At 60.7% G+C, this 882,886-nt stretch carries 935 protein-coding genes, 19 tRNA genes, 3 rRNA genes, 1 other RNA gene and 2 pseudogenes (2 of these 960 only partly in view); 489 read left to right on the forward strand and 471 right to left on the reverse strand.

What is annotated here, in order from left to right; translation table 11 throughout:
- Positions 1 to 188: the 3' end of a PQQ-binding-like beta-propeller repeat protein gene (locus tag V5N47_RS05750; RefSeq protein ID WP_338729912.1), read on the forward strand. Its footprint begins 1,537 nt before the window's first position; 188 of the gene's 1,725 nt are visible here — the last part of the coding sequence; its start codon lies beyond the left edge, outside the window; the stop codon is at positions 186 to 188.
- A gap of 29 nt (positions 189 to 217) precedes the next feature.
- Here the strand turns inward: V5N47_RS05750 and V5N47_RS05755 are convergent, their stop codons facing one another.
- Positions 218 to 703 (reverse strand): hypothetical protein, encoded by a 486-nt coding sequence (locus tag V5N47_RS05755; RefSeq protein ID WP_338729913.1) that lies wholly within the window; start codon positions 701 to 703, stop codon positions 218 to 220.
- A gap of 106 nt (positions 704 to 809) precedes the next feature.
- On the opposite strand from V5N47_RS05755, the gene V5N47_RS05760 reads away from it, so the two are divergent.
- The 5 genes from V5N47_RS05760 (at position 810) to V5N47_RS05780 (ending at position 4,193) form a co-directional block, all read left to right on the forward strand.
- The gene (locus tag V5N47_RS05760; protein ID WP_338729914.1) at positions 810 to 2,093 is read left to right on the forward strand and encodes a tRNA pseudouridine(54/55) synthase Pus10; all 1,284 of its coding nucleotides are present in this window, start codon (positions 810 to 812) and stop codon (positions 2,091 to 2,093) included.
- 41 nt (positions 2,094 to 2,134) lie between these two features.
- Positions 2,135 to 2,782 carry a ribonuclease HII gene (gene rnhB, locus V5N47_RS05765; RefSeq protein ID WP_338729915.1) on the forward strand — a complete coding sequence of 216 codons (648 nt, stop codon included), beginning with the start codon at positions 2,135 to 2,137 and terminating at the stop codon, positions 2,780 to 2,782.
- A gap of 70 nt (positions 2,783 to 2,852) precedes the next feature.
- On the forward strand, positions 2,853 to 3,335 hold the full coding sequence (locus V5N47_RS05770; protein ID WP_338729916.1) for a universal stress protein: 483 nt from the start codon (positions 2,853 to 2,855) through the stop codon (positions 3,333 to 3,335).
- 158 nt (positions 3,336 to 3,493) lie between these two features.
- A complete protein-coding gene (locus V5N47_RS05775; protein WP_338729917.1) occupies positions 3,494 to 3,817 on the forward strand; it encodes a multidrug efflux SMR transporter in 324 nt (107 codons plus the stop codon).
- Positions 3,818 to 3,851: 34 nt separating this feature from the next.
- Positions 3,852 to 4,193 (forward strand): hypothetical protein, encoded by a 342-nt coding sequence (locus tag V5N47_RS05780; RefSeq protein WP_338729918.1) that lies wholly within the window; start codon positions 3,852 to 3,854, stop codon positions 4,191 to 4,193.
- 184 nt (positions 4,194 to 4,377) lie between these two features.
- On the opposite strand, the gene V5N47_RS05785 is transcribed toward V5N47_RS05780, so the two are convergent.
- Both V5N47_RS05785 and secF read right to left on the reverse strand, forming a co-directional pair.
- Complete coding sequence (locus V5N47_RS05785; protein ID WP_338729919.1) at positions 4,378 to 5,928, reverse strand: preprotein translocase subunit SecD; 1,551 nt, start codon at positions 5,926 to 5,928, stop codon at positions 4,378 to 4,380.
- Positions 5,925 to 6,797, reverse strand: a complete 873-nt coding sequence (gene secF / locus V5N47_RS05790; protein WP_338729920.1) for a protein translocase subunit SecF — start codon at positions 6,795 to 6,797, stop codon at positions 5,925 to 5,927. Before secF ends, V5N47_RS05785 begins: the two co-directional genes overlap by 4 nt.
- A gap of 110 nt (positions 6,798 to 6,907) precedes the next feature.
- Between secF and V5N47_RS05795 the strand changes: the two genes are divergently transcribed.
- A complete protein-coding gene (locus tag V5N47_RS05795) occupies positions 6,908 to 7,222 on the forward strand; it encodes a hypothetical protein (protein ID WP_338729921.1) in 315 nt (104 codons plus the stop codon).
- On the opposite strand, the gene V5N47_RS05800 is transcribed toward V5N47_RS05795, so the two are convergent.
- From V5N47_RS05800 to V5N47_RS05810, 3 genes are read right to left on the reverse strand one after another with little or no spacing between them, the layout of a single operon-like run.
- A complete protein-coding gene (locus V5N47_RS05800; protein WP_338729922.1) occupies positions 7,210 to 7,671 on the reverse strand; it encodes a DUF5812 family protein in 462 nt (153 codons plus the stop codon). The genes V5N47_RS05795 and V5N47_RS05800 overlap by 13 nt on opposite strands.
- A 45-nt stretch (positions 7,672 to 7,716) precedes the next feature.
- On the reverse strand, positions 7,717 to 8,511 hold the full coding sequence (locus V5N47_RS05805) for a helix-turn-helix domain-containing protein (RefSeq protein WP_338729923.1): 795 nt from the start codon (positions 8,509 to 8,511) through the stop codon (positions 7,717 to 7,719).
- Between the two features lie 42 nt (positions 8,512 to 8,553).
- Positions 8,554 to 9,111 carry a hypothetical protein gene (locus V5N47_RS05810; protein ID WP_338729924.1) on the reverse strand — a complete coding sequence of 186 codons (558 nt, stop codon included), beginning with the start codon at positions 9,109 to 9,111 and terminating at the stop codon, positions 8,554 to 8,556.
- A 148-nt stretch (positions 9,112 to 9,259) separates the two neighbouring features.
- On the opposite strand from V5N47_RS05810, the gene V5N47_RS05815 reads away from it, so the two are divergent.
- Genes V5N47_RS05815 through V5N47_RS05825 form a run of 3 tightly spaced genes read left to right on the forward strand, consistent with a single transcriptional unit; the run spans position 9,260 to position 11,865 of the window.
- Positions 9,260 to 10,549 carry a glucose-6-phosphate isomerase gene (locus V5N47_RS05815; protein ID WP_338729925.1) on the forward strand — a complete coding sequence of 430 codons (1,290 nt, stop codon included), beginning with the start codon at positions 9,260 to 9,262 and terminating at the stop codon, positions 10,547 to 10,549.
- 39 nt (positions 10,550 to 10,588) lie between these two features.
- Positions 10,589 to 11,686: a type II CAAX endopeptidase family protein gene (locus V5N47_RS05820; RefSeq protein WP_338729926.1), complete on the forward strand. Its 1,098-nt coding sequence runs from the start codon at positions 10,589 to 10,591 to the stop codon at positions 11,684 to 11,686.
- 32 nt (positions 11,687 to 11,718) lie between these two features.
- Complete coding sequence (locus V5N47_RS05825) at positions 11,719 to 11,865, forward strand: CopG family transcriptional regulator (protein ID WP_338729927.1); 147 nt, start codon at positions 11,719 to 11,721, stop codon at positions 11,863 to 11,865.
- On the opposite strand, the gene V5N47_RS05830 is transcribed toward V5N47_RS05825, so the two are convergent.
- Both V5N47_RS05830 and V5N47_RS05835 read right to left on the reverse strand, forming a co-directional pair.
- Entirely contained in the window at positions 11,862 to 12,326 is a 465-nt protein-coding gene (locus V5N47_RS05830; protein ID WP_338729928.1) for an NOB1 family endonuclease, read from the reverse strand. The genes V5N47_RS05825 and V5N47_RS05830 overlap by 4 nt on opposite strands.
- The gene (locus tag V5N47_RS05835) at positions 12,327 to 12,572 is read right to left on the reverse strand and encodes a PRC-barrel domain-containing protein (RefSeq protein ID WP_332897201.1); all 246 of its coding nucleotides are present in this window, start codon (positions 12,570 to 12,572) and stop codon (positions 12,327 to 12,329) included. It lies immediately after the preceding gene.
- A gap of 106 nt (positions 12,573 to 12,678) precedes the next feature.
- Here V5N47_RS05835 and V5N47_RS05840 point away from each other — a divergent pair, with 106 nt between their 5' ends.
- The 4 genes from V5N47_RS05840 (at position 12,679) to V5N47_RS05855 (ending at position 16,188) form a co-directional block, all read left to right on the forward strand.
- Positions 12,679 to 13,200 carry a plastocyanin/azurin family copper-binding protein gene (locus V5N47_RS05840; RefSeq protein WP_338729929.1) on the forward strand — a complete coding sequence of 174 codons (522 nt, stop codon included), beginning with the start codon at positions 12,679 to 12,681 and terminating at the stop codon, positions 13,198 to 13,200.
- Positions 13,201 to 13,343: 143 nt separating this feature from the next.
- Positions 13,344 to 15,143 carry a translation initiation factor IF-2 gene (infB, locus tag V5N47_RS05845; protein ID WP_338729930.1) on the forward strand — a complete coding sequence of 600 codons (1,800 nt, stop codon included), beginning with the start codon at positions 13,344 to 13,346 and terminating at the stop codon, positions 15,141 to 15,143.
- A gap of 69 nt (positions 15,144 to 15,212) precedes the next feature.
- Positions 15,213 to 15,890, forward strand: coding sequence for a hypothetical protein (locus V5N47_RS05850; protein WP_338729931.1), 678 nt, complete (start codon positions 15,213 to 15,215; stop codon positions 15,888 to 15,890).
- Positions 15,891 to 15,930: 40 nt separating this feature from the next.
- Positions 15,931 to 16,188, forward strand: coding sequence for a hypothetical protein (locus V5N47_RS05855; RefSeq protein ID WP_338729932.1), 258 nt, complete (start codon positions 15,931 to 15,933; stop codon positions 16,186 to 16,188).
- Here the strand turns inward: V5N47_RS05855 and V5N47_RS05860 are convergent.
- The 10 genes from V5N47_RS05860 to V5N47_RS05905 form a co-directional block, all read right to left on the reverse strand.
- Positions 16,157 to 16,540, reverse strand: a complete 384-nt coding sequence (locus V5N47_RS05860; protein WP_338729933.1) for a DUF5811 family protein — start codon at positions 16,538 to 16,540, stop codon at positions 16,157 to 16,159. The genes V5N47_RS05855 and V5N47_RS05860 overlap by 32 nt on opposite strands.
- 78 nt (positions 16,541 to 16,618) lie before the next feature.
- Entirely contained in the window at positions 16,619 to 17,101 is a 483-nt protein-coding gene (locus V5N47_RS05865; protein ID WP_338729934.1) for a pyruvoyl-dependent arginine decarboxylase, read from the reverse strand.
- 45 nt (positions 17,102 to 17,146) lie between these two features.
- Positions 17,147 to 18,367 carry a proteasome-activating nucleotidase gene (locus tag V5N47_RS05870; RefSeq protein ID WP_338729935.1) on the reverse strand — a complete coding sequence of 407 codons (1,221 nt, stop codon included), beginning with the start codon at positions 18,365 to 18,367 and terminating at the stop codon, positions 17,147 to 17,149.
- Positions 18,368 to 18,483: 116 nt separating this feature from the next.
- Positions 18,484 to 20,271 carry an oligoendopeptidase F gene (pepF, locus tag V5N47_RS05875; RefSeq protein WP_338729936.1) on the reverse strand — a complete coding sequence of 596 codons (1,788 nt, stop codon included), beginning with the start codon at positions 20,269 to 20,271 and terminating at the stop codon, positions 18,484 to 18,486.
- 37 nt (positions 20,272 to 20,308) lie between these two features.
- Complete coding sequence (truA, locus tag V5N47_RS05880) at positions 20,309 to 21,121, reverse strand: tRNA pseudouridine(38-40) synthase TruA (RefSeq protein ID WP_338729937.1); 813 nt, start codon at positions 21,119 to 21,121, stop codon at positions 20,309 to 20,311.
- Between the two features lie 47 nt (positions 21,122 to 21,168).
- Positions 21,169 to 22,473, reverse strand: a complete 1,305-nt coding sequence (gene hisS, locus V5N47_RS05885; protein WP_338729938.1) for a histidine--tRNA ligase — start codon at positions 22,471 to 22,473, stop codon at positions 21,169 to 21,171.
- A gap of 40 nt (positions 22,474 to 22,513) precedes the next feature.
- Entirely contained in the window at positions 22,514 to 23,104 is a 591-nt protein-coding gene (locus tag V5N47_RS05890; protein ID WP_338729939.1) for an asparagine synthase-related protein, read from the reverse strand.
- Complete coding sequence (locus V5N47_RS05895; RefSeq protein ID WP_338729940.1) at positions 23,104 to 23,457, reverse strand: DNA-binding protein; 354 nt, start codon at positions 23,455 to 23,457, stop codon at positions 23,104 to 23,106. The genes V5N47_RS05890 and V5N47_RS05895 overlap by 1 nt, the downstream gene beginning before the upstream one ends.
- Positions 23,458 to 23,539: 82 nt before the next feature.
- Complete coding sequence (locus V5N47_RS05900; protein WP_338729941.1) at positions 23,540 to 23,995, reverse strand: 30S ribosomal protein S19e; 456 nt, start codon at positions 23,993 to 23,995, stop codon at positions 23,540 to 23,542.
- A gap of 39 nt (positions 23,996 to 24,034) precedes the next feature.
- Positions 24,035 to 25,054 carry a lysylphosphatidylglycerol synthase transmembrane domain-containing protein gene (locus tag V5N47_RS05905; protein WP_338729942.1) on the reverse strand — a complete coding sequence of 340 codons (1,020 nt, stop codon included), beginning with the start codon at positions 25,052 to 25,054 and terminating at the stop codon, positions 24,035 to 24,037.
- A gap of 97 nt (positions 25,055 to 25,151) precedes the next feature.
- Here V5N47_RS05905 and thiL point away from each other — a divergent pair, with 97 nt between their 5' ends.
- Positions 25,152 to 26,027 carry a thiamine-phosphate kinase gene (gene thiL, locus V5N47_RS05910; protein WP_338729943.1) on the forward strand — a complete coding sequence of 292 codons (876 nt, stop codon included), beginning with the start codon at positions 25,152 to 25,154 and terminating at the stop codon, positions 26,025 to 26,027.
- Here the strand turns inward: thiL and V5N47_RS05915 are convergent.
- The 3 genes from V5N47_RS05915 to V5N47_RS05925 all read right to left on the reverse strand — a co-directional run bounded on the left by V5N47_RS05915 (position 26,024) and on the right by V5N47_RS05925 (position 28,650).
- On the reverse strand, positions 26,024 to 27,142 hold the full coding sequence (locus V5N47_RS05915; RefSeq protein ID WP_338729944.1) for a site-2 protease family protein: 1,119 nt from the start codon (positions 27,140 to 27,142) through the stop codon (positions 26,024 to 26,026). The genes thiL and V5N47_RS05915 overlap by 4 nt on opposite strands.
- 198 nt (positions 27,143 to 27,340) lie before the next feature.
- A complete protein-coding gene (locus V5N47_RS05920; RefSeq protein ID WP_338729945.1) occupies positions 27,341 to 27,592 on the reverse strand; it encodes a hypothetical protein in 252 nt (83 codons plus the stop codon).
- Positions 27,593 to 27,861: 269 nt separating this feature from the next.
- On the reverse strand, positions 27,862 to 28,650 hold the full coding sequence (locus tag V5N47_RS05925) for a molybdopterin synthase (RefSeq protein WP_338729946.1): 789 nt from the start codon (positions 28,648 to 28,650) through the stop codon (positions 27,862 to 27,864).
- 87 nt (positions 28,651 to 28,737) lie between these two features.
- Between V5N47_RS05925 and pyrH the strand changes: the two genes are divergently transcribed.
- From pyrH to V5N47_RS05950, 5 genes are all read left to right on the forward strand, one after another.
- Positions 28,738 to 29,454, forward strand: a complete 717-nt coding sequence (gene pyrH, locus V5N47_RS05930) for a UMP kinase (RefSeq protein ID WP_338729947.1) — start codon at positions 28,738 to 28,740, stop codon at positions 29,452 to 29,454.
- Entirely contained in the window at positions 29,451 to 31,070 is a 1,620-nt protein-coding gene (lysS, locus tag V5N47_RS05935) for a lysine--tRNA ligase (protein ID WP_338729948.1), read from the forward strand. The genes pyrH and lysS overlap by 4 nt, the downstream gene beginning before the upstream one ends.
- Positions 31,071 to 31,124: 54 nt before the next feature.
- Complete coding sequence (locus tag V5N47_RS05940) at positions 31,125 to 32,897, forward strand: site-2 protease family protein (protein ID WP_338729949.1); 1,773 nt, start codon at positions 31,125 to 31,127, stop codon at positions 32,895 to 32,897.
- A 40-nt stretch (positions 32,898 to 32,937) separates the two neighbouring features.
- Complete coding sequence (locus tag V5N47_RS05945) at positions 32,938 to 34,755, forward strand: heme-binding protein (protein WP_338729950.1); 1,818 nt, start codon at positions 32,938 to 32,940, stop codon at positions 34,753 to 34,755.
- 215 nt (positions 34,756 to 34,970) lie between these two features.
- Positions 34,971 to 35,417: a CBS domain-containing protein gene (locus V5N47_RS05950; protein WP_338729951.1), complete on the forward strand. Its 447-nt coding sequence runs from the start codon at positions 34,971 to 34,973 to the stop codon at positions 35,415 to 35,417.
- 39 nt (positions 35,418 to 35,456) lie between these two features.
- Here the strand turns inward: V5N47_RS05950 and V5N47_RS05955 are convergent, their stop codons facing one another.
- From V5N47_RS05955 to V5N47_RS05965, 3 genes are all read right to left on the reverse strand, one after another.
- Entirely contained in the window at positions 35,457 to 36,224 is a 768-nt protein-coding gene (locus V5N47_RS05955) for a methyltransferase domain-containing protein (protein WP_338729952.1), read from the reverse strand.
- Positions 36,225 to 36,278: 54 nt separating this feature from the next.
- Positions 36,279 to 36,650, reverse strand: coding sequence for a DUF6176 family protein (locus V5N47_RS05960; RefSeq protein WP_338729953.1), 372 nt, complete (start codon positions 36,648 to 36,650; stop codon positions 36,279 to 36,281).
- A 126-nt stretch (positions 36,651 to 36,776) separates the two neighbouring features.
- A complete protein-coding gene (locus V5N47_RS05965; protein ID WP_338729954.1) occupies positions 36,777 to 37,127 on the reverse strand; it encodes a metalloregulator ArsR/SmtB family transcription factor in 351 nt (116 codons plus the stop codon).
- Between the two features lie 99 nt (positions 37,128 to 37,226).
- Here V5N47_RS05965 and merA point away from each other — a divergent pair, with 99 nt between their 5' ends.
- On the forward strand, positions 37,227 to 38,681 hold the full coding sequence (gene merA, locus V5N47_RS05970; protein WP_338729955.1) for a mercury(II) reductase: 1,455 nt from the start codon (positions 37,227 to 37,229) through the stop codon (positions 38,679 to 38,681).
- A 97-nt stretch (positions 38,682 to 38,778) separates the two neighbouring features.
- Here merA and V5N47_RS05975 read toward each other — a convergent pair whose 3' ends face one another.
- On the reverse strand, positions 38,779 to 39,837 hold the full coding sequence (locus V5N47_RS05975; protein WP_338729956.1) for an aldo/keto reductase: 1,059 nt from the start codon (positions 39,835 to 39,837) through the stop codon (positions 38,779 to 38,781).
- Positions 39,838 to 39,970: 133 nt separating this feature from the next.
- On the opposite strand from V5N47_RS05975, the gene V5N47_RS05980 reads away from it, so the two are divergent.
- The 5 genes from V5N47_RS05980 to V5N47_RS06000 are packed head-to-tail and all read left to right on the forward strand — an operon-like array spanning position 39,971 to position 43,600.
- Entirely contained in the window at positions 39,971 to 40,873 is a 903-nt protein-coding gene (locus tag V5N47_RS05980) for an acyltransferase (protein WP_338729957.1), read from the forward strand.
- A gap of 48 nt (positions 40,874 to 40,921) precedes the next feature.
- Positions 40,922 to 41,449: a gamma carbonic anhydrase family protein gene (locus V5N47_RS05985; RefSeq protein ID WP_338729958.1), complete on the forward strand. Its 528-nt coding sequence runs from the start codon at positions 40,922 to 40,924 to the stop codon at positions 41,447 to 41,449.
- 7 nt (positions 41,450 to 41,456) lie between these two features.
- Positions 41,457 to 42,539: a PQQ-dependent sugar dehydrogenase gene (locus tag V5N47_RS05990; protein WP_338729959.1), complete on the forward strand. Its 1,083-nt coding sequence runs from the start codon at positions 41,457 to 41,459 to the stop codon at positions 42,537 to 42,539.
- Positions 42,540 to 42,589: 50 nt separating this feature from the next.
- Positions 42,590 to 42,871, forward strand: coding sequence for a hypothetical protein (locus V5N47_RS05995; protein ID WP_338729960.1), 282 nt, complete (start codon positions 42,590 to 42,592; stop codon positions 42,869 to 42,871).
- Positions 42,872 to 42,901: 30 nt separating this feature from the next.
- The gene (locus V5N47_RS06000; protein WP_338729961.1) at positions 42,902 to 43,600 is read left to right on the forward strand and encodes a hypothetical protein; all 699 of its coding nucleotides are present in this window, start codon (positions 42,902 to 42,904) and stop codon (positions 43,598 to 43,600) included.
- A 9-nt stretch (positions 43,601 to 43,609) separates the two neighbouring features.
- Here V5N47_RS06000 and V5N47_RS06005 read toward each other — a convergent pair whose 3' ends face one another.
- Complete coding sequence (locus V5N47_RS06005; protein ID WP_338729962.1) at positions 43,610 to 44,233, reverse strand: transcriptional regulator; 624 nt, start codon at positions 44,231 to 44,233, stop codon at positions 43,610 to 43,612.
- Positions 44,234 to 44,600: 367 nt separating this feature from the next.
- Here V5N47_RS06005 and V5N47_RS06010 point away from each other — a divergent pair, with 367 nt between their 5' ends.
- From V5N47_RS06010 to V5N47_RS06020, 3 genes are all read left to right on the forward strand, one after another.
- Entirely contained in the window at positions 44,601 to 46,415 is a 1,815-nt protein-coding gene (locus V5N47_RS06010) for a hypothetical protein (RefSeq protein ID WP_338729963.1), read from the forward strand.
- A 62-nt stretch (positions 46,416 to 46,477) separates the two neighbouring features.
- Positions 46,478 to 47,713 (forward strand): MFS transporter, encoded by a 1,236-nt coding sequence (locus V5N47_RS06015; protein ID WP_338729965.1) that lies wholly within the window; start codon positions 46,478 to 46,480, stop codon positions 47,711 to 47,713.
- Between the two features lie 659 nt (positions 47,714 to 48,372).
- Entirely contained in the window at positions 48,373 to 49,206 is an 834-nt protein-coding gene (locus V5N47_RS06020; RefSeq protein ID WP_338729966.1) for an NAD+ synthase, read from the forward strand.
- A gap of 1 nt (position 49,207) precedes the next feature.
- Here V5N47_RS06020 and V5N47_RS06025 read toward each other — a convergent pair whose 3' ends face one another.
- On the reverse strand, positions 49,208 to 49,789 hold the full coding sequence (locus V5N47_RS06025; protein WP_338729967.1) for a MoaD/ThiS family protein: 582 nt from the start codon (positions 49,787 to 49,789) through the stop codon (positions 49,208 to 49,210).
- Positions 49,790 to 49,813: 24 nt separating this feature from the next.
- On the reverse strand, positions 49,814 to 50,512 hold the full coding sequence (locus V5N47_RS06030; RefSeq protein WP_338729968.1) for an enoyl-CoA hydratase/isomerase family protein: 699 nt from the start codon (positions 50,510 to 50,512) through the stop codon (positions 49,814 to 49,816).
- A 60-nt stretch (positions 50,513 to 50,572) separates the two neighbouring features.
- On the opposite strand from V5N47_RS06030, the gene V5N47_RS06035 reads away from it, so the two are divergent.
- The 3 genes from V5N47_RS06035 (at position 50,573) to V5N47_RS06045 (ending at position 52,519) form a co-directional block, all read left to right on the forward strand.
- On the forward strand, positions 50,573 to 51,247 hold the full coding sequence (locus tag V5N47_RS06035; RefSeq protein ID WP_338729969.1) for a hypothetical protein: 675 nt from the start codon (positions 50,573 to 50,575) through the stop codon (positions 51,245 to 51,247).
- 48 nt (positions 51,248 to 51,295) lie between these two features.
- Positions 51,296 to 51,367 (forward strand) — tRNA-Thr (locus V5N47_RS06040).
- Between the two features lie 474 nt (positions 51,368 to 51,841).
- Positions 51,842 to 52,519, forward strand: coding sequence for a TrkA family potassium uptake protein (locus tag V5N47_RS06045; protein WP_338729970.1), 678 nt, complete (start codon positions 51,842 to 51,844; stop codon positions 52,517 to 52,519).
- On the opposite strand, the gene V5N47_RS06050 is transcribed toward V5N47_RS06045, so the two are convergent.
- From V5N47_RS06050 to V5N47_RS06060, 3 genes are read right to left on the reverse strand one after another with little or no spacing between them, the layout of a single operon-like run.
- Complete coding sequence (locus V5N47_RS06050) at positions 52,516 to 53,268, reverse strand: phosphate ABC transporter ATP-binding protein (RefSeq protein WP_338729971.1); 753 nt, start codon at positions 53,266 to 53,268, stop codon at positions 52,516 to 52,518. The two genes, V5N47_RS06045 and V5N47_RS06050, sit on opposite strands and share 4 nt — an antisense overlap.
- The gene (locus V5N47_RS06055; RefSeq protein ID WP_338729972.1) at positions 53,265 to 53,954 is read right to left on the reverse strand and encodes an ABC transporter permease; all 690 of its coding nucleotides are present in this window, start codon (positions 53,952 to 53,954) and stop codon (positions 53,265 to 53,267) included. The genes V5N47_RS06050 and V5N47_RS06055 overlap by 4 nt, the downstream gene beginning before the upstream one ends.
- A 48-nt stretch (positions 53,955 to 54,002) precedes the next feature.
- Positions 54,003 to 54,941 carry a substrate-binding domain-containing protein gene (locus V5N47_RS06060; protein WP_338729973.1) on the reverse strand — a complete coding sequence of 313 codons (939 nt, stop codon included), beginning with the start codon at positions 54,939 to 54,941 and terminating at the stop codon, positions 54,003 to 54,005.
- 141 nt (positions 54,942 to 55,082) lie between these two features.
- Between V5N47_RS06060 and V5N47_RS06065 the strand changes: the two genes are divergently transcribed.
- Complete coding sequence (locus V5N47_RS06065) at positions 55,083 to 56,165, forward strand: putative sulfate/molybdate transporter (RefSeq protein WP_338729974.1); 1,083 nt, start codon at positions 55,083 to 55,085, stop codon at positions 56,163 to 56,165.
- 116 nt (positions 56,166 to 56,281) lie between these two features.
- A complete protein-coding gene (locus tag V5N47_RS06070) occupies positions 56,282 to 56,752 on the forward strand; it encodes a hypothetical protein (RefSeq protein WP_338729975.1) in 471 nt (156 codons plus the stop codon).
- On the opposite strand, the gene rdgB is transcribed toward V5N47_RS06070, so the two are convergent.
- From rdgB to V5N47_RS06120, 10 genes are all read right to left on the reverse strand, one after another.
- Positions 56,749 to 57,312 (reverse strand): RdgB/HAM1 family non-canonical purine NTP pyrophosphatase, encoded by a 564-nt coding sequence (rdgB, locus tag V5N47_RS06075; protein WP_338729976.1) that lies wholly within the window; start codon positions 57,310 to 57,312, stop codon positions 56,749 to 56,751. The two genes, V5N47_RS06070 and rdgB, sit on opposite strands and share 4 nt — an antisense overlap.
- 80 nt (positions 57,313 to 57,392) lie before the next feature.
- Positions 57,393 to 57,668: a DUF5808 domain-containing protein gene (locus tag V5N47_RS06080; protein ID WP_338729977.1), complete on the reverse strand. Its 276-nt coding sequence runs from the start codon at positions 57,666 to 57,668 to the stop codon at positions 57,393 to 57,395.
- Positions 57,669 to 57,698: 30 nt separating this feature from the next.
- Entirely contained in the window at positions 57,699 to 59,276 is a 1,578-nt protein-coding gene (locus V5N47_RS06085) for a bifunctional N(6)-L-threonylcarbamoyladenine synthase/serine/threonine protein kinase (RefSeq protein WP_338729978.1), read from the reverse strand.
- 3 nt (positions 59,277 to 59,279) lie between these two features.
- Positions 59,280 to 59,414, reverse strand: a complete 135-nt coding sequence (locus V5N47_RS06090; RefSeq protein ID WP_338729979.1) for a 30S ribosomal protein S27ae — start codon at positions 59,412 to 59,414, stop codon at positions 59,280 to 59,282.
- The gene (locus tag V5N47_RS06095) at positions 59,415 to 59,732 is read right to left on the reverse strand and encodes a 30S ribosomal protein S24e (RefSeq protein WP_338729980.1); all 318 of its coding nucleotides are present in this window, start codon (positions 59,730 to 59,732) and stop codon (positions 59,415 to 59,417) included. It lies immediately after the preceding gene.
- A gap of 63 nt (positions 59,733 to 59,795) precedes the next feature.
- Positions 59,796 to 60,347 (reverse strand): GTP-dependent dephospho-CoA kinase family protein, encoded by a 552-nt coding sequence (locus tag V5N47_RS06100; protein WP_338729981.1) that lies wholly within the window; start codon positions 60,345 to 60,347, stop codon positions 59,796 to 59,798.
- Positions 60,347 to 60,547: a transcription elongation factor subunit Spt4 gene (gene spt4 / locus V5N47_RS06105; RefSeq protein ID WP_338729982.1), complete on the reverse strand. Its 201-nt coding sequence runs from the start codon at positions 60,545 to 60,547 to the stop codon at positions 60,347 to 60,349. The genes V5N47_RS06100 and spt4 overlap by 1 nt, the downstream gene beginning before the upstream one ends.
- 2 nt (positions 60,548 to 60,549) lie before the next feature.
- Positions 60,550 to 61,119, reverse strand: a complete 570-nt coding sequence (locus V5N47_RS06110; protein ID WP_338729983.1) for a DNA-directed RNA polymerase — start codon at positions 61,117 to 61,119, stop codon at positions 60,550 to 60,552.
- Between the two features lie 2 nt (positions 61,120 to 61,121).
- On the reverse strand, positions 61,122 to 61,505 hold the full coding sequence (locus V5N47_RS06115; protein ID WP_338729984.1) for a twitching motility protein PilT: 384 nt from the start codon (positions 61,503 to 61,505) through the stop codon (positions 61,122 to 61,124).
- A 1-nt stretch (position 61,506) separates the two neighbouring features.
- Complete coding sequence (locus V5N47_RS06120) at positions 61,507 to 62,739, reverse strand: translation initiation factor IF-2 subunit gamma (protein ID WP_338729985.1); 1,233 nt, start codon at positions 62,737 to 62,739, stop codon at positions 61,507 to 61,509.
- A 175-nt stretch (positions 62,740 to 62,914) separates the two neighbouring features.
- On the opposite strand from V5N47_RS06120, the gene V5N47_RS06125 reads away from it, so the two are divergent.
- The 6 genes from V5N47_RS06125 (at position 62,915) to V5N47_RS06150 (ending at position 67,432) form a co-directional block, all read left to right on the forward strand.
- The gene (locus V5N47_RS06125) at positions 62,915 to 63,829 is read left to right on the forward strand and encodes a helix-turn-helix transcriptional regulator (protein WP_338729986.1); all 915 of its coding nucleotides are present in this window, start codon (positions 62,915 to 62,917) and stop codon (positions 63,827 to 63,829) included.
- 97 nt (positions 63,830 to 63,926) lie between these two features.
- The gene (locus V5N47_RS06130) at positions 63,927 to 64,193 is read left to right on the forward strand and encodes a hypothetical protein (RefSeq protein ID WP_338729987.1); all 267 of its coding nucleotides are present in this window, start codon (positions 63,927 to 63,929) and stop codon (positions 64,191 to 64,193) included.
- Between the two features lie 65 nt (positions 64,194 to 64,258).
- A complete protein-coding gene (locus tag V5N47_RS06135) occupies positions 64,259 to 65,170 on the forward strand; it encodes a helix-turn-helix domain-containing protein (protein ID WP_338729988.1) in 912 nt (303 codons plus the stop codon).
- A gap of 110 nt (positions 65,171 to 65,280) precedes the next feature.
- Positions 65,281 to 65,526: a hypothetical protein gene (locus V5N47_RS06140; protein ID WP_338729989.1), complete on the forward strand. Its 246-nt coding sequence runs from the start codon at positions 65,281 to 65,283 to the stop codon at positions 65,524 to 65,526.
- A 39-nt stretch (positions 65,527 to 65,565) separates the two neighbouring features.
- Entirely contained in the window at positions 65,566 to 66,249 is a 684-nt protein-coding gene (locus V5N47_RS06145) for a haloacid dehalogenase type II (RefSeq protein ID WP_338729990.1), read from the forward strand.
- A gap of 217 nt (positions 66,250 to 66,466) precedes the next feature.
- Complete coding sequence (locus V5N47_RS06150) at positions 66,467 to 67,432, forward strand: DUF5787 family protein (protein ID WP_338729991.1); 966 nt, start codon at positions 66,467 to 66,469, stop codon at positions 67,430 to 67,432.
- Here the strand turns inward: V5N47_RS06150 and V5N47_RS06155 are convergent.
- Both V5N47_RS06155 and V5N47_RS06160 read right to left on the reverse strand, forming a co-directional pair.
- A complete protein-coding gene (locus tag V5N47_RS06155) occupies positions 67,427 to 68,251 on the reverse strand; it encodes an MBL fold metallo-hydrolase (RefSeq protein WP_338729992.1) in 825 nt (274 codons plus the stop codon). The genes V5N47_RS06150 and V5N47_RS06155 overlap by 6 nt on opposite strands.
- On the reverse strand, positions 68,251 to 69,612 hold the full coding sequence (locus V5N47_RS06160; protein WP_338729993.1) for an ATP-binding protein: 1,362 nt from the start codon (positions 69,610 to 69,612) through the stop codon (positions 68,251 to 68,253). The genes V5N47_RS06155 and V5N47_RS06160 overlap by 1 nt, the downstream gene beginning before the upstream one ends.
- Positions 69,613 to 69,729: 117 nt before the next feature.
- Here V5N47_RS06160 and V5N47_RS06165 point away from each other — a divergent pair, with 117 nt between their 5' ends.
- Together V5N47_RS06165 and V5N47_RS06170 are read left to right on the forward strand one after the other, a co-directional pair.
- Positions 69,730 to 70,866 (forward strand): thiolase family protein, encoded by a 1,137-nt coding sequence (locus tag V5N47_RS06165; RefSeq protein ID WP_338729994.1) that lies wholly within the window; start codon positions 69,730 to 69,732, stop codon positions 70,864 to 70,866.
- 77 nt (positions 70,867 to 70,943) lie between these two features.
- The gene (locus V5N47_RS06170; protein WP_338729995.1) at positions 70,944 to 71,966 is read left to right on the forward strand and encodes a BtrH N-terminal domain-containing protein; all 1,023 of its coding nucleotides are present in this window, start codon (positions 70,944 to 70,946) and stop codon (positions 71,964 to 71,966) included.
- Between the two features lie 27 nt (positions 71,967 to 71,993).
- Here V5N47_RS06170 and V5N47_RS06175 read toward each other — a convergent pair whose 3' ends face one another.
- On the reverse strand, positions 71,994 to 73,856 hold the full coding sequence (locus tag V5N47_RS06175; protein WP_338729996.1) for a cation:proton antiporter: 1,863 nt from the start codon (positions 73,854 to 73,856) through the stop codon (positions 71,994 to 71,996).
- A gap of 192 nt (positions 73,857 to 74,048) precedes the next feature.
- The gene (locus tag V5N47_RS06180; protein WP_338729997.1) at positions 74,049 to 74,966 is read right to left on the reverse strand and encodes an MBL fold metallo-hydrolase; all 918 of its coding nucleotides are present in this window, start codon (positions 74,964 to 74,966) and stop codon (positions 74,049 to 74,051) included.
- Positions 74,967 to 75,052: 86 nt separating this feature from the next.
- On the opposite strand from V5N47_RS06180, the gene serS reads away from it, so the two are divergent.
- Positions 75,053 to 76,414: a serine--tRNA ligase gene (serS, locus tag V5N47_RS06185; protein WP_338729998.1), complete on the forward strand. Its 1,362-nt coding sequence runs from the start codon at positions 75,053 to 75,055 to the stop codon at positions 76,412 to 76,414.
- A gap of 42 nt (positions 76,415 to 76,456) precedes the next feature.
- Positions 76,457 to 76,636: a hypothetical protein gene (locus V5N47_RS06190; protein WP_338729999.1), complete on the forward strand. Its 180-nt coding sequence runs from the start codon at positions 76,457 to 76,459 to the stop codon at positions 76,634 to 76,636.
- 18 nt (positions 76,637 to 76,654) lie between these two features.
- Here the strand turns inward: V5N47_RS06190 and V5N47_RS06195 are convergent, their stop codons facing one another.
- The 6 genes from V5N47_RS06195 to twy1 form a co-directional block, all read right to left on the reverse strand.
- A complete protein-coding gene (locus V5N47_RS06195; RefSeq protein ID WP_338730000.1) occupies positions 76,655 to 78,406 on the reverse strand; it encodes an alkaline phosphatase PhoX in 1,752 nt (583 codons plus the stop codon).
- A gap of 94 nt (positions 78,407 to 78,500) precedes the next feature.
- Positions 78,501 to 78,851, reverse strand: a complete 351-nt coding sequence (locus tag V5N47_RS06200) for a nuclear transport factor 2 family protein (protein WP_338730001.1) — start codon at positions 78,849 to 78,851, stop codon at positions 78,501 to 78,503.
- Between the two features lie 120 nt (positions 78,852 to 78,971).
- Positions 78,972 to 79,913 (reverse strand): branched-chain amino acid transaminase, encoded by a 942-nt coding sequence (locus V5N47_RS06205; RefSeq protein WP_338730002.1) that lies wholly within the window; start codon positions 79,911 to 79,913, stop codon positions 78,972 to 78,974.
- A 96-nt stretch (positions 79,914 to 80,009) separates the two neighbouring features.
- On the reverse strand, positions 80,010 to 80,663 hold the full coding sequence (gene ribB / locus V5N47_RS06210) for a 3,4-dihydroxy-2-butanone-4-phosphate synthase (protein WP_338730003.1): 654 nt from the start codon (positions 80,661 to 80,663) through the stop codon (positions 80,010 to 80,012).
- Positions 80,663 to 81,370 (reverse strand): DUF120 domain-containing protein, encoded by a 708-nt coding sequence (locus tag V5N47_RS06215; RefSeq protein WP_338730004.1) that lies wholly within the window; start codon positions 81,368 to 81,370, stop codon positions 80,663 to 80,665. The genes ribB and V5N47_RS06215 overlap by 1 nt, the downstream gene beginning before the upstream one ends.
- 169 nt (positions 81,371 to 81,539) lie before the next feature.
- Positions 81,540 to 82,520, reverse strand: coding sequence for a 4-demethylwyosine synthase TYW1 (gene twy1, locus V5N47_RS06220; RefSeq protein WP_338730005.1), 981 nt, complete (start codon positions 82,518 to 82,520; stop codon positions 81,540 to 81,542).
- A gap of 663 nt (positions 82,521 to 83,183) precedes the next feature.
- Between twy1 and V5N47_RS06225 the strand changes: the two genes are divergently transcribed.
- The gene (locus V5N47_RS06225; RefSeq protein ID WP_338730006.1) at positions 83,184 to 83,627 is read left to right on the forward strand and encodes an HTH domain-containing protein; all 444 of its coding nucleotides are present in this window, start codon (positions 83,184 to 83,186) and stop codon (positions 83,625 to 83,627) included.
- 39 nt (positions 83,628 to 83,666) lie between these two features.
- Positions 83,667 to 85,415, forward strand: coding sequence for an arginine--tRNA ligase (gene argS / locus V5N47_RS06230; protein ID WP_338730007.1), 1,749 nt, complete (start codon positions 83,667 to 83,669; stop codon positions 85,413 to 85,415).
- Between the two features lie 155 nt (positions 85,416 to 85,570).
- On the opposite strand, the gene V5N47_RS06235 is transcribed toward argS, so the two are convergent.
- Entirely contained in the window at positions 85,571 to 86,602 is a 1,032-nt protein-coding gene (locus tag V5N47_RS06235; protein WP_338730008.1) for a P-loop NTPase, read from the reverse strand.
- Positions 86,603 to 86,745: 143 nt separating this feature from the next.
- Between V5N47_RS06235 and prf1 the strand changes: the two genes are divergently transcribed.
- Entirely contained in the window at positions 86,746 to 87,993 is a 1,248-nt protein-coding gene (prf1, locus tag V5N47_RS06240; RefSeq protein WP_338730351.1) for a peptide chain release factor aRF-1, read from the forward strand.
- Between the two features lie 125 nt (positions 87,994 to 88,118).
- Entirely contained in the window at positions 88,119 to 88,877 is a 759-nt protein-coding gene (locus V5N47_RS06245; protein ID WP_338730009.1) for a hypothetical protein, read from the forward strand.
- On the opposite strand, the gene V5N47_RS06250 is transcribed toward V5N47_RS06245, so the two are convergent.
- From V5N47_RS06250 to ahaH, 10 genes are read right to left on the reverse strand one after another with little or no spacing between them, the layout of a single operon-like run.
- Positions 88,874 to 89,266, reverse strand: coding sequence for a DUF6276 family protein (locus V5N47_RS06250; protein ID WP_338730010.1), 393 nt, complete (start codon positions 89,264 to 89,266; stop codon positions 88,874 to 88,876). The two genes, V5N47_RS06245 and V5N47_RS06250, sit on opposite strands and share 4 nt — an antisense overlap.
- 47 nt (positions 89,267 to 89,313) lie before the next feature.
- Positions 89,314 to 90,000 carry a V-type ATP synthase subunit D gene (locus V5N47_RS06255; protein ID WP_338730011.1) on the reverse strand — a complete coding sequence of 229 codons (687 nt, stop codon included), beginning with the start codon at positions 89,998 to 90,000 and terminating at the stop codon, positions 89,314 to 89,316.
- A 26-nt stretch (positions 90,001 to 90,026) separates the two neighbouring features.
- Positions 90,027 to 91,433: an ATP synthase subunit B gene (locus V5N47_RS06260; protein WP_338730012.1), complete on the reverse strand. Its 1,407-nt coding sequence runs from the start codon at positions 91,431 to 91,433 to the stop codon at positions 90,027 to 90,029.
- On the reverse strand, positions 91,433 to 93,193 hold the full coding sequence (locus V5N47_RS06265) for an ATP synthase subunit A (RefSeq protein ID WP_338730013.1): 1,761 nt from the start codon (positions 93,191 to 93,193) through the stop codon (positions 91,433 to 91,435). Before V5N47_RS06265 ends, V5N47_RS06260 begins: the two co-directional genes overlap by 1 nt.
- 3 nt (positions 93,194 to 93,196) lie before the next feature.
- Positions 93,197 to 93,520 (reverse strand): V-type ATP synthase subunit F, encoded by a 324-nt coding sequence (locus V5N47_RS06270; RefSeq protein ID WP_338730014.1) that lies wholly within the window; start codon positions 93,518 to 93,520, stop codon positions 93,197 to 93,199.
- On the reverse strand, positions 93,517 to 94,578 hold the full coding sequence (locus V5N47_RS06275) for a V-type ATP synthase subunit C (protein WP_338730015.1): 1,062 nt from the start codon (positions 94,576 to 94,578) through the stop codon (positions 93,517 to 93,519). Before V5N47_RS06275 ends, V5N47_RS06270 begins: the two co-directional genes overlap by 4 nt.
- Entirely contained in the window at positions 94,575 to 95,153 is a 579-nt protein-coding gene (locus V5N47_RS06280; protein ID WP_338730016.1) for a V-type ATP synthase subunit E, read from the reverse strand. Before V5N47_RS06280 ends, V5N47_RS06275 begins: the two co-directional genes overlap by 4 nt.
- Before the next feature lie 20 nt (positions 95,154 to 95,173).
- Positions 95,174 to 95,437 carry a F0F1 ATP synthase subunit C gene (locus tag V5N47_RS06285; protein ID WP_276246214.1) on the reverse strand — a complete coding sequence of 88 codons (264 nt, stop codon included), beginning with the start codon at positions 95,435 to 95,437 and terminating at the stop codon, positions 95,174 to 95,176.
- Between the two features lie 11 nt (positions 95,438 to 95,448).
- The gene (locus V5N47_RS06290) at positions 95,449 to 97,590 is read right to left on the reverse strand and encodes a V-type ATP synthase subunit I (protein WP_338730017.1); all 2,142 of its coding nucleotides are present in this window, start codon (positions 97,588 to 97,590) and stop codon (positions 95,449 to 95,451) included.
- The gene (gene ahaH / locus V5N47_RS06295; protein ID WP_338730018.1) at positions 97,577 to 97,909 is read right to left on the reverse strand and encodes an ATP synthase archaeal subunit H; all 333 of its coding nucleotides are present in this window, start codon (positions 97,907 to 97,909) and stop codon (positions 97,577 to 97,579) included. The genes V5N47_RS06290 and ahaH overlap by 14 nt, the downstream gene beginning before the upstream one ends.
- Before the next feature lie 151 nt (positions 97,910 to 98,060).
- Between ahaH and V5N47_RS06300 the strand changes: the two genes are divergently transcribed.
- A complete protein-coding gene (locus V5N47_RS06300) occupies positions 98,061 to 98,684 on the forward strand; it encodes a methyltransferase domain-containing protein (RefSeq protein ID WP_338730019.1) in 624 nt (207 codons plus the stop codon).
- Here the strand turns inward: V5N47_RS06300 and V5N47_RS06305 are convergent, their stop codons facing one another.
- Positions 98,685 to 99,140 (reverse strand): type IV pilin, encoded by a 456-nt coding sequence (locus tag V5N47_RS06305; RefSeq protein ID WP_338730020.1) that lies wholly within the window; start codon positions 99,138 to 99,140, stop codon positions 98,685 to 98,687.
- A gap of 31 nt (positions 99,141 to 99,171) precedes the next feature.
- Positions 99,172 to 100,365, reverse strand: coding sequence for a hypothetical protein (locus V5N47_RS06310; RefSeq protein ID WP_338730021.1), 1,194 nt, complete (start codon positions 100,363 to 100,365; stop codon positions 99,172 to 99,174).
- A gap of 155 nt (positions 100,366 to 100,520) precedes the next feature.
- Here V5N47_RS06310 and V5N47_RS06315 point away from each other — a divergent pair, with 155 nt between their 5' ends.
- The 3 genes from V5N47_RS06315 (at position 100,521) to V5N47_RS06325 (ending at position 103,417) form a co-directional block, all read left to right on the forward strand.
- Positions 100,521 to 101,606 (forward strand): hypothetical protein, encoded by a 1,086-nt coding sequence (locus V5N47_RS06315; RefSeq protein ID WP_338730022.1) that lies wholly within the window; start codon positions 100,521 to 100,523, stop codon positions 101,604 to 101,606.
- A 66-nt stretch (positions 101,607 to 101,672) separates the two neighbouring features.
- The gene (locus V5N47_RS06320; RefSeq protein WP_338730023.1) at positions 101,673 to 102,467 is read left to right on the forward strand and encodes an electron transfer flavoprotein subunit beta/FixA family protein; all 795 of its coding nucleotides are present in this window, start codon (positions 101,673 to 101,675) and stop codon (positions 102,465 to 102,467) included.
- Positions 102,464 to 103,417: an electron transfer flavoprotein subunit alpha/FixB family protein gene (locus tag V5N47_RS06325; protein ID WP_338730024.1), complete on the forward strand. Its 954-nt coding sequence runs from the start codon at positions 102,464 to 102,466 to the stop codon at positions 103,415 to 103,417. Before V5N47_RS06320 ends, V5N47_RS06325 begins: the two co-directional genes overlap by 4 nt.
- 213 nt (positions 103,418 to 103,630) lie before the next feature.
- Here the strand turns inward: V5N47_RS06325 and V5N47_RS06330 are convergent, their stop codons facing one another.
- The gene (locus V5N47_RS06330) at positions 103,631 to 105,136 is read right to left on the reverse strand and encodes an amidase (RefSeq protein WP_338730025.1); all 1,506 of its coding nucleotides are present in this window, start codon (positions 105,134 to 105,136) and stop codon (positions 103,631 to 103,633) included.
- 153 nt (positions 105,137 to 105,289) lie between these two features.
- Between V5N47_RS06330 and V5N47_RS06335 the strand changes: the two genes are divergently transcribed.
- Positions 105,290 to 106,132: a polyprenyl synthetase family protein gene (locus V5N47_RS06335; RefSeq protein ID WP_338730026.1), complete on the forward strand. Its 843-nt coding sequence runs from the start codon at positions 105,290 to 105,292 to the stop codon at positions 106,130 to 106,132.
- Positions 106,129 to 106,647, forward strand: coding sequence for a GrpB family protein (locus V5N47_RS06340; RefSeq protein WP_338730027.1), 519 nt, complete (start codon positions 106,129 to 106,131; stop codon positions 106,645 to 106,647). Before V5N47_RS06335 ends, V5N47_RS06340 begins: the two co-directional genes overlap by 4 nt.
- Positions 106,648 to 106,650: 3 nt before the next feature.
- Here the strand turns inward: V5N47_RS06340 and V5N47_RS06345 are convergent, their stop codons facing one another.
- The 4 genes from V5N47_RS06345 to V5N47_RS06360 are packed head-to-tail and all read right to left on the reverse strand — an operon-like array spanning position 106,651 to position 109,622.
- Positions 106,651 to 106,812, reverse strand: coding sequence for a hypothetical protein (locus V5N47_RS06345; RefSeq protein ID WP_338730028.1), 162 nt, complete (start codon positions 106,810 to 106,812; stop codon positions 106,651 to 106,653).
- 36 nt (positions 106,813 to 106,848) lie between these two features.
- Entirely contained in the window at positions 106,849 to 107,136 is a 288-nt protein-coding gene (locus V5N47_RS06350) for a hypothetical protein (RefSeq protein ID WP_338730029.1), read from the reverse strand.
- A gap of 46 nt (positions 107,137 to 107,182) precedes the next feature.
- Entirely contained in the window at positions 107,183 to 108,268 is a 1,086-nt protein-coding gene (locus V5N47_RS06355; RefSeq protein WP_338730030.1) for a DUF373 family protein, read from the reverse strand.
- A gap of 43 nt (positions 108,269 to 108,311) precedes the next feature.
- Positions 108,312 to 109,622: an MFS transporter gene (locus V5N47_RS06360; RefSeq protein ID WP_338730031.1), complete on the reverse strand. Its 1,311-nt coding sequence runs from the start codon at positions 109,620 to 109,622 to the stop codon at positions 108,312 to 108,314.
- Positions 109,623 to 109,709: 87 nt separating this feature from the next.
- Here V5N47_RS06360 and V5N47_RS06365 point away from each other — a divergent pair, with 87 nt between their 5' ends.
- The 4 genes from V5N47_RS06365 (at position 109,710) to V5N47_RS06380 (ending at position 112,639) form a co-directional block, all read left to right on the forward strand.
- Positions 109,710 to 110,702 (forward strand): radical SAM protein, encoded by a 993-nt coding sequence (locus V5N47_RS06365; protein WP_338730032.1) that lies wholly within the window; start codon positions 109,710 to 109,712, stop codon positions 110,700 to 110,702.
- 178 nt (positions 110,703 to 110,880) lie between these two features.
- Complete coding sequence (locus V5N47_RS06370) at positions 110,881 to 111,327, forward strand: TRAM domain-containing protein (RefSeq protein ID WP_338730033.1); 447 nt, start codon at positions 110,881 to 110,883, stop codon at positions 111,325 to 111,327.
- A gap of 10 nt (positions 111,328 to 111,337) precedes the next feature.
- A complete protein-coding gene (locus V5N47_RS06375; protein WP_338730034.1) occupies positions 111,338 to 111,814 on the forward strand; it encodes a Tfx family DNA-binding protein in 477 nt (158 codons plus the stop codon).
- 39 nt (positions 111,815 to 111,853) lie between these two features.
- On the forward strand, positions 111,854 to 112,639 hold the full coding sequence (locus tag V5N47_RS06380; protein WP_338730035.1) for an SDR family oxidoreductase: 786 nt from the start codon (positions 111,854 to 111,856) through the stop codon (positions 112,637 to 112,639).
- On the opposite strand, the gene V5N47_RS06385 is transcribed toward V5N47_RS06380, so the two are convergent.
- Positions 112,636 to 113,616: a mannose-1-phosphate guanylyltransferase gene (locus V5N47_RS06385; protein WP_338730036.1), complete on the reverse strand. Its 981-nt coding sequence runs from the start codon at positions 113,614 to 113,616 to the stop codon at positions 112,636 to 112,638. The genes V5N47_RS06380 and V5N47_RS06385 overlap by 4 nt on opposite strands.
- 197 nt (positions 113,617 to 113,813) lie before the next feature.
- Here V5N47_RS06385 and V5N47_RS06390 point away from each other — a divergent pair, with 197 nt between their 5' ends.
- Positions 113,814 to 115,361 carry an ATP-binding protein gene (locus tag V5N47_RS06390; protein WP_338730037.1) on the forward strand — a complete coding sequence of 516 codons (1,548 nt, stop codon included), beginning with the start codon at positions 113,814 to 113,816 and terminating at the stop codon, positions 115,359 to 115,361.
- A 34-nt stretch (positions 115,362 to 115,395) separates the two neighbouring features.
- Here V5N47_RS06390 and V5N47_RS06395 read toward each other — a convergent pair whose 3' ends face one another.
- Positions 115,396 to 115,689, reverse strand: a complete 294-nt coding sequence (locus V5N47_RS06395; protein WP_338730038.1) for a hypothetical protein — start codon at positions 115,687 to 115,689, stop codon at positions 115,396 to 115,398.
- A gap of 466 nt (positions 115,690 to 116,155) precedes the next feature.
- On the opposite strand from V5N47_RS06395, the gene V5N47_RS06400 reads away from it, so the two are divergent.
- The 3 genes from V5N47_RS06400 to V5N47_RS06410 all read left to right on the forward strand — a co-directional run bounded on the left by V5N47_RS06400 (position 116,156) and on the right by V5N47_RS06410 (position 118,343).
- Positions 116,156 to 116,695, forward strand: a complete 540-nt coding sequence (locus V5N47_RS06400) for a GNAT family protein (protein WP_338730040.1) — start codon at positions 116,156 to 116,158, stop codon at positions 116,693 to 116,695.
- Positions 116,696 to 116,814: 119 nt separating this feature from the next.
- Complete coding sequence (locus V5N47_RS06405) at positions 116,815 to 117,747, forward strand: replication factor A (RefSeq protein ID WP_338730041.1); 933 nt, start codon at positions 116,815 to 116,817, stop codon at positions 117,745 to 117,747.
- Positions 117,748 to 117,749: 2 nt separating this feature from the next.
- Positions 117,750 to 118,343: an RPA family protein gene (locus tag V5N47_RS06410; RefSeq protein WP_338730042.1), complete on the forward strand. Its 594-nt coding sequence runs from the start codon at positions 117,750 to 117,752 to the stop codon at positions 118,341 to 118,343.
- Positions 118,344 to 118,733: 390 nt separating this feature from the next.
- Here V5N47_RS06410 and V5N47_RS06415 read toward each other — a convergent pair whose 3' ends face one another.
- Complete coding sequence (locus V5N47_RS06415) at positions 118,734 to 118,949, reverse strand: helix-turn-helix domain-containing protein (RefSeq protein ID WP_338730353.1); 216 nt, start codon at positions 118,947 to 118,949, stop codon at positions 118,734 to 118,736.
- A complete protein-coding gene (locus V5N47_RS06420; protein ID WP_338730043.1) occupies positions 118,950 to 120,254 on the reverse strand; it encodes a transposase in 1,305 nt (434 codons plus the stop codon). It abuts the gene before it with no gap.
- A 450-nt stretch (positions 120,255 to 120,704) separates the two neighbouring features.
- Between V5N47_RS06420 and V5N47_RS06425 the strand changes: the two genes are divergently transcribed.
- Positions 120,705 to 120,848, forward strand: a complete 144-nt coding sequence (locus V5N47_RS06425) for a hypothetical protein (protein ID WP_338730044.1) — start codon at positions 120,705 to 120,707, stop codon at positions 120,846 to 120,848.
- A gap of 95 nt (positions 120,849 to 120,943) precedes the next feature.
- Here the strand turns inward: V5N47_RS06425 and V5N47_RS06430 are convergent, their stop codons facing one another.
- The 6 genes from V5N47_RS06430 to V5N47_RS06455 form a co-directional block, all read right to left on the reverse strand.
- Complete coding sequence (locus V5N47_RS06430; protein WP_338730045.1) at positions 120,944 to 121,360, reverse strand: DUF302 domain-containing protein; 417 nt, start codon at positions 121,358 to 121,360, stop codon at positions 120,944 to 120,946.
- An 83-nt stretch (positions 121,361 to 121,443) separates the two neighbouring features.
- Positions 121,444 to 121,794 (reverse strand): SHOCT domain-containing protein, encoded by a 351-nt coding sequence (locus V5N47_RS06435; protein WP_338730046.1) that lies wholly within the window; start codon positions 121,792 to 121,794, stop codon positions 121,444 to 121,446.
- A 57-nt stretch (positions 121,795 to 121,851) separates the two neighbouring features.
- Positions 121,852 to 122,148, reverse strand: coding sequence for a hypothetical protein (locus tag V5N47_RS06440; protein WP_338730047.1), 297 nt, complete (start codon positions 122,146 to 122,148; stop codon positions 121,852 to 121,854).
- 164 nt (positions 122,149 to 122,312) lie between these two features.
- Positions 122,313 to 122,474: a hypothetical protein gene (locus tag V5N47_RS06445; RefSeq protein WP_338730048.1), complete on the reverse strand. Its 162-nt coding sequence runs from the start codon at positions 122,472 to 122,474 to the stop codon at positions 122,313 to 122,315.
- Between the two features lie 53 nt (positions 122,475 to 122,527).
- Positions 122,528 to 123,100 carry a MarR family transcriptional regulator gene (locus V5N47_RS06450; RefSeq protein ID WP_338730049.1) on the reverse strand — a complete coding sequence of 191 codons (573 nt, stop codon included), beginning with the start codon at positions 123,098 to 123,100 and terminating at the stop codon, positions 122,528 to 122,530.
- A 132-nt stretch (positions 123,101 to 123,232) separates the two neighbouring features.
- Positions 123,233 to 124,636 carry a permease gene (locus V5N47_RS06455; protein ID WP_338730050.1) on the reverse strand — a complete coding sequence of 468 codons (1,404 nt, stop codon included), beginning with the start codon at positions 124,634 to 124,636 and terminating at the stop codon, positions 123,233 to 123,235.
- A 320-nt stretch (positions 124,637 to 124,956) separates the two neighbouring features.
- On the opposite strand from V5N47_RS06455, the gene V5N47_RS06460 reads away from it, so the two are divergent.
- From V5N47_RS06460 to V5N47_RS06480, 5 genes are all read left to right on the forward strand, one after another.
- Positions 124,957 to 125,256 (forward strand): hypothetical protein, encoded by a 300-nt coding sequence (locus tag V5N47_RS06460; RefSeq protein WP_338730051.1) that lies wholly within the window; start codon positions 124,957 to 124,959, stop codon positions 125,254 to 125,256.
- Between the two features lie 16 nt (positions 125,257 to 125,272).
- On the forward strand, positions 125,273 to 125,788 hold the full coding sequence (locus tag V5N47_RS06465; RefSeq protein ID WP_338730052.1) for a hypothetical protein: 516 nt from the start codon (positions 125,273 to 125,275) through the stop codon (positions 125,786 to 125,788).
- A 248-nt stretch (positions 125,789 to 126,036) separates the two neighbouring features.
- Entirely contained in the window at positions 126,037 to 126,234 is a 198-nt protein-coding gene (locus V5N47_RS06470; RefSeq protein ID WP_338730053.1) for a heavy metal-associated domain-containing protein, read from the forward strand.
- A 387-nt stretch (positions 126,235 to 126,621) separates the two neighbouring features.
- On the forward strand, positions 126,622 to 128,631 hold the full coding sequence (locus tag V5N47_RS06475) for a heavy metal translocating P-type ATPase (RefSeq protein ID WP_338730355.1): 2,010 nt from the start codon (positions 126,622 to 126,624) through the stop codon (positions 128,629 to 128,631).
- Between the two features lie 10 nt (positions 128,632 to 128,641).
- Positions 128,642 to 129,742, forward strand: a complete 1,101-nt coding sequence (locus V5N47_RS06480) for a succinylglutamate desuccinylase/aspartoacylase family protein (protein WP_338730054.1) — start codon at positions 128,642 to 128,644, stop codon at positions 129,740 to 129,742.
- Between the two features lie 109 nt (positions 129,743 to 129,851).
- Here V5N47_RS06480 and V5N47_RS06485 read toward each other — a convergent pair whose 3' ends face one another.
- Positions 129,852 to 130,157 carry a hypothetical protein gene (locus V5N47_RS06485; RefSeq protein ID WP_338730055.1) on the reverse strand — a complete coding sequence of 102 codons (306 nt, stop codon included), beginning with the start codon at positions 130,155 to 130,157 and terminating at the stop codon, positions 129,852 to 129,854.
- 123 nt (positions 130,158 to 130,280) lie between these two features.
- Between V5N47_RS06485 and V5N47_RS06490 the strand changes: the two genes are divergently transcribed.
- The gene (locus V5N47_RS06490; RefSeq protein ID WP_338730056.1) at positions 130,281 to 130,565 is read left to right on the forward strand and encodes a hypothetical protein; all 285 of its coding nucleotides are present in this window, start codon (positions 130,281 to 130,283) and stop codon (positions 130,563 to 130,565) included.
- 137 nt (positions 130,566 to 130,702) lie between these two features.
- On the forward strand, positions 130,703 to 131,119 hold the full coding sequence (locus V5N47_RS06495) for a ribbon-helix-helix protein, CopG family (protein WP_338730057.1): 417 nt from the start codon (positions 130,703 to 130,705) through the stop codon (positions 131,117 to 131,119).
- Here the strand turns inward: V5N47_RS06495 and V5N47_RS06500 are convergent.
- A complete protein-coding gene (locus V5N47_RS06500; protein ID WP_338730058.1) occupies positions 131,116 to 131,571 on the reverse strand; it encodes a DUF5814 domain-containing protein in 456 nt (151 codons plus the stop codon). The two genes, V5N47_RS06495 and V5N47_RS06500, sit on opposite strands and share 4 nt — an antisense overlap.
- 98 nt (positions 131,572 to 131,669) lie before the next feature.
- Between V5N47_RS06500 and V5N47_RS06505 the strand changes: the two genes are divergently transcribed.
- Together V5N47_RS06505 and V5N47_RS06510 are read left to right on the forward strand one after the other, a co-directional pair.
- Positions 131,670 to 131,742, forward strand: a tRNA-His gene (locus V5N47_RS06505).
- A 108-nt stretch (positions 131,743 to 131,850) separates the two neighbouring features.
- On the forward strand, positions 131,851 to 132,195 hold the full coding sequence (locus V5N47_RS06510; protein ID WP_338730059.1) for a hypothetical protein: 345 nt from the start codon (positions 131,851 to 131,853) through the stop codon (positions 132,193 to 132,195).
- Between the two features lie 9 nt (positions 132,196 to 132,204).
- On the opposite strand, the gene V5N47_RS06515 is transcribed toward V5N47_RS06510, so the two are convergent.
- On the reverse strand, positions 132,205 to 132,495 hold the full coding sequence (locus tag V5N47_RS06515; RefSeq protein ID WP_338730061.1) for a helix-turn-helix transcriptional regulator: 291 nt from the start codon (positions 132,493 to 132,495) through the stop codon (positions 132,205 to 132,207).
- Between the two features lie 284 nt (positions 132,496 to 132,779).
- Here V5N47_RS06515 and V5N47_RS06520 point away from each other — a divergent pair, with 284 nt between their 5' ends.
- The 3 genes from V5N47_RS06520 (at position 132,780) to V5N47_RS06530 (ending at position 134,515) form a co-directional block, all read left to right on the forward strand.
- Positions 132,780 to 133,220 (forward strand): nuclear transport factor 2 family protein, encoded by a 441-nt coding sequence (locus tag V5N47_RS06520; protein WP_338730062.1) that lies wholly within the window; start codon positions 132,780 to 132,782, stop codon positions 133,218 to 133,220.
- A gap of 114 nt (positions 133,221 to 133,334) precedes the next feature.
- Positions 133,335 to 134,183 (forward strand): ABC transporter permease subunit, encoded by an 849-nt coding sequence (locus tag V5N47_RS06525; RefSeq protein ID WP_338730063.1) that lies wholly within the window; start codon positions 133,335 to 133,337, stop codon positions 134,181 to 134,183.
- An 83-nt stretch (positions 134,184 to 134,266) separates the two neighbouring features.
- On the forward strand, positions 134,267 to 134,515 hold the full coding sequence (locus V5N47_RS06530) for a hypothetical protein (RefSeq protein WP_338730064.1): 249 nt from the start codon (positions 134,267 to 134,269) through the stop codon (positions 134,513 to 134,515).
- An 84-nt stretch (positions 134,516 to 134,599) separates the two neighbouring features.
- Here V5N47_RS06530 and V5N47_RS06535 read toward each other — a convergent pair whose 3' ends face one another.
- On the reverse strand, positions 134,600 to 135,511 hold the full coding sequence (locus V5N47_RS06535; RefSeq protein WP_338730065.1) for a HAMP domain-containing sensor histidine kinase: 912 nt from the start codon (positions 135,509 to 135,511) through the stop codon (positions 134,600 to 134,602).
- A gap of 451 nt (positions 135,512 to 135,962) precedes the next feature.
- On the opposite strand from V5N47_RS06535, the gene fer (V5N47_RS06540) reads away from it, so the two are divergent.
- Entirely contained in the window at positions 135,963 to 136,610 is a 648-nt protein-coding gene (fer, locus tag V5N47_RS06540) for a ferredoxin Fer (protein ID WP_338730066.1), read from the forward strand.
- A gap of 6 nt (positions 136,611 to 136,616) precedes the next feature.
- Here the strand turns inward: fer (V5N47_RS06540) and V5N47_RS06545 are convergent, their stop codons facing one another.
- Together V5N47_RS06545 and V5N47_RS06550 are read right to left on the reverse strand one after the other, a co-directional pair.
- Positions 136,617 to 137,606, reverse strand: a complete 990-nt coding sequence (locus V5N47_RS06545; protein ID WP_338730067.1) for a halocyanin domain-containing protein — start codon at positions 137,604 to 137,606, stop codon at positions 136,617 to 136,619.
- Between the two features lie 5 nt (positions 137,607 to 137,611).
- Positions 137,612 to 138,760, reverse strand: a complete 1,149-nt coding sequence (locus V5N47_RS06550; RefSeq protein WP_338730068.1) for a multicopper oxidase domain-containing protein — start codon at positions 138,758 to 138,760, stop codon at positions 137,612 to 137,614.
- A gap of 224 nt (positions 138,761 to 138,984) precedes the next feature.
- Here V5N47_RS06550 and acs (V5N47_RS06555) point away from each other — a divergent pair, with 224 nt between their 5' ends.
- The 8 genes from acs (V5N47_RS06555) (at position 138,985) to V5N47_RS06590 (ending at position 148,730) form a co-directional block, all read left to right on the forward strand.
- A complete protein-coding gene (gene acs, locus V5N47_RS06555) occupies positions 138,985 to 140,922 on the forward strand; it encodes an acetate--CoA ligase (protein ID WP_338730069.1) in 1,938 nt (645 codons plus the stop codon).
- A gap of 145 nt (positions 140,923 to 141,067) precedes the next feature.
- Entirely contained in the window at positions 141,068 to 142,822 is a 1,755-nt protein-coding gene (locus tag V5N47_RS06560; RefSeq protein ID WP_338730070.1) for a bacterio-opsin activator domain-containing protein, read from the forward strand.
- Positions 142,823 to 143,028: 206 nt separating this feature from the next.
- Positions 143,029 to 145,017 (forward strand): acetate--CoA ligase, encoded by a 1,989-nt coding sequence (gene acs, locus V5N47_RS06565; RefSeq protein ID WP_338730072.1) that lies wholly within the window; start codon positions 143,029 to 143,031, stop codon positions 145,015 to 145,017.
- A gap of 61 nt (positions 145,018 to 145,078) precedes the next feature.
- On the forward strand, positions 145,079 to 145,537 hold the full coding sequence (locus V5N47_RS06570; RefSeq protein WP_338730073.1) for a DUF4212 domain-containing protein: 459 nt from the start codon (positions 145,079 to 145,081) through the stop codon (positions 145,535 to 145,537).
- Entirely contained in the window at positions 145,534 to 147,213 is a 1,680-nt protein-coding gene (locus V5N47_RS06575; RefSeq protein WP_338730074.1) for a cation acetate symporter, read from the forward strand. Before V5N47_RS06570 ends, V5N47_RS06575 begins: the two co-directional genes overlap by 4 nt.
- Positions 147,214 to 147,215: 2 nt before the next feature.
- Positions 147,216 to 147,677: a universal stress protein gene (locus tag V5N47_RS06580; protein ID WP_338730075.1), complete on the forward strand. Its 462-nt coding sequence runs from the start codon at positions 147,216 to 147,218 to the stop codon at positions 147,675 to 147,677.
- Complete coding sequence (locus tag V5N47_RS06585) at positions 147,677 to 147,916, forward strand: hypothetical protein (RefSeq protein WP_338730076.1); 240 nt, start codon at positions 147,677 to 147,679, stop codon at positions 147,914 to 147,916. Before V5N47_RS06580 ends, V5N47_RS06585 begins: the two co-directional genes overlap by 1 nt.
- Positions 147,917 to 148,019: 103 nt before the next feature.
- The gene (locus tag V5N47_RS06590; RefSeq protein ID WP_338730077.1) at positions 148,020 to 148,730 is read left to right on the forward strand and encodes a competence/damage-inducible protein A; all 711 of its coding nucleotides are present in this window, start codon (positions 148,020 to 148,022) and stop codon (positions 148,728 to 148,730) included.
- Here the strand turns inward: V5N47_RS06590 and V5N47_RS06595 are convergent, their stop codons facing one another.
- The gene (locus tag V5N47_RS06595) at positions 148,731 to 149,930 is read right to left on the reverse strand and encodes a CBS domain-containing protein (RefSeq protein ID WP_338730078.1); all 1,200 of its coding nucleotides are present in this window, start codon (positions 149,928 to 149,930) and stop codon (positions 148,731 to 148,733) included.
- Between the two features lie 82 nt (positions 149,931 to 150,012).
- Here V5N47_RS06595 and V5N47_RS06600 point away from each other — a divergent pair, with 82 nt between their 5' ends.
- From V5N47_RS06600 to V5N47_RS06625, 6 genes are all read left to right on the forward strand, one after another.
- Positions 150,013 to 150,387 carry a cupin domain-containing protein gene (locus tag V5N47_RS06600; RefSeq protein ID WP_338730079.1) on the forward strand — a complete coding sequence of 125 codons (375 nt, stop codon included), beginning with the start codon at positions 150,013 to 150,015 and terminating at the stop codon, positions 150,385 to 150,387.
- A gap of 38 nt (positions 150,388 to 150,425) precedes the next feature.
- Complete coding sequence (locus V5N47_RS06605; RefSeq protein ID WP_338730080.1) at positions 150,426 to 152,480, forward strand: DEAD/DEAH box helicase; 2,055 nt, start codon at positions 150,426 to 150,428, stop codon at positions 152,478 to 152,480.
- Between the two features lie 70 nt (positions 152,481 to 152,550).
- On the forward strand, positions 152,551 to 154,332 hold the full coding sequence (locus tag V5N47_RS06610) for an SLC13 family permease (protein ID WP_338730357.1): 1,782 nt from the start codon (positions 152,551 to 152,553) through the stop codon (positions 154,330 to 154,332).
- A 66-nt stretch (positions 154,333 to 154,398) separates the two neighbouring features.
- Positions 154,399 to 154,471, forward strand: a tRNA-Pro gene (locus V5N47_RS06615).
- A 152-nt stretch (positions 154,472 to 154,623) separates the two neighbouring features.
- The gene (locus V5N47_RS06620; protein WP_338730081.1) at positions 154,624 to 155,703 is read left to right on the forward strand and encodes a phosphotransferase; all 1,080 of its coding nucleotides are present in this window, start codon (positions 154,624 to 154,626) and stop codon (positions 155,701 to 155,703) included.
- 68 nt (positions 155,704 to 155,771) lie between these two features.
- A complete protein-coding gene (locus tag V5N47_RS06625; RefSeq protein ID WP_338730082.1) occupies positions 155,772 to 155,978 on the forward strand; it encodes a hypothetical protein in 207 nt (68 codons plus the stop codon).
- Here V5N47_RS06625 and V5N47_RS06630 read toward each other — a convergent pair.
- The gene (locus V5N47_RS06630) at positions 155,969 to 156,505 is read right to left on the reverse strand and encodes a GNAT family protein (RefSeq protein WP_338730083.1); all 537 of its coding nucleotides are present in this window, start codon (positions 156,503 to 156,505) and stop codon (positions 155,969 to 155,971) included. The genes V5N47_RS06625 and V5N47_RS06630 overlap by 10 nt on opposite strands.
- 120 nt (positions 156,506 to 156,625) lie before the next feature.
- Here V5N47_RS06630 and V5N47_RS06635 point away from each other — a divergent pair, with 120 nt between their 5' ends.
- The 7 genes from V5N47_RS06635 to V5N47_RS06665 all read left to right on the forward strand — a co-directional run bounded on the left by V5N47_RS06635 (position 156,626) and on the right by V5N47_RS06665 (position 163,891).
- Complete coding sequence (locus V5N47_RS06635) at positions 156,626 to 160,306, forward strand: LAGLIDADG family homing endonuclease (protein WP_338730084.1); 3,681 nt, start codon at positions 156,626 to 156,628, stop codon at positions 160,304 to 160,306.
- Positions 160,307 to 160,588: a hypothetical protein gene (locus V5N47_RS06640; protein ID WP_338730085.1), complete on the forward strand. Its 282-nt coding sequence runs from the start codon at positions 160,307 to 160,309 to the stop codon at positions 160,586 to 160,588.
- A 181-nt stretch (positions 160,589 to 160,769) separates the two neighbouring features.
- Positions 160,770 to 161,288 (forward strand): hypothetical protein, encoded by a 519-nt coding sequence (locus tag V5N47_RS06645; protein WP_338730086.1) that lies wholly within the window; start codon positions 160,770 to 160,772, stop codon positions 161,286 to 161,288.
- Between the two features lie 43 nt (positions 161,289 to 161,331).
- A complete protein-coding gene (locus tag V5N47_RS06650) occupies positions 161,332 to 161,670 on the forward strand; it encodes a hypothetical protein (protein WP_338730087.1) in 339 nt (112 codons plus the stop codon).
- Complete coding sequence (locus tag V5N47_RS06655; RefSeq protein WP_338730088.1) at positions 161,667 to 162,464, forward strand: hypothetical protein; 798 nt, start codon at positions 161,667 to 161,669, stop codon at positions 162,462 to 162,464. Before V5N47_RS06650 ends, V5N47_RS06655 begins: the two co-directional genes overlap by 4 nt.
- 30 nt (positions 162,465 to 162,494) lie before the next feature.
- Entirely contained in the window at positions 162,495 to 163,232 is a 738-nt protein-coding gene (locus tag V5N47_RS06660) for a hypothetical protein (protein WP_338730089.1), read from the forward strand.
- Positions 163,229 to 163,891 (forward strand): chromosome partitioning protein ParA, encoded by a 663-nt coding sequence (locus tag V5N47_RS06665; RefSeq protein WP_338730090.1) that lies wholly within the window; start codon positions 163,229 to 163,231, stop codon positions 163,889 to 163,891. The genes V5N47_RS06660 and V5N47_RS06665 overlap by 4 nt, the downstream gene beginning before the upstream one ends.
- On the opposite strand, the gene V5N47_RS06670 is transcribed toward V5N47_RS06665, so the two are convergent.
- Positions 163,873 to 164,739 carry a transcription initiation factor IIB family protein gene (locus V5N47_RS06670; protein ID WP_338730091.1) on the reverse strand — a complete coding sequence of 289 codons (867 nt, stop codon included), beginning with the start codon at positions 164,737 to 164,739 and terminating at the stop codon, positions 163,873 to 163,875. The two genes, V5N47_RS06665 and V5N47_RS06670, sit on opposite strands and share 19 nt — an antisense overlap.
- Positions 164,740 to 164,911: 172 nt before the next feature.
- Here V5N47_RS06670 and V5N47_RS06675 point away from each other — a divergent pair, with 172 nt between their 5' ends.
- Positions 164,912 to 165,424, forward strand: coding sequence for a hypothetical protein (locus V5N47_RS06675; RefSeq protein ID WP_338730092.1), 513 nt, complete (start codon positions 164,912 to 164,914; stop codon positions 165,422 to 165,424).
- Here the strand turns inward: V5N47_RS06675 and V5N47_RS06680 are convergent.
- Together V5N47_RS06680 and V5N47_RS06685 are read right to left on the reverse strand one after the other, a co-directional pair.
- Positions 165,421 to 166,170 carry an AAA family ATPase gene (locus V5N47_RS06680; RefSeq protein WP_338730093.1) on the reverse strand — a complete coding sequence of 250 codons (750 nt, stop codon included), beginning with the start codon at positions 166,168 to 166,170 and terminating at the stop codon, positions 165,421 to 165,423. The genes V5N47_RS06675 and V5N47_RS06680 overlap by 4 nt on opposite strands.
- Positions 166,171 to 166,213: 43 nt before the next feature.
- Complete coding sequence (locus V5N47_RS06685; protein ID WP_338730094.1) at positions 166,214 to 166,642, reverse strand: HIT family protein; 429 nt, start codon at positions 166,640 to 166,642, stop codon at positions 166,214 to 166,216.
- Between the two features lie 214 nt (positions 166,643 to 166,856).
- On the opposite strand from V5N47_RS06685, the gene V5N47_RS06690 reads away from it, so the two are divergent.
- Genes V5N47_RS06690 through V5N47_RS06725 form a run of 8 tightly spaced genes read left to right on the forward strand, consistent with a single transcriptional unit; the run spans position 166,857 to position 175,096 of the window.
- On the forward strand, positions 166,857 to 168,119 hold the full coding sequence (locus V5N47_RS06690) for an ABC transporter substrate-binding protein (protein WP_338730095.1): 1,263 nt from the start codon (positions 166,857 to 166,859) through the stop codon (positions 168,117 to 168,119).
- Positions 168,120 to 168,121: 2 nt separating this feature from the next.
- Positions 168,122 to 168,967 carry an ABC transporter ATP-binding protein gene (locus tag V5N47_RS06695; protein ID WP_338730096.1) on the forward strand — a complete coding sequence of 282 codons (846 nt, stop codon included), beginning with the start codon at positions 168,122 to 168,124 and terminating at the stop codon, positions 168,965 to 168,967.
- Positions 168,968 to 168,980: 13 nt separating this feature from the next.
- Positions 168,981 to 169,796 (forward strand): ABC transporter ATP-binding protein, encoded by an 816-nt coding sequence (locus tag V5N47_RS06700; protein ID WP_338730097.1) that lies wholly within the window; start codon positions 168,981 to 168,983, stop codon positions 169,794 to 169,796.
- Complete coding sequence (locus tag V5N47_RS06705) at positions 169,796 to 171,823, forward strand: AMP-binding protein (RefSeq protein ID WP_338730098.1); 2,028 nt, start codon at positions 169,796 to 169,798, stop codon at positions 171,821 to 171,823. Before V5N47_RS06700 ends, V5N47_RS06705 begins: the two co-directional genes overlap by 1 nt.
- A complete protein-coding gene (locus V5N47_RS06710; RefSeq protein WP_338730099.1) occupies positions 171,823 to 172,758 on the forward strand; it encodes a branched-chain amino acid ABC transporter permease in 936 nt (311 codons plus the stop codon). The genes V5N47_RS06705 and V5N47_RS06710 overlap by 1 nt, the downstream gene beginning before the upstream one ends.
- A gap of 55 nt (positions 172,759 to 172,813) precedes the next feature.
- The gene (locus tag V5N47_RS06715) at positions 172,814 to 173,845 is read left to right on the forward strand and encodes a branched-chain amino acid ABC transporter permease (protein ID WP_338730100.1); all 1,032 of its coding nucleotides are present in this window, start codon (positions 172,814 to 172,816) and stop codon (positions 173,843 to 173,845) included.
- Positions 173,846 to 173,867: 22 nt separating this feature from the next.
- Positions 173,868 to 174,266 (forward strand): PaaI family thioesterase, encoded by a 399-nt coding sequence (locus tag V5N47_RS06720; RefSeq protein ID WP_338730101.1) that lies wholly within the window; start codon positions 173,868 to 173,870, stop codon positions 174,264 to 174,266.
- On the forward strand, positions 174,263 to 175,096 hold the full coding sequence (locus V5N47_RS06725) for an amidohydrolase family protein (protein WP_338730102.1): 834 nt from the start codon (positions 174,263 to 174,265) through the stop codon (positions 175,094 to 175,096). Before V5N47_RS06720 ends, V5N47_RS06725 begins: the two co-directional genes overlap by 4 nt.
- Here the strand turns inward: V5N47_RS06725 and V5N47_RS06730 are convergent.
- Positions 175,093 to 175,908 carry an enoyl-CoA hydratase/isomerase family protein gene (locus tag V5N47_RS06730; RefSeq protein WP_338730103.1) on the reverse strand — a complete coding sequence of 272 codons (816 nt, stop codon included), beginning with the start codon at positions 175,906 to 175,908 and terminating at the stop codon, positions 175,093 to 175,095. The two genes, V5N47_RS06725 and V5N47_RS06730, sit on opposite strands and share 4 nt — an antisense overlap.
- A gap of 55 nt (positions 175,909 to 175,963) precedes the next feature.
- Here V5N47_RS06730 and V5N47_RS06735 point away from each other — a divergent pair, with 55 nt between their 5' ends.
- Entirely contained in the window at positions 175,964 to 176,734 is a 771-nt protein-coding gene (locus tag V5N47_RS06735) for a 3-oxoacyl-ACP reductase family protein (protein WP_338730104.1), read from the forward strand.
- A gap of 6 nt (positions 176,735 to 176,740) precedes the next feature.
- Here V5N47_RS06735 and V5N47_RS06740 read toward each other — a convergent pair whose 3' ends face one another.
- The 5 genes from V5N47_RS06740 to V5N47_RS06760 form a co-directional block, all read right to left on the reverse strand.
- Positions 176,741 to 177,907: a hypothetical protein gene (locus V5N47_RS06740; protein ID WP_338730105.1), complete on the reverse strand. Its 1,167-nt coding sequence runs from the start codon at positions 177,905 to 177,907 to the stop codon at positions 176,741 to 176,743.
- Positions 177,908 to 177,938: 31 nt separating this feature from the next.
- Positions 177,939 to 178,388, reverse strand: a complete 450-nt coding sequence (locus V5N47_RS06745) for a hypothetical protein (protein WP_338730106.1) — start codon at positions 178,386 to 178,388, stop codon at positions 177,939 to 177,941.
- A 42-nt stretch (positions 178,389 to 178,430) separates the two neighbouring features.
- A complete protein-coding gene (locus tag V5N47_RS06750; RefSeq protein WP_338730107.1) occupies positions 178,431 to 179,051 on the reverse strand; it encodes a uracil-DNA glycosylase family protein in 621 nt (206 codons plus the stop codon).
- A gap of 32 nt (positions 179,052 to 179,083) precedes the next feature.
- Complete coding sequence (locus V5N47_RS06755; protein ID WP_338730108.1) at positions 179,084 to 179,503, reverse strand: hypothetical protein; 420 nt, start codon at positions 179,501 to 179,503, stop codon at positions 179,084 to 179,086.
- 77 nt (positions 179,504 to 179,580) lie between these two features.
- Positions 179,581 to 179,808 carry a hypothetical protein gene (locus V5N47_RS06760; protein ID WP_338730109.1) on the reverse strand — a complete coding sequence of 76 codons (228 nt, stop codon included), beginning with the start codon at positions 179,806 to 179,808 and terminating at the stop codon, positions 179,581 to 179,583.
- Between the two features lie 98 nt (positions 179,809 to 179,906).
- Here V5N47_RS06760 and V5N47_RS06765 point away from each other — a divergent pair, with 98 nt between their 5' ends.
- The 3 genes from V5N47_RS06765 to V5N47_RS06775 all read left to right on the forward strand — a co-directional run bounded on the left by V5N47_RS06765 (position 179,907) and on the right by V5N47_RS06775 (position 184,104).
- Positions 179,907 to 180,158, forward strand: coding sequence for a hypothetical protein (locus V5N47_RS06765; protein WP_338730110.1), 252 nt, complete (start codon positions 179,907 to 179,909; stop codon positions 180,156 to 180,158).
- A 97-nt stretch (positions 180,159 to 180,255) separates the two neighbouring features.
- Positions 180,256 to 183,438: an isoleucine--tRNA ligase gene (gene ileS / locus V5N47_RS06770; RefSeq protein ID WP_338730111.1), complete on the forward strand. Its 3,183-nt coding sequence runs from the start codon at positions 180,256 to 180,258 to the stop codon at positions 183,436 to 183,438.
- 165 nt (positions 183,439 to 183,603) lie between these two features.
- Positions 183,604 to 184,104 carry a hypothetical protein gene (locus V5N47_RS06775; protein ID WP_338730112.1) on the forward strand — a complete coding sequence of 167 codons (501 nt, stop codon included), beginning with the start codon at positions 183,604 to 183,606 and terminating at the stop codon, positions 184,102 to 184,104.
- Positions 184,105 to 184,177: 73 nt separating this feature from the next.
- Here the strand turns inward: V5N47_RS06775 and V5N47_RS06780 are convergent, their stop codons facing one another.
- The 5 genes from V5N47_RS06780 to V5N47_RS06800 form a co-directional block, all read right to left on the reverse strand.
- On the reverse strand, positions 184,178 to 184,552 hold the full coding sequence (locus V5N47_RS06780) for a PIN domain-containing protein (protein ID WP_338730113.1): 375 nt from the start codon (positions 184,550 to 184,552) through the stop codon (positions 184,178 to 184,180).
- Entirely contained in the window at positions 184,553 to 184,783 is a 231-nt protein-coding gene (locus V5N47_RS06785; protein WP_338730114.1) for an AbrB/MazE/SpoVT family DNA-binding domain-containing protein, read from the reverse strand.
- 150 nt (positions 184,784 to 184,933) lie between these two features.
- Positions 184,934 to 185,788, reverse strand: coding sequence for a ribose-phosphate diphosphokinase (locus tag V5N47_RS06790; protein WP_338730115.1), 855 nt, complete (start codon positions 185,786 to 185,788; stop codon positions 184,934 to 184,936).
- Positions 185,789 to 185,831: 43 nt separating this feature from the next.
- Positions 185,832 to 186,611, reverse strand: a complete 780-nt coding sequence (locus V5N47_RS06795; protein ID WP_338730116.1) for a hypothetical protein — start codon at positions 186,609 to 186,611, stop codon at positions 185,832 to 185,834.
- 45 nt (positions 186,612 to 186,656) lie between these two features.
- The gene (locus V5N47_RS06800; protein ID WP_338730117.1) at positions 186,657 to 186,806 is read right to left on the reverse strand and encodes a hypothetical protein; all 150 of its coding nucleotides are present in this window, start codon (positions 186,804 to 186,806) and stop codon (positions 186,657 to 186,659) included.
- Between the two features lie 35 nt (positions 186,807 to 186,841).
- Here V5N47_RS06800 and V5N47_RS06805 point away from each other — a divergent pair, with 35 nt between their 5' ends.
- Both V5N47_RS06805 and V5N47_RS06810 read left to right on the forward strand, forming a co-directional pair.
- Positions 186,842 to 187,030 (forward strand): HVO_2922 family protein, encoded by a 189-nt coding sequence (locus V5N47_RS06805; RefSeq protein WP_338730118.1) that lies wholly within the window; start codon positions 186,842 to 186,844, stop codon positions 187,028 to 187,030.
- 255 nt (positions 187,031 to 187,285) lie between these two features.
- Positions 187,286 to 188,614 (forward strand): sodium:calcium antiporter, encoded by a 1,329-nt coding sequence (locus V5N47_RS06810; RefSeq protein ID WP_338730119.1) that lies wholly within the window; start codon positions 187,286 to 187,288, stop codon positions 188,612 to 188,614.
- 39 nt (positions 188,615 to 188,653) lie between these two features.
- Here the strand turns inward: V5N47_RS06810 and V5N47_RS06815 are convergent, their stop codons facing one another.
- On the reverse strand, positions 188,654 to 188,989 hold the full coding sequence (locus V5N47_RS06815; RefSeq protein ID WP_338730120.1) for an EamA family transporter: 336 nt from the start codon (positions 188,987 to 188,989) through the stop codon (positions 188,654 to 188,656).
- Positions 188,990 to 189,184: 195 nt separating this feature from the next.
- Between V5N47_RS06815 and glmM (V5N47_RS06820) the strand changes: the two genes are divergently transcribed.
- Positions 189,185 to 190,579 (forward strand): phosphoglucosamine mutase, encoded by a 1,395-nt coding sequence (gene glmM, locus V5N47_RS06820; protein ID WP_338730121.1) that lies wholly within the window; start codon positions 189,185 to 189,187, stop codon positions 190,577 to 190,579.
- Here the strand turns inward: glmM (V5N47_RS06820) and hisI are convergent.
- The 4 genes from hisI to V5N47_RS06840 all read right to left on the reverse strand — a co-directional run bounded on the left by hisI (position 190,573) and on the right by V5N47_RS06840 (position 193,697).
- Positions 190,573 to 190,932, reverse strand: coding sequence for a phosphoribosyl-AMP cyclohydrolase (gene hisI / locus V5N47_RS06825; RefSeq protein ID WP_338730123.1), 360 nt, complete (start codon positions 190,930 to 190,932; stop codon positions 190,573 to 190,575). The genes glmM (V5N47_RS06820) and hisI overlap by 7 nt on opposite strands.
- 35 nt (positions 190,933 to 190,967) lie before the next feature.
- Complete coding sequence (locus tag V5N47_RS06830; RefSeq protein ID WP_338730124.1) at positions 190,968 to 191,951, reverse strand: prepilin peptidase; 984 nt, start codon at positions 191,949 to 191,951, stop codon at positions 190,968 to 190,970.
- Between the two features lie 97 nt (positions 191,952 to 192,048).
- Complete coding sequence (gene fer, locus V5N47_RS06835; protein ID WP_338730125.1) at positions 192,049 to 192,438, reverse strand: ferredoxin Fer; 390 nt, start codon at positions 192,436 to 192,438, stop codon at positions 192,049 to 192,051.
- 71 nt (positions 192,439 to 192,509) lie between these two features.
- On the reverse strand, positions 192,510 to 193,697 hold the full coding sequence (locus V5N47_RS06840; protein WP_338730126.1) for an inorganic phosphate transporter: 1,188 nt from the start codon (positions 193,695 to 193,697) through the stop codon (positions 192,510 to 192,512).
- Between the two features lie 87 nt (positions 193,698 to 193,784).
- Between V5N47_RS06840 and V5N47_RS06845 the strand changes: the two genes are divergently transcribed.
- The 6 genes from V5N47_RS06845 (at position 193,785) to V5N47_RS06870 (ending at position 197,512) form a co-directional block, all read left to right on the forward strand.
- Positions 193,785 to 194,201 (forward strand): VOC family protein, encoded by a 417-nt coding sequence (locus tag V5N47_RS06845; RefSeq protein ID WP_338730127.1) that lies wholly within the window; start codon positions 193,785 to 193,787, stop codon positions 194,199 to 194,201.
- A 53-nt stretch (positions 194,202 to 194,254) separates the two neighbouring features.
- Complete coding sequence (gene hisA, locus V5N47_RS06850; RefSeq protein ID WP_338730128.1) at positions 194,255 to 194,983, forward strand: 1-(5-phosphoribosyl)-5-[(5-phosphoribosylamino)methylideneamino]imidazole-4-carboxamide isomerase; 729 nt, start codon at positions 194,255 to 194,257, stop codon at positions 194,981 to 194,983.
- Between the two features lie 48 nt (positions 194,984 to 195,031).
- On the forward strand, positions 195,032 to 195,619 hold the full coding sequence (gene hisB / locus V5N47_RS06855) for an imidazoleglycerol-phosphate dehydratase HisB (protein ID WP_338730129.1): 588 nt from the start codon (positions 195,032 to 195,034) through the stop codon (positions 195,617 to 195,619).
- Positions 195,620 to 196,123 carry an ACT domain-containing protein gene (locus V5N47_RS06860; RefSeq protein WP_332897418.1) on the forward strand — a complete coding sequence of 168 codons (504 nt, stop codon included), beginning with the start codon at positions 195,620 to 195,622 and terminating at the stop codon, positions 196,121 to 196,123.
- Positions 196,124 to 196,159: 36 nt separating this feature from the next.
- The gene (pyrE, locus tag V5N47_RS06865) at positions 196,160 to 196,690 is read left to right on the forward strand and encodes an orotate phosphoribosyltransferase (RefSeq protein ID WP_338730130.1); all 531 of its coding nucleotides are present in this window, start codon (positions 196,160 to 196,162) and stop codon (positions 196,688 to 196,690) included.
- A gap of 222 nt (positions 196,691 to 196,912) precedes the next feature.
- Positions 196,913 to 197,512 (forward strand): YigZ family protein, encoded by a 600-nt coding sequence (locus tag V5N47_RS06870; protein ID WP_338730131.1) that lies wholly within the window; start codon positions 196,913 to 196,915, stop codon positions 197,510 to 197,512.
- A 6-nt stretch (positions 197,513 to 197,518) separates the two neighbouring features.
- Here the strand turns inward: V5N47_RS06870 and V5N47_RS06875 are convergent, their stop codons facing one another.
- The 6 genes from V5N47_RS06875 to V5N47_RS06900 form a co-directional block, all read right to left on the reverse strand.
- Positions 197,519 to 200,200, reverse strand: a complete 2,682-nt coding sequence (locus tag V5N47_RS06875; RefSeq protein WP_338730132.1) for a TRAP transporter fused permease subunit — start codon at positions 200,198 to 200,200, stop codon at positions 197,519 to 197,521.
- A 3-nt stretch (positions 200,201 to 200,203) separates the two neighbouring features.
- A complete protein-coding gene (locus V5N47_RS06880; RefSeq protein WP_338730133.1) occupies positions 200,204 to 200,695 on the reverse strand; it encodes a DUF1850 domain-containing protein in 492 nt (163 codons plus the stop codon).
- A 51-nt stretch (positions 200,696 to 200,746) separates the two neighbouring features.
- Positions 200,747 to 201,718, reverse strand: coding sequence for a TAXI family TRAP transporter solute-binding subunit (locus V5N47_RS06885; RefSeq protein WP_338730134.1), 972 nt, complete (start codon positions 201,716 to 201,718; stop codon positions 200,747 to 200,749).
- 597 nt (positions 201,719 to 202,315) lie between these two features.
- A complete protein-coding gene (locus tag V5N47_RS06890; RefSeq protein WP_338730135.1) occupies positions 202,316 to 202,525 on the reverse strand; it encodes a hypothetical protein in 210 nt (69 codons plus the stop codon).
- Between the two features lie 35 nt (positions 202,526 to 202,560).
- Positions 202,561 to 203,235 (reverse strand): uracil phosphoribosyltransferase, encoded by a 675-nt coding sequence (gene upp, locus V5N47_RS06895; RefSeq protein ID WP_338730136.1) that lies wholly within the window; start codon positions 203,233 to 203,235, stop codon positions 202,561 to 202,563.
- A 59-nt stretch (positions 203,236 to 203,294) separates the two neighbouring features.
- A complete protein-coding gene (locus V5N47_RS06900; RefSeq protein WP_338730137.1) occupies positions 203,295 to 203,480 on the reverse strand; it encodes a hypothetical protein in 186 nt (61 codons plus the stop codon).
- A gap of 139 nt (positions 203,481 to 203,619) precedes the next feature.
- Here V5N47_RS06900 and V5N47_RS06905 point away from each other — a divergent pair, with 139 nt between their 5' ends.
- Both V5N47_RS06905 and V5N47_RS06910 read left to right on the forward strand, forming a co-directional pair.
- On the forward strand, positions 203,620 to 203,934 hold the full coding sequence (locus V5N47_RS06905; protein ID WP_338730138.1) for a hypothetical protein: 315 nt from the start codon (positions 203,620 to 203,622) through the stop codon (positions 203,932 to 203,934).
- Positions 203,935 to 203,998: 64 nt separating this feature from the next.
- A complete protein-coding gene (locus V5N47_RS06910; RefSeq protein ID WP_338730139.1) occupies positions 203,999 to 204,220 on the forward strand; it encodes a hypothetical protein in 222 nt (73 codons plus the stop codon).
- Here V5N47_RS06910 and V5N47_RS06915 read toward each other — a convergent pair.
- Positions 204,217 to 205,440, reverse strand: coding sequence for a GTP-binding protein (locus V5N47_RS06915; RefSeq protein WP_338730140.1), 1,224 nt, complete (start codon positions 205,438 to 205,440; stop codon positions 204,217 to 204,219). The genes V5N47_RS06910 and V5N47_RS06915 overlap by 4 nt on opposite strands.
- Positions 205,441 to 205,543: 103 nt before the next feature.
- Here V5N47_RS06915 and V5N47_RS06920 point away from each other — a divergent pair, with 103 nt between their 5' ends.
- The 3 genes from V5N47_RS06920 to V5N47_RS06930 all read left to right on the forward strand — a co-directional run bounded on the left by V5N47_RS06920 (position 205,544) and on the right by V5N47_RS06930 (position 208,758).
- Positions 205,544 to 205,840: a hypothetical protein gene (locus tag V5N47_RS06920; RefSeq protein ID WP_338730141.1), complete on the forward strand. Its 297-nt coding sequence runs from the start codon at positions 205,544 to 205,546 to the stop codon at positions 205,838 to 205,840.
- 2 nt (positions 205,841 to 205,842) lie between these two features.
- On the forward strand, positions 205,843 to 206,799 hold the full coding sequence (locus V5N47_RS06925) for a TRC40/GET3/ArsA family transport-energizing ATPase (RefSeq protein WP_338730142.1): 957 nt from the start codon (positions 205,843 to 205,845) through the stop codon (positions 206,797 to 206,799).
- A 120-nt stretch (positions 206,800 to 206,919) separates the two neighbouring features.
- A complete protein-coding gene (locus V5N47_RS06930; RefSeq protein WP_338730359.1) occupies positions 206,920 to 208,758 on the forward strand; it encodes a carbon starvation CstA family protein in 1,839 nt (612 codons plus the stop codon).
- 30 nt (positions 208,759 to 208,788) lie between these two features.
- Here the strand turns inward: V5N47_RS06930 and V5N47_RS06935 are convergent, their stop codons facing one another.
- The gene (locus tag V5N47_RS06935; protein WP_338730143.1) at positions 208,789 to 209,388 is read right to left on the reverse strand and encodes a hypothetical protein; all 600 of its coding nucleotides are present in this window, start codon (positions 209,386 to 209,388) and stop codon (positions 208,789 to 208,791) included.
- A gap of 179 nt (positions 209,389 to 209,567) precedes the next feature.
- Here V5N47_RS06935 and V5N47_RS06940 point away from each other — a divergent pair, with 179 nt between their 5' ends.
- From V5N47_RS06940 to V5N47_RS06950, 3 genes are all read left to right on the forward strand, one after another.
- Entirely contained in the window at positions 209,568 to 209,756 is a 189-nt protein-coding gene (locus V5N47_RS06940; RefSeq protein ID WP_338730144.1) for a hypothetical protein, read from the forward strand.
- A 56-nt stretch (positions 209,757 to 209,812) separates the two neighbouring features.
- The gene (locus V5N47_RS06945) at positions 209,813 to 210,493 is read left to right on the forward strand and encodes a DUF5828 family protein (RefSeq protein ID WP_338730145.1); all 681 of its coding nucleotides are present in this window, start codon (positions 209,813 to 209,815) and stop codon (positions 210,491 to 210,493) included.
- Positions 210,494 to 210,627: 134 nt separating this feature from the next.
- Positions 210,628 to 211,818, forward strand: a complete 1,191-nt coding sequence (locus V5N47_RS06950; RefSeq protein ID WP_338730146.1) for an inorganic phosphate transporter — start codon at positions 210,628 to 210,630, stop codon at positions 211,816 to 211,818.
- Here the strand turns inward: V5N47_RS06950 and V5N47_RS06955 are convergent.
- On the reverse strand, positions 211,813 to 213,201 hold the full coding sequence (locus V5N47_RS06955) for a hemolysin family protein (RefSeq protein WP_338730147.1): 1,389 nt from the start codon (positions 213,199 to 213,201) through the stop codon (positions 211,813 to 211,815). The two genes, V5N47_RS06950 and V5N47_RS06955, sit on opposite strands and share 6 nt — an antisense overlap.
- Positions 213,202 to 213,292: 91 nt before the next feature.
- On the opposite strand from V5N47_RS06955, the gene V5N47_RS06960 reads away from it, so the two are divergent.
- The 3 genes from V5N47_RS06960 to V5N47_RS06970 are packed head-to-tail and all read left to right on the forward strand — an operon-like array spanning position 213,293 to position 214,656.
- Complete coding sequence (locus V5N47_RS06960) at positions 213,293 to 213,556, forward strand: glutaredoxin domain-containing protein (protein WP_338730148.1); 264 nt, start codon at positions 213,293 to 213,295, stop codon at positions 213,554 to 213,556.
- Positions 213,556 to 214,059 (forward strand): redoxin domain-containing protein, encoded by a 504-nt coding sequence (locus tag V5N47_RS06965; protein ID WP_338730149.1) that lies wholly within the window; start codon positions 213,556 to 213,558, stop codon positions 214,057 to 214,059. The genes V5N47_RS06960 and V5N47_RS06965 overlap by 1 nt, the downstream gene beginning before the upstream one ends.
- A 3-nt stretch (positions 214,060 to 214,062) precedes the next feature.
- On the forward strand, positions 214,063 to 214,656 hold the full coding sequence (locus V5N47_RS06970; protein WP_338730150.1) for an L-threonylcarbamoyladenylate synthase: 594 nt from the start codon (positions 214,063 to 214,065) through the stop codon (positions 214,654 to 214,656).
- On the opposite strand, the gene V5N47_RS06975 is transcribed toward V5N47_RS06970, so the two are convergent.
- Both V5N47_RS06975 and V5N47_RS06980 read right to left on the reverse strand, forming a co-directional pair.
- The gene (locus tag V5N47_RS06975) at positions 214,642 to 215,286 is read right to left on the reverse strand and encodes a hypothetical protein (RefSeq protein ID WP_338730151.1); all 645 of its coding nucleotides are present in this window, start codon (positions 215,284 to 215,286) and stop codon (positions 214,642 to 214,644) included. The two genes, V5N47_RS06970 and V5N47_RS06975, sit on opposite strands and share 15 nt — an antisense overlap.
- Positions 215,287 to 215,499: 213 nt before the next feature.
- On the reverse strand, positions 215,500 to 216,090 hold the full coding sequence (locus tag V5N47_RS06980; RefSeq protein WP_338730152.1) for a conditioned medium-induced protein 4: 591 nt from the start codon (positions 216,088 to 216,090) through the stop codon (positions 215,500 to 215,502).
- Between the two features lie 136 nt (positions 216,091 to 216,226).
- Here V5N47_RS06980 and V5N47_RS06985 point away from each other — a divergent pair, with 136 nt between their 5' ends.
- The 6 genes from V5N47_RS06985 to V5N47_RS07010 all read left to right on the forward strand — a co-directional run bounded on the left by V5N47_RS06985 (position 216,227) and on the right by V5N47_RS07010 (position 222,436).
- Positions 216,227 to 216,808, forward strand: coding sequence for a biotin transporter BioY (locus tag V5N47_RS06985; RefSeq protein ID WP_338730153.1), 582 nt, complete (start codon positions 216,227 to 216,229; stop codon positions 216,806 to 216,808).
- On the forward strand, positions 216,805 to 217,506 hold the full coding sequence (locus V5N47_RS06990) for an ABC transporter ATP-binding protein (protein WP_338730154.1): 702 nt from the start codon (positions 216,805 to 216,807) through the stop codon (positions 217,504 to 217,506). The genes V5N47_RS06985 and V5N47_RS06990 overlap by 4 nt, the downstream gene beginning before the upstream one ends.
- Positions 217,500 to 218,204, forward strand: coding sequence for an energy-coupling factor transporter transmembrane protein EcfT (locus V5N47_RS06995; protein WP_338730155.1), 705 nt, complete (start codon positions 217,500 to 217,502; stop codon positions 218,202 to 218,204). Before V5N47_RS06990 ends, V5N47_RS06995 begins: the two co-directional genes overlap by 7 nt.
- 95 nt (positions 218,205 to 218,299) lie before the next feature.
- On the forward strand, positions 218,300 to 220,390 hold the full coding sequence (locus tag V5N47_RS07000; protein ID WP_338730156.1) for a (Fe-S)-binding protein: 2,091 nt from the start codon (positions 218,300 to 218,302) through the stop codon (positions 220,388 to 220,390).
- A 178-nt stretch (positions 220,391 to 220,568) separates the two neighbouring features.
- Positions 220,569 to 221,660: an aminopeptidase gene (locus V5N47_RS07005; RefSeq protein ID WP_338730157.1), complete on the forward strand. Its 1,092-nt coding sequence runs from the start codon at positions 220,569 to 220,571 to the stop codon at positions 221,658 to 221,660.
- 59 nt (positions 221,661 to 221,719) lie between these two features.
- A complete protein-coding gene (locus tag V5N47_RS07010; RefSeq protein WP_338730360.1) occupies positions 221,720 to 222,436 on the forward strand; it encodes an NAD(P)-binding domain-containing protein in 717 nt (238 codons plus the stop codon).
- Positions 222,437 to 222,444: 8 nt separating this feature from the next.
- On the opposite strand, the gene V5N47_RS07015 is transcribed toward V5N47_RS07010, so the two are convergent.
- Together V5N47_RS07015 and V5N47_RS07020 are read right to left on the reverse strand one after the other, a co-directional pair.
- Positions 222,445 to 223,611, reverse strand: a complete 1,167-nt coding sequence (locus V5N47_RS07015) for a PQQ-binding-like beta-propeller repeat protein (protein ID WP_338730158.1) — start codon at positions 223,609 to 223,611, stop codon at positions 222,445 to 222,447.
- Positions 223,612 to 223,686: 75 nt separating this feature from the next.
- Positions 223,687 to 224,220, reverse strand: a complete 534-nt coding sequence (locus tag V5N47_RS07020; RefSeq protein ID WP_338730159.1) for a GNAT family protein — start codon at positions 224,218 to 224,220, stop codon at positions 223,687 to 223,689.
- 90 nt (positions 224,221 to 224,310) lie between these two features.
- Between V5N47_RS07020 and hemB the strand changes: the two genes are divergently transcribed.
- From hemB to V5N47_RS07045, 5 genes are all read left to right on the forward strand, one after another.
- Positions 224,311 to 225,291, forward strand: a complete 981-nt coding sequence (gene hemB, locus V5N47_RS07025; RefSeq protein WP_338730160.1) for a porphobilinogen synthase — start codon at positions 224,311 to 224,313, stop codon at positions 225,289 to 225,291.
- Between the two features lie 289 nt (positions 225,292 to 225,580).
- Entirely contained in the window at positions 225,581 to 226,948 is a 1,368-nt protein-coding gene (locus V5N47_RS07030) for an ammonium transporter (protein ID WP_338730161.1), read from the forward strand.
- On the forward strand, positions 226,941 to 227,303 hold the full coding sequence (locus tag V5N47_RS07035) for a P-II family nitrogen regulator (RefSeq protein WP_338730162.1): 363 nt from the start codon (positions 226,941 to 226,943) through the stop codon (positions 227,301 to 227,303). Before V5N47_RS07030 ends, V5N47_RS07035 begins: the two co-directional genes overlap by 8 nt.
- Before the next feature lie 391 nt (positions 227,304 to 227,694).
- Positions 227,695 to 229,023 (forward strand): ammonium transporter, encoded by a 1,329-nt coding sequence (locus tag V5N47_RS07040; RefSeq protein WP_338730163.1) that lies wholly within the window; start codon positions 227,695 to 227,697, stop codon positions 229,021 to 229,023.
- Positions 229,016 to 229,381, forward strand: coding sequence for a P-II family nitrogen regulator (locus V5N47_RS07045; RefSeq protein WP_338730164.1), 366 nt, complete (start codon positions 229,016 to 229,018; stop codon positions 229,379 to 229,381). Before V5N47_RS07040 ends, V5N47_RS07045 begins: the two co-directional genes overlap by 8 nt.
- A 14-nt stretch (positions 229,382 to 229,395) precedes the next feature.
- On the opposite strand, the gene V5N47_RS07050 is transcribed toward V5N47_RS07045, so the two are convergent.
- Both V5N47_RS07050 and V5N47_RS07055 read right to left on the reverse strand, forming a co-directional pair.
- Entirely contained in the window at positions 229,396 to 230,811 is a 1,416-nt protein-coding gene (locus V5N47_RS07050; RefSeq protein WP_338730165.1) for an oligosaccharide flippase family protein, read from the reverse strand.
- 385 nt (positions 230,812 to 231,196) lie between these two features.
- Entirely contained in the window at positions 231,197 to 231,709 is a 513-nt protein-coding gene (locus V5N47_RS07055; RefSeq protein ID WP_338730166.1) for a DoxX family membrane protein, read from the reverse strand.
- A 328-nt stretch (positions 231,710 to 232,037) separates the two neighbouring features.
- On the opposite strand from V5N47_RS07055, the gene V5N47_RS07060 reads away from it, so the two are divergent.
- From V5N47_RS07060 to V5N47_RS07095, 8 genes are all read left to right on the forward strand, one after another.
- On the forward strand, positions 232,038 to 232,376 hold the full coding sequence (locus V5N47_RS07060; RefSeq protein ID WP_338730167.1) for a hypothetical protein: 339 nt from the start codon (positions 232,038 to 232,040) through the stop codon (positions 232,374 to 232,376).
- Positions 232,373 to 232,885 carry a winged helix-turn-helix transcriptional regulator gene (locus tag V5N47_RS07065; RefSeq protein ID WP_338730168.1) on the forward strand — a complete coding sequence of 171 codons (513 nt, stop codon included), beginning with the start codon at positions 232,373 to 232,375 and terminating at the stop codon, positions 232,883 to 232,885. The genes V5N47_RS07060 and V5N47_RS07065 overlap by 4 nt, the downstream gene beginning before the upstream one ends.
- A gap of 40 nt (positions 232,886 to 232,925) precedes the next feature.
- Positions 232,926 to 234,263 (forward strand): glutamate-1-semialdehyde 2,1-aminomutase, encoded by a 1,338-nt coding sequence (locus V5N47_RS07070; protein WP_338730169.1) that lies wholly within the window; start codon positions 232,926 to 232,928, stop codon positions 234,261 to 234,263.
- Positions 234,264 to 234,371: 108 nt separating this feature from the next.
- Entirely contained in the window at positions 234,372 to 235,478 is a 1,107-nt protein-coding gene (gene hemC, locus V5N47_RS07075) for a hydroxymethylbilane synthase (RefSeq protein WP_338730170.1), read from the forward strand.
- 1 nt (position 235,479) lies between these two features.
- Positions 235,480 to 236,223: a uroporphyrinogen-III C-methyltransferase gene (gene cobA, locus V5N47_RS07080; protein ID WP_338730171.1), complete on the forward strand. Its 744-nt coding sequence runs from the start codon at positions 235,480 to 235,482 to the stop codon at positions 236,221 to 236,223.
- Positions 236,220 to 236,939: a uroporphyrinogen-III synthase gene (locus V5N47_RS07085; protein WP_338730172.1), complete on the forward strand. Its 720-nt coding sequence runs from the start codon at positions 236,220 to 236,222 to the stop codon at positions 236,937 to 236,939. The genes cobA and V5N47_RS07085 overlap by 4 nt, the downstream gene beginning before the upstream one ends.
- Positions 236,940 to 236,995: 56 nt before the next feature.
- Positions 236,996 to 238,408, forward strand: a complete 1,413-nt coding sequence (locus V5N47_RS07090; protein WP_338730173.1) for a DHH family phosphoesterase — start codon at positions 236,996 to 236,998, stop codon at positions 238,406 to 238,408.
- 48 nt (positions 238,409 to 238,456) lie between these two features.
- The gene (locus tag V5N47_RS07095) at positions 238,457 to 239,740 is read left to right on the forward strand and encodes a TIGR00341 family protein (protein WP_338730174.1); all 1,284 of its coding nucleotides are present in this window, start codon (positions 238,457 to 238,459) and stop codon (positions 239,738 to 239,740) included.
- 6 nt (positions 239,741 to 239,746) lie between these two features.
- On the opposite strand, the gene V5N47_RS07100 is transcribed toward V5N47_RS07095, so the two are convergent.
- Positions 239,747 to 240,076: a hypothetical protein gene (locus V5N47_RS07100; RefSeq protein ID WP_338730175.1), complete on the reverse strand. Its 330-nt coding sequence runs from the start codon at positions 240,074 to 240,076 to the stop codon at positions 239,747 to 239,749.
- A gap of 99 nt (positions 240,077 to 240,175) precedes the next feature.
- Complete coding sequence (locus V5N47_RS07105) at positions 240,176 to 240,541, reverse strand: hypothetical protein (protein WP_338730176.1); 366 nt, start codon at positions 240,539 to 240,541, stop codon at positions 240,176 to 240,178.
- Positions 240,542 to 240,786: 245 nt separating this feature from the next.
- Here V5N47_RS07105 and V5N47_RS07110 point away from each other — a divergent pair, with 245 nt between their 5' ends.
- The 4 genes from V5N47_RS07110 (at position 240,787) to V5N47_RS07125 (ending at position 243,818) form a co-directional block, all read left to right on the forward strand.
- Positions 240,787 to 241,206 (forward strand): DUF6789 family protein, encoded by a 420-nt coding sequence (locus tag V5N47_RS07110; RefSeq protein ID WP_338730177.1) that lies wholly within the window; start codon positions 240,787 to 240,789, stop codon positions 241,204 to 241,206.
- Positions 241,203 to 242,918 (forward strand): cbb3-type cytochrome c oxidase subunit I, encoded by a 1,716-nt coding sequence (locus V5N47_RS07115; protein WP_338730178.1) that lies wholly within the window; start codon positions 241,203 to 241,205, stop codon positions 242,916 to 242,918. The genes V5N47_RS07110 and V5N47_RS07115 overlap by 4 nt, the downstream gene beginning before the upstream one ends.
- 178 nt (positions 242,919 to 243,096) lie before the next feature.
- On the forward strand, positions 243,097 to 243,417 hold the full coding sequence (locus V5N47_RS07120) for a DUF5783 family protein (RefSeq protein ID WP_338730179.1): 321 nt from the start codon (positions 243,097 to 243,099) through the stop codon (positions 243,415 to 243,417).
- Between the two features lie 44 nt (positions 243,418 to 243,461).
- The gene (locus tag V5N47_RS07125) at positions 243,462 to 243,818 is read left to right on the forward strand and encodes a NifU family protein (RefSeq protein WP_338730180.1); all 357 of its coding nucleotides are present in this window, start codon (positions 243,462 to 243,464) and stop codon (positions 243,816 to 243,818) included.
- Between the two features lie 16 nt (positions 243,819 to 243,834).
- Here V5N47_RS07125 and V5N47_RS07130 read toward each other — a convergent pair whose 3' ends face one another.
- The 5 genes from V5N47_RS07130 to V5N47_RS07150 form a co-directional block, all read right to left on the reverse strand.
- Positions 243,835 to 244,728: a 2-dehydropantoate 2-reductase gene (locus V5N47_RS07130; protein ID WP_338730181.1), complete on the reverse strand. Its 894-nt coding sequence runs from the start codon at positions 244,726 to 244,728 to the stop codon at positions 243,835 to 243,837.
- Between the two features lie 25 nt (positions 244,729 to 244,753).
- Positions 244,754 to 245,062, reverse strand: coding sequence for a hypothetical protein (locus V5N47_RS07135; protein WP_338730182.1), 309 nt, complete (start codon positions 245,060 to 245,062; stop codon positions 244,754 to 244,756).
- A 292-nt stretch (positions 245,063 to 245,354) separates the two neighbouring features.
- Positions 245,355 to 250,418 carry a DNA polymerase II large subunit gene (polC, locus tag V5N47_RS07140; RefSeq protein WP_338730183.1) on the reverse strand — a complete coding sequence of 1,688 codons (5,064 nt, stop codon included), beginning with the start codon at positions 250,416 to 250,418 and terminating at the stop codon, positions 245,355 to 245,357.
- On the reverse strand, positions 250,415 to 250,837 hold the full coding sequence (locus tag V5N47_RS07145; RefSeq protein WP_338730185.1) for a PPC domain-containing DNA-binding protein: 423 nt from the start codon (positions 250,835 to 250,837) through the stop codon (positions 250,415 to 250,417). The genes polC and V5N47_RS07145 overlap by 4 nt, the downstream gene beginning before the upstream one ends.
- A 75-nt stretch (positions 250,838 to 250,912) precedes the next feature.
- On the reverse strand, positions 250,913 to 251,086 hold the full coding sequence (locus V5N47_RS07150) for a hypothetical protein (protein WP_338730186.1): 174 nt from the start codon (positions 251,084 to 251,086) through the stop codon (positions 250,913 to 250,915).
- 326 nt (positions 251,087 to 251,412) lie between these two features.
- Between V5N47_RS07150 and V5N47_RS07155 the strand changes: the two genes are divergently transcribed.
- From V5N47_RS07155 to V5N47_RS07200, 10 genes are all read left to right on the forward strand, one after another.
- On the forward strand, positions 251,413 to 253,233 hold the full coding sequence (locus V5N47_RS07155; protein WP_338730187.1) for an ABC transporter substrate-binding protein: 1,821 nt from the start codon (positions 251,413 to 251,415) through the stop codon (positions 253,231 to 253,233).
- A 149-nt stretch (positions 253,234 to 253,382) separates the two neighbouring features.
- Positions 253,383 to 254,414: an ABC transporter permease gene (locus V5N47_RS07160; protein WP_338730188.1), complete on the forward strand. Its 1,032-nt coding sequence runs from the start codon at positions 253,383 to 253,385 to the stop codon at positions 254,412 to 254,414.
- A gap of 2 nt (positions 254,415 to 254,416) precedes the next feature.
- Positions 254,417 to 255,895: an ABC transporter permease gene (locus V5N47_RS07165; RefSeq protein WP_338730189.1), complete on the forward strand. Its 1,479-nt coding sequence runs from the start codon at positions 254,417 to 254,419 to the stop codon at positions 255,893 to 255,895.
- Positions 255,892 to 256,974 (forward strand): ABC transporter ATP-binding protein, encoded by a 1,083-nt coding sequence (locus V5N47_RS07170; protein ID WP_338730191.1) that lies wholly within the window; start codon positions 255,892 to 255,894, stop codon positions 256,972 to 256,974. The genes V5N47_RS07165 and V5N47_RS07170 overlap by 4 nt, the downstream gene beginning before the upstream one ends.
- Positions 256,971 to 258,356 (forward strand): oligopeptide/dipeptide ABC transporter ATP-binding protein, encoded by a 1,386-nt coding sequence (locus V5N47_RS07175; protein WP_338730192.1) that lies wholly within the window; start codon positions 256,971 to 256,973, stop codon positions 258,354 to 258,356. Before V5N47_RS07170 ends, V5N47_RS07175 begins: the two co-directional genes overlap by 4 nt.
- Entirely contained in the window at positions 258,353 to 258,748 is a 396-nt protein-coding gene (locus V5N47_RS07180; protein ID WP_338730193.1) for a hypothetical protein, read from the forward strand. The genes V5N47_RS07175 and V5N47_RS07180 overlap by 4 nt, the downstream gene beginning before the upstream one ends.
- Positions 258,749 to 258,788: 40 nt before the next feature.
- Positions 258,789 to 259,412 (forward strand): hypothetical protein, encoded by a 624-nt coding sequence (locus V5N47_RS07185; protein WP_338730194.1) that lies wholly within the window; start codon positions 258,789 to 258,791, stop codon positions 259,410 to 259,412.
- A gap of 94 nt (positions 259,413 to 259,506) precedes the next feature.
- Positions 259,507 to 260,358 (forward strand): CBS domain-containing protein, encoded by an 852-nt coding sequence (locus V5N47_RS07190; protein WP_338730195.1) that lies wholly within the window; start codon positions 259,507 to 259,509, stop codon positions 260,356 to 260,358.
- Positions 260,355 to 262,094, forward strand: coding sequence for a glycine--tRNA ligase (gene glyS, locus V5N47_RS07195; RefSeq protein ID WP_338730196.1), 1,740 nt, complete (start codon positions 260,355 to 260,357; stop codon positions 262,092 to 262,094). Before V5N47_RS07190 ends, glyS begins: the two co-directional genes overlap by 4 nt.
- Complete coding sequence (locus V5N47_RS07200) at positions 262,094 to 262,690, forward strand: dolichol kinase (protein WP_338730197.1); 597 nt, start codon at positions 262,094 to 262,096, stop codon at positions 262,688 to 262,690. Before glyS ends, V5N47_RS07200 begins: the two co-directional genes overlap by 1 nt.
- Before the next feature lie 29 nt (positions 262,691 to 262,719).
- Here the strand turns inward: V5N47_RS07200 and V5N47_RS07205 are convergent, their stop codons facing one another.
- Both V5N47_RS07205 and V5N47_RS07210 read right to left on the reverse strand, forming a co-directional pair.
- Positions 262,720 to 263,922 carry a cation:proton antiporter gene (locus V5N47_RS07205; protein WP_338730198.1) on the reverse strand — a complete coding sequence of 401 codons (1,203 nt, stop codon included), beginning with the start codon at positions 263,920 to 263,922 and terminating at the stop codon, positions 262,720 to 262,722.
- 1 nt (position 263,923) lies between these two features.
- The gene (locus tag V5N47_RS07210) at positions 263,924 to 264,409 is read right to left on the reverse strand and encodes a TrkA C-terminal domain-containing protein (RefSeq protein ID WP_338730199.1); all 486 of its coding nucleotides are present in this window, start codon (positions 264,407 to 264,409) and stop codon (positions 263,924 to 263,926) included.
- Positions 264,410 to 264,502: 93 nt separating this feature from the next.
- Between V5N47_RS07210 and V5N47_RS07215 the strand changes: the two genes are divergently transcribed.
- On the forward strand, positions 264,503 to 266,929 hold the full coding sequence (locus V5N47_RS07215; protein ID WP_338730200.1) for a DEAD/DEAH box helicase: 2,427 nt from the start codon (positions 264,503 to 264,505) through the stop codon (positions 266,927 to 266,929).
- On the opposite strand, the gene V5N47_RS07220 is transcribed toward V5N47_RS07215, so the two are convergent.
- Positions 266,926 to 267,555 carry an Sjogren's syndrome/scleroderma autoantigen 1 family protein gene (locus tag V5N47_RS07220; protein ID WP_338730201.1) on the reverse strand — a complete coding sequence of 210 codons (630 nt, stop codon included), beginning with the start codon at positions 267,553 to 267,555 and terminating at the stop codon, positions 266,926 to 266,928. The two genes, V5N47_RS07215 and V5N47_RS07220, sit on opposite strands and share 4 nt — an antisense overlap.
- Before the next feature lie 120 nt (positions 267,556 to 267,675).
- On the opposite strand from V5N47_RS07220, the gene mdh reads away from it, so the two are divergent.
- On the forward strand, positions 267,676 to 268,590 hold the full coding sequence (gene mdh, locus V5N47_RS07225) for a malate dehydrogenase (protein ID WP_338730202.1): 915 nt from the start codon (positions 267,676 to 267,678) through the stop codon (positions 268,588 to 268,590).
- A 287-nt stretch (positions 268,591 to 268,877) separates the two neighbouring features.
- On the opposite strand, the gene V5N47_RS07230 is transcribed toward mdh, so the two are convergent.
- The gene (locus tag V5N47_RS07230; protein ID WP_338730203.1) at positions 268,878 to 269,126 is read right to left on the reverse strand and encodes a ferredoxin; all 249 of its coding nucleotides are present in this window, start codon (positions 269,124 to 269,126) and stop codon (positions 268,878 to 268,880) included.
- A gap of 81 nt (positions 269,127 to 269,207) precedes the next feature.
- Here V5N47_RS07230 and V5N47_RS07235 point away from each other — a divergent pair, with 81 nt between their 5' ends.
- Genes V5N47_RS07235 through V5N47_RS07250 form a run of 4 tightly spaced genes read left to right on the forward strand, consistent with a single transcriptional unit; the run spans position 269,208 to position 274,217 of the window.
- On the forward strand, positions 269,208 to 271,466 hold the full coding sequence (locus tag V5N47_RS07235; RefSeq protein ID WP_338730204.1) for an ATP-dependent DNA helicase: 2,259 nt from the start codon (positions 269,208 to 269,210) through the stop codon (positions 271,464 to 271,466).
- Positions 271,466 to 271,963, forward strand: a complete 498-nt coding sequence (gene cgi121, locus V5N47_RS07240) for a KEOPS complex subunit Cgi121 (RefSeq protein ID WP_338730205.1) — start codon at positions 271,466 to 271,468, stop codon at positions 271,961 to 271,963. The genes V5N47_RS07235 and cgi121 overlap by 1 nt, the downstream gene beginning before the upstream one ends.
- Before the next feature lie 42 nt (positions 271,964 to 272,005).
- Positions 272,006 to 273,301, forward strand: a complete 1,296-nt coding sequence (locus V5N47_RS07245) for an NADH:flavin oxidoreductase (protein ID WP_338730206.1) — start codon at positions 272,006 to 272,008, stop codon at positions 273,299 to 273,301.
- Positions 273,302 to 273,347: 46 nt separating this feature from the next.
- Positions 273,348 to 274,217: an alpha/beta hydrolase gene (locus V5N47_RS07250; RefSeq protein WP_338730207.1), complete on the forward strand. Its 870-nt coding sequence runs from the start codon at positions 273,348 to 273,350 to the stop codon at positions 274,215 to 274,217.
- On the opposite strand, the gene V5N47_RS07255 is transcribed toward V5N47_RS07250, so the two are convergent.
- The gene (locus V5N47_RS07255; protein WP_338730208.1) at positions 274,214 to 274,837 is read right to left on the reverse strand and encodes a MaoC family dehydratase; all 624 of its coding nucleotides are present in this window, start codon (positions 274,835 to 274,837) and stop codon (positions 274,214 to 274,216) included. The genes V5N47_RS07250 and V5N47_RS07255 overlap by 4 nt on opposite strands.
- Positions 274,838 to 274,977: 140 nt before the next feature.
- Between V5N47_RS07255 and V5N47_RS07260 the strand changes: the two genes are divergently transcribed.
- From V5N47_RS07260 to V5N47_RS07295, 8 genes are all read left to right on the forward strand, one after another.
- Positions 274,978 to 275,286 carry an AbrB/MazE/SpoVT family DNA-binding domain-containing protein gene (locus V5N47_RS07260; RefSeq protein WP_338730209.1) on the forward strand — a complete coding sequence of 103 codons (309 nt, stop codon included), beginning with the start codon at positions 274,978 to 274,980 and terminating at the stop codon, positions 275,284 to 275,286.
- A 2-nt stretch (positions 275,287 to 275,288) separates the two neighbouring features.
- Positions 275,289 to 275,798 (forward strand): hypothetical protein, encoded by a 510-nt coding sequence (locus tag V5N47_RS07265; RefSeq protein WP_338730210.1) that lies wholly within the window; start codon positions 275,289 to 275,291, stop codon positions 275,796 to 275,798.
- A 42-nt stretch (positions 275,799 to 275,840) separates the two neighbouring features.
- A complete protein-coding gene (locus V5N47_RS07270) occupies positions 275,841 to 276,386 on the forward strand; it encodes a poly(R)-hydroxyalkanoic acid synthase subunit PhaE (RefSeq protein WP_338730211.1) in 546 nt (181 codons plus the stop codon).
- A 1-nt stretch (position 276,387) separates the two neighbouring features.
- Entirely contained in the window at positions 276,388 to 277,839 is a 1,452-nt protein-coding gene (gene phaC / locus V5N47_RS07275; RefSeq protein ID WP_338730212.1) for a class III poly(R)-hydroxyalkanoic acid synthase subunit PhaC, read from the forward strand.
- Positions 277,840 to 277,875: 36 nt separating this feature from the next.
- On the forward strand, positions 277,876 to 278,616 hold the full coding sequence (locus V5N47_RS07280) for a beta-ketoacyl-ACP reductase (protein WP_338730213.1): 741 nt from the start codon (positions 277,876 to 277,878) through the stop codon (positions 278,614 to 278,616).
- Between the two features lie 60 nt (positions 278,617 to 278,676).
- Positions 278,677 to 279,120 carry a TIGR00725 family protein gene (locus V5N47_RS07285; RefSeq protein ID WP_338730214.1) on the forward strand — a complete coding sequence of 148 codons (444 nt, stop codon included), beginning with the start codon at positions 278,677 to 278,679 and terminating at the stop codon, positions 279,118 to 279,120.
- A 92-nt stretch (positions 279,121 to 279,212) separates the two neighbouring features.
- Positions 279,213 to 279,989: a helix-turn-helix domain-containing protein gene (locus V5N47_RS07290; protein ID WP_338730215.1), complete on the forward strand. Its 777-nt coding sequence runs from the start codon at positions 279,213 to 279,215 to the stop codon at positions 279,987 to 279,989.
- Between the two features lie 68 nt (positions 279,990 to 280,057).
- Positions 280,058 to 280,819 carry an enoyl-CoA hydratase/isomerase family protein gene (locus V5N47_RS07295; protein ID WP_338730216.1) on the forward strand — a complete coding sequence of 254 codons (762 nt, stop codon included), beginning with the start codon at positions 280,058 to 280,060 and terminating at the stop codon, positions 280,817 to 280,819.
- Here V5N47_RS07295 and V5N47_RS07300 read toward each other — a convergent pair.
- The 4 genes from V5N47_RS07300 to V5N47_RS07315 form a co-directional block, all read right to left on the reverse strand.
- Entirely contained in the window at positions 280,816 to 281,262 is a 447-nt protein-coding gene (locus V5N47_RS07300) for a MaoC family dehydratase (RefSeq protein WP_338730217.1), read from the reverse strand. The genes V5N47_RS07295 and V5N47_RS07300 overlap by 4 nt on opposite strands.
- 173 nt (positions 281,263 to 281,435) lie before the next feature.
- Positions 281,436 to 282,074 (reverse strand): PH domain-containing protein, encoded by a 639-nt coding sequence (locus V5N47_RS07305; RefSeq protein ID WP_338730218.1) that lies wholly within the window; start codon positions 282,072 to 282,074, stop codon positions 281,436 to 281,438.
- Positions 282,074 to 282,760, reverse strand: a complete 687-nt coding sequence (locus V5N47_RS07310) for a hypothetical protein (protein WP_338730219.1) — start codon at positions 282,758 to 282,760, stop codon at positions 282,074 to 282,076. The genes V5N47_RS07305 and V5N47_RS07310 overlap by 1 nt, the downstream gene beginning before the upstream one ends.
- 415 nt (positions 282,761 to 283,175) lie before the next feature.
- A tRNA-Gln gene (locus V5N47_RS07315) sits at positions 283,176 to 283,248 on the reverse strand.
- 134 nt (positions 283,249 to 283,382) lie between these two features.
- On the opposite strand from V5N47_RS07315, the gene V5N47_RS07320 reads away from it, so the two are divergent.
- Complete coding sequence (locus V5N47_RS07320; RefSeq protein ID WP_338730220.1) at positions 283,383 to 283,955, forward strand: IMP cyclohydrolase; 573 nt, start codon at positions 283,383 to 283,385, stop codon at positions 283,953 to 283,955.
- 24 nt (positions 283,956 to 283,979) lie between these two features.
- Entirely contained in the window at positions 283,980 to 284,639 is a 660-nt protein-coding gene (locus V5N47_RS07325) for a metallophosphoesterase family protein (RefSeq protein ID WP_338730221.1), read from the forward strand.
- Here the strand turns inward: V5N47_RS07325 and V5N47_RS07330 are convergent, their stop codons facing one another.
- The 3 genes from V5N47_RS07330 to V5N47_RS07340 form a co-directional block, all read right to left on the reverse strand.
- Positions 284,640 to 285,980: a tryptophanase gene (locus V5N47_RS07330; protein WP_338730222.1), complete on the reverse strand. Its 1,341-nt coding sequence runs from the start codon at positions 285,978 to 285,980 to the stop codon at positions 284,640 to 284,642.
- A 117-nt stretch (positions 285,981 to 286,097) separates the two neighbouring features.
- A complete protein-coding gene (locus tag V5N47_RS07335) occupies positions 286,098 to 287,273 on the reverse strand; it encodes an aspartate kinase (protein ID WP_338730223.1) in 1,176 nt (391 codons plus the stop codon).
- A gap of 93 nt (positions 287,274 to 287,366) precedes the next feature.
- Positions 287,367 to 288,446, reverse strand: a complete 1,080-nt coding sequence (locus V5N47_RS07340) for an ATPase domain-containing protein (RefSeq protein ID WP_338730224.1) — start codon at positions 288,444 to 288,446, stop codon at positions 287,367 to 287,369.
- Between the two features lie 75 nt (positions 288,447 to 288,521).
- Between V5N47_RS07340 and V5N47_RS07345 the strand changes: the two genes are divergently transcribed.
- Positions 288,522 to 288,908: a hypothetical protein gene (locus V5N47_RS07345; protein ID WP_338730225.1), complete on the forward strand. Its 387-nt coding sequence runs from the start codon at positions 288,522 to 288,524 to the stop codon at positions 288,906 to 288,908.
- Here the strand turns inward: V5N47_RS07345 and V5N47_RS07350 are convergent.
- Positions 288,901 to 290,406 (reverse strand): DNA-directed DNA polymerase II small subunit, encoded by a 1,506-nt coding sequence (locus V5N47_RS07350; protein ID WP_338730226.1) that lies wholly within the window; start codon positions 290,404 to 290,406, stop codon positions 288,901 to 288,903. The two genes, V5N47_RS07345 and V5N47_RS07350, sit on opposite strands and share 8 nt — an antisense overlap.
- A gap of 81 nt (positions 290,407 to 290,487) precedes the next feature.
- Between V5N47_RS07350 and V5N47_RS07355 the strand changes: the two genes are divergently transcribed.
- Positions 290,488 to 291,195 carry a S26 family signal peptidase gene (locus tag V5N47_RS07355; RefSeq protein ID WP_338730227.1) on the forward strand — a complete coding sequence of 236 codons (708 nt, stop codon included), beginning with the start codon at positions 290,488 to 290,490 and terminating at the stop codon, positions 291,193 to 291,195.
- Between the two features lie 27 nt (positions 291,196 to 291,222).
- Here V5N47_RS07355 and V5N47_RS07360 read toward each other — a convergent pair whose 3' ends face one another.
- Positions 291,223 to 292,728: an ORC1-type DNA replication protein gene (locus V5N47_RS07360; protein ID WP_338730228.1), complete on the reverse strand. Its 1,506-nt coding sequence runs from the start codon at positions 292,726 to 292,728 to the stop codon at positions 291,223 to 291,225.
- 1,501 nt (positions 292,729 to 294,229) lie between these two features.
- Between V5N47_RS07360 and V5N47_RS07365 the strand changes: the two genes are divergently transcribed.
- The 4 genes from V5N47_RS07365 to V5N47_RS07380 all read left to right on the forward strand — a co-directional run bounded on the left by V5N47_RS07365 (position 294,230) and on the right by V5N47_RS07380 (position 296,907).
- Positions 294,230 to 294,871, forward strand: a complete 642-nt coding sequence (locus tag V5N47_RS07365; protein WP_338730229.1) for a GTP-binding protein — start codon at positions 294,230 to 294,232, stop codon at positions 294,869 to 294,871.
- A 6-nt stretch (positions 294,872 to 294,877) separates the two neighbouring features.
- Positions 294,878 to 295,258 (forward strand): DUF2073 domain-containing protein, encoded by a 381-nt coding sequence (locus V5N47_RS07370; protein WP_332897526.1) that lies wholly within the window; start codon positions 294,878 to 294,880, stop codon positions 295,256 to 295,258.
- Positions 295,258 to 295,872 (forward strand): Zn-ribbon containing protein, encoded by a 615-nt coding sequence (locus V5N47_RS07375; protein WP_338730231.1) that lies wholly within the window; start codon positions 295,258 to 295,260, stop codon positions 295,870 to 295,872. Before V5N47_RS07370 ends, V5N47_RS07375 begins: the two co-directional genes overlap by 1 nt.
- A 249-nt stretch (positions 295,873 to 296,121) precedes the next feature.
- On the forward strand, positions 296,122 to 296,907 hold the full coding sequence (locus V5N47_RS07380) for a hypothetical protein (RefSeq protein ID WP_338730232.1): 786 nt from the start codon (positions 296,122 to 296,124) through the stop codon (positions 296,905 to 296,907).
- 1 nt (position 296,908) lies between these two features.
- Here V5N47_RS07380 and V5N47_RS07385 read toward each other — a convergent pair whose 3' ends face one another.
- Positions 296,909 to 297,490, reverse strand: coding sequence for an ATPase domain-containing protein (locus V5N47_RS07385; protein ID WP_338730233.1), 582 nt, complete (start codon positions 297,488 to 297,490; stop codon positions 296,909 to 296,911).
- A gap of 56 nt (positions 297,491 to 297,546) precedes the next feature.
- Positions 297,547 to 297,972, reverse strand: coding sequence for a DUF2391 family protein (locus tag V5N47_RS07390; protein WP_338730234.1), 426 nt, complete (start codon positions 297,970 to 297,972; stop codon positions 297,547 to 297,549).
- Between the two features lie 81 nt (positions 297,973 to 298,053).
- Between V5N47_RS07390 and V5N47_RS07395 the strand changes: the two genes are divergently transcribed.
- Together V5N47_RS07395 and V5N47_RS07400 are read left to right on the forward strand one after the other, a co-directional pair.
- On the forward strand, positions 298,054 to 298,734 hold the full coding sequence (locus tag V5N47_RS07395; RefSeq protein WP_338730235.1) for a class I SAM-dependent methyltransferase: 681 nt from the start codon (positions 298,054 to 298,056) through the stop codon (positions 298,732 to 298,734).
- Between the two features lie 134 nt (positions 298,735 to 298,868).
- Positions 298,869 to 299,873, forward strand: coding sequence for an AI-2E family transporter (locus V5N47_RS07400; RefSeq protein ID WP_338730236.1), 1,005 nt, complete (start codon positions 298,869 to 298,871; stop codon positions 299,871 to 299,873).
- On the opposite strand, the gene V5N47_RS07405 is transcribed toward V5N47_RS07400, so the two are convergent.
- Positions 299,870 to 300,652 carry a sulfurtransferase gene (locus tag V5N47_RS07405; RefSeq protein WP_338730238.1) on the reverse strand — a complete coding sequence of 261 codons (783 nt, stop codon included), beginning with the start codon at positions 300,650 to 300,652 and terminating at the stop codon, positions 299,870 to 299,872. The two genes, V5N47_RS07400 and V5N47_RS07405, sit on opposite strands and share 4 nt — an antisense overlap.
- Positions 300,653 to 301,145: 493 nt before the next feature.
- Between V5N47_RS07405 and V5N47_RS07410 the strand changes: the two genes are divergently transcribed.
- The 5 genes from V5N47_RS07410 (at position 301,146) to uvrB (ending at position 306,360) form a co-directional block, all read left to right on the forward strand.
- On the forward strand, positions 301,146 to 302,000 hold the full coding sequence (locus V5N47_RS07410) for a sulfurtransferase (protein WP_338730239.1): 855 nt from the start codon (positions 301,146 to 301,148) through the stop codon (positions 301,998 to 302,000).
- Positions 302,001 to 302,070: 70 nt separating this feature from the next.
- Positions 302,071 to 302,700, forward strand: coding sequence for a rubrerythrin family protein (locus V5N47_RS07415; RefSeq protein ID WP_338730240.1), 630 nt, complete (start codon positions 302,071 to 302,073; stop codon positions 302,698 to 302,700).
- A 55-nt stretch (positions 302,701 to 302,755) separates the two neighbouring features.
- Positions 302,756 to 302,911, forward strand: a complete 156-nt coding sequence (locus V5N47_RS07420) for a hypothetical protein (protein WP_338730241.1) — start codon at positions 302,756 to 302,758, stop codon at positions 302,909 to 302,911.
- A gap of 51 nt (positions 302,912 to 302,962) precedes the next feature.
- Positions 302,963 to 304,258 (forward strand): MFS transporter, encoded by a 1,296-nt coding sequence (locus tag V5N47_RS07425; protein WP_338730243.1) that lies wholly within the window; start codon positions 302,963 to 302,965, stop codon positions 304,256 to 304,258.
- Between the two features lie 56 nt (positions 304,259 to 304,314).
- Entirely contained in the window at positions 304,315 to 306,360 is a 2,046-nt protein-coding gene (gene uvrB / locus V5N47_RS07430) for an excinuclease ABC subunit UvrB (RefSeq protein WP_338730244.1), read from the forward strand.
- On the opposite strand, the gene V5N47_RS07435 is transcribed toward uvrB, so the two are convergent.
- Positions 306,357 to 306,575, reverse strand: a complete 219-nt coding sequence (locus tag V5N47_RS07435) for a hypothetical protein (protein WP_338730245.1) — start codon at positions 306,573 to 306,575, stop codon at positions 306,357 to 306,359. The two genes, uvrB and V5N47_RS07435, sit on opposite strands and share 4 nt — an antisense overlap.
- Before the next feature lie 240 nt (positions 306,576 to 306,815).
- Between V5N47_RS07435 and V5N47_RS07440 the strand changes: the two genes are divergently transcribed.
- Positions 306,816 to 307,421, forward strand: coding sequence for a ribonucleotide reductase N-terminal alpha domain-containing protein (locus tag V5N47_RS07440; RefSeq protein WP_338730246.1), 606 nt, complete (start codon positions 306,816 to 306,818; stop codon positions 307,419 to 307,421).
- Here the strand turns inward: V5N47_RS07440 and V5N47_RS07445 are convergent, their stop codons facing one another.
- The 3 genes from V5N47_RS07445 to V5N47_RS07455 all read right to left on the reverse strand — a co-directional run bounded on the left by V5N47_RS07445 (position 307,422) and on the right by V5N47_RS07455 (position 310,897).
- Positions 307,422 to 307,904, reverse strand: coding sequence for a GNAT family N-acetyltransferase (locus tag V5N47_RS07445; RefSeq protein ID WP_338730247.1), 483 nt, complete (start codon positions 307,902 to 307,904; stop codon positions 307,422 to 307,424). It lies immediately after the preceding gene.
- A gap of 94 nt (positions 307,905 to 307,998) precedes the next feature.
- Positions 307,999 to 309,120, reverse strand: coding sequence for an SPFH domain-containing protein (locus V5N47_RS07450; protein ID WP_338730248.1), 1,122 nt, complete (start codon positions 309,118 to 309,120; stop codon positions 307,999 to 308,001).
- A gap of 40 nt (positions 309,121 to 309,160) precedes the next feature.
- Positions 309,161 to 310,897, reverse strand: coding sequence for an excinuclease ABC subunit C (locus V5N47_RS07455; RefSeq protein ID WP_338730361.1), 1,737 nt, complete (start codon positions 310,895 to 310,897; stop codon positions 309,161 to 309,163).
- Between the two features lie 78 nt (positions 310,898 to 310,975).
- Here V5N47_RS07455 and V5N47_RS07460 point away from each other — a divergent pair, with 78 nt between their 5' ends.
- The 4 genes from V5N47_RS07460 to V5N47_RS07475 are packed head-to-tail and all read left to right on the forward strand — an operon-like array spanning position 310,976 to position 313,430.
- Entirely contained in the window at positions 310,976 to 311,239 is a 264-nt protein-coding gene (locus V5N47_RS07460) for a hypothetical protein (protein ID WP_338730249.1), read from the forward strand.
- A gap of 36 nt (positions 311,240 to 311,275) precedes the next feature.
- A complete protein-coding gene (locus tag V5N47_RS07465; protein ID WP_338730250.1) occupies positions 311,276 to 312,184 on the forward strand; it encodes an ABC transporter ATP-binding protein in 909 nt (302 codons plus the stop codon).
- Positions 312,181 to 313,011 (forward strand): ABC transporter permease, encoded by an 831-nt coding sequence (locus tag V5N47_RS07470; protein ID WP_338730251.1) that lies wholly within the window; start codon positions 312,181 to 312,183, stop codon positions 313,009 to 313,011. Before V5N47_RS07465 ends, V5N47_RS07470 begins: the two co-directional genes overlap by 4 nt.
- Before the next feature lie 38 nt (positions 313,012 to 313,049).
- Positions 313,050 to 313,430 (forward strand): dehydratase, encoded by a 381-nt coding sequence (locus V5N47_RS07475; protein WP_338730252.1) that lies wholly within the window; start codon positions 313,050 to 313,052, stop codon positions 313,428 to 313,430.
- Here the strand turns inward: V5N47_RS07475 and ligA are convergent.
- Together ligA and V5N47_RS07485 are read right to left on the reverse strand one after the other, a co-directional pair.
- Positions 313,414 to 315,477: an NAD-dependent DNA ligase LigA gene (ligA, locus tag V5N47_RS07480; RefSeq protein WP_338730253.1), complete on the reverse strand. Its 2,064-nt coding sequence runs from the start codon at positions 315,475 to 315,477 to the stop codon at positions 313,414 to 313,416. The two genes, V5N47_RS07475 and ligA, sit on opposite strands and share 17 nt — an antisense overlap.
- Positions 315,478 to 315,501: 24 nt before the next feature.
- Complete coding sequence (locus V5N47_RS07485) at positions 315,502 to 315,891, reverse strand: hypothetical protein (RefSeq protein ID WP_338730254.1); 390 nt, start codon at positions 315,889 to 315,891, stop codon at positions 315,502 to 315,504.
- 133 nt (positions 315,892 to 316,024) lie between these two features.
- Here V5N47_RS07485 and V5N47_RS07490 point away from each other — a divergent pair, with 133 nt between their 5' ends.
- Both V5N47_RS07490 and V5N47_RS07495 read left to right on the forward strand, forming a co-directional pair.
- Entirely contained in the window at positions 316,025 to 317,197 is a 1,173-nt protein-coding gene (locus tag V5N47_RS07490; RefSeq protein ID WP_338730255.1) for an alanine--glyoxylate aminotransferase family protein, read from the forward strand.
- A 95-nt stretch (positions 317,198 to 317,292) separates the two neighbouring features.
- Complete coding sequence (locus V5N47_RS07495) at positions 317,293 to 317,661, forward strand: hypothetical protein (protein ID WP_338730256.1); 369 nt, start codon at positions 317,293 to 317,295, stop codon at positions 317,659 to 317,661.
- Here the strand turns inward: V5N47_RS07495 and V5N47_RS07500 are convergent, their stop codons facing one another.
- Positions 317,662 to 318,858, reverse strand: coding sequence for an MFS transporter (locus V5N47_RS07500; protein ID WP_338730257.1), 1,197 nt, complete (start codon positions 318,856 to 318,858; stop codon positions 317,662 to 317,664).
- 189 nt (positions 318,859 to 319,047) lie between these two features.
- Between V5N47_RS07500 and V5N47_RS07505 the strand changes: the two genes are divergently transcribed.
- From V5N47_RS07505 to metX, 3 genes are all read left to right on the forward strand, one after another.
- Positions 319,048 to 320,130 carry a type IV pilin N-terminal domain-containing protein gene (locus tag V5N47_RS07505; RefSeq protein ID WP_338730258.1) on the forward strand — a complete coding sequence of 361 codons (1,083 nt, stop codon included), beginning with the start codon at positions 319,048 to 319,050 and terminating at the stop codon, positions 320,128 to 320,130.
- A 63-nt stretch (positions 320,131 to 320,193) separates the two neighbouring features.
- Entirely contained in the window at positions 320,194 to 321,465 is a 1,272-nt protein-coding gene (locus V5N47_RS07510) for an O-acetylhomoserine aminocarboxypropyltransferase/cysteine synthase family protein (protein WP_338730259.1), read from the forward strand.
- Positions 321,462 to 322,658: a homoserine O-acetyltransferase gene (metX, locus tag V5N47_RS07515; RefSeq protein WP_338730260.1), complete on the forward strand. Its 1,197-nt coding sequence runs from the start codon at positions 321,462 to 321,464 to the stop codon at positions 322,656 to 322,658. Before V5N47_RS07510 ends, metX begins: the two co-directional genes overlap by 4 nt.
- On the opposite strand, the gene V5N47_RS07520 is transcribed toward metX, so the two are convergent.
- On the reverse strand, positions 322,659 to 322,904 hold the full coding sequence (locus V5N47_RS07520; RefSeq protein ID WP_338730261.1) for a hypothetical protein: 246 nt from the start codon (positions 322,902 to 322,904) through the stop codon (positions 322,659 to 322,661).
- 128 nt (positions 322,905 to 323,032) lie between these two features.
- Between V5N47_RS07520 and V5N47_RS07525 the strand changes: the two genes are divergently transcribed.
- Entirely contained in the window at positions 323,033 to 324,322 is a 1,290-nt protein-coding gene (locus V5N47_RS07525; protein WP_338730262.1) for an O-acetylhomoserine aminocarboxypropyltransferase/cysteine synthase family protein, read from the forward strand.
- Here the strand turns inward: V5N47_RS07525 and serB are convergent.
- Positions 324,319 to 324,954, reverse strand: a complete 636-nt coding sequence (gene serB / locus V5N47_RS07530; protein ID WP_338730263.1) for a phosphoserine phosphatase SerB — start codon at positions 324,952 to 324,954, stop codon at positions 324,319 to 324,321. The genes V5N47_RS07525 and serB overlap by 4 nt on opposite strands.
- Positions 324,955 to 325,099: 145 nt before the next feature.
- Between serB and serA the strand changes: the two genes are divergently transcribed.
- Positions 325,100 to 326,683, forward strand: a complete 1,584-nt coding sequence (gene serA, locus V5N47_RS07535) for a phosphoglycerate dehydrogenase (RefSeq protein ID WP_338730264.1) — start codon at positions 325,100 to 325,102, stop codon at positions 326,681 to 326,683.
- Between the two features lie 56 nt (positions 326,684 to 326,739).
- Here serA and V5N47_RS07540 read toward each other — a convergent pair whose 3' ends face one another.
- Positions 326,740 to 327,015 (reverse strand): hypothetical protein, encoded by a 276-nt coding sequence (locus V5N47_RS07540; RefSeq protein WP_338730265.1) that lies wholly within the window; start codon positions 327,013 to 327,015, stop codon positions 326,740 to 326,742.
- Between the two features lie 105 nt (positions 327,016 to 327,120).
- Entirely contained in the window at positions 327,121 to 328,380 is a 1,260-nt protein-coding gene (gene thrC, locus V5N47_RS07545; protein ID WP_338730266.1) for a threonine synthase, read from the reverse strand.
- 110 nt (positions 328,381 to 328,490) lie between these two features.
- On the opposite strand from thrC, the gene V5N47_RS07550 reads away from it, so the two are divergent.
- Entirely contained in the window at positions 328,491 to 328,670 is a 180-nt protein-coding gene (locus tag V5N47_RS07550; protein ID WP_338730267.1) for a hypothetical protein, read from the forward strand.
- A 13-nt stretch (positions 328,671 to 328,683) separates the two neighbouring features.
- Here V5N47_RS07550 and V5N47_RS07555 read toward each other — a convergent pair whose 3' ends face one another.
- From V5N47_RS07555 to V5N47_RS07610, 12 genes are all read right to left on the reverse strand, one after another.
- Positions 328,684 to 329,076, reverse strand: coding sequence for a helix-turn-helix domain-containing protein (locus V5N47_RS07555; RefSeq protein WP_338730268.1), 393 nt, complete (start codon positions 329,074 to 329,076; stop codon positions 328,684 to 328,686).
- Between the two features lie 48 nt (positions 329,077 to 329,124).
- A complete protein-coding gene (locus V5N47_RS07560) occupies positions 329,125 to 329,379 on the reverse strand; it encodes a hypothetical protein (protein WP_338730269.1) in 255 nt (84 codons plus the stop codon).
- 30 nt (positions 329,380 to 329,409) lie between these two features.
- Entirely contained in the window at positions 329,410 to 330,315 is a 906-nt protein-coding gene (gene argF, locus V5N47_RS07565; protein WP_338730270.1) for an ornithine carbamoyltransferase, read from the reverse strand.
- The gene (locus V5N47_RS07570; protein ID WP_338730271.1) at positions 330,312 to 331,349 is read right to left on the reverse strand and encodes a [LysW]-lysine hydrolase; all 1,038 of its coding nucleotides are present in this window, start codon (positions 331,347 to 331,349) and stop codon (positions 330,312 to 330,314) included. The genes argF and V5N47_RS07570 overlap by 4 nt, the downstream gene beginning before the upstream one ends.
- Entirely contained in the window at positions 331,346 to 332,473 is a 1,128-nt protein-coding gene (locus tag V5N47_RS07575; protein WP_338730272.1) for an aspartate aminotransferase family protein, read from the reverse strand. The genes V5N47_RS07570 and V5N47_RS07575 overlap by 4 nt, the downstream gene beginning before the upstream one ends.
- Complete coding sequence (locus V5N47_RS07580; protein WP_338730273.1) at positions 332,470 to 333,294, reverse strand: acetylglutamate/acetylaminoadipate kinase; 825 nt, start codon at positions 333,292 to 333,294, stop codon at positions 332,470 to 332,472. Before V5N47_RS07580 ends, V5N47_RS07575 begins: the two co-directional genes overlap by 4 nt.
- Before the next feature lies 1 nt (position 333,295).
- Positions 333,296 to 334,339, reverse strand: coding sequence for an N-acetyl-gamma-glutamyl-phosphate reductase (argC, locus tag V5N47_RS07585; RefSeq protein ID WP_338730274.1), 1,044 nt, complete (start codon positions 334,337 to 334,339; stop codon positions 333,296 to 333,298).
- Positions 334,339 to 335,199, reverse strand: a complete 861-nt coding sequence (gene lysX / locus V5N47_RS07590) for a lysine biosynthesis protein LysX (protein ID WP_338730275.1) — start codon at positions 335,197 to 335,199, stop codon at positions 334,339 to 334,341. Before lysX ends, argC begins: the two co-directional genes overlap by 1 nt.
- A gap of 42 nt (positions 335,200 to 335,241) precedes the next feature.
- Positions 335,242 to 335,406, reverse strand: coding sequence for a lysine biosynthesis protein LysW (lysW, locus tag V5N47_RS07595; RefSeq protein WP_276245928.1), 165 nt, complete (start codon positions 335,404 to 335,406; stop codon positions 335,242 to 335,244).
- A gap of 168 nt (positions 335,407 to 335,574) precedes the next feature.
- Positions 335,575 to 337,029 (reverse strand): argininosuccinate lyase, encoded by a 1,455-nt coding sequence (gene argH, locus V5N47_RS07600; RefSeq protein WP_338730276.1) that lies wholly within the window; start codon positions 337,027 to 337,029, stop codon positions 335,575 to 335,577.
- 1 nt (position 337,030) lies between these two features.
- On the reverse strand, positions 337,031 to 338,269 hold the full coding sequence (locus V5N47_RS07605; RefSeq protein WP_338730277.1) for an argininosuccinate synthase: 1,239 nt from the start codon (positions 338,267 to 338,269) through the stop codon (positions 337,031 to 337,033).
- 278 nt (positions 338,270 to 338,547) lie between these two features.
- Positions 338,548 to 339,069: a DUF6789 family protein gene (locus V5N47_RS07610; RefSeq protein ID WP_338730278.1), complete on the reverse strand. Its 522-nt coding sequence runs from the start codon at positions 339,067 to 339,069 to the stop codon at positions 338,548 to 338,550.
- A gap of 180 nt (positions 339,070 to 339,249) precedes the next feature.
- Between V5N47_RS07610 and coxB the strand changes: the two genes are divergently transcribed.
- The 4 genes from coxB to V5N47_RS07630 are packed head-to-tail and all read left to right on the forward strand — an operon-like array spanning position 339,250 to position 343,423.
- Entirely contained in the window at positions 339,250 to 339,999 is a 750-nt protein-coding gene (gene coxB / locus V5N47_RS07615; RefSeq protein ID WP_338730279.1) for a cytochrome c oxidase subunit II, read from the forward strand.
- Complete coding sequence (locus V5N47_RS07620) at positions 339,996 to 342,491, forward strand: cbb3-type cytochrome c oxidase subunit I (RefSeq protein WP_338730280.1); 2,496 nt, start codon at positions 339,996 to 339,998, stop codon at positions 342,489 to 342,491. Before coxB ends, V5N47_RS07620 begins: the two co-directional genes overlap by 4 nt.
- Before the next feature lie 9 nt (positions 342,492 to 342,500).
- Positions 342,501 to 342,761: a cytochrome C oxidase subunit IV family protein gene (locus V5N47_RS07625; RefSeq protein ID WP_338730282.1), complete on the forward strand. Its 261-nt coding sequence runs from the start codon at positions 342,501 to 342,503 to the stop codon at positions 342,759 to 342,761.
- Positions 342,758 to 343,423 carry a hypothetical protein gene (locus tag V5N47_RS07630; protein WP_338726623.1) on the forward strand — a complete coding sequence of 222 codons (666 nt, stop codon included), beginning with the start codon at positions 342,758 to 342,760 and terminating at the stop codon, positions 343,421 to 343,423. Before V5N47_RS07625 ends, V5N47_RS07630 begins: the two co-directional genes overlap by 4 nt.
- Here V5N47_RS07630 and V5N47_RS07635 read toward each other — a convergent pair whose 3' ends face one another.
- Positions 343,424 to 343,858, reverse strand: coding sequence for a hypothetical protein (locus tag V5N47_RS07635; RefSeq protein WP_338726625.1), 435 nt, complete (start codon positions 343,856 to 343,858; stop codon positions 343,424 to 343,426). It lies immediately after the preceding gene.
- Between the two features lie 157 nt (positions 343,859 to 344,015).
- Here V5N47_RS07635 and V5N47_RS07640 point away from each other — a divergent pair, with 157 nt between their 5' ends.
- On the forward strand, positions 344,016 to 344,201 hold the full coding sequence (locus V5N47_RS07640; protein WP_338726627.1) for a hypothetical protein: 186 nt from the start codon (positions 344,016 to 344,018) through the stop codon (positions 344,199 to 344,201).
- On the forward strand, positions 344,202 to 344,678 hold the full coding sequence (locus V5N47_RS07645; protein WP_338726628.1) for a 2'-5' RNA ligase family protein: 477 nt from the start codon (positions 344,202 to 344,204) through the stop codon (positions 344,676 to 344,678).
- Here the strand turns inward: V5N47_RS07645 and V5N47_RS07650 are convergent.
- Both V5N47_RS07650 and V5N47_RS07655 read right to left on the reverse strand, forming a co-directional pair.
- Positions 344,675 to 346,849 carry an ATP-dependent DNA helicase gene (locus V5N47_RS07650; RefSeq protein ID WP_338726629.1) on the reverse strand — a complete coding sequence of 725 codons (2,175 nt, stop codon included), beginning with the start codon at positions 346,847 to 346,849 and terminating at the stop codon, positions 344,675 to 344,677. The genes V5N47_RS07645 and V5N47_RS07650 overlap by 4 nt on opposite strands.
- 69 nt (positions 346,850 to 346,918) lie before the next feature.
- Positions 346,919 to 347,866 (reverse strand): cation diffusion facilitator family transporter, encoded by a 948-nt coding sequence (locus tag V5N47_RS07655; protein ID WP_338726630.1) that lies wholly within the window; start codon positions 347,864 to 347,866, stop codon positions 346,919 to 346,921.
- 66 nt (positions 347,867 to 347,932) lie between these two features.
- Between V5N47_RS07655 and V5N47_RS07660 the strand changes: the two genes are divergently transcribed.
- Positions 347,933 to 348,454: a metallophosphoesterase gene (locus tag V5N47_RS07660; RefSeq protein WP_338726632.1), complete on the forward strand. Its 522-nt coding sequence runs from the start codon at positions 347,933 to 347,935 to the stop codon at positions 348,452 to 348,454.
- Positions 348,455 to 348,557: 103 nt separating this feature from the next.
- Here V5N47_RS07660 and V5N47_RS07665 read toward each other — a convergent pair whose 3' ends face one another.
- Positions 348,558 to 349,244, reverse strand: coding sequence for a helix-turn-helix domain-containing protein (locus V5N47_RS07665; RefSeq protein WP_338726633.1), 687 nt, complete (start codon positions 349,242 to 349,244; stop codon positions 348,558 to 348,560).
- Positions 349,245 to 349,334: 90 nt separating this feature from the next.
- On the opposite strand from V5N47_RS07665, the gene V5N47_RS07670 reads away from it, so the two are divergent.
- Complete coding sequence (locus tag V5N47_RS07670) at positions 349,335 to 349,475, forward strand: hypothetical protein (RefSeq protein WP_338726634.1); 141 nt, start codon at positions 349,335 to 349,337, stop codon at positions 349,473 to 349,475.
- Here the strand turns inward: V5N47_RS07670 and V5N47_RS07675 are convergent.
- Positions 349,472 to 350,479 carry a low specificity L-threonine aldolase gene (locus tag V5N47_RS07675; RefSeq protein ID WP_338726636.1) on the reverse strand — a complete coding sequence of 336 codons (1,008 nt, stop codon included), beginning with the start codon at positions 350,477 to 350,479 and terminating at the stop codon, positions 349,472 to 349,474. The genes V5N47_RS07670 and V5N47_RS07675 overlap by 4 nt on opposite strands.
- A gap of 177 nt (positions 350,480 to 350,656) precedes the next feature.
- On the opposite strand from V5N47_RS07675, the gene V5N47_RS07680 reads away from it, so the two are divergent.
- A complete protein-coding gene (locus V5N47_RS07680; protein WP_338726638.1) occupies positions 350,657 to 351,748 on the forward strand; it encodes an aminopeptidase in 1,092 nt (363 codons plus the stop codon).
- A gap of 26 nt (positions 351,749 to 351,774) precedes the next feature.
- Here V5N47_RS07680 and V5N47_RS07685 read toward each other — a convergent pair whose 3' ends face one another.
- From V5N47_RS07685 to V5N47_RS07695, 3 genes are read right to left on the reverse strand one after another with little or no spacing between them, the layout of a single operon-like run.
- Positions 351,775 to 352,212 (reverse strand): DUF6069 family protein, encoded by a 438-nt coding sequence (locus V5N47_RS07685; protein WP_338726640.1) that lies wholly within the window; start codon positions 352,210 to 352,212, stop codon positions 351,775 to 351,777.
- Positions 352,213 to 352,263: 51 nt separating this feature from the next.
- Positions 352,264 to 352,764, reverse strand: a complete 501-nt coding sequence (locus tag V5N47_RS07690; protein ID WP_338726641.1) for a hypothetical protein — start codon at positions 352,762 to 352,764, stop codon at positions 352,264 to 352,266.
- Positions 352,757 to 353,203, reverse strand: a complete 447-nt coding sequence (locus V5N47_RS07695) for a CopD family protein (protein WP_338726642.1) — start codon at positions 353,201 to 353,203, stop codon at positions 352,757 to 352,759. The genes V5N47_RS07690 and V5N47_RS07695 overlap by 8 nt, the downstream gene beginning before the upstream one ends.
- Positions 353,204 to 353,284: 81 nt before the next feature.
- Here V5N47_RS07695 and V5N47_RS07700 point away from each other — a divergent pair, with 81 nt between their 5' ends.
- A complete protein-coding gene (locus tag V5N47_RS07700; RefSeq protein ID WP_338726643.1) occupies positions 353,285 to 353,800 on the forward strand; it encodes a cupin domain-containing protein in 516 nt (171 codons plus the stop codon).
- Between the two features lie 286 nt (positions 353,801 to 354,086).
- Here V5N47_RS07700 and V5N47_RS07705 read toward each other — a convergent pair.
- Positions 354,087 to 354,161: transfer RNA gene (locus V5N47_RS07705), tRNA-Arg, on the reverse strand.
- Between the two features lie 46 nt (positions 354,162 to 354,207).
- Complete coding sequence (locus V5N47_RS07710) at positions 354,208 to 354,585, reverse strand: YccF domain-containing protein (protein ID WP_338726644.1); 378 nt, start codon at positions 354,583 to 354,585, stop codon at positions 354,208 to 354,210.
- 83 nt (positions 354,586 to 354,668) lie between these two features.
- Between V5N47_RS07710 and V5N47_RS07715 the strand changes: the two genes are divergently transcribed.
- Together V5N47_RS07715 and V5N47_RS07720 are read left to right on the forward strand one after the other, a co-directional pair.
- Positions 354,669 to 355,259: an AAA family ATPase gene (locus tag V5N47_RS07715; RefSeq protein WP_338726646.1), complete on the forward strand. Its 591-nt coding sequence runs from the start codon at positions 354,669 to 354,671 to the stop codon at positions 355,257 to 355,259.
- Positions 355,256 to 355,675, forward strand: coding sequence for an RNA-binding domain-containing protein (locus V5N47_RS07720; protein WP_338726647.1), 420 nt, complete (start codon positions 355,256 to 355,258; stop codon positions 355,673 to 355,675). Before V5N47_RS07715 ends, V5N47_RS07720 begins: the two co-directional genes overlap by 4 nt.
- Here V5N47_RS07720 and V5N47_RS07725 read toward each other — a convergent pair.
- Together V5N47_RS07725 and V5N47_RS07730 are read right to left on the reverse strand one after the other, a co-directional pair.
- Positions 355,653 to 356,729: a molybdopterin-dependent oxidoreductase gene (locus V5N47_RS07725; protein WP_338726648.1), complete on the reverse strand. Its 1,077-nt coding sequence runs from the start codon at positions 356,727 to 356,729 to the stop codon at positions 355,653 to 355,655. The genes V5N47_RS07720 and V5N47_RS07725 overlap by 23 nt on opposite strands.
- A 99-nt stretch (positions 356,730 to 356,828) precedes the next feature.
- Positions 356,829 to 357,026 carry a hypothetical protein gene (locus tag V5N47_RS07730; RefSeq protein WP_338726650.1) on the reverse strand — a complete coding sequence of 66 codons (198 nt, stop codon included), beginning with the start codon at positions 357,024 to 357,026 and terminating at the stop codon, positions 356,829 to 356,831.
- 266 nt (positions 357,027 to 357,292) lie between these two features.
- Between V5N47_RS07730 and V5N47_RS07735 the strand changes: the two genes are divergently transcribed.
- The 9 genes from V5N47_RS07735 to V5N47_RS07775 all read left to right on the forward strand — a co-directional run bounded on the left by V5N47_RS07735 (position 357,293) and on the right by V5N47_RS07775 (position 367,224).
- Positions 357,293 to 357,607: a non-histone chromosomal MC1 family protein gene (locus V5N47_RS07735; protein WP_338726651.1), complete on the forward strand. Its 315-nt coding sequence runs from the start codon at positions 357,293 to 357,295 to the stop codon at positions 357,605 to 357,607.
- A 936-nt stretch (positions 357,608 to 358,543) separates the two neighbouring features.
- A 16S ribosomal RNA gene (locus tag V5N47_RS07740) occupies positions 358,544 to 360,016 on the forward strand.
- 119 nt (positions 360,017 to 360,135) lie between these two features.
- A tRNA-Ala gene (locus tag V5N47_RS07745) sits at positions 360,136 to 360,207 on the forward strand.
- Positions 360,208 to 360,413: 206 nt separating this feature from the next.
- Positions 360,414 to 363,330, forward strand: a 23S ribosomal RNA gene (locus V5N47_RS07750).
- A 132-nt stretch (positions 363,331 to 363,462) separates the two neighbouring features.
- A 5S ribosomal RNA gene (gene rrf, locus V5N47_RS07755) occupies positions 363,463 to 363,581 on the forward strand.
- Together the 16S, 23S and 5S rRNA genes with 2 tRNA genes alongside form the textbook arrangement of a ribosomal RNA operon.
- Before the next feature lie 248 nt (positions 363,582 to 363,829).
- Positions 363,830 to 363,905 (forward strand) — tRNA-Cys (locus V5N47_RS07760).
- A gap of 390 nt (positions 363,906 to 364,295) precedes the next feature.
- Positions 364,296 to 364,586, forward strand: coding sequence for a hypothetical protein (locus V5N47_RS07765; RefSeq protein ID WP_338726652.1), 291 nt, complete (start codon positions 364,296 to 364,298; stop codon positions 364,584 to 364,586).
- Between the two features lie 66 nt (positions 364,587 to 364,652).
- Complete coding sequence (locus V5N47_RS07770) at positions 364,653 to 366,545, forward strand: ATP-binding protein (protein ID WP_338726653.1); 1,893 nt, start codon at positions 364,653 to 364,655, stop codon at positions 366,543 to 366,545.
- An 82-nt stretch (positions 366,546 to 366,627) separates the two neighbouring features.
- On the forward strand, positions 366,628 to 367,224 hold the full coding sequence (locus tag V5N47_RS07775) for a response regulator (RefSeq protein ID WP_338726654.1): 597 nt from the start codon (positions 366,628 to 366,630) through the stop codon (positions 367,222 to 367,224).
- 6 nt (positions 367,225 to 367,230) lie between these two features.
- Here V5N47_RS07775 and V5N47_RS07780 read toward each other — a convergent pair whose 3' ends face one another.
- The 12 genes from V5N47_RS07780 to thpR all read right to left on the reverse strand — a co-directional run bounded on the left by V5N47_RS07780 (position 367,231) and on the right by thpR (position 375,436).
- The gene (locus V5N47_RS07780; protein ID WP_338726656.1) at positions 367,231 to 368,199 is read right to left on the reverse strand and encodes a nucleoside recognition protein; all 969 of its coding nucleotides are present in this window, start codon (positions 368,197 to 368,199) and stop codon (positions 367,231 to 367,233) included.
- Positions 368,200 to 368,238: 39 nt separating this feature from the next.
- Entirely contained in the window at positions 368,239 to 368,796 is a 558-nt protein-coding gene (locus V5N47_RS07785; protein WP_338726657.1) for a magnesium transporter, read from the reverse strand.
- Positions 368,797 to 369,375 (reverse strand): magnesium transporter, encoded by a 579-nt coding sequence (locus tag V5N47_RS07790; protein WP_338726659.1) that lies wholly within the window; start codon positions 369,373 to 369,375, stop codon positions 368,797 to 368,799.
- 46 nt (positions 369,376 to 369,421) lie between these two features.
- Entirely contained in the window at positions 369,422 to 370,810 is a 1,389-nt protein-coding gene (locus tag V5N47_RS07795; RefSeq protein ID WP_338726661.1) for a signal recognition particle protein Srp54, read from the reverse strand.
- A gap of 60 nt (positions 370,811 to 370,870) precedes the next feature.
- Positions 370,871 to 372,091, reverse strand: coding sequence for a signal recognition particle-docking protein FtsY (ftsY, locus tag V5N47_RS07800; RefSeq protein ID WP_338726662.1), 1,221 nt, complete (start codon positions 372,089 to 372,091; stop codon positions 370,871 to 370,873).
- A 6-nt stretch (positions 372,092 to 372,097) separates the two neighbouring features.
- Positions 372,098 to 372,553: a prefoldin subunit alpha gene (pfdA, locus tag V5N47_RS07805; protein ID WP_338726664.1), complete on the reverse strand. Its 456-nt coding sequence runs from the start codon at positions 372,551 to 372,553 to the stop codon at positions 372,098 to 372,100.
- On the reverse strand, positions 372,550 to 372,741 hold the full coding sequence (gene rpl18a, locus V5N47_RS07810) for a 50S ribosomal protein L18Ae (RefSeq protein ID WP_338726666.1): 192 nt from the start codon (positions 372,739 to 372,741) through the stop codon (positions 372,550 to 372,552). Before rpl18a ends, pfdA begins: the two co-directional genes overlap by 4 nt.
- Before the next feature lie 114 nt (positions 372,742 to 372,855).
- Complete coding sequence (locus V5N47_RS07815; protein ID WP_338726667.1) at positions 372,856 to 373,521, reverse strand: translation initiation factor IF-6; 666 nt, start codon at positions 373,519 to 373,521, stop codon at positions 372,856 to 372,858.
- A gap of 4 nt (positions 373,522 to 373,525) precedes the next feature.
- Positions 373,526 to 373,804 (reverse strand): 50S ribosomal protein L31e, encoded by a 279-nt coding sequence (locus V5N47_RS07820; RefSeq protein ID WP_338726668.1) that lies wholly within the window; start codon positions 373,802 to 373,804, stop codon positions 373,526 to 373,528.
- A 2-nt stretch (positions 373,805 to 373,806) separates the two neighbouring features.
- The gene (locus tag V5N47_RS07825) at positions 373,807 to 373,959 is read right to left on the reverse strand and encodes a 50S ribosomal protein L39e (protein ID WP_276245889.1); all 153 of its coding nucleotides are present in this window, start codon (positions 373,957 to 373,959) and stop codon (positions 373,807 to 373,809) included.
- 66 nt (positions 373,960 to 374,025) lie between these two features.
- On the reverse strand, positions 374,026 to 374,823 hold the full coding sequence (locus tag V5N47_RS07830) for a ZIP family metal transporter (protein ID WP_338726669.1): 798 nt from the start codon (positions 374,821 to 374,823) through the stop codon (positions 374,026 to 374,028).
- A 61-nt stretch (positions 374,824 to 374,884) separates the two neighbouring features.
- A complete protein-coding gene (gene thpR / locus V5N47_RS07835; RefSeq protein ID WP_338726671.1) occupies positions 374,885 to 375,436 on the reverse strand; it encodes an RNA 2',3'-cyclic phosphodiesterase in 552 nt (183 codons plus the stop codon).
- An 84-nt stretch (positions 375,437 to 375,520) separates the two neighbouring features.
- Between thpR and V5N47_RS07840 the strand changes: the two genes are divergently transcribed.
- The 4 genes from V5N47_RS07840 (at position 375,521) to V5N47_RS07855 (ending at position 378,833) form a co-directional block, all read left to right on the forward strand.
- Complete coding sequence (locus V5N47_RS07840; protein WP_338726673.1) at positions 375,521 to 376,255, forward strand: tetratricopeptide repeat protein; 735 nt, start codon at positions 375,521 to 375,523, stop codon at positions 376,253 to 376,255.
- On the forward strand, positions 376,252 to 376,545 hold the full coding sequence (locus V5N47_RS07845; protein WP_338726675.1) for a DUF424 domain-containing protein: 294 nt from the start codon (positions 376,252 to 376,254) through the stop codon (positions 376,543 to 376,545). Before V5N47_RS07840 ends, V5N47_RS07845 begins: the two co-directional genes overlap by 4 nt.
- A gap of 136 nt (positions 376,546 to 376,681) precedes the next feature.
- Positions 376,682 to 377,935, forward strand: a complete 1,254-nt coding sequence (locus V5N47_RS07850; RefSeq protein WP_338726676.1) for a cysteine desulfurase — start codon at positions 376,682 to 376,684, stop codon at positions 377,933 to 377,935.
- Positions 377,936 to 378,413: 478 nt separating this feature from the next.
- Positions 378,414 to 378,833 carry an iron-sulfur cluster assembly scaffold protein gene (locus V5N47_RS07855; protein WP_338726677.1) on the forward strand — a complete coding sequence of 140 codons (420 nt, stop codon included), beginning with the start codon at positions 378,414 to 378,416 and terminating at the stop codon, positions 378,831 to 378,833.
- A gap of 73 nt (positions 378,834 to 378,906) precedes the next feature.
- On the opposite strand, the gene radA is transcribed toward V5N47_RS07855, so the two are convergent.
- The 3 genes from radA to htpX all read right to left on the reverse strand — a co-directional run bounded on the left by radA (position 378,907) and on the right by htpX (position 381,562).
- Positions 378,907 to 379,941, reverse strand: a complete 1,035-nt coding sequence (gene radA / locus V5N47_RS07860) for a DNA repair and recombination protein RadA (protein ID WP_338726678.1) — start codon at positions 379,939 to 379,941, stop codon at positions 378,907 to 378,909.
- A 124-nt stretch (positions 379,942 to 380,065) separates the two neighbouring features.
- Positions 380,066 to 380,671: a hypothetical protein gene (locus V5N47_RS07865; RefSeq protein WP_338726679.1), complete on the reverse strand. Its 606-nt coding sequence runs from the start codon at positions 380,669 to 380,671 to the stop codon at positions 380,066 to 380,068.
- Positions 380,672 to 381,562, reverse strand: coding sequence for a zinc metalloprotease HtpX (gene htpX / locus V5N47_RS07870; protein ID WP_338726680.1), 891 nt, complete (start codon positions 381,560 to 381,562; stop codon positions 380,672 to 380,674).
- A gap of 106 nt (positions 381,563 to 381,668) precedes the next feature.
- Between htpX and V5N47_RS07875 the strand changes: the two genes are divergently transcribed.
- Positions 381,669 to 382,778: an NMD3-related protein gene (locus tag V5N47_RS07875; RefSeq protein ID WP_338726681.1), complete on the forward strand. Its 1,110-nt coding sequence runs from the start codon at positions 381,669 to 381,671 to the stop codon at positions 382,776 to 382,778.
- A complete protein-coding gene (locus V5N47_RS07880) occupies positions 382,771 to 383,772 on the forward strand; it encodes a class I SAM-dependent methyltransferase family protein (RefSeq protein ID WP_338726683.1) in 1,002 nt (333 codons plus the stop codon). The genes V5N47_RS07875 and V5N47_RS07880 overlap by 8 nt, the downstream gene beginning before the upstream one ends.
- Before the next feature lies 1 nt (position 383,773).
- Here V5N47_RS07880 and V5N47_RS07885 read toward each other — a convergent pair whose 3' ends face one another.
- Both V5N47_RS07885 and V5N47_RS07890 read right to left on the reverse strand, forming a co-directional pair.
- Positions 383,774 to 385,618: an ATP-dependent DNA helicase gene (locus V5N47_RS07885; RefSeq protein WP_338726685.1), complete on the reverse strand. Its 1,845-nt coding sequence runs from the start codon at positions 385,616 to 385,618 to the stop codon at positions 383,774 to 383,776.
- Positions 385,619 to 385,661: 43 nt separating this feature from the next.
- Entirely contained in the window at positions 385,662 to 385,859 is a 198-nt protein-coding gene (locus tag V5N47_RS07890) for a hypothetical protein (protein WP_338726686.1), read from the reverse strand.
- Between the two features lie 204 nt (positions 385,860 to 386,063).
- Here V5N47_RS07890 and V5N47_RS07895 point away from each other — a divergent pair, with 204 nt between their 5' ends.
- The 4 genes from V5N47_RS07895 to V5N47_RS07910 are packed head-to-tail and all read left to right on the forward strand — an operon-like array spanning position 386,064 to position 390,574.
- Positions 386,064 to 388,016: a beta-propeller domain-containing protein gene (locus V5N47_RS07895; RefSeq protein ID WP_338726687.1), complete on the forward strand. Its 1,953-nt coding sequence runs from the start codon at positions 386,064 to 386,066 to the stop codon at positions 388,014 to 388,016.
- A 39-nt stretch (positions 388,017 to 388,055) separates the two neighbouring features.
- Positions 388,056 to 388,928, forward strand: coding sequence for a YkgJ family cysteine cluster protein (locus V5N47_RS07900; protein ID WP_338726688.1), 873 nt, complete (start codon positions 388,056 to 388,058; stop codon positions 388,926 to 388,928).
- A 25-nt stretch (positions 388,929 to 388,953) separates the two neighbouring features.
- Complete coding sequence (locus V5N47_RS07905; protein ID WP_338726689.1) at positions 388,954 to 389,859, forward strand: NAD(P)H-binding protein; 906 nt, start codon at positions 388,954 to 388,956, stop codon at positions 389,857 to 389,859.
- On the forward strand, positions 389,852 to 390,574 hold the full coding sequence (locus V5N47_RS07910; RefSeq protein WP_338726690.1) for a hypothetical protein: 723 nt from the start codon (positions 389,852 to 389,854) through the stop codon (positions 390,572 to 390,574). Before V5N47_RS07905 ends, V5N47_RS07910 begins: the two co-directional genes overlap by 8 nt.
- On the opposite strand, the gene V5N47_RS07915 is transcribed toward V5N47_RS07910, so the two are convergent.
- A complete protein-coding gene (locus tag V5N47_RS07915) occupies positions 390,552 to 390,728 on the reverse strand; it encodes a DUF5786 family protein (protein WP_338730283.1) in 177 nt (58 codons plus the stop codon). The genes V5N47_RS07910 and V5N47_RS07915 overlap by 23 nt on opposite strands.
- Positions 390,729 to 390,861: 133 nt before the next feature.
- Here V5N47_RS07915 and V5N47_RS07920 point away from each other — a divergent pair, with 133 nt between their 5' ends.
- A complete protein-coding gene (locus V5N47_RS07920; RefSeq protein WP_338726691.1) occupies positions 390,862 to 391,863 on the forward strand; it encodes a DUF5784 family protein in 1,002 nt (333 codons plus the stop codon).
- Here the strand turns inward: V5N47_RS07920 and V5N47_RS07925 are convergent.
- Positions 391,860 to 392,150 carry a DUF2795 domain-containing protein gene (locus V5N47_RS07925; RefSeq protein WP_338726693.1) on the reverse strand — a complete coding sequence of 97 codons (291 nt, stop codon included), beginning with the start codon at positions 392,148 to 392,150 and terminating at the stop codon, positions 391,860 to 391,862. The genes V5N47_RS07920 and V5N47_RS07925 overlap by 4 nt on opposite strands.
- A gap of 132 nt (positions 392,151 to 392,282) precedes the next feature.
- Between V5N47_RS07925 and V5N47_RS07930 the strand changes: the two genes are divergently transcribed.
- Both V5N47_RS07930 and V5N47_RS07935 read left to right on the forward strand, forming a co-directional pair.
- The gene (locus V5N47_RS07930) at positions 392,283 to 393,092 is read left to right on the forward strand and encodes a PHP domain-containing protein (RefSeq protein WP_338726695.1); all 810 of its coding nucleotides are present in this window, start codon (positions 392,283 to 392,285) and stop codon (positions 393,090 to 393,092) included.
- Positions 393,093 to 393,099: 7 nt separating this feature from the next.
- Positions 393,100 to 393,255 carry a DUF6757 family protein gene (locus tag V5N47_RS07935; RefSeq protein WP_338726697.1) on the forward strand — a complete coding sequence of 52 codons (156 nt, stop codon included), beginning with the start codon at positions 393,100 to 393,102 and terminating at the stop codon, positions 393,253 to 393,255.
- A 12-nt stretch (positions 393,256 to 393,267) separates the two neighbouring features.
- Here the strand turns inward: V5N47_RS07935 and V5N47_RS07940 are convergent, their stop codons facing one another.
- The 6 genes from V5N47_RS07940 to V5N47_RS07965 all read right to left on the reverse strand — a co-directional run bounded on the left by V5N47_RS07940 (position 393,268) and on the right by V5N47_RS07965 (position 398,909).
- A complete protein-coding gene (locus V5N47_RS07940; RefSeq protein ID WP_338726699.1) occupies positions 393,268 to 393,603 on the reverse strand; it encodes a ferredoxin family protein in 336 nt (111 codons plus the stop codon).
- 125 nt (positions 393,604 to 393,728) lie between these two features.
- Complete coding sequence (locus V5N47_RS07945; protein ID WP_338726700.1) at positions 393,729 to 394,460, reverse strand: GNAT family N-acetyltransferase; 732 nt, start codon at positions 394,458 to 394,460, stop codon at positions 393,729 to 393,731.
- A gap of 25 nt (positions 394,461 to 394,485) precedes the next feature.
- Entirely contained in the window at positions 394,486 to 394,878 is a 393-nt protein-coding gene (locus V5N47_RS07950; RefSeq protein WP_338726701.1) for a hypothetical protein, read from the reverse strand.
- Position 394,879: 1 nt separating this feature from the next.
- Entirely contained in the window at positions 394,880 to 396,544 is a 1,665-nt protein-coding gene (locus tag V5N47_RS07955) for an FAD-dependent monooxygenase (RefSeq protein ID WP_338726703.1), read from the reverse strand.
- Complete coding sequence (locus V5N47_RS07960) at positions 396,541 to 398,046, reverse strand: electron transfer flavoprotein subunit alpha/FixB family protein (RefSeq protein ID WP_338726705.1); 1,506 nt, start codon at positions 398,044 to 398,046, stop codon at positions 396,541 to 396,543. The genes V5N47_RS07955 and V5N47_RS07960 overlap by 4 nt, the downstream gene beginning before the upstream one ends.
- A gap of 2 nt (positions 398,047 to 398,048) precedes the next feature.
- Positions 398,049 to 398,909 (reverse strand): electron transfer flavoprotein subunit beta/FixA family protein, encoded by an 861-nt coding sequence (locus V5N47_RS07965; protein WP_338726706.1) that lies wholly within the window; start codon positions 398,907 to 398,909, stop codon positions 398,049 to 398,051.
- A gap of 278 nt (positions 398,910 to 399,187) precedes the next feature.
- Here V5N47_RS07965 and V5N47_RS07970 point away from each other — a divergent pair, with 278 nt between their 5' ends.
- Positions 399,188 to 399,655 carry a cupin domain-containing protein gene (locus V5N47_RS07970; protein WP_338726708.1) on the forward strand — a complete coding sequence of 156 codons (468 nt, stop codon included), beginning with the start codon at positions 399,188 to 399,190 and terminating at the stop codon, positions 399,653 to 399,655.
- 79 nt (positions 399,656 to 399,734) lie between these two features.
- On the opposite strand, the gene V5N47_RS07975 is transcribed toward V5N47_RS07970, so the two are convergent.
- The 3 genes from V5N47_RS07975 to alaS form a co-directional block, all read right to left on the reverse strand.
- Entirely contained in the window at positions 399,735 to 400,439 is a 705-nt protein-coding gene (locus V5N47_RS07975) for a type 1 glutamine amidotransferase (protein ID WP_338726710.1), read from the reverse strand.
- Positions 400,440 to 400,521: 82 nt separating this feature from the next.
- Positions 400,522 to 401,286, reverse strand: a complete 765-nt coding sequence (locus V5N47_RS07980; protein ID WP_338726711.1) for an alpha/beta hydrolase — start codon at positions 401,284 to 401,286, stop codon at positions 400,522 to 400,524.
- Between the two features lie 52 nt (positions 401,287 to 401,338).
- The gene (alaS, locus tag V5N47_RS07985; protein ID WP_338726712.1) at positions 401,339 to 404,125 is read right to left on the reverse strand and encodes an alanine--tRNA ligase; all 2,787 of its coding nucleotides are present in this window, start codon (positions 404,123 to 404,125) and stop codon (positions 401,339 to 401,341) included.
- Between the two features lie 354 nt (positions 404,126 to 404,479).
- Between alaS and V5N47_RS07990 the strand changes: the two genes are divergently transcribed.
- The 3 genes from V5N47_RS07990 to V5N47_RS08000 all read left to right on the forward strand — a co-directional run bounded on the left by V5N47_RS07990 (position 404,480) and on the right by V5N47_RS08000 (position 407,242).
- Positions 404,480 to 404,671: a TspO/MBR family protein gene (locus tag V5N47_RS07990; protein ID WP_338726713.1), complete on the forward strand. Its 192-nt coding sequence runs from the start codon at positions 404,480 to 404,482 to the stop codon at positions 404,669 to 404,671.
- Positions 404,672 to 405,046: 375 nt separating this feature from the next.
- A complete protein-coding gene (locus V5N47_RS07995) occupies positions 405,047 to 405,328 on the forward strand; it encodes a hypothetical protein (RefSeq protein ID WP_338726714.1) in 282 nt (93 codons plus the stop codon).
- 1,050 nt (positions 405,329 to 406,378) lie between these two features.
- Positions 406,379 to 407,242 (forward strand): hypothetical protein, encoded by an 864-nt coding sequence (locus V5N47_RS08000; RefSeq protein WP_338726716.1) that lies wholly within the window; start codon positions 406,379 to 406,381, stop codon positions 407,240 to 407,242.
- 12 nt (positions 407,243 to 407,254) lie between these two features.
- On the opposite strand, the gene V5N47_RS08005 is transcribed toward V5N47_RS08000, so the two are convergent.
- Entirely contained in the window at positions 407,255 to 408,238 is a 984-nt protein-coding gene (locus V5N47_RS08005) for a site-specific integrase (RefSeq protein WP_338726719.1), read from the reverse strand.
- On the reverse strand, positions 408,235 to 408,774 hold the full coding sequence (locus V5N47_RS08010; protein WP_338726721.1) for a hypothetical protein: 540 nt from the start codon (positions 408,772 to 408,774) through the stop codon (positions 408,235 to 408,237). The genes V5N47_RS08005 and V5N47_RS08010 overlap by 4 nt, the downstream gene beginning before the upstream one ends.
- Positions 408,775 to 408,836: 62 nt before the next feature.
- Here V5N47_RS08010 and V5N47_RS08015 point away from each other — a divergent pair.
- Positions 408,837 to 409,175 (forward strand): annotated as a pseudogene (locus V5N47_RS08015) (TspO/MBR family protein); the annotation flags it as partial.
- On the opposite strand, the gene V5N47_RS08020 reads toward V5N47_RS08015, so the two are convergent.
- Positions 409,172 to 410,149, reverse strand: a complete 978-nt coding sequence (locus tag V5N47_RS08020) for a replication factor C small subunit (RefSeq protein ID WP_338726723.1) — start codon at positions 410,147 to 410,149, stop codon at positions 409,172 to 409,174. The pseudogene V5N47_RS08015 and the gene V5N47_RS08020 overlap by 4 nt on opposite strands.
- A 136-nt stretch (positions 410,150 to 410,285) precedes the next feature.
- Between V5N47_RS08020 and V5N47_RS08025 the strand changes: the two genes are divergently transcribed.
- From V5N47_RS08025 to V5N47_RS08035, 3 genes are read left to right on the forward strand one after another with little or no spacing between them, the layout of a single operon-like run.
- Positions 410,286 to 411,395, forward strand: coding sequence for a polymer-forming cytoskeletal protein (locus tag V5N47_RS08025; protein WP_338726725.1), 1,110 nt, complete (start codon positions 410,286 to 410,288; stop codon positions 411,393 to 411,395).
- A gap of 39 nt (positions 411,396 to 411,434) precedes the next feature.
- Entirely contained in the window at positions 411,435 to 411,632 is a 198-nt protein-coding gene (locus V5N47_RS08030) for a ubiquitin-like small modifier protein 2 (RefSeq protein ID WP_338726726.1), read from the forward strand.
- The gene (locus V5N47_RS08035) at positions 411,632 to 411,994 is read left to right on the forward strand and encodes a GNAT family N-acetyltransferase (protein WP_338726727.1); all 363 of its coding nucleotides are present in this window, start codon (positions 411,632 to 411,634) and stop codon (positions 411,992 to 411,994) included. The genes V5N47_RS08030 and V5N47_RS08035 overlap by 1 nt, the downstream gene beginning before the upstream one ends.
- Here the strand turns inward: V5N47_RS08035 and V5N47_RS08040 are convergent, their stop codons facing one another.
- From V5N47_RS08040 to larB, 4 genes are all read right to left on the reverse strand, one after another.
- Positions 411,995 to 412,171: a hypothetical protein gene (locus tag V5N47_RS08040; RefSeq protein WP_338726728.1), complete on the reverse strand. Its 177-nt coding sequence runs from the start codon at positions 412,169 to 412,171 to the stop codon at positions 411,995 to 411,997. It lies immediately after the preceding gene.
- A 76-nt stretch (positions 412,172 to 412,247) separates the two neighbouring features.
- The gene (locus V5N47_RS08045; protein ID WP_338726729.1) at positions 412,248 to 413,621 is read right to left on the reverse strand and encodes a phosphoglucomutase/phosphomannomutase family protein; all 1,374 of its coding nucleotides are present in this window, start codon (positions 413,619 to 413,621) and stop codon (positions 412,248 to 412,250) included.
- 57 nt (positions 413,622 to 413,678) lie between these two features.
- A complete protein-coding gene (locus V5N47_RS08050) occupies positions 413,679 to 413,915 on the reverse strand; it encodes a GIY-YIG nuclease family protein (protein ID WP_338726731.1) in 237 nt (78 codons plus the stop codon).
- 384 nt (positions 413,916 to 414,299) lie between these two features.
- Positions 414,300 to 415,070 carry a nickel pincer cofactor biosynthesis protein LarB gene (larB, locus tag V5N47_RS08055; RefSeq protein WP_338726733.1) on the reverse strand — a complete coding sequence of 257 codons (771 nt, stop codon included), beginning with the start codon at positions 415,068 to 415,070 and terminating at the stop codon, positions 414,300 to 414,302.
- Between the two features lie 129 nt (positions 415,071 to 415,199).
- Here larB and V5N47_RS08060 point away from each other — a divergent pair, with 129 nt between their 5' ends.
- A complete protein-coding gene (locus tag V5N47_RS08060; RefSeq protein ID WP_332897651.1) occupies positions 415,200 to 415,367 on the forward strand; it encodes a DUF1931 family protein in 168 nt (55 codons plus the stop codon).
- A 78-nt stretch (positions 415,368 to 415,445) separates the two neighbouring features.
- On the opposite strand, the gene rpiA is transcribed toward V5N47_RS08060, so the two are convergent.
- Positions 415,446 to 416,135, reverse strand: coding sequence for a ribose-5-phosphate isomerase RpiA (gene rpiA / locus V5N47_RS08065; protein ID WP_338726737.1), 690 nt, complete (start codon positions 416,133 to 416,135; stop codon positions 415,446 to 415,448).
- An 81-nt stretch (positions 416,136 to 416,216) separates the two neighbouring features.
- On the opposite strand from rpiA, the gene glmM (V5N47_RS08070) reads away from it, so the two are divergent.
- Positions 416,217 to 417,521 (forward strand): phosphoglucosamine mutase, encoded by a 1,305-nt coding sequence (gene glmM, locus V5N47_RS08070; protein ID WP_338726738.1) that lies wholly within the window; start codon positions 416,217 to 416,219, stop codon positions 417,519 to 417,521.
- Positions 417,522 to 417,570: 49 nt separating this feature from the next.
- Positions 417,571 to 418,281 (forward strand): SDR family NAD(P)-dependent oxidoreductase, encoded by a 711-nt coding sequence (locus tag V5N47_RS08075; protein WP_338726740.1) that lies wholly within the window; start codon positions 417,571 to 417,573, stop codon positions 418,279 to 418,281.
- Here the strand turns inward: V5N47_RS08075 and V5N47_RS08080 are convergent.
- From V5N47_RS08080 to V5N47_RS08090, 3 genes are read right to left on the reverse strand one after another with little or no spacing between them, the layout of a single operon-like run.
- Complete coding sequence (locus V5N47_RS08080; RefSeq protein WP_338726741.1) at positions 418,278 to 419,402, reverse strand: ORC1-type DNA replication protein; 1,125 nt, start codon at positions 419,400 to 419,402, stop codon at positions 418,278 to 418,280. The two genes, V5N47_RS08075 and V5N47_RS08080, sit on opposite strands and share 4 nt — an antisense overlap.
- A 58-nt stretch (positions 419,403 to 419,460) precedes the next feature.
- Entirely contained in the window at positions 419,461 to 419,622 is a 162-nt protein-coding gene (locus V5N47_RS08085) for a hypothetical protein (RefSeq protein ID WP_338726742.1), read from the reverse strand.
- Positions 419,623 to 419,658: 36 nt separating this feature from the next.
- Entirely contained in the window at positions 419,659 to 421,641 is a 1,983-nt protein-coding gene (locus V5N47_RS08090; protein ID WP_338726743.1) for an endonuclease MutS2, read from the reverse strand.
- A gap of 190 nt (positions 421,642 to 421,831) precedes the next feature.
- On the opposite strand from V5N47_RS08090, the gene V5N47_RS08095 reads away from it, so the two are divergent.
- Genes V5N47_RS08095 through larE form a run of 3 tightly spaced genes read left to right on the forward strand, consistent with a single transcriptional unit; the run spans position 421,832 to position 424,460 of the window.
- The gene (locus tag V5N47_RS08095) at positions 421,832 to 423,058 is read left to right on the forward strand and encodes an MFS transporter (protein ID WP_338726745.1); all 1,227 of its coding nucleotides are present in this window, start codon (positions 421,832 to 421,834) and stop codon (positions 423,056 to 423,058) included.
- Complete coding sequence (locus V5N47_RS08100; protein WP_338726746.1) at positions 423,055 to 423,546, forward strand: hypothetical protein; 492 nt, start codon at positions 423,055 to 423,057, stop codon at positions 423,544 to 423,546. Before V5N47_RS08095 ends, V5N47_RS08100 begins: the two co-directional genes overlap by 4 nt.
- Positions 423,547 to 423,590: 44 nt before the next feature.
- On the forward strand, positions 423,591 to 424,460 hold the full coding sequence (gene larE / locus V5N47_RS08105; RefSeq protein WP_338726747.1) for an ATP-dependent sacrificial sulfur transferase LarE: 870 nt from the start codon (positions 423,591 to 423,593) through the stop codon (positions 424,458 to 424,460).
- Here larE and V5N47_RS08110 read toward each other — a convergent pair.
- Complete coding sequence (locus V5N47_RS08110) at positions 424,457 to 425,065, reverse strand: histidine phosphatase family protein (protein ID WP_338726748.1); 609 nt, start codon at positions 425,063 to 425,065, stop codon at positions 424,457 to 424,459. The genes larE and V5N47_RS08110 overlap by 4 nt on opposite strands.
- 34 nt (positions 425,066 to 425,099) lie before the next feature.
- A complete protein-coding gene (locus tag V5N47_RS08115) occupies positions 425,100 to 425,876 on the reverse strand; it encodes a twin-arginine translocase subunit TatC (protein ID WP_338726750.1) in 777 nt (258 codons plus the stop codon).
- A gap of 125 nt (positions 425,877 to 426,001) precedes the next feature.
- Between V5N47_RS08115 and V5N47_RS08120 the strand changes: the two genes are divergently transcribed.
- From V5N47_RS08120 to V5N47_RS08135, 4 genes are all read left to right on the forward strand, one after another.
- Complete coding sequence (locus V5N47_RS08120; RefSeq protein WP_338726751.1) at positions 426,002 to 427,984, forward strand: twin-arginine translocase subunit TatC; 1,983 nt, start codon at positions 426,002 to 426,004, stop codon at positions 427,982 to 427,984.
- Between the two features lie 35 nt (positions 427,985 to 428,019).
- Positions 428,020 to 428,193, forward strand: coding sequence for a ribbon-helix-helix domain-containing protein (locus tag V5N47_RS08125; protein ID WP_332897664.1), 174 nt, complete (start codon positions 428,020 to 428,022; stop codon positions 428,191 to 428,193).
- Positions 428,186 to 428,902, forward strand: a complete 717-nt coding sequence (locus V5N47_RS08130) for a queuosine precursor transporter (RefSeq protein ID WP_338726752.1) — start codon at positions 428,186 to 428,188, stop codon at positions 428,900 to 428,902. Before V5N47_RS08125 ends, V5N47_RS08130 begins: the two co-directional genes overlap by 8 nt.
- 87 nt (positions 428,903 to 428,989) lie before the next feature.
- Positions 428,990 to 429,487, forward strand: coding sequence for a quercetin 2,3-dioxygenase (locus V5N47_RS08135; protein ID WP_338726753.1), 498 nt, complete (start codon positions 428,990 to 428,992; stop codon positions 429,485 to 429,487).
- On the opposite strand, the gene V5N47_RS08140 is transcribed toward V5N47_RS08135, so the two are convergent.
- From V5N47_RS08140 to V5N47_RS08160, 5 genes are all read right to left on the reverse strand, one after another.
- Positions 429,484 to 430,245 (reverse strand): 23S rRNA (uridine(2552)-2'-O)-methyltransferase, encoded by a 762-nt coding sequence (locus V5N47_RS08140; RefSeq protein WP_338726755.1) that lies wholly within the window; start codon positions 430,243 to 430,245, stop codon positions 429,484 to 429,486. The two genes, V5N47_RS08135 and V5N47_RS08140, sit on opposite strands and share 4 nt — an antisense overlap.
- Positions 430,246 to 430,314: 69 nt before the next feature.
- Complete coding sequence (locus V5N47_RS08145) at positions 430,315 to 431,355, reverse strand: hypothetical protein (protein ID WP_338726757.1); 1,041 nt, start codon at positions 431,353 to 431,355, stop codon at positions 430,315 to 430,317.
- Complete coding sequence (locus tag V5N47_RS08150; RefSeq protein ID WP_338726758.1) at positions 431,352 to 432,197, reverse strand: arsenite methyltransferase; 846 nt, start codon at positions 432,195 to 432,197, stop codon at positions 431,352 to 431,354. The genes V5N47_RS08145 and V5N47_RS08150 overlap by 4 nt, the downstream gene beginning before the upstream one ends.
- On the reverse strand, positions 432,194 to 432,625 hold the full coding sequence (locus tag V5N47_RS08155; protein ID WP_338726759.1) for a low molecular weight phosphatase family protein: 432 nt from the start codon (positions 432,623 to 432,625) through the stop codon (positions 432,194 to 432,196). Before V5N47_RS08155 ends, V5N47_RS08150 begins: the two co-directional genes overlap by 4 nt.
- Positions 432,622 to 433,020 carry a metalloregulator ArsR/SmtB family transcription factor gene (locus tag V5N47_RS08160; protein ID WP_338726760.1) on the reverse strand — a complete coding sequence of 133 codons (399 nt, stop codon included), beginning with the start codon at positions 433,018 to 433,020 and terminating at the stop codon, positions 432,622 to 432,624. The genes V5N47_RS08155 and V5N47_RS08160 overlap by 4 nt, the downstream gene beginning before the upstream one ends.
- 325 nt (positions 433,021 to 433,345) lie before the next feature.
- Here V5N47_RS08160 and V5N47_RS08165 point away from each other — a divergent pair, with 325 nt between their 5' ends.
- Positions 433,346 to 434,089, forward strand: a complete 744-nt coding sequence (locus V5N47_RS08165) for a DNA polymerase sliding clamp (protein ID WP_338726761.1) — start codon at positions 433,346 to 433,348, stop codon at positions 434,087 to 434,089.
- A gap of 123 nt (positions 434,090 to 434,212) precedes the next feature.
- Positions 434,213 to 435,295 (forward strand): DNA primase regulatory subunit PriL, encoded by a 1,083-nt coding sequence (priL, locus tag V5N47_RS08170; protein WP_338726762.1) that lies wholly within the window; start codon positions 434,213 to 434,215, stop codon positions 435,293 to 435,295.
- Here priL and V5N47_RS08175 read toward each other — a convergent pair.
- Positions 435,292 to 435,495 carry a hypothetical protein gene (locus V5N47_RS08175; protein ID WP_338726763.1) on the reverse strand — a complete coding sequence of 68 codons (204 nt, stop codon included), beginning with the start codon at positions 435,493 to 435,495 and terminating at the stop codon, positions 435,292 to 435,294. The two genes, priL and V5N47_RS08175, sit on opposite strands and share 4 nt — an antisense overlap.
- A gap of 215 nt (positions 435,496 to 435,710) precedes the next feature.
- On the opposite strand from V5N47_RS08175, the gene V5N47_RS08180 reads away from it, so the two are divergent.
- Complete coding sequence (locus tag V5N47_RS08180; RefSeq protein WP_338726764.1) at positions 435,711 to 436,382, forward strand: SWIM zinc finger family protein; 672 nt, start codon at positions 435,711 to 435,713, stop codon at positions 436,380 to 436,382.
- Here the strand turns inward: V5N47_RS08180 and hjc are convergent.
- Positions 436,379 to 436,816, reverse strand: coding sequence for a Holliday junction resolvase Hjc (hjc, locus tag V5N47_RS08185; RefSeq protein ID WP_338726765.1), 438 nt, complete (start codon positions 436,814 to 436,816; stop codon positions 436,379 to 436,381). The two genes, V5N47_RS08180 and hjc, sit on opposite strands and share 4 nt — an antisense overlap.
- Positions 436,817 to 436,936: 120 nt before the next feature.
- Here hjc and V5N47_RS08190 point away from each other — a divergent pair, with 120 nt between their 5' ends.
- A complete protein-coding gene (locus tag V5N47_RS08190) occupies positions 436,937 to 437,752 on the forward strand; it encodes a formate/nitrite transporter family protein (RefSeq protein ID WP_338726766.1) in 816 nt (271 codons plus the stop codon).
- 9 nt (positions 437,753 to 437,761) lie between these two features.
- Here V5N47_RS08190 and V5N47_RS08195 read toward each other — a convergent pair whose 3' ends face one another.
- The 4 genes from V5N47_RS08195 to V5N47_RS08210 all read right to left on the reverse strand — a co-directional run bounded on the left by V5N47_RS08195 (position 437,762) and on the right by V5N47_RS08210 (position 442,572).
- Positions 437,762 to 439,048 (reverse strand): adenosylhomocysteinase, encoded by a 1,287-nt coding sequence (locus V5N47_RS08195; protein WP_338726767.1) that lies wholly within the window; start codon positions 439,046 to 439,048, stop codon positions 437,762 to 437,764.
- A gap of 129 nt (positions 439,049 to 439,177) precedes the next feature.
- Positions 439,178 to 439,945 (reverse strand): hypothetical protein, encoded by a 768-nt coding sequence (locus V5N47_RS08200; protein WP_338726768.1) that lies wholly within the window; start codon positions 439,943 to 439,945, stop codon positions 439,178 to 439,180.
- 215 nt (positions 439,946 to 440,160) lie between these two features.
- Positions 440,161 to 441,447 (reverse strand): amidohydrolase, encoded by a 1,287-nt coding sequence (locus V5N47_RS08205; RefSeq protein ID WP_338726770.1) that lies wholly within the window; start codon positions 441,445 to 441,447, stop codon positions 440,161 to 440,163.
- A 39-nt stretch (positions 441,448 to 441,486) separates the two neighbouring features.
- Positions 441,487 to 442,572, reverse strand: coding sequence for a hypothetical protein (locus V5N47_RS08210; protein ID WP_338726771.1), 1,086 nt, complete (start codon positions 442,570 to 442,572; stop codon positions 441,487 to 441,489).
- 79 nt (positions 442,573 to 442,651) lie between these two features.
- Between V5N47_RS08210 and hisG the strand changes: the two genes are divergently transcribed.
- Positions 442,652 to 443,500: an ATP phosphoribosyltransferase gene (hisG, locus tag V5N47_RS08215; protein WP_338726773.1), complete on the forward strand. Its 849-nt coding sequence runs from the start codon at positions 442,652 to 442,654 to the stop codon at positions 443,498 to 443,500.
- Here hisG and V5N47_RS08220 read toward each other — a convergent pair whose 3' ends face one another.
- Complete coding sequence (locus V5N47_RS08220; protein ID WP_338726775.1) at positions 443,501 to 443,875, reverse strand: hypothetical protein; 375 nt, start codon at positions 443,873 to 443,875, stop codon at positions 443,501 to 443,503.
- Between the two features lie 42 nt (positions 443,876 to 443,917).
- Positions 443,918 to 444,478, reverse strand: coding sequence for a TATA-box-binding protein (locus tag V5N47_RS08225; RefSeq protein ID WP_338730285.1), 561 nt, complete (start codon positions 444,476 to 444,478; stop codon positions 443,918 to 443,920).
- A gap of 130 nt (positions 444,479 to 444,608) precedes the next feature.
- Between V5N47_RS08225 and V5N47_RS08230 the strand changes: the two genes are divergently transcribed.
- The gene (locus V5N47_RS08230) at positions 444,609 to 445,613 is read left to right on the forward strand and encodes a THUMP domain-containing protein (protein WP_338726777.1); all 1,005 of its coding nucleotides are present in this window, start codon (positions 444,609 to 444,611) and stop codon (positions 445,611 to 445,613) included.
- On the opposite strand, the gene V5N47_RS08235 is transcribed toward V5N47_RS08230, so the two are convergent.
- Entirely contained in the window at positions 445,580 to 446,728 is a 1,149-nt protein-coding gene (locus V5N47_RS08235; protein WP_338726779.1) for a D-glucuronyl C5-epimerase family protein, read from the reverse strand. The two genes, V5N47_RS08230 and V5N47_RS08235, sit on opposite strands and share 34 nt — an antisense overlap.
- A gap of 378 nt (positions 446,729 to 447,106) precedes the next feature.
- Between V5N47_RS08235 and V5N47_RS08240 the strand changes: the two genes are divergently transcribed.
- Together V5N47_RS08240 and V5N47_RS08245 are read left to right on the forward strand one after the other, a co-directional pair.
- On the forward strand, positions 447,107 to 448,324 hold the full coding sequence (locus tag V5N47_RS08240) for an MFS transporter (protein WP_338726781.1): 1,218 nt from the start codon (positions 447,107 to 447,109) through the stop codon (positions 448,322 to 448,324).
- A 146-nt stretch (positions 448,325 to 448,470) separates the two neighbouring features.
- Positions 448,471 to 448,740 carry a hypothetical protein gene (locus V5N47_RS08245; RefSeq protein WP_338726782.1) on the forward strand — a complete coding sequence of 90 codons (270 nt, stop codon included), beginning with the start codon at positions 448,471 to 448,473 and terminating at the stop codon, positions 448,738 to 448,740.
- 3 nt (positions 448,741 to 448,743) lie between these two features.
- Here V5N47_RS08245 and V5N47_RS08250 read toward each other — a convergent pair whose 3' ends face one another.
- Both V5N47_RS08250 and V5N47_RS08255 read right to left on the reverse strand, forming a co-directional pair.
- Positions 448,744 to 449,742: an AAA family ATPase gene (locus tag V5N47_RS08250; protein ID WP_338726784.1), complete on the reverse strand. Its 999-nt coding sequence runs from the start codon at positions 449,740 to 449,742 to the stop codon at positions 448,744 to 448,746.
- 39 nt (positions 449,743 to 449,781) lie between these two features.
- Complete coding sequence (locus V5N47_RS08255) at positions 449,782 to 450,882, reverse strand: DUF4382 domain-containing protein (protein WP_338726785.1); 1,101 nt, start codon at positions 450,880 to 450,882, stop codon at positions 449,782 to 449,784.
- A 155-nt stretch (positions 450,883 to 451,037) separates the two neighbouring features.
- On the opposite strand from V5N47_RS08255, the gene rnz reads away from it, so the two are divergent.
- From rnz to V5N47_RS08270, 3 genes are read left to right on the forward strand one after another with little or no spacing between them, the layout of a single operon-like run.
- Entirely contained in the window at positions 451,038 to 451,958 is a 921-nt protein-coding gene (gene rnz, locus V5N47_RS08260; protein WP_338726786.1) for a ribonuclease Z, read from the forward strand.
- Positions 451,936 to 453,126, forward strand: a complete 1,191-nt coding sequence (locus tag V5N47_RS08265) for an MFS transporter (RefSeq protein WP_338726787.1) — start codon at positions 451,936 to 451,938, stop codon at positions 453,124 to 453,126. The genes rnz and V5N47_RS08265 overlap by 23 nt, the downstream gene beginning before the upstream one ends.
- Before the next feature lie 48 nt (positions 453,127 to 453,174).
- Entirely contained in the window at positions 453,175 to 455,148 is a 1,974-nt protein-coding gene (locus V5N47_RS08270; protein ID WP_338726788.1) for a DUF460 domain-containing protein, read from the forward strand.
- A 218-nt stretch (positions 455,149 to 455,366) separates the two neighbouring features.
- Here the strand turns inward: V5N47_RS08270 and V5N47_RS08275 are convergent, their stop codons facing one another.
- Positions 455,367 to 457,028 carry a bacterio-opsin activator domain-containing protein gene (locus V5N47_RS08275; RefSeq protein ID WP_338726789.1) on the reverse strand — a complete coding sequence of 554 codons (1,662 nt, stop codon included), beginning with the start codon at positions 457,026 to 457,028 and terminating at the stop codon, positions 455,367 to 455,369.
- Positions 457,029 to 457,156: 128 nt separating this feature from the next.
- On the opposite strand from V5N47_RS08275, the gene V5N47_RS08280 reads away from it, so the two are divergent.
- On the forward strand, positions 457,157 to 457,387 hold the full coding sequence (locus tag V5N47_RS08280; protein WP_338726790.1) for a hypothetical protein: 231 nt from the start codon (positions 457,157 to 457,159) through the stop codon (positions 457,385 to 457,387).
- On the opposite strand, the gene V5N47_RS08285 is transcribed toward V5N47_RS08280, so the two are convergent.
- Both V5N47_RS08285 and V5N47_RS08290 read right to left on the reverse strand, forming a co-directional pair.
- Positions 457,384 to 457,572 (reverse strand): hypothetical protein, encoded by a 189-nt coding sequence (locus V5N47_RS08285; protein WP_338726791.1) that lies wholly within the window; start codon positions 457,570 to 457,572, stop codon positions 457,384 to 457,386. The genes V5N47_RS08280 and V5N47_RS08285 overlap by 4 nt on opposite strands.
- Positions 457,573 to 457,617: 45 nt before the next feature.
- Complete coding sequence (locus tag V5N47_RS08290; RefSeq protein WP_338726793.1) at positions 457,618 to 458,679, reverse strand: zinc-dependent alcohol dehydrogenase family protein; 1,062 nt, start codon at positions 458,677 to 458,679, stop codon at positions 457,618 to 457,620.
- A 111-nt stretch (positions 458,680 to 458,790) separates the two neighbouring features.
- Between V5N47_RS08290 and eif1A the strand changes: the two genes are divergently transcribed.
- The 6 genes from eif1A (at position 458,791) to thsA (ending at position 464,607) form a co-directional block, all read left to right on the forward strand.
- Positions 458,791 to 459,087 carry a translation initiation factor eIF-1A gene (eif1A, locus tag V5N47_RS08295; protein WP_338726794.1) on the forward strand — a complete coding sequence of 99 codons (297 nt, stop codon included), beginning with the start codon at positions 458,791 to 458,793 and terminating at the stop codon, positions 459,085 to 459,087.
- A 42-nt stretch (positions 459,088 to 459,129) separates the two neighbouring features.
- Entirely contained in the window at positions 459,130 to 459,972 is an 843-nt protein-coding gene (gene rio1 / locus V5N47_RS08300) for a serine/threonine-protein kinase Rio1 (protein WP_338726795.1), read from the forward strand.
- A gap of 41 nt (positions 459,973 to 460,013) precedes the next feature.
- Positions 460,014 to 460,874 carry a winged helix-turn-helix domain-containing protein gene (locus V5N47_RS08305; protein WP_338726797.1) on the forward strand — a complete coding sequence of 287 codons (861 nt, stop codon included), beginning with the start codon at positions 460,014 to 460,016 and terminating at the stop codon, positions 460,872 to 460,874.
- Between the two features lie 94 nt (positions 460,875 to 460,968).
- Complete coding sequence (locus tag V5N47_RS08310) at positions 460,969 to 462,207, forward strand: MFS transporter (protein ID WP_338726798.1); 1,239 nt, start codon at positions 460,969 to 460,971, stop codon at positions 462,205 to 462,207.
- A gap of 53 nt (positions 462,208 to 462,260) precedes the next feature.
- On the forward strand, positions 462,261 to 462,809 hold the full coding sequence (locus V5N47_RS08315) for a KH domain-containing protein (protein ID WP_338726799.1): 549 nt from the start codon (positions 462,261 to 462,263) through the stop codon (positions 462,807 to 462,809).
- 133 nt (positions 462,810 to 462,942) lie between these two features.
- Complete coding sequence (gene thsA, locus V5N47_RS08320; RefSeq protein WP_338730287.1) at positions 462,943 to 464,607, forward strand: thermosome subunit alpha; 1,665 nt, start codon at positions 462,943 to 462,945, stop codon at positions 464,605 to 464,607.
- A 227-nt stretch (positions 464,608 to 464,834) separates the two neighbouring features.
- On the opposite strand, the gene lrp is transcribed toward thsA, so the two are convergent.
- Entirely contained in the window at positions 464,835 to 465,293 is a 459-nt protein-coding gene (gene lrp, locus V5N47_RS08325; protein ID WP_338726800.1) for an HTH-type transcriptional regulator Lrp, read from the reverse strand.
- Positions 465,294 to 465,417: 124 nt separating this feature from the next.
- Here lrp and glnA point away from each other — a divergent pair, with 124 nt between their 5' ends.
- Positions 465,418 to 466,791 (forward strand): type I glutamate--ammonia ligase, encoded by a 1,374-nt coding sequence (glnA, locus tag V5N47_RS08330; RefSeq protein WP_338726802.1) that lies wholly within the window; start codon positions 465,418 to 465,420, stop codon positions 466,789 to 466,791.
- A 19-nt stretch (positions 466,792 to 466,810) separates the two neighbouring features.
- On the opposite strand, the gene V5N47_RS08335 is transcribed toward glnA, so the two are convergent.
- From V5N47_RS08335 to V5N47_RS08350, 4 genes are all read right to left on the reverse strand, one after another.
- Positions 466,811 to 467,701: a phosphatase PAP2 family protein gene (locus V5N47_RS08335; RefSeq protein ID WP_338726803.1), complete on the reverse strand. Its 891-nt coding sequence runs from the start codon at positions 467,699 to 467,701 to the stop codon at positions 466,811 to 466,813.
- Complete coding sequence (locus tag V5N47_RS08340; protein ID WP_338726805.1) at positions 467,698 to 468,945, reverse strand: YhjD/YihY/BrkB family envelope integrity protein; 1,248 nt, start codon at positions 468,943 to 468,945, stop codon at positions 467,698 to 467,700. Before V5N47_RS08340 ends, V5N47_RS08335 begins: the two co-directional genes overlap by 4 nt.
- 20 nt (positions 468,946 to 468,965) lie before the next feature.
- Positions 468,966 to 469,763, reverse strand: coding sequence for a YihY/virulence factor BrkB family protein (locus V5N47_RS08345; protein ID WP_338726806.1), 798 nt, complete (start codon positions 469,761 to 469,763; stop codon positions 468,966 to 468,968).
- A 68-nt stretch (positions 469,764 to 469,831) separates the two neighbouring features.
- Positions 469,832 to 470,944: a tRNA (guanine(26)-N(2))-dimethyltransferase gene (locus V5N47_RS08350; RefSeq protein ID WP_338726807.1), complete on the reverse strand. Its 1,113-nt coding sequence runs from the start codon at positions 470,942 to 470,944 to the stop codon at positions 469,832 to 469,834.
- A gap of 86 nt (positions 470,945 to 471,030) precedes the next feature.
- On the opposite strand from V5N47_RS08350, the gene V5N47_RS08355 reads away from it, so the two are divergent.
- Together V5N47_RS08355 and V5N47_RS08360 are read left to right on the forward strand one after the other, a co-directional pair.
- Complete coding sequence (locus tag V5N47_RS08355) at positions 471,031 to 471,540, forward strand: HPP family protein (protein WP_338726808.1); 510 nt, start codon at positions 471,031 to 471,033, stop codon at positions 471,538 to 471,540.
- A gap of 46 nt (positions 471,541 to 471,586) precedes the next feature.
- A complete protein-coding gene (locus tag V5N47_RS08360; protein ID WP_338726809.1) occupies positions 471,587 to 471,934 on the forward strand; it encodes a hypothetical protein in 348 nt (115 codons plus the stop codon).
- Here the strand turns inward: V5N47_RS08360 and hisH are convergent, their stop codons facing one another.
- From hisH to V5N47_RS08380, 4 genes are read right to left on the reverse strand one after another with little or no spacing between them, the layout of a single operon-like run.
- Positions 471,935 to 472,594, reverse strand: a complete 660-nt coding sequence (gene hisH / locus V5N47_RS08365) for an imidazole glycerol phosphate synthase subunit HisH (RefSeq protein WP_338726810.1) — start codon at positions 472,592 to 472,594, stop codon at positions 471,935 to 471,937. It abuts the gene before it with no gap.
- A 58-nt stretch (positions 472,595 to 472,652) separates the two neighbouring features.
- On the reverse strand, positions 472,653 to 473,240 hold the full coding sequence (locus tag V5N47_RS08370; RefSeq protein ID WP_338726811.1) for a uracil-DNA glycosylase: 588 nt from the start codon (positions 473,238 to 473,240) through the stop codon (positions 472,653 to 472,655).
- Positions 473,241 to 473,266: 26 nt separating this feature from the next.
- Complete coding sequence (locus V5N47_RS08375) at positions 473,267 to 473,818, reverse strand: DUF99 family protein (protein ID WP_338726813.1); 552 nt, start codon at positions 473,816 to 473,818, stop codon at positions 473,267 to 473,269.
- Positions 473,815 to 473,991, reverse strand: a complete 177-nt coding sequence (locus V5N47_RS08380; protein ID WP_338726815.1) for a DUF5786 family protein — start codon at positions 473,989 to 473,991, stop codon at positions 473,815 to 473,817. The genes V5N47_RS08375 and V5N47_RS08380 overlap by 4 nt, the downstream gene beginning before the upstream one ends.
- Positions 473,992 to 474,153: 162 nt before the next feature.
- On the opposite strand from V5N47_RS08380, the gene V5N47_RS08385 reads away from it, so the two are divergent.
- Positions 474,154 to 474,762 (forward strand): MBL fold metallo-hydrolase, encoded by a 609-nt coding sequence (locus V5N47_RS08385; protein ID WP_338726817.1) that lies wholly within the window; start codon positions 474,154 to 474,156, stop codon positions 474,760 to 474,762.
- A 45-nt stretch (positions 474,763 to 474,807) separates the two neighbouring features.
- Positions 474,808 to 475,338, forward strand: a complete 531-nt coding sequence (locus tag V5N47_RS08390; protein ID WP_338726818.1) for a GNAT family protein — start codon at positions 474,808 to 474,810, stop codon at positions 475,336 to 475,338.
- On the opposite strand, the gene V5N47_RS08395 is transcribed toward V5N47_RS08390, so the two are convergent.
- The 4 genes from V5N47_RS08395 to V5N47_RS08410 are packed head-to-tail and all read right to left on the reverse strand — an operon-like array spanning position 475,335 to position 477,581.
- The gene (locus V5N47_RS08395; RefSeq protein WP_338726819.1) at positions 475,335 to 475,484 is read right to left on the reverse strand and encodes a 50S ribosomal protein L40e; all 150 of its coding nucleotides are present in this window, start codon (positions 475,482 to 475,484) and stop codon (positions 475,335 to 475,337) included. The two genes, V5N47_RS08390 and V5N47_RS08395, sit on opposite strands and share 4 nt — an antisense overlap.
- A 54-nt stretch (positions 475,485 to 475,538) precedes the next feature.
- Positions 475,539 to 476,036, reverse strand: coding sequence for a DUF367 family protein (locus tag V5N47_RS08400; protein ID WP_338726820.1), 498 nt, complete (start codon positions 476,034 to 476,036; stop codon positions 475,539 to 475,541).
- A 39-nt stretch (positions 476,037 to 476,075) separates the two neighbouring features.
- Entirely contained in the window at positions 476,076 to 476,690 is a 615-nt protein-coding gene (locus V5N47_RS08405; RefSeq protein WP_338726821.1) for a DUF502 domain-containing protein, read from the reverse strand.
- A gap of 54 nt (positions 476,691 to 476,744) precedes the next feature.
- Complete coding sequence (locus V5N47_RS08410) at positions 476,745 to 477,581, reverse strand: proline dehydrogenase family protein (RefSeq protein WP_338726822.1); 837 nt, start codon at positions 477,579 to 477,581, stop codon at positions 476,745 to 476,747.
- A gap of 101 nt (positions 477,582 to 477,682) precedes the next feature.
- On the opposite strand from V5N47_RS08410, the gene V5N47_RS08415 reads away from it, so the two are divergent.
- The 5 genes from V5N47_RS08415 to V5N47_RS08435 all read left to right on the forward strand — a co-directional run bounded on the left by V5N47_RS08415 (position 477,683) and on the right by V5N47_RS08435 (position 481,666).
- A complete protein-coding gene (locus tag V5N47_RS08415; RefSeq protein WP_338726823.1) occupies positions 477,683 to 478,228 on the forward strand; it encodes a CDP-2,3-bis-(O-geranylgeranyl)-sn-glycerol synthase in 546 nt (181 codons plus the stop codon).
- 361 nt (positions 478,229 to 478,589) lie between these two features.
- On the forward strand, positions 478,590 to 479,306 hold the full coding sequence (locus V5N47_RS08420) for a phosphoribosyltransferase family protein (RefSeq protein WP_338726825.1): 717 nt from the start codon (positions 478,590 to 478,592) through the stop codon (positions 479,304 to 479,306).
- An 82-nt stretch (positions 479,307 to 479,388) separates the two neighbouring features.
- Complete coding sequence (locus tag V5N47_RS08425; RefSeq protein WP_338726827.1) at positions 479,389 to 480,828, forward strand: NCS2 family permease; 1,440 nt, start codon at positions 479,389 to 479,391, stop codon at positions 480,826 to 480,828.
- 68 nt (positions 480,829 to 480,896) lie between these two features.
- Positions 480,897 to 481,142, forward strand: coding sequence for a glutathione S-transferase N-terminal domain-containing protein (locus V5N47_RS08430; RefSeq protein ID WP_338726828.1), 246 nt, complete (start codon positions 480,897 to 480,899; stop codon positions 481,140 to 481,142).
- Positions 481,143 to 481,261: 119 nt separating this feature from the next.
- The gene (locus V5N47_RS08435; protein WP_338726830.1) at positions 481,262 to 481,666 is read left to right on the forward strand and encodes an SHOCT domain-containing protein; all 405 of its coding nucleotides are present in this window, start codon (positions 481,262 to 481,264) and stop codon (positions 481,664 to 481,666) included.
- Here V5N47_RS08435 and V5N47_RS08440 read toward each other — a convergent pair whose 3' ends face one another.
- On the reverse strand, positions 481,667 to 482,626 hold the full coding sequence (locus V5N47_RS08440) for a transcriptional regulator (RefSeq protein WP_338726832.1): 960 nt from the start codon (positions 482,624 to 482,626) through the stop codon (positions 481,667 to 481,669).
- 148 nt (positions 482,627 to 482,774) lie between these two features.
- Here V5N47_RS08440 and V5N47_RS08445 point away from each other — a divergent pair, with 148 nt between their 5' ends.
- Together V5N47_RS08445 and V5N47_RS08450 are read left to right on the forward strand one after the other, a co-directional pair.
- A complete protein-coding gene (locus tag V5N47_RS08445; protein WP_338726834.1) occupies positions 482,775 to 484,037 on the forward strand; it encodes a tRNA(Ile)(2)-agmatinylcytidine synthase in 1,263 nt (420 codons plus the stop codon).
- Between the two features lie 166 nt (positions 484,038 to 484,203).
- Positions 484,204 to 484,437: a hypothetical protein gene (locus tag V5N47_RS08450; RefSeq protein WP_338726836.1), complete on the forward strand. Its 234-nt coding sequence runs from the start codon at positions 484,204 to 484,206 to the stop codon at positions 484,435 to 484,437.
- Between the two features lie 121 nt (positions 484,438 to 484,558).
- On the opposite strand, the gene V5N47_RS08455 is transcribed toward V5N47_RS08450, so the two are convergent.
- From V5N47_RS08455 to V5N47_RS08465, 3 genes are read right to left on the reverse strand one after another with little or no spacing between them, the layout of a single operon-like run.
- A complete protein-coding gene (locus V5N47_RS08455; protein ID WP_338726838.1) occupies positions 484,559 to 484,717 on the reverse strand; it encodes a hypothetical protein in 159 nt (52 codons plus the stop codon).
- A gap of 50 nt (positions 484,718 to 484,767) precedes the next feature.
- Positions 484,768 to 485,850 carry a threonine synthase gene (locus V5N47_RS08460; RefSeq protein ID WP_338726840.1) on the reverse strand — a complete coding sequence of 361 codons (1,083 nt, stop codon included), beginning with the start codon at positions 485,848 to 485,850 and terminating at the stop codon, positions 484,768 to 484,770.
- Entirely contained in the window at positions 485,850 to 486,806 is a 957-nt protein-coding gene (locus V5N47_RS08465; RefSeq protein ID WP_338726842.1) for a succinylglutamate desuccinylase/aspartoacylase family protein, read from the reverse strand. The genes V5N47_RS08460 and V5N47_RS08465 overlap by 1 nt, the downstream gene beginning before the upstream one ends.
- A gap of 88 nt (positions 486,807 to 486,894) precedes the next feature.
- Here V5N47_RS08465 and V5N47_RS08470 point away from each other — a divergent pair, with 88 nt between their 5' ends.
- Entirely contained in the window at positions 486,895 to 487,152 is a 258-nt protein-coding gene (locus V5N47_RS08470; RefSeq protein WP_338726843.1) for a hypothetical protein, read from the forward strand.
- Here V5N47_RS08470 and V5N47_RS08475 read toward each other — a convergent pair.
- Positions 487,128 to 488,357: a TrkA C-terminal domain-containing protein gene (locus V5N47_RS08475; protein ID WP_338726844.1), complete on the reverse strand. Its 1,230-nt coding sequence runs from the start codon at positions 488,355 to 488,357 to the stop codon at positions 487,128 to 487,130. The genes V5N47_RS08470 and V5N47_RS08475 overlap by 25 nt on opposite strands.
- Before the next feature lie 103 nt (positions 488,358 to 488,460).
- On the opposite strand from V5N47_RS08475, the gene citZ reads away from it, so the two are divergent.
- The 3 genes from citZ to ilvA all read left to right on the forward strand — a co-directional run bounded on the left by citZ (position 488,461) and on the right by ilvA (position 491,541).
- Positions 488,461 to 489,603 (forward strand): citrate synthase, encoded by a 1,143-nt coding sequence (gene citZ, locus V5N47_RS08480; RefSeq protein ID WP_338726846.1) that lies wholly within the window; start codon positions 488,461 to 488,463, stop codon positions 489,601 to 489,603.
- Between the two features lie 58 nt (positions 489,604 to 489,661).
- Positions 489,662 to 490,054: a gamma-glutamylcyclotransferase family protein gene (locus tag V5N47_RS08485; protein WP_338726847.1), complete on the forward strand. Its 393-nt coding sequence runs from the start codon at positions 489,662 to 489,664 to the stop codon at positions 490,052 to 490,054.
- Positions 490,055 to 490,329: 275 nt separating this feature from the next.
- On the forward strand, positions 490,330 to 491,541 hold the full coding sequence (gene ilvA, locus V5N47_RS08490) for a threonine ammonia-lyase (protein WP_338726848.1): 1,212 nt from the start codon (positions 490,330 to 490,332) through the stop codon (positions 491,539 to 491,541).
- Here the strand turns inward: ilvA and V5N47_RS08495 are convergent.
- Together V5N47_RS08495 and V5N47_RS08500 are read right to left on the reverse strand one after the other, a co-directional pair.
- Positions 491,517 to 492,479: a patatin-like phospholipase family protein gene (locus tag V5N47_RS08495; RefSeq protein WP_338726849.1), complete on the reverse strand. Its 963-nt coding sequence runs from the start codon at positions 492,477 to 492,479 to the stop codon at positions 491,517 to 491,519. The two genes, ilvA and V5N47_RS08495, sit on opposite strands and share 25 nt — an antisense overlap.
- Positions 492,472 to 493,332 (reverse strand): SDR family NAD(P)-dependent oxidoreductase, encoded by an 861-nt coding sequence (locus V5N47_RS08500; protein ID WP_338726850.1) that lies wholly within the window; start codon positions 493,330 to 493,332, stop codon positions 492,472 to 492,474. The genes V5N47_RS08495 and V5N47_RS08500 overlap by 8 nt, the downstream gene beginning before the upstream one ends.
- Positions 493,333 to 493,428: 96 nt before the next feature.
- Here V5N47_RS08500 and V5N47_RS08505 point away from each other — a divergent pair, with 96 nt between their 5' ends.
- The 6 genes from V5N47_RS08505 (at position 493,429) to thsB (ending at position 497,155) form a co-directional block, all read left to right on the forward strand.
- On the forward strand, positions 493,429 to 493,809 hold the full coding sequence (locus tag V5N47_RS08505; RefSeq protein ID WP_338726851.1) for a Rid family detoxifying hydrolase: 381 nt from the start codon (positions 493,429 to 493,431) through the stop codon (positions 493,807 to 493,809).
- A 10-nt stretch (positions 493,810 to 493,819) separates the two neighbouring features.
- Positions 493,820 to 494,026 carry a hypothetical protein gene (locus V5N47_RS08510; RefSeq protein ID WP_338726853.1) on the forward strand — a complete coding sequence of 69 codons (207 nt, stop codon included), beginning with the start codon at positions 493,820 to 493,822 and terminating at the stop codon, positions 494,024 to 494,026.
- Between the two features lie 29 nt (positions 494,027 to 494,055).
- Positions 494,056 to 494,137: transfer RNA gene (locus tag V5N47_RS08515), tRNA-Ser, on the forward strand.
- A gap of 302 nt (positions 494,138 to 494,439) precedes the next feature.
- Complete coding sequence (locus V5N47_RS08520; RefSeq protein WP_338726855.1) at positions 494,440 to 494,895, forward strand: hypothetical protein; 456 nt, start codon at positions 494,440 to 494,442, stop codon at positions 494,893 to 494,895.
- Positions 494,896 to 494,940: 45 nt separating this feature from the next.
- Positions 494,941 to 495,294 (forward strand): DUF5518 domain-containing protein, encoded by a 354-nt coding sequence (locus tag V5N47_RS08525; RefSeq protein ID WP_338726857.1) that lies wholly within the window; start codon positions 494,941 to 494,943, stop codon positions 495,292 to 495,294.
- Between the two features lie 202 nt (positions 495,295 to 495,496).
- Positions 495,497 to 497,155 carry a thermosome subunit beta gene (gene thsB, locus V5N47_RS08530; RefSeq protein ID WP_338726858.1) on the forward strand — a complete coding sequence of 553 codons (1,659 nt, stop codon included), beginning with the start codon at positions 495,497 to 495,499 and terminating at the stop codon, positions 497,153 to 497,155.
- A gap of 59 nt (positions 497,156 to 497,214) precedes the next feature.
- Here the strand turns inward: thsB and V5N47_RS08535 are convergent, their stop codons facing one another.
- Both V5N47_RS08535 and V5N47_RS08540 read right to left on the reverse strand, forming a co-directional pair.
- Complete coding sequence (locus V5N47_RS08535; RefSeq protein ID WP_338726860.1) at positions 497,215 to 498,111, reverse strand: hypothetical protein; 897 nt, start codon at positions 498,109 to 498,111, stop codon at positions 497,215 to 497,217.
- Complete coding sequence (locus tag V5N47_RS08540; protein WP_338726862.1) at positions 498,112 to 499,029, reverse strand: hypothetical protein; 918 nt, start codon at positions 499,027 to 499,029, stop codon at positions 498,112 to 498,114.
- Between the two features lie 131 nt (positions 499,030 to 499,160).
- Between V5N47_RS08540 and V5N47_RS08545 the strand changes: the two genes are divergently transcribed.
- Complete coding sequence (locus tag V5N47_RS08545) at positions 499,161 to 500,156, forward strand: ornithine cyclodeaminase family protein (protein ID WP_338726863.1); 996 nt, start codon at positions 499,161 to 499,163, stop codon at positions 500,154 to 500,156.
- 3 nt (positions 500,157 to 500,159) lie between these two features.
- Here the strand turns inward: V5N47_RS08545 and V5N47_RS08550 are convergent, their stop codons facing one another.
- The 9 genes from V5N47_RS08550 to lipA form a co-directional block, all read right to left on the reverse strand.
- Positions 500,160 to 500,456, reverse strand: coding sequence for a hypothetical protein (locus V5N47_RS08550; RefSeq protein WP_338726864.1), 297 nt, complete (start codon positions 500,454 to 500,456; stop codon positions 500,160 to 500,162).
- 57 nt (positions 500,457 to 500,513) lie between these two features.
- On the reverse strand, positions 500,514 to 503,342 hold the full coding sequence (leuS, locus tag V5N47_RS08555; RefSeq protein ID WP_338726866.1) for a leucine--tRNA ligase: 2,829 nt from the start codon (positions 503,340 to 503,342) through the stop codon (positions 500,514 to 500,516).
- 104 nt (positions 503,343 to 503,446) lie between these two features.
- Complete coding sequence (locus V5N47_RS08560; RefSeq protein ID WP_338726868.1) at positions 503,447 to 503,872, reverse strand: Hsp20/alpha crystallin family protein; 426 nt, start codon at positions 503,870 to 503,872, stop codon at positions 503,447 to 503,449.
- Positions 503,873 to 503,952: 80 nt separating this feature from the next.
- Positions 503,953 to 504,393, reverse strand: a complete 441-nt coding sequence (locus V5N47_RS08565) for a hypothetical protein (protein ID WP_338726869.1) — start codon at positions 504,391 to 504,393, stop codon at positions 503,953 to 503,955.
- A gap of 80 nt (positions 504,394 to 504,473) precedes the next feature.
- Entirely contained in the window at positions 504,474 to 505,898 is a 1,425-nt protein-coding gene (gene lpdA, locus V5N47_RS08570) for a dihydrolipoyl dehydrogenase (RefSeq protein ID WP_338726870.1), read from the reverse strand.
- Positions 505,898 to 507,373 carry a dihydrolipoamide acetyltransferase family protein gene (locus tag V5N47_RS08575; protein WP_338726871.1) on the reverse strand — a complete coding sequence of 492 codons (1,476 nt, stop codon included), beginning with the start codon at positions 507,371 to 507,373 and terminating at the stop codon, positions 505,898 to 505,900. Before V5N47_RS08575 ends, lpdA begins: the two co-directional genes overlap by 1 nt.
- A gap of 1 nt (position 507,374) precedes the next feature.
- Entirely contained in the window at positions 507,375 to 508,361 is a 987-nt protein-coding gene (locus V5N47_RS08580) for an alpha-ketoacid dehydrogenase subunit beta (RefSeq protein WP_338726873.1), read from the reverse strand.
- The gene (gene pdhA, locus V5N47_RS08585; RefSeq protein WP_338726874.1) at positions 508,362 to 509,468 is read right to left on the reverse strand and encodes a pyruvate dehydrogenase (acetyl-transferring) E1 component subunit alpha; all 1,107 of its coding nucleotides are present in this window, start codon (positions 509,466 to 509,468) and stop codon (positions 508,362 to 508,364) included.
- Positions 509,469 to 509,731: 263 nt separating this feature from the next.
- Complete coding sequence (gene lipA / locus V5N47_RS08590; RefSeq protein ID WP_338726875.1) at positions 509,732 to 510,670, reverse strand: lipoyl synthase; 939 nt, start codon at positions 510,668 to 510,670, stop codon at positions 509,732 to 509,734.
- 193 nt (positions 510,671 to 510,863) lie between these two features.
- Between lipA and V5N47_RS08595 the strand changes: the two genes are divergently transcribed.
- The 5 genes from V5N47_RS08595 to V5N47_RS08615 all read left to right on the forward strand — a co-directional run bounded on the left by V5N47_RS08595 (position 510,864) and on the right by V5N47_RS08615 (position 518,057).
- Positions 510,864 to 512,285: an MATE family efflux transporter gene (locus V5N47_RS08595; protein ID WP_338726876.1), complete on the forward strand. Its 1,422-nt coding sequence runs from the start codon at positions 510,864 to 510,866 to the stop codon at positions 512,283 to 512,285.
- 81 nt (positions 512,286 to 512,366) lie between these two features.
- The gene (locus V5N47_RS08600) at positions 512,367 to 514,709 is read left to right on the forward strand and encodes a DEAD/DEAH box helicase (protein ID WP_338726878.1); all 2,343 of its coding nucleotides are present in this window, start codon (positions 512,367 to 512,369) and stop codon (positions 514,707 to 514,709) included.
- Between the two features lie 33 nt (positions 514,710 to 514,742).
- Positions 514,743 to 515,462 carry a DUF91 domain-containing protein gene (locus V5N47_RS08605; RefSeq protein WP_338726879.1) on the forward strand — a complete coding sequence of 240 codons (720 nt, stop codon included), beginning with the start codon at positions 514,743 to 514,745 and terminating at the stop codon, positions 515,460 to 515,462.
- 37 nt (positions 515,463 to 515,499) lie between these two features.
- Positions 515,500 to 516,528 (forward strand): tRNA-intron lyase, encoded by a 1,029-nt coding sequence (gene endA / locus V5N47_RS08610; RefSeq protein ID WP_338726880.1) that lies wholly within the window; start codon positions 515,500 to 515,502, stop codon positions 516,526 to 516,528.
- Positions 516,525 to 518,057, forward strand: a complete 1,533-nt coding sequence (locus V5N47_RS08615) for a tryptophan--tRNA ligase (protein ID WP_338726882.1) — start codon at positions 516,525 to 516,527, stop codon at positions 518,055 to 518,057. Before endA ends, V5N47_RS08615 begins: the two co-directional genes overlap by 4 nt.
- Before the next feature lie 4 nt (positions 518,058 to 518,061).
- Here the strand turns inward: V5N47_RS08615 and V5N47_RS08620 are convergent, their stop codons facing one another.
- Complete coding sequence (locus V5N47_RS08620) at positions 518,062 to 518,775, reverse strand: methyltransferase domain-containing protein (protein WP_338726883.1); 714 nt, start codon at positions 518,773 to 518,775, stop codon at positions 518,062 to 518,064.
- Positions 518,776 to 519,128: 353 nt separating this feature from the next.
- Here V5N47_RS08620 and V5N47_RS08625 point away from each other — a divergent pair, with 353 nt between their 5' ends.
- Complete coding sequence (locus tag V5N47_RS08625) at positions 519,129 to 520,634, forward strand: phenylalanine--tRNA ligase subunit alpha (RefSeq protein WP_338726884.1); 1,506 nt, start codon at positions 519,129 to 519,131, stop codon at positions 520,632 to 520,634.
- Positions 520,634 to 522,352 (forward strand): phenylalanine--tRNA ligase subunit beta, encoded by a 1,719-nt coding sequence (gene pheT, locus V5N47_RS08630; protein WP_338726885.1) that lies wholly within the window; start codon positions 520,634 to 520,636, stop codon positions 522,350 to 522,352. The genes V5N47_RS08625 and pheT overlap by 1 nt, the downstream gene beginning before the upstream one ends.
- On the opposite strand, the gene V5N47_RS08635 is transcribed toward pheT, so the two are convergent.
- Entirely contained in the window at positions 522,353 to 523,408 is a 1,056-nt protein-coding gene (locus V5N47_RS08635) for a quinone-dependent dihydroorotate dehydrogenase (protein ID WP_338726886.1), read from the reverse strand. It lies immediately after the preceding gene.
- Between the two features lie 86 nt (positions 523,409 to 523,494).
- Between V5N47_RS08635 and V5N47_RS08640 the strand changes: the two genes are divergently transcribed.
- A complete protein-coding gene (locus V5N47_RS08640) occupies positions 523,495 to 523,911 on the forward strand; it encodes a Rieske (2Fe-2S) protein (protein WP_338726887.1) in 417 nt (138 codons plus the stop codon).
- Here the strand turns inward: V5N47_RS08640 and V5N47_RS08645 are convergent.
- On the reverse strand, positions 523,908 to 524,159 hold the full coding sequence (locus V5N47_RS08645) for a DUF2250 domain-containing protein (RefSeq protein WP_338726888.1): 252 nt from the start codon (positions 524,157 to 524,159) through the stop codon (positions 523,908 to 523,910). The two genes, V5N47_RS08640 and V5N47_RS08645, sit on opposite strands and share 4 nt — an antisense overlap.
- Before the next feature lie 213 nt (positions 524,160 to 524,372).
- On the opposite strand from V5N47_RS08645, the gene V5N47_RS08650 reads away from it, so the two are divergent.
- The gene (locus V5N47_RS08650) at positions 524,373 to 525,221 is read left to right on the forward strand and encodes a hypothetical protein (RefSeq protein ID WP_338726889.1); all 849 of its coding nucleotides are present in this window, start codon (positions 524,373 to 524,375) and stop codon (positions 525,219 to 525,221) included.
- A gap of 6 nt (positions 525,222 to 525,227) precedes the next feature.
- On the opposite strand, the gene V5N47_RS08655 is transcribed toward V5N47_RS08650, so the two are convergent.
- The 4 genes from V5N47_RS08655 to V5N47_RS08670 all read right to left on the reverse strand — a co-directional run bounded on the left by V5N47_RS08655 (position 525,228) and on the right by V5N47_RS08670 (position 526,790).
- Complete coding sequence (locus V5N47_RS08655; RefSeq protein ID WP_338726890.1) at positions 525,228 to 525,425, reverse strand: hypothetical protein; 198 nt, start codon at positions 525,423 to 525,425, stop codon at positions 525,228 to 525,230.
- Between the two features lie 333 nt (positions 525,426 to 525,758).
- Positions 525,759 to 525,832: transfer RNA gene (locus V5N47_RS08660), tRNA-Lys, on the reverse strand.
- Positions 525,833 to 525,890: 58 nt separating this feature from the next.
- Positions 525,891 to 526,565 (reverse strand): hypothetical protein, encoded by a 675-nt coding sequence (locus V5N47_RS08665; protein WP_338726892.1) that lies wholly within the window; start codon positions 526,563 to 526,565, stop codon positions 525,891 to 525,893.
- Between the two features lie 78 nt (positions 526,566 to 526,643).
- Positions 526,644 to 526,790: a hypothetical protein gene (locus tag V5N47_RS08670; RefSeq protein WP_338726894.1), complete on the reverse strand. Its 147-nt coding sequence runs from the start codon at positions 526,788 to 526,790 to the stop codon at positions 526,644 to 526,646.
- Between the two features lie 293 nt (positions 526,791 to 527,083).
- On the opposite strand from V5N47_RS08670, the gene V5N47_RS08675 reads away from it, so the two are divergent.
- The 3 genes from V5N47_RS08675 (at position 527,084) to V5N47_RS08685 (ending at position 529,573) form a co-directional block, all read left to right on the forward strand.
- Positions 527,084 to 527,410 (forward strand): hypothetical protein, encoded by a 327-nt coding sequence (locus V5N47_RS08675; protein ID WP_338726895.1) that lies wholly within the window; start codon positions 527,084 to 527,086, stop codon positions 527,408 to 527,410.
- An 88-nt stretch (positions 527,411 to 527,498) separates the two neighbouring features.
- A complete protein-coding gene (locus V5N47_RS08680) occupies positions 527,499 to 529,298 on the forward strand; it encodes a ferredoxin--nitrite reductase (protein WP_338726896.1) in 1,800 nt (599 codons plus the stop codon).
- Positions 529,298 to 529,573 carry a DUF6360 family protein gene (locus tag V5N47_RS08685; RefSeq protein ID WP_338726897.1) on the forward strand — a complete coding sequence of 92 codons (276 nt, stop codon included), beginning with the start codon at positions 529,298 to 529,300 and terminating at the stop codon, positions 529,571 to 529,573. Before V5N47_RS08680 ends, V5N47_RS08685 begins: the two co-directional genes overlap by 1 nt.
- Here the strand turns inward: V5N47_RS08685 and V5N47_RS08690 are convergent.
- Complete coding sequence (locus V5N47_RS08690) at positions 529,570 to 529,962, reverse strand: hypothetical protein (RefSeq protein ID WP_338726898.1); 393 nt, start codon at positions 529,960 to 529,962, stop codon at positions 529,570 to 529,572. The genes V5N47_RS08685 and V5N47_RS08690 overlap by 4 nt on opposite strands.
- A gap of 40 nt (positions 529,963 to 530,002) precedes the next feature.
- On the reverse strand, positions 530,003 to 530,848 hold the full coding sequence (locus tag V5N47_RS08695; protein WP_338726899.1) for an aldo/keto reductase: 846 nt from the start codon (positions 530,846 to 530,848) through the stop codon (positions 530,003 to 530,005).
- Between the two features lie 208 nt (positions 530,849 to 531,056).
- Between V5N47_RS08695 and V5N47_RS08700 the strand changes: the two genes are divergently transcribed.
- The 10 genes from V5N47_RS08700 to V5N47_RS08745 all read left to right on the forward strand — a co-directional run bounded on the left by V5N47_RS08700 (position 531,057) and on the right by V5N47_RS08745 (position 542,510).
- Positions 531,057 to 532,661: a Na+/H+ antiporter NhaC family protein gene (locus V5N47_RS08700; RefSeq protein ID WP_338726901.1), complete on the forward strand. Its 1,605-nt coding sequence runs from the start codon at positions 531,057 to 531,059 to the stop codon at positions 532,659 to 532,661.
- A gap of 131 nt (positions 532,662 to 532,792) precedes the next feature.
- On the forward strand, positions 532,793 to 533,287 hold the full coding sequence (locus V5N47_RS08705) for an Lrp/AsnC family transcriptional regulator (protein WP_338726902.1): 495 nt from the start codon (positions 532,793 to 532,795) through the stop codon (positions 533,285 to 533,287).
- A 131-nt stretch (positions 533,288 to 533,418) separates the two neighbouring features.
- A complete protein-coding gene (locus V5N47_RS08710; RefSeq protein ID WP_338726903.1) occupies positions 533,419 to 534,297 on the forward strand; it encodes a branched-chain amino acid ABC transporter permease in 879 nt (292 codons plus the stop codon).
- Positions 534,294 to 535,325, forward strand: coding sequence for a branched-chain amino acid ABC transporter permease (locus tag V5N47_RS08715; protein WP_338726904.1), 1,032 nt, complete (start codon positions 534,294 to 534,296; stop codon positions 535,323 to 535,325). The genes V5N47_RS08710 and V5N47_RS08715 overlap by 4 nt, the downstream gene beginning before the upstream one ends.
- Positions 535,322 to 536,032 (forward strand): ABC transporter ATP-binding protein, encoded by a 711-nt coding sequence (locus V5N47_RS08720; RefSeq protein ID WP_338726906.1) that lies wholly within the window; start codon positions 535,322 to 535,324, stop codon positions 536,030 to 536,032. The genes V5N47_RS08715 and V5N47_RS08720 overlap by 4 nt, the downstream gene beginning before the upstream one ends.
- Positions 536,033 to 536,034: 2 nt before the next feature.
- Entirely contained in the window at positions 536,035 to 536,763 is a 729-nt protein-coding gene (locus tag V5N47_RS08725) for an ABC transporter ATP-binding protein (protein ID WP_338726908.1), read from the forward strand.
- 2 nt (positions 536,764 to 536,765) lie between these two features.
- Complete coding sequence (locus tag V5N47_RS08730; RefSeq protein ID WP_338726910.1) at positions 536,766 to 537,917, forward strand: FAD-dependent oxidoreductase; 1,152 nt, start codon at positions 536,766 to 536,768, stop codon at positions 537,915 to 537,917.
- 2 nt (positions 537,918 to 537,919) lie between these two features.
- Positions 537,920 to 539,923 (forward strand): hydantoinase/oxoprolinase family protein, encoded by a 2,004-nt coding sequence (locus V5N47_RS08735; RefSeq protein ID WP_338726912.1) that lies wholly within the window; start codon positions 537,920 to 537,922, stop codon positions 539,921 to 539,923.
- Positions 539,916 to 541,664, forward strand: coding sequence for a hydantoinase B/oxoprolinase family protein (locus V5N47_RS08740; RefSeq protein WP_338726914.1), 1,749 nt, complete (start codon positions 539,916 to 539,918; stop codon positions 541,662 to 541,664). Before V5N47_RS08735 ends, V5N47_RS08740 begins: the two co-directional genes overlap by 8 nt.
- 60 nt (positions 541,665 to 541,724) lie before the next feature.
- Positions 541,725 to 542,510 carry an SDR family NAD(P)-dependent oxidoreductase gene (locus tag V5N47_RS08745; RefSeq protein WP_338726916.1) on the forward strand — a complete coding sequence of 262 codons (786 nt, stop codon included), beginning with the start codon at positions 541,725 to 541,727 and terminating at the stop codon, positions 542,508 to 542,510.
- A 1-nt stretch (position 542,511) separates the two neighbouring features.
- On the opposite strand, the gene V5N47_RS08750 is transcribed toward V5N47_RS08745, so the two are convergent.
- Entirely contained in the window at positions 542,512 to 543,864 is a 1,353-nt protein-coding gene (locus V5N47_RS08750; protein WP_338726918.1) for an ABC transporter substrate-binding protein, read from the reverse strand.
- Positions 543,865 to 543,954: 90 nt separating this feature from the next.
- Complete coding sequence (locus V5N47_RS08755) at positions 543,955 to 545,259, reverse strand: ArgE/DapE family deacylase (protein WP_338726920.1); 1,305 nt, start codon at positions 545,257 to 545,259, stop codon at positions 543,955 to 543,957.
- Positions 545,260 to 545,400: 141 nt separating this feature from the next.
- On the opposite strand from V5N47_RS08755, the gene V5N47_RS08760 reads away from it, so the two are divergent.
- Positions 545,401 to 546,243, forward strand: a complete 843-nt coding sequence (locus V5N47_RS08760) for a polysaccharide deacetylase (protein WP_338726921.1) — start codon at positions 545,401 to 545,403, stop codon at positions 546,241 to 546,243.
- Positions 546,244 to 546,274: 31 nt separating this feature from the next.
- Here the strand turns inward: V5N47_RS08760 and V5N47_RS08765 are convergent, their stop codons facing one another.
- The 5 genes from V5N47_RS08765 to V5N47_RS08785 all read right to left on the reverse strand — a co-directional run bounded on the left by V5N47_RS08765 (position 546,275) and on the right by V5N47_RS08785 (position 550,334).
- Positions 546,275 to 546,544 (reverse strand): hypothetical protein, encoded by a 270-nt coding sequence (locus V5N47_RS08765; RefSeq protein ID WP_338726924.1) that lies wholly within the window; start codon positions 546,542 to 546,544, stop codon positions 546,275 to 546,277.
- A gap of 191 nt (positions 546,545 to 546,735) precedes the next feature.
- Positions 546,736 to 548,097 (reverse strand): aspartate aminotransferase family protein, encoded by a 1,362-nt coding sequence (locus V5N47_RS08770; protein ID WP_338726926.1) that lies wholly within the window; start codon positions 548,095 to 548,097, stop codon positions 546,736 to 546,738.
- Positions 548,098 to 548,252: 155 nt separating this feature from the next.
- Entirely contained in the window at positions 548,253 to 548,717 is a 465-nt protein-coding gene (locus tag V5N47_RS08775; RefSeq protein ID WP_338726927.1) for a universal stress protein, read from the reverse strand.
- 55 nt (positions 548,718 to 548,772) lie between these two features.
- Entirely contained in the window at positions 548,773 to 550,008 is a 1,236-nt protein-coding gene (locus V5N47_RS08780; protein WP_338726928.1) for an MBL fold metallo-hydrolase, read from the reverse strand.
- 41 nt (positions 550,009 to 550,049) lie between these two features.
- A complete protein-coding gene (locus tag V5N47_RS08785; protein WP_338726930.1) occupies positions 550,050 to 550,334 on the reverse strand; it encodes a hypothetical protein in 285 nt (94 codons plus the stop codon).
- A 235-nt stretch (positions 550,335 to 550,569) separates the two neighbouring features.
- Here V5N47_RS08785 and V5N47_RS08790 point away from each other — a divergent pair, with 235 nt between their 5' ends.
- Together V5N47_RS08790 and V5N47_RS08795 are read left to right on the forward strand one after the other, a co-directional pair.
- Complete coding sequence (locus V5N47_RS08790; RefSeq protein WP_338726932.1) at positions 550,570 to 550,971, forward strand: 30S ribosomal protein S6e; 402 nt, start codon at positions 550,570 to 550,572, stop codon at positions 550,969 to 550,971.
- A gap of 103 nt (positions 550,972 to 551,074) precedes the next feature.
- Positions 551,075 to 551,518: a hypothetical protein gene (locus V5N47_RS08795; protein WP_338726934.1), complete on the forward strand. Its 444-nt coding sequence runs from the start codon at positions 551,075 to 551,077 to the stop codon at positions 551,516 to 551,518.
- Here the strand turns inward: V5N47_RS08795 and V5N47_RS08800 are convergent.
- The gene (locus V5N47_RS08800) at positions 551,515 to 551,685 is read right to left on the reverse strand and encodes a hypothetical protein (protein ID WP_338726935.1); all 171 of its coding nucleotides are present in this window, start codon (positions 551,683 to 551,685) and stop codon (positions 551,515 to 551,517) included. The genes V5N47_RS08795 and V5N47_RS08800 overlap by 4 nt on opposite strands.
- A 31-nt stretch (positions 551,686 to 551,716) precedes the next feature.
- On the opposite strand from V5N47_RS08800, the gene V5N47_RS08805 reads away from it, so the two are divergent.
- A complete protein-coding gene (locus V5N47_RS08805) occupies positions 551,717 to 552,166 on the forward strand; it encodes a DUF5807 family protein (RefSeq protein ID WP_338726937.1) in 450 nt (149 codons plus the stop codon).
- A gap of 138 nt (positions 552,167 to 552,304) precedes the next feature.
- Here the strand turns inward: V5N47_RS08805 and V5N47_RS08810 are convergent, their stop codons facing one another.
- Positions 552,305 to 553,402 (reverse strand): recombinase RecJ, encoded by a 1,098-nt coding sequence (locus tag V5N47_RS08810; protein ID WP_338726938.1) that lies wholly within the window; start codon positions 553,400 to 553,402, stop codon positions 552,305 to 552,307.
- Between the two features lie 59 nt (positions 553,403 to 553,461).
- Positions 553,462 to 553,899, reverse strand: coding sequence for a universal stress protein (locus V5N47_RS08815; protein WP_338726939.1), 438 nt, complete (start codon positions 553,897 to 553,899; stop codon positions 553,462 to 553,464).
- An 85-nt stretch (positions 553,900 to 553,984) separates the two neighbouring features.
- Between V5N47_RS08815 and V5N47_RS08820 the strand changes: the two genes are divergently transcribed.
- Positions 553,985 to 554,434 (forward strand): universal stress protein, encoded by a 450-nt coding sequence (locus V5N47_RS08820; RefSeq protein WP_332897804.1) that lies wholly within the window; start codon positions 553,985 to 553,987, stop codon positions 554,432 to 554,434.
- On the opposite strand, the gene V5N47_RS08825 is transcribed toward V5N47_RS08820, so the two are convergent.
- Together V5N47_RS08825 and V5N47_RS08830 are read right to left on the reverse strand one after the other, a co-directional pair.
- On the reverse strand, positions 554,426 to 554,947 hold the full coding sequence (locus V5N47_RS08825; protein WP_338726941.1) for a GNAT family N-acetyltransferase: 522 nt from the start codon (positions 554,945 to 554,947) through the stop codon (positions 554,426 to 554,428). The two genes, V5N47_RS08820 and V5N47_RS08825, sit on opposite strands and share 9 nt — an antisense overlap.
- Complete coding sequence (locus V5N47_RS08830) at positions 554,944 to 555,312, reverse strand: universal stress protein (RefSeq protein WP_338726943.1); 369 nt, start codon at positions 555,310 to 555,312, stop codon at positions 554,944 to 554,946. Before V5N47_RS08830 ends, V5N47_RS08825 begins: the two co-directional genes overlap by 4 nt.
- An 80-nt stretch (positions 555,313 to 555,392) precedes the next feature.
- On the opposite strand from V5N47_RS08830, the gene V5N47_RS08835 reads away from it, so the two are divergent.
- Both V5N47_RS08835 and V5N47_RS08840 read left to right on the forward strand, forming a co-directional pair.
- Positions 555,393 to 556,073, forward strand: coding sequence for a DUF5806 family protein (locus V5N47_RS08835; RefSeq protein WP_338726944.1), 681 nt, complete (start codon positions 555,393 to 555,395; stop codon positions 556,071 to 556,073).
- Positions 556,074 to 556,215: 142 nt separating this feature from the next.
- Positions 556,216 to 557,610, forward strand: coding sequence for an FAD-binding oxidoreductase (locus V5N47_RS08840; protein WP_338726946.1), 1,395 nt, complete (start codon positions 556,216 to 556,218; stop codon positions 557,608 to 557,610).
- A gap of 39 nt (positions 557,611 to 557,649) precedes the next feature.
- On the opposite strand, the gene V5N47_RS08845 is transcribed toward V5N47_RS08840, so the two are convergent.
- The gene (locus V5N47_RS08845; RefSeq protein ID WP_338726948.1) at positions 557,650 to 558,132 is read right to left on the reverse strand and encodes a hypothetical protein; all 483 of its coding nucleotides are present in this window, start codon (positions 558,130 to 558,132) and stop codon (positions 557,650 to 557,652) included.
- Positions 558,133 to 558,244: 112 nt separating this feature from the next.
- Here V5N47_RS08845 and V5N47_RS08850 point away from each other — a divergent pair, with 112 nt between their 5' ends.
- The 5 genes from V5N47_RS08850 (at position 558,245) to V5N47_RS08870 (ending at position 564,794) form a co-directional block, all read left to right on the forward strand.
- Positions 558,245 to 560,704, forward strand: coding sequence for an ABC transporter ATP-binding protein (locus V5N47_RS08850; protein ID WP_338726949.1), 2,460 nt, complete (start codon positions 558,245 to 558,247; stop codon positions 560,702 to 560,704).
- A gap of 95 nt (positions 560,705 to 560,799) precedes the next feature.
- Complete coding sequence (locus V5N47_RS08855; protein ID WP_338726950.1) at positions 560,800 to 562,482, forward strand: ABC transporter substrate-binding protein; 1,683 nt, start codon at positions 560,800 to 560,802, stop codon at positions 562,480 to 562,482.
- 40 nt (positions 562,483 to 562,522) lie between these two features.
- Positions 562,523 to 563,539 (forward strand): ABC transporter permease, encoded by a 1,017-nt coding sequence (locus V5N47_RS08860; protein ID WP_338726951.1) that lies wholly within the window; start codon positions 562,523 to 562,525, stop codon positions 563,537 to 563,539.
- Positions 563,536 to 564,450: an ABC transporter permease gene (locus tag V5N47_RS08865; protein ID WP_338726952.1), complete on the forward strand. Its 915-nt coding sequence runs from the start codon at positions 563,536 to 563,538 to the stop codon at positions 564,448 to 564,450. Before V5N47_RS08860 ends, V5N47_RS08865 begins: the two co-directional genes overlap by 4 nt.
- Entirely contained in the window at positions 564,450 to 564,794 is a 345-nt protein-coding gene (locus V5N47_RS08870; protein ID WP_338726953.1) for a hypothetical protein, read from the forward strand. The genes V5N47_RS08865 and V5N47_RS08870 overlap by 1 nt, the downstream gene beginning before the upstream one ends.
- On the opposite strand, the gene V5N47_RS08875 is transcribed toward V5N47_RS08870, so the two are convergent.
- From V5N47_RS08875 to V5N47_RS08885, 3 genes are read right to left on the reverse strand one after another with little or no spacing between them, the layout of a single operon-like run.
- A complete protein-coding gene (locus V5N47_RS08875; RefSeq protein WP_338726954.1) occupies positions 564,791 to 565,210 on the reverse strand; it encodes a PPOX class F420-dependent oxidoreductase in 420 nt (139 codons plus the stop codon). The two genes, V5N47_RS08870 and V5N47_RS08875, sit on opposite strands and share 4 nt — an antisense overlap.
- A gap of 37 nt (positions 565,211 to 565,247) precedes the next feature.
- Complete coding sequence (locus V5N47_RS08880; RefSeq protein ID WP_338726955.1) at positions 565,248 to 566,504, reverse strand: dihydroorotase; 1,257 nt, start codon at positions 566,502 to 566,504, stop codon at positions 565,248 to 565,250.
- A gap of 25 nt (positions 566,505 to 566,529) precedes the next feature.
- Positions 566,530 to 567,213, reverse strand: coding sequence for a lipoate--protein ligase family protein (locus tag V5N47_RS08885; RefSeq protein WP_338726957.1), 684 nt, complete (start codon positions 567,211 to 567,213; stop codon positions 566,530 to 566,532).
- Between the two features lie 54 nt (positions 567,214 to 567,267).
- Between V5N47_RS08885 and V5N47_RS08890 the strand changes: the two genes are divergently transcribed.
- Positions 567,268 to 568,086 (forward strand): hypothetical protein, encoded by an 819-nt coding sequence (locus V5N47_RS08890; RefSeq protein ID WP_338726959.1) that lies wholly within the window; start codon positions 567,268 to 567,270, stop codon positions 568,084 to 568,086.
- Here the strand turns inward: V5N47_RS08890 and V5N47_RS08895 are convergent.
- On the reverse strand, positions 568,067 to 568,462 hold the full coding sequence (locus tag V5N47_RS08895) for a hypothetical protein (protein WP_338726961.1): 396 nt from the start codon (positions 568,460 to 568,462) through the stop codon (positions 568,067 to 568,069). The two genes, V5N47_RS08890 and V5N47_RS08895, sit on opposite strands and share 20 nt — an antisense overlap.
- A 210-nt stretch (positions 568,463 to 568,672) precedes the next feature.
- Between V5N47_RS08895 and V5N47_RS08900 the strand changes: the two genes are divergently transcribed.
- Positions 568,673 to 569,122, forward strand: coding sequence for a PaaI family thioesterase (locus V5N47_RS08900; RefSeq protein ID WP_338726962.1), 450 nt, complete (start codon positions 568,673 to 568,675; stop codon positions 569,120 to 569,122).
- Here V5N47_RS08900 and V5N47_RS08905 read toward each other — a convergent pair.
- The gene (locus tag V5N47_RS08905) at positions 569,113 to 569,691 is read right to left on the reverse strand and encodes an isochorismatase family cysteine hydrolase (protein ID WP_338726964.1); all 579 of its coding nucleotides are present in this window, start codon (positions 569,689 to 569,691) and stop codon (positions 569,113 to 569,115) included. The two genes, V5N47_RS08900 and V5N47_RS08905, sit on opposite strands and share 10 nt — an antisense overlap.
- Positions 569,692 to 569,780: 89 nt before the next feature.
- Here V5N47_RS08905 and V5N47_RS08910 point away from each other — a divergent pair, with 89 nt between their 5' ends.
- From V5N47_RS08910 to V5N47_RS08920, 3 genes are read left to right on the forward strand one after another with little or no spacing between them, the layout of a single operon-like run.
- On the forward strand, positions 569,781 to 571,295 hold the full coding sequence (locus V5N47_RS08910) for an Hvo_1808 family surface protein (protein ID WP_338726966.1): 1,515 nt from the start codon (positions 569,781 to 569,783) through the stop codon (positions 571,293 to 571,295).
- Positions 571,295 to 572,608 carry an Hvo_1808 family surface protein gene (locus tag V5N47_RS08915; RefSeq protein ID WP_338726968.1) on the forward strand — a complete coding sequence of 438 codons (1,314 nt, stop codon included), beginning with the start codon at positions 571,295 to 571,297 and terminating at the stop codon, positions 572,606 to 572,608. Before V5N47_RS08910 ends, V5N47_RS08915 begins: the two co-directional genes overlap by 1 nt.
- 31 nt (positions 572,609 to 572,639) lie before the next feature.
- On the forward strand, positions 572,640 to 573,785 hold the full coding sequence (locus tag V5N47_RS08920; RefSeq protein ID WP_338726970.1) for a nicotinate phosphoribosyltransferase: 1,146 nt from the start codon (positions 572,640 to 572,642) through the stop codon (positions 573,783 to 573,785).
- On the opposite strand, the gene V5N47_RS08925 is transcribed toward V5N47_RS08920, so the two are convergent.
- Entirely contained in the window at positions 573,782 to 574,390 is a 609-nt protein-coding gene (locus tag V5N47_RS08925; protein WP_338726972.1) for a TIGR00296 family protein, read from the reverse strand. The two genes, V5N47_RS08920 and V5N47_RS08925, sit on opposite strands and share 4 nt — an antisense overlap.
- Positions 574,391 to 574,519: 129 nt before the next feature.
- Between V5N47_RS08925 and rnpB the strand changes: the two genes are divergently transcribed.
- The 5 genes from rnpB (at position 574,520) to V5N47_RS08950 (ending at position 577,461) form a co-directional block, all read left to right on the forward strand.
- Positions 574,520 to 574,836: RNase P RNA component (gene rnpB, locus V5N47_RS08930), an RNA gene on the forward strand.
- Positions 574,837 to 574,902: 66 nt separating this feature from the next.
- Entirely contained in the window at positions 574,903 to 575,976 is a 1,074-nt protein-coding gene (locus V5N47_RS08935) for a matrixin family metalloprotease (protein WP_338726974.1), read from the forward strand.
- Positions 575,977 to 576,236: 260 nt separating this feature from the next.
- Complete coding sequence (locus tag V5N47_RS08940; RefSeq protein WP_338726976.1) at positions 576,237 to 576,443, forward strand: hypothetical protein; 207 nt, start codon at positions 576,237 to 576,239, stop codon at positions 576,441 to 576,443.
- Between the two features lie 45 nt (positions 576,444 to 576,488).
- Positions 576,489 to 576,848: a hypothetical protein gene (locus V5N47_RS08945; protein ID WP_338726978.1), complete on the forward strand. Its 360-nt coding sequence runs from the start codon at positions 576,489 to 576,491 to the stop codon at positions 576,846 to 576,848.
- 73 nt (positions 576,849 to 576,921) lie between these two features.
- Positions 576,922 to 577,461 (forward strand): DoxX family protein, encoded by a 540-nt coding sequence (locus V5N47_RS08950; RefSeq protein WP_338726979.1) that lies wholly within the window; start codon positions 576,922 to 576,924, stop codon positions 577,459 to 577,461.
- A gap of 15 nt (positions 577,462 to 577,476) precedes the next feature.
- Here the strand turns inward: V5N47_RS08950 and V5N47_RS08955 are convergent, their stop codons facing one another.
- From V5N47_RS08955 to V5N47_RS08965, 3 genes are all read right to left on the reverse strand, one after another.
- On the reverse strand, positions 577,477 to 578,580 hold the full coding sequence (locus V5N47_RS08955; protein ID WP_338726981.1) for an aminopeptidase: 1,104 nt from the start codon (positions 578,578 to 578,580) through the stop codon (positions 577,477 to 577,479).
- A gap of 65 nt (positions 578,581 to 578,645) precedes the next feature.
- Positions 578,646 to 579,152, reverse strand: coding sequence for a hypothetical protein (locus V5N47_RS08960; RefSeq protein ID WP_338726983.1), 507 nt, complete (start codon positions 579,150 to 579,152; stop codon positions 578,646 to 578,648).
- Between the two features lie 193 nt (positions 579,153 to 579,345).
- Positions 579,346 to 581,964, reverse strand: a complete 2,619-nt coding sequence (locus V5N47_RS08965; RefSeq protein WP_338726984.1) for a valine--tRNA ligase — start codon at positions 581,962 to 581,964, stop codon at positions 579,346 to 579,348.
- Positions 581,965 to 582,267: 303 nt separating this feature from the next.
- On the opposite strand from V5N47_RS08965, the gene gnd reads away from it, so the two are divergent.
- From gnd to V5N47_RS09005, 8 genes are all read left to right on the forward strand, one after another.
- Entirely contained in the window at positions 582,268 to 583,167 is a 900-nt protein-coding gene (gene gnd, locus V5N47_RS08970; protein ID WP_338726986.1) for a phosphogluconate dehydrogenase (NAD(+)-dependent, decarboxylating), read from the forward strand.
- 226 nt (positions 583,168 to 583,393) lie between these two features.
- The gene (locus V5N47_RS08975) at positions 583,394 to 583,579 is read left to right on the forward strand and encodes a hypothetical protein (RefSeq protein WP_338726987.1); all 186 of its coding nucleotides are present in this window, start codon (positions 583,394 to 583,396) and stop codon (positions 583,577 to 583,579) included.
- A gap of 141 nt (positions 583,580 to 583,720) precedes the next feature.
- The gene (locus tag V5N47_RS08980) at positions 583,721 to 584,761 is read left to right on the forward strand and encodes a thiamine pyrophosphate-dependent dehydrogenase E1 component subunit alpha (RefSeq protein WP_338726988.1); all 1,041 of its coding nucleotides are present in this window, start codon (positions 583,721 to 583,723) and stop codon (positions 584,759 to 584,761) included.
- Positions 584,761 to 585,774 carry an alpha-ketoacid dehydrogenase subunit beta gene (locus V5N47_RS08985; protein WP_338726989.1) on the forward strand — a complete coding sequence of 338 codons (1,014 nt, stop codon included), beginning with the start codon at positions 584,761 to 584,763 and terminating at the stop codon, positions 585,772 to 585,774. The genes V5N47_RS08980 and V5N47_RS08985 overlap by 1 nt, the downstream gene beginning before the upstream one ends.
- On the forward strand, positions 585,771 to 586,028 hold the full coding sequence (locus V5N47_RS08990) for a lipoyl domain-containing protein (RefSeq protein ID WP_338726990.1): 258 nt from the start codon (positions 585,771 to 585,773) through the stop codon (positions 586,026 to 586,028). The genes V5N47_RS08985 and V5N47_RS08990 overlap by 4 nt, the downstream gene beginning before the upstream one ends.
- A gap of 82 nt (positions 586,029 to 586,110) precedes the next feature.
- Complete coding sequence (locus V5N47_RS08995; RefSeq protein ID WP_338726991.1) at positions 586,111 to 586,692, forward strand: 2Fe-2S iron-sulfur cluster-binding protein; 582 nt, start codon at positions 586,111 to 586,113, stop codon at positions 586,690 to 586,692.
- A gap of 49 nt (positions 586,693 to 586,741) precedes the next feature.
- Positions 586,742 to 588,163 carry an MATE family efflux transporter gene (locus tag V5N47_RS09000; RefSeq protein WP_338726992.1) on the forward strand — a complete coding sequence of 474 codons (1,422 nt, stop codon included), beginning with the start codon at positions 586,742 to 586,744 and terminating at the stop codon, positions 588,161 to 588,163.
- A 41-nt stretch (positions 588,164 to 588,204) separates the two neighbouring features.
- A tRNA-Arg gene (locus V5N47_RS09005) sits at positions 588,205 to 588,277 on the forward strand.
- A 367-nt stretch (positions 588,278 to 588,644) separates the two neighbouring features.
- Here V5N47_RS09005 and V5N47_RS09010 read toward each other — a convergent pair.
- From V5N47_RS09010 to V5N47_RS09050, 9 genes are all read right to left on the reverse strand, one after another.
- Positions 588,645 to 588,845, reverse strand: a complete 201-nt coding sequence (locus V5N47_RS09010) for a hypothetical protein (RefSeq protein ID WP_338726993.1) — start codon at positions 588,843 to 588,845, stop codon at positions 588,645 to 588,647.
- 171 nt (positions 588,846 to 589,016) lie between these two features.
- Positions 589,017 to 589,526 (reverse strand): hypothetical protein, encoded by a 510-nt coding sequence (locus V5N47_RS09015; RefSeq protein WP_338726994.1) that lies wholly within the window; start codon positions 589,524 to 589,526, stop codon positions 589,017 to 589,019.
- Positions 589,523 to 590,164 (reverse strand): hypothetical protein, encoded by a 642-nt coding sequence (locus V5N47_RS09020; RefSeq protein ID WP_338726996.1) that lies wholly within the window; start codon positions 590,162 to 590,164, stop codon positions 589,523 to 589,525. The genes V5N47_RS09015 and V5N47_RS09020 overlap by 4 nt, the downstream gene beginning before the upstream one ends.
- 2 nt (positions 590,165 to 590,166) lie before the next feature.
- A complete protein-coding gene (locus V5N47_RS09025; RefSeq protein WP_338726997.1) occupies positions 590,167 to 591,579 on the reverse strand; it encodes a hypothetical protein in 1,413 nt (470 codons plus the stop codon).
- A complete protein-coding gene (locus V5N47_RS09030) occupies positions 591,579 to 592,769 on the reverse strand; it encodes a hypothetical protein (protein WP_338726998.1) in 1,191 nt (396 codons plus the stop codon). Before V5N47_RS09030 ends, V5N47_RS09025 begins: the two co-directional genes overlap by 1 nt.
- Positions 592,770 to 593,189: 420 nt before the next feature.
- A complete protein-coding gene (locus V5N47_RS09035; RefSeq protein WP_338726999.1) occupies positions 593,190 to 594,428 on the reverse strand; it encodes an ATP-binding protein in 1,239 nt (412 codons plus the stop codon).
- On the reverse strand, positions 594,425 to 598,285 hold the full coding sequence (locus tag V5N47_RS09040) for a hypothetical protein (protein WP_338727000.1): 3,861 nt from the start codon (positions 598,283 to 598,285) through the stop codon (positions 594,425 to 594,427). The genes V5N47_RS09035 and V5N47_RS09040 overlap by 4 nt, the downstream gene beginning before the upstream one ends.
- Before the next feature lie 310 nt (positions 598,286 to 598,595).
- Positions 598,596 to 599,288, reverse strand: coding sequence for a hypothetical protein (locus V5N47_RS09045; RefSeq protein ID WP_338727001.1), 693 nt, complete (start codon positions 599,286 to 599,288; stop codon positions 598,596 to 598,598).
- Between the two features lie 58 nt (positions 599,289 to 599,346).
- The gene (locus V5N47_RS09050; RefSeq protein WP_338727002.1) at positions 599,347 to 602,100 is read right to left on the reverse strand and encodes an alkaline phosphatase family protein; all 2,754 of its coding nucleotides are present in this window, start codon (positions 602,098 to 602,100) and stop codon (positions 599,347 to 599,349) included.
- A gap of 448 nt (positions 602,101 to 602,548) precedes the next feature.
- Between V5N47_RS09050 and V5N47_RS09055 the strand changes: the two genes are divergently transcribed.
- From V5N47_RS09055 to V5N47_RS09070, 4 genes are all read left to right on the forward strand, one after another.
- A complete protein-coding gene (locus V5N47_RS09055) occupies positions 602,549 to 604,597 on the forward strand; it encodes a DUF5591 domain-containing protein (RefSeq protein ID WP_338727003.1) in 2,049 nt (682 codons plus the stop codon).
- Positions 604,598 to 604,671: 74 nt separating this feature from the next.
- Complete coding sequence (locus V5N47_RS09060; RefSeq protein WP_338727004.1) at positions 604,672 to 605,115, forward strand: DUF6884 domain-containing protein; 444 nt, start codon at positions 604,672 to 604,674, stop codon at positions 605,113 to 605,115.
- Between the two features lie 3 nt (positions 605,116 to 605,118).
- Complete coding sequence (locus tag V5N47_RS09065) at positions 605,119 to 606,366, forward strand: tRNA-guanine transglycosylase (protein ID WP_338727005.1); 1,248 nt, start codon at positions 605,119 to 605,121, stop codon at positions 606,364 to 606,366.
- A complete protein-coding gene (locus V5N47_RS09070) occupies positions 606,356 to 607,924 on the forward strand; it encodes an ATP-binding protein (protein ID WP_338727006.1) in 1,569 nt (522 codons plus the stop codon). Before V5N47_RS09065 ends, V5N47_RS09070 begins: the two co-directional genes overlap by 11 nt.
- 2 nt (positions 607,925 to 607,926) lie before the next feature.
- Here V5N47_RS09070 and V5N47_RS09075 read toward each other — a convergent pair whose 3' ends face one another.
- Both V5N47_RS09075 and V5N47_RS09080 read right to left on the reverse strand, forming a co-directional pair.
- Positions 607,927 to 609,081: a hypothetical protein gene (locus V5N47_RS09075; RefSeq protein ID WP_338727007.1), complete on the reverse strand. Its 1,155-nt coding sequence runs from the start codon at positions 609,079 to 609,081 to the stop codon at positions 607,927 to 607,929.
- 178 nt (positions 609,082 to 609,259) lie between these two features.
- Positions 609,260 to 610,267, reverse strand: coding sequence for a site-specific integrase (locus tag V5N47_RS09080; protein ID WP_338727008.1), 1,008 nt, complete (start codon positions 610,265 to 610,267; stop codon positions 609,260 to 609,262).
- Between the two features lie 365 nt (positions 610,268 to 610,632).
- On the opposite strand from V5N47_RS09080, the gene V5N47_RS09085 reads away from it, so the two are divergent.
- Positions 610,633 to 611,433 carry a helix-turn-helix domain-containing protein gene (locus tag V5N47_RS09085; RefSeq protein WP_338727009.1) on the forward strand — a complete coding sequence of 267 codons (801 nt, stop codon included), beginning with the start codon at positions 610,633 to 610,635 and terminating at the stop codon, positions 611,431 to 611,433.
- Positions 611,434 to 611,691: 258 nt separating this feature from the next.
- The gene (locus V5N47_RS09090; RefSeq protein WP_338727010.1) at positions 611,692 to 612,351 is read left to right on the forward strand and encodes a hypothetical protein; all 660 of its coding nucleotides are present in this window, start codon (positions 611,692 to 611,694) and stop codon (positions 612,349 to 612,351) included.
- Positions 612,352 to 612,375: 24 nt separating this feature from the next.
- On the opposite strand, the gene V5N47_RS09095 is transcribed toward V5N47_RS09090, so the two are convergent.
- From V5N47_RS09095 to V5N47_RS09140, 10 genes and pseudogenes are all read right to left on the reverse strand, one after another.
- On the reverse strand, positions 612,376 to 612,987 hold the full coding sequence (locus V5N47_RS09095; protein ID WP_338727011.1) for a VOC family protein: 612 nt from the start codon (positions 612,985 to 612,987) through the stop codon (positions 612,376 to 612,378).
- A 27-nt stretch (positions 612,988 to 613,014) separates the two neighbouring features.
- Entirely contained in the window at positions 613,015 to 613,758 is a 744-nt protein-coding gene (locus V5N47_RS09100; RefSeq protein WP_338727012.1) for a pirin family protein, read from the reverse strand.
- Between the two features lie 80 nt (positions 613,759 to 613,838).
- A complete protein-coding gene (locus tag V5N47_RS09105; RefSeq protein ID WP_338727013.1) occupies positions 613,839 to 614,174 on the reverse strand; it encodes a hypothetical protein in 336 nt (111 codons plus the stop codon).
- Between the two features lie 43 nt (positions 614,175 to 614,217).
- The gene (locus V5N47_RS09110) at positions 614,218 to 614,466 is read right to left on the reverse strand and encodes a gas vesicle protein (RefSeq protein ID WP_338727014.1); all 249 of its coding nucleotides are present in this window, start codon (positions 614,464 to 614,466) and stop codon (positions 614,218 to 614,220) included.
- Positions 614,463 to 615,242 carry a gas vesicle protein GvpL gene (gene gvpL / locus V5N47_RS09115; RefSeq protein ID WP_338727015.1) on the reverse strand — a complete coding sequence of 260 codons (780 nt, stop codon included), beginning with the start codon at positions 615,240 to 615,242 and terminating at the stop codon, positions 614,463 to 614,465. Before gvpL ends, V5N47_RS09110 begins: the two co-directional genes overlap by 4 nt.
- Positions 615,239 to 615,544 carry a gas vesicle protein K gene (locus V5N47_RS09120; RefSeq protein WP_338727016.1) on the reverse strand — a complete coding sequence of 102 codons (306 nt, stop codon included), beginning with the start codon at positions 615,542 to 615,544 and terminating at the stop codon, positions 615,239 to 615,241. Before V5N47_RS09120 ends, gvpL begins: the two co-directional genes overlap by 4 nt.
- Before the next feature lie 58 nt (positions 615,545 to 615,602).
- Positions 615,603 to 615,833: pseudogene (locus V5N47_RS09125) on the reverse strand (gas vesicle protein); the annotation flags it as partial.
- Positions 615,826 to 616,569, reverse strand: coding sequence for a hypothetical protein (locus tag V5N47_RS09130; protein ID WP_338727017.1), 744 nt, complete (start codon positions 616,567 to 616,569; stop codon positions 615,826 to 615,828). The pseudogene V5N47_RS09125 and the gene V5N47_RS09130, both read right to left, overlap by 8 nt.
- Positions 616,569 to 616,820 carry a gas vesicle protein GvpG gene (gene gvpG / locus V5N47_RS09135; RefSeq protein ID WP_338727018.1) on the reverse strand — a complete coding sequence of 84 codons (252 nt, stop codon included), beginning with the start codon at positions 616,818 to 616,820 and terminating at the stop codon, positions 616,569 to 616,571. The genes V5N47_RS09130 and gvpG overlap by 1 nt, the downstream gene beginning before the upstream one ends.
- A complete protein-coding gene (locus V5N47_RS09140) occupies positions 616,804 to 617,448 on the reverse strand; it encodes a GvpL/GvpF family gas vesicle protein (protein WP_338727020.1) in 645 nt (214 codons plus the stop codon). The genes gvpG and V5N47_RS09140 overlap by 17 nt, the downstream gene beginning before the upstream one ends.
- A gap of 150 nt (positions 617,449 to 617,598) precedes the next feature.
- Between V5N47_RS09140 and gvpJ the strand changes: the two genes are divergently transcribed.
- Positions 617,599 to 617,853 carry a gas vesicle protein GvpJ gene (gvpJ, locus tag V5N47_RS09145; protein ID WP_338727022.1) on the forward strand — a complete coding sequence of 85 codons (255 nt, stop codon included), beginning with the start codon at positions 617,599 to 617,601 and terminating at the stop codon, positions 617,851 to 617,853.
- Positions 617,854 to 618,276: a gas vesicle protein GvpO, halophile-type gene (gene gvpO / locus V5N47_RS09150; protein WP_338727023.1), complete on the forward strand. Its 423-nt coding sequence runs from the start codon at positions 617,854 to 617,856 to the stop codon at positions 618,274 to 618,276.
- Between the two features lie 21 nt (positions 618,277 to 618,297).
- Here gvpO and V5N47_RS09155 read toward each other — a convergent pair whose 3' ends face one another.
- A complete protein-coding gene (locus V5N47_RS09155) occupies positions 618,298 to 619,551 on the reverse strand; it encodes a hypothetical protein (protein ID WP_338727024.1) in 1,254 nt (417 codons plus the stop codon).
- A gap of 77 nt (positions 619,552 to 619,628) precedes the next feature.
- On the opposite strand from V5N47_RS09155, the gene V5N47_RS09160 reads away from it, so the two are divergent.
- Positions 619,629 to 619,946, forward strand: a complete 318-nt coding sequence (locus V5N47_RS09160) for a CHY zinc finger protein (RefSeq protein ID WP_338727026.1) — start codon at positions 619,629 to 619,631, stop codon at positions 619,944 to 619,946.
- 52 nt (positions 619,947 to 619,998) lie between these two features.
- A complete protein-coding gene (locus V5N47_RS09165; RefSeq protein ID WP_338727027.1) occupies positions 619,999 to 620,967 on the forward strand; it encodes an LLM class flavin-dependent oxidoreductase in 969 nt (322 codons plus the stop codon).
- Here V5N47_RS09165 and V5N47_RS09170 read toward each other — a convergent pair.
- Both V5N47_RS09170 and V5N47_RS09175 read right to left on the reverse strand, forming a co-directional pair.
- Complete coding sequence (locus tag V5N47_RS09170) at positions 620,938 to 622,578, reverse strand: helix-turn-helix domain-containing protein (RefSeq protein ID WP_338727028.1); 1,641 nt, start codon at positions 622,576 to 622,578, stop codon at positions 620,938 to 620,940. The genes V5N47_RS09165 and V5N47_RS09170 overlap by 30 nt on opposite strands.
- Before the next feature lie 106 nt (positions 622,579 to 622,684).
- Positions 622,685 to 624,904 carry a S8 family serine peptidase gene (locus V5N47_RS09175; RefSeq protein ID WP_338727030.1) on the reverse strand — a complete coding sequence of 740 codons (2,220 nt, stop codon included), beginning with the start codon at positions 624,902 to 624,904 and terminating at the stop codon, positions 622,685 to 622,687.
- 126 nt (positions 624,905 to 625,030) lie between these two features.
- On the opposite strand from V5N47_RS09175, the gene V5N47_RS09180 reads away from it, so the two are divergent.
- Complete coding sequence (locus tag V5N47_RS09180) at positions 625,031 to 625,189, forward strand: hypothetical protein (protein ID WP_338727032.1); 159 nt, start codon at positions 625,031 to 625,033, stop codon at positions 625,187 to 625,189.
- Here the strand turns inward: V5N47_RS09180 and V5N47_RS09185 are convergent, their stop codons facing one another.
- A complete protein-coding gene (locus V5N47_RS09185; protein ID WP_338727033.1) occupies positions 625,190 to 626,623 on the reverse strand; it encodes a S8 family serine peptidase in 1,434 nt (477 codons plus the stop codon).
- Positions 626,624 to 626,704: 81 nt separating this feature from the next.
- On the reverse strand, positions 626,705 to 627,211 hold the full coding sequence (locus tag V5N47_RS09190; protein ID WP_338730288.1) for a deoxyuridine 5'-triphosphate nucleotidohydrolase: 507 nt from the start codon (positions 627,209 to 627,211) through the stop codon (positions 626,705 to 626,707).
- A gap of 150 nt (positions 627,212 to 627,361) precedes the next feature.
- Here V5N47_RS09190 and V5N47_RS09195 point away from each other — a divergent pair, with 150 nt between their 5' ends.
- From V5N47_RS09195 to V5N47_RS09230, 8 genes are all read left to right on the forward strand, one after another.
- Complete coding sequence (locus tag V5N47_RS09195) at positions 627,362 to 628,300, forward strand: oxidoreductase (RefSeq protein WP_338727034.1); 939 nt, start codon at positions 627,362 to 627,364, stop codon at positions 628,298 to 628,300.
- A 53-nt stretch (positions 628,301 to 628,353) separates the two neighbouring features.
- The gene (locus tag V5N47_RS09200) at positions 628,354 to 628,962 is read left to right on the forward strand and encodes a TetR family transcriptional regulator (RefSeq protein WP_338727036.1); all 609 of its coding nucleotides are present in this window, start codon (positions 628,354 to 628,356) and stop codon (positions 628,960 to 628,962) included.
- A gap of 151 nt (positions 628,963 to 629,113) precedes the next feature.
- Positions 629,114 to 631,081, forward strand: coding sequence for an aconitate hydratase (locus V5N47_RS09205; RefSeq protein WP_338727038.1), 1,968 nt, complete (start codon positions 629,114 to 629,116; stop codon positions 631,079 to 631,081).
- Between the two features lie 140 nt (positions 631,082 to 631,221).
- A complete protein-coding gene (gene rimI / locus V5N47_RS09210; RefSeq protein ID WP_338727039.1) occupies positions 631,222 to 631,692 on the forward strand; it encodes a ribosomal protein S18-alanine N-acetyltransferase in 471 nt (156 codons plus the stop codon).
- A gap of 39 nt (positions 631,693 to 631,731) precedes the next feature.
- Positions 631,732 to 632,130 (forward strand): DUF5810 domain-containing protein, encoded by a 399-nt coding sequence (locus V5N47_RS09215; RefSeq protein ID WP_338727040.1) that lies wholly within the window; start codon positions 631,732 to 631,734, stop codon positions 632,128 to 632,130.
- A gap of 25 nt (positions 632,131 to 632,155) precedes the next feature.
- The gene (locus tag V5N47_RS09220) at positions 632,156 to 632,578 is read left to right on the forward strand and encodes a DUF5809 family protein (protein ID WP_338727042.1); all 423 of its coding nucleotides are present in this window, start codon (positions 632,156 to 632,158) and stop codon (positions 632,576 to 632,578) included.
- A gap of 82 nt (positions 632,579 to 632,660) precedes the next feature.
- Positions 632,661 to 633,203 (forward strand): NUDIX hydrolase, encoded by a 543-nt coding sequence (locus tag V5N47_RS09225; protein WP_338727044.1) that lies wholly within the window; start codon positions 632,661 to 632,663, stop codon positions 633,201 to 633,203.
- A 256-nt stretch (positions 633,204 to 633,459) separates the two neighbouring features.
- Positions 633,460 to 633,834, forward strand: coding sequence for a rhodanese-like domain-containing protein (locus V5N47_RS09230; protein ID WP_338727046.1), 375 nt, complete (start codon positions 633,460 to 633,462; stop codon positions 633,832 to 633,834).
- A 68-nt stretch (positions 633,835 to 633,902) separates the two neighbouring features.
- Here the strand turns inward: V5N47_RS09230 and yciH are convergent, their stop codons facing one another.
- The 5 genes from yciH to V5N47_RS09255 all read right to left on the reverse strand — a co-directional run bounded on the left by yciH (position 633,903) and on the right by V5N47_RS09255 (position 638,844).
- The gene (yciH, locus tag V5N47_RS09235; protein ID WP_276245642.1) at positions 633,903 to 634,196 is read right to left on the reverse strand and encodes a stress response translation initiation inhibitor YciH; all 294 of its coding nucleotides are present in this window, start codon (positions 634,194 to 634,196) and stop codon (positions 633,903 to 633,905) included.
- A 70-nt stretch (positions 634,197 to 634,266) separates the two neighbouring features.
- Positions 634,267 to 636,495 carry a transglutaminase domain-containing protein gene (locus V5N47_RS09240; RefSeq protein ID WP_338727047.1) on the reverse strand — a complete coding sequence of 743 codons (2,229 nt, stop codon included), beginning with the start codon at positions 636,493 to 636,495 and terminating at the stop codon, positions 634,267 to 634,269.
- Positions 636,492 to 637,499 (reverse strand): DUF58 domain-containing protein, encoded by a 1,008-nt coding sequence (locus V5N47_RS09245; RefSeq protein ID WP_338727049.1) that lies wholly within the window; start codon positions 637,497 to 637,499, stop codon positions 636,492 to 636,494. The genes V5N47_RS09240 and V5N47_RS09245 overlap by 4 nt, the downstream gene beginning before the upstream one ends.
- Complete coding sequence (locus V5N47_RS09250; RefSeq protein ID WP_338727050.1) at positions 637,496 to 638,473, reverse strand: MoxR family ATPase; 978 nt, start codon at positions 638,471 to 638,473, stop codon at positions 637,496 to 637,498. The genes V5N47_RS09245 and V5N47_RS09250 overlap by 4 nt, the downstream gene beginning before the upstream one ends.
- Positions 638,474 to 638,625: 152 nt before the next feature.
- Complete coding sequence (locus V5N47_RS09255) at positions 638,626 to 638,844, reverse strand: hypothetical protein (RefSeq protein ID WP_338727051.1); 219 nt, start codon at positions 638,842 to 638,844, stop codon at positions 638,626 to 638,628.
- An 84-nt stretch (positions 638,845 to 638,928) separates the two neighbouring features.
- Here V5N47_RS09255 and V5N47_RS09260 point away from each other — a divergent pair, with 84 nt between their 5' ends.
- Positions 638,929 to 639,147 (forward strand): hypothetical protein, encoded by a 219-nt coding sequence (locus V5N47_RS09260; RefSeq protein ID WP_338727052.1) that lies wholly within the window; start codon positions 638,929 to 638,931, stop codon positions 639,145 to 639,147.
- On the opposite strand, the gene V5N47_RS09265 is transcribed toward V5N47_RS09260, so the two are convergent.
- The 3 genes from V5N47_RS09265 to V5N47_RS09275 are packed head-to-tail and all read right to left on the reverse strand — an operon-like array spanning position 639,116 to position 641,369.
- Positions 639,116 to 640,081: a 5,10-methylenetetrahydromethanopterin reductase gene (locus tag V5N47_RS09265; protein WP_338727054.1), complete on the reverse strand. Its 966-nt coding sequence runs from the start codon at positions 640,079 to 640,081 to the stop codon at positions 639,116 to 639,118. The two genes, V5N47_RS09260 and V5N47_RS09265, sit on opposite strands and share 32 nt — an antisense overlap.
- On the reverse strand, positions 640,068 to 640,823 hold the full coding sequence (locus V5N47_RS09270) for a coenzyme F420-0:L-glutamate ligase (protein WP_338727055.1): 756 nt from the start codon (positions 640,821 to 640,823) through the stop codon (positions 640,068 to 640,070). Before V5N47_RS09270 ends, V5N47_RS09265 begins: the two co-directional genes overlap by 14 nt.
- Before the next feature lie 48 nt (positions 640,824 to 640,871).
- A complete protein-coding gene (locus tag V5N47_RS09275) occupies positions 640,872 to 641,369 on the reverse strand; it encodes a metallophosphoesterase family protein (RefSeq protein ID WP_338727057.1) in 498 nt (165 codons plus the stop codon).
- Between the two features lie 53 nt (positions 641,370 to 641,422).
- Between V5N47_RS09275 and V5N47_RS09280 the strand changes: the two genes are divergently transcribed.
- Positions 641,423 to 642,265 carry a hypothetical protein gene (locus tag V5N47_RS09280; RefSeq protein ID WP_338727058.1) on the forward strand — a complete coding sequence of 281 codons (843 nt, stop codon included), beginning with the start codon at positions 641,423 to 641,425 and terminating at the stop codon, positions 642,263 to 642,265.
- A 169-nt stretch (positions 642,266 to 642,434) separates the two neighbouring features.
- Positions 642,435 to 643,199, forward strand: a complete 765-nt coding sequence (locus V5N47_RS09285) for a DUF3179 domain-containing (seleno)protein (RefSeq protein ID WP_338727059.1) — start codon at positions 642,435 to 642,437, stop codon at positions 643,197 to 643,199.
- Between the two features lie 123 nt (positions 643,200 to 643,322).
- On the opposite strand, the gene engB is transcribed toward V5N47_RS09285, so the two are convergent.
- Positions 643,323 to 643,943: a GTP-binding protein EngB gene (engB, locus tag V5N47_RS09290; protein ID WP_338727061.1), complete on the reverse strand. Its 621-nt coding sequence runs from the start codon at positions 643,941 to 643,943 to the stop codon at positions 643,323 to 643,325.
- Positions 643,944 to 644,011: 68 nt separating this feature from the next.
- On the opposite strand from engB, the gene V5N47_RS09295 reads away from it, so the two are divergent.
- Together V5N47_RS09295 and V5N47_RS09300 are read left to right on the forward strand one after the other, a co-directional pair.
- Entirely contained in the window at positions 644,012 to 645,304 is a 1,293-nt protein-coding gene (locus V5N47_RS09295) for a TIGR00341 family protein (protein ID WP_338727062.1), read from the forward strand.
- 37 nt (positions 645,305 to 645,341) lie between these two features.
- Entirely contained in the window at positions 645,342 to 646,052 is a 711-nt protein-coding gene (locus tag V5N47_RS09300) for an SIMPL domain-containing protein (protein ID WP_338727064.1), read from the forward strand.
- On the opposite strand, the gene V5N47_RS09305 is transcribed toward V5N47_RS09300, so the two are convergent.
- From V5N47_RS09305 to V5N47_RS09325, 5 genes are all read right to left on the reverse strand, one after another.
- Positions 646,049 to 647,005: a GTPase gene (locus V5N47_RS09305; RefSeq protein WP_338727065.1), complete on the reverse strand. Its 957-nt coding sequence runs from the start codon at positions 647,003 to 647,005 to the stop codon at positions 646,049 to 646,051. The genes V5N47_RS09300 and V5N47_RS09305 overlap by 4 nt on opposite strands.
- A 189-nt stretch (positions 647,006 to 647,194) precedes the next feature.
- Positions 647,195 to 647,482 carry a phosphoribosyl-ATP diphosphatase gene (gene hisE, locus V5N47_RS09310; protein WP_338727067.1) on the reverse strand — a complete coding sequence of 96 codons (288 nt, stop codon included), beginning with the start codon at positions 647,480 to 647,482 and terminating at the stop codon, positions 647,195 to 647,197.
- On the reverse strand, positions 647,479 to 647,925 hold the full coding sequence (locus tag V5N47_RS09315; protein ID WP_338727069.1) for a bifunctional nuclease domain-containing protein: 447 nt from the start codon (positions 647,923 to 647,925) through the stop codon (positions 647,479 to 647,481). Before V5N47_RS09315 ends, hisE begins: the two co-directional genes overlap by 4 nt.
- A 34-nt stretch (positions 647,926 to 647,959) precedes the next feature.
- Positions 647,960 to 648,547: a pyridoxal 5'-phosphate synthase glutaminase subunit PdxT gene (gene pdxT, locus V5N47_RS09320; protein ID WP_338727070.1), complete on the reverse strand. Its 588-nt coding sequence runs from the start codon at positions 648,545 to 648,547 to the stop codon at positions 647,960 to 647,962.
- Positions 648,548 to 648,598: 51 nt separating this feature from the next.
- Positions 648,599 to 648,757: a preprotein translocase subunit Sec61beta gene (locus V5N47_RS09325; protein ID WP_332897887.1), complete on the reverse strand. Its 159-nt coding sequence runs from the start codon at positions 648,755 to 648,757 to the stop codon at positions 648,599 to 648,601.
- 115 nt (positions 648,758 to 648,872) lie between these two features.
- Between V5N47_RS09325 and trxA the strand changes: the two genes are divergently transcribed.
- A complete protein-coding gene (gene trxA, locus V5N47_RS09330) occupies positions 648,873 to 649,139 on the forward strand; it encodes a thioredoxin (RefSeq protein WP_338727071.1) in 267 nt (88 codons plus the stop codon).
- Between the two features lie 31 nt (positions 649,140 to 649,170).
- On the opposite strand, the gene npdG is transcribed toward trxA, so the two are convergent.
- The 4 genes from npdG to V5N47_RS09350 are packed head-to-tail and all read right to left on the reverse strand — an operon-like array spanning position 649,171 to position 651,406.
- A complete protein-coding gene (npdG, locus tag V5N47_RS09335) occupies positions 649,171 to 649,839 on the reverse strand; it encodes an NADPH-dependent F420 reductase (RefSeq protein ID WP_338727073.1) in 669 nt (222 codons plus the stop codon).
- Between the two features lie 51 nt (positions 649,840 to 649,890).
- On the reverse strand, positions 649,891 to 650,088 hold the full coding sequence (locus V5N47_RS09340) for a hypothetical protein (protein ID WP_338727074.1): 198 nt from the start codon (positions 650,086 to 650,088) through the stop codon (positions 649,891 to 649,893).
- Positions 650,089 to 650,113: 25 nt separating this feature from the next.
- Complete coding sequence (locus tag V5N47_RS09345) at positions 650,114 to 650,980, reverse strand: TIGR01548 family HAD-type hydrolase (RefSeq protein WP_338727076.1); 867 nt, start codon at positions 650,978 to 650,980, stop codon at positions 650,114 to 650,116.
- An 18-nt stretch (positions 650,981 to 650,998) separates the two neighbouring features.
- Positions 650,999 to 651,406, reverse strand: a complete 408-nt coding sequence (locus V5N47_RS09350; protein WP_338727078.1) for a UPF0146 family protein — start codon at positions 651,404 to 651,406, stop codon at positions 650,999 to 651,001.
- Positions 651,407 to 651,445: 39 nt separating this feature from the next.
- On the opposite strand from V5N47_RS09350, the gene V5N47_RS09355 reads away from it, so the two are divergent.
- Together V5N47_RS09355 and V5N47_RS09360 are read left to right on the forward strand one after the other, a co-directional pair.
- A complete protein-coding gene (locus V5N47_RS09355; RefSeq protein WP_338727079.1) occupies positions 651,446 to 651,967 on the forward strand; it encodes an archaemetzincin family Zn-dependent metalloprotease in 522 nt (173 codons plus the stop codon).
- Between the two features lie 55 nt (positions 651,968 to 652,022).
- Complete coding sequence (locus tag V5N47_RS09360) at positions 652,023 to 652,331, forward strand: hypothetical protein (RefSeq protein ID WP_338727081.1); 309 nt, start codon at positions 652,023 to 652,025, stop codon at positions 652,329 to 652,331.
- On the opposite strand, the gene V5N47_RS09365 is transcribed toward V5N47_RS09360, so the two are convergent.
- Together V5N47_RS09365 and V5N47_RS09370 are read right to left on the reverse strand one after the other, a co-directional pair.
- The gene (locus tag V5N47_RS09365) at positions 652,319 to 654,133 is read right to left on the reverse strand and encodes a ribosome biogenesis/translation initiation ATPase RLI (protein ID WP_338727082.1); all 1,815 of its coding nucleotides are present in this window, start codon (positions 654,131 to 654,133) and stop codon (positions 652,319 to 652,321) included. The genes V5N47_RS09360 and V5N47_RS09365 overlap by 13 nt on opposite strands.
- 2 nt (positions 654,134 to 654,135) lie before the next feature.
- On the reverse strand, positions 654,136 to 654,435 hold the full coding sequence (locus tag V5N47_RS09370; protein WP_338727083.1) for a hypothetical protein: 300 nt from the start codon (positions 654,433 to 654,435) through the stop codon (positions 654,136 to 654,138).
- Between the two features lie 88 nt (positions 654,436 to 654,523).
- On the opposite strand from V5N47_RS09370, the gene V5N47_RS09375 reads away from it, so the two are divergent.
- A complete protein-coding gene (locus V5N47_RS09375) occupies positions 654,524 to 654,802 on the forward strand; it encodes a helix-turn-helix domain-containing protein (RefSeq protein ID WP_338727084.1) in 279 nt (92 codons plus the stop codon).
- 104 nt (positions 654,803 to 654,906) lie between these two features.
- Here the strand turns inward: V5N47_RS09375 and V5N47_RS09380 are convergent, their stop codons facing one another.
- Positions 654,907 to 655,341: an ester cyclase gene (locus tag V5N47_RS09380; RefSeq protein ID WP_338727085.1), complete on the reverse strand. Its 435-nt coding sequence runs from the start codon at positions 655,339 to 655,341 to the stop codon at positions 654,907 to 654,909.
- A gap of 228 nt (positions 655,342 to 655,569) precedes the next feature.
- Positions 655,570 to 657,426 carry a PINc/VapC family ATPase gene (locus tag V5N47_RS09385; RefSeq protein ID WP_338727086.1) on the reverse strand — a complete coding sequence of 619 codons (1,857 nt, stop codon included), beginning with the start codon at positions 657,424 to 657,426 and terminating at the stop codon, positions 655,570 to 655,572.
- Positions 657,427 to 657,520: 94 nt separating this feature from the next.
- Between V5N47_RS09385 and V5N47_RS09390 the strand changes: the two genes are divergently transcribed.
- The 4 genes from V5N47_RS09390 (at position 657,521) to V5N47_RS09405 (ending at position 662,609) form a co-directional block, all read left to right on the forward strand.
- Positions 657,521 to 658,588, forward strand: a complete 1,068-nt coding sequence (locus V5N47_RS09390; RefSeq protein WP_338727087.1) for a M20/M25/M40 family metallo-hydrolase — start codon at positions 657,521 to 657,523, stop codon at positions 658,586 to 658,588.
- 48 nt (positions 658,589 to 658,636) lie between these two features.
- Complete coding sequence (locus V5N47_RS09395; RefSeq protein ID WP_338727088.1) at positions 658,637 to 660,136, forward strand: carboxypeptidase M32; 1,500 nt, start codon at positions 658,637 to 658,639, stop codon at positions 660,134 to 660,136.
- 126 nt (positions 660,137 to 660,262) lie between these two features.
- Complete coding sequence (locus tag V5N47_RS09400) at positions 660,263 to 660,442, forward strand: HVO_0416 family zinc finger protein (protein WP_338727089.1); 180 nt, start codon at positions 660,263 to 660,265, stop codon at positions 660,440 to 660,442.
- A gap of 331 nt (positions 660,443 to 660,773) precedes the next feature.
- The gene (locus V5N47_RS09405; protein WP_338727090.1) at positions 660,774 to 662,609 is read left to right on the forward strand and encodes an ATP-dependent helicase; all 1,836 of its coding nucleotides are present in this window, start codon (positions 660,774 to 660,776) and stop codon (positions 662,607 to 662,609) included.
- Here V5N47_RS09405 and V5N47_RS09410 read toward each other — a convergent pair whose 3' ends face one another.
- Complete coding sequence (locus V5N47_RS09410) at positions 662,610 to 662,849, reverse strand: hypothetical protein (protein WP_338727091.1); 240 nt, start codon at positions 662,847 to 662,849, stop codon at positions 662,610 to 662,612.
- An 83-nt stretch (positions 662,850 to 662,932) separates the two neighbouring features.
- Between V5N47_RS09410 and V5N47_RS09415 the strand changes: the two genes are divergently transcribed.
- Positions 662,933 to 663,508, forward strand: coding sequence for a riboflavin synthase (locus tag V5N47_RS09415; protein ID WP_338727092.1), 576 nt, complete (start codon positions 662,933 to 662,935; stop codon positions 663,506 to 663,508).
- Here V5N47_RS09415 and V5N47_RS09420 read toward each other — a convergent pair.
- Complete coding sequence (locus V5N47_RS09420) at positions 663,505 to 664,539, reverse strand: PrsW family glutamic-type intramembrane protease (RefSeq protein ID WP_338727094.1); 1,035 nt, start codon at positions 664,537 to 664,539, stop codon at positions 663,505 to 663,507. The genes V5N47_RS09415 and V5N47_RS09420 overlap by 4 nt on opposite strands.
- A 115-nt stretch (positions 664,540 to 664,654) precedes the next feature.
- Here V5N47_RS09420 and V5N47_RS09425 point away from each other — a divergent pair, with 115 nt between their 5' ends.
- Genes V5N47_RS09425 through V5N47_RS09435 form a run of 3 tightly spaced genes read left to right on the forward strand, consistent with a single transcriptional unit; the run spans position 664,655 to position 666,606 of the window.
- On the forward strand, positions 664,655 to 664,810 hold the full coding sequence (locus V5N47_RS09425; RefSeq protein ID WP_338727096.1) for a hypothetical protein: 156 nt from the start codon (positions 664,655 to 664,657) through the stop codon (positions 664,808 to 664,810).
- A 45-nt stretch (positions 664,811 to 664,855) separates the two neighbouring features.
- A complete protein-coding gene (locus V5N47_RS09430) occupies positions 664,856 to 665,230 on the forward strand; it encodes a hypothetical protein (RefSeq protein ID WP_338727098.1) in 375 nt (124 codons plus the stop codon).
- Entirely contained in the window at positions 665,227 to 666,606 is a 1,380-nt protein-coding gene (locus tag V5N47_RS09435; RefSeq protein ID WP_338727099.1) for a DUF402 domain-containing protein, read from the forward strand. Before V5N47_RS09430 ends, V5N47_RS09435 begins: the two co-directional genes overlap by 4 nt.
- Here V5N47_RS09435 and V5N47_RS09440 read toward each other — a convergent pair.
- Genes V5N47_RS09440 through V5N47_RS09450 form a run of 3 tightly spaced genes read right to left on the reverse strand, consistent with a single transcriptional unit; the run spans position 666,603 to position 669,320 of the window.
- Positions 666,603 to 668,084: a hypothetical protein gene (locus V5N47_RS09440; protein ID WP_338727100.1), complete on the reverse strand. Its 1,482-nt coding sequence runs from the start codon at positions 668,082 to 668,084 to the stop codon at positions 666,603 to 666,605. The two genes, V5N47_RS09435 and V5N47_RS09440, sit on opposite strands and share 4 nt — an antisense overlap.
- Positions 668,085 to 668,137: 53 nt before the next feature.
- Entirely contained in the window at positions 668,138 to 668,815 is a 678-nt protein-coding gene (locus tag V5N47_RS09445; RefSeq protein WP_338727101.1) for a TIGR00266 family protein, read from the reverse strand.
- Between the two features lie 55 nt (positions 668,816 to 668,870).
- Complete coding sequence (locus V5N47_RS09450; RefSeq protein ID WP_338727103.1) at positions 668,871 to 669,320, reverse strand: universal stress protein; 450 nt, start codon at positions 669,318 to 669,320, stop codon at positions 668,871 to 668,873.
- A gap of 135 nt (positions 669,321 to 669,455) precedes the next feature.
- On the opposite strand from V5N47_RS09450, the gene uvrA reads away from it, so the two are divergent.
- The 3 genes from uvrA to V5N47_RS09465 all read left to right on the forward strand — a co-directional run bounded on the left by uvrA (position 669,456) and on the right by V5N47_RS09465 (position 674,704).
- Positions 669,456 to 672,404 (forward strand): excinuclease ABC subunit UvrA, encoded by a 2,949-nt coding sequence (uvrA, locus tag V5N47_RS09455; protein WP_338727105.1) that lies wholly within the window; start codon positions 669,456 to 669,458, stop codon positions 672,402 to 672,404.
- A 42-nt stretch (positions 672,405 to 672,446) separates the two neighbouring features.
- Positions 672,447 to 673,442, forward strand: a complete 996-nt coding sequence (locus V5N47_RS09460; RefSeq protein ID WP_338727107.1) for a hypothetical protein — start codon at positions 672,447 to 672,449, stop codon at positions 673,440 to 673,442.
- 170 nt (positions 673,443 to 673,612) lie between these two features.
- On the forward strand, positions 673,613 to 674,704 hold the full coding sequence (locus V5N47_RS09465) for a geranylgeranyl reductase family protein (RefSeq protein ID WP_338727109.1): 1,092 nt from the start codon (positions 673,613 to 673,615) through the stop codon (positions 674,702 to 674,704).
- An 8-nt stretch (positions 674,705 to 674,712) separates the two neighbouring features.
- On the opposite strand, the gene V5N47_RS09470 is transcribed toward V5N47_RS09465, so the two are convergent.
- Together V5N47_RS09470 and V5N47_RS09475 are read right to left on the reverse strand one after the other, a co-directional pair.
- Positions 674,713 to 675,789 carry an aminomethyltransferase family protein gene (locus V5N47_RS09470; protein WP_338727110.1) on the reverse strand — a complete coding sequence of 359 codons (1,077 nt, stop codon included), beginning with the start codon at positions 675,787 to 675,789 and terminating at the stop codon, positions 674,713 to 674,715.
- Positions 675,790 to 675,828: 39 nt separating this feature from the next.
- Positions 675,829 to 676,125, reverse strand: a complete 297-nt coding sequence (locus V5N47_RS09475) for a DUF6432 family protein (RefSeq protein WP_338727112.1) — start codon at positions 676,123 to 676,125, stop codon at positions 675,829 to 675,831.
- 157 nt (positions 676,126 to 676,282) lie between these two features.
- Here V5N47_RS09475 and V5N47_RS09480 point away from each other — a divergent pair, with 157 nt between their 5' ends.
- Complete coding sequence (locus V5N47_RS09480; protein WP_338727114.1) at positions 676,283 to 677,020, forward strand: hypothetical protein; 738 nt, start codon at positions 676,283 to 676,285, stop codon at positions 677,018 to 677,020.
- A gap of 25 nt (positions 677,021 to 677,045) precedes the next feature.
- On the forward strand, positions 677,046 to 677,429 hold the full coding sequence (locus tag V5N47_RS09485; RefSeq protein ID WP_338727116.1) for a DUF5611 family protein: 384 nt from the start codon (positions 677,046 to 677,048) through the stop codon (positions 677,427 to 677,429).
- Positions 677,430 to 677,631: 202 nt separating this feature from the next.
- Here V5N47_RS09485 and sepF read toward each other — a convergent pair whose 3' ends face one another.
- Entirely contained in the window at positions 677,632 to 677,991 is a 360-nt protein-coding gene (gene sepF / locus V5N47_RS09490) for a cell division protein SepF (protein ID WP_338727118.1), read from the reverse strand.
- Positions 677,992 to 678,127: 136 nt separating this feature from the next.
- On the opposite strand from sepF, the gene V5N47_RS09495 reads away from it, so the two are divergent.
- Positions 678,128 to 679,303 (forward strand): S8 family peptidase, encoded by a 1,176-nt coding sequence (locus V5N47_RS09495; protein ID WP_338727119.1) that lies wholly within the window; start codon positions 678,128 to 678,130, stop codon positions 679,301 to 679,303.
- A 15-nt stretch (positions 679,304 to 679,318) separates the two neighbouring features.
- On the opposite strand, the gene V5N47_RS09500 is transcribed toward V5N47_RS09495, so the two are convergent.
- Positions 679,319 to 679,798 carry an RNA-binding protein gene (locus V5N47_RS09500; RefSeq protein ID WP_338727120.1) on the reverse strand — a complete coding sequence of 160 codons (480 nt, stop codon included), beginning with the start codon at positions 679,796 to 679,798 and terminating at the stop codon, positions 679,319 to 679,321.
- Between the two features lie 92 nt (positions 679,799 to 679,890).
- Here V5N47_RS09500 and V5N47_RS09505 point away from each other — a divergent pair, with 92 nt between their 5' ends.
- From V5N47_RS09505 to V5N47_RS09515, 3 genes are all read left to right on the forward strand, one after another.
- Positions 679,891 to 680,187, forward strand: coding sequence for a hypothetical protein (locus tag V5N47_RS09505; RefSeq protein WP_338727121.1), 297 nt, complete (start codon positions 679,891 to 679,893; stop codon positions 680,185 to 680,187).
- A 57-nt stretch (positions 680,188 to 680,244) separates the two neighbouring features.
- Entirely contained in the window at positions 680,245 to 681,549 is a 1,305-nt protein-coding gene (locus tag V5N47_RS09510) for a ribonuclease R family protein (RefSeq protein ID WP_338727122.1), read from the forward strand.
- A 68-nt stretch (positions 681,550 to 681,617) separates the two neighbouring features.
- Complete coding sequence (locus V5N47_RS09515) at positions 681,618 to 683,258, forward strand: AMP-binding protein (RefSeq protein WP_338727123.1); 1,641 nt, start codon at positions 681,618 to 681,620, stop codon at positions 683,256 to 683,258.
- Here the strand turns inward: V5N47_RS09515 and V5N47_RS09520 are convergent, their stop codons facing one another.
- The 20 genes from V5N47_RS09520 to V5N47_RS09615 form a co-directional block, all read right to left on the reverse strand.
- Positions 683,259 to 683,993, reverse strand: coding sequence for an ABC transporter ATP-binding protein (locus tag V5N47_RS09520; RefSeq protein ID WP_338727125.1), 735 nt, complete (start codon positions 683,991 to 683,993; stop codon positions 683,259 to 683,261).
- Positions 683,990 to 684,739, reverse strand: coding sequence for an ABC transporter ATP-binding protein (locus V5N47_RS09525; protein ID WP_338727127.1), 750 nt, complete (start codon positions 684,737 to 684,739; stop codon positions 683,990 to 683,992). Before V5N47_RS09525 ends, V5N47_RS09520 begins: the two co-directional genes overlap by 4 nt.
- 1 nt (position 684,740) lies before the next feature.
- Positions 684,741 to 685,904 carry a branched-chain amino acid ABC transporter permease gene (locus V5N47_RS09530; protein WP_338727128.1) on the reverse strand — a complete coding sequence of 388 codons (1,164 nt, stop codon included), beginning with the start codon at positions 685,902 to 685,904 and terminating at the stop codon, positions 684,741 to 684,743.
- Positions 685,897 to 686,838 carry a branched-chain amino acid ABC transporter permease gene (locus V5N47_RS09535; protein ID WP_338727129.1) on the reverse strand — a complete coding sequence of 314 codons (942 nt, stop codon included), beginning with the start codon at positions 686,836 to 686,838 and terminating at the stop codon, positions 685,897 to 685,899. The genes V5N47_RS09530 and V5N47_RS09535 overlap by 8 nt, the downstream gene beginning before the upstream one ends.
- A gap of 51 nt (positions 686,839 to 686,889) precedes the next feature.
- The gene (locus V5N47_RS09540) at positions 686,890 to 688,188 is read right to left on the reverse strand and encodes an ABC transporter substrate-binding protein (protein WP_338727130.1); all 1,299 of its coding nucleotides are present in this window, start codon (positions 688,186 to 688,188) and stop codon (positions 686,890 to 686,892) included.
- A 168-nt stretch (positions 688,189 to 688,356) separates the two neighbouring features.
- Positions 688,357 to 689,058 carry a helix-turn-helix domain-containing protein gene (locus V5N47_RS09545; protein WP_338727131.1) on the reverse strand — a complete coding sequence of 234 codons (702 nt, stop codon included), beginning with the start codon at positions 689,056 to 689,058 and terminating at the stop codon, positions 688,357 to 688,359.
- A 168-nt stretch (positions 689,059 to 689,226) separates the two neighbouring features.
- Positions 689,227 to 689,667 carry a PTS fructose transporter subunit IIB gene (locus tag V5N47_RS09550; RefSeq protein WP_338727133.1) on the reverse strand — a complete coding sequence of 147 codons (441 nt, stop codon included), beginning with the start codon at positions 689,665 to 689,667 and terminating at the stop codon, positions 689,227 to 689,229.
- Entirely contained in the window at positions 689,664 to 691,346 is a 1,683-nt protein-coding gene (gene ptsP / locus V5N47_RS09555) for a phosphoenolpyruvate--protein phosphotransferase (RefSeq protein WP_338727134.1), read from the reverse strand. Before ptsP ends, V5N47_RS09550 begins: the two co-directional genes overlap by 4 nt.
- Before the next feature lie 4 nt (positions 691,347 to 691,350).
- Positions 691,351 to 691,617: an HPr family phosphocarrier protein gene (locus V5N47_RS09560; protein WP_338727135.1), complete on the reverse strand. Its 267-nt coding sequence runs from the start codon at positions 691,615 to 691,617 to the stop codon at positions 691,351 to 691,353.
- Positions 691,617 to 692,081 carry a PTS sugar transporter subunit IIA gene (locus V5N47_RS09565; RefSeq protein ID WP_338727136.1) on the reverse strand — a complete coding sequence of 155 codons (465 nt, stop codon included), beginning with the start codon at positions 692,079 to 692,081 and terminating at the stop codon, positions 691,617 to 691,619. Before V5N47_RS09565 ends, V5N47_RS09560 begins: the two co-directional genes overlap by 1 nt.
- A gap of 36 nt (positions 692,082 to 692,117) precedes the next feature.
- Entirely contained in the window at positions 692,118 to 693,242 is a 1,125-nt protein-coding gene (locus tag V5N47_RS09570) for a PTS fructose transporter subunit IIC (protein WP_338727137.1), read from the reverse strand.
- Between the two features lie 137 nt (positions 693,243 to 693,379).
- Positions 693,380 to 694,291, reverse strand: coding sequence for a 1-phosphofructokinase (gene pfkB, locus V5N47_RS09575; RefSeq protein WP_338727138.1), 912 nt, complete (start codon positions 694,289 to 694,291; stop codon positions 693,380 to 693,382).
- A complete protein-coding gene (glpR, locus tag V5N47_RS09580; protein WP_338727139.1) occupies positions 694,288 to 695,049 on the reverse strand; it encodes an HTH-type transcriptional regulator GlpR in 762 nt (253 codons plus the stop codon). The genes pfkB and glpR overlap by 4 nt, the downstream gene beginning before the upstream one ends.
- Before the next feature lie 103 nt (positions 695,050 to 695,152).
- On the reverse strand, positions 695,153 to 695,998 hold the full coding sequence (locus V5N47_RS09585) for a hypothetical protein (protein ID WP_338727140.1): 846 nt from the start codon (positions 695,996 to 695,998) through the stop codon (positions 695,153 to 695,155).
- Positions 695,999 to 696,368: 370 nt separating this feature from the next.
- A tRNA-Ala gene (locus V5N47_RS09590) sits at positions 696,369 to 696,440 on the reverse strand.
- A 139-nt stretch (positions 696,441 to 696,579) separates the two neighbouring features.
- The gene (rpsJ, locus tag V5N47_RS09595) at positions 696,580 to 696,888 is read right to left on the reverse strand and encodes a 30S ribosomal protein S10 (protein WP_338727141.1); all 309 of its coding nucleotides are present in this window, start codon (positions 696,886 to 696,888) and stop codon (positions 696,580 to 696,582) included.
- Positions 696,889 to 696,894: 6 nt separating this feature from the next.
- Positions 696,895 to 698,163 (reverse strand): translation elongation factor EF-1 subunit alpha, encoded by a 1,269-nt coding sequence (gene tuf, locus V5N47_RS09600; RefSeq protein WP_338727142.1) that lies wholly within the window; start codon positions 698,161 to 698,163, stop codon positions 696,895 to 696,897.
- Between the two features lie 130 nt (positions 698,164 to 698,293).
- Positions 698,294 to 699,241 (reverse strand): homoserine dehydrogenase, encoded by a 948-nt coding sequence (locus V5N47_RS09605; protein ID WP_338727144.1) that lies wholly within the window; start codon positions 699,239 to 699,241, stop codon positions 698,294 to 698,296.
- Positions 699,238 to 699,786, reverse strand: coding sequence for an amino acid-binding protein (locus tag V5N47_RS09610; protein ID WP_338727145.1), 549 nt, complete (start codon positions 699,784 to 699,786; stop codon positions 699,238 to 699,240). Before V5N47_RS09610 ends, V5N47_RS09605 begins: the two co-directional genes overlap by 4 nt.
- A 231-nt stretch (positions 699,787 to 700,017) precedes the next feature.
- Entirely contained in the window at positions 700,018 to 702,204 is a 2,187-nt protein-coding gene (locus V5N47_RS09615; protein ID WP_338727146.1) for an elongation factor EF-2, read from the reverse strand.
- A 263-nt stretch (positions 702,205 to 702,467) separates the two neighbouring features.
- Here V5N47_RS09615 and V5N47_RS09620 point away from each other — a divergent pair, with 263 nt between their 5' ends.
- Positions 702,468 to 703,229 carry a DUF5781 family protein gene (locus V5N47_RS09620; RefSeq protein ID WP_338727147.1) on the forward strand — a complete coding sequence of 254 codons (762 nt, stop codon included), beginning with the start codon at positions 702,468 to 702,470 and terminating at the stop codon, positions 703,227 to 703,229.
- 212 nt (positions 703,230 to 703,441) lie between these two features.
- On the opposite strand, the gene V5N47_RS09625 is transcribed toward V5N47_RS09620, so the two are convergent.
- Positions 703,442 to 704,056: a 30S ribosomal protein S7 gene (locus tag V5N47_RS09625; RefSeq protein WP_338727149.1), complete on the reverse strand. Its 615-nt coding sequence runs from the start codon at positions 704,054 to 704,056 to the stop codon at positions 703,442 to 703,444.
- Positions 704,053 to 704,481 carry a 30S ribosomal protein S12 gene (locus V5N47_RS09630; protein ID WP_276245555.1) on the reverse strand — a complete coding sequence of 143 codons (429 nt, stop codon included), beginning with the start codon at positions 704,479 to 704,481 and terminating at the stop codon, positions 704,053 to 704,055. The genes V5N47_RS09625 and V5N47_RS09630 overlap by 4 nt, the downstream gene beginning before the upstream one ends.
- Before the next feature lie 143 nt (positions 704,482 to 704,624).
- Between V5N47_RS09630 and V5N47_RS09635 the strand changes: the two genes are divergently transcribed.
- Positions 704,625 to 704,879, forward strand: coding sequence for a hypothetical protein (locus V5N47_RS09635; RefSeq protein ID WP_338727150.1), 255 nt, complete (start codon positions 704,625 to 704,627; stop codon positions 704,877 to 704,879).
- A 94-nt stretch (positions 704,880 to 704,973) separates the two neighbouring features.
- Here the strand turns inward: V5N47_RS09635 and V5N47_RS09640 are convergent, their stop codons facing one another.
- From V5N47_RS09640 to V5N47_RS09665, 6 genes are read right to left on the reverse strand one after another with little or no spacing between them, the layout of a single operon-like run.
- Complete coding sequence (locus V5N47_RS09640) at positions 704,974 to 705,399, reverse strand: NusA-like transcription termination signal-binding factor (protein ID WP_338727151.1); 426 nt, start codon at positions 705,397 to 705,399, stop codon at positions 704,974 to 704,976.
- Positions 705,399 to 706,583, reverse strand: a complete 1,185-nt coding sequence (gene rpoA2, locus V5N47_RS09645) for a DNA-directed RNA polymerase subunit A'' (RefSeq protein WP_338727152.1) — start codon at positions 706,581 to 706,583, stop codon at positions 705,399 to 705,401. Before rpoA2 ends, V5N47_RS09640 begins: the two co-directional genes overlap by 1 nt.
- Positions 706,576 to 709,515 (reverse strand): DNA-directed RNA polymerase subunit A', encoded by a 2,940-nt coding sequence (locus V5N47_RS09650; RefSeq protein WP_338727154.1) that lies wholly within the window; start codon positions 709,513 to 709,515, stop codon positions 706,576 to 706,578. The genes rpoA2 and V5N47_RS09650 overlap by 8 nt, the downstream gene beginning before the upstream one ends.
- Positions 709,512 to 711,338, reverse strand: coding sequence for a DNA-directed RNA polymerase subunit B (gene rpoB / locus V5N47_RS09655; RefSeq protein ID WP_338727156.1), 1,827 nt, complete (start codon positions 711,336 to 711,338; stop codon positions 709,512 to 709,514). The genes V5N47_RS09650 and rpoB overlap by 4 nt, the downstream gene beginning before the upstream one ends.
- Position 711,339: 1 nt before the next feature.
- Complete coding sequence (locus V5N47_RS09660) at positions 711,340 to 712,899, reverse strand: DNA-directed RNA polymerase subunit B'' (protein WP_338727158.1); 1,560 nt, start codon at positions 712,897 to 712,899, stop codon at positions 711,340 to 711,342.
- On the reverse strand, positions 712,899 to 713,126 hold the full coding sequence (locus V5N47_RS09665; protein WP_332897960.1) for a DNA-directed RNA polymerase subunit H: 228 nt from the start codon (positions 713,124 to 713,126) through the stop codon (positions 712,899 to 712,901). The genes V5N47_RS09660 and V5N47_RS09665 overlap by 1 nt, the downstream gene beginning before the upstream one ends.
- A gap of 209 nt (positions 713,127 to 713,335) precedes the next feature.
- On the opposite strand from V5N47_RS09665, the gene V5N47_RS09670 reads away from it, so the two are divergent.
- Together V5N47_RS09670 and V5N47_RS09675 are read left to right on the forward strand one after the other, a co-directional pair.
- Positions 713,336 to 713,408: transfer RNA gene (locus V5N47_RS09670), tRNA-Asp, on the forward strand.
- Between the two features lie 477 nt (positions 713,409 to 713,885).
- Positions 713,886 to 713,958: transfer RNA gene (locus tag V5N47_RS09675), tRNA-Asp, on the forward strand.
- Between the two features lie 748 nt (positions 713,959 to 714,706).
- Here V5N47_RS09675 and V5N47_RS09680 read toward each other — a convergent pair.
- The gene (locus tag V5N47_RS09680; protein ID WP_338727161.1) at positions 714,707 to 715,735 is read right to left on the reverse strand and encodes a DUF87 domain-containing protein; all 1,029 of its coding nucleotides are present in this window, start codon (positions 715,733 to 715,735) and stop codon (positions 714,707 to 714,709) included.
- A 75-nt stretch (positions 715,736 to 715,810) separates the two neighbouring features.
- Between V5N47_RS09680 and V5N47_RS09685 the strand changes: the two genes are divergently transcribed.
- Positions 715,811 to 716,260 carry a carboxypeptidase regulatory-like domain-containing protein gene (locus V5N47_RS09685; RefSeq protein WP_338727164.1) on the forward strand — a complete coding sequence of 150 codons (450 nt, stop codon included), beginning with the start codon at positions 715,811 to 715,813 and terminating at the stop codon, positions 716,258 to 716,260.
- A gap of 2 nt (positions 716,261 to 716,262) precedes the next feature.
- Here the strand turns inward: V5N47_RS09685 and V5N47_RS09690 are convergent, their stop codons facing one another.
- Together V5N47_RS09690 and V5N47_RS09695 are read right to left on the reverse strand one after the other, a co-directional pair.
- Positions 716,263 to 716,994: a protein-L-isoaspartate O-methyltransferase gene (locus V5N47_RS09690; RefSeq protein WP_338727166.1), complete on the reverse strand. Its 732-nt coding sequence runs from the start codon at positions 716,992 to 716,994 to the stop codon at positions 716,263 to 716,265.
- A 22-nt stretch (positions 716,995 to 717,016) separates the two neighbouring features.
- The gene (locus tag V5N47_RS09695; RefSeq protein WP_338727167.1) at positions 717,017 to 717,955 is read right to left on the reverse strand and encodes a methyltransferase domain-containing protein; all 939 of its coding nucleotides are present in this window, start codon (positions 717,953 to 717,955) and stop codon (positions 717,017 to 717,019) included.
- 295 nt (positions 717,956 to 718,250) lie between these two features.
- Here V5N47_RS09695 and katG point away from each other — a divergent pair, with 295 nt between their 5' ends.
- Positions 718,251 to 720,392 (forward strand): catalase/peroxidase HPI, encoded by a 2,142-nt coding sequence (gene katG, locus V5N47_RS09700; RefSeq protein ID WP_338727168.1) that lies wholly within the window; start codon positions 718,251 to 718,253, stop codon positions 720,390 to 720,392.
- Positions 720,393 to 720,470: 78 nt separating this feature from the next.
- Here the strand turns inward: katG and V5N47_RS09705 are convergent, their stop codons facing one another.
- Positions 720,471 to 721,124, reverse strand: a complete 654-nt coding sequence (locus tag V5N47_RS09705; RefSeq protein ID WP_338727169.1) for an HVO_0476 family zinc finger protein — start codon at positions 721,122 to 721,124, stop codon at positions 720,471 to 720,473.
- Between the two features lie 54 nt (positions 721,125 to 721,178).
- Positions 721,179 to 722,153: an aminopeptidase gene (locus V5N47_RS09710; RefSeq protein WP_338727171.1), complete on the reverse strand. Its 975-nt coding sequence runs from the start codon at positions 722,151 to 722,153 to the stop codon at positions 721,179 to 721,181.
- A 114-nt stretch (positions 722,154 to 722,267) separates the two neighbouring features.
- Between V5N47_RS09710 and V5N47_RS09715 the strand changes: the two genes are divergently transcribed.
- Positions 722,268 to 723,281: a type II glyceraldehyde-3-phosphate dehydrogenase gene (locus V5N47_RS09715; RefSeq protein WP_338727172.1), complete on the forward strand. Its 1,014-nt coding sequence runs from the start codon at positions 722,268 to 722,270 to the stop codon at positions 723,279 to 723,281.
- A gap of 42 nt (positions 723,282 to 723,323) precedes the next feature.
- Complete coding sequence (locus V5N47_RS09720) at positions 723,324 to 723,704, forward strand: Hsp20/alpha crystallin family protein (RefSeq protein WP_338727173.1); 381 nt, start codon at positions 723,324 to 723,326, stop codon at positions 723,702 to 723,704.
- Here V5N47_RS09720 and V5N47_RS09725 read toward each other — a convergent pair.
- Positions 723,701 to 724,561 carry a RimK family alpha-L-glutamate ligase gene (locus tag V5N47_RS09725; RefSeq protein ID WP_338727174.1) on the reverse strand — a complete coding sequence of 287 codons (861 nt, stop codon included), beginning with the start codon at positions 724,559 to 724,561 and terminating at the stop codon, positions 723,701 to 723,703. The genes V5N47_RS09720 and V5N47_RS09725 overlap by 4 nt on opposite strands.
- A gap of 44 nt (positions 724,562 to 724,605) precedes the next feature.
- Positions 724,606 to 725,136, reverse strand: a complete 531-nt coding sequence (locus V5N47_RS09730) for a 50S ribosomal protein L16 (protein WP_338727175.1) — start codon at positions 725,134 to 725,136, stop codon at positions 724,606 to 724,608.
- Positions 725,137 to 725,277: 141 nt separating this feature from the next.
- Between V5N47_RS09730 and V5N47_RS09735 the strand changes: the two genes are divergently transcribed.
- Positions 725,278 to 726,264 carry a glutathione S-transferase family protein gene (locus V5N47_RS09735; protein ID WP_338727176.1) on the forward strand — a complete coding sequence of 329 codons (987 nt, stop codon included), beginning with the start codon at positions 725,278 to 725,280 and terminating at the stop codon, positions 726,262 to 726,264.
- An 88-nt stretch (positions 726,265 to 726,352) separates the two neighbouring features.
- Entirely contained in the window at positions 726,353 to 726,541 is a 189-nt protein-coding gene (locus tag V5N47_RS09740) for a hypothetical protein (protein WP_338727177.1), read from the forward strand.
- Positions 726,542 to 726,726: 185 nt separating this feature from the next.
- Here V5N47_RS09740 and V5N47_RS09745 read toward each other — a convergent pair whose 3' ends face one another.
- The gene (locus V5N47_RS09745; protein ID WP_338727178.1) at positions 726,727 to 727,152 is read right to left on the reverse strand and encodes an Hsp20/alpha crystallin family protein; all 426 of its coding nucleotides are present in this window, start codon (positions 727,150 to 727,152) and stop codon (positions 726,727 to 726,729) included.
- 163 nt (positions 727,153 to 727,315) lie between these two features.
- Here V5N47_RS09745 and V5N47_RS09750 point away from each other — a divergent pair, with 163 nt between their 5' ends.
- Entirely contained in the window at positions 727,316 to 727,750 is a 435-nt protein-coding gene (locus tag V5N47_RS09750; protein ID WP_338727179.1) for a universal stress protein, read from the forward strand.
- Positions 727,751 to 727,927: 177 nt separating this feature from the next.
- Entirely contained in the window at positions 727,928 to 728,332 is a 405-nt protein-coding gene (locus tag V5N47_RS09755) for a carboxymuconolactone decarboxylase family protein (protein ID WP_338727181.1), read from the forward strand.
- A 20-nt stretch (positions 728,333 to 728,352) separates the two neighbouring features.
- Here the strand turns inward: V5N47_RS09755 and V5N47_RS09760 are convergent, their stop codons facing one another.
- The 3 genes from V5N47_RS09760 to V5N47_RS09770 all read right to left on the reverse strand — a co-directional run bounded on the left by V5N47_RS09760 (position 728,353) and on the right by V5N47_RS09770 (position 729,305).
- The gene (locus tag V5N47_RS09760; RefSeq protein WP_338727182.1) at positions 728,353 to 728,760 is read right to left on the reverse strand and encodes a nuclear transport factor 2 family protein; all 408 of its coding nucleotides are present in this window, start codon (positions 728,758 to 728,760) and stop codon (positions 728,353 to 728,355) included.
- Between the two features lie 153 nt (positions 728,761 to 728,913).
- Positions 728,914 to 729,108, reverse strand: coding sequence for a cold shock domain-containing protein (locus V5N47_RS09765; RefSeq protein ID WP_332897977.1), 195 nt, complete (start codon positions 729,106 to 729,108; stop codon positions 728,914 to 728,916).
- A 2-nt stretch (positions 729,109 to 729,110) separates the two neighbouring features.
- The gene (locus V5N47_RS09770; protein ID WP_338727183.1) at positions 729,111 to 729,305 is read right to left on the reverse strand and encodes a cold-shock protein; all 195 of its coding nucleotides are present in this window, start codon (positions 729,303 to 729,305) and stop codon (positions 729,111 to 729,113) included.
- Between the two features lie 346 nt (positions 729,306 to 729,651).
- Between V5N47_RS09770 and V5N47_RS09775 the strand changes: the two genes are divergently transcribed.
- On the forward strand, positions 729,652 to 731,172 hold the full coding sequence (locus tag V5N47_RS09775; protein WP_338727184.1) for an aldehyde dehydrogenase family protein: 1,521 nt from the start codon (positions 729,652 to 729,654) through the stop codon (positions 731,170 to 731,172).
- A gap of 66 nt (positions 731,173 to 731,238) precedes the next feature.
- Here V5N47_RS09775 and V5N47_RS09780 read toward each other — a convergent pair whose 3' ends face one another.
- Positions 731,239 to 731,364, reverse strand: a complete 126-nt coding sequence (locus V5N47_RS09780; RefSeq protein WP_338727186.1) for a hypothetical protein — start codon at positions 731,362 to 731,364, stop codon at positions 731,239 to 731,241.
- A 490-nt stretch (positions 731,365 to 731,854) separates the two neighbouring features.
- On the opposite strand from V5N47_RS09780, the gene V5N47_RS09785 reads away from it, so the two are divergent.
- On the forward strand, positions 731,855 to 732,868 hold the full coding sequence (locus tag V5N47_RS09785) for a site-specific integrase (RefSeq protein WP_338727188.1): 1,014 nt from the start codon (positions 731,855 to 731,857) through the stop codon (positions 732,866 to 732,868).
- A 144-nt stretch (positions 732,869 to 733,012) separates the two neighbouring features.
- Here V5N47_RS09785 and V5N47_RS09790 read toward each other — a convergent pair whose 3' ends face one another.
- On the reverse strand, positions 733,013 to 734,590 hold the full coding sequence (locus V5N47_RS09790; protein WP_338727190.1) for a phage/plasmid primase, P4 family: 1,578 nt from the start codon (positions 734,588 to 734,590) through the stop codon (positions 733,013 to 733,015).
- A 339-nt stretch (positions 734,591 to 734,929) separates the two neighbouring features.
- On the opposite strand from V5N47_RS09790, the gene V5N47_RS09795 reads away from it, so the two are divergent.
- The 4 genes from V5N47_RS09795 (at position 734,930) to V5N47_RS09810 (ending at position 740,519) form a co-directional block, all read left to right on the forward strand.
- Positions 734,930 to 735,904, forward strand: coding sequence for a DUF1837 domain-containing protein (locus V5N47_RS09795; protein ID WP_338727191.1), 975 nt, complete (start codon positions 734,930 to 734,932; stop codon positions 735,902 to 735,904).
- Positions 735,901 to 738,417: a DEAD/DEAH box helicase gene (locus V5N47_RS09800; protein ID WP_338727192.1), complete on the forward strand. Its 2,517-nt coding sequence runs from the start codon at positions 735,901 to 735,903 to the stop codon at positions 738,415 to 738,417. The genes V5N47_RS09795 and V5N47_RS09800 overlap by 4 nt, the downstream gene beginning before the upstream one ends.
- Before the next feature lie 389 nt (positions 738,418 to 738,806).
- Complete coding sequence (locus tag V5N47_RS09805) at positions 738,807 to 739,793, forward strand: hypothetical protein (RefSeq protein ID WP_338727193.1); 987 nt, start codon at positions 738,807 to 738,809, stop codon at positions 739,791 to 739,793.
- An 87-nt stretch (positions 739,794 to 739,880) separates the two neighbouring features.
- Positions 739,881 to 740,519: a hypothetical protein gene (locus V5N47_RS09810; protein WP_338727194.1), complete on the forward strand. Its 639-nt coding sequence runs from the start codon at positions 739,881 to 739,883 to the stop codon at positions 740,517 to 740,519.
- Positions 740,520 to 740,716: 197 nt separating this feature from the next.
- On the opposite strand, the gene V5N47_RS09815 is transcribed toward V5N47_RS09810, so the two are convergent.
- The 4 genes from V5N47_RS09815 to V5N47_RS09830 all read right to left on the reverse strand — a co-directional run bounded on the left by V5N47_RS09815 (position 740,717) and on the right by V5N47_RS09830 (position 744,063).
- Complete coding sequence (locus V5N47_RS09815; RefSeq protein WP_338727195.1) at positions 740,717 to 741,001, reverse strand: hypothetical protein; 285 nt, start codon at positions 740,999 to 741,001, stop codon at positions 740,717 to 740,719.
- Between the two features lie 426 nt (positions 741,002 to 741,427).
- Positions 741,428 to 741,501: transfer RNA gene (locus V5N47_RS09820), tRNA-Phe, on the reverse strand.
- A gap of 374 nt (positions 741,502 to 741,875) precedes the next feature.
- Positions 741,876 to 743,237: a NosD domain-containing protein gene (locus V5N47_RS09825; protein ID WP_338727196.1), complete on the reverse strand. Its 1,362-nt coding sequence runs from the start codon at positions 743,235 to 743,237 to the stop codon at positions 741,876 to 741,878.
- Positions 743,238 to 743,989: 752 nt separating this feature from the next.
- Positions 743,990 to 744,063, reverse strand: a tRNA-Val gene (locus V5N47_RS09830).
- An 84-nt stretch (positions 744,064 to 744,147) separates the two neighbouring features.
- Between V5N47_RS09830 and V5N47_RS09835 the strand changes: the two genes are divergently transcribed.
- From V5N47_RS09835 to V5N47_RS09845, 3 genes are read left to right on the forward strand one after another with little or no spacing between them, the layout of a single operon-like run.
- Positions 744,148 to 744,660 (forward strand): DUF192 domain-containing protein, encoded by a 513-nt coding sequence (locus V5N47_RS09835; RefSeq protein WP_338727197.1) that lies wholly within the window; start codon positions 744,148 to 744,150, stop codon positions 744,658 to 744,660.
- Between the two features lie 42 nt (positions 744,661 to 744,702).
- Positions 744,703 to 746,616 carry an ABC transporter ATP-binding protein gene (locus V5N47_RS09840; protein ID WP_338727198.1) on the forward strand — a complete coding sequence of 638 codons (1,914 nt, stop codon included), beginning with the start codon at positions 744,703 to 744,705 and terminating at the stop codon, positions 746,614 to 746,616.
- 33 nt (positions 746,617 to 746,649) lie between these two features.
- Entirely contained in the window at positions 746,650 to 747,375 is a 726-nt protein-coding gene (locus tag V5N47_RS09845) for a creatininase family protein (protein ID WP_338727200.1), read from the forward strand.
- Here the strand turns inward: V5N47_RS09845 and V5N47_RS09850 are convergent, their stop codons facing one another.
- Entirely contained in the window at positions 747,376 to 747,804 is a 429-nt protein-coding gene (locus V5N47_RS09850; protein WP_338727201.1) for a DUF5790 family protein, read from the reverse strand. It abuts the gene before it with no gap.
- A gap of 183 nt (positions 747,805 to 747,987) precedes the next feature.
- Between V5N47_RS09850 and V5N47_RS09855 the strand changes: the two genes are divergently transcribed.
- Positions 747,988 to 749,097, forward strand: a complete 1,110-nt coding sequence (locus V5N47_RS09855; RefSeq protein WP_338727202.1) for an NAD(P)-dependent alcohol dehydrogenase — start codon at positions 747,988 to 747,990, stop codon at positions 749,095 to 749,097.
- Between the two features lie 6 nt (positions 749,098 to 749,103).
- On the opposite strand, the gene V5N47_RS09860 is transcribed toward V5N47_RS09855, so the two are convergent.
- A complete protein-coding gene (locus V5N47_RS09860; RefSeq protein WP_338727204.1) occupies positions 749,104 to 749,448 on the reverse strand; it encodes a dihydroneopterin aldolase family protein in 345 nt (114 codons plus the stop codon).
- Positions 749,449 to 749,545: 97 nt separating this feature from the next.
- On the opposite strand from V5N47_RS09860, the gene V5N47_RS09865 reads away from it, so the two are divergent.
- Both V5N47_RS09865 and azf read left to right on the forward strand, forming a co-directional pair.
- Positions 749,546 to 750,154 carry a translation initiation factor IF-2 subunit beta gene (locus V5N47_RS09865; protein WP_338727205.1) on the forward strand — a complete coding sequence of 203 codons (609 nt, stop codon included), beginning with the start codon at positions 749,546 to 749,548 and terminating at the stop codon, positions 750,152 to 750,154.
- Between the two features lie 61 nt (positions 750,155 to 750,215).
- Positions 750,216 to 750,962 carry an NAD-dependent glucose-6-phosphate dehydrogenase Azf gene (gene azf / locus V5N47_RS09870; protein ID WP_338727206.1) on the forward strand — a complete coding sequence of 249 codons (747 nt, stop codon included), beginning with the start codon at positions 750,216 to 750,218 and terminating at the stop codon, positions 750,960 to 750,962.
- Between the two features lies 1 nt (position 750,963).
- On the opposite strand, the gene V5N47_RS09875 is transcribed toward azf, so the two are convergent.
- Both V5N47_RS09875 and V5N47_RS09880 read right to left on the reverse strand, forming a co-directional pair.
- Complete coding sequence (locus V5N47_RS09875; RefSeq protein WP_338727207.1) at positions 750,964 to 751,578, reverse strand: DUF309 domain-containing protein; 615 nt, start codon at positions 751,576 to 751,578, stop codon at positions 750,964 to 750,966.
- Between the two features lie 34 nt (positions 751,579 to 751,612).
- Entirely contained in the window at positions 751,613 to 752,095 is a 483-nt protein-coding gene (locus V5N47_RS09880; protein WP_338727208.1) for an HTH domain-containing protein, read from the reverse strand.
- 232 nt (positions 752,096 to 752,327) lie between these two features.
- Between V5N47_RS09880 and V5N47_RS09885 the strand changes: the two genes are divergently transcribed.
- Entirely contained in the window at positions 752,328 to 752,711 is a 384-nt protein-coding gene (locus V5N47_RS09885) for a hypothetical protein (protein WP_338727210.1), read from the forward strand.
- Between the two features lie 366 nt (positions 752,712 to 753,077).
- On the opposite strand, the gene V5N47_RS09890 is transcribed toward V5N47_RS09885, so the two are convergent.
- A tRNA-Arg gene (locus V5N47_RS09890) sits at positions 753,078 to 753,150 on the reverse strand.
- A 166-nt stretch (positions 753,151 to 753,316) separates the two neighbouring features.
- Between V5N47_RS09890 and V5N47_RS09895 the strand changes: the two genes are divergently transcribed.
- From V5N47_RS09895 to V5N47_RS09910, 4 genes are all read left to right on the forward strand, one after another.
- Entirely contained in the window at positions 753,317 to 753,808 is a 492-nt protein-coding gene (locus V5N47_RS09895) for a twin-arginine translocation signal domain-containing protein (protein WP_338727211.1), read from the forward strand.
- A 133-nt stretch (positions 753,809 to 753,941) separates the two neighbouring features.
- Positions 753,942 to 755,333: a single-stranded DNA binding protein gene (locus V5N47_RS09900; protein WP_338727212.1), complete on the forward strand. Its 1,392-nt coding sequence runs from the start codon at positions 753,942 to 753,944 to the stop codon at positions 755,331 to 755,333.
- A gap of 66 nt (positions 755,334 to 755,399) precedes the next feature.
- Complete coding sequence (locus V5N47_RS09905) at positions 755,400 to 755,831, forward strand: histone (protein ID WP_338727213.1); 432 nt, start codon at positions 755,400 to 755,402, stop codon at positions 755,829 to 755,831.
- Positions 755,828 to 756,841, forward strand: coding sequence for a histone deacetylase (locus V5N47_RS09910; protein WP_338727215.1), 1,014 nt, complete (start codon positions 755,828 to 755,830; stop codon positions 756,839 to 756,841). Before V5N47_RS09905 ends, V5N47_RS09910 begins: the two co-directional genes overlap by 4 nt.
- Here V5N47_RS09910 and cca read toward each other — a convergent pair.
- Positions 756,820 to 758,181: a CCA tRNA nucleotidyltransferase gene (gene cca, locus V5N47_RS09915; protein ID WP_338727217.1), complete on the reverse strand. Its 1,362-nt coding sequence runs from the start codon at positions 758,179 to 758,181 to the stop codon at positions 756,820 to 756,822. The two genes, V5N47_RS09910 and cca, sit on opposite strands and share 22 nt — an antisense overlap.
- 99 nt (positions 758,182 to 758,280) lie before the next feature.
- On the opposite strand from cca, the gene V5N47_RS09920 reads away from it, so the two are divergent.
- Positions 758,281 to 758,383, forward strand: a tRNA-Asn gene (locus V5N47_RS09920).
- Positions 758,384 to 758,537: 154 nt separating this feature from the next.
- On the opposite strand, the gene V5N47_RS09925 is transcribed toward V5N47_RS09920, so the two are convergent.
- Positions 758,538 to 759,026 (reverse strand): hypothetical protein, encoded by a 489-nt coding sequence (locus V5N47_RS09925; RefSeq protein ID WP_338727218.1) that lies wholly within the window; start codon positions 759,024 to 759,026, stop codon positions 758,538 to 758,540.
- A gap of 485 nt (positions 759,027 to 759,511) precedes the next feature.
- On the opposite strand from V5N47_RS09925, the gene V5N47_RS09930 reads away from it, so the two are divergent.
- Positions 759,512 to 759,586 (forward strand) — tRNA-Ile (locus tag V5N47_RS09930).
- A 109-nt stretch (positions 759,587 to 759,695) separates the two neighbouring features.
- On the opposite strand, the gene V5N47_RS09935 is transcribed toward V5N47_RS09930, so the two are convergent.
- Together V5N47_RS09935 and V5N47_RS09940 are read right to left on the reverse strand one after the other, a co-directional pair.
- Positions 759,696 to 760,649, reverse strand: coding sequence for a 3-hydroxyacyl-CoA dehydrogenase family protein (locus V5N47_RS09935; protein ID WP_338727219.1), 954 nt, complete (start codon positions 760,647 to 760,649; stop codon positions 759,696 to 759,698).
- Between the two features lie 115 nt (positions 760,650 to 760,764).
- Positions 760,765 to 761,139: a VOC family protein gene (locus V5N47_RS09940; RefSeq protein WP_338727220.1), complete on the reverse strand. Its 375-nt coding sequence runs from the start codon at positions 761,137 to 761,139 to the stop codon at positions 760,765 to 760,767.
- 173 nt (positions 761,140 to 761,312) lie between these two features.
- Here V5N47_RS09940 and V5N47_RS09945 point away from each other — a divergent pair, with 173 nt between their 5' ends.
- Positions 761,313 to 761,789, forward strand: a complete 477-nt coding sequence (locus V5N47_RS09945; RefSeq protein ID WP_338727221.1) for a dihydrofolate reductase — start codon at positions 761,313 to 761,315, stop codon at positions 761,787 to 761,789.
- 50 nt (positions 761,790 to 761,839) lie between these two features.
- Here V5N47_RS09945 and V5N47_RS09950 read toward each other — a convergent pair whose 3' ends face one another.
- Positions 761,840 to 762,724: an ABC transporter substrate-binding protein gene (locus tag V5N47_RS09950; protein WP_338727222.1), complete on the reverse strand. Its 885-nt coding sequence runs from the start codon at positions 762,722 to 762,724 to the stop codon at positions 761,840 to 761,842.
- On the reverse strand, positions 762,721 to 763,836 hold the full coding sequence (locus V5N47_RS09955; protein ID WP_338727223.1) for a PGF-CTERM-anchored ABC transporter substrate-binding protein: 1,116 nt from the start codon (positions 763,834 to 763,836) through the stop codon (positions 762,721 to 762,723). Before V5N47_RS09955 ends, V5N47_RS09950 begins: the two co-directional genes overlap by 4 nt.
- 120 nt (positions 763,837 to 763,956) lie before the next feature.
- On the opposite strand from V5N47_RS09955, the gene V5N47_RS09960 reads away from it, so the two are divergent.
- The gene (locus V5N47_RS09960) at positions 763,957 to 765,294 is read left to right on the forward strand and encodes a cobyrinic acid a,c-diamide synthase (RefSeq protein ID WP_338727224.1); all 1,338 of its coding nucleotides are present in this window, start codon (positions 763,957 to 763,959) and stop codon (positions 765,292 to 765,294) included.
- On the opposite strand, the gene V5N47_RS09965 is transcribed toward V5N47_RS09960, so the two are convergent.
- The gene (locus V5N47_RS09965) at positions 765,279 to 765,935 is read right to left on the reverse strand and encodes a type 1 glutamine amidotransferase (RefSeq protein ID WP_338727225.1); all 657 of its coding nucleotides are present in this window, start codon (positions 765,933 to 765,935) and stop codon (positions 765,279 to 765,281) included. The two genes, V5N47_RS09960 and V5N47_RS09965, sit on opposite strands and share 16 nt — an antisense overlap.
- A 76-nt stretch (positions 765,936 to 766,011) precedes the next feature.
- On the opposite strand from V5N47_RS09965, the gene moeB reads away from it, so the two are divergent.
- Positions 766,012 to 766,833: a molybdopterin-synthase adenylyltransferase MoeB gene (gene moeB / locus V5N47_RS09970; protein ID WP_338727226.1), complete on the forward strand. Its 822-nt coding sequence runs from the start codon at positions 766,012 to 766,014 to the stop codon at positions 766,831 to 766,833.
- Here the strand turns inward: moeB and V5N47_RS09975 are convergent.
- Both V5N47_RS09975 and V5N47_RS09980 read right to left on the reverse strand, forming a co-directional pair.
- Positions 766,816 to 767,229, reverse strand: coding sequence for a desampylase (locus V5N47_RS09975; protein ID WP_338727227.1), 414 nt, complete (start codon positions 767,227 to 767,229; stop codon positions 766,816 to 766,818). The genes moeB and V5N47_RS09975 overlap by 18 nt on opposite strands.
- A complete protein-coding gene (locus V5N47_RS09980; protein WP_338727228.1) occupies positions 767,226 to 768,146 on the reverse strand; it encodes an ABC transporter substrate-binding protein in 921 nt (306 codons plus the stop codon). The genes V5N47_RS09975 and V5N47_RS09980 overlap by 4 nt, the downstream gene beginning before the upstream one ends.
- Positions 768,147 to 768,224: 78 nt before the next feature.
- On the opposite strand from V5N47_RS09980, the gene V5N47_RS09985 reads away from it, so the two are divergent.
- Both V5N47_RS09985 and V5N47_RS09990 read left to right on the forward strand, forming a co-directional pair.
- A complete protein-coding gene (locus V5N47_RS09985) occupies positions 768,225 to 768,803 on the forward strand; it encodes a DUF6663 family protein (RefSeq protein WP_338727229.1) in 579 nt (192 codons plus the stop codon).
- Positions 768,804 to 768,845: 42 nt separating this feature from the next.
- Positions 768,846 to 769,154: a hypothetical protein gene (locus tag V5N47_RS09990; protein WP_338727230.1), complete on the forward strand. Its 309-nt coding sequence runs from the start codon at positions 768,846 to 768,848 to the stop codon at positions 769,152 to 769,154.
- Between the two features lie 13 nt (positions 769,155 to 769,167).
- Here the strand turns inward: V5N47_RS09990 and V5N47_RS09995 are convergent, their stop codons facing one another.
- Positions 769,168 to 770,100, reverse strand: a complete 933-nt coding sequence (locus tag V5N47_RS09995) for an EamA family transporter (protein WP_338727232.1) — start codon at positions 770,098 to 770,100, stop codon at positions 769,168 to 769,170.
- A 187-nt stretch (positions 770,101 to 770,287) separates the two neighbouring features.
- On the opposite strand from V5N47_RS09995, the gene V5N47_RS10000 reads away from it, so the two are divergent.
- From V5N47_RS10000 to V5N47_RS10015, 4 genes are all read left to right on the forward strand, one after another.
- Positions 770,288 to 770,773 carry an Lrp/AsnC ligand binding domain-containing protein gene (locus tag V5N47_RS10000; protein WP_338727233.1) on the forward strand — a complete coding sequence of 162 codons (486 nt, stop codon included), beginning with the start codon at positions 770,288 to 770,290 and terminating at the stop codon, positions 770,771 to 770,773.
- Positions 770,774 to 770,807: 34 nt separating this feature from the next.
- On the forward strand, positions 770,808 to 771,140 hold the full coding sequence (locus V5N47_RS10005) for a hypothetical protein (protein WP_338727234.1): 333 nt from the start codon (positions 770,808 to 770,810) through the stop codon (positions 771,138 to 771,140).
- A gap of 2 nt (positions 771,141 to 771,142) precedes the next feature.
- Positions 771,143 to 771,556 carry a hypothetical protein gene (locus tag V5N47_RS10010; RefSeq protein ID WP_338727236.1) on the forward strand — a complete coding sequence of 138 codons (414 nt, stop codon included), beginning with the start codon at positions 771,143 to 771,145 and terminating at the stop codon, positions 771,554 to 771,556.
- Between the two features lie 294 nt (positions 771,557 to 771,850).
- Positions 771,851 to 772,627 (forward strand): helix-turn-helix domain-containing protein, encoded by a 777-nt coding sequence (locus tag V5N47_RS10015; protein ID WP_338727237.1) that lies wholly within the window; start codon positions 771,851 to 771,853, stop codon positions 772,625 to 772,627.
- Here V5N47_RS10015 and bcp read toward each other — a convergent pair.
- The 6 genes from bcp to mutL all read right to left on the reverse strand — a co-directional run bounded on the left by bcp (position 772,624) and on the right by mutL (position 779,401).
- Complete coding sequence (bcp, locus tag V5N47_RS10020; RefSeq protein WP_338727238.1) at positions 772,624 to 773,079, reverse strand: thioredoxin-dependent thiol peroxidase; 456 nt, start codon at positions 773,077 to 773,079, stop codon at positions 772,624 to 772,626. The two genes, V5N47_RS10015 and bcp, sit on opposite strands and share 4 nt — an antisense overlap.
- A 24-nt stretch (positions 773,080 to 773,103) precedes the next feature.
- Entirely contained in the window at positions 773,104 to 774,372 is a 1,269-nt protein-coding gene (locus tag V5N47_RS10025) for an MFS transporter (RefSeq protein ID WP_338727239.1), read from the reverse strand.
- A gap of 39 nt (positions 774,373 to 774,411) precedes the next feature.
- Complete coding sequence (locus V5N47_RS10030; RefSeq protein ID WP_338727240.1) at positions 774,412 to 774,546, reverse strand: hypothetical protein; 135 nt, start codon at positions 774,544 to 774,546, stop codon at positions 774,412 to 774,414.
- Positions 774,547 to 774,593: 47 nt separating this feature from the next.
- Entirely contained in the window at positions 774,594 to 775,805 is a 1,212-nt protein-coding gene (locus tag V5N47_RS10035) for a carboxypeptidase-like regulatory domain-containing protein (protein ID WP_338727241.1), read from the reverse strand.
- Positions 775,806 to 775,960: 155 nt separating this feature from the next.
- A complete protein-coding gene (locus V5N47_RS10040; RefSeq protein WP_338727242.1) occupies positions 775,961 to 777,343 on the reverse strand; it encodes an NAD(P)/FAD-dependent oxidoreductase in 1,383 nt (460 codons plus the stop codon).
- Between the two features lie 42 nt (positions 777,344 to 777,385).
- Entirely contained in the window at positions 777,386 to 779,401 is a 2,016-nt protein-coding gene (mutL, locus tag V5N47_RS10045; RefSeq protein ID WP_338727243.1) for a DNA mismatch repair endonuclease MutL, read from the reverse strand.
- A 159-nt stretch (positions 779,402 to 779,560) separates the two neighbouring features.
- Here mutL and V5N47_RS10050 point away from each other — a divergent pair, with 159 nt between their 5' ends.
- A complete protein-coding gene (locus V5N47_RS10050; protein ID WP_338727244.1) occupies positions 779,561 to 779,782 on the forward strand; it encodes a hypothetical protein in 222 nt (73 codons plus the stop codon).
- A 48-nt stretch (positions 779,783 to 779,830) separates the two neighbouring features.
- Complete coding sequence (locus V5N47_RS10055) at positions 779,831 to 780,436, forward strand: TetR family transcriptional regulator C-terminal domain-containing protein (protein ID WP_338727245.1); 606 nt, start codon at positions 779,831 to 779,833, stop codon at positions 780,434 to 780,436.
- 147 nt (positions 780,437 to 780,583) lie between these two features.
- Here the strand turns inward: V5N47_RS10055 and V5N47_RS10060 are convergent, their stop codons facing one another.
- On the reverse strand, positions 780,584 to 780,883 hold the full coding sequence (locus tag V5N47_RS10060; protein WP_338727246.1) for a PKD domain-containing protein: 300 nt from the start codon (positions 780,881 to 780,883) through the stop codon (positions 780,584 to 780,586).
- Positions 780,884 to 781,444: 561 nt separating this feature from the next.
- Between V5N47_RS10060 and V5N47_RS10065 the strand changes: the two genes are divergently transcribed.
- Entirely contained in the window at positions 781,445 to 782,752 is a 1,308-nt protein-coding gene (locus V5N47_RS10065) for a sodium-dependent transporter (protein ID WP_338727247.1), read from the forward strand.
- A gap of 13 nt (positions 782,753 to 782,765) precedes the next feature.
- Here V5N47_RS10065 and V5N47_RS10070 read toward each other — a convergent pair whose 3' ends face one another.
- Genes V5N47_RS10070 through glpA form a run of 3 tightly spaced genes read right to left on the reverse strand, consistent with a single transcriptional unit; the run spans position 782,766 to position 786,930 of the window.
- Positions 782,766 to 784,034, reverse strand: coding sequence for an anaerobic glycerol-3-phosphate dehydrogenase subunit C (locus V5N47_RS10070; protein WP_338727248.1), 1,269 nt, complete (start codon positions 784,032 to 784,034; stop codon positions 782,766 to 782,768).
- On the reverse strand, positions 784,031 to 785,272 hold the full coding sequence (glpB, locus tag V5N47_RS10075) for a glycerol-3-phosphate dehydrogenase subunit GlpB (protein WP_338727249.1): 1,242 nt from the start codon (positions 785,270 to 785,272) through the stop codon (positions 784,031 to 784,033). Before glpB ends, V5N47_RS10070 begins: the two co-directional genes overlap by 4 nt.
- The gene (gene glpA / locus V5N47_RS10080) at positions 785,269 to 786,930 is read right to left on the reverse strand and encodes an anaerobic glycerol-3-phosphate dehydrogenase subunit GlpA (protein WP_338727250.1); all 1,662 of its coding nucleotides are present in this window, start codon (positions 786,928 to 786,930) and stop codon (positions 785,269 to 785,271) included. The genes glpB and glpA overlap by 4 nt, the downstream gene beginning before the upstream one ends.
- A 206-nt stretch (positions 786,931 to 787,136) precedes the next feature.
- On the opposite strand from glpA, the gene glpK reads away from it, so the two are divergent.
- Complete coding sequence (glpK, locus tag V5N47_RS10085; protein ID WP_338727251.1) at positions 787,137 to 788,678, forward strand: glycerol kinase GlpK; 1,542 nt, start codon at positions 787,137 to 787,139, stop codon at positions 788,676 to 788,678.
- Positions 788,679 to 789,791 carry a hypothetical protein gene (locus V5N47_RS10090; protein WP_338727252.1) on the forward strand — a complete coding sequence of 371 codons (1,113 nt, stop codon included), beginning with the start codon at positions 788,679 to 788,681 and terminating at the stop codon, positions 789,789 to 789,791. It begins immediately after the preceding gene.
- A gap of 18 nt (positions 789,792 to 789,809) precedes the next feature.
- Here V5N47_RS10090 and V5N47_RS10095 read toward each other — a convergent pair whose 3' ends face one another.
- Both V5N47_RS10095 and V5N47_RS10100 read right to left on the reverse strand, forming a co-directional pair.
- Positions 789,810 to 791,306, reverse strand: coding sequence for a class I adenylate-forming enzyme family protein (locus V5N47_RS10095; protein WP_338727253.1), 1,497 nt, complete (start codon positions 791,304 to 791,306; stop codon positions 789,810 to 789,812).
- Positions 791,307 to 791,465: 159 nt separating this feature from the next.
- Positions 791,466 to 792,242, reverse strand: coding sequence for an IclR family transcriptional regulator C-terminal domain-containing protein (locus tag V5N47_RS10100; RefSeq protein WP_338727254.1), 777 nt, complete (start codon positions 792,240 to 792,242; stop codon positions 791,466 to 791,468).
- A 338-nt stretch (positions 792,243 to 792,580) separates the two neighbouring features.
- On the opposite strand from V5N47_RS10100, the gene V5N47_RS10105 reads away from it, so the two are divergent.
- Positions 792,581 to 793,705 (forward strand): hypothetical protein, encoded by a 1,125-nt coding sequence (locus V5N47_RS10105; protein WP_338727256.1) that lies wholly within the window; start codon positions 792,581 to 792,583, stop codon positions 793,703 to 793,705.
- A complete protein-coding gene (locus V5N47_RS10110) occupies positions 793,705 to 795,459 on the forward strand; it encodes a GMC family oxidoreductase N-terminal domain-containing protein (protein ID WP_338727257.1) in 1,755 nt (584 codons plus the stop codon). The genes V5N47_RS10105 and V5N47_RS10110 overlap by 1 nt, the downstream gene beginning before the upstream one ends.
- A gap of 47 nt (positions 795,460 to 795,506) precedes the next feature.
- On the opposite strand, the gene mutS (V5N47_RS10115) is transcribed toward V5N47_RS10110, so the two are convergent.
- On the reverse strand, positions 795,507 to 798,131 hold the full coding sequence (gene mutS / locus V5N47_RS10115; protein WP_338727259.1) for a DNA mismatch repair protein MutS: 2,625 nt from the start codon (positions 798,129 to 798,131) through the stop codon (positions 795,507 to 795,509).
- A 332-nt stretch (positions 798,132 to 798,463) separates the two neighbouring features.
- Between mutS (V5N47_RS10115) and V5N47_RS10120 the strand changes: the two genes are divergently transcribed.
- Both V5N47_RS10120 and V5N47_RS10125 read left to right on the forward strand, forming a co-directional pair.
- A complete protein-coding gene (locus V5N47_RS10120) occupies positions 798,464 to 798,886 on the forward strand; it encodes a low molecular weight phosphatase family protein (RefSeq protein ID WP_338727260.1) in 423 nt (140 codons plus the stop codon).
- A 112-nt stretch (positions 798,887 to 798,998) separates the two neighbouring features.
- On the forward strand, positions 798,999 to 799,313 hold the full coding sequence (locus V5N47_RS10125; protein WP_338727261.1) for a hypothetical protein: 315 nt from the start codon (positions 798,999 to 799,001) through the stop codon (positions 799,311 to 799,313).
- Positions 799,314 to 799,342: 29 nt separating this feature from the next.
- On the opposite strand, the gene thiD is transcribed toward V5N47_RS10125, so the two are convergent.
- From thiD to V5N47_RS10140, 3 genes are read right to left on the reverse strand one after another with little or no spacing between them, the layout of a single operon-like run.
- Complete coding sequence (gene thiD, locus V5N47_RS10130; RefSeq protein ID WP_338727262.1) at positions 799,343 to 800,704, reverse strand: bifunctional hydroxymethylpyrimidine kinase/phosphomethylpyrimidine kinase; 1,362 nt, start codon at positions 800,702 to 800,704, stop codon at positions 799,343 to 799,345.
- Positions 800,701 to 801,729 (reverse strand): AIR synthase family protein, encoded by a 1,029-nt coding sequence (locus V5N47_RS10135; protein ID WP_338727263.1) that lies wholly within the window; start codon positions 801,727 to 801,729, stop codon positions 800,701 to 800,703. The genes thiD and V5N47_RS10135 overlap by 4 nt, the downstream gene beginning before the upstream one ends.
- Positions 801,730 to 801,777: 48 nt before the next feature.
- Positions 801,778 to 802,788: an AIR synthase family protein gene (locus V5N47_RS10140; RefSeq protein ID WP_338727264.1), complete on the reverse strand. Its 1,011-nt coding sequence runs from the start codon at positions 802,786 to 802,788 to the stop codon at positions 801,778 to 801,780.
- A gap of 142 nt (positions 802,789 to 802,930) precedes the next feature.
- On the opposite strand from V5N47_RS10140, the gene V5N47_RS10145 reads away from it, so the two are divergent.
- From V5N47_RS10145 to mutS (V5N47_RS10175), 7 genes are all read left to right on the forward strand, one after another.
- A complete protein-coding gene (locus V5N47_RS10145) occupies positions 802,931 to 803,920 on the forward strand; it encodes a bile acid:sodium symporter family protein (protein WP_338727265.1) in 990 nt (329 codons plus the stop codon).
- Between the two features lie 154 nt (positions 803,921 to 804,074).
- The gene (locus tag V5N47_RS10150; protein WP_338727266.1) at positions 804,075 to 804,446 is read left to right on the forward strand and encodes an SHOCT domain-containing protein; all 372 of its coding nucleotides are present in this window, start codon (positions 804,075 to 804,077) and stop codon (positions 804,444 to 804,446) included.
- A gap of 106 nt (positions 804,447 to 804,552) precedes the next feature.
- The gene (locus V5N47_RS10155) at positions 804,553 to 805,878 is read left to right on the forward strand and encodes a permease (RefSeq protein WP_338727267.1); all 1,326 of its coding nucleotides are present in this window, start codon (positions 804,553 to 804,555) and stop codon (positions 805,876 to 805,878) included.
- 78 nt (positions 805,879 to 805,956) lie between these two features.
- Positions 805,957 to 806,586: a DsbA family oxidoreductase gene (locus tag V5N47_RS10160; protein WP_338727268.1), complete on the forward strand. Its 630-nt coding sequence runs from the start codon at positions 805,957 to 805,959 to the stop codon at positions 806,584 to 806,586.
- A 42-nt stretch (positions 806,587 to 806,628) separates the two neighbouring features.
- Positions 806,629 to 807,252, forward strand: a complete 624-nt coding sequence (locus V5N47_RS10165) for a heme-binding protein (protein WP_338727269.1) — start codon at positions 806,629 to 806,631, stop codon at positions 807,250 to 807,252.
- 96 nt (positions 807,253 to 807,348) lie between these two features.
- Positions 807,349 to 808,449: a Xaa-Pro peptidase family protein gene (locus V5N47_RS10170; RefSeq protein ID WP_338727271.1), complete on the forward strand. Its 1,101-nt coding sequence runs from the start codon at positions 807,349 to 807,351 to the stop codon at positions 808,447 to 808,449.
- A gap of 40 nt (positions 808,450 to 808,489) precedes the next feature.
- The gene (gene mutS, locus V5N47_RS10175) at positions 808,490 to 811,036 is read left to right on the forward strand and encodes a DNA mismatch repair protein MutS (RefSeq protein ID WP_338727273.1); all 2,547 of its coding nucleotides are present in this window, start codon (positions 808,490 to 808,492) and stop codon (positions 811,034 to 811,036) included.
- Position 811,037: 1 nt separating this feature from the next.
- Here mutS (V5N47_RS10175) and nucS read toward each other — a convergent pair whose 3' ends face one another.
- The 6 genes from nucS to V5N47_RS10205 form a co-directional block, all read right to left on the reverse strand.
- The gene (gene nucS, locus V5N47_RS10180; RefSeq protein ID WP_338727275.1) at positions 811,038 to 811,778 is read right to left on the reverse strand and encodes an endonuclease NucS; all 741 of its coding nucleotides are present in this window, start codon (positions 811,776 to 811,778) and stop codon (positions 811,038 to 811,040) included.
- A 44-nt stretch (positions 811,779 to 811,822) separates the two neighbouring features.
- The gene (locus tag V5N47_RS10185) at positions 811,823 to 812,326 is read right to left on the reverse strand and encodes a DUF6735 family protein (RefSeq protein WP_338727277.1); all 504 of its coding nucleotides are present in this window, start codon (positions 812,324 to 812,326) and stop codon (positions 811,823 to 811,825) included.
- Positions 812,327 to 812,428: 102 nt separating this feature from the next.
- Positions 812,429 to 812,773 carry a thioredoxin family protein gene (locus tag V5N47_RS10190; protein WP_338727279.1) on the reverse strand — a complete coding sequence of 115 codons (345 nt, stop codon included), beginning with the start codon at positions 812,771 to 812,773 and terminating at the stop codon, positions 812,429 to 812,431.
- Between the two features lie 55 nt (positions 812,774 to 812,828).
- A complete protein-coding gene (locus V5N47_RS10195; protein WP_338727281.1) occupies positions 812,829 to 813,221 on the reverse strand; it encodes a hypothetical protein in 393 nt (130 codons plus the stop codon).
- A gap of 135 nt (positions 813,222 to 813,356) precedes the next feature.
- Positions 813,357 to 813,716, reverse strand: a complete 360-nt coding sequence (locus V5N47_RS10200) for a helix-turn-helix domain-containing protein (RefSeq protein ID WP_338727282.1) — start codon at positions 813,714 to 813,716, stop codon at positions 813,357 to 813,359.
- 157 nt (positions 813,717 to 813,873) lie between these two features.
- On the reverse strand, positions 813,874 to 814,842 hold the full coding sequence (locus V5N47_RS10205; RefSeq protein WP_338727283.1) for a TFIIB-type zinc ribbon-containing protein: 969 nt from the start codon (positions 814,840 to 814,842) through the stop codon (positions 813,874 to 813,876).
- A gap of 243 nt (positions 814,843 to 815,085) precedes the next feature.
- On the opposite strand from V5N47_RS10205, the gene V5N47_RS10210 reads away from it, so the two are divergent.
- From V5N47_RS10210 to V5N47_RS10230, 5 genes are all read left to right on the forward strand, one after another.
- Positions 815,086 to 815,805 carry a helix-turn-helix domain-containing protein gene (locus V5N47_RS10210; RefSeq protein WP_338727284.1) on the forward strand — a complete coding sequence of 240 codons (720 nt, stop codon included), beginning with the start codon at positions 815,086 to 815,088 and terminating at the stop codon, positions 815,803 to 815,805.
- Between the two features lie 50 nt (positions 815,806 to 815,855).
- Positions 815,856 to 816,314, forward strand: coding sequence for a pyridoxamine 5'-phosphate oxidase family protein (locus V5N47_RS10215; RefSeq protein WP_338727285.1), 459 nt, complete (start codon positions 815,856 to 815,858; stop codon positions 816,312 to 816,314).
- Positions 816,315 to 816,349: 35 nt separating this feature from the next.
- Complete coding sequence (kynU, locus tag V5N47_RS10220) at positions 816,350 to 817,615, forward strand: kynureninase (protein WP_338727286.1); 1,266 nt, start codon at positions 816,350 to 816,352, stop codon at positions 817,613 to 817,615.
- 136 nt (positions 817,616 to 817,751) lie between these two features.
- Complete coding sequence (locus tag V5N47_RS10225) at positions 817,752 to 818,726, forward strand: ring-cleaving dioxygenase (protein WP_338727287.1); 975 nt, start codon at positions 817,752 to 817,754, stop codon at positions 818,724 to 818,726.
- Positions 818,723 to 819,373, forward strand: coding sequence for a phospholipase (locus tag V5N47_RS10230; RefSeq protein WP_338727288.1), 651 nt, complete (start codon positions 818,723 to 818,725; stop codon positions 819,371 to 819,373). Before V5N47_RS10225 ends, V5N47_RS10230 begins: the two co-directional genes overlap by 4 nt.
- A 9-nt stretch (positions 819,374 to 819,382) precedes the next feature.
- On the opposite strand, the gene V5N47_RS10235 is transcribed toward V5N47_RS10230, so the two are convergent.
- The 6 genes from V5N47_RS10235 to V5N47_RS10260 all read right to left on the reverse strand — a co-directional run bounded on the left by V5N47_RS10235 (position 819,383) and on the right by V5N47_RS10260 (position 825,208).
- Positions 819,383 to 820,246: an ABC transporter ATP-binding protein gene (locus V5N47_RS10235; protein WP_338727290.1), complete on the reverse strand. Its 864-nt coding sequence runs from the start codon at positions 820,244 to 820,246 to the stop codon at positions 819,383 to 819,385.
- The gene (locus V5N47_RS10240) at positions 820,246 to 821,406 is read right to left on the reverse strand and encodes an iron ABC transporter permease (RefSeq protein WP_338727293.1); all 1,161 of its coding nucleotides are present in this window, start codon (positions 821,404 to 821,406) and stop codon (positions 820,246 to 820,248) included. Before V5N47_RS10240 ends, V5N47_RS10235 begins: the two co-directional genes overlap by 1 nt.
- A 295-nt stretch (positions 821,407 to 821,701) precedes the next feature.
- Positions 821,702 to 822,163: a metal-dependent hydrolase gene (locus V5N47_RS10245; RefSeq protein WP_338727294.1), complete on the reverse strand. Its 462-nt coding sequence runs from the start codon at positions 822,161 to 822,163 to the stop codon at positions 821,702 to 821,704.
- Positions 822,164 to 822,208: 45 nt separating this feature from the next.
- The gene (locus tag V5N47_RS10250) at positions 822,209 to 823,363 is read right to left on the reverse strand and encodes a M20 family metallopeptidase (RefSeq protein WP_338727296.1); all 1,155 of its coding nucleotides are present in this window, start codon (positions 823,361 to 823,363) and stop codon (positions 822,209 to 822,211) included.
- Positions 823,356 to 823,874 (reverse strand): Lrp/AsnC family transcriptional regulator, encoded by a 519-nt coding sequence (locus V5N47_RS10255; RefSeq protein WP_338727298.1) that lies wholly within the window; start codon positions 823,872 to 823,874, stop codon positions 823,356 to 823,358. The genes V5N47_RS10250 and V5N47_RS10255 overlap by 8 nt, the downstream gene beginning before the upstream one ends.
- Positions 823,874 to 825,208 carry an aminotransferase class III-fold pyridoxal phosphate-dependent enzyme gene (locus tag V5N47_RS10260; protein WP_338727300.1) on the reverse strand — a complete coding sequence of 445 codons (1,335 nt, stop codon included), beginning with the start codon at positions 825,206 to 825,208 and terminating at the stop codon, positions 823,874 to 823,876. Before V5N47_RS10260 ends, V5N47_RS10255 begins: the two co-directional genes overlap by 1 nt.
- Positions 825,209 to 825,379: 171 nt before the next feature.
- Between V5N47_RS10260 and V5N47_RS10265 the strand changes: the two genes are divergently transcribed.
- Positions 825,380 to 826,858 carry a CoA-acylating methylmalonate-semialdehyde dehydrogenase gene (locus tag V5N47_RS10265; RefSeq protein ID WP_338727301.1) on the forward strand — a complete coding sequence of 493 codons (1,479 nt, stop codon included), beginning with the start codon at positions 825,380 to 825,382 and terminating at the stop codon, positions 826,856 to 826,858.
- Between the two features lie 419 nt (positions 826,859 to 827,277).
- Here the strand turns inward: V5N47_RS10265 and V5N47_RS10270 are convergent, their stop codons facing one another.
- Positions 827,278 to 827,925 (reverse strand): RNA ligase partner protein, encoded by a 648-nt coding sequence (locus V5N47_RS10270; RefSeq protein WP_338730289.1) that lies wholly within the window; start codon positions 827,923 to 827,925, stop codon positions 827,278 to 827,280.
- 89 nt (positions 827,926 to 828,014) lie between these two features.
- On the opposite strand from V5N47_RS10270, the gene V5N47_RS10275 reads away from it, so the two are divergent.
- Together V5N47_RS10275 and V5N47_RS10280 are read left to right on the forward strand one after the other, a co-directional pair.
- A complete protein-coding gene (locus V5N47_RS10275; protein WP_338727302.1) occupies positions 828,015 to 829,109 on the forward strand; it encodes an MBL fold metallo-hydrolase in 1,095 nt (364 codons plus the stop codon).
- Complete coding sequence (locus V5N47_RS10280) at positions 829,110 to 830,375, forward strand: MFS transporter (protein WP_338727304.1); 1,266 nt, start codon at positions 829,110 to 829,112, stop codon at positions 830,373 to 830,375.
- Between the two features lie 25 nt (positions 830,376 to 830,400).
- On the opposite strand, the gene V5N47_RS10285 is transcribed toward V5N47_RS10280, so the two are convergent.
- Positions 830,401 to 830,988: a 50S ribosomal protein L15e gene (locus tag V5N47_RS10285; protein WP_338727306.1), complete on the reverse strand. Its 588-nt coding sequence runs from the start codon at positions 830,986 to 830,988 to the stop codon at positions 830,401 to 830,403.
- A 363-nt stretch (positions 830,989 to 831,351) separates the two neighbouring features.
- On the opposite strand from V5N47_RS10285, the gene V5N47_RS10290 reads away from it, so the two are divergent.
- Positions 831,352 to 831,540 (forward strand): DUF1328 family protein, encoded by a 189-nt coding sequence (locus V5N47_RS10290; RefSeq protein ID WP_338727308.1) that lies wholly within the window; start codon positions 831,352 to 831,354, stop codon positions 831,538 to 831,540.
- A 386-nt stretch (positions 831,541 to 831,926) separates the two neighbouring features.
- Here V5N47_RS10290 and V5N47_RS10295 read toward each other — a convergent pair whose 3' ends face one another.
- On the reverse strand, positions 831,927 to 832,835 hold the full coding sequence (locus V5N47_RS10295) for a serine/threonine-protein kinase RIO2 (RefSeq protein WP_338727311.1): 909 nt from the start codon (positions 832,833 to 832,835) through the stop codon (positions 831,927 to 831,929).
- A 318-nt stretch (positions 832,836 to 833,153) separates the two neighbouring features.
- On the opposite strand from V5N47_RS10295, the gene V5N47_RS10300 reads away from it, so the two are divergent.
- Positions 833,154 to 833,969 (forward strand): biotin/lipoate A/B protein ligase family protein, encoded by an 816-nt coding sequence (locus V5N47_RS10300; RefSeq protein WP_338727313.1) that lies wholly within the window; start codon positions 833,154 to 833,156, stop codon positions 833,967 to 833,969.
- 24 nt (positions 833,970 to 833,993) lie between these two features.
- Here the strand turns inward: V5N47_RS10300 and V5N47_RS10305 are convergent, their stop codons facing one another.
- The gene (locus V5N47_RS10305) at positions 833,994 to 834,527 is read right to left on the reverse strand and encodes a peroxiredoxin (RefSeq protein ID WP_338727314.1); all 534 of its coding nucleotides are present in this window, start codon (positions 834,525 to 834,527) and stop codon (positions 833,994 to 833,996) included.
- A 110-nt stretch (positions 834,528 to 834,637) separates the two neighbouring features.
- Here V5N47_RS10305 and V5N47_RS10310 point away from each other — a divergent pair, with 110 nt between their 5' ends.
- Together V5N47_RS10310 and V5N47_RS10315 are read left to right on the forward strand one after the other, a co-directional pair.
- Complete coding sequence (locus tag V5N47_RS10310; protein ID WP_338730290.1) at positions 834,638 to 835,480, forward strand: deoxyribonuclease IV; 843 nt, start codon at positions 834,638 to 834,640, stop codon at positions 835,478 to 835,480.
- The gene (locus V5N47_RS10315; RefSeq protein WP_338727315.1) at positions 835,481 to 836,266 is read left to right on the forward strand and encodes a class I SAM-dependent methyltransferase; all 786 of its coding nucleotides are present in this window, start codon (positions 835,481 to 835,483) and stop codon (positions 836,264 to 836,266) included.
- Position 836,267: 1 nt separating this feature from the next.
- On the opposite strand, the gene V5N47_RS10320 is transcribed toward V5N47_RS10315, so the two are convergent.
- Together V5N47_RS10320 and V5N47_RS10325 are read right to left on the reverse strand one after the other, a co-directional pair.
- Positions 836,268 to 836,882, reverse strand: a complete 615-nt coding sequence (locus V5N47_RS10320; protein WP_338727317.1) for a plastocyanin/azurin family copper-binding protein — start codon at positions 836,880 to 836,882, stop codon at positions 836,268 to 836,270.
- Positions 836,883 to 836,925: 43 nt separating this feature from the next.
- Positions 836,926 to 837,576 (reverse strand): hypothetical protein, encoded by a 651-nt coding sequence (locus tag V5N47_RS10325; RefSeq protein ID WP_338727319.1) that lies wholly within the window; start codon positions 837,574 to 837,576, stop codon positions 836,926 to 836,928.
- Positions 837,577 to 837,660: 84 nt separating this feature from the next.
- Here V5N47_RS10325 and V5N47_RS10330 point away from each other — a divergent pair, with 84 nt between their 5' ends.
- From V5N47_RS10330 to V5N47_RS10340, 3 genes are all read left to right on the forward strand, one after another.
- Positions 837,661 to 840,777 carry a PAS domain S-box protein gene (locus V5N47_RS10330; protein WP_338727321.1) on the forward strand — a complete coding sequence of 1,039 codons (3,117 nt, stop codon included), beginning with the start codon at positions 837,661 to 837,663 and terminating at the stop codon, positions 840,775 to 840,777.
- A gap of 112 nt (positions 840,778 to 840,889) precedes the next feature.
- A complete protein-coding gene (locus V5N47_RS10335) occupies positions 840,890 to 842,803 on the forward strand; it encodes an ATP-binding protein (RefSeq protein ID WP_338727322.1) in 1,914 nt (637 codons plus the stop codon).
- A gap of 50 nt (positions 842,804 to 842,853) precedes the next feature.
- The gene (locus V5N47_RS10340; RefSeq protein ID WP_338727324.1) at positions 842,854 to 843,831 is read left to right on the forward strand and encodes a TIGR00269 family protein; all 978 of its coding nucleotides are present in this window, start codon (positions 842,854 to 842,856) and stop codon (positions 843,829 to 843,831) included.
- Here the strand turns inward: V5N47_RS10340 and V5N47_RS10345 are convergent, their stop codons facing one another.
- On the reverse strand, positions 843,832 to 844,749 hold the full coding sequence (locus V5N47_RS10345; RefSeq protein WP_338727326.1) for an NAD-dependent epimerase/dehydratase family protein: 918 nt from the start codon (positions 844,747 to 844,749) through the stop codon (positions 843,832 to 843,834).
- Between the two features lie 385 nt (positions 844,750 to 845,134).
- Between V5N47_RS10345 and V5N47_RS10350 the strand changes: the two genes are divergently transcribed.
- The 9 genes from V5N47_RS10350 (at position 845,135) to V5N47_RS10390 (ending at position 857,916) form a co-directional block, all read left to right on the forward strand.
- Positions 845,135 to 845,722 (forward strand): hypothetical protein, encoded by a 588-nt coding sequence (locus V5N47_RS10350; protein ID WP_338727327.1) that lies wholly within the window; start codon positions 845,135 to 845,137, stop codon positions 845,720 to 845,722.
- A 285-nt stretch (positions 845,723 to 846,007) separates the two neighbouring features.
- Positions 846,008 to 846,778, forward strand: a complete 771-nt coding sequence (locus V5N47_RS10355) for a hypothetical protein (RefSeq protein WP_338727328.1) — start codon at positions 846,008 to 846,010, stop codon at positions 846,776 to 846,778.
- Positions 846,779 to 846,781: 3 nt separating this feature from the next.
- A complete protein-coding gene (locus V5N47_RS10360; protein ID WP_338727329.1) occupies positions 846,782 to 848,062 on the forward strand; it encodes a hypothetical protein in 1,281 nt (426 codons plus the stop codon).
- Positions 848,059 to 849,975, forward strand: coding sequence for a glycosyltransferase (locus tag V5N47_RS10365; RefSeq protein ID WP_338727330.1), 1,917 nt, complete (start codon positions 848,059 to 848,061; stop codon positions 849,973 to 849,975). The genes V5N47_RS10360 and V5N47_RS10365 overlap by 4 nt, the downstream gene beginning before the upstream one ends.
- Positions 849,972 to 850,190, forward strand: a complete 219-nt coding sequence (locus tag V5N47_RS10370; RefSeq protein ID WP_338727332.1) for a hypothetical protein — start codon at positions 849,972 to 849,974, stop codon at positions 850,188 to 850,190. The genes V5N47_RS10365 and V5N47_RS10370 overlap by 4 nt, the downstream gene beginning before the upstream one ends.
- Positions 850,187 to 851,599: a sulfatase-like hydrolase/transferase gene (locus V5N47_RS10375; RefSeq protein ID WP_338727334.1), complete on the forward strand. Its 1,413-nt coding sequence runs from the start codon at positions 850,187 to 850,189 to the stop codon at positions 851,597 to 851,599. The genes V5N47_RS10370 and V5N47_RS10375 overlap by 4 nt, the downstream gene beginning before the upstream one ends.
- 180 nt (positions 851,600 to 851,779) lie before the next feature.
- On the forward strand, positions 851,780 to 853,276 hold the full coding sequence (locus V5N47_RS10380; protein ID WP_338727336.1) for an alkaline phosphatase family protein: 1,497 nt from the start codon (positions 851,780 to 851,782) through the stop codon (positions 853,274 to 853,276).
- Positions 853,277 to 856,066, forward strand: coding sequence for a hypothetical protein (locus V5N47_RS10385; RefSeq protein ID WP_338727338.1), 2,790 nt, complete (start codon positions 853,277 to 853,279; stop codon positions 856,064 to 856,066). It abuts the gene before it with no gap.
- Positions 856,063 to 857,916, forward strand: coding sequence for an alpha-(1->3)-arabinofuranosyltransferase family protein (locus tag V5N47_RS10390; protein ID WP_338727340.1), 1,854 nt, complete (start codon positions 856,063 to 856,065; stop codon positions 857,914 to 857,916). The genes V5N47_RS10385 and V5N47_RS10390 overlap by 4 nt, the downstream gene beginning before the upstream one ends.
- Before the next feature lie 79 nt (positions 857,917 to 857,995).
- Here the strand turns inward: V5N47_RS10390 and ftsZ are convergent, their stop codons facing one another.
- The 3 genes from ftsZ to V5N47_RS10405 all read right to left on the reverse strand — a co-directional run bounded on the left by ftsZ (position 857,996) and on the right by V5N47_RS10405 (position 860,074).
- Entirely contained in the window at positions 857,996 to 859,168 is a 1,173-nt protein-coding gene (ftsZ, locus tag V5N47_RS10395) for a cell division protein FtsZ (RefSeq protein ID WP_338727342.1), read from the reverse strand.
- 2 nt (positions 859,169 to 859,170) lie between these two features.
- Complete coding sequence (locus tag V5N47_RS10400) at positions 859,171 to 859,350, reverse strand: ribbon-helix-helix domain-containing protein (RefSeq protein ID WP_332898092.1); 180 nt, start codon at positions 859,348 to 859,350, stop codon at positions 859,171 to 859,173.
- Between the two features lie 202 nt (positions 859,351 to 859,552).
- A complete protein-coding gene (locus V5N47_RS10405) occupies positions 859,553 to 860,074 on the reverse strand; it encodes a zinc ribbon domain-containing protein (protein WP_338727346.1) in 522 nt (173 codons plus the stop codon).
- A gap of 139 nt (positions 860,075 to 860,213) precedes the next feature.
- Here V5N47_RS10405 and V5N47_RS10410 point away from each other — a divergent pair.
- Positions 860,214 to 860,287 (forward strand) — tRNA-Tyr (locus V5N47_RS10410).
- Positions 860,288 to 860,489: 202 nt separating this feature from the next.
- On the opposite strand, the gene V5N47_RS10415 is transcribed toward V5N47_RS10410, so the two are convergent.
- The 4 genes from V5N47_RS10415 to V5N47_RS10430 form a co-directional block, all read right to left on the reverse strand.
- Positions 860,490 to 861,809, reverse strand: coding sequence for a S8 family serine peptidase (locus tag V5N47_RS10415; RefSeq protein ID WP_338727348.1), 1,320 nt, complete (start codon positions 861,807 to 861,809; stop codon positions 860,490 to 860,492).
- Between the two features lie 133 nt (positions 861,810 to 861,942).
- Complete coding sequence (locus V5N47_RS10420) at positions 861,943 to 862,236, reverse strand: PadR family transcriptional regulator (RefSeq protein WP_338727349.1); 294 nt, start codon at positions 862,234 to 862,236, stop codon at positions 861,943 to 861,945.
- A 115-nt stretch (positions 862,237 to 862,351) separates the two neighbouring features.
- Entirely contained in the window at positions 862,352 to 863,770 is a 1,419-nt protein-coding gene (locus V5N47_RS10425; RefSeq protein WP_338727350.1) for an ATP-binding protein, read from the reverse strand.
- Complete coding sequence (locus V5N47_RS10430; protein ID WP_338727351.1) at positions 863,763 to 865,268, reverse strand: ATPase domain-containing protein; 1,506 nt, start codon at positions 865,266 to 865,268, stop codon at positions 863,763 to 863,765. Before V5N47_RS10430 ends, V5N47_RS10425 begins: the two co-directional genes overlap by 8 nt.
- Before the next feature lie 431 nt (positions 865,269 to 865,699).
- Between V5N47_RS10430 and V5N47_RS10435 the strand changes: the two genes are divergently transcribed.
- The 4 genes from V5N47_RS10435 to V5N47_RS10450 all read left to right on the forward strand — a co-directional run bounded on the left by V5N47_RS10435 (position 865,700) and on the right by V5N47_RS10450 (position 868,603).
- Positions 865,700 to 866,161, forward strand: a complete 462-nt coding sequence (locus tag V5N47_RS10435) for a hypothetical protein (RefSeq protein WP_338727353.1) — start codon at positions 865,700 to 865,702, stop codon at positions 866,159 to 866,161.
- A 105-nt stretch (positions 866,162 to 866,266) separates the two neighbouring features.
- Positions 866,267 to 867,040, forward strand: a complete 774-nt coding sequence (locus V5N47_RS10440; RefSeq protein WP_338727355.1) for a P-loop NTPase — start codon at positions 866,267 to 866,269, stop codon at positions 867,038 to 867,040.
- Positions 867,037 to 867,588, forward strand: coding sequence for a hypothetical protein (locus V5N47_RS10445; protein ID WP_338727356.1), 552 nt, complete (start codon positions 867,037 to 867,039; stop codon positions 867,586 to 867,588). Before V5N47_RS10440 ends, V5N47_RS10445 begins: the two co-directional genes overlap by 4 nt.
- A 94-nt stretch (positions 867,589 to 867,682) precedes the next feature.
- Positions 867,683 to 868,603, forward strand: a complete 921-nt coding sequence (locus tag V5N47_RS10450) for a hypothetical protein (RefSeq protein WP_338727358.1) — start codon at positions 867,683 to 867,685, stop codon at positions 868,601 to 868,603.
- A gap of 163 nt (positions 868,604 to 868,766) precedes the next feature.
- Here the strand turns inward: V5N47_RS10450 and V5N47_RS10455 are convergent, their stop codons facing one another.
- Positions 868,767 to 869,003 carry a hypothetical protein gene (locus tag V5N47_RS10455; protein WP_338727360.1) on the reverse strand — a complete coding sequence of 79 codons (237 nt, stop codon included), beginning with the start codon at positions 869,001 to 869,003 and terminating at the stop codon, positions 868,767 to 868,769.
- A 185-nt stretch (positions 869,004 to 869,188) separates the two neighbouring features.
- On the opposite strand from V5N47_RS10455, the gene V5N47_RS10460 reads away from it, so the two are divergent.
- Positions 869,189 to 870,517: a cytochrome P450 gene (locus V5N47_RS10460; protein ID WP_338727361.1), complete on the forward strand. Its 1,329-nt coding sequence runs from the start codon at positions 869,189 to 869,191 to the stop codon at positions 870,515 to 870,517.
- On the opposite strand, the gene V5N47_RS10465 is transcribed toward V5N47_RS10460, so the two are convergent.
- Positions 870,518 to 870,751 (reverse strand): TrmB family transcriptional regulator, encoded by a 234-nt coding sequence (locus tag V5N47_RS10465; protein WP_338727362.1) that lies wholly within the window; start codon positions 870,749 to 870,751, stop codon positions 870,518 to 870,520.
- A gap of 161 nt (positions 870,752 to 870,912) precedes the next feature.
- Here V5N47_RS10465 and V5N47_RS10470 point away from each other — a divergent pair, with 161 nt between their 5' ends.
- From V5N47_RS10470 to V5N47_RS10495, 6 genes are all read left to right on the forward strand, one after another.
- On the forward strand, positions 870,913 to 871,491 hold the full coding sequence (locus tag V5N47_RS10470; protein WP_338727363.1) for a hypothetical protein: 579 nt from the start codon (positions 870,913 to 870,915) through the stop codon (positions 871,489 to 871,491).
- Between the two features lie 55 nt (positions 871,492 to 871,546).
- A complete protein-coding gene (locus V5N47_RS10475) occupies positions 871,547 to 872,092 on the forward strand; it encodes a metal-dependent hydrolase (RefSeq protein WP_338727364.1) in 546 nt (181 codons plus the stop codon).
- Positions 872,093 to 872,115: 23 nt separating this feature from the next.
- A complete protein-coding gene (locus V5N47_RS10480; protein WP_338727366.1) occupies positions 872,116 to 872,742 on the forward strand; it encodes a protein sorting system archaetidylserine decarboxylase in 627 nt (208 codons plus the stop codon).
- Positions 872,743 to 872,761: 19 nt separating this feature from the next.
- Positions 872,762 to 873,049, forward strand: coding sequence for a winged helix-turn-helix domain-containing protein (locus V5N47_RS10485; RefSeq protein ID WP_338727368.1), 288 nt, complete (start codon positions 872,762 to 872,764; stop codon positions 873,047 to 873,049).
- 54 nt (positions 873,050 to 873,103) lie between these two features.
- On the forward strand, positions 873,104 to 873,406 hold the full coding sequence (locus tag V5N47_RS10490) for a hypothetical protein (RefSeq protein ID WP_338727370.1): 303 nt from the start codon (positions 873,104 to 873,106) through the stop codon (positions 873,404 to 873,406).
- Between the two features lie 65 nt (positions 873,407 to 873,471).
- Positions 873,472 to 874,035, forward strand: coding sequence for a hypothetical protein (locus tag V5N47_RS10495; protein ID WP_338727371.1), 564 nt, complete (start codon positions 873,472 to 873,474; stop codon positions 874,033 to 874,035).
- 23 nt (positions 874,036 to 874,058) lie between these two features.
- On the opposite strand, the gene V5N47_RS10500 is transcribed toward V5N47_RS10495, so the two are convergent.
- From V5N47_RS10500 to V5N47_RS10510, 3 genes are all read right to left on the reverse strand, one after another.
- Complete coding sequence (locus tag V5N47_RS10500) at positions 874,059 to 874,208, reverse strand: hypothetical protein (protein WP_338727373.1); 150 nt, start codon at positions 874,206 to 874,208, stop codon at positions 874,059 to 874,061.
- 34 nt (positions 874,209 to 874,242) lie between these two features.
- Complete coding sequence (locus tag V5N47_RS10505) at positions 874,243 to 874,575, reverse strand: HalOD1 output domain-containing protein (protein ID WP_338727375.1); 333 nt, start codon at positions 874,573 to 874,575, stop codon at positions 874,243 to 874,245.
- Positions 874,576 to 874,678: 103 nt separating this feature from the next.
- Positions 874,679 to 877,912, reverse strand: coding sequence for a PAS domain S-box protein (locus V5N47_RS10510; RefSeq protein WP_338727377.1), 3,234 nt, complete (start codon positions 877,910 to 877,912; stop codon positions 874,679 to 874,681).
- 294 nt (positions 877,913 to 878,206) lie between these two features.
- On the opposite strand from V5N47_RS10510, the gene V5N47_RS10515 reads away from it, so the two are divergent.
- Positions 878,207 to 878,749, forward strand: coding sequence for a GNAT family protein (locus V5N47_RS10515; RefSeq protein ID WP_338727379.1), 543 nt, complete (start codon positions 878,207 to 878,209; stop codon positions 878,747 to 878,749).
- 615 nt (positions 878,750 to 879,364) lie between these two features.
- The gene (locus tag V5N47_RS10520; protein ID WP_338727381.1) at positions 879,365 to 879,679 is read left to right on the forward strand and encodes a YbjQ family protein; all 315 of its coding nucleotides are present in this window, start codon (positions 879,365 to 879,367) and stop codon (positions 879,677 to 879,679) included.
- 21 nt (positions 879,680 to 879,700) lie between these two features.
- Here V5N47_RS10520 and V5N47_RS10525 read toward each other — a convergent pair whose 3' ends face one another.
- From V5N47_RS10525 to nirK, 5 genes are all read right to left on the reverse strand, one after another.
- On the reverse strand, positions 879,701 to 879,976 hold the full coding sequence (locus V5N47_RS10525) for a hypothetical protein (protein ID WP_338727383.1): 276 nt from the start codon (positions 879,974 to 879,976) through the stop codon (positions 879,701 to 879,703).
- Positions 879,973 to 881,355: a hypothetical protein gene (locus V5N47_RS10530; RefSeq protein WP_338727385.1), complete on the reverse strand. Its 1,383-nt coding sequence runs from the start codon at positions 881,353 to 881,355 to the stop codon at positions 879,973 to 879,975. The genes V5N47_RS10525 and V5N47_RS10530 overlap by 4 nt, the downstream gene beginning before the upstream one ends.
- A gap of 96 nt (positions 881,356 to 881,451) precedes the next feature.
- On the reverse strand, positions 881,452 to 881,787 hold the full coding sequence (locus tag V5N47_RS10535) for a hypothetical protein (RefSeq protein WP_338727387.1): 336 nt from the start codon (positions 881,785 to 881,787) through the stop codon (positions 881,452 to 881,454).
- Between the two features lie 119 nt (positions 881,788 to 881,906).
- Complete coding sequence (locus tag V5N47_RS10540; protein ID WP_338727389.1) at positions 881,907 to 882,224, reverse strand: CGCGG family rSAM-modified RiPP protein; 318 nt, start codon at positions 882,222 to 882,224, stop codon at positions 881,907 to 881,909.
- Positions 882,225 to 882,235: 11 nt separating this feature from the next.
- Positions 882,236 to 882,886: the 3' portion of a copper-containing nitrite reductase gene (nirK, locus tag V5N47_RS10545; RefSeq protein ID WP_338727391.1), read on the reverse strand. It continues 378 nt past the right edge of the window; the window shows 651 of its 1,029 coding nt (coding positions 379–1,029); its start codon lies off the right edge, out of view; the stop codon is at positions 882,236 to 882,238.

Raw genomic sequence — 882,886 nt, forward strand, 5'->3', positions numbered from 1 at the left:
AGTCGAGTTCACCGAACGGCGCAATTACGAGCTACGAATGGGACATAGACGAGGACGGCGAGTACGAGCAGACGGGTGAAACCACTGAGGTGGAACTTGACTACTGTGGCATCCTCACGATGACCCTCCGAGTGACCGACGAGACCGGTGCGACCCAGACGACCAGCATCGAACTCTCGACGGTTTAATCTACCCCCACAGTTTTCGATTCCAGAAGTCAGTCGCCATCCGAACTAGTCGGTTCGGACAGCCCCTGTCTGAACGCCTTCACTGTCCGAAGCACAACCCAACAGAGCGCGACCGCGACAATCCCGACGAACGCCAGATACACCGTGTTGGCGGTGTCGAGACCCCACTGCGTGAGTGCGACGAGCAGTGAGCCAACGACGAGGAACGTTGCGAGCGCCACGATTGCGAGGATGAGATGGCGTGCGAGTCGCACACCTCGACGGCCTCGGTGTAAGTACGCGAAGCCGTGAAGTCTGACTGCGGCGATGTCGGAGGCGACCTGTGCCCCGACGATGAGCGTGACAACGTGAAGGGCAGTTCTCACGCTATCGGTGAGCAGCGACGTTGCGCCTGCAACACCTGCGAGCAGTTCGACGCTGTGGAAGAGGACGGACGCAACGGGGACCGGAAACAAGAGGAATGCCCCAAACCACACAGCGGCGGTGGTGAGCAGCGAACGGTTGGAGGAGGCCATACACACCGGTTCGCGAGCGGTCATCAAATATCTTAATCAACCAACACGTTCGTGCGAGCTACGGCAAAACCAAGACTGTTAATCCGAGCAGGACGCAGTTCCGATAATGACGATTCTCGACGATGCGCGAGCGGTCGGAGAGAACGGCCCCGTCTGCGATTCGTGTCTGGGCCGGGTGTTCGCCGAGCGGAGTTTCGGCCTCACCAACGAACAGCGCGGGAACGCGCTGCGGACCGCCGTGGCATTGGCAGACGACGAGCCCTACGAACCGACCGACGTGGCAGAGTGTTGGGTGTGTGAAGGCCTCTGTGCGACGTTCGACGAGTGGGCGCAGCGCGCCGCAGAAGCAGTGGAGGGCATCGAGTTCGACACGTATCAAGTTGGCACACGCACGCCGCCGCTCATCGAAGAAAACGAACTCCTCTTGCGCGAGAGCGCCGGGCTCCCGGAGGACGCGGGCGAGCAGTTCAAGTCCGAGTTCAACCGCGAGGTGGGCAAACGCATTGGACGGCTCACCGAGACGGAAGTTGACTTTGGCCGCCCGCACGTCATGTTCACGCTCAATTTAGAGGGCGACACAGTCGAGATGCGCAACCACTCGACGTTTGTTTATGGGCGCTACCGCAAACTCGAACGCGACATTCCCCAGACGAAATGGCCGTGCTCTGAGTGCAACGAGACGGGTTACATCCGCGGCGACCCGTGTCACGTCTGTGCCGGGAGTGGCTATCGCTACCCCGAGAGCGTCGAACAGCTCGCCGCACCACCGCTGCTCGAAGCAATGGATGGCGAGGCAACGACCTTCCACGGCGCGGGCCGCGAGGACGTAGACGCGCTCATGCTCGGAACCGGCCGCCCGTTCGTGATGGAGATTACAAACCCGAAGGTTCGGCACGTCGATTTGGCCGCGCTTGAAGAGGCAGTCAACGAGCAGGCCGAGGGGAAAATCGAGGTCGAGGGCCTGCGCGCGTGCACCTACGAGATGGTCGAACGAGTCAAAGAACACGACGCCTCGAAGACTTACCGCATGGACGTGAAGTTCGCCCATCCGGTGACCACAGAAGACCTGCAGGCGGCGATAGCCGAGTTGCAGGGCGCGACCATCGAGCAGTACACGCCCCAGCGCGTCGACCACCGCCGAGCGAACCTGACCCGCGTACGCGAGGTGTACAACATCGAAGGCGAGGTGGTGGACGAATATCACGCAGACCTCACCATCCACGGCGCGGGCGGCCTCTACATTAAAGAACTCGTGAGCGGCGACGACGGCCGTACCAAACCGAGCCTGACCGGCCTGCTCGGCGTCAACGCCGTCGTGACCGCGCTCGACGTGGTTGCGGTCGAAGGCGAAGACGAACCGTTCGAAGCCGAGGAGTTCTTCCGTGACTAGCGGGCAGAAACGTTTTTTAGTTGCTCTGCAACGTTTGTGTGATGACTGGGCGCTTTGGTGCTGACGAGGCCGGGCGCGGTCCCGTCCTCGGGTCGATGTTCGCCGCCGCCGTGAGCGTGCCCGACGAGGACGTACTCCCGGACGGCATCACCGACTCGAAGTTTCTCACGCCCGCCCGTCGCGAAGAACTCGCGGACGCCCTCCGCGCGTCGCCGAACGTCGCAGTCGGCATCGCGGAGGTGACGGTTTCGCAGATTGACGACCCGGAGACGGACCTGAACACCCTCACCGTCCGCGCACAGGCAGACGCCCTCCGCCAAGTTCTCGAAGACGACATGGAAGGCATCGTGGACGCCTGTGACACCGACGAAGCGCGCTTTGCCCGCCGCGTGGCCGGAAAACTCGACAAGAATGTCACCCTCCGCGCGGAACACGGCGCAGACGAGAATCACCTGATTGTCGGCGCGGCGAGCATCATCGCTAAGGTCGCCCGCGACGCCCACGTCGCGGAGTTAGCCTCAGCGTACGGCGAGGTCGGCAGCGGCTATCCGAGCGACCCGACGACGAAGGCATTTCTCACCGAGTTCGTCGAACGAAACGGCAACCTGCCCGATTGCGCGCGCGCGTCGTGGCAGACGAGCAAGGATGCCCTCGCCGCACGCGAGCAGGCGGGCCTGAGCGAATTTTGAACCGGTGAGACACGCCGTTCGCCGCGTCCGACCCGCTCATTTTTAGCATGTTATTGAGTAACATACATTGATGTACGACGAGATTCTCCTTCCGACTGACGGAAGTGGCGGGATGAAACGGGTTACAGAGCACGCCCTCGGTCTCGCCGAATTGTGCGGGGCGACCATCCACGCGCTGTACGTCGTTGATGAAACCGCCTATGAAACCGTCCCCGAGGATGCACGCCATCAGGTTCGGGACACGCTCCAAGAAGACGGAAAGAGTGCGACGAAGTCGATCGCATCACGCGCCGAGGTGAGAGGTATCGAAAGCAAGGAGGAGGTTAGGTGGGGCGACCCAGCAGTCGCCATCATCGCCTACGCCGTCAGGAATGACATCGACCTCATCGTGATGGGGACACGTGGAAAAACTGGCTTCGAGCGATATCTGCTCGGAAGCGTAGCGGAGAAGGTGCTTCGGGTCTCTCCTGTTCCGGTCGTGACGGTTCACCTCAGCGACCCAGAGGAACTCGTCGCCGAAATCGAGGAGTTACTGGAGCGTAATTACGAATAGTGGCACTTCAATCCCGAATGAGTAGCTGGAATCGAGAGTTGTCGTCCGATTCCAGCTATCGGTCGACGATTGAAGAGGTACTAGCGGTGTGACAGCACCAAGCACGCGATCGAGAAAATCAGCAGCTTTAGCCGCCTGTATCGCGTGCGAATCGGTAAATGTCCTGGAATCTGCTCTTCGTCGCGGGGCTGTTCGAGATCGCGTGGGCCATCGGACTTGGCTACTCTGAGGGGCTCACGAAGCCCATTCCGACGGCTGGAACCGTCGTCGCGCTCGTCATCAGCATGGTGCTGCTCGCAAAAGCCGTCGAGAACCTTCCCGTCGGGACGGCCTACGCCGTGTGGACCGGCATCGGCGCAGTCGGAACCGCGATTCTTGGGATGTACCTATTCGACGAGCCCGCCACCGTCGCTCGCCTCGGCTTCATCGGCCTCATCGTCGTCGGCGTGGTTGGGTTGAATCTCGTCTCGGGCGGCCACTAAGCGGAATTAAGTGATAGTGGGCTGAAGCGTTCGTATGGAACGATCTGTTCGCTACGCCCTCTCGGTTCTCGTCGCCATCGGCGTCACGGGGTTCGTCTATCTGGTTGCGCCGCCGCCAGAAGCCTCGCTCGACATACTGGCGGGACTCGGGGTAGTGTACGCCGCGGGTGCGTTCGTCTGGCTTCGCTATTGGACACATCTGACAACCGTAGAAGCACCCAGTCCGGTGAGTGGGTTGTTCACCGGTGTGACGACGTTCGCCGGTATCTCGCTGCTGAACGGGCTTCCAGACGGCACACGACTCGGCGTGACCGCACTTGGCTTTGGACTGGCGTGGTTCGGGTTCGCCGCGGGCGTTGGGGTCGGCGTAGAGTGAGGCAGTTTCTCCAACTATTCAGTCGGTAGATTGCTACCCGCATTCAACAGCAATGCCGCAGCTGCGACCAGCAACAGCCCGGCGAGCAGCGAGAACCACAGTTCTTGACGGCGAGAGGGCATCGGTCGAAGCGACGCGAAACGGCGTGAAAATGGTTACTGAATTGACCGAACGACGAACTCGACTAGTCGATGTTCATCAGGTTGCGCAGCACGTCACCGTAGGCCGGGCGGGTGACGAGCACGCCGATGAGCACACCGACGATGGTGATGATGGCGAACCCTTGGAGGTCACCGAGGCTGAGCACCGCGAGCGGACTCATGGCAACGATGGTCGTCGCGGCGGCCGCACCGATGACCCAGAACGCCTTGCGGAAGCGGTCGCGGAACACGCGGCCGGTTTTCACGTCTCCAGCTTGGATGATTTCGTCGGCGATAATCACCAAGTCGTCCACCCCAGTCCCAATCACGGCGATGAGTCCGGCAATGTGCGAGAGGTCGAGCGCGAGGTCGATTGCCGCGGCGAAGCCGAGCAGGATGATGACCTCAGAGAGCGCGGTGACGACCATCGGCGCGGCGATTTCGAATCGGCCGTAGCGCAGGTAGGTCATCCCAGCAACGGCGAGGACGGCGATGATGCCCGTGATGAGGCTGAACAGCTTGAACTCAGAAGCGAGTGCGGGTTCGAGGAAGTACGTCGTCCCTTCACCCTCGATGTCGAGGGAGGTCGGGAGCGCACCGGCTTGCAGGTTGACCTGCAGGGCGCGCGCTTCTGACATGTTCGTCGTCGTCATGGTGAACGACGGGTCGTTTACGAACTCGCCGCTCTGGAGGATTCCTGCGAGCCCCGAGGACATCGACGCCGAGTAGACGACTTGCCCGTCAACCACGGTGTGCAGACAGTAGCCCGGGTCGTCGGGTGTGGACTCGTACCGACAGTTCTGGATGCCCTGTTGGCTCGTAAAGCCGAAGTTCTGCATCCCCTCTGAGAAGTTCTGGGCGGCCTCGTCGTTCAGCGCGACGGGCACGGACGGCGGCTGGTTGCCCTGACCTTGTTGGGGCGCACCGATTTCGGTGAAGTCGCCCTGCGTGAGCATCGAGACGCGGCGGTACTCAGTCGTGCCGTTGCCTTGGGCGGGGAACTCGGCGACGATTTCGACCTTCCCGCGGTCGCCGATGAGGTTGATGACGTCAGAACGGTTCTGGTTTGGCACCTCAATCAAGATGAACGTCTCTTGGGTGGTTTCGACCTGTTGGACCGACCCACCAGAGAGGCCGATACGATTGATTTTCTCCGTGAGCACCGCGACAGCCGTCTGACGGGTTTCTGCGGTGACGCCATCGCGGATGTTCTCCTCGGTCGCATCGACGCCCGCCGCTTGCAGGGCGCTTGCGAACTCGGCTTGCGTCACGTTGTTCGTGAACACCTCGACGGTGCTCGGCGTGACGCGAACGTCGGTGCGCGAGATGTCGAGTTGGGAGGCAACGGTGTTTGCGACCTCGCGGTCGTTGTCAGGCGAAATCGAGACCTCCTCTGCGGTGAGGCCGACGAGCGGCGCGCGGATGCGCGTCCCGCCGGAGAGTTCGAGGCCGTATTTGAGGTTCGTCGGCCCCGTGTCTACAGTTCCGGCTTGGCCGCCGTCTGCGCCACCGGTCGGCGCGAACAGGGCGACCCCGGAGAGGACGATGAGGACGACCAGCAAGACGATTCGCCAGTTTTCGCGAAACGAACTCATCGGGCCACCCCCTCGAATTTGTACCAGCGAAGCAGGCTCAGATTGAGCATGTATGTGTTCATCAGGTCAGCGGTGAGGCCAAAGACGAGGACAATCCCGATAGAAGGGAGCAGCGGAATCCCAAAGAGGAACGCCGTGAGCGTCATCACGGCCATCGCGGCGAGCGACGTGAGCGTCATCGTGACACCCGTGCGCATCGCGCGGTAGGTGGATTCATAGAAGTCCCCGCTCCGGCGCAGAATGTGGTTGTTGAGCAGGAGGTCTGAGTCCACGCTGTAACCAATCAACATCAACAGCGCGGCGACCGTCCCGAGCGAGAGTTTGATGCCGAAAATGTTCATCAACGCAATCGGAATCACGATGTCCGAGAACGCAGAGAGGACGACGGCAATCGACGGGACGAACGAGCGAAACAGGATGAAGACGATGAGACTCATCCCGACGAACGCGATGAGCACGCCAAGCAGGGCAAGGCGCTGGGTCTCAGCCCCGAAACTCGGGGAGCGACTCTGTGAGGACTCGACGGTGTAGCCTGCATCCCGCGCCTGTCGTTCGATCGCTGACGCAGACGCTTCATCGCCGTCCGCTTGGAACGTCACGATGTAGGTATCGGCTGACGAGCGAATCGGTTGAACCGACTCGACCGGCGTGTCGAACGTGGCCTCAATCTGTGCCGGTGAATCGGTTGTCTGTATCTGTAATTCGGTGCCGCCGGTGAACGCGATGCCCGGGGTGACCGGTGCACCCGTCATCGCGGTCCACCCAGCGATGATGAGAAGCGCAACGGCGAGCACTCCAAGAGGCACCGCCGCCAACTGGCGGTTAGTGTACCGGGAGAAATCGACCTCCGGTACCTCGAACTCGACCATACCTGTGGGTCCTTATTCCCGTCGAATAAGCCTTCTTATACGAAATTGAGAAGCGAACGAAATTCACCCGCCCCACAACGTGCTTGTGGTTGGCACGCATAGAAGATGCCATGAGCGATGCATCGCGCGTCGTCGTCTCCTACCCGGCAGACCTGAGCGGGTGGGGACGCGGCCAACTCGACACCCCGTGGTTTCGCGCCTATCTCACGAAAACGCTCGGAGCGCCCCGCGTTGGCGACGAGTTCGAGGAGTTCCTCGACGTGGGCTGTTGTGGTGATTCACTCGACGTGCCGCTCAAGGTAGCGGCCATCGAGGGCGGCGACCGCGTTGGCCCCACAACCGAAATCGAATACGTAGAACGCGAAGCCTGCGGGATTCGCGGCGGGTGGCTCGTCCAGAGTCAGGCCGCGCCTCAGGGCAAGTAGCGAATCGCAACGACGCCTGCGTTCGCACGGATTTCGACTCGATTGACGCCGAGACGCGCGGCGCGTTCGCGGGTCGCTTGGTCTGTCCGAACGTCTTCTACAGCCGCGTCGGTCTGGTCAGCTTCGACGGTCAGTACGTGAATCTCGCCGATGCCAGCGCGCTCGCGCGTGGTGAGTTCACCGATTTCCTGGGCAGCGGCGAGGTCTTTTTCGAGTTGGGTCGGCGTCTCGTCGCTTCGCTCGACCGGAATCTGCCAGCGGCGCTCGACGGAGACGAGTTCCCACGACACCTCCATCGGCGGTTCGGGTGCGACGGTTCCTTCGATGGCGTCGCCCTCCTCGATGCCGGGGTTCGACCCGAGCGTGTGTACCTGCCCGGTCGAAACGTCCGTGAGAATCGCCGCATCCACCTCGGCGTGCGTACAGAGAAACGTACCCGTCTGTTCCATGGGCGGGGCTAGGGACTCGTTGGGTTTCTGCGTTTCGTGTACGCCTCAGTCGGCAAACGACTCGACAGACAGCACCACCGACTGCTCGCGGTACCGGGAAATTGTCCGGGTTGCCCACGACCGCACTTCCTCGTCTACGACCTGAATGAGACCACGAGGGAGCCCGCCTTCGTCGGCAATCGCAATATCGACGAGGTCGTCGGCCACGGAGACGATGAACGGAATCTCGCCGGGGTAGCGGCGGATTTCTGCCTGTCCGGAGGCCAGAATATCGCGGAACATGGACGCCATCTGTTCGTCGTTCTGGATGGTGTCGATGACGTCGTGGGTGAGGATGGCTTCGATGGTCAGGTCACCGGCCGTGGTGCGCCGCCAGATGACTTCGATGTTCTGGGGGGCGGTCGCGTTCGTGAGCACCGAGAGCGACGATGCCTGTCGCTGGGTGTGGGCGGCGCGACGATACGGTGCAAGCGGGTCAGAGTGCGTGGGGACGGTCACCGAAGCGTCTTCGAGCCGGTCGATGTCGAAACTAAAATCTTCGACCGGGAGCCACGGCGCGAGTGGCTGCAGCTGGGCGACCGTCTCCATCGTTTCGAGAAACGTCCGGTACGCAGTAGCGACGAGGCGACCAAGTCCGGTCACCTCATACTGTCGCCCTCGACGACGTATCCACCCCCGGTCGGTGAGGTCTGCGAGAATGCGGCCAAGCGTCACGCGAGAGGCACCGGTCTCCGCTTCGAGTTCGTCGCGGGTGTGCGGTCGCTCGGTGACGGCGAGTAAAACGGCAGGCCGATTCTCAGACCCGGCGAGAAACGCCAAGTCGTCGAAGGCTGTGCCCATAGTGGATGCTAGGAGTCCGCACACTTAAACCGTTGACAATTTTTAACGCAGGCGGCGGTGGACTGCAAAGATGAGCAGTGCGGCGAAAAATGGCGGCAGTGGACTCGTCAGCGCTGGCAGTGCGTAGAGGAGGGAGATGAGCGGCGCAAAGAGACCGGTTGGCGGGTCGCGGCAGGTCATCTGGCCGTCTAAGACGAAACACTCGGGAATCGAGATGATGAGCCCGATGTAGAGCGAGCAGAGAAACAGGTAGCCTGCAATCGCGAGAACCGTGTCGTAGTTGTCGCTCACAGGCAGGTTGCGGCGGTGGCGGCGGGCGACGAAGAGGATGGGCGCGAGCAGCGGCCCGAGGACGAAGATGCCGATGACGACGTAGAACGCCCGCGAAAGGGTGAGCGAGCCGCCGGGAACGTTCGACGTGGCGGCGATGAGCACGACGAGCGCGAACGTGATGATGAGCGCGACGAGCACCGAGGCGAGCGAGCCGACGACGACGTACGACCGAAACAGCAGCGAGTCGCTCGCGCGAAGCGCGTAGGGAATTGCGCCGAACACGCCGCGATAGGCGTCGTCTGACTCGCTGGTCACACCGGCTGTCATGACCCGACGTTGGCGAGCGACCCGATTAAACCACGCGATATGCTGGCTCCGAGTTGGGCTGGCGAGCGCGTTTCTCACGCAACCGGTGGTATAACTCTCACGGCCGAAATTCACCAATCATTTTATCGTTCCACCCAAGGGGTTCTCTATGCACCTGGACGTCGGAAACGCACTCGCCTCGGTCGCAAAGCCCGGTGTGACCGAAGCGGCCTTAAAACGCTTAGATGCGCGCGTCGCGGCCGCCCACGAGCGCATCGAGCAGGGCCGCGAAGCCCACGAACACGGCTACGAAGCCCTCAACCTCCCACACAGCACAGATGCAGCCGAAATCCGTGACGCTGTCTCCTCGCTCACGGATGCAGAGGCCGTCCTCACCGTCGGTATCGGCGGGAGTGCCCTCGGCGCGGCCACCATCTCGACGGCTCTCGACATCGAGAACGCCTATGTCCTCGACAACGTTGACCCCGAACACACCTCCGCCGTCCTCGACAGCCTCCCGCTCGACAAAACCGCCGTTAACGTCGTCTCGCGCTCGGGCACGACCGTCGAAACGCTCGCCACCTTCCTCATCGTCCGCGACGCGATGGAAGCCGCGGGCGTCGACTGGGCCAACAGGACGCTCGTGACGACGGGCGACGACGGGCCGCTTCGCGAACTCGCAGACGCCCACGACCTCCCGACGCTCAAGGTTCCAGACGGCGTCCCGGGCCGCTTTTCTGCGCTCTCTGCGGTCGGACTCGTCCCGGCGGCCATCATGGGCGGCGACATCGAAGGCGTCCTCGACGGCGGCAAGCAGGCAATGGAGTCGCTCTCTGGGTCGTTGTTCGACTCGCCCGCCTACGCCTACGGTGCAATTGCCTACGCGCTCGACCTCCGGGGGGCGCGCATCCACGCGATGGTGCCCTACGCAGAGGCGTTAGAACCGTTCGCCGAATGGTTCGCCCAGCTCTGGGCCGAAAGCCTCGGCAAAGACGGCATGGGCCAGACGCCGGTGCGTGCCCTCGGCGCAACCGACCAGCACTCCCAACTCCAACTCTACCGCGCCGGGCCGAACGACAAACTCGTGACGCTCGTCCGCCCGCGCGACCGCGAAGACCGCGAGATTCCAGAAACCGACGCAGCAGAACTTGCCTACCTCAGCGGCAACTCACTTGGCGACCTCTTAGACGCCGAGTTTCGCGCGACCGAAGCCTCGCTCGCGGCGGCCAACCAGCCAAACGTCCGCATCGAACTCGAGCGCGTGGACGCAGCAGGCATCGGGAAGCTGCTCTATCAGATGGAAGCTGCCTGTGTGCTCGCGGGCGAACTCTACGGCGTCGAGACGTTCAACCAGCCCGCCGTCGAGTGGGGCAAACGCGCTGCCCGCGGCCTGCTCGGTGGCGGCGACTTCGAAGAAGCACAGGCCGTCGCGGACAAAGAGGCCTACTGGATTCAGTAAGACCGTAGCGATTTTAGCCGTCCCCGCCTACGTCCCGGTATGTCACAGAGCCCTGCGGCTAGTGTGGGGGTCGCGCTCGCGGGTGTTGCCCTCGCCGCCGCGTTCCTCCCGTGGATGGGCGCGGGCACGTCCGTCGCTGGCCTCACCATCGGGAGCGTTGCCGGTGCCGCCCTCGCGGGTGTCGCCTTGCTCACCTTCCTGCTTCGACGCCACGAGGTGTTGCCCCGGACGTGGGGTGCCCCACTCGCTGGACTCGCAAGCGGGGCTGTCGTCTGCGCCGCCATCTACACGCTCCTCGCCCCAACGCTTTCTGACGCAGCAAGCGGCGCGCTCGGCGGTGGCCTCCCCGTCGCCGCGTTTGCCGGGCTGTTCGCGCTCGGCGCGGCGGTTGCAGACGGTGCGGACATCTCCGCAAAACGCATCTCACGGATGGTCCGCGACGTAGCGATTGCGTCTGCGGTTGGCCTCGTGAGCTTCCTCGTCGGAATGGCCCTCTCTATCATCCCCACCTCAATTGTCGCGGACGTTGGCTTCGCCGTCCAGTTCGGCGTGTTCACGACATTCTTCGGACTCGGACTCGCCCTCTCTGCGATTGCGTATCTGAAACTCCGCGAGATTGGCCTCGACTACATCGACATCCGGATGCCGAGCAAACGTGACCTCGCCTACGCCGTTGGCGGCGTGGTCGTGCTCTACGGCGCGGCCATCGCCATCAGCATCGTGCTCCAGTCGCTCGGGCTCTCGGGCGCAGAGAGCAGTATCGAGCAACAGGCACGCGAGGGCAATCCGACGCTGTTGCTCGTGCTCATCCCGCTGTCGTGGCTCGTTATCGGCCCGGGCGAAGAGCTCGTGTTCCGTAACATCGTCCAGAAATCGCTGTACGACAGCTTCTCTGAGCGCGCTGCCGTGGTCGTCGCAAGCTGTATCTTCGCACTCATCCACATCCCACAGTACTATAGCGCGACGAACCCGGCTTCGACGTTCACGACGCTCGTCGTCATTTTCATCCTCTCGCTCCTGCTCGGTGAGACCTACCGCCGAACCGGAAACCTCGTCGTCCCTATCCTGATTCACGGAACATTCAACGCCGTCCAATTCTTCCAGCTCTACGTCCAACTCGCTGGCAGCCCGGTCTGACGGTTGTCTGACGGAAATTTATATGTCAAAGTGTGGTACAGACCCACATGCGCCACTACTCGCTCGTCTGTGAAGACCACCTTGCAGAGCAGGTGACTCAGCTGGCGCAAGAGTACGGACTCACGGAAGAAGAGGTGCTCAGGCAGTTGATTTCTGCCGGACTTTCCTCGCTCGATTAGGCGCTACTCGGGTTCTTGCGGGTGAGTCCCGTCCCACAGATCGGACAGCGGTCTTTGTTTTCGTCGAAGACGCGGCCACAGCCCTGACATTGGAACTTCCAGTTGCGCTGTTCTGCAATACCGTCTTGGGCGATGACCTCGACGGTGACTTCGAGGCGCTCTGCGACGTTCTGCATCGCGTAGTCGTCGGTGACGAGAATGCCTTCGAGTTCGTAGGCCGCCGCAATCAGCCGGATGTCGGTGGCAGAGAGCTCGGCTAAGTCGCCCGACTTGCGCGCGGCGCGTTGGACGGTTTCGACGGACTGCTCGTCGGGGATGTGGATGTACATCCCAGCGCCTTCCATCGCGTCGAAGCGAAAGGCGTGTTCGGCTTCGAGTTCCTCGCGGACGAGCGGGATAGAGGCCTTCTTCGCTTGCGTATGATACTCGTGGATAAAAGCGGACGTGTCGAGAACGTGCATTTAACGACGGATAACGATGTGGTCTTTCACTGCTTGGACGCGGTTTACGGGCACTTTGAACCGCCCGCTGTCGTTGACGCTGAAATCAACGTTGCGCGTATTGGTCTGTTCTGTTGGTTCGACGATGAGTTCGTGGAGCGACCCCGTCTTGAGGTCCATCGTGATGTTGTAGAGCATCCCGATTTCAGCCCCGTCTGAGCCCATCACGGCCTTCCCCGACAGATTCTCGGCGAGTATTTCGGGCATACCCACCAGTTCCACATCAATTCATATAAACGGCACGGGGATGTCTGACACCCGTCCGCCAGCGCTGTCGCAAACGTTGATACATCAACACAACGTAGCCCGGACTATGGACAGACGAACCCTCCTCAAACACGGCGTCACGGTTTCGACACTCGGTCTCCTCGCCGGGTGCACCGGTGGTGGCGGCGAAGAAACCACAACGACCGCGACACCCACCGAGTCAACAACCACCGAAACGACGACGACGGCGGAGCCAACCACGGAGCAGACCACGACGACCAGCGAAACGACGACGACCGCCACAACGACGACCGCAGAACAAACGCCCGTCCAGTCAGCCATCACCATCACGGTCGGCCAAGACGGCAACCTGCGCTTTTCGCCCACCCGCGCGTCGGTCAAAGTCGGTGGCGAGGTGACGTGGACGTGGGATTCATCAGGCCACAACGTGCGCCCGCGTTCGCAGCCAGACGGCGCAGATTGGGAGGGAACCCCCGGCGGCGACGGCACCACCTACAGTTCAGGCGACGAGTTCACCTTCACCTTTGCCGTGCCCGGCACGTACGAGTACTACTGTGCACCCCACCAGAGTTTCGGGATGGAAGGCATCCTCGAAGTCGTCGAATAGCCCGAACACCCGCCAACACCCCGCTCAACGCAGGCGATTGTTTCGACTCGTGTCGCAGCGCCAACCACCCGTACACCCTTTTGAAAGACTTTTAAGCCGAGAATTGCTGGTCTAGGTAAGAACCTTTGTTACGGGTGGATTTCATGTCGGACAATAACACACCAGATACACATTCACTGCGGACTCCTATCGTCGCCGTCCTCGGTCACGTAGACCACGGCAAGACGAGTCTGCTCGACAAGATTCGCGGCTCCGCCGTCATCGAGGGCGAAGCCGGTGCGATTACCCAGCACATCGGGGCGACGGCCGTCCCGTTAGAAGTCATTTCTGACATCGCCGGTGACCTCGTCAACCCCGATGACTTCGACCTGCCGGGCTTGCTGTTCATCGACACGCCGGGTCACCACTCCTTTTCGACCCTGCGCTCGCGCGGTGGGGCGCTCGCGGACATTGCCGTGCTCGTCGTGGACGTAAACGACGGCTTCCAGCCCCAGACGCTCGAAGCCATCGACATTCTCAAGCGAACTCAGACGCCCTTTATCGTCGCGGCGAACAAAATCGACACCACACCCGGGTGGAACGCCCAGCCCGATGCCCCGGTGCAGAAAACGTTCGACAAACAGTCAGACCGTGCCCGTCAGAAGCTCGAAGCCGAACTCTACGAAGTCATTGGCAACATGAGCGACGCGGGCTTCTCGGCGGACTTCTACTGGCGCGTCCAGAACTTCCAGAAGAACATCGGCGTCGTCCCCGTCTCCGCGCTCACCGGCGAAGGCGTCGCCGACCTGCTGACCGTCCTGATGGGGCTCTCCCAGCGCTACATGAAAGAGGCCATGGAAATCGACGTGAACGGCCCCGGCGCGGGGACGGTTCTTGAAGTCAAAGAAGAACGCGGCTTCGGCGCGACCCTCGACGTGGTGCTCTACAACGGGAGCGTCCGCGAGGGCGACACCATCGTCGTCGGCGGGAAAAACGACCCCATCGTGACCGACGTGCGTGCGCTGTTGAAACCGCGCCCACTCACCGAGATTCGTACCGAGAAACGCTTCGACCGCTTCGACGAGGTGACGGCCGCGGCGGGTATCAAAATCGCCGCGCCCGACCTCGATGATGCGATGGCCGGTGCGCCGGTACGCGTCGTCCGCGACCGCCCACTCGAAGACGTCATCGAGGAAGTCAAAGCCGAACTCTCGGAAATCGACGTGCACACTCAAGACGACGGCGTGGTCGTCAAAGCCGACACCCTCGGCAGCCTCGAAGCGATTGCGAGCGCGCTCAAGGAAGCAGAGGTGCCCATCATGCGCGCCGAAGTCGGCGACGTTGCCCCGCGCGACATCTCCGTCGCCTCCACCGCGGACGAGGACCTGAACCGCGTCATCCTCGCGTTCAACGTCGGCGTGCTAGACGACGCAGAACGCCGCGCCGAGGAGTCGGACGTCAAAATCTTCGAATCCGACGTCATCTACCAGCTCATCGACGACTACGAGGAACACGTCGATGAAATCAAGCGCGCCCAGCAGACGGCCGTCCTCGACAAGATTCGCCGCCCCGCGCGCTTCCAGATTCTCCAAGACCACGTGTTCCGCCAGTCGAACCCGGCCGTGGTCGGCGTCGAAGTGCTTTCGGGGACGCTCAAGCGCAACACCCCGGTCGTGGACTTCGAAGGCGCAGAACCGAAGCGCGTCGGCCTCGTGAAAGGGATTCAAGAACAGGGCGAAGACGTAGACGAAGCCCGCGCCGGAACCCGCGTGAGCGTCGCCATCGACGGCCCGACCGTTGGCCGCCAAATCGACGAAGGCGACACGCTCTGGGCCGAACTTCCCGAGAAACACGCGAAGATTCTCGAACAAGAATTGAAAGAAGACATCCCGGCAGACGAGCGCGAGGCGCTCAGTATGTACCTCCAGAAACACCGCAAGCGCGACCCGTTCTGGGGGAAGTAAAGTCGGATTTCGTTTTTACGAGCATGGGCCACGAAAAGAGATAAGTGACAACCGTTTGTATTTTTGCTAATGCCCTCCACGCGTCGAAAGCTCCTCCTCGGTGGTTTCGTTGCCCTGGCCGGTTGTCTCTCAGGGAGCGACGAAACTGAACAACCGACAGAACAGACCACGACGCAGACAACAAGCCAAACGCCTGCAACAACGACGACGAAATCGACACCAACTGCGACGAGCAAACCAGCCGTCGTTCGACCTGATGAATCACGAGCGTTTGGCGAAGCGTATGCGTTTTCTGGCCTCGAAATTACAGTTGAGACACCCACTATTTCGACAACCTTCGAGCATGATGGAGCGACGTACACGATGCCAGACGAGAGCGCGTTGCTGTTCGCTCCGTTGACTTTCAGTAACACTGCAGACGAGTTGCGCCCGATTGATGGACCGGTGTTCACGTTGCTCAACGATGAGACAACCAACCGCGAGACTCACAGCGTTAGACATCCCGAGTTCGACCCCTCAATTCGAATCCGCGAGATGGACGACGTGCCAACCACGGGTCGCTGGAACGCAGAAGGGAGCGCAGTCGAGCCAGATGAGCGACTGTCAGGAATCGCCGTCTTCGAGGTGTCAGAAACCACGAAATCTACGGAAGTCAGTATCGTATTCGACTCCCAATTCAAGGAGACAGTCGTCGAGTGGACAGCCGAAGGTGAAACCGATTTGCGCACGTCGAATACCGACCCCTAGCCACTACTTCTAAAAGGGTTCGGTCGGTCACTGAGATACAATGGTACTGAGACGACTGGGCCACCGCCTCCTCTCGCTCGTCGTGGCCGTCTGGCCCGGCGAGACGGCGTACGACGCCGTGTTCGTGGTGATCCCAGTCGGGCTCGTCGTTGGGCTGGTCGCAGGCTGGTGGTTCGCCGTGCCGATGTACGTCGCCATCTTGCTCGGCGCGTTGCCGGTGCTCGCGGCGATGGGCTACGTCTTGTTTTACAATCCGCCCGACCCGGCTACCGGGCCGTCGCGTCAACGTCAGAATTGACCGACTGTTTGACCTGCAGCGCTGCCTGTGCGGCGAGGCTGCGGGCGACTTCTTCGCGGTCTTCGGCGCTGATGATGCCGCCTTCGCGCTCGAAGTCGTCGTCGTCCGGCGAGATACCGGCGCTTACGGGCGAACCAATCGGCGGGTGGACTGCCACGAGGGCGTGGGGTGAGCCGTCGAGCCCGGCGGTGAGTTCCGTGCCGATGACGTACTCATCGGGCAGAAACGCCCGCGTTCGCGTCGCAACACCGACGACGCCCCGCCGGAGTTCTCGGCGCTGGTCGGGCGTCAGCACGGCGTGTGCTGCCCGGTCGGTGCTGTCGTCGCCCGCATACGGGGTGTTTCCATACATAAAATTGCTATCGTTCGTAGCAACTACTGAGGTAAAAACCCTCCGACAGCGTGCGAGTCGTTAACATGGTCAACTATCTTACCGAATGATAGGCTCACTCTGGCCGTAGGCCGCCACGACGAGGGCGGTGACGTACTCCTCCGAATCTGCGGGTGCGGAGGCGAGTTGCACGTTCGTCTCGCCAAAGTCCCACTCACGGAGGGCTTTGCCCGCCTCCAAACCTTCTTCGACGCGGGTGCGAACGTTCGCGGGGTCGTGTCCCGAGGCTTCGTAGAAGATGCCTTTCCCAGAGGGCGTCTGCGCCCACGCGAGCGCGGCGGCAGCGGTGTCACCAGAAGCGGGTGCGACGGTGGCCTTGCCTTCGACGACGGTCAGGCGATTGCCAACCGGGCCGAGGTCAGGGGCCGTGCCGACGGCTTCGACGGCCACGTCGTCTGGAATCACCGACGAGACGGCGACGAGGTTGTAGTTGTGGATGTTGGCCTCTCGCAGCGCGGCGTCGAACGAGGCCATGGGGGTGGGTGCGCTTGCCGCCCCCCAGACGACGCGGATGTGACTCATACCAGTGGAAAACAGCGAAACAACGTAAGCGGTTACGATTCCAGTTCAGTAGAACGCAACCGGCTGGCCGACAGACTCCTCGTCAGACGTGAGTTTGTCGAGGGCGGCATCGAAATCTGCCATCTCGACTTCCGTTCGCTCGTCACGTAGCGCGAACATCCCGGCTTCGGTGGTCAGACTTTCGAGTTCTGCGCCGCTGAATCCCTCCGTTTCAGCCGCGAGCGTCTCGAAGTCGAGTTCGTCAGTCAGATTCATGCCGCGAGTGTGAATCTGGAGGATTTGGTGGCGGCCCTCTTCGTTCGGTTCCGGCACTTCGATGAGGCGGTCGAATCGACCCGGGCGCAAGATGGCGGTGTCGAGCATATCGTAGCGGTTCGTGGCCGCAATGATGCGGATGTCGCCCCGGTCGTCGAAGCCGTCCATCTCAGAGAGCAACTGCATCATGGTCCGCTGAACCTCGGCATCACCGGACGTTTTCGAGTCCGTCCGCTTGCTCGCGACGGCGTCGATTTCGTCGATGAAGATGACTGCAGGCTCTTTCTCTGCGGCGAGTTTGAACAGGTCGCGGACGAGCCGTGAGCCTTCGCCGATGAACTTCTGGACGAGTTCCGAGCCAGCCATCTTGATGAAGGTGGCGTCGGTCTGGTTCGCGACAGCTTTGGCGAGCATCGTCTTGCCCGTCCCCGGTGGGCCGTAGAGCAACACGCCGCCCGGTGGCTGAATTCCGACCTCTTCGAACTGCTCTGGGTTCACGAGCGGCAGCTCGACCGTCTCGCGCACTTCGCGAATCTGGTCGTCGATGCCGCCGATGTCCTCGTAGGCGACCTGCGGGTTGGCGGTGACTTCCATCGCCTGTGCGCGGGCGTCGGTCTCCTGTTCGAGGCGCGTCTGGATTCCAAAGGAATCGTTGATGGCAACGCGGTCGCCTGCTTCGAGTCGCTCTTTCATCTGCTCTGAGACCTCGACGAACACTTCCTGATTGTTGCCGTGCTGTTTGATGACGACACCGTCCTCGGTGATGTCTTCGATGGTGGCGAGGTACAGCGACGCCGTTTTTAGCGTCTCGTTTTCGCGTTCGAGCCGCGAAATGTCATCGCGCAACGTCTGGCCGTGTGCTTTGGTTTTCTCGATCTGTTCTCCGAGTTCGCGATTCACTTGCAGTATTTCGGTGAAGTGATCTTCGAGAACCGCGAGGCGCTCGTCTTCAGACAGGTCGCTATCCAAATCAAGCCGCGGCCTGTCAGGGAGAGAGGGGCTACGTGACATCAGACAACGCCGACTAAGAACCCACCGTTAGAAGTGCTTTTGGGTCGCGGTTGATTTCGGCAACACTTGCTTGGAAGCGTGAAAATTGACCGCAGGCTAGTGAAAATTGATGAGCGTTACTGCAGGCTGGCGAACTCGTCGAGATAGTCACCGTACACCGAGAGCGCGGCTTCGACTGGCTCCGGCGACGCCATATCGACGCCCGCACCTCGCAGCAGTTCGAGTGGGTAGGCCGCAGAGCCGCCGCGCAGGAAGTCGATGTAGTCTGTCGCGGCGTCTTCGCCGCCTTCCAAAATCCCTTCTGCGAGCGCGACGGCGGCGCTGATACCCGTCGAATACTGGTAGACGTAGAACGCGCGGTAGAAGTGCGGAATGCGCATCCACTCGCGCGCGATATGGTCGTCTACGACCGCTGGCTCGTAGAACTCCTTTTTGAGGTCGCTGTAGATACCGTCTAAGCGGTCTGGCGTGAGCGGTTCGCCGTCTTCGACCAACTTGTGCGTCTGGTGTTCGAAGTCCGCGAACATCGTCTGGCGATACAGCGTCGAGCGGAAGCGCTCTAAGTACTCGTTTAAGATGTGACGACGCAGGTTCTCGTCTTCGACCGTGTCGAGTAGGTGGTGGGTGAGCAGCGTCTCGTTGACCGTACTCGCCACTTCCGCAACGAAGATTTCATAGCCGCTGTAGACGTACGGCTGGGTCTCGCTCGTGTACTCAGAGTGCAGTGAGTGGCCGAGTTCGTGGGCGAGCGTGAACATCGAGGAGATGTCGTCCTGATAGTTCATCAGGATGAACGGCTGGGAATCGTAGGTGCCACCGGAGTACGCACCCGACTGCTTGCCCTTGTTCTCGTAGACGTCGACCCAGCGCGAGTCGAGGCCCTTCGTGAGCCGCGTCTGGTAGTCTTCACCCAGTGGCGCAACCGCGTCGATGATGTACTCACAGGCTTGGTCGTACGGAATCTCCGGCGTCTCTGAGTCCACCATCGGCATATAGATGTCCCACATCTGGAGTTCGTCGACGCCGAGGCTCGCTTGCTTCAATTCTGCGTGCTGGTGGAGCAAGTCGAGGTTGTCGCGCACCACCGACAGCAGGTTGTCGTACACCGAGACGGGGATGTTAGAGGAGTCGAGGGCGGCTTCTCTCGCGGAATCGTAGTTGTGCGCACGGGCGAGTTTCACGTCGGCTTTCACGCTGTTTTTGTACGAGGAGCCAACCGCGTTGCGGATGGTCTCCCACTCGCCGTAGAACGTCTCGTACACCTTGCGGCGAAGCTCGCGGTCTTGTTCCTGCTGGAGCTTGGTGAAATTGCTCTGGGTAATCGCAACCTCGTCACCGTCGTGCTCGACGCTGGGGAACGTGAGGTCTGCGTTGGTGAGCATATTGTAAATCTCACCCGACGCACCGGTCACCTCACCGAGTTCTGCGAGCAGATTTTCAATCTCTGCAGACCGGGTGTGGGGCTTCATCCGCAGCACTTCGTCGAAGTAGTGGTCGTACTGCGCTAGGGCCGGTTCGTCTTCCATGAACGCGTCTAGCTCCTCGTTCGAGGACTGCTGAAGCTCTGGCTCGATGTAGCTCGCTGCACTCGAAGCTTGTGAGATGAGCGTCTGGGCCTTGCCAAGCAGGGCTTGGGCGTCTTGGTCGCGGGTGTCTTCGTCGCGGCGCATGCGGGCGAACGACGCCACGTTCGACACCGTCCGCATCATATCTTCGCGGAGTTGGAGAATCGCAAGGAGCGTCTCCGCATCGTCGGTGACGTGGCCTTCGTACTCCTCTAGGTCTGCAATCTGGGCGGCGACCGATTCGTAGCGCTCCTCCCACGTTTCGACGGAGGCAAAGAGGCTGTCGAGATCCCACTTGTGCTCAGCAGAGATTTCACTTCGTTCGGGAACCGAACTCATGGCTCACTCTTACACAGTGAGGGAAGTAAGCCTTCGGTCAGTTTTCGCCCGACACGCCTGCCTGAAGCTGGGCTGCGACGCGGGTTGCCGTTCGGTGATACTCGACGTCGTTGGTGAACACGCGACGAGCGCTTTCCGCCGCTTCCCCGTCCACCGCAAAGTCAAGCATCGGGTACTCGACGTGGCGCAACACAAGCGGTTCGGGGGCCGCTGGGCCGATGCCGTCGCCACCCGAGAGCTCCTCCGCTGAAAGCGCCCGTTCTACGAACGACTCGGGGCGCTCGCCCGCCGAAACTTCTGAGACCACGGTCACGAACCGACGGACGAACTGGCGTGGAAAGCCGTCGGACGAGATTTCGAGTCCCAGAAAGTCACCAGTGCGTTCGACGGATGCTTCGACGACCCGCGCTGTGTTGCGCGAATCGGGCGTCAAGTTGTGGTAGTCGTGTGCGCCCGCAAGCGAGGCGAGCACGTCCGCGACACGCCCGCGCGAGAGGTTGGGCGCGAACAGATGGTAGGTGTAGTGACGGCGCGTCGCGTCGTGGGTCGCGTGAAAGTCGGCGGGGGCGTCGGCCATCGCCCATGCGCGAATCGACCCGGGCAACTCGCCGTTGAACGCGCGTGGCGTGAGCCAGTCGGGACACTCGAAGGCAACGGTTTGCCCGAGTGCAGAGACACCGGCGTCGGTCCGACCGGAGCCGGCGTAGTACGGCGGCACGCGGGCGTCTTCGGGCATCGCACCGAGTTTTTTGAGATTTCTGAAGATGGTGTCTTCGACGGTCTGGCCGTGGGGCTGGCGCTGGAAGCCGCGGTACTGCTTCCCGTCGTAGGCGACCCGAAACGCACGCATGGCTCAGAGTTGCGAGAGGAGGACTAAAACGTGGTAGCTTTTGTCGGCTATTCGAAGTCAGCAACTCTCGGCTCGTCGTACGCCGCGGGGAAGTCTTTGACCGGAACCTGCACTTGGTCGCCGGATTCCATGTCCTTCAGCGTGACCTCGTCGTTTGCGAGGTCTTGCTCGCCGACGATGACGACGGTTTTTGCGTTGATGGAGTCGGCGTAACCCATCTGCGCGCCGAAGCTCCGACTCGACACGTCCGATTCCACGACGTGGCCCTGTTCGCGGAGTGCGCGGGCGATGCGCGCGGCCTCCTTGCGCGTGTCGCCGACTTTCAGGATGTAGTAGTCGGTCGAGAGTTCCTCGTCTGGCCAGACGCCCGCGCGCTGGAGCAGGAGTGAGAGCGTGGCGTCACCGACCGCAAACCCGACGGCGGGGGTTGGCTGGCCGCCGAAGCCCTCGATGAGGTCGTCGTAGCGCCCGCCGCCGAACACCGCGCGGCTGACTTCCCCCGTTGAGTCGAAGCACTCGAAGACGACACCCGTGTAGTAGTCGAGGCCGCGAGCGGTTTCGAGCGAGAGAGTGCAGTACTCGCGCGCGCCGAAGTCTTCTGCGGCGGCAAGGACGTTCTGGAGGTTGGTGACCGCCTTCTCGACGCGTTCGGTTCCGGCGAACTCGATGAGGTCGTCTAATTCGTCGGGGTCGCAGTCGAGCAGGTCGTCGAACTGCTCGGCTTGGTCGTACGTCAGGCCTGCGGCGACGAGCAAGTCCATGTACTCGGCGTGGCTGATTTTGTCGCTCTTGTCAACCGTGCGGATGGCTTCTTCAGTGTCTACGTCGGCGTCGAACGATGCTAAGAGGCCACCCAGAATGTCGCGGTGGGAAACCCGAAATTCGAAGTCGTCGTTTTCGAGGCCGAGATTCGTGAGCGCGTCGGCGGCAGTGGCGATAATCTCTGCGTCCGCTTCCGGTTCTGCGGAGCCGAAGATGTCGATGTTGGTCTGGTAGAACTCGCGGAAGCGACCCTGTTGAACCTGTTCGTAGCGCCAGAACGGCCGCGTCGAGAACCACTTGATGGGCTTCGACAGTTCTTGCTGTTTGGCGACGACCATCCGCGCGACGGTCGGCGTGAGTTCCGGGGTGAGCGCAATCTCGCGCCCGCCCTTGTCCTCGAAGCTGTACAGTTCCTCGACGATTTCCTCGCCGGATTTGTCCACGTACATCTGCGTGCGTTCGAGCGCTGGCGTCCCGATTTCACGGAAGCCGTAGCCTCTGGCCGTGTCTTCGAGCGTGTCGAAGGTGGCGCGGTAGGCCTGCATCTCGTCGGGGTAGAAATCCCGAAAGCCCTTGATGCGGTCGTACATGCCCGCCCGTTGGGGCAGGGGTCGCTTGAAGCCTTTTGTTCTAGCGCCGCGCGACCACACGCGTCTGGGTGTGGGCGGGGAACACCTGCGAGACGGTTTCATCGTCGTACAGGTCGGCCATCAGCGCGCGTAAATCAACCTCGTAGTCGCCTTTCGGGATCTCTTCGCTCGGCCCGCTCTCGATTTCGAGCGTTTGGGCGACCATCTTATCGACCGCATTCCGGCCGATGCCGGTGAGCGGGGCGAGGTAGTCGATGCCGTGGCGGTCTTCTAAGCTCTGGGCTTGCGCGCGCGAGACGCTCGGGACGCGGTCGTCCCGGCGCGTGCCGTCTGCGATGGCGTCGAACGCCATCGCGGCGACGGTCTCTAAGGTGTGGCGGTGGACTTGTTGGATGCCGTTTCGCGGAAACCCGTCTTCGACCATCTGTTCGACTGCGGTTTTTGCGATGTCCTGGTCGAGGATGACTTCCTCGAAGTCGTAGCCGAGGGCGGTGGCAGTCTTTCGGGCGTGTTTCCACGCGCCGGTCACTTCGAAGTGCGCGCTCACGAGCGTCACGTCGTAAAATTCGTCTAAAAGCAACGCGGTGAGCGAGGAGTCTTTCCCACCGCTGAACAGTAAGCCGACCTCCATCAGCGCCGACGGATGTTGAAACTCTTGTCGTCGGGTTTCAGTTCGCGCAGGAGGTTTTTCATCTGGTCTTCGTCGATGCGCCCGCCGAGTCGCCCGCTCTGGGCGAGGGCGAGAATTTGCTGTTCGACCTGGTCTGCAAAGTCCGGTTTCGACATGCGCACGGAGTTGAGCCGCTTGCGCGCGCCGTCGGTCAGGTACTGGCGAAGCAAGGCAGCTTTCTGGGCTTCTGCCTGCTGTTGTTGGGCCTGCTGTGCGGCCTCGTCGGCCCCGCCTTGGCCCTGTTGGTCTTGCAACTGCTGCATTTTCTTGCGTCGGAGCTCCTCGATATCGTCTTCGTTCGGTGCGCCACTCATAGCTGTCACTTATAGATTGGTCGTCAAAACAATTACGGAGCACTCAGAACGCAGAAGGCCTCAAGACCGCCGGCAGACGGGCTTAGGCGTAGCGTTCGAGGTCGGGACGGTCTAAGTCCGAAAGCACGTCGCCCGCGACGGAGTCGAGCAGACTGCGACCCTCTGCGGTCACGATGCGCCCGGCGCTGCCTTCGGTGCCGACGTAGCCCGCGTCCTCTAACTGCTGGAGGATGGTGCGGATGATTTTCTTGCTGCCCGAGCCCTTGTGGGCTGGAGCGACTTGGTAGCGGTTCGAGCCTTTCTTCGTCTTGCCGTAGGCCGTCGAGAGACGGTCAACGCCGACGGGACCGTCGGTGGCGACTTTACGGAGTAAGCTCGCGGCGCGAACCTGCCAGAAGTTGTCCTGTTCTGGCGGAAGTTCTCGGTCGGAGCCGGTCTTTGCGACAGCGGCCCACTCGGGCTCCTCGACTTCGTCTGCGAGACGTTCGGCGAGCGCCTCGATGAGCGCATCTGCCGGCACGTCATAGAGCGTTGGCATGGCTACGCCTTCCTTCGCACGAGGTTTAAATTCACTGTTTCACGTCCGGTTGGCGATGACTGCGGTTACCCCGCCGCCGAGCGCCGTTGGTAACCAGTAGGTGCCAAGCCGGTGGAGCACCACCGCCGCCCCCGCCGTCGCCGGGTCGATGCTCGTCACTGGGACGAGCAATCCCACCAAGACCGCCTCGACGCCGCCGAGGCCACCCGGCAGGGGCGTGATGCTCGCAACGCTCCCGAGGGGAATGACGAGCAACACCACCGGGAAGGGGACGGCGTGGCCAAGCGAGAATAGGGCAAACCAGAGTGAGGTCGAGAGCGCAACCCACCCGAGCGCCGAGAACCCAAGCGCGCGGGCGAGCGACCACCGACTCGACGCCACGCGCTCGATGGAACCAAAGAAGTTGTCGATACGCCGGATAACGCTTTCGCGCTCCGGCGGTTCGACGCGGGGGAGCACGCGCGCGATGACGCGCGCTGTTGGCGTGAGTGCATCTACAGTCCAGCCTTTGACCGTCTCACGATGGCGCCAGAGCAAGAATCCCGCCATCGGGACGGCCACCGCGAGGACGCCAACGGCCACGACGGCGATTTCGAGGCGGCCGCCAACGGTTGCCGTCGTCAGGAAATAGCCAACCGCGATGAGGCCAAGGCCAATCGAGGGGACGAAGTTGAGCGCGTCAACGCTGGCGATGGCGGCGAGACCAGTCTCGTACTTCGTTTTGGTCGTCCGCGAGATGAGGAGAGCGCTGAACGGTTCGCCACCCGCCTGCCCAAACGGCGTGATGTTGTTCGCGAAGATGGCTGCTGCGTAGAGCATGATGGCGCGAACCGCGCTCATCGGGCCGTTAAGGACGTTTACAACCGTCCAGAGCGCAAGTCCCCACGCGACAATCCAGACCGCCCCGGAGACGAGGACACCAAGAAAAATCATCGGGTTGGCCGTCGAGAGCGCAGCAACGATGGCGTCGATGCCGACGAGCCAGAACACCACGGCGAGAACGACGAGCGCGCTCAGAAATCCGAGGATAATGGTGCGAACGTCAGCGTCGAGGCCCATTTGGTCAGACGAACGAGTGTGGGGCGCTTCAACCCTCCGACTACGGGATTTCAGCCAAACCGGACGCATTTTTGTCTCGGCCATGAGATGCACCGGTATGGACGAGCGGGCCGCCCTCAAACGCATCGCAGCAACCCTGCCAGCCGCGGGTGACGACGCTGCCGTCGTGGACGGACAGGTCATCACTACCGACATGCTCCACGAGCGAACGGATTTTCCCGCGGGGACGACCCGCTACACCGCCGGGTGGCGCGCCGTCGGTGCATCGCTCTCTGACGTGGCTGGGATGGGTGCACGCGCGACGGTCGCGGTGTCTGCCTACGCCGCGCCGTCGTTCGACGAAGTGGAGTTAGAAGCTTATCTCGACGGCGCACGCGACGTGTGCGACGCCGTGGGCGCGGAATACGTCGGCGGCGACTTAGACACCCATTCTGAATTTACCGTGGCGACGACCGCGCTTGGCGAAACCGACACCCCGGTGCTCCGCTCAGGAGCGAAACCGGGAGACGTGGTTGCAGTGACTGGCGGCCTTGGCCGATCGGCGGCGGCGCTTCGGCTGTTCGAGCAGGGGGAACTCGACCGTGCGAACGACCTGTTTCAGTTCACGCCGCGCGTGGCCGCGGGCGTCGCACTCGCCCCGCACGCGAGCGCCATGATGGACATAAGCGACGGTGTCGCGCGCTCGCTCCACCAACTTGCAGAAGCCAGCGACTGTGGCTTTGCGGTTGAAGAAGCCGCGATTCCGGTTGTCGATGCGGTCGGAGAACTCGCAGCGGACGCGACCGACCGCCGCGAACTGAGCCTCTTTTTCGGTGAGGATTTCGAGTTGCTTGTGACGATTCCCGAGGCTGCGTGGGAGGGGGCCGTCTCAGCCTGTCCAGACCCACTCACGCGCATCGGTGCGGTCACTGACGGAGGAATTGAGATGGACGATAACTCACTGCCAGACCGTGGCTACACCCACGGCAATTAGCTGAGGAACTCGATTGGGACGGGGGTAAAACAGAGCAGCCCCAACACGAACGTCAACACACCAATAGCGATGCGTTTCGCGTCGAGCGGGTCGTCGTGGACGGGGTGGGCGGGGCCTGCGTACGCAATCCCCATCGAGAACAGCCCCCAGAAGAACCAGATGCCCGCGGCGTTCGAGGAGCTGTGGAAGTAGTAGAGGTACCCTGCAAGCCCGAACAGCACCGCGGGAACGAGCGCGGCGAGCGTCTCTTGGCGTTCACCAATCATCGAGCGGACGAGGTGGCCACCGTCTAGCTGCCCGACGGGGAGCAAATTGAGGAACGTGACGAAGAAGCCGACCCATCCGCCCATGACGACAGGGTTTACGGACATCGCGGGGTCTGCGTATTCGAGTGGTCTGCCAACCGCCGTCGCAATCAGTTCGAGGATGAGTGGGTTGTTGAAGCGAATCTGGACGGAGCCCGGGTCGCTCAGGACGTAGGCGGGTGCCGTGACCGGGTCCATGTACAGCCCGATAATCGTCACGACGACGGCGGCGACGAGCCCGGCAAGCGGGCCAGCAACGCCGATGTCGAACAGCGCCTTACGGTCTGGCATCCGCCCACGCATGCGGATGACCGCGCCCATCGTCCCGATGAGCGTCGGGAACGGGATGAAGTAGGGGAGGCTTGCGTCCACGCCATGATACCGGCTCATGGCGTAGTGGCCGAACTCGTGGACGCCGAGCACGCCGAGGATGGCGAGTGCAAACGGGAACGCCTGTACGATGTCGAGGGGGTTCTGCGTGATGTCGATGTAGTACCACGCCGTCCCGGCATAGAGCGTCGAAAGAATCGTGAGCAGCGCCATGAGGACGTTCGTCCACGGGAATCCCCGAGTCCCAGTCGTGTGTGGCTCTGCGACGAGGACGTGTTCGCCCGTCTGTTGGGTGAGCGTTACTTCGTAGCCGTTGTCTCTGAACAACGGCCAGATCTGTTGCTCAACTGAGTCTGCGGTGTCGAGTGGGACGCCGTAGTAGAAAAGGCGAGTGCCGTCGGTTCGCGTTTCATAGACATGAAACACGTTCGAAAACGCATCCACCGGAGGGCCATCAGCCGGTGGACTGGGGTTGTCCATTGGCACTCAGTAAGAGTGGAGCAGTGATAAATCCCGTGACGGGGACCACGGGAGGGTCTGGAACGACCTAGTGGTTTCCGTTGCGTGTGGTGGCACGCAGCGGGTGGTCACGGCAGTGGCACGCGGTGACCGAATTGGAACGTCAGCGTGTGGTGGCACGCGATGACTGTCTGGTTTTGAAGGTGCAGTTTTGACGCCTTACGCCGTGGTCTGTTGGACGCGCCAGGTGGTGGCGCTCGTGTACGACCACTTTTCGATGGTGAGATCAGTGGCGGAGTCACAGAGCTTGACCATCAGCGCGCCGATTTCTTTTGGCGAGAGGCCAACGTCGTCGGCGATGAACTTCCCTTTGAAGAAGAATTCGCCCTTCTCCATCGCACGTTGCTTCAGGTAGCTCTTGAGCCGGTCTTCTTTGCTGACAGTGGAGGGTTGCTCCGTTGTAGCGCTCATCTCTAACACCTCGAATCTCCCTTGCAACTTCCAGAGCATATAAGCGGCAGAACCTTAGGGTTGATTTGGGTCGTTTTAGCGAAATCGAGGGTGGCAGACAACCTTTTACGAAGCCGTTAAAACGCTTTTAATATTTTAAAACAGCAGGAGAATGCGTAACTCCCGGACAAGAACCTTTCACGAAATTCCGCAAAGTTCGCCCGTCAGACGCGGACATATCCGGCAACAATCCCCTCAAAATACGGCTTAGTCGGTTGCGCGCGCGCTGCTCACTGTCGTTCGTGGACCCAAAACTCCTCATCGACCGTCACTTCCTTTTTAAACAGCGGCACTTCGTCTTTGAGTCGGTTGATGCCGTCTTCGACCGTCTCGAACGCCTCCCCGCGGTGGGCGGCGAGCACGACGACGAACACGATGTCCTCGCCGTACTCGATGACGCCGGTTCGGTGATGCATCACGACGGAGAGGACGCCCTCGCGCGCTTCGAGTTCCCGCGAAATCGTGTCCATGCGCTCTTCTGCGACGCCTTCGTACTTCTCGAACTGAAGGTACTCGGTGGGTGCGTCGTCGTCAGATTCCTTCGCGCGGACGCGCCCGGTGAAGGTGGCAATCGCGCCCGACAGTTCTGCCTTTTCGGAGGCTTTGACCTGCGCGACCAGCGATTCGAGCGTCTCGTAGGGGTCGAGGTCTGCAACAGCGTCCACGATGGCGTCGAGGTTGGCGGATTCCACGTCCGCCACCCGATAGAGCACCTCACCCGCGTGGGACACGTCGCCGCAAACGACCTGTGGCAAACGAACACCGGTGTCACCGTGGACAATGGCGTAGTCGTGGGTTGCGGCGAGACGGTCTACGAGTTGGTCGAGCGAGTCGTCCCCCGCTCCCGTCCACCCCGCGTCTGCGTGGGTGTAAGTGGCTGTCACGCCGGTCGGTCGGTCGTCTACAGGAAGCGCATCGACGCGCGAAATCGTGGCCACGCGGGCGTCCGAACCGAGGCGGGCAGCCAGTTGCTCGGCCAGCGCCGCAGCGTCGTCGCCGCAGATTGAGAAGACGTACATATCCGCCGAAACGCACGCGAGTCGCTTGTACGCTTCGCCGTCCAGTTGGCAACTCTTAAGGCTAACTCTGGGCAACCACGAACAGATATGAAGGTCGTCGTTTCTATCGGTGGGAGTGTGCTCGCACCATCGCTTGGGTCAGAGCGAGTAAAGGCACACGCTACCGTCGTCGAATCGCTCGCATCGGAGGGTATAGACCTCGGCATCGTCGTCGGTGGCGGTGGCGTCGCACGAGAGTACATCAACGCCGCGCGCGACCACGGCGCAAACGAGATTCAACTCGACCAGCTCGGCATCGATGTGACGCGCCTCAACGCCCGGCTCTTACTCACGGCGCTCGGCGAAAAGGCCGCCCCGAGTCCGGCACTCACCTACGAAGCCGCCGGTGAAGCGCTCCGTCGCGGCGACATCGCCGTGATGGGCGGCGTCACCCCCGGCCAGACGACCGACGCCGTGAGCGCCGCGCTCGCAGAGTACGTGAACGCAGACTTACTCGTCTACGCGACGAGCGTCAACGGCGTCTACTCAGCAGACCCGCGCACGGACGAGGACGCGACGCGTTTTGACGAGATGAAGGCCGACGAACTCGTGGATGTCATCGCCAACATCGAGATGAACGCTGGTTCGAGCGCGCCGGTTGACCTGCTCGCGGCGAAACTCATCGAACGCTCCTCGATGCGCGCCATCGTCCTCGATGGAACCGACCCAGAGCGCATCGGGACGGCCGTGCGAACGGGCGAACACGACGGCACGGACATCATCCCGGAAGGCGCAAAGGACGAGCCGACGTTCTGGGTTCCATGAGCGACGACGCAGGCGACCACCGCGTGTTCTGGGCCGATGAGGTGGCAGACCAAATCGAAGCACGCGACCCCGAAGACCCCATCATCATCAAAGGTGGCGTCTCACCCTCCGGCATCCCGCACATCGGCCACTTAAACGAAATTCTCCGGGGCTACTTCGTCGCGGAGGTGCTCCGCGAGCGCGGTCACGAGGTGCGCCAAATCTTCACCTCCGACGACAAAGACCCGCTTCGCAAGATTCCCCGCCGCCTCGCTGCCCTCGATTTCACCATCAAAGACCTCGGCGACCTCGAAAACCCCGGCGCACTCGGGCGCAACCTCGGCAAGCCCCTGACGTCGGTTCCCGACCCATTCGGCTGCTGTGAGTCGTTCGGTGAACACCAGACGAAACTCCTCGAGAAGAACGCGAAAGCCGTTGGCGTGCCCATCGAAGTCGTCTCGAACACCGAACTGTACGCCGAAGGAAAATTCGACGACGTGGTCGCCTACCTGCTCGAAAACCAGCAGAAAGCGGCCGAAGTGCTCTCCGAGTACCAGGACAAGGTTGACGCAGAGTACATCCCGTTCAACCCGGTCTGTGAGAACTGCGGCAAACTCACCGAGACGGTGCTGTCGTTCGATGTAGCCGCGGGAACCGTCGAATACGAGTGTACCAACCTGAAGGCGGGCGGCAACGTCATCGACGGCTGTGGCCACACGGGCACGGCGACGTTCCGCGAAGGCAAACTGCCGTGGCGTTTCGAGTGGCCCGCCCAGTGGCAGGTGCTCAAGGTCGACCACGAACCGTTCGGCAAAGACCACGCCGCCGGGTCGTGGCCCTCCGGCAAGGACATCGCAGAGAACGTCCTCGGCAACGAAGCCCCCGTCCCGATGGTGTACGAGTGGTTCACCTACAACGGCGAGGCACTCTCGTCGTCTGCGGGGAACGTTGTCACCGCCCACGAGATTCTCGAACTGCTCGAACCGGAAGTGTTCAAGTACTTCTTCTCGCTCACGCCGAAGAAGGCACGTGACTTCGACGTGTCGCGGTTGAACCAACTGGTAGACGACTTCGATCGCTTCGAGCACATCTATTTCGACCGCGTTACAGACGAGGACCTGAAACCGCTCGCAGACCGCGTGTATCCGTTCCTCGTAGACGAAGTCAAGGAAGACCGCGTGCGCCTACCGTACACCTTCGCGGCCGTCCTCGGGATGACCGACGACGTGGAACTCCGCGAGGAGATGGCGCGAAACGAGGAGCACTTCACCGACGAAACGCCCGACTGGGCCGTCGAAGACGCCCTCCAGCGCGTCGAGAAGGCGCGCAACTGGGCCGAGCGACTGGACAACGAGTACAACTACCGCCTGCAAGTCGAGTTGCCGGAGACGGCGTTCGACGACGCGACGCAGGCCGCACTCTCAGACCTCGCAGCGTTCGTCGAAGCCGGACACGACGGCGAGGAGATTCAAGGCGAAATCTACGAGACGGCAAAGCGTCACGACGTTGGCGTTGGCGACTTCTTCACCGCTGGTTACCGGCTGTTTTTCGACGCCGAACAGGGGCCGCGCCTCGGCACGTTCCTCGGCGAACTCGACCGCGAATTCGTCGTCACGCGACTCCGTCGAGAAGGATAGGCTCACTCGGCTGCCCCAAAACCCTCTTTGCGGTAAGGCACCTGATTCAGCGTAATGGTAAACACCCTCGTGTGGGTGCTCGCCGGTCTCGCCCTCTATTCGCTGGTTGCGATGGGCTTGCGAGCACGGGGACTGCTGCCCGAGTCGGTTCGGGTGCAAGGTCCCATCACGACAATTCATACACAACGCGGCAAGGCATTTCTCGACTGGCTCGCGGGGCCAAAACGGTTCTGGCGCGCGTGGGGGAATCTCGGCATCGGCATCGCGCTCGTCATCATGGCCGGGTCGTTCCTCGCCGTGCTCTTTTCTGCGTACACCACGCTCACCCAGCCAACGGCGAGCGCCATCACCGAACCCCGAAACGTCCTCGTCATCCCCGGCGTGAACGACTTCCTCCCGCTCTCTGCGGCCCCTGAAATCGTTCTTGGCCTCCTGATTGGCCTCGTGGTCCACGAAGGCGGCCACGGCCTGCTCTGCCGGGTCGAAGACATCGACATCGACTCGATGGGCCTTGCGCTCATCACGCTCCTCCCCGTCGGCGCGTTCGTCGAACCCGACGAAGAGAGCAGACAAAAGGCAGACCGCGGCGGCCAGACGCGCATGTTCGCCGCTGGCGTGACCAACAACTTCGCCGTCGCGCTCATCGCCTTTGCCCTGTTGTTTGGCCCCGTAGTTGGCTCTATCGCCGTCGTTTCGGGCGCACCCGTTGGCAACGTCGCTGGCGGCTCTGCGGCCGCGAACGCCGGAATCGGAGCCGGTGACGTGATCACCCAAATAAACGGCGTCGACGTGACGAGCGCGGGCGACCTCCCGACGGTGCTCGCAAACGAGAGTCGCACCGTCGATGTCACCCTCAAAAACGGCGAGCAGAAAACCGTCGAGCGGTCGCTGATTATCACCGGAGCAGTCCCACGGGTCGTAGACGGCATCGACCTCTCCGGGGACGCACCGCCGACGATACAGGCGGTGAACGGGACGGATGTCCACACGCGGAGCGAACTGCGCGATGCACTCCAGAATCGGACGGTTGCGACCCTCCAGACCGACAAAGGGAGCGCCACGTTCGCCGCCGGCGCACTCGTGCAAGTGAGCGCGGACGGCCCGCTCGCCGCGGCGGGTGCGCCCGCAGAGGAGACGATGATAATCACCTCGGTCAACGGGACACGGACGGTTGACCAAGAGGCTCTCCAAGCCGCGCTTGCGAACACGGACGCCGACCAGCGCGTCACCATCGAGGGTGTGTTGGACAGCGAAACGGTCAGCTACGACGTGACGCTCGATGAAAACCCGCGGACCGGCGGCGGCTTACTCGGCGTATTCACCCAGCCCGGCATCTCGGGTGTGACCGTCGATGATTTCGGCGTTGACCCGTACCCCGCAGAGCAGTACCTCGCGGCGCTCGGCGGCGACGGTGAGGGCGGCTTCGGTGCCGTATCGTTCATCCAGCGCATCGGCGTCATCCTGTTCTTGCCGTTTGCAAGCGTTCTCTCGCCAGGGCTGAACTACAACTTCGCCGGGTTCGTGGACATGGTCACGAATTTCTACGAAATCCGCGGCCCGCTCGCGTTTATGGGCGGGAGCCTGTTCACCGTCGCAAACGTCCTGTTCTGGGGTGGCTGGGTGAACTTGCAGTTGGGCTTCTTCAACTGCATCCCCGCCTTCCCGCTCGACGGCGGCCACATTCTGCGAACCAGCACGGAGGCCATCGTCTCGCGGTTGCCGATTCGTGACGGCCGCGAGGTGACACGCGCGATTACCACCTCGATTACGCTCACGATGCTCGCGGGCCTCGTGCTCATGATTTTCGGGCCGCAACTGTTGGCCTGAAACTCACAACGCCCTTATTCGTGCCCACTAACACCCTGTCATGGAGCGACGCGAACCGCCACAGACCGACGAGGGTTGGTACGCACTGCACGACTTTCGGACGATAGACTGGGACGCTTGGCGCGAAGCGTCCAGCCGCGTCCGCGAGCGAGCCACTGAGGAGGGCATCGAGTACCTCACCGCACACGAGGCGCTCGAAGACACGACAGAAGGCGCGTCTGCGGTGTTCTCGATTCTCGGGCACAAAGCTGACCTACTTATCTTACACCTGCGCCCGACGATGGCCCAGCTCGACGTGGCAGAACGACAGTTCGAACAGACCGCCTTTGCCGAGTTCACCGACCAGTCCTCCTCGTACGTCTCCGTCACGGAGGTCTCTGGCTACATGTCTCAGGAGTACTTCGAGGACGACGGCGAGGTTGACACCGGCATCGCCCGGTACATCCAGTCGCGCATCAAACCGGACCTCCCCGACGCCGAGTTCGTCTCCTTCTACCCGATGAGCAAAAGCCGGGAGCCAGAGAACAACTGGTACGACCTCCCGTTCGACGAGCGTGCAGACCACCTCTCCAGCCACGGTGAAATCGGCAAACAGTACGCCGGGAAGGTCAAACAGGTCATCACCGGCTCGATTGGGATGGACGACTGGGAGTGGGGCGTCACGCTGTTCGCAGACGACATGACCGACATCAAGCAACTGCTGAACGAGATGCGCTTTGACCCCTCTACCTCCAAATTCGCAGAGTTCGGCCCCTTCTTTACGGGTCGGCGCTTCCCACCGGCGGACTTAGCAGCCTTCCTCGCGGGCGAACACGTCCCGACCGGGACGGCCCCCGACGTCGACCAAGAGACAGCAGACAGCACCCACCGCGGGCCACCCGTCGCGGACGACGACGAACCAACCCACGAGGAAGTGGATGCAGAACAGTTCGAACAGGCACTCAGAACCCACGGCATCTCGCTTTCCGACTACGAGGAAGCGGGCTACGGCCTCATCTTCCGGTCGACCGCGGACGCAGAAGACCTCGCCGCCGAGGTGAGTGGTCTGCGAAAGAACTTCGACCACTACGACACGCACGTGATGACCACGGTTCGCGCCGACGCTGGGCACGCAGGCGTCATCAGCCTCTGGAAGAACCAGCGCGCTGCGGAGACGGCCGCGGGCTTCCTCTCTGACTTAGATGGCGTCGAATCAGGAATGGGCGCGCTGCTCGGTGACGACGTGGACGAAGCCGACGAGACGGACGAATCCACCTCCCACGGCACGGACGAAGACGAAGACTTGCGCTCTGAGTTAGAGGACCTCAACATCTACTCCGGCCAGCCACACGGTGAAGACGTGTGGTCGATGGTGCTCTACTCGGAGGCCGACCCACAGGAGGTCTACGACGAGGTTGACAGCATGCGCGAGCGGTTCGACCACTACGACACGCACGTCAAAACCGCGGTATACACCGCAGAGATGGCTGAGAAGACGGCAATCGTCAGCATCTGGAAGACCCAGAGCGCGGCGAACACCGCAGGCGGCTTCCTCGCAGACCTGCCGGGCATCGTCGCCCGCGCTGGCGAGGAGTCCGGCTTCGGGACCATGGGGATGTTCTACACCGTGAAACCCGAGTACCGAGCGGATTTCGTCGAGAAGTTCGAGACGGTTGGCGGCCTGCTCGCGGACATGGACGGCCACTTAGAGACCGCACTGCTCGCCAATCTCGATGATGAAAACGACATGTTCATCGCCAGCCAGTGGCGCGACCGCGACGCCGCCATGGCCTTCTTCCGCAGCGAGGCGTTCCGCGACACCGTCCAGTGGGGCCGCGACATCCTCGCAGACCGCCCGCGTCACGTCTTCCTCGCGTAAGCAGAGCCCGGCACTTTCGCGCGTTTGTGTCGAAACTGGCAGTATATTTTGACGGGTTTAAGAGGTGAGCGGCGCGAACGCACAGCCCCACCAAGTTTCGAAGGACAAACGTCCGGGGAGAGAGTTGATTAGCTGTTATTCACCTAGGTATCTAAAGAATATTAATGTGTATGTCCAGAACGGTTAAACAGTGGTGACTGGTTGTCAAGAGTAAGATGATACAGATTTTCGTTGCCTCACTCGCGGCAACCGCGCTCCCGACTGTCCCACCAACCGCGACCGCCAAAGAGGCGGCGTACCTGCTCAGAGAACCAGATGTGCCCGCACTCGTCGTCGTCGACGCCACGGAAACGGTGGTGGGAATGGTGACAGAAGCAGACATCGTCGCGCTCGTCGCAACGGAGAGTACGCAGCTGCCCGTTTCGGGGTTCATGTCGAACCCAGTCGCGACCGTGACGCCGGAAACAAGCGTTCACACCGCCGCCGACACGATGCAAGAGGTCGGCGTCAAACACCTGCCAGTGGTCAAAAATGGCGTCTACCACGGCCTGCTCAGCGTCGATGACATTGCGCCGTACGTCTCGCGCCACCGCCTCGACATCGTGTGGAAAGGCGACTCTTTTCGCGCACCCGAAGGGACGACACCGCAACCGGCCGATTAAATTTCTTTCTTTGCTGGCCGACCCCTCCGACGGTTCTACTCACAGCTTGACGGCTCTAACTCGCAACCGCCGGTAGTCGGCCACCCACTCGCCGTTTTCGAACAGTTCGCGCCGCAGTCGCGCGGTTACGTCGTTGAGAACCGCCTGCTGGTCGGCTTCTGGAATCACGTCGAGCATCGCGCCCGCGAACATCTGCAGCCAGTTTTCGAGGCCTGCTTCGCCGTTATCGAGCGTCGTTGGGCGGTCGAAGAGCGTCGCATCTCGCACCTCGAACCCTGCGTCTTCGAGGACGGTTGCGTACTCGCCGACGCTCGGGAAGTACCACGGATTTTCGGGCGCAATGTCGTACCCAGCGTCTGCAGCGGCCTCGATGAGGCCCGTCTCGATGGTCTCGATGTTGCCCGTGCCGCCGAGTTCGACCACCATGCGCCCGCCGGGTTTGAGGGCAGCCGCGAGCGAGGCTGCGACTGCATCCGCCTCGGGAATCCAGTGGAGTGCCGCGTTCGAAAACACGGCATCGAACGGTCGGTCGAACTCGATGTCGCGGGCGTCGCCTTCGATGAAGGTGCGGTCAGGATATTGCTCTCTGGCTTGTGCGAGCATCTCGACTGACTGGTCGAGTCCGACAACCGTGGCCCCGCTATCTGCGATTTTTGCGGTGAGGTGACCCGTGCCACAGCCCACATCGAGGATGCGCTCGCCTCGCTCGGGAGCGAGCAAGTCGATAAGCGATGCACCGTACTCGTGGACGAACGAATGATGCGTGTCGTAGAGCGAGGAGTTCCACTGTGACGTCTCTTGAGTCATTAATTGGCACGGCTACACGGTGGGAGACAAAGAATGTATGGCTAATGGCAGGATTCAAGCCGGACGCTCGGGGTTCACGAGGTGATAGAGTACGTCCGAGTCTACGAGATACGGGTCGCCGTCCATCACGGCGTTGAACTCCGCGACGAACGCCCCCATCTCGTTGGGGAGCTCGTCGGGATGTTCGGTGACGTGTTTGAATACGTCGTACACCGTCGCGCCGTCTTCGGCTTCGATGTAGTAGGTGACGTAATCGCCGTCGTCTCCGCGACGGAGAAAGGCAGACTCGGTGTGGACGCCTTCTGCGTCGAGAATGGCGAGTGCCGCGTCGGCGTACTCGGGGTCGTCCATCTGTGAGAGTAACGCTTTCGCGCGCTCGGTTTTTCCGGGTGCAATGCGCTGGTTTACGAGCAAGACATCTCCCATATGAGAAGCGACCCAGAGGGCGGCGATAAGTCTTGGGCAGTCAACAACTTCTCGTGTCTGTGTCACGCTTCATTTCGAACGTCAGACACATCACCCTCAGTGAGTTTCGACTCGCAATGAAGGGGTTCACTCGTCGCGGACGATTTCACAGCCAAGCACACTCTCTATGTCCTGTCGGATACACTCATCCGCGAGTTCGAGTAGCCCAATAGCCTCTGGCCGTGCAACTCGGTAGAACTTCTTGCGCCCGTCGCGCTCGGCTGCGACTAGTGTACAGTTTGTGAGACACTGGAGGTGGTGGGAAACGAGATTCGCCGCGAGGCCGGTTCGGTCACAGATTGCCGTGCCGTTGAGCCGGTCGTCTGCCTCCACGATGGTCTGGAAGATGCGCAAGCGCGTCGGGTCGGAGAGAGCACTAAAGATATTGGCTCGTGCCCGATTCACGTCTTCGCTAGCGTTCAACAGTGAAACAGTCATTAGATTGAATTAGAAGGTATCGTAGATAATCCCTCTGTTTGGCTGCTGTTTGCGATAATCGCCATAGTTATACGGCCAAATAGTCTAACGAGTATTGAAATGTCTTCGAACAGTTCTTACGACCTCGTGGTTCTCGGTGGCGGAGCGGCCGCCTTCGCCGCGCTCACGGAAGCCAGTTCTCGCGGGCTCTCGACGGCACTCGTGAACACTGGACTACCACTCGGCGGCACCTGCGTCAACGTCGGTTGCGTCCCGAGTAAACACCTGCTCGAAGTCGGGAAGATGGCGTTCGAACCGCCACGGAACCCCTTCAAAGCCGTTCGCTACGAACAGGAACCGGAAGTTGACTGGGCCACAGCAATCGACGAGAAAAACGAACTCATTGCGTCGCTCCGCGAGCAGAACTACGTGGACGTGGCAGATCACTTCGACGTAGACGTGTACGAGGGGTTCGGCCAGTTCGCCACCGACACGAGTATCGAAATCGGAGAAGGAGACGACGTGGGGGTCACGCTTTCGGGCGAGAAAATCCTCGTCGCGACCGGGAGCTCCCCGAAAATCGCCCCGATTGATGGTATCGAATCGGTCGAGTATGAGACGAGCGAGAGTATCCTCGAACGACGTGAATTGCCAGAGAGCGTCATCATGCTCGGCGGCGGCTACATCGGCCTCGAATGGGGGCAGATTCTCCACCGCGCGGGCGTCGATGTGACGATTCTCCAGCGCTCTGCGCACGTTCTCTCGGGGATGGACTCGCACCTCGGCCGTGAAGTAGAGCGCACCTTCGAGGAGGAGGGCATTCGGGTCGTGACGGGGGCGAGCTTCGAACGCGTCGGGTCAGTCACGGCGGATGGCGGGCAGCGAAGCGGTTTGGAGGGCGTCTTCGTCGAAGCCACAGTGGACGGCGACACACAGCGATTCGAGGCCAGCGACCTGTTCGTCGCAACGGGTGTGAAGCCGAATTCAGAAGGAATCGGCCTCGACGAGATTGGCGTCGAGCGCGACGAAACGGGCGCAATCGTCGTGGACGACTTCTTCCAGACGACCAATCAGACCGTCTACGCCGCGGGTGACGTCATCGGCGAGCCGATGCTCGAAACCGTGGCCGCCAAAGAGGGAAACCACGCCGTCAAAAATGCGTTCGGCGATGAGGGGCAATCGATCACCTACAGACACGTCCCGGAAGTCGTCTTTACCAGCCCAGAGGTTGCTTCCGTGGGTATCACCGAAGCCGAGTACATGGAAGAACACGGCACCTGCTCGTGCCGAACGGTTCTCATGAAAGACGAGTCCAAATCCAAGGCGGTGAAAGACACTCGCGGGCTCGTCCAGGTCGTCAAACACCACGAGACGGACGAAATCGTCGGCGTCCACATGGTTGCCCCACGGGCGGCTGACATGATTGCGGAAGCCACGCTCGCCGTGCAATTCGGGCTGACGGTGGACGACATCATCGACACAATTCATCCATTTCCGACGTTCTCAGAGGCGTTCAAACACGCCTGTCAGTCATTTCGCCGTGACATGTCCAAGATGAGTTGCTGTGTTGAGTGACGATTCAGCGACAAATACAGCGCGGTGAAAGTGAACGAAAATCCGCGTCAGACGCCTTCCGCCCCACTGTTTTCGAGTTGCAGCGAAGGGGTTCAGATTATGCGCCAGCGTTCTTAAGCTTCAGGCCAGCGGCGTCGATATCTTCCCCGTCAACCGAGGAGCGAAGGCTGTCCATGCCGTCGTTTCTGTCGATTTTGAAGTTGGTTTCGTACAGCTCTGCGACGCGGGCTTGTTCCTCGTCTGTGAGCGGTGGAGTCTCTGAGGCGGCAGCCCATTCGGTGATGTCGTCGGTGGAGTGGAACGTCGGCGTGACGGAGGCGACCTCATCGTGGCTGAGGAGCCACTGGATGGCGGCCTGTGCCATCGTACGTTCTCCATTTTGCTCTAAGAAGCGGACGGTTTCGATTTTCTCCCAGCCCGTCTCGTACCATTCGTCGGGACGGAACCCACGGTGGTCACCGGCTTCGAGTTCGGTTTCCGGGCGCACCTGCTCGTTCAGCAGCCCAGAGGAGTGGGGAACCCGAGCGATGACGGAGGTGTCTGCGTTCTCCCGGCGGATGGTGTCGATGAAGTGCTGGCCGGGAACCTGCTCGAACATGTTGAACACGGTCTGGACGGCGTCGAAATCGAGTTCGACGGCGCGGTCGCCTTCTGCGAGCCAGCCAATCGACGGGCCAAGCGCCCAGCCAAGGGCGTCCACGCGGCCTTCGTCGCGTAGGTCGGAGAGCACGTCCATGACCTCGGGGGTGACTTCCGCGACGTTTGCGTTGTGCAGTTGGAGGAAGTCGATGTGTTCGATGTCGAGGCGCTCGATGCTCTGTTCGACGCAATGGCGCATCCACTCTGGGTCGAGGTTCTTCGGAATCTCGCCGTGGCCCGCCTGTGCGTGGTTGTAGAAGTCGTAGCCGATTTTCGTCCCGATGGTGACTTCGTCGCGGTGCTCTGCGAGGGCCTGCCCGATGAGTTCTTCAGAGCGCCCGTGGCCGTACACGTCGCCCGTGTCGAAGAAGGTAATCCCCTCAGAGAGGGCGTGTTGAACCATCTCGATGGATTCAGCTTCAGTCTTGTCGCCCCACCAGTCGGTGCCGACGACCCACGCGCCGAAGCCAACCTCGCTTACCTCGACGCCAGAATCGCCGAGCGTTCGGTAGTGCATGTGCGCGGCTAGGTGAGAGAGGCACTTATCCGTGTGGATTTTCCGCCGAACGGCCGGTACAGTTATTGTGGCGGTCGCTACCGGGAGTGCCGTAACGGAAACCCCTATCAGTCACCAGCGTGAACCGATGGACATGACGAAGCGACACGTTCACCTGCCCACTGGCGCCGAGGCAGGCATCCGCGCTTTCATCGACGAGGTCGACGACCGCCTCTCTTCTGACGATGAAAGCACCTGTGAGGTCGTCGAAGACGTCCTCATTGACCTCTATGGCGACCGGGAAGCGTATGAACGATGGCAAAACGGCGAGGACATCTCGACCGCAGAGCGCGTCCGCCTGCAGGGCTACGACCCGTGTAACTCCTCGCTCGAAAGCGAATACTACGCCGAGAAAGACGAGGAGAAGTTCAAACGCTCAAAGCACCTCCAATGGCTCTGGCGGCAGTTCGACGCCACGCCAATGGCCGACAACATCGAGTTCGCCCTCCGTTTCCGTCAGATGCTCGCAAACCATCTGTTCGAAGACGCCGGCGACAACCTCCGCATCTTCAAGGGCGTCACGATGACCTACGGCCACAACATCTCTGTTGGCGACAACACCGTCATCCACGACGATGTACACTTAGACGACCGCGGCAAACTCACCATTGGCAAGCGGTGTTCGATTTCTGACGGCGTCCACGTCTACAGCCACGACCACGATATCAACGACCAAACGGCGGTCGAGAACTTCCACACGATTGTCGAAGACGACGTCCGCCTGACCTTCGACGCGATGGTTCGTGCAGGCGTCAAAGTCGGCGAGAACTCCGTCGTCGGCGCGCGCTCGGTCGTCCAGCACGACGTGCCCGCCCACCACGTCGTCGTAGGTCAACCTGCAAAGAGCGTCCGCGTGAAACCCGGCTGGGAGTCCGTTGCCCACCCGGTAGACGAGAAATACGAGAGTCACCGAGACGAGCGCAAACTCCCGTACGACCTCCCCGAGAAATTGGACGTGTTCGACGAGTTCGGGCGCACTCGTACGCCGCCGAACTGAAATTCTGCGACAGCAACCTACTCGTGGCTTCACCCTCTCTGTCGAGCCATGCTTCGGTCATTTGACGGGACAGAGCCAGACATTGCTGCGAGCGCCTACGTAGACCCCGCCGCCGTCGTCATCGGCGATGTGCGAATCGGCCCCGACGCCAGCGTCTGGCCGAACGCGGTCCTCCGTGGCGACGTGGGAACCATCGTCGTCGGCGAGGGTGCGAACGTCCAAGACAACGCCACCCTCCACGAAGACGTCGTTTTGGAAGCCTCTACCACCGTCGGCCACGGAGCCATCGTCCACGACGCGACGGTGCGCGAAGGGAGTCTGGTTGGCATGAATGCCGTCGTACTCGATGATGCAGACATCGGCCGTGAGAGCATCGTCGCCGCCGGAAGCGTCGTCACCGAAGGCACCGAAGTTCCTCCGGGCGTACTCGTGACTGGCGCACCCGCGACGGTGAAACTCGACCTTGACAACGCGGACGTTTCTGCTGGCGCAGCTCACTACGTCGCACTCTCGAAACGCTATGCCGAAACCTCGGAAATTCTCTCAGAGGAGGGCTTTTCTGACCGTGACTGCTAACCAGCGCATGAACAGACGCACCTACCTCGCTGGCATCGGCGCAGCCGCGAGCGCAGGACTTGCTGGCTGTACGCTCCCCGGTGTTGGCGGCCCGGCCCCCGAAACCACGACGACGACCGTCGGCGAGCAAGAAATCGTCGTCGAGTCGGTCGTCACCGACCTCGAAGTGCCGTGGGACGGGGCGTTCCGCGACGGCGACCTCTACATCACCGAGCGCTCCGGGCGCATCGTCCGGGCGCGAGACGGCGACCACGAGGTGGTGCTCGACATGGGCGATTCGACCGCTGCCCGCGGGGAGGGTGGCTTGCTTGGCCTCGTGTTCCACCCCGATGAGGAGGTCGCATACACCTACCAGACGTACAGCGCGGGGTCGGGGCTCGCAAACCGCATCCTCCGCCACGACATCGCGAACGACTGGGCGTTCGAGCCGATTCTGGACGGGATTCCGGGTGCGACCACCCACGACGGCGGGCGACTTGCGATTGGGCCGGAGGGTGCGCTCTATGCGACCGCGGGCGACGCCCGGCAGGACGGCCCACAGGACACGAGCACGCTGAACGGCAAGGTGCTCCGCCTGACGCTGGACGGCGAACCCGACCCCGACAACCCCTTCGACAACGAGGTGTTCACCTACGGTCACCGCAATCCACAGGGGCTTGCGTTCCGCGACGGCGAGCTATTCTCGGTCGAACACGGTCCTGACCACTCAGACGAAATCAACGTCCTCGAAGCCGGGAACAACTACGGCTGGCCGGACGTCATGGGCGACTCAGACGGCGAGTTCACCGACCCGCTTGCCTCCTATACGCCCACTATCGCGCCGGGCGGAGCGATGTTCTACGACGGCCCCATCACCCAGTGGCAGGGTGATTTCTTCTTCGGGACGCTCAAAGCCACGCATCTGCGGCGGATTCGCTTCGACGGACGCGAGGTAGTCGAACAAGAACAGCTGTTAGTCGATGCCTTCGGCCGCCTTCGGACGCCATTTTCGGGACCAGACGGCGACCTGTACGTCACGACCAGCAACCGAGACGGGCGCGGGGCGGCGAAATCCGGAGACGACCGAATTATCAGACTCAGGCCCGCCTAACGGCCTGAAACGCCGAAGAGACAAAGTACCTTGACACCGTATCTCAAAGTATGCTCGACGCGTGGGGATGGGTCGTTGCCTACATCATCGGGTTCACCATCATCCACCTGCTGGTCTATCAGTACCTCAAAACGAGCGACGATTCGCGCTTCGAACAGTTCTCGCCGAGCGACGCCTCCGGCTTCGAGGCCGCGAGCGCGAGCGCTGACTTCAAGAGCCACAGCGGACCGGTCGCAGGCGAGTTTAGAAGCTGCCCACACTGTGGCACCCAAAACGAACCGGACCCCATTTTTATTTTCTGCAAACAGTGCATCCAACCGCTCTCCGTGTAGGGTAAATTCGTAGCCGCCTGAGTTTCGACTATGCCGAGAAGCGTCGCCATCAACGTCGGTGCGAACACCAACGCCCCCGGCTTTCGTGGCCCGATTTACGACGACGGAAGCTTCGAGTACGTACCAATCCCCGAAGAAAAAGCCACGACCGAGCCGGTACCGACGTACGCAGATCTCGGGTTATCGATGGAACTGCCGGACGAAATTCGAGAAACGCCCGTTCACCTAGACCCTGAGTTCGCGGGCTACGGCCCGTGTAAAGCCTACACCTACGGTGACCCGTTCGGCGTGAAGGCAACGCCCATCGCAGAACTGTCCGCAGGCGATTACCTGTTTTTCTACGCGACGCTTTCGACGGTCGGTGACCAGCCTGCGTCGTGGATTCCGCCGCGCTGGGGCTGTTATCTCATCGGCCAGTTCGAACTCGCTGCAGCTCCGGTGACGGGCGAAGAGTTCACAACCCTCACTGCCGAACAGCGAGCCGCCTTTTCGTCGAACGCCCACCTGAAGCGCGACCCGTTCGACGCCCGGGTGTTGGTGCGCGGCGACCCTGACGGTTCGCGACTGTACGAACGGGCAGTGCCACTGAGTTCGCCAGAAGCAGGCGCGACGGCGAATCATATTGTGACCGAATGGTCGAGTGACTCAGGAAACGGCCCGTGGTGGCGACGGCCGCTTCGCTTTGCAGAAGACGGAACAGAACGGCTCATGGACGTAGTGACAGGGTGAAAAGTGTCGTTAGGCGATGTCGCGGCTGGTGTCGATTGCGACCCGGTCTGCCAACTGGAGCTTGATGACGTCGCCGGTCACCACGCCGCCACGGAATTTCGGAATCGTGAGGCGCGTTTCGATACTGTCGCTTTTCACGTCCATTGCGAGCGTGAACACGAGATCGGCCATGTATTCGGTGGTGTCGCGCATCGGTGGAACGGCACGCCCACTGAGGCAGTGTAAGAAGGCAATGCCGCCGATGTTCATCATGTGCGTCTGCACGTCGTTCAGGAAGTTTCGATACCGGATCCCGCCATCTTCCTCCAACACGTCGATGGGGTCGATGATGAGATTTGCGCCCTCTGGCAACTGACGAATCAGTCGGAGGGCGTGGTCAATCGGTGCGTCTGCCTCGACTTCCTTGATGGTTGGCGACCCAACCCGGGTGTTCGTACGCGTAAGGGCATCGCGGACGGCCTCCGTAGACCGTGCAGTCGTGAGATACAGCGTCTCGCGCGTCGCGGTCAGCTCAAAGAGAATTAACTCTGATTGACTCGCGGGTGGCGCAACGAGCGCGACAAGACTCCCGGCCGGGATTCCGCCTCCGAGTTTTCGGTCCAGAATCTCGATACCCGTTTGAACGGTCTTCACAGCCAAGCCTCACAGCAGCGATAACCGAACACAGTTTCGTACACTTTTCTCCCCCACACCTTCTTGCGCGGGAGATGGGTATTGTTACACAGCTTCTAACCGCTAGTTATGCGGTCACTGCCCTCGATTTTTTCGAGTGGAAGTGTGTCGAAACAATTGGAATCGTGCTACAAGTGAACGCACAGATATGTCAATACGAGCGGCGTCGGCGGTTCGTGCCGCTAATCCGGTTGAAATCGTTCAAAACATCGAATTATAGCGTTTCAGTAGATGTAACTCCAGAATCATCATTTTGTTGCAACACGAATTAATCAGCCTATAATAACAGTCAGTCTCACACTACTGTCTTTTTAGAGTGAGAATCAAAATGAGTAACAAATCAAACGAAGCTGACGAGGCGGACGAGACAGTGAACACAACGAGACGGGGCCTGCTCGCGCTTGCCGGAGTTGCAGGTCTCGGGTTCACGTCGAACGGCAAGTTTTCCCCAGACCCCACGTTCAAAAGTCTGACGCCGGAAGGGAGCGCGCTCTCTGTCGATGGCAACCTGGACCTCGAAGGGAACAACATCCTCAACATCGACGACATCGAGGCCAAGGACGACTACTCCTCGTGGAGTACCTCGGGCACGGGTGAGGGGAGCATTCAGCTGCGCGACTCCGTGGCTCAGACGTGGTCTATGCGAGCGTACGAAGGCGACGAAAGCGGGCCCGGCCCGGTCAAGTTCCAGTCACCCATCACGGGCGCAAAAGAGGAAGACGCAGGCGTGGCGAACCCGGGAAGTCTCGAAATCTCGGGTGGGGCGGTCCTCGAATCGATGTCCGTAGAAAGCTGGAACGTCGTGGACGTGACCGAACGCGGCGTTGAACCTGGCACCGACGACGACCTCGGCGCGTTCATCAAAAACGACTTCGACGGCGGCGTCAACAGCACGACGCTCTACGTGCTCCCCGAAGGCGAATACACGTGGAACACGGCCGTCACTGTGGAGAGATTCGACGCCTTTGGCATCATCGGCAAGCCGCAGGCGAAGGTGAAGTGTACCAACCCACAGATGACGCACTTCCTGAAGCTCGGAAGCGGGGAACAGAATCGTGCGGACATGTTCCTCACCGAAAACATCACGTTCGACATTACCACCGAGAACGTGGCTGCGTCCTCGATTCAGGCCGCCGTTGACGAGTACCTCTACATCAACAACTGCAAAATCATCGGCGAGATGGACCGCGAGTACGGCCAAGTGTACTCCATCCATCCAACCTTGCTCAAAAACACCGGTCGCGGCTACGTGAGCGTCACGATGCCCGACGGCGGGTACTACGACCCCGCGCAGAATGAACAAGAGCACCCGATGGGGATTTCGCTCGAACGAGACCACCTTGGTCACCTCGTCATCGAGAACTCGTTCATCGAGGGGTTCATCAACAACGGCATCTACAGCGCAGGCCACAAGGGGCAGGTGAGCATCCGGAACACCCAAATCAAAAACTGTGGGGCCGGGATGCTCCGGCTCGGGGACGGCGACTTCGCCTACAAGTGCCACCTCATCAACGACGACGCAGAAGACCGCGGCTATTCCTACGCGGCCCTCTGGGTGGCCAAAGCCCGCCACGCCGTCGCAAACAGCATCTACATCGACGCAAAGCAGGGGACGCCCTCCGAACTCATTCGGGTCAACGGCGACACCAAACACTGCCAATTGACGAACATCCACGTCAACTCAGACCGCTCGCAGTACATCTGTGAGTTTACCGGGGATGGCGACGACGAAGGCTCGATTATCTGTTCGAACTGGACCATAAACGACACCGGCGGCGAAGGCAGCCGGGCACAGCTCGGCAGAATCAGCCGCGCGAACGTGAAGATTCGTAACTGGGAAGTCAGGCTGAATCCAGCGTCCGGCGAAAAGCGCCACGGCCTCGTCGTCGACGCGCCGTGGGTGGATATCTCCGGCTGTACGTTCTACCACAACAAGGGCGAAGACGGCATCTCGCTCATTCTCGACGACGACGCAGATTACGTCAGACTCCAGAACAACGAGTTCAAGTCGGGAACCCTCTACCAGTACAGCCGCGCCTCGGTCAAAGACGCAATCGTGAGCGGCAACCGGTTCATGGACGGCACGAGCCTGTCTGGAGTCCAAGACAACTGGAACACGCACACGAATCAGGGTGGCCTCTAAAAAATCGGCAGCACCTGACGACGCACATACGGTTTTCACCGAGCGCGGAAAAGAGTCGGTGAATGACCCCCGACGTTGCAGAACATGGCTCCCTCAGCGCGAGCATCCGAAACCTGTGGAGCAACGGCCGGGGCCCGATTCTCGTCTCCATCTCGTTCGGCTGGTTTCTCGTCTACGGCCTTCGGGCCGCGATTCCCGCGTTGCTCCCGCAGATTAAGACGACGTTCGCGCTCTCCAACGCGGCCGCTGGACTCGCCTACTCCGCGCTCTGGGTTGGCTACGCCGTGTCGCAATTTCCTGCCGGACTGCTCGTAGACCGCCTCGGCGAGCGAACGCTGCTCGGGGCGAGTATGGGCCTCACCGCACTCGCCATCGTCGGGCTTGCGGCCGCCCCGCTGTTTGGCATCCTCGTCGCAGCGAGTGCAATACTCGGCCTCGCCATGGGACTCTACGGCCCACCGCGCGGGACGCTGCTCTCTGCGGTGTACGACAAAAGCGACGGGACGGCGATTGGCGTGACGCTCTCTGCGGGCAGTATTGGCGGCGCAGTGCTCCCATTTCTCGCTGGCGTCCTCGTCGTGACTGTCGGCTGGCGCGCGACGCTTGGCCTCACCGTCCCGCTGTTTCTCCTCACCGGCCTCTACGTCTGGCGAGTCGTTCCCCACGCCCGGTCGGCGGCGGTTGGCGGCGACGGCCGGAGCGTTGCAGGCGACATGGACGGCATCATCAGCGGCGTGCTGACTCGCCCGGTCATCATCACGGTGATTGCCGTCACGCTGTTGATTCTGAGTTTTCAAGGGTTCGCCGCCTTCTTCCCAACCTACCTGACAGAGGCAAAAGGCTTAGACCAAGGGACCGCCGCCGGACTCTACGGACTGATATTCCTCGCCGCGGCGGTGGCTCAGCCGCTCGCCGGAGGGATTGCTGATGCCTACAACGACCGCATCGTCCTCGTCGCCTCAGCCGCCATCGCCGCGGTGCCGCTGTTCATCTTGCCGTTCGTCTCCGGCCTCATCCCGCTCGCCATCCTCGCGGTCGTGATGGGCGTCCGACTCGGTGGGTATCCCGTGACCAACGCCTACATCATTCGCCTCCTCCCCGACGAGGTACAGGGGGCGGCGTGGGGCCTCGTGCGCACGGTGTTCTTCCTCATGAGCGCCTCCGGCCCGGCGCTCGTTGGCATTCTCAGCGACACATCCGGCTTCGAGACGACGTTTCTCGTCCTCGGCGTGGTGACGGTCCTCGCCGCCGTTGCCTACGGCTTGTTGCCCGCTCCCGGAACCTATGGCACGCGATGAGCCAGTCACAAAACCGCCGTGAGAAGCGCTACGTTCAAGTGCAAAGACGGAGAAGTAAAAGACGCACACTGAACGCCAGTGACTCACGACGATGTGAGTGCGCCGGTGTCGTACCGAACGAAGTGAGGTACGGCTCGGCGCGAGTGTAACGAGCGCCGGTGGTCTAATGGCATGACAGTGCCTTCCCAAGGCTCTAATCCGGGTTCAACTCCCGGCCGACGCACTCCCTGCGGTCGTTTGTCGGCCGACGTTCACCTCGCTTTGCTCGGTGAACTCCCCGGCCGACGCATTATTGTCTCGAGCGGAGGTGAGAGACATCATCGTTCTGTAGGGAGTTCGAACCCTGCAAGTCGCAGCGCGCGAACGCAGTGAGCGCGACCGTCTTGCTCTGGTTCAACTCCCGGCCGACGCACTCCCTGCGGTCGTTTGTCGGCCGACGTTCACCTCGCTTTGCTCGGTGAATTCCCGGAGAGACCACGTCTCTCCGTTGTTCGCACCGCTTTCGCGGTGCTCACTCCCGGCCGACACATTTTCTAAACACTATCGGAGAGACTCGGCTTTGCGTCTTCGAAGCTACATACTACCAAAAGACGCAACAATCGTCCACAAAATCGCCGCAGTGACAAGACTATTTGACACTCCCACCCGTATTCTCGCCAATGACAGACACGCAGACGGTTGACGCCGGAAAGCGTATCGACCTCTCGTTCACCGAACAGGAACTAGAGGCACACCGCGAACACATCACCCAGTTCATCCGCGACCAAGTGCGCGCTGCGGGCGTCGACGGAGCCGTGCTTGGCCTTTCTGGCGGCATCGATTCGACGCTCACCGCCCACCTCGCCGTCGAGGCACTCGGCACAGAGAACGTCCACGGCCTCGTCCTCCCGAGTGAGGTGAACGCCGCGGACAACATGAGCGACGCAGAGCGCGTTGCCCAACTGCTCGAAATCGAGTACGACGTCATCGAAATCAATCCGATTGTGGACGCGTTCTTGGCTGCCGTTCCAGAAGCCAAAGACGACCAACTCGCCGCCGGGAACGTCCGCGTTCGCACGCGGGCGGTGCTCAACTACCTCGTGGCGAACCACGAATCGCGGCTCGTCCTCGGCACGGGCAACCGCTCTGAGGCGCTCGTTGGCTACTTCACGAAGTACGGCGACGGCGCGGTTGACTGCCACCCGATTGCGAATCTGTATAAGGGACAGGTGCGCCAACTCGCCCGCCATATCGGCGTGCCAGAAGACCTCGCCGCGAAAACCGCGACCGCAGGAATGTGGGTTGGCCAGACCGACGAGGAGGAGATGGGCGTCCCCTACGACACCTTAGACCAGGTGCTCGCACTCTACGTCGATGGCCCGCTCACCAAGGCGCAGACGGTAGCGGCGCTCGGCGTGGGTGACTCGGTCGTCGACCGCGTTGACGAACTGTATACGAACAGCGAGCACAAGCGCAACGTCCCGCCGGGACCAACGTCCCTTTCTTCGCTCTAACTCAGCCGCGTCTCGCAATAATCGTGATTCTGTCGCCCTCTTGCAGCAGGTACTCGGCTGGGTTCACTGACTCGCCGTTCACCTGCACGCGAACCGTGTCGCCGTTTGCCTGCGCGTAGGTGGTCCCGTCGTAGCTCACAGACGCTTCCGTCACCGAGATGTTGAGGGTGTCCATCGCGTACTTGAGCGTGATTTGATTCGCGTGGCCGTGCCACTGAGAGCCGTCGCCGCCTTCGAAGTGGAACGCCCTATCCTGATTCTGGAAGCGCGACTGGCTAAAATCGAGTCGGTCACCGCCGATTTCTGCGGTGATAGGGCCGTGGAAGTGTGCGCCGCCGAGGTTGGTCGGCTGGATGTTGTCGCTCCCCGCGAAGAAGGTGACGTAGCCGATGACGCCCGCGACGGCGAGAATGACGACGACGAGCGCGTAGGGAGCCACATCGGTGGCCGTAGGCTCGTCCTCGGTCAGCCCGACGCGACGGCGGTCGATTGGCCCGAGTTCTGCGGCGTGGTCACTCCGAAGGTGGTCGTGATAGGCATCCGCAGAAGAAAACGCCTCGTCGCAGTACGAACACTCGGGCATGGGTTAGCCACTCATGGCGCAAACTCAACCTTTTCGGTGCGCGTCAAAATCGACCGCCGTCTCAACGAGGTGGGCGAACGCTTCGGCTTCGGCCTGTTCTTGGACCGGAGCTTCGGCCTCGTCGCGGACACGTTGTTTCACGACGCGGAGCGCCTCCGGGTTGTTCGTGGCGATACGCTCTGCGACCGCCTGCGGGTTCTCCGTGATTTGGGAGATGAGACCCATCCGGAGGGCTTCTTCGGCATCGACGACGCGGCCAGTGAGCGCGATGTCGAGGGCCTCGCCCTGCCCGACGATTTTCGGCAGGCGAACCGTCCCGCCCCACGCGCCAAAGAGGCCGAACACGACGCCCGGTTCGGCGAACGTTGCTCGCGGGGTAGCAACCCGCAGGTCACACGCGAGGGCCATCTCGACGCCACCGCCACGTGCCGGGCCAGTGATGCCCGCGACGGTGACGGCTTCTGTGTCCTCGATGGCGGTCGCCACGCGCTGGCCGAGTTCGGCGAACTCCTTCGCGCTCGGACCGTCGAGTTGCTGCACTTCAGCCAAATCAGCGCCCGCAGAGAACGCGCTGCCCGCGCCGTGGATGTAGATGACGGCAGCGTCCGTCTCGGTGACCGCGCGTTCGAGCGCGCGGAGCCCGTCTTTAGAGAGCGCATTTCGCTGGTCTGGACGGTCGAGCGTGACCACCCGTAGCCCGTCGGTGTCCGTGGTCGAAATCATGGCAGGAAGTGACCGTCCGTTTCCAAAGGTCTTTGCCCTTCCCGACGCTAAATTGGGGCAATGGAGGAAGCCGCTGCGGTTCGCCACGCCGCACTGGACGCGATACGCGATATCGAGCCAGCGCGGTTGCGTGGCGATATTGAGGCCATACTCTCTGCCGGGTCGATGGCCCCGGGCGTTCTGACACTTCTCTGTGCGCAGGCTGTCGACAACGTCGAGCCGAACGCGATTCGCACCCGAGCCGCAGGTGTTCAACTGATCTACGAAGGCCTCCGACTCACCCGGACGCTCACCCAAAACCCCTCGTGGGAAACCGACGTCGAGCAAGCGAACTTGGACGTACTCGCCGCAGACGTGCTCGTCTCGCGGGGCTTTCATCTCCTCGCGCGAACCGAAGCCGCAGACAAGGCCGTCGCCACCGTCCAAGCGTTCGGCCGCGACCAAACCCGCCGCGCGGACGCCAATGCCGACACCGACACCTTAGACCGCAACTTAGAACGCGACGTGTTCGACCTCGCGCTCGTCGCCGGAACCACCGCCGTCGGCGCGACCACCTCACCCCCACTCCGCACGTTCGTCCGCGACCTGACCACCACCTACGACGACGTGGTGTTTCCCGACCCGGAACTCCTGTTCACAGACGCCGTCACAGAGTCGCTCGCGGGCCATCTCGCCGCCCACGATGCGGGACTAGGAGTGGACGACGGCGTCCGCACCTCGGCGACCGACCCCTGACGCGAATCGAAACGTCTAAAGACGGGACGGCGTAAGTTGGTATTGCCTGCCTGGGTAGCTTAGCGGTAAAGCGCGTCCTTGGTAAGGACGAGAGCCCGGGTTCAAATCCCGGCCTAGGCTTTTCTGACGAAATTATACGGCAAGCGCAGCGAGCCAGCTGATAAACGCAGAGCCGAACAAACACTCGTTCCGAGTTGCCACTGTCTGTGTCGCGTACGAAGCGGGGGCAGGAGACGGAGCGACAGGTCACCCACGAACCGATGTGATGACGGACGTGGACACGACGTGTCGCCGTGAACGGAAGAGCGGAGACCGCCGCCGGAACCCCAGTACCGACGGCAGTTCAAAGCGGAGTACAACGGGTCGCTGTAAGTCGACCCGCCGTGCAGTCACCGCGTCCCACCCCCTATCGGTCGTAGTCGATGTACGCCCTTATATCTAGTGTGGTATTGTGTGAAATTAACTATCTAGCTACCTGAATTCGCGTGGAAACCAGCCTCCGGCGCCGTCACAGCACGCGATGGCTCGACCGGCACCATTCGCCATGACAGACAGTAACTAACGTTTTTACGCCAGCCGACGTATGACACCTCGATGAGGTATGTGATTGTCGGATTTGGGCGTGTGGGACACCGAACGGCGCGCATCTTGAAAGAGGAGGGTCACGACGTGACCATCATCGAAATCGACGCGAAAAAGTGTGACCGAGCGCGCGAAGAGGGGTTTTCAGTCATCGAGGGCGACGCGATGGACGAAGCCACCCTCGACCACGCCGACCTCAACTCGGCAGACGCCTTTGGCGGCCTCTCTGGTGACTTGAATGTGAACTACGCAGCCTGCATCGTCGCCGCAAAACACGGCTGCAGGACAGTCATGCGCATCGACGAGGACTACCGTGAGGAGATCTACGAGAAGTACGCCGCAGACGTAGACGAAATCATCTACCCCGAACGCCTCGGCGCAATCGGGGCGAAAAACGCCTTGCTTGGCGGGGATTTCAACATCATTGCAGACCTCACCGCAGACCTCTCGCTCGCCAGCTTCTCGCTGCCGGAGGATTCGCCCATCATCGACCTGCACGTGAGCGAAATCGACCTGCCTGAGGGGGCCGTACTCTACGCCCACGGCCGGGCGCACCAGGCACAGACGATTCCGCTCCCACAGACCGTCATCCAGCCGGGTGACCGCGTTTCCATCATCGCAGAGGTTGGCGACATGGACGCCGTAAAACAGGTCTTACTCGGGCCGAATCGGACGGCGACGGCCAGCTAATACACTAATTCGCCGGTGATGAATTTTCGCGCCCGCTCGTCGTGTGGGCGTTCGAACACCCGTTCTGTCGCGCCGTACTCGATGCACTCACCAGCCAACAGCACCGCGGTTCGGTCTGAGACGCGCCGTGCTTGTTGCATGTCGTGGGTGGCGATGACGACGCCGATGCCGCGGTCTCGCGCCCGTGTGACCGCTTCTTCGAGCAGCGCGGTGTTCCGCGGGTCGAGGTTCGAAGTCGGTTCATCGAGCAACAGCACGTCGGGTTCGACCGCGAGCGCTCGGGCAAAGGCGACGCGCTGGGCTTCGCCCGCAGACAGCCCCCGGGCGTGCTGGCTCATTTTGTCGCGCATGCCAACGGTATCGAGCGCGTCGAGCACCGCAGATGGCGCACGCTCGCGGGTCAGCATGTGTTTGAGGCGTGTTGGCCACGGTTGGCGCACGTCGAGGCCGTACGCCGCGTTCTTGGCAACCGTCGTGCTGAACAGGCTCCGGTCTTGGAACACCATCCCGATGCGCCGCCTGCGAGCGAGGCGCTCCTCACGCGAGAGTGACCAGACGTCGTCGCCATCGACGAGTACGTCGCCCGCCTGTGGCGGGTCGAACAGCGCGAGTAGACGCAACAGGGTGGTTTTGCCCGTCCCCGACGGTCCGACGATGGCGAGCACTTCGCCCGCGGACACATCGAGGGAAACAGCCGAGAGCACGTCGGTGCCATTAAAGCCGTGTGAGAGTGCGCGAGCCTGAATCATGCGTCCCACCGCCCGCGGTCGCGCACCCACGCGCCGAGCGCGTTCACGCCGAGCACGAGCACGAGCAACACGATGCCGAGGGCGATTCCCGTCTCATACCGGCCGCGGCGGGCTTCGACGGTGATGGCCGTCGTCAGCGTACTGGTGAGCGACGTTCCGTCGGAAAGGACGATGTTCCCCCCGACGATGAGCACCGACCCGACTTCGCTGATGGCCCGGCCGTAACCTGCGAGGATGGCCGTGATGATGCCGTAGCGGGCTTCTTTGATGACGACGAGGGCGACGTCCACGCGAGTGCCGCCGCTCGCGTAGGCGGCGTCTTTGACCGACTGTTCGACGCCCGAGAGCGCAGAGAGCGTGACGCTCGTGATGACCGGGGTGGCGAGAATGACCTGTGAAATGACCATCGCCTCGACGGTGAACAGGAGGTCGAGACTGCCAAGCGGCCCGGAGTTAGAGAGCATGAGCAACACCAGCAATCCGACGACGACGCTCGGAAAACCCATGCCGGTGTTGATAACCGACGTGACGAGTCCCCTGCCGGGGAAGCGATTGAAACTCACACCAAAGGCAATTGGCAGGCTGAGCAGGGTGCTCACCAAGACGGCGGTCGTGCTCACCTGCAGCGAGACGACGATGATGCTGACCAGATAGCGCCAGTTCAAGTCAGCGAGACTCTCTAACACGTGCTGTCCTCGGGCGGGAGACGACTAAAAGGCCACGAGTGGCCCGATTTATCCCTCGTAGTCTTCGGGGACGTACTCACCGAAGGTCGGCTCTTCTGAGAGCGCGTTCGGATAGAACAGCTGTTCGCCGTTCGCGGTGTAGTTCTCGATGATGGACTGGCCCTCGGGACTGGTGATGAAACCGATATATGCCATCGCCATCGCATAGTTCACGTCGGGGTACTTCGCCGGGTTCACCGCGATGACGCCGTAGGGGTTCTTGAGGATTTCTGGGCCGCCTTTGAGCGGGCCTTCCACCATGATTTCGAGGCCGATGTCGGCTTCCATCGAGAGATAGGTTCCGCGGTCTGCGAGCGTGTACGCCCCGCTCTGGTCTGCCTGCACCAGCGTGTCACCCATCCCCTTGCCGATGGACTGATACCACGTCCCGCCAGGTTCGCCCGCAGATTGCTCCCAAAGGGCCTGTTCTTTCTTGTGCGTCCCCGAGTCATCGCCTCGCGAGACGAACGTCGCCTGTTCGTTCGTAATCGTAGCGAGCGCTTCGGTCGCACTTCCCACCCCCGAGATGCCAGCCGGGTCGTCGCTCGGTCCGACGATAACGAAGTCGTTGTACATCACGTCGCGGCGATTCACGCCGTAGCCCTGCTGGATGAACTCGTCTTCCGCGCCGCGGGCGTGGACGAGTACGAGGTCTGCGTCGCCGTCTTGGGCGGTACGAAGACTCGCACCCGTCCCCTTCGGGAGCGTCTTGATGGTGACGCCAAAGCGTTTTTCGAACGCAGGGTTGAGTTCGTCTAAGAGGCCGGAGTCGTAGGTCGAGGTCGTCGTCGCGAGCACCAACTCGGTGTCACCCGTCGCGCCGCCCATCGACCCCTCGCCCGACGCGCTCGGCTGTTGGTCGTCCGCGGTGTCGTCATTACCAAGACAACCGCTGAGCGCGAGCACCGCACCCACACCGGCGGCTTGGAGGAACCGTCGTCGTTGCATTTGTCTGGCTGTACCGAAGGCAACTCGCGCATTAAACCTTGGCGTGCCAACGTAACGTAAACTGGTTATTTCCTCAATTGAGTGTGTAGACTTTCGTTTACTGAGAAGAATGAAGACGGTTCGAGAAAATCGTCTAGGTAGATGGCGATTAGGTACGAAGCGCGCACTGAATCTGCCCTGAAATTCACGACCGGTGAACTGACCGGTGCGTTAGGAGATTCGATTACGGCCCTTCCGCTCATCGTCGCGCTCGGGACGCTCACAGACGCCTCACTCGCCCACATGTTGCTGTTTTTCGGCCTGTTTCAGGTGGTTTGGGGCGTCTACTACGGCATTCCGCTCTCAGTCGAGCCGATGAAGGCGCTCGCCGGACTCGCCATCGCCGGAGCCATCACCCACGGCGAACTCGTCGCTGCAGGCCTGCTCGCAGGCGGGATTCTACTCGTCGCGGGACAGGCTGGTCTGCTCTCACGGCTCTCGACGGTCGTTGGCCTGCCCGTCATCCGCGGCATCCAACTCGCCGTCGCCCTCCTGCTCGCAGAGGCCGGACTCGCCCTCGGTGGTGGCGACCTGCCCATGGCTCTCGCTGGCCTTGCTATCGTCGTGCTCGTCGCCCTCGGCGGCTACGCACGGGCGAGCGCGCTCGTCGTCCTCGCCGTCGGCGGCATCCTCGCCGTGTCACAAACCTCGATTGCTGTAGCGCTCCCCACCCTCTCCGTGTTCCCCGTTTCCCCGCCCACGTTCTCCCTCGCGGCCACCGAGGGGATGGTCGGCCAACTCGCGATGACGGTCGGCAACGCTGCCGTCGCCACCTCGCTCCTGCTCTCAGACCTGTTCGAGCGCGACGTGTCGGCCGACAACCTCGCCACGAGCATGGGCTCCATGAACCTGCTCGCCGTCCCGCTCGGCGGCCTTCCGATGTGCCACGGCTCCGGTGGCCTCGCCGGGAAGTACGCCTTCGGGGCGCGAACCGGCGGCGCGAACGTGATTCTCGGCGTGCTCTACGCGCTCGTCGCGCTCGTCGCGGGCGTCCTCGTCGGCTTCCCGATGGCGTTGCTGGGCGTGTTGCTCGTCGTCGTCGCCGTCCAGCTAGGCGCGGTGTCGCTCGACTCAGCCCACCTGCCCGTTACCGTCGCCATCGGCGTCGTCGGCCTCGTGTTCGGCGTCGGCGTCGCCTTCGTTGCGGGCGTCACGGGTTGGTGGCTGCTCGACAGAGTCGCGTAACGGTTTTCGCCCGCTGGGGGTAACGGAGCATATGAGCTGGGCGTCCCTCTTCGAGCGCGCAGAACGCGACGACATTTCAGAACAAGCCGTACGCGACGCGCTCGCGGAGGTGCGCAGTGAGTAATCCAAATCCCGCCCGCGTCGTTGCGGACGCAGACGTTCTCGCCGCAGATTTGCTCGTCGGTGGGCCTGCACGCGAGGCTCTTGACCACATCCGGCGTCACTCGTGGGTCGAGTTGGTTGCGACCGATGAGCTACTGGACGACGCAGAAGCCACCATCTCACGTCTCGCGGACACCGAGTTGGCCGCAGACTGGCGCGAACACATCGAAGCTCTTCGCGTGCGAGTCGAACAACCCGACCACGACCACCCCGCACTCGCCTCCGCCTACCACGGTGGGGCCGCCCACATTCTCTCGTTCGACGAAGGCCTCCGGAGCGCCAAGGCGGGGGCAGCCATGCAAAAGCGCGTGAAAACGAGCGTCAAACACCCCGACGCCTTCGCCAAACTGTTCGACCCGCAGTCGCTCTATGAAGTGGTCGTTGGCGGCGCGTATCCAGGCCCCGACCGCGACCCGCGCGCTTAGTCAGAGACGCCCGGATTCCACTCGCCGTCCGCGCTGAACCACTCGGCAAACTTCGCAAGTGCGCGCCCACGGTGGCTAATCGAGTTTTTCTGTTCGATGTCCATCTCGGCGAGCGTCACGCCGTTGTGTTCGAAGATTGGGTCGTAGCCGAAGCCGTCGTCGCCGCGGGGCGCGACGATGCGCCCGCGGACGCTCCCCTCGAAGGTCTCTGCGCGCTCGCCGTCGTAGTAGGCGACGATGGTGCGAAATCGGGCGCGGCGGTTGTCCTCTAACGCGGCGAGGTTCCAGACGCGTTCGACGCCAACCGTATCCTCGACGTAGGCCGAGTACGGGCCGGGAAAGCCGCCGAGGGCGTCGATGAAGAGCCCGGTATCGTCAACGATGAGCGGGTCATCGCCATCGAGGTGGTCGAACGCTTCTTTCGCGCCGTGGACGGCGATGTCCGCGAGACTGGTGCTCTGAATCTCGGTGTAGTCGTACTCGACCTGCTCGAGTGGGTCGGTGAGATAGTGTTCGGCCTCTCTGATTTTCCCCGCGTTCCCGGTGACGAATCGGAGCATGCAGAAACGCTAGCGGCGGGGTGAAAATAGCCTATCGACTGGTGACCGCGTGCTCGCAACAAATAGGTGTGGGAAGGTGCTTAATCGACGATGACTTCGACGGGGCCGTCATCTGCTTCTTTCGCTTCCTTCTCGCCACCTTTCCCGCGTTCCAGATAGAGCATCCCACCGACGACGGCGAGGACAATCCACGAGCGCCAGTTTGCGAGATTCAGCGTGTAGCCGATGCCGAATGGCTTCTCTACGAGCATCTCGTCGCCGGGTTGCCAGTACGACTGGAGCATGCGTTTGAGGCTTGGGCGTTCGAAGTTGTACGGAATCCCCAGTATCTCACCGGACGATGGTTTGTCAGCCATACGTCTACTACGCAGGGGAGGGTTAAGGAACTAGTGGCTCTGTTGATAGCGCCCCCGCCCTTCGATTTCGCGCAGTTGACTGAGGACGCGCTCGTCACCCGCTGCGCGATAGCCGGCCTCGAAGGCGTCCCGAAGCGGGTCGGGGTCGGCTGCGGTCCCCGTCAAACTCTGGTGGAAAACGTGGAGGTCCATCGCGTAGTCCTCAATGTGGTCGGTGTAGAAGCCGAGGCCGAAGTCGATGAGGTAGGTGTACGCACCGACGCGCACGTTTCGCGTCGTCGGGTCGCCGTGGACGAACCCCGCCCGGTGAAGCGCGGCAAGGTGTTCTCCGACGTCGCGGACGCGCGAGGCGGTCAGGTTGTCGCTCAAATCGCCCTCGCCAACGTGTTCGAGGGTGAGCGCACCTTCCTGTACGTCCACGTCGAAGACGACGGGCGTCGGGACGCCCTGTTTTCTCGCCTCGCTGAACAAGCGTGCCTCCTGTACCGTCCGCGTCTTGCGGAGGTGCGCATCGAGGTCAGGGTGGCGGTAGGATTTGGGCAGGCGGCGTTTCACGACGCGGTCGCCCTCTACGGTCACGGTCGCTTCTGCACCGACGAGTTCGCGCCCGGTGTCGCCAACGACAGCGACACTCTCGTTTGCCCGCCACGTCACAGCCACTTGGTCGGGGCGGAAGTCAGAATTCACCGCCGACTCCTCGATTTCGATGGTGTCACCCGCGGCGGCCATCGTCGCACCGAGCACCGCAATCATGCCCGCGTTGTCGCGGAGGAATCGTGGGTCGGGCGCAAAGAAGTCCGCTCCGCGCTCGTCGCACATCGTGCGGAGCATCTCTTGGAGGCGGGCGTTCTGGGCGACACCACCGCCGAGGACGAGTTCGTTGCTCCCCGTGAGCGACAGCGCGCGCTCTGCGACTTCGGTGAGCATCCCAAAGATGGTCTCTTGGAGCGAGAAACACACGTCTTCGATTGCCGCACCGTCGTCGGAGGCCTGTTTCGCGGCGCTCATGATGCCGGAAAACGAGAAGTCCATCCCTTTGACGACGTAGGGCAGGTCGATGAGCTCGCCACCTTCGGCGTGTTTTTCGACCTTTGGGCCGCCGGGGTGCGACCAGCCGACGTGCCGGGAGAACTTGTCGATGGCGTTGCCGACGCCGGTATCCATCGTCTCGCCGAGCACCTGATAGCGGCCGTTGTGAAAGCCAAGCAGGTGGGCATTCGCGCCGCTTGCGTTGAGACAGACCGGCGAGTCAAAACCCGACTGGTGGCGGCCGATTTCGAGATGGGCCACCATGTGGTTGACGCCGACAAGCGGGACGGCTAAGGCCTGTGAAAGCGAGCGAGCGGCCGTGCCGACGATTCTGAGACACGGCCCGAGACCGGGTCCCCGCGAGAAGGCGACGTAATCGACGGGGCCATCTGCGTCTGCGAGCACCTCGCGGACGACGCGAGGGATGGCACTCGCCATGTGTTCTGCGGCCTCGCGCGGGTGAATGCCACCCGACGCAGGTTGATACGCGTCTGAAACAATCGTCGTCGAATCCGTCTCGGTGTCGTGAATCGCCGCGCTCGCTGCCCACGCGGTGCCTTCGATACCGAGTACGCGCATCCCCTATTTCCACTCGGTGAAGCCACAGCGGCCACAGTGGGTGCGGTCACTGTGCTCTGCGAGGAATGCGTCGCCACAGCTTGGGCACAGCTCGTGGTCGGTCGTGCCGTCGTCGTTGTAAATCTCGTAGCGAGACATCTATGCTTCCTCCGCCTCGGCGTCTGCGTCGTCTTCGCCGGCGAGAATCTTGTTGCGTTCGAGCATGTGCTCGTGTTCGACATCGCGGGCGAACTCGGGGTTGTCGTACACCTTTGCGAGGCCGCGCGTCTTGCGCATGCCGAACTTCGTGTTCATCTTGCGGACGACGACTTCGGAGGCGTCTTTGTTCAGTTTGGCCGCGAGACTGTCGCGGACAGAGAGGCGCGACGGCGTGGCCTCATCGTGGAGAATTTCGAAGCGAACGTCTGTTCGGTGAAGCATCGGGTTTTCCGATTCTTCGAGGATTGTGATATCCATGGTAACTCAGTTACAGGGATTTGGCGGCGAACCGGCTAAAAGGATTTCGAAGGGACTGGCGGCTTATTCGGCGTCAACACCGAGCGCTGCCCACGCCGCGTCGTGGTCGCCAGTCATCTGTGAAAGCAGAGAAATCATGCGATGGCGAACCTCCGGCGTGACCGTGACGAGCACCATCCCCTCGTCTGGCTGGCCGTAGACGACGCTTGCACCCTCTGGGGCGGCGACGAGCGCCGGGAGCGTTGCCAAGTCTTCTTCGCCCTCGACCACGATGACCGTCGTCTCGGGAGCGTCGATGGCCTCTCGCAGCGTAGCGAGCAGGTCGAGCGAGAGCGTCGCGGCGGGGTTCGTGACTTCGTGGCTGCGTTCGTACCCACCGATGGCCTCGGTGATGGCCGCATCCACTGCCGTCCGCTTCGTCTTCCCGTCGATGACCGCCACGTCGGGGATGACCCCGGCTTGGGTGAGGTGGTAGGTGACGATGTCGCCAACGGCGATGAGCGGCGTTCCTGCCTCGTCGAGCAACATCTCTGCGTCAGTAAACAACGGGCCAAGCGGGTCTTTGAACGCCGACCGCAAGTCGTCAGGGAGCGTGAGGACGGCGTCTGCTGGCACTATCGAACCTTCAGCGCGTAGGCGCCGGGGGAGGTGACGCCCATTTCTTTTGCGATGTCGCTTTGCTCCGGGTGGGAGATGACGACGTAGCCTGCCCAGTCTTCGGTGAGGCTCGTAGAGCCACAGTCCGGACAGACGTCGCCGTCGGTGACTTCGAGGACGCGGTGGCAGTCACGGCACACTTTTCGCTTTTTGGCCATGGTTATTCACCTGCGGCGGCCTGCCGACGCTCGCGTTCCTCTTTCAGCCAGCCGTGTTTGCCAAGGCCGACCTGTTTGGCCGTGAGGCCAATCTTGCTGTCGCGTGGGTTGCGCTCGTCGATGCTCTTCGTGACGATGCGCGCGCGAACGGAGTCGCCAACGCCGAGAGAGCGGTTGGACTCACGCGAGGCGAGCTGTTGGTTCTCGTCGTCGAAGGCGAGGTATTCGTCCGAAATCTGAGAGACGTGGAGCAGGCCGTCCACGGGACCAATCCCGATGAACGCCCCGAAGTTGACGACTTCCACGACTTCGCCATCGACGACTTCCTGCATCTGTGGGTCGTACGTGACGGCGTCGAAATCCGCCTCGTAGTAGACGCCGGGCTTGTTGGGGATGACCGCCCCGTCGCCGATTTCGTGGACTTTCGTCACGCTGACGACGCTGCCCACGTCTTCGTCCATTCGTCCTTCGAGCTTGTCCTGCAGAAGCTGCTTTACCAGTTGTGGAGACACGTCTGCGAGATGCCGCGGTGGAACCTCAACCGTGTCCTTGAGTCTGACCCGTTTGTACATACTTATGGTCGAGTGATTGCCAGTTTGTTCCGGCCCCTTATACCAATTACTGGTACGCAGGCGGCCAGCAACCGCCGTTTCAGGGGTCCGTCGTTCGTGACGACGTAGTCGCACTCACCGCCGGTGGCGAGTTCGACAATGGCGTCGTCTGCATACGATTCGTCGTGTGAGAGGATACGACAGCGCTCACGCGCGAGGTCCGTCCCCACGCTTGCCGCAACCGCCTCGCGGCCCGCGCCCGTCGAGAGTTTCTCCAACTCATTGACGACTGCGGTGGGCGTCACGAGGCGCACGTCACCGAGCAACCGGTCGAGTTCGTCGAACACGCGCACGTCGAATTCGACCGGCATCATCAGCGCGTTTGCGTCCATGAGCACCGTCGTCATCCTATTCCGTGATTGTCCCGACGCCGATGAGCCGCCAGCGCGCGCCGACGCGGCGGTTGATGGCGACTTTCGCACCGGCGGCCGCACAGACCGGGCGCTTTAAGCGAACTTCACATTCGCCGCCGCGGGCGCTCGTCACGGCGCCGACCGTCGTGGCCGTGCCGACCGTCATCATGAGCGGTTCGCCCGTCGAGATTTCGTCAACTGTGTCCTCGTCGTCGCCGACGACGCGGTCTAAGAGGTCAACCTCCATCTCGAAGGCTTCCCGCGTTGGCGGGAGCGACCCCGGTGGGCCAGCGATCTGGCCAGCGAGGCCGTCACCTTTCGTGAGGCTTGGGTCGAGTCCCGTGCCGACGCCGAGCAGGCCACCGGGCGTGGCGGTGTCAACCGACTGGCCGCCCGCCTGAATCGAGCGGACGTTCGTTTCGATTGGCCGCCATTCGGTCTGCCCGCCCTCTTCGACCTCGCGGCCGGGGCGAATTTCGATGTCTTGGCCGTTCTCAAGCGCGCCCGCGACGAGCGAGCCGCCGATGACGCCGCCGGTGAGGCTGTCCCACGTCGTCCCCGGGCGGTTGATGTCGAAACTGCGCGCGATGTGCAGTCGGGCATCGTCGCTCGGGTCGCGTTCAGGCGTTGGAATCTCCTCTTCGATGGCCTGAATGAGCAGGTCTAAGTTGACCTCCTGTTGGGCGCTGATGGGGACGACCGGCGCGTCTTCTGCAACCGTGCCCTTCGTGAACTCTTTTATCTGCTCGTAGTTCTCGCGGGCCTGGTCTGCAGAGACGAGGTCGACCTTGTTCTGGGCGATGACAATGTTGTCGATGCCGATGATGTCGAGCGCCATCAGGTGTTCTTCGGTCTGGGCTTGGGGGACGGGCGAGGTGGCGCTCACGAGCAACACCGCGCCGTCCATGATGGCGGCACCGGAGAGCATCGTCGCCATGAGCGTCTCGTGGCCGGGAGCGTCCACGAACGACACCGTGCGGAGCGGGTCGCTTTCGGTGCCGTCTTCGCACTCCTCTTTGACGGTGTAACACTCCGGTTCCTCGACGCCGGGGCACTTTCGGAACGTCGCGTCCGCGTACCCAAGTCGGATAGAGATTCCGCGCTTCATCTCCTCTGAGTGCTGGTCTGTCCACTCCCCTGAGAGCGCTCTGACCAGCGTCGTCTTTCCGTGGTCGACGTGGCCGACGAGTCCGATGTTCACCTCCGGTTGTTGATGTTTCCCTGTCATTTCGAGAGTAATCTTACAGAGTAATCACCCCGAGCGACGCATAAACCTACTGTTCTCGGGCCACAACGCGCGCTCGCGAGTTTCTGGACACCCGGACGCCCTCTGGGGGTTTGCTCGAAATCTACTGAAAAAATTTTCAGGCAAGACCTTAGCCCCCTCGTCGCATAGCTTTGGTATGTCATCTCAGCCCACACCAGAGGATGCGCCAGCCGAGCAGGCGAATCCCTCGATAACCGAACCGGCAGAGGTGTTCGCCACCATCTCGAACGAGACGCGCCTCGCCATCTTGGAAGCCCTCTGGGAGGCGGAGACGCGACACGTGAGTTTTACTGACCTGAATCGGGCGGTTGGGATGAAAGACTCAGCCCAATTCAACTACCATCTGCGCCAACTCCTCGGCCGGTTCGTCCACAAGAGCGACGACGGCTACAAGCTCACCTACGCCGGAAAACACGTCCTCCGGACGCTCATCTCGGGACGATTCACCGACCAAATCACCATCGACCCCTTCCCGCTGCCGGGGACGTGCGTCGGCTGTGGTGAACAACTCGTCGCGAGCTACGCAGACGAGGTGCTGGCCGTCCGGTGCTCGGTCTGCGAACGCCTGCACAGCGGCTATCCGTTCCCGCCCGCGGCCGTCCAAGGGCGCACCCACGAGGAGATGCTGGACGGGTACAACCGCTGGGTGCGCCACCTCTACAGCCTCGCCGCGGACGGCGTCTGCCCCGAGTGTGGGAGCCAGATGAAGTCGAAGCTCGTAGACGGCCAACAGTGTCTCCCCGAACTCCAGATTGCCGTTGGCCACGAGTGCATGCAGTGTCAATCGCATGTGACCGCCGCCATCGGGATGAATCTACTCTACCAGCCTGACGTGGTGAGCTTCTACCGCGACCACGACATCGACCTCGGGAACGTCCCCTACTGGGAGTTGCCGTGGTGCGTCGGTGACGAGCACACGACGGTCATCGGGGACGACCCGTGGCGCGCTCGCGTCGCCATCACCCTCGGTGACGAGGAACTTCGGGTGACCGTCGATGACCAAATCGCCGTCGTCGCCGTCGAGCGGGCGAAGCAGTACACCCGCAAATAGCTCACTTTTTCGACAGAAACGGACTTCAGTATCATCGCTTACAGAAATGTAATTCAGATTACTCTTTTTGCCCTTCCTCTCCTGTGTTCACCTGTCCATGAAGACCAACACTCGCACCCTGTCTGCCACCCAGTACGCCTACCGCAGACCAGCCCAAACCAAAACAGAGCGGGTGGTCGCGTACCTCCGCGCTGGGGTCATCGTCCTTGCGCTTGCCGTCGTCCTTGCCGTGCTCGCACTCGGTGTGATTTCGCTCCTCCCCGCCCCGGCCGTGTTCGTGCTCGGAATGGTTGCCCTCGTCAGTGGCCTCATCCTCGTACCGTTCGCCGCAATCAAACTCGTCGTCGGCGCGATTGACGCATAGTCACAAACCTTACAAAAAATTCGTTCACTGAAGCTTTTTCGCGGTGGCGTACAATTGTTAACACAATGAAGGAAACCTCTATCCAAGAGTGCGAGGAGTGTCTCGCGCCCGCTGAGGCGTTTTCTACCATCGCAAACGAGACGCGACTGTCCATCTTAGAAGCCCTCTGGACGGCGCCAGAGCGGCCCGTCACGTTCTCTGAACTCAGGCGGTCGGTGGGCATGCGCGACTCCGCCCAGTTCAACTACCACCTCGGCAAGCTCACCGGCCACTTCATCACAAAGACCGAAGGCGGCTACGACTTCCGCCACGCGGGCAAGAAGGTCGTGAGAGCCGTCCTCGAAGGCTCGTTCAACGAAGACCCGGAACTCCCCTCCTTCGGGATTTCCGGAGCGTGTACAGATTGCGGCGCGGGCCTGCAAGCCGCCTACGCTGACGAGCAAATCACCATCGACTGTACTGCCTGCGGGCGGATTCACTCGCGCTATTCATTCCCACCGGGTGGCCTGAACGACCGCACCCGCGAGGAGGTCATGGATGCGTTCAACCAGCGCGTGCGCCACCTCCACTGTCTCGCCGCGGACGGCGTCTGCCCCGAGTGCAACGGCAAGATGGAAACCACGCTCCGGCGGGCAGAAGAGCCCGACGTTGCCGCCACGGTGTGCGTCGAACACCGCTGTGCGCAGTGTGACCACCGCATCCACTCGACGGCAGGCCTCAAGCTGCTTGACCACTCTGATGTGGTCACGTTCCACCGCACCCACGGCATCGACCTCTGTGCGACGCCGTACTGGGAGTTCGCGTGGTGCGTCTCTGACGAGCACACGACCATCCTATCTTCCGACCCGTGGTCGATTCGCGTGACGATTCCGCTCGACGACGAGGAACTGCGCGTCACGATGGACGGCGACCTGACCGTGACCGACGTCGAAACGTTCCCGACGGGCACGCCCGCAGACTCGCGGACGACCGCCTAAACGGACAGAATTTTTACAGAAGTGCGATTCAGTACGGCCGCTTACAGAAATGTAATTCAAGAATCATATATGGTCGCACAACGCCTTCTCTCAGATGAGGAAAACAACCCATGGCCGCATCCAACCCACAGCTGTCATCTGCGACCCGACTGGCACCGAGAACGCCCGCTGACGCCGCCGCAGACGTGCTGGTCACGCTGCTCCTGGTGACCCTCGCGTTCGCGGCCCTCGTCGCGGTCGCCGTGGTCGCCACGGCCCTCCTGCCTGCACCGGCACTGTTCGTGTTACTGTGGGTTGGCGCCGTTGCTGGCCTCTTTGCACTCCCGCTGGCCGTGGGTTCATTCCTCGCTCGATAAGGGAAAACAGTTCTGTGACTCGGCCTGCAATGCACTGACATGGCATTCGACGCAGGCCGAGTCACGACCGTTACCTTCGATTCGTACAGCACCATCGTTGACGTAGACGCCGCAGAGCAGGCGCTCGCAGACCGCGTTTCGACTCCCGAACCCGTCTCCAAACTCTGGCGGGCGCGCTCGATTGAGTACACCATGGTGGCGAACTTCGTCGACGCCTACCAGCCCTTCTACGAGATGAACCGCGACGCCCTCCAGTACGCACTGGACGTCCACGGCGTCGATATTTCGACCGACGAGCGCGACGAAATCCTCGCCGTCTACCACGAACTCGACGTGTTCGACGACGTGCGCGACGGGATCCAGCGGCTCAAAAATGGCGGCTACGACTGCTATGTCGTCTCCAACGGGAACCCCGAGATGCTCGCCTCGATGGTCTCCCACGCCGACATCGGCGACCTGCTTACTGACACGATTTCCGCCCACGAAGTGGAGACGTTCAAGCCGGATGCCGAGATTTATCGGCACGCCGCTGGGCGAACCGGGACACCAATCAAAGAGATTGCGCACGTTTCGGCTGGCTGGTTCGACGTGATGGGCGCACAACACGCCGGAATGCAGGGCGTCTGGGTCGACCGGAAGGGCACGCCCTACGAGACCTTCGGCGGCGACCCCGACTTGACGATTGAGACCTTCTACGAATTGGCCGAGGAACTGGGCGTCTAGACGACCAGCCAACCGCCACGGGTGGGACTGAAAGGGGCCGGATGCTCGGGGAACCCCGGTGCCTCAAGCACCGCAGGCCGGAGGCCGAGGAGCGCAGCGTGTACCGCGGGAGTCAAGCATCCGGGGGCTTTCGAGGCGTTTGAGTTATTGTTAGCGTGTTTTGCAGAGTTACCGTCTAGCACGAGGTTTTTCCTCACCACGAACCAAGCAACCCCATATGTCCGAGTTTGCGTTCGAGGTGGCCCTCTGTGCCCTCCTTGAGCGCGAGCGAGACGAGATTATCGCCCGCCAACTCGGCGCGAGCGTCCACGGGCGGCGCATCATGGACATCATCTGCGTCGAACCCGGCCCCGCGTTCGAGAAACGGGCGGCCATCACGCCTCACGAGATTCCCGAGGCGGCCATCGAAAGTCGCGCGGGAGTGGGCCAAGCCCGGTATTATCGAAACTGCTTCGATATGCACCCTGACCGGGCGCGGAGCGTCGCAGAGCGTGCCATCGAGATTGGCTTTTTCGAGCGCGTGCGCCGAGGGTCGCGCCTCTACGTCCGACAGACGGCGCGGTATCCCGACGACTGGTTCGGCAAGTTGGTCGGCATCGAGAACAAGCCAGACCTTGCTGTGCCGGGTGATTTGGAACTCCAGTTGCGCAAAGACGTGTCCCTCGGCGTGTTCGACGAGGTAATTCTCGCCACCGAATCCTACGTCACCGGCGCGCACTTGAACAGAATCCCCGAGGAAGTGGGCGTGTGGCGGTTTCGACCGGAAACGGGGGGCCTCGAAGTCATCCGTGAACCGACGCCGCTTGACCCCGCTGCATCGGGCGTGGATATCGTCGATGCGTACACCGGGCGAACCGACATGCAGGTTGCGACGGCGGCCGAAAAGGCCAGACTCCGCCGCCGGATGGCCGAGCGGGCGTATGGCAAGGGGTGGCGGAGTTTTTCGCTTCCGGCGTGTGTCCACGGGGCGGCGAGAACGGTTGCCGGAGCCGAAGGCATCCCCTACTGCGAGTGGAAAGATTCCGTGGTGAATCCGACAGACGAGTGCGGCCCGGCGTGTCCGGGCTACGAACCCGCAGAGCCGCCCGAAGTGGACGTCGAAGCCGTCCGCGACAGTCGGACGCCGTGGGTCGCAAAGCCAAAAGGCCCGCGCACCCAGAGCGGGCTCGACCGCTTTCTATAGTCGATATTGTTCGCCATCGACGGCGAGCGGGTCTTCGAACGCTTCCTCGACGGGGTAGTAGTGGGCGATGTGGACGAGGCGGGTGATGGCTGCGTTCAGTTCGGTTCCGAGCGCAATCGCTCCCTCGCGGGTCATGTGTTTCGAGCCGAAGGTACGCGGGTTGCCGTCATCGTCGTGGTGGTCGCCGCCTGCCGGGTGGTGTTTTGAGAGGTGGCCGGGGACGATGCCGTCTGCGAGGAGTAAGTCTGGATTGGCGAGCAGGTCGCGCGACTGGGCGGGCATGTCGAAGCTCGTGTCGCCGGAAATAGAGAGTTTCGCGCCGGTTTCCGGGTCTTCAATGACGACGCCGTAACAGAGCAGCGGTGGGTGGTCAACCGGCACGAACGTCACGTCAAGGCCACAGAGGCGCTGGGTCTCGAAGGGGTGGACGTCGTGGACGGTGACCGCGCGGAGGTAGTCGAACTTCTGTCGAATCGTCTCCGCGACGCTCTCGCCGGTGACGGGGTCTACCTCCGCACCTGCATAGACTGGCAGGTCGGAGAGCAGGCGGTAGGCGTTCCCGAGGCCATCGACGTGGTCGAAGTGGATGTGGGTGATGAGCGCCGCGTCGGGAAGCGTGAGGTCGTTCGTGAGAAACTGGTGGCGAAAGTCTGGACTCACGTCTACGAGCAGAGTTTCGTCGGTGCGTTCGTTGTAGACGTGCACTGAAAAGCGACTGCGGTGGACGCCGCGCTCCCGGGCTTCTTCGCAGGTGTCACAGCCACAGTTCGGGGTGGGCGTCCCCGTCGTGTCACCGGTGCCAAGGAGCGTGACCTGCATCAGTCGTGGTCGTGATCGTGGTCGTCGTGGCTGTGGTCGTGGTCCGAGTCAGACCCGCCGGGCATGTCGCTGCCGCCCGCGATGAGCGCGTCGTGGTCGCCGTTCATCATGTCTAAGTCTTTGAGCGTGTCGCGCTCCTCGAAGTCGGTGATGGCGTCTAAGAGGTCTTGTTGGGTGAGCACCATCCGTTCTTCAGTGAGCGCTTCGAGCACGGCTTCGCGCATCACAAGGCGGAGGTCGCTCCCGGTGAGCCCCTCGGTGAGGTCTGCGACCTCGTTGGGGTCGAAGTCCACGATCTCCATGTTGCGAGTGATGAGCCAGAGGATGTCAGAGCGCATCTGACGGTCTGGTTTCGGGAAGTTCACAATCTCGTCGAAGCGCCGCCACGCTGCTGCGTCGAGCTGGTCTGGGTGGTTCGTCGCGCCGATGAGGAGCACGTCGTCTTGAATCAGGCTGATGTTGTCGATGGACTTGAGCAGGGTGTTCACCGCGCGCTTGATGGCGGCGTGTTCGTCCGATGCCCGCGTTTTGGCGACGAAGTCGAATTCGTCCATGAACAAGATACACGGCGAGAGGCGCTTTGCCACCTCGAACGTTTTCTCGACGTTTTTCGCCGTTTCACCCAAGTACTGGCTCGTAATCATCGAGAGCTTGACCTCGACAAACGGCAGGTCGAGTTCGTGGGCAAGCGCGCGAGCGGTCGTCGTTTTCCCGGTTCCCGGTGGGCCGACGTAGAGGAGCTTCCCGATTTCGCGCAGGCCAATCTGGGCGAGGTAGTCGCGGTGCTCGATGGCCTTCATGATCTTCAGAATCTCGCCTTCCTGGTCTGCGGTGAGGACGAGGTCATCGAGGCTCATATCGATTTCTTCGGGTGCGAGGATGTCCACGAGGTCGAGCATCTCCTCTTCTTCCTCACTCTCGAAGTACTCCTCTAAGAGGCTGTCAATCCAGACGCGGTCTGCGCGGAGGGGGCGGTTTTGTGCCCGGGAGTGTTCGTAATCGAGGCCTTCGACCTCCTCCTCGAACGCCGCGGCGAGGGTAGGGACGTCCATGATGCGCTCTGGCCCGGCGCGATCGAGATACCACTGTTTTGCGAGGTCGGCTTCGGTGAGTTTGATGACCTGGTTGAAGTCGTCAAAATCAGTGAACATCAGACCCGAGACCGCCTCCCACGGGTGTTCGACGCCGGTGGCCGCGGCGGCTTTCTTCAGGGTCGAAGGAAGCGGGCGCTCGATGCCCTCCTCACCCCAGAAAACCCGGCGATAGCGGGGTGGAAGGTCGTTCTCGTCGCGGTCGCGGTCTTGGTTGTAGAGATGTGTCGTCAACAAGAACTCAACGACGGAAAGCTCCGGGCTGCTCATTCTCGGGGGATTAAGGGGGCGAGTGCCATAAGACCGTCGAACGGCCCCAATAAACTCCGAACACTCGGCCTGTGGGTTCGCGTGCCTTTAACAAACACCAAGCACCTATGTACCCCCATGGCAGACACCACTCCCGTCATCGTACAGGCCGTGAGAACCCCCCAGGGGAAAGACGGCGGCGTGTTCGCAGACGTCCGCGCAGAAGATCTCTCGATTCCGCTCGTAAACGAGATCCTCGCGCGAACGAACCTCGCAGGCGACGACATTGACGACCTCATGTGGGGCTGTGCCCAACAGCGCGGCGAGCAGGGTAACAACATGGCGCGCGTCATCGCGCTGCTCTCAGAGCTTGGTGAGTCCGTCCCGGCGACGACCATCAACCGCTGGTGTGCCTCCTCGATGCAGGCGGTCATTTCGGCCTCCGACGCCATCCGCGCTGGGCAGCGCGATGCCATCATCGCCGGCGGCGTCGAAAGCATGTCTCGTGTCCCGATGGGCGAGAACACGCACAACACCCACCCCGCGATGAACGACCACTACAACGTCGCAGAGCTCTCGATGGGCATGACCGCAGAGAAGGTCGCAGCGGAATACGACATCAGCCGTGAGGTGCAAGACGAGTTCGCCGCCCGCAGCCAGCAACGCGCCGTCGAAGCCACCGAATCCGGCCGGTTCAAAGACGAAATCGTCCCCATCGACAACGGCGAGGCGAAGATATCGAAAGACGAGGGGCTCCGACCGGGCACCACCGCAGAAAAGCTCGCCGGGCTCCCCTCCGTGTTCAAGGCTGACGGCACGGTCACGCCGGGCAACGCCTCCCAGATTTCAGACGGCGCGGCCGCCCTGCTCGTCACCTCCAAAGCGTTCGCAGAAGAACACGACCTCGACATCCTCGCAGAGGTCGGCAACAACAACGTCGCGGGCGTTGACCCAACGGTGATGGGCATTGGTCCCGTCCCCGCAACGCGCGGCCTGCTCGAACGTTCCGGACGCGACATCGAAGAGTACGACCTCGTCGAAATCAACGAAGCATTCGCAAGCCAGTGTGTCTACTCGGCGAACGAACTCGGCATCGACCAGGACATCCTCAACGTGAACGGCGGCGCAATCGCCATTGGCCACCCGCTCGGCGCGAGCGGCGCGCGTCTCCCGGTCACGCTCATCCACGAGATGATCAAACAGGACGTAGCCCTCGGCCTCGCCACCCTCTGTGTCGGCTTTGGCCAAGGTGCGGCCATCGAATTCAGCCGGTAAGAACGTCAGATACACGAGCGAGCGGGTGTGACCACCGAGGACACAATCGTTATCGCCCGCGCTCTCGAAGCGCCGCTATGCACCTTTCGGGCTACGCCCACGAACCCGGACGGCACTGTGGGTCTACCTCACTTCGCAATCTCGCGACCTATTACAATTGGGGCTTTTCGGAAGCCGAGAGCTTCGGCCTCGCCTCAGGACTTGGGTTCACCTACCTCCACACCAGCGACTCGCCGTACCGCATTTTTCTCGGCCGCCCACTCTGGATGGAGTCGGCGTTTTTTTCGAATCTCGACATCCCGCACGTCGAACGCGAGGGCCAAGAGAAAGCAGACGCGTGGGGCGCCGTCGAAACCGCCATCGACGCGGACAAGCCAGTGATGGCGTTCGTCGATTTGTTCTACCTCGACTACTACGGCACGGACACCCACTTCGCTCCGCACATCGTCCTCCTCGTGGGGTACGACGAGGAGACGGTGCAGATTTCAGATAGCGAATTCGACGAGCTGCAAACCGTCTCCCGCGAAGATTTCGAGCAGGCGTGGACCTCACAGGCGATGGTGCCACTCTCTCGGCGGTACATCGTCGTCACCGACCCAGAGCCGCAGGCCACGCTCGAACAGGCGGCACGGCAAGCGATTCAGACGGCGGTCGCGTACATGCAAGACCCCGACACCTCGCCGTGGCCGCTCGGAGCCGTCGACGCAACCCACGGCCTCGCTGGCCTCCATGAGTTCGCCGCAGAACTTCCCGAGTTCACGTCGCTCGGCGACTGCCGCGAAGTCACGTGGACGGCGCGCTTTGCCTACCAGATGGTCGAACGTCGCGGAACCGGCGGTGGCTCGTTCCGTCGGCTCTACGCCGAGTTTCTCGATTCGATGGCCGACGTCCTCCCTGAAATTACCGCCAGCCACGGCGAGCGAATGCACGAGATTGCCGACGACTGGACGGTGGTTGGCGCGGAGTTCAAAGCCGCGAGCAGGGCAGAGAGTGCCGCTGAGTTGCGCACACAGTTTGTGGAGCTTAGCGACGCCGTTGCCGACCTCGCGGCGAAAGAAGACGCGCTCATTGCCGACCTCGACGCCGCACTCGCTGAGTGAGCGCAGGAAACGAACAAAAACGGCTGGTTAGTCGTGTGGGTGGAACGTCTTGAGCGCCTGCCGGACGGACTCTTTGCGCCCAAGCAGCGTGACGTGGTCGCCGTTTTGGAGGGTGAAGCCCTCGTCTGGCATCTGGTTTTTCCCGTCGCGACTCACGAGCGCGATGAGGACGCCATCGGGGAGTTCTACGTCGATTTCGCCGATGGTTTTCCCCACGAGTTCTTCCGCGGTGACTTCCGTCTCTTGAACGTCGCCAGACCGCCCGATTTCGGTCATCCAGTTCGAGAGCGCGGGGCGCTCGATGAGGTTGTCGAGGGCGTAGGCGGTTGCGAGCGACGAAGAGATGGTGCGCACGCCAAGTTCCTCGAACGCATCGACGTTGTCGGGATTGTTCGCCCGCGCCATGATGCGGTCGATGCCGAATTTCGAACTCGCCAGTTGCGAGACGAGCAGGTTCACGTCGTCGTCGCCGGTCGCGGCGACGATGGTTTTGGCGTTGTCCGCCCCCGCAGAGCGCAACACGTCCGTGTCGGTTCCATCACCGTTATGGACGGTGTAGCCCGCGTCGCGGGCGATTTGGAGCACCGAGCTGTCTTGTTCGATAATCACTACGTTCTCGCCACGGTCGACAAGGCGTTCGGCGAGCGCGCGGCCCACCTTTCCGCCGCCGACGATAATTACGCGCATTGGAATCACGTCCAGATATTCTGCGATGTACCGAGCGAAGCCACCCTCGAACACGACGGTCATGAGGATGACCAGAAACACCGTGCCGACGAGCACGGTCGCTGCTTCGTCGAATCCCTGTGCCTGTAACTCGACGGCGAACAACGTCGCCACAGACGCGGGGATAATCCCGCGCGGGCCAACGAAGCTCATGAACAGCTTTTCACCCTGCGTAAAGCGGTCGCCTCGCGTCGAGATGAACACGAGCACCGGGCGGATGATGAGCGCGACGACGACCACGACGATGAGGCCGCGCACACCGAGGCCGAGCAGCGTCTCGAAGTCGAGCAACGCCGCGAGCGCGATGAACACGAACGACAACACGAGCAGCGTGATGTCGCCTTTGAACTCAGAGATTTGCTCCTCGTAGGGCACGTCCGTGTTGCCGAGCAGGATGCCTGCGGTTGCGACCGCCGCGATGCCCGCCTCCGTGCGGACGGCGTCTGCGGCGGCAAAGGCGACGAGCGCCCCTGCGAGGGTGAGTAGACGAGCGTTCTGCGGCGCGTTCGCGGGCGAAAGGTCGACGTATCGGAGCAGGTACCAGAGTGCGGCGGCGACCACCGCACCGACGATCATTCCAACACCGAGGCGTTCGATGAACAGTTGGATGAACTCGAATGGCGTCGCGTCGCCGACGAGGAGAATCTCGAAGACGACGACGGCGATGATGGCCGCCGTCACGTCGTTTACGATACCTTCCGTTTCGAGGGCCGTCGCCACGCGGTCGCGGACGGGAACGACGACGAGAATCGGGGCGATGACCGTCGGGCCGGTTGCGACCAACAACGCGCCAACGAGCGCGGCGACTGTCCACGACACGCCGAGGGCGAAGTGGACGATGGCCGCCGTTCCGACGAGGGCGATGGCCGCCCCAACCGTGACGAGGCGGATGGTCGCTGCGGGAGCCTCTCGCAGGTTGTTAATTCGCAGGTGGAACGCCCCCTCGAAGACGATGATGGCGACTGAGAGCCCCACAATCGTCGACAGGCCGCTTCCGAACGACTCCCGAGTAACGAAGCCAAGCCCCTCTGGCCCGAGGACAATCCCGGAAGCGATGAGGAAGATGATACTCGGCACACGGAATCGGTCTGCTAACACCTGCGCGCCGACGCCGATGCCGATGATTGCGGCGACGAGCGGAATCAGCGAGCCGCCTTCTGCCACTGTGTCTCCTCCATTAGTCGCGGTAACGGACGGACGACTGATAAACGCACCTCTTCAGATGGCCACTAATCGGCATACATCGCCGCTACATGGTCGCGATAGCGTGAGAAACTGACCCGCCAGTCTTTTTTCAGTGGTGGTACGCAGGTGACAGAAAGGACACCCGTGTTCCCACCCCAGAACCGTTCGCGTCTACGCGGTCTCTTGTTCGCGCGCGAGAGCCAGCAACACGCCCGAAGTGTTCATCCGAATCTCGTCTCTCGCCTTGCGCTCACCCCAGAGTTCATCAAGGTCAGTGGTTTCGAGGAAGTGGTCTACGACCGCCTCATCGTCGCCGAGGTCGGCTTTCGCCGCCGCAATCTCATCGACCCATTCGGTGAGGACGTTCGCGTAGGTCTGGAGGCGCTCGCCGGTCTCTTTCGGCCCGAAGTGGGCGTAGAGGAGCGTCGAAGGCTGGAGCGCGTCGATGAGCTTTACGTCCGTGAGACACTGGGCTAAGTCGAAATTCGGCGGCGGCGAGGTGACGAGCACGCGGTCTGCGTCCTGATGGTAGATGCCCGCGGCGTCGGCGGTGAACACGGCGTCGTTTCGCGGGTCGTGGAAGATGACTTGGTGGGGGGCGTGGCCCGGCGCGTGGTGGACGCCGAGGGTGTGGTTGCCGAGGTCGATAACGTCGCCGTCGGTGAGTTCGCGGATGCGGTCTTCGGGGACGGGCTTCGGTTCGGCGTAGAACTCCCACGCATCGCCAACGGCCATCTTGGTGCCTTTGACGAGGCGAGAGGGGTCAACGAGGTGGCGGGCACCGATTTTGTGGATGCCGACCGTCGCGTTCGGGAGTTCCGCTGCGAGGTATCCCGCGCCGCCCGCGTGGTCGAGATGGACGTGCGTTGGGAGGATGTATTCGACGTCTTCGCGGGCGATGTCGAGTTCTGCGAGGGCGTCTAAGATGTTCTCATAGCGCGTGCCGATGCCGGTGTCGATGATGGCGGGGTTGTCGGCGTCGAGGATGTAGACCGCGCCGTACTGGGGCGTGTCGTACATCCCCGTGTCGAGATAGTAGAGATCAGAACAGTTGCCGGTCGTCACTTCGTAAACGTCACCAATTCCCATACGCGACCCACGGGCCGGAAAAGAAAAAGCTCTCGGGGGTGAGAGCGACACGGTTTTGCCCCGGCGTCGTGAACCCTCGGCCACGAATGCTTGGGAGGCGATACCTTCGTGAGCACGCAGGAGAGGTCAGCGACGCCCTTGCCGCACGCGGTATGGCGAACGACGTAGACCTCGATTACGTGCTCGACTTAGACGAGCAGTGGCGCGACCTGAAAAGCCGCGGGGACGACCTGCGACACGAGCGCAACGAGGTGTCCAGTCAGATTGGCCAACTCAAGCGCGAGGGCCAAGAAAAGGCCGCCCAAGAGTGCATCGACCGCTCTAGCGAGCTCAAAGAAGAGCTAGAGAGCATCGAGACCGCGGCCGACGACCTCGAAGGGAAACTCGAAAAAGAACTCCTCGAGTTCCCGAACGTCCCCCACGAGAGCGTCCCGGTCGGGGCTGACGAGTCCGACAACGTCGAAGAGCGCCGCTGGGGCTTCGACGACCGGCGCATCCTTCCGGCTTCCATCAAACCCCACTACGAACTCGGCGAGGAGTTAGAGATTATCGATGAAGCCCGCGGCGCAAAAGTGTCCGGCGCAGGCTTCTACTTCCTCAAAGGCGACGGCGCACGCTTAGAACACGCGCTCATCCAGTTCATGCTGGACGTCCACCGCGAGCAAGACTACGTGGACGTGATGCCGCCGATTCCCGTCTCCAGTGAGTCGATGACCGGCACGGGTCAACTGCCGAAGTTCGCAGACGACGCCTACAAACTCGAAGGCGAAGACCTCTGGCTTTGCCCGACCGCAGAGGTGCCCGTCACCAACATGTACCGAGACGAGATTCTGCTGGACGACGACCTCCCACTCAAACATCAGGCCTTCACGCCGAACTTCCGGCGCGAGGCCGGTGAACACGGCACGGAAACCCGCGGCATCGTCCGCGTCCACCAATTCAACAAAGTCGAGTTGGTGAACTTCGTCCGCCCAGAAGAGAGCTACGACCGCTTAGAAGGCCTCCTCGGTGAGGCAGAAGAAGTCCTCAAACAACTCGGCCTGCCCTACCGCATCCTCTCGCTGTGTACCGGCGACCTCACCTTCGCCTCCGCGAAGACCTACGACATCGAAGTCTGGGCCCCCGGCGACGACATGGAAGACGGCCCCGACGAGGGCGGCCGCTGGCTCGAAGTCTCCTCGGCGTCGAACTTCGAGGACTTCCAAGCCCGCCGCGCCGGCCTGCGCTACCGGCCAGAACGCCACGGCTCCGCCGAATACCTCCACACGCTGAACGCTTCGGGCCTCGCGCTCCCTCGCGTGCTGGTCGCGGTGCTCGAATACTACCAGAACCCAGACGGCACGGTCACCGTCCCCGAGGCACTCCGACCGTACATGGGCGGGCAAGAAGTCATCGAGGGTCACCAACCGGTTGGTGAGGCGGCACTCGGCGCGGGCAAGCGCGACTGACCACCCCACCGTTTTTCGGTTCTCGGCACCTGCGTCACAACAATGGTTCGCCTCGGCGACGTGGTTCAACTGAAGTTTCTGCTCCTCGGGCTTGCCGCACTCTTCGTGACCGTCGAGTACGCCACGAGCGATTTTGAGCTCCTAGCGCGACTCGGCTTGTTCTTCGCGCTCGCCTTTGTGGTCGCTGGCGCGTTCGCTCATTTTGCGCGTGACGTGCTCTGAAAAAGAGAGAAAAACGGTCTATTCGCTGGGGTTGTAGACCCAAATCATGTTATTGTCGTGGAGGCCCGAGTCCTCACCGATGATGACGCGACCGTCGTCCATCACGACCAAGTTGTCCGGGTTTGCGATGGTGTTGTCTGGGTCTCGCTCGCCGCCGAAGGTGGCGAAGCCGTCGTTTTCCTCGTTTTTCGGGTTGTGCGCGCAGTCACGACAGGCGGTATTCGCAGAGTCGGGGCTGGCGTCGTACGGACAGCCCCCACAGACGTTCGCATTCGGGCCGCCAGTCACGACGGGTTCCATGCGCGAGACATTGTAGTCGCGGCCGAGTTGCATCCGGTACACTGCGCCGTACTCGTTGTCCGCGAGTTGCACGTCACCCTCGTCGTCTGCCATCGTCTTCGTGACGGCGGACATGGCCATGTAGAGGTAGTCGCCGGGCCGGGCGTCGCGTTTGATATTTACGCCCTCCATCTTGCGGAACTCGGCGGTCGCGCCGATTGCCTCCGCGGCTTTGCGTGATTCTAAGAACGCGACACGGTCGTCGTCGGCCTCGCCACGCGCCCACGCCTCGATTTCCGCGTCGGTGATGTAGGAGTTCTCGCCAGCCACGTAGTCGTCCTGGGTGATGCCGTCGTACTCGGCAATCCACGACTCGATTTCGTCGGTACTCCCGTGAGCGAGTTCGAGCCAATCGAGGTCGAAGCCGACGGTGTTGTAGTCGGTTCCGCGGTCTTGGGTCGCCTTCGCGGCGTAGAGGGTTCCTGCGGTGAGGTCACCCGGAACGTCTGCGACAAATTTGAAGAACACCGTGCCCGTGCCGTCGTCGCTCAGGTACACCGTCTGCTCGTCGGGCATGACGACGGAGTTCTCGTGGGAGAACCGGCCCATCGGCGTCAGCTTCTGTGGCGTCGGGTCGTCGCTTGCTGGCGCCGTAATCTCGACAATGTAACCGTAGCGGTACGGATTCGGGTAGGAGCCGAGGTGGGCGGCGAGGGTTTCGACGCCGTCGATGTAGCCATAGTCGGGGTTGTTCCAATCTGCACTGTTGTCGAAGTAGAGTTCTTCTGAGGTGAGCGGCGTGTTCCACGGCGAAACCGAGCCAAAGCAGTTGACCCACGTCCCCTCGACGCCGGAGAAATCGACGTTCATCCGGTCAACCACTTCGTAGCGGTTGCCACGCTGTTCGAGGTGAAGCCGACTCATCGCGCCGGGGCGGGCTTCCCAGTTGGTGAACAGATAGCCCTCGCGTTCCGGTGTCTGTCTCCGTCCCGAGCGTTCCGCCACGGGGACGAAGCCGTTGAAGTCGGGGTTCATCCCTTCAGTAAGTGGTTCGCCCTCTGGCGTCGTTGGAATCCCGAGCAAGTCGCCGTTCGGGAGTTGCTCACCGCCGTGGGCGAGGAACTCGTAGGTGCCGCGAGCAGTTCTGACTTGCTCGCGCTGGGACTCGTTTTTCGGGAGTTGGACGCTCTCGAAGTCCTCGGAGAGGGTGTGCATGTTGAACCCGCGCAGGTGGCCAACAGCCCCCTGTTGGTACCCCTCGTGAACGTCGTTTTCCTCGGATGGGTGCTGGACGTTGAAGAACAGCTGTCCGCCTGCGGTGAGGAACAGGCCAGTGATCTCTGCGCCTTTTACGGTCGTCGCAAACCGGTTGAGCGTTGGCCCATCGTCGTCGTGGTCACCGCGAGCCGCCTTTGCACTCTGTGCGTAACTGCCCATGGCCGCAAGCGCGCTTGCGAGCATGAGGTTCCGTCTGGAGAAGTTGGAAGGCATCCACGGAACACTGCGGAGTTTAATACAATAATTGTTGCTATTAAATATATAGTTTAGGCAATAGTGGAAATAATACGCTGATAGCTCAATAGTGCTATTGTTCAGTCAGTTGAGATGCCACCTTCGTGGTGTAGGTGGTGATGGCGCTGATGCGCTCATCCGTACCCTCGTGGACGTCAACGAATTTGAGCAGCGTGTCGCCATCTGCGTCACGGAGCGTCCCGCGAACGGCGACTTCCGACTCCGCGACATACACCGCCTCGACGTCGTGGTGCGTCTCGGTGAGCGGGCGCTCGTCGCGCATGAATCGGATGAACGTCTCGCGGCCGCGAAGCGTCTGGTCGGGGCGGTCGTGGACGAACTCAGCGGTGAGGAGCCCTTCGAGGCGGTCGTACTCGCCTTCGTCAATCGCGGCGTAGAAGGCGCGGGCGACGGCTTCGTGCATGGTCGTCACTCGGGGTGGGGAACCAAAGAAGGTGTACTTTTGGCTGTCGGCCAGCGGACACTCTCGCCGGCAAAAGAGGCGAGGGGCCACAACGGTTACAGCCGAAAGTAGCGGGCGAGGTTACTGCTCGTCGACGTAGAGGAACCAGTCGTCGTGGGCGTCGGTGCGACGCTCGACGAGGTCGAAGAAGGCGCGCTGGAGTTGCTCGGTGACGGGGCCGCGCGACCCGTTGCCGATGACGACGTTATCGACCTTGCGGATGGGCGTGACTTCCGCAGCACTGCCGGTGAAGAACAGTTCATCTGCCGTGTTGAGTTCACCACGGGAGATGGTCGCGTTGTCGTGGACGGTGTAGCCCTGCTCGCGGGCGAGGGTGATGAGCGTGCTGCGGGTAATCCCGTCTAAGATGCTCTCTGCGAGGCCGGGCGTGAAGATTTCGCCGTCGCGGACGAGGAAGATGTTCTCGCCGGGCCCTTCTGCGACGTTGCCCTCTTTGTTGAGGACGATGGCTTCTGCGTAGCCGTTGCGGCGGGCTTCTTCGCCCGCGAGGAGGCTGTTGACGTAGAGGCCCGTCGTTTTGGCGTTGGTCGGAATCTGGCTGGAGGAGTGCTTGCGCCACGAGGAGACCATCACTTCGACGCCGTTTTCGAGTGCGTCGTCGCCGAGGTAGGTGCCCCACGGCCACGCGCCGATGGCCACGTCGGTCGGGCAGTCACGCGGGCTCACGCCGAGCGAGTCGTAGCCGAAGAAAGCAATCGGGCGGATGTAACACGATTTGAGATTCTGGCGTTTTAAGAGTTCGACCGTCGCGTTCGTGAGTTCCTCAGGGGAGTGCTCGATCTCCATGTTGTACGGCTTCGTGGAGTTGTAGAGGCGGTCTAAGTGCTCCTCCCAGCGGAAAATCGCGGGCCCGCGCTCGGTGTCGTAGGAGCGAACGCCCTCGAAAACCCCCGTGCCGTAGTGGAGGCCGTGGGACATGACGTGAATCTTCGCGTCGTCCCAATCGACGAACTCGCCGTTCATCCAAATCGTATCGATGTCCATGTCTGCAAAGCCACTCATACTCCGAGAAATGGACGCCACCGGTATAAAGACTCAGAAACCTTCACCATCATTTCTTGTTGTTGTGAGCCGCGGAAAGGAGCCGACAAAACCGTGTTAGAGCTCAGAGACCAGTCGTGCGCCTTCGATGTACGGGAAGCCGTGGCGGTCTGCGTAGGCCCGCGCATCCGCAGGCGAGAGTGCCTTTCCCGTCTCGTCGTCGAGCATCTCACAGACCACGACGGCGGGGGCGACGCCCGCGGCGTCTGCGAGCGCAATCCCGAGTTCGGTGTGGCCCATGCGCTCTGCGAGCAGGCCCGGTGCTGCCCGAAGCAGGTGGACGTGACCGGGCGCGCGGAATTCGGCGGCGAAATCAATGGCCGCTGTGTCCGCGGCGGCGCGGCCGAGTTCCGCAATCGTGAGCGCCCGGTCTTCGTCGGTGATGCCGGTGAACGTATCGCGGTGGTTCACCGTGAGCGAGAACGACGAGCGCTCGTCGTAGCCGAGGTCGTGGCCGTCGGCGATTGGGTGGTCGAGCACGTCTTGGAGGAACGGCAGGCCAAAGTCGTCGGCGACGGCGTCAGAAAGCGCCACACAGACGAGGCCGCCCGCGTCGTTTCGCAGCCGAGCGACGTCGGCCGGAGCCACGTTCGCGGCGGGGTAGATAAGGTCTGTTTCCCCTTCGCGGTCTGCGGCGTCGTGGATGAGCACCGGGCCACCGGCTTTGAACGCCGCAATCACGCGGTCTAAATCGCTCGCGGTTTGGGCCATCAGTTGCCCTCCACGACGTGCACAGTGACGTGGTCGCCATCTTCGAGGCGTAATTCGTCACGGAGCTTCGTCGCCGCAATCAGTTCGAGTTGGTCTTCGTCGTGGTGGGTGCGCTCTGGGGCGACCACGTGGACGGGTTCGTACGACTCGCCATCGACGGTTTCGAGGCGCGCCGCGTAACAGACCGCCGGGCCATAGGTTCGCTCGTCGTCCTCCCAGCCGTCGATTGGGATGGGGTCGAGGGCGTGGAGGCCAGACCGCGCTCGCACGCTCTCATCGGTGAGGTTTACATTCAGCGTGCCGGGGAACGGCTCGTAGCCGAGTCGAGAGACGAACTGCTCGTGGTAGCCGGGGAGTGAGATGTAGTGGCGGCCTTCGCCCATCCCGCCGGTGACGGTCCCGGAGAGGTCGATTTGGGTGTTCTGTTCGAAGATGCGTCGATAGTCGGCGAATTCGCGGCGAAGCGCGCGCTCGCCAGCGTCGGTAATCGAAATCCACTGGCCGTCGCTCACGATTTCGCGGTCGATGAAGTCGGCCTCTTCGAGGCGCTGGAGGCGGCGAGAGGCGGTTTGGTTCGAGGCGTCGAGGCGGGCGGCGAGGTTGGCACAGGAGGCCTTCACCTCGCCAGAAAGTGCACCATCAAGGGCGAGGAGTTTGAGTGTTGCGAGGGCGTCGTGCCCGATTTCGAGCCGTGCGATTCCAGACATACCTGAGAATTCTCTCTCACCAGAGATAAGCATAACGGAAATGGAAAGCATCTCAGAAATGAGATGGTTGACGCGCCGCGCGCCGAGTGTCGTATCCGTTCTGATGGCGAGGAGACGCCTAAAGGCTCCGGTCACGGCGGATTTCGTCGGATGTACAAAAATCGAGAGACTACGGCTGTCCCGTGAGCGGGTCGCGCGCCCAAAAGTCGCTTCCTTTCTTGAGTTTCGGCACCCACGTATCCGTGTCTTTTGCGAGGAGCGTCACCCGCGAAGCGGGCACGTGTTTGAGTTCGGTGTGGGCGGGCATGAACTCCTGTACCGCCTCCGTGAACGCGATGACCTCTTCGTGACTCGGCATCGAATCGCGGTCTAAGCGACCCCGCGAGTGGCCGACGTGCATGTACGCCTTGAGTTCCACGAAGTCGGGGTCCGCGCGGTCGAAAAGGGCAGCGTACCAATCAGGATTCTGCATGTTCACGCCTTTGACGAGCGTCGTGCGGAGGACGGTGCGGGTGGCTTTCTTCGCCGCGAGCACGTCCATCGTGTCGATGAGCCGCTCCCACGAGTCGTCCTCGACGGAGCGAACCGTGTTGTCGAACGTCTTGCGGTCTGCGGCGTCAACGCTGATGTAGAGTTGTGTCGGGTCACACCGCTCGATGACTTCGGGCCGCGTCCCATTGGAAACGAGGAACGTCGTGATGTCGTGGGCGTGGAACTCGTCGATGAGTTCGGGGAGGTACGGGTAGAGAGACGGCTCGCCGTCCAAGGAGATGGCAACGTGGCGCGGTTCCATCGCTTGGTCGAACAGCTCGCGGGGAACGTTGTCGTTGCCACCGAACCCAGAAAGGAGTTTGCGCTGGAGTTTAATGCTCGCCTCCACGACGGCCGCTGGGTCGTCCCACTGCACGTCGTCGAGTTCGTAGGCGTGGCCGCGGTGGTCGCGCCAGCAAAAGACACACCGCTCGTTGCACTTTACGACCGGCGTCATCTGGATGCAGCGGTGTGATTCGATGCCGTAGAAGATGTTTTTGTAGCACCGACCTTCTCCGCGCAGGGCGTTCGCCGTCCAGCCACAGGTTTGGGCGGCCGTGTGGTTCTCGTGGTGGTAGTTCGGCGTCCCCACCTGACCTGGCCCGTCCGAATCACTCATTGTTAGCAGTGTGGACACCGGGCATACAACACTCTTTCCACCCGCGAACCGTCCACACCAGCGGCGATTCACTCGCGCGTTTTGAACGTGGTGCGGAGGGCTTGGTCGTTGAGGGCAGCAGTTGTCATACACGCTGGGATGGCCACCAACCGGCGAAAAAATAGGGTGGATGGTTGCTGGATTCACGAGGAACAGGCCCATCGAACACCGCCAATGCGGGTTCATCGTGGGATGTGGCACGCGAGAAATGGACCATGCGTGACGCCCCTCACTGGAGCACGTCTGGTCGGGAGAGAGGCTCTCGATTGCACGGAGTATCCGTATCCTGCAGACGTAATATCCAATACATACCGTTGTGGTAACACGCAGAAAATGTCAATCGAAGAGGAGCAACGCGCAGGAGGCAGCGGTGGTTCAAGATACTGTTAATAAACCAGTAATAGGTCGTGGGTCACGACGTAAAGGCACTCAAACATTTAGAAATTGTGATGGATTCGAGTGACGGCAAGCCTGATATGAGGTTCAATAAAGTTGACGTGTGTCTGACGGCAGCCAAGAAATCGCCAGACAGCAGCGGTATTAATGCCCCCTAATAGGATATAATTTTGTCCAAGTTATTCGCGAGAAAACATTATATGTTGGGTTCACATAGTAAGGTCCACCATGAGTCTCGCGCTCACGAGGGAACTAACGGTGGAGGTGTACATGCGGGCGTTCGTGCCGTGGGAAGCACAACAGCGCCAGCGTAAAATGGTCGAAACACTGCGTGAACACGCAGAAAGCGACGCACTCAACGGGGTGTCGGTGAATCTCTGGAGCAGTCGCGTCGGCGTCGGTGACGATTCGGCGGAAGATACGCTCGAAACGGTCGCAGAAATCGAGGCCGCACTCGCAGAGACGGACTACTCGATGGAGCCGTTTTTCAAAACGCGTCCGGGACGCAAGCACGAACAGGAAAAACTGACCCTGCCCATCATGTGCGTGCTCGTGCGCGACGAAGACGAGATTTGCGGCGTCTACCCATGCTCGAAGCCAGCGGGGACAGAGAGCGTCCCCGACCTGCTCGATAAGCTTGCGAACGAGCAAGCGCTTGCGAACCTCGCGTAAAACCCGTTTTCTTATACCGGCCGCTTCTAAACTCTGGGTATGTTCCTCTCATTCCGGACAGACGTGCAAGCGGCCCTGTCCGACGCGCTCGCCAGTCTCGACTTGCCGACGGACGACCTCGGCATCGAAGAGCCGCCAGAAGACGTAGACGCCGTGCTCGCATCGAGCGTCTCGTTTCGCCTCGCGAGCGAAGTGGGTGCGCCGCCACCGAAAATCGCCCACGACATCGCAGACGCCATCGACACCGACCCCTACGAGTATCTCGCCTCGGTGCAAACGCTCGGCCCTTATGTGAACTTTCTCCCAACTGACGATTACTACGGCGGCACCTTAGCCGCCGCCCAGAGCGACGAGTACGGGCGTTTAGAGCCAACTGGCGACTCCGTCGTCGTCGAACACACGAGCGCCAATCCGTCCGGCCCGATTCACGTCGGCCGGGCGCGCAATCCCATCATCGGCGACTCGCTGCGTCGCATCCTCGACTTTGCGGGCAATGACGTGGAAACCCACTACTACGTAAACGACGCCGGGCGCCAGATGGCCGTGTTCACGTGGGCCTACGAGACGTTTGACGAGGATGATCTGGCGGCGCAACCAGCCCGCGACAGCCCCGAATACGACCTTGTTCGCTACTACCGCAAGGGCAACGCCTTCTTGGAGAACGCCGCCCCCGACGAAGTCGAGGAGGCAGAAGCCGAAATCGCGACCATCCTCCAAGGCATCGAGGAGGGCGACGAGGACACCTACGAGCGCGTCCAGTACGTCGTCGACACCGTCCTCGGTGGGATGCAAAACACGCTCAATCGATTGCCTGCTGAGTTCGACCGGTTCGTCAAAGAGACCGAGTTCATGCGCGATGGCTCGTGTGACGACGTGGTTGCGCGGCTCAAAGAATCCGAGTACGCCGTCTTCGAAGAGGACGCGTGGCAACTCGAACTCGACGAGTTTGGCATCGAGAAAAACCTCGTCTTCCTGCGCTCTGACGGGACCTCACTCTACACCACACGCGATCTCGCCCACCACGAGTGGAAGTTCGCGAACTTCGACCGCGCCGTGACGCTGCTCGGAGAAGACCACAAACTCCAAGCAGACCAGCTCTCGTGTGCCCTCGAAATCCTCGGCAACGACACGAGCCAGCTCCAGTCGATTCACTACTCGTGGGTCAATCTCCCCGAAGGCGGGATGAGCACCCGCAAAGGCACGGGCATCGACTTAGACGACTTGCTCGATGAAGCCATCTCGCGTGCCCGCGACGAGGTCGAAGCCCGCATCGACACCCGCCTGCGCGACAACGAACTCACCGAAGACGACATCGAGCGCATCGCAGAACAGGTCGGCATCGGCGCGGTTCGCTACGACATCGTCTCGAAACAGCCAACGAAGGGCATCACCTTCGAGTGGGAACAAGCCCTCGACTTCGAAGCCCAGAGCGCACCATACGTCCAGTACGTCCACGCGCGGACGTGCGGTATCTTAGACGAGGCTGCCGTGCCAACAGCAATCGACGCGAGCGTGCTGACCGCAGAGGCAGAACGCGCCTTGCTCCGCCAGATTGCACGTTTCCCGGCGGTCATCGAAGAGGCTGCAGCAGAACTCCGTCCACACATCGTCGCCACCTATACGCGTGAGTTCGCAGAGGCGTTCAATCGCTTCTACCGCGAATGTCCGGTGCTCAAAGAAGAAGATGAATCGGTACGTACCGCGCGCCTCGCGCTGGTCGCGGCGTCACGGACGACCATCGCAAACGCGCTGTCGGTGCTCGGCATTGCCGCGCCGACCACGATGTAAACCGTTCAGGCGGTGAAACTGCCGCCCACGCCGAGGAGCACGAGGGCTCCAAACCCGAGCGCCATCAGCAGGAACAGCAGTATCCAACTCAGTCGGACGGACTCATTTTTTTCCATATGCGTCTGTGTGGGCAGGGGTTGCTTAGATGTTTTCTTTCAGCCGAACAGCCGAGCCAGCCGAGCGAACAGGCCAGTGGAGTTGTCTCCCTCGTCTGTTTCTGGAGACGAGTTCTGCGTGCGTTCGTCGTCAAGTGGGTCTGCGTCTTCCGGTTTTGTCCCAGTGGCCGCCTCCGTGCTCGCTTCTGCGTCGAGCGGGGCTGCGACCGACGTCTCAGCAGTCGGTTCCTCAGCGTCGGGGATGACGGTCTCAGCAGGCGCGGTCAGTTCGGCAAGCTGTGGGTCAGCCGCTTCATCGCTCGCTCCGTCAGCGCCGCCGTCTGCCTCGATTGCCGCGTCCGTTTCGCGTGGTTCGTCGTCTCCCGACTGAGCCTCTGACTCGAAAAGCTCCGCCAGCAACGTCTCGTAGGCGGTTTTCGCCGGGCCGGACACCGACGAGAGCGATTCGTCGGCACCGAGCGCGGCAGTGACGGCGGGGTCGGTCGGGATGGTCGCAAGCACGGGAGAGCCGAGGCGAGCGGCGATTTCGTTCGCAGAAAGCCCGTGGTCACCAGCCATCGTGACCACGACGCCGCCGACCGTGCCGTCGAGGCGTTCGGTGAGGGCTGCGGTTTTCGCCGTGTCCGCAACCGCGACCGGAAGCGGCGTGGTGACGAGCACGGTTTTCGTTGCGAGGCGGAGCGGAATCGCTCCCTCGTGGGTGAGTCCCGCGCCCGTATCGACGAACACGTAGTCGAACTCCGTGGTGAGGTCACTGAGAACCGCACCAAGTTGGCTTGGAACGGCGTTCGCATACCCATCAATCGAGGTGTCTCCGGGGACGACCGAAAGGCCCGTCGACCCTTCGGTAATCGTGTCAGCAAGCGACGCCTCACCCGCGAGGACGTCGTGGAGCGTCGGGCCAGTCACATCGATACCACAGAGCTGTGCGATATTTGCCATTTCGAGGTCGGCATCGACGACGACCACGTCGTGGCCAGCGTCGTGGGCCAAGAGACCGCAGAAAACGGCCGTCGTTGTTTTACCAACGCCGCCTTTGCCGCCTGCCACCGCGTATATTTCCCCTGTCATGTCGCGTGTCATACCTACCCACGGCGAAGACTGATATAAACAATCGGGTGGCCAGAAGGCGGCCACGCACTGTCGTAGCAGGGCAACGCACACACCGTCGTATCGGGTCAAAGGTTACTTACGCGGCCACAGGGTTACCCTAGATAATGAGCAGGGAGGGAGAAGAGATGGATGACCGGCGAAAATACGAGTTCCAAAAGGTCATCGAGGAGCTAGACGAATACTCTGGTTCCGGGACGCAACTCGTCACCATCTACGTTCCAGAAGACAAGCAGATTAGTGACGTCGTCGCCCACGTCACCCAGGAGCACAGTGAGGCGGCAAACATCAAGTCAAAGCAGACACGGACTGCGGTCCAAGACGCACTCACCAGCATCAAAGACCGGCTTCGCTACTACGACGTCTACCCGCCAGACAACGGCATCGTGCTGTTTTCGGGCGCGATTGACGCCGGTGGCGGTCAGACCGACATGGTCACGCAGGTGTTAGAGAGTCCCCCAGAACCCGTCGAATCGTTCCGGTATCACTGTGACTCCGCGTTCTTGACCGAGCCGCTCTCGGACATGCTCGTGGACAAAGGTCTCATCGGCCTCATCGTCCTCGACCGCCGCGAAGCAACCGTTGGCTGGCTCAAAGGCAAGCGCATCGAGGCCGTCAAGTCCGCCTCATCGCTCGTGCCGGGCAAACAGCGCAAAGGTGGCCAGTCCGCCCAGCGTTTCGCCCGCCTCCGGCTCGAAGCCATCGACAACTTCTATCAGGAAGTTGCCGGCATGGCAGACGACCTGTTCGTCCCGTACCGCCACGACATGGACGGCGTCCTCGTCGGCGGGCCATCGCCCACGAAAGACGAGTTCTTAGACGGCGACTACCTCCACCACGAGATTCAACAGATCGTCATCGACAAGTTCGACGTTTCCTATACCGACGAAAGTGGCCTGCGCGAACTCGTAGACGCCGCCCAGGACTCGCTCGCAGACCACGAGGTAATGAAGGACAAGTCCCAGATGGACGAGTTCTTCAAAGAACTCCACGAGGGCGACCTCGCAACCTACGGGTTCGACGCCACCCGGCGCAACCTCATTATGGGCTCCGTTGACCGACTCCTCATCAGCGAAGACCTTCGCAAGGACGTCGTGACCTACGAGTGCAGTGATGGGACCGAAGAGTACGAACTCTTAGACCGCCGCAAAAACACGCCCACCCACGAGTGTGACGACGGCACCGAAGCCGAGGTCACAGCGCGCGAAGACGCCATCGAACACCTCATGTCCATCGCAGAAGGACGCGGGACGGAAACCAAATTCATCTCGACGGACTTCGAAGAAGGCGACCAACTGCTCCACGCCTTTGGCGGCATCGCGGGCATCCTCCGCTACGCGACCGGCGTCTAAGCGTCGTTTCCTGCCTGTTTTTTACGATTTTCGGCTGACTACGGTACGTTCCAGAACTTAGTTATGCGTTCACTGGTAACTTCGGCCACGAACAGATGGCGTCAAGTGAACCCCCGGAAGCTGTAGTGTCAGTCCTGACCCGTCGGAGCGAGCTACTGGAGGTCACCCTCGATGAGCCACTGGAGAAGCCTGCCCTCGTAGACGCACTCTCGGTGTCGCGTTCGACAGTCGACCGCGGTCTGCGCGAACTCATGACCCACGGCTTCGTAGAGCGTGTCGACAACGGCTTTACCGCCACGCTCAGTGGACGCCTCGCCATCGAAGTATACGCCGACTTTATCGACGACTCTACGACCGTAAACGAGGTGAAGCGCCTCTTTTCACACCTCCCCGCAGACGTGCCCATCACGACCGACCTGCTCTCTTCGTGTACGGTGTACGAAGCAACACCACCGGCCGCTCACGAACCCGTAAATCACCTCGAAGCCCAACTCCGCAACGCGAACACGCATCGTGGCGTGACCCACACCGTCTCCCAAGCGAGCACGCTGAACTGGTTTCTCGAATGCATCGAAGATGGGCTAGACGCAGAGAAGATTCATCGGGCCGAACTGCTCGAATACTTCGCAAAAGACAACCGCGAACAGATGGAGCGGATGGTCGCGACCGGAAACTTCCGCGTGCTCCAAGTCGATACCGTCCCCTTTGGCCTCGCCATCACGACTCACGACGACGGCATTCAAGTGAGCGTGGTAGTCTACAACGAAAGCGGTAGCATGGAGGGCGTCATCACGAACGACACGCAAGCGGCATACGAGTGGGCCATGAGCTACTATGAATCGATACGCGACGAGGCCATCGACATCACCGACGAGTTCCGTTAATCGAGAAACTGTTCGAGTTGCGTCTGCCGACCCCTGAGGTCTGTCTCTGCGTTTATCTCTGGGTCGCGTGCCAGCCGGTCTAACACCAACAGCGGGTCGGTTCCCGTCCGTTCGACGCGCTCGACAAGCCGCTCTATCTCTTTGCGATTCACCGCGAGCGACGAGAGCAACCCAAGGAGCAACGCCATCGGAATCGCCGCGCCGCGAAGCGTCGGAAACTCCCGACTAATGGACGAAAAGTCAGGGTCTTGGTCGGGGTTCTCCGCGGGAGACAGGGTGAGACACGAGGTACAAAGTCCGACGACTGGCTCCTCGCCCGCGACGCAGTCTCGCAGGTCAGCAGGCACGTCGAAGGCAACGACCGGTTCGCCACAGCGTGGACAGTCCATAGCCACGGCTTGTCGCGGTGAGACAAAAGAGAATGGGATAGAAGAACTCAGTCGTCAGCAGGCAGCGCCGCTGCCTCTGCCTCTGCTTCGGCGCGTTCGGCCTTCTCTTCTTCTTCCTTCTTCGCCTTGATCTTCTTCAGCCGGAAGATCTCTTCGCGCTCTTGTTCTTCGAGCTTTTGCTCGATGTAGTCTTGGCCCTCGTACAGCTCCGGGAGGAGCTTGAATTCGAGGGCGTTGACACGACGCTTGGTCGTCTCGATTTCGTCGAGCATCTTCTTCATCGCCGTCTCCACTTCGGCGGCGAGGATGATGCTGTCGAGCAGGTCCTCGTACGCCTCTGCGGCTTCGTCGATGCGAGCGCTGGTTCCGAGCACGCCGTAGCCACGCTGGTCGAGCGTCTTTTTGACGCGTGACGACTCGATTTGTGGCACCACGACGCCCATGATGTTCTTCGATTGGGTCGTGATTTCCGGGTGCTCTTTGAGTGCAGCAGCGGCACCACGAACCGCAACGTCGCCCTCCATCGCGCGGGCCATGTTGATGGTTCGCTGTGCGTGCTGGTAGTTGTCCTCGACACCGGCGCGCACGTCGCGCGCCTGGTCGAGGATGTCCATGAACTCCATGATGAGGCCGTCACGCTTCTTTTCGAGCGTGCCGTGGCCTCGCTCGGAGAGGTCGATGCGATCTTCGATCGCCATCAGGTTTTTCCGAGTTGGTTTGACGTCAGTGGCCATGGTAGATTCCTACGGGCGGTGTGCCCTTATGCCTCCGCCTCGATGGCGTCTGCGTCCTCGTAGTACTTTTCGATGAGCTCTTCGTCGATACGGTTGAGTTCGCTTTTTGGCAGCATCGACAGCAGGTTCCAGCCAACGTTGAGGGTCTCCTCAATCGAACGGTTGGTGTGGTAGCCCTGCTGGATGAACTCGTTTTCGAAGCGCTCTGCGAAGTCGAGGTACTTGTTGTCGCGTTCACTGAGTGCCTCACGGCCCACAATGTTCACGAGGTCACGAAGGTCTTCACCCTCTGCGTACGCGGCGTACATCTGGTCTGAGACGTCCGCGTGGTCGTCGCGGGTGAGGCCCTCGCCAATCCCGTCGTCCATGAGACGCGAGAGCGATGGGAGCACGTTCACTGGTGGCTCGATACCCTGACTGTTCAGGTCACGGTCCATCATAATCTGGCCTTCGGTGATGTAGCCCGTCAGGTCGGGGATTGGGTGCGTGTCGTCGTCACCCGGCATCGTGAGAATCGGAATCTGCGTCACGGAGCCTTCACGACCCTTGATGCGGCCTGCACGCTCGTAGAGCGTGGCAAGGTCAGTGTACATGTACCCGGGGTAGCCACGACGGCCCGGCACCTCTTCGCGTGCCGCACCGATTTCGCGCAGTGCCTCACAGTAGTTGGTCATGTCCGTGAGGATAACGAGGACGTGGTAGCCCTTGTCGAACGCGAGGTACTCTGCGGTGGTGAGTGCGAGGCGCGGCGTGACCGTCCGCTCGACTGCGGGGTCGTCTGCCAGGTTCATGAAGACCACAGAGCGTTCGAGTGCGCCCGTGCGCTCGAAGTCTTCCATGAACTCGTTTGCCTCTTCTGCGGTGATGCCCATCGCGCCGAAAATCACGGCGAATTCGGTTTCCTCGCCTTCGTCACCTGCTTCCTCAGGCACGGTTGCCTGTCGAGCAATCTGGAGTGCGAGGTCGTTGTGTGGCAGGCCGGATGCCGAGAAAATCGGCAGTTTCTGGCCGCGTACGAGGGTGTTCATGCCGTCAACCGAGGAGACACCCGTCTGGATGAACTCCTCCGGGTACTCACGCGAGTACGGGTTGATTGCCTCACCCACGATGTCGCGGCGCTCTTCGGGGACGACCTCTGGCCCGCCGTCGATTGGCTGGCCAGAACCGTCCATGACGCGACCGAGAATGTCCTCGGTCACGGGCATCTTCATCGTCTCGCCAAGGAAGCGAACGGATGCCTTACGGTTCAGACCGGTGGTACCCTCGAAGACCTGAATGGCCACGAGACCAGTACTCGATTCGAGCACCTGACCACGCTTTATCTCGCCGTCAGGCGTCTCGATTTCGACGATTTCGTCGTACCCAATCGGTTCGTCAACTTCGACGAACACCAGCGGGCCACTGATTTCGGTGATTGTCTGGTACTCTTTCATTAGTAGAGCTCCCGGAGTTGTTCGGTGAGTTCGGCTTCGAGGTCGTCTACGAACTCGTTGTAGTCCTCGGCCGTCCCGATGCGGTTCAGACGTGGCGCGGCGTCAATGGAGGTGATTTCCTCGACAGGAAGCCCCGTGTCGAGCGCCTTGAACGCCTCGTCGTTGAACGTCTTGATTGCCTGGATGATGCGGTAGGTCTTCTCCGGTGGGCAGAAGGTGTCCACGTCGTGGAACGCGTTCTGCTGGAGGAATGCCTCACGCAGGTAGCGAGCGACCTCGAGGGTCAGCTGCTGGTCTGCGGGGAGGGCGTCCTTACCGACGAGCTGGACAATCTCGCGCAGTTCCGTCTCCTCGTCGAGCACGTCAACCGCCCACTGGCGCGTCTCCGGCCAGTCTTCGGTGACGTTCTCGACGAACCATGGGTCGAGCTGCTCACGGTAGAGCGAGTACGACTCGTTCCAGTTGATGGATGGGAAGTGACGACGCTCTGCAAGGTCTGCGTCGAGCGCCCAGAACGTCTTGACGATACGCAGAGTGTTCTGCGTGACTGGCTCTGAGAAGTCACCGCCCGGTGGGCTGACTGCGCCCACAACGGAAATCGAACCGTCCGTGCCGTTCAGGTTCTCGAACATCCCGGCGCGCTCGTAGAACTGGGAGAGACGCGCGGAGAGGTATGCTGGGTAGCCTTCCTCACCGGGCATCTCTTCGAGACGCGAGGAGATTTCGCGCATTGCTTCTGCCCAGCGAGACGTGGAGTCTGCCATCAGTGCAACGTCGTAGCCCATGTCGCGGTAGAACTCTGCGATGGTGATTCCCGTGTACACACAGGACTCACGCGCGGCGACAGGCATGTTGGACGTGTTTGCGATGAGGCAGGTACGGCTCATGAGCGGCTTCCCGGTCTTTGGGTCTTCCAGGTTCGGGAAGTCGTCGATGACCTCGGTCATCTCGTTGCCGCGCTCGCCACAGCCGATGTAGACAACGATGTCTGCGTCAGACCACTTGGCGAGTTGCTGCTGGGTAACCGTCTTCCCCGAACCGAACGGGCCGGGGATGGCGGCCGTCCCACCCTTTGCGATTGGGAACAGACCGTCCTGGATGCGCTGACCCGTGACGAGCGGTTCGCGCGGGGTCTTCTTGGTGACCGACGGGCGTGCCTTACGCACGGGCCACTCTTGGAGCATCGTGATTTGCTCGCCGTTTTCGAGTTCGACGACCGTCTCTTCGACGTTGAAGTTGCCCGACTCGACTGCGGCAACGACGCCGCCTTCGAAGTCCGGTGGAACCATCACTTTGTGCTCGATACTCTCGGTCTCCGGAACCGTCCCGACGATGTCACCGGAGGTGACTTCGTCGCCTTCTTCGACGGTTGGGGAGAACTCCCACGTCTTTTCTAAGTCGACGCCGGGGGCGTCGACACCGCGGTCGAGGAACGCGCCCATCTTCTCTTCAAGGACGTCGAGTGGGCGCTGGACACCATCGTAGATGGAATACAGCATCCCCGGTCCGAGGTCGACGGTGAGCGGTTCGCCGGTACTTTCGACCGGTTCGCCGGGCGCGACGTTGGACGTTTCCTCGTAGACCTGAATCGTTGTCAGGTTACCTTCGATTTCGATGACCTCGCCCATCAGCCCTTCCTGGCCGACGTACACGACGTCGTTCATTCGGGCTTCGAGGTCCGTGGCGGTCACAACAGGACCACTCACGCTCTCGATGACACCATCTTCACGGACGGTGTCGGATTCGGTTGCTTGGCTCATGGTTTAGTCTTGCTCCATCAGGTCGATACCGATAGCCCGCTTGATCTTGTCACGGAGGCCGCCACTGCCGGCGCCACCTCCGAGTGTCACGAGCGTCGGTTCAACGCTTGTTTCGACGTCGTTGCGAACGTTGCGCGAGAGGTACTCGAGGTCGGGGTCGTGCATCACGACGATGCCGACGTTCTCGTCTTCGAGGATGCGCTCGACGGCGGCGTCGAGGTCGGCCTCTTTGTCCTCGTCTGCGACGTTCTCGAACTTGCGGACACCCGCAAGCCGAAAGCCCGTCGTGAAGTCGGGGCTTCCAATGACGGCAATTTCCTGGCTCATTGTATCACCAGTTCGTCTTCAATTTCGTCTGCTTCGAGTCCTGCCTCAAGGCCGCGTGCGATGGCGCGGATGTTCTCGACCTCGCGCTCTTTGGCGAGGATGTACGCGAGCACCGGGCACACCGACAGCGGGAAGGCGTGGCTCAGGTGGTCTGAGTATTCGAGAAGGGCTGCGTCGAGCGCGTGCTCGAACGCGATGAGGCTGTCTGCAGCTTCTAACTCGTCGAGTGCCACAGAAAGGTCGTCGCCGTACGGACTATCGCGGATGCGCGCGACCAGCTCGTCGGTGTTACTGACGAGTTGGCGCAGTTCCGTCCCAGAGAAGAGACGTCCGCCCTCGATAAAGTATTCAGAGGGGTCTACGTCCGCGCCACTCCGGGCGAGCCGAAGCGCGTTGCGGATGTTACGGAAGTCAATCTCTGCGCGGAGGAACTCGACGTAGAGTCCCGTTGCGCGGTCTGGTTCTGGAGGCAACGCGTTCACCAACGTGCCGTAGAAGGCACGGTCGATGGCGTTTTCGAGCGGGACGAGCACGCCCTTTTCCTCGTATTCGGGGTACGCGGCAGCGAGTGGCTTGCCGAAAATCGTTCCCGACGTCATCTCGACGACGTCCTCTATGTCGCTCGCCTCGGTGAGGCGTGCGAGGAAGTCGTCGCTGAACTCTCCTGCACGAACAAGGTCGGCCTCTACGTCTTCGCGGGCAGCATCTGAGTAGATGCCGCGGATAATCGTCTTGACGTTCCAGGCGTCGAACTTGCGGAGGTAGCGTGCGATGTAGTCGTACAGTTTGCCGTCCGCGAAGCGAAGCAGGTCGTTGAAGTGCTTCGCCAAGTTGCGGTTGAGTGCGAATTCGATGAGGTCGACCCCGCTAAAGCGAGAGCCGAGCGCGTTCATCTCCGCTTCGTACTCTGTCTCCTCCATAAAGCGCGCAATCTCCCCCGGTCCCATCCGGACGAGTTTGCGGTAGTCCTCTTCGCTGAACAGCGATGCCCGGCGCGACCGAACACGTGCAGTGACGTACTCGTAGTTTGAACTGGTGTCGGTCACCCGTGCCTTCATTGGTCGAATAACCGTTCGCTTGTTTCTTTCAGGTTGTTCTCCCAGACGCTGTCGAGCACCGAGTCAAACGTGTTGTTGACCCGAATGCGCGACGCCTCGCTTTCGAGGACGACGCCACCGAGGCACTCGTACTCGCCTCCGTAGGTGTAGCCGTAGTCGTCTGCGAGGGTTTCGAGCAGGGCAGCGTCGTCGTCGCGGCCATAGACCGTGACATCGTCGCTGTCGTCGAACTCGGTGCTTGCGTCTTCGAGCAACTCACGGGTGAGTTCCTCGCGACGGTCGCCTTCAAGGCCTGCGACGGCGGCTTCAACGTCCGCACGAACCTCAGCGAGGACGTTGCGGCGTGCTTCGAGGCGCTTTTGTTTGGCCTCAAGCTTCGCACTCGACAGCTTCTGCTCTCGCATCTGCTTGATTTCGCGCTCTACTTCCCGTTCTTGTTCGTCAAGAATGTCCGTGGCGTCGGATTCGGCCTCAGAGACAAGCTCTTCGGCACGCTCCTCGCCCTCTGCGCGTATGTTTTCCGCACGCGCGCGGGCTTCTTCCCGGATATCCTCAACAACTGTCTCGAGACTCATGGGTGAAAGAGAAGGGGTGTTTAGACCACGAACACGACAACGAGTGCGAGAATCACGAGCGTCTCAGGAAGAACCGTGAGAATCAGCCCGCGACCGAACATCTCGTCGTCTTCTGCGATGGCGCCGACTGCTGCTGCGCCAATACCGCGCTCTGCGTAGCCTGCACCGAATGCGGCGAGACCGACAGCGAGGGCCGCGGCGGCCGTTGGGGGGATGGCTGCGACAGCCTCAGTGCTTCCTTCTTGCAGTACGACGCTCATCAGTGTCATGATAGTTTCGAACATTGTGGTTTTACTTAGTCCTCAGTGGTGTACGTTCTCTCGTAGCCGAACGGTTGGTACTTCTCCCCACCGCCTTCATAAAACTTCCCAAAGAACTCGACATACTCCAGACGCACGGCCTGTAGACCGGCGCTGGTGATGCCGAGCACGAGCACAAGCAGGTGCCCGACGACGAGAATGAGAAGTCCGGCGATGGCGCCGAGTAACAGCTCAGTTGGCGAGGAACCGTTGAGCATCCCGGCGAACATTACTTCTTCTGCAGGAATCTCCGACAGCGCCTTCTCGCTGAAGAAGATGAGGTGGAACGAGCCGTCGTGGACGTACGCCCCGAATACGAGCAGGTTCACCACGAATGCCATGCCCGCCTTTGCGAGCAGCACTGCGGCGATACGCGTGTACGACAGGACGTTCACGACGACGTTCAGGCTTTCGAGGAGGCCAATGGCACCCTCGCCAGCCAGCAGCATCACGAGGCCGATGCCTGCGATGCCGAGCATTGCAAGTCCAGTCACTTCCGAGAAGCCACCGAAGCCGAGCGGAAGCGGCTCACCGTTGAACACGGTAAACATGAACGATGGTTTCGAATCGGCGGCGTGGTGGCTGAAAATCCAGCCCCAGACGCCGGCCATCAGCACGATCCACGACCCCTTCTCGAGCACGGCATCTTTGACGCCGTGTGAGAGGTAGTCGATGAAGCCGAAGATGTAGCCAATGGTCATGTGGGCAAGCCCGAGCAGCAGGCTCAGGACGAGCCACGTCGAGGCGTACTCAGCGTAGTGTGGCTGGAGCCCCTTGTGGATTGGTGGGTTTCCGGCCCAGACGATTTCGCCGAGTTGGTGTAACCCGAAGATTTCGCCGTACAGGATACCGAACAGCGCCGTGAAGCCACCGGCCCACATCGCGATGCCACCGAGGCTTTTGACGACCTCGTTTGCAAAGCGGCTGTAGATGAGGTAGCCAAGACCCATGTAAATCAGGCCGTAGCCAAGGTCCCCAATCATGAAGCCGAAGAAGGCCGGGAAGGTCAGGAACAAGATGACCGTTGGGTCGAGTTCCGTGTACTTCGGCCGGTTGATGACACCCGTGAGTGCTTCGAACGGCTTCACCGTGCCAGCAGGATTGTCCTGGATGACTGGCGGGTTGCCGTGACTCATGGTCGTGCCACCGTCGGTGGCCGCCGCACCAGCGCCGGACGTTGCCGGTTCCGACGCATGTGCGTGACCGTCTGCGTCGTAGTCTGCGCGTTCGAGTTCGTCGATTTCCACGTGGTTATCGACGGCGCTCTTGAGCGCGCTTGCGAACGACGAGTAGTGCTCGGTTGGCACCCAGCCTTCCGCGACGAACGCGTTTTCGGTGGTCGCGAACGTCAGGGGTGCCTCGCGTTTTTGCACGTCAATCGAGAGGCGCTCTTCTGCGGCGAGCAGGAAGCCTGCCGCTTCGAGCTTTAGACTCTCTAAGTCGCTTTCGGTACCGTTCAGCTTCGAGCGAAGCTGCTGGGCACGGTGGCGGAGTTCTTCGACGTACTCCTCTGGACTCCCGTCTGCGTCTGGGATGTCCATCGGAGTGAACGCGTTGCCGACGAGGATGTCATCGAGCGACGACTCGTCTTCGAGTTGCGCAACGACGGCGATTGCTTTATCACTCGAATACAGTTCGAACGCGGTGGCCTCGTCTGACTCAACGAGCGCGCGTTCGACGGCGTCGCGCTTACCTTCACCGACGACGACGGACACCGAGTCGTACCCGGAGAGCAGGTCTAAATCGATGCCGAGGGCGGCGAAGGGCGCCATCGTGCTGATTCGGTCTTCGACCGCGCGCAACTCATCGCGGAGTTCGTCGCGTCGGTCGTCGAGCGTGTTTACGTCGGTCCGAATCTCTTCGAGTTCGTCTTCGAGCGCCTCGTCGGTGACGATGCGGGTCGGTCCCGCGTCTTCTTCGTCGACGTCTAAGATGCTCTGAATCGAACGGACGGTGACGAGCTTCTCAGAAGCATCGTCTGCTCCCGGAACCGGGTCGCCGGGGGCGAAGCCGTCCCATGCACCATCGTACTCAGAGAGGTGCACCATGTTCAGGTCGTGGACTGTCTCGATGACCGTGTCCATAACGGACTTTGAGCCGGTCACCGAGACGCGGCTCATCTGTTTAGGTCTGAGCATGAACCGCCTCCTCGAAGGATTCAACGACGAATGTCACAACGTCGTCTACCCGCGACTGCGCGCGTTCTTCGAGGGCCTCACGTTCCGCTTCACCTGCTGCGAGAATTTCCTTGCGTTCGGCTTCGAGTTTCGTCTCTGCCTTCGCAAGTCGTTCTTCTTCAAGCTCGCGGGCCTCCTCGTGGGCCTCTTCGCGGATCGCTTCAGCACGCTCGCGTGCCTCCGCAATACGCTCTTTGCGCGCGGTCTCGGCCTGTTCGACAATTTCATCGGCCTCCCGCTCGGCCTCTTTGATTCGGTCGAGAACCTCTGGCCTAGCCATTCTTATATCAGCCGGAAGTTGCACAAGCGCCTATATGGTAGTTGCGAATACGATTCGCGTACGCACGGAGGCATGCGGAACGTCCACACACACGCGACCTGTCAGTAGACAATCCGCAGAGTTATGCCCCACCCTTCCCTAGCCTCGCCCAATGGGAGTCCTCGAGCACAAGGCCCGTGCCCGCCTGTTTTACAAGTATCTCTCCAAGGTGTACGACCAGGTGAACCCGTACATCTGGAACGAGGACATGCGTGCAGCGGCCCTCGAACTGATAGATATCCAAGACGGCGACCGCGTGCTCGACGTCGGCTGTGGCACCGGCTTCGCCACCGAAGGCCTCCTCCAGTATACGGACGACGTCCACGGCTTAGACCAGAGCATCCACCAGCTCGAAAAGGCGTGGGCGAAACTCGGTAAACACGAGACCGTCAAGTTCTATCGGGGCGACGCAGAGCGCCTGCCGTTCCGCGATGGCCAGTTCGACAACGTCTGGTCGTCCGGGTCTATCGAATACTGGCCAGAGCCAGTCAAAGCCCTCCGCGAGATTCGCCGCGTCGTCAAACCCGGAAACACGGTGCTCATCGTCGGCCCGAACCACCCACAGAACTTCGTCATGGGCAAGCTCGCAGACGCGATGATGCTGTTCTACGACGAAGCCGAAGCAGACCGCATGTTCAGCGAGGCTGGCTTCGTGGACATCGAACACACGTTGATGGGGCCAAAATACAGCCCGGAAATCGCCATCGTCACCGTCGCACGCGCGCCCGAGAACTGATTACACTACCACCTCCGCGACCGCAACAGTCGCGTTTTCGCTCGTCACTCGCACGGTCACCACATCGCCCGGAGCGATGGCTGGGCGATTCGTCGCGGCGAGCGTGAGCGTCGCTTCCTCACCAGCCGTCCATTCATCCTCAGCGGCGACGTTGAACGGACCGGTCGGCCCGCTTTCGAAGCCCGGGGCCGCGAAAAACGGAACCGGTGGCTGGTGAGTGAGTGGGTCGCCGTTCACCAGCAGCTGAATCGAGAGTGCGGACACCGAAAGCGCATCTCCGCCTCGGTGCACAAACGTGAACTCCCCGGCGGCGTCCACCTGTACGTCAAGCACCGCCTGCGGCGTCGGGTCTGGTGGGGCGTGTACCAACGTTGCACCGACGAACCCGGCGCTCACAACCGTGAGCACAGTCAGCAACACGACACCGAGCACCGGCGAGGTTCCACGACGAGACACATCGACGCCTGGTGCGTATTCGTTGATAAAGTTACGCGAGCGCGACGCGGACGGAATCGCCGCCTGCTGAGGCAACGAGCGTACCGCCACCGCGCGGTTGAATGACCCACACCGTGCCGTCGTCGCCAGTGGTTCCAACCTGCTCGCCGTCGAGTGTGAGGGTACCATCGACTGGGTCGCCCGTGCGCGCATCGACGAGCGTGACGTTCATTGGCCCGCTTGGATGGGTCGTCTCTACGGTGAGCGTGAGGCCGTCCTCACCGCCGGTTATTGGTGGGTTCGTCGGGATTTCATCGAGGTCTTTTGTCTGTGTTTCGTAGAACACGTCGCCTGTGCCGCCGTCAAGATAGCTCTGGAGCGTCCCGTGGCTGTGTGGCAGTTCGATTGGATAGACGCCAACGAAACCGAACTCAAGCGAGCCGTAGTTGCGGCCGCGACTGTGGTTTACCGCCCACGGGTGCAGTTCTTTTGCGCGTTCTTCGACCCGGTCTAAGTCACCGCTGTACTGGTCTGGAGCGGCTGGGTCTCTCGCGGTTGGAATCGAAACCTCGCGCACGTACTCGGTGCCCGCAATCGTGGCGAAAACGACGCCCGTGTCAGAGGTTTCTACGTACACCGTCCGGGGCGTGGCGCGCCCCTCAACGACGAGCGAGGAGTGGTCGCGGATGGGGCCGTGCAGTTCGAGCAGTGAGACTTGTAACTCCCGGAGGCTGGTCTCAATCTGTGTGTCTTGGACATCGTTTGCGGCGGTTTCGAGCGAGTCAAGTCGGTCTTCGAGCGATTCCGCGACGAGCGCGATTGCGGCAAGTTCGCGGACGAGTTCGTCGGTCGTGAGCGTGCCACTGTTGTAGGCGGCGAGCGCGTCGCGCTTGCGCTGTTCGAGCGCCGCAACGTCGGTGGTGAGTTGGTCGAGTTCGCTCTGGAGAATCGACCGTTGTTCTGCACTCCCGCTCGCGACAGCGAGGCGCTCTTCGAGTGACAGCGCGCCCCACCGCGCGTGAAGCCCTTCGTTCTGTGCGGCAAGCGCTGCGCCAACGTCGAGCGAAGCGGTGCCGTAGCCGGTTCGTTCGAGGTCGTCGTCGGCAATCGTGAGATAGGCAGTGGTGTTGTTTGCAGGAACGACCGGGGCGGATTGGGTATAGAGCTGCCCTCCGGCGGGCACGGCAACGGCGCTGGCTAAGAGCAAAACGACCAGCGTGAGAGTGAACGCGAGAGTGCGACGCATCTACATCCATCTATCCACCGGCAGTACAAAAAGTCAGTTGAAGCTTCGTCACGGCGTGAGCGAGCGTCTGAGCGAGGCCGAGACCGTTTAAAGCCGCCTGAGACGTTTTATATTGGATAGAAAGCGTTTTGCCCCCGTGCTGAGCAGAAAAGGATATGCGGTCACGCGTCGCCGCGATCTGTGCCCTCCTCGTAATACTCAGTGTTGCGGTGCCCGGAGCGGTTGCCACTAGTGCTGGGCTGGGAGCCACCGCCCTCCAAGCAGAACCGGCGAACGAAGGCGTGACGATGACGATAGACCTCCAGCCAAACGGCGATGCGCGCTGGGAGGTCTCGACGGAGTTCAGTCTGGATTCAGAAAATGAGACAAGAGCGTTCGAAACGCTCGCCTCCGAGTTCGAAGACGGGAACTCAGATGTTGGCTTCTCGGTCGATATTTTCAAGCGGGCAAGCAAGGCGGCGAGCGAGCACACCGGCCGTGAAATGGCCATCGAAGGCGTTGCTCGCAGTCACAGCGTTGAGAACCAAACGGGGCGGCTGACGCTCATTTTTACGTGGACGAACTTCGCAACGGTCACCGCAGACGACTACCGCGTTGGTGATGCGTTCAACACCTCCAGTGGGACGTGGTTGCCGGAGCTTCGAGCCGACCAGCAGCTCGTGATGCTGCCGCCAGAAGGGTTCGCAGTGAGCAGCGCTCCGATTGGGTTCCGTAACGAAACGCTGCGCTGGGAAGGGCCGGCCACGTTCACCGAGGACGACCTCGAAGTGACCTACCGCCCGGCAGACGTAGAAACACCACAGCCACCGCCGGAGCGAAACTGGGTGGCGCTTATCGGCCTTCTAGTGCTCGCGCTTTTGGTGCTCGCACTCGCGGCCTACATGTGGTACGTCCGGCGGGAGGACGAACCGACAGCTCCAGCGGCGAGCGCAAACGGTGGCGATAGTGAATCAGAGCCAAGGGGTACCGACACAGACAACGAGGCTGCGAGCGACCCCGCCGAGCCAGCAGCGGACGTCGATCTCGACCTGCTGAGCGACGAAGAGCGCGTCGAGCGGCTCTTGCGCGCAGAAGGGGGGCGCATGAAACAGGCAACCATCGTCAAAGAGACCGGGTGGTCGAACGCGAAGGTCTCCCAACTGCTCTCTGCGATGGACGAAGCGGGCCAAATCGAGAAACTGCGGATTGGTCGGGAGAACCTCATCAGCCTGCCTGACGGCGAGTCAGACGCCGAAAATTAAATTCTACGTCATGTGTATGCCGTTTTGAAAACGTTTAACCAGCGCAGGGAGCCATTTAGAGTGAGCATGAAAGTCCTTGTCACCGTAAAGGAGGTGGCAGAAGTCGAAGACGAGTTCGAAATTGACGGACTCAAAATCGACGAGCGCTACCTTGACTACGACTTGAACGAGTGGGACGACTACGCGGTCGAAGAGGGTGTCCAAATCGCGGAGGAAAACGACGACGTCGAAGTCGTCACCGTCACGATTGGTCCAGAGCGCGCAGAGGAGACCATCCGGATGGCCCTCGCGAAAGGCGCAGACCGCGCCGTCCGTGTCTGGGACGACGCCCTCGAAGCAGCTGACTTCGTTGACGTCGCCACCAAGACCGACATCCTCGCCGCCGTGGTCGAGGAAGAACAGCCAGACCTCATCTTGACCGGTGTACAGGCAAGCGACGACGCCTTCGGCGCGACCGGCGTTTCGCTCGCAGACGCCATCGACTTCGAGTGGGCAGCCGTCGTGAACGCCCTCGACCTCGATGTCGAAGCTGGCGTTGCCAACCTCCGTCGTGAACTCGAAGGCGGTATCGAGGAACTCACAGACGTCGATATTCCAGCCGTCTTGACCATCCAGACGGGTATCAACGAACCGCGCTACGCCTCGCTCCGTGGCATCCGCCAAGCCCAGAGCAAGGAGATTGCGCCAAAGAGCCTCGGTGACCTCGGCCTCGATGCCTCGGTCATCGACAGCGAGATTACCCTCACCTCCATGTACGAACCAGAGTCCGAGAGCGACGCCACCATCTGGGAAGGCAGCGCAGACGAGACCGCCGGGAAGCTGGCTGAGTTCCTCCGCGACAAAGGAGTTGGTCAGGCATGAGCGACGTGCTTGCCATCACCGAACACCGCCGCGGCGAACTCCGCGACGTCAGCTACGAACTCATCACGGCTGGCCGCCAGCTCGCAGACGACCTCGGCGGGGACCTTCACCTCGCCGTCATCTCCGGGGACGTCTCTGGCTTCGCAGACCACCTCAACCGCGAGGGCGTGGACACCATCCACACCGTAGACGAAGGCGAAGAGTTCAACCACGACGTGTACACGCAGGTTATCACCCAACTCTACGACGACCTGCAGCCCGGTGCGGTCGTGATGCCGAACTCCGTAAACGGTCTCGACTACGCGCCAGCCGTCGCAAACCACTTATCCCTCCCACTGGTCACTGACGCCATCGACTTCGCAGCAGACGGCGCGTTAGAAGTCACCCGCGAGCAGTACGGCTCGAAGGTCGAGACAACCGTGGAAGTCGACGCAGACCACGTGGCGCTCACCATCCGCCCCGGCGAATGGCCAGCCGCAGAAGGCACGGGCGACGCAGACATCGTCTCCTTCGACGCAAGCATCGACGAGTCCGCCGTCAAATCGACCGTCACCGGCTTCGAAGAAGTCGGCGGCGGCGACGTTGACATCACGGAAGCGGACATCCTCGTCTCCGTTGGCCGCGGTATCAAAGAAGAGGAGAACATCGAACTCGTCGAGAAACTCGCAGACGCCCTCGGCGCGACGCTCTCCTCCTCGCGCCCGATTGTGGACAACGGTTGGCTGCCAAAGAACCGGCAGGTCGGCCAGTCCGGGAAGGTCGTCACGCCAGACGTCTACATCGCCATCGGCATCTCTGGCGCAGTGCAGCACGTTGCTGGCATGAAGGGTGCAGACACCATCATCGCCATCAACACCGACCCGAACGCGCCAATCTTCGACATCGCCGACTACGGTATCGTCGACGACCTGTTCGACGTGGTGCCAGCGCTGACCGAACAGTTCCAGTAACGACCAATTTTTTGGTCCACCGTGAGACGCGACGCGTCTCACGAGCCTTCGCTCGCTGACGCTTGCGAAGACAGACTTTTGCCGTCCGAACGCAGTGAGGACGGGAAAAAGGTGGTCGCACGTGGTGCCAGCGCTGACCGAACAGTTCCAGTAAGCGTCCTCGATTTTCCGTTTTTCACGGCTCAAAAAGAGTGGGCAGCGGCGGCTGTGTCCTCAGTTGTCGAGCGGTGGCGCAGTTTCCGGCGGTTCTCTCGTGTCTGCGACCTGTTCGAAGGCGTACGCGAGCGAGAGGAGCGTTGCTTCATCGTACGGTTTCCCGATAAGTTCGACGCCTGCTGGGTGACCGTCGGGCGACAGTCCGGCGGGAACGGAGACAGCACAGAGCCCAGACTGTGAGGCGAGGACGGTGTTCGTCGGGAACGTCAGCGTGTCGAGTTCACCGGCTTCGATGGCTTCTGCCGTTGGCGGGATGACCTGTGCGTCGGGGCACAACAGCACGTCGAGGTCGTTTTCGGCGTAGACGTTCAGCACGTCGCGCTGGAATTTGAGCTGGGCGGCGACGCTTTTCCAGTAGCCCGGTTCCTGTTCGGGGTCGTCGGGGCCGTCTTCGGCGATGCCGATGAACAGGTCGAGAATGTCGTGGTACTGGCCGGAGTCGTAGAGTTCGGCGACCGAATCGACGGGTGCGTCGTCGCGCGCAGCGAAGAAGGCGTTGAGGTCGCGTTTCGACTGGAGGATGTAGAGCGACGTGGCGTCTAAGTGCTCGTCTAAATTCGGAATTTCGACCGAGTCAACGATGGTCGCGCCTGCGTCCTGCATCGTTTCGATTGCGTCATCCACGAGCGTGGTGACGGGGCCGCTGTCGGGGTCGTCCGCCGCGCCGAATGCGTCACGCAGAACGCCGATTCGAGCGCCGGCGAGCGCATTCGCATCCAGTTGGTCAGTATAGGAGCCAGCGTCGTCGGTGAGTTCGGTGGCGGCGGTGTACTCGTCGGTCTCGTCGTAACCGACGGCGACGTCTAAGACGACGGCGAGTTCCTTCGCGGTTCGCGCCATCGGGCCGGGCGTGTCCTGTGAGACGACGAGCGGCGACATCCCGTTCCGACTCAGCAGACCCGGCGTCACGCGGATGCCAAACAGGTTGTTGTACGCAGACGGGAGGCGAATCGACCCGCCCGTGTCCTCGCCAATGCCAACAGCGCCGAGGTTGGCGGCGACCGCCGCGCCAGTGCCGCTTGAGGAGCCACCGGGGTCGCGGTCGAGGTCGTAGGGGTTCTTCGTTCGGCCGTTGACCGACGAGTAGCCGAACCACGAAGTCGCCCAGTCGGGGAGGTTGGTTTTTGCGAGGATGACGGCGCCGGCGTCCTCCAGCTTCGTGATGAGCGTCGCATCGGCTGCGGGCTGGTAGTCTGCGAACGCTTCTGAGCCGAACGTCGTCGTGATGTCTGCGGTCTCGACCTGGTCTTTGACGACGAACGGGATGCCGTGAAGGGGGCCAACCAGTCCGTCTTCTTCGAACGCCGCGTCGAGTTCGTCGGCTCTGTCGGTGGCGTTCGGGTTGACGGTGATAATCGAGTTGAGCGCGGGGCCGTCCGCGTCGTAGGCGTCGATACGGGCGAGGTAGCGCTCGACGAGTTCCCGGCAGGTGAGGGCGTCTGCGTCGTAGGCGGCGTGGATGTCGTCGATAGTGGTTTCAACGACATCGAAATCGAGTGTCATAGAGTCTCATAGGGACGTTTCTGAGCGAGAGGCATAGTCGTTCGTTCACCGGAGAGAAACGATGTGTTTGAGACGACTGTTCTGCCCACGTACTCGTCGAAGTTGTCCGAAGAACCGTCACGTACTTTTTTCGCCCACCCTCAGTTCCCGGTAATGGAGTATCTGGAGCGCCGACGCGAGATGGTCGAGACACGGTTGGAGGAGGTGCTCGGCGACATCGAGCCACCGGCGCTCGCCGCGCAGATGCAACACGTCACGCTTTCGGGCGGCAAGCGCGTCCGTCCGATGGTGACCGTACTGTCGTGTGAGGCCGTCGGCGGCCGCGCAGAGGACGCCATAGACTTCGGCGTCGGCATCGAACTCGTCCACAACGCCTCGCTCGTGGTCGACGACATCATCGACGACTCGGACATCCGCCGAGGCGTCACGAGCGCGTGGGCCGAGTTCGGCTACGGCCCGTCGATTATCGCCTCCGACGGCCTGCTCGGCGAGGCGTTTTCACTGTTTTCGAGCAACGGCCGCGCCATGGAAGCCGTCTCCGAGTCGATGGTCGAACTCGGTGAGGGCGAGGCAACAGAACTCGTCGCAAAACCCGAAAACGAGGCCGAATACATGGTGCTCGCCCGGCGGAAGACCGGGTCGCTGTTTCGCGCCGCCGCCGAGTTGGGCGCAATCGCTGCGAAGGCCGACGAGGAGACGGTGACCGCCTTTGGCGAGTACGCAGAGAAGGTGGGGATTGCCTTCCAGATCCGCGACGACGTGCTCGACGCGGTGGCAGACGCAGAAGAACTCGGCAAGCCAACGGGCATCGACGCCGAGATGGACCGCCCCTCACTCGTCCAAATCACCGAACTCACGCCCGAGGAGGCGAACGAACGGGCACGCGCGCACTCGGACGCCGCCCTCGACGCACTCGACCGCGTGAACGCTGCTGACTCCCAAGCCCTCGATTACCTCCGAGACTTAGCCGAGTTCGTCGTCGTCCGCGAGCGATGAGCCTCGGCCTGCGCCGTGGAACTGTCTCCCTCCACCCCCACGACCCGGCGTGGCTGGAGGCGTTTTCGATAGCCGCCCGCGAGTTACGCTCGATTATCGGCGACGAAATCGACCGCATCGAACACGTCGGCAGTACCGCAATACCCGACCTTCCTGCGAAACCCATTCTCGACGTGGTCGTGGTCGTTGCTGATTTGGAGCGTGCCGAAGCGTTGGTGCCAAAAATCCAGAGCCTCGGCTACGAGTTCAAGCCCGATGACCCACTCGCTGGCCGCCTGTTTTTCGTCCGCGGACCAGAGGAAACGCGCACCCACCACCTCGCGGTGGTCGAAGCCGGGAGCGAGTCGCTCACAGAGTATGTCGCATTTCGAGATGCGTTGCTCGCAGCCCCGGCGTTAGTCGAGGAGTACGCAGACCTGAAACGAGCCCTCGCAAAACAATACGCAGACGACCGCGAGACGTACGCGGAAAAGAAGTCTGTGTTCATTCAATCGGTGCTCGAATCGACGGGCTAACCGTTACTCGGTGTCCCAGTCGAGGGGCGTCATCGGCCCAAAGACGAACGCAACGATGAACAAAAGGCCAGCGAGAAATGTGCGCGGTTCAGTTTCGTACAACAATGAAACGCCAAGCGTGAGCACCAGAAGAATGATTCCGAGGCGTGCAACGTGGTCGGCCATGCGTTGCGTTCAAAGATTCGTGAGGTAACGGTCGGTCTAGTACTCTTCGCGCTCGATTTCTGCGAGGTGGGCTTCGATTTCTGGGTACTCTGAGGTGTCGATGTAGCCACAGATGCCGCCGCCGTAGAACGAATCGGGAATTTCCGGGCCGGAGAGCAACATCCGCGGGTCGCCATCGACGTGGTTCACCTTGTCGAGGGGGATGACGCGGGCGAGGCGTGGCTCTTTTCGCAGGCACACTGCCACGCTCTCTTGGACGAGGATGCAGTCGAACTCCTGTGGCTCGTACTCATCGACTTGGTAGACGGTCGGTCTCATGCTCATGGGGGAGTGTTAGGCGGCCAACCAGTAAATAGTCTCTCAGGGTGGGTCAGGCTTCGACGGGGCGGGCGAAGTGGGTTTCTGCTACCGCGAAGGCGAGCGTCGAGGCGAGCGCCAGCAGCGTCCCACCGGTGAGTGCCGCCGCGAGAAATGAGAGCGTGACGAGGCCGAGGAAGTAGGCGCTCACGGCGTGGAGGACGATGGCGATGGCGAGGACGTAAAACGGCGCGTTCAGGTAGCGCCACTTGAACGTCGAATCGAGGTACTCGTCGGTCACGCGCCCCAAACTCGTCGTGATGCCCGCGGCGGCGAACCACCGGACTGCACCGTAGAGGAGCGCCGCGATGACGTAGAGGGCGTTCGGTTGACCGCCGGGCGTCGTCGCCTCAATGCGGTTTAACATCTCCATCCCGCTCACCCCGCCGATGAGGAGGAGGGTGCCCGCGACGACGTAGGCGATGAGCGTGACGCGCCCGGCATAGAGGCCGCGACGGAGGCGGTCTGCCCAGCGGTCGATTGCCTCCTCCAACCCGAGGCCGCGAAACAGGACGTAGAGGCCGATGAGGCCGGAGGTCACCCCGAACACCGACCCCGGCAGGTTGAGCGAATCGGCGATGATGGCAAGTGGGTAGATGAGCAGGAGGATTCCAAGCGGGACGAGAATCGTCCCCCGGGTTTCGGGGTCGTTCAGCACCTGCTTGATGGTGTAGTACATCGACTCTAAGTCCTGTGCTTGGCGGACGATGACCCGGCGGACGCCGTCGATGCGAACCCGCGAGCGGATGACGGGAATCACCGACTCGTCCTGTGCGCCGTCGGTGACGACGAGCGCGCGGACGTCTTCGCCGGTCGAGAGACTTGCGAGGACGGTATCGACTTCCTCACCAACCTTCCGATTTGCGGCGATGTCGCTTCCTTCAAGGCCGGTGACGGCGGCGACTTCGACGGTCTCGTCTTCGATGGTGTCGAGGATGTGAATGCCCTCGAACAGGACGTTCACGTCCGAGTCCTCGGGGTCTGCCGTGGCGAGTGCAACCGCGGCGGCTTCGACGGCGTCTCTGCCGATAACCGGGGTCTGAAGCCCCGTCTTTCGGCCGAGGTCGTCGTCCAAGTCAATGCACAACACGAGCAGCATTATCGAAGGCTAGGAGAGACTGCCGTATAACTGTTTTCTGGCGCTAGTGGGTGAGGTCTGATTCGCTCACCGTCGGGTTGTTCTTCTCATCGTTTCGCGCAAGCTGGAGGCCAATGACAAGCACCGGGAGCAACAGAAGTCCACCGAGGGCGAACGGCGACCAGTAGCCAATCGCGGCGTAGATACCCCCCATCAAAACGGGGCCGAACGTGCGTGCGAGACTCCCCGAGCCTTGAGTCAGTCCGAGCGCGCTTCCTTGCCGGTCTGCGCTCGCGTTCTGCGAGACGAGCGTCGTGAGCGTGACGTTGACGACGCCGTTGCCGAGCGAGAGGACTGCGAGCACCGCAAGCAGGCCAAGCAGTTGCTCGGTTAGAAACGGCGCGACGCTGGTGAGACTTGGGAACAACAGTTCGCCAACGAGCGGCGCGGCCGGAATCCCGAACAGGGAAATCGTGAGCAGGGCGGTTCCCGCGACCGCCAGCCGGCTCTCGGTGTAGCGTTTGGTCAACCGGCCGATGAGCACGCCTTGGACGAGGACGCCGAGCACGCCGATGTAGGTGAGCAGGAGGGCGCTTTGTGACTCCGTGTACCCGTAGATGTCCGCGACAAAGGGGATGAACATGATTTGGACCCCCGAAAACGCAAACGAGATGAGGAAAAACGCGATGAGCAGGCCGCGCACGTTCTCGTTGGTGATGGCGCTTTTGAGCTGTGCGAGCTGCGATTCGTAGACGCTCGGCGTATCGGCGAGTTCGCGCGATTCGGGGAGAAAGCGGTAGGCAACGAGGAAGTTGAGGAGGGCGAGAAACGCCGCGACGAAACTCGGGAGCGAAAACTGGTTGATGGCGACCCACGGGATGAGGTTCTGGAAGAAGTTCACGACGACCTCAAAGGTGAACACCGCGCCGATTCCGGGACCGAAGATGAAGCCGAGACCGAACGCCGCGCCAAGGAGCCCGAGGCTCTTTGCACGCTCCTCGGGCGGTGTCACGTCCGCGACGTAGGCTTGGGCAGCGGCGATGTTCCCGCCCATCGCGCCCGCGAGCATACGCGAAACAAATAATAGAAAGAGGCCTTCTGCGAGGCCGAACAGTGTCCACGCGATGGCGCTCCCGAGCACCGAGAGGAGGATGACCGGCCGCCGGCCGCGGCGGTCTGAGAGTTGGCCAAGGATGGGCGCGAACATGAACTGCATCGCCGAATAGGAGGCCGCAAGGAGGCCAATGACGAGTTCGTTTGCGCCAAACGCGCGGACGTAAAACGGCAGGATGGGGATGATGATACCAAAGCCAAGCAAGTCGAGAAAGACCACCGCAAAGACGATGCTGATGGTGCGCCGAGAGCGAGCAGCCATACCGCGACACACGTCAACAAGAGGGATAAGTCGTCCGCGCGAGTCGCACAGTTTTTAGGGCTCGACAGGTAAGAGAGCCGATAACGGATGATTTCGAAGGGCTGCGAACAGTGCGCCAAGGGGGGCAAAATGGTGCTGTTCGTCTATGGATACTGTGACCAGCGAGACTGTTTCTACTGTCCGCTTGGGGAGAATCGCAAGAACGTGACCCAGGTGTACGCAAACGAGCGGCAGGTCGAGTCCGACGAAGACATCATCACCGAAGCAAAGCGGATGGACGCCCTCGGCACCTCGATTACCGGCGGCGAACCACAGGAAGCGATGGACAAGACGTGCCGGTACCTCCGCCTCCTGAAAGACGAGTTCGGCGAGGACCACCACACCCACCTGTACACTGGGATTACGGGCGGACGCGAGAACATGCGCCGGCTCGCAGAAGCCGGCTTAGACGAGATTCGCTTCCACCCGCCGTACGAGCTCTGGGGCGACATGCACGGCACCGAGTGGGAAGAAATCCTCTACATCGCCCGCGAAGAAGGCCTCACCCCCGCCTTCGAGATTCCGGGCATCCGCGCAGAACGCGAGTTCATCGAGTTCTTAGATGAGGGTGCGGCGGATTTCTGTAACATCAACGAGTTCGAGATGAGCGAGGGCAACTACGAGCGCATGCAGGCGGAAGGCTACGAACTCCGCGAAGGCCACATGAGCGCCGTCGAAGGCTCCCACGACATCTTAGAAGAAATGGCCGCCCACCCGAAGGTCTACTTCTGTACCTCGGTGTTCAAAGACGCCGCCCAGCACCGGAATCGCCTGAAACGCATGGCCAAGAACCTCCGCCGCGAGTTCGACGACGTGACCGACGACGGCACACTCGTCTACGGCAAGACGTGGATTACGCCCGCAGAACTCGAAGCCCTCGGCGTCCCCGAAGAGTTCTACACCGTCAAAGAGAGTCACGTCGAGATTGCGTGGTGGCTCTTAGAGGAGATGGTCGAAGACGGTGACGTGGAGAAAGGCGAGATAGTCGAGCAGTATCCAACGGTTGACGGGACTGTGGTTGAGCGGACGCCACTAGCGTAATCGACTGAATTTTTTTGTTCGGCTTTTTGCAAGCGAGCGCAGTAAAAAGGTGAGATGGTACGGCTGTCGAGCGGACGCCGCTCGCGTAACCAAGCTATTCTCGTTCCCCTGACTCTCTTGCGTTCCCGGAGTTACACAGACGCAAGCGTTTAGACTGCGGCCTCTAAACGTAGGCCATATGCCCGACTGTCCACTCGCGGATGAATGCCCCAAGTTCAGTGAACACATCCAGGGGATGGGGTGCCAGCACTACGGGGACAAAGGCGGGGCTGAGTGGTGTAGCCACTACAATCAGCCAATCCGCGATCTGAAGTCACAGCCGGTGAAAATCGGCGAAGAAGTCGTCGTTGACGTTACCGACATCCACGAGAGTGGGGCCGGAGTGGGCCGGACCGAGGACGGATTCATCATTTTCGTAGACGGCGTGCTCCCCGACGCCCGCGCACGCGTGAAGATTACGAAGGTACGGTCGAATCACGCTCGTGCAGACCCACTCGAGCGGCTCCCAATGGAGCCGGAAGAAGAAGCCGACGAAGCGAACGCTGAAGACGACGAAGCGGGCGGCTACAGCAAGCCAAAACGCCCCGAGCGTCTTGGCAGCCGCGACAATTTCTGGGGCAGCTAGTCCGACAGTGATGAGCGACGACCCAACACTCGACGTTGACGCGCTGCTCGACCGCATTGGATTCGACCCCGACACGAGCATTCTCACCCGACGGCAAGCGGAGGTGCTCGCACTCCGCGAACAGGGCGAAGCCCAAGCCACCATCGCAGACCTTCTTGGCACGTCGAGGGCGAACGTCTCAAGCATCGAATCGAGCGCGCGGTCGAACATCGAAAAAGCCCGCGAAACCGTCGCGTTCGCCGAGACGCTCCGTGCGCCGGTACAGATTACCGTCGACGCCGGAACCGACCTCTACGACGTGCCCGCCCAAGTGTACGGCGCGTGCGACGACGCGGGCGTGAAAGTCGGCCACACCGCCCCCGAACTGATGAAAGTCGTCGGCGACGAGGCGGGCGACGCCGTGACCGGCCGACAGGTGGTCAAAGCCCTCCTGATTGGCGTGACCCACGAAGGCGTGGTTCGGGTGCGCCGCGCCGAGCAGTCATAGAGGGAAAACGCGTTGACGCTGGCCCCCGTTGGGCCGAGCATGGACTTTGGAATTGCTGGGGATAGCGCGCTCCTAACGGCGAGTTCGAGTGGCCTTGGACTGGCGAGTGCCATCGCCCTCGCAGAGGAGGGTGCGAACGTCGCCATCTGTGGCCGGGACGAAGCCCGCCTCAAAGACGCAGAAAAGCGGGTCGACCAAGCGGGGCGCGGAGACGTGCTCGCCGTCGAAGCCGACATCACCGACCCAGACCACGTCGAAGCGTTCGTTGAGCAGACCGTCGCCGAGTTCGGCGGCCTCGACCACGTCGTCACGTCCGCAGGTGGCCCACCCTCTGGCCCGTTTCTCGACACGCTCGAACGCGACTGGTACAAAGCCTACGACCTGTTGGTGATGAGTGCCGTCTGGACGGCGAAAGCCGCCCAGCCACACCTCGAAACGAGCGGTGCGGGCACCTTCGTCGCCATCACCTCGCTTAGCGTCCGCGAACCGGTCGAAGGCCTCGTGCTCTCGAACTCGGTCAGAAGCGCGGTCATCGGCCTCGTCAAGACGCTTTCGCGCGAGTTCGCCCCTGAGATTCGCGTGAACGCCGTCCTCCCCGGCGCACACGAGACGGCGCGCTTTACCGAACTCTTAGAACAGGGCGTTGCCCGCGGCGAGCTCGCGGACTACGAAGAAGGACTCAGGAATTGGGCCGAAGACATCCCTCTCAACCGAATCGGCGACCCACGAGAGTTGGGCGACGTAGTTGCCTTTCTCTCCAGTGAGCGGTCGAGCTACGTGACCGGCGTCTCCCTGCCAATCGACGGTGGCAAACTCCGGAGTTAGAAGCGGCCCGCTGCTTTGAGTTGCGAGACGAGGGCTCGTACTGCCTGCGCTTTTGCTTTCGGCACGACGAGTACGCGATTGTCGAACGAAACCACCACGAGGTCCGAAACGCCGACGACGCTCACGTGTGCATCGTCCGTGACGACGACCGAATCCGTGGTATCGACCACCGACACGTCCCCGAACACGGCGTTGCCATCTTCGTCAGAGTCGAGAATCCGACCAAGCGCGTCCCACGCGCCCAAGTCGTCCCACTCGAAGGTTGCCGGCACGACGGTCGCACGGGTCGTCCGTTCGAGCACGGCGTAGTCGATGCTCACCGGCTCGACGGCGTCGAAGTCGTGTGGGTTGTCAACCAAAGGAGCGAGCGGTGTGTCTGCGGCTTCGCGGAGCAGTGCCTCGGGCGTCCACGCGAACATCCCGGCGTTCCAGAGAAAACCGTCTTCAACGTACTTTGTCGCTGTTTCCGCATCCGGTTTTTCGTGAAACGAGGCGACGTCGAAGTAATCGCCGTGGGCTGCGCCCGGTTCGATGTAGCCGTAGCCGGTGGCCGGGCGCGTTGGCTTGATACCGATGGTGACGAGCGACCCGGTTTCGGCGGCGACGCGAGCGGCTGTGTTCGCGGTTTCTGCAAAATCGCCGGTGATGTGGTGGTCGCTCGGGACGCAAAAAAGCACACAGTCGCCGACCTGTTCGCGGATGCGCGCAGCGGCGTAGACGAGCGCGGGGCCGGTGTCTTTGGGTTCTGGTTCGGTGAGGACGGCAGCCTCGGGAGCGTGGTCGCGAATCTCGTCTGCGAACGCCTCGCGGGTGAGGACGTAGCGTTCGTCGGCAAACGAGAGGCGGTCGACGGTCTGGGCGAGCAGTGAGCCGTCGCCGAAGTCGAGAAACTGTTTGGGACGGTGGCTCCGGCTTGCGGGGTAGAGGCGCGTGCCGGTGCCGCCGGCGAGGACGAGCGCGACGAGGGGCCGAGTCATGCGAGGAAATCAACGGCGAGGGCGAAAAATCCTACTGGCGCTGGTGCGGTGCTCACGCCAAAGGGAGGCCACCCAACCGTGAGCAGTCCGCCACATCGCGGACCGAAAACCGTCGTTACACAGTCGCAAAAGACAATTTTAGCAGAAATTTCTGATGGATAGTTATTACTTATTGGATATTGATAGCACACTAGAAGATGTCGATGAATGTGAATGCGAGTGGGTTCATCATCGCTGCCATTGGGTTCTTTCTCACTCGATTTACCGTCACACTCGCACTCTACGAGAGCCCAGTCCAATTCTACCTCTCGGGCGTTCTTCCACTGACGCTCGGCCTTGGGTTGGCCGCGTTCGGTGTGGCGCTGGCCGTCGCTGACATCGAACCGTCGCTGGTTCGGACGACGGCGCGCTGGTGTGTCATCGGAGCTGGAACGATGTTGATTCTCGTCTCCCTGACGCTGTTAGGCACTGCCGTCGATGGCATACCGACCGTGACGATGATTCGCTCGCAAGCGTACCTGTCGAACTTTCTTATTGGGGGGAGCGTTGGGGGGACACTCACTGGCTTGTACGCGGCACGAACCCGCCGACAGCGCGGAGAGCTGCAACAGCACACCAACCGTCTCGTGATACTCAACCGCCTCCTCCGCCACGAGATACTCAATTCGGTGACGGTGATTCGTGGGTACGCATCGTTGAGCCGTGACGAGCATGCGGGGACCGGGAAGGTTATCGAAAAGCGGCTGACTGCTATCGAGCAGACGATAGACCAAGTGAAATATCTCACCCGCCGAGCAGGGCAGAACGATGGGTCCAGAAAGCTCATCAAAATCGAAGATACCATCCAGCAAAGCGTCGAGGAGGTATCCAGCCGTCATTCCGGAGCCGCAATTTCCATCGAGTCGATTCCCGAGACTGCGAAGGTGGTGGCAGACGAACAACTCGCGCAGGTTTTCACGCATCTCCTTGAGAACGCACTCATTCACGGACGCGACGAGACCCCAACCGTTGAGGTGACGGTGACACGAACCAGCGTCCGGGTGTCCGTAAAAGACAATGGGCCCGGGCTTCCTGAGAGTCAACAGGCACTGCTTGAAACGCCCGACATCGAAGAGTTCGACGACCCGACGGCCGGATTTGGGCTGAAAATCGTTCGGCTCCTCGTTGAGAACTATCGGGGAACACTCGAGACCGAGAGTGGAGCGAGTGGAACGACGGTGACCGTCGTCCTCCCACGAGCCAACGCAGAAACCATAGGACTGCAACCCACCCGAACGGACGTGGACACCGTGCGCCCGACCATCCAGCACATGCTCGTTACGCTCGGGGCGTCGGTCGTTGCGGGTGTGTTCTTCGGTATCGCGGCGATGGCGCTCGGTCGGTCGGTTGCAGGCATCGGCGTCTTTTACGGGGCGGTGAATCCCGTCATCGGCTGGCTCACTCACGAGTTTCACAGCATCGTCTTCGGGTTCATCTTCGTCAACCTGGTCTCGATGGCTCCGGAACGCTATCGAACCAGCGTCCTTGCCTACGTCGCCATCGGGGCGGTCTGGGGGCTTGTCCTCTGGGTTGGCGCGTCCGGGATCATCGCGCCGATTTGGTTGCAACTCCTCGGTATCCCGGCGCCGATTCCGAATCTCACGTTCTGGTCATTCGTGACGCATCTCGTCTGGGGGATTTCGCTGGGTGCGCTCACCGCGTGGGGATACAAGTACCTCGCCGCACGGGATGACACGAGTCGGTAAAAACTATCACTCAGTTGCTTTCAATATCGTCGCCCTACCACGTTTCGATGATGCCTTCGCGGATGTCTTCGACACAGCCCTGACAGTCCATGCTCTCTGCGTCGAAGCAATGAGGGCGTTGCTGGGCGTCGAGGGTAACGGTGCGGCGTTCGGCGTAGCGTCGGCAGACGAGGTTCATCTCGCGGCCGCCGTCGGTTTCTTTTGGGTCGGTGTTTCGCCCGCGAGTTCCCCTCCCTTCTCGATACTCGTGGCGTGCTTGTTCGACCTGGCGGCCTGCCCTGCGAAACTGCTGGCGAATGAGGCGTTCGATGCGCCGCCGGTTGCTCATATTCGCTCTATGGACACGGAGCTACAAAGCGTCACGGGGCGGGGAACAGACTCAGTGTACTCCCCCTGATTTCGAGCGATGCAGTTCGTCTCACCGCCATCGGTCCCCGGAGAATGGCCAATCGTCCAGAGTCGTCGATCCGCCTCCCACGATGTACGCAAGGAGGAGCGCGAAGATAGCGACCGTGATTATTACAAGGAATTTGATGACCGAGAGGGGGATGCTGTCGAACAGTGCGAACATGGCACTGAATCAACACCCGGCGTCGATGATAATAGGTCTTCAGGTTCACGCGACGAATTCACATTCCACAGCGGGGCAACGTTTTTGCCGCTGCTCCGTAAGCTATCAAACAGGTATCCGATGACCGTTTTCACCTGTTTCTGACCGGGTTCGCGCTCGACGCCCGAGTTGCTGAGTCCTGTTTGCGCACGCACCGTTTTCAGACCGAGTCACAACCACCACTATGTCACGAACACCGTACCTCCAGACCGAACGCCTCGAGCTCAAACCAGTCACCCACGACGACGAGCAGTTCCTCAACACGCATTTGAACCACCCGAAAATCCGCGAACACATCAGCAGCTTCCGGACGCCCTACTCGGAGATGGAACAGCAAGACTCCTTCGAGGAGTTCCACACCGGCGAGAACGTCGTCTCGCTCGTCATCTGGGATGGCGACGAGCGCGTCGGCCACATCGGACTCATGCCCTTCCACGACCGGAACAAACTCGGCAATCTCGGCTACTGGATTGCGCCCGACCACTGGGGTGCGGGCTACGCCACCGAAGCCGCAGAAGCCATCATCGGGTTTGGCTTCGACGAACTCGGCCTCCACCGCATCGACGCGTGGATAGAAGCGCCGAACGAGGGCTCCCGGCGCGTCGTCGAAAAGCTTGGATTCACCCACGAAGGAACCAAACGCGAGGCCGAATTCACCGGCAGCGAGTGGGTCAACCAAGTCCTCTACGGCTTGCTCGCTTCAGAGTGGAAACCGGGGTTTTAAGGCCTATAACGGAACCGCACGAGGGAATCACTTCCACTCCGGTTACAGTACTTTTTATACCATCGGGAACCAACCGTCGTATGTCTCCCATTGAAAACAGGCGGAGACAGTGAAACCCAATGACAGATGTGCACCAGCACGCAGTAGAGATACACGAGCAGTTTTCAGACAAACTAGAGCTGACGGTCGAAGACGTTGAGGAACGTCTCGAAAAACTCGTCGGCGAGTACAAAGTTCCCATCGACGAGGCACGCCGCAGCGTCACGAGTCACTACCTCGACGAAGCGGGCATGGAGCGCGAAGACCTCCGTGGCTCCGGTGGCAACCAAGAAATGCAGATTTCGGCCGTGGACGAAGCCGAACAGTGGCTCGACCTGACCGCGAAGGTCGTCGACCTCTGGGACCCCGGCCACGAGTCCATCGGGCAGGTCGGCCTGCTCGGTGACCCGACCGGGACTATCAAGTTCACGAAGTGGGCAAAATCCGACCTCCCTGCCCTCGAAGAAGGGAAGGTCTACCGCTTCTCGAACGTCGTCTCCGACGAGTACCAAGGCCGCTTTTCGGTCAAGCTCAACCGGACAACCGGCATCGAGGAACTCGACGAAGACCTCGAAGTCGGCGACAACGAAGCCGAAATCGAAGGCGCGATGGTGGACATCCAGAGCGGCAGCGGACTCATCAAGCGGTGTCCCGAGGAGGACTGCACGCGCGTCCTCCAGAACGGACGCTGTTCAGAACACGGCGAGGTCGAAGGCGAGTTCGACCTCCGCATCAAAGGCGTCGTGGACGACGGCATGACCGTCCACGAGACCATCTTCAACAAAGAAGCCACCGAGGAACTCACCGGCATCACCCTCGAAAAGGCAAAGGAGATGGCGATGGACGCACTCGACACGACGATTGTCGCAGACGAGATGCGCGAGAAAGTCCTCGGACGCTACTACCGCATCAGCGGTCCGACGCTCGGCCGCTACGTCTTAGCGAACGAGTTCGAAGAACTGACCGGCCCGGTCGATGCCGAAGCAGTCCTCATCAAAGCGAGGTCGATGTAACAATGAGTTCCGCACCAACCCGAGAAGTCGCTCGACGGGTTTTCGCCCGCGAGTTCAACGACGCTGGCTACACATTCAAAGAATCGGACGACGAACGCGCCCCGGTCTACCTGCTGCTCCCGACGGGCGAACGAGCAAACCGCGTGTTCGTCGTCGGCACGCTCACCGAGAAAGAAGACGTCGGTGAGGACAGCGAGTACTGGCGCGGGCGCGTCGTCGACCCAACCGGGACGTTCTTCGTCTACGCTGGGCAGTACCAGCCAGAAGCCGCGAGCGTCCTCCGTGACGTCGAAGCACCCGCCTACGTCGCCATCGCGGGCAAGCCACGCACCTACGAGACGGACGATGGCTCGATTAACGTCTCCATCCGACCGGAGTCAATCTCCGTCGTCTCCGCCGAAACGCGCGACCGCTGGGTCGTCGAAACCGCAGAGCGCACGATGGACCGCATCGAAGCGTTCGACGACGAGACCAACGAGTACGCACGCATGGCAAAAGAGCAGTACGAGCTGCCGGTCTCTCGCTACAAGCAAGAAGTGCTCACCGCCCTCGAAAGCCTAGACGACAGCGAAGCGCTCGAAGCCGACGCCGCGTAAGCGGTTCCGACAAGCTTCGGCTTCCGCCGTGGAGTGCGTCTGCTTTTCGTTTTTCCTGAACGACACAGCCCCGGAAGGGGCCAGTGACAGTGGGAATTGTGTTAATTCAACAGCATTTGATGATATGTCCCAACGAAGCGCTCCCGGTCGTAGAGTACGTGATTCGTGGACGTATGCCCTCATCGTGGGTGCTGTGGTAGTCGTGATAGTCACACCGCTTGGTTCGTCAACCGACTGGCTGTTCATGCTGTTTTTACTGCCGTTTCTTGCGGCCATCCCGAAGGGGTTCTGGAAACTCGCACACTCGTGACTGGACTCGCGCCCTGTATCCAGAAGAATCGTCAAAATGTGGCATCAACCGAGAAGGGTAACAAGGCCGTTTCTTGTAACTCACGTCTCCTGTACTGCCAGATTGATATACGGGAGGAGGAATTCCACGAGCTGTCGCTGTACTTTCCGCAGGTGGTTAGAGGCAGTCGCCTTCGCGATTCCCATCTCTTCTGCAATCTCCTCGAGCGTGGCTTGACGTGGAATTTCGAAATAGCCGTATGCAGTGACATCCTCCCCGCCGTGAACGGCGGGGCTTCCCGTGCCGCGTTGGGATATTTATGGTTTGCAGAGGCTCGCTTGTTCAGCGAACGTCCCCTGTCCACTACTCGGGCCGTGTTCTCCACGGCGGAACAGGTTGACTGCTGGACGTGCCACACACCCGCTACTCCTATCCTCGGACGACCGAGGACTCAGAGTTACCTTTTCTGCTTGGTCTATCCGACATCGAATGTTCTCCGCACCATTCGAATCGGCGTTCATCACGGCCCCACACCCACGACAGACGTACAAGCCACGCTCCACACGGTTGGCGTCTCGCTTTTGCCCACAACACGAACACGTCTTCGAGGTGTCTCGCTCGCTCACCGTAACCACAGCGATGCCTTCGGCTTTCGCCTTGTATGTGAGGAGATTCGTGAAGCGGTCGAACGCCCACCCGTGCAACCCTTCGTTGCCACGGTCGCCCCAGTTCCGAGCCTCGCCGGTTTCGTCGTCTTCACGGATTCCTTCGAGGTTACCAACAGCAATCGTTCCGACACCTCGTTCGACGCATTCAGTGACGATGTGTCTGGTGACGGCGTGCATATAGTGCGACCGACGCTCGGAACGCTTCCGTCGAAGACGGAGTGCTTTGTTTGACCGAGAGGAGTTGCACTTTGCTATTTCCTTGGCGAAATACCGTTCGTCGGTTTTGAGGGTGTTCCCCGGATACAACTCGTGGTCGCCCGTGGAATACGCGATGGCGGCGAAGTTCTTGATGCCGAGGTCGATTCCGGCGGTTTCGTCGCCGGGAGACTCGGCTTCGATTTCGTGTTTGCACACGATGTGGAGTTCCCATTCATCACCATTCCAAATGGCTCGCACTTGGCGAACGTTCTCAACAACAACATCTGGTCGAGTCTCGATTTCGCAGAGGATGAAGTCCGACCAGTGTTCTTTCAGGTTTCGGCCTTTGGAGAGGCGAATCCGGTTGTGGTGGGCGTCGTATTTGAATCCGTCTTCTTTGAACGTGACCGTCGAGCGCGGGTGGTCGCCGTTGTGTTTTCTGTACTTCGGTGGGTTTGCTCGGTCGTCCCCGTTTCGGCGCTTGGCGTACCAGCCACGGAACGCTTCAGCGAGTTCTTCGATGACTCGCTGACTCGACTGAGAATTGAGGTCGGCGTAGCGTTCGTGGGTCTTCAAGTATGCTTTGAGCGGGCCATCCCCGGGGATTGTCCCTGTTTCGCTCCAGATGCGGTCGCACGTCCAGCGTGCGATGTTCCAGAGTTTCGAGGCGGCGAACCCGAGCGAGTCCAAGTCACTCATGACCTGTTGCTGGTTCCTGATGGAAGCAACGTAGGTTCGGGTGACCCGAATCGCCATACATAGGTAATGTAGACAAACCTACTTAATGATTCGGATTAGCGTGGAATATCCAGTCAGCAATCGTCGGTGGACTGTAGGGAGAGTGTCGGATTCACTCCCGCCCTGAAGGGCGGGATTCTCTCCTCGTAGGAAGATAGCCGTGTTCAGAAATTCGCGTTGTCGTGGGGGGATTGACGCGAGCAACTCCTGCCACTCGGATCTGCTCGGCATGAATTCTCGCCGAAAGTCCTGGGTGATGTCAGTCGCGCCGTTCGAGACAACCCGTTTGATGCGCAATTGGAACTCTCAGAGGGAATCATGGATTTGAGTGAGTTTATCTGAGAAACCGCACTCCAGAAACAAATTTGTCGGTGAGCTATCTAGTTTGGGTATGGTAACGGTGATGGGGCTCTACAACCGCGTCGATGCGTGGCTGCGGGGGCTCTCGCAGGGGAAATACGCTGCTTCTTGGGTTTCTCAGGCGGCATCGGCGTACTCATCGCTGGCCTCCTTTTGAATACAGAGTTCTTCCTCGTTCAGGCGCTTACGGTGGCAGTCGTCATGTTCGGGCTGGAGTATGCATTCGGGCTCAACCAGCCGACGGGGGAGTAAAGCAGACGACAACCGGAAGGAAAGAACGATGCCTCCCTGAGAATGGAGAAAACGATGTCCGTCGGGTCGAGGTGGTTCGACGACGAGAGCGGGGATTAGACCGCCGAAGAGGAGTCGAATTCGTTGCTGACAGCCGAGAGGACGCGCTCGAATCGGTCGTGAACCTCGAGTGCAATCGAGTCGAGCGTCTCGTTGTCAGCAATGCCGACGAGCTGTTGTGGGTCGACCGCGCTCACCACGACCTCGCCATCGTCGGTTTCGTAGACGACGACGTTACAGGGAAGGAGCGCGCCGAGTTCGAGCTCCGCGGTCAATCCCTCGTGTGCGAGCGGCGGATTGCACGCACCGAGAATGCGGTACTGTCGAAATTCTTCTCCGAGTTTTGCTTCGAGGGTTGCCTGGACGTCGATGTCACAGAGGACGCCGAAGCCTTCGTCGGCGAGTGCGTCAATCGTCGTCTCGACTACCTGGCCGAACGCACCGGCTACAGACGTCTGTATTGTGTATTTCATACAATACTCAACACGGTTGTGGGACTTAACTGTGGGGTTTCGATGAGGTTATCCCGGATGGATTCGGGACGACACCTGCGGGATTATTCTGCAAGTTCCAGCTGTTCACGCCGCCGTTCGAACTCATCGTCTGAGAGGTCACCGCGGGCGTACCGTGCTCGAAGAATCGCCAGCGGGTCTTCGCTGCGTCCACCTTCTCGACGCTTCCCGAGCATGACGACGAGGGAGAGTGGAATTGCGAGCAACAGCCCAAGCCAGAGGAGTCCCCAGAGACCCATCGTCCCGCCGAAGCCTCCCCAGCCACCGCCCATCATTCCGCCGCTGGAGCTCCCGCCCATGGCAGCAGCCGTGCCAGTCGTCGCGACCAGCAGTGGGACGGCGAGTATCCCCAGTCGACGAGCCGTGCGTCCGATGTGAGTCGTGAGTTGCGTCATTAGCTTGCGTGTGTGAGTTGCGGTGTTGGGTTGAAACGAGCGATTCGAGCAGGGCGGTCAGCAGTGGCCCTGTCCGTACATTCCGCCGTCGTGGTCGTCGTCAGTCATACCGTGGGCCATCTCGTCAACGGACGCACCCATGTGCGACTCCATCCACTCGACGGCACCGGGACCCATGTGGTCGGTCATGTGTGCTTCCATCCATGCCACCCAGCCGTCGGTGGTTCCGTCGGACGGAGGTGCGTCGTCTGCAGTCGTGTCGTTGCCGTGTGCGCTGACCACGGGAGCGGCGAGCGCGAGTGCGACGAGTGCGAGCGCCACGAGCAGCCAGCGGCCGAGTTTGAAGTTGGTCATTGTCTTTCTCCTCGGTTACTCGTAGGGCGACTCGAGGGTTATCACGATGGGTGTGAACCCGCGCAGGAAAACGTCCGAGAGCGTGTATAGACCGTTCTAATCGTTTTTCAGGAATAGAATCGTTCATGCGCGCTGAAATCGCCGGCGTTGGCCTGAGTCTGGAGTTACCGGGCGATTCGGCGCTTGAGAGCCGCCAGTAATCCGGGCTGCGGTCTCGCCGTCTGGTCTGAGTCGCTACGATGGGGTTTCTCGGCTCCCGACTCGTCGGCGTCGAGCCGCGCCGCTTCGTACTCCGCAATCAGGTGGGCGACGTGGCGATCACACATAGGAGTAGATACGACGCCCACCTACAAAACTGGTCGACAGGCGCTCGCAACGGCTATCGCTGACTTTGCTGCAGGTCGTCACTTGGATAAATACGATAGGTTCGCCCCTGACGCTCACGGTACAACAGTCCACGCTTCTCGAGGCCACTGACCGTTTGACTGACCTTGCTCTTCGAGAAGCCTGAGCGATCTCGTAATTCGATCTGTGTGATACCGGGCGAGGAAATGACCGGTTCGAGGACACGGCGTTCGTCATCCGGAAGGAGATCTAACACGCGAGCGTGTGGCTGAGACTCCGGATTCGTGACTTCTTCCGGTGATTCGGTGACCTCAGAACTGGTTCGATTCGCTCGCTCATCTTGGGAGCGGTCGATTCTGTCTGTGCCGGTGAGGTCATCCCGAACAACGAGATACCCCCCACCGATGACCGCAGAGACGAGGAGGGTTCCGAGGACGTACCAGAGCGGATTCGTTCCGTGAACCGCTCCCATCGACGTGCCCATCATTGACCCCATCTCTTCGAATGCTTGCTGTTGCTGATACGCTTGCCAGCCGAGCACCCCGCCGACGATGAGGACGGCTGCGACCAAGCCACCGACTCCTGTATCTACTCGCCGTCGATTCATCTATCCCACCTCAATCTGCCGGGATACTCGTTCATACCTACGCGTTGGTGAGACAGCGGTGTAGCAGTTGTGATTGGCAGAAACAATACTCGGGACTGTTTGGCCGTGAAACGTGGTATCGAGACGTGGGGTTCAGTGATGCTCATGGCTCTGGGAACCTCCAGCTCCTGAGACTTGGGGGTGCTGATGTGCAAATTCGGATGGGTGCGTTTCGAACGATTGCTTGCACCGGTTCGAGCAGAAGTAGTACGTCTCGCCGTCGTGGGTAACGCTCGGGCCGCTATCGTCGGTCCGCATCCCACAGACGGGATCCCGGTGCTGTCCGAGGGCACCCAACCCCCGACGGTAGACGTAGAGGAGGAAGCCGGAGAGGGCCAACGTGATGCTGTTGAGGTAGAAGGTGTAGTTGAGTTCGAAGTACGTCTGTTCGGAGGCCGTCTGCCCGCTAGCGAGATTCGGGACGATGCCGAGAGCATTGAACAGTTCCTCCATGAGAAAGCCTGTGAACGCCATCGTCACGAAGAAGATGCCGAGGATGTACAGCATCACTTTCCAGCCGTAGTACTTCCGGTAGACGTTCAGGACGGGGATCGTGATAAGGTCGGCGTAGACGAACGCGATGACGCCCGCAAAGCTAATTCCCCCACCCCACAGCGCGACGGCGAACGGGACGTTTCCCATACTGCCCACGAAGCTGATGACCGCGATTGCCACACCCATGATGGCGTTCTCTGCGCTCACGAGCAGTCCTTCCCCCTGGAGAAAGAGCGCGTTCCAGACCCATTGGGGGACGAACACGATGACGAACCCCGAAATCAGAAAGCCAGCGATAACGTCCTTCCAGATCATCGACCACTCCTTGCGGTACTGGTTCCCCAATTTGTACCAGCCACCCCACGACAGGAGTTCGTCGCGCCACCCGCCACTACTCGACGCCTCCTGCAGGTAGGTCTCCATACAGCCCGCAGAACAAAATTTCAGCGTCTCGCCCCCGTCGGTCGTGAGCGAGTATTCGTCTTTGCCCTCCATTCCACAGGTCGGATCCTCAGTGATTCCCTGGTCGTGGTCGCGTTGATTCAGTTCTTGGCGAACCTGCTCGAAGAGATTCTCGGGGAGCGTCAAATGGACGAGCAGCGCCATCACAGCGATGAGGATGACACCGCCGAGGAGTTCGGCAACCAGAAATTCCCAGCCGAGGAGGATGAGGATCATGAGTCCGAGCTCGACAATGAGGTTTGTCGAGGCGAACATGAACGCGAGGACGTTCACTGCGTGCGCGCCCTTCTTGAACAGACCTTTCCCGATAGCGACGGCCCCGAAGCTACAGCCGCTACTCGCCGCGCCGAACACTGTTGCCTTCGTGAGTCCACTCAGATTCTCCTCTCCAAGAACCTTGGCCATCCGCTCCTTGGAAACGTAAACCTGAACGAGGCTCGTGACCACCAGGCCCATGATGATCGCCCACGCGGCAGTCCAGAGAAAGCCGACGCCGATCCGCAACGACTCAAGGACTCCATCGACGAGAGCGGCTTGCATACCTAGACTATCGCAGCCATCAGTTTTGGCACTTATTCTTGAGAATCTGAGGGAAATTCCGCCTTTAAGTTTGTATTCTAAGGTAGACTTCGAGGAGGACAACATCCTTCCGCTCGAAACCGGTGTTTCCGATCATAATACTGAGGACATCTTGTTCTCTTCTGTGAAATGCTGTGACTTCTTTGGTCGGCCAGATGTACTGATTAAGACTCAGTGGCCTTCTTTTTCTGCACTACTTTCCAGTGGCACCTTGAGTGGGCGGGTCGCTCTTTCGAATTGTAAGAGAAATTCGATTGAATGAGTGGAGCGTATCTCTACATATGAGCACTGCGACCACAACTCAAGACTCGTACGAGATGGAACCAACCACCGGTGAGATGCACCTCAACGAGCTGGCACTCGCGGGTTCTGCGGCAGTCGTTTCTGCGGTCGTGATGCTGCTCCTCGGCGTGTTCGGCGCGATCGGGGTCTATGAGGGCGCGGTCGCGATGATGGAACAGTGGCACCTTTTCTTCGAGCCGACCGTCGTCGGAACCCTGGCAGGCATGGTCGAAGCCGCGATAATCAGCTTCGTCCTCGTGTACCCCTTCGCGTGGCTGTACAACGTATTCACACGATAAAACGAGGAAACGACCCATGTACGTAACCGACAAAGCTGAAATCGTCATCGACGCATCGCCCGAGGAGATTTGGGAGTACGTGACCGACCCCGTCCACTGGACGGCGTCAAATCCTGCGGAGCACTACGGGCTCAGATACGACACGCCCGACAACCGCCCGCGCGAAGGAGCGACCTTCCACCAGCGCGAAGAAGTCGCCGGGATGTTCGCCAACCTCCACGGTCGGTTTCAGTACATCAATCATCCGAACATAGCGGTCTGGACGGGAACGGCGTACTATCCTTTCCTTCGTGGCCTCGTCACTGTTCGACTCCCCGAAGGTGGCACCATTCGACTCGAAGAGACGTCAGACGGAACTCGGATGTCACACGCCGTCTGGATGGATTTCCCGAACAACCGTCGTGGACGCTTCCTGAAGTGGCTTTTCACGACTGTGCTTAACGGAAAGGAGAAGCTCTACGACCACACCAATACGGAGCTCGTGTTCTTCAAACAGCAGCTTGAGTCCAAGGCTGTCACGTCGACATTGTAACGCCACTTGTAGATTTAATACTGAATTGGAGCAATTTGTAAATTCCTACTGAGTCATCTCTATCCTATGAAAAATCGCACCGACCACCGCAGTCGAGACCCACCAAAGGTTACAGTCCCAACCAACACGCGACCTTAGGTGGGCTCGCGGTGGATGCAAATGGACTTCGATTCCAAAGTTTTGGGCAATTATTACCACTCACACGAAGGGAAAACCCCGATAAAAGTGGGGCGCGTACGTATTCCTGTATGACGACGACCATCACCGTAGAGGGAATGTCCTGCGGTCACTGTGAACAGACAGTCGAAAAGGCGCTTCGAGAGGTAAGCGGTGTGACCGACGCCACCGCCGACCGTGAGGCTGAACAGGCAAGCATCGATGGCGATGCCGACGTCTCAGCCCTCGTACAGGCTGTCGAGGACGCTGGCTACACCGCCCACGCCTGAGACCGCGCAGAACGTTCGCGGACACTTACCCATTCCGTTCTCTTTCGGGCCCACTTCCCCTCAACCGCACAGTGTCAGGGTACGGACAGAATAATGTGTAGCGGTACCAACACACAACCTATGAGAAATCATCCAGATGACGAGCGCTCCGGACACGACTCATCCGAACACGCGACTCACGACCCGCCAGGCGAGACCAACACCAAGCCCGAACGAACGGACCAACAGGCACACCACGCGCACGAAGGTCAGTCGGGACACAGCCACACCGAGATCGAACACGGTCACGGTGCAGCCGTCCACGAGCATGACGCACACGACCACAGTGCGCACAAGGGAGGACACAAAGACCACCGCGTTCACACAGACCACACCGGTCACGAACAGATGTTCCGCCGCCGATTCTGGGTGTCGCTCGTGCTCTCGGTTCCAGTCATCTTTTTCAGCGAATTCATTCAGGATGTCTTCGGCTACACAGCGCCGTCGTTCCCCGGAAGCGTCTGGATCACACCCGTCCTCTCGGTCGTAATCTTCGCGTACGGTGGCGTGCCGTTCCTCTCGATGGCTCGGACCGAACTTGAGAACCGCGAGCCGGGGATGATGCTGCTCATCTCGCTGGCGATCACCGTCGCGTTCGTCTACTCACTCGCCAGCCTGTTTCTCGAGGGGGCGACGCCGTTTTTCTGGGAGCTCGTCACGCTGATCGACATCATGTTGCTCGGCCATTGGATGGAGATGCGGTCGGTTCGTCAGGCCTCAGGCGCGCTCGACGAACTGGCGAAGCTCATGCCCGATACCGCCGAACGAATCACCGAGAGCGGAGATACGGAGGAGGTGCCCGTCTCCGAACTCAGCGAGGGTGACGTCGTTCTCGTCCGCCCGGGTGCGAGTGTACCCGCAGACGGCGAAGTCGTCGACGGGGAGTCCTCAGTCGACGAATCGATGATCACCGGCGAATCTCGACCTGTGGACAAGGAACCCGGCGTGGAGGTCGTCGCCGGGACGGTCAACCAGGACGGCAGTCTCCGCGTTCGCGTGACGAAGACCGGCGAGGAGACTGCATTGGCTGGCATCATGCGACTCGTCGACGAGGCCCAGCAGTCGAAATCCCGCACGCAACTCTTGGCCGATCGCGCCGCAGGGTGGTTGTTCTACATCGCACTCGCCGTCGCGGGCATCACGGCTGTCGCGTGGGTAATCGCGGTCGGGTTCAACAGCACCGTCCTCGAACGCGTCGTGACCGTTCTCGTTATCGCCTGCCCACACGCGCTCGGCCTCGCCGTCCCGCTTGTCGTCGCCATCAACACCTCCACAGCAGCCCAGAACGGGATGCTCATTCGCGACCGCATCGCCATGGAAGAAGCGAGAAACCTCGATACAGTGATGTTCGACAAGACCGGGACGCTCACGAAGGGCGAACAGGGCGTCGTTGGCATTGAAACGGTGGGCGACTGGGACGAACAGCGCGCGTTCGCGGTTGCTGCGGGCGTCGAAGGCGACTCCGAACACATGATTGCGCGCGCCATCCGCAACGCCGCCGCAGAACGTGCTGTCCAACGGGCGCAGGTCTCGAACTTCGAGAACCTCCGCGGGCTCGGCGTCAGAGCGACCGTCGAGTCGGAGCCGCGAAACGGCTCCGAACAGGGGAGCGGGGAGCGCAGCGACCCGCGAGAGGGCGGGACAGTCCACCTCGGTGGCCCCAACCTGCTTGAGAACCTCGGTATCGAGCGCTCCGACGACATCGTTGCATTTGCCGACGAAGCTGGCGCGAACGCACAGACGGTTATCTACCTCATTCACGAGGAGTCCGGGGTCGTGGCGGCGTTCGCCCTCGCGGACGTCATCCGAGACGAGAGTCGGCAGGCCATCGAGGCGCTGCACGCGATGGGCATTGAGGTGGCGATGTTGACCGGTGACTCCGAGGAGGTCGCAAAGGCGGTCGCCGAGGAACTCGGCATCGACCAGTACTTCGCAGAGGTGCTACCTGAAGAGAAAGACACCACGGTAGCGCAACTCCAGTCGGAGGGAAAGCTGGTGGCGATGGTCGGTGACGGTGTCAACGACGCCCCCGCCCTCACGAGAGCCGACGTCGGCATCGCCATCGGCTCTGGGACGGACGTCGCTATCGAGTCGGGAGACATCATCCTCGTCGACAACAACCCGCTGGACGTCGTCCGGCTCATCAAGCTCTCGAAGGCGAGCTATCGGAAGATGCAGGAAAATCTCGTCTGGGCGACCGGATACAACGTAATTGCACTCCCACTCGCTGCGGGAATCCTCGCGCCCATCGGCATCCTTCTGTCGCCAGCAATCGGTGCCGTATTCATGTCGCTCTCGACCATCATCGTCGCCATTAACGCCCGGCGACTCAAGGGGGTCGACCTGTCTGCAACATGAGGCAGTTTCGATGACGACAGTGCCAGTAACCGTTGGTGGACGCACAATCGATCCGGGAGAAAAGCGTTCGTTCCGCTTCGCGTGTAGTGAGACGTATCACGGCGATACGCTCGAAATTCCGGTGACGGTGATCAATGGCGAGTCGATGGGCCCGTGTGCCTTCCTGACCGCTGCTGTCCACGGCGACGAACTCAACGGCATCAAAATCATCCAAGAGGTCGCGGCTCGCTACGAGCCTGCCGACATTCACGGAGCACTCGTCTGTCTGCATGTACTGAACGTCCCCGGTTTTCTCGCCCAGCAGCGCTACATCCCCATCTACGACGAGGACCTCAACCGGTCGTTTCCCGGCAACCCTCGAGGGACGATGGCCAAGCGCCTCGCAAATACGATTTACAAGGAGTTCGTCTCGAAGTGTGACTTCGGCCTCGACTTTCACACGTCGACGCGCAATCGGACGACGATGTACCACGTCCGCGCCGACATGAGTGATCCAGCCGTCGAACGACTTGCCCGGTCGTTCGGCACGAGCGTAATTCTCGATGGCGAAGGCTCACACGGAACACTCCGGAGCGTTGCCTGTCGAGATGGTATTCCGACGGTCACCGTCGAGATGGGGCGTGCCCACCGGTTCCAGACGGCACACCTCGACCGAGCACTCCATTGCGTTGCAAGTGTCCTCGCAGAACACGAAATACTCCCCAACCGACCGGTTTCCTGGCCCGGTTGGACGCGTGTTGTCGCCCGCGGTGGTGAAAAGACGTGGCTCCGTGCCGAAACCGGCGGCCTCGTTACGATGCAGTGGGGCCCACACCCGCTCGTGGACGCGGGTGAGCCGCTCTTTACCATCTCTGATCACTTCAAGAACACCGTCGAGACGGTTCGTGCGCCGTCGACCGGCCTCGTCGTTGGCGTCCTCGAAAACGCAGTCGCGAACCCTGGCCACCCGCTATGTCACTTCGTGAGCATCGACGAGAAAACCGCCGACATCATCCGCGACGATATCGAGTGTGGCGTTTTCGACGTGTACCACGAAGGCGGCTTCCAGTGGCCCAAACCGCACTGGTACGCAGAACACAGCCACCCATCTGGAACCAACCGAAATGACTGAGCTGACACGCCGTCACCTCACGACCACCGTATGTCGTTCTCCTTGTGTGGAAGTGCCCGAGCCGGTTCGAACACCGTCGAACAGTTGGTTCACAGAGTGCGTGAGACGCTCACAGCTCCTCTGTGAAGATGAGATAGCCCAGAATCGCAATGAGGGTGACTTGCGCCACCTTGTCGAGGAGGCCAAAGTTCTGGAGGTGTGCCAGCCCTTCGAGAACCCAGAGCGGAATCTGGAGTGCGGTAAAGGCGATGCCTGCCAGATAGAGAACACGGCGATTGATTCCTGCGAAAAACAGGCCAATCCCTCCGAGAAAGCCCAATCCAGCGGGGAGCATCACCAACGTCCCGTGTTCAAGGAACAAGTACAGGTGAACGGCCGCACTGAAGACGGCGAGAAGGGCTGCAGCTTGATGCACTGGCGTAATTTCAGCCGTTTCATGCGCGTCCATCCGTCGGTATGCAGGGACGGTAACCACAGAGCCGAGGAGGAACAATCCACCGACCAGGGCATACCAGCTCCCCAATATTCCGCCCGAGTCGTGACTATCGGCGCCCTCATTGCAATCGAAGGCTATCGTGCCTATCTCCGAGAAACTAACGCACGGATGCTCTTTGTCGCAGTTGGCTTTCTCCTCTTGAGCGTCGGGTCGGTGCTCGAAGGCATCTTCTATGATGTGCTCCACTTCGCGGTGTTTCTCGCCGGGATGATTCAAACACTGTTCGTCGCACTCGGAATAGCCCTCATTCTGTATTCGCTCTACGTGACGACAGACACAACCGAAACTGCCACGCAAAAGCCGGATACGTCACACGAATTATCCTGAATCAGAACCGCAGCGGTTAACAGCCTGGTTTGCCGTGAGCCACCATTCGGCCGCAATGGCGGTTACACCCCGACACTCGCTCCGCGTGCACCCCGTCTGACAAATGATTAAATAGTCTGGACGTTGACCTTCGGTTAATGGGCAACAAGAACAAAACCATCTCGTTTCGCGTCAACGAAGACGCCTTCGAGACGCTTCGGGAGATAGCCGAAGAGCGCGATATCTCGTTGTCTGCGGTGTTTCGCGACTACGTCCAGACGCTCGTCGCCCACGACGGCCAGGTCCGCGTCATCCCCGAACACGAACTCGCCGACCAGACGACAGACCAAGCAACGTTCCCGCCGCGCGTGGAAGTGCCAAAGAGCCTCATCCACGACCACGAACGCCTCGAACTGGAGAACAAGCACCTGCGCGACCAACTCGACGACTACAAGCAGTATATCACGGAGCTCCACCAGCGAATTGACGAGCTGAATCAAGACGACGATGACGAGGTCATCCTCCTCGACGACTTAGACGACGACCTTGACAGCGAAACGTTCCACCTGAGTTAGCGAGATAAGTCGCGCTTTGCCTGACTGAGTGTTTCTTCGATCTCTCGGTTGTTTTCAACCCCCGCGAGTTCTTCGGCCGCTTCGAGCGTCCGCACCGAGTCATCGAGAAACGAGAGAATGTCGCCAGCGTAGGCGTAGAGCATGTAATCGTCGCCCATCACGTCCACGATGGAATCCGGGCCGAGTCCCTGCGCCCGGAGTTCGAGCAAATACGTGATGAACTTGCGCTCAGGATGGCCACAGTACGGATTCGTCTCACAGCCACAATCGAGGAAGTCTTCGGCGAAATCGAGGACGCGCTCTTGGGTGGCGTCATCGAGTTTCATCAGCCCCTCGCCCTGAAAGAGAATATCGAGAGTCGCACCGCTAAACGCGCTCTTTGGGATGTTCGTCCCCAACTGAGAGGCAATCTGGCGGTGGTTCTTCAGATAGATTTTGTCCGTGATGGCCACGCGTGCTCGGTCGTAGGCGGTTCGAGGCAAAAAGCCACACGGAGTCAGTCCGGAGTCGTAACGTATTTGAGCAAACCGGAGTTAGAAAGAGGTGCGTGTCCGGGTTGGGGTAGTGGACTATCCTTCAGCCTTGTGGAGGCTGAGACGCGGGTTCGATTCTCGCACCTGGACCTTCTTTCCGTTCTTAATTCGTGAGCGTTTGCTCTCGTCAGAGAACACCGCGAGTAATTGTGAGACCGAGAGAAGTCAGTTAGAGGAGAATCGAAGTGAGGAGCGATAGTGACTGGAGTTCGATTCTCGCACCTGAACCTTTCTGTCTCCGAACAACGCGAGGAGACGAAAGTCCAAACGGCGAGGGCGAGCCACGAACAGAGAAGCGTTGAAGCCGACTCTCCCCCACTGGTCAGTATGGGCGCGTACACCGGGACGACCGCGCTTCGCGAGGCACTCGACGACTGGCAGCGCAACGTGGCTGCGTTTCTCGTCGCCGCCGCTGTCGTTGGGGGTGCCTCAGTAATCGGGTCGAAAGAGGCCTACTACGCCGCGGCGCTGATCATTTTCACCGTCTGGATGGTCTGGTTCGTCCTGACTGCCGTCGAGTGGTTGAAGCGGGCAGATTTTTAACGTGATGTGTCAGAGCATCGGTGAGGACAGTTCTGCGTGATAGCCCTCACGCCAGTCTGCGTATTCCACCAGCGCGTTGCGACCAGTCTCAGACAGCTCGTAGTAGTTCGTGCGACGGTCGATTGCACCTTTTTCGACGAGCTCTAGCTCGACCAGTGTATCTAAGTTGGGGTAGAGCCTGCCGTGGTTGATGTCGCCGAGGTGGGCTTCGAGGTCTGACTTGATGTCTTGGCCCGAGGGTTTTGCGTGTCCCGCGATGACGGTCAGCAGATCGCGTTGAAAGCCCGTGAGACTGTGCATTTGCACCATGGTACCCACTCATTGGTAATGACGCTGCTTTGTTAAGAGGGGATTTCGAGAGCAGTGGGTGTGTTCCATTCCGTTCCACAGGTGGAACGGTTAGTTGAGCTACAAGATGGGGTAAGTCGAACTTCGAGGTGGAACAAACAGCGCTAGCACTGGAAGTAACGCGGAACGAGGACGGTCCCGTCGTCTGGATAGTCTTTCTGTCGATGGCAAATCGCCCAGATAAGAATTGTGACGGTTAAGCCCTCAGTAAGCGTCTAGGTTTGTGGGTGCCACACATGGCAATCAAACAAGCAGACACAGGAGTTCGGGCGGCGTCGGACAGATTCTACAAGGCGTTAGGGCAAATGGCAAGCGGCGACGCAGACTCGATGGAAGAAATCTGGTCACATCGAGAAGATGTCACGACGATGCATCCGATTGGCGGTCGTGAAGTCGGCTGGGAAGCCGTCAAAGAGCCGTGGAAGGCCGTTGCCGGGCTTGCTGAGAAGGGTGAGGTGACGCGCACAGATCAGTTCATTCGCGTCATGGGTGACGTGGCCTACGAACTCACAACTGAGGAGGTCTCGATGACGCTTGGGGGCGAGACGCTCGACTCTGCGTACCGGGCGACCAACATCTACTGTCTCGAAGATGGCGAGTGGAAAATCGTCCACCACCACGCAGACCTAGACCCGAAATTCATCGAACTCCTTCAGCGCCTAGAGGGCGCTGCATAAGCGCGGTGTGAGTGGACAAAACGACGGACTATTTTTCGTGCTGACTGAGCGGGCGCGGCGAGCCAAACTGTAGATTCAAAACCATTAGGTGAGCGTCATGAGAAGCTTCGTGTGATGAGTCTGCGCGCTGTCGCCAGAAAAGAATATTTTCAGTGTAGACGCTCCCCAACTGTCCTCTCGGTAATCGGCCTCTTTCTCCTCTCTGCAGTCTTTTTCGCCGTGATTCAGTGGGTACCGAACGTCGGTCAACCCGGATACGACGGCACACCAACATCCACGCTCGCGCTGCTAAACAGTCTCGGGCAGCCCGGGGCCATTTTCATTCCGCTGCTTGGATTGCTGGTTGGCTATCACACAATCGCCGGAGAGCGCGAGAGCGGCGCGCTCAAAATGATGCTCGCGCTGCCCCACACCCGCCGCGATGTCGTCTTCGGAAAGTTCCTCGGTCGGGTGGCCGTCGTCATGGCCGCCACGGCGCTCGCCGGCGTTGCCGTTGGAATCATCGCCGCGGTTTCGTACGCGGTCTTCGACGTCGAGGCGTTTCTCCTCAACACGACGCTGATGGTGGCGTACGGGGCGGTGTACGTCGCCATCGCGGTTGGTTTCTCCGCGTGGATGGACTCACGGTCGAAGGCACTGGTCGGGACGGTTTCGCTGTACGCGTTGTTCATGCTCGGCTGGGACGCCCTCATGCTCTTGCTCCAACTCATCTTCATCGGGCCGACGCTCCCGGCGGGCACCAAGCTTCCCGATTGGCTCCAGTTTATCGCCGTGTTGAACCCGTCTCGGGCGTTCATGTACGCCACCAGGTCAGTCCTGCCGTCGTACTACGAACTCACCGTCTCTGCACAATCAGACGCAGCCTTCCTCCAAGATGGGGTTGGGTTCCTCATTCTCGCCGGCTGGATCGTGCTTCCGCTTTGTCTTGGCTTCCTTCGATTCACCAGGACGGATATTCAGTAACCAACCAGCGATTCACGCAGCCGTATCGAGAGTGCCACAGACAACCCGAATGATTTTCAGTCTCGAAATGCAGATTTTTTTACATGCAGTCGCTCTTGATTGACGTTCTCAAAAGCCTCTTTGTAGACCCCTTCGTTGACTATTTTTATCACGGTCTGACGCTTTGGCGAGTCGCCACACGGCTTCTCTCTGGAATCGCACTCATCGCGGGCATCTACCTCGCACTGCTTCAGCCAGCACCGCTCTCGTACGTCGGCTGGTTGCTCGCCGTTCCCGCGTCATTGTTTGTCCTCTACGACACGCTCACGGTCAATCAACACACGCGAGACTAGCGCTCGCATCGGTGCCACTAGCCTCAATCGGACCGGTACGTTCTCAGGCGTGAAATGCACAGAAAAGTCGTCCACCCGACGTGTCTAGGCGGAGGCGACCAGTTCATCAGGTGAGTCGTGCGTGCGTGCCGCTGATGCGCGGGGGAGTTCGATGACGAACGTGGCTCCGTGTGGTTCGGTGTCTTGTATTTCGATGGAGCCGCCATAGACAGTTATCATTGAATCAACGAAAAAGAGGCCAAAGCCACTGCCCGTCGATTTCACGTGTCCAGTTTCGCCCCGGCGGAAGACGGCTTTCTTTCGGTCGTCTGGGATCCCCGAACCGGTGTCGGCGATGCGGGTCGTGACCGTGTCGTCGTCGGCTTCGGTGGTGATGGTCACGTGTAGGCCATCAGGGTCGTTGTGCTCGACGGCGTTCGTGAGCAGGTTTCCGAACACTTCGTTCACAAGTTCGTCTGCCTTGACGACCACTTCGTCGTCGACGTGAACCTCGAAGGTTGTGGTGGGATACGTCGAACTGAGGCGTTCGACTTCTGTGCGAATCGTCTCCGAGAGGTTGATTGCGGTGAGTTGGGGCTCGATGTCGGAGGTGAGCGCGTTGAGAATCGACCGAACGCGTTGGACGATTGCGACGACATCGTCGCTCCACTTGAGAATCGTCTCCGCCTGTCTGCGGTGGTCACCATCGTCTAACTCCTCGTAGAGGATTCCTGCCCGCCCACTGACGACGGTCATGCCGTTTAACACGTCGTGGCGAAGGATGCTGTTGAAAAACTCGAGTTGGTCGTTTTGATACTCCAGTTGCTCTGCGCGAATGACCGCCCGCTCTGCTGCGCGTTCGCGTTCGATGGTGCGTGCCTCGATGACGCCGATGAAGAGGCCACCGCCTGCACCGAGACACGCCATAAATCGGCCCCATTGGATGTATCCACTGGCCTCGGTAAGTGGCGGGGTGATAAACATGACGATGATATTGAGCCCGAGGATGACTGCCATGCTAGAAAAACACCACAGCGCGATTCGCCTGTGGCGTTGTGGGTCTAGCCAACCCCGCTTGAGCCAGTAGCCACCGAAAAATATACCCGCCACCACTGGCATCGTAATCGCCACATTCGTGATAAGTAGATAGGTTGGCTGCGTTTCCCCAATGACGTTTACAATCGCCCATTCGGCAGGAAACGAGAGGAGCAGACCCACACTAAGTCCCATGATGAGATACGGGACCTTCGTACCGTGAGAGGATTCAGAAGGTGGAGAAGGTGACATTCTATCTCATAATTATCGGTCTGAAACATGTACTTTTCCACTATTGTGAAGTTCAGAATAGTTTGAATTAACACGTGCTAAATGAACGAATGCTACAATCGGCAAGTGAGACGGCGACAGCACTCAAAGAGAGCGAGAAATTGCCAGAGAGGTTTTATGCGACGAATTGCTTATGTCGAGTGTGGCGTCCCCGTTCGATATTCTCGGGATTGAGTCGGATGCAAACGAGGCGGAGATTGTCGACGCATACAGAGCGCGAGTCAAAGAGGTCCACCCAGACCGCGGTGGCTCTGTGCGTGAGTTCAAAGCCGTCCAGACAGCGTACGCACAGATTGAGGCTGGCTACGACCCCGCAACCGAGACAGCCGAGGAGCAGACGCCAGAACCCGTCGAAGACGAGCGCGAAGAGGCGAAAGTCGAGTTTCTCAACTACGAAGTGTTCGACGACTTCGGCTGGGAGATTACCGACGAGGAACTGTTCTCGAAAGCCGCAGGCGAGCGTCTCACGCCCGCAGATTACGGCGAGCTACTCGCCCACCCGCGCGATTCGCTCTTAGAAAGTGCAGAGGAAGTCGGCTTCTCGTGGCCGTTCGCGTGTCGGGGCGGCGCCTGTGCGAACTGCGCGGTCGCGGTCATCGAAGGCGACATGGAGATGCCACCAAACCACGTCCTCTCGCCGTCGATGATGGAAAACGGCATCCGCCTCTCGTGTGTGGGGCGGCCGTGTTCTGACGAACTCAAAGTTGTGTTCAACGTCAAACACCTGCCCGGACTCGACGAACTTAAACTGCCCTCTCAGCGCTTCGAGACTGCGAAAGCAGAGGAGTGAAAATGGTTATGCGTCGGTTCGGGTGCTATCTTTTACGTGCTGGCGCAGGCCGTAGAGGAACGGTGCGCCGAGGACGGTTGCGACCCCACCGGTGACGACTTTCCCAAGCGGCGAGAGCACGGGGTCTGGACCGTTTCCGACGAGGACGACGCCACGCATGCCCTGTTCGCCGTAGGCCGTACACTCGTAGGTGCTGAGACCGTGGCCGCCGAACTCGACGGCAAAGCGGTTGCCCACGCCCGTGAGGAGGTCGCTGTGATATCCGAGGTCAGGGTCGACGACGTCGTATTCGTTGTCGCTCACCCACTCCCAGATGACCGTCGTCCCGGGGTCAACGTGGATGGCCGCGGGTTCGAAGGCGAACGCGCCACCGTTTCCGTCTGCGCCGACTTCGACGGTCACCTGTTCTTTGCCGCGCATATCGACCACCTCGTCGTAGTTGTCCGTCTTGGAAAGCCACCCGTCGAATGTCTCTGTTGGGCTGGAGTCGCCGTTTTCGCCAGCGGTCGCGCCGAGTGCGGCGTCTGCGTCGCCAACGACGAGCGCGCCTTTCATCCCCATCATCTCGTGGGGCGCACAGGCGTAGCGAGTCACGCCCGCGGCGTCGGGGGCGAACTCGAACGTCTCGCCTGCCTTCGAATAGAATTCAGACTCGAACGAGCCGTCCTTTGCGACCACGTTGTGCATCCCGCCTTCGCCCGTCCACGTCCAGCGAACGGTGGTGCCGGGGTCGACGCGAACGGCCGCCGGTTCGAAACCGAACGACCCCCCGTTTCCGGCTGTCCCGACGGCTATTTCGACCGTCCCTTGGCCGCGCAAATCGACGAGCTCAGTCACGTTATCGGTGTTCGCAAACCACGATTCGAGACCGTCTGACTGGGCGACGGCTGGCTGGCTGAGCAAGTTCACGCCGAGCGCGCTTCCGGCCGCGACCCCCGCGGTTGCGGCGAGAAAGCGACGCCGAGCAACGGGCAGCTGCGTGTCGTCATACGCCATCTCCGTCACCCCTCGTACCCCGCGTACTCCATCAGGTTGCGGAAGATGTCGGTGTCCATCGCGTCGGTGTAGACGATGCCGGTGAGCATCCCGCCGGGGTAGCTGTCACCGTTTCTGATGTGGTCGACTTTGTGACAGTGGACGAGGTAGATGCCGGGGTCTGCGTCGGCTTCAAACTCGATGGTGTAGCGCTCTGCGGGCGCGACGTTCACCACGTCTTGGAGGAACTGAAGCGCCTCTGGCATCGGGCTGCCGTCTTTCTCAACGATTTTGAACCGGTGGTTGTGGATGTGCAGCGGGTGGCTCATGAAGCCCGCGTTCACCCAGTGGATGCGCACGGTGTCGCCGGGTTCGACGATGAGCGGTGACCCCGTCTCGGGGTGGAGTGTCGCAGGCGCGGACTTGCCGTTGATGGTGAAGGCGTCTGCGTGGCGCGAGGAAAGCGAGTACTGGACGTCCTCACCGCCGTGCTGGCGCGAGAGACGGGTGTCCCACTCCTTGACCGTCATGAAGTACTCCTTGTCGGCCTCCTCGTACCCCTTCGGGTCGACGCGGAGGATGCCGTACATCCCCATCTCCATGTGCATCGGCGTCTGGTAGTGGCAGTGATAGAGGTGGGTACCGGGAACGTTCGCCGGGATGGTGTAGGTGTGGGACTCACCCGGCATGACCGTCACGCCTGTGGTCGTCGGCACGCCGTCGTTCTCCCACGATTTGCGCACGCCGTGGAAGTGGAGCGTGTGGGGAACCTGCATCTCCGAGTTGTCGAGCGTAATCTTCAGCTCTGCACCCTCGGTACAGCGCAGGATGGGGCCAGGGACGCTCGGAACGCCGTCATCGGCCTGAAACGCCCACGTGACGGGGAGCGTGATGGGGCCGTTCATCGTCTCGCCGGGGTGAATGTGGTGGCGCGCCATGACGGATTTGATGGTTACCTCGTGGCCGCGTTCGTCAAGATTCACCACTTCGGGTTTGCCCGTCTCCGGGAGGTCGGGCAACGAGGTCGTCTGCGAGCCTGAGAGCGGAACTGTCCGCGCAGTTGGCTGTGAAATCGCCGTACAACCCGCGGTGGCAAACAGCCCGGCGCTGCCGGTCGCAGCGAGGAATTTTCGACGGGAGATGCCAGTTCCAGGTGCACCAATTCTGTCACTCATACAAGTGGTTCTACGAAGAAGACCGTCTTAATCAGGGAAACCAATTCTCAGCACCTGAGACTCGGGAAAAGCGTGACTGGCTCTTGCATAGAAGTTCGAGAGAATGCTCTCGATTTGTAGGCGGAGTTGGTCGTGCTACGTGGGTCTCTCACGCGCTCAGAGATGTAAGATGAATTGCTGGTAGCAGTACAGTTTTTGTGACCCTCCACACTGATGTAACGCACATGGACAACGGCGAGAATCGGTCGGGGAAAACGTTGTCATCGCCCAGCGAGTGGGTCGCGCCACCGAGCGCGTTCGTCGCGCAGGCGAACGTCGCAGACGAGGGCATCTACGAGGAGTTCGAAGAGAACTGGCCTGCGTGCTGGGCTCGTGCAGCGGGGCTTCTCGACTGGAACCAGCCCTACGAGCGCGTCCTCGACGACAGCGACGGATTTCACTGGTTTTCGGGCGGGAAGCTGAACGCCTCGTACAACTGCCTCGACCGCCACATCGAAGCCGGTCGGAAAAATCAGGCGGCGCTCACGTGGGAGGGCGAACTCGGCGAAACGCGAACCTACACGTATCAGGCGCTTTCGCGTGAGGTGAACGCATTTGCGGCGGCGCTGCGGGAGTTGGGCGTCGAAGAAGACGACGTTGTCACCCTCTACATGCCGATGATTCCCGAGTTGCCGATTGCGATGCTCGCCTGTGCCCGTCTCGGGGCACCGCATTCGGTGGTGTTCGCGGGCTTTTCGGCCGACGCCCTCGCCACGCGGATGGAAGCATCCGGCTCAGAACTCATCGTCACCTGCGACGGCTACTACCGCCGAGGCAACGCCATCACGATGAAAAATACGACGGACAACGCTTGTCTCACCGTCTCACAGGAAGTCGAGCAGGTCGTGGTCAACCGCCTCGGGAGCGCCGGAAATCTCGACCACCACCACGACTACACCTCGCTCGTCGAAGCCCACGAAGGCGAGCGCGTCGAACCCGTCGCCCGCGACGCAGACGACCTCCTCTTTTACATCTACACCTCGGGGACGACCGGCGAGCCAAAAGAGGTGCGCCACACCACTGGTGGCTATCTCGCACACGTCGCGTGGACCGCACGCTCGGTGCTCGATATCAAACCCGAAGATACCGTCTTCTGCGCGGCGGATATTGGCTGGATTACCGGCCATTCGTACATCGTCTACGGCCCGCTCGCGCTCGGGGCGACCACCGTCCTCTACGAAGGCACGCCGAATCAGGCCGAAAAAGACCGCCTCTGGGAGATTATCGAACGCAACGCCGTGGACATCTTCTACACCGCCTCGACGTCCATTCGGACGTTCGTGAAGTGGGGGGCGTCACATCCCAAAAGCCACGACCTCTCCTCGCTGCGCCTGCTCGGGACGGTCGGCGAACGAATCGACGCGAGCGCGTGGCACTGGTATTACGAACACGTCGGCGGTGGCGAGTGCCCCATCGTGGACACGTGGTGGCAGACCGAGACCGGCGGCATGATGGTCACCACGCTGCCGGGCGTAGACCGGATGAAGCCCGGCACAGTCGGGCGACCGTTGCCGGGTATCGACGCCGACATCGTGGACGGGCGGGGGGTGGCAGCCGCACCCGGCGAGCCCGGACGCCTGCTCATCACGAAGCCGTGGCCCGCGATGCCACAGGGCTTTTGCGACGACGAGTGGGTGGTCACCGACCACGCCGCCTACGAAGCGGGCGAGTGGCACTACGTCACCGGCGACCGCGCGGTCGAAACCGACTACATCCAGTTGCTCGGCCGCGAAGACGACGTGGTGAACGTTTCGGGCCATCGAATCGGGACGAAAGAAATCGAGTCGGCCATCGTCGATGTCGAAGGCGTCGCCGAAGCCGCCGCGGTGGGCGGCCGACGCGACGTAAAGGGGCGAACCATCCACGTCTACGTCACCCCGGAACGGAACGTCGTCGGCGACGAGCAATTAGAGCAGGCGGTCAGGGACGCCGTGAACGAGGCAATCGGTGAGATTGCTGTCCCAGAGCGGATTACGTTCGCACCCGCACTCCCCAAAACACGCTCGGGGAAGATTATGCGGCGTCACTTAGAAGCCATCGCCAATGGCGAGCAACTCGGCGATACGAGCGCGCTTCGCAATCCCGAAATCGTCGGGGAACTCGAATCCATCGTTGACGAGTGAGCGTTTCGAGAAAATCGAAAGAGGTGAAAGAATTTTCCGGAGAAGTTCGAGAGCGGTTACGCGGACAGTCGCAAAACTCGACTATTCTCCCACAGAATCAGGGAAAGAATTAACTGCAGCTCTTTTGAAAAAGGCGAATGATAGCATGTCCCGCACAGCGCGTTCGACGGTGCTCACACCCGAAGCGTTCGAGCGGCTGAAGCGAGCGACCGAGACCTACCGCGAAGACCTCGTCGTCACGCTGATGGGTGACGCGGGACTGCGGCCGAGTGAGGTCGCCTGCGTTCGTCCAGAAGACCTGTCCACGCGCGACCACGGCGGCGATTCACACACGTTGTTGACCGTGGGAACCGGCCGAGAGAGCCGAGACGTGTACCTGCGCCCGGCCGTGGCCCACGACCTCCGGAAGTTCATCTCGGTGAACGACATCGGCGAAGACGACCCGGTGTTCGACGTGAGCGCACGACGCATCCAGATGCTCGTCACAGATGTGGCATCCCGGACGGATGACGCCAGTCTGCAGGCGGTTTCGTCGCGGAATTTGCGCCAGTACTTCGCCCATCGCTTGCTCAACAGAGAGCGCATCCACCCGCAAATCGTGCGGGCGGTCGGCGGGTGGAAGAGCCTTGAAAGCTTAGACTCGTACTTCGAACCGCCGAGCGAGGAAGCGATTATCGACGCCTTCACCGCGACGACGGCGAGACAGCGCCAGCCCGACCGACGAGGCGCCGCGCCACCGTCTGGAAGGGGTGAGACGCTCCTTGAGTGCATGCAGACGCTTGGGACTGAGTTGACAGCGGCGACGACGCGCACGGAGGTCGAACGAGCCACGTGCGAAGCGCTCGCGGGCGTCTACCACACGGCGTGGGTGTGTGACGAACAGGGCATCCCGCGAACCTACGCAAACCACCGCGAGGAAGGCGACGTCGACTTACACGAGGTCGTAGACGAGGCGGGCGGGTTCGACAGTTTCGAGCAAGAAGAAGCGGCCGTCGTCCTGCGGAACGTCATGACCCACGTGAGTGGACGGTTGACCGGGTGTGCGCTCATCGTCACGCCGCTCAAGTCGAGCGACCGCGTCCACGGTCTGCTCTGTGTGGCCCATCAGACGGTCGAAGCCGTAGACCGCGAGTGTGTCGCAGACATTGGCAGACGGGTTGGCGAGACCATCACCTCGCTCGAACGCAAGCGGCTCTTGCTCGCGGATACGGGCGTCGAGTTGACGTTTCGCTCTACCGACACCGAGGACTTTCTGGTGGCGACCTCACACGACCTCGGCTGTCGTTTCGACCTCGAAGGCGCGGTGCCCGTCGAAGACGATGACTTGCTCTACTTCGTGACCGTCCGAGACGCCGACGTTCGGGCGGTACTCGACCGCATTTCAAGTGCGTCGGGCGTCACCGAAGGGCGGCTGATTGGCGACCATAGCTCGGGTGCGTTGCTCGAACTCGTCGTGCGCGACCAGACGTTCATCTCCGCACTCGTAGACCGCGGCGGAACCGCCCAGCAACTCACCGTCGAAGACGGCGTCGCGGAAATTGCAGGCGTGTTCTCTCGGCGGGTCGATATCCGCTCGGTGGTCGAAACCCTCACAGCGGAGTTCCCCGGGTCAGAGCTGGTCGCAAAACGCGAGATAGAACTGCCAACCCAGACCACCGTCGGCGTACGACAGGTGATGGAAGACAACCTCACCGAGAAACAGCGCTCGGTGCTCCGGGCGGCGTACTTTGCTGGCTACTTCGAGTGGCCGCGCGGCTCCACCGCAGAAGAACTCGCGGCGTCGATGGGCGTCTCCTCGCCGACGCTCCACAACCACCTGCGGAAAGCCCAACAGAAGGTGCTCACTGCGGTCATCGAGGACGCGGACACGACCGTCCGCGACGGTGCCGGAAACAGCTAGGAATCTCGACTTTATTTCAACTCGTGTTCGGACAGACACTAATTATTTAGAGACGCGACAGCGTGCGCGATGGGTGGGCTGTGGCGGCAAGGCACCACACTCGCCAAAACAACCGCGAGAGCGTCCCTCCCGGCCGTATATGAACAATTAGGATAGTTAGTTACACCACTTATAGGGGAACGTGTAGCTTGTCAACTCGGCTCACCATGTCGCACGATACAGACGCCGAACTGGAGGCTCGGTTGGCAGAACAAGAGCGATTCAGCCCGCCTGAATCGTTCGTCGCGCAAGCGAACGTCGCAGACGAGGGCATCTACGAGGAGTTCGAAGAGACCTGGCCCGGGTGCTGGGAGCAGGCGGCGGCGCTCCTCGATTGGGATGACCCCTACGATACCGTTCTCGACGACTCGAACCCGCCGTTTTTCGAGTGGTTCACGGGCGGCTCGCTCAACGCCGCTGCAAACTGCCTCGACCGACATCTCGATACCCGTGGCGACGAAGCCGCCATCGAGTGGATTGGCGAACCAACGGACGAGGAAAATCGTACCTACACCTATCGGGAGTTACACCGCGAGGTAAACGAGTTCGCCGCCGCACTCAGAGACCTCGGCGTCGAAGAAGACGACGTTGTCACCCTCTACATGCCGATGATTCCCGAGTTGCCGATTGCGATGCTCGCGTGTGCGCGAATCGGCGCGCCACACAGCGTCGTCTTCGCGGGCTTCTCGGCCGACGCCCTCGCCACCCGGATGAACGCCGCAGATTCGGAGTACCTCATCACGTGTGATGGCTACTACCGTCGGGGCGACCCCCTCAAGCACAAGGCGAAAGCCGACGAGGGGCTTTCGGGCGTCGAACACGGCGTCGAAACCGTCGTCGTAGACCGGCTCGGCGACGCCTACGACCACCCGCTCGCAGAGTCCCACCACGACTACGACGACCTCGTCAGCGCGCAGGAAGGCGCAACCGTCGAACCCGTCGCCCGGGACGCAGAGGACATGCTCTTCCTGATGTACACCTCAGGAACGACGGGCCAGCCAAAGGGGGTCAAACACACCACCGGTGGCTACCTCTCGTGGGCGTCGTGGACCGGACAAGCCGTCCTCGACATCAAGCCCGAAGACACCTTCTTCTGCGCCGCGGACATCGGCTGGATTACCGGCCATTCGTACATCGTCTACGGCCCGCTCGCGCTCGGGACGACGACGATGATGTACGAAGGCACCCCTGATTACCCGGACAAAGACCGGCTGTGGGAGATTGTCGAAGAGTACGAAGCAAATCAGCTCTACACCGCGCCGACGGCGATTCGCGCGTTCATGAAGTGGGGCGCAGAGTATCCAGAACGTCACGACCTCTCGTCGCTGCGGTTGCTCGGGACGGTCGGTGAACCCATCAACCCACGCGCGTGGAAGTGGTACTACAAACACATCGGCGACGAGGCGTGTCCCGTCGTGGACACGTGGTGGCAGACCGAGACCGGCGGCATGATGATTACGACGCTGCCCGGTGTCTCTGAGATGTCGCCCGGGTCTGCCGGGCCGCCGCTTCCCGGCCTCGACGTGCGTATTGTGGACAACGAAGGCGAGCAGGTCGAACCCGGCCGCGCGGGCTATCTCACGGTGAACAAACCGTGGCCCGGCATGCTCCGGACGCTGTATCGCAACGACGAACGCTACATCGACGAGTACTGGCGCACCTATTCTGACGTAGACAGCGACGACCCGGACGACTGGGTGTACTTCCCCGAAGACGGCGCGAAGATTTCTGAAGACGGCTACATCACCGTCCTCGGCCGCGTCGACGACGTTATCAACGTCTCCGGCCACCGCCTCGGGACGATGGAGATTGAGTCGGCTATCGTCGGCGTCGAAGGCGTCGCAGAGGCAGCAGTCGTCGGCGGCCACCACGACGTGAAAGGCGAGGCCGTCTACGCCTACGTCATCACCGAAGACGGCTACGAGGGTGACGACGAGATGGCAGCGCGCATCGTTGAAGGTGTCAACACCGCCATCGGCCCAATCGCCCGTCCAGAGCAGGTTGTTTTCACGCCCGAGTTGCCAAAAACGCGCTCGGGGAAGATTATGCGCCGCTTGCTTGAGGACATCGCAAACGGTGACGAACTCGGAAACACGTCGACGCTCAGAAATCCGGAAATCGTCTCTGACATCGCGGCGAAAGTGCAGGACGACTGACTGACCAGTCGACCTTTTTCACACACAATCAGCTCACACGACCACAGCGCACAACCCATCCATGCAAGAAACAGACACACATGATACAGCGGACTCGCCGCGGGTCGAACCCGATGGCGGGACACTCACGCAGGCTGCACGGAAACACCGAAACACGAACTACCTAAACGAGGAGGTGAACCTCCTGAAACCGAGCACCCCGTTCATGCGAGACCACCTCAGAGTGGTCTGGACCAGTTTCGCCATCTGGGCGCTCATCGTCTTCGGCCCAGTGACGGCGACGGCACTCGCCCCCGACGCGATGACAGCGACGATGCCGATTCTCGGCTTCCCGCTGCACTACTTCCTCATCGCCTTCGGCGCGCCGACGGGCGCGCTCATCCTCGCGGCCGTCTACGCTCGCCAGCGGGACAAACTCGACGAGAAGTATGGTATCGAACACAGCACTACGGGGGCTGGACAGACGAAAAGTGGCCAGAAAAGCGACGCAAAGGCTGCTGATGGAGGGGTAGACCAATGATACTGCCACTGCAAGCAGAAGCGCTCGATATCTCGTTCAAGCTCGTTCCGGCCATCATCGTCTTCCTGATGATGGCGTCGTTCCTCGTCATCGGCTACATCTTCAAAGTGGCGGACACTGAGGGGATGTGGGTTGCTGGCCGTGGAATCGGGAACATCGAGAACGGGATGGCAATCGGTGCCAACTGGATGTCCGCGGCGTCCTATCTCGGCCTCGCCGGACTGGTCGCACTGGCTGGCTTTTACGGCCTCGCGTTCATCGTTGGCTGGACAACTGGCTACTTCGTCCTGCTCATCTTCCTCGCCGCGCAGATGCGCCGGTTCGGGAAGTACACGGCACCTGACTTCGTCGCAGACCGGTTCAATTCGCCGACAGCCCGTGCGCTCGCGGCGTTTACGACGCTCCTCATCGCGTACGTCTACTCGGTCGGACAGGCCCGCGGGATGGGACTGGTTGGCCAGTACGTCTTCGGCCTCGACATCATCCCGATGATCGTTGTGATGATGACCATCACCGTGGGCTATCTCGCGCTCTCGGGGATGCTGGGCGCGACGAAGAACATGGCCGTCCAGTACGTCATCCTCATCATCGCGTTCCTCGCGGGCGTGTACGTCGTCGGGTTCACACAGGGCTACTCGACGATTCTTCCGCAGATCGAGTACGGGATGCTCATCAACGACCTCGGCCGGGAGTTCTCGGCACCATTCCAGAACGCCTCCTACTACATCTGGGTCGCGACGGCCTTCTCGCTCATCTTCGGCACCTGTGGCCTGCCACACGTCCTCGTGCGATTCTACACCGTCAAAAGCGAACGAACCGCCCGCTGGTCGACCGTGTGGGGACTATTCTTCATCCTCCTGCTGTACTGGGCTGCGCCCGCAATGGCGGCGTTCGGCGTCGACCTCTTCGCACAAGTAAACAACATCTCGCCTGATGCTGTCTTCAGCGGTTCACAGGCGATGTCCGGCGCAGAGGGTGACGTCATCGTCGTCCTCGCTGCACAGTTCGCAAACCTCCCGCGCTGGTTCGTCGGCCTCGTGGCCGCCGGTGCGATGGCCGCCGCGATTGCGACCACCGCCGGGCTGTTCATCACGGCATCGTCAGCCGTTGCACACGACATCTACGCAGAACTCATCAACAAGGATGCGACCCAGCGCCAACAGGTGCTCATTGGTCGCGCAACCATCATCGGCATCGGCGCGCTCGTGACCGTGACCGCGTTCAACCCACCGGCGCTCATCGGCGAACTCGTCGCGTACGCGTTCTCGCTCGCTGGAACCGTGTTGTTCCCGATGTTCTTCCTTGGACTCTGGTGGGAGAACACGAACAGAGAGGGCGCACTCGCCGGGATGACCGTCGGGCTGCTCCTCTGGATAACGTCGATTATCAACAGCGTGTTGCCCGCCTACGTGCCGTTCCTTGCCGACATCGCCGGTGGCTCCGGGCAGGCGCTCATCCCAATTTACGCCCAGTACGTGCCCCCGATTGGGGCCGCACTGGTCGGCACGCCACTCGTCTTCCTCGTCACCATCGCCGTCTCGCTGGTAACCCCAGAGCCGCCACTTGAGACCAAGCGGATGGTTCGTCAGTGTCATAGCCCAGAGCCAATGGGTCGCCAACAAAGCGCAGAAGACATCGTCTCGAACAGCGGTGGCAAAACGCCCGCTGACGACTAACAATGTACGAGAACATCCTCATCCCGACCGACGGAAGCGACACAGCGAACGTTGCGGTTTCCCACGCCGTTGACCTCGCCGCTACGTACGGTGCCCAACTCCACGCCCTGTACGTCGTCGACATCGACGCCGTGAACTTCGGACTCGGCACCGAACAGGTAGACCGCATCACGCAGGGCAACTTCGGCGAGATGACCGAACTGCAAGAGAAGGCAGACAAGGCGACCGGAGCCGTCGCCGCGGCGGCCGCAGACCACGACGTCTCCGTCCACGAAGAGGTGCGCGTCGGCGCACCGCACGATGTCATCGCTGGCTATGCTGAGGCAAACGACATCGACCTCGTCGCGATGGGCAGCCACGGCCGGTCTGGCGTCAAGCGGGCGCTCCTCGGGAGTGTCACCGAGCGCGTCCTTCGAACGACGCACCGACCCGTACTCGTCGTTGACGAACGAGGTGACGACTGATGAGCGAGGACGTCACGGCAAACGGTGGGCTCCTCGCCACCGTCCGAAACCACGTCCAGAACCACCGCGACGGGATGGTCGTTGACCTCGCGTTCGCGCTGTGCTGGGTCACCGGCGTGACCATCCTATTCGACGTGCTGCAGGGTCCGGAGTGGGCCTATCAGTTGTGCCTGCTCTCCGGCGTGATTGCCTACTTCGGCTTTTTCGCCTCGCTCTCGGTCGCAAAACAGAAGCAGTAACCACCACACTCTCGCTTTTTCGGCCGCATTCTCCACTGGAACCGAAGGGGTTTGCTGGCAGGTTCCCCAGACCGCTTAACCGCTCGCCGGACCAGATGTGGGTATGCAAGTCGCACTGTTGACCGTTGGCGACGAACTCCTCGCCGGCGACATCGACAACACGAACGCCTCGTGGCTGGCCCGCCAGTTGGGCGAACGAGGCGTCTCAGTCGTGCGGATTCTCGTCGTCCCGGACGACGAAGACGTGATTGCTTCGCAGATTCGCGAGTACAGCGACGCCTTCGACGCCGTCATCGTGACCGGCGGCCTCGGCGGAACGCCTGACGACGTGACGATGGCGAGTCTCGCCCGCGCGTTCGGCCGCGACCTTGAAGTGAACGACGACGCCCTAGCCGCCGTTGAAGCGCGTCTCGCGGCGATAGCCGACAAATATCCTGACTTGGATATCGATGCGAGCGCAGAGGCGTCGATACCGGCCGGTTCGCGGGTGCTCGTAAACGACGCCGGACTCTCACCCGGGTGTGTCGTCAAAAACGTCTACGCCGTCCCCGGCATCCCCGCTGAGATGAAAGCCATGTTCGAACAGGTCGCAGCCGAGTTTTCAGGAGAAATGCAGACGCGGACGCTCTACACGCCAACACCGGAAGGACAGTTGCTCACGGTGCTGGCTGCGGTCAGAGACAAATTTGGGGTCGCAGTTGGGTGTTATCCGAACCGCAACGAAGGCCAAAATCGGCTGAAGCTCAGGGGAACGGACGAAGACGCGCTCGACGCGGCGGCGGCGTGGTTGCGCGAAGAAATCGAGACGGCCTGATTACTGGGAGGGGTCGTCGAACATCTGCGACGGTGGGTTGCCCGCAGACCGGCCGGGACTCACCTGCGTTGGCCCGCTCGACTGGATGATGTCGAAGGCAGTCATGAGGTCGGTCCGCGAGATGAGGCCGTGGAACGTGCCCACCTCGTCAACGACGAGCAGGCGGCCGATGCCGTGTTGTTGCATCATCTGGAGGGCGTCTAAGGCGTTGCTTTCGGGCGAAATCGTGTGGAGGTCGTCGCTCATCACATCGGACACCGTGTAGGCGTCGCGTTCGACTTCCTTCACTTCGCGGGCATCAGAGAGCGTGACCATGCCGACGAGGTCGCCGTTTCGCATGACGGGGTAGCCCGTGTGGCGTTCTTCGAACATCCGCCGGAGCAGTTCCGTGACAGAGTTGTCTGGACTCACCGAATCGACGCGATTTTTCGGCGTCATGATGTCGCTCACGCGGACGCCCTCGAAGGCGGCCTTCATCGTCATCTGCTGGCTCTCTGAGGACGCGCCGATGTAGATGAAAAACGCGATGGCGACCATGAAGATGCCACCGCCACCAAAGAGGCCAATCAGGGCGAGGAAGATGGCGAACGCCTTACCCACCTCGGCGGCGATGCGGGTGGCTTGGGCGTAGGGGCGATTGCGCGCGAGGAGGGCACGGAGGACGCGCCCGCCGTCCATCGGAAAGCCCGGCAAGAGGTTGAACGCCGCGAGCGCGAAATTGGTGAGTGCGAGGTAGCCAACGACGAACTTAACAGGGTCGCTGAAGCCGGGGATGAGGGTGAGAACGAGATAGAATATGACGCCCTGTGCGATGCTGACGATAGGGCCGGCAATCGCAATGAGGAGTTCTTGTTTCCAGTCCTCCGGCATCTCGGTGAGTTGGGCAACCCCGCCGAGCAACCAGAGTTTGATAGACTCGATGGGGTACCCAAACCGCATGGAGACGAGCGAGTGGCCGAGTTCGTGGAGGACGACGCCGACGAACAGGCCAATAGCGCTCACCGCGCCGAGAATCCACGGCAGCTGCGGTCCGTCGAGGTTTGCGGGGTCGATGGCCGTCCCCCAAAGGCTGTTCAGCGTCCCTGTCCACAGTCCGACCTGCGTCCCGATGAGCCACGCGAACACCGGAAGTACCAGCAGGAATGTCAGGTCGAGTTTGATCGGAATGCCAAACAGCCGCCCGATCTGAAAACTTCGCATGGCAGGGAGTAAGTGTGCAAGCCCCTTAAGAGCGCGTGCGGTGTGACCAATTCTTATCTCGCAGGCGCGGGTAGAGAGGGATATGACAGCCCACCCATCGCCACTCGTCCGCCGCGCCGAAGACATCACCTACGAACCTGTCGGAGCCGCAGACGGAATGGCAAAAGGCGTCCTCATCAGCGAGGCGGAGGGTGCGCCGCACTTCGCCATCCGCCGGTTCACGCTCGACCCCGGCGCGAGCGTCCCGAAACACACGAACGAGGTCGAACACGAGCAGTACGTCTTAGCAGGCGAGTACGTCGTTGGCATCGGTGACGAGGAGTACACCGTCGCTGCGGGCGATTCGCTGTTGATTCCGGCCGGAACGGTTCACTGGTACAGAAACGAGGGCGACGAACCGGGGGCGTTCCTCTGTGCGGTGCCAAACGGCGACGACACCATCTCCCTCACCGAGTAGCGAGTGACTGAAGTACCCGGGCCTGCGTACATTCGACCGTGTCACAGCAGCTCGCCCGGGTCGACACGCTGTTCCTCCACGAGATTGGCGACTACTATCTCGTCTCCGTCATACGCGACGGCGAGCGGGTGTTTCGCGCCCGACTCGAACTCAAGGAGACGAATGCAGGCCCCAGACCCGCCCGCTTTCGGGTGATTCGCAACTCCAGCGAAGAGCCACGCAGCCCCGACCAGTTCGTTGAAATCGCCCGGCGAGCCACACGTATTCGCATCTCTGAGCAGTCCTCACCGCACGCCGTCTCGGAGCTGACGGAGATGCTCGACGGCTACCAACTCGACGCCAAACGGGTTCGCACCTGCCGCATCTGCGCCGGTGAGGGACGCTATTCGCCGCTCACGAGCGAGACGGCCATCGAAACCGACCGCGAGCACATCTGTCCAGAGTGTGCGAAACGCGAGCTAGAGCGCGAACTCTCCTTCCAAGGCGAGCTGACCGCGACGGCCGTTGACCGCCTCGAAGAACTCCTCCTCTCAGTACAGAACTTAGAGCGGATCACGAATCTCCTGAAGGGGAACTTAGACCCCGACCTCACTAAATTCGACGAGATTTCGGCCACTGTCGAGGACGTAAATCCGGTCAAAACAGCGTCGCTCAAGCTGCATCCGGGCATCAAGAACCTGCTCACAGACCGGTTCGAAACGCTGCTACCAGTGCAAAGTCTGTCGGTGAAAAACGGCCTGCTCGACGGCAACGACCAACTCGTCGTGAGCGCAACTGCGACAGGAAAGACGCTCATCGGCGAGATGGCGGGCATCAACAACCACCTCAACAACAAGGGGAAGCTACTGTTTCTCGTCCCCCTCGTTGCCCTTGCAAACCAGAAACACGAGGACTTCAAGAAGCGCTACGGCCACCTCGGGAAGGTCACGATTCGCGTTGGCGCGAGCAGGGTGCAGGATAATGGTAATCGCTTCGACCCGAACGCGGACGTCATCGTCGGCACCTACGAAGGCATCGACCACGCGCTGCGGACGGGCAAGGACTTGGGCGACATCGGGACGGTTGTCATCGACGAAGTCCACATGCTAGAAGACGAAGGTCGGGGCCACCGCCTCGATGGCCTCATCTCCCGGCTGAAGTACTACTGCGACCAGCGCGCAAAACGCAAAAAGTCGTACGGAGGCGCGCAGTGGATTTACCTGTCTGCGACCGTCGGGAATCCGAAGTGGCTCGCTAAACGCTTGCGGGCGACGCTCATCGAGTTCGAAGAGCGGCCGGTTCCCATCGAGCGCCACGTCACGTTCGCGTCGGGGGCTGAAAAGCCGCGCATCGAGAACAAACTGGTGCGCCGAGCGTTCGACACCAAATCCTCGAAAGGCTATCGCGGGCAGACGATTATCTTCACCAACTCGCGGCGACGCTGTCACGAGATTACGCGGAAACTGGAATACAACGCCGCGCCGTACCACGCGGGACTCGACTACAAGCGCCGCAAGAAGGTCGAAAAGCTGTTCGCAGAGCAGGAGTTGGCCGCCGTGGTCACGACCGCGGCGCTTGCGGCGGGGGTTGACTTCCCGGCCTCGCAGGTTATCTTCGACTCGCTCGCCATGGGCATCGAGTGGCTCTCAGTACAGGAGTTCCACCAGATGCTCGGCCGTGCCGGCCGACCGGATTACCACGACAAGGGCGTGGTGTACCTGCTCGTCGAACCGGATGGCTCCTACCACGGCAGCATGGAACGCTCCGAGGACGAAGTCGCCTTCACACTCTTGAAAGACGAGATGGAACCCGTCGAAACACCGTACGACGAGGATGCGGCCGTCGAGGAGACGCTTGCGAACCTCGTCGTCGCCGGGAAGGGAGCAAAGCGGCTGAACGACCGCATGCTCGGCGACATTCCAACGAAACACGCGATTGGCAAACTGTTGCAGTATAAGTTCATCGACGGGTTCGAACCGACACCCCTCGGGCGGGCGGTGGCGCGTCACTTCCTCTCGCCGGACGAGGCGTTCATCATGTTAGATGGGATCAGAAAGGGCCTCAATCCGTCAGCAATCGTGGCGAACATCGAGTTGCGCGACCCGGAATCCTGACGACCGCACTCTTTTTCCCAATTGCACATGACATAGGGGTGTGGTACTTTCAGCGTTGACACCGGAAGCCATGGTGGTTTTTGCCATCATCCTCGTCGCACTCGTTCTGTTTGCGACCGAGCCCGTTCCCGTCGACATCACCGCAATCGGCATCATGGTCGCGCTGATGGTACTTGGGCCGGTGACTGGCATCACCCCAGAAGACGGGCTTTCCGGCTTTGCGAGCCCCGCAACCGTGACCGTCCTTGCGATGTTCATTCTGAGTTACGGCATCCAGCAAACCGGCGTCATCCAGATGCTCGGGGCGTGGATTGGGGGGTACACCCGCGAGAGCGAGAGCCGACAACTGTTCGCGACGGTCGGCATCGTCGGCCCGATTTCGGGGTTCATCAACAACACTGCGGCCGTGGCGATTCTCCTCCCGATGGTGACGGATTTAGCGCACAAAGGGCGCACCTCGCCGTCGAAACTCCTGATTCCGCTCTCGTATGCCTCGATGTTCGGCGGGATGTTGACCCTGATTGGGACGTCGACGAGCATCCTCGCCTCAGACCTGTCTGCGCGACTGCTCGACCGGCCGTTTACGATGTTCGAGTTCACGCAACTGGGGGCAATTGTGACCGTGGTTGGCGTACTCTACTTGCTCACCATCGGGCGATTTCTGCTCCCAGAGCGCATCAAACCGGAAGAAGACCTCACCGAAGAGTACGAGATGGCCGAGTACCTGACCGAAGTGGTCGTCCGGGAGGACTCACCAATCGTCGGCCAGACGGTGCAAGAAGCGCTCAAAGAGACCGACTTCGACGTTGACTTGATTCAGCTAATTCGCAACGACGCCGTCTTCTTAGAACCGCTCGGCCCGAAGATGATTCAGGCGGGAGATATTTTCGCGGTGCGTACCGACCGCCGGACGCTCGTCCAACTGATTGACGCAGAAGGGTTAGACCTCCTCCCAGAGATCAAAGTCACCGACGAGGAACTTGAGAAAATCGGCGAAGGGCGCAACCTCATCGAAGTCGTCATCGCGCCCTCGTCTGCGCTCGTCGGCGAGTCGCTCTCGACGGCGAACTTCCGCCAGCGCTACGACGCCACCGTGCTCGCCGTGCGACGTGGTGGCGAGGTCATTCGCCAGCGCATGGACAACTCGCCGCTGCGCGTGGGTGACACGCTGCTCGTGCAGGCGACCGCCGAGAGCATCAACCGTCTCAGTCGGAATCGAAACTTCATCATCGCCCAGGAGGTCGAGCGGCCTGACTACCGCGAGTCGAAGATTCCGATAGCTGTGGGTATTGTGACCGGCGTCGTCGCGCTCGCCGCCCTCGGCGTGGTTCCCATCGTCGTTTCGGCACTCGGCGGGGCGATTGCGATGGTCGCAACCGGCTGTCTCCGCCCGCCCGAGGTGTACGAAGCGGTGCAGTGGGACGTCATCTTCCTGCTTGCGGGCGTGATTCCACTCGGCATCGCCATGGAACGTACCGGCGCGGCGAAGCTGCTCGCAGACCTCATCGTGATGTCCGCAGACGTGCTGCCCGCGATTGGCGTGCTTGCGGTGTTCTACATCGGGACGGCGTTGCTGACGAACATTATCAGTAACAACGCGAGCGTCGTGCTCATGATTCCGGTTGCGATTCAGGCCGCAGGCGACCTCGACGCGAACGCCTTTTCGTTCGTGCTCGCGGTGACGTTCGCCGCCTCGACGGCGTTCATGACGCCCGTTGGGTATCAAACGAACCTGTTCGTCTACGGGCCGGGCGGCTACAAGTTCATGGACTACGTGAAAATCGGGACGCCCCTCCAACTCGTGTTCGCGGTCGTGACGACGGTGGGCATCTACATGATTTGGGGCGTGTGAACCACCCGCTAATCGCCCGACGCATAACGAAACCCTTTACAACTGCTGCCGATAAGCCTGTATTGCGGGACCATGGGGTAGCTTGGTATCCTTCAGCGTTTGGGACGCTGTGACCCTGGTTCAAATCCGGGTGGTCCCATAATTCTCTCGCGAGCAAATTGGCGAGCGAGAGCCTTCTGATGAGCCGCGGATTTGAAGCAGAGAGCGAGAGCGAGCGACCGTGGTTCAAATCCGGGTGAACTCCAACCCTATCACCACAAAACTTCTACACATTGAATCGAGAGAAGCCGTATGACGACAGCGATGGGTGACAATTCTGCGGAAGTCTCGGAAACTGCGGTGCGTGGGATGGTGCATGCGCTAAAGCCAAACTGGGAGGTTGTGTCGGTCGAGCGCAGCGCTCACGGCACTGATTTTGTCGCGAAACTCGCTGTGAAAACACCAGCAGAACGCCGGTCGGTCGTGCTCAAGGCAACAACGGCGGATTTCGTCGCGCCCGTCATCGCGAGGGCGGAACCGCGGTTGCTCGCACTGATGGGGCGCGAAACGACCATCCCTGTTCCGACAGTGTTTGGCTACTGTGATTACCACGAGACGTACCCCACGCCGTTTTATCTGATGGAGTACGTCGAAGGGGAGAACGACGAAGGACGGGCAGCAGACCTGTCGTTCGACGTACGCCAGACGGTTTTGCGAGAGGCAGGAGAGAATCTCGCACAACTCCACGAACTCGGGCCGCTCGACGGTGCGGGAAAGGTTGGAGTCCAGGACGGGGAGCTGGCCGTTCTGGACACGGACGACCAGCCGCGCTACGACGATTTTCGAGATAAAGTGCTGGCCGAGAGTGAGGAAACGCTCGACAGTCTGACCGAGGGCGGCTTTTTCCCGGATCTCGCAGAGCAGCCGACGCGCTTTGCAGACCTCGTGCCCGGGCTCAGAGCGCATCTCCGAGAGGCGATTCAGGAGATGTCGCCACCCGAGCAACCGACCTACTGTCACTGGGATTATCGCTTCGGGAATCTGCTCATCGACACGGAGACGGGCGAGACGAAGGCCGTCCTCGACTGGGCAAACCTCTCGGCGGCTGAACCCGCGTACAACCTCGCACAAACGGAGTTCTATCTGTTGAGCCCGGAGACAGATGGCGCGAAACGGACGGACACCCACCGGGAGACGTTCAGAACCGCCTACGCCGAGGCGCGCGATGGGTGGGAGTTCGACGAGGCACTCCGCGCGCGGATGGAGGTGTACCGCCTCACCACTCGGTTGGGCGCGATGGCCTGTCTTCCGCTCTGGTATCAGGATGCGTCGAGTGAGGAGCGCGACCAGCGGGCCACAGAGCACCGGGCGTTCGTCGAGCAGTATCTCTGAACAGGAGAGGTCGGTCGTCCTCTGCGAAATTACTGCATACTTATTCTGAGAGAGAGGGAACTCAACCTATGACAGACCCAGACCTTCTCATTCGACTCGATGTGCTCATCTCGCTGGTCGCCATTCTCGTGGTGTTGGTCACTGTCACGATGCTGTTCGTGGTGAACTTCTACGTCTGGGTGCTGACAGTGGTGTTCGTCGCTGGCATTGGCTACTATACGCTCAAATCATACAGAGTCGGGCTTGAGACGGGTGGGCGTGCGAGTCAGTCCTGAGCCGCTCGCCATTCGTCTTCGAGCACCCCGTACACCAGTAAATCGACGTACTCGTGGTCGATGAAGCCGCCGTCGCGGAGCAGGCCTTCCTGCTGGAAACCGAGTTTTTCGAGCACGCGTTTCGACCCCTCGTTGAACTCGTAGACGTAGGCGATGAGTTTGTGCAAGCGACGGTGGCCAAACCCGTAGTCGGTGAGAAGCGAGACGGCCTCGGTGGCGTAGCCGTTGCCCCAGTGGTCGGGCGCAATCCAGTAGCCGAGTTGGCCGGAGCCGTGGACTCTGTCGAAGTTGCTGAGGCTAATGAAGCCAACCGGGTCACCGTCCGTGCAGATGAGGAGCCGAACATCGTCGCCGTCGCTCCACGACTCGTACCACTGTTCTTCCTGTAACTCGTTTACGGGTTCGGCTTTGGCGAGCGAGTGCCAGACTGCGGGGTCGTTCGCGTGTTGTTGGATGAAATAGAGGTCTGCGCGCGAGACGGTGTGCAACGAGACGGTGTCACCGGAGAGAAAGGCAGGGCCGGGCATCAACGAATCACTGCATGTGGCGAGGTCGGCTTAATATATAGTGATTCGCCCGGGTGAGGTTCACTTTCAGTCCGCCCTTTGCCAAACTACTTAGCCGATGGTGGGGTACATTTCAGTTGAATGGCGCACGCGGAAAACGCAGAGCTCATAGACAGATTCGAAGAGTTCTACCGGAACTACTACCGCGACGCAATCGGGGAACTCGCACAGAAGTACCCAAACGAGCAGCGGTCGCTGTATCTCGACTATCAAGACCTCTATCGCTTCGACCCAGACCTCGCAGACGATTACCGGTCACAACCGGGTCAGCTCCAGCAGTACGCAGAAGAGGCGCTGCGGATGTACGACTTGCCGGTGGACGTGGGCCTTGGCCGGGCGCACATCCGCATCCGAAACCTCCCGGAGGCGACGGACATCCGGAAGATTCGGGCACGGCATCGCGGGCGGCTCATCGCGGTGCAGGGCATCGTCCGCAAGGCAACCGACGTGCGGCCGAAGATTCAGGAAGCCGCCTTCGAGTGTCTGCGCTGTGGGACGCTGTCGTTCATCCAGCAAGCGGGCGGGGATTTTCAGGAACCCCACGAGTGTCAGGGCTGTGAACGACAGGGACCGTTTTCCATCAACTTCGACCAGTCTGAGTTCATCGACGCCCAGAAGCTCCGGGTACAGGAAAGCCCAGAGGGACTGCGCGGCGGTGAGACCCCCCAGAGCATCGACATCCACATCGAAGACGACATCACGGGCAAGGTCACGGCGGGCGACCACGTCCGCGTCACGGGGATTTTACACTTAGAACAGCAGGGGAACAACCAAGAGAAATCCCCGATGTTCGACGTGTACATGGAGGGCAGTTCCATCGTCATCGAAGACGAGCAGTTCGAGGACATGGACATCACTGAAGAGGACAAGAAAGCCATCATTGAACTCTCGCAGGACGCAGAGATTTACGACAAGATGGTCGGCTCGATTGCGCCCTCGATTTTCGGCTACGACCAAGAGAAACTCGCGATGATTCTCCAGTTGTTCTCAGGGGTGACCAAGCACCTGCCCGATGGGTCGCGCATCCGCGGCGACCTGCACATGCTCCTCATTGGTGACCCGGGGACTGGTAAGTGCGTCAAAGGCGATACAAAAGTCACGCTCGCAGACGGTTCAGAGGTCGCGATTCGAGAGCTAGTCGAATCAAATCTCACGAACCCGAAACCAATTGACGATGGCGTGTATCAAGAGGTTGATTTTCCAGTACCTTCGGTCGATATAGACGGAACCCTAACTCAAAAGCGAGCCACGAAAGTCTGGAAGCGCGAAGCACCTGATCGGATGTATCGAATCCAAACCGCGAGCGGAAGCGAGATAGAGGTGACCCCGTCTCACCCACTGTTTGTCCAATCGGACGGCAGATTCTCAGCTCGCAAGGCTGAAATGCTCTCCGAAGGGCAATTTATCGCGACACCTCGGCATATTCCGACCACGTGGGACGATAGGCTTTCTGTCGAGTATCGACGGTCGAGAGCGAACAATGCCGTGCGTCTTTCCCTCCCAGAAACGTGGACGCCTTCACTTGCGCGACTCATCGGCTACATCATAGCAGAAGGACATGTGTACCGAAATGACGAGAACAGCGGCTCTGTCACCATCACGAACAACGACCGCGAGATTCTCGATGACATTGCTGACGGATTCGAGCGATTGGGACTGACGTGGTCTGAACGTGAAGGGCGGCCGGACAAACAGGCGCAAGAAGTTGTCTGCTCAGCTAGTGAGTTTGTAAGCTTCCTCGAAGATCTGGAGCCCGCCATCCTCAAACGATCTGCCGAACAGCGCGTTCCACAGGCGCTATTCAGCACAAGTCCAGAGGTGAAAGCAGCGTTCCTGAAAGCCTATATCGAGGCTGAAGGTCACGTCTCAGCCACGCAACGAGAGATTACGGTCAGTTCGATGAGTCGTGAGCTTTTAGAGGGTGTGAAGTCGTTGCTCGCGTCGATTGGTATTCGCGCTCACCTGAAATCACGACACAACGGGAGTTACCGGCTCCGAGTCGGCGGTTCGGACTTCAGTGAGTACGTTGAACTAGTTGGGTTCGTAACCGAGCGAAAAACCGTTGCATCACAGGCATTTACCGACGTACCAGAGAATACCAACGTCGATGTAATTCCGGATATTGGAGACAAACTACAGGAAATACGTAACGCATTAGCACTGTCGCAGTTCGACTGTGGTGTTCCTCGGTCAACCTACCAGCACTACGAACGTGGCGACCGCAATCCCGGACGTGACACGCTTCGGCTCGTCATCGCGGCGTTTGAAACCCGACTGAACGAACTGCAAACACTCAGTGAAACGGTGCAACCCGAATGGGAAACCGTTAAAAACGCACGGCAAGACGTGAACATCTCCCAGCAGGCAATTGCTGACCACGTGGGTGTGTCACAGCGGACAGTGAGCCTTCACGAGCGTAACGAAGTCGTTTCAGACGGTGGCTATGTAACCGAGGCCCGCGACGTCATAGAAGAGCGAATCAAGAGTGGGCTGGCTGTTGCTGACGACATAGCTGCTCTCAAAGACCTCGTAAACGGAGACATCCGTTGGGACCGAATTGAGTCGATAGAACCCGTTGAGCCGGAGTACGACTGGGTGTATGACCTGGAAATCGAAGAAACCCACAACTACCTGACGAACAACATTGTATCGCACAACTCCGCGATGCTCCAGTACATCCGGAACATCGCCCCGCGCTCGGTGTACACCTCCGGGAAAGGGTCGTCCTCTGCGGGTCTCACGGCCGCGGCAGTGCGCGACGACTTCGGCGACGGCCAGCAGTGGACGCTCGAAGCCGGTGCGCTCGTCCTCGCGGACAAGGGGATTGCAGCGGTGGACGAACTCGACAAGATGCGACCGGAAGACCGCTCTGCGATGCACGAAGCCCTCGAACAGCAGAGCATTTCGGTTTCGAAAGCGGGCATCAACGCGACGCTCAAGTCGCGGTGTTCGCTGCTCGGGGCGGCGAACCCGAAGTACGGACGCTTTGACCCCTACGAGCCAATTGGCGAGCAAATCGAACTCGAACCGGCGCTCATCTCGCGGTTCGACCTCATCTTCACGGTGACGGACAAACCGGACGCCGACAAGGACACGGAACTCGCAGAACACATCATCCGGACGAACTACGCTGGCGAACTCCACACCCACCGCACGCACACCAACTCCTCTAACTTCACCGAACAGCAGGTAAACGACGTGACCGAGGAGGTCGCGCCGGTCATCGATGCCGAGTTGCTTCGCAAGTACATCGCGTTCTCGAAGCGCACCTGTTATCCAACGATGAGCGACGAGGCAAAGCAGGCCATCCGCGATTTCTACGTTGACCTGCGCGCGAAAGGCGCAGACGAAGACGCGCCCGTGCCCGTGACCGCCCGGAAACTCGAAGGGTTGGTGCGCCTCGCGGAGGCGAGCGCGCGGGTTCGCCTCTCCGATACGGTCCACGAAGAGGACGCAGACCGCGTCATCGAACTCGTCCGGTCGTGCCTGCAGGACATTGGGGTTGACCCAGAAACCGGCCAGTTCGACGCGGACGTTGTCGAGACGGGGCGCTCGAAGACCCAGCGCGACCGCGTGAAGAACATCAAGAACCTCATCGCCGAGATCGAACAGGAGTACGAAGACGGCGCGCCAATCGACGTGGTGTTAGACCGCGCAGAGGAGATCGGGATGGACCACTCGAAGGCCGAACACGAAATCGAGAAGTTAAAACAGAAAGGCGAGGTGTACGAACCGCGCACCGACCACCTCCGAACGACGTAGATGGACCGAATTTCTGCCCTGCGGAACATCGAAGACGCGCTCGCCGCCTTCGAGCAAGGCGAGACGGATTTGGCGACGATGGAACAGCGCGTCCGCGGCGTGTTGCGCACCTACGCGACCGAATTTGCAGATAATTCACTGGCCGCCTATCGAGCGTCCGGAGATACAGCAGTGGATGGACTTGTCGTGGTCGCCGAGTCGAGCGCACAGGCCCGCGAGCGCATCGGAGAGTTAGGTGGACAAGCGTCCACATTCACGGTAGAGCGGGTCGATTCCTCGTAATATCGGACATTGTGAGTGTCGTGAAACCCGCAACGATTTTATATATCCACGGTTATATTACTGAAGAACAAGTTTGAGCCAAAGAGAACCACAGGAGCAATCACTTCATCAGCAATTGTCAGATACTTCTAATATACTCCTGTGTACGCCACCGATGAGTCCGGCGGCGGAGGATTCGTGTATGGAGTTGCTGACGCCACCGGCTGAGACGGAGTTGAACGTTCTTTGGGTTGCTTACTCTCGCACGCCGGACAGCTGTCTCACACAGTGGCGCCAGCATGGCACAACCCAACCGAACGATATCTCGATTATCAACGTCGGCGATAGCGTTCGCTCTGCTGTCGCTGCAAACGGCGCGAGTCACGGTGGGCCCGGCCCGATTCAGACAGTCCCGAGTGCCGGCGATCTGACTGGACTCGGAATTGCGATTAGTAACGTGCTCTCTCAATGGGCAGAAACGGACGCCCAAACTGTCGTCTGTTTCGATTCGCTCACGGCACTGCTCCAGTACGTCGAACCCGAGAAGTCCTACGAGTTTTTACACGTTCTCACCGGACGACTGTTCGCTGCGGACGCCATCGCCCACTTCCACATCAGTCCGGACGCCCACGACGACCAAACGGTCGAAATGATTCGCTCACTGTTCGATGGCGAAGTCTCCATCACAGAAGACAGCGACCGAATCGTACTCACACGCTGACCAGTCGATAATTTTAACAACCAATATTTCTGAAACGAGTAGTGTGCTCCTCGTCGTCACCTACTCGACTGCGGCTCGCCAGACGCTCAGAAACATCTGTCGAGCGCACGACGCCGTCGTGATTCGCCGGTTCGGGCGAGCCGCGCTGTTCGAGACGACTGAGTTGGGAGCCTTCCTTGCCTTGCGGCTGCTCGAAAAACACGGTCAAGACGTCCAGCTCGCAGAGACAACACCGTTCAACGAGTTCGAGGCGGTTCCAGACCGAGTGCGTGAGGCGGCGAGTGCGTACGAAGCTCGCCCGAATGCGAGTACGCCATATGCCAAATTCGCCGTTGGAACGGCCCATCCAACGCCTGAGGAGATGGCGACACGCGAGCTATGAAACTGCGGGTAGATGGCGTCGTGTATTCGGGCCGTGCAATTGACCTGTCGGCTGAGCCGGTCGGCGCTGAGGCGGTGTGTCGCGCTGTCTCGGGCGACGACTCTGAAATTTCGCTGTCGTGTCCTGACCCACAGCCTGTCTACGACCACGTCGGCTACATCCACCCGGACCTCTCGCTCTCTCGACGGAGCGCGCTGGCTGCGGCGGCACGGTCGTGTGGATACACTGCTCCGCAAGATGAAGCGCTCAGCGAGATTCGAGCGAACCTCGAAGCCCACGATTCACCGGCGGTATCGGTCAGAGCAGCGCGCAAGCGAGCCGCGAAAGCCGGTGCTGAGTGCGAGCGACTTCAGGAATCGGTCGCCGCCCAGCGTGGTCGCGTGCAGGCGCTTCGCGCCCTCGGAGAAGACCCAAACGACGCGGAAACCCGCCTCAAAGAGACGATTGCGGCGCTTTCAGAGCAGGAAACAGAACGCATCGCGGCCGAGCAGACGCTCGCCCACGCAGAGCAACAGGCGCGAGCCGCACGAGACAGCCGAGAGCGACGCATGCGCCTCGAAGATCGGGAAGCAAACCTCAGACGCGCGGCGCGGCGGGCGCTTGCAGCGCAGGTGGAGGGCGAAGTTGAAAAGGCACGGGCACAGCTTCCAGCAGCGCACCCACAGGCGGTGGCGTCGGCGCTCGCGATTGCTCGAGTCGCATCGGTTCAGGCACCGGTTGTGCTCTCAGGGGAGTGGTTCGAGACGGCGACGGCGGCCGCAAACTGGCTCTGTGCCCCCGTGATTCGGCTGTAGTTTAAGACACAAGCCGCGGCCAGTGGCCGCATGGTCGAACTCGATTGGACGCTGCGCGAAGCGAGGGGTGTGTGCCTTGTCGAACTCCGGGTTGAAAACCCACGGAAGACGGCGGTTCGCATCCGAATCGCGAACGAACTGCCAGCACCGCTCTGGCCGCCTCGATGCGAGGGCCTGCCAGTCACGGGGTGGGACGACGGTGGCTGGGAAGGCGTAATTCCATCCGAGACGGTGGTTGCGCTTGGCTATGCAGCTCCGACAGCACCGGTCGAACCACCAGTGACGGTGGCGTGGGAAGAACGCGCTGAATCACCAACAGCTGAGTACGACTCAGCGAGCGCCGTGGTACAGGCGCTTGGCGACGCCTCACCGCCGCGGGACGCGGTTCCCGTCGAAATATCGACTGCCCATGGAGAACAGGCTGGAGAAAGACTGGCAGGCAAGAAGCAAGCCTGCATGGAACAGTCACCAACAGAGAGTGCAGACGAGCAGGACCCTCCTGTTTCGCTCCCGCCCGCAGTCAGCGACTGGCTATCGACCGTCGAGCGCGACGTTGCCCGCGCAGAGCGACTCGCTGCGGTCGAAACCGTCCCCGAAGCGACAGCCGCGGTTTCTGCGGTTGGGGGACTCGACGGGGTACGAGAGCTCGCCGAGACAGTGGCAAAAACGGAGTCGCAACTCGAATCGCTCAGCGAGGCGGCAGAAACGCTCGAAACGCGACTCGATGAGGCTGCGATTCCAGTAGCAACCCTCGCGTCGCTCGCATGATCCTCGCAGTCACAGGCGGGAAGGGTGGGGTTGGGAAATCGACAGTGGCGTACAACCTCGGCGCAGAACTCGATGCCGTCGTCGTGGACGCAGACCTCGGAATGGCAGACTTGCCACCGGGTCACGGGCCAGACCTCCACGACGTGTTGGCGGGGCGTGCAACACCACGCGATGCAATCGACGACTCGGGTGACGTGACGCTCGTGCCGTGTGGGCGGAGCCTGAACGGCGCACGTGCGGCCGACCCGACCAATCTGGGAAGCGTGGTACGCGCACTCGAAGCCGAGTTTGGCGAGGTGGTCATCGACTGTCCAGCAGGGCTGGCGAGCGATGCCGGGGTGCCGCTCTACGTTGCAGACTGCTGTCTCATCGTGACGACTGCGGAGCCACCGGCACTCGCAGACGGGGTTAGGACGCGCGCACTCGCTCGGAAATTGGGTACTGGGCTGTGTGGCGTTACGCTCAATCGCAGCGGTGAGCGTGCACCGACCGACCGGGTTGCGCGGCTCTTTGGCGCACCAGTCGTGTCGCTGCCAGAAACGAGGGCTGCACAGGTCGCCTTCGATGCGTCAGTCGCGGTGAAAGCAGTCGAGCCAAACGGTGCATTTGCCACGCAGGTCAGAAAAGTTGCAAAACTCGTTCACTCCTGTACGGCGTGAAACGTGGTGCGGAGCGTGACCGGAGTGACGCCAGCCACGGCCGCGGCGTCGGCTTGGGTGAGGGTGCTGTCGTGCTCTTTTCCGGCAGTGTAGAGACACGCAGCCGCGATACCACTCGGATTTCTTCCACAGACGAGCCCCTGCTCGTGGGCTTCGGCGACGAGTTCCCGTGCGCGGCGTTCGACGGCGGCAGAAAGGTCGAGTTCGCTTGCGAATCGCGGCAGGTACTCGGTCGGGTCGATTGGCCCCGTCGGTAAGCCGAGTTCGCGGTTGAGGGCATCGTAGGCGGCTTTGAGCTCGGCTTCGGTCGCCCGCGCGTGGGAGACGACTTCCGTGAGCGTCCGCGAGATGGTTGCCGTCCGGCAAGTCGCGTACACTGCGGCGGCGGCGAAGCCTTCGAGTGAACGACCCTGCAGTAAATCAGCAGACTGCGCAGATTTGAACAACACACACGACTGGTCGCGGAGGCTTTCTGGCAGGCTGAGTTGGCTCACGAGCCGCCGGATTTCCGTGAACGCGTAGACGCGATTTCGGTCGCGCTTCGAGGAGATTTTCGCCCGGTTGTGCTGGCGACGCATCCGAGCGACGCGACGGCGCTTGCGACCTTTCAGACGGGTCGAGTAGCCAATCTCGGTCGAGAGGCCGCGGTCGTGACGCGAGCGAGTGAGCGGCGCGCCGGTGCGCTTTCGCGTCTCCTCGTTTTCGGTGAACGCCCGCCACTCGGGACCGCGGTCGATGCGGTCTTCTGCGACGACGAGCCCACAGCTGGGACAGAACGTTTCGTCCGATTCAGTGCGGAGATGTTCGCTACATTCGGGGCAAGCCTGCGTTGATTGTGCCGAACTCATCACATTTCGAACTTGGTTCCGAATGGGTATTTAAAGACGGGACGATTTGCCGAAAACCGTCCGCAAGCGGTGGTGTAAACCTACCGGTCACCGGTAGGCTTTCTCGGCGAACGCGATTGATTTTACAAATACGTGGAAAATTTTTAACTATGATAGGTCAGAACTTACACGTATGGCGCTCTCAGACATCGCCGCCGGGTTGGAGGTGACGACCGAACAGCACCACCGCGGGGTTGCAACGGTCGATACCACCGAGACGGCGCTCGCAGACCGGCTCGAACCCGTGGCAGACGACCTGCCCTGTTCGGCCGCCGCGGCGGCGACTGTCATAGAGACATACGCAACCGGCGCGAGTGTGGGCGACTGTGGGGTAGAGGCAGGCGTTGCACCCGTCACCGCCGCGAAGGTGTTACACCTCGCGGGCGAGGCGACGACGCCGCTCAGCCCACAGGGTCGCCAGTTCGTCCGCGATTGGTTGGCTGCAACCCTCTCCCGAGCAGACGCACTCGCACTCTCGGGCGCGAGCGATGCCGAGTTCGCACTCGCGGCGTACTGTGAGACACACGACCCCCTCGCGGCGGTGTGTGAAGCTGCAGAAGGGGCACTCTCGCCGACTGGGTCTGCAAGCGTGGCGAAACGCGACGCGCTCGCAGAGACAATGAGTGAGAGCGGCGAGTTCTTCTAGCGAGAAAGCGAGTACTTTTCGAGCAGCCCGGGGTCTTCGAACTCGATGCCGAGGTCGGTGTCGAACAGCGTCTCTGCAACGTCGACGACCGACGGTGCAAGCGCACCATCTTCGGCGGTCGCACACGTTGGTGAGTCGGGGTCGGCATTTGCGCTTTCTGGAATCAACAACTCCGTTTCACGGGCGAACAGCGAGCCGTCTGCGCGATTGGCGAGGAGGTGGTCGCCACTCGCACCAACGTCCTGAAGGCGGCCGCGAATGGGTGAAATCGCGTCGAGGCCGCGTTCGGTTGCGGGCGCGACGAGCGCGACCGCGTCGGCCGCGGTGACCGCGGCAACCGCCGGGTTCGTGGCGAGCGGTGGCGTGTCGATGAGCACGATGTCGAACCCGCGTGTGAGGTCGGTGACGTAGTTCGAGAGCTGTTCTGCGGCGGCGGGCGCTTTCGCGCGAGCCAGTTGCTCGAACGTTGCGTGCGACGGGACGGCAGAAAGTCGTCCGTCGAGGTCGAGGGGAAGGTCGTAGATGGCGGCTTCAATCGGTTTTTCACCAGTCACAGCATCGGTCACGTCCGTCTCGAGTGGGCCTGAGACGTACCGTGCCAAACCTTGTGTTCCGTAGGCGGCATCGAGGAGTACGACATCGTGGCCACCGCGGGCGAGCGTCGCACCGAGTTCGAGCGTGAGGCGTGTCGTTCCGGCACCACCCACGACGCCACAAAGCGCGAGCGACTGCGTCTTCGTATCCATATTTTGAACTACTCAGGTCATCGTACAAAAAAGACAGGGAGGGTTAGTCGGTGGCCGCGCGAATCCCGGCTGCGATGTCGTCGAACTCCTCGTCTGTTAGTTCTGGCATCGTCCTGATGATGGAGTGGACGGCCCCGCCGCCGTCACCCTCGAAGCGCGGGACGATGTGGGCGTGGACGTGTTGCACCTCTTGGCCAGCGGCCGTGCCGTTGTTGACGCCGATGTTCGACCCGTCTGCGGAGACCGCCTGTTCTACGGCCGGTGTGAGGTGATACAGCGCCTCGAATACCGCTTCGCCGAGGCCTGCGGGCAGATCGGCGATAGTCTGGTGGTGGGCTTTCGGGATGACGAGCGTGTGCCCTTTCGTGAGCGGATTCACGTCGAGAAACGCCAGCACGTTGTCGTCTTCGTACACCGTTCGGCTCGGAATCTCTCCGGCGATAATCTTACAGAAAATACAATCGTCGGCCATGCGTTGTGTGTCGCGCGCAGATTTGAAGTAAGTTTCCCGTCTGCAGATTGGTCGCGAAATGAATCGTTTTGTCGAATAATTTGGTAAATTTGTAAATTCGAGAGAGTGGCCCTCAGAATTTAAAATCCACGGAGGGTAGCGGCACATATCTGACCGAAATATATAACACCACACATTACAACATTGTTCAGGAGTAATAATGATGAATGGTCACATGAACCAGAGTACCGATTCTCAAGACCAACCGGGCAACGGACAGACGCGACGCCGATTCATGCAGGCCGCGGGTGCCGCGGGCCTCCTCAGTGTTGCTGGCTGCCTCGGCGGTGGCGGCGGCGGTGGCGGCGAAGGCTCGCTTTCGATTCCCGGCCTGTACGACCAAAGTGGCCCCACCTCAGACGTAGGTCGCCCGACCGCGCTTGGCTCACGAGACGCGTTCAAATGGATTAACGAGGAAGGACTGCTCGACCAAGAGATCAATCACAACGGCGTCGATTATGCCTACGACGTCGCACAGGCAAACCAACAGTACGACGAATTTACCTCAGACGGAACGCCCCCAATCATCATTGGCTGGGGGACGGCAGACACCGAGGCACTCGCGCCGAAAGTCGCCCGCGACCAGATTGTGTACATTTCGGCGTCCTACTCCGCGAAATTGCTCACGGAGGAAGCGCCGTACAACTTCTTCGGCAACTTAGACTACACGAGTCAGGCCCGAGCACACCTGAAGTGGATTGCGGACAACGACCCCGACGGTAAGGTCGCGTTCATCTTCTCTAACACCTCGTTCGGGAAGGCTCCCGTCGAAGGCGGGAAGGCCTACGCAGAGGAGTTGGGCTTAGAAGTCGGCGACGACATCGACCTGCCGCTGACCGCGAACTCGGCGACGACGCAACTTCGCAAGGCAAAGGACGAACAAATCGACTACCTCATCCACCAGAACACGGCCGCACCGATGCAGGTGTTGCTCAAAGACCGCCAAGACGTCTACCCAGAGGTCAACGTCATGGGCCTGACCTACACCGTAGACGAACTCCGCGTCCAAGAGTCCCCAGAGACGTTCGAGGGCGTGCGCTACGCGAGTGGGTTCAAGACGTTCGCCGAGGTCATGGAAGGCAGCGGGCAGGGCAAAGACGCCATCGAAGCCTCCTTCGAGCGCGAAGGGCGGTCGATGGACGACCCGAGCGTGGCGAACTTAAACTACGTCCGCGGGGTCATCCACGCGATGGTCGCACTCAAGGGCATCCAAGAAGCAGGCAACTTAGACTTAGACCCATCCGCGGGTGAGAACATCCGCTCTGGAATGTTCGAAATCAGCGACTGGGACGTGTTCGGCCTCGCAGAGCCGTTCACCTACGAAGAGGACGACCGCCGCCCAACCATGACCGGACGCATCTATCAGGTCGAAGACGGCGAGATGAAGTTCGACTCCAAAGCCGAGCTCCCCCGCCGCGACGACTGGATTGGCCTCTAACGATGACGGCAAGCGAGGCCGAGACGACAGACCGGGCCGCCGAAACGGGCCCCCCGCCAGTCGTCGAACTCGACAACGCAGAAATCGTCTACGACCGCCACTTCCTCGCCGTCCAAGGGGTGTCGCTCGAAGCGAACGAAGGCGACATCATCGCACTCCTCGGGCCGAACGGCGCGGGCAAGAGTACCATCTTAAAGATGATTTCCGGCATCGGCCGCACCGAGCGCGGCGAGGTGTCTCGCGGACGCATTTACTTCGATGGCGATGACGTCACCAACTTCGGCACGAACGAGATGGTCTCCCGCGGTGTGACCCACATCCTCGAAGGACGGCGGTCGTTTCGCGACCTGACGGTCGAAGAGAACCTCCGGTGTGGCCTCTACAGACAGGGCCGCCGGTTGAATTTCAGCGAAGAAGACTACGAACTCGCGTTCTCGTATTTCCCGCAGTTACAGGAGATTATGAACCTGAAAGCGGGGTACGCAAGCGGTGGCGAACAGCAGATGCTCGTGATTGCACGCGCCTTGCTCCACCGCCCGCGACTCCTCTTGCTCGACGAGCCGTCGCTCGGCCTCGCGCCGAAACTGGTGCGCGACATCTTCGAGACGCTCAAAGAAATCAACGAAAAGGAGAACATCACGATGGTCATCGCAGACCAAAACGCCAAACGAACCCTCGATATCGCAGACTATGGCTATGTTATGGAAAACGGGCAAATCGAGCTTCACGACCCGGCAGACAGCCTCAAGAACCGCGAGGAAATCAAGGAGTTTTACCTCGGGACGAGTCGTGAGGAGGGGCGGTATACGGACATCCGCCACTACAAGATTCGCAAACGGTGGACCTGATGGGAGGTGACTCGTGAGCCACTCATCGTTCGACGTGCGAGGCGGCCCACCCGTCCCCCCAGAGGAGGCTGCCCTCGGCTGTAAAAACATCACCAAAACCTTCGGCGCGGTGACGGCCGTAGACGACGTCTCCATCTCCATCCAGAAAGGCGAGTGGGTATCGATTGTCGGCCCGAACGGCGCGGGAAAAACGAGCCTGCTCAACGTCATCAACGGCTTTTACGAACCAGACCCCGGCGGACAGGTGTTCCTCGACGGGCAGGACGTGACGGACATGCGCTCGTACCAACGGGCGCGCCACGGCCTCGGGCGGACGTTCCAAGGCCTCGAACTGTTCGAGAGCGAAGACGTCATCGAGAACGTCATCACGGTCAAGTCCATCAGCCGTCGCCCCAACCTGCTCGAAGCCATGCTGTTCTACTGGCGGGGCCGGGACATCGAGGAGAAAAATATGCGCGAGGTCGAGGAAATCATCGATTACCTCGAACTCTGGGAGTACCGCCACAGCCCGATTTCGAGCCTCCCGCTCGGCATCCGCCGGCGGGTGGACTTGGCGCGGGCGCTCGCGCTCGACCCGGACGTCATCCTCCTCGACGAGGCCATGAGCGGCCTCACCTTCGAGGAGAAGTACGACATGGTGCGGTTCCTGACCGACCTCTACGAGGAACGCGGCCTGACCGTCGTCATGATCGAACACGACTTGGAGGTCGTGACGGACGTTTCAGACCGGATGATTGTACTCCAAGAGGGTGCGGTCATCGCCCGCGGGCCGCCGGAGGCGGTCACCGCAGACTCGCTCGTCGCAGAAGTGTACACGGGGGTTGACTAATGGCCCAAGACGAACTCTCGACCGGCGTGAGCGTCGACCGCGTGGCGAGCGCGCCCGAAGGCGACATCGACATCGTCTCAGACCGCTCGCTGCCCGAGATTCTGTTAGACCACGTCGAAAAACACGGCGACGACATCGCCCTTCGCTGGAAGCAGTTCGGCGTCTGGCAAGAGTTCAATTGGACGGCGTACTACGACCGCGTCCGGTGGTTTGCGCTTGGCTTAGAAGAGTACGGCTTTGACGTCGGCGACGTGCTGTTCACGATTGGCTACAACCGCCCCCACCAGCTCTGGGCGTGGCTCGGCGCACAGTCGCTCGGTGGGATGGCCGCGCCGAACTATCAGGACATGCTTCCCGAGGAAATCGGCAAGCAACTCGACCTCCTTCGCCCGCGCATCGTTTTCGCAGAAGACCAGGAGATGGTCGACAAGGTGCTCTCGGTCGCAGACGACGCACCCGGCCTCGAAACCATCATCTACCGCGACGAACGCGGGATGTTCCGCTACGAGCAAGACGACCCGAAAATCGTCAGTTACGCGGAGGTAGAGGCGCGTGGACGCGAACGCTTAGAAAACGGCGAGGTCGATGGCGACTACGTCGCAGAACGCATCCGCGCGATTGACCCGAACACGCCAGCGATGCTCTCACCGACGAGTGGGACGACGGGCACGCCAAAGCGCGTGCAACTGTCGCACTTTAACTTCGTGAACCTCGCGAACGCGGCCATCGAAATCGACCCACTGCCCAAAGAGTCAGACTACTTCTCGTACCTGCCGATGGCGTGGGTTGGTGAGCAGATGATTCTGATTGCGGCCGCATTCGTTGGCGGGTGGACGGCCAATTTCCCCGAACAGGAGGAAACCGAACGCGAAGATCTGCGGGAAATCGGCCCGGAAATCATCTTCTCGTCGCCGCGCACCTACGAGGCATGGGTCGCAGACATCAAGGCGAAAATCGAAAACACCACGCGACTGAAGCGGTGGACCTACGAGAAGGCGATGGCCATCGGCCAGGAGTACACGGAGTACATCACTGGCGAGAAGGCTGGTCAGACCCCACCCGCAACACTGCGGGCGAAAAACTGGCTCGCCTACTGGGTGGCTTACCGCCCGATTCTCGACAAAATCGGGCTGAAACGCGCGAAAAACGTCTACACCGGCGGCGGCCCGCTCGGTGAAGAGCACTTCGAGTACTACCACGCCCTCGGCGTGCGCCTCAAACAGATTTGGGGCCAGTCTGAGGTGTGTGGCTTCGTGACGATGCACCGCGACGGCGACATTCAGGCTGACACCGTTGGCCAAGTGTTCCCGAACGTGGAAGTCGGACTCACGCCCGGCGGCGAACTCGTGGTTCGCGGCCCGGTTGTCACCTCTGGATACTACAACCAGCCAGAGAAGACGGCTTCTGCCATCGAAGACGGTTGGCTTCACACCGACGACTTCGGCGACATCACCGACGACGGCCACGTCAAGGTGTTCGACCGGATGGACGACGTACTCGAACTCGCAGACGGGACGGCAATCGCGCCCATCAGCGTCGAGACGAAGCTCAAGTTCAACCCGTACATCAAAGAGGCGATGGTCGTCGGTGACGGCCGCGACTACCTCGCCGCAGTGCTCAACATTCGCTTTGACAACGTCGCAGAGTGGGCAGACCAGCGCGACATCCAGTACGCTGGCTACCGTGATTTGACGCAGAAACCCGACGTACTGGACCTCATCACTGGCGTGGTCGAGGAGACCAACGCCCGCTTAGAAGGCAACGAGATTCGAAAGTTCATCGTCCTGTTCAAGGAGTTCGACCCCGACGACGGCGAACTCACGCGGACGGGGAAGATTCGCCGCAAGGTGGTTGGCGAACGCTACGCCTCGCTCGTGGAGGACATCTACAGCGACAAAGAAGACTGTGAAATCGACATCACCATCACGTATCAGGACGGCCGCGAGACGCGCGAACACGGCGAAATGGCGATTATCGACCTCGACTCTGTCGGGGAAGAGGTCGCCGCAAACGGAGGGGCAGAGTAATGGTTGACGTTCCGGCCCTGTTCGCGACGATCGTCGCGGGCATCGGCATCGGCGCAATCTACGCGCTCGTCGCGATGGGCTTTTCGCTCATCTACAAGGTGACGGGCGTGCTCAACTTCGCGCAAGGACAGTTGGCGCTCGTCGGGGCGTACTTCGTGGCGATTTTCGCTGCCCCTTCGATTATCTGGTTCGTCCCGGCAGGCGCGTTGCCGACGCTCGGCGGCGTCGTCGCGCTCGTCGCGACCATCCTCGTCGGCGTGTTGCTTGGCGTGCTGTTAGAACGGGCTATCTTCCGCTTCTTCATCGGAGAACCCGTGTTGTCGGTGATTATCGTCACGCTCGCACTGGGTGGCATTTTCAGCGGCTTCATCCAGTTCCTCGTCGGCCCGAACTTCCGCGCCTACCCGGAATCGCTGTTGCCAAACTGGAGCGTGCCACTCCCGTTCGGAACGGAGATTAGCGGTCCCTTCGCCATCGGCGTCGTGCTCTCGCTGGTCGTCGTCATCGCGCTCATGGTGTTCTTCCGGTACACCGTCACGGGGTCGATTCTCCGGGCGGCGGCCTCAGACCAGCAGGCGGCGATGGCGCTCGGCGTCTCCATCGAACGGACGATTATCATCGCGTGGACGCTCTCGATTACGATTACCGCAATCGGAGGCATCCTGCTCGCCATGGCGAACGGCGGGGCGGGCTTCGCCATCGAGACGACGGGCATCATCATCCTCGTGGCGGTGGTGTTCGGCGGCCTCGACAGCGTTCCGGGGGCGTTCCTCGGGGCGATTGTCGTAGGCCTGCTGCGGGAACTCGGGCGGTTTTACGTCGAGGATTTCGTCGGCGCTGGCTTCGCTGAAATCCTCCCGCTCATCTTTCTGCTGTTCATCATCGTCGTGAAACCGTACGGCCTGTTCGGCACCGAACGCATCGAGAGAATCTAACCCATGTACGAAATCCAAACTCATCGGTCGCTCGTTTCCACTGCGGAGGTGCCAGATGCCCTGCGGTGAGTACTTCACGGACTATGGCTCGCGGATGGGGCTGTTTCGCTGGCGCACCCAGCGAATCGCACTCGTTCTCGGCCTGCCGATTCCGTTCCTCCTGCCGTTCGTCATCGGCGGCGGGACGCTGAATCTGTTCGCCCAGATTTACATCTTTGCGATTGCCGTCCTCGGCTTGAACGTCATTCTCGGCTACGCCGGGGAAATCGTGCTCGCACAGGGGGCGTTCATGGCAATCGGGGCCTACAGCACCTCGCGGATGCTCGGGACGGGCGCGGGCTTACTGCCCGCCATGATCGTCGGCGGGTTCATCGCCGCGGGCGTGTCGGTGGCCTTTGGCCTCCCCGCGGTTCGCGTCAAAGGCTTCTACATCGCCATTTCGACGCTCGCGTTACAGTTCATCGCAGAATGGTTCTTCCTGAACGACAAGGCAGCGTTCATCCACGGCGGCGTCCAGCAGACGGTTCCGGTTGACGTTGGCCTCCTCGGGAGTTTCATTCGGATTAGCTCGCGGACGGACATCTACTTCCTCGCGCTCGTCTCGATGCTGGTGTTCGCGCTGTTGTCGCTGAACTTCAGTCGGACTGGTATCGGGCGGTCGTTCCGCGCGGTCCACGAAAACGACCTCGCCGCCGCCGTCCTCGGCATCAACGTGTTCCGCAACAAACTGCTCGCATTCGCCATCGGCGGGTTCATGATTGGCTTTTCGGGCGGCCTCTACGCCGTCTTGATTGGCTTCTTAGACCCGAGCTTCTTCACCATCGAGTTGACGCTCCAACACTACGTCATGCTCCTGTTCGGCGGGCTTGGCCGCGTCTGGGGCGCGCTGCTCGGGGTGGCAATGGTGTCGATTCTCCTCGACAACCTCCAAGAGTTCTTCAACACCTACGCACCCGACGCGACGTCGCTGATTCCGGTTCTCTTCGGAGCCATCATCATCGTCGTGCTCGCCGTCGAGCCAAAGGGGGTGTTGGCTGCGCTCGGCCAACTCAAGGAATACCTGCGTAAGTGGCCATACGCCTATTAGCGGATGGCCACAATCTGAGCGCATGAATCGGACGCAAACCGCCCGCTCTCTTCTCGATAGTCTGCCGTTCCACGAAGTCCACGGTATCGAAATCGTCGAGGTGACCGAAGCCACCGCAACGACGCGTATCCCGTTCGCCGACGACCTCGTTGGCAACCCGGACGTGCCCGCCATCCACGGCGGCGTTCTCGCCGCACTCGTCGACCTGACCGGCGCGGCGCTGTTCGTTGGCAACCTCGGCCGCTACACCCCGACCATCGACATGCGCATCGACTATCTCACCCACGCCGGAGCGGAGACGCTCGTCGGAACCGCCACCCGCGTGCGCGAAGGCGGGTCGATTGGCGTCGCAGACATCGAGATTCGCGTCGGAGACACGGTCTGTGCCACCGGAATGGGCACGTACAAACTCTCGACATGACGTTTGCGCCCGCAACCGACGCCCACGTCCATCTGATGCCAGACAGCCTCATGTCCGCCATCCGCGGGGCGCTGTATGACGCCGCCGAGTGGGAAATCGACCACCCGACCGACCGCGAAACAATGGAAGCAGAACTCACAGATGCTGGCGTGGAGAAGTACATCGCGCTCCCCTACGCCCACAAGCCGGACATTGCGGCCGACTTAAACGACTGGGTGCTCGCCCAGTGTTCTGAGTCAGAAATGGCCGTCCCCTTCGCCACCGTCCACGGTGACGACGACGTAGAGAGGGTGGTTCGCCGGGCATTCGACGCGGGCGCTCGCGGCCTCAAGTTCCAGTGTCCGGTGCAGGGCTGTGGTCCCGCAGACCCACGGCTCGACCCGGCCTTTGAACTGGCCGCAGCATACGACCGGCCCATCATGTTCCACGCGGGAACCGCGCCAATGTTCCGCGACAACCCCGCCGTCGGCTTCGACCAGTTCGCCCAGTTCGTCGAAACTTACCCCGAGGTGCGGGCATGCTGTGCGCACATGGGAACCTACGAACACGAGGCGTTCATCGAATGCGCCCGCGAGAACGAACAAGTATTCTTGGATACGACCGTCGCCATGTCCGCCTCCGCACCCGAGTACATGCACTTCGACCCGACGGTGATTGCTGACGACGTGTTCGAAGCCCTCGCTGGCTCCATCATGTACGGCTCAGACTACCCGAACATTCCGTATCCCTACGAAGACGAACGGACGCACCTGCTCTCGCGTGACCTTTCGGATGAAGCGTTCGAGCAGTTGTTCAGAGGCGCGGCAGAACGATTCGTGGGAGAGAATTAGTCGCGCGTCCGCGGCTGTGTGCCGGTAAATTCGCGCGGTTTCAGTTCTTCGCGTTTGAGGAAGGCGTTTGCGCGTTCGGTGAACTCGTCTGAAGCCCAGACGTTCGCGGTCATGTCGCGGGCCATCTCTTCTGCGAGGAGGCCAAAGTTCGTCCACGGCTTGAGGATGGTTTTGATGGTGCGGTAGGCTTGGGGACTCTTGGTATCCACAATCGTCTGGAGCAGTTCGACCGCTTGGTCCTCTGCGTCACCATCGTCTACGACGCGGTTGATGAGGCCGATGCGTTCGGCTTCCGGCGCGGAGAGGAGCGACCCGATGAGGAGCATCTCGCGGGCGCGTTTCTCGCCGACGATGAGCGGAAGGAGTTGGACGCCGCCGCCTGCAGCCGTCGAGCCGACGCCGACTTCCGGCTGGCCGAAGCGCGCAGACCGCCCGGCGACGATGAGGTCACAGCCCATCACGAGTTCGTTACCGCCCGCGACGCAGGTGCCTTCGATGGCGGCGACGGCGGGTTTACCCGTGTCTCTGAGCATGTCGATGGCTTCGAAGTAGGTGGTGAGCCAGCGCGCGCCCTCCTCGAAGGTGAGGCCGTTGAGTTCGCCCAAGTCCGCCCCGGCACAGAACGTGTCGCTCGTGGAGGTGAGGAGAATTCCCTGTATGGACGAATCCTGGTCTGCGCGGTCGAATGCATCGTACAGTTCGAGGACCATCCGCTCGTCTAAGACGTTGTGGCGCTCTGGGTTGTCGAGGCGGATGGCGGCGAGGCGGTCGTCGTCGGCGTGCGTCTCGTACACGATTCGCTCGTAAGACATGGGAAATGCAAACACACCCCAATAGTATAACTCCTCTGCGGGAGTCGATTTCAGCATGCGCGGACTCACCGGAAAAACGGCGTTTGTGACGGGAAGCGGCGGCGGTATCGGGCGAGCGATTGCGACACGGTTGGCTGAAGAAGGGGCGACGGTAGCGGTCAACGATATTGATGAAGCCAAAGCCGACGAAACGGTCGAGATAATCACCAACGCGGGCGGCGAGGCGTTCGCTGCCGTTGCGGACGTGACCGACCTCGATGCGGTGCGTGCGGCCATGCAAGCAACGATCGAGCAAACGGGCAGCCTCGACGTGCTCGTGAACAACGCCGGGTGGGACCGCATCGAGTGGTTCATGAGCCAAGACCCCACCGTCTGGGACCGCATCATCGACATCAACCTGAAGGGACAAATCTACTGCTCGCGGGCGGCGGCCGAAGTCATGACCGACCGCGACGAGGGTGGGCGCATCATCAACATCGCCTCCGACGCGGGGCGGGTCGGGAGTTCCGGCGAAGCCGTCTACGCCGGGGCGAAAGGCGGCGTGATCGCGTTCACGAAAACGCTCGCCCGCGAACTCGCCCGCAATCAGATTACGTGCAACGTCGTCGCCCCCGGCCCCGCAGACACGCCGCTCACGCGCACCATGCGCGAAGAATCAGAGTTGGCGGCGAAGATTCTCGGGAGCATGGCAACACAGATTCCACTCGGACGGATGACCGAACCAGAAGACGTGGCGGCAGCAGTCGCGTTTTTCGCCTCCGACGATGCGAGTTTCGTGACCGGACAGGTGCTGTCGGTGTCGGGCGGTTTGACGATGGCTGGGTAACCCGACTCAGTACCGTTCGTCAACCACCGACGGGCCGTCTTCCAGCGCTTCGACGCACTCGACCGCGTTTGGCTTGATGAGCAGACGGTCTGCGAGCGCGGCGCGGAGTTTCTCAGTGTCAGCCTCGCCCTCGCAGACGATGGCGAGGTGGTCGGTCGATTCGGGTCGCGAGACGGTGAGCCGATAGTTCCCAGTGAGGCCGTCGAACCCGGCGAGAACGAGGCCGATGGCTTCGGGGTAGAGTTTCACGCCCTTGACCTTCAGGCGGCCGTCGGTGCGCCCGATGACCCCGTTCGGGAGCACGACTTTGCCGTCGCGCACGTCTACGTCTGCGAGGTCGCCGGTGCGGTACCGGACGAGCGGCGCGCCCTCTTTTTTGACGTGCGTGACGACGAGTTCGCCGCGGTTGCCGGGTTCTAACACCTCGCCCGTGTCCGGGTCGATGAGTTCGACCAGCGCGTAGTCAGAGGCGACGTACAACCCGTCTTCTGCGGCGGTCTCTGCGGCGACCGGGAGGATTTGGCGTGACCCGAAGTAGTCACATGCCGTCTCACAACCGAGGGCGTCTTTGACCTGTTCGCGCATGCCCGGAATCGACGTGAACGGCTCGCCCGCACCGACGAATCGGTCTACCTGTCCGCCCGCTGCGCCGATTTTGAGCGCGTAGCTCGGGTTGCCGATGAGTGCGTCCACGTCGAACTCCTGGATGACACTCGCGGCCTGTTCTGAGTCGCCCGGCCCGAGCGGGATGACTTCCGCGCCGAGTTGTTCTAAGCCGCGGTGGATGAGCAGCCCAGTCCCGAACAAATGATAGCCGAAGGTGTTGAGCACGCGGTCGCCCCGTGAGATGCCCGCCTGCTCGAAGAGGGTGGCGTTGACCGCGGCCATGTGACGGAGGTCTTCTTGCGTGTCGAAAACCGGTTTCAAGTCGTCGCCCATCGGCGTAAAGCAAATCATCGACTCGCCGGGGTAGCACGAGCCTTCGGGTGGATTTTCCGCAAAATCGGCTTCGAGGTCCTCACCCGAGGTAAAGGGAAGATTTCGGAACTCCTCCCACGAGGATACGGCTTCGGGGTCGATGCCCGCCTCCGCGTAGGTGTCTGCGTAAAAGTCGTACGCCGCCACGCGGGAGAGTTGTGCGCGAACCGCCGCAAGCGTCTCGTCGTCGTACATAGTGAGAGATGTGTGGCCATTCCGCATAAAGTCAGAGGGAGGCGCGAAACTGCTCGCGGTCGACGACGCGGAAAACGAGGTCGACCTCCCCGAGCACGCGCCCCTCACTCGAGACGGTTGCATCGAGAAAGAGCTTCGGCCCATCGACATCTGTGAGTAGAGTTTCGACGGTGACGGTCGCGCCGACGGGGGCGGCGCTCCGGTGGTTGAGCCCGACGTATTCGCCGACGGTTCCGGTTCCTTTCGGAAGCAACCCGTGGAGCGATTCGCGGCCCGTGAACTCGGCAAACGAGACGACGAACGGCGAGCCGAGCACGTTGACGGCTTCGTCGGAGGCGGCGTCCGCAGCGGCGGGTTTTCCGGCGGGGTCTGTCTGTTCGCCGAAGACGGTCGTCGTGTGGTGGGGTTCGACTGTGAACTCGCGGGTGTGGGTGATGTCCTGTTCGCGGAGACGAGCCAGCGCGTCGTAATCGACGGACATTGTGCGGAGAGACGCCCGCGGGTGAGAAAAGTGCGCGGGCGCTCAGCGCCCGGCGACCTGCTCGCGGATGGCATCGAGATATTCGTCGTAGGTGTAGCCAAGCCGTGAGAGCCAGACTTCTTGATAGGACGGGTGGAGGAGTGGGAGCACCGTGACGCCGAGACCCGGGCAGTCGATGGGCGTGAGCACCGCATCGAGAAACCCATCGAGGCGGCGTGATTCCATGGCGAGAACGGTCTTCGTCGCGTGTTTTCCAGTCGTCAAAACGGCACGCGGTTGGATAGTCGAAAGCTCGGTTTCGAGGTGCGACCGACAGGCTTCGAGTTCCACCTCGGTCGGCGCGCGATTCGAGTCACCATCTTTCGGGTAGCACTTGACCGCGTTCGTGTAGTAGCACGACTCAGCGTAGCCGAGGGCTGCGATGAGCCGGCGGACTTTCTGCCCGGAATGTTTCGACGTGTAGGCCATCCCCGTCCAGTTGCCGCCGCTCCACACGTCGGCGTCAGGGTCGCCCGCAGCGGGCGCTTCTCCGACGACGATGAGGTCTGCGTCGAGCGGGCCGTTGCCCCACGAGATGCACGTTCTGGCTTCGACGAGCGCCGGACAGCGCAGACACGTCGCTGCGAGTTCGTTACGCATCGCCGGGTCTGGAAACGCCACCATACGTCGGTGTACGTTCGGATGCGCGTTAACTCCTACAGGTGCAGTTCACAATCGTCGATAAAGCCCCGCAGAATCCGGGCTGCGTCCGTGTCGAAGCCCGCGGCAACCCCACAGGAGTTGCCCTGCGGTAAGTGTAGTACGACAGCATCTTCGAACAGTTGTACCGTCGCTCTGAGTGCGTCGTACGGCGACGACAACGTCGTCGTCCGTGTGATGTCGCCGCGAAGCTGTGCGACGATGTCTGGAACGTTCGTCTCACCAGTCTCCGCGGTCGAATGCAGATACAGCGTCTCGTCGCCGTCGTCGTAGGCCGCGACCCACGACAACGAATTTCCTGCCCGCTGGCGCAGAAATTCGACGAGTTCGAGCGGCTCCACTCGGACGTCGTGTGCGTAATTCAGCTCAGAAGCGATTCGCTCCGCAAGTCCCCCATCCCCCATCTCTGTGTTCATCTCCCCACTACTATAACAACTGGAAAGACTATCAAAGTAGCTGGAATATACAGATTGTCTGACAGTGTGGGCGGCGATTACTCGGTCAGCGGCAGGATGATGCCGAAAAACAGCGGCACGAGCAGTGCGCCGAGGACGCCAATCACTTCGAGGTTGAAAAACAGCGTCTCTTCCCACGCGGGCAGCGAGGCGTACAGCGCGTGGCCAATGAGTTCGCCGCCCGCACCGACCGCAAAGAGGCCAATGCTTGCCAGAAAGCCGAATTTCGTCACAACGGAATAATCAATCTTCCCGTAGCGTCCCATACCCGCAACTCGTCGGTCTCAAGCTAAAGTGTTCTGCGAAGGAGTGTGACATACCACCACGAAAAGTAGATAATAGCGGCACCGAGTTGTGTGGGTATATGAGAGAACTTATCGTCGATATGGCGGCTGAGTTGTTCGCGGTACTTATCTACGCCGTGAGCGCGGGTGCGATTACGACGCTCAGCCTCGCCGCTGAGTTCACGGGCATCGAAAACCTCACCACGGGTCACCTCACGATGGGGCTGTGGTTCGCGTACATGGGCCTCGTGCTTGGCTACCTCGGCATCGCGTTGCTCGGTCGCCAGAAGCTGCTGCCGGCGCTTTACGCCCTCGGAACGAGCGACAACTGAGATTGTTTGTGAAGAAGGGTGGCCGGGGCATCCAGCGGGCCACAGGCCGAACAGTCTAACCGATTCTCCTTTAATGCCTGAGAGGGTTCACCACTGTATGAGCAGGTTTGCTGACGTCGACGACCAGTACGACCCCGACGCCGTCGAAGAGCGGGTTTTCTCTTACTGGGACGACGTCGACGCCTACGAGCAGACGAAACAGCACCGAAAGGAGGCTGAGACGTTCTTCTTCGTCGACGGCCCACCGTACACCTCTGGGGCCGCCCACATGGGGACGACGTGGAACAAGACGCTGAAAGACGCCACCATCCGCCACAAGCGAATGTGCGGCTACGACGTCACTGACCGCCCCGGCTACGACATGCACGGGCTTCCCATCGAGACGAAAGTCGAGGAGAAACTCGGCTTCGAGAACAAGAAAGACATCGAGGCGTTCGGCATCGAGAACTTCATCGACGAGTGCAAGGAGTTCGCAGACGACAACTTAGAAGGCCTCCAGAACGACTTCAAGTCCTTCGGCGTCTGGATGGACTGGGACAACCCGTATCGGACGGTTTCCCCCGAGTACATGGAAGCCGCGTGGTGGGGCTTCAAGCAGGCCGCCGAACGCGGCCTCGTCGAACTCGGCAAGCGTTCCATCAACCAGTGTCCACGCTGTGAGACGGCCATCGCGGACGCCGAGGTGGAGTACGACGAAATCGAATCGCCCTCTATCTACGTGAAATTCCCCCTCCGCGACCGCGAGGGTTACCTCGTCATCTGGACGACCACGCCGTGGACCATCCCGGCGAACACCTTCGTCGCGGTCGGCGAAGAGATGACCTATCAGGCCGTGAAAGCGACGAAAGACGGCGAGAGCGAAGTGCTCTATCTGGCAGAGCCGTGTGTCGAAGGCGCGCTCAAGCAGGGCCGCTACGACGACTTCGAGGTTCTCGAAGAAGTCACTGGCGCAGACATGGTCGGCTGGGAGTACGACCACCCACTCGCCGACGAAGTGCCTGACCATGCCTCCTTCGAGGGTGCCGGACAGGTGTACACCGCAGACTACGTCGAAGCAGACCGCACGGGGCTCGTCCACTCCGCACCCGGCCACGGTCAAGAGGACTTCGAGCGCGGTGACGAACTCGGCCTCGACATCTTCTGCCCAGTTGCCGGTGACGGGACGTTCACCGAACAGGGTGGCAAGTACGAAGGCCAGTTCGTCCGCGACGCGAACGAGACCGTCATCGCCGACTTGGAAGCGAAGAACCTGCTCCTCGCTTCGGACACACACCGCCACCGATACGGCCACTGTTGGCGCTGTGACACGGACATCGTCTTCCTCGCCACCGACCAGTGGTTCATCACGGTCAGCGACATCAAAGACGAACTCCTCGAGAACATCGAAGACTCCGAGTGGCACCCAGACTGGGCCCGCGACAACCGCTTCCGTGACTGGGTGGAGAACGCCCGCGACTGGAACGTCTCGCGCCAGCGCTACTGGGGCATCCCCATCCCAATCTGGATGTGCGACGACGCCTCCTGTGGGCACCTGAACGTCATCGGCACGCGCGAAGAACTCGCAGCGCGCGTCCACGAGGACATCGACCCGAGCGACGTTGACCTCCATCGTCCGGCGGTTGACCCACTCACGATGTCGTGTGAAGAGTGTGGCTCTGACGCCCACCGCGTCCCCGACGTGTTCGACGTGTGGCTCGACTCCTCGGTCGCCTCATGGGGCACGCTCGACTATCCGTCTGAAACAGAGCAGTTCGAAGAGCTCTGGCCGGCAGACCTCATCATGGAGGCCCACGACCAGACCCGCGGCTGGTTCTGGTCGCAACTCGGCATGGGCACCGCCGCTCTCGGTGAGATTCCGTACAAGGAAGTGCTCATGCACGGCTTCGCGAACGACAAGGACGGCCGCAAAATGTCGAAATCCGTCGGCAACGTCGTCGAGCCACACGAGGCCATCGACCGCCACGGCTCCGACGCGATGCGCCTGTTCCTCCTATCTGTGAACCCACAGGGTGAGGACATGCGCTTCTCGTGGGACGAGATGGCGACCATGCAGCGCCACCTCAACATCCTCTGGAACGTCTTCCGGTTCCCGCTGCCGTACATGCGGATGGACGGCTTCGACCCAGAAGCCCAGACCGTCGCAGACGTGAATCTGGACCAGGAAGACCGCTGGCTCCTCTCCCGGCTCCAGTCGGTCAAGCAGACCATGGCCGCGTCGATGGATGACTTCCGCTACGACCGTGCCGTTGGCACGCTCATCGACTTTATCGTCGAGGACGTCTCCCGGTTCTACATTCAGGTCGTCCGCGAGCGCATGTGGGACGAAGCAGAATCCGACTCGAAGACGGCGGCGTACACGACGTTCTATCACGCCCTCTCGGAGGTCGTCGCGCTGCTCTCGCCGTTCGCGCCGTTCATCACCGAAGAAATCTATCAGAATCTCACTGGGGACGAAGGCTACGACACCGTCCACATGTGCGACTGGCCGGAGTACGACGAAGCCCTCCACAACGAGCAGTTGGAGTGGGAGATGAAAGTCGTCCGCGCCGTCGAAGAGGCCGGGTCGAACGCCCGCCAACAGGCAGAGCGCAAACTCCGCTGGCCGGTCACGCGCATCGTCGTCGACGCCGGTGACGACAGCATCGCAGAAGCGGTTCGCTCGCAGGCCACCCTTGTCGCAGACCGCCTGAACGCCCGTACCATCGAGGTCATCGACCCCGAGGAGTCGTGGGGCGAACTCCACTACAGCGCGGAAGCCGACATGAGCCTCTTGGGTCCGGCCTTCGGCGGCGACGCCGGAAAGGTCATGAACGCGCTGAACGAGGCGCGCATCGAAGTGCCGTCGCTGTCGGTGCTCGAAGACGCCGTGAGCGACCAACTCGGCGAGGACATTTCCCTCGAAGAAGACATGGTCACTTTCGTCACGAAGACGCCGGAGGGCACGAGCGCCGCGCCCTTCTCACTCGAAGGCGGCGCACACGGGACGGTGTACGTAGACACCACGCTCACCGAGGATATCGAGAGCGAGGGCTACGCTCGCGAAGTCATCCGCCGTGTCCAGGAGATGCGAAAGGAGATGGACCTCGACTTAGACGCCTCCATTCGCCTCGACTACGACATCGCAGACGAGCGCATCGCAGACCTCGTCTCGGTGCATCGAGACCTCATCGCAAACGAGGTTCGCGCCACCGACGTGGGCGCGGTCGAAGACGGCCACCGCAAGGAATGGGACGTCGAAGGCGTCACCATGACGCTCGCAATCGAGAAGGCAGACGCCTAAAACAGAACCATCGGCTCTGTTGGAATACGCAGTCGGTGATAGTTTTTCAAGACCGTGCTGAATAGAGGGCGCATATTCAGCAAAGGCGGTCGGGTCACTCCGGAACTTGACCCCATCTGCGTGCCTGCGGGATACTCTTATCAAATGCTGGTGTGTGGTGCGTATATGGCCCTCCAGGACACGCGTTCAATGGGTAAGTCGATACTTCGTCGGTACTGGACAAGTCGAGGCCTCGCGGTCTGGTTGGCGGTGACGTTCCTGGTTGTGGGATACGTATATCAAAGTGTCCTCGATGTGATCTCGGCCAGGATACTGCTGTTTGGGTTCCTTCGGGTTACGCCCCTCTTGCTGGGGGTGGTGTTGACACTTGTCGGTGGTGTTGTCTTTGCAGTATGGTCTGATCGGCCCAGGTATGCAGTCGGTGGGGTCGCGCTCGTGGGCCTTGCTGCCCTGCCGGTTACCCAACAACTCGGTTGTCCCGGCGTCGGCTGTTCCGGCGTCGAACACTTCCAGATATTTCTGGACTGGACGCTGCTTGGCCCGGCAGTGAGTGCCGGCTTCGGTGCTGGCCGTTGTGTCTATATCTGCCCCCACACTGTCCACCTCCTCCCCCTCATCCTCGGCTACCTCCTCATCGCTGAGGCGGTTACCAATACCACCTTCTAACAGTGGATTGCGGAGAACTTACCGTGCTGACTACACCCTCTACCTTCAGCAAACATCGTCTGACAGTACTCAGTCACTCGTCTTGGACTGTCTTCAAGTCAAGTCGTGGAGCAAACGATTCGTAGGTCTCGTCGCTCGAAACGATAGTGTCACCATCGGATTCCACGAGATGGAGTGCATCGAAAGGTGTGAATCCGTGGTCTTCGACGTAGGTTGCAGCTGCGACGACCGTATCCACGTCACCACGCACTTCCAGCAGGGACGCCGCGTTTATGATGACTCGTTCGGTGTCTCGCCCCTCACGATACGCAACCATGAGGAGTTCGATGAGTGTGAATTGAGACGTCCACAGTTCGTCCCGGTGGTCACGGTATATGGCCTCTGCGGCGTCACCAAGCCAGTCTTCGTCCTTGATCAGGGCAAGAAGGAAGTCTGTTTCTGCGTACATTCAGCGTCCAGCAGCGTCTAGCGCAGCGTTACGTGCGTCTTGGCGGAGTTCTTCCACTGTCTTCTCGACGTCCGCGAACTCAGAACGGAGCGCAGAAAGCGGATCATCCTCGACTGGAATCAACTTGATACCGTCGTGAAGTTGGACGATGTGATAGCGGTCACCATATCGCTCTCGGATCTCTTTCGGGAGCGTGAGACGGCCACGACCATCCAGCGTTGCCTCAGACATACGCTCACATAAGGTGGGTAGGGATAAGAATATTCCCCAAAAATCGACTGTTTACCCACTCGGAGGGGAGTCTCCCGTTTGCTGACTATACCCTTCTATATTCAGCACGCCAATCGGTCACATTCAGAGGGTTTCAACAGAGCCGAAACGTCAGTTTTCGAGCGCCTCGGCAATCGCCGGGGCCACCGTCACGCTGCTCACCGCGCGTTCGATGGTGTCCGTGCCGTAAATCGCTTCGACGCCGACGCGCGCGAGTTTCGTCTGGGCGTTACTGGCGAGCATCGGGTGGACGCAGGTGACGAAGACGCGATTTGGGGAGCGCCCCTGGAGGATTTCGATGGACTCGCTCATGGTCGAACCGGTGGCGATGATGTCGTCGACGAGCACCACGTCGCGCCCCGACACGTCGGTGTCGCTCGGGGTGATGTCCACTTCGCTCCCCGAGAGGCGCTTTTTGACGAAGTAGTCGGTGTCGCCTGTGCCGTGGGCGTCGCGCACGGATGCGGCGAGGTCGATGGCTCCCTCGTCGGGCGCGAGGAAGACGGGATTTTCGAGGTCTGCGGGCAGGGCGTTTGCGAGTTGCGGCGCGGCGTCCACGGAGGTACAGGGAACGGAGAAAAAGTCACAGAGAAGTTGTTCGTGCGGGTTGACGGTGATGACCCGGTCGGTTCCGGTGGAGATAGCGCGGGCCATCGCGCGGGCGGAGACGGGTTGGCCCGGTTTGAACGACTGGTCTTGTCGGCCGTAGCCCATGTACGGGATGACGGTGACGATTTCTGTCGCCCCGGCTTCGCGGGCGGCGTCTTGGAGTTGGAGCAGTTCGACGTGTGCGTCGCTCGATACGGTTGAAGAGACGATGATGGCGCGTTCAGCGTCGAAGTCGCCGACAGACGCGAGCAGTTCACCGTCCGGGAAGTGTTCGGTCGCGGACATCGCAAGTGGTTCGCCCAGCTCGGCTGCGAGTGCCGCTGCGAGCGCCTGCGACGCCGACCCACTGACAATCATAGTCGAAGGGTACACCCAGGGCATCAACCCATTTTCGGTCCCGCTACAGCACGCAGAGTGCGTGCACGTCACGCAGGCCAAGCGGGTAGGTGCGCCAGCCGTCGCCCGCATCGAGGAGGAAGGTTCCGTCTACCGTGGCCGCGTAGGTGGCCGCGTCGTAGGCTACATCAGCCACCTGTCCCGAGACGGGAAGCGAGACGGGTTCCCACTCGTCGTTGTGGGCGTAAAACTGGTCTGCGGTGGCGGCGTGCGCCCGGCCGTCTGCGGCGGTGGCGACCATGGAGAAATCACCGGAAAGCGCGTCCATCCAACCGTTTCCGAGATAGTAGAGCCCATCTGCGGTGGCGGCGTGGGGCGTCCCGTCGGTGCTCACGTCGCGCACCGAGGTGAGGCCGGCTTCGATGCAGTCTGCGGTGGTGACCTGACAGACGCCCGCGTCGGTGGCGACGAGGTTGCTCGAAATCGCGTTGATTCGGGCGTCGAGTTTCGCGATGACCGTCCAGCCGGCGTCGAAGCGCGCGAGCGTCCCGTCTGGAGCGCCGGCGAGCAGGACACCGTCGCTGAATCGGACGGCGGTTGCAGGGCCGAAGTCGGTTCCCTCGAAGTCGTCACCGTCGTGGAGCAGTACGTCTTCGTCAGTGGCGACCGCCACCTGTTCGTCGCTCGTCGCTACGTCGCGGGCGGTACACTGCGCGAAGAGTTCTATCTGCCCGACCTGTTCGCCCGCAAGAGAGACGGCAGCAACGCCAATGTCGGTGGCCGCGAGGACGACGGTCTTGCCCGTCTTTTCCCCAAACACTCGTTTTTCCTCGAGGCTTTGCATACCTGACACACGAACCGGCGGCAGTGAAAACGGTTGTGGAACGGGTCAGAACGCCATGATGACGAGCATGACGGCGAAAAACGCCGGGTCGCGGAGGACGAGTACGCCCAGTCCGGCGAACAGGAGTCCCGCGAGAACGAGGCCGAAGTTGACCATGCGCCGACTGCTCGCGGTGTCGTGTCGAATCTGAGACACCACGCTTCTTTGTACTGGTCGTGTGATAGTCGGGTATGGCAAACACCCCGACGTTCGAACTGTTCAAAGACGCCGCAGGTGAGTGGCGCTGGCGGCTCGTCGCCTCGAACGGCAACATCATCGCAGACAGCGGCGAAGGCTACCAAACCAAACAGGGGGCAGAGCGCGGGATTGAGAGCGTGAAGAAAAACGCCGCTCGCGCGAACATCGACGTACTCGATTGAGCAATCTATGCCCAATTCCGCAGAAAACAGCCGTTTGAGCGGTTCTTCCCCTCGAACAGGCGAACACCCGGAAAACCACCAATTCGAGGGGTTCAGCGCTGCTCGCTTCTGAAATTGGCAGGAACACCGATAGCTTGTGGATTATATACGAGACGCCCCTCGACACGGACGAGACACACTACTCGAGACAGACATGATACGCGTATCACCCGCGTGCCAGTGGAAGGCAGGCGACGAGGAGGAACGAATCGACAGATGAAACGACAAGCACTCGGTGCGATCGCAGCAACCGTCGCGCTCACGCTGCCGTGGGTCGCGGTGTGGCTGGGCGTGATTCCGTCGCTCTCGACGATGGCGACCGTCGCCGTGAGCGGCCTCGCCGTCCTCGGCGCGTCCTTCCTGCTCGCGTGGGGGGCAGAAACCGCAGAGAAAGACGTGCCCCGGGCGTTCGCCATCGCCATCTTGGCGGTGCTCGCCGTTGCGCCCGAATACGCGGTTGACGCCCTTTATGCGTGGAACGCAGGTGTGTTTGCGGGCACCGAACGCGGTATCGAAGCCGGGAACCTCGCCGTGGCGAACATGACCGGTGCGAACCGCATCCTCATTGGCCTCGGCTGGGCCGGGATTGCGCTGTTCACTATCTTCCGCAGTGGCTCTGACAAAGACCCCGCCGTCGAGCGTCGCAGCGGCTTCCTCACAGACGTCGTGAAACTCGACCGCGACATCGGCCTCGAAATCGTTTTCCTGCTCGCCGCGACGATGTGGGCATTCCTCGTCCCACTCGGCGGCGGCATCGACATCTTCGACATGGCATTCCTCGTTGGCCTCTACATCGCCTACATCCTCATCGTCCTCAAAGGCGACATAGAGACCGAAGAGCACGACGTGGGCGTGCCCGCCTACCTCCAAACATTCCCGAAGGGAAAGCGCATCGCGGCGGTCATCACACTGTTCGCGTTCTCCGGCTTGATGATTTTCACCGCCGTTGAACCGTTCGCCCACGGGCTTGAGGAACTCGGCACCTCCATTGGCATCCCGTCGTTCTTCATGATTCAGTGGATTGCGCCGCTCGCCTCTGAGTCGCCGGAACTCATCGTCGTCGCCTACCTCGTGAACAAGGCGCGTTCGACCGCTGGGTTCAACGCGCTCATCTCCTCGAAACTCAACCAGTGGACGCTCCTTATCGGGACGCTCGTGGTCGTCTACTCCATCGCGCTTGGCACCTACGGCGCGCTCCCATTCGACCAGAAGCAGTCGGGCGAAATCTGGCTGACCGCAGCCCAGTCATTCTTCGCCATCGCGCTGCTCGTGAACTTCGAGATTTCGGTGCGCGAAGCGATTGCCCTGCTCGTGTTGTTCGTCTCGCAGGTCGTCATCGAGTTCCTGCTCATCCGTGAGGCCATCACGCTCTCGATTTCGAGCTACGAACTCCTGCTTGCCTACACGGGGCTCTACATCGTCCTCGGCGTTGGCCTGTTCGTCGCCCGGCGGAGGGCCTTCCGCGGCATTCTCCAGCAGACCGCTGGCACGGTTGGTGAGGCGCTCGGAAGCGGGAGCAGCGCTCCGGTGAGTTCGGACGACTGAGAATCGCTTTTTCTAGTATCCAAGCGTCAGATATGCGAATCAGCGCGACGAAATCCACTTTCGAATCGCGCGATGTTCGATGATGGTAAATCCGAGGCAGACGACGAAGCCAGCGACCGTGTGCAGTTCCAGTCCTTCTCCTAACAGTAGAAAGCCAGCGACGCCCGCGATGACGGGGTCTAAGTACGCAAGCAGGGTCGTTCGGTTCGACCCAATCCGTCGGATGAGTTCGAAGTAGAGCACGTAGCCGCCGACGGAGACGGCCGTCCCGAGATAGAGCAGCGAGACAATCGCGCTCTGTGTCCACACGATATCGGAAGCGCGCTCACCAGCGAGGAAGCTCGTCGCGTAGATGCCGAGACCACCGAGCGCCATTACCAACGTCGTGTGGGGAACTATCTTCAAACCTCTCTCCAAGGCGCCGAGGGACTCAGCTGTTCGGCGTTTTATATCCCGACTACTAGTTTATCACCACGCTCGCAAGCTGCTGTCGAATCCTGCCCGAGACTGCCACACACCCGCCGGAGAACGTCGCAAGGCTTTCAATCCGCCCGTGCTACAGTTCAGTCAATGAAAGTATTCGGGTCGAGTGGCACCCGTGGGGTGGCGAACATCGAACTCACGCCCTCGTTTGCCCTGCGCGTCGCCGCGGCCGCTGGAACGGTCTGGAGCGCAGACCGCGTCGCCGTGGGCCGAGACACACGAACCACCGGACGCATGCTCGCAGACGCCGCCGCGAGCGGCCTTGCGAGCACCGGGGCGAACGTAGACCGCCTCGGTATCATCCCGACGCCGGGCTTACAGGCATATGCCGAGCGCGAGGGCGTCCCCGCGCTCATGATTACGGCGAGCCACAACCCGCCAGAGTACAACGGCATCAAACTCATCGGCGACGACGGCGTTGAACTCTCGAGACACCAACTCGAACGCGTCGAAGGAACCATTCTCGGCGAGAAGTTCGACAAGATTTCGTGGGACGAAACGGGAACCACCCGCGTCGTCGATGGGGCACGCGAGGCCTACGTCGAAGAACTCCTCGACTCGGTTAACCGCGAGGCAATCGCCGAGGCCAATCTGACCGTCGCGCTCGACCCGGGCCACGGGGCGGGTTCGCTCACGAGCCCCGACTTCTTCCGCGAACTCGGCTGTGAGGTCGTGACCGTAAACGCCCAACCGGACGGCTTCTTCCCCGGGCGCGACCCCGAGCCAATCCCCGAAAATCTCGCAGACCTCGGCCGCCTCGTCCGCGCAGCGGAGGCGGACATCGGCATCGCCCACGACGGCGACGCAGACCGCGCCATCTTCTACGACGAAAAAGGGCGCTACATCGAAGGCGACGCAACGCTCGCCGCACTCGCAGGGGCCGAACTCACGCCCGAAGACGCCACTGTTTCTGCGGTGAACGTCTCCCAGCGCCTCGTCGACTTGACCACCGAAATTGGGGCGACTCTCGAGCTCACGCCCGTTGGCAGTACGAACATCATCACGCGCATCGAAGAACTCCAGCGCGGCGACGTCCACGTCCCGGTCGCTGGTGAGGGCAACGGCGGCGTGTTGTTCCCCGACTACCGACTCGCCCGCGACGGCGCGTACACCGCCGCGAAGTTCCTCGAACTGCTCACAGACAGCACCGCGAGCGAGGTCGTAAAACGCTTCGAGGGCTACGAAAACATCCGGACGAAGATTCACTACGACTCGGACGCCGAGTACGACGCGATGCTGTACGCCGCAGAACAGCAGGCAGAGAAAGCGTCTGCGGAGCTTTCGACCATCGACGGCTTCCGTCTCGATTACGGCGATGCGTGGGTGCTCGTCCGACCGAGCGGCACGGAACCACTCATCCGCATCTACGCCGAAGCCCGCGGCATTCACCGCGCACAAGAGCTCGCAGACGGGATGTACGACGCGCTGATTGCGGCGAAAGCAGAAGCCACGGCAGACGAGAAAGAAGAAGCGGCTCAGTAAACCTCGTCCGGGTCGAACGCCTTTTCGCCGACCACCTCACCCGAGAGCGTGCGGTAAAAACAGGATTTGTAGCCCGTGTGGCACGCCCCGCCGCCGTCTTGCTGGACGAGGTAGAGCAGCGTGTCGCCGTCACAATCGACGCGAATCTCGGAGACGTGCTGGACGTGCCCGCTGGTTCCCCCCTTCTTCCAGAGTTCGTCGCGAGAGCGCGAGTAGTAGTGGGCGAGCCCGGTTTCGTCGGTTTTGGCGACAGCTTCTTCGGTGACGTAGGCGAGCATCAGCACCTCGCCGGTGTCGTCGTCCTGCGCGATGGCGGGGAGCAACTCGTTGTCGTCGAACGCGAGGTCAATCATAGTCGGGAGAAGGGAGGAAGTGGCTTTGAGTCTTTTCACGCGAGGCCAAGCGCCTGGAGCAACGAGTAGAGCACGTCGCCGTAGGTAAGCGCCACGAGCAGGCCGACGAACAGTGGGACGATGAACGGGACGCCCGGGGAAATCCACACCTCGTCTGCGTCCACGAGTAAATCGAGTCCCTCGCGCAGTTGGGCGGGCGTCGTGCCGTAGGCCGAGTGGTCGATGTCGTCCAAGAAGGCCTGTGCGCCCCACGGGTCGTTGGCTTCTGGGTCTGCGGGGTCGGGTTCCTCGCCTGCTTCGAGTTCGACGCCGCCGTCGGTGAGCGCGCCGTCGCCCGGATGATTCGGCTCTGCGGGGAGCGAGCGCGGGTCGCGGTAGGTGTCAGGGTCGGCTCTGACGGCTTCGAGCGAAAGCCCGCGATAGCGCAGGTACATTCGCAGGGCGTCGATGTCGAGGCCGCCGCGGGTGAACCCCGCGGGCGTTTCGAGCAGGCGGCCGTACGACTGGGTGACTCCCTGCCACCTGACGGGCCTGCCAACGAACATCACTTTCGAGACGTTACCAGAGAGGGCGTTTCTGAGCGTGAGCACCACCGGATAAAAGAGGCCGATGATGACGGTGTTCGTGAGGATGGTGAGCGAGAAGACGCCAATTGGCGTCCAGACGTAGGGGAGGACCGTGTCTGCGATTCGATAAACGGGAAACGTCGGGAACAGGACGGCGAGGACGAACATGGCTTTCGCGTCCGCGCCGCCAAAGCCGCCAATGCGCCAGAACAGGTAGCTGAGCGGGATGACGAGGCCGACGCTGAGCCCGGCACGGACGAGGAACAGTTGGCGGGCAAATGCGCTGCTGGTGAACGCGGCGTAGCCGTCCCACGCGAACAGGGCGACCGCGAGGAGTGCGAGCGGAATCCACGTCGCGTTTGGCACCCGGCGCGTCTTGATGTCGCGCCACGCCGCCCACCCGAGAACCGGAATGATGAGAAGCCGCAGGAGGTCTGGAATCGAAGCGAACACTGACAGAATACGGACACTCAAGCGAGATAAGCGTTTGTGGTCAGCGAGTGCTGTGGCTCACGGCTGAAGCGATGCGGAAAAGATTGCAGAGCGGCGTTTAGATGACGCGGTTCTGCAGGTAGTCGAGATGCTTTGCGTTGTAGACGATTTTAATCTCGTCTGCAGCCGGGCTGCCAATGCAGGTCAGGCGGACGCCTTTCTCCTCGACTTCTTCGTCGGAGAGAATCTGCTGCATGTCCATCTCGAGTTCACCTTCTTTGATGATGGCTGCGCAGTTTGCACAGGCACCGGCACGGCACGAGAATGGCCAGTCGTAGCCCTGTGCCTCTGCGGCTTCGAGGACGTACTCGCCCTGGTTGACTTCGAGGGAACCGTAGTCCTCTGCGTCGAGACCGGCGTCTGCGGCGTTCTCGAAGAGGTCGTCGTCGTCAATGTCCCAGCCGTTGTCGTCCAGTACTTCGTAGTTGAGGTATTCTACCGTGGGCATCACAGGTCGGTTGGGTCGCCTGCTTGTTAGACCTTGCTGTTTGCGAAGTCACGATAACTGAGGTGCGATGCTCAGAGGAACGGGGCAAACCGGAAAAGCAGGTACGACGCGACGGCGGCGAGCGTTGGCGTGAGCAACCAGAGCATGATGACCTTCCCCGTCGCCTGCGGGTCGAACAGCTCGCTCGCGGTGATGGAGTCGGGTTGCTGTTCGCCAATTTTCGGCACCGTATCCTCACGCTCTGCGGCGAGAGAGCTCACCGAGACACCGCCGTCTTCTGCGGCTCCTTTGGGTCCTTTGACCGCGACGCTCGCGGCTTGCGAGATAGTGACCGTCCGCGTGGCGCGCCCCCAACCGAGGCCAATGATGCACATCGTCGCGCTCACGGCGAGACTCGCGGGGATGCCGAGGTACGAAAGCCCCGTAATCAGGCTCGCGCTCACGACTTCGACGATGAGCGCGGCGAGAATCGGGAGGTCGGTCAGGTCGTTGCCAACGGTATCGAGGGTACGCCGGGCAATAGTGAACGCCCCGAGGCCGATGGCTCCCCCGGCGAGCAAAATCCCCTGATTCATCGTGATTGCGCCGTTGCCGTAGAGCGGTGCGATGGCGTTTGCGACGTTCGACGCGCCCGCAGAGAAGGCCATGTAACAGCCGATGGTGATGACGAGGACGCCCCCGATGACGTTCTGGCGGCTCACGTTGTCGCCGAAGTGCGGGCGGGGGACGACCCCCGAACGGTCGAGTTCGATGAACGCGCCGTCACTGCGGTCTAAGGCAAACCAGTGGTCGAGATAGGGGTAGAGATAGCGCCCGATGACCGCACACACCCAGAAGGCGAGAATGGGCGCGACGAGCCACCAACTAACGATGTGCCCCATCACGGCCCAGTCGAGGCTGCCAGTGGCGACGCCGAGGCCTGCAATCGCGCCGACCGCGGTCATCGAGGTCGAGGCTGGCACGCCAAACAGGTTCGAGATGAGGAGGGCGAGGCCGATGAAAAACAGGATGGCGACGCTCGCGGCAAGCGTGAAGTAGTCCTGTGGGACGATTTGGCCACCCATCGTTTCGACCACGTTGCGGCCGACGGTCCACCCACCGAGGAGGGCGAAGCCGGTCATCAACCCGGCGGCGGCGAGTTTCGACATGACGCGACTGCCAACGGCCGGCCCGAAGGCCACGCCCGTAGAGGAGCCACCGATGTTGAAACCAACAAAGGCAGCGACGAGCAAGCCAACGATGAGCAGCGCGCTAAGCACGTGCGAGCGATGGGGGCGAGGCCGTTAAACCGTGTCGGCATCGGAATCGGCCAACGGAGGTTTATTGCCGAATGGTGAAGGTGGGCCATGATAGAACGGTTGGCGTTCGTCACGGTCTACGTCGAAGACCAAGACGACGCACTCGACTTCTACACCAACACGCTCGGGTTCGTCCCGCATGAGGACACGGAGGTCGCACCGGGCGTTCGGTGGGTCACGGTGAGCCCATGGGCACAAGCGGAAGTGGCAATCGCACTCGAAAAACCACATGACGAGTTCCACGGCCCGGAGACCGCCGCGCGAATGCGCGCCCAAATCGGCAACAGCACGCCGTGGGCCTACGTTGTCCACGACTGTCGGGGCACGGTCGAACAACTCGCAGAAGCCAATGTGACGATTCGCCAGCAACCGGCAGAACGCCTGTTCGGCCTCGAAGCCGTCATCGAGGATTTGTACGGCAACCCGCTGGTTCTCGTCGAACCCGACGAAGACGACGCTGAATAGCAGTTCCTGCCGAAGCCGAGTGCTTTAGGCACGGGCCGACCCAACGCCGGGCAATGAGCGCATTTCCCGAGTTTCTCGTCATCCCCGCGGTCGATATGCAAGCCGGACAGGTCGTCCAACTCGTCGGCGGCGAGCGCGGCACCGAAAAGACCTACGGCGACCCCGTGGAAGCCGCAGCAAAGTGGATTGCGGCGGGCGCGAGCACGCTCCACCTCGTTGACTTAGACGGCGCGTTCGAGGGCGAACGCCAGAACGCGAAAGCCGTGGAAGCCATTCTCGACGCCGTGGACGTGGACGTGCAGTTGGGTGGCGGGATTCGAACTGCCGAAGACGCGTTCGACCTGCTCTCGCGGGGTGTTGACCGCGTGATTCTCGGAACCGCGGCCATCGAGAATCCCGAAATCGTCGAGGAAATCAGCGAGCGATATCCGGGCAGCGTGATGGTCTCGCTCGACGCGAAAGGCGGCGAAGTCGTGGTGTCGGGCTGGACCGAAGGCACGGGCCTCGACCCCGCCGAGGCAGCCAAACGCTACGAGGAACTGGGTGCGGGCGCGATTCTCTTCACCGACGTGGACGTAGAGGGGAGACTGGAAGGCGTCCAGACAGAGCCGGTGAAACGACTGGCTGAGGCCGTCGAGATTCCGATCGTGGCGAGCGGTGGCGTGGCGACCATCGAGGACGTGGTGGCCCTGCGGGATGCGGGCGCGGACGCCGTCGTCGTCGGAAGTGCGCTGTACGAAGGGCGCTTTACGCTCGCAGACGCGCAGGCGGCGCTCGAATAAACCCGGATAAACGGAACCACCATGTAGGTGGACACTCTTTTTCTTGCTATGAGTGAACGCTCGGCGGCCGTCACGCGCGAAACGGCCGAGACGGACATCGAAGTCACCCTCGGAGTAGACGGCGAGGGCGAGTCCGTCGTGGACACGGGCATCGGCTTTTTCGACCACATGCTCGAAGCATTCGCAACCCACGGGCTGTTCGACCTGACGGTGCGGTGTGACGGCGACTTAGAGATTGACGACCACCACACCGTAGAGGACGTGGCTATCACCCTCGGGCAGGCGTTCTCCGAAGCCCTCGGTGACAAACGCGGCATCGTGCGCTACGCAGACCGCAAGGTGCCACTGGACGAGGCGGTTGCCTCCGTGGTCGTGGACATCTCGGGTCGCCCGTACTTCGAATTCGACGGCGAGTTCTCCCAAGACTATATCGGGGAGTTCACGAGCCACATGGCGGAGCACTTCGCCATGTCGCTCGCCATGAACGCCGGATTGACGCTCCACGCGAGCGTCACGGGCGACAACGCCCACCACGAGGTCGAGGCGCTGTTCAAAGCCCTCGCCCGGAGCCTCGACGACGCGACGCGCGTAGACGAGCGACGGACGGACACGCCGAGTACGAAAGGTGCGCTCTGAATGTTCGACGAGATTATGCAGAAGTTCGAGGGCAGCCCGAGCCAGCAGGCGGTCATCCGCCTCCTCTTAGAACGCGGCTTCTCCGTGAACGAACAGGGCCGGGTCGTCTCGGGCGGCATCGAAATCCCGAACACGGGCATCGCCCGCGAGATTGACGTCGACCGCCGGGTCGTGGACGCGACGACGGACGCGATTCTCGCAGACGAGGAACTCAAGCGTATCTTCGAGAACATCTCGGCGATTCCGAGCCTCCGCGACCTTGCGCCGGTGCTCGATTTGACCGTGCTGACCGTCGAAGTCGCGGACGCGGACGAACCGGGCATCGTCGCCACGGTGACCGGCCTGCTCGCGGACAACGGCATCTCGATTCGCCAGACCATCAGCGAAGACCCGGAGTTCACCGACGAACCGCGCCTCTACATCATCATGGACGACGAGTTGCCCGGCGACCTAATAAACGAGATTCGTCGCCTGCCGTTCGTCCGGAAAATCGAACTGGAATAGACAACGTTTTTGCCGCCTCTCGCAGTCGATTCCCCAATGGCTGACATTGCGTCTCTTATCGAGGAGTGTGGCGCTGTGAAGTACGGCGAGTTCGAACTGGCGAGCGGCGAGACCTCGACGTACTACGTGGACAAGTACATCTTCGAGACCCAACCAGCGGTGCTCGAAGCCATCGCCGAAGAAATCGCCGAGATGCTCGAAGGCAGCGACATCGACGTGATTGCCGGGCCGGAGTTGGGTGCCGTGCCGCTCGTCGCGGCAGTGACGATGAAGACGGGCATCAAGGGCGCGTTCATCCGCAAGGAAGCGAAGGGGTACGGCACGGACACCCGCATCGAGGGCACCATTGAGGAAGGCGACACAGTTGCGCTGCTCGAAGACGTGACGACGACCGGCGGTACGATTCTCGAAACCGCCCAGTTCGTCGAAAACGACCTCGGCGCGACCGTCTCCCGGCTCATCGTGGTCGTCGACCGCAACCAAGGGGCAGTCGAGAACTTGAAGGAGGGTGGGTTCGACCTCGAAGCCATCGTCCGCGTGGGCGAAGACTTGGACGTGAGCAAGTAACGCGCGTAACAAAACACGCCGCTGAGCCCCAGATTCGGTCGATGGATTGAATAGAAGCCCCGTGAAGGTTCACATGGCGACGGACTGAAACGACGCGACCCGTCGACGCCGTCGCAGTCAGAGGCACCATCGAACCACACGTTCTCTCCCGGAGGGGGCATTGGCCCTCATTTCTCTCATTTCTCGGAACGCGTATAGGCGCGGCTGTCGAAGCCTCGTGACATGACGACAGACCCGTATCGCACCGTTCGCGGCCGCGGCGAAGCCCGCTTTTCCGTGCGCGGGTCTGAGTTCATCGGCCACGCCATGCCCGCCTCAACCGTCGAAGACGCAGAGGCGTTCATCGACGAAATTTCCGACGAGTACGCAGACGCCACGCACAACGTGCCTGCCTACCGGGTCCGGGCTGACCCATTGCGCGAGTGGGCGAGCGACGACGGTGAGCCAACGAATTCGGCGGGAAAGCCCGCACTCTCGGTCCTCAAACACGAAGAGTTGGAGAACGTCGTCGTCGTGATTACGCGCTACTACGGCGGGACGAACCTCGGCGTCGGCGGGCTGGTTCGCGCCTACTCACAGGCAGCAAAACAGGCGGTTGAGGCGGCGGGTATCGACGAAGAACTGCCCCACGAGCAGGTGTCGATTACGGTCGAATACGACGATTCAGGCACGGTTCGCGGCCTCATCGAATCGACCGGCTACGAGTTCGACGCGACCTACGAGGCTACCGTTTCCTTTTCTGTGCGCGTCCCAGTTTCAGAGGCTGCGGCGCTCCGTGACAGAGTTCGGAGTGCGACGAGCGGGCGCGCAAAAATCGAGTGAGTAAGATTATGCCGTCGTGTCGGAAGTCGCGCTCACACCCTCAGCGCGAGGGCCGGCGGCGCGACGGTTGGAGACGACGAGCAGGACGAACATCGCGAGGCCAACACCGCGCAGGGCGAGTTGGACGGTTCCGAGTTCGCCCGTGTTGGCGATGGTGTCCACAACGTCGGTGAGCATCCCGGGAGCCATGAGCAACAGCGCGGAGAGCGCGAAGAGAGCACGGTTCGTGCGGCTCACGTCGGTGTAGAGGTAGCCAATGACCGTGGCACCGAGACCGACGACGCCGATGAACACGGCGATGATTGGCAAGACAACTTCGGGGATGAAGAAGCCAAGGTCGAGCACGTCAGCCAAGCCAATGACGTGGACTTCTTCGCCCGTCCCGACCCCGCGGATGAGCAAGATGCCCGGTGAGAGGACGAACGCGAACGGCACGATTGCCTTGTTCAGCGAGAGGCTGAACGCTTCGACACCTGTCTCGAACGGGTCGGACTTTGCGACACCGGATGCGGCGTACGCCGCCACAGCCACCGGTGGCGTGATGTCTGCGATGACGCCGAAGTAGAGAATGAACAGGTGAGCCGCGAGAATCGGAATCCCAAAGGAGGTCATCGCTGGTCCGAGCATCGACACCAGAATGATGTAGGTGACGGTGGTCGGCATCCCCATCCCGAGGATGATACACGAGATGGCCGTGATGATCAGCAGCAGGACGAACGAGGTGCCTGCGACGTTCAAGATGAGCGCCGTCAGGTTCGGTCCAAGCCCGGACGTAGCGATGACGCCGGGGATGATGCCTGCGGCGGCGACCGCCACAACGACGGTGGTTGCAGTCCGCGCACCGCCGTCCATCGCCTTCAGGATGAAGGTGAAATATCGTGCAGCCGAGTTTGTCATCAGCCGCTCGCGGTTGAGCACGCGGCCAGCCGTCTCTGCTGCGTCATCGACTTGGTCGTCGTATTCGAGCAACGGCGCTTCGATGTTTGGGCGGGCGAGCAACGTCGCAACGCCCACCCCGAGCATGATGATGCCGAGCGAGCCGCCAGCGGCGAACAGCGCTTCGACGACACCCACGGCAGGCCCCGTCTCGCCGAGCGCCGCGCCGACGATACCCGTTCCCGTGAACAGGTACGCCCCGAACTGCAGCGCGAACAGCCCGGCGATGGAACCGATGAGCGGGACGCGCGTCCGTTCGTTGTAGGCGGCCACCACCACGATGAGCGCCATGATGGCCAGCAGCGTGAACCACGCAGAGCGGGCCACTGAGAGGCGCTCGATGATGAGGTAGTAGAGCAGCAAGCCAAGCGGCAGGAGGTAGAACCAGCCGCGTTTCATGTGGTCACCGACGTTGACGAGGTCAACGCCTTCGACGCCACCGATGTCGAGCCGCGAGGCTTCGAGGTGGACCATCACCCAGACGCCGAAGAAGAACACAATCGCGGGGATGGCGGCGGCGATAATGACGTCCGGATACGGCGTCAGCGTGTATTCGACAATCAGGAAGGCGGCCGCGCCCATGACGGGCGGGAGAATCTGGCCGCCGGAAGACGCAGAGGCTTCGACCGCACCGGCGAACTCAGGCCGGTAGCCAGAGCGCTTCATCAGCGGGATGGTGAACGCACCGGTCGTCACCGTGTTCGCAATCGAGGAGCCGGAGATGGTTCCCATGAAGCCCGAGGCGAGAATCGACGCCTTCGCCGGGCCACCCTTGCGCTTGCCGGTCACGGAGTAGGCGAGGTCGATGAACCACTGGCCTGCCCCCGAGGTTTCGAGGAACGCCCCGAACAGGATGAAGATGTAGATGAACTCGAGCGAGACGCGCACTGGAACCCCGAGAATGCCTTGGTCTGTGTACCAGAGATTCCGGATGATGAGCCCCCACGACGTGTCGGTAATCGAGAGCACGCCGATGACGGGCGTGTTCGGCGCAATGAGCCAGCCGAACTTCGCATAGACGATGAAGAAGCCCACGATGGCCATGAGGTAGAAGCCAAGCGCACGACGAGTCGCCTCTAAGACGAGTGAGACGGCGATGATGCCGAGCAGATACGCCCACGACTCGGTTCCGATGACGGGCAGGGCGTCAAGCGGGGCGAGGAACGTGTACACCTCACCGAGCGTGCGTCCCGACGCGAGGCCGACCGCCCGCAGGTTCAGGATTTCTTCGAAGTTCGTGAGGTAGTAGTGGCCCGCAAGCACCGCGAGGAGCACTAACACGAGGTCGTAGGGAGTGATGCGGTCGATGTTCCGGTCTCCCATGAACCAGTACAAAAAGCTAGCCACGCGGTCTGCAACACCCGCGATCGCGCTGTTTTCGCCCGCAGACTCACCTACCCACGCGTGCAGGCGGGCAAGTCGCCCGGAGACAAAGCCATCGCCGGTCGATGGCGGGAACAACAGAAACGCAATCACGAGGGCAAACACGACGTGGATGGCGTTCAGCTGCAGCGACTGAAGCTGGCCAAACCCGACTTCGCCCACAAATGGGAGGGTGACGTTGAACTCGAATCCGCGTGCGGCGAGCCACATCTGATAGGTCGAGAAGGCGAGTGCGATAATCGTGACCGCAATCGAGGCCACGCCGCGGAGCGACCGCTTTCGCTCTAACTCTTTTAACAACTCTTCTTGTTCTTCTTCGGATAGCTCGTCTACATCCTCTGGTTCAGCCGGTTGTGTGGTATCGGTCATGATTCAAGGGGAAAGGGCAGTCGAAAGCACGGAGCGGCTCTCGACAGTGATGCGAACCGAGTGGGCATCGGAGAGCGACACGAGGTCGTACGTCTGCTCACCGACGGTTAGGCGATGAGCGGCGATACGACCCGGTTTGACGTAAAGTTCATCATAGGAGCGGTTTGTCGGGTTGAACACGAAAAAGCCGTTTTCGGAGTGGACGTTCTCCCGAGCAGGGAGCCCCCAGCCGTACGACTGAAAGCGCATCTCAGTGTTCTCGAGGTGGGTGCCACGAACCTCGTAGATGTCGTAAACGGGTGTCTTTTCGACGCTATGCGTGTACGACAGGTTCACCGTCGTGTTTTCAGCAACGGGGACGGACAGCAACTGCTCACCAGTGGCTGCATCCTCGACAACAAGGACGCGCTCGCCCGGAATCGCTGTCGCAAGGCCTGCGCTACAGACAAGCGCGAGCACGGCAAGCGTCACGAGTTTGTATCGGTGGTGGGACATTTGTCTCAGGAGACAGCAAAGACGAGTGCGCTTTCGAGAGGGGACAGGAGCTTAGCCGAAGTAGGCTGCTGCGCCCTCGTGGAGATCGATGGACATGCCGTCCTGGGCCGTCTCCTTGCTGATGAAGTCCTTTTTGATTTCGAGATCGTCGGTGTGGTCGAAGATTGCGGCGGCAATCCCTTCGACGGTGTCGGCTTCGAGCTCGGCACGCGTTGCAATCATTGCCTGAACGGAGACCGTCTGGCGGTCTTCGCTCACGCCCTGGTACGTGCCACCGGGGATGGTGTCCTCTGCGTAGAACGGCGCAGCGTCGAGCACCTGCTGGCGGGTGTCGCCCGTGAACGAGACGATTTCGATGTCGTTGTTCGCGGCGAGGTCGGAAATCGCACCGACTGGCCAGCCGCCCACGACGAACGCTGCGTCGATGTCGCCGTTACGGAGCTGGTCTGCAGCGGTTGCGAAGCCAGCGTTCTGCTCTTCGTAGTCGGTGACGCCAATGGCTTCGAGAATCTGGACGGCGTTGACCTGCGTCCCGGAGCCGAGGTCACCGGTGTTGATGGTCTTGCCGGCGAGGTCTGCGGGCTCGGTGATGCCCGTCGATTTCAGCGTGACCACGGTGATGGTCTCAGGATAGAGCGTTGCGACGCCGCGGAGGTTCTCTACGGGGTTGCCCTCGAACGCTTCGATGCCTTCGCCGTTCTTTGCGAAGTAGGCAACGTCGTTCTGGATGAGCGCGAAGTCGGCGTCGCCGGACTGAAGCGACCCAACGTTCTCGACGGACGCACCGGTCGACTGCACCTGCAGCGTGAAGTCAGTGTTCGCCTCGACGATGGTCTTGAACTCGTTCGAGAGCGGGAAGTACGTCCCACCCGTTCCGCCTGCGTGCCACGAGAGACGCGTCGTGTCGCCACCGCCACCGGTACATCCGGCGAGCGCGGCGATACCTGCGGCACCAGCCACCTGCATGAACGTCCGACGGCTTGTGTTCGAACCAGCTGATTGGTTGGAATTGCTATCTGCCATACTGCACTAATGGCGACTCTGAATGAAAAGCTTATTCACTCACGCTGACGGTTTGTTCACCTCTATAGATTTTTCGGCAAATATATTCGGCACCATAAATTTGAGGAGAAGCCGAGACAGTGTATCAGCGGCGATTCATAACGCACCCGAAATCTACGAGAAATTGTCATTATGTGGTAGCAATTACTGTTTTATTTGTGACTAGAAAAAATGACACACACAACTATATAGACGAATTTCTGAGTGGTCTCTTGTGAGGACGGTTTTGACGGCTGGCAATCTCAAACCGCCGTTCAATCGTCCGAACTCACGGATTGCGACAGCCCAGCGAGTGGACACATACCTGACATATAGAGTCCACACGAGAAAAACAGGGGTCGGTTTCGGTAGCGATTTCCCATTGATAATTCGACCGTTATCTGCGGGTTTCCACCCGAAACAAGAGGGTTCACCACGCGCGTGAACAGCCATCGCCAGCCCCCACTGGTGCAGTGTGTGACTATACACCAGTATAGAGACGAAAGTGGTCGAGTTCGTTCGGAGACAAGTGGCTGACAGTCGAGCCTCGTCCGGCGGTTTCCACCCGAAACAGGCGGGTTAGTCGATGATGATTTCACTCGACCCGTCGCCGACGGTTTCAGAGTCAGGTTGCATCTCACGTTGGTAGCGGGCAATCCACGTTGCAAAACAGTCAGGACAGAGCCGCTGAGCGTCGATTTGGGCACGGTCTACGCTCAGTCGGACGGTCCGCGTCAGGGCATCGGCCACGGCGTCACCGCAGTCGTCACAGGGAGAAGCGTCGCTCATGTCACAAAATCTGGCTGAAAAGATATAAGTCTAGATTACTGGGTGCGGAACGCGCGGTCGCCAGCGTCACCGAGGCCGGGGATGATGTAGCCGTCGTCGTCGAGGTAGTCGTCGATGGCGACCGTGAGGATGTCCGCTTCGGGCACCGCATCAGCAACGCGCAGCAGGCCCGGCGGCGCGCTCACCGCAGAGAGCACGATGAGGTGCTGTGGGTCAACCGCGTCTTCGAGGACGTGGTCTAAGACGGTGCACATGGTCGAACCCGTCGCGAGCATCGGGTCTGCGACGATGACCGTGTCCGTTTCCTTGATTTCGGGGAGTTTCACGTAGTCAATCGTGATGGGGAATTCGCCGTCAACCATCCCGGCTTCCTCGTCGCGGCCGGCGCTGATGACGCCCTGTTTCGCGCGTGGGAATGCTTTGAGGAGCCCTTCGACAAACGGCGTGGCCGCGCGGAGGACGTTGATGATGACCACGTCATCAAGGCCTTTGACGCGCTCGCCGGTCGTCTCCTGCATCGGCGTCTGGATGGTGACGTATTCGGTTTCCATGACGCCGTCGATGATTTCGTAGCCACAGATGCGCCCAAGCTTGACGAGCCCTTTGCGGAAAGCCACCTGTGAGGTCTGGATGTCTCTGAGTTTCGACAGCGTGTCTTTGGCCAGTGCGTGCGTGACGACTTGCGCGTCGCCGCGGTCCTCGATGGTCATTGTTCGTATGGGCAACGCCGATTGCCATAAATGACCGGATGTGGCCCACGGACGCTACACTATCGCATGATAACCAAATAGGTGAGCGCGGTCAACACGAGCGCGGCGGTGGCGACGTTCTCGAACGTGAACGCCAGCAGGTCGATGAACGACGCACCCCAGACAACCATCGTCGCAAACAGCGCCGAGAGAACGAGATTCATCACGAAAAGGACGCGCGGGTCGCCCTGTGACTTCGGACTCATGGGCTTTCTCGCCGTCCCGGTAACTTATAGTGTCGGGTGTCCCCACCCAACTCACAGCGTCGAACCGCAGGCTGTAGGTCGTTCCGTGACGACCGACCGATAGGATACATTCTTGGTATGTTATGACGTACCATAGTGTATGGCGCTTCGTACTCGTCGCAACCAACCAATAGACCCCGTCCCGTTTCTCGTCGTCCTGTGCACGGCGTTCCTGCTCATCTTCTCTGCGGGACCGGTGTACGCGCTCTCGTTGGGCGCATCCGTGTACGCGGCGGTTGGCGCGTCTATCCTCGTCTTTCTCGGCTGTGGGGCAGTCATCTACTACCAGATGGTCTGGGTGGCGCGCCCCGAACTCGCGGGCGAAGTCCCCGCACAAGTCGTGTTGGAACGCCACTTCTACGGCGTCATCGCCGTGTTGCTCGTGATGGTACTGCTGAGTCTCCCGTTCCTCTGACGGCCGTGCGCGAGACCCGGACAGCCGGGGTAGAGTTATACACAACGACTTTGAGCACAGAGTCATGGGCCTGCTCGACACACTCAAAGAAACGTTCGAAGCGTCAACGCAATCGGCGAATCGCGGCGGCGGAAACGAAGAATCGAAGGGAGCCTACTGGTGTCACGACTGTGCAGAGCGCATCCTCGACCTGAATGTCGATGGTGAAACGCCGCCATCGTGTCCCGCGTGCGGTGATGACATGGAGTTCGAGCGCTCGCCCGGTTCGACCGGGTGTGCCTGTTAGGGTGCTGCGAGCACGACGAGTTCGTCGAGTTCGCTCGGGAGTGGATTTTCGAACCCATCCCAGTCTGCTGTTAGCTCGTCGTCGGTGAGCAGGCAGGTTTCGAGTTCCTCGCGCATGGTCTCTTCTTGCAGGTCGGTGCCGATGAACACGAGTTCCGTGCGTCGGTCACCCCACTCGTCGTCCCAGTCGAGATTTGGGCGATTTGCCTTGTAGAGTTCTTGGTCGAGTTCCGAGAGGCTCGCAATCCACGGCCCCGACACCTCGATTCGCGCGGAGGGGCCAGCCTGCCCGAAGGTGAGTTTGTTGTCGCCACAGCCTGCGGCCCAACAGGTTCCTTTCGAGCGGATGATGCCCCGCGGAAGCGACGAGAGCAGGTCAGCGATGCGCTTCGGGTGGAACGGCTGTCGCGCGCGGAAGGTGAACGACGAGACGCCGTACATCTCCTCGGGATGCGCGTGGTCGTGGTGGCCGTGTCCGTGGCTGTGGTCGGGTTCCTCGTCTGCGGCGAGTGCTTGCTTCCAGCCCGCGGCCTCGGCTGCCGTCTGCGGGTCGTAAAGGCGCTGGCCGAGCAGGTCGTGCGGGTCGAGTTGGCCGTGAGACGTGTGGCGAAGTTCGGCGTCCGGGCGGAGGGCGCGAACCAGTTCCGACACGGTTTCCAGTTCCTCGTCGGAGACGAGGTCGGTCTTGTTCAACACGACCAAATTCGAGAACTCGACCTGTTCGACGAGCAGGTCTGAGAGCGGGCGGGTGTCCTCGTCGTCAGTGCCCCGGCGCTCGGGGACGCCCGCGCCATCAAAGGCGTCGAAAAAGAGCCGCGAGTCAACGACGGTGACGAGCGAATCCACGGCGTAGAGCGCCGCCGCGCGCGATTCGGTGGTGAACAGCCGGGCGACGGGTTCGGGTTCGCTGATGCCGGACGATTCGACAACGAGGTGGTCGAAATCGCGGTTCTTCGCGAGGCGGACAACGGCTTCGTTCAGGTCGTCTTGGAGCTCACAGCAGATACAGCCGTTCGAGAGTTCGGTGACGCCGCCGTCAGCGACAGAAAGTTCGGAGGTGTCGCTCACGAGCGCTGCGTCGATGTTGATTTCGCCCATGTCGTTTACGAGCACCGCGATGTCGAGGTCGCCTGCGTTGTGGAGCAGGTGATTGAGCAAGGTGGTCTTCCCCGCGCCAAGGCTCCCCGAGAGAATTGTGACGGGAATGGCGTCTTCGTTCATGCCTGCTTCGTCGCCTGTGGAGCACCTTCAGTGTTACCGAGTGCCAGTGCCCTCGCAAAGAGGCGACACTGTTTTATCCGACAGAACGGGTGGTTGTGAACAGATGACACTCGCAGAGCGGATTGCTGAGTTTCGGGCGGTGCTCGAAGAGTGGTTGGCCGGGCTGTATCACGGGATGATTGCCCACCCGGCCTACGAACTCGTAGAGAAGGAGGCAGAGGACGTCGAAGACGATTTCATGCTCGCGTGTTTCCCCGACGCCTTTGGCATCCCGAGCCCCATCTCCTACTACACCGCAGAGCTCCTGCCCTACTTAGAAGACGAGTTCGAGGCGTGGGAGCGACGCATGTGGGACCGTGGGTCGATGCTCGAACGCAAGGGTCAGCAGTACCACTTCTAACGATGCGCAAATTCGTCTTCTTCGGCGGTAAAGGCGGCGTTGGCAAGACAACCGTCTCCTCTGCGTTCGCGCGCAAGTGTGCGACTGCAGACGTGGACACGCTGTTGGTCTCGACCGACCCGGCCCACAGCACCTCAGACGTGTTCGACCAGCAGTTTACGGATACGCCGAGTTCAGTGGAGGGCATCCCCAACCTCGATGCCATGGAAATCGACCCCGACGAGGAGGTGTCTCGCCACCTGATGGAGACCAAACGCGCGCTCTCAGACCAGGTGAGCGCGGCGATGGTCAACCAAATCGACCGACAGATCGAGATGGCCCACCAGACGCCCGGCGCGTACGAGGCGGCGCTGTTCGACCGCTTCGTGGACGTGATGCGAAACTCCCCGGCGTACGACCGCGTCGTGTTCGACACCTCGCCAACGGGCGGCACCCTGCGCCTGCTCTCGCTTCCCGAGTTCCTCGACGGCTGGATTCAACGATTGCTCCTCAAGCGAAAACAGAGCGTCAAGCTGTACGAACGGGCGGCGATTGGCAACAACGAACCGCGGCGCATGATGGACGGCGACCCCATCATCGACCGCCTCCAAAAGCGAAAAGAGATGTTCGAGTTCGCCACCGAAACCCTCCGAGAGGACGCGGCCTTTTTCCTCGTGTTCAACCCAGACCAGCTCTCGATTCGTGAGAGCGTCCGTGCCATCGAACAGCTCGAAAGCCAAGAGCTGCTCGTCGCGGGCCTCGTCGCAAACCGCCTGACCCCGGAGCCAGGCCCCGACGAAGACGGGCGCGGGGCGCGCTATCTCCGCGACCGCGTGGCGACCGAGCGCGAGCGACTCGAAACCGCCCATGACGTGTTCGGGCCGCCCATCGTCGCGGAGGTCGAAACGCGGATTTCTGAAATCAAAGGCGACCTCCTCACCGACGTAGCCAGTAAATTAGCTATTGATGTGACAATTTAGAGCCGGAACGAACGGCGCGTAAACGTCGGCGATTATACAGAAAGCGATAAGCAATCTAGGCAAAACAATAGTTAACCTTTATATACGATTTCTCCATGGTTGGGAATGAGTCACGCAACCATGGTACAGATAATCTGGCTGGTGTTAACATCACTCATCCTGTTCACGGTCGGCTACCTGGGCTATTCGCGGTACCTCGCCCGATTCGTGGATCTGGATGACAGTCGTGAAACACCGGCACACAAGTACGAAGACGGGCAGGAGTACGTCCCGGCGAAAAAGCCGGTGCTCCTTGGCCATCACTATTCGAGTATTGCAGGCGGTGCGCCGATTGTCGGCCCCATCACCGCCGCCGCAGTCTGGGGTTGGTTCCCAGCACTGCTCTGGATTGCCATTGGAAACCCACTGTTAGGCAGTGTCCACGACTTCGTTTCGCTGGCGGCGAGTCTCCGCCACGAGGGGAAGTCCATCGGATACATCATCGGTGAGTACGTCGGCGAGCGCGGCAAGAACATGCTGCTCTGGTTCGCCTTCCTCACCATCATCCTCGTCGTCGCGGTGTTCGCCCTCGTGGTCGGCATCGTGTTCAACGCCTTCCCACAGGCGGCGACCGCGAGCCTGTTGTACATCGCGCTCGCGTTCATCTTCGGGGTGTACCTCTACCAGATGAACCTGCCGTTCCTCCCGGGAACGGTCGTGTTCGTCGCTGGCGTGTTCGCAAGCGTCTGGGTCGGCATCCAATACCCACTCGCGCTCGCACCGCTCGCCGAGACGCCAGCGACGTGGCCAAGCAACGTCATCGTCCTGTTGGACGGGCCACTCCCCGTTCCGAACGTCATCAACGCAAACGTCGCGGCGTGGATTCCGGTCGTCATGATTTACGCCGCGGCAGCGAGCGTCCTCCCCGTGTGGATGCTCCTCCAACCGCGTGACTATCTCTCGTCGTTCCTGCTCTACGCAGGCGTCGGTGGTGCGCTGCTCGCCATCATCGTCGGCACGCTCGGCAGCGCGCTCGGTATCGGCGCGATTACGCCAAGCCAGCCGCTCGTCATCAGCGACCAGATTCCGGCGTTCGCCGGGTTCTGGGGGACAACCGAGGTTTCACCGTTGTTCCCGTTGCTGTTCATCACCATCGCGTGTGGGACAATCAGCGGGTTCCACTCGCTCGTCTCCTCGGGGACGACCTCGAAACAGCTCCACAAAGAGTCTGACGCTCGCGTCATCGGCTACGGTGGCATGCTCGGCGAAGGACTGCTCGCAACCGTCGCGCTCTCGACAGTCGCCATCGCTGGCGTGACTGCAGGCGGCGGCATCGGCCGCGCACTGCCAAACTTCGCCTCTGGTGGTGGCATCATGCTCACCAGCTTCGGCATCCCAGCGGCCTACGGTGCGCCGTTCATGGGCCTCGTGCTCGTGAGCTTCCTGCTCACCAGTACGGACACCGCCGTGCGCCTCGGGCGCTACATGATGGAAGAAATCGTGGGCACGCCCGAGTCGAGCGTCGAATCGCTCGCCTCGAATCGCTACTCGAACGCCGTGCTCCAGACCGTGCCCGCCTACGTCCTCATTACGAGTGGGTCGTGGCTCACGCTCTGGCAGCTGTTCGGCGGCGCAAACCAGTTGCTCGCTGCGCTTGCGCTCCTGACTGCAACGGTGTGGCTCGCAAACTGGGACGAGAGCAAACAGCTCATCTCGACGGGTGTCCCGATGGCGCTGATGGTCTCCATCACGATTCTCGGGCTCTCGTGGCTCGCGTTCCACGACAACATCTACATGAAGTTCATGAGCGAAGCGTGGATGGAAGAGGCGACACTGAGCGCCCAACTCTCTGCGGTCGTCCAGATTGTGTTGGCACTCACGCTGGTTGGACTCGCACTCTCGCTCGTCCGCATCGGCTACACCAACATCAAAAGCGCCCGGTCTGGGACGTCGTTCGCCCAGCAACCGAGCGACGACTGACCGAAACCAAACTTTTCTTTTTTCGACCGCTTAGCGCCGCAGCCGGCCAAGCAGGCGCGAGACGAAGCCAGGCTGCTCTACGGGCACGTCCACATCGTCCCACAGCGAAAACGCCTGTGCTACGTCCGCGCTCTCGCTTGCGACGATGTCCTCGCGGTCTGGGGCGACGACGATGAGGCTGATTTCGTAGTGGCCGTAGTACCCGTATTTGATGAGCGTTCGGTCGCTAAAGTCTGCGACAAACGAGCGGACGGCGTCTGAGATTTCAGGGACAACGAATGCGTAGGTGAAGTCCGTGCCAAAATGCGTCTCGTCTGCGACGATCCATTCGTCTGCGAGGTCGTGGGCGCGTTCGACGGCGCGTTCTAAATCAGCCACCGAGAGCGTCGTTCGCCGTTGGACGAACAGGTGTTCTTCTGACTCGTGGTTGGCGTAGTTGATAGAAGGGTGGAGAAACTGTTTCTGTGTCTGGAGGTTCATCCGCCCGTAGAGCGTGTACGTCTCGTCGCGGACGCGCCGGTCTTTTTCGAGGTCGTAGTTGAACATCAGCCGGTCGCTGACCCGGTCTACGTAGGCGTCTTCCCAGTCGGGAACGTCAGGTGCGTCGGCGCTCTCAGCGTCGTCCGTCATGGTCGCCTCCCGTCGTTCGCAAGCCCGGCTCGCGTGTGCATGTGTGTGCAGACAACATTGACGCTAAAAAAGCCCGTTGGGGTTCGCTGAACAACAATAGTTAACATCACCGTGTCCACAGTAGCGTGTAAGAGACACCCATGGGAGGGAAACTAGTCGAAACCTGCGGTCGATGCGCGATGAGTTCCGTCGTGTCGGTCACGACCGAGGAGAAAGACGGCGAGGAACGCGAGCGACGGAATCCGTTCGGCAACGCGCGCATCGAAGTCGATGACAGAGAACTCAAAACAGTGTCGCCCGGCGCGTGGCTGTCGGGGCTGAAAACGCGGCTCGATACCCTCGCAACGCGACTGACCTACGGAAACTGAAAACCGACACCAGCGGTGACGTTTTATACTGGCCAAGCCAAGGCCTGTGCTAAGCGATGGAAGAGAGTATCTCCGGATTCAAACGTCGGGGGTCGTGGGGCGATATCGTCGAACACGGCGAGCGCATCACGCGTGCTCTGCGCGACCTCGGAGTTGAGGGGGACGCCTTCGAAGCGTGGGACGAATGGCGACCAAAGAGCCACGAACGCCTTGACGAGGACGTGAGCGAGAAAACCGCAAAACAAGCCTCCATCAGCGAAGGCCGCGGCGAAAAAGCGGGCAAAGAACCGAACGACGACCTGAAAACCGCGGGCAAGAAGCTCTCAGAGTCTTACGAGAAGTTAGACGACCCCGACGAGGCGATGGGGCGGTGGAACGAATCTATCGACTACGTCGCGCGTGCGGCGGACTCCGCGGGGCGCAAAGCCATCCGCAAGGTCGAAGACGCCGTCTACCGCAAGGTCATGACCCAACTCGCACCGTACTACTTCGACAACGAACTCGTGAGCGCGAACCTCCAGCAAACCGCCCGCTTCGAGTCAGAGGAACGGTTCGTTTTCGAGGTGAACGTAAACGACGACGTGGTCAAAGGACAGGTCTCAGACCTGCTCTCCGAGTACGAAGACACCATCGACCGGTGGCACATCGACACCGAAAAACAGACGGAGACGGTCGAAGCCGCAGAAGGGGTCGAAGCGCCCGAATCCGAGAACCGGTCGCGTTCGACGACCAACTGAGCGAACTGCTTTTTCGCAGACGTGGCGATTCTGTTGGCCGGACGTTCATAAGAAATATCACCACCGGCACGGTGACAGGCGCGAAATGTTCCAGCCGATAGTGTAATACCGACACCGACTGTAGGCCTGCCCAGATGGTCGACGCAGGGACACTCCTGACAGTCGTCGTTGCCGGTGGCGCGAGTTTCTTCATGGCCTGGGCAATCGGAGCCGGTTCTTCAGGCTCGACACCGTTCGCACCCGCCGTCGGAGCGAACGCTATCTCGGTCATGCGCGCTGGATTTATCGTCGGCCTGCTCGGCCTCGCAGGTGCGGTGTTACAGGGCGCAAACGTCTCAGAAGCCGTTGGCCGAGAACTCATCACGGGCGTCTCGCTCTCGCCGCTCGCCGCGACGGTTGCGCTGCTCACCGCCGCGACGCTCGTCGCGATCGGCGTGTTCGCGGGCTATCCCATCGCCACTGCCTTTACGGTGACCGGCGCGGTCGTCGGCGTCGGCCTCGCTGCGGGCGGGAATCCAGCGTGGGCCAAATACCAGCAGATCAGCACCCTCTGGGTGCTCGTCCCCTTTATCGGCGGCGGGACCGCCTACGCCACCGCGCGCCTGCTCAGAAATCCGAACGTCAGCGAAGAGGTCGCCGTCCCCGTCCTTGCGGGGCTCATCGGTCTCATCCTCGCAAACGTCGAGTTCGCGATTTTCGGGCCGCCCGGCTTCGGTGACTCCTTCGCCGCGATGCTGGCAAAGCAAGCGTCGAGTCCGCCGATTTTTGGCGTCCCGCTCATCCACATCCTCGTCTCGCTTGCCGTGGCTCTCGCCGCGGGGCTCCTGCTCGCACGCGACATTCGCGGGGACAAAGAACGCGGCCAGCGCCACTTCCTGCTCACGCTCGGTGGGCTCGTCGCGTTCTCGGCCGGCGGCAGTCAGGTTGGCCTCGCCATCGGCCCGATGCTCCCCCTGCTCGAACCCTACACGATTCCGCTCACCGCAACGCTCGTCGGTGGCGGTCTCGGCCTCCTGCTCGGCAGTTGGACCGGCGCACCGCGCATGATTAAGGCACTCGCCCAAGACTACTCCTCGCTCGGGCCGCGGCGGTCAATTGCCGCGCTTATCCCGTCGTTTGCGATTGCTCAGGTCGCGGTGTTCCTCGGGGTTCCCGTGTCGTTCAACGAAATCATCGTGAGCGCCATCATCGGCAGCGGCTACGCGGCACAGAACGCTGGCGTCAGCCGCAAAAAAATGCTGTTTACCGTTCTCGCGTGGATTGGATCGCTCGCCCTCGCCCTTGGCGTGGGGTACGGGCTGTTTTTCGCCGTGTCGAGCCTATGAGGAGACTTCTTCGGGGTCGGTCTCCTCTTGCTCCTCCTCGGGCGTAATCGAGACACGCGCTTTCATGATGCGCGTGTTCTCGACCTTCTCGACTTGGATGCGAACGCCGTCGTAGGTGATGACCTCGCCTTCTTCGACGAGCCGACCCACGCGATTGAAGATGAACCCCGCAATGGTCTCGAACTCCTCGCCTTCGGGCAGGTCGATTTCGAGGGCGTCGTTCACCTCGTCGATGTTGACCTCGCCGCGGACGAGTGCGGTGGTCTCGTCTACGAACTCGATTGGCTCTTCTTCCTCGCTTTCGAGTATCTCGCCGACGATTTCCTCGGTCATGTCTTCGGTCGTCGCGAGCCCTTCGGTCGTCCCGAACTCGTCGATGACGATGACCATGTGCATGCGCTCTTTGCGCATCTCTGCGAGCAGGTCATCGACGTTCTTCGATTCGGGGACGTGGAGAACCGGCTCTAAGAGGTCTTCGAGTACGAGGTTCTCGCCGCCCTCACCGTAGTTCAGGTCGCGAACGAGGTCGCGGATGTGGACGACGCCGAGGATGTTGTCGAGGCCACCCTCGTACACCGGAATCCGCGCGTGCCCACTCTGGACACACGTTTCGATGGCCTCCTCTAGGCTGGCGTCTTTCGGCACGCCAGTCACGTCAAGCCGGGGCGTCATGACCTCCTTGACGATGGTGCTGTTAAAGCGGAAGATACGCTGAAGCATTTCGTGTTCTTCTTCTTCGAGCACTCCCTCACGCTCGCCAGTTTCGAGCAGGTCTTGAATCTCCTGGCGAGTGATGTAGGAGGTTTCAATCGAAGAACGCCCGCCGGTCACCTTGTTCACCAGCCGGGTGAGGTAGTCGAAGGTGACGACCAACGGGAGGAGAATGTACTCAGAGAGTTTGAGCGGGCGAGCGATTTTGAGCGCCCACGACTCGGTGTTCTCGACGGCGTAGGACTTCGGCGCGCTCTCCCCGAACAGCAACACGAGTGCTGTGATACCGAGGGTGGCGATTATCACCGACTCGCCGCCCGAAAAGCCGAGCAACGCCAACAGCCCCGTCGCAATCGATGACATGGCGATGTTGGCGATGTTGTTGCCAACGAGAATTGTGACTAACAACCGGTGGGGGTCATCTTTCAGATCCTTCAGGACGTTCGCACCCGGCTTGCCGTCTTCGACCATTGACTCGACGCGGTGGGCGGCGAGTGAGAACATTGCAATCTCCGACGAGGAGAAGAATGCAGACAGCGCGATGAGCCCGATGATTGCTACAACGCCGAGACCGATGAAGGTCCCATCGGCCACTTGCAACCCGAACACCTCGACGTCGAGGGGGACGGGAGAAGATGCGACAAGTGGCGTCGTAGCCGCAGATATACCCATTAACGTGTCGCTATTGATGGTGTGCGGGATTAAGAGTTGTCATGCCACAGTTGAGCGAAGCGCTCTTTGGCGTGTCTCCCGAAGGGCGGGTATGTCAGACACACCATCGATTACGCTCTACCGCTTGCAGGCCTGTCCGTACTGCGAGCGCGTGGTGCGAAAGTTGCAAGACTACGACGTCGAATACGAGTCGCGGTTCGTCGAGGCAATGCACGCAGACCGCAACGTCGTAAAGCGCATCAGCGGGAAGCGAACCGTCCCCGCCATCGTTGACGAGAACACGGGCGTCACCATGTCTGAGAGCGCAAACATCGTCGCATATCTCGACCGCGTCTACGGCGAGGAGGCGGCCTAATGGTCGACTTCGACGTCGTCGAACTTCCCGAGACGGACCATGTGGACGTGGGCGACGACGCCCCTGATTTCACGCGCCCGCTCGTAAACGAAGAGTTCTGGGAGGACGTAGCACTCTCTGAGCTGCTCGAAGACGGCCCCGTATTGCTCGTCTTCCACACGATGGACGGCGCGTTCCCGTCGACCTACATTTGGAACCAGATTCGTGACCGCCAGTGGGGCGACCACCTGCAGGTCGTTGGCCTCTCCATCTCCTCACCCTACGAACACAAGACGTTCATCGCAGAGCGCGAGATGGACTACCAGCTTTTCTCAGACCCCGCAAACGAGGTCGCAGAGGCCTACGGCATCGTGAACGACCTAGACGGGATGTCGGGCATCGAAGAGCCCCGGCCAGCCATCTTCCGCATCGACGAAGACGGCACCGTCGACTTCGCGTGGGTCGCCTCCGAGTGGCCAGACTTCCCCGAGTACGACGCCGTCGAAGAAGTCATCTCAAACTGAGCAATGGCAGTCAGCGACGCAGACCTCGAGCGTGCCGCACGTGCCATCCACGACGGTGACGCGGTCATTTTCCCGACTGAAACCGTGTACGGGCTCGGCGCAGACGCACTCGACCCGGCCGCCATCAATCAGGTTTTCAAGCTAAAGGGACGCTCACGGGACAAGCCACTCTCGCTCGGCGTTCCCGACGTGGAGACGGCACTCGCCTACACCACGCCGACCGACCGCGAACGCCGGTTCATGGAGGAGTTCCTGCCGGGACCGGTGACGGTCATCGTTGAGCGGAAGCCGGTGGTTCCAGACGCGCTCACGGGCGGCCTCGACAAGGTCGGGATTCGGATTCCCGACCACGAGGTGGCGCTCTCGCTCTTGGGCAAAGTCGAGCCAGTGACCGCGACGAGCGCGAACATTAGCGGCCAGCCGAGCGCCCACGTCATCGAAGACATCGACCCGGAACTCCGCGAGGCCGTGGCCGTCGTCCTCGACGCGGGCGAAACCCGCGGCACCGAAAGCACCGTGGTCGACGTGGAAGCGGGCGTCATCCACCGCCGGGGCACCTGGGCCGACGACATCGAAGCGTGGCTAGGAGAGCAGTGAGCGCAACGAGCGCGTTTTCACCCCGCATTTGGTGCGAAAGTCACACGCGCCACACTTCTCGCGGTTTTTGAGGCGGGGCGGCGGCCCGTCTAACGCTCGGACAGTTCGAAGTGCCCGACGGTAGGCTGCCTTTTTGCGAGTCGTTAGACGCACCTCGCGGACGATGCCGTGGGTTGGAAATTCAACGAACGCGCGTTCGACTGGTGTTTTGCGCTCCCACGAGAGTGCCTTCGCGGCGGCGACGGCGTGGACGGTTTGGGGATGCCAGACGCCCTCTGGTGGCGGCGATCCAGTGAATACGAGAGAGGGAACCGGCGGGTTGTCAAGAACTTTGTGTGCGACGCCGCGAACGTCTTTCCCCTCGAGAGAGACCATCTCTGTTGGTGGGGCTGCTAACTCCTCGAACCGGTCGAAGCGCGCACGGGCACAGTGCAGATTCGTTCGAAACTGGGTGGGCGTCACGGGAATTTCGTCTGGGAGGCTGCTTGCCTCCAACAATTCAGGATACTGGAAAGCCAGTTTCCGTTTATCAGCAACCTCGGGCGGCGGCGACCGGTCGTCTTCTCGACGCTCGTAGTACAACTGACGCGGGCAGTAGGCGGCGATGGCGAGATCTCGGAACGTCGGCACAGCCTGCGCTGGTTCCGGAATCGGATATAAACTTCAGGGTGAGGGCAGTGCGGTCGCTAAAGTAGTCAGAAAATGAAGTTATGCGGTGCTGTGCGGTTGCGGTAGCCAGCAAGCGTTGCATCCGATCGCGAGCGAAGCGAGCGGTCGGCCTTTTTCAGGCGTGTTTTTGCGCGGAGCGGTGCGCGAAGCGCACCCGAAGCGTAAAAAGATGCGTTAGAAGGAAACGTTCGACTCCATCCCCTCAGTCGCGTCTTTGAGGCCGGTTTCGCGGGTGGATTTGGTCATTGAGGTGCTGATGGCATCAAGGATTTCTTCGAAGTCAGTCACGAAACGGTCGCTGACGCGGCGGCGTTCAGCTTGGGTTTTGATGACGCGGGTGGCGCGTCGAATCGTGGCGTCGTCGGTGTCGAGGTCGGCGGCGATGGTCGTAACGGGAGTGTCGTCTGCGAGTGCGGAGCGCAGCGCGTCGAGGTCAATATCGGCGTCGAGGTCGCTGTCGCGGACGAGATGGAGGTCCATGCGCGCGTCGAAAACCGTTGCTGGCGTCACGTCGAGCATGGTGGCGATGTCCTCGTCGGCTGCATCGTCATAGTAGGCTTCCACAAGCGTGGCGAGTTTCGCGTCCGGAAGTTCTGTCGTGAACGCGTAGCGCTCACGCATTTTGTCGATGATGGCGGTGAGACGTTTTCTCACCCCTGTTTTCGACGTGAGCGACCCGCGGCTCGCTTCCTGCTGTTCGGTCACGGTGGTGTCACCTGCGACCGAGAGGAAGAGATCTCGGAGGGATTCTGTTTTTTCGTCCATAGCTGCGATACCGAGAATCTGAGACCGTGGAAGGGTAAATAGCTGTTGGCGAGCCAGCTCGTCAACCGAAGGATTAACTGTGGTTGACGGGAAGGGGAGAGATGATGTTTGCAGTTGAACTTCCGGGTGAGTGCAGATGAGTGTCGATACGAGCGATGTGAACCTCGTTGGTGACGAAGTCGTACTGAACGTGGCGCGGGCAGCGCTGATGGCCGCGTTGACGGGCGCATTCGCGTACATTTCGTTCCCAATTCCGTTTTCGAGCGTGCCGTTTTCGATGCAGGTGCTCGGCGTGTTCCTCGCCGGACTCCTGCTCGGCCCCGTCTGGGGTGGCGCGTCGATGGCACTCTACTTGCTTGCCGGAGCGGTTGGCGCACCCGTGTTCCAGGGCGGTGCGGCGGGCGTTGGCCACCTGTTCGGGAGCACCGCAGGCTACCTCTGGTCGTACCTGTTCGCGGCCGTCATCATCGGCTTCATCGCCCACGGCGGCCTCGAAATCAAGCCAGCCGAGGAGCTTCCGGTTCCGCAGATGGTGGTCGGCCTCCTCGTCGGGACGGCCGTCATCTACGGGCTTGGCGTCCTTGGTCTCATCGTGATTGCAGACCTCGGCGCAATGGCGGCGCTCACGGCGGGTGCGCTCGTGTTCATCCCTGGTGAGCTGCTGAAAATCGCCGCAGCCGTGGCAATCGTTCGGAGTGACCGCCTCGTCGCTGCATGATTGCGGTTGACGGTCTCGTCCACCGCTACGCCGGTGTCGCCGCTGTAGACGACGTCTCGCTCTCGATTGCCGATGGTGAATGTCTCATTCTCGCCGGGCCGAACGGCTCTGGCAAAACGACGCTCGTGCGTCACCTGAACGGCCTGCTCGAACCAGACGAGGGAACCGTCCTCGTGAACGGCGTTTCCGTGCAAGAAGACCTCGTCGCCGCACGCGTCGCCGTTGGCATGGTGTTCCAAGACCCGCGCGACGGCTTCGTCGCCGCGACGGTTGGCGAAGATGTGCGCTTCGGGCCGGAGAATCTGGGACTCGCACACGACGAAATCGACCGACGCGTCGAAGCCGCGCTCGCGGCGGTGAACATGGCAGGCCGAGAACGCGAGCGCATCGACCGGCTGTCGGGTGGCGAACAAGAGCGCGTCGCCATCGCGGGCGCGCTTGCGATGGAACCTGATTTCCTCGTCCTCGACGAACCGTTTACCGGCCTCGACGAACCCGCTCGCCAGTCCGTGCTCGCGCGACTCGAATCGCTGCAGGACTCCGGGACGGGCATCATCGTCGTGACCCACGACCTGCGCGACGTGTTTTCGCTCGCAGACCGCGTCGTGGTGATGAGCGATGGCTGTGTTGGTGTTTCCGGGACACCTGACGAGGTGCTCGACGCGCTGCCCGACCTCGGCGTTCGCCCGCCATGTTGACGTACGAACCCGGCGAGTCGGTCGCCCACGCGCTCGACCCGCGAACCAAGTTAGCGTTCCAACTCGCGTTTGCGGTCGCGGCGTTCGCCCACACAACACCCGCAGGATTGGCCGCGCTGTCGGGCGTCGCGGGCGTTTCACTCTGGGTGTCGAAGACGCCGCTTCTCGCCGCGCTGCGTGAGTTGCGCATCGTCCTCGCAGTGCTCGTGTTCGCGCCAATTCTCGAAGGACTGGTGCTTGGCCCGCCGTGGTTCTCGATTGCAGAAGCGACTGGCCCCACACTCGCCAGCTATCGCGCGGTGCTCATCGTCCTCGTCGCGGCGACCTACGTCCGGACGACTCCAGCGCGCGCCTCGCGAGCGGCGATTCAGCGCGTGATTCCCGGAAAAGCTGGCCAATTCCTTGGGATGGGCGTCTCGCTCGTGTTCCGGTTTCTGCCCGTGTTGCTCGCGGACATTCACCGGATGCGGATGGCGATACAGGCGCGTCTCGGCGACCAGCGGTCGATTCCAGAGCGGGCGAGCATCATCGCGCTGTCTGGACTCGCGCGGGCGTTCTCGCGCGCGGACACGCTGTCGCTGGCACTCCGGGCGCGGTGTTTCGCGTGGAACCCGACGCTCCCTCGCCTGCGCTTTGCGCGCCGTGATGTGCCCGGACTGGTGGCGGCGGCTGGGTTGGTGGCCGTCGCCTTCGTATGAACTTTCACCAAGTTGTATATTTACGGAGACGGAGCCATCGCTAGGCTTGCGTCGGTGACAAGACTTAAGCGCGTATTGTTCCACGGTGATTATAGATGACACTCCTCCTTCAGGCGGGAGCGACGCAGACGCGGCCGACGTTTTGGCAGATCAGCCCAGTCGGTGAGGTGCTGTTCTACTATCTGGCCGCCGTCGTCGTCGCCGTTTTCCTCTACGGCGTCTACGACCGCTTTGCCCGCTACAGCCGAGGTACGGACGACTGGTTCGAGCGCCTCGACGACCTGCCCGGCCGCATCGTGAGCGCCGTGAAAATCGTCGGCTCGAACGAGAAACAGTTCAACAGAGACCTCTACGGCGGCGTGATGCACGCCTTCATCATGTGGGGCTTTCTGACGCTGCTCATCGGGACGACAATTCTCGCCATCGACATGGACATCTGGACGAAGGTGCTTGGCCAGCCCTCGTTCTTCGTAAACGAGTTTTATCTCTCCTACTCGCTCGTGATGGACGCCCTTGGCTTCCTCTTCGTCGTCGGTATCGGCATGGCGCTGTATCGGCGCTACGCCCTCCGTACCGACCGGCTCTGGGGCAAACACACCTCGCTCGAAGATGACCTCTTCATCTGGACCCTCTTCTTGCTCGGCGTCGGTGGCTACCTCACCGAGGGGGTGCGCATCCTCGCACAGGACTTCCCCGAGTTCGAAACCGTGAGCTTCGTCGGCTGGTTTGTCGCAGACGTGCTCAGAGTCGCGGGCATGACGCCCGAGATGGCGCTCTCGTTCTACCCGATTACGTGGTGGAGCCACGCGCTGCTCGCGCTCGTGTTCGTCGCCGCCGTGCCGTACGCGAAGCCGTTCCACATGATTTCGAGTTTCGCAAACGTCGTCACCCGCGACGAAATGGCCGGCAAACGCCTCCCCGGCGTGCCCGCAGACGCCAGCCCGGACGAAATTGGCGCATCTTCGATTGACGACTTCTCGTGGAAGCAGATTCTCGACCAGGACGCCTGTACGAAATGTGGCCGCTGTTCGTCGGTCTGTCCGGCAAAAGCATCCGGTCGCCCACTCGACCCACGCGACGTGATTCTCGACCTGAAATCCTACCGTGAAGGGCTGGATGCAGGTCGCACCGAAGAGATGCCGATTATCGCAGACGGCGGCACGAGCGTCATCGACAGCCACACGATGGAATCGTGCATGGCCTGCATGGCCTGCATGGACGCCTGCCCGGTCGAAATCGAGCACCTGTCTTCCTTTACGGAGATGAACCGGCGGCTCACCGAGTCCGGCCAGATGGACGAGAACGTCCAAGAGGCGATGATGAACATCTTCTCGAACGGCAACTCCTTCGGTGACCCACAGCGAAAGCGCGCAGACTGGACCGACCAGTTGGACTTCGAGATTCCGGACGCGCGCGAGGAGGCTGTTGAATATCTCTGGTACGTCGGCGACTACCCGAGCTACGACGAGCGCAACAAGCGCGTCGCCCGCGCACTCGCGACCATCTTCCACGAATCCGGCGTGAGCTTCGGCATTCTCTACGACGACGAGCAGAACGACGGCAACGACGTGCGCCGGGTCGGTGAGGAAGGCCTCTACGAGATGCTCACCGAGGACAACATCGCCGCCTTCGAGGAGTGTGACTTCGAGAAGGTCGTCTGTACCGACCCGCACTCCTACAACACGTTCAAAAACGAGTACCCGGACTTCGGCTGGGGCGGCGAAGTCTACCACTACACGCAGGTTGTCGAAGAACTCGTGAACTCCGGTACGCTCGGCCTTCGTGGAACGGAACTCGACTACACCGTCACGTACCACGACCCGTGTCACCTCGGCCGGTACAACGACGAGTACGAAGCACCCCGCGAGGTCATCCGCGCGACGGGCGTCATGCTCGATGAGATGCCGCGAAACCGCAGCAACTCGTTCTGTTGTGGTGGCGGTGGCGGTGGTCTCTGGATGGACTTCGAAGAGACCGCAAAGCCGAGCGAAGAGCGCATCCGCGAAGCGCTTGAGGACACAGACACCGGCAGTGCGGTCGAAAAGTTCGTCGTCGCCTGTCCGATGTGCATGACGATGTACGAAGACGGCCGCAAGACCGGCGATTACGAAGACGACATCGACGTCGTGGACATCTCCGAACTCGTCGTCGAGGCGCTCGGTGCGATGGACAAAGCGAACCTGTAGAACACCCGTCGCGTCGTTTTTTGGTGCAGATTTTTTGTGCGAGCGGTATGCGTCTCGCACAAAAAAGGTGCATGGACAAAGCGAACCTGTAGACCACTAACCCCGCTCTCGTTGTTCGATTGCTTACAGAAAGGTTGTTCTGCTGATTTTTAAGTGAACGCTGTTCGCATATGCAGACATGGATCCTCGCATTCGTGAGCAAGCAGAGGTTATCGTGAATCACTCGACGGGCGTCGAACAGGGTGACAACGTCATCATCACTGGCTCTCCCGAGTCAGAAGACCTCATCGTCGCCGTCTCGGAACTGTGTGGTGAAATCGGCGCGACCACAGAGGTCAAAATAAGCAGTGAGCGAGCGACACGGGCCTACATGCGAGCGGTCGACGAAGACGACATCACGCTAAACGAGATGGCGCTCGCGGGAATCGAGGCCGCGGACGTGTTTATCGCCATCCGCGGGCAGTCGAACATGAACGAGCAAAGCGACGTCCCACCGAAGAAAAACCAGAAGCGAGCGGCCGAGAACCGCGATATCCAGGAGGCCTACTTAGCGAAACGCTGGAATCTTACGCAGTTCCCGACGGCGGCGGGCGCACAGAAAGCAGAGATGAGCACCGACGCCTACGAAGACTTCGTCTTCAGCGCGGTCAACAAAGATTGGGACGCCGTCGAGGAACACCAAGCGCAACTGGTCGAACTGCTCGAAGATGCGGACGAAGTCCACATCAAATCCGGCGACACGACGGACGTGACCATGTCCATCAAAGGCAACCTCGTGCTCAACGACTCGGGGATGCACAACATGCCCGGCGGCGAAGTGTTCACCGCGCCCGTCCCCGACTCCGTCGAAGGCGAAGTCCTGTTCGACAAGCCCGTGATGGTGCAGGGTCGGGAAGTCAACGGCGCGTGGCTCAAATTTGAAGGCGGCGAAGTCGTCGAGTTCTCCGCCGAGAAGAACGAGGACGTACTCGAATCGCTCCTCGAAACCGACGACGGGGCGCGTCGGCTTGGGGAGTTAGGAATTGGAATGAACCGGGACATCGACCGGTTCACCTACAACATGCTGTTCGACGAAAAGATGGGCGACACCGTCCACATGGCCGTCGGTCGCGCCTACGACGACACCGTTGGCGAGGGCAACGAGCAGAACGATTCGGTGGTGCACACTGACATGATTGTGGACATGAGCGAGGACTCATTCATCAAGGTCGACGGCGAGGTCATCCAGCGCAACGGGACGTTCATTTTCGAAGACGGCTTCGAAGAATAGCCACACGCAACGCGGTTTTCGGGGCGGGCGAGACATGTAGCGTCTCGCAGCCGCAGTGAATTGAAGATTCGAAGACGGCTTCGACGGCTGCGAGGCGGCCTTATCTCTCACAGACACCTTCCTCTAGCATGGCAGGGAAACGAGTCGGGATACTCGGGAGTGGGGACGTTGGACAGGCGCTCGGCCGAGGGTTTGCGGCCCACGGCTACGAAGTCATGCTCGGCACGCGAAGCCCCGATAAACTGGGCGAATGGGTCGAAGCGGTAGACGATGCTGGCTCGGTCGGTTCCTTCGCAGAGGCGACTGCGTTTGGCGATATCGTCGTGCTCGCGCTGAACGGCGAAGGTGCAGAGAACGCCCTTGCGATGGCTGGTCCCGAGCCGTTCGCGGGCAAACTCGTCCTCGACGCGACGAACCCACTCGACTTCTCTGCAGGAATGCCACCCCACCTGTTCACAGGTGCACAGGACTCACTCGGCGAGCGGATTCAAGCAAAGCTCTCCGATGCGCACGTCGTCAAATGCTTCAACACGGTCACAAACGCCCAGATGATAGACCCGGTGTTCGAAGCCGAACCGCCGAAAATGTTCATCTGCGGGAACGACGAAGCGGCGAAAGCAGAGACCGACGCGTTACTCAAAGAACTCGGCTGGCCCGGCGCGTTCGACGTGGGCGACATCACCGCGGCGCGCTATCTCGAAGCGCTCGTTCCGCTTTGGGTGCGAGTCGGAAGCAAACTCGACACCTACATGCACGCCTTTACGGTCGTGAAGTAGCTCGCCAACTACCCGAGCGCGTAGAGCCAGCCGTCGTTGAGCGCCACGTAGAGTCGGTCGTGGGCGGGGGCGAGCGTTGCCCGGAGTGGGGCAGAGAGACGCTCGCGCAGCGCGAGTTCGCGCGTCCAGCGGGTCGACCCGGCTTCGAGGCCGATGAGCAAGCCGTGTTCGGTTGTGAGCGCAACGGTCTGATTGGCGGCGACAAGCGGTGAGGAGACGCCACCGTTGAGAAACGACCGCCACTGCAAGTCACCTGACGCTGCGTCGAGGCCGGTCACGCGGCCAGTGGCGTCCGCAACGGTGACGGCGTCTGCGGTCACGCACGGACACGAGAGGCCGATTTTCTCACCGAGGGTGCGCTCCCACACGCGAGTGCTATCGGTTTCAAACACGCTGAGGCCACTCGCGGTGGTGGCGTAGACGCGACCGTTCGCCACGACGGGCGGCCGAGTGAGCGGGGCAGAAAGCCGACGCCGCCAGCGAATCTCGCCGGTCGCTGCCGCAAGCGAGGCAAGTTCGCCGCCGTCTGCGACGAACACCGAGCCGTCGTGGAGCGCCGCGCGCGGCCCGTCGGTTCGCGCGACGATGGACGTTGTCCACTGGCGGTCGCCGTCGTGGCTAAACGACGACACGCCGCCGTTTGGGGCCGCCGTGAGCACCACAATTCGGTCGTCGGTGACGACCGGTGGACCGTGGGCGGCGCTGTCGAGAAAGTTCGTCCAGCGGGTGTCGCCGGTCGCGTTGTCGAACTTCGCAAGTCGTGGGCCGGACGGCCCGCTCGCCGTCACGAGGAGGCCGTCTTCGGTGACCGCGAGGCCACTCACTGTTTTGTGCGAAAAGTCGCGCGACCAGAGCTGGCCGCCGCCGGGCGCAGAAAGCGCCGTCACCCGCGAGGCAGCGGCGGCGTACACGGTGTCCGTGTCGGTGACGATGTGCGGGGTGACCGAACCGCCCGTCTTCGGCGCGAGGTGGTGCTGCCACGCCTCCGCTTGGTTCTGCATGGGGTCGGATGCAGGATTCTGTCCGGTTCCCGACGGCCCGAAGCCAGCCATCGGCCAGGGCGCGGTCGCCGTAAACTCCGCGACCGGGTCGGGCGGCGGCGACGTCGTCCGCGCCCCGACACACCCGCAAACCCCAACACTGCCCACCAAAGAGAGAAACCCCCTACGTTGCATTATTGACAGCTTTGCGGGTCGGTCGGTAATAGTTGTTGAAATGTCAAAGAGCGATTTCACCGACCCTGTACCGTGCTACCACTCGTCTTCTAAGATGGCGTAGTAACGCGTATCGACGAATTCGCCGTCGTCGTACTCCTCGTCGCGGTGCGTTCCCTCGTGGGTGAAGCCGAGTTTTTCCCAGATACGCTGGGAGGCAGAGTTCGTTTCGAGCACGCGCGTCTGCACGCGGTGGAGGCGCTGTTCAGAAAAGGCGAAGTCGAGAATGAGCCGTGAGGCAGCCGTGCCGTAGCCGTTGCCATGGAACTCGGGGTCAACCCAGATGGCGATTTCGGCGTGGCCCTCGCGGCGGGCGAGTTTGAACAGCGTAATCATGCCAACCGGCGTGTGCTCGTCGGGCGTGCAAATCAGCAGGTGAAACGAGTCTTCCTCCTTCGAAATGTGCTCTTCGAAGTACTGGCGCGTCTCGGCCATCGTCCGTGGGGTGGTCGAGGTGAGCGGGCGGCGCACGGCGGGGTTGTTGATGTTGCGATTCATGAACGACAGGTCGTCTTCGGAAACCGTACACAACACCACGTCGTCGCCGAGCAGGAATGGGTCGCCGGGCATATAGAAAAGTTGACGAGTGTCGTGAAAGCAGTTACGAGAGTAAGGTACCCATCCGAGAACCCTTTTAGCGTTCCTCACCCACGTGCGAACATGAACCTCACCCACCGGCCACGCCGCCTGCGAACCGACGGCGTTCGCCCCCTCGTGCGCGAAACGGAGCTGTCTGCGAGCGACCTCATCACGCCTGTGTTCGTCGATGCGACCATCGACGAGCGTGTCCAGATTCAGTCGATGCCGGGCCACGAGCGCGTTCCGCTCGACGATATCGTGAACCGTGTCGAGGAGGTCAGAGAGACGGGCGTCGAAGCCATCATGCTGTTCGGCATTCCGAAGTCCAAAGACCCAGATGGCTCCCGCGCGTGGGCCGAAGACGGCGTGATTCAGGAAGCCACGCGCCGGATTACGGCGGAGACAGACGCCTACGTCATGACCGACATCTGCCTCTGTGAGTACACCGACCACGGCCACTGCGGCCCGCTTGAGGAGGGCGCGCCCGAACACGAACACATGACGGTAGACAACGACGCGACGCTGCCACTGCTCCAGAAAATCGCCGTCTCGCACGCCGAAGCCGGGGCCGAGATGGTTGCGCCGAGCGGGATGATGGACGGGATGGTTGGGGCGATTCGAGAAGGACTGGACGAAGCCGGGCACACCGACGTGTCGATTATGGCCTACTCCGCAAAGTACCAGAGCGCGTTCTACGGGCCGTTTCGCGACGCGGCCGACGGTGCGCCCTCGTTTGGTGACCGGCGTCACTACCAGATGGACCCCGCAAACAAGCGCGAGGCGCTCCGCGAGGCAACCCTCGACGTAGAACAAGGCGCGGACATTCTGATGGTGAAACCCGCCCTGCCGTACCTCGATATCGTCTCCGACCTGCGCCGTGAGTTCGACCATCCGATTGCGGCCTACAACGTGAGCGGCGAGTACGCGATGCTCCACGCCGCCGCGGAGAATGGGTGGTTGAATCTCGAAGAAGTCGCCTACGAATCGTTGCTTTCGGTAAAACGCGCTGGGGCCGACCTGATTCTCACCTACTTCGCCGCAGACCTCGCAGACCGGCTCTGAGGCGCGCCACGCGCGCTCTTGGCCGACACTCAGGCGAAACACAGTAGACAATTGTCCAGCTTTTTGCTGGACAAACGGTTGATTTCGTGACAGAGAATAACCTTAAACAGATAATAGTGTTCCTAATATCCACCATTCGTTATTTTATGCATTCTAAAAATTGTGATTATCAACTCTAACTTTTATATACTTAGTGATAGTCAATCTCAAGCGTGATTTGTAACACTAAACACGAGGTTTGGATCGTATTGATGGGTAAATGTCCAGTGATAACTTCGGTGGGTGAGGCATGACGGTTCCGCTGGCACTCGACCCGGCCATCATCGCCCAAGGTGTGAACAACATCTGGATTCTGGTGGTCTCGTTCCTCATCTTCTTCATGCAGGCGGGCTTCGCCCTGCTCGAAGTCGGACAGGTTCGGGCGAAGAACGTCGGCAACGTCCTGATGAAAAACATGATGGACTGGTCGCTTGGCGTCCTCGTCTACTTCTTCGCCGGGCTCGCCATCGCGAGCATCGCGGCGGGACTCACCTCCAGTGGGCCGTACAACATCGCAGAGGCGTTCGCGTACATCAACAACCCCGACGCGTGGATTGGCTGGCTGTTCGGCGCAGTGTTCGCCATGACCGCCGCCACCATCGTCTCGGGGGCGGTCGCAGAGCGCATCAAGTTCAAGGCGTACGTCTTCTACTCGGTCGGCATCACCGCCGTTGTCTACCCCGTGATTCAGGGCTTCGCGTGGGGCGGCGGCCTGCTCTCGGCTGACGGCTTCATCGGCGCAGCGCTCGGTGTTGGCTACTTAGACTTCGCGGGCGCGACGGTCGTTCACATGCTCGGCGGCGTCGCCGGGCTCGTGGCCGCCTACATGGTTGGCCCCCGCCGCGGCCGGTTCGACGAGAAGGGCAACAGCATCCCGATTCCGGGTCACTCGATTACCTTCGCGGTGCTCGGGACGTTGATTCTCGCCTTTGGCTGGTACGGCTTCAACGTCGGCACGCAAGCCGCCGTCCTCGAGGTCGCCGCAGACGGTGAGTCGCTCGTCTACAACGGCGCAGCACTCGGGCGTGTCGCCCTCGTGACGACGCTCGGCATGGGCGCTGGTGCAGTCGCTGCCTCGCTCATGACGACGTTCACCGAAGGCAAACCAGACCCACTGTTCACGGCAAACGGCCTGCTCGCGGGCCTCGTCGGCGTGACCGGCGCCGTCCCCCACGTCACGTGGTGGGGTGGCATCATCATCGGCATGCTCGCCGGTGCACAGGCCCCGCTGGTCTACCGCTTCGTTGTGGACAAGCTGAAAATTGACGACGTGTGTGGCGTCTTTCCCGTCCACGGCAGCGCCGGGGCGCTCGGCACGTTCCTGATTCCTGTCTTCGCAGTCGGCGGCTTCTCGGCCACCCAACTGCTGATGCAGGGGGTTGGCATCGCCGTCATCGCGCTCTGGACCATCATCACGACGGTCCTCATCTTCAAAATCGCAGACGCCGCGGTCGGCCTCAACGTCAGCGAAGAAGAGGAACTCGAAGGGCTCGACCAAGGCGAACACGGCATCTCCGCCTACCCAGAGTTCGTTGGCAACAGCAACCCAGACCGTGCGCTCGCCGGAGTGAGCACGGACGGTGGCGTCCGCACGGACGGAGGGCAGACCGATGAGTGAGCCAAACGACGGCGGCATCAAACTCGTCATGGCGTACATCCGCCCCGACAAACTCAGCGACGTAAAGAAAGCGCTCGCGGAAGTCGGCGCACCGAGCATCTCAGTGACGAATGTGAGCGGACGCGGAAGCCAGCCCGCGAAAAAGGGCCAGTGGCGCGGCGAAGAGTACACCGTTGACTTGCATCAGAAGGTCAAAGTCGAGTGTATCGTCGCCGACATCCCCGCAGAAACGGTGGTCGAGGCCATCGTCGAGGGTGCGAGCACGGGCCAACCGGGCGACGGCAAGGTGTTCGTCCTGCCGGTCGAAGAGGCCGTCCAGATTCGCACAGGTCTCGAAGGCACAGAGGCAGTCTGAGACTGACGCTGGCGCGCACCACCGCGCGCACGCTGAGGTGGAAATGAAGGGGACGGGAGAAATCGACAGCGGGCGACACTTTTTGCGAAACTGTGCAAACGCCGACAGTGAAACGGCCAAAAATACAGCCGGTTTACATCCCCTCACATCGGTGGCAACATTTGTCCTGTGACTGGACAAAATACATCCTTATATCACCCTTATCCGTTTGTAATTTGCACGTTTGGCGAGTTATTCTTCAAAAATAGGCGTTTTTTCAACACCAACACATATGTATGGGCATACCATGGCAAACTACTGTGACTCAGTACAGTAACGCACGTTTCACTGCGGATTTAGTGGACGAACGGGCACATACACACGAAAAACCATTACAAATAGTGGTGAGCGCATGCTGACGCTTCCATTACAGGTAGACCCAGCAGTCATCGCAGAGGGCGTCAATCTGCTGTGGGTTCTCGTTGGCACCTTCCTCATCTTCTTCATGCACGCCGGGTTCGCCATGCTCGAAGCCGGACAGGTACGCTCGAAGAACGTCGCAAACCAGCTCACGAAGAACATGCTGACGTGGAGCGTTGGCGTCATCGTCTTCTTCCTCGTCGGTGCGGCCGTCTCGACCATCGTCGGCGGCATGACCGGCGGCAGCGCGTACTCGGTGGGCGGGGCGTTCGCAGATACGCTCTCGCCTGCGAGCAGTAACGCGTGGGTTGGGTGGCTGTTCGGCGCGGTGTTCGCCATGACCGCCGCCACCATCGTCTCGGGGGCCGTCGCAGGCCGGTGTAAGCTCCGCGCCTACGTGGCCTACACCATCCTGCTCGCCGCCGTCATCTACCCCGTCGTCGTCGGCTTCACGTGGGCTGGTGGCATGCTCGCCGCACTCGGCTTCCACGACTTCGCGGGCGGCATGATCGTCCACGGTATGGGCGGCATTGCGGGCCTCACTGCAGCGTGGATTATCGGCCCGCGCCTCGACCGCTTCAACGCGGACGGCAGCGCGAACGTCATTCCCGGCCACTCCGTGACCTTTGCGGTGCTCGGGACGCTCATCCTCGCCTTTGGCTGGTACGGCTTCAACGTCGCCACCGCGGCGTCGGTGTTCGCCGTCGAAGACGGCCAACTCGTCCTCGGCGCGTTCCAGTCGGTCGGTCGGGTTGCGCTCATCACCACCCTCGGGATGGCCGCCGGCGCAATCGGCGCTGGCGCACTCTCGCTCGTCCGGACGAAGAAAGTCGACACGCTCTACGTGGCAAACGGCATGCTCGCCGGACTCGTCGCAATCACGAGCAGCGCGGACGACCTCGTCTGGACGGGTGGGCTCATCATTGGCCTGCTCGCAGGCGCACAGCTCCCGCTCGTCTTCGAGTTCTTAGAAAAACGCCTCCAGATCGACGACGTGTGTGCGGTCTTCCCCGTCCACGGCTCTGCAGGCATCCTCGGCGCGATTCTCTATCCCTTCTTCGCCGTCTCGGGCTTTTCGATGAGCCAGCTCGTCGCCCAACTCGCGGGCGTCGGCGTCATCGCCGGCTGGACGATTGCCGCGACAATCGTCGTCTTCGGCGTCATCAAGGCGCTCGGTGAAGCGCGCGTGAGCGCAGACCACGAGCGCGAAGGCCTCGACATCTCCGAACACGGCGTGGACACCTACCCAGAGTTCGGCCAGCCAGACACCCTGACCGATGGTGGTATCCGGACGGACGGAGGAGTGTGTGACGATGAGTGACACGGTAAACGACGGGCAGATTAAGCTCGTCATGGCGTACATCCGCCCCGACAAACTCGGCGACGTCAAAAAGGCGCTCTCAGAGGCGGGTGCGCCGAGTATTAGCGTCACCAACGTGAGCGGACGCGGGAGCCAACCGGCCAAAAAAGGCCAGTGGCGCGGCGAGGAGTACACCGTTGACTTGCATCAGAAAGTCAAAGTCGAGTGTATCGTCGCCGACATCCCCGCAGAAACCGTCGTGAGCGCGATTCAAGAATCCGCGAACACCGGGCAACCGGGCGACGGAAAAATATTCGTTCTGCCGGTCGAAGAGGCCGTGCAGATTCGGACGGGCAAACGCGGTCGCGACGCGGTCTGAAGCGGCGTTTTTTCTTAGAACATCGCGCTACCGCGGAGTCGGTCGCGCAAATCGTCATTGGTGAGCAACGCGACACCGTACACGAGGCCGCCGAGCGCGACGAGCGCAAACAGGCCGAGTTCGGTGTTGAGCGGAACCACGCCCGCGAGCGCAGCGACGACGACGCCCATCAGGAGGGCCGCGCCGACCTGCCAGAGGAGCGTGCGGTAGTTGATGGAGATGTCAATGTACCGGCGCAGGTAGTAATACTGCGAAGCCGCGGCGACGGTCGCGGTCGTGAAGGTCGCAACCGCTGCGCCGACCATCCCGAACAGCGGCACAAGCGCGACGTTGAGGACGACGTTCGCCCCGAGTGTGAGCGCGTTCGTCCAGAAGACGTGTTCTGGCTGGTCGATGCCGAACAGCGTGTTCTGGGTGATATTTTTGACCGCCTCAGCGAGCTGGCCAGTCAGAAGGATGAGGAGGATGATGGAACCACTGTCGTAGCCATAGAGCGTCGAGAGCAGCGAGTCGCCGATGAGAAACGCGCCAACGATGGCGGGGAAGACGAGGATGAGCGCAAACGAGAGGCCCTGGGTAAAGGCGCGTTCGACGCGGTAGAGCCGTCCGGCTTCGTGCCAGCGCGTCATCGACGGGGCGAGCGAGATGCCGATGACTTGGGCGGCGAGCAGCGTGACGGCGCTCACCATCCAGACGGTTTCGTAGATGCCAACGGCGGCTTTCGTAGCGAACGCCGCGAGGACGAGCGTGTCCGCCCAGTTGTACGCGAGCGAACTGACGTTCATGCCAACGGTGTACTTAGAGAAGTCAAACAGGCTCGTGAGCGTCGCGACGGTCGGCAGCGAAAACGACGTTTCGAGCACGAGATAGGCGGCAATCCCTTTGAACACGTTCCCCGCAATCCGCCCGATGACGAGCGCGAGGACGCCGTAGCCCGCGACCAACAGCCCGACGCTAATCGAGAGGCGGCTAACTTGGTCTAAGAGTTCGAGTACCGCGGTCGAGGCGACGCGATTTTCGCCTTTGAGCGCGGCGCTGAGCAGGTTTGAACTCACGGCCATTGCGACGCCAGCGACAGCGAGTGGGGCGGCCGCCGAAAGGCCGACGTACTGGGTGAGGTGCGGGCCAAAGAGGAGCAAGAGGCCGCCAGAAATCGCAAGCGGGACGAACAGCAAGACAAACGAGCCCGTCAGATATCGGCCGCGCTCTGCAGGTGACCGTGCCTGATTCATACGTTTGACCACGGCCCCCGGCAGGCCGAATTTAGAGAAGACGCCGGTGACGCTTACCACGGTGACGAACGTGAAGTAGACGCCGAGGCCCGCCGCACCGAGTTGCTGGGCGAAGTAGATGACGCTCACGAAGCCGAGCAGTTGCGAGAGAATCCGCGAGCCAAACAGTGCGAGACTCGCGCGGTCTACTCGACTCACCGTGCGCCCCCCACGAGAAGACAGTGCATTCGGTGCATCTTCTAACGACCGTTGGCTTTGTTCTTTCGTCCGAGAAGTCACAAAAAATCGCCCGACTCAACCCCAACGGGAAACACCCACAAGCCGTTTCAGTACATGGCGCTCGGTAAGTTGGTGCGTGTCTCCAGCGTACCTCCGCTCCAGCGCGTCGTCGGCGAAACGGGCGCGGGCGTCGTTGCGACGGCGGACGACGCAGACGCGATGGCTGCGGCGCTGCTCGAACTCGGCACCGACCGAGAGCAAGCGGCACAATGGGGGAAAATGGTCGCAGAGCCGTCGCAGAGCGGTACAACTGGATGCACGACGCGACGACACTTCGAGAAACGTACGACTCGCTCTCCTGAGTTCAGCCGAGCAGGTAGCGGAGCCACCGGTGTTCGGCGGCGACTGCCGATTGCTCTAGCCTCGCGTCGAGGCCGGCGATGCGGCCCGCACCGAACGCGGAGAGACAGCCGAGCGCGAGGATGTAGACGATGTGTTCGTCGACAAGGATGCCGTGCGAGAGCGGGAGGCTACTCGCCCAGAACATCACCATCATCGTGCTCGCCCAGAACGCGCTGAAGCGAACGAACACACCGAGCAAGAGGCAAAGGCCGGTGAGGGTGAGACCCCACTGGACGAGTAAATCGACGGCAGGGAGGCCAGCAAGGGTGGGCCAGAGGGCGGTAAACGGGTTGCCGGCGGGAACGGCGTTTTCGAGGTATCCCGCGGCCGTCCACGTTGGGTCGATGACCTTGGTGATGCCGCCATAGAAGAACACCCAGCCGAGGGTGACGCGGAGCACGACGAGCGCCGGGGCGGCGAGTCGGCTCGCAGCGAACGACTCGTGGCCGGACGCCACTGAGCGGTCAGTAGCCATGTTCGAACCTCCGTGCAAAACGAGGTTGAGTGTCGGTACTTGTGAAGCGTGCCATCAACAGATAACCCATATTTTTAGACGCGTCTAAAGATATTATGAGTGTTACGAAAACAATCGATTCGTGTCGGTGTGTAATAAATTCGGTCGAAACCGCCCATCGAGGGACTGAACGCCACTGACGGCCAGAGACGGGCGAACCGAGCGGTGAGTTGGAGTTTATTATAAATTGCATTCTGCGATATAAAATCGGGGGCGTGGGTGTGTGTTCGCGACTGGAAATTCGCGCGAGAGACAGGCTAAAGGTGTGCAAACCCCGAGAAAGTGGGAGATGGAGTGGTTCGACACCCCGCTACACGCCGCCTCGCCGGCGGTTGACTTCCCGCTGGTCGTGCTGGTCGGGTTGGCATCTGTTGGCGCGGCGATATTGCTCGGCCTCGCACTCGCCGCGTTTTTGCGCCGCCAGTCACGGCCGTATCTGTTCATCGCCCTCGCGCTCTGCGCCGTCTTCGCCCAGTCAATCGTTGCCGCACTCTCCGTGACGGGAATGCTCGAAACGAATCTCCACCACCTGCTCGAACACAGTCTCGACGTGTTGCTCGTCGCGCTCGTCATCGGGGCCGTCTACTACGCCCGAACCATCTCACAAGAGACAGACACAGGCCAATGACACACCAACGAGACCGCATCCGTGCGCACATCGACGCCCACGCAGGACTCCACTTCAACGAACTCACGCGCCAACTCGACTTGGCCCCCGGACAGGTGCAGTACCACACCCGGAAACTGGAGCACCAAGAGAAAATCGTCGCAGAACCACTGTTCGGCCAGACCCACTACTTTACCACCGGCTACGACCCGTGGGAACGCAAAATTCTCGCGCTGTTTCGCCGCGAAACCGCCCGCGACGTGCTTGTCTACCTGCTCGAACACGGCCCCTCGCGGCCGAACGCGGTGGCCGAGTCGCTCGGCATCGCTCGGAGTACGCTCGAATGGCATCTGGATAACCTCGTCGAGTCAGCGATTGTCGAAAAACGGAGAGGTGCGCAAAATCGCGTCACGCTTGCGCTGTGTCAGCCCGAGGCGACAGCGCGGCTGTTGGGCGAAATCACGCCATCGCTCCCCGACCGCCTCGTAGACCGGTTCGTCAGGCTGGTCGATTCACTGCTGACGGAATGAGAGAGTCAGTTCTTTCGTCCCCGAGTGAGAAACCCCGGCCATGAACGAGTCGAACTCGCGCGCACTCTACGACCGGGCGCTGTCGGTGCTCCCCGGCGGGGTCAACTCACCAGTCCGGGCAACCAGACCGTATCCCTTCTTCATCAAACGCGGCGACGGTGGCCACGTCATCGACGCCGACGGCAACCGCTACATCGACTACGTGAACGGCTACGGCCCGCTGTTGTTGGGTCATGACCTCCCAGAGCAGGTGACTGCGGCCATCCAGCGCACCGTCGCCGAGGGACCGATGTTCGGCGCGCCGACCGAAGTCGAAGTCGAGCACGCAGAGTTCATCGCCCGCCACGTCCCGAGCGTCGAGATGGTCCGATTCGTCAACAGCGGCACCGAGGCGACGGTGTCTGCGGTGCGATTGGCACGGGGCTACACCGGCCGCGATAAAATCGTCGTCATGCAAGGTGGCTACCACGGTGCACAGGAGTCGACCCTCGTGAAAGGCGACGCCTCGGGGGCCGCGCCGTCGAGTCCGGGCATCCCGGCCGAGTTCGCCGCGAAGTCGATTCCCGTCCCGTTCAACGACGAGCAAGCCCTCCGCAACGTGTTCGAGGCCCACGGCGACGACATTGCCGCGGTGATTGCCGAACCGATTCTCGGCAACTACGGCATCGTTCCGCCAGTCGATGGCTACCTTGAATCGCTCCGGTCGATTACCGAAACGCACGGCAGTCTGTTGATTCTCGACGAGGTCATCACCGGCTTTCGCGTCGGCGGCCTCCAGTGTGCTCAGGGAAAATTCGACGTAGACCCCGACCTCACGACGTTCGGGAAGGTTATCGGCGGCGGGTTCCCCGTCGGCGCAATCGGCGGCAAGGTCGAAATCATGGAGCAGTTCACGCCCTCGGGCGACGTGTTCCAAGCCGGGACGTTCTCGGGGCATCCCGTGACGATGGCTGCGGGGCTTGAAACCCTCAAATTCGCCGCCGAGAACAAGGTGTACGACCACGTGGACGACCTCGGTGACCAGCTTCGTCGGGGACTCACGGATATCGTCAAAGACCAGGCCCCGTCGTACACGGTGGCGGGAACCGACAGCATGTTCAAACTCATCTTCACGCGCGACGCGCCCGACTCGTGGGACGGCCACTGCGAAGCCGGGTGTACCCAGAACCCCGACTGTCCGCGCTACGACGCGTGTCCGAAAAACGGCGGCGACGTGAAAGCCGCAGAGACCGACCGCTGGGAGCGCCTGTTCTGGCCGAAGATGAAAGAACAGGGCGTCTTCCTCACCGCAAACCAGTTCGAATCTCAGTTCGTGAGCTATGCGCACACGGAGACGGACATCGAACAGACGCTCGAAGCGTACAAGCACGCGCTGTAGGCCGGTCGAGCACGATTCTTCTGACAGCCTTCTACGATATGGGCGGCGCTGTCACCGCCTGACCCCGAACGAATGTGCTTTTGCACGTCGAACGCAGAGAGCCACGTAATGACTACCGAGAAGACGACGATTCGCCTAGCCACGCGAGGCTCAGACCTTGCGCTGCGACAGGCGAGCATCGTCAAGACGGCGCTCGAAGACCGCCGTCACGAGGTCGAACTCGTGGAGGTGGAGACCACGGGCGACCAACTCGAAGACGCCCTCATCCACCAACTGGGCAAGACGGGCGCGTTCGTCCGCAGTCTGGACGAAAAAGTACTCGACGGCGACGTCGATGGAGCCGTCCATTCGATGAAAGATATGCCGACGGAGATGCCCGAAAACCTCGTCGTCGCGGGCGTCCCTCAGCGCACCCACCCCGGCGACGTGCTCGTCACCGAGGACGGAAGCGAGTTGAAGGAGCTTTCACAGGGAGCCGTCGTCGGCACCTCGAGCCTCCGGCGCAAAGCCCAACTGCTCGCAGACCGGCCCGACCTCCAGGTCGAACCCATCCGCGGCAACGTCGATACCCGCGTCCAGAAACTGTTTGCGACCAAGCTACAGGCCGAACACGAACGCCGCATGGAAGCAGAACACGCGCGCAAAGGCAATCTCGACAACCCCGACTACGAAACCGAGTACCGCAGAAACTTCGAACAGTGGTTCAACGACCTGTCCGAGTTCGAAAAGGGCGTCCTCGAATACGACCCGGAGCCGCGCTACGACGCGCTCGTGATGGCAGAAGCCGGTCTCATCCGCTCGGGGTTAGACGAGAAAGTCCAGCTGAAGCGCCTCCCGATGACGTCGTTCGTCCCCGCACCCGGACAGGGCGCGATTGCCGTCACCGCCCGCGACGGCGAGATGGGCGACTTCCTTCACAAGAAACTCGACCACCCACGCACGCGCGTCGAGACGACGGTTGAGCGGACGATTCTCGCCGAGTTGAACGGCGGGTGTATCGCCCCAATCGGGGTCAGCGCCGTTATCCAAGGCGCACACGTCCACACGACCGTTCGCGTGCTGAGTCAGGATGGTGAAGACACGATTTCCGTGACCCGCGACCTGAAGATCGAACGTCACCCCGTCGAAGCCCGCGACCTCGCCCACGAACTCGCAGACCGCGGGGCGCGCGAACTCGTCGAGGAAGCAAAGCAGTCGCTCGACAGCGAGGAATAACATGACGGGGAAGGTCTATCTTGTCGGCAGCGGTCCGGGCGACCCCGAACTGCTGACCGTCAAAGCCCGCCGCCTGCTCGATGAAGCCGATGTCGTCCTCCACGACAAATTGCCCGGCCCGGAAATCATCGACCTCGTCCCCGAAGCCCGACGCGAAGACGTGGGCAAGCGCGCCGGCGGCGAGTGGACGCCCCAAGAGTACACGAACAACCGGCTGGTCGAACTCGCCCGCGAGGGGAAAACCGTTGTCCGACTCAAAGGCGGCGACCCGTTCGTCTTCGGCCGCGGCGGCGAGGAGATGGAGCACCTCGCGGCCAACGAGATTCCCTTCGAAATCGTCCCCGGCGTGACCTCCACCATCGGTGGCCCGGGCGTCGCGGGCATCCCCGTGACCCACCGCGACCACGCCTCGAGCGTCTCCTTCGTCACGGGTCACGAAGACCCGACGAAGGACGAATCGGCGGTCAACTGGCAGGCGCTCGCAGACACCGGCGGCACCATCGTCGTCGTGATGGGCGTCGGCAAACTGCCGAACTACACCAAAGCCCTGCTCGAGGCGGGGATGGCTTCCGACACCCCCGTTGCGCTCATCGAACGCGCGACGTGGCCCGACATGCGCGTGGCGATGGGCACGCTCGACACCATCGTGGACGTGCGCGATGAAATAGGCATCAAACCGCCCGCCATCACCGTGATTGGCGAAGTCGCCGCGACCCGCGAGAACGTGAAGGAGTTCCTCAGATGATTGCCGTTTTCCGACCCGACGACGGCCGTCTCGCAGATGCTGTTGAATTCATCGAATCGCTCGGCGCAGACGTACTTGGCGACGCCATGCTCGAAGTCCGCCCGACCGGAAACGCCCCCCGCGATGACGGCGACTTCACGATTCTCACGAGCAAGACCGGCGTCGAGTTGGCCGCCGATGCAGGGTGGAATGCACAGGGAACCATCTGCGCGGTCGGCGACGGAACCGCTAGCCGACTCCGTGAGTTCGAGTATCCGGTTCACCGCATTCCTGCAGAATTTTCGTCTACGGGGTTGGTCGAGGAACTCGCTGCCGACGTAGACGGTGCGCGCGTCGAAGTCGCCAGAAGCGACCACGGCAGTCCCGTACTCACCGACGGGCTCGAAGCCGCTGGAGCCTACGTCCACGAGACGATTCTGTACGAACTCGTGCGGCCTGCGAATGCAGGAAAATCCGCAGAAGCAGCCGCCGAAGGCGACCTGTCAGGAGCCATCTTCACCTCGTCGCTGATGGTGCAGAACTTCTTAGACGCGGCCGAAGCCCGCGGGATTCGCAGCGAAGCACTGGCTGGCTTAAACGACGCGGTGGTCGGCGTCATCGGCGAACCGACGAAATCCACGGCCGAGGGACTCGGCATTGAGGTTGACGTGGTTCCCGAAAAGGCAGATTTCGAGACGTTGGCGCGGGCGGTCGTTACGGCGTCGAACGCGAACTGACTGGTTTCCTCGCAGCAAGCGAGTCTTTAAACGGGATACCGACCCAACCATGGATAATGGCCGGTCCCGTCCCCGAACTCGAAGCCCGCGCCGAGGCGTGCGCCGCCCGTCTCCGCGAGGCGGACAAGGTACTCTTAGTCTCGCACATCGACGCAGACGGACTCACGAGCGCGGCGATTGCCTCGCGCGCGCTCGAACGTGCGGAGATTCCCTTCGAAACGGTGTTCAAAAAGCAACTGGACGAGACCGAAATCGCCTCGATTGCGGCGCGTGACTACGAGACAGTTCTCTTTACTGACTTCGGTAGCGGGCAACTCGACGTGATTGGCGCCCACGAAGAAGCGGGTGATTTCACCCCGGTTATCGCCGACCATCACCAGCCCGCAGAGACAGAGACTGAGTTCCATCTGAACCCGTTGCTGTTCGGTCTCGATGGGGCGTCTGAACTCTCGGGGGCGGGCGCGGCGTACGTTCTTGCGCGGGCGCTTGGTGGAGAAGCCAATCGAGATTTGGCGGCGCTCGCGGTCGTCGGTGCAGTGGGCGACATGCAGGCCACTGACGGCGAACTCCTCGGTGCGAACACGAACATCGTCGCTGAGGGCGTCGAAGTCGGTGTCCTCGAAACCGGTACCGACCTCACCTTCTACGGCAAACAGACCCGCCCGCTCCCGAAACTCCTCGAATACGCGAGCGATGTGCACATCCCCGGGATTTCGAACTCAGAACGCGGGGCACACAACTTCCTCTCGAAACTCGACCTCAACCTGAAAGACGGGAACGAGTGGCGACGCTGGGTTGACCTCTCGCTTTCCGAGCGCCAGACGCTTGCGAGCGCGCTGCTCAAGCACGCGATTGGCCGAGGCGTTCCCGCGGACCGCATTCAGAGTCTGGTGGGCACGTCCTACACCCTCGCCGCAGAGGACGAGGGAACGGAGTTGCGCGACCCGAGCGAGTTTTCGACCTTACTCAACGCCACCGCGCGCTACGACCGGGCGGACGTGGGACTCGCTGTCTGCCTTGGCAACCGCGAAGAGGCACTCGACCGCGCGCGAAAACTGCTCTCGAACCACCGCCGGAACCTCTCTGACGGCCTGCGGTGGGTCACCGAGGAAGGTGTTAATCGAGAAGAACACATCCAGTGGTTCCACGCGGGCGACCGCATCCGTGAGACGATTGTCGGCATCATCGCGGGGATGGCCGTCGGCGCGGACGGCATCGACCGCGGCGTGCCCATCTTCGCGTTCGCGGAGAAAACCGACGAACCCGGTGAGGTGAAGGTCTCTGCGCGCGGGTCACCCGCGCTCGTTCGCAATGGACTTGACCTCTCCGTGGTGATAGGTGAAGCGGCGCGGTCGGTCGGCGGCGATGGCGGCGGGCACAACGTCGCCGCAGGCGCGACCGTCCCGAAAGGGAAAGAGCAGGCGTTCATCGCGGAAGCAGACCGGTTGGTTGGCGAGCAGCTGTCCTAAGCACTACGCGGCCGCATCACTGATACGCATCCTCGCGTGAAGGATGGTATGCGTCTCGTACAGGTGTTCGTTCCAAACGAACGCCGGGCTGCCGTCGAGGACATCCTCGACGACGAAAATATTGATTCTATCTCAACGGCCGAAGAGGGCACGGACGGCGGTATCGTCTTTCATTTTCCCCTCCCACCACAGGCGGTCGAGCACGTCTTAGACCGCCTCGAAGAAGCCGGAATCGAACGAGAGGAATATACAGTTGTATTGAACGCAGAGACGGTTCACACGCCGCGATTCAGCGAGCTCGAAGCGCAGTACATCGAGGGAACCGACGAAGACGACCGCATCGCAAGCGAGGAGATTCGGACGAAAGCGCGGAACATGCACCCGAATCCGGTGACGTACTACGCGATGACGGTGTTGTCTGCGCTCGTGGCGACGGCCGGGCTGTTGCTCAACTCGCCTGCCATTGTCGTCGGGTCGATGGTCATCGCCCCGCAAGTCGGCTCCGCGCTGACCGCGAGCGTCGGCGGCGTCCTCGACGACCGCAAAATGTTCGCCGAGGGGATGCGCGCGCAGGTGTATGGGCTGGCGCTCGCCATCGTCGGTGCAGCGGCGTTCGGGTGGCTGTTGAAATCTGCGGCGTTCATCCCAACCACGCTCGATGTGGAGACGGTCGACCAGATTAGCCAACGTATTTCGCCGGGCTTTCTCTCGTTCATCGTCGGCATCAGCGCTGGGGCAGCGGGTGCGTTCGGGCTGGCAACGGCGCTTCCCGCTTCGCTCATCGGTGTCATGATCGCCGCCGCGCTCATCCCCGCCGCAGCGGCGGTCGGCATCGGCATCGCGTGGGGGTATCCAACGGTCGCCGCCGGGGCGTTTGTCCTGCTCATCATGAACGCAGCGGCAATCAATCTCTCCGGGTTTGCCGTGTTGCGCTATCTCGGCTACCGTCCGGGCCGCGTCGAGAACGGTGATCTCGGCAGACCGTCGATTGGAGCGATTGCGGCGGTCGTCCTCGTCGTGAGTTCGCTCGGCGTCGCCGGCGCGGTGACGAGCCAGCAAGTCACCTTTGAGAACACGGTCAACAGCGAGGTCGAAACCATCCTGTCACAGCCCGAGTACCGCGAACTCGAACTCGTGCGCGTCGATACGTCGATTACGGACGCGGGGTTGCTCACCGACGAACAGCAAGTTACCGTCGTCATTCGAAGACCACCAGACCGCGCGTACGATGGGCTGGCTCCGACGATAGCGAGTGCGGTCGCAGAACACACAGACCAGCGGGTTGTCGTGAAAATCACCTACGTCGAACAAGAACGCTACGCGCAGTCGTAAAAACAGTCAGGTAATGGTGGTTGGCCCGATTTGTCCAACGACAGACGCGAGATACGTGGACATCCCGCCGGGAACGCCGTCTAACCCTTTTGTGAACACGGGTGTACCCGGCGAACGTGCTTCGAGCGTGGTGAGCCACGCTGCGCGCTGTTCTTCTGAGAGGCCACCGCCGAGGACGACAGCATCGAAATGGCCCGGTTGCCAGACGGCGTCGATGTCGCCGTGGCTGTGGATGCCGTCTACGTCGTAACCCGATCTTCTGAGATTTCGCACGAGGGACGTGGTGATGTCGAAATCACGTCCGACGATGAGAATTCTCGGCATTACTGTCTGCATAGCGCCCCCACCGAGTTCGCGCTCGGCTACTAGGCTATTCGCACGGTGAGAGATTCCCTGTTTCGCTCACACCTCAACGAGCAGTCAGGTTTCCCCCAGCTACTCGCTCGACTGCAGCTCGCTACCTGAAAGTTCGATGGGGTAGCAATCTGACAGCCAAAGGCTATCCCACCAAAATGCGATGTCGGGGCGATCGTCGGAGTGATTCAAGATGAGCGTGAGCAAGTTGCCGTGGATGCCGACGACGTGCTCGCCCGTGAATGTACCGAGGACGGCGCAAGCGCAGGGGCTAGAGAGGACGGTAACGATAGGATATTCTCGGAGTGCCGTTGCGAGTTCGACGGCAGTGTCGTGGCTCGCGCCAGAGTGCGGGCGGGTGGCTTCTCGGTTGGGGAAGCCACGACGAGTGAGCGTGGCGAACGAAATAGCGACCGTGAGTAGCTGTCTGAGTCGTGAACTGGCCAAAAGTCCACCAACTGGGCGTTGAGACGTGGATTCGCACAGTCAGCAAGAAGGGGCACAGAACCAATTCTATATCGTGACATACAATTTATGCACCAGACTTGTTGTCGAGATCTCTCGGCGTAAAACGGTCGTACGAGGGCGAAGTCAGTGGATAGCGCGCATCTCACGACTGGTCTCTCGAAAACTGCCAACTGAATAAACGATGGCCGCGAACGTTTTTATCCCACGGGTAGGATGCCCAACCAATGAACCGACCGTTGAGCGCCATCGCGGGCGGGGCCGCCGGAATGTCCTTGCTTTCGGTGATGCTCGTCATGTTCGAAGTGGAGACACGGTCTCAAATCGGGCTGTTCGACGTGATTGCTCGATTCGTTGGCCTCCCGGGACAGACCGCGCTTGGCTTCGTCCTGTTTGCCCTTGCGGGCATTTTCGCCTGGCCCCTCCTGTTCATCTCGCTCGAAAATTACCTGCCGCTGTGGCCCGACCCCGCCGTCCGTGGGATGGGCTTTGCCGCTGCCTTCTGGGTCATTTTCATCATCCTCGGACGGGGCACGCTCGCTGGCCCCATCTTGGTGATGTACGGCGTCACCACCTTGCTCGCTCACCTCGCCTACGGCTTCACGCTCGGCGCAGTGTACGCTCGGCTCGCGGAGACCCATCCATGAATCCAACCGTCCTGTTCGTCGCCGCATGCATCTCGCTCGCAACGCTCGCCCTCCTCAGAACCACTGGCCCCCAGCGTCTACTCACCGATGGCGGGTTTATCGAAACCGCGGAGACGACCACTCGAGAGAAACCAGCCGGACTGCTTCGGTGGATTACGACCGTTGACCACGCAGATATTGGACTCCTTTACTTGCTCCTCGCCACAGTCGCGGGGCTGTGGGGCGGCATCGACGCGCTCATGATTCGCACCGAGTTGCTCACCCACGAGACGACGGTGTGGTCAGCAGAGACCTACAACGCGCTGTTCACCACCCACGGCATCACGATGCTATTTTTCTTCGCCACGCCTGTGTTCACGGGAATTGCGAACTACTTCATCCCGACGCTCGTGGGTGCAGACGACATGGCGTTTCCCCGCGTCAACGCCATCGCCTTCTGGCTGCTGCCGCCCGCGCTGTTGCTCGTGCGCGCGGGGCTGATTACCGAAGTCATCGCCAAAGTGCTCGCGCCGCTTGGCTTCCCGACGGCAGCACTGTTCGCCATCAAGCCGCCGACGATTGGGTGGACGATGTACACGCCGATGTCGCGGGCGGTAGCGAACCCAGAGGTTGACCTGTTCTTGCTCGGCCTGCATCTCTCGGGGATTGCGACGGTGATGGCCGCGATAAACATCATCGTCACCATCGTCGAAGAGCGCGATTCGAGCAGCATCAACTGGGCCAACCTCGACATCTTCTCGTGGACGATGCTCACCGCGAGCGGCCTCATCATCTTCGCGTTCCCGCTGCTCGGGAGTGCCATGATTATGCTCCTGCTCGACCGCAACTTCGGGACGTTCTTCTATTCGCTCGAAGCCGGTGGCCCCGCCCTCTGGCAACACCTGTTCTGGTTCTTCGGCCACCCGGAGGTGTATATCCTCGTCCTGCCAGCGTTCGGTATCGTAAGCTACGTGCTCCCCAAGTTCGCCGGACGGAAGCTGTTCGGCTTCAAGTTCGTCGTCTACTCGACGCTCGCAATCGGTGTGCTCTCGTTTGGGGTGTGGGCTCACCATATGTTCACCACCGGGATGGACCCCCGCCTGCGTGCCTCGTTCATGGCCGTTTCACTGGCGATTGCGATTCCGAGCGCCGTCAAGACCTTCAACTGGATCACCACGCTCTACAACGGGAAGATTCGGCTGACTGCGCCGATGATCTTCTGTGTTGGCGGGATTTCGACGTTCATCATTGGTGGGGTCACGGGCGTGTTCCTCGCCTCGATTCCGATGGACCTCCTACTCCACGACACCTACTACGTCGTCGGCCACTTCCACCTGATTCTGGTGGGCATCATCGTGTTCGCCATGTTCGCAGCGAGTTACTACTGGTACCCCATCCTAACCGGGCGGATGTTCAACCAGCGACTTGCGCGAGCGCATGCGTGGGTGAGCATCGTCGGCACCTTCCTCACCTTCAGCCCGATGTTGTTGATGGGGCTGGCAGGACTGCCTCGGCGCTACGCCGCCTATCCCGAGGTGTTCGTCCCGCTCCAGCGCGCCGCCACCGTGGGCGCACTCATCCTCTTCCTTGGGGTGGGGATGTGGCTCTGGAACATGATACAGTCGTATCGGGTTGGTGAGGTGGTCGAAGACGCAGACGTGTGGAACCTAAAGGAGACGAACCAGTTCGGCCTCGAATGGCAGTGGTTCGAAGAGCGATTAGACAGGAAGTGAGGCGTTCTCGCGGCCACTTTCCCAAAGAAGTAGATAGGACGAGACACAGGAGATAAATGGGATAGTGCGATATACAATCGCCACACTGGCAGGCGGTTCAGCTGCAACCCAGACGACGAAGCAACCGCGATTTCGCTGATTCGGCCAACTTTTATTCACCGTTCTCCTTTCACGAGCCATGACCGAGTTCGACCCAGAGAAGTTCGAGGACAAGTACGTCCACTACTTCCCGCAACTCCAGCAAGCCTACAAATCGGCGTTCAATCGCATGAACGACGAGTACGACTCACAGCTCATCCACGCCATCGACCAGCAGGTGTTGAACGAGAGCGAACCGTTCTACGAAGGCGATGGCGAGTTCCGCATCGAACTCCCAGAAAACCCCCACGAGCGCGTGACGGCAGTCATCGTCGAAGACGAGAAGTTGGACGCCGTTCTTTCAACCTATCTTGACTGCATCAACGAGGAACTCAAAGCCGTCTTCGACCTCCGTGAATAACCGAAGACCAAACATCTAAGGAGAATCGTCCCATAGCCGCGACCATGAGCACGGAATCCAGAGAGCCAGAAGACGACTTAGAAGAGCGCGTCATGAACTTCCTGCGACGCAACTTCCCGCAGATTCAGATGCACGGCGGCAGTGCGGCCATCCAAGACATCAACCGCGAAGAGGGCTCGGTCACCGTCTCCCTCGGCGGCGCGTGCAGTGGCTGTGGCATCTCGCCGATGACGATTCAGGCAATCAAGAGCCGAATGGTCAAAGAAATCCCCGAAATCAACCAAGTCCACGCCACCACCGGCATGGGCGGCATGGACGAAGGGATGGGCCACGGCATGACGCCGAACTTCCCCGGCGACGACGACAGCGACGACAACGAAGGCCCACAGGCCCCATTCTAACGACCTGTTTTCTGGCTCACGCACCCCGTGCGTGACGCTTCTCCCACGCTTTTAGGAGGTTCGTGAGCGACGCGTTCACCGGCACCGGAACGTCTCCCGCGTGCGCGACGACGTAGCCGTTTATCGCGTCGATTTCCGTGCGCCGTTCTAAACGAATGTCCTGAAACATCGACGACGTGTTTTCAGCCGTGGCGTCGGCGACTGCTTCGACCGCCGAGATGGCGGCGGCTTCGGTGAGGTCGATACCCAGTGACTGGGCGACGCGGGCGGTTTCGCGGGCGGCCTCGGTCGCCATCGCGTTTGCTGGCCCGTCGAGTATCTCGCCGTTTTCGATGCGTGCGAGAGCGGTGACGGGGTTGATGCCCGCGTTGACCGCGAGTTTCTCCCAGCGACGAAGCGGCATGTCGTCGGCGACGGTGGTGACGATTCCCGCCGCTTCGAACGCCTTCCCGACGCGGTCTGCGAGCGGAGCGGCCCCGCCGCCCGGCATGCCGAGCACCACGTCGCCGATACCGGTACAGTAGACGTGGCCGGGCTCTGGATTCACCGCGCCGTAGGTGCAGGTTCCGGCGAGGACGGGACAATCGAGCATCGCGGCGAGGGTTTCCTCGTTTCCCATCCCGTTCTGGAGGGTGAGCAGTGCGTCTGTAACACAGTCAGCGAGGGCGCGGGCCGCCGCTTCGGTGTCGAAGGCCTTGACGGTCACGACGACGAGGTCTGCGCTATCGGGAACGGTCGTTCCCGCCGCCGGGTGGACGGTGAAATCGAACGTGCCGCCGAGGTGGAGGCCAGACTCACGAACGGCTTGCATGTGCGGGTCGCGCCCGACGAGCGTTACGTCGTGTTCGCGGGCGAGAAGGCCGCCAATGAAACTGCCCAGACTCCCTGCCCCGAACACGACAATATCCATACCGAGAGTCACCCCGGAGAGAAAATCAGTCTTCCGTGTAGTAGTAGAGGTCTTCTTTCGGTGCATCACACGACGGGCAGGTGTCGGGGAGGTCAGCTTCGATGTCACCCATCTCGCCACACGAGAAACAGCGCCACATCAACTCGCCTTCACCGAACTCGTGGCCCGCCCGAAGGTGTTCGATTGAAAGGCCACCGGGGCCGTCGTCGGTCGTCACGTAGAAGCCGTGTTCGTCGATGCCGCGAATCGTCCCGAGTTTCTCACCACGCTCGTCGTACACGTCGAGGCCGAACGGGAGTTCTTTCTCAACGTGTGTTTGTGCAGTGTCACCCATACCCATGACATTCGTGCGCCGGACGGATAAAACGCCACGTCAGATGTTAAAACAGTCAGATTTTGTAGATTGAGTTTTCACAGAAGCAGTGCGGTTGCAGAGTCGTTGCGGAGGTAGTTGCTGTGCTGTTGCGGAATCCGTCCAGCGTTGCATCCGACTGCGCCGCTGGCGCAGTCGGCCTTTTTCATGTCTTCGTGAGCGAAGCAAACGAAGGCTCGAAGCGGGGAACCCGCTTCGGTGAAACTTTTTGCGTTGAGTGGTGCGCTCCGCGCACCCGAAGCGTAAAAAGTTGCTACATGAAATCGGAGATTTTCGACGCTTTGTTCTTGTCGTTCTCGAACACCGAGCGAATCGACTGGTCGAGGATGTCGAGACGCTGTTTGGTGTATTCTCTGGCTCCGTACTCGTCTGCAACCCTGATGGCAGTGTCCACGTACTTTTTGACGGAGCCTTCGTGGACGGTGAGGTTGACCCGGCCGCCGCACTCGTTGCAGTCGCCAGAGAGCGGGAAGCGTCTGAACTTTTTGCCGCAGTCGAGACAGCGCGTCGTTTGGCGAGAGAAGGCGCGCAGGTTGCCGATGATGTCGGGCATGAAGTGGTACTCGATGACGCGCTCTGCGACGTCAGTTTCGTCCACCGCCCGGAGTTTGCGCGCGAGTTCGAGCTGCGCCTCCATCTTGTCCATCATCGAGCCGAGCGTCTTGTACGCAGAGAGGTCGGGGCCGAGGGCGATGTTCGAGGTCTCGTGGGTGTGGCGGAACTCGGTGTACTCGCGGTCGGTGCCGAGATTCTCCTCGGCAATTTTGATGTCCACCTCACCGGGGTCTGCCATCTCGCGGGTCGCCTCGTAGAACTCGCGCGGATAGCGGTCGACGATGTCCATGTTGTGCGCCTCGTCGTCAATCTCGGAGGGGTCGATGCGCGAGGACATGACGAGCGGGGCGTCCATGCGGCCGCCGCGCTTGTTCGGGAGGTACTGCTTCGAGAAGTTGAGCAGGCCGTCCATGAGGAGCATGACGCAGTCCTCGTCACCGTCGCATTGCAGAGATGAGATGTCATTGGAGATTAACGAATGTGTGTCAGAGACAGTAAGACAGTACACAAACTCGGTCTCTGATTCAGAGTATTCGATGCACTCAACCGGGTCAAGAAGGTACTCAGCGGTTCCTCCATCGAAACATCGGCGGAATTCAGACTGGGGTGACGACTCTATAACTGCGGCTTGGAGGTGGTTGTCTTTCCGTGGAATGTGGAACCCAGCTCGTTCAGCAAACCGGATAGAGTCGTGACCCGAAACAGAAATTTCGAAACTAGGCCGTGACATCGAGTCGTCGTCCTCATCGTAAAACTCGGGGAATGATTCTCGAAGCAAGACCGGATCCAAGTGTTTGACTTGTGAGTCAATACCAAGTTTCGTCAGTAGTGCTACAATGTCCTCTTTCAACTCACTGCCAACAGTCGTTGCAGAGATTCGAGAACTTCCAGCACTAATACTGCCATCACCGCTGAAATACCCACTCAAGTATGCACCTACAATATGATTCGGAGCGTCGAAAATACACTGTGGCACTCGCTTGGAGTGTGCGAATTTTCCGACATCGAGTGTCGTATCGAAGAAGGCTCTCAGAAGTCGTCCAGAAACCGTAATTTTAGCGTGGTTTTCTACATAGGGGTCAGCACCAAACTCCTCGCTCAAAGCCGTGAGGAAGAACTCACGCACGTCATCTTCGATTCCACAAAGGGTGGTCTGGTGAATTGTCCCCTTCGAGGTTTCGTACTCGCGCGTGAATCCTTCTGCCGCATAGTAGCCGAGGAGCGTTGCAGTACGTTCGTTAATTTCGACGAATCGGTTGAGTTCGGTTCGGTCACGTTTCATGCCGAGCATCGCATCGTCCGGTATGAACGACAACAGTTCAGCAGTCGTGTCGAAAAACTTGGTGAGGAGGGCCGCCGGAATGCTCTCGCGATACAGATAGTTGCTCAGCACCTTTTTGGTAAGACCAAGCCACTCCGCTGTACTCTGAAGCGGGTAGAAGTGACCATCCCAATCATGTGAAAGTCGGTCAGAGAAGAGGTTATAGAGGGTGTCTTTTTCAAGACCCTTAATCATCAGGCTCTCCGTTGGGATTGCCTCAGATTCGAGGAACTCAGCAAGTAGGTCAAACGTCGGAGCCTCGTTTGGAATGTCGAACACATCCAACCCACGTGGCGTTACGAGGTGATCTTCTTCTTCAATATTGCTGGCTTCGACTGAAACCAACCGACCAAGATCAGAATCATAGACGTGAATTCGATGGTCAGGAGTTACAGTTAGTTCCCGACCCGAACGAGTTCGGATACTAACCATGTGGTCAGGTGCTTGGTGCTTGCTGAGGGCCGTAACAGGTTGAAGGGACTGAGACCCGTTGTCTGCCAACGATGGGACGCGAAGCGTTCCCTCAAGATGTGATAGATGATCGACGAGCGTCCCGAAATCGTCTGTCTTGGCCATTTCGGGGTCAAGATACTTCTCAACCAACGTCTCGATTTGTTCGTAGTGGTAGGATCCATCCTCATCCTCAAACCACACCTTGGTTGTTGGGTGGAAACAATTCCGCCGTTTTGCCGCGTGGAAGTACGGGTGAGCATACCCAACCGCCGCGCTTGTAAACCCAATCACGCGGCCGACGACGGCGGCGCTCGTGTGGGGGGCCATCCCGAAGACGAGTTCGCCGACGAGGTCTTGGCGGTTTTCGAACTCGTAGAACGGTTCGAGGCCGTAGTACTGGGTCAGGAGGTCATCGACAAAGCCGCCGATGCGGAGCATGTGTTCTGCCGCGCCGTCTGAGAGGACGATGTCCTGCACTCGTAATTCGACGATTTGGTCGTCGTGTTCGAGGGGGTCGCCGTTCATGTCCTCGGTGTAGCCAAGTTCGCGCAGTTGCCCGGCCGTCACGTCAAGTTCGTCTGCGCGGACGGCAGTCACGGGCAGGTCGGTCATGTCGTAGCGAACCGTCCCGTCTTTGAACACCGAGACGCCGTTTTTGCTCCGAAGGATGCCCTTCTCCATCGGTTCGGGCGTTTTGTGTTTCGAGGTGAGCCCTTTCACGCCTTTCAGGATGTCAAAGGAAGTTTCGCGCTCACCGACGCTCTGGAGGGCGTTTCGGTACTCCTCACGGATGTTGACCGGGCGACGCCATTCGGACGAGGCGTCCTTGCCACAGCGTGGGCACTCTGCCCGCCCGGCTTCGTCGGGTTCGACCTCGATTTCACAGCTCCAACACTCGTACTGTGGCTCGGTCGCGCCCTGACACGCAGGACACTTGTTCTTGAACGTAATCTCGCCACACGAGGTGCAGGTGCGCTTGCCAACGGTGACTTCGACTTCGCCGCGAGTAGCGTTGCGGTCGGCGAAGTGGTTCGCGGCCTCCGAGACTGACCGCTGGTTGCCGCCTGCTTCACCGATGGGAAACAGGGTGTGAACCGCCGGACTCAGGTCACGTTTTTCGGATTTCTCGGGCCGACCCATCCGGTTCCCGATGCGGGTCGGGGCGCGTTCTTGGAGCGCGAACGGCGCGACTTCGTTTACGGCTTTGTGCGCATTTGGCCACGCGCGCGATTCGTCTGAGAGGTCGTCCCACTGCTTGTCCAAGTCCTCACTGAGCCCGAGCGAGCGGACGAACGGTTTCCACGTAGGGACGCGAATCTCCTCTGGCCCCTGTGAGTGTTCGATGAGGAGCCATTCGAGCGCCTGTCTTGCGTCGTCCGTGTTCGGCACGTAGAGGGCCCCGTCATCGAGATAGCCCTGAGAGACGGTGTCTGCGAGCGTTTCGAACTGCTCGACGGTGAGGTCGTGCCAGAGGTAGGTGTAGTCGGGGTGGAGCGGCGCATCGTACTCGATAGCCCACTCGATCCCTTGCTCCGGGTCGGGGTGTTCTAAGTCAACGCGCGCGTCGTCTGCGAGCGCTTGGACGTCTGCGCCCGCGTGCTCGAAGTCCTGTACCCACCATTCGTACACGTACGATGCGGGAATCAACTCGTGGTTGTTCTCGACGAACTCACCGAAGTTGACGAGGTACTCTCCGAGGTCTAAGATTTCGACCACGCCGTTTCTGAGCTTCAGCGCCTCAGCCGGATCGTCAATGCGGCGCACGTCGCCGTTTGCGAGTTTGACCGTGGGGCCTTCGATGGAATCGACGGGAATCACGCCGCCCGCTTTCCCGGGGCGTTCGGTCTTGATTTGCGTGCCCGTTGCGAGGAAGTCGTCGACGACGTGCATCGTCGCGGGCTGGACGCCCGCGGTTGCGAAGCCGTGGTTGCGCGAGCGGCCGTAGCGCAGGCGAAAGCCGCCGGGCATACTTGGGTGTGAAAAGACGGGGCGACCCGCAATCAGGTCGCGCAGGAATTTCCCCTTGGGTTCGGCGCGCGGCGGGCCGTCAACTTCTGGTTCCGACTCGGGTTCGGCGTCATCTGCGTCGGCGTCGGCCGCTTCCTCTTCGGGGGCCTCGGCTGCGTCTTTCTTCTCGCCGTCGTCTTTACCAATGGTGCCGTCGATGAGGTCGTCGAGCCACGGCCAGTCGATTTCGTCGAGCGCAGAGGTGTAGCGCTTGATTTTCGGCGCTTTCTGGGCAATCCCCTCACCGAGGACGAGACACATCCCGCCGCGGGGGTTGTTCGTGCCGACGCGCTCTAAGTCGCGGAAGCCAGAGACTTCCTCACTCCCGGTTGCTTCCCCGTCTAAGCAGATGGGGCAGTTGCGGGCGATGAACTTCGTCTCTTTGGGCTTTGGCGTGTACTGGAGGCCGGTTTCCTTGTCGTAGAGTTCGAGTTCCTCTGCGTAGCGTTCGACCTCGTCGTCGCGCGGTTTGTACTGGTCGATACCGATGAGCGCGCGGGTGTAGTCTGCGACGAGCACCGAAAGCGCCTGTGCGGTGCCGCCCGCCGAGCGAATCGGTCCGGCGTAAAACACTCTGACGAACTCGCTGCCGTCGTCGTTCGGGACGATTTCGACGCGGTCGATGCCCTCGATGGGCGCGGCGACCACGCCTTCGGTGAGGAGCGCAACCGCCGTTCTGACCGCGCCTTCGACCTTCCCCTCGCGGGTTTCGTAGTCACCGACTTTGCCGTCGGCGAAGTCCTTGGCGAGTTCGAGTGCCGCCTCCTCGCGGCTCATCTGGTCTTCGAGTTCGCGGACACGCGCAGCGACGCCGTCGATGCCGAGAATGTTCTCGACGCGGTCTGCCATGTCTTTGGCAATCGGAATCTCGACTTCTGGTTTCGGGTCGTTGCCCTGCTCTTTTGCCTTCGTCGCGAGCGCCATCGCCTCGTCTAAGCGAGTTTCGAGGGATTCGAAGTAGCGCTCGTCTTCCGGCCTCATAGCGGCCAGAGGTCGAGTTCGGTGGTGTCGTCGAAGGCACGTTCGAGTGGTGCTTCGAAGGTTTTCACGTACACCTCACCGGCGAACACGGTGCCTGCATTCAGGTGGCCAGCGAGGGTTTCGCCGTCCGCCCGCGAGAGGACGGCGTGGGTGTGGGCGAAGCGCTCGTCGCCGAGCCACGAGATGTTACCCACGCATGCGGCAACTTCGAGCGGTTCGTCGAATTCGACGGGATAGTACTCCGTGTCGGTCTGGTCGTAGAACCAGACCTCTGCGTCCTGCACCGCACCGAGTCCGAAAAAGAACGCTGCGTCGATGCCTTCGGCGTCGGCGAGCGATTCGAGCTCTTCGCGCCAGTCGGCACCGGTCTCAAAGCGAGTGACGAACTCGCGAGCGGTGGAGACTTCCCGATAGTGCATACGCTCGCCACGGTGGCGGCGATGAAAAATGTACAGGTCTGTGAGCAGGTGGGAAAAGCGAAAGAAGGCTGTAGCTTATGCCCAGGCGGAAAGTGTCACGGTGTTGTTGACCGGACACGATACCCATGCGTCATCACGGCAAATGTCGGCAATGATGAGTCGGGAGATGCTCCCCGCTTCATCGACCGAGGCCATGACCTCGGCTTCGTTAAAGACCGGTTCCGACCGAGCCGTAATGTCCGGTGCCATACTATGCTATATCATAACAAACAATATAAACGCTCCGAATTGGGGCGGCACGTCACGCAGTGCCACGGGGTTATCGCCATCATCTTTTACGATTAATCAATGGTGTCTTATCGCACGCGAGAGAGGGAAAACTGTCTGATTTCAGGAGGTAGCGATAGGTGAAGTGCAAATTTTACCCTACGACAGGTATATTCCCAAAAAGGGCAAACATAATTCTGTGCTGAATGCCATGTCAAAGTATACCAAAACCGTGCTACCGGAAGGCATGGGACGTCACAACGAAATTGCGGTAAATTTATCGGGTAACAATAGAAAGGAGCAGATGGATGACAGACAGTAACAGCCTCAACCGACGTCGCTTCCTGCAAGCGACGGGTGCAGCTGCGACCGCGATGGCACTTGCCGGATGTACCGGCGGTGGCGGTGACGAAGAGACGACGTCCGACGGTGAGACCACCGACGGCGGTGACACGACGACGACGGAGGAGATGGAGGCACAGACGGGCGGAACTCTCAACCTCATCAACTCCACGATGACGACGCTCGACCCAATCAAGGCCACGGACACGGCCTCGGGTCGCGTCATTCGTCAGCTCTTCGACAACCTCATGATCTACCCGAACGGGGAGACTGCGGTTGTTCAGAGCCTCGCAGAAGACTATACCACGAACGACGACTTCACGCAGTATACGTTCACGCTCAAAGACGCCACGTACCACGACGGGACGCAGGTCACCGCGGCTGACTTCGTCTACTCCTGGGAGCGCCTCGCGGCCTCCGAGAACTCGCGTCGTACCTACTTCATTCTCGACTCGCTCGGCATGGTACACGAGACCGATTCCGACGACGCCTACGTCCCAGGCTCGATTTCGGCGGAAGCGACGAGCGACACCGAACTCACCTTCGATCTCGAACAGGCATTCGCGTCCACTCTCGCGATGCTCGCCTACACCTCCTTCGCCTGCATTCCAGAAGGTATCGTTGGCGACATCGAGGGCTACGACGGCGAGATGGAACACAGCGAGTTCGCAACGAGCAACCCAATCGGCTGTGGACCGTTCAAGTTCGGCAACTGGGACCAGGGTTCGAACGCCTCGGTCACCCGCTACGAGGACTACCACGGCGAGAAAGCCTACCTCGACAGCGTCAACTGGGAAATCATCGAAGACGACAACGCCGCGTACGAGTGGTCGATGGACAAGAAGTCCGACTTCCTCTCGATCCCAACGCCACAGTACGACCCGAGCCTCGTCTCCGTTGACAACACCGACGATCTCGGCCGCGACATCGGTACCTACGGCCCCGTCCGCAACGGCGAGACGGTCAACTACGTCCGCGTTCCAGAGATTTCGACCTTCTACTTCGGCTTCAACACGGCAAGCGTGCCAAAGCCAGTCCGTCAGGCAGTCGCCTACGTGACCAACCAGAAGGAGTTCGCAGAACAGGTGTTCAAGAGCCGCGTCGCACCGGCGTACCACCTCACGCCACCGCTCATCTACCCAGGCGCAGGGAACGCGTACAACTCCCACGCAGAAGAGAGCTACCCGTACGGCTACAACCAAGCCGACGTGCAGGGCGCACAGCAGGTCATGGAAGAGGCTGGCTACGGCGAGGACAACCGCTACAGCCTGACCTTCACCCACTACACCTCCGAGACGTGGAGCCAGATCGCAGAGATCCTCCAGGGTCGTCTTGGCGCAGCCTACATCGACCTCGAAATCGAGCAGGCAGAGTTCGCCGCAATGCTCGAACGCGGTCGCAATGGTAACTTAGAAGCTTACACCCTCGGCTGGATCGCTGACTGGCCAGGTGCAGACAACTTCCTGCAGCTCATCTACCCACCGCGCACGGACACCTCCCAAGAAGGCCCACTCTCCTACACGAACTGGAGTGGCACCGAAGCGTCCAACCGCGCAGAGGAAGCCTTCCAGCGCGTTCTCGACAACCGCGCCCCAACGGAAGAAGCAGAGCAAATCCGCAACGAAGCGTACGTCGAGATGGAAGAGGCAAACTGGGATGACGTCGTGTTCGTCAACACGTTCCACAACCTCCGCGAGCGCTTCTACTACAACAACGTTCACGTGCCAGTGTTCGGTGGCATGGGGACCTCGCGTCAGATGCTTAACCGCACCTGGAAAGAGCAGTAACTTCTCCCCACTCGTTTCCGTTTTTTCGCACTGCTGAACGCTGTTAGCGTGTTTCGGGAACGAAAGAGATAATTGCCGTAACAGGTAACCAAATAATAGCCTACACCATTAATTATGAGTTATACACAACGGCACGGGGGTGACCAATCGTGAGTCGCTGGAGCTACTTCCTCCGACGGGTACTGCTCGCGATTCCGATCCTCGTGTTCTCGACCTCCATCACCTTCCTGATTATCCGGGTAGGGCCGGTCGACCCAGTCGCGTCGATTCTCGGGCCGACAGGATCTGCAGAAGCATACCACGAGATTGCCGTCCGCCTCGGCCTCGAAACAGTAAGTGGTGAGCCGGTTCCCATCTGGGAGCAATACTTCCAGTTCCTCTGGGACCTGTTTACCTTCAACCTCGGACAGTCCTGGGTTATCAGCCCTGACACCACCGTCTACGAGGTCATTGCCACCCGTGCACCACGCACCATCTGGCTTGGCTTCTGGTCTGTCCTGATTGCCATTTTCATTGGCATCCCACTCGGCTTCTACGCCGGGCTGCACCCCAACACGTGGAGCGACTACGTCGCTTCGTTCGGGGGGATTGTCTGGCGAGCGATGCCGAACTTCTGGCTTGCCGTGATTCTGGTGAGCCTCCTCACCCAGTCACAGAAAGTCCTGTTCGGCTTCAACTGGAGTGCGTGGATCGTCGAAACGAACATCATCCGCTCTCCTGAGCTCACGAACCTCTCTGACCCGAACCGACTGCTCGCGGCGGTCAAGCAGATTCTGCCCGCTGCCCTGGTTCTCGGGTCGTCCTCGATGGGTAACGAGATGCGTATTGGCCGAACAGCGGTGTTAGAGACCATCAACTCGAACTACGTCGAGACCGCTCGCGCGAAGGGACTGCCCCGCCGCGCGATCGTCTGGAAGCACGTGTTCAGAAACGCGCTCATCCCGCTCGTCCCCATCATCACGGGTGAGGCGTTCTTGCTCATCGGTGGTTCCGTGCTCGTCGAAACCGTCTTCGCCATCAACGGAATTGGCAAGCTGTTTTTCGACGCAACCGTTCAAGGCGACCTCCCACTCGTGGGGTCGCTCATGTACATCTTCATCCTGCTCACGCTCTCCGTGAACATCCTGCAGGACTTCCTGTACACCGTCATCGACCCACGAGTCGGCTACGATAACAACTAACAATGAGCCAAAACAGTGTAACAGAAGACGTACCGCTTCTCCAGCGTATCAGGGAGAACCCGCGTCCTGCGCTCATCTGGGGTGGCATCATGGCACTCTTGTTCATGCTCGAGTTCGGGGCGGTTGCGACGACCATCCTTGGCTTCATCTCGTCGGTGATTGCCGCGATTCCGGGCGACACCGGCGCGTCACTCGCCGCCGCGTTCAAAGACGCCGCGGCGAGTGCGGCACAGATTCCGACGCTCACCTCACGGGAACTCATCCCGAACCAGGGCTATCAGGAATCGGCAAACGGCCCGTGGGTGAACACCTTCCTTGGGCTCGAACCGAAGTGGGCGTGGCTCATCCGCGTGCTGCTCACCTACACCTACGCCTTCACGTTCCTCGCGTGGGTGCTCGTGGGCTACAAGGTGTTCCGCGACAACTACCGCTACGCAGACTGGACGCCACGCGACGACGTGGTGCGCCGAATGAAAAACCACCGCTGGGGTCAGTTCGGCTTCACCATCGTGTTCCTCTTCGTGATTATGGCGGTGTTCGCGCCGACGCTTGGACCAACCACGTTCGACGAGAACATCGACCGACCGTACGAAAACCAGTTCAAGTACTTCAACGAGGACACCCAGTCCGTCCAAGAATCGTTCGTCGGTGACGCGAACCTGATGACTGCCTCACGCGGGGCAGGAAGTACGAACATCCAGCCGTGGCAGTACGACGAGTACGGCCGGTTCCATCCGTTTGGCACCATGCCAACACCCGGACAAGACTTGTTTACCTTCATGGTACATGGGGCACGGGTGTCGCTGTTCATCGGCCTCGTCTCCATCAGCCTGAGTACGTTCCTCGCGGCCGGCTTTGGCCTGCTCACGGCGTACTACAAGGGGCTGGTTGACCTCGCAACGGTTGTGGCGAGTGACTCCATCATGAGCCTGCCACAACTGCTCATCCTCATCTTGCTCTCAGTGGTGTTCTCAGACCACTGGCTGTCAAGCATCTACAACGGGGGCTTGCTGATTGCGCTCATCTTCGCCGGGACGGGCTGGCCGTTCCTCTGGCGCGCCATCCGCGGGCCTGCGTTCCAGGTCTCAGAGCAAGAGTGGGTTGACGCCGCCCGCAGCTACGGGCAGCGCTCGACCGTGACGATGAAAAAACACATGCTGCCGTACATCCTCGGCTACCTGCTCATCTACGGCTCGATGACGCTCGGTGGCATCATCATCGGCACCTCCGCGCTGTCGTTCCTCGGCCTTGGCATCTCGCCGCCAACGCCCGAATGGGGCAGCGCCATCAGCGCCGGACAGAACTACGTGACCACCGACGCATGGCACGTTTCGCTCATCCCCGGCCTGCTCATCGTGCTCGTCGTGACGGCGTTCAACGCGCTCGGCGACGGCATCCGCGACTCGCTCGACCCAAAGAGTGGTGTTGGTGACGACACTGGCGGTGAGGCTGCTGCTGCCGCCGGAGGTGGTGGTGGATGAGTTCGATGGACGAACTCGAACAGAGCCAGCAACGAGAGACGGGCGAACCCGTCCTCGACGTGAGCAGTCTGCGAACGGCCTTCTTCACTGACAAGGAGGTCATCCGCGCGGTCGACGGCATCAGCTTCGACATCCGCGAAGGCGAAACCGTCGGCATCGTCGGCGAGTCCGGATCCGGGAAGTCGGTGACCGCCCGCTCGATTATGGGCATCGTCGACTCACCCGGCCGAATCCTCGATGGCTCGTCGATTCGCTTCAAGGGCGAAGAGCTGGTCGGGAAATCGGAAGCTGAGTACCGCAAGATTCGCGGACCCGGCATCTCGATGATTTTCCAAGACCCGCTCACCTCGCTCAACCCGGTGTACACCGTCGGGAACCAGATTAAGGAAGTGCTCCGCCTGCACCGCGGGCTGCGCGGTCACGAGGCGACCGAAGAAGCCGTCCGCCTGCTCGAAGCCGTGAGCATCCCGGACGCTCGGCGTCGCGTTGACGAGTACCCTCACCAGTTCTCCGGTGGGATGCGCCAGCGCGCCGTCATCGCGATGGCACTGGCGAGTAAGCCAGAACTCATCATCGCAGACGAGCCAACGACGGCACTCGACGTGACGATTCAGGCCCAGATTCTCGAACTCTTAGAGGAGATTCAAGAAGAACGCGGCCTCTCGATCATGTTCATCACCCACGACATGGGTGTCATCGCGGAGATTGCAGATCGCGTGAACGTGATGTACGCGGGCGAGATTATCGAGTCCGCACCGGTCGAAGAGCTGTTTGGCGACCCCAAGCACCCGTACACGGAGGGGCTGCTCGAAAGTATTCCCGGCCGCCATCCGGGCGAAGACCGGCTTCGCACCATCAAAGGCGAGGTGCCGACGCCGAACGAACCCGCAACGTACTGTCGGTTCGCACCGCGCTGTCCGAAGGCGTTTGACGAGTGTAATTCGGTCCACCCAGTGTCGGTACCGATACACGAATCGGCAGACAACCACACCGCCGCCTGTCTCCTGTATCCCGAGGACGGCACTCGGGAGGACGCAGTCGAGACCCACCGCGCGCGAAGCGGGGAGTATGAACAATGAGCAGTGAAACAACAAGCGAGTTCGAGACGACCGTCGCAACGGGCCAGACGCTGGTCGAGGTGAACAACTTACAGACCTACTACGAGAGCAGTGGGCTGTTCAGCGGCAACCCCGTAAAAGCCGTTGATGGCGTCAACTTCGAGATCAAGAAGGGCGAAACGCTCGGCCTCGTCGGCGAGTCTGGCTGTGGGAAGACCACGCTTGGCCGCACGCTCGTTCGCTTAGAGAAGGCGACCGGCGGCGAGGTCAAGTACAAGGGCACGGACATCACGAAGCTGTCCGGCGCCGACCTGAAAAACTGGCGGCGCAACGCCCAGATTGTCTTCCAAGACCCAGAGTCCAGCCTCAACGACCGCATGACGGTCGGGGAGATCATCCGCGAACCCCTCGACGTCCACGAGATTGGCGACCCACGCGAACGCCGCGACAAGGTGCGAAACCTGCTCGAAACCGTTGGCCTGCGCGAGGAGCACTACTACCGCTATCCCCACCAGTTCTCCGGGGGCCAGCGCCAGCGTATCGGGATTGCCCGTGCGCTCGCGCTCGAACCGGAGTTCGTCGTCTTAGACGAACCGGTGTCGGCACTCGACGTGTCCGTGCAGGCAAAAATCCTGAACCTGCTTGATGACTTACAACAAGAGTTCGGGCTGACATATCTGTTCATCGCCCACGACCTCTCTGTGGTGCGCCACATCTGTGACCGAACCGCCGTGATGTACCTCGGACACATCATGGAGATTGGCGACACAGAAGAGCTGTTCACCGACCCGGCGAACCCGTATACGCTCTCGTTGCTGTCTGCGATTCCAGACCCGAACCCGACGGTCGAGCGCGAGCGTATTACGCTTCGTGGGACGCCACCGAGTCCGCGCGACCCGCCACAGGGCTGTCCGTTCAGCACGCGCTGTCCGGCGAAGATTCGCCCGCCGAAGTACCAAGACGTAGACGTGGACGTGTGGAGTGGCGTTGAGTTACTCCGCGAAATCGTCCGTGAACGCACCCGCGCAGACAAGTCGATTGGCGAGCGTGCCCGCGAAGTGCTTGGCATGCAGACGCGCTTTTCGAACATCGAGGAGATCAACCGCGAGGTGTTTGGCGACCTCGATGTTCCGGCTGAGATTCGCACCCACCTCACCGAAGCCGAGGAACTCGTCGCGAATGGCAGCGAGAAAGAGGCTGCGGCCTACCTCCGCAAGGAGTTCGGCAGCATCTGTGACGGCGTCGTTCCCGAGAACGCACAGCGCGCAAACGGCGACGCAGACATCATCAAGCCCGAACAGCTTTCGGTGAGCGAGTCGGGTCGTCTGAGCCTCTGCCATCGCCACAACGCCGAGTACGAAGAGCCAGCTGAGTATCTCGACGAACACATCTTCGCTCGATGAGCGGCGAGTCGTCACTGCGAACCCAGCAAGCGGTCGATGCGCTTGCGTACATCGGTGCGGTGACGCTCGTGTTATTCGCGGTTTCTGCGCTCGTGAGCTTCGGCGTCGGCGGCGGGTTACCCGGCGTGAAAAACATGCTGTTCGTACTCGGCTTTCTCGCATTCGGCGTTGCCGCCTTCCAGTTGCGGCCACGAGCGCCGTGGAACAAACAGTCCGACACGGGCCGGGACGAAACGCCGTTCGAACGCCTGCTCTACCGCGCCCTCCCGCTCAGCGGGACGACGCTCCCCGTAAACGACCGGATGCGGGGGTCGACGAAGCTGTTTCTCGCGAGTCTCCTTACGCTCTCCATCTCGCTCGTGATGGAGTTTGGCTTGGGGATTGGTGCCTAAAGTCAACAACTTTTACCGGGAGTAGTGGTCTAGAGCGAGTATGCCCGAACACGGAGACGACCAACAGGAGTACGCAGACCGGCTGGCCCAGGATGCAGACGTGCTGAAAAACGGCTGGACGGCGACCATCGACGAGATGAAAGCCATGGCCGCAGAGTACGAAGAGCAGGGCTGGAATGCGTATTACGTCGCCGCCGGACACACCGCGACCGAACCACCAGACGCCGGGCCAAAAGGTCGCTTTGGTCTCGTCCACGTCATCCCCGGCAACTACGCAGACGACTTCGTCGCGGCGTTCGAAGCAGGCGAGTTCCCCACCTACGACGTGTTCCGCAACGAGATGGACGGCCACGTGTTTTTCGTCACCAAACTCCTTGACGAGCCCTCGAAAAATGCCATCTTCATCGCCGGGCAGTACGAACTCTGGAACGCGGGCAACCTCGTCTCCCACGCGATGGACGAAGGCGAGATATACACCCACGTCCAGAAGCTCGACGGGACAGTGCTCGGCTCGTTCAAACACGACGACCCAGCCAAATTCTTCCCGCACGCAGCAGACTTCAAACAGCACTACGGCGCGATGGGCGACCCGCAATCGGACGTGAGCGGGAAAGCGTACAGTGCAGAAGAAGTCGAAGCGATGCAAGAGCAGTCTGAAGAATAAGCGTTCCAGCGGAAACGAGGGGGTTTTTCTGCGGGTGTGGGCTGCATGCTCAAGGTGGAAGTACTTAGTACCTGCATGGCGCAAGTAACAGACAATGAAAGTCTCTGATGCGATGACGCCGCGTGACTCGCTCGTGACGGTGGAGTTACCCGGCACGCGAGATGACGTGCTCGAATATCTCCAGGAGCGCAAATTTTCGTCGGTTCCGGTCATCAAACAGACCGAGGACGGCGAGGAGTTCCGCGGCCTCGTCTCGCGTGAAGCCCTGATTGCAGACCCGGACGAAGACCAGCTTGCACTGCTCGTCGAAGAAGTGCCGACGACGCAAGCAGACGCAGAAATCACCGACGTTGCAGAAGTGATGATCGCAGAGGGTGCCCGCCGCGTACCCGTCGTGGACGGACAGTTAGAGGGCATCGTCACCGTGACCGACGTGGTCCGCGCCATTGCCGCCGGTGACGCCCCCGGTGAGATGGAAGTCGGCGACCTCTACGAATACCGCGTCAACACCGTGTTTTCGGGTGCGCCACTGCGCGTCTGTGAGCGCGAACTGTCCTACGCTGACGAAGCCTACGGCGTCGTGTTAGACGACGAAGCCGAGGTTGCGGGCATCATCACCGAAGTCGATATCCTGAACGTCGCGCGCGTGGTTGAAGGCGAAGACGGCACGGGCGATTCCATCGCCAACGAGGACGACGAGTGGATGTGGGAGGGCATCAAGGCAACGGGCAACCGCTACCTGCCCACCCGCAACGTCGAACTGCCATCCGGCCCGGTCAGCGAGTTCATGAGCGACGACCTGAAAACGATTGGCCGACGGCGCACCGCACAGGACGCGGCGAAGCTGATGCGCAACGAAGACATCGAACAGATTCCGGTCATGAGCGGTGACGAACTCATCGGCATCCTCCGCGACATGGACCTCCTCGTCGCCTGTCTCCAATGAGCGCTGACGCAGAACGACTCTCGGAACTCGCAAAGCGCCGCGGCTTCTACTTCCCCGCCTCGGGTGCCTACGGCGGCGTCGCTGGGTTCTACGTCTACGGCCCGCAGGGTGCCGCGCTGAAGCGCAACCTCGAAGACACCTGGCGCGACCAGTTCGTCGTCAAAGAAGGTCACGAGGAAATCGACGCGCCGACCATCATGCCAGAACCGGTATTCGAAGCGTCCGGCCATCTCGACGGCTTCGACGACATGATCGTGGAGTGCCCGGAGTGTGGCGAAAACCACCGCGCAGACCACCTCGTCGAAGACAACACGGACATCGAAGAGGCAGAGAGCTACTCGCCCGAGGAGGTCGCAGACCTCATCGCGGAGTACGACCTCGAATGCCCAGCGTGTCACGCGAAACTCGCGGGTACCGCAGTCTCTGAGTTCAACCTCATGTTCGGCACGAACATCGGTCCCGGCTCGTCGTCGCCGGGCTACCTGCGCCCCGAGACGGCACAGGGTATCTTCGTGGAGTTCCCCCGCCTCAAAGCGTACGCTCGCAACACGCTCCCCTTTGGCGTTGCTCAGATTGGCACGGCCTACCGCAACGAGATTAGCCCCCGACGCGGCTTGATTCGCGTCCGTGAGTTCACGCAAGCCGAACTCGAACACTTCATCGACCCCGAAGAGGACGAACCGCCGCTCCACCGCGTCGCGGACGTGGAAGTGACGCTCTACCCGGCGGCCCAGCAGGAAGCAGACGGCCAGGAGTACGTCACTATGACCGTCGGCGATGCCGTCGAACAGGGCGTCATCGAGAGTCCGTGGGTCGGCTACTACCTTGGCGTCGCAACGGGCTGGTACGAGCGCATCGGCGTGGACATGAACCGATTCCGCTATCGCCAGCACCTCGCGGGCGAGCGCGCCCACTACGCGAGCGATTGCTGGGACGCAGAGGCCGAACTGGACGGCAACTGGGTCGAAATCACCGGCTTCGCCTACCGAGGCGACTACGACCTCTCGCACCACGGCGCGCACTCGGGCGAAGAGTTCACCATCTTCAAGCAGTACGACGAGCCAAAGACGGTCGAGCGCGCCGTTGTCGACCCTGATATGGCCTATCTCGGCCCCGAGTACGGTTCCGCGGCCGGGCAGATTGTCGAGGAACTCGAAGCTCTCGCCGCCCGCGACCGCAGCGCGTTCGACGGCGATGAGGTGACGGTCGAAGTCGATGGCGAGGCGTACACGATTCCTGTCGAGAAGACCGGCTTTGCGGTCGAAGAACAGACCGAATCGGGCGAGCACATCACGCCCCACGTCGTCGAACCGTCGTTCGGTGTCGGCCGCATCGTTCACACCGTGCTCGAACACGCGCTGACCGAGGACGAAGTCGATGGCGAGGAACGAACCTTCCTCAAACTCGTGCCCGAACTCGCGCCGACGAACGTCGCCGTCTTCCCGCTGATGGACCGCGACGGCATGGGCGAGCAGGCCAGAGAAATCGCAGACACGCTGCGTCAGTACGGCCTGTCCGCGGCCTACGACGACTCGGGCAACATCGGTCGCCGCTATCGCAGACAGGACGAAATCGGCACGCCATTTTGCGTGACCGTGGACTACGAATCGCTCGAAGACGGCACGGTGACCGTCCGTGAACGCGACACGACCGCCCAAGCCCGCGTCGCCATTGCCGACCTCCCTGAACTCCTCCTTGCGCTCCGCGCAGGCGACCGTTCGTTTGACGACCTCTGATGGACGACGAAATCGAACGCCGACTCATCCACGCCTCGGGCATTCTCGCCCCCCTTTCGTACTGGCTAGGCGTGCTCACATGGCAGCAGTTGGGCTACGCGCTCATCGCCGGGTCGGTGGTCGTGCTGTTTCTCGAAATCGTCCGCCTCATCATCGGCCTCGACTGGAAAATCTACGACGACCTGACCCGCGAATACGAGAAGGACAACCTCGCGGGCTACGCGCTCTACGTCTGGGGCGTCACCGCGGTTGCGCTCGTGTTCGAGCCACAGATTGCGATTCCCGCCATGTTGATGCTCTCGATTGGTGACCCAATCAGCGGGATTCTCGGCTCGGGCGAGTTGCGGGCTGCAAAGCAGGCGTACGTCCTGCTTGCGATGTTTGGCGTGACGTTGTTCATCGCGACGTGGTTCGTCCCGTTCGTCGTCGCCGTTCTCGGTGCGCTTGCGGCGACCATCGCAGACGGCGTCAAGCCCATCATCGCGGGCTACGTCATCGACGACAACCTCACGATTCCGCTCGGCTCTGCGGTGACGATGTACCTCGCGCTCACCTACCTGCCGAGTGCGGTGCAGAATCTGTCGTTCCTGTTCTAAAGGCGGCTTTGTAGAACGTTTGTGACGAGTTAGACGGCGACGCCCAGCCATCGCTCGACCGTCTTCGAGTAGCGCATCGCCATCGTCCCCAGAATGCTCATGACGAGGACGTAACCGACGCCAATCGCGGGAATCGTCTCGCTCAGCACGAGCGATCCACCAGCAGTGGCGGCAATCGCGGCGACGACGAGCGAGAACTCGCCGCGGGCAATCATGGCAAGTGAGACGCGAACCGAGCGCCGCGGGCCGAGATTGTAACGCTGGCCGCTCACGTACCCTGAGAAGAGTTTGCTCGCGGTGGTCACGACGACGAGTACGAGGACGGGCACAGCGACCGTGACCAAGAGCCGGGGATTCGTGCTGAGGCCGATCGAGAAGAAGAATACGGCGGCGTAAATGTCGCGCTCAGAGGAGATGATGCGCTCGATGCGGTGGGCGTGGGAGGTCGTGCCGAACGCTGCGCCGATAAAGAAGGCGGCAACGGCTTCGCTCACGCCAAAGGCGAGTGCAAGCCCGCCAACGAACACGATTGCGCCAACGATGCGGAGCAAGAACAGTTCGGACGATTGCACGTCTAAGAGGCGTTCAATCAGTGGTTGGCCGCGGGCGGCGAGGGCGACGAGCACGACGAGGAATGCGCCTGACCGGGCGAGGGACGCTCCAATCTCAGCAAGGCCGCCGTCACCGAACGCGAGCGCAGTGAGGATGGCGAGGTAGACGGCGAGGACGATGTCTTCGAACACGAGCACGCCGAGGATGGTCTCGCTCTCGGGGTCTGCAATCCACCCGAGGTCAACGAGCGTTTTCGTGATGATGGCGCTCGAAGACGCGTAGACGATACCAGCGAGGAAGAACGTCTCGAGCGGCGAGAAGCCGAGGGCGAAGCCCGCGAGAACGCCGATGCCGAAATTCACGACGAAATCGACGCCCCCGGCAATACCGAGCTTGCTCCCCGCCTGCAGCAGGCGGTCGAAGCTGAATTCGAGGCCGATGAAAAACAGCAAAAAGACGATACCGAGCTCCGCAAGCAGGTCGATGAACTCTCGCGTCTCGATGAGCGTGAGCGACTGTCCTGCGATTTCGGGCGCGAAGGGGCCGATGAGGATGCCAAAGAGGATGTAGGCGGGAATCACCGACTGCCCGAGGCGGCTCGCAATGCTCCCGCTGATTGCGAGGACAGCGAACACGACGCCCGCTTCGAGGAGGAGATTTCCGGCTGGCCCAGCCGCCATCTCAGGCTCCAGACGAGAGCAGTTTGTTGAGCGCGGTAACCTGCTCGCGCGTGCCGAGGGCGACGAGATAGTCGCCGGGCTCGATGGTCGTCTCAGGGCCGGGGTTCGGGATGGTGTCTTCGCCGCGTTGGATGGCGATGACGGAGGCTCCCGTCGTTGCGCGAATGCCGGAGTCAGCGAGCGTTTTTCCGGCGAGCGGCGAGTATTCGGGAACCGACTCCCAGTTGATGATGGCGTTTCCGAGGGGGACAGAGAGGTTTTCGACGGCGACCGACTCGAAGTACGCGCCTTCGAGAATCGCGCCGAACTGGCGGGCGCGCTGGCTGTCTAAGTCGAACAGTTTTTGGCTATCAGCATCCGGATTCGGCCGATAGAACACCTCTCGGCGACCGTCGTGGTGGATAAGCGTGATGAGTCGCGCATCACCGCCAACCTCCAATTCGAATTTCCGTCCCACACCCGGGATATCAGATTCGTAAACCGTCATACGAGAGCCTTCGCAGGAGAGACCAATAAGCAGTCGGCCACTTTCACCCCGCTACACGAACCCTTAACCGAGGGCACGCCAAATTTTCGTAAAATGGCGGCGACCGACCAGCAAGCCTACGTAGACCACCCGATGCTCGTCCCGTCGGTCATCGAGCGCAGACTGTATCAAATCGAACTCGCGGGCGACGCCCAATCGGACCATACGCTTGTGTGCCTGCCAACCGGCCTCGGGAAGACCACGGTGAGCCTCCTCGTCACCGCCCAACGCCTCCAGCAACACGGCGGCAAGTCCGTGTTGCTCGCGCCGACGAAGCCGCTCGTCCAGCAGCACGCCGAGTTCTATCGGATGGCCCTCGACATCCCCGACGAGGAGGTCGTCGTGTTCACGGGCGAGGTGCGCCCCGACGACCGCGTCTCCCTCTGGCAGGACGCAACAATCATCATCGCCACCCCACAGGTCATCGAAAACGACCTCGTCGGCAGTCGAATTTCACTCGCTGACGTAACCCACCTCACCTTCGACGAGTGCCACCGCGCGACCGGTGACTACGCCTACTGCTACATCGCAGAGCGGTATCACGCAGATGCCGATGAGCCACTCGTGACGGGCATGAGCGCGTCGCCGGGCGGCGATTCAGAGGAAATCCTCACCGTCTGTCAGAACCTCGGCCTCTCGAATGTGGCCGTGAAAGGCGAGGGCGATTCTGACGTAGACGAGTACACCCACGACACGGAAGTCGAGTGGAAAAACGTCCAAGTGCCGAAGGAAATTTTGGAAATCCGCGACGGGATGAACGAGGTGGTCAAAGACCGTCTGGAGAAGCTGAAACAGCTTGGCGTCCTGAAATCCGCGCGTGTGGACATTTCGAGGAAGGAGCTGTTCGCCGCCCAAAAGGAACTCCAGAAACTCATCCGCAACGACCAGTCTGAGGGGTACAAAGGGATGAGCGTTCACGCCGAGGTGATGAAGCTGAAACACGCCGTCGAAGTCGTCGAATCCCAAGGCGTCGAATCGCTCATCGCCTACTTCGAACGGCTGCGTAACGAGGCGCGGTCGTCAGGCGCGTCGAAAGCCAGCCAGCGACTCGTCTCCGAGCCGAAAATCCGCGAGGCGATGCGGAAAGCCCGCGAGTACGACGGCCTGCACCCGAAACTCTCCCAAACGCGGATGCTGATAGCAGAGACTCTCGGTATCAAAGACGGCGAGCGCGTCATCGTGTTCACCGAGTACCGCGACACCGCAGAGACGCTCGTGGAGTTCCTCTCTGCGCACTTCTCGGTGCGAAAGTTCGTCGGCCAAGGTGACCGCGAGGGCTCCGACGGGATGACCCAAAAAGAGCAACAAGAGACGCTCGACGCCTTCCGCGGCGGCGAGTTCGAGGTGCTCGTCTCCACGTCCGTCGCAGAGGAAGGCTTAGACGTGCCGGAAGTCGACTTGGTGCTGTTCTACGAACCTGTTCCGAAGGGGATTCGCTCGATTCAGCGCAAAGGCCGGACCGGGCGGCAGGCAGAGGGCCGCGTCGTCGTGCTCATCGCCAAGAACACGCGCGACGAGGCCTTTTTCTGGAAGTCTCGACAGGAAGAGTCGAAGATGCAAGACGAGTTGCAGAAGCTGAAAGGCATCGTCGCAGACATCGAAACGGAACTTGGCCAACACGCGCTGAGCGAGTTTGCGAGCGCGGAGACCGGCAAAGAGAGCGCGGCGGTGAAAGCCGAGGCAAACGGCGGGAGCGAGGCGAAAAAGAACGTGCAGCCCGCGCTGACTGACTTTGCAGAGGCAAAGAAAGAGGGCGGCGAAGACGACGAAGCCGAACCCGAGAAAGACGTGCCGCGGGCGGGCGGCATCGAAGACGAGGACGTGGTCGAAATCGTCGCCGACCAGCGCGAACTCGATTCGACCATCGCCCGCGACCTCTCGAAGCGCGACGGCGTGAAAATCCGTTTAGAGACGCTCGAAGTCGGCGATTACGTGCTTTCAGACCGCGTCGTCGTCGAGCGAAAATCGGTCTCTGATTTCCTCGATACCCTGACCGGAGGCGACCGCTCGATGTTCGAGCAGGTGGGCGACGCGGCGCGCTACTACGGCCGCCCCGTCGTCATCATCGAAGGCGATAATTTGTACGGCGAGCGCAACGTCCACCCGAACGCGATTCGCGGCGCGCTTGCCTCGCTCGCCATCGATTTCGGCGCGAGCGTGCTGCGCACTGAAGACCAGAAAGACACGGCTGACCTGCTCCAAGTGATTGCCTCTCGCGAGCAGCAAACCGAACAGCGCGAGGTGCGCGTCCACGGCAAGAAGACGAAGAAAACGCTCACCGAACAACAGGAGTACGTCGTCGCGTCGATTGCCGACATCGGCCCGGTCACGTCGCGGGCGTTACTGGCTGACTTCGGGACAGTCGAAGCCGTCATGGAAGCCACCGAAGCGGAGTTGATGGAAGTGAAGGGCGTTGGCAAGGTGACGGCCGAACGGATTCGAGAAGTGGTGGGCAGCGACTACAAATCGAAGCAGAACTAGCGGCCCGCTTTTTTGACGGCGGCGAGCGCATCTGCGGCTTCGTGGGCGGCTTCGAGATACTCTTTCGTACGCCCGACATCGTCTTCCTGTTCTGCGGCTTCAGTGAGTTTCGTGAGCGTGCGGACGAGCGATTGTTGGGCCTGGGTGAGGTCTGCGGTTTGCGTGGCAGGTGAATTCTGTGGTGTTGACTGCGGGGGCGCACGGGCGATTTCGGTCGCCTGCTCGCCGAGGTCGTCCATCGCGGATTCGGCGGCTTGCTGGGCCGCTTCGAGCTCATTTGCTTTCGCCTCGGCGGCCGCCTGTTCGACGGGGTGTGCGCCGTTTTCGGCTTCAGGTTGTGGTTGGGTGGATTGGTCGGCTTGCGATTGTTGTGTCTGCTGGTTTTGTTGTGCCTGCTGCGCCTGTGCGTCGCGTGCGTCCTGTTTGTTGCCTTCGCAGGTGGCACAGAACTCTTGGCCCTGATAGCGGAAGATGGGGTCGCCACAGGTGTCACAGTGCTTGTTGGTCATCGTCGCGCCCTTGAGCAACAGCTCGCTCATGCGTTCGGTCTCTTTGCGGTTCGCCTCGTCCTTCTTGAACTGTTCGCGGAGGCGTTGGCGTTCTGCCTCTTTGTCGAACCCACTCATACTCGACTGCACGCACGCTATCTCAAAAAGGCCTCCGGCGAAGTTTGCGGCGACATTTTCCCGCAAGAAGGCCACGGTTTCGAAGCGTTTAACCCGGAAACAGAGAGTGATTCAGGTATTATGGCGAAAGTTAGCATAGTCGGTGCTGCTGGCACGGTCGGCGCCGCCGCCGGGTACAACCTCGCGCTTCGTGACGTGGTAGACGAACTCGTCTTCGTGGACATCCCGAAGATGGAAGACAAGACGGTCGGGCAGGCGGCCGACACGAACCACGGCATCGCGTACGACTCGAACACGCGCGTCGTCCAGGGCGACTACGCGGCCACGGAAGGCTCCGACGTCGTCGTCGTTACGGCTGGCATCCCACGCAAACCGGGCCAGACCCGCATCGACCTCGCGGGCGACAACGCGCCCATCATGGAGGACATCGGCTCCTCGCTCGCCGAGTACAACGACGACTTCATCAGCGTCACCACGTCGAACCCGGTTGACCTGCTGAACCGCCACCTCTACGAGACCGGCGACCGCGCCCGCGAGCAAGTCATCGGCTTCGGTGGGCGCCTCGACTCCGCGCGCTTCCGCTACGTCCTCTCAGAGCGCTTCGACGTGCCCGTCAAAAACGTCGAAGCCACCATCCTCGGTGAGCACGGCGACGCACAGGTTCCGGTTTTCTCGAAAGTCCGCATCAACGGCGCAGACCCCGAGTTCTCGAGCGACGAGAAAGACGAGATTCTCGCAGACTTAAAAGAGTCCGCGATGAACGTCATCGAGCGCAAGGGCGCAACCCAGTGGGGTCCCGCAACGGGCGTTGCCCACATGGTCGAAGCCATCCTCTACGACACTGGCGCAGTGCTCCCCGCGAGCGTCGCCCTCGACGGCGAGTACGGCCACGACGACGTCGGCCTCGGCGTGCCGGTCAAACTCGGCTCGAACGGCGTCGAAGAAATCGTCGACTGGGACCTCAACGAGCTCGAACGCGAGCAGCTCGGTGCGGCCGCAGACAAGCTCTCTGAGCAGTACCAGAAAATCAGCTAAGCCGGTTTACCCTGCCAGTTTTTTCGCGCCCACGCCAGTGAGTGTCGACGCTCAAATCTGGCGCTGGTCGTCGGTTCTGGTGTGTGGCTCGTCCGGAACGGGCACGCCAATGAGCGCGGCCCATTCTTCGAGATGCCGGTGTTCGCGTCGCTGTGCCATTCTCCCACCTAGCCAAGGTACGTTCAGCCGAGAATATAATTGTTTTGTCAATTCACCCGAGACGAGTCTGACAGCCGTCGGTCACGGCGAGGAGAGAACGCCAAGACAAAGAGGGTGAAACCAGCGTCTCAGGGGATGAGCTGTTCGCCATCGTCGTCGTAAATTTTAATGGCGTCAACCGGACAGACGCGCGCGGCGAACTTGGCATCGAACTCTTCGCCTGCTGGTACGTCGCGGACAAAAATGTCCTCATCTTCTTCCTCACCCTCAAGCAGGTCTGCTTTGCCCGCCGTCTCGTCGCGGGCGAACCCTTCCTCCCACTCGGCAACGCACTGGAACATGCCAATGCAGGTATCGCGGTCGAACTCGACTTTCATGGCCTGCGCTTTGGCCGATTCGGTAATAGGGTTGACGGAGCGGGCGACAGTTTAAACGGCAAGACGCGAGAAAGGAGAGTAATGGATGTCGCGGACCTCACTGGCGTACCCGAGTGGTTTCCCAGCCACTTACAGGACGCCGGAATCGAATCGCTCTACCCGCCACAGGGCGAGGCGGTCGAAGCAGGAATCACGGAGGGGCAGAGCATCGTCGCAAGCGTGCCAACGGCGAGTGGCAAGACGCTCATCGCCCAACTTGGCATGCTCGCAAGCGTCGAACGCGGCGGGAAAGCACTCTATATCGTTCCCCTGCGCGCGCTCGCAAGCGAGAAAAAAGCCGAGTTCGAGCAGTTCGAACAGTACGGCCTCTCGATTGGCGTCTCAACTGGAAATTACGAATCCGACGGCGAGTGGCTCGGCAAGTGCGACATCATCGTCGCCACCAGCGAGAAAGTGGACTCACTCGTCAGAAACGGCGCGCCGTGGATCGACGACCTGAGCTGTGCGGTCGCAGACGAAGTCCACCTCGTCGATGACCGCAGTCGCGGCCCGACGCTCGAAGTCACGCTCGCCAAACTCCGCCAGCGGAATCCCGGCCTGCAAACCGTCGCGCTCTCTGCAACTGTTGGCAACCCCGAAGACATCGCCGAGTGGCTTGACGCGACGCTCATCGACGCCGATTGGCGACCCATCGAACTCCAAAAAGGTGTCCACTACGGACAGGCGCTCCACTTAGAAGACGGCACACAGCGTTCCTTGCCAGTGAGAAACGGCGAGAAACCGACCGCCGCGATCGTCAAAGACACGCTCGCAGACGAGGGTTCGACGCTCGTGTTCGTCAACTCACGACGAAATGCCGAAGCCGCGGCGAGACGGCTCGCGGGCGCAGTCGAAGACTTCCTCGGCGCAGAAGAACGCCGGAAACTCGCGGAACTCGCCAAAGAGATTCGCGACATCTCCGACACTGAGACGAGCGACAACCTCGCAGACGCGGTGAAAAAAGGCGCGGCGTTCCACCACGCCGGGCTGACGAACGAACACCGGACGGCCGTCGAAGACGCCTTCCGCGATAGACTCATCAAGGTCGTCTCTGCGACGCCGACGCTCGCCGCCGGGGTGAACACACCGAGTCGTCGCGTCATCGTGCGTGACTGGCGACGCTACGACGGCACGCTCGGCGGGATGAAACCGCTCTCGGTGCTCGAAGTCCACCAGATGTGTGGCCGTGCGGGCAGGCCGGGACTCGACCCCCACGGCGAAGCCGTCTTACTCGCAAACTCGCACGACGAACTCGACGAGCTGTTCGACCGCTACATCTGGACGGGGCCGGAAAACGTGCGCTCGAAGTTGGCCGCCGAGCCCGCAATGCGCACCCACATCCTCGCCACCGTCGCCTCCGGGTTCGCAGACTCCTGGCAGGGCCTGCTCGACTTTTTAGACCAGACGCTGTACGCGACCCAGACGACAGAACAGGGGCGCATCGAGCAGGTGCTCGACAACGTCCTCGACTACCTCGAAGTGAACGGTTTTCTCGAACGCGAGGGCGACGATATGTTCGCCACGAGCATCGGCCACACCGTCTCGCGGCTGTACGTAGACCCGATGAGCGCCGCAGAAATCATCGACGGGCTTCGGGCGACCGACGAGCGCCCGACCGCCTTTGGGCTGTACCACCTCGTGAGCCGGACGCCAAACATGTACCAACTCTACTTGCGCTCGGGTGACCGCGAGCAGTACACAGAGGAGTCCTACGAGCGCGAACGCGAGTACCTCGGACGGATGCCAAGCGAGTTCGACGCCGGGGAGTTCGAGGACTGGCTCTCGGCGCACAAGACCGCCCGCATGATGGAAGATTGGGCGAGCGAGGAGGACGAAGACCGCATCACCGACCGCTACGGCATCGGACCGGGTGACATTCGCGGGAAGGTCGAAACTGCGGATTGGTTGCTCGGCGCGGCGGAGCGGCTCGCGGGCGAACTCGACTTACAGTGGGCCCCCGCCATCCGCGAGGCCAGAAAGCGCGTCCAGTACGGTGTGGGCGAAGAACTCCTCGACCTCGCGGGCGTTCGCGGCGTGGGGCGAAAACGCGCCCGGCGACTCTACGAGGCTGGAATCACGACGCGTGCTGAGTTGCGCAACGCCGACAAAGCCGTCGTGCTCGGAGCGCTTCGTGGGCGGCGCAAGACGGCCGAAAACATCCTCGAAAACGCGGGCCGACAGGACGCGTCGATGAACGGCGTTGACCCCGACGCCGAAGCGAAAGCCCGCGTGACGCGAGCCACCGGCGGCGATGACACCGATGACACCGAAGAAGACCAAGCGACGTTTGGTGATTTCTGATGCGGATAGTCGAAGGAACTGCAATCATTGATGACATCACCGGGTTCGTCACTCGACTCCAGGACATCGGCGCAGCAACCGGGTGTACGATTCAGGCGTTCGACGCGCGCTACGTCGTGAGCGAAGCCCATCTCCGGCGGGCGGTCGAACTCGCAGACCGAGCCTTCGACCGCGGCGAGAACGTCGCCGACGACCGAGCGGTCGAGATTCTGCTCTACGTCGCCGCACGACGCCAGATAAATCGGGCGCTCGAAGTGGGCGCGAATGAAGGCGAGTGCGACCTCGTCGTTTTGGTGGTCGAAGACAGAACCGGTGACGAAACGGCCGCGGCAAGTGCGGTTGGCGAGTTACTCACCGCGAACGAGACGCTCGGACGCTACGACGAAACGCTCGTCTGCGACGTTTTCGACATCGGTGAGAAAGAGCGTGCTGCCTCGGACGCGTCGCTCGAAGCGCTCGTCCTTGAACGCGTCGCGCTGCTCGACGTGTCGAAGTAACCGGAAAGCGCATTTTTACTGTCACACCGCATACTTGATGGTATGCCAGCGCTCCACGACCCGGTGGCACTCGGAGGTGTCGAGCTACCGAACCGGCTGTATCGCGCGCCACTGCTCGAATGCGCCGGCAGTGGTTCGGACGCACCAGCGATACTGCGCCGAAAGCTCGAACCAGCAGCCGCCTCTGGCGTCTCGCTCATCTTTCAGGGCGCGACAATCGTCCGGGGCGAGGGGGGGTGTGCAGCACCGGGGATGACGCGCGTTCACAACCCGGCGTTCGTTTCGACGCTTTCTGCGGTGACCGACGCGGTTCACGACCACGATGCAAAGATATTCTTGCAACTCGAACACGGCGGCCTTCGGAGCATGGAGACGTGGCACGCGGGCTACCGCGCCAACCATCCGAATCTCACCCAACTCGCGGTGTCGAAGCCCCCACGACTGCTTCGAGCGCTCGACCGGATGGGCGTGTTGTCGTACACTCCACACATCCTTTCGACCGACGAGGTGTACGACTTGGCTCGCGATTTCGGCGAAGCAGCGGGCCACGCCGTCGATGCGGGATACGACGGCATCCACCTCGCCGGGGCGAATATGGGCATCATCCAGCAGTTCCTCTCGCCGTACTACAACCAACGAGACGACGAGTTCGCAGACGGGGTTCGCTTCCTCGAGGCGATGTGCGACGAGATACGCACGCACGCGGGAGACGTGCCACTCGTGACGAAAATACCGGCGGAAACGGCAGCGCCGTGGTTTGTTCGGCGGAAGCTATCGTTCGAGGACGGTGTTGAAATGGCTCGAAAGGCGGCTGACCTCGGCTTTGACGCGCTCGTGCCAGTCGAGGTTTCGACGTTCTGGGACATGAGCATCGTTCGGGGACGGTTCCCGGCGCGAGCATGGCGGCTCGAACAACTCGAATCGGGCTACGAAGAAGCATTCGGCGGGCGCTTGCGGGCGCGGGGAGTCGAGCTTGGAAATCGGCTGCAAGCCCGTCGGTTTGCCGATGCAGAGGGGTGGAACGAATCGTTCTGTCGGGCGGTTCGTGCGGCGGTCGATGTGCCCGTGCTCATGGAAGGTGGCGTGCGAACGCGCCCACAGATCGACCGTCTGCTTTCTTCGGGTGCGTGTGACATGGTCGGGATGGCGCGGCCGTTCTACGCAGAGCCGCGACTGGCGGCGCGCCTGCTTTCCGATGGGGAGAGCGCGGTGGTGTGTGAGAGTTGCAACAACTGTACCGTCCCGCAGGTGACGGGTGCGGACGGGGTGTGTCGGACGCCGAGCGTCCTCAGACGGCGCGGCGAATTCGAGCGGGCGGGCGCGTACGACCGAACATAGCCGCTTCCAAAAGCCTGATACCTCGTGGTTTCGGAGACCTCTTCAGATGAATCTGTCTTCAGCGACAGCAAAGCGCGTCTCGCTTCCGGTCGAAGGCGAGCGCGTCGATGTCCGATATTTCGAGGCTGGCGAGGGGCCACCGGTCGTGTTGCTCCACGGCATCGGCCTCGACGCCGCCGCCGTCTCGTGGCGACACACCCTCCCGGCGTTGGCAGCGACCCACCGCGTCTACGCGCTTGATTTCCCCGGTCACGGCGAGAGTGAAAAGCCGCGTCGGTGCTATACGACCGCGTACTACCGCGAGGTGCTGTCGGCGTTTTTAGATGACCTCGATATCGAGGCGCCGACGCTCGTCGGCATCTCGATGGGCGGGGCGGTGGCGCTCGGGCACGCGCTTGAAGAGGATGTCGAGAACCTCGTACTCGTGAACAGCCACGGGCTTGGCCGCGACGCACCATGGCGATTCTCAGCGTCGGTGGCGCTCTGGACACCCGGTTTTGGCCCGCTTTGGTGGGCCGGGACGACCGGCACGCGGCTGTCGGTTAGAGAGAGTCTGCGCCAGTTCACCAATAGCGCGTCCCCTGAGTTCGTCGAAGATGTGTACGAAGCAGCCAAAGACCCGGCTGTTGGCGAGACGCTGTCGAGTTGGCAGCGCAGTGAGTTCTTGATTACTGGGTTTCTCACGAATCACGTAGGCGAATTAGCCGAGGTTGACGTCCCAACGCTGGTGGTTCACGGCGAGGACGACCCGTTGTTTCCGGTGCGCTGGTCGGCGCGCGCAGCCGAGCAGATTCCGAAGAGTTCACTCTCGGTGTTCGAAGACTGTGGCCACTGGCCGCCCCGAGAGCGGCCAGCCGCGTTCAATGAAGTGATCCAGTCGTTTTTACAGGCAGAACCGGAAGCTGCCCCGAATTAGGCGTCTGGACGTTTATCGAGGAGGACGACGGCTTCGCCGTCGACGATGGTGTCGTCGTCGTCGGTGACGACGGTCGAGAGTCGGTAGCGGTAGTCGCCGAGGTCTTCGACGATTTCTACTTCCGCAGTGATGCGGTCGCCGATGCGGATTGGGTTGCGGAACTCAACGTCCTGTGAGAGATAGATGACCAGCCCGGGGAGGCGGGCAAGGGCGGCGCTGATGAGGCCCGCGGCGAGCGTCCCGTGGACGATGCGGCCCTTGAACCGTGTCTTCTCTGCGTAGGGTTTGTCGAGGTGGAGGCGGTTTGTGTCACCGCTCGCGCGAGCGAACTCGATAACATCGTTCTCCGAGATGGTTTTGGTGAAGCGAACTTTGTCACCGATGTCGAGGGCGTCGCGGTGGTCGGCGGTGACTTCGACGTCCCAGCCGTCGAGGTCTATCCCGGCGAGGGCGTGTACGTCTTCGTCGTCCGGTGTCGCTGTCGCGCCGTTGGTCGGCACGGTTGGAACCCCAAAGGCGGCGAGGGTGGCCCGGTTTGCCTCTAGCGCGCTGTTAAACAGTCGAGTAGATGTTTTCATCCACGTTTCAGCCAAAGACTGATGCCGCGGTTCAGAACTCATTGATACTTGCGATTCGTTCTCACACATCATAAAGTATTGTGTTGAGATGCACAATTCAGACCACCCAATACCATTTGATGGTACTGGATGGTATTGACAGTAATCTTTATCCCTTCGGAGGGTGTAGGTGGTGATGAGCAATGACCGAGAATGACGAGATGATGTGGACGCCGGCGCAGTTTGCCCGGCAGTTCCAGCAGGCGAGCCAGCAGGCACTCGACCAACAGCAGGACTACGTACAGTCCATGTTCGGGTCGAGCACGGGGTCGGGGCTTTCCGGTCTTTCGCAGCTTGGCGCGATGAGTATGGGCATGGCGACGTTCAAGACCCGTGTCCAGAGCGGGGGGCGCATCAGCATCCCCGACGCGGAGCGCGAGGCGCTCGATATCCAAGAAGGCGACATCGTTCAAACCGTCGTCATTCCGGTCAAACGCAACAGAGAGGACTAATCATGAGTCAATACACCACGCCCGTTTCGGCAGCATTCGAGATGCAGCGCACGATGATCAACCAGAGCCAGCGCATGGCAGAGCAGTCCGTTGCCTTCCAGAAGAGCATGGGTGAGCTCTTCCTCAACGGCTTAGAGAGCCAGAAGTCCGCCCAGCAGTCGGGCGTTGCCTTCACGAAGGCCGCACTCCACAGCTACTTCGACGCCATCGAGGCGACGATTCCTGGCTCCCGCGGCAACGTAGCGCAGGTCCGCGACATCGTTGACGAGCAGTTCGAGACGCTCACCGAAGGGCACTCCGAGCTCTACGACGGCGTCGAACAAGAGTTCGAGCGCAGCCTCGAAAACTACGATGAGCTCTCAGAAGAGTACCTGAACGCGCTCAACGAGCAGACGAAGCTCGTCCTCGAGAACGCAGAGGACATGGAGTCACAGACGGTCGAAGCCGTCGAACGCTTCGAGTCCCAAGCAGAAGAGTTCCAGGAGCAGGCGCGCGAGCAGCTCGACGCCTAATTCGGCGAATCACTTTTCACCGCGGTCACCCGATTATTTATCATGAGTAACATGAGCCAAAACGACATGCAAGCACAGTGGAGTCAATTCGTAGAACAGTGGAACGAGAGCGTCTCGCGCTCGTTCGAGCAGAACATGGAAGCGCAGTCTGCGTTTATGGACGCCTGGGCCGACGCCTTCGAGGGCTCCGTCCCCGACGAAGACCAATTGAATCAGGGTATGAAAGGCTATACCCGGGCCTACGAGGTCTGGATGGACGCCGCAGAGCGCATGATGACCCGCGCAGGCGACGTCGCCGAAGGCGAAGACGTCGACGCGACCGAGTTCCGCGACATCTGGCTCCAGAGCGCGAACAAGGCGTTCAAAGAAGTCATGAGCACCTCGGCGTTCGCTGCTGGCACCGGCCAGTTCGTCGAGACGATGATGGAAGCGCGAAAGCAGGCAGACGCCGCGAGCGAAGAAGCCCTCCAAGAATGGGGCTTTGCTACCCGCAGTGACGTGATGGAAGTCGGCGAGCGCCTCGTCGAACTCGAACGCCGCCAACAGCGCGTCGAAGACAAGTTAGACCAGCTCCTAGAGGAGAACTGAGATGGCCTATACGAACCCGCTCGCAGCGACACTCGACCTCCAGCGCCGCGCCTTCGAAGCCGCGACACAGGGGTTTGAAAAGGGCGAAATCGCCCCCGAACAGCTAGAGCGAATGCTCGAAGTGGACGTGGGCGAGACCCCGAGCGAGGTCGTCTACACGGAGAACAAACTCGAACTGCTCCACTACGAGTCGCGCACCGACGAACAGCACAAGGTGCCAATCCTCATCGTGTACGCGCTCATCAACCGGCCGTACATCTTAGACCTCCAGCCAGACCGCAGCGTGGTTCGCCACCTGCTCGATGCAGGTCACGACGTGTACCTCATCGACTGGAACGAACCGTCCCGGATGGACGCCCACCTGACGCTCGACGACTACGTCAACCGCTACATCGAAAACTGCGTGGACGTGGTGCGCGAGCGCGCCGAGCAAGACTCGATTAACATCCTCGGCTACTGCATGGGCGGCACCATGAGCGCGATGTACGCCGCACTCCACCCCGAAAAGGTGCGGAACCTCGGGCTGATGGCCGCGGGACTGTGCTTCCGCGACACCGGCGGCGTCCTCGAAATGTGGGGCGACGAGAAGTACTACTCGCCGTCTGACGTGACCGACACGTTTGGCAACATGCCAAGCGACATGCTCGACATCGGCTTCGCGCTGATGGACCCCGTTGACAACTACGTCAACAAGTACGTCCGCCTGTTCGATAATCTCGAAAACGAAGACTTCATCGAGAACTTCGGCCGGATGGAGCAGTGGCTCTCTGACGGCATCGACGTTGCCGGAAAGACCTACGTCCAGTTCTTAGAGGATATCTACCAGCAGAACAAGCTCTACAAAAACGAGCTTGAGCTGAACGGCACGCGCGTCAACTTAGAGAACATCGACATGCCCGTGCTCCAAATCATGGGCGAGTACGACCACCTCATCCCACCGGAGTCCTCAAAACCGTTCAACGACGTCATCGGCAGCGACGACACCGAGACGTTCGAGTTCCCGACGGGCCACATCGGCCTCTCGGTCTCGGGCAGTTCGCACCGCGACCTCTGGCCGCGCGTGAGCGAGTGGTACCTTGAGCGCTCGCAGGTCGAAGAAGTCGACGACGAACCGGAAGCAGCCGAGCCGGAAGCTGAAGAACCTGTGGCTGAAGAATCGGACGCCGACGCAGAAGCAGAATCGGCAGACGAACCGATGGACGAAGACGAAGCAGCGACCATCGAAATCGAAGACACCGGAGACGCAGACACCCAGCAGTCGAGTCTCGTCGCCGAGGACGACGCAGCACCGGATGTCGAAACCGTAGACGGCATCGGCCCAACGTACGCAGACCGCCTGCGCGCGGCCGGTATCACGACGGTGACCGACCTCGCCGTCGCAGACGTAGAGACGCTTGCGGAGATTGCAGAGGTCTCTGTCTCGCGGGCTGAGTCCTGGAAAGACCAACTCTAAGCAATTCATTTCTTTTCTGCCCCCGAAGTGTGAGCTATGCTCACAAACCAAACCTGTCTAGTGACGGGGAGCTCTCGGGGCATCGGTCGTGGGATTGCGCTCGATTTGGCGAGCCACGGCGCAACGGTCGTCGTGAACTATCGGTCGGGTGAGGCCGAGGCGGCGGGTGTGGTCGAGGAGATTGAAGCGAACGGCGGAACCGCCGTCGCGATGCAGTGTGACGTCTCTGCGTACGACGAGGTCGCCGCGTTGTGCAAGCGCGTCCACGACCGCGTTGGCCCCATCGACGTGCTCGTGAACAACGCGGGCATCACCATCGACAAGACGTTCACCAACATGACCCGCGAAGACTGGGACCGCGTCATGGACGTGAACTTAGGTGGAGTGTTCAACTGCACGAACTGCTTTTTCGACGACTTGCTCGATGCAGAGCACGGCCGACTCATCAACATCTCGAGCGTCGTTGGTCAGCAGGGGAACTACGGGCAGGCGAACTATGCGACGACCAAGAGTGGCCTGTTTGGGTTCACCCGGACGATTGCCCTCGAAATGGCGCGGTCTGGGTCGACAGCAAACTGCGTTGCACCGGGCTTCGTCAAGACCGACATGCTCGACATCGTCCCGTCGGAGGTTCAAGAGAAAATCCTCACGCGCATCCCCTTGGGCCGGTTCGCCAGCGTCGAGGACATCACTGGAATGGTGAGCTACGTGGCGAGTCCGAAATCCTCGTACATGACCGGGCAGGTGCTCTCGGTCAACGGCGGCATGGACTGGTAGTGGCGTTCGCGCGGTGGCTCACAGCGGAGCTTTTTTGCGGGTGGTTGTCTCCACTAAGCCATGCGAGTGAGTGTCATCGGCGGAAGCACGGTGGACGACGCGACCTACGAAGCCGCCGTCGAAGTCGGCAGAGAGCTCGGGCGACGCGGCCATACGGTCATCTGTGGTGGGCTCGGTGGCGTGATGGAAGCCGTCTGTCGCGGCGCGCGCGAGGAGGGTGGACACACGATTGGCATTCTCTCGGGGTCAGACCCGACCGCGGCAAACGAATACGTTGAAACAGCGCTCGCGACGGGCTTGGGAAACGCCCGAAATGTCCTCGTTGTGATGAACGGGACGGGCGTCATCGCAATCGACGGTCATTACGGAACCCTGTCAGAAATCGCCCACGCGCTTGATTTCGGGAAACCCGTCTGTGGACTCAATACGCATGATATCGAGGGAATTGAATCGGTGGAGTCACCAGAACGGGTCGTTTCGCGCCTCGAACAGATTGTCTTGTGATGGGAAGTCGAGAGAAAAAGGTAATGTATCTGTCCAGCAGAGTATACCAAAGGAGATGACTGTTCGGATTGGAAATGTGACAGAGGTGTGCAATGAGCGGCAGTGAAAACGCCACTAGTGACGCAGATTTCCACGACGCCGTTGAGTCACTCGAGCAGTTGGGGCTGACGACCTACGAGGCAAAGGTGTTCATCACCCTCCAGCGCCTGCGGACGGGGACCGCCCGCGAGGTAAACGACGCGACGAGCGTGCCGCGCTCGCAGGTGTACGCCACCGCAGAGAGCCTCGAATCACAAGGACTCGTCGAGATTCAACAATCGAATCCGATTACGTACAAGCCCGTAGACATCACGCAGGCCCGCGAACTGCTCACCGAACGCTTCGAGCGCGAGCAAAATCGCGCGTTCAGCTACGTCGAGCAGGCGATTTCAGAGGGGACGGGCATCGAAGAGCGCGAAGACATCTGGACGATAAGCGGGGCGGCGCGCATCAACAATCGCGCGGTGAATCTCATCGAGACGGCGGACGACCGCCTCATCCTCGGAACGGGCGACACCCGCCACTTCCCGCCTGAGGTGTGTGAAGCGCTCGCATCGGCCGCCGCACGCGGGGTTTCGGTCAGCGTACTCAGCGACGATGACGGCGTCAACGAGATTGCAAGCGACCTTGGCGTGAGCACGGAACCCGCGCGTGGCTATCGGCCAAGCGACGACCAGACCGGGCGGATCTTGCTCGGCGACGACGACATTATCCTACTCTCCGTGTCCGCCCACCGCTCGGGCGAAGAAGCGGGCCTCTGGAGTGCGGACACCGAGTTTGCGACTATTCTCATGCAGGTTGTCGAAGCCGGGCTGTACGAAGGGTTCTGACGCTGGCCATCGCCAAAAAATCCGCCATCGGCAACTACTTTGCACCGGAAACGAGTGACTGTGTACCAATGGCATACGAGACGCTTCTCGTTGAGCGCGACGCTGGTCGTGTCACCGTAACGCTGAACCGCCCAGAGAAACTGAACGCGATGACCGGCGAGATGTTCGTCGAGTTGCGCGCGCTGTTTCGGGAGTTAGCAGACGACGACGTAGACGTGGTGACGATTCGCGGCGCGGGTGAGCACTTCTCTGCGGGCGTGGACATGTCCGGCGTCCCCGAGTGGGCAGAGCAGAAGCCAATCGACGTGCGCGACAACCTCGAAGTCGTCCACGACGCGCTTAGAAGCTTAGAAGCGCTCGACGCGCCCATCATCGCCGCCATCGACGGCTACGCGCTCGGCGGCGGTCTCGAACTCACGCTTGCCTGTGACATCCGCGTGGCGAGCCACCGGGCACAGTTCGGCCTCCCCGAGGCGAACGTCGGCCTCGCGATGGACTTAGGCGGGTCACAGAAACTCCCCGGTATGATCGGCGAAGGGATGACCAAGTGGCTCATCATGACGGGCAAGAACATCGACGCAGACCGCGCCTTTGACGTTGGCCTCGTCGAACAGGTCGCCGAAGAAGGCGAGTTCGACGAAATGGTCGCAGAGTTAGAAGACACGCTCGCAGAAAAGCCGACGTACGTGCTTGGCATCGCAAAGCGCCAAGTCCACTCGGTGCGCCCGCTCAATCTCGATGAGTCGATGAATCAGGCGCTCCACCACGCGCTCACGGCGTATCAAGAAGACGAGACTCAGAAGCTGGTCACCGACTTCTTAGACCGTTAGGATTCGCGGCCAATCATTCCGAGGGCTTTCATCGACAGCACCTTTTCGTCGTCTTGGTTGTACGTCGAGATTTCGTAGTAGACGTCCCCACGCGTCGGGTCGGTTTCTGCGGGCGAGGTTTCGAGCACCTCGATGCGCACGGAGAGGGTGTCGCCCGGCCTGACCGGGCGAAGCCAGCGCAGTTCATCGACGCCCGCCGCGCCGAGGCTTGCGGTTTTGTTCATGAAGTTATCGACGAGCAGGCGCATCGTCACCGAACACGTCTGCCAGCCGCTTGCGATGAGGCCGCCGAACATCGTGTCTTCTGCAGCGGCGGCATCGACGTGGAACGGCTGGGGGTCGTACTCCGTAGCAAAGTCGACGATATCGGCTTCGGTGAGCGTGTAGCTGCCAAATGCAAAGGTTTGGCCCGGTTCGAACTCCTCGAAGGAGGCAGGAATCATGGCACTCGCTTCTCGTCTCTGGCACCTAAAACTGCGGGATGTGGTAACACACTACCCCTTTGTTTCCACTGGAACAGAACGCGTTTCAGTCGATGAACCCTCGGAAAATGGCCAAAACACCCAAGTACGAGAATCTGCAGTCGAAACAGAGGGGTTCGAGAACGCATCCCATGTTAGATGAGTTCGCGGAGGTGGTCTGCGAAGCCGGTCGAATCGCGGACGTTGCGAAGGATGATTTCGAGATGCCCACTCCCGCCTGCGGCGATTTGGACGTTTCCAAGCCCGACGACGGTTTCGAGCACCGACCGATTCTCTTGAATCCCCCGAACCTTAGAAAGCGGGAGTTCCTTGCGGACGAGCGAGAGAAATCGGTACTCGCTGATTACCCGTTCGTTGGTCAGGTAGTAGCTCGTAAGCGAGTTCGCCCAGTACGTGAACAACCCCTGTGAAAACAACACGAGCCCGAGGATGAGCGCCACGAGCGGGTAGGCGAGTGGCTCTTGGGTGAAGTAGGTGAGATACGTCGCAATCGAGAGGAGGAGAAAGCCAACGGTGAGTCGGACGGTGGCGACGCGCTGGGTCGGGTGGCGGCGGTCGATGATGTACTCGTTGTCGCTGAGTTGTACCTCCGCTGGCGCCGTCCGCTGGACGTACGCGCCGATGACGATGACGATGAGACCGAAGATGATCAGCGCCCAGCCAAGCAGCTGTGGGTAGACAAGCGTCGTCATGCCGAGCAGAATCCGCCCGCCACCGATGAGAAACGGCAGGGAGATGAGCACGCTCCAGAGGAGCGGTGCGCCACGCGCCATCAGCGCCCCCTCGTGAGTTCAACGAGGACGCCGATGATGGAGACGACCAGCCCGATGATGGCGAGCGTTTCGGGGTCGGTGAGCCCGCGGTCGCCGCTACTCAAGAAGCCACGGTCTTCTGCGAGGTCGTTCGACGACCGGCTCGCGGTTGCCTCCGCGCCGAACGATTCAGTGGTCACGGCCTCGCTCGTGGGTTGGGGCGTATTCTGGCCCTCGGTCACGACGACGGTCGACTGTTCGGTCGGAACCGTATCGGGGACGAACTCGACGTAAAACCAGATGTAGTCCACCGGTTCTGCCTGCTCTGTTGCGGCGTTCCAGCGGTACAGCGTGAGGTTGAACAGCTCTTCGCCCGTGCCAAAACTGTGTGGCGAAACGGTGTACCACGCGGTGTAGGAGTTGCCGTTGCTCACCGTGAGCCAGTCCGTACAGCTTTCTGCGTACGTGTCGGTCGCAAGACAGAGGAAGTAGTAGTCGTAGCCCGGGTCGCCCGCGAATTCGTAGATGAGGAAGAACTCTTCTGTCGAGTACACGTACGGGATGCCCTCGGCGCTCGTCGTGAACCCGCCGTTGTCCCGCACGAGCGCGTCACCAGAGAGCCACACCGTGAGGTGCGAACTCTGGTAGATGAACAACACGTCATCATCCTGTGCGGCGACCGGCGCCACCACAACGCTGAGTGCCATTCCAACGACCAGTACACCTATCAGCGGACGATACAGTCGTCTCACCACCCCTCGAAACACTGTAGTTCCCCAATAGATACGTCAGAACCATCGAAAACTGTTTGCGTGTGATAGTCACGCATTCTTGCGGAGAACTACCCATGTTTTCGACTGCACAGCGTTACGCATTCACAAGCCACGAGAACACAGATGGGGCGCATTCAGGACGTTTTACACTCGAAAGAAGGGGGTTCAAATTCGCGCGGGGAGGCCGCGGGCTCAGGGAGGTAAATTCGTGAGAAACGACCTTCGACGGCGAAGGGCGGGCGAGTCTCGAGAGAACGAGCGCGCGATTCGGTATAGTCCCACGCAGATTCGAACTCAGTCGCAGTAAACTGCTCCTTGCTCGAATCGGACATGAGAGCGCGATTCGGTATAGTCCCACGCAGATTCGAACTGCGGTCGTCAGCCCCAGAAGCTGACAGGATTGGCCACTACCCCATGGGACTCCTTGCTGCACACATCGGTAGACTGTGCCCCTTTGTAAGCGTTGCGCGTTCGCCCGCGGTGTGTCAGTGGGTTTCTCACGGACGAACGTGCATATATCGACGCCTACTTATGCCCAACCTATGCAGTACCGTGTATGTACGTTGGACGATTTATCGTCATCGGGCCAGACATCGGTGCGTATCGCGTTTCCTCCCGCTCGTTTCCGAACCGCAAGGTCGTAGACCGCGACGGCACGTTCACCGTCGCGCCGACCGCGGACGCAGAGCCGACGGACAACCCGTACGTGTCGTACAACTGCCTGCGGATTGCGGGCGACACGGCCGTCATCGGCAACGGCTCGCACGTAGACCCCATCACCGAGAAAATCGAACGCGGCTACCCCGCCCGCGACGCGCTCGGTGAGGCACTGCTCGCGATGGACTACGAGAAAGACAGCTACAACACCCCGCGCATCGCCGGAACCGTGGGCGAAAAAAGCTACATCGGTACCGTCCGCAGCGATGCACTCATCGTGAACGAAGTGACCGAGCCAACGCTCGTCGCCACCTACGAGCGCGACACGCCCGAGGCCTACCCGCTCACCACCAACGCCGCGACCGAGGCTGCGAAAGCCGTCTACGATGCTGACTTTGAACACGCCGTCTGTGCCGCCGCCGTTTCCCGCACCGAGAGCGGCTTCGAGACGGCAATCGAGAACGGGAATTAAACCCTCGCGTCGCCTTTTTTCGGTATGAAACTCGGCGTCATTGCTGACGTACACGGGAATCTCGTCGCCTTAGAAGCCGTCATGGACGCGATGCCAGCGGTCGATGCGCTCGTCTGTGCGGGCGACGTGGTTGGCTACAACCCGTGGCCCGGCGAGTGCGTTGACACATTGAGAGAGACCGATTGTCTCTCGGTTATGGGAAACCACGACCGCGCCGTTGTGACCGGCACGACCGACCACTTCAACGGGATGGCCCGGGCGGGAGTGCGCTACGCTGAGCGCGTCCTGTCGAGCGCCCAGTTCGAGTGGCTCGCAGCCCTCCCAGCAACGCGCACCGAATTCGACGGGCGCGTGAAACTCGTCCACGGCCACCCTGACGACCCCGACCGCTACACCTACCCCGACCTGTTCGACCCCGCGATGCTCCGCGGCGAGGACGTGCTTGTGACCGGCCACACCCACGTCCAGGGCCACCGAACCTTTGAGGAAGGGATCGTGTTGAACCCCGGAAGCGTTGGCCAACCCCGCGACGGCGACCCGCGCGCCGCCTTCTCGGTGGTCGATGTGGATGCGATGAGCGTCGATGAACGGCGCGTCAGCTACGACATCGACGCGGTCGAACAGAAAGTGAACGCAGTCGGACTGCCAGAAGACATCGCCAACCGACTGCGCCGTGGTCGGTAATCAGACCGGGCGGAGTTCCGCAGAGAAGTGGCGCAGTTCTTTCATCGGCGGTTCGGAGATGATTTCGAGCCCCGACACCGACTCACGGCGCGCGTAGACGCCGTCGACGGTGTCTGCGATGTGCTCTAGGTGTTCGCGGTGGTAGGTGCGCCGCGGGATGGCGAGGCGGACGAGTTCGGGCCGGTTGGTTCCAGGGAAGGCAAAACTCCCAAGTTCGACGCCGCGGACGCCGCCTTCGCGGTAGAGTTCACAGGCGAGTGCCTGTCCGGGGAACTGGTCGAGCGGAATGTGTGGGAAAAAGCCCTCTGCGTCGAGGTAGACGGCGTGACCGCCTGCGGGGAGGTAGACGGGAAGGTTTGCCTCGTCGAGAAGGGCGGCAAGTTCTTGAACTTGGCCAACACGCGATTCGATGTACTCCTGCGTGACGGCTTCCCGAAGCCCCTGTGCCATCGCCTCGATGTCGCGTCCGGCGAGGCCACCGTAGGTCGAGAAGCCTTCGTACAGAATGGCGCGCTGGCGGGCGTGTTCGAACAGCGTTTCATCGCGGCAAGCGACGAAGCCGCCGATGTTCACGAGCGCGTCTTTCTTCCCGCTCATGACGAGCGCGTCGGCGTACGAGAGTTCCTCGCGGGCGATTTCTGCGACCGAGTGGTTCTCGTAATCGGCCTCACGTTGCTGGATGAAGTAGGCGTTTTCGGCGAACCGGCAGGCGTCCATGACGAACGTGGCGTCGATGTCGTCTGCAAACGCACGGACGGCGCGGATGTTTTCCATGCTCACCGGCTGACCAGCCGTGGAGTTGTTGGTGATGGTGAGAATGACCACGGGAATGGCGTCTTCGCCGTGTTCGTCGACCACAGCCCAGCCTTTGTCGAGGTCGAAGTTGCCCTTGAACGGCTCGTCTGATTGCAGCTCCATCGCGCCGGAGACCGGGCAGTCAACGGCTTCGGCTCCCGCGTTTGCGACGTGGGCGCGCGTCGTGTCGAAGTGGGTGTTGTTCGGGACGACGTCACCGGCTTCGAGGAGCGTCCCGTAGAGAACGTTTTCTGCGCCCCGTCCTTGGTGGGTCGGGATGACGTAGTCAAAGCCCATCACGTCAGAGACGGCGTCTTGGAGGGTGTCGAAACTCCGACTTCCGGCGTAGGCTTCGTCGCCGAGCATCATGGCCGCCCACTGCTTTGCGCTCATCGTGCCCGTCCCCGAGTCGGTGAGTAGGTCGATAAACACGTCTTCTGAGGGGAGATTGAACATGTTGTAACCAGCGCGTTCGAGGTTTTCCTCCCGAACCTCGCGTGATGGCAGGTGAATCGGCTCGACCATCTTCGATTTGTACGCAGTCATTGAGAAGAATGGACACAAGGAGCACCATAATTTCACGCATTCAACAGTGAACACTCCCGCGTCTCGATGGGAGGCAATGCGCAAAATTGGGTACTGCTGTCTACAATTCGGAGCGAGTCAGAAGTCAGCCTGGATGGCCCTGAGCGCAGATTCTCGAACGTCCCAGTCAACGAACACGCCAACGGATGAGGCGCTCGTGATGATGTCGTGAATCGAGATGTGCGCATCCGCGAGCGGCCCGATGATGTCGCGGACGACGCCGGGTTCGCTCATCAGTCCGCCGGTGACGCGGATGACCGCGATGCCGTCTTCGACCGTCACGCTCGACAAGAGTTCATCTTCGACAACGCACTCGTGGAGCACTTTTTCAGCCTCGGACGCCCGGTCTGCGGCGATGTAGAACGTCACCGAATCCATCCCGCTTGCGACGGCGTCGATGTTGATGTCCGCCTCACCAAGCGTCTGCGAGAGCGTCGCGAGGATTCCCGGTTTGTTGCGAATGGACCGCCCGGCGACTGTGATACACGCGAGGCGCGTCTCGCGGAGGTCGATGATGTTCTCGAACTGGCCTTCGATGCTCGTCCCGCCCGAAAGGAGGTCACCGTGTTGGTAGTGGACGACGCGAACGTCTAAGTTCTCGTCTTTGTAGGTGAGCGCGCTCGGGGCGACGACTTCTGCGCCACGGAACGACAGGTCGCGCAGCTCGTCAACCGTGATTTGAGAGACGTTTCGCGCGCCTTCGACGACCCGTGGGTCCCCAGTCATGACGCCTTCGACGTCGGTGACGATGACGACCTGATCTGCGCCGGTGTACTTGCCGAGCATCACCGCGGAGGTGTCGCTGCCACCGCGTCCGAGTGTGGTGACGTTGCCCTCGTTGTCTTGGGCGAGAAAGCCCGTGATGACGGGAACGACGTTCTCCATCGACGCCGCTAACTCTGCGGCGTTTGCTTTCGTGGCTTCGACGTCCACTTCGCCGTGTTCGTCGGTGATGATTGGCCAGCCCTCGCTGCCGGGTTCGAGAAACACCGCGTTGACGCCGCGAGCGGAGAGGGCGGCTTTCAACATGCGGACGCTGGTTCGCTCGCCCATGCTCACGATTTCTGCGCGGTCTGCCTCGCCTGCCTCGAACGTGATTTCATCGAGCAGGTCGTCCGTCGTAGACCCCATCGCGCTCGCGACGACGGCGATTTCGTGGCCCGCAGCCACTGCAGCGGCAATCGAATCGGCTGCTCGATTGATTCGGTCACCGCTGCCGAGGCTGGTTCCGCCGAACTTTGCAACTACGCGCATGCTACCACCGTATGCGTGTGAACGTGACTCATTGGCCCCTCTTTATGAGTCCCGCGAGATAACCTTGTTCATCCTCCGAATGCTTGCCGTCTGTCACATTTCGGCCGCATCGTCGGCGTGTTCGATGCGCTCCTCGTCTGTTTCGACGTCTGACTGGTCAGGCGCGGTTTCACCGTTCTCCGTCGCCTTTTCCTTGCTTTTCGCTTGCTCTTCTTCAGGGTCGAACGTCACCATTCCAAGGCCGGAGGTGTACTCGTAGGTGTGCCACTCGGGGATGACGAGCACGCCGTTCATCTTGCGGATACGAATTTGCTTCAGCAGGGTCTCTGGAACGAGCTTTTCGGTGAGCCGGAGGTCGATAACGCCATCGACGGCGTACGCTAAATCGTGGGGGAACAACGACTCTTCGGTGACGACCGTTGCCCCGGCGTAGACGGGGACAAACCGGCCTTTGCACACGTCGGCCCGGATGGTGCGGACGAACTCGTAGGCTCTGACAGGTTGGACAAGCGCGCCGAACTCGGTGAGCGAGTCGATGAGCACCATCCCCGCGTCAACGAGATGGTGGTCTTCGAGACAGTTGTCGAGTTTGTTCGTCACCTCATCGATGTCCGTCGGGTCGCGAATCGTCGTCGTCGCGTTCTCTGCAACGTGGTGGAGGTGCTGATTCCACTCGTTCATGCGCTCGTACATTCGTTTTCGCGTCGAGAGCCGGTAGGTGAAACAGTCGAGAATGTGAAGTTGGTCGCGCTCTAAGTAGGGCAGGACGTTCCAGTCGAAGGTGAGAAACTGTTGGACAATCGAGCCGGGCGGTTCCTGAAAGCTCACGATAATCGCCGGTTCGCCTCGCTGTAAGGTTCGCCAGATGAGTTCTGCTTGCAACGCCCGGTCACGGGTGCCCGCAGGCCCCGACAGGAGGACGAAGGCGTTACGCGGCGCGCCCTGTGGGAGGCTCGTGTCGAGTGCAGACACGCCGGGATCGAACCACATGAAGCCGTGGTACTCGGTAAAAACGTACTCGCTCGTTTCAAGCGCCTCGCGACACGCCTGAGAGCAAAACTGGTACTCAGATTCCCCAACACTGGCTGCGACGGGTTTCTCGGGGATGGGGTGGCGACAGAAATCGCATCGCTCCTCCTGACTCGTATCGTGGTCAGTGGTATCATCCACCATGACAGTTCTACGGAGCGAGTCGGGAAGAATCAACCGGGTCAGGGATTTAATGTATCTCCATGCGAAATGGGGGCTATGGACGTGCGGGACGCTGTTGAAGATGATGCGGGCATACTGGCGGAAATGACCGGGTCACCGAGCGATGTCATGCGAAACCTGATTCACGACCGGAGCGTGCGCGTCGCGGAGGCAGAAGGCGACATCCTCGGCTTCGTGAGCTTCGACGCAGAACAACGAACCGTGTACGTCACCCAACTCTCGGGTGAGACGACCGTCGCTAAACGACTGCTCGACGAACCGCTCAGGTTCGCCACGAAAGAGCAGATGAGCGTCGAACTCCTCGTGCCGGAAGACGAAGACCCGATTCTCGATGCCGCAGACAGCGTCGGCTTCACTCGCGTCGGCAGAGGGCCACGATTCGACTCCATTCCGACCGTCAAATTCCGCAAAGACCCTACTTGAACGAGCGAATCGTCATTTCGAGTGTGTCTAAGTCAACGATTGGCGCAAAGCCGGAATCGGGGTTGATGTTCACGCTTTTCTGGAAATCAGTCTGTGCCTGCCAACAGCCACTGTTGATGGCGAGCACGTTGTGGTACATCCCGTAGCCGAGTTTGTGGACGTGGCCAGTGTGGAAAATGTCGGGCACCTCGTCGATGACCAGATAGTCCTTCTCTTCGGGTGCAACCCGCGTGTGCCCGCCGTACTGGGGCGCGACGTGGCGCTTTTTGAGCAACTGATACATCGCCTTGTGTGGCTCCTCGTAGCTCGCTTTGTCCGCAGGCAACTCGGCGATGACCTCGTCGAGCGAGACGCCGTGGTACATCAGTACAGACACGCCTTCGAGCGTGACGACGGAGGGATTCGACGCGATTTGGGCGTCGTGGGCGGTCATAATATCTCGGAGTTCGTCAGAAAAGCCCGGCTGGGGTTCTGCGAGGCGCACCGCATCGTGGTTGCCCGGAATCATCACGATTTCTAAGTCGCCGGGCACCTCCTTCAGGTACTCTGAGAACTCCTCGTACTGGTCGTAAATGTCGATGATGGTGAGTTCCTCGTCCTGATTCGGGTAGATGCCAACGCCCTCCACCATATCCCCCGCGATACACAGGTATTCGACGTGTTCTGCCTCCTCGGTGTGGAGCCAGTGGGCAAAATCGCTCCACGCGTCGGCCATGAATTCTTGGCTGCCGACGTGCACGTCGCTGATGAGCGCCGCCTGTACGTGGCGGTCTGCGGTCGAGGGGTTGTGGGTACGCGGGATGTCCGGGAAGTAGAGCGATTCGACGAACAGGATGCCCGCGTCGTCAGAAAGCGTCCCATCTACGGCGATAACCTCATCGAGGAGGATTTCGTCCACGAGGTCTGCGAGCGGCCGGTCTTTCATCACGAGACACGGGAACACGCCGTTCGTGTCCTCTAACTCGATTATCCAGTGACCGTTGGCCGTCGAACGCACGTCGCTGACCATTCCGATGATGCCCGCCTCGCTGTTGCCGGGCATGGAGTTGAGCGCCCGCGTCGTCCGGTGGTTCACCCGCGAGCGGAGTTTTGCGGACAGGCGCTCGTACCGGTCTCGGAACACGGCGACGAAATCCTCGTAGCGGCCCGTTCCGGTGCTCTCGCCGGTCATATCGTTCGCAATCTGGAGCGAGCGAAGCGAGTGGTCAACCGTCCGCTCGAACTCCGCGGGCGCGGTTTCGACTGGAGTTGAATCCGGGATATTATCGGTCGCTGTCTGCATATCTGCAGTGGAAGGAGGGGGGTCTTGTTGGTCGAGAACGCTCCGGACGTGGGCGGCGGTGAGTTTGAGCGCATCCGCGGGCAGGGTGTCGAGCGCGAGAGAGAGGGTGCGCGCCGGGTCGGAGGAACTCGCGATGAGGGTGACTGCTTCGCGTTCAGCGTTGTATCCTCGACTGACGAGTTCGCTGACAACGCGAGCGTCACTCTCTAAAGGCACACCTGTCTGTCTTCGGGGAGTGGCAAAAGTATAGCGAACCAAAGCCAAACGTTGAAACGAGCACCCTGCGAAGGGCCGCCAATGAGTGTCCCGGGTGACCGACCCGACGAAGAGCCGTCCGGATTCGTTGGATGGCTCCAATGGCTTGCGACCACCGACCACGAGGGGGTCGCCTACGCCCGCGAACTACTCGTAAGCGTGGGAGCCGTCGTCCTTGTCGGGCTCATCTTATTCAGCGTGAGCGGCATCTGGCCGCCGATGGTCGCCGTCGAAAGCGGTAGCATGGAGCCGAACATGATGACGGGTGACCTCGTGTTCGTCATGGAAGAACACCGATTCGCCGCTGGTGAAGCCTACGAAGACACGGGGGTCGTGACCAACGCTATCGGTGCGAATTCGGAGTACGTCAAATTCAACAACTACGGCGACGTCATCGTGTTCCAACCGAACGGAGACGCTGGGACGACCCCGATTATCCACCGGGCGATGTTCCACGTAAACGAGAGCGAAAACTGGTACGACAAGGCGAATCCTGACTACATCCAGGGCGCACAAAACTGCGAACAGCTCGCCCACTGCCCCGCTCCAAACGATGGCTTCGTCACCAAAGGTGACGCAAACAGCATCTACGACCAAGCCGGCAACCAGAACCCCGTCCACCCGTCGTGGGTGATTGGCACCGCGGAGTTCCGCATCCCGATTCTCGGCAACATCCGGCTATGGGTCTCTGAGACCTTCTCGCTGTTCAGTGGGATGGTCATCTTTGGACGGCCACGGCTGTTCGCCTAACGGTCGCAGAAGTCAGTTTTTCACCACTCAGTTGTCGAAGCGCGCTTGGACGAACGGCTGGACGTCACCAATCTCGCTGAGGCGTGAATCTGAAAGGAGGACGGCTTCTGTCTCATCGATTGGCACGGAGAGGCTGATCTCTTTCGTGCGCCCGTAGCGACCCTTGCTCACGACGACTGCGTTTACGATGCCGAGCATGTCGAGTTCGCTGATAAGGTCGGTGACCCGACGCTGCGTGAGGATGTCGGCGTCGATTTCGCCACACAGGCGCTTGTAGATGTTGTACACCTCGCCCGTGTTGATGTTGTGGACACCGTTTTTCTCCAGCATGATGGTCGAAAAGAGCACGAGTTTCGACTGCGTTGGAAGCGTCCTGACGACCTCGACCACCCGGTCGAGTTCGATTTTGTCCTGTGCTTTGCGTACGTGTTTTTCTTCGACGCAGTCTATCTGGTCGCGTTCTGCGAGTTCGCCCGCCGTCCGAAGCAAGTCGAGCGCGCGCCGAGCGTCACCGTGTTCTTGGGCGGCGAACGCCGCACACAGCGGGATCACGTCGTCCGTGAGCGAATCAGGTTTGAACGACACGTCGGCGCGGTGTTGGAGGATGTCGCGCAGTTGGTTCGCGTCGTACGGCGGGAAGACGATTTCCTCTTCGCCAAGCGATGATTTGACGCGCGGATCGAGGAAGTCGGTGAATTTGAGGTCGTTCGAGATGCCGATGATCGAGATGCGGGAGTTGTCGAGTTCCGAGTTCATCCGCGAGAGGTTGTAGAGGGTGTCGTCACCAGATTTTTCGACGAGTTTGTCGATTTCGTCGAGCATGATGACGACGACGCGCTCGTTGTAATCGACGGCTTCGAAAAAGGTCGTGTAGACGCGGTCGGTTGGCCACCCGGTCATCGGGACAGGTTCGAACGACGCAAGGTCGTCTTCGAGCACGGACAGGCGCTCGTCAAGCGCGTCGAGTGAGGCGAACTGGGTCTCTTCGAGTGCAGTTGAGTCATCGGCCGCGCGCTCGCGAAGCGAGCCAAGGCGGTCGAGTTTGTCCTCGATGACCTGCTCGTTTTTCTCGATAAACTTGTTCGCGAGCTGTGCGAGGACGCGATACTGGGTGTCGGTGACTTCGCAGTTGATGTACTCGACCTCACACGGCACTTCGTACTTCTGTGAGGTGGTTTCGAGTTCTTTGGAGACGAACTTCGCACTCGCCGTCTTGCCGGTCCCGGTCTTGCCGTAGATGAGGATGTTAGAAGGCGTCTCGCCGCGGAGCGCAGCGACAAGAATCGTCGCCATGTTGTTGATCTGCTCTACGCGATGGGGGAGTTTGTGTGGCGTATACGAGGGGCGGAGCACTTCCTTGTTCTCGAAGATGGGCTCACCGCTCAGGAGGTCGTCAAACAGCCCTTGCGAAGCTTCCTCTGGGTCTTCGAGACCGTGGTCGTCTAAGACGACGTCGTCTAAGTCCACGTCGAACGCTCGACTGGTGTCTGTGTCGTCAGTACCGCCATCCGTGTGTGTGTCGTCAGGTGCCATCGATTAAATCCCCTATCTTTCGGGTGGAACTGATACGACGGCCCGGGAGAGAAGCCCGCAACCGCCCTAGAGACGCCTTTTCGGCGAGTAGATTCGTGTTCGCACGTCCACTTGATGCAGACGAACCAGAGGTAGAATGTCTATTAAAGGTTGTGTTTTGTGGAGGGGTTTGCAACGCGGAACCAACGCAAATCGAGAGACTGCGACCCACTCTGGAGGAATTTCGCAGTGCGGTGGTCGCCGCACCAGAAAGGGTGGTGTTTCGACTCGAACGAACTGCGTATGGGTTGTGAGCTGTCTACCGCTGGCTCACGACACGAGAGGATGAAATAGACGGATAGATGCAAACAGAATCGACGGTTGAAAATCTTTGACGACACCCTTGCTCGAGAGTTGGAGTTGAAACAAAGGTGGTGGCCGGAATAGGGTGATTTCCACCGGCCGATGATGGATCGAGACTCGCGTTACCCAGTCGGTTGCGAAGTGGCATCGCGACCGCGCACCCGAAAAATGTCTCCGAGAACGCCATGGTTCGACCGGAAACGGAGGGGGTGTGACTGAAATATCTCTAGTGATACTAGGTTGCACTAGAACAAAAGGGGTTGAGTACCGCAGTGCTAGAAGAGAATCTAGGATAAACCACCATGTGTGGGTTGTTGGCACGCAAGGTTCGGGCGACGGCTAGCGGTTCTTCTGTGAGGAGTTCTGCGAAGCTGGTTCTTCGAGTGTATGATGTGTGTACCGGGAGAGGGTGCCCCCCACCCCTTTGTTTCCGGTGGAACGAGAAATTGGAGGGGAGGGGGGCGCAAAGGAGTCTCTGTAAAGAGGTATCTTTATACCATAGATAGTTCAACCACAACCGTAGTAGAGAACGAAACGCTGTTTGTTGTGTTGTTGCTAGTGGAATTAACTTGAGCTCGCCAATCCACCCTCCCTCTCTCACGGCTCTCCACTGGAAACAAAGGGGTGGGGGGCTAGAACCTCGTCGGACTCTCGTTCTCCGTTCGTCTAATGTCCAGAAATCACACTGGAGACACCCTCTATTCCAAGAACCCAATCTCACTATTCTGCACCCCTCCATTAACAATCGCTAGAAATCCTAATTCTAACCCCGTCTAGTTCAGGTGGAACGGGAGATTCTCCGAACGCACGATTGCGAGGGTCGCTCAACCCAACCACCAGCTTGCACAAATACTGGCGGTTCCTCTCGCCCTGCTCATCCACGACAAACAGTTCAAAAACCAATCAAAACAGACTGTGGACACATCCTTCGCAGAACCCCCTTGTTTCGGGTGGAGACCCGACCGAGAGGCAATTTCTCCCGGTAGCGTGGCCAATGCGTCGATCTCGTTCGCGACACCGAAACATCCTTGTGACCACCGTCCGTCGATTGTCTATAAATCCAGACACATGTCTGACGCACGCTTAAGTGAGTTCAGAGTGCTTCTATGTTCAGAAGCACCCTTGACTACGATATATTCCGAGGGAGCGGGAGAATAGGATGGGTATATTCGCTGAATTACGAGATAGCATCTCACGAGTTACAGATAAGTTGTTCTCCGGCTCTGAGCCGAAACGAATTGGCATCTATGGGCCGCCAAACGCGGGCAAGACGACGCTCGCAAATCGCATCGCTCGCGATTGGACTGGCGACGCCATCGGGCCGGAGAGTCACATTCCACACGAAACGCGCCGCGCACGCAGGAAAGAAAACGTCGAGATAAAGCGCAACGGGAAATCCGTGACCATCGATATCGTGGACACGCCGGGTGTCACGACGAAGGTCGATTACAAGGAGTTCTTAGAGCACGACATGGAGAAAGACGACGCGGTTCGTCGCTCCCGCGAGGCCACCGAAGGCGTCGCAGAGGCCATGCACTGGCTCCGCGAGGACGTCGATGGCGTCATCTACGTTCTCGACAGTTCGACGGACCCGTTCACGCAGGTGAACACGATGCTGATCGGTATCATCGAGAGTCAGAAGCTCCCCGTGCTCATCCTCGCGAACAAGACGGACTTAGACGAATCGAACGTCCAGCGCATTCGCAATGCGTTCCCCCAACACGAGACGATTCCATTATCGGCACTCGAAGGGGCGAACATGGACGAAGTGTACGACAAGATTTCGGCCTACTTCGGGTGATATCGTATGGCAGAAGCAACTAACAAAGACGGCGTGCAAATCGACCTGTTCAGCGGCGAGCGCATGGACAGGCTCACGAGCATGGAGAAAATTCGGACCATCTTAGATGGCGTTCATGCGGGAAACATTGTGATTCTCGAAGAGGGACTCTCGCCCGCAGAGGAGTCGAAACTCATTGAGGTGACGATGACTGAGATCAGTCCCGATGAGTTCAACGGCATCGAAATCGAGACGTATCCGAAACAGGACGCCTCCGACGGCAGCCTGTTAGACCGGCTCATGGGGCGGCGTTCGACGGCAAAGCTCACGGTCATCGGCCCAGCGAACCGCATCGAAACGCTGCACAAAGACGAGAGTCTCATCAGCGCCCTCGTCACTCGGCAATAATGCCACACCAGTGTACGGCCTGTGGCCACGAGTTCAGTGACGGCTCGAAAGAGATGCTCTCTGGGTGTCCAGACTGTGGCGGCAACAAGTTCCAGTTCTACCCAGCAGGCGCTGCGCCCGACCCGGAAGAGAAACCACCGGAACGCGAATCCTCGGTGACCGAATCGGTCGGCAAGGCCACCACGAAAGTCCGCGACTGGGTGCGTGGAGACGAGCGACCCGCTGGCCCCGCCACGGCTTCGAGTGCAGACGAAGATGACAACATCATCGAAGCACCTGCTGAGTCAAATCCCGACCGCGAAGACCGCGCGCAGGCAAGCGCTCGCGGCGAGATGGTGACACCCGACGAACTTCCGAAGAAACCAGAGCAACCGCCCGCAGAGGGCCGCGTCGTTGGCAGTCCCAAAGAAGAACAGCCGTCGATGGAACAGCTCCGCGAGGAGCTAAACGACCAGTTCGAGAGCATCAAGATTCTCGAACCCGGGCAGTACGAACTCAACTTGATGGAACTCTACGACCGCGACGAGTACATCATTGCCCTCCAAGAAAACGGTCGGTACATCATCGAAGTGCCAGAGACCTGGATTGGCGGGCGCGACGAAGACGAGACGTAAACTCACCCATCCGCTTCCACCCGAAACACTCCCCTTTCTTCCTCCTTTTTCTCCACCTTCGCGCGGGACAGCCTCGCGTCTTGCGTGTCCGTCGCAGAATCGGCGTCAGTCGTCGCCGCGAACTGAAGGTTTTAACCGCTCGCACGGAAACAGACGCGGTATGAGTCAGGCAACCAAGATTGTGGTCACGACCGTTGGCGTTTCAGCACTTCTTGCACTCGGTCTTATCGCGAGTCTCGCGCTTGCGTAATGTTCGACGAGCGAGACCTTTCCCGGGCGCTCGCGGCCGTTCGTGACGAGTACGCCCCCGGAGCGATAGTGCTCGACTGTGAGCAAGACTTCGAGACGCTGGCCCCCGACCAGGCAGAAAGTCTCGGACTGCTCGTCGATTCGCTGTCTCCGACGAGCTATCCGAGCGACTGGCTTCCCGACGACGCTCCGCACTTGCTCTCCCAGTACGCGAGTACCACGTTCACCATCGGGATGCCGGGCGACGGCAGCGTCGTCTGGACGCGCCAGACCGAGCCACCGCTCGTGTTCGTCAAAGCGCGCACACAGGGCTCGCCCGAGGCGTTCATCGACTTCCTCATCGCCGAAGCGTTCGTCGAGCTCAGTACAGGAGAGCCAGAACATTTCCTCCCGTTTTTCGGAGCGTCCTACCGCGACCTCGACGAAGCGCTTGACCTCGGCCCCGTTGACACCTACCAGATTGCGGCGGCGTTGTACGACGCCTATCTCGGGCTCCAGACGCGCGAGGTGTTCGCCTCGTGGGAGGACACCCAACCCGAATTGTTCGACGCGTGGAAAGACGCGGGCGAGCGAATGGAACCGCGGCTTTCAGGGCTTTCTCGCGACGTGGCTCTCGGAAAAACCGATTTCGCGGCGGCGACCGAATACGCCTGTAGCGCGGTGAAACACGAACTCTCACTCCCAGCGCCATTTGGCGCGCTCGATACGCAGGCGTACCGAGAACACGGTGCGCCGTACGCCGTGAAGTGGGCTGAAAAAACGCTTGCGCGACTGCGCGAGGACTAAGTTAGAACTCGCCTGCGACGTTGCCGTCTTCGTCGAGCGTGATGATGCCGTCGAACAGGTCGCGGTAGGCAGTGACCACGTCTTCGTCGTGGACTTCCTCTGCGAGGTGGAACAGGCCAACGGCGTCGTGTTGTTCGAGTAGAGAGAGCAGTTCTTTGACGGCTTCACGGGCGCGTTCTTCGTCTGCGTAGTAGGCCATCTCAGTGACCGAATCGACGCTCACGCGGAGTTTGTTGCCGTCGTGGCGCTCTAAGAATTTGCGGGTTTCGCGGACGATACCGTCCAAATCGTCAGGCGAGGAGACGTAGTGAATGCCCTTCCCGCTGCGTCGGGAGTAGCCGCGTTCGATGGAAAGCGCGTCTAGAATCTCTGTTTTCCCGCGGTCGACGCCGTAGTATTCGAGTTTCTGCTCAACCTCGCGTGCGGTGGTGCGCGTGGAGATGACGAGGATGTAGTCGGTGTCGGTGTTGAGAAAGTCGGTGTCGATGCGGTCTGTTTCACCCGTGCTCGGGTGTAAAAGTAAGAGGCCTGTGCCGCCCGGGATGGAGTCTGGTGTGTTCTCGACTGCGAGGGCGTAATCCATATCGCCAAAAAGCAACCGGCGATACCTTAAGCCTGCGGGTGTGGCCGACCTGTCGTCTAGAACACACTGTCTGCGGTGGCCGCGCCGACGACGCTGAAGATTGCGCCGACAGAGACGGCTTTTGCCGTCACTTCGTAGCGAGCGTTCACCGACAAGTCAGAGAGGAACGTCTGTGGGGCGGCGAACGCCATCGCGAGGATGATGACCGAGCCAAAGGCGACGAGCATGAGCGAGAGAAAGCGCAGCGGGATACCCGCCACGTCGGCTTCGCGGTCAGGGTCGCGGCCGTCGTCTGCCTTGTAGAGCGCGCCGTAGCCAATCGCAAAGACGAGCGAGAGCGTCACGATGCCGTGCCAAACCGTCATGTTTCTCGCGAGCACCCACACCTCCTCGGTGACGACGAACGGGCCTGCGAGCAGGAACCCACCCACCAGTTGTTGCGCCGAATCGGCGAGGGCGTATCGGCGCTTTTTCCCGACCATGTGCTCCATCGGCGTCGAAGCCGGTTAAACGCCCGGGCATGACGTCGAATCCGTTTAGGTTCCACACTCCATTGGTGGTGTATGAGCATTCGCCAAGAGTTCGACACCTGGGCCACAGACGGCCGCGACAAAGGGATGGAAGACCGCCACTGGCACACGGCGAAACACGCACTCGCTCGTATGCCGGTCGAGCCGGGTGACACGATTCTCGACCTCGGCACGGGCAGCGGGTACGCCGTTCGCGCGCTGCGCGAGACGAAATGCGCGGGGCGAACCTACGGTCTCGACGGCTCGCCGGAGATGGCGCGAAACGCCCGCGACTACACCGACTCGCTCGATTCTGGGTACGTCGTTGGCGACTTCGACGACCTCCCCTTTGCTGACAACAGCGTTGACCACGTCTGGACGATGGAGGCGTTTTATTACGCGAAAGACCCGCACAACACCCTCCGCGAGGTCGCGCGCGTCCTCAAACCCGGCGGGACGTTCTACTGTGCGGTGAACTACTACGAAGAGAACGTCCACTCCCACCACTGGCAGGACAACATCACAGTCGAGATGACTCGCTGGACGCGCGAGCAGTACCGCGACGCCTTCCACGAGGCGGGGCTTTCCGTCGCAGCACAAGACCACATCGGCGACTTCGACGTGGAAATCCCCGACGAAGACGCCTTCCCGTACGAGGGATTCGACACCCGCGAGGACATGGTCGAACGCTACCGCGAACTCGGGACGCTCCTGACGGTCGGCGTCGCCCACTGAACCAATAAATCCGACAGTTCACCCGGATGAACCCCTTCATTTCGACTGCAAATCTGCCACGACAGTTCGCGTCTATCCGACGGAAACAGCCCAATTGTGCCAAGTACTTTATCACTTGCCGACTGACTGATGCTGTGTCAAACAACGGCCAACGCCAGTACGTTCTCGCCGGGTTAGTTGCGGTCATCGCGTTGCTTGCGGCGTTCTTGTTGGCCGACGTTGTCGCGACCGTCTTTTTCGCTATCACGGTCGCGTACGTCTTGTTTCCCTTCCGCGAATATCTCGTGACCCACCACCTCAAGCCACGCTATGCGAGCGCTCTCGCGACGGTTGTGGCCTTCTTGAGCCTTGCTGGACTGCTCGCGCCAATTGGTATCGTCATCTATCTCCGTCGGCTGCAACTCGCCGAGTTCATCCAGAATCTCCCGCCTGAAATCGTGCTTCGGTACAGTGGGTTCTTCTACGTCATTCGCACCGAAGACGCGATTCTCTACGCGAACAATACGCTGACTCAAATCGCTATTTCCGGCGTGCAAGCTGCGCCGGTACTCGCGCTCAAAGCCGCGCTGTTTACGTTCCTCGTGTTCGCCATCCTCCTCGAGCCTCGCGGCGTCGCTGCCGCCATTTTCCGCCCGATTCCGCGCCCGTACCACGACATCGCCATCGCCCTCCACGAGCGCATCCGCGACACGCTGTTTGCGATTTACGTCCTGCAAGCAGCGACCGCGCTCGGCACGTTCGTCCTCGCGCTTGCGGTGTTTTTCATACTCGGCTATGAGTCGTTCTTCGCGCTCGCCGTCATCGCAGGTATCTTCCAGTTCATTCCCATTCTCGGACCGAGCGTTCTGGTGGTCGCCTTGGCTGGCTATCAAGTGAGTATCGGTGATGTGAACGCGGCGGCTGCCGTTCTCATCCTCGGCCTCATCGTCATCGCGTTCGTCCCCGACGCGCTCATCCGCCCGCGACTCGCAGAACAGACCGCAGACCTCCCGGGAAGTCTCTACTTCATTGGGTTCGTTGGCGGTATCCTCAGCGTGGGTGTGATGGGCTTTATCGCTGGCCCGCTCATCATCGCGCTGTTCGTCGAGGCCATTGACCTGCTCTCAGACCGCCAGATGCGACAGGGCTCGCTGTTTTAGGTGTCGGATTCGATGTTCATGCCGCGGGCTTCCCACTCGGTGAGGCTCCCCTCATAGAACGAGACGTCGGAGAAGCCGAGCCATTTGAGCACGAGGTAGGTGTGACTGATGCGTCGGGCGGTGTTGCAATAGAGGATGACGGGAGTTTCGGGGATGATGCCTTTCGCTTCGAGAATCGCTGTTGCCGTCTCGGGGTCTTTGATACCGCGCGTTTCGTCGTCTACGAGTTCGCGCCAGTCGAGTTGTACCGCGCCTTCGATGTGGCCGTCTTCGAACTCCGATTGTTCGCGCGTGTCGATGATGACGGTGTCCGTCCCGATGGCGGCGGCCACCTCGTCTGCGCCAATCAGTGGGCGGTCGTCGGGGATGGTCGCCTCGTAGTCGCTCGATTCTTGTTCGCTTGTCTCGCTCGTCGTTTCGTAGTCGAGTTGCCACGCGCTGAAGTCACCAGAAAGGAGATGGAGCTTTGCGGGGTCGTGGCCGTAGAGTGCTGCGGTCACGAGAAAGCGGGCGGCGAATACGCCGTGGGTGTCGTCGTAGGCGACGAGGTGGTCGTCGCGGGAGATGCCTGCGTCCTGCATGAGCGCAGCAAACGTGTCCGCGCCGGGGAGCATGCCTTCGTCGCCGCCGTCTTCGTCGCGGAAGCTGTCGTAGGGGATGTTCACCGCGCCGGGGAGGTGGCCAATCCCGCCGAACTCCCACGCGTCGCGCACGTCCACGAGGGCGACGTCGGCCAGTCGTTCGGCAACCCACGCCGCCGAAACGATGGTTTCGTCCATACAGAGTGGCACGCGGGGTCACGCTTTAACCTTCGTCCTGCGTGCGAATTGCCCGCGAAGTCGGAGTTGCGGAGAATGTTGCTTCACCCACTCGCTCGACTGGCTGCCAGCCACTACCGATGGGTTGCTCACTCGAATCGCGAGAAGCTGGAGTACCCCAACTACAACCAGCAATCCCCCACAGACCGGCCGAAACTCCATGTGTGGTCCCTGTTTGTCGGCGTGAGTTAATCATCATGGGCCGACCCGTGACAGGGTGTCGGCGTCTCTGAACGCCGCGACCAGCGTGCGGTACCGGCAGTGTGTTCCGCTGTGTGATCACCGAACGACCATCATCTCGTCGGAGAACCGGTCAATGCGTGCGTTCCCCCGGAGTCGTTCTCTCACCCGTGTCTCACTTACCGGTAATAATTGTAGATACGCAGGAGGAGGGGCCGGACCTGCCTTAAGTGGTACTACTATGTGCGTTGCTGGCCTACGTATAGGCGCAATCATGAGCGATTACGCAAAAGACGTCCTTGTTTCCGCGGACTGGGTGGAGAGCCACCTTGATGAGTTCCAGAGCGACGACCCCGACTATCGACTGGTCGAGGTCGACGTAGACACGGAAGCCTACGAAGACGCCCACGCACCGGGCGCGATTGGCTTCAACTGGGAGACCGAACTCCAAGACCAGCTCCAGCGAGACATCCTCGAGAAGGAAGACTTCGAGAGCCTGCTCGGCAGCCACGGCATCACCGAGGATTCGACGGTCGTCCTCTATGGCGACAACTCGAACTGGTTCGCCGCCTACACCTACTGGCAGTTCAAGTACTACGGTCACGAAGACGTGCGCCTCCTGAACGGTGGCCGCGACTACTGGGTCGAAAACGACTACCCAACCACGACCGATGCTCCCGAGTTCACCGCCCGCGACTACACCGCACGCGGCCCGTTCGAGGGCATCCGCGCCTACCGCACGGACGTACAGAAGGCCATCGACCGCGGCGTTCCGCTCGTCGACGTTCGCAGCCCAGAAGAGTTCTCCGGCGAGATTCTCGCCCCACCAGGCCTCCAGGAGACCGCCCAGCGCGGCGGCCACATCCCCGGTGCGTCGAACATCTCGTGGGCCGCCACGGTCACCGACGACGGCACGTTCAAGTCCGCAGACGAACTCCGCGAACTCTACGAAAGTCAGGGCATCAAAAACGACCAGGAGGTCGTCACCTACTGCCGTATCGGTGAGCGCTCCTCGATTGCGTGGTTCGCCCTCTCCGAACTCCTCGGCTACGACAGCGTCGTGAACTACGACGGTTCGTGGACCGAATGGGGCAACCTCGTGGACGCCCCAATCGAGCGCGGCAACTGAGCACATCCCCTTTTTCGCTGACCCTACCGCGACCGATGGATAAATCCGAGGAGCACCCCAATACGTGGCTATGACTCCGGAGGATTTCCTCGACACCGTCCGTGAGGAGAACAAGACCCCACTCTCGCGGCTTGGCTCCTCGAAGGCGCTCTATGCCGACACCCACGGCGAACTCGACAAGACACCCGTCTTGAACGCTGCTGCGACCGCAGAACTCGCCGCCGCAGAAACCTTCGAGACGTGGGCCGACTCAGAGGAGAACGACACCGCTCGCGCCGTCTTCGAGGCTGCCGCCGCAGACGAACGCGACCACTACGAGCAGGTCGCCGCAAAGCTTGGCGACGAAGACGGTGGCGACCGCGTGCCAGCGATTCAGGCGTACCTCCGCGATCTCGATGCCTCGATTCCCCGCCTCGGGGGCTTCTGTGGCCGCGTTCTCGCCGCTCGGGCGTCGAAAAAGCAGTTGGTTGGCTTCTTCGTCGGCAAGGCAGACCCGAAAACGTCGCAGTTGTTCCGCGACCTTGCGAGCGACTTAGACGAGCAAGAACAACAGGCGGTGGCCGCCCTCGGTGATCTCTGTGAGTCAGACGAAGACTGGGCGGTCGCCCTTGACGCCGCGAGCGAGGCGCTACAGGCTGCCTACCGCGAGTACACCGAAGCGCTCGAAAGCATGGGTGTGAACCCGAAACCGGTCTGTTGAACGTTCAGCCCCGACAGAATACAGCTTCATTTTCGTTGGCGTCGTTTGGGCTAGTATGCCACACAACAACCATCACCGATGTTCGCGCTGTGGCCGCGACTTCTCGAACCGCCTGCTGCTCGACGACCACGTCAAACGCCGCCATCCACGCGAGGACGCGCTGTGGTGGGTGGCCGCAGAACGCCCGAACGACCTGCCGTTCGAGTACTGATGCCTGCCGCTTCGTGAACGTTTTTTACGACACTCTGTGACCCACCTACGTGTGAGTCTCTGGTCTGACCCGTCACGACGCCGCTGGCTGGTGTGGGGTGCTCTTGCGGTCGCATTCCTCCTTGTGAGTCTCTACCGTCTCTCGACTGCCGTACTCGCAGATGAGCTGATGCGCGCGTTCGACACGACGGGCGCGAGTCTCGGCACCTTACACGCCGCATTTTTCTACATCTACGCTGCCCTTCAGTTACCTTCAGGAGTGCTCGTAGACCGCGTCGGCATCAGAAAAACCGCCACGCTTGCCGTCCTCATAATGAGCGTTGGCGCGCTTGCCTTCTCGGTTGCAGACACCTACCTGCTGGCGTTTGCGAGTCGCGCACTGCTCGGCTTTGGTGCGTCGGTCATCTACATCTCCATCCTCCGATTCGTTGCAAACTGGTTCCGACCGACCGAGTTCGCCACGATGAACGGCCTCACGGTAGGCGTCTCCGGCCTCGGCGGAATTCTCGCAACCACGCCGCTCGCGGTTGCCGTCGCCACCGTTGGTTGGCGTGAGACTATTATCTTCCTCGGTCTCCTTGGTTTCGCCCTCGCGGTTGCCATCTACGTGTTCGCCCGCGACACGCCAAAACAGGCAGCCCTCGACCCAATTGACGGTGTTCCGTCCTCGCCCTCGCTCTCGCTCGCTGACGTCACGACGAACCTGAAAGGTGTGCTCGGTGAACGTGAGACGTGGCTCGCGGGCACGCTCTTGTTCTGCATCGTCGGCATCAACATCACGCTGCTTGGCTTGTGGGGCGTCCCGTTCGTCGTCCAGCAGTACGACGTTTCCGTGACCGAAGCCTCGACATACACGCTCCTCGGGAGCGTTGGCCTCGTCCTCGGCCCGCCCGTGTTCGGCTGGATTTCAGACCGCCTCGAAAACCGCACGGCGATTCTCGTCATCGCGACGCTGGTCTACACGGCCGTCGTCGGTGGCGTCGTGCTGACGGGTACGCCGCCGCTCTTCTACGTCGCCTTCATGTTCTTCCTCATCGGCTTCCTGATGGGTGGCACCGCGCTCGCCTACACGGTTATCAAAGAGCGCCACGATAGTGCCGCGAGCGGTGTCTCGACCGGTACGGTGAACACCATTGCCTATACGGGCGCGGCGTTGTTTCCGACCGTGTTGGGGGTTGCGCTCGACGTCTACTGGACGGGCGAGACAGTCGCCGGGTCGCGCATCTACACCGACGTGGGCTACCGCGTCGCCTTCGCCATCGCCACGATGGCGGGCGTGGTTGCATTGGTGTGTGCCCTCTCGCTGCACGTCAGAACCCACGGTTGGTCGTCGCTCACGCCCTCCTAGGCGGCGTGCTCTGAGCGGGCACACAGGTCAAGTGGCTCGGGGTCTAACAGCCGTCAATGAGTGATTCCGGCCCGCTTTCTCCCGACAAACCGGGAAAAGGGCGACCGTTTCGGGTGGACGCGCCGTTCGACCCCGCGGGTGACCAACCCGAGGCAATCGAGCAACTCGCCGCGGGCTTTCGAGAGGGAATGGACCGCCAGACCCTGCTCGGGGTGACTGGCTCCGGGAAAACCAACACCGTGAGTTGGGTCGTAGAAGAAATCCAAAAACCCACGCTCGTCATCGCCCACAACAAGACGCTCGCCGCCCAGTTGTACGAGGAGTTCAAGAACCTGTTTCCGGACAACGCGGTGGAGTACTTCGTCTCCTATTACGACTACTACCAGCCCGAAGCGTACATCGAGCAGACCGACACCTACATCGACAAAGACGCCTCCATTAACGAGGAAATCGACCGGTTGCGCCACTCCGCGACGCGCTCGCTGCTCACGCGCGACGACGTGATTGTGGTCGCGTCGGTCTCTGCGATTTACGGCCTTGGTGACCCGCGCAACTACGAGTCGATGGCGCTTCGTTTAGAGGAGGGCCAGCAGTTAGACCGCGACGAGGTTCTGAAGCGACTGGTTGACCTGAACTACGACCGCAACGACGTCGACTTCACGAACGGGACGTTCCGGGTGCGCGGCGACACCCTCGAAGTGTTCCCGATGTACGGTCGCTACGCCGTCCGTATCGAGTTCTGGGGCGACGAAATCGACCGCATGCTCAAGGTGGACACCGTAGAGGGTGAGGTCAAGAGCACGGAGCCAGCCGTCCTCATCCACCCTGCAGAGCACTACTCGATTCCAGAAGAACGCTTAGAACAGGCGATTGGTGAAATCGAGGACCTCCTCGCAGACCGCATCAGCTACTTCCAGCGCAAAGGCGACCTCATCGCCGCCCAGCGCATCGAAGAGCGCACCACCTTTGACCTTGAGATGATGCGCGAAACGGGCTACTGCTCCGGTATCGAGAACTACTCGGTGCACCTCGACAACCGCTCTATCGGCGACCCGCCGTACACCTTACTCGACTACTTCCCCGACGACTTCCTCACCGTCATCGACGAATCGCACGTTACGCTCCCACAAATCAAGGGGCAGTTCGCGGGCGACAAATCGCGCAAAGACTCGCTCGTCGGGAACGGGTTTCGCCTGCCGACGGCCTACGACAACCGTCCCCTGACGTTCGAGGAGTTCCAGGAAAAGACGGCGAAAACGCTGTTCGTGAGCGCGACGCCTGCGGATTACGAGCGCGAGCACTCTGAACAGATTGTCGAACAAATCGTCCGGCCGACCCACCTCGTTGACCCGAAGGTGGAGATTTCACCTGCGGAGGGGCAGGTCGAAGACCTGCTCAACCGCATCGCAGCACGCACTGAACGCGACGAGCGCGTACTCGTGACAACCCTCACGAAGCGGATGGCCGAAGACCTGACCGAGTACTTCGAGGAGGCGGGCGTGGCCGTCGAGTACATGCACGACGAGACGGACACCTTAGAGCGCCACGAGTTGATTCGCGGGCTTCGCCTCGGCGAGTTCGACGTACTGGTAGGAATCAACCTCTTGCGCGAGGGCCTCGACATTCCCGAGGTGTCGTTGGTGGCCGTCCTCGACGCAGACCAACAGGGCTTCCTGCGGTCTTCGACCACGCTCATCCAAACGATGGGGCGGGCCGCCCGCAACGTCCACGGCGAGGTCATTCTCTATGCGGACAACACAACCGACGCGATGCGCACGGCCATCGACGAGACCCAGCGCCGCCGCGAGATTCAGACGCGCTTCAACGAGGAGAACGGGTTCGAGCCAAAAACCATCGAGAAGGACGTCGGGAAGACGAGTCTACCCGGAAGCAAGAAAAAACAGCGCAACGTCGCTCGCGTCACACCCGAGACCGACGACGAGGCGCTCGACCTCATCTTCGAACTCGAAGACCGGATGCAGGAGGCGGCGGACAATCTGGAGTTCGAGTTGGCTGCAGACATCCGCGACCGGATTCACAAACTCAGAAAGGAGTTCGACTTAGGTGCCGACGACGGCGTGCCCGCACCCGGCGAAGTTTAGTTCAGCGCCTGCACTTCGTCGCTCAGGTCGCTCGGCTCATCGACCGGCCCGTTTACGAACAGCGCATGGCCCATTATTCCGATGGCGACCAGCCCCGAGAGCGTCACGCTCGTGGTGAGTGCGACCGACGTGAACACACCAATCGAGATACCGACCACCATCGCCAGTGCGATACCTGTGAGCACGAGGTCGTAGTACTGCCACGTGTAGTCCATGCGAGCCGGTAGCGACGCGACAAAGGAAAATGCTGGGGCTGTCAGTACAGCAGGACTTGCACTCACACCACCCTAGAACAAATTTACTTGTATTAGTGAAACCAATATTGGAAAGGTTTAACCGTCCTGCGAGGGCACCACAGCATACACTACAGCCGCGGCCGCTCACGGTTTCGAGCGGCGGGTAGCCCGTGCTCTAGAGTGGCGACGCTCGACTGACACCGCGGCTGGTTTTGACACATGAGTCACCAACACTCCCACACCGACGCCGATTCGATTCGCTCGATACTCGACCACCCACGTCTCGGAGACCGACTCCCGACCGACGTGCGCGACGACCTTGCCGACGAAGCCGACCGCAAACTCTCGCCGGACGCCGACCGCAAGGACGTTTTCGAGTTTCTCATCCAGTCGCTTCTCGCCCGCAGCGAGCGCGAATCGGGGTTTGAATCGCTTGCAGCCACCCTGTTTCGAGACCGATACTACGAGCAGTTACTCGGCGAAACGGTCGGAAGCGACACCTTCAGCGAAGCCTACCGTACCCACTTCAGAGACAGCATCCGAGCGGGCGTCGCACGCGGTGTCTTCGATGAACGCCTCGGTGAGTACAACTTGCGGGAACTCGCAGACTGCCTCGTTCCGGCTCGCGACGCAGCCCTCGGCTACCGGGCGCTCGAAACGCTCACGAGCGACTCCTTCCTGCGGTCGAGAGCCGGACAACCCCGCGAACTTCCCCAGACCTGCTGGATGCGCGTGGCGATGACGCTCGCGCTCACCGAAGACGAACAGCGCAGAATCGACCACGCCATCGATTACTACGACGTGCTCTCGATGCTCGACTGGTAATCAAATCGCCCGCGAATAGACGATTTCGCCCACTGTCTCGTCACCCATTTTCACGCTGCCAGACCCCGATTCCGTAAAGCCCATTCGGGTGAACAGCGTTCGTGCCATCTCGTCGCTTTCGACCACGATGGCCTTCATCTCTGGTACGTTCGAGTCGCGCATGTCGTCGCGGAGGCGTTCGTAGAGCCGGTAGCCAATCCCTTCGTCCCAGCGGTCGGGGTGGGTGTAGAGCCGGACGATGTCGCCTTCGCCGTCGTGACCGACGCCATGGCAAAAGCCGACGACGCCCCCATTGTCAGCGACGAGAAAGTCTGTTTCTGGTTGGTCGAGAATACGCTGGAGCGACGCTTCGGAATACCACTCATCGACGGTTCGGGAAATGGTTTCTCCGGCGAGAGCGTCCGCGTAGGCAGCCGTCCACGCGGCGTGAGCCACGGCCTTGATGTCCGCGAAATCGTCGGTGGTTGCGGGTCGCATCTCCATACAGTCCTGTCGCTCCGTGTGGGCTTGAGTTAGGTTTGAAACGCCAGTTCAGTGGGGCTACCGACAGTTTGGTTGTGGTTCGACCAGACTCAGGCTACTCTGCTTCCACGTTTTCTACCTGCACCGCTTCGTCCACTTCCTCGACCTGTTTGAGAATCTCGTCGATGTCGTCCAAGCCGAGCAGCTCGCGGGTTTCGGCGTCGAACGCCTGGCTCAGCAACTCTTCATCACCTTCGCTCACATCGCTCCCGGTGAGGTGTTTGCCGTAGCGCCCGACGAGCGAGGTGAGTTCTTGGGGCATGATGTAGGTGGTCGAGGGACTCGTCCCGATGGCTTCGAGCGACTCTAAGCCCTTGTCGAGGACGGCGCGTTCGCCCATCGACTCTGCGGCGCGCGCCCGGAGCGTCGTCGCAATCGAGTCGCCTTGGGCTTCGAGCATCTGGGCCTGTTTTTCACCCTGTGCGCGGATAATCGAGGAGCTTTTCTCCCCCTGTGCGCGTTCGATGGAACTCCGGCGTTCCCCCTGCGCTTCGAGAATCATCGCCCGACGACGGCGCTCTGCGGAGGTCTGTTCTTCCATCGCGTCGACCACGTCTTGGCTCGGCTGGATGGCTTGCACCTCGACGGCTTCGACGCGGATGCCCCACGCGTCGGTCGGCCCCTCCAACTCGCGGCGAATGCGGTCGTTGATTTCGCGCCGCCGGGAGAGCGTGTCGTCGAGTTCCATGTCTCCGAGGACGGCACGGAGCGTCGTTTGAGCCAGATTCGACGTGGCGCGCATGTAGTCGTCCACTTCGAGGAACGCCCGTTTCGCGTCGGTCACGCGGAGGTAGATGACGGCGTTCGCGACGACCGGGGAGTTGTCACGCGTGATGGCCTCCTGTGAGGGAACGTCCATCGTCTGGGTGCGCATGTCGAAGGCGTAGGTCTGTGAGACAAAGGGCGGGACGAAGCGGATGCCGGGGCCGAGCAGTTCGCGGAACTCACCGAAGATGGTGAGCGCGCGTTTCTCGTAGGCTTGGACGATGACGACCGACTTTGCGACGACGACCGCCGCCGCGCCGAGGGCGAGGATGCCGAGAATTGCGGTCGTATCGAGGACGCTGAGAAAGCCGAGGATGAAAAACGCGGCAATAACGAGCGCTACGATTCGCCCCACCCCGCTCAGGTCGGGGCCGCTCGACCGCTTCCCGAGTTCGTAGAAGAAGCTGTCCATACCGTTGCTTCTCGTGTCACTGAGTTAATTGTTGGCCCGACTACTGCAGGCGGCGTTTGATGGTTTCTGCCCGCGATTTCCCGACGCCTGACACCGTCTGCAACTCGCCCACCGAGGCGGCTTTGATGCCATCGACGCTCCCGAAGCGCCGGAGCAGGCGCTTTCGCAACGCGGGGCCGACGCCCGGAATGTCATCGAGCACGGTTTTCACCTCGTCGCGGAGGGTTTGGTGGTACTGCACCGCAAAGCGATGGGACTCATCTCGCACGCGCTGGAGGAGGTGGAGGTGGGGCGCGTTCGACGGCCAGTCGAAGGTTCCATCGGGCGTTATCACCAGTTCATCCGCCTTTGCGAGCGCGATTGCCGGAACGTCCCACCCGACTGCTGAAAGTGCGTCGCGAGCGGCGTTCAACTGCCCATCGCCGCCGTCGATGAGCAGGAGGTCGGGGTCTGGTCGGTCGTCTCTGCCCGAGACGGCGCGCTCGGCCCGCCACCTGACGAGGTCGCGCATGTTCGCGTAATCGTCGTTCGTGTCGGTGAGTTTTTTCCGCCGATAATCCGATTTTTCGGGAGAGCCATCAACGAACGTGACGTTGCTCCCGACGACGGCTTTGCCCTGTGCGTGGCTCACGTCGAACCCTTCGATGCGGCGGATGCGCCCGAGTGAGAGGGCGTCACCGAGCGCCCGACCTTCGTCGGTTGCAGGCGACCGCCGCGCATTTTTGAGAGCCAAATCCACGAGCGTCGCCTCTCTGCCCGCGCCCGGTACCCGAACCGAGACGCCTTCTGTATCCAGCCAGCGGTCGATTTCCGCGTCTTCGTGGCGTTCGGGGAGGAGAATCGCATCCGGCAACTCGCGTTCGGCGTAGAACTGCGGGATGAACGCGGCGAGGACGGCCGCCACCCGTTCTTCGCCACCCTCGGGGGCGTTCATGGTGTACTGTTTTCGGTCGACCAACTGGCCACGCTCGCTGTGGAGGCGTGCGACCGTCGCCGTCTCGCCTTCGATGACCACGCCGAGCACGTCCACGACCATCTCGCTGCCCGACTTGGCGACGACCTCGCCGCCCCCGCCGTGGAAGCGCTGGGCGGCTTCGAGGCGGTCTCTGAGATTTGCAGCCCGTTCGAACTCTTGGTTCACCGAGGCGCGCTCCATCTCGGCTTCGAGCGGTTCGGTCAGAATCCCACTCTCGCCTTCGAAAAACCGGATGACTGCGTCCACGTCCCCAATGTACGCTTCAGCGCCGATTTCGCCGGTGCACGGCGCGGTGCATAGCCCGATATTGAAGTCGATACACGGGCGGGTGCGTCCCGCGAACTTGTGGTCTGAACACCCGCGGATGCCGTAGGTTTCGCGGATGGCCTTGACCACGGCATCGACGCGCCGTCGGTCGGTGTACGGCCCGAAAACGGTTGCGCCTGCCTCGGGGTCGCGGGTAACTTCGATGCGCGGAAATTCGTGACCGGTGAGCTGTACCAGTGGATAGGATTTGTCGTCTTTCAGCCGGACGTTGTACTTCGGCTGATGGCGCTTGATGAGGTTCGCTTCGAGCAGTAACGCCTGCGTCTCGGTATCGGTGACGGCGTAGTCGATGCGCTCTGCGCGCTCGACCATCTGTCCGATGCGGTAGCTTCGGGGGTCTGCGTACGACCGCACGCGACTGCGCAGGTTGACCGCTTTTCCGACGTAGAGTGTGGTGTCGCCCTCCAGAAATTGGTACACGCCCGGCTCGTGTGGCAGTGTTGCAGCCTGCTCGCGGAGGGCGGCCACGTCCATATCTGAATCGAACACCTCGAAGCGTTTCAACCGTTCGCTACCGTGGGATACAAGCACAGGGCGGCCCGACCACCGGGCATGACCGATTCGCTGCGCCTGTGGCTCGTCCACCGAACCTACGACGACAAGGGACTCATCTCGCTCGTGTACGCCACCGAAGACGGCACCCAGTATCTCCCGAAAGAGCGCGCGGCGACGACGCTTAGCCGGATTCCGGTGACCGCGGCCATCGACGTAGACGCGAGCGACGTGTATCCCGTCGAAGACGCAGAGACGCGCGAGCGATACGAGAACGAAGCGACGCGAATGAGCGAGCGTCACAACCCCACAGACGAAGTGTGACACAAAATTTTTCACTCGCTCAACACATGAGCCACTATGGCCGCTATTGAATTGGCCGATGTCACCAAACGATTCGGTGACACGGTCGCCCTGAAACAACTCTCGCTGAGTGTCGAGCAAGGCGAAATTTACGGCTTTCTCGGCCCGAACGGCGCGGGGAAGTCGACGACCATCAATCTCTTGCTCGACTTCATCCGCCCAACGGCCGGCACGGTTCGCGTGCTCGGCCACGACGCCCAACAAGAGAGCCTCACCGTCCGGCAGAACACGGGCGTCCTCCCCGAAGGCTTCTCCGTGTACAACCGCCTCACCGGGCGCAAACACGTCGAGTTCGCCATCGAGTCGAAAAACGCCACCGACGACCCAGACACCCTCTTAGAACGCGTCGGCCTCGCGGGCGACGGCGACCGCAAAGCAGGCGGCTACTCGAAAGGGATGCGCCAGCGTCTTGCCCTCGCTATGGCCATCGCGGGCAGCCCAGACCTCCTCATTCTGGACGAACCCTCCACTGGCCTCGACCCGAACGGGGCCCGCGAGATGCGCCGCATCATCACCGAAGAACGCGACCGCGGTGCGACCGTGTTCTTCTCCAGTCACATCCTCGAACAGGTCGAAGCAATCTGCGACCGCGTTGGGATTCTCAGACAGGGGGAACTCGTCGCCGAAGACACCCTCGACGCCCTGCGCGACGAGACCGACGCCGGCACGACGCTCGTCATCACGGTCGGCGCGCTCCCCGACGACGCACTCGCCGCCGTGCGCGACCTCTCGGGCGTTCTCGACGTGACCCACGACGAGGACACGCTCACCGTCTCGTGTGAAGACGGGAGCAAAACGCGCGTCCTCACGACGCTCGAAAACAACGGCGCAACCGTCTCTGACTTCTCCACCAAAGAAGCCTCGCTCGAAGATCTGTTCGCTTCCTACACGGAGGTGTCCGCATGAGCGTCGTCACCGTCGCCAAGAAGGACTTCCAAGACGCCATCCGCTCGAAGGTGTTGCTCGCCCTCGCCACGCTGTTCGTCCTCTTTGCGGGCGGTGCAGCCTACATCTTTGCTGAGTTCTTTAGTGGAGCAAACGATACCCTCTCGACGATTGGCCTCATCGTGTTCTTGCTCGGGCCGGTCGGCACGCTCGTCCCGCTTACCGGCCTCATCGTCGGCTACAAAGCCATCGTTGGCGAGCGAGAGAGCGGGAGCCTCAAGTTCCTGCTCGCGCTGCCTCACACCCGCCGCGACGTGGTGCTCGGCAAAGTGCTTGGTCGCTCTGGCGTGCTCGCCACGGCGATTCTCGCTGGCTTCGCGCTCGCCGCCGTCATCGCCGTTGCGCTCTACAGTTCGTTCTCGCCAGCGGCGTTCCTCGGGTTTACCGCCCTCACGCTCCTGTTCGGCGCCGTGTTCGTGAGCGTGGGCGTTGGCATCTCCGCTTCGACGGGTTCGTCTTCGAAGGCAACCGCCGCCGTCATCGGCTTTTTCCTCCTGTTCGAGTTCCTCTGGGGACTCATCCCAACTCTCCTCAACTACGCCCTTACCGGCAGTTTCGGCTTCCAAGGGCCGCCGCCGAGTTGGTATCAGTTCCTCACGAACATTAGCCCGAGCGCGGCGTTCGGCAACGCAATCACGCTCGTGCTCCCGGCCAATGCCGGACTCACGATGCCCGGTCAGGTCCAATCAATCTTCGTCGAAGGCTGGTTCGGCCTGCTCGTCCTCCTCGCGTGGGCGCTCATCCCGCTCGCCCTCGGCTACGCCCGCTTCGAACGCGCAGACCTCTAAGCCACACACCTTTTGTTTCGGCCGGAGAACACGTTTCAATGCATCTCTCAGAAGGCGATACACACACCTACGAACGCTCCTTCACCCACGAGGACGTCCGCCAGTTTGGCGAGCTCTCCGGTGACGACCAACCCCGCCACACCGAACCCGACGAGGAGGGCAGGCTCATGGCACAGGGACTGCTCACGGGAACCTTGCCAACCAAACTCGGCAGCGACATCCACTTTTTCGCCCACACGATGACGTTTCGCTTCCGCAGACCGGTCTATACGGACGAGACGATTACCTGTGAGATGACGATTGATACGATTAGTGAAGCCGACGACCGCTACAACGTAGACGCCACCTTCGTCTGCACCAACGACGAGGACGTGACCGTGCTCTCCGGTGAGGTGTCGGGGCTTATCTGGAAGGACTGACGCCTTTTTCTGCGAGCAACTTCCAGAACGCTTCCTCGTCGAGAATTGGGACGCCGTTTGACTCCGCATCGTTCGTCTTGCTCGCCCCCGGATTCTCTCCAGCGACGAGATAGTCGGTGTTCCCCGAGACGCTCCCCGTCGCGTTCGCGCCGTGTTTTTCGACCACGGCTTGGGCCTCGCTGCGCGTCATCTCCGCGAGGCTTCCGGTGAAGACAAAGGTGAGGCCCGCGAGTTCGTCGCCACCCGTTTGTTTGACAGACTCGGGTTCGACGCCGCGTTCGCGCAACTGGGCAATCACCCGACGATTCTCCTCGCTCTCGAAAAACGTCGAAATATCTGCGGCGACGGTTTCGCCCACGTCGTCTACTTCCTGTAGCTCCGCCGCAGTCGCGTCCATAATCCCATTGAGCGTACCGAACTCGCGGGCGAGCGACCGCGCCGTGGTTGGCCCAACCGAGGGAATCCCGAGGCCGACGAGGAAGGCGTCGAGCGCGGGCTGTTTCGCGGCTTCTAATTCGTTGAGGAGGTTGTCGGCGCTCTTTTCGCCCCAGCCCTCAAGCTCCACGAGGTCGTCGCGCGAGAGGCTGTAGAGGTCGGCTATCGTCTCGATGAGCCCTGCTTCGATGAGTTGAACCACTTTCTCTTGGCCGAGGCCTTCTACGTCGAGCGCCCCGCGGCTGGCGTAGTGGCCCACGGCGCGTTCGAGTTGCGCACGACAGGCGAAGCCGCCGGTACAGAAGGCAAGCGGGCCGTCGCGTTCGACCGGGCTCTCACACACCGGGCAGGTGTCGGGGTATTCGAAGTGACCCGCTGCGTGTTTCTCGACGACTTCTGCGACGTACGGAATCACGTCGCCCGCGCGCTCGATGCGGATTTCGTCGCCGATGTTCACGTTCATCGCCTCGATTTCACCCGGATTGTGGAGGGTGGCTCTGGAGACGGTGACGCCCGACACGTCCACGGGGTCTAAGAGGGCGACCGGCGTCAGGCGACCGGTACGACCGACTTGCACCACGATGTCCGCGATGCGCGTCTGTTCGGTGCGGGCGGGGAACTTGTAGGCGAACGCCCAGCGCGGGGCGCGAGCCGTTTCGCCCAACTCGTCGCACGCCGCCCGGTCGTTGACCTTGATGACCGTGCCATCGATTTCGTAGTTCAGGTCGTCGCGCGCTTCCTGTATCTCGTTTCGGTAGGCGATTGCACCTTCGATGTCGGAAACCAATCGCGAACGGGCAGAGGCTTTGAGGCCCCATTTGGGGAGTGCGTCGTGTTGGGCTGCGTGCGTCTCGAACGTCCGGCTCGAATCGAGCACGTCGAAGAAAAAGCAGTCGAGTGGGCGGCTTGCCGTAATTTTTGGGTCGAGTTGTCGCAGCGTTCCGGCCGCCGCGTTTCGCGGGTTTGCAAACGGGTCGTCGCCGTTTTCGATGCGTTCGCGGTTGTGCGCCTGAAACGCGTCGCGGGGCATGTACACCTCGCCACGCACCACGAGACGGTCGGGAAAGTCACCATGGAGGCGCTGGGGGACGGAGCGAATCGTCCGGACGTTCGCGGTCACGTCCTCGCCGGTGACGCCGTCGCCACGGGTCGCGGCCCGTTCGTAGCGGCCGTCTTCGTAGACGACTTCGACGGAGAGGCCGTCGAATTTTGGTTCGCAGAAGTAGTCGACTTCGCCCACCGCATCGCGGACGCGCTGGTCGAACGCGCGCACGTCTGTCTCCTCGCCCGAGGAGTCGATGGACTTCATCGCCGCGATGTGTTCGACGGTTTCGAGTTCGTCTAACGGTTCCTCACCGACCCGGCGTGTCGGGCTGTCTGCTGTCCAGAGGTCGAAGGCGTCCTCTACGTCTTGGAGTCGGCTGAACAGGGCATCGTACACGTGGTCTGCGATGACTGGCTGATTCTCGACGTAGTAGCGTTTGTCGTGATAGCGGATGGCCTCGCGCAGGCGGGCGACTTCCTCGCGGGCCTCGTCGTCGCTCAACTCGGCGACCGGGCGAAACTCGGTCACGGGGTCGTCGAGATGGGGATTGTCGTCGCCGGTGGTCATTACCGGGTGATTGGTCGCCCGGTGTTAAAATCTCGGGGAGAGGGTTTCGATGGGTTCGAGTTCGTCGGCACACCGCTCTGCGAAGGCGAGCAGGTCGAGGTCTGCGTCTGGTTCCATCGAGACGGTGACGCCCGTGTTTTCTTGGAAATAAAACCGTAAGATGAGCGCGTCGTCGAATCGGGCAACGCTCCAGTGGACGGCTCCGAGGCCGAAGGTGTCTTCGACCGAGATGGTTTGCTCGCCGCTTTCGGTGAGATACGACGAAATCTTCGGGACGTACTCCGCACGGCTGTCTCGCACGTCTCTGCGGGCAATGAGGAGATGGTGTGTCTCGTCGTGGTGGTAGCGTGCGATGCGAAGCTGGTCGCCCAATTCAGTTTCTAAAAACGAGATGAAACCATCGAAATTGCCCATTGCGTGCGGTTTTTACACTGACAATATCTTACATCTTTCGGAGGTGTCGGGCTTCGTGTGTGAACACGGACTGACACTGGCGACACTTGGTCAGACCCACAGGCGTTATCTGTTGGGCCTCGAACGGAGAAGTATGTCGGAGGAGTTCCTCCTGTTGAATCCAGGACCAGTTCCGATCACCGATGCGGTACGCAGAGCCATGGACGGGTCGATGGTTTCTCACCGCTCGGCCGAATTCGAAGCCACCTACGCTCGCGCACAGGACGGCCTTTCGTACATCTTCGAGTGTTCGACACTCGACGGGTCGTCTACGTCCTCGGGAGGAACCAGCCTCATCCTGAACGGCACGGCCACGATGGGGATGGAAGCCGCTGTGGCGAACCTCACGGACGACGACAGCGAGGTCGTCGCGCTCGTAAACGGGAAATTCGGCCGTCGGTTCAAGCGCATCGCAGACCGCCACGCACAGGTCTCGGCCGTCGAAATCGAGTGGGGCGAGTCGTTCGACCTTGACGACGTTGCAGACGCCATCACCGACGACACGGACGTCGTCACGATGGTCCACAACGAGACCTCGACGGGTGTGTTGAACCCGGTCGAACAGGTCGGCGAACTCGCTGCCGCCGCGGACGCTCGCTTCGTCGTAGACGGCGTCACCAGCATCGGCGGTGACGTGTTCAAAATCGACGACTGGAACGTTGACATCGCCATCACCGACTCCCAGAAGGCGCTCGCCGCGCCACCGGGCGTGAGCGCGATGTACGTCGCAGACCGCGCTGTTGAGTACATCGACGGCGAGGGCGCGCCGTTCTACGAAGACTTAGACTGGCATCTGCGCAAAGCCGAGTCCCATCAGACGCCGTTTACGAGCGCCGTACCGTTGTTCCGCTCGCTCGCGGTCGCCGTCGAACAAATCGAAGACGAGACGATGGAAACGCGCATCGCCCGCCACCGCCGCCAGTCCGCGGCGTTCCGCGCTGGTTTCGAGGCAATGGGCCTCTCGCTGTTCGCGTCGCTCAACGAGGATTCGGCCTATTCGAACACGCTCACGTCGGTTGCGCTTCCTGAGTCGGTCACAGCATCGCCATCCGACTTCTTCGATGCGGTCAAAGCACGAAACGTCTCCATCAGTGGCGGACAGGCCCACCTTGGTGGGCACATTTTCCGCGTCTCAAACATGGGCAACCTCGAAGCCGACCAGATCCTTCGCGGGATTCGGACGATTGGCGAGGCCATGACCGACGTCGGTGTGGATGCGGATACCGAAGCCGCACTCACCGCCGCGCGCGCCGAACTGGACGACTAATAGCGACCTTTTTTGCGACGTCTTTCGCGCCTGTGTAGTCGCGCCGTCAAACCGCCTGCCACTTACGTGTCTCTCGTCCACAGAATCGGACGCAAATGGCCGAAAAGAAATTCGCAATCCTCCTGAACGCAGACAAGACGAGTGTCGGCCCCGCGGCGAACGGGCTTGAGTACGCGCTTGACTTAGACGACGCTGGCTACACCGCGGAAGTCTACTTCGACGGCGCGGCGACCGAGTGGCCAGCCGTCCTCGACAGGAAGCCGGACAACCCCGTGAACAAGTACTTCAACGAGGCCGTAGAGCGTGGCCTCATCGGTGGGGCGTGTGGCTACTGTGCGAACGCGTTTGGCGTCTACGACGACGTGGACGAGGCGGGCGTCGAACTCCTTGGCGGGCGCGAGAATCACGGCCCGGACGTCGGCGCGCTCGTCTCAGAAGGCTACGAACTCATCACCGTCGGGTAATCAGCGCCCGGCTTCCGCCCCGAACAGGGACTGTTTTTCGAGTTTCAAACGCACGAACACTGGGAGCGTGAGCAGCGCAATCCCGATTTCGAGACCGCCCGCGACGAGGAAGGCGGCTAAAAAGCCGTAGGTGTCGGCCACCGCGCCACCGACGACGATACCCGTGAGAAAGCCAATCGAGCCGAAGATGTTGAACCCGCCCATGGCAACCCCGCGTTCGGTGTCCCGGGAGAGGTCGTTCACGAGCGCCATCGTCGCGGGCGCCATGAGCGCGCCGAGGACGCCAACGACGACCATGCCGGCGCGGGCGGCGTTCAGCGTGGGGACGAGGCCAACGGCGATGACTGCAACCCCATACAGGCCGGAGCCGACGACGACCGGCCCCACTCTCCCGACTCGGTCTGAGAGCACGCCAAAGGGGTACTGGAGCAGGGCGAAGGGGACGAAAAACAGCGCGAGCACGAGGCCGGTCTGGGCGGCGTCTAAGCCGAACGCGGTGCGAAAGTAGAACGTCCCGACGAGGGCGAAAAAGCCCGCCGTGAGCCGGTCGATGAAGCCAAAGGCGTAGGGCAGGAGGAGGACGGGCGTTTCCCTGAGTCCAGAGAGGGTGGCCGCGACACCGTCGTGGTTTTTCGGGGCGCGGTCGGTGACGAAAATCGTGAGAACCGCTCCAAGTGCGAGCAGGCCGCTTGCGAGATAGAGCGGCGCGAGCGGGTCTATCGTCGTGAGTCGCCCGCCGAGCGGTGCGCCAAGGGCGGTGCCGAGACCGATGGCGATGCCCGCCGCACCCATGTTCTTGCCGTGGCCGCCGTCCAAATCCATCAGCATGGTCATCGAAAGCGAGAACGCAGCAATGGTGACCGCCCCTTGGATGAATCGAAGCACGAGCACGGCTCCGAAGGCGGTGATGCCGACGATAGGCAGAACGGCGAGCAGCGCGTAGCCAACTGCGCCGCCAAGCGCCCCGAGGGCGATGTACGGCGCTCTTCGGCCCGTGGTGTCGCTCAAACTCCCCCAAACGCCCGCGAAGAGGACGAATCCCACAAACTCGGCGGTGAGAAACCACATCCCCGCATCGAGGCTTGTGGTCGCGCCGAGGGCGGCGAGGAGGTCTGGGACGCCGGGGTAGAGGAGCACCTGCGCGAACAATACGACGAACACGACGAGTGCGAGGCGTATCCGGTCTGTCCCGGCCATGTGGGGTAAAAAGACTTGAACGGGCTAAATCTCTGTGCTCGAGATTGCGGTCCCGTTTCAACGAGAAAACCGCGTGCTGTGAACGTTCTTCCGGACTGGCCTATCTCGGTAGTTAGTACGTCTTTAACGTTGGTATTACCTGATTTACGATATGACTCTCTCGCGTATGAGTCTGCAGGGGACAGAGACATGCGATTTGCTATTCGCCGGTCAGACCGGGGGATGTCGCCACTGGTGGGGGTGATTACGATGGTTGCGGTGACCATTCTCTCGGCTGCGCTTACGACGGGGATGCTGTATGGAATGACCGATGCAGCGGGCGGTCCGGCACCGGTGATAATTATGACCGATTCGGCTCGTGCGTCGCAGGTCGGCGACCAGACCTACGCCGACTTGCTGTTCTACCACGAGGGTGGCCAGCAGGCGAACGTCGAAGATTTGGAAATCATCGTTCGAAACGGCGGCTCCTCGACGCACCACACCATCTCGAAAACGGGTGATGTTGCAGACGGGCTGTGGACGGGTGGAGAATTGCTCTCAGTTTCGCTCTCGGGTGAGGAAGTCTGTGCAAGCGGTGGTGAGTATCTCGACGTGTACTTGGTGCACAAGCAAGACGAAAAGCGGTCGTCCATCATCGCAAAGCGCACGGTTCCGGTTGAACGTGAAGAACAGCTCGTGCCCATCACGAGCAGCGACTTCGACATCGTAGAAGGTGCGGTCGTACCCGGGGCTGACTACGATGCAGAAGTCGTCCTCCTCGGGACGGCCATCTCAGACGGACACGGTTCTGACATCCCCGTGTACATCGAATTCCAAGTCGGTGACGACACCATCGTTCCGTGGCCCGGCGACGTGAACGACGGCGAGAATCCACGAACCACGGAGTTCATCGGACGCACCGCGGGTGAGGCAATCTCCGTGAAAGCAACGGGACTGCTCTCCGCTCTATCTACCGAAGAGACCGAGCAGGTACTCGTGTTGCGCGACGGTGATGAAGTGCCAGACATCGAAGGGTTCGAAGATCAGTCGAACGCAGAGGAGTTCGTCAGAGACTACATCGTAGATGGGAAGATAAGCCTCGAAGAGAACGAGGCTATCTTCCTCTTCGAGATTGGGACTGATAACCTCAACAGCAATGCTGCGGACTTCCAGGATGCGGTTGTGCTCGTCAGCATGTCGCGGCTCGAAGAGACCACCGAGACCGAGAACGTAGTCGAAGCGTCCCAGATCCAAGACGTGCGCTCACACCGAACCATCATCTGCGCTGCGTAAGGCGAGTGCAGGTTTTGCCTATACTCACAGTTATAGAAAGCTCCAGGAATATGAGTCACACACATGAACCACTCCGAGTGGCCGGGGTTCTCTACACGCTGTCTTCACGCGGGACAGGAGCCAGACCCGGCGACAGGGGCGCGCGCCCCACCCATCTATCAAACGACTTCGTACGTCTTCGAGGACGCCGCCACGGCTGCTTCTCGGTTCGCCCTCGAAGCCGACGGTAACATCTATTCGCGGTTTTCAAACCCGACAACGGCGATGCTCGAAGCCCGTCTCACCGCCCTCGAAGGTGGGAGCGCGGCGCTCGCCACCGCCGCGGGCATGGCCGCGCTCGACGCCGCGACCACGACGCTCGCCCGTCCCGGCGACAACATCGTCTCTGCGGCGTCCATCTACGGCGGCACGCACTCGTACTTCTCGAACACCGCTGGAAACCGTGGAATTGAGCCACGCTTCGTTCCGACGCTTGATTACGACGCCTACGCCGAGGCCATCGACGAGGACACCGCCTACGTCCACGTCGAGAGCATCTCGAATCCGGCGCTCGTCACCCCTGATTTAGAACGCATCGCAGCGATTGCCCACGACAACGATGCGCCGCTGTTCGTGGACAACACGTTCGCGACGCCGTATCTGTGCAATCCCTTTGAACACGGCGCAGACCTCATCTGGCACTCGACCACCAAATGGCTCCACGGGTCGGGAACCACCGTTGGCGGCGCGCTCATCACTGGCGGCGACTTCGACTGGGGCGACTACCCCGAAGTCGGCCAGCCAAATCCGGCGTTTCACGGGACGAACTTCACCGAGCGGTTTGGTGACCGCGCGCTCGTCGAAGCCGCCCGCCACCGCGCCGTGCGGACGACCGGAAGCGGCCAGTCGCCGTTCAATGCATGGCTCACGTTGCAGGGCATCGAGACGCTCCCGCTCCGGATGGAGCGCCACTGCGAGAACGCACAAGCAGTGGCCGAATTCTTAGAAGACCATCCGGCCATCGACTGGGTCGCCTACCCTGGCCTCGAAAGCCACGAAACCCACGACAACGCCTCGAAGTACTTAGACGGTGGCTACGGCGGCATGATTGCCTTCGGACCGAAAGGCGGCTACGACGCCGCGAAACGGCTGTGTGAGGAGACGCAACTGGCGAGCTTCCTCGCAAACGTCGGCGACTCGAAAACGCTCATCATCCATCCGGCGAGTACGACTCACGCTCAACTCACAGAGCAAGAACAACTCGAAAGCGGGGTCAGCCCCGACCTCGTTCGGTTTTCGGTGGGTATCGAAGATGTGGATGATATCATTACAGACCTTTCGGAGGCCCTGCCATGAGCGACGACGGCGTCGCGCAACTGGGCGAGTTCGAGTTCGAGTGCGGCGAGTCCATCCCGAATCTGGAGATTGCCTACGAAACCTACGGCGACTTTACGGGCGACAACGCGGTGCTCGTCTGTCACGCGCTCACGGGCAGTGCCCACGTCTCCGGGCTTCGCCGCGCGAGCCACGGCGGGCAGGCGACGGCGTGGTGGGACGACATCGTCGGGCCGGGGAAGGCCATCGACACGACCGAGTACTTCGTCGTCTGTGCGAACGTGCCGGGGTCGTGCTACGGGTCGAGCGGCCCGTCGAGCGAGGGGCCGGACGGCGAACCGTGGGGAACCGACTTCCCGCCTGTGACCGTCGGCGACTGGACGCGCGCCCAGCGCGACTTGCTCGACCACCTCGGGGTGCCGAACCTCCACGCCGTCGTCGGCGGGAGCGTCGGCGGCATGAACGCCCTCGACTGGGCAAAACAGCACCCAGACCACGTCGACCGCATCGTCGCGGTGGCGACCGCCGCTCGCCTCGACCCGCAGTGTCTCGCCCTCGATGCGATTGCACGCCGAGCGATTACGACCGACGCGAACTGGAACGGCGGCGAGTATTATGGCGGTGACCTGCCGAAACACGGCCTCGCGCTCGCCCGCCAAATCGGTCACACGATGTATCTCTCAAAAGATTCGATGGACCGGAAGTTCGGTCGGCGGTCTGCGGGCAGAGACGCCGCTCGCGATGCGTTTCCGGTTGACCCCGCGGCCGGTTTCTTCCCGTACCGTGACGTGGAATCCTACCTCGATTATCAGGCAGAAAAGTTCGTCGAGCGCTTCGACGCCAACAGCTACCTCTACCTGACGCGAGCGATGGACAACTACGACCTGTCTGCGGGGTTCGAATCCGACGCCGACGCGCTCGCGGCGTTCACCGGCGAGGCGCTCGTCCTCTCGTTTACCGGCGACTGGCACTTTACGACCGAGCAGGCAGAGACCCTCGCCGTGGCGTTCAGAAACGGCGACACACCGACGGCTCATCACAAGATTACGTCAGACCACGGCCACGACGCGTTTCTCGTGGAACCTGAAAAAGTCGGCCCGCCGCTCGCAGATTTCCTCGAAGTTGGCGTCTCCGGCAAGGCCGTGACCGACACGGTGTCGAGCAACTCTGACCGCCAGTTCGCGCCGGTTCACACGAGCCTGTTCGGGAAGTGATTACTCGGCGCGCACGATGAGTGCGAGGCCGACGACCACCGCGAGCACGTAGGCGGGTTGTGCGCTTGCGAACTCGACGAGGTGCGTCAGCGTCAGCCCCATCGTCGCCGACGCTGTTCCTTCGACTGCCGCAGACAATGACCGATAGGCGACCCGCCCGCCTGCGAGCACCGCGATGAGCCCTGCTGTTTTGAGTGGATAGTCACTCACCACGCCCACAAACCGCCGCGAAATCGCCCGAAGCATATCCATTCTCATTCGCCGGACGACTCCTAAACGTTCGCACTCCCGTCACGTGTCATAGCCTTGGGCAATTATTGCAAAGCATAGTGCGTACTTTTATATTACCTGTGGAAATAATACTGGCACGAACAATGTCAGACGAGCATACTCCACGCTTCGCCACTCGGAGCCTGCACGCAGGCCAGGAACCGGACCCGGCGACTGGCGCACGCGCACCACCGATTCACCAGACGACCTCCTACGTGTTCGACGACGCAGACCACGCCGCCCGCCTCTTCGCGTTAGAAGAGGAGGGCCACATCTACTCACGGCTCATGAACCCGACCGTGTCGATGCTCCAAGAGCGCCTCGCCTCGCTCGAAGGCGGCGTTGGCGCGCTCGCGACCGCCTCGGGAATGGCCGCGTTCGACCTCGCAAACTTCGTCCTCACCGAGCAGGGCAAGAACGTCGTCTCCTCGTCGGCCATCTACGGCGGCACGCACACCTACCTCAGCCACTCAGCGCCGCGTCGTGGCGTCAACACGACGTTCGTCGATCCGCTCGACTACGACGGCTACGCCGAGGCCATCGACGAGGACACCGCCTACGTCCACGTCGAGACAATTGGCAATCCCGCGCTCGTCACGCCGGACTTCGAGCGCCTTGCCGATATCGCCCACGACAACGACGTCCCACTGCTCGTGGACAACACGTTCGCGACGCCGTATCTGTGCAATCCCTTTGAGCACGGCGCAGACCTCATCTGGCACTCGACCACGAAGTGGATTACCGGTGCGGGCACGACGATTGGCGGCGCGCTCATCGACTCCGGTAACTTCCCGTGGGAGGATGGCGACTACCCCGAAATCACCGAAGACAACCCGGCCTACCACGGCGTGAACTTCCGCGAGCGCTTTGGCGAAGCCGCGTTCACCGTCACCGCACTCGCCCGCGGGCTTCGTGACCTCGGCAACCCACAGTCGCCGTTCGACGCGTGGAACGTCCTCCAGAAGTTGGAGACGCTGCCACTCAGAATGGAACGTCACTGCGAGAACGCGCTCATCGTCGCCGAGTTCTTAGAAGACCACCCAGACGTATCGTGGGTCACCTACCCCGGCTTAGAAAGCCACGAAACCCACGACAACGCCACGAAATACCTGAACGGTGGCTACGGCGGCATGCTCACCTTCGGCTTAGATGGCGGCTACGACACGGCGAAAAAGATGACCGAATCGACCGAACTTGCGAGTCTGCTCGCAAACGTCGGCGACGCGAAGACGCTCATCATTCACCCCGCAAGCACGACCCACCAGCAGCTCACCGACGAAGAAAAAGAATCGAGCGGTGTCCGGCCTGACCTCGTCCGGCTTTCTGTCGGCCTCGAAGACCCAGCCGACATCCTCGCGGACTTAGACCAAGCAATCGACGCGGCCTCGAACTAGAGGACGCCGTCTTCTGCGAGCACTTTTTGCAGCCGGTCCATCCGCGCGACGACGATTTGACAGTGTGGGCGAACGGCGGGCTTTGGCAGGTAGCCAATCGACAGCCCCGCGACCTTGAGCATCGGGAGGTCGTTCGCGCCGTCGCCAACGGCCACGGTGTCCCGGAGGTCGATGCCGAGTTTTTCTGTCAGGTCGGAGAGCGCCGTGTCTTTCGTGCCTTCGATGAGCGGCCCCTCAACTTCGCCGGTGAGCGCGCCGTCTGCGACGAGCAGGCGGTTTGCGACGATGGTATCCACCGAGACGCCTTCGCGGGCGAGCGCCGCCTCGACGCCGCGTTCGAAGCCACCCGTCAAGATAGCGACGTGGACGCCCGCCTCGCGCAGCTCGCGGATGAGGTCAGCCGCGCCGGGTCGCAGGCGCACCTTGTCGAAGGCGTTCTGTGCCTCTTCGTCTGCGAGTCCGGAGAGCAGGTCTGCCCGCGAGCGCAGGCTCTCTGCGTAGCTGAGTTCGTTGTTCATCGCCCGTTCGGTGATGTCTTCCATCTCTGCTGCGACGCCACAGCGCTCACCGAGCAGGACGGTCATCTCCGAATCCGAGAGGGTGCCGTCAAAGTCGAACGCGACAAGTTCCATACGAAATCGCCCGGGTGACGAGACTTGAGCATTGTGTCTTCGGCAGACCTCGCCCATCGCCGAAGGCGTGTGCTACCGCGGCGAGAACGCGGCATTTTCCGCGAATGAAGAAAGCGTTAACCTTCGCGCCCTGTTCTCCCGACACATGAACGTACTCGTCACGGATCCTATTGCTGAGGCCGGGCTTCAGCAACTCCGTGAAGCGGGCCACGACGTAGAGACGGCGTACGATGTCGAGGGTGACGCGCTCCTCGAAGCAGTGTCTGCTATCCACGCGCTTATCGTCCGGTCAGGGACGGACGTCTCTGCAGACGTGTTCGAAGCCGCAGACAACCTCATCATCGTTGGCCGGGCCGGGATTGGCGTTGACAACATCGACATCGACGCCGCGACCGACCACGGCGTCATCGTCGCAAACGCCCCCGAGGGCAACGTCCGCGCCGCTGCAGAACACACCGTCGCGATGGCGTTCGCCGCCGCCCGCAACATCCCACAGGCCCACATCCGCCTCAAGGCAGGCGAGTGGGCGAAAGGCGACTACCTCGGCACCGAAGTCAACGGCAAGACGCTTGGCATCCTCGGCCTTGGCCGCGTCGGCCAAGAGGTCGCAAAGCGCCTCGGCGCGCTCGGTATGGACCTCGTCGCCTACGACCCGTACATCTCAGAAGAGCGCGCCGCCCAGATTGGCGCAGAGCTCGTGGACTTAGACGACTGTCTCTCGCAGGCTGATTTCCTCACCATCCACACGCCGCTCACCCCCGAGACGGCGAACCTGATTGGCGAAGCAGAACTCGCCCAACTCGAAGGCGGCTACGTCGTCAACTGTGCCCGCGGTGGCATCGTGGACGAAGCCGCCCTCGCCGCCGCCTGCGAAGACGGCGTGCTCAAAGGCGCGGCCATCGACGTGTTCGCAGACGAGCCAATCTCGCCCGACAACCCGCTGCTCTCGGTCGATAGCGTCGTCGTAACGCCCCACCTCGGGGCGAGCACGGAAGCCGCCCAAGAGAGCGTTTCGACGAGTATCGCAGACCAGATTATCGCCGCGTTCGCAGAGGAGCCGGTCATGAACGCGCTCAACGCGCCGTCGATGGACGAGAGCGCCTTCCCACGGGTCAAGCCGTACATCGAACTCGCAGACACCGCGGGCAAGGTCGCCGCCCAACTCTACGGCGACCGCATCGGCAAGGTCGAAATCACCTACGCGGGCGACATCGCCGCAGAGGACATCGACCTCGTCACCGCGAGCGCGCTCAAGGGCGTGTTCGAGCCGCTCGAATGGCAGGTCAATGCCGTGAACGCGCCGCGCATCGCAGAGGAGCGCGGCATCGACGTGATTGAATCGAAGTCCCACCAATCAGAGGACTTCCAGAGCCTCATCACCGTCACCGTCGGGAACACGGAAGGCGATGAACTCAGCGTCTCCGGCACCCTGTTTGCGGGCAACGACCCGCGCATCGTCCGCATCGACGGCTACCGCGTGGACGCCATCCCGCACGGCCAGATGCTCGTCGCCCGCAACTACGACGCACCCGGCGTCATCGGGTTCATCGGGACGGTCCTCGGCAACGCAGAAATCAACATCGCGGGGATGTTCAACGCCCGCGAGACCATCGGCGGGGAAGCACTCTCGGTGTACAATCTGGACGACAAACTCTCGCCAGAAGACAAGGAAACCATCGAGAACGACGAGCGCATCATCGAGATTCGCACGATTACGCTCGACGACTAAGAAAAAGACGAGGACGCTGGTTTTCACCCTCCGGGAGTCTGGTGGGAGATGGACCGTTATCGGGTCAGGAACGACTGCACGCGATTTTTCGCCCCCTGATCTGTCTGGGAGTCCGAGTCGTGATTTTCTGGGTGCCTCGTGCGTGCTTCGAGAATCTGTTCGTACTGGTCTACGATGGCCTCAGTGCGCTGTTCTGCTGCCTTGAGTTCTGCTTCGAGACTTGCGATGTGGCCTTTGAGCGCGGCAATTCTCGTCTGATACAGTGCGCGTTGGCTGGATGAGAGGTCGCCATCCACCCCACGCGGATTGTCGAGCCGACTTCGTTGGGACATGAGTCAGGGGAGTTAGACTATGACACACACCCACATGAAGTTCAGTCAGACGAGTGTGAGACGAGAGGCACACGTCTGTCTCACACACCCGCGCAGTCGTTCGATTTAGCTCTGTAGGTGGTCGAGAACGCCTTCGGTGGTTCCGGGGACTGGTTCCGGGTCACGGCCCGCGGCCGCCGCAGCGTCCGGGTCTTTGAGCAGGTGACCCGTCGTGAGACACACGACGCGCTCGTCGGCCGAAACGACGCCCTGTGCGCGGAGTTTGCGCAGGCCCGCCACAGAGGCGGCGCTCGCGGGTTCGACGCCCACGCCTTCTTCGGCGAGCAACCGCTGGGCGTCGGTAATCTCCTCGTCTGAGACGGCGATGGCGGTGCCGCCCGTCGCGCGAATGCCGGGCAGGGCTTTCGGTGCGTTCACCGGATTGCCGATACGGATGGCCGTTGCCTTCGTCTCCACCGAATCCCAGCGCGTGACTTCGTCCGCGCCGTTTTCGATGGCTTCGACCATCGGTGCTGCGCCTTCTGCCTGCACGCCGGTCAGTTTCGGCACCTCATCTTCGGCCAACTCGCCGGATGCGACGAGTTCGCGGAACGCCTTGTAGAGCGCCGCCGTGTTCCCGGCGTTCCCCACAGGAAGGACGATTCGGTCGGGGAACTCTCCGGTCTCGTCGCGGACGGATTCGAGAATCTCCAGACCAATCGTCTTCTGGCCTTCGAGGCGGAACGGATTGAGCGAGTTGAGCAGATACGCCTCGCCGCGGGCTGCGAGGTCGGAGACGATGTCGAGGCAGGTGTCGAAGTTGCCGTCCACTTCGAGGATGCGCGCGCCGTGGAGACTGGCTTGGGCAACCTTCCCGGCGGCGACTTTCCCAGCAGGGAGCAAGACGAGCGTTTCAAGCCCTGAGCGGGTGCCGTAGGCGGCGAGTGCTGCAGACGTGTTCCCGGTGCTCGCACACGCCAGGCGGTCGACGCCGAGGACGCGGGCGACCTGCACGCCAACGGTCATGCCGCGGTCTTTGAAACTGCCCGTCGGATTCATGCCTTCGTGCTTGACGCGCAGATACTCGACGCCGACTTCGTCCTCGATTTCAGGGACTGGGTAGAGCGGCGTGTTCCCCTCCTGTAAGGTAACGCCCATCTCGACGGGCATGGTCGAACGGTAGCGCCAGACGCCGCTTCCGGAGAAATCGTCGAAGGTCGGGTAGGAGTCGTAGCGCGCTTCGAGCAAGCCATCGCACGCAGGGCAGGTGTAGAGGATGTCGTCGAACGGTGCGTGGGCTTCGCCACACTCGATACACGCGAGCCAAACGCCGTCGTCTGCGACCTCTGGAACCTCGGGGTCTGGTTCCAACTGGAGATTCGTCATTGTCCGCGCCAAAGCACTGGGGGTGCAAAAAGGAGGCGGTTGGTGGAAAAATACACGGTGTCGTCCAGCAACAGAAATTGTTAACACTCCGATACTATTGTGTCATTCATATGGCGTCTCCACTCGAAAATCCAGCCCTCCGGTATGGAATTGGTCTCAGTAGTGCTGCGGTTATCGCAATTGTCGCGTTTCTCTATCTCCACGGGACGGTGCAGTTGGTCGCGTACGGGATGGCGGCCTTCGAAGCCGTCGCCGTCCCACAAATTCTGAAACTGAGCGCGACCCAGTAAGTGCTGAACTGCGCTACGCCTGCGTCTCCTCACCGAACTCGTCGATGCGGTTGTGGACGTAGGCAGCCCACTCATCGAGCGTCTCGTGCATGAGTTCGCGGGCTTCGGGCAGGTTGGTTGCCGTGTACTGATAGACGTGGCCACCGCCGTCTAACAGGCGGCGTTCGCGCATTGCAAGCCCCTTGTCGAGCAGTGTGGCGAGCGAGCGGTTCACGTTGCTCCGGTCGCGCTCCATTTTGTCTGCCAGTTCGGCGACGGTGCTGCCGGGGTTTTCGAGCAACATGAGATAGGTGCGACTCTCGTGGGTCTGGATGCCGAAGACGCACGTCATCACGCCCTCGAAGCCCGGCTCGCCGCCGACCATCAAATCACGAAATCGCTGGGGGTCTGGATCGGCTGATACCATGCCTTCGATATGTCTGGGCCGTGAATAAATCCCGGCGTTACCGGCGGCTTACCCCGACTCGTCGGCGTCGTCGCGAGTGTAGCCGTTTTTCAGGATGCAGGTTCGCATCTCGGCTTCGGTCGTGTGCTTGTGCAGTCGCGTCGGCGTATCGCAGTAGTACGTCTCGCCGTCAAAGCGCAGCGTCACCTGCTTTTGCGTGCCAAAGAGCGAGGTGTTCACGACGATGCGTTGACCGTCGTGGAGTGCCGCAACAAGTTCGTCTGTACTCAGTTCGCCCGCGTCGACGACGACTGGTGATGGCATTGACGAACCCACGCGCCGGGAGCCTATCAGTCACTCGGCGTCCGCGAGGAACGTGAGCAACGCTTTCTGGGCGTGCATCCGATTTTCTGCCTGTTGCCAGACAATCGACCGGTCAGATTCCATCACTGCGTCGGTAATCTCTTCGCCGCGATGGGCAGGTAAACAGTGCATGACGAGCGTGTCGTCGTCGAGGAACGTCTCGTTGAGCTGGAAGCCGTCGAACGCTTCGATTTTCATCGCCCGCTGGCTCTCTTGACCCATGCTCACCCAGACGTCGGTGTACACCACGTCTGCGCCCGCAACAGCCTCGTCGGGGTCGGTCGTGGCTTCGGGAGCTTGTCCGAGTCCGGCGGCGGTTTCGATGACTGCCTCTGCAATCTCGTAGCCCTCCGGCGTCGCCACGGTCACGTCGAGGCCGACCATCGCCGCGCCGAGAACGAACGACTGGGCGACGTTGTTGCCGTCACCGACCCACGCCACGGACACGTCGTCGAATCCGTCGAACCGCTCTTTGATGGTGAGCAAGTCAGCGAGCGTCTGGCACGGGTGGGCGTCGTCGGTCAGCCCGTTTACGACCGGCACGTCTGCGTACTCAGCCAGTTCTACGAGGTCTGCGTGTTCGAACACGCGCGCCATGAGGAAGTCGACGTAGCGCGACACCGCCCGCGAGGTGTCTTTCAGCGGTTCGCCGCGGCTCAACTGGATGTCGTCGGGGCCGAGGAAGATGGCGTGGCCGCCGAGTTGAGTCATGCCCGTCTCGAAGGAGATGCGGGTTCGCGTACTCGGCTTTTCGAACAGCATTCCGAGCGTCTGGTTCGGGAGGCGCTCGTGGGCTTCACCGGCTTCGACGGCGGCTTTCAGGTCGGCCGCGGTGTCGAGGACGGTGTCCAGTTCGGCAGTCGAGAGGTCGTCGATGTCGAGGAAGTGACGGGTCATGCTTTGAGTTTTTTACAGACAGCTTCGAGCACCGACACCGCGCGGTCGTACTCCGCGAGCGGCAGGTGTTCGTTCGGTGCGTGGTCTAAGTCCGAGTCGCCGGGGCCGTAGGTCACCATCGGGCAGTCCCACTCCCCGGCGAAGATGTTCATGTCGCTCGTGCCAGTTTTCCGGAGCAGCCGAGGCGTCCCATCTTCGGCACGAATCGCCACGCGAAACGCCCGCGCGACGGCGGTGCGCGGACTCATCATCACGGGCGGGATGTGGCGACGCCACGTTATCGTGCCCGTGTGCAGGTGGGACTCCGCAATCTCACGAATGTCGTCTGCGGTGAGACTTGGCGGGATGCGAAACTGGATGGTCGCGGTGGCTTCGACGGCGAGGCCGTCTTCTGACGTCCCGCCGTGGAAATCGGTCGGCTTCGCGGTCACCTGCTCGAAGACGGGCGTGTCTTCCGGCACCGAGAAGTCCTCTGCGACCGCGCTCCACCACGCGATGGCGTCCTGCAGCGCGTTGTTCTCGGGCCGCGAGGTGTGCCCGGACTCGCTCGTGGCGATGTACGTGCCGGGGAGGAAGCCGCGGTAGCCGAGTGTGATGCCGTTCCAGCCGCTCGGTTCGCCGTTGATGACGGTGTCAGGAACCGTTTCGCGGGTTTCGACGAGATGGCGCGCGCCGAGTGAATCGGTCTCCTCGCGCACCACGCCGACGAAGCTCACGCCGGTCGAGACGGCCGCGGCGGCCATCGACGCGAGCGGCCCCGTCGCGTCAACGCTGCCCCGGCCCCAGAGCGCGTCGCCCGAGCCGTCTTCTGCGGGGGCGATTTCCACGGGAATCTCGCCGGGGACGGTGTCGATGTGTGAGGTGAGCAGCACGCTGTCGTCCGCCGGTGCACGCACGTTGCCGACCTCGTCTATCCACACCTCGCGGTCGTGTTCCTCGAAGTAGGCGGCGAGCCGTTCTGCGGCAGCAGCTTCGTCGCCGCTCACCGAGGGAATCGAGACGAGGTCTGAAAGAAGGGTCTGTGCGTCGGTCATTGCAGTATCTCTGCGAGGGCGTCAACGACCGCGTCTGCGTGTTCCTCCTCGATGACGAGCGGCGGGAGGAAGCGCACGACGGTCCGCCCTGCAGGCAGTGCAAGAATCTGGTGGTCGAGTGCGAGGTCGCGGAGCATCCGATTTGCGCCGCGTTTGACCTCGACGCCAATCATCAGGCCCTCGCCGCGGATGTCGCGGACGTTGTCGCCGACTTTTTTCGCTAACTCGCTCGTGAGATACTCGCCCATTTCGGCTGCGTGGGCGGGAATCTCTTCGTCCACGAGCGTCGAGAGCGTGGAGTTTGCCGCTGCGCAGATGACCGGGCCGCCGCTGAACGTCGAGCCGTGTGGCCCGGCGTCTGCGGCGATCCAGTCTGCAACGAGTGTCGCGCCGACCGGCAGGCCGTTTGCGAGGCCCTTTGCGCTCGTGAGGATGTCGGGGGTGACGCCCGACTGCTCGCACGCCCAGAGCGTGCCCGTCCGGCCGAGGCCGGTTTGAATCTCGTCGAAGACGAGCGCCGCACCGGCTTCGTCGGTGAATTCGCGAGCGGCTTGCAGGTAGCCCTCGGAGGCGGGATTGATGCCGCCTTCACCCTGAATCGGTTCGAGAAGTACGGCGGCCGTCTCGTCGTCTACGGCCTCTGCCAAAGCCTCTTCGTCGCCGTAGGGGACGAACTCCACGTCGCCCATGAGCGGTTCGAAGGGGGTTTTGTACTTCTTTTTCCACGTCGCAGACAGCGCGCCTGCGGTGCGGCCGTGGAACCCGCGGGTGGTCGCGACGATTTTGGTGTTGTCGGTCGCGCTCCGGGCGAACTTGATGGCCGCTTCGTTTGCTTCCGTGCCCGAGTTGCAGAGCCAGACGTTCTCTATGTCGCCCGGTGCGAGGTCTGCGAGTCGCTCGTACAGCTCGTCGCGGGCGGAAACGGGGTACGATGCCTGCACGTAGGTCAGCGTCTCGGCTTGGTGCTGGACGGCTTCGGTGACCGCCGGGTGGCAGTGGCCAAGTGGGGTGCAGGCGTAGCTTGCGCCAAAGTCGAGGTAGTCGGTGCCGCCCTCGTCGGTGAGGGTGACGCCGCTTCCTGAATCGATACGAATCGGTTTTTCTGAAAAGACAAAGCCGCTCATGACTGGAGTGCGCCGGGGGTGATGTGGGTACCGCCGCCCTTGACGGCCGCGGTGAGTGGTGCCTCTGCGTTCGCGTCTGCGACGACGACTTCGCTCGCGCCGCCCGAGAGCGCCTCAGTCGCGGCCATGACCTTCTTCGTCATGAACCCTTCTGCGGCGTCTTCGATGACGGCGAACTCTTCTGGCGTCGTCGCCTGCGAGATGAGTGTCGATGCGTCGTCCGGGTCTTCGAGGATGCCCGGCACGTCCGTGAGGACGACGAGCGTCGCGCCGAGCGCGCCCGCAATCGCGGCCGCCGCCCGGTCTGCGTCTGCGTTGACGGGAACCCCGTCGTCTGCGAGCATCGGAACCGTCGCAACGGGCGTGTATCCGCCTGCGAGCAAGGTTTCGAGCAAGTCTGCGTTGACCGCGGTAATCTTCCCGGAGTGGTCGCCGCGGCGAATCTTCTTCTTGCCGTCTTCGAGCACGCGTACGGCCGATTTCCGCGGGCCGGTGAGGAGTTTACCGTCCACACCGGAGAGGCCGACCGCGTTCACGCCTGCGTTCTGCAGGAGCGTCGTGAGGTCGGTGTTCAGCAGGCCGGGCATGACCATCTTGAACACTTCAATCGACGTCTCGTCGGTAAACCGTCCGACGACGCCGCCGGGGGTTTCGACGTATTCGGGTTCCTCGCCAAGGCGCTCTAAGGTGTCGTCGACGGCGGTCGAACCCCCGTGAACGACGACGACCTGCTCGCCCTGCTTGACGAGGGCTGCGATGTCCGCGACTGCGCCCTCGGGGTTGACCGCGCGAGCGCCGCCGATTTTGACTACCACTGTCATCTCAGGGAGCCCCCACAGGGTGCAGGCCGAGGAAGTCGAGCCCTGCGGTTTCCTCTAAGCCGAGCGCGATGTTGGCCGCGTGAATCGCCTGTCCGGCCGAACCTTTCATCATGTTGTCGATGGCCGAGAACACGACGAGCCGCTTGTTGCGTGGGTCGAGTTCGAAGCCGACTTCGGCGAAGTTCGTCCCGGCGACGGCCTTCGGTTCGGGGTAGCGATAGACGCCACCGCCGCCAGCGGCCATGCGAACGAACGGTTCGTCCTCGTAGCTGCCGCGATACGCCTTCCAGAGGTCGCCCTTCGTGACGCGCTCGTTCGGGAAGACGTGGCAGGTGGCCGATGCGCCGCGAATCATGTCCACGGCGTGGACGGTAAAGGAGACGCGAAGGCCGAGTTCCTGTTCGATTTCCGCCTCGTGGCGGTGGGTGATGGGCGCGTAGGGGCGGACGATGCCCGAGCGCTCTGCGTGCGAGGAGGCTTTCCCCCCGCTCGCGCCACCCTCTGAGGAACCGACTTTCACGTCAACGACGACCTGCTCATCGCCGCCGAGGATGCCGGCTTGGAAGAGCGGGTACAGCCCCATAATCGTCGCCGTGGCGTTACAGCCACCCGCGGCGATGAGGTCTGCGCCGGGGAGGTCCTCGCGGTGGAGTTCCGGCAGTGCGTAGACGGACTTTTCGAGCAGTTCGGGGCGCTCGTGGCCGTCGTACCACTGGTCGTACTGATCTGCGGTCTGGAGGCGGAAGTCCGCGCTCAGGTCGACCACCGTATCCGCGGCCTCCTGAAAGCCGTCGATGTGTTGCATCGAGACGCCGTGGGGCGTCGCGGCAAACAGGATGTCAACGCTCGCTAGGTCGTCAGGTGCAGAAAACCGGAGGTCGGTGCCCCGAAGATTCGGGTGGACAGACCCCACGGACTTGTTCGCGTATTGGCGGCTCGTTGCCTGGGCCACCTCGAAATCGGGATGGCCGGTCAGCAGGCGCAGGAGTTCGCCGCCGGTAAAGCCGGAGCCGCCGACGACGGCGGCTGTGAGTTGGTCGCTCATCAGGCAGGAACCTCGACCTTCACTTTGGATTCGAGCCAGTCGACGACCTTCGCGGGCACGTCTACGTCCGTCGCGTCGGTGAGCGCCTTGAACTCGACGGTGTGGTTGACCTCGTGGACGGTGTAGCCATCACCGGTCTCCATGAGATCAATGCCGAGCAGACCGCCGCCGACGGCGTCGCTTGCTTTCTTGACGAGTTCTTTCGCTTCATCGTCGAGCTCGAACGATTCCGTCGTCGCGCCCTTCGCGGCGTTGGTGAGCCAGTGGTCTGAACTGCGCACCATCGCGGCGATGGGTTCGCCATCGGTTGCGAGCACGCGGATGTCGCGGCCGGGTTTGTCCACGAACTCCTGGATGTAGAACACCTTGTGCTCGTAGTGGCCAAGCGTTGCTTTGTGTTCTAAGATGGCTTCGGCTGCGTCACGCGAGTCGAGTTTGGCCATCAGGCGGCCCCACGAGCCGACGACGGGCTTGAGCACGCAGGGGTAGCCGAACTTCTCGATGGACTCCATCGCGCTCTCTTTGGTGAACGCCACGTCCGTCGCGGGCGTCGGCACGCCCGCCTGTGCGAGTGCGAGGCTGTTTTTCGCCTTGTCGGCGCACACCTCAGCGGTCTCCGGGCTGTTTACGACCGGGATGCCGTAGGCGGCGACGTACTGGGTTGCGTACTTGCTCCGGCTCGTGGCGAGACAGCGGTCTAAGACGATGTCGACGTCGTCGAAGATTTCGGGTGCTTCGGTCAGCCCGAACTGCACCTTGCGGACGTCGATTTTCGTGACCCCGTGGCCGCGCTCGCGGAGTTCTGCGAGCAGGAGTTTCTCGTCTTTGCGGATACGCGAGTAGAGGATGCCAACGTTCATGCGAGCCACCTCGTCGTGGTGTGGGAGTTCGTGACTTGCAATTTACTCCCCCCAGTCCTCTTCCAGCTCAGGGGCCTTCTCGAGGACCGGCGGGTTGACGTCCACTACTTCGAGTTCAGCGCCACAGGTTGTGCAATCTACGATTTCGCCAACTTCTAAGTCGTCGTGAAGCGCCACGTCGGCTCCACATTCGACACATTCTGCCATGGTGATTGCTCCTCCGACACGCACCCCTATAAACCCATCGAACTTGTCAGAGAAAAATAATAAACAGACTCCCGTCTAACCGCACCGAACTGGCAATTTTCTCGTGTTCTGAATTCGCATTATCAAATTACAGATGTATTATTCGTCCCTCGAAGGGACGGCGGTCGTTCACACATACTGATTCACCTCGTCGTGGAGTTTGGCGCGGGTCGTCGTGAGCTGCTCACGGTGGTATGCCACGCACTCCTGGTCTGAGTCGAGTGCTTCGGTCGCCGCCGCGAGGTGGGCCGCCACCGCCTCTGCGGCGGGGCCACCCTGCGAGTCACGGCTCTCGACACTGGCTGCAGGGTCGAGCGCTGCTTCGACGGCTTCCTGTGAAACGTAGTCAGAGAGCGGCGCGCCGAGCAGGTCCTCTGCGGCCGCCGCAATCGTCTCGTAGTCTTGGCCTTCCTCCGCCGCGGTCGCCACGACCTCGTGGGCCGTGCGGAATGGGACGCCGGACATCGCAAGCAGGTCGGCGACGCCGGTCGCCGTCGAGAAGCCAGCTCCCGCCTCCGTGGCGAGGTAGTCTTCCTGCCAGTCGGCCGTCGCCACCGCACCCGCCGCGACGTTCGTCGCTTCGACTACAGCGTCCGCGGCCGCCCACGCGTGGGGCGTCGCGTTCTGTAAGTCGCGGTTGTACGCGCGGGGCAGCCCCTTCAGCGTCGTGAGCAGGCCGTTCAGCCCCGCGCTCGCGTTGCCCGCCGTCGAACGCACGAGTTCGAGCGTGTCGGGGTTTTTCTTCTGGGGCATAATCGAGGAGGTCGAGGAGTAGTCATCAGACAGTTCGACGTACCCCTTGTTCGCGAACACGATGATGTCCTCTGCGAGCCCAGACAGCGTCGTTGCAAGCGTTGCGAGCGCGCTTACGCCTTCTACGAGGAAGTCGCGGGCCGAACTCGCGTCCATCGAGTTTTCGAGGACGCCGTCGAATCCCAGTAACTCGGCGGTGCGCTCGCGGTCGATGTCGAACGGCGTGCCCGCAAAGGCCGCCCCGCCGAGAGGTGACTGATTCACGCGTGCGTAGGCGTCCATGAGCCGCGCCGTATCCCGGCTCAGTGCCTGCTCGTAGCTGAGCAGGTAGTGGCCAATCGTCGTTGGTTGGGCGGGCTGAAGGTGAGTGAAGCCGGGCATCAGCGTTTCCGCGTGTTCCTCAGCCACTTCACAGAGCATCTCGCGCAGCGCGAGGGTCGCCGCTGCGGCGTCGAGGAGGTCTTCGCGGAACCGGTGGCGGATGCACGCCGCCACCTCGTCGTTGCGACTGCGGGCGGTGTGCATCTTGCCGCCGACAGGGCCAATCTGGCCGATGACCGCCGTCTCGATTGCGGCATGGATGTCCTCGCCGTCCGGGAGTGCCGAAAAGCCCTCCACTTCGACGACGTTGAGCGCCTGCAGAATCTGGCCTGCCTCGTCCTCGCCGATGATGCCCTGTTCTGCGAGCATCAGGACGTGGGCGCGGTCGACCTCTAAGTCGGCCGTGAAAATGCGAGTGTCTGCGTCCATCGAGGAGAGGAATCCGCGGGCAGGGCCGCCGCTGAAGCGTTCCCGGCGAACCACGTCACCGTCTGCGGACTCCTCTACCATTTCACTGGTCCTCGCCGCCGTCTGCCATCGGCGTTGGTGCTTCCTGCTTCGCGCCTTGGAGAATCGAGTTCGCCAGACGCGACTGGAAGCCGTGGTACTTTGCGACGCCCGTCGCGTCGGCCTGCGTGATGCCGTCGACCGTCTCGGTGTTGAACGAGGCGGCCGATTCCGAGTACACCGCGTACTCGCTCTCGCGGGCGACGACGCGCGCTTGGCCACCCTGGAATTTCACGGTGACCGTGCCCGTGACGCGCTCTTGGGTCGTGTTGATGAACCCTTCGAGCGCCGTGACGAGCGGGGCGTTGATGAGGCCCTCGTAGGCTTTCTCGGCCCACTGGTTGTCGATCTGCGTCTTGAACGAGCGCTCTTCTTTGGTGAGGACGAGCTGTTCTAAGCCTTCGTGGGCGTTCAGGAGCACCGTCGCGGCGGGGTGCTCGTAGTTCTCGCGCACTTTGAGCCCGAGCATGCGGTCTTCCATCAGGTCGGTGCGGCCGATGCCGAACTTGCCCGCAAACTCGTTCAGGTACTCAATGAGCGAGACGGCGTCCATCTCCTCGCCGTCTACGGCAACCGGGTAGCCGTTTTCGAACGTAATTTCGACGAGTTCGGTCTCGCCGGTCGGCGCGGTCGTCCACTCGTAGATGTCCTCAGGCGGGACGTAGGCGGGGTCTTCTAAGTCGTCGCCTTCGACCGAGCGACTCCAGAGGTTCGTGTCGATACTCCACGCGCCCTCGTTGCCGCTCTCGACGGGGAGGTTCTTCTCTGCTGCGTACTCGATTTCCCACTCGCGGGTGAGGCCGAGTTCGCGCACGGGGGCGATGACTTCTAAGTCTGATTCGCGCCAGACGGCCTCGAAGCGCAGTTGGTCGTTGCCCTTGCCCGTACAGCCGTGGGCGATGCCGGTACAGCCGACTTCTTTTGCCTTTGCGAGGATGGCTTCGGCGATGATTGGACGGGCGAGGGCGGTGCCGAGCGGGTAGCCCTGATAGTCTGCGTTCGCTTTGACGGCGTCGAGACAGAGGTTTGCGAACTCGGCTTTCGCGTCGATGACGTAGTGTTCTAAGTCGAGGGCGTCGGCGGTCTCTTCTGCCTCGTCGAACTCAGCTTCTGGCTGGCCAACGTCGACGGTGATGCCGACGACTTCGTCGTAGCCGTATTCTTCTTTGAGCAGTGGGACGCAAACGGTCGTGTCGAGCCCGCCGGAGAAGGCGAGGGCGATTTTGGTGGATTCTGTGGTCATTGGGTGTGTGCTGTGGGATGGGTTGTCGGATGTGACACTCAGAACAAGCAGTTGTACGTTCTGAGGAAGTGAGGCGAACCGGACGTTGAAGAATTGGTATTAAGGGCCTAGAGGCCCGGTCGCGGTCGCACGGAGGCGATAACGGACGCCGTGCTCACCGAGAGCGGCGAGCCAACGACGGCAGTCCGTGACATGTGTTGAAAGCATGAGAGAGAAGCATACAAAAGTGTTGCGCATTCTGGAGGCAAAATCGCCTGCCGTGCGTGAGAATGTGTATCTTAGACGAGCGTCTTCGGCCGCGTCGAGAGGTAGTCAAACACTGCGCCGAGAGTGAAACCGTAGGCGAAGTGGGCCAACAGCGTCACCACGAGGTAGAGCACGAGCGCGAGCCCGGCGTAGCCGGGGTAGAACGCGGGCGCAAAGCCAGTCCAGAGCACGAACCCAAAGGAGACGCCCTTGAGGGCGAATTTTTCGCCCGGAAGATACGACCCGAGCGAGGCGAGCAACAGCGGCCAAACCACCATCCCACCGAGCACGAAAATGACGTAGCCAACGGCCGTCGGATTCGCGGGATAGAGCGCATCGAGGCCGAGCAGTGTCGCAAACGAAGCGAACTCACTCACGTCGAACACATTGAGCGAAGCGCCAACGAGCAACCCCATCGTCATCGCCGCCGTCCCAACCAGCCCGCCAACCGCGCCGACGAAGCCATCGGTGATGACACCGGTCAAGTGGTCAAAGTCCGGGTCTGCCACGTCCTCTGACATTTCTCCTAAATATTGCGCATCGTTTTCGGCCATGGTATTAGTTACCATGACTACTGCCAAAAACGTTCCCTCTCTTGCTAGAATACATACAGTTTCAATTTCTTATATGTCTGGGTGACTTGTGCGGATAATGCGGGCATTAATCCGTCTGAAATCCGCGAATTCCCGAAATCACTAAATGTGTGAATATACATATAATAATAGATTGTGATAATGATTTGGGTGCCACTTGTCACGAGTATTTTCCTCGCGTCTGGGCTTGGGGGGCTCATTCCGGGGGGGACGCGCGCGAACGTGTTTGAACGAATCTTCGTGGTATTCCTCATCCTCGGCACGCTCGTCGGGGTTGTCGTTATCACCTACATGTTGTACAATGCGTACAAGTACCGCGACCGACCCGCCCTCGCAGAGTCGGACGCGAAAGACCGCCCACGTCTCGGCGAGATTCCGACCGGCGGTGGTGGCGGGCGAAAACTGTTTGTCTCGTTTTTCTTGAGCTCGATTATCGTGCTCTCGCTTATCACCTGGACCTACGGAACGTTGCTGTTCGTCGAAGCCGGAGACGTCCCCCAAGAAGACGAGTTTGTCGTCAAAGTCACCGGCTTCCAGTTCGGCTGGAAGTTTGAGTACCCGAACGGGCACACAACGTCGGGTGAGCTGCGCATTCCAGAGGGCCAGCGCATCCGCCTTCTCGGCACCTCTGAGGACGTGTTTCACGCCTTTGGCATCCCTGGGTTGCGGGTGAAAATGGACACCATCCCCGGCCAAGAGACCTCAACGTGGGTGCTGGCGGATGAACCGGGGTCGTACCAAGCGCAGTGTTACGAACTCTGCGGGGTGGGCCACTCCTACATGACGGCTGACATCATCGTCATGGAGAACGCTGACTTCGAGGCGTGGTACGCGAACACGACGGCGACAGCGAACGAAACGGCGACGGCAAATCAAACGGTGGCAGCATGACAACCAACGACCGAGGACCAGTGGATGGAGAGCAGGGAAGCGACCATATCGATGAGGCTCTTCCGACACCGGGTGCAGAAGACGAGTTAGTCCCCGTCGAAGGCGGGCTGCCGCCTGCGGCCTCGGTCAAACGCTGGCTCGTCACGACGAACCACAAGGACATCGGCATCCTCTACACCGTGACGGCGCTGTTCTTCCTCATCTTCGGCGGTGTCCTCGCCTTGCTCATCCGCGCCCAACTCTGGATGCCGGGCGAGAGCATTCTCTCTGCGACGGCCTACAACCAGACCGTCTCGCTCCACGGGCTCATCATGGTGTTCTGGTTCCTCTCGCCGCTCGCGTTCGGGTTTGCGAACTACGTCGTCCCACTCCAACTCGGCGCGAAAGACCTCGCATTCCCGCGGCTCAACTCGCTTTCCTACTGGCTCTATCTGTCTTCTGGCCTCTTGCTCGGTGTTTCCTTCTTCCAAGAGGGGACGTTCTCGGGCGGGTGGACGATGTACGCGCCGCTCAACGTGCCCGTGTTCACCCCGGAAGTGGGCGCGAGCACGGCGATTCTCGCGCTCATGTTGTTCGTCGCTTCGGTCACCGTTTCGTCGGTGAACTTCCTCACGACGATGCATCGCATGCGCGCGAAGGGCCTCACGCTCCGGCGGATGCCGCTGTTCTCGTGGACCATCCTGCTCACCGTCTGGATGATGCTGTTCGCGTTCGCCGCGTTGCTCGCCGCGCTGTTGATTCTCCTCTCAGACCGCCTGCTCGGGACCACCTACTTCCTGCCCGACAATCCCGGCGGCTCCATCCTCTGGGCGCACCTGTTCTGGTTCTTCGGCCACCCCGAGGTGTACATCGTCTTCTTCCCCGCCCTTGGAGTGATGGCAGAAACGTTCCAGACGTTCACCGGCCGCCGCCTCGTCGGGCGACGCTGGTTCATCGCCTCGATGGTGCTCGTGGCGATTCAGAGCTTCATGGTGTGGATGCACCACATGTTCCTCACCTCGATTAACCTCAACATCAAGACGCTGTTCATGGCGACTACCATCGGCATCTCGCTGCCCTTCGACCTGATGGTGTTCGCGCTCATCTACACCATGATAAAGGGCAGAATACGCTTTACGACGCCCTTCTTGTTCTCGTTTGGAGCACTCTTGCTGTTCATCATCGGCGGCATCACTGGGGTGTTCCTCGGCGCAGTCGTCCTTGACTACGAGTTCCGGGGCACCTACTGGGTCGTCGCCCACTTCCACTACGTGATGGTCGGCGGCGTCACCGCGCTGTTCGGTGGCCTCTACTACTGGTACCCGAAAATGAGCGGGCGGATGTACAACGAGTTCCTCGGGAAGGTGCACTTTGCGCTCTACTTCGTCGGGTTCAACCTGCTCTACTTCCCGATGTTCATCGCGTGGGAGACCCCGCGTCGGGTGTTCGAGTACAACGTCGCGCTCATTGGCTGGCACCAACTGGCCACGATTGGTGGGTTCATCCTCGGGGCGTCGTTCCTCGTGATGTTCTACAACCTCACGGTGAGCCTCTGGACGGGCGAAAAAGCAGCGGACAATCCGTGGGTGTACGCCACAACCGCAGAGTGGGCCGTCTCCTCGCCGCCGCCGCTTGATAACTTCCCCGGCACCCCGAGCTACGGGTCGGGGATGCTCACCTTCTCCGACGGCACGCCCGAAGCCACCGACGGCGGAGTTGCCGTCGAGGGGCACGACCACCACCCGAGCCACGCAAGCAGCTGGCCGTTCGTCGTCGGTGTGGGGTCGTTCTTTGCGTTCCTCGGGCTGTCAGGGTTCAGCAGAGGCGTTCTCGCGCCCGACTTCGCGGGTGGCTTCTACGTCATCGTGGGCGTGTTCGGCTTTGGTCTTGGTCTCTACGCGCTCGTCTCGATGGGGCTAGAGAAGTTCCACGGCCCGGCAGAACCGATGGGCGAGCGTTGGCCGTTTGCGAACATCGAGAACATGAAACTCGGCGTCTGGATTTTCCTTGCCTCTGACGTGGTGCTCTTTGGCGCGTTCATTGGGTCGTACGTGTTCATCCGCGTCGCCGCAGGCTGGATCGCGTGGGAGCCGGTTCCCCACGACCCTGTGCCGGGGCTGATTAACACCTACCTCCTGCTCACGAGCAGTTTCAGCATTGTGCTCGCGCTCGTCGCCGCCGAACGAAAGAACAAGCGCCTGCTCATGGCGACGCTCGCCGCGACGTTCCTCCTCGGCGTGGGCTTCCTCATCAACAAGGGAATCGAGTGGTACGAACTGTTCCACGAAGGCCTCTGGCTGTCGACGAACATCCGCACCTCGACGTTCTTCCTCACGACGGGGTTACACGCCGCCCACGTCATCGTCGGCCTCATCGTCATCGTCTATCTGTTCGCGCGCGCCTCGCGGGGGGCATACCTTGAGGACAACCGCTCTATCGAGTACTTCGGGCTGTACTGGCACTTTGTCGATATTGTCTGGTTGTTCCTCTTCCCGCTGTTCTACATCCTGTAGGTGACCATCATGACATCCACAAAACTCTACGCGGCAATCTACGTCGTCCTCTTCGTGATGGCGACGGCACAGGTGTTAATCGAATTCGCAAACCTCGCCTACTGGGTGGCGTTTGGCGTCATCATCGTCCTCTCGTTCGTGAAGGCGTTGTTCGTCGCGGGCTACTACCAGCACTTGCTCAGCGAACCGCGCTCTGTGAGCTTCGTCATGCTCATTGGCCTGCTCGCCGCGCTCGCGCTCACCCTCGCGGCGTCGTATTCGATCACATGACTTCGATGGTGCGCACACGACACCGCTTGCCCGCAGACCTGCCCTTCTGGGCGGCGTTGGTGGCGATTGAACTCCTCTCGATTCTCGCCTACCTCGGCTTTACCAACACGGACGTGAGCAGCTACCGGTATCTGGTCTATCCGTTTCTCTGGATTAACGTCGCGCTTTGGGCGGTGTTTCACACGCGACCAACGCAGGCCAGCCCTCGCATCAAAGCGGTCGCACTCATCGTCTCGCTCGGCTACCTACTCGGCCTCTCGATGCTCTCTGGACTGGTCGAACTCTCCGGGTTACAGGCCGCCCACAGCCACCTGCCGAGTGGATTGCAGGTCACGATGTCCGCACCCGGGTGGGGGCCGCGCGTGTTCTATACCGGGTCGTTTGGCCACCTTTCGTTCATTCCCTACCGGGTGATAGGCTACCTCGCGCTCAGCTACCTGCTCTACGTCACTGTCCTCGACGTGGCGGTGGCCACGGTCTCCGCGCTGTTCGGCGTTGCCTCGTGCATCGCCTGTAGCTTCCCGCTCGTTGCAACGCTTCTCGCGGGCGTGACCGGCGGCTCTACGGGACTGATAACGAGCCTCTCTGTCTACTCACTCGATATTTCAACGGCGGCGTTTCTCGTCTCGGTCTGTCTGTTATACTGGCGACCCAGTCGGTAGCTACCCGACGGTGACGAGTTTGACGATGACTGCACCGAGAAACAGCAGACCAATGCCCCAGCCGCCGATGGCGGTTGCCTGCGCGCTGGTCAGTCCACGGGCACGTGCAGAGCCGTACACCCCGGAAAAGAGAAAGCCTGCGAGCACGCTCAGCGCCACGACGACCAGCACGACGCCGACGCTCTGTTTGAGCACGGCCGGAACTTCCTCGCCGCTCACGTAGAGGATGATTCCTCCACCGAAACCGAGCGAGAGCGCGAGAAAACCCGCGACCCAACTCGCCGGATGGTGGGCGAGTCGGGTGGCCGTGCCGACAACGTCTCTATCGGGTTCGGCAAGCGTCCTGATCGGCCCATTTCGGACGAGAAATATCGCCACGGCGACCAAGAACAGCCCCATCAACAGGGGAATCAGGAGGGTGTCTGCTTGAACCATGAGTGCAACCTTCCCTAGTCATACGCCATTGTTCGTTATAATTGTATGTTGACCACTCGCCGTGAGTAGACTCTTTCCTGACATCTCCTCAGTGAATACAATTCTCTAGACAGTCGTTTGCCGGAGTATTTTTATTGAACCGTGTTAATTTGTGTCTATGTCAGACGCACTCAGTTCAATCAACATCGGGGACCTGCTCAAGCTTCTGCTGGGCCTTACCGTGGTTTGGGTCGCCCTCGAAATCGTCCTCCGGGTTCTCGACTTCGCCGTCGAGTTCATGAGCTCTATCATGGGGCTCATCATCATCGCCCTTATCGTCCTCTGGTTCCTCGACACTATCTGAGTGTACAGCCTGAACGTCCCAGTTCCTGGTGAGGTGTCGCGCCTCGCTGCGGACCTGTTTCCACAGCTTGTTGGCTTCGACCGGATTCGCGAGCGCCACACCTTGCTCGCAAAACGGCTGGGTGACGAAGAGTTTTACACGCTTGAGACACGGCTCCGACAGGCGCTCTCGGGTGCACCCGCCTTCGAAGTGCAGGTGACGGGCATCGACCAGTTCGACCAGCCAACGCGTGGCCCCGGGCCGGTCGTCTACCTCGCCGTCGAAAGCCCCGGCCTCATGGACCTCCACAACCGTCTCACGGAGACGTTCACGACTATCGACGGGCTTGAGGGTAACGACTACACCCCACACATCACCCTTGGGCGCGGCGGGACGCTTTCTGCGACCATCGAACCGATTACGTGGACGGTCTCACAGCTCGAGTTGTTCGACGCGAAACACCGCGAAGTCGCAAGCCGGATTCGCCTTCCCGCTTAGGGCGCAGGCGGTCCCTCTGGCCCCCACGCATCCTTATCGCCGTAAAAGTTGAGCATCGCAAATTTGAGCTTCTCTGGCGCGATGTCGAGCATCTCTGTTCGCTCTTCTGGCGGGAACGTCCCGCGAACGCTGTACTTGCCCATGTCGCGTCGGGCCGCCTCCGTGTATCGCTTGTCCACGAGCGCTCGCACCCCGAAATCCTCGGGCGAGCGAATCACCCGGCCAAGCGCTTGGCGCGTCTTCCTGACCGTTGGAATCTCGACGGCGTACTCCCAGCCTGCGTCCCGTCCGCGGTCGGAGAAGGCGGCGTCGTAAGCCGCTTGGACGGCTTCCATCCGGTCGTTTAGATGTGGGTACGGAACGCCGACGACCACGACGCTTCGCGCGTCGTTGCCGTCGAAGCTCACGCCTTCAGTGAGGGTTCCCCAGAGCGAGGTAAAGAGGGCCGCGTGGTCGTGATTCGAAAATTCCTGCCTAATGTCTTCGACCGACTGGCCGGGTTCGTCGCGGTAGAGTTTCGCGTCCACCGTCCCCGACACCAGCTCGAAGTAGCGTTCTGCCTCGGCGTAACTCGGGAAGAAGGCGAGCGTGTTGCCCGGCGTCATTCGAATTGCGTCTCTGAGTACGTCCGCAATCTCGGCTTGCGTCTCGGGGTTGCCCCGTTCGCTCGAAAACAGCGCCGGGGTTTCGACGGCGAAGGTGCGGCGATTTTCTTCGGGGAATTGGAGGCCGTAAGCCATCGTTGCCGGGTCTTCGAGCCCAATCACGTCCTCGAACACGTCGAACGGGCGCAGCGTCGCGCTCATCAGGATGCTCGCGTGGACTTCATCGAATAGGTCACGGGTGACCTGTTGGGGGATGCAGGTGTACAGTTCAGCGCGGGCGTACACCTCGTTTGTCTGCTCGTTGCGTCGCACCGAGACCACAGGATACTGGCCGCCCTTCCCGCCTTCGGCCATCCAGAGCGCGATGAAGCGGGCGGCCTGCAGGGTTTGACACTCCTGTCTGGTCGTGGTCTCGCCGTTCTTGTAGGCGTCTTCGTACTCCTGGTCTAAGGCCGCCCCGAGCGCTTGGGCCTGCTCTAAATCGGCGTTGATGCCCTGTCCCGAGTAGGTCTGGAGAAACGCGAGCGTGAGGTCATCGCGGCGGTCGTCGTTGGCAATCGGGAGGTCTTTCCAGTTCTCTTTGACCCGCTTTTTCTCGCCGTAGCTGAGCGTGTCGTCGAGCACCTGTGAGAGCGCCCGGCGGAACGCCCCAATCACGTTCTTCGCCGGTTGTCTACGCGGGTCGTCGGTGTCTTCGAGTTCGTCGAGCGACTGGTCTACCGTGTTCTCGGTGAGCGTTTTCGAGGCGTGTTTGCGCGCGGCGTCTTCGACGTTGTGGGCCTCGTCGAACGCGACGATGATGTCCTCGGGGTCGCGGTCTAACCACCGGAAGAACTGCTCGCGTATCATCGGGTCAAGGAGGTGGTGGTAGTTACAGACGACGAGGTCGACGCCCTCCATCCCTTCTTTCAAGAGTTCGTAGCCACAGAGGTGGCGCTGTTCTGCGTACTCGTACACGTCGTCCGGGGTGCGTACGTCCGCGAACAGCCACGAGAAGAACTCGCTCGTGTCCGCGGTCAGGTTGTTGTAGTAGTGTTCACAGACGTTCGATTTGAGGTCAGAGAGGTCGTCACCGAGCGTTTCGAGTTCGCTCATGACGGTGCTTCTCGCCTCCGCCGCGCCGTCTTCGCCTGCCTGACTCGCTTCGAGCAACTCCTGTTCGCGCTGTTCTAACTGTTCGCGGTCTTGCTCGGTGTCGACGTACTCGCGGGTGGTATCCCGAAGCACCTGACACTCCTCGTAGCCCACGTCGATGTGGCACATCGATTTTTTGCCCTTGAACACGACGGTGCGAATCGGCTCTTTGCGCGTAATCGCCCGGGCTTCGGCGATGAACTGACGCATCTGCTGGTGGACGTTCGTCGTGATGACGACGGTTTTGCCCGTTTCGCGGGCGTATTCGAGGGCGGGGACGAGCGCAGAGAGGGTCTTGCCAGTCCCGCAGGCCCCTTCGAAGAGGACGTCCTGCTCGCGGGCGAGTGAGTTGTAGATGCGGTCCATCGCCTCGCGCTGGTTGTCGTACGGCGCGTCGTAGGGGAAGAATCGCAGGTACCCTTCGTCTGCCACGTTGGACGAGGGTTCGCCGTATTCGCTTAAAATACTTCGCCGACCGGAACGAACGTGACCGAAAGCGGCTCAGTCCAACACTTCGGGTTCGATGTACACTTTCTTCACACCTGGCTCGACGCGTTTCAGGGCCTGCTCCATCTCGGTGATGATGTCGTCGATTTCCTCGGTGTCGAAGCCGTTGCCAAAGGCCACGTCTGCGACGACGATGACCTGTTCTGGGCCGAAGTAGACCGTCCGGAAATCCTCGAGGTTCTCGACGCCGTCCCAGTTACGCACGATGTCCCTGAGTTCCTGTTCGTCAGACGCAGGCAGGCTCTCTCCGAGCAGGAGGCGCTTGTTCTCCCACGCGAGTGCGAGGGCGAAGAACATGAGCATCAGTCCGATGAGGAGCGCCGCCGTCGCGTCGTAGATGGGGTTTGCCGTCACCCGCGTCAGGTAAATGCCCGCGAGCGCGATGCCGGCCCCGCCGATTGCGATGGTGTCCTCCGTGAGGGCGGTCAGGGTCGTCACGTCGCTCGTCTTCTTGAACGCCTCGCGGAAGCCAGACCACCCGTGTCTGTCGATCTGGAGTTTCATGGCGGTGTAGGCCTTCTTGAAGGCGTAGGCCTCGAACAGAATCGCGCCGATGAGCACGGTGTAGTTCACCCAGACGCCCGGAATGGTCGCGCCGAGCAGGGTCGCGGACCCGGTGTTCGGGACGTGGGGGTGGACAATGGCGTCGTAGCCGTGGCGTGCACTCTCCCAGCCCGCAATCCCAAAGAGCAGGACGCTCACGAGAAACGAGTAGAAGAATTGGGCTTTCCCGTAGCCGAAGGGGTGGTCTCGACTCGCCTCTTTTTCACCGTACCGGATGCCGATGAGGAGGAACACCTGATTGCCCGTATCCGAAATCGAGTGGTACGTCTCAGAGAGCATCGCGGGGCTTCCCGTCAGCAGGAAGCCGAAGAACTTGAGTACAGAAATCGCCCCGTTTGCGAACAAGGCAGCGTAAACGACGGACTTGCTTCCGGCCATTACGCATTCGTGTCATCCTGTGGCCAAAATCGTTCCGGGGTAGTCTTGTGTCACCGACGCGTACCGATGGCCATGATTACGGTCGTCTCAGACACCCACGGCAACACCGGCCACCGCCTTTCGGGACGCGTGCTCGACGCCGTCTCAGCGGCCGACCTCGTGTTGCACGCCGGCGATTTCTACACCGAAGCCGCCCTCTCTGCGTTCGAACAGGAAGCGACGCGACTGGAGGCGGTGTACGGGAATACCGACGTCCACGCGGTTCGCTCGCGGCTCCCTGCAGAGCGCGTCGTCGAATACGACGGCCTCAGAATCGCGCTGGCCCACGGCCACGAACATACCGACACCTCGCTCACCATGTTCGGGCGACAGGCGAACGCCGACCTCGTCGTGTTCGGCCACTCACACGAACCGGGATTCGAGCGGCGCGGTGACATCGGTTTTCTGAATCCGGGGAGCCACGCAGACCCGCGCTGGTATCGCCCGGGCTACGCGGAACTCGAGGTCGGTGGAGACCACGCGGAAGGCCGCCTCATCGAACCAACCGGGGCGACCTTCGACACGTTTAGAATAGAATTGGAGGGCTGACCCCACACGGTCAGCGCCAGCGGGTGTAGGCGGGCATATCGCCGCCCCATCTGGTGGGATGCGTGGTGCGTAAATGTAATCTCGGTAAGGTCAAAGACGGATTTCACCTATCCGTATAGGCTCGCACACTCCACGCCAGCAATACGACTGCGCCGCCCGCGAAAAACAGCGCACCTGGTGGGACACCCACCGCGGTGGCCGCCCCGGTCGTCAACTCCGCTGCGTTGCTCGCCGTCTGCGTGGCCGTCTCCGTCACCGTCCGTGTGGTCACCTCTGCGATGCTGAACCCGCCGCTTTGTTCTACCGCCGTGGCCGTCGTCTGTGTCGCCGTCTCCGTACTTCCACCCGGCACGCCGCGCCGACTCGCCCACGCTTCCACTGCGAGACTCGCGCCCGCGAGAATGGTAACGCCCGAGAACAGCCGCGTGATGACACTCTTGAGGCCGCCGGTTTCCTGTTCTCGACCGGCGAAAATGACGAGCGGTTTGTCGGCGGGGGCGTAGACGTTCATCTCGCGGCCTTTCTCCGAGTAGATGGTGTCGACCACGGCAATCGCCCCCGCCGATTCGAGGCGTTCTAAGTGGTACTGGGCGTTCTGCAGTGAGGTTCCGATACGGGCTGCGAGCGCGGAAGGTGGGGCAGGCTCGTCGTGGAGCGCAGTCAGCACTCGTCGGCCGGTTTCAGAAGCGAGCGCGCCGAGCAGCGCGTCTGCATCTTCGCTATCGACGCCGATGACGCGCGGGGTCGCATCGTCGCCGTCGGCACTGGAAGAGGAGGGCAACAGCGGCATTGCCTCACGGTTTTTCGCACTAACATATCAACCCTTTCACAGAACTGCCTCCCCGAAACGACTTTCCCCGCTCGGCGGGAACGCAACTGCATGATATTTGGCATGGACGCCAACACGCTCGTCCTCGTCGGGCTTGTCGTGGTGTTCCTCTCGTTCATCCTTGCGGTCTATCTGTTCATGCGCCGGACGCTCCTCGCCTTCCGCGAGGGGATGGACGGAAGCCGGCGTTAGCGGGTCTTCCCGACGGCGTCGATGACGGTTTCTACGTCGTCAGCCGAGACGTTCCAGTGGGTACAAAAGCGCACGACGCCGTCCGCGAACGGCACGCCGAGGACGCCCTGTTCTTCGCACGCTTCGAGGAACTCATCGGTTGATTGACTACCTGTTTCGACGAGCACGATGTTCGTCTCCGGCTCTTTGACGGTGAGCCCGTGGTCTCTCAGCCCCGCAGCCAGTCGTTTGGCGTTCTCGTGGTCGTCTGCGAGCCGCGACCGGTTTTCGAGCGCGAGCAGGCCGGGTGCAGCAATCATCCCCGCCTGCCGCATGCCGCCGCCCATGAGTTTGCGGACGCGGTGGGCTGCGTCGATGAATGCTTCGCTCCCGGCGAGCATCGAGCCGACGGGCGCGCCGAGCCCCTTTGAGAGACAGAACATCACCGAATCGGCTTCCGCGACGAGGCGACTCGCGGGGACGTCAGCTGTGGCTGCGGCGTTGAAGATGCGTGCGCCATCGACGTGGAGCGGGACGCCGAGGTCGTTGGCCGCCTCTGCGGCGGCGTCCATTTCGGCTGGCGAGACGACGACGCCACCTTTCGCGTTGTGCGTGTTTTCGACGCATACGAGGCCGGTTCCGGCTTCGTGGTCGCTCTCCTCGACGGCGTTTTCGCGGATGGCTTCCGGCGTGAGGACGCCGCGGTCGCCGCCGTCTATCGTGCGCACCTGCAACTGGGAGTGGTGGGCGAGGCCGCCGAGTTCCCACTTGTAGATGTGGCTTTCGCGTTCGACGAGCACCTCGTGGCCGGGATTCGTGTGCACCTTCGCGGCGATCTGGTTGCCCATCGTTCCCGACGGGACGAACAGCGCGGCCTCTTTGCCGACAATCTCTGCGGCGCGGGCTTCGAGGTCGTTCACTGTCGGGTCTTCGCCGTACACGTCGTCACCGACCGTGGCTTCGGCGGCGGCTTCGCGCATGGCATCGTCGGGCAGGGTCACGGTGTCGCTTCGCAAATCGAGCATACCTGCTCGTTTTTCGGGATACCCGAAATAGGTCGTGGTCGATGCATGGTCAGGAGTGTTTCACACGAGACCATCCTCTCGCGTTCTCGTCGTGAAGCGAGACGCTACGGCGAGAACTGCGCTCCCCTCGTTATGCCCACCCGAAAGGGGTATCGGGAACCTGCATGAATATCCAGTATGGACCCGCGTATCCGCGAACATGCACAGGTCATCGTCGAACACTCGACGCGCGTAGAGAAGGGTGACAACGTCGTCATCGTCGCGCCGTCGGTCGCCGCCGACCTCGTCGTGGCACTCCACGAACTCATCGGCGACAAGGGGGCCCACCCGTTCTACATGGCAAGCGATTCTCGCGCCGCCCGCGCCTATCTTCGGGCGTCCGACCCCGAGGATTTCGAGACGCCGAGCCACATCATGGCCCTGTTCGAAGAGATGGACGTGTACATCTCGGTTCGCACCGAGGTGAACGCCACCGAGACGAGCGACGTGGACCCAGAAGTACTCGCCGCCCACTCTCGGACCATGTCGCCCACGCTCGAAGAACGCCTTTCGAAGCGCTGGGTCGCCACGCAGTTCCCGGGCACGGGGAGTGCCCAACTCGCCGAGATGAGCCTCGAAGGCTACGAGAACTTCGTCTGGGACGCCATCAACAAAGACTGGGACGCCCAGCGCGAACACCAACAGCAACTGGTGGAAATTCTGAATCCGGCCTCAGAGATTCGCATCGTGAGCGGCGACACGACGGACGTCACGATGCGCCTCGACGGGATGATTACCATCAACGATTCGGGGATGCACAACATGCCCGGCGGCGAAGTGTTCACCGCACCCGTGCCCGACTCAGTTGACGGAGAAGTCCTGTTCGACCTGCCGCTCTACCACCAAGGCCGCGAGGTCACGGGCGCGTGGCTCAAGTTCGAGAATGGCGTTGTTGTCGAGCACTCGGCGGAGAAAAACGAGGACGTGCTCACCAACATCCTCAACACGGACGAGGGTGCGCGTCGGCTTGGTGAGTTAGGGATTGGGATGAACCGGGACATCGACCGGTTCACCTACAACATGTTGTTCGACGAAAAGATGGGCGACACCGTCCACATGGCCGTCGGTCGCGCCTACGACGAGTGCGTCGGTGCGGGCGCAGAGCAGAACCAGAGCGCCACCCACGTCGATATGATTGTGGACATGGCCGAAGATTCGTTCATCGAAGTGGATGGGGAAGTCGTCCAGCGCAATGGGACGTTCATCTTTGAAGACGGCTTCGAAGAATAGCCACACGTAACGCAGTTTTTCGACTTTTACATCCGCAAGAGCGCACGCCCACGGAGGAGCGACGCAATAATGGCGACTGCGACGATGGCGTGCAGGACGAACGCAACCACGGTCAGCGTCGTCGTGGAACCGGGCAGGGTTGGGACGACCGTGAACAGTGGGAAGAGGAAGAAAATGAACACGAGCGCGGCGACGGCGAGGAAGTTTCGAGCGACCTTCTTGGTGAATCGGTCGAGCAGGCCGTAGACGAGCGTGGCGACGAGTGCGGCGCTGGCGGTGACGGTGAGCATCTCACCCCACGCGAGCGGGTTGAACTCGGTTGGCACCGAGAGGAATGCGCCGACGAGTCCGCGAACAATCGCCACGGCGACGAACGAAACGACGAGTGCGAGCGCCCCGCGTTGGACGAGGTTGGACATCGTGAGTCGGGTACGAACCGGCGGCGTCGCTGTTGTGGATGCCATACGACTGATACGCACTCGCGTTTCGAGAAGATAGACGTTACTGCTGGTAACTCACGGCCGACCGGTGCGGGGTACGAACGCACTCGCAAGTCGGTAGATGAGCGAGTCAATCAGCCCGAACGCCGCGCCCACGAGTCCACCAACGATGGCGGCGACGGGGATGCCAACGACGACCACGACGAGTGTGGCAATTTCGAGGCCCAGTGAGACAAGAAACACGAGCACTATCGCCACCACGAGGAACACCGTTCCTGTCACAGCACCGCCGAGATAGCTCCACATGAGCACTCGACTGAACCGATTGTCTGGGTTCTCGGGGTCGAGCGGTGCGCGAGTGAGCACCCAGCGCGTCGTCCACCACGTGATAGCCCAGAGGGCGAAAAACAGGACGAACCCGGTGAGCGTGTCGAGACCTGCGAGCAGGCGACCCACAGAGGCCGACGAGTGGAGCGCAAAGAGACCGGTCGTGGTGAGGAGCGTGACGTGGAAGGTGGCGAGTCCGAAGACGAGCAGCGGGGCTGGTGGTGTTGAGGCTGCCGTGTCTTCAGCCATGAGCGAGCACCTCCGCGAGCGCGAGCAACCCGACCAGATAGAGCATCGTGACGGCGTAGGCCCGCGATAGGCTCGCAGCGACGTTCACGGACGTGTCCGCCTCACTCAGTTTGTGGACGACGACCGTCCGGACCGCCGAAAGCAAGAGCAACCCGAGTACTGCCACGAGCTTCACGTACAGCACCAGCCCCCACTGGGTCGTGGTGGTCGGTACGGCAGGTGCGAGTGCGCCGAGATTGCCCACACCGGTCATGACGAGCGTGCCAAGTGCCGCCCAGAACAGCCATTCGTAGCCTTCAGCGAAGCGAAGCAGAGCGGCGCGTTCGGCGGGGAGCGGTGCGCGCGTCCGAATCGCCCACCAGAGGCTTATACTTCCGCCGAGCGCCACCGCCATCGCCAGCACGTGAACGCCGCGGACGAAAACATGTGAGAGCGCCATATCCTGTAACTACTCAGCGAGCTAACAAAATGATTTCAGTTCGGGCGATACGACCACTACCCTGTAGCCCGTGGTCGGGCCATGGAGAAAGTCAGGGTTGACGCAGTCGAACAGGTGAAAGACCCCTATCCGCGCTCGCCGGGACCGTTCCGGGTCGGACTCGCACTCGGGGCGACGGATGTCGGGCTCAACTACTTCGAACTTGGCGCAGGCGAGGCGTTCTCGGGCGGATATCACACCCACCACGACCAAGAGGAGATTTTCTACGTCCAGTCGGGGACGGCCACGTTCGAGACTGAGGCTGGAACCGAGCAGGTGACCGCGGGCGAAATCATCCGTTTTGGGCCGGGTGAGTTCCAACACGGCTACAACGACGGCGACGAACGCGTCTCGGGACTCGCCATCGGCGCACCGTTTGGCAGCGACGACGTGGAAATCCTGAAAGAATGTCCCGACTGCGGCGACCGTACCTTTCACCGCCGCCGGTCGCTGCTGAGCGACGATGTGACCAGCGAAGACCTGCAACTGCTCTGCCCCGACTGTGGAACGAAGATGATTCCGACGCATCGCGGCGAGGAAGGCGAACCGGAGCGGTAGACCGTCACTGCACTATTCTTTGCAGTTGATTTACTGTCTCAGAACCGAACAGCAGACTCCTCTCAAAACCAATCGGAGAACGAGCAAAACAGAGCACGATGGGATTCGACCGACGCCGAGACGGTCGCTCGCTTCGCTCGCGCTGCGACTCGTCTCCTTCAAATCCCATGACAGCCGTTCCTTCTCACTGTCGTTTGTCGGAAATGACGAGCACGATGGGACTGAGCAAACGCGGAGCGTTTGCGAGGTACATCGTGCGAGTGAGAAATCGCTCCGCGATTTCGAACGAGCACGATGGGATTCGAACCCACGACCGTCGGATTAGAAGTCCGACGCTCTATCCAGACTGAGCTACGTGCCCTACCGGTCGTTCTCGGTGACAGTCAAAAATTGTAGCGGTCTGCGTTTTACCCGTCGAAGCGGTACAGCGAGGTGACGAAGGGGAGGAGATTGAACATCCAGTAGGCGATGGGGAGGCCGATGATAGTGATGGCGAAGAAGGCCGCGATGTTCGCCCATGCGAGGCTGAGCCACCAGCCGATGACGATGAAGTAGATGAGTCTGACGACCAGTGAGTGCTGTCCACGGGTCGAATCGGGTGCAGAGAGCGAGCGCGGCTCTTTCAGCGTGAGGGCGGTCGGGACGAGGTTGATGAGTTTGATGCCGAGCGGGAGGAGGATGATGGTGGCGTTCAGGAACCACGCGATGTTGATGAGCGCAGGGGTGAGCCACCAGCCAATGGCGACAAACCAGAGGGCGCGGACTAACAGGGGGCGTTGTGCCATGGCTGTCGTAGGTGATGAAGGGAGAAAAGTCGCACTCAATCGGAGCAGAGGGCTTATGCGCATCTCACGAGTACGCCGACGTAATGCGTGTTATCGGTATCGTCGGACTGCCGGGAAGCGGCAAAAGCGAGGCCGCGACGGTTGCGAAGGAACTCGAGATCCCCGTGTTGACCATGGGGGACGTCATCCGGGCTGAGTGTCGTGAGCGTGGCCTCGACATCACGGAGGACAACATGGGGCTGGTCGCCACTGACCTACGGGAGCACGGCGGGCTTGCGGCCGTGGCAGACCGGTCGCTCCCGCTCATCGAGGCGCGGCTGGAAGACAGCGACGTCGTGCTTGTCGATGGGATTCGCGGCGCGGCGGAGGTCGAACGCTTCGAGGAGGCGTTCGGTGACGAGTTCGTCCTCGCAAGCATCGAAGTGCCCTTCGAGACGCGGCTTGCCCGGATTCGAGACCGTGGCAGAGACCCGACGGCCGAAGCAAAGGCTGACCTGCGTGAACGCGACGAACGCGAACTCGGCTACGGCATGGGCGAGGCCATGGAACTGGCGGACGTGGTCATCGAGAACACGACCTCGCTCACCGCATTTCACGAATCGATTCGGACGCTTCTCGAAGACGGTATCGACGCCCTTGAGACAGTACCGGATGAATCGGAGGACACCGAATGATATACTCCGTCGATGTCGAAATCACGGCTCCAGTCAAGGGGACTGAGGTCACAGACCGCGTGGCTGATGCAATCACGAACATCTTTCCCGAGGCAACGGTTTCGACGCAGCCAAGAGAGTTGGTGGCAGAAGCCCACAGCATGGATCACTTCTCGCAGTGCCTGCACAAACAGCAGATTCTCGACACCGCCCGCGGTGAGTTCTTTTCGACGCTCGAAGGCGACACGTTCTCCTTTGAGTTGAAAAAGCAGGCGGCGTTCAAGGGCGTCGTGAACTTCTCGGTGGGCAATCCCGGTGAACTCGGCGACCTCTCGGTTCGCGTGCGCGTGCACGAACCAGACGTTGAACAGTTCATCGACCACATCGCGCCGCCGACGGAGGACGGAAAGCCGGTCACTCCCGAGGACGCTCGTTGAATCCACTCACGAAAATCGCCAGCCATTCGCTCACGTCTCTTTGTTCTCGCAGCTCGATTGCGGTAATCCACTTGACCCACTGAAAGCCGCGTCTCCCCGGAGCGACCAGTCTGAGCGGCGCACCGTGACCGTGGGCGAGCGCCTCGCCGTCTACGTGGGTTGCAAGAAGTGCGTCGCGGGCTTCCGCAAGGGGGAGACTCCACCGGTAACCGGTCACCGATTGGAACGAAACCCAGCGTGCCTTCGAGGTGGGTTCTGCGAGGTCTATGAGTGCGCCAACGCGAACGCCCTGCCAGTCGTGGTCTGAGTACCAGCCACTCGTACAGTCGAGGATGGCGCGGGTTTCGTCTTCTGCTGTGAGGTCGTCGTAGCGAAACGAGCGTGGCTGTTTGAGTTCACCAGTGAGCGAAAGTGTCCAGTCTGTAACCTCGATTGGGGCTGGGTCGTCTGCGACCCAACTGGTCAACGGGAAGGCGTTTCCCGCATTGCTCCCCCGTTCTTTCGAGCCGGTGAATCGTCTGGTTGCGCCGGGGAGGGCGAGGAGTCGGTTTGTTGCCTGTTGAACGCGCCACGTGAGCGCGCCGAACACGAGGAGTGAGCCGTACTGGAGGGCGGTTCGACGGTCGATGAAATCAGCGGGTTGTGGCGTGTGGTAGTGGCGTCTCAGGTGGAGCAAGAGGACGGGGACGACGAGCAGGCCAAGCGCGATGTGGACGTTGAGTGCGTTCCAGACCACGAATCGAAAATCACCACCAAACGCCCAGTACACGCCGGTTGCGAGCGCGCCAACGGTGAGTGCAACGAGGAGTATTGAGAGTGTTGTCGTCCACTTCCCAGCAACCCGTGTTCTGAGTCGAGGAGCGACGCGCCGGAGTTTCCAGCCAACGAGCACGGTGAGAATGAAGCCGAGCACACCGTGGCTGACGAAGAGGATGGCGTCCGCGGCTTCCCCGGAGACGAGGCTGATGAGACCGGTTGCGACTTCGAGGGCGACGACCAGAAACAGCGTCCAGTCGAGCGTTCGAGCAGACGGTTCGAACCGGAAGCGCGCCATTGTCGTGTGGTGGTAGGTGGTGGACGAATTTAGCCCTCCTGCCGGTGGCGCGACAGGGTTGTGACTCTCCGGTGTGAATTTGGAAGGGAGCGGAGTCGCTTAGAACTCGTGTTCGACCTTGTCCTGGTCTGCTTTCTGGATGATGATCTTCCCCTCGCGTACGCGGACGAACACTTCGTCGCCGATATCCATCCCTGCAACTTTCAGCTCGTCTTCGTGCAGGTTCAGGTGCACGTTGTGGTAGTCCCCATTTTCGTCTTTTGCCCCACTCGGACTGAGCTTCTTTTTCCGTACCATCGCGGTATCTTATTCGCAGGTTCGCTGTAGTGGATACTTAAGTCTACCGTGAGTCGGCCTGTATTGAAGCGTCAGGGCGTTCGAGGCGTCATCATATTTAAAATGAGGGGTGCGTGCAAGGGTTGCATATACCAGTCGAGTCCCCGATTTTCGCTCGAATCAGCCAATTTCCCTGAATCACGTATATAAAGATGGCGTCGGAGTACCCCGATTTTGGGGATATCTTTATTAGGTGGCATGTGCTCGTTTGACATGGAGCCAAAACCATGGCACGTAGTGAGGATTCAAAGCGCAACTTTGCCCTGCGCGACAAGAGCGGTAAGGAATCGAGCGTCTTCTCAGGACGAACCCCACGACAGGCAGCTCTCAAGGCGGCCCGTCGGCTGAAACCAGCGAAAAGTGAGAGTGCGGCAAAGCGCACCGAGCTTCGCCTGCGCGAGAAAGGGACGACGAAAGTCCACATCTACGATGGCTGGGCCTGGAAGGAAGAAGCGCCCGATGATAAGCCAAACTGGATGCCCTCCGTCATCACCGAGGCCAACGTCTCGAAGAAGGGTATCGAACACTTAGAAGAGATCTAAGCTCGCATTCATCGCATTTTTCGGCCATACTTACTCTTTCCGCACGCTCGCGTATCGCGCTCGGACAGGGTGCTCCTCGCGAGACCGTGTCTCCTATACCACTCCTACTCGTAGATTCGTCTGCGCGGCCAACACCCGACCAGACCTGACGCGACAGGCGAGGGATGATCGGTCGGCCTCCATCCGCGCGACACCATTCATCGAGCAGTCTGTGTGACGAGCTGCCGCGCTGTTTGTTCTGAACCACTGTGTACCGTGGGAACTGTGTGGCTCTCCTCTCGCGGGTCGTGTCGTCAGTACCCATGAAACCGCATGACGAAGCGCCCTTCGTTCGACGGCCTTAAGTGTAACCCCCCCATCCGGAATAATGTGAAGCAGCGCAGGAGGGTCGGACGCCCGACCTGGCCTCGTTGCACCGGATTGCATCCGTAGCCCTTAAGTGTGTAAGGGCATTCGGGATTAATAAGCGCGGGACGCCCGGAAATCGATACCCGGCGTCCACCTGATTCCGATGCCCTTAAGTGTGTAAGGGCGCTCGGATGTAATGTGAAGCGCGGGAGGTCGGAGCCACCCTCCGACACCCAACTTCGAATCGGAATCCGACGCCCTTAAGTGGGTAAGGACATTCCGAATGAATGCAGACAGAAAGCAAGCGTGACTGGGCGACGGTTGAATCCCGTCCCCACTCATGGGCCGACACGCCCCGTTCGATGGGTTTATGACCCATCCCGGAGTATGTTCAGGTCCGAAGGAAATGAGGATTCCACCCCTGCGGTCCGCCGTAAAGATGGGATCTGATGTTAGCCTTGATAGTTCGGTGACACCCGATCGGTAATCGTGTGTCGTCGAACTTGTGATACCAATAGCGATTTAGCGATATGGTAGCTGTGTTTCATACACAGCTCCCGCCACACCCCCCTGGTTTACCAGGGGAACATTCCGGTTGATCCTGCCGGAGGTCATTGCTATTGGGGTTCGATTTAGCCATGCTAGTTGCACGAATTTAGATTCGTGGCGGAAAGCTCCGTAACACGTGGTCAAACTACCCTATGGATTGAAATAACCTCGGGAAACTGAGGATAATGTCAAATAAGGGTCTTCTGCTGGAATGCTTAGACCTTGAAATGCTCCGGCGCCATAGGATGTGACTGCGGCCGATTAGGTAGACGGTGGGGTAACGGCCCACCGTGCCGATAATCGGTACGAGTTGTGAGAGCAAGAGCTCGGAGACGGAATCTGAGACAAGATTCCGGGCCCTACGGGGCGCAGCAGGCGCGAAAACTTTACACTGCACGACAGTGCGATAAGGGAACCCCAAGTGCGAGGGCATACAGTCCTCGCTTTTCTGTACCGTAAGGAGGTACAAGAATAAGGGCTGGGCAAGACCGGTGCCAGCCGCCGCGGTAATACCGGCAGCTCAAGTGATGACCGCTATTATTGGGCCTAAAGCGTCCGTAGCTGGCCGCACAGGTCCGTTGGGAAATCTGCTCGCTTAACGAGCAGGCGTCCAACGGAAACCGTGCGGCTTGGGACCGGGAGGTCTGGAGGGTACGTCCGGGGTAGGAGTGAAATCCTGTAATCCTAGACGGACCACCGATGGCGAAAGCACTCCAGAAGAACGGATCCGACAGTGAGGGACGAAAGCTAGGGTCTCGAACCGGATTAGATACCCGGGTAGTCCTAGCTGTAAACGATGCTCGCTAGGTGTGACACTGGCTACGAGCCAGTGTTGTGCCGTAGGGAAGCCGTGAAGCGAGCCGCCTGGGAAGTACGTCCGCAAGGATGAAACTTAAAGGAATTGGCGGGGGAGCACTACAACCGGAGGAGCCTGCGGTTTAATTGGACTCAACGCCGGACATCTCACCAGCATCGACAGTAGGAGTGAAAGTCAGTGTGATGAGCTTACTTGACTTACTGAGAGGAGGTGCATGGCCGCCGTCAGCTCGTACCGTGAGGCGTCCTGTTAAGTCAGGCAACGAGCGAGACCCGCACGCCTAATTGCCAGCAACACCCCTGAGGTGGTTGGGTACATTAGGTGGACTGCCGCTGCCAAAGCGGAGGAAGGAACGGGCAACGGTAGGTCAGCATGCCCCGAATGTGCTGGGCTACACGCGGGCTACAATGGTTGAGACAATGGGTTGCAACCTCGAAAGAGGACGCTAATCTCCTAAACTCAATCGTAGTTCGGATTGAGGGCTGAAACTCGCCCTCATGAAGCTGGATTCGGTAGTAATCGCGTCTCAGAAGGGCGCGGTGAATACGTCCCTGCTCCTTGCACACACCGCCCGTCAAAGCACCCGAGTGAGGTCCGGATGAGGCCACCGTAACGGTGGTCGAATCTGGGCTTCGCAAGGGGGCTTAAGTCGTAACAAGGTAGCCGTAGGGGAATCTGCGGCTGGATCACCTCCTAAAGACCGGGATCGGGCTTCGGCCCGACCCACCTTAACTGGTTTCACAGTTCGACCGCGTTTCACCGGTCGGGCACCTTAGAACTATCAAGGCTGACAGCTGCCTTCCAGTTGGAAGGCGGGCCCATAGCTCAGTGGTAGAGTGCCTCCTTTGCAAGGAGGATGCCCAGGGTTCGAATCCCTGTGGGTCCATGCAAACGTGTTCAATCACGAACCGTGCCCCTTAAGTGTGGGACGGCGCTTTGATTGAATACCTGCAAGAACCGATGCACCACTCCGTGTAAGCGCGAGTGGGAAGGGTTGAACGCATCATCTTACCCGATGTGTGCGTGATGACGCTGTGTGTACGTGCAATCCAGACGTCCACTGGACGCGTTCCGAGTCACAACCGGAACAAACAATCGTGGAAACTATACTGGCTGGTGGATAGCTCGGCTCAAGTGCCGACGAAGGACGTGCCAAGCTGCGAAAAGCTGTAGGGAGCCGCACGGAGGCTAAGAACTACAGATTTCCTAATGGGAATCCCTTTACAATTGCTTCGCGCAATGGGGAACGCTCCGAATTGAAACATCTTAGTAGGAGCAGGAAAAGAAACCAAATCGGGATGTCGTTAGTAACGGCGAGTGAAGGCGACACAGTCCAAACCGAAGCCTTCGGGCAATGTGGTGTATGGGCTGGTACTCATCAGCAGAAATTTTGTGTGAAGTCTCTTGGAACAGAGCGTGACACAGGGTGAAAACCCCGTAACACAAAGCAGTACGCTGTGCACCAGTACCTGAGTAGCGGGGGTTGGAAATCCCTCGCCAATAAGGCAGGCATCTACTGCCAAGACTAAATACAACTTGAGACCGATAGTAAACAAGTAGCGTGAGCGAACGCTGAAAAGCACTCCGAGAAGGAAGGTGCAATAGGTCTTGAAATCAGTCAGTGATGGAGCGACGGGGCATAAAAGGCTCTGAGAAAAAAGAACAAGGTGCGAACCTTAAGTATGAATCTCAGAGAGCCGGTGTTCCGTCGTGCGTTTTGAAAAACGAGCCAGGGAGTGTGCTTGTTTGGCGAGTCTAACTCGAGTATCGAGGAAGGCATAGGGAAACCAACATGGCCGCAGCGCTTTGCGTGAGGGCCGCCGTATTCAAGTGCGGGGAGCCAAACGGGCACGACCCGAAACCGAGTGATCTACACATGGGCAAGGTGAAGCATGGCGAAAGCCATGTGGAAGCCTGCTAGGGGTGGTGTCCTACAATACCCTCCCGTGATCTGTGTGTAGGGGTGAAAGGCCCATCGAACTCGGAAACAGCTGGTTCCAACCGAAACATGTCGAAGCATGACCTCAGCTGAGGTAGTCTGTGGGGTAGAGCGACCGATTGGGGAGCTCGCCTCCGAGAGGAGTCGACTCCCCTGTCAAACTCCGAACCTACAGACGCTGTCGAAGCTGGGAGTCCGGTGCGCGGGGTAAGCCTGTGTACCGTGAGGGAGACAACCCAGAGTCGGGTTAAGGTCCCCAAGTGTAGACTAAGTGCGATTTAAAGGTGGTCTCGAGCCCTAAACAGCCGGGAGGTGAGCTTAGAAGCAGCTACCCTCTAAGAATAGCGTAACAGCTTACCGGCCGAGGTTCGAGGCGCCGAAAATGATCGGGGCTCAAGTCTACCACCGAGACCTGACGGCACGAGTAACATCGTGATTCAGTAGGTTGGCATTCTGTTTGGGTGGAAGCACGGGTGAGAATTCGTGTGGACCGAGCAGTAACGAAAATCCTGGCCATAGTAGCAGCGATAGTCGGGTGAGAATCTCGACGGCCGAATGGATAAGGGTTCCTCAGCAATGTTCGTCAGCTGAGGGTTAGCCGATCCTAAGTCTTACCGCAATTCGAGTAAGACAAAAGGGAAGCTGGTTAATATTCCAGCGCCATCATAAACTAAAAGCCGACGCTTCGGGGTCGGTCGAGCCGGGCATTCGCCCGGTCGAACTGTCCAAATCCGTGGAAGCCGTAATGGCACGAAGCGGATGAACGGCAGGATAGGGAAACTCGACCCAACCTGGAGCCCGTGAAAAGGCAATTATGATGATCGTACCGAGAACCGACACAGGTGTCCATAGCGGAGAAAGCTAAGGCCTGTCGGGAATAACCGACGTTAGGGAATTCGGCAAATTAGTCCCGTAAGTTCGCGATAAGGGATGCCTGCCCCGGAATGGGGCAGGTCGCAGTGACTCGGGCGCTCGGACTGTCTAATAACAACATAGGTGACCGCAAATCTGAAAAGACTCGTACGGTCACTGAATCCTGCCCAGTGCGGGTATCTGAACACCTAGTACAATAGGACGAAGGACCCGTCAACGGCGGGGGTAACTATGACCCTCTTAAGGTAGCGTAGTACCTTGCCGCTTAAGTAGCGGCTTGCATGAATGGATCAACCAGAGCGCCACTGTCCCAACGTTGGGCCCGGTGAACTGTACATTCCAGTGCGGAGTCTGGAGACCCCCAAGGGGAAGCGAAGACCCTATGGAGCTTTACTGCAGGCTGTCGCTGGGACATGGTCGCTAATGTGCAGGATAGGTAGGAGTCGTTACACAGGTATCCGCGCTAGCGGATCACCGAGACATCACTGAAATACTACCCGTTAGTGACTGTGACCCTCACTCCGGGAGGAGGACACCGGTAGCCGGGCAGTTTGACTGGGGCGGTACGCGCTTGAAAAGATATCGAGCGCGCCCTAAGATGACCTCACTCGGGTCGGAGACCCGAGGAAGAGTGCAAGAGCATAAGGTCGTCTGACAGTGTTCTTCCCAACGAGGAACGCTGACGCGAAAGCGTGGTCTAGCGAACCAATTAGTCCCGCTCGATGCGGGCAATTGATGACAGAAAAGCTACCCTAGGGATAACAGAGTCGTCACCGGCAAGAGCACATATCGACCCGGTGGCTTGCTACCTCGATGTCGGTTCCCTCCATCCTGCCCGTGCAGCAGCGGGCAAGGGTGAGGTTGTTCGCCTATTAAAGGAGGTCGTGAGCTGGGTTTAGACCGTCGTGAGACAGGTCGGCTGCTATCTATTGGGGGTGCAAGGTGCTTGACGGGAACGTTCGTATAGTACGAGAGGAACTACGAATGGTTGCCACTGGTGTACCGGTTGTCCGAAAGGGCACGTGCCGGGCAGCTACGCAACAAGGGGTAAGAGCTGAATGCATCTAAGCTCGAAACCCACCTGGAAAAGAAGCACTATTAAGACCACTCGTAGAAGACGAGTTCGATAGACTCGGGGTGTACGCGCTGAGGCAACGAGGCGTTTAGCCCGCGAGCACTAACAGGTCGCCACTTAATCATACCGCATTACGGATGGACTTCGGAACGAGTCCAGGCGTAAACTGGATTGCACGTACATTACAGCACATACCACCGATAACTGGTGTTCACCACACACGGTGCCAGTGGTTCGATTCCACAGATCGGCGTTAAGGCGGCCAGAGCGGCAGGGTCACTCCCGTACCCATCCCGAACACGGAAGATAAGCCTGCCTGCGTTCCAGTGAGTACTGGAGTACGAGAGTCTCTGGGAGAGCTGACCCGCAAGGGTGACAAGGTACAGTCCCAGGACTGCCATCCATAGTACACGCAGGGTTTGTCCCGGTGGAATTGGAGAACAGTCCGTTATAACGGTCTGCCACCAGTGGTTCGCCGCCTCCATTCATACTTCATTCATCAAGCCTAGAGCGAGAGCTCTGGGCTTTTTTCATTTACAGACGGCGAGTGACAACGCTCACGTCTGGTGATTCGTCACAGACCGCTACGCTTAAGCGACTCACCCCTCTACCATGTGATGCGCCAAGGTGGCAGAGTCCGGCCAAACGCAGCGGCCTGCAGAGCCGCCCATCGCCGGTTCAAATCCGGCCCTTGGCTCTTCTGACCGAGTGCTACGAGGTCTGAGAGACATCTGGTCGATTTCGAACCCTGAGACGAGCGAAGTGAGTCTCACCGGTTCAAATCCGGCCCTTGGCTTTCTGTTGCGAACAAATTCGTGAGCGACAGCGCCTACCGGCGTTCTCCTCGGCCTGTCGCATGCGTTCTGGGTTGGAGATAAGTCCGTTAAGACTTCCGTAGTAGCACGTTATACACTCTCTATCTCTTGTTTGAACTGTTTTGGCGCATGCAGATTCTCGCCCAGAACCTGTTTGTTACCCATACTTTATCTACTTGAAACTGGATAGCATACGTGACAATGTCTGCGTCTTTGCTTTTATCTGCCCGTGCTTCGGTAAGGGTGTCCGTTGTCCGAAGAGGCGGTATGGTATGACCGCCGAGCGCGCTTCAAACCTGAGCGAACGCGCCGTCCGAACGGGGAGTATCGGCCTCATCGCTGCTGTTGGCACTATTTTAGCGGGCTTTGAACTCTGGCACACCGCTCAGATGCAGTCGCTTCTCGGTAAAGTTGTTCAGGCGGTGTTGCCGCTGACCATGGCGCTCATCCTCATCGCCGCCAGCTACGGGCTGTACCGAAGCGAGATTGAAACCGCCGAACTACGCAGAATCACCACCTGGTTCGTCATCGGTCTCCTTGGGATGTCGCTGGTAGTTGGTTAGGTTATCGGCCACCAGTTCATTCGTGGGATGGCGTTTCATCACTGGCAGTTCGTGGTTGTAGGCAGCATGACGGTGGGGGGGTTGGTTGGGTTGTTGATTGGGGTGTACGATGCGCACAGACGAATAGAACACCGCGCGGCCGAACAGACGAGGCAAGCGGTTGGTGCATCGAGAGACGGCATAGCCATCCTCACCGAGGCGGGCGAGTACGAACAGGTAAACCAAGCCCACGCGGAAGTGTACGGCTACGACGACCCCGAGGTGTTCATCGGACGGACGTTTCACATGTGCTACGAGGATGCAGAAGCCGTCCGCATCGAAGACGAGGTTTTGCCCGCGCTCTCAGAGACGGGAAGTTGGCGGGGCGAACTCACTGGCCTGCGGTGGGACGGGGAAACGTACCCACAGGAAATCACCTTCTCATCGCGGCCACAGGGTGGTTACATCTACGTCGTTCGCGACATCTCAGAGCGGGTTGAGTTCGAACAGCAACTCATCACTCGCGAGTTGCGGCTGCGGACGATTCTCGAAAATATGCCAATCATTCTGTTCGTCGTCTCTGCTGACCGCACGATTACCCTGGAGGTCGGCAAGGGCTTAGAACAGGTTTCACGTGAGCAAAACCAGCATGTCGGCTCGACTGTTGTAGACCTGTTTGGCACGGAACGCGAGATTACCGACGCGATCGAACGCAGCTTCGACGGTGCGTTCGTCGATGTGATACTCGATATGTGGGGCCGAACATATCAGGTATGGGGCCAACCTGTAGAGGAATCTGGTGAAATCACGAGCGTCATCGCCGTTGCAATGGACGTGACCGAGCGGCACAAACGTGAGCGTGGAATCAGCGCGCTCAACGAAGCGACGCAGGCGATGATGCAAGAACTTACCCACGAAGAGATTGCACAGCTTGCGGTTCTCACTGCACAGAACGACTTCAACCTCTCACGCCCCGGCATCTGGTTGCAAAGCGATGACGAATCCCTGAAGCCAGTTGCGTGGGCGACTACCGCTGACGTTTCGGCCGACGATTTGCCGACGTTCACCCCCGAAAGCGGTGCCGTGTGGGAGGCCTACGAGAGCGGTGAGATTCAGATTGCTGACGATGTCGAGCGCGGATTTGCGGACGCGGACACAGTTGGTGGTGAGTTAATCGTTCCGCTCGGTGAGTTCGGTGTGTTGGTCAGCGGTAGTTCAACCGCCCATCAGTTCGATGAAACAGACATGGTACTCGCACAGCTACTCGTCGAAAATACGCGGACCGCACTCGAACGGGCGGCGCGCGAAAAGGACTTACAGCGCCAGACAGAGCAGATGGAGTTTTTCAACTCGATTCTCCGTCACGACGTATTAAACGGGATGACGGTGATACGGTCGCGCGCCGAGTTCCTCGTAGAAGACCTCGACGCCGACCAGTCAAAAGACGCGGAGACGATTATCAATTGGAGTAACAACATCATCGGCATCGTCCGTCGGGTGCGAACCATCCTCGATACGCTAAGCGGTAATACAGACCCGAACCTCGAAGACACGTCCCTCTCGTTGGTGCTCAGAGATGAGGTCAACCGAATCCAAGACACCTACCCCGAAGTCGAGTTCGAGACCATCATCCCCGATGATATCATGGTTTTCGCAAACGAACTGCTCGGGGAGGTGTTCGGCAATGTTCTCACGAATGCAATAAACCACAACGACGAAGACGGACTCCGTATTTCGGTGACTGCAGCGGTGTCCGAAAACCGCGCCACGGTTCGCATCGCCGACAACGGCTGTGGGATTCCAGACGACCGCAAAGAGCGTATCTTCCGGCGCGATGAGACGGGCCACGCCAAATCGACTGGCTCTGGCTTTGGCCTCTTTTTCGTCGATTCGATGGTCACAGAGTACGGTGGTTCCATCTCGGTTGAGGACAACGACTCTGACGGAGCCGTGTTCGTGATTGAACTTCCGCTTGCCTAATGGCGGCTCGTTATCGAATTGTTTGCTTCGGATATTTCGAGACAAAGTATCAAGGGGTATGCATCCGTACACTGTGAGTATCATGGTTACTGCTGCGCAGCCAACCGTGCTCATCGTCGAAGATGAGTTAGACGTGGCCGAGACCTACGAGCGGTGGCTGGCAGCTGACTACACCGTCGTCCTTGCAACGTCCGGGAGCGAGGCACTCTCGAAACTCGACGATTCGGTCGATGTCGTCCTCTTAGACCGGATGATGCCGGAGATGTCCGGCGATGCGGTGCTCGAAGAAATCCGTTCGAGAGATATCGATTGCCGAGTGGCGATGGTGACAGCCGTAGACCCCGATTTCGACATCATCGAAATGGGCTTTGACGAATACGTCACGAAACCGCCCACACGCGACCAACTGCGTGACACCGTCGAACGCCTGCTCGCTCGCGGTGCGGTCGCAGGCGACTTACAACAGTATTTCTCGCTCGTCGCTCGCAAAGCCGCGCTCGAAGCCGAGTTCACCCGTCGCGTACTCGAATCGAACGAGGAGTACAACGACCTCGTCGCCCGAATCGAACGCGCGCGAGCGAACCTCGACACGTCGTTCGATGGGCTCTCATCTGATTCTGATTTTATTGGGGTGTTGCGTGCGATTGTCGACGACGACTCGTCTTCTGACACGTCGTAAGTCGGCTTACCAGATGGGCGCGAGCAGAATCACCACGGTGAGCGAGATGAAGATGAGCTTCAGCCCCGTGTTCACGGCGATGACTTTCGACCCGAACTCTGCGCCCCAGATGCCGTACTGGAACGGAATCGAGCGTTTGAACGTGGTGACGGCAAACGAGATGATGCTCCCGACGAGCATCGTCGCCACGGCCGCCCGCGCGGTGAACGTCCCGTTTTCGATGAGTGGGGCGAGCACAAGCGCGCCGTTGGTCGTATCGAGGGTGAGCACGGCGATAACCGGCACCGCCGCGCCGGGAAGCCCCACGGCTTCGACGAGCGGGTCTGCAAAGGCCGTGGCTGCGGCAACGTCGTAACGCGTGGTGAGGAACACGACCAGCGTGTAGATGATGGCGAGGCGCGGGACGATGTCGCGGAGTTTCTTGGCCGTGTTCGTGGCTGCGTCTGTGAGTTTCTCCGGGACTGACTGCGTTTCGACGTCCGGTGTCTCGATGGTATCGGGTCGCGCCGCGTGGTTTACGTTGCGCTCGGAGAGCAGGAGTGCACCCGCGCCGATTCCGACGAGGGTGATGGCGAGGGCGATGAGTGCCCGCGCGCCGACGTACATGAGGCCAACCCGGAGGCCGAGAATTGGGATGAGGACGGGCGCGTAGAAGGTGAAGATGTGCTGGGCAAAGCCGAAGAACGTGTTGATGGTGACCGCAACGAGAGTTGCCCGGTCGTCGAGCATGCCCGATTCGCGGAACTCTGCGAGCATCCCGTACCCGGCGGTGGTCGAGGCGGTCGTCGTCAGAATCGCGGTGCCGACTTCCTCGGGCAGGTTCGCGGGCTGGGTGAGCGGCCGCGAGAGCGCAGCAATTTTTCTGACCGCGCCAAAGGCAACGGCGAGGTTTGCGAGGAAGACGCCGATGGCGATAAATACCGAAATCTTCGCCACGCGCGGGCCGACGGTCCAGAGGAGGTCACCGAACTGCACGTGTGTCCTTCGGGACGAGCGGGGCAAATGTTCGTCGGTTCAGATAAAAATGCGGACGACGAGAAACAGGATGATGACCCCAAGCACGTCAGAGGCGTTCGTGACGACGGGAATCACCACGTCGTCGGGGTCCAGTTCGAAGCGGTAGGCTGCGTACGTCGCGATGAAGGTGATGACGACGGCCACCACCGCGAGGGTCGCCCCGCTCGTCACTGAGACGAGCAACACCGTCACCATCGGGAGGTCAGTGCCGACAGTCAGCCACGCGAGCACCCACGCACCGACGCCAACCACGGGGAAGACGGTGAGCGCGAGGCCGATTGTCGCAAGCGCGTTCCCGAGGAGGGTTTCGTCCGCCCAACCAAAGGAGAGCAGTCCGAGGTGAAATGCCGTCGAGAGTCGCGCGGCGAGGATACTTCCAAGATTCCCGGCGGTGCCGATGGTGACGGGGACGAGCACGAGCAGTGTGGGATACCGAAGCAGCGTGGTCTCGAACGTTCCGAGGACCAGCCCACTGCCGATTTCAACGAGGGTGAGCGGGAGTAAGACGGGGAGCATCGCACGAGTAATCGCCTTGACGGTCCACTCGGTGGGCATCTACCCACCCCCCAGCGCGAGGACGGTTCGCACGGCGAGCAACAGAAAGGCGAGACCGAACACGTCACCGGTCGTCGTCACGACGGGGCCAACGAGCGTGTCTGGATTGTGCCCGCGACGGTATCCCGCGAAGACGACGGTCACGACAACCCCCGAGAGCGCAATTCCAGAGAGTAGGCCCGCGATGAGCGCAATTGCGAGTAACGTTCCGAGCGGTGCGACCGGTCTCGATAACCCGCCGAGGACGAAAAACGTGAGCGACGCCGCGAACAGACTGGCTAAAATACCGTTGGCCATCGCTGCCGCCACTGCCGACTGGAGTCTGCGGTCGCCGTTGAAGACGTGGGGTTCGACAAGCCCTTGATGGAGGCCGGTTGCGAGGCGCGCCCCGAGCGAGCCGTAGACGTTCCCGCGGGTGGCGAGGAGGGCGGGAATCAACACGAGAAGACCGGCGACATCCTGCAGTTCGGCGCGCATCCCGCTCAAGACAACCCCGGCGAACAGGCCGCCCGCAACACTCGCAGTGAGCGCCGGGAGGGCTTCCCGGTACGCCTCTAGTGCGATGTCGCGGGCACTCATGGTCTGACTGTGCGCCCGCAGGGATAAAAAACCAGTTTACGGCGACTCAGAACGGCCCCATGCCGCCAAGCCCGCCCATGCCGCCACCGCCCTGTTTCTCCATCCGCTTCATCATCCGCTGCATGTCGCCGTCGCCCATGCCACCGAACTGCTTGAGCGTCTGCTCCATCATCTTGTGTTGTTGGAGCAGTTCACGCACCTTCTCCTCTGAGGTGCCAGAGCCACGAGCAATGCGTTTGACCTGGCTCGCGCTGATAGAACGGGGGTTCTCCAACTCGTTTTCGGTCATCGAATCCATGATAAACTCGAAGACGCGCATCCGGTCTTTGGTCACGTCCATCGCGTCGTCAGGGAGCTGGTCTTTCAGCCCGCCACCGAGGCCGGGAATCATGTCGAGCACTTGGTCTAACGGCCCCATCTTGTTCATCGCCTGCATCTGGCGGCGCATGTCGCGCAGGGTGAACTTGCCTTTCAGCATGTCCTCCGGGTCCCAGTCGTCGTCTTCGTCCTGGGTTTCCGCCATCGCGCGCTCGACGCGCTCGGTGAGTTGCTTCAGGTCGCCCATCCCGAGCAGCCGAGAGATGAAGCCACTCGGCTCGAAGCGTTCGATGTCTTGGACCGTCTCCCCCATCCCGAGGAAGGCAATCGAGGAGTTCGTCTCCTTGACCGCGGTGAGCGCACCCCCACCTTTCGCCGTCCCGTCGAGTTTCGAGATGATGACGCCGTTTATTCCAACCGACTCGTCGAACTGCTGGGCCTGCTCTTTTGCGCCCTGCCCGATGGCCGCGTCAAGCACGAGCAGCGAGCGGTCCGGGTTCACAGCCGCACGAATCTCCTCAATTTCTGCGATGAGGTCGTCCTCTAAGGCGTGGCGACCGGCCGTGTCCACGATTTGCACGTCGGCGTCGCTCGTCGCCTCGAGGCCCTCGCGGGCGATTTTGACAGGGTCTTCTTCGTCAGGGTCGCCGTAGAAATCGACTTCCGCCCGGCGGCACATCTCTTTGGCCTGGTCGTAGGCACCCGGCCGGAAGGTGTCGGTCTGGATGACCGCGGGGCGCAGGCCTTTCTTCGAGAACCACCACGCCATCTTCGCGGCGGAGGTCGTCTTCCCCGACCCCTGCAGCCCCGCGAGCATGATGGTCTGTTTTTCGAGCGGGAGTTCCGTGCTCTCGCCGACGAGGTCTACGAGTTCTTCGTAGACGATTCGCAGGACGTGGTCGCGCGCGGAGGTGCCTCCCGGCGGTTCTTCCTCCAGTGCGCGTTGTTTGATGTTGTCGGAGAGTTCCATCACGAGGCCGACATCGACGTCGGCCTGCAGGAGAGAACGCTGAATCTCCTTGACGATCTCCTCGACATCCTCCTTGCTGAGACGAGATTTACCGCGGAGTTTGTCGAGGGTGCCCCGAAGGGAACTCCCGAGATTGTCAAGTACCATGTTACGCGAGCCTAGGCGGTCGAAGTGATAAAGGCTTTTTCTCGGGCGGTGGCCCCGAGATTATGCGCCAAGGAGGCGCTCGAGCATCTGTTCGGGGTCGAACCGCTCGATATCGTCGTACCCCTGCCCGACGCCGAGGAAAAGAATTGGCTTGCCCGTGACGTGTGCGATGGAGATGGCCGCGCCGCCGTTCGAGTCGGCGTCGGCTTTCGTCAAGATTGCGCCGTCGATGGCCGCGGCGTTGTTGAACGTCCGGGCGCGCTCGACGGCGTCTTGTCCGGCCACTGCTTCGTCCACGAAGATAGTCATGTCCGGCCCGACGACGCGGTCGATTTTTTCGAGTTGCGCCATCAGGTCGTTGTTCGTGTGCAATCGACCGGCGGTGTCACCGAGCACGACGTCGATGTCGTTTGCCTTCGCGTACTCGACGGCGTCGTAGATGACGGCCGTCGGGTCGCTGCCCTGGTCGTGGGTGATGATTTTCTTCTCGAGGAGGCGCGCGTGCTCTGCGAGCTGCTCGTTTGCACCCGCCCGATACGTGTCGCCGTTCGCGAGGACCGTCGAGAGGCCCTGCTTCTCGAAGTACTTCGAGAGCTTGGCGATGGAGGTCGTCTTCCCGACGCCGTTTACACCGGTGAAGATGATGACGACGGGCTTGTCCGCCTCCCGAACTCGCTGGTTGAAGTCAAACTGCCCGACGCTAATCACGTCGTAGAGTGCGTCGTGCAGGGCTTCTTCGACGATGTCGCCCGTCGATTGCCCGCGGACGCGCGTCTCGCCGACGAGTTTCTCACGGATGCGGTCTAAAATCTCCTCTGCGACGTTCATCTCCACGTCGCTTTGGATGAGCGCCATCTCCAGATTCCAGAGCGGGTCTTCTAAATCCTCTTCGTCGATGACGACTCGACCGGTGGCGAACAGCTTCGCGCGCTCGCCGAGGCTTCGACCGTTCGTTTCCTCGGCTTCATCGGCCTCGCCGTCCGGTTCGACTGCCGTCTCTCGCTCGGATTCGGCGGCTTGCGCTGGCTCGGACTCCGCTTCCGGTTCAGCCTCCGCTGGCTCCGGCTCTGTGTCCGTTTCCGGCTCAGACTCCGGTTCTGGCTCCGGCGTCGCGTCTGGTTCGACAGATTCCGGTTCGGACGCGGCGGCGTCCTGCGCCGCCTGCTCCTCGACTGCGTCCGTATCGGCTGCTGGCGAGTCGTCGGCGTCTGCTTCGACTTCGGCCGACTCCTCGACGTCCTTTCGGAAGCTCGAAAGCTTCTCTTTTAGTCCATCGAACATCCTGCCTTATTCTTCGTCGCCTTCGCCCTGCTGTTGCATCTGCTGCATCTGCTGTTGCATCTGCTGTTGTTGCATCTGCTGGGCCTGCTGCTCTAACTGCGAAGACTGCTCTTCGATTTCTGCGACTTCGTCCTGCAGCTCGCTGATTTCTTCGTCAACCGTCTCCTTCTTGTGCTTCAGCGTCTCGACTGCGTCTTCCTGCTCGCGCTCTGCGGCGTAGCCACCGCCGAGGGTGACGACGACTTCGTCGATGTCCTGAATCTCTGCGCGGAGGTGCGCGCCGCCGCCGAGTGGCACCTGCACCGTCGAGCCGGATTCTAAGAGTTCGAGGGCTTCGATTGCCTCGTCCATCGACTGTTTTGCTTCGCGCTTCTGTTCGATTTCGGCTTCGACTTCTTGGCGCTCTTCGTCCAGCGCTTGAAGCTGCTGGGAGAGCTGCTGCATCTGCTGTTGGGCGCTCATGCTGCGACCTCCTCTGCCGCTTCGACGGAATCAATGGTGATTTTCGTTCGGTCGAGACCGTGTTTCGAGCCGAACTGCGTGAAAATGCGCTCTTGGGCAACGTTCTCGTTTGGCGCGTCGATTGTCTTGGTGTACGACTCCCAGCCACGGCTCGTCTTGAACTGACCAGTCACGGTGAATTGACTCATGGAACAACTTTCGGAGAGCGAGCGGGAAGTATCTTCCCTTCTCTTCACGAGCGAATGTCGCCTCGACTGCAGTGGGGTGCCAAGAAAAGTGGCTCCCGCCCAGCGGGCAGGCAGTTACGCGATGTAGCCAAGGGCGTCTTCGATACGGCCGAGTTCGGGGCCGGTCGTATCTTTTCCGGCGACGTAGCCGGTGTCGTTTGCGATGAGTCCGGAGCCAACGAGCGGGGCACCGTAGTTGATGGTGCCGATGTCGGCGGGGACGCCGAGCAGGGCTTCGATTGCGTCGAGTTCCTGATCGGTCGCTTTCGGGTGACAGAGGACGCCGTTGTTGGTGGCAACCGCCGCCGCGCCAACGGTTCTGACGCCTGCGAGGTCGCCGCGTTCGACGGGCACAGAGAGGCCGTCGCGTACCGCTTCGACCGCCTCATCGCTGAGGTCGGGGTGGACGTACGCACCGGTGTCGTTTGCGAGAATCACGTTTCCAGCGGCGTTGATGCGCCCGGGCAGTTCGTACACCGGGACGGAGACGCTGTCTGCGAGACGCTCGTATTCGTACTCACTGATGCGGCTCGAAACGAGCAGGCCGTTTTCGTTTCCGGTGACGAGTGCGCCGAGCGCGCCCGACCCGCCGACCGTCGTTTGCACTATTTCGACGCCGAGTTCGTCTGCGATGTCGGAGACGAGGGCGTCATCGACGTCGGGGCGAACGACTACGCAATCGTCAGTGGCCCGCGCAAAGATACCGACGTACGCGGAACCAGAGAATGCCGCACGAAGCACAGCGTTACTCTGCCGGTTCGGCTTCGACGATGCGAGCGCCGTCCTCTTCGAAGCGTGCTGCGCGAACGCGGAGTTTGCGCGGCGGACGCTTCTGACCCTGAGACCAGATGGCCTCGTTGATAGCTGGGTCGAGGCGGACGTCTTCTGCGTCGACTTTGAAGTTCTTCGCGAGGTGTTCGCGGATGATTTTCATCGCGCGGTTTGCTCGCTGGTGCTTTGCTACTGCCGTCACGTCACGAAGCGGCACCGTGATGATGCGCTCCTCGAAATCGCTTGCGCTCATGATTATTCGTCAGTGTCGCTTCGCCGCCAGCTGCGGCGCTTGTAGTTCTGTCGGACTTCCATGTCCGTCTTCATCATGACCCACGCGGGAACGCGCGTGTTCTGGCGAGTGAGTTTGGCCAGGCGCTTTTTCTTGGCCTTCGACTTCTTGCCCATAGTACACGGGCGTACCCCTTGATGGCTTAAATTCTTGTTCCTTTGACTCTGACCACCCTCACTGGTTCAGATGAACGCGAGGGGAACCATGATGAGCACGCCAATCACGAGCCCGGAGACGAGCTCAGTCCGCCCACCGCCGGGCACTGCCTTGCCCAGTTCGAGCGCCTCGGGGATGAACTCAGAGAAGACGAGGTAAATCATCGCCCCTGCCGCGAAGCCAAAGCCGAAGGGAAGGAACTCGCGGGCGATGCGGACGAAGTAGAAGGCGAGCACCGCACCAATCGGCTGGGGAAGGCTCGAAAACACGGCCCACCAGACCATCCGCCACTTCGAGACGCCCATCGACTGGAGCGGGATGGAGATGGCGACGCCCTCGGGGATGTTGTGAATCGAGATGGCGACGGTCATGAAGATGGCGAGCAGCGGCACGCTGAATCCGAGGAGAGAGAAGCCACCGTCTAAATTCAAATCGGCGAACGAGACACCGATGGCCACGCCTTCTGGAAACGAGTGGACGGTGAGAATCCCGAGAATCAACAGCAGTTTGCGAAAGTCAGCCTGCTCATAGCGCTTTGGCGAGACTTCGACTCCCGAGATGATGCGGTGGCTCACGATGACGAGCACGACGCCCGCGAGCAGTCCAATCCCGAGTTCCATCGGTGTCCCGTTCGCAAGCCCCTCGCCGATGAGCCCGAACAGCGACGCAGATATCATGATACCCGACGCAAGCCCCCACAGCGCGACGTTCCATCGGTCGCTCACGCGGTCGACCAGAAAAAACGGCAACGCACCGATGCCCGTCGCCAGCGCGGTGATGAATCCCGCGACGAACACCAAGGCGAGATTCTCGAAGAAACCCATACGCCTCCTTGTGCTGGCGCGGGCTTAAGAATTATCACACAGTTGAAGAGTTTTGGCTGGCCTAAATCAGTTCGACGCGCGAGCGCGTGACGTATATCGGGCCGTCGTCCGCAAGCAGACTCTCTTTGAGTCGCACCTCGGTCACCTGCATCGACCCGGCGTGAACGTCGGCTTCGAGTGCGCGCTGTACCGTCTCTTTGCCGCCGCCGTGGCGCATTCGCCCGAGGGTGACGTGCGGCGTAAATTCGTGGCTCTCTGGTTCGAATCCCTCTTCGATGAGGCGGCGCTCGATTGCTTCGTAGAGTCGCGTGAGTTCTTCTGCACCCTCACCCACGCCGAGCCACACGACGCGGATGTACTCTGCGCTCGGAAACGCGCCAAGCCCCTCGAACGTGGCGCGGAAGGGGCGGATGGCCGCGGTTCGCACCGCGTCTTCGAGGGCGGCTTCGATGTCACCAACGCCCTCTTCGCTGACCTCACCGAGGAATTTCAGCGTGATGTGGGCCTGTCCGGGGGCCACGAGGTCGAGGCCGCTCGCCGCCGAAAACGGTTCTTGGGCGGCGGCCACCGTCTCTTCGAGCCCTTCCAGGTCGATGCTCACGAACAGTCGCATACCCAATCGTTCGCCGGTCGAGACGATTACTCTGCGGGTCACTGTGGCGTAGCCCTTAATGCGCGTGATTGCCTACGCCCGGCAATGACCGACCCCGACCGCGACCACCACCGGTTCTCGGAGGGACAGGGATTCTCGGACCCGTACGACGAGTTTGACCTCGACCCACCCGAACTGAAAGTTGACCCTTCGAAGGTTGACCCGGTTGACGCGCGCGTCCTCACCGACCTGCTCGACCAGCGCCAGCTCGCGACAGACAACGTCGATGCGCCACAACTGCTCGAAGTCGGCCTCGGCTACATGCAGATCAACCGCTACGAACAGGCGACCGACGCCTTCGGGCGGGCCGCACAGTTCGCAGACGACGACCTCACCGCCCAAGAAGCGTGGGTGAACAAGGGCGTCGCCCACGCCGAACTCGAAGAGTTTGACGAGGCAATCGGCGCGTATCAGGAAGCCCTCTCGCTCGACGACCGCTCAGAACACGCCGCGAGCGCCGAGACCAACCTCGCCTACGCGCTCTGGGAGTTCGGCCGCCCAGAACAGGCACTCGAACACGCAGAACGCGCCGTCGAAATCGACCCACGCTTCCCACAGGGCTGGTACAATCGCGGCTTCTTCCTCCTCGAACGCGGTCTCGCAGACGAAGCGCTCAACTGCTTTGACAACGCCGTCCGCCTCGGCTTCCGGAGCATCGACCTGTTAGAAGAGAAAGCCCGCGCCCACGAGAAAGTCGGCGAAGACGACCTCGCAGAGCAGTTCGCCACAGAGGCAGAAGAGCTGCGCCAAGAGGCAGAACGCAAACTGGTCGACGAATGATTGTAAACGAGCGCGAAACCCCGGAAGGCTTGCTCGTCTCTATCTGCGATGCGGACATCCTCGGCGAGACGTTCTCCGAGGGCGATGTCACCATCTCGGTGAGCGAGAGCTTCTACGGCGGCGAGGAGATGACCGAAGCGGGAGTCATCGCAAGCCTTCGCCGGGCAACGGTCGCAAACATCGTCGGCACGCGCTCGATTGCGCTCGCGGTCGAACACGGCTTCGTCGATGAGAGCACGGTGCTCACGATTGGCGACACCCGCCACGCACAGGTTCTCCGTCTCGGCTAACCGCTCGATTTCACGGTCCCTCTCTGTTTTCGTTGTCCCCACTCTCCCGCCGTCTCACGGCGTTTTCGCGCGTTTCAGCCGTCGAAGCAACCGCCGACCGAAGGAAAGTTCAGTCTCCGCTTCTAACTCTCAGCCAATGGGAACCCAAGAGTCAGCACCACTCGACGTCGCGCGTTTGCGGGAGGATTTCCCGATTCTTTCGCGGACCGTCGGGGACGACACGCCGTTGGTGTATCTCGACAACGCCGCGACCAGTCAGACGCCAAACCGCGTCATCGACATTTTCGGAGACTACTACCGGGGGTATAACGCGAACGTCCACCGGGGCATCCACTATCTGAGTCAGGAGGCCTCCATCGCCTACGAGGAGGCCCACGACCGCGTTGCGGAGTTCGTCGGCGCGGACGGCCGCGAGGAGATGATTTTCACGAAGAACACGACCGAGAGCATCAACCTCGTCGCCTACGCGTGGGGGCTGAACGAACTCGGTGAAGGCGACAACGTCGTGCTCACGGAGATGGAACACCACGCCTCGCTCGTCACGTGGCAGCAGATTTGCAAGCGGACGGGCGCGGAGGTGCGCTATATCCACGTCACCGACGACGGGAAACTCGACATGGAGCACGCGCGAGAACTCATAGACGACGACACCCAGATGGTGAGCGCCGTCCACATCTCGAACGTCCTCGGGACGGTGAACCCCATCTCCGACCTCGCCAAACTCGCTCACAACCACGACGCCTACATCTTCGCAGACGGCGCACAGGCCGTCCCGAACCGCCGCGTGGACGTGAAGGATTTAGACGTGGACTTCTACGCGTTCTCGGCGCACAAGATGTGCGGGCCGACGGGCGTTGGTGGCCTCTATGGCAAGAAAGCCATCCTCGAAGACATGGAGCCGTTCCTCTACGGCGGCGAGATGATTCGGAAGGTCACCTACGAGGATTCGACGTGGAACGACCTGCCGTGGAAGTACGAGGCGGGGACACCACTCATCGCGGAAGGCATCGCCTTCGCTGAGGCGTGTGACTACTTAGATGACATCGGGATGGACAAGATTCAGGCCCACGAACACCAACTTGCCGAGTATGCGCTCTCGCGCTTTGCAGAGTTCGATGACGTGACCACCTACGGGCCGGGTCTTGGCGAAGACCGCTCTGGGCTCGTGGCGTTCACGCTCGACAGCGTCCATGCCCACGACCTCTCCAGTATCGTCAACGACTACGGTGTGGCCATCCGCGCGGGCGACCACTGTACGCAACCGCTCCACGACCGACTTGGCATCTCTGCGTCGGCTCGTGCGTCGTTCTATCTGTACAACACGCGCGACGAAATCGACGCGCTCGTAGACGCCGTAGACGCCGCTCGCGAACTCTTTGCTGATATCTAATCGGTTCTACTGGCTTACAAACTTTTGAAAAACGCGCACGATAAACCCCAGACACCCCTCCTTGTTTCCGCTCCCATCCCCATGAGCCAGTGTGGTAAATCGTTCCCCAACGAGCCACAACGGTTCACCCCCATGAACCTCCCCCCTGTTGCTGTATGATCCTTTTCGCGCCCCCCACGCGAACTCGGTCTGAAACCGAGACAGACTCAGCAGTTTGCTGCAATTCCCCCTAATTTCCCTCAGTTGATACCTCATCCCAAGAACTCGGAATCTCTGGTATCAACCTAATAATGAACCTAATAGATAATAAAGCTATTGTTAATTTATCATTCTTGATAAGTAGAATCTGGGGCTTTCAGACTTTATTCCACACACTATCGGTTATTGATGTATTTATATATATTTTTCCAGACTGTTTCTACACGCACGTTTTTGGCTGCGGAATCCTTTTAGGGCGCTCTCTCATACTCAGGACAATATGGGACTGGGTTCGGACATGTACCGACAGCAGATTCTCGACCACTACAAAAACCCGCGTAACTACGGGAATTTGGAGAATCCGACGTTCACCCACGTCGGCGAGAATCCGCTGTGTGGTGACGAGATTAGTATGGACGTCGTCTTAGACGAGGACGAGGAAACGATCGTCCGCGTTGCCTTTACTGGCGACGGCTGTGCCATCAGTCAGGCAAGCGCCAGCCTCCTCTCACAGAAACTGCCGGGGATGACCGTAGACGAACTCGAAGCCTTAGACCGCGACGACATGATCGACCTGCTCGGCGTTGACATCAGCCCGATGCGCGTAAAGTGCGCCGTGCTCGCAGAGAAAGTCGCCCAAGACGGTGCGGAGATTTACTTCGGCGAGAAAGAACTCGATAAGACCGTCACCGAAGAGTAGTCGCGCACGCCGAAAGCAGTTGTTTTCAGTTTTCACTCACGGGAGCGACGCGAACGAGAAAAATAGAGCCGGCTTATTCTGGTTTCAGCCCTTCGCCTTCGACGCGCATGACCGCTTCGCCGTCGGGGAGGTTCGGGGCGTCTACGAGGCGGACGATACGCTTCGTCCCCTTCGACTTGCGCAGGTACATCCGGAACGTCGAGGTGTGGCCAAGGATGTTCCCACCGATTGGCTGGGTTGGGTCGCCGAAGAACGAATCGGGGTTCGAGGAGACCTGATTGGTCACGAGCACGGCGGTGTTGTTGAGGTCGCCAACGCGCATCAGGTCGTGGAGGTGTTTGTTGAGTTTCTGCTGGCGCTGGGCGAGTTGGCCACGGCCAACGTACTCAGCACGGAAGTGGGCGGTAAGCGAGTCCACACAGAGCAGGCGCACCGGCCACTCGGTGTCCTGTGAGTCGCCTGCGATCTCCTTTGCTTTCTGGGCGAGCAGCATCTGGTGGTTCGAGTTGAACGCCTTCGCGACGTGGATGTGGTCTAAGAAGTCCTGGATGAGCAGCTCCATGGCTTCGTCGTCGCCGGGGGTGCCCTCGATTTCACGATTCTCCATGGCCGCGGCGAGGATTTCGTCGTCGAGGCCGCGGACCATGTCGTCGATACGCTCTGGGCGGAAGGTGTCCTCAGAGTCAATGAAGATGGCGCTGCCACCGAGACCGCCGAACTCGCGGGGAAGCTGGACGTTCACCGAGAGCTGGTGGGTGATCTGGGACTTCCCGGCACCGAACTCGCCGTACACTTCGGTGATGGATTGTGTCTCGACACCGCCACCGAGGAGTTCGTCTACCTCTGGGACGAGCCAGCTCAGCTTGCCGATTTTCTGGCGTCGTTCGAGCACCGAGGAGCCGGTCTCGAAGCCGCCGATGTCCGCGGTTTTGCGCGCGGCGTTGATGATGTCTGCGGCGGTTGACTCGCCGATGTCCGCGGTGTTCGACAGTTCGCCGGGACTTGCGACTGCGATGGATTGGAACGTGTCGAACCCGGCTTCGATAAGTTTGTCTGCGGTTGCCGGACCGACACCAGGGAGACTCTCAAGATCGACGTCTTTTGCCATACTCCGTCCTTTTTCTCACAGGGGTATAAAGCCTCGTTAACAGGAAGGTGAAAGTGAAACTGCCGGGTGTTGAACTGGTGGTTTCGCCTCCCACGCAAAACTATTTCCACGAAAACTCAGGCCGTTATTCCCACGGGTGGCGACCCGGCGTACTCGGCCAGAGCGGATACCAGTACTCTTTCTCGGGTTCGAGTTCGAGCTCGCCATCGAGGACGCTTTCGAGTTTAAACTCGACGCTCGAGTCGTGTTCGCTGCTCCCTTTTGGCGCGAACGGGTAGTACGCTCCGCGCCGGAACGAGTAAATCCAATAGGCTGGTTGGCCGTCTTTCTCGAAGCCGAACAGCGCGGCGAGCAGGCGCGAACCGTAGTCGCGCTCGATGAACGTGTCCGCGGCGAAGTGGATGCTCGTCACGAGGTCTTCTGGGTCGTCGTCTTCGAGCACCACCCACTCGTAGCCGTGGTCGTCTTTCTGGAACGATACGTCCGTCCCGGTCTCTTCTTTTCCGGCGTGGAGGATGTCGTCCACCTCGCGCACCGTATCGGCGAAGTCGGTGTTATCGACGCCCGCAAAACAGAGCGCAGCCTGCACGGCGGGGTCGAAGCCGAGGTCTGCTTCCATCGTGAGATACGCCGTACTCATGCCGAACAGGTCGTCCGGGTCTGCGGCGCGCATCGAGTCGGCTTCGGCGCGCATCCCGAGCACTTCGCGGAGCGTGTCGAGAAAGCCCATCTATGCGAGTTCCATCTCGCGTTCGAGTTCGCGGAGTTTCTCGATGCGCTTTTCCATCGGCGGGTGCGTGCTCGCAATCCGCCCGATGAAGCCGCTCTTGATGGGGATGATGAAGAACGCGTTCATCTCAGCCTGTTCGCGCAGGTCTTTCTGTGGGACGCGCTCCATCCCGCTCGAAATCTTCATCAGCGCAGAGGCGAGCGCAGAGGGCTTGCCCGTGATGATTGCGCCGCCGCGGTCTGCTGCGTACTCGCGGTAGCGCGAGAGCGCGCGGATGAGCAGGAACGACACGACCCAGACGACGAGCGAGACGAGAATGGCCACGATGACCGGCGCGCCACCGCCGTCGCGGTTGCGGCCGCCACCACCGAACAGCCAGCCCCAGCGGACGATGAGGAACGCAATCGTCGAGAGGAACGAGGCGATGGTCATGACCATCACGTCGCGGTTTTTGATGTGCGCGAGTTCGTGGGCGAGGACGCCCTCTAACTCGTCGTCGTCGAGCGTGTCCATGATGCCCGTGGTGACCGCCACGGCGGAGCTCTTCTGTGAGCGCCCCGTCGCAAACGCGTTTGGCACGCGCGAGTTTGCGATGGCGATTTTCGGTTTCGGGAGGTCGGCCTGCTGTGAGAGCCGGCCAATCATTCGGTGGAGTTTCTCTGCCCGAGGCCCATCGTTCTCATCGACGACCTTCGCGCCCATCGTGTAGAGCGCCAACTTGTCGCTGAAGAAGAACTGGGCGAACATGAAAATCCCCATCATCATGACGATGAGAATGAGACTGTCAAAGTACAACGTCAACACGCCGATGAAGACGATGTAGAGGGCAAACAGCAGGAACATGGTGAGCGCCATGCGCCCGCGCAGGCCCCAGTCTGGCTTCCAATTCATGGCTGGTCGTAAGTGACTCGCGAACTAAAGCTTCCCTGTTATACCGTCGCACGGTTTGCCCGGCGTGACGCGGCGTTTTTACCGCCTGAACCGCGTAGAACTACCAATGACCGATTCGCGCGCCTTCTGTCCACGCTGTGGGGAGACGATGGCCCCACCCGAAGAGCCCCGTCCGGGTGAGCCAGTGGACCCGGACGCGAAGCTCTGTGACGATTGCTACTTCGAGAACTTCGAGTTCGTTTCTGCCCCAGACCGCATCGAGGTGCTCGTCTGTGCCCACTGCGGAGCGCTCCACCGAAAAAGCGCGTGGGTGGACGTTGGCGCAGACGACTACACCGACATCGCCATCGAAGAAGTCTCGCGGCATCTGCAGGTACACATCGACGTCGAAGACGTAAACTGGGTGGTTGAACCAGAACAGGTAGACCAGAACACCATCCGGATGCACTGTTATTTCACCGGCGTCATCCGCGACACGCCCGTCGAAGAGGAGGTGATGGTGCCCGTCAAAATCTCGCGCCAGACCTGTTCTCGCTGCGGGAAAATCGCCGGGAGCTACTACGCGAGCACCGTCCAGATTCGCGGGCGAAATCGCACGCCGACTCCCGAGGAGATGAATCGCGCAGAGGAAATCGCAAACGAAGTCGTCGCGAACATGCAAGACACCGGCGACCGCGAGGCGTTCATCACCGAGACCAAACGCACCGACGACGGCCTGAACGTCAAGGTTTCGACCAACAAAATCGGGATGAAAATCGCCCGCCGGGTGGTAAACGAGTTCGGCGGCTCCTACTCCGACTCGGAAACGCTCGTCACCGAGGACGAAGACGGCAACGGCGTCTACCGCGTCACCTTCGCCGTCCGCCTGCCGCCGTTTACCCCCGGTGACGTTATCGACCCCGACGACGACGATGGGCCGGTGCTCGTAAAGAGCGTCCAAGGCCACCTGAAAGGCGTTCGTCTCACCACGGGCGACCCGTTCGAAGCGCCCTTCGGCGACGAGGAAGCCGCGAGCGCGAAGAAGGTCGGCTCGGCTGACGACGCCGAAGAAACCACGCTCGTCACCATCGAAGACGAACACGCCGTACAGGTGTTAGACCCGGAAACGTTCGAGTCGAAAACCATCTCGCGGCCGTCGTATCTCGACCCCGACGCCGCGATGGTGCCCGTCCTCAAGAGCCGCGCCGGCCTCCACATCCTCCCCGACGATGCGTGACCTCGCGGCCGTCGTCGCAAAACCCGACGCGGAAGCCGCTATCGCCTCGCTCAAAGCCGAAGGCGTCTACGACGACGCGCGAAAAGTCGTCTCTCACGACGACGAGGCCGTCGAACTCCCGATTCTCACCGCCCCGAGCGAAACCGCCGTGTTCGACGTGATTCGCCAAAAAACTCCAGCGCGGCGCACTCGAACCCTCGAAGACATTCTCGCCGCAGATGGCTGGACGGACGCGGAACTCGAACTCGCGCCCACCTCGTGGGCGGTCATCGGGTCGGTCGTCCTCGTCAAACTCGCTGACGACACGCCACGCCCCGAAGAAGTCGGCGAGGCACTCCTCTCGCTCCACGGCGAGGCGGAAACCGTCCTCTCACGCGAGGGCATCTCGGGTGAACTCCGCGAACCGTCTTCCACGGTTCTTGCGGGCACGGGCGACACCGAAACCATCCACACCGAACACGGCACGAAGTACGCACTCGACCTCTCGCAGGTGATGTTTTCGCCGGGCAATCAAGCAGAGCGTGCCCGGATGGGTACGGTCGTCGAACCAGACGAGCGCGTGTTCGATATGTTCGCCGGCATCGGCTACTTCACCCTCCCGATGGCCCGCGCTGGGGCACACGTCACAGCGACAGAACGCAACCCGAACTCCTTCAAATTCCTCGCCGAAAACGCCATGCTCAACGACGTGACCGACCGCGTGGACGCCATCCTCGCAGACTGCCGCGACGTGGACGTGTCCGCAGAGCGCGTCGTGATGGGCTACTACGACGCCCACGAGTATCTGGACGCCGCGCTCGCCGCACTCGAATCTGGAGGGACGCTCCACATGCACGCGACGACGCCCGAGAAACTCCTCTGGGACCGCCCTATCGACCGACTCACCGACGCCGCCGAGAAAGCGGGCCGCTCAGTGGAAGTGCTCGACACGCGCAAAGTCAAAAGTCACAGCGAGGGCGTCTGGCACGTCGTCGTAGACGCGCGAATCGACTAGACTACTCGCTCCAGATGTCGGAAAGCGGGTGATCTTCGAACGACTTGTTTTTCGAGTTCCCTTTTCGCCGCGAGCGTGAGCCACCTGACTGCGACGACCGGGACGCAGACGAGGAGGTAGACGACGAACCCGATGATGAACCAGACGATTGTGTTGAACTGCGCGTCGGCGGCCGTTTTGCCTGCCGCGAGGGACTGCCGAACTTCTCGCCCGCAGCGGCTTTCCCGTCGAACTCGGGAAGGTCGGGGACGCTCATCGCATCCACCTGCTCTTTGAACCACGGTGGCATGTCCGATTTCGCGCGTTCGAACAGGTCGAGTAAACTCGAATCCGCGAGATAGGTCGCGCCGTAGTCGTCTGGCGCTCTGACCACCCGGCCACAGCCCTGAATCACGGTGCGGAGCGCGGCGCGGTGATACCACGCCCACTGTCCCTCTTCGAGGCGACGAGCCACCCGCGAGTCTGCGGTGTTCAAGTATGGTGCTTTACAGAGCACCTGCCAGCGCGCGAGGTCGCCTTTCAGGTCGAGCGCCTCTTCCATTTTCACCGAGAGAAACACGTCCGGGTCGTCGGTTGCCTTCCAGATCTCCAAGTCCTCGTTACGATTTTCGCGGCTGTGGGCTTGGACGCGACCACTCACACCAAACTCCCCAAGCATTCGCTTTAACTCGGCTTGAATCGCGTACGAGTGGGCGTGAACGATGCCCTTCTTGTCGGGGTGTTTTTGCATCAATTGGACGATGAGACGGGCGATTTTCGGGAGCGTCTGCTTTCGGTGCTCGTAGGTCATCTTCCCCTGTGTCACGTCGTAGAGCCGCCGGTTTTCGAGCGGGAACGTGTGGGGCACGTCCACCAGTGCGACCTTCTTCGGGTCGAGACCGACCTGCCGACAGAACGCCTCCCGATTGAGAATCGTCGCCGAAAGGAGCGCGAACTTGGTGCCTCTGTCCCAGACGGTGTGGCGAAGATACCGTTCCGGGTTCATCGGTTTGATGGTGACGCCACCGCCCTCGCCGTCCGGTTGGTCGACCACCCACGTCGTCGGGCTCTCGGGGTTGCGATAATCTTCAACGAACCACTTCAGGTCGCCAATGAGCTTTTGCAGGCGGTCGCGCTCTGCGACCTCTTTGGGTGAGAGTTCGATTTTTCGGATGAGTTCGTCCTTCCGGCGGGTGCAGATGTCTTTCACCCCATCGGCGAACTGCACGGCGCGGTCGAGGCCGTCTACTTCGGGAACCTTCAGGTGCTCCCAGACCGGGACTGTGCGGGGCTGGAGGTCGATAGTCGCGTACATTTCTGCCCACTCTGCGAGGCCGTGGGCTTCGTCTATCACGACCACGTCACGCTGGCCAAACGCTTCGGTGCCTGCGGTCTGCATGAAATAGGCGAGCGTCATCGCTGCAATCGAGCGATTCGCCGCGATGGCGCGGTCAGAAAAGTACGGACAGCGGTGTTTGACATTGCAGTCAAATCCCTTCTCGCGGGCGCAGGGCGCTTGATTGACGGGCGTGGTCGATTCGCCCGGTAGGATGCACTTGTAGTTGCCTTTCCCGCGAATTATCTGTAAATCTTCGAGGAGCGCGTCGCCCGACACGTCGTCTAATTGCGACACCTGCGGGGTGGTGTAGTACGCCCCAATCGGCCGGGTCGGGTCGCCTTCGCCCGGTTTGCGGGCACACCCGGCGATGGCGCGGGCGAGCAGCGACTTGCCACTGCCCGTGGGGGCGCGCACGAGCACCACGTCGTTGCCCGCCTCGTAGGCCTGCTTGATGTCGAGGAGCGCTTGCTTCTGGGCACCGCGATACGACGGTGCAGGAAACTCGTCTAAAATGCGCTCCGGGTTCACGGTAGAACGCTCTGCCCGCGCGGGGAAAATACCACCGAACCCACTAGAGCGCCTCTACGTCCTCCGCGGTGGCGGCCGCCGGGAGCTGCTCGATGCACTCGAAACAGAGGAAGTACTCGCGGCCGTCTTCGTATTCGAGCGTCATCCCGTCTGACGGCCCGTAATCGAACGACCAGAGGTCGCCAATGCCGCCGGCTATCTTGACTTTGCGCCCGCACGCCTCACACGACCGTCGTGCCATACCCCATTGACTCGCTCCATGGGTAAAGCAATATCCCGTCTTCCACCCACCCAATCTCTCGTCCACCGATTTTTCACCAATATCGACACATTGCGGTCGAAACCGACCGCAAGCGCGATAACTCAAACCGGTATTTGATGTTAGGCAATCGCTATTTGAGTCTCTCTCCTTACTACATCCTGAGCAGTTCGCTCAGAGACTACCATGGTTCGCCTAACGCCGTTTCGCATCGTGACGCTCTCGCTCGTGGTACTGGCCACGACGGGGATTCTCGTCGGTGCGATGTTACCCGCCTTAGACCGCCCGGGAGACACCCCGAATCCAGACCCGACGCCCGCCGCGCTCGAACGCTTCGAGTCGCAAGCCGCCTTCCAGCAGTATCTCGAAGCCGGACGCGCACGAAGCAGTAGCTACGGCGGCTTTGGCGGCGGCGACGTGGCCGTCGAAGAGGCCCGCGCAGATGGGGCAGAGGGCGCGCCGTCGCCCACCACGAGCCAAGGCGGTGACGGCGGCGGCAACGACGCCGCTCAACCCGACCGCGTCTCTGGCACGAACGTCCAAATCGTCGGCATCGACGAACCCGACATCGTGAAAACTGACGGAACGCACCTGTTCGTAAGCCAAGGCCAGTACTACTACTATTACGAGCGGTCTGACGACGACTCGTACAAAGAGCCGGAAACGAACGTCGTGAGCGCGCTCCCACCAGAACAGGCCGACGTGGTCTCGAAGATTGATGCCTCCGGCGAACTCCTGCTCGCAAACGACACGCTCCTCGTCCTCGGCGGCGACCGCATCACCGCCTACGACGTGTCTGACCCTGAAAACCCGCGCCAGTCGTGGGAAAAACAGGTGAACGGCTACGTCCACACCGCCCGCCTGATGGACGGCACGGTGTACCTCGTTGTCCAGCAGAACATCAACTACGGCGAACCCTGCCCGATCGAACCCCTCGCTGGCGTGTCCGTCCGGTGTACGGACATCCTCCACCCGTCTGAGCCGATGCCAACCTCACTCACGTACACCGCGATGGCCCTCTCCCCTGACTCTGGTGACGTGACCGACCAACTCGCCTTCGTCGGCGGCTACGCCTCCGTCGTCACGATGTCCGAAACCGGCATCTACCTCACCTACTCTGAATACCCGAGCCAGGGCGACATCATGCTCGACTTCCTGCTCACCGACGCTCGTGACCTGCTCGACCAGCAGACGGTCGACCGGTTAGAGCGTCTCGAAACCTACGACCTCTCCGACCACGCGCGAACCGTCGAAGTGCAGGCAATCCTCCAGCAGTGGTACGCCTCGCTCTCCCAGCAAGAACGCGAACGCCTCGCCCAGCAGCTCGAACAACGCGCCCAGACCTACGTCGAAAAGCACCAGCGCGAGTTCATCACCACGAGCATCGTGAAAGTCGCCGTTGAAGACGGCTTCGAGGTGACGGCGACGGGTGCGGTTCCCGGCACGCCGCTCAACCAGTTCTCGATGGACGAACACGAGGGCAACCTCCGCATCGCCACGACCATCTCCGCACCGTGGTTCCTCGGCGCGCAGACCCAGTCGGTCAACGACGTGTACGTCTTAGATGAGTCGCTTTCGACGATTGGCTCGGTCCAAGACATGGGCGAAAACGAGCGCATCTTCGGCGTCCGCTTCGACGGTGACCGCGGCTACGTCGTCACCTTCCGCCAAATCGACCCGTTCCACGTGTTAGACCTCTCTGACCCACAGAATCCGACGCTTGAGGGCGAACTGAAGCTGCCGGGCTTCTCGTCGTACCTCCACCCCGTGGGCGAAGACCGCGTCCTCGGTGTCGGCCAAGACAACGGCTCGGTGAAGGCCGTCATGTTCGACGTTTCAGACCCCACCAATCCGACCATCGAAGACGACCTCATCCTCGATGACCGCTGGTCTGCTATCCAGCAGAGCCACCACGCGTTCCTCTTAGACGCGAAACACGGCGTGTTCTTCCTCCCCGGAATGGAGGAAGGCCACATCGTCGCCTACGAAGACGGGCTCTCCATCGAGAAGTCGGTAAAAATCGACAACCCACAACGTGCTGTCTACATCGGTGACCACCTCTACATCATCGGCTCCACTGAGATTGTGGTACTCGATGAGACGACGTGGGACGAGGTCAACCGCATCTCCCTCCGCTGACGCCGCTTCTTTTTACCCCGTGGTACCGTGGGTCACGCTATGCGCGTGAACTGCGAAGGCTGCGCCGGATGCTGTATCGACTGGCGCGCCATCTCCTCGACGACGCTCGACCACGAGCGACGCGGCCCGCGCCAACCGCTCGATGACGTGTACAATCTCGTCCCGCTTCGCCGCGAGGAGGTGCGGCGCTTTCTCGACGCGGGCTACGGCGACGCGCTCGTGCCTCGGCTCTTTCAGGACGAAAATGCCGCCGACTCGCGGGTCACCGTCGATGGAATCTCGCTCGCCGCAATCGAGAGCGGCCCGGCCTTTTTCGTCGGCCTCCGCAAACCGCCAAAACCGGTGGCTCCCTTCGACACCGACCAGACGTGGCTGCCGACGTGCGCCTTCCTCGACCCCGACACGCTCCAGTGTCGCATCCACGCGAGCGACCTGTATCCCGAAGAGTGCGCGGTGTATCCGGGGTACAACCTCGCACTCGACTACGAAACCGAGTGCGAGCGCGTCGAGACGCTGTTTGGCGGCGAGCGCCTGCTTGAGCGAACGCCGACCGACGCCCGACCGCTGTTCGGCCGCCACGCGATTGGCGAAAAGGTGTTCGTCCACCCCGATCCCGACCGACTCTCGGGAACCATCTCCCGACTCGCCACCCGTGAAGCGACCGACGAAGACCGCGCTGAGTTTCTCGCCGTGGCGGCCGCCTCGAGCCCGGGAACGACGGCGATAAACGAAGCCAAGTACGAATCTGCCCGCGAGCAGGCGCTCGCGGCCGATTCGTGGGCCGGGCAGGCAATCACTGAGTGGACCGAACGTGCTGGCGAACTCGGGACGCCTGCGCCGCCCGACCTCGCGGCGCACGTCGAACTGAAACGTGGCGCACCCAAAACTCCCGGCTGGGACACAGATAATTAAGCCGTCTGCGAGACTTCTTAGCGGTATGAACATTCTGGTCACCGGCGCAACGGGATTCGTTGGTCGTCGACTCGTCCCTGCGTTGCTCGATGCTGGCCACAGCGTGCGCGTCCTCGTCCGGGATGCTGCGAGCTACGACGCCCCCGCGGGCGCGTCCGTCTTCGTGGGCGACTTGCTCGACCCGTGGAGTCTAGACGACGCTGTGGAGGGCATCGACGCCGCCTACTACCTCGTTCACTCGATGGGTGCGGGCGACGACTTCCGCGAGCGCGACCGGCGGGCAGCCCACAACTTCGAGCGCGCAGCGAGCAGCGCGGGCGTTTCGCAGGTCATCTACCTCGGCGGCCTCGGCGAAGACCGCGACCACCTCTCAGACCACCTCCGGTCGCGCCGCGAAGTCGAACTCGTCCTCCGCGAGGGCGACTACGACCTGACGACGCTCCGGGCGGCCATCATCGTCGGCGACGGAAGCGCGAGCTTCGAGATGGTGCGCCAACTTGCAGACCGCCTGCCCGTGATGGTCACCCCGCGCTGGGTGAACACGAAGTGCCAGCCCATCGACATCGACGACGTGATTGCCTACCTCGTGGGCGTTCTCTCAGTCCCTGAAACCGCGGGGGAAACCTACGAAATCGGCGGCCCGGACGTGCTCACCTACCGGGAGGTGTTAGAACGCACCGCCGAGATTCAGGGTCACGACCTGACCATCATTCAGGTGCCCGTGCTCACGCCGACACTCTCTGCGTACTGGCTCGACCTCGTGACCGACGTGCCCGCCAGCGTCGCCCATCCGTTGATTCACGGCATGAAAAACACGGTCGTCGTCACCGACCACCGTATCGAGAACCTCGTTTCGGTGCCGGGAACGCCCTTCGACGACGCCGTCAGGAAAGCCCTCGGCGAAGACACCGTCGAGGTCGTAGATGGGTGAGCCACCGTCGACGTACGGCGACTCGTGGGTGTACGAAAGCATCGTCGGTGCGTTGCCCGGTGTCAGCCTCTCACCGTTTCGCTCGGCGGTCGTCCAATTCGTCCTCTTCGAGGGTGGCTTGTTCGTCGTCGCGGCGCTCTATGACCGCTGGAACGCGATTCCAGCGGGGACGGCCGCCATCACCGTCGCCACGGTCGGGAGCCTCGCGATGAGCCGGATTGCAAACCGCATCCGCACCGCAGACGTCCCGCGAACCTACCACAGACTCCTCTTTGGCCCGAACGTCGAAGTCGTGCTCGCGGTGCTCGCGTTCGTCGCCTTCGTCACCTACCTGTTCACGTTCGATACTGGCGGGGAGTCTCTATTGGCCCAGGTGTTGGGTGAGTCGCCGCCCATGCTCGGGGTGTACCTGCTCTTGCTCGTCTGCTGGGACCTCTGCTATCGTATTGGCACGGGCTGGTGGGCGAGCGTCACCGCGCTCTGGCGGTCGTGGACGTACGAGTTCCCCCCAGAACAGGCGCGTGCGCTTTCGCGCGCAGACGGTGAAACGCTCGCCTTCGGACTGTTACAACTCGGTTTACTTCCGTTTGTCACAGCCCAGCCAGTGCTCGTCGCGGCGCTGCTCGGCCACGTCGTGGCGATGGTGGTGGTCACTGGCCTCTCTCTGTTGTTACTGCGAAAAAACAGGCGCGTTACTGCTGTTTCATCTTCTTGAACTGTTCGAGCAACGCCGCAGCCGAGTCACCTGAATCGTACTCGACTTTGCCCTCGTATCGAACGCGTGTGTCGTCTGTGTTGTCGGCGTTGACACTGCTGGCTTTTGCTTCGCGGCGCATGTGTTCCTGTTCGTCATAGGCACCCATTGACATGCGAAATACACTCATACCTTGCGGGTTTTTCATTATCAATGTATCGGTACTTGTCTTTTTGCTGAAACAGGCTGGTTCAGTGACCAGTCAATTGTTCGTAACCCGTATGCACGTTCGCCCCGTGTAACCACCTGTGGCAGGTCCGCTTCGCTTCCGGCGATCACCCCAGCAGTGGTCCGAAAAGCGGGTGCGCCGGGCACTGCTTTCTGAACTCGATGAGACCATGGGCGCGACCATGTCCGGGTCGTGGTTCAAACCACCCGGGGGGTACACGGCGTGCCGCTTTACGATGGACAACGGCGACTTCGCGCTCTTTTGTTGGACCGACAGCGAGGCCTACTGGCTCGGCAACACCCAAACGCCGAGCGTCCTCTGGCGGACGGACAAGTACTCGTTCGACGAAGTGCCCTATCCCGTCGCCCGCTGGGCGCAGCGCGAACTCTTAGCCGACCTGAAAGACACAGACCCGTGGCTCGCAGGCTACGACCACGTCGCGTGGTACTTCCTCCCCGTCTTCTTCTCGAAAGACGGCCGCGAAACCACGCGTCGGTACTTCTACGACCACTCCTCTGGATTCCCGGACGCAGACCGTGACGAGGCCATTCAGTTCTACGAAGACCTCTTGGACACCGGATTGCTCGACGAGTATCGCTACACCATGGCGTCGAAACTCGGGACGAGCGCCCGCCTCGACCAGACGCGCATGGACGCGACGATGGGCGAGTTCAACGCCGCCCGTCTCCTCATCGACGCTGGTTACGAGTTAGTGCCCGAAATCGACGTTCACACCGGACACACCCTCGACTTTCGCGCCCTCAAAGACACTGAGGATGTCATCGTGGAAGTCACCCGCCCGCGCCCGCCGACCAAGCGGGTGGCGAACACGCCCACGGCGGCCGTCCGCGACACCGCGGCAACGAAGACGAACGGCCAACTCAGCGAGCACCACGACGCCGTCCTCTTTGTTGACTGTACTTCGTTCCGCGACGACGAGTGGAACGCGGTCGCTGGCGAGCAACCGAACGTCCACCACGAACCAGCCGTCGTGTTCAGAGCACGACCCGACGGCTCGTTCAGCGGCTACAAAAAAGGGGCCGTGCCGCTCTCGCTTGACGGCGTGATTGACTGGGCCTAGAAGGAGACGGCCTCAGGACTGTTCTCGCCGATGTCGAATGATTCGCGATCAGAGTAGTAGCGCCGACCAACGCCCTTGTGGCTCACTGCTTGGAACGCCGCGAGCTTTGCGTCCTCTGCGTCGGTGAAGGTTTCGTCGGCTTCGTACAGGCCGAACACCTCGCCGAACGTCTCTGCACCGTTTGCGAGCTTGATTTCCTCGTCGCCGTACTGCTCGACGAAGTCGCCGGAGGTTGTTGGGTACGTCTGGGCTTCGATGAGTTCGCTTGCACCGTTGTTGAGTCTCATACCCAATCGTGCATGAAGAATAATTATAACTGTTGTCCATGTATGACTATTGATTCTTAATGGTCTTTAAGGAAATATTACTGACATGCACCCACCAGAAGGGGTATCCCCCTCCCCTGCGTGGGGTTTTCCATGCCGGTTGCAGACCTCCACGTACACACGACGGCGTCTGATGGCACGATGGCGCTCGATGACGTACCCCGGGCGGCGACGCTCGCGGAACTCGACGTGGTGGCCATCACCGACCACGACCTCATCCATCCCGGGCTGTCTGCGCCCGTGACCCGCCGCGAGGACATCACCTTCATCCGCGGTATCGAACTCCGAGTTGACGCCGGAAGCTTCGATATCGACCTGCTTGGCTACGCTGTCGAGCCAACGGACGCGCTCGTCTCGACCCTTGAGACGATTCAGCAAAACCGCCTCGAACGAGCCAAAGAAATCGTCGCAGCCGTCGAAGCCCGCCTCGGGGTCTCGCTCGACATAGCGTACACATCAGGCGTTGGCCGCCCACACATCGCCCGCGCCATCGAAGCAAGCGACGCTCCCTATGCCTACCAAGACGCCTTCGACGACCTCATTGGCGACGACGGACCGTGTTTCGTCCGCCGGGCGGCGATCCCCTCGTTCGAAGCCGGTGCCCGTCTCCTCAAAGACGCCTGCGCCGTCGTCAGCCTCGCCCACCCGTTCCGGTACCCCCACCCCGAGAAAGCCCTCACACTCGCCGCCTCGCTCGACGCTGTCGAGGCGTACTATCCCTACGACCGGCCCGTAGACGACGCGCTTCTCTGGGAGGCAGTCGAAGCACACGACCTGCTCGTGACCGGTGGCAGCGATGCCCATATCGACGTTCTGGGGAAGGAGACGGTGTCGGGCGCGGAACTCGACCGCCTCTGCCAACGTTTGTCAGGGTCGGAGCCTTCAACTGCTAGCGAAACGTAGTCACTATATGCGCTGTCACTACTGCGACCGAGAGGCTGCCTTCGCTGTCGAAAAAGACCGCATGAAGGTTGGCCTCTGTGAACAGCATCTGCGCGAGCGAATGCGCGAACTCGCCGACGCGCAGGCGTTCGGGGCGCTGCCTGACGGCCTCGATTCGAAATAACAGTCGCTTTTCTTACCAGCCGCCACCGGCCTGTCGGCCAGCGTCAACGTCGATTGCATCGACCGGACACACGTCTACACAGAGCATGCAGTCGATACACTGGGCTTCTTTTGCCGGGTCTGCTTTCCGCTCACTTTCGGGGTGGCCGGGGGTGTCTACCCACTCGAACACGTCGACGGGGCAGTCTTCGAGACACGCGCCGTCTTCGAGACAGATGTCAAAATCAACTGCGACGTGGGTTCCGTGGATACCGAGTACTTCGGGTTCATCGACGGGACCCCACACGTCGTGGCCGTTGTGTTCGTCCACTACCTCGCGGTTTTCGTGGAACTGTGGGTCAATTGCCATGCAGATGAGATTGTCGGCAGGCCACTTAAAACCATGTTAATACCTAGCGGAGACGCACGCTTTCCGGCGGTTTCCGGCGCCTTCGCTCGCTCGAATTGCTGCGGGAAACTCTCTAACAACCGCCGTCAGAGGCGGACAGCCATCATCACTTCGTCGATGTACGTGTCACCAAGCTTGTAGTGTTTCGCGCGCGTCGCCTCGATTTCCCAGTCGTGGGTTTCGAGGAACTGGATTGCGTCGGTGTTCGTAGACGGCACGGAGTTGTAGATCTTCTCGAAGCCGTTTTCTCCTGCCCATTCGAGTCCGCGGTGCAGGAGGTGACTCCCGATGCCGTGGCCGCGGTACTCGTCGATGACGCCCACGGTCAACTCTGCGGTGTGGCCGAGTTTTTCCAACTCAGGCGCGCTCAGATGCACCCAGCCAACGACCTCGCGGTTCACGCACGCGACGAAGAACATACGCGACTCCAACTCGTTGTGCCGGAGCAACACCTCCTCGTGGTCGATAACGTCCGCGACCGACTCACCGACGATGTAGGTTTTTTCCTCTGAAACCTGGCGAATCGCGCCCACCAGCCCCGTGAGGTCTTCTTGTCGGGCGGGGCGGATGGTGTAATCCACGCCCTCGTCGGTGAACTCCTCTTCTGTTCCGGCTTCGATGGAGACGAGCAGCTTGTCGTCGGCCACCTCGATGAGGCCGTCGCGTTTGAGAATGGCGATGTGGTGTTTGAGGCCGCTTGGGTCGACGCGAAGCGTTCGCTCTAGCTCTTTTGGCGTCACCGCGCCGTGGCTCTCGATGTATTCGTAGATGAGACGCCGGTCTTCGTGGCCGAACTCCAGCTTGTCAGAGAGTTTCATGACAAGCCTTACCACGCCGTCTTCCCTAATAGTTTTTCGTGATTGTTGACCGTCTCGTTGGCACGCCGGTGAGCAGTTGGGCTGTGTCGCGGATGTTGTCCGTCTTAAGGAGGAGCTCTGCAACCTCGCGGACGGTGAACTCGGCGTTCAACTCCACGCCGTAGCAGTGGGCATAGCAGTCGAGCCAGTCGTTCAGGGCGCGTTCGAGCAGCGAGAATTCGACTGCAGAAAACCGCACCTGCTCGTCGCCGGTTCGCGCCTCGATGTAGACGAGCGCGGCCGGTCCAACTCCCTCGCGGAGGTAGGTTAGGGCTCGCTCGTCGTCGGCCTCGCCGCGCACGAGCGTTGACGCCTCGCGGTCTGCGTGCGCCCGCTCTGCGAGCGTCGAGATGCGCTCCCAGTACGGCGAGTGGGACATCTCAGCCCCACTTGAACTCGACGCCTTTCTCACCGCGCGGGTGCTCCCACTTCGTCTCTGCAGCCACCGCGCAGGTGCCACACTCGATACACGGTTGGGTGTCGAGGCTCACGATGCGCTCTTCTGTGCCGTCTACCATTATCGTCTCCTCGCGGTAACAGCCACCGCCGAAGTCCATCGCGCTCACCGGACACGCCGTGACCGCCGCCCCGCTCGCTTCGAGCGAGTTGTCGAGCAGCTTGATGTGCGGGTTGCCCACATCCGTGTCGTAGGTGAGGTTCCCAATCCGGTCTGCGAGCGACGGCGGCGTGACCTCGCTCTCTGTGCTAACGGGCGTCCCGAGTTCTTCTGCAATCACCGTTGGCAGCGTCACGTACGGCGTCTGCGTGTCCGGCACCATCATCGAGAGCGACGGCGCAGAGTAGAGTTTCTCGAGTCGGCCACCGAGCGCGCGGATGCCGAGGCGACCTACCGGCGAGGTGAGCAACCCATCGAGGATGCCCTCTGCCGGGCCGTTTTCGCCGACTCGTCGCGCCACCTGATAGCCGCGCGGGCGGAGCTTTTTCATCACGCCTTCGTCGTAGAGTTTGTCGGTGTAGCGTTGGCCAACCGCCTCGATGTCGCCGCGTGCGCGTGCTTCTGCGAACGCCTCTGCGGCGAGCGCGCCTGCGGTCACGGCGTGGTTCATGCCCTTGATAATCGGTCCTTGGGCTTGCATCTGGCCCGCAGCGTCGCCAACGAGCACGAGGTTGTCCTTGAACGGGGACGTATGAGCCACCTTCTTCGAGTCGGGGACGAGTTTCGCGGAGTATTCGAGTTCCGTGTAGTCGTTGCCGAGCCAGTCTGCGAGCAGCGGGTGGGTGAGCAGGTTGTCGAGCAACTCGTGGGGCTCTGCGCGCTCTTCCATGAGCGAGTCCAAGTGGAACACCGTCCCGATAGACAGCGACTCTTGGTTGGTGTAGAGGAAGCCACCCCCGCGGACGTTGCCAAAGAGGTTGCCCGAAAACAGGTGGGCAATCCCCTCGTTCTCGCTAACGCCGAAGCGTTCTGCGATGACGTCTGCAGGCATCTCTGCGACCGCTTTGACGCCTTGGAACCACTCTTCGGGTTCGTCCCAGTCCATCAGCCCCGCCGCACGGGCGAGTTCCGAGTTCACCCCGTCGGCGGCGACGATGAGGTCTGCGGTGATGGGGTCGAGTTCGTCGCAGGTGACGCCGATGATTTTCCCCTTCTCGCGGAGCAGGCCGTTTACGCGCACGCCGGTGAGCAGACCGCCGCCCGTCTCGCGGGTCATCTCGTGGACTCTCCCGGCGAGCCACGAGTCCATCTTCCGCCGGAGCACCGCATCAGACCACTCGGTGTCGTGTTCGTGGAGGTCGGTGATGTCGAACGACTTCACCTTCTTGCCCGCGATGTTGTGGAGGTGGTACTCCGTAATCGGGCGTTCTGCGGCCTCTGCGCGGAAGTCGGGGAAGAGGTCGTCTATCGTGTACGGGGCCGATTCCTCCGCGTAGAGGAGGCCACCGGAGACGTTCTTTGACCCGGCGTCGACGCCGCGTTCTAAAACGAGTGTTTCGATACCGTTTCGTGCGAGCACCGCGGCCGCCGCTGCCCCACCGGGGCCAGCGCCGACCACGACTGCCTCATAATGTTCGTACTCAGTCATTGTGCGTCACCGCGTCCGTCCGCGAGTGCTTTCAGATTCAATTCGCCGCTTTCGAGTGCTGCTGTCAACTGCGGGAGAATCTCGAACAAGTCCCCCTCGATGAAGTAATCAGAGAAGTCGCGAATCCGGGCGTCGGAGTCGGTGTTGATGGCGATAATCGTCTCTGATTGGTCGACGCCGACTTTGTGCTGAATTGCCCCGGAGATGCCCGCCGCGATGTACAGCGGCGGTGCAACCACCTGTCCGGTCTCACCGAGTTGGCGCTCTTCTGCAACGTACTGTTCGACGTGGCCGCCGACTTTGTACGAGGCCGTCACCACTCCGCGCGAGAGGCCGAGGTCTGCATCGTCGAACTGTTTGACGAGGTCAAGCGCGAGTTCGATGCCCTTCGTCGGGTCTTTCCCGATACCGCGACCCACCGCGACGATGACCTCGCGGCCAGTCAGGTCGACGCCTTCGTCGAGTTGGTCGAACTCCGTGACGTGTACCTTGAACCAGTCGTCTGGTAACTCGAGGTCGTGGTCGACGATGAGGCCAACCCGGTCTTCGTCCGCCTCGGGGACGGGGAAACTCCCCGGAATCACCGACGCGCCTTGCGGGTGGAACTCTCTCGTTGGGTTGTCGAGACAGAGAATCGTCGAGTACTCGAACCCGCTGAAGTCGGGGCGTTTCATGTGCAACACGCGCTCGAACTCGACTTTTACACCGGGTTCGCCCGTCTTCACGGGGTTCGAGATGAGTTCGTCCGTGATGTAGAGGTCAGAACAGTCGCTCGCAAGCCCGCTGTCGAGTTCGGCTTGCACCATCGCAGAGAGGTCGCGCCCGTTGTTCGTTGCCGGGAACAGGAAGTACCGGGGCTTGTCGTAGTCGCGCCAGTCTGCGTCCTCCCGACTCATGTCCGAGACGAGTTCGGTGTACGGTTTGTGCTGGAAGCGTTCGAGGCGTTCGTCCTCGTGGTATATCGCCACGTCCGCGCCGTAGGCAATCACGTCGTCTGCGAGGTCGCTCGCGTTGTCACCAATGACGACGCCGACGACCTGTTCGTCCGTGTCGTACTCCTCGTTGTACTCGTCCATCAGCTCGCGAGCCTTCCCGAGCATCTCCTTCGACACGTCGATGAGCTCGCCCGCCTGCGTCTCACAGTACACCCACATGTCGCGGTAGGTGCCGCCAACGAGCGCGCGGACGTGCTTTTTGTCCACCGTCGGGTGTTCGAGTCCCTCCGGTAAGTCCTCCGCGAGCTCAATGAGGTCGATGGCACGCTTGGCTTTCTGGCGCTCTTTCGCGCCTTCCGGTTCGGCTTGCGCCTCGGCTTCGTCTGTCTCGTCCGCCGCTGGTTCGCCAACGGCTTCCATACGGGCTTCGATGGCGGCGAGTGCGGTCGTTCGATTCTTCCCGTCTTTCTCGGCTTCGAGTATCTCGGCTAACGCTGCGGCGTCGTCTACGTCCGCGAGTTCGGCTTCGAGTTCCGGAACCGTGTGGTCGTTTGGGTTGAGCGCCATGATTAGTCCCCCGCCGCGAATGCGTCCATCACGTCAAGCACTTCTTTCATTCCCTCTGCGTCCGTCGCCTCGACCATCGTCGCCTCGCGCTCTGCGGGCGCTTTTGGAATCGGGTCAACCGAGGAAACAATCGTTGGCGACCCATCGAGACCGATGAAGTTCGGGTCTAAGTTCAACGCGACGTGGTCCCAGACCGTAATCGCGTTCTCTGCGTTTTCTGCGGCCTCTGCGCGTGCTTGGGTCTCCTCGCGCAGGTCTTTGAACACCAATCGGTGTTCGGCCCGTCGATAGCTCGGTTCGAACTCGGGGTCCATCACGATGAACGCCGGCAGGTCTACCTCGACGGTCTCTATCTCCTTGATGTCGCCTTCGACGAGGCGCTTTGCGCGAACGCGGCCTTCGTCTTCGTCCACGTCGAGCGCAACGACGTGGGTGATCATCGGCCAGTCAAGACACCACGCCGTCTGGGGGCCGGTGTGGCCTGTCTCACCGTCTGCGGTTTTGAACCCCGCGAAGATGAGGTCTGGTTCGCCGAGTTTCTCGATGCCCGCGCTGAGCGTAATCGCGGTCGCCCACGTGTCTGAGGCGGCCATCTCGCGGTCTGAGAGCAGATACAGGTCGTCCGCGTAGACGTCTCGCATCGCCTCTACGAGAATGCCTTGGTAGCCCGGTGGCCCCATGCTCATCACGCTGACGCGGCCGCCGTGTCGGACTTTCGTCTGCATCGCCGCCTCCAGTGCGAACTTGTCGTTCGGATTCATCACCGTCGGCGTCTTTCCCCGTTCGAGATGTCCCTCTTCGTTAAAAGAGACCTGTCCCTCCCGGAAATCAGGAACGCCTTTCGTAAGAACAATTGAGTGCATTGATATCGAACCTCGTGACTCTTCGTCTCATGTTACTCCTACCTCATGGTTTATTATTATGTCGGGGCGCCAATTGGACTGGCGGGTGCCATTTTCACCCCTTACCAGAACACTATTCGCGCGCCTACCCGTCTGTATCCCATGAATTCAGTCAATGAAGACGACGTAGACTGGACTGAGAAAGCGCACGATTCCACCCGATTTCGCCGCCGCCACCTTGGAAAGGCGGCCGGGAGCGAGCGCTAGCCTTTTTGGTTCTCGACCCCCGCGTTCAACCCATGCAAAAGGTTCGCATTGCCGAGCTAGACCGTCGAATGAGTCCCGCAAGCCGCCGCGTTCCCGTCGCAAAGGCACTCGAAACCGAGGGCCTCGCGCTCAACTACTTCGAACTCGCCCCCGGCGAGAGCTTCGCCTTCGGCTATCACTGCCACCACGACCAAGAAGAGGTGTTCTACGTCCAAGAGGGCACGGCGACGTTCGAAACCGACGACGGCGAGATTTCAGTCGAGGAAGGCGAGGCAATTCGCTTCGCCCCTGGCGACCACCAGCAAGGGTTCAACCACACCGACGAGCGCGTCGTCGCCCTCGCCATCGGGTCGCCCAAAGAGTCGACCGACATCGACCTCTACGGCGACTGTGAAGACTGTGGCGAGCGCACCCCGCAGAAAATCGAGATGGTCGAGACCAAAGACGCCCTCGTCACCGTCTGTCTCGAGTGTGGCGAACAGACCGGCCGGTACACGTAAGGTCGACTTTTAGTTGCTCGCTGGAGACGGACCCGCCGTCTCAAACATTGTGCATAAAATCCGTCCCACCGTCACTTGCCTACCGACGGGCCGGGGCGCGCGGAATATCCTTGACTTCGCGGACGTAGTCACAGAAGTTCTCGAAGACGAGTTTCGCCTGTTGGGCGCGGGCGTAGTTTTCCTCGGTGATGCCGTCCATCACCGCTTTGCGCTTCTCGTCGGTCAGGTCTTTGCTCTCGGTGAGCAGGCGGGCGGTCTCCATGTCGTACTCGGGGTGGAACTGCACGCCAAAGCTGTCACCCACCTGGAAGCCGTGGACGCCGTAGCCGTTCTCTGCGGTGCGCGTTGCGCCCGGCGGGAGTTCGGTGACGGCGTCTTGGTGGGAGGTGAACGCGAGGAACGCTTCACCAATGCCGGCAAACAGCGGCGAGTTGTCGAAGTGGGTAATCTCTCGATACCCGATTTCGTATTCGCCCATGCCTTCGACCGTGCCGCCGAGGACGTCTGCGACCAACTGGTGACCGTAACAGACGCCAAGGGCGGGGAGGCCGCGGTCGATTGCCTCGCTCACCCAGTCTTTGAGCGGCTGAATCCACGCCTCGTCCCAGTACACAGACGAGCGCGACCCGGTCACGAGAAACCCATCGAAGTCGAAGCTGTCGGGCAGTCTGCCTTCGGTGGCGTGAAACTCAACGAGGTCTGCGTCCACTTCGCGCCGAAAGTTGCGCTTCGTGTCCGTGTCGTCGTGGGCAGCGTTCAAAAGGGCGAATCGGAGCCGAGTCATTATTGCCTAGGACGCGAGCAACCGTTTAGTGCGTTACGCTCCCCAGCGTTTCTGCCGGGCGTCTGTGCGCCCGAGCCACCGATTATCGTGCTTCGAGAAACCCGAGCAGCTCGTCGTTGACGACCCGCGAGTGTTCAACGTGACAGAGATGTCCGGCACCGTCGAGTGAGAAAAATTCGCCCTTCGGTAAGCCCTCGGCCAGTTGTTCGCCTCCCGAGACGGGCCACACCGCGTCGGCCGTCCCGTGGCAGACGAGTGCGGGAAGCGTTAGCTCGTAGAGTGCGCCCGCATCAAAGCCCTCGATGGCGGCCTGCTGGGCGGCCCAGCCGTCCGGCGTCGCGTCTTCTGTGCGCCACTCGACCAACTGGTCGATGGTGCTGTCTTGTTCTTTGAAAAATTCGGCCGACAGCGCGTTCGTGAGCGCGTCTCGAAGCGCCACCGGGTCGTCGCGCGGTGCGGCGAGCGGCGTCGTATCGATGTTCTCTCCCGTCGCGGCCGTGCAGAGCAGACACAGCGAGCGCGCCCGCGAGTACCGCCGGGCGTAGTCGAGCGCCACCATCCCACCGAGTCCCGCCCCAACGAGGTGGGCGTTCCGCGCGTCGTGGGCGCGTAGGACGGTTTCGAGGTCGTCTGCGAGCGTTTCAACCGAGTACGGGCCGGGGGGCGCATCTGAACGCCCGGTTCCGCGATGGTCGTAAACAATGGTTTCGAACGGCCCGGTCAGGGCGGCGTGTTGCCAGCCCCACTGCCACGCGCCGTAGCCCGCGTCACCGACGAACGCGACCGTCTCGCCATCTCCGGCGGCGCTGGAGACGAGCGTCGTGCCGTCTGCAGGTGTCACTTCCATGGCTGGCACTCGGCAAGCGAGTGTAAAGAGAATAGCGACCGCGAAGCCTGCGTTACGCGTTCAGGACGTTTTTCAGGACTTCGGGCGCTTCGTCAAGCGCGTCGTCCAACTTGTCGGCGTCCGGGCCGCCACCTTGGGCGAAGTCTGCCGGACCGCCACCGCCGCCGCCGACGCGGCGGGCGAGTTCGCCGACAACCTCACCGGCGTTCACGTCCACGCCGTTCGGGACGGCGACGACGAACTGCGCGCCGGATGCGCCACTGCCGAGGACGGCGATTTTCCCGTCTTCAGCGAGGGCGTTCGCGGTCGCTCGGAGTTCGTCCATGTCGGCGTCGATGCGCTGGACGATGGCGACCGCGCCATCCGCAAGTTCGATTTCCTCGCCGCCCGCGCCGCCGCTGGCGCGAATCTCGGCGAGCTGTTCTTTCAAGTCCTCTATCTGCTTGCCGCGGCCCTTCCACTCCTCGAAGAAGCGTTCTGCGGTCGCAGGCACTTCCTCGGGGCTCACGTCGAGGATGTCGGCGGCTTCGTAGAGCGAGTCTTCGTTTTCTTGAGTCGCCTCGATGGCGGCGTCACCGGCGGCGAAGACGAGGCGCTCGACCCCGTCTTGGACGCGCTCGGTGGTGAGAATCTTGATGGCGCCGATGTCGCCGGTTCGGGCAACGTGGGTGCCACCACAGGCCTGCACGTCGTCTGCGACGTAGATGAGGCGGATGTTCTCACCCGGCGGAATCCCGCCTTGATACAGGTCAAAGCCGTGTTTGCTCTCTGCGTCGTGACGGTCTGGCCACTCCTGTTTGACCGGCGTGTTGTCCATCACGATTTCGTTTGCAAGGCGTTCGATTTCTTTAATCTGCTCGCGCGTGATGCGGTTGTAGTGCGTCACGTCGATGCGCGAAGAGGTGATGCCCTTCTGGGCACCGGCCTGACGGATGTGCTCGCCGAGCACCTTGCGCGCGGCGTGAATCACGACGTGGGTCGCGGTGTGGTGGCGCATCAGCCGACGGCGGCGGGTTGTATCGACCTGCCCGCGGACGAACTCGCCCTTGCCGGGGTCGTCGTCGGTGCGATGGAGGACGACGCCATCGACGATTTGCACGTCCGTGACTTCGACGCTCACGTCGTCGGTCGCGAGCGAGCCGCGGTCTGCTGGCTGGCCCCCACCCTCGGGGTAGAACATCGTCTGGTCTAAGACGACGTCGTAGCCGTCTTCGCGCTCGAACACGTCGATGACGACGGCTTCGAATTCGGTGCGCTGTTGGTCTTCGTAGTACAGACGGTCTGTTTTCGGCAGTTCCGAAAGCCGGTCTTCTGGGGACTCGTTGCCTTCATCTTCGTCCTCGAACGCCTGCTCGCCGCCGTGGCGCGAGGCCACGAGGCTGTAGAAGTCGTCGGGGACATTCACATCTGCCCCAACGTCAAGGGCAATCTCTTCGACCATGTCCGGCTGGATGCCGTGGGAGTCGTAGAGTTCGATGAGTTCGCGCGTCGGAATGGGCTCGCCGCTTTTTGCATACTCTTCTGCGAGTTGGCGGACACGACGGCCGCCGCGTTCGAGCGTCTCGCGGTATTTCTCGACTTCCGTCCGGACGATGTCGCGGATGGTGTCGCGGTTGCGGTAGCCAAGGCGCTCTGCCTGCATGTCAACGAGTTCATCGAGTGGGGCGTCGATGCCGACGTTGTCCACGAGGCGCTTGGTGCGCCGAAGCACCATGCGCGTCAGATAGCCCGTCGAGACGTTCGAGGGGACGATGCCGTCGCCGAGCATGTACGCAAGCGTCCGGCAGTGGTCGGCAATCGCGTAGATGTCCTCAAGGGGCTCCATCAGCTCGACCAATTCGGTCGTCGAAACGCCGATGTGGTCTGCGATGTTGTCGCGGGCGGATTCCATGTCCTCTGCCTCGTCGATGTCCATGTGCCCCGCGAGCTTCGCGGCGCGGTGGACGATGTCTTCTTGCCCCTCGGTGAGTTCGATGTCCGCGTTCTCTTTCAAGAACGCAATCATGTCGGGGTAGACGGCTTCGTACACCGTTGGCGTGCCCTGACTGACCCACGTCCAGCGCTCTAAGCCGTACCCGGTGTCCACGATGTACGTGTCCATCTCGGAGTACGTGTTGCCGTCTTTCATCTCGTAGTCGCCGTCTGGGTCCTGTTCTAAGGACATGAAGACGAGCGTGGCGAGTTCGACACCCTTGAAGATGACTTCGAACGCGGGCCCGGCGTTGCCGCCGCCAACCCACGGGTCTTCGATGTAGGTGATTTCGACGGGGTCGACGCCGAGCGATTCGAAGAACTGGTCGCAGTACGCGACCGTCTCCGATTTCCAGTAGACTTCGCCCTCGTAGGCGTACGTGTCCCCTGCCTCCTCTTTGGCGTTGAAGGCGTGGTGGGCCATCATCTCGAACGCCATCGTATGGCGGCCGGTTTTGCCCACGTTGTCGATGTCTTGCATCCGGATGCACGGCTGGCTAATTGTGAGTGGATTGGCCGGTGGCGGCGTCTGCCCGCTCGTGACGAGTGGTTGGAAGTCGTAGATGGATGCTTGGGTCAACAGTACGTCGTCGCGCCAGCGATTCGCGGCGACGGGATAGGGGTCGATGCGCGTGTGGTCGTTTTCCTCGAAAAACGAGAGGAACGCCTCGCGCATCTCCTCTAAGGTGTATTCGCCGTCGAACCCGGGGTTGTCGATGAAACTGTACTCAGCACACGGCGGCTCACCACAGGTCTCGCGAGACCCATCTCGCGTCCAGAAGTGCGCCCCGCACTCAGAGCACTCCAGTCGGTGGAAGTCCTCCGTCTCGAAATATTCGAGACGATACTCCGCTTCGAGGTCGCTCATTCGTGTCCACAACTGGCCTGTGTGCGCGTAAAACAGTTCCGCATACTCTCTCGGAACCGGACAAATCGACAGGTAGCGCACTCGAGACGGGATAACTGCGCGGTCACCTCAGCGTAACCAACTTACCGTTTCCTTACCTCGGGTATTTATCGTGTCAATAGTTACCACACCACTGGGAGTTGCCCGAATCCGCGTCTCGTCATATCGTGTTTGTGTCACGCTGGGTATCGTGGGTACTCCTCCACCCTCCAGGTGGCCATCGGCAACGCGGGTATCCCCCACCCGTTTGCCGTGGACTATGGAATTTCCCCTCTCTCCCCTTTCCTCAAAAGCCGTGAGCACGTACTGTCAGCTATGGACACTTCCAATCGTTCGTCGCTTCCGACTCGACGTCCGTATAGCACCCTCGCTGGAGCGATTCTCGTCTCTGAACTTCTCGGCGCACTCGGAACCGTGTTCACCGCGTCGCAAATCAACACGTGGTACGCAACCCTTGCCAAACCCGCGTTCAACCCGCCAAACTGGGTGTTCGCACTTGGCCAGTAATACTCTGTATAGAAGCATCACTCCCAACCCACCTAGTTCTATCGGTTTATTCGCTTTTTTATAAACCACTGAATTCCGCTCTACATGATGCCTGCCTACCCGACACTGAAGATATTGGAAAAATCTGGTCAGGCATATGGAAAAATGAAAATATCTAAAATGTTGGAAATCCCCATGAGCCTCGCCCCGAGTTGTCCTCTCGTTGTCCCCTTTAAGTAGTCCGGCGCATATAGTATATATATGACAGATGAGGACAAACGAAATCCGACTTTCTGACGAGGAGAAAAGACGACTAACCGAATATCGAGAACGAGAGTTCCATGTGACTGTACCGTATGGTTACGTAATATCAGAACTTTTACACGAGGTGGGCCGGTGACCGTTGACTACTGTGTGGCCGTGTCTGACGATGTGGCCGAGAGACTTGACCGACTTGACTCAGAGCAGGTTGAAGTCGCGCTCATGGAAACTCTCAAAGAACTTGCTCAGAAAGACGCAGAAGTCTCTAGGGAGCAAGACGAACTCCGTGAGCGGATGAACTTACCTCCGAGACAGCAGGGTTCTGACTCCGCTGAATTGGGTCTGAGCGCTGAGCAGAAGCGCCAGCAATTGCGTGAGTTCCTTCGTGGCAACCGGAAGAACGGCATAGGGAAATAGGCAGGTGAGGCAACGTGGTGGCTCTGAGTTGCGCTCTCTCAGAGCGGGCTTGCGCGAGGGTGTTGTCTCTGTCATGTTGACTACCATTCATACGATGGAGAATTCCGAGCTATATCAAATTTTTGTAACGATGTACCCGTATGCTAGCAGAAAAATTCAGATAGTAATGAGAGTGGTTGGCCTTCGGGCGTCAGGTGAGAGTAGTGGCTGAGATTCCTGAGCGTCTGCCCCTATTCGAAGATAGGCAGTCGATTGAGTTCTGTGGACAGTCATGGCTTGACCACGGAGACGCACTCGCGGCCCGCCTCTCCGAAAAGTCACCGCATATCAATCAGAGTGACAAGACCATGCGGTTCTCGGGGGCATATGGAGGCTTCCTCTATGCCCGAGTCAACACCGTGGCACGATTCTGTCTGGACGAGTTCGACGACCCACATACTGTCTGGATTTCGCTCAAGGCGTCCGAGAAGGCACCAGACGGAAGGTGGTATCATCCGCTCCGTCACGACGATGGATTCCGTTCTGATGCGGTGAGGGCGGCACTCCATAGGGCGACACCAAAGGCCGAAAACTACGCAGGTCTATGGGTTCATGCTCCTCGACGGACGTGGTACTCCCATCGGCACTATGCTCTCTGGATTGATGGTGCCGCTCGTGCCAGCGATTTCGAGAAGGTGATTGATTCCCATGTGCGGAATCATCCAACTGCGACGAGGGAGGGACACCCATACGAGAAGGCAATCCGGCTTCGCTCTGGTAATGAATTGGTGCGAGCGACGGCACCGAGAGGGAATCACGAGATGGACGAATCTCACGGCGCTACGACGACGCTCACGACAGAGGTGGGCAATAACGTGCCAGAACTCGGAACGGACCCAGATGTCCGCTCAGGGCGCTCCTGCGACTTCTGGTGGGCCGCTATGATGTGGGCCGATGATAGGATTCGATATAGTCCACTCGGGAGGTTTCAGGAAGTCGCTGAATTAGCCAGAGATAATTCTTAGGATAGGGGCGGTTCATTTATACTATTTTAGACAGTATTTTTGATACATGAGTGAGCAGGAGGCGACAAAAAGCACAACGGATGATGAATCCAGAGAGTCAGATTCGCCTCGAAACAGCCAACCCATCATATCCTCATTCACGATTGAGGAAGATGTAGTCAAAAGGTATGAAGATTCGATGGATTGGGTGGTCAAAACACGTGAGGTTCCAATGATGCTTTTTGGAGGCGTTTATTTCATAACAATGATGCTTGTATTTGTATTCATTATATTGTTGAATACATCTGCAACATTGGTCGAAAACGTGGCGGGCGGATTGGTAGTCATAGGAGTTATTGGAGCATTTATTGCATGGCTCATCAAATACGTGTCAAAAAAGAGTGCTAAAAAGCAAAATGTCACTCGGGATGAGGCAGTCTATCACCGGTTTGCGAGAGCGATGGATGAGTACGTTAACAGGAATACTAAGTCATCAATGCAGGAGTTTCAATCAGGTGTAAAAATGTTTGATTATAAAGATGAAAAGCCATTCTCTCCCGCATTCTCTACTGAATTGGAAGAATATAACGAACGAATACAGGAAGACGATGGAGAAGAATTCTATAATCGAACATTTTCTCAAGTGCTAAACAGGCTGACTGACAATATGAGTGACATAGAGAACGCATCCCTTGAATATCTGTATGTAGAGGCTACGAGTCTTGAGCGCTCAGATGGGTACACCCTCAGAGAGATATTGAAGTCATACTTTTTCGATAGCATCGGAAGTCGTGCTGTCAGAATAGTACTCCCATACGTGTTTGTAGCCCCCGTCATTTATGCCATATACACATTTGACGAACGAATAGCATCAATAACAGCAATTGTACTCGTTGCCATAATTCAAACGTATAATAATCCAGAGGAATAGGGAGAGATTCTGTTACTCCGAATTTGGTCCCTTCCGTCTAAACTCCTCTAATACGTCGTCTTGTGCGCCGTGTAGGTAGTTGTCCACAGTTACAGAGATGTCGTGGTGGCCCATCGCTTCCTTAAGATAGTAGACGTCCCACCCCTGTCGAACGCACTCCATAGCAAACGAGTGACGTAGGACGTGCGCGGTTATTTCGTGCCGCTCGTTCCCGTTCATATCTGTTCCGTAGGCACGTTGGAGTCCAGCATTTTCAGCGGCTATACGCACCATCCCATTCAACCGATTGCCCGACAGATGGAGACTCCGACCAGTTGGGAACAGATACTCAGATTCATCAGCCATCCCAACACTTTCACGCTGTACCTCAATCCACTGGCGCATCAGGAAATCGATTGAAGGCTGATAACGGACCTTCCGCGAAGTATCTGATTTGGTGTCTGAGACGCTCAACACCCGTGTATCGAGTTCTACGTCGGAGAGGCGGAGACGGCACAGTTCGCCCCGACGCATACCTGTCTGAAAGAGCAGTCGGATGATGAGTTCATTCCGTAGGGTCGGTGTTGGGACATGGCTAGCCAGTTCTTCAACTTCGTTCGGCTTGAGGTAGAATACTCGCTCATTCGTCTCTTGCTGTTTCGAGGACTGCTGGCTCATCCGTGTCCACCTGCCCAACTTGACCGACTCAGTAGGGTTGGACGAAACCTCGGCATCAATTCGACCTGCCTCGGAGTATTTCATCGCTCGCTTGAAGAACGTAGAGAGGCCCGCCTTCCGTACTCTGACGGTAGAGGGAGAATACCCCTCATCAAGCATATGCTCAAAGTGTTCCTCAACATATAGAGAGTCAGCCTCGAAGATACTCCGCTCACGCTCGTCCATCCAATCGCGGAACCGAGATACGTGCCGGATGTACTCAGAGGCCGTTGAATCAGACTTCTGTTTATCTATGCTAGTGACGATGCTGTCGTATGCTTCTGTCTCTGAGAGAGTCATTCTCGCTTCCAGTAGTACCGCATTTTCGCCGGACCAGCGCTACTACGCACTTGGTCGGTCAAGTCAGAAAGCCGGTCAAGAGCGTCCTTGACAGCATCCAGATTATCGACTCCAAGATTATCGGCCACATCCTCTACGGTCATACCGTATTCTGGCGGTTGTGCGGGTGGGTCAAGTCGGGTCGGTCCATTGGGGCCTTCGATTAGTTCGCCTTTCGGCTCTGTCGGTAGCACGGCGAAGGCAGCCTGCTGGTAGTCCATTCCACTCGCTGCCATCTGCTCGCGCTCAAGAGCCTTTACCCGCGTCTGGACTTCATCGAGGCCGTTCTCTATCCGCGTAAGTGCTTCAAGCACCTCGGTAGATACCTCGGATGATTGTTCCTGTCGAGATGGCTCACGTCCTTGAATTTCACGAGTTACGGCCAGCCGAATCAGGTGGCTCAAGTTATTGGCATTGGGGTGTTCCTCGACGAACTGTTCCCACTCCTGCTTGCGTTCGGGCGACACCCGTAGATTCACTTGTTCCCAATCTGTCATAGTTTGGTATCGATTGTTGCGTTCATAGTTTTGTCTATACAGAGTAATGCTGGTGTAATACTAACTGGGTGTTCGGCCCGGTCTGGACGACGCTGTTCGCGCTCATGGGTGCCGGCGCGTGGTTCGTCTGGCGAGCGGGCTTCCACAGACGTGCCGTGCGTGTCGCACTCGCCGCGTTCGCCCTCCAGTTCGCACTCAACATCGGCTGGTCTGCAGCCTTCTTTGGCCTCGAATCGCCGCTCCTTGGGCTGGTCACCATCGTCGCGCTCTGGGTCGCCATCCTCGCCACCATTACGCTGTTCGACCGCGTCGACCGCCGGGCGGCGCTGTTGCTCGTGCCCTATCTACTCTGGGTGACGTTCGCCGCCGTCCTCAACTACGAAATCTGGCGACTCAACTAGTCGTGGAGTGCAAGCGAAGCCAGCAGTGCCTCTAACTGGACGCGCTCGTTTGCGCCTGCGGTAATCCGGTAGTCGGCTTCGCCAATGCGGTCCATCACGCGAACGGCGTCCTTGTCAGACAGGCCGAACTCCCACACCGAGCGGTGGAGTTGGTTGATGATGTCGCCGCCCGCGAGCCCTTTTTCGGTGAGTAACTCATCGAGCGTCGAGCGCGCAGCGGTGAAATCGCCGTCGAGCGCTTTCATGACCATCTCCTTGATTTCCTCGGGGCGGGCGGTCGAGGTGATGGTGAACACGGCTTCCTCGTTCACTTCTTCGCCCATGACCGCGGCGGCTTGGAGCGCGTTGATGGCCTTGCGCATGTCCCCGTCTGCGGCGTAGACGAGCGCTTCGACACCCTCGTCGGTTACTGGAATGCCCTCGGTTTCGGCGATGATGCGCACCTGTGCTGCCACGGCGTCGTCGTCGAGGGGTGCGAAGCGGAAGACGGCACACCGCGACTGGATGGGGTCGATGATGCGCGAGGAGTAGTTACACGAGAGGATGAAGCGCGTGTTGTTCGAGAACTGCTCCATCGTCCGGCGGAGGGCGGACTGGGCGTCAGAGGTCAGTGAGTCGGCCTCATCGAGGAAGATGACGCGGTAATCGTAGCCGCCGAAACTCGCCCGCGCGAAGTTCTTGATGCGGTCGCGCACCACGTCGATGCCACGTTCGTCTGAGGCGTTCAGTTCGAGAAAGTTCTCACGCCAGTCGTCGCCGTAGAGTTCGCGGGCGATGGCGACCGCGGAGGTGGTCTTGCCGACGCCTGCTGGCCCCGAAAACAGGAGGTGTGGCAGGTCGTTTTTCGCCACGTAGCTTTTGAGTCGCCCCACGATGTTCTCGTGACCGACGACATCGTCTAGGGTCTCCGGGCGATACTTCTCGATCCAGATTTCCTCGCGTCCGGCCCGCGATTCAGTGTCCGCCTCGCTCATGGCCGAAGTGAGGGGCCATCGGCTTGTAAACGCTCCGAGACTCAGGTGCATTCGAAAAGAGACGTTTCAGCTCCTAAGAGACTCTGTATTGCACACAACGCACTTTATCGTCTCCTCTGGCGTACTTTTAGCCACAATGAGGGTACGGGTGGGAACACACAGACACATCCTTGCGGCCTTGCTCACGCTTATCGTCCTGTTCGGAGCGATTCCCGGCGTCGTAGCGGCCGAAACGCGCACCGGCGGCGACGTGACGATTGGAGCCGGCGAGACCATCAACGACAACCTCGACATCTTCGCAGGCAACGTCGTCATCAACGGCGACGTAAACGGCGACGTGAACGTGTTTTCGGGGAACGTCGTCATCAACGGCGAGGTGACCGGCTCCGTCTCAGCCTTCGCGGGCACCATCACGGTGAACGGTGACGTCGGCGGCGACGTGGCAGCCTTCGGTGGAACCACCACGCTCGGGCCTGAGGCGACCGTCGGCGGCAACTTCGAAACCGGCTCCGGCTCGACGGTCGTGAACGGCCAAATCGCCGGTGACGCGCGCATCGACAGCGACTCTATCGTCCTCGGCTCGACCGCCGCCATTGCGGGCAACCTTGAGTACGACGGCGAGCTCAACCGCGCGCCCGACGCGACGGTCGGCGGCACGGTCACGCGCAACGCCGGACTCGGGGTCGGCCCAGTCGTTGACACGCCCGACACGGGCTTCTTCGACGCGACGTTCACCATCTACGGCTTCCTCGTAAGCTTCCTGCTCGGCGCGGTGTTGTTGCTCGTCTTCCCGAAGTTTTCGGGCCGGGTTTCAGACGCCGCGACGACCGCCCCGCTGCGCTCGGGCGGCGTTGGCCTGCTCACGCTGCTTGGCGTGCCCATCGTGCTGGTGGTGCTCCTGCTCACCATCGTCGGCATCCCGCTCTCGCTCGCGGGTATCTTCCTGTTCGCCGTCGTCCTGTGGGTAGGTACCATCTACGGCCGCTACGCCATCGGGACGTGGCTGCTTGACTTCGCGGGCTACCCGAACCGCTGGGCCGCGCTGTTCCTTGGCCTGCTCGTGGTCGCTTTGGGCGCGCGCATCCCGTTCGTCGGCGGCATCATCTCATTCCTCGTCCTCCTGCTCGGGCTTGGGGCGCTCGCGCTCACGGCCTACCGCACCTACCGCGGCGAGAAGACGCCACCGGAACCGCTCGTCGAGGGCGAACCCGACGACACGGGCGACACGTGGGTGCCGCCGACGTAACGCGACACGTTTAGGGCGCGTCCGGCCATGTTTCACGCCATGCGCGTCACGGTCGAAGTCGTTGGCGAGGACACCCACGAGGTCACACTCGAAGACGGCACGTACGCAGACCTCGTGGAGGCAGTGGGCCTCAACGTCCACGAAGTCTCGGTGTTAGTCGATGGCTCACTCGTCCCCGAAGACCAACCAATTGACGCAGCGCGCGTCAAAATTCTCCGACTCATCAAAGGCGGATAATGCGCGTCCGGCCTGCCACCGTGGATGAACTGCCGACGGTCATGACCATTTTAGACGGCGCGATGCTCGAAGCGGACGCCACTACCGTCCGTGAAAAGTGTGACACGCGGGAGGCGCTCGTCGCCGTAGACGACGGGCGGATTCTGGGCGCACTCATCCGCTCTGGCCAGAAAATCGACGCCGTGGCCGTCCGCCGCGCTCGTCGTGGGCAGGGCATCGGCCGGTCGCTCGTGGACGCCGTAGGCGAGGACGTTGACCACATTGAAGCCGCGTTCGACGAAAAAAATCGACCGTTCTACGCAAAACTCGGCTTCGAGATTGAAGAACTCGGAGGCGGGCGGTTTCGCGGCGTCAAACGCTAATCACGTACTCGCTGTCGCGCTCTCGCTGTTTTTAACGTACCATAGAAGAAGCGAGAGACTCCCCACCGCGGCGAGCGCCGCAACCCCTGCCTGAATCGTGTTTTGGTCGATGAAAAACGCAACCGCGAGCGCCGCATAGAGCAGAAACAGGACGAACAGGAGTCGCAAGTGGTTCACCCCGCTCTATTCGCTGTGTGAGCATATTACCGTATCGTGCTGTCATGTTCGCCTGTAACGGCGCTTTTCGGGCGGTTCAGACGAGCGGTTCGACCAGTTCTCGGCCTGCTGCGAGCAGTTCAGCCACGCGCTCGTCGCTGCCCGCTTCTGCATACACGCGCAGTTTCGGTTCCGTCCCCGAGGGACGAACCAGCAGCCACGACCCGTCTGAGAGGAGGATTTTGAAGCCGTCTTTCGAATTTACGTCTTTGACTGCCACCCCGGCCACCGTCTCGGGAAGGTCGCCGTCAAGTGCTTCGAGTACTCGGGCTTTCTCCGAGTCAGGGCAGTCCAGACTAATCTTGTTCTGCCGAATCTCACCGTGCTCTGCGAGCAGGTCCGTGACGCGCTTGTCGAGCGATTTTTCTGACTCGGCGACCGCCGCGAGCAGCGCCATCAGCACGCCGTCTTTTTCGGGGACGTGCCCGCGGATGGAGAAGCCGCCCGACTCCTCGCCGCCCATGAGGGCATCCGACTCCTGCATTGCCTGAGCGACCCATTTGAATCCGACGGCGGTCTCGACGACTGCTTGGCCGTGAGCTTCGGCAATCCGGTCGATGAGGTAGGTGGTCGAAACCGTGCGGACGGCCGGGCCGGAATCCGATTCGAGCAGATAGTCGTAGATGGCGGCGAAAAACAGGTTCGCGCTCAGGTAGCCCCGTTTTTTGGTGACGATGCCGATGCGGTCTGCGTCGCCGTCGTTCGCCACCCCGAGGTCGGCTTCACCCGATTCGACAACCTCTGCGAGCGCTTGCAGATTTTCGGCGTTCGGCTCGGGGGACGTCCCGCCGAAGGTCACGTCGCGCGCTCCACGCAGGCGGATGACCTCCGCACCGGCGGCTTCTAAGAGGGCGTCGGTGACGCCGCGCCCGCTGCCGTGCATCGCGTCGTAGGCAATCGTGAGTCCCGAGAGGTCGCCCGAAACGAGGTCGAGCGCGTGGTCGCGATGTGTGCTGACGAAGTCCACTTCTTCGACGCTGCCGTGGTCGGCGTCGGGGAGCGCGATGGGTTCTGCGAGATTGGAGACGATTTCGTCCGTGACGCCGGGGAGTGCGGGCGCGCCGTCGTCGGGGATGAACTTCACGCCGTTGTACTCCGGGGGGTTGTGGCTCGCCGTGACCATGAGCGCGCCCGCGAGGTCTCGCTCCACGATGTTCCACGCGACGACCGGTGTCGGGCAGTCGCGCGGCGGCATCACCACGTCGAAGCCGTTTGCGGTGAGCACGTCGGCGAGTGCGTCTGCGAACCCACGCGAGGTTTCGCGGGCGTCGTAGCCGATGGCGATGGGGCGCGTTTCGCCCTTGTCTGTGAGGGTGGTGGCGACGGCTTGCCCAACCATGCGCACGCGCGGCGTGGTGAACACGTCGAGGGTGGCGCGCCACCCGTCGGTGCCAAATGAAATCTTGTCCATACGCTTCACTCCGGGTGAGGGGTGAAAAATCTCGCTGCTATCGAGCCGGGAATTTACTCACTCAAGCAATCGCTCTTTTTGTGTCCGGGAAAACTGCTTGATTTCGTACTCGCGGCTCATCGCCCGTGACTTCGACGCGAACTGTTCTGTGTGGACGAGTTCGACGGGGCGGCGCCCGCGCGTGTACTTCGCCCCGGTTCCGGCGTTGTGTTCTTCGACGCGACGTGTCACGTCGGTCGTATAGCCCGTGTAGAGCGACCCATCTGCGCATTCGACGACGTAGACGTAGTGCATCTAATTGAACGAACGAAACGAAAACCCGTAGCGATTTCGGCGAATGAGAATGGGGGTAGGGAGGAAAACGCGCCGAATAATTTGTCTCTAGACGATACGAATCTGCGATTTATCTGGCGGGTTGTCGATCCGCACGGGTCTTGGATGCCTCCGCAATTCCTGCGTTCGCTGAGCAGTTCGGACATGCGTTTACCTGTCCACTCTCGTCTGCAAATACTCGAGCGAAGCGATCAGACACGTGGGAGCCACAGTAGTTGCACTCTGGCATTATACGCGCCGGCACTTGTCTACCGGCAGGATTCGTTCGTGGTCAAGGTAGATATACTCTTGCACGATTCTTGCCCAATTCTCACGAGAATCGCACACTCCTCCGGTTGAAACCGGTTATCCCTGCCGACTCCGGGCAGAGTGGAGCCGTCGTGCAATCAATCCCGCTTGCGCCCCTGCAACAAAGCCCGCATCGACGTTCACGGTTGTCAACGCCGTACACGACTGCAACATGCCGAACAGCGCGGCTTCGCCATCGCCACCAACACCGTAGCCAGAGGCGATGGGCAGGGCAATCACCGGCACGTCTACGAGTCCCGCAATCACCGTCGGAAGGGCGCCTTCGCGGCCCGCGGCCACGATGAGCACGTCGAGTGCGCGCAGCTCTTCTAAGGTGTCGAACAGGCGATGGATGCCCGCCACACCCACGTCGTCGATGCGTGTTACGGTCGCACCCATCTCGCTCGCAATCGCCGCCGCCTCGCCCGCTGGGCCGCCATCTGCGGTTCCTGCTGTTACGACGCCGACCGTCGCGTCCAGGTCACGGCGCTCGAAGCGCTCTGCGTGCGCTCTGAGTACGCCCGCCCGCTCATCGAACGAGAGCGTTCCGGAGAATGCCGGGCGAAGGGTGGCGCGAATCGCATTCGCGTCTTTGCTGGTCACTCTGGTCGCAATTGCTCGCCCCGTCGTTTCCAGTGCAGTTTCGACCAGCGAACAGATTTCTGCGGTCGTTTTGCCCGTCCCGTAGACGGCTTCCGGGACGCCGCTTCGGTGCTCGCGGGCGGCATCAAACCGCCCGACGTCGTCGGTGGCGTACCCTGCTAACTTGGCTTCTGCGGCCGCAACACTGAGGTCGCCCGCCGCGACGGCTTCTAAGATGTCGCGCATACCCCCTCGTTTACACTGGAAGCGCACCTAGTTATCGACTCGAAACGGGGGTTTGTCGGGGGTAGGGACCTTCTTCCACCGAGTCCATTTGAGAAACCTTATAAACGGTGATGGGAAACAGAAGTCCGTATGGCAGACCTGATCGTCAAAGCCGCCGTCAAGGAAGCGCTCGATGACATGAACGTTGCGTCCGACTTTTACGACGCACTCGACGAGGAAGTCGCAGAGCTTCTCGAAGACGCCGCACGCCGCGCCAAAGAGAACGACCGTAAGACGGTCCAGCCGCGCGACCTCTAAATTCGGATAGTCTCTCTCCCGCTTTGGGGGAAAATCAACCATTCTTTCACACCCCACACCCCTGAGCCACAGCGCCGCTCAGAACGACTGTTCTTCGACGCCCGTCTCCGTGCCGACGAACGCGGCGTCTGCGAGATTGATGAACAACCCGTGTTCGACCACGCCCGGAATCGCGGCGAGGTCGAGTGCGAGCATGGCGGGGTCGCGTATCTCACCGAAATCGCAGTCGAGCACGAGGTTGCCATTGTCCGTGACGACGGGGCCGTCTTTGCGCGCTGCTTCGCGGAGGGTGGCTTCGCCGCCGACTTTTGTTGCAATTTTCTCGGTCACGACGGTCCACGCCTCGGGGATGACTTCGACGGGAACTGGATGGTCGAGCGTCTCGACCTGTTTCGTCGTGTCTGCGACGACAATGAACCGCTCTGCGGCCGAATCCACGATTTTCTCGCGCGTGTGGGCCGCGCCGCCGCCTTTGATGCAGTGGCGACCGGCGAGTTGGTCTGCGCCGTCGATGGCGAGATGGACGGTGTCAACCGCGTCGAGTGAGGTGAGTGGAATCCCCACACTTAGCGCAAGCTGGCGCGACTGAAACGACGTGGGGATGCCCTGGATGTCGAGGCCCGCGTTCACCGCTTGGCCGAGCGCGCGAATCGCGTGCGCGGCCGTCGACCCCGTCCCGAGGCCGACGACCATTCCGTCTGTGGCTTCTGCCGCGGCGCGTTCGCCCGCGCGGCGCTTTGCGTCATCGCTTCCGCCGGTCGTTTTCATGTGCGCACCATAGACGTGGGGAGTCAAAAAGCGCCCCGTCCGGCCACGCCCTTTTTATTTCCGTACTCCGTCGCCAGTATCATGTTTGGAACGAGCGGTATTCGAGGCCCCGTCGGTGAGGTTGTGACCGCGGACCTCGCACTCGCCGTCGGGCGGGCACTTGCCGCCGAAGCCGAGAGTGTCGTCGTCGGCCGCGACCCCCGCGAAAGTGGTGAATTTTTGACTGATGCGTTGGTCGCCGGCCTGCGCGAGAGCGGCACCGACGTCATCGACATCGGCCTCGCCGCAACGCCAACCGTCGCCCGTGCCGTCGCGGGCGAAGACGCAGACGCTGGCGTCTCGATTACTGCCTCCCACAATCCTGCTCCTGACAACGGCATCAAGCTCTGGAACCCCTCCGGGCAGGCGTTCGACGAAGCCCAGCGCGAGGCCATCACCGAGCGCATCCGCGACGACTATTTTGCCCCCGTCGGCTGGGAGGGCCTTGGCAAGCGCCACGAGAAAGACGGCGCAGAACGCCACACCCAGACGCTCGTCGACGCCGTTTCCCTTGACGAGCCGCTTTCGGTCATCGTGGACGTGGGCAACGGCGCAGGCGGCGTCACCGCAGAAGCACTCGCTCGCCTCGGTTGTGAGGTCGAAACCCTGAACGCCCAGCCGGACGGCCGCTTCCCCGGTCGCCCGAGCGAGCCAACCGCCGAGACCTGCGAATCGCTCTGCCAGCTCGTCGCTGCCTCAGACGCAGACCTCGGTATCGCCCACGACGGCGACGCAGACCGCATGATGGCTGTCACTGGCAACGGCGACTTCATCTCCGGAGATATGCTCCTCGCACTGTTCTCGCTCGACGCCGCGGGCGAGGGCGAGCGCGTCGCCGCGCCCGTGGACACCAGTCTGGTCGTCGCAGACCTGCTCGCAGAACAGGGCGCGTCGCTCACGCGCACCAAAGTCGGCGACGTGTACGTCGCAGAACGCGCCACAGAACCCGACGTGGTGTTCGGCGGCGAACCCTCTGGGGCGTGGATTTGGCCCGAAGAAACCCTCTGTCCAGACGGCCCGCTCGCCGCGGTTCGCCTCGTGGAACTCGCAAGCAAGCGCCCGCTCGCCGCCCGCCTTGCCGACCTCGAACCGTATCCGATTCGCCGCACCAGCCTCGAAGTCGAGCGCAAAGACGAACTCATGGCCGCCATCGAAGCCCGCGTGCTTTCGGAGTTCGATGATGTCCAGACCCTCGATGGCGTCCGCGTTGACCTCGGTGATGCGTGGTTCCTCCTCCGGGCGTCTGGCACCCAACCGCTCATCCGCGTCACCGCAGAAGCCCGCGACCCCGCCCGCGCAGACGAAGTGTTCGAGCGCGCGACCGGCATCGTCACCGACTCGCAGTAACCGTCTTTGGGCACGAACTGTTTTCTCCTCACGAGGAAACTACCCACCAATGGGTGAGACGGTAGTCATCGCCGGTGTCGGCCCCGGACTCGGGGCGGCGCTTGCGCGCAGGTTCGCGGTCGAAGGGTGTCAGATTGCGTTGTTCGCACGGTCAGGTGACTATCTCGACACATTGGCCGACGAACTCAACGCGGCACCCGGAACGGTTCTTGCCGTCCCCGTGGACGTGACCGACCCCGACGCCGTGACCGCCGCCTTCGCTACCGTCCGCGAGGCATTTGGCCCGGTCTCCGTCCTCATCAACAACGCGAGCGATTCGGCGTGGAAGGGCGTCAGAGACATCTCGCTTTCTGAGTTCGAACACGCGTGGCGGGTCGCTGCCGTTGGCAGTCTGCTCTGTACGCAAGCCGTCCTTCCCGATATGCTCGAATCCGGCAGTGGAACCATCATTTTCACCGGCGCAACGTCTTCGATTCGCGGGCGAGAAGGTGCGGTTGGCTTTTCGGCCGCCAAATTCGCCGTCCGCGGCATGGCCGAATCGATGGCCCGCGAACTCGGCCCGGAGGGGATTCACGTCGCTCACGTCGTCATCGACGGGCGAATCCGCGACCCGTCGGTCTCGGATGCCGATGTCAACGGCGACCCGTATCAGTATCTCAATCCAGAATCGATCGCCAACTCCTACTGGCACTTGGTGCAACAGCCCCCCGACACGTGGACGCTCGAACTGGACGTACGCCCGCACGTCGAAACCTTCTAAAGCCGGTCTAAGACGGCTTGTGCGTCGTATTTCAGCGTCAACTCGCGCGAGCGACCGCGGCCTTCGACGTTCGTATAGCGCGCTTCGATGAGGCCGAGTTGGTCGAGTTTGTTGATGAGTTCGGAGTAGCGCGTGTAGCCGAGGTCGGTCTCCTCGTGGAACGACTCGTAGACGGCTCCCGCCTGCTCGCCTTCGTGTTCTGCAATCACCTTGATGAGCGCGCGCTCCGGTTCTGAGAGCCCTCTGAGGCTCCGCGAGAGGTGGATATATTTCGATTTGTCGTAGGCGGATTCCACGTCCTCGCCCGTGACGACGCGGCTTGCGCGCATCTCGGCGTTCAACCCCGCGCGGCGCAGGAGGTCAATCCCGACGCGCAGGTCGCCCGAGTCGGCGGTGAGTGCGGCCACGCGGTCTAACACGTCGCCTTTGATGACGCCCTCGTGGAAGCCGGGTTTCGCGCGGTCTGCGAGGATGTCGCGAATCGCGGCTTCGTCGTAGGCCGGGAAGAACACCTCCTCGGGGCGGAACACGCTCTGGACGCGGCTGTCGAGCTCTTCGATGACGTCCAGACTGAGGTCTGAGGAAATCACCACGACGCCGATTTTCGCCCCGGCGTGGGCCTCGTGGGCGCGCAGAAGCGAGTAGAGCGTGTCCGACGCCTCTGATTCGTAAAACAGGTAGTTCACGTCGTCGAGCGCGACCACGAGCACCTCGTCTTCGTCAACGAGGTGGTCGGTGACCTGCCCGAACAGCTTTTTAAAGGAGATACCGCTTGAGGGCGGTTCGTAGTCGAAAATCCCCTGGAAGATGCGCGAAAAGACGGAGTAGCGCGTCGAATCCACCTGACAGTTGACGCGCACCGTGCGCACGTCGGTTTCTGCGTTGAGTTCCCCGAACAGGCTCTGGACGGCGGTCGTCTTGCCGGTTCCGGGCGGCCCGCGAATCAGGACGTTCAGCGGGCGCGACCCCCGCACCGCTGGCCGGAGTGCGTATTTCAGACTCCGCATCTGCGTCTCGCGGTGGTGGAACACTTCGGGGACGTAGTCGATTTCGAACACATGTTCGTCTCGGAACACCGACTCATCCCACGAAAGCATCCCCCCGTCGGGGTCATCAGCCATCACTTTCACCGTGCCTGTGACGCTACTTAACTGTTCGCCAAATTGGGGTTTATCGGTGTCAGACGTGCGTCATCGTGCGCCTGACTTCGTCCCCCGAAACGGGCGTATCGTGTTTGAGGCCGTGGTGTTTCACGGCCATCGTGAGGACGTGATTCTCGTCGTGGGCGCGAACCAGAAACGCACACCCTTGGACCGGACACTGGTACTGCGCAGGCATCATCGAAGATAGGCGCGCACGGAGCTTAGAAGCGCGGTTTCAGGCTTCGAACTTTTCGAGCAATCGGCCGTAGAAGGTGGCGTCGCCCTCCGCGGCGAGCTTCTCGACTATCAACTCCGGCGTCGAGCGCGCGAGGTGATTTTTCTGCGGCGAGCGGTTCACGACCAGTTCACCATCCACGAGGCCGACCGCCTCGATACCGTCCACCGCGACGGTGTAATCCGCCGCATCGCGGATTTCGCCCGCGAGGTGGGAGACGAACACGCCCGACGCCTCGCGCTCGTCTAAGGCTTCGAGAATGCCCGCGATGATTTTCGCGCTTGCGCCGGGTTCGGTTATCGACTCCAACTCGTCTACGAGCACGAGCTTTTTCGCCTCGCCCGTGACGAGGCCCGCGAAGTCGCGCAGCGTGCTCTCGAACGCGCCCGCGTCGAGCGTCCCTTGGGTTTTCGCGTGGTAGTGGAGTTCTTCGACCAGCCCGACGCGTGCGTGTGCTGCGGGCACGGGAAGCCCCATGTGCGCGAGGATGACGATGACTGCACAGAGGTCGAGCGTCGAGGTTTTCCCCCCGCTGTTAACTCCCGAAAGGAGCGTGACGCCGGAGACGGCGTAGTCAACCGGTTCGACCTCCTCGAAGGACACGTCGAGCAGGGGCGAGCGGCCGCTTTCGATGGCGAAGCCTTCGCCCGACAGTTCGGGCATCACGCAGTCGAAATCCGCGACAAAGCGCGCGATGGCGAGTTCCACGTCGAGTTCGAGCGACGCAAACACGAGTTCGTCCACCGCCTCCGTCAGCTCCGCCAACTCGCGGGCGACTTCGCGCTTTCTGCGCGCCGCCCGGCGGTCGCGCGCGACGGTCAAGTCCTCGCGCAACCGGCTCACGACTTTTTCTTGGTAGCCAACCGGAAACGTCGGCTCCTCGCCGAAAATCATCCGGGCGACTTCCTCTTCGCCCGCGTCCAGCGACAGCGAGTCCACGAGGTGGTCGCGCGCCGCTTCGATGGCCGCGTCGTACTCGTCTGCGAGTTCACGCGAGAGCAGCGAATCGACGCCCGCGCCCTGTTCGACGAGTGAGAGGAGGTCGGAGCCTTCGATGGTCACGTCACGGGCCTGAATCGCCTCGCGCAGCCGGTCGTTCGCCACGTTCTCGGCCATCGACACCGCCGCGTCTAAGTCGTTTGCGGCGTCGGTGAGCCGTTCCAATTCTTCGTCGCCCTTGACCGTCCCGTCGTCGTTTAGCCGTGACAGTCCAGCTTCGAGCGCGTCCAAATCGAGGCCCGAAGGTGGTTCCATTCCGGCTGCGCGGTGGACGCGAATCGCCGCCTGCAGGCGGGCGCGGTTCGTCGCAAAAAACGAGAGCGTGCGTTCGGGGACGATTTCGACCGGCGTGTCGAGCGCGTCGGGTTTCACCTGCACGTCGCCGTCGATGTCCACGCCCGCGAACTCCTCATCGAGGGCGATGACGGTGGCGTAGCCACGGGCCAAATCCCCGAGTCTGCGCGCGTCTTCGACGATTTCGACGCTCAGTTCGGGGACGGCGTCTTTTGCTTCGGCGTACGTCTCTGCGTCCATCGTCGCGAGACACCGGTCGCGCACCCGGACCCCGCGCGGGTGGACAAGCGGTTCGACGGCTGAAAGCGCCTCCAGCACCTCCGGCGTTGGCTCGCGCTCTGTGGCTTGCTCGACGAACGCGCGCACCTCGTCGATGCGCGAGCGTTTCGAACTCGGAAACAGCGTCTCAAGGCGCTTTTTCGCGTACGTCGTGACGGTGCGCTGTTGGAGCAGCGACAGGGTGTCTCCGTAGAGTTCGCGGGCGCGATTGGTGGCGAGGAATCGCCCGGGGTCGCCGTGTTGCTCGCGGATGGCCGCCCGCGCGATGCTCGCTGCGCGCCCTTCGGTGATGCCGGGTGCGCTCGATAACCGCAGGACGTCGCCGCGTTTGAGTGCCGTCTCGGGGTCGTCGAGCTGCGCAAGTGCCGCCGCTGTCTTCTCGCCAACGCCCGGGATGCCCTCGAAATCCATTCAGCGCAGTGATACCCACCCCGAGACAAAAAGCGTTCGCGGTGACAGACGCTCGCCCTCCGTCCCGGGAAACTCCTGATTTCGGGAGTGACAGCCCGTCTTGAAGCAGGATTATCCACTCTGCGAGCGTCGAAGCTAGTATGGTGTGGTTGGTGCGCGACGACAGACAGGTCGCCGCGGGGGTGGATTGATGGCTGGACGCATTTCGAAGGGACAGGTTCCGTGGCGCTCGCGGACGGTACAGGTCGTTCTCTTGAGCACGCTGCTCGCGCCAATCGGCGTCCCGCTCATCGCCCCGGCGCTCCCGGTGATTCGTGACGCTTTCGTCGTCACGGACGCACAGGCGAGCCTCGTCGTCAGCGCCTACTTCGTCGTCGGTATCGTGCTCTCACCGTTCATTGGCCTGCTCGCAGACCGCGTCGGCAGAAAACGCGTGCTCGTGACGAGTCTGTTCGCCTTCGGCCTCACCGGTGGGGCCATCTTCTTCGCGCCAAACTTCACGGCGCTGCTCGTCCTCCGGGCGATTCAGGGCACGGCCGCTGCCGGGCTGTTCGTCGCCACCGTGACCATCATCGGCGACACCTTCGAGGGAACCCAACGAAACGCCGTTCTCGGCATGAATATCGCCGTCCTTTCGGCGGGCGCGGCGCTGTTCCCGCTCGTCGGTGGCATCCTCGTCACCTTCGGGTGGAACGTCCCGTTTGTCGCCTGCCTGCTCGCACTCCCGGTGGGGCTGTTTGCCTTGCTCGCGCTCGAAGAGCCGGCCGTCGAGCGCGAAATGCGCAGTCTCACCTACCTCCGCGGTGCGGTCTCGGTGGTCACGGGGCCGAACACGCTGTTTCTCTACGCCGCGGCGTTCGCCACCGAACTGCTGCTGTTCGGGGCTATCATCACGGTCTTGCCGTTTTTACTCAACGAACAGTATGCCCTTGCGCCGGTGTTCATCGGCGGCATCATCGTCGCGGCAGAGGCCGGGTCTATCGTCGTTTCGACCCAGAACGGGCGGCTCGCGGGCTACGTCTCGAACGGCCTGCTCGTCGCGGGCGGATTCGTCTGCTTCGGCGTTGGCCTGCTCGTCATCTGGCTCGCGCCGAGCGTCCTCATCGTGGCCGCTGGCGCAGTCGTCGTCGGCGCGGGCCTCGGGCTCTCGATGCCCGCGGTTGACGCCGCCATCAGCGACGTGGTGAGCGGTGAGTACCGCGCCGGGGCGCTCAGCCTGCGCAACAGCACCACCTTCCTCGGCCGGGCGACCGGCCCGGCACTGTTCGCGGGGCTTGCGACCGTCACGGGTTACCCACTGCTCTTGCTCGGTGCGGGGCTCGTCTCGATTGTATTCGCGCTCGTCATCGTCGCCGTCGCCAGCAGACTGCTCGCAGAGACGACGCTTCCGCCTGAGGAGCCGGAGGAAATCGTATGACCACCGCACCGTTGGCCGTCCAAGACTCGTGGCCGGAGCTGACCTGTTACGGCTGTGGCCCCGCGAACCACCACGGCTTCCAGCTCAAGAGCTACGAAGACGGCGAGGCGCTCGTGGCGACCGTCCACCCTGACGAACGATTCAACGCCGGGTTCGCACAGGTGCTGTACGGTGGCTACATCGCGTCGGTCATCGACTGTCACGCCATGTGGACGGCGATGACAGCGGCGTATCAGACTGAAGGCCGTCCGCTCGGGAGCGCGCCGCGCATCGCCTGTGTCACCGGCCGACTCGACGTGTCCTACCTGCGACCGACGCCGCTCGGCGTCCCGATTCACCTGCGCGGGTGGATTGAGGGTGACGTGGGCCCGAAGATGCGGGTTCGGGTCGAACTCGGCCCCGAGGGTGCCGTGACCGCCACCGGCTCGGTCATCGCGGTGCAGTACGACTTGTTTCGTGACCCACTCGCCCGGCCCGCACACCCCTGACGCGGGACAACGTGCTTTTCTGCGAGCGGGAAGTAACGACGCGCATGCCTACGGTCGAGGAGAAAGCACAAGCCGTCCGCGCCGACCTCGCGGAGCGCGAGAGCGTCCTTATCGCCTTCAGTGGTGGCGTCGATTCGAGCGTCGTCGCGGCGCTCGCCGCAGACGCACTCGGCGAGAACGCCGTCGCCTGCACCGCAAAGAGCGAGACGCTCCCCGACGCCGAACTCAGCGATGCCGTCTCCGTCGCCGAAGAAATCGGCATCCGCCACGAACTCGTGGAGTTCAGCGAACTCGACAGCCCCGACTTCGTGAAAAACGACGAAGACCGGTGTTATCACTGCCGGACGATGCGACTCGGCAAGATGTTCGACAAAGCCCGCGAACTCGGCATCGAACTCGTCTGCGACGGGACGAACGCTTCTGACTTAGGCGAGGGCCACCGACCCGGTCTGCGCGCCGTCGAGGAACTGAACGCCTACTCGCCGCTCGTCGCACAGGGCATCACCAAAGCCGAAGTCCGCGAGATTGCGGAACTGTACGACCTCTCGGTGGCCGACAAGCCCGCGATGGCGTGTCTCTCCTCGCGCATTCCGACCGGCCTCGAAGTCACCGAAGAACGTCTCACCCGCGTTGACAAAGCAGAACAGTTGCTCCGAACGTGGGGCTTCTCGCAGTTCCGGGTGCGCGACCACGACGGGCTCGCGCGCATCGAAATCGCGGGTGACGAACTGGAGCGCGCCCTCGACGTAGACTTCATCCGCGCCGCCCGTGACCATCTGAAAAACGTCGGCTTCGACCACGTCACGCTCGACCTCTTTGGCTATCGCACGGGGAGCGTGAGTCCGGCCGGTCAACAGGACGATGAACCACTCGTCGAAAACGTGTTCGACGCTGAGTATCCGACCGGCAACTAGTACGGCGTCTCGTTTTCGCGCACGACCCGCGCGGCTCCCTCCTCGACTTCGATTTCTGAGACGGCGCAGTTTTGCAGATTCATCCGCACGTAGCTGTCCACGATGTTGTAGCCCTGTAAATGGCCAAGCAGGAGGTAAAGGGGCCCGCCGTGGCTCACGACGAGCACGGTGTCGTCGTCGTGCCCATTCTCCGCGAGCTCCTGCCACCCGGCGAGCACGCGGTCTTTGACCTGCACGATGCTCTCGCCGCCGTCCGGAACCTTCGTCGCGGCTTCGAGGCCGGCTCTCTGTAGCGAAAACTCGGGAAATCGCTCTGCGATGTTGTCGTAGGTGAGTCCCTGATAGACGCCGAGGTCGCGCTCGCGCCACGCGGGGTCGAAGGTGGCCTCTGCAGCCACCGACTCACGGATGAGCGCCGTCGTTTCGCGGGTGCGCGTCAGGTCGGAGGCGTAGATGTGAGAAATATCGTACGCTGCTGCGAGCGTTTCGCCGGTCGCCCGCGCTTGCTCTGCACCGGTTTCGGTGAGCTGTGAAGGAGCCCATCCCTGCATGCGTCGCTCGCGGTTCCAGTGCGTCTCGCCGTGGCGGACCACCAACACTCTCATTCGAGTGGGCAGAGGGCGGGGGGAGAAAAGAGTGTTATCGCTGCGTCCAGCGCAGGAGCAACAGGGTTCCTTCGAACAGCGCAATCATCGTGGCGGCGACGATGATGGGCGCCATCCCCGTCGGGTCGGGGCTGAACAGGAACGCGATGCCCGCAAAGGCCCCCCAGAAGTAGAGGCGGCGGTCTGCGAGCCACTGGCGGGTGGTCAGCCCCATCATGATGGCAAGCATGACCATGAGCGGAATCTGGAAGATGAGCGCGAAAAAGCCCATCAGCAACACGATGAGGTTGAACGTCTCGGTCAGGCCGTAGGCGACGGTCGCGGCTCCCTGCGTGTAGTACGTGAAGTACGTGAAGATGGTCGGGAGGACGAGGTAGAACGCGAACGAGACGCCAATGAAGGCAAGGATGAGACTCGTCGGGACGGCGGCGAGGTAGTATTTACGCTCGTGTTTGTAGAGGCCAGGGCGCATGAACAGGTACGTCTCGTAGACGAACACGGGGAGCGCGATGACGAACCCGGCGAGGGTGGCGACCTTGAGCCGCGCGAGCAACAGCGCGAGCGGGTGGTAGACGCGCGGCCGGGCAACGTCGGTGCCGGGGAGAATGTTGTTCCAGAGGAAGTTGATGATCTGGTCTGCGAAGGGAAAGACGATGCCGCTCACGACGGCCATAATGATGAGGACGATGCCGGTGCGTCGCACCATCTCTTCGATGTGCGCTGCAAGTGGCATCTCCTTGTCAGAAGAGGGGCCTTCGCTCACGATGCCGCCGTCTTCTTCGACCGGCGGTGCCGAAAAGTGGTCAGCCATCGGCTCTTTCCTCCGCTACTCCCGTCATTATACGAGGGTAGTCAGGCCAACGTTTGTAAGCTTTCTTCTCCGCGCAGAGAACAAGATTGATAACTCAGACCGGGCTACGTTCGCCAGATACGGGGATGTCTGGAGCGATAGACGACGACACGAAACGCGCTGTCGCAAGCGGGCGCGAAACGCTCGGCGCGATGCTCAGCACCGCACAGACCCATCTGCAGAAGGTGTTCATCGTGTTCGTCATCGGGCTGATGGGCACTATCTACGCCCTGCGCGAGTTCGTCTGGCTGCGACTCAAAGCCGACCTGTTCTCGAAACTCGGTGACAACGTCGCCTCTCAGACCGACGTGATTGCGGTCACGCCGTTCGACGTCATCCTGTTACAGGTGAAAATCGGCCTCGTCGTCGGCGCGCTCCTCGCTCTCCCCTTCCTCATCTATTATTCGCGCGATGCGCTTCGCGAACGCAACCTCTGGCCGACCCAGCGCATCGGCTTTTGGAAACTCGCGTTCGTCCTCACGCTGAGTTTCGCCCTGTTCGTCGGCGGCGTCGTCTACGCCTACTTCCTGTTTTTCCCGCTGATGTTCGAGTTCCTCGCCGGGAACGCGATTCAAGGCGGCTTCCAGCCGACGTACTCCATCGTCCACTGGGCACAGTTCGTCTTCTTGCTCACTGTTTCGTTCGGCCTCGCCGCCCAGCTTCCGCTGGCGATGAGCGGCCTCGCGTACATCGAAGTCGTCCCCTACGAAACGTGGCGCGACAAGTGGCGCCACGCCGTGGTCGCCATCTTCGTCTTCGGCGCGCTGTTCTCGCCCCCAGACCCCTTCACGCAAATCATGTGGGCCGTGCCGTTGCTCATCCTCTACGGGTTCAGCCTCGGGTTGACCAAGATCGTCGTCTCGACACGCCGGTCACGGAAGGCCCCCGACGCGGCGAGCGCGGGCGACCCCGCAGACATCGATATCGGGCCGCTCGATGCGGCCGCCATCGCCGCCGCACCCGCAGAAGTATTCGCGGCGATGTCCGAAGACGAGGCGCTCCAACACGCGAGCGCCGCGATGCAAGACGACGACGCGGACAAGGCCCAAGCCATCTTAGACCGCTTCGACGAGGTCCAAGAGGCGCTCGAAGCCGAACCGGTCGAAAACGGTGCGACGGCCGCCGCGGCGAACGACATGGCCGAAGCCGACGACGAGGAAGCACCTGTCGAAACCGAAGCGGATGTCGAAGACCGAGAAGAGCGGGAGCGCGAAGAGTCGAGTGCCATCACGCGCACGACGACGGGCATCGTGAACGCCTTCTCGGAGGACGAAAAGTCAGAAGATGACATCGGCGGCTACTACTACGACATCGCGTTCATTTTGGACAGCCTCACGTCCAAGGCGTTCTGGCTGGTCGGCACGTTCATGCTCGTCCTCGCTTCGGTGTTCATTTTCCTCTATCAGGGCGGGATTGGCCTCATCAAGGCCGACTTCCTGCGTCGCCTGCCAGAAGCCGTGCGCCCAGAAGAGGTGGGCATCGTCGCGCTCCACCCCGTCGAAGCGCTCATCTTCGAGGTGAAGATCGCCACGGTGCTCGCCGCCGTCTCGATTATCCCCGTGTTGCTCTACTTCGCGTGGCCAGCGCTCAAAGAGCGCGGCTTCGCCCGCGGCAACCGGAACGTCTTGCTCGTCTGGGGGCTGTCGCTGTTCGTTGGCATCATCGCCGGGAGCGCCTTTGGCTACTCCTACATCGCGCCAACGGTCATCTCGTGGCTCACAAACGACGCGATTCAGGCGAACATGATCATCTCCTATCGCATCAACGCCTTTGGCTGGCTGGTGTTCCTCACCACCGCCGGGGTTGGCATCCTCGCCATGATTCCGGTCACGATGTTGCTGTTCCACCGCGGACGCATCATCACCTACCGCACGTTCCGTGGCCGCTGGCGCGAGGTCACCATCGCCGTCCTCGCAATTGCGGCGTTTGGCGCGCCCGGCGGGATGTTCATGATGTTCATCCTCGCCATCCCGACGCTGCTTGCCTACTTCCTCGGGCTTGGCCTGCTCTGGGTCGTTACGCTCGGCGGCCGCCGCGTCCCCGAGAAAAAGCAAGCGGGTGCGGATTAGTACAGGTTTAAGTAATCGAGTCATTACTTTTTCATATGCCAAAAATCAGCGTTGAGGTGCCCCAGGAACTCCTTTCAGACCTTGATGCCCACGTCGGAGACGAAGGCAAATTTGTCAACCGAAGCGAGGCGATCCGCGCCTCGATTCGAAAGATGCTCGATTTACTCGATGAAATCGACGACCGACACGGGAGAATCGAGGATGAGTGACGGGGAGGATATCGTCGTCATCTCGCTCGCTTCGCTCTTCATCACCGCGCTCGTCACGGCCCAACTCACCGCCTCGAAGGTGCTCGCGTTCGCCATCCCTTTCTCGCTTCCCTTCACCGGCAACACGCTCACGCTCCCCGGCGCGGCGCTTGCCTACGCGCTCACCTTCTTCGCCTCTGACTGCTACGCCGAACTCTACGGCAGAAAGCGTGCGACCCGCCTCGTGAACATCGGCTTCGTGATGAACTTCGTCATGCTCGCGCTCGTCTGGACGACGATTCAAGCGCCGACGTTCCAGTTCTCGCCGGTCGACGCCGCGACCTTCGAGACCGTCCTCGGCGCGAGCACGAACATCGTCATCGGCAGCCTCGCCGCCTACCTCGTGAGCCAGAACTGGGACGTCTTCGCGTTCCACAAAATCAGAGAATACACCAACGGCGACCATCTCTGGCTCAGAAACATCGGCTCGACCGCGAGCAGCCAGATCATCGACACCGTCATCTTCGTCACGCTCGCGTTCCTCCTCGTGCCCCAACTCCTCGGGACGGGCGCACCCCTGCCGCTCGCACAAGTCGCGGGCCTCATTGTTGGCCAGTACATCCTCAAACTCCTGATTGCGTTCGCGGACACCCCGTTCGTCTACGCCGTCGTTGGCTACGTCCGCTCGCGCGAGGACGCCGCGGAAACCGGCGGCTTCGTGTTCGAATAGTACACCCTTCGCACTTCTCGCCTCTCGTTGTCGATTTCAGCCTGTACGTATAGAGCTATCTCGGTTCCGCCCCATCTGGACGGGGCTATGTCGAAGACACAGGCACTCCCACCGGTGGTTCGGACCGCAGACGAAGGCGACGTGTACAACATCCTTGGCGGACTCGCGCTCATCAAAGTAACCGGCTCCGAGACGGGCGGGGCGTTTGGCCTCGTCGAACAGCGGTCGAACGCCGGGATGGCGACGCCGCTGCACGTCCACCACCAAGAGGACGAACTGTTCTACGTCATCGACGGACAGGTCACCTACCACGTAGACGGCGAGGAAATCACCGCGCCCGCCGGGACGACAGTGTTCGCCCCCCACGGGATTCCCCACGCCTTCCGTGTTGATACGGATGGCACGCGCTGGCTCGACATCCGCAAAGGCGGTGGCGAAGCGTTCTTCCGCGACATCGGTCTCGACGTAGATGGATTAGAACTGCCGACCGTTACACCACCCACCGACGAGATGCTCGAGAAACTAAACGCACATCTCGAAAAATACGGCGTCGAACTGCTCGGCCCGTCGCCGCTCGTCGACTAGTTGTCGATGCGCTCTGCGAAGCCAAAGCGCGGCTTGATGTCCGTGACTTTGACTTCCACCGTTTCGCCTTCTTCCGTGCCTGGAACGAACAGCGTGTAGCCTTCGAGTTTTGCCACGCCGTCGCCTTCCTTGCCCACGCTCTGAATGGTGACCTCCACGCGGTCGCCCTCGCGGACGGGCGAGGTGAGGAAGCCTTTGGCGACCAGATAGAGTTCGGAGGATTCGTCACGCGAGGCGTCGGGGTGGATGGCGCGGACGTATTTGAACTCCTTTTGCATATCTTCACGGAGTGGCATCACGTCTTGCCCGTCGAAAATCTTGGCGACGAAATCGCCGCCGGGGGCGAGAATATCGAGGGCCGTCTCGAACGCTTGGCGCGCGAGATATGCAGACCGTGCCGAATCGAGGCTGTACTCGCCGGTCATGTTCGGCGCCATGTCGGAGATGACGACGTCGGCCTCACCGGCGGTTTCCTTGACCGCGTCCTTGATTTCGTCGGTCGTCATGTCGCCTTTGATGGTCTCGACGCCGTCGATGGGGTCGATGCGCTGGAGGTCGACGCCGATGACCGTCCCTGAGGAGCCTGCAAATTCGTTTGCGACCTGCAGCCACCCGCCGGGGGCCGCGCCGAGGTCGACCACGGTGTCGCCTTCGTCGATGAGGTGGGCCTCCTCGTTCAGTTGTTTCAGCTTGTAGGCCGCCCGCGACCGGTAGCCTTCCTGCTTCGATTTGTTGTAGTAGTGGTCTTTGCGTGGCATCTGATTGCCGTGGCGTAGGGAACGGGGCTTCTTACGCCCTTCGACCCACAGAAACGGGCGTGTGGGGAGTCAGGGAAGCGGAACCCACGCACTGCTCGGGAACACGCCGAGGATGGCGAGCACGCCGATGCACAGCGACGTGACCACGATGCTCGCCGCGGGTGGGTCGAGGTGCGTCTCGGCGTGGGCGTAGAAGACGCGCTGGGCAACCTCGCCAAAGAGCGCGCCAACAGCCCCAAAGACGGCCCCGAGCACGAGCGCCTCGCTGAGTGGAACTGCCCCGGCAACTGCTGCGGGCGTGAGCGACCCGAGCGGCGCGTCCACGCTCGCGAGCACCGCCGTACTCGCCGGAAGCGACATGTGGTGGGTGATGGGGATGTTTGGCACACCTGCGCTCACGAGGAACAGCACGACGACGCTGATGCCGAAGGCGAGAAACGCGCTCCCGGTCAGGTACGCGACGTAGCCACCAAGAATCCCGACGACGCCGCCGAGTGCGAGCACGTCGCCCCAGCGATACTGGTAGGGCAACCATGGCTCGACACTGCGCCCGCCGTCAGTCTGGACGCCGTGGTCACGCGCTCGGTCGAACGGTGACATGTCGAGTAGTTTCCGCGGTGCCGCGCCGATGAGGCTGTAGCCGAACGCCGCGCGGTGGGCGAGCGCCGACACCACGACGCCGAGGGCGACGGGGTCAAGCGGCAGGGAGAGCGTTCCGGAGACGGCGGCAATTAGGTAGCCAAGAACACCGAACACGCCGCCGACGGCGAGCACGTCCGGTTTGCTCCCGAGGCCGCGCGTCACTTCTTTTGCCGGGTGGTGAGCATCGATATCGAGATAGCCGCGATTGGCGGCGTAGGCGGCGGCTGCGGCCCCGCCGCCGAAGGCGACGTGCGGGCCAAGCACTGCGCCGAAGGCGATGGAGCCGGTGATGTCCACGGCAGCGAGTTCGACGCCACTTGTGCGCTGGACAAGGCTATACAACTCGCCAACGATGACCATGAGCCCGGCGAGCGTGAACGACGGAAGCGCGCCGACTGCCGCCCCGAACGCCCCGCCTGCGAAGGCGGCGACGAGCAGGGAGAGCGAGAATGGGCCAAGCCCGCTCATGCGAGCGAGTCGGTATCCGATTCTGGTTTTTCGCCCGTAATCGTCGCGGAGACGATGTAGTCGCTGAGGTCGAGGGTGTCGTCCCACTCGCCAATGAACTCGGCGCTCTCTCCTTTTGGGGTGATTTCGACGGTCTCGAAACCGGTCTCAGCCAGCATCGCTATGAGGTCGTCAACGGTCGATGCGCCGGAGATGCAGGCGGCCACCGACTCTGGGTTGCCCCGAACCGACTCAGGGACCGACGCCGTCATCACGACGTCCGAAATCGCCAGCCTGCCGCCGGGTTTGAGCACGCGAAACGCCTCACGGAACATCTGTGATTTTTCGGGTGACAGGTTGATGACGCAGTTCGAAATGATGACGTCGACCGTTTCGTCTGCGACCGGGAGGTGTTCGATTTCGCCAAGCCGGAACTCGACGTTCGTCGCGCCGTTTTTCGCCACGTTGTCACGGGCTTTCTCGACCATCTCGGCGGTCATATCGACGCCGATGACGCGGCCCGTCTCACCGACCGCTTGGGCGGCGAGGAAACAGTCGAATCCGGCTCCTGACCCCAAATCGAGGACGGTCTCGCCTGCGTCGAGCGAGGCGAGCGCCGTCGGATTCCCACAGCCAAGACCCAAGTCAGCGCCCGTCGCGACCGACTCCATCTCATCGGCTGAGTAGCCGAGTCGTTCTGAGCCCGCCGTGGCTGGCTCGCCGTCACAACAGCCGCCGTCGCTGCCACAGCCCGTTTCGGTCGCGGTCGCGATGTTCGCGTAGCGATTTCGAACCGCACGTCGCTGTGTGGTTGCGTCGCGTTCGGTTGCGGTGCCTTCCGTACGGTCCATCTTTTCACTCATTGTAACTCCTCTTCTAGTTCGTCAAACAGCACGCGCACGTTCTCAGCAATCTCGTCTCGAATCTCGCGGACGCGCTCTTTGTCTTGGCCGTCCGGGTCTGCGAGCGCCCAGTCTCGCACGTCGACGCCCGCAGCCGGGTCGAGCGAAAGCGTCGAACAGCCCATCGTCGCCACGTAATCACACGACGCCAGTTCCTCGGTCGTAATCTCGCGGGGGACGCGGTCTTCGAGGCCGAAGCCTTCCTCAGCCATGATTTCCACGACGACATCGTGGACGTGGGCTGCGGGGTGCGTACCGCCCGTTAAAATCTCGACCTCGTCTTCGAGGCCGCGTTCTGCTCGCTCGCGCTCTGCGAACGCAGTCGACATCTGGCTGCGCCCGGCGTTCTGGACGCACATGAACGCGACACGGACCGGTGTGGTGCTCATTGTCCGTTACCTCGGGTCGCGTCGAGTGCGGCGACGAGTTGCTCTGCACGCGGCGTCGTCTGATAGTAGCGCCACGTCCCCGATTTTCGCCGCGAGAGGAGCCCGGCCTCGGTGAGGTCTGAGAGCGCGTGGCTCACAGCACTCTCGCTCACGTCGAACAGTGGCGTGATTTCACAGACGCAGAGTTCGCCGTCTGCGGCGACGAGCAGGCGCACGATTCGATAGCGCGTCTCGTTGCCGAGCGCCTTCAACACCGCGCTGTCTGCCTCGTACGTTTCCGGCACCTGCTCGGTCAGCGTCGTGAGCGCGTCGAGTCGCGCATCTACGTCCGCGTCACAACACGTGCCACTCTCGTCTTCGAGGAGTCGACGGAGTCTCGTCGTATCTTGCGCCATGATTGAATACTTGAACAACTGCTCATATTAGGCTTTCGTCGCGTGTCAACGGTTCAATCGGCCGAATCTATTTTCTATCAGCGTGGGTTCCTGAGGGCTATTGTGCGCTCACTATGGGTTCTGACGGGTGTGCGAGCCGTGAGCTCTGAAGCCGACTCGTCTATTCGATGCCCACACGCCATCTCACGGGGAACTAGTGGGTATCGTCGTGCGTGTGATTTGAGTAGGTGCTGGCCGCGAAATTCACGAATGGATATCGCGCACGCGCGGGTCCGCGAGCGCGAACGCGAGTCTTTTTATGCCGGGCTTTCGTACCCCGAAATACATGTTCAAGGCTATCGTGAGCGCTGAAACGCTCCGGACGGCCCTTGATTCCGTGAGTGTGCTGGTAGACGAGTGTAAAATCCACCTCAACGAGGACGGGTTCGCCATCCGGGCGGTCGACCCCGCGAACGTTGGGATGGTTGACCTTACGCTCGATGCCAGCGCCTTCGAGTCCTATGAGGCGGACGGCGGCGTCATTGGCGTTAATCTCTCCCGACTGGAGAACATCGCAGGAATGGCCAGCTCCGGCCAGCTTGTGCAGCTCGAACTCGACGAGGAGACGCGCAAGCTCCACATCCAAATCGAGGGCTTAGAGTACACCCTCGCGCTCATCGACCCCGACTCCATCCGGCAGGAACCAGACATTCCAAATCTGGACCTCCCGGCACAGATCGTCATCGAGGGACGCGACATCGACCGGGCAGTCAAGGCAGCCGATATGGTCTCCGACCACATCGCATTGGGTGTCGAAGAAGCAGACGAACTGTTCTACGTCTCTGCAGAGGGCGACACGGACGACGTGCGCCTCGAACTCCCCCGCGAAGACCTCATCGACCTTTCTGCTGGACAAGCGCGCTCACTGTTCTCGCTCGACTATCTCAAAGATATGAACAAGGCCATCCCGAAAGACGGGGAGGTCACCATCGACTTAGGCGAGGAGTTCCCGGTGAAACTCCACTTCGAACTCGCAGAGGGCCAGGGCAGCGTCACCTACATGCTCGCCCCGCGCATCCAGAGCGACTAACTTCACTTCTCTCGCTTTTCGCCACTCACGGTGAGCGACCGCAGTTTCCCGGCAGCCACCACCTGACCGAAATCTCAGCAAATCCACTCAATTTATTCGCGTTCGCTCGGAAGGTGCAGTTCGATGAAGCAACTCCACGCCAGATACCCGTTTCTCGCCACCTCACGGCAGGCCGTGCAGGAAGCGGGCATCGACCTCGCCGAACTCGTCGCCCGCGAGGACGACCCGATTGTCGAACGGGCGGTGGCGCGCGTGGAGGGCGCACTCACCGAGGGCGACGTAGGCGAGCAGTCCAGAAGCGCCCGGGACGAACTCCTTTCGTACCCGGTCGCCCGCGTGCTCGTCTCGCTCGTTGACGTCCACATCTGCACCCGCCGCTACGCCCGGGCAGAGGCCGCTGGGGCCCACGAGCGATTCGTTGAGGAGTTCGAAGACCGAACCGAACTCAAGAGCACGCAGACAGAGCGACTCTCGTTCGACCAGCTGCTCGCTGAGTTCGACCTCACGAGCCACATCCACGAAGACGGCGCGAGCTACCGCGTCGATGTGGCGACGTACCTCCTGCTCGCGGCCGATATGTGGGGCGATGAGTGGCGCCTCGTCAACCGCGAACTCACCGAGGGCCAAGTGCCGGTGACGCAAGCGGAGTGCTACGACCTGCTCAGACAGGCCATCCAACACCGCATCGAAGACGGCCTGCCCCTGAACGTCCCCGACGCAATCGCCGAGTCGCTGACAGACGAGGTCGAACACCTAGAGGAAGTCATCTCGGAACTCGATTTGACTCGGGAAATCGACACCGTCGTCCCCGACTTGTTCCCACCGTGTATGACCGCGCTGCTCGACAAGATTCAGAAAGGTGAGCACTTAGAACACCACTCGCGCTTTGCTATCACTGCGTTTCTCGCAAGCATCGGGATGAACACGGACGAAATCGTTTCCCTGTACGAGGTGAATCCCGGCTTCGGCGAGGACATCACGCGCTACCAGACAGACCACATCCGCGGAGCGACCAGCCCAACGGAGTACTCAGCGCCGTCGTGTGCGACCATGCAATCCTACGGCGACTGCGTCAACAAAGACGACCGCTGTGAAACCATCTCTCACCCGATGGCGTACTACGAAAAGGCGCTCGATGACGCAGACGACGACGAACTCACCGACTGGCGAACAGAACAGGCAGAAGCCGAAGAAGAAGAAGCCTAATCCTGCCGCGAGAGCCAGAAACCAACCACGCCCATCAGTAGCACGAACGCGACGATTGTGCCAACGAGCGCGAGCGCACCCTGACTGGACAGGGAGTCTTTCGTATATGTCGCCCCGATGACCACCACAGCAGCGACGAACAGCACGACCGCGAGCGTTGAGACGACGATTTCACGGACTGTGTCCCGCTCTAATTCCATGCACGGCGTTTTCTTCGCCGCTCCAAAAGCGCTTCGAAGCCTGTGGCGACGCTCTCCAGTCGAAACATGGGGGGCGTTTACACGCAGGTCACGTCGGAGAAAAACACTGATAAGTCGCTGAGAGAAAGGCTTTACGTCTTTTGAACGCCTATGTTTCGTGTGGAGTGGTTGGCGGACGCTACGGCGAATGACGTGTCGCCACCCACACAGCAACTATGACGCCTTTGCAAGCAACACCAGCGTCACCAGCACGAAAAATCGCACTCGCCCCGGACACCTCGCGGATGGACCGCCGGTCTGCGCGTGCGTGGACGGAACGCATGGCCGTCCGACAGCTTCCTGATGGACGCTACGCCGTCGATAGCGAGAGCGGTGCGACGTACGTCGTCTCCCTCGCAGCCCACGAGTGTTCCTGCCCGGATTACGAACTCAGACACGCAAAGTGCAAGCACTTGCGCCGGGTCGCCCTCGAAATCACCCTTGGACGGGTGCCCCCACCGGGCAAGTTCACCACCAAGTGCGCGGTTTGTGGCGACCGCGTCGTCGCCCGCCGCGGCGAACCCCGACCGTACCTGTGTACTGCCCACAAACTCGAAGCAGGCGACCGCGTGAGAGACCGCGAGACGGGCGACCAGCTCATCGTCTACCGGGTCACGACCGACCGGGCAAACGAGGTCGAGATTCCGTCTGCGAACACGACCGTTGCGGGGTATCCCGGCAACCACCGCTACGACGCAGACGACCTCGTGGTCGAAGTCGTCTACCCGAGCGACACGCTCAGACGCACCCGACTGCGCCGGTATTCGTTCCCCTACTCACGGCTCGCCCGGCCCGCAGAAATAGACGCCTCGACAGAGTCAGCCCCGGACGTGGCGCAAGCGGCCTAGGCCTCGTCGCTGAGGTCTGATAGCCGCGTTTTCTTCGATTTGCCGGTCAGTTCGTCCAAATCTTCACCCTCAGCGAGTGCCGTCTCCTTTTTGACGCGGTAGTTCCCGCCGTCGGTGACATACAGGTCTGCGGGGTGGAAGAAGTACCAGTCTTCGCGGTCAAAGCGCACGGCGATGCGCGGTTTCGCGCCGAAGTTCTGTGAGAAGTACACGAGGGCCTCAACCTCTTCGCCCGTGAGATAGATGGGTCGCCCGGAGGAGGACTTCGCCTCGATTGCGTAGAACACGTTGCCGTTTCCGGCGAGTACGTCGGGGAGTTCGCGGGTGGTCGCCGCGCCGCTCGCAGGCGCACGCATGACCGCGAACCCGGCGTCGTCGAGGAGATTCACGAGTTCGCGCTCGCGCCGATTCCCCTTCGAGTTGGAGTTTGCCATTCGTGGCTCAGAGTGGTCGCCGGGGACGTATAAAAGGCCCTACCCGCCTGTTGGTGTCGTCCAATCCGAGTGGTGGCCAGACGACTTTTACTGGTAATCGGTGAACCTGCGCGTAGCACCATGAGCGGCGAACCCAGCCATGCCGAGGAACCCGCGACCACGGCACAGACTTCCTCGAAGACGATTCTCTCGCGGCAAATCGAGGAGGGGTTGAACGAACTCACGCGGCCTCGGACGGGACTGTTTCTCTCCGCGCTCTCTGCGGGTCTCGACATCGGCTTTGGCCCACTGTTGATGGCGGTCATCCTCACCATGGCGGGCGACGTGTGGAGCGAACCGCTCCTCCATCTCGCGCTCGCAAATGCCTACGCCGTGGGCTTCATCTTCGTCGTCCTCGGGCGCTCTGAGCTGTTCACCGAACACACCACCCTCGCCGTGTTGCCCGTCCTCAACCGCGACGCCACGCTCGCCCAACTCGGGCGACTGTGGGGCATCGTGTATGCTGGCAACATCATCGGCGGCATCATCTTCGCCGCCATTGCCGTTACCGCTGCGCCCTCCTACGGTATCGCAGACGCCTCCGCGTTTGCAGAGATCTCGGTGAAGCTCACCGAACACTCGACGTGGGGGCTGTTCACCGCCGCGATTCTTGCAGGCTGGCTCATGGGCCTGCTCTCGTGGCTCGTCGCCGCCGCCCAAGAGACCATCAGCCGCGTCTTTTTTGTCTGGCTGGTCACCGTCACGATTGGGATGGCGGGGCTTCCACACAGTATCGCGGGCAACGTCGAAGTGCTCGCCGGGCTGTTTTTAGTCCCCGAACTCGGTGTCTTCGACTACCTGCACTTCCTCGTGCTTGCAACTGTGGGCAACGCTATTGGCGGCGCGGTGTTCGTCTCGCTGCTGAAATACGGCCACGTCGTCCGTGGCGCAAAATAGCCTGTAAACCTACGTTCCGTGGTCCCAGCTGCCGAGATAGTCAGCCTGCGCCTCTGAGAGCGCATCGAAGTCGATGCCCTCTGCTTCGAGTTTGATTTCTGCGACGCGGCGGTCGAGTTCGTCCGGAACTTCGTGGACGCCCGCGTCGTAGGCGTCTGCGTTTGCAACGAGTTCTTCGACCACGACGGCCTGTACGCCGAAGCTTTGGTCCATCACTTCGACCGGGTGGCCGAGTGCGATTGGGCTTGCGAGGTTGACGAGACGGCCTTCAGCGAGGACGTTCAGGTCGCGGCCGTCTTCGAGTTCGTAGGCCATGACACCGTCGCGGGCCTCGTAGACGGTTTCTGCGAGGTCGTCGAGTTCCTCAAGGTTGATTTCGACGTCGAAGTGGCCCGCGTTTGCGAGCAGGACGCCGTCTTGCATGACCTCGAAGTGTTCGCGGGTGATGACGTCGCGGTTGCCGGTGGTCGTGATGAACACGTCACCGATTTCGGCGGCCTCTGCCATTGGTTTGACCTCGTAGCCCTCCATGTGGGCTTCGAGCGCGCGGCGTGGGTCGACTTCCGTGACGACGACGTGCGCGTTCTGGCCAGCAGCCTTCTTCGCGACACCCTTGCCACAGTAGCCGTAGCCCGCGACGACGACGGTTTTCCCGGCGTACGAAAGGTTCGTCGTCATGGCGATGGTGGCAAGTGAGGACTCGCCCGTGCCGTGGATGTTGTCGAACAGGCGCTTCATCGGCGTGTCGTTCACGGCGAACACGGGGTACTTGAGTTCGCCGTCGCGGTCCATCGCGCGCAGGCGGTGGACGCCCGTGGTCGTCTCCTCTGCACCGCCAACGATGGTGTCGATGAGTTCGGGGTAACTCTCGTGGATGGCGGCGACCATGTCCATCCCGTCGTCTACGGTGATGGTTGGTTCGTGGGCGATGACGGCCTCGATGGCGTCGTAGTACTCGTCGCTGTCGACGCCGCGGACGGCGTAGGAGGTGATGTTGTCGTTCGCGTCGAGCGCGGCGCTCACGTCGTTGTGCGTCGAGAGCGGGTTACAGCCGGTAATCGCAACTTCCGCGCCACCGAGGGCGAGCAGTTCGACGAGGTTCGCGGTTTTCGCCTCGACGTGCATCGCCATCCCGATGACGTGGCCGGCAAACGGCTTTTCGGCTTCGTACGTCTCGCGGAGGGCCGTGAGAATCGGCATGTGCTGGAGCGCCCAGTCCATCTTGCGGCGGCCTTCGGCGCGAGCGGCCTCGACGTCATCGAGGTGCTCGCTCACTGGCGGATAGGCTTCACTCATGGGCGAAGAATTGCACAGGCGGGTGAAAACGCTACCGAACTCGACTACCGCGCGTGAAAAAAGACGGACAGAAATCGGGGGTGTGGAAGCTCCCACGGCAGGAGCGGGGTGCCTCTGAAAATGGGTATTTCAGTCGCTTGCTTCGGTCTCTTCGCTGTCTTCGTCGTCTTCTTCTTCGTCGCTGTCGTCAGCCTGCTTGTCGGCCTTGTCTTTCGGGCCAGCGTGGTCGGGTCGCTTGTCTGCTTTGTCGCGTGCGTTGTCTGCGCGCTTGTCGCTGCGGTCGCGGTCGTCGCGGTCAGCACGGTCGGATTTGTGGTCGCGGTCGTCGGTGCTGTCTGCGCGGTCGTGTTTCGCGGCGCGGTCGTTCGCTCTGTCCTTCTGTTCGTGGACGAACTCACGGACCATCTGGCCAAACGGTTTGTCGTCGTCAAGGTCGTCGCGGTCTAACAGGTGATGGACGAACCGAGAGACGTGCTGGCCAAACGGCGCGTCATCATCGTACGTTGGCTCCCAGTCGCCAAGGACGGTTGTCAGGGACGCGTTCTCGCCGTTCGCCGTGGCGACGATTTCGACTTCGACTTCCTCATCAGGGGTTGCGAGGGTCACCGTACCGTTTTCGTCGGTCGTGTAACTGCCCGCACCGGCGTAGCTGGCATCGCCGAGCGTGGTGACGTTCACGGTCGCAGATGCGACCGGCTCCGTCCCGTTGGTCACGGTGACGGTGGCATCTTCTTGGGTTTCACTCACGTGAATGGCGAGCGGTGCGTCGTTGCCCGCCGTCGCCATTGAGTCGTTTCCGGCGGCGTCGTCTCCGGCGAACGCAGCCACCGGACCGACGGTGGCGAGCAGCATGGCCAGGACGGCGGCGACTGCGAACAGCTTTGGTTTCGTGCTCATCGATTCAGTGATATTCTGTAAAAGGGATAAATACAGATTTTTGTTCAGTTCAGTTTGGTGTGGTTCTTTCCGTTCACCCGACAAAAATGGACTGCTCAAATCGGGTCTTACGGTTCAAAAACGCCTCTGAATGTTTATCGACACTGTTGTGTTTTCGGACAAGTCAGCTCTCCTTTCACGAAAACAATCCAACATATCTGCGGGGCCGTGCTGATTCAGACGCGCTCGACAAGCTCGTGGGCAGCGTCCGCGGCGCGCTCACGAATCGGTTCCTCGTCGCCGACGAGCACCTCGCGGTCGCGCATGAGCACTTGCCCGTCACAGACGGTGTGGCGCACGTCAGAGCCGCGGACGGCGTAGGCGAGGTGGCTCACGTAGTCGTGGGCGGGCGTCAGGTGTGGCGCGTCGAAGTCCACGACGGCGAAATCAGCCTTCGCCCCTTCTTCGATGCGTCCCACGTCGAAGCCAAGCGCCTCAGCACCGCCCTGCGTCGCCATCTCCACGACGGCTTCTGCGGGGACGGCACTCGCGTCCTCTGCGGCGAGTTTACCGAGCATCGCGGCGTCGCGCATCTCGTCGAACAGGTCTAAGTCGTTGTTGGAGGCCGCGCCGTCGGTGCCGAGTGCGACGGTCACACCCGCGTCGCGGAGGGCTTGGACGGGAGCCATCCCGCTTGCAAGTTTCATGTTCGATGCCGGGCAGTGAACGACCGATGCCTCGCGGCCTGCGAGCACCGAAATCTCCGTTTCATCGAGGTGGACGCCGTGGGCGAAGAAGTCGCCTGCCTCCAGCATCCCGAGGTCGTCTGCGTACTCGAGTGGGCGCTCGCCGCGCTCTTCTACTATCGGCTCAACTTCGTTCACCGTCTCGTTCGCGTGGTAGTGCAGCGAGAGGCCCGCCTCGCGCACCTGCGGGATGAACTCGCGGTAGTACTCCTCGCCCACGGTCGTGAGGCTGTGGGGCATCACCGCGGTCTTGATGCGGCCGTCCGCCGCGCCGTCGAACGCAGTGGCCACGTCGAGAGATTCATCGATGTCTGCCCACGCAGCCTCCTCGTCTCTGCCGATGGTGACGATGCCGTGGCCGATGCGGGCGCGGACGCCCAGCTCTTCGACGGCGGCGGCGACTTCGGGCACCTCGAAGTACATGTCTCCGAACGTCGTGACACCGGCTTTTATCATCTCGACGATGCCCAACTCGGCTCCGGCGCGCACGTCTTCTGGGGTTAACTCAGCCTCTGCGGGCCAGATATCTTCTTGCAGCCACTCCCCGAGCGGTTTGTCGTCGGCGTAGCCACGCAGGAGCGTCATCGCAACGTGGCAGTGGGCGTTTACGAGCCCCGGCATGACGAGCGACCCCGACGCGTCGAGCGTTTCATCGCCGGGTTCCACGTCGCCAACGGCGAGAATGGTGCCCGTGTCTTGGTCTACGAGCACGTCTGCGGCTTCGACCGACAAGTCCGGCAAGAGGACCTTCCCGCCGGTAAGCTGGAGCGTAGTCATGGCCGGCAATTTTCCCCCGGGTGTTGAAAACGTGCCGACTCAGACTTGGTTGTATAAGCGATTGATGCGCTTGTTGAGCGACGGTTTCATCCGGACGAGCGACGTGACGAAGCCTTGCGAGAAATCGACTTCCTGTTCGTTGCCGACCCGTTCGTAGGTCTCTGCGACGAGCCCTGGGTCGGTTCGTTCGCCCGCGACGCGGTCTGCGCGGTAGACGAGGCGCGCCCCGAGCCACAGCAAGAGACAGACGACGACCAGCCCTGCAAGGACTTGTCGCCCGGTGGCCGGAATCGGCGCGAACACGACCGTCCAGACCCAACCGGCGAACAGGAGGACCGTGGCGATGCGGTACTCACGATACCAGACTGCGGTCTGTCCGGCGGCTGCGGCGAGCAGGGCGCGAGCGCCGTCGTCGTCGTAGGTGTCGAGCAGATAGTCGGTCACGAACAGCTGGCGACGACCAGGTGGCCCGCTGACGGTCGCCCCGGCCCACTTGTTCTCCTCGCCGGGAAGGACGTGTACGTCGGTCACGTCGAGGGAAACGTCCTCGCAGAGGCGGTCGAGCCGGTCTCGTTTTGCAGGGGTCAGGTCGCGGGTTTCGCTAATTAGCAGGCTCAGCCGTGGGCTGACGGCGTAGATTGCCCCAATGAACGCGACGGTCACGAGCGGGATGGCAACCCCCGAGAGGTAGATGACCGGGACGAGCGAAACGACGAGGAGGAGGTAGATACCGCCCACGTAGCGTGCCAACCGCAACAGCGCCGTGGTCGCGCTCATGTCGAGGTCGCGGGCGCGCAGCAGGTACGGGAACATCCCGCGGTACGCGGTGAGGACGGCGACGACGCCACAGAGGCCGCCAACGACCCACCCGAGGAGGTCTGCGGTCGGCGTCTCACCGACCAGTGCGAACGCGATTTCATCGAGTCCAGCCACACGGACGGTGGCGAATGTGGTGGCGGCGGCGAACGCAAGCCCGATAAGAATGCCACGGCGCAGACGGGCGGTGGGTTTTGCGCTTCGACGGAGCACCCACCACGCGTACCCGCGGAGGCAGAGAGCCCAGAAAACAACACAGGCGGCGAACGCGAGGGCAGCGCCAGAGAGTGCAGAGGCTGGAACGGACATGTCAAACGCTCTGTATTGGCCGGTGAAAAACACACCGGGAGGGAAAGACAGTTCTTCGCCGCACGCAAAGGCCCTGTCAATGCGCATCGCCGTGCCGAACAAAGGCCGACTGCACGACCCAACGATTGACCTACTCGAACGCGCAGGGCTTCATGTCGTGGACGGTGCAGACCGCAAACTCTACGCCAGCACGGTTGACCCCGACGTGACGATTCTGTTCGTCCGCGCCGCAGACATCCCCGAGTACGTCGCAGACGGCGCAGCCGACATCGGCATCACCGGCTTAGACCAGAAACACGAATCCGGGGTCACGAATTTAACCGACCTCTTAGACCTCGGCTACGGCCAGTGTCGCCTCGTCCTCGCCGCCCCCGAAGACGGCGACATCGAGGAAATTTATGATTTAGAGGGCAAAACCGTCGCCACCGAGTTCCCGAACATCGCGCGAAACTACTTCACCGAACGCGACATCGACCCCGACATCGTGGAGGTCACGGGCGCGACCGAACTCACGCCACACGTCGATATGGCCGACGCCATCATCGACATCACCTCGACGGGGACGACGCTTCGCGTGAATCGGCTCGCCATCCTCGACGAAGTGCTGAACAGCTCTGTCCGGCTGTTCGCCCGCGAGGACGTGGCGACAGACGACAAGGTGGGCCAAATCAAGACCGCGCTCAACTCCGTGCTCCACGCAGAGGGCAAGCGCTACCTGATGATGAACGTCCCGCGCGACCAGCTAGACGCCATCCGCGACGCCCTCCCCGGCCTTGGCGGGCCAACGGTCATGGACATCGCGGGCGGCGAGGCGGTGGCTGTCCACGTGGTCGTCGACGAACGCGACGTGTTCGAAACCATCACCGAGGTCAAACAGCTCGGCGCATCGGGGATTTTGGTCACCGAAATCGAACGGTTGGTCGAATAATCAGACGGGGGCGGTGCTGAGCAGCGCCAAGAGGTTTGCGAGCACGAGCGCGATAAGTACGGTCACGGTGTAGTGGATGACCGTGATGAGGCCGCCTGTTTTGAGCCTGACGCGGTAGATGAAGCGAATCGCGAGGAAGTCCGCGAGAAAGCCCATTACGAGCATCACCGCGACGGGGTACTGTTGCAGGAGTATCGTCACGAGCGCGGGTACGGGACCGACCATGAGCGCGCGGGTAACGGGTACGTCGCCGAGGACGTAGCGGGCGGCGATGTGCGCCGTGAGTGCGTAAAAAAGCGCTCCAAGGACGAACGTTCCGGCGACCGCGAGCAGGCCGCCTTCTGCGGGCGTGACCTGCAATGCGGTAGAGTCCATACTGGAAGGTGAGTGCTCGAAAAGGCTTGTGTGTGGCGAAAGTTACTCGAGCAGGCCGAGTTCTTCCAGCCGCGAGACGATTTTGTCGACGGCGTGCTCTGCGTCAACTGGCTGTTTCCCGCCGGTGATGACGAGTTTGCCGGAGCCAAAGAGAAGGGCGACGACTTTCGGTTCGTCGATGCGGTAGACGAGGCCCGGGAACTGCTCTGGTTCGTACTCGATGTTCTCAAGGCCGAGGCCGATGGCGATTGCGTTCAGGTTGAGATTACGCCCGAGGTCTGCGCTCGTGACGATGTTCTGGACGACGATTTCCGGGTCTTCGTCAACGTCGATGTTGAGATCGCGGAGTTTGTCGAACACGATGTTCAGGCTCTCGTGGACGTCGTCGGTGCTCTTCGCACCGGTACAGACGATTTTGCCGGAGCGGAAGATGAGTGCGGCAGATTTCGGGTTCTGCGTACGGTAAACGAGACCGGGGAACTGCTCAGGGTCGTAGTCCGCCCCCTCAAGGTCCATTGCGACGGACTGAAGGTCGAGTTCCTGACCGATTCCTGTGGAGGCAACCACGTTCTCAATATTAATTGTCTCCTTAGGGTCAGTAATAGTCTCCTTGGGGTCAGTCATGTTTCGTTTAAAAACTTGTATTTAAGGTTTATAAATGTTGGTGCCTGTTGTTGACAGGTTGGCGTATTTAACCGATACGCTCATTGTTTGCGGTTCCAGAGTGCGCATCGTGTACGTCCTGGAACTCGGCGGTGAAGACCACGCCTTCGCCGCCTGCGAGGCCGAGAGCGCCGCCACGAGCGTCTCCGTCATGGCCACGGGCCTCGCTCGCTGTGGCAGCATCGACCCCGAAGCCATCTCGCGGCTCGCCTACACCCACCGCGCGAACGAACTCGTTGGCCACACCGACGCCTCAGTAGAAAGCGCTCGAACCCTCTTAGACGCCGCGACGTTCGACCGCGACGGGAGCGTCGCCGTCCGTGCCCGCAACATCCAGCGCACCGCGAACGTCTCGACGCAGCAGGCAGAGCGCGAACTGGGTGCAGTCCTCGTAGAGCGGGGCTTCAGCGTCGATTTAGATACTCCCGACCACACGCTTCGCGCGCTGTTCGCAGACGACGTGTGCGCCCTCGGCTGGGAGGCCGCCGCGAGCGTCCGCGACTTTGGCGACCGCAACCCGACCAACCGTCCCTTCTTCCAGCCCGGGTCGATGGCACCGTTGCTCGCCCGCGCGCTCGTTAACATTGCGGGAGGTGGCCCCGGGCGAACCATCGTCGACCCGATGTGTGGAACCGGCGGCGTCCTCCTCGAAGCCGGACTTACCGGGTCGCGCGCCATCGGCAACGACGCCCAGTGGAAGATGGTTCGCGGGACACAGGAAAACCTCTCGGCACTCCTCCCCGACGACGCCGACTTCGGCGTGATTCGCGGGGACGCAACCGCGCTCGCGCTCCGTGACGGCGTTGCAGACGGCGTGGTGTTCGACGCACCGTACGGTCGCCAGTCGAAAATCGCCAACCTCGACCTCGAAACGCTCGTCGAAGGCGCGCTCCGCGAAGCCCGTCGCGTTGGGGGAAAATGCGTTCTCGTCGCAGACCGGTCGTGGGAACACGCCGCCCGCGCCGCCGGCTGGGAGGTCACGAACGCCTTCGAGCGCTACGTCCACGGGACGCTCACGCGTCACATTCTCGTCCTCTCTCCTCAGGACATGTCGCCGGGGTCGTCCGACTCGTAGAGCTCTCGTACCTCTCTGAAGTAATCGTTGCCCGTTATCTGATACAGCTTATCGAGCTGAATGAGGTGGACGCCGTGGTAGTAGTCGTTGCCCCGATACGGGTCAGGATACCGCTCTGTCTGGCCGAGTTGCCAGCGCCGATGACCGTCTAAGCCGTAGTAGCTCACTTTGCCGGGCACGCGCCAGTCTTCTGCGTACTGCTGAATGGTCGTGACGGCGGCGTCGAGCAGGCGTTTCGACTCCTCGGATTTCGTGTGCAGCCAGTAGTCGTACAGCCCCCAGATGCCGATGCAGTAGCCGTTCAGGACGTGGGTTGGTGGCTCGAACGGGTACTCTTCGACCCAGTAGTAGCCGTCCGGGTCTACCATCGTCGTCCACGGGCCGTCGGCAGTGCGTTTGACGGACTTGAACGTCTGAAAAACGCGTTCTGCGAGTCCCTTGTACTTCTCCTCGCCGGTGAGTTCGTGGAAGTAGGTGTACGCAGAGAGGCCCACCCCTTGGCACATCCCGGAGTACCACGGGGCTTTCAGGTCGGCGCTTGACCCAGCTTTGTCGAGGCGATAGGAGAAGTACAGGCCGTTGTTCTCGCCAACGGCGGCGTCATCCACGAGCGCTTGTGACATCTCTTGTGCTTTTTCGAGATACCCCTCGTCGCCTTGGGTTCGATAGCAGTGGAGACAGCGCAGGAGCCACCGCGTCGTCCGCAGTGGGAAGTGGCCGGTTTCGCCGTCCACCGTGGCCGGAATCAGGTTCGGCACGCTGTCGAGGGCGTCCACCGAGGTCCGACATTCGGGGGCAGACTCACGGAACGCACCGAAAAACTGCGGGCGTTTTTCGTATGGTAGCTCCGTGTAGCTGTACTCGGTTCGTTGGATGGGAACCTCGGCCACCAGCGCTTCTTGGGCCGGTTCTGGCGACTCAGTCGTCGCTTGTGTCTCCACCGTCGCTGATTCTGTGGTCGTCGTCTCGGTGGTCGTGGTTCTCGTCGTGGTCGGCGTAGCGTCGTCGTTTTTCGGCGGAAGCTGCGAACACCCAGCAAGCCCGAGCGCGCCAGCGAGTGCGAGCAACCGTCGCCGGGAGCTTGTGGGGCGGTCACAAGGTGGTCGCTTACCCATCGTCCCTGTTCACCGTCCCCGTTTCCAATGCTGTCAACAGTACTGAAGTATCTCGACCCCCCACCAGGGAACCGAGAACCTGGAGGGAGGTTCGTCGGTGGTGCTGTCGCATTCACCCCACTGTGACAGTCAGTTGCTGTAAATGTTTTCTGGTCAACATTTACGTCGGCTTTTCTGAGAGGTCAATCTACTAATGCAGAAGAAACCACTGTACTGAGAGCGATTTTATCTCGTATTCAACCCGAACTGGAATGTGCGTGTACGTCCCAACCGTCTCCGGTCGCCAGTCCACTCTCCTCGTTTTGAGCGCCTCATTTCGTGTCTCACAGCCACCCAGCCGAGCAACGTTTTAGCCTGTGTCTGTCATCTCTTTGAATAATGTCTGACGCCGCGTTTGCCGGCCGGTGGCGTGCCCTCCTTCTCATCGCAGTCGCAGAGCTACTCATCATGTCGCTCTGGTTTTCCGCGACGGCGGCCGCCCCCGAACTCGCCGCAGACTGGGGGCTAACCCCGAGCGAGACGGCGTGGCTCACCACGTCCGTCCAACTTGGCTTCGTCGCCGGGGCGCTGCTCTCTGCAATTTTCACCCTCTCTGACGTGATTCCGCCAAAATACCTCATCGCCGGGTCGGCACTCGTCGGCGCGGGCGCAACCGCCGCCATCGCCGCCGCTGTTTCCTCGCTCCTCCCTGCCGTCGCGCTCCGCTTTCTCACCGGGATGGTGCTTGCAGGCGTCTATCCGCCCGGCATGAAGCTGCTCGCGGGCTGGTTTCGCGCGGGCCGCGGCATGGCCGTGGGCGTCCTCGTCGGCGCAATCACTGTCGGCTCTGCGCTGCCCCACCTCATCCGCGTCATCGGCGGCGTTGGCAACCCGCGCGCGGTGCTGTTCGGCGCGGCGGGCGTCGCCCTCGTCGGCGCGGCCATAGCACTGTTCGTGACCGAAGGCCCCTACCAGTCGCCCGCCGCCCCGTTCGACCCGCGGGCGACGGTGCGCATCCTCCGCGACCGCCCGACGCTGCTCGCAAACGGCGGCTACTTCGGCCACATGTGGGAACTCTACGCGGTGTGGACGTGGATTCCCGTCTTCCTCGTCGCCAGCCTCGCCGCGGGCACGCCCGGCACCCAACAAACCGCCGGCCTGCTCGCCTTCGCCACCATCGCCGTCGGCGGCTTTGGCGCGCTGTTCGCCGGCCTCGCCGCAGACCGAATTGGCAGAACCACCATCACGAGCGCTAGCATGGCCGTGAGCGGCCTTGCGTGTCTCGCCGCAGGCTTCGTGTTCGGCGCACCGCTCTGGATTCTCACGCCCTTTGTCTTGCTCTGGGGATTTGCGGTCATCGCAGACTCGGCCCAGTTCTCGGTGGCCATCACCGAACTTGCGGAAGGAAGCTACGTCGGTACGGCGCTCACCCTCCAGACCGCAATCGGCTTCCTGCTCACGATTGTCTCGATTCAACTCATCCCGATTCTCGTAGACTTCGTCGGCTGGCAGTGGGCGTTTGCCCCGCTCGCAATCGGCCCCGCGCTCGGCACGCTCTCGATGCTCAGACTGCGGATGCGACCGGAATCGACGCGGCTTGCGGGTGGACGAAAATAAGGTCGTAATGATTCCTCTCCGTTTCCCACCGGGCATGTTATAAGAGCCGCGCACTTCCTTTCAGATAATTTGACATCATGGGGCTCTTTGGAATTTTGCTCACAAGCGGACTTCTTGTCGGTCTCATCGGTTCGAGCATCGTGTATATGGACTGCACTCGCCGAGCAGTCTCACTGAACGGTCGGCTTCTCCGAGCAGGCTCGGTTGGCGCTCTCAGTGTCACCGGGTTCCTTGTCCCGTACGTCTTTTCGACGCAACTGCAGTACCTATACTTCCAGATTCTCAAACCGCGCCCAATCGCCGTGTCTCCGTACGAATGGGTCGCGGTAAACCTCACAACTGGCTTGCTACTCGCCGTGCTGTTCGTGTTTTTCTACGTTGCGGGAAGTCGCTCGCAGAAGCTACCGACGTTCTAATCGTTACCGACCCAACTCAGCGAGCAGGTGCGAGATGTGAATCCGGTCGCTCGTCCCCTCCGCCAAATCCATATCAATCTCGCCCGCAATCTCGTGGAGATGTGCGAGATTCTCGCCGCTGTAGCGCGAGCGCGCCACCGAGAGAATATCTTGTAACACCTCGCCGCCGCTGTAGCCCTCGTCGACGAGCAGGTCGTCCAGAATCTTGCGCGCGTCGGTGAACTGGCGTTTCTCGGCTTTGGCGACCATCGTTTCAACCTCCTCCTTGTTCCCAATCTCGCCGAGGGTTTCGTAGGCCGTCTGCATCGTGATTTCGCCCGCGTCTTCGTAGGTGGCCTGTGCGCCCAAAATCGCCTTCCGTAAATCGCCGCCGCCGTAGCCCGCGAGGTACTGGATGCCGTCGTCATCGTGGTCTACTTCCTCTGCTTCGACGATTTTCCGGAGCACTTCGGCCGACTCTTTGGCGGTCGGTGCGCGCACGGGAACCGGGAAACAGCGCGATTTGATGGGAGGAATCAGCTTCGTCGGCTGGCGCGTCGTGATGACGAACTGCGTCGTCGCGTGGTGGCGCTCCATCACCCGGCGCAGTGCCTGCTGGAAGTCCTCCCGGATGGCTTCTGCGTTGTCGAGGAGGATGGTTTTGTAGTTCCCCGACACCGGCGCGTAACTCGCCGATTCCTTGAGGACGTGGTTTATCATGTCGCGCTTCGGGAGGTCGCTTTTCCCGGTCAGAAAGTGTTCGAAGCGCGGGTCGTTCGTGATCTCTTTTTTGGTTCGGTTGAAGAAGTCGGCAACGTTGATTTCGACCAAATCGTTGTCGTCGTCTTCGTGTGCGGCCGCTGCGAGCGCGCGCACGGCAGCGGTTTTTCCGCTCCCCTGTGGCCCGTGGAGCACGAGGTTGAGCGGTTCGTCTACCGCCCGCGTGAGGTAGTCGCGGACCTCCGGCTGGGGAAGGTCTGAAAGCGCTGGTGCGTGCGTATCGGTCCACAGCGGCCCGTCCATTAGTGCAAAAGAGGAACGGCGGGGGTAAGAATCGGTCGGTTATGCGGCCGTTTCCGTGGCGTCAGCCGAGGCGGTCGCCGCGGCTGTAATCGACACTTCAACTTCGCCTTCTGCCTCACCGGAGACGGCCTTCACGTCTACGTCGCCTTCGGCGGGTGCGCTGAAGGTGAGCGTCCCATCCTCACCCGTGGCTCCGACGGCTTCACCGTTCACGGTCACGTTCGCGTCCGCGACGGGTTCGCCCGCCTGCGTGACTTTCACGGTCGCGTTCTCGCTTGCGGTGACCTCGCCGACGAACTCGATGGAGAGGGCTTCTTCGTCGTCAGATTCGGCTTCGCTCTCGTCGCTTTCGTTCGCGTCGATGTCGGTGTACGGGATGTTCGCGCCGGATTCGCTCACGACCGGCTTGATGATGTACTTCCCGCTGTTGCCCGCAGAGTGGACGGTGATGTCGTAGACGAAGTCGGTCTCTGTCTCCGCGTCAACCGTGAACTCGGATTTGATTTTGAGCGTGTTGCTCGGAAGTTTCACGTTCACCTGTTCGCCGTCTGTGAGCGTTCCGTTCACACCAGAGATGTGGAGGCGAACCTCGGTGTACGTGCCCGCTTCGAGGTCGAACTCGGAGAGCTTCTGGGCGTTTTCGTCCTGTAACTGTGTCAGGTCGAACGTTTTCGCGTCAACGTCGTAGGTCTCCCAGCCGTCGTCACTCTCGCCTTCACCCGCAGTCTCTGCTTCCGTCATCGTCGCCGTCTCCTCGGTTTCCGTCTCGGACTCCTCTTGAAGCGCGGCTTCCTCTGCGGTGGTCTCCGTCGCCGTCGTCTCGGCGGTCGTTTGAGTTGTTGTCTCGGTTTCGCTCGCGGTCGTCTCTGTCTCAGCCGTCGTCGTGGCAGTAGTCGTCGTTTCGGTCTCCTCGTCGCCACCGGCTTTGCGGAACGACACCGCATCGACCGTGACGTTCAGGTGTTCGAAATCGTTGATGGCGTTCTCTTGGTCAGAAATGTAGAAGTTTACCGTCCCCATCGTCGCGGCGTCGCCGCCGCTCGCCGTCGTCGTCTCGTCTGTCGGTCCCATTCCGCCGGTACACCCTGCAAGGACGAGCAGGGCGGCCATGAGCAGCGAACCAATCAGTTTCTGTGACATACACTTCTTTCGTGGTATTCCGAATGGATAAGAACCATCTTTCGTTTTCGATCGTTTCACACGGTTCACGTCGGTCGGTTTTACCGATGAACGATTCGGCAGGTCGCAGGCTGTTTCCGAAGCGCGTTTAATCCTCCATCGCCCAAATCCGGGCAATGCGCGTGACGTTTCTCGGAACGAGCGGGGCGGTGCCGACCACCGAGCGCAATCCCAGTGCGCTGATGGTCAACCGCGAAGGCGAGCGACTGCTGTTCGATGCCGCCGAAGGCACCCAGCGACAGATGATGCGCTTTGGCACCGGGTTTGCCGTTTCCCACCTGTTCGTCACGCACCTCCACGGCGACCACGTCCTCGGGATTCCCGGCCTCGTCCAGACGTGGGACTTCAACGGGCGCGACGACCCGCTGATGATTCACACGCCGACGGGCACCCGCCGCGAAATCCGGAATCTCGTCGAAGCGACGGGCGCACGCCCTTCGTATCCCGTCCACATCAACGAAGTCGAACCCGACGAGGTCGCCTACGCGGGCGATGACTACGAGGTGCGCACCTTCGAGACCGACCACCGAACCACCTCGGTCGGCTACGCGCTGGTCGAAGAAGACCGCAAAGGCCGGTTCAACCGCCAAAAGGCAGAAGAACTCGGCGTCCCAGTCGGCCCTCTGTTCCAAGATCTCCACGCGGGCAATCCCGTCGAACTCGAAGACGGCACCGTCATCGAACCCGAACAGGTCGTGGGAAAGCCACGCCCCGGTCGTCGTCTTGTCTACACTGGCGACACCCGACCCACCCCAGAAGTCATCGAGGCGGCGACGGGCGCAGACCTGCTCATCCACGACGCGACGTTCGACGACGAACGCGCAGACCGCGCCCGCGAGACGGGGCACTCGACGGGGGCAGAGGCGGGCGACGTGGCGAAAAAAGCGGGTGTCAAACGCCTTGCGCTGACGCACATCTCCTCGCGCTACGCCGGGAACGCGGGGCTCATTCACAAGGACGCTGTTGCCGCGTTCGACGGTGACGTGTTTGTCCCTCACGACGGCCAAACCGTCGATGTCCCGTACCCGGATGACTGACACCCGACGCACCGTCGCCGTCATTCTCGCGTGGCAGGTTGCGGCGAGCGTTTGTTACTACAGCGTGTTCGCCGCGACGGGCCTCATCCAAGCGGGATTCGAACTCTCGAAATTTTCACTCGGCCTCGTCGTTTCGACGCTCACCCTCGGGTACACCATCTTCCTGTTCCCGATGGGCGCGGCCGTCGATGGCCTCGGAGAAAAGCGGGTCATGACCGCGGGCCTCATCGCGCTTTCCCTCGGCGTCCTCGGCGTCACGCTTGCCTCCTCCTTTGCCTTCCTGCTGGGTGCGGTGTTCGCCCTCGGGGCGGCCTACGCCACGGCGATGCCCTCGACCAACCGCGCCATCGTCGAGAAAGTGCCCAACTCACAGCGCAACCTCGCCCTCGGCATCAAACAGGTCGGCGTCTCCGCCGGGGCGGGCGCGAGCGCGCTCGTCGTCACCGGCCTCGCCGCCCGCGCTGGCGTGCCGTGGGACGCAGGCTTCTACGTCGCCGCAGGCCTCGCGTTTCTCGTCACCGCCGCCTTCTCACAGGGCTACCGCGGCGGGAGTGACGGAACGGGCGCACTCGCCATCCCGGACGTCCGCGGCCTCGCGGACAACCGCGCCTACGTCCTGCTTATCGCGGGCGGGGTGTTCCTCGCCGCGACACTGTTCACGATGACGGGCTATCTCGTGCCCTACCTCACCGAATCCATCTCGATTTCGGTGGGGGTTGCCGGACTGACGCTCGCGCTCGTCCAAGTGATGGGGTCCACTGGCCGCATCGCCTTTGGCGGCCTTGCAGACCGTCTGCCGGGCGAATCGGTGCGCGGTAGCGCGCTCATCATGGTCGTCCTCGCGCTCTGTTCTGCGGGGCTGTTTTTCCTCCTCCCGCTGGCCGACGCCCGTCTCTCCGCGATTGCGGTGTTCGCGCTGCTCGGCCTCTCAGTCCTCGGCTTTACGGGATTGTACCACGCCTCGGTGACGATGCTCGTCGCTCCCGACGAAGTGGGTGCGGCCACCGCTGGCGCGCAGACCGCGCTCAACTCCGGCGCACTCGTCATCCCGCCCCTCTTTGGCTACGTCGCGGACGTGAGCGGCTATGCTGCGGGGTGGCGCGTGCTCGTGGTGTTTGCGCTGGTCGCCGCGCTGTTTTTCGGCGGCGTTGTCAGGCAAACCGCCTGAGTCGAAGGCCGCCATGAGTTTAAGTCACATGCGGCCCTACCCGGGCGTGTGAGTACTCGAACGAGTGCCCTCGACGCCCTGATTTTCGGGGTTGACGTGCAAAGTGGCGACATCCGGGGTGACGCGCCGTCGTTCGCCCTCGTTGCCTTCGATGGAGAGTCGCTCGAACGCGACGTCGTCACCTTCCGCAAGCTGTGTCGACTCATCCGGCGCGACCAACCGGCCATCGTCGCCACCGACAACATGTACGAACTCGCTGCCGACAAGGACGCGCTCGTCCACTTCCTGCGCGAACTCCCGAGTGAGACAAAACTCGTGCAGGTGACCGGCGACGAACGACCAGAACCGCTCTCCCGAGTCGCTGCTCGCCACGGCGTCCCCTACGGCAAAGACTCGATGCAGGAAGCAGAAGCCGCAGCCCGCCTCGCCGCCGCGAACGTCGGCTACGAGGTGTCTGCGTTCACAAACACGACCCAAATTAAGGTCTCTCGCGGGCGCTCTACGGGCAAAGGTGGGTGGAGCGAAGACCGCTTCACCCGGCGGATTCACGGCGCGGTCAGGACGCGCGCCCGTGAAGTCGAGGCCACGCTCAAAGACGTGGGTCTCGACTTCGAGAAAGACGTGACCGAGAAGTACGGCGGCTTTTCGAACGCTCTCTTCACGGTCGACGGCAGACCCGCAGAGATTCCAGTGACGACCCACCGCTCGGGCGACGTGCGCGTCGAGATGGAGCGCGAACGCCGCGACGGCATCGAGTTTCGCCCGCTCGCAAAGCGCCGCGACCACGTCCTCGTGGGCATCGACCCCGGCACCACCACCGGCGTCGCCATCGTTGGCTTAGACGGCGCGGTGCTTGACGTGCTCTCGACGCGCACTGCGGACACCGCGGCGATAATCGAGTGGATTATCGAACGCGGGCGACCGATTCTCATCGCCGCGGACGTGACGCCAATGCCGGAGACGGTCGAAAAGTTCCGTCGCAGTTTCACGGCCGCGCCGTGGGAACCAGCGAGCGACTTGCCCGTCGATGAAAAGCAACACCGCACCCGCGAGGAGGGCTACGACAACGACCACGAACGCGACGCGATGGCCGCGGCGCTGTTCGCCTACGACGCCCACGAAGACCAGTTCGAACGCATCGCCCGGAAAGTGCCAGCACCCATTGACCGCGGCGAAGTGACCGCGCGCGTGCTCGCGGGGGGCGAAACCGTCGAAGCCGTTTTGGACGATTTACTGGCAGAAGACGACCCAGAAGCGGAACACACAGAACACACTGCGCGGGAGTTGACGCGCGAGGAAAAGCGCATCAAGCGCCTGGAAGCCCAAGTAAACCGGCTCGAATCACACGTCGAAGACCTCCGCGAGACGATTGCGACGAAAAACGAACGGCTTGCAGAATACGAAACTGAGCTTTCGCAAGCCCGACGAGAGGAGCGCAAAGAAGCCAGAGAGCGCCGCGAAATCACGCGCGTCGAACGCGATAATGAGCGACTCAAACGCGAACTCGCTGCCCAAAAAGAGACGAACGAGGAGCTTTCTGCCAAGCTCGAACGGCTGAAAGACCTCTGGCGCATCGACCACTCGAACCTCGCCGATGTGGCTGGCGACAACGACCTCGTCTCGGTAAAGCCCATCTCGCAGTTCACGAAAGGCGCGATTGCAGAGGCCAAAGAACGGTACGGACTCGCAAAAGACGACGTGATTCTCCTCCGAGATGCAAGCGGAGCGGGCCGGAGCACCGCAGAAGCGCTCGCCGCGACCGAGCCGAAAGTCGTTCTCAAACACGGCACGCTCTCTGACGCGGCGGATGCAGTGTTGTTCGCCCACGACATCCCTGCCGGAGATGTAACTACCGTTGACATTCAAGAGATAGATGACCTCGCGGTGGCGCGCGAAAGCGACGTGAATGCGGTCATCGATGAGTGGGAGAAACGGGCCGAAAAACGACAGAAGGAACAGCAAGAGGCGATGATAGACCGCCTCATCAGCGAGCATCGTGCTGGCCACGGTGAGAGTGACTAGATTTTATCAATGCCCACTGTCACCTAGAGTCACGCTTAACCTATTCTCTCTCCTAGATACCCATGCTACTTCCAACAGTGTGGCATTTTTCCACGTTGGAGTGGCATTAGGTGCCGGAAACGGCCCCTCCCCCCTACCCCACTTCACACCCTGTCTAGAGACACCTCTTCCCGGAGAGGCACTCGTAGGTTGCGCGCGCACCGTGACAAAGTAGATACCTATGTATGTAGGTTCCCGCGCTCATTCCCGCCGAAAAAGGCCGATAACCGCTTTCGTTGGGCCGCTCTGAGGTGTTGGTGGAACGTTGCAGAGGAGATGCCCATCGACGAAGCGATTTCCTCTGCGGTCGAGCCGCGTGGCCAGTCGAAGTAGCCCGCGTGGTAGGCAGCGCTGAGCGCGTCGCGCTGGCGGTCGGTCAATTGCTCGTTGAGTTTGTGCCTGAACTCGCGCGTGGTTTCGACGGGACGGTCGCGCTCGCGCTTTGCGATGAGCGTGGCGTTTGGATAGATATCAGACACCGCGTGGACGGCGGCATAGATGTCCGCTTCGGGCGCGAATTCGACGACGATGCGGCTCACGCCGTCCGTCGCCGCCGTGCGCGTAATCTGCCCACCGAGGTCCATGAGCGACTTGGCCGCAGACGGGACGGACACGCTGAACTCGAACAGGGTTGCCCCGTTGTCTTCGCGGATGCGTCGCAGTGTCTTGATCTCTGGAAACGCGCGCGCCGTCTCCTCGACTGTCTCGGCTGGCGCACCGCTCACCTCACAGTAGAGCACGAGCCCGCCGTCGGTGCGCGTCACGAGTTGGTGTATCTCGATGTGACAGCTCGCTTCGCGCGAGAGCTGTGCGAACACGGCGTTTTCATCTGCCACCTCGAATTCGAGTTCGATGACCGAATCAGTGAACAAGAGCCGCCGCGTTTGGATGGCGTTGATGGCGTAGCCAATCGTCTCACCGAGTTCACAGAGGACGTTGAGCTCTGGGGTGGTGAACGCATCCTCGCGGTCGGTCGAGATGACCAACACGGCGTAGACGGTGGTGTCATACAGCAGCGGGATTGCCACCGACGACTCGCCGCTGAGTCGCTGTGAGTGGGTCTGAATTTCTCCCGGGATGGCCGTCGTCTTGGACACGTCGCGGGCGAGGGAGTACGTCCCCGTCGTGAACACCTTCGTCGAGGGCCACCGCTCTGCGGCTTCGGGGTTGTTTCGTGCGAGCGATCTCAGTGTGTCGTAGTAGGCCGCATCGACGCCCGCACTCGCTCGCGGAACCATCCCCACACCGCTCGTGTGTCGCTCGCCAATCCACGCGAACTCATAGAGGGCTGAGCCAGCAATCGCCTCACAGACGGCGGTTTCGATTTCTTCCTGCGTCGTCGCACCAACGAGCGAGTGGTTGATGTCTCTGATGACGTTGTTAATCTGGTTGACCGTCTGTAACTCCGCGTGCTGCTCGATGAGCGCCTGTTCACGCGCTTTTCGCTCGGTGATGTCTTCGACCGAGACGACGACGAACGCCACCGCACCGTCGTCGTCAAAAATCGGGGCGGCGTTCAGCGAACACCAGAGCCAGTCGCCATCGCTCCGGGGAATCTGGTACTCGTGGTTGTAGAGTGGCTCGCCGCTCACGAGCACCTGGCGAATCGGGAGGTCGGCTTTCGGGACGTGGGTTCTCGTTTCGTCGTACACTGGCCACTCTTCAAGCCGCGTAACTTTCTCGATGATTTCGTCTTTTGCCGCGCCGAGCAAGTCTGCCAGGCGGTCGTTTACGCGGACGATTGTTGCGTCACCATCGAAGACAGCGATGCCGACCGGACTGGTTTCGAGAATCGTCGACGTAATCGCTTCCGACTGGGCGGCGTTGGTTCCGTGCGCCACTAGCTATCACTCACCGTGGTATCATGATAAAGGCACCCGTTGAGAGAAAAATTCCACCAGAAAACACAGTCTCAAACGTTGTCTAGAGGGCCAGCAAGCTTTTACCGGTTGTACAACGAGTGAGAAATATGGTTTCGTTCGCCCTCGCTGGTGGTCCCGATTTGGGGGTGTTGCTGGTTCTCTTTCTCATCTTTAACACGGTGTTAGCCGTGCTTGCCGGGTCGTGTGTCTACAGAGACGCCCAGCGAAGCGGGAAAAAGCGCGCTCCGCACTGGGGGGCGTTCGTGGGCACGCTGTTCTTGCTCAACGTGATGACCGGCACGGCCGGGCTGTTTGCGTATCTGCTCACGCGCAGTTAGAACATCCCGCCCATCCCGAACGCAGAGAGCAGTCCCGAGACGAGTCCTTTTGCCACGAGACCGACACCGACGAGCACGAGCGCGAGTCCGGCGGCGATGAGGGGGTTTGCGTAGGCAATCACGCCGAGTCCAGCGACTAGTACGATGAGGCCAATGAGGCCACCGGTACCGAGCTTATCCAACATACTCCGGGACTTTCGGCGCGCACGCTTAAGTGCGGTGATGGCGGCTCAAAACTCGTTGACGACCGGGATGCCGACCGACTCGTAGTCAGAAAGGGCCGCGAGTTTCTCGGGGACGGCATCGAGCGAAACCGTCTCCGAGACGATTTTCCCGGGGTCTACGCTCCCGTTTGCAATCATGCGAAAGATTTCGTCGTAGCGGTTTGGCTGCATCCCAAACGCGCCGTAGAGCTCTTTTTCGCCCATCGCAATGGCGTCTATCGGGAGCGAAATTTCGCCGCGTTCGTCGCTCGTCGTCAGCCCTATTTGGAGGTGCTGGCCGCCTTTTACGAGGCAGTTCACGGAGTTCTGGCAGGTTTCTTCGATGCCGAGCGCATCGACCGAGACGTTCGCACCGCCGCCCGTAACTCGCTTGATTTCGCGCGTGACCGAGTCGACGTCGGCGACGTTCACCGTCTCGTGGGCGCCCAACTCGCGGGCTTTGTCGAGTTTGTCGTCGCCGATGTCGACGGCCACGACGGTCGCCCCGAGGGCGGCGGCGATGTGCACTGCAGAGAGGCCAACGCCGCCACAACCGTGGACGGCGACCCAATCGCCCGCAGTCACCGACACGCGGTGGGCAAGTCCGTGGAAGGCGGTGGCGAACCGACAGCCGAGCGCCGCGACCGCCACTGGGTCGACGTCGTCTGGCAGGCGGACGGCGTTGTGGTCTGCGTCGGGGAGCGCGAACTGCCCAGCGAACGCGCCTTGGGCCATCCCCACGAAGCCGAGCGGGACGATGTTCTCACAGATGTTCGCCCGACCCGCCCGACAGTGTGGGCACGTTCCGTCAGAGAGGTTGAACGGCGTGGTCACGCGGTCGCCTTCCTCGAAGCGCGTCACGTCCGCACCGACTTCGCGGACGATACCGACGGGTTCGTGGCCGAAAATCTGGCCGGGTTGTGGCTTGACGCCCACCCAGTCCCAGTCGCCCTGCCACGCGTGCCAGTCCGAGCGACAGATGCCACAGGCTTCCGTTTCGACGACGATGCCGTGTGGCGGGCATTCTGGCTCCGGCACGTCTTCTATGGTGAGCGGTTCTCCCGCACCCTGAAACACTACTGCGCGCATTGGTACCAGTTGTCGAAACGCGCGGTTAAGTGTGCGGGAGACGGCAGGGAACGGTGTCGTGGGTCGGTCGAGGTTGCAAATCTTAAATGCCCTCCCGATAAACAGGCCCCCATGAGCGAGAACGAGAGCAATGAGGGCAGGAAGAACCTGCGGATGCCTGATGACGGTGAGGTGTTCGCGGTCGTCACAAACATGCTCGGCGCGAACCGCGTCAAGGTGCAGTGCATGGACGGGGTCGAACGCACTGCCCGCATTCCCGGGCGAATGCGAAAGCGCGTCTGGATTCGCGAAGACGACGTGGTCATCATCGAACCGTGGGACTGGCAAGACGAGAAGGCGGACATCGTCTGGCGGTTCAAAAAGCAGGAAGCAGACCAGCTGCGCCGCGAAGGTCACATCACCGCGTGAAGTGCCACCGCTTTTAGGCGTAGACACCTTACTCACCGGTAGATGAGCGATGACTCAGGTCTCGTAGACACCGAGATGGCCGACCCCGACGAATGGGAGGAAATCGACGTTCCAGACAGCGAGGCCGACCGCATCGCAAAGAGCCACGACCGCGACTTCGAGGAGTTCGCGATTCGAATCAAGGACTCAGAGCAGTTCAAAGTCGAGGCGTCGGTGTTCGACGACGCGACGCTCGCGGCGCTCTACAAACTCGTTCAAGACGGCCACATCGACGCCTTTGGTGGGCCAATTTCGACCGGCAAAGAGGCGAACGTCTACCTCGCAGACGGCCCCGACGGCGAAGTCGCCGTGAAAGTGTACCTCATCAACACGAGCAACTTCCGCCAGATGCGCGACTACCTGGAGGGCGACCCGCGCTTTGAGGGGATTGGCAACCGCAAGCGACAAGTCGTGATGGCGTGGGTGAAAAAGGAGTTCGCGAACCTCAAGCGCGCCAAAAAGGCGGGCGTTCGCGTGCCGAACCCGATTGCCACCGAGCGAAACGTCCTCGTCATGGAGTACATGGGACAGGGCGACGACCGCGCTCGCCGCCTCGGCGAGGTGCATATCGAGAATCCCGTGACCGCGTTCGAAGTCGTCCGCGAGTATATGCGCCGCCTCTACGACGCGGGCCTTGTCCACGGCGACCTCTCTGAGTACAACATCATCGTCCACGAGGGCGAACTCACGGTCATCGACCTCGGCCAAGCCGTCACCGTCCACCACCCGAACTCTCGTGACTTCCTTACCCGCGACTGTCGCAACATTGCGAACTTTTTTGCCCGACAGGGCGTCGATACCAACCCAGATTCGCTGCTCGCTCACGTCACCGAACAGGACGACTGACTCAGCGAAACGCAGTTATCGGAGAGTGACGTTTCACCGTCATGAACGAATCTGTGGGGGACGTCCGCCCTGACGAGGCGTTCGCGCTGCTCGGCAACGAGACGCGGGTCGCCATCCTCCGTGCACTCGCAGACACACAGGATGCGCCGCTGTCGTTTTCCGACCTTCGTGAACGGGTGGGCATGCGCGATAGCGGCCAGTTCAACTATCACTTGGGAAAGCTCACGGGCGTGTTCATCGACAAAGTCGAAGATGGCTACCGCCTGCGCTACGCCGGGGCGCACGTCGTCGGCGCGATTCTCGCCGGTGCGTACGAACACGCAGCGACGGTCGGGCCGTTCACGCTCCCCGACCCGTGTCCAGAGTGTGGCGGCGCGCTCGAATTCACCTACGAGAACGAACGCGCGTCGGTCGTCTGCGCGGCGTGCGAGCGAACCAGCCTTGACGGTGCCGTCCCGCCGGGCGTGTTTGATGGCTACGACCGCGACGAGTACCCGCTCGTGTTCGACCGCTGGCTCCGCTCGAAAGCCCGCGGCGCAGTCGATGGCTTCTGCGTCTCGTGTGAGGGCAGAACCACGTCCGAAGTCCTGCTCGACGCTGATACGTGGGGAACCGACGACCGGATGGTGAAATTCGGCTGCAAGCGGTGTGACGAAGCGGTGTACATGACGATACCAGAGGCGCTCATGTTCGACCCCGCCGTGATTGCGTTCCACCACGACCACGGCGTGTCGTCCACCGCCGAACCGACGTGGCGACTCCAATGGCTGAAAGACACGACCGTCGAAACCGTCTCGACCGACCCGCTCAGAATACGGGCCACGGGCGCGGTTGGCGACGGCACGCTCACCGTCACTGTCAACGACTCGCTTTCGGTCGTCGAAACTGAAACTGCACCGTAATTCCAACTCGTTTACAGAATGACGCTTCTGCAATGGACGCGACAGAAATGACATTCTGCAATCATTTATCCTCGCTTTCTGCGTCACTGCAGCCATGCACTCGCTCTCTCGCAATGGGCCGTTTGTCCGGCTCATGGCCGGGCGGCTCATCACGAACGCGGGCGACAGCCTCTACTACATCGCGGCGATGTGGCTCGTCTACTCGCTCACGGGGGCGTCGTTTTACACCGGCCTCGCGGGCTTTCTCACCCTGTTGCCGGGGGCGTTTCAGTTTCTTGCCGGGCCGCTCGTAGACCGGCTTTCGATTCGCCGCGTGCTCGTCACGACGCAGATCGTCCAAGGCGTGTTGGTGCTCGCCATCCCACTCGCCCACTACACGGGTCACCTCACGGTCTGGTTCGTCCTCGTGGTGATGCCCGTTCTTTCGGCGCTCAACCAGGTGGTGTACCCCGCCCAAATCGTTGCGCTGCCCCGGCTCGTCTCAAACGACGAACTGGTGGCGGCGAACTCGGCGTTCTCGTTTGCCTATCAGGGCGTGGACTTCGTGTTCAACGCCGTTGGCGGCCTCATCGTCGCCTTCTTCGGCGCGGTTGCCCTGTTTCTCGCAGATTCGGTGACGTTCGCGGCCGCAGCGTTACTCTTTTTCTCCGTTCGCGTGCCACCTGCGGAGGATACGACCGAGACGACGGGGTCGCCGGTGCAGAACTATCTGACTGACCTGCGCGAGGGCATTGCCGCGCTTCGCAACTCGCCGCTGTTCAAGCTCATCGTCGGCGCGGTCGTGGCGAACTTCGCCTTCGGCGGGGCGTTTGCGGTGTTCCCGGCGTACGCAGACACGCTCGGTGATTCTGCGGCCTACGGCTTCCTGCTCGCCGCGCTCTCTGGAGGGATGCTCGTCGGCGCGCTCGCGGCGTCGTCGGTTGACCACTTCCCGATTGGGAGATTGTTGGTGGTGAGCTACGCCGTCTCCGGCGCGCTCTGGGTGGTGGCGATTCTCGCACCGTCGCTTTCGACGACTGTTGCGCTCATCGCGGTTGCCTCCGTGCCAATCGGTGCGACGAACGTGCTCATCATGACGCTCGTCCAGACGGGGATGCCAGAGCGCCTCGTCGGCCGGGTTACGTCGGTGCTCACAAGCATGGCCACGGTGGCGACACCGCTTGGCGCGCTCCTTGGCGGGGCCGCCGCAGATGTGTACGGTACCCAGCCGGTCATGCTCGCCACGGGGGCGTCGTTTCTGTTCGTTGCGTTCTACGTGACCGCTCTCCCGACGCTCCGACGACTGGGACCGGTTGCGGACGTGGAGTTCGGCGTCGTGGCTGGCGCTGAGTAAGCCGTTCGGCCGTGTGCGAAGGCTTAAAACTGCGTGAGAAAGTAGACTGGTCCATGCAACACGTAAAGATTCCGCAAGACCGCATTGGCGTCCTTATCGGCGAAGGCGGTGCGACGATGCGTGAAATCGAAAAGCGTGCAGAGGTACGCCTCGACATCGATTCGGAGTCCGGGTCCGTGAAAGTCGAGTCGGTTGGCGACCCCATCACCGGCCTCACAGGCCCCGATGTGGTGCGCGCCATCGGCCGCGGGTTTTCCCCGGACGCGGCGCTCTCCCTGCTCGACGACGACATGATGATGTTCGACCTCATCGACATCGACGCTCACAGCCGCAACAAAAACGACATGAAACGCCAGAAGGGTCGCCTCATCGGTGAAGGCGGCCGCACCCGGCAACTGATGTCCGAGCTTTCCGGTGCGGCAGTCACCATCTACGGCTCGACCCTCGGTATCATCGGCACGCCAAAGCAGGTCGAAGTCGCCCGCAGAGCCGCGGAAATGCTCCTAGACGGCGCACCCCACGGCACCGTCTACTCCTACTTAGAACGCGCCCACAACGAGCTCAAAACCGAGGGGATGGAGTTCCACCGCTTCTCCGGCTAACAGTATATAAACTATCATTTGTTAGTCGTTCTCACACCGATGCACGGGGCCTCTGTGCTACACTTTCTCAATCACCTGGCAACAGCTTTTTATAGAATCGCATTCAATCTGGTAACTGATTATGGCTCAGCGAATGGGCAACCAGCCCCTCATTGTACTTTCAGAGGATAGCCAGCGCACATCCGGTCGCGATGCGCAGTCGATGAACATCACCGCCGGGAAGGCGGTCGCCGAGGCGGTACGCACCACCCTTGGCCCGAAAGGGATGGACAAGATGCTCGTCGACTCGATGGGGTCGGTCGTCGTCACGAACGACGGTGTGACCATCCTCAAAGAGATGGACATCGAGCACCCGGCAGCGAACATGATTGTCGAAGTCGCCCAGACGCAAGAAGACGAAGTCGGTGACGGCACGACCACCGCCGTCGTCATCACGGGCGGCCTGCTCCAGCAGGCAGAAGACCTCTTAGAACAGGACATCCACGCGACCACCCTCGCACAGGGGTACCGTCAGGCCGCGTCGAAGTCCAAGGAAATCTTAGAGAACATCGCAATCGACGTCTCCGAAGACGACGAGGAGATTCTCAACCAGATTGCCGCAACCGCAATGACCGGCAAGGGCGCAGAGAGCGCGAAGGACACGCTCTCCTCGCTCGTTGTTGACGCCGTTCGCGCCGTCGCAGACGATGACGGCATCGACACGGACAACATCAAAGTCGAGAAGGTCATCGGCGGCTCCATCGACGAATCCGAACTCGTCGAAGGCGTCATCATCTCGAAGACCCGCGTCCACGACAACATGCCGTACGCCGTCGAAGACGCGAACGTCGCCGTCCTCGACCAGGCACTCGAAATCAAGGAGACGGAAATCGACGCCGAAGTCAACGTCACCGACCCAGCCCAGCTCCAGCAGTTCCTCGACCAAGAGGAAGCCCAGCTGAAGGAGATGGTCGACAAGCTCAAAGCCGTCGGCGCTGACGTCGTCTTCTGCCAGAAGGGCATCGACGACATGGCCCAGCACTACCTCGCGAAGGAAGGCATCCTCGCCGCCCGTCGCGTCAAGAAGTCCGACATCAAACGCCTCGCCCGCGCGACGGGCGCACGCGTGGTCTCGAACCTTGACGACATCGAAGAAGCAGACCTCGGCTTCGCTGGCTCCGTCGCAGAGCGCGACGTTGGCGGCAAAGACCGTATCTTCGTCGAGGACGTCAAAGAAGCGAAGTCCGTCACGATGATTCTCCGCGGCGGCACCGAGCACGTCGTCGACGAAGTCGAGCGCGCAATCGAGGACTCCCTCGGCGTCGTTCGCGTCACGCTCGAAGACGGCAAAGTCCTGCCCGGCGGCGCAGCTCCGGAGACGGAACTCGCCCTCGGTCTTCGCGACTACGCCGACTCCGTTGGCGGCCGCGAGCAGCTCGCCGTCGAAGCGTTCGCAGACGCCATCGACGTGATTCCACGCACCCTCGCAGAGAACGCTGGCCTCGACCCAATCGACAGCCTCGTCAACCTTCGCTCGAAGCACGACGCAGGCGAGCAGACGACGGGTCTCGACGCCTACACCGGCGACATCATCGACATGGAAGCCGAAGGCGTTGTGGAGCCACTCCGCGTCAAAACCCAAGCTATCGAATCCGCAACCGAAGCCGCTGTCATGATCCTCCGCATCGACGACGTCATCGCGGCTGGCGACCTCTCCGGTGGTCAGGTCACCGACGACGACGATGACATGGACATGCCACCGGGTGGCGGCGGCATGGGTGGCATGGGCGGTATGGGCGGCATGGGCGGGGCGATGTAAGCTCCCCTCAACGGAACACCATACACCCACACCAACCCGCGTCCAGTATCGCAGCGAAAACCGACGCCGATTTTTTTTTGTAACGCTCACCCCGTGAGCGATGGGTTTTCCGTAGCCTACCGGCGTTTTTGCGTATTTATAGAAACACCGTCTCTCGCGGTGTTCTTTTCTGGCTCTGTGAAAAAACGCGACGCGAAATCACCGTGCCCGATGCCCGGCTTCCGCGATTATTCTTCGATTTCTAAGTCGAACTGCTCGTGCTCTGCAGCGGCGTTGAGGACGACGCTCGTGTTCGATTCTTTGATTTCGGGTTCGACGAGCAGCGCCTTGATCTGCTTGTTCATGTCGTCTGTGTCCTTGAACTTGCCAATCGCGATGATGTCGTGGTCGCCAGTGACTTCGTAGACAGAGACCATCTGGCGGTGGGTGCGGAGCTGCTCTGTAATCTCGGGAAGCGCGGAGCCTTCGACCTTGAGTTGGATGACCGCGGTGACGCCGTAGCCGAGTTTGTCGTAGCTGACTTTCGGCGTGTAGCCGGTGATGACGCCTTCTTCTTCTAAGTTCTTCAGGTGGTTCGAGACGGTCGTGACCGACACGTCGAGTTCGTCTGCGAGGCTGCGAAGACTGGCGCGGCCGTCTTCAAGCAATGCATTGATGAGTTTGCTGTCGAGGTTTTCATACGTCATATTTGCTACTCTGTCTCCTGCCATTAGAATTTTACGAATATCCAATTTTCGACGTAAATCAAAGACTTGCACCGACCATTAGTGTTTTAATGATTGAGGTAGTCCGAAGGCGTGTAAGAGAAAGATGACAAACGAAAATATTGCCACTGATGGCGGTCTTTCGGCAGAAGCACAGGCGGTTGTGGATAAAATCGAAGAAAACAATGTTGATTTCCTTCGTCTCCAGTTCACTGACATTCTCGGCACTGTGAAGAACGTCGCTGTCCCCGCCTCGCAGGCGGAGAAGGCATTTACCGAGGGCATCTATTTTGACGGTTCCTCTATTGAGGGATTCGTACGCATCCAGGAATCGGACATGCGGCTCAAGCCCGACCCCGCAACGTTTGCTATTCTCCCATGGCGCAACACCGAGGACAGCGCCTCTGCTCGCCTCATGTGTGACGTCGTCAACACCGGGTCGGACGAACCGTTCAACGGTGACCCACGCTACGTACTCAAACAGGCACTCGCCCGCGCAGAGGAGATGGGCTACAAGGTAAACGCCGCGCCAGAACCCGAGTTCTTCCTGTTCGAGGAGGACGAAGATGGCCGCGCGACGACCATTACGAACGACGCTGGCGGCTACTTCGACGTCGCACCGAAAGACCTCGCCTCCGACGTCCGTCGCGACATTATCTACGGCTTAGAGAACATGGGCTTCGAAATCGAAGCCAGCCACCACGAGGTCGCAGAAGGCCAGCACGAAATCAACTTCGAGTACGACGACGCGCTCACGACCGCAGACAACGTCGCAACCTTCCGCATGGTCGTTCGCGCCATCGCCGCAGAACACGGCTACCACGCGACGTTCATGCCAAAGCCAATCGCCAAAATCAACGGCTCTGGCATGCACACGCACATCTCGCTGTTCACCGAAGACGGCGAGAACGCGTTCCACGACGGCGACGACGAGTTCAGCCTCTCTGCCACGGCAAAGCAGTTCCTCGCGGGCGTTCTCGAACACGCCCCGGCGCTCACCGCCGTCTGTAACCCGACGGTTAACTCATACAAGCGTCTCGTCCCCGGCTACGAAGCACCCGTCTATGTCGCCTGGTCGGACCGCAACCGCTCTGCGCTCATCCGCCGGCCGGCCGCCCGCGTGCCGGCCGCCTCGCGTATCGAACTGCGCTCTCCAGACCCTTCGTGCAACCCGTATCTCGCACTCGCCGTCATCATCCACGCCGGGCTGAACGGCATCGAGCGCGGACTCGAAGCGCCCGACCCGGTCCGCGAGAACATCTACGAGTTCGACGCCGACAAACGCGCAGAGTACGGCATCGACACGCTTCCGGCTAACCTTGGTCAGGCACTCACCGCGCTCAAAGCAGATGAGGACATGCAGGACGCCCTTGGCGAGCACGTCTACGAGAAGTTCGTCCAAGCGAAAACCCAGGAGTACGACGAGTACCGCATCTCGGTCAGCGAGTGGGAACTCGACCGCTACCTCGAGACGTTCTAAGGCGACAATTCACCGCTTTTTATTTGCGATTACTCACGATCGGCAGCGCCAGCAGTCCCGCGATGACGACGGCATTGCCGAGGAGTGAAGCGACGAGTACGTCAGAAACGGTCGTGACGAGCGCGAGCAAAAGGCCGAGAACGGGCAGACCCAACACCGCGGTGGTATAGGCTTCTCGTCTGGTCGGCGTGCGGTCGAGTCGTGGCGAGACGGCCTGCCACGTGAACACGCCGCCGAGCGTCGCCCCAAGCGCGGCAGCCCCTTCGAAGCCAAAGCCCGTCGTCACGAACGCGACGGCGGCGATACCCGCGGCAACCCAGAAGGCGAGTCGGGGGTCTTCGCCCGTGATGCGTCGTTCGATGAGCAGGTAGGTCACCCCGAGCGCGACGCCCGCGAGGATGTCCACGAGGTAGTGGACGCCGAGGACGAGCCGGGACAGCGAGATGAGCGCGACGATACCCGTTGCCGTTGCGAGTCGGCGTCGGAGCGTGCTCACAGCGAGCGTCAGTGCGAGGCCGCCCCAGACGACGGTCGAGCCGAGGGCGTGGCCGCTCGGGAAGCCGTAGCCGTCAGAGACCGCGAGCCACTCGTAGGCGGCGTGGTAGGCCTGCGGGACGAACTGGCTCCCCGGGACGATGTCCGGGGAGGGTGGGCGGGGCAGGGCGAACAGTCCTTTCAGCGCGAGGGTGAGCGAGAGCGCGCCGAGCGTGAGCGCGATGACGTAGGCCATCTTCTCTCGGTCGACGCCGTCGCGCCAGCGTGGGGTTCGCGGGCCGAGCCAGTAGAGCACCGACAGAACGACGAAGTAAACCCAGAGGTCACCGAGTTGGGTGACCAGCGCGAACACTGGCACCAGCAGGTCGGGGATGAGACTGCGCAAAACGTCGAGTTCGCCAAGCCCTCTCGTCATCTGTCTTGTCGCCACGCACTGTAGCGGTCACGCACTCGGCCCGGGACGTTGACCACGTTCCCGACGAGGCCGACGCCGAGCATCACGACGTAGAGGCCGAGCGTCGAGAGCCAGACGACGAGCATTGCGAGGATGGCCCAGCCACCAGAGAGGTAGAAAAACGCCCCGAGGGTCATGATGGTGCCGTAGAGGAGCACGAGATACGGTCCCCAACCGCGGGCGTGGCCTCGGCGCATCCGGCCGCGAACGTAGCGTTCGAGGTCGTTTTCGACCTCGTCGCGCGTGACCGTCCGCTGTTCGATTTCCTCCTCGAACGCTTCTACGTCCGCGCGAAGCGCGGCAAGCTCGTCGGAAACCGATTCGGTGGCCGTCTCTGTGTCGTCGCGTTCGTCGGTCATGCTCGCGGGTTGTCGCTTGTCACCTCGTTGGCCGCCTTTGTGTAACTGCCGGTCTTTCGGTGCGCCGGTTCGCCCGGCGAGGACGGCGTTGATGACGACTCCGGCGAGCAGGATGACGCTCCCGAGGTAGAACAGCGTCACGAGCAACAACACCGCGCCGATGATGCCGTAGGCCTGAAACTGGTCTGCCTGCCCGGCATAGATACGAAAGCCGGTCTGGAGGGCGGTCCAGCCAACCGCCGCGAACACCGCCCCCGGCAGTGCTTCGCGGAGGGAGACGTCCTTCGCGGGCAAAAAGTAGTACAGCGGCACGAACGCCACGGCGAGGACGACGATGAGCGCGAACGGCCCGACGAACTGGAAGATTGGTAACCCAGTGAACGCGATTACCGCGCCAACGACCGCGGTCAGGACGAGTCCCCCCGCGACTGCGATGAGCGTCACGAGGCCGTGTTGCACCTGCTCGACGATGGAGTCTGGCAGCGGGCTGTCGTAGACGTTCGAAAAGGCGATGTCAAGTGCACGGAAGATTTTGAGGCCGCTCCACAGCAAGAACCCAACCCCGATGACGGTCGCGCCGCCCCGCCCGGCCGCGCCGGTGAGCGCGGCGGCGATGAGTGCTTCACCATCCGCTGAGAGCATGCCTGAGAGAGCGTTGACGATTGCGGTGGCGAACTCTTGACCGCCGAACAGCGACCCGAGGGCGAGGGTGAGCAACAGCAACGGGATGAGCGAGATAAACGCATAGTAGGCGAGGCTGGCTGCCAGAAACGTAATCTGCTGGTCTTGTGCCTCGCGGACGATGGCCTTCCCCGTGTCTGCAAGCGTGGCGGCGCGTTGATTCACATGTCTCAATTCGTCAACGACTACAAAAAACTCGGTGGCCCCTCGGGTTCGACGTGGCCGTTGGTCACCGCGTTGTACACCACCCCAAGGAGGAGGAAGATGGCTCCGAGGTACAGCCACGTCAGCACGACGAGCGCGATTCCCGCGCTGCTGTAGAGGCGCGCCTGTCCGATGGTCGTGCTGTAGAGACGAAAGCCGAGGAACAACAGCGCCCACGACACCGCGGCAATGAGCGCGCCGGGGAGCGCCTTGCCAAGCGGCACGGTCCCCTTCGGGAAGATGTGAAACAGCGGGAGGAACACGAGCGTCAGCCCGGGAACGAGAAGCAGCGGGCCGAGATATCGCCAGAATGTGGCGTCAAAGGAGACGGCGAGGGCAACGCCCATCCCGAGGATGAGCGCGACCGCACCGGTCACGGTGATGAACGCGAGCAAAATGTTCTGGACGCGGTCGAGAATCCCGTGTTTCTCGCGGTCGCCATACAGTTCGACGAACACCGCATCGAGCCCGCGAAACAGCCGGAGCGACGACCAGAACAAGACGATTCCAGAGAGTGCCGTCGTCCGCGTGCGGCCCGCGGCGGTCATCACCATTGACCGAATCTGCTCGGTCTGCGCCGGGAGCGCCTTCGAGAGGACGCGCTCGATGACGAAGGCAGCAAAGCCATCGCCGCCCCACGTAGAGAGCGCGATGATGCACAAGAGGGCAAACGGGATGAGCGAGGCGACGGCGAAGTACGCGAGGCTCGCGGCTTTGACGTTCAACTGTTTTTCTTTCGCCACGGTCACGACTGCGTTCACCGAGTGGAGGGCGGCCATTCGATAGATACTCCGTTACCTACGGGGCCTTTCAAGGGTTGTGGCCACACCCCGCTGCCCTTGACAGATCAGCTAAACTGCTCGCGCGCTGCTTGCTCGATTTCTGCAATCGTCGCATCCGTGTGGAAGGTCGTACCGCCGTAGTGTGCCCGTCGCGCTTCGTAGCCAGCGTCTCTGAGTACGTCGAGAAAGGCGTCCATCGCGGGGGCGGAGACGCCCCACTGCTTGCAGATTTTGTGCTGGTCGAAGTGGAAGGGCACGTCGAGTTCGTCTTCGACCGTTGCGAGCATGCGTTCGGCTTTTTTCGCCCGGCCCATCTCCTCGCTCAACTGGTCGCGGACGTTCGCAGTGAAGTGTGGGTCACGGATTTTTCCGAGCCACACCGGTCCCGCGCTCACCATGCTCGTTTCGCAGTTCGGGCACGCTTCGGGTGGATGAGCAATCAGGCCCTGTTCCCACTCGCGGTGCATGCACTCGTTGCAGTGGTGGACGTAGCCGAGTTCGTCCACGGCGTGGTTCGCGTCCGTCGCACGGGGACTGCATTCGAGGTAGACACGGACGTAGTGGCGGGTGACGTGGCTCAGAATGGGGGTGACGCCGACGTCGTAGCGGGCGGCGGTGCGGGCGAGCATCGAGAGGAGGATGCGAAGGCCCATCTCGGCGTGGTAGTCGGTGTTCCGAGGGACCGCGGAGTACTTGCGGACGCCGGAGTTGAAGTGTGCGCCACAGAGCGGGGCGGTGTCGGTCGCGGTCACGCAGACGAGGTTTCGGGCGCTGTTGAACGCGGCGTCCGCGAAGGGCGTGGGCGTCCCGAACGGGTCTACGTCCACGACGTCGAAGCGCTGTTCGTGCATGAGGGCGTTCGCGTTTCGACGGACGGCGGTTCCCGCGAGGTCGTTTCGCGCGAAGTTCTCCTCACAGAGCGCAACGGCGTCCTCGTCCACGTCACAGCAGGTGGCCTCCCAGCCGTCGTTCGCGGCTCTGACCCCGCGGATGCCGCTCGCGGCGGTGGCGTCTAAGTAGGACCTCGCGTACTCGTTTCGCTCGGCGTAGGCTCTGAGGACGGCGATGGTGATGTCTCGGTTCAACTCTTGGTTCGGATTGAAGAACACGGCGTCCTCTATCGAGTCGCCTGCCTGCTCTGGTACGGCGACCTCAATGTCCCCTTCCCGGACGTGCATATCACCTCTCACCGGTCGCAGACGAAAAGCGACACGCTCTCGGGGCGAGCAGAAGGAGTTTTGTTGGTCTATCCGTGAGAACCGGTATGCGTCGTCGTCGCCTGCGGATGAGTCTCTACGCCGGGGTGCTGTTTACGGTGCTTGGCCTCCTTGCGTGGGTCACCGGCCAACCGTTTATCTTCCCGAGTCTCGGCCCCTCTGCGTTCATCCTCGCCTTCGAGGGACGGAGCGCACAGACCGCCCCTCGTCGCGTCATCGGGAGTCACTTCATTGGTTCTCTCGCGGGGCTCGTTGCCTACCTCCTCGTTGCCAACGGCGTCATCCTCACGGACTCGTTTGCGCCGTTTTCTCCGGCAGGGCTTCGCCTCGCCGCGAGCGGCGTGCTTTCGATTGCCCTCACGAGCTTTGCGATGTTCGAGACCGATACCGTCCACGCGCCGGCGTGTGCGACCACCCTCATCGTCTCACTTGGCCTGCTCTCGACGCCGGTGAAAGCCGCAACCATCGTCGTGAGCGTCGTGATTCTCGTGGTGTCACATCGGATCGCACTCGGCTCTGTAGACTGGGTTGGCGTGCGCTTCCCGAGCCAGTCGTAGTCGCACTATCGCATGGGTTTTTGGTACGCACCTCCTACGTTCACGTGTGAACGCGGTCGAACGCTGGCAGTCCGACTTGGAGCAACATGGTTCGTTAGCCCCGGCTATCGTTGACCGCATCATTTCGATACACGGCTCGCGCGGCGTCCGCGCCATCGAAGCCGTCTCGGAACTCAGAGTCAAACAGTACCGGGATTTCACCGTCGTCGTCGGACACGAAGACGAATACGTGATTGAGGGACGCGCCTGTGAGTGTCAGGACGCGGCGTTCAACCTCGACAAGGCCGACCCAGAACAGTTGTGCTGGCACGTCCTCGCCGCGGAAATCGCCCGACGAATCGACATGGTGGACGACCACGACATGTGGTACTCGGACGTGCGCGAATTTTTGTAATCAGTCCGCGATGCAGATGTCCACGAAGTTCTTGAGAATCCTGAGTCCCGCCTCCCCGCTCTTTTCGGGGTGGAACTGCGTACCGAAGATGTTGCCTTCCTCGTTTGCGATGATGGCAGGGAACTCGACGCCGTAGTCGGTCGTGGCGACGATGGCGGCCTCGTCGTCGGGGACGGCGTAGTAAGAGTGGACGAAGTAGGCGTACTCGCCGTCGATTCCTTCCACGAGCGGGTGGTCGCGCGTCACGTTGAGCTGGTTCCAGCCCATGTGGGGCACCTTCTGCCCCTCGCGGAACTTGACGTTGTTTCCGGGGATGAAGTCGAGGCCGGTCACCTCGCCTTGTCCGGCACGGTCTGCTTCCTCGCTCGCGGTCAACAGCATCTGCATCCCGAGACAAATCCCGAAAACGGGTTGGCCGCGGTCTGCGGCGTCGCGCAGGGCTTCACGGTAGGGGCCGGCGTTCTCGACGCCCTCGCGGAACGCGCCGACGCCGGGCAGCACGATGCCGTCTGCCGATGCAAAGCGGTCGGGGTCATCGGTGATTTCGACCGACGCCCCGGCGCGTTCGAGTCCGCGGGTGACGCTCCGGAGGTTGCCAAGACCGTAGTCCACGACGACGATATCGGCCATTGTCGTCTGCTGTGGGGCGCGCTGGCTCATACCTGAGAATTCGTGGTGCAGAACAAGTCCCTTTCCGTTGCGGTGGGTTCTGCGCCAGTCAGAAATCGCCGAGGCGTTTTTGCCCGCCGGTGTCGGTGGTGAACTCTGCGGCCTTCGTGAGCGTCTCGACGAAGGTGTCGGTCTGGCTTCGGTCGTACAGCGTCGCCGCCGGATGCACGCTGATGAGGATGCGTCGGGGCTTGCCCGCGATTGCCTTGTCCACGAGGCTCCCGGCTTCGCTCGTCACCGCGACCGACCGGCCCAAGAGGTGCTCTGACGGGACTTTCCCGAGCGTGACGATGAGTTCGGGGTCGACGCGGTCGATTTCTTTCTCTAGATACTCGCGGCAGTTTGCGAGTTCTTCTTTGCGGGGGTTGCGGTTGTCCGGCGGGCGACACCGCACGCAGTTCGTGATACGGACGATTTCTCGTTCTAAGCCCACGTCGCGGAGCGTGTCAGAGAGGACGGTTCCGCTCCGCCCGACGAAGGGTTCACCCTGTTCGTCTTCCTGTGCACCGGGGCCTTCGCCTACGAACAGAATATCCGCGTCCGCCGGGCCGACACCGTTCACGATTTGTGACCGACACGCGACGAGGTCGGGACACTTCGTACACTCGGTGACGGTGAGGCCGTCCATTTCTCCCATTGCCCGGAAGTGGGCGAGCGGGCTACTTAATTCTCCCACTCGTCGGCCGCCCGTGCCGCGAGTCTGGCCACCCGGAGCGGTTCGGGGCGACCGCCTTCGGGCGTGAACCCGCGGACGATTTCGGCGGCCTCCTCAAGAGAACAGCCCACCGCCCGCACCCACACCGTTTCCGGGCCAACGGCGAGCTCGTGGCGCGGCGGCTGGGCGTCGTAGATGGCCATTCGCGCAGCCAACTCGTCGCCCGAAAAGGCGCCTCTGAGCCCCTGTTCCAGTCCGTCACTGGCTTCGTAGGTGACGGAAATTACCGGCCGTTCCGTTTGCTCGTGTACCCGGTGTAAGTCAACGAGATTGTACCACGCGAGCGCGATGCCAGAAACCATGACGTAGCGCACGTCTTCGCGGGCGAGGCGCTCATAGAGTGCACAGATTGCATCGGTCGCGTCCAGTCCGCCGACCGTACACGTCCCGAAAGAAAAGCCATCGACGACGCGACTGGCGCGTGTGACGACGCCAGCCAGCATACTTCGCTCATCGCGGAACGACTCGGCGATGCCGAGCGCCCGCACGCCCTGCTTCACTGCTCTTTGATTTCCTGTAACCGGTCGAGGAGTTCGTCCGACGACGCACCATTTTCGTAGTCGATGCTCCCATCGTGGTGTGCATCACTGGTCGCTACTGCTTCGCCATCTGATTCGTCACTATCGACTTCTTGCCGTGACTGCTCGGTTTCATCGTAGCTCCCAAATCCCATACCTGTCTCTTGTGGACTCACGCGGAAAAAAGCCACGACACCTGTTGTCTGTAGAACAGTTTTCCCCACGCTGTCGAATTTTCATCTTTCGTGACAAAAGCCGTCCCGTCTAGCACTTGCCTCCCCCGGTAGCCTCAAGAACCCCCGGGTCCACGGGTTTGTATGCACGTTATCAATATCACCGAGGATGCGGAGGTGTTCACCGCGAACGTCTACCTCGTCGTCGGTGACCGGACGGTGCTCGTCGATGCAGGCGCAATGGAGGGCGTCGTAGAGGCTGTCCGAGAGCACACAGACCACCTCGATGCGGTCGTGCTCACCCACCAGCACGGCGACCACGTCGCACAGCTGGCGGACGTTCTTTCGGCCTTTGATTGTGAGTGCTACGCCTACGGCGAACACGAACTGCGAACCAACCACTTAGACGACGGCGAGACCATCCAGATTGGCGACGAGACATTCGAAGCCATCTACACGCCGGGCCACGCTGCAGACCACATCGCGCTCGTAAGCGATTCGACCATCTTCTCCGGCGACGTGGTCGTCCACAACGACGCCGCCTTCGACTACGGCAGCTTCGGGCGCACCGACATGCCCGGTCAGTCGCGCGAACGCCTCATCGAGAGCATCAAAGAAATCTTAGACCGCCTCCCCGAGGGCGTCGAACACCTGTACGCGGGCCACGGCAATGCGTTCCACGGCGACGTGCGCGACGTCATCGAGACGGCGCTCTCTCGCGCAGAACAGCGCACGTCGAAATACCCCGAATAACCCGTCCGAGCAACATTTTTGAGTGCAATCTGTGTCTGTCCAGCCATGCCTGGTGCACTCTATTTAGAAGGCGACGGTGTCTCGCTCTACACCATCGAAGAAGACGACCTCGAATTTCTCCGCGACACCATCAACCACCCGCAGGTTCGCCCGACGATACACAGCCGCGCGCCCATCAACTTAACGCAGGAAACCAAGCATTTCGAAGAGAGCATCTCCGCAGAGACTGCCGCAAACCTCCTGATTTGCGTCGATGGCGAGCGTGCCGGAACCATCGGTCTCGGCCCGTTCGAGGCGGGAGACGGCAACGCAGAAATCGGGCTCGTTCTCGCGCCCGAGTTCTGGGGCGCGGGCCACGGCACAGAAGCGAGTCAGTTGATGACCGACTACGCCTTCCGCGAACGCGGCCTCCACCGCGTGTTTGCGGACGTCCTCGCGTCGAACGAGGCGTCTGCGCGCATCTGGCAGGGCCTCGGCTATCGGCAGGAGGGAACGTTCGAAGAAGCGGCGATTCTGGACGGCGAGCGCGTCGCAATCGAGCGCTACGCAATCCTCGCCCGCGAGTGGCGGGCTTAGGCTGCGCGCCGTTCTTTGCTCTTCGGTCGAAGCTTTGCGTAGCCGCACTTGCGGCATTTCTCTGCGCGTTTCGGGTTGCGGGCGTTACACCGCATGCAAATCATCTTCTCGAGAGTCCGTTTTTCGGCGGATTCAAAGCTGGCCATACTGGCGGGTTACCGCCTGTGGCGGTTAAAAGTTTCCGAGTTGCCCCGAGTGAGTCACTCACCGCGGTCTAAGTACTCCTGTTGGACCTCGACGACCTCCGACGAATCAGCACACTCTGCGTAGCGTCGAAGCGGTTCCTCGTTCATCTCGAGGAACGTGTGGCCCCAGCGGAACTTCGACAGAATTTCTGCTGCGTGGTCGTACTCGCCGAGAATCGCGAGTCCCGCCGCAAACGCCTCAACCGTGTTCAATTGGAAGGGCTTGCCGTAGTTCACCGGATTCGCCGCGACGAGGAACGGGAGTGCGCGATGTTCGCCGCGCATCGTGAACATCGCTTCGCCCGCCGTTTCCCACGAACAGTCAAGCGCGACGAGGTTCGACTGGCCGGCGTCGGCGGGCGAGAGCGCCTGCTCTGCGTGTGGATTGAGAATCACACCGTAGGGCGTGGCCCGTGCCGAGCGATGGAGCTCACAGAGGTCAAATCGCGCGAGCTTACGGGCCGTGCACTTCTTCGGGTCGTCATCGCCCTCGTAGCGGACGTGCAGGTTCACTGCTCGCCGGTAGGGCGTGAGAAACTAAAGGCGCTCCGTTCAGTCGTCGCCGGGTGCGGGTGTCTCGCCGTCCTCCTTGACGTCGATTTTCACGCCCGCGGAGTCGCGATTCTCACCGAACCCAGCAGAGAGCACGCGGATGAGCGCGTCTTCTACCTTCTCGTCTACCTCCTCGAAGCGGTCGGATTCTGCTTCGATGACGAAGCCAGTCGTGATGTTCGGTGAGGTCGGTAAAAAGAGCACCTCGCGGCCATCAGGGGCGAGTTTCCCCGTCTTGAACGCGGTCATCCGAAGCCCGTCCCACGTCTCGACTTTGACGGGTTTTTGGAGGTCCTCGGTGCCGGTGAGGGCCGTCTCGATGGCCATCTTCGAGGCGTTGTAGACAATACGAAGGCCCGGCAGTCGGTTCATCAGCCCGTCGATGGTATCCTCTACGAAGCTCCCGAACGCGGTGCGCATCAGGTAGCCCACCGCGAGGACGAACAGGGAAAAGACGATGAGCGTCAGAATGACGCCGAGCCAGATCGGTTGAATGTTGGCAACGCCTGAAATCGACGCAATCAGGATGTACAGTCGGAAGACCACGTACGCCACGACGAGGATAGGGATGAGGACGACCAGGCCACTGGCCATATCACGTTTCCAGGAGGCCATTTGGCGTACCAACACGCCCCACGATTATCAGCCCTTTCCTTCGCACCTGTTGGCTCAGCGACCAACAATCGCCCGCACCGCGAACAACACGTTCTCCTTTCGCTCCATCACGCGGCGGTAGAAATACTGCGCCCAACGGTCGCCATAGGGAACGTACTGCCACATCTCGTACTCATCTGCGAGGTCGTACTGCGCGTCGGTGCGGACGCCCATCAGCATCTGAATCTCGAAGTCGGTGCCGTACTCGTCGTGGAGTTCTTTCGCGTAGGCAATCATCTCCGGGTCGTGGCTCCCGACGGCGATGCCGCCCTCGAACGACTCGAACATGAATTTGAGATACTCTTTGTACGCGCGGTTCACGGCTGCCTTGTCCTTGTACGCGATTTCCGTTGGCTCGTCGTACGCGCCTTTGACGAGGCGAATCTTCCCGGGGACGTCGGCGAGGCGGGCTAAGTCTTCGCGTGTGCGCTTCAGATTCGCTTGAATCGCCAGCCCGACGCCGCCTTCGTGTTTGCGTGCGAGTTCGCAGAACACGTCGAGCGTGTCGTCGGTCGTCGTGTGGTCTTCCATGTCTATCCAGACAAACACGCCCTTCGCTGCGGCGTGGTCGACGATGCGCGTGACGTTTTCTGAGAATACGTCTGCGCCGAAGTCGAGCCCAACCTGCGACGGTTTGACTGAAATGCACGCATCGAGATTCGCGGCTGCAATCTCATCGACGAGGTCGATGTACACGTCGGCGTCGGCGTCTGCCTCCGCGCGTTCTGCGTAGTGTTCACCAAGGAGATTGAGAATCGCCTTTACCCCCCGTTCGTTGAGTTTTCGCGCGTGGTCGAGGGCGGTCGCCTCCGTCTCCCCTGCCACGAATTTGCTCGCGATGGGCGGAATCATACCGGCACTTTTTGCGCTCTCCTCTTCAGAATGTTGCTTTTCGTCCGTGACAGATGAAAAACACCCCCGATTAAGGTAGCCGCCTGAGTCAGAGCAGACATATGGGTATCTTTGCGGTGATTGCGATTGCCTTCTGGGCGATGTTGCCTGCCTACATTCCCAACAATGCCGCCGTCCTCTTTGGCGGTGGCCCGCCCATCGACGGTGGCCGGACGTTGAACGGGAAGCGCATCCTCGGCGACGGGAAAACGTGGCGCGGCACCGCCGCTGGCACTGTCATCGGCATCCTCGTCGCCCTTCTGCTCAACGCCATCCGTCCCACGCTCAACCACCAACTCGACTTCATGCTCCCGGCGTTCCCGCTCGTCGCCGGATTCACGCTCGCCTTCGGCGCAATGCTCGGTGACATCCTCGCGTCGTTCATCAAACGCCGCTTCGGGCGCGAACGCGGCGCGGCATTTCCGCTGCTCGACCAACTCGACTTCGTCGTCGTCGCCCTCATCTTGACGTTCTTCGTCACTCCCGGCTGGTTCAAACAGACCTTCACGCTCTCCGTCGTCGTGGCCGTCCTCATCCTCACCCCGCTCCTTCACGTCATCACCAACGTGATTGCCTATTTGTTGGGGCTGAAAAACGAGCCCTACTAGAGCGCATCTTTTTACAACTCGGGTTCGACAGAGGCGAACCGCTCGTTGCAAAACCATGCTCTGGCGAATCGAAGATTCGCGGAGGCAGCGAGACGCACAGCGTCTCGCCCGCCCTGAAAAGGCCGAATGCGCCGCTGGCGCATTCGGATGCTGTGCCAGACGACTTCCGCACTGCAACCGCACCGCACAGCACTACAATCAACGCAGCACAGCACCGCAATCGCACCGCAACCGCCGCACAGCCGCTCACCACCTCTCATAACCCCAACACGACGCGACCATGCTAATGCACATCAATGGTTACTTCCAGCGTGCCATCCCATCGATGTATTCATAACTGTGCAACCATGAGGTACAGGGCATGAATCGAGCGGAGAAAGCCGCAATCCAGTTGCAGGCGGTCGCCGTCCTCCGAATGCTCAAACAGAGTCGGACGTACGACGAACTCGCCGACCTCACCGGCCTCCCCGCCGGTGACCTGAATCGCTACGTCAACGGTCACGTCCTCCCCGGCGTCGAACGCGCCCGCGAGGTCGTCCGCGGCGTCGGCCACGACGAACTCGCCCGCGAACTCCACGCCCGCATCCGCGTGGACAGCGAGGGCTACGTCGATAACTCCGGCGTCGTCTTCGACCAGTCGTTCCTCGACCTCGTCGCCCCCATCGCCGCTGACACCTTCGAATTTGAAACCCCCGATGTCGTGCTCACGGCCGCAACCGACGGCATCACGCTCGCCGCCGCGATGGCGAGCTACTTCGGCGCGCGCCTCGCGTACGCGAAGAAATCGAAAGAAACCGCCGTAGAGGAGTTCATCGAAGCCCGCCAGCGCCTCCAGTCGGGCATCGAACTCACCTACTACCTCCCAACCTCTGCCATCGACGCGAACGACACGGTGCTCGTCGTAGACGACCTCATCCGCTCTGGGGAGACCCAAGAACTCCTTCTCGACATCGCAGCGAGCGCGAACGCAGACGTCGGTGGTGTGTTTGCCCTCATTGCGGTTGGCGAAGAAGGCGTCTCCCGCGCCCGCGAACTCACGGATGCACCAGTCGGCGCGCTGACCCAACTCGAGCCCTAATTATACACGTTTGTGTTGATTTACGTGGCAGTGAGAGGATAACTTTTAAGTCAATTTCAGGCACTGTGCTTAAACGTGCATTATGGCGATAACTGACACAATTGCCGATTACTTCGGCTTCGAGGAACATAACACCGACCTCAGAACCGAGGTCATTGCCGGGCTTACGACGTTCCTCACGATGTCCTACATCGTGGTCGTCAACCCCGCGATTCTCAACCTCGCAATCGACGTCCCTGGGCGCACCGACGCACAAACATTCCAGATGATTGCTGTGGTCACGATGATCTCCGCCGCCATCGCAACGCTCGTGATGGCCTTCTACGCGAATCGGCCGTTCGCCCAAGCACCGGGCCTTGGGTTGAACGCCTTTTTCGCGTTCACGGTCGTCCTCGGCCTCGGCGTCCCGTGGCAGACCGCGCTCGCCGCGGTCGTCGTCGAAGGTATCCTGTTCATCGCGCTCACCGCTGTGGGCGCGCGTGAGTTCATCATCGGCCTGTTCCCCGAACCCGTCAAGTTCGCTGTCGGGACCGGTATTGGCCTCTTCCTTGCGATTATCGGCCTCGAAGCCATGCGCGTCGTTGCGGGTGACGCTGCGACGTTCGTCTCGTTCAACCCAGTGTTCGCCGCAGACCCAATCGCCATCATCTCCGCGGTGGGTCTGTTCGTCACGTTCGCGCTCTACGCCCGCGGCGTCCGTGGCTCCATCATCCTCGGCATCATCCTGACCACCGTCGCTGGCTATGTGGCTCACGCGATGGGCTACCGCGCGCTTCCAGCAGAGCAGGTTCCAGACGGAACCACGCTCGCCGCAGGTTCGCTCGTCGGCTCCACGCAGGTCACCTACTCCGCAGCTGGCTACGACATCACGCCGCTCGTCGGCGCGTTCGTCCAAGGCTTCCAGAACGTCGACGCGCTTGCCTTCTCGCTCATCGTCTTCACGTTCTTCTTCGTGGACTTCTTCGACACCGCGGGCACGCTCACCGGCGTCGCCCAAGTCGCAGGCTTCCTCGACGAGGACGGCGACCTCCCCGACATCGACAAGCCACTCATGGCAGACGCAGTCGGGACGACGGCAGGTGGCATCCTCGGCACGTCGACAGTCACGACGTACATCGAATCCGCAACGGGCGTCGAAGAGGGCGGTCGCACGGGCATGACCGCGCTCGTCGTTGCGCTGTTGTTCCTCGCCTCACTCGCGCTCGTCCCGCTCGCCGCAGCCGTCCCGCTCTACGCTTCACACATCGCCCTTGTGGTGGTCGCGGTGCTCATGCTCCGCAACATCGCGGACGTCCAATGGGACAAGATTTCCCACGCCGTTCCGGCCGGGCTGACCATCCTCGTGATGCCGTTTACCTTCTCTATCGCCTACGGCATCGCCGCAGGCATCATCTCCTACCCGCTCGTGAAAGCCGCTACCGGCGAAGCACGCGACGTCCACGCAGGCCAGTGGATTCTCGCCGCATTGTTCGTATTCTACTTCTTCGTCCGCACGAGCGGCCTGCTCGCTGGCCAACTCTAAGCTCGTTGTTGTGTGCACGGTGCACACCTCCGCGTCCCTTTTTAGGAACGACTCCATAGATGGGGTCGATGGCGAATATCACCCTTTACGAACTTCCCGGCTGCCCGTTCTGTGCGAAAGTCACGAGCAAACTCGATGAACTTGGGCTTGCGTACGACACAATCAACGTCCCCTCCTCGCACGCAGAACGCACCGAAGTGGAGGAGGTAAGCGGTCAGACCGGCGTCCCCGTTATCGTAGACGAGGAACACGGTGTCTCCGGGATGGCAGAGAGCAGCGACATCGTCCAGTACTTAGAAGAAACCTACGCGTAAGCACTGTCTTCGCGGTCCCTGCTGGCGTTCGCCAACGCAACCCACACCCCCTTGTTTCGACTGGAACCCACTCCCAGTGACACCTGTGTTTTTACCCGTTTCACGCCAACGTACATCCAATGGGTTCAACGGTTCGGACACGCGCCGGAAAAAACGCCGCCGGTATCGCAAGCCTCCTCGTCACCGGCATCTGGCTCGCGGCGATGTTCACCGGGCAAAGCTGGTGGCTCGCGGCCATGCTGTTCGGCTACATCGTCGTCGTCCCCATCGTCGCCCTTCTCTTTGGCGATGACGAGGACGGCCTCGATACGTGGTGGGACGGCCAGTGGAACGACACGAGCGAGCAGGCGGAATCGGAGCCAACTGTAAACAACCGCGACGCGCTCGAAACGCTGCGAGACCGCTACGCACGCGGCGAACTCACCGACGAACAGTTCGAGCGCAAGCTAGAGCGCCTGCTCGATACGGACACGCTCGAAAGTGTAGAAGACCGGGCCGCCGTCCGTGACCGGCTGAAAGAGTAGTTAGGCCTCAGAGCCAGAGCGTTTCGTGCGCTCGTAGATGAGGTCGCGCAGGTCGTCCGGGTCGTCGATGCGTTCGATTTCCTGTTGTTCGATGATGGCCGTGTGCTTGACCGAATCGCGCTTTGCGCGGTCAACGACGTACACGGACCGAGTCTGGGTGACTTTGCCGAGCGAACTCATGATGCGAGCGCGCTTTTCTGCGGTTTTCGTGAACGCAGAGTGGCCCGTGAGGACGCGGTCTTCGCGGTTGTCCGTCTCGCTTACGGCTTTGAAGGGGGCACGGGCGGTCGGGTGGACTTGGAAGCCAACCCGCGTGAGCGCGCTCACGAAGTGCGCGTCGTCGGGGTCTACGGCCTCTTCGGCCTGCCGTTCTTCCTTTGCAAGTTCCTCTGCGAGCATCTCGACGGGCGTCGTGAGCGGGCGGTTGAACAGCTCTTCTAAGTGGGCGGCGACTTCGACGCTCGCGTTCATGCCGTCTTCGTACTTTGACACCGTGCGCCGAGAGACACCGAGCTCGGTGGCGAGCTGTCCGAGGCTCCAGCCACGCTCTTCGCGGGCGTCTGCGAGCACTTCCTCGTCGATGTTCACGTAGAGGCCACCGGGTGCGGCGTAGATGAGCGGTGGAACGCCCTCGACGAAGAAGTCCATCGCGGTGTCGGGGCTGATGACGGGGACGCCGTGGCGGAAATAGACGACGCCCGGTTTCAGGTCTTCGTCGCGGGTTCGGAGGCCGAGGACGAGCGGTGTCGCGTCCAAGAACCGTCCGAGGCGGCGCATCTCGATGCCCGTGTGTGCGTCTAAGGCGTCGATGTTGCCGAGAATCTTGACCAGAATGAGGTCATCGTGCCGGCGGGCCGCCACGTCGAAGCTTTTCGGACGGATGGCACACCGGTCGCTCACCGTAAAGCCCGCATCGGCGAGCATTGCGGTCACGTTCTCGACCAGTGCTGACCGTGACATGGACAATAATAAGCCAGTCCTGCCATATATGCGTTGTGCCACCCGAAAACCCACGCCTTCGGTCGATTCACCTGGTTTGTGGGGATAGATTCATATATTCCGTCGCCGGGTCGAAACCGAGAAATTCGAGCGCCGGTAACCCCCTCGCGTGACGCTCGTTGGCCTCGACGACACCGATTCGAGAGAACGCGGGATGTGTACGACCTACGCCGCCGCCCGGATTGCCGGTCGCATCCGCGAGGCCGACGGGCACGTCGCTCGCCTGCTGCTCATCCGGCTGAATCCAGCCGTGAAACACAAAACGCGCGGGAACGCTGCGCTCTGTATCCACACCGACTGCGACCCCGAAACGGCGTTCGAACTCGCCCGCGACGAAATCGAGGCTTCTGCAGAAACCGCCGACCCGCGCACGAATCCAGGACTCGTCGTTTCTCAGACAGACACCGTCTCCGACGCCGTCAAAGCGTTCGCCCGCGACGCCGTCACGGCGTTTCACGACACCGAAGCCGCTCGGAAACTCATCGAAAAAGAGGGCTTGTTGTCTGCGGAATGGAAGCGCGGGCGCGGCCTCATCGGCGCGCTCGCTGCCGTCGGGGCGTGGGACGCCTTCTCTGCGTGGACGTACGAATACATCTCGTATCGGCCCCGCGAGCGGTGGGGAACCGAGCGCGACATCGACTACGATTCGGTGTTTGCGGCCGCGAAAACGGGCTATCCCGCAGTCTGGGACACGGTTGACGAGGTCGAAGGACAAGCCGTCTGTGTGCCGCACACGCCCGGCCCCATCCTCCACGGGATTCGCGGCGACGACCCTGCTGCTGTCCGGGAGGTTGCCCACGCCATCGAGAGCGAACCAGTCGAACAAACTGCCCTCTTCACGACGAATCAGGGCACCGACGCCCACCTCAAAGCGGGAACCATTTCCACTGCAAAAAACGGCCATGCGTACCGCCTTCCAGGCCGTGTTATCACTCCACCAGAAACGAAGGAAGGAGGGCACGTCTTTTTTGACATTGAATCAGGTGGCGACCGCCTCCAGTGTGCCGCATTCGAGCCTACAAAGCGGTTCCGTGACCGCGTGCGCGCCCTCCGCGTGGGCGACGACCTCGTGGTGTGTGGCGAACTCAGCCGAGACACGCTGAAACTCGAAAAGTTCGCCGTTCGCGAGTTGAACACGACCGCGCTCGAAACGCCAGAATGCCCCACCTGCGGCCGACGAATGAAGTCTGCAGGCGCGAAGCAAGGCTATCGCTGCCGGGACTGTAACACGAGCGCGCCGGGCAAAGTCGAAGTGTCTGTCGCGCGCAATATCGAGCACGGGTGGTACGAGGTGCCGCCGTGTGCACGACGACATATCGCCAAACCATTAGTTCGTGGTGGCTTCGAGTGTGAAACCCACACAGAGCGCTGACTGCGTGCGTTTTTGGGTGTCTCTTGCATCGTCTTGCAGACTGTTTCAGATCGTTCTCGTCTTTAGAACGGAATTAACGGTCTGCTTAGCCAGTGTATAGGTATGGTGGGAGGGGTACTTGGCTTTGGTACGCGTCGATGACCCGACGTGAACGGAGACCCCAACCATGAGCGGAAACGAATACGATCTCAGCAACTCCGGATGGACGAATGGCGCTGAAACCCAGTCGTTTACCTCGCGTAACCGCTGGCCCGAGTTCGACCTCGATTACACCATCGAGTCGAACGGCCCACGCGAAGAGTGCACCGTGTACCCACGCGAGGCGACCGAAGACGCGCTGATGACCCAGTGGATTACGGCGTCCGAGGGGTCTTTCGTCGACGTAACGGACGCTCGCTGAACCGAGTCCCTCACTTCGGCCCTTCCCCAACCCGGCTCCCCGTCGGGGAGGCCGGTACCCCCTATCGGTTGCATCGCCCCGGCCGCGCCCCCACGCGGCTGTGAACCAAACACAGCGCACCCTACTGCGCTCCATCGAAGGCGTCGCCAGCGCCTTCGTTGTCTGCCATGCCACTGCGCTGCTGGCGCGCTCGCCACCGCTCACCACGGTGGCGTTCAGTACCGACCAAATCCCCTTGGCCGGTTCTCGGCGGCTGCCACCGCCGCCACGGCCGTTCCATCCGTGGCCCGCGCCAGCAGGTACACACCTACTTCCTGAGCGATAGCGGAATCATTCCATCTTCAGTCCGCTCCCGGTGAGTGGGACGACTACGTCATCGCTGTCGTCGATAGCTCCGCGTTCACGATACGCCGCCAGACCGGCCGTCGCGCTCGCGCACGTCGGTTCGACGTAGAAGCCCGCGCGGTGGAGGCGGTCGAGTTCGACTTCCGTTTCCGGGGCTTCGACGGCAATCGCGTCGCCGCCGGTGGCTTCGATAGCGGCGAGGAGCTGGGCTTTGCGGGCGGGGTCGCGTATCTGAATCCCGTCTGCAACGTCGTTTTCGGCGTCTGACGGTCCGTGCAGCTCCTCGGCTATCGGGGCGAATCCGGCGGCCTGTGCGCCCAATAAACGAGGCATTTCATCCGTCCAGCCCGCATCAAGCAGGGCTTTAAAGCCGCGGTACGCGCCCAAAAACAGCGTTCCGTGACCGAGTGGCAACACGACCGCGTCGGGCACGTCCCAGTCGCGCTGGGCGGCGAGTTCGAAGGCGACGGTCTGGGTTCCGGCGAAGAAGGCCGGGTTCCACGCGTGGCTTGCATACCAGCCCTCGCCGCGTTCGACCGCCTCGATGCAGGCGTCGGTGACGGCTCCACGGCCGCCTTCTATGGGCACGACGGTCGCCCCGGCGCGCTTGATGGCGCGGCGCTTTGCGGGTTTCACGTCTGCGGGCACGTAGATCTCCGCGTCGATGCCCGCGCGAGCGGCGTAGGTGGCGATTGCCGCACCCGCGTTCCCCGAGGAGTCTTCGATGACGGTTTCGACACCTAACTGTTTGGCCCACGAGAGCGTCGTCGTCGCGCCTCGGTCTTTGAAACTCCCTGTCGGGAAGACGTACTCCAATTTAAACTGGGCGTCCCAGTCGGAGGCGTCTACGAGCGGCGTCCAGCCCTCGCCGAGCGTGACGCGCGGCTCCATGGGGAGAAACTCCTGAAATGTCCAGAGGCCGGGTCGCGTATCGAGCGCCGTGGGGTCGGGTGCGGGCCTGTCGGGAAGCGGTCGGTCTGCGAAATCGAGGGCGTGACCACACACACAGCGCCACGGCTCGTCGGGGCCAGCGTCGGAGGTTCGATTACAAGACGTGCAGGCGTACATCAGATTTCGTCGATATCGACGCCGACCGAACAGACGTACTCGCCGGTTGCGACCTGTGGGAGGCGGCGGGTTCGCCAGAAGATGCCGTCGGTGTCGGCTTCGATGGTGTCCTTTCTGGTGCCGAACACGTCGGTGATGCGAAACAGCGTGTCGCCCGCCCGTACTCGGTCGCCAAGGTCTTTCTCGAAGCTCACGAGGCCGCCAGAGGGCGCGCCAAACTGGCGAAAGCCACGCGCGCGAGTTTGGGGTTCTACGTCCACGTCGCCGTCTAAAAAGCCGTAGTAGCGAAGCACGTTGTAGATGCCGCGGACGCCAAGCCCGATGCTCTGTTCGTCCCAACCAACCGCGCCCCCGAGTTCGGGGTCGATGGTCGGGATGCCCTTGTCGGGGGCGGCGCGGGCGAGTTGGCCGTTCGGGCCTTTCTGGTCTAAGATGTGCCCACAGCCGAACACGCGGGCGAGTTCGAGACACTCGTCGTGCATGTGGTGGCGGCGACCACACCGGACGCGGGTTTCGTTTATCATCCGGCTGGTCGAGCCTTGGTGGAGGTCGAGAATGTAGTCTGCGCGACTCGCGACTTCGAAGGTGGCGGCGGCAATCCGTTCTGAAGAGGTGCCGCGTTTGTCGCCGGGATACGCCCGGTTCATTTTCGTATCGTCGATTGGATTTCTGTGCTGTGCGACCTGAAAGCCGTGATAATTGACGATGCCGACGAGGAGAATCGTGCCAGCGAGTTCGGTCGGGTCGAGCTGTGGAACAAGCGTCTTCAACACACCAACGCCGTTCAGTTCGTCACCATCACTCGCCGCCTGAATGTAGAGCGTGTCCCCCTCGGCAGCCCCGTTTATCACGGCGACAGGGAGCCGAAGCGGGCTGCCATCGCGGAGTTCGCCAACGGCTAAGCGACCGACATCCATCTCACCAGGAGCGGCCGCTGCCGTGCCGAGGGTCGTCATTACCCCTAGACGGCAACCCCACGCTCTTTAGATGTTCGGTATGCGGGAAACCAACGTGGTTTTTGCGCTCGCACTCGAAATTCCGCCTGTGACAGACGACCCGTCCCGCTCGCCGCGTGCGAACATGGTCGCCGCGCTCAACGTGCCACAGAACGCCCGGCGCGGCTTTGGCTTTGGCCTCGTTGCGACGCTCGCCCTCTTCGTCTTCTTCGTCCTCCTGCCGGGGACGTTCCGCTCGCCGGTGTTGTACGTCGCTCTCGGATTCGTGCTCGCCACGTCGCTCGGCGCGTTTGCGACGGTGATTCTCACGCTGATTTCGGCCTACAGGCTGTCGAGAGAGTCCTGACCGGCGAGTTGCGCGAGGCGTTCTGCGCCGGTTCGCGTCCCTTTTGCGATGAGCACGTCGCCGCTGTGAAGCGCCGTGAGCGGCCCCGGCGAGACGACCCACTCGTCTGGCACGCCGCGGGCGTCGTGGGTTTTGTTCCGCCGGTGGACGGCAATCACGCGCATCCCGGTTTCGGTTTTCACCATCTTATCGCGCAGGGTTACGCCGTCTAAGTCGCTTCCCTCGCCCACCGTCAGGCGGATGATGACCTCGTCGCTTTCGAGGACGGCCTGTTCGACCACGGGATGGGTGCCAAGCCCGCGTAGGACGCCTTCGCTGATTTCGAGTGCGGCGTCGCTGATGACTTCGGTCGAGCGCGCGAGGTGGACGAGACCGCGCAACTGGACGGGGTCTTCGACGCGACTCGCCGCCTGTAACACCCATGCCTCGAACCGGGACTGGAGCGCGTCCACTTCGGCTTCGAGTTCGACGACTTCCTCTGCGACTTCGGCGCTGTCGAACAGCACGGAGCCGTAGGCCAAATCCACGGCGAGTTCAGCCATGTTCTTCATCAGCACAATCGAGTCAACGGCGCGCTCTAGGTCTTCGATGCCGGGTTCTGGTGGGTTTGGCGGGACGTAGGCGCGGCCGCTCGCCTGTTCGTACACGCGCGAGACGCCGTCTTCCGGCCCGCGAAGCAACATCACGTCACCGGCTTCGAGTTTGGTTTCGTGGTCGGGATTCAGCAGCCAGGTGCCGCTGCGTCGGAGCGCGATGATGCGCACGCCGGTTTCGGTCTCGATGTTTTCGCCGCCGAGTGATTTCCCGTCGAGCGCAGCGTGTTCGGTGATGGTTACGCGCACCAGGGTTTCGACGGCTTCTGGAATCGCCGCCCGCATGGCGTCGGGCAGGCCGATGTCCTCTAAGACGATTTTGGCGATGTCGCCTGCGGCGTCGCTGATTTTCTCCGCTGCGCCGACGACGCCGAGCACGGGCGCGAGCGCCTCTGCGTCTTCGGGGCTACGCGCGGCCATGAGCAGGCTCATGCGCGCTTGCATCTGGAGGACGTCCATGCGTTCTTCTAAGACGAGCACCTCCTCTGCGACTTCGTCGCTGCCGAGCAACACGGCCGAGTAGGAGAGGTCGATGAGCAGCTCAGCGATGTCTTTCATCTCTGCAAGAACCTGCTTTACGCTAACCGGCTCATAGCCGACCTCATCGGACATACTCGGCAGTTTACTGGCACCGGCAAAAAACGTTGCCCGGAGCCTGCGGCAGTATGCGGACGAACAATAATGTTTTTCCCGGCAGGTAAGCTAGTGTCACGGTATGTCTGACGAGCTCAAGAAAGGGCTAGAAGGTGTGCTTGTTGCAGAGTCGTCACTTTCGTTTATTGACGGCGACGCAGGCAAGCTCGTCTATCGTGGCTATACAATCGAGGATCTCGCTCGAAATACAAGCTACGAAGAAGTACTCTACCTCCTCTGGCACGGTGAGCTGCCAACAGAGGACGAACTCGCCGGGTTCGCCGATGCGATGGCCACCGAACGCGAGGTTCCAGACGGCCTGCTTGCCGAAGTCCGCGAACTCGCAGAGCAGGACGAAGAGCCGATGGCAGCCCTCAGGACGCTCGTCTCCGCACTCTCCGCCTACGACCCTGACGCGAACGCCGACGTTGACCCAACCGACGTTGACGCGAACCTCCGCAAGGCACGGCGCATCACCGCGAAGATTCCGACCCTCCTCGCGGCGTACAACCGCATCCGCAACGGGAACGACCCTGTCTCCCCGCGCCAAGACCTCTCGCATGCGGCGAACTTCCTCTACATGCTGAACGACGAGGAACCGAACGACGTCTTAGAAGACGTGTTCGACCAGGCGCTCGTGCTCCACGCAGACCACGGCCTGAACGCCTCGACGTTCTCCGCGATGGTGACGGCCTCGACGCTCACCGACCTTCACAGCGCGATTACGAGCGCGATTGGCACGCTCGCTGGCAGCCTCCACGGCGGCGCGAACGCGAACGTGATGAAGATGCTGAAAGAAGTAGACGACAGCGGCAAAGAGCCGACCCAATGGGTCACAGACGCCCTCGAAAACGGCCGTCGCGTCCCCGGCTTCGGCCACCGCGTCTACAACGTCAAAGACCCGCGCGCAAACATTCTCGGCGAGCAGTCTGAATCGCTCGGCGAGGCCGCAGGCGACCTGAAGTGGTACAACTACTCCGTCGCCATCGAGGAGTACGTGGGCGGGGAGAAGGGCCTCGCGCCGAACGTTGACTTCTACTCCGCGACGACGTACTACCAGATGGGCATCCCAATCGACATCTACACGCCAATCTTCGCCATGTCCCGGGCCGGTGGCTGGATTGCGCACGTCTTAGAGCAGTACGAGGACAACCGCCTCATCCGCCCACGCGCTCGCTACGTCGGCGCAGAAGACCGCACGGTCGCGCCGTTCGACGAGCGATAAGGCTTCGTCAGCTCATTTTCCCACAACGTGCAAGGCACCGGGTCGTGTAGCACCGCGTATGGATGTGTTCGTCTACGGCACGCTGACCGACCCCGATACGGTGAGCGAGGTGGTCTCCAGTTTTGAGTTCGTCTGCGATGCTCGTCTCGATGGTCTCCGGCGCGTCGAGGGGACCTACCCGACGCTCGCGCCTGCGCCCGGGAACTCGGTCGACGGGAAGCTCTTACGAACCGCTGACATCCGCTCGCTCGACGCCTACGAAGGGATAGAAAGCGGGCTGTACGTCCGGGTGAGCGTGCCCTGTGCAGACCAGTCGGTTGCGGTGTACGTTGGCGACCCCGGTCGACTCGACGTCGCAGAACCAGTCAAGTGGCCCGGTGACGGCTCGTTCGAGGCGCGCGTGCACCGCTACCTCGCGGAACACGCGGTGTGCGTTCGTGAAATCGCGTAACCTGTCAGCTTCCGAGCAGTCAGACGTCAGACGCGACCTGAATGACACGTGGCCGACGAGCGTCTGACACCTGGTTCGAAGCGGCGTAGTCTACCGATTTCACTTTCACTCCGCCTCCCAATCCTTTATATTCCCTCCCTGCTCTCATCCAGATGCAGTCATACGCTTTGGGACCGCGTCCCCCATCCCCTGGGAATGCTCAGTCCCTATCCCCCCTACTTTACCATTCGAGAGCCACAGGCAACCGTTAATGTGGCGGGCAAGCAACCACCAGTATGCTCGAACTTGCTGACGTAATCGAGGCCCGAGAGCGGGTCGAGGCGGTCGCCCGCCACACACCGCTCGACTATTCTCACACGTTCTCCGATATCACCGGCGCGACGGTACATCTCAAACTCGAAACCTTCCAGCGCACTGGCTCGTTCAAGATTCGCGGTGCGTCGAACCGAATCGCCACGCTCTCACCCGATGAAAAAGAGGCGGGCGTCGTCACCGCGAGCGCCGGAAATCACGCACAGGGCGTCGCCCTCGCCGCAACGCGAAACGGCGTTGACGCGAAAATCGTGATGCCCGAGTACGCGCCTATCTCGAAGGTCAAGGCCACGCGCGCCTACGGCGCGGAGGTCGTCCTCCACGGCAAAGACTACGACGAGGCCGCAGAGAAGGCCCACGAAATAGAGCGCGAGGAAGGGCGCTGCTACGTCCACGCCTTCGACGACGAGAAGGTGATGGCCGGACAGGGAACCATTGGCTTAGAAATCTACGACGACCTCCCCGAAGTCGATACGGTCGTGGTGGGCATCGGCGGCGGCGGCCTCATCGCCGGCATCGCAACCGCGCTCAAGGCGAAAAATCCGGATATTCGCGTCATCGGCGTCCAAGCAGAAGGGGCCTCAAGCGTCGCCCAATCGCTCGAAAAAGGGTCGGTTCAGCAGATAGACAGCGTCGATACCATCGCCGACGGCATCGCCACCCGAAGCGTTGGCGAACAGACGTTCGACGTCATCGAAGAGCGCGTCGACGAGGTCGTCACGGTCTCTGACTCAGAGATTGCGGTCGCGCTCATCTCGCTGCTCGAACGCGGCAAGACGCTCGTCGAAGGTGCAGGCGCCGTCCCGCTCGCTGCGCTGCTCTCTGAGAAGTTCGACTACGAAGAAGACGAGGTCATCGTCCCCGCGCTCTGTGGCGGGAACATCGACCTGAACGTGCTCACGACGGTCATCATGCGCGGACTGGTCGAGACGGGGCGCTACCTGAAGATTCGCACCGTGCTCAAAGACCGCCCCGGCGCGCTCGAACGTCTCATCGAGGTCATCGCCGTCGAGAAGGCGAACATCTACGCCATCCAGCACGACCGCACCTCGCGCGACCTCGCGATGAACGCCGCAGAGGTCGAAGTAGACTTAGAGACGAGGGGACACGACCACGTCGCCGAGGTAGTGGCCGCGCTCGAACAGAACGGCTACGAAGTGGACGTCCTCATCTGAGCGACGAACGACCGCCCGCATTGCTCGCCGTGTTCGAGTAACTCTTCGATAAAGTCGGGCGAGCGGTCGAGTTTGGTCGCGCTCGGCAGTTCGCGTTTTAACTCGATTTTCCGGGTTCTGACGGGCTTGTAGTGCTCTTTGGGGAGGTGGCCCGCTTCGACCCATTCGTTTACCCGGTGGATAAAGCGCAACTCTTGGTTCATCGAAATATTTCCGGCCAACTCGTTGCGCCGGTCATGGATTTCTACCAGCGATTGTGGCTCGCCTTCGCGCACTTGCGGGTTTATCTGGATGACCCAAATTTCGTCTGGCTTTTCGCCGTCTCCGGTCATGAGGTCGTGAATCGGGGGGTTCTGACTGAACAGCCCGTCCCAGTGCCAGTGGCCGTGGATTTCGACCGCCGGAAACAGGGTTGGAATCGCCGTTGACGCGAGGATAGCGGCTTCTGAGATCGCCGCGTTCTCGAACGTTTCGAAGTCGCCCGCGTTCACGTTCACGGTTCCGACGACGAAGTTCGGCTGGCTGTCGTCGTAGAGGGCTGGGATGCGTTCGAAGTCGATGAATCGCTGGAGGGTCTCGCGGAGTTGGTCGTGGCCCCACCCCGACAGTGGGTGTCTGTACGGGCTGATTTCAGGGAGTGGGAACCCGCTGTTGCCAGCGCGCGTCCACGCAACCATCGAGTCGTTGACCCACTGGTCTATGCCCGGCTTCGCGGCGATATCGGCCCAGACGGCGTCGATGAGCCGACACGCCTCCTCGGGGCCGTCGGTGAGCAGGCCGTACCACGCGGCGAGCCCAGAGATGGCCCCGCCCGAGGTGCCAGAGAGGCCAGCGAGTTCGATGTCCGGTCGTTCGCTGAGGATGCCTTTGAGGACGCCACCGGTGAACGCGGTGTGGCTCCCGCCGCCCTGACACGCGATGGCGACGCGCTTACTCATAGGTGAGGGTCATGCCGCCGTCCCAGCGCAGGTCGCCTCCATCGAGGTGCTGGCCATACTGCGAGAAGCCGAAGGCAAAGAGGTTCGCCACGTCAACCGGCTCCATCATCTCCTTTACGCGACTGTGGCCGAGCATCACGTCTTCGACCACCTCGCGCTCGCTGATTCCCCGCTCGCGGGCGGAGTCAGGAACTTGCTTCGTGACGAGCGGTGTTTTGACGTAGGCCGTCGAGACGCTGAAGCTCCGAATTGTCCCCTCGCCCTCTGCGGCAATCGCTTGAGTCAGCCCACGGAGGGCGAACTTCGTCATGATGTAGACAGGCTTGTCTTTCGTGGCGACGTGGCCGTGTACCGAGGCCATATTCGCAATTGCGCCGACGCCGTCGTCGGCCTCGCGGATGTGTGGGAGGGCGCATTTCGTGAGCAAAAATGGCGCGCGAACCATCACGTTCTGCATCAGGTCGTAGGTCTCCATCGGGAACGTCTCGATGGGGTCGATGTGCTGGAGTCCGGCGATGTTCGCCACGTAGCGCAGTTGGCCCAACTCGGCGGCCGTCTCCACGAGCGCTTCGACGGCCGCGTCGTCGGTGAGGTTCACGTCGGCGGTTTCGATAGTTCCGGATGCCCTAACTTCGCCCGCGATGTCGACCGTCTCTGCGAGGCCCGCTTCGTCCATGTCGGTGGCGACGACGGTGAGGCCGTTTTTGGCGAGGGCGACGGCGGTGGCTCGGCCGATGCCGGAGGCCGCGCCGGTAACGATGGCCACCGATTTGTCGGTGAATCGGGGGTCTGTGAGGGTGAGAATCCGGTCTGCGGTCAGTTCGGGCGGCGAAAGCTCGTAGTCGGCTCCCATGTGTGTTCATTGATTCGTTGACACACCACGGGCGTAAACCTTCGGCGGCGACAAGACTCCTGCAGTTTTATCACGCTCGGCGTTGCGTTTCGGGACATGAAGGAAATCATCCACACCGACGAGGCTCCAGAAGCCGTCGGGGCGTACAGCCAAGCAACCACCAACGGTTCGCTCGTCTTCACGGCCGGGCAGATCCCCCTCACGCCGGACGGTGAACTGCTGGATGACGAACCCATCGACGTCCAAGCGCGTCAGTGCCTCGACAATCTGACCGCCGTCCTCGCGGAAGCAGGCGCGGAGATGAGCGACGTGCTCAAAGTCTCCGTCTTCCTCGATGACATCGACGACTTCGCCGAGATGAACGACACCTACGCGACCTACTTCGATGACGAACCACCGGCCCGGAGCGCCGTCGAAGTCGGCAACCTGCCAAAGGGCGTCGGCGTCGAAATCGAAGCCATCGCCTCCGTGGAGTAACGCCACTGCGATGCACCCCCGGACGAAAGCGAGCCTGCTGTGGGGCGTCGTTGGCGCACTCGCGTTTCTGGTGCTCGTCCAAGGGTACGAACTCCTCACCAGTCAGCCGGTTGACTTGCTGGTGAAGGGTGGCGTCGCGCTCCTCGTCTTTGTCGGCGCAACGGTGCTAACGAACCTCGCAGACCGCCGTCTCGCCGCCGGAAAAAGAAGGACTTAAACGCATCACGGGGATAGTCACGGACGCGAGCCAGGATGGCCGAACGGTAAGGCGCACGCCTGGAAAGCGTGTTCCCTTTCGGGATTCTGGGTTCAAATCCCAGTCCTGGCGTTTTCATCGATTCAGCTTTGAGAGCGACGCGACTCACGCGTCGCTCTCTCGTGGCGATGAAAACGGGGACTGGGATTTGAGCGGGAGTTGCGCGAACATCGCTAACGCGAGTTCGCGCAGGGTGAGTGCCTTCAAACTACGCTGAGCCACAGGCTCAGCGAGGTTCGCGAAACCAGTGGTTTCGCTCACTCCCAGTCCTGGCGTTTTCTCAACGCAACACCCCCAGCAGCGCGTCTACTTTCTTCTCGCCCACACCTGTTACCACTCCAACACTTAAACCACTCGTCTGAGAAATATCACACATGGTCCCCACCCTCCGCTCGCTGTTCCTCGGGTCGAAACAGCCTCGCTGGTTGTTCGTCGCGTTCCTCACCTGCGGCCTGTTCGCACTCACGTTCGCAGCCTACGCCGTTGGCCTGTTCAGAGTCACCGGTGGCGTTGTTTTCATTCCGTACGACGCCGCACTCGTCGGTGTGCTCGCCGCGTTCGGTGTCGGGTATGCACGGCGGGGGCTGCTTGTTGCGTGGATTTTCGCGTATGCTTCTCTTCTCGGCTACCTCGCAGACCACGCCTTTTTCGGCCTGTCGTACCGGCCATTTTTAGACCAACTCGGCTACTTCCTCCAGCTCGATGGACTCGCGTTTCTCGCGGTTGAGGCGCTCGTCTTGGGAACGCTCGCCTTCATCGTCGGCATGACAGTCAGTGCGGTCATCGCGTTCGTCCGTCGTGAGCGGCTCTCGTCGCCCCAGTCGCGCTAACACATCATCCAATAGACTATTCTCTGCTCCCCGCCTACTGCAGGTATGGCAGAGCAGAATATCTGGGTCAATGCGCTCATCGGCGCGGTCGTGGCGGTTCTTTTCTCGTGGATTCCCTTCTCGCCGGTGCTTGGCGGTGCCATCGCGGGGTATCTTCAGAAAGACGAGGGACTGAAAGTTGGGGCACTCTCGGGCGTGATTTCGGCGATTCCCATCATGGGCATTGCCTTCCTCTTTTTCGGCATCGTCTCGTTTTTCACCATCAGCGCTGGCGAGCCGGGGGGCGGGCTTGCGGTTGGCCTCATCGTCTGGGTCATCCTCTTTTTCGTGCTCCTCTACACCGTTGTGCTGAGCGCGGTCGGCGGCATCCTTGGCGTCTACATCGCAAAAGAAGCGTAAACTGCCCTGTTTCACTACTTAAATGAGCGGGTTAGGTCGGTGTCAGGCCGTGTGCACCGCCCACATAACTGGCGTTTTGACACCACTCTATCGCGTGATTTCCGGGGATAACGGGTCGCTCTGTGCCGAATTTGCCACTGGGCGAAAGCAAAAAGATTATATAGAATCGCATTTATAGTCGCTCTTGATTATGAGTCAGCGAATGCAGGGTCAGCCGATGATCATTCTCGGCGAAGATTCCCAGCGCATGAAAGACCGCGACGCACAGGCACACAACATCCGCGCAGCCCGCGCAGTTGCTGACGCAGTACGCTCCACACTCGGCCCGAAAGGGATGGACAAGATGCTCGTCGACTCGATGGGCGACGTCACCATCACGAACGACGGCGTGACCATCCTCAAAGAGATGGACATCAACAACCCGACGGCCGAGATGATTATCGAGGTCGCAGAAACGCAGGAAGACGAGGCAGGAGACGGCACGACCACCGCCGTCGCCGTCACGGGTGAACTCCTCAAGAACGCAGAAGATCTCTTAGAGCAGGACATCCACCCAACGGCCATCATCAAGGGCTTCCACCTCGCAAGCCAGCAGGCGCGCAAGGAAATCGACGACATCGCAGAGCGCATCGACACCGACGACGAACAGCTCCTCCGGAAGGTCGCAGAGACCTCCATGACCGGCAAGGGCGCAGAGCTCAACAAGGACGTCCTCAGCCAGATCATCGTCGATGCCGTCCGTCAGGTCACGGTCGTAAACGACGACGGCGAGAACGTCGTTGACCTCGACTTCATCAACATCGAAACGCAGACCGGCCGTGCCGCAGGCGAGTCCGAACTCCTCGTCGGTGGCGCAATCGACAAAGACCCCGTCCACGACTCGATGCCGAAAGAAGTCGCTGACGCGAACGTCCTCCTCCTCAAGGAAGCCATCGAAATCGAGGAAGCCAACGTCGATACCGAGGTCTCCATCACGGACCCATCCCAGCTCCAGCAGTTCATCGACAACGAAGAAGCCCAGCTGAAAAAGAAGGTCGAGCAGATCAAAGCCGTCGGCGCAAACGTCGTCTTCTGCCAGAAGGGCATCGACGACCTCGCTCAGCACTACCTCGCAAAGGAAGGCATCCTCGCGGTGCGCCGGACGAAGAAGTCCGACATCGAGTTCCTCAAGGAAGTGCTCGGCGGCTCCATCGTCTCCGACTTAGACAGCGTCGAGGAAGCAGACCTCGGCCACGGTTCCATCCGCCGTGACGAAGAAGACGAACTGTTCTACGTCGAAGGCGAGGGCGAGGCCCACGGCGTCACCCTCCTCCTTCGCGGTTCCACGAAGCACGTCGTTGACGAACTCGAACGTGGCATCACCGACGCGCTCGACGTCGTCGCACAGACCGTCTCCGACGGTCGCGTCCTCGCCGGCGGTGGCGCAATCGAAGTCGAACTCGCAAGCCGTCTGCGCAACTACGCTGACTCCGTCAGCGGCCGCGAGCAGCTCGCCGTCGAAGCGTTCGCAGACTCCCTCGAACTCGTGCCACGCGTCCTCGCAGAGAACGCTGGCCTTGACTCCATCGACACGCTCGTCGATCTTCGTGCAGCCCACGAAGCCGGCGAGAAACGCGCTGGCCTGAACGTCTTCACCAGCGAAATCGAAGACACCTTCGAGGCAGGCATTGTCGAGCCAGCCCACGCGAAAGAGCAGGCAATCTCCAGTGCCACCGAAGCCGCGAACCTCGTCCTCAAAATTGACGACATCATCGCCGCTGGTGACCTCTCCACCAACAAGGGCGGCGACGAGGAAATGCCACCTGGCGGCGGCATGGGTGGCGGCATGGGCGGTATGGGCGGCATGGGCGGCATGATGTAAACGTCGGCCAACAACCCATCTCCAACCGCTGACTGTTGAATCGTTTTTTGACCGTTTTTTTACGCCGACGTTGCTTCCGTAGTGGAACCGCTGTCGAGCGTCCGATTTGCCTCGTCAACCCATCTCGGTGGTGAGACGGTCACGTCGCCAACTCGTTCGTACACTCCTGAAACGCTCTCCACGTACGGCGTTCCGTCTTTCTCGCCCACGAGGGTGTAGTGGTACTCACGGATGTGGCCCTCGCTCGTCACGAGCAGTCTGAAAGAGACGTTGTGGACCTCGAATCCTGGTGTCTCTGTGAAGTGCTGTTGTGGTCCAGTGAAGAACGTCCCGGGAGGAATCTCCTCCCCTCGGAGGAAGAACGCCTGACCTCCATTGACCATCCTTGGTTCGATAGAGACGTTCTCGTCGTTATTCAGCAGCAACGTGAGGTCACGTCTCCCGAGGCCGTCTATCGTGTGCTTCCCGTCTTGGTGAGGAATATCATCCTCAATCTCTAACGCAATCTCGAACTTGGGTTCTCCAGCCTTCACCTCCATCTCGTAAACGTTCGCTTCCGTTCCCCACAGCTCCGTGACTGCAGGCGAATCCCTCGACGCAGTCCGGTGAACCGTTCGCTGGTGGAAGTTCGACCGGTTGGATTCGATTGTGAGCGTGGTGTCGAACTCCTCGAATCCGTCAGCACCAATCGGTCGCTTGATTACACCGTACTCCAGGACGTATCCTTTTTCAGAAACCCACTCCGTGTGCGCTTCTCGGAGTTCGACGCCGTTTTGCAATCTCTCGTGGGTCACTCCGGGTGGATAGTCGAGCGAGGGGCCAGGAGTGCTGTCATCCGGTACGTTGACAGGTGTGGCTGAGAAGTCGGCTGTTTGCTCACCTTGTCCCGTGAACCCGTTACACCCAGCAGCCACGAGCAACAGCGAGACGGCGAGCGTCGCAACGACGCGTCGCATTTAGCGTCCCTCATCTGTGGCCGTGTCGCTGGCCGGTGCGCCCGTCTCGTTCACCTTCGAAATCCACTCAGGTGCATCGATGGTCGTGTTGCCCCAGTCTGTGTAAGTGACCGACTGTTCGATGTGGACGCGCCCGTTCTTGGTCGTCTGCGTGTAGGACACGTCGAAAGACTGGATTGCACCGGTCTCTGCGACGACGAGCGACAAACTCCCACCTGAAACGGCCTCCACGCCCCGCTGGTCTGCGAACTGTTCTGGCTCCTCGAAGCCCTCCGCAGTGATGCGATACCGCTCCGTCGGAGACTCTTGAACCCGCTCGACTGTCACGATGTTCATCGTGTAAAGGTAGTTCATGAGTTCGCTCTCTTTGTGCAGATTGACGTACAGCACCTCGCGCGGGTCGATTGGCTCGCCGTCCGGGTCGTACAGCGTCCGATACGTCGAGTTGTCCGCTTGCGTCTCGTTCATGTAGACGCGCTTGCCGTCGGCATACGCGCGGACGATGTAGTCATCGTACACTTCGGTCATCGACTCCGAATCAGCGAACGTGTGCGTGAGGAAGTAACTCCGATTCTTCAGGTACTCTCCGTGAACGTAGCCGTCGTAGATTATAGTCGAGTTCTCACAGCTGAACGCTTCGCCCTCGGAGGAAGTGACCCGCGTGCAGGTACGCGTCGCCGTCGTCTCTTGATGGAACGTAACCGACTGATTTGCGAGCGCCGATTGATGCGCCGACACGAGCGCGCTCACACTCTGGATGCCGTCTTCGGTCACGCCGGGCGGGTAGGTTGGGTCTTCGGGAACCTCAATTGGTGTCGCAGAGACGCCTTGTTTTGAGTCGTCACTGGTCAAACCGCTGCACCCGGCGGTCATGAGAAGGAGACAACAGAGGAGCGTCGCGGGGAGGGACGTGTGCATTAATTGAGGTGATCCAACCCCGTGGAATAGGCTTTTTGGTCAGTCTCCAAAGGTGAATCTGGTCGTTTCCTGCGTTCTCCACTGGAATCACGGAAAGATGGAACTAAGTTTCGGGCGCAAAAATCGCCACCATGGAAACGTTACTCCTCAATCGGGAGGCCGTAGACGAGAACACGCAGATGCCTGAACTCATTCAGGCAATCGAGGACGCCTTCGCCGCCTACGAACGCGGCGACGCCCAGATGCCCGCGAAATCCTACATCGACCTACCGGAGTACAACGGTGACTTCCGCTCGATGCCAGCCTATATCGACGCGGGCGACTGGGACGCGGCAGGTATCAAGTGGGTGAACGTCCACCCCGACAACCGCGACAAGTTCGGCCTCCCAACCGTGATGGGGACGATGGTCTATTCCGACCCTGAAACCGCCTTCCCGCTCGCCATCATGGACGGGACGGAACTCACGATGAAGCGCACGGGCGCGGCCGCCGCCGTCGCCACCGACCACCTCGCCATCGAAGACGCCACCTCCATGGGTCTCGTCGGCGCGGGCGTCCAGTCGTACACGCAACTCGAAGCCATCAGCCAGATTCGCGACATCGAAACCGTCGTCATCTCCGACCTTGACGAAGAGGCCGTCGCCGCCTTCATCGACGCCTTCTCAGACCGTTTCGACGTGCGCGCAGGCTCCATCGAGGATGCCGCCCAGTGTGACATTCTCTCGACGGTCACCCCCGTCGAATCCCCAATTGTCTCGCGCGAAGCCGTTGGCGAGCACACCCACATCAACGCGATGGGCGCGGACGCAGCAGGCAAACACGAACTCGCAGACGAGATTCTGCTCGACGCAAAACTCGTCATCGACGACTACGACCAGACGACCCACTCGGGCGAAATCAACGTCCCATTCCACGAGGGCGTCCTCACTGACGAGGACATCTACGGCCAGATTGGCGAAATCGTCGTCGGCAAAATCGAGGGCCGCACCGACGCAGACGGCCTCACCGTCTTCGACTCGACCGGGCTTGCGATTCAGGACGTCGCCGCCGCCCACGTCGTCTACGAACACGCAGACGAAAACGACAACGGCTACCCGTTCGACCTCATCGGCACGGCACTCCACTAACGCCTATCCAACGCGTCCCTTTCGAGCACGTTCGCGCGCCCGAATCTGGTCGCGGACGTGGACGTTTACTTCTTCTTCAGACAGCATCCGCTCGCGCACGTAGCCAATCGCCCAGACGAGCGCGATAAACGGCGCAAGCGGGATGAGCAGCACGATGAGCAGCCCAAACCAGATGAGCCCGAGCAGACTCATCTCGTTGTTGCCGTGCATCCCCATCTCTGGCTTGACCGAGCGGTACACCTCTTTCAGCTCGCTGGGAAGCCCCGATTCGTCTGTGGTGGTACTTTCGCTCTCGCTCATACCCTAACAGACGCGCGCAGAAAGAATGAAGCTGGCCCTACACTCAGCGAATCCAGCTTATTCGAGGTGAATCGCCGGTCGGAACGGCTCTGCGTGGCGGGCTTTGTCCGCGGGGTCGTAGGCGTCTTCGCCTTCGCGGTAGAGTTCAATGTCTGCGTCGAACTCCGCGCCAAAGAAGCGTGCGGCGTCTTCGTACACCTCAAACTCGTCTAACTCGCTCATCGCGGCGAGCACGTCGTCGTCGCGTCCACGAACCACGTCTACGAGCGTTTGCACCAGGTCGTTCACCTGATTGCCTTTCTCGCGCAGGGATTCGTGTTGCATGACCTTGCCCATCACTTGGCCGATGTTCGTCCCCGTCTCGACAACCTCGTCGAAGACAGTGTACTTCCAGTCGGCGGCGGTGTAGATGCGAATCGTCTCCGGGTTCGAGTCGGTGACGTTGACGATGTCTTGGATGTCGTCGGTCAGCCGCGACACCAACTGCTCGCGCACTTCGGTCTCCGTGCGGACGAACTCGGCTTCGACCGCTGGCCACGCCGACTTCTCGACCGACGTTCCAGTGAGCTGCTCGTGCAGTTCGTTCGTGAGGAATGGGACGATTGGCGCGAGCAGGCGCAGGCGGGTTTCGAGCACCTTGCGCAGCGTCCACTTCGCACCGGGTCGCTCCAAGTCCGCGCGGCGGCGATACCAGCGCAGTTGCTCCTCGAAGCTGTAGAAGGCGGCCTGACTCGCGGTTCGCGTCTCGAAGCGGTCGAGCGCCTCGGTCGTCGTCTCGACGGTGTCCTGCAACTTCGCGAGCAGCCAGCGGTCTACGTGCTTCAGCTCTTTCTCGCCTGCGTCGTCCGCGATAATCTCCTGCGCGCGCATCCAGAACCGGTCTAGCTGGTTGCGCGTGGACTCGACCTGCTCTGCGCGCCAGTCGTAGTCCTGCCACGGTTCGGCGGAGTTGAGCAAGAACAGCCGGACGGTGTCCGCGCCGTACGCTTCGATGGCCTCTGCGGGCAACACGACGTGGCCCTTCGAGGAGGACATCTTGTCGCCTTCGAGCAGCCCCATCCCCATGATGGTGATGCCCTGTGGCTGTTTTGGCTGCTCGAACAGCTCTGCGTGGTGGAACAAGTAGAACGTCAGGTGGTTCGAAATCAGGTCGTTGCCCGAACACCGGTAATCGACGGGATACCAGTAGTCCCACTCCTCGCGCAGGTCGAGGGCTTTCTCGTCGTCACCCTCATCGAGCAACAGCGTGTCGAAGAACTCGCGGGTGAGTTCCTCCGGGGGCACATCCTGGATGCGGTGGGCGATGGTGTAGTACGCCATGTAGATGGTCGAATCGGACAACGGCTCGATGACGAAATCCGTGTCCCACGGCAGGCGCGTCCCTAGCCCGTAGTTGCGGATGCACGGCCACTCGTTCAGCCAGTCAACCGTGTGCAGGTACTGCTCGCGGGTGTTCTCTGGAATCGCGTCCAAGTCCGCGATGGCTTCCTTCGTCTTCTGTTTCCAGTCTTCGTCGTTGTACCGCAGGAACCACGTGTCCTGTTTGGCGACTTCGACCACGCCGCCACACCGGCAGATAACCTCCTCTGAGAACTCGTACATCGCGTCGAAGGCACCCTGACTCTGGTAGTGTGCCTTCAGGTCGTCGCGGACGTGTTCGACGATTTCGCCGGCGTACTCGCCGTACATGTCGGAGAGTTTTCCGGCGTGGAACTCGCGGTTGTACACGTCTTTGGTCGCTTCTTCCAGTGCGGGGTCGTCTGAGGACGTGATACCGTGTTCTTCGACGGCGTCTTTGGCGGGGAACTCACCGTAGCCCTCAACGGTCAGAATAGCGCGTGGCTCAATGGCCTTGACGTCGGCGGGGTCGATGCCGAACGACTCCATTCGCGCAGTGTCGGCTTTCGCCTCTTCGAGCGCCACCCAGTCGTCTGGGCTGTGGGCCGGAACGGACATCACGACGCCCGTCGCGTTGTCCGTGTCCACAAAGTCTGCAGGCAGGATAAGCACGTCTTCGTCGGTCACGGGGTTCGTGACGAACGTGCCAATCAGGTCTTCGCCCGTCAGTTCCTCGGTGACTTCGACGTCGCGCTCTTGGAGGCGTAGCTTTTCGACGGCTTCGACAGAGACAATCCACTCCTCGCCGTCCACCAGTGTCCGGCGGTACGCGCCGTCCGGCTGGACGTAGGCGTTCGTGACGCCGTGAACCGTCTCCGGGCGCAGCGTCGCCATCGGCAACACGATGTCGCCGCTGCGGAACTTGACCAGCGTATACTCTTGGAACTCGGCGGTTTCGCCCTCGAGCAGGTCGTGGGTCGTCACCGGGTTCTGTTCGTTCGTACAGAATTTGACCGGGTGCAGGCCCTTTTCGAGCAAGCCGCGCTCGCGGAGGGTCTCGTACTGCCACGTGATGAACTTCGAGTAGCGCTCGTCGTTCGTCGTGAACTCACGACGCCAGTCGATAGAGAGGCCAAGCGCCTTCATGTTCTTCTTGTAGTGTTCTTCGATGAAGTAGCGCGCAAAGCCCATCGGCGTCTCCAAGTCCTGTAACGTCTCCTCGGGGACGTTGTAGGTGTCTCGCAGGACGGAGAGTTGTTTCTCCTCGCCCTTTTTCAAGCGCTCGACGGCACCGATAATCGGCGTGCCCGTGACGTGCCATCCGAGTGGGAACAGCACGTTGTCGCCCTGTTGGCGGCGATACCGGGCGTACACGTCTGGGACAGTGTACGTCCGGGCGTGCCCGATGTGCATCCCGCCGCTCGGATACGGATACGCAACCGTGATGAACGTCGCCTCCTCTCGGTCGTCGGGGGTGGCTTCGTACAGGCCCTCCTCGGCCCACTGCTCGCGCCACTTCCCCTCGACTGCGCGGGGGTCGTAATCCATGTACTCTCGTTCAGGTGGCGAAGGTAAAAGAACTACCATACCTGACGCTCGCAGGTGTCTGATAGCCTCGCGGGCCCGTCATGGAGCCCGCGGTGAAAATTCGACTAGTCGATGTCGATCTGCTTGCCTTTCGTCGCGCCAGCGACTTTCGGCAGCGTCACCGAGAGGACGCCGTTTTTGTACGACGCCTTCGCTTCGTCGCCGTTCACGTCTTCGGGGAGGTGCAGCGAGCGACGAACCGTGCGGTGTTTGCGCTCTTTTTTGACGTAGGTCGCGTCTTCTTCCTCCATCGACTCCTCGTGTTCGGCTTTGATTGACACGCGGTCGCCGAGCACCGAGAGATGGATGTCTTCGCGGGTGAAGCCGGGGAGGTCTGCGTGGAGGACGAAGTCCTCGTCGCGTTCCTCTACGTCCACCATAATCTGTGCCATGCCCATCATGCCGCGTCCGGGCATATCCTCGAACTGGCGGCCCATGCGTTCGAACATCTCTTCGAGCTCGTCAAACGGGTTGTACTTTCGCATTGCCATTTGAAACCACTGGGTCTACCCCAAGACCCTCGGCTACTCTATACGTCAGACTGAGATTTAACGCTACTGCGCGTTCTCACTCAGAGTGACCGGGGTTGGTCGCGCTTCGTGCGTCGTCGCGCGCCGAGGAACGCGAACGCCCCAGCCACACAGACGAGATACCAGAGCGGGAAGCCAAAGGCGAGCAGGCCAACGCCAACCCCGAGTTCGCCAAGTGCGACCGCACCGACTGCGAGCAGTGCGAGTACGCCAATCCCAGCGAGTCCCGCGACTGCCGCCCACATGCGGGTCGCCGTCCGCTGGGTTAGTTCATCTACTCGACGCTCTGCACGGCGTGCCAGTATCGCATACGTCGCAAGCGCGGTTGCCACGGCGATGGTGGCGCCCACCGGTAGTCCGACGAACACCGACGGCCAGACGAGCGGGTCGAGCCACGCGGTCACGAGCAGGCCGCTCCCGAATCCGGCGACGAGCCCGACGAACACGCTCAACGCGGCGTGAAACAGGACAGTTCGCTCCATGCGTTTAGATTCGGCGGCGGCGTCGATATACCGGCGTGGTGAGTATCACGCGGTGAGAATCGGGATGGGAAAAAGGGTTTCTACCGGTTCAGCGTGTGGATGGCCTCGCCTTTCGCGTTGGCGGCGGCTTCCATCACGGCTTCTGCAAGCGTCGGGTGGGTGTGAATCGTCGCGGTCAGGTCCTCTAGGGTCGCGCCCATCTCGATCGCGAGCGCGAGTTCGGCAACGAGTTCGGAGGCTTCCGCCCCGACAATCTGGCCGCCGAGGATGAAGCCAGACTCTTCGTCTGCGACGACGCGGACGAACCCATCACTGTGGCCCGTCGAGAGCGCGCGTCCGCTCGCCATGAACGGGAACTTGCCGACGACTGGTTCGAAGCCGGCTTCTTCGGCCTCGGCTTGGGTCATGCCAACCGTCCCGATTTCGGGGTCGGTGAACACGGCGGCGGGGATGGCCTGGTAGTCGAGCGCCGACGGTTCGCCAGCGATGACTTCGGCGGCGACGTGGCCTTCTTTCGAGGCTTTGTGGGCGAGCATCGGCTCACCCGCAACGTCGCCGATGGCGTAGATGTGACCTACGTCGGTGCGACACTGGTCGTCGGTCTGGAGGAAGCCCTTCTCGTCGGGTTCGAGGCCAACGGCTTCTAAGTTGAGCGTGTCCGAGACGGGTTGGCGGCCCACGGCGACGAGCGTCTTGTCGGCGTTGAACTCGGAGGTTTCACCGTCTTCGTTCTCGGTGACGACGGTCATGCCGTCCGCCTCTTTGCGCCACTCCTTTGCGGCCTCGCCGAAGTGGAACTCGATGCCGAGTGCTTCGGCCTTTTTCTTGACCACGCGGGCAACGTCCGATTCGTAGCCGGGCAGCGCGTCGTCTAACATCTCAACGATGGTAACGTCGGTGCCGAGTTTGGCGAACACCGTCGAGAGTTCCATCCCGATGTAGCCCGCACCGACGACGACGAGTTTCTCCGGAATCTCGTCAAGCGCGAGGGCCTCGCGCGAACTCAGCACGTGTTCGCCGTCGAACTCGAAGCCGGGAATTTCGAATGGGCGCGAGCCGGTTGCGATGATACAGGAGTCGAATTCGATGGACTCAGAGCCCTGTCCCTCGCCGCCGTGGGCGACGCGGACGGTGTTCTCGCCAGCGAATTCGGCCGTGCCCTGCATGAGGTTCACGCCGTTTGCTTTCATCAGCTTCTCGACGCCGCCGGTGAGTTGATTCACGACGCCGTCTTTCCACGCGACCATGCCCTGCATGTCGACGACGGGGTCTGCGTGGATGCCCATGTCCTCTGCGTTCGCGGCGTTATGCGCCACGTCAGTGGCGGAGATGAGCGCCTTCGAAGGAATGCAGCCGTAGTTCAGGCAGGTTCCCCCGTAGGCGTTTTTCTCGACCATCGTCACGTCGAGGCCGAGTTGCCCGGCGCGGATGGCGGCCACGTAGCCGCCCGGCCCCGCACCGATAACCAATACGTCCGTCCCAGTTGCGATGTCTCCAACGACCATTATTCAAGTAGTAGTAGTGCGGGGTTTTCCAGATAGTTCTTGACCGTGTTGGCAAACTGTGCCGCGATTGCGCCGTCGATGATGCGATGGTCAATCGAGAGCGAAATCGTCATGATGTGGCGCGGCACGATGTCGCCGTCCACGACACGGGGTTTCTCCTTGATTGCGCCGAGTCCGAGGATGGCGACTTCGGGGAAGTTGATGATTGGCGTCGCGTACTCGCCGCCGATTGCGCCGAAGTTCGTGATGGTGAACGTTCCACCCTGCATGTCGCTGCGGGCAATCGAGCGGTCGCGCGCCTTCCCGACGAGGTCGTTCATCTCTTGGGACACCTGCAGCATGCCCTTCTGGTCTACGCCTTTCACGACGGGAACCATCAGGCCTGCGTCCGTCGCCACGGCCACGCCGATGTTGTAGTCCTTCTTGAGGACGATTTCCTCTGCCTCCTCGTCGAGCATGGAGTTCATGTACGGGAACTCCTTCAGCCCGGCCACGATGGCCTTCATGACGAACGGCATGTACGAGAGCTTGACACCGCGATTTTCTGCCTCTTCCTTGAGGTCAGACCGCATCGCCACAAGGTCGGTCACGTCGATTTCGTCGTGATGGGTCACGTGTGGAGCGGTGTACTTTGAACGCTCCATCTGCTTGCCAATGGTCCGACGGATACCGCGGTACGGCACGCGTTCGTCCTCTTTCGAGGTCGCTGCGAGGCTCGCAACGTCTGCCTGCTTGGCTTCTGTCTGGGCCGCTGCGTACTCGCGGACGGCCTCGGGCGTCACGAACGACTGGCCTTCGCGTTTTTCGACCTCCGGCACGGCGTTCAGGTCGACGCCGAGTTCTTCTGCGAGCGAGCGCGTCGCGGGTGCGGCGAGCGTCTTCTCGCGGTCTGCTGGTTTCTGCATCGAGACGGCGGCCTGTGCGCCACTCGACTCGGTCGTGTCGGATGCTGGCTCGGCTTCCGGCTCTGTTGTCGGTTCGGCGGCAGCCTGGGCACCGTCTTTGCCACCTTCCGCGGCGGCGCGAACGTCTTGGTCGGTCACACGACCGCTCGGTCCTGAGCCGACGACCGTCGTGATGTCGACGCCGAGTTCGCGGGCGAGTCGACGGGCGCTCGGGGCGGCGAACACGCGGCCGCCTTTGGCCGATGATTCGCCGTTCGAGGCAGCTTTTTCGGCTTCGGCCGGTTTCTCTGGTTCCGTCTCTGTCTCCGCTTCGATTGGCGGTTCGTCTTCACCCTCAACATTGAACGTGATGATGACGTTGCCAACGGGAACCATCTCGCCTGCGTCTGCGAGAATCTCTCTGACGGTCCCGTTTACGGGCGAGGGAATCTCGACAACGGCCTTGTCTGTCTCTGCTTCGGCGACCGGCATGTCTTCGGTGACGGTGTCGCCCTCGGAGACGAGCCAGCTGACGATCTCTGCCTCAGTGAGTCCTTCCCCAACGTCGGGGAGCTTGAATTCGAATACCATCTTAGAACTCGTAGGCCTCTTTGATGCCTTCCTTGATGCGGGCGACCTGTGGGAGGTAGTAGTTTTCGAGCGCGTAGAGCGGGAACGGCGTGTCGAACCCGGTGATGCGCTTTACCGGCGCTTCCTGATACATGAGCGCCTCTTCTTGAATCGTCGCGGCGATTTCGCCACCGAGACCACCTGAAAGCGGGGCCTCGTGGACGACGGCTGCGCGACCGGTTTTCTTGAACGATTCGAGGATTGCCTCGTCGTCGAGCGGCGAGAGCGTCCGCAGGTCGATGACTTCGACGTCGATGCCCTCTTCGGACAGTTCGTCTGCGGCTTCGAGCGTCGGTCGGGTCATCGCACCCCACGTGAACACCGACACGTCCGTCCCTTCGCGGCGGGTTGCGGCCTTGCCGAGTGGCACGGTGTACGTCTCGTTTGGTACCTCTTCGCGGAATGCGCGGTAGATGAGCTTCGGCTCTAAGAAGATGACCGGGTCGGGGTCGCGGATGGCGCTTGCGAGCAGCCCTTTCGTGTCGTACGGCGTCGAAGGAACGACGACCTTCAGGCCCGGTTCGTGGGCGAAGAAGGCTTCTTTCGACTCAGAGTGGTGTTCTGGTGCGCGGATACCGCCGCCGTAGGGTGCGCGAACCACGAGCGGGCAGGTGTACCGGCCGCGACTCCGGGTGCGGAGACGGGCGGCGTGGCTCACGATCTGGTCGAACGCGGGATAGATGAAGCCGAGGAACTGGATTTCGGGAACCGGCTTCATGCCGTAGGCGGCCATGCCGATGGCCGACCCGACGATGCCGGACTCTGCGAGCGGGGTGTCGATGACGCGGTCGTCACCGAACTCGTCCCACAGCCCCTGGGTGGCGCGGAAGACGCCGCCGTTTTTCCCAACGTCCTCGCCCATCACGATAACGTCGTCGTCGCGTTCCATTTCGCCTTTCAGCCCGTCGCGGACCGCCTGTACAAGCGTGAGATTTTGCGTATCGCTCATTTATTCCTCCAGAAGTTTGTCGTCGCCGTACATTTCGCGGAGCTGTTCGAAGTCCTCCCACTGGGCGCGGACGCGGGCGGGCATCTCCTCGAAGACGTGGGCGAAGATTTCGTCGGGCGACGGCCGCGGGACGGCCTCTGCCGCGGCGATGGCTTCTGCCACGTCGTCTTCGATTTCCTGCTCGATTGCGTCCACTCTCTCGTCGTCTAAGAGTCCCTCGCCGCGGAGGTACTTCTCTAAGCGCGGGATTGGGTCCTTCTTTTTCCAGTGTTCGACCTCGTCGTCGTCGCGGTAGACGGTCGGGTCGTCGGCCGTCGTGTGCGCACCGAAGCGGTATTGGACGGCCTCGATGAGCGTCGGCCGGAGTTCGCCCTGTGGGTCTTTTGCCTTGTCCACGGCGTCTTTCGTGACCTTGTAGACGGCGAGTGGGTCCATGCCGTCCACCTGGACGCCCTCGAAGCCGTAGGCAACGGCTTTCTGGGCGATGGTTTTCGCCGCAGTCTGGCGTTCGCGGGGCACGGAAATCGCCCACTGGTTGTTGTTACAGAAGAAGATGTTCGGCGTGTCGAAGACGCCCGCGAAGTTGAGCCCTTCGTGGAAGTCGCCTTCGCTCGTCGCGCCGTCACCGAAGTAACAGATGAACGCTTTGTTCTCGCCTTTGAGCTTCGAGGCCCACGCCGCGCCGGTGGCGTGGAGCACCTGCGTCGCAATCGGGACGGAGGCAGTGAAGATGTTCACGTCTTCCGGCGGTTTGTTGCCGTCTTCGTGGCCCATCCAGTAGAGGAGTGTCTGCTTGAGTGGCAGGCCGCGAATGAGTGCGGCACCGTGTTCGCGGTAGGAGGGGAACATCCAGTCTTCGTCTTCGAGTGCCATGACGCTGCCAATCTGGGCCCCTTCCTGCCCCGAGAGTGGGGGGTAGGTTCCCATCCGGCCTTGGCGCTGGAGACTGACCGCCCGCTGGTCGAATCGACGAGCGAGTGTCATGTTCTGGTACATGCTCACGAGTGTCTCGTCGTCGAGGTCGGGGACGGTTGCACCTTCTAAGACGTTGCCCTCATCGTCGAGAATCTGTACCTGGTCGCTGGGGTCACGCTGAAGCGTGCTCACGGTCGAACCCACCTTCCTGACATGAGCAAAAAGTCATCATCCTTGGTTAAAGTGTTTTCGTAAATCCCTTTGGGTAACTCCTATTCTTGCCGGACTTTCTTAGAGAATCATCCACTTTGGGCCGAAATTATGGTGTTATAACTCAAATATGCGTATTGTCACTGGACAATTCTGGTCGAATATGAAGTTTGATGAAGAATCAAGTGACACTCTGGTTCGACAGTGCGTCACTCACGCAAGAACGCCGGGTGAAACCAGCAGACTCAGGCCGAATGTGAGGCGGCCCGTGCCTCTTCGCGGGCCTGTTCTACGGTCTTGCCTTCCCGCAAGATTGCATCCACGAACAGCTCGCCAGCCTTGTACGAAGAACGAACCATCGGCCCGCTGGCACAGTAGAGGAAACCGAGCTCTTCTTCTGCCACCTGTCGCCAGACGTCGAATCGGTCTGGGTGGACGAACTCGGTCACATCGAGGTGACGACGCGACGGCTGGAGATACTGGCCGAGGGTGACGATGTCAACGTCCGACTCACGGAGGTCAGAGAGCGTCTGGTACACCTCGTGGTCGTACTCGCCAACGCCGAGCATGATGCTCGTTTTCGTGTAAATTTCAGACTCGTCTACGACCTGTTCGAGCACCGAGAGACTCTGGTCGTAGGCCGCCCGTTTGTCCCGGACTGGCCACTGGAGGCGTTCGCACGTCTCGATGTTGTGCGCGATGACGTCCGGTTTTGCGTCGATGATTTTTCGCACCAACTCGGGTTCGCCTTGGAAGTCAGGAATCAGGACTTCGACGAGAATGCCCGGGTCGCGGCGCTTGATTTCGCGGATGGTCTCTGCGAAGTGGCCCGCCCCTTGGTCGGGAAGGTCGTCGCGGTCGACCGAGGTGAGCACGACGTAGTCTAAGCCAATCTCGGCGATTGCCTCTGCCACGTTCGTGGGTTCGTCTTTGTCGAGCGGTTCCATCCCGCCGGTCTGTACGTCACAGAAGTTACAGCCCCGCGAACAGCGGTCGCCCATCAGCATGAACGTCGCCGTGCCCGGCCCGTTGCGACCGCTCCAACAGTCACCGAGATTCGGACAACTGGCCTCCTCGCACACGGTGTGGAGGTTGTGCTCGCGCAGGGTTTGCTTGATTTTGGTAAACTGCTGGCCGGATGGTGGACGCATCTTCAGCCAGTCAGGCTTCCGCGAGCGACTCATTAGCAAATGTCTGGAGGCACGGGGACAAAAAGCTAAGGTAACCCCGATTTCTCCCTGTGAACTGGTGTCGATACGCGCACCATAGTTGGGTTGCTGTACTCAGCTTTGTTCACAAATGCCGTGGTATTCTTCCTCGCGAGATTCCCTGACAAATATATGTATCTGGGCGCATTATTGTACTATATCTTTCAGAATGTGGCGTCCAAACTTTACCCTCTCTCCGGCTGACATCACTGATGGGCCGTTACTCCGCGCGTTGCTGGTTCTCTCGACGCCGCTACTGGTGCAGAACTTCGTGCAAGTTGTTGTTCAGATTGTTGACCTCATCTTCCTCGGTCGGCTGAGCGGCGACGCTGTGGCCGCCGTTGGGCTTGCGGCTCCCGCGATGGCGCTTTTGTTCTCGCTCTCTATTTTCATTCCCTACGTCGGGACACAGATTCGCGTCTCACAACGCATCGGCGGCGATAACCTCGCTGGCGCCCGCCAGTCGTTCGGTGCTGGCATCTACATCGCCCTCGGGATGGGTGTCCTGCTCGGCGCACTCGCCTTTGTCGCCGCCCGGCCGCTCACGTCGCTCCTCGTGAGCGCGAACCCGATGAGCGTCGACGGGACGGTTCCCGCGATGGCCGTGGCGTATCTCGGTGTGATTGCGCTCGGTCTCCCGCTTATCGCCCTCGGCGACACGCTCGAAGCCGGGTTGGTCGCGTGGGGTGACTCGCGTGCGTCGCTCTGGATGAACCTCACCGCGGTCGTCGTGAACATCGTGTTAGACCCACTGCTCATCTTCGGCTACGGCCCAATCGAGGGCTTTGGTGTCGCGGGGGCGGCGCTTGCAACGGTCATTGGCTACACCACGGGGATGGGCCTTGGCCTCGTGTTCATCCTCCGCGGGCGCAACGGCGGGATGCTCTCTGACCAGTCGTTCGTGTTCGACGTGGCGGAACTGCGCTCCATCTTCAGTGTGGGGCTTCCCACGGCCGTCCAACAGAGCGCGAACCAGATTGTGCGCCTCATCATCGTCGTCGTCGTCTTCGCTGTTGGCGGTGTCGCGGGTATCGCAGCCTACGTCGTCGGTGCGCGCGTGGCGAGTGTTGCGTTCATCCCCGCACAGGGTCTGCAACAAGCCGCCCAGAGCATCGTCGGGCAGAATCTCGGGGCGAAAAATCTAACGCGGGCGAAACAGACGACGTGGCTCGGGGTTCGCCTCGCCGCCGGTGGGCTCGGGCTCATTGGGCTTGTCCAGTGGCTGTTCCCCGTTGCGCTCACGACGCTGTTCGTCCCCGAACTCTCAGCAGACAGCCTCGCGCTCTCGGTCGAGTACCTGCGCATTCTCGCCTACGGCTACCCCGCGCTGGGGGCAATCTACCTGTTTCAGGCGGGGTTCAACGGCGCAAGCCGGACGAAAGTCAGCATGTACGCCTCGCTCATCCAGTACTGGGGCGTGCGTCTGCCTATCGCCGCCGTTGGCGGCCTCGTCCTCACGTTTGGGATGGACGCCGTGTTCTGGGCGGTGACGCTCTCGAACATCGCCGCCGCCGTTGGGCTTGGCGTCTACTTCTATCACTCTACGAGCAGTGGCATGTTCAAACGGGCGAGTGCAAGCGCGGCCGACTAGGAAACGCCTTTTGGCAGGGCGACTAAGGTGCTACCAGATGGCGGTCTCTCTCCCGTTCCCTGCCACTGTGAGGTGCCTCGTGTGAAAGTCGCAGAGGCAATCCCGCAGTTCGAAGCCGTGTTCCCGTTCGAGGAGTTCAACCAGATGCAACGCGAGGCGTTGCCCGCGATTTTACACCGCGAGGAGAACCTCGTTGCGAGCGCGCCCACGGCGAGTGGCAAAACCGCCCTCGCAGAACTCGCTATCTGTAAAGCCCTCGCAGACGGTGGCAAGGCGCTGTTCATCGCGCCGCTTCGCGCGCTCACCAACGAGAAGGAATCTGAGTGGGAACGCTTCGAAGACCTCGGCTACTCCGTCTACGTCGTCACGGGCGAACGCGACCTGAACTCCCGGCGCGCAGAGCGCGCAGACATCCTCGTGATGACGCCCGAGAAGACGGACTCGGCCACCCGCAAACACGACTCGCCGCGCTACTCGTTCATCACCGACGTCACCTGTTGTGTCATCGACGAGGTGCACCTGCTCGACTCAGACCGCCGTGGCAGCGTCCTTGAAGTCACTGTCTCGCGTCTCCGTCGGCTGTGTAATCCGCGCATCGTCGCGCTCTCTGCGACCATGCCGAACATCCAAGACGTCGCCGACTGGCTCGGTGCGGTGCCAGAAACGACGCTCGAATTCGATGACGCCTACCGCCCGGTTGACCTCCACGCAGACGTCCAGACGTACACCCACGGGGACAACTCGTTTGCAGACAAGTACCGCCGCCTGTATCGCGCCATCGACCTCGCAGAGCCGCATATCAGAGACGGCGGGCAATCGCTCGTGTTCGTCGCCAGCCGTCAGGATACGGTGCAGGCGGCGAAAAAAGCCCGCGACGAACTCGCAGAGCGCGACATCCCGATTGGCGCACGCGGCGACTACGATTTTCATACGGACGCCCAAAAACTCCAGAACAACACGCTCAAAAATTCGGTGACCGATGGGGTCGCGTTCCACCACGCAGGGCTCTCGAAAGAGGACAAGGACGCCGTCGAAAAGTGGTTCCGCGAGGGGAAGATTCAGCTTTTATTCTCCACGTCCACGCTCGCGTGGGGCGTAAACCTGCCAGCAAGATGTGTCGTCATCCGCGACACCAAACTCCACGACCCACTCGAAGGCGAGGTGGACATGAGCCCCCTCGACGTGCTCCAGATGCTCGGGCGCGCCGGGCGACCGGGCTACGACGACGTGGGCTACGGCTGGGTGGTCTGTGACCGCTCTGAAGCCGACAAGTACCGCAACCTGCTCCGCGAGGGCAAGGAAATCGAATCCCGCCTCGCAGACGACTTGGACGCCCACCTGAACGCGGAAATCTCGATGGGAACCCTTCGAGACTTAGACGACGTGATGAGCTGGCTCGACACCACGTTCTACGCCGTCCGCGCCCGCTCGAAACCGGCCGAATACGACTTTGACGGCCTCCGCGACCGCGTGCGAAACGCGCTCTCGGGACTCGTTTCTAGAGGATTCGTCGAGATGGACGACAATTTGGGCGTGGATGGAACCGGCCTCGGCGTTCTCGCCTCGAAATTCTACCTCCGACTCGCCACCGCAGAACGCTTCAAACGCCTCGCAGACCGGGATTTCATCGACGAAGCGTCTATCTTAGAAACCGTCGCTTGCGCCGCCGAATTCGACAGCGTGAGCGCGCGCCAGTCAGAGCGCGACGCCATCAACGCCATCCTCGTCGGGCAGAACACGCCAGACAGCATGGAACCCGGTCAGCGCAAAGTGCTCGCCATCCTCAGAGCCAGCATGAACGGCGGGACGCCGCCGGAACTCCGAAGCGATGCGTGGGTCATCCAGCAGAACGCCCGCCGCCTGCTCGCGGCGATGCAGTCGTTCTTAGAACGCTTCGACACCGCGGAGACTGCGAACCTCGCCCGCCGCGTCGAAGCCCGCGTCGAAACCGGGATTTCGAGCGCTGCCGTTGGCCTCACCGCCATCGACGGCGTCGGCTCGGGGCGTGCGCACAAACTCGCTGGAGAGGGCATCGAAACGCCAGAAGACGTGCGCGCCGCAGGCGTAGACGGCCTCATCGATGCCGGGCTCTCTGAGGGTGTCGCAGAGCGGGTCTTCAAAGCCGCCCGCAAACTCCCGAGCGTCGAACTCGACTGGGGCGACTTCCCGACAACAATCTCAAAAGGCCAAAACGACATGCGCGAAGTCCACGTCAAAAACACCAGTGGCGGCGCGCGCGCCGGCCTTCGAGTCACGGGCAACGACACGGAAGTTTCTGCGAAGGCGTCGTATCTTGGCGAAGACACGCTGCTCGTTCCCGTCTTCGGCGGGAATTTCGAGGAGATTGAGTACGCCGTCCACGTCGCGTTCCCCGACCTGCCGCTGTTGCCGCAAGTCGAGCGAAAAACCGTTCGCGTGGACTGAGATTTTTATACCAACACGCGGCCAGTCCGGGCCATGCCCGACTCGATTCGCGTCCTCGCTGGCGACTGTACGATTAGCGTCGACGGAACCCGCGAACAGACCGCCCGCGGCCACGTCGTCGTGGTCGCAAAGCCCGACAACACACTGCTCGTCCACGACGCAGACGGCTACCAACCCGTCGCGTGGCTCACCCGCGCAGAAACGCTCTCTGTGAGCGATGCGGCCATCATCGCCACAGACGGCGACGAGACGCTCACGGTCACAATCCACGACGAGCACACCGAAGCCCGCGTTCCGGCGAGCAACGCGGGGACACCGGTAGGCACGTGTCCCGCGTGCAAGAGTTCGCTCGTTAAAACTCGAAAGTCTGTCTCCTGTCTCGGTTGCGATGCCGCCTTCGGTCTCCCGCAGCACGCAGAAATTCTGGACGAGCAGTGCGCCGACTGCGGCCTTCCACAAATGCGCGCCACCCACGGCAACGCATTCGAGCTCTGTATCGACCGGTCGTGTGAGTCACTCGATGCGCTGATTCAGGCCGAGTTCGACAGGAAATGGCAGTGTCCAGAGTGCGATGGCGACCTGCACATCCTCCGACGGGGCAGTCTCATCGCAGGCTGTGAAAACTACCCGGAGTGCGAGACTGGCTTCGCGTTCCCGACCGGCCTGCACGCGGGCGACTGTCCGTGTGGCCTGCCCCAATTCGAAACGGCGTCGGGCCATCAGTGTCTCGACGCCACCTGCGACGCCGTCTGACCGCAGGCCCTTTGTCGTCAGCCACCAGCAAATAGGCATGAACGGCACGCTCGAAGACGGCGTCGTCCGGGTTGGCGGAAACGCCCGCCAGCAGTACTACGACGCCCGTGGTTACGGCCGCCCGCTCGGGGGCAACGAGGTCGAACTCGACCCCGTCGAAGCGGCGCATCTGCTCTTTCGCGGCGACCTCGACACAGTCGATGGAATGGACTTTCAGGCGTTCTTCTCCCACGTCACTGGCGACGGCTTCGCCGTCCGCTTTCAGGTCTACCGCGACCTCCGCGACCGCGGCTTCTATCTCTCCCCCGCACGCGAGGGCTGGGTCGAACCGACCGGCGACGAGGACTTCGTGGTCTTCCCCCGCGGCAACGGCCCGTGGAACGACGAGATTGCCTACCGCGTCCGCGCCGTTGGCGAGCGCCAGCGCGTTCCGGCGGCTTCCCTTGGCGACCTCGTTCTCGCTGTGGTGGACGAGGAGGGTGAAATCACCTACTTCGACACCGACGACCTCGACATCGAGGGCACCTCGACGTTCGATTTACCCGCCTGTTCGGGGACGCTCATCGACGACCGTGTCGTCGTCTGGGAGCCGCCGAGCGACCTCTATACGGCTGCGTTCTACGGCCAGCCACTCGGCGGCCGCCGGATGGAAGACGGCCCGGTGCAACTCTCGTTGCTCGAAGCCGCGTATCTCGCCGACAACGGGACGCTCTCGGTCGAAGGAGGTGCAGACGCGCTCAGAGCACACGGCCACGCCGTCGAAGGCGACCGCTTCGACCGACGGCTGACGGTGTACACCGAACTGCGCGACCGGAACGTCGTCCCCAAGACGGGCTTCAAATTCGGCGCTGACTTTCGGACCTACGCAGCGGTGGAATCCGTCTCCGACCTGAGCCACTCTGAGTACCTGATTCGGGTGCTCGAACGCGACCACGCCTTCGCCCTGCGCGAGTTGGCGCTCGACGTGCGCCTCGCCCACGGGGTCAGAAAACGAATGGTTTTTGCGCTGACGGATGCGAACGACGGAACAGAGACCTGGTTGTCGGTAGGTCGACTCACACCATGACACGCGATACAGAACATGACACGGGAGCAACGGGCGAGACAGATGCGACGACGCTCGACCCGTGGGGTTCGTCGACCATCGCTGACTACCGCAAACTGTTCGAGGAGTTCGGCATCGAGGAGTTCGACGACCTGCTCGGGGACGTGGAACATCCACATTACCTGATGCGCCGCGGGGTCATCTTTGGCCACCGCGACTACCGCGCTGTCCTTGAGGCAATGGCCGCGGGCAAGCCAACCGCCGCGCTCTCGGGGTTCATGCCGACGGGCGACCCGCACATCGGCCACAAACTCGTCTTTGACGAAATCATCTGGCATCAACAGCAGGGCGCAGACGCCTACGCCCTGATCGCAGACTTAGAAGCCCACGCCGCCCGCGGCCTCTCGTGGGAAGAAATCGACGAGCACTCTCGCGATTACCTGCTGAGCCTGCTCGCGCTCGGTTTCGACCCCGAGAAGGGCGAACTCTACCGCCAATCCGAGAACCGCGGCCTGCAAGACCTCGCCTTCGAACTCGGCATCAAGGCCAACTTCTCCGAATTGGAGAACATCTACGGCTTCGACGGCGAGACGGACGTCTCGCACATGCAGAGCGTCGTCACACAGATGGCGGACATCCTGTACCCGCAACTCGACGAGCCAAAGCCGACGGTTATTCCGGTCGGCCCCGACCAAGACCCGCACGTTCGCCTCGCCCGCGACCTTGCGGCGCGGATGCGTTATTTCGGCGTCACCAAAGCCTTCGCCAGTTTCGAGGCGAGCGGCGACGAACTCGAACTGCTCGGGGCGGCCTACGGCGCGCTTTCTGCGGACGATGGCGAAACGGTCCGCTGTGAGGACGCCGCAGCGTGGCTCCGCGAACACGGCAATCCCGCAGACGACGGCTTCGACAGCGTCGTCGCCAAACTCGACTCTGCGGGCAAAGAGCCGCTCGAACCACGGGTCAGGTTCGTTGACCGAAATGCGACACCCGAGGCGTTCGACGCGCTCATCGAAGCCGTCTCTGGCGAAAAACGCGTCTACGACGAGCACATCGACTCGTTCGAACTCACCCGCGAGGAGGCAGAGGAGTTGGCTCGCAGCGTGGAACTCGACACCGGCGGCTACGGCTTCTACGCGCCGTCCTCGATTTACCACCGCTTCATGACCGGCCTCACGGGCGGGAAGATGTCCTCTTCGATTCCGGCGAGTCACATCAGCCTGCTCGACGACCCACAGGACGGCTACGACAAGGTGAAATCCGCGACGACGGGCGGCCGTTCGACCGCAGAAGAACAGCGCGAACTCGGTGGCGAGGCCGACAAGTGTCCGGTGTACGAACTGTACGCCTACCTGCTCGCGGCCGACGACGACGCCTTCGCGAAGAAAGTCTACGACGAGTGTGTCGGCGGCGAACGCCTCTGCGGTGGCTGTAAAGAGCAGGCCGCAGAGCTGATGAAGGAGTTCTTAGAAGACCACCAAGAAAAGCGCGCAGAGGTCGAACATCTCCTCGAGGACGCGGACATCGAACTCGTCTCGTCGCGCCGCTGAGTCGCTAATTCTCTGGTTTTCGCAGGTAGACACACGGCGTGTCACGGCCGACAAAGGGGAGTGCTTCTGCATCCATCAGCTTCCAGTAGCTCTTGGGGTTCGCGTCGAGCAGGTGCCGAATGCGCTCGTAGGAGAGCAGGTTTTTGCCGTCGACGACACGGTGGAACAGGTCGCGGCGACTGCCTTCGAACGCCGCGTCGAACGTCCACATCGTGTACCGATTCGGGTAGTTGAAGATGAGGTAGCCACCGGGTTTGACGAGGTCGTAGAGGGCGTTCACCGAGTCATCGACGCCGTCCACAAAGTAGAGCGTGGCGAGACAGTACACCACGTCGAAGCGGCGGTCGATGCCGAGATTTGGAAGACTCGCCACGTCGAAGTGCATGTTCGAGAGTCCTTCGCGGGCAGCGTGGGTGGCGTTGTCCTCGATGACGGCTTCTGAGATGTCGTACCCGTAGAACGCGGTGTCCGGGTAGTCTGGGGCGAGGGCGAACTCGGCAGCCGCCGGGCCACAGCCGATGGAGGCGAAGCTCTCGGGCGCGCCGTGGCGCTCGAAAAACCGGCGGAGAAGCTTCGGCATCGCCTCCTCGCCGATGTAGGCGATACGCTCGTATTCGCCGTTTTCGTAGAAATCGTTCCATTCGATGACCGTGTCGTCTGCGTAGGTTGCGTTCATTTGTGCGGCGGGTTTCGGGCAGGCTGCCCGGACTGTACTCACAGGATATGTGGCCACAGCAGAAAAATATTATTTCAATATATTGGTAACGTCAATAATTTCCGGTAATTGTCGGTGTGAACCGGTATGCGTCACGGACATCTCGGAATGCGTTCTGACTCATGTGGGGTGTGTCCGGAACGCTTTTTAGCGAATCCGCTCGTATCACCGGATATGGCACCCGAACCCACGCCAGTGTTGACCGGCGACGACTCTCGTTTGACCCCCGGGTTCGGCTTTTTTCGGTTCTGAATAGCGCGGCGGTGGAATCCGGCTTTCGGGCCAGAGGAAACCGACGTGAGCGTATCCGGAACCGCTAACTGACTTGCTCGCAGTGTACGCGACAACACCAAATAATGAAACTACCCGAACCACAGGTCGCGGTCTTAGAGGCCGCGTCCGCCACAGACGCACAGACATTCTCCCGACTGGCGGAGGCCACCGACCTCCCCGCAGAGACGGTCGCTGGAGCCGCCTTCGCGCTCGAAGCCGAGGGCCTCGTCACCGTTTCTGAGGAGACTGCAGAGACCGTCACCGTCACCGACGAAGGATTCGACTATGCCGAGGACGGCCTTCCCGAAGTCCGCCTCTACAATGCGGCACTCGAACAGGGTGCGGCCGAGGACGCCGTCGAAATGGGCCGCATCATCGGCGCATCCGGCCTCGGCGGCCCACAAGTCAACATCGCGCTCTCGAATTTCGCGCGCAAAGGCTACGGCTCGATTGACAGCGGCAAGGTATCCGTCAATGCAGACGCCGACCCTGAAGCAGACGAAGAAGCCAACGCGCTCGCCGCGCTCGTCGCGGGCGATTCCATCGAAGATAGCGACGTTCTCTCTCAGCTCTCTCGTCGCGACCTCGTCGACGTATCTGAATCGGCCATCCGCTCGGTGCGCCTCACCGACGCGGGTGTCGATGCCCTCATGGAGGGCGTCTCCGTGGCAGAAACCGTTGGCCGACTCACCACCGAGATGCTCACCTCCGGCGACTGGGAAGACGTCGAGTTCGCCGAGTACAACGTCGAAGCCGACGCAGAGCAGTATCTCGGCGGCAAAGAGCACATCCTCCGCCAGACGGCAAACCGCGTCAAAGACGTGCTCGTCGGCATGGGCTTCCAAGAGATGGAAGGCCCACACGCAGACAGCGAGTTCTGGATTAACGACTGTCTGTTCATGCCCCAAGACCACCCGGCGCGCACCCACTGGGACCAGTTCGCCCTCGACGTGCCGCCGATGGAATCTCTCCCCGAAGGCCTCCTTGAGCGAGTGCACAACGCCCATCTCTACGGGGCAGGCGACGACGGCGAGGGCTACCACTCGCCGTGGACCGAGGACGTAGCCCGCGCAATCGACCTCCGCGGCCACACCACCTCGCTCTCAATGCGGTATCTCTCCGGCCACGAGGTCGGGGAACTCGAAAAGCCATCCCGCCATTTCTCCGTCGAAAAGGTGTACCGCAACGACACGCTCGACCCGACCCACCTGCTCGAATTCTACCAAATCGAGGGCTGGGTCATGGCCGACGACCTCTCGGTGCGCGACCTGATGGGGACGTTCACCGAGTTCTACGAGCAGTTCGGCATCACCGACTTGGAGTTCAAACCCCACTACAACCCGTACACCGAACCGAGCTTCGAGCTGTTCGGTCGCCACCCAGAGACGGGCGAAATCATCGAGATTGGGAACAGTGGCATCTTCCGCCGCGAAGTGCTCGACCCCCTCGGCGTCGAGTGCGACGTGATGGCGTGGGGACTTGCGCTTGAACGGTTGCTCATGTTGATGCACGGCTTCGAAGACATCCGCGACGTACACGGCACGCTGTGTGACCTTGACCTGCTGCGGAACGTGGAGGTAGTCTACTAATGCCCGTTGTTGACGTTGACCCAGACGAACTGCGCCGCCTGACCGGCCACGACGAAAAGAGCGACGACGAGTTGAAAGATGACCTGTTCGGCCTCGGCCTCGAATTCGAGGGCGAAACCGACGACGGCGAGTTCCAACTGGAGTTCGCCCCAGACCGGCTTGACCGGCTCTCGGTCGAGGGTGTCGCCCGGTCGCTTCGCTACCAGTATGGCGACGACCGCGGCGTCTACATCCCGCGGACGAACGACGCGGACTGGTCGATTGTCGTCGACGCGTCTGTCCCGGAAGAACGCCCCTACGTGACGGGGGCAATCGTCCGCGGCGTGAACCTCTCAGACGAGGGGCTCGAATCGCTCATCCAGTTACAGGAAAAACTCCACGCGACGATGGGGCGCAAACGCGCCAAGGGCGCAATCGGCGTCCACGACCTGACCATGCTGAAGGGCGCGAAAGCGACCGACGAGGCGGGTGAGCAGTGCATCACGTACAAGGGTGTCGACCCCGACGGCGTCACCTTCGTTGCACTCGATTCAGACCAAGAACTCACCCCGCGCGAAGTGCTCACGGAACACGAGACGGGCACAAAGTACGCAGACTTGGTGGAGGAGTTAGACCGGTATCCCGCCATCTACGACGACATTGGCCTGTTCTCGTTCCCGCCAGTCATCAACGGCCGTCGCACCGAGGTTTCGACGGACTCGCGCGACCTATTCATCGAACTCACGGGCACCGACCAGTGGACAATCGACCGGATGTGCAACATCATCTGCTACGCGCTTGACGCCCGCGGTGGCACTGTCGAACAGGTCACCGTCGAGTACCCAGACCACGAACTCACGCGCCCCGACTTCGAAGTGGAGACGAAAACTGTCACCCACGAGCGCGTCGAGAAACTGCTCGGCCTCGACTTCGAGGAAAAAGACATCGTGGACTTGCTCGAACGCGCCGGACTCGACGCCGAAGTCGAGACGATCGGCGACGACGAACTCGCCTACGAGGTATCCGTTCCACCGTACCGCGTGGACGTGCTCCACCCGCTCGACATCGTCGACGACATCGGGCGGGCCTACGGTTTCAACGACCTTGAACCAAAGTACCCGGACGTGTCGACAGTTGGCGGCCTCCACGAGCGCTCTCGGCTCGAAACCGCCGCCCGCGACACGCTCGTCGGGCTTGGCTTCCAGGACCTGCTCAACTTCCACATGACGAGCGAAGTCGAGAACTTCGAGCGAATGGGCATCGCGCCCGAAGACGACGGTCTTGGTGCGGAGACGCCCGCGACTATCACCGAACCGTACAGCGAGGAGTACACCATGCTCCGGACGTGGAATCTCCCGTCGCTCATGATGGTCTTAGAGAACAACACCCACCGGGCGTACCCACAGAACTTGGCGGAAATCGGCTTCGTCGCCCACCGCGACGATTCGCTCAACACGCGGGTCGCAGAAGCTCGCCACGTCGCCGCCGTTCTCGCCGGCAACGACGTGTCCTACGAGGACGCGAAAGCCCGCCTGCAGGCGCTCTGTCGTGCCTTCGACGTGGAACTCGAAACTCCGGCCACAGCGCACCCGTCATTCATCGCCGGGCGCACCGCCGCAGTCGTCGTAGCGGGCGAGGAAGCCGGTGTCATCGGCGAACTGCATCCGAAAGTGCTCGTCGAACACGGTCTCGAACTGCCGGTCGTTGGCTTCGAATTCGACCTCTCAGCACTGCAGTAATCAGGGAAGGTCTGCGCCCACGGCGGCTTCGACGCTGTCGTAGCCGTCTTCTTCGAGGAGTTTCAGCAGGCCTTTGTTGATGTCGCGGGCGATGGAGGGGCCGTGATAGACGAGGCCAGTGTAGAGTTGCAGGACGCTCGCGCCTGCTTTGATTTTCTCGTAGGCGCCGCGTGCAGAGTCGATGCCGCCGACGCCGACGACGGGTTTGTCCGTGCGCTTTGCGACGAACCGAATCATCTCGGTAGCGCGCCCCTCGATTGGCTTCCCGGAGAGACCGCCGGTCTGGGCGCTGTTCGCGTTCTGGAGGTGCGCCGGGCGGTCGGTCGAGGTGTTGGTTGCGACGACGCCGTCTAAGTCCAGTTCATCGACGACGGCGAGCGCGTCTTCGACGGCGGCGTTCGTGAGATTGGGTGAGAGTTTCACGAGCAGCGGGCTCGCGCCTGCGTCCTGAAGGGTGCTGAAAATTCGTTCGAGTGGTTCGCGGTTCTGGAGTTCGCGCAGGCCCGGCGTGTTCGGACTGGAGACGTTCACCACAAAATAGTCGCCGCCGTCTTTGACACGCTCGTAGGTGTACAGATAGTCGTCTGCGGCGTCTTCGAGCGGTGTTGCCTTCGATTTCCCGATGTTGATCCCGAGTGGGAACTCCACGTCCACGTCTGCGAGACGTTCGCCAATCAGGTCTGCGCCCTCGTTGTTGAACCCCATGCGGTTGATGAGCGCCTCGTCCTCGGGGAGGCGGAACATGCGCGGTTTCGGGTTGCCGGGTTGGCGTTCTGCGGTGACGCCGCCAACTTCGACGTGGCTGAAGCCGAGTCCGGCGAGCGCGCCGGGAATCTCTGCGTTCTTATCGAATCCGGCGGCCACGCCAACCGGATTCTCGAACTGCTGGTTGAACGCCCGAACTCGAAGGCGTTCATCGTCCACGGTGTAGGCCCGACGCATCGCGCTCATGACGGGCGTGCCATCGACCGCGCCGAGAAAGCGGTGTGCCAGCCCGTGGGCCGTCTCGGGCGGAAGCCTGAACAGAATCGGCTTTGCCGCGTTGTAGAGTCTCATTGTGTCACGGAGCGGAGGCCACGTCGATAAAGCCCGTGGATGTGGCGGGACGGTGAATTGAAGGCCGCGCTGTCCGCAGGTTGGGTATGCCTCGCGGGACGCAGCTCTGTTCTCTCTCAGCCCTCTCCGAAAACGAGTCGTACCTGTTCACCGTGCGCGAACTCGATGGACGCGAAGAAGAAGTCATCCTCGTCAATCTCGCAGACTGCGTCGCGGCATGGAAGAACTTCTGCCAGCACGAAACCGACCAGCGACTCGACCGCGGGATGGGCGCAGCCATCCGCGATGGCGAGCTCATCTGTCCAAAGCGCAGGTCGATGTTCGACGGCTGTTCGGGTTACTGTGACAACGGCAAAGCCGCTGGTTCGACGCTCGTAGCGGTGGACGTAACGCTCGAAGACGGCGACGTGTATCTTACGGACGCAAAATGCAGGTTCGTCCGTGAGGGTGGCATCGACGACGGCGACGACATGCCCTCGTCGTCCTCTCACCTCACGTTTTAGTGCTCTTGCTTGCTCGATGGTGTAAGCGTGGTCGGGTCAAGCCCGCCTTCAAGATAGGCCACCCCGGTGTCGGTGATGCGGTAGACGACCTCGTCGCTGATTGCTTCGAGTAATCCATACGCGCAGAGCACTTCGAGGCGCTGTTCGACGTATTTCAAGTGCATACCGAGCCGGTTGGCAATCAGCGGTGCGTAGTCCGGTCGCTCGCGCTGGAGATAGTCCAGAATCCTGTGGTCAGCGGAGTGCATCCATGCTGCTCGCTGGGTCATTGTAGCCATCGATACCCTTACGAGTTATGCGACTCGGTAGCATATAACACTATCTCCGGCGTGCGCCGTGTTGGCTCGGTGTGCGAGTCGGCTGGTGGCTGTCCCCCGCAGATAGGCGCGCTGGCTCCCGGTTTAGGGACTTCGCGATACTCATTAGTAACCGTTATACGGCGTCCGTTCGACGCTTCAGGCATGCAACGACGCGCCGCGGCCATATTTGCAGTGTTCTTCGTCGTTGCCGGTGCGGGGGCCTTCGGGCTCATCGCAACGGCCGAACAGCCGCACATCAAACTGGATAGCCCCACGTACGGCATGAACGACACGGTCACGGTCGGCGACCGGACGTACACGGTGACGAAAATCGCCCTCGAAGAGTCGGGTGGCGGCGGGCACGGCGGTGGTGGCGGTGCCAGCTACGCCGGTGAACTACAGTGGACAAACCAGTCTGCGCAATACACGGCGACGCTCGCAAACAACTCCACCGTGGCGTACAACGACGGCACGTACCGCGTCCTCGTCCCGAACCAGAGCAACTACACCACGTTCACGCTCAACCAAGAGTTCAACGTCACCCAGCGCCTCGCGGCTGACCCCGCCGTGGACAACGAAACCATCACCCGCAACGGCGAGCGCTACGTCGTCTACTCGGAAAACGAGAGCCTCCGCCTCCTCTCTGAGTACCTCCCTGAACCCGACACCCAAGCGTTCCAGACTGGTGACCAAATCCAGTACCAGAACAACTCGACCACCGTCCAGAGCGTGTCTGAGAGTGGGGCGACCGTCGAGTGGTTCGCACCGAAGACCAACACCATCGAACTCTCACAGGCTGGCAACGTGACCCTCTCCGGTGAGTCGTACGTCGCGAACTTCATCTCAGAAGAGGAAGTGCAGCTCTCGCCAAACTACGAGAACTTCGCGGAACAAGAACACGAAATCACCGAGTTCGAAGACACCATCAATGGTCTCTGGGGCATCATCATCCTGAGCCTCCTCTCGGTCATCTTCATGATCACCTTCGCGTACCTCCCGAACAAAGGCTAATCCGGTCTACGCTTTTCTTCCAGCCCACACAAAACTCGCACCGAGAGCCATCGCCACGAGCGCGCCACCGACCTGTATCCCCGCCGCAAGCGCGCTTGCTTTGGTCGTCCACGGCATCCCTGCAATGGTCGCCAGACTTACGAGGATGAGAAATACACCAGTCGCCGTCAATAAAAGTGAGAGTGCGTCAGCGACGAGTTTCATGCCTGTTTCTGGGTTCGGTTTTGAGATAAAGGTGAGCACACGCTGCGCGTGTGCGAGCCTCGATGCGGCTCTGCCGCATCGGAGTTTGAACCCCGGTTATTCCACTCACTTCGTTCGTTTCACTCCCTGATTCAAATCTCTTCAGCATCGAAACAGCACTCGCTCGCCGGGTTGCTCGCGAGAGAATGTAGCGGGCTGGAAGCGACCGCTGGATTTGAACGCCAGTCGCAGGCAAACTGCTCCTTCGTTCAAATCCCTTCGTTACCGTTCTCCGACTCACGGCGTGGCTCGCACACGCTCCGCGGTGCTCGCCGGAGTTGTTCGTCGTAAAAGCGGGCTGGAAGGGATTTGAACCCCTGGCCGTCTGGTTAAAAGCCAGACGCTCTGCCTAACTGAGCTACCAGCCCTGTACCTCCATCTACCGGTGGTTAGTGGTAAACCTTTACGATTCCGTCTGCTGGTTTGCTACTCTTCGTCCCACGCGGCGTCCAGTGCTTCTGTGACGATGTCGCTGGGAGTCACGCCTTGAATTGACGCCTTGCGTCGCAGTTCGCGGTAGGCGTTCATCGGCAACGAGAGGGTGACTTCGCCGGGGTGGACGCCCTGTTCTGCGAGGGCGGCTTCGACGCTCTCACCGTTGTTGATGGCGCTCGCGGCGGCGCGCACCTGCCGGACGGTGAGGTCGTTGTCGAGGACGGCCCACGCCAGCAGGAAGCGTGATTCGCCTCGGACGCGGGCGATGTGTTTGGCGGCGGTTGGGGCGATTTCGCCTTGGGCGACGTGGCGACGGATGGCGCGGGGGAGGTCGTGGACGCGCGCCCACTTGCGGATAAAGGAGACGGTGACGCCGCCGTCGGCGCGGGCGGCTGCAGCTTTGTAGGACCCTTCGCCGCGCACGAGGGCGGCGCAGGCGGCCGCGCCTTCGAGCATGTAGACGTAGTCTTCGTCGCCGATGGTGTTGTTGGCGAAGTTGCGCACCGTCTCTGCGGCGGCGGCGAGGCTCTCTGGGTCGTCGGGGTCGAAGCGGGCGGCTTCTTGCGCGCGCTCGCCGGTGACCGCGGGGTCGCCACGGATGACGGGTTCACCGACGGGCGACTCGCGCCCTGCACCTATCTCGTCGCGTCGCCGCGGCTCTCTCATACGACGCCGTAGGTGGATGGAACGTAAAAATCTGCGCGTGGCGTGCGCTCTCCGCACACAGCTATCGAGGCTGGGTCGTCAGTCGTCTGCGGCTTCGCGTTGCTCTGAGAGTTTCTCCCAGATTTCGGTGCAGCCACTTCCATCCGCTAAGTCGTCTAAGTGGCTCGTCTCGTTGTTCTCTGCTTGGTCTGAATCGGCGTCTGTGGTTGGTGTCTGGTTACTCAAGTGGTGTCCCTCCGTTCGATTGCGGGTGCGCTCTGAGTCAAGACGTGAGAGCGCGCCGGTGTCGGGGTTAGCTGACCTACCACCTCGTAGAAGCCTAACTCAAATAAGCCCGCGCTCACCTGAAAGTCTGACCCACAAAACCGCCTGTCGGCAACATCACCCGCTTTCTGCGACGCTCAAACCGTGTTAAAATAGCGTGCCTGCGTGCGGTTTTCTCATTTCTCTCTGTCACCACCGCCGGGGAACGTTGCTCGGGCCGGTGGGCTTTGGGTCGCCCGGGCGCTAGCACGGGTATGCCAGTCGCCGTCCACACGCTCGACGATGGGGCGTGGATTAGCGTAAACGACGCCCGTAGAGTCAGCGTGAGCGACCTCTGGTTGCTCGCCCGACACGACGTGTGCGCCTGTGAGGTGGCCGATTTCCTCGCCGAAGCGTTCGTCAGTGTCGGCATCTCTGACGGCGACATCGCCGCGAAAATCGCGGGTCGCTGTATCGTGTGTGGCGACGAAAGCGTCACCGACTGGGTGACCGTGGGCCGGGTCATAGACGGTGAGTTCCACGGCGTCATCCCCGAAAGTGTGCACATTCCCCGCCTTCGCCACCGCACGTCGCCTCGATAAACTGGGCAATATTTTCCGCAATTAGGCAGACGCGGGGATGATTGACGGCACGCTTGGGCGTATATGGAGCTAGTACAACTAGCCAGATATGCCAACCAAAGTCGAGGGCTGGAAAGACGAGACCTACGGTCTCGAAATTCGAGACCACCTCGAACGTTTCGCCGAGGAGGGCTTCGACGCCATCCCCGAAGACGAACACGATGCCTGGTTCGAGCGCTTCAAATGGTGGGGACTCTACCACCAGCGCTCCGGCCAAGAGAGCTACTTCATGATGCGCGTTGGTGTGCCGATGGGTCGCCTGACGCCAGAACAGCTCCGCGTCGTCGGAGAGATTGCACAGGACTACGCAAGCGGCCCCGCCGACAACCCCGAGTGGCCCGGCGCGGTCTGTGACTGGACGACCCGGCAGTCGATTCAGCTTCACTGGATTCAACTGCAGGATATTCCAGATATTTTCTCTCGACTTGAGGAAGTCGGTCTCTCTACCATCCAAGCCTGCGGTGACTCGTGGCGCAACATCGTCGGCAGTCCAGTCGCTGGCCGCGACGCCGACGAACACATCGACGTGTGGCCGCTCGTCGAAGAACTCAACGAGGAGTTCAAAGGCAACGAGGCCTACTCGAACCTCCCGCGCAAGTGGAAGGTTTCGGTGACTGGCGACACCCGCGGGGCCGGACAGGGCGACATCAACGACCTCGCCTTTGAGCCAGCAACCAAAGAAATAGACGTTGACGAGCAAAGCTCGTCAGGCAGTGAGAACTCGGAGAATTCTCACGACGGTGAAGAAGTCATTGGCTTCAACGTCCGCGTCGGCGGGGGCCTCGCGCGCAAAGAGCCGCGCATCGCCCGCGACATCGACGTGTTCTGCCGCCCAGAGGAGATGACTGACGTGTCGGCTGGCATCTCCGCGCTGTTTCGCGACCACGGCGACCGCGACAACCGATTCAACGCCCGCATCAAGTTCCTCATGGACGAGTGGGGCCCCGAGAAATTCCGTCGCGTGCTCCAAGACGAGTACATGGACTACGAACTCGAAACCGCGGGCGACGACCTGCGCCACGAATACGACTACAACGCCGGGCGCAACGACGCGTCGGGTGACTACATCGGCGTCCACGAACAGAACAACGGCCAGTACTTCGTCGGCCTCTACGTGCTTGTCGGCCGCCAGAAGGCAGCAGACGTCATCGAACTCGCAGACCTCGCGGAAGCGTACGGCTCTGAGATGATTGGTCTCACCCAGCGCCAGAACATCATCATCGCCGACATCGCAGAAGAGGACCTCGACGACTTCCTCGCAGAGCCGCTTCTGGAGGAGTATTCGCCCGACCCACACCCGTTCATGCGTGGGTCGATTGCGTGTACGGGGACCGAGTACTGCTCGCTCTCCATCGTGGAGACGAAAAATCGGATGGTGCGCTACGGCCGCTGGCTTCGCGACAACGTCGAACTGCCCGAAGGCATCACCGACTTCCACATCCACCTCTCTGGCTGCACGGCATCGTGCGCCCAGCCACAGATTGCGGACATCAGCCTTCGAGGCATGAAGACGCGCAAGGACGGCGACCCCGTCGAAGCGTTCGACATCGGCCTCGGTGGCGGCCTCGGCGAGAACCCACAGTTCGCAGAGTGGGTCGAGATGCGCGTCGCCGCAGACGAGGTGCCGGGCTACATCAAGAACCTGTTGCAGGTGTACGAAGCCCAGCGAGAAGAGGGCCAAAGCTTCCGTGACTTCATCGCCGCGAAGGATGAGGACGAGCTTCAGGGCCTCGCAGAACCCGAGGAGACCTCCTACGAAGACCCGTTCATGCACAACACGAAGATGACGTGGTACCCGTACGCAGAAGACGACGAAATGGACGCCTCGCCCGCGCCATCTGACGACTGATGGCCGACCGACTCATGACGGTCAACGCGTACACCACGCTTGACCTCGTCGACGCCAAGGCGGAGGGCCACGGCTTCACCGAGGAAGCGTTTGCCACGCTCAACGTCACCTCCCCGCGAAAACAGCCAGATCACGTCTCGCTCCAGCTCGAACTCGACCCGACCGAACTCGACACGCTTTCGCCACACGCCGATACCGTACGCCTCTCGCCCGACGACGCGCGGAAGCTCGCTGCAGCACTTGAGAAGCACGCAGAAACAGTCGAACAGGCTTAGGTCGCGTTTTTCTTTGCGTTAGCCCGCCAGTACAACTGTAACTCGCGCTCGCTGACGTGGTCTATCCCGCCCGCGAGTTCTCGACACACACGCCGCTCGAAATCGTCTGCGTCAGCGAGAAATCCTCGTTTGAACTCCTCTACGAGTTCGTACGTCCACTTGTCGCCAACCACGCCCGCGGGGAGGTGCTGGTCGCGCAACTCGTCCGCAAAGTCGGTGTACCCTGCCTCCCGGAGCACACGCTCTGCGGTGGCAAAACGGTCCATCGCGTGGCCGATACCGTGATGAAATTCGAGAAACTTCCCGAAGGCACGATACAGGTGTTCGATACCGAGTTGGAGTTCGTGTAAGGCTGCCTTTTCCGCTGGGGTGAGGTCGTGTTCAACCATGCTAGATATACTATCACACACGCGAAAAAGGTTCTCTCGGTTACCCGTTGAGGCGCGCCAGTTCGTCTGCAGAGAGCGTGATGGCGGAGGCAGCAACGTTCTCTTCTAAGTGGGTCAGACTCGACGTGCCCGGAATCGGGAGCATGACCGGTGAGTGCTGGAGCAGCCACGCGAGGGCAATCTGGTAGCGCGTGGCGCTGTGGGTTGTGGCAATCTCGTCGAGAATTTCGCCCGTCTTGCCGAGGTCGCCTGCACCGAGCGGGAACCACGGGATGAAGCCGATGCCTTCGGCTTCGCAGACGTCGAGAACGTCCTCTGCGTTGCGCTCTTTGATGGAGTATCGGTTCTGCACCGTGGCGATGTCCACCATTTCGCGGGCGGTTTCTAACTGGGCGACGCTCACGTTGCTGAGGCCAACGTGGCGAATCAGGCCCTCGTCTTTGAGTTCGGCAAGTGCCTCTACGGAGTCTTCGAACGGCGTGTCCGGGTCGGGGCGGTGGAACTGATAGAGGTCAATCGCGTCGAGGCCAAGCCGGTCGAGACTTGCGAGGTGGGCGTTCCGGAGATAGTCGGGGTCGCCACACGGCTTCCAGTCGGTCTGTCGGTTGCGAAGCAGGCCGCCTTTCGTCGCAATCACGAGGTCGTCTGCGTAGGGGGCGAGCGCCTCGCGGATGAGTCGCTCGCTCGTTCCCGGTCCGTAGGAGTCTGCGGTGTCGATGAAGGTGACGCCGAGGGAGACTGCGTTTCTGAGTACTTCCTTTGCATTCGCTACGTCGGCTGGCTCACCGATGATGCCGTCGCCGGTGATGCGCATTGCACCGAATCCGAGTCGGTTGACGGTGAGTTCGCCACCGATGTCGAAGGTATCGCTCTGATTGGAGACCATTGGCGCATCTTCGGATGCTACACAGAAAGGGATTCGTCTGGCGGCACAGCATGTGTAGTCCCACTGTTAGCAACTGACCGGATAGGGTCGTTTGTGTGCTGCTGGTGTTCGTCTGTGTATGTCTACACAGCTGATGGCACAAACTGTCGCGAATAAGTTGAAAAATTGACGAAATTGTTTTATTCCATGTTATATGAACGCATAGAACATGGCTACAGAATTCGGAATATTATCACTCGCGCCACCGCTCATCGCGATTGCGCTGGCGATTATCACCCGACGAGCGATGCTTTCACTGTTCGTCGGTGTGTGGATTGGCGCAGTCATTTACGCCGGAAACCTCGGCGTGGCACAGACGTTCGAGTGGATTGTCAACGCCATCGGTGCAAGTACGTTCAACGCGACGATTCTCGTGTTCGTGATGTTACTTGGGGCTGGCATCGCGCTCATCTGGAAGTTAGGCGGCGCACACGCCATCACTAAATTCGCAACGCGACGCATCGACTCACACCGAAAAATCGGGATTTCAACGTGGCTGCTCGGCATTCTCTGGAACTTCGACGACTACGCCAACAACGCTATCGTCGGCAGTTCGATGAAGAACCTTGCAGACGAACTCAAGATGTCGCGCGAAAAACTCGCCTACATCCTCGATTCGACCGCCGCACCCGTGGCGACAATCGGGATTTCAAGCTGGGTTGCCTTCGAAATCGGCCTCATCGAAACGCAGTATCAAGAACTCGGCATCGCAGAACAGACGCCGTCTGCGGCAGCAACGTTCATCCAGAGCATTCCGTACAACATGTACTCCATTCTCGCAGTGGCGATGGTCGGCATCATCGTCATCACACAGCGGGATTTCGGCGAGATGCTCACCGCCGAAAATCGCGCGGTAAAAACGGGCAACGTCATCCGCGAGGACGCAAACGCCCTCCAGAACATCAAAGACGAACTGGGTGAACCCGTCACCGAGGATGCCCCGCTTCGGGTGTTTGTCCTCCCGGTGTTCGCGCTCGTCGCAACCGTCATCGGCGGTGCGGTGATGATGGGCTATGCGCCCGGTCGAACGTTCATCGAGATGATAAACAACACCGCCGTTGCGACCGCACTCGTCTGGGGGTCGTTCGCCATGGTTGCCACGGCCATCCTCCTCGCACTCAGCGAAGGCCTCTTGTCCATCGCCGAGTCGATGGAAACCGTCTTAGACGGCTTTGGGACGATGCTCCCTGCGGTGAGCATCCTCGTGCTCGCGTGGTCGATTGGCTCCGTCGCCTCCGCGCTTGGCACTGGCGCGTACGTCACCCAGTACGCAACGGGCGTCGTCTCACCGCTGATGGTGCCCGTTGTCGTGTTCTTCACCTCGGCGTTCATCGCGTTCGCCATTGGCACCTCGTGGGGGACGATGTCGATTATGACGCCAATCGTGATTCCACTCGCGTGGGAGATCGGCAGCAACGACCCACAGTTCCTCGCCGTCGCCGTCGGCGCGATGTTCAGCGGTGCGGTGTTTGGCGACAACTGTTCGCCAATCTCCGACACCACCGTCCTCGCATCGACGTTCGCGGGTTCAGACCACATTGACCACGTCCGCACCCAGATGTACTACGCCTTTACCGTGCTCATTGCAACGGGCGTGATTTACCTCCTGTACGGGATGACGAACCTCAGCCCGCTCATCTTGCTTCCACTCGGCGTCGTGACGCTGGTCGTGTTAGTGTACGGCTTCTCAGAGCTTGACGCCCGGCGAAAGGACATCTCCGCGAAACCTGGCTCTGCGCGTGGCGCGCGCACTGGCGTTACGAGCGACGACTAATCGCACTGCGACCGCTGTTTTCAATCGGTTTTCCGAACCTACCCGTTCGTTTGCAGAATTTTCAGCTGACTGACTGACAGCGCGAGTACTAAACACAGAACAATCATTACGGAATGTTCCGAACGCTGTCTATGGACGAGAAGGATATTCGAATTCTGAAGGCAATCGGGACGCTCGGCTCTGGCAGCCCGGACAAGATTACAGACGAAACGGGAATCCCAAAATCGACCGTTCACTATCGCCTCAAAAAGTTGCAGGAAGACGGTATCATCGAGAACGAAGTGTTCGACATCAACTTCAAGAAAGCAGGCCTTGGCCTCACGCTCATCACCGAGGTGTGGGCGGAGTACGACTCTGGCTATCACAAAACCGTCGGCGAGAAGCTGGGGGCGATCCACGGAGTCAATCAGGTCTACTTCACGCTTGGTGACACGGATTTCATTCTCGTCTCGCACCTCATGTCGCGTGAGATGGTCGAAGAACTCATCGAGGCGTTCGAAGAGATCGATGAAATCGACCGCACCAGCTCGACGTTTGTCATCACGACGCTCAAAAACGGGTCGAACCCGTTCAACGACTACGACCTCGACAAACTGATGACGAAGCTCCTTCCGGATCTCGACTGACACCTTACGAAGGGCAGTTCGGTTTTTCCCATCCGCCTCACGCCCGACACCTGACCGTACGGAGTATTTCTCACTTTGGTAGAAGTGAACACAAAACAAGGCTTTTATCCTTCTTCTGCAAAGGCTGTCATATGGTCGACCTACTCTTGGTTCTCCAACAAATTTTTAATGGAATTTTGTTTGGTGGCCAACTTGCATTGGTGGCGGTTGGACTCACACTCATTTGGGGTGTGACTCGTATCCTCAACTTCGCCCACGGTGCAATGTTTATGATGGGTGGTTACGCCGGCTTTCTCACCTTCGAGCTCACGGGCAACGCGTTGTTGGCGCTTCCGGGCGCAGTTCTCGTCGTGTTCGTCCTCGGTATGGTGACTGAGTTCGGGGTTGTTCGCCGCCTACGGGACAGAGATAACGCTGAATTCGCTGCCATCATCGGGACGTTCGGATTGGCAGTGGTTCTAGAGAACATCATCAGAGGCTCTCCACTGGGCTCCACTCGGCGGACGCTCCCCACCATCGTTCCGGGCGTGTGGGAAGTCGGACCGTTCTTCTTCGTGGCAGAACAGGTGTATCTGTTCGTCGTCGCACTCGTCGCACTTGGCCTCCTCTTTGCGATTATCAAGTACACTCGCCTCGGCATGGCGATGCGTGCAGTTGCCCAAGACCAGAACACGGCAAAGCTCATGGGCGTGCGTTCTGACCGCATCTACGCCATCACCTTCGGTATCAGCGCGGCGCTTGCCGGACTCGCAGGCGCGTTGCTCGCACCGATTTTCAACATCTATCCCTCCGTTGGCTGGCAGCCGTTCTTGCTCGCGTTCATCGTGGTCATCATCGGCGGGCTCGGGAGCGTCCGTGGCACGCTGATTGCGGCGCTGCTCATCGGTGTCCTTCGCAGTGTGAGCCTCACGTTCACGTCGAGTCAGCAAACCTCGATGTTGCTCTTCCTTGCGATGATTGTGATTCTGATTGTGAAGCCAACCGGCATTGGAGGCGTGATTGACGGATGAGCCTCGCCGAATCACTCCGCCTGACGGTTTCGCGGACACAGACCCGACTCAAAGAAGACCTCGTCGGGCCGAAAGGCATTATCGCCGCATTTGGCATCCTGTTAGCGCTCGCTGCACCGTTCGTGCTCCGCGAGTTCCAGTTGAGTGTCACGCTCCAGATACTCATCTTCATCCTCGCCGTCTCCAGTTGGAACCTTCTCGCTGGCTACTTCGGCATGTTCAGTTTCACGCACGCGGCGCTCTATGGCGTTGGTGCGTACGCGACGGTCATCTCTGCCGCCGAATTCGGCATTCCACCGCTCGTGGCACTGGCCATCGGCGGGCTGGTCGCCGGGCTGTTCAGTCTCCCGATTACGATTCCTGCGCTCCGGCTGAGCGGGTCGTATCTCGCGATGGTGACGCTCGCGTTCGCAGAAATCATCCACCTCGCGGTCATCACGTTCCGTGACGTGACCAACGGACCAACCGGCTACACCGGGTTCGCGCCGATGTTCGGCGGCGACCGGGTTACCTTCTACTACTTCGTGCTGGTGCTTGTCTTCGTGTTGCTCATCGTACAGTACGCCCTGCTCGTCTCTCGGTTCGGGCTGATTGCCCGCGCGATTCGCGAGGCAGAGGACGCAGCCCAGATGCTCGGCAACGACACCTACCGCCACAAGCTCGTCGGCTTTTTCATCGGCTCTGCGCTCGCTGGTGTCGCCGGTGGACTGCAGGCGTACAACATCCTCATCATCTCGCCGCCGATGCTCGAACTCAACCAGATGATTCAGTTCATGGCAATGAGCATCATCGGCGGGCTCGGGACGTTCAGCGGCGCAATCCTCGGCGTCATCGCCGTTGTCGGCGTCGCAGAGCTACTCCGTGGCGTCATCGAACAGCGCCTGCTCATCTGGGGACTGCTGTTGATGTTGATCATCCTGTTTTTCCCCGACGGCATCGCTGGCAGCACGACGCAACGAGACATCCTCAAACAACAGTTCGATGGCTTCACTGACCTCTTCGGTGACACAAAGGAGCGCGATAAATGACTGCACTGCTCGAAATTGACGGCCTGAAAAAATCGTTCGGCGGCCTCGTCGCGGTAGACGGATTGGACTTCGAAATCGAACGCGGCGAAATCGTTGGTCTCATCGGCCCGAACGGCAGTGGGAAGACGACGACGTTCAACCTCACCACGGGATTCCTCTCGGCTGACGACGGGCGCATCGTGTTCGACGGCACCGACATCACGTCGAGTTCGACCCACGAAATCGCAACGCTCGGCCTTGGCCGGACGTTCCAGGAGACGAAACCGTTTGGCAAACTCACCGTGTTCGAGAACATGCTCGTTCCCCAATCGCCGCTCTCTGGCGAGGCAAAACTCCAACACGCACGCGAGTTGCTGGACGACTTAGAACTCACACGGGTTGCCGACAACCACGGCGAGGACCTGAGTGGCGGACAGAAGAAACTGCTCGAAATCGCCCGCGTGTTGATGCTCGACCCAGACCTCATCTTGCTTGACGAGCCAAGCGCCGGCGTGAATCCGGCGCTCATGGACGACATCTTAGACCACATCGCAAAACTCAACGAAAACGGCCGAACCATCCTCATCATCGAACACGACATGTCCATCGTCGCCGAACTCTGTGACCGCGTTATCGTCATGAACAACGGACAGAACATCGCAAGCGGCACGTTTGAAGAAGTGCAGCAGAACGACCTTGTGAGAGAAGCCTATCTCGGAGGGCAATAACAATGAGCGACGACTCTGCACTCATTCTCGACGGTGTCGATGCTGGCTACGGCGAGAATCAGGTGCTCCACGACCTGTCGATGGATGTCAAGGTCGGCCGGGTGAACTGCATCATCGGGCCGAACGGCAGCGGGAAATCGACCTCGCTCAAGGCGATGAACGGCCTCGTCCCCATCTGGGACGGAACCTTAGAAATTCTCGGCGAAGACATGACCGAGGCCACGCCTCGGGACATCGTCGAACGCGGTATCATCACCGTCCCACAGGGCGGGAACGTGTTCCCCGAGATGACCGTCAAAGAGAACCTGCGGATGGGTGCGTACCTCGAATCCGACAGCGACGTGCTTGCAGAGCGGTACGAACACGTCTACGAGACGTTCCCCGTCCTCCGCGAACGCGAGGGTCAGCTCGCCGGGTCGATGAGCGGTGGCCAGCAGGCGATGTTGGCACTCGGCCGCGCGCTGATGGCAGATCCGAAATTCCTCCTCCTCGACGAACCGAGCGCCGGACTCGCGCCGAACCTCATCGACGAGGTGTTCGACCACCTCGCGCGCCTCAAGGACGCGGGCATTGACATGATTATCGTCGAACAGAACGTCCGAAAGGTGCTCAATATCGCCGAGTACATCTACATTTTAGACCAAGGCTCGGTGTCCTTCGAGGGCCGGAAGGACGAACTCACCGACGAAGACGAACTGGTCGAGATGTACCTCGGGCGTCGGTCAACCTGACAATGCCCCCCTCAAGTTCGTGTGACGTACTGGTCATCGGCGGCGGCGCGGTCGGGACGAGCACGGCACGGGCAGCAGCCGAACGCGGCGGCGAGGTCATCCTTCTCGAAGCGGAGTCGATAGGTGGCGGAAGCACCGCGAAAGCCGCGGGGATGTTTCGCAGCCAGTTTTCAACCCTAGAGACGGCACACCTCGCCGCCCGAAGCGTGCTGGTTTTCGAAGCCGTGGAGCGAGAGACGGGCATTGGCCTCCACCAACCGGGCTACCTACTTCTCGGCGGCGACGCCTATCGGGAAAAACTCGAACAGGCAGCCGACAACGCAGCACAGTTCGGCACACCAGTCCGGCGTTACGAGGGCGACGAGTGTCGTGACCGCCTCCCGACGCTGTGTGACGACGCGGTTTCCTTTGGCACTGAAGTCTCGACCGACGGCTACGCAGACCCGTACCTGTTTGCGACCGCACAGGCGCAGGCTGCTCGTGCGGCAGGTGCAACGATTCACACGAACACCCCGGTAACGGAAATCTCGGTTTCGGACGGCAGCGTCGAGACTGTCACTGCGGGTGACCGCCGAATCCAGCCACAGACCGTCGTGAACGCGACGGGCGTCTGGGCACCACAGATTGGGTCGCTGGCTGGCGTCTCGATGCCCATCTCACCCATTCGGACGTTCGCGCTCACGTCGCCGGTCAGCCTCGACGACTCCCCGATGGTGCTCTCGCTCGACCACAACGTCTACTACCGCGACGAACCGGGTGGGGGAACGCTCATCGGCGGGCCACTTGCGGGACAGCCTGCAGACCCCGACTCGTACGACGGTAGCGTCAGTCTCGACACCCTCCTCGAACTCGGTGAACGCATCGAGCGCGTCGATTCGCGCTTTGCGGACATGGAAATCGAACGTTCGTGGGCTGGACTGAAGGCAGCCACGCCAGACGGATTGCCAATTATTGGCTCCCACGCAACGGTCGAAAACCTCATCACTGCGGCCGGATTCAACGGCCACGGTTTCATGCTTTCTCCCGGCGTTGGCGACGCCGTCTCTGCGCTCGCGCTCGGCGACGATCCGTTCGTTGACCTCTCTATCTTTTCTCCGTCGCGGTTTGCAGACCGCGACGCACAGAACCAGCACACCCGGATTAGGTTATCATAACTATGCCAGAAGACACACGCATCGGCGTCGACATCGGTGGCACGTTCACCGATTTCATCAGCATTGACGAACAGACCGGAACGGTTCGCGTCGTAAAGACGCCGTCCGTTCCCGAAACACCGGAGCGGTCGGTCGGAAATGCGCTTCGTGAAAGCGGGGTAAAAGAGGCGAGTCGGCTCTCACACGGCACCACCGTCGTCACGAACGCCATCCTCGAACGGGCAGGTGCGGAGACGGCACTCATCACCACCGCGCGGTTCGCGGACATTCTCGAACTGGACAGACAAGACCGCGACGACATCTACGACCTTTCGTACAAGCGAAAACAGCCGCTCGTCCCGCGCTACCGGTGCTTTGGCGTCGAAGAACGCATTGGCCCCGACGGCGAGGTCGTTACGGAACTCGATGAGTCCGCGGTCACGGAGATTGCGGCGGTTCTCTCTGCGGCAAACATCGAATCGGTCGCCGTCTCGTTTCTCCACTCGTACGTGAACGACGAACACGAACGGCGCGCAAAGGAACTGCTCGACGCCGAACTCGACATTCCCGTGACGACCTCGAGTGAGGTACTCCCCGAGTTCCGCGAGTACGAGCGGACGAATACGACGGTGTTGAACGCCTACGCCCGCCCGGTCGCAGAGACGTACCTCGACCGCTTGACGAGCGAAATCGACGCCCACAGTGCCGTCGATGAAATTGTCGTCATGCGTTCTGACGGTGGCGTTGTCCCCACCACCGAAGCCGCCACCTTGCCAGTGTATCTGGGGGTCTCCGGCCCCGCTGCGGGCGTGACTGCCGCCACCGCACTTGCCCAGCAAGCAGGCTTTTCGGACATCTTCACCTTCGACATGGGCGGGACGAGCGCGGACACCAGCCTCGTCAGAAACGGAACGCCCGAAATCACGAAGGAGGGAACCATCGGCGAACAGGCCGCCTCGATTCCGATGTACGACATTCGGACCATCGGCGCGGGCGGCGGGAGCATTGCGTGGGTGGACGACGGCGGCCTACTCAAGGTCGGGCCGCGCTCGGCGGGGGCAGACCCCGGCCCTGCGTGCTACGGCCACGGCGGGACGGAACCAACCGTCACCGACGCGAACGTCGTTCTCGGCCTGATTAATCCGGACGCCAACTTCGGCGGATCTATCGACCTCTCGAAAGAGGCGGCAGAAGACGCGCTCGCCCCGCTCGCAGCAAAACTCGACTGCAGCGTGCTTGAGGCGGCACAGGCCGTCTACGACATCGTGAACATGAACATGGTCGAGAGCGCGCGGGTGTTGAGCGTCCAGCAGGGCATCGACCCGCGGGAGTTTTCCTTTGTCTCATTCGGGGGTGCAGGCCCGCTCCACGCCGCGGCCGTTGCCCGCGAACTCGGCACAGAACGAGTCGTCGTTCCGCCCCGCCCGGGCATCCTTTCTGCGGTTGGGTTGGTGTACTCGGATGTGCGCCGAACCGCAAGCAAGACGAACATCAGCCGACTCGCAGACACGCCCGCGGCGACGCTCGAACAGCAGTTCACCGACCTCGAAGCAGCGGCACGAAGCGGGATTGGCGTCCCCGAATCGGCGACGGTGACCCGCCACACCGATCTGCGCTTTGCGGGGCAAGCCCACGAAATCAGCGTCGAGACGCCGGCCGAGTTGACGGCCGAAGACTTAGACGCGCTCGCAGACCGGTTCCGTGCCCGCCACGACGAACGCTATGGCTTCGTGATGGAGAGCGACATCGAGGTGGTGACCTGCCGCGTCGCGGTGACCGTCCCCGGCGAGAAGCCGACCATCCAGTGGGAGATAGACGACGTCGCAGACGCAGGCACCCGCGACGTGTACCTCGACGGTCACCACCACACGGCGACCGTCTTGGAGCGCCAGACCCTGCCCCCGGGCTACGAAACGACCGGCCCGGCAATCGTCGAGATGGAAGACAGCACGGCCGTTGTCCTCCCCGACCAGACCCTACGCATCGACGACCACTACAACATGATTCTGGAGGACACAGATGAGTAACATCGACCCGGCAACCTTAGAAATCGTCAGAAACTCGCTGCACAGCGCGGCCGAAGAAATGGGCGAAACGCTGCTTCGCACCGCCTATTCCTCTGTTATCCGCGAGGCAAGAGACTGTTCGACCGCGCTGTTCGGCCCCGACGGCGACCTCATCGCGCAGGCAGAACACATCCCGATGCACCTCGGGTCGATGCCGTACGCGCTTGCCCACAACTTCGAGGTCGCCGCGTCGCTCGGAGAAGACGAGATTCTGGTGTTCAACGACCCGTATCACGGCGGCCAGCACATCGTGGACATCATTGCCTTCCACCCGGTGTTCGTCGGCGGCGAGCGAATCGGGTTTGCCGGCAGTATCGCCCACCACATCGACATGGGTGGGCAGGGTGCGGCCAGTTTAGGAACGGGCGTTTCGACCACCTACGGCGAGGGCTTTCGCTTCCCGCCGCTCGTCCTCGATACGACGAGCCGCGAGTTCGACAACTTCGTCCGCACGCTCGCCTCGAACGTCCGGGCGAGCGAGTACGTCATCGGCGACTTCAACGCCCAACTCTCGGCGAATCGCCGCGGCGTCGAGCGCCTGTCGGGCATCGCCACGAAGTACGGCGTCGAGACGTACCGCGAGGTGCTCTCAGAACTCGATAGCTACGCAGAGCGGTTCATGCGAAGTCGCATCGCCGCACTCGACGACCGCACCGCGACGGGAAGCGAGACGGTCGAAATCGAAGCGCCCGGCGACGAACCCGTGGACACGACGGTTCGCGTCGAAGTCACCGTCGATGGCGACGAGTTAACCGTTGACTTCACCGGCACGGCCGACCAGTTCCCCGGCTACATCAACTCGCCCATCGCCTCGACGCACTCTGCGGCGTATTTTGCCGTACTGGCGTCGCTCGGGGGCGAAGACCTCCCAATCAGCGCCGGGGTTTATCGGCCAATCGCCATCGAGGCTCCCTCGGGGACGCTCGTCAACCCGACCGAACCGGCAGCGACGCGCGCCCGGATGAAGACGTGCTGTCGCATCTACGACGCCGTGCTCCGGGCGCTCTCTGACCTCTCACCAGAACGCGTCCCAGCAAGCGCGTTCAACAGCACGACGCCCATCGTGTTCGCCAAACAATTTGATGACCACACGGAGGTGTTCATGGACCTGCCCGGCGGCGGTTGGGGAGCGTACCCCGGCGGCGACGGCGCATCCGCGACGACGAACCCGCTCCAAAACGAGATGAACATCCCTATCGAAGCAATCGAACAAGACCACGAGTGGCTTCGCGTCGCAGACTACAGCCTCGTGCCCGACAGCGGCGGTGTCGGCGAGTATCGCGGCGGCCTCGGGGTTCGTCGCGCCTTCGAAATCGCCTCCGGCCCGGCGAGCAGTACGGGCTACGCCGGACGGCTCGAAAACGGCGCGTGGGGTGTGGGCGGCGGCGGTACTGGCATGCCGGGCGACACCTCGGTCACCCGAACCGACGGCACGGAATCGCCGCTCGGAACCGTGTGGGATACGCCGCTCGACACCGGCGACGTCGTCTCGGTGACGATGGGCGGCGGCGGTGGTTACGGCGAGTATGCGAACCGCTCCGTCGCGCGTGTCGCAGCGGACGTGGCGAGCGGCTTCGTCTCGTTCGAGCAGGCGGTTTCCGCCTACGACGTCGCGGAAGACGACCTCACCGACGCCCTCACAGACTTGCTCGGCGACGGGTTCGAGGCCTACGCCGCCTACCACGGCTGGCCGACTGTCTGAGCGGACGGTCTCACGCTCTGGTTTTCGAATTATTATGTTCCTGCAGCGCCATCGTTTCGCATGACAGCCTCGATTCCACCGCTCGCAGACGGCCTCTCGTTTGCAGACGACCACGTCCTCGTGACCGGCGCGGCCACCGGCCTTGGCCGCCACATTGCGCTCTCGTTTGCGGCGGCGGGTGCGACGGTCTCTGCGCTCGACATTGCAGAAACCCCACGAGACGAACAACAGTCGGTCGTTACAGAAATAGAAGAACTGGGCGGGAGTGCAGCTTTCTTGCAGGCAGATCTCACTGACGAAACGCAGGTACGAGAAAGCATCGCGGCTGCAATCGACCGCTTTGGCCCGCTCTCGGTGCTCGTGAACAACGCGGGCGTAAACCACCTCGGGAGTGTAGACGAGGTGTCGGTCGCAGACTGGGATACGGTTCTCGCGGTGAATCTTCGCGGGGCGTTTCTCACCGCCCGTTACGCCCTTCCGTCGCTGCTCGAAACCTCGGGGAGCATCGTCAACATCGCCTCCACCGCGGGCTTACACGGCTCGCCGGGCTACGCCGCCTACGGGCCGTCGAAAGCGGGCTTGGTGAATCTGACCCGCCAGCTCGCGGTCGATTTCTCGCCCGACGGCGTGCGCGTGAACGCCATCGCTCCCGGTATTATCGACGCGGGCATGGCCGCACAGGAACTCGATGACCCTGAAACGGTTGCCTACAAGCAGGAAAAAACGCTGTTACCGCGCTTTGGCACGCCAGAGGACGTGTCGAACGCGGTGGTGTTTCTCGCGAGCGACGCCGCCTCGTTCGTGACGGGCGAAACCCTCGTCGTGGACGGCGGCTGGTGCGCCTGAGTTACTCGTACAGCGAGTTGTCGATTTCCGTGTCCGAGAGTTCGAACGGCCAGACGACGTTGTTTTGCTGGTCGACAATCTGTGAGGCCAGTGCTGGCACCGTATCCTTGCCCCACAGTGCTTGGTGGAACGGACCGTCTTCGGTCCAGTCGAACATCCCTGCAGAGCCGGTGTGTGGGTCTAAGTCGATGACCGCCTGTTCCCACGTCTCGACCGAGAGGTTTGCTTTGCCACCGATTTCCGCCATCACTTTGTCGACGATTTTGAGGTTGTCGTACGAGAGCGACCCAGAGGACCCGGGTACGGCACCGCCGTACTCGGACTGCCACGCGTCGGCCAGTCCAATCTCTTTGGTGAGTTTCGGGATTGCGCCGATGTTCGTCATCCAGAGCACGCCGTTTGCGGCGTCTCCGGCGAGGTTGATGGTCTCCGGGTTCGACGGCACGAACGTGTGCATGAAGTGCGTCTGGTCGAAGCCAGTCTGTCTGAACTGCTTGATGAGGTTCGCCCCCGCCGATGGTGCGGTCTGGACGGCCCAGACGATGTCCGGGTCGTTCGAGCGAATCCGGGTCAGCAGCGACGTGAAGTTGGTCTCGTCGACTGCCACTTCGTCCTGGGAGACGACGTTCCAGCCACCCTCCTCTAAGTACGAGGCGGTCGCGTCCATCACGGACGTCCCGTAGGAGGTGGTCTCGCCAATCATGGCAATGCGCTTGTTGTCGAACGGGAAGTAGCCGTCACCGGCCTCCTGCATCCCGTCTAAGAACTGTTGCCAGCCAAGGCCGTACGCTTCGGATGGCGGACTCATCTTGAACACGTTGCGCATGTCCTGGCTTTCGATTTTCTCGTTGATGGCCGCGCTCACCGAGTTCGAAATCATCTGCGGGACGCCTTTCGCTGCGGTGACTTCGACCACCGCGAGGCTCACGTCACTGTGGAAGCCACCGGCAATCATGTCGACTCCCTCTTCGTCGATGAGGAACTCAACGGCACTGCGTCCTTTCGCGGGCTCTGATTCTGAGTCGCCGAAGTACAGTTCCAGCTGCGTGTCCGAATCGCTCGCGTTAATTTCCTTTGCCGCGAGTTGTGCGCCCTTTTTCAGCGCATCGCCGATGTTCGAAGCCGGCCCGGAGAACGGGCCGTACACGCCGACTTTGAGCGCGTCGCCGCTGGATCCACCACCGTTACCGCCACCGCTGGTGGTCGTCTCGTCGCCGCCAGCGCCGCTCGTTGTGGTCGTCCCGTCTGCACCCTCGTTATCGCCGAGACAGCCAGCAACCATCGACACGGTCGCCGCGCCCCCGATAGTCTTCAGGAAGCGACGCCGCTGTGATGAGTACTCATCCTTTGTCATGGTGATACATAACAAAGACAGGTGATAAAACAATTCCGATGACTAATTATCGGACAATGCTCAATAATTCGGAAATAATTAAAACGTAATTTAATTGTCTGTCACGGTCCCGCACCAATCCAGTGCCGTGAGCGCGAGCGCTTGGGCCGTTTCAACGAGCGAATCGAGTTCCACGAACTCGTCTGCGCCGTGGATATTCTCGCCCGTGGGGCCAAGCGTCACCGCCGGGATGTCGTAATAGAGGTTGTAGAAACGCTCGTCAAGCCCGGCGTCGCCGCCGATGAACGCCCCCGTGCGCCCGGTGACGCTCTCTGCGTTCTGCTTTGCGAACGTGACGATTTCTTCGTCCGTTGCGGTTTCGTGTGGGTCTGCGCTCCAGCCGTACCACTCGATTGTTGGCTTGTGTTCTGCCAGCCACTCGTCGTCTGCGGTGACGCTTTCAACTGCCGCTTCGACCTGTGCGCGAACCTCCTCGCGGGTCTCGCCCGGCGGCCAGCCGATGCGACACTCGATGGTGGCTTCGCCGGGCACCGTCGAGGGCCAGTCACCGGCTTCGATGACGCCGACGTTGAGGTTGGTGACGTTTCCGGCGGCGTTCGGGTCGCGGTTGGTGACGGGAGCGTAGTCGATTCTGGCTTTGCGCTCCTTGTCGAGGTCATCGAGCGCCGCGTAGAGTTTGCACATCTTGCCGATGGCGTTTACGCCTTGGTAGCCGCGGGCGGCGTGGGCCGACTTGCCCGACACGGTGACGCGGAAGTACATCACGCCCGCGCTGGCGATGCCGACGTTCGGAATCATCCACGGTTCCGGGACGATGGCTGCATCCGGCTGATAACCGCGCTCTAGCGCGGAGAGCAGACCGCCAACGCCGCCGTCTTCTTCCTCGATGGTCGTCTGGAGAATGAGGTCGCCCGCAAGCTCAACGCCGAGCTCAGAAAGCGCCTGATACGCGAAGATGAACGCGGCGACGCCGCCTTTCATGTCGGCTGTCCCGCGCCCGTACATCCGCCCGTCTTCGATTTCTGCCCCCCACGGCTCGTGGCTCCACGCGGAGGTTGGATTTGGCGACACCACGTCAACGTGGCCGCTGAACGCGAGTGACGGCCCGTCGCCTGCCCCCTCGACGACCGCGGCGACGTTCGGTCGGCCCTCGTATCCGTACTTCTCGAACGACGTCGTCTCGAAGTAGCCCGGATGCCCGCGCAGTTTTTCAGCGTCTGGCTCCCAGACGTCGGGCGTCAACCCAAGCGATTCGAACTTCTCGATGACGACCTGTTGGACGGGGCCTTCGTTCCCGGTGACCGACTCCTGTTGGACGAGGTCCGAAAGAAGAGAGAAAAGCTGGTCACTGTTTGCTTCGATGTACTCTAGTACTTGTGTTCTATCTGTTGTCATGACACACGGTCCTTGTGTTCCAATTTTCACAGAGTACCCTAACTGTATGCCTCCCTGTGGTATTGGCCGAAAATCTTGACACCCGCTTTCTGCAACAGTGGCTGACACCCATTGATATTTCACCACGCTCGCTGAATTTTCATGGGAATGCCTACCAAGGATGACGCAAATTGGGGGGAGAACCGAGCGGCGGCGATGTTCAGTTTCGACCTCGACGCAGAAGAACTCTGGCGGACGAAAATCGAAGCCGACCCTGCGTACGACAAGCCACCGATAAAGACCCGCGGGGAGTTCGGCCCGAACGTTGCCGTCCCGCGCATCCTCGAACTGTTCGAGCGATACGACCGCAAATGTACGTTCTTCGTCCCCGGGAAAGTCGTCGAATCGTACCCCGAGACCATCCAAGCGATTCACGAAGCGGGCCACGAGTTGGGCCACCACGGCTACACCCACACGAACCCAGCGAACATGACCACAGACGAGGAAGAGGAAGAACTCAAACGCGGCCTCGATGCGTTCGACGACGTCATCGGCGAGACGCCCGTGGGCTACCGAAGCCCCGCCGCAGACCTCAGTAACAACTCACTCTCGCTGCTCGCAGACAACGGGTTCACCTACGAAAGCAGCCTCATCGACACCGATATTCCCTACTTCCACAACCTTGAAGGCGAGCGTAACCTCATCGAAATCCCCTTCGAGTGGAGCCTCGATGACTGGCCGTTTTTCGGCTTCAACATGTATCCGCCGCTTCCGTATCAGAGCGGCATCTCACCCACGCAACCCGTCTTCGATACGTGGCGACGCGAGTTCGACGGCCTCTACAAACGCGGGCGCTGTTTCGTCCTGACGATGCACCCGCAAATCATCGGCCGCGCCGGGCGCATCGACATGCTCGAAGAACTCCTCCAGCACATGCTCGCCACGGGCGATACGTGGGTTACGACCGGCGAGGCCATCGCCGACCACTGGGACGAAACCCACTAACGAAACCGGAAAATTTGCGGGGAACCGTTGGTCAGAGAGTCACGGTGTCGTGATGCCAGCCGGGGTCGTGGCCAGTGTCGGCAATAACGTCAGCCCGACACGCCGGACAGTAGTCGGGGGTGGCCGCTTCGGTGCGGGGGACGTACACGCCGCCGCCGCACTCGACGCACGCATCCGCGACGATGTCTACACAGTCCGCACAGAGGTTGAAGTCGTCAACGGTGAGGTCACGAAGGGGTTCGAGTTGTTTATCTAGATAGTACTCGTCGATGACTGTTTGACAGCTGTGGCACGGTTTCATAGCGGTACGTGTTGGGCCATGTGACCACCCCACATATAGTTATTCCCCAAAACTGGGTCGGATACGCAGGCAGACGGTGATTTTTCCGGCTCGCGCTTCGACAGCTGCATCGCACAACACCGAAGATGACAAACTGATGCCAGAACGGCTACCGCTGCGCACTGACAGGTCGTCCACTCGGTATCGAACGTTCAGCAGGTTTCGGCGATTGCCTCGGTGACCACGTCCAACCCGACCTCGGCTTGCTCGCGCGTCACCACGAGCGGTGGGATGAGCCGCAACACGCTCCCGTACCGACCGGCGCTCCAGACGAGCACGCCGCGCTCGTAGCAGTAGCGTTGGATCGCTTTGACTACGTCTTTGTCCGGCTTGCCGTCGCCGTCTACGAACTCGACGCCGGTGAACAGCCCGCGGCCGCGCACCTCGATGATTCTGTCCGTCCCGTCTGCGGCCGCCTGTAGTCGGTCGCGCATGTAGCCACCGAGGTCGCGGGCGTGGGCGAGCAGGTCGTGGTCTTGGATGTAGTCGATTGCTCTGATGCCGCCGACCATCGCGGGCACGTTGCCGCGGTAGGTGCCGACGTGGCCGCCCGGCCCCCACGTGTCGAGGTCTTCGTGGTACATCGTCGCGGAGAGCGGCAGACCGATGCCGCCTATCGCCTTCGCCATTGGCATGATGTCGGGGGTGACGTCTTCCCAATCGCTTGCAAACCACTGGCCCGTCCGCCCGAAGCCGGTCTGGATTTCGTCGACGATGAGTGGTACGTCGTTGGCCGCCGCGAGTTCTTTCAGCCGAGGGAGGAAGCCCGCAGGTGGCGTCACGACGCCGCCTTCGCCCTGAATCGGCTCGACCCAAATTCCGGCTGGATTCGCCAGTCCGCTGTAGGGGTCTTCGAGGAGTTCGCGGACGTTTGCTAACGCCGACTCGGCGGCTTCTTCCGGCGACTGCTCCTGCCGCGTGGCGTACGGATACGGGACGTGGGTCACGTCACCGAGCAGTGGGGTGTAGTTCTCCTTGTACTTCTTGCCCGCCGTGAGGCTCAGTGCTCCTGCGCTCCCACCGTGGTACGCACCACGGAACGCAATGAGGCCCGACCCGCCGGTGTTGTGTTTTGCGAGTTTGATGGTCGCCTCGATGGCGTCACTGCCCGTTGGCCCGCCGAACACCACGCGGTTGTTGTCCGGGAGTGCGCCGGGGGCAATCTCGTTCAGTTTCTCGATGAGGTCGAGGCGTGCTTCGGTCGGGAAGTCGACCGTGTGCACCACCTTCTCCAGTTGCTCTTGGACGCCTTCGAGGACGTACGGGTTCGAGTGGCCGACGTTGAGCACGCCGATCCCTGCGAAAAAGTCAAGGAACGTGTTGCCGTCGGCGTCGCGCACCGTCGCGCCCTTCGCCTCCTCGATTGCGATTGGGACGCGCTTTGGATACGCGACCGCGTTGCTGTCAATCTTTGATTGCTTCTCGATGAGTCGCTTCGAGGCCGGGCCGGGGACTGCCGTGGTGACGTCCGGCGCGTCGTCGAAGTGGAGGTCGTGAATTGCTGGGCTGGCCATGCGTCGCGTTTCTCAACTGAGGGCAAAAAGTTTGCCCATCAACCGAAAATACATCTAATTATCGAACCATGTCCAAAAATATGGGGGCATAAAGAATAGGTGGGCGTGTGAATCGGTGAATCTGCTGTCGCAAAAAAGGTGCCTGGGACACTCGCTCATTCGTCGTTGTTCGATGGGTCGACGATGACCACGGGGCGTGTCGTGTTTTTGAGGATGGTCTGGACGACGCTGCCGAACAGGACACTTTCGACCGCGCTGCGCTTTCTGCCCGACAGCACAATCGCGTCTGCGGTTATCTTCTCTGCAAGGGCGAGGATTCCGTCTCTTGGTGGGTACGGATGGTCAACGTCCCGAATTTCGGATTCGATATTGTGTTCGGTAAGCCACTCGTGGGCGGCCAGCACCGCGCCTACACGCTGTGCACTCTGCAGTTCTCTCGAGGCGTCGAGTTCAGGACCGTGCAGCACGTGGGTGAGCGTCACCAACACCGACGCTGTCGCATCCGGGAGCGAGTTCACATAGTGCGCCTGTGACAGCGCACTTTGTTCATCCGTATCAATCGGCAGGAGCACCCGATACTTCGAGTCTCCAACGGTGGGCGAATCGACTTCTGTTGCCACTGTAGTCCCTAACCGAGTCTAGACGCGAGAACGACCGGACACCACCCGTGTCCCGTTACTCGACGTGAACCGTCTCGCCAAGTTCCGGCGCACTCGCGTCGAATCCTTCACTCTGCAACTCATCGGCAAACGCCTCACACCGGTCGCCGTGATTGAGCAGGACTGGCGTGTCTGTGTAGCTGGCGAGAAAGGCTTTGAGCCCATTCCGGTCTGCGTGGGCGGAGAAGTCGTACGCTTCGACCTGCGCGCTCACGGGCATCACCTGGCGGTTGATTTCTGCGCGACCGTACTCCAGTAGCTCACGACCGGGCGTGCCCTCGACCTGATAGCCCGTGAAGGTGAGCTTGTTGACTGGGTTCGTGCGGATTTCGGGGACGTAGGTCATCGCCGGGCCACCGGTGAGCATGCCGCTGGTAGTCACGATGACCGTGTTCTTGCGCGCAATGCGTTTTCGCTGGCCGTTTTTCCCGGTCACGAATCGGGCGTTCGACTTCGCTCGCTTGAGCGCAGCTTCGCTTCGGACGTACTCGGGGTAGGAGCGGAGCAGCTGCGTGATGTACTTGCCCATCCCGTCTACGTAGCAGTCGATACCGTGGGCCGCACAGACGTGGAGGAGTTCTTGGGTACGACCAATTGCGAAGGCTGGAACGATGACCGTGCCGCCTTCTCTGACCGTGGTTTGTACGCTCTCTGCGAAGCGCCTCTCGACCTGCTCGCGCGGGTCGTGGTCAACGTCAGAGTAGGTCGATTCACAGAGCACCACGTCTGCGTCGGGGCGGTCGGTCGTCCCCGAGAGGAGTCGGGTATCGTCGGTGTGGAAATCGCCGGTGTAGAGCAGTTTCGTTTCGCCGTCGTCTACGAGGACGTGGGCGCTGCCGGGGATGTGCCCGGCGTTGTAAAACGTGATTTCGTGGCCAGCGCCTTCGAACGTTTCGCCGTAGCCGTGTTCGTTGGACACCTGTGTCATCCGACCGACTTCGACTTCGGTGAACGGACAGTCGTAGGTTCCCCCGTGGAGCTTGAGCGTGTCTCGACAGAGCGTCAACGCGAGCTCGCGCGTTGGCGGCGTCCAGTGAATCGGTGGTCGGTCGTTTCCCGACAACAGCGTTGGCAACGCGCCGATATGGTCTAAGTGACCGTGTGAGACGACGACGGCGTCCGGCGAAACGTCGGAGACGGGGTAGGCTGGCGGGTTGCCGGGGGCCATCCCGTAGTCTAAGAGGAGGCGGTCGTTTACGAGGATGGCACTCCGGCCAACCTCTCGTGCACCGCCGAGAAAGCGTAGCTTCATCTGCGCGACGGTAGTGGCGCTATTCGTTTGCCTCCATCGGTTCAGATGTCGCCAAACAGCGTCGGGAGAATTCGGAACTCTGCGTACCCGCCGTAGGCCGTCTCAAGCGCGCCGAGCCACCAGTTCCAGCGCTGGGAGAGCGAGCTGTGCTTTGGTGCGTCGTTCAGGTTTTCAATGATGTCTTCGACCGTGAGCTCGTGGCCGCGGTCGCGAGCTACCTTCCCTGAATCGGCTAAGTCACACGCTTGACGGACAACGACGCGCAGCTCGTCTGCATTCGGGTCAAACTCCGCCGTGAGTGCCCGTTCGAGCCGCTTTGAGTCCATGATGGCTGTCTGTTCGTCCCGGACGCACTTGACGCTTCGGGGATTTACACTGACAAATCGGCCATTTTCGGACCGCTCCGGCCTTCTCCGGGTGTTCTACAGATATGCGCTCGGGCATATCGGGTCGCGTTGACGGTGCCCATAGCCTAGGCCATCCACCCGGCCGTGCGGGGCGACCACCCGGGGAAAACGAGGTTTCGATGTGCTTTTCAAGCGCGACCATATTTACACACGCATGGCAGACTTTCAGGTCGTCGTCGCTGACCCCGAGTCCGGCGAGACCTTTCAGCGCGACATTGAGGGACAGGATGCGAACCGATTCATGGGCAAGTCCATCGGCGATGACGTAGACGGAAGCGCCGTTGGCCTCTCCGGCTACACGCTCGAAATCACCGGCGGCTCCGATAACACCGGCCGCGCGATGCGCAAAGACGTCTCCGGCCCGAACGTCAAAGCAGTCCTCCTCACCGGTGGCACGGGCTACAAGCCAGAGCGCGACGGCGAGCGCCGCCGCATCACCGTCCGTGGCCGCGAAATCAGTGACGAAACGCGCCAAATCAACGCCAAAATCACCGTCCGCGGTGACGAGTCCATCGAAGCCCTCCTCGACGAGGACGACGGCGAAGACGAAGAATAACCCCGTTTTTGGCGGTTTGTTTTTCCGTTCCTCGGCTCCCGAGTGACACGGCTTTGCTCTCGAAAGCGCAGAACCTTTGCCGTCCGCTTTCGTGTCCCCACCAATGGCTGACAAAATTTCGAGTGACAACCCTTCGGTGACGGAAGTCCGCGCGACACTCACTCGCCGTGGCCGTACCGACCGCCCGTCGATAACCATTCCCGAAGCCCACCACGACGCCTTCCCCGTCGGCGACGTCGTCCGCCTCGTCCTTGACGGCAAACAGTACCACTCGCGAATCGAATCGCCCCTCGGCAGCGACGGGCCGGAGTTCCACGGCGCGTTCGACAACGCTCGGCTCGCCCGCGCCGACGGCGAGGGTGAGAACCATCTGGACGCATGGGTCAAACACTCCGGACGCTCGTTTGGGAGCTCTGTCCTCGTTGACATCGTCGAAAGTGGCTTCCTCTACGGTCTCAGAAAGCCGGGTGAACGAGCCGTGTACACGGCGGTTGAAGCCCCAAATTCGAGCCTGACCGATATTGCGCGGTCGCTCGACGAATCTTAGATGTGCTGGAGCGAGCCGTAAAGAAAGCGCCCAATCGCGAGGTGTTGGCGCATGGCGTCTTCGATACGCTCTTGTGCACCGTGACCGGTGCGGTCGCTCCTGACTTCTCCCCGGACGAGGCGCTTCGCATCCTGCTCGCGGCGACGAACTCGAGCGGTAAGCCACACCGTTTTTATTTACTGCGCCGATAGCACGGCCATGAGCGAAACTGCGCGTGAGGAGTTCCTTGCTGGTGAGCGTACCGACGACGTGTTGATTTTCTTCGCCGCCCACGCCCTCTCGAACCCGGAGGCGCTCGCAGACCACGGCGAGCTGCGAGACGAGGGCGTCGTGATGGTGCTCCCCGGCGAGCAAGGCCGCGCGATGTACGAGAAAGCAACGGGCGTTGACCCGATGACGTTCGCCCAGCGGGCGATGGGCACAGAAGGCGACATCGGCGGCGACCTGCTCTCTGCGACCTGTCCACAAAAGTGGGACGACGAGTCAACTGACGACCACCAGATTCGCAACATCTTCGCGTTCGCAGAGGAGCAAAACGAGGAGGTAGGCGGCTTGTACGCGGAAGGAAACGTCATCCACGCCTACGCCCACTGTACCTGCGGTGCGGCCTACTCAGACCGCTGGGTCGTCGGCGACCGCGACGCCTGAAACGCCGTCGCTCGTGGGAATGTAAGGGGGGTGGGGGTAGGGGCACAGAGAACAAATCGCAGGATGGCCCCTGCGATGGTAATAGCAGTGTTGTGATATAACTATTTGCCCTGTTTCGAAGGGTGATCGAACGGAGTGTTATTCGTCGTCGTCCGGTTCACTGCTCGCCGATTCTTCGGCTGCGAGTCGCTCAAACGCAGAGATGATGGTTTGTTTGGTCACGGCACCCTGCGTCGTCCAGTGGTGGGCGTAGTCGAGCATGTCGTCGTAAATGTCAGGTTTGCAGCCTGCGGCTTTCGGGTGGCCACCACCGTTCACTTGTGCGGCGACTTCGTGACAGCGTTTGAACGTCTCGGTGCCGCGAATCGACGCACTGCCTGCGGGTTTGACGATGACGGCAGCGTCAGAGCCCTGTTCACGAAGGGCTTCTGCGACCTCGTTTTGCGAACACCGGCCGTAGGTCACGCCGACCGTCCAGTCACCAATTTCGTGGAAGTTGGCACGCGAAATCGCCTGCTCGATGAGCGCCTCTTTCTCGATTCGCATCTCGGCTAAGAACTCCTCGGCTTCTTCCGGGAGGGCTGCACCGTGTTCTTGGATGAGTTCTGCGTACTCTTCTGGTTCGCTCCAGTAGGCGAGGTCTGCGAGGTCGTCGCTGCGAGGGTCTTCGCGCAACCAGAGGTCGTGGTCTCGCGTGACTGCGGCGAGGTCTACCAAGTAGTCGGGGAAGTCGAAGTCAAGTGAGCGAAGCGCCACGTCCGCCGTACACTCCTCCTCTGAGTCGCCGATGACGAGTTCGACGCCCGTTTCACGGACGGCGTCTGCCACCTCGTCGTTCCACTGGTGGTGGTCGAACCACGTCACGTCCGCGTGGTCTACGAGCAGGTGCAGCTCCTCGTCTACGTATTTGAACTTGTCCGGGCAGAGGTCACAGATGAAGACGGTCGCCCCGGGTTCTGCGTATTCGGCGACGTGCTCCATCGCGTCCTCTAAGTCGTAAGGCCCAGCGCCGACCAGCGCGGCCTCGCCGTAGACGGCGCGGATGAGGGCCACGCAGGCGAGTCCGTCTGCGTCCGGGTCTGCGATGACGACGGTCGAGGCACCCTCGAGGGCTTCTTTCACTTCCTGTTCTTCGAGTTCGTCGTCGAACGAGTCGGGGGTGAAAAAGCCCGTCCCCGGGAGTACGGATTTCCGAGCCAACGAGAGGTGTTCGTCGTCGATGAGATAGTCGTCCATACGCACCTGTTGGGCTGGCGAGAAAAGAACGCCTCGGTTGGCGAGACGCGCGAATTCGGTTACTGGGCGGCTTCGCCTTCGAGTTGGCGCACCGTGAGGACGGGTACGGAACACCGGCGGACGACCGTCTCTGCAACGCTCCCGAGCAGGAAGCGGTGTTCGCCGTGACGGCCGCGGGTGCCGGTTGCGACGATGTCGATGTCGTGGTCTCGGGCGTAGTCGCAGATGACGCTCGCCGGGCGACCGGTTTCGATGGCGGTGACGACGTCGCCAGCAGCGCCCGCTTTCACCGCGTCGAGCGCTTCGTCTGCGGCGTCTTCGAGTGCGTCGCGGAACTCCTCGCGGATGCTGTCGGGGGCGGTGTCAATCTCGCTGTCATCGACAACATAGAGGGCGTGTACCGTGGCATCGAAGCGGTTTGCGAGGTCGAGCGCAACCGTCACGGCTCGCTCGACGCTGGCTGAGCCATCGGTTGCGATGACCACGGAGTCAATCATACGCTGTCGTTTTGCGCGATGATGTATAAATTCTGCCTGTCGCGCCCTCGGAGGCTTTTTTAGGTGGGACGACCCAGGTTGGCACATGGCTGCGCCCGTTTCAGTTGACACGGTGCTCGCTCCCGTCGACGGCAGCGAAGCCTCGATGCAGGCTGCCGAATACGCGCTTGCGATTGCCGAACGTTACGGCGCATCGGTTCACCTCCTCAGTATCGTGAGCGAAGACTCCGTCCGTGCGATGGCGACAGGCGAACTCGAACCTGACACCGTCGCAGACCGCATGGAGACGTTCGTCAAATCACTCGAATCCATCCGCCCGGAATCCGTGTCGGTTGGGCACTCTGCGGCCGCTGGCTTCTCGCTGCACCGCAAAACCCAGCACCCCGGAAGCGTCATCTTGGACGTGGCAGACGACGTGGACGCAGACTTCCTCGTCATCCCCCGCGAACCGCTCACGGGGCGACCTGACGAAGTGCTCTCGAAAGCCGCAGAATACGTGTTGCTCTATGCGAGCCAGCCCGTGCTCTCAGTTTAGTCGAATCGCCATTTCGAGTTCGAAGCTCTCGGTGCCGCTCGTCTCGAAGCCGACTTTGTGATACAGCCCGATTGCGGCGGCGTTCCATCGCTCGACGGTGAGCCACACCTTTTCGACGCCGCGTGCCGCGCCAAGGCCGAGCAGTGCGGTCATCAGTTTCGAGCCGATGCCTGCGCCCTGATAGGCGTGGAGGACGAAGATGGCGAGTTCGTACGACGTCTCACCGTCGGGGACAAGCGTGGCGTGACCGATGATGGTGCCGTCGTGGCGGGCGACCACGTTGTGTCCTTTCGGGACGATGTTTTCGAGCCACTTGCGGACGCTCTCCTCGCCGACTGGTGGGATGCCTTGGGCGCGGTCTGCGGGGTCGAACTCGACGTACATCGCCACGAGTTCTTCTATCGCGTCGTCGTACGCTTCGACGGATAGCTCGCGGCCTTCCGTGTCGGTGAACGAAAGCGGTGGTTCGTCGAAGGGGCCTGCCACCTCGTCGGGGTAGATTTCGCGGCTCATCGGATGAGCGTCACCGACGTTCGGGAGTTGAGCAGGACGAACTCAGAGATGCTCCCAAGGTTGATTTTCCCCATCGGACTGCGCTGACCGCCGCCAAGTACGACGCGGTCGAACTCGCCGCTGTCTGCCAGTTCAACCAGCTTGCTTCCGGGGTGTCCAGAGAGATGTTCGATGCTCGCTTCGACGCCGTACTCTTCTATGACGTCGCGCACTCGTCGCTCGATGGCGTCTGCGGCGCGGTCTGATTCGGGGTTATCGAGGATGGCAATGGTGAGCGTATCACCCGTCGCTTTCGTCCGCTCGACGACTTCCGAGAGCGCGTAAAGTGAGTCGTCGGTTCCGCCGATACCCAACAGCACGTTCATACGCGGGGAAACGCGTGCCGGTGGCAAAGTCGTTATCCCTCCGTCGATACGGTTTTGGGGCCGGCGAAACAGGGTGGCATATGGCAGGTGACCCGCCCGCTCCGGACAACCCTGTGGAGCAGGCAAACGAGGACACGGACAGCGACTATTCAGAGGCGGGAGCCTCGACGGACGCCACGGAACCCGAACCGGCGGCTCCGGAATCGAACACCCCACCCGAGGCAGAACCAGAACGCGACATCCCCGACGACGTCGCCGAGTACGCCCGCTTCTCGAAGATGGATGGGGCGGCCTACGACCGCGTCAACCAGTTCCTGCGCGACCGGACCTACGTGACCGCCCGCGAGTGGGCCATCGCGCGACTCTGTTCTGACTTCCGCACTGAAACCGGCGTCGAGATGACGAAAATCGGGCGCAACCTCCCCGAACTCGTCCCGTTCATGACCGACACCTACTCGCCACAGGCGGTCAATCAGGCACGCTCAAGTTTCGAGAGTAAAGTCCGAAAAGCGGGCGCGACGTTCCTCTACGGCGCGATGTGCGACTTTTTCACCGCTGAAGAACTCGACGACGTGATGTACGAGGCCACCGAGGTCGCAAAGTTCCTCCTCGAAGTCGAGGGCGTCGATTTGACCGTGGACGAAGAACTCGCCGCAGAAGAGCGTATCTCGACGGTGATGCGTGAGGTGCGACAGGCGAGTCAAGAACTCAGATACGAAGAAGTCGAGTGCCCCGAGTGCGGGTGCATTCACGAACCCTGAGGCTGCTGGGCCCGTTTTGTTGCCGCCGGTGACTGAGTTTGCCTTCGTTTCTCAGTGCGAGCTGATTTCTTGAAAACCACCGAGTCAGCGTCTGCCGTGTAAGTTTATGCAACCGCGTTGCGTCTGTTAACTGTGAGTTGTGATGTCAATTATCACGGCCCCGTTAGACGATAGTGCAGTACGTGGGCTCAACGCAGACATTCGCGGGCAGGTAATCCAACCAGCCGACGATGGATACGACGAGGCTCGAACGGTGTACAACGCGATGATCGACCGCCGCCCCGCCGTCATCGTGCGCCCGTCTGGGGCTGCCGACGTGATGGCTGCGGTCGATTTCGCCCGGAAACATGAACTCGTGATTGCAGTGAAAGGTGGCGGACACAACGTTGCGGGGAACGCCGTCTGCGACGGTGGCCTCCAGATTGACCTCTGTAACATGAACGCCGTCCTTGTCGATACTGAGGCCCGGACAGTTCACGTTGGCTCCGGCGCGAGACTGGGCGACCTTGACCACGAAACCGCGCCGCTCGGTCTCGTCGCACCCGCGGGCGTCGTTTCAATCACGGGCGTCGCAGGACTGGCCCTCGGTGGTGGGTTCGGCTACCTCTGTCGAAAACACGGATTGACGATAGACAATCTCCGGGCTGTAGACCTCGTCACAGCCAAGGGCGAGCTCGTCCACGCCAGTGCTGAGAGCAACCCCGACCTGTTCTGGGGCGTCCGGGGCGGCAGTGGCAATTTCGGCATCGTGACCAACTTTGAGTTCGACCTCCACGAACTGGAGGCGGTTCTCGCTGGGTTGCTCATCTATCCGGCTACCGAGGCTCACTCGGTCGTCCGGGGGTGGTGGAAGTACGCTTCCGCTGCCCCCGACGAACTGTCTGTGTGGCTCAATTTCTCTACCGCCGCTCCCGAACCGTTCATCCCGGAGGCGTACCACGGCAAACGAATTCTCTCAGTCATTCCGATATACTCGGGCGACATCGAAGACGGGCGGGAGGCGGTTGCGCCGTTCAAAACACTCGGTACGCTTCTCGCCGACACCGTTGAGCCATGGCGGTTCGTAGACTGGCAGCAGGCGTTCGATGCGTCGTATCCGGCCGGCGAGCGATATTTCTGGAAATCGCACAATTTCAAATCCCCGTCGGGAGCGGCACTCGATTGCATCACGGACTACGCGATTTCGCCGCCAACGCCAGATACGCGCGTCTCTGTCACCCACCTCGGCGGGGCGGTAAACCGAGTCCCCTCGGATGCGACGGCTTACCCCCACCGAGACGCAGATTTCTTAGTGAACATCACGACCCGCTGGCAAAGCCCCAACCAAGATGATGCGTGCATTGCGTGGACCCGGGAGTACTTCGACGCGTTAGCCCCACACGCGACCGGCGGAACCTACGTGAACTTCACGACCGAATCTGAGGGTGAGCAATCGATGGCCTACTTGGAGAACTACGAGCGCCTCGTTGCGCTCAAAAACGAGTGGGATCCGGACAATCTTTTCCGGATGAATCAAAACATCAAACCGACTGTCTAAGCATCACCGCTCTTTTTCACCACATCCTCTGCTATCCGTCTAGTCTCGCTGTGGCAACAACATCCCCGCCTGCTCGTGGGTGAAGGTGATGATGCGGTCGGTCGAGAGCCGGCGGGCGTGGGTGTAGACGACGCCCTCCTCGCGGGCGCGCGAAATCATGTCTTCACCCGTTCGCACGTCGTAGTACGACGGGATGCAGATAGCGCGTTTTGTGGCTTCGTCGCGGATGACGAGCAGGAGATAAATGATGTCGTCGTTGCCCGCGCGAAACACTTCATAGGAGTCGAATTCGGCTTGCTCGTCGTCCATCCAGTCGGCGATTGCTTCGAACTCAGAGGAGGGGACGATGAGGTCGATGCCGTAGCGCACGTCGTCTGCGACGGCGACGCTGTCGCCCGGGTGTACCTCGATGACGTTCCAGCCGTCTTCGCGGTACTCCTCGGCGGTTGCCTCCATGTCCGCGAGCACGGCGTCCCACTGGCCGGTGACGCGGCCGAGCGGATTGTGGGCTTCCTCAGACATACCCGTACAAGTTCTTCCACGGGTCAAAAGCGTTCGGCTGTGTGGGTGTGGATTGCGTGCGTGGCATAGACATTCGGTACTGGTTTATAGTGAGATTTCAAAATTTGCCTCAATGACCGACCTGCTCTCCATATCGGGTCTCCGCACGCAGTTCAACACGGAACGTGGTGCGGTGAAAGCAGTTGACGGTATCGACTTGACCGTCCGCGAAGGCGAGACAGTTGGCCTCGTGGGCGAATCAGGTTCGGGAAAAAGCGTGACCGCGCTTTCGACCATGAACTTGGTTGACGACCCCGGCCACATCGCCGATGGCTCGGTGGAGTTCCACGCCCCGGACGTCGCGGCCGACCTCGCCGCGAAGTACAAGAACTCCCACGAGTTCGTTGACGAGGACGAGGGTGTCATCGACCTCACCAACGCCCCCGAATCCGCGATGCGGGAGATCCGCGGCGGGGCGATGAGCATGATTTTCCAAGACCCCATGACCTCGCTCAATCCGGCGCTTACCGTCGGCGAGCAGGTCGCAGAGAGTCTTCGCCTCCACCAGTACGGCGGCCGGAAGAAGGACTCGTGGCTGAATGCCGTCCGCGAAGTCCTGCCAAAGCTCGGCGCCGACATGAGCGAGGAACTCTTAGAAGACACCATCGACATCCTCTCTGCGGTCGGGATTCCAGAGCCCGAAGCCCGCATCGATAACTACCCACACGAGTTCTCCGGCGGGATGCGCCAGCGTGTCCTCATCGCCATCGCGCTCGCGTGTCAGCCACAGTTGCTCATCGCAGACGAGCCAACGACGGCACTCGACGTGACGATTCAGGCGCAGATTTTAGACCTCATCAATGAACTGCAGGACGACCTCGGGATGTCCGTCCTGTTTATCACCCACGACCTCGGCGTGGTCGCAGAGACCTGTGACCGCGTCGCGGTTATGTACGCCGGTGAAATCGTCGAAGAGGGCCCTGTCGAGGAGATTTTCGACAACCCAAGTCACCCGTACACCTACGCCCTGCTCGAATCAATTCCACGCGAAGATGCAGACCGGCTCACACCAATCGAGGGCAACGTCCCAGGCCTCATCGACATGCCCGACGGCTGCCACTTCGCAGACCGCTGTCCATGGGCCACAGAGGACTGTACCGCAGGCGAGATTCCGTACCTCCAACACGGCCCCGAAGACGTCGACCACCGTGCGAAGTGTATCTTTGAGTCGTTCGACAAAGACGAGTACGGCGCAGACCGCGTGGGCGTTTCTGCCGAGGAAAGCTCGGTGGACTACGACGGCGAGCGTATCCTCGAAGTCCGTGACCTGAAAAAGCACTTCTCGAAGGCAGACGGGATGCTCGACGAACTGCTCACGCGCGAACCAGCGAGCGTGAAAGCCGTCGATGGCGTTGACTTAGACATCTACGAGGGCGAAACCCTCGGCCTTGTGGGCGAATCTGGCTGTGGGAAATCGACCACGGGTCGCACCATCCTTCGTCTCCTTGACCCGACGGAGGGAACCGTCGTGTTCCAAGGTGAGGACATAAACGACCTCTCGAAGACGGAGATGCGCGAGATGCGCCGCGACATGCAGATGATTTTCCAAGACCCGATGTCGAGTCTCGACCCGCGCATGAGCGTCGGGCAAATCATCAAAGAGCCGCTTGCGATTCACGACTTGGCGGAGGGACACCGCCGCGAGCGCGTCGAGGAACTGATGGAGGCCGTTGGCTTAGACCCGGCTCAGTACGACCGCTACCCTCACGAGATTTCGGGCGGCCAGCGCCAGCGCGTCGGCATCGCCCGTGCGCTTGCGGTTGACCCGGACTTCATCGTCTGTGACGAGCCCGTCTCGGCACTCGACGTGTCCGTGCAAGCCCAGATTCTGAACCTCTTAGAAGACCTGCAGGGGGAGTTCGGGCTGACATTCCTGTTCATCGCCCACGACCTCTCTGTGGTGCGCCACCTCTGTGACCGCGTCGCCGTGATGTACCTCGGTGAAGTCGTCGAAATCGCCGAGACGAGCGCGCTGTTCGACGAGCCACGTCATCCGTACACCCAAGCGTTGCTCTCTGCGATTCCCGAACCAGACCCGCACGCAGAGACCGACCGCATCCTGCTCGAAGGCGACGTGCCAAGCCCAATCAACCCACCGTCTGGCTGTCACTTCCGCACGCGGTGTCCGCAGGTCATCCCGCCCGAGGGCCTCGACATCGAACAGGCCGCCTACCGCGAGGTGATGGACTACCGTGAGCGCGTCGAGTCAGAAGACCTCGTGCTCGACCCCATTTGGGACGCCGCAGAATCGCGCGCAGAGAGCAGTGCAGTCGCCACCGATGGCGGCTACCCCGCGCCGCTCTCTGCATTCATCTCGGCACTCTACGACCGCGAGTTCGACCACGAACTCACCGGCGAGCCACGCGAGGTCGTAGAGGAGTCGATGCGCCACCTCGCAGACGGGAACTGGGAGCGTGCCGCAGCCGAACTGCGAGACACGTTTGCGAGCCCGTGTGAACAGTCTCGTCCACTGTTGCAGGATACTGCACATCCGGCCGCCTGTCATTTATACGAGCAGCCGTCTGAAAAATAGCGCCTCACACGCTCCTTGCGGCGTTTTTCCGACTCTATTGTTCTCACCAAATGTATCCGATACTATTATCAATGATGTATGTTGGACTATGATTCATGTCTCCTGAAGACAACCTGAAGCGTCGTAGCTTCCTCAAGGCAGCCGGTGGTGCCGCAGTCGCGGCATCGATGGCTGGTTGTATCGCAGGCAACGATGAGGGCGACGGCGATGGAAACGGCGACGGTGACGGCTCGGGCAGCGGCTCGGGTGGCACCCTGCTGTACTCCCGTGGTTCTCACTCCGGTACCCTCGACCCACAGAACACGACCTCTGGCGAGGACGTGAAGGTCACGAACCAGCTGTACGACCAGCTCGTGATGTTCGAGCCGGGCAAGACCTCGCTCATGGCTGGTCTCGCAACCGAATGGGACCTCTCTGGGACGACGGCCACGCTCACCCTCCGCGAGGGCGTCACATTCCACAACGGCGAGGAGTTCACCGCCTCTGACTTCAAGGCAACCTACCGCCGCTTCGTCGACGAAGAGTACGAACACTTCCCCGGCGCTGACTACGCCTCCGCCTACGGACCGTTCACGCTCGGCAACTGGATCGAGAGCGTCAACGCAGCGGAAGACTACAAGCTCGTCATCGAACTCAAAGAGGAGTACGCACCGTTCCTGCGTAACCTCGCGATGTTCGCTTCCTCCGTCCACTCGGAGAAAGCAATCAAAGAGAAGGGCACTGACCTTTCCGCTGACCCAGTCGGCACGGGGCCGTTCGAACTCGACGCCCTCGAAGACAGCACGGAGTCCGTCCGCCTCACCGCCTTCGAGGACTACTGGGGCGAAGGTCCGAAGGTTGACGAAGCCGTCTTCCTCACGACCGGCCAGAACACCGCTCGCGCGCAGTCGCTCGACGCAGGCGAGACCCACATCGTAGACGGGCTCGGCAGCGAGGCCGCGAAGGTCGTCGAAGACTCCTCCAACGCCAAACTCGAACAGTTTGAGGGTATCAACGTCGGCTACATGGCGTTCAACATGGCAAAGCGCGAGGAGTTCCGCAACAAGCAGGTTCGCCAAGCCATCAGCTACGCCATCGACACGAAGGCAATCGTGGACAACATCTACGAAGGCTTCGCACAGCAGGCGAGCCAGCCAATTCCATCGAACGTCCTCGGCTACAACGAAGACCTTGACCCGTACCCGTACGACCAGGAGAAAGCACAGTCGCTGCTCTCCGAAGCCGGCTACGGTGACGGCTTCACCTTCGAACTCGCGACGTTCAAGAACCCACGCGGTTACAACCCATCCCCAATCCAGACCGCAGAGAAGGTTCGCTCCGACCTCGGTGCAATCGGCATCGACGTCACCATCAACCAGCAGTCGTTCGACCCATTCCTCGACTACACCGCAGAGGGCAAACACGACGCGTGTTTCCTCGGCTGGTACACCGACAACGGCGACCCAGACAACTTCTTCTACGCCCTGCTCCACCCCGGCGTCGAATCGCCAGACGGACAGGACTACGTCGCCTTCGACACCGAGGGCTTCAACACCCTGAACGTCGCTGGCTGGGCGAACCAAGAGTACATGACGCTCGTCGAAGAAGCACAGGCAACCTACGACGAAGGCACGCGGACTGAGAAGTACAATCAGGCCGCTCAGATTGCCCACGACGAGGCTCCATGGGTCTTCCTCGACCACGCACAGGAACTCCGTGGCGTCGCAAACAACGTCTCCGGATACGTCCCATCCGCAATCGGTGGGCCACACCTGAAGGACGTTAGCCTCTCCCAATAGAATCGGGCAATTTTTGATTGAACTTCGTTTTTAGTGAAGTATGGTCTCAAAGCGGTTCATTGCAAAGCGCTTGCTGTTGCTGATTCCGGTGCTGTTCGGAGTCGCAACGCTCGTCTTTGCAATCCTCCAACTTGCCCCGGGTAACCCAGCCCGTGTCATCGCAGGCCAACGGGCAACAGAGGAGGCAGTCAGACAGATTGAGAATCAACTCGGTTTAAACGACCCCATCTACGTCCAGTACGGACGCTTCCTCGTTGATGCAGCCCAGTTCCAGTTTGGCAACTCCTTTGTCATCGACAAGGACGCAACCGTCCAGCAACTCCTCCGGACGCGCATTCCGGTCACGCTCGAACTCGCCCTGTACGGCCAGCTTATCGGCATCTTCCTCGGGATTCCCCTTGGCGTGCTTTCGGCGGTCAAACAGGACTCACTGACCGACCACCTGACGCGCGTTGGCGCGCTCACCGGCATCAGCGTCCCCATCTTCTGGAGCGGCCCGCTGCTCATCTTGGTGCTCGCCCAACTCCTCGACATCTTCCCCACCGGTCGGCGCATCTCGCCGCTGTACTCGACGCCAGACCCCATCACGGGCCTACTGACGGTTGATACGCTGTTATACGGCCAGTACGACGCGTTCTTCTCTGCGGTGCACCACCTCATCCTTCCGGCGTGTGTCATCGGCATCTACTCGATGGCGCTGCTCTCGCGGATGATGCGCTCATCGATGCTCGAAGTCGTCCGCCAAGACTACATCCGCACTGCCCGCGCGAAGGGACAGGGTATCAAAATCACGCTGATGAAACACGGCTTCAAAAACGCCCTCATCCCGGTCATCACGGTCATCGGGATTCAGTTCGGCACGCTGCTCGGCGGCGCGGTGCTCACCGAGACGGTGTTCTCGCTGAACGGGATTGGCACGCTGCTGGTTGATGCCATCGAGGTGGGTGACTATCCTGTCGTCCAAGGGACGGTGCTCACCTTCGCGTTCTTGTTCACCCTCGTGAATCTCGGCGTTGACGTTACCTACTCCTATCTCGACCCACGGATCGAACAATGAGCACGGAAACCAACACCACGAACCGGAACGACCGCAGCTTCGTAGACAGACTGCAAGCCTCGCCGTTCCTCTCTGAACTCCTGTCGAATCGCCTCGCCGTCGCCGGGCTCGCAATCATCTTCTCGCTGTTAGTGATTGCGGTGTACGCGCGACTGTTCATCGACCTCGGCCAAATCGTTCCGTCGCAACTCGGGACGAACCCGAACCGTGCGCCGCCGTCGAGCGAGTTCTGGTTCGGCACGGACGGCCAGGCCCGTGACATCTTCACGCGTACGCTGTACGGCGCATGGCTGGCGATGAAGTACGGGACGATTACGGTCGGCCTCTCGACGATGGCGGGCATCACGCTCGGCATCATGGCCGCCTACTACTCCGACATGACCGACAACGTCATCATGCGGACGATGGACGTGCTGCTCGCGTTCCCATCGCTCCTGCTCGCGCTCGCGCTCGTCGCCATCTTCGGCGCGGGGCTCTGGAAGGTCGTCATCGCGCTCACCCTCGTCTACACGCCGCGCTTTGCCCGCGTCGTCCGCGGGGCGGCGCTCAAGGTGTTAGAAGACGAGTACGTGGACGCGACCGTCGCGCTCGGCGCACGTGACCCGCGAGTCCTGTTCCGCCATATCCTGCCGAACACGCTCGCGCCCATCACCGTCCAGAGTACGCTCAACTTTGGCCTCGCCATCATCGACATCGCGGCGCTGTCGTTCCTCGGCTTTGGTGCCGCTCCCGGGACGCCGTCGTGGGGGCTGATGCTCTCGAACGGCGTCACCAACGGCCTGCTCTCTGGCATCTGGTGGTGGTCCTTCTTCCCCGGCCTGTTCCTCGCAATCACCGTCCTCGGGTTCAACCTCCTCGGTGACGGCATGCGCGACGCACTCGACCCACGGATGCGCGACGCCATCGACTAATGGACGGTGGCGCGTGGCTTCGCCCACGCATCCGACTCCTCGGTGGCGCGGGCCTCGTTGGCCTCGTCGTTGGTGTCGTCGCCACCGTTGCCTACACGCTCTATCAGGGTGACGCCAGCTTTGCTACCAGTCAGGTGTTCTCCCTCGGCGCGCTCGCCCTTGGCTTTGCGACGCTCGGCTGGACTGGCTCGGTGTTCATGGGTCAGGCCATCGAGACGATGCAGTCGTACCTCGCAGCGGGCGGCGACTGGACAGAAGCAGACTCCCGGCGTGCGATGGCGCGCATCGCCGGGTTCGGCGCGGGGATGATGGTGGGGTCGGTGCTCGCCTCGTTCGCGCTCTAACGGCGCTGGCGCGTCGGTGGGGCGCGACCGACCACGGCGTCGGGACGAATCTTCAGCACCGTCCGCGACGCGTCCGCCGCGCCTTCGCGTGGCGACTTTTTCTTCCCCGTGTACCGTTCTGCGAGTCGGTTGAGCTGTTCTTGGCCAACGTCTTCGGTCATCTCGACCACCTCGCCGCGGATGTGGAGATAGCGATACGGGTTTTCGGGGTCGCTGATGGCGAGTGAGACGTGCGGGTCGCGTTCGACGTTTCGGTGTTTTCGGTTGCCAGTCACCGTGTTCACGTACAGAAAGCCGTCGTCGTACTCGACCCACATTGGGATGACGTGGGGGCTGCCGTCGGGGAGGACTGAGGCGAATTGGGCGAACGCACGGCCTTCGAACAGGTCGTGGAACTCTGGGGGAATTTCGGCCATTCCGTTAGGTACGGGCCGCGAAAACAAAACTCTCTGCTCACCGAACGTTCTCGCCAACCGCCTCGCCGAACGCGCCGTCGTCGAACACCGTCTCGCCGCGAACCATCGTCCACTCGGGGAACACGCCTCGCATGCCTTCGAACGGCGTCCAGTCGCACTTCGAGTGCAGGTCCACACCGCGAATCTCGCGGCTTGCATCGGGGTCAACGAGCACCAAGTCGGCGTCCATGCCAACGGCGACCCGACCTTTTTTCGGCAGGTCGAACACGGCCGCGGGATTCGACGCCGTAAGTTGACGGACGCGCTCGTAGGTCAGGTTGCCTTTGCGCGCCTCTTCGAGCAGGAGCGGCAGTGCCGTCTCCACGCCGGGGACGCCGCTCGGCGCGTCCCAGATGCTCGCGTCTTTCTCTTCGCGCGTGTGAGGGGCGTGGTCGGTCGCAATCATGTCCACCGTCCCGTCGGCGACGCGCTTGTAGACGGCGGCGCGGCGCTGTTCGCTGCGAAGCGGCGGGTTCATCCGCCCGAACGTCCCGAGTTCCTCAAGGTCAGCCCGTGAGAGCAGGAGGTGGTGGGGCGACACTTCGCAGGTCATCCCATAATCTGCGGCGATGTCAACGCCCTCGGGCGTGCTGGTGTGGGCGATGTGGAGTTGTGCGCCAACCTGCTCACCGACTTTGCAGGCGAGTTCGACGGCTTCCGCTTCTGCTTCTGCGGCGCGGAAGGCGCTCCACGCGTCGGCGTCGTCGCGGTCTTTCGCCGACTCGTCGAACAACGTCGCGTCCTCTGCGTGAACGGTGACGGCGACGCCCTTCTTCGTCGCGGCTTTCACGGCATCTTCGAACAGCACCGGGGCGATGCCCATGTTCCCGGTCGAATCCGCGAGGAACACCTCTCCGAGGGCGAACAACGGCCGCGAGAGGAGGCTCTTTCGGTCCCAGTTCTCGGTGACGCCGCCGTTGATACCCCAGTCCACGTACGACTGCGCTGCGAACGCGGCCTTCTCATCGAACGCCTCACCAGAAACGGTCGGCGGCGAGGTGTTCGGCTGGTCAACGACCGTCGTTACGCCGCCCGCCGCCGCCGACTGGCTCCCCGTCTCCCACGTCTCCTTGTGGTCGTAGCCCGGCTGACGAAAGTGGACGTGAGCGTCTATCATGCCCGGCAAAAGGAGCTTCCCGCTCGCGTCTACGTCTGCGTCGCCCGCGAGTGTGCGGCCGAGTTCGGTGATGGTTCCATCTGCGATGCGCACGTCACGGCAGCGGCCGTCCGCGAGCGTCGCGTTAGTAATGAGCATGGGCACACCTGCGCCGCCGAGTACCCTAAACGTCTCGGACCGAGACGACCTCGTGGTCGCCCGGCCCGGCGAGCGCAGTTTCGAGGGCGTTGATGACTGTTTGAGAATCCGCTGGGCCGCCCGCCTTCTCGACGCTGCCGACCGAATCCGGGTCGAACGGCACGCCCAAGGCGTCGTAGACGGGGTCGAGAACGGCTGCAATCTCCGCGTGGCCGGTGACGATACAGATGCCCGCGACGAGCGCCGCGCCGCGCCGGACTCGCTGGGCGATGCCGACGAGTTTCCCGTCGGCTTGAAGCGAATGTGCACCCGGGCAAAAGGAGTTGGACGGCTCGCCCGTAGACGCGCTGACACCGAGGCGCGAGAGCGCCACTTGCACGGCAGCCGTGAGACTATCGTAGCGGTCACTAAGTCCGCTTCGCATATCTGCGATGGGCACGGCGCGCCCGAAGGCGACGGTCGTCCCGGTGTAGGCCACCGCGCGGCCGCCGACATTGCGCTCGATGGGTGGAAAGCCGTGGGCTTCTGCCGCTTGTTTTGCTCGCTCGTAGCCCGGCGACCCCGAATCACGCCGCCCGAAGGCGACCTGTCGGTGGGGCGTCCAGACGCGGACGGCTGGCGTTCCGTTCTCAGCGACCCAGTCGAGCAGCCGCCGACTCGCTTCTTGGTCTGCGGCCACGGTGGCTGCCCGGCCGCGAATGACGCGCATGGGAGAACTGACTTCCCGACGGGACTAAACACCCTCCCTTGCTACCTGCGAGCGATGGTTACGCTCGATTCGTCGGTACTCGCTCGGTATCCGCGATTTTCGCTCTACAACTCTCCCTATGCGGCCCACGACCATGGCTGTGCCATCGACCTCTATCCCGAGACGAACGACGCGCCCTCGCCGGTTGCGGGTGCGGTGCTCGACACCCGCGCGGTGCGCGCGCCGCCAAAGCCCTATTCGCCGGAACACGACTACCTCATCCTTGTGGATACGGGCGAGTACGTGGCCAGAATGCTCCACGTCAAGCCAGCGGTCGAAGCGGGCGACGTTGTCGAAGTCGGCGATTCACTTGGCGAGATGGTGCGCGCGGGCTTTTTCGCGCCGTGGGTGTCGAACCACATCCACCTCGGGTTTCGAGCAAAAGACGCGAACCACTATCGGGCGGCGGGGTCTGTCGAACTCGACCTCGACTGTTCGGTGCGCCCGCTCGCGTGGGACGGCACCGGCACGGTCATCGAAACTGGCGAGACGTGGCTCAGGCTGGACGAACCGGAGCACCCGGCTCCGGGTGAGTGGTTCGCGGGCATCGAAGGCGCACCGGGCGTGGTGCTCGACGGCGGGCTTCCCCACTACGACGGCGGGGGCGCACTCGGCAATCGCGGCGAGCAGGCGGTTGAACTTGCGGGTGAACGCGTCGGCGTCGCCACGGACCGCGACGTGACGTGGGATTCGCTCGAAGTTTTGGCAAACGACGTGCCGCTCACGGGGCTGTCGCTCTACTGTTCGCAGGACACATTCGGCGCAAAACTCGTCTTACCGGGTCACGATTTTTCCGTTGGCGACGACGTGATGCTCAGCGTTGTTCGACCGTGACCGCCTCTTCGAGCGTGAGGACGGCCACCCCATGGCTGGTGTTTACGTAGTAGCCGTCGCGTTCTTCTTCCTCGTCACCTTCGGTGTAGGGAAGCAGTGAGAAGACGTGTTTCACGTCCTGAACCGACTCCTGTTTGGTGAGTACGAGTTTCGGCGTCTGTTTCGAGAGGAACGCCTCTTTGAGGATGTACTGAATTGGGTGACAACCCTTTATTGGGTCTGCCCAAGCGTTGCTGACAATCGCGTCTGGCGGCACGCGCGTCACCACGTGGGCAACGAGGCGCGGGCCCTCTGGTTCGTGATCTTCCATAGATTCGTTTTCCTGGTCTCTAAGATGGACGATGTCTGCGACCGAGCGGAGGGCTGAGTCGAACATCGACAGCGCTAGCAGTGCTACGACAACCGCTCCGCCAACCCACCCGTCGAATGTCCCTATCAACCCACGCCCCCCAACACCAGTGTTTCCGGTATCGTCTATGGATATAGTCGCGCGCTGAGCATATAAATATACGAGACAGTACGCCTCTCCAGACTGTCCGCACCGAAAGTCAGTGCATAGAAGGCCGTTGCCTGTTAGGACCAGCATATGAGCGACCAGCAGATTCCCGACGGGACGGCCGAGACGATTCAACACGTCATCGACAACCAACATGGCTATCTCGCGTGGCTTGGCATGCGCGTCGATACCGTCTCTTACGGGGAGATTTCGCTCACTATCCCCTTCGACGACAAGTTCACGAACCCGACCGACCCACCGACGATTCACGGCGGCGTCGCGGCCTCGCTCATCGACACCGCGGGCGGACTTGCCCTCCGAACCACGCTCGCAAATCCGCTCGAAGATACGCTTGCGACGGTCAACCTGAACGTGAACTACCTCCGGCGGGCCTCAGCCGCCCTCACGGCGCACGCGGAAGTCGTCCGCACCGGCTCCTCGGTTGGGTGGGCAGACATCACCGTCGAGAGCGAAACGCCCGACGGAGAAACGACGGAAGTGGCGACCGGGCAGGCGGCGTTCCGGCTGTTTCAGTCCTGAGTGAAGGCCACCTCAGCCTGTGAGAGCACGTCACCGAACAGCCACGCCGCGTGGTCGAGGGCGTACTGTTTGTGGCCGTCTTCGATGGCTCCCACGGCTTCGCGGACGATGAGCGGGCGGAAATCGCGTAACGCCGCACTCGACGCGGTGTGGAGCACGCACACGTTTGCGAGGGTCCCACAGATGAGCAGGTCGGTGATGCCGTGGGCCGAGAGAAACCCCTCCAACTCGGTCTGGTAGAAGGCGTCGTAGGTGTGTTTTTCGACGATGTGGTCTTCGTCGCGCACGTCGAGTTCGGCCACGAATTCGGTTTCCCACGTCCCCTCGACGACGTGTTCGCCCCACCGCTCAAACTCGTCGTAGTAGTGGGCGTCTGCGAACTGCGCTGGCGGGTGGACATCGCGGGTGTAGACGATGGTCGCGCCCGCTTCTCGCGCCTGTGTGACGAGGGTGGTCACGTCGTCGACGACGGCCTCGCTGCCGGGCGCGTAGAGGCTCCCGTCGGGGTGACAGAAGCCGTTTTGCATGTCCACGACGACGACCGCCGTGGTGGCTGGGTCGAGTTCCATGCTAGACATCTACCGCCGTCGGGGAAAAATCCTGTTCGCAGGGTGAACTCGCCGGGTGCTTTTTCACTGACACCCGCTATTGTAGAGGTATGCGAGCACTCGCCACCGTCCTGGTCGCACTCCTCCTCGTTCTCTCCGGCTGTAGCGCCGTGCTCCCCGGGGACACCACGGATGCGACGACAACGACGCCAGCGGACACGCAAACCGCAACGTCAACGGCCAGCCCGACAACGGCGCAGGCAACCACACAGACACCGACCACGACGCCCCGTCCTGACCCCGAGAGTGACGTGCTCGGGTGGGAGAACGGCTACTGGCACGACGACGTGCTCTCGGTGACGACCGACGACGGTCTGAACGAGACGGAACTCGACGCCGTCGTCGCCCGCGCGATGGCTCGGGTCGAACACGTGCGCGAACTCGAATTCAACGAGACCGTCCCCGTCGAAATCATCACGCGCGCAGAGTACCAAAACGAGACCCAAGAAGAGTACACCGACGACTTCCGCGCCTTCGACAACGCGAAGTTCGAAGCGATGTTCTTCGTCGGCGAAGACAGAGATGCCTTAGCCGTCCAGAACACGAATCGCGGCTCGAACGTCCTCGGCTACTACAGCCCGAAAGACGACGCCATCGTCATCGTCGCAAACTCCGAGACGCCGTCGCTCGACGCCGAAGGCACGCTCTCTCACGAACTCGTCCACGCCCTCCAAGACCAGCACTACAACATCTCCTCTATCTCGCGGCCGACCCGCGAACTCTACAACGCGCGAAACGGCCTCATCGAGGGCGAAGCCAACTACGTCCAGCGGCTCTACCTCGAACGCTGTGACGCAGAATGGCAGTGCCTCGAAGCGCCTGAATCGAACGGCGGTGGCGGCGTCCCTGACGACTTCCACTGGGGTATCTACTTCCTCAACTTCTTCCCGTACAGCGACGGGCCCGGCTTCGTCGGCCAAGTCCACAGCGCACAGGGCTGGGACGGCGTGAACAACCTCTACGCAAACCTCCCGAACAGTGCAGAACAGGTCATCTACCCGCAGAAGTACGGCGACGATGAGCCGACGGACGTGACCCTTGAAGACACCAACGCCGGTGATTGGGAGCGCGTCATCCCCGAGTCGCCACACCCAGACCAAGAGCGCCCGGCCTACGCGAGCCTCGGGCAGTCTGCGCTCTCTGCGATGTTCGCCCACACGTTCACCGATTCGTACAACCAGTCACGCGTGGTCGAGCCACAGGAGTTCATCAACTACGAGGAAAACGGCCGAGTCAACAGCTCTGACCCGTTCAACTACGACCTGCGCTACACCCGCGGCTGGGATGGCGACCGGATGCACGTCTACAAAAATGACGACGGCGAGACGGGCTACGTCTGGAAACTCGTCTGGGACTCCCCCGAAGACGCCCAGCAGTTTGCAGACGGCTACGAGCGCCTCCTCCAGCACTGGGGCGCACACCGCGTGAGCGAGAACGTCTGGGTCGTCCCCGAGGGTGAACCGTACGCGGACGCCTTCTACATCTCCGTCGAGGGCGACACGGTCACCATCGTGAACGCGCCGACGACCGATGACCTGCCCGACGTGTCTGAGACCGCCGCCTGATGGCACGCACTCGCTCGCTCGTTGCCCTCGCCTTCCTCGTCGTTCTTTCCGGCTGTGTCGGTGGCATTCTCGGCCCGCAAGAAGACCCCGATGACGACACGCTTGGCTGGGAAAACGGCTACTGGTACGACGACCCGCTCTCCATTGACGAGCGCGACGGCCTGAATGAAACCGAGCGCGAAGCCGTCGTCGCCCGGACGATGGCTCGCGTCGAAGTCATCCGAGGGCTGGAGTTCACAGAATCGGTGTCGGTGACGCTCATCAGCCGCGAGGAGTACCGCTCGCGGCGCGGGAGCGACTGGGCCAACGAACCCACCGACTACGACCGCTGGAACGAGCAGGTCTGGGAGGGACTGTTTCTCGTCTCCGAAGACGCCACCGTTTCAGACGCCTTTGGCGACGTCTACGGCAGTGCGGTGCAGGGCTACTACAGCGGCGGCGGCGAAATCACGCTCGTGAGCGACTCTGCGACGCCGATGGTCGACCGGACGACGCTCTCACACGAACTCGTCCACGCCCTCCAAGACCAGCACTTCGGATTCGGCGGCGGACGAGACTCCCAAGACGGCGACCTCGCCGCAGACGGCCTGACCGAAGGCGATGCGAACTACGTCGAACAGCTTTACGAATCGCGCTGTCAAGCCGAGTGGGACTGCATTGCCCGGCCAGACCGGGGCACGAGCAGTGCGCCAGCCGACTTCAATCGCGGCGTCTTCTCGGTCATCTACCAGCCGTACGCAGAGGGGCCGCTGTTCGTCGAAACCCTCCGCGACCGCGGCGGCTGGGAGGCCGTGAACGACGCCTACGACGACGTTCCCCAGAGCACAGAGCAGGTCATCCACCCCGAGGACTACCCGGACGACCGTCCGGTCGAACTCGACGTGCCAGACCGGTCGTCGGGCGGCTGGGAGCGGTTTTCGTTCGACAACCGCCCGAACGCGGACACCGTTGGCGAAGCCTCCATCTACGCCATGCTCTGGGCCAACGGCGTGGTGACAGACCAGTCGCCGTACGCCTACGCGTTCCCGGCATCGACCGGATGGGCCGGTGACAGCCTCATCCCGTACCAGAACGGCGACGAGTACGGCTACGTCTGGGTGACCGAGTGGGAATCCGAAGCGGACGCCCGCGAGTTCGTCGATGCCTACCGACAGGTGCTCGAAGCAAACGGCGCGGTCGAGCGCGCAGGCGGCGTCTACCGCATCCCCGAGGGCGAACCGTTCGCAGACGCCTTCCGGGTGACGCAGTCGGGGACGCAAGTGAAAATCGTGAACGCGCCATCACTCGGTGCGCTCGGGCGCATAGACGGGTAGTTTTTTCGCGCTCCACCGGGAAACGTTCACTATGTCCGATGCGTTCGATATTGTGTCCACCGAAGCCATCCGAGCGGGACGCGCCACGGATGTCTACTTCGAGCGGACCGAAACCACGCTCGACCACGCGGGGAAGAACCCGACGGTCGTCGCAGAAGTAACGGCCAATCAGTTCCCCACGGGCGAGTTCAACCTCTTTGCTGGCGTCAAAGACGCCGCCCACCTTCTCGAAGGCCTCCCGGTCGATGTCGATGCCCTCTCTGAAGGCAACCTATTCGACGCGGGGCCAGTGCTCCAGATTACGGGGAAGTATCGCGACTTTGCGCGCTACGAGACGGCGTTGCTCGGCTTCCTCTCACACGCGACGGGGATTGCGACGAAGGCACTCGAAGCCCGACACGCCGCCCCTGACACGACCATGCTCAGCTTCGGTGCGCGCCACGTCCACCCGTCGATGGCCGCGGTCGTCGAACGCTCCGCGCTCCTCGCCGGCTTCGACGGCTTCTCACACGCCGCCGCGGGCGACCTGCTCGGGCGCGAGGCGGGCGGCACGATGCCCCACGCCTTGCTCATGTGCTACGGGCGGGGTGAACAGGAAGCCGCGTGGCGCGCCTTTTACGAGGCGACCGGACAGGGCGTCGCGCTCTGTGACACCTACTCGGATGAGGTCGAAGAAGCACTTCGCGCCGCGGCCGAACTCGGCGAGGACTTAGAGAGCATCCGCATCGATACGACGCGCTCGCGGCGCGGTGACTTCGCGCACATCATCCGAGAGGTGCGCTGGGAACTCGAGGTGCGCGGCTACGACCACGTCGATATCTTCGTTTCTGGTGGCCTCCAGCCCGCTGACCTCCACGAACTCAAAGACCTCGTCGATGGCTTCGGCGTTGGCGGCTACGTTTCGAACGCAGACCCACTCGATTTCGCGCTCGACATCGTCGAAGTCGAGGGCGAACCCGCCTCAAAGCGCGGAAAGCTCTCGGGGAAAAAGCAGGTGTACCGAACCCGCGACGGCGGCCACCACGTCGGCCTCGCGAGTCGTCCCGGACCAACCGACGGGAGGCCGATGCTCGAACCGCTCATCCGCGAGGGTGAACTCGTCCGTGAGTTTGACTTGACAGACGCTGCAAAACGCGCCGCGACGGACGCGACGAAGGTCGGCTTCGGCGAGAACTAGAAGGTCCGCTCTTTTATCGAGCCGTTCGGGGTTCGCTCTTCGAACACTTGACTGCGGAACAAGAGTACGTCAACGTCGTCTTTTTCCCACGCCGTTGGCGAGAGTCCGGCTTTCCGGCAGGTACGGTCTAAGTACTCGAACTCGCTCCAGCCGTTCTCGACCGGGACGGTCGGGTAGAGCCAGCCAAACTGGCTGCCCTTCTGGACGGCGAGGCCGTGGGTGCCGACTGCTAAGTCTGCGGCGGGGTCGTCTGTCTCGATGACGTCGGTAACGATGCACACCGAAATGGCGGTGCTCGAAAGCTCTGCGGCTTCGAGTTCGGAGCCACACGAGTCGGTGCTCGCGGCCTGAATCGCGGCTTCGATGATGGTGTGGCCCACGCGATCTGTACTCTGGACAGTTCCGGCACAGCCGCGGAGGCGGCCTCTCCCCTGTGTCGATTGCAGGCGAATGAACACCCCGGCCCGGTTGTAGAAGGCATCGCGCATACTCCCCGGCTGTTTTCGTTGGCCGTTGTTGACGAACAGGTCTACCGCCTCGCGTGCGAGGTCGACAGCCCCGCGGCCGTCGTCGTATGAAAAGAGCGCAGTTTGAGCCTCGGACATACCACCTGTAACGAGAACAATAGTAATCAACGCTTTCATTCAGACAAACCGGAACCCAAACTATCTCACAAGCCCGTGGGTTTCGGCCAATCGAACGCCTTAATTGTGCTACGCGGCCTACCATCTGCCGGCAGAGGGAGCCCGGTTCCCGTGGCGCAAGCCAACGAGGAAAGTCCCCCCACTGTCTGGGCAGGTGACCAGGCGCAAGTCTGGAGCGGGAGACCGCTGGCTCTGGAACAGAAACGAGACCCCTCCACCGGACCGATGAGGTGCGCGACCCCAACCGCAAGGACGGGAAGCTAACCCACCGAGGGTCGATGGTGGAGAACGGATGGAACGGCGAAACCTCACCGGTGCAAGTCCCATCGGCTAAGGTAGCCCGGACGACGATGCGGACGCTCAGCCGAATACCGGGAAGAACAGAAGGGGGCTTACTCCCCTCAGCCACTTTCATACACGGAGCGACTGCACCACCACAAGCGTGATAGGTGGGGCTATCCGATAGCTTAGTAATGAACGGGCGAGCCCTCCTGCTGACGCTCCTCATCGTTCTCGCGGGCTGTGCGGCCCCGATAGACCCGGGCTTTGCAGATACTGCAACGACCACGCAGTCTACCGGCCAGACCACAGCAGCACAGGCCACCCAAACCCAAACACCGACGCCCCAAGCCACGCCGACAGCCATCGGCGCACAGGACAACCCGTGGCAGGAAGAGACGCTCACAGTGGCGCTCTCGATTCCAGAAGACGATTCCAGAGAGTACGAACCGCTCGTCGAGGAGGCGCTCGCCTATTGGGAAGCAAACAGCCAGCGCTACGCGGGCTACCCACTCTCCTTTGCCCTCGAACCGAACGCAGAAAACCCGGACATCGTCGTGGAGTTCGTCCCGCACGTCGAGACCTGCGGTGAGAAACGCGAGGTCGCTGGCTGCGCACCGTACATCACCGACGCCCGGCAGGTGAGCCGTCCCGAGCGGATTCAGGTGCTCTCTGGACTCTCCGAAAAATCGACCGTCCTCGTCCTCAAACACGAGCTCGGCCACGCGATGGGCCTCGACCACGGCGACGAACCGCGGTCGATCATGAACGGGCAGGCGAGTCTGACGACGCTGCCACAGACGAACGCCACCGAACGGCCGCTCCCGTGGGACCACGCCGAACTCTCGGTGTACGTTGACTACGGCGTGGTGCCGGAGGGCGAACGCACAGAAGTCCGCGCGCAGCTACAACACGCCCTCGACTACTATTCGAATGGCGCGGACAACTACGTCCCCGAAAACGTCTCCTTTGTCACGGTGAGTTCAGCGTCAGAGGCGGACATCGTGATTCGCTTTACCGACAGCTCGCCGTGCGGCGTGGACCCCGGTTCGTGTGGCGCAGTCCGGGGCGAAGACCCTGACGGCGACGGCGCGCTCGAAACCTACACCCACCTCGAAATCACGCTCACGCACATCGACCGTGACGCCACTGGCTGGCACGTCGGCTGGTGGCTCGGCTACGGCTTTGGCTTCGAAGCAGAATCGGAGTACCCAGACCCCTTCCGCGGTGCGTCGTATTCGGAGCGGCGCGGCGAGTGGTGGGAGTGATTTTACCCGGTTGACAGAAACTAGTACGTCGTGACTGAGTCTCCACGAATCGAGTGGTAGGTCTCAGGCGACAGCTCGCGCGTCGTCCGCATTCTCAGCGTCCTTGCAGTCGCCTCGTTCGGGGCGATTGCGCTCCTCGTTGTCGTGGCTCTCGCGCTCATCGTCCCCTCGTTCTCGCCACCGCTCGCCCGTCGACCATCGCGCTGTTCGTCCTCCTCCTTCTCGTCGGCGGGCCGGGATCGATTGTGTATCTGTGGCCGATGCTGACCGACGAGAACCAACGCCCTCAGTTCACGCCCTTCGCGTTCCCGGACATTGCTGGCTGGAGACAGGTCGCGCTTTCTGCCGTGATACTCACTGTCGTGTTTGCCCTCGCATTTCTCGCCGACGGCCGCGCATTTTACGGCATGTTCGCACTCTCGTTTCTCCTGCTCGTCGCCACCGCTGCGCTCTCTGGGGAAGGCTAGCTCGACCCTGAGCGAGGTGAACTGCACGCAGGAACCACGATTTCATTGGCTTCGCTCGCCGGAATTCGACCCGTTCGCGTCGGCGACGTGACGCTCCGTTATCTCTCCTATAAGTCGGGCGCGTCTCGGCTGACCTCGCCGCGGCTGATTGCCGTTCCAACCGAGCGGTTCGACGGATTCCACTCGAACCTCGAATCCGGCGTGGCAGAACCGGCCCCCGACCGCGAACACCCAGACCGGGTCGTCCAAGTCATCTTACTCGCGTTCGCGGCGTTTTTCTACGCGACCGGCGCGTTCTTCTGGTTCGTCACCGACACCGTTCAGACGAGCACCCGCCTCTACATCGTCGCTGCGGTGGCTTTACTCGGGAGTCTGTTCGTGCTGGTGGCCGTGTTTGAGGTGTGACTCGCCGAAACCGACAACAATTTTTTATATTTGGTTTACATTTTCACGAATGTATATGTCTGAAACTAATACAATGGACGCTGAGCTGTTCGGACGCAGTGTCAGTTTCGACTACTCAGAACACTGGGTGGGCTACTCCCTCGTCATTCTCCGCGTGGTCATGGGGTGGGTGCTGTTCCAGGGTGGAATTACGAAGGTTCTCGACCCAAGTTGGTCGGCCCGAGGCTTCCTCCTCAACGCGATTCCCGAAGGCAACCCGCTTGGTGGGTTGTGGATGACGCTTGGCACCGACTACATCGGGCTCATCGACCCACTCAACGCGTGGGGATTGACGCTTGCAGGCCTCGCGCTCATGCTTGGGGCGTTCGTCCGCTGGAGCGCATTCTGGGGTGCGATAATGATGCTGTTCTACTGGGCCGCGGCCTTACAGGGTGGCCTCCTCGCCGGGCTGCCAATCGCACACGGATGGGTCGTTGACGACCACATCGTGTACGCCGCCTTGCTGTTCGGTCTCGGTGCGTTCGGTGCGGGCCGCATTCTCGGCGTGGACGCCTACCTCGAAAAGATGGCGTTCATCCAGAACAACGAGTGGGTCAAAAGCCTGCTCGGGTGAGGTGACGCGTCTCAGTTAGGCTTCGTTTTCGAACCCGTCTTCCCACCGGAACAAACCATTCCGCTGGACAACCTCGCCGTCAACTTCGATGCGCGACTCTTCGCTCATGTCCGTAATCATGTCCGCGTGGACGGCGCTTTTGTTGCCTTCTTCGCCCTCTGGGATGTTCGAGTCGTAGGCCCGGCCCACCGCGAGGTGGACGGTGTCGCCCATCTTTTCGTCAAACAGAATGGAGTCGGTGAAGCGGTCAATGCCGCGGTTCATGCCGATGCCTAACTCTCCGAGTCGGCGTGCGCCCTCGTCGGTGTCCAAGATTTCTTCGAGTATCGCCTCGTTTTGCTCGGCGCTGAACTCCACGACTTCGCCGTCTTCGAAGATGAGGTGGACGTCGCGCACGCGCTTGCCGTTGAGCGTCATCGGCACGTCGAAGTAGACGGTTCCCTCGGTATCGTAGGGGGCGGTGAACACCTCACCCGAGGGCAGGTTGTGCGAGTCGTAGGCCACCGACGCCCCGGAGTTCACGGCGATGCGTCCCTCGATGGACATGGTGAGGTCGGTGTCCTCCTTGACGAGGCGAACTTCGCTTCCCGCGTCGAGGATGTCTTTCATTTGTGCCATCTCTTCTGCGAGTGACTCCCAGTCGCGGAGCACGGCGTTGTAGACGAAGTCTTGGTATTCTGCATACGACATCCCGGCTTGCTGGGCGAGCGACCGGGTCGGGTGAACGGTCGAGACCCAGTCGGTGTCCATCCGGGCTTCCCGGGCGGCGTTGGTCGCGCGGTTGTACGCCTGTCGCACGTCACTTTCGACGTCTGCGAGTTCGGTGGTGTTGAACCCGCCGCCGAGAAAGAGCACGCTGTCTGCGTTCTCGTAGGCGGCGAGTTCGGGGCCGCGCACCTCGTCGAAGTCGCCGTCGTGGTTTTTGAGGTAGCCACGGAGCATCTCAGCCGAGCTGTAGGTGACGAACATGGTCGCGCCCACGTTCCCCAATTCCTCTGCGACGGCCACACCGAGGTCGTGGGCGTCTTCGCCGACGTTGACAATGACGGTATCGCCGCGTTCGATTCGCGCACTCCAGTTTACGAGGGTTCGGGCGTGTTCGCACACTCGCTCGTCCATGGGGGCGCTACACGAGGTGTGGCAAAAACAGGTGTGATTGGCGACGAGTCGTGCCGTGTGCCCGCCTACACCTCGAATGCCGTAAACCGTATCTCGTCGGTTTCGATTGACACACCCAACCCGCGATAATCGTCTGCGTCGCCAATCCAATTGTGGACTCCGACAGGTCCGCCCTCGACGGCGACCCTGATGCGGAGCGGGTCGTCGAACACCGCGAGATTTGGGTAGACGTGCGTGCTCTCTTCCGTCCCGCTTGCATCGAGTTCGAGGGTATCTTCGAACACCGGTTCTTCGTCCGGTGCAGGCGTGCGCGTCTCGGTCACGGTAACGTAGGGGTCTTCTTTTTCGACAAACGGCTTTTCCCACATCGTGATGTCTACTGTCACGGCCGTCTCAGTGTGATTTGTGAGTTTGAGGTCGTCGGCGCGCCACAGGGTCGGTTCGGTGGTTTTTGTTGGCGTGGTGGACGTGACTGTGGAGTCGTTTTCGGTGGGCGTCTGCGTGCTACAGCCTGCAATCCCACCTATCGAAAGAGAGAGCAGCGTGAGCAACCGCCGCCGAGAAAACGTCATTGAACCCACAAATTCGTGGATGGATGATGAGTTTTCTGGTGGAAAATCACTACCCGTCACGAGCGAAGCGAGTGACTGGCCGTTTTCATGTCTTCGTGAGCAAAGCGAACGAAGGCTCGAAGCGGGGAATCCGCTTCGGTGAAAGTTTTTGCACTGAGCGGTGCGCAAAGCGCACCCGAAGTCGAAAACGGTTCTATGGGAACAAGAGGAGCGTCGCGCCCTCGATTTCGAGGACTTCGACCTCTTCGCCCGTCGCGGCCTGCTGTTCTTCTTCGATGTCGAAGGCGTCCGCGTCGAGGGTGATGGTCTCGCCGTCGACCTCTAACTCAACTTCGCCCGTGCGCTTTTCTTTCTTCAATTCGGCTGGGTCTGCGGCCTCGAGTGCGGCGATGACCGCGCCTGCTTTGCCGCGGAACTTCGGCCCGATGACGCTGTGGTCTGGGTCGACGCCGACCGGGACGAGGTCGACAGCAGGGACGCCCTGCTCGATGTAGACCGGGGCGTTGACGGTGCCAGAGAGGTCGTAAGTGTCAATCGAGAGGTCGTCATCGGGGTAGAGTTCGATGCGATCGAGTTCGGCGTTGAGCGCCATGCCTTCCTCGGATTTCCACGCACGGATGGTCGAGGCGGCGTTGGCGACGAGGTCACCGCGAGCCTCTGCCTCCTCGTCTTCGAACTTCAGCACTGGCCACGGGGCTTGGTGAACCGTCTCCTCGCCACCGGGGAGGTGGCTGTAGGCTTCCGCCGCGAAGAACGGCGCGAACGGCGCGAGCATCACGAGCGAGGAGGTGAGCGCCGTGTAGAGGGCGTGGCGGGCAGCGTTGCGCTCGCCGGGGCGACCCTCGTAGAGGCGGCCTTTGATGAGTTCGAGATAGTCGTCTGCGAGGTCGTGCCAGACGAACTCTCGGACCTTCCGGAGCGCGGCATCGAAGCGGTAGGCGTCCATGTCGTCTGCCACTTCGTCGGCCGTGCGTGCGAGTTTCGAGAGAATCCACTTGTCCGCGTCGCGGTAGGCAGGGTCTTGAATCTCCGGCGTCTCCTCATCGAGATGCTGGAGGGCGAAGCGCGTGATGTTCCACACCTTCGTCTGGAAGCGCGTCGCGCTCGTGACTTCCTTCCACTGGAACTGGATGTCAGAGCCGGGTTGGCCGCCGAGCGCGATGGCTTGGCGGAAGGCGTCGGCCGAGTGTTCCTCGACGACTTCTTCTGGTTGGACGAAGTTGTTGCGTGACTTCGACATTTTGTGGCCGTCTTCGCCGAACACCATGCCGTTGATGAGCGCCTCTTCCCACGGAATTTCGTCGGTGAGCGCCGCGGTGCGGAGGATGGTGTAGAACGCCCACGTGCGGATGATGTCGTGGCCCTGCTCGCGCAGCTGGACGGGCGAAAACTCCTGTTCTGGCCAGCCTGCGACGTGCATCGCGGAGATGGAGGAATCCATCCACGTGTCCATCACGTCCGTCTCCCCGCGCCAGTTGTCGCCGCCACACTCGGGACACGCTCCGATGGACGGGCCAGCGTCGGTTGGGTCAACGGGCAGGTCGTCGGTGGTTGCAACGTGGACGTGGTCGCAGTCGTCACAGAACCAGACCGGAATCGGCGTGGCGAACACGCGCTGGCGGGAGATAACCCAGTCCCACTCCATGCCTTCCGCCCAGTCTTCTAAGCGGGTGTACATGTGCTCTGGAATCCACTCGATTTCCTGCGCCTTCGCCATGATTTCGTCCGTATCGACGCGGATGAACCACTGTTCTTTGCTCAGGATTTCGATAGGGGTGTCACAGCGCCAGCACGCGCCGACGGACTGTTCGGTGGGGTTGGTGTCGTTCAGGTAACCTTCTGCGTCGAGTTTCTCAGCGATGGCTTCCTTCGCGTCTGCGATGGTCAGCCCCTCGAACTCGCCTGCGAGGTCGTTCAGGTGGCCGTCTTCGGTGAACACCGCACGCAGGTCTAAGCCGTGTTCTGCCCACCAGCGAACGTCCTGTTTGTCCCCGAAGGTACAGATCATGACCGCGCCGGTTCCGAAGTCGCCGTCCACGTCGTCGTCAGCGAGGAGTTCGACTTCTTGGCCGAACAGCGGCACCTCGAAGGTGTCGCCGATGCGGTCTGCGTAGCGTTCGTCGTCGGGGCTCACGGCCATGCCGACACACGCCGAGAGCAGTTCTGGACGCGTGGTGGCGATTTCGATGTCGTCGTTTTCGACGCCGGGGAAGGTGATGTAGTAGAGGGTCCCTTCGCGGTCGATGTTCTCGACTTCGGCGTCTGCGATGGCCGTCTCACAGCGCGGACACCAGTTGACGGGGTGTTCGTCGCGGTAGACGAGGTCTTTGTCCGCCATCTCGACGAACGAGCGCTGGGTTTTCCCCCAGTAGGAGGGGTCCATGGTGCGGAACTCGTGGTTCCAGTCCTGGCTGAACCCGAGGGTCTGCATCGTCTCGTACATTGCGTCGATTTGCGACTCGGTGTGCTCGATACACATCTGGCGGAACTCGTCGCGGGGCACGTCCGTCCGGTGGATGTCGTTGTTCTCCTCAACTTTGACTTCGGTCGGCAGCCCGTGGCAGTCCCAGCCCTGTGGGAACAGCACGTCGTCGCCTTTCAGGCGGTGATACCGGGCGGCGAAGTCCATGTAACACCAACCAAGGGCGTTGCCGATGTGGAAGTCACCGGTCGGGTACGGCGGCGGCGTGTCGATGATGTAGTCGGGGCGCTCTTCGTCGCCCTCGTAGGCGTACACGTCGGAGCCTTCCCACGTGTCGCGCCATTTTCGCTCTATCGTGTCGGGGTCGTAGGTCTCTTGCATCTCTGTCATGGTTTGAAAGCAGCGAGTCTGAGCAGGGGCAAACCCGGTACTGCGGGTCGCCGTCGGCTAAGGAATCGTGCGCGAGTTATTCGCGCTACAGGCGGATAGTGTCGATTGTAACTGGGTGTGTACACTCGACAACGGTGTGCCGTCGAGAGTTTCCACTGACTTACAATCGACAATATACTACCGACGACATCACGCTCATACCCCGAGAGTTTGCCCGTATTTTGATAAAGGTTCCCGTCTTCGCGCCACAAACCCCGCGCGCCGAACCACAACCCCTTACTTTGCGTCCACGGAGGGTGAGATATGCAACTTGGCGTCATCGGACTCGGCAGAATGGGGCAAATCGTCGTCTCTCGCGTGCTTGCAGCGGGGCACGACGTGGTCGCCTTCGACCTCGACGAAGAAGCCGTCGCCACGGCCGCGGAAGCTGGCGCGAAGCCCGCCGCCACGCTCGACGACTTTCTCGCACAGCTCGGTGAACAAAAGCGCATCTGGCTCATGGTGCCCGCGGGCGACGCGGTGGACGCCACGCTCGCGGAGCTGAATCCGGAACTCACCGACGAGGACATCGTCGTGGACGGCGGCAACTCCTTTTTCAAGGAATCGACGCGCCGAGCCGAAGCGTGTCCGGCGGCCTATCTCGACTGTGGGACCTCCGGCGGCCCGGCGGGCGCAGAACTCGGCTTCTCGCTCATGGTCGGCGGCCCCGAGTGGGCGTACAACGAACTGACGCCGGTGTTCGACGCCGTCGCAACCGGCCCGGCGGGCCACGACCGCATGGGTCCTGCTGGCTCCGGCCACTACGTGAAGATGGTACACAACGGCGTCGAGTACGTCCTCATGCAGGCCTACGGCGAGGGCTTCGACCTGCTCGCAAACGGCCGGTACGACCTCGACTTAGAGGCCGTTGCCCGGACGTGGAACAACGGCGCGGTCATCCGGTCGTGGCTCCTCGAACTCTGTGAGGAAGCCTTCGCAGAGGAGGGCAACGACTTGGGCGACGTCGCAGACCACGTCGCCGGTGGTTCGACGGGCACGTGGACGGTGCAGGAAGCGCTCGAACAGGAAGTTCCCGTCCCGCTCATCTACCAGTCGCTCGCAGAACGCTTCGAGAGCCGCACCGACGAGCGCTTCGCGCGGCGACTCGCAAACCGGCTTCGCTACGGCTTCGGCCGCCACGAAGTCGCGCGCAAGGACGACTGAGCTTGGCGACTTTCGTGACAACTTCTAGTGTGAAATCTGGAAAAATGGCCACAAATGTTCTCGCGAATTTCTGACCGTCCGCAGTTCTAGCAATTCGGTTTTCAACGCACGCAATCTGTTTCATGACATGGGTAGACATACCATCAATATCTGGGAATATAATCATTTTTTGCGTTATTCGCCGGTTTCGCTACGTTAAGTACCCCCTACTCCTCAACAGCAATTGATGCAGGCCAACCAAGACGGGATCCCCCGTGCGGTGGACCTGGAGTACGAGAACAGCACGCTAGACGTCGCATACCGCGGCGAGTACGTCGAACTGACCGTAGACAAACTCCGGGTGCTCGGAAACACAGAGTGGATTCGAATCGACCGAGACCACTTCGTCGAAGACCTCCGGTCTATGTGCTAACCCCACCGTACACACGCAATCCCCTCACCCCAACTCCCCCTACCCCCAATTTTCTGAACGTTCGCGCCCTTGAGTCAGTACTGTCTACAGACGTGAACGTTTAATTGCCTTCTCGGCAAATGTTGCATGCGAGGGGAAACCATGCCAAGCGTTACCGAACTCAAAGAAATGTACGAGAACATGGTAACAGCGCGTTACTATGAAGAGCGCCTCCAGGAGGAATACCTGGAGGGGAAACAACCGGCGTTCGACATCTCCGCCGGCCCGATTCCGGGGGAGTTGCATCTTGCAGCCGGTCACGAGGCCTCGGGGGCGGGGGTCTGTCAACACCTGCGCGATGACGACACCGTCACCGGCCCACACCGGCCCCACCACATCGCCATCGCCAAAGGCGTTGACCTGAACAAGATGACGGCGGAGATTTTCGGCAGAGAAACCGGCCTGTGCAAGGGCAAAGGCGGGCACATGCACCTGTTCGACTCGACCAAAAATTTCGCGTGCAGTGGCATTATCGCCCAAGGCTGTCCGACCGCCGTCGGCGCGGCCTTGGCTGCGAAAAAGCGCGGCCTCGACTCCGTTGCTGTCGCGTTTCTCGGTGAGGGGGCCATCGACCAAGGCGGCTTCTTCGAGTCGCTGAACTTAGCGCAGGTCCAGCAACTTCCGGTCGTCTTCGTCATCGAGGACAACGACTGGGCCATCAGCATGCCAAAAGACCGTGTCACGGACGTGAAAGACGGCTCGATGCGCGCGAAGGGCCACGGCATGCCCGGCGAACGCATCGACTCGAACGACGCGATTGCCGTCTATGAAGCCGCAAAAGAGGCGGTCAGCCGCGCCCGCAACGGCAACGGGCCAACCCTCCTTGAGGTACAGGTCCACCGCCACATGGGCCATTTCATGGGCGACGCAGAAGCCTACCGGCCGGACGACGAAATCGAGCGCATCAAGAAACTCGACCCGATTCCGCGCCTCGAAAAAGACCTGTTAAACGAAGGCGTCGAGCAATCGGAACTCGACGAGATTCGCACGCGCTCACACGAGCGCGTAGACGAGGCGATTGCGTGGGCGAAAGAGCAACCGGAACCGGAGCCCCACGAGGCGCTCGAAGACGTGTTCCACAACCCACCGGAGGAGTGGGTCGAAGCGGCGAACATGGCCGCTGCACAGGAGGGTGATGACTGATGACGCAACAAGTCGCAGAGCGGGAACTGACGATGAGTCGCGCGATGGTCGAGGCCATCAAACAGGAGATGGACGCCAACGAAGAAGTGTTCGTCATGGGCGAAGACGTGGCCGACTACGGCGGCATCTTCAGCTCCACGACGGGCCTGCTCGACGAGTTCGGCCGCGACCGCGTGATGGACGTACCAATCAGCGAGACGGCGTTCATCGGCGCGGCCGTCGGCGCGGCCCAAGCCGGGATGCGCCCGATTGCGGAACTCATGTTCGTCGATTTCTTCGGCGTTGCGATGGACCAAATTTACAACCAGATGGCGAAGAACACGTACATGAGCGGCGGTGGCGTGAGCGTCCCGATGGTGCTCATGACCGCCGTTGGCGGGACGTACTCAGATGCGGGCCAACACTCCCAGACGCTGTACGGCACCTTCGCCCACTTGCCGGGCATGAAGGTCGTCGTGCCCTCGACGGCGTACGACGCGAAGGGGCTGATGCACAGCGCGATTCGAGACGACGACCCTGTGGTATTCATGTTCCATAAGCGGCTCATGGGCCTCGGCTGGATGCCGTCGCCTGAAGGGCCGAAGACGGACGTCCCCGAAGAGCCGTACACGATTCCGTTCGGCCAAGCCGACATCAAGCGCGAGGGAGCAGACGCCACCGTTGTCACCCTCGGACTCCACGTCCATCGCGCGTGCGAGGCCGCCCGCGAACTCGCAGACGAGGGCATCGAGACGGAGATTATCGACCTCCGGACGCTCGTCCCGTTCGACACCAAGACGGTCGTTGACTCGGTGCGCAAAACGGGACGGCTCATCGTCGTGGACGAGGACTACCGCTCCTTTGGCCTCACCGGTGAGGTCATCACGCGGGTCGCAGAACACGCCTTAGACGACTTAGAGGAGGTTCGCAGACTCGCCATCCCGGACGTCCCGATTCCGTACGCCCGGCCGCTCGAAACCGCCATCAACCCGAGCGCAAAGCAGATTGCAGACGCCATCCGCGACACCCAATGAGCGGAACGGCTGTCCTCGTCGACTCGGCGGCGATTTGGCCAGCGGACGCGATGGACGTAGACGAAGGCGTCGTCTCGAACTGGTTCGTCCGCGAGGGTGCGACCGTCGAGGCTGGCGACACCATCTGCGAGATTCAAATCGAGAAGGTGAGCGTTGACGTGCCCGCCCCGCAGTCTGGAACCCTCGTCAAACGACTCGTCGGCGAGAACGAGGAGTTTCGCCGGGGCGACTCGCTCGCGCGAATCGAACCGTAATCGACCACCGAATTCCAATTTTTGCCCCGAATCGTCCGCCCTAATCAAAATGCTGTTAAACTAGGCTTCCGTACCGCCGACCATGGTTGAAGTACTGGGTGTCGCGCTCGGGGCGCTGTTAACGCTCATCGCGGTGGCCTTGCACTATTCGACGGGAACGGCCAAGTCGCTTCCAGAGGACATCACCGACCAAGTCCTCGAACGGCGCGCCGCATCCGTCGCAGAAACGGATTTCCCCGAACCGATGAACCGCTCGATTGGTGGCGGCGGCGCTGTCGGCGCAGTCGCTGGGGGCGAAGCTGGCGGCGAACTCGAAGAAGGCGGCGACGCCGCTGGTTCGTCGAGCCCAGCCGACATCCCCGAAGACGAAATCGAGTACTTCGAAATCGAGTACGCGAAAGAAGGGAAAACGATCGAAGTCGCAAACAACGAGACGATTCTCGACGCGGGCGAAGACGAAGGCTGGGACCTCCCCTACGCCTGCCGTCAGGGCCAGTGTATCTCCTGTGCGGGGAAGGTCGCCTCCGGCGAGAACGCAGAGGACTACGTCGTCCACGACAACCAGCAGATGCTCGGCGAGGAGGAACTCGGCAAGGGCTACATGCTGACCTGCGTTGCCTACCCGAAGAAACCGTTCACGCTCGAAACCGGCGAGACGCCATAGCGCGGCCGAACCAGAGCGCTGATATCTTTCCTTCAATTGGATAACACCAGTGAGTAGTGGCCAGACCCAGAGTTCGATAACCGAGGGGGGGCTGGCCCGACCGATGTTCCGCTTGGCGCTGCCAATTGTCATCACACAGCTCCTCCAGGTCGCCTACAACATCGCCGACACCCTGTGGCTTGGCCGCCTTTCGACGGCCGCCGTCGGCGCGATGAGCCTCGCGTTTCCGCTCATCTTCCTCCTCCTCTCTGTTGGCGGCGGGTTCACCGTTGCCGGGAGCACGCTCGTCGCCCAGTACACCGGCGCGAAGAGCGAAGGCTCCGCGGGCAAAGTTGCGGGCCAGACGGTGTCGTTCGTCACGCTGCTCGCCATCGCGCTTGGCATCCTCGGCTTTTTCGTCACTGAGCCAATGCTCGGTATCCTCCCAAGCGACCCCGAAACCGCACTCGAAGTCGTCCCGCTTGCCGCAGACTACATGCGCGTGTTCTTCCTCGGGACGCCGTTCCTGTTCGGCTTTTTTGTCTTCTCCGCGCTGATGCGCGGTTACGGCAACACCCGCACGCCCATGCGCATCATGGCCATCAGCGTCGCGCTCAACGTCGTGTTAGACCCCATCTTCATCTTCGGCTGGTTTGGCTTCCCCGCCCTCGGCATCGAAGGCGCGGCACTCGCCACGCTCGTCTCCAGAGCCATCGCCACCGGCCTCGGGTTCTACGTGCTGTTCCAGACCACCTCCGGCCCGGACGTGCGCCTTTCTGACCTCACCCCCGACCTCGATATCATCAAGAAAATCGTCTCCATCGGCGTCCCGAGCGCGCTCGAACAATCCGCAAGCGCGCTGGCGATGATTACGCTCACCGCCATGGTCATCACGTTCTCGACGCCCGTCGTCGCCGCCTACGGCCTCGGCAACCGGCTCATCTCGCTCGTGTTCCTCCCCGCGATGGGCCTCGGGCGGGCGACCAACACGATGGTTGGCCAGAACCTCGGCGCACAGCAAACTGCTCGTGCCGAACGCGCCGTCAAACTCGCCGCCGCCGTCGGCGCGGGCGTCATGCTCGGCGTCGCCGTCATCGCCGCACTGTTCCCCGAACCCATCGTCGGCGTGTTCCTCGACACGGGTACGGCAGACGCCGCGGAAACCATCCGCCTCGGCAGCGAATACCTTCGGATTCGTTCGGTGGAGTTCGCCTTCATCGGCGTCCTCCAAGTCCTCCTCGGGGCCTACCGTGGCGCGGGCAACACGAAGACGGCGCTCGTCTTCTCCATGGTCGCCCTCTGGCTTGGCCGCGTCCCGACGGTCTACTACCTCGCCTTCGTCGAAGGCATGGGTCCGACCGGCATCTGGTGGGGCATGGCCCTCGGCAACATCGTCGGCGCAATCGCCGCCGCCGCGTGGTTCACCCGCGGCACGTGGAAGCGTTCGGTCATCGACCAACCCGGCAAAGCAATGGCCGACGGCGAAGACTGACTCACAACGGTTTTACCCATCTCTCCAGTACTGGTTCGTGTGGGCCTGTAGCTCAGTGGACAGAGTCCTTGGTTCCGGACCAAGATGTCGCGGGTTCAAATCCCGTCAGGTCCGTCACGTTCTATGACGATTAGGATTCAACAGACTGCGGCTTGGTGTATATAAATCAAACGCCGGTCTGAATCTGGAGCTCGTCATGATACGTGCTTCAGGTCTTTCCCGTCGTGCGATTCGCTGAAGCCAACGTGTACGCGACGTGGCATCAATCCTTCGGTGGATGCACTCTCATAACTGAATGGTTCTGTTGAAACCCTTGTTCGGTGAGCTGTTTCAGCAGACGTGCTGAATACATAATGCGTACACTTCACAAACGGACAGTCTGAAAACGTCGCTATCGACAAGCTCGTAGTTATTATTAAACATACCAACTCGAGAAATCATCGACCACAACTCCTGTCGCCTCTACAAGAGCTGTTAGCGCTCAGATTTTCTTGGCCCGAACAAGATCATCGTACCTGTCGCCCACGAGATATCCTGTCAAGCTGAGGAAGAACAAGGCGGTGAGCGCCAGATTCGCGTCAAAATGAGAATCGGGGTGGCCGTGCATAATCCAGTGCCGGTGCTTGAAGAATTTCTCCAATTTGTTCTTGAATGCCGAGCGATCCCCTTCTTCTAGGTTCATGGGGCATAATGGCTGAACCAGCTATCGATCGCTTCCTCCTTGTCATCGCCCCAATAGACATCCCCTCCGATATCGTTGGGGTCTGATCCAGTCAGGTTCGGATCTTTTTCGCATAGCCAGCTGATGAGGGCGTCATGCGTTGAGATGGCCAGGTAGAGCGTCTCGTAGTAGTTAGATGTATCCGCATCGTCCCACTGTGAGACGGCTGGTCGGCTCAAGCGCATAGGAGAGCCCAAGCTCGCCATTGGCATCCGTGACGGTAGCCGAGGAGACTACGTCCTGCTGTGCCACCTTTGGGATCCGATCGACTTTTCCATCGGGTCGTCCTTCGAGGATGATGTCGTCTCCGGGATAGTAAATGAGCCGGGACAGCAGGTTTGCGATATCCTTTGGTAGGCGGTACGTCTCCACCAACCTGTGCATCATCACCTCGTTGTCGACGTTTGCGATGCTCGGAGGTTTCCGAGCGAGATAGCTGACGTTGTCGAGTTCGTCGCGGACGAATCGCAAGATGTCGAGCGCTGAGAGTGACGGGGTGTGCTCCTCGATGGTCCGGCGGTCCTCCTCGCGCCAGTCGTGTTGCTGGATGGGCGGCAGCTGGCGGTGGTCGCCTGCGAGCTGTACCTGCCCCATCTCGGTGACAAACGCTCCAAGGAGGAATAAGAGCGGCAAGTCCATCATCGACGCCTCGTCGACCAGCGCGTACTGGAAGATGTGGAGGTCAGCCGAGCCCCCTGAATGAGCTGATCGATTCGGTCGCCGTCAATGACCCCATCCATGACCAGCTTGTCGATTAGACCCCGGATGGTGACGGGTGGTCCGAAAACGAGGATGGGGTGCGACTCTGCGTCCTCGAAGTGCGCCTCGAACTCGCCAACGAGCGTGTCGCGGTCATAGTTGTAGCTGTAGTGCTCAATGAACTGACCCTGAATCTCCTCACTACCCGCAGGGATGCCGCTGGGATAAATCCGAAATAGCCGGACTGGCCGGAGGAGACAGCCAGCGGTGTCGAGCACCTCGAGGACGTCGTTCGCGTCGTCGAGCACTTCGTCGACCGCGTCGTGGGCGTGAGCAGATACTTGACCGGTGAACGGCTCGTCGCCGGCGTAGCTGAGCGCACGAGCCACCGCAGCAGGGGCGACGGTGTACGTTTTCCCCGTCCCGGGCGGGCCCTGCAGCCCAATGAGTTTTTGGCTGATGTCCCGCGCGAACGCCTCCTGCTCCGTGTTGAACCCGGAGCGCCAGTTGGCTTTGATGTCGTCGATGATCCCATCGAGCGCGGTGCGGTCGTACGGGGGAGTGTACTGATGTTGATACATGGTTATCGGTTGTAGAGGTCGTTGATATGGTCGTATAGGCTGTTCCCCGAGGAACCACCCGCCGCGTTGGCGGCAGCAGCGAGGGCCGGGAAAGCGCGCATCTTGTCGATGGAGTCCGCGAACCCGTCGAGGACGTAGTGGCGGCCAGTCTGGAGCACCGTCGTAAGGTGGTCCGGAGCCGGGAGCGGGTTCCGTCCTGTGGCCGTCCCGACCTCCACCTCGGGGGTTCGGTGGCTCGTGACGCACGGGACGTTCGCTCGGAGCCAGGTACCCGTGTCCATACAGTTCAGCTGGATGTAGCCCGTGTTCTGGTCCATCTCCTCGACGATGACCACCGTCGACCGGATGATGTGGGCACGGTCACCGAGTTCGCGGATGCGCAGTGGCGAGGCACCCATGTCCAGCTCGGTGACGACCATCCAGTCACCCTGTTCGACGGAGAGCGGGATGGTCCGATTCAGCCCACCACCAGCACCGATGCTGGTTGGGTCGACGATGTCGCCGTCGAGGTAGTAGTTAGTGTAGCGACCACTGTCGTCCTCCCACGCGTTAGTGGCCTGGAGGACGAGCGAGTGGCCGGACTCGACGCGCTCGTCGAGCGGTTGGCGGTACTTGTAGATAGCCCGCTTCTTGCTCGCGTCGTGTTCCAACAGCGCGTACTCTTGGATCGTCGACGCGAGCGACCCGCGCCCCTGCGAGAGCTGGGTCAATTGTGAGACGTTGAGCGGCGCCTTCGTCACCTTCGCGTCCTTGCCCGCGTCGGGCCAGGAGTTGCCGTTCGCCGGCACCTCGAGGCCGTGTTCGATGTGCGCCAGGGATGCGGCCATCCGCTTCAGAAGCGTCTCGATGTCCGCCTGGGTGATGCGGTCCGTGTGGCTGTCCGTTCGGTAGCGGTACCGCTGGATAGCGGCCTCCTCGTCGGGCGTGTTGGCCCATTTTGGAGTCAGTCGGTCACGCTCGGCCCAGATGTACGCCGCCGGAATCGTGGTCTCGTGGCGGTTGGCCATCGGGTATGATGAGCCGAACTGCGCCTGTGCATTCCCGCTTAGGATGCCAGGGGTACCGGTGTGGTTGATATTAAGCATGCCACCGGAATGGGTGTATTCTACCTCAAGCTCGAATAGGTCGGCGGCGAAGATTTCCGTTAGTGAAGGTTCCGAGCCGTGCTGGCCGTAGGGTGCGACGTCCCAGCCGAACCAGACGTTCCCGTCCCAGAATTGCGCGACAGTCTGGACCAGCCCGAGCCCGATGAACCGCATCTCGAAGCGTTGGCGAAGTTCATGCGAGAGTACCGAAACCATCTCCTGGTCGGGGACGTTCGTCGTCGGGGTGCCGGCGATGGCACCTCGGAGACCAAGCAGCGAGCGAACAGCGTCCGCCTCTCGGAGCTGTTCGTGACGCCGTACGGCGTTCATCAACACTTCACGCTGTCTCTCGGTGAAGAAGTAGAGGTGCGGGAAGCCCTCGTCGACAGTATAGGGCCGTCCGTCCGGGTGTCGGTCTCGGTGCTGATATCTGGTTTCAGCGTCCCGATAACCTGTCCCAACCGCTTGAAGAACCGGAAGAGGAGCGCCTGCTCCTGGTTTTCGAGCTGAGGGGGGTTACGGGGTAGCCGCTGTGGGTACGCCACGATGCTCTCTTCACCCTCGCTGCTGGTGATGTGTGCCGCGAGCGCAGCCACACAGTTGCGGACCGGGTCAGGCACCACCGTGATGAACACCTTGATGAGCGAGTGCGGTGGGTACTGGGTCTCGCCGATGTGACTCAGGTCGTCCGCTGGTAGCCCGTAGCCCGATCCCTGGATGGCGCCAGGCCAGTGGTCATGGTTGCCCAAATCCACCTCGTCAACGTACCGGGCCGCACCGACCGCAAGCTTCCGGATGTTGGAGATGTTCGTGCGCTCGCGGATGGCGTCAACGGTGCCTCCGGCACCGGCAGAGAACGGGATGTCCTCCCACGTGTCAACCTCGCCGTATCGATTGACGCCGGAGAGATCAACGAGATCAGCGAACTCCCTGAGCGACGTGATACCGATGTCGATTAACGTCTCCTGAACGCCCTCGTCGAGCTGGAGTAGTCCGAGCCCGAGCCCTGATGTCTCCAGCTCCTTGGTGAGGCACACTTGTTCGTGTGGGCACGCTGCGCAGCGCGGCGCCAGCCGTCGCTGCATCTTGTCGTAATCCCCGCCGATAGCCTCCGTGAGGGAACCGTTCGATGACAATGCAGCTTCCAGCGTTGAGGCCATGGTGCTGAACGAGAACGTGTCGAGGTCTCTCAGAGGCGTCGTCGAGAGCTCATTCTCGGGGGTGACGATGCTCCCCTTCATTTCAGCGTCGATGCCCGTTCCCTTGAGGGCTTGCTCGATTAGGAGGCCGTAGACGGTGGCCTGGATGCGATGGGAGGTCCGCTTAGTGACGGATGATTTGGCTTCGAGGATGTAGATGGTGACATCGTGCGCATCACCGGGACTGGCTGGGATGATTGCAACGAGGTCTGCTTTCCCAAGGACCGGCCAGACACCGATGCGTCCGCGCAGCTTCGCCTGCCACGCGACAGAGGGGCGTGTCCGGGGAGAGTCATTCGCGACTCCCCGCACCAACTCCACGAACTCGCTAGTGGCTGTGTTGTAGTTGGACGCCCATTCACCGCTGGCCTGTGGTCCGTCAGTAGGCAGGCCGTGCTGGTCCGTCGGGCCGTAGGTTCGCTCGGCGGTGCTGCCGACAGTCAGTAGTTGCTCTTGCTCGAACTCGCGGCCTACCGCCAGGTGTAGCGGGTTGGTCAGCGGTTTGCTATAGGTCTGGCTTGCGATGTGCTTTCCTTTGGAATTCTCTCAACTCTAACTCAGACTGGAAATGCCGCTCGTTCATATTATGATACAAAACAACTCTGGAGAAGCATAAATTGTCATTACCGCCTCGACTATTTGCTATTGAGTCTATTTCGAAGAGCTAATTCTGGGGATCTCCGACTCATTTTGTTGAACATTGTTAAATGAAAAGTCAACTGGTGTCACTCAGTACTCAGGCTAATCCAGATACTCGTCCAGCTTCGCGCTGCCTCCAGCGTGCCAACTCCGGCGGGGGCGAACTTTCACGGGGTTAATTGATTCACTCCTGTCATTCATTATATACGCGTACCCTGGTTCCTTTGGAATCTGAGTCATGTAATGGCTAATCTTTTTTGAGTCATGGAGTTCAGAGATTTTATCGCCTACCGCATCCGAATCCTGGCCAGCAGTCAACCGATGAACGATGAGAGTATCACACTGTGACAGGATGCGACTGTCCAATGCTCCCGGTTGTTGTGTTGCCATCACCAATGACAGCCCAGGTCGACGACCTTGGCGGACCCACTCGATAAGTGGGTCCGAGCTCGGCTCATTGTATCCCGATGGAGCGAACAGGTGTGCTTCATCAAGAAAGAGCCACACCAGCGGGAATTCGGTGGAGTGATCTTCCCCACGGATACGTCGGACTTCCTCACGACTTCGTTCGAAGCTCCGCTTGTTGTACATCTTCCGGACAAGAATCGCGGTGAGCATTGTTCGAACGTTCCATGGGAGTGCTCCCGCCCCACTTAGGTCTAGAACGACGAACTCACCCCCTTGTACTATGTCGTCTATCTGACTCCCAGAGGCACTAAATATTCCCCAACCTTGGGCTTTATTAAGCCGACGGAGCAACGCTTCTTTAATATTTCCTGCTTCCGAAGACGCTTCGACCCTGTCGATGAGATCAGAGAGGTCGTAGTACTTACCGTAATCTTCCTCTGCCTGTTCGATAACCCGGGCAAGGAGGCCTGACTGCGCTTGCGTCTCATCAATGTCGAGGAGAAATAGCCAATCACCGACGTCCAGCTCTGAGGGGTAAAGTTCGAACCCTTTGTGGAAATATTCCTTTGCTTCCTCGTACTTATCCTCCAATCCAGCTGGATAATAGACAGAGACTGGGTACGACTGGGGGGATAGCCCCCAATCATTCAAACTATCTGATTCAGGATTCTCGACCTGCAAACTCCAGTAGATACCCATTGCATCTACGATGATGCCAGAAAGGTTTCCTTTGGCCGCCGCTGGAAGAGTCATTAGCTCCTCCATTAGAACCCCTAGCGTGTGCGACTTGCCAGTTCCTCGCTTGCCACAAATGGTGACCATATGAGGGTTGTTGAGATCTAGATACACGTCCTCGGTGAGTTCTCCATTAGTGTCAAATCTCCGACCGAGATACGCAGCGAGTTCTTCCTTGTCACCACCGATGAGCGTCATTGATCTCCACCCTCCTGTGTCCATCGTCTTATCAACACGGCCTGCATCATTTCCGCTGTATCAGAGTTGATATCGAGCGCTCTGACTAACTGACGTACCTCCTCTTTGTTATTTAGGTCCTTGACGGCATCATTTAGGCTTGTTCCGGCGACCATTACCTTATCCGGGGAGACAGAACCGCCCAAGTCATGGATGATCTCTTCGAGATCATTCTCGTCGAAGGAGGCTTCTGCGAGCTTCTTTTCTGTGTCAATCCACTGACCCCAGAGACTGTTGTACTGCTTGGCATCAAATTCACCAAGAGACTGGTCCAGCATCTCGGAACATTGGTTGAGGAAGCGTTTCCCCCGATCAAGAAGTGCTTTCTCCCCTTCTGGAATTTGTGGCTCGTACACCTTGAGCTGTTCTCTCGCACGTTCTATTTTCTCTTCTTCTGTTTCGACGGCACTTGTAAAGCGAGACTGGAGGTTCTCTGAGTCTCTATCCAACAATTCCTGGTGTTCGGATGAATCGTACTGTTCAACGTTTGGGACGATTTGCCGCCGAGTACGACTGAGGTCCTCGTACACCATGCTGGAGTTAATTTCATCATCAATGAATCGTTGGATGGTACTCTCGATATCAGCACCTACGATAGATTGGTTGACATCGTGGCTGGCAAGATGGTCCCCAATGCTATCGATACACGAAATCTCGATACCGCCTGACTCGATATCAACATTACCGTTTATTAGTAAATCCAGGGTTTCCTTGCCAGAGATTACTGAATCCTTTTGACTGACAATATCTTTTGCCTCCTCAAGCTGTGCTACTAGATGTTCGAGCGAATCGTGGATTAGGAATGGTAGCCCTGCTTCAAATTCGTTGAAGTCGCGTACAGCACTGATGTAGTCCGATACATCTGTCTCTGCATACACATCGTACGACTGTATGGTCCGGATACGCTGTTTTAGATTATCGGAATCAGTCGTGAAATCGGTCTCAAGATCCTTCTCAAGTCTCTTGAGGTCAGCGACGTCATCAATGTCATCCAACTCACCATACTGTTGCTTCAGTGATTCAAGTTTTGTGAGACCCTCGTTGTCAACTCTCCCTTGGAGGAGAGCTTCCCGCTTGATAGCATCGTGGTATGAGCTTTTTACACTCTCACGAACCACCGTGACTTTACTATCAGGGAGAATAATTTTATCATCAGTGTCACCACCCAGCACGAATGGGGCACCATGAAGGCTAACTACCGCCAAGATAAGATACAGATATGCTTTTGCGACGGGTGCTACTTTTGAGGTCCCGAAAACAGTTTTGACGATCTCGCTGAAGCTTAATTCATCATTCTCCGCCTCTTTGAGTTCCTCCTCGAGTTTGTTGATTACCTTACGGGTACCTTCGCTGAATTCGTCTGTGACTTCGTAGGAGTCTCCGTCCTTCTTGAGGAACTGCTCTGACTCGAACTCAGAGAACATCTGTCTAAGCTCATCACCAGACTTCTTACCTCGGTCAACATTCGGAATATTATTCATCGTTTTTTGAATATCAAAATCAATGCCCTCGTAGAGCAATTTTCCCTTCTCTTGGAGGTTTTTTGTTGCATAGACAAAATCAAGGACATCTCCCCCAATATGTCCATTCGAGAATCCGAGAAGTTCAGTGACGTATTCTCCATTTCCGTACTGCCCTTTAGCGTTCCTGGTCACGTACCTCAACACCGAGAACATTCTCTCCGGCGATGTGAGCGCACCTACTTCATCAGGTATCTCTCTCCCGAGGATATCAAGAAGGGAAATGTTGAGGAAAACTCGATATCGCTTGAATTCATCTTCCCCGGGATAGATGTCGTTAATGTATGCTAGAAGTGTGCTGGTACTATTTTCACTATCGATATGTTCATCGATTTGTCTGTTCAAATCATCTTGAATATCGTCAGAGATGTTTGAAGCTCTATTATGGAGTTCACGGACAACGAATTCAGCCGGACGCTTGTCGTCTTCGCTGGGGCCAAGATGGATCCCAAATTTGAGTGCATCAGACTGTTTGATAGCCTCCCACTCTTCCGGAGGTCCCGATGTGCCAACTGAAAGGTACACTTTTTCTGTGTACTGAGTATCTCCGAGAACATCTATTTCTAGATAATTTGACCTGGAGATGATTTCAGAGCCTCCTTCGAGTTGGGTCTCCAGAGCATCTTTCCAGAGGTCCAGAGTACTTTTGATATCTGCCTCGAAATTTTCAATTGTATCCTCGACAAGTTTCGACGTTGGTTTTGTTGGGTCCGTAGTCGCGTTACCTGTGAGTATGTTTTGGTAGAGCACCAAGTATTCGCCATCACGGTCGATATATTCTGATTGGGATGCTGCCTGCCGAGTTAATTCCTTGACGCTGGTGGTGAGTTCGATTTCAGCATCCTTCGCAAGCTGCTCGACTTGTGCAGGAGAGAACAGTGCAGGTTGGTCGTTCCGATTTAGAATTGCTTCACGGGCGATAGCAGTAAGAATCCGTTGGAGCGAACGTGAGTCTGAATAGTCTTCCTCTATCTGTTCTTGAATCGTTCGTTCCCCAGGCAATTGGCTCAGTTCTGCCCGCTTGATTTTCCCTAATCGGTTACGAACTGAATCACCATGCTTGTACAGATACTCCCCATCAATACGACTCTCTCCGTCCCATTCTCGAAGGAACGCCATGAGAATCGTTTTAAAAGCTCGAAACGAAAGGACCACGCGATTGTCTCCATCCCCTGCTTTCTGGGAATCGACGACAGAGAGAACAATCTCGAGGGCATCGGTAGTAAATGGATAGGCGTAATCTTCATCTCCGGACTCGGCATTGTCGAGCGTTTCGTGCCACTCCGGAACCTCGTCACGATAGTCGGTGAGTAATGGATACGTGTAGAGATGATATAGTTCGGAGAACAGATGCATTGTCTCCCCTTGCGCGAGGTTAATGCTATAATTCACGCTACCTCTTATTCGATCAACCGTGTCCTCGGGAGCTTGGATGGAATCTTCAAGCTCCTCCAAACCAACCGAGTTAATGAAGAGAATGTATGGGGGCGCTTCCAAATTGGCGTGCGAGTCCACTGTGCTTCTCATCATCTCCCGGATGAGTCCTTTTAGGTCGCTTTTTTCGTTTGGCCCAATGCCGCGGAATGTCTGTTCAAACTCGTCAATGTAGAACGCGGGATATTTCCCTTCAGCCTCGTAGTATTCTTCGGCAAACCAAGTGACTGTATGATGGGCACCAGACGCTGAGAGAGACTTACAGGCACGAGAAATGTCATCTATTGACTCGGGTTCGTCGAAGAGTTGTTTGAGTTCGTCGGAGAGTTTTGGAGGCAGGTTATCGTATCTATCTAGCGACAGCGTAGATTTCTCATCGTCGAACCGGTCTAGGAGAACGCGTTCTGTCAGTTTCTCAGACTTGAGCACCGATTCGTATATAGCGAGAAGCAGTTCGTTAGGCGTGTTGTTATCCTGAAGGCTAATCTGGAAACAGTCGATTTCTGTCTCGCCATAGGTGAGTTGTGGGAACTCGACACCTCCTATTTCGGTAGGACCTAGGCAAAGGTCGGCGACACATTTCATAAGGACTGTTTTACCAGAGCCATAAGCACCGTGTAGAAATACCCCGGGTGTTTCCGTGGTCTGTAAGCGATTGTGGATACTGTTCAAAATCTCTTGGCGGCGGGGAGTGAGTATAAAATCCGACTCGTTCTCAACGAATGCCTCGAAGGTAGGGAGGTCGTTCTCATTGATAAGTTTCTGACACTCCTGTCGAACCCGACGGATTGTTTGCTGATCGAGAACCTGTACAACTTTATCTCGAACATCTTCGTATGACTTCTGCTGTTGTGTCGAACTCATGGCTTGATATGATGGAATGTTAGTGCGTGGGACAGTTCGTCTGCTTTCTCAATTATGTAGATTCGTTCCCCTGAGACCCTATGTTCCTGAATCATGTTTGGATACATTGCGAGGACAATTCGTTTTCCGTCTCCATCGTCAGTCTCGCGTCTTTGAACACCCGTGGACCATTCTTCACCGAGGTACTGTTGGATATCTTGAATGAATTCTCGAAGTTCGTCGTAACTAGATCGGACGTCGTCGATCGTGATAACGGCGATATTCTTTCCGGGCTGACCAATATACTCACGGATGTTAATAATCAAAGACATTAGGAAAGTAGTTGGATGTATTCCTTACCACCACGACGGTACACTCGAACTTCATTGTCTGCTTCAAGAGCGGACACAACCTCTTCCAGCCGTGAGATATCCCACCCAAACGTCATTACCGCCTTGTCTTCTAATGCGGAGTAAGACATCTCTGAGTCTTCTTCACGGATTATTTCCTTGATGAGTGTCCTATCGTCACCACGTAAATTAGTGTATATAGACGGGTTGATTTCATACCCGTTATCAACCTTCTCTACAATGCCGAAAGATTGGAGTATACCTCCTATTGTCCCGGCAGTTACGGTGTTTCCTCCTTCCCCCTCCGTCATCAACGTGTTAATTTCATCCGTTAGGGAGGAACCGAGGCCATATTTTCCCGAGTGTACCTTATCATCAAAGGCACCGATAGTGCGGTGGAAGTAAGTGAAATTGGTTCTTGACTTTCGCTCTAGCAATCGGAAGGCTTCTTGTTCAAATCTATCAGCATCCAGGAGTTGGCGACCTTCTTCGGTGAGTGATACAACTCCCTCATCGTCTCCATGGATGATTTCTATTGATGTGTTGTTGTCATCAAAGGCGAACTTTAGCCACTCGTCAACATCCTTGAATGGTTGAGATTCGCTTAGCTCATTCTCCTGTTCCATGAGCTCACGAAGCTCTGTTTTCGTGACCTTGTCCTTGTATCCCACCATCTCCACCAAGAGTCTAAGCCCTCGCAAGAACTCTTGACGTCCGATTCGTGGAATCGATTTATATGTCCTTGTCATGGAATGTCAGTTTAGCAGATGTCATCTCACTGATTGAGGTACCACCGTGATAAGCATGTGCCTTTGGTACATTCTTAGACACATAACGAGATAACAGGCCGATAGTTGGGTTGTCAAAGATGCTATTGCCTGCTGGCAGATATGTATCATATCCAAACTGAAATACGTCTATTGGAGCCGGTGCTGGTTGCCATGCGAACAGATACTTCGAACCGGACACAACAAATGGCTCAGACTGGATAGCTCTGAGTACCTCTGAATCAGAAGCCGATTCACAAGAGTCTGGTCCGAAATCCCGTGCTCGCTTGACGAGAGTCACATCGCTGAAGTCCCCAATCCCTAGGAGAATTGAATCCTCTCCATCATCGAATCGGGCCTCTCCCAGGTTCAATTTATGTGCGTGCAATACATCCACTCTGTCACTCAAGCTACTCTGGGTGAACCTCTCCTGATTGCGTACATCCAATACGAGATCTCTTTCTTGTCGGGTGATTTTTCCATGATCTCCCCCTATAACTAATTTCGGGGACTCATCGTGACTGTATTCTGAAATCAATTCCCCAACAGTCGAGACTAATTCGTCGAGGAAACTCCCTAATGATCGATAATAGTTCTCGAATTCGAACTCTGCCAAGTTTTTGTGCAATAGTGAATCGAAGTCTTCGATATAGACTACGAAGGTATCGTTGAGTGCTTCAATCCGTTTTTCGAGATGTTCTGACGGAGCATCTGCATTTCCTGTGAGTAGTTCTTTCCGTTCTTTGAGGTGGGACTCTAGCTTATTCTCAATCTCTTCATTGATTTCTTCGAGGTTACCTTCTCTTTGGAAGTCTTCCGTCAGCTTAATATTAGCAACCTTTCGAGCGAAGCGAGTTATGCCAGAGTCGTTGAATTTATTGTTTTGAATTAATTTATAGGATAAATTCGATTCTTCGCCAATGAAATCAAGCTTGTCGAGACTAACCCTGTTTTTTAGATTAAGGGCCTGATCTTCATTTTTCACTGTCCAGTTGTAGATTCCTGTTCGTTCAGCTGGGAGCCCTGTTAGAATCGTCGCCATTGCTGACGGAGTATAGGATGGTATATTCGAGTATAGTGGCTCGACATCAACAGATGGAGAATAGATATCCCACTGTTCCATCAGAGCGAAGTCCATGAACCCAAGACTGTCAATGATGACAACTATTTGCAGATCCTCACTTTCGTCGTCAATAAGTTCAGAGATATGATTTCGGTCGGGATTGTCAACAAGACTGGGGTACTCCTCCACAAGGGCATCGGAGAGCTCGTCGTACTTATCTACCATCGCTTGATGGTACGCATCGGTCCCCGATTCGCCATCTATATTAGTTGTGATAAACTTGGCCCACTGACTGAAGAATTCTGGAGCAGTATCCAGTGAAGCGTCCATCTGCTGAATCCTGTCTGCCTCAGCTTCAGCTGCACGCCGATATTCCACTCTTCGACGGGCCTCCGCAATGGCCGGAATAGAAGTAGACTCTAATCTGCTACCCTGACCACTTGCACGGGCCACTTCGTATAACTCCTCCAATGGGGAAACCCAATCCTTGGAATGGAACTCTTCTTCGATAATTGGTGAGCTACTGATGAGTTGTACCTCACTGACACACTCCAGGATAGAATCCACCTGATTGAATGCTTCTTCTCGCCCTGTAGGCGGTCGATCTCCAATTCGATCCGCTTCCATTACCAACTTATCACGCACAGAAAGTAGAAGCGATCTGATTTCTTCCTTGGAGGCATCTTGGTATAACAGCCCGAAATATTGTATAAGTGCATCAGCAGCGTCCTCCGGACTCCGCTGGTTGATTCGCTTTTCGGAGTCGAATAGACTCTGATAACCTCTTTGAACCTGTTCGATGAACTCTCGCCCCCCGTGACCTGCTAGCTCAAGTAACTCGTTGTTGAACAGACGGCCTTTGAGAAGTCTCTCGCGAGCAAGATCTCGGAACAGTGTCTTAACCTCACCATCTAATGCTCTCCATCGTGTTACAAACTGCCCAGTCTCGTCACCGTACTCGGTGCCATAACGTCGACATATTCCATACTCGTATACCTGCCTCTGTGCCTTCTCGGGAAGGTTCTCAAATCGTTCTACTGACCGGACGTCAAGCACGTCCAGATAGAACTCACGGAATTCATCTCTCTCGTCGCTAAATGATTGATATGAAACGTACATATCCCATGTGTCACCGATCTCTGTCGTCTCGAATACGGAGAGACTAGGGATATTGTCCAGCGCATGATTCAAATACGCTTGAAGAAGGAAATCCGGCAACCGAGTGGGGAGATGTTGGACATGATCTCCAGTCAGTTTTTTGTAAACTTGTCTTCTAACATGGTTAGGATCGTCTATTTCGAAACTCTCCGGCTGAAAAAAGCGTGTTCCACGGCAAGAGTCTATTTTTTGCACAAGTGGTGATGGACAGAAGAAAACAACATTCCCAGAACCGTCTTTTTTTATGATGAACTCCACGGCAGCAAAGATCGTCTCTTGTAGTTCCTTTACATTAGACGGCATCGGTAATGCGCGTGTAGTATCCAAGTCGCCGATTAATACGTTGAGTGCTCGCTTACTCTCTGGGATAGGATAATTGGTTGGAATATAGTTGATACCTCCAGACTTTTCCTGAAGTCTCTCTTTGGTGTTCTCCAAACCATCCAGAGGTTCAAAGGAGAACCATTCCTCAATAGTTTTTGATAACTCGTGAATCATGACATTAACGACCTAGCCGTACTAGTAATATTTTTATGAGATAGTATATCAAGCGACATAATATCTTCGGGTAGTCTCGAAGAAGCAGAACTAAGCAGAAAACTACGAATCTCCAGAACAACTCAAAGCCGGATAGTAATGTGTCGGCCTGAGAAAGGCGTGGCAAACATGACTTAGGTAAGTATTCCAGCTCAGACGGGGTTTTAATCTACACATCGTTAAATGTGATTTTAGATGATGGTTATATTTTAGCATAATGTAGTGCCGTACGGCTCGAGGCAGAGTGTTGGTTTCCAATTCAAGACCAGGGGCTGAACCGTGCCTACTGATGTTGTTCGAATTGGTCGCTCTGGTTATGTGACAGACCTACCTGCTGATACCTGTCTGTGTTAGACCTCACCGAGTTACGAAGGGCCTATTACATACAGAATTGAATCACTGATAGAGAATGCGAGGCTTCCGAGTAAATCACCGAGGTGAAGACGGGTATGGGCGCCGAGGCCAACTCCACGTTCGGAGAGGACCTGTAGAGACACCCGCACTCTTCCCCGTGATAAACCTCATCGGAGGCAGCACCCTTGCGTCAGGTAGCGGATGGCGACATTTTAGAGATAACATCCTCCACACCGAAGAACTCCAAGGAACGATGTTTCAGGCTATGAGTTTCTTGGACTATGGTGTCACGGCCAACACACTTCGTCGGTGGCGGCAGCGCACATTTGAGGAGCATCTTCAAAACTGGGATGAGTGGGATAAATCTAAACATATCAATTCTCCCATTTTTATCGACTCGGGTGGCTACCGCCTGATGAATTCGGATACGTTCGGTGAAGCGCCTACAGAGGGTGGTGCTGAGAATGAATGGGGAATTTATACCAATCCGGATAGTGTCCTGAAATTGCAAGTAGATTTTGGCGGGGACATTTTTGCGACATTAGACTACCCTATTCCCCCAGATCTTAAAGAAGATGAGCAAGATGAGCGGATGGAACGCAGCATTGAGAGCGCTGTTCGTTGTTTAAAACTAATAGATGACCCTGACAAGATCGAAATTCTGGAAGATGGGGATGAGAAAACCGTTGAGCGCTTGAAAAATAGAAAAGCAGCTGACGAAGAACCAGCCGTCTTTGTCGCGATCCATGGCCACGATCATGAGACGATTCATTGGTATGTTTCTGAGTTCTTAGAACGAGCAAAAGAAGAGGGAGTAAGTGACCAGTTCCACGGCTTTGCTATCGGCTCGTTGGTTCCGCTACGTTCGAAGATTGATGTTCTAGTCGATATCGTCCAGGGTGCCACCGAAGCGATCGGAGACCGAGACGATATCGCACTTCACGTATTCGGTATTGGAGGCAAGCAGGCATCCCTATTGTCATTACTTGGGGTTGACACATTTGATTGCTCCAGCCATATGCAATCTGCTCGCTTCAAAAAATACCTCGTACCGGAAACGTGGGACAACGTAAAACTCAAAGATATTGACAACTATCTGACTAGTGGTGGATGGCCCTGTAACGTACCAGAATGCCCGTTGTGTAGTAATTCGACAGAATTGATCCCAGATGAGTTCATGAGTTATGTCGATTCTGAGGATGGGATATCTCCTCAGAAATTTAAGGAACTGATATACAGAGAAGCGACGTATGGTCAAGATGGGTTCACAAAGGGATGGCTGTACGGCTTGCTTGCCCGTCACAACTTTTCGGTATATAATCGAGAGATGCAGCGTGTGCGGAACGCAATTGATGAGAATTGGTTGCTCGACTATGTCATTCAGTGGGCTCGCAAAGACGATCAAATTGAGCGTGGACTAAAGCGAGCTCAACTTAGGAATCCAGAACTTGAAGCAGAGCTGAAATCACGCGAGGCATATGACCTACTTTTAGGCTCTGAAATTGCAACCGACCAAGTGAAACTCTCTGAGTTCGGTGCCGATTTCCCTGAGGTGGAATCTAACCGGATCTCGCTGAAACATACTCCACGAGATTTCAATATTGCGAACAAGGACTACGATCCACATCGTGACGATAGTTCTAATAAAGACATTCTACTGATTATTCCATGTAGCCAGCGAAAGCCCTACTCTGAATCTCGTACACACAAAGCTGTGCTCAACAGACTGGAGCCAGTGAGAGATCGAATCCATAAAGTTACAATCTCTGGTATGTATGGCCCAGTTCCAGAGACAGAGGAAACAGCAGACGCTGTGCTGGAATACGAATATGTTCTGGCCAAACAAGATACAGAACAAATTGAACTCGTGACAGAACGCCTGGTTGATTACCTGCGAACTCACGGTGATTCATTCGACACCATTGTCAGCTATGCTGTGAGTAAGCAGTACCGGCAAGTCATCGAGAAAGCGTTCAGTGAATACGGACGAGGAAGTGTATTCCCAACGGATCCTGAAATGTTAGGATTCAAACAGCATTACAAGCGAGAGAATATACGTGAGTTACAAGAATTCCTAAGCGTTCCTGAGCAAGAATTGATTTAATTTAGACTTTGATCTACCTACGACTCAAGTAGTACTGTCGGAAGAATTAAGACATCTTGGTCTGACTTTCCGTTATGTCGACTCTGCTGGTTCAGTCCTGCTCTAAATCAAAGAATTCACCAGGGAGAGCGGTTCCTGCGATGGAATTGTATTCTGGATATTACTACAAAATTATCAAAAAAGCGAGAAGAGAAGGGGATCTTAGATCGGATATTGACATCTGTATCCTCTCCGCAAAATATGGACTAATTGATGCAAACGCAGAGATTACAGAGTACGATCAGAAGATGAATCGGGTGCAGGCTCTCGATTTGCAGGAGGATGTCGAAACAACCCTAATCAAGAAATTGAAAGAGAATAATTATAAAAAAGTCGTCATTAATGCAGGTGAAGATTATCGAGTTGCACTTAAAAGATTCATTCAGAATTCTGATATTGAAGTCGAGGTATTACACGGTCAGCTCGGAGAACGTGGAAGCGTTCTGAAAAAGATGATTCGTGAATCACAGAACACATAACAAATGCCAGATTTAACTCAACGCAGCAAGTATGCTGACTTTTCCATAACGTCGACTGCTGGAGAAGCACGCACTGGAGAGTTAGTAGTAGGTGAGAAAAAATTTGAAACACCCATGCTCTTCCCTGTCATCAATTTCTATGGTGGTGGGAGAAAAGGGAGCCTATTTGGAGGAAGCACCCACAGAACAGTAAAAGAGCTTATTAATGGGGATGACTGCGTCGGCGGCGTTTCTTGCAGCGAATATTTCCCGGGCTCTATGCTTTCAGTTGGGTCGCTAACTGACTATGGAATCAGCGAATCTTTACTGAAGACGTATCTGGAGAAACCAATTAGCGAAAGACCGGAATTCTCTGGATTTGAGGGATTGTTATTCGTCGACTCTGGTGGGTTCAAAAATCTCTCACAAGGCGGTTTAGACGGCTCTGATTTTCAGATGGAACTCAACCAACACCGCGTGTTCGACATGCAACGTCAGCTTGGTGGTGACATCCTCGTCAACCTCGACCTCCCGATTACCGAGGATGACACGTATGAAGAACGCATCGAGAAAGCAAAAACAACAGCAGAAAATGCAGTTGAATTTGCTCGGCACACTCAATCATACCCATGTGCTGCGTATCTTTCTGTCCATGGCTATGATTATTCGATGATCGATACCTTCTTTGAGCAAGTCGAATCCGTGTTTGGTTCTCTCGATTTGACTGAGATATTTGATGGAATTGCCTTGGGAAGCCTTGTACCAAAAAAGGACAACAAGTCTACTCTCATCGAAGCGATTTCTGGTTGTAAGCAGGTGATGGCTGAACGAGGCTTTGAGAATCATCCATTACACGTGCTAGGGATCTCCGGGAAATCGATGCCACTGTTAGTTGGGCTGGGCGTAGATAGCTTTGATTCGTCATCCTACATTCAAGCCGCGATCAATGGAAAATACTACACGTCTTTCTTGGAGACTGAACGCGTTGATGACGTTGATTTGACTAAGTGCGACTGCCCAGTCTGCTCTTCACCCCTTCTTCGGGAACGGATGAAAGGGAACGCCGAGTATCGAAAGGACCAGATGGGCCCTGTTGCTGTCCATAATATGATTATCCAGCAAAAGGAGTTGTCGAGAATGCGCAAACTGATTCAGAGCGGTCCGGAAGCCTTCGTGGATTATCTTGGAAACGAACTCGGACGTCACCGGTCAGTCGGACGATATGCCCACGATGTTGTTAACAAATCATTCGGAGGATACGATGGAATATAAACCAAAAGTCAACGAAATCAACGAATTCCTGGAAATTGCAAGCGACTTTGAGGATCCGTTAGAACTAATCAGAGAGTCACTATCCAACTCTTACGATGCCGGTGCAACTGATGTGTTAATCCGGATTCGAACTGGAGCAACTGGATCTGACATTACTATCGAAGATGATGGCGAAGGCATGAGTCAGCGAGACTTGGAGTCTTTCTTCGACTTAGGTAACTCCAGAAAGACAGATGGGATCGGGTACAAAGGCCACGGGACCAAAATATTCTACAAAAGCGATGGAATTAAAGTAAATACTAGCAAGAACAAAAAAACGCTTCATGCGGAGATGGAGCAACCTTGGGAGAAGCTCAATAACCGTGAGTTACCAACCTATTCGGTCACTGAACACGATGCCCCAGCGGAGCGGTCTGGAACACAAATAAAGATTCAAGGGTTCAAGTCTGGGGAAGGGTTTAGCCCTGAATCACTCACCTACAACAAAATCCACAACTATCTGAAGTGGAAGACGATTGCGGGCTCAACTGGTCACTTCTTCGAAGACGATTCACGAGAAATGAACATCACCGTCGATCTCGATTCTGGGATCGATGACACAATGGATGAGCTTCAAACGACGAATCACTTTGAGTTCCCCCGTGAGCAATTGCGCCCTGGCACAGGTGACTTCCCAGAGGAGCGAATGTGCAAGCACTATGGCCCAATAGAGCTCGAAGTTCCCTTCGATGGTGGTCATACTACATTAGAGATCGTCGGAATGGTTGGCGGGAAGGCGGCTCGAAATGAGTTGCCAACATACGGTCGACACTCAACGCAGTTCGGTATCTGGCTTGCAAAAGATCATATCAAAATTGAGCGGCTCAACGAAGCGATCTCTCACGATAACGAATTCATTCATTTCTTATTCGTTGCAAATTGCCAAGATATCGAACTCTCAGCGAACCGAGGGAAGATTCGAAATAAGGCGAGCAAAGTTTACCAGACAATAGAAGAAGAGCTCAACCATTACCTCTCAAAAGTTGCTCGCGACCCATGGTTCAAGGAGTATCTGGAAATTCGAAAGCGAGCCAGCATTTCTCGACAGGCGCAGACGCATTCAGAATCGGTTTCTCAGAGAAAGGAACGGATTCACTCTCGTAATTCATTTGAGCCCACAAACGTGGCTGAGGTCCTTTTAGGACTCCAGCATTCGAACCGCTTTGAATCAAACAACACGGTTACGATCGAAGACTACCAGCCAGCAGAAGAGGTTGAGGCAATCGTTCGTATTGGAGATGACCTCTTGGGTTCCTCACTGCAACAAGCGGTCGTGGATTTCTTCGACTCTGGAACTCCCCTGGGCTCTACTGAACAAATCATCGCATGGGAACTCGGGGACCTTGATAAGTTGCGTGAGATTGAACGAAAAGGTTACTTAGACGCTGAAATTGAATGTGACTTCGACAAGCCTGAAGTTCGATATATGCGCAACGGAAAAACCGAGCACATCGATATCCTGCTCGTTAAACCTCGGTTCCACAGAACAGATCAATTGGCCCAGACACTGGCTGAATGACGCTATAATCGCTTAACCCACGGATTATTTTCAGGCTCAAACTCACTCTTTTTCCCCGAATAGGAAGCTGTACTATCATCTAGGATACCTAAGTGGACCAATTGGCGAGTGAAATTAAATAAGATATTTGACCGAACTAAAGATCTCCACGTGTCTGTATTGTATATCTCTTCTCTCTGATCGTTTCTCAATAATTCCCTCGCAGTCTCCGTATTGGTCACAAATAGGTTCAGAAATACGTTCGGATACTGTTCGACTACTGTTCGAAGAAGTTCAGTGAAGACGAATTCACGGTTCTGCTGATTCACAGCCTCTACAAATTGTCTGAAATCTGGGTGCCGCTGATATGCGGTTCGCAGTAGTACTGCTAAGGAAGGAATTTCGTCGATTAAAGGACTATAGTTGATGTCCTGCTTTTTTGATGCTAGGTCGTCCAGCGTTTCAATCCCTTCGCCACGGAGAGTACTCTTTGCAAGTTTTCCATGCTCTGAAAGAGAGAAGGTACTTTCTCCATCTTTGGAAAGGAACCCACACAAGCTCGCTCCCTTGATAGTATATTTCGCAGTGGACTGGGCAACACCATATTTTTGAATAATTTCGGATTCAAGTTTGGACCGGCTTGTTAATTCAGAGATTGCCAGTACCGGTGCATATGCATTCAATGGCTGTGTCAAATACAGAGTTGAGACAACAGAGCTACTCCCAGGATGAGAGAATTGATACTTGACCCGCGACTGAACGTCAGATACCTGAGCCGCGTCTATCTCAGTAGCTGGCTCGTTCCATGAAACTGCCCCTGTGCTCGTTGTCGAGATTGTCCCTGCGCCATGGCTCAGCAGCACGTCCTCTACTCTTTTTAGATCACTGTGAGGAGCGGCGAGATAGCTCAAATGGGACCCACGTTGGTACGTTAGAGTTTGGCCGACTCCTTTGAGGAGGTCCTTGCTTCCCTTAACCTCTATTGCAAATACTTGACCTCGACCAGTTTGCCCAATGATATCTGGGTACCGGCCATCAATCGTTATTGAGTGCGGATTCGCCCGTTTCAGAACGTTACTGTATGTGTTGTAGTGGCTGCCTGGAACATGCACAAGGAAATCCCAACCACGAGTAGAAAGTTCGTCTACAACCGTTTCAAAAACATCCGATTCCTCCATAGATACTACAGTTAATTTTCAGTGTAAAATAGGTGATCCCATAACCACAGTCGGCAAGTGATGAAGGAACTTGTGAGCGAAGAAGGAACCGAAAAGCGTCGTGAGGGTGACGTCAACGGCCTCTACCCATCGGGGCAACCACGTGGTTTTCAACTTTCTTATCCAAAGAAACAGAACTTCAGATGTTGTCGAGAAATCCCCTCCGTTGTTCCATCTTATCGCGCTCTCCTCGCTGATCGTAATGCTTCTCAATCACGTCTGGACTCACATTCGCCCGGTCGCTGACCACGCGCTCTGGTACATCTTCGGACAGCCAGTACGTAATCGCGCCGCGCCGCACGTGTGGTGAGCGGCTTGATGGACACCGAGACACTGAATTACGATTCGTCGCCTCACACGTCTCGACGTCTCTGTCGTGCGGACATCCATCGGTGTAGAAGCACGGACGGGTCACCTCGTAGATGATGTGTTGAATGGTACTGTGGTGGAGTCGCCCTTGCTTCGATGCCAGCAGTGGCTCTCGTCCGGCATCGTCGGTTACGTCGGGACGCTGGTCGGCCAGCCAGTCATCCAGCAACTCACACATCTCGTCCGAAAGCGCGACGTAACGCTCCCCTGACTCCTGGTTGTTCAGGGGAATTCCCGTGTCCTTCCGGTGGACAGTCTGGATGTACTGCTCCTCCGAGTCGTAGTCGTGAACGTCGAGTGCGTACATCGCCCCGCGGCGCATCGCTGTCCGCCACGCAAGTGTCAGGATGACGTGCCGGACCGAGGCGTATCGGTACATCTCAAGATACGTGAGTACTTGCTCGGCTCGCTCGGCGTCGAGCATCTCGGTTCGCACGGCGTCGCTCGCCGAGAGGATTGGCAGTTGGACCTTCGTGTGGAGGTCGGGGTCGACTGCATCGATGGATTCGAGGAACTTGATAAACACGCGGATGGTGACCATCTGGGTCTTCTCGGAGACTTTGGACAGATCTCCGTCGTTTCTCCGCCAGATGCGGTACTCGTAGAGCGTCCGTCCGGTGAGATTGTTCAGGTTCTCGATGTTCTGGTCGTGACACCATCCAACGAAGTACCGAAGTCGGGAGCGGTGTGACTGCAGGGTCTGGACGGCGACTTCGTTCCGGCGATGGTCGAGATACAGTTCGAGTGCGCGCTCGGGTGCGATTGGTTCGAGTGTCATAGTCGCATCGTGTCGATGCGAATCTCACGACTGGGCAGACCGCAGCTAGCCGGACCCAATTTTGACGGGAGATGTTGTTTTTCGTTCGTGGGTCGAACTTTCTCCCGTCGGGTCCGTTCGATTTTGTGGCGATTCGGAATCACTCGACAGCGCCTCCCCCTTATAAATTCTCTCAGAATTCTGAGGGGAGAGTCCGCCACGCAGCATACCGCCTGCGTTTCGCGGGCCTGCTGGCCATCGGTTTGCAGAGAGTATGAGGCGTCAAAGCTTCATCTCTATTTTGACCCACTCCAGCACAGGTTGTCCGGCCACAACACCCGTGAACCACCCCCCAGTATTTCCAGTTGCTTGACGTCTGTTGCGGTATGGCAGAAAAGTCAACTGAACAACTCGAATACGAATGTGCGGGTCTGCTCAAAGAATTTGGCTTTACTGAGTACGAAGCGTACACGTTTGTCTACCTGCTCCGGCTTGGACAGGGGACGGCAAAGGACATCGCAGCGGTGGATAGTGTGCCCCGCACCCGCGTCTACGATGCGGTTGATGTCCTCCACGAGGCCGGACTGGTCGATATCCAGTACACAACACCCCGGAAATTCACGGCCGTGTCACGGGAAACGGCACTCCGCAAACTCGAACTCCAGCGCGAGAACACCATCTCGGAGTTGAGCGAGCTGTTCGACCAACTCACACCTGCTGACCACCGTTCCGAAGAGTTTGGCGTCTGGACGGTCTCGGGTCACGACGCAGTCGCCAGTCGCATCTTTGAGTTCATCGACAACGCCGAAGACGAACTCGTCTACATGACCGTCGATTCATTACTCACTGACAAGCACATAGACCAGCTCCGTGCCGCAGAAGCCCGAGGCGTTGACATCTATCTCGCTGGCATCTCAGAACCCGTCCAAGCCCGTCTCCAAGACGAGATTCCCACAGCGGAACTCTTCGAGACGCTGTGGGCGTGGGCCGAGATGGGTGCGGGAAGCCTCCTCTTTACGGATAAACAAACCGCACTCGTGAGTGTCCTCGTCGATGGCGATTCCACGGCCGAACCCGACGAAACGGCGATTTGGGGAACGGGTGCGCGAAACAGCCTCGTCGTGGTCCTGCGCGCCATCTTCACGTGGCGACTTGGAGACGAGCTGCGCCCCTCCGGTGAGGGATAAGAATCGCTCTTGGGTGAGGCACTTGAAGCAATCCAGTCGGTCGAAGACGGTCATGCTCGCGGCAAAGGCGTCATCACTGTTTAGGTGAGAGAAAGTTGGAAAATCAGCCGTGGTGATGGTGGTTCATTTAACTTCGCGTGAACTCAGCACGGTTTATTCAAGAAGAGCTTTCCTGAGTTTGAGATTCAATCTATGTTTAACGGAGAGTGACAAATTCACGCAATCTTTTTCTAATTAGAAATTGTCATTTTGTTTGTTGTGCCCTTCTCACCATTTACGCCTATAAAAATCATCCAAACAGAAATTCACAATTGGATGACGCCAAGAGACGAAGAAGACAGGCTCCATTCTCAACTCCGAGGTGGACAGTACGAGTTTGTTATTGAAAATAATGGTGTGTCTCAGGAAGTATCACTTTCTATCGAAAATATTGGCTGGCACACTAAGGATACAGTAAAGATTGAACTCCGGGTTCGGAACTATGGATGTCCAACGTCGATAAAAGAGTGGAAGGAGGACCTCATCTATCTATATATAACAACATATCTTCGTGGGAAGGACAGTGCCAAAGAATTGGCCACGCCTCTTCTTTCGAACATAGAAATAGGAGGGTTCAGCAATCAAGATATTCGAATTAGTATGTTTGTGTATACTACTTTCCCATCTGGAATTTGGGATGCCGTTGGACGAATTGCTAACTTGATTTCTCTGTACCATAGCGACCACTTCCAATATCTAAAACAAATATATCAAGAGAAGGGTGACCAGTACCAAGAAACAAGCGAAGTAATTGATTTGCAGGATGGTGCAGAACTGGCTCAACATTCAGAAAACCAAACTTATATTCAGGCTTTTGGATATCTCACCGATTATTTTGAATACAAGTTAAATGATGGAACTGCTGACAAAAATCTATGATAGTATCTTTAGGCTCTCTGCTAACTACACCCCAGTCCCAGTCGGCGCGTCGGGCAACTCGTGCGCCGTCGCGTCCAGCCCCAACTCCTCAAGCGCGGCTTTCATGTGCCGGTCTTCGGCAAAGTCAGAGCCGTCGGCTTCTCGAAGCGCTTGCGTCTTCGCCAGCACCTCACCGCGGCGGTCGTCGGGGATGTCGTACTTGTCGGTCGAGAGTTCGATGACGAGGCCGTTGTTGTCGTGGGTGTAGAGCGAGAAGAAGATGCCACGGTCGAAGATGTTGTAGTTCCGGCCGTCATCCTCGATGGCGTCTATCATCTCTTCGAAGCGGTCGGGCGCGATGCGGAAACAGAGGTGGTGGACGGAGCCAACCGCCCCGCGCTGGCCGTAGGGGTTCGACTCGCGGTCGTCGCTCACGAAGAACGTGATGATGCGGCCGTCGCCGGTGTCGAAAAACAGGTGCGTCTGGGAGGGGTCGTCCAGATTCGGCTGGCGGAGCACGAGCGGCATGCCGAGCAGGTCACGGTAGAACGCAACCGTGTCTTCCTCGTTGCTCCCCCAGATGGTCATGTGGTCGGTGCCGGTGGTGTGAATCGGGCTGTCGGGCAGGTCGTCAGTGACGGGTATCTCGTTGTGCATGGTGTTGGTTGAATCGGGTTCTCGGACTCAGTCGACAAACGGGCCGCGCTGGTGGATGGGTTCGCCGTGTGGCTGTCCAGAAATGGCCGCGACGCGAAGGTCGTCGTCGCTCGAAAACGTCGTTGTACCGCCGTTTTGGACAACATAGTCGCCTTCTGCGAATGCGTGGCCGTCCGCGCTTCCGGTTCCGGAAATGGCGTAGCACACGCCGTGCCAGCCGTCGGGGACGCGCCACTCCCACTCGTCGGAAATGTTCACATCACGACACTCGACGTCGGTTTCGAGGGTAATCGGTGACCCCTCGCCAACGACGGTTGTGACGGTCGCACCGTCCACTTGCTCGACTGGTAACTCGGCGGCCGTCGCGTCCTGATAGGAGGGGTCGATTCCCTTCTTTTCACGCGGGAGGTTCACCCAGAGTTGCAGGCCGTTGCACGCCGCACCGTCTGCGGGAAGCTCCGAGTGCTGGATGCCACTCCCGGTCGTAATTCGCATCACGTCGCCGTCGCGAGCGGTGTGGGACTCGCCGAGCGAGTCGTCGTGGCGCATCCCGCCCGCGAGCATGTAGGAGACGATTTCGAACCCGCGGTGTGGATGGGTGGTGAAGCCCTGCGTCGGGTCGATGTAAAACCGCTCGAACACGACGAATGGGTCGAGATGAGTGAGCCGCGGCGTTGGCATCACACGGTTGCCGCGCATCCCGCCCGGATGCGTGATATCCGTCGCCTGTTCAGGCGTGGGTTGTGGCGCGGGTGAGTCGTTCGAGGTCATGGCCTATCCTCGTGTCGTGGTGACACGTTTCGTCTAAATGTACACGAGACAGGCTAATAAGGCCGGTAGTAACACCGAAGTCAGTAGGTGTCGTTGCCGTCAGGGCCGACGCGAATTGGGTCGTCGCCAGCGTGTTCGAGGACGACGTCGTGGCGCGCGTGACGGACGTGGGTTTCGGCCCATCGCCGCGCCGGGCCTTCTGACAGGAACTGTTCGCCGTCGGGACACTGGCGGCAATCAGCTATCCACGGCGTCACCGCGTCGGGGAAGTGGCCGGTGTGGCGCATGTGGTCTAAGGCGAACTGTTCGAACGATTGGTTTCCCACCCCAAGATTATCGAGTTCGTACGAAAGGCTCCACTCACGGTCACACCGCGAGCAGGTAATCGTTGGCGTGTCGTCTACAGGCTCGGTCACGACTCGAGATACGCGGTGCGCCCACTTCTAAGTGAACTTCTTCCTACTCGATGGCGCGTTTTGCACCGTCCGAGTCCCCATCCCCACCACCACGAATCTGTTCGTCCCACTCCTCGAACATGCCGTAGTCGGTCATCGCTTCCATCCCCGCGAGCGCCGCAGAGAGTTTGATGCCGACGAGCGGCACGTCGGCTACCGAGAGCACGAGGTCTGCTTGCACGACGGCTCCCTCGCGGAGAATCACGTCGACAAAATCCACGATTGCGTCCTCCTCTCCGTTGCTCGGTTTCATTCGAGAACGCCCTCTGAGACGTGGGTGTACGGCGGCCACGGTCCAGTGTACCTGACTTCAACGCCCTCCTTGGCGGCCACGTCGTCCAGTTCGTCGCCGATTGCATCTGCCCCCTGCTCGGTTGCGAGCGCGGAGATTCGCGCGACAACCTCACCGTCGTCCGAACGCTCACTCAGTTGCACCGACTGTTCACCGAGCGACTCGATGGCTTTCGCGTGGGGCTGCACCCGCGATTCGAGTGCGTCCTGCTCGGCCGCCTTTCGCTCGCGGGCGAGTTCGGAAAGCCGTTGTTCGTACTGCTTTTCGACGAGAAATTGCTTTCCAGGCGGGGCGTCTTCGAGGGTCGTTTTGAGTTCCCTGAGTCGGTCGTCTCCTGCACTTTCAGCCGGGCGGTCGTCGGTCCAAATGACTTCGATGCGATACTCCCAGTGACCCGTAAGGCGGTCGAGTTGGGTCGCAATCGAGTCGCGCGACTCTCGAAGCCACGCCCGCACTGCATCGTCACCGCCCTCGAACACGGTGTTGAAGCGAAACGGGAGCGGCGTCCCGAACGCCTCGCCTACCTCGTCTACGATGGCGAGATGGTCAACGAGTAATCGCTGGATGTCCGTCCCGTCGGCTGACTCGAACGCGGCGTCCTGTGGCTGGACGAGCGCCCCAAGGTTCCGGTCGCACACGAGATACGCGTCGGTTCCATCGAGCCCAATCGTCTGATAGCTGTCGGGGCCGTCTGCGAGCGAGACGGCACAGAACACGTACCGTCGCCCGTCGCTCATCTCGTCCCTCCAAGCCCAGCGGCGTCGTCCGGCAGTTCGAGGGCGTTCTCGATGAGGCCATTCAGGTCGCCGCGCAGGCGCGTCACGTCGTCTTCGATTCCCTCGTCGCGCTTGAACCGCTCGAGTTCGGCTTCGAGCGTGGCAAGCCGCTGCCCGAGTCGTTCTATTTCCGTCTCAGAGAGCGTTTCAGACTCCATCCGGCGGATGGCTTCGCGCTCCATCACTTCGAGCAACACGTCCGCGATGGCGGCGACGAGCGTGACGAGGCCGTTGTCCGCACCGTCTACCTCAATCGTCGTCATCGGTGTCTCCTTTGACGGTCATCGCGCTCGTGTCGATTGGCTCGGTGTCGAGCGCGGGCCTCCCGGAGGCTTCCGCTACCCGCTCCATGTCCGTCCCGCTCGGAAATTCGAGACCGTACTGGGCGGCCGTCTCAAAAGAGGCGATGGCTGCCCGGATGCGGATGTCGAGCAGTTCCGTGTCACCGACCGACACCGCGATGTCGGCGTTGATGACGACGCCCTTGTCGAGCAGCATCTCGACCATGTCCGCGAGGTTGCCTTGCTGGCGAGAGGGGCGGGCGCTATCCATCGCCTTCCTCTTCGAATCGACTCCCGTAGATGCGCGGTCGGTTCGGCGCAGTCGAGTACTTGGTTTCTTCCGGAACCGTCGAACCGCGAAGCCCCAGCACCGACCCGGAGTTCCGAGACGGGACCGTCGAAACGGCGGTTGGACTCCGCGACGACGGCTGGCGCGAATCCGGCGTCGTCCGCTCCACGTTCGTGTCGTGGAGTGCTTTCAGCCGTGCTCTCGCCTTCAGCAACTCCTCGCGGAACTCGTCTACGGCCTTGCTCGCTTTCTTCTGGACGGCGAGTTGGCTGAACTGGTCTAGGTCGTCCGGTTCGTCTACGGCTTCGTCGCTCACGTCGGGCGGCTCTACGTCCCGCTCGTCCTCTCCTTTGAGCGCCGCGACCATCCGGCGGGCGTGTCGCCACGCACCACGCACGTCCATCGCGTTTCTCGCCGCGTCCGCATCGACTGCTTCCGGCACGTCATCAACGTCGAGCACGTCCGCCACGTCGCGTTCGGTAATCACGTCGTTCAAATCGGCATCGTCGAGGGCGTCCGGTACCTCGGAAATGTTGATGGCCTGTGCCAGTTGCGTCACGTTGATTTCGTCGGCCATTGACGTCGCTTCGTCTCCTGCCTCGCGGAGGCGTTCTACCTCCGCTGGCGTGTGGTCTGAAACCGTGTCGGTGACCGTCTCTGCGACGTCTTCTGCGGTCTCTCTTGCCGTGTCGAGCGTGTCGCCAATATCTGGGTCCATTATCGTTTCACCTCCACCCGCCCGCCGAGGCGTTCGTGGGCGCGTTTTGCACGCTCAAGTTCGGCTTCGAGTGCGTCTTTTCGTGCCTCGTACTCCGCCTGCTGTAGGTCGCCAAGTTCGTAGAGCAATCGCGCTTCTTTGAGTTGGTCGCGGATGGCGTCAGTGTCGTACAACTCGGTGAGTGCGACCGTGTGGATAGCATTGAGGATGGAGACCAACGGGCGAAACAGCAGGTCATCGACCAGCAACATTGCTCCGTTCCCCACTGATTTCGATGTCCACGAAGTTGTACGGTGCCCACGGACCCGTGTACTGCACCCGGAAGTCGGGGTACTCGGCTTCGATTTCTTCGACCACGGTATCGAAGGCATCGCGGTTCTCGATGGCGACGAGATACGACTTGTTCAACACCAAGAGGTCACTGAAGTAGTCGCCGTCTGCGGCCTGTTCTGCCACGTCATCGAGGCGGGCCACAACGTCCTTGTGGATGACCTCGGTGTCCATCTCCGCGTCCGGTTTTGCGACGAGTTTCACGCCGAGTTCTACCTTCCCTTCGGTGTCGCGCAGCGCCTTGGTGAACGCTCTACGCCCGCCACGGAGGATGTTCTTCACGCCACGGGCAGAGTCGAACACCATTCCAAACCGCATCGGAACGACGGTCGTGCCACCATCTAACTGCATCACGGCCTGCAAAACGTCGTCGTGTGCGCGTGCGTTCTCGTCAGTTTCCTCCGGCTGTTCGGTGTCGATATCGGAGACGACCGCAGAGAACGGTGGATAGTCAATCGTCTTGATTTCTGTTGCCCCCTCGACCCCCGTCACGGTGACGTCGAGTGTCGTTTCGTTCAGGACGCCGTACACGTAGTAGCTGTTCGTCATCGCCTCTGTGCCCACCTCTGGTCGCTCTGGCGGTTCATTCTCTCGTACCCATTCACCACACCACCTTCTAATAGTGACGGCCAAACAGTTTGGAAAAATTAAGCGTCGGCATCAACGAATAAAGCCCTGCATGAGAGACGTACACAGGCAATGGCAGGTTCCCAACCAGACACCTCCAGTCTCGCAGACGTACTCGATCGCATCCTCGACAAAGGCGTCGTCATCGACGTGTTCGCACGCCTGTCGGTCGTCGGGATCGAACTGCTCACGGTGGAAGCGCGCGTCGTCGCCGCCTCGGTCGACACGTTCCTCAAGTACGCCACCGAGATGAGCAGGCTAGAGCAAGTAACGCAATCAGGGGACTTAGAGGACATCCGAGAGTTCGAACTCTCGGCAACGAACTAAATGAGCGCTGACGCACAGTGTCACGCGCTCACCGAGGATGGTGCGCGGTGTGACCGTGAAGCGACCGATGGGTCGTTTTGCTACCAGCACGACGAAGACGACCCGACGGTAGACGAGGAAACGGACGACTCGCCTGCCGCGCCGTCGCTCGATGGCGATGAGCTGTCCATCCTCGACGTTCGCACGCGGGTCGCGGAGACGGCGACCGACCTCATCGGCCACGAGCTAGACGGCGTCTCCGAGGTGATGGCCACCAGCGACGGCGGCTGGCGTGCGGTCGTCGAAGTCGTGGAACGCCACTCGGTTCCGGACACACAGGACATCCTCGGCCAGTACGAACTTCTGCTCACCGAGCGCGGTGAGATAGAAGGCTACAGCCGACTCGGCCGGTTTCGTCGGTCTGACACCGCCGTCCAGAGCTGAATCGCCTTCAATCGCTTTTCGTCACACCGGAGTTCTGAGCGCCCAGCTATCGGTTTCCGGGTCGAGTCGGTGGGGTTCTTTCCCCCGCTCTGCCAGCAGGCCAACGTGATAGAGCATCGCCTTCAACTGGAACACGGTCGGTGAGTGGTACACGTTTCCGTCCGTGAGTGCCTCCACCACTAACTCGCCGTCCTCGTTGAGCACGCCAGCCCGTGCGGACGCAGTTCCGCGAATGAACAACTCAACCGTGAACGTCGGATGCTGTTCGTGGAGTGCGGTCACGAGTTCAACCAGTGTTGGCTCGGGGTTGTCCCACTCGTGGAGTTGCTGGAGTTCCGTTACGAGTAGTTGGGTTGCCGGATACGCAAACACGACACGCCGGGCGAGTTGTCCCCAGCGTGGGGCTTCGGCGTAAAAGCGCGACCGAGTCCCTTTCCAGTGTTCAAAGGTTTCGAGGGCGGCTTCCACGCCACCACAGGCGTCCTGTGCAAACCGCACCACTTCGTGACCGAGTGGTGCCAGGGTTTCACGCCCGAGTTTGTCGTCTACGAGGCCAAGAAACGCGGCTCCCTGCCGGGCGCTGTTCGTCTCACGAACGACGTACCGCGAGAGTGTTTGTTCAACCTCGTTTTGGGTCGCTCCGAGCGCGAACGCGAGGGCATAGCCGAGGTAGTTTTTCGGATGATTCAACCCAAACGACTTGTCGGCGACGCCCTGTGCGCTTGCCTGAAATCGGATTGCGTCCGTCGCTTCGGACGAGCGGTGACCAACGAGTCGCGGGACGATAGTTGGCTCGACCGCGCCATCAGGGGAGACGCCGAGGATGCCGACGTTTAACTCACGTGCAAGTGTCGCATCCGTCTGCGTGATGGCGTCTGCGGGTGCGGCCAGATACGCCGCATTTGCTTCACCGAGGCGGTTGTACGCTTGGACGATACCGCGCTCTGTGTCCACCAATCCGTTGCTCGTGTGGCCTTTTGCTTCGATGGCGATGAGCGGCGGGTCGTCACCGAACCGTTCGACGGCGAGCAGTTCGGGTTCGAGCTTTCTGACGCCGACCAAGTCTGGAAACCCACTGCCAATTTTGACGCGGTTGAACGGCGCGAGTTCTTCGATGACGTCTGCCCGAATGCGCTCGTCTGCGAGCCACCTCCCCGTCGAAAATTGTGTGTCCGTGACTGCATACTCCTGTGAGCCTCCAGAATTTGGAAACAGCCGTCGCTTCGTGTGCGCGAGTACGTAGGGTTCAGAGAGCGACTCCGAAGCGCTAGCCATGTCACCGTTTCAGTGACCACTGTTAAGAACCTTGAGCTAGCAGAACGCTCAACCCGACGCCACCCCAACCACCGTCAATGCCCGAGGTTCGCGGCGTCGCCGTCGACACAGAAACGCGCTGTGCCCACTACGACACAGCCCGCGACGTGGTCGCGCTCAAGTTCGCCTGCTGTGAGACGTATTACCCGTGTTTTCAGTGCCACGAGGCCGTCGCTGACCACGAGGCGACCGTCTGGCCACGCGACCGATTTGACGAACCAGCAGTGTTGTGTGGTGTCTGCGACACCGAACTCACGGTCACGGCGTATCTCGACGCCGAGGATGTGTGTCCGGCGTGCGAGGCGGCGTTCAATCCGGGGTGTCGGGCGCACGCAGACCGCTACTTCGAGCAGTGACAGCGCTTGCTGGCGGGGGTAGCTACTTGTTCACACACTCGTTTGTGAAGCCATGAAACTCGGGAGTATGCTGCCAACCCACTGTACCGGCGAGTATCGCGTCCCAGCGGAAACGATCCGCTGGTGGGCACGCGAAGCAACCGACGCGGGCTTCCACGGCCTCTGGGTACTCGACCACCTCGTGAAACCAGAAACGTATCGCACCAGCCTGCTCGACCCGTTGATTGCGCTTTCGCACGCCGCCGCGGTCGCGCCGGAGGCGAACCTCGGCACGTCCATTCTCATTGCACCGCTTCGCCACACTGCGAACATCGCCTCACAAGCCCTCTCGATTCAGCACCTCACGGAGGGGCAGGTCACCCTCGGGCTCGGCGCCGGGTATGTCCCAAAGGAGTTCGAGGTGACGGGCGTTCCTCGCACCGAACGCGGCCCGCGCGTGAGCGAAGCCGTTTCAGTATTGAATCAGCTGTTCGACGGCGAGACCTCCTTTTCTGGGCGCTTTCACGAGTTCGAGAACGTGCGAATCGATCCGGTGCTCGACACCCCACCAAAGCTCCTCGCCGGCGGTTCGTCGATTGTTGACGAAGATGGAAACCGGCGCATCCCCCGCCCAATTCTCGACCGGATTTTGAACTGTGGTGGCTGGCTTGCCCGACCAACGAACCCGGAAAAGCTCGAAGCTGAGTGGGAGCTCATCACAGACTACGCCCGCGAACAGGGCGTCGATCCGGACTCGCTGCGCCGGGTGATGCTCCAGTACATCCACGTCGTGGACACCGACGACCGCGAAGCAGCTCACCGCGAACAGAAAGTTGCCTACGAGGACTTCCTCGACGGCGACAGAAACTTCGACTACGCGAAACAGTACTGCTTGACCGGCACGCCAGCGGATATACAAGCCGACCTCGATGCCGTCGAAGCCATCGGCTTTGATGAAGTGATACTCGGGCAGGTCGTCCACACCCCTGCTGATCTCGAACAGCAACTCGGCTTACTGACCGACACCTTCCTCGACGCCTGAGCCGTCCGCCATGAGGCGTGCGGAGGGTGCTGGCTCCGGTTCCGGGCGCAGGGCGGCGTTCGCTTCTTGTGAGAGTCGGGTAACGACCGCGCGGCCCTCGCGTTCGCGCACCACGATGCCGTCGGCTTCGAGCCGCTGGAGGTGATGCGTGATCGTACTCGGGTCGCGCCCGACAGCCGACGCGAGCGCGGAGACAGAGGCGGGGCCGAGCCGCGAGAGCGCGTCCAAGACGGTCGCCGTCGCCTCGTCGTTGAGCGCCGCGACGAGTTCGTGACCTTCGGTGTGTGCCGAATAGAACCGACGCTTGCCCCGGATTTTCGCGCCCGAAATCAGCTGCTCGTCTTCGAGCACGCGGAGGTGATGGCGCGCCGTCGAAAGCGGCACATCCGCGCGTTCTGCCACCGCCGAGAGGTAGATGCCGGGTGACTCGTTGATGGCCGAAAAGACGGCATCGCGCCCCTCGTGTTCGAGCGGGTCTGAGTCGTCAAAGCGGCTGTAGCGAAACGGCGCAATGATGCGCGTCACGCGCTCGATGCCGGCGTGCAGTCTGGTGGTGACGACGGGGCTGGCCGCCTGATTGGCGACGTGGCCAAAACTCGACCAGTCGATTGCGGGGCCATACCGCACCGCGCCCGCGGTGACGAGCGCGCCGAAACCGAGCGCGATGCCGGGTTCTTCGGCCACTGGCTCCGGTAGCGGGACGGTCGAAATCGGTGGAAGGAGTGCGGTGGCGCTGTCGTTCGACGGAGTTGTCGCGGTAGACTCAGCGGCGCGTTGCTCGTCTCGTCGCTCGCTGCCGGATGCGGAATTGGCCACCGCTGCGGCATCGGCAGATTCGCTCGAACCCGGCTCCGTGGCGGCCGTGGTCTCGCTCGTCTGGGCTTCGTCTGCGTCTGCTTCCTGCGTCTCACTCGGGGTCTGCTCCGTTGTGACCACTGCGTCGGTCGGTTCGGTTGGCTCCGTGGTCACGTCCACTTCGGTCGTGGTTGCGGTTGTTTCGAGCGTCTCGCTAGCCGTGTTCGTCGCGTCAGCGTCAACGCTGTCCGTTGTGCCCGTCGTCTCAGTGGTCGGCGTTGCCGTCAGGTCGGCGGTGTCCGTTGAATCGACTGGGACGGTTACGGTGGTCGTCTCGTTCGTTCCCGTGTCCGTCGAGTCGGTCGAAACCTCGGTGAGGGTGTCTCTTGTCTCGGTTACGTCGTCGGTCGCGTCACCCGTGTCAACGACTTCCGTCGTCGTCGTTCCGTCGTTCACATCTTCGACCACGCTGGTCGCCCCGTCCTCGACGGTCGATTCGACCTCGGCTATCGTTTCGGTCGGTGTGGGCGTCGGCGCAGACACTTCGTCCGTGACCGTGTCCGTCGAAGGAGTCGTCTCAGTGGTCGAACCGGTCGGCTCGAGAGTCGGCGTTTCGGTAGTCGTGGTCGGTGTGAAAGTCAGCGTTTCCGTCTCGGTGTCGAGCGTCGTATTCGTCGTGTTGGTGGCGTCTGTCCCGGTTCCAGAAAGCGGGTCGTCAGGGAGTGCGGTGACGGCCATCGGTGAGAGAAGCAGTGCGGCAGCTACCACAATCGTTCCAAACACCCACACGCTCACACGGTCGTCAGTCGCTGTCATGCTGAGGCATCTCTTCACACACCGTCGATACGCTGGATTCCAGACACATTCGCATATAGGTTTTGGCCCAGCCAGCGCTGCTTCTTGCGAGAAAAAGGAAACTCGATCAGTTCGTATCGACGCCGCCAACGGTGTTACTGTCCGTGCCGGTGAGCGTCACCGTCCGCACCTCGTCGAACGCCGCGGTGGCCTCTGCGGGGCCGAATTCGTAGCTGCCCGTCGAATCCGGCGCTTCGAGGAAGTACGTCCGAGTCACGGGGTCGTCGCCATCTTCGACCGCACCCACGGGCTCCGTGAACTCGACGTAGCGCGTGCCGTCTTCGGTGTACACCTCGGCGTCGTCGCCGCCGACGAGCGTCCAGTCGAACGGAATCGCGTCGCGGACGAACGCCGCGCCGGTCGAACTGTCTACCGTAATCGTCACCTGATTCGTCTGCCCAGCGGTGAACACCGAACCGTCGTCCGCCCGCGAACCGGTGGCTTCGAACACGGTGTCGGTGGCCGTGCCGTCGAGGCTCGTGAGTTCCACGTCTTTGAACTTCGCCGGATGCGGTTTGTTCTGCTCTGCGAGCGTGACCGCGCCGACGGCGTCGACGAATCCTGCGCCGATGTTCGCCGGGTTGTAGCCGCCGCGCACGTCCTTCGCGCTGGCTTCCATGATGAGCAACACGTCGAGTGGGTCTGGATACTCACCGTGGGTCTGGTAGTAGGCGTCCACGACGAGCGTGGCGACCCCGGCAGTGACGGGACAGGACATGCTCGTCCCCGAGATTTTGCCGTACCAGATTTCTGCGTCCTGTTCGTTCGGGTCGCCCGTGCTCGCGTACGCCTGCAACGGGTCGTCCGGCGAGAGCGTGCTCATGACGAGACTGCCGTTCGCGCCGACGCCGTTGCGGTAGATGCCGAACGGGCCCTCGGGTTGCTGACCCTTTGGCGGGGCTTCGCGGGCGGTGAGGTCGATGGTCCACGACGCGGTGAGGTTTGCGTACGGGACGATTTCGAAGTAGTATGTTTCGCCGCCGGTCACGGCTCCCGCGACGTGTTCTGGGTTGTCCAGGCTCGCACCGCTTGCGACGACGGGGCCGTCTTCTGCGCCTTGGTGGAGGTAGATATCGAGGTCTTGGCCCGGCGGCGTCCACGACACGTCGGCTTCGACGTAGCCCGCCTTCTCGGGGGCTGTCCACTCCTGATAGACGGCGTCGCCAACGCCCGCGTCGCTGGAACCGGGGCCGACGGTGCCGGTGAAGGTCGCTTCTGCGAGAACGGGCTGGTCTGCGAGGTTCGCGTCGAAGTAGTCGGTCAGGTTCGACAGTGCGAGTTCGCGGTCGTACTGTGCGCCCTCGCCGCCGCCGTCGTAGTCGGCGAACCGGCCGCGCGACGAAAAGTCAGTGACCGATTTATCGTCTTTCGTCGCGGCGACGCTGAGGACGTGCGGGGCTTTCGAGTAGTTATTGAGCGTGTCCTCGCCGGGGCCGTCGTTGCCCGCCGAGAAGATGGGAAGGATGCCGCGCTGGAACGCTTCCCACGTGGCGACGTTGAGCGCGTCGCTTGGCACGAAGTCGTCGGGACTCGAACTGCCATACGAGTTCGAGACGATTTGCACGTCGGTTTTCCCTTGCTCGACCCGCGAGAGCAGGTGGTCGTAGGCTCCCACTGCTTGGACGATGAGGAGGGTTGCCCCCGCCGAGTAGACGGTGAGTTTCGCGTCGGGAGCCATACCCTTGTACTGGCCGCCGCTCGCGGTGCCGTCGCCCGCAACCGACCCGCTGGTGTGGGTGCCGTGGCCGTTATCGTCGGTGTCTGCGGGGCCCGCATCGACCCACATCGTGCCCGAATCGAGCGGGTCGGTGTAGCGCCAGTTGTGCTGGAGGTTCGTCTGGTGGTCGGGATGGTCGCCGTCGATACCGGAATCGATGACCACCGAGTGGGCGGTTTCGCCCGTGTAAAACAGGTTTTCTTGGACGATGTCAGCGCCCGTCGCCTCCCGCGAATCTTCGTTGTGATAGTCGAGTTGTTCGTTCGCTTGGACGTATCTTACTGCGGGAATCTCTCCGAGCGTCGCAATCTGGTCACCCGTGAGTTTCGTATAGGCAATCGGCAACACCTCGAAGGCGAAGTGGCCTTCCGCGAGGTCGAACTGCGCGAGGAGGTCCACGTTCGCGGGGTCGTCGAAGACGACGAGCACTTCCTGTAACTCCGTACTGGTTGTGTCGAGACCGGTGTCGATGGTTGGTGTCTGTGCAAACCCGCTTCCGGTGAACGGGACGAGTGTGGCCGCGCCCGCCGCGCCCGTGGCTTTGAGTACACTCCGTCTGCTGAAACGCATGACAGTAGGCAACAATTGTCTATTAAATAGTGTTCTGGCCAAACTATCCAAACGTCTGAATTTCGTGCGGAGAAACGTATGTTCGCCCGAATACAACGCTTTCTCCTCAGCGTGCGTATCTCAAACATGGCCTACGAATACAGTTGCCCGGAACCGGACTGTGGCTTCCGAGTCCGGACGGGGAGCGAGTACGAGACGTTCGAGCACGCAGAACTGCACGCAGAAGAAAAGCACCTCGTGTGGCACTCCGGAGAAGTCCTCCGAGAGACCACAACGGTCGTCTGATTATTCGCTGACGATGCTGACCTCGCTGAAGTCAGCGAGATTTCCGTTTGCCGCCCGCGAGACGGCGGCTTCCCCATCCACGAAGCCTGCGCCGATGTTCGCTGGGGTGTAGTCCGCACGGGCCTCGATGGCCGTCGCTTCGAGCGTGTTCAACACGTCGAGCGGGTCCGGGTACGACCCCGTCGCGTCGTAGTAGGCGTCCACGACGAGCGTGGCGACCCCGGCGGTCACCGGACAGGACATGCTCGTCCCGCTGAGCGGGCCGTAGTAGAGGTCGTTGCCCTCGCCGGTCGCGTTGAGCGGGTCGAGCGGCGAGAGCGTGCTCACGACGGCGTTGCCGGGTGCGCCAACGCCGTTGCGGTAGAGGCCGACTGGACCGCTCACGGACTCGCCCGCGCGGTAGGCACTGAGGTTCTTGAAGGCGGTCTGGCGGTCGTAGTTCGTCTCTCCCGAGTACGCGGGGGCGCGGCCCCGCGAGGAAAAGTCGGTGACCGCTTTCTCGTCGGTCGTCGCGGCGACGCTGAGGACGTGGGGAGCTTTCGCGTAGTCGTTTAACGTGTTGGTTGCTGGCCCCGAGTTCCCGGCTGAAAAGACGGGGAGAATCCCTGCTTCGAACGCTTCCCACGTCGCGACGTTGAGCGCGGCGTCCGGGTCGTAGTCGTCCGCGCTCGCACTCCCATACGAATTCGAGACGATTTGAGCGTCCGTGTTTCCGGCGAGGCGTTCTGCGATGAGGTGGTCCATCGCGGAGACGGCGTGGATGATGAGTAACGTGAGTCCTGCGGAGTAGACGGTGAGGTCTGCGTCCGGGGCCATCCCACGGTTCTCGGCGGTGTTCGTCCCGTCGCCCGCAATCGACCCGCTGGTGTGGGTCCCGTGGCCGTTGTCGTCGGTGTCGAGGTTGCCAACGTCCGTCCAGAAGGTGGTCTCGCTCGTCCCGAGCGGGTTGAGGTAGCGATAGTTGTGCTGGAGGGTTACTTGGTGGTCGGGATGCAGGCCAGAAATCCCCGAATCGATGACGGCGGTGTGGACGTTCTCGCCGGTGTAGCCGAGGGCAGAGTTGACAGTTTCGACGCCGGTCACGTCGCGGGCGTCTGCGTTGTGATACTCGAGTTCTGTGTTGGCTTCGACGCGCCGGACGGCGTCCCACGAGGCGACCTCCTCGATTTGCGACCCCGTCAGGCGGGTGTAGCCGATTGGGAGGACGGTGAGTCCGACGAAGCCGTCTTCGAGGCTGAGTCCGGAGAGCAGTGAGATGTCGTCGGTGGTGTCGAAGACGACGAGCACTTCCTGTGGGGCTTCGCTTCCGAGGTCGAGAACGTCGTCAACGAGTGGCAACGACGCGCCCGCGCTCCCGCTTGCGAGCGCCGTGCCGATGCCTGCCGCGCCGATGCCTTTGAGAAACGTCCGTCGTGGCGTGTTCTGACGTGCCATAGCCTCTGCACGAGGATGCCACATTAAAATCTATTGCAGACTACGTTAAATTATCAAAAATATACTGGGACATTGTTCGGCTCAGTCGAGATTTTCACCCTGATACGCCCCCTCGTAGACGCCTTCGTGGTCAGCCTCTGCGAGGACGAGTTGGGCGATGCGGGAACCGTGTTCGATTTCGATGTCGTGGTGGACTTGGAGGAGCCCTTCGCCCTTGCCCTCGTAGCCCGCGTCCCAGACGGCGGTGTTCAGCATACACGAGTTGCGCAGCAGCGACGACCGCGGGTAGATGAACCCGACGTGCTCCTCGGGGATGGAGACGATTTCGGCGTAGCGGACGATGTAGCCGCCCGGCGGCAGGTAGTACGCGCCGTTCGGGTCGGGGTCTTCCGGTGGCACTTCGACTACCTGCTCGCCCGCCATGCGCTGGCGGTCGCCGACCTCCTTGCCGTCCATGCCGATTCGGCCGGGTTCGCGCTGTTCGAACACGGCCTCAAGCGTGAGGTCGATGCCGTTCGGTTGAATTTGTTCGTCGGTGACCGGGGTGACGTTGTCTGCAACGAACTGCCCGCTTCGGAACATACCTATGGAAGTTTGGCCCGAGAGCAAAGGTCTGCCGAAGCACGCACCTCTCACACAGCCGTCATTTTTGAGGATACGCTTATATTCTCCACCGCCATTTCAGTATTTGATTGAACGTTCAAACAAATCGGTTGGACGGTCACTCGGAGACACACTATGGCATCTACAAACTGGACGGCGGCAGACATCCCTGACCTCACCGGCAAGACGGTCATCGTGACCGGCGCGAACAGCGGAATTGGTTACGGCGCGACGAAGCAACTCGCGGCAAACGGCGCACACGTCGTCATGGCGTGTCGGAGCGCAGACCGCGCCGACGCCGCCCGACGCAAGCTTGAAGCCGAAGTTGAAAACGCCTCGCTCGACACGATGGAACTCGACCTCGCAAGCCTCGATTCGGTCGCACAGTTCGCATCCGCGTTCCGCGACCGCTATCACGACCTCCACGTGCTCGTGAACAACGCAGGCGTGATGATCCCGCCGTTCTCGAAGACCGAGGAGGGCTTCGAACTCCAGTTCGGCGTGAACTTCATCGGCCACTTCGCGCTCACCGGTCAGTTGCTCCCGATGCTCCTCGCCACGCCCGAGTCGCGGGTCGTGACGCTGTCGAGCCTCGCCCACCGCCGGGCGAGCATCGACTTCGACAACTTCCGCGGCGAGAAGTCCTACAGTCAGTGGCGCGAATACGGTCAGAGCAAGCTTGCAGACCTCATGTTCGCCCTCGAATTCCAGCGACGGCTCGACGCCCACGGCGCAGCCACCCGCTCGCTCGCCGCCCACCCCGGCTTTACGCGAACGAACCTCCAACGCCACAGTTCGCTCACCGACTTCGGCATTGGCTTCTTCAGCATGGACCAAGACCAAGGCGCGCTTCCCACCCTCTATGCGGCAACCGCACCCGAGGCGCAAGCAGGCGAGTACTACGGCCCGGACGGCTGGTTCGAAATCCGTGGCTACCCGGAACCCGCGAAAATCTCCACTGCCGCCCGCGACGAACAGGTCGCAAGCCGGCTCTGGGAGTACGCAACGGAAGCCACGGGCGTCACGTTCTTCGCCGAAGAAGCGACGGCGGACGAAGAAACCGTGGAGGCCTGACCCATTCTCGAAGTATTGAGGGTCACGCGTGTCGAACTACGTGTGAGAACTCTATGACGCACTCCGGCGCGCGAGCGGACTCTGGCTCCACAAAACACCGAATCATCGCAGCGGCGTTCGACGCGCTTGCGACTCACGGCTACGCAGACCTCTCGATAAAGGCCATCGGCGACGAACTCGGCCAGAGCCCCTCGCTCATCTACTACCACTTCGACGACAAAGACGACCTCCTGTTGGCGTTGCTCGATTTCCACCTCGCCCAGTTCACCGAAGCGTACATCGACAATGCAACTGCAGATCCTGAAACGAATCTACGCGCGTTCGTCGATAAACTCCTCCCAGAGAGCGTTTCAGAAGACAAACGCACCTTCTTGCGCGTTTACTCAGAGCTTCGTGCACAGGCTGCCCAGAGCGAGGCCTACCGCGAGAAGTTCACGGAACTCGACTCCCTGCTCGTCTCGACCGTCTCCACCTTCATCGACGCCGGTATCGAGGCCGGGCAGTTCGACGACGGAGACGTATCCGAGGTGGCAGAACACATCGTTGGCCTGCTCCTTTATGCGATGCAGACGCGCGCGACGACCACGCGCACGGAGGCGATTCCCCCGATTCGCGCCGCGCTCGATTCGGTGCTCGACGGGCTCCGAAGCGAGGCTGAATAGCTGGCTAGTTGCTATGTCACCAAGTGTCTATCAGTTCGCGTGAAAATGGCAATTCTTTCGAGAAAATTGCCGCCGGAAGCGGTGTTTATGATGGTTTTCCATGGCTAATTTCACGGGATTTATAACACTGTAGCCTGCATTTTTAGCTGATATGGGACAGACGCTTACGGAAAAAATTCTTGCTGACCACCTTGTCGAAGGGGAACTTGAGACAGGTGAAGAGATTGGTATCGAAATCGACCAAGTGCTCACACAGGACACGACGGGGACGCTCGTTTGGCTCCAGTTCGAAGCGCTCGAAATCGACGAGGTCCAGACTGAACTCGCCGCCCAGTACTGTGACCACCAGACCTATCAGTTCGACTTTAAGAACTCTGACGACCACCGCTTCCTCCGGTCTGCAGCAGGCACGTTCGGGGCCTACTTCTCCCGTCCCGGCAACGGCATCTGCCACAACGTCCACAAGGAGAACTTCGCCGCACCCGGCAAGACGCTCCTCGGCTCTGACTCCCACACGCCAACGCCCGGTGGCCTCGGCCAGCTCGCCATCGGTGCCGGTGGCCTCGACATCGCCGTCGCCATGGGTGGCGGCCCATACTACGTCGAGATGCCTGAAGTCGTGAACGTTCGCCTCGAAGGCGAACTTCCAGAATGGTCCACCGCGAAGGACGTCATCCTCGAGATGCTCCGTCGTCTCTCCGTCAAAGGCGGCGTCGGCAAAATCTTCGAGTACACCGGTCCCGGTGTCGAGACGCTCACCGTCCCTGAGCGCACGACCATCACCAACATGGGTACGGAACTCGGCGCAACGTCCTCCATCTTCCCAACCGACGAGGCGACGAAGGACTTCCTCTCCCGTGTCGGCCGCGAAGACGAATTCGTCGACCTCCAGCCAGACGAGGACGCAGAGTACGACGACGAAATCGTCATCGACCTCGCAGAGATTGAACCGCTCATCGCGTGCCCATCCATGCCGGACAAGGTCGTTCCCGTCCGCGAAGTCGCTGGCACGTCCGTCGAACAGGTCATGGTTGGCTCCTGTACCAACGGTGGCTACACCGACATCCTCCCGGCCGCGAAGATGGTCGAGGGCAACGAAGTCAATAAGAGAACGGAGTTCATCGTCGCACCCGGCTCCAAGCAGTCTGCAGAACTCCTCGCCCGCGAGGGCTGGGTCGCAGAGATGATGGCCGCCGGTGTCAACTTCTCTGAGGCAACCTGTGGTGCGTGTATCGGTATCGGTCACGTGCCAGCCTCCGACTCCGTCTCGCTTCGTACCTTCAACCGCAACTTCGAGGGTCGCTCCGGTATCGAAGACGACAACGTCTACCTCTGCTCGCCAGAGGTCGCCGCCGCCGCTGGCATCAAAGGCGAAATCGTCGACCCACGCGACCTCGCAGAGGAACTCGGCGACCTCGAAGCGCCAGGTGCCGTGATGCCTGACAAATACAACGGCTCGAAAGCAGACATCATCACGCCAGACGAGCCCGTTGACGACAGCCTCATCAAAGGGCCAAACATCGGCGACGTGCCGCTCAAAGACCCGCTCGCAGCGAACCTCTCCGGGCCAGCCCTCCTTAAGATGGAGGACAACATCACGACCGACCACATCATCCCAGCAACGCAGGACATCTTGATGTACCGGTCGAACATCCCAAAGCTCTCTGAGTTCACGCTCTCGCGCGTCGACCAGAGCTTCGCCCAGCGCTCGCTCGACTCCGACGGCGGCTTCCTCGTCGCTGGTGAGAACTACGGGCAGGGTTCCTCCCGTGAACACGCCGCCCTCTGTCCGATGTTCCTCGGCATCCAGGGCGTCTTCGCCCAGTCGTTCGCCCGCATCCACAAGGCGAACCTGTTCAACTTCGGTCTCCTCCCGCTCGTCATCGACGAGGAGACCTACGGCAAACTCGAACAAGGCGATGACATGGAAATCGTCGACGACGTCGCAGAAGGCGTCCGCAACGGTAAGGAGACGTTCACGGTTCGCGTCAACGACGACTGGGAGTTCACCGCCGAACTCGAAGCCTCCGAGCGCGAACGCCAGATCCTCGCAGACGGTGGCAAACTGACACACACGAAGATGCAGACCGAAGGCGGCGCCGCACCCGCAGACGACTAATCTCTCTCACTTCTCTTTCGTTTTCACCGGCAGTGAGCGACGGCTCTCAGTGGCTGGGTTCTCCACCATAGTGGGGGTGCTGTAACGCCACAGTACGTCGCCCAAATGTGATATATAGCGTTCCGTGCGTACCTTTCTCCGTGACAACGACGGCCGAAGATGTCGGGCAGGCAGTCGAGATTCGAGAAGCGACGCGCACAGACTTGCTCTCTATTTTTCGTATCGAACGCCAGTCGTTTCCCCAGCCGTGGCCGTATCAGGCGTTCGAATTTTTTGTTGGCGAACCGGGCTTTCTCGTCGCTGCAGGCGACGACATCGTGGGCTACGTCGTGGCCGACGCGGTGGTGAATCACGGGCGACCGATTGGCCACATCAAGGATTTCGCCGTTGCGCCCACCCACCGTGGCGAAGGGATTGGCAGCCTGTTGCTCGAACGTGCGCTGTTCGTCCTCGCCACCCACGGCGTGCGCTCGGTGAAACTCGAAGTCAGGGAGTCAAACGGGGGCGCACAGGCGCTCTACAAACGCTTTGGCTTCGCCCCACACCATCGTGTTCCGGGCTACTACGAAGACGGCGAGGACGCACTCATCTTCCTCAAAACAGACGAGTGAGGCGATTGCCTTTTTTCGACGGCTCACATTCCACCCACCATGGGATATGTCTGCCCGGTCTGTGAGGCACCGCAGATGGACGGCAAGCATCTTGCGAACCACCTCGCCTTCACCGCCATCCTTGGCAACGCCGAGCACGAAGCGTGGTTGGACGAACACGCCCCCGGTTGGTCTGCGGAGGGGCAGAAAGAACTCGCCGCGCGCGTCACCGAGTTCGCAGAAGAACGCGAGTATCCGCAGGTGTTCGAGGATACGACGGGCCACGACCACGACGACGTGCGCCCCGGCGACCTTTTCGATGACGAGCCAAGCCACGCACACCACATGGAACCAGCCGAACAGTCACCCGAGTTAGACGCCAAAACGCAGGCGGCGATGGAGGAAGCAAAGCGGATGGCGAAAGAACACCGCGCGAAAGACGAAGACGAAAACGCGTAACTGCATCCCGCCACATACACAGACCATGCACGAAGACGGCCTTTTCTCGCCAGCAACTATCGAAGACGCCCGCGAGCAGTTCGAACAGGTCGGCCCCGCCGCTCAACTCACGGTTCGCGAGACGGCGAAAGCGATGGAGTTCGACCGCGAGGAGTACCACGAACGCGTCACCGGCGACGTGGTCACGACCGCGCGAAACGCGCTGTTTTCCTCGCTGCTCAAAGTCACCGTCGGCACGCGTACAGAGTTCGACGACTGGTGTGCGGAACACGAGGAGTACGAGGTCATCGAAGCCGGGAGTGACACCGTAGACCACGTCGTCTGGCACGTCGCGCCGTTCGCGGGCACCGTGGTTGCCGCCACGTTCCAGAACGAGGAGGACGCCGCGGTTGGCACGCTCCGCAGACAGGCGTTTGGCCGCATCTACCGCGACGCGCTGTCGCTCTAACTTCGAGCTTGCGCAAAAGCGGCGACACCGTGTACGTCTCACACAACGGCACACTTTATCGGATAACGATTGTACAGGACGTATGACCGATTCACGCAATCACGACTGGCCGGTCCTCGAATCAAAGGCCGAATACGAAACCGGCTGGTACACCGGCGGCTACGACCTCGTCACCCAACCGGACGGCACGGAGAAGAAGTACTACTGGGCAGAACTCCCCGCCGCCGTCGTCGTGGTGGCCGTCGCTGACGACAAAGTCATCCTCGTAGACCAGTACCGACCGGCCATCGGCGAGCAGTGTCTTGAACTCCCCGCAGGCATCGTTGAACAAGGCGAATCCTACACCCAAGCCGGGGCGCGCGAACTGCAGGAGGAAACCGGCTTCGCTGCAGACAGCCTCGCCCTCGTAGAAGAGTTCTGGTGCTCGACTGGCGTCCTCCGCCACCGCCGGGGAATTGTGTTCGCAGAAGGCTTGCGCCCCGTCGAACGCAAACTCGACGGCAACGAGTTCATCACCGTCACGTCGGTTCCCGTCGATGACGCTCTCGACCTCGCCCGAAAAGAACCCGCAAACGACGCCACGATTGAAGGCATTCTGCTGGCGAAAGAAGAAGGCCTCATCTAAGTTCACCGAGGGCTGGGACGCGCGAGTCGGGAACGGGCAGGCTGTGGGGTGGGACTGAAAGGGGCCGGGCGCTGGGCGAACCCCGGTGGGGCAAGCACCGCAACGAGCGGAGCGAGTGAGGAGCACAGCGTGTACCGCGGGAGTCCAGCGCTCGGGGGCTTTCGTGGTAGCAGTCGCAGTTTCGTCGTTCTCTTATCCAATTTTCCGTTCGTAGTAACCCAGACGCTTATCCTCACGCACCCAATAAAACACGTATATGACCGACCTCAGAGACGACGAAATCGCGCCGGACGAGGTCAAAGCCCTGCTCGATGAGGGCGCAGACGTGCGCATCATCGACATCCGCTCGCCTGGGGCGTTCGCCCGCGGGCACATCCCCGGCAGCGAGAACATCCCGTTTCACAGCCTCGTGACGAAAATTCCGACGCTCGCGGACGCAGCCCACATCGTGACCGTCTGCCCGCACGGCGTCTCAAGCATTCAAGCCGTGCGGCTCATCTCGTCGTACGAAGGCACTGCAGACGCCCGCGTCGAGAGCCTCGCTGGTGGCCTTGATGCGTGGGAGTACGGGTTTGAGACCGGTGGCCTCGAAGCCGAGGCATCGAACGAAGGCCCCGGCGCGCCGTTTTAGCTGCCGCTCTGTTTTGATAGAAAGTAAATGTGTGGCCCGAAGGCCGAAGGTGACGATTCAGTTGAAGGTCAGGCGACGTTGAAGCCCTTATCGCGCAGGAAGTCCTCTACGCGGCCCGTGTGGTTCCCCTGGAGTTCGATGGAACCGTCTTCGACGGTGCCACCGCAGGCGAACTTCGATTTCAGGTCGGACGAAAGACTATCCATGTCCACGTCCTTTGGGTCGAGACCTTCAATGATCGTTACCTCCTTCCCATAGCGACGCTCGTCGATGCGGATGTTAATCTGCTGAGATTCCCGGGCGACGTCCTCACAGACGCAGAGTTCCTCGGGCAATCCACACGTCGAGCACACTTCCGACATTACGACTCGAGATACGAAAGCGTCCTACTAAACGCTGTCGGGTGTTGTGTTTTTAGAAATTCGTGAGACGCTACCGACCCAACCGGCGAAGCAGCGGGGTTGCGTCCCGGACTTTTTCGCTTACGAGCGAGAGCGCCTCGTTCGCCTCCTCGCGGGTCACCCGCCCGGCGTACGTCGCCCGCTCGTAAATCGTGCCGACTCGGCGGGCATCGCCGTCTGCGTCCACTCTCGCCAGATACTGCCGTGGTGTCTCACCCGGCCGACGCGGGCCGTGGTGACGCGAGAGCAGGTATTCGAGGCGGGAAAACGCCCGCGCGGCATCCTCTTTTGGTGTGCCGGAGTGCGGCCAGCGCAGCCAGAGAGCGCGATAGGCGCGTTTCGAGGCGCCCGTGCGGTGGGCACCCGCGGCCATTCCGACGAGCGCGACCAGCCCAACGGCGGTCTGCTCGCGGCTCGGAATTGGGATGCCGCCACCCGCGTCTTCAGGGGCAGCTCCGTCCGGGCCGTCGGGTGGCGTACTCGCGTTCGACGTTCCCTGCGAGCCGGGGTCGCCGCCGAGAATCTCAGAGAGGCGCTCATCGTCCGGGCCGGAGACGGTGTTGTTCGAACTGGTGTTCGTGCTCGTGTCCGGCGTCTCGGTGGTCGTCGTCGCGTTCGCCTGCGTTTCGTCGGTATCGACGTTCTCCTCACCAGCCGCCCGCGCTTGGGTCAGGCGTTGGGTTTCCGCGGTCTCGCGCGCGCCTGACGGGGTCGGGTCGAACTGCACCCACCCCGTCTCAGGGAAGTACACTTCTACCCACGCGTGGGCGTCTAAGCCGCGGACGACCCACTTGTCGTCTGCGACCTGTTCGCCGGGCGTGTAGCCAACCGCGAGGCGGGCCGGGATGCCCTGGGTGCGGAGCATCGTCACCATCGTCGTCGCGTAGTAGGTGCAGTAGCCACGGTCCATCTCGAAGAGGAACGAATCTGCGATGTCACCGTCCGGCCGTTCGACGTCTAAGGAGTACGTCTTCTCAGTTTCGAGATACACTTCGATGACACGCGCGGTGTCGTAGGGATTCTCGGCGTCAGCCGTAATCTGGGTTGTAAACTCACCCACGCGGTCGGGCGTCGATTCGGGGAGCTGGAGATACCGCTCTTCGATGTGCTCCGGGTAGTCCGTCCCCGCCGAACGCAGTTGGTCTGGGTGGGTCTGTGGCACCCGGCTCAAGACGGTGTATCGGTCGCCTTCGCGGAGTGACCCGAGCGGCTGGATGCCGTCGTGTTGGGTCACGCGCGTCCGGTCTGACTGCGTCCCGCGGACGCTCACTGGCTTCCACGCCGAGGGCATCGTGTCCATCCGGCTCGTCTCTATCTCGAACGTCTGGACGAGGCGGCGTGAGTCACCCTCGGGCGCGGCGAGCGAACTCGTATACAGCGTGCTTTCGCCGGTTCGCACCCACCCGCCGCCGGTGTAGCGGTCGTAGCTGCCGACTTTCCAGTACTGCGGGCTGTTCGCGGAGACGCTAAAGCGCACCTCCGGTGAGAGGCTGATGCTCCCGAGGACGGCGACCTCCTCGTCTGCGGTGAGCAGGTTCGATTCGATGGTGTCGCCGCCCGGCCGACCCGAGAACAGCGGGTTCGACGCGCCACCCGGCACGACGCTGATGGTGAGCGAGAGTACGACCATCGTGGCGAGGACGACGGTCAACAGGTCTGCCTGTCCGAGCGTCGCGCCGAAGCGTTCGAGTTCGCCAAACCCAACGAGGGCGGCGGCGGCGGTCACGCCCATCGCGGTGAGCAGCATGTCCGCGTCGCCTGTGAGGACGAACAGGCCGAGCGGAACCGTGCCGACGAGCGCGCCGAGTGCGTAGCGTCGCTGCATCACGAAGTACCACGACAAGAACACCGGGCCGGGCGCAATCGCCATCGCCCAGACGCTGGCTTTCGTCACCCGCAGGATGGAGAGGCCGGTCATGAGCGCGGTCACGTCGCTTATGACGCGCTCGGTCTGAAGGAGCAGCGCGAAGCCGTCGGGAATCGACTGGAGATAGAACCACATTCCGCCGACGAGCATGACTGCGGCGAGCAGGAGGGCGACCCACGAGGAGAGATAGCGCGCGAGCAGCGTGCTCACGAGGAGCGTGGCGGCTACGAGCACCAGCAGGTCGTTTGACCCGCCGACGATGGTTGTCACCTCGTACAGCACGTTCACGTAGGAGCTGGTCAAGACGGCAGCGGCGACGAGCGAGAGGAGGCGAAGCGGGTCGCGCAAGCCGAAGTCGGTTCGGTCAACGAAGGTGGCGGTTTCAGTACTCATGGTTCAGGGCTCCCGCCGTCTGCAGCCACCGCAGCCCGGCGAGTCAGGTCATTAAAAGCCAGTTCACGGTCGCGCAACGACAGGGTCGTCGGGCCGTCGCCCGACGCGGAGACGAGCACGTCTGCAGCCTCGCGGCGGGCGGTTGCAACCCCGCCTGCGGGCGTCTGGGCGAACAGCGTGAGGACGCGCTTTCGTTGGCTGTCGCCGCGAGCGCGCGTGACGTGGCCACCGGGAGCCGTCACGTCACACGAGAGCCCCGCATCGAGGACGTAGGCCGCGACGCTTGCGGCGGCACAGGCCATCTCGTCTGCGCGCCCGGCGTCGCCCTCTGCGACGATGGAGAGGCCGTCTTCTTCCGCCTCGCCGATGAACTCCGCGACCAGCAGGTCGCCATCGCGTTTCGCGCTTGTCTTCCAGTGGATGTCGCGCAACGGGTCGCCGGGGACGTATTCACGCAGGCTATCGAACTCTTGGCGCGAGATGACGGCGGCTTCGTCAAAGAGGAGATTCAGCGTGTGGCGCGCGTCGTCCGAGAGGTCTTCGAGTCGCGGGTAGACGAGCGTCCGCGTGATGAGCGGGTACGAAAAGGTGCGCTCGAACAGGCCGAACATATCTCGCACCGAAACCGTGACCGGGCCGAGTTCGTGTTCGCCCCGGCGGTCGTACTCTATGTCGTAGCTGATGGTTCCGGGGACGGACGCCTCGAAATGGGTGTTGGTGGCAGAAAGCCCCTCTGCAACGCCATCGGTGACGCTCGCGCTTGCGGTGTTCGTGCCGTCGATAGAGAGCGTCACCGTCCGGGTCTCCCCCGGGAAGCCGGGCGCTGGCTGGCTTCTGGTCACTTCCGGCTTCGGGAGACGCGTGCTCTGGATGGCTCCCGCGACGAGCGCGATAACAGCAGGGACGACGATCGCGTTCAGTGCCCGCCCGCCGAACGAATATGACATGGCGAGGGCGAGCGCGACTGCCACCACCACCACGATACCTCGGCGGGTGATGCTCATGGAACCGAAACGGCCTCGAGCGCGGCTTCGACGAGTTCGCGCTTGGTCACGCCAGCCGTGTCAGCGCCGAGTTGGATACGGTGGGCGAGCACCGAGACAGCCTCTTGTTGGACGTCGTCGGGGATGACGTAGTCTCGGCCGTCGATGACCGCGCGGGCTTGGGCGGCGCGCAACAGCGAAATGGAGCCGCGCGGACTCACGCCGAGGACGGCATTTTCGCGGGTGTAGCCCGCAATCTGGGTGACATAGCGACGGATCGGCTCTTCGATGGACACCTGCGAAACCGTCTCGCGGGCCGACTGGAGCGCTTCTGCGCTCGCGACTGGCTGGAGCTGCTCGATTGGGTGATGCCCGACCACACGCAGGAGCATCTCGCTTTCTGCATCCTCGTCGGGGTAGCCGAGGTGGAGTTTCTTCATGAACCGGTCGACTTCGGCCATCGGAAGCTCGTAGGTGCGATTTCGCTCGACGGAGTTCTGCGTTGCAATGATGGTAAAAGGGAGTGGGACGCGGTGGGTGTCACCGTCAACCGTCACCTGTTCTTCTTCCATCGCCTCTAAGAGCGAACTCTGGGTTTTCGGCGGTGCACGATTGATCTCGTCGCCGAGGACGAAGTTTGCGAAAATCGGGCCGGGGCGGAACTCGAACTCGCGGGTTTGCTGGTTGAAGACGTTGACGCCGGTTATGTCAGAGGGGAGCAAATCCGGGGTGAACTGGACGCGTTTAAACGAGCAATCGACAGAGCGAGCCACGGCGCGCGAGAGCATCGTTTTCCCGACGCCGGGAACGTCCTCTAAGAGGATGTGACCGCGAGCCAAGATGGCGGTCACAATCTGCTCGACGGTGCCGTGATTCCCAACGATTACCTGTTCTACGTTGTCGATAATGTCCTGTGCGAGTGCGCCTGTGTCGTCGATAGACAACGCAGTAGAAGCCGCACTCGGTTCAGCGCTAGTGATGTCGGCGTCTGTCATGGGAGGGATAGTCACACTCTACAATGAGGTTGTCTGACACTCCGGCGGCTGGTTACAAATGCTTTCTGTCATATGTCCAACGAGAGTGTACACCTCTTCGCCCGTTATAGTCCCCCAGAATATCTAACGTTACTGGCTGGTTCAACCGGCAGCTACCACGATTTACACGATTCGCAGACTAACACGTCGCCGTCGCGCCACCGGCGTTTCACGACCTCGCCACACGACTCGCACGCGGCTCCATCCGGCGACCACGTGTAGGTTGCGGTCGCGGGGGTGACCGTCTCGGTCGTCGCTTTCGGGTCGGGTTCCTCCGCTTCGTCCGCCGATTCGCTCCCGGCGAACGCATCGAGCGTCGAATCCTCGCTCATACGCTTTCTCTCTGCGCGTCGGGCTTATACTATCTGCCGTGTCGGACAGTAGCAATCAAATACCCCGAGTACAATCCCACGACTATGGCAAACATCGCTGTGGAACTCCTGAACAACGTCGTCGAACTCACGATGCGCTTTACTGACGTCGCCCTGAGCGACCCACTCTCTGCGCTCTTGCTCACGATGGGCGCGCTTCTTACGGGCGTCTCGATGCTCGCACTCGGCTACCTCGCGCTTGGTGCGGTTGGCGACGCGATGGTCGGCGACGTCACCCAAGGACCGCCCCAGCAAGGGCAATAGCCGTCTCGATATCCGGGCCAAGCGGCGACCCCATCACGATGCTATCGACGTAGGAGAGGACGGCGTCCACTTTTTTCTCGACCTCGTCGGGCGTCCCTGCGATACAGAAGGCGTCAATCATGTCGTCGGTGACCGCACCGAACGCCGATTTGAATTCTCCCGCCCCGATTTGTTCCCCAATCTGCGCCGCTGCGTCGGGGTCGATGCCGTGGCGTTCGAGCACGGGCGGCGCGGCCCCACCCGCGATGAACGCGACCGGCGGGCGGGCGGCCTCGCGTGCCGCCTCTCCGTCTTCTGCGATGCTCACGCTTGCGTAGGCGGCGGCGTCGAACGCGTCGCTGTCGTCTGGGCGCATCGCCAGCCCTTCTTCAATCTGTCCGGCAGCCCACTCGACGTCCGCCGGGTGTGAGGCGTTTATCAGGACGCCGTCTGCGTGTTTCGCGCTCATCTTGAGCATGTGCGGCCCCTGTGCGCCGATATAGACGGGAATCTCGCCCACCTCGTAGTTGAGGCCTGCATCCGTTGCCGCAAACGTCCCGTCGTGGGTGACGCGCTCGCCTACCCACAGCCGTTGGGCGACTTTCATCGTTTCGAGCACCCGACGCAGTGGTTTGTCGCGGTCGTACCCTAAGTTGGTGAGCGTCGAGCGGTCGCCCGCCCCCAGCCCGAACACCGCACGGCCGTCGGTTGCTTCGGCAAGCGTCGCCATTCGTGAGGCGAGCGCGACGGGGTGGGTTTCGTAGGGATTGACGACGCCGGGGCCGACCCGCAACTCGCTCGTCGCCTGCCCGATTCGGTCGAGCGCGATGAACGGGTCGCGGTTGTTGTAGTGTGCGGAGACGAATCCGGTGTCGAACCCGACTTCCTCCGCGAGTTTGCCGTACGCTGCGAGTTCCGAGACGGGGTGTTCAGGGGTTAGCTCAATGCCCTTCATACGACCACCCCCGGAGGGCTTGGCGGACGAAGTCCGTCTCGACAGACCGATACAGGTTCTCGCTGCCGCCGTGGTCGCCAAACTCCCAACCACGGACGACGGTCACGGGCGTGCCGTCGTCGCCTTCGCCGGAGACGAGATTCGCCGCGCCTGCCAATTCATCGACGACGCACTGGACGGTCACACCGAGTTCGCGGCCGTCTCGGTCATGCTCGCCGCGCCAGTCACGGCTCGCGGGCATGCCTGCCCACCCAATCGCCACCGCGCGCTGGCCGTGGCGAAACGGTCGCCCGCAGGTGTCGGTCACGACCACGGGCACGCCGAGTTCGTCGTGAATCCGTTTCGCGCTCTCACTCGGGCGTTTCGGCAGGAGAAGGAGATCTGCGTCGGGGACGTTCGAACGGTCGATGCCCGCGTTCACGCCAACGTGGCCGAAGCGCGTTTCGGTGAGCAAGAAGGGCGCATCCATTACGATGTCAGTCGATTCTTCGAGCACGGCTTGGGCGAAGCGTGGGTCTTTTTCCTCGCCGGTTATCGCTTCGAGAGTCGCCGCGAGTTCGCGGGCGCGAGGGCCAGCCGGAAAGTCAGCGAGATTCGCCTGCCTGCCCTCCGCTTTCGAGATGATGGTGCTCGCAATCACCACGACGTCGTCGGATTCGAGCGAGACGCGTCCTGCGACGAGCGCGGCGATGTCGTCGCCCGGACGCACCTCGGGGAGGTCGGGCACCGAGAACAGTTCCATAGGTGTTGGTCGCTCGCACCCCGTAAAAAGCGACCCGATAGGTGCAAGCTACCCGTCGATGCGCGAGACGGAGACGGCGTCGCCGTCGATGGAGACCACGAGCATGGTCGCTGTGAGCGCCGGGGCCGCTCCCGTCGCGCTCCCCGGATTCAACAGGCGGACGCCGTCTACCACTTCGTCGTGAACACGATGGGTGTGCCCGGAGACGCCGATGGTCGTGCCCGCTCCGTGTTCGGTGGCGATAGCCGCGACTCGCTGTTTGTACGTCTCGGGGTCGCCCTGCCCGTGCGTGACGACGAAACGGATGTCAGCGACGTCGAGGGTTGCGACTGCTGGAAGTTCAAGGTCGCCGGGGTCGGTGTTTCCGAGACACGCCGTGAGCGTTTCTCCTGCAATCTCGCCGACGCGCTCGAAGGCGTCAACAGAGTCGAAATCGCCGGCGTGAATCGTGTAGTCCGCGGCTTCGATTTCTTCGACCACCCACTCTGGGATAGTCTCTTTTCGGGAGGGAATGTGCGTGTCTGAAATAAGTGCCACGCGTGGCATGCCCGGAGATTCACCGCCCGCCCTTCTAAATGTTCGCCGGGCGAAGGTGAAGTATGGCCCGCGACCTGTCGGTCGAACGCATCCGCGACGACCGCGATCACGGCTCGGCACAGCTCTCGCTGTGGGCACTCGACGTGCTCCATGCGGGCGCAAAAGCCGCAGACGACTGGGAGGATGTAGCTACCCTCGCCCGCGACCTCGTCGCCGCCCGGCCGAGCATGGTGGTCATCGAAAACCGCATCAACCGCGTGATGCACGCGGCCGACCACACGCCGGAAGCGGTTGCCAACGAAGCCCGTAGCGTCCGGACGCGCGCAGAGCACGCGGACAACGCCGCGGCCACCGAACTCGACTGTCTGTCCGGGCAGACCGTATTCACGCTCTCGCGCTCGGGGACGGTGCTCGCCGCCCTCAACCACGCACCGCCCGCTCGCGTCATCGTCGCAGTCTCAACTCCCGGCGGCGAAGGCGTCCGCGTCGCAGAGACGCTTGCATCGGCGACGAAAACGACGCTCGTCGCAGATGCAGGCATCGCCCAAGCACTCGCGGAGTTCGATGTGGAGTACGTCGTCGTCGGTGCGGACACGATTCTCGCAGACGGGAGCGTCGTGAACAAGGTCGGGACGCGCGTCGCCGCGAGCGCCGCCTACGCCCTCGGAATCCCCTTCTACGCCGTCTGTTCGCTCGACAAGGTGAGTCCGCGAGACGGCTACGACCCGGAACCGCGGGACGCAGCGGAACTGTACGACGGCGAGGCCGATATCGACGTGTCGAATCCCACGTTCGACCGCACGCCACCCGACCTCGTGACGGGGATTGCGACCGAGGCAGGGTTGTTCGACACGGGCGACGTGGCGACCATTGCGGTGGAACTGCGCGGACTCGCCGATTGGTAAGCGTCAAATCCCTTGGTCGGATACGTCCAAACGGGCGGCGGTGACGACAGTTACCCCCTCTGAGCCCCTTGTGACGACGCTCACATTCTGAGCCGCCCACTCTCGATGGTTGTGAGCGACGCGTACCCACACGCGCGGCAGTTACGTCCGATTCGTGCCTAGCTCCTTCATGCACCGTCGTCGGTTTCTCGCCGCAACAGCCGCCGGACTCAGCGCTGCGGCGGGCTGTCTCACCGATGGGTCGCCAACAGAGCCGACGACCAGCGACCCCCTCCCGACACTTTCACTCGCAGAACAGGGGTTCCCGAGTACGATTTGCGAGGAAGAAATCAAGACGAAAACCATCCGCGCCATCATCGAACCACAGTTTGGCGCGAACTGGGACGGCCTCGAAATCGAGTCGAAGTACCTCCGGCGGAACCAACAGACCCTCACCGACCACCAGACCATAATCGGCCTCCGCGACGGTGACCGCGCGCGAGCCTATCCGCTCACGATTCTCTGGTGGCACGAGCTCGTGAACGACGAGTTCGGGGGGCCAGTCATGGTCACCTATTGTCCGATTTGCGGGAGCGGCCTCGTCGCCGATAGAACCGTCGCAGGCAAACCAACTCGTTTTCTCGTTTCCGGCTTGCTCTGGCAAGCGCCGGGCGTGTACACGGTTGCGAGCGAACTTGAGAACCGGACGTTCGTCGCCTACGAGAACAGTTCGGCCGTTTCAGCGCAGGTGCGGAACAACGCCAATCTCGTGATGTACGACGAGGCGACGCGCTCGTACTGGAGTCAAATCCTTGGTCGCGCCATCTGCGGCCCATTAGAAGGCGAGCGCCTCACCATCCGGCCCTCCGAGGTGACGACGTGGGGCGAGTGGAAGGAACGGTATCCAGACACCGACGTGCTGTTGCCGCCGCCGTATTCGACGTTGGTGGAGTGAGTTGTTTCGGTAGCGGTTGACCGCTGTTTGCATCCGAGAGCGACGGGGTCGCTCTCGGCCTTTTTCATGCAAGTTTTTGCGCTGAGTGGTGCGCTCCGCGCACCCGAAGCGTAAAAAGTTGCTCTAGAAGAATTTGAGCAAGTCGTCGCGCTTGTTCGCGTGGGCGTGCTCTCGAAGCGCCTCGTTCAGCGTGTCGATGCTACCGCGTTTGGCGATAATCGGGCAGATAACGTCCTGCCACTGTTGCCAGGGTGGGGCGAGGCCGAGACGGTCACACAGGTCGTTCAGGCGCTCGTCTTTGTCGTCTACCTTGTCCATCTTGTTGACGGCGACGACGACGGGAATTCCGAGTTCTCTGAGGAAGTAGAACATCTCCACGTCGTGGGGAATCGAGTCCTCTGTCGTGTGGCGGTCGATGATGTCGATGACGCTTTTCCCGTCCACAACGAGGACGCCGAGCATGATGTTGTCCGCGTACTCCTCTATGTACTGGACGATGTTGGTCTTGATCTCCTCGCGGTGGTCTTCGTCGACGCCGGACATGAAGCCGAAGCCGGGGAGGTCGGATATCATGAAGCTCTCTGGAGCCCAGTCGAAGTGGTTCGGTTGGCGGGTGACGCCCGGCTTCTTGCCCGTGTTGAACTTCTTGTGACCGGTGAGCAGGCGCATGAGCGTCGATTTTCCGACGTTTGACCGCCCAACGAGGACGATTTCGGTGTCGCGGTTGGGACGATTTTCGAACATACCTGCTCTTTTCGCTCAGGCCTGAAAACCACCGCGGGTTATTTTTCGCCCGCCTGCGTCGATTCGGTGTGCGACTCGTACAGGTCACCATCCCGGCTGGCAAACGTGAGGCGATTCTCGATACGTTGGACGACGAAGGCATCGACTACGTGCTCACCGACGAGACGAGCGGCCGGGAGTTCACCGGTGTTGTGTCGTTTCCCCTTCCGACGAACGCGGTCGAACACGTCCTCGGCCGCCTCCGCGAGGTCGGCGTCGAAGAAAAAGCCTACACTGTCGTCATCGACGCAGAGACCGTCATCTCGCGGCGATTCGAGGCGCTCAAAGCAAAGTACGACGAGAGCGAGGCAGGCAACGAACGAATCGCCCGCGAAGAGTTGGTGGCGACGGCGGCCGACCTCGCGCCGTCGATGACAATCTACGTCACGATGACGGTGGTGAGCGCGGTCATCGCCACCGCTGGCCTCTTGCTCGACTCACCAGCAGTCGTGGTCGGGTCGATGGTCATCGCGCCGTTGATTGGCCCGGCGATGGCCTCAAGTGTGGGGACGGTCGTTGACGACAGTAACCTGTTCCTCCGCGGCGTGAAGCTACAGTTTATCGGGTTTGCGTTCGCCATCTCGTCGGCCGCGCTGTTTGCGTTTCTCATCAAGACGATTCACCTGATTCCACCAGGTATCGACCCAACCGCAATCGGGCAGGTGAAAGAACGCCTCGCTCCCGATTTCCTCTCGCTGGCTGTCGCCCTCGGTGCCGGTGTTGCTGGTGCGTTCAGTCTCTCGTCTGGTGTCTCTGCCTCACTGGTTGGCGTCATGATCGCCGTGGCACTTATCCCACCAGCGGCCACCGTCGGCATCGGCATCGCGTGGGGGCTTCCGATGGTCGTGCTTGGCTCTGGCATCCTCGCGCTCGTTAACGCACTCTCGATAAACCTCGCCGCGATTGCGGCGCTCTGGTACACTGGCTATCGCCCAGATCGCTGGTTCAAATTCGATGCAGCCCGCACGACGACGCTCAAGCGCGTTGGTGTCCTCCTTGGTGCGATTCTCATCCTCTCTGTGTTCCTTGGTGGTGTGACCTACGCGTCGTTCACGAGCGCAACCGCAGAAGAAGACATCCAGAACCAAATCGAGCAGACGCTTTCAGCACCCGGCTACCAGCAGGTGACGCTTCTCAACGTACAGGTTGAGTTTACGGATAACATCATCACCCAGCGTCCATCAAACGTTATCGTCTCAGTCGGAGTGCCACCGGACACTGACAAGCCACCGCTCGCGACAGAATTGAACACCGCAATTGCAGAGACTCTCGGCTACGATGTGACCGTGCAGGTGCGGTTCGTGGAACTCCAAGCCGCCTGAGCGCGCGCTATTTTTCCCCGTCCGTCGTAGGACGTGTATGGGGTACCGATTCATAACGCGCACCCTCACACTCGCTGCGTTCGTGGTGCTCGCGGGGTGTTTGGGAACGATTGATTCGCCGGGCGCCGATTCTGCCACCGGACAGCGGACGATTCAGGTTTCGGCCACGGGCGAAGCCACCGGCGAACCAGACCAAGCAGTCGTGACGCTCGGCGTCAGCGCAGTCGCTGCTTCTGCTGACGACGCCCGAACACATGTCGCTGCGAACGTTTCCACGATGCGAACCGCGCTCCGTGACGCGGACGTGGCTGACGACCAGATTCAAACCGTCTCGTTTTTCATCGGCGAAGAACGGGTGAACGACGAAACCGACTCGCGTGAATTCCGTGCGACCCACCTGTTCCGGCTAACACTCACCGACATCGAATCGGTCGGCTCGGTCATCGACACAGCCATTGAAAATGGGGCGACAAACGTTCAGGGCGTCCAGTTTACACTCTCGACCGAACGCTCGCGCGAACTGAGAGCCATCGCGCTCGAAGACGCCATGGAAAATGCGCGCGGTCAAGCGGACACACTTGCATCGGCCGCGTCGCTCTCGATAACCGGTGTGCAGTCGGTAGAAACAGGTGAGGTTTCCGTCGGTCCAGTGTTCCAAGCCGCAGCCCTCAGCGCTGAGACGACCATCGAACCGGGACCGGTGACGGTCACGGCACAGGTGCGCGTCGTCTACAACGCGACGGCCTAGCGGATGGTGAACTCGTGTTCGTAGCCGATGGCCTCAACGGCCGCGTCGAGCGTTTCTTCGACGCCTTCGTTTTCGGTGACACTCATGTAGCAGTCGGCTTCCACGTCGTCTGAGCGGTCGATTTTGTTGGCGACGGTGAGCACTGGCTGGTTGTCGAACTGGGCTTCGAGTGCGTCGCGGAGGGCGAGTTGGTCGGCAAGTGGGTAGCCACACGAGGCGCTCGCGTCAACGAAGACGAGCACCACGTCGGCGAGGTGTTCGAGTGCGCTCACAGCTTGGGCTTCGATGTCGTTGCGCTCGTCTGCGGGGCGGTCGAGCAGGCCCGGCGTGTCCACAATCTGGTAGCGGATGCGGTCGCGCTCGATGTGCCCGACGTGGACTTGCGTCGTCGTGAACGGGTAGGTGGCCGTCGCGTTGCGGGCGTTTGTTACGGCGTTTACGAACGACGATTTGCCGACGTTCGGATAACCGGCGACAACGATGGTCGGCTCCTCCGGGCGGATGTCCGGCAGTTTGCGGAGGATGTCACGCGCCTCGTTGAGCCGTTTCAGGTCGTCGTCAACCTCTTCGGTCACGTCTGCGAGGCGGGCGAACGCCTGCTTTCTGACCTTTCGGGCGGTGTCAACGTCGCCGCTCACACGGCGCTGGTACTCCTTTCTGATGTCGCCGCACTTGCGGCCAGCCCACATCACTTCGGAGAGGCTTTTTCTGAGTTCGTCTACGTCTACGAGCGCGTCTGCGAGCTCGTAGTAGAAGGGGTCGACGTCATCGAAGTCGGGCCACGACGTGCCGACGTTCTGGAGATTGTCAGAGAGAATGTTGGCGGCCGTCATCAGCATCGACTGCTGGGCGTCGAGGCCCTTCTTGGCACGACCCGCTCGCGCTGCCCGCGAGAAGGCCTTATCGATGAGTTCGTCCGACCGCGGCGTGGTCGGGAGGTCCTCGAAAATCATGTGCCTCGCTATGCGAGCCGAACATAAAAGCCCGTTCGTTGGCGTTTGCGAGCGTGTCTCCGTGTCATGGCGAACAGCCAGCCAGTGGGTTGCGCGGCGAGAGCGGCTGGACACCCGCAGTTCTCGTCGCGGTCTGTAGTCAGGACATACGGTCGGTGGCCGCGGCTTTACTGAAAAAGGCTCGCCCGGTCAGCGGCGGTTGGCAAGTTCCGCGCGAAGGTCTTCGAGGTCCATGTCCTTCATCGAGAGGAGCACCAGCATGTGGTAGACGATGTCCGCGGCTTCGTGGGCCAGTTCGTCGTGGTCGTCGTCTTTCGCCGCAAGAATGAGTTCGGTGACCTCTTCGCCCAGCTTTTCGAGGACGGCGTTTTCGCCCTTCTCGTGGGTGAACAGCGACGTGGTGTACGACCCCTCGGGGAGGGTTTCTTTGCGCGATTCGATGAGGTCGAACAGTTCATCGATAATGTCGTCGCTCACAGTTGGCCAACCTCCCGAATGTCTCTGAGTTCGTCGAAGTCTGTGAGCGGGCGGCGGCCGTCTTCGAACACGGCTTCCGAGATGTGGATGGGCGCGTTGGTGCGCGAGACGAGGGCGAGGGTGTCGCTCGGGCGGGCGTCAATGACGGTCGTATCGCGCGGCGTGTTGAGATAGAGGTCTGCGATGTACGTCTCGTCTTCGAGCGTGCTGATTTCGACGTGGTCGATGTGGCCGCCGAGTTCTTGGACGAGGTCGAGCATGAGGTCGTGAGTGAGCGGGCGGCCGATGTCGATGGCATCCATCCCACGGGCGATGCTCGCGGCTTCCTCGAAGCCGATGAAAATGGGGAGGATATCGGTTTCGTCCTCCACGGCGAGTAAGACCACGGGAACGGGGCCGTCTGGCGTGTTGGCGACGCGGACGGCCTCGATACTGGCGTTCATACCCACACCCAAGCGGGGGCGAGTAAAAAGGGTGTCACTGCCGGTCGAAAAAGGCGAGTCCGTGGATGCGCGCGTCCGCGGTGAGTTCGGGATGGAACGAGGTGGCAATCACGTTGCCGTCACGGATGGCGACCGGGCGGCCATCCCACTCGGCGAGTATCTCGACGCCGTCGCCGACCTCACTGATGAGCGGCGCGCGGATGAACACGGCCGGGAACGGCTCGTCGAGGCCGGTCACGGAGAGCGGCGCCTCGAAGCTGTCTTTCTGGCGACCGAAGGCGTTTCGCTCGACGGTCACGTCGATGATGTCGAGCGTTTTCACGCGCTCGTCGTGGGCGTCTTCTGCGGCGACGATAAGCCCGGCGCAGGTGGCGAGAATCGGCTTCCCGGCTTCGTCGTGGGCTTTAATTTCTTCGTCGATGCCCTCCTTTTCGAGCAGCCGAGAAATGGCGGTTGACTCCCCGCCCGGAAGGAGCAGCATGTCGCAGTCGGGGACGATTCCCGCTTTGCGGATTTCGACGGCGGTGACGCGCTCGCCGAGCGACGTTGCGGCCTTCTCGATGGCCGCTGCGTGTTCGCTGACGTCGCCCTGCACGGCGATGACGCCGGCTTTCAGACTCATAGCTGACGGTAGGAAAGACGCGGCGAAAAAGACCCGGTTTCGTGGGCGCGCTTACAGTGCGTTCAGCACCTGAATCATGATGCCGAAGAAGATGCCAAAGGCAACGACCGTTTTCGGGTCGATGCGGATGGCGTTGCGGTCTTCTGCGTCGAAATAGCGCACGAGACCGGCGCTTGACATGAGACCGCCGGAGTTCTGGCCTTTGCTCATACCTTTCATAAAACAAGCGACTGCCCTAAACGTTTCGACAGGCGGTTGTGTGCGGGGTTTGGAAATAGTGGAAACCCTTATGCGCGACCCTGAGAAAAAACGGGTAGACCTACCTATGACCGTCACGCTCAAGGATTTCTACGCAGACTGGTGTGGCCCGTGCAAGACCCAGGACCCAATCCTCGACGAACTTGAGGAGGACTGGGGCGACGTTGCCTTCGAGAAGGTGAACGTAGACGAAGAACAGGACATCGCAAACGAGTACCAAGTCCGCTCGCTTCCAACGCTCATCATCGAAAACGACGGCGGCGTCGTCGAACGCTTCGTCGGTGTCACCCAGCGCGAAGACATCGAGCAAGCCCTCGAAAAGGCAAGCGCATAAACACCAACTTCTCTCCGTCTTCACAACCCGCTTAGTGGAACGTAACGCCGAGGTCGTGCATCCCGTCGTTGTTCATGGCGACGTTGATGAGCAACGGCGTAATTCCCTCGACTTCCGAAGCGTTTGCGAGCCCGCCTGCATCGACTGGCCGAAGGCCTTCGATACCCGCAGAGAGCATCCGAACCGTCTCTTTTGCGTCCGCGTCGTCGGAGACGAGTAGGGTGTCGATGTCCAGTTCGGCATCCAAGTTGGCGAGTCGTGCGGCGGGTAGGTTGTGGAACGCGCCGACGACTGGCGTGCCTTCGGGAGCCGCTCCGGCGGCCAACTGGGTCACGCTGCCCGCGCTTGGGGCGTTGTAGTGAAAGCCGTCGTCGTCGCGTTTCATTCCGACGGCGGGACTCACGAGGACGGTGTTTTCATCTAAGCCATCTGCGACGGCTTCGATGGTGTCCACGAGGTGATACGCTGGGACGGCGAGCACGACCACGTCCGCGCGGTCGGCGGCCATCTCGTTGGTGAAGCCGGTGACTTTCACGTCACGGCCACGGCTGTCGAGTTCGGTCATGTACTCTTCTGCCTTCCCACGAGCGCGTTCTGGGTCGCGCGACCCGATGACAACCTCGTGGTTCGTGTCGTACGCCCACCGCAGGGCGAGGCCTTCACCGATATCGCCGGTTCCGCCAAGGAGTGCAATTCGCATAGCTGACCCTCGGGTGTTGGGCGATTAAACGTTTGGAGAGCGGAGGGTGTTTCAGGAAACCTGCGCGCGAATCGTGGCGAAGCCGTCGCGGTAGACGAGCCAGTACGCTGCCACGAACGTGAAAACCAGCGAAAACACGAAAAACGGGAGTTGTGTGAGCGGGTCAGGTGGGAGGAACATTGCTATCGGGCTGAGGGTGAAAAACGACAGCGCCCACGCCGTGAGAAAGAATTTGACGAAGCGATTCACACCCGCACTTCGTGTTACTAAACCATCAATTTTTGCGGAGCAGGTTCGGCAGCTCGTTGACCGATTCGAGCACCGCCGCCGCGCCAACGTCGGCGAACTTCTCGCGGCCTGCCTCGCCGGTCAGCCCGCCCGTGAGCACGCCAATGCCGTAGTAGACGCGCGCGCCGTCTCCCCTGTCCGCATTCAGCGCCGTCTTCACGTCATCGAGGGTGTCGCCGACGAACGCGACGTGGGCGGCGCGCGTCCGGTCGGCCAGCCGGATGAGCGCGCGGGGGTGTGGCTTACCTTCCTCCCAGTCGTCCATCGTCCAGCGGAGGTCGTCTCGAACGTCGAGGCCCACGCGTTCGAGGGCGATTTTCGCCTCGCCTTCGGGGCGTCCAGTCAACACGGCCACGTCGAATCGCTCGGTTAGGGCGTCGATGGTTTCCGGGTCAAGAAGCACCGGTTCGTCGTTGATGAACCCGCGCGTCTCCATCGTCGGCTCTGCGCCTTCGAGTTCCTGATAGAGGTCGCTCCCGAGGTAGAGATGCTGGAACACGTCGCGCAGGCGCTCTGGTTCCCACTCGTCGAACGCCGCGTCGGGTTCGTCAAGGATGGTCTTTACGACCTGTTTTGCCGCGCCGAGGCCGCCGCCCTCGCGGGCAATGGCGTCGGTGAACTCTTCGATGGTCAGGTCGAGTCCTTCCCGTTCGGCGAGGAGGTAGAGTGCCACCGCGTAGGTGAGTTGCCAGTCGTTGTTGAACCCACCTGCGTCTTTGAACAGCTGAATATCGGATTTGTTGATGGTCTTCCCGTACACCGCCTCGACGCTCTCGACGATGGCTCGTCGGTAGGAGTCGGCCACGTCAACGAGGACGCCGTCGATGTCGAGAACGACCGTGTCTACGCGCATATCACACACTTTGCCCGGTCAGTCATAACGGGTTCGTCCGCGTTCGAGCGCGCGAAAGAGAGTGTCCCCGGGGAGCATCTCGGGTTTTACGGGAATGACTGTGGGGTCGGTGCCGAGCGTGGTAAAGTAAAAATCAGCGCCGACGCGCTGGGCAATTTCGGCAATTGCTCCTTGCAGGTCGGGCGGGCAGTTGAGTGCGTAAATGCAGTCTGCGAGGTCGTACACCCCAAGCCCGGGTTTGGTCACATCGTCTTTGACGAACGTCACGCCGTCTGGCACGACGATGTCGTAAATATCCACCGCCGTCACGTCCTTCCCGGCGGCGACGAGGCCCGCCGCCACGTCGGTGCGACGGCCAATCCCAACCTCGACCAATCGGTCATAGCGGGATAATCGGGAGACGAGTGCCTCGGTCGAATTGTCCACGTCGGTGTGTTTATCATTGACGCAGACAAATGTGTTGCCATGCACGTTGACATCGTGCCGGTCGGCGAGGTGCCGGCGCTGGTCAAGCGTGAAGCCTCAGCCGGACTCCGGGCGGTTTACGGCTGTGACGTCACGCTTCATGACGCTCTCGAGATACCCGAGAGCGCCTTCGACCAAAGCCGAAACCAGTACCGGGCCGAGGACTTTATCGAACTCGCAGGCCGCGTGGGGTCGGGGAATAAAAACATCGCCATCACGGCACAGGACCTCTACTACCGACGGCGCAACTACGTCTTTGGGCTCGCCTATCTCTCTGGCAACGGCAGCGTCATCTCGACGTATCGACTCCAAACCTCCTCTGACGGTGGCTTCTCGAATCGCTCTTCAGAAGACGTGTTCGCAGACCGCGTCCGCAAGGAAGTCGTCCACGAAATCGGCCACACCCTCGGCCTCGAACACTGCGACAACAGCCGCTGTGTGATGAACTTCTCGCCCACGGTACGCGAGGTTGACGTGAAAGAACAGAACCTCTGTGGCACCTGCCAGCGGCAAGTGCTGTAGCTCGGATTACATTTTCGAAACCACTATCACCAATTCCAGAGTTCCATCAGTCGCAATGACTGAACTCAGTCCCCGTTCGCGCGCTCGGTGGGCCATCCGCGAGGGGGCCGTCATCGGCGGCATTCTCGGCTTCTGGCTCGTGGTTTATCTCGTATTGAACATCGTCACGTGGCTCCTCGAACCGCTCGCTCTGACGCTCAATTTTGAACCACTCTTCAGACTTGCACGCGAGACACAACAATTTATCCTCCCGTTGGTCCTCCAAGCCGCAACCGCGAACGTCGCGCTCTACACGCTTGTCAGGGTAGGAATGTTGATTATCGACCACTGGCGAAAAACGAGTCCGCAGGCTCAGGGCGCGTAGTAGTACTCGCCCGCTTTCTTCTGTTCGCGGTCGAGTTGGCTGTCGAGTTTGTTGATGCGCGGGCGTCCCATGCGCTCGTCGCGCCGGAACGTGATTTCGAGATTCGAGAGGAACTCGTTCATGCCCTCGCGCATTTCGAGCGGTGGCGCGGCGTGACCGCTGACCGCGGGTTCGCCGTCGAACACCATTAGGCGGTCTGCGAGCAGGTCAATCATGTAGATGTCGTGGTCGATGACCATGACCGTCGCGTCGTGGTTCTCGGCGTAGCGGCGAATCGCGGTCGTCGCGCGAACCCGCTGTTCAACGTCGAGGTGAGCAGACGGCTCGTCGAGCAGGTAGAGGTCTGCGTCTTTCGACAGACACGCCGCGATGGCGACGCGCTGGCGCTCCCCGCCCGAGAGATCGGTGAGATTCTGCTCCATGATGCGGTCGAGTTGGAGCGGTCCCGCAATCTCCGTCTGCCAGTACGACGAGCCAAAGTCGTCGGTAATCGACGAAAGGAACACATCTACGCGCATCGGCTGGTCGATTTCGATGTACTGTGGCTTATACGAGATGTTCATCCGCCAGTCGAGTTCGCCCTCGTCTGGCTGGAGGTCGCCAGTGAGCAGCTGTGCGAGCGTGGACTTCCCAATCCCGTTTGGCCCGACGATGCCGAGCACTTCGCTCTTGTAGATGTTCCCGCCATCCACGTCTAAACTGAACTCTCCGTCGCCGTAGGACTTCTTCAGGTCGGGATACGAGACGAGCAGGTCGCCTTTTGCCGTCTCGCGAGGCGCGTGTTCCTCGAACTTGATGGCGTTCGGGCGAATCCGCATGTTCTCGTTGTTGAGATACCCCTGCAGGTACTCGTTGATGCCGTTTCGCACGGACTTGTTGCTCGTGATGACACCGAACGCCCCGGGTTCACCGTAGGCGATGTGAAGGGTGTCTGCGAGCATGTCGAGAATCGCAAGGTCGTGTTCGACTACAAGCATCGAGCGGTTCTCCTCTTCTGCGAGTTCGCGGATGAGTTGCGCCGCAGTCATGCGCTGGCCGATGTCGAGATACGGCGTAATCTCGTCTAAGAAGTAAAAGTCGGCGTCGCGGGCGAGCGTCGCCGCAAGCGCCACGCGCTGGAGTTCCCCGCCGGAGATGGAGTCGATGTTCTGGTCCATCACCGGGCGAATCGAGAGGCGGTCGACGAGTTCGTCTAAGACGCCGCGCTCGTCGGTGCGTTCTAAGAGTTCGCGCGTGTTCCCGTCGAACGTCTTTGGAATCTGGTCGACGTACTGCGGTTTGCGAGCAACGGTGAGGTCGCCTTCGCGCAAGTCTTCTAAGAAGTCCTGTAACTCGGTGCCGCGATACTCGTCGATGACGGCGTCCCAGCCGGGGGCGTTGCCGTACTCGCCGAGGTTCGGTTCGAGTTCGCCGGAAAGAATTTTGACGGCGGTCGATTTACCAATCCCGTTCGGTCCAAGAATACCCGTGACGCGGCCTTCTTCTGGAACCGGCAGGCCGTAGAGCGAGAAGGCGTTCTCGCCGTAGCGGTGGGTCGGCTCTTGGTTTAATTCCTGTGGGAGGTTGATAATCTCGATTGCGTCGAACGGACACTTCGAGACGCAGATACCGCAGGTCTCACCGAGACAGATCTCTTCGGAGATACGAATCTGGTCTGGTTTGCCCTGGAGGGTGTCCTCGCCGCGTTGGGTGATGCACTCTTTGCCCGTCCGGTTGGGCGGGCAGTAGTTTGCACACTCGTAGTTACAGCGGTCGGGTTGACATCGGTCTAAGTCAACGACCGCGATGCTGTCGTCCGCCATGTTTAGAAGACGTGGCCCTGCAACAGGAGCGTCCAAGAAACGAACCACAGCGAGAAGGTCATGAAGCCCACGTACAGGTAGTCCTTCGTCGAGAACTCCTGTACGTCGATGCCGAGCAGGCGCAACAGCGGCAGTTGCACCAAGATTGCACCAACGAGGGCGAACACCGCCGTCGTGTCCTGTGGTCCGGCCGCCACCATCGCGGAGATGATTGCACCAGCAACCCCCGCGAGTGCCGAGACCGACGTGACCGTAACCCCACGCATATGGGCTTTACGGCGGTCGAGCGTTTCGGTTGCCATACAGCAGTGTTCGGCTATGGAGCGTAAAAAGGCGTTCGTTCGCGCGCCCTCAATCTTTATGCTCCCAGCGCTACAGTCATTTATAGTAATGGCTGAAACTACTGGGGAGGAGCTCTCTGACCTTCCACCGAGCGCGAAACTCGTGTTTAAAGTGCTCGAATACAACGGGCCGCTGACGCAGAAAGGAATTGTCCAAGAGTCGATGCTCTCTGCGCGGACCGTCCGATACGCCCTCGAACGACTCGAAGAAATCGGCGCAGTGAGTGAAGATGTGTATTTCGCAGACGCACGACAGAACCTCTACGAAATCCCGTCAGAACTCATCGCGGCCGACGGCGGTGCAGACCCGGCGGTTTGCGACGACTAACTCCATACTCACTTTCTTTGCTTCATCGTTCCTGAGCGATCGCGCTGTTTTGCGTTGGTAAAAACGAACACTGGAACGGCGGTGATTGAGCGGTTACAACCCGGTCATTCGGGTGGCAGGTCGACCACACCGAGTTGTTGCATCATGCCGAGTGTATCCGGCTGCACCCACCGTTCTGCGATTTTCCCGTCTTCGATGCGCGTGAACACCATGTTCTGAACCTCGAACGGCTTGCCAGTCGCTTCGAGCCCCATGAACGTCCCTTCGTGGGTTCCACGGAGTGTCACGCGCATCGCAACCATGTCACCCTCGGCGACGACCTCCTCGACCGTTGCCGAGAAACCAGCCCATGCAGTGCGCAGGTCTTCGATTTGTTTCTTCACGGCGTCGCGCCCTTTCACCTCTCCGAACGGGCTGTGGTCGATGATGTCCGCTGCACAGCACTCGTCGATGAGTGCGACGTTTCCTTCGGTGGCGATTTCCTCCGGGAAGCGCCGCGCAATCTGTTTGTTCTTCTCGAGTCCAGCTATTGTTGCCATTGGCCCACCTCTCTGTGTGCTCGATTCGACCCGCCTCAGCAGGTGGCCGTCTCGAACCACGGAAGTATATTGGCTCCAAATCGTGTTAACCATTACCACTTTTCCTGCTGACTCGACGCGGTTCTTCGGCCGTCTGTCAGCCAACGGAGCGACCGCTCTCCCGGAGTACTAAGCCACGCTTTCGAAGTTGCTTCACCTCGGCGCAAAAACTATCCGGAAGCCAACAAGTTACGACGAGATGATCGAAATCTGCTGGCCGTGGTCGATGGCGCGCTCTAGCTCTTCTGCGATGGCGCTGCCGCGGGATACCTGAATGTCGCCGCCGCGTGAGACGGTCGCGGTGAACAGGTACTCGCCGTCTGCCTGCACTTCGATGGTCTCTCCGGCGCGGTCGTTCCCGATGGGGATGACGACGTGGCGCGAGGAGATTTCAGGCGTCACGACGTCGCCGGTCTCTTTTGGAGCGCTCGCTTGGGTTCCTTGGCTCGACGCTTTGGGCTCCTCTGGGCGTTCATCGAGCGTCCGTACGTCGATGCTCATGCCGAGACGGTCTTCGACGTCTTGGATGCGACCGCCGCCCTTGCCGATGACGTAGGAGATGTCGTCGTCTTCGACGTACACGATGGCGCTCGACTGGCTCTTGATTTCCACGTCAACGTGGCCGCGGGCGATGGAGCGAATCTCGCGTTCGATTTCCTTCTTTGCGAGTTTGTTCACGCCCGTGTCGCGGCTGCCGGTCTTGCTGACTGGGACCGTGACGACCTGCCGGTTGAACGTGTAGATTTCGTACTCCGGCTGGTTCGTCTCGAAGTCCCGAATCATGATGACAGGCCGGGCGAGGTCTTCTTCCATGAGGCCTTCCGGCACTTTGACTTCCGTCGTCACGTCGTACACTTTCGCCACCTGTCCAGCCTCGATGTAGACAACCGTGTCTGCGACCTGCGGAATCAGGCCGAGTTCGACCCGGCCAATCAGGCGCTGGAGGGCGTCGATGGCGCGGGTCGCGTGAACCACACCAATCATGCCAACCCCCGCGAGGCGCATGTCCGCGAACACGGAGAAGTCGCTCGTTTTCCGCACCTCGTCGTAGATGGTGTAGTCGGGACGCACCATCAGCAAGGAGTCTGCGGTTTTCTCCATCGACCCGGCGAGTTCGGTGTACTGCGTGATTTCGGGGCCGACTTGCAGGTCGCGCGGTTTCTCCATCGTTTTGACGGCGAAGCCGGTGTCGTTCAAGAACTCGGCGACAGCTTGGCCAAAGGTGGATTTCCCCGCCCCGGGTGACCCGGCGATGAGCACGCCGCGCTGGCGTTCGAGCAGGCGCTCTTTGATGGTGTCTGCGCCCTCGTAGTCGTCCATCGTCGTCTTGACGATTGGCCGGACGGCCGTGATTTCGAGTGCGTCCGAAAACGGTGGGGAGGCAATCGCAATCCGGTAGTCACGGAACTGGACGATGGTCATGCCCGGCTCTGAGAGTTCAACGAAGCCTTCCTCGTCGTCCTCTGCGCCGTGTTCGATCTCCGCCGCCATGTCACGGAGTTCGCCCGCCGTGAGCACGTCGTCGCGGATTTTCTCGAAGGCCATCTCGCCGACGGAGCCGCGTTTTGCCATCGGACGCACACCCACCTTGAGGTGGACGGACATCGTCTGGTCGTCGAAGTACTCCTCGATTTCGAGGGTGCCGACCTGCCGGATGGTCGGCTCTAAGTAGATGACAGAGAGGCCTTTTGCCTTCGCAACCTTGCTCTGGACGACGTCGCTCGTGACGAACGTGGCGTCGTGTTCAACCGCGAGGTCGCGAATCAGCGCGTCGATTTCGCCCTGTTTGGCACGGCTCCGCTCGCCCGAACTCGGGCGGCGACCGACGTACTTGATGGTGACCTCACCGGCATCCGCAAGCTCCGCGAGCGTCTGGAGTTCGCTGAGGCCTGCCCAGCCACTCTCGTGGCCGTCGTTGGCCCGCGACTCCAGCTCTGCAACGACTGCTTCCGGGACGTAGATGGTCGCGCCAGCGAACTCGCCGCTTTCGACTCGTTCGGACACGCGGTGGTCGATGACCACGCTCGTATCCGGTACGACATTCATACTGAATCTACGCCCGCGAACCCTGATAAGACTGTTCAACAGGGCGGCACGCGAACCCCTGAGAGGTAAGGCACTCGCCCCCAACTCTCCGACCATGACCGTCGCCTCACTCACCCGCGACCTCGTTTCGATTCCGAGCCACGACGACGAAACCGCAGCCGGAGATTTCATCGAAAACTGGCTCCGCGCAGAAACCGCCGCCGCCGTCACGCGAGACGACGCGGGCAACGTCATCGCCCGAAAAGGCTCGGGCGACCGCTCGCTTGCGCTCGTTGGCCACCACGACGTGGTCGCCCCCGACGCCTCCCAACTCGACGGCGACGACTACGTGGTCGAAACACGCGACGGACGCATCTACGGCCGCGGCACTGCAGACATGAAGGGAGCCGTCGCCGCCGCCATGTGCGCTTTCCGCGACGCAGACCCATCCTGCGAACTCGTCTTCGCCTCGTTCGTCGGCGAGGAGGTCGGCGGAACCGGCGCACGCGCCGCCATCGACGACGGGTTCGCGCCCGATTTCGCCATCGTCGGCGAGGGTTCGACGGGCTACTCAGCGCCCGGCATCACTGACGTTGCCGTTGCCCACAAGGGCCGTCGTGGGAGTACGATTGTTGCGGCGGGAACCGCGGCCCACGCGAGCGAGGTCGAAGCCGGTGAGAACGCCATCTACCGCGCCTGTGACGCCGTGAACGTCGTGCGCGACCTTGACTTCCCGACCGCAACCGTGCTCGGCCACGAGATGACCGGCAGTGTCGCGGTCACGGAAATCGAAGGCGGGAGCGGCTGGAATGTGATTCCTGCATCCTGTTCGGTGACCGTAGACGAGCGCACGGTTCCCGGCGGCTACGCACCGCTCGAACAGGTCGAAGACATAGCGGGTGTTTCGTGGAACGTTGACCAAGACTTACCGCCAATGGCCTGCGACGACGCCGTGTTTGCTGACGTGGTACTCGAAGCGGCGAGCGAGGCACAGGACGCAGCGCCCGAACAGGTCACGAAACCCCACGCAACCGACGCGGGTTGGTTGGCCAAAGCGGGAACCACGTGCGTCATCTGCGGGGCGGCAGAACAGGGCGAGGCCCACACCAAAGACGAGAGCGTCTCGATTGCCACACTTGAAACGATTCAGACCCTCTACCGGACGGTCGCAGAATCGGTCTGAGTCACCCCGTGTGAGAGGATTGATAGGTGGCCGCATCCTTGTGCATCTATGGCACCGGACACACCCGATGCGTACGACGCCCTTCTCTCGAAGTATCGCCGAATTTCTGGCCTCCAGGACGCAGGCCAACTGCTCTCGTGGGACCAGCAGGTCATGATGCCGCCGGGCGGAACCGGCGCGCGTTCGCGCCAACTCTCCGCGCTCTCTGCGACGAGCCACGAACTGCTCACCGCAGACGAAATCGGCGACCTCCTCGGTTCGGTCGAGGGCAACGTCTCGGGCGAACAGGCCGCAGCCGTCCGCGAGATTCGTCGCCAGTACGACCGAGCAACGCGCGTCCCGACTGAGTTGGTCGAACAGATCTCGATTGCGACCTCAGAGGCGCTGCCCGTCTGGGAGCAGGCAAAAGCCGACGACGACTTCGACGCCTTCACGCCGACGCTCCAAAAGATGGTCGAGCTAAAGCGCGAGTACGCCGCCCACATCGACCCGGACGAAGACCCGTATGCCGTCCTCTTTGCCGACTACGAACCGTACCTCGAACTCGACACCGCAGACCGCGTGCTCTCGCGACTCCGTGACAACCTCGTCCCGCTCATCGAAGACATCGCTGCGAGTGACGTTGCGGCTCCCAGTCCATTCGCCGGGACGTTCGACACGAGCACGCAAAACGACCTCTCTCGGGACGCACTTTCGTTGCTCGGCTACGACTGGAATCGCGGCCGTCTCGACTCTTCTTCGCATCCCTTCTCGACGGGGACGCAGTTCGACTCGCGCATCACGACGCGCTTCAAGGAAACCGACCCAATCGACGCGCTCACCGCGACCATCCACGAGTTCGGCCACGCGACCTACACGCTTGGCCTGCCACAGGACAAGTACGGTTCGCCGCTCGGCGAGTCGCGCGACCTCACCGTCCACGAGTCCCAGTCGCGCCTCTGGGAGAACCACATCGGCCGCTCGCGGGCGTTCTGGGAGCGTTTCCTGCCGTCGTTCAAAGACCGCTTCCCGCAGGTTGGCGACGCGAGCGCAGACGACGCCTACCGCGCGGTCAACCGGGTTTACGATGACAACTACATCCGCGTCGAAGCGGACGAACTCACCTACCACATGCACATCGTGCTCCGATACGAAATCGAACAGGCGCTCATCCACGGCGACATCGAGGTCTCAGAGGTGCCACAAGTCTGGAACGACAAGATGGAGAAGTACCTCGGCATCCGCCCGGAGACGGACGCAGAAGGTTGTCTCCAAGACATCCACTGGAGCCACGGCAGCTTTGGCTACTTCCCGACCTACTCGCTCGGCTCCGTACTCTCCGCTCAACTGTTTGCGAGCGTCGAAGACGCCATTCCGGACGTGTACGGGAAGGTCCGCGAGGGCTCGTTCGACGACCTTCATTCGTGGCTCACCACGAACGTCCACGCCCACGGCAAGCGCTACACCACGCCAGACCTCGTGAAAGAGGCAACTGGCGAGGAGTACACGGCCGACTACTTCATCGACTACGCCACCGAGAAGTACGGCGACCTGTACGACCTCGACTGAGCCACAAACTATACGTTTTCTCGTTTTTCGGCCACAATAGTTACAACTGTCTGGTTATCGCGCTGACAACCTCCTGACTGCGCAAGCCAGAAACACTAAGTACTGTCGTGGTATAGCATACCATGTATGGCCTCAGCACCGAACGACAACTTATTCGACGAGTTCCTCTCGCACCGTGGCCACGAAACTGCTGTTGTCGGATGGCAGCAAAACTATAACAAACTCCAGTGCCCAGAGTGTATGGGCCTCCACGATACAGGAGCAACCGAGTGTTCGGTATGCGGCTGGTCCCCGCAAACCGCGTAGAATCCGTCGCTGATTCATTTTTTGCGTTGATTACCCGGCGATAGTGACTATCAGGGACACTGATTTATTGTATTATTTCTATAATGTTAATTGAGAAATATGCCCGAATGTCAGAACTGCGGCTCTTTCGTTACCGACGCTTACGTCCGTGTGTTTGCACCGACTGGAATCAGCGACCCTCGCGTGTGTCCGCGGTGTACCGACAAAATCAGAGAAGGCGCGTCCGTCCGCGACGCGCGTTCGCCCCGAAATCAGTAGTTTAAGCGCTTCTTCTCGGGATTTTTGGGGATAACCCGGAGGTTTATCCATTACCGTCACTACCACATGGACAATGACTGAAGTCGAACCCACGGTCACCCGTCTCTTTGGTGGGCCGGGGAGCGGGAAGACAACGGCCCTTCTCGACGAAGTTGAGGACATCCTCGAAACCGAGGGTGTCGAAATCAACGATATTCTCGTTGTTTCGTATACCCGAGCTGCAGCAGCAGAGATTCGAGAACGCCTCGCAGAGCGCCTCGAGGTCACGCCTCGCTCGTTACAGGGGAACGTCTCGACCATGCACGCGAAGGCGTACGAACTGCTCGACCTCTCGCGCAAAGACGTGGTGGGCGAAAAGGACAAAAAGGAGTTCTGTGAGGAGTACGGCCTTGAGTTCGAAGACGAGTATTCGAGTTCGCGCCGCCGGACCGCCCGCTCGACCACGATTGGCAACAAGATTATCGCCACGAGCCAGTGGCTCCAGCGCACCCGCCGTGAGGTCGCAGACTGGTACGACGTGCCTTTCCAGTGGAACGTAGAGAAAGTTCGCCTCCCGCCGGAAATCGACCCGAACGCGATGGAGGGGAACAAGTACACGCCAACGTGGCCGTCTGACGACAAGCGCATCGACATCCCCGAAGCCATCCGCGCGTGGCAATCGTACAAGGGCAAGCACAACAAGGTCGGCTTCGCCGACATGCTTGAACGCGTCCACCAGCGCTCGCTGCTCCCGAGCGTCGATTATCTGGTCATCGACGAGTTTCAGGACATCACGACGCTCCAGTACGCAGTGTACGAGGAGTGGAAACAGCACATGAAACACGTCCTCATCGCGGGTGACGACGACCAGGTCGTCTACGCGTGGCAGGGCGCAGACCCGAAATTGCTGTTAGAAGAACAGGGTGAGGACGTCATTCTCCCGAACTCCTACCGGTTGCCCTCGAAGATTCTGAACGTCGTCCAACACGAAATTCGCCACATCGAAGAGCGCCAAGAGAAGAAGCTCAGACCCCGGAAAGAAGGCGGCATCGTCGAAGCAATGAGTTCGCCGTCGATGTTAGACCTCGTGCGCGAACTCAGGCGCACAATCGTAGACGAGGAGGGCACCATCATGGTGCTGTTCCGGGCACGCTACCAGATGTTCCAGTTCATGGACGAGTTCATCGACGAGGGGATTCCGTTCCGCGTGCTCACCGACCAGCGTATGTGGACCGACCGCCTCTATCAGTACGTCACTGCGGTCGAAGCTATCGAGGAGGGTGAGAACATCGACGGCCTGCAAGCGCGCCGGCTCGCCAACATGCTCGCCGACTCCGCGTTTGGCACGAACGACCGCGAAGCGCTGTTCGAGGCCATCGAGGAGGCGAAAGAAGAACACGACGAGGACGACCTCACGAACCTCGAATTCGAGCCGGATTTCATCCGCGAGTTCGCGCCGTTCGTTCCTGCGCCCGTGTCTGCCGCAGACATGCTTCGGAAAGTCACCTCCTTCCAGAAACGGTCACTCAAAGCCTACTTCGCGGGCGATTACCAGCACTTAGACCGCGAAAACGTTCGCGTGGGGACCATCCACTCGGCGAAGGGTCGTGAGGCAGACCACGTGTTCGTCGCCACCGACCTCACCGAGAAGGTCGTCGAACAGATGGCCGCGCTCCTTGAACAAGAGGACCGCATCCCCGAGGGCCTCGAGTTCACCAAACGCACGAGTCCCATTCCGATTATGACCGACAACGAACGCCGTGTGTTCTACGTCGGGATGAGCCGTGCGCGCGAACGCCTCGTCATGATGGAAAATCTCGTCGACGGTGCGCCAACGCTCCCGATCGACGTGTTGCTCCACAACCGCCCGGTCGAAACGCCGCTCGCAGAACTGCTCGAAGAAGCTTCAGAGCCGCTGTCTGCTGACTGACTACTCGTCGTCTTTCTCTTTTACGACCGCGCCGGCGACCTTCTCTGCGGCCATTCCCGGCAGGTCGCCGGGCGTCGTGATGTACTCTTCAATTGCAATCATCAGAATGGCAAGCCCGATGAACCCCGCGCCGATGAGGGTTTCTCCCCGCGTGAGCATGTCGAGGCCGAGCAAGCCCACGGGGATGGCGAAGGCGAGCGCGATGGCCAACTGGATGGTTCCGAGGATGCCCTTTCCCATTGGGACAGCGTTTCGCTCGCGCGTGCAAAAACGCCTCGGCTGAAGGCGAGGGATTCTTTCGCGTTCCCTCCCTATGCCCGACTATGTTCACCGGAATCGTCGAGACGACGGGCGACGTGCTCGCCGTCACCGACACCGACGGCGGCCGCCGTCTCAAACTCGGCGTCCCCTTCGAAGACCTTCACCACGGCCAGTCGATAAGCGTCAATGGAGCCTGCCTCACCGTCGAGGAGTTCGGCGACGGCTGGTTTTCTGTGTTCTTGCTCAGAGAGACGCTCTCGCGCACCGCCTTCGACGAAGTTGCGGAAGGCGACGTGGTCAACGTCGAACGCGCCATGCCTGCAGATGGTCGCTTTGACGGGCACATCGTGCAGGGGCACGTCGATGGAACCGCCGAGATTCAACGCATCGACCAGCTTGGCGACGACTGGGAGTTCGAGATTTCACTGCCCGAGCAGTCGGCAAAATACGTCGTCGAGAAGGGCTCAATTACCGTCGATGGCATCTCGCTCACGGTCGCCTCCCGCGAGGATGACTCCTTTACGGTGGCCATCATTCCAACGACGTACGACCTCACAAACCTCTCAGAAAAGCAGGTCGGCGGAAGCGTCCATCTCGAAGTTGACGTCATCGCAAAATACGTAGAACAGCTGCTTTAGGCGTCGTATTCGGTTTTCTCGACGTTCATCTCGCTCACGTCGGGTGAGTTGTGCAGGTCACGGTAGGTGTGGCTGTACCGGCGCAACTTTCGGAGGAGGATGTAGCCAAAGATGCCGTCGTAGACGATGACGAAGCCGAGAAACACGACGAACGGGGAGAGACCCGGGATGAGCACGCTGATGAGGTCGGGGACGATGGTGACGAGCGTGTTGTAGGTCGCGTGGATGAGCGCGGCGATGAGCAGGCCTTTCACGACGATTGGGCCGCGGTTTTCCGGGTTGAACTTTGCGAGGCCGAGGTAGTAGCCCGCAAAGGCAGAGTAGATGACGTGGCCCGGCCCGGCGAGGGCGCGAACCGCCGTGATGTCGGAGCCTGCACCCACGATGTTCCCGCTTGCGAGGAAGGCAGCGTTCAGGTTTTGGGTGATATACAGGGCGTTTTCGATGGTGGCGAACCCGAGTCCAGCTATCGCGCCGTACACCGCGCCGTCGATGACCGCGTCAAAGCGGTCAGAGCGGTAGGCATACAGCCGGATGGCAAGCCACTTCACCGTCTCTTCGACGGGGCCGACGACGAGATAGAACATGAACACGAGGCCAAGCAGCGGGAGCGTGCCGAACCCGGAGCCGATGGCTTGGACGCCGTTGCCAACGTACGTGTTCAAAATGCCCGCAAAGCCCGCGAACAACACGCTGAGGACGAACGTCGCAACCATGAGCTCGAGTGGCTCCTCGCTCGTCGCATCTTCGCGTCGCACGTACCACGCAAGCCCGAGGGCAGGGAGCGCAGAGAGGAGCACGAGTGCGCCGACGGCAGGTTCAGTGACTGCGCCGAAGCCGCCGAGGGCAAACTGGGCGACGAAGATGAGCAACGCCGCGATGATAACGAACGCCCGAAGGGAGAATTTGAGCCCGCGATAGATGGAGACCGCAAAGCGGTCGGTTCGAGAGCGCACCTCCCACGTTGCGACATCGTAGAGGTCTTGTGACCCGTCGGCGCGCGCCTGAATCGGGTCGCGTCTATCCGTCATGCACCGGTCTATGCCATCCCCGACCCTAATTGTTCTGCCCGCTAGGCCTCCTTCAAACACCTAATACACGTGTTAGGGGTAGTTTTATCACCCGCTTCGTGCCGAGTGTTGGGTCATGACACGGTACAGCACGAGCAGAGGCCTGCTCTACACGGCCCCACCAAAAACAGACCGACGAACAGCCGACGACGACCAGCCAACCGCGACAGCAGACGACAAACCAACCGCGACAGCCGAACTCGCACCGACCGCCGCCCCCGCAGACGACTGACCAGAGACCGCGCTATTTTCAATCCCGCCCACCCAACCGTGGAGCATGCACTTTGACCAGCGAACGCAGACGGCGCTTCGTGATGCTGGCCTCTCGCTCTCCGACCTGAAGACTGTCTCTCAGGCCATCGTCGAGACGACACAGGCAGACGCAGACCGCCTGCGTGCCTTCTTCGAGGGCCACGACACCGTCTACTCGGATATGGACCTCGCCCACAGTCGCGCGACGTTCCCCGAACACACCGTTTCCTACTGCGACCTGTTCACCCACGGGGCGGACATCCGTGGCTATCTCCGCTTTGATTCGTGGGGCGTCCCGGTCGAAGGCGGACGCGTCCTCTCCGACGACGTGGTCGAACTGAAACTCGGCGCGACGGTCCACGACCGCGTTCGCTTTGCCACCTCGCGCGACGCGCTATGAACGTTCGCGTCCGCGGCATCTACACGACCGCCACCACCCACCTGCTCCACGAGGCGGGCCACGACGTGGTCCTCGCCTCAGAACCCATCCAGAACCGGTTCGACGAATCGTTCCCCGAGGCAGAGTACGACGCGACCGTCGAGACCACTGCCGACCGACAGGGCGTTTCGGTCATCGGCACCGACGACGCCGTCTCCGTCCTCCACGACCTGCTCTCGATTGGCATCGACACGTTCTCGTGGGACGACCCGGCTCCGCGTGGAGCCATCTGCAACGCCGTCGTGATGGAGACGAAAAACAGCGGCGCAATCGTCGACTTGGGCGAGTGCGACGGCTTTCTCCCCTACTCGAAAGTTGACGACCGCGTCGAAGAAGGCGACGCGCTCCGCGTACAGGTGCGCGACCCCGCCGCGCCGTGGGGCGACGACCGGCCGGTCGTTGACACGCGACTCAGAGTGATGGGCGGTCTCGTTACGCTTGTCCGCGGGAGCCAACCCTCCGGCACGCGCCCGATGGCCCTCGGCGACCTCTTGCCGACCGACCCGCCGGAGGGCTGGTACGTAAACTGGAGTCGAGGCGCAGACGACGCCGGCCTTGACGCCCTCGACGACGCACTTTCGGGTGCGGTCGAGCAGGCAACCGCCATCGAACAGGCCCTTTCGTCGGCTTCCGAACCCGAAGCCGACGCCCCCGTGATGCTCTCCGCGGGCGATGCGACGCGCTGGGTCTGGTTCGGCCGCGAGTCTCGCTTCGCGCTCGACGACCACCGCCGCGCCGTGACGACGACGATGCCCGGCCACCACCGGACGAAGGCCGCAGACCGCCGGGCAAGCGCCGCCGTTGACTTCGCAGAGGCAATCTGCGACCCGAGCGGCGGCTTCCCCTTCGCCGCCGTCACCCGCCAGTTCGGCCCGATGACGGGCGACCGGCTGGCGATTGGCCACGGCAAACCAGAGGGCCGCCTCATCACGCTCGGGTCGGGCAAGGTCACCGACCGCGACGTGGACAAACAGCGTATCACCCTCACCCGCGAGATGTCGCCCGGTGGCTCCTACGACGCCTTAGACGTGCCCCGGCGCGCTGGAGACGTGGCGGTCACAAAGTTCACCGAGGGCAAGTGGTGGTATCCAACCGTCTACAAAAGCCAAGACGGCGAGCGTCGAGGCACCTACGTCAACATCTGTACGCCGGTCGAACTCTTCCCCGACAGCGTCCGCTACGTAGACTTGCACGTTGACGTCATCAAACACGCGGACGGAACGGTCGAGCGCGTCGATGACGACGAACTCGATGCGGCGGTCGAGGCGGGTCACATCTCTCCCGAACTTGCGGAAAAAGCGCGCCGCGTCGCGACCGCCATCGAAAACGCGCTTTAATCGGACTGTTCTTTTCGGCGCAGGGAGCGCCACGCGCCGAGGCCGACCCCGGCAAGCGCTGTGGGGACGCCAAAGCCCGGCCCGGTGGTCTCAGTGGTCGTCTCCTGCGTGGTCGTGGTTGGCTCCGCTGTCGTGGTTTGGGTCGTCGTTTGCGTGGCCGTCGTCTGCGTCGCCGTCTGCGTCTGCGTGGGGGTTTCTGTCTCCGTCAACGACGGCGGATTTGCTTGCTCGCCTGCGTGGTCGGGGAAGGTGTACAGCGCCGCGCCACTGGCACCACTGGCGCTCGGATTCTCGTGGCTAGTCGCGACGAAGAACTCACCGGAGACGGCGAGTTGTGCCGTCCAGAAACTCGTCTCGTCGGGCGCGCGCCACCACGCGAGCTCCTCGGGATTGGCCGGGTCTGCGATGTCGTGAATCTTCACGCCGCCTTGATACCACGAGGTGTAGAGGCGGTCGCCCGCGATGCCGAAGTTGTGCGACGTGGTCCACGTGCCTTGGAAGGTGGCGTCTGCGGTTTCCGGTGGGTCAATCATCACGAGCGACTCCGGGGCGGTTTTATCGGAGATGTCGAACAGCTCGATGCCGCTTGGCCCACCAGAATCGTCAGAGGCGTCTACGTCCCACGACTCGCCGCCAACGCCCATGACCGTCGCGTCGTCGTTGACGGTAACGTAGTGGTCGTTGCCCGGCGGCTCGAACACCCGCTGGCTGAGTTGGTCGTCGGTGAGTTGGGCGAGTTCGTCCGGGTCGGGCGTCCGCACGTTGCCCAGATATTCGGGATTCGCGGGGTCTGTACAATTGACAATCCACGTGCCTGCATCCCAGAAGACGAGATACGCGATGGCGTCTTTGACGAAAAGGTCGTGGAGCGTCCAGACGCTGGTGTTGATGTCTGCCCAGCGCTCGTCGTGGTCTGCAATCGACCAGCGGCCGACTTCCTCTGGTTCGCCACTGATATCGACGATGACGAGTTCGTTTTCTCGCCTGTCGATGTCGGCGTGTTCGTTGTCGCCGAGGTAGGCGGTGTCGCCTTCGAGATAGACGTTGTGGTGGAAGAAGTTCGTCTCGTAGACGGCGCGTTGGGTCGGATTCGCCGGGTCTGAAACATCGTAGATGACGAGCGCGTTGATATTTTGTCTCGCCGTGGGATTTGCTGGCCCGGCGACGAGGAGGGTGTCACCGTCTACTTTTACGTCGTAGATGCCGCGAAGCGGGCCGCCCTCAACGTCGCTCAGCAATCCGCGTTCTTCTGCGAGTATCGTCGGATTTGCGGGGCTACTCACATCGACGGTTGCAAAGCCGTCGGTCAGGGCGACGTAGGCGGTTTCGCCGTCGGCGCTCACAACCACTTCTTTCACACGGGGGAGGTCAAGGCGAGCGATTGGTGCGTAACCGGATTCCTGCGCAGTGCCGATATGACTGAAAAGAGGGAGGGTGGCGCCTGCGGCTGCAGCCTGGAGGACCTGTCTGCGGCGCATGCCCCATGTAAACCCGTTGCACATATGGCAGTTTTGGTCAGGCCACTTGCGGTTCAGTTGCTGTTGTTGGTGGGCAACTGCGGGATGAGCCACGAGAGGAAGGCGTCTTCACTCCGGGTCTGCATCCAGATGCGTCCGGGGCCGGTGAACGTCACGACGAGGCCTTCGCCGCTCAGGAGCGTGGACTTGAGGCCGCCGACTTTGTTCACCGTGAAGTTTGTCGTCTCCTCGAACGCGACGACGTGGCCGGTGTCAACGATGTATTTCTCGCCAGCTTCCAAGTCGACTTCCTGAATCGCGCCGTAGCTCGACAGGAAGGTTTCGCCCGTCCCGGTGAGTTTAAGCAAGAACAATCCTTCGCCGCCGAAGAACGTCCGGCCGCCACCGAACTTCGTGTCGATATCGATGCTCGGATCTGCGGCGAGAAACGACCCTGATTGGACGTAGAGCGTCTCGTCTTCGATGTCGTGGTTCACCACGTCGCCGGGAAGCGGCGGGGCAAGCGTGACGTGCCCGTCTGCGTTCGCAGTGAACGTGTTCATGAAGAAGCTCTCGCCGCCGAGGACAGAGCGTTTCAGCGACCCGAGAATCCCGCCGTTCGCAGAAGTCTTGATTTCAACGCCGTCTGTGTAGCTGACCATCGAACCCGCTTCGGTGACGATTGCCTCGCCTGCGTCGAGGTGGACGGTCACGAGGGCGAACGACGGTCGGTGGTCGATTTCGTGGTGCATTACACCTACCTGTTAGTTGGCCTCCACTAAGGAGATTTGCCCGGCCTGTTCCGAATCAGTCTCTCCGGACGTACGTCACCGGACACGACGCAGCGAAGAGCACTTCCTGTGCCGTCGAGCCAAACACCGCTTTGCCCGTCGGGGAGCGCTTTCGCCCGCCGATGACGACGCGGTCTGCATCGACCTGCTCTGCGAGGGTGACGATTGCGTCGCCGTGATTTCCGACTGTGCCTTCGATTTCGTATGATACCCCAGCGTCGTCAAAGTGCGCTGCGAGGTCTCGAATCGTCGTGTGGCGTCGGGCGACTTCACCGGGCTCCGCACGAGATTGTGGGGTGTAATCGAGTTGGTCTAACACCGACTCGAACTCATCTTCGGTGAACACGTGGCCAAGCACGACGGTTGCTCCAGTCGGCTTCGCCACTTCGATAACTGTCTGTGCAAGTCGGCTCACGCTGTTCGCATCGCGGGGGCCAACCGCGAGTAACATGGTATCGAGTGCCATACTCGGCTGGTTGTTTCGTGACCGGCTAAAACGTACGGCCATCAATGAGCGACTCCTTTTCTATCCCGCCCGCGTGGCACCGTCTCACACCCTAACCGACAGCGTTTCACGCCTCCCGTCCATACGCAGGCGTAGATGAGCAAGGACTACATCGAGGTTCGGGGGGCCAACGAGCACAACCTGAAAGACCTCGACGTCCGCGTACCACGCGAGACGTTCACCGTCGTCACCGGATTGTCGGGGTCGGGGAAGTCGTCGCTCGCCTTCGATACCATCTACGCCGAAGGTCAACGGCGCTACATCGAGAGTCTGAGCGCCTACGCCCGCAACTTCCTCGGGCAGATGGACAAACCACAAGTCGAGAGCGTCGAGGGGTTGTCCCCGGCCATCTCCATCGACCAGAAAAACGGGGCAAACAACCCCCGTTCGACGGTTGGGACGGTGACCGAACTCCACGACTACCTGCGCCTGCTGTACGCCCGCGTCGGGATTCCCCACTGCCCCGAGTGCGGGAGAGAAGTCGGCGAACAGAGCGCCCAGAACATGGTGCGCCGGATTCTCGAATTGCCGGACGGGACGAAAGCGAAAATCGCCGCACCGGTCGTTCGCGACCAGAAAGGCGCGTTCGCAGACCTGTTCTCTGACCTCGTGAGCGACGGCTACTCGCGCGTCGAAGTCGACGGCGAGGAGTACGACCTCACCGTCGAAAAGCCGACGCTTGATGAGAACTTTCGCCACACCGTCGACGTCATCGTCGACCGCGTGAAAATCGCCGAAAAGGCGCGCTCGCGCATCACCGACAGCGTCGAAACCGCGCTTCGGGAAGCCGAGGGCGTCATCAAGGTCATTCTGCCGAACCCGCCAGAGGGCGTTCGCCTCGGTTCTGAAACTCGCTCGACCGGGTCACTCGGTGCGGATGCGGAAAACGACGGCCGCCTCGTCGTTGAGTTCTCAGAAGACCTTGCGTGTACCCACTGTGGCATCGACCTGAGCGAAGTCGAGACGCGGAGTTTCTCCTTCAACAGCCCGTACGGGGCGTGTCCCGAGTGTTCCGGGCTTGGCGAGACGAAGGAAATCGACGAAGCCCTCGTGATTCAGGACGCGAGCCAACCGCTCAAGCACGTGTTCGAGCCGTGGAGCTACAACCGGAACTACTACCGCCGCCAGCTCGACTCGATGGCAGACCACTACGACGTCTCGCTCGACACGCCGTTCGAGGAACTCGATGAGGAAGTGAGACAGGGATTCCTCTACGGCACCCGCGAGGACGTGCTGTTCGAGTGGAAAACCAAAAACGGCATTCGCCGCAAGAAACAGCCGTTCGAGGGCGTCATCCCGAACCTCGAACGCCGCCATGTCGAAACCGACAGCAAGCGCGCCCGTGAGCACATCGAGAAGTTCATGTCCGTCACGACGTGCCCTGCGTGTAACGGCTCGCGGCTGAAGCCAGAATCGCGCGCGGTGCTCGTTTCGGGCACGTCACTTCCCGAGGTCAACCGCATGAGCATCGGTGATGCGCTCTCGTACTTCGAAGGGCTCGAAGACACGCTCACCGACCGCGAGCGAACCATCGCCACGGAGATTCTCAAAGAGATTCGCGCCCGCCTCGGGTTCATGTGCGAAGTCGGGCTCGAATACCTCACGCTCGACCGCGAGGCCGCGACTCTCTCGGGCGGGGAGAGCCAACGGATTCGTCTCGCCACGCAAATCGGCTCCGGCCTCGTTGGCGTGCTCTACGTGCTCGACGAACCCTCGATTGGGCTACACCAGCGCGACAACGACCGCCTGCTCAACACGCTCTGTGAACTCCGCGACATCGGGAACACGCTCATCGTCGTCGAACACGACGAGGAGACGATGCGCCGGGCGGATAACATCATCGACATGGGGCCCGGTCCCGGCAAGCGCGGCGGCGAAGTCGTCTTCCAAGGAACCTACGACGAAATCCTCGACGCCGACACCATCACCGCGGAGTATCTCTCCGGCGGAAAGGCGATTCCCGTGCCCGCAGAGCGCCGTGAACCGGACGAGACGATCACCGTCCGTGGTGCGCGCCAGCACAACCTCAAGAACCTCGACGTGGACATCCCGCTGGGGTGTTTCACGGCTGTGACTGGCGTCTCCGGCTCCGGGAAATCGACGCTGATGCACGAGATTCTCTACAAGAGCCTCGCGCGGACGATGAACAACAACACGAGCGTCGACCCCGGCGACCACGACTCCATCGACGGTCTCGACGCCATCGAGACGGTGCGCCTCATCGACCAGAGTCCGATCGGCCGCACGCCGCGGTCGAACCCGGCGACCTACACCGGCGTGTTCGACTACATCCGTGACCTGTTTGCCCGGACGAAACTCGCCCGCCAGCGCGGCTACGAGAAGGGGCGCTTCTCGTTCAACGTGAAAGGCGGGCGCTGTGAGGAGTGTGGCGGGCAGGGAACGGTCAAAATCGAGATGAACTTTCTCTCAGACGTGTACGTCCCGTGTGAGGAGTGTGGCGGCGACCGCTACAACGACGAGACCCTCGACGTAGCGTACAAGGGCAAGACCATCGCCGACGTGCTCGATATGAGTATCGAGGAGGCCCTCGAATTCTTCGAGGCAGACACACGCATCAAGCGCCGCCTGCAACTGCTCTCGGACGTCGGTCTCGACTACATGCGTCTCGGACAGCCCTCGACCACGCTCTCCGGCGGGGAGGCCCAGCGCGTCAAACTCGCCGAGGAACTCGGCAAGAAACAGACTGGCGAGACGCTCTATCTCTTAGACGAGCCGACGACCGGCCTTCATTCAGAAGACGAACGTAAACTCATCGAGGTACTCCAGCGACTCGTGGACAACGGCAACAGCGTGGTCGTCGTGGAACACGAACTCGATCTCGTGAAAAATGCAGACCACATCATCGACCTCGGACCGGAAGGCGGCGAGAAGGGTGGGCAAATCGTCGCCCGCGGCACGCCAGAGGAGGTCGCGAGAAACGACGACTCTCACACTGGCCGCTATCTGCGTGATTTGCTCCCCGACATCGAACTCGACGGCCCGCGCGCAGACCGCGTAGCTCCGGCGTTGACGACCGACGACTAAGCGGGTCATATCTCTTTCTGCGCTGATCGCGTACCATTCAGTATGACCTCCATTTACGCGCCGCTCCGCGAGGTGTTCGTGGTGGCTACTGGCCGGGGTGACGACTGGCAAACCGCCGAACGTCTCGACGGCCATTCGCTCGAATGCGTCGCCGTCTCACCGGCTGCGCCCGACCGCGTGTTCGTCGGGACGTTTGATTCCGGGCTTCAGCGCAGTCTTGATGCGGGCGATACGTGGGAACAGGTTGGCGAGGATGTCACCGACGGTGCGGTGATGTCAGCGCGCGTGAGTCCACATGGCCCGGATACCGTCTACGTCGGCACCGAACCGAGCGCCGTCTATCGCTCGACCGATGGTGGCGACTCGTGGACGTCGCTCTCGCCGCTCACCGACCTCCCTTCGGCTGACGAGTGGTACTTCCCTCCGCGTCCTTCGACCCACCACGTCCGGTGGATTGAGGTTGACCCGGCAGACTCAGACCGCCTCTACGTCGGCATCGAAGCCGGGGCGTTCGTCTACTCCGAAGACGGCGGCGAGTCGTGGCACGAACGGCCCTCCGGCTCGCGCTACGACAACCACTCGCTGGCCGTCCATCCGGACGCACCCGGTCGCGTCTACGCGGCGGCTGGTGACGGCTACGCAGAGTCGAGAGACGGCGGAAAGTCGTGGAATCACCTGCAGGATGGCTTGAACCACCGCTACTGTTGGAGCGTTGTGCCCGACCCGGGTGACCCGGACACGGTGATTCTCAGCGCGGCCGCTGGGCCGTATTCGGCGCACAACCCGTCGTCTGCTGAGTCCTTCGTCTATCGACGCGAGGGCGGTGCGTGGGAGCGATGCGGAGCCGACCTCGGAGAAGGAGACGGACTGGTTCGCGCCGAACTGGCGACGGTCGGCAAACCGGGCGTTATCTACGCGTTCTCGAATCTCGGCATCTCCCGCTCATCGGATGCGGGACAGTCGTGGCAGTCGCTTTCGATACCGTGGAGCGGCCGCTATACGGGGCTGACGCCACGCGGATTCGCGGTCGTCGAATAGGGCAAACAGCCGGCACAGCCTGCTCACGAAGCCGGATGCCGGACACCCGCGGCGGCTTCGTGGCTGTCCTCAGTACATGGCCCTGCTGGCCGCGCTTTCACTGATAAGTGCTCGCACGAAACATGCAGAGGCCGGGAAGTATATACTGGCGGAAAAGTTAGGCGAAGGCAATGTACGACTTCGTCGTCGTCGGTGCAGGGCCGGCCGGGTCGCGGTTCGCACGCCGCACCGCCGAGGCCGGACGCGACGTGCTCGTGCTCGAACGCGGCGAGGTGGGCAAACCACTCGCTTGTTCGGGGCACGTCAGCACCGACCTCTGGGAGTTCACGCCGCCGGGCGCGCGAGAGCAACTCCTCCAGAACGAAATCTCGGGCGCGCGATTCCACACGGGCGGCCCCGGCAGCGACGCCCATCTCTTCTACAAACACGAGGTCATCTCGAACGTTATCGACCGCGTCGGCCTGGACAAAATTCTCGCAGATACGGCTCGCGACGAGGGTGCCGACCTGCGCGAGAATCACAGCGTCACCTCAGTGAGGGAACGCCGCGACCACGTTGAGGTTGTGGCCCAAACGCCGGACGGAACCGAAACCTTCGAGGGAAAAATCGTCGTCGGCTGTGATGGCCCCGTCTCGCGGGTACGCCGCGAGTGTGGCCTTCCCGAACCAAACGAGAAACTGCAGGGCGTGCTTGCCTTCTCCGAGGAAGACGACCCCGGCGAGTACGTGGACGTGCACCTGACGGCACCATCCTTCTTCGCGTGGCGCATCCCGCGCGGTGAGGCGGGTGTCGAATACGGCCTCGCCGCGCCTCCGGGCTCGGAGCCAACCGCTCGTGAGCTATTCGACGAGTTCGTTTCCGGCTACGACGTGGAAACCTCGCACTTCTGTGCGGGCATGATTCCGATTGGCCCGCCAAAGCGCGTGACCGGCCGTCGGAGTTTGCTGATTGGCGACGCCGCTGCCCAGACGAAACCGTTCACCGGCGGTGGAATTGTGTATGGCATGACGGCCGCAGACCACGCCGCGGCGACGGTTGACCCCAACGACCCGGGAACGCTCGGCGACTACGAACGAGCGTGGCGCGACGATTTACGCACAGAAATTCGTCTCGGTGCGTGGATTCGCAAAGCGTACTCACTCCCAACGCCGGTGCAGAATGCGGGACTCGGGACGCTCGCGGGCGAGATTGGCGTCCACATGGACAAGCCAACGACGCTCGCCTCGCGCGAGCAGTTGAAGGCGCTGTTGTCGCGAAAATAGGCCGCGGATTAGTCGAGGTAGGATGGGAGTCGCGCAGAGCGTTGACTGCCTTCGACGAACGGAAGCGATTCGATTGTGCCAGTTGTCTCTCCCACGGCCACGTCAGTTTCTGTCACGCCGTATTCGACATAGGCAAGCGCGAGTGGTTCGTCGCGGGAAGGACTGTGGAGGGCGCGGGTCACAGTTCCAACCGCCTCACCATCAACGGAGACTGTGGCCTCCGCTTCGGGACGTTCCTCACAGACGATTCCGACGAGGCGGCGGCTTGGCTGGCCGCGGTTTTCGACTCGGGAGACGACCTCTTGGCCGACGAAACAGCCCTTCTCGAAGTTGAGCGCGTTGCGGATGCCCGCGACGTTCGGAATCTGGCCGTCGAGTTCGGTTTCAAAGAGTGGCGTCCCGGCTTCGAGGGTGAGTGAGTCCCACGTCTCGTAACCGAATGGACTGGCCGCCATGCCGAAATACAAGAGCGCGTCGAGGACTTCTCTTGCTTTGTCGGCAGTACAGACAACTTCGTAGCCCTCCTCGCCGGTGGGGCCGTCCGTCGCAATTACGGTGACGCCCGCCTCGCCCATCGAGCCACGGTCGAACGAGAGCGGGCCTTCGGGTGCGCCGGGGCCGGTGAGCACGCTTGCGATTTTTTCGGTGGCTTTCGGGCCGTGGACGCCGAACACGGCGAAGTCGTCGGTGGCGACACTGATGTCCACGTCTTGGATGAAGGTTTTACCCTGCCAGTCGTCTGCGAGCGCTTGTGCGTGGTCAGGCGGCGTGAACAGCAAAAGGCGCTCGCCCGCGTTGTAGACGTACATGTCCAGCTCGACGCGGCCCTGTGGGTCGAGAAGCAGTGAATAGACACCCTGTCCGTCGTCGGCCGGGACGGAGTTCGAGATGGCGTTGTCCACGAACTCGACGCGGTCGTCGCCGGAGACGAGAACGACGCCGTAGCCCATCTCGATGACGCCAACGACGTTTCGGACGGCTTTGTGCGCCTGAGCGGGTCGCCCGTAGTGGCGGACGACGCGACGGCCGCCGCGCTCATAGAACGTTGCGCCGTGGTCTTCGTGGAACCCCTCGACGACAGTCATGGCTGGTGGTATTTGCTGGCCGGGAATAAACCTCGCCCTCTACGGCGAGAACTTCCCGAGAATTCGGTCTATCAGTGACGGTTCGTCTTCTGCCTCGCCCGGTTCTGGAACGACCCTGTCGTCTGGGAGGATGACGGTGCGAGTCCCTTCGTCGGTCACCTCGATGAGCCCGGCGTCTTTCAGGCTTGCCAGTGCGCCTTCGAGTTCATCGATGGAAATGTCGGCGTGTGCTCTGAGTTCGAATACGGTCAGCCCCTCGCCTTTTCTGTCGACCAAGGCGTCGAGCACCGCAACCTCCGTCGCGTCGCGGTTCCGATACTCACGCTTTGCCCTCATACGCCACTGTATGTCGGGATACATCTTACCCTTGTCCCCCATCTGTCAGCTTGCTTGTTGTTTCGCGCCCCGTTCGAGGTGGAAATTTCGCGAAAAGCGGCCTCCGCGAGTACAGGAAACAGTACTCTTATACTCGCACGTGGGGATGCAATTGCCAATGAGTCTCAAGTGTTCGCTCCTCGGCCACCGGTACGGGGAACTGGAAGTCGAACGGGAGCGAGAGGAGCGCGGGAGCGAAGTCGTGGTGACGGTGCGCGAAGTCGAGGTGTGTGACCGTTGTGGAAACACACAAATTCGCTCTGAAGCCAAAGAGGTCACGACGATGGAGACGGGCACACAGGAGCCAGCGCCCGAATCTGAGCCAGAACCACCTCACGACGACGCGGCCGTAGTCACAGAACCCGACGACGCCGAGGTCGAACCGGCCGACGACACTGACGAAGCCGACCAACTGCCTGCTGAGCCTGCGGACGAAGACGTCGAGATTATCGACGAGCACGAAGCCGCAGACGTGGGCCACGACACGGCCCCGAACTTAGCGGAGGTAGAACAGTACGAGGAACTGGACGACTTAGACCCCGAACAAGACGACGGCATCATCCTCACCGACGACGAAGACGAGGTGCCACAGCGCAACCCCGGTGAGTGGCCGGACGAGCCAGAGCGCGTTGACCCGAAAGACACGAGTTGGGTGCGAAACGGCGACGGCGAGGGCGACGATGCTGCGGCTGACCTCGAAGCGCCTGCGCCAGCCACAGGGCCGGGCGAAGGCCACTTCCACTGCCCGAAGTGCAACTTCGAGACCGAGGTGCGCGAATCACCACTGCGCGAAGGCGACATCTGCCCGTCGTGCAAACAGGGGTATCTCGACCGGGTTGCGACGCGAAAAGAGTAAAACCTGGCTACACAAACAGCAGTCCATGAAGGAGTATAAGATGCGCCGTGGTGAGACGCTCGAAGAGCGAATCCCCGACATGAAAGCGACCGTCGAAGACTACTTTGGTCCAATCACGGGGACGGAAGATTTCAAGGGGAGCGACCTCTTCGTCGTTGGCGAACCCAAGAACCCAGTGTTCACGCGCATCATTGCCGGTGCTGTCAAATACAGCGGCAAAAAGGACAAACTCGCTGTCCACTTCGAAGAGCGAGAGGCAAAAGAGATCCTCGATAAAGGCCTCGCAGACCACGCTGCAGACGCCGTGAGCGCGAAAAATGATTTCCTGCTCGAAGCCACGGGTCGCGACGCAAAGAGCCGCCGAAAGTCGATGAAGCGCGAAGTCGAAGACGACTCACCCGACTTCTAACCCCGCCGATTTCGATTTCGATTTTTCGGACAGTCAGCAAATAATACCTAGATTTATCGTCGCATGGTACGTAGTAACATACTGGCCTTCAGTGAGTGCTACTATGGTGGGAGTCAATAGCACAGAGTGAGGCCGCGCTGTCTGTCATGGCCTTTCATATTCCCGGGCACGTTTTGCCCGCGGTGAGAAAAATCGAGCGCGCTTAGCGGCCGCCGAGTTTCTGGCGGCTGATAGAGACGCCGGTTGGCGTGAGGATGAGCTGGTCGTCGTCTTTCTGGACGATGTCGCCACCGACTTCCTGGGCGACCTGCTGGAGTTCGTCGCTGATGCGTTGCATCGTGCGGTCTTCGGTCGCGTGACGCGTGATGTCTGCGATGACCAGGTCGCCGTCATAGATTGCGTCTTTGATGGCGATAACGTCCTGTTGATTGCCGATTTTGGCGATGTGGACGCGCATCTTCGCGTCGCCAGCCGCGGCCTCGAAGTCATCTATGTTGAGCTCTAGGTAGTCGTCGGTCCGTCGTGACCCACGCTCACCCAGCAGCTTGTTCATAAATCCCATAGAACACACACCGACTCCTTCGAGTATAGGCTTTACGTCAGACGTGGTCTGCTTGACAACATGCAGCCGGGTCGCTGTGCCATGCCAACACGGGCCAAGTTTTAAATACTGCGGCTCGGTCGTAAATATTGCACACATGCGTGACGTAAATTTAACACGACGTAACTTGCTGAAAACCTCTGCTGTTGGTGCGGTTGGCACACTTTTCGTTGGCAGTGCGGCAGCCGAGAAGCCGCCTCGACGCATCGTCGGGACGAGTTCTCCGGGTGCGAGCGCCGACGCGCGCGGGCAGGCCCACACCGTCCACCGCACGCTCGACTTTGGCGCACACGGGCAGGCAGTCGCCGGTCGCTTTTCAGACCAAGCCATCGCGCAACTCAGTGCGCGCGCTGATGTTCGCTACGTCGAAGACGACATCACGATGCATGCCGTGGACAAACCGGGCGATGGCGTCACCACACAGGCCCAGACCCAACCGTGGGGTGTAGACCGCGTCGACGCCGACGTTGCCCACGCAAACGGCTCCACCGGAAGCGGCGCAGACCTCGCAATTATCGACACGGGCATCGACTCAGACCACCCCGACCTCGCCGCGAATCTCGGCGCGGGCCAAGCGTTCACGAAGGCGAAGGGCAACTACGCCTACGACTGGGACGACGACAACGACCACGGCACCCACTGTGCCGGTATCGCCGCCGGTATCGACAACGCAGAAGGCGTCGTCGGCGTCGCCCCAGACGCGACGCTCCACGCCGTCAAAGTCCTCGACAAGCGCGGTAGCGGCTACCTCTCGGATGTCGCCGCGGGTATCGAGTGGACCGCAGACCAGGGCTACGACGTTGGCTCGATGAGCCTCGGCGCGAGCAGTGGTGCACAAACGCTCAAAGACGCCTGCCAGTACGCCGTCGATAACGGGGTCTTCCTCGTCGGCGCGGCCGGGAACAGCGGGCCGTGTACGGACTGCGTTGGCTACCCCGGTGCCTACTCGACGGTCATGGCCGTCTCCTCGACCGACTCCGCTGACAACCTCTCCGGGTTCTCCTCACAAGGGCCAGAAGTCGACATTGCCGCCCCCGGCACCGACATCTACTCCTCGGTTGTCGGCGGCTACGACACCTTCTCGGGCACGTCGATGGCCACACCGCACGTCGCCGGTGCGGCCGCTCAACTCATGGCGAGCGGGAGTTCGAACACGCAGACGCGCTCTTCGCTCGCAAGTTCAGCAGAAGACATCGGTCTCGGCGAAAACGAGTCCGGCGCAGGCCTCCTCGACGTGGCCGCAGCGCTCGGCCTCGACTCGTCGGATAACTAAAACCAAACCGCTCTGTTAGGCGGTAAAGTTGTACAACTCGTCGCCGACGAAGTGGATGGATTTGACGACTTTCCCCGAGTCACCGACCATGTCGGAGCCCGCGGTGAGCGCCGTGCCGATGGCGAGCACTTTGCCGTGGGTTTCCTCTGCGATGGCGACCACGTCGCCTTCTTCGATGGAGTCGTCGGCTTCGACGATGCCCGGGCGCATCACGTCTGCGCCGTCTGAGACGAACGAAACGGCTCCGGCGTCCACCGTCACGACGTTGCGCTCTGGTGGGTAGTCGTTCGCGCCGCGAACTGTGAGAAACGGCGTGTCGTCGAGGCGGCCAACCGTCGCCGCACCGTCGACGAGGATGAGCTCGAACTCAGAGTCTTTGAACTCGACGAGTTCGAAACTATTTGCATCGAGGGAAACGCCGAGTCCGTCGGAAAGCGCTTCTGTCACGGCTTTCACCTCGTCACTGCGAAGGTGATGGCGAGATTTGACTTCCATATCGGAGACTGTCACCGCCGGACATTAAATCGTCCGTCCGCAGATTTGTGACCGCAACAACAGCTAAATATTCCCGAATCAAATCCCCGCTCATGTGGGGTTCCCGGAAGTCCCGGGCCAGCATGGTTGTCACCTGTACCGCGTGTGGCAAAACTGTCCTTCGCAAAGAGGCGCGCGAATACGACAAGTACGGCAACCGCTGGGAGCGCGATGGCAAACAGTTCGAACACCTCTGTAAGCAGTGTGACACAGCCCTCTGTCACCAGCCCCGCGGCGGGCTTGAATCGCTGCTCACAGAGTGTGGTGCAGGCGAGGTCTCACAAGCTGAGTTCCTCACTCGCTACACCCAGACCGTCAGAGACCGGTACGAATCGCTCGGTGAGCGCTGACCGCCGCCCGCTTTTCGGGTCGATACGTCTTTCTGTCCGACATCCGTAGCCCCGGGTATGACTGACGACGCCCAGGCCTACGCCGGGACGGCCGAGGGACAAGGTCCCGTCGAAATCGACGAAGACCTCGCCCGACACCTCGCGAACAAACGCGAGGAACTCTTCGAGAAGTTCGAGATTCGCGATGCCTTCCCGCCGGAAGTCATGGCCGAAGCAGAAGAACGCACGACTGACGTGCAAGAAGAAATCCACGCCGAGGTGGACAACCGCGCCGACCTCCGGGACATGCCGACGTGGACCATCGACCCAGTGGACGCCCAAGACTTCGACGACGCCATCAGCATCGAGGAGGGCGAAGAGGAGTACACGCTGTGGGTGCACATCGCCGACGTGACCCACTACGTCCACCCCGAATCCAAGATGTGGGAGGAGGCGGTCAAACGCGGAAACACGGTGTACCTGCCGGCGTACACCATCCACATGCTCCCACCGATGCTCGCAGAGACGGTTTGCTCGCTCGTCCCGAACGAAGAGCGCCTCGCACACACCGTCGAGATGCACATCAGCAAGGAGACGCTCTCCTACGAGACCATCGACATCTACAAATCCGTCATCGAATCCGACGAGCGCCTGACTTACTCACAGGCAGAAAAGCGCCTTGACGAACCGGACTCCGACCTCCACGACGAGATTTCGCTCGTCTTCGAACTCGCAAACCAACTCCACGAACAGCGCAAAGAAGACGGTTCGCTCGTCCTCAATCCGAGCCGCGACCGCGCCCACACCATCATCGAGGAGTGCATGCTGAAGGCGAATAAGGCCGTCACGCATGAACTCATGTGGGGGCGTGGCGTCGAGGCGATGTACCGCGTCCACCCCCAGCCAACGCCCGACGAATGGGACAAAGCCTTACAGGAAATTCAAGACCTCGATGGCGTCAAAATCCCCGGCAGCACGTGGGAGGACCCGCGCAAGGCCGTGAACGCGACCATCGAAAACGCCCCCGGTCGCCAGCTCAACAAGATTCAGTGGGCCGTGATGAAGGTGATGCCGCGAGCCAAATACATGAACGACCCGTTCGGCGGCCACCACGCGCTCAACTTCGAGATTTACGGCCACTTCACGAGCCCCATCCGGCGGCTCTCAGACCTCATCAACCACTGGATTGTCTACCAAAACGACGTGCCAGAAAACCTCATTGAACTCTGTGACCGCGCCTCCGACCGCCAGAAGGCCGCAGAAACCTGTGAGCGCCACTATAAGCAGTTCTTAGAAGAAGTCGGCTTAGACCCCTACGCGGTCAACAGCCGTGGACTCGAAGTCATCGAAGACGACGACGCGGACGAGCCAACAGACGAGTAACCTCTACTTTCTCGCGCTTTCACATGTGAACCTCCGGTTAGTAGACGTTGCCAGCCGTAGGTCACGCCATGGCTTGGCACGTCACCGTTCCAACTGAGAGCTACGACACTGCGCGCGACCAGTTCGAATGGAATCTTCCGGACGACTACAACCTCGCCCACGACCTCGTGAGAAAACACGAAGCTGGAGACGCCCCGGCACTGTATCAGGCGTATCCGGACGGGCGACGCGAGACCTACTCGTTTGCCGACCTCGACCGACTCTCGAACCAACTCGCAAACGGCCTCGAAGCCCGCGGCGTCGAACGTGGCGACCGGGTCGCGGTTCTCGTCCCACAGAAACCCGAAAATCTGCTCACGCATCTCGCCTGCTGGAAACTCGGCGCGATTTCGCTTCCGCTCTCGAAGCTGTTCGGCCCGGACGCCGTCGGCTACCGCCTCCGCGACAGCGAAGCGAACGCAATCGTCGTCGACGAGAGCGTGCGCGATGTGGTGGCGGAGATTCGTGACGACTGTCCCGAACTCGACCACGTCATCGAAGTCGATGGTGCAGCAGACAGCCCCGAAACCCGGTTCGAGGACGTGCTCTCCGGTCAGCCAGACACCTTCGACATCGTCTCCACCACCGCCGAGACACCCGCCCTCATCATTTACACGAGCGGTTCGACTGGCCCGCCAAAGGGCGCACTCCACGGTCACGGCGTCTGGGTGGGTCACTGCCCGGCGTTCCAGATGTTCTTCGAGTTAGACCTCGACGACGCTGTCTGTTGGACGCCCGCAGACTGGGCGTGGATTGGTGCGCTCGGTGACCTCGTCTTCCCGGCGTGGCACTACGGCCGCCCCGTCGTTGGCTACCCGATGGGCAAGTTCGATTCCGAGACGGCCTTTTCGCTCATGGAAGAATTTGGCGTCACCGACTCCTTCCTGCCGCCGACCGCCATCCGCATGTTGATGGACGTCGAGTCGCCCACCGAACAGTACGACCTTTCGCTTGCCGCCATCTGCTCGGGTGGCGAACCGCTCACGCCAGAAATCCTCGATTGGGCCGACGCCGAACTTGACGGCGTCGCCGTAAACGAACTCTACGGCCAGACCGAGGCGAACCTGCTCGTCACGAACTGCCGCAAGTGGTTCGACGCGCTCCCCGGGAGCATGGGGAAACCCGTCCCCGGCCACGACGTAGCCATCGTCGACCCCGACACGGGCGAGGAGTGCGCTGCCGGTGAAATCGGTGAAATCGCTGTCCGCACCGAGGGTGACCCCGTCGTGTTCAAAGAGTACTGGAACAACCCCGAGAAAACCGCAAACGCCCGCGTCGGCCCGTGGCACCTCACTGGCGACCTCGGCAAGCGGGACGCCGACGGCTACATTTGGTTCAAATCGCGCGACGACGACCTCATCATGACGAGCGGCTACCGCGTCGGGCCGGGCGAAGTCGAGAGCGCCATCTTAGAACATCCAGCCGTCGCACAGGTCGGCGTCGTGGGCGTGCCGGACGACCGCCGGGGTGAACTCATCAAGGCGTTCGTGCAAGTGGCCGCGGACGTCGACGCCGACGATGCGCTCAAAACAGAGATTCAAACGCTCGTCAAGGAGAACTTGGCAAAGTACGAGTACCCGCGCGAAATCGAGTTTGTGGACACCCTTCCACAGACGACGACGGGGAAAATCCAGCGAAAAGACCTGCGTGAATCAGAGCTTCCGAACTGACTACTCCTGTCCGCTTCCCTGCATCAGTTCCTGAATCGCCGGTTTCTTTTTGAGTTCGTGTGGGTCGCCCGAATCGACCACCTCGCCGCGTTCGATGACGACGATGCGGTCTACGATGTCTGGAACGTGTGTGACGTTCGACTCGGCGATGAGTACGGCGATGCCCTGTTCGTTGATGGCGTTGATGTGGGTTTTCAGGTTCTCGACGACCACCGGGGCCAGCCCTTCGAGGGGCTCGTCAAGAATGAGCAAGTCCGGCTTGAGCGCGAGTGCGCGGCCAATCGCGGCCATCTTCGCCTGCCCGCCCGAGAGATTCTCGACGTTCGCGTTCGAGCGCTCTTCGAGTTCGGGAAGTACGTCGTAGACTTCCTCGATGACGGCGTCTTCGTCGTTGATTCCGCGCGCCTTTCCGGCCGTCCAGATGGGAAGGCGAAGGTTCTCCTCGACGGTCATCCCGGTAAACAGTTTGCGGTCTTCTGGTTGGTAGCCAATCCCACGTTTCGGGATGAGTTCGGCACGAAGCGTAGTGAGTTCCTCGCCCGCAAACCGTACTGACCCGCTCTGGAGGTCGGTGAGGCCCATGATGCCGCGGAAGGTGGAGCTCTTGCCCGCACCGTTGCGGCCAACGAGGCCAACTGCCTCGCCCTTGTTCACCTCGAAGGAGACGTCGTGGGTCACCTGAAAGCCCTCGACTTCGGCATTTACGTTTTTCACCGACAGTAGCGAGTCGCTCATTTCTCCACCCCCAACAGCAGGCGACGGAGTTCGTCGTCGGTTTCGAGAATCGACGGGTCGCCTTGTCCGTGGATGGCGCCCTGATGGAGCGCGACGACGCGGTCTGCGTAGCCCTTCACGATGTCCATGTCGTGTTCGATTGTCACCGTCGTCACGCCCTCTTCTTTGCTCACGCTTGCGATGGTCTCGATGACGTACTCTTTCTCGCTGGTCGAAACTCCGGCAGTGGGTTCGTCGAGCAGAAGGTAGTCGGGTTCGAGGCCGAAGGACATGCACACGTCGAGCAGTTTGCGCGTGCCGTGGGGCAACTCTGCGGCGACGAGGTCTGCGTGCTCGTCGAGGCCGAACTTGGTGAGCAAGTCATCGACTTTCCCTTCGACTGCGGCGTGTTCGTCGCGGAGGCTGAACATGCTCATCAGTTTTTCCTCTTTCGAGAGCACCGCCGTCCGCACGTTCTCCCGGACGGTCATCTCGTCGAACACCTGGACGACTTGGAAACTGCGGACGAGTCCAGCGTGGACGCGGTCTTCGGGGGCCATCCCAGTGATGTCTTCGCCGTCCATGACGACGCTCCCCGAATCCGGGGAGAGCAGGCCGGTCAAGAGGTTCACGAGCGTGGTTTTCCCCGCGCCGTTCGGCCCGACGATGAACACGATTTCGCCGTCGTGTCGGCCGAATTCGACGGACACGTCGTTGGTCGCTACGAGACTGCCGAACTGCTTTCTCAAGGTTTTGGCTTCTAGCATCTCATTTCACCCCGAAGACGAGGACTTTGACGTTCTGTACCGACTGAGTCGCGGCGGTGACGAGCGATTCTGCGAACGATGACACCCACGCCCCGACGACGGCGGGGTTATTTTTGAAACTGCTCGCAGCCGACCGGACGCGCCCGCCCTTCTTGAGCGACCCCACGATACCCTGTGGGAACCCGAAGACGAGCGCCAGCAACACAAGGCCGGTCAACGCGTCGAAGTAGTTGGTCAGGTCGCGGCCCATGTCCTGCAACAGGACGAGGACGATACCGCCCACGAGCGGCCCGAACAGGGTCTGATACCCGCCGAGGATGGCCATGAACAGGATGTCCCCCGACCGGAGGAAGTAGAGCACCGGGCCGGGCCTGACGTGCTGTTGTACCATCGCGTAGAGCGCGCCGGCCATCCCGCCGTACACCGCGGAGACGACGAAGGCGAGCCAGACGTAGCGACGAACGGGAATGCCGATGAACTGTGCGCGGGTGCGGTCTTGGCCAATCGCATCGAGCGCCGCACCGAATGGCGAGTTGATGAGCCGCCACATCACGAGCAGCGACACGACGACGATGGCGACGGTGAGGTAGTACACCAACACCTCGTAGGCATCCGGTGGCAGCGCCAACCCGAAAATGTCGGGGCGCATGTTCGGCCCCGGACGGACGGGGAGGCCGTCGCTCGACCCGAAGAAGGTCTGGCCTTGGACAAGCGCGTAGAGCAACTGTCCAAAGGCGAGCGTCAGCAGCGAGAAGTACAGCCCCGTGTGGCGAAGCGAGAGGTAGCCAATCGCCATCGCCATCAGCGTCGCAAGCAGCATGCTCGCGATGAGCAAGAGGGCGAACTCGGTCACGTTGTACTTCGCCGCGAGCAGCGCCGTCGTGTAGGCGCCCGTCCCGAAGAAGGCGGCGTGTCCGAACGAGACGAGTTGGGTGTGGCGCACGAGCAGGTTGAGGCCGACTGCGGCAAGTCCAAAGACGACCCCTTGATGCAACACACTGAGTTGAATCGCAGGCAAGAGCCGCGCGATGTCCGGGAGAGCGAACAAGAACAGGAGGCCAACGAGCGCAAGCGCCGTCTGGCGAAGCGTGAGTTCGAGGCCGCGCATCACTCTGACCTTGCGTTCGCCGTCGCGCGAGACGAGGCCGGGAAGTCGATTACGCATCCATCTCACCCCACGTGCCAAAGAGGCCATCCGGCTTCACGAGCAGGATGATGGCCATGATGGCGAACGGTGCGGCGAGTTCGGCGGGTGGGTACTGCCACGTCGCCCACCGGCTGAGGATGCCAACGAGGAGCGCGGCGACGAACGCCCCGCGCAGACTCCCCAGGCCGCCAATCACGATGACGACGAAGGAGAGAACGAGCGGGTTCGCGCCCATCTCCAAACTCGCGTTCGTCGGCGGGAGTGCCATCGCGCCAGCGAAGCCAGCGAAAAAGGCGCCGACGGCGAACACGAGTGTGAACGTGCGGTCGGTGCTCACGCCAATCGCCGTCGCCATCTCGCGGTCGATGGCCGTCGCGCGGATGATGCGGCCGGTTTTCGTCCGGTTGAAGAAGTAAAATAGCCCAACGACGACGATTGCGCCGACGGCGATGATGACGAGGTTGTACGTCGGATAGTTGAGGCCGACGAGCGATGCGGCTGGAATGCCATTAATCCCGCTGTAGACGCTCTGCAGCCTGACGGGAGTTGGCCCCCAGCCAAACTTGATGGCGTCTTTGATGATGAGCAACAGTGCGAACGTCAACACGAGTTGGTACACCTCGTTGCGGTCGTAAATCGGCCGGAGGAGCACCGACTCGATGGCTGCGCCAACGGGAACGAGAACGGCGGCGGTGAGCACCGCACCCCCGAGGACGACGGCGACGAACATGGCCTGTGACGCCGGATCGGTCGGTGGCGGAACCAGCCCTACGACGTAGCCGAGAACGCTCGAAGCAACGTAGGCTCCGAGCGCGTACAGTTCGCCGTGGGCGAGGTTCAACACATCGAGGATGCCGAGGATGATGGTCAGCCCCGACGCGATGAGGAACAGGATGAACCCGTACTGGACGCCGTGGAGTGTGTGCGTGATGAAGTTTGTGACGACGCTCATTGGTCTCTGTCCATGGTATGATAAATTTTCGTCATGAAAGTGGGACTCCGCTTACCAGCTTTCGATCCAGTCGAGCGACTTTGTCCCCGGCGGGGGAGAGACGTCTGGCGGGCTGTAGGAGTTGATGTCGTTCAGGATGGGTGCGCCGATTTCACTCGACCAGTCCATCTCACCGTAGTACGCCGTCGAGAGGCCTTGGTGGCGCTCGCTCATGACGTGATAGCCAGCGGGCGTGAAGAAGCCGTGGCCTTCGAGGGACATCGCAATCTGCTCTTGGCTTGGCCAGCCGCCGGTGAGGTTGACCGCTTTTTCGGTGGCCGTCGCCCACGACGCAACCGCGCCGTAGCCGCTCATGAAGTGGCCACTCGGGATGATGTCCCACTGGTTGCGGGCGTCATCGAGCAGCTGCTGACCGGGACTCCAACGAGCGGGTTCCGGTTCGCCCCAGTAGTAGTTACGCGACCCGGAGAGTGCCTGTGCCTGCTCGACGATGTCTTGGCTCAGGTCGTTGACGGCGCTGTAGAGCACCGTCCCGACGAGTTGGGTGTTGTCGAACATGTTGTTCGCGGCGGCCTGATTCATCATGGTAACGACGTCGCCGCCCCACTGACTGGAGAACGTCACGTCAGGCTGCTGGTTGTTGATTTCGGTGATGTGGGTGGACATGTCGTCTGCGAGCAGGTCGGGGAAGCCCTCGTAGACGATTTCGACGTCGGTGAGCTTCTGGAGCGCCGCGGTGTACACCTTCCATTCGTCTTTCCCGAACGCGTAGTTTGGGTTGATGCCGGCGACGGTGTTCACGTTTTCCGCGCCGAGGCGATTGACTGTCTCGCGGGCCGCAGACACGCACTCCATCACGTCGTAGTTCTGGAAGCGGAACGAGTAGGTTGGGTCTGGAACCGTCTCCTCGTACAGCGTCGTGACCGTCCCGTCGGTCGAGACGTTCACCACGCCTTGGGCTTCGACCTCGGGGGCGAGCGCGGCGTGCCCGCCTGAGGAAATCGGCCCGAACGTGACCTCCTTTCCCTCGGAGACGAACTGCGTGTAGTTCTCGACGTAGGCGTCTGCCTCGTGTTTCACGTCGAGCTCGATTTGCCGTCCGGCAATCCCGCCCGCCTCGTTGATGCGGGAAACGGCGAGTTCCGCGCCGTACTGCGCCTGGAGACCAAGCACGGCTGCCGGGCCTTCGGTGAACGTCTGGAGGCCCGCCTGAATCGGCTCGTCTGGCACGTCGCTTGCCCCGCCTGAAGCGTCTTGATTCGAGTCGGCACCGAGAAGCGAACTACACCCGGCGAGTGCCGCGGCGAGTGCCGTGCCGCCAACGGCCTTGAGCATGGTCCGTCGGTCCATTCCGTCGTCTGGAGAAGGTTCGTGAGTCATAGCTGTATCATGGCTGGTCGTGCGCCTGCAGGGTGGTGGTCTCGAACCACGACACCAACTCCCGTGCGGGCGACTGTCACGGACTATTGTTCCTCAGAAACTGCAAAATAGCAACGGGTTAATATGTGAACGTTCGCCTCATTCGAGGTCGGCCATCGCCGTGATGACGTTTTCAAGGAGCTTTTGCTGGCTGCGTCTCAGATTCTTCGAGACGGCGGTTTTCGAGATGTCGAACTCCGCGGCGAGTGCAGCGAGATTCGCGTCTCGCGGGCTGTTGAAATAACCCGCTTCGACGGCTGTCGACAGCGTTTCGCGTTCGACGGTAGAGAGGTTGCGACAGCCTTCGAGCAGTGAAATTGCGGGGCCAGCGTTTCTGAGTAAGTCAAAGAGTTCACCGAGTTCGTAGGTGCGCCGCGAGTCGATGCCGAACTCGTTGTGGCGTTCGAGTTCGGCGAGGAACTCGTCTGCGAGGCCACCGTCATCGACGCCGACGTGCCACGTCTCAGAGCCGCCTTCGATGTGGAACGGGCCGGTGATGTAGGCGTCGTACTCGCGCACCGTTCCCATTGCTTTGGTTTCGCCAATCGCCGTTTTCACTTGCGCACGGTCGCCCCGCTTCGAGAGCAGTTCGAGAGTGTGCATGTGGTCGTGGTCTGCGAGGGCGTGGAGTCCGTCATCAAGCGCCGACCGGTCTGGCGCTTCGACCAGCATCCGGGTTTCTAACTGCTGGGAGCGGTTGTCGAAGTCCCACTGCATCGCGGTAAAGGACACCGCGTGGTCGTCGGTGGTGTCGATGAATGGGCAGTCGTACTGCGTCATATCGAGCGTGAGGTCAATCATGGACCAAGCCTGTCTGTGCCTAGTCACATGACCATTCGGTATAAATTCCTGTCATAGATTCTGGACAGGTAATTGTCTTGATTGGTTGTAGAAAAATCGGCCTGACGCGCCACTTGTGGGCGACCCACCGCCAGAACAAAACGTGCAGGTCGCGCGGTAGCTTCCGATCTACGAGAAGCGCTTTTTCACTTTGCCGAACAGACCACCGTCGTCATCGTCGGTGTCGTCGGTCGTCTCCGCAGCTGTGGTGGCTGCGTCGGTCGAAGGCTCTGTCTCTGTTTCGGCCGTCTCGGTTTCGGTCGCGTCATCGGCAATCGAGGCGGCTTCCTCGATCATCGCACCGGCGTCGTTGACGGCGTCTTTGACCGTACCGTTCACGAGCGGTTTGTCCTCGAAGCGGTCGGTTTGGACCTTGGTGTCTGCGGCGACGATGACCGCGTCGGCTTCGTCGATGTCGTCTGCTGAGAGTTCGTTTTCCGTGCCCATGGCCCCGTTGACCTCGACTTTGATTTCGTGGCCCATCTTGGGGGCGCTCTGTTCTAAGTTCTCGGCGGCCATCTGGCTGTGTGCGATTCCCGTTGGACAGGCGGTTACGGCGACGAATTTCATTGGTTGAGCAGTTGTGTGATGTCTGAGATAGTCGTTGCGGCCAGCGCGTCACTGGCGAGTGAGGCGGCGTCTGCGTGCGAGGTTGCGGCGACGCCTGCTTTCACGTCCGGGATGGTGATGGCGCTCATCGACAGCTCGTCTAAGCCGAGGCCGACAAGGAGTTTGAGCAGCGTTGGGTCGCCCGCCATCTCGCCGCACATTCCAACCCAGCAGTCGTGGTCGTGGCCCACCTGCACGATGCGGCGGATGGCCCGAAGCACGGCCGGATGCCGTGGGTCGTGGAGGTAGGAGATGCGGTCGTTCTCGCGGGAAGTCGCCATCACGTACTGCGTGAGGTCGTTCGTCCCGATGCTGAAGAAGTCCACGCGCGTGGCGAGTTCTTCGGCCATGAACACCGCACTCGGCGTCTCTATCATGACGCCAAACTCGGGGCGTGCCCATTCGACACCTGCGTCCTCAAGGTCTGTTGCGACCTCGTCTACGGCTTCGAGCGCGCGGTCGAGTTCGTCCACGGTCGAGACGAGGGGGAACATGACCGAGAGACCGTCGCCGTGGTCGCTCGCTGCAGCGCGCATGAGCGCCCGCAGTTGCGTGCGAAACAGGTCAGCGTCAGCGTCGAGCGACCGCCGGATGCCGCGCTCGCCGAGGAATGGGTTTTCCTCTGCGGGCTGGTCGAGATACGGAATCGGTTTGTCGCCACCGATGTCGAGCGTCCGGACGACGACGCGGCCGTCGGGGAACGCAGAGAGCGTCTCTGCGATAGCTTCGTACTGCTCGTCTTCGCTCGGCGGTGACTCGCGGTTCAGAAACAGGAACTCGGTGCGAAACAGGCCAATCCCGTCTGCGCCGTGTTCGACCGCGCTCTCGATTTCCGCGGGCGTCCCAACGTTCGCGGCAACTTCGATGGATACGCCGTCTGTGGTTTCGACCGCGTCTGCCTGCACTTCGATATCGCGGCTCCCCGCCGCGTCGGCTTTCACGGCCTCGTCAGGCTCGACGATGACCTCGCCTGCGGTGCCGTCGATGACGACCTCCGTTCCTTCCTGAATGTCTTCGATACTCGCACCCGCACCGACGACAGCTGGGATGCCGAGCGACCGGGCGAAGATGGCGGCGTGCGAGGTGCGCCCGCCTTCGACCGTCGCAAAGCCCGCGACTCGAGCGGGATCGAGTTGGGCCGTGTCGCTCGGCGTGAGCCGCTCTGCGAGGAGGATTGTGCCTGCGGGAAGTGCAGCGAGGTCGATGCGCTCGCTCCCAGCGAGGATGCGAACCAGTCGATTGCGCACGTCGCGCAGGTCGTCTGCGCGCTCTGCCATCATCCCGTCCATCGACTCGAACTGCGAAATGGGGTCAGCGAACGCCTCACGGACGGCCGTGGTGGCGGCGAGGCCGTCGTCGATACCGTCCTCGACGCTGGCTTCGATTTGCGGGTCTGCGAGGAACTGGAGGTGGGCGTCGAACACACCTGCCTCTTGTTCACCGACCAGCTCTCGGGTGCGTTCGCGCTCTACTTCGAGTTCGTCCCGGGCGGTCTTTTTTGCTTGCTCGAAGTTGGCACGCTCTGTTGCTGGCGTCTCGGCGTCGGTCGTCTCTGGGAGACATTCGTCCGGGCGATACCACCTGACGATCCCGACATCGGAAAGCGGCGTCGCGCCGGTTCCAGTGACGGTTCGAGACATCTGTTCAGGCACTGTCTTCAGGGGTTGTGAGGATTGCTTCGAGCGCGTCGAGGGCGGCTTCTGCGTCCGCGCCCTCAGCGGTGAGCACCACGTCGTCGCCTGCGGCAACGCCGAGACTCGTCACGGCGAGCATGCTCTGGGCGTTCACACCGTCGCCGTCTGCGGGGGCAATCGTAATTTCCGACTCGTACTCACCCGCGGCCTCGACGAAATTCGCAGCAGGACGAGCGTGGAGGCCGTCTTCGGGGACGACCGTCACGGTGCGCTCCATTACGCCACCGCCTCCGTGAGCGTCTCGCGGACGGTTTCCTCTGTTTCTGCGTTGTACAGCGAGTCACGAACCTCCTCGTGCATGAGTGCCCGGGAAAGCGAACTCAGAATCTGGAGGTGGTCGTCGCTGCCTTCGGCCGGGACGAGAATCATGAAGATGAGGTGGGCTGGTTCGTCGTCCATCGCACCGAAGTCGATGCCTTCCTCAGAGCGGGTGAAGGCGACGAGCGGTTCGTCTACGGCGTCGGTTTTCGCGTGGGGGATGCCGATGCCCATGCCGACGCCGGTCGTCGTCTGTTCTTCGCGTTCGAGGAGGGCGGCGAGGGCAGCGCCGCGGTCGTTCACGCGGCCGCCAGAGACCGCGAGGTCGAGGAGGTATTCGATGCACGCGCGTTTCTCTGTCGGGGCTCCGGAAAGCGAGATGTGCGTCTCCGGAAGCAGGGTATCAATGGTTTCTGAGTGCATTGGTTTGACTAAAAGGTGGACGCTTTCTGTGACTGCTCAATCGGAAGTCTGGGTTGTAGTTCCTGTGGCAGATTCGCCAACAGTTGCCTTGAGGCCAGTTGCCACGCCCGCGGTCACGAGCGAGCCCAGGAGGACACAGCCGATGAACAGCAGGGGTTGGTTCGAGAGCGGGACGACAAAGATGCCGCCGTGTGGGGCGGGCATCGTCACGCCGAGGGACATCGACGCCCCACCGGCGACGGCGCTCCCGGCGACGAGCGCGGGAATCACACGGAGCGGGTCAGCCGCGGCGTAGGGGATTGCGCCTTCCGTGATGAACGACAGGCCCATCAGGACGCCGTTTTTCGCGTTTTCTTTCATCTCAGCAGCGTACCTCTGTGGGGCGATGAAGTTCGAAATCGCCATGCCGAGTGGCGGCGTCATGCCAGCGATCATGACGGCGGCCATCGGGGCATACACGCCCTCACTGATGAGGCCGACCGAGAACAGGTAGGCCACCTTGTTGACGGGCCCACCCATATCGAAGGCCATCATCCCGCCGAGGATGAGGCCGATGATGAGCGCCTGTCCGCCCTGCAAACTTTTGAGGAAGGCGGTGAGCGACTGGTTTGCGATGGCGACGGGTGCGCCGATACCGAAGAGGATGACCGGCGCAAGCACCGCCGTCGTGAGGACGGGAATGATGAGCACCGGCATCATCGGGGCAATCTCTTTCGGGACGTTCAGGTTCTTGAAAAAGCGGGCGACGTAGCCGGTAAGGAGACCGGCGACGAGTGCGCCAAGATAGCCCGCGCCGAGGCCACCGGCGTCTAAGCCGATGTACTTGCCCGCTTCGGTGACGACCGTGCCCTGCTGGAGCAGGTACGAGAGCACGAACCCGGGAGCGAGTGCCGGGCGGTCTGCGATTGCGTACGCGATGTAGGCACCGAGCACCGGAACCATCAGGGTCAGTCCGGCGACGCCAATCTGGGCGAGGAACCAACCGAGCGAACCCGTGTTGTCGAACACAGCCTGCGTGTCGCCAACGGCGAAGCCGAGGGCGAGGAAGATACCGCCAATCGTGACGAACGGAATCATGAACGAGACCCCGGTCATCAGGTCTTCCTTCACTGAGGTGAGATGTGTTCGGAGCGCCGTTTCTACCGAATCGCTGGATGACATGGTCTGCTCGAACGCTAGAGACTGTGTTCAAAAGATGTTTCGAATATGATTATTTATGAATATTCGATCACGAAATTTATTGGCGATTGCGCCAGTTGTCCGGAAAAATTCGCAGAAGAAGCGCGCGTACTCGGCTGTTACTGTCGTGCAGAAACAGTCACTCGGCCCGCGTTGCGTTGCACGTCTGACAACATCGGCACCTGCGTGCCGGGAGTGGTGACCACTTCTGACGCGACGGCGACCCCCTCTTTGAGGGCGTTTTCGTCTCTCGCCCCGCGCGCGAACGCCGACAGCATGCCTGCGAGGAACGCATCGCCTGCGCCAACGGTGTCTACGACGTCCACGTCGAGTGCAACTGCGTGGAACACGCGCTCTGGGGTGACGAGCAACGCGCCGTCGTCACCGAGCGAGGCCGCCACGCGCTCGTAGCCCTGTTCGCGGAGGGCTTTCGCCGCCGCGATGCAGTCTTCGAGCGAGTCCGTCTCTACCCCAGTTGCCGCAGTGAGTTCCTCGCGGTTCGGTTTACAGAGGGCATACTCCGCAGACAGCTCGGTGAGCAGTTCGCCACCCACGTCCACGACCGTTTCCCACTCGCCCGCGGTTGCGATGCGGTCTATCGCGCTCGCATCGAGTCCCTGCGGGAGGCTGCCCGCGATAACGACCATCTCCGGGTCGTGTTGCTGTGCGGTGTCGATGATGCGCTCGACGGCGTCCGTACCGACGCGCGGGCCGTGTTGGTTCACCTTGAACTCGCCGTCTGGCGCGTGGAGGGTCGTGTTCAGCCGCGTGAGTCCCGCAATCTCGACGAAGTCTGCGGGGACGCCAGTTGCTTCGAGCCGCGCCTCGATGAACTGGCCAAGGAAGCCGCCAACGAGGCCAGTCGCACAGGTCTCGACCCCGCGTTCACCGAGATATTTTGAGACGTTGATGCCCTTGCCGCCCGCATCGAACTGGGCGTCACCGGTTCGCGCCACTTCGCCGGGGTTGAGTGGCTGGTCGAGCGTGAGCGTGTGGTCAACTGCAGGGTTCAGGGTGACGGTCAATATCATTGTGTCTCTAAAACGTCTACATTCGCTGCGTCGAACGTTTCTTGTTGAACCGCGCTGAGCGACTCGTCGGTGATGAACACGTCAATGTCTGCGAGCGTGGCGAACTCGATGAAGCTGCGCTTGCCGAGCTTCGAGCCGTCTGCGACGAGTACGACACGCTCTGCACGTTCGATCATGACCTCTTTGACGAGGGCTTCATCCTCGTTTGGCGTGCTCAGGCCGCCTGCTTTGTCGATGGCGTTCGTCCCGAGAAAGAGCAGGTCGAAGTTCATGCGTTCCATGAAGCCCGTCGCGCTCGGACCGACGAGCGCACGGGTTCGTCTCCGGAGGGTGCCACCCGTGAGCTTCACCTCGTTTTCGTCGCTCATGAGCTCCATGGCGAGCAACGGTGAGTTCGTCACCGCGAGAAACGAACCGTCTTTTGGCGCGCGCTTTGCAACCTGCATCGTCGTCGTCCCGGCGTCGAAAAACACGACCTGCCCGGGATGGATTTGCCCCGTCGCAACTTCTGCGATGGCGGCCTTTTGCTCTAAGTGTTGGACGTCGCGCTGGCCGTAGCTCTGTTCGCGCCCCACAGCGGTTACCGGAACCGCACCACCGTGTGACCGTTCGATGAGTCCCTCCTCTTCGAGTTCGCGGAGGTCACGTCGAATCGTTGCCTTCGAGAACTCGAGGTCCGTTGCGAGTTCGTCGACGGCACACCCATCGTGCGCGGTGACCAGTTCGACGATTTTTCGCTTTCGCTCGGCGGGTAACATGCGTGTGTCGTTCGACTAGCCATTAACGGGCATACTTGTTAATTGCTTGTGTTGGATATCTGCGCGTTTGTGCGTGCAAAAAAGGTGGAACCAATTACAGCGTTCAGGCTGGCTTCCCGGGCATCACGTCGTCGCGCTCGCGCATCTCGCGGCTGAAGTACGGCGAGGCGTCCTCGCGGGCGCTCATCTCCGCGGCGGCGACGAACACGATTGCCCAGACGATGGCGAGGCCACCCCAAAGGACGCCGACGTTCGACGTCTGAATCGGAAGCACCACCGACAGGAGGCCGAAGTACGCGGTGAGTAAGCCGGTCAACCACGCAAGCAGGCGGAAGCCAATCGACTCGAACGCAGTGAGCAGTCCGGCGATGACGATGGTGAGCGACAGCGTCGCTATCATGGCGTAGTGGCCCATGAGCGCGTGCTCGTCACCAGTGCCCGTCTGGAGTCCGAGTTGGTTTATCGCAAACGCGAGCAGCGGGATGGCGGCGACAATCGTCAATCCGAGTAGCGCAGGGCTGTACTTCTTTCCGACCGTTAGAAGCTTCCTGCCTGCGGGATGGAGTATCCCAATCACCGCAATCGCGACGAAGAACGGGAGCACCTCATTCAGCGAGGCGTTGCCCGTAGCCGCGAGGATGAGCGTGGCGATGCCGATCATCACCGCGCCCGCTTGGAACGCCGCGACGCGTTTTCGAGGCTTGTACAACTGGACGAGCGTCGCCAATGCCCCGAAGAACACGACGATTGCAATCCCCATGACGTGGAGTTGGTGGATGCCGAGCTCCTCGCCGATGACGAACCCAAGCCCAAGCAACATGAACAGCTCGCCCGTAAAGAGCACGAACATGCCCAGTGTGATGAGTACCGCGAGGTAGAACGCACCCAGCTTGATTCTGCTCATCGTCATCCCGCCCGTTTCACCCATCTGCGCTTCTGAAGTTGCCACTGCAAATCACCTACTCCTAACACATCGCACGATGAGGTGATAATAATTCACGAATTATCACGTTTAACGGCTTATTTTTGTGACAATTCGTTTGTTTGGCGGTGTGAAGTAATATGGACGTGCCGGGACTGAGTGGAAACGAAGTTTCCACGAAGGTCGAAGCGGCGTTGCCACTTCGAGATTTGAACCCGGAGTGAGACGGTCACTCACTTCGTTCGGGTGCTGCGACTTCCGGCAGAACGAGTTCTGCCGTCGTCTCGTTCGCGTCGCTCACGAGACTCACAGGGCTTCAAATCCAGGCTTCGCCGTACAATGATTACGCGACACAGCGACTCGCTTCGCTCGCCGTGTTGTGTCGCGAAAGTAATAGTGGACTTGCCGGGATTTGAACCCGGGGCCTCTTCCTTGCGAAGGAAGCGATCTGCCGCTGATCTACAAGCCCGAACGCGGTTTCAGGTAACCGGTGTCGTTATTTGAAGCTTCGTTTTCTCGTCCGTGCGAGTGACACGCTCACAACCCCACGAGGGGGTCGGGATTCTGGTTCCCCTGTGCGTGTTCGAAAAAGGCGCGGATGCGCCGGGTCAGTCTTCGAGGACGATCTCGATGCTGACGTCGTTGGGAACCTGAATGCGCATCAGCTGACGGAGTGCACGCTCGTCGGCGTCCAGGTCGATCAGCCGCTTGTGGACGCGCATTTCCCAGTGCTCCCACGTTGCCGTCCCTTCGCCGTCTGGGGACTTGCGGGAGGGGATTTCCAGCGTTTTCGTTGGGAGCGGCACCGGACCGCTCAGGTTGACACCGGTCTTCTCCGCGATTTCGCGGACGTCACTGCAGATTTTGTCGAGGTCCACGGGGCTGGTGCCCGCGAGCCGGACGCGTGCTTGTTGCATTGTAGTTTACCGCTCGTTGACGGAGAGGACTTTGCCGGCCGCGATGGTCTGACCCATGTCGCGGACTGCGAAGGAACCGAGCTCCGGAATTTCGGAGGACGGCTCGATGCTGAGTGGCTTCTGTGGGCGAACGGTGACGACTGCTGCGTCGCCGTTCTTGATGAAGTCCGGGTTCTCCTCTGCGACTTCGCCACTGGCTGGGTCGAGTTTCTGGTCGATGGACTCGATGGTACACGCAACCTGCGCCGTGTGGGCGTGGAAGACTGGCGTGTAACCGGCGGTGATGACGGATGGGTGCTGCATCACGACAATCTGGGCCTGGAAGGTGTCTGCGACCTTTGGTGGGTCCTCTGCTGGACCACAGACGTCACCGCGGCGGATGTCGTCCTTGCCAATGCCACGGACGTTGAACCCGACGTTGTCGCCTGGTTCGGCCTGTGGGACTTCCTGGTGGTGCATCTCGATCGTTTTGACCTCACCGGAGACGTCGGACGGCTGGAACGAAACGTTCGCGCCGACGTCGAGGGTGCCGGTCTCGACACGGCCGACTGGGACCGTACCGATGCCGGAGATGGTGTACACGTCCTGGATTGGGAGACGCAGTGGTGCGTCCGTTGGTGGCTGTGGTGCTGGAAGCGCGTTGAGGGCTTCGAGCAGGGTTTCGCCATCGTACCAGCCAGTGTTGTCGGATTCCTCGGAGATGTTGTCACCCTCGAATGCGGAGATTGGGATGAAACTCGCGTCTTCCGTGTTGAAGCGAACCTGCTTGAGGAGGTTCTTGACTTCTTTGACGACTTCGTTGTACTCGTCTTCGCCGTAGTTGACGACGTCCATCTTGTTGATGGCGACGATGAGCTCGTTGATGCCGAGCGTACGGGCGAGGAACACGTGTTCGCGGGTCTGTGGCGCAACACCGTCGTCTGCGGCGACGACGAGGACGGCGTTGTCTGCTTGGGACGCGCCCGTGATCATGTTCTTCACGAAGTCGCGGTGACCAGGACAGTCGACGATGGTGAAGTAGAATTCATCCGTGTCGAACTCCTGGTGGGCGATGTCGATGGTGACACCGCGTTCGCGTTCTTCTGCGAGGTTGTCCATGACGTAGGCGAACTCGAAGCCACCTTTGCCTTTGGACTCTGCCTCTTCGCGGTGCTGTTCGATGACGTGCTCGGGTACACTCCCTGTCTCGTAGAGGAGTCGCCCGACCAGCGTACTCTTTCCGTGGTCAACGTGGCCGATGACGGCCAAGTTCTGGTGCGGTTTGTCTTCGCTCATTGGTATCTCACGCACAGAGGCGCTATATCGGGTTCTTTTGGGAGTTGCGGTTAAAACAATTTCGGAACGCTGCTCGCGTCACACCGCCGCCGTCGGGCGTTTTGACAACCCATGGCACGGTTCCGCCGCCCTATCGCAGTCGGCCGATGTCAGCCAACACAGCCGTTGCCGTCTCCGGGCCACCGGCCCCGCGACCGCTGATGTTGAGACGGCCTGCGTGCTTCGTCTCCAGTTGGACGATGTTCCGCGTCCCACTCACCGCGAGTGCACCATGCTCGGGCACGAGGCGTGGCCCAACGCGCACTGAACCGTCGGACACCTCGCCGATGAGACGAATCGTCTCGCCGTCTTCTGCAGCAAGGTCGAGCGCGCTTGGCGGAATCGAAGAGATGCCTCGCACCTCCGCGTCGGCGAGCGTGTACTCGCGCGCACCCTCCGCGAGGACGTTTGCGAGGATGACGCACTTGAGCGCCGCGTCGGTGCCCTCTACGTCGAACGTCGGGTCTGCTTCGGCCACGCCGAGGTCTTGGGCCTCTGCGAGGACGTGTTCGTAGCCGAGTCCCTCCGCGGCCATGCGCGTGAGGATGAAGTTCGCCGTCCCGTTCAATACGCCCCGGACGGCGGTGATGTTGCGCGACCCCATGTCCGCGATGGTGGAAAGCGCGGGAATCGCACCGGCGACGGTCGCCTCGAACAGCACGTCCCCCTCGCTCTCGCGTTCGAGGGCGCGCACGTCGGCGTACCGTTCTGCAACCGGCCCTTTGTTCGCGAGCACGACGTGGCGGTCCGCTTCGAGGGCGGCTTGGACGTGACTGAAGCCCGGCTCTGCGTCCCCGAGCGTCGTTGGCGTTGCTTCCACGAGCACGTCGTAGTCGCCGCCGAGAACCGTCTCAGGGCTCTCAGCGCCAACCGTCTTGCCGCGCTCTTTCCGGTTGAGTGCGTGGGCAACGTCGATGCCCGCCGCGTCGATGGCTGCGCTCTGTGAGTCAGCGAGTGCCGTGACGGTATGGCCGTACTCTCCGGCCAACTCAGCCACCGAACGGCCGACTGCACCGGCTCCGAGAATCGCGAGTTTCATTGGTCACCTCCTTCGAGAAGCGGCTCAACGACCTCTAAGCCCTTCTCTGCGGCAATCGCTCGCACGGCTTCGAGTACGCGCTCTGCTTGCCCGCGTTGGGTGGCGAGGCGCATCCGCGCACACGACACTTCGTCAGTGCCGTTTGGCGCGGTTAGCGACACGTCCGCGACCGACGCACTCGTACACTCTTCGAGCCGCGTGAGCGTGTCGGAGAGGTCCGTCTCGACCAAGTGGCCGATGAGCACGATGTTCATCTCCTCGCCGTAGCGCTCGGGGCCAGCTTTGGTGACGTTCACGCCGTTCTCTCTGAGTGCGCCGACGATGGTCTCGAACCGCTCTGGGGTTGCCTCGAAATCGACTTCGACTGGGATACGTCCGCGCGGGGTAATCGACCCGCGCTCGTGGAAGATAGAGAGGAGATTCCCGCCGTTGTTCGCGATTGGTTCGAGCGCGGCCAACAGCTCACCGGGTTCGTCGGTGAGTTCGAGTCGGACGATGTAGGCCCGTGTGTACTGCCCGCCGTCGGTCGTTGCTTGCTCACTCATCTGACCACCCGACGACGCGCGTCGGCGAGGCGCAAGCCGCCATGGGGCGGGTCACCGAACGATGTTCGATGGAAAAGGCCTGAATCATGGGTTTCACTCACTCGTGCGACGATAAAAGCCTGATGTAACATGCAACCGTTGGTAAAATTCGCCGCACTGTCACATGGTGGGCTGACTGCGTTGCCACTTCGATTGGTGAAAGAAAGATAGAGTCGCACCCGAAGGCGCGTTCTAGAAGTAGTTGATCGACTCGGGCAGTTCGAGTTTCATGCCCTTGCGCTCGCGGATCTCCTGGATGGTCTCTGGCTGGAGGTTGTCAGCCATGTCCTGGAAGCCTGCGTTCTCCGTGTTCCAGGAGGCGCGGCCTTCCGTCGCGGAGCGGAGGTCGGAGGCGAATCCGATCATTTCCTGCACTGGTGCGACGCCTTCGACAACCATGACGTCGCCGTCCTGGTACATGTCGTCGACGCGGCCACGGCGACCCTGAATCTCGCCGGAGGCAGCACCCATGTGCTCGGTCGGAACGTCGATGCGGACGTTCTGAATCGGTTCGAGCAGCGAGACCTCACCGGCGATGAGCGCGCGGTGGATGGCGTTGCGGGTTGCTGGGATGACCTGTGCTGGGCCACGGTGGATGGCGTCTTCGTGGAGCTTTGCGTCTTCGAGGCGGAACAGCGCGCCCGACACTGGCTCCTTTGCGAGTGGACCGTCGTCGAGAGCCTCTTCTAAGCCTTCGATGACGAGTTCCATCGTCTCGTTCAGGTGCTGGATACCCTTCGTGTCGTCGATGAGGATGTTCGTCCCGTAGATGTGTTCGACGTTCTGGGCGGTGTCCTTGTCCATGCCAGCTTCCATGAGCGCCTCGCGGCGTTCGAGTTCTGGCATGTCCATCGTCGCGTCACCGAGCTTCAGCAGCTCCACAATCTCCTCCGAGAGTGGCTCTACGTGTACGTAGAAGCGGTTGTGGCGGTTTGGCGAGATGCCTTCGACCGTTGGGGAGGCCTTGCGTGGCTTCTCACGGTAGACAACGATTGGCTCACCAGTCGTGACTGGGATGCCCTGGTTGCGCTCGATACGCTGGGTGATGACCTCGAGGTGGAGCTCGCCCTGCCCGCTGATGAGGTGCTCGCCCGTGTCCTCGTTAATCGTAATCTGGATGGTTGGGTCTTCTTTGGAGACCTGACGGAGCGTCGCGATGAGCTTTGGCAGGTCGTCCATGCTCTTTGCCTCAACGGACTTCGTGATGACGGGTTCGCTGATGTGCTCGATGGACTCGAACGGCGTCATCTCGACGGAGGAGACGGTGGAGCCAGCGATGGCGTCGCGGAGGCCGGTCACGGCTGCGATGTTACCCGCAGGGACGCGCTCGACTTCTTCGCGCTCGCCACCCATGTAGAGGCCGACAGACTGGATGCGGTTCTTGCCTGCCGTCCCGGAGACGTAGAGCTCCTGACCGCGCTCGATGGTTCCGGAGAACAGGCGACCGGATGCGACTTCGCCTGCGTGTGGGTCCATTGCGATGTCCGTGACCATGAAGACGACTTCGCCTTCGTCGTCGACGTCACGCATCTGGATTGCGATGTCGCTCTCTGGGTCGCCACGCCAGACGGTCGGGATACGACGTGGCTGCGCTTCGATTGGGTTCGGGAAGTGCTCTGCGACCATGTCCAGGACGACGTCGGAAAGCGGCGAGAGCTCTTTGAGCTCGTCGGTGTTGTCGTTCTGGTTGTAGTCGATGATGTCACCGAAGTCGATGCCGGTCTCCTGCATGGATGGGAGGGAGACTGCCCAGTTGTAGAGGGCAGACCCGAAGGCGACAGTCCCGTTCTCGACGCTGACTTTCCAGCCTTCTTCCTCGTACTTCTCCTCTGCCATCCCGCGGATGAGTTCGTTGACCTCGCGGATGACCTTCTGGAGACGCTCTTGCATCTCCTGTGGGCCTTCCTGGAGCTCATTGATGAGGCGGTCGACCTTGTTGATGAACAGGGCTGGCTTGACACCCTCGCGGAGTGCCTGGCGAACAACCGTCTCAGTCTGGGGCATCGTGCCTTCGACTGCGTCAACCACGATGAGCGCACCGTCGACTGCGCGCATCGCACGCGTCACGTCGCCACCGAAGTCGACGTGGCCGGGCGTGTCGATGAGGTTGATGAGGTGGTTCTTCTCATCCCATTCGTGGGTCATCGACACGTTTGCCGCGTCGATGGTGATGCCACGTTCCTGTTCGTCTTCCTCGGTGTCCATCGCAAGCTGGTGGCCTGCGAGGTCCTTGGAGATCATACCGGCACCCGCGAGCAGGTTGTCGGTCAGGGTTGTTTTACCGTGGTCGATGTGCGCCGCGATGGCCATGTTCCGGATGTGCTCCGGCTTGTCCATCAGGCGTTCACATTCCTGGACAATCTTCTTTCGTCGGCCCATATGGGCTAACCTTCCGGCAGGAGGTTCAAAAGGATAGTGTTTCGTGCGGACCATCGCTGAGACATCAATTCTACCGAATATCACAGCGTAAACCGCTCACGAGCTGATTTCCTCCTAAAATGTGACTCAACCTTTATTCAGGAGCCAAACCGAGAAAACGAGGCGTAGGTCGCTCGAAATCGCCGCAAACCGTCTATTTCACTCTGTATGTCAACAATCCCCACAACACTCATCTTCGACCCCGTCGTTTGTTAGTCATACACATGGATGTCCGTGTGCCAGCAGGCGTGCTCCAAGACCCGTTTCTCGGGGCACAGTACCTCTTTGAGACCGAATACGACCTCGACTGGCCAGTCATCGTCATGGTTCGCGACAACCCCGACGAACGCACGTGGACGGCTCACTACGCCGAACACCACCTGCTCAACCTCTCTAGACAGGCCGCCTCGAGCGCGATGGCTCGTGAGCTCGTCCTCCACGAGTACGCCCACATGTACCGCTACGAACAGGGCCATCCATCCCACCTCCAATCGACCGCAGAAGCGCTCATCCTCGCCTTTACCGGGAGACGAGTCGAGCAACGAAAGCTCACCCACTGCTATCAGATTGCGAACCACATGAAGGACATCTACGCCGACGATATCACTCTCGACGTGTATCCCGCGACGAAACTCCTCGCCTTCTTAGAGGCCAGTCTCGCAACCGCCGTCGCAGACCGGCCTATCGACCGTCCCGGAGCCGTTCGCCATACCCCGGCTGCAGACCCGGACATCACCGCGGTGAACGCCGCCTTCGCGCTTGGCCTCGCAGAGCGCCACGACCTCATCGACGCAGACCACCGCCTCTACGAACTCGCGGCCATCGCGGCCGCAGACGCACCGCACGTGAATCTCGATTCGTTCAAACGGCGATTCCGCACGCTCGCGCGCGACACGAACGCAAGTGAATATCGTAAGGCACTCGTCGAAATCACGAGAAAATACGCGATGCACACCGGCGGCACGGGCGACGTAGCGGCTGACTAAACCAACGAGAGTCGCATCGTGGAGCAGCTTCGAGCGACGACTCGTTCGAGTCAATGTTGGTCGCGCTCGACGTTTCCGTGTCGAATAACACAGTGGTCTCAAGCCGCTTCAATCTCTCGAGCGCACGTCAGCCCGACAACTGCCCGCGGGAACAGGGGAGCGGCGCGAACGCCGTGGCTCAGGAGTCGTAAAAACGTGAGAGAAGGGAACGGTTACCGAGCGGCGGCGGCGACGCGCTCTTTCTCTTCTTTCTGCCCGATTGCGTACGACTGGACGTCGTAGTCTGCTGCGCCCATCAGCTGGGATGCGAGCGCTTCTGCAGCGCTGGTTGGCTTCTTGTAGGAGCCACTGTATGCACCCTGTGCGATGAACTTGAGGGCCTGGTCGACACGGCGCTGTGGCGCAACGTCGACGGCCTGTGGAACCGAGATGCCACCGTATTTGAGACGGACGGTCTCTTCACGTGGCGACGAGTTCTCGACGGCGCGGACGAGAATCTGGACGGGGTTCTCCTCGGTGCGCTCTGCAATGATTTCGAATGCGTCGCGGACGATGGAACTCGCCTGTTGTTTCTTGCCCGTGTTCTCTTCGGTCTGCATCAGGCGGTTGATGAGCCGCTCGACGATGCTGACCTCGCTCTTCTGGAACTGCTTGTTCGCGTGGCGACCCATCGTGTGGGCGATGGGCGTCACGGTGATGTAGCGTTTGGTGCTCGGGTCGGTGTATTCGATTTCCGAAACGTCCCACGTGCCGAACAGCTCAGCGACCGTGCCGGCTTCCTCGGCGTCGGCCTCTTGTTCTGTTTCTGGAGTTTCCTCTTCGCTCATCGAACCGGCTTCTCCTTGTTGCCACGGACGAGTTCGATCATGGACACGCCATTGACCTTCTCGACTTTGTAGTTGACACCCGAAAGGTCACCCATTGCGCGACCCTTCGCGCCGCCGATGCCGGCGATGGTGACTTCGTCGTGTTCGTCAATGAACGAGATTGCGCCGTCACCCGGACAGAAGGCGGTGACTTGCTTCCCGTTCTTGATGAGTTGAACACGGACACATTTTCGGATTGCAGAGTTGGGCTGTTTTGCCTCAATGCCCACTTTCTCCAGGACGATACCTCGGGCCTGCGGTGCGCCCTCGAGAGGGTCAGACTTGACGCCGAGCCCTCGGGCGCGCCGCGCGTACTCAGAGTCGGACCATCGGTGTGACTGACGGTCCTTTTTGAGCTTCCGCGCGGCGTACTTGCCGTTCGCCATAGTACGCTTTCGTACCTGATGGAGCTACTTAAGCCTCCCTTTTCGCACCCGCAGACGGGCGCTCTGTGGCGAATGTGGCTCGTGGTATCACGCGCCCGGGGCCGATAAAAAGATTATTACGGTTTTCGCGTCTACATTTGCCCATGTCCACCCCTACGAACACCGACCCCTCCTCGGGCCAGGAGTTCTTAGAAACCCTGTTCCGGTATTCGTTCGTGTTGAAGCTCATCGGCATCGTCATTGGTCTGTTCGTCTTTGGCTACCTCATCGATACCTTCGGCGCACCGAACTCCTTTACCGGCATCGTCGTTGGTATGTCGTGGAGCCTCTCCGTCCTCCTTGGGCTCGCCATCGTCATCATCGGCGGCCTCTCGCTGATTCGCCAAGCGCTCCAGTAAGTCGTTTTTTCGGGTATCTCACGGTTCACACTCGCAGAGAGCGACCGCTGTCGGTCGGCAGTCGCCACAAAAAAGCCTGCCTCGCACGCGCGAGTCAGGTTAATTGGATGTCGTCGATGTCGTGGTGGCGCTTTGCGAACAGGCGCGCAGCCCGAATGTTACGCCCGCCTTTGCCAATCGCCACGCCCGCGTCTTCCTGTGCCACCTCGGCGTAGGCCACCATGTCGTCGTTTCGACTGATGGTGACGTGGTACACCGCGGCGGGTGCGAGCGCGTTCGCGACGAACGCTTCCGGGGTGTCCGCGTTTTCGATAAGTTCGATGTCGCGGCCCAGTTTGTCTTCGACCTCTCGGACGTGCTTGCCGCCGGGGCCAATCGCTTGCCCCATCTCGCCTGCGCCGACGAGGATGAGCACGCGGTCGTTGTCGTCATCGACCACGCAATCGCGGGCGCTTGCGCCGGTCACGTCCTCGAAGAGGGCGATGAACTGGCGGGCTTCGTCCGAGAGGGTGACTTTCATTAGTCTGCCTGCTCCGCACTCCGGTTTATCGACCCCATCTTGAGGTCGACGTCACCGGTTCCGAGGCGGATTGGCTTCCCGACGATGACGTTCTCGGTGACACCGTTTAAGTCGTCAATCTCGCCGTGGATGGCCGCGTCGAGCAGGTGGTTCACCGTCACCTCGAACGCTGCACGGGCGAGCACGGACTCCTTGCTGCCGGAAATCCCGTGGCGACCGATGGACTCGATTTCACCGCGGTTGGTCATGATGTCTGCAACGAGCATCATGTGGCGGATGTTCACGTCGCCAAGCCCCTGTTCTTCGAGCGTGTTCATCGTCTCCTCGATGATTGCCTCGCGCGCGGCCTCGATGCCGAGCGTGTGGTGAATCTCGTGGATGTTGTTACACGTCGTCCGCGAAGCGTCCACGCCTTCGATGGTGAGCACTTCGCCGAAGGCAGACCCCTCGGTGTAGAGGACGAACTGGTCTTCGTCGTCTAAGTCCTCCTTGCGGATGACGACACGGCGCACGTCTTCGATGCCCTTGAAGACGATTTCACGCAGTTCTTCGACGAGCTGGAGCAGGTCGCGGTAGCTTGGCTTTTCGGGACCGAACTCGATGGCCGTGCCGTTCTGGACGGTTTTCACGCCGAGTTTGTCCTCGATGATACCGGCGACGTCCTCTGCGGTCAGCCCACGCTCTTCTAGCGTGTCCTGATTCAGGTTCACCTGCACGAGCATGTCCGCGACGTTCGTGCTGATGTCACCAAGTGCGAGGATGCGCGTCGCTTCGACGTTCCAGACGACCTGGTGGGCGAGTTCTTTGTCGGTGGCGTACTCGTCTTCCAGATAAACGGTCATCATCGGCGTGTCCGGCGTTTTGCGAGCGTCCACCAGCTCGATGAGCCGGGGCAGCCCTTGGGTCACGTCGATTTCTGCCACACCCGCGTAGTGGAACGTGTTCATCGTCATCTGCGTCCCCGGTTCACCAATCGACTGGGCACTCACGGTGCCAACAGGGTCGAGTGGGTCAACACGGGTTTCGAGGTAGCGGTTCTCGACCGCCATGACGATCTCTTTCGCCTGTTCGTCGGTGACGTTTCGCTCTTCTAACGTCTCGTAGAGTTTCGTCTTGAGGCGCTTTGGGAGCTCGGTCGCTTCGACCTGTTCTGCGATGGCCTTGGGTACGTCGTAATCAGTCATCGGATTCTACCTCCTGGGTGTCGTTGTACGCCGCTTCACGCGCGTCTGCGTACTCAGAGAGGTTCGTTGGCGGCCGCTTGAGGCCGAGGTACTCCTCTTTGCGCCGTTCGGACTCGAACTCCGCATCGAGGACGCGGTCTGCAATCTGGTCGACGTCGATGTCGTAATCCTGGAACGAGGAAACCTTCACTGGACTCGTGCCGTCCTCACCGAATTCGAACTGGACGATGGTGTCGCTCGTGTCGCGCACCGTGCCGTCGTACTGCGTTTCGAGCTCGGAGAGTGCGTTGATGAGCCGGCGCTGGAGGTAGCCGGATTTCGAGGTGCGGACTGCCGTGTCCACAAGCCCCTCACGACCACCCATCGCGTGGAAGAAGAACTCACGCGGGCTGAGGCCTTTCCGGTAGGAACTCTCGACGAAGCCGTGGGCGTCGGCCGACAGGTCGTCTTTCTGGTAGTGGCTGAGGGTGCGGTCTTCGTAGCCGCGGTTGATGCGCTCGCCGCGCACTGCCTGCTGGCCAACACACGCAGCCATCTGCGTCAGGTTGAGCAGCGAGCCACGCGCCCCGGACTCGGCCATGATGACCGCCGGGTTGTCGTCTGCGAAGTGCTCCTCTGCGATGTCACCAGCAGAGTCACGGGCTTTGCCGAGCGTCTGCATGATTTTCATCTCGAGGGTCTCGTCTACGGTGCGGCCCGGGAGGGACTCTAAGTCGCCGTTCTCGTAGGTCTGGATGAGTTCCTGGACGCGCTCGTAGGCGTTGTCGATTGCCTCGTCGATCTGCTCTTCTGCTTCCTTCTCGATCGACTCGTCGTCGATACCGAGCGAAAAGCCGAAGTGCATGATCGCACGCATCGCAAGCGAGGAAATCTCGTTGATGAAGATGCGCGCGCGGGTTGCGCCGTACACCTTCATGATGGTGTCAACGACCTGCCCACCGAACGCACCGACAGCGTCCTCGTCGATGGTGCCTTCGAGCAGTTGGCCGTTTTCGATGATGACGGTGTCACCGGTCGAGGACTTGAACTCAAGGCTCAGGTCGCCCGGCAGGAGTTCGGAGAAGATGGTGTGGCCCGTCCAGTACGGGACGCCTTCTTCGTCCTCGCCGTCCGGCGCTGGCAGCTCGTCCACGCGCGTCGCACGGAGCAAGTCGAGTGCCTGCGTCTCGTTGAATTTCGGGTTCTCGTGGGTGAGCAGGTAGGTACCAGAGATGTGGTCCTGAATCGCGCCGATGATGTTCTCACCGAAGCGCGGCGAGAGAATCTGCTCTTGGACGCGCATCAACACGCGCGCCTCGGCACGCGCCTCCTCGTTCTGGAGGGCGTGCATGTTCATCTCGTCACCGTCGAAGTCAGCGTTGTACGGCGGACAGACAACCGTGTTCAGGCGGAACGTCTTGTACGGCATCACGACGACTTCGTGAGCCATGATGGACATCCGGTGGAGCGATGGCTGCCGGTTGAAGATGACGATGTCACCGTCGACGAGGTGGCGGTTGACCTCCCAGCCGACCTCGACTTTCTCTGCGAGTTCCTCGCAGTTTTTGTGCGTGACCTTCAGGCGACGGCCGTCAGGGCGGCGCACGTAGTTCGCGCCGGGATGCCCGTCTGGACCGTTTCGAACGTACGTTCGCGCCTCCTCTAAGGTGCGCTCGGTGACGTTCATCGTCTGGGTCATCTCCTTTGCAACGCGGTCTGGGACACCGACTTCGTTGAGCGAGAGGGTCGGGTCCGGGCTGATGACCGTCCGTGCAGAGAAGTTGACACGCTTCCCGGACAGCGAGCCACGGAAGCGCCCTTCCTTGCCCTTGAGACGCTGACTCAGCGTCTTGAGTGGGCGACCCGAGCGGTGGCGGGCCGGTGGCGTTCCCGAAATCTCGTTGTCCATGAACGTCGTGACGTGGTACTGGAGCAGCTCCCACAAGTCCTCGATAATCAGCTGTGGGGCACCCGCCTCACGGTTCTCCATGAACCGCTGGTTGATGCGGATGATGTCCACGAGCTTGTGCGTGAGGTCGTCCTCACTGCGCTGGCCGTTGTCGAGCGTGATCGAGGGGCGTGCGGTGACCGGCGGAACCGGGAGCACGGTGAGAATCATCCACTCTGGGCGCGAGCGCTCAGAGTCGATGCCGAGCACGTCTAAGTCCTCGTCTGGGATGTCCTCGAACCAGTCGCGAATGTCCGAGGGCATCAGCTTGTTCATGTCCTCGACCGTGAGGTCGATTTTGAGCGCCTTTTCGAGTGCGCGACGGTCCATCTCACGCGGGCGGAACTCGCCCGAGAGGATTTCGTTGATGCGCGAGAGGTCGATTTCCGTCTTGTCTGCGAGCTCCTGTGGGGAGGTGCCCGGACGGTCTTCTTCCTCGTTTGGCTGCATCGCCGCGGCAATCTGTTCTGCGTAGTCGGAGGCGAGCACGTCCTGCACTTCGTAGTACGTCGTTGGCTTCTCGTGCTGGATGTCGTACTGCGTCTCGCCACAGAACGGACAGGCATCTGCCTTGCGGGCCTGTCGGATGGCGGCTTTCGTCACGTCGTTCAGGTCGTTACCGAGTTCGCGGGCGACCGTCTGCTGGTCGCGGAACCCCTCGCGCTCGTCTTCGGTGAGACAGAGGCGCGAGCAGTCGCGGCACGTCCCGCGCAGGAGGCGGCGGATGAGCTTCGTAAAGCCGACGTGGATGACGGGCGCGGCGAGTTCGATGTGGCCGAAGTGGCCGTTACACGACCCGGAGTGTTTCCCGCAGGTCTTACACTGCAGCCCGGGGTCAATGACACCGAGACGCGGGTCCATGAGACCCATGTCGATGGGGAACCCGTCGTCGTCGTAGGTGTCTGCGGTGATGATTTTCGTCGCGCTCATCTCACGGTACTCCTCGGGGCTCATCAGCCCGAAGCTGATGGAACCAATCTCTTTGGGTGTGCTGTTGGAACTCATACTGCGTCCTCCAGTTCGAGGCGCGGCGCGATGCCAAGCGCCTTCATTTCGTCAAGCAGGAGCTTGAATGCGTAACTCATCTCGATTTCGTGGATGTCCGTCTCCTCGCCACAGTTTGGACAGTAGACGCGGTGCTGGTCAACGTTCTCGACAGCACTCATCCCACAGTGACCACAGACGTAGATGAATTCCCGGTCGGATTCGTCGAGGAGGCGCTCTTTGAGCGCCATGGCCGCGCCGTGCCCGATGAGCACGTCGCGCTCCATCTCCCCGACACGAAGCCCACCTTCACGCGCACGCCCTTCGGTCGGCTGGCGCGTGAGCACCTGCACCGGCCCGCGCGAGCGCGCGTGAATCTTGTTCGAGACCATGTGGTAGAGCTTCTGGTAGAAAATCACGCCAACGAAAATCTCGGCGTCAATCTTCTCACCGGACACGCCGGAGTACATGACCTCTTTGCCCGCAGAGTTGTACCCTTGGTCGAGCAGTGCCTGTCGGATTTTCTCTTCGTTCTCGCCCGTGAAGGCCGTCCCATCAACACGGCGGCCTTCGAGCGAGCCAACCTTGCCGCCGAGCATTTCGAGAACGTGGCCCACCGTCATCCGCGACGGCAGCGCGTGCGGGTTCAACACGAGGTCGGGCACGACGCCTTCGGCCGTAAACGGCATGTCTTCCTGTGGAGCCATGTGGCCCACGACACCCTTCTGGCCGTGACGGGATGCGAACTTGTCACCAAGCTCTGGAATCCGCTCGTCGCGAACCTTGACTTTCGAGAGTTTCGAGCCGTCTTCACCCTCCATCAGGGTGACGGTGTCGACGACACCGTTTTCGCCAGAGCGCATCGTGACGGAGGTTTCACGACGCTTCTGTGGCGAGAGACCGCCCATGTCGTCGGGTTCTTCTAAGAACCGTGGCGGACTCGTCTTACCGAGGAGCACGTCGTTTTCGGACACGACGGTCTCTGGGTTGACGAGGCCGTCTTCGTCCAGATGCGTGTAGGCTTCTTCACCGCGTGCGCCGCGCACTTCGTCGTCCGGAATCTCGAAGCGGTCTTCCTGACCACCAGGGTAGCGACGCTCTTCGCCTTCGTACGTACGGAAGAAGTGGGAGCGACCGAGTGCGCGCTCGACGGAGTTCTTGTTCATGACGAGCGCGTCCTCGATGTTGAACCCTTCGTAGCTCATGACCGCGACGACGAAGTTCTGGGCCGCCGGGCGGTCGTCGAAGCCAATCTGTTCGGTGGTCTGCGTTTTGACCATCGAGAGCTGTGGGTAATGCAGGAGGTGCTGGCGCGTGTCAGGCCGGATGCGGTAGTTCGCCGCTGGCATCCCCAGCGACTGTTTGACCATCCCCGACCCCATCGTAATCCGCGGCGAGGCGTTGTGTTCCGGGTACGGAATCATGCCTGCACCGATACCGAAGATGAGCTGCGGGTCAATCTCCAGATGCGTGTGGTCGTCGGTGATTTCCTCTGGATCGACCGCGACGTAAATGTCCTCTTCTTCCTCTGCGTCGATGTACTCGACGTAGCCGCGGTCGACGAGGTCGTCGAATTCGAGCTCACCGGACGAGACTTTCTCGACCTCCTCGTCTGAGACGAGCAGTTCGCCGTTTTCGACGATGAGGAGCGGACGGCGGGCACGGCCCGCGTCTGCGTTGATGATGACTTCGCGGGTCCGACCTTTCACCGAGACGTTCACCATCTCGCTGACGTCGCCGCGTCGTCGGGCCTCTCGGACCTGGTTTGCAAGCTGTTCAGGGTCGGGGTGTGTCCCAACCAAACTGCCGTTGACGTAGACTTTTGCTTCTCTTCCCTGGCTCATTTTAGTCCGCCATTGGTTCGACGCCTTCGAGACCCGGGATGCCCTCGACTCCCATCGACGCCAATTCGCGTTTGAGTTCCTGTTCGTCCTGGATGTTCTGTGACAGCTCCATCGCCTGCGCGAAGTTCTTCACGAGCCCACAGTTCGGTCCCTCTGGGGTCTCAGAAGGACAGATGCGACCCCACTGGGTCGCGTGCAGGTCGCGAGCTTCGAAGTGTGGCTGGCTGCGCGACAGCGGCGAGCGCAGTCGGCGCAGGTGAGAGAGCACACCCATGTAGTCGGTACGGTCGACGAGCTGGGACACCCCAGAGCGGCCGCCGACCCAGTTGCCCGTCGCAATCGGGTGTTCTAAGCGTTCGGTGAGCACGTCGGAACGGACGACGGTGTTCACCGAGAGGTTCCGGTTACGCATGTTTGCCCGCTCGAGCTGGTACTTCACGTCGCGTGCGAGCTTGTTGAGCGCGGTCCGGAACAGGTCTTTCATCAGGTCGCCGCTGACCTTGAGCCGCTTGTTAGCGTAGTGGTCTTTGTCGTCGGAGTCACGGCGGTGCAGCGCGAGTTCGAAACACGCCTCGGCCATGCGACAGAGGTAGTACGCTTTGTTGATGCGGACTTCTTCTTCATCGACGCCTTCCTCGTGGAGGTGCGGGAGGAGGTAGCGGTCGATGACGTAGTTGGCCCGCTTCAGCTGGTAGTTCTTACCCTGACCGCTGGCGACGCGCTTGCCGAGCGTCTCGATGGCTTCCTCGGTCGTCTGGACCTCGGCGGCTTCGAGATTTTCGAGCATGAACTTCACGACCTCCGGGTCTTCGGAGACACGGTGCACGATTTCTTCGTCGGATTCCAGTCCAAGCGCGCGGACGAGCGTGACGAAACTCACGCTGCCCGAGACGGATGGGAACGAGACTTCGAGGAGGCCTTCACGATTCCGTTCACAGAGCACGAGCGCGCGGTAGCCGCGGCGCTGGCTGAACGTTTTTGCCACCTGAATCTCGTCGCCGTACTTCGTGTCGTACTCGGCGAGAATCTTGTTCGGTGCGAGGTCTTCGCTGGTCATGAGCACGCGCTCTGACCCGTTTACGATGAAGTAGCCACCGGGGTCTGCGGGGTCTTCACCGATTTCGACGAGTTCGTCGTGGTTGAAGCCGTTCAGGTTGCATTTAGAAGAGCCAACCATGATTGGCATGCGGCCGACTTTCGTCTCGGCCTGGTCGACGACTCGTTCTTCTTCTTCCTCGCCGCCTTTGATGATGGACATTTCCATGAACACCGGGGCGGCGTAGGTGATGTTGCGCAGACGGGCTTCCTGTGGGTACAGGAGTTCCTCACTGCCGTCGGCTTCGCGTACACGCGGGGTGACCACGCGGACGTTGCCGAGCTCGACGTACACCGGCTCTTCGCCCTCTTTGTCGCCGATGTCCGTCTCGATGGTCGCCTTCTCGTCGACGACTTCCTGCATCCCGCGTTCTAAGAACGCGTTGAACGAGCGGAAGTGGTGTTCTGCGAGTCGTTCCCTCGAAAAGTACTGTCTTGAAATTGCGCGTCTATCGTCCGTATTCATTATTCCACCACAAGGCGGTATACGACCGCCGTCTCAGTTGTTCGGGAGTTTCGCACGATTTTGATGACGTCACCCACTTCCGCCTCGTCCGGGAGTGCGGGGTCGGTGCGTTTGATTTTTGGAAGGTCGGTGCGTTTGATGTCGTATTCTTCCAGAACCTCCTCGACTGACTCGTCGTCAAGCACGAGATGGTCCGGGACAAGTTTGTGTTGGCTTACGTCTACCATGTTTGCCTCTGGCCAGTGGGAGAAGCGGCTCTCACGAGATACTACAGGCCAGTACTGTCGCGTTCCATTTAAGGGTTGTTAACCTCGTCTACGGGCGTGCACGCGTGCCACGCCCGCGAGGAGTGCGAGCCATACGGTACCACCCGCCGTCGTCCACCGATTTGAAAAGCCTTAAGCCTAACACCCCGTTACGATTAGTTGCGTCACCCGCCCGGGTGGTGTAGTGGCCTATCATACAACCCTGTCACGGTTGTGACCCGGGTTCAAATCCCGGCTCGGGCGTTTTCTACAGAACCCAACCGTCGAGCAGCGCGGCTTGTCGCGCTGCAACCAGCTGGGTTCTGGTGTAACGACCACTGAGGGATTTGAAGCAGGGAGCGAGAGGTGAGCGAAGGGAACGGGAGCGACCGTGGTTCAAACTCCGATGCGGCGAAGCCGCATCGTGGCTCGCAAATCCGAAGGATTTGCTCACTCCCGGCTCGGGCGCTTTTTCCAAGGAACTACCCGACGAGCACTGCGGAGCGTGTGCTCGTACTCTCGTGAGTAGTAAACCGACCACAGAGGGATTTGAACGTTCGAGCGAACGGCGTGAGCGAGAGAAGTTCAAATCCAGATACTGTTCTGGTACGGCTCGGGCGCTATTTCCAAACTTCAACTACCGAGCAGCGCGTCGTGTGTGTTCAACACCTCCCGACTGACCATCATCCCAAGCTAGTAAGCCTTAAGACCCACACCCCGTTACGGGTAATTGCGTCACCCGCCCGGGTGGTGTAGTGGCCTATCATACAACCCTGTCACGGTTGTGACCCGGGTTCAAATCCCGGCTCGGGCGTTTTCTACAGAACCCAACCGTCGAGCAGCGCGGCTTGTCGCGCTGCAACCAGCTGGGTTCTGGTGAAACGACAACAAGGGATTTGAAACAGGGAGCGGGAGGTGAGCGAAGCGAACGCCTTCAGACCGCATTGCGATCTGACGAGCCACGAAACTCGCAGCGTTATTTTCGGACGGGAGCGACTGTGGTTCAAACTCCGATGCGGCTTTTGCCGCATCGTGGTTCGCGAATCCCCCGGATTCGCGCACTCCCGGCGAACGAGTTTGCCGACCTTCGTGGAAACTTCGTTTCCACTCAGTCCCGGCTCGGGCGCTTTTTCCAAGGAACAACATGGCGAGTGAGGCGTCTGGCTGTCGAACCTGCTGACCTGACCAGTTCTCGGGAGCATCGGCGGTGACTCTCGCAACAGGTTGTCAGTTCATTCAGTTTCGTGTCATACCACCTCTATTAGCTCGGGAACTCTCGAACACCACCACGAATCGACGCGATTCACGCTTGCGGGCGCGCATCGAACTCTCTCACGAATCGCCACAGATTCGCCGGATATTATCTAATTCAGACATTGTGTTTGATTAGTTCCACTTCTTTCAATGCCTTAGTAAACGGCTTGGATATTCATGCCAAGGGGATATGCCCGCTCGCAAGAATCCAGTATATGGTGCGGTCGAGCCATGCCCGGACTCGATACGTGCCTCTGACAACTTTCGACCAGCCCACACCTGCCCGGTTGTGGCTGGCCATCTCTCTTTCAGTGGCTGTTCACCCGAGGAGTCTCACCGCCATGGGGGGTTTCCCGGAGCCGAATCTGCACCGCGTGCGTGCGCTCTGTGACATCATCTATGACGAGCGCTTCGCCCGGTGCGGTCGGCATCCGACTGGCGAACGAACCGTCGAGATATGTCGGGCGTGCGGCAGCAAGCGCCGCCCGGTCTGCTTCATTCGTCACCCGATGTACCACCAGTACGTCTGCTTGCGAGTGGGCAACCGGCGGGAGTGCGCCCGGGCGCTGGGTCGCCGCGATGAGACTCACGCCGGGTTGTCGCCCGCGCGTCAGCAGCGTGCGAAGTGACGACCCGGCCACGCCGTCAAAAAACACGTGCGCTTCGTCTACGAGCAGCCACGGGAGTCGCTCGATTGTTCCATCGAGGCGCGCACGATAGAGCGCCGCTGCAACCGCTCGACACACCGCGTTCATTGGCGCGTCGGCCAGCCCGGAACAGTCGAGGATAGTCACGCCGTCAGAACACAGCTGCGCTGCGGTGAGGCCATCACCACTGAAAACGCCCCACTCGCGTGCGAGTGCGAGGTGATTGCTCCCCGCCCGTCGCGTCGCGTCATCCACGACCGCTGTTTCGATGAACGCTGCCATCGCGTCGAGACTCGCTGTCGCGCTTGCGGCCTGCCAGAGCAGACTTCCGACGGCTCCAGCCGGGTCGAGACCGAACAGTTCACACCACGACTGCGGAGCGAGTACATCCGCGGAAATCGTCGGGGTGGATTCGACTGTGGCCGCGATGTTTGCGTCCTCCGCGGCCAGCGTGGTGAACGCGCCCATCGGGTCGATGATGACCGGTGCAATGCCCTCACACTGTGCCAACTCCTCTGCGAGGACCCCAAGGGTGTAGGACTTTCCCGACCCGCGTTTGCCGACGACGAGCGCGGCGTGCGGTCGGTTTACATCGAGACCAACCGCCCCACCACAGCTCCCGTCGCACGCCCGAAAGTGTCCCAGGTTCGCAACCGGCCCGTCGTTGTCTCGCTGTCCGAGCACGTCCATGCGCCCTCTCCCCGCGGCTTCGCATTTGAACCCTTGGCCGAGCGTTTATCAGTGAAGCCGGAACCAGCACGGGATATGTCCGCACTCGCCCGACTGTTCGCAGACGACCGCGCCATCGAAGGCCTCCCGATTCGCCTCGTCATCGCCCTCGTCGTTGGCGTGGCGAGCCTCAGCGTGATGATGAACATGCTCTCTGGGGTGCAGGGACTCGCCGTCTCGGAACTCGACGTGCGCCCTCAACCGGAGGTCGTGAGTCCAGGCTCCCAAGATATAACACTCGACGTGGTCGATGCAGACGGCACCACCGTCTCGAACGCGACCGTGGTCGTCCGCAGCGCCACCGCTTCCATCGACGGCGTCAAAACGGTGCGCACAGACGCTTCCGGACAAGCAACCATCTCACTCAACCCGCAACTCGGGGCCAATCGAGACACTGGCACACTCACACTTTCGGTCAAACCGCCCGCTGGCAGTTCGTTCGTCGACCGCAGAGAAAATACCGTGATTCTGGTGGTGCGCGACTAGCGCTAGTCCCAGTCAATCCACTCGTGTTCCCAGCCGTGGCGTGACTCTGACTCGCGCACCATGTGCTCGTAGTCTTCGCGCGTGGTGCGATTTCGTTCGAGCGTACCCGCCTGCTCACCATCAACCAACAACGGTCGGAACAGGACAGTTCCACAGCGTTCGACCACCTCACTGGCTTCGAAGGCAACCAATGTTTGCTCTCCCACACCGAGTGGCATCACGAGCCGTCCGCCGGGGGCAAGTTGGTCACGCAGTGCTCGCGGAGGTCGAACGGCCGCGGCTTCGACCAGAATCTTGTCGTAGGGGGCGTACGCCGGGAGGCCGTGTGCGCCGTCGCCTTGGTCTACGTAGACAGTTTCGTAGCCCGCTTCCGCGAGACACCCGCGTGCGTCGTAGACGAGTTGTCGTGAGATGTCCACCGCGTGGACGTTTTCGGGACCGACGATTTCTGCGAGCACGGCCGCCGTGTAGCCGATTCCGGCACCCACGATGAGCACTGTGTCGTCTTTCTGTGGGCAGAGCGCCTCGATAAGTCGGCCAACGGTGCTCGGTGCGAGAATGGTCGTTCCGCGGTGGTCGAACGCTTGGTCTATGTATGCACCGCGTGCGTCATCGATGAAACAGTGGCGGGGAACCGTGCGCATCGCGATGCTAACCGCCTCGCTCTCAACGCATCGTTTACTCTCGTGTTCGAGGCTCGCGACCATGTCGTCGCGGAGCACCGCGAGGTCCATATTTCAGAACAGTGCGCCACAACTAATCAATGGCGCGCCTGCCGCCAACGAGTTGAACGTCCGTTCCGGGGATGGATTCGACGCGAAGTTGCTTGAAACTAGCCACGGATAACCACTCTCGAAATTGACTTTCTGTGTACGTATCGCCATGCGCGCTCTGGGCGAGCATGTGTGCGCCGACCAGTGCGGCGTTCGGCGCGCGGCCACGCACAAAGTCAGTGAGCACGAGCGACCCGCCCGTATCGAGCGCGTTTGCTGCGTGCTTGACGAACGATTGCACGGCTTCGGGGCCGTGCCAGTGGGCGACACCACCGGCGAAGATGAGGTCGTAGGTTCCGGAAATCGGGTCGCCGAACGCACCCTCCGCAAACGACACGTCTTCGTGGCGCAACTGCGGGCGGTCGCGCTCGATGACTGCTGGCGTGTCGCGGAGCGTCACGTCGTAGCCTCTGCGGGCGAATTCGAGCGCGTAGGGTCCCGCGCCACCGCCTACGTCGAGGACGCGCGTGCCGCCGTCGTGGAAGTGAACGGCGGCAGTCACGAGTGCCCGCACCGTCGCCTCGTCCATTGCAGCGTGTGCCCCAAGTTTGTTCACCGTCCACTCTGGCGGTTCGGGCGTCTGTTCTCCGGTTTCCATCGCGTCTGGAAGCGCCACCCAGCGGTCGAGCGCATCGAGTTCGTGTGAAAGACGGCCGATCGAGTTCAGGTCAGTTTTCGCGAAAAAGCCGAGTGCGCGGTTCGTCGGTTCGTACTCCTCGCCCAGCTGTTTGAGAAAGCCGCGCTCAGAGAGTGCTTCAAGGGTGATGCGCGCAGCGCGCTCGGTCACGTTCGCTTCGCGAGCGACGGTTTCCGGCGTCCCGGCTTTCGTCATCACGGCGTCGAGAATTCCCGATTTGCGGGCGGCCCAGAGGACGAGCAGTTCACGAAATTCTTCGTGGCGACTGGCGTCTCGTGTGGGCATCAGACAGCCTCCATCATACGTGGGCCAACGAGACCACCAGTAAAAAGCGCGGTATATCCGTCGTCGAGTGGTGGAGTCGACGGGTCACTCAGGCGGTTGGGGAAGTAAATTGTGCCTACACTTCCGTCTGTGACTGCCTTCTCCGCCAACTTTTTTCGCCCGTCGCCCGAAGTGATTGATACATACTGATTCAGATGTCCAACGACAACGCGACACGTGGGATGGGGGAACCCGGCCACGAAACACAAATTGCCGACCGAAACTCACACACGAACGAAACCCGAGAGGTTAGCCAATGACGCAAGGATCTGACCACGACTGGTGGCCGAATAAATTGAACGTGAACGTTCTCGACCAGAACGCTCGCACGAGCAATCCAATGGACGAGGACTTCGACTACGCAGCGGAGTTCGAGAACCTGGACCTCGACGCCGTGAAGGAGGACATCCAGGCGCTGATGACCGAATCCCAAGCGTGGTGGCCAGCAGACTACGGCCACTACGGCCCGCTGTTCATCCGGATGGCGTGGCACAGCGCCGGCACGTACCGCACCAGCGACGGTCGCGGTGGCGCATCCGACGGCGCACAGCGCTTTGCGCCTCTCAACAGTTGGCCCGACAACGTGAACCTCGACAAGGCGCGCCGTCTGCTCTGGCCGGTCAAACAGAAGTACGGCCAGCAGCTCTCGTGGGCCGACCTCCTCGTTCTGACAGGGAACGTCGCCCTCGAATCGATGGGATTCGAGACGTTCGGCTTCGCTGGCGGGCGTGTGGACACGTACGCGCCCGACGAGGCCGTCGATTGGGGGCCAGAAGAAGAATGGCTCGGAGACGACCGTCACACGGAAGACGGTGACCTCGAAGGGCCGCTCGCCGCAGACCACATGGGCCTCATCTACGTGAATCCGGAGGGGCCAAACGGCGAACCAGACCCACGCGCGGCAGCAGAGTACATCCGCCAGACGTTCGATCGCATGGCGATGAACGACGAGGAAACGGTCGCACTCATCGCCGGTGGACACACGTTCGGGAAAACCCACGGTGCGGCCCCCGACGATAGCCTCGGTCCAGACCCAGAAGGCGCTCCAATCGAACAGCAGGGGCTTGGCTGGGAGAGCAGTCACGGCAGCGGCAAGGGTCCCGACACGATTACCAGTGGGCTGGAAGGCGCGTGGACCGACGCGCCGATTTCGTGGGACAGCGGCTTCCTCGACAACCTGTTCAGCTACGAGTGGGAGTTAGAGAAGAGTCCTGCCGGTGCGTGGCAGTGGAAAGCCAAAGACGAGGCTGCACAGGACACCGTGCCGGACGCACACAATTCATCGAAGAAGCACGCGCCGATGATGCTCACGACGGACCTCGCGCTCAAAGAGGACCCTGCGTATCGCAAGATTGCAAAGCGCTTCCACGAAAACCCGGACGAGTTCCAGGACGCCTTCGCACGCGCGTGGTACAAACTGACCCACCGCGACATGGGCCCGCCAACTCGATTCCTCGGCCCAGAGGTTCCCGACGAGGAACTGCTGTGGCAAGACCCCGTCCCTGACGTTGACCACGAACTGATTGGCGATGACGAGATTGCCGCGCTCAAGAAGCAACTCCTCGCGTCTGACCTCTCCGTCTCGCAACTGGTCAAGACTGCCTGGGCGGCGGCCTCGACGTACCGCGACAGCGACAAGCGTGGTGGCGCGAACGGCGCTCGCCTTCGCCTCAAACCGCAGAAGAACTGGGAGGTCAACGAACCGGAGCAACTGGCGAAAGTGCTGGAAGCGCTGGAAGGCATTCAGGAAGACTTCAACAGTTCGCGCTCCGATGGCGTGCACGTCTCGCTCGCAGACCTCATCGTACTTGGCGGCAACGCAGCAATCGAGCAGGCGGCGAAGGATGCTGGATACGACGTGACGGTTCCGTTCGAACCGGGGCGAACGGACGCCTCGCAAGACCAGACTGATGTCGACTCGTTCGACGTGCTCAAACCGACCGCCGACGGCTTCCGCAACTACCTCGGCGACGAGGCCGACAAACCGGCGGAGGAACTGCTGGTTGACAAGGCAGAACTCCTCGACTTGACGGCTCCAGAGATGACGGTGCTGGTCGGCGGGATGCGCGCCCTCGGTGCGAACTACAAGGCGTCCGATCTCGGTGTCTTCACCGACCGACCCGAAACGCTGACCAACGACTTCTTCGTGAACCTGCTCGACATGGGCACGGAGTGGGAAGCGACTGCGGACGCTGAGAACGTGTTCGTGGGAACCGACCGTGACACGAACGAGCAGACATGGAAGGCAACCCGCGTAGACCTCATCTTCGGGTCGAACTCCCGCCTTCGCGCCATCGCGGAAGTTTACGGCGGTGCCGACGCAGAGGAGAAATTCGTCCACGACTTCGTCGAGACGTGGAGCAAAGTGATGCGCAACGACCGGTTCGACCTCGAATAGACCCACTGCTCTCTTCTTTCTTTTTGCTGTCGAACGCACCGCACGACACCGCGAAAACGTTGAAAAACGGAGACAGCGTTACCAGGCGGACCAGGCGGTCGAACTCTCGTCGCGGACGTAGAGGCGTTTGATGTCTTTCGCGTTTGCCGTGTCGCCGCCGAAGTCGAACTGCTCGCGGTCGTAACCCTCTGCGTCGTCGCGAATCATGATGCCCTCGACGGTGAACTCCTCGCCGTCTAGCTCTTCTTTGCGACCAACGGTGAACTCGTAGTCGCCGGGCACCTGAATCTTCAGGCTCTTGGTCTCGTCACGCCGGCCGTCGTTCGGGTGCATCGTGACGTTCACGCTGATGTTGTCCACCGCGCGCGTCCAGAACGTTTTGATGTCCTTGATTTCTGCTTCCTCGACGCGCTGACCGCCGTCGAGTTCGATGCTCGTGATGCGGACGGTGAGGATAGCCTCGTCGGTTTCGACGATGAACTCCTCGCCCACCGCGCTCTTCTCGGCTGGTGGGGCGCTGACGGTTGCTTTGAACGAGTCGCCGTCCTGTGAGACGACCACCATCTTCTCGATGGTGGATTCGGTTTCGATAGTTGTCTTGTGGACGTGGTCACACTCGGTACAGCGGACGGTAACCTGTCCGCTGCCGGGCTTTAGCACCTCGTGGACGGTTTCGAGCGTCGGCGAACACGAAGGGCAGACCACGGCCACGCGGTCTGAATGGGTACTCATGGGCAATTCTAACCGTCCGAGCCTAAAAGTGCATGGCGATTCTCGACAGCCCGCTCAGGTCTGTGTTGGCTGTGGAAGCTCGATTTCCACGCCGTCTGCGTACACGGTTGGTTCGCGCAGGATGCCATCAAGGTGGAGTGGGGCGGACACGTCGCCACCAATTCCTGCGTCGTCGCCAATGGCGATGTGAACCGTCCCAGCGGCCTTCTCGTCTAAGAGAACGGAGCCGACGAGATCTGCAACCGCGACGTTCGTCCCGATGCCGAGTTCCGCGAGGTTGTAGGCGTCCTGTCCGACTTCTGCTGCGGCCGTCTCGATTTGCCCGCGGATGTCGTCGTCACTCACCTCGGTCACGGAGCCGTCTTCGACGGTAAACGAAAGTTCTTGGCCGGGTTCGAGCAGGCCGTAGGGCATCATCGTCCCGTCCACGACGAACGTCCCGTTTGCGGTGACCGGGCTGATGAACACTTCGCCTGCGGGTAGGTTCGAGAAGTGACCGGGCTTGTGGACGATGCCGGTGTCTGCGAGCCACTTGCGGTCACCGAACGCGAAGGTGATGTCCGTCCCCTGCGGGGAGGTGACGCGCACTTCGGCTGCGTTTTCGACCTTCGCAATCGTGTCGTAGGAGGTCTCTTTGATATTCTCGTAGTCGGCGTCAAGGCCGGTGGTGAACACCTCTTCGGTGATGCCCGGTAGCGTCGCGCCGCGCGCCCCGGCGTCGTTCGCGTTCCCGCGGGCGCGGGTGTGGCTCAGGCTCTTCGTGGTCGGTGCGAGAAATACGTCGGCTTCGCGCAAGGCGGCGGCGACGGGCGCGGAGGGCTCTTCGCCGTGCTGGCTGAGCGGCGGATAGCGCATGATGGTCGCGTCTGTGGTCACCGCGCGGGCGGCGTCGTAGAGCGCCTCGCCGATGCGCTCGCGTTTGTCGTCGGTGACGATGAGGCAGCTTTCGTCAGCTTGGAGGTTGAGACACTGGCCGATGGCGGTTTCTGCGGCGGCGGCGAGGTCCGCGTCGGTCGCGCGAGTTGTCATAATTCGTGTGTGGTGGCGGGGGCCATTAGCCGTTCTCATCCACGCTCTGTCGTGCGTTGACGACACACACGGTTGCCCGAAACGATTATACAGACAGCAAAACCACCGCCACATATGATACAAGTCGGGATTAACGGCTACGGTACAATTGGCAAGCGCGTGGCAGATGCAGTCCGCGCCCAAGACGACATGGAAGTCATCGGCGTCGCAAAGACGCGACCGAACTTCGAGGCCGAAACCGCGGTCAACAAGGGCTACCCGCTTTATGCCGCCATCGAAGAACGCGCCCCACTGTTCGAGGAAGCCGGACTCGAACTCGCCGGGATGGTCGAAGAACTCATCGACGCCGCAGACATCATCGTCGACGCCACGCCCTCTGGCATCGGCGCGCAGAACAAGGAACTCTACGACGAGTACGAAACGCCCGCGCTCTATCAGGGTGGCGAGGACGCTGACCTCGTCGATGCGAGTTTCAACGCCCGCGGCAACTTCTCAGCAGTCGAAGGCGCAGACCACGTCCGCGTCGTCTCGTGTAACACGACCGGCCTCTCCCGACTGGCCGCTCCGCTCGAAGAGGCGTTCGGCATCGAGAAGATGCGCGTCACGCTCGTCCGCCGCGGCGGCGACCCCGGCCAGACCTCCCGTGGCCCAATCAACGACATCCTCCCGAACCCGATTACCCTGCCCTCTCACCACGGTCCCGACGTGAAGACCATCTTCCCCGACCTCTCGATTGACACGCTCGGCATGAAGGTTCCAGCGACGCTCATGCACACTCACAGCGTCAACGTCTCGCTCGAATCCGAGCCAACCGCAGACGAAGTGCGCGACCTCTTAGCCGAGGAATCGCGCCTCTTCCTCATCCCCGCGCACATGAACATTGATGGTGCGGGCAAACTCAAGGAACTCGCCCACGACATTGGCCGCCCGCGCGGCGACCTCTGGGAGAACTGCATCTGGGACGAATCCATCAGCATGGAAGGCAACGACCTCTACCTGTTCCAGGCAATCCACCAAGAATCGGACGTCGTTCCCGAGAACGTAGACGCCATCCGCGCCGTCCTCGGCACCGCAGACGCCACAGAGAGCGTCGAAAAGACCAACGAAGCGATGGGCATGGGTATCTAACCGACCCAAGTCTTTTGCCCTCAACACACCTACTCAATTCCAATGAAACGACGAGATGACCGCGACCCGTTCGACGACCTCTTCCGGGAAATCGAGCGGATGATGAACGACGTTATCGGCGACGACGTGGACGTTAACGTAGAACGCGACGAAGCGGGCAACGCCCACGTCTCCGTGTACGAGGAAGACGATGTTGTTCGCGTCATCGCAGACCTTCCCGGCGTCGAAAAAGACCAAATCGACTTAAAATGCGACGGTAAAACGCTGACCATCGCAGCAGAAAGTGAGACCCGCGAGTACGACGAGCACGTCTCGCTACCCGTGCGCGTAGACGAACACTCTGCGACAGCCACCTACAACAACGGCGTCCTCGAAGTGACCCTCCAGCGCGCAGAAGACTCTGCTGACATCAGCGTCAACTAATCGCTATTCCCTTCTGCAGTTTCTCGAATCACGCCAGCGAGCCGGTCGTAGAAGCCCGGAACGTACTTTTCTGGGTCGTCAATCGTGGGTCGCGCGTTTGTCTCATTTATCACCGCGCGGTCGTCGGTGACGAGTAAATCAACCCCCAAAAGCGGAATGTCGAGCGCTGTTGCGGTCTGTTCTGCGAGTTCTTTGAGGTGGTCAGGGAGGTCTACACCCGTCGCTTTTGCACCTCGGTGGACGTTGTGTTTCCAGTGGTTGCTGTCTCCGGGTAGGCGGCGTTCGACCGCGCCGACGTACTCGCCGTCGAGCACCATCACGCGGTAATCCCGCGCGTCTTCTACGTACTCTTGGACGAGAAACGACTTGTCGCCGGTCGCACGGTAGTCGTGGATGAGCGAGAGGTAGTCAGAAACACCGAGAAAGGAGTCTGCGTCGTGGACTTTCACGACACCGGTTCCCCGGGTCGTGGAGTTCGGCTTGACGACGACGGGCGTCTCGAACGCCTCGAAAACGGCTTCGATGTCGCCGCGCTCGGTCGGATTCGAGACCATCGTCGTTTCCGGAACGGGGAGTCCCTTCCGGGCGAGTGCGGCGATGACACCTGCCTTGTTCCGAGAGGTAAGAATCGCCTCGCGGTCGTTGACCCACGGGACGTCGAGGAGGGCGTCTGCAACGCCACCCTCCATGATGCGTGTAGGGTAGACGAAGCCAACGTCGAAGCCGTCCCACGGCTCGGTGAGTGAAATCGTCCGTTCTCTGGTCTTGACGTGTTCTACAGTAATCCCTCGTTTTTCGAGCGGTGTTTGCAGCCGGTCGTAGGTTTCCTTGTTCGTCGCAACCGCGAGACGGAGCATACGCTCACTGAGCGCGGGCAGCAGTAAAAATGGTCCGTGGCCGATTAGGCGACGAGCAGTTCTTCACCGCGCTCGACGACGACGCGGCATGGTGGGGAGACCTTGTTGTAGGCACGGCGAAGGGCGTCCTTCACGACAGGTGCCTGGTCTACGTCACACCACGCGGTGAACAGGCGCTCACCGTTCGGGATGCGTGCGGCGGTGCCGACTGGCTTCCCGAACGCGAGGCGCATCCCGTCAGAAACACGGTCTGCACCCGCACCGGTTGCCTGTTTGTTCTCGCGGAGCACTTGGTGGGGGAACTTTCGAAGAATCATCTTGTAGTTGCCCTCACCGAGGTGCTTGATGAGTGCGCGGTTCGCGCTCAGGCGGGCGGCTTCGAGCGACCCGTGGCGAATCTGGCAGGCTTCCTCTAAGACGAGGGAGATCTGGACTGGGTAGTCGTCAGGGTCTGCGTCCACGGCACCCATCTTGTACTGTGCGACTTTGGAACCGGGGATTCCGGTGATGTACTCTCGTCGGGTGTACGACGGCTTGTCGATGTCCCGGTACATCGAGGCAGGTTTGTCGGCCATGGTTACTACTGGAGGCTGACGCCTACCGCGTCAATAAACCCTTCGAACCGACGGCAACAGATGGGGCTCACACGCCCGATTTCGTGCGAATCGCTCACACGATTGCGTGTCGTTATACGCATTCACTCCTATGCACCGCCCATGAAGATGTTCAAAGATGGTGAGTGGGGCCATCATTACGAGTCGACGAACGAGTCCGGCGAGTTCGAGCGCCAGTCCACGATGTTCCGCGACTGGGTGGAAGCCGACCCAGACGCTGCGTACCCCGCCGAAGCCGGGCGCTACCACCTCTACGTCTCGTGGGCGTGTCCGTGGGCACACCGCACCGCGCTCATCCGTAGCCTCCGCGGCCTCGAAGACGTCGTCTCGATGGACGTGGTTGACCCCTACCGCGACGAAGGCGGCTGGCAGTTCACGCCCGACAAAGCCGGGTGTACCGCAGATTCACTCAACGACTTCGACTACCTGCGTGAGACGTACCTCGCTGCCGACCCGAACGTCACTGGGCGCGTGACCGTCCCGGTTCTCTGGGACAAGAAAACGGGTACCATCGTCAACAACGAGTCAAAAGAAATCCTCCGGATGCTCGACACCGCCTTCGCCGCGTTCGGAAACGACGTGACGCTCTACCCCGAGGGCTCCCACGAGGCGGTGGATACCATCACCGAGGCCATCTACGCACCCATCAACAACGGTGTCTACCGCGCTGGGTTCGCCAATTCACAGACGGCCTACGAGAACGCCGTCACCGAACTGTTCGACAGTCTCGACCACTGGGAGGAGGTACTCTCAGACCAGCGCTACCTCGCGGGGGACAAACTGACCGAGGCGGACATCTGCATGTTCACGACGCTCGTGCGCTTTGACCCGGTGTACGTCACCCACTTCCGGTGTAACCTCCGGCGCATCGTTGACTACCCGAACCTCTGGAACTACCTCAAAGACCTCTACCAGACCCCCGGCGTCGCGGAGACGGTGAACCTCGAACACATCAAAGAACACTACTTCACGACCCACGAGAGCCTAAATCCGAAGCAAATCATCCCGAAGGGGCCGGTGCTCGACTTCGAAGCGCCGCACGACCGCGACCGCCTCGCGGGCGGGCCACCTGCTGCGCTCATTCAGTAAATTCGGCTATTCAGCAACTCCAACACGTTGGTCGTTTTTTGCCCGGCAACGCAGATTCAAGTAGTTTGGTAACGTATAGCATTCGTCTATGCCAGATGCAAAACGTGGCCGAGAAAAGAAGGGCCTCCGGAAGGAGAAACAACTGCTCGCGGCTGAGGCTGAACGAGAACTGGCAGTGGTTAACGAAGACCAACAACTCGAAGACTTCGAAGAAGACGTAGAAGACGTCACACTCGAAGACATCTTGCGTGATGAGGGAGAGCCGTTCGACGCATAACTTCGCACCTTTTTCCTTGTTGAGGGAGGCGGTCGCTCCCGCTGTGTGTCTGTAAAAATCGAAAAACTGCAATGAAACACTGTCGCAACGACAGTTAAATAGCGTCGGGTGCCCGCCGTCCGGTGAGACAGTTCGCTCAGTTCAGGCAACGAAGTTGCCAACCCTCGCAAACGCTTCGCGTTTCCTCAGTCGTTAATCTCGATGCGGTGGCTGCTGTCGTCCATCGTTTCTTCGGTTGGGAGGTGGATTTCGAGGACGCCGTTGCGGTACGACGCGGTGATGTCGGCTTCCCGAATCTCGCCGGGAATCGTCATCTGCTCGTGCACCTGGCGGCGCTGGGAGGTGTACTCGTCTGTTGCCTCGTGGGTGCCCGTAATCGTGAGCACGCTGTTGTCGAAGCGAACGTCGAGTTCTTCCTTCTCGAAGCCCGGCATGTCCGCGAGGACGACGTAGCCTTCCTCGTCGGTTTCGAGGGTCATGTTGCTCCCTGCGTGGCGGAATTCGGGAGTGAAGTCACTCCACTCCATGCCGCCAAGGGGCGAGCGCATCATTCGCTCGCGCATCTGTTCCATCAGGCGGTCCATCTCGTCAAAGCGGTCGTTGATTCGCATGGTAGGTTACCGACATCCTTATAAGTGCTTTGAGATATTAAACGTAGCGTAACCTGTGATAGCAAGGGTAAAATCGCCTGAAAGGGTTGCCTTTACCTGAAGTAAATCTCAATGGGCTGGAATCGGGGTGCACTACTATTATCCCGCCGGTTGTAACTCATGTATGTACCAAAACATTTTGCTCCCCACTGACGGAAGCGCCGGCACGCAAAAGGCTATCGAGCAGGCGATTAACCTTGCTTCAACCTACGACGCGACGCTTCACGCGCTCTACGTCATCGACACCGCCGCGTTCGCCCCCGAAGTGGACGTGGGCCTCATCATCGACACCCTCGAGACAAACGGGGGACAGGCTGTTGCGGACATAAAAGACCAAGCAGTCGAAGCGGGCATCGTCACCGAAACGACCATCGAGAGCGGTTCGCCCCACCGAGAGATCCTGCGCTACATCGAGGACAACGACATCGACCTCGTCGTGATGGGGACTCACGGACGAAAAGGACTCGGCCGGTACCTCCTCGGGAGCGTCACCGAAAAAGTCGTCCGCAGCTCGCCGGTCCCGTGCCTCACCGTCCGCATGACCGAGATAGACGACTGAGTTACAGCACGCCGTGACTCTCCGAATCTTCAACGCGTAGGGATGGAATCTTTGCGTTCGGTGTCGTACTTGCTAGCGGTGATCGTACGGATAGCGCAGATCACCGTGGAAGGAGTGTCCTGTGCGTGACAATTCGCGACACGGGTTGCGCACAGTAACAACACATGAGGACAGCCTATGGCAACAGCAACCAAACGAGGGCCGTCGTACGACGAAACACTCGAGGACATCAAAGAGACGCTTGGCATCGTGCCGGGCTGGTTCGAAGCACTACCATCGGAAGATGTCATCGCTGAGTGGCCCACTTTCAAGCGATACGCTGTAGAAGAGACAGAGATACCAGCAAAATATCGAGAACTGATTGGCCTTGCGGTCGCGGCCAATCTCAAGTGTCCGTACTGCGTGGCCTTCCACAAAGGGGCCGCAGAAATGAACGGAGCAACGGACGCTGAGTTAGCCGAACTGTTCACGCTTGCGAGCTACACGGCTCGCTACAGTGCCATATTGCACGCACAGCACTACGACATGGACACGTTCATGCGCGAGTTCGAACAGATCGGCGAACATCTCTCGGGAAGCTAATCCCGCGAGCATTTTTTTGATTAGAGCGACCCACTCGTCTGTGGAACAACCGTCACCGCAGACAGCTTCCACTCGCCATCGACGCGCTCGAACTCGTCTTCGTAGCGCCCTTGCATCCACTGTTGGGTACCCTCGCTATCGGTGTACATGAGCAACACATACCAGCGACCGGTCGCCTCGTCGCCCGCCACGTCGATGACGGGGTTCATGAGCAGGTGGGCGGTGTGGTCGTACATCTCATCGAAAATTTCGGTTGCGAAGTACTGGAGCCCTTTCTCGCCTTCTGCCCGGTCTTCTCCCGCCCGCCCGAACGAGCCGTCTTCGGTGAACAGCGAGACCCACGCGTCGTACTCGTTGTCGTCGATGAGATGGCAGTATTCGTGTTTGAGCTGACTGATTTCGAGATGGTCTTCGATAGCTGATGCCATGATACACCCTCGGACGAACGCGGGAAGTAAGTTTGCGTGGCGGTAGCTCACTGGTCACACGCTGGATGCGTCGCTCGAATTCCGCACGCGGCGCTCACGGCCGTAAAATACTCTGAGAAAGTTTAGTAGTTAGTTCTGAACGAAAAACCCGATTTACAGGCGGGTGACGTTCTTCGCGCGAGGGCCTTTGTCGGCCTGCTCGATGTCGAACTCGACTTCGGTCCCCTCTTCGAGGTCCGGGCCGCCGACGTCTTCCATGTGGAAGAATACGTCGTCGTCTGCGTCGTCCGTCTTGATGAAACCGTAGCCGCCGGTGTCGTTGAAGAAGTCGACTTTACCTTTCGCCATGATTACAGACGCTCCAGGTTCGTTGCGCGTGGACCCTTGTCGGCCTGCTCGATGTCGAACTCAACTTCCTGCCCTTCCTCGAGGTCCGGGCCGCCGACGTCTTCCATGTGGAAGAATACGTCGTCGTCTGCGTCGTCCGTCTTGATGAAACCGTAACCGCCTGTGTCGTTGAAGAAATCAACGTTACCTTTCGCCATTACCTTTGGATCGAGGGACTTGCCACTGTTAAGTCTTCTGAATACAGTTTCAAGATTTGAAAATCTACGAGACATATACCGACTTTCGAACGACAAATGGCTACTTATTGCTCGCACTTGGGCAATTTTGGCAAATAATGTGTGTAATCGTCAGTTCAGCACGCTACTCTGTTGGTCTTGGCAGTTTCGGCACTGTATCGCGCTCGTCAGTTGGTTGCGTGGCACACAACGTAACCATTTTCTCCCTATTTTCAGCCGTATCCGACTCATTGTAACTATAATCGGTTTCCTTCCGCCCATGTGCGGATTCACACTTAAGCCGGGTGACCGTCCATATCCAGCTACAATGACCACTGAGTCTGGAGACGCACCTGAGGACAGACAGACGATTAGCGACCGCCACGCGGACACGGCAGCAGAGGTCGTTCCAGACCAACTCGGTCTCTACATCGGCGGCGAGTGGGTCGAGAGCGCCTCCGGCGAGACATTCGAAACCCGCGACCCGACCACCGGAGACGTACTCGCAGAACTCCAAGCCGGGAACGCAGACGACGTAGACCGCGCCGTAACGGCCGCCCAGACCGCGTTCGACGAGGAGTGGAAACAGACCGGCCCCGCGAAACGCCAGAAGCTCCTCGAAACCATCGCAGACCGCATCTCCGCCAACCGCGAAGCGTTCGCGCAACTCGAAACTCTCGACAACGGCAAACCAATCAACGAAGCGCGCGCAGACGTCTACCTCGCCGCAGAACACTTCCGCTACTTCGCGGGCGTGACGCGCTCGCTCGAAGGCGAAACCGTCCCGTCCGACGGCCCGCGCCAGATTCAGACCGTCCACGAGCCATTCGGCGTCGTTGGCCAAATCATCCCGTGGAATTTCCCGCTCCTGATGGCGTCGTGGAAACTCGCCCCTGCGCTCGCCGCGGGCAACACGATTGTACTCAAACCAGCGGAAGAAACGCCGCTCACCGCGCTCAAGCTCATGGCCGAGATCGACGACGTGCTCCCCGACGGCGTCGTGAACGTCGTCACCGGCTTCGGCCCGGACGCGGGCGAACCGCTCACCAAACACTCGGGCGTGCACAAACTCGCTTTCACCGGTTCGACGGAAATCGGCAAGCAGGTCATGAAAAACGCCGCAGACCGCGTCGCGGACGTGACGCTCGAACTCGGTGGGAAGAGTCCGCTCGTCATCTTCCCCGACGCCAACCTGAAAAAGGCGGTCGCGATTACGAACATCGCCATCTTCTACAACACCGGTGAGTGCTGTACGGCTGGCTCGCGCCTGTTCGTCCACAAAGACATCGCAGAGGAGTTCTTGGAGCAACTCACCGAAACTGCAGAGAGTCTCACCATCGGCGACCCACTGCTCGACGACACGCGCATGGGGCCAAAGGTTTCAACGGAGCAAGTAGAACGCACGCTTTCGTACGTCGAGAAGGCGCGTGACGCAGGCGCGACCATCCTCACGGGTGGCGCCGCACCCGAGGACGATGCCCTCGAAGCAGGCAGTTTCGTCTCCCCGACACTCATCACGAATATCGACCACGACCACGAGGCCGTCCAAGAGGAAATCTTCGGCCCCGTCCTCGAAGTGTTCGAGTGGGACGACTACGACGAGATGATGGCACTCGCAAACGACGTGGACTACGGCCTCGCCGCCGGGGTCGTGACCGACGACCTCACAAAAGCGAACAAGGCCGCCCGTGACTTAGAAGCCGGGACGGTCTGGGTAAATCAGTACAACGACTTCCCAGACGGGATGCCGTTTGGCGGCTACAAGCAGTCCGGTATCGGCCGCGAGCGCGCCCGCGAAACCGTCTATCACTACACGCAGACCAAGAGCATCGACATCTCGCTTCGCTGAACTTCACTGGATTGCGGTTTTCGGTATCTCACGTTCCTTTTTCGTCTTTCGCCGTCCTCGCTCGCGTCAGTTTCCAAGCCACCGCACGACGAGGCCAACGAGCAACACCAACGCGCCACCGATGAACGTCCCCGGGATTGGCAGCACGAACAGTCCCGCACCAAACGCCAAGATGAGTGTTGAGGTTCGCATGGCTGTGGGTTTCCGTGTGCCACGGTTACCGCTTGTGGCCAGTCGCATTTTACGAGAACCGTCTCGTTCTCCGATAGAAATTGCTGACTCTATTGGCTCGCCTTCCCACCGATAGTGGCATTTTGTGAGTTCGAGCGTCGTTTCACCGCGACGTACTCAACATGGGGAGAGAGACGGGGCTTCGTTTCACTCGGCACCGCTCGCTCCCTGCTTCAAATCGCGCTCCGATAGAATGTTCACGGTCGACAGCTCACTCGCTGCGCTCGTTCGTGTTGTCGGCCGTAGAAACTGCCGCCTCCCGGATTGTGAACCGATGAAAGATTCGTTCCACTCGTCTTTCAGGATACAAATCGCTCGTGAGCATTTTCACTGCTCACGTTGTTCGCAGGAAAATGCCGCCTCCCGGATTTGAACCGGGGGACGAAAACCCTCAGTCAACCGCCGTCCGGGACTCAGCTAACTCACAATTGGTGTTCTGCGGAGAGCAACAATGTCCGAACTCGAACCACTCGCTCCCGCAGAAGCAAAGGAAATGTTCACCGCTCAACGGAGTGGTGAAGTATCAGAGAAGACCCTACAGGGCTACCATTACCGACTCAAGCCGTTTGTCCAATGGTGTGCTCAAGAGGGGATCTCGAATCTAAATAACTTGACTGCTCGATCACTCCACAAATACCGTTTGTGGAGAAAAGAAGACGGGGATCTGAAGACGATTACGTTGAAAGGTCAACTCTCTACGCTCCGCGTTTTCGTGAAGTTCTGTGAGGCTGTTGATGGAGTCGAACAAGGCTTGCACGACAAGATACTAATACCGACGGTTGAAGACGAGGAAGCCGTCAGTAGTAGTATACTCGAAGCTGAGCAGGCCGAGAAAATGCTTGAGTATCTCAGAAAATTCGAATACGCATCGAAAAGACACGCACTATTCACTGTCCTTTGGCACACCGGCTGTCGAATGGGTGCTGCACATGCCATTGATATAGGGGACTTCAATCCCGAAAATCAATCTCTATCAATCCGCCATCGTCCCAAGACAGGGACCACTCTGAAGAATAAGCAGAGTGGAGAACGAATTTGCGCTCTTTCGGAAGAGGTGTGTGAGACACTCCAGGATTACATCTGTGTCAACCGAGATGCCGTCAAGGATGATCACGGGAGAGAGCCGTTATTCACGACTCGCTATGGTCGAATGCACCGTTCGAAAATTCGAGAGATGGTGTATGCCGCGACTCGTCCTTGTGCCTATGACGAGAAGTGTCCGCATGATCGCAACCCCAACTCCTGCGAGGCGGCCACCTATACGAAGGCAAGCAAGTGCCCTTCGAGTGTGTCCCCTCACGATATTCGGAGAGGATCGATCACGCATCTCTTGAGGAACGACGTTCCAAAACAGGTCGTTTCAGATCGAGTGAATTCATCCCCTGAAACGCTCGAAAAACACTACTCACAACTCACCGAGGAAGAGAAAATGGAACAGCGAAGAGATTATCTCGATAGTTTGTAGGTGATTTCGCACAGTTAGAATTGGCGAGTAATCACACTGACGCGGCCTGTTTTTCGGAAGTCTGTCTTCCGACGAGGAGGTGGTTCATGGGGTCGTTTTGAATATCTGCCAATGGTATGATGCGAAGTCACATCGTCACATCTGTCACGCTTGTTTCTGTAGCATTATCCCTGTGAACACTCGTGGTTTCTCACCGTCAACTCGTCTTTGGCTTTCGCCAACCGTGTTACGACGCTTCAACTGAGAGGTGAATTCCCGCTTTGAAACAGGTTCCAAATTCTCTGAGTCTGTATACTGCTTGTAGGCGGTATATGCGTCTGATTTTGTAACGAACGCTCCACTATCACGCTCAAGACAATTCTGGTAAAACTGCTCAACAGAACTTCCGTATCTGTCCCATATATTTCGACTTTCCGCTGGCGTGGGCTCGTTTGAGAACTTACCCTGTTCTTCCAAGCGTTGAAAGCCTTGAATGGCCCAATTGAGTACTCCTGACAAACTTTCAGACGTAGTAAGCCGCTTAGTCAATTGTGGGTCCTGTTCAGATCTTGGTATGCTGTTCGGGAAGACGATGGTCAACCATCTGTTCCAAAACCCATCATCGTCTGCCTGATGCTTTGGAGCACGATTTGCCGAAAATATGTGCTTGGTGCGAGGTCTGAATGAGAAGGGTTTCTCGTGTTTTCTTTCCGCAGTCATTCCATTACCTGCAACCAGCTTTTTGAACTTCCCTCCGTTCCTAATATCGTTAGTACTGAGGTCGTCGCTGACGTTTACGGGAGTCCCAATTAATTCGGCTTCTCCCCATCTCTCGTTTGCGAGGTATTGTACCGATAGATTGGTTGTGTTCTCAAACCCGAACAAGGACTGGATCACATCGAGGAGAACACTCTTTCCTGCGTCTGTCGGACCAAAGATGACCATTGCTTTCTTCTGATCCATTTTGGGCTGTAGAGAATAGCCCACGAACTCCTGCAGCATCGGGACCTTTTCAGCAGGACAAACTTGACCAAGGAAATTCTGAAATTCGTCACAGTCTGCATCCCCATCGTATTCAACTGGAAGATGCCATCTGAAATGGTGCTCTGGGCTGTGGTGTTCGAGGGTTCCAGTTGTGAGGTCAACAACTCCGTTCTCTACACAGATTTTGGTATCTGGCTGTCGGAAGTCGTCCCTGTCTACGTAGGTTTGTGCTTTGATTCGATCAATGAGATGGTTTACTTCAGTTTTTGAGTAAAATTCCTGGAGTACCTTATCTAAGTGCTCTTTGAGTAATTGCTTAGTCTGGTCTTCGAAAACGCCCTTTTCATCTCTGTACCAGTACAGCTTCTCTGCCTCCCGCATCGTAGCAAATGTAAACTCTGATTGAAGCTGTTCAACAGCCGCAAGACGGGCTTTTTTCTTCCTACCACGCTCATCATACATCTCCCGAATGTGACGCCACTGTGCTTGCGGTGTTTCCTTTTGAACAGTCCATACGTCCTTGTTTCGAATGAAATGCAGAAATGATTCAACATATTTGTCTTCCAGTTCTTGGTCAATAGCTGTGAGAACTGAGAAGTCAAGCGACTCTTCTGCCATCTTCACCATTTCGTCGGCAGTGTGATCACCTGTCTCTCGTACGTAGATGGTGTGTTCATCGGGTGCAACCCAATCCTCGGGCGAATTCGTAATCGAATTCACAAGAATTTCTTGCTGCTCATTTAGCTCGACACTATTCATTGTTCACCCCTCCTTCATTGCAAAAGGGGGTTTGCGGGTTGTACAGCTGTAGCTCATCAGTCGGATTGTTTGGACTCATGGTTGTGATCGTCCGTGACGGGGCGAGTATTCGGTCACGATGCACCGATTTCCGTCAACCGTCCCGAACGCATCTATGTCGAGGAGCAGATCTTTCTTAAGTCATTTTGCCTCATATGGGGCAAGCAGACGACGCGATTTTTTCGTCTTGAAGAGGGTTCGAATCTCCGCGTTAGGAGGATTGCTACCCAAAAAACTACTAGTCACGGAGTATTGATTGTCCAAAAACAATATGTTGTCACGCTGTGAGATGCTGGACGAATGACTTCCTCGGGAGCAGATTGGTCGGACTCTACGATCATCAAATCCAGCGAACTTGACAATTTCTTCTATGAATCTATGGATGATGAGGACGAGAATGTGATTATCCATGGGTATTCGATCAAAGTTTTAGAATCTGGGTTCAATTACTCGGGATTGGAAGAATATCTTGGAGACAAATTCGCCGACTACGTATTCCCATCTAAGAAAAAACAAGAGTTGCTTGATAAAGGGAAATCTCCTGCAGTTAGGGCTCAGCAGAAAGCGGGCTTCAATAAGGACTACCAAAGAGATGGGAACCTTGGTGAATTCCTTCTTTTCTTGCTGGTCGATGGCTATTTTGACATTCCGATGATCTCCCACAAGATCATCTACAAGCAAAACTACCAACACGAGGTATATGGCTCAGACAACCTCTTCTTTGGTGAATTCAAAGATCGTGAACACATTGGAGTTGGCGAGGCAAAGATCTATGGCGGAATAACCGATGGTGTAAGGGCTGCTGTTGAGAGTATAGGTGACTTCCACAACGAGAATTCTCGAAGGTATATGGAGCAGGAATTAAGTCTTGCCCCTAAGAATATCAGCCGGAATTTAAACGAGCAACAGATCGATTATCTTGCGGATGTAATGGTTGATGGAGGTTATTCTGATTTCCCCATATTCCATCCTGTGTTCATCTGTTACGGTCAGGAGGATTTGAAAGATGTGGAGGATGTGACCAAATCCATCGACGAAATTGAAGATGAAATATCTGAGATTCTGAAGGATGAAGATTATATTTCAAAAATCGACAATCAGGTTGAGCAAGGTCATCATAGAATTAATCGAGCTCACCTACTCTTTCTCATATTACCCGTCGCGGATTTGGATGAATTCAGGAAGCGCATGTTGACTTCGATTGTTCCGGGTATTGGGCCCGCCATCTCCCCTGAAGATGATTCAGACGACTCCAAGACCGAGGTTGAATCATGACTACGTTTTCTTCGGCCGCTAGAATGGAAGTGTTTGTAAAATCAATTGACGAACTAACGAAGTCGGTGTTCTTCGAAGATATTGGACAGGAATACGAAATTCAGGTTTCGGATAAAGATCTGAAAAAGTCTGCTTGGATTAGCTCACTGTTAGCAGATAGTGATGATGACCAACATCGAAAGAAGGCACTCTCGTTTGCTGTTTTACTATACGTGTCCAAACGAGAAGGAGAGCAAGAGCCGCTCTATCGCAGGTATCTATATACAATTCTTTCTCGCCTTGGAAATATCCCGACTGCTAACGCCCTTGCAGACCAATTTGAGGGCGATGTGATTGAGATTACAGAAGCGGGATCGCTGTTAGACGCAGAAATCAATTTCACAGAAGAGTTCTATCGGTTTGATGACGAGATAATCTTCACTGAGTTTCAAAAAAGGGTTTGGGCAAACTTGGATGAAGATTACTTCGTTTTCTCTGGACCTACTTCGTCGGGGAAGTCGTTCCTTCTACAGACGTATATTAATTATAAAATTGAAGAAAATTCGGAATTCCAGGGAATATATTTAGTGCCATCAAGGGCCTTGATCTCGGAGGTCAGTTCAGACTTCAAGCAGAAGTTGTCCGACGATGTTGAAGTACGGACTGGAGCATATCTTGATGAACTGGGCGACAGCTACCTCTTGGTGTTAACACCAGAACGGTGCCTACAGTTGTTTGATTACGAAGATGATGAAGAAGTCGATTTTGACTTGATTTTCCTTGACGAAATTCAGGAATTAGAGAGTAAGAGCAGAGGGCCACTTTTTGAGGATGTAATGGGGAACCTGGAAGAGATCTGGGACTCTGCTCAGATATTAGCGGCAGGGCCTAACATTAGTAACCCCACTGAAATCTTAGAAGAAGTCGTAAAGGGAGATGCAAGTGACATTCAATCGATGTTTAATCCTGCTGTCCACATTGAAGCCAACTTTACCTTCCATAAGCGTGATAACAAAATATACCTCACCCTTGAAAGTCCGTCTGGTACCACATTAGAGGAAAAAATCACCAGACCAACTGGACTGAGTTACTCCACAATTGGTGGGCCGAAAAAAGAGGCTGTGAGGAAGTTTGATGAGGAGTATGGCGGAAGCGGACAAACCTTAGTATATTCTCCCTTGACGCGGACCGCAGAATCTTTGGCAGAAGGGTTGGCGGAATCACGAAATAAACAGGAGATCTCTGGCAGGTGTGAGAGTCTAATTGACTACCTTGAAAGGACAATTCACGAAGAGTACACCCTAGCGCAAACTCTGAAGCAAGGTGTTGCATTTCACCACAGTGGTGTTCCCCAAGTTGCTAGAGAGGAAATAGAGGCGTTGTTCAAGAAAGAAAAGATCGACGCAATTGCATCTACTTCTACGCTACTTCAAGGGGTCAATTTACCTGCGGAAAAGATGTACATATTGGATCCATCAAAGGGTAATAATCATGTCTTGTCCGACCATGAGTTTGAGAATTTATTAGGAAGAGTTGGTAGAGTTGGGGAGAAAATGTATGGGACCATATATTATATTGACAGAGAAGATGATGAGTGGGCAACTGACAGGATTGGAAAATCAACAAATAAAGAAGTGAAGTCGGCTACAAGAAAGGCAATCTCTGAAAACCGCTCAGAGTTGATAGAGAAGGTTGATGATGAGGATATTAATCGAATTGAAGACAAAGGAGTGCGGTATACTATTACACTTCTCAGGAACAAGTATTTGAAAGATAGTAAGGATATGGGCTCATATCTAGAGAAAAAGGGTGTTTCTCCGGAGGAGGTTTCTGAAATAGAAGCGCGTCTCGCCCCAGTCTTAGATGATTTGGCGATTCCACCAGAAATTCTAAAGAAAAACCCGACAGTTGACCCCGTTCTACAGAATCAATTATATACTAATGTAGTTGACAATCAAGACATTTGGGAGATTCACCCTTCAAACATGCGTAGTGACTTTTTCAGGGTGACTCGGATGTTGAATACAATTTTCAAATTCGCTGAAGATCCGGAAGGAGGGGTCGAGGATGTTGGCCCCTCTGATTTACACTCTCACAAGCTGATTCTCAGTCTATACCAAGGATACCACTGGATAACCGCTAAGGATTACAAACAGATGATCTCGCTACGACGTGATGCACTGAATGAGAAATATGTCTCCACCTCAATTAAGAACGTCATGAAAACCATCCGAAAAGATGTTCAATATCTGTTTGTCAAATATTATAAAATACTATGCGACATTTTCCGTCAAATGGAGGGGTACGACAATTCATTTATGTTGAACTTTGATAAACGGTTGGAGAGAGGATCTGCAAATCCCGCGCATCTGAAGATGATGGATATGGGAATCGATCGTTCAATAGCAATCGAGTATACTCCTCCCGAAGATGAGGACCCTGAAGAATATTTGCAGTCGATGTTTCCGTCGATGGATCCCTTGTATCAGAGGCATTTACAGAATGCAGGATTGAACACGGGAGACGCAGAATAGTTTTGATTCAGGAAATTTGGCGTGCCACAGTTGTCACACCCTCTGGTATACCTTTGTTTGTCAATACGGTTGTTTGTCGATTATCGTAATCACTTGATGATATTCTTGTGACAACCGTGACGTGCTATTTGGGACTGATTTCGTCAAATATGCCTTGTGAGTGGACGCTATCATCCTTTTCACCCGCATTCCGGTGCAGTAGCTCCGGATTCGGAAACCGCAGTAATCACACTGGAACCTCCACTACTCCAGCAGATGCGTGTATACGGAAACCACTTGCCCGGTGTGATTAATCGATATACAGTCCTTGGGTGGAAAATTTTGGAAACCCAATCAACTGTGATTGTTGAGCAGCAGGTTTTTCAGGTTGGTGATCGCTTTGGTAATAAATGACAGAGCTTGTATTCCCCTTATATAACGTACATATGCCTGAGGCAGAGTATACAAACGACCAATATGAAATTCGAATTGAACTTCTCGAAGGGGCGGAGGAATTTGAGAACCAGCGTCGAGAAAATGGTAGTGAATATGCCCACGGGTATTGGCATACAGCCAACGCCTATATTGACCAGCCTATCGAAGAAGCGAAGAATATCATCGATGTTCTTTCTCAGATTCTGTCGTTTGCTCTAAACCGTGACGTACGGTTTAACGGATATTATGAAGGAGATGATCCAGATGCTCCATTTTTGACGATGAGCATTTGCAAATTCGACATAGACAATACGAATCTCAAACTGATACACGGAGTGCCAGGAGGTCAATCGAACCCCGGTGTCAGAATCGGTCCGTTTCTGGACACAGCTCTCGACACTGTTTTATCTGCAAATGAAGGGGCGAAGAAGCAGAAAATGAGGACGATTAGTCAATTCCTGGAAGCAACTGCTGTGAATTTTGCATCAACCAAATTTATTATTTTATGGATGGCTCTTGAATCCAGTGCGAATCAAAATTATACAGAGTATCGAGAAGCGATGGGTGACCTATTCACAGATGACGAAATAGAATGGGTTATCGGCACGGTATTGCGTAGTCTCGAATCCGGACTCAGCGATAAACAATTGGACGTTCTGGAGTATCGGTTTAACAAGAGATACTTGTATGAACATAGTGCTGCTGTCAAAATCAAAATATATCTTGAATACCTCGACATTGGATTTGACATGGATGAGATTGAGGAGATCATCCAACATTCCCGAGAGATTAGGAATGTTGTTGTGCATGAAAGTGATGGCAGTCCAATTATCGATAATACAGAGCGCTTGGTTGAACTAAGGAAGATTGTAATTTTTGTAATACTTCGAAAGCTTGGAATTGGCAAGGAATTCCAAGAACGTCTGATTACTCCTCAAATAATGGGGCCAGATATTTCGTAGGGGTAGTCGGCCTGCTAATGGACTTTTCATTGGTCACAGATTTAGTATATCAAATTGCTCAAGTAGAGGTGGGAAGACTACTGGAACATGTCCGATGTAAGTCCTCGACAACTTCGACATTTTAGATCGCTCTTCGCCGCATTCTTCATAATAGCAACTGTGTTTGTTTTGGTTTATTGTGTTTTCCCTAGCTCATTCCTTAATTCCGCTGTTCCTACAGCGTTTACCCTCTCAATTTCAACCGTCTCAATCATTATCGCAATATACTCATTCACGTCACCAAGCAAGTGGTACCCAGAAGACGTACGCCATATTGTTCACACTTCTGACCCATCTGACTGGGAGTTTAGCGAAACAGACGAAGGTGAAAAATTAGTCTACAAAAATGACCGCTCTATCAGTATTGAGACAGCTCAGGTGAGTGGATTTATGGACTATCACGAACCCTGGATGGATGTTTTTGAGAAAACAGAGGGAACACGATATAAAGCTAAAATCTTGAAGGATCGTCACGAATACGACTACTGTTATTTGGTGTGGGTTGACGGAAAGATCCTGGTCCCAGAGCCAAACAAGTGGGGTGGAGAGACTATATCACATATGGGGGACCGTGTAGCTCGTTTAATAGAGATGGCCCGCGCTCAGGGAATACGGCCGTCTATGGACGAGCAGAAAGAGATATACGAGCAAACAATCGATTTTGTGGGCTTCGAAGTCGAAGACTAAGCATTCTTGTTCGAAACTGCTAGCGGATCGGGGGCCTTTGAACGATCTGTCTTAGATGATGAGAAAGGCAGTCACATCTGCGATTCGTTGGAGGATACTTGGATCGACCAAACCTCCGTTCCAAAAGAAGAAATCAAATAGGAAGTACAGTGCCAGCAGGCTCCCAATAAGTCTCCCAATTGCTTCCATAGCTTATCTCAAAACATCGAATCGAAGCCGTTCCCTCGCTGTTGGTCACTATCCTTCTCGTAGAATCTCCCACCACATTTTGTACAAACAATTACCGTAGTACCGTCTCCCATTTGCCCGCCGAACCCGCCGAAGGTAGCACCAGTTGAACGCTGAACTGTTTGAGACTCCTTGTACTCGGGGTCACAGTCGCACAGGTCGTTATCGTCTTGTACCTCTTCAAACTCCGAAGGGGCAGTCTCAAGCGGATCTTCGATGGTGTTGTTTTCCCAAGGTCCATCGTTATCGAACATTGTACGGTTCTGAGTACGTGATTTAAATACAAAAGTGTTCTTTGTTAAACAATGCCAAACGCTGGATCTCTACCTCAGTATGGTACATTTCTCCGGATCAGTTGCGCAATCTCTCAGACACCTTCGAAAATTCCTATTAAAAAAAGAAGCGATCATCAGACCTCCTTCAAATCGGATTTACAGAGTACGGGCAGGCGCGTGTGATTACTGGATCTTATTCGAGTCAGTCCGGAATCCGACTTGATGATTCCGTGCGTGTTTCGCACAAACACCGGCGAAAGAACTAGGTTCCCTCGTCACGTCTGCGCTATTGCAGAACATCATACGTGAACGGGTGCGTCCAGTCACTGGTTGAACTCCTAAGTGATTAATCAAAAACGCACGAAGGCGAAGGGGTAGTCGAATACCCTTCAACCAGTAAGGGGATGCCGCCTCCCGGATTTGAACCGGGGACAGCCCGATCTTCAGTCGAGTGCTCTCCCAGGCTGAGCTAAGGCGGCGCACTTCGCTTGTGTGCAATCGGACGGAGGGTGACGGCACAAAAAAGGATTTCGAAAGGCGGCGGCAGAGTCAGGGCAAAAACAGGTCGGCCACATCGAACATCGTTCCACACTCTACGCACTCATAGTCAGTCCCGCCAGCGGATTTGACGTAGCCGCTGCACTTCGGACACGATTTTGCCATCGCGGAGAATGGGGTGTGGTGACACATAGCGCTTCCGGCGGTGTCACCTGTAGTGCGTCCACGTGCTTTCAGAATTATACACCGAGTACTTCGAGGCATGGGGGCCACGCAGAAAAATTCGTCCGTAGAATCGTATTATTCAGTTGCTAAATTGACAGCCGAAACGACCGTTTCGCCTGCCCACTCCCGTCTATGCCTCAGCCGTGGCGTCGAACACGGGCGAGTCGAGCCAGCCGTCGAACTGCACACTGGCGGTGTTCGTCCCACGACGCGCGGAGACGGCGTCACCGGAGCCGTCTGCTTCCGTCCCGCTCACAGGATCTACGACGGTTCCGGATGCGCTTTCGTGCGAAGAGACGCCATCAGACGACCCCCAGTAGTTGTTCGTCGCATCGACCACGTCGCTGTCGTGGTTTACGACCCCGTAGGCGTGGCTTTTCACGATGTCGTTCTCGTGAATCTCGATGAGTTCTGCGCCCTCGCCACCCGCGCCACAGAGCGCCGTCTCGTGGATTTCGATGCCGATGTTGTTGCTGGTAAACCGGTTTCGTTCGATGGTCATCGAGTCACTGACCGCACGCACTTCGATGCCGTGGACGTTATCGGTGAGAATGTTTCGCGTCACGACGTGGTCGCCACCGTCGAGCTGGATGCCGCCACCAGCCATATCGATGCCTTCGCCGCTTCCGACGAGCGTGTTCTCCTCGATGGTTTGGCCGGTTGCCCTCGCCGTGATGGCAAACTCGGTTGCGCCGGTGATGTGGTTGTCGTGGACGTTGTTGTTCGACCCAGTGACCGCAATCCCGGTTTCGACGTTCTTGATGCGGTTTTCTGCAATCACGTTGTTATCGCTCCGGATGAGGAACGCCGTGCTCTGGTAGGTTCTGCCGTCCGTCTGGAACGTGTTCCCGACGATGGTGTTTCCGGGTGCGTCTGGTCGCACGTCAACCGTCCCCTCCACGAAGCGGTTGTTTGTGATGTCGTTGTCCGAGGAATCGTCGATGATGAGCGTTTCCTGTGCGAGATGATTTTCGCGGAAGTTGTTTTCAACCACCGTGTTCCCGTCTGCGTGGTCGAGCACGATACCGAACATGCTGTGGGAGATATCGTTGTTCGCAACCGTCACGTCCGTCGTGTTATCGAGGTAGATTGCCCCGGTCACATCACCGTGTTTGAGCACGAGGTTCTGGACCGCGCCACCGTCGACGCCGTGGAGCTGGATGCCGCCACTACGCCGTTGCACCGAGAGGTTCTCGATTGTCACGTCGGTGAGCGTTCCCGCACCCTCGACGAGGATCGCCGCACCCTGTGCCGGGCCGTCAATCGTGTACCCCGCTCCGTCGATGGCCACATCGCTCGCGGTGACGTTTAGGCACGCTTCGCGCCCCTGGTTCGAGATGTTCTGTCCGAGCCGGTACTCCCCTGACTCTGAAATCGTTTGACATGCGTCAATCACGACGACTTCGGTCTGTGCGCCCCCAATCACGGCCCCACCCGCTGTTGTAGAAAGGAGGACGAGTAAAGTTCCAAACACTGCAGCCTGTGTTGACATAGCGGTGTATGCACAACTCAACGTCTGTGGGTGTTTATTATGAACGCGCTAAGCCGATAAAACAACGAAAATTGACTGAAAACGTCTCCTCGACTGCCCGTGAAACCACCATGCATCGCCATGACACTCTCTTAGTGTCTGGCGATTTTTCTCGTTGGTATTGAACAGATGGGGGACCGCTGATGCAATGTGGGGGAGCATCAGCGACCCTGGGGGAGTGGACCCATTCGCTTACAAATGACTCCACACTGGATTTTGGGGGCCCTCCAGTTAGGCCACTTTACCATTACTTCCCTGACAACATAATCTTTTATATTGACTCTCAGGAAAGTAAGAGCTAATTTTTAGCATACATATGTGGGCGGGGTGCAGTACCGGATTTTAGAGAAGCAGCTGACCTGCGTTTGCCGGTGGGCCCGGGCGGATTCGAACCCCGGTCGCAGACAAGCTGCTCCCTACTTCGAATCGCCCTCGCGTCACACAGTTGCGACTCGCGGAATTGCTCGTCACAAAATCTGATGGGCTCGGGCGGATTCGAACCACGCCCAGACGTACTCGCTCACGCTGCGTGCGTCTGGTCTGATTGAATCACCCTCGCGTCACACAGTTGCGACTCGCGGAATTGCTCGTCGCAAAATGTAGTGGGCTCGGGCGGATTCGAACCAAAGCAAGACTCACTCTGTTCGTCTTGCAGGGTTCAGAATCCTTCTCACAAACATTGCTGTTGCTCACGAGATTGTTCGCAACAGAAATGGGCTCGGGCGGATTCGAACCACCGACCTCGGCCTTGTAAAGGCCACGTCATAACCAACTAGACCACGAGCCCGCACCCCAACCAAACCACTGCCCAAGAATAACAGTTACTTTCTCGTCCGGAACCCTTACCGGGGGGCCACGCCTCCTCACAGCCATGGACCTTTCGGCTCGAACCCTCCTCAAAGGCCCAATCCCGTTTCTCATCATCGGGATTGTCGCCCTTCTCGCGTTCAATTTTGGGCTCATCGGCCCGCCCGCCCCACCCGCAGACGATGAGTACAACTGGACTGAGGTGACGATTACCGACGAACGCGGCCAGCAGCTCGGCGTCGTCACCGCTCGTATCGCAGATACGCCGGACAAACGCTACACGGGTCTCTCGAACACCACTTCTTTAGACGAGAACGAGGGGATGCTATTCACCTACGACTCGGAGGGTGAACACACCTACGTCATGCGGAATATGGATTTCCCGCTCGACATCATCTTCGTCGGTGCGAACGGGACGATTACCGAAATCTACCACGCGCCCGTCCCACCTGAGGGAACCACTGGCAACGACCTCACGCGCTATTCCGGCACCGGTCAGTACGTCCTCGAAGTGAACCGCGGCTGGACGACAGACCACGACGTTTCAGTCGGTGACACGGTCACTGTCACCGCATAACTGGGCATATCCTTTTCCGTCTCCCTCCCATGACTCAGGGCAATGGACGTCCCCGCAGACGAGGACGACCCCTTCGAAGCCCAGCGCGAACGAGTCGAGAACCCGATGTTGCGCCTGTTCACGCAGTACGGCAGTTCTAACAAACGCTCGTTCGCCATCGGCCTTTTCGGAAGTGTTGTCGCTCGTGTTTTAGACCTCTTGCCCCCGCTCATCCTCGCCGTCGCCATCGACGCTATCTTCTTCCAGACGGCGTCGTTTAGCCTCTTGCTCATCCCCGAGGCGTGGCTCCCGACCACCCGCACCGGCCAACTCTGGCTCTCTGCGGGCATCATCGGCGCGGCCTTTTTCGGCGGGGCTGGCTTCCACTGGCTCCGCAACTGGGGCTGGAACGACTTCGCCCAGAACATCCAGCACGCCATTCGCACCGACACCTACGACAAGATGCAGCGGCTGAACATGGACTTCTTCGCCGACAAACAGACCGGCGAGATGATGTCGATTCTCTCGAACGACGTCAACCGCTTAGAGCGATTCTTGAACGACGGGATGAACTCCGCGTTCCGGCTCTCGGTGATGGTCGTCGGCATCGCCGTCATCCTGTTTGCGATGAACTGGCAACTCGCCGTCATCGCGCTCGTGCCAGTTCCTGCAATCGCGTTTTTCACCTACAAGTTCGTCAATATCATCCAGCCGAAGTACGCCGACGTGCGCTCGTCGGTCGGCAAGGTGAACTCCCGACTCGAAAACAACCTTGGCGGTATCCAAGTCATCAAGGCGAGCAACACGGAATCCTACGAATCAGATCGCGTCGATGGCGTGTCGATGACCTACTTCGACGCCAACTGGGACGCCATCACGACGCGCATCAAGTTCTTCCCCGCCCTCCGCGTCCTCGCCGGAATCGGGTTCGTCATCACGTTCACCGTCGGCGGTCTGTGGGTGCTCAACGGGCCGCCCGGACCCCTCTCCGGCACCCTGAGCGCAGGCCAGTTCGTCGCGTTCATCATCTACACCCAGCGGTTCATCTGGCCGATGGCACAGTTCGGGCAAATCATCAACATGTACCAGCGCGCCCGCGCCTCGAGCGCCCGCATCTTCGGGCTGATGGATGAACCCGCGCGCATTGAGCAGGCACCCGACGCAATCGACCTCGACGTCGAAGACGGCAGCGTCGCCTACGAACACGTCACCTTCGGCTACGGAGACGACCGCATCTTAGAAGACGTGTCCGTAGACGTCGCGGGCGGCGAAACCCTCGCGCTCGTCGGCCCAACAGGGGCAGGCAAATCCACCTTCCTCAAACTGCTTCTCCGGATGTACGACGTGGACGAGGGGGCCATCACGGTGGACGGCACGGACATCCGCGACGTGACCCTCTCCAGTCTCCGCAACTCGATTGGCTACGTCAGTCAGGACACGTTCCTGTTTTACGGCACGGTCATGGAGAACATCGCCTACGGGACGTTCGACGCGGACGACGAGGCAATCGTCGAAGCCGCGAAAGCCGCAGAAGCCCACGAGTTCATCATGAACCTCCCCGACGGCTACGACACGATGGTGGGCGAACGCGGCGTGAAACTGTCTGGGGGCCAGCGCCAGCGCATCGCCATCGCCCGCGCCGTCCTCCGCGACCCGGACATCCTCATCTTAGACGAGGCGACCAGCGACGTGGACACCGAGACGGAGATGCTCATCCAGCGAAGCCTCGACAAACTCACCGCAGACCGGACGACGTTCGCCATCGCCCACCGCCTCTCAACCATCAAAGACGCAGACCAAATCGTGGTGCTCGAAGCCGGCAACATCGTCGAACGCGGCACCCACGACGACCTGCTCACCGCGGACGGGCTCTACGCCCACCTCTGGGGCGTCCAAGCCGGGGAAATCGACTCACTCCCCCAAGAATTCGTCGAACGCGCCGCCCGCAGACAGGCGCGAACTGAATCCACAGACTGACACATTAAGGTCAGGCAGGCACATGGGTCAGCCATGTACCTCGCCGAGGAGACGTGGACGGACGCAGACGCCCTCGACACGACTCTCGCATTGCTTCCCGTTGGCAGCACCGAACAGCACGGGCCACACGCCCCGCTCGGGACGGACATCCTCACCGCAGAAGCCGTCGCCGCCGCCGGGCACGATGCCTACGACGGCGACCTCATCGTCGCGCCAACCATCCCCGTCGGCATCGCCGAAGAACACCGTCACTTCACGGGCACGCTCTGGGTTTCTCCGGACACCTTCCGCCAATACGTCCGCGAAACTGTCCAGAGCCTCGCCTCTCACGGCTGGACGCGCGTCGTCATCGTGAACGGCCACGGCGGGAACATCGACGCACTCGCCGAAGTCTGCCAGACCATCACCCGCCACGATGACGCCTTCGCCGTCCCCTTCACGTGGTTCACCGGAAACAGCGAGATGGGACACGGCGGACCGCTCGAAACCGCCTTGCTCCGCCACACGAACCCCGACCTCGTCCACGAAGACCGCATCGAAGAAGCTCGAAAGGGCGCGGCAGACCGGTGGGGTGACTGGACGAGTCACGTAAACCTCGCGGTGGATTCAGCGGAGTTTACGGAAAACGGTGTGGTCGGCGACCCGAGTGCAGGCGACGCAGAACGCGGCGAGGCGCTGCTCGCGGACGCCGGAACGGCGCTCTCGAATCTGTTAGCAGCAGTCAACGAGCGAGACGTGTCACGGCCCACCCACCGATAATTACTCTTCTTCCTCGTCTTCGTCCACGTCTTCCGCTTCCTCGCCCATCTCCTCGAGCGATTTGCGGAGCTTTGGAATCGTCGAGGTGAGGCCGCCGACCTTCTCGTGGGCCTCTTCGATCTCCTCGATGAGTTCGGTGAGGTCCTCGATCTGTTCTTCTAAGTCGTCTGCGTCCTCGAAGGCGTCGGCGCGCACGCCCATCGTGTACCACTTTTTGGCGTTGCGCAGGTGTTCTTCTGCGTCGCCGGGGTTCAGCGCAGAGCGCAGTGAGTTGAGCACGCCGAGGGTGTTCTCGGCTTCCACGTCCCACACGTCGTCTGCGGCGGGGAGCGACTCGTATGCTTGCTGGAGATGCGACTCGACGTCGGCCCGCATTTCGCTTGCCGCTTCGCCGAAGAGTTCGTCGTCGTTGAGCGTCGCTTGACTCATGGCCTGGTATTCGTTGGCATCCCTTTTATACTATTGCCCGAAACTGAAAGTGAAAATCGCGTGCGGGCTGGGGGTTTCAACACAGCACGATTCCATCTCTTCGGCCATGATTCGTTTTGCGTGACAGTTTGTGCCCGAACAGACGCGGTACACCTAATCTGAAACGAGCCGATAGTATCCGATATGAGAACGGTGAACGCGGCTGTCGTAACGGAGCCGTCGGGGGATTTCCACATCGAGGAACTCACCCTTTCCGAGCCGCGCGCAGACGAGGTGCTCGTGCGAATCGTCGCAACCGGCATCTGCCCTGCCGACGCCGCGGTGCGCAAGCAGCACTTTTCGACACCGCTTCCCGCCGTGCTCGGACACGAAGGCGCAGGCGTCGTCGAAGCCGTTGGCGAGAACGTGACGACGGTTGCACCGGGCGACCACGTGGTACTCAGTTTCGACCACGACCGGACGTGTCGGAACTGTCGGGACGGCAATCCGGCGTACTGCTCGAACCTTAGCGCGTACAATTTCGCGGGCGTCAGAGGAGACACTGGAACCTCACCACTCCAGAGAGACGGTGACCCTGTCAGCCTCTTTTTCGGGCAATCGTCGTTCGCTACGCACTCGGTTGTCAGCGCGCGACAGGTGGTCGCCGTTCCAACCGATGTTCCCCTCGAACTCCTCGGGCCGCTCGGGTGTTCCGTCCAGACGGGAAGTGGGGCGGTTCTCAACTCGCTCGACCCAGCCCCCGGCACATCGATTGCGGTGTTCGGGGTCGGTGCTGTCGGACTGAGTGCGGTGTTGGGGGCTGTCGTCGCGGGCTGTACGAAAATCATCGCCGTTGACCGCCTCCAAAGTCGGCTCGAAATGGCGGAAAACTTCGGTGCGACGCACACGATACACGTTGCGGAGACCACAGACTTCGTGGAGACGATTCGAGAACTGACCGGCGATGGTGTGGACTTTTCGTTAGATACGACCTCAGCACCGGAACGCATCCGTCAGGCAGTCCGCGCAACCCGCGAAACGGGAACGTGCGGACTGCTCGGCGGGGCACCTGAAGAACCGGAACCAACGTTCGAACTGCTGCCCGTACTTCGGGGACGGAGGGTTCGCGGCATCTCACAGGGTGATTCAATTCCTGCCGTGTTCATCCCGCGACTTATCGAACTCTACCAACAAGACCGCTTTCCGTTCGACGAATTCGTCACCTTCTACGATTTTTCGGATATCAACCGCGCATTTGAGGACGTTGCAGACGGTCGCGTCATCAAACCGGTTCTTCGGATTGGCGACGTCTAAACGGTGTTACTGTTCGTTCTCGACATCGACGACGCGCATCATCGGGTAGCCGCCTTCCATCGCCATACGCGTGCGCACGGTGACGCCTTCGTAGGCGACGCGCATTTCGACGTCCATGAACTTGCCCGTGAGTTCGGTGTAGCCGTGGTCGATGGCCGCCGCGAGGTCGTCTTTGCGGATGTCGACCGTCACGTCCTCGCAGTGTGGTTGGTTCAAGATGGCTTCCTCCATCGCGCGTGCGAGGCTGTCTGCGCTCCCGGGGCTTACCGGTGTGCCCGCGAACTGGTGGTATAGCGTGCCGAACTTGATGCCCGCCTCGAAACAGGCGGTCTCTGCGTCGGTCGGTTCCATGTCTTTGATTCTGCTGGCAACTGGTTTACCTCTTCGTGTGGCACTGCGCGATAACCAATCACGCAACTCCTTTACGCCCCGAACTCTTTTTCCGACCATGGACTACGAAGCCAGCTTAGATCGGGCCATGGAGTCTGTGCCCGACTTCCGGGGCAGCGAAGACCGACTTCGCGTGCCAGACGCGCAGGCGCAGAAAGACGGGGCGTTCACTCGTCTAACAAACCTGAACGCGATTGCAGACGCTCTTTCCCGCAAGCCAGAGCACCTCCACAGCGCCATCCAGCGCGAGTTCGGTACCAACGGCCAAATCGACGAGAACTGGGCACGTTACAACGGGTCCTTTTCGGCCTCTGACTTCGAGGCCGCCATCGAGAGCTACATGGAAGAGTTCGTCACCTGTTCTGAGTGTGGCCTCCCTGACACCCGTTTGACGATGGAAGGGCGCACCCAGATGCTCCGCTGTGAGGCCTGTGGTGCGTTCCGTCCGGTCGCAAAACGTACGGCAACCTCTACGACGCAGAACCGAGCAGTCCTCGAAGAGGGCAAAACGTACGAGGTCAAAATCACCGACACCGGCCGCAAGGGCGACGGCGTCGCTGAGAAGGGCAAGTACACCATCTTCGTTCCCGGCGCACATGAGGGTGACGTGGTGAACATCTACATCGAAAACATCTCCGGCACGCTGGCGTTCGCGCGGCTCGCCTAATCTGCGGACAGCTTTTCTGAATCGCACGTTACTTACTGTCGCCGCTCGGAGAACCATCTGAATGGACGACCCGGTCTTACTCACGGGCGCTGCGGGCCGCGTCGGCACGGCCATCTTGGGCGGCATTGCCGACACGTACGAGTGGCGACTCCTCGACCGCGAACCCCCAACCGGCGAGGTCGACCACGAGTACGTCGTCGCCGACATCACGGATGAGGAAGCCATCCGCGAGGCGGTCGAGGGCGTCGGCGCAATCATCCACCTCGCGGGCGACCCCCGCCCCGAGGCCCCCTGGGACAGCGTCTTACAGAACAACATCGACGGCACACAGACAATTCTCGACGCGGCCGTGGACGCAGGCGTAGAGAAGTTCGCCTTCGCCTCCTCGAATCATGCGGTTGGTGCGTTCGAAACCGAGGAGCGAAAACCCGACATCTACCGCACCCACGACGAGTTCCGACTCGACGGGACGGAACTCCCCCGGCCGAGCAACCTTTACGGCGTCAGTAAAGCCGCTGGCGAAACCCTTGGCCGGTACTACCACGACCACTACGACTTAGACGTGGTGTGCGTGCGAATTGGCAACCTCACCAAAGACCACCCGCCAATCGACTACGAGCGCGGGCAGGCGATGTGGCTCTCGTATCGTGATTGTGCCCACCTGTTCGACCGCTGTATTCAGGCCGACTACGACTACGAAATCGTCTACGGCATCTCCGACAACGACCGAAAATACTACTCCATCGAGCGCGCGAAAGAAGTGCTCGGCTACGAGCCACAGGACAACTCCGCACACTTCGACGACTGAGTCAGTCGAACAGGCCGTCGACGTCGCGCACCTTCGCGTTTCGCCGGGCAACGTGCTGGCTGAGTCGCTCGAAGACGAGCGCACGATTCGTCGCGTCTGCGGCGAAATCCATGACCAGCGTGATGAACTGATTCGTTTCGTTTTTCTCGACCGCTTCGCTCGCGTAGGCGACGGCTTGTGCAACGACTTCGTCATCATAACCCAACTCCTCGGCCAACACGCTCGCGGCGATGGCGGCCGCGGGGAAATCGAGGTGATGGAGCTGGCACGGTGTGCCGTCGTAGGTTAGTACCAACGGCGCTTCGAGGTCGATGCTCTCTGGGGAGTTTTCGAGACCTGCAAGATAGGCGCGAACCACACCGACGTTCACGCGCCGGTAGGTTTCGGGGAGACCTGTGAGGTACTCGTGTGCGCTCCCGACCAGCCCTGCCATTCCCTCCCAGTTCTCACGCGTGGCGTGGTGGATGGCGGCGGTGAACTGAATCAGCCCGTGGAGCAGGCGCTCGTCGTCACTGCCGGGTTCGAGTTCGAGCCATTCGTCCTCCCACGCGTCGTGGGCGGCGTGAAACTCGCCCGCGTTGTAGATGGCGATGCCTGCTTTGAGGCTGTCGTCCATACTCGAAAGATGCGAGCGAGACGGAAAAGGGTCGCTACTGACCGGCTTGCCCGGCTGCGATTAGGGGGCGGTCTGTTTGTTCATCGAGCGTCACCAGATACTCGTCGATCGTCACAGGAACGCCTTCGTAAGCACACGGCGCAACCCCGATGAGGTCATCGTCGTGATACTCTGCGAGCACCATGAGCGGTAGGACGATGCTCGTGTACTGGTCGCCAGTGATGGCAGAATCAATCTCGTGGACTTCGAACACCGACGAGAGTGACCGTCCGTTTCGCTCTGCCCACGTCTCGAATTCGGTTATTTTCTCAAGCACCTGCTTGCCCGCGTCGGTGCGGGCGGCTTCGGTGGTGGCACACACCTCCTTGCCCCAGACTTCGATGGTATACTCATCGATAGCGGCGGCGTCTTTGAGGCTCTTTAACTGTGCGATAACGCGGTCTTGTTGTTTGCGTGCGACACTCGGTGCGAGCGAGCGGACGTATAGCTCTAGTCGAGTCGCTGATTGGTTGCTCATATCCCCTTCCCCTTGGCCGGTAGTAGGGACCTCCCTCACAAATAGTTGTTTGCCCCCTGTACAGACATTCAGATTGTGCAACACTGCTGCGGTAATAATTGCCATCGTCCTCTTTGCGGGCGGTTTTCCTGCGCCACCAGCACGCTGAGTGGTGGGTTCGATTAGCGTGAGCGTTCGCAATTAACGCTACTATAGCAATGTGTTGGGCACCGCAATCTACGTGAGACGACTCATGGCAACCCAACCATCCCGCACCCTCGCACAGGAAGGCTTTGGCTTCAGAATGGACTCGCTCACGTGGCTCCACTGGGTCACCGCCGCCCTCGCCGCGGTCACCGGCCTCGTCCATATCTACCTCTACACAGTGAACTTTCCACTCCCGTTCCTGTTCGCGGGCATCGTCTATTTCGCCGCGATTATCGCGATGTTCCTGAACATCTACCGCCGCCTGCTCTACGCGATTGGGATTCCCTTCGTTGCCGGACAAATCGCACTTTGGATACTTGCCGGGACACCTAACTTCACGATTGGCGTGTTCGACAAGGTGGTCCAAGTGCTCCTGCTCGTCGCACTTGGGTACCTCATCTATACGCGCGATTCACCCGTTTCAAGCTGAAGAAAACGCACACGATTTGGTACTCTCACACTTCTCGCTTCGCTCCTCGATGTTATGCGCGATAGAAACGTCCTGACGGAGTTCTACGAGATCGTTTGCTCTCGTAGAGCAGGTCAGGGCGCGAAATGAAATGAAGCGTCCTGACGGAGTCTCACACTCTCGTGTGAGGCCCGTGAGAACTGCGTTCTCACGGAGATTTGAACTCGGTCGCTGGCGCTCCCTGCTCAAATCTCCGCATGTGACGGTCAGTCGAGCACAGCCTCGTCGCTCCGCTCCTCGGTGTTGTGCGCGACAGAAACGTCCTGACGGAGTTCTACGAGAGCATTCGCTCTCGTAGAGCAAGTCAGGGCGCGAAATGAAATGAAGCGTCCTGACGGAGATTTGAACTCCGGTCCCTGGCTCCGCAAGCCAGGAGGATAGTCCACTACCCTATCAGGACTCATCTACACGTACCCGTGGCGGAGTTAAAGGGGTTACGATTCACGCCCTTCTCCCGTCCGTCGGTTTCACGGGTGTCACTCACTCGCGGGCGCCGCCGACCGATATGTGAAAGAGCCGTTTGAACCTCCCAAACGACCTTTATTACATCCCACTCACCTGATGGTATGAACCGTCGAAAATTCCTCGTGGCCGTCGCCGCGGGTGGCGTTGCTGGTGTCGCAGGCTGTGTGAGCTCGACGAATCCCGGGACTGGTGGCGAGAACACGACCGATGACCCGACGACGGAGCAGTCGCCCACGCTCACGAACACGTCGTTTACGGTGCTGTCGAAAGACTGTGGCAGCGAAGTGAGCGAGGCGTCCGTTTCCCACCAACCAGACCAGTCGCAGGTGCAGGTTTCGGGCATCATCTTCGGCCCGAGTGCCTGTTACACGGGGACCCTCGAATCGGCGACCTACGACGGCGAATCCGATACGCTCAGCGTTCACGTCGTCACCGAGCAACCGGACGAGGACGCGATGTGCGCCCAGTGCATCCAGGAGATTCAGTACGAAGCGTCGATTGGCTTTGAAAACGGCCTCCCCGAGACGGTGGTCGTGACCCACACCACGAACGGCGAAGCCCACGAAGTCGCCCGCGCCTCGCAGTCGGCGTAGGTTCAAGGCAGATGGCGGCGCAAGTGTCCCTCATGCACCCAACTTTTGACCGGTTGAAATCGGCAGACGAGAGGCGTCTACTCGGCCAACGACAACGCTTAAGCGCGGCCATAACTTGGTGAAGTGTACGATTATGGGCGATATTGAGGACATCTATGGGGACCTTGAGGCCGACGTCTCAGAGGAGGAGTTTCGAGAAGCGGTGGCCGCAAAGGTCGAACAGATGGGCGGGCTTGCAGACGAGGAAACGGCAGCCATGCTCATCGCGCACGAACTCGCGGACGGTGAGGTAGAGGGCATCGCGGACATCAAGCCCGGCCAAGACGAGGTCAAGTTCCTCGCGAAGGTCATGAAAATTGGCGACTTGCGCACCTTCGAGCGCGACGGCGAGGACGAAGACGGGCGCGTCATCAACGTCGAAGTCGCAGACGAAACCGGAAGCATTCGCATCAGTTTCTGGGACGAGCAAGCAGAGGCCATCGCAGGCGACCAGCTCGAAGTCGGCACCGTGTTGCGCATCAAAGGCCGTCCGAAAGAGGGCTTCAACGGCGTTGAAGTCAGCGTCGACCAAGCAGAACCCGACGACGAGGTAGACATCGACGTCGAGGTGCTCGACACCCACACCATCGAGAAGCTCTCACTCGGCCTGTCTGATGTGAACCTGCAGGGCAAAGTGCTCGACACCGGCACGATTCGAACGTTCTCGCGTGACGACGGCTCCGAGGGGCGCGTCTCGAATCTCACACTCGGCGACCCGACCGGTCGCATCCGAATCACGCTCTGGGACGAGCAGGCGAATCGCGCAGAAGAACTCACCGCTGGCACGTCGGTCGAAATCGTCGATGGCTACGTCCGCGAGCGCGACGGCAACTTAGAACTCCACGTTGGCAGCCGCGGCAAGGTCGAAGCAATCGACGAGGACATCGAGTACGTCCCCGAATCCACGCCAATTTCGGAGGTAGAAATCGGCATGAACGCGGATATCGGCGGCGTCGTCCGGTCTGCGGACCCAAAGCGCACCTTCGACCGTGACGACGGCTCCGAGGGACAGGTTCGGAACATCCGCGTCCAAGACTCGACCGGCGACATCCGCGTCGCGCTCTGGGGTGACAAAGCAGATTACGAAATCGGTCCCGGCGACGAAGTCCACCTCGCAGACGTGGAAATCAAAGACGGCTGGCAAGAGGACATGGAGGCCTCGGCTGGCTGGAAGACGACGATTTCAGTCACGCAAGACACCGACCGCGAAGTTGAAACGGACTCCACGGATGACGCCAAAGACACGGGCCTCTCTGCGTTCGCAAACGGCAACAAGCCCGATACCGACGACGGCGAGTCTGCCGACACAGACGGCGAGACGGTCGAGTTCACTGGGACGGTCGTCCAAGCGGGCAATCCAGTTGTCCTCGACGACGGCAAAGAGACGATGAGTGTCGAAACGTCCCAGACCGTCCAGCTCGGCCAAGAGATTACGGTTCGTGGCCAGCTGCGCGACGGTCGCCTCGACGCCACAGACATCTTTTAAGCAGCAAAACGCCCTGTAGCGCGACCGACGGAAACTCTTATGGGGCACTCAATCCCCTTCTGTGGTATGAGTGTAGAGCTACCGTTCGCCCCGGTAGACACCATCATACGCCGCAATGCTGGCTCCCTTCGCGTGAGTGCTGACGCCGCAGAAGAGCTTGCGCGCCGGATTCAAGGCCACGGTGCGACGCTCGCGATAGACGCCGCAGAGCACGCGACGGCGGATGGTCGAAAAACCCTGATGGCGCAGGATTTCGGTGTCGAACAGGCCATCGACAAGGATTCGCTGACCTTGCCGATTGCGCCCGTAGACCGCATTGCACGCCTCCGCATCGACAACAAATATCGCGTGGCGATGGACGCGCGCATCGCGCTTGCTGACATCCTCGAAGACTATGCAGAGGACATCGCGCTCGCCGCCGCGACGCTTGCCCGCCACGCGAACCGCCGTACCATCAAGGCAGAAGACATCCAGACCTATTTCGAACTCTTTGAATGAAATTTGGCTACAGCGAGGTCTGTCTGGACCACGACACGGGGGTTCGCCATCCCGAGAGTCCAGACCGTCTGCGCGCGATTCGTCGGGGGCTTGCCAAACAACACGGCGTTTCGTACATCGATGCTGACCCCGCGACTGAAGCCGCTGTCCGCGCCGTCCACGACGACGAGTACATAGACCGCGTCAAGCAGTTCTGTGCCGACGGCGGCGGCGAGTGGGACCCTGACACCATCGCCGTCGAAGCGACGTGGGACGCCGCCCTCAAGAGCGCCGGTCTCGCAGAATGGTCCGCACGCGCCGCCCTCGACGGCGAAGACGGCCGGAACACCCCGTTCTCGATTGGTCGTCCACCGGGCCACCACGCCGTCTACGACAACGCCATGGGCTTTTGTTTCATCAACAACGCCGCAGTCGCCGCCCAGTCCGCGCTCGACAGCGGTGATGCCTCTCGAGTGGCCATTTTCGACTGGGACGTCCACCACGGCAACGGCACCCAGGACATCTTCTACGAGCGCGGCGATGTCCACTATTCGTCGTTCCACGAAGCCGGGCTGTACCCCGGCACTGGCGAGGTCGAAGAAACTGGCGAGGGCGACGGAACGGGGACGACGCTTAACGCCCCGCTTCCCTCTGGGAGTGGTGATGCAGAATACGTCGGTGCGTTCGAGGAGTTGCTCATCCCTGCCCTCATGGAGTTCGAACCCGATTTACTGCTCGTGAGTGCGGGCTTCGATGCCCACGAACACGACCCGATCTCTCGCATGCGCGTCTCGACCGAAGGATACGGCGTCCTCACCGACCGCGTTCGCACGCTCGCCGACGACGTGGACGCCTCGCTCGGCTTCGTCCTCGAAGGCGGCTACGGCCTCGACACGCTCGCAGAAAGCATCACGATGGTACACGAGGTGTTCGATGGGCGCGAACCGGTCGAACCAGACGGCGACGCCTCAGAACGCGCCCAACTCATCATCGACCGGGCCGCGGAGGCTCACGGCCTCGGCGAGAAATAACGCGCGAGCGCTTCGCCGAAATCCGTCGCGAGTACGGCTACGTCCCCACCAACGAGTACCTCGTACGCTTGTTCTATCTGCCGCTGGACGGTTGCACCGAGCGCCACGTCGAAGAGCGCGTCGCTTTCCAGAAATTCGCTGGCTGTCGTAAACTCTCGGTCGCGTTCGACGACGTAGCGGTCGCCATCGATGAACGGTCCGAACACAGCAGGGTTGTCTGCGTACTTCTCGAAAAAGCCCGCTGCGTGAGTTTTGACGTGGACGGGTGGGCCTTCGTGGCGTTCGACAGCCGGTCGGGTTGCGATATCGAGTTCAGCGAACAGCACGGAGGTGTCGGCCGCGAACGTTGCTGTTCGGAGCACGTCAAACCCTCTGCGATTCAACTCACTTGCCATCCCGTCTACGGACTTGCGTAGCTGTGGATACAATTGGTCGTCGACGATGTCCGGTGTCTCGAAGCAGATGGCGACTGGAACGGTTTCACGGCGTTCGATGGCCATTCGAACTTGGTCTTCGGTGAGCGGGTCGGGCGTGGTGGCGATGAACAACGCTTCAGTTGGCTCTTCGAGGAAGACACGGGCGTAGTGCTGGAGTCGGGCGACGTTGTCGGGCGAGACGGCCGCCGCGACGTTTCGGAGTGGGTCGGTCGGGTCGATGACGACGAGCGCGTCTGTGAAGCTGCGCTGACCGTGGCTCTCCGGGTCGAATTTCACTGGTGGCTTCCAGTCGGCGGCGGCTTCGAGCAACGCGAGCAGACTGCCGTATTCGAGAATCAGGAGTTCGGTGAGATAGCCGGAAAACCCCTCAGTGCGGAGGTCGCTCCCGTAGACGCCGATGCCCTTCAGGAACTGCTTTGCGAGGCGCACGTCGCCCGCGAGTTCGGGCGTCAAGTGGTCGTCGAGATACGCGGTGTGAAACGGCGTGCGGTCGACGGCGGACTTGATGTCAGAGGCCGTCGGCACGTCGTAACACGGGACGAGGTCGACGCTGAAGCCGTCGAACTCACCTTTCGTGTACGGGTGTTCTGCGTACTCTTCGTGTCCGTCCGGGAGCACCTGCGAGCCAATCTGAAGCCCCAATCGTTCCAACTTCTCGCGGGGGAGGTCTGTAGGGAAGCGGACGAACACGTCGATGTCTCGGTCGCCGCTGATCCACGTCCCACGGGCGGTGCTCCCGACGAGGACGGTGTCAGCCTCGACTGCGAGGTCGTCGATGGCGTCCTGCGTGCGGTCGAGGAGTGCCCGGGCTGCCTCGGTGAGTCGGGCCTGTTCGTCCGCGTCGGGCTCGACCCAGTCCCGGACGCCGTCGAACACCCGCTCGTATTCGTCTCGCTCGGTCATTGAAATGGATTGACAGCGGGGTAGTGAAAGCGTGTCGATGCGAGGGAAAAAACGAAAGCCATATCATGCAACTCCCACTACCAGAAAACGCAGTCGTAAGCCGTCGTAGCTCAGATGGTAGAGCACCTCGCTGTTAAGGTTCGCAGTTCTTCTGTGGGCCGCAGACACGAGGTGGTCCCAGGTTCGAGCCCTGGCGACGGCGCTTTTACTACTCTCACTCCGTGAGGAACTCCTGTTCCGAACACGTCCGAGAGTAGTCACAGCGAAATTCGACAGGCTCGAATAACGAGCGAGTAGCGCGAGCGAGTGGATTCGAGCCCTGGCACTGGCGCTCAGTAGCTGATTAAGCTGCGCGGCTACTCGTGGGGGTGGTCGTCTGTGTTGTTGTACTTCCACAACCCTTCGTCGTTCTCTCGGGCCCAATCCTGCGCTGCTTGAATTGCGTCTGCATACCTCGAGTTCTCGTTTGTGAGGACACCGTAGCCGGAGCCAGCGATGTACTCAGCCCACGGTGTCTCTCTGCCGTCCCAATCGAAGTTCAGGTGGACGAGCGCGGTTCCGTCCGCAGTTGTCTCCCCGGTGTGTTCGATACTGAGATTCTCGCCACTTGGATGACTCAGCTTTTCCATGCCATCCGAGGCTGCATCGTACGCGATTTTCATCAAGTACTCTTGATGCATCTGAACCATCTCCGCAGATTTTGTTTCGTGGTAGTAGAACTCGGTCGGGTCATTTTCTGTTGCTGTGTACGAAGGGACCCGCACGTCGGCTAAGACTGCTGGGGCTTGTTTGTCTGCATCGGCATAGTACAGTGTGAACGTCGTGGCATCGTGCAGTTCGGTCAACCCGCCCACTTTTGTCCCGGATTGTAGCTCTCCATCGGCTTCGTTGTCCGAAGATTCTGTTGGCGCAGAGGTGGCTGTTTCAACGGGCGTCGAACTCGCAGCAGTAGTTTCAGCAGACGAGTCAGTAGTTTCGCTATCCGGGATTGCGTTGGTCGCTCTCTCATTTCCCGTGCAGCCCGCAAGTGCGACCAGACTGGCGCAAGAAGCTGTCGAATACAAAAACATTCTTCTTTCCATACTTGTTGTCTAGTTTACTGGTTGTTATTTGAATCATTGGATTCTGGCAAGCAAAATCTGACTTGTTATTCCTCCACAAACCAGAACCACCGGCTCGACACGCGGGGTAGAAAAATCAAGCGACTTGCTATTCTAACACCATCTGGCACACTTTTACTACTGCGGTCTGGCTAGGAATCGACGTCTGGAGTGGACGCCTCGCGTCAAGCGATAGGCTAAATACACTTACGAGAAAATGAGCCAACAGAGGGCCCTTAGCTTAGTCTGGTTAAAGCGCCCGGCTCATAACCGGGTGAGCGCTGGTTCAAATCCTGCAGGGCCCATGATTCTTCCGCGAATACTCTGAGCGGAGAATCATCTATCCCGAAGGTTTTGAAGCAGGGAGCGATAGCGACCGAGGTTCAAATCCTGCAGTACACACCCATTCGTCACTTAGTCCTCACGGCCGCTGGTTTCGTTGCGTGCACGCTGGATGGCTGCAACGCGTTCGTCCCGGCGCTGGATTGCTTCGGCGAGGGATTCTTCGTACGTGTGGAAGCCAGCGCCAGACGCGACGCCGGTATCGCCCGTTGCAATGCGGTCTTCGAACACGGGCCCGGCTTCAGTGGCAGTGGATAGCGCTGGGTAAATGGTATTGGCAATATCGCGGAACAGGTCCACGCCAGAGAGATCGGCGGTCTCGAACGGCCCAACAGCCGCGGTTCTGAGTGCGTAGCCATCTCGCACCGCACGCTCTACGTCGTCAAGCGAGGCGACTCCTTCTGCGACCAGATGGGTGCACTCTCGGATAACCGCGAACTGGATTCGGTTCCAGACGAAGCCGGGAACGTCACGCTCGACGACGATCGGATCGCGTCCGACTGCCTCAACGAACTCCACGGTTCGCTCGACGGTTTCACGGGATGTCTTTTCGCCTCGAACAACCTCGACGAGCGGGAGCAAGTAGGGTGGGTTCCACCAGTGGCAGCCGACAAGTCGCTCGGGAGTGGGAACGAACTCGCCGAGTTCGGTAATCGGAATCCCGGACGTGTTGGACGCGAGAATTGCATCGTCGGGGGCGGCTGACGCAACGGTTTCAAGCACCTCACGCTTGACCTCGCGATTTTCGGACACCGTCTCCAACACGAGGTCTGCGTCGGCAACGCCAGCGGCTGTCTCAAGTGTGTAGTCAATCGATTCGCGGATGGCTGCTTTGGCTCCCGTCAACAAGCCCTCTTTCTCTAGGAAGGTGAGTGCATCCGTGACTGACTCGCAAGCCGTGTCGAGGTTCGATTGCCGATGGTCGATGAGTGTTGTCGACGTCCCGTGACGAGCGAATTGAACGGCGAGCCCAGCGCCCATGTTGCCCGCACCAATGATTGCCACGTGTGACGGTGGAGTTGCCATGCCAGTGACTGGCACAGACGGACGATAAAGCTACGGATGAACCACACTACTGCGAGTGGCTGTTCGTGAGAGTATGGTTTGATACGAGCCACCGGCGAGAACCCGAGTTGTCCGGTTAGCTCAGGTCTTCGACGAGTTCGACAACGTAGCCGTCGGGACCTTCGATGAATGCGATGCGGGCGTCTGCCACGTCCACGGTCAGGGGACCGTCGATGACCGCACAGCCGGTTTCAGCTACCATTCGCGCTGTCTCGGCGTCAACGTCGTCGACGGCAACCGCGACGTGGTCGATGGTCTCGCGATCCGGGGACGGCGTGGCGTGGTCAGGGTCATAGCGGAATTGGAGTTCCCCGTGTTCACCTCCAATATAGACGTTCTCGATGCCGTCGAGTGTGAACGACCAGTTCTCTTCAAGTCCGAGTGCGTCTACGAAGAAGGCTCGTGTTGCGTCGAGGTCAGAAACCCAGATTGCTGTGTGGATGACGTCCATTTCCTCCGATTACCACTCGCGGACTTAAAACTCAGGATACCAGTAGGAACTGCATCGCTGGGGTATCTCGGTATGCTGCAGCCTGTTTACGCGAATGACACACCCTCTCGTCCGGTCAGAAACCGTCTGCGGCCTTCGCATACGCTTTTTTGCCCTGCTGTTCCACTCCCCGTATGGAACTCGTTTCGGTCGCCGCCCTCGCAGAGAATCGCGTCATCGGGAAGGACGGAGAGATTCCGTGGGAGAGCATTCCTGCAGACAAACAGCAGTATCGCGCCCGCATCGCAGCCCACCCCATCATCCTCGGGCGCAAGACGTTCGACTCGATGCGCGAGGATTTGCCCGGCACGGCGCAAATCGTGTTGAGCCGAAGCGAACGCGAATTCGACGTCGAGACGGCCCACCACGCGAGCACCGTCGCGGAAGCCCTCGACATCGCAACATCGCTTGGCGACGAGACGGTGTACGTCATCGGCGGCGGGAAAATCTACGAATTATTTCAACCCCACCTCGACCGGATGGTGCTGAGTCGTGTGCCCGGCGAGTACGAGGGCGATGCGTACTATCCGGAGTGGGACGAAACCGAGTGGGACCTCAAAAGTGAAACCGAATACGACGACTTCACGCTCCAAGAGTGGCTTCGGGTGTAGTCGCCGTCCCACTCGCGCACCCAGCTGCAGTCGACCGGGCGACAACTCGGTTAGTTCGACGAGGGATGCAGGAGCCTTCGAAGCTCCTCCGTGAGCGAAACGAGCCGCGGCGTCCAGCGGTTGAGCACCGTGCCGTCCATGACGTGAACCCGGTCTGCCTGGACGGCCGAAAGCGACTCCCAACCGGGTCGGCTCGTCAGCTCTGACAGTCGAGCGCGAGTTTCGGCTGGCTCGAAGCTACAGGGTGCGACGATGAGCACGTCAGGGTTGTACTCGCGTATCTCCGCCCAGTCGACGGTGACACTTCGGTCGCCGGGGTCTGCGAGACCGTACGTCCCGCCAGCAGCTTCCACGATTTCTGGCACCCAGTTCGCCGCGACGTGAAGTGGTTCCATCCACTCGATGACCGCGACGCGCGGTCGGTCGTCGGGCGCTGACGCTGCAATCTCTGCAAGCCGACGTTGACACTGGCCGACGACCTCGATTGCTCTCGCTTCGGTTCCCGTCGCTGCGCCGACCTGTGCCACGCACTCAAACACGTCAGACAGAGTGCTCGCGCTGAGGCCGAGAACGGTGGCCACAGAATCATCGAGTGTGTCGCGGACGAACGCCTCATCGACGGCGCAGACGCCGCACACCGACTGGCTGAGGATGAGGTCTGGGGTACAGGCTTCGAGCAGTTCCACGTCTAGCTCGTATACGCCGCCTTCGCGTCGTGCCGTGGCAACCGAGTCGTGTCGTGCGGCGCTCGATTCGCCGGTCACCCGCGAGCGGTCGATGACCGGCACGGACCCGACTGCCTCGGGGAAATCGCAGGCGTGGGAGACGGCGACCGGTTCGATGCCGAGCGCGTAGCAAATCTCGGTTCCAGACGGTGAGGTCGAGACCACGCGCGGTTCAGCGGTTGGATTAGCTGGAAACAGCGCGTCGCTCATCTGCGCCCCCGTCGGAACAGTGCACTCACTGAGAGCACCGCAAGCGCGGCGAACGCGCTGAGGAACCCAAAGCCGGGGCCGGTGGTTTCGGTCGTTTCCGTGGCGTCGGTGGTCGTCGTTGCAGTAGTCGTAGCCGCAGTGGTCGTGGTCGTGTTCACCGACGCCTCAGCACTCGCGTTCGCCTCCGCTTTGGCGTAGGCGTCCGGGTGCAGCGTTTCAGCCAGTTTCGTCACCGCTCGAACGGTTCGCGGCGCAGGCCGATTCAGGTATTCGAGTTGAATCACCACGACGTTGCCTTCTTTCACCGCGGTCGTCTCGTTGTAGGCGTCCGTTTTCGGGACGGCTGGGGTGTCCGTATTCCGAATAATCCAGTCCGGGTTTGCACCCACGATGAACTCCGGATTCGCCACCTGATAGCCTTCGATTCCGGCTTCTGCGGCCACGTTTCTGCCGCCAGCGCGTTCGATAATCGTGTTGATGAAGGTGTCCTTCCCAGCGGTGTAGCCGTAGAAACTGTAGAGTACTTTTGGCCGGTCTTCGCCTTCGGTCGCCGCGTCAACGACCGAGAGGTTCTGTTGCATCGTCGCTACCGTGTTCGCGGCGCCGTCACAGGCTCCGACGAGCCGACCCACGTTCGTCACCTTCTGTTCGATGTCAGCGAGCGTTTCTGCGCGGTGGATGTGGTACACCGTCACGTCGGCTGCGCGCAGGGCGCGAATCGTGTCCTTCGAGGTCGCGTTCGGCGCGAGTACGAGGTCGGGTTCGAGGCCAACAACCGTTTCGATGTTGACGATGCTCTCGCTGGTCGAGACGTTCATGCGAGTTTCTGCACCGTCGAGATTCGCCGCGTACTTGGTGAGGCCAACGACTTTCTCGCGTTCGCCAATCTCCCACATCGTCTGGGCGGCACTCGGGCTGAGCGTGACAACTCGCTCAGGCGCAGAAGAAAGCGTCACGTCCGTCCCGGTCGCGTCGGTGAGCGTCACCGGAAAGCTACATTCGTCGGCGGTCATTGCGCTCGAACTCTGTGAGTGGCCGGTAACACCGGCTGGAACCAGCGTCACGGTCACGAGAAGTGCGAGGGCAACTGTGGTTGCTAATCGTTCATTCATCGAGTACGCCGTCGTGGCCAATACAATAAAACTTTATCTAATGAAATTAAATTTGTCTACAATGAGCCACAGCTGTGTCGATTGGCGACAGGGATACCCACACGAGCCGAGGCGGCGCTGATGCGCGGGGTTGTTCTCGCCGGAACGGCGTCGAGCGTCGGGAAGACGGTCGCCACCCTCGCGGTGTGTCGGGCGCTTTCGCAGGCGGGCTACGCCGTCCAACCGGCGAAAGCCGGGCCGGACTTTATCGACCCGTCACACCACGCCACGCTTGGCGTCTCCTCGCGGACGCTCGATTCTTGGTTACAAGGTCGTTCAGGAATGCGCCGGAACTACGTGCGCGGGACGGGTGACATCTGCGTCGTCGAAGGCATGATGGGCCTTTACGACGGCGACACCTCGACCGCGCGGGTCGCAGCCGACCTCGTCTTGCCCGTCGTGCTCGTGGTAGACGCGAGCGCTGGGATGCAGAGCGTCGGTGCCACCGCTCTCGGGTTCAAGGAGTACGCCGCACAGGCTGGCACGTCGATTGACGTGGTCGGCATTCTCGCAACCCGTGCCCACCCCGGCCGCCACGTCGAGGGCATCCGAGACGCGCTTCCCGACTCCCTCGCGTTTCTCGGTTTCATCCCACCGCGAGACGACCTCACCATCCCCGAGCGCCACCTCGGGCTGTATCTTGGCGAGGAAGCGCCACTTTCTGCGGAGGCGCTCTCGGCGGCTGCAGACGGAATTCGTGTCGACGCACTGGCGGAGGTAGCCCGCGAACCAGCGTGGTACGAAGCAGAACACACGGCAGACGAACGAGCGCCAGCGCCAGACCCGTCAGAAGCCGCGCCAACGGTCGCAGTCGCCCGCGACCAGTCGTTTTGTTTCATCTACCCGGCGACGCTCGAACGCCTCCGCCAGCGGGCGACCGTGGTCACGTTCTCTCCCACGGACGGCGACCCGCTCCCTTCGTGCGACGGCGTCTATCTGCCCGGTGGCTATCCCGAGCGCCACGCCGCTGCGCTCGCAGAGAGTGACACGCTCTCTGCGCTCGCTGCACGGGCCACAGAGGGGCTTCCGATTTTCGGTGAGTGTGGCGGCTTCATGGCGCTCACCGAATCGCTCACGACGACCGACGGCACCACCCACGAGATGGCGGGCATCCTCCCCGCAGCCGTGACGATGCACGAGCGGTATCAGGCGCTCGACCACGTCGAGTTACGGGCGACCAAAGACACGCTGACGGCGAACCGAGGGGACACGCTCCGCGGCCACGAGTTTCACTACTCGGCCGCCACGCCCGCCGGCGACGCCCGATTTGCCTTCGACGTCGAACGTGGCACGGGCATCGATGGGAACGAGGGAATGACGGAGTATCAGACGCTCGGGACGTACGCACACGTTCACGCAGAAAGCGGCGCGTTCGACCGATTTCTCGATGCAGTGGGCACGCGTCAGTTTCGTAGCTGACGGCTCGTGGCCAGCGCAAGGAAGTTCCCGAGCATCTTGACCGCGTTCACGGCAGCAAACGACCGCTCGTTGTCGTCCCAGCCGAAGTCTCGCCTGATAGGCGAGAGCAACTCCTCAGTGAATTCTGGGTGGAACTGCACCGTCCAAACGGGTGCGTCGCGGTGGCGGGTACCGAAGTGCTCGTAGTAATCAGCAGAGGCAAGGGTCGCCATCCCCTCGCCGGGTTCGACGACGTAGTCGCCGTGGACGGCCGGAATAACGTCGTTCACACTCTCGAACAGCGGGTCGTCTGCGAGGTCGATGCGTTCGAGTTCCTTGTGCGTGCTGCGGTGTTCGACGCGCCCCCCGAGCGCTTCGTTGATAATTTGGTGGCCAAAGCAGATGCCGAGCGTCGGCATGTTCTTGGCAACGAGTTCGCGGATAAATCCCTTTTCTGCGTCCATCCACGGATGGTCGTCGGCCTCGTAAACGCCGGCAGTGCTGCCGCCGATGATGACCGCCTCTACGCCGTCGAGTGACGGTGTTCCACCGCGTGCGGGGTAATCGTACACGGTTACTTCCTCGTCGGGGAGGTGGGAGACGAGTGCCTCGCCGAAGTAGCGATAGGCCGGGTCAACCTCGTTTTCGAGGACGAGAATCATTGTCGGCAGTTTGCACCACCGTAAAATAAGCGTGCCCACCCGGGCGTTTATTCTTCACCCGCACCAACCGACAGCCATGGGATTGGACCTCGACACCACACAACTCGACCGTTACTCCAGACACATCATCATGGACGAAGTCGGGCCGGAGGGCCAACAGAGCCTGCTCGACTCGCGCGTCCTCGTCATTGGCGCAGGCGGCCTCGGCGCGCCGATTATCCAGTATCTCGCCGCCGCGGGCGTTGGCACACTCGGCATCGCAGACGACGACGTGGTCGAACGGAGCAACCTCCAGCGCCAAGTCATCCACGCGGACGCAGACATCGGGAAGCCAAAAGCAGAGAGTGCCGCCGAGTACGTTGCCCGCCTCAACCCCGACGTCACGGTCGAAACCCACGAACTGCGCGTCTCACCTGAAAACGTCGAGGAACTCATCGCAGACTACGATTTCGTCGTCGATGGCTCTGATAACTTCCAGACGCGCTATCTCGTGAACGACGCGTGTACGCTCGCGGGCAAACCGTTCTCCCACGGTGCAATTTATCGCTTCGAAGGGCAAGTGACGACCTTCTCAGGTACGGACGACTCGCCGTGTTACCGGTGTATCTTCCCCGAAGCACCACCCGCCGGGACGGTTCCAGACTGCGCGACGACGGGCGTTCTCGGCGTGCTCCCCGGTACTGTCGGGTGCATCCAAGCCACTGAGACGGTCAAGCACCTGATGGGCAAAGGCGAGACGCTCTCCGGTCGCCTGCTGTTCTACGATGCGATGGACATGACCTTCGAAGAGGTCACCATCCAGAAGAATCCCGGCTGCCCCGTCTGCGGCGACGACCCGGCCATCGAGTCCATCCACGACGTCGAGTACGCAGAAACCTGCTCAATTACCGCCGACTGAGACGATTTCCTGTACGAAGCCCTCGCCCGTCCACTCCCATGACCCGACGAAGGGCTTGCCGGAAAGCGAGACGATGACGTAGGAATACCCTCCCCACGTCGCCTGCGCTTCGTCGGTCGCACTCGGCTGCTGTGGGCCAGCAGGGTGTGAGTGGTAGAAGCCAACCACTGCAGCGCCACGTTCTTCGATTGCGTCCATCGCCGCGAGTTGTTGCTCCGGGTCGAGCGTGTAGCACGTCTCGCGGTGGGTGGCGACATTCGAGATGGGATGTATCGTCGTTACCTGCGCATGGCCGCCCTCTCGTTTCCCTTCGAGAAGCCCGCAAATCTCTTCGGGTGCACCCGTTTTCGCGTGGTTTACGAGCGCGTCGTAGCTTTCGGGGGTGAACTGTATCATTGGGTTGGCATGGCGCCTGAAAGGCCCGCAACGAAAGCGCGGTCTGGCTCGCCAAATTCGTCGGGATGGAGCACGCAGGCAAGCTGTTCGAGCGTGTCCACGAGGCGCGGCCCGGGACGGTTCACGAGATGGTGGCCGTCCATGACGGAGGCACGGTTTCCGGAGACGGCGGTGAGGTCGCACCAACCCGACTTCTCCGGAAGGATTTGTGCATCTTCCTGTGCCTGTGCTAAGCTAAATCCGCACGGTGCGGCGACGAGCACGTCCGGGTCGCAGGCGCGAATTTCCTGCCATTCGCGGGGCGTCGATTGGTCGCGGGGGGCTGCGAGTGGGTACGTCCCACCAGCGAGGTCGACGAGTTCTGGCATCCAGTGGCCCGCGACCATCACCGGCGAGAGCCAGTCGAGGACGGCGACTGAGGGTGTTGCTGGACACTCATTGGCCCGCCGTTCGACTGCCGCGACACGGGCTTTCAAGTCTGCGACGACTCGGGCTGCCGTCTGTTCTTTGCCGATTGTCTCGCCAAGATTCTGCAGGTCGCGGTACAAATCTGCGAGCGAATGGACGTCCGTCGTCACGAGTTCGGCGTCGAGTTCGAGGTCACGGACGGTGGCTGCGACGAGTTCGGTATCGACGGCACACACGTCACAGACGCCCTGCGTGAGGATGTAGTCGGGGTCGAGTTCACGGAGTTTCTCGCGGTCGAGTTCGTAGACGCTTCCGTGGGCTTCGAGCGCGGTCTGTACCTGTGCGTCGATGGTTTCGCTGTCTGCACTTGCATCGACACGAGAACGAACGACGCTCGGTTGGTCGCGCGCGGCGGGCGGAAAGTCGCATTCGTGGCTGACGCCGACGGGTTCTGCGCCGAGAGCGTAACAGAGTTCAGTGGCTGCGGGGAGCAACGAGACGATGCGCATGAGTCGCCTTTGCTGTGCGCGCTTGTAAACCATCCCCGAGACGGGCGGTTCAAGAGGCTCCCCGGCTTACCGCCGAGCATGCAGGTGACGACGAACGGCACGTTTCGCGTCCTCGAAAGTACGCGCGAGGAGCGCGAACTCCTCCTCCTCGACGTGGACTCCTACGACCCGACCTACGTGACGGTTGACGCGACCGTCGCCGACCTCAAACCGGGCTACACCATCGAGGCGACGGTCGAATGGGAGGATGGGACGCCCCGCGTGACGGACGTGTCCGTGCTCACAGAGACCCTGTTCGAGTTCGTAGACGGCGCGACCAACATCTTCGAGGCGGCCCAAGACACGTGGCAGGAGGGCGAATCCATGGGCGAGGGAATGAACTCGACGGTCACCTACAGCACCGACAACGAGCCAAACGGCGTCGTCTACACCTTCGCAAAACAGGCGGGCGAACGCGACATCTTCTCGGAGTTCCGCGACGGCATCACACCGCTCGAACCACTCGTAGAACGCTTAGAACAGCAGACTGCTCCGCCCTACGAGGTGTTCGTGCTCAATCCCGAAGTCGAACAGTTCGTCATCGTTTACCTCTGTCTCGACAAGGGCGGGATGCTCGCGGACACGGTTCGGGACACCTACGACTGCCCGCGGCGGTAGCGGATTTTATACCACCGGACGCCTTACGACACGCCAACACCCATGCAAGATTCATCCGACCGCAAGGCGCTCGAAAATCTCAGACTCCGTTTGCGCATTCTCTCGGGGGCGCACAAACTCGAAACCATCGAGTTCGCAGACGAATGGACAGAAGCGCAAGAGGGCGAAGCCCTCGGCAAGTCCATTGCGTACGGCAAAGCCGCAGACTTCGTCGCAGAAATCCTCGCAGGCGACTACGAATCACAGGACGTGACCGCCCTCATCGAAGACCTCCCCGAGGAGTGGAGCCTGAACCTGCTTCGCTACGCCGCCTACTCAGAACACGGCGAAGAAGAAGCGTCGCTCAAGTAATTTTCACCTTCCTTTAGAACCGCTGTGCGGTCTGTCGCGCCCGCGTCGATGCAACCGTGAGCACCGCGTGCAGGGCGTCGCGTTTGATGAGGCCAAAGCCGATGAAGATGGCGACGAATCCCGTCAGGGTCGTCGTCCCGATGACATGGCCAAGCAGGGCGAAACTCATCACGGTGGCGACGACGGGTTCTAAATAGCCAATCAGGTTGATTTCGATTGGCCCGAGGATGTCGAGCAGTTCGAAGTAGAGCAAGAACGCGACAACCCCCGAAATGAGCGTCAGGTAGACGAGCGACGTGACGGCGGGAAGCGTCCACTCGATGGCGGCAAACGACTCACCGCGGGCGAAACTGACAACGTGAAGGATACCAGACCCGACGAGCATCGCCCATCCTTCGAGCGTGGCGAGCGGGAGCGAGGTTTTGAACGGCCGGGTGAGCACCGACCCGAGGGCGAAACTCGCGCCGCCGAGGAAGACGAGGACGATGCCGAGCATGCCCGAAGAGAGCAGGTTGTTCGGGTTCGGGTCTGCGATGATGACGACACCGACGAGGCCCGCGAGCAGGCCAACCACCCCAAGCGGGCGCAGGCGTTCGTTCGGGAGCAGTGCGCTTGCGAACACGGCGGTCAGGATGGGCGAGAGGCTGATGATGACCGCGGCAATCGCGCCAGGGACGTGTTGTTCACCGAGATAGAGCAGGCCGTGATAGGCGGCGATGATGAAGACGCCCGTGATTGTGACGAGGAGCCATTCGGTTTTTGCCCGTGGCAGCCACTGGTCGGTGGTCCAGAGCGCGTAGCCGAGGATAATCAGCCCAGCGACGTCGTAGCGCAGGGCGGCGAACAGCAGTGGTGGAAACGCGTGGAGCCCCACTTCAATGGCGACGAAGGAGGTGCCCCAGAACGTCGCCAAGAGGGCGAACATTGCGAGGATGCGTTTGTTCATGATAGCTCTAGCAAAATGCTGGTCGTTCTTAAACTCTTCTACAAACAATTGGAATTGAGTTAGAGAAAAATTTGATAGAACTCGAAAATACTGATTTCTATGGGTAATTAATCCTGATAAATTGGGTGTGTGAGCCATCGTCTGGGATGGGGTAGATTCAACCCGCTTGCTCCCCTCGAGGTGGACAATGGACGAGCGCGATATTACGCTCTTAAAGGCAATTGCTGACTTAGAAACCGGGAGTCCAGAGAAACTGCACGAGGAAACGGGCATCCCCGTCTCGACGATTCACTACCGGCTGAACAAGTTAAAGGAAAACGGCGTCATCACGAACGACCTCTACGACCTCGATTTGGAGGCCCTCGGCCTTGGCGTCACCGTGCTCGCCGAAGTGCTCACCGACTACCACGGGCCACATCAGGACGTCGAAGAGAAAATTCTCGCTATCGAGGGCGTGACGAAGGCGTACTTCACGATGGGTGAGACCGACTTCATCGTCATCGCCCAGCTCTCTGATTCCGATAAGGTCGAGCGGCTCATCACGGATTTCGAGTCGTTAGAAGAAGTCGAACGCACGAACTCCACGTTCGTCATCTCGACGCTCCGCGACAGCAAGCGCGCGCTCGAAAGCTACACCTTAGAAACCCTCCTCGCGGAACTCGCAGAAGAGTAGGGAAATTATGTACCTGCCCGCACTCCGTCCGACCATGAGCGATGCCCTCGCAGACGCCCTCGAAACGCACCTGATGAGTTTCGGCGTGTACGTCACCGACGCGACGGTCACCGCAGACACCCTCGTCCTCGAATACGAGACAGTTGCGCCGGGAACCGGCGTCCCCCAACAGAGCGTTGGCCAGGTCATCACTGTCTACCGCGAACAAAGCAATGACCCACGCCGTATCGAGGCACGCGTCACGGACACCGACGGCGAACTCCGTGGGACATGGCACGTGGAGAAAGGCTGGCTCGAAGCGTTAGACGCAGAAGACCTCACGGAAGTCGGGTTCTCGAAGTACGTCCTGGACACCGTAGAGGACTGACGATGGATACGGTGGCAGTTCGACGCTTCCTGCTCGACACCCACGGCGAAACCATCGCGGAGACGCTTCAGTGCGCGGATGCCGTGAGCAAGGCGTGGGACGGTGAAACCGTGACCGACCGCGCCCAGGTCGTAAAACCGCTTCGCGCCTTGCTCACCAAACGTGGCGTACTCGAGCGCTACCCGACGATGCTTGCCGAAGCCGTCGAAGCCGGTGGTGAACGGATGCAAGCTTCCCCAGTCGCCGCACCACCCTACGTTATTGTGACCAGTACGGGGCCGGTATTGCGCGCGACACTCCCGGGTGGGCGACTTGTCATCCGCATTGAGGCGTTTGCGGTCGCTCGCCACGCGCTACCTTCCTATTCACGCACAAAAGCGTCGTCAGACGACGCGCTCTCAGTTGATTATAGATAAGTTTTGCGACTGTTCATTTCAGCTGATTGTCGCGCCTAATGACTGCATAATTATAGTGGTATGCCTGTAATAGCTGAATAACGGTCAGGGGAGATTTCAGTGTTTAATCGAGTAAAAACCGTGTTCACCGTCAACGACGACCCCGTGGTCTATGAGTGCAGAGAGTGTGGAACAACCGTCGAGTCTGCGTTTAGCGAATGTCCCTATTGTGGCGAAGCAGAAATCGCAAGACTGGAAGTTGAATAGCGGGTATCCGAACGCTTTATTCATCTGACGAGTGTTGGCTAATTCGGAATGGGTCCACCGGAACCACGCGAGGCGATGACTACCGTCGAAAAGCGGCGTGGGATCGTTTCTTGTCTCAGAGCGGAACCACACGACACGCGCGACCTCGTGGACGCGCTCGGTGCCTCTCGCTCCACCGTTTACAGGGGGACGCGCGAGCTTGAGGCGCTCAGACTCATCGAACAGGTAGACGGCTCCTATGCGCTCACGACGTTTGGGCGTGCGGTCGCTGAGTCCTATTTTTCGTTTTCCGACGACTTAGAAACGCTCTGTGACCTCCAGCCATCGCTTTCAGCGCTCCCGCGTGAGGTGGACATCCCGACGCACGTCCTCGCAGGCGCAGCAGTCGTCCACGCCACAGCCCACGACCCAGACCGCCCCGTCACCGCCTTCGAGCGCGTTGTGCGAAACGCAGACCGACTCATTGGCTTCTCGCCAATCCCACGGTCGCGCTATATCGACCTCTTTTCAGACGAACTGCTTGCAGGCACACTGGACGCGGATTTGGTGACCACCAGCGAGGTTGTAGAGTACATGCTCAGCGAATACGATGCGTTGCTCACGGACGTGTTCGCCGTCGAAAACTTCAGATTCTTTGCGACCACCGACCCCCTCCTCCTTGAACTCATGGTCGTAGAAGCGCCGCGTGAGTTCCTCACAGTTAGCCTCTACGACGAACAAAAACACATGCGAGCGTTCCTCACAAACGACGACTCAGCGGCCGTCTCGTGGGGACGTGCGCAGTTCGAACGCTACCGAGAAAACGCCACCCTCGTAAACGCCTAGTCGAGCGCGGCGAGGAGTTCGTCTGCGTGTCCCTCCGGCGACACCTTCTCGTAGGCGTCAACGATGGTTCCCTCCGGTCCGACAACGTACGTGTTGCGGAACACGCCGTCGAATGTCTTGCCGAACATGTTCTTCTCGCCGTAGGAATCGTACGCCCGCGCCACCTCACCGTCCTCGTCGCTCAGTAGTTGAATGGGCAGGTCGTACTTTGCTTCGAACTTTTTCAGGTCGGAAACGGGGTCGTCGCTGATGGCGAGCACCGCCACGTCCCGTTCTTCGTAGGCGTCCCACGCGTCGCGAAACCCGCACGCTTCGGTGGTACAACCGGGCGTGTCCGCCCGCGGGTAGAAGTAAACTACGACGTGCTTGCCTGCGTAGTCTGTGAGCGAAACGTCGTCGCCGTCTTGGTTTTGCAGCGTGAACCCGGGAGCTTCGTCACCGATTTCGAGCATATCGTTGCTTTGGGAGCCACGACATTATGTTGTCGGCTCGACGCCGAAGACGACGAAGTAGCCGGTTCCGAGGAGACCAATCACGGTCGCAATCGTGAACGCGACCGTCGGTGACTGGCTGTAAAGCAGCCCGCCAACCGCCGCGCCGGGCACGGTGAGTGCGTTTCTAAGCAAGTAGTACGCTCCGGTCACTCGCCCGCCAGCCCCGTTCTGTGCCGGGCCGACGATGAGCGCCTTGTGCGCGGGAAGCCCAGCGAACCGCAGCCCCGAAAAGGCGAACACGAGTGCCACGAGTGCGGCGTCTGCGGGCACGGAAATCAGGAGAATCGGAGTGAGCGCGTACACCGAAAACCCGGTGGCAACGACCGGTTTCAGCCCGCGACGGTCTGCCACCCACGCGCTCGGGAGCATCACAAGCAGGGCAACCGCCATCTCGACGGCGAGTAAGACGCCGAAGAAGGCTTCCGGGCGCAGCAAACCAATCACCGGCAGGGTTACGCTCACCTGTAATTGGTCAACCACGACGAGGACGAAAAACACGTGTACCATGCCGTTGGCAAATCGAACGAGCGTGTCCCCAACGAGGAGCGGACGCAACGGTTTCGGAAGCGATGCGAGGTCGTCGCGGACGGAACTCAGGCCGCTCCATGCCGTGCCAACCGTGTCGCCGGCGGGGTTGTAGAGGACGCGTTGGGCAATCGTGGCGAGCACGGCGAAGCCGATGGCGACGACGAGCACCGCCTGAAAGCCGTCGATGAAGCCGACGGTGACCGCGAAGATGGCCGTCGCAAACAGCGGGCCGAGCAGGAACCCGACGCGTCGAACGACTTCGGTGGCCGCAAAGCCACGGGCGAGGTGAGTCGCATCGACGCTCTGTTTGACGAGCGCGAACGTCGCCCCGAGACCGAGTGAATTCCACGCCTGGACGAGTACGAGGCCGACGAACAGCCACGCCCACGCCGGGAGTGGGCCGCCGAGGCCGGGCGCGAGAAACCAGACGATGAAGCCACCAACTGAGAGCACGCCGAACAGGGTGAGCGCGCGGCGCGTCCCGATGCGGTCAGAGATCGCTCCGCCCGGGTACGGATAGACCGCAGCAATAAACTGTTTAAAACTCCCGAACACGCCGATGACGCCAGCACCCGCGCCAAGCGCCTGTAAGTAGGCGGCGATGTAGCGGTCGGTCATCTGGTACGAAAGGCTGAACGCGAGCATCGCAATCGAAAGTACGAGTACGTCTCGTTCGAGGCCAGCAACCTCCCGGAGCGTCGCACGGACGCCGTCGCCTGCCATACGATAGGTCAGGCCGCGAGCACGATAGCGGTTTTCACGCTACTGGCGTTTTGTCTCGTCATCTACTTCGAGCCAGACGCGGTCGAACCACGCCGCCCGCCACCGCCAGCGAAGCCACTGGTGGACGGCGAGAATGGCGAAAAACGCCCCCACGACCAGGAGACTCAGGTCCATGCGAGAGAGAGGGGCTGAAACGCCCTAAAGCTAGCTTCTGAGACAGTTCAGGCGCGTCGCCACAACAGGAACGACACCACGAGCAGCGAGAGGACGGCCGTAAGCACCGTGAATCCCGGCAGGCCGACGTTCGTCGTCGTCTGCTCGTCGGTTGTGGTCTCCGCTTGTTCTGTCGTCGTGGTCTGCGCGGTGGTGGTCGTCTGCTCGCTGGCTTCGATGCCTTCGACGGTTATCGGCTCCGATTCGAGGCCGTCGGTCGTTGCCACGAGTTCGTGGTCGCCAGCACCTTCAATGGCCGTCACGAGGACACCTTGGTCGTTCGTCTCCCCGACGTTCTCGCCATCGAGCGTTATCGTTGCCCCTGAGACGAGGTCGCCGTACTCGTCAGTGACTTCAAGGCGTACGTTTTCACCGACGACAACGCGGCTCTGTGCGGCTTCGACGTGGAGCGACGGTTCGCGTCTGATGTTCACGTCGAACGTCCGCGAGCGCTCTGGGATGGTCACATCGACCGTGCGCTCGGTGTAGCCGTCTTTGGTAACGGTTGCGCTGATGGCGGTGTTCACCGGAATCTGGAGCGTCGCTTCGCCGTTTCCGAGCGTCGTGACCGTCGAACCACCGACCGTCACTCGCGCATCCTCGACGGGTCGTGCGGGGTCGAAATGGTCGTCTGCTACGACGAACTGGATGGTCACTGACCCGCGTTCCAGTTCGTACTCGCGGTTGATGTCACCGGTCACCGAAAGCGGTTCTGCTGCCGTGTAGTAACCCGCTTTGAACACACTGATGCGGTACTCACCGCGTTCGATGGTGTCCGTCTCGACCATACCGTCGCTGTCGGTGTTTGCACGCACGACCTCACGGCCGTTTTGGGACATGATGATGCGTGCCCCTTCTATGGGGCCGTTTTCGTCGACGACGCTGATGTCAGCAGACCCCTTTTTGGCCACGTCGATGGTGACCTCCTGGGCGCTCACATCTTCGATGACGAACGGCCGGTTTCGAATATAATCAGGGTGGGACACGGTGATGGTGACGGTTTCGTCTTCGGGAACGTCGAGGAACGCTTTGCCGTTTCCGGCGGTCGTTCGTGTGGTCTCTCCGCCGTCCCACGACGCGGTTAGCTCCGCGTCACCGACTGGGTTGCCCGAGGCATCGACGACACTCACGGTGAGCGTCACGGTTTCTTGTGCGGCGACTGGCCCTGCGACAACGGAAAAAAGCATGGCGAGGGCGATAATATACGCACGAATTCTCATAGGGTTACCTTCATGTCCGAAGAATATAAATCTCTGTTATACTGTCGCATCCTCAGACTGTACGGGTGCTGTCGGCTGAATTTCGACCTATACAGCGCCGTAGAAAACGTAGCTTTTTCGCCATCTGTTTGTGGGCAAAGAGGTGTCTGACGCAACTATAACTCGTCTTTTGCGTCTCGGAACAGCCCATCGAGGATTTCCGGCGTCGTCGGGTGGTACGCCCGGTCTGGGAGCGACCGTACGTCCATCTCGTTCGCCACGGCAACCTGCATCGTCTTCGCCATCACATCCGCGTGATAGTGCAGTCCCTGATATCCGAGGACGGTTCCATCACGGGCGCAGACGAGCGTCGCGGTTCCTTCCGGGTGATTTTTCGTCTTGAACACGCCGTCGCTCGACGCCTCGCGGGTGACCGAAACCGGATCGAAACCTGCCTCACGTGCCGATGCTTCGGTGTGGCCCACCCGAGCGTACGGATAGACGCCGAGTCCCGAGAAGATAACGAGATGGCGGTAGTTCTCGTAGGGTTCGACCGACTCGCCCGCGATGTCCGCGAGAATGTTGGCTGCGGCTTTGAAGCCCTGCTCTTTGGCGACGTGCAACAGCGGCTCTTTGCCGTTCACATCGCCCACGACGTAGGTTCGCTCGTCTGCGGCCGCCTGCATCGTGTCGCGCACCCAGCCGCGTTCGGCCGTGAGACGCGTGTTTTCGAGACCGAGGCCGTCCACGTTCGGACGGCGCCCCGTGAACACGAACAGGTCGTCGGCTTCGATGACTTCCTCCTCGCCGTCGCGCTCGACGGTCAGCCGAACGCCCGAATCCGTCTGTTCGACCGCCTGTTCGCGGGTGTGGGTCAGAATTTCGATGTCGAACTGGTCGCGATACAGGTCGAGAATCCAGTCGCCGTATTCTTTCGGCGCAGCGTCGAGCGGGCGGGCGTCGTGTTCGATGACGGTGACGGAGACGCCACACTCGCTCAGGTACGGTGCGAGTTCGAGGCCGATGACGCCAAAGCCCATCACGATGCCCGAGTCGGGGAGCGAGGTTGCATCGAGCACGTCGTCGCTCGTCCAGAAGTCCACTTCGTCGATGCCGTCGATGTCGGGCACGTTGACGGTTGAACCGGTCGCGATGACCAGATAGTCGGGTTCGATGGTTCTGTCGCCGACTTCGAGGACGCGGTCTGCGACGAGGGTCGCGGTGTCGTGGATGAACTCGACGGTGTCGCGCTCAGCAAGCCGACTGACGGCCGCCCGGCGGTGTTTGGCGAAGTTCGAGATGTGCTCGTCTTTGGTTTCGACCACCCGGTCGAGGTTTACCTCGGGCACGCCAGAAAGCCGGTCGTCGTGGCGGGCTTGAAAGCGGTGGGCCGCCGCAGATAGCACTTCTTTCGAGGGCATACAGCCGCGCAGAATGCAGAGGCCGCCGCCGGGTTCGCCGTCGTCGATGAGCGTGAGTTCCACGTCCTCGTCTGCGAGCGACTGGGCAACGGCGACCCCGGCGCTCCCGTACGCGCCGATGATTGCGACGTGCGTCATATCCTACCTGTGGCAAGCGACGTGGTTAGTCGTTTGGCCCGGTCATTCGGTGCGCCGACCCGCGTGGCCCGGGTAGTCGCGCTCGAAGCGCGATTCGATTTCCTCGCGCGAAAACTCGATGATGACGGGCCGCCCGTGGGGACAGGCGTACGGATTCTCACAGGCGTCGAGCGCAGCGAGCAGGTCGACCACCGACCCCTCTGTGAGCGAGGTATTGCCCGTAACCGATGGATAGCACGCCAAGTCACCGAGCAGGTGGTCGCGGACGGCATCGACCGTCTCTGCGGGGCGCTCTGAGGAGACGAACTCAGAGAGGATGTCCCGAAGTAGTGACGGGTCTGCGGCCCCCGCTACCACCGCTGGAACCGCGGTCAACTCGACCACTCGCTCTGCTTTGAGCGTGGCGTCAAATCCAAGGTCGGAAAGCGCATCTCGGTACGCTGCGAACAATTCGGCTTCACGCGCGGTGAGTTCGAGCGAGACAGGCGTGGCGAGTTCTTGGGCGGGTACGTCGCCCAAAAACTGGGTTTTCAATCGTTCGTAGTTCACGCGTTCGTCCGCGGCGTGCTGGTCTACGAGCACCATCCCGTCCGACGTTTCCGCGACGATGTAGGTGTCAGAAAGCTGGCCGAGCACTCGCAACGACGGCAACCGGTCGTACTCGGTTTCCTCGTTCGTGGGTTCGCCGGTCAGCGTTTGCTGTTCTGGCTGGGCGCGGAACTTACGGCTTGGCTCCGGTTCGTTTGCGTGCGGTTTCGACGGTTCTGGCTCCGGCGTGGTCGGTGGCTGGTTCGCGTTTTCGTCTGTTTCAGACGGCTGCGCAGTCGGTGGCCGTGACGCCGCTGCAGGTCTTGACCGCCGTCGTCGCTCGGGGCGTGAGCCTGTTCGATTTCGCGTGCGTCTCCGGGTTGCGGGATGCGAAATCGACGTGTTCGGGTCGGTGGTTGCGTCGGTCGAAGTCTCGTCGGCTGATTCCTCACCACTCCTCTCGGGCACGATTTCGGTCTGTTCGGGCGCAGACTGACCGCGTGGGGCCGACGTTCTGACCAGTCCTTCGCGCATGAGTGCACCTTCGACGGCGTGTTTCACTTGGTCGTGAACCGCCGCGTCGTCACCGAAGCGAACCTCCATCTTGCGCGGATGGACGTTCACGTCCACGGTTTCTGCGGGCACGTCGAGAAACAGCACCGCGAACGGGTACCGGTCGGGGGCAATCTGCGAACCGTAGGCTTCGACCACCGCGTCGCGGACGGGTTTCGAGGTGACGTAGCGGCCGTTGACGTAGGTCGAGACGTACTCCGAACTGCTTCGGGTGGTCTCGGGGTGGCTTACGACACCAGAGAGGTCAGCAAGGGGGCCGGGTGGCACCTGCTCGACCGCCATCATGGATTTCGCCACCTCGCGGCCGTACACCGAGAGAATCGTGGCTTCGAGCGACCCCTGCCCGGTGGTCGAAAACACCTCGCGGTCGTTGTGGATGAGCGTCACCGCAATGTCGGGGTTTGCGAGGGCGTACTGGGTGACGACGGTGTTGACGTGGGCGAACTCCGTCCCGTCTTGCTTGAGGTACTTCTTCCGAGCGGGTGTGTTGAAAAACAGGGCATCGACTTCGATGGTTGTCCCGGCTGGACACCCGGCGGGTTTGACGTGTGAAACGCTCCCACCCTCGTAGTGAAGTTCCGTGCCGGTGTCGCCGCCGCGCGGTTTCGTGCGGATGGTCAGCCGCGAAACCGCGCCGATGACGTGGAGGGCTTCGCCGCGAAAGCCGAGCGTGCCAATCCCGGCTTCTAAGTCCTCGATGTCACGAATCTTGCTCGTGGTGTGTTTTTGGACGGCCAGCGCTACATCGTCGCGGCTCATTCCGACGCCATCGTCGGTGATTTTGATGCCGTCTTTGCCGCCGCGCTCGACTGCCACGGTGATGCGCGTGGCGTCCGCGTCGATGCTGTTCTCGACCAGTTCCTTCACCACGGATGCCGGGCGTTCGACGACCTCTCCCGCCGCGATTCGCTCGATTGTGGTCGCATCGAGTTGGTGGATTTCGGGCCGGTCGCTCATCGTCCCTCCGCACGTGTGGTGACTGTTCGAGAGAGCGTGTTGCAACAGTCGGTCATTGCCCACACCGACGGGGCACCACCCTATCAATCCGGTGTTGCGTCACCAATACTGACTGAATGTTCAATCAGGTTTATTAGGTGGTACGCCTACTCTCCTGCTATGGGTCAAACTCCTTCGGTGGATGAAACACTGACCGTCTTGGTCGGAAAGAGCGGTGGCCGACTCCATCTCTCGGTCGATGGCGTGGCACGCTGTGCGATGTCCGGCGACTTTTCGGAAAAACCGCTGTCAGTCTACCCACCTGCCCACCGTGAGTGGTGCCAGACCTGTCTCTCGCTCTGGCGACGCTCGGGCGCGTTTGCCCACGGCGATGCCGACTGACCGACTCCACGAAGAAAGAATCACTACCCACCATCGACTTCAGTAACCATGACCCACACGCCACCGTTCGCCATCGACCCGGCGGACACCCGGGAAGCGATCATGCTCGCCACGTATCGCGCACTCTGTACCCACGGCTACGCCGACCTCACCATTCAGCGCATCGGCAACGAGTTCTCGAAAAGCAAGTCGCTGCTCTATCACCACTACGACAGCAAAGACGAGCTGTTGCTCGACTTTCTCTCGTTCATGCTCGACAGCCTCGATGAACAGCTTCCCGTCCACCAGAGCGACGGCGCGAGCGACCACCTCCGGGCGATTGTCGAACGCATGTTCGCTCCAACAGACGAAGATGGCCACGGCGCGTTCTCGCGGGCGATGGTCGAACTGCGCGCACAGGCCGCCCACGACGACGCCTACCGCGAACATTTCACCCGAAGCGACCAGTTTTTCAGAAAGCACATCGCCCACACCATCCGCTCCGGTATCGAACAAGGTGTGTTTCAGGACGTGGATGCGAACGAGACGGCCGCCCTCCTCCAGACGATGTTCATTGGCACGATGACCCAGCGCGTCACCGGCGACGAGGACGCCTTAGACGCCACGATGACCGCGCTGAACGAGTATATCGACAGCCAGCTGCTACTCGACTAACCGGTCTGTTCTCTCAGCCGTCTGCGTTCCGCACACGTTGTGCGTACTCCGGCCCACCATTGACTGACTGTTCAGTCACGAAGGCTGCTGTTTTGCCCTCCATCCCGTGTAGCCGCCGAAAAAGGGTGGTGCTTCAGGAACGTCGGGTCACTTCGTTGAGATGCGAATCGTTTTCGTAAAGGAGTCACCGTCGTTGTCGGTGGTGCGGAGGGTCACGTCTTGGTAGCCACAGTACGACAGGTCCATCTCAATTTCCGGGCCGCTTCTGTTGTAGTTTCCATCGCCCGTCGTGTCCCACTCGAACTTCACAATTTCACCGTTCGGGTCAACCGACTCGGAGGCGTCGAGCGTCACCGAATCACCCTCGTCGAAGTCCGTCGAATCGAGGTCGGGTGTACTGTCGATGTGGATCGCATGCATGTTCTCCGCCGCGGGGCCTTCGAGCACCTAGAGGTCTTTTCCACCGTGTCATCTACGACTTCGACGACATACACCGTGTCGTCGTCATCAATCGGTGGCGCTTCGAGCCCCTCCTCGTTTCCGTTCCACGTCCAGACGGTTTCTAACTCCGTCACCGGGCTGACTGCACCGTCGTTGAATCCCGTTGCCTGTGCGTTGTTTCGAGCCATCGACCATGTTCCGGATGTGCCGGTTTCCGCGGCTGTGACGGTTCCATTTTCAACGGTCGAAAGTCCATATCCAGAAAGACCGATTCCAGTTGCGATTCCTGCGGCTTTGAGCACATCGCGGCGGCTGTGGTTCGACATTGGAGGGTTTCTCGAATGTGAGTTCAGAATAATTGGGTAACAGTCTTGTGGCTCTGCTAACACTTTGAAAGTTGGTAGTTCTCTGCAGTCGAACGGTCAAAATCGTGGGCCATAGCGATTCTCTGGGCTCGTCGTATCGACGTTGTAGACTGGTTTCCATGGTGCATCGTGACATTCAACATGATTGTCCATCCCATGGCCAAAATCATTATAAGCAATATTTGCCGAATAGCAAGCAGAAATGGCAGAAAGAGAGCAGTGGAAGTCACGACTCGGATTCATTCTCGCGGCCGTCGGTAGCGCGGTCGGGCTTGGGAACATCTGGCGATTCCCCTACGAAGCGGCCGCAAACGGCGGCGCGGCCTTCCTCCTTGTGGACATCATCGCCATCCTCGCAATAGGACTTCCTGCAATTCTGGTCGAGTTCACAATCGGCCGCCGGGCGCGCAAAAACGTGGTCGACGCCTACGGCTTCGACGGGCACAAGGCGTGGAAACTCGCGGGCGCGCTCGCCTTGTTCACCGGATTTTGGATTCTCTCCTACTACTCGGTCGTCGGCGGCTGGGTGATTCGCTATCTGGTTGGCAGCCTGACCGGGGCGTACTTCGCAGACCCATCCGGCTACTTCACGGCGGTGGCCGCGGGCTACGACGCGCTCGCCTTCGCCGGACTATTCCTCGCCATCGTCATCGGCATCGTCGCGCTCGGCGTCGAACGCGGTATCGAAGTCGGGAACCGCGTTATGGTTCCCTCGGTCGTGTTGATGATGGTTGGGCTTGCCATCTGGGCGGCCACGCTCCCCGGGGCTGGCGCAGGGTACGTGTTCTTCCTCCAGCCTGACTTCGGCCACCTCGCCGCGAACTGGCAAACTATCGTCCCCGCCGCGGTTGGCGAAGTGCTGTTCACCCTCTCGCTCGGGATGGGTGCGATGATTACCTACTCCTCGTACATCGACGGAGATGAAAGTCTCGTCACCGACGGCCTTGCAATCGTCACGGTGAACACGTTCATCGGCGTCCTCGCCGGGCTCGTCGTGTTCCCGCTCCTGTTCGCCCAAGGGATTGACCCCGGCGACCCCGGCCCCGGTGCAATCTTCATCAGCGTCGCCACCGCCTTCGAATCACTGCCTGCAGGCGGCGTGCTCGGCGCGTTGTTCTACGCCGTCGTGCTCATCGCTGCCATCTCTTCGGCCATCAGCCTCCTCGAAGTCGTCGTCTCCTACTTCGTGGACAACTACGACGTAGACCGGCGGATGCTCTCTGCGGGTCTCGGTCTCGCGAGCTTCCTCATTGGCATTCCAACGGCGCTCAACACGGGCACGCTCGGCACCTACGATAGCATCGCAAGCTCCGTACTCCTCCCACTCGGCGTGGTCCTCGCCACCCTCTACGTCGGGTGGGTGTACGGCCGCGATGCCATCGCCGAACTCGGTCGTGGCACAAAAAAGCGCTTCCCGATGCTCTGGCTCTGGCACGTCAGAATCAGTCTGCTCGCCGCCGTCATCATGACGCTCGTGTTGAGCTTTGCAGAGTTCTTCTCTGGCCTCTGAGACCGGGTTTCGCTCACTCCACGAGCGCCGATTCCACGACTTCGAGCGGATGGCGAATCTCGTAGCCCGAACCGTGGCCCATCTGCATCGCACAGGTCGGACACTCGGTGAGGCCGGTTTCGCCCGGCGCGTCGTCCATGTGTTCGAACATTTCTTCGCCGATTTTCATCGACGTGTCGTAGTTCTCCTCCTTCCAGCCGTAGGTGCCCGAAATGCCCGAACACGAATCGCCAACGTCGGTCACGGAGACGCCGTCTAAGTCGGCAAAGAGGTTCACTGCCTGCCCGTCTAAGCCCTGATTGCGGGCGTGACACGGCGCGTGGTAGGCGAGGTCAGGGACGTCCGGGTTCGCCCCCTTCAGGTCGCCTTCGACGTCCTCGTAGATGCGGAGATATTCGAGCGCCTCGTAGGTGTGGGCAGCGACTTCGGCGGTTCCGTCGAAGCTGAACAGTTCGGGATATTCTTGGCGCAGCGCCATCGAACACGACGTGCACGAACAGACGATGTCGTACCCCTCAGACACGAGGTCGTGGAAGATTTCGACGTTGAACTTCGCCGCCCGGCGCGCGTCGTCCAGCATCCCGTTTGCGAACATCGGCGTCCCAGAACACCGCTGGTCGGGGACGGCGACTTCGTAGCCGTAGTGTTCGAACACGCGAACGAGCGCCTTCGCCACCTCTGGGGTATTGTAGTTCGCGTAATCGCCGTGGAAGTAGGCGACGCGCTTTTCGTCTGACTGAACCTTTGCGCCGCCTCGTGCCTCGAACCATTCCACGAAGGTCTCGGTCGCAAAGTCGGGGAACTCGCGTTCTGCGGTGATGCCGAGGAACTTCTCGTTTACCCGTTGGACCACGGAGTTGCCCATGATGGCGTTGGTGAGTCGCGGCACCTTCGAGCCGACGCGGGCGAGCGTCCCGTAGTTTGCGAGGATACGATTGCGCCAGTACTCGCGGCTTAGCATCGACATCTCCTCGCGGACGTACTCGCCGCGGGCGGTGTTGTGCATCTGCGAGAGGGGCACTTCGGCGGGGCACGCCCCGTCACAGCGCATGCAGTTCGAACACTTCATCACCGATTCGTCAACGCTCACGTCCTCCTTTCGTTTCAGCCGCCACTGCTCTGGGCCTTGGAACTTCGGGCCGGGGAAGTCGTCGTCAACTTCGGCAACCGGACACGAGGTGTCACAGGTCGAGCATTTGTAGCAACTGTCCGCCCCGGGCCGGAGGTCCATGTCCTCTGCCTCGGGAAACACGTCGATGGGGAATTTTTCAGAGTCACTCATGATTGCTGTGCTGCTCGCTTCCCGGCGAATTGCCCGGTTGCGAGCGAGATGCCGCTGCCCGACTTTTCTGCTGCGAAGTCTGCGCCACCGAGGACGCCCCCGGCCGCCCGGAGATTCTCGAATTCGACCGCACCTGCCGAGTCACGCGGTCTGAGGTCCGTATCGACGGCCACGCCAAATCGGGCGAATGGGTGGTCGCCGAACGCGTCGTCCTCGAACCAGTCGTAACGGTTCTCAGGGTGCGGAATGTGGAGGTCGAAAACCGGTTCCCGCACACCCTCGCGCGAGGAGGTAATTCCTTTGCCGACGAGGCCGCCGGTCGCCAGCACGAATTCGTTTGCGAAGTACGGAACGTGCTGGTGGGTCCGCTTCACTTTCACGTGGTCGATGCGTCCGTTGCTGTCCTCGAAATCGACGACTGGGTTGCCAGTCTCGATGGTGACACCTGCCTCGCGAAGGGCCGCAAACAGGGTGTTTTCGAGACGCATTCCGGGGAGCGATGGCGGTCCACTCGGAACCTCGAACACCTCAGCGCCGAGTTCGCGGCCGAGTGCCTCCCGTACCTTCTCGGGGTGGTCGTGGCCGAGAACCGCTGGGAAGCCGACGCGCTCTGCATCACCGAGATGTGGTTTGATTGCTTCGACGAGTTGACTGCGGATGCCCTTCTCGTTCGTGTCGAGGACCTTTGCGTAGCGCGTAATCTTCGCGTCTGCTCGGAGCATCGGGAAGCGCGCGGTGACGCCCCGAACCTCGAATGGAACGCCCGCATTCTCCAAATGCTCCGCAGCGAGCGGGGCGTCGAAATCCGTCAACGTCTCGAATCCGACGAGGAGCATCTCGTTGGTGTCGCTCGCGAGTCCCGGCGCGACCGTCTTCGGATATCTCGCGGTCGGTTTTACCGCTCCACCGGTGGTCGGAACGAGCGCGTTTTTCTCGGTGTGGCTTCCCGCGTACAGGTCGCCCAGCACCTCGTCGAACAGTGCGAGTCCGTCTTCGACTGCTTCTGCGCCGACGCGCTCGTAGGGGTGGCCCTCTGGCAAGTTATCGAGTGTCGAGAAGGGGTCAGCGAGCAGGTCACCGTCGTGGTAGCCGAGTACGTCGATGAGTCCGGATGCATTGCGGAGCGTGGACTCTTTGTGCGAGACGAGGCGCACATCAGCGCCTTCACGGGCGGCAGAAAGGGCGGCGGTCGCCCCGGCAAGACCGCCGCCGATGACGAGCACGTCGCTTTCTATCACAGTTCGCCCCCGTCGAAGGCGTTCCAGTCTGGGGTTCCCGCTTTCGCCGGGTCGCCGTCGCGGTTCAGCGTCGCCGCGTGGAGTGCGTGATTCAGCGCGGCCTGTGAGAGTTGTTCGCCCCACAGCGCGTGGCGCTCGCCTTTCCAGCGTTCCTGATAGAGTTCGTCGAGTGAGGTGCGGGCCGTCTCCTCGTCGTGGTCTGGGTGAAGTTCGCTGGCAAGTCGCTGACAGCAAAAGCCACCCTGGCAGTTGCCCATCGACGCCCGCGTGCGGATGCGGACGGCGTTCAGGTCGGTTCCCGAGTGGGTGAGCGCATCCTGCACTTCGGCACGGGTGACGCCTTCGCACTCACAGAGCACGGGATTCGGCGCGTCGGTTTTGAGCACGTCGTCGGCCCGAGAGCCAAGACGTTGTACGGAGCGCCGGCCAACCGGTGAGCGAAGGCCGAACTCGTCCATGTAGTCGTGGAGGACGGAGAAGTCCTCGCTTCCGGGAAGCGGTACTTGGGCTGTCTCACAGGAGGCGCGGACGCCGAGTTTCCCACAGACGTGGTCAGAGATGGACTCGGCCATCATCCGGTAGGTCGTGAACTTCCCGCCGACGATGCTCGTCATGCCGGGTAGGCCGTCGCGCTCTGCGTGGTCTAAGAGGAAGAAGTCACGCGTGATGTCCGTGGGGTCGGCACTGCCGACTTCTGGTGGTTCGTACAGTGGGCGCACGCCCCAAAACGAGCGAATGGTTCGCGCCTCGCCGAGAATCGGGACGAGTTTCGTGAGTTCGTCGATGACCAAATCGACCTCCCACTGCTCTTCTGGGTACTTTTCGGGGTCGCGCACTTCCTCGTCCGTGGTTCCGAGAATGCACGTCGTCTCGTGGGGCACGACGATGTCCGCGTCGCCTTTTGGCCGACAGCGGTTGACAACGGTGTCCACCTGCCGGACGTTCATGATGGTCATGACGCCTTTCGAGGGGCGGACTTCGATGTCCACGCCAGCCATGTCGCCGAGTCGTCCGGCCCACGCGCCCGTGGCGTTCACGACGTGGTCTGCGTAGATGGTCTCAATTTCCCCGGCCGAGTCGTTTCGCGGGCCGGGTTCGTGGCGGATTTTCGCGCCGACGACTTCACCGGCTTCGACCAACAGGTCGGTGACTGGCGCATGGGTGAGGACGCGCCCGCCGTGTTGCTCCGCGCTCGCGGCGTTTGCGACACACAGCCGGAAGGGGTCAACCGCGCCATCAGGAACCCAAATCGCCTTCGCTATGTCGGGTGCGAGATACGGTTCGACCTCGCGGGCCTCCTGTGCGGTGAGCACTTCAGCAGGGATGTCGCAGGCGCGACAGCCGTCGAGTTTCTTTTGGAAATATTCTTCTGTGTCCTCGGGTCGTTTGACGAACAGCCCGCCCGTCTCCTCGACGCAGTGGGCGGCGATGTCGCGGAGGATGCGGTTTTCCTCGATGCATTCGCGGGCGGATTTCTGGTCTGAGACGGCGTAGCGCCCGCCGCTGTGGAGCAGGCCGTGCATCCGGCCGGTCGTGCCGTGGGTCAGGTTGCCCTGTTCGACGAGGGTGACATCGACCCCGCGCATGGCGAGGTCGCGCGCGATGCCACAGCCCGTAGAGCCACCGCCGATAACGAGAACCGCAGTTTGTGAGGCCATCCAATGGTACACCTGTCGAGTGCGATGACTTCAGGTTTTTCGCCGTTCTGGTTGGATGTTTGCTCGAACCTGTCACATCGGTGGGGTTCGCCCCGAAGATTTATCGCTGGCTCGTGACCAGCGTATGGCAATAGGCTGGCCAATCAGTCACGATTGTTCGGCCACAACCGGCGAGTTCCCCACCGCTCGTCGTTTCCCCTCTACCAATGACAGCACACACCTACGTCGGTGCAATCGACCAAGGAACGACCGGCACGCGATTCATGGTCTTCGACCACGCCGGACAGGTCGTCTCGAACGCCTACGAGACCCACGAACAGCACTACCCACAACCCGGTTGGGTCGAACACGACCCGGTCGAAATCTGGGAGAACACCAAACTCGTCGTCTCACGGGCGCTCCGCGAGGCCGACATCGAACCCACCCAACTCGCCGCCCTCGGCATCACGAACCAGCGCGAAACGACCGTCATCTGGGACGCAGAGACGGGCACGCCGATACACAACGCGTTGGTCTGGCAAGACCGCCGGACGACCGACCGCGTCGAACGGCTCGAAGCCGACGACAAGGTCGAGTGGATTCGTGAGAAAACCGGCCTCGAAGCAGACGCCTACTTCTCTGCGACGAAAGCCGAATGGCTGCTCGACAACGCAGACCCCATCAAGATTCAGCGCACCCGCCCCGAAGACGTGCGCGACCGCGCCGAGGCGGGCGAACTCCGCATGGGCACGATGGACACGTGGCTCATCTACAAACTCACGGGCCAGCACGTCACCGACGTGACCAACGCCTCCCGGACGATGCTCTACAACATCCGGGATTTGACGTGGGACGCAGAACTCCTCGCCGAGTTCGACATCCCGCGCAGTCTCCTGCCCGACGTGCGCCCCTCGAGCGACGACGAGTACTACGGCTACACCGATGCCGACGGCTTCCTCGGCGCGAGAATCCCCGTGGCTGGGGCGCTTGGCGACCAGCAAGCCGCGCTGTTCGGCCAGACGTGTTTCGACGAAGGCGACGCGAAGAACACCTACGGCACGGGGTCGTTCTTCCTGATGAACACCGGCGAAGAGGCGGTCACAAGCGACCACGGACTGCTCACGACGATTGGCTTCCAGCGCGCGGGCGAACCCGTCCAGTACGCCCTCGAAGGCTCCATCTTCATCACCGGCGCGGCAATCGAGTGGCTCGAAGACGTCGACCTCATCGCAGACCCCGCACAGACCGCAGAACTCGCGCGGTCGGTCGATTCCACAGACGATGTCTACGTCGTCCCCGCGTTCACCGGCCTCGGCGCGCCCCACTGGGACGGCCGCGCTCGGGGAACCATCGTCGGCATCACCCGCGGGACGAAGCGCGAACACCTCGTGCGCGCGACGCTCGAATCCATTGCCTACCAGACCCGCGACGTGGCAGAAGCGATGGAGAGCGATTCCGGCATCGAGATGAACTACCTCCGGGTCGATGGCGGGGCGGTGAAGAACAACTTCCTCTGTCAACTCCAGTCGGACATCATCCAGACGGACATCGTCCGCCCAGAAGTTGACGAGACGACTGCACTCGGGGCGGCCTACGCCGCCGGACTCGCGGTTGGTTACTGGGAGACGGTAGACGAACTCAGGGACAACTGGCACGTAGACCGCGAGTTCACCCCGGAGATGGCTCCGGCGGACGCAGACAAACAGTACGACCGCTGGCACGACGCGGTCGAACGCTCGCTCGACTGGGCGCGCGATGGGGGCGACTAGATGGCGGTCGAACTGCTCGGGAACTCGCTCGAAGCGTGGCTCGTCCTCGTCATCGCCGCCTTCGCGGGCGGCGCGTTCGGCGCGGCGCTCGGGGCGCTCCCGGCGTTCATCTTCACCGGCTTCATGGTCATCGTCGGCGAGGGCGCGAACATCCTGAAAAGCGAACTCGGTGCGGCGGGCGTCGCCTCCGCCGACGCCATCACCGTCGGCATCACCGGCTCGATTGCCTTTGGCCCCGTGTTCGGCCCGCACATCTCCTTCGCTGGTGGTGCCGCAGCGGCCGCCTACGCCGCGCGCAGGGGCTACATGGACACCGGGTTCGACTACTTCGAGGCGAAAAACATCGCCCACGCGCTCGGCACGAAACCCGACGTGCTCGCCGTCGGCGGCGCGTTCGGCATCCTCGGGATGTTCATTCGCCAGCTTTCAGCAGGCTTCGGTCTCCCGTGGGACCCCATCGCTATGGGCGTCGTCCTCTCGGCGATTTTCCACCGACTCGTCCTCGGCTTCCCGGTCATCGGGAACGCCCGTGGTAGAAGCCTCCTCGACATGTCACCGTTCGAGCGCGAAGAGATGCGCCAGACCGCAGAGGGCGGGAAAGTCGTCGCTGACGGCGGTAAACCGGTTGCAGACGGCGGCGCGACGCGGCGGTTCAAAGTCGAGCCGTGGCTGCCCCACCAGTACGAATGGGCGAACGTGGCGATGATTGGCCTCGTCGTTGGCCTCCTCGCCGCCTACACCGCCGTGAAAACGGGGAGTTTCTTCCTCGCCTTCGGTATCAGTGCGGCGTCGCTCGTCTTCCTCGCCCTTGGCATCGAACAGATTCCGGTCACCCACCACATCGCGCTCCCGGCGAGTACGGCCGCGCTCGTCATCGTTCCCGAAGCCGCTGCGTCCGTCCCCATCCTACCCGCGCTCGCGGTGGGCGCGCTGTTCGGCGTGAGCGGGGCGCTCACGGGTGAGGTCATCCAGCGCATCTTCTACGCCCACAGCGACACGCACTTCGACCCGCCCGCGGCGGCTATCGTCGTGAACTCGTTTTTCATCGCGGTGCTCGCCATTGTCGGCGTCCTCCCGCGGGCCGGGTGGGTTCCGATTCCTGGTTGGCTCTAATTCGGGGCCGCCTTTCGACTACCCTCCGTAGGATTCGCGCAAAGCGACGCGGTTCACTTTTCCCGTCGTGGTCTGTGGAATCTCGTCTACGAACTCGATTCGCTGGGGAACCTCGTGTTCGTCCAGTGCGGCCGCGCAGGCCTCCCGAATCCGTTCACGAGAAAGGTCGCCAGACCGAGTGATAATGGCCGTTACGACGGCTCCTCGAAGGTCATCTCTCGCGTCGATGATAGCGGCAGCGGCCACGCCCTCGATGTCGTAGAGCACGTCTTCTATTTCCCGTGGATAGATGTTCGCACACCCCGTCGTGAACATATCCTCGCGGCGGTCAACGATGAACAGGTGGCCGTCGTCGTCCAGCCAGCCGATGTCTCCCGAGCGCAGCCAGCGCGTGCCGTCGCGTTCGACGAAGGCTTTCCGGTCATTTTGTGGGCGTTCGTAGCCCGGTGTCACGGTGTCGCCAGCCCACAACAACTCACCACGCTCGCCCTGCCCAACACGCTCGCCCGTCTCTAAATCCTCGATGCGCAGGGAGACGACTTCACGGGTTGGCGGGCCGACGCTCCCCGGCTTTCGTTCGTGGGGGTCTGGCCGGTTGAACGCGGCGAGCGGCGTCGTTTCGGTCATGCCGTAGCCTTCGAGCACGGCGCAGTCGAGTGCCGTCTCGGCCTCGGTGAATCGGCCTTTCGGCAGCGGTGCGCCGCCAACGCCGACGAGTTCGAGCGACGAGATGTCGTAGTGAGAAAGGCGCGAGTCGTCGATGAGGTCGATGAGCATACTCGGCGTCAGGAAGGTGTAGGTCACCCGCGAATTCTCGATGGTGGCGAGTACCCGTTCGGGGTCGAATGCAGACAAGAGGTGGTTCGTGGCCTGTGAGAGGAGCAGGGGCGTCGTCGTGACGTTGAGGCCGGTCACGTGGAAGCACTGGCAGACGGTGAGGCCAACAGTCTGGCGCGTCAAGCCGAGAGCGTTGATGATGCCGTGGGCGTTCGAAAGCAGGTTTCCGTGTGTGTGGTGGACGCCTTTTGGCTGGCCGGTCGTTCCCGAAGTGTAGAACACTTCTGCGAGTTCGTCGCTGCGTCTGGGATGAACTGCGTACTCGGTATCCGCGTCGGCAAGCAAGTCGTGAAACGCGTGTCCAACACTCCCACCAACCGAAATCGGTGTGGCAACGTCCGTGGCCACATCTGCAAACGCTTCGTCGGTGACGACCACTGAAACATCGCTCACGTCGAATATGTGGCAAATCTTCGAGGGGCCGAACTGGGTGTTGATGGGAACGGGAATCGCGCCGCACTTCATCGCGCCGAGGTACGCGGTCAGCAGTTCGAGGCTGTTTCGCAGACAGATGGCAACGCGGTCGCCGGGAGCGACGCCGAGCGCTTCGTAGGCGTTCGCGGCCGCATTCGTCCGGTCTGCCAGCGTCGCGTAGGTGTGGAGGGTCTCCGTATCGCTCACCGCCGGTTTGACCGGGGCGTTCCCCGCGGCGCGGTCAACGACGTTTGCGAAGTTCATGCGCGACGATTCGTCTCGTGACCCATCTGTGTTTCCCACGATTGTTTGTTATCAACATTGAGATACAACGAGGTCGGCGCAGTGGCGTTCGGGTGCATCCGTCGCGTCTCCGACACTCGCCGCCGAAAGCTGTTCGATAATGTGGGACATGCGGGTGTTTCAGTCGGAAAGCGTGGCGAAGACGATGTCCTCTCGGATGCTGTCTGCCTTCTCACAGACGATGGTCGCAAGGTCACCATCGAGTGACGACCGCAGCTCGTTGCCCGGCCCGTAGGCGGCGATTGCGCCGTACACCCGGTCCTCGGTGGCGATGGGGGCTGCGACGCCGACGATGCCGTGGAGCATCTCGCCGGTATCGACCGCGTAGCCGCTCTCACGAATGGTTGCTAATTCCGCTGTAAGGGCGTCTTCGGTCGTAACCGTCCGGTCTGTGCGTGTTGGCAGTCCGTGGCGGGTGACAATTTCGTGAACTCGGTTTTCTGTGAACTGCGCGAGAATCGCCTTCCCGGGCGCGTTTGTGTGGAGGTGTTCGTGGGTCGGATAGACGTGTCTGGCCGAGGGCGGGAGATTCTCGTAGTCCCACCGGGTTGCGAGCAAGATAGCCCCACGACCGTTCTCCTCGATGACGAGTTGGCTGTAGGTGTTCGTCTGGTCTGCGAGCGATTTCGCGGCCTGACGTCCGTGTAAGAACAGTTCGTTGCTGTTGCGAGACTCCCGGCCGAGGTGTAAAAACTGGGTGGTGAGTCGGTATCTGCCCTCCCGTTTGACGAGATAGCCAAGCGTTTCGAGCGTCTGAAGATGGTTGTGGACGGTGCTTTTCGGGAGCGAGAGCGCCGCGGCCAACTCGGTGACACCAGCAATCTCTCGGTCGCGAATCTCGTTGACGATTGCGTACGAGCGCTTCACCGAGTTGATGGGTACTGCCGGGTCGTCCATGCCACTCCATCGCAGCGTTCGCACTTAGTTTTGTTCGATAATGTGGGACAACCTCGGTTCAACTCACCCGCGGACTCCCTCAAAAACGCCATTCTACCAGAAATTATGCATTTATTTCTGTGAAATATTTCCACCTCATGCAGATGGATAATTTGTCGTAGATTGGTGTTAGAACAGTTTTTGGCTGGATTGAGATCTGGACAATCTGCACTTACTAGCTCGAATTTATAATTTATCAATCAATACCAAGGTTTATTTAACCACCCATGTATTGGCTGATACGGGATACGCCAGCAGTTGGCAGCCGGTTGTTGGTATCACCCTCTACAGTGACAACCATGGATAGAAACAGCTCCGTGACGCGCAGAACCGTCATGAAAGGCATCGGCGGCATTGCCGCGCTTTCGATGTCGAACGCAACCATCGCAGATGCACAGGCCGCACTGACCGACCCACTCCCCAGTGACCCCCACACCGCAGACACGTATCGGGCAATCGTGGACGCAATCATCCCCCGAACCCCACAGCTCGAAGCCGAACTCGGGCCAGAACACGTCCCTGGTGGGCTGGACGCTGAGTTAGAAAAGTTCCTCATCTGGGACTTCAACCACTTCCAAGAGATCCGCTCTGAGATGGTCACCGAGAAACTCGACGGTTCCGGCGTCGGGATGCCCCGGGCGATGTTCGAGTTCAGTCTCGATACTGGCGGCCTCCTCAGCTCGGACTTAGACGCCGTCCTCGACCTCGCTGACCTCTCGTTGCTCGACTTGCTCGATCTCGGCCTCGACGCCGACGCGCTCGAAGACTACCTCACCTTCGGCGCAGTCGAGAGCTTCGACGTTTCGTTTGCCGACCTCGACACGGAGCGCGAGGGCGTTGCCGAGTTCGAACTCACCGTCGAAGCAGACGGAGAAGTGTACCACCAAGTGCTCCAGAACTACCCGTACGCGCCGGTGTTCACCCTCGCGTTCGACCTCGTCGCGGCGGAGTTCCTCGCAACGGGACAGAACCACGAACCGCCCGCGGCAAACGAGAAGTTCCCCGGCGGTGGGACGTTCACTCGACTCGCGCCACAGGATCGGCTGCGCTGTCTCTGGACAATTGTCGACGGCGGCGTCCTCGACGCGCTCGACGATCTCCTCTCGCCGATGATTCCGGACGTTGGCATCCTGAAGTTCGTCGTGATGGCGGTAAACGGCCTCCACGGCTTTGGCTACTACACCGAGTGGTCGGGCTACGGCAGTACGAAAACGGCCACGCCGAACGACCGCGTTATGGAGGTGTCCGAAGGTGAGGTACAGAGCAGACAACAGACCGACTACCCCGGCCCCGCACCCGGCTACGCCGCAAACTGGCGACACGCGGTGCCCGGTGGGTTCAAAGACCCGAAAGCGAAGAATCTGAACTTACCCGACGACCTCGCTGGCGATGACGTCATCGACGGTCTCGGAGGTGACAACTAATGAACGACCCAGACGTTATCGTCGTCGGCGCAGGTGCCGACGGCCCGGCAGCGGCGTGGAAACTCGCAACCGACCACGGCTTAGACGTGCTCATCCTCGAAGCAGGCGCGTGGCACGGCAACAAAAACTGGCCAAAACCGCACGCCGACGCGGGCGGCACCGTGAGCACCGACCCAGCCGATTTAGACGGGAAACTCTTAGACGAGCAGTTCACCCACCGCGAAGCCGATGCGAACGACCCGACGTGGGGCTATCTCAGAGTCGGCCCCGCAGACCACTCTCGGGCCCCGTGGTTCCGCAACCTCCACCAGAACGCCTTCATCTGGCAGATTAGTGCCGTTGGCGGCACGTCACTCCACTACTTCGCAAACCATCCGCGGGCGTACCCCTACGCCATCGACACCCAAGACCACTGGCCCATCTCTTACGAAGAACTCGTCCCTTACTACCAGCTAAACGAGGAGATGACGAGCACGCAGCAGGCACCCATGACGGGCAAAGAAGAGGTGTTCATCGAAGGCGCGACCAACGCGGGCTACCCGCTCATCGAGAGCAAGAACGTCACCGAGACGGGGTGGCGGCCGCAGGCCAACGCCGTCGAAGTGCCGGGCCGCGAAACTTCGAACGGCCAACCGCTCGACGCCGACTACGAAGGGTCGTTCAGCTACGACGACGGCTTCCGCGGCGACACGCTCGTCGGTGACCACTTCCAAGGCTCCTCAACGCCGGTTGACGCGCCCGTCCGCGACAAGGCACGCAAGTCGAGCAACGTGAGCTACGTCCCGCCTGCGCTCGACACGAACAACGACCCAACGATGGGGAACGTCGCCATCCGGCCAAACGCCTACGTCACCAATATCGAGACGACGGGCGGGCCGGGCAGTATCGAAGCAAGCGGCGTCACCTTCCGCGATAGCTGGTCCGGCCAGACCCAGACCGTGGGGGCCGACACCGTTGTCCTCGCAGGCGGCTGTATCGAGTCACCGCGCCTCTGGCTCAACTCCGGCCTCCCCGACGACGGCTGGGTCGGCAAGGGCCTCACCACCCACTGGTTCGACTGGGTTGTCGGCGTCTACGACGACGAGACGGTTGCCGAAATCAACCCAGAGGGCGAGCACATGGACCCGTACATTGGCCAGAACTCCGCTGTTCGCTTCGACAAGCCGGGGGTTGGCGGGATGGAAGACATCGGGATGTCGCCCGGTCTCGTTTCTTACGCCGATTACCTGTTCAGCCAAGCCGGCTACAGCTTCGACACGCCGGTTGACCCGGACGAGCCGTGGGACACTCGCGGCTACGTCGTCGGCGAAGAACTGAAACGCCGGATGTCGGATTACCGGCAGACGAAGGCGCTCCTCATCCTCACTGACGACCTCCCACGGCAGGACAATGGCGTCTCACTCGACAACACCTTCTCCGACGAACACGGTGCCGTGCCGAAGATTAAGTGGTCGCCCCACCCGGACGACGACGCCAAACGCGACGAACTCTGTCGCATCGCCGCGCGCATCCACAAGGAAGCCGGGGCCGAACACGTCCACCGGTGTGATTGGCCGCCGTTGCTCCTCCACATGCAGTCGTCGATGCGCATGGGGAAGGTGCTTGACGCGAACGCCGAGGCAAAGAACGTAGACCGTCTGTTCGTCGCAGACCACTCCGCGCTCGCAAACGGCCTTGGCGGGCCGAACCCGACGAACACGGGACAGGCACTCGCACTGCGGACGGCCGACAAAATCGCCTCGCTCTACTTCTAACTCCCACCCGTACTCTCTTTCTGTACCCTCACATCCCACTTCCCGGCCTATTCGCCCAACCGCGACTGCCACCGTTCGACGAGCCCCATCAACTCAATCGGTGAAATCTCGTTGACGTTCGTTTCCTGCAACTCATCGAGCACCGCGTCCGTTTCGGGGTCACGCGGCGCTTGTGCTGGTTCTGCTGGCTCGGACTCCGGCTCGCCGCGCAACTGCCCAGACCCCAAATCGAACACGACCTGTTTCGTCCCGCCCGACCCGCCGCGCACGTCGATGGCCTTGTCCGTTCGCAGGCGGTCGAGCACGTCGTCGGCGCGGGTCACGACAGGGCGCGGCACGCCAGCCAGCTCTGCGACGTGCACCCCATACGAGCGGTCTGCCGGGCCGTCTCGAATCGTCCGGAGGAAGGTCACGTCGCCATCGCGCTCGTCTGCGCCCATGTGGACGTTGTGTACCGTCGGCAAGCGACCGGCGAGACTCGTGAGTTCGTGGTAGTGGGTGGCGAACAGCGTTTTGGCCCGAATCTCGTTTACGAGATACTCCGTTGCGGCCCACGCAATCGAGATGCCGTCGTAGGTCGCCGTGCCTCGTCCCACCTCGTCCAGAATGACGAGTGAGTCTTCGGACGCCGAGTGGAGGATGTTCGCCAACTCCTGCATCTCGACCATGAACGTCGAACGCCCTTGGGCCAACTCGTCGAGCGCGCCGACGCGCGTGAAGATGCCGTCAACGAGGCCGATTCGCGCCGCCTTCGCGGGCACGAAACTCCCAATCTGCGCAAGCAGGACGATGAGTGCGACCTGTCGCATGTAGGTGGATTTCCCGCTCATGTTCGGGCCGGTCACGATGAGGAACGCACGGTCGTCATCGAGGCTCGCGTCGTTCGGGACGAACTCAGTGGTCTGTTCGACCACAGGGTGGCGGCCTGCCTCGATTTCGACCGCACCACTCTCGGCCAACTCCGGGCGCACCCACCGGAACTTCGCGGCGTGGGCGGCGAAACTGCCGAGCACGTCGAGTTTCGCAAGCGCGCGACCAACGTCCTGCAACAGCGGCGCTTCGGCGGCGACTTCGGCGCGAAGCTCCTGAAACAACTCGTACTCCAACTCGCCACGCTGTTCTTCGACCTGGAGGATGTCTCGCTCCGTCTCCTCGAGTTCGGGAATCGTGTACCGTTTCGAGTTCTTGAGCGTCTTTATCTCGCGATACTCCTCGGGGACGTTCTCGACCTGCGATTTGCCGACCTGAATATAGTAACCGTCCGTCCGGTTGCGGTCTACTTGGAGGTGGGAGATATCGTACTTCGATTTCTCGCGGCTTGCAAGTTCCTCAATCCAGTCGAGTGCCTCGTCGTGGCGCGTGATGAGTGCGTCTAACTCCTCGTCGTAGCCGTAGCGAAACAGGCCGCCTTGGGTCACCGTCGCGGGCGGGTCGTCTGCAAGGGCGTCTTCGAGACGGTCGTGGAGTCGAGCGGCGGCCTCCCGGTCTGGCTCTCCGACGATGTCCGAAAGGGGCGCGTCGTTGAGAATCGGGTCGGCCGCAATCGCGTCGGCAACGTCCGGGAGCAGCGCGACCGTATCTCGAATCTGGAGCAACTGACTCGCTCCGGCGCTTCCTGAGGTGGCGCGACTCGCCAGTCGTTCGACGTCGTATGCGTCACCGAGCACCTCTCTGAGTTCTTCGCGCGCGAGGGCGGCGTCCGCGAGCGCGGCGATGCACTGTTGGCGGGTTTCGAGAATCTGCGTCGAGCGCCGCGGGCGCTGGAGCCACGCCTTGAGCAGGCGGCTGCCGGGGCTCGTGACGGTGTGGTCTACCGTTTCAAACAGCGACTGCCCGCCGAGCCCCATCGTTTCGGCGAGTTCGAGGTTTCGCTGGGTCGTCGCGTCGAGTTCGACATGGTCGTCCGCGTGATACGGATGGAGGCGCGTCATCGACTGGAGGACGCCCACGCCAGATTCTTCGACGTACGAGAGGACGGCTCCGGCGGCCTGAATCGCGGCGTCTGCGTCAGCGAGGCCGACGCTTGCGAGCGCCTCATCGCCGAACTGTTCTGACACAGTGTGGCGGGCACGACCCGGCGCGAAGGCGTCTGCGGCGTGCAACGAGAGCGAGGCATCGGTTCGAGAGCGCAGCGAATCGAGGAAGGATTCGTTTCCGCGAATCGTCGGGCCAGGAAGGATTTCTGCGGGCGAAAACCGGTAGAGTTCGGTGAGGGCGGCGGCTTCGTCTTCGACTTCCGTCGCGTGGAACTGGCCGGTGGTCACGTCGGCGAAGGCGAGGCCGAACGAGTCGTCGCCGTGGACGACAGCTGCGAGGTACTGGGCGTCTGCGGAGGTGGTTTCGAGGAGCGTCCCCGGCGTGACGACGCGGACGATTTCGCGGGCGAGGCCGCCGTCTGCGGTGTCGTACTGGTCTGCGACGGCCACGCGATAGCCGCGTTCGACGAGCGCCTTGAGGTACGGAGTGAGTTCTTTGAGCGGGACGCCCGCCATCGGATACGACGACCCGTGGCTCGATTTCTGTGAGACTTTCAAATCGAGTTCGTCACCGACGAGTTCCGCGTCGTCTGCGAAAAATTCGTAGAAATCGCCGCACTGCATCGCCAGAATATCGGCATCCGTGGACTCCTTGAGCGAGAAAAATTCGCCAACGATGCCCGTCGCCTCAGTCATACCTTGCACTCTCTGCGAAGCAGGGTAAAACGCTGTGGGTTCGCCCGGACGCCCCGTTTCGGGGAGTGGTAACCAGGACACAATAGCTCTCTGTAGCTTTCATAGCGAGTTATTTGACCCCGATGACACACTGTGCGGATGGCGTACGACACAGACAGACATCAGCAACACAGCCCACACGGACCAGTCAATCCAGGTGGTAGTTACTGTCAACCGCCGGTTTGCAGCCATACCGTTCGATACCGCAAAACCGGCCGTCCAAATCATCCATCCAACCGCATCGCGGGCTGCGTACGCCATCTTTCTCTCCTTTCGATACCACAAACACACCAATGAGTTCCACTGACACAACCAAAATCGCCTTCGTCTGCGTCCAGAACGCAGGCCGCAGCCAAATGGCGTTTGCCTTCGCAGAACGCGAACGCGACCGCCGAAACGCAGACCACCTCGACCTGCTCACCGGGGGGACGAACCCCGCCGCCCACGTCCACGAGGCCGTGGCGCAGGTCATGGCCGAAATCGGTCTCGACATCGCAGACCGCGAGCCGCGAGAGGTCACGCCCGACAATCTCTCCACATTTGATTACGTCATCACGATGGGCTGTTCTGCCGACGACGTGTGTCCGTTCGGCTGGGGTGGCGAGAGTCGTGACTGGGCGCTGGACGACCCGCACGGAAAATCACCAGAAGAAGTCCGCGAGATTCGAGACGATATCGAACGGCTGGTTGTCGAACTGTTCGACGAACTCGCGTGAGTAGGCGTAATGCTTTGTAGGTCGTGATAATATGTTGACACGACCGATGCATCGTCGCACTCTCCTTGGGATTACTACAGGCTTGCTTTCAGCTGGGGCAGGATGTCTCTCAATGTTCGAATCAGCAGACGTTGACGCTTACAAACGACTGGAAGTTACGAACAAATCTGAAACTGACGAGCCAGTCACACTCTCAATAGTCGAAGCCGATTCATCTGAAACTGCTGCTGTTTTTGAAAAACAACTGATGATCGACCCAAACCAAATGGAGGTGTTTGAAACCGATTTAGAGCTCGATGCCACATACACTGTTTCTGCAACGAGAGCAGGCACTCCCATTGGTTCTGGGGAAGTCACAATGTGTGATTGTATCCTCGTTGTTGAAATTCACGAGGCGCACATCAACGTCAGCTTCTCAGCGTACTGAGTACCAGTAAAAAACCCCTGCCCCATTCTCTACGCTTCGAGCACAGAGAGCAGGTCGAGCGTTCGCGCCGCGAGCGTGTCTGGGTCTTCTGCAACCAACTTCACAATCGGTTCTTTACCGACTTCGCCGCGGTCGATAACCGCAACGGGCGTGTCACCGTCACCGCTGAACGCGCGGCGAGCACCCCATCCCATCGTGTTGCCTTCTTCTGTTTTCAGGTCTTCAGGTTCGACACTCCGGTTGAACTCGGCGAGCGACCATTCTAACTCAGTGAGCGCGGCTTCCACGTCTTCATCGAACCGGCAGTTCACGGCGAATCTGAGTTCGGGAACTGCCTCGCGCGCGCCGAGCAGGAAACGGGCGACGTGGCTCGATGCGCCGAAGCGGACGCCGCGATTCGGCTTCACGCCCGTGAGCGTGCGGGTGATACGACCCTCGACCGCGGCCGTTTCCGAGACCGATTCGGCAAACGGCGTCGCGCCGACGACGTTCATCCCGATTTCGGGAACGAGCGCGCGCACGTCTGCTTCGACGAACTGCTGGACGATTCCCTCGACCGCTTCCGCAGTCTCCTCGCGGGCGGCTTGGTTTCGGAGGGAGACGAGGTGGTGAACCGCGCCCGGTCCCTGTCCCACGTCGAGCGGGTAGCGCACCGCGCGCGTCATGAAGGAGACACCCGCGCTGACGGCGTCTGCGAGCGAGTCGCCGTGTGCGAGGCGGGCGGCAATCGCACTCGACAGCGTACAGCCAGAGCCGTGGGTTGCCTCCGTTTCGACGCGCTGGTGAGTAAAGCGCGTCACCTCGTCGGTCACGAGCACGTCCACGACGGTGTCGCCGGAGAGGTGGCCACCTTTCACGAGTGCGGCGTTGGCCCCCATCTCGACCAGCTGCTCGCCCGCGTCGATGGCGTCTTCGGTCGTCTCGATTTCGACGCCGGTGAGAACAGTCGCCTCGTCTGTGTTCGGCGTGACGAGCGTCGCCTCCGCAATCAGTTTCTCATAGGCCGCTTCGCCTTCGGCTTCGAGAAGCCGGTCACCGGAGGTGGCGACCATGACGGGGTCAACCACGAGCGATGCGCCGAGGTCGGCTACGCGTTCGGTCACGGCGTCGATGACCTCGGCGGTTCCGAGCATTCCCGTCTTCACGGCTCGCACGTCGAAGTCAGAGAGGACGGCGTCGTACTGTGACTGGATTTCCGCGACGGGGAGCGTAAACGCGCCCGTCACCCCTTGGGTGTTCTGTGAAGTCACGCTCGTCACGACGCTCGTGGCGAAGGTGTCGTGAGCTTCCATCGTCTTCAAGTCGGCTTGAATCCCTGCGCCGCCGCCCGAATCGCTGCCCGCAATGGTGAGACACACAGGTGGGGCGTAGGGGGATGGGGTTCGGGTCATTGCGTCTCTGCAAGCTTGCCCATGTTCTCCTCGAACGCGCCCCAGAACGGGTCGATGCCGGGGTGGTCGGTCGGCTCACCGTCCACGACGAGACCCGAACCCTCGACCACTTCTCCGACCTCTGCTGCCGGAATGCCTTCGGCGTCGAGCGCGGCGAGCACGTCATCGACGCCTTCTGGCAAGACGGTGGCAAGCAGCGTCCCTTCGCTGATGGCGTGCCACATCTCGATGTCGAAGAAGTCGCAGGTTTCCGCAACGCCTGGCAGGACGGGCACGGCGTCGGTTTCGAGTTCGATGCCGACGCCCGCAGAGCGTGCGACTTCGTACAGGCCGCCGTAGATACCACACTCGGTGGCGTCGTGCATCGCGGTGACCGGCCCGGCGGCAGCCGCGACGAGCGCGTCCTGTACCGGGCTCATGTCGTAGAAGCGGTCTTTGGCCGCAGAGAGCGCGTCTGCGTCCATCTTTCCGTCCATGAGCGGTTCGAACTGAATCGAGAGCAGGCCCGTCGCTTCCACCGCTGGCCCTTTCGTGATGATGATCTTGTCGCCGACTTGCGCGCCGTTCGGCTTGACGAGGTCGTCGAACTCGCCCACCGCGATGGCCGTCGCGCCGCCGACCATCGGGTAGTTACACCCAGCGTAGCGGGCGGTGTGTCCGGTCACGACGCTCACGCCGAGTTCTTTCGCCTCCGCGTCGAACGTCTCCCAGATGGTGGCGAACTGTTCGTCGGTAATCTCCGGCGGGAGATTGAAGTCAATCGAGAGGTGCGTTGGCGTCATGCCCGACACCGCCACGTCGCTCATCAGGATATGGAAGGCGAACCACGCCGCGCGCTCGAAGCCGAGCGAGGGCATGATGAACACCGGGTCGGTCGCGAGCGCGACCGCTTTGCCGCCCACGTCGATGACCCCGAAGTCAACGCCGTGTTGCGGTGAGAGCGTCTCGTCTTCCCGGTCTGCGCCCAAGTTCGGGTAGATGTACTCGTCGAAAAAGTCGCCGTCAATTTTCCCCAAGTCTGCCATACGTGGGAGTACAACCAACTACTATTAGTTAGTAATGGTGTGGTGAAGTTACGTCTTCTCGGCGTAGGTCGCGTACACCGCCCACGACGGGTCAACCTCGGGGTGTTCGATTCGCTCGCCTGCCGCGAACACGCCCTCGCCCTCACTGACTTCGCCTACGTCTGCGACGAGGATGCCTTCGGCTTCGAGGGCGGCGATGACTGCATCTGCGGCTGACGCCTCGGCGGTCAACAACAAGGTCCCACAGCTGGTCGAGGCCCACGGGTTCATGTTGAGGTAGTCGCAGGCGGCTTCGACACCGGGGAGCATCGGCACGGCGTCGGGGTCGAAGTCGATGCGAACGCCCGCGCCACGAGCGAGTTCGATGAGGCCGCCGTGGACGCCGCCCTCGGTGGCGTCGTGCATCGCGGTGACGCCGCCGGTTGCTCCCGCGATGAGGGCATCTTTGACGACGCTCGTATCCGCCATGCGTGACCGGGCCTGTTCGAGTACGTCCTCGGGGAGGCTCATCTGGTCGCCAAACAGCGTCGTGAGCAGACCTACCGCCTCTGCGGCCGGGCCTTTCGTGATGAGCAGGCGGTCGCCGGGCCGTGCGCCGTCGGGTCGGATTACGTCTGCGGGGTCGCCAACGCCGAGCACCGTCGCCGCGCCGACCCACGGGAACTCGATGCCCGCATATCGGGCGGTGTGGCCGGTGACGACGCTCACGCCGAGTTCTTTTGCTTCTGCGTCGATGGTTTCCCAAATGGTCGCAAACTGCTCGTCCGTAATCTCGGGTGGGAGCGAAAACGAGATGGCGAGATGCGTGGGTGGAATCCCCGAAACCGCAACGTCCGCGAGAACGATGTGCAGGGCGAAGCGTGCGGCCTGTTCGAAGCCGAGTTGCGGGAGAATCGAGACGGGGTCGGTGGCGATGACGACGGCTTTCTCACCCACGGAGAGCACTCCGAAGTCGATGCCGTGTTTCGGGCCGAGCGCCACGTCCTCGCGCGTTGCACCCAAATGTGGGTAGATGTGGGCGTCGAAAAACGCACGGTCTACCTTGCCGAGATCGGTCATGTGAGAACGTGGAGGCGGCGCGAGTAAAAGGCGTGCTACTGTACGCTCTCGGTGGCAAATCGATACACCTAAACGAGTCACTGAAATGATACAAGAGTATGTCACGATATACCATGTCTCGAACTGGCCGCGGTGAGCGCCGATGAGCGCCCTCGGTGCAATCCGACGAGTGAGCGAACTTGCAAGCGACTACTTCGTCCTCTGGGTGCTCCTCTTTTCGGGAATTGCCCTCGCAGAACCCTCGCTGTTCACGTGGATTGCGAGTCGTGGCCTCATCGCCCCCGGGCTTGGCCTCATCATGCTCGGGATGGGCCTTACTCTCCGCCCGGTCGATTTCCGCCGCCTTGCTGAGGAACCGCGCGATGTTGCCATCGGCGCGCTCGCCCAGTGGATTGTGATGCCACTCGCGGCCTACGGACTGACCGTCGCCCTCTCGTTGCCCCCAGAACTCGCCATCGGCGTTATCCTCGTTGGCGCGGCCCCCGGCGGCACAGCCTCCAATGTTATGGCCTACCTCGGGAAGGGCGACGTTGCCCTCTCGGTGGCAGTTACGACGGTGACCACGCTCGCCGCACCGCTCATCATGCCCGCGTGGGTCGTGTTGCTCGCGGGTGAATCGCTCGACGTGACGTTCATGAGCCTGTTTACGAGCATCGTCCAAATCGTCTTCATTCCCGTCGTCGCAGGATTCGCGCTGCGCTATCTCTTAGATAAGACGGCTCCATCCGTCGCAGAAGCCGGACTCGACATCTTCCCGCTCGTGAGCGTTGCCACCATCGTCGCCATCGTCGCGGCCGTCGTCGGCCTGAACGTCGAGAACATTCTGACAGCTGGTGCGGCCGTCCTCGTCGCCGTCGTCGCTCACAACGCCATCGGCCTCGGCGCGGGCTACAGCGTTGGCCGCCTCGCAGGCATGGACGAAGACCGCGTGCGAACCTGCACGTTCGAGGTTGGGCTTCAGAACAGTGGACTGGCCGTCGCGCTCGCCACGGCGTTTTTCAGCCCGACCGCAGCGCTCGTCCCGGCGCTGTTCAGCGTCTGGCACAACGTCACCGGCCCGGCGCTCGCAAGCTACTTCTCGCGTGAAGAGGCGGCCGAGAAAGCGTCTGGAACGCACGCCATGAGCGAGTAAGCGTCTCACTCGCTCACAATTTGTTCTACTTTTTACGCACTGTAGTTTAGAACCTGAGAGTTCCAGGAGCTAATCCTGTTGTATCGAAGGAGTAACCCTATTGAAATATCCGCGCGTATCTACTTGTGTAGACCATACGTTACTGGTGATTCCTATGACCACAACCACACAACGACAACTGCTCTGGGTGGCGCTCGCCATCCTCGCCGCGCTTCTCATCCTTCCGGCCCTCCTCATGGGCTTTGGAATGATGGGCTACGGCCCCATGATGGGCGGCTTTTGGGGCGGGGGCTTTGGTATGAACAGCGGAACGATTCCAGGCTGGATGATGGCCGTAGGGTTCCTCATGCAACTCCTGTTCTTCATCGCCATCATTGGCGGCGGCTACCTACTTGTTCGAGCGGTGACTGGGACGCAGGGAAGCGACCGTGCCCTCGATGAACTCAGACTTGCCTATGCCCGGGGCGACCTGACCGACGAGGAGTACGACGAGCGAAAACGACGACTCGAAGCAGACCGTCGCTAAGCCACGTCGAGGATTTAGAACCTAGCATACACCGCCTCCTCCAGTTTATTTTCAAAGCCACAATCGCATTAGGGCAGTCTCCCCAACATATGGACACACCGCTACCATGGACCGCTGGGAATACGCTCTCTTGACCACAATCGCATTGGCCGTGGTGGGAATCGGTGTCGTCACCACGAACCAACCCTTAGACACGTTCTTCATAGAAAGCGCGACGACAGCCGCGACGACGACGGTAGCGATGGCGTGGATTACGTGGTGGGCGCTCGTCATCGGCTTCGCCATCGCAGGCGGCGTCGAGGCGTGGGTCAATTCCGACGACATCGCAGCCCTGCTCGCCGGACACGGAGCGCGAGAAGTCGGCGCTGGCACGTTCTTTGGCTTCGTCTCCTCGTCGTGTTCCTACAGCGCCATCGCGACCGCGAAAAACCTGTTCAAGAAAGGCGCCTCTGCGGCCGCCGCGCTCGGGGCGTTCATGTTCGCCTCCACCAACCTCGTCATCGAAATCGGTGCCGTCATCTGGATTCTCCTCGGTTGGGAGTTTCTGGTCGCAGACTTCCTTGGCGGCTTCCTTCTCATCAGTCTCATGGCACTCGCGTTCGTCTATCTCGTCCCAGACGAGGTCATCGAAACGGCACGTGAGAACGCTCAGCAAGACGGCGAGCCGACGGCCGAAGACCCGGTCTGTGGGATGGAGGTCAACCCTGAAGAGACGGAGTACAGCGTAGATCACGACGGGACGACCTCCTACTTCTGTTCACAGTCGTGTAAGGAGAGCTTCGACCCCGAAGAAGCGAATACGACGATTCGAGAGCAAGCCACCTCGCTCGCGGGCTGGAAAGCCCTCGCTGACAAGCAGTGGAAAGAGTGGGGGATGCTCTGGGACGAGATTGCGATTGGCTTTATCTTCGCCGGACTCATCGCCGGATTCATCCCCCAGAGCGTCTGGACGAGCATCTTCTCGGGTGGGGCGAACGGCGCACCCGTGTTCATCGTCTGGACGGCCGCACTCGGGGCCATCGTCGGCGTCGCAACGTTCGTCTGCTCGGTTGGGAACGTCCCCTTCGGCACCGTCCTCTGGACGAACGGCCTGCCGTTCGGGTCGGTGCTCTCGTACATCTACGCAGACCTCATCGTCCCACCCATCATGGACGCTTACCGCGAGTACTACGGCACGAAATTCGCCGCGATTCTCTCGGGGTTCATCTTCCTCACCTCGGTGCTCGTGGGCGTCGTCATCCACTTCCTGTTCCTCGGACTCGGCATCATCCCTGACCCACAGAACGCACAGGTTGCCGAGGTAAAAATCGAGATGAACTACAAGTTGGTGTTGAACGTCCTCGCATCAGCGTTCTTCATCGTGTTGTACTGGTTGCACAGCCGCGACTCGGTCGGGAGCGACGGCCAGGAGATGGCCCACGCCGCCGATTAATCACCTTCGTTTCAGTCTATTGTGTCAGCGCACAGTCGGGCAAGGCTCTTTTGCGTGCTCCCCTAGACCACGAACACGATGAGCCAGCAACAAGGAGAATCCATCACCGTCTTTTCGGACTACGTCTGTCCGTTTTGCTATCTGGGCCGCCACTCGCTTAGCCAGTATCAAGACTCGCGCGAAGAACCGCTCGACATCGACTGGCATCCGTTCGACCTGCGCAGCCAGAAGCGCAACGCCGACGGCTCGATTGATTTCTCGGTCGATGACGGCAAGGACGACGACTACTACGCGCAGGCAAAGGAGAACGTGCGTCAGTTACAGGAAAAATACGACGTTGAGATGACGCTCGACCTCGCGACGGACATCGACTCGCTGCCGGCGCAGATGGCCTCGTTCTACGTCAAACAGGAGTATCCCGAGCAATGGCTCGACTTTGACGAAGCCATCTTCACCGCACTCTGGATCGAGGGCAAAGATATCGGCGACCGCGATGTCCTCTTCGAACTCGCAGAAGAGACTGGCATCGACCCGGAGGAACTCGACCTCGCCCTCGATGATGAGACGCTGCGCGAGCAGGTGTTTGCGAAATTCTCAGAAGCGCACGAATACGGCGTGACGGGCGTGCCGACGTTTGCCTACGACGGCTACGCCGCCCGCGGCGCGGTGCCACCGGAGCAACTCGACCGCCTCGTCGACGGCGTCTAACTCGGCATCTGCACTTATCGCCTCCCCGCGCATACAGCAGTTGTGAACCGAACGGCGAAACTCGCGGCGGCTTCTGCAGTTGGCGTGCTCGCACTCTGGGCGGCGTGGGGCATCTACAGCAAGCGGTCGGCTGACCGCATCACCTACACTGTCGAGCGTATCGTCGATGACGTCGAACTCCGGGCGTACCCCGAAGTCATCCTCGCAGAGACCCGCGCACCGAACGAAACCGTCGCGTTCCGTCGGCTGTTCGAATACATCTCTGGCGAAAACGAAGGTGCGGCGCAACTCTCGATGACGACGCCGGTCAGAACCCACACCAGCGCGCTCTCGATGACCACGCCGCCGCACGCGGCTACCGACGAGGAGTTGGTGACGATGGGATTCTACCTGCCCCGTGAGTTCACGCCCGCAGCCGTTCCAAAGCCGACGAACCCGACGGTGTCGCTCGTCGTTGAAGTGCCTCGGAGCCTCGCTGTGCGGTCGTTTTCGTGGTACGCGACCGAGAAACGGACGGCCCGCGAAAAACGCACGCTACTCGAAACGCTCGCCGCCCACGAGGTCGAAGTTCGCGGCGAACCGTTCTTGCTTCAGTACAACGACCCGTGGACGCCGCCGTTCATGCGGACGAACGAGGTCGCCGTCGAAATTGCACCGCAAGACTAGTTCGACGTTTTATTTCGGCCACCACTCGCCGGGCACCGCCGTGTGTCGGTCGTGCACAGTCCGTACGACTTTGGCCCCTCGCCGCGAACTCCCCGTATGAACGTTTTCGAGCGACGCACACGCGCCTGTCAGGACGCACTCGACGCAGCGGACGCGGATGCCCTCATCTGTTTTCCCGGCGAGAACATGTACTACCTCTCCGGGTTTCACGACGAACCGATGGAGCGCCATCTCTTTTTCATTCTCGCGCGCGAGGACGACCCCATCTTCATCGCCCCGGAGCTGTACGAAGGCCAGATTCGAGATGCCTCGTGGGTCGCAGACGTGCGGACGTGGGCGGACGGTGACGACCCGCGCAAACTCGTCGAAAACGTCCTCATCGACCTCGACATTGTTGGCGAAAACATCCTCGTCGACGACCAGATGTGGGCGCGCTTTACCCAAGACCTCCGCGCGGCCGCCCCTGGGACGACGTTCGGCCTCGCAAGCACGATACTTGCGCCGCGCAGAATGCGAAAAGACGCGGCCGAACTCGACGCGATGCGCCACGCCGGGGAACTCGCAGACACCGTGAGCGAACAGGTCAGAGCGATGGGCGACGACGCCCTTGGCATGACCGAAGCCGAACTCGCCCGCCACATCGAGACTCTGTGTATCGACGCCGGTGGTGATGCGCTGTCGTTCGACGTCATCGTCGGCTCCGGGCCGAACGGCGCGAAGCCCCACCACCGCCACAGCAACCGCGAAATTCAGGCGGGCGACCCCGTCGTCCTCGACTTCGGCGTATTCGCAGACCACTACCCGAGCGACCAGACGCGAACGGTCGTGTTCGCAGGCGAGCCACCGGAGGGCTTCGAAGCCGCTTTCACCGCCGTCAAAGCCGCTCAAGAAGCCGCCGTCAACGCGGTGGAACCCGGCGTCACCGCAGCGTCAATCGACCGGGTTGCCCGCGACCACCTCACCGAGGCGGGCTACGGCGAGCAGTTCATCCATCGGACGGGCCACGGCGTCGGCCTCAACGTCCACGAAGACCCCTACATCGTCGCGGGCAACGACACGAAACTGGAACCGGGCATGGTGTTCAGCGTCGAACCCGGTGTGTATTTCGACGGCGAGTTCGGCATCCGCATCGAAGACCTCGTGGCGGTCACCGAGGACGGCCACGAGCGGCTGAACCATTCCTCACGCGAGTTCTAAGCCGAGAGCCTTTTTGACACACGGGACCACTCGTTCGTATATGGATGGGGCGCTTGGGCCACCCGCGCAGATGGCCGCAAACGAAGACGAGCTGACGCCGATGATGGCCCAGTATTTCGAGCTAACAGGCAAATACGACGACTGTCTTCTCCTGTTCCAAGTCGGCGACTTTTACGAAGCGTTCTGTGACGCCGCAGAGACCATCTCGCGCCTCCTCGACATCACGCTCACCGCCCGCGAAGACAGCACCGGTCGGTATCCAATGGCTGGCGTTCCCATCGACAGCGCGGCTTCATACGTCGTGAAACTGCTCGATGCAGGCTTTCGTGTCGCCATCGCAGACCAAGTCCAAGACCCCGCTGAGACCTCCGGCATCGTCGACCGCGCGGTCACGCGCATCATCACACCGGGGACGCTCACCGAAGACGAATTGCTGCGAACCGATGACAACAACTACGTCGCCTGTCTGACTGCGGGCTACGGCCTCGCGCTGCTCGACGTTTCGACCGGCGAGTTCCTCGCCACGAGCGCACGGTCGATAGACGCCATCCGCGACGAACTCGGCCGGTTCGCGCCCGCAGAGGCCATCGTCGGCCCCGGCGTCGATGAAGATCTGTTCGACGCAAACTGCATGGTGACACCGGTTTCTGACGATATTTTCGAGACAGACGCCGCCCGCGAGCGCGTGGCAGCGTACTTCGGCCCGCCAGACGCCTTGCTCGCGGGGAGCGCCGAAATTCAGGCGTGTGGCGCGTTGCTCGCCTACGCCGAATACACCCGCGGGGGCGAGGACGGCCACCTGGACTACCTCAACCACCTCACGCGCTATGACCCGCGCGAATACCTCCTGCTCGACCCCGTTGCCCTGCGCAGTCTCGAACTGTTCGAGCCACGGGCGGTCCACGCCGCGCGCGACGCAACGCTCGTCGGCATCCTCGATGAAACCGCCTGCGCACTCGGCAGTCGGAAACTGAAGGCATGGCTCCGTCGCCCGCTCGTTGACCCGGAACGAATCGAAGCCCGATTGGACGCGGTGGCTGAATTGACGACGGCGCTCCAGACGCGGGAAGCCGCCCACGACCACCTCCGCGACGTGTACGACATCGAGCGACTCATCGGCCGCATCGCTCGCGGCCGCGCGAACGCCCGCGACCTTCGCTCGCTCAAACAGACCCTCGATGTGGTTCCCCACCTGCGCGACCTTTTGCGCGACTGTGAGGCCGACAAACTCCAGTCGCTCAGAGACGGCCTCGATGACCTGCCCGAGATTCGCAACCTCGTAGAGCGGGCCATCCGCGAAGACCCGCCTGTCGAAATCACCGAAGGACGCGTCATCAAACCCGGCTACGACGACGACTTAGACGCGCTCAGAGACACCGAACGTTCGGGCAAGGAGTGGATAAACGCGCTCGAAGCAAAAGAACGCGACCGCACCGGCATTGGCTCGCTCAAAGTCGGCTTCAATCAGGTACACGGCTACTACATCGAGGTGACGAATCCGAACCTCGAAAAGGTGCCAGACGACTACCAGCGCCGTCAGACGCTCAAAAACTCAGAGCGCTTCTACACGCCCGACCTGAAGGAGCGCGAAGACGAGATTCTCCGCGCTGAACAGCGCGCAGACGACCTCGAACACGAACTGTTCCGCGAGATTCGTACCGACATCGCCACCGAATCGGCGCGGATTCAGGCGGTTGCGGACACGCTTGCCACCCTCGACGTGCTCGTTTCACTTGCGGACGTGGCGGCAAAACACGGCTACACGCGCCCAGACCTCGGAACGGACGGCATCCACATCGAGGACGGGCGCCATCCCGTGGTCGAGCGTACGAAGCCGTCGTTCGTCCCGAACGACACCCACCTCGACGCCGACAATCGGTTTGCCATCCTCACTGGCCCGAACATGAGCGGGAAATCGACGTATATGCGACAGGTCGCCCTCATCACCATCCTCACACAAATCGGGAGTTTCGTCCCCGCCGTGGGTGCCGAACTCGAACTCGTAGACCGCATCTTCACGCGCGTCGGCGCATCCGACGACATCGCGGGCGGGCGTTCGACGTTCATGGTCGAGATGACCGAAGTCGCCGATATTCTCAGCGAAGCGACCGACTCGTCGCTCGTGCTCTTAGACGAGGTGGGACGTGGGACGAGTACGACCGACGGCCTCGCCATCGCACAAGCTGTGACGGAGCATCTCCACGACGAAATCGGTGCGCGAACGCTGTTCGCCACTCACCACCACGACCTGACGGCGCTCGCTGCGGACTTTTCTGGGGTGCACAACCTCCACTTTGGGGCTACCAACGTGGACGGCGAAGTCGTGTTCCAGCACAACCTCTCGCCGGGTGCGGCGACCGCCTCTTACGGCGTTGAGGTGGCAACGGCGGCGGGGTTGCCTGAATCGGTTGTCGAACGCTCGCGTGAACTCCTCGCAGACTCAGCTGAGCAACCTGCGCAACCGAAATCCCCCGCAACCGACGCAAACGACAATCTGGAAGCCCTGCTCAGCGACGTTGACCTCGCAAACACGACGCCGCTCGAGGCGATGAACGTCCTCCACGCGCTCAAAAACGAACGTGAGTAGGTTACTCATCGGGTTCGAGCGAGACGAATTCTAACCCATTCTCGTCGAGTAAGTCACGCGCCCGGTCGGTCACCGACGGGGCGACGAGAATTCCGCGAATCGTCGCCTCCGTGTGTAAATCGCGCCGGAGCGCATCGACGTAGCGAGCCAACTGGCCGACCGCATCCGGGCCGACACGCCGTCGCTTCAACTCCACGACGACGGTCGTTCCGTCGGCGTCGCTGCCGAAGATGTCCACTGCCCCTGCTGGGGTTTCTCTTTCTGTGGCGAGCGGTTGGAAGCCCGGTTCGATGAGTGTCGGGTCGTCTAAGATGCGCTGTTTCAAGTCGGCTTCCGTGCCCGAAACGTTGAGGTCACTTTCGTCGCTGAGGCTGAACGCGGACACCTGTTCGATTGTCTCGAAAGTAACATAGAGTTCTTCTGCGGGCGAAGAGCGGACGCTTCGAATCTGCAACGAGTCGTCGCAGAGGCTTAGTTCGTGCGTACAGCCCGGCGGCTGCCAGTTGACGGGTTTTTGGCCGGCTGCAGTGTGGACGAGCAACGAGCCATCAGGCTTGAGCATGACGTGGCGGTCGCCGGGGCCGAGAGAGCTCGACGCGCGCCCGTCGTACTCGATCGTACACCGTCCAAAGACAGTCAGCAACTCGCCGCGCTCGATGGCAGTATCAAGGAAGTCGCGGGCCGCACTGGCGGCTGGTGCGGTGAGCGTGCGGGGGGTGGCATCCTCGTCTGTCGTCGTCACTGCGGGTGGATTGCCGCGCGTGGCATAAAAACCGCCTGTTGCGGTCACCCTCGTTCTTGTGTGAGGATGTCGTCGCCAAACCATTCTGGAAGCGCAGTTTCGAAGAATGTACGGGTGGTTTCGGGGGTGAATCCACACGCCTCGCGGTGTGCTCGCAGGCAGGCTTTCGCGCCATCAACCCAGCCCTCGACGTAGGGCACGTCTACGGGTGCATCGTCTCGAAAAACGACGGGAACGAGCGCGCCGTTTCCGACCATGCCGTCTGCGGGGTCGAGGCCGAACCAGACTGGCAAGTAGGCAGTCACCTCGAAATCAGGGCTGACGACGTAGAACGCTTCGTGGGCGAGGAAATCGAGGTGCTTCGTGAGGATGGTTTTGAGCGAGAGACCGGTTTTACGTGGCGTGGGTTCGACGGCTTCTTGCGGACCAAACGGCGTCGATTCGGTGAGCGCATCGACCAGCCGAAAGCCGAGGGCCCCCCACTGCGAGTAATGGAGGGTATAGGTGCCATCAGGCTGTTCGTAGGCGACGAGGGCGCGGTGTCCCACGGCTCACCACCTCGCGTTGTGGGGTGTTTTTGAATCGAGACGGGGGCTGGGATGGGCGGAGACCATTGCAAAGCTTGCTGGCCTCGTGTTCGGATAAAAAACTTAGGCCGATTCGACGAACTCGATAATCTGCTCTGCACCCTGAAACCCTTCTGCGAGGCGTCCCACCACGTCGCCGTCTTTGAACAGCAGGAGCGTCGGCACGCTTCGCACGTTGTACTGTTCGACCAGCTGGATGTCCGTGACGGGATTGATGAGCGCGACGACGGCGTCGCTGGCGCGGTGGACTGAGCCAAGCACCGGCTCGATGCTCTGACAGAGCGTACAGCCCTTGGTGTAGAAATCCACCAGGACGAGGTCGTGTGCGGAGACGAGCGCGTCGAGGTCTGCGGCGCGTTCGAGGCGGACGGGTCGTGGCGGTTTTTCGGTTGGAACGTCTGTCGTCACTGTCCTGTGTTCGGGCTGGCGCTATTTAGTGAATCTGGTGAGTAGGAGTTTCTTCTCACCAGGTCACGATGACGTCTCGTCGCCCTTGGAGGGCGGCAACGACATCTGCATCGCGGAAAATGCGCGTACTTTGTCCGTTTCGGTGGATGCTTTTCACGTAGCTGATTTGGACGTGCCCGTTCACGTCGTCGCCCCACTCGAAGATGTGAAATTCGAGGGAGGAGCCGTACTGTCGCCACTGTGGGAGGGTGACGTGAATCCGGCCTTGGGTGTCTGCGTCCCAGTCGATGGCGTAGTCGATTAGGGGTGGTTCTGTGGTCGATTCGGTGTCGCCATCACCGCGCGTCGTGGGCTGCTCGGTGCTGTCCGGTGCAGCGTTGAGCGAGGGGGAAAGCCACGCTTTCACGCGGGATGCAACGGAGGTGGTTGGGGGGTTCTGACGCTGCATCGAGAGAGTGCCTCTGAGCGAGGCTCAGGATGGGTGGGTACAAAGACTTTCGATTTCGCGCGGTAGCGGGGCGCTCGAGGCCATTGAGCGTGATATGGCGTCGCTAGTCACGTCGAGTAAATCGTGAAAATTCGTTCAGTCGTCGGCCGGTTCGATAATCGAGGCGTCGAGCCACTCGTTGGCCCAGTTCTCGATTTCTTCGAACACGGGAAACAGCGACGCACCCTTCTCGGTGAGACTGTAGTAGGTTGCTACGGGTGCATCCTCTTCGAGCCGCCGGTTTACAAAGCCGGTCTCTTGGAGGTCATCGAGAACGCGAGAGAGGGTGCGCGAACTCGCATCGGTCGAGCGTTTGAGTTCGTTAAACCGCTTTTCGCCCTCCTGGAGGTCGTGGAGCACGATGAGCCGCCACTGGGAGCCAATCTGCTGGAGGGAGTCGATGACGACACACGCGTCCTCCGAATACTTGTCTGATTCTGCATCGTGACTTGGCATGTAGGTTCTCTGTTCTCTTTTGCGATCCCAGCCACTATAGCAGTTCTGATTGGAACCAGGTTACATATTGAAACTATCTGTGCTCGACTGCTGTTTCAGTCGGAGACATCGAAAACACATTCTCGAAAGCAACCACCGATATCGTGCTGATTGCTTCTTAGGCTGTCGCGGCTTCCTGTTCGATTTTCAGGAGTTCGCGGTAGCGGTTGCGGATGGTGACTTCGCTGATATCTGCGACCTCGCTCACTTCCGCCTGCGTAATCTCCGCGTTCGTGAGCAGGCCAGCGGCGTAAATCGAAGCGGCAGCGAGGCCGACCGGCGACTTGCCGCTCAGGATGCCCTCGCGCTTTGCGGTTTCGAGCAGTTCGCGGGCGCGCCGTTCGGTCTCGTCGCTCACGTCGAGGCCGGAGGCAAAGCGGCCGACGTAGCTGACGGGGTCTGGTGGCGCAATCTGCAAGTCGAGTTCGCGGACGATGTAGCGGTAGGCGCGCTGGAACTCCATCTCATCGACGCGCGTGACGGCGGCCATTTCGTCTACGGTGCGGGGATTGCCCGCCTGCCTGGCGGCGGCGTGGAGCGATCCGGTCGCCATGCCTTCGATCGACCGGCCGGGGAGCAGGTCTTCTTCGAGGGCCCGACGGTAGATGACGGAGGCCGTCTCGCGGATGGCTTTCGGGAGGCCAAGCGCGGAGGCCATGCGGTCGATTTCGCCGAGGGCTTGCCGGAGGTTACGGTCGCGGGCGTTGCGAGTTTTCGTCCGGCGGTCCCACATCCGTAGGCGGCCGAGTTGCTTTCGCTTTCGCGCGCTCAGCGTGTTCCCGCGGGCGTCCTTGTCCTGCCAGTCGATGGTGGTCGAGAGGCCCTTGTCGTGCATCATCTTCGTCATCGGCGCGCCGACGCGGGACTTCTGGTTGCGCTCTGCCGAGTCGAACGCGCGCCACTCGGGGCCGTGGTCGAGTTCTGCTTCCTCGACGACGAGCCCACACGACTCACAGTGGCGCTCGCCGTGTTCGTGGTCAGTCTTGAGCAGACTTCCACACTCTGGGCAGGTCACCTCTTTTTCGGTGCTGCGAGGTGGCGTGCGCTTCGTCTGTTCTGACTGATTGTATGAGGTTACTTGTTGCACGGGAATGGGAAATGGGGGGTTGGTGGGCGTGTCAATACATGCTATGCTCAGGACTGTTTCGGGTTATATTCTCGCTTGGTATACACCAAATAACATCGATGTCACCTGCTTACCGCGACGTGACTCAGTGCTCGAATATCGTATACATTCGGCACGTGGCGGGCGAATTAGCGCATTTTGTCGCGTGGCGGGGCGGTTCCGGCACCGATACGCTCTTAGGTTGGTGTGTACCAAAGAGAACTAATGAGAGAGTTCGTCTTCAGCCTCACCTACGAACCCGGCGTTGACCCCGTCGCTGACGTGTTTATCGACTATCCGGCCGCCCTCTCAAAATCCCTCGACTGTGCGGTTGCCGGAAACAACATGTGGCGACTCGACCGCATCACCGGGCCGGAAGCGGCGGTGTCCGAACTCACTGACTTGCTCACCGACGCCTCTCGATGCAACGAGTGTCTGAATGACCCGACCTGTGACTCCTACCGCGAACACGAACTGCTCGCCGCGGACACGACGAGCGCAACCATCTACACCTACCGACAGGGCATCGAAGAGTGTCGCACCCTGCCGTCGCTTGCCCACGAACACCTTGGGCCGGGCCTGCTCTATGAAACCCAACGCCGCGGCGATTCCTACGAGTGGCGCATCCTCATGCGCTCTGACGGGAGTGTGGGCGAGTTGTACGACGCCGTCCAAGCCGAGCTTCCAGACGGTGTCAACGTGAATCTCTCCCACCTCTCGAATCCGACCCACTGGACGGACGAAGCCATCACCGCCTGCGAACTCCCGTTCGAACAGCGTCAAGTGCTCGAACTCGCCGTCTCTCACGGGTACTACGAAACCCCCCGCAAGACGACGCTCGCGGAACTCGCAGACGAGATTGGCGTGCCCCAATCGACGCTGCAGTACCGCCTCCAGCGCGCCGAATCGTGGCTGGCCACTGGCTTCGTCGGCGAATGTCTCTAAATCTGGGTGACAATTATCGTCGCTCCCCGCCTACGTCCGTGTGACGAATCATGAGCGATGCAGTTCCCGACGTGGGGCAGGGACGCGAGATGAACCGCGCAGAGATAGTCGAATTCCTCTACGAACAGGGCGTCGGGACGCTCTCGCTCGCCGCAGACCGGCGTGCCTACGCCGTCCCCGTCTCGTTTACGTTCGATGGCACCGACCGCCTGTTTTTCGAACTCATCCAGTTTGGAGATGCAAGCAAAAAGCTCGACTTCGCGGACGGCACCGAGGAGGCGTGTTTTGTCACCTTCGCCATCGAGTCGCCCCAGCGGTGGCGAAGCGTCGTCGCGACCGGCCCGCTCGACCACGTCGAAGACGGCGAATACGGCGACATGGACGCGCTCATGGACGACAACGCGTGGTATCCGAACCTGTTTCCCGGCAGTGACGTGGTGACGACGATTCGTCGGGCCGTGCTCAGAATCGCGGACGTAACGGGTCGAAAAGGTCCCGACGCTGCGTAATCAAACGCTTTCTCGGCGCAGACCGTGGGTCGCGTATGGACACCTCGCTTTCCGCCGCCCGCGAGCGCGACGCGGCCGACGAACTCACCCACCTGCGCGAGCGGTTTCACACGCGCGAAGACGAGTTCTATATGGACGGCAACTCGCTCGGCCTCGCCTCGACCGACGCAGAACGCACCCTCTCTCGTGCTGTCGACGACTGGCGCGACCTCGCCATCCGCGGCTGGACGGACGCAGATCCAGACTGGTTTCACTACGGCGAGCAGTTGGGCGCGCGCCTCGCCCCGCTCGTCGGCGCGACACCCGAGGAAGTCGTCGTCGCCAACTCCACGACGGTCAACATCCACACGCTCATCGGCACCTTCCTCGCCGACAATCCGGGCACGGTCGTCGTAAACGACCTCGACTTCCCGACCGACCACTACGCCATCCAGTCGCAGCTTCGCCTGCGAGGACTCGACCCCGACGACCATCTCAGGGTGGTCGAAAGCCGTGACGGGCGCACCATCGACGAAGCCGACATCAAGGCGGCCGTAGACGACGATACAGCCATCGTGTTCATGCCCTCGGTGCTCTACCGGAGCGGGCAGTTGCTCGACATCGAGCGAATCACGCAAACGGCCCACGACCACGGTGCGTTCGCCGGGTTCGACCTCGCGCACTCCGTGGGCGCACTCCCTCACGACCTCGCGGCGTGGGACGTGGACTTCGCCGTCTGGTGTACCTACAAGTACCTGAACGCCGGGCCGGGAGCCATCGCGGGCCTCTACGTCAACAAAAAACACTTCGGCAAAACGCCCGCGCTCGCGGGGTGGTGGGGTCACGACAAGGCCACGCAGTTCGAGATGCGCCACGACTTCACACCCGCAGATACTGCGGGCGCGTGGCAAATCGGAACCATCCCGATTCTGAGCGCCGCACCACTTTCCGGCGCGCTCGACATCTTCGAGGAGACTTCGATTGAGGCAATCCGAGAAAAATCGCTCGCGCTTACGGACTATCTCGTCGCACTGGCTGACGCAGAACTCAGCGACTGTGGCTACGCGGTCGGCACACCCCGCGACCACGCCCAACGCGGCGGGCATATTGCCCTCGAACACGACGAAGCCTACCGCATCTCGCTCGCGCTCAAAGCTCGCGGCGTCATCGTCGATTTCAGGCCGCCGAACGTCGTTCGGGTGTGTCCCGCGCCGCTCTATTCGACGTTCGAAGACGTGTGGCACGTCTGTTCGCACCTTCGCACGGTGGTGACAGACGAAGCGTACGCGCAGTTCGACCCGCGACAAGGCGGCGTTACGTGAGCACGACTAGTTCAGTCCGGCCGTTTCAGCAGTTGTCACCCACATTTGAGTTCGTATTCGCGCGGAGACATGTGATACTGACTGGCCCGGGCGTCTGCGAAGGTATTTTCGTACCCATTCCGTAGATGGTAGCAACGTGACTTCAGATTTCGAACCGACGGGCGGCATTCACCACGTCACGGCGCTCGCGAGCGACCCGCAGCGAAACGTCGATTTCTATACCGAGACGCTCGGGCTGCGTCTCGTAAAGCAGAGTGTGAATCAAGACGAAGTTCACACCTACCACCTGTTCTACGGCGATGGCAACGGCTCGACCGGCACGTCAATGACCTTTTTCCCCATCGAACACGCCCGACAGGGGCGCGTTGGCTCTGGGCAAGTACAGACGACATCCTTTCTCATCGACCCGGACGCAGTCGAGTTCTGGGTCGAGCGCTTTTCGGCACTCGGCGTCGATTACGCAGAACCAGAACCCCGGGCAGACGAGACGGTCATTCCGTTCCGCGACCCCGACGGCCTGCAACTCGAACTCGTTGCCCACCCTGACGCCCCGGCGGGCAACCCATGGGAACACAGTCCCGTCCCCGAAGCCCACCAGATTCGTGGCTTTTTCGGCGTGACACTCGCGCTTCACACCGCGGGCCCGACGACCGACTTACTCGAAGCGATGGGCTATGCGCGCGTTGGCGACGTTGACGCAGCGCGCACCCGATTCCGGGCAGACGGCGACCTCGGCTTTGTCGTTGATATCGTCGCAGACGAACAGCGCGGCCGCGGCGTCCCCGGTGCGGGCACCGTCCACCACGTCGCCTTCCGCGTCCCGGACGACGAGGTGCACGAACAGTGGCGCAAGGCGCTCGTCGCGCGCAATCTCAACGTCACGGACGTTATCGACCGCAAGTGGTTCCATTCGATTTACTTCCGCGAACCCGGCGGTATCCTGTTTGAGATTGCGACTGAGAACCCCGGATACACCGTAGACGAAGAACTCGACGCCCTCGGCACGCACCTCGTCCTCCCCGAGTGGCTCGAAGGCCGCCGCAGCGAAATCGAGTCGAAACTCACCCCACTCGACATCTCCAGTCCAGCAACGATGGAGGCAGACCAATGAGCGAAACCGACACCCACCCACACCAAGGACAGCCAGTATCGACTGCAGGAACACCACTCGAAGAGGCAGACGCCGCCGTCATCTTACTCCACGGCCGCGGAGCCATGGCGACTGGCATCCTCGAACTCGGTGGCCAGCTCGCCATCGACAACGTGGCCTATCTCGCGCCACAGGCCGCGAACAATACGTGGTATCCTTATTCGTTCATGAACCACATCTCGACCAACGAGCCACACCTCACCTCTGCACTCCAACTCGTCGATGAGTTGCTCACAAAGATTGCAGACGCTGGTATCCCACCAGAGAACACGGCGCTCATTGGCTTCTCGCAGGGCGGCTGTCTCGCCTGTGAATACATGGCCCGCAACCCCAAACGCTACGGCGGACTGGCTGGCCTGAGCGCAGGCCTCATCGGGCCACGCGGCACGCCGTGGGACTACGAAGGCGACCTCGAAGAGACGCCCGTGTTCCTCGGGTGCAGCGACTCAGACCCACACATCCCGCTCGACCGCGTCGAAGAGACGACGAAAATCCTCACCGACCTCGGCGCGGACGTGGATGAGCGTATCTATCGGAGCATGGGTCACACCGTAAACGAAGACGAAATCGACGCCGTCCGGGAACTCGTCGCGAACCTCGTCGCGTAACGACTGAACCTACTTTTCGAGCGCTCGATGGGGCGCGATGTGCGGGCCAGTCTCGCTCGCTGCATCGACGTCCGCATCGACGTGAAACACGTCCGCGAGCAGGTCTTTCGTCACGACGTCTCGCGGCGGTCCCCAGTCATAGAGCGCGCCGTCTTTCATCGCAATCAGGTTGTCCGCAAAGCGCGCGGCCATCCCGATGTCGTGGAGCACGACGGCGATGGTCACGTCGCGCTCTGTTTTGAGCGTCCGGATGACCTCCATCACGCGCAACTGGTGGTGTAAATCGAGGTACGTCGTTGGCTCGTCTAACAACAACACGTCCGTGTCTTGGGCGAGCACCATCGCAATCCACGCGAGTTGTTTTTGGCCGCCACTCAAACTCCCCAACTCCTCGTCTCGAATCTCAGTGACGCCCGCGAGGTCGATGGCTCGTTCGACCGCCGCGTGGTCGTCCTCGGTGACGGTCTCGAAGAAGCCACGATGCGGGTAGCGGCCGTGGTACACGAGGTCTTCAACCGTCAGGCTGCCCGGCGAGTCGTGTTCCTGTGAGAGTAGGCCGAGCTTTTTGGCTACCGCCTTCGAGCCGAGTGAGTGCACGTCCGCGCCGTCTAAGAGGATGTGCCCGCGGTCGAGCGAGAGCTGTTTTGCCATTCCTTTCAACAGCGTACTCTTGCCGGAGCCGTTCGGCCCGACGAGCGCCGTGACCTCGCCCGCGGGAATGACGACCTTCTCACACTCGACAATCGGTTGTTTCGTCGTCGGATAGCCAATGGCGAGGTCTTCGCCGACGAGGTTGCTCGCGGCCGGTATCTCGTCGGATTCCGGCTCGTCGTACAGCGAAACGCCACCGTCTGTGTTCGTGTGAGTTCCCATCAGATTTCACCCAGTTGTTGCTTTTTGCGCATCAGGTAGAGGAAGTACGGCCCGCCAACGAGTCCGGTGACGATGCCGACTGGAATTTGCACCGGATTGAGCGCGAGGCGCGCGCCGATGTCGGCGCTCACCATCAGCGCTGGGCCGATGAAAATACAGCCAACGATGAGCCGTTTGTAGTCGCTGCCGACGAGGTTGCGCACCATGTGTGGGACGATGAGGCCAACGAAGCCGACAATCCCGGCCGCCGCGATGCTCGCAGACGCCGCGAGAATCGCAATCCCCGAGAGGGCAAAGCGAACCTTCTCGACGGACATGCCGAGCGACTTTGCGGTTTTCTCGCCAAGCAACAGCACGTTCAACTGCCGGGAGGCGATGAAGGCGAGGCCCATCGAGACGATCGTCCACGGGAGCACCATTCGGACTTGCTCCCAGTCAACGCCCGTGAGCGACCCCGTCGTCCACGCGATGGCCGTCTGGACGACGCCGATGTCGTCTGCGAAGAAAAACAGCGCCGTCTGGAGCGAGCCGAAAATCGTCGAGACGATGACGCCCGCGAGCACGAGCCGCACCGGACTCGTCCCGTTTTTCCACGCGATTGCGTAGACGATGAAGAACGCGACCGCACCGCCCACCGAGGCGATGAGTGGCAAGAACGCAGACAGCCCCGAGAACACGACGAGCGTGAGGAGAATCGAGAGGCCAGCCCCGGAACTCACGCCGAGGATGAACGGACTCGCAAGTTCGTTTCGCGTCACGGCTTGGAAGATGGCTCCCGAGACAGCGAGGTTCATCCCGACGAGGGCGGCGACGAGCACGCGCGGCAGGCGAATGTTCCAGACAATAAGCGTCTCGTTCGAAAGGTCGATTTCCGCCGTTGACATCCCGAGCGTGCCGAGCACGGTTTTCATCAGATCTTCGCCGAGGAGGAACTGAAGGAGCACCTGCGGGTTCGTCCAGACGAGCGGGTCGAAAAACGCCTCCCACGTCTGGGTCACCGTCATCGAGTACGACCCGAAGCTCATCTGAATCAGTCCGGCGGCGACGACGATGGCCGTACTCCCGAGCATGACGATGAGCAGTTCGCTCGTAACCCACCCAAGACGGCTCTCTCGGTTACTCCCTGCCCGGTTCGTTTGTGTCGTATTCTCGCTTTTCATGAGTCGGAATTTCGTGAGGTGAGGGTGGCGGCCCGTGCGACGCTCAGCAGTCTGCTGCAGTTCGGCCACGGCCCAACTGGTCGGCTTTGACGATGACCGCCACCCCCGCGTTCGGTGAGGGGTGACCCCCGCGTCGGCGGCCACACTCGCCGCCCATGAAGTTTAGGCGTGCCTAAACGAGTAAAAACGTTCCTATCTTTCGGCCGCCCTAAAACAAATTCGCACGGGCGGTTCGCCTCCCGTACAAGAAGGTGGTACCGTGGATGAGCAACATCACGCCGAGCAGGCCGAAGTTTCAGAAAACCGCGTCGTAGCAGATGACATCGATGATGACGGGTGTGTCGGAAACTGGGAGAAACGGCTTGACCGGCGGGGCGATGTCCGGCACTGAGAAGCTGTCCGCGACGAGGTGGGTCGACGCCCCGGTGAAGACGGCGAGCGCGGAGAAGGCAAACACCTGTCCGGTCTCCGGCTGTGCGCCAAGGTAGCGGTCGATACGCCTACGAAGCAGAGGGGCGACGACGGTTGCTGTGAGGCCACCCAACACCAGCGCGAGCGTCGCCGCGAACCGGACGGTGTGGGTGATGCCGTGGTGTTCGACCGGAAACCCGGCTCTGAGAAAGAGGTCAGCATCGGGGAGCAGCGCGGTCGGGGCTGCGAGTGCAAGAAACAGCAAACTCTCCTTGCGACCGAATTTGAGCCAGACGGGCACGGAGAGTGCGAGCGCAAAGCCGACGTGCCCGGCGAGGTCTACCATGCCCCGCCAGACGGCACACGGTCAGTTAGGGCCGCCGGGACGTCGTTAGGACTCGTTCGTGAGCAACTCGCGTACCGCGCGGTCTAACACGTCGTAGCCCGCCTCGATTTCTGCGAGTTCGATGTACTCGTTGAACGAGTGGGCACGCGAGAGGTCGCCCGGCCCCCACGTAATCGCCTCGACGCTGGCGTCGTTGACGAAGTTTCGCACGTCGGTCGAGGCCTGAATCCCCCACGGCTCGGGGGCGACGCCGCCCACGTCTTCTGAGTGCTTTCTGAACACCTCAGCGAGCGGGCTGTCCACGTCGATTTCTGCGGCTTCGTAGGTACGAATCCGTTCCCACGACGCGTCTGCGTCGTGTTCCTGTGCGAACTCAGACACGATGTCGTCGATTTCTGCGTCCACGCCTTCGACCGCTTCGCCCGGCAGAATCCGGCGGTCAATCGTGATTGTGGCTCGCTCTGGGACGACGTTTTCTTTGGTTCCGGCTTCGAACTTCGTCACCGTCGCATAGGCCTGTTCGACGAGCGGGTCGGTTCGGGTGCGGAGTTCTGCGTCGTACGCCTCGATAGCGTCGAGCAGCGGGCGGGCATGCATAATCGCATTTTTGCCTTGGTCGGGGCGACTGGCGTGCGAGGGTGCGCCTTCGACGGCAATTTCGTACCACGCGAGGCCCTTCTCGCTTGTCGCGGTGCGCATCTTTGTCGGTTCAAGAACGACGCCGTAATCGCCATCGTAGCCTGCTTCGAGCAGCGCCTTCGTGCCGGGTTCGCCGGTTTCCTCGCCAATCGCGGCGTGGACGACGACCGACCCGGGTAGGTCGCCGGATTCGAGTTCGGGCCCGAGGTCTCGCGCCAGCAGCATGCCAATCGCAACCTGCGCCTTCATATCCACGCTGCCGCGGCCGTAGAGTTTCCCGTCGTCAATTTCTGCGCCGTAGGCGTCGTAGTCCCACTGCTCTGGGTCGCCCGCGGGAACCACGTCGATGTGCCCATTGAGGACGATGGTCGGGTCACCGTCACCGACCCGGGCGGCGACCTGCGGGCGGTCTGGGTACGGCTCTTCGACCAGCCACGAGTCGATGCCCTGCTCTGTGAACCAGTCGTGGATGTACTCGGCTGCGGCGGCTTCGTTGCCGGGTGGATTCTCGGTCTCGATGCGAACGAGGTCTTGGATGAGTTCGGTGAGTTCGTCAGTCATTGTCTACGGAGAGCAACGCGTCTGCTTGCGCCTCAGAGAGGTTGAGCAGTCGATTGCCTGCGACGGGGAGTTCTTTCATCACGTAGTGTGAGGATGTCTCATCGACGCCCTCTACGGCGACGATGTCGTCTACGAGGTCGTTCATCTGCTCGCGCGAGGCAACGCGGGCGATGACAATGAAGTCCACGTCTCCCATGGTGTAGTAGACGTGCTGGACGCCGCCAATCTCGGTGAGCCGTGAGCCAATCTCGTCTGCATAGCCGCGCTCGTGGGTCACCGATACCTCCGTAATCATCACCGTCGAAAGCCCGAGGGCGTGCGGGTCGATGTCCGCGGTGACACCCGAAATCACGCCCTTTTCTTTGAGCTTCGAGAGCCGGTAATGGACGGCGGATTTCGACAGTCCGAGTTCGTCCGCGAGCGTCTCTAAGCTCACGTCGAAGTCGCGCTCGACCGCAGAGAGCAACGCGAAGTCGGTCTCATCGAGCGTCACGGCGGCGACGCCTTCCATCACTCCTCCATCGCCGCGTCGGAGACTTCGAGCGCGGTGTCGAGGGCGGCGACCGCCTCGTCGATTTCGTCTTCGGTGATGGTGAGTGGCGGCGCGATGATGAGCGTGTTAATCATGTTTGCGACGTAGACGCCCTGTTCGCTCGCGGCTCCGGAGACTTTGTCAACGACCGTTTTTCCGGTCGAAATCTTGTCCACGCGCTGGCCAAACGGCACGCGCCCTTCGGTGCTCTTGGTGAGTTCGAGGCCGCGGAACAGGCCCACACCGCGCGATTCGCCCACGCTCGGATGCTTCTCCGCGAGTTCGTCGAGCTTCGCGCCGAGGTACTCGCCGCGTTCTTTGGCCTGCTCGATGAGGCCGTCGCGCTGGTAGGTTTCGACCGCGGCGAGCCCCGCAGCCACGGCGACCGGGTGGCCCGAGTAGGTGTGGCCGTGGCAGAACATGTTGTCCTCGAAGTGCGCGGCGACTTCGTCGGTGACGATGGTCGCGCCGAGCGGTGCGTACGCCCCGGTGAGGCCCTTTGCCATCGTCATGATGTCGGGCGTCACGTCGAACAGGTCACAGCCGAACCACTCGCCAGTGCGGCCAAACCCGGCCATCACTTCGTCCACGATGAGCAGCGCGCCGTGGTCGTGGGCGATCTCTTTCAGGCGGGGGAGGTACTCAGGTGGCGGGACGAGAATCCCGTTCGAGCCAACGATTGGTTCGACCAGAATCGCGGCGACGGTGTCGCCTTCGAGCATCAGCATCTCGTCGATGTACTCGAGACTCTCCATCGGTTCGAGCGTCGAACCGTACGCGTAGGGGTCGGGCGCTTTGATGGTGCCTGGAATGCCGGGTTCTGCCATCAGCCGCCGTGGGTCGCCGGTGACGCTAATCGAGCCGTAGGTCGAACCGTGATACGACCGGTAGCGCGAGACGATTTTCTGCTTGCCCGTGACGAAGCGAGCGATTTTGATGGCCGCTTCGATGGCTTCGGTGCCGCTCGTCGAGAAGAACGTCTTCGAGAGGTTTCCAGGGGTAACTTCTGCTAGCTTCTCGCCGAGTTTCGCGCGCGCTTCGGTGGTGTAGCCCGGCGCGACGTACGCCGCGGTCTTTGCCTGCTCTGCCATTGCCTCTGCAACGGCGTCGGCCGAGTGGCCGAGGTTCGAGCACATGAGTTGGCCAGAGAGGTCGAGGTACGACTTCCCGTCTGCCGTCTCGATGCGGTTACCAGATGCGCCGACGACCTGCGTCGGTCTGACTTCTTTCTGATACGACCACGTGCCGAAGACGTGTTTTTTGTCCAGTTGTTCGAGTTCGTTCATCCCAGTTTCAGCCTCGTCGCTCGTCATGTGGCTTGACATCGACTCTCATGTGTGGTTAATCTTTTGCTCAACAGTCGAATCAGACAACTGTTTCGTGTAGTTTCCCAAAACAATTGAACAGTGTTCGAAAAAATCTGAATTCGACTAGACGTTTGACCGACCAAGATTTATGGTGATGGCTGAGAACCGTTCACGCACATGGTTTCACTTGACGCCCTCTCACAGACGGGAGAGGTACGCAACTACGTCGGTGGGAACTGGACCGCAGTCGAGAGCGATGACGGGCAGGCCGTCATCAACCCCGCGACGGGAGACGAACTCGCCTACGTGCCGTTCACCGGAACCGACCAACTAGACGAAGCAATCGCCACCGGACAGGAAGCGTTCGAGACGTGGCGCAACACCCCAGTTGTCGAGCGAATTCAGCCACTGTTCCGGCTGAAGGCGCTGCTCGACGAACACCAAGAAGAGCTCGCAGAGATTCTCGTCCAAGAACACGGCAAGACGTTCGACGAGGCGATGGGCGAACTGCGTCGTGGCATCGAGAACGTCGAAGTCTCGTGTGGCATCCCGTCGATGATGCAGGCGGGCTTCCTCGAAAACGCCGCCCCCGGAATCGACGAGGCCGCCGTCCGCCAGCCACTCGGCGTCTTCACCGCCATCACGCCGTTTAACTTCCCGGGCATGATTCCGCTCTGGTTCCTTCCGTACGCGGTTGCGACGGGCAACTCGTTCATCCTCAAGCCATCCGAACAAGACCCACTCGTCGCCCAGCGCATCTTCGAACTGATTGACGAAGCGGGCTTCCCGGACGGCGTTGTCCAGCTCGTAAACGGTGGCAAAGACACCGTGAACGCGCTCATCCAACACGAGGGCATCGCAGGCGTCTCCTTCGTCGGGAGTACGCCGGTCGCACGCCACGTCTACAAAGAATCCGCCGCCACGGGCAAGCGCGTCCAAGCACAGGGTGGGGCGAAAAACCACATCATCGTCGCGGAATCCGCAGACCTCCGCCACGCCGCAGAGCAGACCGTCTCCTCTGCGTGCGCGTGTGCAGGCGAGCGCTGTCTCGCAAACGACGTCGTGCTCGTCCACGAGTCGGTGTACGATGAGTTCGCAGACCTCGTCGTCGAACTCGCAGACCAACAGGTCGTTGGCTACGGACTCGACGAGGACACGGACATCGGCGCGATGATTTCTGCGCCCCACGCAGAGCGCGTGCGCGGGCACATCCAGAGTGGCGTCGACGAAGGCGCGACGCTCCTGCGCGATGGCCGCGACGTCGAAGTCGAGGGCTACGACGGCGAGTTCATCGGCCCAACCATCTTCGGCGACGTGACCCCGGACATGACCATCGCGCGCGAGGAGATTTTCGGCCCCGTATTCGGCCTCGTCCGCGTGAGCGACATGACCGAAGCGATCGACACTCTGAATCAGAGCGAGTTCGGGAACGCCGCGAGCCTGTTCACCCGCGAGGGCGCAGACGCCCGACGCTTCCGCAACGAAGCCCAAGCGGGCAACCTCGGCGTCAACGTCGGGACGAGCGCGCCGATGGCCTTCTTCCACTTCGGTGGCCGGAAGGCCTCTGCGTTCGGCGACCTCCACGCACAGGGCGAAGACATGATTCAGTTCTACACGGACAAGACCATCTTCATCGAGCGGTGGCCGGACGCCTAACTCACGGCTGAACTCTCTACTGTCTTTTTCTGCTGTACGAACGTGTCTGAGCAAACGCACGCAGCTTTATGGTATGATGTGGCGTACCATATGTTGTATCGGGAACCGCAAGGATACACCGAACGATCTGTTCCAGAAAATCTGATTTCAGACAGTACGGAAGAGGTTAGGGGCAACAACTGAGTCTCTGTGAAAGGAGAACGAAGTCAACGCTCCGAAGGAGAACCGAAATAACCCACAAACGTTGCCTTCCGGAAGGCGCGTTATGAAGGCCATGTAACGGATGGGGCGTAAGCATCATTCGTGAAACTGGGAAACCAGAAGAGCCGTAGAGGGGTATGGAAAACGTTTCCCGTTCGGGTCCTAATTGCGGCTCTCGGTTGCTATCACTCCTCTGAGTTTCATCTCTGAGACCACACTCACGTTTCGCTTGCTGCCAAATACTCGGTCAGCAGTGACGGAAAATCCCGCCCTTTCAGATACCTGAGTCCAAACCCTTCTGCCCAGTGGATAATGCCCGTATCTTCGGTCACGACGCCCGCTTCGAGTTCCCGCGCGAGAATGAGCAAATCGAAGTCCTCGCGCGAATCAAGAATCCCCCGGCGCAGCGTCGAGCGATACTCAGAACGCAGGTCTGAGATGACTTTGTCGACCTCGCTCAGCTGGTCGGTACTCTCTGCATCTCTCGACTCCTCTGCTTTTCGCACGGCTTTTTCAGAGACGCGCAGCCCTCTGTCTACGCGATTGCTCATCTCTTCGATGAACTCGTAGACGATTTCTGCTGGAATCATCACCGTATATCGGTCTGGATTCTTCTTGATGAGCCACGTGTTGAGCTTCGAGAGTACCTCATCTGAGACGCCTCTGTCCTCGAGCATCCGCGAGAGTTCGTCGTAAACAGAGGGAGGAATGTAACACGAGATGTGGAGTTTGAGCTTCGCTTCAGCGATGAGGTCTAACAGTCTATCGACCGCCTGCTCTAACTCTTCGTCGTCGTCGCGTATCTCCTCGGTGATGAACGTAGACGTGTCGAGCACGAAGCGTTGTTTCAACGGATAGTCCGCCATCACCACCAGTTCGTCTCGCATGGCAATAGATACCTGTGCTCGTGGTCGCCCAACACGTTATTGCGCTTCGGGGAATAGTTGTGTACACAATGTCCAATATCACGCCGTCGGAAGTCAGCGCACGACTCCGTGACGGGGGCGACAGCCTGCACGTCCTCGACATTCGAAATCGGGACGAGTACGAGGAGTGGCACATCGAAGGGAGCCACAACATCCCGGTGTACAACTCGCTGAGCGCCGGGCAAACTGAGGCACTGCGAAGCCGCCTCAACGAGATCCCAGAGGGTACAGAAATCGCCACCGTCTGTATCGCGGGCATCGTCTCCCAGAAGGCCGCTGCGGTCTTGCGCGATGAAGGCTACGACGCAAAGTCGATGGAAGGCGGCATGCGCGGGTGGGGAACCGTGTACGAACCCTACGACACCGACGTGGCCGGACTCACCCAAATCGTTCGCCCGGGAACGGGGTGTCTCTCGTACGTGTATGCAGACGACGGCGAGGCACTCGTCGTAGACCCCGCCCTCCACGCCGAGATTTACCAGCAGTTCGCAGACAACCACGACCTCGACATCGTCGGCGTCCTCGACACCCATGCCCACGCTGACCACATCAGCAGCGGGCCGCGCTTTAGCGAGTATCTCGAAGTACCCTACTACCTCGCTGAGACCGACGCCCACGACCTCTCGGGGTACACCCCGGTCGCGGAAGGCGACACCATCGCCGTTGGCAACAGCGACCTCGAAGTCTGGGAGACGCCCGGCCACACCCGCGGCAGTGTGGTGCTCCGCCTCGATGGCGCTATCCTCGCAGGCGATACGCTGTTCGTCCGCAGCGTGGGCCGTCCCGACTTAGAAGGCGGCGCAGACGAGGCCAAAGAGGGCGCGAACCTCCTGTTTGATAGCCTCGACCGGCTCAACGCACTCCCTGACGACACGATGGTGTACCCGGGTCACTTCAGCAACGAAACCATCCGCCCGGTCGCAGACACCATCGCGGCGATTCGCGCGCGAAACGACCTGTTCGGTGTCGCAGACAAAGCCGAGTTCGTCGAAACCATCCTTGCAGACCTGCCCGACACGCCGAACAACTACAACCAAATCAAGGCCATCAACACGGGCAAAGAGCCGCTCACTCAGCAAGCGGCAGACTTAGAACTCGGCCCGAACAACTGCGCGTCGAACTAAATGGCGCTCATCCACGGTATCCGCGAAAATCGAGGGCAGTTTGCCCTCCAGTTATTGACGGTGTTCGCCGTTGGTCTCACGATTGGTGCAGAACGGAACGTCGTTCCCCTCCTCGGCCGTGACGTGTTCGGGGTTGAATCGCTCGCCATTATCGGCTCGTTTGTCGTGAGCTTTGGCTTCGTCAAAGCACTCCTCAACCTCTACGGCGGAAAGTGGTCTGAGACGTACGGCCGTCGCCCAATTCTCATCGCCGGGTGGCTGGTTGCCCTCCCCATCCCGCTCATCCTCATCTACGCCCCAAACTGGTGGTGGATAACGCTCGGAAACGTTCTCCTCGGGGTCAACCAGGGGCTCGCGTGGAGCATGAGCGTGAACGCAAAAATCGACCTCGCAGGAGCGAACGCCCGCGGCACCGCCGTTGGCTTAGACGAGGCGTTTGGCTACACTGGGGTTGCCCTCGGTGCGTGGATTACCGGCGTCATCGCCGCCGAGTACGGACTGCAGCCCGCGCCGTTTTATTTCCTCGCAGGTGTCATCGTCCTCGCGTTGCTTGTGGCGATTCTCTTCGTCGAGGAGACCTTACCCTACGCGCAAGCAGAAGCCGACGCGAGTGACGCGGGCGAACACCTCCCGTTCAGAGCGGTGTTAAAACGCGCGACGTGGGGCGACCGCACGCTGTTTGCGGCCGCCCAAGCCGGCAGCGTCGAGAAGTTCGTGGACGCCCTCGTGTGGATTGCCTACCCGCTGTATCTCACCGCAAACGGCCTCAGCGTTGCACAGGTTGGGGTCGTCGTCGGCGTTTACGGCGGCGTCTGGGGCGTCCTCCAACTGTACACCGGCAAACTCGCAGACGACATCGGGCGTCGGATTCCGGTCATCGCCGGTATGTTCGTCGCGGGCGGTGGCGTCCTCGCCACGGCGTTCGTCACGGGGTACTGGCCGTGGATTGTCACCGCTGGCGTCACAGGGGTCGGGATGGCGCTGCTCTACCCCACCCTCATCACCGTCGTCGGCGACGCTGCCCACCCGACGTGGCGCGCTACGGGACTCGGCGTCTACCGGATGTGGCGCGACGCGGGCTACGCTTTTGGTGCAATCCTTATCGGCGTCACCGCAGACGCGTTTGGCCTGCAGACGGCCTTCGTGATGGTCGCCGGTGCGATGTTCCTCTCGGGTGGTGTTGCCAGCTTCTGGATGCGCGAGACGCATCCTGAATTTGGCACACACGCGTCTCGTTCGACGGGCTCGCCAGTCACCGAGGAGTGAAAAATCGAAAAACTGCCGAGTTGGTTTAGTCGCGCTTCTGGCCAGCGCGGATGGACGGACGGGTGTGTTCCGTACCCTTGCCGCGCTTGCCGAGGCCACGGTTGGACTTCCCTGCGCCGGTGAGTCCGCGGTAGGCGCGTCCTTTGTGGTTGTCGTCGCAGATCCAGTTCAAGTCGTCGTCGTTCTGGATGGCTGGGTGTGCCGGGTCAACGAGGATTGCTTCGAACCATTTCTGGCGGCCGTCTTCCCCGACCCAGTAGGAGTTGAGCACGCGCATGTTGCGGTACTTCGTCGATGCGCGTTCCTCTGCGATGCGCTGGATGGACTTCTTGCGCGTGATGCGGTTTACGCCCTGGCGCTTCGAGCGGCGACCCGCTTTGTGGCGCTGTTTGCGGGCGCTGCCTTTGCGGACGCTGATGCGCACGACGACAATGCCCTGCTTTGCCTTGTAGCCGAGGTTGCGGGCTTTGTCGAGGCGGGTTGGGCGGTCGATGCGCTCGATTGCGCCCTGTTTGCGCCAGTCTTGTTTTCGTTCCCACTGCAGGTCGGCGAGTTTGCCGTCCCCAGGGGTTTTCCATGCGTCTCGGATGTGAGAGTAGAAGCTTTTTGCCATGGGTTTGCTCCACGGGCGTTGCGTGGTTCAGCCATCTCGACGGCGTGATGCCGTGCAGTTCGAGACTGTGCGTCTCGCAGGCCACATTCCGACCTGAGTTCACAGGTGCCCGCTGGTGCCCGTGTCGTCCAGCGAGTTCGTTTGCGAGTTCTGCCCTTTTACCGCTTAAGGCCTTCGACTTCGCCGTTCGTTGCAGACCGTTTCACGGCTTACGTCGGACGTAAGGTCAGTTTTTTGGCGTGCTTTGCACCCGCTTAACAAAGGCCATCGACAGCAGAGATGCAAGTGCCATGGTGCCAGAACTACTCGGCGCAGATGGCGACTTGCCCGCACACCAGCTCGGTCACGCTGAGGTGAACTAACATGTTGGAGTTATTCACGCCGATACAGGCGTTCTCCGGCCAGTTCCTCCAGTATGCCCTGCTGTTCTTCGTGTTGGCGATTATCGCGTCCGTCGTAGGCGCGCGCGGTATTGCGGGGATTACCATGGAAATCGCAAAAATCTTCATTGCGATTTTCATTATTCTCGCCATCATCGCGCTCATCCTGTGACGGCCGTTTTGTTTTTTCGGCCATACACGTAACTGAGCGTTCTTCGCGAGCGTGTCACGCTCATCGTCAAAACACAGCCGTTACTCGACGGACAATCCAGCGAGAGGTGGTACGCGCCCCCTCGGTCGCGGACGCAAGTGCCCCTCTCAAAACGCACTTTGCAACCCGTCTCGCCAGACAAGCGCGTCACCTGTCGTGTGGCAACTCCCCGATCCCCGCCCCGCTGTTTCGAGGCGCGGTAGACGAGACTTCTGCCTGCACTCGCAAGCAGCCACTCCAATTTCCTATTGCAGAATATGGTTTATCCGTTCGGTAATTCTCACGCAGATTCGCGTCGCTCACGGGCTGAAACGCAATCTATCGGCAAATTCAAAAATAGGCTGTGCTCAGGCTGCCGCTTCGACCGTCTCGAACTCACCGGCGACTACCGCGTCGACAATCGCCTGTACGTCCAGCTCGCGGCGTACCTGCTGGGGGTACTTCTGCTGGAAGTGCTGGACGATATTCTTCACGTCGCGCGCGAGCAACTCGGGGGCGTTGTCGTGGTCGGTCGCCACCGCCTGTGGCCAGTCGAAAATCGTGATCCCCTCTTTGCCGACGAACACGTTGTACGCGCTCATATCTGAGTGGACGTACCCCCGTTCGTAGGCTCCCTGCATTTCTCCTACGATGAGGTCGAGGACGGGGACCACCTGTTCGGGTTCGAGGGCGGCCCGTGAGAGTTCGACCCCGTCGATTTTGTCCATGATGATGGCGTGGCGGTTGTGGTCGATGGGGCGGGGGACGCGCACGTCTGGGTACAGGGTGGAGAGCACGTCGTATTCGCGTTCTGCAGCCTTGCGCGCGGTGTACTGCCACGAAACGTGCTGGTTGTCGGCGGTGTAGTCGCGTTCTTTTTGCACCTCGCGAAAATTCGTAAAGCCCTCACGGTGATATTTGAGCGCGAGTGGTTTGTACGACTGCACTTCATAGACGTCACTTTCCTTTCCAACCCCCAAGGGTGCGCCAAAGCCACGGATGGTATCGCGCTCTGAAAAGGTGCGAAGCGCGAGCGCATCGTACCCTTCGAACGTCAGTCGGTAGCCTTCGTACTGCTGGGTCTTTCGCTCTATCAACTCGCGGTCGTGACACCGGTCGATTCGGTAGTCAACCTCCTTTTCGGTGAGGTTTGAAAACTCGGGAAGCTTCTCCCGGTTGACCCACTTGCTAAAGCGCATCCCGTGTTCGATACCCGAGAGGAGATAGAAGTCCTCGGGTTCGAGGCTCGCCATCTCTGGCGCGACGTTTCTGACCATTACCGGGTGCTAGCGGGTCGGTGGCTAAAAGTTCGGCGAGTGACCGAAACGAGTCGATAAATCGTATGCTGAGATATCGAATCGGGGTGTTGACCAACAACGACCCTCGCGCTCGTGACTTCTCGTGTGTAAATACTGCATGAGCATTCATGCACCAGTTGTTACTGAGTGACACACGTGGGTTCGATACGGGTCGCCTGAGACGGTGGGTTTTCGGGGCCCGAGCGAAAGCCGTCTTCCACACGGCTTTCAGCCATTACCTTCGCCACGTTCTCCGAGCGACGCAACGCCTTTCTCTCCGGCCTGCCCATCTCGACTATGACTGACCTCGCAGACCGGGAGTGGCGGCTCATCCGGGAAGAAGCGTGGGACGGCCCGATGAACATGGCACTCGACGAAATCGCCGCGGAGACGGCAGCCGCGGGCGGGCCGCGAACGGTACGCGTCTATCAGTGGAAGCCGAGTACGCTCTCGCTCGGCTACAGACAAGACTCCGACTCCGTGAATTGGGCGTTTTGTGAACGCGAAGGCATCTCGGTCACCCGCAGACCAACTGGTGGCGGCGGCATCTACCACGGTGAATACACCGACATCTCGTACTCGATTACTGCTCCAGCCGCAGAACTACCGGGCGACTTGATGGAGACCTACGAGCTACTCTGTACGCCGGTGTTCTCCGCCTTCACAGAGATGGGCGTCTCTGCACACTTCGCAGACGAACCTCAGCCTTCGCTCTACAAGCCATCGTGTTACCTGCGTGACCTCCACCCGGCCCACGACGTGGTTGCCGAAGGGCGAAAAATTAGTGGGAATGCGCAGTACCGTCGCCGCGATGCCATCATCCAACACGGCTCGCTCAAGTACGACCTCGACGCAAAGACCCATCTCGGGGTGTTTGCAGACCCTGACTTGACACCCGGAGACGTACAACGACGTATCACGTCGATTCACGAACTGACGGGCCTTTCGCGCACGGACGCCGTCACTGCACTCGAAGACGCCCTCGGCGCGTGGACACAGGCTGAAGAAGGAACGTGGACCCAAGACGAAATTGACCGTGCACGCGAGCGAGCGGACGAGAAGTTCGCCTCGGAGGCGTGGAACAGAAACCGAACGGATCCGCTGTCGAAATAGAAACCGAATCGACCTGCTTTCGAATTAGAAGCCAAACGTCTCGTTTTCGAGTTCGCCAACGTGTTCTGCGACCGCCTCGTGAAGTTCTGCGAGCGGCGGCGTATCGAGCGTCGGGTCGATGGCGTTCTCCGCAATCCACCGGTAGCGGATGATGCCGTCTTGGTCGATGAGGAAACACGACCGGTGGGCGCGCGGAATCACTTTGAACGTGCGGTATTTCACGTCGTAGGCTTCTGCAATCGAGAGGTCTGCATCGGAGTACAGCGGAAACGAGAGGCCGAGTTTGTCGATGAACCGTCGGTGGGTCGCTGGTCGAGATTTGCTCACGCCGACGACCTGCACCCGCTCGCCGCTTGCAAACCAGTCGTAATCGCGGAAGGCACACCACTCGCTGATACAGTCCGGCGTGAAGTCGTTGGTGTAGAACGCGAGCAAGACGGGTCGGTCTTCGAGTAACGTCGCGAGTTCAGTCGGTTCTATTGAGCCGTCTGCGGTGACCAATGGGGCGGTGAATTCCGGTGCCCGAGCCCCCACAGCCAACCCTCGTTCTCCAGTCATGAATTTTGATAGGTCTGAATGTATGTATACACTTGGGTCGCCGCAGGGTTCGAAGCTCCTTTGCTCTTCTACGAAAAAAGACGGGTATGCGAGTCGGAGCACACGTTTCTATGTCGAGTTCGAAAGTGTCGAGTGACCCGGAAAAACCGCCACACGACAACATCGCGAACGCCGTTTTCAGGCAGGTTGCCTTCGGCGGCAACTGCGGACAGATTTTCACCCACTCCCCACAGGTCTGGCAAAACCCAGATATTAGCGACGAGGAAGCCGCGCTGTTCAAAGAACAGACCGACTCCGAGCTGTCCGGACCGTGGGTCATCCACTCCTCGTATCTCGTGAACCTCTGTACCCCGAAAGACGGCCTTCGCCAGAAATCCGTAGACAGCATGCAGGAGGAAGTCGATGCGGCCGCGCAACTCGACATCGAGTACGTAAACGTCCATCTCGGTGCACACACCGGTGCGGGCGTCGAAGGCGGCCTCGAAAACGCTGTCTCCGCGCTCTCGGAACTCGACATTCCAGAGAGCGTTACCGTCCTCATCGAGAGCGACGCGGGCAGCGGGACGAAACTCGGCGGCGATTTCGAACACCTCGCCTACGTCCTCGAACACTCAGACCAGAACCTCGACATCTGCCTCGACACGGCTCACGCCTTCGCGGCGGGCTACGACCTCTCGACCGAGGAAGGCGTCTACGAAACCATCGAAGAACTCGACGAGATTGTTGGCTTAGAACACCTCAAATGCGTCCACCTGAACGACTCGAAACACGCCTGCGGGACGAACAAGGACGAACACGCACTCATCGGTGAGGGGCTGATTGGCGAAGACGGCATGCGCGCGTTCATCAACCACCCCGACCTCGCGGACGTGCCGCTCGTGCTCGAAACCCCGACCGAAGACGGCAAGGGCTTCGAGTGGAACATCAATCGCGTCAAAGAACTCCGCAACTAGATGCGGCGCTTCGGGGCCGAGTACCTCCGCGAGACGCGCCGCGGCATGTGGGACGACACGACTGCACTTGCGGGACTCGAGCTCCCGAACCGCAGGCGCATCTTAGACGTCGGTTGTGGCACGGGTGAGTTGACGACAGTACTCGAAGCGACGTCGCCCGGCGAGGTCGTCGGCGTCGACCGCGACCCCGACCTGCTTGCCCATCTCTCTGGCCCAGCCGTCCGCGGCGATGCGCTTTCGCTGCCGTTTGCAGACAATACCTTCGACCTCGTCGTCTGTCAAGCCCTGCTCATCAACCTCCCCGACCCGGCCGCGGCGGTTCGTGAGTTCGGCCGGGTGTCGAGCGACCTCGTCGCCGCCATCGAACCGGACAACGGGGCGGTGACCATTGAGTCAACTGTCGAGTCAGAGGCGAAACTGGCCACAACTGCGCGTAAGCACTATTTGGCGGGCGTAAACACGGACGTGACACTCGGCGCGGGCGCAGCAAACCTGTTCGAAGCGGCTGGTTTCACCGACGTTTCGACCGTGCAGTACGACCACGTTCGGACGGTGTCGCCACCCTACGAACCCCACGAATTAGAGGACGCAAAGCGCAAAGCGCTCGGCTCGGGACTCTCGAAAAACCGCGAGGAGCTGCTCGCCGGTGACCTCTCGGCCGAGGCGTTTGAAGCCCTCCGCGAGGCGTGGCGCGAGATGGGCCGCGACGCTATCACACAGATGCAGACGGAAACGTACGGAAAAAGCGAGACGGTGCCGTTTTACGTCACTGTCGGGCGCGTCTGAATCAGCCGTTGAGAATCGCCTTGGTGCGCTCGTTCAGTGCTTTGATTTTCTCTACCGCCGCTTCGGGGAGCATGTCCTGTGGCGGTTCGAGACCGGGCTGTCCCTCCGGCGACGGAGTACCGACGATGACGGTTCCAAGCATCCCCACCTTCTCGTGGGGCGTACAGAAGTAGTCGTAAACCCCTTCGACCTCGAAGGTGTGTTCGAACTCCATCCCTTCGTCCGTGAGCACTTCGCTGTCCCACGGTTCTGCCTCGTCTGGGATGCGGGTTGGCTGGTCGTACTCTACGTGGTAGGCGGTCGTCGAGTGGACGCCGCTCACCTGCTTCCATTTCACGGTTGCGCCCTTTTCGACCCAGATGATGTCCGGCCGGTAACCGGTCGAGTCGCCTTCGGTCCACATCTCGACGGTCGCACTCGACTGTGGCTCGGTCGGGTCTTCCGGAGTTGGCGCTTTGGTCGTGGTTTCTGCCGTGGTCGTCTCATCGCCAGATTGCGTGGTCGTGCTCGTGGTCGTCTCGTCGTCTCCGCTGCTGCCAGACGTACAGCCTGCGAGTGAGAGGGTCAGGCCAGCTCCCGTGAGCTGTACCAATCTGCGGCGAGTCAGGTCAGTCATTGTGAAAGAAAACGGGAGACGAACCTAAAACGTGTTGCGGCCGTCAGACCACGTCACCGCGTACCGATGCCCCTTGCTGGCTGGCACGATAGTCCCGCACGACGTCTGCGGCGGTTTCTGCTTCTCCGTCGTCCATCCCGAGCATTTCGAGTGCACCCGCGAGCGTCGGGAAGACGTACTCGCCGTTTCGCAGCTTGTCGAAGGCATCCGTAGCCCGGTTGCCGTCAATCCAGAGCGCCGCCCCGCGCGGGTCTAAAATCTGCTCGTAGGCCTCGCGGGCCATCGCCCCGCGCAGGCGTTGGGTGACGTTGTTCTCGAACCCGGAGTTGCACACTTCGAGATGGATTGGCTCGTCTGCGTCGACGAGGTGGGCAGCGAGACACTTCTCGGGGGCGACGTGGCCGTTATCGTTCGCGCGGATGTGTTCTGGATACGTTTCTGCCCAGTCGAGACTCACGGTTTGGCCAACGCCTTTGACGCCGTATTCGCGCCGGAACTCGGCTTCGCGGCTGTCGTCACCGTGAAAGAGCAGGTCTTTTTTGAGATAGATGTCGAGGCGCTCTACGGGGTCGAGGCCGAGAGCGAGGTCGCCGTACACCCAGATTTCGCGCACGGGAACCGGCATCGTCTCCGACTCGACCGTTTCGACGAGGCGTTCGACGCGGGAAACCGCTGTTGTGCGGTCTAATTCCATGTCCCGTCTTGCAGGCGCGGGCGCAAAACGATTGCTTCTGGTGAGCGGGTATACTTTCTTATCATCAATTGATAATATGTTAGTATGATTGGGTCTGCGGTGTGGCGAGGGGGCAAAAACTGGAGCGTGTCACTCGTTGGTGCGCTTCTCGTTGGACTCTCGTTCGGACTTTTGGGGTTTGCAAACACCTTCACGCGGCCGATTGAGCTTCTGCTCCCACTGTTTCTCGCCAGTTGTCTCATTGGCTTTGGTATCTGGCTTTGGCACGGCCCATTAGCACCTTCGCAAACTGCGCGGGTTGCGCTCTGGTCGCTCGCGGGAATCGTCCTTCTCGCGCTCGTGAGCGCGTGGACGACGTATCACAGCGTCGCCGAAGGCATCCCACTCACGGAAGCGCTTGAGCAAAGTCTCGTCCAACTCGCCGTTGGTGGCGTTTCGGGCGCAGCGGTTGGCTTTTTCGACGTCCGCAAAGAAGAACACCGCGAGTTGGCCAACCGCATCGAACAGGCGGTCGATGCGACGATGGACGGCGTTGCAGTGTTCGACGCGTCGGGGCGGTACGTGTCGGCTAATCAGTCATTCCTCGGCATGTTTGGACTTGAAGACGAGTCGACGCTGCTCGGAAACGAGTGGAACTCGCCCCAGCTCACAGCGGATTCGATGTTGTCCGACAACCGCATCAGTGAGTCGCTGATGGAAACGGGCAAATGGCACGGAGAAATCGAAGGGCGGCGACAAGACGGGACGGCATTTCCCATCGAACTCTCGCTCAACCGAACGGACAACGGTGACACCGTGGCTGTGGCACGCGACATCTCAGAACACACTGCATATCGAGAGGCGTTGCAAGCAGAGCGTGCCCAGTTCAGAGCGCTCACCGAAAACGCACCCATCGGGGTCATCACGATTGACGAACACAGCGTCATTCAGTACTCGAACGACCAGTTCGCAGAAACGCTCGGCTACGAGGTCGATGAAATCGTTGGCGAGTCGCTGACGATGTTGATTCCTGACAGGCACCAAGAAGCCCACTTCTCTGGTATTAAACGCTACCTCGAATCCGATGACCACAACTTCGAGCAGACGCACGTCGAACTTCCCGGCCTCCACCGCGACGGCCACGAAGTCCCGCTCAGCGTCGCCTTCGACGATTACGTCGAGGACCGCCAGTTCATCGGCGCGATTTCGGATAATTCGGAGCGAAAAGAGCGCGAACGGCAACTGGACGTCCAAGCCACGGCGATGGACAACGCGCTTGATGGGATGGCCGTCGTCGACGAAGACGGCACGTTCGTCTATCTGAACCACGCTCACGCAGCCCTTTACGGCTACGACAACCCTGACGACCTGCTCGGAATGTCGTGGGAGGCGCTGTACAGCACCGCCGAACTCGAACGCTTGTACGAAGACGCCATCCCAACGCTGTCCGAGACGGGCCAGTGGCAAGGAGAAGCCGTTGGCTTGCGACGCGATGGCTCTCGGTTCGACCAAGAACTCTCGCTCAATGCGCTCGAAAACGGCGAATTCGTGTGCGTCGTCAGAGACATAAGCGAGCGCAAAGACGCAGAACGCCGAGTGAAGCTGCTCCAAGAGGCGACGCTCTCGTTCGGCACCGAACGCGACAAAGATGCCATCATCGAGTCGGTTGTGGACATCAGCCAGTCGATTATCGACTATCCGATGGCGATTTATTGGTCGTACGACGAGGACGAAGACCGTCTCGTCCCCACCCACGGCTCTGACACGACCTACGCCATGCTCAACCGAAACGGGCTCTCGCTCGACCAAGCCACCATCAACGAAGGCATGTTCCAACATCGGGTGTTCAAAGGCGGCGAAATCGAACTCATCGAAGATTACCAAACGATTCCCGCAGAACACCGGCTCCCACTCCAACTCGGGAGTGTGTTGTACGCCCCGATTGGTGACTACGGCCTCCTCGGAATTGCGTCCGAAACCCGCGAGCAGCTTTCACAGACGAACCGCTATCTCGTGGACATTCTCACGCGCAGTATGCGAACCGTGTTCGACCGCATCACGCACGAGCAGGCAATCGAGAAACTCCAGCGCGAGATGCGGACGATGGTTGCGACCACCAACGAGCAGGCAGTCGCGGAGGCGGCCATCGCGACCGCACAGAACGTGCTCGACTTCCCGCTGTGTGGGGTGTGGCTCGCAGACGAGACCAGAACGAAACTCGAACCGGCCGCGTGGCTCTCTGCTGTCGACGCGTTCGTTCCCGGCCAGCCCACGTTCACCGCAGACGGCCAGAGTCTCTCGTGGGAGGCTTACGAGACCGGCACTTGGTATGCGTTTGACGACGTGCGCACGGAAACTGCGTGCTACAATCCGGACACAAAAATGCGAAGCGAACTCATCATCCCGCTCGGTGAGTACGGCGTGCTCAACATCGCCTCGTTCGAGCCAGCCGCGTTCGACGAAACCGACGTCTCACTCGCCCGAATCCTCGCAGCCAACACGGAAACGGCGCTTGGCCGTGCCAAACACGAAGCCGAACTCGAACAACAAAACGACCGGCTTGAGTTCTTGAACAGCCTGCTGCGCCACGACATCTTGAACGGCATGGTCGTGATTCAATCGCGGGCACAACTGCTCTCCGAGCGGCTTTCGGACGACGAAAAACGCCACGCAGACACCATCGACCGCTGGTGTGTCACTATTATCGACCTCGTCCAACACGTCCGCGCGATGCTCGATGTGTTCGCCGGGTCTGCGCCCATCGAACTGCAATCGATCAACCTCTCTCAGGTGCTCGTGAGTGAAGTAGACCGCGTCCGGTCTACGTACCCTGACATCGAATTTTCCGTCTCCGTCCCGGACGGTGTCATCGTTAGGGCAAACGACCTGCTCTCTGAGGTACTCGGAAACGTCGTCTCGAACGCCGTCGAACACAACGCTAGCGACGACCCATACATCGCCGTTTCAGTTACCACGGACGACCAGACGGCGATGGTTCGCGTGGCAGACAACGGCCCGGGCGTGCCGGATGCGCAAAAAGAAGCCATCTTCCGGCGCGACACGACGGGCCACGTCAAGTCAGCAGGGAGCGGTTTTGGCCTGTTTTTCGTGGATACGATGGTTTCTCAGTACGGTGGTTCTGTCCACGTCGAAGACAACCACCCGACCGGTGCTGTGTTCGTCATCACGTTCCCGCTCGCAACCGGTTCGCCGAACGTCTAACTCTCCACCGGTTGTCAATTCGAAGCTCGTGTTCACCGGTAGTTCAACCATCCAGACATATCAACAACAAAGTTAATCACATCTCCACGCTGATGTTCTGTCCGCTAGTCGAATGTCCGCTACTGTATCCCGTCGCCGCTGGCAGCCGCTACTCATTATCTTCCTTGGATGTTTCTTCGTCGCTCTCACCCTCTTTAGTATCTTCACGTCGCTCGGGCCGACTGTCTCAAATTTCTCGTCGTACGTGATGCCGCTCTTGCTTTCGGGTGGGTTGATATTCTTTGGCGGGTGGCTCACCCAAAGCGACCTCGAATCGCGCTATCAAACCAGCATCGTCCTGTGGTGTCTTGGGTCGATGAGTCTCTTTGGACTGCTCGGTCTTTGGGCGTACTATCTCGTCACCACGGCTGGGCTCGACCCCAACAGCGCGGGTTTTCTGTTGGTCGCAAGCACATCGTTCGGTGGCTTTGGCGGAAGTATTGCGGGCTACTACAACGTTATTGGCCGCGTCAAGCGCGACGAAGCAAACCTCGCAACCCGCATCATCGACTCGGTGATGGACGGCATTTCACTGCTCGATGAAGACGGCAATTACATCTTCGTAAACCCGTCGTACACTGATATCCTCGGCTATGACGAAGCCGAACTCATCTCCGAACACTGGACAATGCTCTATGACGACGAGACTGAACAGTACATCTACGACGAAGTCGTGCCGACGCTCGAACAGTCGGGTACTTGGTTCGGGACAGTGCCCGCACAGCGAGCAGACGGAACGGAGTTTCCACAGGAAGTCGCCCTCAATCGGCTCTCTGATGGCAGACACATCGCCGCCATTCGCGACGTTTCAGACCACCTCCGATACGAACACAGTGTAGAGGAACTCCACGCGGTGACTCGCGAGATGATGCAAGCAGAAACGATTCACGAGGTTTGTACGCTGGTGGTCGATGCGTCACACAACGTGCTTTCGATGCCACTGTCTGCGATTTGGCTGTATGATGCCAAAACAGACCGCCTCGAACCCGAAGCGAAAACCGATGTCTCAGACATTATAATCGAAACCCTTCCGTCCTACAGCGCAGACGACCCAAGCCTCTCGTGGGACGCATTCAAGCGCCAAGAGCTTCGCATCATCGAAGACCTCGGGACAGAGCAGGCGCGTGCCAATCCGAACACCAAGATTCGAAGCGAGATGATCGTGCCACTCGGAACCTTCGGCGTGCTCAACATCGGTTCGATGCGCACCAACGCCTTCGACGAGATAGACGAGCGCATCGCCCGCCTGCTCGCCGCGAACGCAGAAGTTGCCCTCGAACGGGCAGACCGCGAGCACGCACTCACCATCAAAAACGACCAGCTCGAATTCCTGAACAGCCTGCTGCGCCACGACATCCTGAACGGGATGATGGTGATAAACAGTCGTGCTGACACGCTCTCGACTGAGCTTTCCGGCGACCAGCAGCGCCACGCAGAGACGATTGTTCGCTGGTGTACCGACATCACGGACCTCGTCACGCACGTCCGAGGCGTACTCAGCGTCCTGACCGGCGACGACCTCGAAACTAGCGAGGACGTGAATCTCTCTGCCGTACTCGAAGCCGAACTCGACCGAATACGCATGACGTACCCTGAAGTGCAGTTCTCGGTTGACATCCCCGCCGATGTGACCGTCGAGGCGAATCATTTTCTCTCGGAGGTGTTCGGCAACGTCCTCACGAACGCCATCGAGCACAACTATGGCGAGAATCCGTTCGTCGAGGTGTTCGTAGCGCCAAACCCAGCAGATGACGAGGTGACCGTCCACATCGGCGACAACGGCCCGGGCGTTCCAGACGCCCACAAAGAGAGCATCTTCCGGCGCGGTGTGACCGGCCACGCGAAAACGTCCGGCACAGGCTTTGGCCTGTTTTTCATCGACACGATGGTCACGCAGTACGGCGGTTCGGTCGTCGTCAAAGACCGCGAGCCAACCGGCGCACTCTTCTGTATTACACTCCCGCTCGTGGCGACTGCAGAGCGCTGAGTCTGTTCGAGACGAAACGGTGATACGCTCCGCTCCGTAATCCTCGCTCAATGGAATGCGACAAGTGCGACCGTGATGCCGTCATGCACGCGGCGTACTCCGGGGGGCACCTCTGTGAAGACCACTTCTGCCAGTCGGTCGAAAAGCGGGTCCGTCGCCGGATTCGGGAGGATTCGCTCGTTCCGCGCTCGGCCACGCCAGAGAACCCAGAGACGTGGGTTATCGGGCTTTCCGGTGGGAAAGACAGCGTCGTGCTCACCTCAATTCTCGATGAGACGTTCAACAACGACCCGCGCATCGAGATGATTGCGCTCACGATTCACGAAGGAATCGAGGGCTACCGCGACGCCAGCCTCGACGCCTGTGTTGAACTCGCAGAAGACCTCGACTTGCGCCACGAGGTCGTCACCTACGAAGACGAGTTCGACCTCAAAATGGACGACGTGGTCGAGAAAGACCCCGAGAACATGGCCGCGTGTGCCTACTGTGGGGTGTTTCGCCGCGACCTGCTCTCTAAGTACGCAGAAGAATACGGTGCGACCAAACTCCTGACTGGGCACAACCTCGACGACGAAGCCCAGACCGCGCTCATGAACATCTTAGAAGGCGACGTGCGACAGGTCGCAAAACACTTCGATGCGAGTCTCGGTAGCTTCGACGAACGCGGGGACTCAGACCACTTTATCCCGCGCGCAAAGCCGCTGCGCGACATCCCCGAAAAGGAAGTCGCCCTCTACGCGCACGTCAAAAACCTCCCCGCCCACATCACCGAATGTCCCCACTCCTCGGAAGCGTTCCGCGGCGAAATTCAACAACTCCTCCTCAACTTAGAGTCCAACCACCCCGGCACGCGCCACTCGATTATGGCTGGTTACGAAGAACTCGCCGCCATCGCCGCAAACGAGTACCGCGAGGATGGCGAGGGTGACGAACAGACGAATTTAGTCGAATGCGAACGCTGTGGTGCGGCGACGACCCGGACGGTGTGTCGCAAGTGCAAGCTCGTTGAAGCCGTGAACGCTGTCTGATTACTGGTACTGCGCACAGACGAGACCCAGCCCCTTTTCGAAGGTGATGGCTGGTTCCCAGCCGGTTTCTGCCTTCATCTTCGAGCTGTCTGCCATCGTGTCGTGGACGTACACGTCCTCGGAGATGGGATTCTCGATGTACTCGGGTTCGACGCTCGTCCCAAGCGTCTGATTTAGTTTCTCGACGAGGGTGTTGGTGGTGTAGCTCTCGCCCGTGCCGAGGTTGTAGATGCCGTCAAGTTCGTGGTCTGCGGCGAGTTCGAGGCCGCGGACAATGTCAGAGACGTGGGTGAAGTCCCGAGTTTGGGTGCCGTCACCGTAAATGACCGGGGCCTCACCATTCGCAATATCGTCTGCGAACTGGGCGATTAGGTTGGCATACTCGCCTTTGTGCTCTTCTGCCCCGCCGTAACCCTGATACACCGAGAAAAACCGCATGCTTGCGAGCGTCATCCCATAGTGGTGGGAGAAGTACTCACCGTAGCGTTCACGGGCAAGTTTCGACGCTTCGTACCCAGTGCGAGCGGACACACTCATCGACTCGGGGGAGGGTTCGGTTCGGTTGCCGTAAATCGAGGACGTCGAAGCGTACACCACCGTGTCACACCCGTCGAGACGCGCTTGGTTTACTACGTTGACGAATCCTTCAACGTTCACGCGTGCACCCGCTACCGGATCCCCCTCGTGCATCGTGTACGACGACAAGGCGGCGAGGTGGAACACGGCGTCCACGTCGGTCGGTAAATCGTCGTCGAGAGCACTGGCTTCGACGAATTCAACCGACGAATCGAGGTTCTCCGGGGTGCCCAGATAACAGTCATCGACCGCGACGACTTCATTGTCAGTTGCAAGATAGTTTGCGAGGTTCGAGCCGATGAACCCGGCCCCGCCCGTCACGAGCACGCGCTTGTTTTCCATACTCATACTCTCGAAAATTATAGGTATATAATTGTATGGGTGTCGGAAAGTCATACCACCGTCACGCGCTCGTCTGACAAATCTAGCAAATATGTTATTTCACCCAGTATTATGAAAGACTTTGAACTGTTCTCGAAATTTATTATAACAAATCAATTATTTCCGATAACTACTTTGGGTAATATGAATATCAGATACTATGACTAAAATGAAGGAGTTGTTACGCCTTCTTCTTCGGCGAGACGATGTGGTCGCGGCAATACGGGCTGGGCCAGTCGATATACGGACGCTGACGGATACTGTTTCAGTTTCCCGTCCGACCGTCCATCGCTGTTTGAAACAACTGATTGAGCACGAAGTCGTCACAGAGACTCCACGTGGATATGTGCTTACGAGTTACGGGAGCCTTTTTTTCGACCAGTACCAGTCGTACATCGCAGAAACGGACGCTCTCCACGAAAACCGGGATCTGATTCCCTCCCTCGACGACCCATCTCACCTCTCTGGACGCGTGTTTCAGGACGCGACGTTTACGAGGGCCGTGTCGTTCGCGCCGGAAAAGCCAATCGCCGAAATCGAATCTATTGTCAAGGACGCGACCAAAATTCGAGGCTTCTCCCCCGTCGTCGTCGGCCGGTACGTCTCGCTCTTTCACGAGAAGGTGACCGAAGACCTGCTGGATGCAGAACTCATCATTTCACCGAACGTGTTCGACTACCTTGCCGAAACGTGGCCAGAGCAACTCAATGAGGCGCTTTCGATGGGCCTCACCGTGTTTGTGACCGACGAAACGCTCCCGTACGGGCTCATCCTCATCGACGAGCCGACCCCCCAACTCTGTCTCGTCGTCTACGACGATGGCTCGCTCCGCGGCGTCGTCCAAAACAACCAAGTCGACGCCATTGAGTGGGGCAATGAGCTGTACGACGCCTACCGCGAACGGGCACGCGAACCATCGGTCTCCGCTGAATAACTCCTGCGCCTCGTGTTCAGTTTGTGAACAGGCGTTCTTTACGTGAACATCGGCACATTTCTTGCAACACTCCTCAGTTAATTTAAAATTTTTCTCTAGATAATAATATGGATGTCTACACTTATGCTATCACAACTTACATGCTATGAAATTAAACTCAGCCACGCCCAGCAGTACGATTTTTCCGGTCACACCGTCCGCAGAAATCCAGCGTACAGGCACGTTTCATCAGTGGGTAGCCGCCAATCCCACTCGCCTTCGGAGACGGCGCAGTGAGGAGGCCGTATGTCACGCATAGCCCTCCTCTCTCGGGTAGTGTCTGCGAACAGACGTGAAGTGCTGGCGCTTGTCATCACCGCAGGCTTGCTCGTCTCGCTCGTGGTAGCGGCCACACCAGCGGGAGCCCTCAACACCGTTCTTCACGGCCCGAATGAGGTTGACACCAACGAACGTCTCACCGTCAAGGCTGACGTCGATATCCGCCCGAGCGACGAGTTCTCGCCAAACGAGTTCACCTATACGATTTGGCCGACAGAGAGTCCAGAAAAAACGGTCACGGTGACGTTCGCTCCAAACGGTACCGTCCTCGACATCTCCCCAGAGCGCGGAACGGTTGACAACCGCATCCACGTCAGACGAGTTGCGAACACACTCGAAATCACACCCATCAAGCGCCCCGAACCGGGCTTCGGGTACGGCTACGGCTATGGGTACGGCTATGGCTACGATACGGAGCTTGCGTATGAATACGAGATTTCGATGGACGCAAACGCCTTCAAGCAAGGATCCTACGAGAGTCAACTCGTCGTTTCCGCCGACGGCGGGAAAACCGACGAGTCGAACGTATTCGACTTCGACGTGACGATTCCAAGCGAGGACGAGGACGCCGATGGTGCGGGAGACGGAGAGAAAAACAAGGGTAAAGATAAAGACAAGGGTCGAGACAGCGACCACCGGTCTCCGGGTGACGTTGGCTCGTGGGTCGCCGTAATTGGGAACTTCTTCCGGGCATTGATTGCGAGCTTCCTCGGTTCGTTCGGAGTGGTTATCCCGTAGCTCATGGGCCCAGACAACAGTTTCACGGCTCGACAGTTCGCAACCGAGCCGGTCGCCACCCTCAGACAGTACGTCCTTAGCGATGACTTACTCCACCACGGCAGCGTGATGGCCGTCGCAACCGCTGCGAGTGGGGCGCTCAATTACGCCTATCAGGTGTTTATGGGCCGGGCACTCGGCCCCGAACAGTACGGCGTGTTCGGCGCGCTGTTCGCGCTGTTCTATCTCGTGAACGTCCTCGGACGAGGCATCCGCTTCAGCGCGACGCGCTTTAGCGCCGAACTCTCAACAGACCGGGCGGCGCTCGGTGCGTTCCACCGTGGGTTTCTCCGCAAATCGCTGATGTTCAGTTGCGTCGTCTTCGTGGTGCTCGCCCTGAGCACACCGCTACTCGGTGACTTCCTCGGCGTCTCGACGCCGCTGTTGCTCATCGCCATCGCGGGAACCGCGCCGTTTGGCCTCGCGCTCACGGCGAACTTCGGAACCTTCCAGGGACTCCAGTGGTTTCCGACGCTCGGCGGCTACAAGGTACTGCTCGCCGGGGTGAAACTCGCCTTCGGCGTCGGCCTCGTCACCCTCGGCTACGGCGTGTCCGGCGCGTTCGGTGCGCTCGTCATCTCCTCTGTTCTCCTGTTCGGGCTCTCTACGGCGCACGTTTTCAGAACCCTCGGCAACGAGAGAACGTCATTCGAGTTCGAGTACACTCGGGCCTACAAATACACCCTTCCGGCCGTGCTCGCCGGATTCTGCCTGACCGTGCCGACCACGGTCGACGTCATCCTCGTCAAGCACTTCTTCCCGAGCCATACCGCCGGATTGTACGCCGCCGCCTCGGTGCTCGGGAAAATCCTCATCTTCCTCCCGATGGGCATCAGCACGGCGCTGTTCCCCAAAGTGTCGGGCCAGCAGACGAGCGGCGAGCGCCGGGCCCTCCTCACGCGCGCGTTGTTTTACACGGCCGTCATCGCGGGGGCCGGAGCCGCGCTGTTTGCGCTGTTTCCCCACTTCGTACTGACCGCGTTCTACGGGATGCCCTACGCCGATGCAGCCGCTGTACTCCCGTGGTACGGGGTTGCAGTCTTTGCATTCTCGCTGTCGAGTGTGACGCTTAACTTCCAACTCGCGCTCGACCAGAACCGGTTTGTCTACCTGTTTACGGCTGGCTCGCTCGTGGAAATCGCCCTGATGTGGGTGTTTCACGGCTCGTTGCTCCAGTTCGTCCAGATTCTCTTTGTCGTGAATGTGGGCCTGTTCGCACTCGGCCTGTTTGAGGTGTACTCATGAGTAAAACCGATTCCACTTCCAGAACCCCAGCATCGTCCGCAAACCAAACCCGCTCGGTCGTCGTTCCCGTCTACGGCGAACACCCGGAGACGGTGTCTGCGCTCGTCTCTGACCTGTACGACGCCGGATGGGACGAGGTCGTCGTCTGTGCAGACGACCCGACACCTAACCTCGAAGCACGACTCTCGACGCTCGCAGAGGACGGCAGAACCGCCGTCTCGCTGAGCGACGCTCGCCGTGGAAAAGGGGGCGCACTCAGCGACGGACTCGACGTCGCTACGGGCGACGTCCTCGGATACGTTGATGCAGACCGCGCGATTCCCGTCGCTGAACTCGACCGGCTCTACTCGGTGGTCGAATCACACACTGCCGCGGTGACGGTCGGTTCACGCGACCTCGAAGGGAGCTGTCGTCTCTCACAGACACCCGCCCGCCAGTGGCTCGCAAAGGGCTACCGCTCGCTCGCACGCCACATGACGCGGGTGCAAATAGAAGACCTCCAGTGTGGCGCGAAAGCGTTCCGCGCGGAGGTCTGGGAGCAGGTTTCGCCGCGGATGAACGAGGAGGGCTTCGCTTTCGACACCGAATTCGTCGCCCGCGTCCACCGTCACGGCTACGAGGTGAGTGAGGTCGCAATCGAGTGGGACGACCCCGGCGACAGTAGCGTCTCACCCACCCGCGACGCCCCCGATATGCTCCGGTCGTTGTTCCGGATTCGCCGCTCACTTCGCGGGCCGATTCCCACCGCCGACCGCGACGACAAACTGTCGGTCGCGCTCATCACGTCGCATCCGCCGAATCGCGGCCACCTCGCTGAGTACGGTGAGGAACTTGCGAGAGCGTACGGCCAGCGCGACGACCTCGACGTGACGGTACTCGCCCGGCGAATGGACACCGCACCTCCCGTCGAGTTCCGCCGGGGCTACGAAGTACGTCGGGTTTGGGATCGCGACTCGTTCGACGGCGCGAGTGCGTTGCTCGAAGAACTCGTCGCGGGCGACTACGACGTGGTGCACTTCAACATCCACATGACCTACTTCGGCAACGAGAACGTCCACCGGTTCATCGGTCTCGTGTTGCCGCCGTTGCTCAGCCGCGTCTACGGCATGAACGTCATCACGACGATGCACGACCTACTCGAAGTCGTCGAAGAGGAGATGATAGACGAGAACATCGGCCTCGTAGAACAGGTCGGTGCGCGGGCAGCGACCCAACTGCTCTTGCTCGGGGACGCATCGACCGTCACCTCGAAAGAGTACCTCGACATCCTCACCGACCGCTACTACTCGAAAGACGTTTTCCACGTCCCTCACGGCACGTTCGCGTGCGCGGACGGTGGTGTCCAACAGATACCCGACCCGTTCCGTATCATGGTGTTTGGCCACCTCAGTCCGACGAAAGACATCGAGACGGTGGTCGAGGCGTTCGAGGACGTTCGTGCGGCTATCCCGGACGCAGAACTCTACATCGCGGGTGACTCACATCCCGGTTTCCCCACCCACCGCCAAGACCTCGAAAACGCGTACGGCGACCGGCCGGGCGTCCACTTCCATGGCTATGTCGAGGACGACGAGATGGACGCCGTCTGGCAGCAGTCGTCGGTCGTCATCATGCCGTATCGGACGTGTACGGGCGTGAGTGGCGTGTTCCAACTCGCCAAAACCTACGGTACGCCGGTCGTGAGCTACGACGTTGGCGGGATGCGCACCTCGACCGTCGAAACCGGTGGAGCCGCAGAGTTCGTCCCGCCAGGTGACGCCTCAGCGTTGGCTGGGAAACTCCGTTCGCTGTGGACCAATCCTGACCGTCTCCACGAGATGGCCCAACAGAACGCGGAGGCCGCAAACGCCTACACCATCGGTGATACCGCAGACCGGATGGTCGAAATCATCGAGGAGCGTGTGCTGCCATGACAGAACTCACCGTTGACCAGACCACGGCGGACGACCAGCAGATGACAACTGAGTCCATCGAACAGACTTCCGTCCTCACGGAACTCGACACGGAACCGTGTCCCCACCCCGCGTGCGACGGCTCCCTTGACCACTCGACGTACAAGGGGTACGACGCCGTCGTCTGTGACGACTGCGCCACCCCGGCGGTGTGTATCTTCGGAGATGGAGAATGACGGGCGAGGACGCACCCCTCATTTCGAGTGGCGTGGATGCGGCAAAACGACGGCTCATGGAGTCGATGCCCGATGCTCTCAAACGGCGACTCGTCGGCCCGTACAACCGCATGCTGAAAGCGAAGGGAAATCGGGCGTACAGAACACGACAGCAGGCGCTTCCCACACGGTCGCCCAGCGACGACGCCCCAGACCACATTGTCTGCGTCGTGGTAGATGCACTCCGAGCTGACGCCGTGACCGCAGAGGATAGCGCGTTTCTCGCAGAGCGGTTGTGGGGTGACCTCGTCACGCCCGCTCCGTGGACGTTTCCCGCGGTCACCTCGCTCGTAACTGGCGAGTATCCCCACGAACACGGGTCGGTTCGCCAGTCCGACGAGTCGGACACCGGCGCAACCGACCTCGTCATCCCGCCGAAACTCCCCGCCGACCGCGAGACGCTCCCCGACGTGTTCGGGAGTGCAGGCTACGAAACCTACGGTGGCTTCGCGTTTCACATGCCGTTTTTCGCCATCGGCGGGCGATTCGCCACCCACTCGCTCTACGACGACGCGCCCGCCGACACGCTCGTAGACGATTATCTCGACTGGGCTGACGCTCAAACTGGGAAGACATTTTCGTACCTCCACCTCGCAGACCTTCACGAACCGGTCGACCCACCCGCACCTTACTGGGGGCGCTACGAAGTCGATGCGTCGATTCCAGACATCAAGACGTGGGACTACACCGAGGCGGCCGATGTTGGCCCCGACGGTCGGCGCTACAGAGCAAATCGGAAACAGCTCTACCGCGCCGCCCTCGCCTTCGTCGATGACGAACTCGGCCGACTCTCCTACAACCTGAACGAGCGTCTCGATGGCGACGTTGCGCTCGTCGTCACCGGCGACCACGGCGAGGCGTTCTGGGAACACACCGAATTCGACGCGGCTCACTTCGCCGACTCGCGGCCCGCCTACTGCGTCGACCACGGCGGCACGCCCTACGAGTCGCTGACGCGCGTCCCCCTCGCGGTCGATGGACTTGATCTCGCGCCTGCCGACGGCGGGACGCCGTCGCTCATCGACCTCGCGCCCTCGTTGCTCGACAGTGTGGGGTTGGGCGACGCCCTCGAACCGACCGGTACATCGCTCGTTTCTGGCGTCCCGACAGACCGCGTCACGCTCGTCGAAAGCGCGCGATACGGTCACGAAAAGAAGGCGGCCTACTTCGACGGCTGGAAACTCGTCGTCTCGAAAGGCGACGACCAGTCGGTCGGCTTCGACCTGCCAGCAGCGGAGCCAACGACGCTCCCCGAAGCCGTCGAGCGTCGGCTTACCGAGGCACTCCCTGCGTGGCCAAACGGCGAACACGCCGACGTTCGCGTCTCAGGAATGGCCCAACAGCGTTTGGAGGACCTCGGGTATGTCTGACCGCGAAATCCGAGATACTCCAATTGCGTTCCAACCCAGCCTCTCCTCCCGTGATTCGTCCGCGCAGACAGCAACCGCTGTCCTCGCTCCTCCACTGCAGTTGATTCCAATGACTCTCATCGACACTACCACCGACTTAGCATCGCAAGAAAGCGCAGTCACCACCGTCGGGGTAACGCCATGAAGGTCTGCGTCATCGGGCTTGACGGAGCCACGTGGGACCTCCTCGACCCGTGGCTTGACGACCTGCCGACCATCAAATCGTTCGCAGACGAGCGACGGACGGAACTCGACAGCTGTATCCCACCGCTGTCGATGCCCGCGTGGAAGGTGTACTCCACGGGGATGAATCCGGGCGACCTCGGCGTGTTCACCTTCGTCGAACCCGACTTCGAAGACCAGCAGTTCAAGACGGTCACGAACGAGTCGTTCACGACGCGCGAAATTTGGGATTACCTCGGTGAACACGGCCACCAGAGCGCCGTCATCAACATGCCAACGACGTACCCACCGCGGGACGTAGACGGCTGGATGATAAGCGGCCCATTCTCGGGGAAACAGGAAGAGTACACCCAGCCAGCCACTCTCGAACGCACGCTGAATCGCAACGAGTACACGATTCTTCCCGAGTACTATCTCTCGCGCGACCCCGACGACATCGACGGGGCGGTCGCGTCGGTCGAGAAAAAGCTTCAGACGGCACTTGGCTTCACCGAAAAAACTGACTTCATCCACACGACGCTGTACCTGACCGACACGGTCCAGCACACGGAGTGGGACTCGCCCGTCGCAAAGGCGTTCTGGGAGGAAGTGGACGCGAAACTTGCGTGGTTCCTCGACCAACTCGACGAGGAGTGGAACGTGGTACTCATGTCGGACCACGGGTTTGGCTACACCAAGGGGCGTTTTTACCTCAACACGTGGCTCGAAGAACAGGGCTACATCCACATCGACGACTCGGGCTTCGACCTCGGCGACCTCTTTGGCGTGGTCGGACTCGATTACGACCGCGCGCTCGCGCTCATGCAAAAGCTTCGCCTCTCCGGGTTCGTTCTTGACGTACTCCCCGAGAGCTTCCTGCGGAAAGTCGCCCGGCAGATGCCCGGCAACCGCAAGCTGGAGGGGTTACAGGATAAAATCGACTGGGAGGCAGACGCCGTTGCCCTCGCGCCACTCATCTACACGCGCAACAAGCAGATTGCAGACGAAATCCGGAGTAAGTTGCTCGAAGTCACCGACAGAGACGGCGAGCGCGTCATCGAGGAAGTGTATTACGGTGAAAACATCTACCCCGATGCGGACGTGCGCGTGCCCGACCTCGTCATCAAACACACCGACTACGGCATCAGCGACATCGTGAAACCGGGCGTGCTGTTCGAGTACGACGGCAACTGGCGACATCACAAGACGGCCCACCACCGCCGTAATGGTATCCTCACCGCACGCGGGCCGGACGTCGAAGACGTGTCGTTCGACTCGCCGCGGCTCTACGACATCGCCCCGACGATTCTCGACGGCTTCGGCATCGACATCCCCACAGGGATGCGCGGTGAGAGTCTCGGCTTGCTCGGGAATAACGCCCAACGGCGGGACGTTCCGGTCGATCGTAACGTCGAGCGGGTGGTCGAACACGATGCCCACGTAGAGCAGAAACTCAAAGACCTCGGATATCTGTAGATGACGCCCGACAGCCCGATTTCACTCCCGCGCAGCCTCGATGACAGCCGACTACAACACGCCCTGTGTTTCCTCGGTTTCCTCGTCATCTACGGACTGCTCCTCCGTGGCATCACCATCGGGAACCTGTACACGTTCGGGGATTTCGCGCCGTTCTACGGCACGGACGGACTCACTAAGTTCACCACTGTCTGGGTCAATCAGGGGCTTGGTTACTCGTACATCTACCACGTCCTGCCCGCGTATCTCGGGGCGATAACCGCCGTCGGTGGCGTCCTCGCACAGAACCTGCTGTTTCTCGCGTTCATTCCGGTGGGTTACCTCACGTTCCTCGTCTTCGGGAAACGGTTCGTCGAGTCGATTCCCGCCCTGCACCTCGCCGCGTTCGTTTACGCAATCAACCCACTCACCATCGGTGAGTTCGTAAACGGCGGGGTCGCCGCGCTCATCGGTTTCGCGTTCCTTCCGCTGTTGTTGTACTACCTGTACGCCATCGTGGACACCGACTCGTGGGATGCGACGCTCAAAGCGGGCGCGGTGTTCGGCGCGACGACGGTCAGCCCGTGGCTCGGTTTCTGGATGGTTGCACCGTTCGCGACGTATCTGGTTTACCGCGCACGGTGGTCGCCGCGCACTCTTCTCAAACTCTGCATGTCCGGCGCACTCGGCGTGATTCTCTCGCTCCCGAGCGTCCACCACATGCTCCAGCGCGCGCTCGGCTTCGACTCCGGCCAAAGCGTCCTCGAAAGCACGTTCATGTGGAACTACACCGAGGCGAGCGTCCTCGCCGTTGTCCGCCTCGCGGGGAATCACGGCGTGATGGCGATGAACCAACTCGGCTACAACGACGACCCCGCGATGTTGATTGGGTTGGTCATCCCCGGTATCGCGCTGCTCGCCATCCGCCAGCGCCGACTGACGGTGTATTACGCCATCGCGTCGCTCATCGTCTCGTTCATGGTGCTCACGAAGTACGGCGTCACGACGCCGCTGTTCGAGGTGTTCCCACCGATGTGGTCGCTCAGAAATCCTGTGAAACTCCAGTACCCGCTCACCATCTGCATGAGCCTCCTGTTCGGCGCTGGCTTGGACACGGTGCTCGTCGGCCCACGCGCGGAACCACATCCGCTCGCAACCCCCTCAAAATCGACGCGACCTGTGCTCACCGACGGCGGGACGCCTTCGCGGGCGAACGCCGTCGTCCTCGGCATCGTCTTACTTTCGCTGGTCGCCTACGCCGCACCCGCTGCGGGCGCGCTCGGCCTCCAAGACGTTCGCGGCGACGATTACTACGTCCCCGACGAACAGGCCGAACTCGCAGACAGACTCGACGGAACCGTGATGTGGGTGCCCTACGGCTACACCTCACAACTTCGCCTGCGCCACACGTACCCCGCCCACGTCGGCCTCAAAAGCGGCGGCATCGCACAGGGGATTCAGAACGCCGGATACGTCACAACGCTATTCGAGAAGTTCGCCCGTGACCCCGAAGCCGTCCGTCCACAGCTCGCCAAACAGGGCGTGAAGTACGTCGTCGTCGAGTCCGACCCGCCGGGCGACATCGACAACGGCCAGCCGCGCGTCGTCGAACGCTGGGGTGCGCCGTGGCTCTGGGGGAGCAGTGAGAACTACGATGACCGACTCGCAGAAAGCGACGGCTACGAGGAGGCCTTCGAGACGGGCGACTACACCGTGTACCGCGTCGAAGGCGCGCGCGATGTGTCGCGCTTCGAGGAGTACGACGGCCTCCACCGCCTCTACTACCCGAATTCGCGTGGAACCGTCGAAACGTACGGCGAAAACCGCATCACAAACGGCGGGTTCGACGACGACCTCGACGGCTGGTGGGTGTGGTCTGGGGAGAACGGCACGCAGTCGCGCGTCATCGAAACTGACGAGGGCGACCACGCAGTCGAGATGGTGACCGAGTCGGGCGATGCCTACCCGCTCGCCCAATCGACCACGGTGGAAGCCGACCAGCCCTACGAACTCGCCGTCTCCGGAGCCGGGAACGCGACGGTTTTCCTCTACTGGTACAACGGCAGTAAGTCACAGGACAACCTCGTCGCCCGCGAGAGCCACCTGCTCAATGAATCCGCGACGACCGTGCTCGCACAGGGTGACACCCTCTCGGTACGCATTCGTCCCGACTCGTCGCGCGTGCGTATCGACTCCGTCTCGCTCGAACGCGCGAGCTACCCGCGACAAACCGGGTTTACGACGAACGGCGGGGACATCCCCGGCGTCGTCGTTGATGGCTACGACGACAATCAAACGCTCGGCACAGCCGTCGCCGTCAACCTGAACAAGTCAGAAGCCGACGCTGTCGGTGCCGATGTGGTCATTCGAGACGCAGAGACGATTCTCGACGAGCAACTCGTTTACAACGAATCGTATCGTCAAGGCGCGGGCGTCCTTCTCTCAGAAGACGATGTAGAAACCGTGGTTCCAGACGGCGCAACGGCGGTCACGTACGACCATCCCGACGGCGTCGTCCTCGACTACTGGATGTTTGGCACGTTCGACACCCGCTCGGTCACCGTGCTGGCCACCTCCTACGACGAACGGTGGGTTGGCCCTGCGGACGCAGACCACTTCCGCGCCTATGGCTGGGCAAACGGCTACCTGAACGCAGAGCCCGACGAAATTCGCTGGACGGGTGGGGAACTCAGAACGTGGGTCGTCCGCATTTGGGCCGGTGCGTGGATCGTCGTGGTGTCCCTGCTCGTCTCGAACGCGCTTAGAAAGCGGTGGCTCGCGCGTGAAAACGGTGACCGACTGGGTCTATGAGCGAGACGAATACCCGGGCTCTCCGTGTCCGACTGGCGTCCGTCGTGTCCCACGACATCCTCGCGGTGGGCTATTTTCTCCTGTTGAGCCTGCTCGTATTCTACCCGCTGTTGGATTCCGGTTACATACTCACGCTCGATATGATTTTCGCGCCCACGGCTGACTACTTGCAGTTCGGTCTGACGACCAAGGGGCCGCTGTACTACGGCCGACTGCCGTTTCTCGCGGTGCTCGATGCCGCGGCGCTGGTCGCACCCGACTGGCTCATCCAGAAGGTAATACTCGTCTGTCTCCCGGTGTGGTGTGGGTGGAGCATGGTTCGCGCGTGTCGGGGACAGCCCCGCGTGGCCGCGCTGTTCGCGGGGACGCTCTACGCCTTCAATCCGTACGTGTACGTCAGACTGCTCGCCGGGCACTGGTACTTCTTGCTCGGCTACGCGTTCGTCCCACTCGCCATCGTCTCGTTCGCCCAGTATCTCGACGAGGGGCAGCCACGGTCGCTCGTCGGTGCGGTTTGGTGGACAACGCTCGTGAGCGTGTTCGACCCACACGCAACCGTACTGGTTGCTGTGGCTGGCGGCTGTCTGTTCGTCACGCACGCCGCGAGTGAGTGGCGGCGTCATGCAGAAATACTCGCTTCCATCCGACGATTTGCAACGTTTTCTGCGGGTGCATTCCTCGTAAACGCCTACTGGCTCCTCCCGGCGCTCGCCGCGGGAGTGACTGGTGGGACTCGTCTCACGGCTATCTCGGGGGCCGACCTCACCGTCTTCAGTGCCGGGGGAACGATTGCCGGAAACGTTCCCCTCTCCGTGTCGATGCTTTATGGCTTCTGGCGCGGCGGCTACCTGACGGCGTTCGAACTGCTGCCGTCGTGGCTCGTGTTCGGCCTGTTCTGTGGGTTGCTGTACCTCGCGGTTCGCGGTGCTGTCACGGCCAGCGACGAACCACTCGTGGCCGGGGTCGCCCTCTGTGGCGTCGGTGCCTTCGTGCTGAGCCTCGGCGTGAGCACGTCGTTTTCAGACCCACTGTTTCGGACGCTCGCTGACGTGCTTCCGTTGTTTCGCGGCATGCGTGATTCCCAAAAATTTGTGGGGCTGCTCTGTTTCGCCTACGCATTCCTCGGCGGGCGGGGTGTCTCACAACTCGTTTCGGAGGGTGGCGGGCGAAGCCACGACGAAACCGATGTCTCACACCGGCGCTGGACGCTCCCGTCTCGTCGCAGCGTTCTTCGAGTGGTGTGCATCTGTTTGGTGCTCGCCACACCGCTCGCGTACGCCGCGCCGATGTTCGGCGGCTTTTCGGGGCAAGTCGAGACCACGACGTACCCTGAATCGTGGCACACCACCAACGACTATCTCGTCGGCGCGTCCGACGGTTCGCGGACGCTCTTTCTCCCGTGGCACCAGTACATGGACTTTTCGTGGACTGACCGTCGCATCGCAAATCCTGCACCGTTGTTCTTCGAAACACCGGTGATTGCTTCCGAGAATCTCGAAGTCGGCGACGTTCGATCGCGGGCGACCGACCCAACCCATGAGGAAGTCGCGGCAATCCTCGAACATCCTGACGACGACCTTGGCGAGCGGCTTGCGGCGGTTGGGGTCGAGTACGTTATCCTCGCCCACGAGGTGGACTACCGACGGTACGACGTGCTCACAGACCACGAGGATTTCTCCGTTGCGGTCGCTTCACCGGGGCTTACGCTGTACAAAAATAACGCATACGCTCCCGGGGAGGCACCTCGAGCTGGCCCGCTGATTCCACTGTGGCCGCTCCTGGTCGGAAGCGTCGTGTCCGTCGTCACAGCGGCGCTGCTCGTGGTGAAACGACGCGAGAATTCCCTCTAACAGAGTCACGTTGCGGGTCGCTCTCGGATGTGGTAAAAAAGAAAATGAAAACCGGAGTTCTTGGAATGAGATTTGACGTCTACCGGATGACGTCGAGTCCGTTGTTGTTTTCGACTTCGTTCTGCCCGCCGTCTGACTGGGCACCGAACGTTTTGATGCCGTTGTCGTCGTTGTCGTCACCAACTTCGTTCAGCTTCGCGCGCGAGCGGTTGGCCTGTTTCTGCGTCGATGGGCCGAGAATCTGCGCACTCTGGACGCCGGTCATGATGGCCATGACGCGAACCTTACCCTTGTACTCCTCTTGGATGCGCGCGCCCCAGATGACGTTTGCCGAGGCGTCGAGGCGCTCGGTGATGTTCTGGGCGATGCCCTCTGCCTCTTTGAGCGTGAGGTCTGGGCCGCCAGTGATGTGGACGAGGCCACCCGACGCCCCGCGGTAGTCCACGTCGAGCAGTGGGTGGTTCATCGCGTCGCGCACCACTTCTTCGGTTTTGTTCTTGTCTTGGGTCTCACCAACGAGCATCACGGCAACGCCACCTTGGTTCATGATGGCGGTCATGTCCGCGTAGTCAAGGTTGATGAGCGACGGCTGGGTAATCGTCTCCGAGATGCCCTTCACGGTTTCGGCGATGATCTGGTCCATGACCGAGAACGCCTTGCCGATTGGGAGGTTCGGGACGTAGTCGAGCAGGCGGTTGTTGTCGAGGACGATGATGGAGTCCGCGGCGTTGCGGAGCTTCTCAAGGCCTTCTTCTGCTTTCACCGTGCGGGCACGCTCGACGTTGAACGGTGTCGAGACCATGCCGACGACGATTGCGCCTTGCTCTTTTGCGATTTTGGCGACGACGGGTGCCGCACCGGTCCCCGTCCCGCCACCCATGCCTGCCGTGACGAACACGAGGTCTGCCTCGCCGAGCACTTCCTTGATGGTCCCCTGGGCCATCTCGGTTGCGCGTTCGCCCATCGATGGGTCGCCACCGGCACCAAGCCCCTGAGTCAGCGACTTGCCGACGAGGATTTTGGTGTCCGCCTCAATCATCTTGAGGTGTTGTTTGTCGGTGTTGATGGCGATTGTGTCTGCGCCCTCGACACCGATGTTGTAGAGCCGATTGATGGTATTGTTCCCGGCACCACCAGCACCGACGATGACGATTCGTGGGTCGCCAAATTCGTCGCCGGTAGAGGAGGCGTCGGCTCTCTTTTGCTGTTCTGCTTCCGAGTTTTCAAGTGCCGACTGAACGATGTCTTGCATTGTTAGACCCTCGCCCAGTTGCGCTTTTTGCTCGTGGGCTCGCGGCCCTCTGTCTGTTCGTTGAGCATCTCGCGGACTGCCGACCGAATGGCTTCACTGCGATTCGGGAACTCTCCCGTTTCGACCATTCGCTCAACTTCCTCGATCTGCTGCTTTGGAATCCGTAATGTCACACGCTCCATGGTATATCCCCTTTGTAAGATGTGCGTATGCGGGTCACCCGCATACTTGTCTTACACACCAAAACCGATAGAGGTCGCACCGTTCCACCCCTATTTCGGCGGTCTGTAAGACAACCGTCTTACGCAGAAGTATACACAAATTGAAGGGTTATAAATGTTTTGGCGATTGTAAGACGCTGCCAAAAATTCTGCGTGTCTTCGTTTACGACCGGTCGAGTACGTCAGCCGCCGGCGTCCGACGCCCACAGCCCGGGCAGAACGCCCAGTCAGAACGGACCTCATCGCCGCACTCACAGAACACGCGATGGGTTCCCTTCTCGCCGCAGTTTGGACAGTACACGTGGTCGCCATCGAGCGATTCTCCACACTGGACACACGCGTCTTCGGACTGCTCACGGGGTGCTGACTCGGATGTCTTACGTACTTCTTCGCGGGCGCGTACCCCGTCGCCTTCGAGCGAGATGGTGACGTTTACGTCCTGTGCGCGCTGGCTGTGCGCGCCAAGGCGGGCGTCGATGAGCGTATCTAGTCGCTTTGAGATGAGCGCATCCACTCGTTCTGCAACGAGTGTATCGAGGCTGTCGGCCGATGCCTCGGGTTCGGGCGGCGGACTCGCGTCGAGGTACTGCCTGAGCGCCTCACGCATGACCTCACTTTTTGAGGAGTCGAACTCCTCTAAGCGTCGAACGAGGTCGTCGTTGGCCCGAAACGTGATTTTGCTCATCTCGCCAATCGTCTTACGGCTTGTCTCCCACGCATATTAACTTTCCTACCAGTCTGACGCCTGTCGTCTGCCCGGCATCCGTCTGCCGGGTGCGAATAATAATTCTTAAGTCGGGCAATCGTCCTACGTTGTATTGTATCCGCTCTTAGCTCAGCCTGGTAGAGCAGTCGACTGTAGATCGACTGGTCCCCCGTTCAAATCGGGGAGAGCGGACTTTTCCTGCGAACAACGTGAGCAGTGAAAAGTGCACCCGGGTGATTTGAAGCCTCCCTGCGGTCGCTCCTTTTTCAAATCGGGGAGTACGAATTCCAGCTACCGTTGAATCCCCAGCAGACACCCTGCTCCTGCGACCAACAGACCGAGATACGTGAGAGACATCTCGTAACGACGGGGAAAAACGGGGAGTGGCTTTTGCTCAGTCCAGTACCGCAGCAAGCGGGTCGAGGAAGCCCGCACCATAATACTCTTTATCGTGGCCCTCCGGAACACTCGAGGTTCGTTCGAGCACGGTTCGAACCTTGTTCGCGGAGTAGTCTGGATTCACGCTTTTGACGAGTGCGGCGGCCGCGGCGACCTGCGGGGCGGCCATGCTCGTCCCGGCGAGCCACGAGTAGGTGTTTTCGAAGCGAAAGGAGTCCGTGGCTTCGTCGTATGTCGGGATGGCGTAGGTGTTGTACACGAGGTCGTAAAACCACGGAACACCGGTGTCGATGGCGTCTACGTCCGCGTCGCCGCCGGGTGCGCCGAGGTCCACCGCGTTCGTGCCGTAGTTGGTGTAGAACGCAGGCGAATCAAACGATTCTCGCAGGCCATCGTCACCCCACTGGTAGCCAACGGGGCCGGTCGCGCTGATGCTCATGACGTGCGCCGCCTCGTTTGGCAGGCTGATGGCGTTGCCGTCGTGTTGGAGGGCTGCGCCGTCGTTGCCCGACGACGCCACGATGAGCGTGTCGAGTTGAGTGCTCACGTAGGCGGTGGTTCGATTGAGTACCTTGCCGTAGAACTGCCCGTTTGCACTTCGAGAAACTGGGTACGCGCCGAGACTCATGTTCGCTGCGTCACACCCAATCTGTCCCGCGTACACGAGCGCGGCGAGGATGTCACCGAAGTTCGCGGAGGGGCCGGTCGAGAACACGCGACAGTCGATGATTTCGGTGGCCGGTGCGCTCCCGGTCACGCCTTCGTCGTTCTGGTCGCTCGCGGCGATGATGCCCGCGACGTGTGTGCCGTGGCCGCCACCGACCGCACGGCCTGCGCCGTAGCCGTCGCCGGTGAAGTTCCGCGAGAGGTCGGTGTTGACTGCGTGCTGGAGGTCGGGGTGAGTCGCAGAGACACCGGAGTCAATGACCGCAACCCGCGTGCCTTCACCGCGGGTCACGTCGTGGACGGCGGGGATGTTCTGTACCTGTTTGTCCCACTGCATCGCGTAGCCGGGTTCGTCCGAAGTTTCGGCAGCGCTCGCAGGAATGTCGAGTTCGTAGATGAGGTCAGGTGCAAAGGAGACGCCGAGGGCAGAGACCGCCGACTTCGTCCCCGAGACAACCGCGTAGCCAACGTCGTCTAGGTCGTGGACGACGCTCAGCGCCGATGCGGTGAGTTGCTGGTCGCTCAGGTGTTTTGTTTCGACGATGTACCGTTCCGTTGCTTCAGTTGCTGAGACGATTGGACTGGCGGCAATCCCACCCACGAGAAGGCCACTCGCTTTGAGAAAACAACGACGAGAATTGTTTACCATACAGGCTTACTTTCACACATGATAACATATATTATTCTATAAGTTCGATTATTTAATCAAGTCTAATATACAACTGAAAAAGCTGTGGCTCGGTGGTACAATCGGCCGAAAAACGGGTGGAAAGTAGGTGGTGTTACGCCGTTGCCTTGAGGACGTCGTCTAAGTACTGCTGTTCCCATTCTTTGCGCGCTTCGATTTCGCGGCGGCCGCGGCGCGTGAGGGTGTAGAAGTTCGTCCGGCGGTCGAGTTCGCCCTTTTCGACGAGGCCCTTGTCGACGAGGGTGTCGAGGTTCGGGTAGAGTCGCCCGTGGTGAATCTCCTTTTCGTAGTAGGATTCGAGTTCTTCTTTGATGGCGAGGCCATGCGGTTCGTCTTTGCCTGCAATCACGTACAACAGGTCACGCTGGAAACCAGTCAGGTCGTGCATTACCACACAGTATCACGTACCCCTTCTTATCCCTAATGGCCGAATACGTGTCCCATTGACAGGTATCCTCCCAACTATCTGACTCGACTGATGGTGCAGTATCGACGCTGCGAAATTACGCAGACTGAATGCCCGTGACTTCGAATCGAGCGCCCGCAGAAGCCCCCTCTCGAATCGAGATATTCCAGTCATGCCCCTCAACAATCTGCTGTACGATTGATAACCCGAGTCCGGTACCTTCTGGTGCGTCGGTGAATCCGGCTTCGAACACTTCGGCTCGGCGTTCTGGTGGGATTCCAGGCCCGTCGTCTTCGACGTAGAAGCCCCGGTCATCCGTGAGCGTGCCGACGTGGACTGCCACCGTTTCACCACCGTGTTCGATGGCGTTTCGAAAGAGATTCTCGAACAGCTCATACAACCGCCCCTCATCCGCCAAGACCGTCGTTACGGGGTCAATATCCACGGTGAGCGTCGCCTCGTGTGAATCGACGTGCGACCACGACGTTTCGACAGCCTGTCGAAGCGCTACCACGTCCGGGTCGAGTACGGTTCGCCCCTGTTTGGCGAGCGTGAGAAGCTCGTCTATCAACTGCTTGATTCGCTCGTGTGCGCGCTCGACCGAATCGAGATGCTCCGCCGTGTCACCCTCCCGGGAGAGTGAGAGTTGCCCTATGGCGATGGCGAGTGGGTTTCGCAGGTCGTGGGCAATCGTGTCGGCGAACGTTTCGAGCCGCTCGTTCTGTCGTTCGAGATTTTCCTGTTTCTCGATTCGCTCGGTGATATCTCTGAAGATACCGATTCGCTCTGCGTCCGTGTCTCGGTCGGTGATACTGGCGGTGCGCAACTCCGTTACGAGCCGAGTGTCGTTTTCGAGTTCCCACTCGACCATCGTCGTATCTGACGCATCGCCAGTCATCTGCCGGTGGAACTGTTCGACAGCCGTACTGGGAGAGAGTTGGAGCGTCGAGATCGACGCGCCGGTAACCGTTGACGCATCGACATCGAAGGTGGTGGTAAACGCGCTGTTCACCTCCGTCACGATTCCATCGGCGGTGCCGACGAGTACGGGGTCTGGTGAGGCGTGGAACAACGTTTTGAACCGCTGTTCGCTCTGATCTTTCTGCCGCGTGAGTTCGAGCGAAAGCGCGCGTCGTTCGAGGAGATTTTCGACACGAACGTTGAGTGCGGTTTTGCTTACTGGTCGCTGTATCACCTCGTCTACAGTGTCCGTGATTGCAGACGAGAGGTCGTCCGGTGAGTGTGTGCCGGTGAGCAGTAAGTACGGGAGGAAAGTCGGCTCAGCCGCCTCTTTTTCTGCTTCGAGTTGCTCGCGGTACCGCTGAAACGACTGGATGTCGAGCAGACAGAGGTCGAACGTCGGCTCGGAGAACGGGTCGTCTGCGTGCGTTTGTACGGCAACGTCTGAAAACTGGTTCGTGAGGAGTTCTCGATTCCGGTCGCTCTCTACGAGCAACAACAGCGTCGGCGTCGAGATGCCGTCGGGGGCTGCAGACGCCACTCGTTGTTCAGTCATTGCTCCGGTGACCCGGGCTGGTGTCCCATTCCGGAGATCCGCTGAGGATCCCCTGCAGGTTTGTGAGTGGGTCGCCAACGGTGATTCCGTATTTCGTAATCTCGAATTCGCGAAGCGTCCGCTCGAAGTTACTGGTCCGCATTTTCAACACGCCGATGACCTTCCGCATCTCGCCTTTGAACTCGAGGTGTCGGAAGAAGACGATGTTATCTGCGAGATAGCTGATGCCGACGTTCGTTGCCTGGAACTCTCCGGTGACGTTCGCCACTTCATCGATGAGGATGACAGTCACGCCCATATTTTTCAGATACTTGTTGAGCGAGTGCAGATGCGTGATGAGTTCATCTTCTTCGCCCCGGAGGCTGAGTTTGTAGCCAGCCACCCCGTCGATCATGACGATGTCCGTGCCTTCGACCTCAACTTCGTGGCGGACGCGTTCTGCGAACTCCTGTGGAGAGACTTTGAGTGGCTCTATCTCTTCGACTTTGAGCGACCCCCGCTCACACATCTTCGTGACGGGTGTGTTAATGGCCTCAGAGCGCTGTTTGAACGTGGCTTCTGATTCCTCAAAGAGGTAGATGACCGACCGTTCGCCGCGGCCTGCGGCTTCTTTCATGAACTGTGTGCCTGTCGTTGTTTTCCCGACGCCCGTCGGGCCACTAATCACGGTGACTGTGCCACGATTCAACCCGCCACAGAGCAGTTCGTCCACCTCGGGAATTCCTGCCGAAACCTTCTCTTCGACGAACGATTTGTTGTGCTTATCCGGCCTAATTTCTGGAAAGACGGTGAGTCCGTCTGCATTCAGTTTCAACGAGTGATTCCCATTTTCGACGGACGACCCGCGAAACTTCGGGACGCTAATTTTGCGTCCGGTCGAAGTGTATCCGAGTTCGATGGTTCCGTCGCTCATGAACTGGAGGTCTTCGTCGGGTGCGTTCTCCGTTGCTTGTGTCGTAAACAGCACGGTTGCACCGTACTCACTGAGGAGGCGCATGAACGACAGCGCCTGCTTTCGGAACTGGTACTCGTCGGTCGAGAGGTAGCGAAGTTGTGTAATCGGGTCAACGAACACGCGGTCTGGGTCGAGTTCTTCGACGCGGTCTGTAATCGCCTTGACCATCGGATCTCGCTCAACTTCGCTCGACTCGAAGATATCGTAGCCCTGGTCGTCTGCGAAGAACTCTGAGTTGGGGCTTAAATCGAGGAAATTGATGCCGTCAACATCGAAGCCAAGCCCGGCTGCGTTCTGGGCGATGTCTTCGGTCGTTTCCTCTAAATTGATGAACAGCGCGGTTTCGTCGTTTTCGACGCCCTTAGTGAGATAGTGTAGGCCAAGAATTGTTTTCCCCGTTCCCGGGTCACCGCGGACGAGATAGCTACGCTCTGTGATGAGCCCGCCGTTGAGAATGTCATCGAGGCGCTCTACGCCGGTCGAAATGCGTTCCGGTGGTTGCTCGCGGTTCTTCTGCGGGCCGGGGTCTGAATTTTGCGTCATGGTTAGCGGAGGGGTGTCGGCTTGGTTGCGAAAGGTGTCGGGTTCGAACACTCATTTCGGCCGTCGAGGTGGCCGATTGCGCCAGCGTTCGCGTCGCAGATGGAACCCATAGATGTTCTTTCACCTCAGAAAAATTCTATAATTAATCAATTATGTCTGGCCGTAAAAATGTTCTGGTCAACTGTACAGTACAGAGCTCCGCATGCTTCTGTGTCCAGCGTGCGAGGCCACTGCTGTGCATTTGCTATCGTGCCATGTGGTTTATTTGTCTGGAGGTCGCGCCAAACTCACGCGCCTCTTGTAGCATGATTCGCCACGGTCACGTGGCAAAAACCGCCCTGCAGTTGGCTTATCTCAGTAATCGGTTCTTGTTGTTATAACTCAAATACCGTTCCCAAAACATCTATGATACTTCAGAGAGAGGTAGCGGTGTGAACGTGGTCGTTCTTGCTGAAGCTTCGGTCAGTGATGCCGTAGCTGCGGCGCTCTCAGACCACACCGTCCAGACCGTCTCGTCAGTCGAGGCAACCAGCACCGTGGCTCCCCCGGATCTGTTTTTCGTTTCACTTTCGGTTCCGGGTGTCGCTGCGTTTGCAGCCACGGTGGACATTCCCCTCATCGCGATTGCCGACGACGACACGGCACGCGATGATTTCTGCGCCGTCCTTTCTCAGCCAGCAGACCCAGAAGCTGTCCGGTCTGCCCTCACCTGTGCAGAGCGCGTTATCGACTACCAACACGCTGTAGACGAACTCTACACGCTGTGCCGGGCGCGCGCAAAGGGCAACGAGGTGTCCTCGCGCAAACTTCAGGAAGCACGCTCGTCTGCGCGAGAGCGGCTCCAAGCGGTCAATCGAAGCGGCATCCCACCGCTCAAGCAGTTGCTTCGGTGAGCTACGCGAGAACGCCACGCCAGTTGCGCGGCCCGTTTTATCTGGCAGGCTGACCTGTCCGTAAACTGCGAACTTTTATTCACCATACAGCCACAAGTACGGATAATGGTCGAGGCGTTTGCCGTCGCAAGCGGAAAAGGCGGGACGGGAAAGACAACGAGTACGCTGGCGCTCGGGATGGCGCTTGCCGCGGAATACGACGTTACCGTTGTTGACGCGGATACGGGGATGGCGAACCTCTTGTTCCATGCCGGACTCGCTGATGTCGAAACCACGCTTCACGATGTGCTGTTGAGTGACGACCCCGCGCCCGTCTCCGCAGCCGTCTACGAGCAGTTCGGGATGAAGGTCGTGCCCTGCGGGACGAGCCTCGCAGATTTCAAGGCCGCAGAGCCAGCGCGGCTCACACACGTTGTCGCGGAACTCGCTGCTGACACGGACGTGCTCTTGCTCGACTCGCCCGCCGCCCTCGACAGCAGGAGCGCCGTCCTCCCAATCGTGCTCGCAGACCGCATCATCGTCGTGCTCGAACCGACGATTCCGGCGCTCTCTGACGCGCTCAAAGTACAGGAGTACGCCCGGTCGTACAGCACGGGAACAGCGGGCGTGCTGTTCAACAAAGTGCGCGACGAGGCGGGCATCGACCGCATCACCGAACAGGCTGCCCGTTACTTCGACGGACCGACGCTCGCCACCGTTCCTGCAAGCGAACACGCACGCGCCGCACGCCGCGCCGGAAAACCGCTACTCGCACACGCGCCTGACTCGGCGGCCGCCGACGCCTACCGTACCGCCGCATCTCGCATCGACGTACAGGCGGGCGAATCGGGCGCGGTGGCAGACCGCTTTCGCAGCGCGGTGATTCCAAAGTCGCCATGAAACTGCCCCGAGGCACGCTCGAAAAATCGCGGGTCGTCCCGAGCCCCGGAGCCACGTTCGAGACGGCACTCGAACGCGAACTCACCGGCTACGCCGTGCTCGTTCCTCAAGACTCGCTGTTGCTCGATGAAGACGGCCGTGGCGTGGTGACCTTCGAAGCGGGCATTCCACTGCTCGCCTACCACACAGGGACAAATCGCGGTGGCCCGGCGGCGCTTGCCGACCTCGCCGTCCCGGGCCCGTACAGCGTCTCGCTGTTCTCGCTCAGTGCTGACGTCCTCGCCGCCGTCCACGAAAACGACGACTTGGCTGTCCCGCCGGGCATGCCCGCAGAGCGCGTCGCCGGCGACGCAGCCCTTGCGGCGCGGACGAGAGCGGCCGCGCCAACAGCCCGCCTCACTGCGTCATCGCCGGATGCGGCAGACGAGCCGGGCGCAGTCGAGGCGTTTCTGGCCGACGAGGAGAAAATTGCGGCCATCCAACAGCAGGCGCGAGCAGAGGCTGCTGCGCGCGCAGAAGAGTGGGGATTTTCCGACCACACAGAGTGACAGGCTCGGTGCGAACCGGGTGCAGGTGGCCACACCGACAAGAGACGCCGCTGACATAATCATTATGCACTCTTAGACCGTGACATACATCAACATGGTTTCAATGGGGGCGACCGCAAGCGCGGTCTACACACGCAGTCCGCAGATGGAGGGGGCAGATTGGTGTCAGGCATTCGAGTGTGCTGGCGCGGCGCAGTTGAGCGAGTTATATCTCTACGTCGGCGTTGGACTGTTCACACTCGCGCTGGTCGCCACCGTCCTCTATCTCGGGCAAGCACGGCGTATTTGTGATACCGAAGTCTCACGGACTCGCACAGAGCGCGATGCCTACGCGCGCTTCCTTCGTCGGCTGACGGGCATCAGTGCCTCACAAATGATGACGCAGGTGCAAACCGGCGGGATGACGGTTGCAAACGTGCAGACTGCAGACCAGTCGCTAAAGGATGTCAGAGAAGCGTTTGAACAGACGGTGATGGCCGTCCCTCACTTCACAGAGGAGTACGACGAGTCGCTCGAAGTCCACATGTCAATCGAGTTCGGCGACGAACTCGCTCGGGCGGTGAGCCACGGCACACAGCTCACTCCACAGCTCAAACAGGTGCTCATCCAACAAACTGAGTACGCCTGCACCCAGCGCGACGCGATGCTCGGCACGCTCGATACGGAGCTTGAAGACCTCAAAGCAGCGACCGCGCTGCTCGACACGGTCGAAGGCGAACTCGATGACGTGACCAGTGAGCCGCTCTACCGGCGGTCGTACGCAGACCTTCACGCGGCGTGGGAACGCCTTGGCAACCTCGAAACGCGCGTAAAAACGTTGCTCACCGACCGCCAACAGGAGATGCAGTCAGGGATTCAGTTCGGGATTCGCCGTACCGACAGCGGCAAGTTCCACGACTATCTCTACCAGTCGTTAGACGTGTCGTATCCCGTGCTCGCGGACGGAGCGAACACGGTAGACCGCATTCGGGATGTTCGTCACGACCTCCTCGACATGCTCACGCGGCGGGTCTGAGAAGCGGAGTGTATTCTGTTTTCTCGGCGTTATCGGATTTCAGTGAACAGAACGATTTCAAAGCCGACTACAATTGACAGACAACTTGCCTTCGCTGGTCAAGACCATCGAGGAGTCAGACGTTTTTACCGGGTGACGACTGGATTTTGGGCGGATAGAATTTTCATTTCGCACGGGTCAGCAGACTCCAGAGAACGCCAAAAATGCCAATGGAGACACTGAACAACGACCCATAGTACACGACGTCCGTGAAGGAATCCTCACAGTCAGCGGCTACGGTAGGGTCATCATCGTACATGTCGTGGCACGTCTGGATTTCTTGCTGGTTCCACGTTCCGACGATAAGCCCGCCGCCAATCACCAGCAGAAACAGCAGCACCCAGCTGTTACGACGGAACATATCAACAAACCTACTGATAGTGGTTCGGACAAAGTACTTTGTGGTAATCACATCGTCTGCGTGTGTCAGCAAGGCTGGGGGCATGAGACTGAGACGCGCAGCAATCGCTCCGGTATTTTCCCCCACAGAAAGGACCTCCACCATCTCCGAGAAAGAGTGATGCGGCTTCTTCGCGTATCTGAGCCATGTCTCTCGTCGAAACGCCCACGAGGCGACCGCCCGGCCCGACTGGCTTTCCAATGGTCGGCAACGGGATGCAGTTCGGCCGCGACCCACTCGGCTACATGACCCACGCGGCGCGTGCCTACGGCGACATCGTCTATCTGGAGTTCGGCAGGCGACCGTTCTACCAGCTGAATCATCCCGACGACATCAGGTACGTCCTCGTCGAGAACAACCAAAATTACGTAAAAGGCGATTTGTTCCAGTACCAACTCCGGCTGCTTGGACAGGGGTTGTTGAACAGCGAAGGCGAGCGGTGGCGCGAACAACGCCACCGCCTTGAGCCTGCGTTCCACCCGACGAGAGTCGCGGCGTTCGCGGACACCATGACCGCGTACACCACCCGCCTCACCGACGAGTGGCGAGACGGCGAGGTGCGTGACATCCACGACGACATGATGCGGCTCACCGTAGAAATCGTCGCGGACGCGCTGTTCTCGGTGGACATTCGAAAGGAGTCGGTCGAAATCGGCGATGCCTTAGAGACAGTGATGGCGCAGTTCCGTCGCTCGTCGCGCCTCCCGGTCGAAGTCCCCGACTGGGTGCCAACGCCCGGCAACCTCGAGTTTCACCGCGCGGCGAGGGCGCTCGACGCCGTCGTGGCGAACATCATCCGCGAGCGACAGGCTGGAGAGCGCGAGGGTGCAGACGACGTGGTGTCGCGGCTTCTCGACGCCGGGGTTCCAGCAGACAACCTCCGCGATGAGGTGCTCACGCTCGTCCTCGCTGGCCACGAGACGACGGCGCTCGCGCTCTCGTACTCATTCGACTTGCTCACGCGCCACCCCGCCGTGCTCGCTGCCCTCCAAGCCGAACTCGATGAACTGGACCGCCACCCGCCAACGATGGCGGACCTTCCTCACATGGGACTCACCGAACAGGTGTTGAAAGAGTCGATGCGCCTCTACCCGCCGGTGTACGGCCTTCTGCGCGAACCCATCGCGGCCGACGAAATCGGCGGCTACCCCATCCCGCCCGGGGCGACCATCGGGATGCACCAGTGGGTACTCCACCGCGACCCGCGCTTTTTCCCCGACCCACGAAGCTTCCGCCCCGACCGGTGGACGGCGGCCTTCGAACAACAACTACCAGCGTTCGCCTACTTCCCGTTCGGTGGCGGCCCGCGCAGGTGCATCGGCGACCGCTTCGCTATGCTCGAAGCGAAGTTCGTGCTGGCGACGATTCTCCAACAGTTCGATATGGAAGCCGTGTCGAATCGTCCATTAAAACTCGACCCGGCGATTACGCTGCGGCCAAAAGATGGGATTTCGGTGCGCGTCACGCGGCGCTAATCAGTCGAGAAGGTGATACCGGTCGCCGTCTTGCACGACGAATCCGCGACTAACGAGCGTCCTGAGCACCGGATACAACGAGATGTGGGTCATAGAAAGTTCCTCGTGGAGTTCTTCGACAGTGGCTCCGTGTTCCGTTTGCAGGTAGTAGTAGACGAGCTTCGAACTCGGCGATTCCAACTCGACGGGGAGTGCGCGTCGTTTCTGTGAAACGACAGCACGTTTCGCAGTCATTGCATCAACTCTATTTTCGACGATAATAAAACTGCTCTACGACAATTGTCGAACTCTCGCGTGCTGACAGGACTCGCGCTAGTGCGGGTGTCTGCGCCACTCCATCGCGTCATGCGCACGTCTGACGTGCCATTATTGTCGTTCCACGGGAAGAGAACAGCATGGAGAGTATCGCAGACGCCTACAGCAAGCGAGAACGCCCCGAACGTGACCTGCGCCGGGTGCTCGCTGGTGGGCTGTTTCTCGTCCTCGGTACCGTCGGCCTCGTCTCCGCGATTGCGATGGCGACGACAGGTCTCTTCGAGACGCTCGGCCTGAGTGTGTTCGGCGCACGAAAGCTCGCCGGAGTACTCGCGGGCGTCGCCATCCCGGCCATCTTACTCGGCATCGTTGTTGCCTTGCCAACCGAAAAAGCCGCCCTCCGCGGCGTTCTCGGCGGAAGCCTCCTCGCACTCGTCGCCGTCGCTATCTTCCAGTTTGCCTACCCCTTCTGGTGGAGCGGCGCGACGACCGGCAATCCCGACCTCACCTTGCTCGTCGTCGGGACGTACTTCCTCGGCGCAATCATCGCGTTTGCCTACGTGTTCGTCGCCGTTGCCACGTTCAAAACCCGCAACACGCCCGGCGACATGGTGACCGTCGAAATCATGACCGAAGGTGAGACGCGCACGGTTGAGGTGCACCGCTCTGACGTTGCAGAGACAATTTCTGCAACCAACCGCTCGCACTCGAACAACTAACCTGTCGGACGAACGGCTTTCTTCTTCGCTCCCGTACCCCGCATAGACTCTGTCGATGATGACGACTACGCACATCGCAGTTGGCATGACCCTCGCCTACGGACTGGTGGTGCTGTTCCCCGCGTTTACGCCCGTCGTCCTCGGCGTCGCCATCGTTGCGAGCATCTTTCCCGACCTCGACGTGCTGTTCGAGCACCGAAAGACGCTCCATTTTCCGGTGTACTACGCCGTCGTCACCCTCCCAGCGACCGTGTTCGCCGCGCTGTGGCCCTCGGCGCTTTCGATAGGGCTGTTCACCTTCCTGCTGTTCGCGTGGGTACACTCGGTGTCCGATATTTTCGGGGGCGGCGCAGAAGCGCGGCCGTGGGAAGTCGAATCGAGACACGCGGTGTACGTCCATTTCACGAACCGCTGGCTGCCGCCGGATAGAGGCGTTCGATACGACGGCTCGCCCGAAGACCTCGCACTCGTGGTGGCGTTTTCAGTGCCTGCGTTCGTCCTCTACGACGGCCCGCTGTTCTACCTGCTCGTCGTGAATCTCTCGCTGTCGGTCGTTTACACGGTGTTCAGAAAGCAGGTGCCCGATTTCGACCTCTCGTGAGAACGGAGATAGAAGGCTTTGATATGACGCCCGAAAAAGCGATGGTTATGACCACCGGACTCGCCCCAGACGGCCTCAAATTCGCGGTGCTCGCATTTCTGGCTGGCCTCGCGGCGACGATTTTCTCCCCGATAGGCGCACTGTTCGGCCTGCTCCTCTCCGGGTCTGTGTTGCTGTTCTACCGCGACCCTGACCGCGAAATCACGACCGAGGGTGTCGCCGCCCCCGCAGATGGCAAAGTCTCTGTTATCCGTCGTGAAGACGACCAGCTTCGCGTTGGCACCTACATGAGTGCCCGCGACGTGCACGTGAATCGCGCCCCGCTCGCGGGAACGGTGCAGAAGGTCACGCACAAGCCCGGCGGCTACAAACTCGCTTTCTCGAAAGACTCGGACAACAACGAACAACTCCACATCGAGTTCGAAAACTTCACCGTCGTCCTTATCGCCGGGTGGTTCGCTCGCCGTATCCACCCCTACGTCGAAGCTGGTGACGAAGTCGAGAAAGGCGACCGCATCGGTCACATCTCGTTTGGGAGCCGGGCCGACGTGCTTCTTCCACCCGAGATAAAAGAAGACATGTTGGCGGTCGAGAAGGGCGACCGTGTGTACGCGGGTACCTCGATGCTCGCCCACGGGTTTAAGGAGTAATCAGCAGAACACAATGTAGATGGAGGGCGTTCTCTGGTACGTGCTTGCGAGCTCTCGAGGTGGCCCGACGCGGGTCCGCATCCTCAAAGAACTTCGGAGACGCCCACAGAACGCAAACCAGCTTGCGACGACGCTGGAACTTGATTACACGACGATTCGCCACCACCTCGATGTGCTCATGAAGAACAACGTCGTGCGGCGCACGGACGACGATTACGCCGCGGTGTATCTGTTCACCGACCAGCTCAAATCGAACTGGGACGTCGTCGAAGCGGTGCTCGCGGTCGTTGACACGGAGGAGCCATGAGTTCGGATGAATTTTGGACAGCGCATATAGCAACGACACACCAACGAGGAACTGATGAGTAGTCTGCTCGACGCAGCACGCGTTGCCGCCGCCGTAAACGTGCTCTTGCTCGTAGCACTTGGCTCGGTCTGGCTGCGAAACGTCCGTGACCACGGTGCCAGCCACACGAAAGGCCTGCTCGTGTTCGCCGCCTTCCTGCTCGTCGAGAACCTCCTGTGGCTCTATTTCTACCTCCTCCACCCCGACTTTATCGGCTGGTTCGAGAACGCCGGCACCGACGTGCAAGTCGGCATGACCCTGCTCTGTGGGCTCGAACTCGTCGCGCTTGCGTATCTCGCGCGCATCACCCTTGAGTGAAGCTTGGACGAATTTTGGATGAAGTTCGGACAACGCTCATCGCACGATGCTTCGTCGGTCTAGACATGGCCATTTCACGACGCCAGTTCCTCGCGGTGACCGGCACTGCCACCCTCGCTGGCTGCGTCGGCGGGTCTGGTGGCGACTCGACGACCACAACAGAGGACCCAACGACAGCAGACGAGCCGACCACCGATGCCATGACGACGACCGAAGGCGGAATGGACGGTGCGACGGTGCAGGTCGCCGCGCATCCCGACCTCGGTGACATCCTCGTTGGCCCAGACGGCCTGACTCTCTACATGTTCGACCGTGACACTGAAGGCGACCCGATGAGCGCGTGCACCGGCGGGTGTGCCTCGACGTGGCCGCCACTTACGATGAGCGACTCGCCGACCAAAACAGCTGACGTGGCAGCAGCACTCACCACCTTCGAGCGAGAAGACGGCTCGACGCAGGTGGCCGCGGGCGGCTGGCCGCTCTACTACTTCGCCCCCGACGAAGCACCCGGTGACGCAAAGGGACAGGGTGTAAACGACATCTGGTGGGTGCTCAGACCCGATGGAACGCCGGTCAGAGAGGCCGAAGCGACGACCACCGATAACGGCCAAAGCTACTACGAGTACTGAGCAACCGCAAAACCGTGGCTTCGTTACTGTTCGAGTGGGATGTATTTGGTCGAAAGCAACCATGCGTCAGTCATCGACGGGTCTTCGATGACCGCGACGGAGCGAAATTCGTCTTCGTATTCGGTGTATATGAGGTCAGCGTCTGCAGTCGGTTGTGGCTGTTTATAGTCCATGATGTTATGATATGTTGGTGTGTTCACGTGGGAGTTAGCCGCTGAGTTCGGTGTATGGTGGGGAGGCGCTGGTTGCCTCCGCTGGTTGCGCTGCTTCGAGAGAAATATCGACCGCGTCTGTGGCCGTGACGGTGATTGTGGCGACGACGTCGTCGAGTGGCACGATCACCGTTCCTTCTCGCCGGCGACCAGCGCGAGTCGTACAAAAGAGTGTGTCGAGCGCTTCGGGATCAACGTAGTCGTACACGCACACGGTCAGTTCGTGTGAGTCAACCGCGTGCCAGTCTGCGAGTGCGTCTACGAGCACCTCGCTCACGTGCGTCCCAAATGTCCCCTCGTTTTCGCTCATCCGAAGCGTTTCGTTCATCTTCGAACAGTCATGGGTTTTAGACTTCCTAAGATGTTGACCGTTGGTATGTTACACGCGAGCCGCGGGTGATTTAGCATAGTAAATCTGCCGTCTGACGCCCTTACTCGCGCGTTTGACGCTCGTCTCTGTCAAAGAGGAGGTTGAATAAAGTTCGCTCACCGGCGCGAATATGCCGGTTGACGGTGGGTTGTGTCACGCCGAGTATTTCTGCGACTTCTTGACCATTGCTCCGCCGTGGCCATTCGAAAAAGCCGCTGAAATACGCCGTTTTGATGACCTCTTCTTGACGCTTGGTGAGCCGATTTCGCACCTCGTTTTCGAACTCCTGTTGGGTCATGACGGGGGTGTCGAACTCGCGACGCGCTTGGAGTGTCACGTGGCCGAACGTCGAATCAAGGTAGGCGACAAACCGGCGCACGTCCGTGCTCTGTGGGATGCGAACCTTGAGCCGTGCGGTGCCGTCTTCGACCCGCATTTGGTTGAGGCTCGCGCCGCGTTCGATGAGCGTTGAGATAAACGTCGAATCTTCGATGGTACACTCACAGAGACACTCGTCGTCCGTTTCTCCAATCAGCGTGAACTGACTCACGTCCGCAGCCGCCGCTGCGTGCGCTCGAATCACGTCCGGTGCAATCCCGCGCACGTTGAAAAACAGGTGCATCTTTCCGTCGAGGCGTCGCACGGCGTTTTTCAGCGTAAACTCACCTTCTGAGCCGTCGATGAAGCCGAGAATCGGCGTTTTGAGCGCCGAAATCACGAATTCGAGTTCGACCGAACTCTCGCTTACGAGCGCGCGCTTGCGTTCGAGCGCGTTCATCGCGTAGCCAATGGATTGGCCGAGTTCTCCGAGCACCGAGAGCTCCATCTCCTCGAAGACGAGCGGCTTCGTCGAGTACAGGTTCAACACGCCGTACACCGTGTCACGGTACAGAATCGGGACGGCCGCACTTGCCCGGAAGCCACGCGACAGCGCCTCTTCGCGCCACGGCTCGAACGTGGCGTCGGTCAGGATGTTGTTCTGGACCTGTGGCTCTCGCGTCTCGACGGCGAGCCCGGCTGGCCCGCGACTCGTCTCCGTACCGTCGGTCGTGACCGTGATATGGTCGAGATAGCCGTCGCCCGCTCCCGCAGAACTGACCGGCGTTATCAGCCCGGTGGTCGGGTTCGCGTCGCCAATCCAAACGAACGCAAACGGGTCGATGTCCGCCAGTCGCTCACAGACGAGGTCTTCGATTTCCTCTTGGGTGTCCGCTTGAATGAGCACCTTCGTGATGTCGCGGATGGCGCGATTGATGCGGTTTACCCGGTTGAGCCGCTTGTTTTTCTGTTCGAGTCGGTCGCGCTGGTTGCGCAGGTCTGCCTCTCTGGCGGCGCGATTCAGCGACGAGCGCGCGTTCGAACAGAGCATTCCGGCGAGCAACAGGTCTGTCTCGCGGAACGCCGCTTTTTCGGGGGAGCACGTCACGAACACGCCGAACTCACCGAGTGGGAAGATGCCCACGCTCTGTACGCGCGCATTCTCTTCGGTGGGTGCGGCAAACTCGGACAACACGGTCGCTTCGTCGCGGATGAACACCTCCCAGACTGGGCTGTCGCCAACTTCGCCGAGCAACGGCGAGTCAACGAGCGCGGCCGCCCCGTTCGTCTGGGCCGCGGGCGCGAGGTCACCCTCCGCCTCGTCGTACTGGAGGATGTAGGTGTAGGGTAACTCAAGGACGTCCGTCGCCGCTTCGACCACGATTGAACAGACCTCCGATGCGGTCTTCGCTTCCGGTAACTGCTGGGCTTTCTCGTTTAACGCCTCGAAGCGCGTTTCGCGGCGTTTCGTCTCGGTGATGTCTTCGAGCGTGAAGATGCCGCGTATCGCATCGCCGTCTTCGACGCGCGCCCGCGAGCCGTTTATCGACAGCCAGACCCAGCTCCCGTCGGGACGCGTGACGCCCAACTCGAAGTCGTAGACGGTGGCTCCGGATTCGAGCACCTTCGTAAACGGGAGTTCTTCGACAGCCAGCGGGTCGCCATCACCGTCGGTGAACGAAAAGTCAGGCGGGGAGTTTTGTAGTCGCTCGCGGGAGACGCCCGCTATCTCCACCGCACGGTCGTTGATGTGTTCAATTGTCCCGGCTTCATCGAGAATGATGATGCCAACCGGCGCAGTGTCGATGACTTGTTGGTTGAGGTTGCGCTGGGTCCGCAACTCGTCTTGGAGGCGTTTTTCTTCGCTGATGTCGAGGCCCTCTGCAACGATGCCGGTCACGGTCTCGCCAACGAACACCGGCCGCGCTTGGAAATCGACGGTGACAGTCGTGCCGTCAGACCGTTCGTACGTGACTTCGAACTTGCTGTACTCGCCGTCTGCAACGCGTTCGAGTTCGGCTTTCAACTGCGCTTGGAGGGCTGGAGAATGCGACCACCATGGGCACTCCCAGAACTGCTTGCCAACCACATCTTCTACCGACACGTTCGCGATGTCGAGTGCGGGCTGGTTCACGTTGTACACCGTGCCGTCCGGCCCGAGTAGCGCAAAGAAGGTAAACGGGTCGTTGAACACCGCGTCGAACTGGCGCTTTCGCTTTCGCCGCAACTGCTCTGCTTGTTTTCGGTCTGCAATGTCTCGAATCACGCCCGTGAAATACTGGGTTCCACCCTGCGTGAACTCAGCGAACGAGACGCCAAACGGCACGTCACTGCCGTCTTTGTGCACGCCGGGGAGTTCTGCGTAACTCCAATCGAAGCGCCGTTCGTTCGTTTCAAGATAGCGGGCGACAGCCGCGCGGTGCTGGGCGGCGAGGTCGTCGCTCATCAGTATCGTGAGCGGCTCGCCAATGAGTTCTGCTGGCTCGTAGCCAAACAGCGTTTGTACGGCGGAGTTTGCGAATTGGATGATGCTGTCCGCGTCGATGGTGATGATGCAGTCTGCAGCGGATTCAACGATTGCCGCGAGATATGCGTTGTCTCCCGTCTCAAGGCGTGAAGCGCTTGATTTGGGGGTCCTCATCTGTCGTAGGGTTTCTCTGAGAATGTGGACACTCTCGGGTGTTCGCTGAATGACGGTTGCCACCCCGGCGTCGTATGCCGCAGCGATGGCGTCTGGCGATGGTGGGTCGTCGTAGACGATGATTGGGTGGCCGCTGGCGACCGCACAGACGGCGTCGTAGCTGTCGAAATCGGTGATGAGAGCGTGCACCGTTTCGTTTGCGAGTTGGTTTCGACACTGGTCTGGGTCGGTGACCGCAACCCGGATGTCATCCGTGGCGAGGTCCGAGAGTGCGTGATTGTCTGCCCTCTCTTGGGGCCGTTCCGTGACAATCAGTACGTGTAAATCGGGTGACATCGTGGTCGAGCCGGTTACTACTTCCTCACACTTCCGAGATAAAAAACTGCGCCATCATTTCTGTAACAATGTATGACTATTTTGTTCGAATTAACGGTTTACTGCTGGAATCTCCACGACCAGGGATCTTGTACAAACTAGTCTCCGACTGGCTGTCGCGCACATCGTCTCCAAACCGTTCTGGCCGGACCCTCACAGCTACTGTCGAACTGGCGGGAGAACGGGCTGGTTGTAATGCCCGCGCCGTGCGAATCAGGCACAAAGCGTATACCTGCCCCACCGCTCGCTGTAGGCATGCCAGGTGCACGCGTCGCAAGCGGCGAACGGGTCACACTTCGGACGGCCGAAGCCGAAGACATCCCATTTCTCCAGCGCGCAGGTGCCAACCCCGAACTGCGGTATTCGCTTGGCCACAAAGTGAAAAATCAGGGCCAGTACGAAATCTCGGCCAATCGAACCGGCCCGGATATACTCATCGTCTGTCTCGAAAATGAGGAGCCAGCGGATGGCGCAGACGGCGTCACTCGAATCGGGCAAATCGCGGTCATGGACGGCCACTACAAACGCCCCGAACTCGGCTACTGGCTCGTCCCGGAGGTTCACGGCGAGGGCTACGGCAACGAGTCCGTCTCGCTCGTCATCGACTACGTCTTTCGGTCGTACAACACCCCGGCGATTGGCGCGCAAGCCTTCGACTTCAACGAGGCGTCGCGCGGCCTCTTAGAATCGCTTGGTTTCACCGAAGAGGGACGAAAACGCCAGTACATGTTCGTTGACGGCGCACACCGCGACATGGTACAATACGGCCTGCTCCGCGAGGAATGGGACGGTGCGTAACGCGAGATAAATTGTGCCGCCTGCTCGGCTTTAGCCGCGTTCAGTAACCCCACCCTTCTGCCCACTCTGCTATATGTTGCCACGCAGATGCGATACTCATTAAAATCTGACAAATACGCTGCTTGTGTCGCTGGAATTTCGTTTCCAGAACGTGTTGTGAAAGCAATTATTCTAGACAACCGTCTCGGAGAAACACGGAGAGTAAGCGGGTGTACGGCCTGTCAGGTCCGTCCACGGACCAAACCGTGCCCGTTATGTACTGGTGGGTCTGAACGGAGGTGTGAATACTTCCGAATCTCCACCCAAACAACTCCCGGAACTGACAAGTCGCGGATTTCGCATCACCGTCGATGAGGGTCGAGAGTCGTTTTTTGCGATCTGTATCGAGGAGTCAGACAGCGAGACGGCGTGGATAATGTCGGACACCGCAACGTCTCTCGAAGAGATGCGCTGACTCGCAGATAGCGTTCGATTTTTGAGCGGGACGTGCAACAGACCGCCGAGTGCGGCCACCGCCTACGAGAGTCGAAGGTTGTGCATTTTCTGACGCCTTCTATCAGTCACGGAGGATCTCAACAGGGTCGTTTTTTCACATGTCGGCCCGTATGGTAGCCGATGCAACTGGTCACCACAGAGATGATTCCCGGCGCGGAGATTGTCGAAGCGATTGGCATTGCCCGCGGGAACACGGTTGAGGCACGAAACGTCGGCCGCGACATCACACAGGGGCTTCGCAACATCGTTGGGGGCGAACTCAAAGCCTACTCGAAATTGCTCTCGAAAGCGCGCGACGAGGCGCTCTCGCGTATGGAAGCGGACGCGACCGCGATGGGTGCAGACGCAGTCATCAACATTCGGTTAGAGACGTCGCAGATTACAAACGGCGGTGCAGAAGTCATCGCGTACGGGACGGCGGTTCGGCTCAAATAACGGCTCGATTTTCTGCGTTCGCTACCCGAGAACAATCATGTAGACGACAACGACGATGGCGTAAGTTACGGCGAGGCCGACGACGACTTTCATGTGGTACACCCAGAGTTCGTCGTCCTCTGCGGTGAGCGCCTCGTCGTAGGCCGTCTGGTCGTCTGTCGTCCATTCGTCGGTGTGGGTCTCTCCGACGTGAAGCGCGCGGGTTTGCGCTGAATCGAACGGCTGGTCGCAGTAGCGACAGTACGTCGCCGGTGGGTCTGTGTCGTGGACGGCGGTTTCTGGAATGCGTTCGGTCATACGAATGGTGGCGTGGTGAACGGTTGGGTGAGTATCCACAGGCTCGTCATCGTGTAGAAAATCATGACGACGACGAACGGGTACTGACTCCGGATGGGTTTGAGTTTCCCGGGAAAGAGGTCGAAGGCAAGCGCGTGGGCAGTCCAGACAGCGAGCAGGTGCCCGACCAGGACGAAGCCGAGTTGCACGAGCGAGAACCACGATGGCAGTATCAACACCAGCACGTCGGTCGGTTGACTGAAGGGCTGGAGTGCGGCCGTCTGGAGCGCGGGTGAGAGCGTGATGTAAAACCCAAGAAAATGGGCGAGATGATATCCTGCGGCAATCGGCAACAACGCCGGCGCAAACCAGCCCTCGATGAATCGCGGGGTGATGTAGGTTCGCCCGGAACGTCGAGCCCGGCGCGCCGCGAAGCGAAACACCGACAGAAAGAGTGCGAATCCGGCGACGATGGTCGCAAAGTAGACCGCAAGTGGGGGCACGCCTGCGGCGACGAGCGGTCGGAGCAGGTCGCCCCATAGCGGCGTCGAGATGAAGCCGTCGTAGGTGGTCACCCACAGCAATGCGATGATGAACGCGGTGTCGTCGGGCTTCAAATCGCCCGCCTGCGCGGCGAGCGCGGCGGTTGGAAGTTTGAACGCCACGCCCGACTCGGTTCGCTGAAGCGGCGCGATTCGCCCGTAACACCGAAACACTCGCGCGATTGGGTCGACGTGCTCGAACCACGTGTCGGCTCCGTACACCACCGCCCCGGCGAGCGTGAGCACGGAGTACCCGACGATGACGGCCGCGAGCAGTTGCGGGTCGCTTGCGACTGGACTGATGACTTCGAGCCAAACGAGGCCGAGAAGCGCGACGACGCTTGGCCACGCGCCCAGTCGTGCAGGGTAGATTCTGAAACCGGTGCGCGGAGCGAGCGAGGCGAGCGCCTGCCACGGGTTGCACCAGCCCCACGTGTTTCCCACGAGGTAGACGCTCATCGTGTAGCCCGCCCACCAGCCTGCCCACACGAAGAGAATCGCAAAGTTCGACGTTGACGACTGTGGGCCGAGGAATCCGGAAGCGATGACGACGAGTAGGACGCCAACGCTGAGTCCCTGTACCGTGATGCGAAGCACCCGGCGAACGGCGGCGGGTGGTGAGAGCAACAGCCGCCACCCGTTTATCGCGCGAATGGCGGCGTGGTCGGTGAGCAGACTTGTGAACATGAACGAGACGCCAACGATGATGCCGCCAGTGAGAATCGTGAGCCACGTCGGAACCGCCACGGGCGCCATCAACCCGCCGAGGCTGCCGACGTGGGCCGCCGCGGGCTGGGCGAACAGCATAGCTCCGAGTATCGTGAGCCCCGCAAACAGCAGACTTCGCCTCACCCTCATTCGTATAATTCGTGTGACTATTCGTCGGTGGTGGTAATAATCACCGCGGCGAGGCGTGGTCGTTCGCGTATCTGGGGAGTGACGCGATTTCCACACCTATTCGACGGTGTCGGACGCACTTTCGTATTGGTCTCTGAGACGCGCCCGCGCCTGGTCATACGCCGCGTCCGTCATCGTTTTCGTGGTAAACGACAGGTCGATTGCCTCACTCTTGTAGCGGTACGTGCCTTGGCGTTGAATATCGATGACTCCGTCGCGGTCGGTCGTCACCTGATGGGTTCCGTAAAACGAGGGCGTCTGGACGTGGACTACGGTGTCGGTGACCTCGATGCTGTTTACTGGCTCGTTTCGGAGCACAGCTTTTGCAAGCTCTCTCGCTTGCTCTCGCTCGCCTCGTTCGAATAGGTCCCCAAAACGCTCGTCGAAGTTCATTATCTGAAAGAGGAGAGCGATACATAAGCCCCTTCCGAACGTATTGTCTAAATGATAGAACCTGCCTGGTAGCAGCGTTAGTACTCTCCGGTCTGTAGAATGCGATACAAGTGGGAAGTTCACTCGACGTGGACGCGGGTGACGTGACCACCACAGCCACACTGCTTGATATATTCCCAGTTGACATCGGCGTTTTCGAACGCTTCTTCGAGCGCCTCGAAGAGATACGATTCGGGGTGGTCGTGGGCACCATGTGTGACGAGGTTGACGTGCTTTCCCGGTGCCGTGTGTTCGACCGCATTGATTGCCTGCGCAATGACGAGGGCGATGTCGGCAGCGTGCTGTGGTTTTTCGAGATTCGCTGACCACGAGGTATCGTGGATGCGATCTGTAACTGGTTCGACTGCGCCGTGTTCGTCGGTGTGAGAGATGGTCATTTTCGTGGATTTTATTCGACTGGTTCGAACACGTCGGGATTCGCAGGCCCTTCAGCGGTGACGACAGCGAGCGCCCCTTTGCGAGCGACTCGTGAGAGTGCGTGATCGACGAGCTTGAAATCCCCAGGAACCGGGAATGACATCGTTGCGACACACGAACTGCCGGGAAGGACGGGGGTCGTCTGGACGTACCGCATCGGCTCGCTCGCCAGTGCACCCTGTTCCCAGACTTCATCCCACACGCTGCCGATTGGGTGGAAGCTGCTGAACAGGTTTGGTCCGCCGACGCCGAAGAAGATACGAGCAGTTTCACCCGTCTTCACGTTCATCTCGGCGTATTTGTTTGGCGTAATCGCGTACTTCTCGCCGTTCATCAGGACGTAGGTCGGATCTTCCATCGCCATCCGCACGAAGTCGAACTCGTGGTGGCCTTTCTGGCCCGTCTTGCCGTTCGTGTAGAGTTCGTGCTGGCCGAGGTAGAACTCATGATCGACTGCTGGAAGCCCTTCCTCGGGTTCGACGAGGATGATGCCGAACATTCCGGCGCTAATGTGGTAGTCGACGTTTGCGACCGCACAGTGGTAGATGAACGCGCCGGGATAGGTTACCTTGAATCGCAGGCGCTTTTCTTCGCCCGGAGCGACGACGGTCGCCTCGGCACC

It is taken from the genome of Haladaptatus sp. DJG-WS-42 (genome assembly GCF_037198285.1).
Classification (GTDB): domain Archaea; phylum Halobacteriota; class Halobacteria; order Halobacteriales; family Halococcaceae; genus QDMS2.

Bases quoted from the DNA above. Each gene is read 5' to 3' on its own strand.
- V5N47_RS09840 (WP_338727198.1), top strand. From the start codon at position 744,703: ATGGACGTCCCCGCAGACGAGGACGACCCCTTCGAAGCCCAGCGCGAA.
- V5N47_RS06085 (WP_338729978.1), bottom strand. From the start codon at position 59,276: ATGCGCGTACTCGGTATCGAAGGCACCGCGTGGGCAGCGAGCGCGGCG.
- pyrH (WP_338729947.1), top strand. From the start codon at position 28,738: ATGAAGGTCGTCGTTTCTATCGGTGGGAGTGTGCTCGCACCATCGCTT.
- V5N47_RS06705 (WP_338730098.1), top strand. From the start codon at position 169,796: ATGGCCCAAGACGAACTCTCGACCGGCGTGAGCGTCGACCGCGTGGCG.
- V5N47_RS09790 (WP_338727190.1), bottom strand. From the start codon at position 734,590: ATGAATAGTGTCGAGCTAAATGAGCAGCAAGAAATTCTTGTGAATTCG.
- V5N47_RS10050 (WP_338727244.1), top strand. From the start codon at position 779,561: ATGGGTCAAACTCCTTCGGTGGATGAAACACTGACCGTCTTGGTCGGA.
- V5N47_RS10200 (WP_338727282.1), bottom strand. From the start codon at position 813,716: ATGCCAAGTCACGATGCAGAATCAGACAAGTATTCGGAGGACGCGTGT.
- hemC (WP_338730170.1), top strand. From the start codon at position 234,372: ATGACTACCGAGAAGACGACGATTCGCCTAGCCACGCGAGGCTCAGAC.
- V5N47_RS09735 (WP_338727176.1), top strand. From the start codon at position 725,278: ATGAAGATGTTCAAAGATGGTGAGTGGGGCCATCATTACGAGTCGACG.
- trxA (WP_338727071.1), top strand. From the start codon at position 648,873: ATGACCGTCACGCTCAAGGATTTCTACGCAGACTGGTGTGGCCCGTGC.
- acs (WP_338730072.1), top strand. From the start codon at position 143,029: ATGTCGCACGATACAGACGCCGAACTGGAGGCTCGGTTGGCAGAACAA.
- V5N47_RS06560 (WP_338730070.1), top strand. From the start codon at position 141,068: ATGTCCCGCACAGCGCGTTCGACGGTGCTCACACCCGAAGCGTTCGAG.
- V5N47_RS10370 (WP_338727332.1), top strand. From the start codon at position 849,972: ATGACAGAACTCACCGTTGACCAGACCACGGCGGACGACCAGCAGATG.
- V5N47_RS06525 (WP_338730063.1), top strand. From the start codon at position 133,335: ATGAGTCTGCGCGCTGTCGCCAGAAAAGAATATTTTCAGTGTAGACGC.
- V5N47_RS05920 (WP_338729945.1), bottom strand. From the start codon at position 27,592: ATGAGCGCTACAACGGAGCAACCCTCCACTGTCAGCAAAGAAGACCGG.
- V5N47_RS08305 (WP_338726797.1), top strand. From the start codon at position 460,014: ATGAACGAATCTGTGGGGGACGTCCGCCCTGACGAGGCGTTCGCGCTG.
- V5N47_RS07170 (WP_338730191.1), top strand. From the start codon at position 255,892: ATGAGTTCGATGGACGAACTCGAACAGAGCCAGCAACGAGAGACGGGC.
- V5N47_RS09020 (WP_338726996.1), bottom strand. From the start codon at position 590,164: ATGTATCAACATCAGTACACTCCCCCGTACGACCGCACCGCGCTCGAT.
- V5N47_RS07125 (WP_338730180.1), top strand. From the start codon at position 243,462: ATGAGCACGGAATCCAGAGAGCCAGAAGACGACTTAGAAGAGCGCGTC.
- cobA (WP_338730171.1), top strand. From the start codon at position 235,480: ATGACGGGGAAGGTCTATCTTGTCGGCAGCGGTCCGGGCGACCCCGAA.
- V5N47_RS07365 (WP_338730229.1), top strand. From the start codon at position 294,230: ATGGGTATATTCGCTGAATTACGAGATAGCATCTCACGAGTTACAGAT.
- mutS (WP_338727259.1), bottom strand. From the start codon at position 798,131: ATGACTGAGGCGACGGGCATCGTTGGCGAATTTTTCTCGCTCAAGGAG.
- V5N47_RS09650 (WP_338727154.1), bottom strand. From the start codon at position 709,515: ATGAGTTCCAACAGCACACCCAAAGAGATTGGTTCCATCAGCTTCGGG.
- V5N47_RS07285 (WP_338730214.1), top strand. From the start codon at position 278,677: ATGCGAGTGAGTGTCATCGGCGGAAGCACGGTGGACGACGCGACCTAC.
- V5N47_RS06600 (WP_338730079.1), top strand. From the start codon at position 150,013: ATGACAGCCCACCCATCGCCACTCGTCCGCCGCGCCGAAGACATCACC.
- V5N47_RS06740 (WP_338730105.1), bottom strand. From the start codon at position 177,907: ATGTACGACGACGAGACGCTTGCGGCGGTTCGCGCACAACTCTCCCGC.
- V5N47_RS06795 (WP_338730116.1), bottom strand. From the start codon at position 186,611: ATGCAAAGCCTCGAGGAAAAACGAGTGTTTGGGGAAAAGACGGGCAAG.
- V5N47_RS10330 (WP_338727321.1), top strand. From the start codon at position 837,661: ATGATTGGGTCTGCGGTGTGGCGAGGGGGCAAAAACTGGAGCGTGTCA.
- V5N47_RS08385 (WP_338726817.1), top strand. From the start codon at position 474,154: ATGCACGTTATCAATATCACCGAGGATGCGGAGGTGTTCACCGCGAAC.
- V5N47_RS05950 (WP_338729951.1), top strand. From the start codon at position 34,971: ATGATACAGATTTTCGTTGCCTCACTCGCGGCAACCGCGCTCCCGACT.
- V5N47_RS09245 (WP_338727049.1), bottom strand. From the start codon at position 637,499: ATGAGCATCACCCGCCGAGGTATCGTGGTGGTGGTGGCAGTCGCGCTC.
- V5N47_RS06900 (WP_338730137.1), bottom strand. From the start codon at position 203,480: ATGAGTCCGAAGTCACAGGGCGACCCGCGCGTCCTTTTCGTGATGAAT.
- V5N47_RS08030 (WP_338726726.1), top strand. From the start codon at position 411,435: ATGCGCGTCACGGTCGAAGTCGTTGGCGAGGACACCCACGAGGTCACA.
- V5N47_RS06090 (WP_338729979.1), bottom strand. From the start codon at position 59,414: ATGTCTCGCTACGAGATTTACAACGACGACGGCACGACCGACCACGAG.
- V5N47_RS09130 (WP_338727017.1), bottom strand. From the start codon at position 616,569: ATGGACCCAGATATTGGCGACACGCTCGACACGGCAAGAGAGACCGCA.
- V5N47_RS09355 (WP_338727079.1), top strand. From the start codon at position 651,446: ATGCACGTTGACATCGTGCCGGTCGGCGAGGTGCCGGCGCTGGTCAAG.
- hisH (WP_338726810.1), bottom strand. From the start codon at position 472,594: ATGAGCCAGCGCGCCCCACAGCAGACGACAATGGCCGATATCGTCGTC.
- V5N47_RS08160 (WP_338726760.1), bottom strand. From the start codon at position 433,020: ATGGCGCAAGATACGACGAGACTCCGTCGACTCCTCGAAGACGAGAGT.
- V5N47_RS07660 (WP_338726632.1), top strand. From the start codon at position 347,933: ATGGCCATGATTACGGTCGTCTCAGACACCCACGGCAACACCGGCCAC.
- V5N47_RS07785 (WP_338726657.1), bottom strand. From the start codon at position 368,796: ATGCCCACCGAGTGGACCGTCAAGGCGATTACTCGTGCGATGCTCCCC.
- V5N47_RS09560 (WP_338727135.1), bottom strand. From the start codon at position 691,617: ATGGAGCGCACCGTGACGGTCGTCCCCGAAGACGGCCTCCACGCTCGT.
- V5N47_RS10265 (WP_338727301.1), top strand. From the start codon at position 825,380: ATGGTTTCACTTGACGCCCTCTCACAGACGGGAGAGGTACGCAACTAC.
- V5N47_RS08175 (WP_338726763.1), bottom strand. From the start codon at position 435,495: ATGGAATTAGAGCGGGACACAGTCCGTGAAATCGTCGTCTCAACGCTC.
- larB (WP_338726733.1), bottom strand. From the start codon at position 415,070: ATGCGCGACATCTTAGAAGCCGTCGCGGCGGGCGACCTCAGTGTTGCG.
- V5N47_RS08890 (WP_338726959.1), top strand. From the start codon at position 567,268: ATGGTTACGCTCGATTCGTCGGTACTCGCTCGGTATCCGCGATTTTCG.
- V5N47_RS07790 (WP_338726659.1), bottom strand. From the start codon at position 369,375: ATGAGTGCCCGCGACATCGCACTAGAGGCGTACCGGGAAGCCCTCCCG.
- V5N47_RS10485 (WP_338727368.1), top strand. From the start codon at position 872,762: ATGGAGGGCGTTCTCTGGTACGTGCTTGCGAGCTCTCGAGGTGGCCCG.
- V5N47_RS08845 (WP_338726948.1), bottom strand. From the start codon at position 558,132: ATGTCTGAGGAAGCCCACAATCCGCTCGGCCGCGTCACCGGCCAGTGG.
- V5N47_RS07625 (WP_338730282.1), top strand. From the start codon at position 342,501: ATGACATCCACAAAACTCTACGCGGCAATCTACGTCGTCCTCTTCGTG.
- hjc (WP_338726765.1), bottom strand. From the start codon at position 436,816: ATGGCAAACTCCAACTCGAAGGGGAATCGGCGCGAGCGCGAACTCGTG.
- V5N47_RS09345 (WP_338727076.1), bottom strand. From the start codon at position 650,980: ATGCGCGTAGACACGGTCGTTCTCGACATCGACGGCGTCCTCGTTGAC.
- V5N47_RS06050 (WP_338729971.1), bottom strand. From the start codon at position 53,268: ATGATTCAGGCTCGCGCACTCTCACACGGCTTTAATGGCACCGACGTG.
- V5N47_RS07090 (WP_338730173.1), top strand. From the start codon at position 236,996: ATGGCCGGTCCCGTCCCCGAACTCGAAGCCCGCGCCGAGGCGTGCGCC.
- V5N47_RS10445 (WP_338727356.1), top strand. From the start codon at position 867,037: ATGAAACTGCCCCGAGGCACGCTCGAAAAATCGCGGGTCGTCCCGAGC.
- V5N47_RS07445 (WP_338730247.1), bottom strand. From the start codon at position 307,904: ATGGAGATGCGACCCGCAACCACCGACGATTTCGCGGACATCAAGGCC.
- V5N47_RS08350 (WP_338726807.1), bottom strand. From the start codon at position 470,944: ATGCACGTCCGGGAAGGGGACATTGAGGTCGCCGTACCAGAGCAGGCA.
- lysS (WP_338729948.1), top strand. From the start codon at position 29,451: ATGAGCGACGACGCAGGCGACCACCGCGTGTTCTGGGCCGATGAGGTG.
- V5N47_RS07205 (WP_338730198.1), bottom strand. From the start codon at position 263,922: ATGGCGGCTGGGCCAGCCGGAAATCTCCTCCTCGAAGCGGGCGTCGTG.
- V5N47_RS08975 (WP_338726987.1), top strand. From the start codon at position 583,394: ATGCAGGCCAACCAAGACGGGATCCCCCGTGCGGTGGACCTGGAGTAC.
- V5N47_RS09085 (WP_338727009.1), top strand. From the start codon at position 610,633: ATGGCAGAAAAGTCAACTGAACAACTCGAATACGAATGTGCGGGTCTG.
- V5N47_RS08635 (WP_338726886.1), bottom strand. From the start codon at position 523,408: ATGAGACTCTACAACGCGGCAAAGCCGATTCTGTTCAGGCTTCCGCCC.
- V5N47_RS10125 (WP_338727261.1), top strand. From the start codon at position 798,999: ATGTTCGAATCAGCAGACGTTGACGCTTACAAACGACTGGAAGTTACG.
- rdgB (WP_338729976.1), bottom strand. From the start codon at position 57,312: ATGCTCCGATTCGTCACCGGGAACGCGGGGAAAATCAGAGAGGCCGAA.
- V5N47_RS06695 (WP_338730096.1), top strand. From the start codon at position 168,122: ATGACGGCAAGCGAGGCCGAGACGACAGACCGGGCCGCCGAAACGGGC.
- alaS (WP_338726712.1), bottom strand. From the start codon at position 404,125: ATGAGCGACCTCGAAGCGGAGTATCGTCTCGAATATTTCGAGACGGAG.
- V5N47_RS06115 (WP_338729984.1), bottom strand. From the start codon at position 61,505: ATGACGACGGTGCTCATGGACGCAAACGCGCTGATGATGCCGGTCGAA.
- V5N47_RS07575 (WP_338730272.1), bottom strand. From the start codon at position 332,473: ATGAGCGGCTTTGTCTTTTCAGAAAAACCGATTCGTATCGATTCAGGA.
- V5N47_RS07685 (WP_338726640.1), bottom strand. From the start codon at position 352,212: ATGGCATCCACAACAGCGACGCCGCCGGTTCGTACCCGACTCACGATG.
- moeB (WP_338727226.1), top strand. From the start codon at position 766,012: ATGGGATTGGACCTCGACACCACACAACTCGACCGTTACTCCAGACAC.
- V5N47_RS07375 (WP_338730231.1), top strand. From the start codon at position 295,258: ATGCCACACCAGTGTACGGCCTGTGGCCACGAGTTCAGTGACGGCTCG.
- serA (WP_338730264.1), top strand. From the start codon at position 325,100: ATGAACGTACTCGTCACGGATCCTATTGCTGAGGCCGGGCTTCAGCAA.
- V5N47_RS07115 (WP_338730178.1), top strand. From the start codon at position 241,203: ATGAATCCAACCGTCCTGTTCGTCGCCGCATGCATCTCGCTCGCAACG.
- V5N47_RS08560 (WP_338726868.1), bottom strand. From the start codon at position 503,872: ATGGCAATGCGAAAGTACAACCCGTTTGACGAGCTCGAAGAGATGTTC.
- V5N47_RS06930 (WP_338730359.1), top strand. From the start codon at position 206,920: ATGGTACAGATAATCTGGCTGGTGTTAACATCACTCATCCTGTTCACG.
- V5N47_RS06400 (WP_338730040.1), top strand. From the start codon at position 116,156: ATGTCACGAACACCGTACCTCCAGACCGAACGCCTCGAGCTCAAACCA.
- V5N47_RS06585 (WP_338730076.1), top strand. From the start codon at position 147,677: ATGAGCGAGGACGTCACGGCAAACGGTGGGCTCCTCGCCACCGTCCGA.
- endA (WP_338726880.1), top strand. From the start codon at position 515,500: ATGAACGGCACGCTCGAAGACGGCGTCGTCCGGGTTGGCGGAAACGCC.
- V5N47_RS07065 (WP_338730168.1), top strand. From the start codon at position 232,373: ATGACACACCAACGAGACCGCATCCGTGCGCACATCGACGCCCACGCA.
- V5N47_RS06680 (WP_338730093.1), bottom strand. From the start codon at position 166,170: ATGGATACGAAGACGCAGTCGCTCGCGCTTTGTGGCGTCGTGGGTGGT.
- V5N47_RS10430 (WP_338727351.1), bottom strand. From the start codon at position 865,268: ATGACGCAAAATTCAGACCCCGGCCCGCAGAAGAACCGCGAGCAACCA.
- V5N47_RS07460 (WP_338730249.1), top strand. From the start codon at position 310,976: ATGACCGATTCGCTGCGCCTGTGGCTCGTCCACCGAACCTACGACGAC.
- V5N47_RS07820 (WP_338726668.1), bottom strand. From the start codon at position 373,804: ATGAGCGCAAGCGATTTCGAGGAGCGCATCATCACGGTGCCGCTTCGT.
- V5N47_RS06260 (WP_338730012.1), bottom strand. From the start codon at position 91,433: ATGAAAGAGTACCAGACAATCACCGAAATCAGTGGCCCGCTGGTGTTC.
- V5N47_RS08390 (WP_338726818.1), top strand. From the start codon at position 474,808: ATGCCTGGTGCACTCTATTTAGAAGGCGACGGTGTCTCGCTCTACACC.
- V5N47_RS09690 (WP_338727166.1), bottom strand. From the start codon at position 716,994: ATGGACCTCGCGGTGCTCCGCGACGACATGGTCGCGAGCCTCGAACAC.
- V5N47_RS10375 (WP_338727334.1), top strand. From the start codon at position 850,187: ATGACGGGCGAGGACGCACCCCTCATTTCGAGTGGCGTGGATGCGGCA.
- spt4 (WP_338729982.1), bottom strand. From the start codon at position 60,547: ATGGCCAAAAAGCGAAAAGTGTGCCGTGACTGCCACCGCGTCCTCGAA.
- uvrA (WP_338727105.1), top strand. From the start codon at position 669,456: ATGAGCAAGGACTACATCGAGGTTCGGGGGGCCAACGAGCACAACCTG.
- argF (WP_338730270.1), bottom strand. From the start codon at position 330,315: ATGACCCGTCACTTCCTCGACATCGACGACCTCTCGACTGCCGAACTG.
- V5N47_RS08315 (WP_338726799.1), top strand. From the start codon at position 462,261: ATGCAACACGTAAAGATTCCGCAAGACCGCATTGGCGTCCTTATCGGC.
- argC (WP_338730274.1), bottom strand. From the start codon at position 334,339: ATGAGCGACCAACTCACAGCCGCCGTCGTCGGCGGCTCCGGCTTTACC.
- V5N47_RS06390 (WP_338730037.1), top strand. From the start codon at position 113,814: ATGTCGATGAATGTGAATGCGAGTGGGTTCATCATCGCTGCCATTGGG.
- V5N47_RS07180 (WP_338730193.1), top strand. From the start codon at position 258,353: ATGAGCGGCGAGTCGTCACTGCGAACCCAGCAAGCGGTCGATGCGCTT.
- V5N47_RS07290 (WP_338730215.1), top strand. From the start codon at position 279,213: ATGAGCGGCAGTGAAAACGCCACTAGTGACGCAGATTTCCACGACGCC.
- V5N47_RS06405 (WP_338730041.1), top strand. From the start codon at position 116,815: ATGACAGATGTGCACCAGCACGCAGTAGAGATACACGAGCAGTTTTCA.
- V5N47_RS05985 (WP_338729958.1), top strand. From the start codon at position 40,922: ATGCTTCGGTCATTTGACGGGACAGAGCCAGACATTGCTGCGAGCGCC.
- V5N47_RS08815 (WP_338726939.1), bottom strand. From the start codon at position 553,899: ATGATTGACTCCGTGGTCATCGCAACCGATGGCTCAGCCAGCGTCGAG.
- merA (WP_338729955.1), top strand. From the start codon at position 37,227: ATGTCTTCGAACAGTTCTTACGACCTCGTGGTTCTCGGTGGCGGAGCG.
- V5N47_RS08605 (WP_338726879.1), top strand. From the start codon at position 514,743: ATGCCCGACTCGATTCGCGTCCTCGCTGGCGACTGTACGATTAGCGTC.
- V5N47_RS07005 (WP_338730157.1), top strand. From the start codon at position 220,569: ATGGATCCTCGCATTCGTGAGCAAGCAGAGGTTATCGTGAATCACTCG.
- V5N47_RS10420 (WP_338727349.1), bottom strand. From the start codon at position 862,236: ATGCACGACCTGACTGGTTTCCAGCGTGACCTGTTGTACGTGATTGCA.
- V5N47_RS10495 (WP_338727371.1), top strand. From the start codon at position 873,472: ATGGCCATTTCACGACGCCAGTTCCTCGCGGTGACCGGCACTGCCACC.
- V5N47_RS06765 (WP_338730110.1), top strand. From the start codon at position 179,907: ATGAGAGAACTTATCGTCGATATGGCGGCTGAGTTGTTCGCGGTACTT.
- truA (WP_338729937.1), bottom strand. From the start codon at position 21,121: ATGCGTGCGTTTCGGGTCGCCTACGACGGGAAGCAGTACCGCGGCTTC.
- V5N47_RS06670 (WP_338730091.1), bottom strand. From the start codon at position 164,739: ATGAGTTCGGCACAATCAACGCAGGCTTGCCCCGAATGTAGCGAACAT.
- V5N47_RS05815 (WP_338729925.1), top strand. From the start codon at position 9,260: ATGCACCTGGACGTCGGAAACGCACTCGCCTCGGTCGCAAAGCCCGGT.
- V5N47_RS08155 (WP_338726759.1), bottom strand. From the start codon at position 432,625: ATGAGCACCACACCGGTCCGTGTCGCGTTCATGTGCGTCCAGAACGCC.
- V5N47_RS06710 (WP_338730099.1), top strand. From the start codon at position 171,823: ATGGTTGACGTTCCGGCCCTGTTCGCGACGATCGTCGCGGGCATCGGC.
- V5N47_RS07465 (WP_338730250.1), top strand. From the start codon at position 311,276: ATGGCCGCTATTGAATTGGCCGATGTCACCAAACGATTCGGTGACACG.
- V5N47_RS06385 (WP_338730036.1), bottom strand. From the start codon at position 113,616: ATGACTCGGCCCCTCGTCGCGCTCGTCCTCGCCGGCGGCACCGGCACG.
- V5N47_RS08005 (WP_338726719.1), bottom strand. From the start codon at position 408,238: ATGACTCTCTCAGAGACAGAAGCATACGACAGCATCGTCACTAGCATA.
- metX (WP_338730260.1), top strand. From the start codon at position 321,462: ATGAGCGACGACGGCGTCGCGCAACTGGGCGAGTTCGAGTTCGAGTGC.
- V5N47_RS08885 (WP_338726957.1), bottom strand. From the start codon at position 567,213: ATGCGCGTCATTCGCGGCCGGGCAGCCACCGTGGCCGCAGACCAAGAA.
- V5N47_RS07890 (WP_338726686.1), bottom strand. From the start codon at position 385,859: ATGGCACGACGGTCGTGTGAGGCGTGCGGGCGCAAAGTCAAGATAGCC.
- V5N47_RS08435 (WP_338726830.1), top strand. From the start codon at position 481,262: ATGGGTTCAACGGTTCGGACACGCGCCGGAAAAAACGCCGCCGGTATC.
- V5N47_RS09495 (WP_338727119.1), top strand. From the start codon at position 678,128: ATGCGTGACGTAAATTTAACACGACGTAACTTGCTGAAAACCTCTGCT.
- V5N47_RS07775 (WP_338726654.1), top strand. From the start codon at position 366,628: ATGGTTACTGCTGCGCAGCCAACCGTGCTCATCGTCGAAGATGAGTTA.
- V5N47_RS07270 (WP_338730211.1), top strand. From the start codon at position 275,841: ATGAGTAACATGAGCCAAAACGACATGCAAGCACAGTGGAGTCAATTC.
- V5N47_RS10235 (WP_338727290.1), bottom strand. From the start codon at position 820,246: ATGGGAACTCACACGAACACAGACGGTGGCGTTTCGCTGTACGACGAG.
- V5N47_RS06595 (WP_338730078.1), bottom strand. From the start codon at position 149,930: ATGCGAAGTTTTCAGATCGGGCGGCTGTTTGGCATTCCGATCAAACTC.
- V5N47_RS10110 (WP_338727257.1), top strand. From the start codon at position 793,705: ATGAACGACCCAGACGTTATCGTCGTCGGCGCAGGTGCCGACGGCCCG.
- V5N47_RS07190 (WP_338730195.1), top strand. From the start codon at position 259,507: ATGAAAGTCTCTGATGCGATGACGCCGCGTGACTCGCTCGTGACGGTG.
- V5N47_RS08495 (WP_338726849.1), bottom strand. From the start codon at position 492,479: ATGAGTAAGCGCGTCGCCATCGCGTGTCAGGGCGGCGGGAGCCACACC.
- V5N47_RS08335 (WP_338726803.1), bottom strand. From the start codon at position 467,701: ATGACGAGAGGGCTTGGCGAACTCGACGTTTTGCGCAGTCTCATCCCC.
- tuf (WP_338727142.1), bottom strand. From the start codon at position 698,163: ATGAGCGAAGACAAACCGCACCAGAACTTGGCCGTCATCGGCCACGTT.
- V5N47_RS06950 (WP_338730146.1), top strand. From the start codon at position 210,628: ATGGTCGACGCAGGGACACTCCTGACAGTCGTCGTTGCCGGTGGCGCG.
- V5N47_RS08250 (WP_338726784.1), bottom strand. From the start codon at position 449,742: ATGGACGGGCCGCTGTGGACCGATACGCACGCACCAGCGCTTTCAGAC.
- V5N47_RS06325 (WP_338730024.1), top strand. From the start codon at position 102,464: ATGAGCGACGTGCTTGCCATCACCGAACACCGCCGCGGCGAACTCCGC.
- V5N47_RS05810 (WP_338729924.1), bottom strand. From the start codon at position 9,111: ATGACAGCCGGTGTGACCAGCGAGTCAGACGACGCCTATCGCGGCGTG.
- V5N47_RS06060 (WP_338729973.1), bottom strand. From the start codon at position 54,941: ATGCAACGACGACGGTTCCTCCAAGCCGCCGGTGTGGGTGCGGTGCTC.
- V5N47_RS09180 (WP_338727032.1), top strand. From the start codon at position 625,031: ATGGCCTACGAATACAGTTGCCCGGAACCGGACTGTGGCTTCCGAGTC.
- V5N47_RS10405 (WP_338727346.1), bottom strand. From the start codon at position 860,074: ATGAGCAAAATCACGTTTCGGGCCAACGACGACCTCGTTCGACGCTTA.
- V5N47_RS09880 (WP_338727208.1), bottom strand. From the start codon at position 752,095: ATGAGCAACCAATCAGCGACTCGACTAGAGCTATACGTCCGCTCGCTC.
- V5N47_RS06495 (WP_338730057.1), top strand. From the start codon at position 130,703: ATGGGCAACAAGAACAAAACCATCTCGTTTCGCGTCAACGAAGACGCC.
- V5N47_RS08020 (WP_338726723.1), bottom strand. From the start codon at position 410,149: ATGAGCGAGGCGGACACTGAATCGCGGGCCGGACGCGAGGAAATCTGG.
- V5N47_RS09720 (WP_338727173.1), top strand. From the start codon at position 723,324: ATGAAACGACGAGATGACCGCGACCCGTTCGACGACCTCTTCCGGGAA.
- V5N47_RS08730 (WP_338726910.1), top strand. From the start codon at position 536,766: ATGCCCCCCTCAAGTTCGTGTGACGTACTGGTCATCGGCGGCGGCGCG.
- V5N47_RS09120 (WP_338727016.1), bottom strand. From the start codon at position 615,544: ATGACGACGATTGAGGTAGACGGTGCGGACAACGGCCTCGTCACGCTC.
- V5N47_RS09200 (WP_338727036.1), top strand. From the start codon at position 628,354: ATGACGCACTCCGGCGCGCGAGCGGACTCTGGCTCCACAAAACACCGA.
- thpR (WP_338726671.1), bottom strand. From the start codon at position 375,436: ATGCGACTGTTCGTGAGCATCGACCTGGAAGGGCTCGAAGAGACGGTG.
- V5N47_RS08100 (WP_338726746.1), top strand. From the start codon at position 423,055: ATGACCACCGCACCGTTGGCCGTCCAAGACTCGTGGCCGGAGCTGACC.
- V5N47_RS06570 (WP_338730073.1), top strand. From the start codon at position 145,079: ATGCAAGAAACAGACACACATGATACAGCGGACTCGCCGCGGGTCGAA.
- V5N47_RS08130 (WP_338726752.1), top strand. From the start codon at position 428,186: ATGAGTGACGGGGAGGATATCGTCGTCATCTCGCTCGCTTCGCTCTTC.
- V5N47_RS05800 (WP_338729922.1), bottom strand. From the start codon at position 7,671: ATGGAACAGACGGGTACGTTTCTCTGTACGCACGCCGAGGTGGATGCG.
- V5N47_RS10280 (WP_338727304.1), top strand. From the start codon at position 829,110: ATGGCGCTCATCCACGGTATCCGCGAAAATCGAGGGCAGTTTGCCCTC.
- V5N47_RS09450 (WP_338727103.1), bottom strand. From the start codon at position 669,320: ATGGCACTCGATACCATGTTACTCGCGGTTGGCCCCCGCGATGCGAAC.
- V5N47_RS05835 (WP_332897201.1), bottom strand. From the start codon at position 12,572: ATGCCCGAAATACTCGCCGAGAATCTGTCGGGGAAGGCCGTGATGGGC.
- V5N47_RS08910 (WP_338726966.1), top strand. From the start codon at position 569,781: ATGCGAGCACTCGCCACCGTCCTGGTCGCACTCCTCCTCGTTCTCTCC.
- V5N47_RS06530 (WP_338730064.1), top strand. From the start codon at position 134,267: ATGCAGTCGCTCTTGATTGACGTTCTCAAAAGCCTCTTTGTAGACCCC.
- V5N47_RS09325 (WP_332897887.1), bottom strand. From the start codon at position 648,757: ATGAGCAAAGGCCAGAACTCCGGCGGTCTCATGTCAAGCGCCGGTCTC.
- V5N47_RS09390 (WP_338727087.1), top strand. From the start codon at position 657,521: ATGACCGTCGCCTCACTCACCCGCGACCTCGTTTCGATTCCGAGCCAC.
- V5N47_RS07570 (WP_338730271.1), bottom strand. From the start codon at position 331,349: ATGACCGACGCACAGACCCTTCTTTCAGACCTCGTCTCGATTCCCTCG.
- V5N47_RS08785 (WP_338726930.1), bottom strand. From the start codon at position 550,334: ATGGACTCAAAGCGGCTCGAACGGGCACTCACGGCGGAGTTTGACCCG.
- V5N47_RS07155 (WP_338730187.1), top strand. From the start codon at position 251,413: ATGACAGACAGTAACAGCCTCAACCGACGTCGCTTCCTGCAAGCGACG.
- V5N47_RS08235 (WP_338726779.1), bottom strand. From the start codon at position 446,728: ATGGGTAAGCGACCACCTTGTGACCGCCCCACAAGCTCCCGGCGACGG.
- V5N47_RS06180 (WP_338729997.1), bottom strand. From the start codon at position 74,966: ATGGGAATTGGTGACGTTTACGAAGTGACGACCGGCAACTGTTCTGAT.
- V5N47_RS08195 (WP_338726767.1), bottom strand. From the start codon at position 439,048: ATGAGTGAAGCCTATCCGCCAGTGAGCGAGCACCTCGATGACGTCGAG.
- V5N47_RS06715 (WP_338730100.1), top strand. From the start codon at position 172,814: ATGCCCTGCGGTGAGTACTTCACGGACTATGGCTCGCGGATGGGGCTG.
- V5N47_RS08875 (WP_338726954.1), bottom strand. From the start codon at position 565,210: ATGGCCGAAATTCCCCCAGAGTTCCACGACCTGTTCGAAGGCCGTGCG.
- V5N47_RS05775 (WP_338729917.1), top strand. From the start codon at position 3,494: ATGTCCTGGAATCTGCTCTTCGTCGCGGGGCTGTTCGAGATCGCGTGG.
- infB (WP_338729930.1), top strand. From the start codon at position 13,344: ATGTCGGACAATAACACACCAGATACACATTCACTGCGGACTCCTATC.
- V5N47_RS07295 (WP_338730216.1), top strand. From the start codon at position 280,058: ATGGCATACGAGACGCTTCTCGTTGAGCGCGACGCTGGTCGTGTCACC.
- V5N47_RS06160 (WP_338729993.1), bottom strand. From the start codon at position 69,612: ATGAGCAGCCCGGAGCTTTCCGTCGTTGAGTTCTTGTTGACGACACAT.
- V5N47_RS08805 (WP_338726937.1), top strand. From the start codon at position 551,717: ATGAGCGAAACTGCGCGTGAGGAGTTCCTTGCTGGTGAGCGTACCGAC.
- V5N47_RS07215 (WP_338730200.1), top strand. From the start codon at position 264,503: ATGGCGGCGACCGACCAGCAAGCCTACGTAGACCACCCGATGCTCGTC.
- V5N47_RS09230 (WP_338727046.1), top strand. From the start codon at position 633,460: ATGACCGACCTCAGAGACGACGAAATCGCGCCGGACGAGGTCAAAGCC.
- V5N47_RS07470 (WP_338730251.1), top strand. From the start codon at position 312,181: ATGAGCGTCGTCACCGTCGCCAAGAAGGACTTCCAAGACGCCATCCGC.
- serB (WP_338730263.1), bottom strand. From the start codon at position 324,954: ATGGAACTTGTCGCGTTCGACTTTGACGGCACCCTCTCGGATTCGGAG.
- V5N47_RS06035 (WP_338729969.1), top strand. From the start codon at position 50,573: ATGGAGGAAGCCGCTGCGGTTCGCCACGCCGCACTGGACGCGATACGC.
- V5N47_RS09315 (WP_338727069.1), bottom strand. From the start codon at position 647,925: ATGAACGCCAGTATCGAGGCCGTCCGCGTCGCCAACACGCCAGACGGC.
- V5N47_RS07990 (WP_338726713.1), top strand. From the start codon at position 404,480: ATGGACACTTCCAATCGTTCGTCGCTTCCGACTCGACGTCCGTATAGC.
- V5N47_RS05905 (WP_338729942.1), bottom strand. From the start codon at position 25,054: ATGGGCCTCGACGCTGACGTTCGCACCATTATCCTCGGATTTCTGAGC.
- V5N47_RS06110 (WP_338729983.1), bottom strand. From the start codon at position 61,119: ATGTACAAACGGGTCAGACTCAAGGACACGGTTGAGGTTCCACCGCGG.
- V5N47_RS07495 (WP_338730256.1), top strand. From the start codon at position 317,293: ATGGCCGAAAAGAAATTCGCAATCCTCCTGAACGCAGACAAGACGAGT.
- ptsP (WP_338727134.1), bottom strand. From the start codon at position 691,346: ATGTCTCGAACCGTCACTGGAACCGGCGCGACGCCGCTTTCCGATGTC.
- V5N47_RS08525 (WP_338726857.1), top strand. From the start codon at position 494,941: ATGGCAGAGCAGAATATCTGGGTCAATGCGCTCATCGGCGCGGTCGTG.
- V5N47_RS06940 (WP_338730144.1), top strand. From the start codon at position 209,568: ATGAGTTCCGTCGTGTCGGTCACGACCGAGGAGAAAGACGGCGAGGAA.
- V5N47_RS08835 (WP_338726944.1), top strand. From the start codon at position 555,393: ATGGCAGGTGACCCGCCCGCTCCGGACAACCCTGTGGAGCAGGCAAAC.
- V5N47_RS09440 (WP_338727100.1), bottom strand. From the start codon at position 668,084: ATGCGCCGCAGACAGGTCCTCCAGGCTGCAGCCGCAGGCGCCACCCTC.
- V5N47_RS06690 (WP_338730095.1), top strand. From the start codon at position 166,857: ATGAACCAGAGTACCGATTCTCAAGACCAACCGGGCAACGGACAGACG.
- V5N47_RS08545 (WP_338726863.1), top strand. From the start codon at position 499,161: ATGGAAACGTTACTCCTCAATCGGGAGGCCGTAGACGAGAACACGCAG.
- ligA (WP_338730253.1), bottom strand. From the start codon at position 315,477: ATGACCACCGGCGACGACAATCCCCATCTCGACGACCCCGTGACCGAG.
- bcp (WP_338727238.1), bottom strand. From the start codon at position 773,079: ATGCTCGAAATCGGTGACGAAGCTCCCGGGTTCACGCTGCAAAACCAA.
- V5N47_RS06165 (WP_338729994.1), top strand. From the start codon at position 69,730: ATGGCAGACACCACTCCCGTCATCGTACAGGCCGTGAGAACCCCCCAG.
- hisA (WP_338730128.1), top strand. From the start codon at position 194,255: ATGAGCGCATTTCCCGAGTTTCTCGTCATCCCCGCGGTCGATATGCAA.
- V5N47_RS08655 (WP_338726890.1), bottom strand. From the start codon at position 525,425: ATGAAACTCGTCGCTGACGCACTCTCACTTTTATTGACGGCGACTGGT.
- V5N47_RS07130 (WP_338730181.1), bottom strand. From the start codon at position 244,728: ATGGATATTGTCGTGTTCGGGGCAGGGAGTCTGGGCAGTTTCATTGGC.
- V5N47_RS06265 (WP_338730013.1), bottom strand. From the start codon at position 93,193: ATGAGCCAAGCAACCGAATCCGACACCGTCCGTGAAGATGGTGTCATC.
- V5N47_RS06660 (WP_338730089.1), top strand. From the start codon at position 162,495: ATGGTCGAACTCGATTGGACGCTGCGCGAAGCGAGGGGTGTGTGCCTT.
- V5N47_RS10245 (WP_338727294.1), bottom strand. From the start codon at position 822,163: ATGGTAGACCTCGCCGGGCACGTCGGCTTTGCGCTCGCACTCTCCGTG.
- V5N47_RS09255 (WP_338727051.1), bottom strand. From the start codon at position 638,844: ATGAGCGAGGATTCGACGCTCGATGCGTTCGCCGGGAGCGAATCGGCG.
- V5N47_RS08810 (WP_338726938.1), bottom strand. From the start codon at position 553,402: ATGGACGACTATCTCATCGACGACGAACACCTCTCGTTGGCTCGGAAA.
- V5N47_RS06440 (WP_338730047.1), bottom strand. From the start codon at position 122,148: ATGACCAACTTCAAACTCGGCCGCTGGCTGCTCGTGGCGCTCGCACTC.
- V5N47_RS08640 (WP_338726887.1), top strand. From the start codon at position 523,495: ATGCCTCGCGGGACGCAGCTCTGTTCTCTCTCAGCCCTCTCCGAAAAC.
- V5N47_RS09885 (WP_338727210.1), top strand. From the start codon at position 752,328: ATGGCAACCCAACCATCCCGCACCCTCGCACAGGAAGGCTTTGGCTTC.
- V5N47_RS10105 (WP_338727256.1), top strand. From the start codon at position 792,581: ATGGATAGAAACAGCTCCGTGACGCGCAGAACCGTCATGAAAGGCATC.
- V5N47_RS10425 (WP_338727350.1), bottom strand. From the start codon at position 863,770: ATGACTGAACAACGAGTGGCGTCTGCAGCCCCCGACGGCATCTCGACG.
- V5N47_RS09860 (WP_338727204.1), bottom strand. From the start codon at position 749,448: ATGGAACCGACCGACGCAGAGACCGCCTGTTTCGAGGCGGGCATCAAG.
- larE (WP_338726747.1), top strand. From the start codon at position 423,591: ATGCCTACGGTCGAGGAGAAAGCACAAGCCGTCCGCGCCGACCTCGCG.
- V5N47_RS07970 (WP_338726708.1), top strand. From the start codon at position 399,188: ATGCAAAAGGTTCGCATTGCCGAGCTAGACCGTCGAATGAGTCCCGCA.
- glnA (WP_338726802.1), top strand. From the start codon at position 465,418: ATGACAAACGAAAATATTGCCACTGATGGCGGTCTTTCGGCAGAAGCA.
- V5N47_RS05805 (WP_338729923.1), bottom strand. From the start codon at position 8,511: ATGGGCACAGCCTTCGACGACTTGGCGTTTCTCGCCGGGTCTGAGAAT.
- V5N47_RS07670 (WP_338726634.1), top strand. From the start codon at position 349,335: ATGATATTTGGCATGGACGCCAACACGCTCGTCCTCGTCGGGCTTGTC.
- V5N47_RS09730 (WP_338727175.1), bottom strand. From the start codon at position 725,136: ATGGCCGACAAACCTGCCTCGATGTACCGGGACATCGACAAGCCGTCG.
- V5N47_RS08240 (WP_338726781.1), top strand. From the start codon at position 447,107: ATGTCTGACGCCGCGTTTGCCGGCCGGTGGCGTGCCCTCCTTCTCATC.
- V5N47_RS10390 (WP_338727340.1), top strand. From the start codon at position 856,063: ATGAGCGAGACGAATACCCGGGCTCTCCGTGTCCGACTGGCGTCCGTC.
- V5N47_RS08045 (WP_338726729.1), bottom strand. From the start codon at position 413,621: ATGGACAAGATTTCATTTGGCACCGACGGGTGGCGCGCCACCCTCGAC.
- V5N47_RS10305 (WP_338727314.1), bottom strand. From the start codon at position 834,527: ATGACTGGAGAACGAGGGTTGGCTGTGGGGGCTCGGGCACCGGAATTC.
- V5N47_RS10260 (WP_338727300.1), bottom strand. From the start codon at position 825,208: ATGACGAGCGACGAGGCTGAAACTGGGATGAACGAACTCGAACAACTG.
- thiD (WP_338727262.1), bottom strand. From the start codon at position 800,704: ATGACCCGAACCCCATCCCCCTACGCCCCACCTGTGTGTCTCACCATT.
- V5N47_RS08855 (WP_338726950.1), top strand. From the start codon at position 560,800: ATGTCTCCTGAAGACAACCTGAAGCGTCGTAGCTTCCTCAAGGCAGCC.
- V5N47_RS08595 (WP_338726876.1), top strand. From the start codon at position 510,864: ATGTGGCGTCCAAACTTTACCCTCTCTCCGGCTGACATCACTGATGGG.
- V5N47_RS09530 (WP_338727128.1), bottom strand. From the start codon at position 685,904: ATGCGTAATCGACTTCCCGGCCTCGTCTCGCGCGACGGCGAACGCAAG.
- V5N47_RS07500 (WP_338730257.1), bottom strand. From the start codon at position 318,858: ATGGCCGGGACAGACCGGATACGCCTCGCACTCGTCGTGTTCGTCGTA.
- V5N47_RS09825 (WP_338727196.1), bottom strand. From the start codon at position 743,237: ATGTCAACACAGGCTGCAGTGTTTGGAACTTTACTCGTCCTCCTTTCT.
- V5N47_RS09605 (WP_338727144.1), bottom strand. From the start codon at position 699,241: ATGAAACTCGCGATTCTCGGAGCCGGTGCAGTCGGCCGTTCGGTGGCT.
- V5N47_RS09705 (WP_338727169.1), bottom strand. From the start codon at position 721,124: ATGAGTACCCATTCAGACCGCGTGGCCGTGGTCTGCCCTTCGTGTTCG.
- V5N47_RS09520 (WP_338727125.1), bottom strand. From the start codon at position 683,993: ATGAGCGACTCGCTACTGTCGGTGAAAAACGTAAATGCCGAAGTCGAG.
- V5N47_RS07165 (WP_338730189.1), top strand. From the start codon at position 254,417: ATGAGCCAAAACAGTGTAACAGAAGACGTACCGCTTCTCCAGCGTATC.
- V5N47_RS10525 (WP_338727383.1), bottom strand. From the start codon at position 879,976: ATGACCGAACGCATTCCAGAAACCGCCGTCCACGACACAGACCCACCG.
- V5N47_RS09305 (WP_338727065.1), bottom strand. From the start codon at position 647,005: ATGATTTTCGAGGACCTCCCGACCACGCCGCGGTCGGACGAACTCATC.
- V5N47_RS09715 (WP_338727172.1), top strand. From the start codon at position 722,268: ATGATACAAGTCGGGATTAACGGCTACGGTACAATTGGCAAGCGCGTG.
- V5N47_RS09110 (WP_338727014.1), bottom strand. From the start codon at position 614,466: ATGAAACCGAGCAACGGAGAGGAGGACGCAATCGTGGATTTTGTCGAC.
- V5N47_RS08540 (WP_338726862.1), bottom strand. From the start codon at position 499,029: ATGCACACGTCCCTCCCCGCGACGCTCCTCTGTTGTCTCCTTCTCATG.
- V5N47_RS09195 (WP_338727034.1), top strand. From the start codon at position 627,362: ATGGCATCTACAAACTGGACGGCGGCAGACATCCCTGACCTCACCGGC.
- V5N47_RS08695 (WP_338726899.1), bottom strand. From the start codon at position 530,848: ATGGTCTCCAATCAGAGCGATACCTTCGACATCGGTGGCGAACTCACC.
- V5N47_RS08850 (WP_338726949.1), top strand. From the start codon at position 558,245: ATGACCGACCTGCTCTCCATATCGGGTCTCCGCACGCAGTTCAACACG.
- rnhB (WP_338729915.1), top strand. From the start codon at position 2,135: ATGACTGGGCGCTTTGGTGCTGACGAGGCCGGGCGCGGTCCCGTCCTC.
- V5N47_RS09055 (WP_338727003.1), top strand. From the start codon at position 602,549: ATGCGAGGCTTCCGAGTAAATCACCGAGGTGAAGACGGGTATGGGCGC.
- V5N47_RS06860 (WP_332897418.1), top strand. From the start codon at position 195,620: ATGTTCGACGAGATTATGCAGAAGTTCGAGGGCAGCCCGAGCCAGCAG.
- V5N47_RS05895 (WP_338729940.1), bottom strand. From the start codon at position 23,457: ATGAGTGGCGCACCGAACGAAGACGATATCGAGGAGCTCCGACGCAAG.
- V5N47_RS10100 (WP_338727254.1), bottom strand. From the start codon at position 792,242: ATGGACGACCCGGCAGTACCCATCAACTCGGTGAAGCGCTCGTACGCA.
- V5N47_RS09060 (WP_338727004.1), top strand. From the start codon at position 604,672: ATGTCGACTCTGCTGGTTCAGTCCTGCTCTAAATCAAAGAATTCACCA.
- V5N47_RS07070 (WP_338730169.1), top strand. From the start codon at position 232,926: ATGAACGAGTCGAACTCGCGCGCACTCTACGACCGGGCGCTGTCGGTG.
- V5N47_RS09710 (WP_338727171.1), bottom strand. From the start codon at position 722,153: ATGACAACTCGCGCGACCGACGCGGACCTCGCCGCCGCCGCAGAAACC.
- V5N47_RS09410 (WP_338727091.1), bottom strand. From the start codon at position 662,849: ATGGGAAAGGGCATCCTCGGAACCATCCAGTTGGCCATCGCGCTCGCC.
- V5N47_RS06890 (WP_338730135.1), bottom strand. From the start codon at position 202,525: ATGAGCGACGCTTCTCCCTGTGACGACTGCGGTGACGCCGTGGCCGAT.
- V5N47_RS05990 (WP_338729959.1), top strand. From the start codon at position 41,457: ATGAACAGACGCACCTACCTCGCTGGCATCGGCGCAGCCGCGAGCGCA.
- V5N47_RS06095 (WP_338729980.1), bottom strand. From the start codon at position 59,732: ATGGATATCACAATCCTCGAAGAATCGGAAAACCCGATGCTTCACCGA.
- V5N47_RS09470 (WP_338727110.1), bottom strand. From the start codon at position 675,789: ATGACTGTCGTCGAGGGGTTCCACGAAGACCACGGCGCAACGTTCTAT.
- V5N47_RS09665 (WP_332897960.1), bottom strand. From the start codon at position 713,126: ATGGTAGACGTAAGCCAACACAAACTTGTCCCGGACCATCTCGTGCTT.
- V5N47_RS10090 (WP_338727252.1), top strand. From the start codon at position 788,679: ATGGCGGTCGAACTGCTCGGGAACTCGCTCGAAGCGTGGCTCGTCCTC.
- azf (WP_338727206.1), top strand. From the start codon at position 750,216: ATGGACGACCCGGTCTTACTCACGGGCGCTGCGGGCCGCGTCGGCACG.
- V5N47_RS06250 (WP_338730010.1), bottom strand. From the start codon at position 89,266: ATGGACTGTCCACGCTGTGGCGAACCGGTCGTTGCCTTCGACGTGCCT.
- V5N47_RS08420 (WP_338726825.1), top strand. From the start codon at position 478,590: ATGAATCGAGCGGAGAAAGCCGCAATCCAGTTGCAGGCGGTCGCCGTC.
- V5N47_RS10040 (WP_338727242.1), bottom strand. From the start codon at position 777,343: ATGACGCACGTCGCAATCATCGGCGCGTACGGGAGCGCCGGGGTCGCC.
- V5N47_RS09170 (WP_338727028.1), bottom strand. From the start codon at position 622,578: ATGACAGCGACTGACGACCGTGTGAGCGTGTGGGTGTTTGGAACGATT.
- V5N47_RS10035 (WP_338727241.1), bottom strand. From the start codon at position 775,805: ATGAGAATTCGTGCGTATATTATCGCCCTCGCCATGCTTTTTTCCGTT.
- V5N47_RS09990 (WP_338727230.1), top strand. From the start codon at position 768,846: ATGCAAGATTCATCCGACCGCAAGGCGCTCGAAAATCTCAGACTCCGT.
- V5N47_RS06815 (WP_338730120.1), bottom strand. From the start codon at position 188,989: ATGGCGCTCGGTGGTCTCGGCATCTACGCGACGAGCTTCCTCGCTGGT.
- V5N47_RS10520 (WP_338727381.1), top strand. From the start codon at position 879,365: ATGCAACTGGTCACCACAGAGATGATTCCCGGCGCGGAGATTGTCGAA.
- V5N47_RS09765 (WP_332897977.1), bottom strand. From the start codon at position 729,108: ATGGCGAAAGGTAAAGTCGACTTCTTCAACGACACCGGCGGCTACGGT.
- V5N47_RS06135 (WP_338729988.1), top strand. From the start codon at position 64,259: ATGAAGGAAACCTCTATCCAAGAGTGCGAGGAGTGTCTCGCGCCCGCT.
- V5N47_RS08025 (WP_338726725.1), top strand. From the start codon at position 410,286: ATGAGGGTACGGGTGGGAACACACAGACACATCCTTGCGGCCTTGCTC.
- V5N47_RS08865 (WP_338726952.1), top strand. From the start codon at position 563,536: ATGAGCACGGAAACCAACACCACGAACCGGAACGACCGCAGCTTCGTA.
- V5N47_RS09875 (WP_338727207.1), bottom strand. From the start codon at position 751,578: ATGGACGACAGCCTCAAAGCAGGCATCGCCATCTACAACGCGGGCGAG.
- V5N47_RS08645 (WP_338726888.1), bottom strand. From the start codon at position 524,159: ATGCACTCCGCTGACCACAGGATTCTGGACTATCTCCAGCGCGAGCGA.
- V5N47_RS08145 (WP_338726757.1), bottom strand. From the start codon at position 431,355: ATGAGCGGGCTTGGCCCATTCTCGCTCTCCCTGCTCGTCGCCGCCTTC.
- V5N47_RS06195 (WP_338730000.1), bottom strand. From the start codon at position 78,406: ATGCCTTCCAACTTCTCCAGACGGAACCTCATGCTCGCAAGCGCGCTT.
- V5N47_RS07725 (WP_338726648.1), bottom strand. From the start codon at position 356,729: ATGGCGCGCTTCCGGTTCGAACCGTCTGCTCGAACGCTCGACTGGACG.
- V5N47_RS10515 (WP_338727379.1), top strand. From the start codon at position 878,207: ATGCCAGGTGCACGCGTCGCAAGCGGCGAACGGGTCACACTTCGGACG.
- V5N47_RS06735 (WP_338730104.1), top strand. From the start codon at position 175,964: ATGCGCGGACTCACCGGAAAAACGGCGTTTGTGACGGGAAGCGGCGGC.
- V5N47_RS07415 (WP_338730240.1), top strand. From the start codon at position 302,071: ATGACTCCGGAGGATTTCCTCGACACCGTCCGTGAGGAGAACAAGACC.
- V5N47_RS06785 (WP_338730114.1), bottom strand. From the start codon at position 184,783: ATGTCTGAGGCAACGCTGGATGGTCGTGGCCGTCTCACGCTCCCGAAA.
- V5N47_RS07965 (WP_338726706.1), bottom strand. From the start codon at position 398,909: ATGCACTCAATTGTTCTTACGAAAGGCGTTCCTGATTTCCGGGAGGGA.
- V5N47_RS09280 (WP_338727058.1), top strand. From the start codon at position 641,423: ATGGCCCGCGACCTGTCGGTCGAACGCATCCGCGACGACCGCGATCAC.
- V5N47_RS08425 (WP_338726827.1), top strand. From the start codon at position 479,389: ATGGCGATAACTGACACAATTGCCGATTACTTCGGCTTCGAGGAACAT.
- glyS (WP_338730196.1), top strand. From the start codon at position 260,355: ATGAGCGCTGACGCAGAACGACTCTCGGAACTCGCAAAGCGCCGCGGC.
- V5N47_RS10335 (WP_338727322.1), top strand. From the start codon at position 840,890: ATGTCCGCTACTGTATCCCGTCGCCGCTGGCAGCCGCTACTCATTATC.
- V5N47_RS06345 (WP_338730028.1), bottom strand. From the start codon at position 106,812: ATGGCCGACCACGTTGCACGCCTCGGAATCATTCTTCTGGTGCTCACG.
- V5N47_RS08580 (WP_338726873.1), bottom strand. From the start codon at position 508,361: ATGAGCGATACGCAAAATCTCACGCTTGTACAGGCGGTCCGCGACGGG.
- V5N47_RS09375 (WP_338727084.1), top strand. From the start codon at position 654,524: ATGGCTGAAACTACTGGGGAGGAGCTCTCTGACCTTCCACCGAGCGCG.
- pyrE (WP_338730130.1), top strand. From the start codon at position 196,160: ATGGCTGACATTGCGTCTCTTATCGAGGAGTGTGGCGCTGTGAAGTAC.
- V5N47_RS09205 (WP_338727038.1), top strand. From the start codon at position 629,114: ATGGGACAGACGCTTACGGAAAAAATTCTTGCTGACCACCTTGTCGAA.
- V5N47_RS09980 (WP_338727228.1), bottom strand. From the start codon at position 768,146: ATGCGCATCGTCTCGTTGCTCCCCGCAGCCACTGAACTCTGTTACGCT.
- V5N47_RS09250 (WP_338727050.1), bottom strand. From the start codon at position 638,473: ATGACAGACGCCGACATCACTAGCGCTGAACCGAGTGCGGCTTCTACT.
- V5N47_RS09525 (WP_338727127.1), bottom strand. From the start codon at position 684,739: ATGCTAGAAGCCAAAACCTTGAGAAAGCAGTTCGGCAGTCTCGTAGCG.
- V5N47_RS09660 (WP_338727158.1), bottom strand. From the start codon at position 712,899: ATGAATACGGACGATAGACGCGCAATTTCAAGACAGTACTTTTCGAGG.
- V5N47_RS09380 (WP_338727085.1), bottom strand. From the start codon at position 655,341: ATGGCAACAATAGCTGGACTCGAGAAGAACAAACAGATTGCGCGGCGC.
- V5N47_RS08310 (WP_338726798.1), top strand. From the start codon at position 460,969: ATGCACTCGCTCTCTCGCAATGGGCCGTTTGTCCGGCTCATGGCCGGG.
- V5N47_RS08995 (WP_338726991.1), top strand. From the start codon at position 586,111: ATGGTTGAAGTACTGGGTGTCGCGCTCGGGGCGCTGTTAACGCTCATC.
- V5N47_RS08705 (WP_338726902.1), top strand. From the start codon at position 532,793: ATGGACGAGAAGGATATTCGAATTCTGAAGGCAATCGGGACGCTCGGC.
- V5N47_RS08150 (WP_338726758.1), bottom strand. From the start codon at position 432,197: ATGAGTGAAAAGATGGACCGTACGGAAGGCACCGCAACCGAACGCGAC.
- V5N47_RS10355 (WP_338727328.1), top strand. From the start codon at position 846,008: ATGTCACGCATAGCCCTCCTCTCTCGGGTAGTGTCTGCGAACAGACGT.
- V5N47_RS06655 (WP_338730088.1), top strand. From the start codon at position 161,667: ATGAAACTGCGGGTAGATGGCGTCGTGTATTCGGGCCGTGCAATTGAC.
- hisG (WP_338726773.1), top strand. From the start codon at position 442,652: ATGCGCATCGCCGTGCCGAACAAAGGCCGACTGCACGACCCAACGATT.
- V5N47_RS08625 (WP_338726884.1), top strand. From the start codon at position 519,129: ATGAAACTACCCGAACCACAGGTCGCGGTCTTAGAGGCCGCGTCCGCC.
- V5N47_RS08745 (WP_338726916.1), top strand. From the start codon at position 541,725: ATGACAGCCTCGATTCCACCGCTCGCAGACGGCCTCTCGTTTGCAGAC.
- V5N47_RS06935 (WP_338730143.1), bottom strand. From the start codon at position 209,388: ATGACGGACGACGCTGAGAGCGCCGACGCACCTGACGTTCCCGACTGG.
- V5N47_RS05965 (WP_338729954.1), bottom strand. From the start codon at position 37,127: ATGACTGTTTCACTGTTGAACGCTAGCGAAGACGTGAATCGGGCACGA.
- V5N47_RS07935 (WP_338726697.1), top strand. From the start codon at position 393,100: ATGCGCTGTCACTACTGCGACCGAGAGGCTGCCTTCGCTGTCGAAAAA.
- twy1 (WP_338730005.1), bottom strand. From the start codon at position 82,520: ATGAGTGATTCGGACGGGCCAGGTCAGGTGGGGACGCCGAACTACCAC.
- uvrB (WP_338730244.1), top strand. From the start codon at position 304,315: ATGAGTGATTCCGGCCCGCTTTCTCCCGACAAACCGGGAAAAGGGCGA.
- glpK (WP_338727251.1), top strand. From the start codon at position 787,137: ATGACAGCACACACCTACGTCGGTGCAATCGACCAAGGAACGACCGGC.
- V5N47_RS10195 (WP_338727281.1), bottom strand. From the start codon at position 813,221: ATGCAGCGTCAGAACCCCCCAACCACCTCCGTTGCATCCCGCGTGAAA.
- V5N47_RS06790 (WP_338730115.1), bottom strand. From the start codon at position 185,788: ATGATTGTCAGTGGGTCGGCGTCGCAGGCGCTCGCAGCGGCACTCGCA.
- V5N47_RS08755 (WP_338726920.1), bottom strand. From the start codon at position 545,259: ATGACAACAGATAGAACACAAGTACTAGAGTACATCGAAGCAAACAGT.
- V5N47_RS10150 (WP_338727266.1), top strand. From the start codon at position 804,075: ATGACCACAACCACACAACGACAACTGCTCTGGGTGGCGCTCGCCATC.
- V5N47_RS10010 (WP_338727236.1), top strand. From the start codon at position 771,143: ATGGATACGGTGGCAGTTCGACGCTTCCTGCTCGACACCCACGGCGAA.
- pepF (WP_338729936.1), bottom strand. From the start codon at position 20,271: ATGAGTTCGGTTCCCGAACGAAGTGAAATCTCTGCTGAGCACAAGTGG.
- V5N47_RS08955 (WP_338726981.1), bottom strand. From the start codon at position 578,580: ATGGACGAGCGAGTGTGCGAACACGCCCGAACCCTCGTAAACTGGAGT.
- hemB (WP_338730160.1), top strand. From the start codon at position 224,311: ATGAACCTCACCCACCGGCCACGCCGCCTGCGAACCGACGGCGTTCGC.
- V5N47_RS07830 (WP_338726669.1), bottom strand. From the start codon at position 374,823: ATGGGTTTCTTCGAGAATCTCGCCTTGGTGTTCGTCGCGGGATTCATC.
- V5N47_RS05860 (WP_338729933.1), bottom strand. From the start codon at position 16,540: ATGTATGGAAACACCCCGTATGCGGGCGACGACAGCACCGACCGGGCA.
- V5N47_RS09360 (WP_338727081.1), top strand. From the start codon at position 652,023: ATGACTGAACTCAGTCCCCGTTCGCGCGCTCGGTGGGCCATCCGCGAG.
- glmM (WP_338726738.1), top strand. From the start codon at position 416,217: ATGTTTGGAACGAGCGGTATTCGAGGCCCCGTCGGTGAGGTTGTGACC.
- V5N47_RS09040 (WP_338727000.1), bottom strand. From the start codon at position 598,285: ATGAGTTCGACACAACAGCAGAAGTCATACGAAGATGTTCGAGATAAA.
- V5N47_RS08245 (WP_338726782.1), top strand. From the start codon at position 448,471: ATGGACTGCACTCGCCGAGCAGTCTCACTGAACGGTCGGCTTCTCCGA.
- V5N47_RS07950 (WP_338726701.1), bottom strand. From the start codon at position 394,878: ATGTCCCACTCGCCGTACTGGGAGCGCATCTCGACGCTCGCAGAGCGG.
- V5N47_RS06350 (WP_338730029.1), bottom strand. From the start codon at position 107,136: ATGAGCATGAGACCGACCGTCTACCAAGTCGATGAGTACGAGCCACAG.
- V5N47_RS09035 (WP_338726999.1), bottom strand. From the start codon at position 594,428: ATGACGCTCATCGGTGGTGACAAGGAAGAACTCGCTGCGTATCTCGGT.
- V5N47_RS06270 (WP_338730014.1), bottom strand. From the start codon at position 93,520: ATGAGCCAGGAAATTGCCGTCATTGGAAGCCCCGACTTCACGACGGGC.
- V5N47_RS07200 (WP_338730197.1), top strand. From the start codon at position 262,094: ATGGACGACGAAATCGAACGCCGACTCATCCACGCCTCGGGCATTCTC.
- V5N47_RS10345 (WP_338727326.1), bottom strand. From the start codon at position 844,749: ATGGAAAACAAGCGCGTGCTCGTGACGGGCGGGGCCGGGTTCATCGGC.
- V5N47_RS09435 (WP_338727099.1), top strand. From the start codon at position 665,227: ATGAACGTTCGCGTCCGCGGCATCTACACGACCGCCACCACCCACCTG.
- V5N47_RS09950 (WP_338727222.1), bottom strand. From the start codon at position 762,724: ATGAGCGACGCGCTGTTTCCAGCTAATCCAACCGCTGAACCGCGCGTG.
- V5N47_RS08715 (WP_338726904.1), top strand. From the start codon at position 534,294: ATGAGCCTCGCCGAATCACTCCGCCTGACGGTTTCGCGGACACAGACC.
- V5N47_RS06755 (WP_338730108.1), bottom strand. From the start codon at position 179,503: ATGAACACAGAGATGGGGGATGGGGGACTTGCGGAGCGAATCGCTTCT.
- V5N47_RS07765 (WP_338726652.1), top strand. From the start codon at position 364,296: ATGACCGCCGAGCGCGCTTCAAACCTGAGCGAACGCGCCGTCCGAACG.
- V5N47_RS09965 (WP_338727225.1), bottom strand. From the start codon at position 765,935: ATGATTCTCGTCCTCGAAAACGAGGTTGACCCGGCCTATCGCTACTTC.
- V5N47_RS07435 (WP_338730245.1), bottom strand. From the start codon at position 306,575: ATGGACTACACGTGGCAGTACTACGACCTCGTGCTCACAGGTATCGCA.
- V5N47_RS10030 (WP_338727240.1), bottom strand. From the start codon at position 774,546: ATGGACCTGAGTCTCCTGGTCGTGGGGGCGTTTTTCGCCATTCTCGCC.
- V5N47_RS08075 (WP_338726740.1), top strand. From the start codon at position 417,571: ATGGGTGAGACGGTAGTCATCGCCGGTGTCGGCCCCGGACTCGGGGCG.
- V5N47_RS07380 (WP_338730232.1), top strand. From the start codon at position 296,122: ATGTTCGACGAGCGAGACCTTTCCCGGGCGCTCGCGGCCGTTCGTGAC.
- V5N47_RS05900 (WP_338729941.1), bottom strand. From the start codon at position 23,995: ATGCCAACGCTCTATGACGTGCCGGCAGATGCGCTCATCGAGGCGCTC.
- V5N47_RS09945 (WP_338727221.1), top strand. From the start codon at position 761,313: ATGGAACTCGTTTCGGTCGCCGCCCTCGCAGAGAATCGCGTCATCGGG.
- V5N47_RS06395 (WP_338730038.1), bottom strand. From the start codon at position 115,689: ATGAGCAACCGGCGGCGCATCGAACGCCTCATTCGCCAGCAGTTTCGC.
- V5N47_RS07710 (WP_338726644.1), bottom strand. From the start codon at position 354,585: ATGGCACAACGCCCCCTGTTAGTCCGCGCCCTCTGGTTTGTCGCCATT.
- V5N47_RS09935 (WP_338727219.1), bottom strand. From the start codon at position 760,649: ATGGCAACTCCACCGTCACACGTGGCAATCATTGGTGCGGGCAACATG.
- V5N47_RS09365 (WP_338727082.1), bottom strand. From the start codon at position 654,133: ATGGCGGACGACAGCATCGCGGTCGTTGACTTAGACCGATGTCAACCC.
- V5N47_RS09855 (WP_338727202.1), top strand. From the start codon at position 747,988: ATGAGAACGGTGAACGCGGCTGTCGTAACGGAGCCGTCGGGGGATTTC.
- V5N47_RS09275 (WP_338727057.1), bottom strand. From the start codon at position 641,369: ATGCCACGCGTGGCACTTATTTCAGACACGCACATTCCCTCCCGAAAA.
- V5N47_RS08960 (WP_338726983.1), bottom strand. From the start codon at position 579,152: ATGACGTTTTCTCGGCGGCGGTTGCTCACGCTGCTCTCTCTTTCGATA.
- V5N47_RS07635 (WP_338726625.1), bottom strand. From the start codon at position 343,858: ATGGTTCAAGCAGACACCCTCCTGATTCCCCTGTTGATGGGGCTGTTC.
- V5N47_RS09545 (WP_338727131.1), bottom strand. From the start codon at position 689,058: ATGATTGACCTCACGCTCGATATGACGCAGTACGACTGCCCATTCATC.
- V5N47_RS10275 (WP_338727302.1), top strand. From the start codon at position 828,015: ATGTCCAATATCACGCCGTCGGAAGTCAGCGCACGACTCCGTGACGGG.
- V5N47_RS09535 (WP_338727129.1), bottom strand. From the start codon at position 686,838: ATGAGCGTCGTCACAAACTTCATCACGCACACACTCCACGGCGTCCAG.
- V5N47_RS08355 (WP_338726808.1), top strand. From the start codon at position 471,031: ATGCGTCGTCGTCGCCTGCGGATGAGTCTCTACGCCGGGGTGCTGTTT.
- V5N47_RS10460 (WP_338727361.1), top strand. From the start codon at position 869,189: ATGTCTCTCGTCGAAACGCCCACGAGGCGACCGCCCGGCCCGACTGGC.
- V5N47_RS10475 (WP_338727364.1), top strand. From the start codon at position 871,547: ATGATGACGACTACGCACATCGCAGTTGGCATGACCCTCGCCTACGGA.
- V5N47_RS06640 (WP_338730085.1), top strand. From the start codon at position 160,307: ATGGACCGAATTTCTGCCCTGCGGAACATCGAAGACGCGCTCGCCGCC.
- V5N47_RS09810 (WP_338727194.1), top strand. From the start codon at position 739,881: ATGTCCGATGTAAGTCCTCGACAACTTCGACATTTTAGATCGCTCTTC.
- V5N47_RS05850 (WP_338729931.1), top strand. From the start codon at position 15,213: ATGCCCTCCACGCGTCGAAAGCTCCTCCTCGGTGGTTTCGTTGCCCTG.
- V5N47_RS09075 (WP_338727007.1), bottom strand. From the start codon at position 609,081: ATGGAGGAATCGGATGTTTTTGAAACGGTTGTAGACGAACTTTCTACT.
- V5N47_RS09800 (WP_338727192.1), top strand. From the start codon at position 735,901: ATGACTACGTTTTCTTCGGCCGCTAGAATGGAAGTGTTTGTAAAATCA.
- V5N47_RS06645 (WP_338730086.1), top strand. From the start codon at position 160,770: ATGGAGTTGCTGACGCCACCGGCTGAGACGGAGTTGAACGTTCTTTGG.
- V5N47_RS08575 (WP_338726871.1), bottom strand. From the start codon at position 507,373: ATGGTATTCGAATTCAAGCTCCCCGACGTTGGGGAAGGACTCACTGAG.
- V5N47_RS10325 (WP_338727319.1), bottom strand. From the start codon at position 837,576: ATGGAATTAGACCGCACAACAGCGGTTTCCCGCGTCGAACGCCTCGTC.
- V5N47_RS07210 (WP_338730199.1), bottom strand. From the start codon at position 264,409: ATGACGGTTTACGAATCTGATATCCCGGGTGTGGGACGGAAATTCGAA.
- ftsY (WP_338726662.1), bottom strand. From the start codon at position 372,091: ATGTTCGATGGACTAAAAGAGAAGCTTTCGAGCTTCCGAAAGGACGTC.
- V5N47_RS07095 (WP_338730174.1), top strand. From the start codon at position 238,457: ATGCGTCTCGTACAGGTGTTCGTTCCAAACGAACGCCGGGCTGCCGTC.
- rnz (WP_338726786.1), top strand. From the start codon at position 451,038: ATGCGCGTGACGTTTCTCGGAACGAGCGGGGCGGTGCCGACCACCGAG.
- V5N47_RS08090 (WP_338726743.1), bottom strand. From the start codon at position 421,641: ATGGATTTCGAGGGCATCCCGGGCGTTGGCGAGAAGACAGCGGCGGCA.
- V5N47_RS07955 (WP_338726703.1), bottom strand. From the start codon at position 396,544: ATGACTGAGTACGAACATTATGAGGCAGTCGTGGTCGGCGCTGGCCCC.
- V5N47_RS06015 (WP_338729965.1), top strand. From the start codon at position 46,478: ATGACCCCCGACGTTGCAGAACATGGCTCCCTCAGCGCGAGCATCCGA.
- V5N47_RS08880 (WP_338726955.1), bottom strand. From the start codon at position 566,504: ATGCTCATTACTAACGCGACGCTCGCGGACGGCCGCTGCCGTGACGTG.
- V5N47_RS08265 (WP_338726787.1), top strand. From the start codon at position 451,936: ATGTCCCGTACCCGGATGACTGACACCCGACGCACCGTCGCCGTCATT.
- gvpL (WP_338727015.1), bottom strand. From the start codon at position 615,242: ATGAGCGACGGGCGACGGTACGTGTTCTGTGCCGTCTCGCTCGCAGAC.
- V5N47_RS08285 (WP_338726791.1), bottom strand. From the start codon at position 457,572: ATGTTGGATAAGCTCGGTACCGGTGGCCTCATTGGCCTCATCGTACTA.
- V5N47_RS09415 (WP_338727092.1), top strand. From the start codon at position 662,933: ATGTTCACCGGAATCGTCGAGACGACGGGCGACGTGCTCGCCGTCACC.
- V5N47_RS09215 (WP_338727040.1), top strand. From the start codon at position 631,732: ATGGGATATGTCTGCCCGGTCTGTGAGGCACCGCAGATGGACGGCAAG.
- V5N47_RS10455 (WP_338727360.1), bottom strand. From the start codon at position 869,003: ATGTTCCGTCGTAACAGCTGGGTGCTGCTGTTTCTGCTGGTGATTGGC.
- V5N47_RS09045 (WP_338727001.1), bottom strand. From the start codon at position 599,288: ATGGTGGGATACAAGGACAAGGTCACGAAAACAGAGCTTCGTGAGCTC.
- V5N47_RS06290 (WP_338730017.1), bottom strand. From the start codon at position 97,590: ATGCTCAGACCTAAACAGATGAGCCGCGTCTCGGTGACCGGCTCAAAG.
- V5N47_RS08750 (WP_338726918.1), bottom strand. From the start codon at position 543,864: ATGACAAAGGATGAGTACTCATCACAGCGGCGTCGCTTCCTGAAGACT.
- thiL (WP_338729943.1), top strand. From the start codon at position 25,152: ATGGACGAGCGGGCCGCCCTCAAACGCATCGCAGCAACCCTGCCAGCC.
- V5N47_RS06140 (WP_338729989.1), top strand. From the start codon at position 65,281: ATGGCCGCATCCAACCCACAGCTGTCATCTGCGACCCGACTGGCACCG.
- V5N47_RS06315 (WP_338730022.1), top strand. From the start codon at position 100,521: ATGCGGTCACGCGTCGCCGCGATCTGTGCCCTCCTCGTAATACTCAGT.
- ileS (WP_338730111.1), top strand. From the start codon at position 180,256: ATGAGCAGGTTTGCTGACGTCGACGACCAGTACGACCCCGACGCCGTC.
- V5N47_RS08165 (WP_338726761.1), top strand. From the start codon at position 433,346: ATGTTCAAGGCTATCGTGAGCGCTGAAACGCTCCGGACGGCCCTTGAT.
- V5N47_RS09975 (WP_338727227.1), bottom strand. From the start codon at position 767,229: ATGATACAGTTCACCCCCGAAAGCTACGACGCGCTCGTAAACCACGCG.
- V5N47_RS10230 (WP_338727288.1), top strand. From the start codon at position 818,723: ATGAGCGAAACCGACACCCACCCACACCAAGGACAGCCAGTATCGACT.
- pfkB (WP_338727138.1), bottom strand. From the start codon at position 694,291: ATGATATTGACCGTCACCCTGAACCCTGCAGTTGACCACACGCTCACG.
- V5N47_RS07310 (WP_338730219.1), bottom strand. From the start codon at position 282,760: ATGGCACTCAGCGTTGTGGTGGCGCCGGTCGCCGCACAGGATGATGAC.
- V5N47_RS08060 (WP_332897651.1), top strand. From the start codon at position 415,200: ATGGCAGACCTGATCGTCAAAGCCGCCGTCAAGGAAGCGCTCGATGAC.
- V5N47_RS07505 (WP_338730258.1), top strand. From the start codon at position 319,048: ATGCGATTTGCTATTCGCCGGTCAGACCGGGGGATGTCGCCACTGGTG.
- V5N47_RS06410 (WP_338730042.1), top strand. From the start codon at position 117,750: ATGAGTTCCGCACCAACCCGAGAAGTCGCTCGACGGGTTTTCGCCCGC.
- V5N47_RS08700 (WP_338726901.1), top strand. From the start codon at position 531,057: ATGGCTACAGAATTCGGAATATTATCACTCGCGCCACCGCTCATCGCG.
- V5N47_RS07980 (WP_338726711.1), bottom strand. From the start codon at position 401,286: ATGGAAGTGACACCTGCAGACGGCACGACGCTCGTCTCCAGCGCCGCC.
- V5N47_RS06365 (WP_338730032.1), top strand. From the start codon at position 109,710: ATGATTTCGAAGGGCTGCGAACAGTGCGCCAAGGGGGGCAAAATGGTG.
- V5N47_RS07325 (WP_338730221.1), top strand. From the start codon at position 283,980: ATGAAACTCGGCGTCATTGCTGACGTACACGGGAATCTCGTCGCCTTA.
- V5N47_RS06635 (WP_338730084.1), top strand. From the start codon at position 156,626: ATGGCGCACGCGGAAAACGCAGAGCTCATAGACAGATTCGAAGAGTTC.
- V5N47_RS08765 (WP_338726924.1), bottom strand. From the start codon at position 546,544: ATGAAACCGTGCCACAGCTGTCAAACAGTCATCGACGAGTACTATCTA.
- V5N47_RS09640 (WP_338727151.1), bottom strand. From the start codon at position 705,399: ATGAAAGTCACCCTCTCGGACGAAGCCCGCCAGTTCATCGCCCTCTTC.
- V5N47_RS06760 (WP_338730109.1), bottom strand. From the start codon at position 179,808: ATGGGACGCTACGGGAAGATTGATTATTCCGTTGTGACGAAATTCGGC.
- V5N47_RS09010 (WP_338726993.1), bottom strand. From the start codon at position 588,845: ATGAACCTAGAAGAAGGGGATCGCTCGGCATTCAAGAACAAATTGGAG.
- hisS (WP_338729938.1), bottom strand. From the start codon at position 22,473: ATGTACGACCGCATCAAGGGCTTTCGGGATTTCTACCCCGACGAGATG.
- V5N47_RS06435 (WP_338730046.1), bottom strand. From the start codon at position 121,794: ATGACGCAACTCACGACTCACATCGGACGCACGGCTCGTCGACTGGGG.
- rio1 (WP_338726795.1), top strand. From the start codon at position 459,130: ATGAGCGATGACTCAGGTCTCGTAGACACCGAGATGGCCGACCCCGAC.
- V5N47_RS06780 (WP_338730113.1), bottom strand. From the start codon at position 184,552: ATGTACGCAGAAACAGACTTCCTTCTTGCCCTGATCAAGGACGAAGAC.
- gvpO (WP_338727023.1), top strand. From the start codon at position 617,854: ATGAGCGCTGACGCACAGTGTCACGCGCTCACCGAGGATGGTGCGCGG.
- V5N47_RS05960 (WP_338729953.1), bottom strand. From the start codon at position 36,650: ATGGGAGATGTCTTGCTCGTAAACCAGCGCATTGCACCCGGAAAAACC.
- V5N47_RS07035 (WP_338730162.1), top strand. From the start codon at position 226,941: ATGAGTGAGCCAAACGACGGCGGCATCAAACTCGTCATGGCGTACATC.
- V5N47_RS06430 (WP_338730045.1), bottom strand. From the start codon at position 121,360: ATGAAATACACAATACAGACGTCTGTAGCCGGTGCGTTCGGCCAGGTA.
- V5N47_RS07540 (WP_338730265.1), bottom strand. From the start codon at position 327,015: ATGTCCCAACGAAGTCGGCTCGACAATCCGCGTGGGGTGGATGGCGAC.
- cca (WP_338727217.1), bottom strand. From the start codon at position 758,181: ATGACCGAGCGAGACGAATACGAGCGGGTGTTCGACGGCGTCCGGGAC.
- V5N47_RS06985 (WP_338730153.1), top strand. From the start codon at position 216,227: ATGAGTGTCGATACGAGCGATGTGAACCTCGTTGGTGACGAAGTCGTA.
- V5N47_RS09080 (WP_338727008.1), bottom strand. From the start codon at position 610,267: ATGACACTCGAACCAATCGCACCCGAGCGCGCACTCGAACTGTATCTC.
- V5N47_RS06810 (WP_338730119.1), top strand. From the start codon at position 187,286: ATGAAACGACAAGCACTCGGTGCGATCGCAGCAACCGTCGCGCTCACG.
- V5N47_RS05940 (WP_338729949.1), top strand. From the start codon at position 31,125: ATGGTAAACACCCTCGTGTGGGTGCTCGCCGGTCTCGCCCTCTATTCG.
- gvpJ (WP_338727022.1), top strand. From the start codon at position 617,599: ATGGCAGGTTCCCAACCAGACACCTCCAGTCTCGCAGACGTACTCGAT.
- V5N47_RS10360 (WP_338727329.1), top strand. From the start codon at position 846,782: ATGGGCCCAGACAACAGTTTCACGGCTCGACAGTTCGCAACCGAGCCG.
- rpoA2 (WP_338727152.1), bottom strand. From the start codon at position 706,583: ATGACTGATTACGACGTACCCAAGGCCATCGCAGAACAGGTCGAAGCG.
- V5N47_RS09285 (WP_338727059.1), top strand. From the start codon at position 642,435: ATGCACCGTCGTCGGTTTCTCGCCGCAACAGCCGCCGGACTCAGCGCT.
- ribB (WP_338730003.1), bottom strand. From the start codon at position 80,663: ATGGCCCAAACCGCGAGCGATTTAGACCGCGTGATTGCGGCGTTCAAA.
- V5N47_RS08095 (WP_338726745.1), top strand. From the start codon at position 421,832: ATGGCTGGACGCATTTCGAAGGGACAGGTTCCGTGGCGCTCGCGGACG.
- citZ (WP_338726846.1), top strand. From the start codon at position 488,461: ATGTCTGACGAGCTCAAGAAAGGGCTAGAAGGTGTGCTTGTTGCAGAG.
- V5N47_RS05770 (WP_338729916.1), top strand. From the start codon at position 2,853: ATGTACGACGAGATTCTCCTTCCGACTGACGGAAGTGGCGGGATGAAA.
- V5N47_RS08565 (WP_338726869.1), bottom strand. From the start codon at position 504,393: ATGGAGCGAACTGTCCTGTTTCACGCCGCGTTGAGCGTGTTCGTCGGG.
- cgi121 (WP_338730205.1), top strand. From the start codon at position 271,466: ATGCGGATAGTCGAAGGAACTGCAATCATTGATGACATCACCGGGTTC.
- V5N47_RS10300 (WP_338727313.1), top strand. From the start codon at position 833,154: ATGACTGACCTCGCAGACCGGGAGTGGCGGCTCATCCGGGAAGAAGCG.
- V5N47_RS10290 (WP_338727308.1), top strand. From the start codon at position 831,352: ATGTTGGAGTTATTCACGCCGATACAGGCGTTCTCCGGCCAGTTCCTC.
- V5N47_RS07880 (WP_338726683.1), top strand. From the start codon at position 382,771: ATGCGTGACCTCGCGGCCGTCGTCGCAAAACCCGACGCGGAAGCCGCT.
- V5N47_RS08725 (WP_338726908.1), top strand. From the start codon at position 536,035: ATGAGCGACGACTCTGCACTCATTCTCGACGGTGTCGATGCTGGCTAC.
- V5N47_RS09955 (WP_338727223.1), bottom strand. From the start codon at position 763,836: ATGAATGAACGATTAGCAACCACAGTTGCCCTCGCACTTCTCGTGACC.
- V5N47_RS07675 (WP_338726636.1), bottom strand. From the start codon at position 350,479: ATGCTCGATTTGCGAAGCGACACCGTGACCCTGCCCGACGATGCCATG.
- V5N47_RS07680 (WP_338726638.1), top strand. From the start codon at position 350,657: ATGGACCCGCGTATCCGCGAACATGCACAGGTCATCGTCGAACACTCG.
- V5N47_RS08985 (WP_338726989.1), top strand. From the start codon at position 584,761: ATGACGCAACAAGTCGCAGAGCGGGAACTGACGATGAGTCGCGCGATG.
- V5N47_RS09240 (WP_338727047.1), bottom strand. From the start codon at position 636,495: ATGAGTACTGAAACCGCCACCTTCGTTGACCGAACCGACTTCGGCTTG.
- V5N47_RS08370 (WP_338726811.1), bottom strand. From the start codon at position 473,240: ATGGGAGAAATGGACGGCCTCACCGTCACCGAGTGTACGAAGTGTCCC.
- V5N47_RS09220 (WP_338727042.1), top strand. From the start codon at position 632,156: ATGCACGAAGACGGCCTTTTCTCGCCAGCAACTATCGAAGACGCCCGC.
- secF (WP_338729920.1), bottom strand. From the start codon at position 6,797: ATGGTCGAGTTCGAGGTACCGGAGGTCGATTTCTCCCGGTACACTAAC.
- V5N47_RS07895 (WP_338726687.1), top strand. From the start codon at position 386,064: ATGGTTCGCCTAACGCCGTTTCGCATCGTGACGCTCTCGCTCGTGGTA.
- V5N47_RS07655 (WP_338726630.1), bottom strand. From the start codon at position 347,866: ATGGCCGGAAGCAAGTCCGTCGTTTACGCTGCCTTGTTCGCAAACGGG.
- V5N47_RS06580 (WP_338730075.1), top strand. From the start codon at position 147,216: ATGTACGAGAACATCCTCATCCCGACCGACGGAAGCGACACAGCGAAC.
- V5N47_RS06310 (WP_338730021.1), bottom strand. From the start codon at position 100,365: ATGCGTCGCACTCTCGCGTTCACTCTCACGCTGGTCGTTTTGCTCTTA.
- V5N47_RS08450 (WP_338726836.1), top strand. From the start codon at position 484,204: ATGAGCGGAAACGAATACGATCTCAGCAACTCCGGATGGACGAATGGC.
- V5N47_RS09940 (WP_338727220.1), bottom strand. From the start codon at position 761,139: ATGGACGTCATCCACACAGCAATCTGGGTTTCTGACCTCGACGCAACA.
- V5N47_RS09960 (WP_338727224.1), top strand. From the start codon at position 763,957: ATGCGCGGGGTTGTTCTCGCCGGAACGGCGTCGAGCGTCGGGAAGACG.
- V5N47_RS10240 (WP_338727293.1), bottom strand. From the start codon at position 821,406: ATGAAAAGCGAGAATACGACACAAACGAACCGGGCAGGGAGTAACCGA.
- V5N47_RS09460 (WP_338727107.1), top strand. From the start codon at position 672,447: ATGACCTCCATTTACGCGCCGCTCCGCGAGGTGTTCGTGGTGGCTACT.
- V5N47_RS10415 (WP_338727348.1), bottom strand. From the start codon at position 861,809: ATGGTAAACAATTCTCGTCGTTGTTTTCTCAAAGCGAGTGGCCTTCTC.
- V5N47_RS09175 (WP_338727030.1), bottom strand. From the start codon at position 624,904: ATGCGTTTCAGCAGACGGAGTGTACTCAAAGCCACGGGCGCGGCGGGC.
- V5N47_RS06010 (WP_338729963.1), top strand. From the start codon at position 44,601: ATGAGTAACAAATCAAACGAAGCTGACGAGGCGGACGAGACAGTGAAC.
- V5N47_RS05980 (WP_338729957.1), top strand. From the start codon at position 39,971: ATGACGAAGCGACACGTTCACCTGCCCACTGGCGCCGAGGCAGGCATC.
- V5N47_RS07355 (WP_338730227.1), top strand. From the start codon at position 290,488: ATGAGTGTCCCGGGTGACCGACCCGACGAAGAGCCGTCCGGATTCGTT.
- engB (WP_338727061.1), bottom strand. From the start codon at position 643,943: ATGTTCGAAAATCGTCCCAACCGCGACACCGAAATCGTCCTCGTTGGG.
- V5N47_RS10055 (WP_338727245.1), top strand. From the start codon at position 779,831: ATGACCCACACGCCACCGTTCGCCATCGACCCGGCGGACACCCGGGAA.
- V5N47_RS09480 (WP_338727114.1), top strand. From the start codon at position 676,283: ATGAGTCTCAAGTGTTCGCTCCTCGGCCACCGGTACGGGGAACTGGAA.
- V5N47_RS10465 (WP_338727362.1), bottom strand. From the start codon at position 870,751: ATGACTGCGAAACGTGCTGTCGTTTCACAGAAACGACGCGCACTCCCC.
- V5N47_RS07060 (WP_338730167.1), top strand. From the start codon at position 232,038: ATGGAGTGGTTCGACACCCCGCTACACGCCGCCTCGCCGGCGGTTGAC.
- V5N47_RS06065 (WP_338729974.1), top strand. From the start codon at position 55,083: ATGGCGATTAGGTACGAAGCGCGCACTGAATCTGCCCTGAAATTCACG.
- V5N47_RS06875 (WP_338730132.1), bottom strand. From the start codon at position 200,200: ATGACCGATACCACACAACCGGCTGAACCAGAGGATGTAGACGAGCTA.
- V5N47_RS08120 (WP_338726751.1), top strand. From the start codon at position 426,002: ATGTCTGGAGCGATAGACGACGACACGAAACGCGCTGTCGCAAGCGGG.
- V5N47_RS09835 (WP_338727197.1), top strand. From the start codon at position 744,148: ATGGACCTTTCGGCTCGAACCCTCCTCAAAGGCCCAATCCCGTTTCTC.
- V5N47_RS09015 (WP_338726994.1), bottom strand. From the start codon at position 589,526: ATGATGGACTTGCCGCTCTTATTCCTCCTTGGAGCGTTTGTCACCGAG.
- V5N47_RS10155 (WP_338727267.1), top strand. From the start codon at position 804,553: ATGGACCGCTGGGAATACGCTCTCTTGACCACAATCGCATTGGCCGTG.
- rpl18a (WP_338726666.1), bottom strand. From the start codon at position 372,741: ATGAGTCAATTCACCGTGACTGGTCAGTTCAAGACGAGCCGTGGCTGG.
- V5N47_RS07695 (WP_338726642.1), bottom strand. From the start codon at position 353,203: ATGGCGCTCTCACATGTTTTCGTCCGCGGCGTTCACGTGCTGGCGATG.
- V5N47_RS07940 (WP_338726699.1), bottom strand. From the start codon at position 393,603: ATGGCAATTGACCCACAGTTCCACGAAAACCGCGAGGTAGTGGACGAA.
- V5N47_RS09685 (WP_338727164.1), top strand. From the start codon at position 715,811: ATGTCCGCACTCGCCCGACTGTTCGCAGACGACCGCGCCATCGAAGGC.
- V5N47_RS07605 (WP_338730277.1), bottom strand. From the start codon at position 338,269: ATGACCACAGAATCCACCAAAATCGCCCTCGCCTTCTCCGGCGGGCTC.
- V5N47_RS06375 (WP_338730034.1), top strand. From the start codon at position 111,338: ATGAGCGACGACCCAACACTCGACGTTGACGCGCTGCTCGACCGCATT.
- V5N47_RS09615 (WP_338727146.1), bottom strand. From the start codon at position 702,204: ATGGGCCGACGAAAGAAGATTGTCCAGGAATGTGAACGCCTGATGGAC.
- V5N47_RS08825 (WP_338726941.1), bottom strand. From the start codon at position 554,947: ATGAGCCGCGAAATCTACCCCGACGAGGTGGCAGGCCCCTTCGACGAA.
- V5N47_RS06590 (WP_338730077.1), top strand. From the start codon at position 148,020: ATGCAAGTCGCACTGTTGACCGTTGGCGACGAACTCCTCGCCGGCGAC.
- V5N47_RS09550 (WP_338727133.1), bottom strand. From the start codon at position 689,667: ATGAAATTCGTCGCCGTAACCGCCTGTCCAACGGGAATCGCACACAGC.
- V5N47_RS07925 (WP_338726693.1), bottom strand. From the start codon at position 392,150: ATGAGACTCAACAACGGTGCAAGCGAACTCATCGAAGCCCAGACGTAC.
- V5N47_RS07420 (WP_338730241.1), top strand. From the start codon at position 302,756: ATGCCACACAACAACCATCACCGATGTTCGCGCTGTGGCCGCGACTTC.
- V5N47_RS07265 (WP_338730210.1), top strand. From the start codon at position 275,289: ATGAGTCAATACACCACGCCCGTTTCGGCAGCATTCGAGATGCAGCGC.
- V5N47_RS08485 (WP_338726847.1), top strand. From the start codon at position 489,662: ATGGATGTGTTCGTCTACGGCACGCTGACCGACCCCGATACGGTGAGC.
- V5N47_RS06675 (WP_338730092.1), top strand. From the start codon at position 164,912: ATGGCGCTCTCAGACATCGCCGCCGGGTTGGAGGTGACGACCGAACAG.
- V5N47_RS08210 (WP_338726771.1), bottom strand. From the start codon at position 442,572: ATGTCCGTTCCAGCCTCTGCACTCTCTGGCGCTGCCCTCGCGTTCGCC.
- lipA (WP_338726875.1), bottom strand. From the start codon at position 510,670: ATGAGTCGCTCGCGGAAGCCTGACTGGCTGAAGATGCGTCCACCATCC.
- V5N47_RS07320 (WP_338730220.1), top strand. From the start codon at position 283,383: ATGTACGTTGGACGATTTATCGTCATCGGGCCAGACATCGGTGCGTAT.
- V5N47_RS06235 (WP_338730008.1), bottom strand. From the start codon at position 86,602: ATGACAGGGGAAATATACGCGGTGGCAGGCGGCAAAGGCGGCGTTGGT.
- rpsJ (WP_338727141.1), bottom strand. From the start codon at position 696,888: ATGCAACAAGCACGCGTCCGGCTCGCGGGCACCAGCCCCGTGGACCTC.
- lpdA (WP_338726870.1), bottom strand. From the start codon at position 505,898: ATGGTCGTTGGAGACATCGCAACTGGGACGGACGTATTGGTTATCGGT.
- V5N47_RS09400 (WP_338727089.1), top strand. From the start codon at position 660,263: ATGGCCTCAGCACCGAACGACAACTTATTCGACGAGTTCCTCTCGCAC.
- V5N47_RS07720 (WP_338726647.1), top strand. From the start codon at position 355,256: ATGATATACTCCGTCGATGTCGAAATCACGGCTCCAGTCAAGGGGACT.
- V5N47_RS09095 (WP_338727011.1), bottom strand. From the start codon at position 612,987: ATGCACAACGAGATACCCGTCACTGACGACCTGCCCGACAGCCCGATT.
- V5N47_RS09565 (WP_338727136.1), bottom strand. From the start codon at position 692,081: ATGCACTCAGAAACCATTGATACCCTGCTTCCGGAGACGCACATCTCG.
- V5N47_RS06125 (WP_338729986.1), top strand. From the start codon at position 62,915: ATGTCATCTCAGCCCACACCAGAGGATGCGCCAGCCGAGCAGGCGAAT.
- V5N47_RS07975 (WP_338726710.1), bottom strand. From the start codon at position 400,439: ATGACTCGGCTCCGATTCGCCCTTTTGAACGCTGCCCACGACGACACG.
- V5N47_RS05975 (WP_338729956.1), bottom strand. From the start codon at position 39,837: ATGCACTACCGAACGCTCGGCGATTCTGGCGTCGAGGTAAGCGAGGTT.
- V5N47_RS09395 (WP_338727088.1), top strand. From the start codon at position 658,637: ATGGCACCGGACACACCCGATGCGTACGACGCCCTTCTCTCGAAGTAT.
- V5N47_RS06455 (WP_338730050.1), bottom strand. From the start codon at position 124,636: ATGCAAGCCGCTCTCGTCGATGGAGTCCTTGAGTCGTTGCGGATCGGC.
- V5N47_RS07410 (WP_338730239.1), top strand. From the start codon at position 301,146: ATGAGCGATTACGCAAAAGACGTCCTTGTTTCCGCGGACTGGGTGGAG.
- V5N47_RS08790 (WP_338726932.1), top strand. From the start codon at position 550,570: ATGGCAGACTTTCAGGTCGTCGTCGCTGACCCCGAGTCCGGCGAGACC.
- V5N47_RS07340 (WP_338730224.1), bottom strand. From the start codon at position 288,446: ATGGTGGATGATACCACTGACCACGATACGAGTCAGGAGGAGCGATGC.
- V5N47_RS08870 (WP_338726953.1), top strand. From the start codon at position 564,450: ATGGACGGTGGCGCGTGGCTTCGCCCACGCATCCGACTCCTCGGTGGC.
- V5N47_RS08190 (WP_338726766.1), top strand. From the start codon at position 436,937: ATGAGCGGCGAACCCAGCCATGCCGAGGAACCCGCGACCACGGCACAG.
- V5N47_RS08860 (WP_338726951.1), top strand. From the start codon at position 562,523: ATGGTCTCAAAGCGGTTCATTGCAAAGCGCTTGCTGTTGCTGATTCCG.
- V5N47_RS08690 (WP_338726898.1), bottom strand. From the start codon at position 529,962: ATGGTTGAACACGACCTCACCCCAGCGGAAAAGGCAGCCTTACACGAA.
- V5N47_RS10000 (WP_338727233.1), top strand. From the start codon at position 770,288: ATGGACGAGCGCGATATTACGCTCTTAAAGGCAATTGCTGACTTAGAA.
- V5N47_RS09385 (WP_338727086.1), bottom strand. From the start codon at position 657,426: ATGAATGTCGTACCGGATACGAGCGTGGTCATCGACCACCGCGTGTCC.
- V5N47_RS06300 (WP_338730019.1), top strand. From the start codon at position 98,061: ATGGGAGTCCTCGAGCACAAGGCCCGTGCCCGCCTGTTTTACAAGTAT.
- V5N47_RS08410 (WP_338726822.1), bottom strand. From the start codon at position 477,581: ATGATTCCGCCCATCGCGAGCAAATTCGTGGCAGGGGAGACGGAGGCG.
- V5N47_RS06910 (WP_338730139.1), top strand. From the start codon at position 203,999: ATGGGCCTGCTCGACACACTCAAAGAAACGTTCGAAGCGTCAACGCAA.
- V5N47_RS10025 (WP_338727239.1), bottom strand. From the start codon at position 774,372: ATGGCAGGCGACGGCGTCCGTGCGACGCTCCGGGAGGTTGCTGGCCTC.
- V5N47_RS06360 (WP_338730031.1), bottom strand. From the start codon at position 109,622: ATGGCTGCTCGCTCTCGGCGCACCATCAGCATCGTCTTTGCGGTGGTC.
- V5N47_RS09635 (WP_338727150.1), top strand. From the start codon at position 704,625: ATGTCCACCCCTACGAACACCGACCCCTCCTCGGGCCAGGAGTTCTTA.
- leuS (WP_338726866.1), bottom strand. From the start codon at position 503,342: ATGGATTACGACCCCCGCGCAGTCGAGGGGAAGTGGCGCGAGCAGTGG.
- V5N47_RS08180 (WP_338726764.1), top strand. From the start codon at position 435,711: ATGACGCCTTTGCAAGCAACACCAGCGTCACCAGCACGAAAAATCGCA.
- V5N47_RS05955 (WP_338729952.1), bottom strand. From the start codon at position 36,224: ATGACTCAAGAGACGTCACAGTGGAACTCCTCGCTCTACGACACGCAT.
- V5N47_RS10440 (WP_338727355.1), top strand. From the start codon at position 866,267: ATGGTCGAGGCGTTTGCCGTCGCAAGCGGAAAAGGCGGGACGGGAAAG.
- V5N47_RS10490 (WP_338727370.1), top strand. From the start codon at position 873,104: ATGAGTAGTCTGCTCGACGCAGCACGCGTTGCCGCCGCCGTAAACGTG.
- V5N47_RS06515 (WP_338730061.1), bottom strand. From the start codon at position 132,495: ATGCACAGTCTCACGGGCTTTCAACGCGATCTGCTGACCGTCATCGCG.
- V5N47_RS08840 (WP_338726946.1), top strand. From the start codon at position 556,216: ATGTCAATTATCACGGCCCCGTTAGACGATAGTGCAGTACGTGGGCTC.
- V5N47_RS07640 (WP_338726627.1), top strand. From the start codon at position 344,016: ATGTCAGACGCACTCAGTTCAATCAACATCGGGGACCTGCTCAAGCTT.
- pdxT (WP_338727070.1), bottom strand. From the start codon at position 648,547: ATGAGTCTGAAAGCCGGCGTCATCGCCGTGCAGGGCGACGTCAGCGAA.
- V5N47_RS05945 (WP_338729950.1), top strand. From the start codon at position 32,938: ATGGAGCGACGCGAACCGCCACAGACCGACGAGGGTTGGTACGCACTG.
- argS (WP_338730007.1), top strand. From the start codon at position 83,667: ATGTTCCTCTCATTCCGGACAGACGTGCAAGCGGCCCTGTCCGACGCG.
- V5N47_RS08665 (WP_338726892.1), bottom strand. From the start codon at position 526,565: ATGAGAGAGCCGCGGCGACGCGACGAGATAGGTGCAGGGCGCGAGTCG.
- V5N47_RS05890 (WP_338729939.1), bottom strand. From the start codon at position 23,104: ATGGAGGTCGGCTTACTGTTCAGCGGTGGGAAAGACTCCTCGCTCACC.
- V5N47_RS08380 (WP_338726815.1), bottom strand. From the start codon at position 473,991: ATGGGATTTGGGAGCTACGATGAAACCGAGCAGTCACGGCAAGAAGTC.
- V5N47_RS08125 (WP_332897664.1), top strand. From the start codon at position 428,020: ATGCCAAAAATCAGCGTTGAGGTGCCCCAGGAACTCCTTTCAGACCTT.
- V5N47_RS10450 (WP_338727358.1), top strand. From the start codon at position 867,683: ATGGTTTCAATGGGGGCGACCGCAAGCGCGGTCTACACACGCAGTCCG.
- rpoB (WP_338727156.1), bottom strand. From the start codon at position 711,338: ATGAGCCAGGGAAGAGAAGCAAAAGTCTACGTCAACGGCAGTTTGGTT.
- V5N47_RS07395 (WP_338730235.1), top strand. From the start codon at position 298,054: ATGAGCATTCGCCAAGAGTTCGACACCTGGGCCACAGACGGCCGCGAC.
- V5N47_RS09985 (WP_338727229.1), top strand. From the start codon at position 768,225: ATGCAGGTGACGACGAACGGCACGTTTCGCGTCCTCGAAAGTACGCGC.
- V5N47_RS09995 (WP_338727232.1), bottom strand. From the start codon at position 770,100: ATGAACAAACGCATCCTCGCAATGTTCGCCCTCTTGGCGACGTTCTGG.
- V5N47_RS08500 (WP_338726850.1), bottom strand. From the start codon at position 493,332: ATGGGAGCCGACTACGAGCTTTCGCCGCCCGAACTGACCGCAGACCGG.
- V5N47_RS06965 (WP_338730149.1), top strand. From the start codon at position 213,556: ATGGTCGACTTCGACGTCGTCGAACTTCCCGAGACGGACCATGTGGAC.
- eif1A (WP_338726794.1), top strand. From the start codon at position 458,791: ATGAGCGAGAACGAGAGCAATGAGGGCAGGAAGAACCTGCGGATGCCT.
- V5N47_RS06150 (WP_338729991.1), top strand. From the start codon at position 66,467: ATGTCCGAGTTTGCGTTCGAGGTGGCCCTCTGTGCCCTCCTTGAGCGC.
- V5N47_RS07850 (WP_338726676.1), top strand. From the start codon at position 376,682: ATGGGAACCCAAGAGTCAGCACCACTCGACGTCGCGCGTTTGCGGGAG.
- V5N47_RS07440 (WP_338730246.1), top strand. From the start codon at position 306,816: ATGAGTCACCAACACTCCCACACCGACGCCGATTCGATTCGCTCGATA.
- V5N47_RS06805 (WP_338730118.1), top strand. From the start codon at position 186,842: ATGGCAAACACCCCGACGTTCGAACTGTTCAAAGACGCCGCAGGTGAG.
- V5N47_RS10285 (WP_338727306.1), bottom strand. From the start codon at position 830,988: ATGGCAAAAAGCTTCTACTCTCACATCCGAGACGCATGGAAAACCCCT.
- V5N47_RS06475 (WP_338730355.1), top strand. From the start codon at position 126,622: ATGTTCCGCCGCCGATTCTGGGTGTCGCTCGTGCTCTCGGTTCCAGTC.
- V5N47_RS06575 (WP_338730074.1), top strand. From the start codon at position 145,534: ATGATACTGCCACTGCAAGCAGAAGCGCTCGATATCTCGTTCAAGCTC.
- V5N47_RS10160 (WP_338727268.1), top strand. From the start codon at position 805,957: ATGAGCCAGCAACAAGGAGAATCCATCACCGTCTTTTCGGACTACGTC.
- V5N47_RS07235 (WP_338730204.1), top strand. From the start codon at position 269,208: ATGGATGTCGCGGACCTCACTGGCGTACCCGAGTGGTTTCCCAGCCAC.
- V5N47_RS08990 (WP_338726990.1), top strand. From the start codon at position 585,771: ATGAGCGGAACGGCTGTCCTCGTCGACTCGGCGGCGATTTGGCCAGCG.
- V5N47_RS06990 (WP_338730154.1), top strand. From the start codon at position 216,805: ATGATTGCGGTTGACGGTCTCGTCCACCGCTACGCCGGTGTCGCCGCT.
- V5N47_RS09815 (WP_338727195.1), bottom strand. From the start codon at position 741,001: ATGTTCGATAACGATGGACCTTGGGAAAACAACACCATCGAAGATCCG.
- V5N47_RS08405 (WP_338726821.1), bottom strand. From the start codon at position 476,690: ATGGCCTCCTGGAAACGTGATATGGCCAGTGGCCTGGTCGTCCTCATC.
- V5N47_RS06355 (WP_338730030.1), bottom strand. From the start codon at position 108,268: ATGCTGCTCGTGTTGTGCATTGACTTGGACGACGACCTCGGCCGAAAG.
- V5N47_RS07260 (WP_338730209.1), top strand. From the start codon at position 274,978: ATGACCGAGAATGACGAGATGATGTGGACGCCGGCGCAGTTTGCCCGG.
- V5N47_RS06130 (WP_338729987.1), top strand. From the start codon at position 63,927: ATGAAGACCAACACTCGCACCCTGTCTGCCACCCAGTACGCCTACCGC.
- V5N47_RS06925 (WP_338730142.1), top strand. From the start codon at position 205,843: ATGCGCAAATTCGTCTTCTTCGGCGGTAAAGGCGGCGTTGGCAAGACA.
- V5N47_RS07510 (WP_338730259.1), top strand. From the start codon at position 320,194: ATGAACCACTCCGAGTGGCCGGGGTTCTCTACACGCTGTCTTCACGCG.
- V5N47_RS09160 (WP_338727026.1), top strand. From the start codon at position 619,629: ATGCCCGAGGTTCGCGGCGTCGCCGTCGACACAGAAACGCGCTGTGCC.
- V5N47_RS08010 (WP_338726721.1), bottom strand. From the start codon at position 408,774: ATGACAGATTGGGAACAAGTGAATCTACGGGTGTCGCCCGAACGCAAG.
- V5N47_RS05830 (WP_338729928.1), bottom strand. From the start codon at position 12,326: ATGCACGTTCTCGACACGTCCGCTTTTATCCACGAGTATCATACGCAA.
- V5N47_RS09140 (WP_338727020.1), bottom strand. From the start codon at position 617,448: ATGACGAACAGCTACTACGTGTACGGCGTCCTGAACGAAACGACACTC.
- pheT (WP_338726885.1), top strand. From the start codon at position 520,634: ATGCCCGTTGTTGACGTTGACCCAGACGAACTGCGCCGCCTGACCGGC.
- V5N47_RS10255 (WP_338727298.1), bottom strand. From the start codon at position 823,874: ATGGAAGGCGTCGCCGCCGTGACGCTCGATGAGACCGACTTCGCGTTG.
- V5N47_RS09475 (WP_338727112.1), bottom strand. From the start codon at position 676,125: ATGAGGGCAAAGCGTGAGTATCGGAACCGCGACGCGACGGAGGTTGCG.
- V5N47_RS07335 (WP_338730223.1), bottom strand. From the start codon at position 287,273: ATGCGCGTAGTTGCAAAGTTCGGCGGAACCAGCCTCGGCAGCGGTGAC.
- V5N47_RS07040 (WP_338730163.1), top strand. From the start codon at position 227,695: ATGCTGACGCTTCCATTACAGGTAGACCCAGCAGTCATCGCAGAGGGC.
- V5N47_RS06620 (WP_338730081.1), top strand. From the start codon at position 154,624: ATGACGACAGCGATGGGTGACAATTCTGCGGAAGTCTCGGAAACTGCG.
- V5N47_RS10380 (WP_338727336.1), top strand. From the start codon at position 851,780: ATGAAGGTCTGCGTCATCGGGCTTGACGGAGCCACGTGGGACCTCCTC.
- V5N47_RS10070 (WP_338727248.1), bottom strand. From the start codon at position 784,034: ATGAGTGACTCTGAAAAATTCCCCATCGACGTGTTTCCCGAGGCAGAG.
- V5N47_RS10270 (WP_338730289.1), bottom strand. From the start codon at position 827,925: ATGGCGGACTATCCGTTGAAACAACGCTTCGTGCTCGACACGTCTACG.
- V5N47_RS07715 (WP_338726646.1), top strand. From the start codon at position 354,669: ATGCGTGTTATCGGTATCGTCGGACTGCCGGGAAGCGGCAAAAGCGAG.
- V5N47_RS09865 (WP_338727205.1), top strand. From the start codon at position 749,546: ATGGACTACGAAGCCAGCTTAGATCGGGCCATGGAGTCTGTGCCCGAC.
- V5N47_RS06980 (WP_338730152.1), bottom strand. From the start codon at position 216,090: ATGGACGAAAAAACAGAATCCCTCCGAGATCTCTTCCTCTCGGTCGCA.
- V5N47_RS07045 (WP_338730164.1), top strand. From the start codon at position 229,016: ATGAGTGACACGGTAAACGACGGGCAGATTAAGCTCGTCATGGCGTAC.
- V5N47_RS08455 (WP_338726838.1), bottom strand. From the start codon at position 484,717: ATGGAACGGCCGTGGCGGCGGTGGCAGCCGCCGAGAACCGGCCAAGGG.
- V5N47_RS08140 (WP_338726755.1), bottom strand. From the start codon at position 430,245: ATGCCACGCAAAGACCACTACTACAACAAATCGAAGCAGGAAGGCTAC.
- V5N47_RS06225 (WP_338730006.1), top strand. From the start codon at position 83,184: ATGAGTCTCGCGCTCACGAGGGAACTAACGGTGGAGGTGTACATGCGG.
- V5N47_RS06445 (WP_338730048.1), bottom strand. From the start codon at position 122,474: ATGTGTGATCGCCACGTCGCCCACCTGATTGCGGAGTACGAAGCGGCG.
- V5N47_RS07390 (WP_338730234.1), bottom strand. From the start codon at position 297,972: ATGGTCGGGAAAAAGCGCCGATACGCCCTCGCCGATTCGGCGCAACAA.
- V5N47_RS08475 (WP_338726844.1), bottom strand. From the start codon at position 488,357: ATGTCCGATGAGGTCGGCTATGAGCCGGTTAGCGTAAAGCAGGTTCTT.
- V5N47_RS07280 (WP_338730213.1), top strand. From the start codon at position 277,876: ATGCTCACAAACCAAACCTGTCTAGTGACGGGGAGCTCTCGGGGCATC.
- V5N47_RS09740 (WP_338727177.1), top strand. From the start codon at position 726,353: ATGCCAGATGCAAAACGTGGCCGAGAAAAGAAGGGCCTCCGGAAGGAG.
- V5N47_RS07910 (WP_338726690.1), top strand. From the start codon at position 389,852: ATGGGTGAGCCACCGTCGACGTACGGCGACTCGTGGGTGTACGAAAGC.
- V5N47_RS06920 (WP_338730141.1), top strand. From the start codon at position 205,544: ATGACACTCGCAGAGCGGATTGCTGAGTTTCGGGCGGTGCTCGAAGAG.
- V5N47_RS08550 (WP_338726864.1), bottom strand. From the start codon at position 500,456: ATGAGCGAGAGCGAAAGTACCACCACAGACGAATCGGGGCTTCCCAGC.
- V5N47_RS09895 (WP_338727211.1), top strand. From the start codon at position 753,317: ATGAACCGTCGAAAATTCCTCGTGGCCGTCGCCGCGGGTGGCGTTGCT.
- V5N47_RS08460 (WP_338726840.1), bottom strand. From the start codon at position 485,850: ATGTACGCCTGCACGTCTTGTAATCGAACCTCCGACGCTGGCCCCGAC.
- V5N47_RS07845 (WP_338726675.1), top strand. From the start codon at position 376,252: ATGATTGTAAACGAGCGCGAAACCCCGGAAGGCTTGCTCGTCTCTATC.
- V5N47_RS08925 (WP_338726972.1), bottom strand. From the start codon at position 574,390: ATGTCCGAGGCTCAAACTGCGCTCTTTTCATACGACGACGGCCGCGGG.
- V5N47_RS06665 (WP_338730090.1), top strand. From the start codon at position 163,229: ATGATCCTCGCAGTCACAGGCGGGAAGGGTGGGGTTGGGAAATCGACA.
- V5N47_RS06080 (WP_338729977.1), bottom strand. From the start codon at position 57,668: ATGGCTGACAAACCATCGTCCGGTGAGATACTGGGGATTCCGTACAAC.
- V5N47_RS10400 (WP_332898092.1), bottom strand. From the start codon at position 859,350: ATGGAGCGTGTGACATTACGGATTCCAAAGCAGCAGATCGAGGAAGTT.
- V5N47_RS07525 (WP_338730262.1), top strand. From the start codon at position 323,033: ATGTCAGACGAGCATACTCCACGCTTCGCCACTCGGAGCCTGCACGCA.
- V5N47_RS06120 (WP_338729985.1), bottom strand. From the start codon at position 62,739: ATGACAGGGAAACATCAACAACCGGAGGTGAACATCGGACTCGTCGGC.
- sepF (WP_338727118.1), bottom strand. From the start codon at position 677,991: ATGGGATTTATGAACAAGCTGCTGGGTGAGCGTGGGTCACGACGGACC.
- V5N47_RS08940 (WP_338726976.1), top strand. From the start codon at position 576,237: ATGCTGACCGACGAGAACCAACGCCCTCAGTTCACGCCCTTCGCGTTC.
- yciH (WP_276245642.1), bottom strand. From the start codon at position 634,196: ATGTCGGAAGTGTGCTCGACGTGTGGATTGCCCGAGGAACTCTGCGTC.
- radA (WP_338726678.1), bottom strand. From the start codon at position 379,941: ATGGCAAAAGACGTCGATCTTGAGAGTCTCCCTGGTGTCGGTCCGGCA.
- thsA (WP_338730287.1), top strand. From the start codon at position 462,943: ATGGGCAACCAGCCCCTCATTGTACTTTCAGAGGATAGCCAGCGCACA.
- V5N47_RS06720 (WP_338730101.1), top strand. From the start codon at position 173,868: ATGAATCGGACGCAAACCGCCCGCTCTCTTCTCGATAGTCTGCCGTTC.
- V5N47_RS09760 (WP_338727182.1), bottom strand. From the start codon at position 728,760: ATGGCATCAGCTATCGAAGACCATCTCGAAATCAGTCAGCTCAAACAC.
- lrp (WP_338726800.1), bottom strand. From the start codon at position 465,293: ATGACGTATGAAAACCTCGACAGCAAACTCATCAATGCATTGCTTGAA.
- V5N47_RS06970 (WP_338730150.1), top strand. From the start codon at position 214,063: ATGGCAGTCAGCGACGCAGACCTCGAGCGTGCCGCACGTGCCATCCAC.
- hisI (WP_338730123.1), bottom strand. From the start codon at position 190,932: ATGATTGACCTCGCGTTCGACGACAACGAGTTGCTCCCCGCCATCGCG.
- V5N47_RS08935 (WP_338726974.1), top strand. From the start codon at position 574,903: ATGAACGGGCGAGCCCTCCTGCTGACGCTCCTCATCGTTCTCGCGGGC.
- V5N47_RS07255 (WP_338730208.1), bottom strand. From the start codon at position 274,837: ATGAGTTCTGAACCGCGGCATCAGTCTTTGGCTGAAACGTGGATGAAA.
- V5N47_RS08915 (WP_338726968.1), top strand. From the start codon at position 571,295: ATGGCACGCACTCGCTCGCTCGTTGCCCTCGCCTTCCTCGTCGTTCTT.
- V5N47_RS09165 (WP_338727027.1), top strand. From the start codon at position 619,999: ATGAAACTCGGGAGTATGCTGCCAACCCACTGTACCGGCGAGTATCGC.
- V5N47_RS07135 (WP_338730182.1), bottom strand. From the start codon at position 245,062: ATGGGTGACACTGCACAAACACACGTTGAGAAAGAACTCCCGTTCGGC.
- V5N47_RS07730 (WP_338726650.1), bottom strand. From the start codon at position 357,026: ATGGTACGGAAAAAGAAGCTCAGTCCGAGTGGGGCAAAAGACGAAAAT.
- V5N47_RS07370 (WP_332897526.1), top strand. From the start codon at position 294,878: ATGGCAGAAGCAACTAACAAAGACGGCGTGCAAATCGACCTGTTCAGC.
- V5N47_RS05795 (WP_338729921.1), top strand. From the start codon at position 6,908: ATGAGCGATGCATCGCGCGTCGTCGTCTCCTACCCGGCAGACCTGAGC.
- V5N47_RS06905 (WP_338730138.1), top strand. From the start codon at position 203,620: ATGGCGCTTCGTACTCGTCGCAACCAACCAATAGACCCCGTCCCGTTT.
- ahaH (WP_338730018.1), bottom strand. From the start codon at position 97,909: ATGGCTAGGCCAGAGGTTCTCGACCGAATCAAAGAGGCCGAGCGGGAG.
- ilvA (WP_338726848.1), top strand. From the start codon at position 490,330: ATGCTCGAACTTGCTGACGTAATCGAGGCCCGAGAGCGGGTCGAGGCG.
- V5N47_RS06845 (WP_338730127.1), top strand. From the start codon at position 193,785: ATGATAGAACGGTTGGCGTTCGTCACGGTCTACGTCGAAGACCAAGAC.
- V5N47_RS09065 (WP_338727005.1), top strand. From the start codon at position 605,119: ATGCCAGATTTAACTCAACGCAGCAAGTATGCTGACTTTTCCATAACG.
- phaC (WP_338730212.1), top strand. From the start codon at position 276,388: ATGGCCTATACGAACCCGCTCGCAGCGACACTCGACCTCCAGCGCCGC.
- V5N47_RS07840 (WP_338726673.1), top strand. From the start codon at position 375,521: ATGACCGACCCCGACCGCGACCACCACCGGTTCTCGGAGGGACAGGGA.
- V5N47_RS07930 (WP_338726695.1), top strand. From the start codon at position 392,283: ATGCCGGTTGCAGACCTCCACGTACACACGACGGCGTCTGATGGCACG.
- V5N47_RS08980 (WP_338726988.1), top strand. From the start codon at position 583,721: ATGCCAAGCGTTACCGAACTCAAAGAAATGTACGAGAACATGGTAACA.
- V5N47_RS07345 (WP_338730225.1), top strand. From the start codon at position 288,522: ATGGACGTGCGGGACGCTGTTGAAGATGATGCGGGCATACTGGCGGAA.
- V5N47_RS09300 (WP_338727064.1), top strand. From the start codon at position 645,342: ATGGGGTACCGATTCATAACGCGCACCCTCACACTCGCTGCGTTCGTG.
- V5N47_RS09540 (WP_338727130.1), bottom strand. From the start codon at position 688,188: ATGGACCGACGGACCATGCTCAAGGCCGTTGGCGGCACGGCACTCGCC.
- V5N47_RS07700 (WP_338726643.1), top strand. From the start codon at position 353,285: ATGGAGAAAGTCAGGGTTGACGCAGTCGAACAGGTGAAAGACCCCTAT.
- V5N47_RS09430 (WP_338727098.1), top strand. From the start codon at position 664,856: ATGCACTTTGACCAGCGAACGCAGACGGCGCTTCGTGATGCTGGCCTC.
- V5N47_RS06610 (WP_338730357.1), top strand. From the start codon at position 152,551: ATGGTGGTTTTTGCCATCATCCTCGTCGCACTCGTTCTGTTTGCGACC.
- V5N47_RS09510 (WP_338727122.1), top strand. From the start codon at position 680,245: ATGACTGACGACGCCCAGGCCTACGCCGGGACGGCCGAGGGACAAGGT.
- V5N47_RS08505 (WP_338726851.1), top strand. From the start codon at position 493,429: ATGAAGGAAATCATCCACACCGACGAGGCTCCAGAAGCCGTCGGGGCG.
- V5N47_RS07770 (WP_338726653.1), top strand. From the start codon at position 364,653: ATGACGGTGGGGGGGTTGGTTGGGTTGTTGATTGGGGTGTACGATGCG.
- gnd (WP_338726986.1), top strand. From the start codon at position 582,268: ATGCAACTTGGCGTCATCGGACTCGGCAGAATGGGGCAAATCGTCGTC.
- V5N47_RS06960 (WP_338730148.1), top strand. From the start codon at position 213,293: ATGTCAGACACACCATCGATTACGCTCTACCGCTTGCAGGCCTGTCCG.
- V5N47_RS08205 (WP_338726770.1), bottom strand. From the start codon at position 441,447: ATGACTACGCTCCAGCTTACCGGCGGGAAGGTCCTCTTGCCGGACTTG.
- V5N47_RS08795 (WP_338726934.1), top strand. From the start codon at position 551,075: ATGGCTGACAAAATTTCGAGTGACAACCCTTCGGTGACGGAAGTCCGC.
- V5N47_RS09370 (WP_338727083.1), bottom strand. From the start codon at position 654,435: ATGGCAACCGAAACGCTCGACCGCCGTAAAGCCCATATGCGTGGGGTT.
- V5N47_RS08255 (WP_338726785.1), bottom strand. From the start codon at position 450,882: ATGTCACAGAAACTGATTGGTTCGCTGCTCATGGCCGCCCTGCTCGTC.
- V5N47_RS10540 (WP_338727389.1), bottom strand. From the start codon at position 882,224: ATGACCATCTCTCACACCGACGAACACGGCGCAGTCGAACCAGTTACA.
- V5N47_RS07150 (WP_338730186.1), bottom strand. From the start codon at position 251,086: ATGGCACCGGACATTACGGCTCGGTCGGAACCGGTCTTTAACGAAGCC.
- V5N47_RS08080 (WP_338726741.1), bottom strand. From the start codon at position 419,402: ATGGCTGATGACCCCGACGGGGGGATGCTTTCGTGGGATGAGTCGGTG.
- V5N47_RS07905 (WP_338726689.1), top strand. From the start codon at position 388,954: ATGAACATTCTGGTCACCGGCGCAACGGGATTCGTTGGTCGTCGACTC.
- V5N47_RS08035 (WP_338726727.1), top strand. From the start codon at position 411,632: ATGCGCGTCCGGCCTGCCACCGTGGATGAACTGCCGACGGTCATGACC.
- V5N47_RS06630 (WP_338730083.1), bottom strand. From the start codon at position 156,505: ATGCCCGGCCCTGCCTTTCTCTCCGGTGACACCGTCTCGTTGCACACC.
- V5N47_RS08280 (WP_338726790.1), top strand. From the start codon at position 457,157: ATGGTTTCGTTCGCCCTCGCTGGTGGTCCCGATTTGGGGGTGTTGCTG.
- V5N47_RS08905 (WP_338726964.1), bottom strand. From the start codon at position 569,691: ATGGAACTCGACCCAGCCACCACGGCGGTCGTCGTCGTGGACATGCAA.
- V5N47_RS06550 (WP_338730068.1), bottom strand. From the start codon at position 138,760: ATGAGTGACAGAATTGGTGCACCTGGAACTGGCATCTCCCGTCGAAAA.
- V5N47_RS07300 (WP_338730217.1), bottom strand. From the start codon at position 281,262: ATGATTCCTGCCTCCTTCGAGGAGTTCGAACCGGGCCAAACCTTTGCA.
- V5N47_RS06625 (WP_338730082.1), top strand. From the start codon at position 155,772: ATGACAGACCCAGACCTTCTCATTCGACTCGATGTGCTCATCTCGCTG.
- V5N47_RS06945 (WP_338730145.1), top strand. From the start codon at position 209,813: ATGGAAGAGAGTATCTCCGGATTCAAACGTCGGGGGTCGTGGGGCGAT.
- V5N47_RS09265 (WP_338727054.1), bottom strand. From the start codon at position 640,081: ATGAAGGGCATTGAGCTAACCCCTGAACACCCCGTCTCGGAACTCGCA.
- V5N47_RS06545 (WP_338730067.1), bottom strand. From the start codon at position 137,606: ATGGCGTATGACGACACGCAGCTGCCCGTTGCTCGGCGTCGCTTTCTC.
- V5N47_RS10385 (WP_338727338.1), top strand. From the start codon at position 853,277: ATGACGCCCGACAGCCCGATTTCACTCCCGCGCAGCCTCGATGACAGC.
- V5N47_RS07230 (WP_338730203.1), bottom strand. From the start codon at position 269,126: ATGAAAGTCGAGTTCGACCGCGATACCTGCATTGGCATGTTCCAGTGC.
- V5N47_RS09500 (WP_338727120.1), bottom strand. From the start codon at position 679,798: ATGGAAGTCAAATCTCGCCATCACCTTCGCAGTGACGAGGTGAAAGCC.
- V5N47_RS07825 (WP_276245889.1), bottom strand. From the start codon at position 373,959: ATGGGCAAGAAGTCGAAGGCCAAGAAAAAGCGCCTGGCCAAACTCACT.
- V5N47_RS09185 (WP_338727033.1), bottom strand. From the start codon at position 626,623: ATGGCACGTCAGAACACGCCACGACGGACGTTTCTCAAAGGCATCGGC.
- V5N47_RS08290 (WP_338726793.1), bottom strand. From the start codon at position 458,679: ATGCGCGCAGTAGTGTTTCAGGGTGCGGGAGAACCGCTCACCATAGAA.
- V5N47_RS06340 (WP_338730027.1), top strand. From the start codon at position 106,129: ATGAGCCTCGGCCTGCGCCGTGGAACTGTCTCCCTCCACCCCCACGAC.
- V5N47_RS06205 (WP_338730002.1), bottom strand. From the start codon at position 79,913: ATGAGTGGCTTTGCAGACATGGACATCGATACGATTTGGATGAACGGC.
- V5N47_RS07560 (WP_338730269.1), bottom strand. From the start codon at position 329,379: ATGCCATCACCAGTCGTCGTCGACGCGGGCGAACTGAGTACAGACGAA.
- V5N47_RS10500 (WP_338727373.1), bottom strand. From the start codon at position 874,208: ATGGACTATAAACAGCCACAACCGACTGCAGACGCTGACCTCATATAC.
- V5N47_RS06370 (WP_338730033.1), top strand. From the start codon at position 110,881: ATGCCCGACTGTCCACTCGCGGATGAATGCCCCAAGTTCAGTGAACAC.
- V5N47_RS06045 (WP_338729970.1), top strand. From the start codon at position 51,842: ATGAGGTATGTGATTGTCGGATTTGGGCGTGTGGGACACCGAACGGCG.
- priL (WP_338726762.1), top strand. From the start codon at position 434,213: ATGAAGCAACTCCACGCCAGATACCCGTTTCTCGCCACCTCACGGCAG.
- V5N47_RS08115 (WP_338726750.1), bottom strand. From the start codon at position 425,876: ATGGCTGACCACTTTTCGGCACCGCCGGTCGAAGAAGACGGCGGCATC.
- V5N47_RS09845 (WP_338727200.1), top strand. From the start codon at position 746,650: ATGTACCTCGCCGAGGAGACGTGGACGGACGCAGACGCCCTCGACACG.
- V5N47_RS06335 (WP_338730026.1), top strand. From the start codon at position 105,290: ATGGAGTATCTGGAGCGCCGACGCGAGATGGTCGAGACACGGTTGGAG.
- V5N47_RS09770 (WP_338727183.1), bottom strand. From the start codon at position 729,305: ATGGCGAAAGGTAACGTTGATTTCTTCAACGACACAGGCGGTTACGGT.
- mdh (WP_338730202.1), top strand. From the start codon at position 267,676: ATGGCGAAAGTTAGCATAGTCGGTGCTGCTGGCACGGTCGGCGCCGCC.
- V5N47_RS10210 (WP_338727284.1), top strand. From the start codon at position 815,086: ATGAGAGAGTTCGTCTTCAGCCTCACCTACGAACCCGGCGTTGACCCC.
- V5N47_RS07735 (WP_338726651.1), top strand. From the start codon at position 357,293: ATGGCACGTAGTGAGGATTCAAAGCGCAACTTTGCCCTGCGCGACAAG.
- V5N47_RS05840 (WP_338729929.1), top strand. From the start codon at position 12,679: ATGGACAGACGAACCCTCCTCAAACACGGCGTCACGGTTTCGACACTC.
- V5N47_RS08520 (WP_338726855.1), top strand. From the start codon at position 494,440: ATGGTCCCCACCCTCCGCTCGCTGTTCCTCGGGTCGAAACAGCCTCGC.
- V5N47_RS07000 (WP_338730156.1), top strand. From the start codon at position 218,300: ATGACACTCCTCCTTCAGGCGGGAGCGACGCAGACGCGGCCGACGTTT.
- V5N47_RS07030 (WP_338730161.1), top strand. From the start codon at position 225,581: ATGACGGTTCCGCTGGCACTCGACCCGGCCATCATCGCCCAAGGTGTG.
- V5N47_RS07555 (WP_338730268.1), bottom strand. From the start codon at position 329,076: ATGGTATCAGCCGATCCAGACCCCCAGCGATTTCGTGATTTGATGGTC.
- V5N47_RS08135 (WP_338726753.1), top strand. From the start codon at position 428,990: ATGTCGAAGACACAGGCACTCCCACCGGTGGTTCGGACCGCAGACGAA.
- V5N47_RS06520 (WP_338730062.1), top strand. From the start codon at position 132,780: ATGGCAATCAAACAAGCAGACACAGGAGTTCGGGCGGCGTCGGACAGA.
- V5N47_RS08900 (WP_338726962.1), top strand. From the start codon at position 568,673: ATGAGCGACCAGCAGATTCCCGACGGGACGGCCGAGACGATTCAACAC.
- lysW (WP_276245928.1), bottom strand. From the start codon at position 335,406: ATGGCAGAATGTGTCGAATGTGGAGCCGACGTGGCGCTTCACGACGAC.
- V5N47_RS08085 (WP_338726742.1), bottom strand. From the start codon at position 419,622: ATGATGCCTGCGCAGTACCAGTGTCCGGTCCAAGGGTGTGCGTTTCTG.
- V5N47_RS07690 (WP_338726641.1), bottom strand. From the start codon at position 352,764: ATGGCTGAAGACACGGCAGCCTCAACACCACCAGCCCCGCTGCTCGTC.
- V5N47_RS05785 (WP_338729919.1), bottom strand. From the start codon at position 5,928: ATGAGTTCGTTTCGCGAAAACTGGCGAATCGTCTTGCTGGTCGTCCTC.
- fer (WP_338730125.1), bottom strand. From the start codon at position 192,438: ATGCCCACGGTAGAATACCTCAACTACGAAGTACTGGACGACAACGGC.
- V5N47_RS08510 (WP_338726853.1), top strand. From the start codon at position 493,820: ATGCACCCCCGGACGAAAGCGAGCCTGCTGTGGGGCGTCGTTGGCGCA.
- V5N47_RS09610 (WP_338727145.1), bottom strand. From the start codon at position 699,786: ATGAGTGAGCAAGCAACGACCGACGGCGGGCAGTACACACGGGCCTAC.
- V5N47_RS06870 (WP_338730131.1), top strand. From the start codon at position 196,913: ATGACGACAGACCCGTATCGCACCGTTCGCGGCCGCGGCGAAGCCCGC.
- V5N47_RS06280 (WP_338730016.1), bottom strand. From the start codon at position 95,153: ATGAGTCTCGAGACAGTTGTTGAGGATATCCGGGAAGAAGCCCGCGCG.
- mutS (WP_338727273.1), top strand. From the start codon at position 808,490: ATGGATGGGGCGCTTGGGCCACCCGCGCAGATGGCCGCAAACGAAGAC.
- V5N47_RS07865 (WP_338726679.1), bottom strand. From the start codon at position 380,671: ATGGGCTTTCTCGACACGCTCCGCGAAGTGCTCGGGATGCGCGCCGAA.
- V5N47_RS07665 (WP_338726633.1), bottom strand. From the start codon at position 349,244: ATGCCGCTGTTGCCCTCCTCTTCCAGTGCCGACGGCGACGATGCGACC.
- V5N47_RS10315 (WP_338727315.1), top strand. From the start codon at position 835,481: ATGCGGCGCTTCGGGGCCGAGTACCTCCGCGAGACGCGCCGCGGCATG.
- V5N47_RS07610 (WP_338730278.1), bottom strand. From the start codon at position 339,069: ATGGCCGAAAACGATGCGCAATATTTAGGAGAAATGTCAGAGGACGTG.
- V5N47_RS09100 (WP_338727012.1), bottom strand. From the start codon at position 613,758: ATGACCTCGAACGACTCACCCGCGCCACAACCCACGCCTGAACAGGCG.
- V5N47_RS07055 (WP_338730166.1), bottom strand. From the start codon at position 231,709: ATGGCTACTGACCGCTCAGTGGCGTCCGGCCACGAGTCGTTCGCTGCG.
- glpA (WP_338727250.1), bottom strand. From the start codon at position 786,930: ATGGCCTCACAAACTGCGGTTCTCGTTATCGGCGGTGGCTCTACGGGC.
- V5N47_RS08735 (WP_338726912.1), top strand. From the start codon at position 537,920: ATGCCAGAAGACACACGCATCGGCGTCGACATCGGTGGCACGTTCACC.
- V5N47_RS10250 (WP_338727296.1), bottom strand. From the start codon at position 823,363: ATGACTGACGAACTCACCGAACTCATCCAAGACCTCGTTCGCATCGAG.
- V5N47_RS10365 (WP_338727330.1), top strand. From the start codon at position 848,059: ATGAGTAAAACCGATTCCACTTCCAGAACCCCAGCATCGTCCGCAAAC.
- V5N47_RS06025 (WP_338729967.1), bottom strand. From the start codon at position 49,789: ATGCCCGAGTGTTCGTACTGCGACGAGGCGTTTTCTTCTGCGGATGCC.
- V5N47_RS09900 (WP_338727212.1), top strand. From the start codon at position 753,942: ATGGGCGATATTGAGGACATCTATGGGGACCTTGAGGCCGACGTCTCA.
- V5N47_RS06995 (WP_338730155.1), top strand. From the start codon at position 217,500: ATGTTGACGTACGAACCCGGCGAGTCGGTCGCCCACGCGCTCGACCCG.
- V5N47_RS07455 (WP_338730361.1), bottom strand. From the start codon at position 310,897: ATGGACGTGGCCGCCCTCCGCGAGCAGGCTGCAACACTGCCACACGAG.
- V5N47_RS07520 (WP_338730261.1), bottom strand. From the start codon at position 322,904: ATGCTTCGGGCGATTTCGCGGCGGTTTGTGGGCGTGGTGAGTGACTAT.
- V5N47_RS07855 (WP_338726677.1), top strand. From the start codon at position 378,414: ATGGGACTGGGTTCGGACATGTACCGACAGCAGATTCTCGACCACTAC.
- V5N47_RS09755 (WP_338727181.1), top strand. From the start codon at position 727,928: ATGGCAACAGCAACCAAACGAGGGCCGTCGTACGACGAAACACTCGAG.
- npdG (WP_338727073.1), bottom strand. From the start codon at position 649,839: ATGCGAATTGCACTCCTTGGCGGAACCGGCGATATCGGTGAAGGCCTC.
- argH (WP_338730276.1), bottom strand. From the start codon at position 337,029: ATGGTAGAGGAGTCCGCAGACGGTGACGTGGTTCGCCGGGAACGCTTC.
- glpR (WP_338727139.1), bottom strand. From the start codon at position 695,049: ATGTTACCCGCCGAGCGAAAGCGAAAAATCGTCGAACTGGTCACCGCG.
- V5N47_RS06320 (WP_338730023.1), top strand. From the start codon at position 101,673: ATGAAAGTCCTTGTCACCGTAAAGGAGGTGGCAGAAGTCGAAGACGAG.
- V5N47_RS06465 (WP_338730052.1), top strand. From the start codon at position 125,273: ATGTACGTAACCGACAAAGCTGAAATCGTCATCGACGCATCGCCCGAG.
- V5N47_RS07875 (WP_338726681.1), top strand. From the start codon at position 381,669: ATGACCGATTCGCGCGCCTTCTGTCCACGCTGTGGGGAGACGATGGCC.
- V5N47_RS07110 (WP_338730177.1), top strand. From the start codon at position 240,787: ATGAACCGACCGTTGAGCGCCATCGCGGGCGGGGCCGCCGGAATGTCC.
- V5N47_RS06330 (WP_338730025.1), bottom strand. From the start codon at position 105,136: ATGACACTCGATTTCGATGTCGTTGAAACCACTATCGACGACATCCAC.
- coxB (WP_338730279.1), top strand. From the start codon at position 339,250: ATGATTTGGGTGCCACTTGTCACGAGTATTTTCCTCGCGTCTGGGCTT.
- upp (WP_338730136.1), bottom strand. From the start codon at position 203,235: ATGACCATCGAGGACCGCGGCGACGCGCAAGTCGTCACGCACGCACTG.
- V5N47_RS09225 (WP_338727044.1), top strand. From the start codon at position 632,661: ATGACCGATTCACGCAATCACGACTGGCCGGTCCTCGAATCAAAGGCC.
- V5N47_RS10215 (WP_338727285.1), top strand. From the start codon at position 815,856: ATGAGCGATGCAGTTCCCGACGTGGGGCAGGGACGCGAGATGAACCGC.
- V5N47_RS08615 (WP_338726882.1), top strand. From the start codon at position 516,525: ATGACACGCGATACAGAACATGACACGGGAGCAACGGGCGAGACAGAT.
- V5N47_RS09680 (WP_338727161.1), bottom strand. From the start codon at position 715,735: ATGGACGTGCTCGGACAGCGAGACAACGACGGGCCGGTTGCGAACCTG.
- V5N47_RS08220 (WP_338726775.1), bottom strand. From the start codon at position 443,875: ATGGACTCTACCGCATTGCAGGTCACGCCCGCAGAAGGCGGCCTGCTC.
- V5N47_RS10095 (WP_338727253.1), bottom strand. From the start codon at position 791,306: ATGAACTTCGCAAACGTCGTTGACCGCGCCGCGGGGAACGCCCCGGTC.
- V5N47_RS08680 (WP_338726896.1), top strand. From the start codon at position 527,499: ATGCCAACCAAAGTCGAGGGCTGGAAAGACGAGACCTACGGTCTCGAA.
- V5N47_RS09405 (WP_338727090.1), top strand. From the start codon at position 660,774: ATGACTGAAGTCGAACCCACGGTCACCCGTCTCTTTGGTGGGCCGGGG.
- V5N47_RS10005 (WP_338727234.1), top strand. From the start codon at position 770,808: ATGAGCGATGCCCTCGCAGACGCCCTCGAAACGCACCTGATGAGTTTC.
- V5N47_RS10170 (WP_338727271.1), top strand. From the start codon at position 807,349: ATGAACGTTTTCGAGCGACGCACACGCGCCTGTCAGGACGCACTCGAC.
- V5N47_RS06155 (WP_338729992.1), bottom strand. From the start codon at position 68,251: ATGCAGGTCACGCTCCTTGGCACCGGTGACACGACGGGGACGCCCACC.
- V5N47_RS06685 (WP_338730094.1), bottom strand. From the start codon at position 166,642: ATGGCCGACGATTGTATTTTCTGTAAGATTATCGCCGGAGAGATTCCG.
- V5N47_RS07245 (WP_338730206.1), top strand. From the start codon at position 272,006: ATGCCAGCGCTCCACGACCCGGTGGCACTCGGAGGTGTCGAGCTACCG.
- V5N47_RS09050 (WP_338727002.1), bottom strand. From the start codon at position 602,100: ATGATTCACGAGTTATCAAAAACTATTGAGGAATGGTTCTCCTTTGAA.
- V5N47_RS08430 (WP_338726828.1), top strand. From the start codon at position 480,897: ATGGCGAATATCACCCTTTACGAACTTCCCGGCTGCCCGTTCTGTGCG.
- V5N47_RS06480 (WP_338730054.1), top strand. From the start codon at position 128,642: ATGACGACAGTGCCAGTAACCGTTGGTGGACGCACAATCGATCCGGGA.
- pfdA (WP_338726664.1), bottom strand. From the start codon at position 372,553: ATGAGCGCCCAACAGCAGATGCAGCAGCTCTCCCAGCAGCTTCAAGCG.
- V5N47_RS08740 (WP_338726914.1), top strand. From the start codon at position 539,916: ATGAGTAACATCGACCCGGCAACCTTAGAAATCGTCAGAAACTCGCTG.
- V5N47_RS05855 (WP_338729932.1), top strand. From the start codon at position 15,931: ATGGTACTGAGACGACTGGGCCACCGCCTCCTCTCGCTCGTCGTGGCC.
- V5N47_RS05760 (WP_338729914.1), top strand. From the start codon at position 810: ATGACGATTCTCGACGATGCGCGAGCGGTCGGAGAGAACGGCCCCGTC.
- V5N47_RS06145 (WP_338729990.1), top strand. From the start codon at position 65,566: ATGGCATTCGACGCAGGCCGAGTCACGACCGTTACCTTCGATTCGTAC.
- V5N47_RS10480 (WP_338727366.1), top strand. From the start codon at position 872,116: ATGACGCCCGAAAAAGCGATGGTTATGACCACCGGACTCGCCCCAGAC.
- rpiA (WP_338726737.1), bottom strand. From the start codon at position 416,135: ATGAAAACGACCGGCGGAAGCGATGACGCAAAGCGCCGCGCGGGCGAA.
- V5N47_RS10295 (WP_338727311.1), bottom strand. From the start codon at position 832,835: ATGGTCAGAAACGTCGCGCCAGAGATGGCGAGCCTCGAACCCGAGGAC.
- V5N47_RS10140 (WP_338727264.1), bottom strand. From the start codon at position 802,788: ATGACCGATCTCGGCAAGGTAGACCGTGCGTTTTTCGACGCCCACATC.
- V5N47_RS07175 (WP_338730192.1), top strand. From the start codon at position 256,971: ATGAGCAGTGAAACAACAAGCGAGTTCGAGACGACCGTCGCAACGGGC.
- V5N47_RS06215 (WP_338730004.1), bottom strand. From the start codon at position 81,370: ATGTCTGGAATCGCACGGCTCGAAATCGGGCACGACGCCCTCGCAACA.
- V5N47_RS07945 (WP_338726700.1), bottom strand. From the start codon at position 394,460: ATGAAACTCTCTGACAAGCTGGAGTTCGGCCACGAAGACCGGCGTCTC.
- V5N47_RS07485 (WP_338730254.1), bottom strand. From the start codon at position 315,891: ATGGGCAATTTCGATGGTTTCATCTCGTTTTTAGAAACTGAATTGGGC.
- V5N47_RS08465 (WP_338726842.1), bottom strand. From the start codon at position 486,806: ATGACGACCCTCGGCACGGCAGCGGCCGCTCCTGGTGAGATGGATGTC.
- htpX (WP_338726680.1), bottom strand. From the start codon at position 381,562: ATGAATTGGAAGCCAGACTGGGGCCTGCGCGGGCGCATGGCGCTCACC.
- V5N47_RS07305 (WP_338730218.1), bottom strand. From the start codon at position 282,074: ATGGCGCGTGGCGCACCGCTCCTCTGGAGCGTGCTCATCTCCCTGCCG.
- V5N47_RS07475 (WP_338730252.1), top strand. From the start codon at position 313,050: ATGCATCTCTCAGAAGGCGATACACACACCTACGAACGCTCCTTCACC.
- V5N47_RS09260 (WP_338727052.1), top strand. From the start codon at position 638,929: ATGGCAAACATCGCTGTGGAACTCCTGAACAACGTCGTCGAACTCACG.
- V5N47_RS06030 (WP_338729968.1), bottom strand. From the start codon at position 50,512: ATGATTTCGACCACGGACACCGACGGGCTACGGGTGGTCACGCTCGAC.
- V5N47_RS10120 (WP_338727260.1), top strand. From the start codon at position 798,464: ATGAGTTCCACTGACACAACCAAAATCGCCTTCGTCTGCGTCCAGAAC.
- V5N47_RS10530 (WP_338727385.1), bottom strand. From the start codon at position 881,355: ATGAGGGTGAGGCGAAGTCTGCTGTTTGCGGGGCTCACGATACTCGGA.
- hisB (WP_338730129.1), top strand. From the start codon at position 195,032: ATGAGTGAACGCTCGGCGGCCGTCACGCGCGAAACGGCCGAGACGGAC.
- V5N47_RS10015 (WP_338727237.1), top strand. From the start codon at position 771,851: ATGGGTCCACCGGAACCACGCGAGGCGATGACTACCGTCGAAAAGCGG.
- V5N47_RS06170 (WP_338729995.1), top strand. From the start codon at position 70,944: ATGCACCTTTCGGGCTACGCCCACGAACCCGGACGGCACTGTGGGTCT.
- V5N47_RS07490 (WP_338730255.1), top strand. From the start codon at position 316,025: ATGTCGGAGGAGTTCCTCCTGTTGAATCCAGGACCAGTTCCGATCACC.
- glmM (WP_338730121.1), top strand. From the start codon at position 189,185: ATGAAAGTATTCGGGTCGAGTGGCACCCGTGGGGTGGCGAACATCGAA.
- V5N47_RS05925 (WP_338729946.1), bottom strand. From the start codon at position 28,650: ATGTACGTCTTCTCAATCTGCGGCGACGACGCTGCGGCGCTGGCCGAG.
- V5N47_RS06000 (WP_338729961.1), top strand. From the start codon at position 42,902: ATGCCGAGAAGCGTCGCCATCAACGTCGGTGCGAACACCAACGCCCCC.
- V5N47_RS07120 (WP_338730179.1), top strand. From the start codon at position 243,097: ATGACCGAGTTCGACCCAGAGAAGTTCGAGGACAAGTACGTCCACTAC.
- ftsZ (WP_338727342.1), bottom strand. From the start codon at position 859,168: ATGCAAGACATCGTTCAGTCGGCACTTGAAAACTCGGAAGCAGAACAG.
- V5N47_RS07795 (WP_338726661.1), bottom strand. From the start codon at position 370,810: ATGGTACTTGACAATCTCGGGAGTTCCCTTCGGGGCACCCTCGACAAA.
- V5N47_RS09785 (WP_338727188.1), top strand. From the start codon at position 731,855: ATGTCCGAACTCGAACCACTCGCTCCCGCAGAAGCAAAGGAAATGTTC.
- V5N47_RS10535 (WP_338727387.1), bottom strand. From the start codon at position 881,787: ATGAACTTCGACGAGCGTTTTGGGGACCTATTCGAACGAGGCGAGCGA.
- V5N47_RS08440 (WP_338726832.1), bottom strand. From the start codon at position 482,626: ATGTCACGGTCAGCACTGGTCGAGAACGTGACCGCAATGCTCGCCGAT.
- V5N47_RS08770 (WP_338726926.1), bottom strand. From the start codon at position 548,097: ATGGCCAGCCCAGCAATTCACGACCTCCACTTCGACGACGCGCCGGAC.
- V5N47_RS08415 (WP_338726823.1), top strand. From the start codon at position 477,683: ATGGGTATCTTTGCGGTGATTGCGATTGCCTTCTGGGCGATGTTGCCT.
- V5N47_RS10135 (WP_338727263.1), bottom strand. From the start codon at position 801,729: ATGGCAGACTTGGGGAAAATTGACGGCGACTTTTTCGACGAGTACATC.
- V5N47_RS07580 (WP_338730273.1), bottom strand. From the start codon at position 333,294: ATGACAGTGGTAGTCAAAATCGGCGGCGCTCGCGCGGTCAACCCCGAG.
- V5N47_RS09725 (WP_338727174.1), bottom strand. From the start codon at position 724,561: ATGCTCCGTCTCGCGGTTGCGACGAACAAGGAAACCTACGACCGGCTG.
- V5N47_RS06450 (WP_338730049.1), bottom strand. From the start codon at position 123,100: ATGAATCGACGGCGAGTAGATACAGGAGTCGGTGGCTTGGTCGCAGCC.
- V5N47_RS09445 (WP_338727101.1), bottom strand. From the start codon at position 668,815: ATGCACCACGAAATCGACCACCGACCGTCGTTCGCCCTCGTGACCGTC.
- V5N47_RS06885 (WP_338730134.1), bottom strand. From the start codon at position 201,718: ATGGCAGATAGCAATTCCAACCAATCAGCTGGTTCGAACACAAGCCGT.
- V5N47_RS05870 (WP_338729935.1), bottom strand. From the start codon at position 18,367: ATGTCACGTAGCCCCTCTCTCCCTGACAGGCCGCGGCTTGATTTGGAT.
- V5N47_RS09745 (WP_338727178.1), bottom strand. From the start codon at position 727,152: ATGCGAATCAACGACCGCTTTGACGAGATGGACCGCCTGATGGAACAG.
- V5N47_RS06420 (WP_338730043.1), bottom strand. From the start codon at position 120,254: ATGGCGATTCGGGTCACCCGAACCTACGTTGCTTCCATCAGGAACCAG.
- V5N47_RS05915 (WP_338729944.1), bottom strand. From the start codon at position 27,142: ATGGACAACCCCAGTCCACCGGCTGATGGCCCTCCGGTGGATGCGTTT.
- lysX (WP_338730275.1), bottom strand. From the start codon at position 335,199: ATGAACGTTGGCATCCTCTACTCGCGTATCCGCAAAGACGAGAAACTC.
- mutL (WP_338727243.1), bottom strand. From the start codon at position 779,401: ATGAGCGACCGGCCCGAAATCCACCAACTCGATGCGACCACAATCGAG.
- V5N47_RS07450 (WP_338730248.1), bottom strand. From the start codon at position 309,120: ATGGACAGCTTCTTCTACGAACTCGGGAAGCGGTCGAGCGGCCCCGAC.
- V5N47_RS09805 (WP_338727193.1), top strand. From the start codon at position 738,807: ATGACAGAGCTTGTATTCCCCTTATATAACGTACATATGCCTGAGGCA.
- V5N47_RS06955 (WP_338730147.1), bottom strand. From the start codon at position 213,201: ATGGGTATATCTGCGGCTACGACGCCACTTGTCGCATCTTCTCCCGTC.
- V5N47_RS09070 (WP_338727006.1), top strand. From the start codon at position 606,356: ATGGAATATAAACCAAAAGTCAACGAAATCAACGAATTCCTGGAAATT.
- V5N47_RS08050 (WP_338726731.1), bottom strand. From the start codon at position 413,915: ATGCACTACGTCTACGTCGTCGAATGCGCAGATGGGTCGCTCTACACG.
- V5N47_RS08920 (WP_338726970.1), top strand. From the start codon at position 572,640: ATGTCCGATGCGTTCGATATTGTGTCCACCGAAGCCATCCGAGCGGGA.
- V5N47_RS10145 (WP_338727265.1), top strand. From the start codon at position 802,931: ATGAGCGCCCTCGGTGCAATCCGACGAGTGAGCGAACTTGCAAGCGAC.
- V5N47_RS09515 (WP_338727123.1), top strand. From the start codon at position 681,618: ATGGCTTGGCACGTCACCGTTCCAACTGAGAGCTACGACACTGCGCGC.
- V5N47_RS09850 (WP_338727201.1), bottom strand. From the start codon at position 747,804: ATGAGTCAAGCGACGCTCAACGACGACGAACTCTTCGGCGAAGCGGCA.
- kynU (WP_338727286.1), top strand. From the start codon at position 816,350: ATGGACACCTCGCTTTCCGCCGCCCGCGAGCGCGACGCGGCCGACGAA.
- V5N47_RS05755 (WP_338729913.1), bottom strand. From the start codon at position 703: ATGGCCTCCTCCAACCGTTCGCTGCTCACCACCGCCGCTGTGTGGTTT.
- V5N47_RS08685 (WP_338726897.1), top strand. From the start codon at position 529,298: ATGGCCGACCGACTCATGACGGTCAACGCGTACACCACGCTTGACCTC.
- V5N47_RS07100 (WP_338730175.1), bottom strand. From the start codon at position 240,076: ATGCAGACAGTAATGCCGAGAATTCTCATCGTCGGACGTGATTTCGAC.
- V5N47_RS09505 (WP_338727121.1), top strand. From the start codon at position 679,891: ATGTGGGGTTCCCGGAAGTCCCGGGCCAGCATGGTTGTCACCTGTACC.
- V5N47_RS09905 (WP_338727213.1), top strand. From the start codon at position 755,400: ATGAGTGTAGAGCTACCGTTCGCCCCGGTAGACACCATCATACGCCGC.
- V5N47_RS06020 (WP_338729966.1), top strand. From the start codon at position 48,373: ATGACAGACACGCAGACGGTTGACGCCGGAAAGCGTATCGACCTCTCG.
- serS (WP_338729998.1), top strand. From the start codon at position 75,053: ATGCTTGGGAGGCGATACCTTCGTGAGCACGCAGGAGAGGTCAGCGAC.
- V5N47_RS09570 (WP_338727137.1), bottom strand. From the start codon at position 693,242: ATGTCATCCAGCGATTCGGTAGAAACGGCGCTCCGAACACATCTCACC.
- V5N47_RS06535 (WP_338730065.1), bottom strand. From the start codon at position 135,511: ATGGCAGTCATCCTCGGGCTCAATATCATCGTCATGTTTATCACCCCG.
- V5N47_RS08780 (WP_338726928.1), bottom strand. From the start codon at position 550,008: ATGAAGCTACGCTTTCTCGGCGGTGCACGAGAGGTTGGCCGGAGTGCC.
- V5N47_RS06470 (WP_338730053.1), top strand. From the start codon at position 126,037: ATGACGACGACCATCACCGTAGAGGGAATGTCCTGCGGTCACTGTGAA.
- V5N47_RS09025 (WP_338726997.1), bottom strand. From the start codon at position 591,579: ATGAACGCCGTACGGCGTCACGAACAGCTCCGAGAGGCGGACGCTGTT.
- V5N47_RS07185 (WP_338730194.1), top strand. From the start codon at position 258,789: ATGCCCGAACACGGAGACGACCAACAGGAGTACGCAGACCGGCTGGCC.
- V5N47_RS05780 (WP_338729918.1), top strand. From the start codon at position 3,852: ATGGAACGATCTGTTCGCTACGCCCTCTCGGTTCTCGTCGCCATCGGC.
- V5N47_RS10310 (WP_338730290.1), top strand. From the start codon at position 834,638: ATGTCGAGTTCGAAAGTGTCGAGTGACCCGGAAAAACCGCCACACGAC.
- V5N47_RS06725 (WP_338730102.1), top strand. From the start codon at position 174,263: ATGACGTTTGCGCCCGCAACCGACGCCCACGTCCATCTGATGCCAGAC.
- V5N47_RS09485 (WP_338727116.1), top strand. From the start codon at position 677,046: ATGAAGGAGTATAAGATGCGCCGTGGTGAGACGCTCGAAGAGCGAATC.
- V5N47_RS07085 (WP_338730172.1), top strand. From the start codon at position 236,220: ATGATTGCCGTTTTCCGACCCGACGACGGCCGTCTCGCAGATGCTGTT.
- V5N47_RS07960 (WP_338726705.1), bottom strand. From the start codon at position 398,046: ATGGCGCTCAACCCAAACGACCACACGGTTCCGGAACTCGAAGCCGAA.
- V5N47_RS08950 (WP_338726979.1), top strand. From the start codon at position 576,922: ATGGACGCTGAGCTGTTCGGACGCAGTGTCAGTTTCGACTACTCAGAA.
- V5N47_RS06285 (WP_276246214.1), bottom strand. From the start codon at position 95,437: ATGTTCGAAACTATCATGACACTGATGAGCGTCGTACTGCAAGAAGGA.
- V5N47_RS06745 (WP_338730106.1), bottom strand. From the start codon at position 178,388: ATGTCCGTCGATTACGACGCGCTGGCTCGTCTCCGCGAACAGGACATC.
- V5N47_RS07630 (WP_338726623.1), top strand. From the start codon at position 342,758: ATGACTTCGATGGTGCGCACACGACACCGCTTGCCCGCAGACCTGCCC.
- V5N47_RS08200 (WP_338726768.1), bottom strand. From the start codon at position 439,945: ATGAGCACGAAACCAAAGCTGTTCGCAGTCGCCGCCGTCCTGGCCATG.
- V5N47_RS07145 (WP_338730185.1), bottom strand. From the start codon at position 250,837: ATGCACTATCGGGAAGTCTCCACCGCTCGCGAGTTCGTCACTCGCTTT.
- V5N47_RS09425 (WP_338727096.1), top strand. From the start codon at position 664,655: ATGACACGGTACAGCACGAGCAGAGGCCTGCTCTACACGGCCCCACCA.
- V5N47_RS09465 (WP_338727109.1), top strand. From the start codon at position 673,613: ATGTACGACTTCGTCGTCGTCGGTGCAGGGCCGGCCGGGTCGCGGTTC.
- V5N47_RS08535 (WP_338726860.1), bottom strand. From the start codon at position 498,111: ATGCGACGCGTCGTTGCGACGCTCGCCGTCTCGCTGTTGCTCGTGGCT.
- V5N47_RS08000 (WP_338726716.1), top strand. From the start codon at position 406,379: ATGAGTGAGCAGGAGGCGACAAAAAGCACAACGGATGATGAATCCAGA.
- V5N47_RS07620 (WP_338730280.1), top strand. From the start codon at position 339,996: ATGACAACCAACGACCGAGGACCAGTGGATGGAGAGCAGGGAAGCGAC.
- V5N47_RS09625 (WP_338727149.1), bottom strand. From the start codon at position 704,056: ATGAGCGAAGAGGAAACTCCAGAAACAGAACAAGAGGCCGACGCCGAG.
- V5N47_RS08760 (WP_338726921.1), top strand. From the start codon at position 545,401: ATGGGAATGCCTACCAAGGATGACGCAAATTGGGGGGAGAACCGAGCG.
- polC (WP_338730183.1), bottom strand. From the start codon at position 250,418: ATGAGGCCGGAAGACGAGCGCTACTTCGAATCCCTCGAAACTCGCTTA.
- V5N47_RS09795 (WP_338727191.1), top strand. From the start codon at position 734,930: ATGACTTCCTCGGGAGCAGATTGGTCGGACTCTACGATCATCAAATCC.
- V5N47_RS06190 (WP_338729999.1), top strand. From the start codon at position 76,457: ATGGTTCGCCTCGGCGACGTGGTTCAACTGAAGTTTCTGCTCCTCGGG.
- V5N47_RS08720 (WP_338726906.1), top strand. From the start codon at position 535,322: ATGACTGCACTGCTCGAAATTGACGGCCTGAAAAAATCGTTCGGCGGC.
- V5N47_RS08395 (WP_338726819.1), bottom strand. From the start codon at position 475,484: ATGGCCAGCTTTGAATCCGCCGAAAAACGGACTCTCGAGAAGATGATT.
- acs (WP_338730069.1), top strand. From the start codon at position 138,985: ATGGACAACGGCGAGAATCGGTCGGGGAAAACGTTGTCATCGCCCAGC.
- V5N47_RS09780 (WP_338727186.1), bottom strand. From the start codon at position 731,364: ATGCGAACCTCAACACTCATCTTGGCGTTTGGTGCGGGACTGTTCGTG.
- V5N47_RS07330 (WP_338730222.1), bottom strand. From the start codon at position 285,980: ATGACTGCGTACAAATCGAAGATGGTCGAGCCGATTCACCTGCCATCA.
- V5N47_RS09695 (WP_338727167.1), bottom strand. From the start codon at position 717,955: ATGCCCACACGAGACGCCAGTCGCCACGAAGAATTTCGTGAACTGCTC.
- V5N47_RS08345 (WP_338726806.1), bottom strand. From the start codon at position 469,763: ATGGCCGCCCTCCACTCGGTGAACGCAGTCGTGACCGTGGCGAAAGAA.
- V5N47_RS10505 (WP_338727375.1), bottom strand. From the start codon at position 874,575: ATGAACGAAACGCTTCGGATGAGCGAAAACGAGGGGACATTTGGGACG.
- V5N47_RS08710 (WP_338726903.1), top strand. From the start codon at position 533,419: ATGGTCGACCTACTCTTGGTTCTCCAACAAATTTTTAATGGAATTTTG.
- V5N47_RS08110 (WP_338726748.1), bottom strand. From the start codon at position 425,065: ATGAGAGTGTTGGTGGTCCGCCACGGCGAGACGCACTGGAACCGCGAG.
- V5N47_RS09155 (WP_338727024.1), bottom strand. From the start codon at position 619,551: ATGGCTAGCGCTTCGGAGTCGCTCTCTGAACCCTACGTACTCGCGCAC.
- thsB (WP_338726858.1), top strand. From the start codon at position 495,497: ATGCAGGGTCAGCCGATGATCATTCTCGGCGAAGATTCCCAGCGCATG.
- V5N47_RS09420 (WP_338727094.1), bottom strand. From the start codon at position 664,539: ATGACGGATAGACGCGACCCGATTCAGGCGCGCGCCGACGGGTCACAA.
- V5N47_RS06775 (WP_338730112.1), top strand. From the start codon at position 183,604: ATGGCCCTCCAGGACACGCGTTCAATGGGTAAGTCGATACTTCGTCGG.
- V5N47_RS07015 (WP_338730158.1), bottom strand. From the start codon at position 223,611: ATGCAACGTAGGGGGTTTCTCTCTTTGGTGGGCAGTGTTGGGGTTTGC.
- V5N47_RS09630 (WP_276245555.1), bottom strand. From the start codon at position 704,481: ATGGCGAACGGCAAGTACGCCGCGCGGAAGCTCAAAAAGGACCGTCAG.
- V5N47_RS07915 (WP_338730283.1), bottom strand. From the start codon at position 390,728: ATGTCAATGGGTGCCTATGACGAACAGGAACACATGCGCCGCGAAGCA.
- V5N47_RS07020 (WP_338730159.1), bottom strand. From the start codon at position 224,220: ATGCCCGGCGACCCATTCCTGCTCGGCGACGACGTGGTGTTGTGTACG.
- V5N47_RS06750 (WP_338730107.1), bottom strand. From the start codon at position 179,051: ATGGTGGCGTTTCCAGACCCGGCGATGCGTAACGAACTCGCAGCGACG.
- V5N47_RS07900 (WP_338726688.1), top strand. From the start codon at position 388,056: ATGCGCGTGAACTGCGAAGGCTGCGCCGGATGCTGTATCGACTGGCGC.
- V5N47_RS06255 (WP_338730011.1), bottom strand. From the start codon at position 90,000: ATGGCCACTGACGTCAAACCAACTCGGAAAAACCTGATGGCGATCGAA.
- V5N47_RS06380 (WP_338730035.1), top strand. From the start codon at position 111,854: ATGGACTTTGGAATTGCTGGGGATAGCGCGCTCCTAACGGCGAGTTCG.
- V5N47_RS06730 (WP_338730103.1), bottom strand. From the start codon at position 175,908: ATGTCTTACGAGCGAATCGTGTACGAGACGCACGCCGACGACGACCGC.
- V5N47_RS08650 (WP_338726889.1), top strand. From the start codon at position 524,373: ATGCAACGACGCGCCGCGGCCATATTTGCAGTGTTCTTCGTCGTTGCC.
- thrC (WP_338730266.1), bottom strand. From the start codon at position 328,380: ATGACGAATCTCCAGTTGGAACCAGACCCCGAGGTTCCAGAGGTCGCA.
- V5N47_RS08895 (WP_338726961.1), bottom strand. From the start codon at position 568,462: ATGTTCGACTCAGCCCTCCGCTCGGTCGCAGACATCGTCCATCTTAGA.
- V5N47_RS05820 (WP_338729926.1), top strand. From the start codon at position 10,589: ATGTCACAGAGCCCTGCGGCTAGTGTGGGGGTCGCGCTCGCGGGTGTT.
- V5N47_RS07405 (WP_338730238.1), bottom strand. From the start codon at position 300,652: ATGGACGAAACCATCGTTTCGGCGGCGTGGGTTGCCGAACGACTGGCC.
- V5N47_RS07385 (WP_338730233.1), bottom strand. From the start codon at position 297,490: ATGGATTACGCCCTCGCAGTCGAGAACACACCAGACTCCATCCCGGGC.
- V5N47_RS05865 (WP_338729934.1), bottom strand. From the start codon at position 17,101: ATGAGTCACATCCGCGTCGTCTGGGGGGCGGCAAGCGCACCCACCCCC.
- V5N47_RS06200 (WP_338730001.1), bottom strand. From the start codon at position 78,851: ATGCACGAAGCCGTCGCCCGCGCCTTCTACGCCGCGATTGACGAAGGC.
- V5N47_RS09775 (WP_338727184.1), top strand. From the start codon at position 729,652: ATGACCACTGAGTCTGGAGACGCACCTGAGGACAGACAGACGATTAGC.
- V5N47_RS06460 (WP_338730051.1), top strand. From the start codon at position 124,957: ATGAGCACTGCGACCACAACTCAAGACTCGTACGAGATGGAACCAACC.
- V5N47_RS07360 (WP_338730228.1), bottom strand. From the start codon at position 292,728: ATGGCACCTGACGACACACACACGGATGGCGGTACTGACGACACAGAC.
- V5N47_RS10510 (WP_338727377.1), bottom strand. From the start codon at position 877,912: ATGTCACCCGATTTACACGTACTGATTGTCACGGAACGGCCCCAAGAG.
- V5N47_RS05995 (WP_338729960.1), top strand. From the start codon at position 42,590: ATGCTCGACGCGTGGGGATGGGTCGTTGCCTACATCATCGGGTTCACC.
- V5N47_RS06915 (WP_338730140.1), bottom strand. From the start codon at position 205,440: ATGAACGAAGACGCCATTCCCGTCACAATTCTCTCGGGGAGCCTTGGC.
- V5N47_RS09620 (WP_338727147.1), top strand. From the start codon at position 702,468: ATGGATGTCCGTGTGCCAGCAGGCGTGCTCCAAGACCCGTTTCTCGGG.
- V5N47_RS06880 (WP_338730133.1), bottom strand. From the start codon at position 200,695: ATGTCCCACCACCGATACAAACTCGTGACGCTTGCCGTGCTCGCGCTT.
- katG (WP_338727168.1), top strand. From the start codon at position 718,251: ATGACGCAAGGATCTGACCACGACTGGTGGCCGAATAAATTGAACGTG.
- V5N47_RS07220 (WP_338730201.1), bottom strand. From the start codon at position 267,555: ATGAGTGGGTTCGACAAAGAGGCAGAACGCCAACGCCTCCGCGAACAG.
- gvpG (WP_338727018.1), bottom strand. From the start codon at position 616,820: ATGTTGCTGGTCGATGACCTGCTGTTTCGCCCGTTGGTCTCCATCCTC.
- V5N47_RS08675 (WP_338726895.1), top strand. From the start codon at position 527,084: ATGCCAGTCGCCGTCCACACGCTCGACGATGGGGCGTGGATTAGCGTA.
- V5N47_RS08820 (WP_332897804.1), top strand. From the start codon at position 553,985: ATGGCTGCGCCCGTTTCAGTTGACACGGTGCTCGCTCCCGTCGACGGC.
- V5N47_RS07250 (WP_338730207.1), top strand. From the start codon at position 273,348: ATGAATCTGTCTTCAGCGACAGCAAAGCGCGTCTCGCTTCCGGTCGAA.
- V5N47_RS08830 (WP_338726943.1), bottom strand. From the start codon at position 555,312: ATGAACGTGCTGTTGGGTATCGGCGGAACCGACGACTCACTTTACGCG.
- V5N47_RS10470 (WP_338727363.1), top strand. From the start codon at position 870,913: ATGGAGAGTATCGCAGACGCCTACAGCAAGCGAGAACGCCCCGAACGT.
- V5N47_RS06275 (WP_338730015.1), bottom strand. From the start codon at position 94,578: ATGAAGGCACGGGTGACCGACACCAGTTCAAACTACGAGTACGTCACT.
- V5N47_RS10320 (WP_338727317.1), bottom strand. From the start codon at position 836,882: ATGACTGACCTGACTCGCCGCAGATTGGTACAGCTCACGGGAGCTGGC.
- V5N47_RS09270 (WP_338727055.1), bottom strand. From the start codon at position 640,823: ATGGAACTGTTCTCGGTGCCCGACCTCCCCGAGGTGCGTCCGGGCGAC.
- V5N47_RS10340 (WP_338727324.1), top strand. From the start codon at position 842,854: ATGGAATGCGACAAGTGCGACCGTGATGCCGTCATGCACGCGGCGTAC.
- V5N47_RS10065 (WP_338727247.1), top strand. From the start codon at position 781,445: ATGGCAGAAAGAGAGCAGTGGAAGTCACGACTCGGATTCATTCTCGCG.
- V5N47_RS07550 (WP_338730267.1), top strand. From the start codon at position 328,491: ATGGCGTCTCCACTCGAAAATCCAGCCCTCCGGTATGGAATTGGTCTC.
- V5N47_RS09750 (WP_338727179.1), top strand. From the start codon at position 727,316: ATGTACCAAAACATTTTGCTCCCCACTGACGGAAGCGCCGGCACGCAA.
- V5N47_RS09910 (WP_338727215.1), top strand. From the start codon at position 755,828: ATGAAATTTGGCTACAGCGAGGTCTGTCTGGACCACGACACGGGGGTT.
- V5N47_RS08965 (WP_338726984.1), bottom strand. From the start codon at position 581,964: ATGACAGAGATGCAAGAGACCTACGACCCCGACACGATAGAGCGAAAA.